Origin of the sequence: Photobacterium sp. TY1-4, assembly GCF_025398175.1 — a bacterium.
GTDB lineage: Bacteria > Pseudomonadota > Gammaproteobacteria > Enterobacterales > Vibrionaceae > Photobacterium.
On record NZ_CP099735.1, the window covers coordinates 288358 to 1211103 of the forward strand.

The 922746-nt window shown below is 52.6% G+C and carries 853 protein-coding genes, 5 tRNA genes, 17 pseudogenes and 2 riboswitches (2 of these 877 cut by a window edge); of the genes and pseudogenes, 402 read left to right on the top strand and 473 right to left on the bottom strand.

Going from position 1 to position 922746, the window contains the following annotated elements:
• The 8 genes and pseudogenes from NH461_RS17930 to NH461_RS17965 all read left to right on the top strand — a co-directional run.
• On the top strand, positions 1-210 hold the end of the coding sequence (locus NH461_RS17930; RefSeq protein WP_261603975.1) for an aldehyde dehydrogenase. The gene continues 1287 nt to the left of window position 1, outside the view; the window shows 210 of its 1497 coding nt (coding positions 1288-1497); the start codon falls outside the window, past its left edge; it ends in the stop codon at positions 208-210.
• Between the two features lie 4 nt (positions 211-214).
• Positions 215-1492, top strand: a complete 1278-nt coding sequence (locus NH461_RS17935; RefSeq protein ID WP_261603976.1) for an NAD(P)/FAD-dependent oxidoreductase — start codon at positions 215-217, stop codon at positions 1490-1492.
• A 22-nt stretch (positions 1493-1514) separates the two neighbouring features.
• Positions 1515-2384, top strand: a pseudogene (gene aguB / locus NH461_RS17940) (N-carbamoylputrescine amidase).
• Positions 2385-2410: 26 nt separating this feature from the next.
• Complete coding sequence (aguA, locus tag NH461_RS17945) at positions 2411-3502, top strand: agmatine deiminase (protein ID WP_261603977.1); 1092 nt, start codon at positions 2411-2413, stop codon at positions 3500-3502.
• Between the two features lie 34 nt (positions 3503-3536).
• A complete protein-coding gene (locus NH461_RS17950; RefSeq protein ID WP_261603978.1) occupies positions 3537-4967 on the top strand; it encodes an NAD-dependent succinate-semialdehyde dehydrogenase in 1431 nt (476 codons plus the stop codon).
• Positions 4968-5005: 38 nt separating this feature from the next.
• Positions 5006-6292, top strand: a complete 1287-nt coding sequence (gene gabT / locus NH461_RS17955) for a 4-aminobutyrate--2-oxoglutarate transaminase (protein WP_261603979.1) — start codon at positions 5006-5008, stop codon at positions 6290-6292.
• A 108-nt stretch (positions 6293-6400) separates the two neighbouring features.
• Positions 6401-6925 (top strand): peptide-methionine (S)-S-oxide reductase, encoded by a 525-nt coding sequence (locus NH461_RS17960; protein WP_261603980.1) that lies wholly within the window; start codon positions 6401-6403, stop codon positions 6923-6925.
• A gap of 13 nt (positions 6926-6938) precedes the next feature.
• A complete protein-coding gene (locus NH461_RS17965; RefSeq protein WP_261603981.1) occupies positions 6939-7286 on the top strand; it encodes a GNAT family N-acetyltransferase in 348 nt (115 codons plus the stop codon).
• Here NH461_RS17965 and NH461_RS17970 read toward each other — a convergent pair.
• Entirely contained in the window at positions 7283-9184 is a 1902-nt protein-coding gene (locus NH461_RS17970; protein ID WP_261603982.1) for a PhoX family protein, read from the bottom strand. The two genes, NH461_RS17965 and NH461_RS17970, sit on opposite strands and share 4 nt — an antisense overlap.
• A 275-nt stretch (positions 9185-9459) precedes the next feature.
• Between NH461_RS17970 and NH461_RS17975 the strand changes: the two genes are divergently transcribed.
• Positions 9460-9822 carry a cupin domain-containing protein gene (locus tag NH461_RS17975; RefSeq protein WP_261603983.1) on the top strand — a complete coding sequence of 121 codons (363 nt, stop codon included), beginning with the start codon at positions 9460-9462 and terminating at the stop codon, positions 9820-9822.
• 382 nt (positions 9823-10204) lie between these two features.
• On the top strand, positions 10205-11779 hold the full coding sequence (locus tag NH461_RS17980) for a BCCT family transporter (RefSeq protein WP_261603984.1): 1575 nt from the start codon (positions 10205-10207) through the stop codon (positions 11777-11779).
• 86 nt (positions 11780-11865) lie between these two features.
• On the opposite strand, the gene NH461_RS17985 is transcribed toward NH461_RS17980, so the two are convergent.
• Entirely contained in the window at positions 11866-12603 is a 738-nt protein-coding gene (locus NH461_RS17985; protein WP_261603985.1) for a 3'-5' exonuclease, read from the bottom strand.
• Complete coding sequence (locus tag NH461_RS17990; protein WP_261603986.1) at positions 12603-14483, bottom strand: DUF294 nucleotidyltransferase-like domain-containing protein; 1881 nt, start codon at positions 14481-14483, stop codon at positions 12603-12605. The genes NH461_RS17985 and NH461_RS17990 overlap by 1 nt, the downstream gene beginning before the upstream one ends.
• A gap of 218 nt (positions 14484-14701) precedes the next feature.
• Between NH461_RS17990 and NH461_RS17995 the strand changes: the two genes are divergently transcribed.
• The 9 genes from NH461_RS17995 (at position 14702) to NH461_RS18035 (ending at position 24027) form a co-directional block, all read left to right on the top strand.
• Positions 14702-14938, top strand: a complete 237-nt coding sequence (locus tag NH461_RS17995) for a hypothetical protein (RefSeq protein ID WP_261603987.1) — start codon at positions 14702-14704, stop codon at positions 14936-14938.
• 36 nt (positions 14939-14974) lie between these two features.
• Complete coding sequence (locus NH461_RS18000) at positions 14975-15496, top strand: GNAT family N-acetyltransferase (RefSeq protein ID WP_261603988.1); 522 nt, start codon at positions 14975-14977, stop codon at positions 15494-15496.
• A 244-nt stretch (positions 15497-15740) separates the two neighbouring features.
• Positions 15741-16793 carry a hypothetical protein gene (locus tag NH461_RS18005; RefSeq protein ID WP_261603989.1) on the top strand — a complete coding sequence of 351 codons (1053 nt, stop codon included), beginning with the start codon at positions 15741-15743 and terminating at the stop codon, positions 16791-16793.
• Between the two features lie 262 nt (positions 16794-17055).
• The gene (locus NH461_RS18010; protein ID WP_261603990.1) at positions 17056-18159 is read left to right on the top strand and encodes a hypothetical protein; all 1104 of its coding nucleotides are present in this window, start codon (positions 17056-17058) and stop codon (positions 18157-18159) included.
• A 249-nt stretch (positions 18160-18408) separates the two neighbouring features.
• Positions 18409-18813 (top strand): hypothetical protein, encoded by a 405-nt coding sequence (locus NH461_RS18015; RefSeq protein WP_261603991.1) that lies wholly within the window; start codon positions 18409-18411, stop codon positions 18811-18813.
• A 353-nt stretch (positions 18814-19166) separates the two neighbouring features.
• Positions 19167-19904, top strand: a complete 738-nt coding sequence (locus NH461_RS18020; RefSeq protein WP_261603992.1) for a metal-dependent hydrolase — start codon at positions 19167-19169, stop codon at positions 19902-19904.
• A gap of 220 nt (positions 19905-20124) precedes the next feature.
• A complete protein-coding gene (locus NH461_RS18025) occupies positions 20125-21756 on the top strand; it encodes a methyl-accepting chemotaxis protein (protein WP_261603993.1) in 1632 nt (543 codons plus the stop codon).
• A gap of 167 nt (positions 21757-21923) precedes the next feature.
• Positions 21924-22023: riboswitch (purine riboswitch) on the top strand.
• 75 nt (positions 22024-22098) lie between these two features.
• Positions 22099-23100 (top strand): adenosine deaminase, encoded by a 1002-nt coding sequence (locus NH461_RS18030; RefSeq protein WP_261603994.1) that lies wholly within the window; start codon positions 22099-22101, stop codon positions 23098-23100.
• 117 nt (positions 23101-23217) lie between these two features.
• A complete protein-coding gene (locus NH461_RS18035; RefSeq protein WP_261603995.1) occupies positions 23218-24027 on the top strand; it encodes a helix-turn-helix domain-containing protein in 810 nt (269 codons plus the stop codon).
• A 28-nt stretch (positions 24028-24055) separates the two neighbouring features.
• Here NH461_RS18035 and NH461_RS18040 read toward each other — a convergent pair whose 3' ends face one another.
• The 4 genes from NH461_RS18040 to NH461_RS18055 form a co-directional block, all read right to left on the bottom strand.
• Entirely contained in the window at positions 24056-26308 is a 2253-nt protein-coding gene (locus NH461_RS18040; RefSeq protein ID WP_261603996.1) for a M16 family metallopeptidase, read from the bottom strand.
• Positions 26309-26434: 126 nt separating this feature from the next.
• Entirely contained in the window at positions 26435-26896 is a 462-nt protein-coding gene (locus NH461_RS18045; RefSeq protein ID WP_261603997.1) for a M16 family metallopeptidase, read from the bottom strand.
• A gap of 198 nt (positions 26897-27094) precedes the next feature.
• The gene (locus NH461_RS18050; protein WP_261603998.1) at positions 27095-27457 is read right to left on the bottom strand and encodes a hypothetical protein; all 363 of its coding nucleotides are present in this window, start codon (positions 27455-27457) and stop codon (positions 27095-27097) included.
• 137 nt (positions 27458-27594) lie between these two features.
• On the bottom strand, positions 27595-28569 hold the full coding sequence (locus tag NH461_RS18055) for an alpha/beta hydrolase family esterase (RefSeq protein ID WP_261603999.1): 975 nt from the start codon (positions 28567-28569) through the stop codon (positions 27595-27597).
• A 337-nt stretch (positions 28570-28906) separates the two neighbouring features.
• Here NH461_RS18055 and NH461_RS18060 point away from each other — a divergent pair, with 337 nt between their 5' ends.
• Positions 28907-30112 carry an autotransporter outer membrane beta-barrel domain-containing protein gene (locus NH461_RS18060; protein WP_261604000.1) on the top strand — a complete coding sequence of 402 codons (1206 nt, stop codon included), beginning with the start codon at positions 28907-28909 and terminating at the stop codon, positions 30110-30112.
• A gap of 34 nt (positions 30113-30146) precedes the next feature.
• On the opposite strand, the gene NH461_RS18065 is transcribed toward NH461_RS18060, so the two are convergent.
• A complete protein-coding gene (locus tag NH461_RS18065; RefSeq protein WP_261604001.1) occupies positions 30147-31280 on the bottom strand; it encodes a hypothetical protein in 1134 nt (377 codons plus the stop codon).
• Between the two features lie 363 nt (positions 31281-31643).
• On the opposite strand from NH461_RS18065, the gene NH461_RS18070 reads away from it, so the two are divergent.
• Positions 31644-31919, top strand: coding sequence for a hypothetical protein (locus NH461_RS18070; protein WP_261604002.1), 276 nt, complete (start codon positions 31644-31646; stop codon positions 31917-31919).
• 87 nt (positions 31920-32006) lie between these two features.
• Here the strand turns inward: NH461_RS18070 and NH461_RS18075 are convergent, their stop codons facing one another.
• Genes NH461_RS18075 through NH461_RS18105 form a run of 6 tightly spaced genes read right to left on the bottom strand, consistent with a single transcriptional unit; the run spans position 32007 to position 39297 of the window.
• Positions 32007-32927 carry a hydroxymethylglutaryl-CoA lyase gene (locus tag NH461_RS18075; protein WP_261604003.1) on the bottom strand — a complete coding sequence of 307 codons (921 nt, stop codon included), beginning with the start codon at positions 32925-32927 and terminating at the stop codon, positions 32007-32009.
• Positions 32928-32939: 12 nt separating this feature from the next.
• Positions 32940-35180 carry an acetyl-CoA carboxylase biotin carboxylase subunit gene (locus NH461_RS25800; RefSeq protein WP_315903264.1) on the bottom strand — a complete coding sequence of 747 codons (2241 nt, stop codon included), beginning with the start codon at positions 35178-35180 and terminating at the stop codon, positions 32940-32942.
• Positions 35173-36024 carry an enoyl-CoA hydratase-related protein gene (locus NH461_RS18090; RefSeq protein WP_261604004.1) on the bottom strand — a complete coding sequence of 284 codons (852 nt, stop codon included), beginning with the start codon at positions 36022-36024 and terminating at the stop codon, positions 35173-35175. The genes NH461_RS25800 and NH461_RS18090 overlap by 8 nt, the downstream gene beginning before the upstream one ends.
• Positions 36025-36053: 29 nt before the next feature.
• Positions 36054-37658: a carboxyl transferase domain-containing protein gene (locus NH461_RS18095; protein WP_261604005.1), complete on the bottom strand. Its 1605-nt coding sequence runs from the start codon at positions 37656-37658 to the stop codon at positions 36054-36056.
• A gap of 35 nt (positions 37659-37693) precedes the next feature.
• Positions 37694-38863: an isovaleryl-CoA dehydrogenase gene (locus NH461_RS18100; protein ID WP_261604006.1), complete on the bottom strand. Its 1170-nt coding sequence runs from the start codon at positions 38861-38863 to the stop codon at positions 37694-37696.
• A gap of 56 nt (positions 38864-38919) precedes the next feature.
• On the bottom strand, positions 38920-39297 hold the full coding sequence (locus NH461_RS18105; RefSeq protein ID WP_261604007.1) for a MerR family transcriptional regulator: 378 nt from the start codon (positions 39295-39297) through the stop codon (positions 38920-38922).
• 275 nt (positions 39298-39572) lie between these two features.
• Between NH461_RS18105 and NH461_RS18110 the strand changes: the two genes are divergently transcribed.
• The 7 genes from NH461_RS18110 (at position 39573) to NH461_RS18140 (ending at position 47538) form a co-directional block, all read left to right on the top strand.
• Positions 39573-40817: a thiolase family protein gene (locus NH461_RS18110; protein ID WP_261604008.1), complete on the top strand. Its 1245-nt coding sequence runs from the start codon at positions 39573-39575 to the stop codon at positions 40815-40817.
• A gap of 77 nt (positions 40818-40894) precedes the next feature.
• On the top strand, positions 40895-42388 hold the full coding sequence (locus tag NH461_RS18115; RefSeq protein ID WP_261604009.1) for a CoA-acylating methylmalonate-semialdehyde dehydrogenase: 1494 nt from the start codon (positions 40895-40897) through the stop codon (positions 42386-42388).
• A 22-nt stretch (positions 42389-42410) separates the two neighbouring features.
• Positions 42411-43568 carry an acyl-CoA dehydrogenase family protein gene (locus NH461_RS18120; RefSeq protein WP_261604010.1) on the top strand — a complete coding sequence of 386 codons (1158 nt, stop codon included), beginning with the start codon at positions 42411-42413 and terminating at the stop codon, positions 43566-43568.
• A gap of 103 nt (positions 43569-43671) precedes the next feature.
• Complete coding sequence (locus NH461_RS18125) at positions 43672-44469, top strand: enoyl-CoA hydratase (RefSeq protein ID WP_261604011.1); 798 nt, start codon at positions 43672-43674, stop codon at positions 44467-44469.
• 184 nt (positions 44470-44653) lie between these two features.
• The gene (locus NH461_RS18130) at positions 44654-45808 is read left to right on the top strand and encodes an enoyl-CoA hydratase/isomerase family protein (RefSeq protein ID WP_261604012.1); all 1155 of its coding nucleotides are present in this window, start codon (positions 44654-44656) and stop codon (positions 45806-45808) included.
• 39 nt (positions 45809-45847) lie between these two features.
• Entirely contained in the window at positions 45848-46756 is a 909-nt protein-coding gene (mmsB, locus tag NH461_RS18135) for a 3-hydroxyisobutyrate dehydrogenase (protein ID WP_261604013.1), read from the top strand.
• Between the two features lie 23 nt (positions 46757-46779).
• A complete protein-coding gene (locus NH461_RS18140; protein WP_261604014.1) occupies positions 46780-47538 on the top strand; it encodes an SDR family oxidoreductase in 759 nt (252 codons plus the stop codon).
• A gap of 140 nt (positions 47539-47678) precedes the next feature.
• On the opposite strand, the gene NH461_RS18145 is transcribed toward NH461_RS18140, so the two are convergent.
• Positions 47679-47786: a 3-ketoacyl-ACP reductase gene (locus NH461_RS18145; RefSeq protein ID WP_261604015.1), complete on the bottom strand. Its 108-nt coding sequence runs from the start codon at positions 47784-47786 to the stop codon at positions 47679-47681.
• Between the two features lie 20 nt (positions 47787-47806).
• Positions 47807-48322: an NUDIX hydrolase gene (locus tag NH461_RS18150; RefSeq protein WP_261604016.1), complete on the bottom strand. Its 516-nt coding sequence runs from the start codon at positions 48320-48322 to the stop codon at positions 47807-47809.
• Positions 48323-48576: 254 nt separating this feature from the next.
• On the opposite strand from NH461_RS18150, the gene galE reads away from it, so the two are divergent.
• Complete coding sequence (gene galE / locus NH461_RS18155) at positions 48577-49593, top strand: UDP-glucose 4-epimerase GalE (RefSeq protein WP_261604017.1); 1017 nt, start codon at positions 48577-48579, stop codon at positions 49591-49593.
• An 80-nt stretch (positions 49594-49673) separates the two neighbouring features.
• On the opposite strand, the gene NH461_RS18160 is transcribed toward galE, so the two are convergent.
• The gene (locus NH461_RS18160) at positions 49674-50303 is read right to left on the bottom strand and encodes a DUF2238 domain-containing protein (RefSeq protein ID WP_261604018.1); all 630 of its coding nucleotides are present in this window, start codon (positions 50301-50303) and stop codon (positions 49674-49676) included.
• 312 nt (positions 50304-50615) lie between these two features.
• Here NH461_RS18160 and NH461_RS18165 point away from each other — a divergent pair, with 312 nt between their 5' ends.
• Positions 50616-51956 carry a DEAD/DEAH box helicase gene (locus tag NH461_RS18165; RefSeq protein WP_261604019.1) on the top strand — a complete coding sequence of 447 codons (1341 nt, stop codon included), beginning with the start codon at positions 50616-50618 and terminating at the stop codon, positions 51954-51956.
• 107 nt (positions 51957-52063) lie between these two features.
• On the opposite strand, the gene NH461_RS18170 is transcribed toward NH461_RS18165, so the two are convergent.
• From NH461_RS18170 to pdhA, 3 genes are read right to left on the bottom strand one after another with little or no spacing between them, the layout of a single operon-like run.
• Positions 52064-53212, bottom strand: a complete 1149-nt coding sequence (locus NH461_RS18170) for a dihydrolipoamide acetyltransferase family protein (protein WP_261604020.1) — start codon at positions 53210-53212, stop codon at positions 52064-52066.
• The gene (locus NH461_RS18175) at positions 53209-54192 is read right to left on the bottom strand and encodes an alpha-ketoacid dehydrogenase subunit beta (protein ID WP_261604021.1); all 984 of its coding nucleotides are present in this window, start codon (positions 54190-54192) and stop codon (positions 53209-53211) included. The genes NH461_RS18170 and NH461_RS18175 overlap by 4 nt, the downstream gene beginning before the upstream one ends.
• Entirely contained in the window at positions 54185-55276 is a 1092-nt protein-coding gene (pdhA, locus tag NH461_RS18180; RefSeq protein WP_261604022.1) for a pyruvate dehydrogenase (acetyl-transferring) E1 component subunit alpha, read from the bottom strand. The genes NH461_RS18175 and pdhA overlap by 8 nt, the downstream gene beginning before the upstream one ends.
• A gap of 421 nt (positions 55277-55697) precedes the next feature.
• On the opposite strand from pdhA, the gene NH461_RS18185 reads away from it, so the two are divergent.
• The 4 genes from NH461_RS18185 to NH461_RS18200 all read left to right on the top strand — a co-directional run bounded on the left by NH461_RS18185 (position 55698) and on the right by NH461_RS18200 (position 60418).
• Positions 55698-56156, top strand: coding sequence for a hypothetical protein (locus NH461_RS18185; RefSeq protein ID WP_261604023.1), 459 nt, complete (start codon positions 55698-55700; stop codon positions 56154-56156).
• 138 nt (positions 56157-56294) lie between these two features.
• The gene (trxC, locus tag NH461_RS18190; RefSeq protein WP_261604024.1) at positions 56295-56729 is read left to right on the top strand and encodes a thioredoxin TrxC; all 435 of its coding nucleotides are present in this window, start codon (positions 56295-56297) and stop codon (positions 56727-56729) included.
• Positions 56730-56954: 225 nt separating this feature from the next.
• Positions 56955-57869, top strand: coding sequence for a cation diffusion facilitator family transporter (locus NH461_RS18195; protein ID WP_261604025.1), 915 nt, complete (start codon positions 56955-56957; stop codon positions 57867-57869).
• Between the two features lie 947 nt (positions 57870-58816).
• Positions 58817-60418 carry an EAL domain-containing protein gene (locus NH461_RS18200; protein WP_261604026.1) on the top strand — a complete coding sequence of 534 codons (1602 nt, stop codon included), beginning with the start codon at positions 58817-58819 and terminating at the stop codon, positions 60416-60418.
• 224 nt (positions 60419-60642) lie between these two features.
• Here the strand turns inward: NH461_RS18200 and nagZ are convergent, their stop codons facing one another.
• Positions 60643-61647, bottom strand: a complete 1005-nt coding sequence (nagZ, locus tag NH461_RS18205) for a beta-N-acetylhexosaminidase (RefSeq protein ID WP_261604027.1) — start codon at positions 61645-61647, stop codon at positions 60643-60645.
• 360 nt (positions 61648-62007) lie between these two features.
• On the opposite strand from nagZ, the gene NH461_RS18210 reads away from it, so the two are divergent.
• Positions 62008-62490, top strand: a complete 483-nt coding sequence (locus NH461_RS18210; RefSeq protein WP_261604028.1) for a DUF1097 domain-containing protein — start codon at positions 62008-62010, stop codon at positions 62488-62490.
• 146 nt (positions 62491-62636) lie between these two features.
• Here NH461_RS18210 and NH461_RS18215 read toward each other — a convergent pair whose 3' ends face one another.
• Positions 62637-63575, bottom strand: a complete 939-nt coding sequence (locus NH461_RS18215) for a bifunctional precorrin-2 dehydrogenase/sirohydrochlorin ferrochelatase (RefSeq protein ID WP_261604029.1) — start codon at positions 63573-63575, stop codon at positions 62637-62639.
• A gap of 262 nt (positions 63576-63837) precedes the next feature.
• Between NH461_RS18215 and NH461_RS18220 the strand changes: the two genes are divergently transcribed.
• Entirely contained in the window at positions 63838-64953 is a 1116-nt protein-coding gene (locus tag NH461_RS18220; protein WP_261604030.1) for an efflux RND transporter periplasmic adaptor subunit, read from the top strand.
• Between the two features lie 9 nt (positions 64954-64962).
• Positions 64963-68115 (top strand): efflux RND transporter permease subunit, encoded by a 3153-nt coding sequence (locus NH461_RS18225; RefSeq protein ID WP_261604031.1) that lies wholly within the window; start codon positions 64963-64965, stop codon positions 68113-68115.
• A 103-nt stretch (positions 68116-68218) separates the two neighbouring features.
• On the opposite strand, the gene NH461_RS18230 is transcribed toward NH461_RS18225, so the two are convergent.
• A complete protein-coding gene (locus NH461_RS18230) occupies positions 68219-69343 on the bottom strand; it encodes a S1 family peptidase (RefSeq protein ID WP_261604032.1) in 1125 nt (374 codons plus the stop codon).
• A 96-nt stretch (positions 69344-69439) separates the two neighbouring features.
• Positions 69440-70489 (bottom strand): lipid A deacylase LpxR family protein, encoded by a 1050-nt coding sequence (locus NH461_RS18235; protein WP_261604033.1) that lies wholly within the window; start codon positions 70487-70489, stop codon positions 69440-69442.
• A gap of 130 nt (positions 70490-70619) precedes the next feature.
• Between NH461_RS18235 and NH461_RS18240 the strand changes: the two genes are divergently transcribed.
• Positions 70620-71474, top strand: coding sequence for a sulfurtransferase (locus NH461_RS18240; RefSeq protein WP_261604034.1), 855 nt, complete (start codon positions 70620-70622; stop codon positions 71472-71474).
• A 58-nt stretch (positions 71475-71532) separates the two neighbouring features.
• Here NH461_RS18240 and NH461_RS18245 read toward each other — a convergent pair whose 3' ends face one another.
• The gene (locus NH461_RS18245; RefSeq protein ID WP_261604035.1) at positions 71533-72357 is read right to left on the bottom strand and encodes a phosphate ABC transporter substrate-binding protein; all 825 of its coding nucleotides are present in this window, start codon (positions 72355-72357) and stop codon (positions 71533-71535) included.
• Positions 72358-72462: 105 nt separating this feature from the next.
• Positions 72463-73338 carry a GGDEF domain-containing protein gene (locus NH461_RS18250; RefSeq protein ID WP_261604036.1) on the bottom strand — a complete coding sequence of 292 codons (876 nt, stop codon included), beginning with the start codon at positions 73336-73338 and terminating at the stop codon, positions 72463-72465.
• A 551-nt stretch (positions 73339-73889) separates the two neighbouring features.
• Here NH461_RS18250 and NH461_RS18255 point away from each other — a divergent pair.
• Positions 73890-75545 (top strand): ATPase RavA domain-containing protein, encoded by a 1656-nt coding sequence (locus NH461_RS18255; protein ID WP_261604037.1) that lies wholly within the window; start codon positions 73890-73892, stop codon positions 75543-75545.
• A gap of 16 nt (positions 75546-75561) precedes the next feature.
• A complete protein-coding gene (gene viaA, locus NH461_RS18260) occupies positions 75562-77010 on the top strand; it encodes an ATPase RavA stimulator ViaA (protein ID WP_261604038.1) in 1449 nt (482 codons plus the stop codon).
• A 137-nt stretch (positions 77011-77147) separates the two neighbouring features.
• Here viaA and NH461_RS18265 read toward each other — a convergent pair whose 3' ends face one another.
• The gene (locus NH461_RS18265) at positions 77148-78263 is read right to left on the bottom strand and encodes a transporter substrate-binding domain-containing protein (protein ID WP_261604039.1); all 1116 of its coding nucleotides are present in this window, start codon (positions 78261-78263) and stop codon (positions 77148-77150) included.
• A gap of 234 nt (positions 78264-78497) precedes the next feature.
• Here NH461_RS18265 and NH461_RS18270 point away from each other — a divergent pair, with 234 nt between their 5' ends.
• Complete coding sequence (locus tag NH461_RS18270) at positions 78498-79907, top strand: NfeD family protein (protein ID WP_261604577.1); 1410 nt, start codon at positions 78498-78500, stop codon at positions 79905-79907.
• 3 nt (positions 79908-79910) lie between these two features.
• On the top strand, positions 79911-80741 hold the full coding sequence (locus NH461_RS18275; RefSeq protein WP_261604040.1) for a slipin family protein: 831 nt from the start codon (positions 79911-79913) through the stop codon (positions 80739-80741).
• A 176-nt stretch (positions 80742-80917) separates the two neighbouring features.
• Here the strand turns inward: NH461_RS18275 and pelG are convergent, their stop codons facing one another.
• Genes pelG through NH461_RS18310 form a run of 7 tightly spaced genes read right to left on the bottom strand, consistent with a single transcriptional unit; the run spans position 80918 to position 92967 of the window.
• Positions 80918-82291: an exopolysaccharide Pel transporter PelG gene (pelG, locus tag NH461_RS18280; protein WP_261604041.1), complete on the bottom strand. Its 1374-nt coding sequence runs from the start codon at positions 82289-82291 to the stop codon at positions 80918-80920.
• Positions 82272-83786 carry a GT4 family glycosyltransferase PelF gene (gene pelF, locus NH461_RS18285; protein WP_261604042.1) on the bottom strand — a complete coding sequence of 505 codons (1515 nt, stop codon included), beginning with the start codon at positions 83784-83786 and terminating at the stop codon, positions 82272-82274. The genes pelG and pelF overlap by 20 nt, the downstream gene beginning before the upstream one ends.
• A complete protein-coding gene (locus NH461_RS18290) occupies positions 83783-84754 on the bottom strand; it encodes a hypothetical protein (RefSeq protein ID WP_261604043.1) in 972 nt (323 codons plus the stop codon). The genes pelF and NH461_RS18290 overlap by 4 nt, the downstream gene beginning before the upstream one ends.
• Positions 84717-86060: a PelD GGDEF domain-containing protein gene (locus NH461_RS18295; RefSeq protein ID WP_261604044.1), complete on the bottom strand. Its 1344-nt coding sequence runs from the start codon at positions 86058-86060 to the stop codon at positions 84717-84719. Before NH461_RS18295 ends, NH461_RS18290 begins: the two co-directional genes overlap by 38 nt.
• Positions 86061-86090: 30 nt before the next feature.
• Complete coding sequence (locus tag NH461_RS18300; protein ID WP_261604045.1) at positions 86091-86609, bottom strand: hypothetical protein; 519 nt, start codon at positions 86607-86609, stop codon at positions 86091-86093.
• Between the two features lie 12 nt (positions 86610-86621).
• Positions 86622-90170 carry a tetratricopeptide repeat protein gene (locus tag NH461_RS18305; protein ID WP_261604046.1) on the bottom strand — a complete coding sequence of 1183 codons (3549 nt, stop codon included), beginning with the start codon at positions 90168-90170 and terminating at the stop codon, positions 86622-86624.
• Positions 90171-90216: 46 nt separating this feature from the next.
• A complete protein-coding gene (locus NH461_RS18310) occupies positions 90217-92967 on the bottom strand; it encodes an endo alpha-1,4 polygalactosaminidase (protein ID WP_261604047.1) in 2751 nt (916 codons plus the stop codon).
• Positions 92968-93391: 424 nt separating this feature from the next.
• Between NH461_RS18310 and NH461_RS18315 the strand changes: the two genes are divergently transcribed.
• From NH461_RS18315 to NH461_RS18365, 11 genes are all read left to right on the top strand, one after another.
• Positions 93392-94339: a DUF523 and DUF1722 domain-containing protein gene (locus NH461_RS18315; RefSeq protein ID WP_315903268.1), complete on the top strand. Its 948-nt coding sequence runs from the start codon at positions 93392-93394 to the stop codon at positions 94337-94339.
• Complete coding sequence (locus tag NH461_RS18320; protein ID WP_261604049.1) at positions 94329-95159, top strand: MerR family transcriptional regulator; 831 nt, start codon at positions 94329-94331, stop codon at positions 95157-95159. Before NH461_RS18315 ends, NH461_RS18320 begins: the two co-directional genes overlap by 11 nt.
• Positions 95156-96640, top strand: coding sequence for a deoxyribodipyrimidine photo-lyase (phrB, locus tag NH461_RS18325; protein WP_261604050.1), 1485 nt, complete (start codon positions 95156-95158; stop codon positions 96638-96640). Before NH461_RS18320 ends, phrB begins: the two co-directional genes overlap by 4 nt.
• A gap of 44 nt (positions 96641-96684) precedes the next feature.
• Positions 96685-97113 (top strand): nuclear transport factor 2 family protein, encoded by a 429-nt coding sequence (locus NH461_RS18330; RefSeq protein ID WP_261604051.1) that lies wholly within the window; start codon positions 96685-96687, stop codon positions 97111-97113.
• Positions 97114-97115: 2 nt separating this feature from the next.
• Positions 97116-97877, top strand: coding sequence for an SDR family NAD(P)-dependent oxidoreductase (locus tag NH461_RS18335; protein ID WP_261604052.1), 762 nt, complete (start codon positions 97116-97118; stop codon positions 97875-97877).
• Positions 97874-99175, top strand: a complete 1302-nt coding sequence (locus NH461_RS18340) for an NAD(P)/FAD-dependent oxidoreductase (protein WP_261604053.1) — start codon at positions 97874-97876, stop codon at positions 99173-99175. Before NH461_RS18335 ends, NH461_RS18340 begins: the two co-directional genes overlap by 4 nt.
• Entirely contained in the window at positions 99172-99975 is an 804-nt protein-coding gene (locus NH461_RS18345) for a DUF1365 domain-containing protein (RefSeq protein ID WP_261604054.1), read from the top strand. The genes NH461_RS18340 and NH461_RS18345 overlap by 4 nt, the downstream gene beginning before the upstream one ends.
• A 22-nt stretch (positions 99976-99997) precedes the next feature.
• Entirely contained in the window at positions 99998-101236 is a 1239-nt protein-coding gene (locus tag NH461_RS18350) for an SAM-dependent methyltransferase (RefSeq protein ID WP_261604055.1), read from the top strand.
• Positions 101237-101298: 62 nt separating this feature from the next.
• Entirely contained in the window at positions 101299-101799 is a 501-nt protein-coding gene (locus NH461_RS18355; RefSeq protein WP_261604056.1) for a DUF2878 domain-containing protein, read from the top strand.
• Positions 101796-102344 (top strand): chalcone isomerase family protein, encoded by a 549-nt coding sequence (locus tag NH461_RS18360; protein ID WP_261604057.1) that lies wholly within the window; start codon positions 101796-101798, stop codon positions 102342-102344. The genes NH461_RS18355 and NH461_RS18360 overlap by 4 nt, the downstream gene beginning before the upstream one ends.
• Before the next feature lie 25 nt (positions 102345-102369).
• Entirely contained in the window at positions 102370-102906 is a 537-nt protein-coding gene (locus NH461_RS18365; RefSeq protein WP_261604058.1) for a DUF3833 domain-containing protein, read from the top strand.
• A gap of 30 nt (positions 102907-102936) precedes the next feature.
• Here NH461_RS18365 and NH461_RS18370 read toward each other — a convergent pair whose 3' ends face one another.
• The gene (locus NH461_RS18370; protein ID WP_261604059.1) at positions 102937-104592 is read right to left on the bottom strand and encodes an ATP-dependent endonuclease; all 1656 of its coding nucleotides are present in this window, start codon (positions 104590-104592) and stop codon (positions 102937-102939) included.
• A gap of 226 nt (positions 104593-104818) precedes the next feature.
• Between NH461_RS18370 and NH461_RS18375 the strand changes: the two genes are divergently transcribed.
• Entirely contained in the window at positions 104819-105214 is a 396-nt protein-coding gene (locus tag NH461_RS18375) for a VOC family protein (protein ID WP_261604060.1), read from the top strand.
• A gap of 319 nt (positions 105215-105533) precedes the next feature.
• Positions 105534-107291 (top strand): bifunctional metallophosphatase/5'-nucleotidase, encoded by a 1758-nt coding sequence (locus NH461_RS18380; protein ID WP_261604061.1) that lies wholly within the window; start codon positions 105534-105536, stop codon positions 107289-107291.
• Between the two features lie 535 nt (positions 107292-107826).
• Here the strand turns inward: NH461_RS18380 and ribB are convergent.
• Positions 107827-108504: a 3,4-dihydroxy-2-butanone-4-phosphate synthase gene (ribB, locus tag NH461_RS18385; RefSeq protein WP_261604062.1), complete on the bottom strand. Its 678-nt coding sequence runs from the start codon at positions 108502-108504 to the stop codon at positions 107827-107829.
• A gap of 148 nt (positions 108505-108652) precedes the next feature.
• A riboswitch (FMN riboswitch) is annotated at positions 108653-108839 on the bottom strand.
• A gap of 123 nt (positions 108840-108962) precedes the next feature.
• Positions 108963-109925 carry a hypothetical protein gene (locus NH461_RS18390; RefSeq protein ID WP_261604063.1) on the bottom strand — a complete coding sequence of 321 codons (963 nt, stop codon included), beginning with the start codon at positions 109923-109925 and terminating at the stop codon, positions 108963-108965.
• 268 nt (positions 109926-110193) lie between these two features.
• On the opposite strand from NH461_RS18390, the gene NH461_RS18395 reads away from it, so the two are divergent.
• The 10 genes from NH461_RS18395 to NH461_RS18440 all read left to right on the top strand — a co-directional run bounded on the left by NH461_RS18395 (position 110194) and on the right by NH461_RS18440 (position 119716).
• Positions 110194-110385: a hypothetical protein gene (locus NH461_RS18395; protein WP_261604064.1), complete on the top strand. Its 192-nt coding sequence runs from the start codon at positions 110194-110196 to the stop codon at positions 110383-110385.
• A 200-nt stretch (positions 110386-110585) separates the two neighbouring features.
• A complete protein-coding gene (locus NH461_RS18400; protein WP_261604065.1) occupies positions 110586-110861 on the top strand; it encodes an HlyU family transcriptional regulator in 276 nt (91 codons plus the stop codon).
• Between the two features lie 449 nt (positions 110862-111310).
• Positions 111311-112867 (top strand): Re/Si-specific NAD(P)(+) transhydrogenase subunit alpha, encoded by a 1557-nt coding sequence (pntA, locus tag NH461_RS18405; RefSeq protein ID WP_261604066.1) that lies wholly within the window; start codon positions 111311-111313, stop codon positions 112865-112867.
• An 11-nt stretch (positions 112868-112878) separates the two neighbouring features.
• A complete protein-coding gene (gene pntB / locus NH461_RS18410; RefSeq protein WP_261604067.1) occupies positions 112879-114255 on the top strand; it encodes a Re/Si-specific NAD(P)(+) transhydrogenase subunit beta in 1377 nt (458 codons plus the stop codon).
• Between the two features lie 193 nt (positions 114256-114448).
• Positions 114449-115891 (top strand): sensor histidine kinase VxrA, encoded by a 1443-nt coding sequence (vxrA, locus tag NH461_RS18415; protein ID WP_261604068.1) that lies wholly within the window; start codon positions 114449-114451, stop codon positions 115889-115891.
• Complete coding sequence (locus tag NH461_RS18420; RefSeq protein ID WP_261604069.1) at positions 115866-116534, top strand: response regulator transcription factor; 669 nt, start codon at positions 115866-115868, stop codon at positions 116532-116534. The genes vxrA and NH461_RS18420 overlap by 26 nt, the downstream gene beginning before the upstream one ends.
• The gene (locus tag NH461_RS18425; RefSeq protein ID WP_261604070.1) at positions 116534-117400 is read left to right on the top strand and encodes a DUF2861 family protein; all 867 of its coding nucleotides are present in this window, start codon (positions 116534-116536) and stop codon (positions 117398-117400) included. Before NH461_RS18420 ends, NH461_RS18425 begins: the two co-directional genes overlap by 1 nt.
• A 193-nt stretch (positions 117401-117593) precedes the next feature.
• Positions 117594-118799 carry an NnrS family protein gene (locus NH461_RS18430; RefSeq protein WP_261604071.1) on the top strand — a complete coding sequence of 402 codons (1206 nt, stop codon included), beginning with the start codon at positions 117594-117596 and terminating at the stop codon, positions 118797-118799.
• A gap of 63 nt (positions 118800-118862) precedes the next feature.
• Complete coding sequence (locus NH461_RS18435; protein WP_261604072.1) at positions 118863-119039, top strand: YoaH family protein; 177 nt, start codon at positions 118863-118865, stop codon at positions 119037-119039.
• A gap of 161 nt (positions 119040-119200) precedes the next feature.
• Positions 119201-119716, top strand: a complete 516-nt coding sequence (locus NH461_RS18440; RefSeq protein WP_261604073.1) for a phosphohydrolase — start codon at positions 119201-119203, stop codon at positions 119714-119716.
• Positions 119717-119781: 65 nt separating this feature from the next.
• Here NH461_RS18440 and nadE read toward each other — a convergent pair whose 3' ends face one another.
• Positions 119782-120624, bottom strand: coding sequence for an ammonia-dependent NAD(+) synthetase (nadE, locus tag NH461_RS18445; RefSeq protein ID WP_261604074.1), 843 nt, complete (start codon positions 120622-120624; stop codon positions 119782-119784).
• A gap of 183 nt (positions 120625-120807) precedes the next feature.
• Between nadE and NH461_RS18450 the strand changes: the two genes are divergently transcribed.
• Both NH461_RS18450 and NH461_RS18455 read left to right on the top strand, forming a co-directional pair.
• Positions 120808-121332, top strand: a complete 525-nt coding sequence (locus tag NH461_RS18450; protein ID WP_261604075.1) for a nicotinate-nicotinamide nucleotide adenylyltransferase — start codon at positions 120808-120810, stop codon at positions 121330-121332.
• A gap of 128 nt (positions 121333-121460) precedes the next feature.
• A complete protein-coding gene (locus NH461_RS18455) occupies positions 121461-121901 on the top strand; it encodes a hypothetical protein (RefSeq protein ID WP_261604076.1) in 441 nt (146 codons plus the stop codon).
• 58 nt (positions 121902-121959) lie between these two features.
• Here the strand turns inward: NH461_RS18455 and NH461_RS18460 are convergent, their stop codons facing one another.
• The gene (locus NH461_RS18460) at positions 121960-122649 is read right to left on the bottom strand and encodes an AraC family ligand binding domain-containing protein (RefSeq protein WP_261604077.1); all 690 of its coding nucleotides are present in this window, start codon (positions 122647-122649) and stop codon (positions 121960-121962) included.
• 273 nt (positions 122650-122922) lie between these two features.
• Between NH461_RS18460 and NH461_RS18465 the strand changes: the two genes are divergently transcribed.
• A complete protein-coding gene (locus tag NH461_RS18465) occupies positions 122923-124029 on the top strand; it encodes a 1-acyl-sn-glycerol-3-phosphate acyltransferase (protein WP_261604578.1) in 1107 nt (368 codons plus the stop codon).
• Between the two features lie 84 nt (positions 124030-124113).
• On the opposite strand, the gene NH461_RS18470 is transcribed toward NH461_RS18465, so the two are convergent.
• The gene (locus NH461_RS18470; RefSeq protein ID WP_261604078.1) at positions 124114-124488 is read right to left on the bottom strand and encodes an OmpA family protein; all 375 of its coding nucleotides are present in this window, start codon (positions 124486-124488) and stop codon (positions 124114-124116) included.
• 245 nt (positions 124489-124733) lie between these two features.
• The gene (locus NH461_RS18475; protein ID WP_261604079.1) at positions 124734-125663 is read right to left on the bottom strand and encodes a LysR family transcriptional regulator; all 930 of its coding nucleotides are present in this window, start codon (positions 125661-125663) and stop codon (positions 124734-124736) included.
• A 513-nt stretch (positions 125664-126176) separates the two neighbouring features.
• On the opposite strand from NH461_RS18475, the gene chrA reads away from it, so the two are divergent.
• Entirely contained in the window at positions 126177-127331 is a 1155-nt protein-coding gene (gene chrA, locus NH461_RS18480; RefSeq protein WP_261604080.1) for a chromate efflux transporter, read from the top strand.
• Positions 127332-127481: 150 nt separating this feature from the next.
• Here the strand turns inward: chrA and NH461_RS18485 are convergent, their stop codons facing one another.
• The 10 genes and pseudogenes from NH461_RS18485 to NH461_RS18530 all read right to left on the bottom strand — a co-directional run bounded on the left by NH461_RS18485 (position 127482) and on the right by NH461_RS18530 (position 135577).
• Positions 127482-128024, bottom strand: a complete 543-nt coding sequence (locus tag NH461_RS18485) for a DUF1439 domain-containing protein (protein ID WP_261604081.1) — start codon at positions 128022-128024, stop codon at positions 127482-127484.
• A gap of 80 nt (positions 128025-128104) precedes the next feature.
• Positions 128105-128326: a hypothetical protein gene (locus NH461_RS18490; protein ID WP_261604082.1), complete on the bottom strand. Its 222-nt coding sequence runs from the start codon at positions 128324-128326 to the stop codon at positions 128105-128107.
• Between the two features lie 187 nt (positions 128327-128513).
• On the bottom strand, positions 128514-129389 hold the full coding sequence (rpoS, locus tag NH461_RS18495) for an RNA polymerase sigma factor RpoS (protein WP_261604083.1): 876 nt from the start codon (positions 129387-129389) through the stop codon (positions 128514-128516).
• A gap of 343 nt (positions 129390-129732) precedes the next feature.
• A complete protein-coding gene (locus NH461_RS18500) occupies positions 129733-130860 on the bottom strand; it encodes an ISAs1 family transposase (RefSeq protein WP_261604084.1) in 1128 nt (375 codons plus the stop codon).
• Positions 130861-131277: 417 nt separating this feature from the next.
• Positions 131278-131850 (bottom strand): annotated as a pseudogene (locus tag NH461_RS18505) (ISAs1 family transposase); the annotation flags it as partial.
• Positions 131851-131891: 41 nt separating this feature from the next.
• A protein-coding gene (locus NH461_RS18510) for an IS3 family transposase (RefSeq protein ID WP_261602597.1) occupies positions 131892-132967 on the bottom strand; the annotation gives its coding sequence in 2 pieces (ribosomal slippage) (positions 131892-132715 and positions 132715-132967; 1077 coding nt in all).
• Positions 132968-133008: 41 nt separating this feature from the next.
• Positions 133009-133596 (bottom strand): annotated as a pseudogene (locus NH461_RS18515) (ISAs1 family transposase); the annotation flags it as partial.
• A 47-nt stretch (positions 133597-133643) separates the two neighbouring features.
• Positions 133644-133973 carry a hypothetical protein gene (locus tag NH461_RS18520; RefSeq protein WP_261604086.1) on the bottom strand — a complete coding sequence of 110 codons (330 nt, stop codon included), beginning with the start codon at positions 133971-133973 and terminating at the stop codon, positions 133644-133646.
• Positions 133974-134147: 174 nt separating this feature from the next.
• A complete protein-coding gene (locus NH461_RS18525) occupies positions 134148-134576 on the bottom strand; it encodes a hypothetical protein (protein WP_261604087.1) in 429 nt (142 codons plus the stop codon).
• 461 nt (positions 134577-135037) lie between these two features.
• A complete protein-coding gene (locus NH461_RS18530; protein WP_261604088.1) occupies positions 135038-135577 on the bottom strand; it encodes a hypothetical protein in 540 nt (179 codons plus the stop codon).
• Between the two features lie 181 nt (positions 135578-135758).
• Between NH461_RS18530 and NH461_RS18535 the strand changes: the two genes are divergently transcribed.
• On the top strand, positions 135759-135911 hold the full coding sequence (locus NH461_RS18535; RefSeq protein ID WP_261604089.1) for a hypothetical protein: 153 nt from the start codon (positions 135759-135761) through the stop codon (positions 135909-135911).
• Positions 135912-136023: 112 nt separating this feature from the next.
• Here NH461_RS18535 and NH461_RS18540 read toward each other — a convergent pair whose 3' ends face one another.
• The gene (locus tag NH461_RS18540) at positions 136024-136212 is read right to left on the bottom strand and encodes a hypothetical protein (RefSeq protein WP_261604090.1); all 189 of its coding nucleotides are present in this window, start codon (positions 136210-136212) and stop codon (positions 136024-136026) included.
• Between the two features lie 23 nt (positions 136213-136235).
• On the opposite strand from NH461_RS18540, the gene NH461_RS18545 reads away from it, so the two are divergent.
• The 7 genes and pseudogenes from NH461_RS18545 to NH461_RS18575 all read left to right on the top strand — a co-directional run.
• Complete coding sequence (locus NH461_RS18545) at positions 136236-136814, top strand: hypothetical protein (RefSeq protein ID WP_261604091.1); 579 nt, start codon at positions 136236-136238, stop codon at positions 136812-136814.
• Between the two features lie 16 nt (positions 136815-136830).
• Complete coding sequence (locus NH461_RS18550; RefSeq protein ID WP_261604092.1) at positions 136831-136962, top strand: hypothetical protein; 132 nt, start codon at positions 136831-136833, stop codon at positions 136960-136962.
• Positions 136963-136990: 28 nt separating this feature from the next.
• A complete protein-coding gene (locus tag NH461_RS18555) occupies positions 136991-137449 on the top strand; it encodes a hypothetical protein (RefSeq protein ID WP_261604093.1) in 459 nt (152 codons plus the stop codon).
• Between the two features lie 26 nt (positions 137450-137475).
• On the top strand, positions 137476-137958 hold the full coding sequence (locus NH461_RS18560; RefSeq protein WP_261604094.1) for a hypothetical protein: 483 nt from the start codon (positions 137476-137478) through the stop codon (positions 137956-137958).
• On the top strand, positions 137955-138620 hold the full coding sequence (locus NH461_RS18565) for an ATP-binding protein (RefSeq protein ID WP_261604095.1): 666 nt from the start codon (positions 137955-137957) through the stop codon (positions 138618-138620). The genes NH461_RS18560 and NH461_RS18565 overlap by 4 nt, the downstream gene beginning before the upstream one ends.
• 109 nt (positions 138621-138729) lie before the next feature.
• Positions 138730-140013: a hypothetical protein gene (locus tag NH461_RS18570; protein WP_261604096.1), complete on the top strand. Its 1284-nt coding sequence runs from the start codon at positions 138730-138732 to the stop codon at positions 140011-140013.
• 256 nt (positions 140014-140269) lie between these two features.
• Positions 140270-140710: pseudogene (locus NH461_RS18575) on the top strand (major capsid protein P2); the annotation flags it as partial.
• A gap of 244 nt (positions 140711-140954) precedes the next feature.
• Here NH461_RS18575 and NH461_RS18580 read toward each other — a convergent pair.
• Positions 140955-142307, bottom strand: a complete 1353-nt coding sequence (locus NH461_RS18580) for an ISNCY family transposase (protein WP_261604579.1) — start codon at positions 142305-142307, stop codon at positions 140955-140957.
• Between the two features lie 416 nt (positions 142308-142723).
• Positions 142724-143047, bottom strand: coding sequence for a stress response translation initiation inhibitor YciH (yciH, locus tag NH461_RS18585; RefSeq protein WP_261604097.1), 324 nt, complete (start codon positions 143045-143047; stop codon positions 142724-142726).
• A 62-nt stretch (positions 143048-143109) separates the two neighbouring features.
• Between yciH and NH461_RS18590 the strand changes: the two genes are divergently transcribed.
• Together NH461_RS18590 and NH461_RS18595 are read left to right on the top strand one after the other, a co-directional pair.
• Positions 143110-143772: an HAD family phosphatase gene (locus NH461_RS18590; protein ID WP_315903265.1), complete on the top strand. Its 663-nt coding sequence runs from the start codon at positions 143110-143112 to the stop codon at positions 143770-143772.
• A gap of 98 nt (positions 143773-143870) precedes the next feature.
• Positions 143871-144386: an ATP-dependent zinc protease gene (locus NH461_RS18595; RefSeq protein WP_261604098.1), complete on the top strand. Its 516-nt coding sequence runs from the start codon at positions 143871-143873 to the stop codon at positions 144384-144386.
• Between the two features lie 68 nt (positions 144387-144454).
• Here the strand turns inward: NH461_RS18595 and NH461_RS18600 are convergent, their stop codons facing one another.
• Positions 144455-144817, bottom strand: coding sequence for a DUF3319 domain-containing protein (locus NH461_RS18600; RefSeq protein ID WP_261604099.1), 363 nt, complete (start codon positions 144815-144817; stop codon positions 144455-144457).
• Between the two features lie 252 nt (positions 144818-145069).
• Here NH461_RS18600 and NH461_RS18605 point away from each other — a divergent pair, with 252 nt between their 5' ends.
• A complete protein-coding gene (locus tag NH461_RS18605) occupies positions 145070-146041 on the top strand; it encodes a tyrosine-type recombinase/integrase (RefSeq protein WP_261604100.1) in 972 nt (323 codons plus the stop codon).
• 76 nt (positions 146042-146117) lie between these two features.
• On the opposite strand, the gene NH461_RS18610 is transcribed toward NH461_RS18605, so the two are convergent.
• From NH461_RS18610 to NH461_RS18620, 4 genes are all read right to left on the bottom strand, one after another.
• On the bottom strand, positions 146118-146753 hold the full coding sequence (locus tag NH461_RS18610) for a putative adenosine monophosphate-protein transferase Fic (RefSeq protein WP_261604101.1): 636 nt from the start codon (positions 146751-146753) through the stop codon (positions 146118-146120).
• Positions 146743-146934, bottom strand: a complete 192-nt coding sequence (locus NH461_RS25840; protein ID WP_410000129.1) for a YhfG family protein — start codon at positions 146932-146934, stop codon at positions 146743-146745. Before NH461_RS25840 ends, NH461_RS18610 begins: the two co-directional genes overlap by 11 nt.
• A 70-nt stretch (positions 146935-147004) precedes the next feature.
• Positions 147005-147997 (bottom strand): D-alanine--D-alanine ligase, encoded by a 993-nt coding sequence (locus tag NH461_RS18615; RefSeq protein ID WP_261604102.1) that lies wholly within the window; start codon positions 147995-147997, stop codon positions 147005-147007.
• Between the two features lie 330 nt (positions 147998-148327).
• A complete protein-coding gene (locus NH461_RS18620) occupies positions 148328-148957 on the bottom strand; it encodes an SPOR domain-containing protein (protein ID WP_261604103.1) in 630 nt (209 codons plus the stop codon).
• A 289-nt stretch (positions 148958-149246) separates the two neighbouring features.
• Here NH461_RS18620 and NH461_RS18625 point away from each other — a divergent pair, with 289 nt between their 5' ends.
• Positions 149247-151940, top strand: a complete 2694-nt coding sequence (locus NH461_RS18625; protein WP_261604104.1) for a bifunctional acetate--CoA ligase family protein/GNAT family N-acetyltransferase — start codon at positions 149247-149249, stop codon at positions 151938-151940.
• A gap of 126 nt (positions 151941-152066) precedes the next feature.
• Here NH461_RS18625 and NH461_RS18630 read toward each other — a convergent pair whose 3' ends face one another.
• The 3 genes from NH461_RS18630 to NH461_RS18640 form a co-directional block, all read right to left on the bottom strand.
• Positions 152067-152975: a LysR family transcriptional regulator gene (locus tag NH461_RS18630; protein ID WP_261604105.1), complete on the bottom strand. Its 909-nt coding sequence runs from the start codon at positions 152973-152975 to the stop codon at positions 152067-152069.
• Between the two features lie 197 nt (positions 152976-153172).
• Positions 153173-153895: a hypothetical protein gene (locus NH461_RS18635; RefSeq protein ID WP_261604106.1), complete on the bottom strand. Its 723-nt coding sequence runs from the start codon at positions 153893-153895 to the stop codon at positions 153173-153175.
• 332 nt (positions 153896-154227) lie between these two features.
• Complete coding sequence (locus tag NH461_RS18640; protein WP_410000130.1) at positions 154228-155505, bottom strand: NRAMP family divalent metal transporter; 1278 nt, start codon at positions 155503-155505, stop codon at positions 154228-154230.
• A gap of 418 nt (positions 155506-155923) precedes the next feature.
• Here NH461_RS18640 and NH461_RS18645 point away from each other — a divergent pair, with 418 nt between their 5' ends.
• The 4 genes from NH461_RS18645 to NH461_RS18660 all read left to right on the top strand — a co-directional run bounded on the left by NH461_RS18645 (position 155924) and on the right by NH461_RS18660 (position 161202).
• Complete coding sequence (locus NH461_RS18645) at positions 155924-159526, top strand: YdbH domain-containing protein (protein WP_261604107.1); 3603 nt, start codon at positions 155924-155926, stop codon at positions 159524-159526.
• Positions 159527-159575: 49 nt separating this feature from the next.
• Positions 159576-159785: a YnbE family lipoprotein gene (locus NH461_RS18650; RefSeq protein WP_261604108.1), complete on the top strand. Its 210-nt coding sequence runs from the start codon at positions 159576-159578 to the stop codon at positions 159783-159785.
• An 18-nt stretch (positions 159786-159803) separates the two neighbouring features.
• Positions 159804-160127, top strand: coding sequence for a YdbL family protein (locus NH461_RS18655; protein WP_261604109.1), 324 nt, complete (start codon positions 159804-159806; stop codon positions 160125-160127).
• 130 nt (positions 160128-160257) lie between these two features.
• Positions 160258-161202, top strand: a complete 945-nt coding sequence (locus tag NH461_RS18660) for a YeiH family protein (protein WP_261604582.1) — start codon at positions 160258-160260, stop codon at positions 161200-161202.
• Between the two features lie 238 nt (positions 161203-161440).
• Here NH461_RS18660 and NH461_RS18665 read toward each other — a convergent pair whose 3' ends face one another.
• From NH461_RS18665 to NH461_RS18705, 9 genes are all read right to left on the bottom strand, one after another.
• Positions 161441-161680: a hypothetical protein gene (locus tag NH461_RS18665; protein WP_261604110.1), complete on the bottom strand. Its 240-nt coding sequence runs from the start codon at positions 161678-161680 to the stop codon at positions 161441-161443.
• A 237-nt stretch (positions 161681-161917) separates the two neighbouring features.
• Positions 161918-164026, bottom strand: coding sequence for a TonB-dependent receptor family protein (locus NH461_RS18670; protein ID WP_261604111.1), 2109 nt, complete (start codon positions 164024-164026; stop codon positions 161918-161920).
• A gap of 85 nt (positions 164027-164111) precedes the next feature.
• Positions 164112-164876 (bottom strand): Fe(3+) dicitrate ABC transporter ATP-binding protein FecE, encoded by a 765-nt coding sequence (fecE, locus tag NH461_RS18675; RefSeq protein WP_261604112.1) that lies wholly within the window; start codon positions 164874-164876, stop codon positions 164112-164114.
• On the bottom strand, positions 164876-165850 hold the full coding sequence (locus NH461_RS18680; protein ID WP_410000138.1) for an iron chelate uptake ABC transporter family permease subunit: 975 nt from the start codon (positions 165848-165850) through the stop codon (positions 164876-164878). The genes fecE and NH461_RS18680 overlap by 1 nt, the downstream gene beginning before the upstream one ends.
• A gap of 5 nt (positions 165851-165855) precedes the next feature.
• Complete coding sequence (locus tag NH461_RS18685; RefSeq protein WP_261604114.1) at positions 165856-166818, bottom strand: FecCD family ABC transporter permease; 963 nt, start codon at positions 166816-166818, stop codon at positions 165856-165858.
• Between the two features lie 77 nt (positions 166819-166895).
• Entirely contained in the window at positions 166896-167825 is a 930-nt protein-coding gene (locus tag NH461_RS18690; RefSeq protein ID WP_261604115.1) for a Fe(3+) dicitrate ABC transporter substrate-binding protein, read from the bottom strand.
• A 249-nt stretch (positions 167826-168074) separates the two neighbouring features.
• On the bottom strand, positions 168075-170099 hold the full coding sequence (locus tag NH461_RS18695; RefSeq protein ID WP_410000131.1) for a TonB-dependent receptor: 2025 nt from the start codon (positions 170097-170099) through the stop codon (positions 168075-168077).
• A 118-nt stretch (positions 170100-170217) separates the two neighbouring features.
• On the bottom strand, positions 170218-171522 hold the full coding sequence (locus NH461_RS18700; RefSeq protein ID WP_261604584.1) for a Y-family DNA polymerase: 1305 nt from the start codon (positions 171520-171522) through the stop codon (positions 170218-170220).
• Between the two features lie 6 nt (positions 171523-171528).
• Positions 171529-171912: a LexA family protein gene (locus NH461_RS18705; protein WP_261604116.1), complete on the bottom strand. Its 384-nt coding sequence runs from the start codon at positions 171910-171912 to the stop codon at positions 171529-171531.
• 238 nt (positions 171913-172150) lie between these two features.
• Between NH461_RS18705 and NH461_RS18710 the strand changes: the two genes are divergently transcribed.
• From NH461_RS18710 to NH461_RS18720, 3 genes are all read left to right on the top strand, one after another.
• On the top strand, positions 172151-173125 hold the full coding sequence (locus NH461_RS18710; RefSeq protein WP_261604117.1) for a type IV toxin-antitoxin system AbiEi family antitoxin: 975 nt from the start codon (positions 172151-172153) through the stop codon (positions 173123-173125).
• Positions 173091-173909, top strand: coding sequence for a nucleotidyl transferase AbiEii/AbiGii toxin family protein (locus NH461_RS18715; protein ID WP_261604118.1), 819 nt, complete (start codon positions 173091-173093; stop codon positions 173907-173909). Before NH461_RS18710 ends, NH461_RS18715 begins: the two co-directional genes overlap by 35 nt.
• Before the next feature lie 234 nt (positions 173910-174143).
• Positions 174144-174542, top strand: a complete 399-nt coding sequence (locus NH461_RS18720) for an SPOR domain-containing protein (protein ID WP_261604119.1) — start codon at positions 174144-174146, stop codon at positions 174540-174542.
• Between the two features lie 203 nt (positions 174543-174745).
• Here NH461_RS18720 and NH461_RS18725 read toward each other — a convergent pair whose 3' ends face one another.
• Complete coding sequence (locus NH461_RS18725) at positions 174746-176197, bottom strand: MATE family efflux transporter (protein WP_261604120.1); 1452 nt, start codon at positions 176195-176197, stop codon at positions 174746-174748.
• A gap of 177 nt (positions 176198-176374) precedes the next feature.
• On the opposite strand from NH461_RS18725, the gene NH461_RS18730 reads away from it, so the two are divergent.
• Complete coding sequence (locus NH461_RS18730; protein WP_261604121.1) at positions 176375-177340, top strand: LysR substrate-binding domain-containing protein; 966 nt, start codon at positions 176375-176377, stop codon at positions 177338-177340.
• A 19-nt stretch (positions 177341-177359) separates the two neighbouring features.
• Here NH461_RS18730 and NH461_RS18735 read toward each other — a convergent pair whose 3' ends face one another.
• The gene (locus tag NH461_RS18735) at positions 177360-178289 is read right to left on the bottom strand and encodes an electron transfer flavoprotein subunit alpha/FixB family protein (protein WP_261604122.1); all 930 of its coding nucleotides are present in this window, start codon (positions 178287-178289) and stop codon (positions 177360-177362) included.
• The gene (locus tag NH461_RS18740) at positions 178289-179038 is read right to left on the bottom strand and encodes an electron transfer flavoprotein subunit beta/FixA family protein (RefSeq protein ID WP_261604123.1); all 750 of its coding nucleotides are present in this window, start codon (positions 179036-179038) and stop codon (positions 178289-178291) included. Before NH461_RS18740 ends, NH461_RS18735 begins: the two co-directional genes overlap by 1 nt.
• 248 nt (positions 179039-179286) lie before the next feature.
• Between NH461_RS18740 and NH461_RS18745 the strand changes: the two genes are divergently transcribed.
• A complete protein-coding gene (locus tag NH461_RS18745; protein ID WP_261604585.1) occupies positions 179287-180933 on the top strand; it encodes an electron transfer flavoprotein-ubiquinone oxidoreductase in 1647 nt (548 codons plus the stop codon).
• 71 nt (positions 180934-181004) lie between these two features.
• Here NH461_RS18745 and cutA read toward each other — a convergent pair whose 3' ends face one another.
• The 3 genes from cutA to NH461_RS18760 all read right to left on the bottom strand — a co-directional run bounded on the left by cutA (position 181005) and on the right by NH461_RS18760 (position 182516).
• The gene (gene cutA / locus NH461_RS18750) at positions 181005-181331 is read right to left on the bottom strand and encodes a divalent-cation tolerance protein CutA (RefSeq protein ID WP_261604124.1); all 327 of its coding nucleotides are present in this window, start codon (positions 181329-181331) and stop codon (positions 181005-181007) included.
• 33 nt (positions 181332-181364) lie between these two features.
• Positions 181365-182003: a LysE family translocator gene (locus NH461_RS18755; RefSeq protein ID WP_261604125.1), complete on the bottom strand. Its 639-nt coding sequence runs from the start codon at positions 182001-182003 to the stop codon at positions 181365-181367.
• Between the two features lie 111 nt (positions 182004-182114).
• Positions 182115-182516, bottom strand: coding sequence for an ACT domain-containing protein (locus NH461_RS18760; RefSeq protein WP_261604126.1), 402 nt, complete (start codon positions 182514-182516; stop codon positions 182115-182117).
• Positions 182517-182591: 75 nt separating this feature from the next.
• Here NH461_RS18760 and NH461_RS18765 point away from each other — a divergent pair, with 75 nt between their 5' ends.
• The 3 genes from NH461_RS18765 to NH461_RS18775 all read left to right on the top strand — a co-directional run bounded on the left by NH461_RS18765 (position 182592) and on the right by NH461_RS18775 (position 183760).
• Complete coding sequence (locus tag NH461_RS18765; protein ID WP_261604127.1) at positions 182592-182942, top strand: hypothetical protein; 351 nt, start codon at positions 182592-182594, stop codon at positions 182940-182942.
• Between the two features lie 284 nt (positions 182943-183226).
• Complete coding sequence (locus NH461_RS18770; protein WP_261604128.1) at positions 183227-183394, top strand: DUF1737 domain-containing protein; 168 nt, start codon at positions 183227-183229, stop codon at positions 183392-183394.
• Positions 183395-183475: 81 nt separating this feature from the next.
• The gene (locus NH461_RS18775) at positions 183476-183760 is read left to right on the top strand and encodes a hypothetical protein (RefSeq protein WP_261604129.1); all 285 of its coding nucleotides are present in this window, start codon (positions 183476-183478) and stop codon (positions 183758-183760) included.
• Positions 183761-183770: 10 nt separating this feature from the next.
• Here the strand turns inward: NH461_RS18775 and NH461_RS18780 are convergent, their stop codons facing one another.
• From NH461_RS18780 to NH461_RS18790, 3 genes are all read right to left on the bottom strand, one after another.
• A complete protein-coding gene (locus tag NH461_RS18780) occupies positions 183771-184535 on the bottom strand; it encodes a VIT1/CCC1 transporter family protein (RefSeq protein WP_261604130.1) in 765 nt (254 codons plus the stop codon).
• Between the two features lie 173 nt (positions 184536-184708).
• Positions 184709-185491 (bottom strand): Mut7-C ubiquitin/RNAse domain-containing protein, encoded by a 783-nt coding sequence (locus NH461_RS18785; RefSeq protein ID WP_261604131.1) that lies wholly within the window; start codon positions 185489-185491, stop codon positions 184709-184711.
• A 96-nt stretch (positions 185492-185587) separates the two neighbouring features.
• The gene (locus NH461_RS18790; protein ID WP_261604132.1) at positions 185588-185938 is read right to left on the bottom strand and encodes a hypothetical protein; all 351 of its coding nucleotides are present in this window, start codon (positions 185936-185938) and stop codon (positions 185588-185590) included.
• 235 nt (positions 185939-186173) lie between these two features.
• On the opposite strand from NH461_RS18790, the gene NH461_RS18795 reads away from it, so the two are divergent.
• The 3 genes from NH461_RS18795 to NH461_RS18805 all read left to right on the top strand — a co-directional run bounded on the left by NH461_RS18795 (position 186174) and on the right by NH461_RS18805 (position 189355).
• Entirely contained in the window at positions 186174-187439 is a 1266-nt protein-coding gene (locus NH461_RS18795) for a multidrug effflux MFS transporter (protein WP_261604133.1), read from the top strand.
• Complete coding sequence (locus NH461_RS18800) at positions 187436-187831, top strand: GNAT family N-acetyltransferase (protein ID WP_261604134.1); 396 nt, start codon at positions 187436-187438, stop codon at positions 187829-187831. The genes NH461_RS18795 and NH461_RS18800 overlap by 4 nt, the downstream gene beginning before the upstream one ends.
• A 213-nt stretch (positions 187832-188044) precedes the next feature.
• The gene (locus tag NH461_RS18805; RefSeq protein ID WP_261600205.1) at positions 188045-189355 is read left to right on the top strand and encodes an IS4 family transposase; all 1311 of its coding nucleotides are present in this window, start codon (positions 188045-188047) and stop codon (positions 189353-189355) included.
• A 68-nt stretch (positions 189356-189423) separates the two neighbouring features.
• Here the strand turns inward: NH461_RS18805 and NH461_RS18810 are convergent, their stop codons facing one another.
• Together NH461_RS18810 and hisC are read right to left on the bottom strand one after the other, a co-directional pair.
• Complete coding sequence (locus NH461_RS18810; RefSeq protein ID WP_261604135.1) at positions 189424-190203, bottom strand: transporter substrate-binding domain-containing protein; 780 nt, start codon at positions 190201-190203, stop codon at positions 189424-189426.
• Positions 190204-190218: 15 nt separating this feature from the next.
• The gene (hisC, locus tag NH461_RS18815) at positions 190219-191295 is read right to left on the bottom strand and encodes a histidinol-phosphate transaminase (protein WP_261604136.1); all 1077 of its coding nucleotides are present in this window, start codon (positions 191293-191295) and stop codon (positions 190219-190221) included.
• Between the two features lie 178 nt (positions 191296-191473).
• Here hisC and NH461_RS18820 point away from each other — a divergent pair, with 178 nt between their 5' ends.
• Positions 191474-192400 (top strand): LysR substrate-binding domain-containing protein, encoded by a 927-nt coding sequence (locus NH461_RS18820; RefSeq protein ID WP_261604137.1) that lies wholly within the window; start codon positions 191474-191476, stop codon positions 192398-192400.
• On the opposite strand, the gene NH461_RS18825 is transcribed toward NH461_RS18820, so the two are convergent.
• Positions 192397-193293: a GyrI-like domain-containing protein gene (locus tag NH461_RS18825; RefSeq protein ID WP_261604138.1), complete on the bottom strand. Its 897-nt coding sequence runs from the start codon at positions 193291-193293 to the stop codon at positions 192397-192399. The genes NH461_RS18820 and NH461_RS18825 overlap by 4 nt on opposite strands.
• Before the next feature lie 163 nt (positions 193294-193456).
• Here NH461_RS18825 and NH461_RS18830 point away from each other — a divergent pair, with 163 nt between their 5' ends.
• Entirely contained in the window at positions 193457-193609 is a 153-nt protein-coding gene (locus NH461_RS18830; protein ID WP_261604139.1) for a hypothetical protein, read from the top strand.
• Positions 193610-193800: 191 nt separating this feature from the next.
• On the opposite strand, the gene NH461_RS18835 is transcribed toward NH461_RS18830, so the two are convergent.
• Positions 193801-194910, bottom strand: a complete 1110-nt coding sequence (locus NH461_RS18835) for an ethylbenzene dehydrogenase-related protein (protein WP_261604140.1) — start codon at positions 194908-194910, stop codon at positions 193801-193803.
• A 216-nt stretch (positions 194911-195126) separates the two neighbouring features.
• Here NH461_RS18835 and NH461_RS18840 point away from each other — a divergent pair, with 216 nt between their 5' ends.
• Entirely contained in the window at positions 195127-195552 is a 426-nt protein-coding gene (locus NH461_RS18840; protein WP_261604141.1) for an Hsp20/alpha crystallin family protein, read from the top strand.
• A gap of 92 nt (positions 195553-195644) precedes the next feature.
• Here NH461_RS18840 and NH461_RS18845 read toward each other — a convergent pair whose 3' ends face one another.
• A complete protein-coding gene (locus NH461_RS18845; RefSeq protein ID WP_261604142.1) occupies positions 195645-198875 on the bottom strand; it encodes an ImpA family metalloprotease in 3231 nt (1076 codons plus the stop codon).
• Positions 198876-199092: 217 nt separating this feature from the next.
• Here NH461_RS18845 and NH461_RS18850 point away from each other — a divergent pair, with 217 nt between their 5' ends.
• Positions 199093-199473 carry a PH domain-containing protein gene (locus NH461_RS18850; protein WP_261604143.1) on the top strand — a complete coding sequence of 127 codons (381 nt, stop codon included), beginning with the start codon at positions 199093-199095 and terminating at the stop codon, positions 199471-199473.
• Positions 199474-199547: 74 nt separating this feature from the next.
• Here the strand turns inward: NH461_RS18850 and NH461_RS18855 are convergent, their stop codons facing one another.
• The 3 genes from NH461_RS18855 to NH461_RS18865 form a co-directional block, all read right to left on the bottom strand.
• Positions 199548-201230 (bottom strand): RluA family pseudouridine synthase, encoded by a 1683-nt coding sequence (locus NH461_RS18855; RefSeq protein ID WP_261604144.1) that lies wholly within the window; start codon positions 201228-201230, stop codon positions 199548-199550.
• A gap of 107 nt (positions 201231-201337) precedes the next feature.
• Complete coding sequence (locus NH461_RS18860; RefSeq protein ID WP_261604586.1) at positions 201338-202003, bottom strand: alpha/beta hydrolase; 666 nt, start codon at positions 202001-202003, stop codon at positions 201338-201340.
• A gap of 123 nt (positions 202004-202126) precedes the next feature.
• Positions 202127-202594, bottom strand: a complete 468-nt coding sequence (locus tag NH461_RS18865) for a glycine zipper 2TM domain-containing protein (protein ID WP_261604145.1) — start codon at positions 202592-202594, stop codon at positions 202127-202129.
• Between the two features lie 241 nt (positions 202595-202835).
• Between NH461_RS18865 and NH461_RS18870 the strand changes: the two genes are divergently transcribed.
• From NH461_RS18870 to NH461_RS18890, 5 genes are all read left to right on the top strand, one after another.
• Complete coding sequence (locus NH461_RS18870; protein WP_261604146.1) at positions 202836-204104, top strand: O-acetylhomoserine aminocarboxypropyltransferase/cysteine synthase family protein; 1269 nt, start codon at positions 202836-202838, stop codon at positions 204102-204104.
• 300 nt (positions 204105-204404) lie between these two features.
• A complete protein-coding gene (locus NH461_RS18875) occupies positions 204405-204950 on the top strand; it encodes a hypothetical protein (protein WP_261604147.1) in 546 nt (181 codons plus the stop codon).
• Between the two features lie 41 nt (positions 204951-204991).
• Positions 204992-205354, top strand: a complete 363-nt coding sequence (locus NH461_RS18880; protein WP_261604148.1) for a putative quinol monooxygenase — start codon at positions 204992-204994, stop codon at positions 205352-205354.
• Between the two features lie 172 nt (positions 205355-205526).
• Positions 205527-206270 (top strand): SDR family NAD(P)-dependent oxidoreductase, encoded by a 744-nt coding sequence (locus NH461_RS18885; RefSeq protein WP_261604149.1) that lies wholly within the window; start codon positions 205527-205529, stop codon positions 206268-206270.
• A 104-nt stretch (positions 206271-206374) separates the two neighbouring features.
• A complete protein-coding gene (locus NH461_RS18890; protein ID WP_261604150.1) occupies positions 206375-207031 on the top strand; it encodes a DJ-1/PfpI family protein in 657 nt (218 codons plus the stop codon).
• A 54-nt stretch (positions 207032-207085) separates the two neighbouring features.
• Here the strand turns inward: NH461_RS18890 and NH461_RS18895 are convergent, their stop codons facing one another.
• The 4 genes from NH461_RS18895 to NH461_RS18910 all read right to left on the bottom strand — a co-directional run bounded on the left by NH461_RS18895 (position 207086) and on the right by NH461_RS18910 (position 209508).
• The gene (locus NH461_RS18895; protein WP_261604151.1) at positions 207086-207430 is read right to left on the bottom strand and encodes a DUF1840 domain-containing protein; all 345 of its coding nucleotides are present in this window, start codon (positions 207428-207430) and stop codon (positions 207086-207088) included.
• A 65-nt stretch (positions 207431-207495) separates the two neighbouring features.
• Entirely contained in the window at positions 207496-208065 is a 570-nt protein-coding gene (locus NH461_RS18900; protein WP_261604152.1) for a rhomboid family intramembrane serine protease, read from the bottom strand.
• A 116-nt stretch (positions 208066-208181) separates the two neighbouring features.
• The gene (locus NH461_RS18905; protein WP_261604153.1) at positions 208182-208988 is read right to left on the bottom strand and encodes a crotonase/enoyl-CoA hydratase family protein; all 807 of its coding nucleotides are present in this window, start codon (positions 208986-208988) and stop codon (positions 208182-208184) included.
• Between the two features lie 124 nt (positions 208989-209112).
• The gene (locus tag NH461_RS18910; RefSeq protein WP_261604154.1) at positions 209113-209508 is read right to left on the bottom strand and encodes a DUF2391 family protein; all 396 of its coding nucleotides are present in this window, start codon (positions 209506-209508) and stop codon (positions 209113-209115) included.
• A 106-nt stretch (positions 209509-209614) separates the two neighbouring features.
• Here NH461_RS18910 and NH461_RS18915 point away from each other — a divergent pair, with 106 nt between their 5' ends.
• Entirely contained in the window at positions 209615-209827 is a 213-nt protein-coding gene (locus tag NH461_RS18915) for a hypothetical protein (protein WP_261604155.1), read from the top strand.
• Positions 209828-210022: 195 nt separating this feature from the next.
• Positions 210023-211135: an LbtU family siderophore porin gene (locus tag NH461_RS18920; protein WP_261604156.1), complete on the top strand. Its 1113-nt coding sequence runs from the start codon at positions 210023-210025 to the stop codon at positions 211133-211135.
• Between the two features lie 113 nt (positions 211136-211248).
• Here the strand turns inward: NH461_RS18920 and arsB are convergent, their stop codons facing one another.
• Both arsB and NH461_RS18930 read right to left on the bottom strand, forming a co-directional pair.
• Complete coding sequence (gene arsB, locus NH461_RS18925) at positions 211249-212268, bottom strand: ACR3 family arsenite efflux transporter (protein WP_261604157.1); 1020 nt, start codon at positions 212266-212268, stop codon at positions 211249-211251.
• Positions 212269-212402: 134 nt separating this feature from the next.
• Entirely contained in the window at positions 212403-212711 is a 309-nt protein-coding gene (locus tag NH461_RS18930; protein WP_261604158.1) for an ArsR/SmtB family transcription factor, read from the bottom strand.
• Between the two features lie 142 nt (positions 212712-212853).
• Here NH461_RS18930 and NH461_RS18935 point away from each other — a divergent pair, with 142 nt between their 5' ends.
• The gene (locus tag NH461_RS18935; RefSeq protein ID WP_261604159.1) at positions 212854-213369 is read left to right on the top strand and encodes a DUF4136 domain-containing protein; all 516 of its coding nucleotides are present in this window, start codon (positions 212854-212856) and stop codon (positions 213367-213369) included.
• Positions 213370-213524: 155 nt separating this feature from the next.
• Here NH461_RS18935 and aroG read toward each other — a convergent pair whose 3' ends face one another.
• The 5 genes from aroG to NH461_RS18960 all read right to left on the bottom strand — a co-directional run bounded on the left by aroG (position 213525) and on the right by NH461_RS18960 (position 218701).
• Positions 213525-214580, bottom strand: coding sequence for a 3-deoxy-7-phosphoheptulonate synthase AroG (gene aroG / locus NH461_RS18940; RefSeq protein ID WP_261604160.1), 1056 nt, complete (start codon positions 214578-214580; stop codon positions 213525-213527).
• Positions 214581-214850: 270 nt separating this feature from the next.
• Positions 214851-216329: a cobyric acid synthase gene (locus NH461_RS18945; protein ID WP_261604161.1), complete on the bottom strand. Its 1479-nt coding sequence runs from the start codon at positions 216327-216329 to the stop codon at positions 214851-214853.
• A gap of 137 nt (positions 216330-216466) precedes the next feature.
• The gene (locus NH461_RS18950; protein WP_261604162.1) at positions 216467-217099 is read right to left on the bottom strand and encodes a histidine phosphatase family protein; all 633 of its coding nucleotides are present in this window, start codon (positions 217097-217099) and stop codon (positions 216467-216469) included.
• Positions 217100-217272: 173 nt separating this feature from the next.
• On the bottom strand, positions 217273-217806 hold the full coding sequence (cobU, locus tag NH461_RS18955) for a bifunctional adenosylcobinamide kinase/adenosylcobinamide-phosphate guanylyltransferase (RefSeq protein ID WP_261604163.1): 534 nt from the start codon (positions 217804-217806) through the stop codon (positions 217273-217275).
• Between the two features lie 307 nt (positions 217807-218113).
• The gene (locus NH461_RS18960; protein ID WP_261604164.1) at positions 218114-218701 is read right to left on the bottom strand and encodes a TetR/AcrR family transcriptional regulator; all 588 of its coding nucleotides are present in this window, start codon (positions 218699-218701) and stop codon (positions 218114-218116) included.
• Between the two features lie 136 nt (positions 218702-218837).
• Here NH461_RS18960 and NH461_RS18965 point away from each other — a divergent pair, with 136 nt between their 5' ends.
• The gene (locus tag NH461_RS18965) at positions 218838-219881 is read left to right on the top strand and encodes an alkene reductase (RefSeq protein WP_261604165.1); all 1044 of its coding nucleotides are present in this window, start codon (positions 218838-218840) and stop codon (positions 219879-219881) included.
• 132 nt (positions 219882-220013) lie between these two features.
• Here the strand turns inward: NH461_RS18965 and ileS are convergent, their stop codons facing one another.
• Positions 220014-223229 carry an isoleucine--tRNA ligase gene (ileS, locus tag NH461_RS18970; protein WP_261604166.1) on the bottom strand — a complete coding sequence of 1072 codons (3216 nt, stop codon included), beginning with the start codon at positions 223227-223229 and terminating at the stop codon, positions 220014-220016.
• A gap of 312 nt (positions 223230-223541) precedes the next feature.
• On the opposite strand from ileS, the gene NH461_RS18975 reads away from it, so the two are divergent.
• Positions 223542-223907 carry a YgiW/YdeI family stress tolerance OB fold protein gene (locus NH461_RS18975; protein WP_261604167.1) on the top strand — a complete coding sequence of 122 codons (366 nt, stop codon included), beginning with the start codon at positions 223542-223544 and terminating at the stop codon, positions 223905-223907.
• Between the two features lie 154 nt (positions 223908-224061).
• The gene (locus NH461_RS18980) at positions 224062-224877 is read left to right on the top strand and encodes an alpha/beta fold hydrolase (RefSeq protein WP_261604168.1); all 816 of its coding nucleotides are present in this window, start codon (positions 224062-224064) and stop codon (positions 224875-224877) included.
• 55 nt (positions 224878-224932) lie between these two features.
• Here the strand turns inward: NH461_RS18980 and NH461_RS18985 are convergent, their stop codons facing one another.
• From NH461_RS18985 to NH461_RS19005, 5 genes are all read right to left on the bottom strand, one after another.
• Complete coding sequence (locus NH461_RS18985; RefSeq protein WP_261604169.1) at positions 224933-225748, bottom strand: alpha/beta fold hydrolase; 816 nt, start codon at positions 225746-225748, stop codon at positions 224933-224935.
• Between the two features lie 168 nt (positions 225749-225916).
• Entirely contained in the window at positions 225917-227275 is a 1359-nt protein-coding gene (locus NH461_RS18990; protein WP_410000132.1) for an MATE family efflux transporter, read from the bottom strand.
• Between the two features lie 152 nt (positions 227276-227427).
• Complete coding sequence (locus tag NH461_RS18995) at positions 227428-228006, bottom strand: nucleoside triphosphate pyrophosphohydrolase family protein (RefSeq protein WP_261604171.1); 579 nt, start codon at positions 228004-228006, stop codon at positions 227428-227430.
• A 156-nt stretch (positions 228007-228162) separates the two neighbouring features.
• Positions 228163-228519 (bottom strand): YibL family ribosome-associated protein, encoded by a 357-nt coding sequence (locus NH461_RS19000; RefSeq protein WP_261604172.1) that lies wholly within the window; start codon positions 228517-228519, stop codon positions 228163-228165.
• A 184-nt stretch (positions 228520-228703) separates the two neighbouring features.
• Positions 228704-230083, bottom strand: a complete 1380-nt coding sequence (locus NH461_RS19005) for a multicopper oxidase family protein (protein WP_261604587.1) — start codon at positions 230081-230083, stop codon at positions 228704-228706.
• Positions 230084-230371: 288 nt separating this feature from the next.
• Between NH461_RS19005 and NH461_RS19010 the strand changes: the two genes are divergently transcribed.
• Complete coding sequence (locus NH461_RS19010) at positions 230372-231670, top strand: DEAD/DEAH box helicase (protein ID WP_261604173.1); 1299 nt, start codon at positions 230372-230374, stop codon at positions 231668-231670.
• Positions 231671-231893: 223 nt separating this feature from the next.
• Here NH461_RS19010 and NH461_RS19015 read toward each other — a convergent pair whose 3' ends face one another.
• From NH461_RS19015 to NH461_RS19060, 10 genes are all read right to left on the bottom strand, one after another.
• Positions 231894-232400, bottom strand: coding sequence for a GNAT family N-acetyltransferase (locus NH461_RS19015; protein ID WP_261604174.1), 507 nt, complete (start codon positions 232398-232400; stop codon positions 231894-231896).
• An 83-nt stretch (positions 232401-232483) separates the two neighbouring features.
• A complete protein-coding gene (locus tag NH461_RS19020) occupies positions 232484-233110 on the bottom strand; it encodes a LysE family translocator (RefSeq protein WP_261604175.1) in 627 nt (208 codons plus the stop codon).
• A 147-nt stretch (positions 233111-233257) separates the two neighbouring features.
• Entirely contained in the window at positions 233258-233713 is a 456-nt protein-coding gene (locus tag NH461_RS19025) for a GNAT family N-acetyltransferase (protein WP_261604176.1), read from the bottom strand.
• Positions 233714-234158: 445 nt separating this feature from the next.
• Positions 234159-234776 carry an HAD family hydrolase gene (locus tag NH461_RS19030; RefSeq protein ID WP_261604177.1) on the bottom strand — a complete coding sequence of 206 codons (618 nt, stop codon included), beginning with the start codon at positions 234774-234776 and terminating at the stop codon, positions 234159-234161.
• A gap of 216 nt (positions 234777-234992) precedes the next feature.
• Entirely contained in the window at positions 234993-235751 is a 759-nt protein-coding gene (locus tag NH461_RS19035; protein WP_261604178.1) for a nucleotidyltransferase domain-containing protein, read from the bottom strand.
• A 246-nt stretch (positions 235752-235997) separates the two neighbouring features.
• Positions 235998-236402, bottom strand: a complete 405-nt coding sequence (locus NH461_RS19040; RefSeq protein ID WP_261604179.1) for a VOC family protein — start codon at positions 236400-236402, stop codon at positions 235998-236000.
• Between the two features lie 272 nt (positions 236403-236674).
• Positions 236675-237457, bottom strand: coding sequence for a methyltransferase-like protein 9 (locus tag NH461_RS19045; protein WP_261604180.1), 783 nt, complete (start codon positions 237455-237457; stop codon positions 236675-236677).
• A gap of 128 nt (positions 237458-237585) precedes the next feature.
• A complete protein-coding gene (locus tag NH461_RS19050; protein WP_261604588.1) occupies positions 237586-238122 on the bottom strand; it encodes a GNAT family N-acetyltransferase in 537 nt (178 codons plus the stop codon).
• A gap of 451 nt (positions 238123-238573) precedes the next feature.
• Entirely contained in the window at positions 238574-238987 is a 414-nt protein-coding gene (locus NH461_RS19055) for a heparinase II/III-family protein (protein ID WP_261604181.1), read from the bottom strand.
• 341 nt (positions 238988-239328) lie between these two features.
• A complete protein-coding gene (locus NH461_RS19060) occupies positions 239329-239727 on the bottom strand; it encodes a hypothetical protein (RefSeq protein WP_261604182.1) in 399 nt (132 codons plus the stop codon).
• 737 nt (positions 239728-240464) lie between these two features.
• Between NH461_RS19060 and slyA the strand changes: the two genes are divergently transcribed.
• The 3 genes from slyA to NH461_RS19075 are packed head-to-tail and all read left to right on the top strand — an operon-like array spanning position 240465 to position 243069.
• The gene (gene slyA / locus NH461_RS19065; RefSeq protein WP_261604183.1) at positions 240465-240932 is read left to right on the top strand and encodes a transcriptional regulator SlyA; all 468 of its coding nucleotides are present in this window, start codon (positions 240465-240467) and stop codon (positions 240930-240932) included.
• Between the two features lie 32 nt (positions 240933-240964).
• Positions 240965-242023, top strand: a complete 1059-nt coding sequence (locus NH461_RS19070; RefSeq protein WP_261604184.1) for an HlyD family secretion protein — start codon at positions 240965-240967, stop codon at positions 242021-242023.
• A gap of 11 nt (positions 242024-242034) precedes the next feature.
• Positions 242035-243069 carry a DUF2955 domain-containing protein gene (locus NH461_RS19075; protein ID WP_261604185.1) on the top strand — a complete coding sequence of 345 codons (1035 nt, stop codon included), beginning with the start codon at positions 242035-242037 and terminating at the stop codon, positions 243067-243069.
• Positions 243070-243140: 71 nt separating this feature from the next.
• On the opposite strand, the gene NH461_RS19080 is transcribed toward NH461_RS19075, so the two are convergent.
• Positions 243141-243998 carry a PfkB family carbohydrate kinase gene (locus tag NH461_RS19080; protein WP_261604186.1) on the bottom strand — a complete coding sequence of 286 codons (858 nt, stop codon included), beginning with the start codon at positions 243996-243998 and terminating at the stop codon, positions 243141-243143.
• A gap of 460 nt (positions 243999-244458) precedes the next feature.
• Here NH461_RS19080 and NH461_RS25845 point away from each other — a divergent pair, with 460 nt between their 5' ends.
• Complete coding sequence (locus NH461_RS25845) at positions 244459-244533, top strand: hypothetical protein (RefSeq protein ID WP_410000139.1); 75 nt, start codon at positions 244459-244461, stop codon at positions 244531-244533.
• Positions 244534-244632: 99 nt separating this feature from the next.
• On the opposite strand, the pseudogene NH461_RS19085 reads toward NH461_RS25845, so the two are convergent.
• Positions 244633-246000: pseudogene (locus NH461_RS19085) on the bottom strand (beta-ketoacyl synthase); the annotation flags it as partial.
• Between the two features lie 116 nt (positions 246001-246116).
• On the opposite strand from NH461_RS19085, the gene NH461_RS19090 reads away from it, so the two are divergent.
• The 3 genes from NH461_RS19090 (at position 246117) to NH461_RS19100 (ending at position 249881) form a co-directional block, all read left to right on the top strand.
• The gene (locus NH461_RS19090) at positions 246117-247094 is read left to right on the top strand and encodes a GlxA family transcriptional regulator (RefSeq protein WP_261604188.1); all 978 of its coding nucleotides are present in this window, start codon (positions 246117-246119) and stop codon (positions 247092-247094) included.
• 115 nt (positions 247095-247209) lie between these two features.
• Entirely contained in the window at positions 247210-247734 is a 525-nt protein-coding gene (locus NH461_RS19095; protein WP_261604189.1) for a hypothetical protein, read from the top strand.
• Positions 247735-248003: 269 nt separating this feature from the next.
• On the top strand, positions 248004-249881 hold the full coding sequence (locus NH461_RS19100; protein WP_261604190.1) for a methyl-accepting chemotaxis protein: 1878 nt from the start codon (positions 248004-248006) through the stop codon (positions 249879-249881).
• 94 nt (positions 249882-249975) lie between these two features.
• Here the strand turns inward: NH461_RS19100 and NH461_RS19105 are convergent, their stop codons facing one another.
• The 5 genes from NH461_RS19105 to nhaD all read right to left on the bottom strand — a co-directional run bounded on the left by NH461_RS19105 (position 249976) and on the right by nhaD (position 255481).
• Complete coding sequence (locus NH461_RS19105) at positions 249976-250212, bottom strand: hypothetical protein (protein ID WP_261604191.1); 237 nt, start codon at positions 250210-250212, stop codon at positions 249976-249978.
• Between the two features lie 117 nt (positions 250213-250329).
• Complete coding sequence (locus tag NH461_RS19110) at positions 250330-252279, bottom strand: methyl-accepting chemotaxis protein (protein ID WP_261604192.1); 1950 nt, start codon at positions 252277-252279, stop codon at positions 250330-250332.
• An 85-nt stretch (positions 252280-252364) separates the two neighbouring features.
• A complete protein-coding gene (locus tag NH461_RS19115; RefSeq protein WP_261603567.1) occupies positions 252365-253309 on the bottom strand; it encodes an IS1595 family transposase in 945 nt (314 codons plus the stop codon).
• A gap of 231 nt (positions 253310-253540) precedes the next feature.
• On the bottom strand, positions 253541-253843 hold the full coding sequence (locus NH461_RS19120; protein ID WP_261604193.1) for a hypothetical protein: 303 nt from the start codon (positions 253841-253843) through the stop codon (positions 253541-253543).
• Between the two features lie 213 nt (positions 253844-254056).
• Positions 254057-255481, bottom strand: coding sequence for a sodium:proton antiporter NhaD (nhaD, locus tag NH461_RS19125; RefSeq protein ID WP_261604194.1), 1425 nt, complete (start codon positions 255479-255481; stop codon positions 254057-254059).
• A 238-nt stretch (positions 255482-255719) separates the two neighbouring features.
• On the opposite strand from nhaD, the gene NH461_RS19130 reads away from it, so the two are divergent.
• Complete coding sequence (locus tag NH461_RS19130; protein WP_261604195.1) at positions 255720-256931, top strand: D-alanyl-D-alanine carboxypeptidase family protein; 1212 nt, start codon at positions 255720-255722, stop codon at positions 256929-256931.
• A gap of 98 nt (positions 256932-257029) precedes the next feature.
• Here NH461_RS19130 and NH461_RS19135 read toward each other — a convergent pair whose 3' ends face one another.
• The 5 genes from NH461_RS19135 to NH461_RS19155 all read right to left on the bottom strand — a co-directional run bounded on the left by NH461_RS19135 (position 257030) and on the right by NH461_RS19155 (position 262210).
• A complete protein-coding gene (locus NH461_RS19135; RefSeq protein ID WP_261604196.1) occupies positions 257030-257155 on the bottom strand; it encodes a hypothetical protein in 126 nt (41 codons plus the stop codon).
• A 126-nt stretch (positions 257156-257281) separates the two neighbouring features.
• Positions 257282-258976, bottom strand: a complete 1695-nt coding sequence (sgrR, locus tag NH461_RS19140; RefSeq protein ID WP_261604197.1) for an HTH-type transcriptional regulator SgrR — start codon at positions 258974-258976, stop codon at positions 257282-257284.
• Between the two features lie 272 nt (positions 258977-259248).
• Positions 259249-260343 (bottom strand): ABC transporter permease, encoded by a 1095-nt coding sequence (locus tag NH461_RS19145; protein ID WP_261604198.1) that lies wholly within the window; start codon positions 260341-260343, stop codon positions 259249-259251.
• Entirely contained in the window at positions 260340-261266 is a 927-nt protein-coding gene (locus NH461_RS19150) for an ABC transporter ATP-binding protein (RefSeq protein WP_261604199.1), read from the bottom strand. Before NH461_RS19150 ends, NH461_RS19145 begins: the two co-directional genes overlap by 4 nt.
• Positions 261263-262210, bottom strand: a complete 948-nt coding sequence (locus NH461_RS19155; protein WP_261604200.1) for an HlyD family secretion protein — start codon at positions 262208-262210, stop codon at positions 261263-261265. Before NH461_RS19155 ends, NH461_RS19150 begins: the two co-directional genes overlap by 4 nt.
• 308 nt (positions 262211-262518) lie before the next feature.
• Here NH461_RS19155 and NH461_RS19160 point away from each other — a divergent pair, with 308 nt between their 5' ends.
• Positions 262519-262911, top strand: a complete 393-nt coding sequence (locus NH461_RS19160) for an NUDIX hydrolase (RefSeq protein WP_261604201.1) — start codon at positions 262519-262521, stop codon at positions 262909-262911.
• A gap of 68 nt (positions 262912-262979) precedes the next feature.
• Here the strand turns inward: NH461_RS19160 and NH461_RS19165 are convergent, their stop codons facing one another.
• The 4 genes and pseudogenes from NH461_RS19165 to NH461_RS19185 all read right to left on the bottom strand — a co-directional run bounded on the left by NH461_RS19165 (position 262980) and on the right by NH461_RS19185 (position 266372).
• Positions 262980-263669 carry a DUF47 domain-containing protein gene (locus NH461_RS19165; protein ID WP_261604202.1) on the bottom strand — a complete coding sequence of 230 codons (690 nt, stop codon included), beginning with the start codon at positions 263667-263669 and terminating at the stop codon, positions 262980-262982.
• Positions 263594-264628: pseudogene (locus tag NH461_RS25850) on the bottom strand (inorganic phosphate transporter). Before NH461_RS25850 ends, NH461_RS19165 begins: the two are co-directional and overlap by 76 nt.
• Before the next feature lie 638 nt (positions 264629-265266).
• Positions 265267-265548 carry a peptidylprolyl isomerase PpiC gene (gene ppiC / locus NH461_RS19180; RefSeq protein WP_261604205.1) on the bottom strand — a complete coding sequence of 94 codons (282 nt, stop codon included), beginning with the start codon at positions 265546-265548 and terminating at the stop codon, positions 265267-265269.
• 137 nt (positions 265549-265685) lie between these two features.
• Positions 265686-266372 carry a VC0807 family protein gene (locus NH461_RS19185; RefSeq protein ID WP_261604206.1) on the bottom strand — a complete coding sequence of 229 codons (687 nt, stop codon included), beginning with the start codon at positions 266370-266372 and terminating at the stop codon, positions 265686-265688.
• Positions 266373-266540: 168 nt separating this feature from the next.
• On the opposite strand from NH461_RS19185, the gene NH461_RS19190 reads away from it, so the two are divergent.
• Positions 266541-268085 carry a glutamate synthase-related protein gene (locus tag NH461_RS19190; RefSeq protein WP_261604207.1) on the top strand — a complete coding sequence of 515 codons (1545 nt, stop codon included), beginning with the start codon at positions 266541-266543 and terminating at the stop codon, positions 268083-268085.
• A gap of 109 nt (positions 268086-268194) precedes the next feature.
• Positions 268195-268734, top strand: a complete 540-nt coding sequence (locus tag NH461_RS19195; RefSeq protein WP_261604208.1) for a hydrolase — start codon at positions 268195-268197, stop codon at positions 268732-268734.
• 76 nt (positions 268735-268810) lie between these two features.
• On the opposite strand, the gene NH461_RS19200 is transcribed toward NH461_RS19195, so the two are convergent.
• Both NH461_RS19200 and NH461_RS19205 read right to left on the bottom strand, forming a co-directional pair.
• Complete coding sequence (locus NH461_RS19200) at positions 268811-269563, bottom strand: dimethyl sulfoxide reductase anchor subunit (RefSeq protein ID WP_261604209.1); 753 nt, start codon at positions 269561-269563, stop codon at positions 268811-268813.
• A gap of 123 nt (positions 269564-269686) precedes the next feature.
• Positions 269687-271096, bottom strand: coding sequence for an MDR family MFS transporter (locus tag NH461_RS19205; protein ID WP_261604210.1), 1410 nt, complete (start codon positions 271094-271096; stop codon positions 269687-269689).
• 105 nt (positions 271097-271201) lie between these two features.
• Here NH461_RS19205 and NH461_RS19210 point away from each other — a divergent pair, with 105 nt between their 5' ends.
• Positions 271202-272122, top strand: coding sequence for a LysR family transcriptional regulator (locus NH461_RS19210; protein ID WP_261604211.1), 921 nt, complete (start codon positions 271202-271204; stop codon positions 272120-272122).
• Positions 272123-272301: 179 nt separating this feature from the next.
• Positions 272302-273426, top strand: coding sequence for an N-acetylglucosamine-6-phosphate deacetylase (nagA, locus tag NH461_RS19215; protein WP_261604212.1), 1125 nt, complete (start codon positions 272302-272304; stop codon positions 273424-273426).
• 167 nt (positions 273427-273593) lie between these two features.
• On the opposite strand, the gene NH461_RS19220 is transcribed toward nagA (NH461_RS19215), so the two are convergent.
• Positions 273594-273983 carry an NADH:ubiquinone oxidoreductase gene (locus tag NH461_RS19220; RefSeq protein WP_261604589.1) on the bottom strand — a complete coding sequence of 130 codons (390 nt, stop codon included), beginning with the start codon at positions 273981-273983 and terminating at the stop codon, positions 273594-273596.
• 580 nt (positions 273984-274563) lie between these two features.
• Between NH461_RS19220 and NH461_RS19225 the strand changes: the two genes are divergently transcribed.
• Positions 274564-275508 carry a chemotaxis protein CheV gene (locus NH461_RS19225; RefSeq protein ID WP_261604213.1) on the top strand — a complete coding sequence of 315 codons (945 nt, stop codon included), beginning with the start codon at positions 274564-274566 and terminating at the stop codon, positions 275506-275508.
• Positions 275509-275702: 194 nt separating this feature from the next.
• Here NH461_RS19225 and NH461_RS19230 read toward each other — a convergent pair whose 3' ends face one another.
• A complete protein-coding gene (locus tag NH461_RS19230) occupies positions 275703-275930 on the bottom strand; it encodes a hypothetical protein (protein ID WP_261604214.1) in 228 nt (75 codons plus the stop codon).
• Between the two features lie 18 nt (positions 275931-275948).
• Positions 275949-276731 carry a sortase-associated OmpA-like protein PdsO gene (gene pdsO / locus NH461_RS19235; protein WP_261604215.1) on the bottom strand — a complete coding sequence of 261 codons (783 nt, stop codon included), beginning with the start codon at positions 276729-276731 and terminating at the stop codon, positions 275949-275951.
• A 246-nt stretch (positions 276732-276977) separates the two neighbouring features.
• On the opposite strand from pdsO, the gene pdsR reads away from it, so the two are divergent.
• Positions 276978-277664 carry a proteobacterial dedicated sortase system response regulator gene (gene pdsR / locus NH461_RS19240; RefSeq protein WP_261604216.1) on the top strand — a complete coding sequence of 229 codons (687 nt, stop codon included), beginning with the start codon at positions 276978-276980 and terminating at the stop codon, positions 277662-277664.
• Positions 277652-279919 carry a proteobacterial dedicated sortase system histidine kinase gene (pdsS, locus tag NH461_RS19245; RefSeq protein ID WP_261604217.1) on the top strand — a complete coding sequence of 756 codons (2268 nt, stop codon included), beginning with the start codon at positions 277652-277654 and terminating at the stop codon, positions 279917-279919. Before pdsR ends, pdsS begins: the two co-directional genes overlap by 13 nt.
• A 388-nt stretch (positions 279920-280307) precedes the next feature.
• On the opposite strand, the gene NH461_RS19250 is transcribed toward pdsS, so the two are convergent.
• From NH461_RS19250 to NH461_RS19260, 3 genes are all read right to left on the bottom strand, one after another.
• On the bottom strand, positions 280308-280574 hold the full coding sequence (locus NH461_RS19250; RefSeq protein WP_261604218.1) for a hypothetical protein: 267 nt from the start codon (positions 280572-280574) through the stop codon (positions 280308-280310).
• 146 nt (positions 280575-280720) lie between these two features.
• A complete protein-coding gene (gene gcvT, locus NH461_RS19255; protein ID WP_261604219.1) occupies positions 280721-281839 on the bottom strand; it encodes a glycine cleavage system aminomethyltransferase GcvT in 1119 nt (372 codons plus the stop codon).
• Between the two features lie 166 nt (positions 281840-282005).
• A complete protein-coding gene (locus tag NH461_RS19260) occupies positions 282006-282641 on the bottom strand; it encodes a helix-turn-helix domain-containing protein (RefSeq protein WP_261604220.1) in 636 nt (211 codons plus the stop codon).
• A gap of 568 nt (positions 282642-283209) precedes the next feature.
• Between NH461_RS19260 and NH461_RS19265 the strand changes: the two genes are divergently transcribed.
• The 3 genes from NH461_RS19265 (at position 283210) to gcvP (ending at position 288025) form a co-directional block, all read left to right on the top strand.
• On the top strand, positions 283210-284505 hold the full coding sequence (locus tag NH461_RS19265; RefSeq protein ID WP_261604221.1) for a serine hydroxymethyltransferase: 1296 nt from the start codon (positions 283210-283212) through the stop codon (positions 284503-284505).
• Between the two features lie 143 nt (positions 284506-284648).
• Positions 284649-285026, top strand: coding sequence for a glycine cleavage system protein GcvH (gene gcvH / locus NH461_RS19270; protein WP_261604222.1), 378 nt, complete (start codon positions 284649-284651; stop codon positions 285024-285026).
• Between the two features lie 119 nt (positions 285027-285145).
• Positions 285146-288025: an aminomethyl-transferring glycine dehydrogenase gene (gcvP, locus tag NH461_RS19275; RefSeq protein ID WP_261604223.1), complete on the top strand. Its 2880-nt coding sequence runs from the start codon at positions 285146-285148 to the stop codon at positions 288023-288025.
• A 135-nt stretch (positions 288026-288160) separates the two neighbouring features.
• Here the strand turns inward: gcvP and NH461_RS19280 are convergent, their stop codons facing one another.
• From NH461_RS19280 to NH461_RS19300, 5 genes are all read right to left on the bottom strand, one after another.
• Complete coding sequence (locus NH461_RS19280; protein ID WP_261604224.1) at positions 288161-288484, bottom strand: hypothetical protein; 324 nt, start codon at positions 288482-288484, stop codon at positions 288161-288163.
• Positions 288485-288558: 74 nt separating this feature from the next.
• Positions 288559-289020: a hypothetical protein gene (locus NH461_RS19285; protein ID WP_261604225.1), complete on the bottom strand. Its 462-nt coding sequence runs from the start codon at positions 289018-289020 to the stop codon at positions 288559-288561.
• A gap of 162 nt (positions 289021-289182) precedes the next feature.
• Positions 289183-289653: a hypothetical protein gene (locus tag NH461_RS19290; protein WP_261604226.1), complete on the bottom strand. Its 471-nt coding sequence runs from the start codon at positions 289651-289653 to the stop codon at positions 289183-289185.
• Between the two features lie 126 nt (positions 289654-289779).
• The gene (locus NH461_RS19295) at positions 289780-290265 is read right to left on the bottom strand and encodes a GNAT family N-acetyltransferase (protein ID WP_261604227.1); all 486 of its coding nucleotides are present in this window, start codon (positions 290263-290265) and stop codon (positions 289780-289782) included.
• Positions 290266-290428: 163 nt separating this feature from the next.
• The gene (locus tag NH461_RS19300) at positions 290429-290929 is read right to left on the bottom strand and encodes a GNAT family N-acetyltransferase (RefSeq protein ID WP_261604228.1); all 501 of its coding nucleotides are present in this window, start codon (positions 290927-290929) and stop codon (positions 290429-290431) included.
• A gap of 100 nt (positions 290930-291029) precedes the next feature.
• Here NH461_RS19300 and NH461_RS19305 point away from each other — a divergent pair.
• Positions 291030-291179, top strand: a pseudogene (locus NH461_RS19305) (IS110 family transposase); the annotation flags it as partial.
• 140 nt (positions 291180-291319) lie between these two features.
• Here the strand turns inward: NH461_RS19305 and NH461_RS19310 are convergent.
• Together NH461_RS19310 and NH461_RS19315 are read right to left on the bottom strand one after the other, a co-directional pair.
• Positions 291320-291601 carry a Txe/YoeB family addiction module toxin gene (locus NH461_RS19310; protein WP_261604229.1) on the bottom strand — a complete coding sequence of 94 codons (282 nt, stop codon included), beginning with the start codon at positions 291599-291601 and terminating at the stop codon, positions 291320-291322.
• The gene (locus NH461_RS19315; RefSeq protein ID WP_261604230.1) at positions 291594-291848 is read right to left on the bottom strand and encodes a type II toxin-antitoxin system Phd/YefM family antitoxin; all 255 of its coding nucleotides are present in this window, start codon (positions 291846-291848) and stop codon (positions 291594-291596) included. Before NH461_RS19315 ends, NH461_RS19310 begins: the two co-directional genes overlap by 8 nt.
• A 209-nt stretch (positions 291849-292057) precedes the next feature.
• Here NH461_RS19315 and NH461_RS19320 point away from each other — a divergent pair.
• Positions 292058-292303: pseudogene (locus tag NH461_RS19320) on the top strand (IS110 family transposase); the annotation flags it as partial.
• A 205-nt stretch (positions 292304-292508) separates the two neighbouring features.
• Here NH461_RS19320 and NH461_RS19325 read toward each other — a convergent pair.
• Together NH461_RS19325 and NH461_RS19330 are read right to left on the bottom strand one after the other, a co-directional pair.
• Positions 292509-294104 (bottom strand): hypothetical protein, encoded by a 1596-nt coding sequence (locus tag NH461_RS19325; protein WP_261604231.1) that lies wholly within the window; start codon positions 294102-294104, stop codon positions 292509-292511.
• Between the two features lie 115 nt (positions 294105-294219).
• Positions 294220-294615, bottom strand: a complete 396-nt coding sequence (locus tag NH461_RS19330) for a DUF6680 family protein (protein WP_261604232.1) — start codon at positions 294613-294615, stop codon at positions 294220-294222.
• A 75-nt stretch (positions 294616-294690) separates the two neighbouring features.
• On the opposite strand from NH461_RS19330, the pseudogene NH461_RS19335 reads away from it, so the two are divergent.
• Positions 294691-295018, top strand: a pseudogene (locus tag NH461_RS19335) (IS110 family transposase); the annotation flags it as partial.
• A gap of 316 nt (positions 295019-295334) precedes the next feature.
• Here the strand turns inward: NH461_RS19335 and NH461_RS19340 are convergent.
• Positions 295335-295766, bottom strand: coding sequence for a hypothetical protein (locus NH461_RS19340; protein ID WP_261604233.1), 432 nt, complete (start codon positions 295764-295766; stop codon positions 295335-295337).
• Positions 295767-295923: 157 nt separating this feature from the next.
• Here NH461_RS19340 and NH461_RS19345 point away from each other — a divergent pair.
• The 5 genes and pseudogenes from NH461_RS19345 to NH461_RS19365 all read left to right on the top strand — a co-directional run.
• Positions 295924-296449, top strand: a pseudogene (locus NH461_RS19345) (IS3 family transposase); the annotation flags it as partial.
• A gap of 340 nt (positions 296450-296789) precedes the next feature.
• Positions 296790-297032, top strand: a pseudogene (locus NH461_RS19350) (transposase); the annotation flags it as partial.
• Between the two features lie 100 nt (positions 297033-297132).
• On the top strand, positions 297133-297711 hold the full coding sequence (locus NH461_RS19355) for a DUF6037 family protein (protein WP_261604234.1): 579 nt from the start codon (positions 297133-297135) through the stop codon (positions 297709-297711).
• 202 nt (positions 297712-297913) lie between these two features.
• Positions 297914-298177: pseudogene (locus NH461_RS25855) on the top strand (site-specific integrase); the annotation flags it as partial.
• Between the two features lie 60 nt (positions 298178-298237).
• Positions 298238-299599 carry a transposase gene (locus NH461_RS19365; protein WP_410000140.1) on the top strand — a complete coding sequence of 454 codons (1362 nt, stop codon included), beginning with the start codon at positions 298238-298240 and terminating at the stop codon, positions 299597-299599.
• A gap of 285 nt (positions 299600-299884) precedes the next feature.
• Here the strand turns inward: NH461_RS19365 and NH461_RS19370 are convergent, their stop codons facing one another.
• Together NH461_RS19370 and NH461_RS19375 are read right to left on the bottom strand one after the other, a co-directional pair.
• Positions 299885-300232: a hypothetical protein gene (locus NH461_RS19370; protein ID WP_261604235.1), complete on the bottom strand. Its 348-nt coding sequence runs from the start codon at positions 300230-300232 to the stop codon at positions 299885-299887.
• A complete protein-coding gene (locus NH461_RS19375; RefSeq protein ID WP_261604236.1) occupies positions 300229-300666 on the bottom strand; it encodes a DUF2778 domain-containing protein in 438 nt (145 codons plus the stop codon). Before NH461_RS19375 ends, NH461_RS19370 begins: the two co-directional genes overlap by 4 nt.
• Positions 300667-300851: 185 nt before the next feature.
• Between NH461_RS19375 and NH461_RS19380 the strand changes: the two genes are divergently transcribed.
• The 3 genes from NH461_RS19380 (at position 300852) to NH461_RS19395 (ending at position 304262) form a co-directional block, all read left to right on the top strand.
• Positions 300852-301865 carry an IS110 family transposase gene (locus NH461_RS19380; RefSeq protein WP_261604237.1) on the top strand — a complete coding sequence of 338 codons (1014 nt, stop codon included), beginning with the start codon at positions 300852-300854 and terminating at the stop codon, positions 301863-301865.
• 466 nt (positions 301866-302331) lie between these two features.
• Positions 302332-303213 carry a site-specific integrase gene (locus NH461_RS19390; RefSeq protein ID WP_261604238.1) on the top strand — a complete coding sequence of 294 codons (882 nt, stop codon included), beginning with the start codon at positions 302332-302334 and terminating at the stop codon, positions 303211-303213.
• Positions 303210-304262: a transposase gene (locus NH461_RS19395; protein WP_261602379.1), complete on the top strand. Its 1053-nt coding sequence runs from the start codon at positions 303210-303212 to the stop codon at positions 304260-304262. Before NH461_RS19390 ends, NH461_RS19395 begins: the two co-directional genes overlap by 4 nt.
• 252 nt (positions 304263-304514) lie before the next feature.
• On the opposite strand, the gene NH461_RS19400 is transcribed toward NH461_RS19395, so the two are convergent.
• Positions 304515-304913, bottom strand: a complete 399-nt coding sequence (locus NH461_RS19400; RefSeq protein WP_261604239.1) for a hypothetical protein — start codon at positions 304911-304913, stop codon at positions 304515-304517.
• Between the two features lie 367 nt (positions 304914-305280).
• On the opposite strand from NH461_RS19400, the gene NH461_RS19405 reads away from it, so the two are divergent.
• Complete coding sequence (locus NH461_RS19405) at positions 305281-306243, top strand: integron integrase (RefSeq protein ID WP_261604240.1); 963 nt, start codon at positions 305281-305283, stop codon at positions 306241-306243.
• A gap of 53 nt (positions 306244-306296) precedes the next feature.
• Here NH461_RS19405 and NH461_RS19410 read toward each other — a convergent pair whose 3' ends face one another.
• A complete protein-coding gene (locus tag NH461_RS19410) occupies positions 306297-307229 on the bottom strand; it encodes a DMT family transporter (RefSeq protein WP_261604241.1) in 933 nt (310 codons plus the stop codon).
• A gap of 116 nt (positions 307230-307345) precedes the next feature.
• On the opposite strand from NH461_RS19410, the gene NH461_RS19415 reads away from it, so the two are divergent.
• The 4 genes from NH461_RS19415 to NH461_RS19430 all read left to right on the top strand — a co-directional run bounded on the left by NH461_RS19415 (position 307346) and on the right by NH461_RS19430 (position 311260).
• Positions 307346-307828: an Lrp/AsnC family transcriptional regulator gene (locus tag NH461_RS19415; RefSeq protein ID WP_261604242.1), complete on the top strand. Its 483-nt coding sequence runs from the start codon at positions 307346-307348 to the stop codon at positions 307826-307828.
• Between the two features lie 252 nt (positions 307829-308080).
• Positions 308081-309232 carry a Na/Pi symporter gene (locus NH461_RS19420; RefSeq protein WP_261604243.1) on the top strand — a complete coding sequence of 384 codons (1152 nt, stop codon included), beginning with the start codon at positions 308081-308083 and terminating at the stop codon, positions 309230-309232.
• A 10-nt stretch (positions 309233-309242) separates the two neighbouring features.
• On the top strand, positions 309243-309488 hold the full coding sequence (locus NH461_RS19425; RefSeq protein ID WP_261604244.1) for a hypothetical protein: 246 nt from the start codon (positions 309243-309245) through the stop codon (positions 309486-309488).
• Between the two features lie 326 nt (positions 309489-309814).
• Positions 309815-311260, top strand: a complete 1446-nt coding sequence (locus NH461_RS19430) for a methyl-accepting chemotaxis protein (protein WP_261604245.1) — start codon at positions 309815-309817, stop codon at positions 311258-311260.
• An 83-nt stretch (positions 311261-311343) separates the two neighbouring features.
• Here the strand turns inward: NH461_RS19430 and NH461_RS19435 are convergent, their stop codons facing one another.
• The 16 genes from NH461_RS19435 to NH461_RS19510 form a co-directional block, all read right to left on the bottom strand.
• Entirely contained in the window at positions 311344-312123 is a 780-nt protein-coding gene (locus tag NH461_RS19435) for a phosphotransferase enzyme family protein (RefSeq protein WP_261604246.1), read from the bottom strand.
• 49 nt (positions 312124-312172) lie between these two features.
• Complete coding sequence (locus NH461_RS19440) at positions 312173-312391, bottom strand: DUF6500 family protein (RefSeq protein ID WP_261604247.1); 219 nt, start codon at positions 312389-312391, stop codon at positions 312173-312175.
• Positions 312392-312481: 90 nt separating this feature from the next.
• Positions 312482-312919 (bottom strand): GNAT family N-acetyltransferase, encoded by a 438-nt coding sequence (locus NH461_RS19445; protein WP_261604248.1) that lies wholly within the window; start codon positions 312917-312919, stop codon positions 312482-312484.
• A 22-nt stretch (positions 312920-312941) separates the two neighbouring features.
• On the bottom strand, positions 312942-313955 hold the full coding sequence (locus NH461_RS19450) for a S66 peptidase family protein (RefSeq protein ID WP_261604249.1): 1014 nt from the start codon (positions 313953-313955) through the stop codon (positions 312942-312944).
• A 113-nt stretch (positions 313956-314068) separates the two neighbouring features.
• Positions 314069-314455: a RidA family protein gene (locus NH461_RS19455; protein ID WP_261604250.1), complete on the bottom strand. Its 387-nt coding sequence runs from the start codon at positions 314453-314455 to the stop codon at positions 314069-314071.
• A gap of 82 nt (positions 314456-314537) precedes the next feature.
• Positions 314538-315272 carry a hypothetical protein gene (locus tag NH461_RS19460; protein WP_261604251.1) on the bottom strand — a complete coding sequence of 245 codons (735 nt, stop codon included), beginning with the start codon at positions 315270-315272 and terminating at the stop codon, positions 314538-314540.
• 240 nt (positions 315273-315512) lie between these two features.
• Positions 315513-315881, bottom strand: coding sequence for a VOC family protein (locus NH461_RS19465; protein ID WP_410000133.1), 369 nt, complete (start codon positions 315879-315881; stop codon positions 315513-315515).
• 133 nt (positions 315882-316014) lie between these two features.
• Positions 316015-316569 (bottom strand): GNAT family N-acetyltransferase, encoded by a 555-nt coding sequence (locus NH461_RS19470; protein WP_261604252.1) that lies wholly within the window; start codon positions 316567-316569, stop codon positions 316015-316017.
• 128 nt (positions 316570-316697) lie between these two features.
• The gene (locus tag NH461_RS19475) at positions 316698-317072 is read right to left on the bottom strand and encodes an MmcQ/YjbR family DNA-binding protein (RefSeq protein WP_261604253.1); all 375 of its coding nucleotides are present in this window, start codon (positions 317070-317072) and stop codon (positions 316698-316700) included.
• A gap of 288 nt (positions 317073-317360) precedes the next feature.
• Positions 317361-319385, bottom strand: coding sequence for an elongation factor G (fusA, locus tag NH461_RS19480; protein WP_261604254.1), 2025 nt, complete (start codon positions 319383-319385; stop codon positions 317361-317363).
• Positions 319386-319672: 287 nt separating this feature from the next.
• Positions 319673-320833, bottom strand: a complete 1161-nt coding sequence (locus NH461_RS19485) for a tetratricopeptide repeat protein (RefSeq protein WP_261604591.1) — start codon at positions 320831-320833, stop codon at positions 319673-319675.
• The gene (locus tag NH461_RS19490) at positions 320833-321450 is read right to left on the bottom strand and encodes an energy transducer TonB (RefSeq protein ID WP_261604255.1); all 618 of its coding nucleotides are present in this window, start codon (positions 321448-321450) and stop codon (positions 320833-320835) included. The genes NH461_RS19485 and NH461_RS19490 overlap by 1 nt, the downstream gene beginning before the upstream one ends.
• Positions 321450-321854 (bottom strand): ExbD/TolR family protein, encoded by a 405-nt coding sequence (locus NH461_RS19495; RefSeq protein WP_261604256.1) that lies wholly within the window; start codon positions 321852-321854, stop codon positions 321450-321452. The genes NH461_RS19490 and NH461_RS19495 overlap by 1 nt, the downstream gene beginning before the upstream one ends.
• The gene (locus NH461_RS19500) at positions 321854-322336 is read right to left on the bottom strand and encodes a MotA/TolQ/ExbB proton channel family protein (protein ID WP_261604592.1); all 483 of its coding nucleotides are present in this window, start codon (positions 322334-322336) and stop codon (positions 321854-321856) included. The genes NH461_RS19495 and NH461_RS19500 overlap by 1 nt, the downstream gene beginning before the upstream one ends.
• 77 nt (positions 322337-322413) lie before the next feature.
• The gene (locus NH461_RS19505) at positions 322414-323748 is read right to left on the bottom strand and encodes a MotA/TolQ/ExbB proton channel family protein (protein ID WP_261604257.1); all 1335 of its coding nucleotides are present in this window, start codon (positions 323746-323748) and stop codon (positions 322414-322416) included.
• Complete coding sequence (locus NH461_RS19510; protein ID WP_261604258.1) at positions 323749-324513, bottom strand: DUF3450 domain-containing protein; 765 nt, start codon at positions 324511-324513, stop codon at positions 323749-323751.
• Between the two features lie 311 nt (positions 324514-324824).
• Here NH461_RS19510 and NH461_RS19515 point away from each other — a divergent pair, with 311 nt between their 5' ends.
• Positions 324825-325265 (top strand): hypothetical protein, encoded by a 441-nt coding sequence (locus tag NH461_RS19515; protein ID WP_261604259.1) that lies wholly within the window; start codon positions 324825-324827, stop codon positions 325263-325265.
• Positions 325266-325695: 430 nt separating this feature from the next.
• Positions 325696-326316, top strand: a complete 621-nt coding sequence (locus NH461_RS19520) for a hypothetical protein (RefSeq protein ID WP_261604260.1) — start codon at positions 325696-325698, stop codon at positions 326314-326316.
• A gap of 98 nt (positions 326317-326414) precedes the next feature.
• On the opposite strand, the gene def is transcribed toward NH461_RS19520, so the two are convergent.
• Positions 326415-326918 (bottom strand): peptide deformylase, encoded by a 504-nt coding sequence (def, locus tag NH461_RS19525; protein ID WP_261604261.1) that lies wholly within the window; start codon positions 326916-326918, stop codon positions 326415-326417.
• A gap of 179 nt (positions 326919-327097) precedes the next feature.
• Between def and NH461_RS19530 the strand changes: the two genes are divergently transcribed.
• Entirely contained in the window at positions 327098-327901 is an 804-nt protein-coding gene (locus NH461_RS19530) for a TOBE domain-containing protein (protein ID WP_261604262.1), read from the top strand.
• Here NH461_RS19530 and NH461_RS19535 read toward each other — a convergent pair.
• Positions 327898-328143 (bottom strand): hypothetical protein, encoded by a 246-nt coding sequence (locus NH461_RS19535; RefSeq protein WP_261604263.1) that lies wholly within the window; start codon positions 328141-328143, stop codon positions 327898-327900. The genes NH461_RS19530 and NH461_RS19535 overlap by 4 nt on opposite strands.
• A gap of 357 nt (positions 328144-328500) precedes the next feature.
• Here NH461_RS19535 and rbsD point away from each other — a divergent pair, with 357 nt between their 5' ends.
• The 7 genes from rbsD to NH461_RS19570 all read left to right on the top strand — a co-directional run bounded on the left by rbsD (position 328501) and on the right by NH461_RS19570 (position 335284).
• The gene (rbsD, locus tag NH461_RS19540; protein ID WP_261604264.1) at positions 328501-328920 is read left to right on the top strand and encodes a D-ribose pyranase; all 420 of its coding nucleotides are present in this window, start codon (positions 328501-328503) and stop codon (positions 328918-328920) included.
• 32 nt (positions 328921-328952) lie between these two features.
• Entirely contained in the window at positions 328953-330458 is a 1506-nt protein-coding gene (rbsA, locus tag NH461_RS19545; protein ID WP_261604265.1) for a ribose ABC transporter ATP-binding protein RbsA, read from the top strand.
• Positions 330455-331438 carry a ribose ABC transporter permease gene (gene rbsC, locus NH461_RS19550; RefSeq protein WP_261604266.1) on the top strand — a complete coding sequence of 328 codons (984 nt, stop codon included), beginning with the start codon at positions 330455-330457 and terminating at the stop codon, positions 331436-331438. Before rbsA ends, rbsC begins: the two co-directional genes overlap by 4 nt.
• A 60-nt stretch (positions 331439-331498) precedes the next feature.
• Entirely contained in the window at positions 331499-332377 is an 879-nt protein-coding gene (gene rbsB, locus NH461_RS19555) for a ribose ABC transporter substrate-binding protein RbsB (RefSeq protein ID WP_261604267.1), read from the top strand.
• A gap of 141 nt (positions 332378-332518) precedes the next feature.
• Positions 332519-333436: a ribokinase gene (gene rbsK, locus NH461_RS19560; RefSeq protein ID WP_261604268.1), complete on the top strand. Its 918-nt coding sequence runs from the start codon at positions 332519-332521 to the stop codon at positions 333434-333436.
• 79 nt (positions 333437-333515) lie between these two features.
• Positions 333516-334523: a substrate-binding domain-containing protein gene (locus NH461_RS19565; RefSeq protein WP_261604269.1), complete on the top strand. Its 1008-nt coding sequence runs from the start codon at positions 333516-333518 to the stop codon at positions 334521-334523.
• Between the two features lie 209 nt (positions 334524-334732).
• Complete coding sequence (locus NH461_RS19570; RefSeq protein WP_261604270.1) at positions 334733-335284, top strand: MliC family protein; 552 nt, start codon at positions 334733-334735, stop codon at positions 335282-335284.
• A gap of 83 nt (positions 335285-335367) precedes the next feature.
• Here the strand turns inward: NH461_RS19570 and fabG are convergent, their stop codons facing one another.
• Positions 335368-336102, bottom strand: coding sequence for a 3-oxoacyl-ACP reductase FabG (gene fabG / locus NH461_RS19575; protein WP_261604593.1), 735 nt, complete (start codon positions 336100-336102; stop codon positions 335368-335370).
• A 262-nt stretch (positions 336103-336364) separates the two neighbouring features.
• Here fabG and NH461_RS19580 point away from each other — a divergent pair, with 262 nt between their 5' ends.
• Both NH461_RS19580 and NH461_RS19585 read left to right on the top strand, forming a co-directional pair.
• The gene (locus NH461_RS19580; RefSeq protein ID WP_261604271.1) at positions 336365-337324 is read left to right on the top strand and encodes a LysR family transcriptional regulator; all 960 of its coding nucleotides are present in this window, start codon (positions 336365-336367) and stop codon (positions 337322-337324) included.
• Positions 337287-338261, top strand: a complete 975-nt coding sequence (locus tag NH461_RS19585; RefSeq protein ID WP_261604272.1) for an alpha/beta hydrolase — start codon at positions 337287-337289, stop codon at positions 338259-338261. The genes NH461_RS19580 and NH461_RS19585 overlap by 38 nt, the downstream gene beginning before the upstream one ends.
• Here NH461_RS19585 and NH461_RS19590 read toward each other — a convergent pair.
• From NH461_RS19590 to NH461_RS19600, 3 genes are all read right to left on the bottom strand, one after another.
• Positions 338239-344229, bottom strand: coding sequence for a non-ribosomal peptide synthetase (locus NH461_RS19590; RefSeq protein WP_261604273.1), 5991 nt, complete (start codon positions 344227-344229; stop codon positions 338239-338241). The genes NH461_RS19585 and NH461_RS19590 overlap by 23 nt on opposite strands.
• Before the next feature lie 217 nt (positions 344230-344446).
• Complete coding sequence (locus NH461_RS19595) at positions 344447-345043, bottom strand: class I SAM-dependent methyltransferase (protein ID WP_261604274.1); 597 nt, start codon at positions 345041-345043, stop codon at positions 344447-344449.
• A gap of 212 nt (positions 345044-345255) precedes the next feature.
• Positions 345256-347166, bottom strand: a complete 1911-nt coding sequence (locus tag NH461_RS19600; protein WP_261604275.1) for a DEAD/DEAH box helicase — start codon at positions 347164-347166, stop codon at positions 345256-345258.
• A 374-nt stretch (positions 347167-347540) separates the two neighbouring features.
• Between NH461_RS19600 and NH461_RS19605 the strand changes: the two genes are divergently transcribed.
• The 3 genes from NH461_RS19605 to NH461_RS19615 all read left to right on the top strand — a co-directional run bounded on the left by NH461_RS19605 (position 347541) and on the right by NH461_RS19615 (position 351588).
• Positions 347541-349565 carry an exoribonuclease II gene (locus NH461_RS19605; protein ID WP_261604276.1) on the top strand — a complete coding sequence of 675 codons (2025 nt, stop codon included), beginning with the start codon at positions 347541-347543 and terminating at the stop codon, positions 349563-349565.
• A gap of 145 nt (positions 349566-349710) precedes the next feature.
• Positions 349711-350274 carry a DUF1415 domain-containing protein gene (locus NH461_RS19610; RefSeq protein WP_261604277.1) on the top strand — a complete coding sequence of 188 codons (564 nt, stop codon included), beginning with the start codon at positions 349711-349713 and terminating at the stop codon, positions 350272-350274.
• Positions 350275-350451: 177 nt separating this feature from the next.
• Positions 350452-351588, top strand: a complete 1137-nt coding sequence (locus NH461_RS19615) for a GGDEF domain-containing protein (RefSeq protein WP_261604278.1) — start codon at positions 350452-350454, stop codon at positions 351586-351588.
• A 626-nt stretch (positions 351589-352214) separates the two neighbouring features.
• On the opposite strand, the gene malG is transcribed toward NH461_RS19615, so the two are convergent.
• The 3 genes from malG to malE (NH461_RS19630) all read right to left on the bottom strand — a co-directional run bounded on the left by malG (position 352215) and on the right by malE (NH461_RS19630) (position 355937).
• Positions 352215-353105, bottom strand: a complete 891-nt coding sequence (gene malG, locus NH461_RS19620; RefSeq protein WP_261604279.1) for a maltose ABC transporter permease MalG — start codon at positions 353103-353105, stop codon at positions 352215-352217.
• An 11-nt stretch (positions 353106-353116) separates the two neighbouring features.
• Complete coding sequence (gene malF, locus NH461_RS19625) at positions 353117-354691, bottom strand: maltose ABC transporter permease MalF (RefSeq protein ID WP_261604280.1); 1575 nt, start codon at positions 354689-354691, stop codon at positions 353117-353119.
• Between the two features lie 64 nt (positions 354692-354755).
• Entirely contained in the window at positions 354756-355937 is a 1182-nt protein-coding gene (malE, locus tag NH461_RS19630) for a maltose/maltodextrin ABC transporter substrate-binding protein MalE (RefSeq protein WP_261604281.1), read from the bottom strand.
• A 793-nt stretch (positions 355938-356730) separates the two neighbouring features.
• Between malE (NH461_RS19630) and malK the strand changes: the two genes are divergently transcribed.
• Positions 356731-357840: a maltose/maltodextrin ABC transporter ATP-binding protein MalK gene (gene malK / locus NH461_RS19635; RefSeq protein ID WP_261604282.1), complete on the top strand. Its 1110-nt coding sequence runs from the start codon at positions 356731-356733 to the stop codon at positions 357838-357840.
• A gap of 169 nt (positions 357841-358009) precedes the next feature.
• A complete protein-coding gene (locus tag NH461_RS19640) occupies positions 358010-358189 on the top strand; it encodes a hypothetical protein (RefSeq protein ID WP_261604283.1) in 180 nt (59 codons plus the stop codon).
• Positions 358190-358357: 168 nt separating this feature from the next.
• Here NH461_RS19640 and NH461_RS19645 read toward each other — a convergent pair whose 3' ends face one another.
• From NH461_RS19645 to NH461_RS19655, 3 genes are all read right to left on the bottom strand, one after another.
• Complete coding sequence (locus tag NH461_RS19645) at positions 358358-361195, bottom strand: amylo-alpha-1,6-glucosidase (RefSeq protein WP_261604284.1); 2838 nt, start codon at positions 361193-361195, stop codon at positions 358358-358360.
• Positions 361196-361310: 115 nt separating this feature from the next.
• The gene (gene malE / locus NH461_RS19650) at positions 361311-362492 is read right to left on the bottom strand and encodes a maltose/maltodextrin ABC transporter substrate-binding protein MalE (RefSeq protein WP_261604285.1); all 1182 of its coding nucleotides are present in this window, start codon (positions 362490-362492) and stop codon (positions 361311-361313) included.
• 202 nt (positions 362493-362694) lie between these two features.
• A complete protein-coding gene (locus NH461_RS19655) occupies positions 362695-363906 on the bottom strand; it encodes a potassium/proton antiporter (protein WP_261604286.1) in 1212 nt (403 codons plus the stop codon).
• Positions 363907-364330: 424 nt separating this feature from the next.
• Here NH461_RS19655 and NH461_RS19660 point away from each other — a divergent pair, with 424 nt between their 5' ends.
• Entirely contained in the window at positions 364331-364480 is a 150-nt protein-coding gene (locus NH461_RS19660) for a hypothetical protein (RefSeq protein ID WP_261604287.1), read from the top strand.
• Positions 364481-364551: 71 nt separating this feature from the next.
• Here NH461_RS19660 and NH461_RS19665 read toward each other — a convergent pair whose 3' ends face one another.
• From NH461_RS19665 to NH461_RS19675, 3 genes are all read right to left on the bottom strand, one after another.
• On the bottom strand, positions 364552-366357 hold the full coding sequence (locus NH461_RS19665) for an alpha-amylase family protein (protein ID WP_261604288.1): 1806 nt from the start codon (positions 366355-366357) through the stop codon (positions 364552-364554).
• Between the two features lie 102 nt (positions 366358-366459).
• On the bottom strand, positions 366460-367377 hold the full coding sequence (locus NH461_RS19670; protein WP_261604289.1) for a MalM family protein: 918 nt from the start codon (positions 367375-367377) through the stop codon (positions 366460-366462).
• Positions 367378-367513: 136 nt separating this feature from the next.
• The gene (locus tag NH461_RS19675) at positions 367514-368794 is read right to left on the bottom strand and encodes a carbohydrate porin (RefSeq protein ID WP_261604290.1); all 1281 of its coding nucleotides are present in this window, start codon (positions 368792-368794) and stop codon (positions 367514-367516) included.
• Positions 368795-369165: 371 nt separating this feature from the next.
• On the opposite strand from NH461_RS19675, the gene glgX reads away from it, so the two are divergent.
• A complete protein-coding gene (glgX, locus tag NH461_RS19680; protein WP_261604291.1) occupies positions 369166-371115 on the top strand; it encodes a glycogen debranching protein GlgX in 1950 nt (649 codons plus the stop codon).
• A 176-nt stretch (positions 371116-371291) separates the two neighbouring features.
• Here glgX and NH461_RS19685 read toward each other — a convergent pair whose 3' ends face one another.
• The gene (locus NH461_RS19685; RefSeq protein ID WP_315903266.1) at positions 371292-372932 is read right to left on the bottom strand and encodes an alpha-glucosidase; all 1641 of its coding nucleotides are present in this window, start codon (positions 372930-372932) and stop codon (positions 371292-371294) included.
• 240 nt (positions 372933-373172) lie between these two features.
• Here NH461_RS19685 and NH461_RS19690 point away from each other — a divergent pair, with 240 nt between their 5' ends.
• Positions 373173-374075 (top strand): LysR family transcriptional regulator, encoded by a 903-nt coding sequence (locus NH461_RS19690; protein ID WP_261604292.1) that lies wholly within the window; start codon positions 373173-373175, stop codon positions 374073-374075.
• A gap of 145 nt (positions 374076-374220) precedes the next feature.
• Here NH461_RS19690 and glgA read toward each other — a convergent pair whose 3' ends face one another.
• Both glgA and glgC read right to left on the bottom strand, forming a co-directional pair.
• Complete coding sequence (gene glgA / locus NH461_RS19695) at positions 374221-375759, bottom strand: glycogen synthase GlgA (protein ID WP_261604293.1); 1539 nt, start codon at positions 375757-375759, stop codon at positions 374221-374223.
• On the bottom strand, positions 375749-376966 hold the full coding sequence (gene glgC / locus NH461_RS19700; RefSeq protein WP_261604294.1) for a glucose-1-phosphate adenylyltransferase: 1218 nt from the start codon (positions 376964-376966) through the stop codon (positions 375749-375751). The genes glgA and glgC overlap by 11 nt, the downstream gene beginning before the upstream one ends.
• 369 nt (positions 376967-377335) lie before the next feature.
• Here glgC and NH461_RS19705 point away from each other — a divergent pair, with 369 nt between their 5' ends.
• Positions 377336-378718: an alpha-amylase family glycosyl hydrolase gene (locus NH461_RS19705; RefSeq protein ID WP_410000141.1), complete on the top strand. Its 1383-nt coding sequence runs from the start codon at positions 377336-377338 to the stop codon at positions 378716-378718.
• Between the two features lie 38 nt (positions 378719-378756).
• On the opposite strand, the gene NH461_RS19710 is transcribed toward NH461_RS19705, so the two are convergent.
• Complete coding sequence (locus NH461_RS19710) at positions 378757-379038, bottom strand: PepSY domain-containing protein (RefSeq protein ID WP_261604296.1); 282 nt, start codon at positions 379036-379038, stop codon at positions 378757-378759.
• Between the two features lie 227 nt (positions 379039-379265).
• Here NH461_RS19710 and NH461_RS19715 point away from each other — a divergent pair, with 227 nt between their 5' ends.
• Both NH461_RS19715 and NH461_RS19720 read left to right on the top strand, forming a co-directional pair.
• A complete protein-coding gene (locus NH461_RS19715) occupies positions 379266-379649 on the top strand; it encodes a hypothetical protein (protein WP_261604297.1) in 384 nt (127 codons plus the stop codon).
• Between the two features lie 11 nt (positions 379650-379660).
• Positions 379661-381049 carry a class II fumarate hydratase gene (locus NH461_RS19720; RefSeq protein WP_261604298.1) on the top strand — a complete coding sequence of 463 codons (1389 nt, stop codon included), beginning with the start codon at positions 379661-379663 and terminating at the stop codon, positions 381047-381049.
• Between the two features lie 25 nt (positions 381050-381074).
• On the opposite strand, the gene NH461_RS19725 is transcribed toward NH461_RS19720, so the two are convergent.
• A complete protein-coding gene (locus tag NH461_RS19725) occupies positions 381075-381881 on the bottom strand; it encodes an EAL domain-containing protein (protein WP_261604299.1) in 807 nt (268 codons plus the stop codon).
• Between the two features lie 273 nt (positions 381882-382154).
• Here NH461_RS19725 and NH461_RS19730 point away from each other — a divergent pair, with 273 nt between their 5' ends.
• The 3 genes from NH461_RS19730 to NH461_RS19740 all read left to right on the top strand — a co-directional run bounded on the left by NH461_RS19730 (position 382155) and on the right by NH461_RS19740 (position 384206).
• The gene (locus NH461_RS19730) at positions 382155-382859 is read left to right on the top strand and encodes an HAD family hydrolase (protein ID WP_261604300.1); all 705 of its coding nucleotides are present in this window, start codon (positions 382155-382157) and stop codon (positions 382857-382859) included.
• Positions 382860-383097: 238 nt separating this feature from the next.
• The gene (locus NH461_RS19735) at positions 383098-383640 is read left to right on the top strand and encodes a cytochrome b (RefSeq protein ID WP_261604301.1); all 543 of its coding nucleotides are present in this window, start codon (positions 383098-383100) and stop codon (positions 383638-383640) included.
• On the top strand, positions 383637-384206 hold the full coding sequence (locus tag NH461_RS19740) for a YceI family protein (protein WP_261604302.1): 570 nt from the start codon (positions 383637-383639) through the stop codon (positions 384204-384206). The genes NH461_RS19735 and NH461_RS19740 overlap by 4 nt, the downstream gene beginning before the upstream one ends.
• A 44-nt stretch (positions 384207-384250) precedes the next feature.
• On the opposite strand, the gene NH461_RS19745 is transcribed toward NH461_RS19740, so the two are convergent.
• Entirely contained in the window at positions 384251-384721 is a 471-nt protein-coding gene (locus NH461_RS19745) for a dCMP deaminase family protein (RefSeq protein ID WP_261604303.1), read from the bottom strand.
• A 234-nt stretch (positions 384722-384955) separates the two neighbouring features.
• Here NH461_RS19745 and NH461_RS19750 point away from each other — a divergent pair, with 234 nt between their 5' ends.
• Positions 384956-385426 (top strand): Dps family protein, encoded by a 471-nt coding sequence (locus tag NH461_RS19750; protein WP_261604304.1) that lies wholly within the window; start codon positions 384956-384958, stop codon positions 385424-385426.
• 68 nt (positions 385427-385494) lie between these two features.
• On the opposite strand, the gene hemB is transcribed toward NH461_RS19750, so the two are convergent.
• Both hemB and NH461_RS19760 read right to left on the bottom strand, forming a co-directional pair.
• Complete coding sequence (gene hemB / locus NH461_RS19755; RefSeq protein ID WP_261604305.1) at positions 385495-386484, bottom strand: porphobilinogen synthase; 990 nt, start codon at positions 386482-386484, stop codon at positions 385495-385497.
• Positions 386485-386605: 121 nt separating this feature from the next.
• Complete coding sequence (locus NH461_RS19760; protein ID WP_261604306.1) at positions 386606-387508, bottom strand: LysR family transcriptional regulator; 903 nt, start codon at positions 387506-387508, stop codon at positions 386606-386608.
• Between the two features lie 172 nt (positions 387509-387680).
• Between NH461_RS19760 and NH461_RS19765 the strand changes: the two genes are divergently transcribed.
• The 5 genes from NH461_RS19765 to NH461_RS19785 all read left to right on the top strand — a co-directional run bounded on the left by NH461_RS19765 (position 387681) and on the right by NH461_RS19785 (position 392447).
• A complete protein-coding gene (locus NH461_RS19765; RefSeq protein ID WP_261604307.1) occupies positions 387681-388490 on the top strand; it encodes a putative hydro-lyase in 810 nt (269 codons plus the stop codon).
• Positions 388491-388507: 17 nt separating this feature from the next.
• A complete protein-coding gene (locus NH461_RS19770; protein ID WP_261604308.1) occupies positions 388508-389359 on the top strand; it encodes a 5-oxoprolinase subunit PxpA in 852 nt (283 codons plus the stop codon).
• Positions 389359-390135, top strand: coding sequence for a 5-oxoprolinase subunit PxpB (gene pxpB / locus NH461_RS19775; protein WP_261604309.1), 777 nt, complete (start codon positions 389359-389361; stop codon positions 390133-390135). Before NH461_RS19770 ends, pxpB begins: the two co-directional genes overlap by 1 nt.
• Positions 390132-391103: a biotin-dependent carboxyltransferase family protein gene (locus tag NH461_RS19780; protein WP_261604310.1), complete on the top strand. Its 972-nt coding sequence runs from the start codon at positions 390132-390134 to the stop codon at positions 391101-391103. The genes pxpB and NH461_RS19780 overlap by 4 nt, the downstream gene beginning before the upstream one ends.
• A gap of 105 nt (positions 391104-391208) precedes the next feature.
• A complete protein-coding gene (locus NH461_RS19785; RefSeq protein ID WP_261604311.1) occupies positions 391209-392447 on the top strand; it encodes an NRAMP family divalent metal transporter in 1239 nt (412 codons plus the stop codon).
• 122 nt (positions 392448-392569) lie between these two features.
• On the opposite strand, the gene NH461_RS19790 is transcribed toward NH461_RS19785, so the two are convergent.
• The 7 genes from NH461_RS19790 to NH461_RS19820 all read right to left on the bottom strand — a co-directional run bounded on the left by NH461_RS19790 (position 392570) and on the right by NH461_RS19820 (position 399848).
• Positions 392570-393511, bottom strand: a complete 942-nt coding sequence (locus tag NH461_RS19790; protein WP_261604312.1) for a DMT family transporter — start codon at positions 393509-393511, stop codon at positions 392570-392572.
• A 224-nt stretch (positions 393512-393735) separates the two neighbouring features.
• The gene (locus tag NH461_RS19795) at positions 393736-394200 is read right to left on the bottom strand and encodes a RidA family protein (RefSeq protein WP_261604313.1); all 465 of its coding nucleotides are present in this window, start codon (positions 394198-394200) and stop codon (positions 393736-393738) included.
• Between the two features lie 177 nt (positions 394201-394377).
• Positions 394378-395784, bottom strand: a complete 1407-nt coding sequence (locus NH461_RS19800) for an aspartate aminotransferase family protein (protein WP_261604314.1) — start codon at positions 395782-395784, stop codon at positions 394378-394380.
• Between the two features lie 338 nt (positions 395785-396122).
• Positions 396123-396602 (bottom strand): Lrp/AsnC family transcriptional regulator, encoded by a 480-nt coding sequence (locus NH461_RS19805; protein WP_261604315.1) that lies wholly within the window; start codon positions 396600-396602, stop codon positions 396123-396125.
• Positions 396603-396631: 29 nt separating this feature from the next.
• Positions 396632-397633, bottom strand: coding sequence for a N(2)-acetyl-L-2,4-diaminobutanoate deacetylase DoeB (doeB, locus tag NH461_RS19810; protein WP_261604316.1), 1002 nt, complete (start codon positions 397631-397633; stop codon positions 396632-396634).
• Positions 397634-397692: 59 nt separating this feature from the next.
• Positions 397693-398880, bottom strand: coding sequence for an ectoine hydrolase DoeA (gene doeA, locus NH461_RS19815; protein ID WP_261604317.1), 1188 nt, complete (start codon positions 398878-398880; stop codon positions 397693-397695).
• 392 nt (positions 398881-399272) lie between these two features.
• Entirely contained in the window at positions 399273-399848 is a 576-nt protein-coding gene (locus tag NH461_RS19820; protein WP_261604318.1) for a nucleotidyltransferase family protein, read from the bottom strand.
• Between the two features lie 116 nt (positions 399849-399964).
• Between NH461_RS19820 and NH461_RS19825 the strand changes: the two genes are divergently transcribed.
• Entirely contained in the window at positions 399965-401638 is a 1674-nt protein-coding gene (locus NH461_RS19825; protein WP_261604319.1) for an asparagine synthase-related protein, read from the top strand.
• 88 nt (positions 401639-401726) lie between these two features.
• Here NH461_RS19825 and NH461_RS19830 read toward each other — a convergent pair whose 3' ends face one another.
• Positions 401727-402134 carry a GFA family protein gene (locus NH461_RS19830; RefSeq protein ID WP_261604320.1) on the bottom strand — a complete coding sequence of 136 codons (408 nt, stop codon included), beginning with the start codon at positions 402132-402134 and terminating at the stop codon, positions 401727-401729.
• 320 nt (positions 402135-402454) lie between these two features.
• Here NH461_RS19830 and NH461_RS19835 point away from each other — a divergent pair, with 320 nt between their 5' ends.
• The 8 genes from NH461_RS19835 to NH461_RS19870 all read left to right on the top strand — a co-directional run bounded on the left by NH461_RS19835 (position 402455) and on the right by NH461_RS19870 (position 411154).
• Entirely contained in the window at positions 402455-403411 is a 957-nt protein-coding gene (locus NH461_RS19835; RefSeq protein ID WP_261604321.1) for a LysR family transcriptional regulator, read from the top strand.
• Positions 403412-403597: 186 nt separating this feature from the next.
• On the top strand, positions 403598-405031 hold the full coding sequence (gene eat / locus NH461_RS19840) for an ethanolamine permease (protein WP_261604322.1): 1434 nt from the start codon (positions 403598-403600) through the stop codon (positions 405029-405031).
• A 132-nt stretch (positions 405032-405163) separates the two neighbouring features.
• Positions 405164-406531, top strand: a complete 1368-nt coding sequence (locus NH461_RS19845; RefSeq protein ID WP_261604323.1) for a glutamine synthetase family protein — start codon at positions 405164-405166, stop codon at positions 406529-406531.
• A gap of 11 nt (positions 406532-406542) precedes the next feature.
• Positions 406543-407931, top strand: coding sequence for an aldehyde dehydrogenase family protein (locus NH461_RS19850; RefSeq protein WP_261604324.1), 1389 nt, complete (start codon positions 406543-406545; stop codon positions 407929-407931).
• Between the two features lie 116 nt (positions 407932-408047).
• Complete coding sequence (locus tag NH461_RS19855; protein ID WP_261604325.1) at positions 408048-409217, top strand: iron-containing alcohol dehydrogenase; 1170 nt, start codon at positions 408048-408050, stop codon at positions 409215-409217.
• A gap of 11 nt (positions 409218-409228) precedes the next feature.
• Positions 409229-409939: a glutamine amidotransferase-related protein gene (locus NH461_RS19860; RefSeq protein WP_261604326.1), complete on the top strand. Its 711-nt coding sequence runs from the start codon at positions 409229-409231 to the stop codon at positions 409937-409939.
• A 192-nt stretch (positions 409940-410131) separates the two neighbouring features.
• Positions 410132-410497: a VOC family protein gene (locus NH461_RS19865; RefSeq protein WP_261604327.1), complete on the top strand. Its 366-nt coding sequence runs from the start codon at positions 410132-410134 to the stop codon at positions 410495-410497.
• A 96-nt stretch (positions 410498-410593) separates the two neighbouring features.
• On the top strand, positions 410594-411154 hold the full coding sequence (locus NH461_RS19870; RefSeq protein WP_261604328.1) for a DUF6817 domain-containing protein: 561 nt from the start codon (positions 410594-410596) through the stop codon (positions 411152-411154).
• A gap of 254 nt (positions 411155-411408) precedes the next feature.
• Here NH461_RS19870 and NH461_RS19875 read toward each other — a convergent pair whose 3' ends face one another.
• On the bottom strand, positions 411409-412920 hold the full coding sequence (locus NH461_RS19875; RefSeq protein ID WP_261604329.1) for a CoA-acylating methylmalonate-semialdehyde dehydrogenase: 1512 nt from the start codon (positions 412918-412920) through the stop codon (positions 411409-411411).
• A 636-nt stretch (positions 412921-413556) separates the two neighbouring features.
• On the opposite strand from NH461_RS19875, the gene NH461_RS19880 reads away from it, so the two are divergent.
• The 4 genes from NH461_RS19880 (at position 413557) to NH461_RS19895 (ending at position 418630) form a co-directional block, all read left to right on the top strand.
• The gene (locus NH461_RS19880) at positions 413557-414570 is read left to right on the top strand and encodes a sugar ABC transporter substrate-binding protein (protein WP_261604330.1); all 1014 of its coding nucleotides are present in this window, start codon (positions 413557-413559) and stop codon (positions 414568-414570) included.
• An 81-nt stretch (positions 414571-414651) separates the two neighbouring features.
• Positions 414652-416145: a sugar ABC transporter ATP-binding protein gene (locus tag NH461_RS19885; RefSeq protein ID WP_261604331.1), complete on the top strand. Its 1494-nt coding sequence runs from the start codon at positions 414652-414654 to the stop codon at positions 416143-416145.
• Between the two features lie 81 nt (positions 416146-416226).
• Positions 416227-417249: an ABC transporter permease gene (locus NH461_RS19890; protein ID WP_261604332.1), complete on the top strand. Its 1023-nt coding sequence runs from the start codon at positions 416227-416229 to the stop codon at positions 417247-417249.
• A gap of 208 nt (positions 417250-417457) precedes the next feature.
• Complete coding sequence (locus NH461_RS19895; RefSeq protein WP_261604333.1) at positions 417458-418630, top strand: Gfo/Idh/MocA family protein; 1173 nt, start codon at positions 417458-417460, stop codon at positions 418628-418630.
• Positions 418631-418776: 146 nt separating this feature from the next.
• Here the strand turns inward: NH461_RS19895 and NH461_RS19900 are convergent, their stop codons facing one another.
• The 3 genes from NH461_RS19900 to NH461_RS19910 form a co-directional block, all read right to left on the bottom strand.
• Positions 418777-419316 (bottom strand): HIT family protein, encoded by a 540-nt coding sequence (locus NH461_RS19900; protein WP_261604334.1) that lies wholly within the window; start codon positions 419314-419316, stop codon positions 418777-418779.
• A 93-nt stretch (positions 419317-419409) separates the two neighbouring features.
• Positions 419410-419895 carry a GNAT family N-acetyltransferase gene (locus tag NH461_RS19905; RefSeq protein WP_261604335.1) on the bottom strand — a complete coding sequence of 162 codons (486 nt, stop codon included), beginning with the start codon at positions 419893-419895 and terminating at the stop codon, positions 419410-419412.
• Positions 419896-420103: 208 nt separating this feature from the next.
• Positions 420104-420943, bottom strand: coding sequence for a MurR/RpiR family transcriptional regulator (locus NH461_RS19910; protein WP_261604336.1), 840 nt, complete (start codon positions 420941-420943; stop codon positions 420104-420106).
• 451 nt (positions 420944-421394) lie between these two features.
• On the opposite strand from NH461_RS19910, the gene NH461_RS19915 reads away from it, so the two are divergent.
• Positions 421395-422261, top strand: coding sequence for a MurR/RpiR family transcriptional regulator (locus NH461_RS19915; RefSeq protein ID WP_261604337.1), 867 nt, complete (start codon positions 421395-421397; stop codon positions 422259-422261).
• Here NH461_RS19915 and NH461_RS19920 read toward each other — a convergent pair.
• The 4 genes from NH461_RS19920 to iolG form a co-directional block, all read right to left on the bottom strand.
• Positions 422252-422977: an exonuclease domain-containing protein gene (locus NH461_RS19920; protein WP_261604338.1), complete on the bottom strand. Its 726-nt coding sequence runs from the start codon at positions 422975-422977 to the stop codon at positions 422252-422254. The two genes, NH461_RS19915 and NH461_RS19920, sit on opposite strands and share 10 nt — an antisense overlap.
• The gene (locus tag NH461_RS19925; protein WP_261604339.1) at positions 422974-424836 is read right to left on the bottom strand and encodes a DUF294 nucleotidyltransferase-like domain-containing protein; all 1863 of its coding nucleotides are present in this window, start codon (positions 424834-424836) and stop codon (positions 422974-422976) included. The genes NH461_RS19920 and NH461_RS19925 overlap by 4 nt, the downstream gene beginning before the upstream one ends.
• A gap of 147 nt (positions 424837-424983) precedes the next feature.
• On the bottom strand, positions 424984-426672 hold the full coding sequence (locus NH461_RS19930; protein ID WP_261604340.1) for a solute:sodium symporter family transporter: 1689 nt from the start codon (positions 426670-426672) through the stop codon (positions 424984-424986).
• Positions 426673-426783: 111 nt separating this feature from the next.
• Complete coding sequence (gene iolG, locus NH461_RS19935) at positions 426784-427770, bottom strand: inositol 2-dehydrogenase (protein ID WP_261604341.1); 987 nt, start codon at positions 427768-427770, stop codon at positions 426784-426786.
• Here iolG and NH461_RS19940 point away from each other — a divergent pair.
• Positions 427769-428005 (top strand): hypothetical protein, encoded by a 237-nt coding sequence (locus tag NH461_RS19940; protein WP_261604342.1) that lies wholly within the window; start codon positions 427769-427771, stop codon positions 428003-428005. The genes iolG and NH461_RS19940 overlap by 2 nt on opposite strands.
• A 282-nt stretch (positions 428006-428287) precedes the next feature.
• On the opposite strand, the gene NH461_RS19945 is transcribed toward NH461_RS19940, so the two are convergent.
• The 4 genes from NH461_RS19945 to iolD all read right to left on the bottom strand — a co-directional run bounded on the left by NH461_RS19945 (position 428288) and on the right by iolD (position 434370).
• Positions 428288-429046, bottom strand: coding sequence for a sulfite exporter TauE/SafE family protein (locus NH461_RS19945; RefSeq protein WP_261604343.1), 759 nt, complete (start codon positions 429044-429046; stop codon positions 428288-428290).
• Positions 429047-429132: 86 nt separating this feature from the next.
• On the bottom strand, positions 429133-430023 hold the full coding sequence (gene iolE, locus NH461_RS19950) for a myo-inosose-2 dehydratase (protein WP_261604344.1): 891 nt from the start codon (positions 430021-430023) through the stop codon (positions 429133-429135).
• Positions 430024-430051: 28 nt separating this feature from the next.
• Entirely contained in the window at positions 430052-431962 is a 1911-nt protein-coding gene (gene iolC / locus NH461_RS19955; protein ID WP_261604345.1) for a bifunctional 5-dehydro-2-deoxygluconokinase/5-dehydro-2-deoxyphosphogluconate aldolase, read from the bottom strand.
• A gap of 473 nt (positions 431963-432435) precedes the next feature.
• Positions 432436-434370 carry a 3D-(3,5/4)-trihydroxycyclohexane-1,2-dione acylhydrolase (decyclizing) gene (gene iolD, locus NH461_RS19960; RefSeq protein WP_261604346.1) on the bottom strand — a complete coding sequence of 645 codons (1935 nt, stop codon included), beginning with the start codon at positions 434368-434370 and terminating at the stop codon, positions 432436-432438.
• A 418-nt stretch (positions 434371-434788) separates the two neighbouring features.
• Here iolD and iolB point away from each other — a divergent pair, with 418 nt between their 5' ends.
• Positions 434789-435613, top strand: coding sequence for a 5-deoxy-glucuronate isomerase (iolB, locus tag NH461_RS19965; RefSeq protein ID WP_261604347.1), 825 nt, complete (start codon positions 434789-434791; stop codon positions 435611-435613).
• Between the two features lie 71 nt (positions 435614-435684).
• Here the strand turns inward: iolB and NH461_RS19970 are convergent, their stop codons facing one another.
• A complete protein-coding gene (locus NH461_RS19970) occupies positions 435685-436029 on the bottom strand; it encodes a DMT family transporter (protein WP_261604348.1) in 345 nt (114 codons plus the stop codon).
• A gap of 164 nt (positions 436030-436193) precedes the next feature.
• A complete protein-coding gene (locus NH461_RS19975) occupies positions 436194-437393 on the bottom strand; it encodes an MFS transporter (RefSeq protein WP_261604349.1) in 1200 nt (399 codons plus the stop codon).
• 323 nt (positions 437394-437716) lie between these two features.
• Between NH461_RS19975 and cysI the strand changes: the two genes are divergently transcribed.
• Positions 437717-439423 carry an assimilatory sulfite reductase (NADPH) hemoprotein subunit gene (gene cysI, locus NH461_RS19980; RefSeq protein ID WP_261604350.1) on the top strand — a complete coding sequence of 569 codons (1707 nt, stop codon included), beginning with the start codon at positions 437717-437719 and terminating at the stop codon, positions 439421-439423.
• 6 nt (positions 439424-439429) lie between these two features.
• The gene (locus tag NH461_RS19985) at positions 439430-440152 is read left to right on the top strand and encodes a hypothetical protein (RefSeq protein ID WP_261604351.1); all 723 of its coding nucleotides are present in this window, start codon (positions 439430-439432) and stop codon (positions 440150-440152) included.
• A gap of 85 nt (positions 440153-440237) precedes the next feature.
• Here the strand turns inward: NH461_RS19985 and NH461_RS19990 are convergent.
• From NH461_RS19990 to NH461_RS20000, 3 genes are all read right to left on the bottom strand, one after another.
• A tRNA-Gly gene (locus NH461_RS19990) sits at positions 440238-440312 on the bottom strand.
• 220 nt (positions 440313-440532) lie between these two features.
• Complete coding sequence (locus tag NH461_RS19995) at positions 440533-440715, bottom strand: hypothetical protein (protein WP_261604352.1); 183 nt, start codon at positions 440713-440715, stop codon at positions 440533-440535.
• A gap of 195 nt (positions 440716-440910) precedes the next feature.
• Entirely contained in the window at positions 440911-443106 is a 2196-nt protein-coding gene (locus tag NH461_RS20000; protein WP_261604353.1) for a glycosyl hydrolase family 18 protein, read from the bottom strand.
• Between the two features lie 497 nt (positions 443107-443603).
• Here NH461_RS20000 and NH461_RS20005 point away from each other — a divergent pair, with 497 nt between their 5' ends.
• Entirely contained in the window at positions 443604-444503 is a 900-nt protein-coding gene (locus tag NH461_RS20005) for a chemotaxis protein (protein WP_261604354.1), read from the top strand.
• A gap of 239 nt (positions 444504-444742) precedes the next feature.
• On the top strand, positions 444743-445036 hold the full coding sequence (locus NH461_RS20010; RefSeq protein ID WP_261604355.1) for a hypothetical protein: 294 nt from the start codon (positions 444743-444745) through the stop codon (positions 445034-445036).
• Positions 445037-445100: 64 nt separating this feature from the next.
• On the opposite strand, the gene NH461_RS20015 is transcribed toward NH461_RS20010, so the two are convergent.
• On the bottom strand, positions 445101-447524 hold the full coding sequence (locus tag NH461_RS20015) for a response regulator (protein ID WP_261604356.1): 2424 nt from the start codon (positions 447522-447524) through the stop codon (positions 445101-445103).
• A gap of 79 nt (positions 447525-447603) precedes the next feature.
• Between NH461_RS20015 and NH461_RS20020 the strand changes: the two genes are divergently transcribed.
• Complete coding sequence (locus tag NH461_RS20020) at positions 447604-448362, top strand: substrate-binding periplasmic protein (RefSeq protein ID WP_261604357.1); 759 nt, start codon at positions 447604-447606, stop codon at positions 448360-448362.
• A gap of 108 nt (positions 448363-448470) precedes the next feature.
• Here the strand turns inward: NH461_RS20020 and ribA are convergent, their stop codons facing one another.
• Entirely contained in the window at positions 448471-449523 is a 1053-nt protein-coding gene (gene ribA / locus NH461_RS20025; RefSeq protein WP_261604358.1) for a GTP cyclohydrolase II, read from the bottom strand.
• Between the two features lie 280 nt (positions 449524-449803).
• Here ribA and yjjG point away from each other — a divergent pair, with 280 nt between their 5' ends.
• Positions 449804-450478 (top strand): pyrimidine 5'-nucleotidase, encoded by a 675-nt coding sequence (gene yjjG, locus NH461_RS20030; RefSeq protein ID WP_261604359.1) that lies wholly within the window; start codon positions 449804-449806, stop codon positions 450476-450478.
• A gap of 418 nt (positions 450479-450896) precedes the next feature.
• Positions 450897-452228, top strand: coding sequence for a branched-chain amino acid transport system II carrier protein (brnQ, locus tag NH461_RS20035; RefSeq protein WP_261604360.1), 1332 nt, complete (start codon positions 450897-450899; stop codon positions 452226-452228).
• 78 nt (positions 452229-452306) lie between these two features.
• Here the strand turns inward: brnQ and NH461_RS20040 are convergent, their stop codons facing one another.
• From NH461_RS20040 to hdfR, 3 genes are all read right to left on the bottom strand, one after another.
• Entirely contained in the window at positions 452307-452489 is a 183-nt protein-coding gene (locus NH461_RS20040; RefSeq protein WP_261604361.1) for an ATPase, read from the bottom strand.
• Positions 452490-452666: 177 nt separating this feature from the next.
• Complete coding sequence (locus NH461_RS20045) at positions 452667-452840, bottom strand: hypothetical protein (RefSeq protein ID WP_261604362.1); 174 nt, start codon at positions 452838-452840, stop codon at positions 452667-452669.
• Positions 452841-453141: 301 nt separating this feature from the next.
• Positions 453142-454002 carry an HTH-type transcriptional regulator HdfR gene (hdfR, locus tag NH461_RS20050; RefSeq protein WP_261604363.1) on the bottom strand — a complete coding sequence of 287 codons (861 nt, stop codon included), beginning with the start codon at positions 454000-454002 and terminating at the stop codon, positions 453142-453144.
• Positions 454003-454166: 164 nt separating this feature from the next.
• Here hdfR and maoP point away from each other — a divergent pair, with 164 nt between their 5' ends.
• The 6 genes from maoP (at position 454167) to NH461_RS20080 (ending at position 460966) form a co-directional block, all read left to right on the top strand.
• Complete coding sequence (gene maoP, locus NH461_RS20055) at positions 454167-454520, top strand: DUF413 domain-containing protein (RefSeq protein WP_261604364.1); 354 nt, start codon at positions 454167-454169, stop codon at positions 454518-454520.
• A gap of 142 nt (positions 454521-454662) precedes the next feature.
• The gene (gshB, locus tag NH461_RS20060; protein ID WP_261604365.1) at positions 454663-455691 is read left to right on the top strand and encodes a glutathione synthase; all 1029 of its coding nucleotides are present in this window, start codon (positions 454663-454665) and stop codon (positions 455689-455691) included.
• A complete protein-coding gene (locus NH461_RS20065) occupies positions 455675-457669 on the top strand; it encodes a flavohemoglobin expression-modulating QEGLA motif protein (RefSeq protein WP_261604366.1) in 1995 nt (664 codons plus the stop codon). Before gshB ends, NH461_RS20065 begins: the two co-directional genes overlap by 17 nt.
• A gap of 180 nt (positions 457670-457849) precedes the next feature.
• Positions 457850-458239 carry a hypothetical protein gene (locus tag NH461_RS20070; RefSeq protein ID WP_261604367.1) on the top strand — a complete coding sequence of 130 codons (390 nt, stop codon included), beginning with the start codon at positions 457850-457852 and terminating at the stop codon, positions 458237-458239.
• Between the two features lie 61 nt (positions 458240-458300).
• On the top strand, positions 458301-460445 hold the full coding sequence (locus NH461_RS20075; RefSeq protein ID WP_261604368.1) for a protein-disulfide reductase DsbD family protein: 2145 nt from the start codon (positions 458301-458303) through the stop codon (positions 460443-460445).
• Positions 460442-460966, top strand: a complete 525-nt coding sequence (locus NH461_RS20080; RefSeq protein ID WP_261604369.1) for a protein disulfide oxidoreductase — start codon at positions 460442-460444, stop codon at positions 460964-460966. Before NH461_RS20075 ends, NH461_RS20080 begins: the two co-directional genes overlap by 4 nt.
• Before the next feature lie 233 nt (positions 460967-461199).
• Here the strand turns inward: NH461_RS20080 and NH461_RS20085 are convergent, their stop codons facing one another.
• From NH461_RS20085 to NH461_RS20095, 3 genes are all read right to left on the bottom strand, one after another.
• Entirely contained in the window at positions 461200-461718 is a 519-nt protein-coding gene (locus NH461_RS20085; RefSeq protein WP_261604370.1) for an aminoacyl-tRNA deacylase, read from the bottom strand.
• 144 nt (positions 461719-461862) lie between these two features.
• Positions 461863-462396 (bottom strand): NlpC/P60 family protein, encoded by a 534-nt coding sequence (locus NH461_RS20090; RefSeq protein ID WP_261604371.1) that lies wholly within the window; start codon positions 462394-462396, stop codon positions 461863-461865.
• 139 nt (positions 462397-462535) lie between these two features.
• Entirely contained in the window at positions 462536-462742 is a 207-nt protein-coding gene (locus NH461_RS20095; protein WP_261604372.1) for a hypothetical protein, read from the bottom strand.
• Between the two features lie 320 nt (positions 462743-463062).
• Here NH461_RS20095 and NH461_RS20100 point away from each other — a divergent pair, with 320 nt between their 5' ends.
• A complete protein-coding gene (locus NH461_RS20100; protein ID WP_261604373.1) occupies positions 463063-463818 on the top strand; it encodes a 1-acylglycerol-3-phosphate O-acyltransferase in 756 nt (251 codons plus the stop codon).
• Between the two features lie 156 nt (positions 463819-463974).
• Here the strand turns inward: NH461_RS20100 and NH461_RS20105 are convergent, their stop codons facing one another.
• The 4 genes from NH461_RS20105 to NH461_RS20120 all read right to left on the bottom strand — a co-directional run bounded on the left by NH461_RS20105 (position 463975) and on the right by NH461_RS20120 (position 466372).
• Positions 463975-464820, bottom strand: a complete 846-nt coding sequence (locus NH461_RS20105) for an alpha/beta hydrolase (RefSeq protein ID WP_261604374.1) — start codon at positions 464818-464820, stop codon at positions 463975-463977.
• Positions 464821-464880: 60 nt separating this feature from the next.
• A complete protein-coding gene (locus NH461_RS20110) occupies positions 464881-465471 on the bottom strand; it encodes a TetR/AcrR family transcriptional regulator (protein WP_261604375.1) in 591 nt (196 codons plus the stop codon).
• Positions 465472-465594: 123 nt separating this feature from the next.
• Positions 465595-465843, bottom strand: a complete 249-nt coding sequence (locus tag NH461_RS20115; protein WP_261604376.1) for a hypothetical protein — start codon at positions 465841-465843, stop codon at positions 465595-465597.
• Positions 465844-466018: 175 nt separating this feature from the next.
• On the bottom strand, positions 466019-466372 hold the full coding sequence (locus tag NH461_RS20120; protein ID WP_261604377.1) for a DUF2750 domain-containing protein: 354 nt from the start codon (positions 466370-466372) through the stop codon (positions 466019-466021).
• 249 nt (positions 466373-466621) lie between these two features.
• Between NH461_RS20120 and NH461_RS20125 the strand changes: the two genes are divergently transcribed.
• The 3 genes from NH461_RS20125 to NH461_RS20135 all read left to right on the top strand — a co-directional run bounded on the left by NH461_RS20125 (position 466622) and on the right by NH461_RS20135 (position 468614).
• A complete protein-coding gene (locus tag NH461_RS20125) occupies positions 466622-467218 on the top strand; it encodes a class I SAM-dependent methyltransferase (protein WP_261604378.1) in 597 nt (198 codons plus the stop codon).
• 147 nt (positions 467219-467365) lie between these two features.
• Entirely contained in the window at positions 467366-467782 is a 417-nt protein-coding gene (locus NH461_RS20130; RefSeq protein WP_261604379.1) for a globin, read from the top strand.
• Position 467783: 1 nt separating this feature from the next.
• Positions 467784-468614, top strand: a complete 831-nt coding sequence (locus tag NH461_RS20135) for a ceramidase domain-containing protein (protein WP_261604380.1) — start codon at positions 467784-467786, stop codon at positions 468612-468614.
• Between the two features lie 53 nt (positions 468615-468667).
• Here NH461_RS20135 and NH461_RS20140 read toward each other — a convergent pair whose 3' ends face one another.
• The 3 genes from NH461_RS20140 to nrdD form a co-directional block, all read right to left on the bottom strand.
• Complete coding sequence (locus tag NH461_RS20140; protein ID WP_261604381.1) at positions 468668-468931, bottom strand: DUF2960 domain-containing protein; 264 nt, start codon at positions 468929-468931, stop codon at positions 468668-468670.
• Between the two features lie 170 nt (positions 468932-469101).
• Positions 469102-469584: an anaerobic ribonucleoside-triphosphate reductase-activating protein gene (gene nrdG / locus NH461_RS20145; protein WP_261604382.1), complete on the bottom strand. Its 483-nt coding sequence runs from the start codon at positions 469582-469584 to the stop codon at positions 469102-469104.
• Positions 469585-469682: 98 nt separating this feature from the next.
• Entirely contained in the window at positions 469683-471803 is a 2121-nt protein-coding gene (nrdD, locus tag NH461_RS20150; RefSeq protein ID WP_261604383.1) for an anaerobic ribonucleoside-triphosphate reductase, read from the bottom strand.
• 416 nt (positions 471804-472219) lie between these two features.
• Between nrdD and NH461_RS20155 the strand changes: the two genes are divergently transcribed.
• Positions 472220-472351 carry a hypothetical protein gene (locus NH461_RS20155; RefSeq protein WP_261604384.1) on the top strand — a complete coding sequence of 44 codons (132 nt, stop codon included), beginning with the start codon at positions 472220-472222 and terminating at the stop codon, positions 472349-472351.
• 45 nt (positions 472352-472396) lie between these two features.
• Here NH461_RS20155 and NH461_RS20160 read toward each other — a convergent pair whose 3' ends face one another.
• From NH461_RS20160 to NH461_RS20185, 6 genes are all read right to left on the bottom strand, one after another.
• Positions 472397-473740 carry a sigma-54-dependent transcriptional regulator gene (locus NH461_RS20160; RefSeq protein ID WP_261604385.1) on the bottom strand — a complete coding sequence of 448 codons (1344 nt, stop codon included), beginning with the start codon at positions 473738-473740 and terminating at the stop codon, positions 472397-472399.
• 294 nt (positions 473741-474034) lie between these two features.
• Positions 474035-474544 (bottom strand): hypothetical protein, encoded by a 510-nt coding sequence (locus tag NH461_RS20165; RefSeq protein ID WP_261604386.1) that lies wholly within the window; start codon positions 474542-474544, stop codon positions 474035-474037.
• 8 nt (positions 474545-474552) lie between these two features.
• On the bottom strand, positions 474553-475227 hold the full coding sequence (locus tag NH461_RS20170; RefSeq protein WP_261604387.1) for a C39 family peptidase: 675 nt from the start codon (positions 475225-475227) through the stop codon (positions 474553-474555).
• A gap of 113 nt (positions 475228-475340) precedes the next feature.
• Positions 475341-475895 (bottom strand): hypothetical protein, encoded by a 555-nt coding sequence (locus NH461_RS20175; RefSeq protein ID WP_261604388.1) that lies wholly within the window; start codon positions 475893-475895, stop codon positions 475341-475343.
• Positions 475896-476113: 218 nt separating this feature from the next.
• Complete coding sequence (locus tag NH461_RS20180) at positions 476114-476446, bottom strand: carbon storage regulator (protein WP_261604389.1); 333 nt, start codon at positions 476444-476446, stop codon at positions 476114-476116.
• 41 nt (positions 476447-476487) lie between these two features.
• Entirely contained in the window at positions 476488-477099 is a 612-nt protein-coding gene (locus NH461_RS20185; RefSeq protein WP_261604390.1) for a hypothetical protein, read from the bottom strand.
• A gap of 480 nt (positions 477100-477579) precedes the next feature.
• On the opposite strand from NH461_RS20185, the gene NH461_RS20190 reads away from it, so the two are divergent.
• The 3 genes from NH461_RS20190 to NH461_RS20200 all read left to right on the top strand — a co-directional run bounded on the left by NH461_RS20190 (position 477580) and on the right by NH461_RS20200 (position 479730).
• Complete coding sequence (locus tag NH461_RS20190; protein ID WP_410000142.1) at positions 477580-478620, top strand: transporter; 1041 nt, start codon at positions 477580-477582, stop codon at positions 478618-478620.
• A gap of 104 nt (positions 478621-478724) precedes the next feature.
• Positions 478725-479123: a DUF2750 domain-containing protein gene (locus NH461_RS20195; RefSeq protein ID WP_261604392.1), complete on the top strand. Its 399-nt coding sequence runs from the start codon at positions 478725-478727 to the stop codon at positions 479121-479123.
• 253 nt (positions 479124-479376) lie between these two features.
• Entirely contained in the window at positions 479377-479730 is a 354-nt protein-coding gene (locus NH461_RS20200) for a HopJ type III effector protein (RefSeq protein WP_261604393.1), read from the top strand.
• Between the two features lie 113 nt (positions 479731-479843).
• Here the strand turns inward: NH461_RS20200 and NH461_RS20205 are convergent, their stop codons facing one another.
• Positions 479844-480188 (bottom strand): hypothetical protein, encoded by a 345-nt coding sequence (locus NH461_RS20205; protein ID WP_261604394.1) that lies wholly within the window; start codon positions 480186-480188, stop codon positions 479844-479846.
• Positions 480189-480554: 366 nt separating this feature from the next.
• Here NH461_RS20205 and NH461_RS20210 point away from each other — a divergent pair, with 366 nt between their 5' ends.
• The 3 genes from NH461_RS20210 to NH461_RS20220 all read left to right on the top strand — a co-directional run bounded on the left by NH461_RS20210 (position 480555) and on the right by NH461_RS20220 (position 482688).
• Positions 480555-481337, top strand: a complete 783-nt coding sequence (locus tag NH461_RS20210) for a phosphoribosylglycinamide formyltransferase (RefSeq protein ID WP_261604395.1) — start codon at positions 480555-480557, stop codon at positions 481335-481337.
• Between the two features lie 241 nt (positions 481338-481578).
• Positions 481579-482361 carry a RelA/SpoT domain-containing protein gene (locus NH461_RS20215; protein WP_261604396.1) on the top strand — a complete coding sequence of 261 codons (783 nt, stop codon included), beginning with the start codon at positions 481579-481581 and terminating at the stop codon, positions 482359-482361.
• Positions 482362-482424: 63 nt separating this feature from the next.
• Positions 482425-482688 carry a Rho-binding antiterminator gene (locus tag NH461_RS20220; protein ID WP_261604397.1) on the top strand — a complete coding sequence of 88 codons (264 nt, stop codon included), beginning with the start codon at positions 482425-482427 and terminating at the stop codon, positions 482686-482688.
• Between the two features lie 72 nt (positions 482689-482760).
• On the opposite strand, the gene NH461_RS20225 is transcribed toward NH461_RS20220, so the two are convergent.
• Positions 482761-483213 (bottom strand): methyltransferase family protein, encoded by a 453-nt coding sequence (locus NH461_RS20225; protein WP_261604398.1) that lies wholly within the window; start codon positions 483211-483213, stop codon positions 482761-482763.
• 217 nt (positions 483214-483430) lie between these two features.
• Here NH461_RS20225 and NH461_RS20230 point away from each other — a divergent pair, with 217 nt between their 5' ends.
• Positions 483431-483853 (top strand): DUF3010 family protein, encoded by a 423-nt coding sequence (locus NH461_RS20230; protein ID WP_261604595.1) that lies wholly within the window; start codon positions 483431-483433, stop codon positions 483851-483853.
• Between the two features lie 72 nt (positions 483854-483925).
• Here the strand turns inward: NH461_RS20230 and NH461_RS20235 are convergent, their stop codons facing one another.
• The 10 genes from NH461_RS20235 to mrcB form a co-directional block, all read right to left on the bottom strand.
• Positions 483926-484144 carry a DUF3820 family protein gene (locus NH461_RS20235; RefSeq protein WP_261604399.1) on the bottom strand — a complete coding sequence of 73 codons (219 nt, stop codon included), beginning with the start codon at positions 484142-484144 and terminating at the stop codon, positions 483926-483928.
• Between the two features lie 79 nt (positions 484145-484223).
• The gene (locus tag NH461_RS20240) at positions 484224-484841 is read right to left on the bottom strand and encodes a fumarylacetoacetate hydrolase family protein (RefSeq protein ID WP_261604400.1); all 618 of its coding nucleotides are present in this window, start codon (positions 484839-484841) and stop codon (positions 484224-484226) included.
• Positions 484842-485040: 199 nt separating this feature from the next.
• Positions 485041-485625 (bottom strand): YceI family protein, encoded by a 585-nt coding sequence (locus tag NH461_RS20245; protein WP_261604401.1) that lies wholly within the window; start codon positions 485623-485625, stop codon positions 485041-485043.
• A gap of 140 nt (positions 485626-485765) precedes the next feature.
• Positions 485766-487427: a methyl-accepting chemotaxis protein gene (locus NH461_RS20250; protein WP_261604402.1), complete on the bottom strand. Its 1662-nt coding sequence runs from the start codon at positions 487425-487427 to the stop codon at positions 485766-485768.
• 21 nt (positions 487428-487448) lie between these two features.
• Positions 487449-487697, bottom strand: coding sequence for a hypothetical protein (locus tag NH461_RS20255; RefSeq protein ID WP_261604403.1), 249 nt, complete (start codon positions 487695-487697; stop codon positions 487449-487451).
• Positions 487694-489778, bottom strand: a complete 2085-nt coding sequence (locus NH461_RS20260) for an NHL repeat-containing protein (protein ID WP_261604404.1) — start codon at positions 489776-489778, stop codon at positions 487694-487696. The genes NH461_RS20255 and NH461_RS20260 overlap by 4 nt, the downstream gene beginning before the upstream one ends.
• Positions 489779-490137: 359 nt before the next feature.
• Positions 490138-491340, bottom strand: coding sequence for an EAL domain-containing protein (locus tag NH461_RS20265; protein WP_261604405.1), 1203 nt, complete (start codon positions 491338-491340; stop codon positions 490138-490140).
• Entirely contained in the window at positions 491321-494509 is a 3189-nt protein-coding gene (locus tag NH461_RS20270) for a CHASE domain-containing protein (protein WP_261604406.1), read from the bottom strand. The genes NH461_RS20265 and NH461_RS20270 overlap by 20 nt, the downstream gene beginning before the upstream one ends.
• A 339-nt stretch (positions 494510-494848) precedes the next feature.
• Positions 494849-495397 carry an NUDIX hydrolase gene (locus NH461_RS20275; protein WP_261604407.1) on the bottom strand — a complete coding sequence of 183 codons (549 nt, stop codon included), beginning with the start codon at positions 495395-495397 and terminating at the stop codon, positions 494849-494851.
• A 52-nt stretch (positions 495398-495449) separates the two neighbouring features.
• Positions 495450-497810 (bottom strand): penicillin-binding protein 1B, encoded by a 2361-nt coding sequence (gene mrcB / locus NH461_RS20280; protein ID WP_261604408.1) that lies wholly within the window; start codon positions 497808-497810, stop codon positions 495450-495452.
• A gap of 177 nt (positions 497811-497987) precedes the next feature.
• Between mrcB and NH461_RS20285 the strand changes: the two genes are divergently transcribed.
• A complete protein-coding gene (locus NH461_RS20285) occupies positions 497988-498440 on the top strand; it encodes an exoribonuclease R (RefSeq protein WP_261604409.1) in 453 nt (150 codons plus the stop codon).
• Between the two features lie 67 nt (positions 498441-498507).
• Here NH461_RS20285 and NH461_RS20290 read toward each other — a convergent pair whose 3' ends face one another.
• The 4 genes from NH461_RS20290 to NH461_RS20305 form a co-directional block, all read right to left on the bottom strand.
• Complete coding sequence (locus NH461_RS20290; protein WP_261604596.1) at positions 498508-500217, bottom strand: phospho-sugar mutase; 1710 nt, start codon at positions 500215-500217, stop codon at positions 498508-498510.
• Between the two features lie 374 nt (positions 500218-500591).
• Positions 500592-501926 carry an N-succinylarginine dihydrolase gene (astB, locus tag NH461_RS20295; protein WP_261604410.1) on the bottom strand — a complete coding sequence of 445 codons (1335 nt, stop codon included), beginning with the start codon at positions 501924-501926 and terminating at the stop codon, positions 500592-500594.
• Between the two features lie 356 nt (positions 501927-502282).
• A complete protein-coding gene (locus tag NH461_RS20300; RefSeq protein WP_261604411.1) occupies positions 502283-502669 on the bottom strand; it encodes a tautomerase family protein in 387 nt (128 codons plus the stop codon).
• Between the two features lie 275 nt (positions 502670-502944).
• On the bottom strand, positions 502945-503868 hold the full coding sequence (locus NH461_RS20305) for a cation diffusion facilitator family transporter (protein WP_261604412.1): 924 nt from the start codon (positions 503866-503868) through the stop codon (positions 502945-502947).
• Positions 503869-504074: 206 nt separating this feature from the next.
• On the opposite strand from NH461_RS20305, the gene NH461_RS20310 reads away from it, so the two are divergent.
• On the top strand, positions 504075-504296 hold the full coding sequence (locus NH461_RS20310; protein WP_261604413.1) for a hypothetical protein: 222 nt from the start codon (positions 504075-504077) through the stop codon (positions 504294-504296).
• 315 nt (positions 504297-504611) lie between these two features.
• Positions 504612-504887, top strand: a complete 276-nt coding sequence (locus NH461_RS20315; RefSeq protein ID WP_261604414.1) for a hypothetical protein — start codon at positions 504612-504614, stop codon at positions 504885-504887.
• Between the two features lie 267 nt (positions 504888-505154).
• Here the strand turns inward: NH461_RS20315 and NH461_RS20320 are convergent, their stop codons facing one another.
• From NH461_RS20320 to NH461_RS20345, 6 genes are all read right to left on the bottom strand, one after another.
• Positions 505155-505499, bottom strand: coding sequence for a hypothetical protein (locus tag NH461_RS20320; protein WP_261604415.1), 345 nt, complete (start codon positions 505497-505499; stop codon positions 505155-505157).
• A gap of 166 nt (positions 505500-505665) precedes the next feature.
• On the bottom strand, positions 505666-506856 hold the full coding sequence (locus NH461_RS20325; protein WP_261604416.1) for a cystathionine beta-lyase: 1191 nt from the start codon (positions 506854-506856) through the stop codon (positions 505666-505668).
• 78 nt (positions 506857-506934) lie between these two features.
• Positions 506935-507639, bottom strand: a complete 705-nt coding sequence (locus NH461_RS20330; RefSeq protein WP_261604417.1) for a hypothetical protein — start codon at positions 507637-507639, stop codon at positions 506935-506937.
• A gap of 295 nt (positions 507640-507934) precedes the next feature.
• Positions 507935-508831 (bottom strand): protein translocase subunit SecF, encoded by an 897-nt coding sequence (gene secF, locus NH461_RS20335; protein ID WP_410000134.1) that lies wholly within the window; start codon positions 508829-508831, stop codon positions 507935-507937.
• Between the two features lie 2 nt (positions 508832-508833).
• On the bottom strand, positions 508834-510657 hold the full coding sequence (gene secD, locus NH461_RS20340; protein WP_261604418.1) for a protein translocase subunit SecD: 1824 nt from the start codon (positions 510655-510657) through the stop codon (positions 508834-508836).
• Positions 510658-510833: 176 nt separating this feature from the next.
• Positions 510834-511415 (bottom strand): hypothetical protein, encoded by a 582-nt coding sequence (locus NH461_RS20345; RefSeq protein ID WP_261604419.1) that lies wholly within the window; start codon positions 511413-511415, stop codon positions 510834-510836.
• Between the two features lie 275 nt (positions 511416-511690).
• On the opposite strand from NH461_RS20345, the gene NH461_RS20350 reads away from it, so the two are divergent.
• Positions 511691-512566, top strand: coding sequence for an NAD(P)-dependent oxidoreductase (locus NH461_RS20350; protein WP_261604420.1), 876 nt, complete (start codon positions 511691-511693; stop codon positions 512564-512566).
• Between the two features lie 122 nt (positions 512567-512688).
• Here NH461_RS20350 and NH461_RS20355 read toward each other — a convergent pair whose 3' ends face one another.
• Positions 512689-513897: a NupC/NupG family nucleoside CNT transporter gene (locus NH461_RS20355; protein ID WP_261604421.1), complete on the bottom strand. Its 1209-nt coding sequence runs from the start codon at positions 513895-513897 to the stop codon at positions 512689-512691.
• 426 nt (positions 513898-514323) lie between these two features.
• The gene (locus NH461_RS20360) at positions 514324-514833 is read right to left on the bottom strand and encodes a porin family protein (RefSeq protein WP_261604422.1); all 510 of its coding nucleotides are present in this window, start codon (positions 514831-514833) and stop codon (positions 514324-514326) included.
• 259 nt (positions 514834-515092) lie between these two features.
• Here NH461_RS20360 and NH461_RS20365 point away from each other — a divergent pair, with 259 nt between their 5' ends.
• From NH461_RS20365 to NH461_RS20380, 4 genes are all read left to right on the top strand, one after another.
• Entirely contained in the window at positions 515093-515668 is a 576-nt protein-coding gene (locus NH461_RS20365; protein ID WP_261604423.1) for a hypothetical protein, read from the top strand.
• Positions 515669-516445: 777 nt separating this feature from the next.
• Entirely contained in the window at positions 516446-517096 is a 651-nt protein-coding gene (locus NH461_RS20370; RefSeq protein ID WP_261604424.1) for an SRPBCC family protein, read from the top strand.
• Positions 517097-517393: 297 nt separating this feature from the next.
• Positions 517394-517933 (top strand): GNAT family N-acetyltransferase, encoded by a 540-nt coding sequence (locus tag NH461_RS20375; RefSeq protein WP_261604425.1) that lies wholly within the window; start codon positions 517394-517396, stop codon positions 517931-517933.
• A gap of 639 nt (positions 517934-518572) precedes the next feature.
• A complete protein-coding gene (locus NH461_RS20380; protein ID WP_261604426.1) occupies positions 518573-518881 on the top strand; it encodes a DUF4198 domain-containing protein in 309 nt (102 codons plus the stop codon).
• A gap of 130 nt (positions 518882-519011) precedes the next feature.
• On the opposite strand, the gene NH461_RS20385 is transcribed toward NH461_RS20380, so the two are convergent.
• Positions 519012-519548, bottom strand: a complete 537-nt coding sequence (locus NH461_RS20385; protein ID WP_261604427.1) for a hypothetical protein — start codon at positions 519546-519548, stop codon at positions 519012-519014.
• Between the two features lie 200 nt (positions 519549-519748).
• Here NH461_RS20385 and ovoA point away from each other — a divergent pair, with 200 nt between their 5' ends.
• The 6 genes from ovoA (at position 519749) to NH461_RS20415 (ending at position 524935) form a co-directional block, all read left to right on the top strand.
• The gene (ovoA, locus tag NH461_RS20390; RefSeq protein ID WP_261604428.1) at positions 519749-521863 is read left to right on the top strand and encodes a 5-histidylcysteine sulfoxide synthase; all 2115 of its coding nucleotides are present in this window, start codon (positions 519749-519751) and stop codon (positions 521861-521863) included.
• Positions 521864-521927: 64 nt separating this feature from the next.
• Positions 521928-522245, top strand: coding sequence for a DUF1289 domain-containing protein (locus NH461_RS20395; protein ID WP_261604429.1), 318 nt, complete (start codon positions 521928-521930; stop codon positions 522243-522245).
• A 149-nt stretch (positions 522246-522394) separates the two neighbouring features.
• Positions 522395-522736: a hypothetical protein gene (locus NH461_RS20400; RefSeq protein ID WP_261604430.1), complete on the top strand. Its 342-nt coding sequence runs from the start codon at positions 522395-522397 to the stop codon at positions 522734-522736.
• Between the two features lie 85 nt (positions 522737-522821).
• Positions 522822-523277: an META domain-containing protein gene (locus tag NH461_RS20405; protein WP_261604431.1), complete on the top strand. Its 456-nt coding sequence runs from the start codon at positions 522822-522824 to the stop codon at positions 523275-523277.
• 15 nt (positions 523278-523292) lie between these two features.
• Positions 523293-524348 carry a hypothetical protein gene (locus NH461_RS20410; protein ID WP_261604432.1) on the top strand — a complete coding sequence of 352 codons (1056 nt, stop codon included), beginning with the start codon at positions 523293-523295 and terminating at the stop codon, positions 524346-524348.
• 107 nt (positions 524349-524455) lie between these two features.
• The gene (locus tag NH461_RS20415) at positions 524456-524935 is read left to right on the top strand and encodes a CreA family protein (protein WP_261604433.1); all 480 of its coding nucleotides are present in this window, start codon (positions 524456-524458) and stop codon (positions 524933-524935) included.
• Between the two features lie 64 nt (positions 524936-524999).
• On the opposite strand, the gene NH461_RS20420 is transcribed toward NH461_RS20415, so the two are convergent.
• The 8 genes from NH461_RS20420 to NH461_RS20455 all read right to left on the bottom strand — a co-directional run bounded on the left by NH461_RS20420 (position 525000) and on the right by NH461_RS20455 (position 534073).
• Complete coding sequence (locus NH461_RS20420; RefSeq protein ID WP_261604434.1) at positions 525000-526136, bottom strand: ABC transporter permease; 1137 nt, start codon at positions 526134-526136, stop codon at positions 525000-525002.
• A complete protein-coding gene (locus NH461_RS20425; RefSeq protein WP_261604435.1) occupies positions 526133-527296 on the bottom strand; it encodes an ABC transporter permease in 1164 nt (387 codons plus the stop codon). The genes NH461_RS20420 and NH461_RS20425 overlap by 4 nt, the downstream gene beginning before the upstream one ends.
• Before the next feature lie 2 nt (positions 527297-527298).
• The gene (locus NH461_RS20430) at positions 527299-528273 is read right to left on the bottom strand and encodes an HlyD family secretion protein (protein WP_261604436.1); all 975 of its coding nucleotides are present in this window, start codon (positions 528271-528273) and stop codon (positions 527299-527301) included.
• On the bottom strand, positions 528270-529676 hold the full coding sequence (locus tag NH461_RS20435; protein WP_410000143.1) for a TolC family protein: 1407 nt from the start codon (positions 529674-529676) through the stop codon (positions 528270-528272). Before NH461_RS20435 ends, NH461_RS20430 begins: the two co-directional genes overlap by 4 nt.
• Before the next feature lie 232 nt (positions 529677-529908).
• Complete coding sequence (locus NH461_RS20440) at positions 529909-531042, bottom strand: ISAs1 family transposase (RefSeq protein WP_261604438.1); 1134 nt, start codon at positions 531040-531042, stop codon at positions 529909-529911.
• 386 nt (positions 531043-531428) lie between these two features.
• A complete protein-coding gene (locus NH461_RS20445) occupies positions 531429-532667 on the bottom strand; it encodes a cysteine desulfurase-like protein (protein ID WP_261604439.1) in 1239 nt (412 codons plus the stop codon).
• Positions 532651-533307 (bottom strand): 2OG-Fe dioxygenase family protein, encoded by a 657-nt coding sequence (locus tag NH461_RS20450; RefSeq protein WP_261604440.1) that lies wholly within the window; start codon positions 533305-533307, stop codon positions 532651-532653. The genes NH461_RS20445 and NH461_RS20450 overlap by 17 nt, the downstream gene beginning before the upstream one ends.
• 436 nt (positions 533308-533743) lie before the next feature.
• Positions 533744-534073, bottom strand: a complete 330-nt coding sequence (locus tag NH461_RS20455; protein ID WP_261604441.1) for a hypothetical protein — start codon at positions 534071-534073, stop codon at positions 533744-533746.
• A gap of 177 nt (positions 534074-534250) precedes the next feature.
• Between NH461_RS20455 and NH461_RS20460 the strand changes: the two genes are divergently transcribed.
• Together NH461_RS20460 and NH461_RS20465 are read left to right on the top strand one after the other, a co-directional pair.
• Positions 534251-534826, top strand: coding sequence for a DUF6942 family protein (locus NH461_RS20460; protein WP_261604442.1), 576 nt, complete (start codon positions 534251-534253; stop codon positions 534824-534826).
• A gap of 167 nt (positions 534827-534993) precedes the next feature.
• Positions 534994-536166: a cation:proton antiporter gene (locus NH461_RS20465; RefSeq protein WP_261604443.1), complete on the top strand. Its 1173-nt coding sequence runs from the start codon at positions 534994-534996 to the stop codon at positions 536164-536166.
• A gap of 48 nt (positions 536167-536214) precedes the next feature.
• On the opposite strand, the gene NH461_RS20470 is transcribed toward NH461_RS20465, so the two are convergent.
• From NH461_RS20470 to NH461_RS20480, 3 genes are all read right to left on the bottom strand, one after another.
• The gene (locus NH461_RS20470) at positions 536215-536940 is read right to left on the bottom strand and encodes a hypothetical protein (RefSeq protein ID WP_261604444.1); all 726 of its coding nucleotides are present in this window, start codon (positions 536938-536940) and stop codon (positions 536215-536217) included.
• A 200-nt stretch (positions 536941-537140) separates the two neighbouring features.
• Positions 537141-538364: an HlyD family secretion protein gene (locus NH461_RS20475; protein WP_261604445.1), complete on the bottom strand. Its 1224-nt coding sequence runs from the start codon at positions 538362-538364 to the stop codon at positions 537141-537143.
• On the bottom strand, positions 538357-538746 hold the full coding sequence (locus tag NH461_RS20480; RefSeq protein WP_261604446.1) for an MFS transporter: 390 nt from the start codon (positions 538744-538746) through the stop codon (positions 538357-538359). Before NH461_RS20480 ends, NH461_RS20475 begins: the two co-directional genes overlap by 8 nt.
• 145 nt (positions 538747-538891) lie before the next feature.
• Here NH461_RS20480 and NH461_RS20485 point away from each other — a divergent pair, with 145 nt between their 5' ends.
• Positions 538892-539929 carry an AraC family transcriptional regulator gene (locus NH461_RS20485; RefSeq protein WP_261604447.1) on the top strand — a complete coding sequence of 346 codons (1038 nt, stop codon included), beginning with the start codon at positions 538892-538894 and terminating at the stop codon, positions 539927-539929.
• Here NH461_RS20485 and NH461_RS20490 read toward each other — a convergent pair.
• On the bottom strand, positions 539926-540405 hold the full coding sequence (locus NH461_RS20490) for a hypothetical protein (protein WP_261604448.1): 480 nt from the start codon (positions 540403-540405) through the stop codon (positions 539926-539928). The genes NH461_RS20485 and NH461_RS20490 overlap by 4 nt on opposite strands.
• Before the next feature lie 128 nt (positions 540406-540533).
• Positions 540534-540884, bottom strand: coding sequence for a hypothetical protein (locus NH461_RS20495; RefSeq protein WP_261604449.1), 351 nt, complete (start codon positions 540882-540884; stop codon positions 540534-540536).
• Between the two features lie 295 nt (positions 540885-541179).
• On the opposite strand from NH461_RS20495, the gene NH461_RS20500 reads away from it, so the two are divergent.
• Complete coding sequence (locus NH461_RS20500; RefSeq protein ID WP_261604450.1) at positions 541180-542223, top strand: GMP reductase; 1044 nt, start codon at positions 541180-541182, stop codon at positions 542221-542223.
• Between the two features lie 503 nt (positions 542224-542726).
• Positions 542727-543823 (top strand): annotated as a pseudogene (locus tag NH461_RS20505) (ISAs1 family transposase).
• A gap of 22 nt (positions 543824-543845) precedes the next feature.
• Here the strand turns inward: NH461_RS20505 and NH461_RS20510 are convergent.
• The 6 genes from NH461_RS20510 to NH461_RS20535 all read right to left on the bottom strand — a co-directional run bounded on the left by NH461_RS20510 (position 543846) and on the right by NH461_RS20535 (position 549608).
• A complete protein-coding gene (locus tag NH461_RS20510) occupies positions 543846-544409 on the bottom strand; it encodes an RBBP9/YdeN family alpha/beta hydrolase (protein ID WP_261604451.1) in 564 nt (187 codons plus the stop codon).
• A 95-nt stretch (positions 544410-544504) separates the two neighbouring features.
• Positions 544505-545182, bottom strand: a complete 678-nt coding sequence (locus tag NH461_RS20515; RefSeq protein WP_261604452.1) for a DsbA family protein — start codon at positions 545180-545182, stop codon at positions 544505-544507.
• Positions 545179-546513 (bottom strand): MFS transporter, encoded by a 1335-nt coding sequence (locus NH461_RS20520; RefSeq protein ID WP_261604453.1) that lies wholly within the window; start codon positions 546511-546513, stop codon positions 545179-545181. The genes NH461_RS20515 and NH461_RS20520 overlap by 4 nt, the downstream gene beginning before the upstream one ends.
• A gap of 115 nt (positions 546514-546628) precedes the next feature.
• Positions 546629-547684 (bottom strand): 3-keto-5-aminohexanoate cleavage protein, encoded by a 1056-nt coding sequence (locus tag NH461_RS20525; RefSeq protein ID WP_261604454.1) that lies wholly within the window; start codon positions 547682-547684, stop codon positions 546629-546631.
• Between the two features lie 74 nt (positions 547685-547758).
• Positions 547759-548598, bottom strand: coding sequence for a TauD/TfdA dioxygenase family protein (locus tag NH461_RS20530; protein ID WP_261604455.1), 840 nt, complete (start codon positions 548596-548598; stop codon positions 547759-547761).
• A gap of 29 nt (positions 548599-548627) precedes the next feature.
• Positions 548628-549608, bottom strand: a complete 981-nt coding sequence (locus tag NH461_RS20535) for a quinone oxidoreductase family protein (RefSeq protein WP_261604456.1) — start codon at positions 549606-549608, stop codon at positions 548628-548630.
• A 177-nt stretch (positions 549609-549785) separates the two neighbouring features.
• On the opposite strand from NH461_RS20535, the gene NH461_RS20540 reads away from it, so the two are divergent.
• Together NH461_RS20540 and NH461_RS20545 are read left to right on the top strand one after the other, a co-directional pair.
• Complete coding sequence (locus tag NH461_RS20540; protein ID WP_261604457.1) at positions 549786-550799, top strand: AraC family transcriptional regulator; 1014 nt, start codon at positions 549786-549788, stop codon at positions 550797-550799.
• A 187-nt stretch (positions 550800-550986) separates the two neighbouring features.
• Entirely contained in the window at positions 550987-552633 is a 1647-nt protein-coding gene (locus NH461_RS20545; protein ID WP_261604458.1) for a fatty acid--CoA ligase, read from the top strand.
• 166 nt (positions 552634-552799) lie between these two features.
• Here the strand turns inward: NH461_RS20545 and NH461_RS20550 are convergent, their stop codons facing one another.
• The 3 genes from NH461_RS20550 to NH461_RS20560 all read right to left on the bottom strand — a co-directional run bounded on the left by NH461_RS20550 (position 552800) and on the right by NH461_RS20560 (position 555406).
• A complete protein-coding gene (locus NH461_RS20550; RefSeq protein WP_261604459.1) occupies positions 552800-553591 on the bottom strand; it encodes an inositol monophosphatase family protein in 792 nt (263 codons plus the stop codon).
• A gap of 85 nt (positions 553592-553676) precedes the next feature.
• Complete coding sequence (locus tag NH461_RS20555) at positions 553677-554687, bottom strand: sugar phosphate isomerase/epimerase family protein (protein ID WP_261604460.1); 1011 nt, start codon at positions 554685-554687, stop codon at positions 553677-553679.
• Positions 554684-555406: a GntR family transcriptional regulator gene (locus NH461_RS20560; protein ID WP_261604461.1), complete on the bottom strand. Its 723-nt coding sequence runs from the start codon at positions 555404-555406 to the stop codon at positions 554684-554686. Before NH461_RS20560 ends, NH461_RS20555 begins: the two co-directional genes overlap by 4 nt.
• Before the next feature lie 347 nt (positions 555407-555753).
• Between NH461_RS20560 and NH461_RS20565 the strand changes: the two genes are divergently transcribed.
• The 5 genes from NH461_RS20565 (at position 555754) to NH461_RS20585 (ending at position 561260) form a co-directional block, all read left to right on the top strand.
• The gene (locus NH461_RS20565) at positions 555754-557292 is read left to right on the top strand and encodes an ABC transporter substrate-binding protein (RefSeq protein ID WP_261604462.1); all 1539 of its coding nucleotides are present in this window, start codon (positions 555754-555756) and stop codon (positions 557290-557292) included.
• 69 nt (positions 557293-557361) lie between these two features.
• Positions 557362-558411: an ABC transporter ATP-binding protein gene (locus NH461_RS20570; protein ID WP_261604463.1), complete on the top strand. Its 1050-nt coding sequence runs from the start codon at positions 557362-557364 to the stop codon at positions 558409-558411.
• Positions 558408-559412, top strand: a complete 1005-nt coding sequence (locus NH461_RS20575) for an ABC transporter ATP-binding protein (RefSeq protein WP_261604464.1) — start codon at positions 558408-558410, stop codon at positions 559410-559412. The genes NH461_RS20570 and NH461_RS20575 overlap by 4 nt, the downstream gene beginning before the upstream one ends.
• Complete coding sequence (locus NH461_RS20580) at positions 559412-560344, top strand: ABC transporter permease (protein ID WP_261604465.1); 933 nt, start codon at positions 559412-559414, stop codon at positions 560342-560344. Before NH461_RS20575 ends, NH461_RS20580 begins: the two co-directional genes overlap by 1 nt.
• Position 560345: 1 nt before the next feature.
• Positions 560346-561260 (top strand): ABC transporter permease, encoded by a 915-nt coding sequence (locus tag NH461_RS20585; RefSeq protein ID WP_261604466.1) that lies wholly within the window; start codon positions 560346-560348, stop codon positions 561258-561260.
• Positions 561261-561693: 433 nt separating this feature from the next.
• Here NH461_RS20585 and NH461_RS20590 read toward each other — a convergent pair whose 3' ends face one another.
• Both NH461_RS20590 and NH461_RS20595 read right to left on the bottom strand, forming a co-directional pair.
• A complete protein-coding gene (locus NH461_RS20590; protein ID WP_261604467.1) occupies positions 561694-562095 on the bottom strand; it encodes a VOC family protein in 402 nt (133 codons plus the stop codon).
• 75 nt (positions 562096-562170) lie between these two features.
• Positions 562171-562776, bottom strand: coding sequence for a TetR/AcrR family transcriptional regulator (locus NH461_RS20595; RefSeq protein ID WP_261604468.1), 606 nt, complete (start codon positions 562774-562776; stop codon positions 562171-562173).
• Between the two features lie 151 nt (positions 562777-562927).
• On the opposite strand from NH461_RS20595, the gene NH461_RS20600 reads away from it, so the two are divergent.
• The 7 genes from NH461_RS20600 (at position 562928) to NH461_RS20630 (ending at position 569168) form a co-directional block, all read left to right on the top strand.
• Positions 562928-563455, top strand: coding sequence for an HPP family protein (locus tag NH461_RS20600; RefSeq protein ID WP_261604469.1), 528 nt, complete (start codon positions 562928-562930; stop codon positions 563453-563455).
• 5 nt (positions 563456-563460) lie between these two features.
• Complete coding sequence (locus tag NH461_RS20605) at positions 563461-563844, top strand: 4-oxalocrotonate tautomerase family protein (RefSeq protein WP_261604470.1); 384 nt, start codon at positions 563461-563463, stop codon at positions 563842-563844.
• Positions 563845-563884: 40 nt separating this feature from the next.
• A complete protein-coding gene (locus NH461_RS20610) occupies positions 563885-564283 on the top strand; it encodes a cupin domain-containing protein (RefSeq protein ID WP_261604471.1) in 399 nt (132 codons plus the stop codon).
• A 4-nt stretch (positions 564284-564287) separates the two neighbouring features.
• Positions 564288-565742, top strand: a complete 1455-nt coding sequence (locus tag NH461_RS20615) for a CoA-transferase (RefSeq protein ID WP_261604472.1) — start codon at positions 564288-564290, stop codon at positions 565740-565742.
• Positions 565743-565764: 22 nt separating this feature from the next.
• On the top strand, positions 565765-567291 hold the full coding sequence (locus NH461_RS20620; RefSeq protein ID WP_261604473.1) for an FAD/NAD(P)-binding protein: 1527 nt from the start codon (positions 565765-565767) through the stop codon (positions 567289-567291).
• 8 nt (positions 567292-567299) lie between these two features.
• Positions 567300-568475: a pyridoxal-phosphate-dependent aminotransferase family protein gene (locus NH461_RS20625; protein WP_261604474.1), complete on the top strand. Its 1176-nt coding sequence runs from the start codon at positions 567300-567302 to the stop codon at positions 568473-568475.
• A gap of 264 nt (positions 568476-568739) precedes the next feature.
• Complete coding sequence (locus tag NH461_RS20630) at positions 568740-569168, top strand: hypothetical protein (protein ID WP_261604475.1); 429 nt, start codon at positions 568740-568742, stop codon at positions 569166-569168.
• Positions 569169-569310: 142 nt separating this feature from the next.
• On the opposite strand, the gene NH461_RS20635 is transcribed toward NH461_RS20630, so the two are convergent.
• The 5 genes from NH461_RS20635 to NH461_RS20655 form a co-directional block, all read right to left on the bottom strand.
• Positions 569311-570330 (bottom strand): AbrB family transcriptional regulator, encoded by a 1020-nt coding sequence (locus NH461_RS20635; protein WP_261604476.1) that lies wholly within the window; start codon positions 570328-570330, stop codon positions 569311-569313.
• A gap of 108 nt (positions 570331-570438) precedes the next feature.
• Complete coding sequence (locus NH461_RS20640) at positions 570439-571665, bottom strand: acetyl-CoA carboxylase biotin carboxylase subunit family protein (protein ID WP_261604477.1); 1227 nt, start codon at positions 571663-571665, stop codon at positions 570439-570441.
• A 24-nt stretch (positions 571666-571689) separates the two neighbouring features.
• Entirely contained in the window at positions 571690-572415 is a 726-nt protein-coding gene (locus tag NH461_RS20645; protein WP_261604478.1) for a 2OG-Fe dioxygenase family protein, read from the bottom strand.
• Positions 572416-572753: 338 nt separating this feature from the next.
• Positions 572754-574394, bottom strand: coding sequence for a methyl-accepting chemotaxis protein (locus tag NH461_RS20650; protein WP_261604479.1), 1641 nt, complete (start codon positions 574392-574394; stop codon positions 572754-572756).
• Between the two features lie 219 nt (positions 574395-574613).
• Positions 574614-575492: a LysR family transcriptional regulator gene (locus NH461_RS20655; protein WP_261604480.1), complete on the bottom strand. Its 879-nt coding sequence runs from the start codon at positions 575490-575492 to the stop codon at positions 574614-574616.
• A 179-nt stretch (positions 575493-575671) separates the two neighbouring features.
• Here NH461_RS20655 and NH461_RS20660 point away from each other — a divergent pair, with 179 nt between their 5' ends.
• The 8 genes from NH461_RS20660 to guaD all read left to right on the top strand — a co-directional run bounded on the left by NH461_RS20660 (position 575672) and on the right by guaD (position 585843).
• Positions 575672-576733, top strand: a complete 1062-nt coding sequence (locus NH461_RS20660; protein ID WP_261604481.1) for an alkene reductase — start codon at positions 575672-575674, stop codon at positions 576731-576733.
• Positions 576734-576743: 10 nt separating this feature from the next.
• Entirely contained in the window at positions 576744-577472 is a 729-nt protein-coding gene (locus tag NH461_RS20665) for a pirin family protein (RefSeq protein WP_261604482.1), read from the top strand.
• Between the two features lie 9 nt (positions 577473-577481).
• Positions 577482-578081, top strand: coding sequence for an isochorismatase family protein (locus NH461_RS20670; RefSeq protein ID WP_261604483.1), 600 nt, complete (start codon positions 577482-577484; stop codon positions 578079-578081).
• A gap of 279 nt (positions 578082-578360) precedes the next feature.
• The gene (locus tag NH461_RS20675; RefSeq protein ID WP_261604484.1) at positions 578361-579092 is read left to right on the top strand and encodes a GntR family transcriptional regulator; all 732 of its coding nucleotides are present in this window, start codon (positions 578361-578363) and stop codon (positions 579090-579092) included.
• Between the two features lie 401 nt (positions 579093-579493).
• Positions 579494-580942, top strand: coding sequence for a xanthine dehydrogenase small subunit (xdhA, locus tag NH461_RS20680; RefSeq protein WP_261604485.1), 1449 nt, complete (start codon positions 579494-579496; stop codon positions 580940-580942).
• Positions 580935-583334 carry a xanthine dehydrogenase molybdopterin binding subunit gene (gene xdhB, locus NH461_RS20685; RefSeq protein ID WP_261604486.1) on the top strand — a complete coding sequence of 800 codons (2400 nt, stop codon included), beginning with the start codon at positions 580935-580937 and terminating at the stop codon, positions 583332-583334. The genes xdhA and xdhB overlap by 8 nt, the downstream gene beginning before the upstream one ends.
• Before the next feature lie 272 nt (positions 583335-583606).
• Positions 583607-584458, top strand: a complete 852-nt coding sequence (xdhC, locus tag NH461_RS20690; protein ID WP_261604487.1) for a xanthine dehydrogenase accessory protein XdhC — start codon at positions 583607-583609, stop codon at positions 584456-584458.
• A gap of 50 nt (positions 584459-584508) precedes the next feature.
• The gene (guaD, locus tag NH461_RS20695) at positions 584509-585843 is read left to right on the top strand and encodes a guanine deaminase (protein ID WP_261604488.1); all 1335 of its coding nucleotides are present in this window, start codon (positions 584509-584511) and stop codon (positions 585841-585843) included.
• Positions 585844-586024: 181 nt separating this feature from the next.
• Here the strand turns inward: guaD and NH461_RS20700 are convergent, their stop codons facing one another.
• The 7 genes from NH461_RS20700 to puuE form a co-directional block, all read right to left on the bottom strand.
• Positions 586025-587146 carry a helix-turn-helix domain-containing protein gene (locus NH461_RS20700; RefSeq protein ID WP_261604489.1) on the bottom strand — a complete coding sequence of 374 codons (1122 nt, stop codon included), beginning with the start codon at positions 587144-587146 and terminating at the stop codon, positions 586025-586027.
• Positions 587147-587148: 2 nt separating this feature from the next.
• The gene (locus tag NH461_RS20705) at positions 587149-587832 is read right to left on the bottom strand and encodes a hypothetical protein (protein WP_261604490.1); all 684 of its coding nucleotides are present in this window, start codon (positions 587830-587832) and stop codon (positions 587149-587151) included.
• A gap of 226 nt (positions 587833-588058) precedes the next feature.
• Entirely contained in the window at positions 588059-589333 is a 1275-nt protein-coding gene (locus NH461_RS20710) for a urate hydroxylase PuuD (protein ID WP_261604491.1), read from the bottom strand.
• Positions 589334-589335: 2 nt separating this feature from the next.
• A complete protein-coding gene (locus NH461_RS20715; RefSeq protein ID WP_261604492.1) occupies positions 589336-589914 on the bottom strand; it encodes an ureidoglycolate lyase in 579 nt (192 codons plus the stop codon).
• Between the two features lie 22 nt (positions 589915-589936).
• Positions 589937-590923 carry an allantoicase gene (gene alc / locus NH461_RS20720; protein ID WP_261604493.1) on the bottom strand — a complete coding sequence of 329 codons (987 nt, stop codon included), beginning with the start codon at positions 590921-590923 and terminating at the stop codon, positions 589937-589939.
• A 162-nt stretch (positions 590924-591085) separates the two neighbouring features.
• Complete coding sequence (uraD, locus tag NH461_RS20725; protein WP_255391010.1) at positions 591086-591601, bottom strand: 2-oxo-4-hydroxy-4-carboxy-5-ureidoimidazoline decarboxylase; 516 nt, start codon at positions 591599-591601, stop codon at positions 591086-591088.
• Positions 591602-591633: 32 nt separating this feature from the next.
• Complete coding sequence (gene puuE, locus NH461_RS20730) at positions 591634-592569, bottom strand: allantoinase PuuE (RefSeq protein ID WP_261604494.1); 936 nt, start codon at positions 592567-592569, stop codon at positions 591634-591636.
• 351 nt (positions 592570-592920) lie between these two features.
• On the opposite strand from puuE, the gene uraH reads away from it, so the two are divergent.
• The 4 genes from uraH to NH461_RS20750 all read left to right on the top strand — a co-directional run bounded on the left by uraH (position 592921) and on the right by NH461_RS20750 (position 598276).
• Positions 592921-593274 (top strand): hydroxyisourate hydrolase, encoded by a 354-nt coding sequence (uraH, locus tag NH461_RS20735; protein WP_261604495.1) that lies wholly within the window; start codon positions 592921-592923, stop codon positions 593272-593274.
• A 199-nt stretch (positions 593275-593473) separates the two neighbouring features.
• Positions 593474-594817 (top strand): NCS2 family permease, encoded by a 1344-nt coding sequence (locus tag NH461_RS20740; protein WP_261604496.1) that lies wholly within the window; start codon positions 593474-593476, stop codon positions 594815-594817.
• A 434-nt stretch (positions 594818-595251) separates the two neighbouring features.
• Positions 595252-596700 (top strand): nucleobase:cation symporter-2 family protein, encoded by a 1449-nt coding sequence (locus NH461_RS20745; protein WP_261604497.1) that lies wholly within the window; start codon positions 595252-595254, stop codon positions 596698-596700.
• A 205-nt stretch (positions 596701-596905) separates the two neighbouring features.
• Positions 596906-598276: an 8-oxoguanine deaminase gene (locus NH461_RS20750; protein ID WP_261604498.1), complete on the top strand. Its 1371-nt coding sequence runs from the start codon at positions 596906-596908 to the stop codon at positions 598274-598276.
• Positions 598277-598600: 324 nt separating this feature from the next.
• Here the strand turns inward: NH461_RS20750 and NH461_RS20755 are convergent, their stop codons facing one another.
• The 6 genes from NH461_RS20755 to NH461_RS20780 all read right to left on the bottom strand — a co-directional run bounded on the left by NH461_RS20755 (position 598601) and on the right by NH461_RS20780 (position 605862).
• Positions 598601-599734, bottom strand: coding sequence for an ISAs1 family transposase (locus NH461_RS20755; RefSeq protein WP_261604438.1), 1134 nt, complete (start codon positions 599732-599734; stop codon positions 598601-598603).
• A gap of 296 nt (positions 599735-600030) precedes the next feature.
• Positions 600031-601113: a KTSC domain-containing protein gene (locus tag NH461_RS20760; protein WP_261604499.1), complete on the bottom strand. Its 1083-nt coding sequence runs from the start codon at positions 601111-601113 to the stop codon at positions 600031-600033.
• Entirely contained in the window at positions 601110-601970 is an 861-nt protein-coding gene (locus NH461_RS20765; RefSeq protein ID WP_261604500.1) for a carbohydrate-binding protein, read from the bottom strand. The genes NH461_RS20760 and NH461_RS20765 overlap by 4 nt, the downstream gene beginning before the upstream one ends.
• 239 nt (positions 601971-602209) lie before the next feature.
• Positions 602210-603310 carry an endonuclease/exonuclease/phosphatase family protein gene (locus tag NH461_RS20770; protein ID WP_261604501.1) on the bottom strand — a complete coding sequence of 367 codons (1101 nt, stop codon included), beginning with the start codon at positions 603308-603310 and terminating at the stop codon, positions 602210-602212.
• Positions 603311-603753: 443 nt separating this feature from the next.
• Positions 603754-604368: a PolC-type DNA polymerase III gene (locus tag NH461_RS20775; RefSeq protein ID WP_261604502.1), complete on the bottom strand. Its 615-nt coding sequence runs from the start codon at positions 604366-604368 to the stop codon at positions 603754-603756.
• Between the two features lie 156 nt (positions 604369-604524).
• The gene (locus NH461_RS20780; RefSeq protein ID WP_261604503.1) at positions 604525-605862 is read right to left on the bottom strand and encodes a PLP-dependent aminotransferase family protein; all 1338 of its coding nucleotides are present in this window, start codon (positions 605860-605862) and stop codon (positions 604525-604527) included.
• 91 nt (positions 605863-605953) lie between these two features.
• Here NH461_RS20780 and NH461_RS20785 point away from each other — a divergent pair, with 91 nt between their 5' ends.
• The gene (locus NH461_RS20785) at positions 605954-606577 is read left to right on the top strand and encodes a DJ-1/PfpI family protein (protein ID WP_261604504.1); all 624 of its coding nucleotides are present in this window, start codon (positions 605954-605956) and stop codon (positions 606575-606577) included.
• Positions 606578-606674: 97 nt separating this feature from the next.
• On the opposite strand, the gene NH461_RS20790 is transcribed toward NH461_RS20785, so the two are convergent.
• The 7 genes from NH461_RS20790 to gcl all read right to left on the bottom strand — a co-directional run bounded on the left by NH461_RS20790 (position 606675) and on the right by gcl (position 615651).
• Complete coding sequence (locus NH461_RS20790) at positions 606675-607703, bottom strand: methionine synthase (RefSeq protein ID WP_261604598.1); 1029 nt, start codon at positions 607701-607703, stop codon at positions 606675-606677.
• 31 nt (positions 607704-607734) lie between these two features.
• The gene (locus NH461_RS20795; protein ID WP_261604505.1) at positions 607735-608709 is read right to left on the bottom strand and encodes a DUF1852 domain-containing protein; all 975 of its coding nucleotides are present in this window, start codon (positions 608707-608709) and stop codon (positions 607735-607737) included.
• Positions 608710-609604: 895 nt separating this feature from the next.
• Positions 609605-610219, bottom strand: coding sequence for a TetR/AcrR family transcriptional regulator (locus NH461_RS20800; RefSeq protein ID WP_261604506.1), 615 nt, complete (start codon positions 610217-610219; stop codon positions 609605-609607).
• Positions 610220-610440: 221 nt separating this feature from the next.
• Positions 610441-611781, bottom strand: a complete 1341-nt coding sequence (locus NH461_RS20805; protein WP_261604507.1) for a glycerate kinase — start codon at positions 611779-611781, stop codon at positions 610441-610443.
• A 242-nt stretch (positions 611782-612023) separates the two neighbouring features.
• The gene (locus NH461_RS20810; protein WP_261604508.1) at positions 612024-612923 is read right to left on the bottom strand and encodes a 2-hydroxy-3-oxopropionate reductase; all 900 of its coding nucleotides are present in this window, start codon (positions 612921-612923) and stop codon (positions 612024-612026) included.
• Positions 612924-612996: 73 nt separating this feature from the next.
• Positions 612997-613773, bottom strand: a complete 777-nt coding sequence (gene hyi / locus NH461_RS20815) for a hydroxypyruvate isomerase (RefSeq protein WP_261604509.1) — start codon at positions 613771-613773, stop codon at positions 612997-612999.
• Positions 613774-613857: 84 nt separating this feature from the next.
• Positions 613858-615651 carry a glyoxylate carboligase gene (gene gcl, locus NH461_RS20820; protein WP_261604510.1) on the bottom strand — a complete coding sequence of 598 codons (1794 nt, stop codon included), beginning with the start codon at positions 615649-615651 and terminating at the stop codon, positions 613858-613860.
• 317 nt (positions 615652-615968) lie between these two features.
• Here gcl and aceB point away from each other — a divergent pair, with 317 nt between their 5' ends.
• The 3 genes from aceB (at position 615969) to NH461_RS20835 (ending at position 618751) form a co-directional block, all read left to right on the top strand.
• Positions 615969-617594: a malate synthase A gene (gene aceB / locus NH461_RS20825; RefSeq protein WP_261604511.1), complete on the top strand. Its 1626-nt coding sequence runs from the start codon at positions 615969-615971 to the stop codon at positions 617592-617594.
• Between the two features lie 185 nt (positions 617595-617779).
• On the top strand, positions 617780-618217 hold the full coding sequence (locus tag NH461_RS20830; RefSeq protein WP_255390993.1) for a GlcG/HbpS family heme-binding protein: 438 nt from the start codon (positions 617780-617782) through the stop codon (positions 618215-618217).
• Positions 618218-618490: 273 nt separating this feature from the next.
• The gene (locus NH461_RS20835; RefSeq protein WP_261604512.1) at positions 618491-618751 is read left to right on the top strand and encodes a hypothetical protein; all 261 of its coding nucleotides are present in this window, start codon (positions 618491-618493) and stop codon (positions 618749-618751) included.
• A 129-nt stretch (positions 618752-618880) separates the two neighbouring features.
• Here the strand turns inward: NH461_RS20835 and trhA are convergent, their stop codons facing one another.
• Positions 618881-619543: a PAQR family membrane homeostasis protein TrhA gene (gene trhA, locus NH461_RS20840; RefSeq protein WP_261604513.1), complete on the bottom strand. Its 663-nt coding sequence runs from the start codon at positions 619541-619543 to the stop codon at positions 618881-618883.
• A gap of 600 nt (positions 619544-620143) precedes the next feature.
• Between trhA and hflK the strand changes: the two genes are divergently transcribed.
• The 6 genes from hflK (at position 620144) to NH461_RS20870 (ending at position 627713) form a co-directional block, all read left to right on the top strand.
• Positions 620144-621115 carry an FtsH protease activity modulator HflK gene (gene hflK / locus NH461_RS20845; RefSeq protein ID WP_261604514.1) on the top strand — a complete coding sequence of 324 codons (972 nt, stop codon included), beginning with the start codon at positions 620144-620146 and terminating at the stop codon, positions 621113-621115.
• Complete coding sequence (hflC, locus tag NH461_RS20850; RefSeq protein ID WP_261604515.1) at positions 621112-622107, top strand: protease modulator HflC; 996 nt, start codon at positions 621112-621114, stop codon at positions 622105-622107. Before hflK ends, hflC begins: the two co-directional genes overlap by 4 nt.
• On the top strand, positions 622104-623462 hold the full coding sequence (gene nhaA, locus NH461_RS20855; protein ID WP_261604516.1) for a Na+/H+ antiporter NhaA: 1359 nt from the start codon (positions 622104-622106) through the stop codon (positions 623460-623462). The genes hflC and nhaA overlap by 4 nt, the downstream gene beginning before the upstream one ends.
• A gap of 56 nt (positions 623463-623518) precedes the next feature.
• Positions 623519-626227 (top strand): aconitate hydratase AcnA, encoded by a 2709-nt coding sequence (acnA, locus tag NH461_RS20860; RefSeq protein WP_261604517.1) that lies wholly within the window; start codon positions 623519-623521, stop codon positions 626225-626227.
• 301 nt (positions 626228-626528) lie between these two features.
• Entirely contained in the window at positions 626529-627422 is an 894-nt protein-coding gene (locus NH461_RS20865; protein WP_261604518.1) for an aminoacyl--tRNA ligase-related protein, read from the top strand.
• Between the two features lie 30 nt (positions 627423-627452).
• A complete protein-coding gene (locus NH461_RS20870; RefSeq protein WP_410000144.1) occupies positions 627453-627713 on the top strand; it encodes a His/Gly/Thr/Pro-type tRNA ligase C-terminal domain-containing protein in 261 nt (86 codons plus the stop codon).
• Positions 627714-627788: 75 nt separating this feature from the next.
• Here NH461_RS20870 and NH461_RS20875 read toward each other — a convergent pair whose 3' ends face one another.
• The 3 genes from NH461_RS20875 to NH461_RS20885 all read right to left on the bottom strand — a co-directional run bounded on the left by NH461_RS20875 (position 627789) and on the right by NH461_RS20885 (position 633162).
• Positions 627789-628652, bottom strand: a complete 864-nt coding sequence (locus tag NH461_RS20875) for a GyrI-like domain-containing protein (RefSeq protein WP_261604519.1) — start codon at positions 628650-628652, stop codon at positions 627789-627791.
• A gap of 214 nt (positions 628653-628866) precedes the next feature.
• Entirely contained in the window at positions 628867-630708 is a 1842-nt protein-coding gene (locus NH461_RS20880; protein ID WP_261604520.1) for a M4 family metallopeptidase, read from the bottom strand.
• A gap of 525 nt (positions 630709-631233) precedes the next feature.
• Positions 631234-633162 (bottom strand): tetratricopeptide repeat protein, encoded by a 1929-nt coding sequence (locus NH461_RS20885; protein WP_261604521.1) that lies wholly within the window; start codon positions 633160-633162, stop codon positions 631234-631236.
• Positions 633163-633442: 280 nt separating this feature from the next.
• On the opposite strand from NH461_RS20885, the gene NH461_RS20890 reads away from it, so the two are divergent.
• Positions 633443-634357 (top strand): D-alanine--D-alanine ligase, encoded by a 915-nt coding sequence (locus tag NH461_RS20890; RefSeq protein ID WP_261604522.1) that lies wholly within the window; start codon positions 633443-633445, stop codon positions 634355-634357.
• A 229-nt stretch (positions 634358-634586) separates the two neighbouring features.
• Here the strand turns inward: NH461_RS20890 and NH461_RS20895 are convergent, their stop codons facing one another.
• Together NH461_RS20895 and NH461_RS20900 are read right to left on the bottom strand one after the other, a co-directional pair.
• A complete protein-coding gene (locus NH461_RS20895) occupies positions 634587-634937 on the bottom strand; it encodes a carboxymuconolactone decarboxylase family protein (protein ID WP_410000135.1) in 351 nt (116 codons plus the stop codon).
• Between the two features lie 169 nt (positions 634938-635106).
• The gene (locus tag NH461_RS20900) at positions 635107-635664 is read right to left on the bottom strand and encodes a helix-turn-helix domain-containing protein (protein WP_261604524.1); all 558 of its coding nucleotides are present in this window, start codon (positions 635662-635664) and stop codon (positions 635107-635109) included.
• A 200-nt stretch (positions 635665-635864) separates the two neighbouring features.
• Between NH461_RS20900 and NH461_RS20905 the strand changes: the two genes are divergently transcribed.
• From NH461_RS20905 to NH461_RS20925, 5 genes are all read left to right on the top strand, one after another.
• Positions 635865-636479 carry a LysE family translocator gene (locus tag NH461_RS20905; RefSeq protein ID WP_261604525.1) on the top strand — a complete coding sequence of 205 codons (615 nt, stop codon included), beginning with the start codon at positions 635865-635867 and terminating at the stop codon, positions 636477-636479.
• A gap of 196 nt (positions 636480-636675) precedes the next feature.
• Positions 636676-637632, top strand: a complete 957-nt coding sequence (locus NH461_RS20910) for a DnaJ C-terminal domain-containing protein (protein ID WP_261604526.1) — start codon at positions 636676-636678, stop codon at positions 637630-637632.
• Entirely contained in the window at positions 637629-637958 is a 330-nt protein-coding gene (locus tag NH461_RS20915) for a chaperone modulator CbpM (RefSeq protein ID WP_261604527.1), read from the top strand. Before NH461_RS20910 ends, NH461_RS20915 begins: the two co-directional genes overlap by 4 nt.
• Positions 637959-638191: 233 nt before the next feature.
• Positions 638192-638842, top strand: a complete 651-nt coding sequence (locus NH461_RS20920; protein ID WP_261604528.1) for a Qnr family pentapeptide repeat protein — start codon at positions 638192-638194, stop codon at positions 638840-638842.
• 204 nt (positions 638843-639046) lie between these two features.
• Complete coding sequence (locus tag NH461_RS20925; RefSeq protein WP_261604529.1) at positions 639047-640717, top strand: amidohydrolase; 1671 nt, start codon at positions 639047-639049, stop codon at positions 640715-640717.
• Between the two features lie 87 nt (positions 640718-640804).
• Here the strand turns inward: NH461_RS20925 and NH461_RS20930 are convergent, their stop codons facing one another.
• Positions 640805-641692 carry a LysR family transcriptional regulator gene (locus NH461_RS20930; RefSeq protein ID WP_261604530.1) on the bottom strand — a complete coding sequence of 296 codons (888 nt, stop codon included), beginning with the start codon at positions 641690-641692 and terminating at the stop codon, positions 640805-640807.
• Between the two features lie 332 nt (positions 641693-642024).
• Between NH461_RS20930 and NH461_RS20935 the strand changes: the two genes are divergently transcribed.
• On the top strand, positions 642025-643224 hold the full coding sequence (locus NH461_RS20935) for an MFS transporter (protein ID WP_261604531.1): 1200 nt from the start codon (positions 642025-642027) through the stop codon (positions 643222-643224).
• A gap of 212 nt (positions 643225-643436) precedes the next feature.
• Positions 643437-644333: a PhzF family phenazine biosynthesis protein gene (locus tag NH461_RS20940; protein ID WP_261604532.1), complete on the top strand. Its 897-nt coding sequence runs from the start codon at positions 643437-643439 to the stop codon at positions 644331-644333.
• A gap of 83 nt (positions 644334-644416) precedes the next feature.
• On the opposite strand, the gene NH461_RS20945 is transcribed toward NH461_RS20940, so the two are convergent.
• Positions 644417-646006, bottom strand: a complete 1590-nt coding sequence (locus NH461_RS20945; protein ID WP_261604533.1) for a sensor domain-containing diguanylate cyclase — start codon at positions 646004-646006, stop codon at positions 644417-644419.
• Between the two features lie 298 nt (positions 646007-646304).
• Here NH461_RS20945 and NH461_RS20950 point away from each other — a divergent pair, with 298 nt between their 5' ends.
• Entirely contained in the window at positions 646305-647231 is a 927-nt protein-coding gene (locus NH461_RS20950) for an HAD family hydrolase (protein WP_261604534.1), read from the top strand.
• An 83-nt stretch (positions 647232-647314) separates the two neighbouring features.
• On the opposite strand, the gene NH461_RS20955 is transcribed toward NH461_RS20950, so the two are convergent.
• Positions 647315-648838 (bottom strand): arylsulfatase, encoded by a 1524-nt coding sequence (locus NH461_RS20955; protein WP_261604535.1) that lies wholly within the window; start codon positions 648836-648838, stop codon positions 647315-647317.
• Positions 648839-649155: 317 nt separating this feature from the next.
• Between NH461_RS20955 and NH461_RS20960 the strand changes: the two are divergent.
• The 9 genes and pseudogenes from NH461_RS20960 to NH461_RS21000 all read left to right on the top strand — a co-directional run.
• Positions 649156-649611 (top strand): annotated as a pseudogene (locus NH461_RS20960) (AAA family ATPase); the annotation flags it as partial.
• On the top strand, positions 649611-650312 hold the full coding sequence (locus tag NH461_RS20965) for a DUF58 domain-containing protein (RefSeq protein ID WP_261604536.1): 702 nt from the start codon (positions 649611-649613) through the stop codon (positions 650310-650312). The pseudogene NH461_RS20960 and the gene NH461_RS20965, both read left to right, overlap by 1 nt.
• Positions 650309-650815 (top strand): DUF4381 domain-containing protein, encoded by a 507-nt coding sequence (locus NH461_RS20970; protein ID WP_261604537.1) that lies wholly within the window; start codon positions 650309-650311, stop codon positions 650813-650815. Before NH461_RS20965 ends, NH461_RS20970 begins: the two co-directional genes overlap by 4 nt.
• A complete protein-coding gene (locus NH461_RS20975) occupies positions 650815-651849 on the top strand; it encodes a VWA domain-containing protein (RefSeq protein WP_261604538.1) in 1035 nt (344 codons plus the stop codon). The genes NH461_RS20970 and NH461_RS20975 overlap by 1 nt, the downstream gene beginning before the upstream one ends.
• Positions 651849-653522, top strand: coding sequence for a VWA domain-containing protein (locus NH461_RS20980; RefSeq protein ID WP_261604539.1), 1674 nt, complete (start codon positions 651849-651851; stop codon positions 653520-653522). Before NH461_RS20975 ends, NH461_RS20980 begins: the two co-directional genes overlap by 1 nt.
• Positions 653519-654793 carry a hypothetical protein gene (locus NH461_RS20985; protein WP_261604540.1) on the top strand — a complete coding sequence of 425 codons (1275 nt, stop codon included), beginning with the start codon at positions 653519-653521 and terminating at the stop codon, positions 654791-654793. The genes NH461_RS20980 and NH461_RS20985 overlap by 4 nt, the downstream gene beginning before the upstream one ends.
• 14 nt (positions 654794-654807) lie before the next feature.
• Positions 654808-657081 (top strand): tetratricopeptide repeat protein, encoded by a 2274-nt coding sequence (locus tag NH461_RS20990; RefSeq protein ID WP_261604541.1) that lies wholly within the window; start codon positions 654808-654810, stop codon positions 657079-657081.
• A gap of 223 nt (positions 657082-657304) precedes the next feature.
• Entirely contained in the window at positions 657305-657799 is a 495-nt protein-coding gene (locus NH461_RS20995) for a hypothetical protein (RefSeq protein ID WP_261604542.1), read from the top strand.
• 133 nt (positions 657800-657932) lie between these two features.
• Positions 657933-658847: a pirin family protein gene (locus NH461_RS21000; RefSeq protein WP_261604543.1), complete on the top strand. Its 915-nt coding sequence runs from the start codon at positions 657933-657935 to the stop codon at positions 658845-658847.
• 61 nt (positions 658848-658908) lie between these two features.
• Here the strand turns inward: NH461_RS21000 and NH461_RS21005 are convergent, their stop codons facing one another.
• Positions 658909-659862 carry a LysR substrate-binding domain-containing protein gene (locus NH461_RS21005; RefSeq protein ID WP_261604544.1) on the bottom strand — a complete coding sequence of 318 codons (954 nt, stop codon included), beginning with the start codon at positions 659860-659862 and terminating at the stop codon, positions 658909-658911.
• 132 nt (positions 659863-659994) lie between these two features.
• Between NH461_RS21005 and NH461_RS21010 the strand changes: the two genes are divergently transcribed.
• Positions 659995-660807 carry an aminotransferase class IV family protein gene (locus NH461_RS21010; protein WP_261604545.1) on the top strand — a complete coding sequence of 271 codons (813 nt, stop codon included), beginning with the start codon at positions 659995-659997 and terminating at the stop codon, positions 660805-660807.
• Positions 660808-660912: 105 nt separating this feature from the next.
• On the opposite strand, the gene NH461_RS21015 is transcribed toward NH461_RS21010, so the two are convergent.
• From NH461_RS21015 to NH461_RS21065, 11 genes are all read right to left on the bottom strand, one after another.
• Positions 660913-661416, bottom strand: coding sequence for a DUF523 domain-containing protein (locus NH461_RS21015; protein ID WP_261604546.1), 504 nt, complete (start codon positions 661414-661416; stop codon positions 660913-660915).
• Positions 661417-661475: 59 nt separating this feature from the next.
• Positions 661476-662057, bottom strand: a complete 582-nt coding sequence (locus tag NH461_RS21020; protein ID WP_261604547.1) for an NAD(P)H-dependent oxidoreductase — start codon at positions 662055-662057, stop codon at positions 661476-661478.
• A gap of 72 nt (positions 662058-662129) precedes the next feature.
• Entirely contained in the window at positions 662130-662630 is a 501-nt protein-coding gene (locus tag NH461_RS21025) for a GNAT family N-acetyltransferase (protein ID WP_261604548.1), read from the bottom strand.
• 81 nt (positions 662631-662711) lie between these two features.
• A complete protein-coding gene (locus NH461_RS21030; RefSeq protein WP_261604549.1) occupies positions 662712-663080 on the bottom strand; it encodes a VOC family protein in 369 nt (122 codons plus the stop codon).
• A 100-nt stretch (positions 663081-663180) separates the two neighbouring features.
• Positions 663181-664410: an MFS transporter gene (locus NH461_RS21035; protein WP_261604550.1), complete on the bottom strand. Its 1230-nt coding sequence runs from the start codon at positions 664408-664410 to the stop codon at positions 663181-663183.
• Between the two features lie 272 nt (positions 664411-664682).
• Positions 664683-665504: a carbon-nitrogen hydrolase family protein gene (locus NH461_RS21040; protein WP_261604551.1), complete on the bottom strand. Its 822-nt coding sequence runs from the start codon at positions 665502-665504 to the stop codon at positions 664683-664685.
• A gap of 146 nt (positions 665505-665650) precedes the next feature.
• Complete coding sequence (gene rimJ / locus NH461_RS21045; RefSeq protein WP_261604552.1) at positions 665651-666184, bottom strand: ribosomal protein S5-alanine N-acetyltransferase; 534 nt, start codon at positions 666182-666184, stop codon at positions 665651-665653.
• Positions 666185-666680: 496 nt separating this feature from the next.
• Positions 666681-667889 (bottom strand): ABC transporter ATP-binding protein, encoded by a 1209-nt coding sequence (locus tag NH461_RS21050; RefSeq protein WP_261604553.1) that lies wholly within the window; start codon positions 667887-667889, stop codon positions 666681-666683.
• 31 nt (positions 667890-667920) lie between these two features.
• Complete coding sequence (locus NH461_RS21055; protein WP_261604554.1) at positions 667921-668790, bottom strand: carbohydrate ABC transporter permease; 870 nt, start codon at positions 668788-668790, stop codon at positions 667921-667923.
• Between the two features lie 13 nt (positions 668791-668803).
• Positions 668804-669673, bottom strand: coding sequence for a carbohydrate ABC transporter permease (locus NH461_RS21060; RefSeq protein ID WP_261604555.1), 870 nt, complete (start codon positions 669671-669673; stop codon positions 668804-668806).
• Positions 669674-669769: 96 nt separating this feature from the next.
• Entirely contained in the window at positions 669770-671014 is a 1245-nt protein-coding gene (locus NH461_RS21065) for an ABC transporter substrate-binding protein (protein WP_261604556.1), read from the bottom strand.
• Between the two features lie 340 nt (positions 671015-671354).
• Between NH461_RS21065 and NH461_RS21070 the strand changes: the two genes are divergently transcribed.
• Positions 671355-672608, top strand: a complete 1254-nt coding sequence (locus tag NH461_RS21070) for a Gfo/Idh/MocA family protein (protein WP_261604557.1) — start codon at positions 671355-671357, stop codon at positions 672606-672608.
• Positions 672609-672668: 60 nt separating this feature from the next.
• Here the strand turns inward: NH461_RS21070 and agaR are convergent, their stop codons facing one another.
• Both agaR and NH461_RS21080 read right to left on the bottom strand, forming a co-directional pair.
• Positions 672669-673451, bottom strand: a complete 783-nt coding sequence (gene agaR, locus NH461_RS21075; protein WP_261604558.1) for a transcriptional repressor AgaR — start codon at positions 673449-673451, stop codon at positions 672669-672671.
• Positions 673452-673616: 165 nt separating this feature from the next.
• Positions 673617-674582 (bottom strand): ROK family protein, encoded by a 966-nt coding sequence (locus NH461_RS21080; RefSeq protein ID WP_261604559.1) that lies wholly within the window; start codon positions 674580-674582, stop codon positions 673617-673619.
• A gap of 245 nt (positions 674583-674827) precedes the next feature.
• Here NH461_RS21080 and NH461_RS21085 point away from each other — a divergent pair, with 245 nt between their 5' ends.
• From NH461_RS21085 to NH461_RS21120, 8 genes are all read left to right on the top strand, one after another.
• Entirely contained in the window at positions 674828-676132 is a 1305-nt protein-coding gene (locus tag NH461_RS21085; protein ID WP_261604560.1) for a D-tagatose-bisphosphate aldolase, class II, non-catalytic subunit, read from the top strand.
• Positions 676129-677298, top strand: a complete 1170-nt coding sequence (locus NH461_RS21090; protein WP_261604561.1) for an SIS domain-containing protein — start codon at positions 676129-676131, stop codon at positions 677296-677298. Before NH461_RS21085 ends, NH461_RS21090 begins: the two co-directional genes overlap by 4 nt.
• A 52-nt stretch (positions 677299-677350) precedes the next feature.
• Positions 677351-677824 carry a PTS N-acetylgalactosamine transporter subunit IIB gene (gene agaV, locus NH461_RS21095; protein WP_261604562.1) on the top strand — a complete coding sequence of 158 codons (474 nt, stop codon included), beginning with the start codon at positions 677351-677353 and terminating at the stop codon, positions 677822-677824.
• 18 nt (positions 677825-677842) lie between these two features.
• Entirely contained in the window at positions 677843-678619 is a 777-nt protein-coding gene (gene agaW, locus NH461_RS21100) for a PTS N-acetylgalactosamine transporter subunit IIC (RefSeq protein ID WP_261604563.1), read from the top strand.
• Positions 678609-679493, top strand: coding sequence for a PTS N-acetylgalactosamine transporter subunit IID (agaE, locus tag NH461_RS21105; RefSeq protein ID WP_261604564.1), 885 nt, complete (start codon positions 678609-678611; stop codon positions 679491-679493). Before agaW ends, agaE begins: the two co-directional genes overlap by 11 nt.
• Positions 679494-679565: 72 nt before the next feature.
• Positions 679566-680006, top strand: coding sequence for a PTS galactosamine/N-acetylgalactosamine transporter subunit IIA (gene agaF / locus NH461_RS21110; protein ID WP_261604565.1), 441 nt, complete (start codon positions 679566-679568; stop codon positions 680004-680006).
• Positions 679996-681189: an N-acetylglucosamine-6-phosphate deacetylase gene (gene nagA, locus NH461_RS21115; RefSeq protein ID WP_261602941.1), complete on the top strand. Its 1194-nt coding sequence runs from the start codon at positions 679996-679998 to the stop codon at positions 681187-681189. The genes agaF and nagA (NH461_RS21115) overlap by 11 nt, the downstream gene beginning before the upstream one ends.
• On the top strand, positions 681180-682034 hold the full coding sequence (locus NH461_RS21120; protein WP_261602942.1) for a tagatose bisphosphate family class II aldolase: 855 nt from the start codon (positions 681180-681182) through the stop codon (positions 682032-682034). The genes nagA (NH461_RS21115) and NH461_RS21120 overlap by 10 nt, the downstream gene beginning before the upstream one ends.
• Before the next feature lie 140 nt (positions 682035-682174).
• Here NH461_RS21120 and NH461_RS21125 read toward each other — a convergent pair whose 3' ends face one another.
• Complete coding sequence (locus NH461_RS21125) at positions 682175-682939, bottom strand: DUF4344 domain-containing metallopeptidase (protein WP_261602943.1); 765 nt, start codon at positions 682937-682939, stop codon at positions 682175-682177.
• A gap of 262 nt (positions 682940-683201) precedes the next feature.
• Between NH461_RS21125 and NH461_RS21130 the strand changes: the two genes are divergently transcribed.
• Complete coding sequence (locus tag NH461_RS21130; protein WP_261602944.1) at positions 683202-683567, top strand: hypothetical protein; 366 nt, start codon at positions 683202-683204, stop codon at positions 683565-683567.
• 113 nt (positions 683568-683680) lie between these two features.
• On the opposite strand, the gene NH461_RS21135 is transcribed toward NH461_RS21130, so the two are convergent.
• Positions 683681-685036: a GntP family permease gene (locus NH461_RS21135; RefSeq protein ID WP_261602945.1), complete on the bottom strand. Its 1356-nt coding sequence runs from the start codon at positions 685034-685036 to the stop codon at positions 683681-683683.
• 318 nt (positions 685037-685354) lie between these two features.
• Between NH461_RS21135 and NH461_RS21140 the strand changes: the two genes are divergently transcribed.
• Positions 685355-686938: an acyl CoA:acetate/3-ketoacid CoA transferase gene (locus NH461_RS21140; RefSeq protein WP_261602946.1), complete on the top strand. Its 1584-nt coding sequence runs from the start codon at positions 685355-685357 to the stop codon at positions 686936-686938.
• 100 nt (positions 686939-687038) lie between these two features.
• Positions 687039-688001 carry a LysR family transcriptional regulator gene (locus tag NH461_RS21145; protein ID WP_261602947.1) on the top strand — a complete coding sequence of 321 codons (963 nt, stop codon included), beginning with the start codon at positions 687039-687041 and terminating at the stop codon, positions 687999-688001.
• An 86-nt stretch (positions 688002-688087) separates the two neighbouring features.
• Here the strand turns inward: NH461_RS21145 and NH461_RS21150 are convergent, their stop codons facing one another.
• The 16 genes from NH461_RS21150 to NH461_RS21225 all read right to left on the bottom strand — a co-directional run bounded on the left by NH461_RS21150 (position 688088) and on the right by NH461_RS21225 (position 701896).
• Entirely contained in the window at positions 688088-689158 is a 1071-nt protein-coding gene (locus tag NH461_RS21150; RefSeq protein WP_261602948.1) for an OmpA family protein, read from the bottom strand.
• 392 nt (positions 689159-689550) lie between these two features.
• Positions 689551-690075, bottom strand: coding sequence for a hypothetical protein (locus NH461_RS21155; RefSeq protein ID WP_261602949.1), 525 nt, complete (start codon positions 690073-690075; stop codon positions 689551-689553).
• Between the two features lie 465 nt (positions 690076-690540).
• Positions 690541-690732: a 2-hydroxymuconate tautomerase gene (locus NH461_RS21160; RefSeq protein WP_261602950.1), complete on the bottom strand. Its 192-nt coding sequence runs from the start codon at positions 690730-690732 to the stop codon at positions 690541-690543.
• Between the two features lie 29 nt (positions 690733-690761).
• Positions 690762-691553 carry a 2-oxo-3-hexenedioate decarboxylase gene (gene dmpH, locus NH461_RS21165; RefSeq protein WP_261602951.1) on the bottom strand — a complete coding sequence of 264 codons (792 nt, stop codon included), beginning with the start codon at positions 691551-691553 and terminating at the stop codon, positions 690762-690764.
• Positions 691553-692581 carry a 4-hydroxy-2-oxovalerate aldolase gene (gene dmpG, locus NH461_RS21170; RefSeq protein WP_261602952.1) on the bottom strand — a complete coding sequence of 343 codons (1029 nt, stop codon included), beginning with the start codon at positions 692579-692581 and terminating at the stop codon, positions 691553-691555. Before dmpG ends, dmpH begins: the two co-directional genes overlap by 1 nt.
• Positions 692582-692596: 15 nt before the next feature.
• Positions 692597-693508 carry an acetaldehyde dehydrogenase (acetylating) gene (locus NH461_RS21175; protein ID WP_261602953.1) on the bottom strand — a complete coding sequence of 304 codons (912 nt, stop codon included), beginning with the start codon at positions 693506-693508 and terminating at the stop codon, positions 692597-692599.
• Positions 693509-693521: 13 nt separating this feature from the next.
• A complete protein-coding gene (gene dmpE / locus NH461_RS21180) occupies positions 693522-694307 on the bottom strand; it encodes a 2-oxopent-4-enoate hydratase (protein WP_261604600.1) in 786 nt (261 codons plus the stop codon).
• Positions 694308-694440: 133 nt separating this feature from the next.
• A complete protein-coding gene (locus NH461_RS21185) occupies positions 694441-695901 on the bottom strand; it encodes a 2-hydroxymuconic semialdehyde dehydrogenase (protein ID WP_261602954.1) in 1461 nt (486 codons plus the stop codon).
• Between the two features lie 104 nt (positions 695902-696005).
• The gene (locus tag NH461_RS21190; protein ID WP_261602955.1) at positions 696006-696929 is read right to left on the bottom strand and encodes a catechol 2,3-dioxygenase; all 924 of its coding nucleotides are present in this window, start codon (positions 696927-696929) and stop codon (positions 696006-696008) included.
• A gap of 31 nt (positions 696930-696960) precedes the next feature.
• Entirely contained in the window at positions 696961-697284 is a 324-nt protein-coding gene (locus NH461_RS21195; RefSeq protein ID WP_261602956.1) for a 2Fe-2S iron-sulfur cluster binding domain-containing protein, read from the bottom strand.
• A gap of 14 nt (positions 697285-697298) precedes the next feature.
• A complete protein-coding gene (locus NH461_RS21200) occupies positions 697299-698360 on the bottom strand; it encodes an NADH:ubiquinone reductase (Na(+)-transporting) subunit F (RefSeq protein WP_261602957.1) in 1062 nt (353 codons plus the stop codon).
• A gap of 10 nt (positions 698361-698370) precedes the next feature.
• The gene (locus NH461_RS21205; RefSeq protein WP_261602958.1) at positions 698371-698733 is read right to left on the bottom strand and encodes a phenol hydroxylase subunit P4; all 363 of its coding nucleotides are present in this window, start codon (positions 698731-698733) and stop codon (positions 698371-698373) included.
• A gap of 66 nt (positions 698734-698799) precedes the next feature.
• Positions 698800-700302 (bottom strand): aromatic/alkene/methane monooxygenase hydroxylase/oxygenase subunit alpha, encoded by a 1503-nt coding sequence (locus tag NH461_RS21210; protein ID WP_261602959.1) that lies wholly within the window; start codon positions 700300-700302, stop codon positions 698800-698802.
• Between the two features lie 13 nt (positions 700303-700315).
• Entirely contained in the window at positions 700316-700585 is a 270-nt protein-coding gene (locus tag NH461_RS21215) for an MmoB/DmpM family protein (protein ID WP_261602960.1), read from the bottom strand.
• Positions 700586-700596: 11 nt separating this feature from the next.
• Complete coding sequence (locus NH461_RS21220; RefSeq protein WP_261602961.1) at positions 700597-701586, bottom strand: aromatic/alkene monooxygenase hydroxylase subunit beta; 990 nt, start codon at positions 701584-701586, stop codon at positions 700597-700599.
• Between the two features lie 19 nt (positions 701587-701605).
• Complete coding sequence (locus NH461_RS21225; protein WP_261602962.1) at positions 701606-701896, bottom strand: phenol hydroxylase subunit; 291 nt, start codon at positions 701894-701896, stop codon at positions 701606-701608.
• A gap of 439 nt (positions 701897-702335) precedes the next feature.
• Here NH461_RS21225 and NH461_RS21230 point away from each other — a divergent pair, with 439 nt between their 5' ends.
• Complete coding sequence (locus NH461_RS21230) at positions 702336-704030, top strand: sigma-54-dependent Fis family transcriptional regulator (protein ID WP_261604601.1); 1695 nt, start codon at positions 702336-702338, stop codon at positions 704028-704030.
• Positions 704031-704191: 161 nt separating this feature from the next.
• On the opposite strand, the gene NH461_RS21235 is transcribed toward NH461_RS21230, so the two are convergent.
• The 4 genes from NH461_RS21235 to NH461_RS21250 all read right to left on the bottom strand — a co-directional run bounded on the left by NH461_RS21235 (position 704192) and on the right by NH461_RS21250 (position 708983).
• Positions 704192-707161 (bottom strand): TIM-barrel domain-containing protein, encoded by a 2970-nt coding sequence (locus tag NH461_RS21235; RefSeq protein ID WP_261602963.1) that lies wholly within the window; start codon positions 707159-707161, stop codon positions 704192-704194.
• Positions 707162-707334: 173 nt separating this feature from the next.
• Positions 707335-707808, bottom strand: a complete 474-nt coding sequence (locus NH461_RS21240; protein ID WP_261602964.1) for a GNAT family N-acetyltransferase — start codon at positions 707806-707808, stop codon at positions 707335-707337.
• Position 707809: 1 nt separating this feature from the next.
• Positions 707810-708268, bottom strand: coding sequence for a GNAT family N-acetyltransferase (locus NH461_RS21245; protein ID WP_261602965.1), 459 nt, complete (start codon positions 708266-708268; stop codon positions 707810-707812).
• Between the two features lie 109 nt (positions 708269-708377).
• Positions 708378-708983, bottom strand: a complete 606-nt coding sequence (locus NH461_RS21250; RefSeq protein ID WP_261602966.1) for a histidine phosphatase family protein — start codon at positions 708981-708983, stop codon at positions 708378-708380.
• Positions 708984-709260: 277 nt separating this feature from the next.
• Here NH461_RS21250 and NH461_RS21255 point away from each other — a divergent pair, with 277 nt between their 5' ends.
• Positions 709261-710067: a MetQ/NlpA family ABC transporter substrate-binding protein gene (locus NH461_RS21255; RefSeq protein WP_261604602.1), complete on the top strand. Its 807-nt coding sequence runs from the start codon at positions 709261-709263 to the stop codon at positions 710065-710067.
• 112 nt (positions 710068-710179) lie between these two features.
• Here the strand turns inward: NH461_RS21255 and dgcA are convergent, their stop codons facing one another.
• From dgcA to NH461_RS21320, 13 genes and pseudogenes are all read right to left on the bottom strand, one after another.
• Positions 710180-711148 carry an N-acetyl-D-Glu racemase DgcA gene (dgcA, locus tag NH461_RS21260; protein ID WP_261602967.1) on the bottom strand — a complete coding sequence of 323 codons (969 nt, stop codon included), beginning with the start codon at positions 711146-711148 and terminating at the stop codon, positions 710180-710182.
• Entirely contained in the window at positions 711148-712158 is a 1011-nt protein-coding gene (gene dgcN / locus NH461_RS21265; RefSeq protein ID WP_261602968.1) for an N-acetyltransferase DgcN, read from the bottom strand. The genes dgcA and dgcN overlap by 1 nt, the downstream gene beginning before the upstream one ends.
• Before the next feature lie 107 nt (positions 712159-712265).
• Positions 712266-713156 carry a LysR family transcriptional regulator gene (locus tag NH461_RS21270; RefSeq protein WP_261602969.1) on the bottom strand — a complete coding sequence of 297 codons (891 nt, stop codon included), beginning with the start codon at positions 713154-713156 and terminating at the stop codon, positions 712266-712268.
• A gap of 68 nt (positions 713157-713224) precedes the next feature.
• Positions 713225-714538, bottom strand: a complete 1314-nt coding sequence (locus NH461_RS21275) for a methyl-accepting chemotaxis protein (RefSeq protein WP_261602970.1) — start codon at positions 714536-714538, stop codon at positions 713225-713227.
• Positions 714539-714920: 382 nt separating this feature from the next.
• Positions 714921-715412: a DUF2867 domain-containing protein gene (locus NH461_RS21280; protein ID WP_261602971.1), complete on the bottom strand. Its 492-nt coding sequence runs from the start codon at positions 715410-715412 to the stop codon at positions 714921-714923.
• Positions 715413-715426: 14 nt separating this feature from the next.
• Positions 715427-715807 (bottom strand): hypothetical protein, encoded by a 381-nt coding sequence (locus NH461_RS21285; protein WP_261602972.1) that lies wholly within the window; start codon positions 715805-715807, stop codon positions 715427-715429.
• Positions 715800-717104 carry an ABC1 kinase family protein gene (locus NH461_RS21290; RefSeq protein ID WP_261602973.1) on the bottom strand — a complete coding sequence of 435 codons (1305 nt, stop codon included), beginning with the start codon at positions 717102-717104 and terminating at the stop codon, positions 715800-715802. The genes NH461_RS21285 and NH461_RS21290 overlap by 8 nt, the downstream gene beginning before the upstream one ends.
• On the bottom strand, positions 717101-717817 hold the full coding sequence (locus NH461_RS21295; protein ID WP_261602974.1) for a TetR/AcrR family transcriptional regulator: 717 nt from the start codon (positions 717815-717817) through the stop codon (positions 717101-717103). The genes NH461_RS21290 and NH461_RS21295 overlap by 4 nt, the downstream gene beginning before the upstream one ends.
• A gap of 302 nt (positions 717818-718119) precedes the next feature.
• Positions 718120-718965: pseudogene (locus tag NH461_RS21300) on the bottom strand (MBL fold metallo-hydrolase).
• 129 nt (positions 718966-719094) lie between these two features.
• Entirely contained in the window at positions 719095-719469 is a 375-nt protein-coding gene (locus NH461_RS21305) for a nuclear transport factor 2 family protein (RefSeq protein ID WP_261604603.1), read from the bottom strand.
• Positions 719470-719652: 183 nt separating this feature from the next.
• On the bottom strand, positions 719653-720054 hold the full coding sequence (locus tag NH461_RS21310) for a DUF2214 family protein (RefSeq protein WP_261602975.1): 402 nt from the start codon (positions 720052-720054) through the stop codon (positions 719653-719655).
• A gap of 321 nt (positions 720055-720375) precedes the next feature.
• Positions 720376-720466, bottom strand: a tRNA-Ser gene (locus NH461_RS21315).
• Positions 720467-720601: 135 nt separating this feature from the next.
• Positions 720602-721207, bottom strand: a complete 606-nt coding sequence (locus tag NH461_RS21320; RefSeq protein WP_315903249.1) for a LysE family translocator — start codon at positions 721205-721207, stop codon at positions 720602-720604.
• A gap of 158 nt (positions 721208-721365) precedes the next feature.
• Here NH461_RS21320 and NH461_RS21325 point away from each other — a divergent pair, with 158 nt between their 5' ends.
• Positions 721366-722745 (top strand): PLP-dependent aminotransferase family protein, encoded by a 1380-nt coding sequence (locus tag NH461_RS21325; RefSeq protein WP_261602976.1) that lies wholly within the window; start codon positions 721366-721368, stop codon positions 722743-722745.
• Here the strand turns inward: NH461_RS21325 and NH461_RS21330 are convergent.
• Positions 722712-723659, bottom strand: coding sequence for a LysR substrate-binding domain-containing protein (locus NH461_RS21330; RefSeq protein WP_261602977.1), 948 nt, complete (start codon positions 723657-723659; stop codon positions 722712-722714). The genes NH461_RS21325 and NH461_RS21330 overlap by 34 nt on opposite strands.
• Positions 723660-723755: 96 nt before the next feature.
• Here NH461_RS21330 and NH461_RS21335 point away from each other — a divergent pair, with 96 nt between their 5' ends.
• Positions 723756-723950 carry a hypothetical protein gene (locus NH461_RS21335; protein ID WP_261602978.1) on the top strand — a complete coding sequence of 65 codons (195 nt, stop codon included), beginning with the start codon at positions 723756-723758 and terminating at the stop codon, positions 723948-723950.
• Positions 723951-723971: 21 nt separating this feature from the next.
• Here the strand turns inward: NH461_RS21335 and NH461_RS21340 are convergent, their stop codons facing one another.
• Positions 723972-724697: an alpha/beta hydrolase gene (locus NH461_RS21340; protein WP_261602979.1), complete on the bottom strand. Its 726-nt coding sequence runs from the start codon at positions 724695-724697 to the stop codon at positions 723972-723974.
• A 47-nt stretch (positions 724698-724744) separates the two neighbouring features.
• Entirely contained in the window at positions 724745-725143 is a 399-nt protein-coding gene (locus tag NH461_RS21345; protein WP_261602980.1) for a DUF2784 domain-containing protein, read from the bottom strand.
• Positions 725144-725201: 58 nt separating this feature from the next.
• Here NH461_RS21345 and NH461_RS21350 point away from each other — a divergent pair, with 58 nt between their 5' ends.
• The gene (locus tag NH461_RS21350; RefSeq protein ID WP_261602981.1) at positions 725202-725510 is read left to right on the top strand and encodes a hypothetical protein; all 309 of its coding nucleotides are present in this window, start codon (positions 725202-725204) and stop codon (positions 725508-725510) included.
• 504 nt (positions 725511-726014) lie between these two features.
• Here the strand turns inward: NH461_RS21350 and NH461_RS21355 are convergent.
• Positions 726015-726812 (bottom strand): hypothetical protein, encoded by a 798-nt coding sequence (locus NH461_RS21355; protein WP_261602982.1) that lies wholly within the window; start codon positions 726810-726812, stop codon positions 726015-726017.
• 242 nt (positions 726813-727054) lie between these two features.
• Here NH461_RS21355 and NH461_RS21360 point away from each other — a divergent pair, with 242 nt between their 5' ends.
• Positions 727055-727738, top strand: a complete 684-nt coding sequence (locus tag NH461_RS21360) for an MOSC domain-containing protein (RefSeq protein WP_261602983.1) — start codon at positions 727055-727057, stop codon at positions 727736-727738.
• 106 nt (positions 727739-727844) lie between these two features.
• Here the strand turns inward: NH461_RS21360 and NH461_RS21365 are convergent, their stop codons facing one another.
• Both NH461_RS21365 and NH461_RS21370 read right to left on the bottom strand, forming a co-directional pair.
• Positions 727845-729182, bottom strand: coding sequence for an IS4 family transposase (locus NH461_RS21365; protein ID WP_261602984.1), 1338 nt, complete (start codon positions 729180-729182; stop codon positions 727845-727847).
• Positions 729183-729247: 65 nt separating this feature from the next.
• A complete protein-coding gene (locus tag NH461_RS21370) occupies positions 729248-729376 on the bottom strand; it encodes a hypothetical protein (protein WP_261602985.1) in 129 nt (42 codons plus the stop codon).
• Between the two features lie 616 nt (positions 729377-729992).
• On the opposite strand from NH461_RS21370, the gene NH461_RS21375 reads away from it, so the two are divergent.
• Positions 729993-730649: a QnrS family quinolone resistance pentapeptide repeat protein gene (locus tag NH461_RS21375; protein ID WP_261602986.1), complete on the top strand. Its 657-nt coding sequence runs from the start codon at positions 729993-729995 to the stop codon at positions 730647-730649.
• Positions 730650-730784: 135 nt separating this feature from the next.
• Here the strand turns inward: NH461_RS21375 and NH461_RS21380 are convergent, their stop codons facing one another.
• The 7 genes from NH461_RS21380 to NH461_RS21410 form a co-directional block, all read right to left on the bottom strand.
• The gene (locus NH461_RS21380; RefSeq protein WP_261602987.1) at positions 730785-731846 is read right to left on the bottom strand and encodes an AI-2E family transporter; all 1062 of its coding nucleotides are present in this window, start codon (positions 731844-731846) and stop codon (positions 730785-730787) included.
• Between the two features lie 102 nt (positions 731847-731948).
• A complete protein-coding gene (locus NH461_RS21385; protein ID WP_410000116.1) occupies positions 731949-733007 on the bottom strand; it encodes a DUF2955 domain-containing protein in 1059 nt (352 codons plus the stop codon).
• Complete coding sequence (locus NH461_RS21390; protein ID WP_261602988.1) at positions 732997-734124, bottom strand: HlyD family secretion protein; 1128 nt, start codon at positions 734122-734124, stop codon at positions 732997-732999. Before NH461_RS21390 ends, NH461_RS21385 begins: the two co-directional genes overlap by 11 nt.
• Positions 734125-734329: 205 nt before the next feature.
• Positions 734330-735181, bottom strand: coding sequence for an FAD-binding oxidoreductase (locus NH461_RS21395; protein ID WP_261602989.1), 852 nt, complete (start codon positions 735179-735181; stop codon positions 734330-734332).
• Positions 735174-736247 carry a 4Fe-4S dicluster domain-containing protein gene (locus NH461_RS21400; protein WP_261602990.1) on the bottom strand — a complete coding sequence of 358 codons (1074 nt, stop codon included), beginning with the start codon at positions 736245-736247 and terminating at the stop codon, positions 735174-735176. Before NH461_RS21400 ends, NH461_RS21395 begins: the two co-directional genes overlap by 8 nt.
• A 1-nt stretch (position 736248) precedes the next feature.
• Positions 736249-738339, bottom strand: coding sequence for a formate dehydrogenase subunit alpha (gene fdhF, locus NH461_RS21405; RefSeq protein WP_261602991.1), 2091 nt, complete (start codon positions 738337-738339; stop codon positions 736249-736251).
• Between the two features lie 128 nt (positions 738340-738467).
• Entirely contained in the window at positions 738468-739328 is an 861-nt protein-coding gene (locus NH461_RS21410) for a formate/nitrite transporter family protein (RefSeq protein WP_261602992.1), read from the bottom strand.
• A 402-nt stretch (positions 739329-739730) separates the two neighbouring features.
• On the opposite strand from NH461_RS21410, the gene NH461_RS21415 reads away from it, so the two are divergent.
• From NH461_RS21415 to NH461_RS21430, 4 genes are read left to right on the top strand one after another with little or no spacing between them, the layout of a single operon-like run.
• Complete coding sequence (locus NH461_RS21415; RefSeq protein ID WP_261602993.1) at positions 739731-740504, top strand: GTPase; 774 nt, start codon at positions 739731-739733, stop codon at positions 740502-740504.
• Between the two features lie 8 nt (positions 740505-740512).
• Entirely contained in the window at positions 740513-740965 is a 453-nt protein-coding gene (locus NH461_RS21420) for a hypothetical protein (RefSeq protein WP_261602994.1), read from the top strand.
• On the top strand, positions 740962-742779 hold the full coding sequence (locus NH461_RS21425) for a dynamin family protein (RefSeq protein ID WP_261602995.1): 1818 nt from the start codon (positions 740962-740964) through the stop codon (positions 742777-742779). Before NH461_RS21420 ends, NH461_RS21425 begins: the two co-directional genes overlap by 4 nt.
• Complete coding sequence (locus NH461_RS21430; protein WP_261602996.1) at positions 742743-744341, top strand: GTPase; 1599 nt, start codon at positions 742743-742745, stop codon at positions 744339-744341. The genes NH461_RS21425 and NH461_RS21430 overlap by 37 nt, the downstream gene beginning before the upstream one ends.
• Positions 744342-744658: 317 nt before the next feature.
• Here NH461_RS21430 and NH461_RS21435 read toward each other — a convergent pair whose 3' ends face one another.
• Positions 744659-745576: a LysR family transcriptional regulator gene (locus NH461_RS21435; RefSeq protein WP_261602997.1), complete on the bottom strand. Its 918-nt coding sequence runs from the start codon at positions 745574-745576 to the stop codon at positions 744659-744661.
• Between the two features lie 289 nt (positions 745577-745865).
• Here NH461_RS21435 and NH461_RS21440 point away from each other — a divergent pair, with 289 nt between their 5' ends.
• From NH461_RS21440 to NH461_RS21450, 3 genes are all read left to right on the top strand, one after another.
• Positions 745866-746792, top strand: a complete 927-nt coding sequence (locus NH461_RS21440) for an NADP-dependent oxidoreductase (RefSeq protein WP_261602998.1) — start codon at positions 745866-745868, stop codon at positions 746790-746792.
• Between the two features lie 213 nt (positions 746793-747005).
• Positions 747006-747392 (top strand): DUF6627 family protein, encoded by a 387-nt coding sequence (locus NH461_RS21445; RefSeq protein WP_261602999.1) that lies wholly within the window; start codon positions 747006-747008, stop codon positions 747390-747392.
• 62 nt (positions 747393-747454) lie between these two features.
• Positions 747455-748387, top strand: a complete 933-nt coding sequence (locus NH461_RS21450; RefSeq protein WP_261603000.1) for a PA2778 family cysteine peptidase — start codon at positions 747455-747457, stop codon at positions 748385-748387.
• Positions 748388-748491: 104 nt separating this feature from the next.
• Here the strand turns inward: NH461_RS21450 and NH461_RS21455 are convergent, their stop codons facing one another.
• The 10 genes from NH461_RS21455 to NH461_RS21500 all read right to left on the bottom strand — a co-directional run bounded on the left by NH461_RS21455 (position 748492) and on the right by NH461_RS21500 (position 762993).
• On the bottom strand, positions 748492-749307 hold the full coding sequence (locus tag NH461_RS21455; protein ID WP_261603001.1) for an SDR family NAD(P)-dependent oxidoreductase: 816 nt from the start codon (positions 749305-749307) through the stop codon (positions 748492-748494).
• 10 nt (positions 749308-749317) lie between these two features.
• Positions 749318-749713 carry a MerR family transcriptional regulator gene (locus NH461_RS21460; protein WP_261603002.1) on the bottom strand — a complete coding sequence of 132 codons (396 nt, stop codon included), beginning with the start codon at positions 749711-749713 and terminating at the stop codon, positions 749318-749320.
• Positions 749714-749800: 87 nt separating this feature from the next.
• Complete coding sequence (locus tag NH461_RS21465) at positions 749801-750139, bottom strand: DUF2834 domain-containing protein (protein WP_261603003.1); 339 nt, start codon at positions 750137-750139, stop codon at positions 749801-749803.
• A 109-nt stretch (positions 750140-750248) separates the two neighbouring features.
• On the bottom strand, positions 750249-752303 hold the full coding sequence (locus NH461_RS21470) for a PhoX family protein (RefSeq protein WP_261603004.1): 2055 nt from the start codon (positions 752301-752303) through the stop codon (positions 750249-750251).
• Between the two features lie 202 nt (positions 752304-752505).
• On the bottom strand, positions 752506-753291 hold the full coding sequence (locus tag NH461_RS21475) for a polysaccharide lyase (RefSeq protein ID WP_261603005.1): 786 nt from the start codon (positions 753289-753291) through the stop codon (positions 752506-752508).
• Positions 753292-753458: 167 nt separating this feature from the next.
• Positions 753459-753923 carry an ASCH domain-containing protein gene (locus tag NH461_RS21480; RefSeq protein ID WP_261603006.1) on the bottom strand — a complete coding sequence of 155 codons (465 nt, stop codon included), beginning with the start codon at positions 753921-753923 and terminating at the stop codon, positions 753459-753461.
• A 156-nt stretch (positions 753924-754079) separates the two neighbouring features.
• Positions 754080-754703, bottom strand: a complete 624-nt coding sequence (locus tag NH461_RS21485; protein WP_261603007.1) for a glutathione S-transferase family protein — start codon at positions 754701-754703, stop codon at positions 754080-754082.
• A gap of 194 nt (positions 754704-754897) precedes the next feature.
• A complete protein-coding gene (locus NH461_RS21490) occupies positions 754898-755515 on the bottom strand; it encodes a plasmid pRiA4b ORF-3 family protein (protein ID WP_261603008.1) in 618 nt (205 codons plus the stop codon).
• A gap of 213 nt (positions 755516-755728) precedes the next feature.
• Positions 755729-761854, bottom strand: coding sequence for a pullulanase-type alpha-1,6-glucosidase (gene pulA / locus NH461_RS21495; protein ID WP_261603009.1), 6126 nt, complete (start codon positions 761852-761854; stop codon positions 755729-755731).
• 383 nt (positions 761855-762237) lie between these two features.
• Complete coding sequence (locus tag NH461_RS21500) at positions 762238-762993, bottom strand: Crp/Fnr family transcriptional regulator (RefSeq protein ID WP_261603010.1); 756 nt, start codon at positions 762991-762993, stop codon at positions 762238-762240.
• Between the two features lie 126 nt (positions 762994-763119).
• Here NH461_RS21500 and NH461_RS21505 point away from each other — a divergent pair, with 126 nt between their 5' ends.
• From NH461_RS21505 to NH461_RS21525, 5 genes are all read left to right on the top strand, one after another.
• A complete protein-coding gene (locus NH461_RS21505; RefSeq protein ID WP_261603011.1) occupies positions 763120-763542 on the top strand; it encodes a CopD family copper resistance protein in 423 nt (140 codons plus the stop codon).
• A gap of 95 nt (positions 763543-763637) precedes the next feature.
• Positions 763638-764129: a hypothetical protein gene (locus tag NH461_RS21510; protein ID WP_261603012.1), complete on the top strand. Its 492-nt coding sequence runs from the start codon at positions 763638-763640 to the stop codon at positions 764127-764129.
• A gap of 43 nt (positions 764130-764172) precedes the next feature.
• A complete protein-coding gene (locus tag NH461_RS21515) occupies positions 764173-765648 on the top strand; it encodes a GlyGly-CTERM sorting domain-containing protein (protein ID WP_261603013.1) in 1476 nt (491 codons plus the stop codon).
• A 4-nt stretch (positions 765649-765652) separates the two neighbouring features.
• Positions 765653-767731 carry a TonB-dependent receptor family protein gene (locus NH461_RS21520; RefSeq protein WP_261603014.1) on the top strand — a complete coding sequence of 693 codons (2079 nt, stop codon included), beginning with the start codon at positions 765653-765655 and terminating at the stop codon, positions 767729-767731.
• Positions 767725-769035 (top strand): GlyGly-CTERM sorting domain-containing protein, encoded by a 1311-nt coding sequence (locus NH461_RS21525; RefSeq protein WP_261603015.1) that lies wholly within the window; start codon positions 767725-767727, stop codon positions 769033-769035. The genes NH461_RS21520 and NH461_RS21525 overlap by 7 nt, the downstream gene beginning before the upstream one ends.
• A gap of 595 nt (positions 769036-769630) precedes the next feature.
• Here NH461_RS21525 and NH461_RS21530 read toward each other — a convergent pair.
• A complete protein-coding gene (locus NH461_RS21530) occupies positions 769631-770566 on the bottom strand; it encodes a universal stress protein (protein ID WP_261603016.1) in 936 nt (311 codons plus the stop codon).
• 563 nt (positions 770567-771129) lie between these two features.
• On the opposite strand from NH461_RS21530, the gene NH461_RS21535 reads away from it, so the two are divergent.
• Entirely contained in the window at positions 771130-771411 is a 282-nt protein-coding gene (locus NH461_RS21535) for a hypothetical protein (RefSeq protein WP_261603017.1), read from the top strand.
• A 434-nt stretch (positions 771412-771845) separates the two neighbouring features.
• Here the strand turns inward: NH461_RS21535 and NH461_RS21540 are convergent, their stop codons facing one another.
• On the bottom strand, positions 771846-773030 hold the full coding sequence (locus NH461_RS21540; protein ID WP_261603018.1) for a patatin-like phospholipase family protein: 1185 nt from the start codon (positions 773028-773030) through the stop codon (positions 771846-771848).
• 395 nt (positions 773031-773425) lie between these two features.
• On the opposite strand from NH461_RS21540, the gene NH461_RS21545 reads away from it, so the two are divergent.
• Both NH461_RS21545 and NH461_RS21550 read left to right on the top strand, forming a co-directional pair.
• Positions 773426-774346: an IS5 family transposase gene (locus NH461_RS21545; protein ID WP_261600582.1), complete on the top strand. Its 921-nt coding sequence runs from the start codon at positions 773426-773428 to the stop codon at positions 774344-774346.
• A 67-nt stretch (positions 774347-774413) separates the two neighbouring features.
• Positions 774414-774698: a hypothetical protein gene (locus NH461_RS21550; RefSeq protein WP_261603019.1), complete on the top strand. Its 285-nt coding sequence runs from the start codon at positions 774414-774416 to the stop codon at positions 774696-774698.
• Here the strand turns inward: NH461_RS21550 and NH461_RS21555 are convergent.
• Both NH461_RS21555 and NH461_RS21560 read right to left on the bottom strand, forming a co-directional pair.
• Positions 774695-777043 (bottom strand): hypothetical protein, encoded by a 2349-nt coding sequence (locus NH461_RS21555; RefSeq protein WP_261603020.1) that lies wholly within the window; start codon positions 777041-777043, stop codon positions 774695-774697. The two genes, NH461_RS21550 and NH461_RS21555, sit on opposite strands and share 4 nt — an antisense overlap.
• 405 nt (positions 777044-777448) lie before the next feature.
• A complete protein-coding gene (locus NH461_RS21560) occupies positions 777449-778216 on the bottom strand; it encodes a hypothetical protein (RefSeq protein ID WP_261603021.1) in 768 nt (255 codons plus the stop codon).
• Between the two features lie 173 nt (positions 778217-778389).
• Here NH461_RS21560 and NH461_RS21565 point away from each other — a divergent pair, with 173 nt between their 5' ends.
• From NH461_RS21565 to NH461_RS21575, 3 genes and pseudogenes are all read left to right on the top strand, one after another.
• Entirely contained in the window at positions 778390-778611 is a 222-nt protein-coding gene (locus NH461_RS21565; protein WP_261603022.1) for a hypothetical protein, read from the top strand.
• A gap of 131 nt (positions 778612-778742) precedes the next feature.
• Entirely contained in the window at positions 778743-779837 is a 1095-nt protein-coding gene (locus tag NH461_RS21570) for a calcium/sodium antiporter (RefSeq protein WP_261604606.1), read from the top strand.
• A 495-nt stretch (positions 779838-780332) separates the two neighbouring features.
• Positions 780333-780860, top strand: a pseudogene (locus NH461_RS21575) (methyl-accepting chemotaxis protein); the annotation flags it as partial.
• A gap of 500 nt (positions 780861-781360) precedes the next feature.
• Here NH461_RS21575 and NH461_RS21580 read toward each other — a convergent pair.
• From NH461_RS21580 to NH461_RS21590, 3 genes are all read right to left on the bottom strand, one after another.
• A tRNA-Asp gene (locus NH461_RS21580) sits at positions 781361-781437 on the bottom strand.
• Between the two features lie 41 nt (positions 781438-781478).
• A tRNA-Ser gene (locus NH461_RS21585) sits at positions 781479-781569 on the bottom strand.
• A gap of 109 nt (positions 781570-781678) precedes the next feature.
• Complete coding sequence (locus NH461_RS21590) at positions 781679-782539, bottom strand: LysR family transcriptional regulator (RefSeq protein WP_261603023.1); 861 nt, start codon at positions 782537-782539, stop codon at positions 781679-781681.
• A 215-nt stretch (positions 782540-782754) separates the two neighbouring features.
• Here NH461_RS21590 and NH461_RS21595 point away from each other — a divergent pair, with 215 nt between their 5' ends.
• From NH461_RS21595 to pcaF, 5 genes are all read left to right on the top strand, one after another.
• On the top strand, positions 782755-784362 hold the full coding sequence (locus NH461_RS21595) for a hypothetical protein (protein WP_261603024.1): 1608 nt from the start codon (positions 782755-782757) through the stop codon (positions 784360-784362).
• Between the two features lie 90 nt (positions 784363-784452).
• A complete protein-coding gene (locus NH461_RS21600; protein WP_261603025.1) occupies positions 784453-785163 on the top strand; it encodes a 3-oxoacid CoA-transferase subunit A in 711 nt (236 codons plus the stop codon).
• Positions 785160-785930: a 3-oxoacid CoA-transferase subunit B gene (locus NH461_RS21605; protein ID WP_315903250.1), complete on the top strand. Its 771-nt coding sequence runs from the start codon at positions 785160-785162 to the stop codon at positions 785928-785930. Before NH461_RS21600 ends, NH461_RS21605 begins: the two co-directional genes overlap by 4 nt.
• A gap of 9 nt (positions 785931-785939) precedes the next feature.
• Positions 785940-787295, top strand: a complete 1356-nt coding sequence (locus NH461_RS21610) for an aspartate aminotransferase family protein (protein WP_261603026.1) — start codon at positions 785940-785942, stop codon at positions 787293-787295.
• A gap of 86 nt (positions 787296-787381) precedes the next feature.
• Positions 787382-788581: a 3-oxoadipyl-CoA thiolase gene (gene pcaF, locus NH461_RS21615; protein WP_261603027.1), complete on the top strand. Its 1200-nt coding sequence runs from the start codon at positions 787382-787384 to the stop codon at positions 788579-788581.
• A gap of 106 nt (positions 788582-788687) precedes the next feature.
• Here pcaF and NH461_RS21620 read toward each other — a convergent pair whose 3' ends face one another.
• The 3 genes from NH461_RS21620 to NH461_RS21630 form a co-directional block, all read right to left on the bottom strand.
• On the bottom strand, positions 788688-789164 hold the full coding sequence (locus NH461_RS21620; RefSeq protein ID WP_261603028.1) for a GNAT family N-acetyltransferase: 477 nt from the start codon (positions 789162-789164) through the stop codon (positions 788688-788690).
• Positions 789165-789207: 43 nt separating this feature from the next.
• Complete coding sequence (locus NH461_RS21625; protein ID WP_261603029.1) at positions 789208-789627, bottom strand: GNAT family N-acetyltransferase; 420 nt, start codon at positions 789625-789627, stop codon at positions 789208-789210.
• Positions 789628-789763: 136 nt separating this feature from the next.
• Positions 789764-790381 carry a TetR/AcrR family transcriptional regulator gene (locus tag NH461_RS21630; RefSeq protein ID WP_261603030.1) on the bottom strand — a complete coding sequence of 206 codons (618 nt, stop codon included), beginning with the start codon at positions 790379-790381 and terminating at the stop codon, positions 789764-789766.
• Positions 790382-790472: 91 nt separating this feature from the next.
• Between NH461_RS21630 and fabF the strand changes: the two genes are divergently transcribed.
• A complete protein-coding gene (gene fabF, locus NH461_RS21635; RefSeq protein ID WP_261603031.1) occupies positions 790473-791756 on the top strand; it encodes a beta-ketoacyl-ACP synthase II in 1284 nt (427 codons plus the stop codon).
• 106 nt (positions 791757-791862) lie between these two features.
• On the opposite strand, the gene NH461_RS21640 is transcribed toward fabF, so the two are convergent.
• The 14 genes from NH461_RS21640 to NH461_RS21705 form a co-directional block, all read right to left on the bottom strand.
• A complete protein-coding gene (locus tag NH461_RS21640; RefSeq protein ID WP_315903251.1) occupies positions 791863-792417 on the bottom strand; it encodes a sugar O-acetyltransferase in 555 nt (184 codons plus the stop codon).
• A gap of 72 nt (positions 792418-792489) precedes the next feature.
• Complete coding sequence (locus NH461_RS21645; protein WP_261603032.1) at positions 792490-792783, bottom strand: antibiotic biosynthesis monooxygenase family protein; 294 nt, start codon at positions 792781-792783, stop codon at positions 792490-792492.
• Positions 792784-792805: 22 nt separating this feature from the next.
• Positions 792806-793117, bottom strand: a complete 312-nt coding sequence (locus tag NH461_RS21650; RefSeq protein ID WP_261603033.1) for a cupin — start codon at positions 793115-793117, stop codon at positions 792806-792808.
• A gap of 120 nt (positions 793118-793237) precedes the next feature.
• The gene (locus NH461_RS21655; RefSeq protein ID WP_261603034.1) at positions 793238-793744 is read right to left on the bottom strand and encodes a DinB family protein; all 507 of its coding nucleotides are present in this window, start codon (positions 793742-793744) and stop codon (positions 793238-793240) included.
• A gap of 62 nt (positions 793745-793806) precedes the next feature.
• Positions 793807-794442, bottom strand: a complete 636-nt coding sequence (locus tag NH461_RS21660) for a LysE family translocator (RefSeq protein WP_261603035.1) — start codon at positions 794440-794442, stop codon at positions 793807-793809.
• Between the two features lie 304 nt (positions 794443-794746).
• On the bottom strand, positions 794747-796762 hold the full coding sequence (locus NH461_RS21665) for an amidohydrolase (RefSeq protein WP_261603036.1): 2016 nt from the start codon (positions 796760-796762) through the stop codon (positions 794747-794749).
• Positions 796763-796919: 157 nt separating this feature from the next.
• Positions 796920-797756 (bottom strand): sulfurtransferase, encoded by an 837-nt coding sequence (locus NH461_RS21670; RefSeq protein ID WP_261603037.1) that lies wholly within the window; start codon positions 797754-797756, stop codon positions 796920-796922.
• 68 nt (positions 797757-797824) lie between these two features.
• Positions 797825-799045: an MFS transporter gene (locus NH461_RS21675; RefSeq protein ID WP_261603038.1), complete on the bottom strand. Its 1221-nt coding sequence runs from the start codon at positions 799043-799045 to the stop codon at positions 797825-797827.
• A gap of 87 nt (positions 799046-799132) precedes the next feature.
• Positions 799133-799417, bottom strand: a complete 285-nt coding sequence (locus tag NH461_RS21680) for a MazG nucleotide pyrophosphohydrolase domain-containing protein (RefSeq protein ID WP_261603039.1) — start codon at positions 799415-799417, stop codon at positions 799133-799135.
• Positions 799418-799500: 83 nt separating this feature from the next.
• Positions 799501-799986 carry a GNAT family N-acetyltransferase gene (locus NH461_RS21685; RefSeq protein ID WP_261603040.1) on the bottom strand — a complete coding sequence of 162 codons (486 nt, stop codon included), beginning with the start codon at positions 799984-799986 and terminating at the stop codon, positions 799501-799503.
• A 29-nt stretch (positions 799987-800015) separates the two neighbouring features.
• A complete protein-coding gene (locus NH461_RS21690; protein WP_261603041.1) occupies positions 800016-800408 on the bottom strand; it encodes an NUDIX hydrolase in 393 nt (130 codons plus the stop codon).
• Positions 800409-800511: 103 nt separating this feature from the next.
• Positions 800512-801306 carry a carbon-nitrogen hydrolase family protein gene (locus NH461_RS21695; RefSeq protein ID WP_261603042.1) on the bottom strand — a complete coding sequence of 265 codons (795 nt, stop codon included), beginning with the start codon at positions 801304-801306 and terminating at the stop codon, positions 800512-800514.
• A gap of 110 nt (positions 801307-801416) precedes the next feature.
• Positions 801417-801842, bottom strand: coding sequence for a GNAT family N-acetyltransferase (locus NH461_RS21700; protein ID WP_261603043.1), 426 nt, complete (start codon positions 801840-801842; stop codon positions 801417-801419).
• 151 nt (positions 801843-801993) lie between these two features.
• On the bottom strand, positions 801994-802476 hold the full coding sequence (locus tag NH461_RS21705; protein ID WP_261603044.1) for a hypothetical protein: 483 nt from the start codon (positions 802474-802476) through the stop codon (positions 801994-801996).
• A gap of 406 nt (positions 802477-802882) precedes the next feature.
• On the opposite strand from NH461_RS21705, the gene NH461_RS21710 reads away from it, so the two are divergent.
• The gene (locus tag NH461_RS21710) at positions 802883-803404 is read left to right on the top strand and encodes a DUF2058 domain-containing protein (RefSeq protein ID WP_261603045.1); all 522 of its coding nucleotides are present in this window, start codon (positions 802883-802885) and stop codon (positions 803402-803404) included.
• Between the two features lie 520 nt (positions 803405-803924).
• Here NH461_RS21710 and NH461_RS21715 read toward each other — a convergent pair.
• The 3 genes from NH461_RS21715 to NH461_RS21725 form a co-directional block, all read right to left on the bottom strand.
• Entirely contained in the window at positions 803925-805904 is a 1980-nt protein-coding gene (locus NH461_RS21715) for a methyl-accepting chemotaxis protein (protein WP_261603046.1), read from the bottom strand.
• 666 nt (positions 805905-806570) lie between these two features.
• Positions 806571-806661, bottom strand: a tRNA-Ser gene (locus NH461_RS21720).
• 161 nt (positions 806662-806822) lie between these two features.
• Positions 806823-807275 carry an NUDIX domain-containing protein gene (locus NH461_RS21725; RefSeq protein WP_261603047.1) on the bottom strand — a complete coding sequence of 151 codons (453 nt, stop codon included), beginning with the start codon at positions 807273-807275 and terminating at the stop codon, positions 806823-806825.
• 127 nt (positions 807276-807402) lie between these two features.
• Here NH461_RS21725 and NH461_RS21730 point away from each other — a divergent pair, with 127 nt between their 5' ends.
• A complete protein-coding gene (locus NH461_RS21730; protein WP_261603048.1) occupies positions 807403-808527 on the top strand; it encodes a M14-type cytosolic carboxypeptidase in 1125 nt (374 codons plus the stop codon).
• An 84-nt stretch (positions 808528-808611) separates the two neighbouring features.
• Here the strand turns inward: NH461_RS21730 and NH461_RS21735 are convergent, their stop codons facing one another.
• Entirely contained in the window at positions 808612-810573 is a 1962-nt protein-coding gene (locus NH461_RS21735) for a ligand-gated channel protein (protein WP_261603049.1), read from the bottom strand.
• A gap of 159 nt (positions 810574-810732) precedes the next feature.
• Between NH461_RS21735 and NH461_RS21740 the strand changes: the two are divergent.
• Positions 810733-811623 (top strand): annotated as a pseudogene (locus NH461_RS21740) (LysR family transcriptional regulator); the annotation flags it as partial.
• Between the two features lie 117 nt (positions 811624-811740).
• Here NH461_RS21740 and fliJ read toward each other — a convergent pair.
• Genes fliJ through NH461_RS21780 form a run of 8 tightly spaced genes read right to left on the bottom strand, consistent with a single transcriptional unit; the run spans position 811741 to position 819779 of the window.
• On the bottom strand, positions 811741-812184 hold the full coding sequence (gene fliJ / locus NH461_RS21745; protein WP_261603050.1) for a flagellar export protein FliJ: 444 nt from the start codon (positions 812182-812184) through the stop codon (positions 811741-811743).
• A 2-nt stretch (positions 812185-812186) separates the two neighbouring features.
• Positions 812187-813548: a flagellar protein export ATPase FliI gene (fliI, locus tag NH461_RS21750; RefSeq protein ID WP_315903252.1), complete on the bottom strand. Its 1362-nt coding sequence runs from the start codon at positions 813546-813548 to the stop codon at positions 812187-812189.
• Positions 813538-814413 (bottom strand): flagellar assembly protein FliH, encoded by an 876-nt coding sequence (gene fliH, locus NH461_RS21755; RefSeq protein ID WP_410000117.1) that lies wholly within the window; start codon positions 814411-814413, stop codon positions 813538-813540. The genes fliI and fliH overlap by 11 nt, the downstream gene beginning before the upstream one ends.
• Before the next feature lie 3 nt (positions 814414-814416).
• A complete protein-coding gene (locus tag NH461_RS21760; protein ID WP_261603051.1) occupies positions 814417-815445 on the bottom strand; it encodes a flagellar motor switch protein FliG in 1029 nt (342 codons plus the stop codon).
• Positions 815399-817138 (bottom strand): flagellar basal-body MS-ring/collar protein FliF, encoded by a 1740-nt coding sequence (fliF, locus tag NH461_RS21765; RefSeq protein ID WP_261603052.1) that lies wholly within the window; start codon positions 817136-817138, stop codon positions 815399-815401. The genes NH461_RS21760 and fliF overlap by 47 nt, the downstream gene beginning before the upstream one ends.
• 3 nt (positions 817139-817141) lie before the next feature.
• On the bottom strand, positions 817142-817507 hold the full coding sequence (fliE, locus tag NH461_RS21770) for a flagellar hook-basal body complex protein FliE (RefSeq protein ID WP_261603053.1): 366 nt from the start codon (positions 817505-817507) through the stop codon (positions 817142-817144).
• Positions 817508-817528: 21 nt separating this feature from the next.
• On the bottom strand, positions 817529-818872 hold the full coding sequence (locus tag NH461_RS21775; protein WP_261603054.1) for a sigma-54-dependent transcriptional regulator: 1344 nt from the start codon (positions 818870-818872) through the stop codon (positions 817529-817531).
• A gap of 10 nt (positions 818873-818882) precedes the next feature.
• Positions 818883-819779, bottom strand: coding sequence for an OmpA family protein (locus tag NH461_RS21780; RefSeq protein ID WP_261603055.1), 897 nt, complete (start codon positions 819777-819779; stop codon positions 818883-818885).
• A gap of 476 nt (positions 819780-820255) precedes the next feature.
• Here NH461_RS21780 and NH461_RS21785 point away from each other — a divergent pair, with 476 nt between their 5' ends.
• From NH461_RS21785 to NH461_RS21880, 20 genes are all read left to right on the top strand, one after another.
• Entirely contained in the window at positions 820256-821074 is an 819-nt protein-coding gene (locus NH461_RS21785) for a FliM/FliN family flagellar motor switch protein (protein ID WP_261603056.1), read from the top strand.
• Positions 821071-821439, top strand: a complete 369-nt coding sequence (fliN, locus tag NH461_RS21790; protein WP_261603057.1) for a flagellar motor switch protein FliN — start codon at positions 821071-821073, stop codon at positions 821437-821439. Before NH461_RS21785 ends, fliN begins: the two co-directional genes overlap by 4 nt.
• Before the next feature lie 9 nt (positions 821440-821448).
• On the top strand, positions 821449-822207 hold the full coding sequence (gene fliP / locus NH461_RS21795) for a flagellar type III secretion system pore protein FliP (protein WP_261603058.1): 759 nt from the start codon (positions 821449-821451) through the stop codon (positions 822205-822207).
• 15 nt (positions 822208-822222) lie between these two features.
• Entirely contained in the window at positions 822223-822492 is a 270-nt protein-coding gene (gene fliQ / locus NH461_RS21800; protein ID WP_261603059.1) for a flagellar biosynthesis protein FliQ, read from the top strand.
• On the top strand, positions 822492-823268 hold the full coding sequence (gene fliR / locus NH461_RS21805; protein WP_261603060.1) for a flagellar biosynthetic protein FliR: 777 nt from the start codon (positions 822492-822494) through the stop codon (positions 823266-823268). The genes fliQ and fliR overlap by 1 nt, the downstream gene beginning before the upstream one ends.
• Positions 823265-824392: a flagellar biosynthesis protein FlhB gene (gene flhB, locus NH461_RS21810; RefSeq protein WP_261603061.1), complete on the top strand. Its 1128-nt coding sequence runs from the start codon at positions 823265-823267 to the stop codon at positions 824390-824392. Before fliR ends, flhB begins: the two co-directional genes overlap by 4 nt.
• 69 nt (positions 824393-824461) lie before the next feature.
• Positions 824462-826555 carry a flagellar biosynthesis protein FlhA gene (locus NH461_RS21815; RefSeq protein WP_261603062.1) on the top strand — a complete coding sequence of 698 codons (2094 nt, stop codon included), beginning with the start codon at positions 824462-824464 and terminating at the stop codon, positions 826553-826555.
• Between the two features lie 496 nt (positions 826556-827051).
• Positions 827052-827957, top strand: a complete 906-nt coding sequence (gene lafA / locus NH461_RS21820; RefSeq protein WP_261603063.1) for a lateral flagellin LafA — start codon at positions 827052-827054, stop codon at positions 827955-827957.
• 381 nt (positions 827958-828338) lie between these two features.
• Entirely contained in the window at positions 828339-829265 is a 927-nt protein-coding gene (gene lafA / locus NH461_RS21825) for a lateral flagellin LafA (protein ID WP_261603064.1), read from the top strand.
• Positions 829266-829592: 327 nt separating this feature from the next.
• Positions 829593-830444: a lateral flagellin LafA gene (lafA, locus tag NH461_RS21830; RefSeq protein ID WP_261603065.1), complete on the top strand. Its 852-nt coding sequence runs from the start codon at positions 829593-829595 to the stop codon at positions 830442-830444.
• A gap of 284 nt (positions 830445-830728) precedes the next feature.
• Positions 830729-831586 (top strand): lateral flagellin LafA, encoded by an 858-nt coding sequence (lafA, locus tag NH461_RS21835; protein WP_261603066.1) that lies wholly within the window; start codon positions 830729-830731, stop codon positions 831584-831586.
• A 432-nt stretch (positions 831587-832018) separates the two neighbouring features.
• The gene (gene fliD / locus NH461_RS21840; RefSeq protein WP_261603067.1) at positions 832019-833356 is read left to right on the top strand and encodes a flagellar filament capping protein FliD; all 1338 of its coding nucleotides are present in this window, start codon (positions 832019-832021) and stop codon (positions 833354-833356) included.
• Between the two features lie 13 nt (positions 833357-833369).
• Positions 833370-833759 carry a flagellar export chaperone FliS gene (gene fliS / locus NH461_RS21845; protein ID WP_261603068.1) on the top strand — a complete coding sequence of 130 codons (390 nt, stop codon included), beginning with the start codon at positions 833370-833372 and terminating at the stop codon, positions 833757-833759.
• Positions 833752-834054 (top strand): hypothetical protein, encoded by a 303-nt coding sequence (locus NH461_RS21850; protein WP_261603069.1) that lies wholly within the window; start codon positions 833752-833754, stop codon positions 834052-834054. Before fliS ends, NH461_RS21850 begins: the two co-directional genes overlap by 8 nt.
• Positions 834055-834057: 3 nt before the next feature.
• The gene (locus tag NH461_RS21855; RefSeq protein ID WP_261603070.1) at positions 834058-835110 is read left to right on the top strand and encodes a flagellar hook-length control protein FliK; all 1053 of its coding nucleotides are present in this window, start codon (positions 834058-834060) and stop codon (positions 835108-835110) included.
• 12 nt (positions 835111-835122) lie between these two features.
• A complete protein-coding gene (gene fliL, locus NH461_RS21860; RefSeq protein ID WP_261603071.1) occupies positions 835123-835605 on the top strand; it encodes a flagellar basal body-associated protein FliL in 483 nt (160 codons plus the stop codon).
• 7 nt (positions 835606-835612) lie between these two features.
• Positions 835613-836341 carry a FliA/WhiG family RNA polymerase sigma factor gene (locus NH461_RS21865; protein WP_261603072.1) on the top strand — a complete coding sequence of 243 codons (729 nt, stop codon included), beginning with the start codon at positions 835613-835615 and terminating at the stop codon, positions 836339-836341.
• 8 nt (positions 836342-836349) lie between these two features.
• Positions 836350-837207, top strand: coding sequence for a flagellar motor stator protein MotA (gene motA, locus NH461_RS21870; protein WP_261603073.1), 858 nt, complete (start codon positions 836350-836352; stop codon positions 837205-837207).
• Positions 837207-838178 (top strand): flagellar motor protein MotB, encoded by a 972-nt coding sequence (locus NH461_RS21875; protein ID WP_261603074.1) that lies wholly within the window; start codon positions 837207-837209, stop codon positions 838176-838178. Before motA ends, NH461_RS21875 begins: the two co-directional genes overlap by 1 nt.
• Positions 838179-838276: 98 nt before the next feature.
• Positions 838277-838567 (top strand): hypothetical protein, encoded by a 291-nt coding sequence (locus NH461_RS21880; RefSeq protein WP_261603075.1) that lies wholly within the window; start codon positions 838277-838279, stop codon positions 838565-838567.
• Here the strand turns inward: NH461_RS21880 and NH461_RS21885 are convergent.
• Genes NH461_RS21885 through NH461_RS21895 form a run of 3 tightly spaced genes read right to left on the bottom strand, consistent with a single transcriptional unit; the run spans position 838511 to position 840689 of the window.
• Positions 838511-839224 (bottom strand): DsbA family protein, encoded by a 714-nt coding sequence (locus tag NH461_RS21885; protein WP_261603076.1) that lies wholly within the window; start codon positions 839222-839224, stop codon positions 838511-838513. The genes NH461_RS21880 and NH461_RS21885 overlap by 57 nt on opposite strands.
• Positions 839221-840129: a glutathione S-transferase C-terminal domain-containing protein gene (locus NH461_RS21890; protein ID WP_261603077.1), complete on the bottom strand. Its 909-nt coding sequence runs from the start codon at positions 840127-840129 to the stop codon at positions 839221-839223. Before NH461_RS21890 ends, NH461_RS21885 begins: the two co-directional genes overlap by 4 nt.
• Entirely contained in the window at positions 840120-840689 is a 570-nt protein-coding gene (locus tag NH461_RS21895; RefSeq protein ID WP_261603078.1) for an NADPH-dependent FMN reductase, read from the bottom strand. The genes NH461_RS21890 and NH461_RS21895 overlap by 10 nt, the downstream gene beginning before the upstream one ends.
• 193 nt (positions 840690-840882) lie before the next feature.
• Between NH461_RS21895 and NH461_RS21900 the strand changes: the two genes are divergently transcribed.
• Both NH461_RS21900 and NH461_RS21905 read left to right on the top strand, forming a co-directional pair.
• The gene (locus tag NH461_RS21900; RefSeq protein ID WP_261603079.1) at positions 840883-841803 is read left to right on the top strand and encodes a LysR family transcriptional regulator; all 921 of its coding nucleotides are present in this window, start codon (positions 840883-840885) and stop codon (positions 841801-841803) included.
• 111 nt (positions 841804-841914) lie between these two features.
• Positions 841915-842997 (top strand): saccharopine dehydrogenase family protein, encoded by a 1083-nt coding sequence (locus NH461_RS21905; RefSeq protein WP_261603080.1) that lies wholly within the window; start codon positions 841915-841917, stop codon positions 842995-842997.
• A gap of 134 nt (positions 842998-843131) precedes the next feature.
• Here the strand turns inward: NH461_RS21905 and NH461_RS21910 are convergent, their stop codons facing one another.
• A complete protein-coding gene (locus NH461_RS21910; RefSeq protein ID WP_261603081.1) occupies positions 843132-844028 on the bottom strand; it encodes a DMT family transporter in 897 nt (298 codons plus the stop codon).
• Positions 844029-844304: 276 nt separating this feature from the next.
• Here NH461_RS21910 and NH461_RS21915 point away from each other — a divergent pair, with 276 nt between their 5' ends.
• Positions 844305-845102, top strand: a complete 798-nt coding sequence (locus NH461_RS21915) for a hypothetical protein (protein ID WP_261603082.1) — start codon at positions 844305-844307, stop codon at positions 845100-845102.
• A 136-nt stretch (positions 845103-845238) separates the two neighbouring features.
• On the opposite strand, the gene NH461_RS21920 is transcribed toward NH461_RS21915, so the two are convergent.
• A complete protein-coding gene (locus NH461_RS21920; protein WP_261603083.1) occupies positions 845239-845889 on the bottom strand; it encodes an HAD family hydrolase in 651 nt (216 codons plus the stop codon).
• A gap of 164 nt (positions 845890-846053) precedes the next feature.
• Here NH461_RS21920 and NH461_RS21925 point away from each other — a divergent pair, with 164 nt between their 5' ends.
• The 5 genes from NH461_RS21925 (at position 846054) to NH461_RS21945 (ending at position 852618) form a co-directional block, all read left to right on the top strand.
• The gene (locus NH461_RS21925) at positions 846054-846944 is read left to right on the top strand and encodes a dihydrodipicolinate synthase family protein (protein ID WP_261603084.1); all 891 of its coding nucleotides are present in this window, start codon (positions 846054-846056) and stop codon (positions 846942-846944) included.
• Between the two features lie 129 nt (positions 846945-847073).
• Positions 847074-848546, top strand: a complete 1473-nt coding sequence (locus NH461_RS21930; RefSeq protein ID WP_261603085.1) for a sensor histidine kinase — start codon at positions 847074-847076, stop codon at positions 848544-848546.
• On the top strand, positions 848543-849190 hold the full coding sequence (locus tag NH461_RS21935) for a response regulator transcription factor (RefSeq protein ID WP_261603086.1): 648 nt from the start codon (positions 848543-848545) through the stop codon (positions 849188-849190). The genes NH461_RS21930 and NH461_RS21935 overlap by 4 nt, the downstream gene beginning before the upstream one ends.
• Positions 849187-850116, top strand: coding sequence for a DUF2861 family protein (locus NH461_RS21940; protein ID WP_261603087.1), 930 nt, complete (start codon positions 849187-849189; stop codon positions 850114-850116). The genes NH461_RS21935 and NH461_RS21940 overlap by 4 nt, the downstream gene beginning before the upstream one ends.
• A 159-nt stretch (positions 850117-850275) precedes the next feature.
• Positions 850276-852618 (top strand): glycoside hydrolase, encoded by a 2343-nt coding sequence (locus NH461_RS21945; protein WP_261603088.1) that lies wholly within the window; start codon positions 850276-850278, stop codon positions 852616-852618.
• A gap of 110 nt (positions 852619-852728) precedes the next feature.
• On the opposite strand, the gene NH461_RS21950 is transcribed toward NH461_RS21945, so the two are convergent.
• The 12 genes from NH461_RS21950 to flgB are packed head-to-tail and all read right to left on the bottom strand — an operon-like array spanning position 852729 to position 862835.
• A complete protein-coding gene (locus NH461_RS21950) occupies positions 852729-853769 on the bottom strand; it encodes a flagellin (RefSeq protein WP_261603089.1) in 1041 nt (346 codons plus the stop codon).
• Positions 853770-853784: 15 nt separating this feature from the next.
• A complete protein-coding gene (gene flgL / locus NH461_RS21955) occupies positions 853785-854681 on the bottom strand; it encodes a flagellar hook-associated protein FlgL (RefSeq protein WP_261603090.1) in 897 nt (298 codons plus the stop codon).
• Between the two features lie 9 nt (positions 854682-854690).
• Positions 854691-856064 (bottom strand): flagellar hook-associated protein FlgK, encoded by a 1374-nt coding sequence (gene flgK / locus NH461_RS21960; RefSeq protein WP_261603091.1) that lies wholly within the window; start codon positions 856062-856064, stop codon positions 854691-854693.
• Between the two features lie 6 nt (positions 856065-856070).
• The gene (locus NH461_RS21965; RefSeq protein WP_261603092.1) at positions 856071-856715 is read right to left on the bottom strand and encodes a rod-binding protein; all 645 of its coding nucleotides are present in this window, start codon (positions 856713-856715) and stop codon (positions 856071-856073) included.
• Between the two features lie 9 nt (positions 856716-856724).
• Positions 856725-857846: a flagellar basal body P-ring protein FlgI gene (locus tag NH461_RS21970; protein WP_410000118.1), complete on the bottom strand. Its 1122-nt coding sequence runs from the start codon at positions 857844-857846 to the stop codon at positions 856725-856727.
• Positions 857846-858523, bottom strand: coding sequence for a flagellar basal body L-ring protein FlgH (gene flgH / locus NH461_RS21975; RefSeq protein ID WP_261603093.1), 678 nt, complete (start codon positions 858521-858523; stop codon positions 857846-857848). Before flgH ends, NH461_RS21970 begins: the two co-directional genes overlap by 1 nt.
• A 10-nt stretch (positions 858524-858533) precedes the next feature.
• Positions 858534-859319 carry a flagellar basal-body rod protein FlgG gene (flgG, locus tag NH461_RS21980; protein ID WP_261603094.1) on the bottom strand — a complete coding sequence of 262 codons (786 nt, stop codon included), beginning with the start codon at positions 859317-859319 and terminating at the stop codon, positions 858534-858536.
• 47 nt (positions 859320-859366) lie between these two features.
• A complete protein-coding gene (gene flgF / locus NH461_RS21985; RefSeq protein ID WP_261603095.1) occupies positions 859367-860098 on the bottom strand; it encodes a flagellar basal-body rod protein FlgF in 732 nt (243 codons plus the stop codon).
• 12 nt (positions 860099-860110) lie between these two features.
• Complete coding sequence (gene flgE / locus NH461_RS21990; RefSeq protein ID WP_261603096.1) at positions 860111-861331, bottom strand: flagellar hook protein FlgE; 1221 nt, start codon at positions 861329-861331, stop codon at positions 860111-860113.
• A 24-nt stretch (positions 861332-861355) separates the two neighbouring features.
• Positions 861356-862033 carry a flagellar hook assembly protein FlgD gene (gene flgD / locus NH461_RS21995; protein WP_261603097.1) on the bottom strand — a complete coding sequence of 226 codons (678 nt, stop codon included), beginning with the start codon at positions 862031-862033 and terminating at the stop codon, positions 861356-861358.
• On the bottom strand, positions 862030-862467 hold the full coding sequence (gene flgC, locus NH461_RS22000; RefSeq protein ID WP_261603098.1) for a flagellar basal body rod protein FlgC: 438 nt from the start codon (positions 862465-862467) through the stop codon (positions 862030-862032). Before flgC ends, flgD begins: the two co-directional genes overlap by 4 nt.
• A gap of 5 nt (positions 862468-862472) precedes the next feature.
• Positions 862473-862835 carry a flagellar basal body rod protein FlgB gene (gene flgB / locus NH461_RS22005; RefSeq protein ID WP_261603099.1) on the bottom strand — a complete coding sequence of 121 codons (363 nt, stop codon included), beginning with the start codon at positions 862833-862835 and terminating at the stop codon, positions 862473-862475.
• A gap of 76 nt (positions 862836-862911) precedes the next feature.
• On the opposite strand from flgB, the gene flgA reads away from it, so the two are divergent.
• The 4 genes from flgA (at position 862912) to NH461_RS22025 (ending at position 865447) form a co-directional block, all read left to right on the top strand.
• A complete protein-coding gene (gene flgA / locus NH461_RS22010; protein WP_261603100.1) occupies positions 862912-863718 on the top strand; it encodes a flagellar basal body P-ring formation chaperone FlgA in 807 nt (268 codons plus the stop codon).
• Positions 863719-863793: 75 nt separating this feature from the next.
• Positions 863794-864075, top strand: a complete 282-nt coding sequence (gene flgM / locus NH461_RS22015) for a flagellar biosynthesis anti-sigma factor FlgM (protein WP_261603101.1) — start codon at positions 863794-863796, stop codon at positions 864073-864075.
• A gap of 50 nt (positions 864076-864125) precedes the next feature.
• Positions 864126-864626: a flagellar protein FlgN gene (locus NH461_RS22020; protein ID WP_261603102.1), complete on the top strand. Its 501-nt coding sequence runs from the start codon at positions 864126-864128 to the stop codon at positions 864624-864626.
• 2 nt (positions 864627-864628) lie between these two features.
• Positions 864629-865447, top strand: coding sequence for a lytic transglycosylase domain-containing protein (locus tag NH461_RS22025; RefSeq protein ID WP_261603103.1), 819 nt, complete (start codon positions 864629-864631; stop codon positions 865445-865447).
• 2 nt (positions 865448-865449) lie between these two features.
• Here NH461_RS22025 and NH461_RS22030 read toward each other — a convergent pair whose 3' ends face one another.
• Positions 865450-866712, bottom strand: a complete 1263-nt coding sequence (locus tag NH461_RS22030; protein WP_261603104.1) for an MFS transporter — start codon at positions 866710-866712, stop codon at positions 865450-865452.
• Between the two features lie 113 nt (positions 866713-866825).
• Here NH461_RS22030 and NH461_RS22035 point away from each other — a divergent pair, with 113 nt between their 5' ends.
• A complete protein-coding gene (locus NH461_RS22035; protein WP_261603105.1) occupies positions 866826-867743 on the top strand; it encodes a LysR family transcriptional regulator in 918 nt (305 codons plus the stop codon).
• A 37-nt stretch (positions 867744-867780) separates the two neighbouring features.
• Here NH461_RS22035 and NH461_RS22040 read toward each other — a convergent pair whose 3' ends face one another.
• Positions 867781-868212 (bottom strand): DMT family transporter, encoded by a 432-nt coding sequence (locus NH461_RS22040; protein WP_261603106.1) that lies wholly within the window; start codon positions 868210-868212, stop codon positions 867781-867783.
• Positions 868209-868829: a DMT family transporter gene (locus tag NH461_RS22045; RefSeq protein ID WP_261603107.1), complete on the bottom strand. Its 621-nt coding sequence runs from the start codon at positions 868827-868829 to the stop codon at positions 868209-868211. Before NH461_RS22045 ends, NH461_RS22040 begins: the two co-directional genes overlap by 4 nt.
• 114 nt (positions 868830-868943) lie before the next feature.
• On the opposite strand from NH461_RS22045, the gene NH461_RS22050 reads away from it, so the two are divergent.
• Positions 868944-869843, top strand: coding sequence for a LysR family transcriptional regulator (locus tag NH461_RS22050; RefSeq protein ID WP_261603108.1), 900 nt, complete (start codon positions 868944-868946; stop codon positions 869841-869843).
• A gap of 67 nt (positions 869844-869910) precedes the next feature.
• Here the strand turns inward: NH461_RS22050 and NH461_RS22055 are convergent, their stop codons facing one another.
• The gene (locus NH461_RS22055; RefSeq protein ID WP_261603109.1) at positions 869911-871908 is read right to left on the bottom strand and encodes a methyl-accepting chemotaxis protein; all 1998 of its coding nucleotides are present in this window, start codon (positions 871906-871908) and stop codon (positions 869911-869913) included.
• 589 nt (positions 871909-872497) lie between these two features.
• Positions 872498-873019 (bottom strand): phage regulatory CII family protein, encoded by a 522-nt coding sequence (locus NH461_RS22060; RefSeq protein ID WP_261603110.1) that lies wholly within the window; start codon positions 873017-873019, stop codon positions 872498-872500.
• A gap of 356 nt (positions 873020-873375) precedes the next feature.
• Between NH461_RS22060 and NH461_RS22065 the strand changes: the two genes are divergently transcribed.
• Positions 873376-874887 (top strand): vWA domain-containing protein, encoded by a 1512-nt coding sequence (locus NH461_RS22065; RefSeq protein WP_261603111.1) that lies wholly within the window; start codon positions 873376-873378, stop codon positions 874885-874887.
• A 59-nt stretch (positions 874888-874946) separates the two neighbouring features.
• On the opposite strand, the gene NH461_RS22070 is transcribed toward NH461_RS22065, so the two are convergent.
• Together NH461_RS22070 and NH461_RS22075 are read right to left on the bottom strand one after the other, a co-directional pair.
• Positions 874947-876947, bottom strand: a complete 2001-nt coding sequence (locus NH461_RS22070; protein ID WP_261603112.1) for a Clp1/GlmU family protein — start codon at positions 876945-876947, stop codon at positions 874947-874949.
• 44 nt (positions 876948-876991) lie between these two features.
• Complete coding sequence (locus NH461_RS22075) at positions 876992-878188, bottom strand: RtcB family protein (RefSeq protein ID WP_261603113.1); 1197 nt, start codon at positions 878186-878188, stop codon at positions 876992-876994.
• A 259-nt stretch (positions 878189-878447) separates the two neighbouring features.
• On the opposite strand from NH461_RS22075, the gene NH461_RS22080 reads away from it, so the two are divergent.
• From NH461_RS22080 to NH461_RS22105, 6 genes are all read left to right on the top strand, one after another.
• Positions 878448-878948 (top strand): GNAT family N-acetyltransferase, encoded by a 501-nt coding sequence (locus tag NH461_RS22080; protein WP_261603114.1) that lies wholly within the window; start codon positions 878448-878450, stop codon positions 878946-878948.
• A 24-nt stretch (positions 878949-878972) separates the two neighbouring features.
• Complete coding sequence (locus tag NH461_RS22085; protein WP_261603115.1) at positions 878973-879353, top strand: DUF4440 domain-containing protein; 381 nt, start codon at positions 878973-878975, stop codon at positions 879351-879353.
• A gap of 85 nt (positions 879354-879438) precedes the next feature.
• Positions 879439-879573 (top strand): hypothetical protein, encoded by a 135-nt coding sequence (locus NH461_RS22090; protein ID WP_261603116.1) that lies wholly within the window; start codon positions 879439-879441, stop codon positions 879571-879573.
• Positions 879563-879919: a hypothetical protein gene (locus tag NH461_RS22095; protein ID WP_261603117.1), complete on the top strand. Its 357-nt coding sequence runs from the start codon at positions 879563-879565 to the stop codon at positions 879917-879919. Before NH461_RS22090 ends, NH461_RS22095 begins: the two co-directional genes overlap by 11 nt.
• A gap of 90 nt (positions 879920-880009) precedes the next feature.
• Positions 880010-880324 carry a hypothetical protein gene (locus NH461_RS22100; protein WP_261603118.1) on the top strand — a complete coding sequence of 105 codons (315 nt, stop codon included), beginning with the start codon at positions 880010-880012 and terminating at the stop codon, positions 880322-880324.
• A 352-nt stretch (positions 880325-880676) separates the two neighbouring features.
• Positions 880677-882188, top strand: coding sequence for a lytic polysaccharide monooxygenase (locus tag NH461_RS22105; RefSeq protein WP_261603119.1), 1512 nt, complete (start codon positions 880677-880679; stop codon positions 882186-882188).
• A 104-nt stretch (positions 882189-882292) separates the two neighbouring features.
• Here the strand turns inward: NH461_RS22105 and NH461_RS22110 are convergent, their stop codons facing one another.
• The 7 genes from NH461_RS22110 to NH461_RS22140 all read right to left on the bottom strand — a co-directional run bounded on the left by NH461_RS22110 (position 882293) and on the right by NH461_RS22140 (position 888842).
• A complete protein-coding gene (locus NH461_RS22110) occupies positions 882293-883276 on the bottom strand; it encodes an HD-GYP domain-containing protein (protein ID WP_261603120.1) in 984 nt (327 codons plus the stop codon).
• A 232-nt stretch (positions 883277-883508) separates the two neighbouring features.
• On the bottom strand, positions 883509-884003 hold the full coding sequence (locus NH461_RS22115; protein ID WP_261603121.1) for a SixA phosphatase family protein: 495 nt from the start codon (positions 884001-884003) through the stop codon (positions 883509-883511).
• Between the two features lie 201 nt (positions 884004-884204).
• The gene (locus NH461_RS22120; RefSeq protein ID WP_261603122.1) at positions 884205-885452 is read right to left on the bottom strand and encodes an ABC transporter substrate-binding protein; all 1248 of its coding nucleotides are present in this window, start codon (positions 885450-885452) and stop codon (positions 884205-884207) included.
• Positions 885453-885477: 25 nt separating this feature from the next.
• A complete protein-coding gene (locus NH461_RS22125; RefSeq protein ID WP_261603123.1) occupies positions 885478-886920 on the bottom strand; it encodes an ATP-binding protein in 1443 nt (480 codons plus the stop codon).
• 60 nt (positions 886921-886980) lie between these two features.
• Positions 886981-887712, bottom strand: coding sequence for a response regulator (locus NH461_RS22130; RefSeq protein WP_261603124.1), 732 nt, complete (start codon positions 887710-887712; stop codon positions 886981-886983).
• A 303-nt stretch (positions 887713-888015) separates the two neighbouring features.
• Complete coding sequence (locus NH461_RS22135; protein ID WP_261603125.1) at positions 888016-888222, bottom strand: DUF3283 family protein; 207 nt, start codon at positions 888220-888222, stop codon at positions 888016-888018.
• Between the two features lie 101 nt (positions 888223-888323).
• Positions 888324-888842: a porin family protein gene (locus NH461_RS22140; RefSeq protein WP_261603126.1), complete on the bottom strand. Its 519-nt coding sequence runs from the start codon at positions 888840-888842 to the stop codon at positions 888324-888326.
• Between the two features lie 618 nt (positions 888843-889460).
• Between NH461_RS22140 and NH461_RS22145 the strand changes: the two genes are divergently transcribed.
• The 4 genes from NH461_RS22145 to NH461_RS22160 all read left to right on the top strand — a co-directional run bounded on the left by NH461_RS22145 (position 889461) and on the right by NH461_RS22160 (position 895440).
• Positions 889461-889631 carry a XapX domain-containing protein gene (locus tag NH461_RS22145; RefSeq protein WP_261603127.1) on the top strand — a complete coding sequence of 57 codons (171 nt, stop codon included), beginning with the start codon at positions 889461-889463 and terminating at the stop codon, positions 889629-889631.
• Between the two features lie 42 nt (positions 889632-889673).
• Positions 889674-890384 carry a purine-nucleoside phosphorylase gene (gene deoD, locus NH461_RS22150; protein WP_261603128.1) on the top strand — a complete coding sequence of 237 codons (711 nt, stop codon included), beginning with the start codon at positions 889674-889676 and terminating at the stop codon, positions 890382-890384.
• A 352-nt stretch (positions 890385-890736) separates the two neighbouring features.
• Positions 890737-892227, top strand: a complete 1491-nt coding sequence (locus tag NH461_RS22155; protein ID WP_261603129.1) for a lactate dehydrogenase — start codon at positions 890737-890739, stop codon at positions 892225-892227.
• Between the two features lie 312 nt (positions 892228-892539).
• Positions 892540-895440: an ATP-binding protein gene (locus tag NH461_RS22160; protein WP_261603130.1), complete on the top strand. Its 2901-nt coding sequence runs from the start codon at positions 892540-892542 to the stop codon at positions 895438-895440.
• A 112-nt stretch (positions 895441-895552) separates the two neighbouring features.
• Here the strand turns inward: NH461_RS22160 and norR are convergent, their stop codons facing one another.
• The gene (gene norR / locus NH461_RS22165) at positions 895553-897151 is read right to left on the bottom strand and encodes a nitric oxide reductase transcriptional regulator NorR (RefSeq protein WP_410000145.1); all 1599 of its coding nucleotides are present in this window, start codon (positions 897149-897151) and stop codon (positions 895553-895555) included.
• 212 nt (positions 897152-897363) lie between these two features.
• Here norR and NH461_RS22170 point away from each other — a divergent pair, with 212 nt between their 5' ends.
• From NH461_RS22170 to tkt, 5 genes are all read left to right on the top strand, one after another.
• Entirely contained in the window at positions 897364-899637 is a 2274-nt protein-coding gene (locus NH461_RS22170) for a nitric-oxide reductase large subunit (protein ID WP_261603132.1), read from the top strand.
• A complete protein-coding gene (locus NH461_RS22175) occupies positions 899634-899777 on the top strand; it encodes a hypothetical protein (protein WP_261603133.1) in 144 nt (47 codons plus the stop codon). Before NH461_RS22170 ends, NH461_RS22175 begins: the two co-directional genes overlap by 4 nt.
• 56 nt (positions 899778-899833) lie before the next feature.
• Positions 899834-900208: a SirB2 family protein gene (locus NH461_RS22180; RefSeq protein WP_261603134.1), complete on the top strand. Its 375-nt coding sequence runs from the start codon at positions 899834-899836 to the stop codon at positions 900206-900208.
• A 400-nt stretch (positions 900209-900608) separates the two neighbouring features.
• Positions 900609-901559, top strand: a complete 951-nt coding sequence (gene tal, locus NH461_RS22185) for a transaldolase (RefSeq protein ID WP_261603135.1) — start codon at positions 900609-900611, stop codon at positions 901557-901559.
• A gap of 82 nt (positions 901560-901641) precedes the next feature.
• Positions 901642-903651, top strand: coding sequence for a transketolase (gene tkt, locus NH461_RS22190; RefSeq protein ID WP_261603136.1), 2010 nt, complete (start codon positions 901642-901644; stop codon positions 903649-903651).
• A gap of 96 nt (positions 903652-903747) precedes the next feature.
• Here the strand turns inward: tkt and NH461_RS22195 are convergent, their stop codons facing one another.
• Positions 903748-903981 carry a DUF1127 domain-containing protein gene (locus tag NH461_RS22195; RefSeq protein ID WP_261603137.1) on the bottom strand — a complete coding sequence of 78 codons (234 nt, stop codon included), beginning with the start codon at positions 903979-903981 and terminating at the stop codon, positions 903748-903750.
• Positions 903982-904078: 97 nt separating this feature from the next.
• Here NH461_RS22195 and NH461_RS22200 point away from each other — a divergent pair, with 97 nt between their 5' ends.
• Positions 904079-905026 (top strand): LysR substrate-binding domain-containing protein, encoded by a 948-nt coding sequence (locus NH461_RS22200; protein ID WP_261603138.1) that lies wholly within the window; start codon positions 904079-904081, stop codon positions 905024-905026.
• 92 nt (positions 905027-905118) lie between these two features.
• On the opposite strand, the gene NH461_RS22205 is transcribed toward NH461_RS22200, so the two are convergent.
• Positions 905119-905757, bottom strand: coding sequence for an HAD family hydrolase (locus tag NH461_RS22205; RefSeq protein ID WP_261603139.1), 639 nt, complete (start codon positions 905755-905757; stop codon positions 905119-905121).
• A 97-nt stretch (positions 905758-905854) separates the two neighbouring features.
• Between NH461_RS22205 and NH461_RS22210 the strand changes: the two genes are divergently transcribed.
• The 7 genes from NH461_RS22210 (at position 905855) to NH461_RS22240 (ending at position 911010) form a co-directional block, all read left to right on the top strand.
• The gene (locus NH461_RS22210; RefSeq protein WP_261603140.1) at positions 905855-906736 is read left to right on the top strand and encodes a LysR family transcriptional regulator; all 882 of its coding nucleotides are present in this window, start codon (positions 905855-905857) and stop codon (positions 906734-906736) included.
• Positions 906737-907022: 286 nt separating this feature from the next.
• Positions 907023-907424, top strand: a complete 402-nt coding sequence (locus NH461_RS22215) for a YjfI family protein (RefSeq protein WP_261603141.1) — start codon at positions 907023-907025, stop codon at positions 907422-907424.
• A complete protein-coding gene (locus tag NH461_RS22220) occupies positions 907421-908116 on the top strand; it encodes a PspA/IM30 family protein (protein WP_261603142.1) in 696 nt (231 codons plus the stop codon). Before NH461_RS22215 ends, NH461_RS22220 begins: the two co-directional genes overlap by 4 nt.
• An 81-nt stretch (positions 908117-908197) precedes the next feature.
• Complete coding sequence (locus tag NH461_RS22225; protein ID WP_261603143.1) at positions 908198-909220, top strand: potassium channel protein; 1023 nt, start codon at positions 908198-908200, stop codon at positions 909218-909220.
• Positions 909221-909282: 62 nt separating this feature from the next.
• On the top strand, positions 909283-909915 hold the full coding sequence (locus tag NH461_RS22230; RefSeq protein WP_261603144.1) for a YjfK family protein: 633 nt from the start codon (positions 909283-909285) through the stop codon (positions 909913-909915).
• A 30-nt stretch (positions 909916-909945) separates the two neighbouring features.
• Positions 909946-910362: a DUF350 domain-containing protein gene (locus tag NH461_RS22235; RefSeq protein ID WP_261603145.1), complete on the top strand. Its 417-nt coding sequence runs from the start codon at positions 909946-909948 to the stop codon at positions 910360-910362.
• Between the two features lie 9 nt (positions 910363-910371).
• Complete coding sequence (locus tag NH461_RS22240; RefSeq protein ID WP_261603146.1) at positions 910372-911010, top strand: DUF1190 family protein; 639 nt, start codon at positions 910372-910374, stop codon at positions 911008-911010.
• An 81-nt stretch (positions 911011-911091) separates the two neighbouring features.
• Here NH461_RS22240 and NH461_RS22245 read toward each other — a convergent pair whose 3' ends face one another.
• The 8 genes from NH461_RS22245 to NH461_RS22280 form a co-directional block, all read right to left on the bottom strand.
• Positions 911092-912384 carry a cytochrome-c peroxidase gene (locus NH461_RS22245; protein WP_261603147.1) on the bottom strand — a complete coding sequence of 431 codons (1293 nt, stop codon included), beginning with the start codon at positions 912382-912384 and terminating at the stop codon, positions 911092-911094.
• A 232-nt stretch (positions 912385-912616) separates the two neighbouring features.
• Positions 912617-912976: a hypothetical protein gene (locus tag NH461_RS22250; RefSeq protein WP_261603148.1), complete on the bottom strand. Its 360-nt coding sequence runs from the start codon at positions 912974-912976 to the stop codon at positions 912617-912619.
• Positions 912977-913071: 95 nt separating this feature from the next.
• Positions 913072-914073: a gluconate operon transcriptional repressor GntR gene (gene gntR / locus NH461_RS22255; RefSeq protein ID WP_261603149.1), complete on the bottom strand. Its 1002-nt coding sequence runs from the start codon at positions 914071-914073 to the stop codon at positions 913072-913074.
• 140 nt (positions 914074-914213) lie between these two features.
• Entirely contained in the window at positions 914214-915725 is a 1512-nt protein-coding gene (gene gndA / locus NH461_RS22260) for an NADP-dependent phosphogluconate dehydrogenase (protein ID WP_261603150.1), read from the bottom strand.
• Entirely contained in the window at positions 915718-916221 is a 504-nt protein-coding gene (locus tag NH461_RS22265; protein ID WP_261603151.1) for a gluconokinase, read from the bottom strand. The genes gndA and NH461_RS22265 overlap by 8 nt, the downstream gene beginning before the upstream one ends.
• Positions 916222-916301: 80 nt before the next feature.
• Positions 916302-917627 (bottom strand): TRAP transporter large permease subunit, encoded by a 1326-nt coding sequence (locus NH461_RS22270; RefSeq protein ID WP_261603152.1) that lies wholly within the window; start codon positions 917625-917627, stop codon positions 916302-916304.
• On the bottom strand, positions 917620-918177 hold the full coding sequence (locus NH461_RS22275; RefSeq protein WP_261603153.1) for a TRAP transporter small permease subunit: 558 nt from the start codon (positions 918175-918177) through the stop codon (positions 917620-917622). The genes NH461_RS22270 and NH461_RS22275 overlap by 8 nt, the downstream gene beginning before the upstream one ends.
• 66 nt (positions 918178-918243) lie before the next feature.
• Positions 918244-919260: a TRAP transporter substrate-binding protein gene (locus tag NH461_RS22280; RefSeq protein WP_261603154.1), complete on the bottom strand. Its 1017-nt coding sequence runs from the start codon at positions 919258-919260 to the stop codon at positions 918244-918246.
• Between the two features lie 294 nt (positions 919261-919554).
• On the opposite strand from NH461_RS22280, the gene NH461_RS22285 reads away from it, so the two are divergent.
• The 4 genes from NH461_RS22285 (at position 919555) to NH461_RS22300 (ending at position 922519) form a co-directional block, all read left to right on the top strand.
• Positions 919555-920256 (top strand): helix-turn-helix transcriptional regulator, encoded by a 702-nt coding sequence (locus tag NH461_RS22285; protein ID WP_261603155.1) that lies wholly within the window; start codon positions 919555-919557, stop codon positions 920254-920256.
• A gap of 81 nt (positions 920257-920337) precedes the next feature.
• Positions 920338-920706: a VOC family protein gene (locus NH461_RS22290; RefSeq protein WP_261603156.1), complete on the top strand. Its 369-nt coding sequence runs from the start codon at positions 920338-920340 to the stop codon at positions 920704-920706.
• 55 nt (positions 920707-920761) lie between these two features.
• Positions 920762-921577, top strand: coding sequence for an alpha/beta fold hydrolase (locus tag NH461_RS22295; protein WP_261603157.1), 816 nt, complete (start codon positions 920762-920764; stop codon positions 921575-921577).
• Positions 921578-921736: 159 nt separating this feature from the next.
• Entirely contained in the window at positions 921737-922519 is a 783-nt protein-coding gene (locus NH461_RS22300) for a protein-tyrosine phosphatase family protein (RefSeq protein ID WP_261603158.1), read from the top strand.
• A gap of 55 nt (positions 922520-922574) precedes the next feature.
• On the opposite strand, the gene NH461_RS22305 is transcribed toward NH461_RS22300, so the two are convergent.
• Positions 922575-922746, bottom strand: partial view of a LysR family transcriptional regulator gene (locus tag NH461_RS22305; RefSeq protein ID WP_261603159.1) — the end only. It continues 731 nt past the right edge of the window; only the last 172 of its 903 coding nucleotides appear in the window; its start codon lies beyond the right edge, outside the window; it ends in the stop codon at positions 922575-922577.

Sequence of the window (922746 nt, forward strand, 5' to 3'; positions counted from 1 at the left end):
AGCTCCGATCTGGATCGGGTGCACCGGGTGGCCAAACAACTGCGTGCGGGATCGGTTTGGGTCAACAACTACAACGAAGGCGATATGACCGTCCCGTTCGGCGGCTATAAGCAAAGCGGGAATGGCCGCGATAAATCCCTTCACGCACTGGAAAAATTTACTGAACTGAAGACAACCTGGATCTGTCTGGAATCATCATCAAAGGAGTGAGCAAATGAGCAAGCATGTCGATTCTTACTACGCGGCAACGGCGAACAACAAGGAAGACTATCCGGTGCTACGTCAGGACCTGGAGTGTGACGTTTGTATCGTCGGCGCAGGGTTCAGCGGCTTGTCTGCGGGCCTGCATTTGGCCGAGCAGGGGTTCAAGGTGGTGATCCTGGAAAGTGTCAAAGTTGGCTTCGGCGCCACGGGGCGCAATGGCGGCCAGATCGTCAACAGCTACAGCCGCGACGTGGACGTGATTGAAAAGCGTTATGACAAAAAGACCGCGCAGGCCCTGTGCAACATGATTTTTGAAGGCGGTGACATCATTCGTCAGCGCATTGAACAATACAATATCGACTGTGATCATCGTGCCGGGGGTTTGTTTACCGCACTGAATCACAAACAGTTCGAAGCGCTGAAACATCATAAGCAGAACTGGGAGCGTTACGGGCACACCGAATTGACGCTGCTGGATGGCGAAGAATTGAAAAGCTGTGTCGGCACGGATGTATATCAAGGCGGCCTGTTAGATATGACCGGCGGTCATATTCATCCGCTGAACCTGGCCTTGGGTGAAGCCGCTGCAATCGTCAGCCTGGGCGGCCAGATTTTCGAACATTCAGCGGTCACCCGGATCGAGAAAGGAGCCAAACCGGTGGCCCATACCGAACATGGTTCCGTGAAGGCTCAGTACTTGCTACTGGCCGGGAACGCCTATCTGGGCGATCTGGCGCCCAATGTCACCAACAAAGCTATTCCGTGCGGGACTCAGGTGATTGCCACAGAACCGCTGTCTCAGGATCTTGCCGACGAGCTGCTGCCGCAGCGCTACTGTGTCGAAGATTGTAACTACCTGCTGGATTATTTCCGCATCACGGCTGACAACCGCATGCTGTTTGGGGGCGGGGTGGTGTACGGTGCCCGCGAACCGGCTTCCATCGAGCGTGAAATCCGGCCGAAGATGGAAAAGGTCTTCCCGCAGCTACAAGAGATCAAACTCGATTACGCCTGGAGTGGTAATTTCCTGCTGACCTATTCCCGGATGCCGCAATTTGGCCACTTCAGCAATAACATTTACTACCTGCAAGGTTACAGCGGCCATGGCGTCACCTGTACGCACCTGGCCGGAAAACTGCTGGCGGAAGCCCTGCAGGGCAATACCGAGCGCTTTGATGCCTTTGCCTCGCTGACCCACCTGGCATTCCCGGGCGGGCGGCATCTGCAAATTCCGCTCACGGCGATGGGCGCCGCTTACTACAACCTGCGCGATAAACTGGCGATCTAACCGGACACCACAAGGAGAAATGATGTCAAGGACTGTGAAATTTGCTGCCGTACAGTTGGCGATCAGCTGGGATCTGGACGACAACCTGAAGAAAATAACCCGGGCGGTGAAAGATGCCGCAGAAAAAGGGGCGCAGGTCATCGTCCTACAGGAACTGTTTGCTGCCCCGTATTTTTGTAAGAAACAGGAAGCGAAATACTTCGCGTTGGCGGAAGAAACCGCCACCAGCCAACTGATCCGCCACATGAGTGAACTGGCCCGCGAGTGCGATGTGGTGCTGCCGGTCAGCTATTTTGAAAAAGCCGGTAACAGCTTCTATAACTCGTTGGTGATGATTGATGCCGACGGCACTGTGCTGGAGAACTATCGTAAATCTCACATCCCGGATGGTCCGGGTTACAGCGAGAAGTTCTACTTCAGCCCGGGAGACACCGGGTTTAAGGTCTGGAAAACCAAATACGGCACCTTTGGCGCCGGGATCTGCTGGGATCAATGGTTCCCCGAGTTGGCTCGGAGTCTGGCGCTGGCTGGCGCCGAAGCGATTTTTTATCCGACTGCGATCGGCAGCGAACCCCAGGATCCAACCCTGGATTCTCGGGATCACTGGCAACACACCATGCAGGGCCATTCGGCAGCAAATTTGGTGCCGGTGATTGCCGCCAACCGCACGGGTGTGGAAACCGACGACGGGATTGAAACCGTGTTTTATGGCTCGTCTTTTATTACCGACCATAAAGGCGGGAAAATTGCAGAGGCCGAGCGTGACGTCGAAACCACCATCTTTGCCGAAATCGATCTCGCGTAGACCGCTCAGGAGCGCTACAGCTGGGGGCTGTTCCGCGATCGCCGTCCGGATCTGTATAGCGCGCTGAATTCGCTGACCGGCAAGTAAGCGCACGAAATACAGGGAGCTGAAACATGGAACGAGCAGGGACGCCGAAACAGGACGGCTTTTATTTTCCGGCTGAATTTCAACCCCAGCAGGCTGTCTGGCTGGCCTGGCCGGAGCGGCCGGATAACTGGCGTGACGGGGCAAAACCGGCGCAACGGGTATTTGCTGAAATCGCAGAAGTGTTGAGTCAGGTGGTTGCCGTCACGGTGGTGGTTACACCGGCACAATATGCACAAGCGCGAGCCGTGTTGGGGGAGGCGATCACCGTGGTAGAAATGGCCTTTAATGATGCCTGGATGCGCGATATCGGCCCGACAGCATTGCTCAATGACCACGGTGAACTCCGGGCGGTCAGCTGGCAGTTCAATGCCTGGGGTGGCCATCACAGCGGTCTATACTCTCCCTGGGAGCAGGATGATCAGGTGGCCGCTAACGTCAGTCAATTGCTGGGTGTGGATCACTATCAGGCGCCTTTTGTCCTCGAAGGCGGGGCCATCCATACTGATGGAGAGGGTACCCTTTATGTCACGGAAGAGTGCCTGCTGCATGAGAACCGCAACCCGCACTTGGCCCGTGAAGCACTGGAACAGCTGCTGGCGGAATATCTGAACATTGAGAAGATCATCTGGATCCCGCGCGGGCTCTATAACGATGAAACCAATGGCCATGTTGATAACCTGCTTCATGTGATTGCACCGGGCGAAGTGGTGCTGGCCTGGACGGACGATCCTACGGATCCGCAGTATGAGATTTCACGTCAGGCCTGCGCGGCAATAACCGCCGAACCGGACGCCCGGGGCCGAACCGTGACCGTTCACAAACTGCCGATGCCGGGGCCGCTGTATCTGAGTGAATCCGAAGCGGCTGGCATTCAGGCCAGTCAGGGGATGAAGCGTCAGGCCGGAGAAAGGCTGGCCGCCTCTTATTGTAATTTCCTGATGGTTAACCGAACGGTGATTTTTCCGCTGCTGGACCCGCGTACCGATGATGCGGCGAAAGCCGTGTTGCTGGCGGCGTTGCCTGACTGGCGAATCATTGGGATCCCGACCCGGGAAGTGTTACTGGGTGGCGGCAATATTCACTGTATTACACAACAAGTTCCGGTAAGCCGGGCCTGAAGTCATGGCTTACCGCGCGATTGAAGGAGAGATCATGGAACAGATTAAAAACCGCTCGTTAGTTGCTTTTATGTGCGAGCCTTCAGAAACCAGCCTGGCGGTGGCCAATCCGGCGAACGGTGAGGTTGTGGGACATATTCCAACCCAGTCTCGCGAGGAAATTGAAGCGGCAGTCGAACGGGCGCATGCCGCCCAGAAACTGTGGCAGAAACAGACGGCCAAAGCGCGCTCAGCGGTGCTGCGCCGCTGGTATCAGCTGATGATGGATAACCAGCAGGACCTGGCCCGGCTGATGACCCTGGAGCAAGGGAAACCGCTGAAAGAGTCGATGGGCGAAGTCGCTTATGGCGCTTCATTTATTGAATGGTTCGCTGAAGAAGCGAAACGCACTTACGGCGAGACCATTCCGGCGCCGATGGGCGATCGCCGGATTGCGACGATTAAGCAGCCGGTTGGTGTCGCGGCAGCGATCACGCCGTGGAACTTCCCGATTGCGATGATCACCCGCAAAGCCGCCCCTGCACTAGCCGCCGGGTGTAGCTTTATTGCCAAGCCGGCCAACCAAACCCCGTTGTCAGCGCTGGCCTCGGCCGAGCTGGCGTATCAGGCCGGTATTCCGCGGGATCTGCTGATCCTGGTGGTGAACCCGTCAAGCCGGATGATTGGGGAGGTGTTTTGCACGCACCCGAAAATTCGCAAACTGTCTTTTACCGGCTCGACCCAGGTTGGACGCCTGCTGCTGGAGCAATGTGCTCAGGATGTCAAACGCACGTCAATGGAGCTGGGCGGGAATGCACCGTTTATCGTCTTTGACGATGCCGATCTGGATAAAGCCGTAGAAGGAGCGATCGCTTCTAAATTCCGGAACGCCGGACAAACCTGCGTGTGCGCCAACCGCTTCTATGTTCACGACCATGTCTATGATGCCTTCGTTGATAAGTTCGCCACCGCAGTGAAAGCGCTGAAAATTGGCAACGGCCTGGAAGAAGGCGTCGCGATTGGGCCGGTGATTGAAGAAAAAGCCAAAGAAAATATCTTGCAGCTGATTGAACAGGCCAAGCAGCAGGGCGCCTCGGTCGCTTGTGGGGATCAGCCGCAGCCGGGCCTGTTTGTTGCGCCGACAGTCCTGACGAACGTGACTCAGGATATGGTGATTGTCTCGGAAGAGATTTTTGGTCCGGTCGCCCCGGTGATCCGTTTTCACAGCGATGAAGAGCTGGTGCAGATGGCCAATGATACCATTTATGGCCTGGCGAGTTACTTCTACAGCCGCGATATCGGCCGGATTTGGCACGTCGCCGAAGCGCTGGAATACGGCATGGTTGGGATCAATGAAGGGATTATCTCAACGGAGGTCGCACCGTTTGGCGGGGTGAAGCAGTCCGGCATTGGTCGCGAAGGCGCCAAACAGGGGATCGACGAATATCTGGATATTAAATATCTCTGCTTTGGCGGGTTGGAATAAGCAATTGTTGTTCAGTTTTTTATAAGGAAGCAAATCACATGACAACGAATCAATCATGGCAACAGCGTAAACAGCAGGTGATTGCCCGTGGGATGGGGAACCTGAGCCCGATTTATGTCGAGAAAGCAGAAAATGCTTACGTGTGGGACATCGAAGGCCGTCGCTATATCGACTTTGCCTCGGGGATTGCGGTCAATAACACCGGTCACTCCCATCCGCGGATTGTCAACGCGGTTAAAGCGCAACTGGATCGGTTCTCGCATACCTGTGCCATGGTCACCCCGTATCCGTCGTTTGTTGAGCTGGCGGAGCAACTGACTGAGCGCGTCCCGGGAGAGACCGCCAATAAGGCGATGTTCGTCACCACAGGGGCCGAAGCGGTCGAAAATGCGATTAAAGTCGCCCGAGCCCACACCGGGCGCAGCGGCGTGATTGCCTTTAAGGGCGGCTTCCATGGCCGGACCAATATGACCATGGGGCTGACCGGCAAAGTGGCTCCTTATAAAGCAGGGTTTGGTCCGTTCCCGAATGAAATCTACCATGTGCCGTATCCGAACGCTTACCACGGTATCAGTGTGGAAGAGAGCCTGAAGGGGATTACGGATCTGTTTGCCGCGGACATTGAGCCGACGCGCGTGGCTGCGATTATCTTCGAGCCGGTTCAGGGTGAGGGCGGTTTCTATCAGGCTCCGCCGGCATTTGCCCAGGCGCTGCGTCAGCTGTGTGACCAGCATGGGATTGTGCTGATTGCCGATGAAATCCAGACCGGCTTTGCCCGGACCGGGAAGTTGTTCGCCAGCGAATATCTGGGGATTGAGCCGGACCTGATCACCATGGCGAAGGGGATTGCCGGGGGCTTCCCGCTGTCCGCCCTGGTCGGGAAGGCGGAGATCATGGACGCCGCGGCGCCGGGTGGTCTTGGCGGCACGTATGCCGGTTCGCCACTGGCCTGCGTGGCGGCACTTGAAGTGCTCAAGATCATTGATGAGGAGCAACTCTGTGACAAGGCGCTGGCGATCGGCGAGGTGATGTCAAAGCGTCTGCAGGACATGCAGCAGCGCTTTGCCGACATCGGCGACATTCGCGTCCTGGGCGCTATGGTTGCGATGGAGCTGGTGGTTCCGGGCGCAGGCAATAAGCCGAACCCAGAGCTCACCAAAGCGCTGGTGGAAGCGGCGAATCAGGCCGGGGTGATCCTGCTCTCTTGCGGGGTACGCGGTAACGTGATTCGTTTCCTGCCCGCGCTGACTACCGACTTGTCGACGATCAACGAAGGGTTAGATGTGGTTGAGCGCTGTCTGGCTGAGTTGGTGGCAAACGCATAAAGTATATGGTTTTCCTGCCCAACCTTGACTCTTGATAGGCGAGCTTCGGCTCGCCTTCTTCGTTTTGGGCGCCATACTGAGGATATAAGATCGATTCGGAGATTCATCATGGCACAAGTCGGGTTTGGCGGCAGTTGTTACTGGTGCATGGAAGCGGTGTTTCGCAGCATTCGCGGGGTCAGTCTGGCTCGCTCAGTGTGGTTCACGGCGACATCGGCGCCGGAGCCCTCGGAAGGCGTGAATGTGACTTTTGATGAGGATGTGGTTGATTTTCAAACCCTGATCCATATTCATTTGAGCACCCATAGCTGTACCGAGGAACATGCATTGCGGGAGAAATATCGCTCAGCCGTGTATGTGTATGATTCAACTCAGGCGGTTGTCGCCAGCGAGAGCCTGCAACGGTTGCAGGCTTTGTTCCCTCAGCCCATTGTTACGCAGGTGCTCGAAATTGAATCTTTCCTCACAGCTGATGCGTCGATTCAGGACTATTATTATTCCGATCCCGGTAAACCATTTTGCTGCCAGCGCATTACGCCGAAACTGAGAATTTTGTTGCATGAGTTCGCTGCGTATGTCGACCCGGACCGGCAGGCAGTCATTGAAAGCCAGGACAGCGGATGTAACGATTGAGAGGAAATCAGCTATGACCAGCAAAGTGTATCCCCTAGAACATGACACAGTGCATAAAGAATATCGGATGGAAGTCGCGCCAGACACATTTGCTCGGGTCACCTACAGCCAGGACGAGCAGGTACTTCATTTAAATTACTCTGAGGTGCCGCAAAGTATGCGTGGCCATGGCCTGGGAAGTATGCTGATGGAGAAGGTTCTGACAACAATTCAGGCGGAAGGGTATCAAATCCTGCCGGTGTGCGGCTTTATCCGGAACTACGTTGCCGAGCATCCGGAATGGCATCACTTGTTGGCAGACGGGCATGAAAAAGGCGAGCCGAAGCTCGCCCTGGAAAGTCAGCGGTCAGTGAAGCGTTAAGCTCCAATTATCCCGCCGTCTTTTCGCGTAATGCGGATCACCGAAGAGCGCGGAATATTGTTCCCGCCATCCGGGAAGTGCGAGGGTGCTAACTCTTCGCCCGGGTGCTGAACTCCGACGAACATGGTTTTCTGATCCGGGCTGAAGGTCAGGCCGGTGATCTCACAGGCAATCGGTCCGGTCAGGAAACGGCGTACCTCGCCGGTGTCCGGATCGCCGCACAGCATCTGGTTGTTCCCCATGTCGGCGAAATCGCCTTTGTTCGAGTATTTTCCGTCCGTTTGGATCCACAGGCGACCGGCATTATCAAAGCCGATGCCGTCCGGGCTGTTGAACATGTTGGCTTCGGTAATATTGTCACTGCCTGCCATTAAGCCATCTTGGTGAACCGCCGGGTTCCCGGCAATCAGGTACAGATCCCAGTCAAAGCGGCTGGCAGTGTGATCTTTACCGGACGGCATCCAGCGGACGATGTGGCCGTACGGGTTTTTCTCACGCGGGTTCACAGCATCAACCGGTTGGTTTGCTTTCACGCCGCGGTTCTTGTTGTTGGTCAGGGTACAGAAAGCCTGCTGGGTTTTCGGGTTGACGGCAACCCACTCCGGGCGGTCCATGGTCGTGGCGCCGACTTGGGTCGCGGCTTTGCGTGCAAAAATCAGCACTTCACCCTGATCGGCAAATCCGTTTTCCGGTGTAAGGCCGTTTTTGCCCCAGGTCAGTTCAATCCACTCACCCTGACCGTTCAGCTCGCCATCTTTGGCCGAGAATTTGGCGACGTACAGGGTGCCTTCTTCAAGCAGATCACGGTTGGCGGTTGAATTCCCCGGATTGTACTTGTGTTTCGAGACAAAGCGGTACAGGTGCTCCCCACGCTCGTCATCTCCCAGATAGACCACGACATGGCCGTCATTATTGATCGTGACGGCGGCATTTTCATGTTTAAACCGACCCAGCGCGGTGCGCTTCTTCGGTGTTGAATTCGGGTTCATCGGGTCGATTTCAACCACCCAGCCGAAGCGGTGGGGCTCGTTCGGATTCTTGGCCAGATCAAAACGCGAATCAAACTTGTGCCACTGGTAACCCGCATCCTGGTTTGAAATGCCGTAGCGCTTGTAGTTGCTGTCGAGTGCCGGGTTGGCATCAGAGCCGAAATAGCCGTTGAAGTTCTCTTCACACGTGAGGTAGGTGCCCCAAGGCGTTTCGCCGTTGGCACAGTTGTTAAACGTCCCCAGTGCCAGCTTCCCGGCCGGATCGGCAGCCGTTTTCAGTAAGGGGTGTCCCGCTGCAGGACCGGTCAGCGCCATTTCGGTATTGGCAGTGATCCGGCGGTTCAGGCGACCATTTTTGTTTAGGACCCACTGACCGTTCATTTTTGAGAGCTCGATGATTGACACGCCGTGGGCAGCCTGGGCTTTTTTCACATCGTCAGCGGTCATCTTTTTACCCTGATGGGCAAACAGATATTCATAGTTGGTGTATTCGTTGTTCACCGACAGCACCGCGCGATCATCACTGATTTGGAAGAAGGTCATCCCGTCATTGTTATCGCCAAATTGTCGGGCCTGTGCCTGGCTGTTCGCGGTTTGGTTGAATGACGGCGCACCGTTAAAAATCGGGTCTCCCCAGGAAACCAGCACATCTGCCTGATAGCCTTCAGGCACCACAAGGGTATCGGCCGTTGAAACCTGCACCGGGCTGAAGCCCAGCAGTTTGCCTTTCCCGGTTTGGGCAGCAATGGCTTGAGAAACCGGAGACGCAGCGAAGAAAGCCACGGTGCTCGTTGCGGTTGCAGTTTTGAGGAATCCGCGACGGCTCAGGCCTTTGCTGATGATGTCGTTGAAGGCGGGTTCTTCATGGCGGGGATGAAGTTGCTGATCTTGCTGATCAAAACGGCTCATGGGGTTGCTTCCTTTTTTATTATTCGTGCTGACATATTCACTGGGTGGGAATGCTATCGATTGATTATGAATGAGCGGTTACCCGATGATGAAGGATTTTTGACAGTACTCGCTGCATCTTAACTCTGGTTTTTCCGGCGTTACCACGGGTTGTTCTGTTTGTTCGCCTCAAGCTTCATTTCCGGGATCTGGGGCGTCTACATCGGTTGGATGCGGTTTTTGCTCTACACTTTAAAGTACTGATTTTCATGGATGAGCGATAAGGAGTGCACAGCATGAGCAAGGGAAGTATCAAGTACTGGAATGTATTGGCCGAGAAGCACCGGAACCGTTGGAAAGCGCTGGATGGAACGGATGGCATGATTGAGCAGGTGACCTTGGGCAAAGACAGCGCCAGTGGTGATGTAACTCGATTGACACGGTTCAAGGCCGGCGCGGATACCACCCCCTTTGGCCATAGTTGCCATGATTTTCCGGAAGAGGTGTTTGTCGTTTCCGGTCGGCTTTATGATCAGGCGAATGAGCGATGGTTGGAGCAGGGAGATTACGCCAGCCGCTTACCCGGGGAAATTCACGGTCCGTTTTTGTGTGAGCAGGAATGCATTGTGCTTGAGATTTCATCACCCGGGCCTCTGTGAATAAACGATGCGTAAATGAGCGATGTGTAAAAGAGCTATGGTGATAAAGCGCTATGCGAATCAGGTGATTTGGGGGCGAACCACGGCATGAGAGGCGTGGCTGGCCGCTTTCTTGAGGGCGACAAACGGTCGTTGTTCAGGTGACACCGGAAGCGCGTCGGCCCAAGTCGTGTTGAGCTTGTGCGGTCATTTGTTAGTGTGCGAAATATTGTGATCTAATGATTCAATTCATTCATTTTTAAGCGGCTGTGCCTTTTTGTCTGTTTGTTGTGCTGTTTTATTAATGCTTGACACTTCAGTCACATAAATGATTTGATCTGGGTGGAATAGATTTCATTATAGGACTAAGCATTCTTGGCGTAATGCTGCCAAGTAGGATTCAATGATGAGTAAAATAGATAAGTACAGTATAGATAATACGGATTACACGGTCGGGCAGGACAATGTCCAGAAATGGGGATTCGATGTCCATAATCCGGTTTTCGGTGCCAGTGCCGGGATGATTCTGTTGTTCTTGATTGCCGTATTGGTCAGTGATCCGGTATCAGCAAAAGCAGCACTGAACGGTGTCAAAAATAGCATCATTAATAATTTTGATGTGGTGTTCATCTGGTCGGGCAACATTTTCGTGATCTTCTGCCTGGCGCTGGTGGTGTCACCGTACGGGAAAATTCGAATTGGTGGCCAGGAGGCAGAGCCTGAATACTCCCGTCCGTCATGGTTTGCGATGTTGTTCGCTGCCGGGATGGGGATCGGATTGATGTTCTGGAGTGTGGCAGAGCCGGTCGCTTACTATACGGGCTGGTATGAAACGCCGCTGAATGTGGCGCCGAATACGCCGGAAGCGGCGAAACTGGCCATGGGTGCGACCATGTATCACTGGGGTTTCCACCCATGGGCGATTTATGCGGTTGTTGCGCTGTCACTGGCATTCTTTGCCTATAACAAGGGCTTGCCGCTGTCGATCCGTTCGATCTTCTATCCGCTGCTGGGCGATCGTGTCTGGGGTTGGCCGGGTCACGTGGTCGATATCCTTGCCGTAGTTGCAACCCTGTTTGGTCTGGCTACATCCCTTGGCTTGGGCGCGCAGCAAGCGGCAAGCGGGATTGAGCATGTGCTTGGCATCAAGGCGGATATTGGTCTGCAGATTGGGGTGATTACTGTCGTGACCTTCATGGCCGTGCTGTCTGTGGCGCGGGGGATTGACGGTGGTGTGAAGCTACTCAGTAACATCAACATGCTGGTCGCGATTGCCTTGCTGGTGTTTGTTGCGCTGGTGGGCTTCGCGGTTTCCATGGGGACGATTCCAATGACCCTCACGGGTTACCTGGAGAACTTAATCCCGTTGAGTAACCCACACGGCCGTGAAGATGAAACCTGGATGCATGGCTGGACGGTGTTCTACTGGGCGTGGTGGATTTCCTGGTCACCATTTGTCGGGATGTTCATTGCCCGGGTGTCGAAAGGCCGGACGGTTCGTGAATTCATCATCGCTGTTCTGATTGTGCCGACGCTGGTCACTGTGGTGTGGATGTCCGTGTTTGGCGGTCAGGCGATTGATCAGGTGATCAATGGCGTGGGTGTGCTGGGTGAAAAAGGCCTGACATCAGTGCCACTGGCAATGTTCGAGATGTTTGAATCGCTGCCGTTCAGCTCTATTTTGTCAGTCATTGCGATTGTGCTGGTGCTGGTTTTCTTCATCACCTCATCTGACTCGGGCTCACTGGTGATCGATAACATCACCGCGGGTGGCAAGCTGGATGCACCGATGCCGCAGCGTATTTTCTGGGCCCTGATTGAAGGTGCGATTGCAGCAGTGCTGCTGTATGTAGGCGGGACCGAGGCCATTGAAGCGTTGCAGGCGGGGGCGGTTTCCACCGGTCTGCCGTTTACCATTGTACTCTTGCTGATGTGTGTCAGCCTGATCATGGGTTTCCGAACGGAGCGATTCCGCTAAGGTTGACGAGAGCCATCATCCTGAAAAAACGCCGCTGAAATTCAGCGGCGTTTTTGTCGGTGGGCTTTAATCACAGCCGTACCGTATCACAGCCATAAATCAGCAATCGGAGTATCGGGGTCAAAATGGTAGGCAATCTGAGCCTGCAGTAATTCAGCCGTCGCCAGGGCATCCGTCAGGGCCTGGTGGGGCGGGTAGACCGGCAATCCATAACGCTGACGAGCGCGGCCCAAACGTACCGAGCCTGGTTTTTTGCCTTTTAATTTGTTCCACAGGCCGCCAAATTCACGGTGTTGTACCGCAGATTCAATGGCCAGCGTGTCTACGACCGGAAATTGGATCCCTTCATTCAGCCTGGCTTTGAGTGCGCTGTTCATAAACTCGCGTTCAATCTGGCGGAAATGGACCACCACGATTTTTCCGGCAAGGGCAGACAGCACTTCTTCCAGGACCCGCAGCAGCTCCGGAGCGCTACTGACATCGGAATCGGTGATGCCGTGGATCACGACGGATTCTTCTTCCAGCGGACGATTCGGGTTCACCACCCATTGTGCGGAGCCCCGGCAACGGATCCGATGCATATCAAACGGCACTAGCCCGATGCTGATGATTTCATCTTTTTTCGGATCCAGCCCCGTGGTTTCAAAGTCCAGTGCGACAAACGGTACCTCTTTCAGTGGTGTATCACCACTGACCATGCCAGCAGAGTAGTAGTTCTGCAGGCGTCTGTCTTTGGCCTGATCGGCAAGCATGGCAAAGAAGGTTGGCCAGTCCGGGGTGTTATGGTTGGTCAGCAACCGGGTGGCCGGTTTTTTATTCAGCATTAGCGGCGGTTACCCTGGTAACGAAACTTAATAAAATTCTGGGCATTGCTGAGGATCTGGAATGCTGCCTTGAGGTTGCGTCGCTCGAAATCAGACATATTCTCCGGCTCAATGCTGTTGTCGGCTTCGATACCGGCTTCCACGTCCAAGGCCTGGTGGCGAATACGCACCATGTAAATGAACTCCATCGCATCTCGTAAATCCTGACCACGGCCTTTGGGTAAGATCCCGGCCTCAATGATGTCATCCAGACGCTCAAAGGAGTTCTGCGAGCGGGAGCCGACAGCCAGCGCGTGCACCCGGATGAGATCGGCCAGCGGTGCTGTCCCGCGCCGTTTCAGGTTAATTGAGTTGTTGTGGCGGCCGTCTTTTTCCATCACAAAGTCTTTGAAAAAACCCAGGGGTGGGGTTCGGCTGATGGCATTGCGGGCCAGGCAGGCCAGGAAGCGGTTATTTTTCCGGGCCCGGCGGACAATGAAGCTATTGAGCTGCTCGGCCCATTTCTCGCGGCCATACACCCCGTCGAGATCGAAAAAAATCGAGCTGTTGAGCAAGGCTTGCGGTTTCGGGTTGTCGATCCAGTCGGCAAAACAATTTTCCCACTCCAGACGGGTTTTGCGCCACTCCGGATTGGTTGCCATGATGTCGCCGGTGCAGTAGCTGTAACCGCAGGCGGCCAGACCATCGCAGACAAATTTTGCCAGTTCGGCGAAATACGTCCCGTGTTTTTGAACATCATAGCTATTGTCCAGAATCAGTGCGTTGTCCTGATCGGTGACAATCAGCTGCTCGTCCCGGGCCATAGAGCCCAGCGCCAGAAAGCAGTAGGGGATCGGTGGCGGGCCGAGTTTTTCCTCGGCCAGTTCCAGAAGTCGCTGCTTGAAACTGCGGCCGATGACCGCCATGGCGCTGCCGACCATATGGGAGTTGGCATCTTCATTGACCATCCGGACAAAACAGTCTTTCACTTGTTCAGACAGCTGTTGAAGGTCGTCCACACTTTGTTGCTGGAAAATCGTGCTCACCAGCAGCAGGCTGTTTTGGGATTCATAGCGCACGATATCGGTCAGGCCAATGATCCCGATCGGCTGTTTATTGCGCAGCACTGGTAAGTGGTGGACGTTATAACGCAGCATGGTCAACATGGCTTCGAATACGTAGGCATTGTGATCGAGTGAGATTACCTCTGAGGTCATCACTTCAGATACCGGCGTCGACACATCAATCCCGCTGGCCAGGACTCGGGTACAGAGGTCCCGATCGGTGATGATGCCAACCAGCGGTTCATGATCTTCCTCGTCCTCTCCGGCGATCGGATCGGTGATTAGCAGGGAGGAGGTGTTCTCTTCTGCCATAGTTTTGGCAGCAGTCTGGATCGATTCGTCTTTGCTGATCATCAGCGGATCACGGGTGAGCAGGGTTTTGACCTTGGAAGTTGTCAGGTCGTTGGCTTCAGTCTGCGTCGACACCACGCTGCGCAGACGTGCACTGTCTTCTACTTCGACGAAATCGGCGAAGGTATCGAACGCATCGTACAGGCTGTTGAACACGGCCTCGGGGATGCAGTAGATCAGTGTGTCTTCAATCGCCTTGGCCGGCATCCGGACCCGGTTGTTCATGAGCAGACCCATCTGGCCGAACAGATCGCCCTGGTCAATCCGGTTGTAAAGCTCCCCCTTACGGCGGTAAATTTCAACGGCGCCGCTGCGGATTAAATACAGGTCATGAATTTCATCCCCAAAGTGAAGGATCATGGTATCGGCACGATAGTAAGACACCTCAATCTCCAGTGCGACCTGTCGCAGTGTTTCTTCCGGGAGATTATCAAAAGGGGGGTACTGGCTGATAAAGCTCAGTATTTCGAGCTGTTCTGCTTCCATGATGTGATCCGCTTTGTGCTCAGTTGAAAAATCGTCACCATTATACAGAGTTCTATTAGGAATGCTTTTGCATTCAGCCTGTTAGACATCAATTGGCCCTCTGTACTGTTCAGTATAACCAAAGCTCCTGTTGTTGCTGGTATCGGTGTCCGAGAATGTGACAACCCCGGGGAATGAACGTAAGATGTCCCGGTCATTCAATGTGAAAGGAAATGAAGATGGCAGGGAAACAGTCGCCAATCCTGAAGTGGTTCAAGGTCTTCCACGGGATCGGGTTGATCATGATTGCCGTGGGTGTCGGGCTCTACGCACTGACGCCGATGGCTTTGTCCCTGAACGGGATGTTGGTGATCAGCTGTCTGATAGGCATCGGCGGGGTGCTGGTGTCGCCATTTCCGGTGGCCCTGTTTTTCCAGTGGGCCAATGCCTCAGCGGCGGGTAAACCCCGCTCATAACGATTCAGCAGTACAACACAGGAAGTTTATAACGCAATGAAGTTTGTTCCTTGTTCCTATGAGGCGCACGGCGACGCCATTCTGGCCATTTTGAATGACGTGATTCGCCACTCCACCGCACTGTACGATTATCATCCCCGAACCATGGCGAACATGAAATCCTGGTTTGATACCAAAGCGCAGGGCAACTATCCGGTGATAGGGATTGAAAATGACGAGGGCACCCTGATGGGGTTTGCCACCTATGGCCGGTTTCGCGAACAGCCCGCGTTCAAGTACACCGTGGAACATTCGTTGTACCTGCATGTTGATTTCCGCGGCCGGGGATTGGCAAAACCGTTGATGGCGGAACTGATTTCGGCTGCCCGAGCGCAAGGGATGCATGTGTTGATGGGGGCCATTGATGCCGAAAATACCGGCAGTATTGCCCTGCATCAAAAACTGGGCTTCACTCACACTGGCACCATTCGCCAGGCCGGGTTTAAATTTGGTCGTTGGCTGGATTTAAGTTTGTATCAATTGATTCTGCCGACTCCGGCTTCCCCTTGCGATGGCTGATTTGTGCTCTTTCGAAGCTGCCACCCGCTATCGGCTGGCGGCTTTGACAATGGTTGGAAACGAACTCAGGGTGTGGCAGTAGGAACGAATTTATTCGCTTTTTTTTCGTTAAGGCTCAAATGCTCACCCGAAACGTTGATAATGTGATCTTCTCTTAAAATATTGATATTTATAGCTTTCGTTATTGTCCATGTAATATAGAGCTTCTACTCTTATTATTTCCATCAATAACGGAACAATAAGAATGAAAAAACTTCACCCAGCGATGGCAGTGGCATTTGCTGCTTGTTCATTTTCAGCGTCTGCAACAATCGGGGAGCACCCGGTGATCCTGATCCATGGTTTTCAGGCCGATCAACTCACCACCAAACCAAACAGCGATGTCGTGGCCCAGGATGGTGCAAACTACTGGCAGGATTTCTGGCTGGCAAAGGCGGATGCCCGGATTGACTGGCCGTCGCATGAGCGGGTTGCCGGAAAAATATCAACGGATTATATCTGGCCGAAACTTCAGGAGCTGTCTCGTCAGCAAACCTGTGCCAAAGGCTGTATTGTGGTGACGCACTCAACCGGGGACTTGGTTGCCCGCTACATGCTGGATAACCAGGCGAACTGGCTGGAAAATGCCGGCCTACAGCCACTGAATATTCTCGCCACGTTTGATTTTGCCGGTGCGGGGGGAGGTTCTGAAATGGGCGATCTGGTGGTCAATGCCGCTGAGGGCAGCAGCTGGACGGACGGCGCGCTGAAACTGGCAATCGAAATGTGGCTGGGTGAGGTGCCGACCCAGGAAAACACCGGGGTCCTGAATGATCTGAAAGTGACCAATGCGCGTCAGTTGGCGCCGTTGCCGGACAGCCGGGTGCCGCGTTTACGTTTCACTGGGGACAGTTCGGACTATTACCAACTGACTGCCGGGTTCCTGCCGGGGCACGATGACGGTGTGGTCGCCAGCCACTCTACCTGTGGTGCCAGCCAGGCCGGTGACTATAACAGCTGCTCCATCAGTGTGGCTTATGACGGCAAGCTGGCCCCGCAGTCACGTGGGGTGGCTGACTTTATGCCGTATCACTACCCGTTGCTGATGGGAGAGGGGTACAGCCATGGCGGCCTGATCGGGAATGTTCACAGTGGCGAGGTGACTGCGGCCAACCAGCAAGCGACCCTGTTGAATGGCAAGACGGTGTCGATCGCGACGACGGATGAGAAGTACTGGCTGACCGGCAATTACTACCGCTATGTGGATGGCTCTGAAAGCAAAACCATGTCGGAGTTGGTGGTCGATCTGATCCATTAATATTCTGTCATTGCGACAGTGACAGTCACGGCTTCTGCTTTTGCAACGGCAACTACAATTTCTTCTGCAACGGCAGTCGCAATAAGCCCTCACGTTGATTGAGCCTGGTGCGCTGGCGCCAGGCTCAATGGATGAGGCGATCACAAAACACCCGCGCCATGCCGACGGCAGGAGAGCCCTCAGGTTTTCAGTCGGATGGTGTGATATCGATGAAGATGATGTTCGGGTTTGGGCCCGGAACAGCTATTCGAGCAAACTGTTGATGATGAAATTACGTAAACCAATTTTGGGGGCGCTGGGGCTCAGTGGCCTGGTGGTGCTTGCCTGGGGGCTGATCTCGACCGAGCAATCCCCTGCTACTTCAGAGACATCGGTGCATCCGGTTCAAGCCGTGAAGCAGTCTCCCGAGACGGTCGCGAGTCGTGCCGCTGCCGCTTCGGGGGCTGATCCGATCCCGAATACAACCCCGCAACCATCCGGGGACGGCAGTGAGACTCGCCAGGTGACTGAACGACAGCCGGTGCAACTGGCCCGGCAACTGAGTGCGATTTCAGAGGTATATGCAACGGAAGTGCAATATCCATCTTACTCGAAGCCGATCACCTCACAGCACGTGAGCTATTTAGAGCCAAACCGCTTCACAGTCGTTGAAATCCCGGTGCTGGGTGGTAGCAGTACCGCCGCATTGTCACTGCCTAAATATCGATTCTTTGCACCGGAAGGGGTGACGTTGTCACTACAGTCCGATCTGGCGGTCAATGCAATTCGCTACGAGTTTTATGATGTAAACAATAGTCAGCGTTTTTTGGTGAAGCACACGGATCAAAAAAGCCTGCTCGTGCCGGGCAATGCCCGCTGGCCGCAGGAAATCCGGGTGAAAGCAACGGTCGATTTTGACCAGGGAACCGATGTGCTGACGGCCGACTTTCAATACCAGGTCCCGGTGGCGGTGGTGCTTTCGGCCGAAGCGCCGGTGGCTCAGGGCGCGGATATGCTGATCCCGCTCAATCTCGACGTTTCGGAAGTGGGTATTTACCGGATCCGGGCCAACTTGTACCGGGAAGATGGTCAGGTGATTGCGGCACTCAGTCAGAAATCACGATTAGGCGAGGGCCGGCAATCATTAACGCTCAAAGCGCACCAGAGTGTGCTGGGCGGAACGGACGGTCGGTATTTGTTGAAAAACTGGGTGGTTGAACGGATGTCAGGGATGCCGGGCGAGAAGGCATCTTTCGGGATCAGTCAACAACCGGTGATGGCACTCGCGCCGTTTGATGCCTCGGGGTTGCGTCGTGAGGCTTATACGCCCAGCCCGCAGGAGCAGCAGCGTCTTCACTTCTTACGTCAGGCCGGTGTATCGGAGTAATCGGGAAGCTTGTCATGCGGGACTCTCATTTCGGCTCCCGAGTTCCTGCTGTCAAATTCAGGCTTTTCGTTTCCGGCTCCCATCACCGGTGCCATAGGGATCGCAAAATCTGGTCTATGTTTAAGGCACAGGTGTGTATCGTTGGGTGTGAGGGCGTAGGCCATTGAAGCGTTAGCTTATCTGAACGACAGATACCGTGAGGTCACGGGCCGGTTGCAATTTGTCGAACATCATTGCTCAAGGTTGTTGGTGTTATTGACGACGGCACTGACCGGTGTGGCTGTGGTCGTGGTGGTGAAAAGTGCCTTTTTTTTTGAACCGGCTTTGCCCATCGAGTGGATACGGCTAATCGCGTTGCTGATCGGCATTTTCGCCTTGGTGTGTGCCTGGGGACACACCTTGCTGGCGCTGAAGTGCGCAGCAGTGCCGCCACCGGAAGAGTTCCGCCGGTTGGTGGAACAGCTGGATGCAGCGGATCAGGCTGATCACCATCAACATCTGGCGGAAGCTTATCGCAAAGCGACAGCGCACTTGCTTCACATTGTCGAAGAAAAACAACGGAACCTCTCTCTGGCCTACGAAGAAATGACCATGAGTGCCTGGTTTTTTGGGATCGTAGCCCTCATTGCGATTGGGATTGAAATCTTGAACTGACCATCATTGCCTGGACTGTTGATTGATGAATCGATTAGAGCTGAAAATACCGCCCGTTGTCCTCTTGTGTCTGGTTGCGGCCTTCATGTGGGCCGTCGCCCGCGGATTGCCGACGCGGGTGTTAATGCAGACGGCCAGTGTCAGCCGATTGTCAAAATTGTTGAAAATGTCACCGCTTGATCCTGTAACACGCTGATCAATATGATTTTCGTTGATGTCACAGAAAATTAATCCATAATACTGTTTATATATCCAGTTTTGAAAGGGTCGCGATATTTGCGGGATGAACGGTGCGTTCATCGGCTGTGATGTCGAGGCCGACAATGAGTATTAGGATTGTGGCTAATTTCAACATGCATATTGGAACAGCCGCGCTTACCAGCAGCCTGGCGGCGACCGCCTTTCTTTCGGCGGGTCATGTAGCGCCCATCACGGCATTGTGGTTGATGTTTTTAGGTACTATGGGCGGGCTGCTGCCGGATATTGATTCGGACAACTCCACCTCGATGAGCACGTTATTCCGGTTCTTCGGGGGGCTGATCACCTTTAGTTTGGTCGGCCACATCTATCAGATGGTGTCGATGCTGGAGCTGATTGTCTATGCGCTGTTCTGCTACCTGACCATACGGTATAACTTTAAAGCTTTGCTCGAGAAAGTGACGGTGCACCGGGGCTGTTGCCACTCACTGGCTTTTGTGTTTCTTTCCGGCCTGAGTTGTGTGTCGCTGATCTACCTGCTCGGCTATTCGGAAACCACGAGCTGGTTATCGGGGCTCTTTCTGACCGGTGGGGGTGTTGTTCACCTGTTACTGGATGAGATTTACAGTGTCGATTTGGCCAACCGGCGGATCAAAATGTCATTCGGCTCGGCTTTAAAACTCTGTTCAAACCGAAATCCGTTCATCAGCAGTTGCCAGTTTGTGCTCATCGGCTTTCTGTTGTATCAGAGTCCGCCCTGGGAAGAAGCCTGGGAAACGCTGTCAAATTGGCATCACTTTCAACTCCGGCCGGAATGGCTCAACCGGGAAGAGCTCGGTGAGTTTTTCCATGACGTGGTTGAATCGACCACCAGTGCGATGAATCCTGAATAACATCCGCTACATTCATGAATCTTGTGATTTTTTATGAAATACCATGATTTTATTGGATATTTCGATACAGCGGAGGACAAATGGGTGGCGGATGGAATCGATTGGTCGGTTCAGTTGGGAAACGCCTTCTAACTATTTGATTTATTGATTGATATCAATTTTGTCAATAATCATTGATGCTACTTTCAGGCTCATTTTGTGCTAGGTAGTATCAGCAGTTATGAAAATCAGCCTCAATCATCTCTCCATCCGAAATCAAATTCTCCTCCCGGTCGTTGTCCTTGGTTTGATCACTTTGATGGTCTTCACCGTGATGTTGAAAGAATCCGGTCAGCAACGTTCAGACAGTCAAGAGGTCACGTTCGGGGCTTTATCTGAAAAACGCGCCGTCCTGGCCTTGCTGAAAAACACTTATCAGGTGCGGGTGAGTGCAATTTATGCCTTGTATGATCAGGCGGCGCTGGATGGATTGGACAATGCGGTCCGCACGGGCTTTGATAAAAACCGTCAGTTGCTGACAGAGATCGACAGCAATCCGTATTTTGCCAGCTATAGCCAGGCGGTCAGTGACAATATCGCGAGCTATGAAGGCTTTATCGCCAATGAACTCAAACCATTCCTGGCTCAAAAAAGCCGCGGGGAGATCACCCTGGCACAAGAAGAAAAACTGGCGGCGCATTTCAGAGAAGTAGGCTCGGCACTGATTCAATCGGTTGAGCATCTGTCTGCGGCCATTGACCAGCGGGTGAAAAGCGAGTTGGCGGGGGTGGCAACCAGTTATCAGCAGATGACGCGGAATGTGATCATCATGATAGTGTCGAGCTTGCTGCTGGGTCTGGGGATTGCATGGGTCCTGTCGGGCAAAATCACCCAGCCGGTATTGAGTGTGTGTCAGATCCTGAAACAACTGGCGTCAGGGAACCTGACGGTCAGAGCTCCGGTTGAAGGGAGCAATGAACTGACCCAACTCAATCAGGACCTGAACCAGACGTTGGATATTTTGCAAACCACCATTGGTGAATTGAATCGCATTAGTGAAGAAGTGGCTTCTGCTTCCTCGGAGCTGGCTGAAGTCATGGCCACTTCCCAGCAAAACGCGCAAAGCGAGCTGGGTGAGATTGAACAGGTTGCGTCGGCCGTGAATGAATTATCCAGTACTGCGGATAATGTCAGCGGCAACGCATCGCAAGCCGATCTCTGCACCAAGCAAAGCCTGAAAATGGTCAAAGAGGGAATGGATGTCTTCGCCCAAAGTGAGCAGGTGAGTCAGGATACGGCGCTGAGAATGGCTGAGGCTGCGCAAGTGGTCATGCACTTGCGGGATCAATCCGATGAAGTCAGTAAAGTGATCGAAGTGATCCAGGCGGTGTCAGAGCAAACCAACTTGCTGGCGCTGAACGCTGCGATTGAAGCAGCACGGGCTGGGGAGTCCGGGCGTGGATTTGCCGTGGTGGCGGATGAAGTGCGGATGCTGGCTGCCCGAACTCAGGACTCGACGCGCGAAATCCAGGCTATTATCGACGATCTGCAACGCCAGTCTTCTGAAGCCAATGCCGGGATGCAGGCGTCACTGAATCGCTTGCGAGAGTCGGAGGAGCTCACCGGGCTGGTAAATGAAGTACTGGGTGGGATCACCGATGCCATGGATGAAATCGGCGATATGAATACGGAAGTGGCGGCGGCCGCAGAGCAGCAGGCTCAGGTGACGCAAAGCATCAACAAGAATGTGGTCACCATGTCGGAGCTGGTCAACCAAAATGTGGTGGGGATCACCCAAAGTGCCAGCGCCAGTGAGGAGCTGTCCAGACTGGCGGAACAGCAGTACCGGCAGTTAGCCTTCTTCCGCTGCTAAGGATGTGTGTCGATCGGCTATCACCAGGGAGCACGGTGGTGATCCCTGGTGTGTTGATGGGGATGGCGCGGCGGCTGATATGGGTTATTCAGTGAGTGTTTTATCAGTTGTAAATCCGGAGAGGGTGTGGAACAATTCAAGCTGTTGTTTTTGATGAACTTAGCGTCTACGTTTATTAAATACAACTTCGTATAACCCCATTAATAGGGTATGGGGGTCTCTACCAGAATCCGTAAAATTCTGATTACGAAGAGTTAAGTGGTGAGCAACTTTTCTCTTTGTAAGTCCGACTTCATCGTAGAAAAGCTGCTACTTCAACTTCAGGCAGATGAAGAGCATCCTATGAAAGAATTTATTTACGGTTTACCGAAAGTCGAACTCCACCTTCATATTGAGGGCTCGCTAGAGCCTGAGCTGATGTTTGAGCTGGCACAACGGAATCAGGTGCAGATCCCATTTCCTTCGCCACAAGCCGTGCGCGATGCTTATCAGTTCCATAACTTGCAATCCTTCCTCGATATCTACTATCAGGGGGCGAATGTTCTGATCCACGAGCAAGATTTTTTCGACCTCACCTGGGCTTACCTGTTACGTTGCCGGGAAGACAATGTGGTGCATACTGAAATCTTTTTTGATCCGCAAACCCACACCAGCCGCGGGATTGCTTTTGAGACGGTGGTGAACGGGATCCATCGCGCGTTGGCGCAGGGCCGTGAAACGCTCGGGATTACCAGCCAGCTCATCATGTGTTTCCTACGTCACCTGGATGAAGCCTCAGCCTTTGAAACACTCAGTCAGGCCCTGCCACATAAAGATAAAATTGTCGGTGTGGGATTGGATTCATCCGAACAGGGGCACCCGCCGGAAAAATTTCATCGCGTCTTTCAGCAAGCGTTGAACGAAGGCTTCCTGACGGTTGCCCATGCCGGGGAAGAAGGTCCGTCGCAGAATATTGATGATGCGCTGGCGCTGCTGGGAACCACGCGGATTGATCATGGGGTCCGTTGTGTTGAGGATGAAGCTCTGATGGCCCGCCTGATTGAAGCGCGCGTACCCCTGACGGTTTGCCCATTATCCAACACCAAGTTAAAGGTGTTTGAAACTATGGCACACCACAATGTGGTCGACTTGCTGCGCAAGGGAATGTGCGTGACGCTGAACTCGGACGATCCGGCTTATTTCGGCGGGTACATGAATGCTAACTTTCTGGCGGTAGCCCAGGCACACCCCATGAGCCGGGAGGAAATTGCCCAGTTTACGCTTAATGCAATTGAAGCAAGTTTCATTTCAGACGGGGAAAAAGCGCGTCTGCGCGCGTTGACCCAAGCGTATCTGACGCAATAAATTCGTATGCCATCGCCACGGTGAGGGTGGCGATGGCAGGATTGGATGAACGGCGATCAGCCGATGTAAAGCAGAGATCGACTGAACCAATATGGCGTAAAAGGAGTCCATTCGTCGATGGTAGAAACCCGGTTATCACTTGAGATGTGCGAAGTGATGAAAGCGCACTTGAAGGCAAAGCAGATCCCGTACAAAGCGTTGGCGGAGTGGTTAAATTTGTCAGAAGTGAGTATCAAAAGGCTACTTAATGGTCATCAGGCGATGAATATGGATAAAGCTATTCAAATAGCCGCGCTGATTGAGTTATCGATGTCTGAATTAATGAAACAGGCTGAAGAGCGCCTGAGTGCCTGGCCTCATTACAGTGATGAGCAGGACGCCGCGTTTTATGCCGAGCCGGGGCTGTTTTCTTTTTTGACTGCTCTACACAACGGATTGTCGATCCATCAGATCCGTGAGCAGCATGATCTGGACCGTCATTCGATTTACCTTTATTTGCGTGATCTCGAGAAACTCGGGGTGTTAAAGATCACCGGTGACTTAAGATTTAAGTTACGGCTGCCAAAGCACACGGCATTCAGAAAAGATGCACGCTTCCCCAACTATTACAAAAAATCCATGTTGACGAATTTGCAACAGCGAGTGTGCAGTGCAGCGAAAGGAGAGCAGAACAGCCACTTGATGATGGCGACGGTCGCAATGACCCCGGAAGAATTCAGGTGTTATACCCAAAAGCAGGAAGCGCTGTTTTTGAATGCAATTCGTGAACGGCCAGAAAATGATGGTCAGGAAGAAGAAAAAGTGACTTATTCACTGGTGGTCATGGGCGCGGCAGGAGACTACTACGAGGCCTTAGCCGATATTCAAAGAAAGCCGGTTGGGGAGGTATCCGAACCCGTCGTGGGCGAGCCGGGTAAAACGGCCTGAAGACGACGATGTCTGCAGGCCGCGATATTTATTGCGGGGTGCCTTGCGGTAAGATAAGGATTTCGATGGCGTCGCTGAGTTTAATTTGTTGCGCGAGCGCCTGAATATCTCCGGGTTGAATGCGTTGCAGTTGCTGGTCCATCTGACCTGCAAGGACCACTTCTTCCGGGTAACTAAACGCGATGGCTGTTAAATCCTGCCAGTAGTCATTATGCGTTTCTCGTTGTTCCAGTGCGGCCCGAATCGGGCTGATAGCACGGCTGAACTCATCTTGTGTCACTCCTTTGTTCTGGATCTCCCGGATAATGCGGCGGTAGGTTGTCTGCACGGCATCCACTTTGTTGACCTGCGTATTGCTATGCAGCCCCAGGTAGTTAAAGTTCTGGAAAACTCGGGACTGGGTACTCTGTGCTTGGGGGGAATAAGCAAGCCCTTCATTTTCTCGGATGATTTCCGTCAGCTTGAGCTGGATCACCTCACGCAACACAGGGAAGGTCATCGAGGCTTTCTGTTGGTTGGCTTTGGGCAGCGGATAAATCGTACTAACCAGAGCCGTTTGCTGATCACCCTGATGGAAAAGTCGGGTTTGTCGCCCGCCAAAAAACAGGGTCGTTTGTTGTTCGGAAATGGCAGGGGGGACAACGTCGATATTCAATGCGCCGAAGGTTTGACCGACCCTATCGATGGCTTGCTGTGGGGTGATGTCACCGACGACACCAATTTCGATCGGGCCATGGCTTCGGATAAGGGTGATGATTGTTTTTAGATCAGCCAGTTTGATGGCGTCGAGTTGTTTTTTGTCGGGGAACGACCAACGTGGATCCTGATGATGTAGTACGGCATCCAGATTCATCGCCAGTACACTTTCCGGAGACTCCTGACTGGTTCTGAACGCGTTTTCCAGCACGGCTCGGGAGAATGCCATGCCTGATTCCCGGTAGCCGGGTGCAGTCAGATAGGCAGCAAGGATTTTGAGTTGGTCCAGCAGATCATCGTTAGCGATAAGGTATGTCCCCTGGATGGCGTCATCCTGAAAAGCCAGATTGGCACCCAGAGTTCGGCCGTAAAAGATGTGTCTGAGTTGCTCCAAACTGTGTTGTTCTAATCCGCCGGCAAGAAATCCGCTGTTAAATACTTCAATCAGCGCTGCGTGCGCTGGGCTGAGTCCAGAGATACCATGTCCTAACCGTATACTGAGATGAACCATACCTGGCTCCAATTGGGTCGGTTTGACGCTCAGGGCGACGCCGTTATCAAACAGGTAGCGGTGGATGTTGCCATAGGACGTCGGCTGGAGCTGTTTTGGTATCGCTTTCGGGCCAAAGTCCTGATAGTAGAATGCCTGCTGTTCAGCTTGCGCCAGTTGGCTGAGCGGCTGCAAGGTACTGACGTGGTATGTGTCCAGCAACATTTGCTGAATATTCTTCATGCCTATGGCATCGCTCAGCAGTATTTTTGGGGCAGGTGAGGACCAGTAATGTTGGAACACTGCCGCAACATGATCTACCGTCACGGCCGGTTTCAGGCTTTCCAGTAATACGAGATCATCGTGTGCGGACGTTGGGGTGAGCTGTTCATTGAATACCCATAACGCTTCGTCTACATAGCTTTGATTGGTTTTCTGCGACTCCGCCGTCACCCGGCGTTTTGCATCATTGACCAGGCGATCATATTGTCGCTGAATTTCCTGGCTGGTGAATCCGTGTTGCAGGGCGCGTCTGCGCTCTTTTTCTAGGAGCTCAAGTCCTGCCGTCCATTGGCCAGGGGGTGTATGGACTGACAATTGATGAGTGATGGCACAGTTGTTTTGGTTCGTCGTTAGAACCTCCGGAAAACGGAGCCCGTCGTCACTGGTTTCGGTCCGGGTTTGTAACCGGTACTGTAACGTTTGGTTGGCAATGGCGAGCAACAGTTGTTCTTTCCTGCGCGCTGGCGTGTCGGAGTGACGTACGAAAGGCTGGACCAGTGTCAGGGAAATTTGCGAACGAATGTTCGGGTGGATAAAGGCTGCCGCCTGAACGCTGTCCTTCAAGGGATTGGGCTCGGGAAAGTAATAGGTTTCCGACTTCCCGGGGGTGTTCCACGTTTGAAATTGTGTCTTGATCCGCCGGCGAAGCTGATCAAGGTTGAAATTTCCGGCAATGATCAGGCGGGTATTCGCGGGTGTGTAATATTGGCTGTAGTAGGCCTTTAATCGTTGCGGAGTAATTTGGTCGATCCCGGTGTGAGTGCCGAGCGGGATATGCTCTTTTAACTGGCATGCCGGCGCCAGGAAGCTCATGTTATGAATTAAAGCACCGAGCTGTGGGGTTTGGCGCTCTCGAATTTCAGCCTGTAAGATTGGGCGTTCTTTTTCAACCGCCGAAGGCTCAATGCTGAGCTCAGAGGCAACTTCACGCAGAAAATATCAAGCGGCATCCAGGCTCTCTGCGGTATCCGGCGTCTCTAACTTATAAATGGTCTCGTCGAACAGGGTTTCGGCATTGAGGTGTGAGCCGAATGAGATCCCATGCTTTTCCAGAAAGGGGACCATCTCATTTTCTCTGAGGTGAGTTGAGCCATTGAATGCCATATGTTCCAAAAAGTGGGCCAGGCCCGGCTCATAGCCAGCGTCTTCCTGTAATGAACCTGCGGCTATCCGCATTCTGACCGATGCACCGGGCTGAGAGCTGTCGGTTTTAATCAAAATAACCTGCATGCCGTTATCGAGACGGGAAAGATGGTAATGTGGCGCCAGTGGCATAGCGGTAACTTCTTCAATGGGTTCCGGATGGCTGGTGGCGAGGGACAAGGCGGGATTCATGGCTGAAAGGACACTGAGTAATGCCAGGCAGAAATGAAGCCGGCGGGGGGCGTTGTGTTGTCGCATGGAATGACCTTTTCAAGTGGTTTGAACGGCTATTATTGTAGATAAGCCTTTCTTGATAAAGGCATTATTAAAAAGTATACCGATGAGATACCCAAAGATTCTGAATGTGATACGTCAGCAAGGGAGGCGTGATGGCTGGGGGCTGGCTGGCGTGTTATCGCCACCCTGAAGGTGGCGATGATAAGTCGGAGCTTCCGACTAATGACGCATGATTTTAGCGTTGGTTTTTCCCGGATGCTTCATCAAATGGGTATGTCGGTTGGTGGCGGTTTGCGCCATATCATCCAGGATACGGCTTAGATCAGAAGTCTCCAGACACTCTTGAATCAGCGGCTCACACTTCATACTGGTGCCGAGTTCATAATGGCAGTCTCGTTCAGGATAGAAATCAATATCGGTTTCCCTGAACTTATGACTGTCTGTCAACTCATTGAACATGGAAGCCACAGTATGGCAGAACGCATTGTAGACCTCGTTGGTGTTGCGGGCCGTGCTGATTTTATTTCGGAAATCAGGCGCATAGGATTTTTCCAATTTGGAAAACGAAACTTGTGTCGTCATGCTGTTTTCCTCCTGTGTTACGTGCTTTTCCCTATTAACTATATACCCAAACAATTTCCTCGGAGCATCGCATCTTGACCTTGTGTGAAGAAATAGCAGGTAAATGCCGGACGCAATGGCTTGGTTAGTTTGAAGGTTTACAGCCCATGTTGTTTGAAGAACTGCCATATTTCCTGCGCACCGTGGATATCCATGTTTTTCGGACCCAGCAAGCGGGGAAGATCCGGTGTCCGGCTGCCGGGAAAATTATGCCCGCCGCCTTCAATTTGATAGAGCACGACTTCAAGCGGAGAAGGCTGGCATTGATAGCGCAGGCGTCTGACACGTGAGTGATCGTCGGTGTTGATATCGGCAAATATCGTGATGCTTGGCAGGGGATCACAGTGGTTTTGCCGCAGCCAGAATTCAAGGGTAGCGTCGGTCGAGGCGACTTTGCCCATTTTCTTCGTCAGGAAGCCGACGTCTCCTCCGGACCAGGGCACGAGTGGATCAGCGGTGCCGTTCATCAGCAACACAGGCAGCGAGGTTTTGGGGGTGCAGCGATTGATCAGATTGGCTGGCATATTGGCAATGACCGGCGCAATGGCAGCCAGTTTCTCACTGGCTTCGCACCCCATGCGTAGCGTCATCATGCCGCCGTTCGACAGGCCCATCATAAAGATCCGCTTCGGATCTGCATGGTATTCGGCAACTAGGTGTTCGATTAAGGCTGACAGAAAGCCAACATCATCCACCGACATCACTTCACGCGACCGCCGGGCGGCTTTCTCCCGGCCGTCATTCCATTGCGCGGTTATCCCGTTTGGATACACTATGATCATGCCATCCTGAGCTGCCAGTCGCTCAAATCCGGCGCGCTGTGCGAGTTCATCCCCATCAGTTCGTCCGCCGCCATGTAAAGCGATGACCACAGCAGCCGCTGACGTGGATGTCTTATCGGGTGGCGGCAAATGCAGGTAGAAGTCCCGCACTATACCCTTGACCGTGATGGTCTGGCGGGAGAGATCCGAGCCGGGATCCGGAGCAGCGGCAGCAAGCGTTGATACCATGAACAGTGCGATGAACAGTCGTCGCAAGTTCAGGTTGGAAAAGAAGGGCATGGTGTGCTTCATCGGGGGATGCTCCGGACTCCGGGGAATGATGATGACCGATGATTGTAAGTCGTCGCGAACCCGAAGCTGGTCCGAGCAATTGGCCACAGCGGGTCGTGGTGCTCAGATTTATTGTCAATCAACAGGTTGTTGACCCAGGCTTTGGTTGCCGAAATTGAACATTTATAAAAATAGCGGACAGGTGCATTTTTGCGACAAAAGGCTTCCAGCCGGGTTCCTATACTGATGCTTGACGTCCATTACGGTCATTATTTTTAGAACTCAGCGTAATGGGGATGCGGAAGTTTCAGGGGGCGATATGATGTGCTCAACCAGACAGGGCAGATGGATGCTGTTGGTGTTGATAGTTGCTCAGGCACCGGGTTTTGCTGCAGAGCAGCAAGAGGATGATAGCCTGGCCGGTCGTTTGTCGGACGAAATGTATCAGGCCATCTCCGATCTGATGCTGATGGCAAACGATTTTCGGGGAGATAATGTCTCACCAAAAAACTTCAGACAAAATCCTCATAGCCAGACGTATGTTTTTTCGGCACCCGGGCGTCAGGAAACCGCGCTTCGAACATCCAGCTTGCGTGCAGCGGCCAAGGACAGTGCACGGGAAAGTCGCGCCTCGGGAACGGCTCAGCCGCCGTATTCTGAATTGACCGTTTACCAGGACGGTGCTTACGGAGAGCAAAACTACACCCGCCTCGGGGCCTATTTTCGGGTGGATAATAATCCGCAGGTTCGAGACCGCGCAGCGTTGAGCGCCGAGTCCTCGCGTGAGCAGGAAGGGTATGCTTTAACTCTGGGCGGTGACTACCTGCTCAATGATCACTACTTGTTTGGCTTGGCCCTCGGGCTGCCGTTTTACGATGTGAACGACAGCAACCGTGAGCGTGGAAATGCCGGCCTGGTTGCTTCCGGTTACTTCAGCTACTTTCGTGACAATTGGTATCTGGACTTCACGGCCAGTTATGCCTTGATGGATACGGACATTGAACGGCGGATCTCGTTTTACAGCGATTCGGTCGTCAACAGCGCCAATGAAGCGGACTCTGATCTGTGGGTCTTCGCCCTTGGCAGTGGGTATGTGTTTAATTATGACTATCTGAATGTTGCGTTTGAAAGCAGCATTGAATATACGCTGTCTGATTCGGAGCGTTATTCTGAGCGGCTATCCAAGGGAAATGCCAATTATCTGCTGTCCAAAATTGATAATATCAATGAACTGGAGTCGATGCGGTTTATTACGGGGTTGAGTATTTCCCATCCGTTTCGTTCCAGTCTCGGGATATTTCAGCCATATGCGCGCGGGTTTCTCCATTATGATGTGAATGACGGTTCTGAGCGCATTATTAGTCAGCTTAAAGCCGATCAATCCGGCAGTGTGTTGCCCATTATTGTCGAAACGGATGATTCCGTCTATGGCCGGGTTCACCTGGGCTTGTCCGGTGCTTTTAACAAAGATTGGCATGCATACGCAGAAGCAAGTACGTTGGTTGGCCTCGATGATATGTCCGCCTACGCGTTTTCTGTCGGTGTGAGTATGTCTTTAGATTAATTGAATGTCGCAATTGTTGGTGTCGTCATTTTATTTACGGGGCTGGAATGGTTTGATTTATTTTGTCTATTTTTCTCTTGGCGCTGAAATATAACTCCAGCTCCACCATGACCCCCGGATTTATTTTGTAATCAAACTCATCCTGAAAGTTCAGCTCAGGTGTCACCGTCAGATAAACCCAATCTTTATATAATCGATTTTTCCAGCTTGCCGTGACCCAGGCATTGGTAATTGCATATGTTGGGCGCGAGTCTGCACTTATCCCAAGTGTGTAGGTCATCAGGCTGTTGTCGCTGATGCGATCTAAAATTTGCGCTTGCTGGACAAATTCCCAATTATCATCAATGTCAAGAAATTGCAGGTTGGTACTTAATTTAAATAGGGTTGAGACGTAGCGATCTTCTGCGAAATAAAAGTCAATTGACGTTAAAATACCGGGGCCTTTTGAGTGATAGTAGAATATTTCCTGTTTTATCTGACTGGTCCAGTTGTAGTTGATTCGGTCGGTGCGGTGGATATCGGCGCGGGTAAAAGGGTCGAGCGGTAGCCTTAATTTCAGGCCGATATCAAAATTGGGTTTCCACTCTCCCAGTTGCATGCCTTGCAGCCTGAAGCCGCCAATTGCCCGATTGATCCCGTCATCCGAACGATTACTGATCCCCCGTTCTTTATCTTCGAGCCGGTCGAAATCATCCGGGTCCGTATCCAGGATCAGCTTCCAGTTTTTTTCCGTGTGGGGCAGGTCTAACCGTAAGTAGACGTTGGAGTCTGTGTCGAAATAATTACGATGTTCGTAGCGGAGACGTTGCCGTAGGCGAAGATAACTTTGGTTATTGAGTGGGGCTTCATCGTCCTCCATGCCGATGAATTGATCGATGCTGGTACTGTAATCGTGAATGGTGTCTGCTAGGGATAACTGCGTATCATCAATCCAAAGCAGCCAGTCCGATGCTTCGTTGGCGGGTGAGGTCAGTTGCCGGTCGACCAGCGCCGGACTTCCCTCCACCGTCAGTGGCGCCGCGATTAATGGGGCAGCAAAAGTCCAGGATGCCAAAAATACCGGGACATAACTCGGGAATGGTATCTTGGCGTATAACCGTGGTTGGAATTTCCGCTTCGGAATCGAAGCCAATACACTGAACCAATAAAGTGAAGATTGAAACTGCACATGTTCACCTGTTATTAGTTTTGATGATAAGTGTTCACCACAAATTAAAATCAAGACGAAACAGCAACAAGGATGTCACTTGCTTATCTTTTATTGTAGCGTATTGTGTTCAATCGCCTGTGAAAGTTAACCAGGGGAGAAAACAAAAATGTACAAAGATACTCTTTTTTCGGTAGCCTGATTTCAGGGTATCTATCTGATAAATTGAACCTTTATATTTCTCAGAGCCGCAGCTGACATTCTCTGTTACAGACAATTGCTAGTAAAAATTTATGACATAAGAAAATATCAACTACACTTTAGTTGGTTCGGAAATCTGTACAGCAGAGTACATGATTAAGGGCGGATGACTGATGGAGTAGGATGATGGAAAGTTCAGACTTTGATGGAATCAAACGGGATATATCACTAACCGTCACGGGTATTTTTGAAGACTTTGAGCAGGAGCACAATTGTTTACCCACGCTTGAGGAGTTCAGAAAACTGTTTGATGGCTATGCTGAACAGTATATTGGCCCGTTGGACAAGTTAAGGGTTGAAGGGATTTCCAGCCAACTGGAAAAACGACAGGCCAGGGAGCAAAAAATTTGGCGTGCTGCCAGTGAGCTGGAAGCCGAGCAGCGCGCTTTACGCTCTTAACTCCACCAATCACACAGTGCAGTAATTTCTCTCCTTTAAAACGTTGACGATGGTTACCTTGATCGAAGTAACCATCGTCTTTTTTCTTCAGCGGTTGTGTCGGTGGTCAGCTTTTGCCTGCAGCGCCAGGGATGCTTTTGAGGTCGGCTGTTTGCCCAGCTCGCGGCAAATCGCCCAGCCGGCTTCGGCAACGCTCGGTAAATCGACGCCGGTTTCAATGCCGAGTCCCTGACATAGATAGAGAACATCTTCGGTTGCAACATTGCCGCTGGCGCCCTTGGCGTAGGGGCATCCTCCCAGGCCAGCGGTACTGCTGTCAATGGTGGCGACCCCCATGCAAAGCGCCTGGTAGATATTTGCCAGCGCCTGCCCCCAGGTATCGTGAAAATGTACGGCCAGGCGGTGCAAGGGAACTGCGCTGCCGACCTGATCCAGCATCGCGGCGATGCGCCCGGGCGTCCCGGTGCCGATGGTATCTCCGAGGGAGATTTCGTAGCAGCCGAGTTCGCTGAGTTCCCGTGCAACCCGGGCAACCTGCGATGGTGCGGTCGGGCCATCATAAGGACAATCGGCGACACAGGAGAGGTATCCTCGCACCGGGATACCATGGGCCTCAGCCAGCGCCATCACGGGTTCAAACCGCTTGTGGCTGTCGGCAATCGAGCAATTAATATTGCGCTGGCTGAATCCCTCAGAAGCCGATGTAAAGATAGCGACTTGATTGGCCCCGGCCAGCAAGGCCTGCTCAAATCCTTGCTGGTTTGGGGTCAGGGCCGAATAGATCACCCCCGGTCGGCGATCAATTCGGGTCATAACATCGTGGGAGTCAGCCATCTGCGGCACCCATTTCGGGGAAACAAAAGCCCCGGATTCAATATGGGTCAACCCGGTTTGTGAAAGCTGGTTGATGAAACGAATCTTGGCTTCCGTACTGACGTTCACTTCATTCTGCAAGCCATCCCGGGCGCCGACTTCAACGATTCGGGCGGTTTTGGGGAGAGTGGTCATGCGCGCGGACTCCTATTCCGTAAACTCAACCAGTAGGTCGCCATGCGCCACCTGATCGCCGATCGCATACAACACCGCCGAGAGAGTGCCCGGGTGCGGGGCTCGGACGGTATATTCCATTTTCATCGCTTCAATCACCAGCAGCGGTTGATCTTTTTCGACGGTATTACCGGCTTGGCAAAGGAGGGCGGTAACAATGCCGTTGAGCGGGGCAACGGCTTGCTGCGCCTGATCTTCGTGCGATTGCTCCCGCTCGATATCGTGACCGGTTAGGTACGGGATGTGCCAGCGCTGATAAAAAATATGCGTTTTCGTCTCATGATGGACGTGAGTGAAGCGGTAGCGCTTTGTTTGGAGCTCAATCTCAAACAACTGGCTGTCAGCCTGTGGGGGCATGGTCATCAGACGAATGCGATTGTGGTTGTGACTGATATCCAGGTCGTGAAGCTGATCGTCGATGGTGATTTGGGTCAGGGATAGCGAGCCCTGGCTGGTGCCAATCGCCGGATCGACCGGGGCGATCTCGAAGCGAAACAGATAGGTTTCTCCTTTCAGGGTTCGAACCGGGACAACGTGATAAGGGCGTTGGTTCAGCCGCCAGTGACTCATCGGCGATGTTGGTTTGATGGCAGATAGCGCAGCAAAGAGCGCCGTGAGTGGGACTGCAATCGGCGCGTCACCTTGCTGATTAGGCGGGAACGCAATGGCCGGTGCATCGTCTCCGTTCAGGTCATCCTGATGATCCTGAATGAAGTGAGTGGTCATCGCGGCCTGGACGAACACCGGATGGTTGATGATCTGCTGGAGGTAGCTGATGTTGGTTTCCAAACCGACGATCCGGTATTCCGCCAGCGCTGATGAGAGTTGGCGGATGGTTTCGTGCCGCTCAGGCGACCAGACGATGAGTTTGGCCAGCATCGGATCATAATGAGAAGTGACGATGTCACCTTGACAGATACCTGAGTCAACCCGGACTTGCACGCCGCCAGGTATGAGCGGGGCGCTATGCTCGGGCTCGGCCAGGTAGGCCAGGGTACCGGACGAGGGCAGAAAATCCTGAGCCGGATCTTCGGCATAAATTCGGACTTCCATCGCGTGTCCCCGGTGTGAAATTTCATGTTGCTGCAATGGAAGGGGGCTGCCTTCTGCTACGCAGATCTGCCAGTGAACGAGATCCTGTCCGGTCACGAGTTCCGTCACCGGATGTTCAACCTGTAGCCGGGTGTTCATTTCCATGAAGTAGAACTGACCTTGCCCATCCAGCAGAAATTCGACGGTTCCGGCTCCCACGTAGCCGATGGCCTTGGCGGCATTGACGGCTGCTTCACCCATCGCCGTGCGTAAGTGCTCCGGCAGGTTTGGTGCCGGGGCTTCTTCGACAATTTTCTGATGCCGACGCTGGATTGAGCAGTCCCGATCGGACAGATAGACGGTATTGCCGTTCATATCGGCAAAGACCTGAACTTCGATATGGCGTGGATTGGTCAGGTATTTTTCAATCAGAACCAGATCGTCGCCAAACGCGGATCGGGCTTCGCGTTTGGCACTTTGTATCGCCTCCGGCAGCGCGTCAGCATGTTCGACAATCCGCATCCCCTTGCCGCCGCCACCCAGCGCGGCTTTGACCAACACCGGGTAACCGATATCCGCTGCGGCTTTAACCAGAATATTCAGGTCATTGTCCTCGCCATGATAACCGGGCAGGAGCGGAACTTGGGCGCACGCCATAATGCTTTTTGCTTCAGACTTTGAGCTCATAGCCAGCATGGCTTTGACCGGAGGACCGATAAAAATCAGGTCATTTTGCTGGCAGGCTTGCGCCAGCTCGGCATTTTCAGACAGAAAACCGTAGCCGGGGTGAATGGCATCGGCATCCAGCGCGGTGGCAGCCTCGATGATTCGGGAGACGTTCAGATAGGAAGCTTGTGCCGATGCCGGCCCGATCAGCACCGCGTGGTCGGCCATACGGACATGCTTGGCATGTCGGTCGGCTTCCGAGTATACCGCAATGGTTTCAATGCCCATCGCCTGTGCAGTTTTCATGATCCGACAGGCGATTTCACCCCGGTTGGCCACCAGTAGCCGGGTTATTTTACGGCTGGCAGTGGCAGTGGCGATGACGGTAGCGGATGACGCTGGTTCACCTTCGGCCTGGTCATGGTGGGCCGGGCTTGTGCTCATTTGAGGATCGGAGGACTCAAAAGACGCGTCCTTGCTCAGGGAAACAAGAGTTTTGTCCGTAAACTTATTCATAGCGGGGGCTCCATGCCGGTGGTCGCCGGGCAAAAAAGGCGGCCAGTCCTTCCTGGCCTTCGGGGGATACGCGAATATCAGCAATCAGCTGGCTGGTTTTTTTCATCAGTGCCGGATCGATTTCATGTTGATCACAGAGCTGGCAGAGCAATTTGGTTTGCGCCAGCGATTGCGGGCTGTTCTCAAGCAAAAGGGCGACCAGCTCTTCAACCCGGGTTTCCGGTTGCTCTGAGATCTCGTGCAGCAATCCCAGTTGCTGTGCGGTCGTAGCGTCCATGGACTCGGCGGTCAGCATATAGCGGCGCGCCTGACGTTGTCCGATAGTCCGGCAGACGTAGGGGCCGATGGTTGCCGGCAATAACCCGATCCGGACTTCGCTCAGGCAGAATCGGGCGTCGGGGCTGGCAACCGCGATGTCGCAACAACAAATCAGCCCCAGGGCACCACCGAAGGCACTGCCCTGAATCTGGGCAATGGTCGGTGTTGGGAAGGTATCTAACTCATACAGCAAAGCTGCCAGCTCCAGTGCGTCGGCGCGGTTCTTCTTCACACTGTGCTCTGCCATCGACATCATCCATTCCAGATCGGCACCGGCGGAGAAGTGCTTGCCGTTTGCCTTCAGGAGCAGCACCCGCAGACCGGGATGATGCTTGAGCTTGCGCAGATAGCCGAGCAGACTCTGGATGATCGCCGCATGAAACGCATTGTGTTTGCTGACCCGGTTGAAGGTCAGGGTGGCAATGCCTGACTCGGTCACGGTACAGAGCACTTCGGCATCTGCCGTACAGTGCCAATGTCCGGGATCGTAATCACGTGCCGGTTTCCCATTGTGTTGCTGCGTCATGGTTTTCTCCTGTCAGTTGTGCCTGACGGCTACATCCGGAAGATGCCGAACTGGCTCTCGGTTACTGGTGCACGCGAGGCTGCGGTCAGGGCGAGGCCAACCACCTCGCGGGTCTGGTAAGGGTCGATGATGCCGTCATCCCAGAGCCGGGCACTGGCGTAATAGGGTGAGCCCTGTACTTCATATAACTCCCGGATTGGCTGTTTGAACTGGGCTTCTTCTGCGTCAGACCAAACTTCCCCTTTGCGGGCTTTGATATCCCGGGTGACCTGAGCCATGACTCCAGCGGCTTGCTCACCGCCCATCACGGAAATCCGGGCATTGGGCCACATCCAGATCATGGTCGGATCATAGGCCCGTCCGCACATGCCGTAGTTCCCGGCACCGTATGAGCCACCGACAATCACGGTAAATTTCGGCACGTCGGCGCAGGCAACGGCCATCACCATTTTGGCGCCGTGCTTGGCAATCCCTTCGGATTCATATTTTTTCCCGACCATAAAGCCGGTGATATTTTGCAAAAACAGCAGGGGGATGTTGCGTTTGGCACAGAGCTCGATGAAATGCGCGCCTTTTTGCGCCGATTCCGAAAACAGAATGCCGTTATTGGCCACAATCCCAATGGGGTGGCCATGCAGCTTGGCAAAGCCGCACACCAGGGTTTCGCCATACAGCGCCTTGAACTCATCAAAATCTGAATCATCGACCAGTCGGGCAATGATCTCTTTAATCTCGATCGGTTTGCGTAAATCGGTGCCGGTGATCCCATAGAGCTCTTCCTGTGGATAGCGTGGCGGGCGGATGGGTTCTGCCGGTGTGGGCTGCGGCGCTAAATGGCTGCTGGCGACGGCCTGACGCGCCAACTGCAGGGCATGGTGTTCGTCCTGGGCAAAATAGTCGGCAACCCCGGACGTTTTACAATGCACTTCTGCGCCGCCGAGTTCTTCCGCCGTGACTTCCTCACCGGTGGCGGCTTTAACCAGCGGCGGCCCGGCAAGAAAAATCGTACCTTGTTGTTTGACGATAATTGACACATCGGCCATCGCCGGGACATATGCGCCCCCGGCAGTACACAGACCGAGGACTACGGCAATCTGTGGGATCCCCTTGGCCGACATTCGGGCCTGGTTGAAGAAAATACGGCCGAAGTGATCCTTATCCGGAAATACTTCCGCTTGATGCGGTAGGTTGGCACCGCCGGAGTCGACCAGGTACAGGCAGGGCAGGTGACAGCGCTCGGCGATCTCCTGGGCACGCAGGTGTTTTTTCACCGTCAGCGGATAATAGGTGCCGCCTTTCACGGATGGATCGTTGGCGATGATCATGCACTCGATACCTTCGACCGTCCCGATCCCGGCCACGACTCCGGCGCAGGGGATCGTGTCGTCATAGACTTCCCAGGCCGCAAACTGTCCGATTTCCAGAAAAGCGCTGTTGCTGTCCAGAACGGCATCAATCCGCTCCCTGACCGGCAATTTTCCCTTAGCCCGCTGGTGCGCCTGAGCTTTCTCGCCACCGCCCTGAACCACCTGATGAACCCGCGTGTGCAGCTCATCGACCAGTGCAGCCATGCTTTGTTGGTTTTCAAGAAATTGGGATTCATTGGGATGAACCCGGCTTTGTAGTATTGCCATCCTTGTTTCCTTCATTCGTGGTTGAACAGCTGCTGCTAGCAGGATTCCTGGAAGAGTTCACGGCCGATCAGCATCCGGCGGATTTCCGAAGTCCCGGCGCCAATTTCATAGAGCTTGGCATCCCGTAACAGGCGACCCGCCGGGAACTCGTTGATATAGCCGTTACCGCCGAGGAGCTGAATGGTGTCGAGGGCAAGCTGCGTCGCCAGCTCGGCGCTGTAGAGAATCACCCCGGCGGCATCTTTGCGGGTGGTTTCGCCTCGGTCACAGGCCGCAGCGACGGCATAGACATACGCCCGCGCGGCATTGGTGCGGGTATACATGTCGGCAACTTTCGCCTGAACTAGCTGAAACTCCCCAATCGACTGGCCAAATTGTTTGCGGTCATGAATGTAGGGCAGCACGAGATCCAGACAGGCGCGCATGATCCCAAGCGGTCCCGCAGCCAGGACCACACGTTCGTAATCCAGTCCGCTCATCAGCACTTCCACGCCACGGTTGAGTTCACCGAGCAGATTTTCTGCTGGAACCCGGCAGTTCTCAAACACCAGTTCACAAGTGTTGGAACCGCGCATTCCCAGCTTGTCGAGCTTCTGCGCATGGCTGAAGCCCGGGAAGTCTCGCTCAATAATGAAGGCTGAGATCCCGCGCGAGCCCCCTTTGGGTTCGGTTTTGGCATACACCACGAACACATGCGCATCCGGACCGTTAGTGATCCACATCTTGTTGCCGTTGAGGATAAAGTGATCGCCCTGACGCTCGGCTTTGAGTTGCATGCTGACTACGTCGGAACCGGCATTAGGTTCGCTCATGGCCAGCGCCCCGATGTGGGTCCCGGCAATGAGTCCCGGCAGGTATTTGGCCCGTTGCGCCGGATTCCCGTTGCGGAAAATCTGGTTCACGCAGAGGTTGGAATGAGCGCCGTAGCTGAGACCAACTGAAGCAGAAGCGCGGCTGATTTCTTCCATGGCAATGACATGAGCAAGATAACCCATACCGGCACCACCGTATGCTTCGTCAACGGTGACACCGAGTAAGCCCATGTCGCCGAGGACAGGCCACAGCTGGTTGGGAAATTGGTTGTCCTGGTCGATTTTCCCCGCCAGGGGGGCAATGGTTTCTGCTGCAAAGTGATTGACCTGCTCGCGAAGCATATCCAGGGTTTCGCCAAGGCCAAAGTTGAGTGGGGTAAACAGATCTTTCATAACATCTCCGGGTTAACCAAGTTGCGATGAATTTCTGTGACGCCTGTCCGGCGTCGCTATTGTGTTTCCGTGTTGTTCAGGGCCTGCTCACAGCGTGCTTTGGCCAGTTCCAGCTCTTGCATGACCGCATCGATATCACGGATCTGGCGCTGGAGCACGGCTTGCTTATCGTCAATGATACGGAGCATTTCATGCAGCTGAGCATGGCTTTGTTTGGTGTCATACAGCTCGAACAGTTCTCGAATTTCAGCCAAGGAAAAGCCCAGCCGTTTGCCTCTCAGGATCAGTTTGAGCCTGATCTTGTCCCGTCGCTTATAGATTCGGGTGTTACCGTTTCTGTCAGGGTGCAATAGACCGACATCTTCGTAAAACCGGATGCTGCGGGTCGTGATATCAAATTCCCTGGCAAGTTCGCTGATCTTGAAAGTCTCCACCTTGATGTCTCCTTCAGGCTCGGGGCTGGACGAACAACAAGCGGGAACACAGAAATTTCCTGTCACTTTATCCATTGCCTGTTATGACGCTCGGCAAGAATACTTTACGTATCAGTGCCATGAAAAATTACAGTTGTGATTTATTTGTTTCTTAACGTTTACGTAAATGTTAGTGCTATGCTTACGAAAACGTCAAGGAAATGAGATGGCAATCATCGGCATTTGTGGTTGCTCAGTTGCTGTCAATCAATGTGGCTTTCACAAAGGGTGAAGTTATGGAGAAAAATGTGTGGATTGTTGCGGCTCGCCGTACCCCGCTGGGGAGCTTTCAGGGCCAATTTTCCTCGTTGTCATCCACTGAACTGGGGCGGTTTGCCATTCAGGGAGTGTTGGAAAAATCCGGGCTGGAGCCGTCTCAGGTGGATGAAGTGTTGATGGGATGTGTGCTGCCGGCCGGATGCGGCCAAGCACCTGCGCGGCAGGCGGCACTGGCCGCCGGGATCCCGGACTCGGTGGGTTGTACCACGATCAACAAAGTGTGTGGATCCGGAATGAAGTCCGTCATGCTGGCGCATGATTTAATCCGTGCCGGGAGTGCTCGGGCTGTCGTTGCCGGTGGCATGGAAAGCATGACCAACGCACCTTACTTGCAAAAAGATGCCCGGCGTGGCGCGCGCTTGGGTCATACCACCTTGCACGATCACATGTTTCTGGATGGACTGCAGGACGCTTATGAAGGTCACCTGATGGGCGTTTATGCTCAACAGATCGCGGATCAGTGTGATTTCAGCCGCGAGCAGATGGACGATTGGGCCAAGATGTCGGTTCAGCGGGCACTGGCGGCGCAACAGCAGCAGGCGTTCGCGGAAGAAATCATGCCGGTTCGGGTCGAAAATCGCCGCGGCGTTGCCGTGTACGATCATGACGAACATCCGGGTGAGATCGACCTCAACAAAATCAGCACCCTGAAACCAGTGTTTGCCGAAGATGGCTCGGTCACTGCTGCCAGCTCCAGTGCCATTTCTGATGGTGCGGCGGCCTTGCTGGTGATGAGCGAAGAGGCCGCGCGTCATTATGGATTCACTCCGCTGGCGATCATTCGTGGTCATGCAACCCATGCCCGTAAACCGGCAGAGTTCACCGTCGCCCCGGTTGACGCGATCCGCCAGCTCCTGACGAATCTGTCGTGGTCTGTCGATGACGTCGATTTGTGGGAAATTAACGAAGCCTTTGCTGTGGTGACGCAAATTGCGGTTCGCGAACTGGGGCTGGAAGCCGACAAGGTTAATATCCACGGTGGCGCCTGCGCATTGGGGCACCCCATCGGTGCCAGTGGTGCCCGAATTCTGGTAACGCTGATCCATGCGCTCAAACAGCAGGCCCGGCAAGGGCAATCAATGTCATCTGGTGCGTCAATGTCCTCTCATGCGTCAACAGAAGTCCGTTCGCTCAAAGGTGTGGCCGCCTTATGTATTGGTGGTGGTGAAGCAACGGCAATCGCGGTCGAAGTACCGCTTTAACTCGTCCGGGCAATTTGCCGTACTGTCCGAAATGGTGAAAGACAAATCAAGGGGTGTTCGCACCCGAAGGAGCTACCATGATCCAACATGTACCACTCCTGATTGACGGTGAGTTTCGTCAATCGCAGTCTCTTCAATGGATTGATGTCACGAATCCGGCAGACAACAACGTGATCGCCAAGTTGCCTTGTGCGACGGAAGATGAAATCGAAGAAGCGATCGAAAGCGCGGCAGCCGCTTTCCAAACCTGGAAAGAAGTGCCGGTACCAGAGCGGGCGAGGCTGATGCTCAGTTATCAGCATTTGCTGAAAACACACCATGATGAGTTAGCCGAACTGCTGTCCAGCGAAACCGGGAAAATCTTCGCTGATGCCAAAGGTGATGTCTGGCGCGGGATCGAAGTGGTTGAACAAGCCGCCAATATTTCCAGCTTAATGATGGGTGAGACGGTCGAGAACGTTGCCACCAATATCGACACTTACTCGATGATCCAGCCGCTCGGGGTTTGCTCCGGGATCACACCGTTTAACTTTCCGGCCATGATCCCGCTGTGGATGTTCCCAATGGCGATTGCTGCGGGCAATACCTTCATCCTCAAACCGTCAGACCAAGTGCCGTTGACGGCCATGCGTCTGGCAGAATTGTTTCTCGAAGCCGGTGCGCCGAAAGATGTGCTGCAAATTGTCCACGGTCAGAAAGATCAGGTCGATTACCTGCTGAAGCACCCGACAATTCGCACCGTGTCGTTTGTCGGCTCCGTCCCGGTTGCCCGTCATATCTACCAAACCGGGACCCATCATCTGAAACGGGTGCAGGCCTTTGCCGGAGCCAAAAACCATATGGTGGTGATGCCGGATGCCAATAAAGCGCAGGTGATTAATAACCTGGTGGGATCATCTGTGGGGGCCGCCGGTCAGCGCTGCATGGCGATCTCGGTTGCCGTGCTGGTCGATGGCGCTAAAGAATGGATCCCCGACTTGAAAGAAGCGCTGGCGAAAGTGCATCCGGGGGCCTGGGATGATACAGAAGCGGGTTATGGACCACTGATCAGCCCGCAGGCCAAGAACCGGGTACTGAGCTTGATCGAGCAAGGGAAAGCTCAGGGGGCGGTGTGCGAGCTCGATGGCAGCCATTGCGAGGTCACGGGATATCCGGACGGCAACTGGGTTGGGCCGACGCTGTTTAGCGGCGTGAATCCTGAGATGTCGATCTACCAGGAAGAGATCTTCGGTCCGGTGCTGATCTGCGTGGAAGTGGACTCGCTGGAAGAAGCGATCGAACTGGTGAACAACAATCCTTACGGTAACGGCACATCAATCTTTACCGCCTGTGGCGCTGCGGCCCGGAAATATCAGCATGAAATCCAGGTGGGGCAAGTCGGGATCAATGTCCCCATCCCGGTACCGCTGCCGTTCTTCTCATTTACTGGTTGGAGGGGCAGCTTCTACGGCGATCTGCATGCGTATGGCAAGCAGGCGATCCGCTTCTATACCGAAACCAAAACCGTGACCGCGCGCTGGTTCGACGATGATATTCCGACCGGCCCGAACCTGACGATTCACTTGCGTTGAGACAAGGCTGAAGGAGAAGCTGATGGATTTTGAGTTAAACGAAGAACAACGGGCCTTTGCTGAAACCGCCGGTCAGTTTGCCGCAGAACAGTTGGCCCCCATGGCCGCTGAATGGGATGAGCAGCAGTTTTTCCCCAAAGACGTGCTGCGTCAGGCTGGGGAGCTGGGTTTTCTGAGCCTGTATGTACCGGAACAGGAAGGCGGGCTCGGATTGAGCCGGTTGGACGCGTCGATCATCTTTGAGCAACTGGCGATGGGCTGTACGTCAACCACGGCGTACATGACCATTCACAACATGGTGAGCTGGATGATTGCCAGCTTTGCCACTGATGAAGCCAAAGCGATGTACTGTCCGAAGCTGTTGACCGGGGAATGGCTGGGTTCCTACTGCCTGACGGAAGCGAATGCCGGTTCGGATGCGGCGTCTTTGTCGACCCGTGCGGTTTTGCACCGGGATCATTATCAGATCAGCGGTGCCAAGGCCTTTATTTCCGGCGCGGGGGATACCGATGTGCTGGTGGTGATGGCCCGGACCAGTGACGAACCCGGCGCGCGCGGAATTTCTGCCTTTATTGTCCCGGCGAATGCTGAAGGGATCAGTTACGGGCGTAAAGAGCCGAAGATGGGCTGGAACAGCCAGCCGACCCGGGCTGTGACGTTCGACAATGTTGAAGTGCCGGTCTCCCATCGCTTGGGTGCAGAAGGCGAAGGCTTCAAATTTGCCATGAAAGGCTTGGATGGCGGTCGGATTAATATTGCGACCTGCTCGGTAGGTACAGCCGAGCAAGCGCTGCAGGAAGCCCGGCAATACATCGCTGAGCGCCAGCAGTTTGGTCAGTCGCTGGCGAAGTTCCAATCGGTCCAGTTCAAGCTGGCGGATATGGCGACTGAGCTGGTCGCGGCAAGGCAGTTGGTTCGTTATGCGGCCAGTAAGCTGGATCGTCAGGATCCGGATGCCACCGCGTACTGTGCCATGGCGAAACGCTTTGCCACTGATATCGGGTTCCGGATCTGTGATCAGGCGCTGCAGCTGTTCGGTGGTTACGGGTATATCAAGGAGTATCCGGTGGAGCGGCATTTCCGCGATGTGCGGGTTCATCAAATTCTGGAAGGCACCAATGAGATCATGCGGTTGATTATCGCACGGCGCCTGATCCAGAACGAAGCCGCGTTGTTGTAATCCGTCGCTGAAGGAATCCTGAGCGCGTGATCATTCGAGCTTGGGAACACCAATCGCTTCAGTCAACAGAATCTCCATGGATGAGCAAGAAACAGGAGCTGATATGAGTCACCAAGAGCAGGCCTCGCAGGATTTACTGTCGGTCGAGATCCATGAACATACCGCTGTACTGACAATGAACAATCCGCCGGCAAATACCTGGACGGCGCAGAGCCTTGAAGTGTTGAAACACACGGTTGAACGCCTGAATGACAACAAAGCGGTGTACGCACTGGTGCTTACCGGGCAAGGTGAGAAGTTTTTCTCTGCCGGGGCCGATCTGAATCTGTTTGCCAGCGGCGATAAAGCTGTCGCGGTCGACATGGCCCACCGGTTTGGTGAAGCCTTTGAAGCGCTGTCAGCGTTTCGGGGCGTCTCGATTGCCGCGATCAATGGGTATGCGATGGGCGGTGGACTGGAAGTCGCCTTGGCGTGTGATATTCGCATTGCCGAAACGCAGGCGGAGCTTGCACTGCCGGAGGCGAAAGTCGGTTTATTGCCTTGCGCCGGCGGCACCCAGAATCTCACCTGGCTGGTGGGTGAAGGTTGGGCGAAACGAATGATCCTGTGTGGTGAGCGCGTGGGCGCACAGCAAGGATTAGAGATCGGGCTGGTTGAGCAGGTCGTTCCGGCGGGGCAAAGTCTGGAAGCCGCGATGGCAATGGCGGCTTCGGTTGCCAATCAATCCCCATCGTCCATTACGGCTTGTAAGCAGCTGATCCAAAACTGCCGTGTTGCGACGCATCAGCACGGGTTGATGAAAGAGCGTGAATTGTTTGTGCAGCTCTTTGATACCGACGATCAGGCCGAGGGTGTTCGGGCGTTTCTCGACAAACGTCCGCCGCAGTGGAAAAACCAGTAACGCGGCGTTGTGACTGGTTGAACCGAGAAGACGACGCGGGGATGCCTTGCCCGGTGCAAGGTAAAGTGCTTGGCGAAGGAGCAAGATGCATCCCCCGATGTCCGCGGATTTGGCAAAAGATGCGGATTAGGTAAAAAACGCGGGTTAGGTAAAAACGCGGACTAGGAAAAAGATAGGGGAGCCTATGGCAGGCAAAGTGAATTTTCAGGAACTGGCGTGTCACAGTGGCGGGCACAAGATCGGCGTCGCAGAGCTGGATAATCCGGGCTCGCTGAATGCCCTGACGCTGGAGATGTTAAAGCAACTTAAAAGCCAGCTGGAGGTCTGGGAGCAGGATGAGAACATTACCTGCGTCTTTCTGCATGGTGCAGGTGAAAAAGCGTTCTGTGCCGGTGGTGATGTCCGAACCATGTATCACTGCATGAAATCGTGGTCAGACGCCGGAAAATCTGATGATTCCGCGCAGCAGTTTCTGACGGAATATTTTGCGGTGGAGTACAGTTGCGATTATCTGATCCATCGTTATCGCAAGCCGATCATCGTCTGGGGTGAAGGCATTGTGATGGGGGGCGGGATTGGTTTATACATCGGGGCCAGCCACCGGGTCACGACGCCAAGAACGCGGCTTGCGATGCCGGAAATCAGTATTGGTTTATATCCGGATGTCGGGGGAACCTGGTTCCTCAACCGTCTGCCATCCGGCATCGGTCTGTTTCTCGGGCTGACGGGAGCACCACTCAATGCAAGCGATGCATTGGATCTGGCACTCACAGAGCACGTGTTGCTGTCTGAAGACAAAGCGCTTTTGCTGGAGAAGTTACAGGGTATCTCCTGGCAAGGTGCCACGCAGCATGATGAGCAGGTCAGTATACTCCTGGCTGAATTGAGTGCGCGAGCTGATGCTGAGCATCCGGCCAGCCAGTTGATCCCGTATTTCGCGCAAATCCAGGCGGCCTGCTTGAATATGGATTTGTCGGTTGTCTGTCAGCAAATACTTGCGATTGATGGTTTAGGACGCTGGATTGAGCAGGCGAAAAAAACGCTGCAAGAAGGCAGTCCGATCACGGCACATCTCTGTTTTCGACAGAGCACTGAATACAAGCAACTCTCCCTGGCAGAGTGTTTTCGGCTGGAACTGTCGCTCTCAGTACGATGCGGCATGCTGGGTGAGTTTCAGGAAGGTGTACGGGCCCGGTTGATTGATAAAACCGGTCAGCCGAACTGGCGCTATGCCAGTATCGACGCCGTAGAACCGTCGGTGATTGATACATTGTTTACATCCTTATGGTCCGAGCAGGATCACCCTTTGGCTTTGTTAGGCCGTGAGCCTCGTGGTTAAGTCGAAATCATCTGAGTTTGCCATCACAGGAGATTTTTCATGAATACCATTGCGTTTATCGGGTTGGGCAACATGGGTAGCCCGATGGCTGAAAACTTATTGAAAGCCGGTTGTCACGTCCGGGTTTACGATCTGAACATTGAGGCTGCCAAAGCACTTGGAGAAGCCGGTGCCGTCGTGGCTGCTTCGCTTGAACAGGCTGTTGAAGGGGTGGATACGGTGATCACCATGCTGCCTGCCGGAGAGCATGTCCGCGCGGTTTACCTGGGGGATCACCAGGGCGGTGTTGGGTTACTGAATCTTGTCGCCAAGGGGACTTTCCTGATTGATTCATCGACCATCGACCCGGCATCGGCACGGCTGGTGGCAGGGGAAGCGGCGAAAAAAGGCCTGGAGTTTGTGGATGCTCCGGTTTCTGGTGGGGTCGCCGGAGCGATCGCCGGGACACTAACCTTTATCGTTGGCGGGACCGATCAGGGATTTGAGTACGCGAAGCAGGTTCTGCAGCATGTCGGGAAAAATATCTTCCATGCTGGACAGGCCGGTGATGGTCAGATGGCAAAAATCTGTAACAACCTGATGCTGGGCATTCTGATGTCGGGCACTTGCGAAGCGCTGAGTCTGGGGATCGATAATGGTTTAGATCCGCAGGTGTTGTCAGAAATCATGCTGCAAAGCTCCGGGCGAAACTGGGCGCTGGAGCTGTACAACCCGTGCCCGGGTGTGATGGCGCAGGCTCCGGCCAGTAACAGCTATAAACCCGGTTTTATGACCAAGCTGATGTTGAAAGATTTGGGACTCGGCCTTGAGGCGGCGCAGCAGAGTCAGTCGGCGATCCCGCTCGGCACCCTGGCGCGAAATCTTTATGCCTTTCACAACGCCAAAGGTAACGCTGAGCTGGACTTTTCCAGCATGTTTGAGTTCTACCGTGATAAGCACCAATCGTAATTAATGGACATGAGGAATAAACGATGAACTTAAATCAATCTGTGATCGCGATAACCGGTGCTGGGCAAGGCATTGGCCAGATGATTGCGGTGACTCTGGCTCAGGCCGGCGCAGATCTGGCCCTGCTCGATCTCAATGAAGCCGGGTTGAGACAAACGCAGGCGCAGTGCCAGATGCTGAGTGCCAAAGCCATGATTTATCCGGTGGATGTGACTTGTGAAACCGATGTCGAGCAGGTGTTTAGCTGCGTGATGGAAGATTTCGGCCAACTGAACGGTTTGGTCAATAATGCCGGGGTGCTGCGTGATGGCCTGTTGGTGAAATATAAAAACGGCGAGCTGAGTAAGATGTCGCTGGAGCAGTTTACCAGCGTGATGGATGTCAATGTGACGGGCACGTTTTTATGTGGCCGGGAGGCTGCACAGCAGATGATCGTGGCGGGTCAGCCAGGCGTGATTGTCAATATTTCCAGTGTTGCCCGGGCCGGTAATATGGGGCAAACGAACTATGCCGCTTCAAAAGCAGCAGTGGCCACCATGGCGGTGTGCTGGGCAAAAGAGCTTGGACGATTCGGGATTCGGGCAGCAGCGGTTGCACCGGGGATTGTTCAAACTGCGATGGCCGATCAACTCAAACCTGAAGCGATTGAACGTCTGAAACAGATGGTTCCGGTGGGGCGGATGGCAGAAGCTTCCGAGATCGCTCATGCGGTCAAATTCATTTTTGAAAATGATTATATCAACGGTCGGGTGATAGAAGTGGACGGCGGTATCAGAATGTAACAGATGCTCTGGCGGAGCGGTGATGGTGCCGAGTGCTTGGGCGTGTATCATCAATCACATGCCCGATAAACATCGGGCATGTGATTAGATTGGGTTCAGTTGGTTTTGGTTTAGTTGCCTGTGCTTTAGTTGGCTTTGGTTTAGTTGCCGTAGACCATCGCGTACAGTACCAGGCCGCCGCCAATCACAAACATCAGCATCGCCAGATAAGCGACCAGTTTGTTCAAGAAATTGAATAGATTGTCCATACGGTGTGAGAGTTCTGCTTCTAGATGAGGTTCATCATACGTGCTTTGAAATAGGCTGCCAGTGTTTTGGCATCCTGGATGGTATTGTTGGCAACTTTTTGCTCGAATTCCGTGCGTGACAACCTCACCACTTCTATGACTTCGTCTTCATCAGGGTCACCAGGACAAGACGTCAGCGTTTTGGCCAGATAGAGGTGCTGCACTTCATCGCAAAATCCCGGCACCGGCAGGAGCTCTCCCATATCGTGCCACTGCTCAGCCTCGAGCTGTACTTCTTCTGCCAATTCACGCTTTGCACAAGCGTGCAGATCTTCATCCGGTTCGAGTGTTCCGGCCGGAAATTCCAGGATCCAGCGACCGATCGCCGGACGATATTGGTGGACCATTACCAGCTCGTCGTTTTCTGTGAGGGGTAAAATCACCACGGCACCCGGGTGTTTGACGGTGGTGAATTCGACTTCCCGGCCATCGGGAAGGGTTTGCGTGGTTTGCTTGACAGAGAAGCATTTCCATTGGCAAAGGATGTCTGTTTTCATGCGGGTTATTGTTATTCAGCTGTGACACGATTTTAACACGATAGACTTGCATTACCATGTCATATTTTAATTGTATTTACTGAATTAGATTTGATTAAAAATGAATTATTTTTTCGTAAGCTTCTAATAGAAATATAAAAATTAGTCTTCTTAAAATATTCTTAGTTAAGACATCAACACTTAACCCATTTACTATAATTTATTCAATGGATTGACTATGAGCGCTTTACCTTTGTATTAACAGGGAGAAATATATGCGTGTATTAGTAACTGGGGGAATGGGATACATTGGTAGTCATACCTGTGTACAGTTGATCGAAGCTGGTTATACACCGATAATTGTTGATAATTTATCAAATAGTAAAAAGACTGTTCTTTCCCGCATAGAGAAACTTACGGGTATCCAACCGGAGTTCTATGAAGGGGATATTTGTAACCATGAATTTATCACGGACGTACTGGCTAAGGCTGACGTCGAGTCGGTGATTCACTTTGCTGGCCTGAAAGCGGTCGGGGAGTCGGTTGAGAAGCCACTGGCTTACTATGATAACAATGTCCATGGCACTTTGGCGTTGGTAGAAGCCATGCGAGCTACTGGTGTGAATAGCCTGATTTTCAGCTCCTCGGCCACGGTATACGGCGATCCGGCAATCGTGCCAATTCTGGAGACGTTTCCGACCAGTGCGACGAACCCGTACGGGCGCAGCAAGCTGATGGTTGAAGAATGCCTGGCCGATATTCAGAAGGCACACCCTGAAATGAGTATCACGCTGTTGCGCTATTTCAATCCGGTTGGCTCACATCAGTCGGGCGAGATGGGAGAAGATCCGCAAGGGATCCCGAATAACCTGATGCCGTTTATTGCTCAGGTTGCTGTGGGTCGTCGTGAGTATCTCTCCGTGTTTGGCGATGATTATCCGACCATTGACGGCACTGGCGTCCGTGATTACATTCATGTTCTTGATTTGGCGGACGGCCATCTGGCGGCATTGAAACATAAAGGCCATGAGGCCGGTTTACATATCTATAACCTGGGGACCGGAAATGGCTATAGCGTGCTGCAGATGGTAGAGGCGTTCTCTAAAGCAGCAGGGGTAGAAGTGGCGTATCAAATTGCACCACGTCGCCCGGGAGATATTGCCGAGTGTTGGGCGGACCCGAGCAAAGCCAAAGCGGAACTGCATTGGGAAGCGACGCGTACCGTTGAAGAGATGACGGCGGATACCTGGCGTTGGCAGTTCCAAAACCCGAATGGTTATCCTGACCTGTAATTTGCGACGAACAAACATCAAAAAGCCCGTGGTGTCATACACGGGCTTTCTGTTTATGATGTTTTTCTGAGTTTCAGTCGTTAACGTTTGATTGGGGTTGGATTTCGGTAAGGTTTGAGGACAGCGAAAGCGGCCAGGCTGGTGAGAGCACCGAGCGTATCGGCCAGCATATCTTTTTGCGCATCCCAGATATCGCCCTGGCTCCCCAGAAACTCAATCCCTGCATCACCGCCGGCCAGAACGGCATACCACCATTCAATGATTTCATATCCTGCGGCCACCGCCATAATTGCCGTTAGGCTAAACAATGCTGCCAACCAGGGTTTGCAGTGTTCTTTTCGGCTGAGAAATTCCGCGATTGGATATGCATAGAAGCCAATTGCAAAATGAGCGAATCGATCGAAGTGGTTTCGTTCCGATCCAATCAAATTGTTAAACCAGTCAAACGGTACATTGGCGAAGGTATAGTGGGCCCCAATGGTATGCAGGATCATCCAGACGGCCATGAAGCTGTACGCCACATGAGAAAACGGAAAACGACGATAAGTAACCAGCAAGGGTATAAAGAGCAGCAATACTGGGATGATTTCTGCCAGCCAAACCTGAGGAAAGGCTGGGTTGATACCTGACCAGACAATCACGGCGGTCACGAGCAGGGCCAACAGTTGTGGGAAGCTGACTCTCCGTGATGAAATGGTTTTTGTTGTCATCAGTAATGTCCTGTTTCGGATTCTTGGAAATAATAATACGGTGTTTTATTTTGTATGCCAATGCCCAGGGAGAGTGATGAGGACTGGCGCCAGTGTTTGAGGGGGCATGGCTTGAAGATTGTTGGAAAACTAGCTAGGCCAAGCGATGTTATCTTCATGAAATCCCATCAGATACGGACGTTTTACGTGTCTCGTATCAGAATTATGGTATAATCCACCGCTTAGAAAATTTAACTTGGTGTGATGGTTATCACATCTTGAAGAACTGTATTATCCTTGTTCACCGAAGAACATTTTGACCGGAGCACCATTTTGCATTTTAAAGATCTTGGATTAGACCAGCGCCTGCTGAAGAAGTTACATCATCTGGCGTTCGATAAACCAACTGAAATTCAACGAACTGCTATCCCTGTAGCAATTCTTGGCAAAGATGTCTTAGCCTCGTCGAAAACGGGCTCCGGTAAGACCCTGGCATTCCTGCTTCCGGCTATGCAGCGCATGTACCGCAGTAAGCCGTTTTCCAAACGCGACCCACGAGTCGTCGTGCTGACACCGACCCGTGAGCTGGCCAAGCAAGTGTTTGCTCAACTGCGGACGCTGAATGCGGGAACGCCGTATGACGGCGCGCTGATTGTTGGCGGGGAAAACTTCAACGATCAGGTGAAAGAGTTGCGTAAAGACCCGATGTTTGTGATTGCAACACCGGGCCGGTTAGCGGACCACTTAGAGCACCGGAGTACTTACCTGGATGGCCTTGAAATGCTGATCCTGGATGAAGCGGATCGCATGCTGGACCTGGGCTTCGAAGCACAGTTGCGTCGAATTCATGAAGCGGCTAGCCATCGTCGTCGCCAAACCATGATGTTCTCCGCCACGCTGGATCATGCGGACGTGCAGGATATTGCGGCTGATATGCTGAATGCACCAAAGCGTATCTCCATCGGTCACGGGGCAGAAGAGCATACGGATATTACGCAGCGTTTTCTGCTGTGTGATCATTTAGATCACAAACAGGCGTTGCTTGATAAGCTGCTGGAAATCGAAGACTACAATCAGGTAATTATCTTTACCGCAACCCGCGAAGATACCGATCGTTTGACGACCATGCTCAATGAGCGAAAGCTGAAGGCCGTAGCCCTGAGTGGCAATATGACCCAAACCCAGCGAAACAGCATCATGAGCCAGTTCGAGCGAGATTGTCACAAAATTCTGGTGACGACGGATGTTGCTTCACGGGGGCTGGATATTGATCGTGTCTCTCACGTAATTAACTTCGATATGCCGAAACATGCTGAAGAGTATGTGCACCGTATCGGTCGTACCGGACGCGCAGGGAACAAAGGGGATGCGATTTCCCTGGTCGGGCCGAAAGACTGGAAGAGCTTTAAGAATGTTGAGGCTTTCTTGCAACAGTCGATTACTTTCAGCGCGATCGAAGGGTTGGAAGGCAAGTTCAAAGGCTTGAAGCCTGCGCCGAAACACAAGAAAAAGCCACAGCAGAAGAAATCGGCGGCAAAACCAGCAGCGAAAAAGCAAACCGACTCGAAAGCAGTGAAGCCACGTGACAAACGTTTCTACAACAATGTCGCTGTTGGTGAGAATGTGTTCGTGCCGAAGAAGAAAAAACCGGTGGAGCCGTCTGCAGAAGACTAACTGTATCGATCCCGTTGGAATGATTCCGACATTCGGAGTTGAACATGAAAATGCCAGTCTGTTGACTGGCATTTTTGTTATTGCTGAGTGCAGCCCATGATTGGCACTTAAGCGTGGCTCGATTCCAGAGCTTTGACCAGCACCTTCATAAACCGGGCAGCTTCTCCGCCGGTACAAGCACGATGGTCAAAGGTCATACACAAAGGCATGGTTTTCACGGAAACTGGTTGATTGTTGCGCAGCACCAGTTTTTCCACAATCCGACCGGCACCGACAATGGCCACCTGCGGTGGCGTGACCACCGGTGTGGCAAAGATGCCTGCGATTGCACCGAAGTTGGTGAGGGTGATGGTGGCATGTTGCAATTGCTCACGGCCGATTTTTCGCTCCCGGATCCCTGCCACGGTCTCATTGACCCATTTGCGAATTCCGGCAGCGCGATACTCATCAGCTTGGCGCAGGACCGGAACATACAGGCCGTGCGCGCTGTCGACGGCCAGGCCGAGATTTACGGTGTTGTGGACGCAACGAGTCATGGTTTCGGCATCAAACCAGGCATTGAGGGCCGGCTCTTGCTGGCAAGCATGGACAATCGCCATCACCAGACGGCTGGTGATATCTTCACCTTCCCCCCAGTGTTCCAGATTTGCTTCTTCCGTAATGGTTACAGCTGCCACCTGCTGGTGGGACTCGGTCATGGTGCTGACCATGGTTCGGCGCGCACCTTTGAGGACCTCGGTTCCCGGGAGTTGTTGATCACATGCGTTATACACATCGGCATCCAGAATCACGCCGGATGGTCCGCTGCCTTTTAACTTGTGTAAATCAACCCCGAGTTTTTGCGCCAGTAAACGCGCCGAAGGCATGGCGGTCAGAGTCTCGGATTGAGCGATGGTGTATTGGGAGGCGCTGCCCACCCAATACTCATCCACGTTGACGTTATGGTTTTGGTGCGACACGCTGCCGACAACCGTTGCGGCATCCGATTTCACGGCGCTTTTCTGGCTTTGCGATGCTGATTCCTGATCTTCGATTTCCAGCAACAGGCTGCCAATGCTGATCACATCCCCTTCATTGCCGTAACGGCTGACAATTGTGCCGCTGTAAGGGGCAGGGACGTCTACAGTGGCCTTGGCGGTTTCAACGGTCAGCATCACCTGGTCAACTTTGACGGTGTCGCCCACTTCAACATGCCACGCAATGATTTCTGATTCTGCAAGGCCTTCTCCGAGATCAGGCAAAGTAAATGACTTCATTTCCATCCCTCCACAAGCGCAGTTGCTGCCTCAATGATGTCTTCTTCCTGGATCATAAAATAGTCTTCGTTCCGGTAATACGGCATGACGGTATCCATCCCGGTGACCCGCTTCGGCGGCGCTTTGAGTAAACACATGGCATGCTCGGCTGCCCGGGCCAGAATTTCCGCACCGACCCCATTGCTCTGGCAAGCTTCATGGACCACCAGCAGTCGGCCGGTGCGTTCAAGCGATTTGTAAATGGTCGCCATATCCAGTGGTTTAATACTGGCAACGTCAATGACTTCCGCTTCAATCCCCCGGCGAGACAGGCTCGCTGCAGCCTGGAGCGATTCAACGACACAAGCACCCCAGGTGACCAGCGTCAAATCCCGTCCCTTGCGCAAGGTGAAACAGGTATCGAGCGGCAGGGCGGCCCCGTCATCTTCCACATTGGATTTGACGGTGCGGTAGATGCGCTTGGGCTCAAAGAACATGATGGGATCGTTGCTGCGGATCGCGCCCAGCAATAAGCCGTATGCCCGCTGCGGGGATGAAGGAATGACAATGCGCAATCCGGGTATGTGAGCAAACAGCGCTTCAATACTTTCTGAGTGATGTTCGGGTGCATGGATCCCGCCCCCGAATGGCGCCCGGAAAACGGCCGGGCAGGTTAGGCGGCCGCGAGTCCGGTTTCTCATCCGCGCAGCGTGGCACATCAGGTGCTCCATCGCCGGGAAGACAAAGCCCTGGAATTGAAATTCAGCGACCGGCCGTAGCCCCTGGGTCGCCATCCCGACAGCGACGCCACCGATAAGCGCCTCTGCGAGCGGGGAGTCGATCACCCGTTTGCAGCCGAATTTTTCTTTGAGCCCGACGGTCGCCCGGAAGACGCCGCCGTTGTCACCTACATCTTCACCCAGGACGACAACATTCGGGTTGTGCGTCATTTCATAGTGAAGAGCCAGGTTTACTGATTCTAACAGGGTCAATTCAGCCATGGCGACCTCCATGCATTCGCATTGCTTTATTGATCAGAAGATCCCGTTGGTGATGGAGATCGCTATCCAAAGACTCATACAGATAATCAAACGCTGATTCCGGCGCCTGAGGCGGCAAGGATTCATAGTTTTTGACGGCTTGTTCGACCACCTCACGGCAGTGTGCCGTCCAGCTTTCCTCATCGGTTTCTGACCACCAACCCTGGCTGACCAAGTACTTTTTCAGTCGAGAAATGGGCTCATAAGCCCAGGCCTGTTGCAATTCATCTTCGCTACGGTACCGACTGGCATCATCGGCCGTGGTGTGATCGCTGAGCCGGTAACTAACGGCCTCGATTAATGTTGCGCCTTTGCCTTTTCGGGCTTTATCCAGGCTCTTGAGAACAGCATCATACATGGCGACGACATCATTTCCGTCAACGGTGAGTCCCTGAATGCCCGCGCCCTGAGCCTTATCCGATAAAAACTCAGCGCCGCACTGAATGGCCCGCGGAACAGAAATCGCCCATTGGTTGTTGTTGATGACAAAGACCAGCGGGATATTCCAGGCGCCGGCACAGTTGATAGATTCGAGAAAATCACCTTTTGATGTCGCACCGTCACCGCAAGTGACCAGTGCGGCCTGATGTTTCCCCTGGATTTTCAGGGCTGCGGCAACCCCAACAGCATGGGTACATTGGGTGGCTATCGGCACACAAAACGGGAGATCCCGGCTTGGCTGGCCGTCAGCGGTCAGGAAATCACTACCGCGCTCGTCACCGCCCCAATATTGCAGATTTTTTTCCATGCCGATCCCACGGACCCACATGGAAGGCATATCCCGGTAGTAGGGGATAAACACATCCTCAGGCTTGAGGGCTCGCCCGACGGCGATGCCGACGGCCTCTGCACCCAGGTGAGACGGGTAGGTCCCCAGTTTTCCGGTCCGTTGTAGCGCAATTGCTTTGTTATCATAGATGCGGGTCATCACCATATCCCGGTAAAACCCTGTTAATGTTGACTGATCAGCCCATGCAGGCAGTTGATCGACAAGACAACCCTGATGATCAATGTAGCGTTGCATCGGTAAGGCCTGAACATTCATCCCAAGCTCCTTCTGTTGCTGCCTCGGAAGAGGCGGACAGCAAATCAATAGAATTGGCTATACCTGTCACACAGAGCCCGATATCGAAGCTCAATCAAGTTTGGTCCACATAAGTCTTGGTATAACCAAGTAATAATAATTGTAATCAAGATGTTAAATTTCTGCTTGTGGCAGTCAACAATAAAGCAGTAAAGCAATCATTACAGCGAAAAACACTGGAAATTCGGTTTTATTCTGTTTTTTATCCGGGTGTTGTTGTGGCAGAACTCGCGCTGGTGGCATTTCACATTGCCATAAGCAAAAAAGTGCTGTTTGGGTGGTGTCTTATTGTTAAGACGACAGAGCAATTCGACGGTTCAAATCGATCGGGTCGCTCATACTTAGAAGGCATTTCGGGATTCAGACGCTTTTGTGGTGCGCGATGAAATTATTAAGTAGTTTATTGTTGATGTTTTTTGTTGCGGCTTGCACTTCGCAGGAGGCCGTAACTGATGTAGCCGGGCAGAAGAGAAGCTTTATTGAGAAGCAGTGTTATGCTGCCTCCGTTGACAACTTGTCCAGCACGTTTCAAACCTTTATGAGTGAGCGACAGCAAGAATTGAAAACCTTGCGACCAGAGCTGACAGCAGATAACTATGAGCAGTTGAATTTTGCCTTGGAGCATTTTTCGACCTATTGGTCCCAGCTCAGAAGCGAGCGCAATCACGCTTGTGAACTGCATGCACAATGTGAGTATATTTGGTTGAAAAACAAAGAAATGAAACAGTTCGACCAGGATTATTGTGCCGGGACCGGGTTTGAATACAGTGTCAGTCGGGCGAAGATGATCAACTTTTTCAGTGACATCGAGCGTTTGCAGCTTCAACGTGAAGCGCAGTAGGCTGTACCGAAAACGCCATTGGTGCCGGACATCATGACTCATCTGGTGCGGAAGAGCCGATGTCACCGATTCTGAGTGATACGATGCAGGATACTTGGTATGCTTACCGGGTCCTTTTTTGTATTTAACGGATCCCTCATGAAAATCTTTTCTGTCTCTTGCCCGCACTGCCAACAGGGTGCAACATTTTCTGTTCAGGCTTTGTCTAACACCATAAAGTGTGATCACTGCCATCGCACGGTGTTGGATGGTCAGCCAGTCGAAGCAGACAGCAAGAACTTTGAGTCACTCATTCAAAGCCCGAAACCTGTTGTGGTGACTTTTTGGGGCCAAAATTGCGCACCGTGTCGGACTTTTAAACCGATTGTCGAGCAAGTGGCAGCTGAGCGACAGAAGTCACTTCGCTTCATCCGACTGAATGTTCAGCAAAATCAATCGCTGGCGTCCCGTTATAAAGTGCGTGGTGTGCCGACGGTGATGGTGTTTAAAAAAGGCAAGGTGCAGGCGACATTACCGATGGCCCTCAAAAAGAAAGAATTCGGGCAATGGCTGAACGAGGTCTTTGACCGATAGGGTTGCGCGTCACTTCTTGAAGGCACCAGGCGGTGCTTGGCAGAGAAGGATGCTATTGATCCTATTTTCAAGGGTTTAACAATTTTTCCATATTCTGGTGCTATCTTTATGGGAAACCAACGGGAAATGGCGCCAGTCCAAAATTGTCGATATTCAATAGGCTGTCAATCATGATATGGTGTTGATCACGGTTTTGCTTAATTTGTTAATGATAAGGAGGAATTTATGGCTATCAGCCGTAAAATTAGTAAGGAGCGTTTAGCGCTGAAAATGTCCCTGGCCGGTACCGTACTGCTTGCCAGCTTGGGGATTGGCTATGGGTTATATGTCGGATCCAGCGCCATTCTACTCGACGGCATGTTTTCACTTCTGAGTATGGGGATGACAGGTTTAAGCCTGTATACCGCCTATCTGGTCTCAAGACCAGACGACCGACAATTCCAGTTTGGCTATGCGCACATTGAACCGCTGATCAATGTCGTCAATGGCTTGCTTATCCTGGTGACTTGCATCTTTGCATTGATCAGTGGTGTGCAAACCATTGTCAACGGAGGCCATGACATTGTTTTAGAGCATGCCCTTGTCTACGCTGTGTTGTCGACGGTCTGTTGTTTTTCCATTTATGCTGTGGAAACACGTATTGCGAACAAAGAAGCCTCAGAGTTGGTCCGGGTGGACTCGCAGGAGTGGCTGGTTGACGGCATTCTCAGTGCGGCGATTCTGGTCGGTTTCTTGTTGGTGATGCTGTTTGATTCTTTCGGCTATTCTCGCTGGAATGCGTATGTCGATCCGATTCTGGTGTCGACGCTGGCGATTGCAGCTTCTGTCCTGCCGGTGAAAGTACTCAAGCGTAATCTCAGGGAAGTACTCCTGCTAGCCCCACAAGATACAGCGCAACAGCGTGTCGATCGGGTCATTCAGCGATTATCACGCCAATATCATTTTGATGGTTATACGCACCATTTTGCCAAGTCGGGTCGCCAGTATGATCTGGAAGTTAATATCCTGGTCAAGAATGATGCTTACTGGACCACGAAACGCCAGGACTTGATTCGTCAGCTTCTCTGGGAAGAGCTTTCGGACGATCTGGGGGACACCTGGCTATCCGTTACCTTCACCGGCCAGGAACGCTGGTTGTAATACCCTGAAAGCCGACTTCGCCAGAAGTCGGCTTGTTCTGTTCCCCGCATTAAGTGCATCAATAACCAATCCGCGCTCATAAGATTTTCTAATAAAGCAAACAAAGAAATATCATTCAACTTTTACTGGTCATCTGATGGTTATTTGCACAAAATATGCGTGCTAGTCGTCATGTCAATCCGGTACAATTAAGGTTCATTTAGGATTTCATGTAACTGAAATTTAGCTGAATTTAACTTGTTTCATGGCTTGTAACAGCAAATGTAAGCGGTGCGTCTCGGATAAAGCCTTTTTAATCACATTCAGGTAACCAATTCGTGCATAAAGTGCTCAGGTAGGGTATCTTACCGACAGTCTGAAAATTACTTTTGTTCAGAAACAATCTTTAGGCTGATTCACCCTTTTTCGGCAACATCACTTGGCAGCGATGGTGGTGTTGGTTCACCCAGTTTTAGATGGTTAAGGTTCGTTATGGAAACTCTGTTAGTCATTGCCTTCATTTTTGGTGCAGCTTTTATTATCGTCAAAGAGAAGAAATGCACCAAAGGCATCGACTATTCCCGAGACTCTCTTTAACAACACAGGCGCCGAACAGGCGCCTTTGTTTTGTGAGCGGTAAACGGGCGAGGCTTTGCGCCACGGTGAGTTATTTCTTTAACCAAACCTATCGCTTTCACTATTCAGCTGTTTTTTGTCATCAGGTTTAATCACCTGCATTACATCGTCTGGCTTTACCTTGAATCACGTCCGCTCCAAACTCGCCTGAACTTCCTTACATTATTATTAATTTTACTAAGTCGTGATCTGACTCGTAAGTGATCTGCCGCCAGCTGCTTGTTAACTTCCTTGTTAATGAATATGGTTGTATATCATCACGGACGACATACCCTGGTTTAAGGCTGGTTCTGCACCGGCTTCGGGCTATGGTAAAAAGGTATGATTTAAGAATGGTATTTGGTAAACGCAACAATGCCTTAGGTGAGAAAACGTCGAATCGAAACATGTCTGTTCGGCAGACGGCTTTATCTTTCGGCTTTATTCTCGGGATGGCAGTCCTGTTCTCACAGCTCAGTAATCCCACTGCTCAATATTATCTCTCTTATCGGATCAACGCGGACTCGAATGAACTGCTCGGGACGTATGCCATGCGGCTTGAACAATTGCCAGGCCTACTGACCACGTTATCGCAAGAGTTCGAATTTGATTGCAGCCCGGCTGATCAGGCACAACTCGATACCATTGTTTATCGTAATTTTGTGATTAAGCGGATGTCACTCAGGCCCAACCATGGCGGGGAGTGCAGTAGCTATCAAAGCGCCCAGGTGGACTCGCAGTTGATGCCGCTCCTGAATCAGCTTTCTCCGGATGTCTCTTTGTGGGTGGCCAATGATGCAGAGCAGGGAACCTTATTGGCCGCGAAATGGCAGGGGGCGCAAGGGCAGTTGACCGTTCATCTTGAGCCACTGGTCTCGGAGTCGTTAAAGAATAAGTATTGTCAGGATTGCGTACTGAGTGTTTTGACTTCCGTGAATAATCCTACGGTTGCTTACTGGCGCGGCGATATCGGGCTATTGGGCGAAGAGCCGCTGTTTCGCACGACAATTCTGGATGGGTTACAGGTGAATGCCTTTATTCGGCCACAATTGCTCGCTGCTTATCAAGCCGATTTGTGGTTACCGTTGTTCATACTGGGGGCGATTATGGCCGCACTCTCGCTCTCACTTTATCGGGTATACAAACGACGCAGTATCTCTCTGCATGCTCTGGTAGAACGGGGATTAGCCCGGCAGGAGTTCATACCGTATTACCAGCCGATCGTTGATGTCTCAACCAACTCTTTATATGGCTGTGAGATGCTGGCGCGATGGATGCGTCCCGGGCAGGGCGTCGTCCCCCCCATGGAGTTTATCCCTTATGTTGAAAAGAGTGGTCAGATCCTGCCGATTACCGAGCAGTTGATTGAGAAAGCCGTTGGGGAGATGAGCAAGCTGAACTGGCAGATGACCAAACAGGTGATCAGTATTAATGTGGTGCCGGATCAGTTGGAAAGCCTGGAGATCATGGAAAAGTCGCTGGCGCTGCTGGCGCATTCCGAGATTATGCCGGAACAAATTGCCTTCGAAGTGACCGAGCGTAAGCAATTTACCAATCTCACCATGGCGTCCGATGTCATTGAGCAACTCCGAAGCCGTGGCATTGATGTCAAACTTGATGATGCCGGGACCGGTTACGGTGGCTTCAGCTATATCCAACAGCTGAATATTCGAAGCCTGAAAATTGATAAGATGTTTGTCGATAATATCGGCACCAAAGATCTCAAACTCTCACTGTTGGACTCGATTATTGCCTTTGGTCGGGAAGCGGGGATGGAGATGATCGCCGAGGGCGTTGAAACTGAAGAGCAATCCCGCTACCTGGCTGCTCAGGGTGTTTATTTGCAGCAGGGATATTACTTTGGTAAGCCCATGACTTTTAAAGATTTTGCGTTTTTCTGCAAAGGTATTACTTCCTCTCCCCGAGAAGACAAACTGGCAACGTGCCTGGCGTAACAGAGGGGCGGTATTGTTGTGCCTTGGCTTATTGGCCTGGCACCCATAAGGGAAGGGGGTTAACTTTCATCGGCCAGAAAACCAAGCGTTCAAGTGTTCAAGCAATTAAGCGTTCAAGGAATTAAGCAGCATAGCCGCTGATACAGCAACCGAGTTTATCGATAAGAGCGACCCCGCAGAGATGGCATTACCATCTCAACGGGGTCTGCGAATCTGTATAACCGTCAGGTGTTTTGTTCTTGCCATTCGGTAGCCAGTCGCTGAATTTGCGACTGAGTTTCTTGCCACATTCGCGTGTTGATCAAATCTGAGTACTCTCCGGTCGGCTGTTTACACAGGGTCTGGAGCTGTGGCACTTGCGTCTGCGGCAGGCCGTCTAGTGCCTGGATGGCACCTTCACGATTGTTACACAGCATCACCATGTCGCACCCTGCTTCCTGTGCGGCGATTGCCCGTTCGCTGTAACTGCCCAGAACATCGGCACCTTTCATATTCAGGTCATCGGAGAAAATGATCCCGCCGAAGTTAAGGTCTTGACGCAGCACCTGTTTGAGCCAGAACTGAGAGCCGCTGGCCGGCTGATCATCATACGCGTCAAATACAACATGCGCCGGCATCATGGCATCGAGTAGTCCATCCCGGATTAATTGCTGAAAAACGACCATGTCATGTTGCATGATGTGATCGCGCGAATCGATCGGTGTTTCCAGATGCGAGTCGGCAATCACGCCGCCATGGCCGGGAAAGTGTTTCCCGGTGGCCGCCATACCGGCTTGTTTCATTCCGTGGATAAACGGGCTGGCAAACCGAATCACTTGTTGCGGATCATCAGAAAACGCGCGATCCCCGATGGCTTTACAGTCAAACCCTAAATCCAACACCGGTGCCAGGCTCAGATCGATATCCATCGCCAACAACTCGGCTGCCATCAGCCAGCCGCCCAGATGCGCAAGGTTTTCGCCGTTGGGTTGTGCTGCAAAGGCTTTGGCTGGTGGCAGGCGGGTGAATCCGTCGCGAAAGCGTTGCACTCGGCCTCCTTCCTGATCGACTGCAATCAGGAGCGGGCGTTTTGCGGTATTGCGAATCTCCCGAACCAACGCTCTGAGTTGCTGACGATCGTGGTAATTCCGGGCAAAAAAGATAATGCCACCAACTGTTGGATGTTGGATAATCTCACGCTCTTCGGCATCCAGCTCATAGCCGGCGACATCAAGCATTAGTGGTCCCATGAACGCTCCGTGATAATTGGTTGAACAGTCGATCTATTCTGGCTGTTCAGTTGTGAAGAAACCGGGCTAACTTACCATAGAGACTTGTCACCAGCCTATTGGATTCACATATTTTTCGATTCACTCGCAAAGTCAGTATGACTTGATTGTGTACTGAGGGAAATATAGCGTTGACAGTACTATTCTCTGTAGCGCGTGAAGTGAACTCCTGAATTTGAGCACAACACCAATTTAGTGACAAAAATCACTTTTTCGTTGATTTATATTTCTTTGTTTCATTTTTATTGTGATTAATGTCTGGTTATTTATTCCGAATGTTCATTAGACTGTTTCCTTACCGTGTTAATGAGAGTTTCTGACATGTCAGTATTGGTCGCAATTGCAATCACAACCGGGCTTCTTTCGGGAATATGGGGCTGGGTTGCCGTATCTTTGGGCTTACTCAGTTGGGCCGGTTTCCTGGGATGCACCACTTATTTTGCTTCCCCGAAGGATGGTCTGAAAGGCTTGGGTCTGAGTATTGTGACCAATATGAGCGGCGTCTTTTGGGCGATGGTTATTATCCACCTGTCCACCTTGGTTGGCCTGGAAGTGATTGGTTACGTGATTACGGCAGTGGTCGCGTTTTTGATGTGTGTACAAGCGAAACAATCCTGGCTGAGCTTCATTCCCGGGACGTTCATTGGTTCTTGTGCAACATTTGCTTCGGGCGGTGACTGGCAACTGGTTGTGCCGTCATTGATCCTGGGGGCCGTCTTTGGCTACTGTATGAAGGCTTCGGGCCTGTGGGTACATAAAGTCATGACCCAGCCAAAGACAAATGCTGTGCCTGAAATGGACTAAACAAGGGTTTAGTCAGCGAGAATGATGAAAGCCGCACTCAGTGCGGCTTTTTGCGTTTCTGTCTGCATGGCTGACTTCGTTGCCACTTGAAATCACTTTCTATCCGAAGTTGCGTTATTGCGGCAGTTGTTCTGCAAGCATTCGGATTAGCCCACACAGGGTACAAAAATTCCCTGGAACTGCTCTGCAAGTGATCTGGCTACCTGATTGCTCTGGGGTTTCGGCAGCAGAACACACACACGATAGTCTTCTTGTATCCATTGGCTGATCTGATTTACCAGCGTTTCGGGTTCGTAGGTATCTCGTTCGGCATCCCGGCGGCACAACTCAAGAAAGGGTTGCGCGCTGGCTTGCGGGTAAAGGACATACTCTGCCTGCTGCATCAGACGGAGCGCCTTCAGGCTGAGCAGTTCGGGGTCGGTACCGGTCTCTATTAAGTAGACACTGCCGCCGACTGGGCTGGGTTGTTCGAGCAGGTCCGAAAATGCGGCCTCTAACTGCGCCGGGGTTGTCGCCGTTTCAACTGCGGGCAATCTGAAAAAACGTTCCCAGAATTTACGCCGTTCATCGACGGTGCTGAAAAATTGTTTGATCCGTTGTCGTTGCTGGCCGGAATACTCGGCCAGCAGACGGAGGTTTTGCGGTAACTGGGTTTCCAGCTTCTCGCGGATCATGCGCACCAGCACCGGTGATGCTCCGCCACTGGAAATGGCGACCTGAATCGGAGAGCGATCGACCATGGCCGGGGTGATGAAATGGCAGTGCTGTGGATCATCAACAACATTGGTCCAGATCCCGAGTGAATTGGCATCGTTGAAAATCTGATGGTTCAGCGCTGGATCATCCGTCGTCGCCCACACCTGATGAAATCCGCTGAGCACATCTTTCCGATACGGCTGTTGCTGCCATGTAATCTTGTCTTCCTCGACCAGCCCAGCCAGGTAGGGATGAATCGCGGGTGAAACCAACGTGATGCAGGCCCCGGCCTGGTAAAGCAAATCGATCTTTCTGCACGCGACCTCTCCGCCGCCGATCACGATGACTTTCCGATCGTTCAATTTTAAGAATACGGGGAAGAAGTCCATAACCTGAGTTTCCTTGATGTTGGGTGAACGTTTTGCGATTGCTGATTAAATGTCTGAAATGGCTATGCTAGCAACACTTATTCGGTGGGTGAAATATTTTGAAACATCTTTACCCCGGAACTCGCCATGAACCTATGGGCTATTCAGCTTTCGTTAAATGCAGAATGCTAGTTTTATCAGCCTCTTAGTTCAATTCCACAGACTGCACTCACAGCGACGTCAGTTTTCATTGGGAATTCATGACATACAGATGGTCAATTAGATGAAAAGAAAAATCACAATTGCGGCACTGATCAGCACCAGCTTGCTGATTGGTTGTGGCGAGACAACATCAGGTGCTGCTGCGCCGGCAGGTCCTGTTGTGGCGACCCAAGGGGTGTCGCTGATCGATTATCAGCGCGGCCGACAATTTGTGGGACGCACAGAAGCCATGGAAGACGTGGCCATTACGGCTCAGGTTTCCGGCTATCTGAAGGCGCGTTACTTCACGGAAGGCGAAATGGTTGAGCAGGGCCAGTTGTTGTACCAGATTGACCCTTCTGCTTATGAAGCAAAAGTTGCCAGCGCAACGGCGGCGATCGCCCAAGCAGAAGCCAACCTCAAACGTGCCGAGCTGGACTGGCAACGTGCCAGGGGGCTGCTGCCGAAGGGCAGTATCAGCCAGTCAGAATATGACAAAGCGACCGCAGACAAACTCAATGCAGATGCGCAGCTAAAAGCGGCAAAAGCCCAGCTGAAATCAGCAGAAATTGATTTGTCCTTCACCCGTGTGGTGGCACCGTTTAGCGGACGGATCAGTGACAGCAAGGCGAGCATCGGCGATCTGGTTTCTCCGGCTTCCGGTGTCCTGACGACGCTGGTGAGTTTGGACCCAATGCAAACGACCTTTAACGTGAGCGAGCGTCACCGCCTTAATCTGGGACTTGATGGCCTGAGTGGCAGCGGTGAAGGGCGTGACAATGTCGAAGTTGTCCTGACGTTGAACAACGGCGAAGAATATGCGCATCCGGGTGTAGTTGATTTTATCGGTAACCGAATTGATCTCGATACCGGGACCATCGCGCTCCGGGCAAAATTTGCCAACCCGGATCAGCAACTGCTGCCGGGTCAGCATGTTCAAGTGTTACTGCGTGAGAAGACGCCGGTGAAAGTGCCTGTGATTCCACGACGCGCAGTGCAAAGTGATCTCGAAGGGGACTTCGTGATGGTGTTGACCGACGGTAATGTCGCGGAACGTCGCAATGTGGTGCTGGGTGCCCAGACTGAGCAAGGTGTGATTGTGCAAGAAGGTGTGCACCCGGGAGACGTGGTGCTGACCAAAGGGCTGCAGCGGGTTCGTAACGGCATGACGGTTCGCCTTGAGCAAACGAAAGCGTAAGGGGAAGGCATGCTAAGTCGATTTTTTATCCAGCGGCCAAAATTCGCGCTGGTGTTGTCCATCATTCTGACCCTCGCCGGTGCGATTGCCCTGGTGAATCTGCCGATTGCAGAATATCCCAAGATTAGTCCGCCTTCGGTCAGTGTGACGGCGTATTATTCGGGCGCAAGCGCCGAGGTTGTTGAAGAAGCGGTTGCGGATCCGATCGAAGCGTCTGTCAACGGTGTGGAAGGGATGATTTACATGTCTTCCAAAAGTGCCAATGACGGCTCCTACAACTTGAACGTGACGTTCGATGTTGATGTGGATCCGGATATGGCGCAAGTCAACGTGCAGAACCGGGTTTCTCAGATTGAATCCAAACTGCCGGAAGAAGTCCGCATGGTTGGCGTGACGGTGAAAAAACGTTCGCCGGACCTGCTGATGGTGCTGAACTTTTACTCTCCAGACGGGAAATACGACGACCAGTTCCTGATCAACTACATTAACCTGAATGTGAAAGATCAGCTGGCACGTGTCACCGGGATCAGTGAAGTCAACGTGATCGGCGGCGGTGAGTACGCGATGCGCGTCTGGCTGGATCCGGAGCGAATGGCGAACCTGGGCATGACCACGTCTGACATTAACCGAGCGCTGGCTGAGCAAAACGTTCAGGTTGCGGCAGGTAAAGTCGGTGGACCACCGTTTAACAATGTGCAGGAAGTTCAATTCAGCCTGGTAACCAAAGGCCGTCTCGAGTCCGTTCAGGAATTTGAGAACATTGTTGTTCGTGCGAACTCAGACGGAAGCGTGGTTTATCTGCGAGATGTTGCCCGCGTCGAGCTGGGTAAGAAGTTCTATGACGGTAACGGGAAATTCCGTGGTCAGCCAGCTTCGATCGTCGCGTTGTCACTACAATCAGATGCCAACGCACTGGAAAGTGGTGAAGCCGTCATGGCGCTGCTGGAGAAGTTGAAGGTCAACATGCCGGACGGGATGGCCTATGAGACCAGCTACGATACAACCTTGTTCGTGGCGGAGTCGATCAAAGGGGTGGTGAAGACCCTGATCGAAGCTATCTTGCTGGTGATCGCGGTGACTTACCTGTTCCTGGGTAGTGTGCGCTCGACCCTGATCCCGGTCGTGGCGATTCCGGTGTCTCTGATCGGGACCTTTGCCTTCATGCTGGCGACCGGCTTTACCATTAACACGGTGACCCTGTTCGGTTTGATCCTGGCGATTGGTATCGTGGTGGATGATGCGATTCTGGTGATTGAGAACGTTGACACCAACATGCAGCGCGATCCGAGCCTGACCCCGCGTCAAGCGACCTTGATTGCAATGAAGGAAGTGACCGGGCCGATTATTACCTCGACGCTGGTTCTGCTGGCGGTGTTTCTGCCGGTCGCGATGCTGCCGGGGATCACCGGGATCATGTATCGTCAGTTTGCGCTGACCATTTGTATCTCTGTTCTGATTTCGTCCATTAACGCTCTGACCCTGTCGCCGGCGCTGTGTTCTCTGGTGCTTAAGCAAGGCGGAGAGAATACGTCCCGTTGGTTCCAGACCTTCAACAAGGCATTTGATAAAGTGACCGTGAAATACGGTGCGTTAGCAGGCTTCCTGGTCCGAAAAGCCAGTGTGTTGCTGCTGGTTTTTGTTGCGGCTTTAGGCGCAGTGGGTTACTTGTCGAATAATACGTCTACCGCGTTTGTGCCGCAGGAAGACAAAGGCATCATGCTGGTGAATGTTCAGTTGCCGGATGCTGCTTCGTTGTCACGAACTGAGCAGACGACGCTGAAACTGGAGCAGCTGATTGCCGATGAGCCGGCAGTTGAAGGGGTCACGGTTGCCAATGGTTACGCATTCCTGACCGGTGCAGCAGCCTCGAACGGCGCCTCGATGTTCGTGAAGCTGAAAGACTGGGAAGAGCGCCAGGCGCTGGCAGGGGATCATTCTTCTTTTGCCATTACGCAGCGCATTAACGCGCGTGCAGCAGTCGAAGTGCCGGAAGCTGCGGTTTTTGCGATGGGGCCGCCAGCGGTACCGGGCATGGGTGCAGCATCCGGGTTTGAATTCGTGCTGGAAGATAGCCTGGGTCGTGATCGAACCGAGTTGGCGAAGGTGATGAATGAGCTGATCCAAAAAGCGAATGCACAACCTGAAATCCAGTATACCTTCAGTATGTTCCGCGCCAATGTACCGCATTTCTATGTGGACGTGGATCGGGTGAAGGCCAAGCAGCTGGGGATTCCATTGACCGACATCTTCCAGACGCTACAGGGTAACCTTGGCTCAATGTACATCAATGACTTTACGATGTTCGGGAAGAATTTCCGGGTGACCGTTCAGGCCGACAGCCAGTACCGGAGTGATCTGGATTCGCTGGAGCGGTTCCATGTTCGCTCTTCCAGCGGCAAGATGATCCCGCTCAGCACCCTGGTTTCGGTCGAACAGGTATTCGAGCCGGATGTCGCCTGGCGTTACAACATGTATCGTGCGGCCATCATTCAGGGCAGCCCGGCACCGGGTTACTCCAGTGGTGATGCGATCGCGGCCATGGAGCGTGTTGCGGCAGAAGTCTTGCCTCTGGGCTACCAGTATGAGTGGACCGGCATGGCTTATCAGGAAATTGCTGCCGGGAACCAGGCCATCTATGCCTTTGCGCTGGCTCTGATCTTCATCTACCTGTTCATGGTCGCACAGTACGAAAGCTGGGGGATCCCGCTGGCGATCATTCTGGTCGTCCCGGTCGCAACGTTGGGGTCATTCCTGGCACTGGCTGCCACCGGAACACCGTTGAACCTGTATGCTCAGATCGGCTTGGTGTTGCTGATTGCGCTGGCGGCGAAGAATGCCATCCTGATTGTGGAATTTGCCAAGAATGAGCGTGAGGAGCAAGAGCTGCCAATTGACAAGGCATCGGTTCGGGGCGGGATCCTGCGATTCCGTGCAGTGAATATGACCTCCTGGTCGTTTATCCTGGGGATTCTGCCACTGATCTTTGCCTCAGGGGCGGGCCACATCAGCCAGAACTCATTGGGTGTGTCACTGACCGGTGGTCTCTTGTGTGTGCTGCTGGCGGGAACCTTGTTAATTCCTGGGTTCTATGCCGTTGTTCAGCGTCGTCGTGAGAAGTTTCACGGCGGTTCAACCAAGCTTGAAGTCTTGGATGATCTGTAACTGAAGATGCTGATTGAGAAGGGCTCCCCGCGGGGAGCCCTTTTTTATGGCAACTACTTCATGGTGCGGGCAATGGACGTCTGACTTTCGTCTTTGCCTTTGCCTATCGGCGTCTGCGCCAGCCGACCAGCAACATTGCCAATAGCGAAAACAGCGGTACGACGCCGCCACTCGAGCCCGATGAGCTTGATTTCGCCACAATTTCATCTTCTCTCACCAGCGTAAACGGGTCGTGTTGGAAGCTTGGGGTCCCGAGGGCGCTGAGCGTCAGCCCGGTTTCCTGCTCGATCCAGTCCCGGTACTGGCTCAGCTCGGTATACAGTCCGTTGCTCTGACCGGTGTCCAGTCCCTGATGTTTTTCACGGCAGACCGGACCATTACTGGTGACCCCGACAACTCGTAAGCCGAAATCCGCATCACTGAGGTGATCCGGGTTTTGCCAAATCAGCGGTCCGCCGGAATCACCAGCACAAACATCTTTCTTGATGTCCGGATTATTTGAATCGGCACAGACAAAGTGGGAGTTGGTTGTGGTCGCATAGCCGGCATCACACAGGTTGTCTGGGATACCACCGAGTTTGACGACTTGTAACGCACTAGGCTGAACAAAATCTGGTGCGGTCTTGCCCCATCCGGACGCGATAAGATCACCCGGTGAATAGGCCGCGGCATTCCAGGTGTTGCTGAAACCGGAATCCGCTTGTGTTTGCTCAGCCAGGGTCGCGATTTGAATTGGCGTTGCCACGCTGCTCAGGGGACGGTTGACTTCAATCAGCGCCACATCATGGTCCAAGTCACCTGGCGTGTAAGTGGTGGCATTGAAAGGGATACCAATATAACTCGGATGTGGGATCTTCCTGAGGATCGTAAATTTATAAGCGTCATCTACCGTATCTGCTTGTCCGGCCGGGATGACATCAACCCCGGCGACCAGGGTACTGCCCAGATTCGCCTGGAGCTCAGTGCAGTGTGCTGCGGTCACGGCCCAATAATCGCTGATCACAACCGCGCCGCATCCGGCGTAGGATTCCCCGTTTATTTTCAGGCTTAAAATTGCCGCCTGCCAGGGCAGCAGGCGGTCGGCGAGTGCAGAAGCAGTTTCACCATTCAAAACCTTCGGTTGTACCGTTGTATCCGTTTGCGGGGTAGCGACCTCGTTGGCCTGAAGTGACGGGGCAAGCGCCAGCGCGAGTAACAGCGGAAAGGTAAACGTCTTTTTGTTATCCATGACGGGATCTCTTCGACACGCAATATGCGCTTCAATGTATATTTGATTTATAGTCGGTATTTTTAACGAGATAAACATTCGCTTTGGCGATATCTCTCACGGACGCCAGAATACCATGAGTGATCCCCAGGCGTACGAACTTTGCAGGTCTTCTTTGAAATCGGGCGTATTGATGGTGATGCTGGCAACGGCTCCCCAGTCTGGTTGCAGATAGGCACCGCCAAAGAGCAGGCTGGCTTGCCAAGGTTCAAGGGTTGTGGGGGGAATGGGAATATCCTGATTCAGGCGTTTTCCTTCAATGGTCTGATCGGTGAGTTGGTAGCGTCCTTCAAGACCGATGAATAGGAAACGAGCGGGGCCAGCATTCGTTGCCATGCCGGGATTAAACACGTGGCCGGGGATAAAACCGTGACTGCCGCTTGGGGTATGGAGGGTTGCTCCCAGGCGGGCGATTGAACCGACGGCAAATTCGGTTTGATAGTTACCGGCCGTCAGGCGGCCGGTATAGCTCAGGTCATACCGGATATTAGTCGGGGGGGAGCTGGGAGCTTGAGCGTCTGATGTCGAGGCGGTGGATTGGCTCAGATCCCCCGAGAGGATCCGGTGATTGGCCTGATACGTCAGATTCAAAACCAGTGGGTTGTCTACTTGATAGTCCCAGCCCATTGGCTTGTCTGAACCAATCAGTTCGTGGATCAGGGTTTGTCCTTGCTCTGCCCGGGCATGTGGGCCCAGGGTGCCCAGCATGACCTGAAAGGACTGGGTTTGTGTGACGGAAAACTGATAAAGAGCCGTTTCGATAAACAGTAAACCGGCATAGGGCCGCTCCCCGGCCAGCGGGATCGTGCTGTCAAGTGTTGCCGGTGTCCAGATTTGGGTGCCAAACCGGAGACTCGCACCTTTGAGACTTTGCTCAGAGGACAGCAGGGTATCTGCGGCATTACTGAGCCCGGCAGGAAGCAGGGATTGAAAAGTCACCGCAGCGGGAGCGTGGTAGGTGGCAAAGAATCCGTGGGTATAGTTTTTATCCGTGCCAAGCGCACCGTCATTATCCAGGGCCAGTGACCATAGGCCCGAGTTGTCAGCGCCCGCCACAGGTGATAAAAAAAGAAGGTGAGTGATGAAGCCAAGCCATACTCGTTTCATGGACAACCTGTTGGCTATCCGGTGAAGCCTTCTGGCTTCACCGGATATCACGAAATGATAGAAACAAAGAAAAACCATACAAACAAAGAATAGACGAAGCATTCAGTCATCCCAGTGAAAGGAACGCACTATGTCGGTCACAATTTTACCTTCTCCCTTGGTCTCCCCCGCTTGGTTGGCCGAGCATCTGGCACAACCCGCTCTCGTCGTACTGGACGCCAGTTGGTTTCTCCCCGGAACCGACCGGAGTCCGGAGCAAGAGTGGCAAGCCAAGCGGATCCCCGGCGCACGTTTTTTTGATTTCGACGACAAGGTTTCCGATCCGGATTCCGAACTGCCGCATATGTTACCGGGTGAATCCTTGTTTTCTCAGGCGGTGTCAGAACTGGGGATCGCACCGCATTCAAGCATTGTCGTGTATGACAGCCACGGCGTGTTCTCGGCACCCAGAGTATGGTGGATGTTCCGGGCCATGGGGCACAACAGTGTGGCCGTGCTGGATGGTGGGTTGCCGGCTTGGGAAGCTGCCGGTTACGCGCTTGAATCCGGTGAAGCGGCAACACCGCAACCATCGACGTTTCAGGCAACGTATCAACCCGATTGGGTGATTGATGCGGAAACACTGCATCAACAATTAGAAACTCCGGAGTGTCAGGTACTTGATGCACGTCCAGCGGCTCGGTTTTATGGCACACAGCCGGAGCCGAGAGCCGGGATGCGCAGTGGTCATATGCCGCAGGCGAAAAGTCTGCCGTTTTCCCAGCTCGTCAAAAATGGCTGTTTTTTGGACGTAGAGCAGTTGCGTCAGCGGTTTGATGCGCTCAGCGATCAGGAGCAACGTTTGATCTTCACGTGTGGCTCCGGGGTGACGGCCTGTATTCTGGCGCTGGCAGCAGAGCTGGCCGGCCGGGATCGCCTGACGGTCTATGATGGTTCGTGGGCAGAATGGGGCAGCGGAATGAAGTATCCGGTGGTTCAGTCATGAAGCTGTAAATAATTCAGGCCAGCGTATGCCGGCCTGAATTCACGGTTGCGGCAGGGGCTTATTGGTTATGGACCGCGATGTAGCCACGCTGGCCGATAATTGCCAGGCCGTCTTCTGAAGTCACATATTGAATGAAATCTTTGGCTGAAGGTTTAAGCTTTTTCGCCTTGTACAGCATCATAAACGGCCGCGCGATTTTATACTTGCCGGACTCCAGGTTCGCCAAGGTTGGCGGCACGCCATCAAATGCAAGGGCTTTGACTGAATCGTCGACTGAGCCCAGCGACATGTAGCCAATCGCATGAACATTTCGCGACACCAGACTCTTGACCATGCCGTTGGTGTTCACCACCAGCACCTGCGGGTTGATGTCTGAAACGGTCTGACCGGCAACTTGCTGGGTCAGCCCCATGAAGTCTTCAAAAGAGAAACGAGATCCGGACGCATTTTCCCGGCTGACCACAGCCATTTTCAGATCCGGACCGCCCACCTGGTTCCAGTTGTTAATTTCACCATGGTAGATCTTGGATACCTGCTCCCGGGTGAGATTGCTGACCGGGTTATTTTTGTTTACCACCAGCGCAATACCGTCATGGGCAATGGTCACTGTGGTGACGTCCGGGTTGATTTCGTCGGCATTGAGATAGCGAGAACTCATCCCGATATCGGCAGCCTCTTTTTTAACGGCGGCAATACCGGCGGAAGAGCCAATCCCTTGGATTGCGATGAAGGTCTCTTGGTGAGCATTGGAATAGTTTTCGGCCAGTACTTCAACCACATGGCTTACAGACGTCGAACCGGTTACCGTCACGGTCTGCTTTGCTTGAACATTGAATGCAAGGCTGGCGAAAATGGCACAGAGGGTAGTTGCCCTGGTCAGCATTATTTTTCTCCAAAATATACCAGTAAAAAACCCCCATAGCTTATGACGAAAACATGACAGTATTGTGAAAATACCGTGTGGCCTTGCAAAACGCAGGCAATATTTCTAAAGGGATGGCGTCGGGCAGGGTTTTCCGGCTTTGGCGCGATACATACTTTTATCGGCTGTTGCCAGTAAACTGTCGGGATCACTTAAGTTGCCGGGATAGTAAATGGCTAATCCAATGCTTAAATCAATTTGATATCGGTCATTCAGAGGCTGAACGGCTTGATACAGGCCATCAATCCATTCATTACATCGCTGTTGATCTTCGCAGGGTAATAAAACGACGAACTCATCGCCCCCGATGCGGTAGGCCTGGCTGCCGGTCGGTGCGGTTTTGACCAGCAAGGTCGAGATCTCACTCAAGAGCTCATCGCCCTGTTTATGCCCGAAACGGTCATTCACCTGCTTGAAGTTGTCGAGATCGATGTAGGCCAGAATGCCCCGTTGATTGTTAATCGCCATTCGGTCAAAGCGGCGGAACAGGGCTCGGCGATTTTGCAGGCTGGTCAGTTCATCTTCCAATGCCATCCGGCTTAATTGGGCTTCCAGGCTTCGTGCCCGTTGAATCTGCGCATTGAGGTTTGTGATTAACGTTCGGTGTCGTTGCAGTAACTTGTTAAAGCAAAAACAGATCAGAAAAACGCCAATGTGCATAAAGCTGTTTTCGGCATTTTCGAGTAACCAGTGGCCACTCAGCTCTGGGATTTCATCAAGTAAGTCGGCGAGAAGACCGATGCCGTAAGTTCCCAGTGAGAGTGACAGCCACCATCGCATGCCGGTGCCGGCAGCTTCCCGCACCAGTAATACCAGCAGAACCAGCGTCAAAATAGAGACAGGAATGTCCAGTCCCTGGCTGGAGGGGACGAACGCAGAGAGCAGAATGCCTGCGCAAGCCAGAACCGTCAGGTGGATCGGAAATTGGGAAATGTCTTTCATAGGCCGTGTACAGCGAAAACAGAGAACCGGAATCGGGGGGATGATCTCAGAGAGGGCGTGGTCAGACAAGTGATTTCCACGGCCGATGCAAGGATTCCCATGTGTTTCCGGTTTCATGTCAGCTTGGCAGGGGAATTGTGGCGATATTGACCCGCCAGTATGCTGTACCTGAATTTCGGGAAAATATAATGTGGTCGAGATTTAACCATCAATTAACCAAACCTACTCAAAAATGTGAAATTCATCATTTTTTATTTTTTGTGCATTCAATGCGTGATCATTCTCTCATTCAGTATAAAGTTCTAATAAATATCAACTTTTAAAGATAATTTCAGATTAACCATGAAGGATGTGTGGGGTTTTCAGACATATCATTATTGAAAACAAAGTTTCACTTCTAGTGATGTAATAAACTCTTTGATATACAAGGGATGTAACAAAACATTTCGGTTAACAATATTGTAACACGTGTTGTTTTATGTCTATTCTATACATGACGAGCAATTGTTGTGCTATCGGCACATGGACGTAACATTCAGAGAGGTCATCCTATGCTGACAATGGCAAGCCAGGCGCAACCCAACAAAGCTTTAGTCTCCGAGCGGATACAAAAGTTGGTGAAGGCGTTGTCCAACGGCGTCTATGAACGAGAAGAAACGATAAAGCTTTGCCTGCTTGCTGCGCTCGCCGGGGAAAGTGTGTTTTTGCTCGGTCCTCCCGGGATTGCAAAAAGCCTGATTGCAAAACGGTTGATCCAGGCCTTTGATCACAGCCGCTTTTTTGATTATCTCATGACGCGATTCTCAACCCCTGAGGAAGTGTTCGGTCCGTTGTCGATCCAGGAACTCAAAGATAACGGGAAATATGTTCGCCTGATCGATGGCTACCTGCCAACTGCACAGGTGGTGTTTCTGGATGAAATCTGGAAAGCCGGGCCAGCGATTCTGAACACCCTCCTGACGGTCGTGAACGAACGAACCTTTAAAAATGGCCAGGATACCCTGCCGGTGCCGATGCGCTTGTTGATCACCGCTTCTAACGAGCTGCCGGAAGAGGACAGTGGCCTGGAAGCCTTGTTTGACCGGATGCTGGTACGGGTGTTTGTCAACCGGATTCAGGAAAAGCAAAATTTCAAAGCCATGCTGATGGGGGAAGGGCCAAGCATTCAGGAAATGGCTCCCGGACTGGCCATCACGGACGAAGAATACGACAGCTGGCAGAAGCATATTGATGACATTCGACTGGGTGAAGAAATATTCGAGAAAATTTATACCCTGAAGTCGATGATCGAACAGCGCGCGGAAAGCGGAGAAGATTTCGAAGCCGAAGACAGCGAGCTGTATATATCGGACCGACGCTGGAAAAAGTCCGTGCGCTTGCTTAAAGCCAGCGCCTTCTTTAATGGCCGTGATGCCATTAACCCGCTCGATCTCCTGTTGCTTCAGGACTGTCTATGGCACAGCCCGGAATCGCGTCATGTGGTGCGGGAATTGATCCGTCAGTTTGCAACGCAGAAAGCGTTCGGCCAGGAGGCCGCGCAAGCGAATGCGACTGAAGCGCAGACCATTATCGATGATGTCCATCAGGATATTGCAACGGGACTGTGCATGCATTTCTCCCGCGAAACCATGATGCGTAAAGAATGGTTTAAGTATGATTTCAGCGGCGCCCGTCGCTATACCGTCAACAACAATCCGCGGATGATCAAGCTGGTCATGTTGCAGCAAAATCCGTCGGTGTCTGAGCAGGAAAGTGGGGACAGCCGCTGGGTTTACGTGGACGGTGATGAATTTGAGAAGAAGATTAAAACCGGCCAGTGCGATATCTATGGCTTTGTGAACAAGAACACCCATTTGTGTCGCCTGCAATTTGAAATTGATGCCCTGCAACATCTGGTGATTAAAGATATTGCGAACCGCTCGGTTCTGGTCGGGTTGGCCGGCAGTCACGGGGTCACCAATGCCCAGCAGCAACTGTGGCAGTCAGAAGCCGAAAAAGCACTGGGTAAAGTGTCGGATGCCGAACATTCGATCAAGCTGTCCCGCAGCAGTTTTCACGGCGCCTTGCCGCACACCTTTATTGAAGCGGATTTGCCAGACTTGATTGAGCAGAGTATTTCGACGGCCTCGGATGCCGTAACCGAGTTGAAGATACTGATTGATAAAAGTGTTTTCCGTATCTCTCACTTGTCTGAATACTTTGCCTGAGCCGGGAGCTTGAGCTATGCCAGTGAATGAAAGTATAAATTTAGCCCTGATGCTCACCGAGTCCGGCATTATTGATAATGCGGTGCACGAACTCATGATGCGGCCGCAGTTGATCGTCGCGGCCGAGCAGAATCCCGGGATCAAATCGGCAATGAAAAGCCAGATTATGAAATGGCGGGGACAGGTCCAGCAACGGATCAGCCGGGTGAGCGTGGAGGAGCGCTTTCAACAGGAAATTACCCTTTATCAGGAAGTCAGCCAGTGGGAGCCGGACTATTTTCTCGACCATGCGGATGCTGTCGTGAAAAAGCTCGAGGGCCATTCTGCTTTTTATTTCCGCGCCAAAAGCTTATTGGATCGGGAGCACCAGAAACATAACCCCATGTTCCAGAGTTATTTTTGCAATCAGTGGTATCAGGCACTGACGCAATCACTCACCGAAGCCCAGCAAACGGAACTGGAGCAGCACAAGGAAAAACTGCTGGCTGATTTGTATCAGCGTATTGAAACCATGCAGCAGATGGAGGAGGTTACCGAAGTCGGCGACGAGAAAAAAGCCGGTCGTCTGTGGGATATGGCCCAGGCCAAGTTAACCCGAACCGATGTGAAAAGCTTAAAAGCGATGGCGGCCTTCCTGAAGAAAAACAAAGAACTGCAGGAGATTGCTGAGAAGTTGGGTCGCATGGCGAACGAAGTGGATGACCCGAATCAGGCCCGGGTACGCTCGGAAGACTTAAAAATGGTCGAAGAGCGGAGTGACAGCGTCACGGATGATATTGTCGGTGTCCACGAGAGTGATGACCTGGCTAAACTGTTACCGAATGAAGCGATGTTTCTGGCATATCCGGAGCTGGAAGTTGTGTTCTACAAACATCTGGTTGATAAGCGACTAATGAATTACCGGATGCAGGGCGCGCAACGGAAGCTGCGTAAGGTGAAAGCCTACAAACGTCAAACCAAACAGGTGGAGCAGGATAAGGGACCATTCATTGTCTGCATTGATGCCTCGGGTTCGATGAATGGTTTCCCGGAGCAGTGCGCCAAAGCCCTGGCTTATGGTTTGATGCAGATCGCGCTGGCCGAAGAGCGGGATTGCTACGTGATCATGTTCTCGACCCAGCAGATCACCTATGAGCTCACTAAACAGGATGGCCTGCGGGAAGTGCTGAACTTTTTGTCCTATTCGTTCCATGGTGGAACGGATCTCGGGCCGGTGCTGGATCAGTCGATTGCACTGATGAGCAGCGAGAAATACCGGAATGCCGATCTGGTGGTGTTGTCAGATTTCATTGCACCGTCACAACCGGATGCGATGATGAAGCGGATTCGCAAGCTCAAAGAGCATAAGAATCGATTTCATGCGGTGAACCTATCCAAATATGGGAATCCGGAGCTGATGACGATCTTCGATCATTGCTGGTCGTATCACCCGTCCCAATTGGGTCGATTGTTGAAATGGAAATAAGTACGGCCGATGTTTAATTGAATTCCACACTAAAATAATAATATCTCTAGTTGTCTTGTCGTTGGCGGTGATTGATCACCGCCTTTTTTATGTCCGGTCGAGATGAATATGGCGGTAAATATGAGTGTTGCGAGTGGTCATTTCTCAGCAAAGTATTCATGCAGAGCCTGTCGCCAGACGGGCGTCCTGCGTACTTTCAGCAGGGCCCGATTGAGGGCTTCGGTGTACGGGCTTTTATCTTCGATAGCAAACCCATAGTTTTGTTTTTCAAATGGGTATGGCAAGACCGTCAATTGCTGGAACTCGCCGTTTTCCTTCGCTTTTTTCACCAGATACATCAATACCGCGTTATCAGCCACCACAGCGTCGACATCCTGCTGCTCCAGTGCTTCCAGCAACTGACGGTTATCACGATACAACCGGTGCACAATGCCGCGGTTGGTCAGGTAAGCCGAGGAGGTCGACGCCGTTTTCGCGCCAACCGGAATATTAGCCAGATCGTTTGGCCCCTTAATTTCCGAACTGAGTAAACCCAGGGTAAAGGTGCTGGCGAGCAAGGCGGTGATACTGGCAATAAACAACGTGGTGGCAATCGCCAGAATGACGGTGATCACTCGTCCGGTCAGGGTTTTAAATTCAAAGTAATTAAAAGGGCCTTTGGTGATAAACAGCAAGCCCAGAATAAAGCCTTCGATGAGTTTGGCCCGGCGTGACGGCATGGAATAGAGCTTATCGTTCACCCGGTGTTCCAGCAGGTAGTAGATCATTCCGACCAGCGCGGCGGCAACAAATATGAATCCGAGCACCGACAATAACTGCTTGTTGGTCAATAAGCCTGTGACCGCGGACAGATAGCTTTTCTGTTTGACGGCGATGGCGAGGTGGGTTTCGTAAAAAGAGTGGGAAAAATCAAACCGCAACTCACGTTCAGGCGTGATCGACAGACAGGAAACACCGATGTTGATTTCCTTGTCGGCGATTTTATCCAGCAGGGTTTTCAGCTCATATTCTTTGATTTCATATTGGATGCCCATTTCTTTGGCAACGTGCTCCCAAAGGAAGATGCTCAGTCCGGAGAATGTACCGTCGGGATGCTTGATCACGAAGGGCGGGCAGTCATAGGTCCCGACCAGAACGGTGGGCTTCACGGCGGGCGCTGCGACGACGGGCAGCGCCCAGAAGCATAGTTTCAGCGGGAAGAGCAGTGCCAGCAGGAAGATCAACCGGCAGGCTGGTTTGACAGGACTGGCCATACGTAACCCTGAATTGTTTCGTTTGGGTTAATTATAAGTGTCAATTTTATTTCACGGGGCTGTCTTATTTTTGCATGGTAAGGCGCATAAAACAGTGTGCTTAATGGGGTGGACTATGCTTATAGCAGTTGAAACGTGCGCAGGAAAAGTATCAGGGTTCTGAATTACCCGCGATTTTCTCCTGGGGGAGGAAGTGAGGTGAAACGTTTCTCTTACGTTGCGTTATGGTTGGTCATGTGGTTTATCGCGGGGACTGCATCTGCAGACAACGTGTGGATTATCGAAATCAAAGGCGGGATTGGGCCGGCCACCAGCGACTATGTGGTCCGGGAAATTGTTGATGCCCGGGAAAGCCAGGCCGCCTTTATTGTGCTGAAAATGGACACCCCTGGCGGCCTCGATACATCCATGCGCGATATTATTCGCGCCATTACGACTTCTTCGGTGCCGATTGCGACCTGGGTCGGTCCGTCCGGTGCCCGGGCGGCGAGTGCGGGTACCTATATTCTTCTGGCCAGCCATGTGGCCGCCATGGCCCCGGGAACGAATCTGGGGGCGGCAACGCCGGTGTCATTGACCGGCCCGGGCGGCAAGGATGACGACCAGAGCAGCAATCCGTTTGCGCCGAAGGATGACAAAGAAAAACAATCGGCCAAAGATGCGGAAGAGAGCCAGTCTGAGTCATCCAAACCTGAGTCTTCCCAGCCTGAATCCAGCGAACGTGTCCCGGCTAAAACGGCTATGGAGAAAAAAGTCATCAACGATGCGACCGCTTATATTCAGGGATTGGCCAAACTGCACGGACGCAATGAAATTTGGGCCGCCAAAGCGGTCACTGAAGCGGCCAGTCTGGATGCGGAAAGTGCGCTACAAGAAAATGTGATCGATTTTATTGCCCCCAACCTGGATAGTCTGATTGAACAGTCGAATGGCCGGACCGTGGCGATTAACGGCATTCAGCGTCCGATTGAATTGGCCAATGTTGCCTATGTGGAGCGTGAGCAGGACTGGCGTTTTAAATTGCTTTCCGTGATCACCAACCCCAATGTTGCGTACATCCTGATGCTGATTGGGATCTACGGCCTGCTGCTGGAATTTTACAATCCGGGGGTCGGATTACCGGGGGTACTCGGTGGGATCTGTTTGTTGTTGGCGATGTATTCGCTGCAAATGCTCCCGGTCAGTTATGCCGGATTAGGGCTGCTGTTGCTGGGGATCGCGCTGATGATCGCCGAAGCATTTAGTCCGAGTTTCGGGATCCTGGGGCTCGGCGGGGTCATCGCCTTCGTCCTCGGCTCCATCATGTTGATGGATACCGAGACCCCCGGATATCAAATTGCCATTCCGCTGATCGTCGGTCTGACCGTGGTTTCCGCGCTGTTTACCTTTGTGATCCTGACGTTGTTGCTGAAGAGCCGGCGCAAGCCGGTGACAACAGGGGTTCAGGTGCTGCTCGGTGAAATGGGGACTGTCGTCGGTGGTTTCCCCGGTGAAGGCCGGGTGCTGGTGGATGGCGAAATCTGGCAGGCACGTTGTGACAGGCCGCTGAAGAAAGGAGATCGTGTCACGGTGAAGCGAATTTCGGGCTTGTATCTTTATGTTGAAAGCGGGTTCGGCGAGTCGGCGGATCCGAAGAAGGACTGATATATGATTACCTACTCGTTTGCGACAATCATAGTGCTGGTGGTGATTCTGATCATCAGTATGTTCAAAATCCTCCGCGAATATGAGCGTGCTGTGGTGTTCTTGCTGGGGCGGTTTTATGAAGTGAAGGGGCCGGGGCTAATCATCATTGTGCCGATTGTGCAACAAATGGTCCGGGTAGATTTGCGGACCATCGTCCTTGATGTCCCGACTCAGGATTTGATCACCCGGGACAATGTGTCGGTTCGGGTCAATGCGGTGGTGTACTTTCGGGTGGTGGAGCCGAAAATGGCAATTAACAATGTGGAAAATTACCTGGAAGCCACCAGCCAGTTGTCACAAACCACACTGCGGTCGGTGTTAGGGCAGCATGAGCTTGATGAGCTGCTGTCAGCCCGGGATGAGCTGAATAAAGATCTACAGGTGATCCTGGATCAGCACACGGACAACTGGGGGATCAAAATTGCCAATGTTGAGATCAAGCATGTTGATCTTGATGAGAGTATGGTCCGGGCACTGGCCCGACAAGCTGAGGCTGAGCGTTCCCGGCGGGCGAAAGTGATCCATGCTACCGGGGAGCTCGAAGCCTCCAATAAGCTGCGCGAAGCGGCAACGGTTTTGAATCAGGCGCCGAATGCGGTGCAGTTGCGCTATATGCAAACCCTGACCGAAATCTCCAATGACCGGACCACCACCATTGTATTCCCGATGCCCATCGACCTGGTGGATAAACTCGGGGCATTCATGAGCACTTCAAAACCCGCCGATCCCCGGCAGGCGGAGAACCCTAAGCCGAGTCCATCAGAGCCGGACCATCCCATCGATTATCCTTGATTGCCGCAATAAAAGAGCCGCAAAAGCCGAGGGTCAGCACGGCTGTGCTGACCCTCGGTTGACCTCGGTGCTGGCTAACAAGGGAACGGCCTATATGTTGGCCGTTGTGACGTTGTCTTAGACAAATGGGCAGTATCACACCATCTTGCTAGTTTGTTATGGGTTGTTATGAGTTGCTATGAGCGCTGTAACATGAAGGTCTGATACTCCAACTCATTGAATTGCCGGTTGAGCATGATCATTCCCACAATCGTGGTCACCAGCATGGTGATCGCAAACCCATAGCCGTAGAAGGTTGGTCCCAAGTCGATACTGTACTGGGCCAACATATAGTTGGCGCACGCCATCAGCGCGGTCAGTGAGAGCGCGGCATAGCGTTTATCCAGATAGTACATTACATTGAGGATCGACATCACCAGCACTTGCAGGCTCACCCCGATGAGGTCGGCATAAAGCAAATGCAGGTAGGCGAGATCGATTTTCAGCGCAACAAGAATCTCTTCAGCCCATAGCAGCAACAGTGCCAGTGTCATGCCCTGAACCTTGAAGATCTCATAGATGCTTTGCTGGCAGGCGAGCACCATTTTGTTCTTCAGCAGGTAGATTGAGCTGAGTGTTGCCCCTTTGCGGACCGCCCCATAGAACTTGAGGCATGCGCCGGCGAAGTCGGTTTCCATCCGCAGCATGAATACGGCCATTCCGGGAATAATGGCGAGGTAAGCCACAAAGATGGGTAAATCATAAATATAGGAAGCCCGGAATGGGGCGATCACAATGTGCGAGGTTTCTTCCCGAAACCAGAAGACAAATTTATCCAGCCACACGCCAATGTTGTAAAGAAGACCACAGGCCATCAGCGAGTAGAAGACTTTGTTTGGGTTTAAAAATTCAAACGCAACCAGTTGTTTCGCCGGGAAATCCCGGATGACGAAAAACAGGAATGAAAAAGTAACAAGTCCCTGGCAGCCGCAGAAGATCAGCAGTAGCCCGAGCAGGTTCAGCCCCGGGATGGTCAGACTGAGGACAATCATCAGCCCGTAGCTGAGCACCATAGTGACCAGTATCCGGTAGTACTCTTTCATCCCGCTCAGAAAAATGATGATGAGCCACTGATTACACAGCAATACCAGCGAGGTAAAAATGGTGAGTTTCTCGGCTGGCGCGAGTCCCGATGCCCAGAAGAGTAATCCCCCTCCGATCACGGCGGCAATCACACTGGTGAGCAGCATGGAGCCGAGTAAGTTCGGAACCACGCGGTGATCTTCATTGACATACACCAAATCGGAGATAAACCGGGTCAGGAGTAATTGGAATAAGCCGCTGATAATCAGCGATCCCGCCATCAAGTAGGTGACGATCACCAGAAACTGGACGATGGCCTCTACCGGAAATATGGTCCCGATGCTGAGCAAGCCAATCGACAGCAATGCCAGAATCGAGATCACCCAAGGGCCGGAGCTAATCAATCCGGCCAGGCCATAGGCTTCCAGCACGGAAAGAAGGGTGTTTTTTTCCAGTATTTTACGTAGTTCAAAGCCGATCCCTGCCACAGATAGCCTCCTTATAGAGTGTCTGGTAAGCGCGATACACGTCTTGTTCGTCGTAATAGCGGGTGACCCGTGCTTTGCCGACATCGCCGGTATGGTGCCAATGTTGGGTATCGGTCAAAACATCAATAATGGCTTGCGCGGCCTGCACCGGGCTGGCGATCGGAATGATCTTCCCTGCGGCCCCCAGAGCAGCATCTTCCCCCGGCGTGCCATAAATGATCTCGCGGCAAGCGCCCACCTCGGTGGCGATACAGGGAATCCCCGAAGCCATCGCTTCCAGTAAGACCAGCGGCTGAGCTTCGCTGATGGAGGTGAGCATCATCACCCCCAGCTCCGGCATCATCTCGGCGACATTCTGGCTGCCGAGCATTTTGACATGGTCGGTCAGCCCCAGGCTTTCGATCAGTAGCTCACACTCGCGAACATAGGCCGGATCTTCTTCGGTTGGCCCGATAATCCAGCCTTCCAGGGTCGGAAGCTCCTCGACAGCGCCGCGAATGGCCCGGATAAATGTTTTGATATCCTTGATGGGGACCACCCGGCCGACCAACCCGACGACCTGCGGGGGACTGGCCGGCCGACGCGCATAGGCTCTTTCAAATCGCTGTAGGTTAATCCCGTTGACGATCACTTGCGTCTTGTGCCGGGGTGCACCATCGCTATGCTGTCGGTGTTGGTTCCCTTCGAACAGAGAGATAATTCGATCGGCCTGATCATAGGCAGTCAGGCCCAGTTGCTCGAAGTAGTGGATCCAGGTCTTGCGGGTTTGATCCATCTTCTTATGCAGGCTGATGTCAATGAGGCTATGGCGATCTTTGATCCAGCTGGCCTGGGACAGATCGATCTTGCGCTCTTTGGTATAAATCCCATGCTCTGTGATCAGAAAAGGGCTGCCGGTTTGTTGTTTGCAAAGCGCGCCGAGAAAGCCTGCGTAGCCGGTCGAAATACTGTGGAAGACCTTGGCATCGGGCAGGTTTTGTGAGATTTGCGCCAGGGTAAATAAGGGTTGATAAATGCTGCGGTAAGTCCAGAAAAAGTCAACGAAGGATTTATTGGCAGAACCCTCAAAGTAACGTTCCGTCAGTACATCCCAGGATGCACGACTGTAGAGGAAATCCGCCAGGGTCAGCTTTTTTTTCTGGCCCAGAGAAGCGGAGATGGCAACCAGTAACTCGCTGGGGATCGGGGCTTTCTCTTGTTCAAAATAGGACAGGAATTGGCTCCATTGCGCGAAGAGCTCGTGGTTTCCCGAGCGGGGCGACGGCGACAGTTTTCCGGGATCGCTGAGCAGGTAATGGACTTCGAACCCGGTGACGTTGTCCGGGAATTCATATACAGGTTTGTCGTAAAACTCAGGACTGCCGCCCAGGAAAATCAGGTGGAAGCTATATTGCGGTAAACCCTGAATGATTTGATGGACCCAGCTGGAAACACCGCCTCGTACATACGGATAGGTGCCTTCCAGTAACAGACAGATATCGACATCCTTGCTCATAGCCAATGCTCCTTAATCTGGCTTAACGACTCCCCCTGTTGCTCCGGGAAATAGGCAACATATTCACGTACCTTGTCGTAGTCTTTGGCACGATAGGCCGCTTCAGCCAAGTAAGGGGCGACTTGTTTGACCCGTATTCCATGCTCAATGGCGTAGCTCAGGTAGGGAACGGCCTCTGCCGGTCTGTGTTGTGCCAACAATACCCGGCCAAGTAGTAAACTGTTCGAAGCCCGTTGCTTATCCTGAACAGACAAGTTGAGATAGTGCTCGGCTTGCTTCAAATAGTGTTTCTTCAAAATGCCTTCAGCAATCCCGAGATAACAGAGCTCCCAGTACTGTTGCGCGATCTCAAAGGCAGTGTCAGGCTGTCGGAGCTGCTCATACTGCTTCTTGTTGCTGGCGATCATTTCGTTGATCTGATTCTCGATCCCCTCCAGGGCTGCATACGCAAGCAGGCGGATATCATCCGAGAGATCTTTCAGGGCGAGTTGAAGCAGCGGGACTGACTGTTGCCGGGGGAGATGACAAATGGCGGCAACCGCCAAAGAGCGTTGGCCCGGATCATCATTGTGGACCAGAATGTCCCGAAGAGCGCCGGAGCCGAACGGGTTCTCGGTCAAAATATCCCCGGGGCTTTGGGGTAAACTTAAGGACTCACTCGGCTGCCAGCTGACTCGGTGCTGTTGTCGGGGAAAATGCAAAGCCAGCAGCAGGGCACCCGCTGTGCCGATCATCCCAATGACCGGCAGGAGAAAGTTAAACCCGAACAAGAAAGTGATCGTCCCGGCCAGTGGAAATCGATAATGACTTGGCAGGAATTTCCAACTCGCGATGGTACAGCTGATGCAGGCTAGCGTATGTGCTGCCGCGAGTGACATCCAGGTGGTGGCCACCCAGTTCTCCCCGGAGAGCAGGTAAACACAATAACTCTCAAGAACGGCTGCTTGAATGAATAGCCAGATTTTCATCGAACGCTCCATATTCATAGACCAGGGTCTTGATTTGAGAGAGATCCTTCGCGACGGAGAGCGGCCCCTGAATGCCGAAGTCTGACGGTGTTGTACCGGCATTGAGGCCGAATAACTGTTCAACCCGGTTAATATAGTGCTGTGCATCTGCTTTGGTGGTGAGCGGCAAGAGTACAAGCAATGCAGGTTCGCCCTGCGGTGTTTGACTGGTCCAGTAAATATCCGCTCCGCGGCGGTGATTGACAATCGCTTCCAGGCGTTTTTTCTGGAGTGCATTGGAGGTGTTGTACACAACCAGGTGGCTGTCGACACCGTATTGGTGGTGGTTCCGCTCAGCTTGGCTCAGATAGCTGAGGAACAGGTCCATTTGTTGCGGTTGAATCAACGGCGTCACGATGGCGTCGCTGATCAAATTGGCAGCATGGCTGGCAACCAGCGAGAGCAGGGCGTTATTGGCAGGTGTCTGCAAGAAGAATTTCGCGCTTTCGGCAACCACAATGGCCTGCAGGTTCTTTTGTGTATCCAACAGCGGGATACACAGCTGGTAGCGGGACGGATTTTCGTGATGTGTGGCCAGTTTAGCCACGGATAACAACAGACGCTGCTTCATCATGTCCTGCAACATGGGATCGGCCTCATCCAGGTGATGATCATCACCAATGATCGCTTGCGGTGTCGGATTGATTTTGTTGCCGGTGACTTGGTAAATCCCCGCAACTTCCAGCCCACCGATTTCAGCCAACAAATTCAGCAGGGGATGGCCGATGTGATCCAGACGATTTGAGCTGTACGCGGTCGCAATTTTATGCAAAGCGCTGATACTGGCGCGCAGGCTCACCGTCTGGCCGGCCGAGCGTTGCTCCAGTTGGTCGTGAGACACTTTCAGTAAATGGTAGTTTTGCGTAAAGCTTTCGAGTTTTTGCCGCATGTACTGGTGATCCAGGATATGTTTCTGGTTAATCGCTTGCCAGTAATCATGAAATTCACCGGCAATCATGGCGGTTAAGACCATCCCGACGGCCATCGGCAGGGGATACAACGCCAGCATGTCATTGGCATTCATTACACTGGCAAGGCCGACTGTAATGAGGAGCGAACAAGAGAAGCCTTTGGCAAAGCCATAGCGAAGGGCCACCAGCAACGGGCCAAACAACGGCCAGAAGAAGTGTTGCTCCTGAGTCGTCGAGGTGAGCGCGTCTGAGTGAAGCCAGAGATAAATGGCGATAGCCGAGATAATCAATGTCTCTAGCCAGGCTGCCCCGTCTTGTTTGAATCCGGAAATAATCCGGTTGCGCAATGTGTTCATTGGCAGATTCCGTTCTCGTGAATCGAATTGTTACTGTTTCTCGATATTCAGGCCGTCCAGCAGCTCTTCAATGACCATTTGGCCTGTGCCGCTGACACTTTCCCGGCCCCAGCCGCTGCGTGTCCCTGTTGCACGCCAGTGAGTTGCCTGGCTGCGGGCAGATTGCACTTCCAGCGTGATGCCAACAGCCGGTTCACCATCCAAACCACTTTTATAATGCCACTCTTCAACCGATCCGGTGATCACGTAGTCCACGTTTTGGGTCGCCAGCCAGGCCTGGGCATTCTTTCGCTTCGCATTGCTGTCCAGGATGCTGGCAAGATCCTTGATGTCACTGGCCGGATAGATTCGGGCGTTAATTCCTTTGGCATACAGCTGCGCACTGAGGATTTGCTCTGCTTTTTCAGCTGCCATCGGGGTATTGGAATGATTGACCATCGGCATAATCACCCAGCGGCTATTGGCTGAAAAAGTCGGACTGTCGGGTACCTGATAGCTGGTGCAGGCGCCCAGGGTCAACGCTGATAGTAGAAACCATGTCTTTTTCATATGCTTATCCCTTTAAAAACTATAGAAGTATCCCAGTGACAGTTTCAATGATTGATCGCCGTTTCGATCCTGGCTCTGCCAGTCGGCAGAGAAATACAGTTCATCATTGCCGATCACGCGCCAGCCGAGTGCTGCGGTGACGGCGATATCCGGCCGATTGGTAGACATGTTGTAACCGACTGAAGTGTCCAGCCAGTAGCGGGGCGAGGGCACGATGGGGCCGGGCTGCCCGGGAGTGCCATGCCACAGATGCTGACCAATCGCGATTCGCTGATATTCGTCATCAATAAAGTCCCCGCTGACCAGTGGCGCAGGCCCCTGATGGTGGGTGTTGATGCTATTGAGCGGCTCATTGCTCAAGTTGACGTCCTGCATACTGAAACTGGCATAGATCTGCCAAGCCGGGTCATTAAAAAACAGTTGCTCGGCTGCCCGCAGATTCAAATCCCATCCTTGGCCAATATCATCGCCATATCGGGTCGACAGATCATGCCAGTTCCACTGGAGTGACAGGGACTCCCGGGGAGTCGGCTGATAGCTGACACTGAATCCCGCGGTGTTATCTTCCCCGGTCAGGGTCAGCAGCTGGCTGGCTTCAATCGCTTGCTGGATCCCCAACTGTAACGACATGTCCCAGTATTGATTGAGTGAGCGCAGATAGCTGGTCGAGAGCCCCAGACGCTGATCGCCCAATCCGTCAGCGATATCGAATCCGAGCGACCAACGGGCCTCCGGCAGCCGGTATTGCAGCTCGCCCCGAAGCCGGGTTTCATCTTTCATGTCGATACCCGCGAGCAGCGTTGGCGTGGCCGCGTGCTGGAAGTCGGCGCCCAATCGCCAGTTCCCTTGCTGGTGCGGGGTGTAGTAGTCAAGGCTGTAACGGGAGATGTCCCACTCGGTATTATGCGTTGTCTGGGCTCGGACACTGTGCGTTTGATCCGGATGTTGTGCAACATGGACCCGGCGTAACTGGCGCTCCGCTTCAGGATCATTCAGTTTGCCGAGGTTCTGCTCCCCGTGTTGCCAGGCTTTGGCATACTGGCCGGTTAACTGAAGGGCTGTATTTTTATCAGCTTCAGGGATATCGACGGATTGTTCCAGCAGGCTTTCCATCTCCGGGCGGTTTCTTTCCAGAATTGCGATGGCCATTTGTTGCCAGTCCGGCAGATCATAGCGACTCAGAGCCGTGTGCCGGTGCCAGGCAATCAGGCTGTCAGGTTGCCCGGCCACCAGATAATACCGGAACAGATCCTGGGTATGGCGTTGATCCGGGTTCTCCAGCAGCGCTTGTTCCGCCAATTGTTGCGCGGCTTGTTCACCAACAAACAGTGCCACCAGTGAATGGTAGGATACGTCGCCTTCTTCAAGCGATAACAGTTCTTCCGTCAGGTGGCTGGCAATGTAGTGGTGCAGGCGACGTGCTTTATCATATTCCCCCCGGCGCTCCAGCAGTGCCGCGTAGTTGAGCAGCACCGCAACATCAACTTGATCAGAACCTTCATCGTGTAGGAGCAGTTGTTGGTACCAAAGGTCGGATTCCTCGAGTTGGGCTAGTTGTTGTGCGGCCGTCGCAAAACTCAGCCACAGCGAGCTATTGTCCTGTTGCGAGCGTTTGTAATGGTTATAGAGTGACGCCATGGCATCGCGGTCGTTGGCTTCGATGGCCAGCCATAGCAGCCCGTTAATGGCTGCGTCATGATACGGCGCCTGTTGCAGGACTTTCCGGTACAGCTTGGCGGCTTTTTCCCTGTCCTGATTGTCTTTGGCGAGTTGGGCCTGGTACAACAGGACACCAATGTTGCTTGTGAGTGCCGGGTCCTGAGTTGCCATATTGACCAAGCGGGCAAAGGTCGGTTGATCCTGATTCTCGCGGGAAGCTTGCATCGCGGCCAGTAAAGGCTCCGCGTTGCCGGAATGCTGGTACAGTTTGACCAGGTTGTTGATGTCTTCCTGGGATTTCACGGGATCTGTGGTTCTCAGATACCGGTAAACGTCAATGTGCCCGCTGGTCCGGGCGATCAGTTGATGCTGTACCTGTTGCGACACGGCGCGATTGCTGGTTTCCCAGGCCAGGGTTGAGACCGATTCCAGGTAGTCGTCATCGGCGTCCAGCCAATTTTTCGGTGTGGTCAGAACGGCCAGAGCCTGCTCCGGCTGATGCGTCATAATATAGGCGCTGGCAAATCGCATGGCTTCGGTGGGGGATGGCTGACGAAGCGTCCGCAGTTGCTGCCATTGTGCGATCACCTTGGGGTAATCGTTGCGGTAATCATACAAACGCGACTGGTGAACGATCAGTACGTCATCCTTTGGCCGCAGGGCGGATAAGCGCCGAACACTTTCAATCGCAGCATCGGTCCCCTGGGATTTTTCGAGTGCATTCAGCCAGTCGTTATATTCGACCACGCCGAGCTGGTTGTTTGCAGCCAACTGGTCGAAATAAACCCCTTCCTGATAAATATCCCCGAGTGCACGCGCTTCGGCAATCCCATCGCGCAGTTGCGCTTCGGTTGGCCCCATGGCCAGCAGACGCTGACTGAGTTGGGAAGCCAGCTCGATATTGCCCTGCCAGCGGTGGACGTCATGCAACCGGGTCAGGTAGGCGGGGTTGTTGTCTTCTGCTGTCAGTTCTGTCAACAGGGATGTCGCCAGATCCAGCTGACCGGTGGCGATAGCCAGTTCTGCCGTCGCGGCGGTTAAGCCCTTGCTGGGCAAGCGAGCCATTAATTTCCGGGACTGTGACAGCGCGGTATCCAGGTTCCCGATCTGGTTTGAGTGATCAATCGTCAGACGGAGAAACGCCGGATCGTCGCTCAGTTGGCCCTGGTAATGCGTGATGAAATCGCGGCTTTGTTGGGGGCGGCCCGCTGTCAGGTACAGGTTGAGCAACGGGATCGCGGTGTCCATCGTCTCTGCGCTGTCAAAGTCTTCCTGCCGTAACCGCAATGAGTTGTCATAGTCCGAGTTTTGCATGGCCAGTGACACCAGTTCCTCGCGGCTGGTCCGGCCGCTCTGCAGATGCGGGGCTAATAAATTGTACCCTTTTTGGGTCATCGACAGTGAAATGGCAGTATCGGCCAGATTTCGGGCGAGGTTGGCATCGGGAATATAATCCACGTCATTAATCAGTTGCCGCAGCCTGGCTTCAATATCAGGCGCGGTACCGGCGGTCGCCTTGGTTTGATAATACTTGTCCTGAAGTAGATTGACGTAGGTAGCAAACAGGGGCCAGTCGAGGGCGAGATTATCCCGTTCGAGCACAGACTCTGAGACTGAAATGGCTTTGTCCAATTCACCCAGTTGATAGTAGTTTTCGATAATCAGTTTGCTGACGGTTCGGTTGTCGGGTTCACGGGCCTGGATTTCTTGTAGGAAGGCCAGAGAGACCTGAGGCGAAGTCGTCTGGGTGATCAGCCGGATCAGCATGCTCTGGTCTGGCGCCAATAGCCATAGCGCCCAGATCGAGGTGAGCGTCAAGATCACTAAAGTACGGCCACTCACCAGATGTAATCCGGTGTTTGACTTACCTGTGTTGGATGGACGCTTAGGGAATACTGCCATGTGCTTTCTCGCCATCAAGTGGGTATATAGATTGCCGATCGTTCAATTAATTCGATTGATGCTTCGTCGGACAATGCAGTTCACCGCGGAAGAGTCCGGCTTTGTCACTGGTGTAACGAACGGTGTTCTCAGTTTGTGTTTGATGTAGCGGTTCCTGGCCGGTCAGGCGGCAGGTCGCGGCATTTGCTAGTTCCAGTTTCAGCGGCATATAACTCTTCAAAGCCCAATGAATCACATCCCCGTCCCGCTGCCATTTCACCAATTGCCCGTTGGCATTTTTCAAGCGGATGGTGGGGTCGTCTTGCGCGCCCAGCGTCAGCATGCTCCGGGGCTGGGATAAGATGAGATATTTCCCGTCTTCGCCGTCATTCCAGCCGGCAATCGTACTTTGCTGCATCACAGGAGTGCCTAGCTCATGTGGCAGACGGATACTCTGAACGCCTGAGCTGGTGATCAGCCATTGACCATCCAGGGTACGGGCAAGGCCGGTTTCGTACAGCGCTTTGGCTCGTGCCGCATACTCACTGAGATATAGCGGTGTGACTTCTTGCTGAATCGCCCAGTCATAGACGTCTGTGAGCCCCTTAAGCGAGGCCGGATAGGCCCCAGAATACATGTGGTAGTAGATGCTGATACTCTTGAGCCGACGAGGACTGCCCAGCAATTTGAAGGTTTCAACGGCCCGGCTATAGCCGTCAAAATGCTCGGTCCATAAATTGGTATACAGATTCTCATTGAGCACCGGGGCATACACATGAACGGCTGAGGGGTACCAGGCAATGGTTGGCGACACCTGGGTCAAACTCTGATTGCCGCGAACGACATAGGTATTTCCGCCATTCACATTGAGAACGTTCGCCTGTTCGGCAATCGCCAGGGTTTTCTCGTCGGGATCTGCCCGGCCGGACCATAATATCAACTTGGCTTTTTTGCCTTTCGGGGCGAGTCGCTGGTTGATGTAGTTGATACTGCCGATGATCTCCTTACGATAGTCGACTTCATAGCCGGGAATGGGCAAGTGATCGCCGTATTGTTTCTCTTCGACACTCACGGTGTCATCCCAGAAAAACGGGTGGCTGAAGGTATGTGACGCAATTTCGATATTCGGCAGGGCGAAAATCTGTCGCGCGATCGCTTCCAGCTCAGCACTTTTTTTCGGGTACAAGCCGTCTTTACCGACTTCACCTTCAATCACCGACACGGTTTGCGGGATGGCATAGGCTTTAAACACATGCTCCATCAGGACTTCAGCCGTGTAAGGCTTGCCGGGAAACCAGGCAATCGAGGGAAAGCCATCGCCATCGACATGGCTGGTCAACACCCGCCGTCCGGTTTCCGTGGTCACATCGGCGGCTGGAATCGGGGGTAAATTCAGGGTTTCATCGATAAGACGGAACGGATCGATGTACCAAGCTTCTTTGCTGTTGGCCAGCATGGTCACGGGCAGCGGCAACAGGGCAGCGCCGCCCCAGGCAGCTTTAAACAACAGGCCGGCGGCTTGCTCTGTTTGATCCTGAGCGAGAATCAGCGGCTGAACTTCGGGCTTGATACTGACCCATTTGGGATAGGTTTCAAACTGGCTAAAACGCAGCGGGTAGTTTTCGCTCAGCCACTCCTGGCCTCGGGTGATCGTCACTTGACGATTTAACTCGCCGGTTTCCCGCAGGCCCAGTTGGCTTCGGAGAGACGCCAGGGTCGGCAGGGCTTTCAAAAACAGGACGGGCCGCTGACCGAGATGCTGTGCGAGCCAGATTTGCAAGCGGGGATTGCGGTTGTACGCACTTTCTTCCAGCCACGCAACGATCCCGGCATAGCGGTTGATGTCGAGGCGATCGAAGTTCACGGTATTAATGTCCCGGCAGTCAGGGACATAGCCTTTATATTCCAGTGGCATGGCGATCATCCGATGGCACAGCGAGCGATTGAACGCTGCTTCTGAGCCATCAAATAAACCGAGTACCCGCTTGGCGACAGGCACGATGGTGCTGACCCCGAACTCATACAGCATACCGTCGCTGATATACGGGGTGTAGCCTTCTTGAAGCAGGCGCTTGGCTGCGGCTTTCTGCGCTTCTCGATCCTGGCCCGGAATATAGTCAATGACAATCACTTCCAGCCCAAGAGATTTGACTTGAGCGAGTTGGTTGCTCAGCCATTCGCTATCCGTTTCGCTCATGTCATGGTAACTGTCATCGACCGGGTGGTAGCCGTGATAGAGCGACTCGGCGACGACGGCATGTACGGGGGTTTTCAACTGGGGCAAGATTTCAAACCCGCGGTTGAGAATGAGACCGGGGTTTGTCTCCAGCTCGGATAATGCAGTGATGATCTGCGTCAATGCCTGCTGTTGGGCTGACTGGGATGCTTCATTTTTGGCAAATAAATAATAGCTATCGAGCGTGTCAAGAAACAGGCCGTCAAACCCTTTTGCCAGGTGGTCACGGGCGGTATCGAGCAGATGGGACTGCCAGGCTTCAGCGGTCAAATCCATCGCGTAGCTTTGCCAATTGGTATTTCGGGTCGGGGATGAACTGCGCAAGGGCTCCGGGAGCATTTTACCGTCATATTCTCCCACACTCAGATAGGCAAAAACCTGGGTGCCGGCTTCGTGGAGGGTCTCAATTTGTCGCTCGGTGATCAGCGCAGGACTGACGACGGCACGATCGTAGCTCATCAGCTCCCGGACGGAGTCAATGGTGTTGTAGTAGAACACAACGGATGAGGTGTGCTGGTTTGATGCTATTGCCGGGGTGAACATGTTCGGTAACAACATCAGTGCCCAGATGAATAAACGCATGACGCAGCTCCTCTGCCAAAGCCTGTCGGCTTATGCGACCGCACTAATATACCTATCTTCTTAAATCTTAGACTTAGGTGATGTTTTTGTTTGAATTTTTTTATCCAGACAATTTATCACCATGCAAATAATCCTAGTTCAGTCCGATGTCGCTGCAATCGATGGAATAAAAATTCATCAAATAGTATTAGGGCGATGGGGAATCACTGATTTGGCATGGTTCAAGAGTATTGGGAGCAAGATCGGTTCACTGTTTTTCTTTGTACAGCAGCGTTTTGTACAACAGTTCACTTGTGCAAGAACGGCCTTGTGCAGCAGCGCCTTTGAACCAGAATTACCTTGTACAAAATTAGATCTTGTATAGCACTGCTTGATGCGCTAACTTTTGTTGTACAGGTTTTAGTTTTGTACAAGGTGGTGGATGATGGCAATCCCAGTCGGAATTAGCGCATGTGTACTGGGCGAGAAGGTCCGGTTTGATGGCGGTCATAAACAGAATCGTTTTGTGGTCGATGAACTGGCCAAGTACATTGATTTTAAACCAGTCTGCCCTGAAGTCGGGATCGGTATGCCCATTCCCCGTCCGGCCATTCAGTTACTGCAATTATCTGATGGCCGCGAGCGGCTGGTGGCGAGTAAAGATAAGTCGACGGACTATACCGAGTCGATGACAGCGTTTGCGGATCAACATATCCCCGCCTTTGATGCCCTATGCGGCTACATCGTGTGTGCCAAATCACCCACGTGTGGTATGGAGCGGGTGAAGCTTTATGTGACCAACGGGAACACAGTGCCCGGCGGGTCGGTCGGCGTATACACCCGGACGCTAATGGCGCGGATGCCCTGGTTGCCGGTTGAAGAGGATGGCCGTTTACAGGACCCGGTATTACGTGAAAATTTTGTATTTCGGGTGTTTGCTCTGAATGATTTCTACCACTGCCTGCGAGAGCAGCGGACCTGTCGCGCCTTCATTGAATTTCACTCGCGCTACAAACTGGTGCTGATGGCCCATAGTCCGGCGGCATATAAGGCGCTGGGCAGGATGGTGGCATCGATTAAAGACTGGGATCTGGACGAGTTTTACTTTGAATATCGCCAGCAATTTATGGATGCCATCAGGCATCGCGCCAGCAGAAGCAATAAAACCAATGTGCTGATGCATTTGCAGGGATATTTCAAACGCTCGCTAACCAAAGGACAAAAACAGGAACTGTCGGAACTCATCATGAGTTATCGCGAAGGCCATCAGCCGATCCTGGCCCCGCTGGCATTGATCCGGCATTACCTCAAAGAATATCCGGATCCGTATTTGCAGCTGCAAACCTTTTTAAATCCATATCCTGAGGAGCTGAAGTTACGTTATGGATTGTGAACAAGCTTATTTTGCGATTAAAGAAGTCTCTGAACTGACCGGGGTGAATGCGGTGACGCTTCGGGCCTGGCAGCGTCGGTACGGACTGCTGAACCCGATGCGAACCGAGCAAGGGCACCGGCTGTATTCTCAGGCGGATATTGAAACCATCCAACAGATTGTCGTCTGGCTCGAAAAAGGGGTGGCTATCAGCAAAGTGCGGCCACTGTTGGCAGAGCCCGAGGCTAACGAGGTGACGCCGCAAGCAGATGAACACAAAGCTTTGCCGCTGGCGGAAGTCACCGCTGCGTTATTCGATTGCCGGCGCAAGAAACTGGACCAACTTCTGATTCAGCTGATGAAGGAATATCCGTCTGAGTTGTTTCTCAAACAGGTGGTTCATCCGGTCGAACAGGCGATTCAGCGCGCAGATAACCCGCTCGCGCAGATTCAGCAGGCGTTGTGGCAGTCTGTGATGACGGAGCGGTGTCTGGCGCTGGTGGCGCAGGCCCGTAAACGTGCGGATAAGAGCAGTTTTCTGATCAGTTTCGAGCCAAATGTGAACTATCGCCTCTGGATCAAGGCCTGGCTGCTGGCCGAGAAAGGTGACGATGTCACGATTCTACCGGCGTTAGACAGCAAACTGTTAGGGCTGGGTGCCGCAATGACCCAGCTGAAGGTTGAATCTCTGTATGTATTTGGTGAGCAACGCATCAGCCCGCAGGCGGTGTCGCAACTCGATGCGCTACAACGTCACATCGGGTGTCAGATCACATTGCTGGGCAGTATTGCGACGATTCACCAGCATGACTTTAGTCATCTGTCACCGAGGAGCGAATGATGGTTACGCAAACGCAGCAGTCCGGTTCGCTACATTCTGAGTCGGAAGTGGCGTCCGATTTGGGGGGATTAGTCTGGTTTCGGGCTGATTTAAGAGTCGTTGATAACAAGGCTTTGAGTGAAGCCTGCAAACGCTGCGATCGCGTGATGGCTTTGTATATTGCAACTCCAATGCAATGGCATGAGCACCATGTGTCGCCGATTCAAGTCGATTTGATCCGGCGGCGACTGGCGGTGCTTCGCCAGCAGCTGAAAGCACTGAATATTCCGCTGATGGTGCTGGAACTGCCGGACTTCCATGCGATCCCGGAAGCGGTGCTGGCATGGATGCAGCAGCATCAGCTCAAGCATGTGTTTGCCAATAAGCAATACGAGTGGAATGAAGGCCAGCGGGACGACTTAACCGCGCGTTTGCTGAACCGTCACCAGATCTGCTTCAGCGCGTTTGACTATGATTGCGTGATTGCGCCCGGTGAAGTGCTGACCCGGAGCGGGGATCCCTTCAAAGTGTTTACGCCGTTTCGCCGTCAGTGGTTAACGCAGTATCGCCAGCAACCGCCACAGCCGGAAGCCCGTCCGGAACCGGTTGCCCAGCGCCTGCCGGATGCACTGTACTCCGAACAACCGATATCGCTGACATACCCTGAGAAAAGTAGCGTGGACTGGCCGGTGGATGAAGAAGCACTGATCCAGCGCCTCCGGACCTTTTGTATGGAGAAAGCTCCGGATTACCATCAGAAACGGGATTTTCCGGCGGTCGACGGCACCAGTTGCCTGTCGCCGTATCTGGCTATCGGCGCATTGTCGTCCCGGCAATGTTTGTCGGCCCTGTTTGCTGAATCGCCGTTCTGTCTGGATGAGCCGGAAAGCGGGGAATTCACATGGTGTAACGAAATCATCTGGCGGGAATTTTATCGTCACCTGATCGTCGCCTGGCCGAAACTCAGTCGGGATCAGCCGTTCCAGCCCTGGACCAAGCATGTGCGCTGGCATGAATCTGAGTCGTTGTTGTCGGCCTGGCAGCGGGGAGAAACCGGTTTTCCGATTGTGGATGCGGCCATGCGCCAGTTGCGCGAAACCGGGTGGATGCATAATCGCCTGCGGATGATCACGGCCAGTTTTCTGACCAAAGATTTACTGATTCACTGGCAGGCCGGTGAGCAGTGGTTTATGTCCCACCTGATTGACGGTGACCTGGCGTCCAATAATGGCGGCTGGCAGTGGGCAGCATCCACCGGAACGGACGCGCAACCTTACTTCCGGGTATTCAATCCGACCACTCAGGGGGAACGGTTTGATCCAAAGGGAGAATTTATCCGTAAGTGGGTACATGAGCTGAAAGACGTGCCTGATAAGTACATTCACGAACCGCACCGGTGGCCGCAAGCACATCGGCTGAATTATCCCAAGCCAATCGTGGATCACAAAAGTGCGCGTCTCAGAGCAATTGAGGAATTCAAGGCCGCCAAAGCTCAGGATTGATTGTCGGTCTTCATGTCGCATGCTTCCAGAGAAGGAGAAGCCCCATGGCCAAGCCGGATCCTGTCATCCATCAGTTTGTTGAGGTGTACAGTCAACTGTCGAAAGACCATTTGTCGGTCCTCGAAAACCTCTACCACCCGGATGTGATTTTTGAAGATCCGGCGCATCAGGTGATCGGCTGGGATAACCTTCAGGCGTATTTCACCCGGTTGTTTAAGACCGTCAGTGAATGCCGGTTTGAGATCCACGACACCGTCGCCGATGGTCAGAAAGCGTATGTCGAGTGGGAGATGATTTTCAGTCATCCGCGACTCTCGGGTGGGGCGACCAGAAAGGTACATGGCTGCTCCAGGCTGGAAATTCAGGAGCATCGGATCATCCGGCATCGGGACTATTTCGATCTGGGCGAAATGCTCTATGAGGGCGTGCCTGTGCTGGGTGCTGTGGTTCGTCAACTCAAAGCGAGGCTATAGTCATGAAACAGCACCTCATGCAACAGCGATTCAAGCAACAGGTGCTGATCACCGGCGCAAGTTCAGGGATCGGCGAACAACTGGCGAAAGACTATGCCGCGCAGGGCTGGCAGGTGCTGGCCTGCGGTCAGTCACGGGAACGGTTAGATAAACTCGCCGCCACGAGCCCAAATATTCAGCCCTTGGTTTTTGATGTGACCGATCTGGCGGCTGTAAAACAAGCGATTCATGCATTGCCGCAATTACCGTCGCTGATCATCCTCAATGCCGGGACGTGTGAGTATATCGAGCAGGGACACATTGATGTGGCGCTGTTTCGCCGGGTCTTCGACGTCAATATGTACGGCGTCCTGAACTGTATTGAGGCGATGCAGGATCGCTTTGACGATACAACGCATCTGGTGATTGTCGGCTCCACCGCCGCTTATCTACCGTTACCCCGGGCGGAAGCCTACGGCGCTTCGAAAGCCGCCATTGCTTACCTCACCAAAACCCTTGCGGTCGATCTGGCCGAACAAGGGGTGAAAGTCACGCTGGTGAGTCCCGGTTTTGTCAAAACCCCTTTGACCGATAAAAACGATTTTGCGATGCCGATGCTGGTGTCGGCGCAGTACGCGTCCGAGAAGATCCGCCGTGGGATCGCAGCGGGGAAGAACGAGATCCATTTTCCACGCCGATTTAGTCTGATCCTGAAAATGCTGGCGATATTACCGTTGCGGGTTCAATACGCCGCCATCAAACGAATGACAGGGAAAACATCATGAAAATAGCCATTATCGGTTCCGGGATCTCCGGCCTGACGTGTGCCTGGCACCTGCATCGCCAACATGACGTCACCGTCTATGAAGCCAACGATTATATCGGCGGGCACACGGCAACGGTCGATGTCAGCGTGCCCAGTGGGGACTATGCCATCGATACCGGATTTATCGTCTTCAACGATCGGACTTATCCCCGGTTTGAGGCATTGCTGGCCGAGCTGGGCATTGCCGGACTGCCGACCGAAATGAGCTTTAGCGTGCAGAATGATGAACACGGGCTGGAATATAACGGGCACAACCTGGCATCAATGTTTGCCCAGAAGCGGAATCTTTTGAATCCGATGTTCTATCGCTTCATTGCCGATATTCTGCGTTTTAACAAACTCGCCCGGGAGGTTGACCTTGAGACTGCCGCGAGCCGTACGTTGGGGGCGTTTCTTCAGAAGCACCGGTTTAACGCCTATTTTGCCGAAAACTATATTCTGCCGATGGGGGCCGCCATCTGGTCTTCGACCTTGTCAGATATGCGGGCATTTCCGCTTGAGTTTTTTATTCGTTTTTTCCGCAATCACGGTTTGCTCGATGTTATCAATCGGCCGCAGTGGTTTGTGATCCCCGGCGGCTCGCGGGAATACGTTCGTCGGCTGGTGGCCCCGTTTCAGGAGCGCGTATTGCTCTCCCAGTCGATCCAGCAGATTTTTCGTCAGGAAGGCCGGGTCAAAATTGTTACCGGTCAGGGAAGCGACACCTATGATCAGGTGATTCTGGCTTGCCACAGCGATCAGGCGCTGGCTTTGCTGGCCGATGCCTCCGAAGCCGAGCAACAGGTACTCGGTGCCATGACCTACCAGGATAATGAGGTGGTGCTACATACCGACACCCGACTGCTCCCGGACTCTAAGGCTGCATGGGCCGCCTGGAATTATCATCTCGGGGCGTCAGATGCGAATCGTGACCATCAGCTGGCCAGCCTGACGTACAACATGAACATCCTGCAACGGCTGTCGGCTCCGGAAACTTTTTGCGTCAGTCTGAATCAGACCGGGCAAATAGCAGAAGAGAAAATACTGCGGCGCTTTACCTACGCGCATCCGGTATTTACCACGGCCAGTATGCTGGCGCAGCAGTCACGAGACACCATAAACGGGCGGCGGGGTACCTGGTTCTGCGGTGCCTACTGGTACAACGGTTTTCATGAAGATGGGGTACGCAGCGCACTGGATGTGGTGGCCGGGATTGAAGCCCGCACCCAGCAACTGGCTTTTGCGGATCTCCCGGAAGGCTCAGGAGTGGTGTCATGAATAGCGCCCTGTTTGTCGGAAGTGTTCGCCACCGGCGCTTTTCGCCGGTCAGCCACAGCTTCAGCTATCCGATGTTTATGCCGTGGATTGACCTCGATGAGCTCTATGAACTACAGCAGCGGGTGAAGGGCTTTGGGACTGGACTGCTGAATTTTGCCCGATTCCGGCCGGCGGATTACCTGCGTGATGGCGGCGACAAATCAGCCCCCGGCACACTCAAACAACACGTGATTGAGAAGGTTTTTGAACTGACGGGTGAGCGGATGCAGGGGCGGGTAATGATGCTGTGCCAACTGCGATATGCCGGACTCTACTTCAGCCCGCTCAATCTGTATTACCTCTATGATGCGCAAGGTCGCTGGCAATGGATGCTGGCTGAAGTCAGCAATACTCCCTGGAATGAGCGGCACTATTATGTCGTTCCCGCAAAATCCCACTGGCCGGAGCGCACCTGGCAGCATCAGAAAGCCTTTCATGTTTCGCCGTTTAATCCAATGACGCAGCGCTATCAGTGGCGACTGAAAGCGCCGGGGCGCCAGTTATTTGTCCATATCGATATTTGCTCTGAACAGAGTCAGCAAAAAGTGCTGGATGCCACGCTGGCAATGACGCGTCAGCCGTTCACCTCCCGGGTGTTGTGGCGCCTGCTTGCTGCAACGCCAATTCAGACCGTGAAAGTGGTCACTGGCATTTACTGGCAGGCGCTGCGGCTGTGGTTCAAACGGGTTCCTTTTTACAGTCACGCCACGAGAAGCGACACGGAGCACGACCGTCATCAAGACACACGGCGTTCATTATGAAACCAAACGTTGAGGGATAACCATGTTAAAAAGTGAATCACAACCGCTTGTACTGAACCGGTCAGGCCGGGATGCGATAGCCCGAAACGTGATTTTTAAAGGGCTGGCGCAGCTACGTGGGGCAGGGCTGACCCTTGTAGACGAGCTTGGGGAAAGCCATTTTTTCGGAGAATATGACGCCGCCTGTCAGGCAAAGATTATCATCAATCACGCCGGTCTTTACGCGCGGTTACTGTCCGGAGGCAGTATTGCTGCCGGAGAAGCTTACATCGACGGCTGGTGGGATTCGCCGGATTTAACCGCCGCGATCCGGGTGATTGCCCGTAATCTGCCGGTTCTGGAACAACTGGAATCCAAAATCAGCTGGCTGACTGCGCTCCGGAACCACTGGTTGCATTTTACCCGTCGCAACAGCAAGGCTGCGGCCAAACAGAATATTCTCGCGCATTATGATCTCGGCAATGATTTCTACCGTATTTTCCTAGACAGCAATATGCTTTATTCCGCGGCGATTTATGAGAGTGAACACACGTCGCTTGAAGACGCGCAGATCCACAAAATGGAGCGCCTCTGCCGACAGCTGCAACTGTCACCCTCGGATCACTTGCTGGAAATTGGCACGGGCTGGGGCGCATTCGCTATCTATGCGGCAAAACAGTACGGCTGTCGGGTGACCACCACCACGATTTCGGAAGCACAATATGCCTGGGCCAAACAACGGATTGAAAACGAAGGGCTGACCGGGCAAATCACTTTACTGTGTAGCGACTATCGTGACTTAAGTGGTCAGTTCGACAAAATTGTATCGGTCGAAATGGTTGAAGCGGTGGGGAAAGAATACCTGGCGACTTACATTCAGCAATGTCAGTCTCTGCTCAAACCAGATGGCTTACTGGCTTTGCAGGCGATTACCATGGTCGATCAGCGATTTGAACAGTACAGCCGAGGGGTAGATTTTATCCAGAAGCACATTTTCCCGGGAGGTTTCCTGCCTTCGGTGACAGTGCTGGCGCAACAAATGACGGCCCACAGCGACTTTGTGATCCGGGATTTGAAAGATATCGGGATGGATTACGCCCGCACGCTGGCGGACTGGCATCAGAACTTTGATCGCAATCTGGACGTTGTCAGCGGGCAAGGGTTCGATGAAACTTTTATTCGGATGTGGCGTTTTTACTTCTGTTATTGCGAAGGCGGTTTTTTAGAGCGCAGTATCAGTACCATCCAGTTGCTGGTCAGCCGACCCGTTTGGCGTGAGTAGCGATTCTTGGCGGGAAAAAGCAGCGGTAGATAGCGCCATTGCAGCCAAAAGGTAAGCACAACATGGCAACGCGTGAACTGTTGACGGTGGGAGTGTTGTTCAACCTGTACTGGTTACTCGCCGTGCTCGGACAAAATTCATATCTCTGGCTTTTGGTTGGCTCACTCCTGGTGTGCTGGTGGATGACGCGGCACGTCTGGAAGTTCGCCACCATCATCGCCGGTTGCGGGATTGCCATGGACGTCACCCTCATTTCTTTGGGCGTCTTGTCGTTCGAGGTTTGGGGGATCCCCGCCTGGCTGGCATTGCTCTGGTTTGGTTTCGGCACCTTTTTATGGATGATTCGTGAGGTACTGAACCGTTCCTCAACGGGGGGGCTGGTGCTTCTGGGCGGACTTGGCGGTGCTGCCAGTTATTTCGCCGGTTATCGCCTGGGTGCCGTTGACTGGCCTTTGGGGATATTGCCCACAATGGCCGTGTTAACTCTGTGCTGGTTGGGATTTTCCCTGTTGGCGCTGAAATTCATCCGTTATTGGTATCGTTCTGAGCGGGAGGTGTTATGAACCGTTCAATAAAGACCGGATGGCATCAATCCGGAATGGTGGCTCACATCATGAGTCTGGCTTTGGTCCTGATGGCATTGGCGTACGCGAATCCGTCAGTTGCCATGACCCCGTGGCAAAGTTGGCCGGCGGTCGGGGATGCCCGGCTGACCTGGGGCCCTTGGGTGATTTACGATTCGGAGCTGAGAACCCCAAGTGGTGAGTATCTGCCGGGTATGGAAGAACTGGCGTTGGTGATTAAGTATCAGCGTGAGATTGATCAGGAAGATTTACTGGAAGCCACGGATGAGCAATGGCGGCACCTGGGTATCGCGGCCAACAAGCGTCAACGCTGGCTGGCACGGCTGGCTGAAATCTGGCCGGATGTTCGCAAAGGCGATCGGCTGATCTTTGTGGTGAATCGGGAAGGCGGCATTTTTTATCAGGACAATCGCATCATCGGGACAATTCGGGATAAAGAAATGTCGCTGGCCTTTATTCAAATCTGGCTCTCGCCGAGAACGGCTTATCCGAAGTTACGTCGTCAGTTAATCGGTCAGGCTTAACCGTGACAATAACATGGGGGACAGCATGGGATGGAAGGCGTTCAAAACCGGATTATTGATGATGGGGTTGCTCTGTTTGCCCGGGTGCTCATCAACGATTGAAGATTATCGCGGCACGACACCAGAATTTCAGTTGTTCGAATACTTTGACGGGCACGTGAAAGCCTGGGGGATGCTGCAAGACTGGCAGGGAAAGTTAACCCGCCGGTTTGAAGTCGATATCCGCGGAGTGGTCGCGGGAAACCAGCTCACGTTAGATGAAGATTTTCTGTTCGATAATGGTGAAAAACAGCAGCGAACCTGGGTGATTCATCGCGGGCTGGACAAGGGGCACTATGTGGGACGTGCCGGTGATGTGATTGGAGAAGCCAAGGGGCGAAGCATCGGAAATGCATTGCGCTGGCAATATGTCCTGCGTGTCCCGGTCGGGGAGACGACGTTTGATATCAGCCTTGATGACTGGATGTTTCGCCAGGATAGCAAGCGCGTGTTTAATCGCGCAACGATGAAGAAATGGGGCGTGACCGTAGGGACCATCACGCTGTTCTTTGAAAAACAGTGACGGTTCGTGTTGAACAGATGATCGATTTGGTTACACCATGCCTCGCGACATGGCGACGACTCGTTTGAGGATCCAACGTAACAGTAATGGAATATCGTCAATATGATCTTCGCTGGTGTAAGCCACCATCGCCAGGGCAACATCAGGTTTTGCGTGGCGTTTTAAGGCCCGCATGATGATTTTTTTCGGTGATGCCGGATTGTTTTCCGGCATGTTGGCCAGCTGACGGAACAGGGGCTCATAGCCGTGATGGAACAAAAAATGTTCGATGTCGTGATTCGGCAGTACCGTCAGGCGATGGCGCTCGGAATCACCACCAAGCAAGTTGCGAACAGTCTCCGCATATTTCTTCCCGGCTAAGTCCCCATCGGCGACCAGGTGCCATTCAATCCCCAGGTTCCGGGCGACTTTGATCAGCGGTTTCAGCCCGCTCTGGGCAAATTCAATGATTTGTACACCTTCGGCGGCCAGATTATAGCCGGACATCCGTGCAAACTCGTTGAACAGCCAAACTTCGGTTTCCCCTTCAACCAACAACCAGACCCGGGCAAACAGGGCACTGGGCCGGTGCAAACGCACATGAAACGTGACGCGGCGTTCTTCATCCCGGCTCAGTCGTGTCCCCTCCATAGAATAGACACGGGTCCGGTCCGGTTCGCGGATCAGCTTACGGATCGAACGCAGCGGCACAGCTGTCGTGAGATCTGCACTGTTGGTGGTGAGGATCTTTTGCATCGGCATGTTGACCATAAACGCCCAGGCCTGATGCAGCAGTGTTGGGTGCAGGCGGCCTTCCGGATCTTCCAGGATCATCAAGGGGCGGGAGATCCGTTTCAACTCAACTGGTCCACGTGCCCGAATAAAGGCATTGAGCAGGCCCATCAGGATCAGCCGACTTTGCTTCGTCATTTGTGGCTGAGTCAGCTGGTCGAGCGGATTGACGATCGATTGGGCGCGGTCGGGGAAGTGAGTCCGGTCAAATTTGGCTTCCCGGCTATGCGGTGTAAAGGCAAAGTAGTGATCCATCAAGGTACGCAGGGCCTTAATGCTGCTTTTGAGTTCTCCGGAGCTGACATGCCCCGGCCGGGTCATCAGCCGCTCACAGGTATTATCCAGCCGACGCTGAATTCGGGCTCGCTCATCAAGCTCTTTCTGATTTTGTCCGTTCCCATTGTGTGGCTCGATCCCGGTGCGTAAGCGGCGCGCATCGCGGATCCGTACGATCGGGTGCAATACCATCAGGTGACGGACGAGTTTTTCAGTGTTGGGGCACGCGATGATTTCACCTTTGTCGTTCAGAAAGTCCCGATAGGTGGTAATTTTATCGTCCTTCACCACGCTATTGATCTGATAGTAGAGGTGATGAATATTGTCGGCATCGGTGATCCATACTGGGGCAAAACCCCGATACTTGCGCGCTTTATGTTCCCCGGGGTAGTCTTCCACCCAATGCAACACAATTTGCAGCTGGGTCATTTTGGTATGACCGGCAGCATAGTCGACATGGAAATCGGCGAATTTGAAATTATAAAGGTGGGCATCCGGCGACAGCGCGATACTCAGGGCATCCAGAAGCGAGGATTTCCCCCATGCATTTTCACCCACCAAAACGGTCAGTTCGTTCAATGTTAATGACAGGCGTTTGATACCCCTGAACCCGGATACTTCAATTCGCTTTAAATGCATAGTTCACCTCTGTATTTAGCTTACAGCACCTGGTTGGATCTCAGGTGTGCCAAGTTCACATTTCCAAAAGAAGTCTTTATGGTTCATGCAATTAGGCTCATTTCTGTGCTTCCTCTTGTTGTCGGCTATCGGGATTGCTATAGTCCTGCACATGAAATGTCCTTAATCGTCTGTTGATTCAGAGGCTTAGGGGAAGAAAAATAACGAATACCACTGGAGATGTCAGATGGCTAAGATTATCCACGCAATGGTTCGCGTTCTGGATCTGGATAAGTCACTCAAGTTTTATAAACAAGCGCTGGATCTGGAGATTGCCGAGCGCCTGGATTTTGAAGGATTCACACTGGTTTACCTGCGCAATGAAGAAAACGACATGGAACTGGAGCTGACCTGGAACCACGGGACCGAAGAAGCGTACACACATGGCAGCGGTTATGGCCATATTGCAGTGGCCGTGGATAACCTGGAAGCCGAGCGTGAGAAGCTGGTGGGATTTGGTTATGAGCCGGCTGACATTAAGGAGTTCTTCCGCGACGGCCAACTTCTGGCTAAGTTCTTCTTTATTCAGGATCCGGACGGTTACAAGATCGAATTCCTGCAACGCCACGGCCGCTATCAGTAAGCGCATCTGTTTCGATAGTACCTCCGTTTCGATAGTACCGCCGAGGTACTATCGAATCCCCAAACCTATTCTCACGGGCTTCTTTTCTCAAGAAACCATTTATAAATCAATGCTTTGTGTATCTATGGGTCTCCGGTCAGGTTATATAACACAGCCATGACAGCAACGCGTTATACTTGTCATCAAATTGTCGTCATGTTCGACTAACTATAATCATCAAGAGAGCCTGAACGATAGAATGTTGCAGGAAATTATGTGATTGGCATCATATTGTATTATCATAGCCCGCAACGGCAGTATACGGAGTCAATAAGTCTATATGACAAATAACCGCTCAGCGAAAATTACGATCGCCCACATCAACGACACCCACTCGCATTTCGAACCCTCATCGATTTCTTTGAATCTGCCCGAGACCGTCCTCGATGGGCAAACGTCGGTGTATGCCAGTTGCGGCGGGTTTTCTCGCGTGTCTTCAGCGGTTAAGGATGTTCAGAGACAAGCCCATCTGAAAGGGCGAGAGTTCATGTTCGTGCATGCGGGTGACTGCTTCCAGGGCACCTTGTATTTCTCCTTATATAAAGGCTATGCCAACGCCAAATTACTCAACGCCATCGGGGTTGAAGCGATGGCGTTGGGGAATCATGAGCTGGATATGGGCAATGCCCCGGTGGCTGATTTTATGGATCAGGTTCATTTTCCGCTATTAGCCGGAAACTGGGACCTGTCGCAGGAAAATCAGGCCAAGCCGAATCCGCTGCGGGATAAAGCGGGCGTTTATGCTTTTGATCATCATGCCGGACATGCACGCTATATCGTGAAAGACGTGCTGGGCGAACCGGTTGCTTTATTCGGGTTAGCCATTGAAAACATGGCCGGGATCGCGAATCCGGATCCGGACACCGATTTCCTGGATGTGGTTGAGGTGGCAGAACAAACCATCGCAGCGATCCGTCAACAGGGGATCAATAAAATCGTGCTGATCAGCCATTTGGGCTATGAGCGCGATCTGGAACTTGCGGCACAGGTGGAAGGGCTGGGAGCGATTATTGGTGGCCATACGCATACCATGCAAGGCGACTTTACCAACGTGGGTTACGGTGTCACTGATGAATATGCCCGCATGGTTCAGGGGACGTGTGTCGTTCAGGCGGGTTGTAACGCATTAGCTTTAGGTCAGCTGGATCTGGATTTTAATGCAGACGGTACGGTTGCCAGTGCAACCGGCGTCAATCAGTTATTACTGGGACGCCAGTTTACCGTAGATGCGTCGCGTAGCGAGCATCTCGAAGAAAGTACCCATGACGCGGTGAAAACGTACCTGGCCGCCCAACCTAACGTGCGATTCTGTGCCAAAGATCCGCTGATTGAGAATTTACTGAATACCCAATTCCGGCCTGCGGTACGGGAGCTCCAAACCCTACACATTGCAGAAGTGGGCGAGCCGCTACGCCATGTCCGTATTCCGGACAGTCGTGGTGGCAGCCATATCGCACCGCTGGTGGTCGATAGTTTTCTGTGGAAAGGGCGCCAGTTAGGCCATGATGTGGACTTTGCTATTCACAATGCCGGTGGTGTGCGTGCTTCCCTGAACCCGGGGCCGATCACGTCGGCGGATATTGCCGGCCGGTTGCTGCCATTTGCGATTGGTTTAATGGTCTACCAAGTCAAAGGGAAGCGGGTGCGAGAAGCGCTGGAAGGCGCCATTAACAACGCCATTGATAACGGCATTGAAGGCACCGGCACGGGTAGCTTCCCGTATACGGCAAACCTCCGATTTACCTACCGCTGTTGCAGCGACGAAGGTCGCCGGATTGAGCAATTGGAAACTTACCGTAATGGTCTTTGGGTTGCTGTTGAAGATGAGGTGACCTATACATCGGTTTCATCGGGTTATACCGCAAACGGCAAAGAAGGGTACGACGCCTTGCTGGATTGTATTGCTGAGCCACAAGCGCTGAATGTCACCATGGCGGACGCTTTTGCAGACTATGCGGCAGACAGGCAGTATTTGACGGCACCGGAAGAAGCTCTGATTCGGTATATTCCCTGCCAGTGTTCGCAGGATGTCGCCTGAGTGAATTTTTCATGCCTTCATTGTTATAGGGCCTGATTAAAGTTCAAGTTTAAGTCTTAAATCTAAAACTTAAAGCGTCAGAAAATCAGATTTATAAAAGTAAAAAGCGTCACTGTGGTGGCGCTTTTTTTGATCTTGCTTCCACTGCGATGGATTTCCACTTGTGGGGTAAAAAATAATCAAAAAAAGCCTTAATGAAATAGGTGAGATGTCGATATATATCAATGTCAGAAGAATGTCAGAAATAGGCAACGGGGGGAAAGAAAATGGATAAAGATTGGTTAGATATTGCAATGGTCACTGGCTGGATTTCTGCTTGGTCTGTTCTGGTCTACTTCATTCCTGCCGTTGGGGTTTAATAGCGACTCAATCAATGCCGGTTCAATAACCAACCGCCTCAATCACTACCGGGGCATTGAATGAATCCGAGTAGCTGAGTTCGCCAGACAAAGCTGGTTCAGAGGCTGAGCAAAATGAAAAAAGCCGTGTTTCTGGAACACGGCTTTGATGTGTTTTCTGGTCGGGTATCTGCGGATTAGGCGCTGACGGCCTGAGGTTGCTCGGTATTGGCCACTTCCTTGGCCAGTCGGTAAGCGGCCAAATCTTCAATGGTCAGTACCGGCATATCAAATTTCTCACCAAAGGCGATGACTTCCGGCAGGCGAGACATGGTGCCATCCGGATTGGTTAACTCGCACAGGACACCATAAGGTTTACGGCCGGCCAGACGCATCAGATCGATGGTTGCTTCCGTATGCCCGCGGCGTGCCAGCACACCTTCCGGATTCGCTTTCAGCGGGAAAACGTGGCCAGGACGGTTCAGGTCCGATGGTTTTGCATCGTCAGCAATTGCCGTCTTGATGGTTGTTACGCGATCAGCCGCCGACACACCGGTGGTGACGCCCTGAGCCGCTTCAATGGTCACGGTAAAGCCTGTTTGGTTCGCGCTGGTGTTGTTGTCGACCATCATCGGCAGATCGAGTTGCTGGACCCGTTCTTCCGTTAAGCACAAACACACAATCCCGGAACATTCACGGATCATGATGGCCATTTGCGCCGGGGTCAGCGTTTCCGCAGCAAAGATAATGTCCCCTTCATTTTCACGATCTTCGTCGTCCACGACTAAGACGCCACGACCTTCGCGGATCGCTTGCAGGCCGGCTTCAACACGTTCAAATGGGGTTCCCATCGGGGAGAGTAAAGACTGATTCATGGTAAAAAGCTCCAAATAAAAAATACCAGAATCAGGGCATAGAAATTCAGCGTTTCAGATCGTCTGAAATCGTGCTACAGGTAGGTGTGACCACGCCCACGCATTAAAGCGCCGACAAGTCATGTATAGCTCGAGGCACATGGCCTCCACTGATCCTCTTTCATCCGGACTATAACCGTCGGCTCTGGATTGATGCCTGTTCGGGCACTGAACCAGATCTGCTGACCTTAATCACTTCATTTGAGAGAAGTGGCTAAGCGCTCGCGGGCTTTCCAGACTAGGTTGACGCCTGAACTACCGCCGGTGGGGAATTTCGCCCCGCCCTGAGAATGCTCTGGCATCTTAGAAAACTCATGCCTTTGACGCAAGTGAAAGTGCTGATTTTACGTAATAAGTTTGAACTCAGTAGCGGGGCGATGGCTTTATATGCAGGCAACAGATGACGAATTCACCGCAGATTATTTTGCTGAATGTTCGGTGGCCTTGGCCCCGGATCCGGTGAATGCTTCTGCTTGCTTCAGGCGGCGCGACAAGTGCTTGACCAGCAATGGCAAGCAGTAGGTCGGTAACTGTATAGCGCCCATCAGCACCAGGAAATCCGGTCCCAGATAGCTGCCGGCAACGGTAAATGTCAGCAGAACATTTCGATTAGCTGAGGTTATCGCGGCGAGCAACGCTTCGTCGACTCCCTGGTGACGATAAGCAAGGTATCCGGCAATGAAAAACAGTGCGCAGATGGCAAGACCCGCCAACAGATAAAACAGGCCGTTGAATATCGATTGATCAAACGTTTCACGAAAAGAGCCAATCAGTCCGAAAGGAAAAGCCAGCACCAACAGAATGGTCACCTGGGAGAGTTTGCCATGGATTCGGTGTAAGACCTGATGCGGCACGAACCGATAACAAAGGGCTGAAAACAGCATCGGACCAAAGATAAAAATCACCAAGCGTTGCAGATAGCTGCTGAGGTCCAGCGTGACACTGTCATCCTGAAAAAGCAGCAGGTTGATATAAAGCACCGCAGGCATTAGCAAAGTGGATGCAATCGTCATGGCCATGGCTTTTAATGGCTCCAGCCCGACTGAGCGTGCAATCGCCGGTGTTGCAAACAGCGAGCCTGTCGCGGCAACCGCGGAAATGGCCAGTAGCAGAGAACTACCGGCACCCAGCAGGGAAGCGATCGCTGTGGTGAGGACAGACAGGGCAACCGAATGAAACAGGGCATAGCGCCAAATGTCCGCTTTTGCCAGCAGCTTGAGCAACACGCCTTGCTGCATGCCGATGAGAGTGAACAACATCAGGCTAAACAGGACATAAGGTAAAAACGGAAACAGTTGCGCCGACCAGTCCGGGAACAGAAATCCCAGTACAGCGGCAAGAATGAGTAATAAGGATGAGTGTTTTGAGAGCAGGCTCAGCATAGTTTATTTTTCTGGGTGAATGTTGCGCTATTGTTATACAAAACAAAAAACGAATGCAAGCGTATGATTAAAATACCACCCAACAGGCGGCTTGATGCTTAATTATGCATCCTGGGTTAGGGTTTATTTTAGGAGGGGAAATTGCCCGTAACGGCCTGTTAACGCATTAGAAAATCTAATCTTGACATCGAAATATTGTCATTTTTACGTGTAAAATGAAGCGGTTATTATTGCCTCAGTTCAGAATGATAACGAAAGAGAGGCAATCATGGCACAGGCAATGAATTTTGACACCATCGCTACGAATGTTGTAATGGAGAAAAAAGCCTATGCGGTTAACATCAAAGGATTGATTGCACACGCATTGGATATTTTGTTTGGCGGCGAGACTGCGCCTAAACAATATAACGTTTCAGATCTTCCAGCCCACTTGCAAAAAGATATTGGATTGTATCGCTAAGCTCGGGTTCGAAATTATATTTTATAAACGCTGACATCTGTCGGCGTTTTTTTTATTTATAAAATATTGCCTGTGCGTTAACCAATTGTTGTGATGTTTGGTTGTGTGATAATGACTAGGGTTTTTCGTCTGTATTGAATTACTTTCGATGAGAATATGGCATTATACGAGCGTATGTGTATGAACCGTGGAGATATTAGGTGGGCTTTTTTTCAAAGTTATTTGGTTTGGAGAAGGACAAGAAGGTCATTGAGGTAGAACCTGTCGAATACGAAGGTTACTTGATTTATCCTGAGCCGATCGCTGAAAACGGTCAGTACCGTATCGCTGGACGGATCTGTAAGGAAGTTGAAGGTGAGCTCAAAACCCATCTGTTCATCCGCTCGGATCTGTTGGCTTCGAAGCAAGATGCTGAAGCATTTATGCTCAATAAGGCCAAAATGTTCATCGATCAGACCGGCGAAAGCATGTTCTGATTTTTTTGAATGCAAAATATGCCGGTACCTGTCACCGGCATATTGCTTATATACGGCAGGGTGAAGCAGCACGGAAGGTATCGTGCCTGAAAATCATTCAAGGAAGATCGGTGACAACGTCCCGCTTTGGCGATCGCGCTATCTCTCTTTGATGCGTTTCAAACGGCTATTTCGAACGCCCAGTGTGCTTTTTTGAACGATTTGAGTGTCAAGTTGAAATGAAGTGGCATTTTATTCGTCTTATTGATGATAATTTACTAATTTCATTTGAGGTTTGACCTCTGTCCATCTGTATTAAACGTTCTTTTATTTCTGTTGTAAGGTAACATCCGACTTCAATAATGATGTTTATGTTTGAAAGTTTTGTATTATTCCTACAAGGTACTTGATATTACTCTGTGGGTTGGATACAAAAATAGAACTTCTTTGCCAATGTTCAGGGAATAATAATGCTAATTGGTGTGCCAAAAGAAACACTCGCCAATGAAACGCGAGTGGCTGCGACGCCGAAAACGGTTGAACAGTTATTAAAAATGGGGTTCAGCGTTGCGATTGAGCATAACGCTGGTATTCATGCAAGTTTCGACGATGCGGCCTATGAAACCGCGGGTGCGAGTGTGGTCTCGACAGAGGAAGTCTGGCAATCAGATGTGATTCTGAAGGTCAATGCACCTCAGGTTAACCCTGAGACTGGTGTTGATGAGTTCGAATTGATCAAAGAAGGGGCAAGCCTGGTTAGCTTTATCTGGCCGGCGCAGAACCCGGAATTGCTTGAAAAGCTTTCGAGCAAAAAAATTAATGTGATGGCGATGGACTCTGTGCCGCGTATTTCACGTGCGCAAGCACTGGATGCGCTGAGCTCCATGGCAAACATCGCCGGTTACCGTGCTGTCGTTGAAGCTGCTCATGAGTTTGGCCGTTTCTTTACCGGGCAAATTACAGCGGCCGGTAAAGTACCACCGGCGAAGGTGCTGGTCGCCGGTGCCGGGGTCGCGGGTCTTGCGGCGATCGGTGCTGCCGGTAGCCTGGGGGCGATTGTTCGTGCCTTTGATGTTCGACCTGAAGTGAAAGAGCAGGTTGAGTCAATGGGTGCAGAGTTCCTGGAAGTTGATTTCAAGGAAGACACCAGCACCGGTGACGGCTATGCCAAAGAGATGTCGGATGAATTCAATAAGGCTGCTGAACGTCTGTACGCTGAGCAGGCTAAAGATGTCGACATTATCATTACCACGGCGCTGATCCCGGGCCGTCCGGCACCGAAACTGATCACCCAGGAAATGGTGGATTCAATGAAGCCGGGCAGTGTCATTGTTGACCTGGCGGCTGCCAACGGTGGTAACTGTGCCTATACCGAAGCTGATAAAGTGATCACCACGGCGAACGGCGTCAAGATTATCGGGTATACCGATATGGTCGGCCGTCTGCCAACACAGTCTTCTCAGCTGTACGGGACCAACCTGGTTAACCTGCTCAAACTACTGTGCAAAGAAAAAGACGGCACCATCGACATTAACTTTGATGATGAAGTTCTGCGTGGTCTGACGGTTATCAAAGAAGGTGAAGTCACCTGGCCGGCGCCACCGATTAAAGTTTCTGCAGCCCAGCCACAACCTGCCAAGCAGGCAGCAGTGGTTGCGCCGAAACAAGCCGAGCCAACCTCTCCTGCGAAAAAGTATGGCTTGATGGCCGCGGGCATTGCTGCCTTTGGTTGGGTGGCCAATGTCGCTCCGGCAGAATTCCTGTCTCACTTTACGGTGTTTGTGCTTGCCTGTGTGGTGGGTTATTACGTGGTATGGAATGTCACGCACGCACTGCATACACCGTTGATGTCGGTGACCAATGCCATCTCCGGGATCATCATCGTCGGGGCATTGCTGCAAATCGGGCAGGGGATCGGTGTCGTCACCTTCCTGGCCTTTATCGCCGTGCTGATTGCCAGCATTAACATTTTCGGTGGCTTCACCGTGACCAAGCGCATGCTTGAAATGTTCCGTAAAGATAAATAAAGGAGTAACAAATGTCTGCAGGAATCGTACAAGCGGCATATCTTGTTGCTGCCGTACTTTTTATCATGTCACTGGCGGGACTTTCCAAGCAGGAAACAGCACGCGCAGGGAACTACTACGGCATCGCCGGGATGGCCATTGCGCTGATTGCAACGATCTTTGGTCCGGAAGCCCAAGGGACCGGCTGGATTATTCTGGCGATGATCATGGGTGGTGCGATTGGTATCCATTACGCGAAGAAAGTTGAAATGACCGAAATGCCGGAGCTGGTTGCCATTCTGCACAGCTTCGTCGGGATGGCTGCGGTTCTGGTTGGTTTTAACACCTTCCTGGACCACGGTGATCTGACCGGTGCCATGCTCAACATCCACTTGGTTGAAATCTTCTTGGGTGTCTTTATCGGTGCGGTTACCTTTACCGGTTCAATTGTTGCGTTCGGTAAACTTCGCGGGCTGATTTCATCTAAGCCGCTGATGCTGCCGCATCGCCATAAGCTGAACCTGGCTGCGGTTGTGGTTTCTATTCTTCTGCTGATGATGTTTGTCAACGCGGAAGGCTCGATGTTCGCGCTGATTATTGTCACTCTGATTGCATTTGCCTTCGGTTACCACCTGGTCGCTTCCATCGGTGGTGCGGATATGCCGGTTGTGGTATCCATGCTGAACTCCTATTCAGGATGGGCCGCAGCGGCAGCGGGTTTCATGCTGGCTAACGATCTGTTGATTGTCACCGGTGCCTTGGTCGGCTCTTCCGGTGCGATTCTGTCTTATATCATGTGTAAGGCGATGAACCGCTCATTCATCAGCGTCATTGCCGGTGGCTTCGGGACTGATGGTTCCGTTTCTACCGGTGATGAAGAGCAGGGTGAACACCACGAAGCTTCTGCTGAAGAAGTTGCGGAAATGCTGAGTGATGCACGTTCGGTGATTATTACTCCGGGATACGGTATGGCTGTTGCTCAGGCTCAGTATCCGGTACATGAAATTACCGAGAAGCTGCGCAAGAAAGGGGTGAACGTTCGTTTCGGGATCCACCCGGTTGCCGGTCGTCTGCCGGGTCATATGAACGTGCTGCTGGCGGAAGCCAAAGTGCCGTATGACATTGTGCTGGAAATGGATGAAATCAACGATGATTTCGAAGAAACCGATGTGGTGTTGGTGATCGGGGCCAATGACACGGTGAACCCGGCTGCGCTGGAAGATCCGAACAGCCCGATTGCCGGAATGCCGGTTCTGGAAGTCTGGGACGCCAAGCATGTGATTGTGTTCAAGCGCTCAATGAATACCGGTTATGCCGGTGTTCAAAACCCGTTGTTCTTCAAAGAAAATACGCAAATGCTGTTTGGTGATGCGAAAGAGTCATGTAACAAGATTCTTGAGCATATCTAACCACGCTGGCATTGCGCATCAATCAGGGAGCCTTCGGGCTCCCTTTTTTAGATTCCGGGGTATAGCTGGAAGTCTATTGTTGTTTTGAGAAGGCCGGGAGTTCGAATCTTTTCTGGCCAACCACGCCGTTAATCCTTCTGATGAATGACAATTTGCTGACATATCACCGGAATTGAGTGATACACTTGCCGGCATGAGAAAGTATGTCTTATTGTTTTCGCTGTTGATTTCAGGGGGAAGCCTTGCATCAACGGATACCTTATCTGATCGCATTGATGCGGTCCGTTCCGAGTTACTCAACAGCGAGCCGCTGGCGACGTACGATTTCAGGCAACTACAAAGCCAATTCCCGAATCCGCTGTTATTGCCATCAAGTTTGCTACCGCAATCCTCGGCATATCCGCTGAAGTCTCTGAGACGCCTTTATGCCAATGCGATCAGCTGTAAAGGCCCCTGGCCGGTCAGCCCGCTGGTGACGCATCCGGTCGTCTTTACCCGGGCAATCTGCAACAACACAATCCTGCCGAAAGGCTGGTTTGTCCGTTCAGGTTATATTCATCCGGGCGGTGGTAGTTATGCTACCCGATATATCGAGAAACATCCGGAAGCAGCCCAGCAACTGGCGGGCTATTTGCACATTCAGGAGCGGGAACTGGCGCCGACCAATACGGCGCTGGGACGGCTTCAGCGTATGAGCAGCGAAGAGATCCAGGTCTATATTGCCGGTGCGAAAACGTTCATTTCCAACGGCGAGCTCTGGATCCGCAATGGCAATGAATATTATGTCTATGATCAGCCGGCCTGGTCGGTGGCGCTGAATAAATACGACATGCATTTTATTCGGTTGAACCAAACGGACTTTTGCCTGGTCAAAAGCGGCAATATCTGTTGGCAGGAAGAAGATAAGTCTCAGCTGACGTTTTATCTGCTGGTCGGTTTGCTGGTCGGCAACATTGCCTTGTTGGTTGGCTGGGGTGTGTACCGGTTGCGGATCCGTCGCCGTGCCATGCAAGAGCGCATGCTGGTGCTGCAGATTCTGACTCACGAATTGCGGACACCGATCGCGAGTCTGGGCATGACAGTTGAGGGTTTCCGCAGGCACTTTGATGCTTTGCCCGAAAGCCTATATGATGAATTCAGGCGGCTTACCGACGATGCCAGACGCTTGCGCCAGCTGGCCGAGGCCAGCAAGGATTATTTGCAAGCAAACCAACAAGAATTAAGCGTTCAGCAGGTTGATTCCTTCAATGAATGGATGGAATACCTGAGTGAACCCTATGCAGGCGTTTCTCTCCAGTTGGCAGAGGATCGCTCTGTCTCGGTCAATATTTACTGGCTGGGCACTTGTATTGATAATTTGTTATCTAATGCCCAGAAATACGGCACTGCGCCGATCACTTTATCGTCATCGTTTCGTGATGGAAAGTTGATTGTAAGAGTTGAAGATAAGGGACAGCTCGGATCAAAAGACTGGGCTCGATTAAGAAAGCCCTTTGTCAGTGAAAAAGGCCTGGGGCTTGGTCTTACAATCGTAGAATCGATGATACGTAGAATGGGCGGACGAATGAAGTTACAAGGTCCGCCTACCACTTTTATTTTGGAGATACCGTGTGAATCAAACACTGCTTCTGGTTGAAGATGACCAAAATTTAGCTGCTGGTTTGCTGGAAAGCCTGAGAGAAGCAGGCTACGAATGCCTCTACGCGGATTGTGCAACAAAAGTCGCTGATCTCTGGCCCCAGGCAGATTTGGTGGTGCTGGATCGCCAGTTACCTGAGGGCGACTCTCTGGATTACCTGAACGGCTGGCTTGAGATGAAGCATTTGCCGGTCATTCTGCTCACAGCCATGGTATCGATTTCTGACAAAGTCGATGGGCTGGATTCAGGTGCAAAAGACTATCTGACCAAGCCGTTTGCCGAAGAAGAGCTGCTGGCACGGATCCGGGTTCATCTCCGCAACGGTGATGAGCAGCCGGCACAAGCGGCCAATGTCATTTCAGTCGGTAATATTGATATTGATCTGGATAGCCGGGAAGTGAAGCAAGGTGAAGATGTCATCGTGCTGACACGCACCGAATTTGAACTGTTGGTCTTTCTGGCCAAGCACTCGGGCCGTGTGTTTACGCGGGATGAGTTGCTGGATCAGGTCTGGGGCTATAACCACTATCCGACTACGCGTACCGTCGATACTCATATTCTTCAGCTACGCCAAAAGTTACCGGGTATCGAAATTGAAACCCTGCGTGGTGTCGGCTACCGAATGAAATCATCGAAGTAATGCGAAAAGAGCTTTCTTTAACCTGTTCGTTGCTGTTCCTCAACTCGGTGCTGGTGTCACCGAGTTTTGCTACGGGTTGGTTTGCCGGGCAGGATGTCTACACGGTCGCTCATCAGCGGTTGTTGGAAGGGAAAACGGCTGATAGCTTTGGCAGCATGGTACAAGCCTGGCAACAGCAGCCTGACGGCACCCAGCAGAATAACCTTAATCAGCTGCTACAACTGGCGATCACCGAGGATTGTGGCCGGAGCTTATCTCAAGGCACGTTACCTGACTGGTTGCCTAACCTGGCGATCCAGCGAGAAGTAATACAAAGCGTCAATCAGACCATGCTGAAGCTCTCGATTAACGGTACCAGCCGAACAGAGCTGAAAGAGGTTCGGTTGTCGAAATGGCCGGATCAGGATGTGATTAATACCACCCCCCGGATTGCGGATGGAGGGTACTTCAATGTCGAGGCGCGTCGACTGGAAGCGCCCGTGGAAGCCGGCCTGTATCAGTTGACCATTACCACGGCTCAGGATGAAGTGTTGAATCAGTGGGTCGTTTTAACGTCTCCGTTGGCGAAGCAGCGGATTGGCTGGAAAGACAGCAAGAACTGGCGAATCGAACAGGGTGGATTGCCGAATCCGGCTTGTCCGTCAGAAGTGCTGTCGATGAGCCTCTATGATCTCAATGACACCAGCTGGACGCCGCTGTGGACCGAAAATGTTGATGGCCGGTTACCCACCACGTTGCCGGTGATTGATGTCGCAGACGGTCGCTACTGGCTGAGTGTCGGTCTGATTGAAAGCCGCTGGCAAGGCAATATTGCGATTCTGGATATCCAGCGTATCACCCGCCCGGTAGATTATCCGGGATTCTGACCCGGTCAAAGCCCAGAATATGAATTAAAGACTAAGCCCGCTCGGTTGCACAAACCTGGCGGGCTGTTTTATCTTTGCTCATGCTGTCACGTCGTTTCCACGGGACCCTGCTTTTTGTCTTAAAGATGTATTTTCATTGCAACTTTAAAGGTGTATTATTCATGCATGTTTAAATGATGCGATAGGTAGCCGTATGATGCAGATTCTTGATCAAGCCAAGGAGCAACGGATCCCCCCACTTTTTCGTCTGGCTTTTCGACCGTTTTTCCTGGCCGGAAGCGCTTTTTCGGTGATTGCCATGGTGATTTGGGCCATGTTCTGGTCAGGGACTGTTAATCTTTCTGGGTGGATGTATGGTCATCCCATCTGGTGGCATAGCCATGAAATGTTGTTTGGATTTACCGGGGCCATTATTGTCGGTTTTCTCCTGACGGCGGTGCAAAACTGGACCGGCAATCCCGGCGTAAGAGGCTGGCGGCTGGCCATCATCTTTTGTTGCTGGCTTGTGGCACGACTTGGGCTGCTTTTTTCAACGCCCGGGTGGGTGTGGATGGTATTTGATCTACTGTGGATGCCATTAGCCGCTTATTTCCTGGCGAAGCCAATTGTGCTGCGGAAGCAATGGAATAACTTGTTTTTCTCTCCGTTGATTTTATTGCTGACTTACTTAAATGCGCGCTTTCATTTGATTGCCCTGGGCATCTCAGATGATAACGTGCATCACGTGTCGATGGTGGCTATTGTTACAATTTCAGTGATTGTACTGGTTGTTGGGGGCAGGGTGATTCCATTTTTCACCTGGCGAGGCACCCAAACCGAGCAGATCACTCGGATCACCTGGCTCGAGCGCGCAGCACTGATCCCGTGCTGGCTACTCTTGGCTTGTGTGCTACTCCCTATTCCGATTGCGATCCGTGAGGTGGCACTGCCAGGGTTGCTGGCTGCAACGGCTGTATTTAACTTGCTGCGCTTTTTGCGCTGGCGGACTTGGTCGACATTGAGCGTGCCGCTACTGTGGCTGCTGCATTTTGCTTATCTGTTTATGATTCTCGGGTTGTTACTGCTTGCCGCGCAACAAATGACGGGGGCGGTAAGTTACAGTGTCGCGCTTCATTTTATGACGGTTGGCGGGATTGGAGCGATGATTCTGGCGATGATAGCCCGGGTCTCGTTAGGTCATACCGGACGCCCGCTTCAAATCCGGCGCTGGATGGTTGCAGGCTTTGTCCTCATGATGTGTTCAGCTTTGGCGCGGACGTTAATGCTGATGATTTTTCCGTCGCTGGCAATCAGCAGCTATATCGTTTCTGCGCTGTTGTGGGCTTGCGCATTCGGGATTTTCACCGTGGTTTATTATCCAATCCTAACGTGTCCACGATTGGACGGCAGACCGGGTTAGTGACATTGGGTACTTTTATGCCTAAAATACCGCTCCATTTTCAATGAGCAGAAATATACAGTCATGCTGAATAACACGCCAACATTGACGCACGAGCAGCAGCAACAGGCTGCTGAACGAATCCATGAACTCATGGCTCAGGGAATCAGCAGCGGGGAGGCAATCATGATGGTTGCGAATGAAATTCGCGAGGCTGACGCGAAAAACCAGGCACAGGACAGCGATGCAGACGCTGAATAGTGCGGTAAAACAGGATACGGACAGGCGCCAATTGGCGCCTGTTTTTTCATCAAATTGTGCGTAAAATCTCAACTGTGTCAATAGGGTTTAGCAAAGTGTTCCGAGCTGAAATACACTTGAAGCGTTAGCTTTTTGTATGAACTTTTACACAGGGGGGGCGGATGAATAATCGGTACTTAAAAGCACGTACATTAGCCAGAGCAAAGCATCAGGGCCAAATGTATGGCAGTGTCCCGTATTATGTCCACCTTGAAGCGGTATCCCGCCTGGCCAGCCCGTTTGGCACTGATGCGATGGTTGTCGCGCAACTTCATGATGTTATTGAAGATACGGAAACCAGTGTTGATGAATTGGCCGCAGATTTCGGATTTCTGGTTGCCGATGCCGTCGCCTATATCAGCGATGGCAAGTTTGATAATCGGTTGTCACGCAAAGCTGAAATTCATCAGCGTTTGGCTGCGTTAGATGTTGATGAAGAAGCGGCCAGAATTGCGCTGATTGTGAAGGCTTGCGATCGGTTGGCAAATGTTCGCGCCAGCTTACATGGTGAAGCATCCTATTTCAGTTTGTATCAACAGGAGCATACAAACTTTAAAGAGGCGGTATATCGCCAGGGGCTGTGCGAGGCAATTTGGTGGGAATTGGACAACTTAATTAATCGTTCTCAGGCATCCTGAGAACGATTGTGGTGATAAAAAGGGGCGTAAAGCCCCTTTTTCTTGCTCATGATTTCTCGACGCTATCACGCTTGCTCTTCGTCATAGATGGTCGGGATTGGCTGACGCTTGTGCTGAGTTGCCTGATAAATCTCGACCAAACGCTCGGCAACTTCGGATTCAACCGGTTTACCTTCCAGAAAATCATCGATTTGGTCATAGGTGACCAGCAGGGCGTGCTCATCCGGCTTCTGCGGTGCCAGCTCTTCCAGATCGGCGGTCGGTACTTTCTTCACCAGCACTTCCGGCGCACCCAACGTTGCGGCGAGCAGGCGAACCTGACGTTTATTCAGACCAAACAGCGGTGCCAAATCACACGCCCCGTCACCGAACTTGGTATAGAAGCCGGTAATGTTCTCGGCAGAATGATCCGTTCCCAGAACCATCCCCCCCACCAAACCGGCGATTTCGTATTGAGCGACCATGCGCGCGCGGGCCTTCACGTTGCCTTTTACGAAATCCTGCTTGATGTGACACTCAGGTGCCAGCGGCGTTTGCTCCAGGGCTGCTAATGTGCTGGCGTGCAGGCCATCCACGCCATCTTTGATATTCACGCTGACCGAGTGGGTCGGTTGAATAAAAGACAGCGCCATCTGGGCCTCGTCTTCATCATGTTGCTCACCGTAAGGCAGGCGGACCGCGATGAACTGATAGTCGTGAGAATTGCTTTCGTCATTCAACCGGTTAATCGCCAGTTGCGCCAAGCGGCCGCAAAGGGTTGAGTCAACACCGCCACTGATCCCTAGCACCAGAGACTTACATCCGGTTTGCTTCATTTTTGTCTGAATGAAACTGATACGGCGCTGGATCTCAAAATCGACATCAATTTCCGGTAAAACGCGCATCTCCGCGCGAATGAGCTGTTCCATAGTGAGAGAATCCTCAGGGCATTGCCCGCTTTCTAACCAAATAGCCGAACTGAAGAGAAAAACTTCAGTCTTAGCGTTAAACCTTTTCCAAAATCATGCGATAACTCTTTAAGAGGATCAATCCTGAACAAACGATAAAATCAAATAAATCGTAAATTGGTATAAAAAAGGGCCACATTCGCTATGACAGTATCGATTGCCGTTTTTGGTAGTGCATTTAACCCACCGAGTTTAGGGCATAAATCCGTGCTGGAACGGCTGCAGCATTTTGATCGGGTGTTGCTGCTACCGAGCTTTGCCCATGCGTGGGGCAAGGTGATGATCGACTATGAAGCTCGCTGTGAACTGGTTGAAGCTTTCATTGCCGATTTGGGGCTACCGAATCTTGAATTATCCCGTCTGGAACAGGAAATGGCGGTGGGCCAGGAATCGATTACCACATTTGCGGTGTTAACTGAGCTGCAGAAACGTCAGCCTGACGCTCAACTGACGTTTGTCGTTGGGCCGGACAACTTTCTGAATTTTCACAAGTTCTATAAGGCCGATGAGATTTTGGCTCAATGGCAGGTACTTGCCTGCCCGGAAACTGTCAATATTCGGAGTACGCAAATTCGTGATAATATTGTCAATAATGGCTGTATTTCACATTTAACGACACCGCAAGTCGCTAAAATGCTCGAAGATAGAGAACGTTATCGTTTCCAATAATTAAAAGTACGTGTGTAGAGTTTGGTAAGAAAAGGCAGGGTTTCGTGAGTTGTAGATGGATTTCACATGCCGTGTTTCTGGGCTTAAATCTGTGGCCCGCAGGTATGGTGTGGGCGCAGGCGTGTCATATGTCTGCGAATGCATCCCTGCAAATGACGGCGGAAGAACAAATTGTTTATGCGCAGCCGTGTCAGCCGGAGGCAATCGCGATCCCGGAACCAATGGAACAGACATCTTCGAGTGAACTGACCTTGGTCGATGGAGATGGGCAGCAGGCAGCAGAAGAGGGTTTTTGGGACAACTGGGCCGGGCACAATGACTCACCGGTGTTGTCTTCGAATACCCAATCCACTTATTACGGTGTTGGCGTATGGTTGCCGGAGAAATACCAGCGTCTTGACGTGCTGACCCTGGAGGATGCACAGCAATGGATTAAGAATCACGGCTTGCAAATGAGTCTTGGCGTCGGAGGGGAAGACGGACGTTCAGCCCGGTTCCGTGTCGATTACCGCTGGCACGAAGAGAGTCTGAACGATCTCTTTTTACAAGTGGAAATCCCATTTCAATAACCGGCCTCGGTGTTTGTGCGGGGAACTGTACAGAAACACCGAGACTGCTGTCACTGGCTTACTCGAAGTGATGACCCAGGATTGGGAGGGCCAGTGCATTCAAAGCCTGGTGGCTGGTCTGGAGGGTTTGGGCGATTTCCTCAAGCTTACGACCGGAGCGAGTCAGCCGCAACGCTTCCCGCATGGTTAAGCAGGCTTCGAATTCATTCACAGTACATCCCAGATAGGTTGGCAGGGCTTCCAACATGGCTGTCGGCGTGATTTTTTCACCTTTGAAAAGCTGTGCCAGTTGTGCTGCTTGCGCTGGATTTAACCCAGGACAGATCTCTTCGGTTCGGACTTGCAACGTCGTGACTTGATCCGCAATCACGTTCAGCAGGTTTTTCTCGACCGATTCCGCTTGAGTCAGCGTCGTCGAATGACCTTGGTGACACTGTAACTCATCAAGTAGTGCACGAAGCAGAGGGCTGACCGTGAAAAAGCCGGCTTCGCGACACAAAGGTATGGTCAGTCGAGAAGAGAATGAGATTGTGTCGTAACGCGTGCCCGGGAGCACCGTGAGCGCGTGCAGGCAGTTAAATGGGATCCAGAATCCCTGTCCTTTCGGTACCAGAAACTCCTGATGTCCCAGCCGGAATAGCGCAGCACCTTCGCGAACGACAATCATATAGGAAATATGGCTTTTTCGGCGGGATCCCACATGGAGGAACTGCTGAAGGGTATGCGAAAATTCTATAGCTTGTTTCATAGTCAGTCTCTGGCAGAAAAGCACGCACATATTGTTCTGTTTTGGCGAAAGCGTCAACAACGTCGGAGGTTTGGCGACTTAATTGGCGCTTTTTTGGCTGAAATTGCTACGCTAACAACAGACATCAGTAACAAAACTGGGATAAGGTGCATGAAATTCATGCGTTTTTATGTGGTATGACCTCCAACCATTCCTGATATGGGGCCATGTCATTGGGCAAACTGATAAATCTGCGTAAAATGTCGCGGTTTTTATTTAAGATGAAACATGATTGTGCAAACAAATAACGATATCTATAAAGAAATACGCCCTTATAACGATGAAGAAGTTAGTGGGGCGATCGCGCGTCTGGTGAATGACAAGGAATTCATTACGGCCATCCTCAACTACCGATTCCCGCAGTTCTCCGGTGTCCTGGGCTGGCTGTTGATCCCGCTGATCAAGCGCTTTTTAATTTGGAAGTGGTCAAACGTGAAGACGGTTGCTGACGTACAGCAGCAAGTCGCACGCTATATGGAAGCAACCATCGACCATTCATGTGACGGTGTCACTCAAAGTGGTCTGGACAAACTGGACCCAAGCCAATCTTACCTGTTTATTTCCAACCACCGGGATATTGCCATGGATCCGGCGATGGTGAACTGGTGCCTGTACAAGAATAATTTCCAGACACTTCGGATTGCTATCGGCGATAACTTATTGAAAAAGCCGTGTGCGACGGAGCTAATGCGACTGAATAAAAGCTTCATTGTCAAACGCTCGGCGAAGGCACCGCGCGAGATGATGAAAGCATTGGGGCTGCTCTCCGGATATATCTCTCATTCCCTGGAGACGGGCAACTCGATCTGGATCGCCCAGAAAGAAGGCCGTGCCAAGGATGGTGATGATAAAACTGATCCGGCTATTTTAAAGATGTTCTACATGGAAGGCCGGAAGCGCAAGCAGCCATTCAGTGAATTTATGGCCGGCCTGAATATTGTCCCGGTTGCGATCTCCTACGAGAACGATCCTTGTGATGTTGCCAAAGCCAAAGAGTTGTATGAGAAAGAAACTCATGGCAGCTACGAGAAAGGTGAATTCGAGGATATCGAAAGTATCGTTCAGGGAATTGTCGGGCAGAAACGCCGGATTCATGTCAGTTTTGGTGATGTGATCCGCGCGCCGGCTGAGACGCCTGAAGCACTGGCGGAAGCGATTGATCAGCAAATCGCCAACAACTATCACTTGTTCCCGGCCAATTACATTGCAGCCGGTATTGAGGATGAAACCGCGACCGAAGCAGAGAAGGCCCGTTTTGCAGAAAAACTCTCGGGGTTACCGCAAGGGGTCGCGGATATTCTGAAGAAAATGTACGCCTTCCCGGCCTTGAAAAAACAATAAAGCAATACAACATTCTAGCAAACGGCAGCAGTGTTGGGACTGCTGCCTGCTTCCGCAACAGAAGCGGCGCTGATCGGACGGCTGTCAGAAAGCGGGCTCTGAGATCGGGCTGAGCGTTCGGACGATGACCTGGGGCGACAACACCTCAACCCGGCGATTGCGTTGCCGTTCATGTGGCTGATCTACATTCGTGACCGGGTCACTATTTCCGGCCGCAACCAACTGGATTCGTTCCTCCTCGATGCCAAACACGGATGCAATGTAAATTGCGACGGTAAAAGCCCGCTCGTAGGATAGCACCACATTCTCTTCTTCTGTGCCACTGTCATCACTGTGGCCAATCACAATCACGTAACTGTCCGGGTGCTGTCGCAGGCGAATAGCGATGGGATCCAGCATACGTTGACCGTCATCATTGAGCAGATAGCTATCTTTGTCAAAGTAAACAGTTTGCCGCATTTCAGGCAGCTCTGTCAGTAATATTGCGGCAGGGGGAACTGCTGGCGGGCCGGAGCGCTCAGTATCTCTAGTGACCCTGTCACCTTCAGTCCCGCACGCCGTCAACAGCAGACTGCTAAAGAGCACACCGAAAGTTAGAGAAAGCAGCGGTGGGTGACCTGACATTGCGGAACCTGGAATGAACAAACACTCCTTTAGGTTTAGAACATTTGTCCGGTTCCACAACTGATTTATTGAGACGTAGGTTAGCCTTGCGTGATCGGATTGAGCTCGCGATAAGGCGGCACCGACATGCGCTCAGACATAAAATCAATGAATGAGCGAACTTTGGGGGCTAAATATTTACGGCGCGGGTAGACGGCGTAGATTGGCAGCTCGACATCAGCTTTCCATTCCGGCAACAGCTGTACTAGTTTCCCGGTATCGAGCTCGTCTGTGATCAGATATGTGGCCAGATAGGCGATCCCCAGCCCGGAAAGAGCAGCCTCCAACACAGCCGGGGCATTATCAATTCGGTAGTTGCCGCGAGCACGTACTGATTGGCGAACGCCATCACGGACAAACTCCCAGTTTACGTATTTCCGTTCCCGGCTCTGGTAGGTAATACAATTATGCTTACGCAGCTCTCCCGGGGATGCCGGCGCGCCGTGTTCGGCCAGATATTCAGGGGAAGCGACCACCGCGAAGCGGCAATCTGCTAATTTGCGTGCAACCATCCCCTCCGGCGGATGTTCATGGATGGCGACCCAGCAGTCAAATCCTTCTTCGAGTAGGTTAGGGCGGTGGTCAAACAGGCTGACTTCAAGCTCCAGGTCCGGGTGAGCTTTCTGAAACTCGGCCAGGGCTGAGGTGATGTGCGAGTTTCCGAAAGACTGGGCAATGCCGACCCGTAAGACACCTTTGATCTCATTGCGATAGCCAGCGACCATGGCTTCGGCTTCACTGACGGTATCCAACAGCTGTTGGCCATATTCAGAATACTGCAGGCCGATCTCCGTCAGTGCAACGGCGCGTGTACTTCGCTGAACTAACTGGCATCCCAATCGCTCTTCCAACATTCGAATCTGTTTGCTGACCTGTGATTTTGAAATCCCGAGCCGTTCTGCTGCACGGGTAAAGTTCTGTTCATGGCCGACAGTTGCCAAGATCACCATTTGTTGAAGATTTTCTAGCATAAGGGGAGAACCGCAGTTAATAGACGCTGGAATTATACCATTGATAGTTAAGCGGTAAATGATTCAGTCATCAACCTGTGACAATGTCACAAAATTCTTCGCCAGTGCTTGTTTGTCGATGTGCTTATTCACAACTATGCCTTACAAACCATCTGCAATCTCACCTGTACCGCGTGTTCCGAAGCTATGCCGTTGGTTGCTACTAATGGCAAGGGACACAAAGCGACAGTATTTTCGCAGTTTCAGCATATTCCGCTGATTTTCTCAAGCATGCAATGTGTCGCTGTGATGATTATATTTGTTTTATTTCAATGGTTTAAGGTTATCGTTTCCATGTGGGGATAATGCATGGATTGATTTTGTTGTTAAATTACACTTGAGCGTGTGTGTTAGTGAAATATTCTGCCCGCTTGAACCTGAAGGTTCTATTGATTTCAATCATTCACTATATCAAGCTGAACGATTTCAATAATGATCTTGGCTCGAGTATGATTCAGGCTCCGAGGAGGAGTTATGTATCTAACCGTTTTGTATCGATTTTTTGTGCTGGGGCTCTATAGTTTCGGAGGCCCGGCAGCCCATATCGGCTTTTTTCAACGTGAGTTTGTTCAGCATCGAAAGTGGCTAAGCGAGCAAGACTTTACGCAGGCAGTCGCGTTGTGCCAGTTTTTGCCCGGCCCGGCGAGTAGCCAACTGGGGATGTATATTGGCTATTCAAAAGCCGGTTATCTGGGCGCATTGGCAGCATTTATCGGATTTACCTTCCCGTCATTTATCCTGCTGACGGTGTTGGCCATGGGGGCGCATGAGTACGCCGACAATGCGGTGATCGAGAGTGTGATCAGCGCGGCGAAGCTATTGGCTGTTGTCGTGGTTGCTGATGCGTTGTGGGGGATGGCGAAGAAGAATCTCACGAATGCCTTCACCGGCATGGCAGCTTTACTCACCGCGGTCAGTGTTTTTTTCAGTGAAGGCCTCCTGGGGCAAATTGTCCCGATTCTTTGCGCCGCGGGCGTGGGCTACGTGATTGCTTTGAGCCGATCGGCGTCTGAGGCTTCGGCTGCGCACTCAGCTTCATCCATTCGCCCCAACCTTGTGTTGCTTGGCGTGTTTGTAGCGCTGCTGATCGGGTTGCCGTTGATCACGGAACAGTCAGCTTGGATCAACTTATTTAATATTTTCTACCAGGCCGGGAGCTTCGTGTTTGGCGGTGGGCATGTGGTGCTGCCGTTACTGGAGCCTTTGGTTCATGGCATCGTGAGTAAAGAAATATTCCTGAGTGCGTACGCCTCAGCACAGCTTGTGCCTGGACCGATGTTTACAATGGCCAGCTATCTTGGTACGGCAGCTATGGCTGAGAGTCCGGTGCTCGGTAGTGCGGTGGCAACGCTGGCAATCTTTCTTCCGGGTGGTTTACTACTCTTTGCGTTTCTGCCTGCGTGGCATGCATTGATGACACATCCTAAACTCAAGGTGTCTTTGGCCTTAGTGAATGCCAGTGTCGTCGGATTGCTGGCAAGTGCTTTTGTTTCCCCTGTGATTCAGACCTCGATTACGTCAGCACTAGATGTTGCAGTGGTCATGGTTGGCTATGGTTTGCTGAAGTATCGGCAATGTCCGGTGTGGTTGTTGATCATCATGTTTAGCGGTTATACGTTGTTTATTTAATCAAGGGATTGATAAACCAGAGATCTGTACAGCGGCCAGCGGCGCCGCTGTGCTATTCGTCGGTTTACTTTCAACCATCTGGCGCACTATAACTTTGTAATTTCGCCAGACGATCTATAACCACATTGATCACAATTACAAGCTAGCAATTTAAAGCATCTGAACAACCAAAGCATGATTTTTAATTTTCAGCTCTGGCCGAGCCGTCTTGAGCAAGGATTGCTTCATGTCTTCATCATCCAATCGGTAGACAGGCTGGGTAAGAATTAGATTCCCGACCATTTCAACAATAGGAGAGAGCAGCTGCTTGGCCGCGAAATTGCTGAATGTGTCCGGGGTGAGATCAAGCGACTCTACCTTTAAGTCCTTGAGGTAAATCGCCCCCTCGCTTTTGTCGTAATATGGGATGGCGCTGAAGTTTGCCTGAATGGCCACTTCCTGTTGCGGTTGGCCGGTGATCATAATCTTGGCATGAGATTTTGCATCCAGATTCACTCGATCATCGGTGACCCGACCAATACCGATTTTCAGATCGTTAAACTTGATATTGGCATGTGCAAAACCTTTAACGCCAACCGTCCGCTCATAGCTGGCACGGCTATCTAAATAATCCTGGATCTCAGATTCAGTCACACTGTAACTCACGCAAGATGCCAGCATTGTCAGACAAAGCAGGACGATAATACTTCTCACTGAGCACCTTCAACGACTCATAAAAATATTGATAAGTATTAACCTTGACCCGACAAGCTGCCAGTGCAGTTTCGAGATGCTTAAAAACAGTGTTTAAATTCTTCTTTATACAGCTTGGTGAGTTTCTTCCTGTATTTCTCACCTTGCTTGCTGGTGTATCCCTGGCGCATTTTCTTCTGTATTTTTTCAATTTTCGCTCGGGTTTTTAAACACTTATCCTTAGAATCACTTTTAGCATCCACGGAAAAAGCACCAGCCATTGCGAAGCAAAAAATCATCGCCACCATTGTTTTGTAAAGCATGCGCCAAGCTCCTAATTCAACTGGACATTGATGATAAGGAAAATCACGGCGTGTCTTGAAGTTATTGCAAATCGATTTGGGGGAAGGAGCACAAGGACGATGAGGCCGCTGACAACTCAATTTCGCGAAATTGCGAAGTGGGTTCAGAAGAGTGCTTTACCAGGGGAAAAGCACTCTTTGTCGTATGTTATGCCGTTTCAGAGAAGAGGACTTCTAAATCATAGTTACAGCGCAATAGGTTGTTTCTTAACTTCTTGAGCGAGTTGACTTGCAATTGACGGATTCGTTCGCGTGTCAGCCCGACTTCATCCGCGACTTGCTGTAAAGTTTGCACCTCATAGCCCAAGAGACCAAATCGCCGACAGATGATCTCTTTGTCCCGCTCGTTCAGGCAGTCCAATACAGAAATGGCAAGGCTCGCCACATCCTGGTTGCCAATCACGGTGTCCGGCTTCATTGATGAATCATCTGCGATGAAAGCCGAGATACTCTGAGATTTACTATCATCAGAAATCGCCTGGTCGATTGACACGACCGGGGCATCTAAGGCTAGTACCGTAGAAATTTCTTCAACATTTCGTTCTAACTTGTTTGCAATCTCTTCGTGGCTTGGTTCCTGACTCGAACTTTTCATTAACTGTTTATGTGTTCGAATGATCGTATTAATCTCTTTGGACACATGGACAGGGAGGCGAATGGTACGGGCCTGGTTGTGAATTGCTCGCTCGATAGTTTGTTTGATCCACCAAGTTGCATAGGTTGAAAAGCGAAATCCTCGCTCAGGGTCAAATTTCTCAACCGCGGTAATTAAACCGATATTTCCCTCATCAATAAGATCACTCAGTAACAAACCACTGCTACGATACTTCTTTGCGATACTTACCACGAGTCGTAAATTACTTTCTATCATCGAAGATTTTGCAGTTTGGTCTCCGCGTAAACTTTTACGGCTATACTGCGCTTCGTCAAACTTAGACAATAAAGGCTTTTGCGCAATATCCTGCAAGTACAAATGTATTACGTCAACGTCAAAACCGTTGATATCATTTCCATTGATATCCATATGATCACCCTCATTTATTTACAAATATGTCGTTATTATTATTTCCACACAAAATCACCCTACCATACGGATATGACATATTCTATTCAACAAAGGTCATATTATTGTTTTTAAGTATAATTTTTAGTTATCGATATCAAGTTTATATTCAATTTAAAATTGTCAGACATATTCCTTTAAAATCGGGTAACATATCAGTAATAGAATATTTCTCTGTAACCATATAATATCTCACTACGATTTCTTCAACTAAGCTTATGATTATCAATGGTATTTTTTGGGAGGGTGGAACATACAGATTAATTTCTGCTTACACGAATTATCAGGGCGTCCGCATGAATGGTTAGGGTTTAGCCATTGACTTAAATCCGGCCACAAGGACTTGCTCTAAAAAGGCGGGTTTCATCATGCAGCGTTTCTGTTTCATCGGCACGCTAATCTTGGTTGGCTCAGCTCTGAGCATGTTCAGTGCCATGTGCCTTAACCCCGCCAGGTTTTCAGCCGCGTTTTCTCGGTAAATCTGACAAGCATCTTCCCGCATACTCACATCTAAAATCCAGTGCATTGACTCAATGCCCCAGTGGGCGCGGATGGCATTCCCGGCCTGCTCTGGGGTCAACTCGGCTGAACTGATGTAGTAGCGGTACTCCAACTCTGGCTCTTTGCCTTTTGCCGCACGGTAGTTTTCAACCATCACGATGCTGGTCAGTCCGCTCCAAGTGGAGAAGTCCCCCTCCAACTCTCTGGCATTCAGTACATGGCAAGTACGCGCTTCAACCCGGCCCTTTTGCTTTTCGATTTGACACGTAGTCTTGTCGAGCGGGGCGCGACGGTATGGAGTGAAAGCGGCCTGTACGGCTGCCGCTAAATTGCCCTGGTTGCCCTTTACTGCCAATAAGTAATCTCCCCCCTTACTGGTGATTGCCTTGGCTATCTTGGTCTGGCACGCCATCGCATCAACAGTTACGATAGCGCCTCGTAAGTCGAGCATCTTAATCAGCGCCGGTATTGCGATGATTTCATTGCTCTTGTTGTCGGTTTTGAGTTGGCCCAATACCAGCTGGTTGGCGCTGGCGTAGGCACTCACCATATGGATGGCGCTTCGTTTGTCGTCTCTGTCATAGGAGCCGCGTAAAGTCTTGCCATCAATGGCAACCACTTCACCACAGGTCAGCTTGTGTACCGCTTTCATCCAGGCCAGAAAACAGTCACGAAACTCGGCGGGATCGATACTCGCAATCAGACGAGCAAAGGTATCATCAACGGGCACACCTTTTTCAAACAGGCTCCGTTTAAGAAACCAATCATGGTGGCCAAGAACGTATTCGCGAATATCGGTCCAGCCTTGACCTCCGGCTATTACGGCACAGATCGAGCCAAACAAAATATCAAACAGAGGGTAGTCTACTTTTGCGCTTTGCCGTTCGTCACGGATGATGCTGAAATGCTCTTTGATGGTATCGATATTCATGGTCACTCCTCAAAAGAGGAGCATAAGATCACAGTAGGCTCGTTCGGTCAATTTTGATTTAGCGTTGGTTAAAAAACATTCATGATCTTGCCCTGCACGAATTATTTATTCCTTACATTACTGCAGTCGAATAGATGTCATTGATGGTATATCGTCTGAAATTCACTTATGGAGAAAATAAAAATGAAATTTCTCCATATTTTTCATGTACAAAGTATTACATTTTTCATGTTTTCCAGACTATTCCAAAAATTCAGACGTTACCTTTTTGCTTACCGCGCGAAGGTCATTCGCACGTCCTCTAAACATAGAAAGGGGCGGAGTGTTGCACGTGGTATTCGTAACCATAATCCTTTAAATATTGAGTACAATCAGCGTAATCAGTGGGGAGGCCAGGCAGGGCGTCCGCATGAATGGTTAGTATTTAGCCATTGACGCAAATCCGGCCACAAGGACTTGCTCCAAGAAGGCGGGTTTCATCATGCAGCGTTTCTGTTTCATCGGCACGCTAATCTTGGTTGGCCCAGCTCTGAGCATGTTAAGTGCCATGTGCCTTAACCCCGCCAAGTTTTCAGCCGCGTTTTCTCGGTAAATCAGGCAAGCATCTTCCCGCATACTCACATCTAAAATCCAGTGCATTGACTCAATGCCCCAGTGGGCTCGGATGGCATTCCCGGCTTGCTCTGGGGTCAGTTCGGCTGAACTGATGTAGTAGCGGTACTCCAACTCTTGCTCTTTGCCTTTTGCTGCGCGGTAGTTTTCAACCATCACGATGCTGGTCAGCCCGCTCCAAGTGGAGAAGTCTCCCTCCAACTCTCTGGCATTCAGTACATGGCAGGTACGCGCTTCAACTCGGCCTTTCTGCTTCTCGATTTGACACGTGGTTTTGTCAATCGGGGCGCGGCGATGTGGGGCGAAGGCGGTCTGTACAGCTGCCGCTAACTTGCCCTGATTGCCCTTAACTGCCAACAAGTAATCTCCGCCCTTGCTGGGGTAATCCTCCCATTTTTAACCGCAGTTAAAAGTAGGAGTTAAGCAGCCATCAAAGGTGGTTTCCCTCCGTTGGCCTTGTGTGGTCGCTCATAATTGTAGAACCACAACCATTTTGTTGCATAGTCCTGAACTTCTTCCAGTGAGTCAAACAGATGCTTGCTCACCCAGCTATATCTCATCGTACGATTATGACGTTCAATATACGCGTTCTGTTGTGGATTACCTGGCTGAATGTAATCTATTCGTATCCCTTTTCTTTTTGCCCATGCTGTAAACTCATGGGAAATGAACTCGGGACCATTATCACAACGAATGGCAACTGGTGTGTCACGCCATTCTAAAAGCTGTTCCAAAACTCTAATCACACGCAGTGCCGGCAGCGAAAAGCCTGCTTCAATCGCGATACCTTCACGACGGAAGTCATCGATGATATTGAGTAGCCTATAGTTCCGTCCATCCGACAGTTGATCATGCATAAAGTCCAACGACCAGACTTGATCGGCGCGCGTCGGCTCTTTCAATGGCTCCGGCTTGTTTCGGTTGAGCCTTCTCCGGGGACGTATCCGCAGGTTTAGTGCCAACTCACAATAGATACGGTAAACCCGCTTATGATTCCACAGGAAGCCTTTAACATTGCGCAAATAATCAAAACATAGCCCGAAGCCCCAGTCACTTTGCTCAGAAGTCAGTGTGACAAGCCATTGAGCTATCTCAGCGTTTTCCGTTGCCATCTTAGGCTGATAACGGTACCCGGTTTCGCTGATGCCGAACCACCGGCAAGCCTTGCGAATGCTAATTGAAAATCGCGCCACCGAATGCTGAGCAAGCAAGCGCCGCTCACAGGGCTTTACCACTTTTTTTCCATGGCGTCTTTGATGACTTCTGCCTTGAGGCGCTCCTCGGCATACATCTTTTTCAAACGCCGGTTTTCATCTTCCAATTCTTTCAGCCGCGTCATGAGAGAGGCATCCATACCACCGTACTTGGCGCGCCACTTATAGAAAGTAGCGCTGCTCATACCATGTTCGCGGCAGAGTTCTGGCACAGGTGTACCTGCTTCTGCCTGTTTTAAGATCGCTAGGATCTGACTGTCCGTGTACCGTGATTTTTTCATGCAGAATCTCCTTTCGTTTAGGTTACGAGAAAATTCTACTTTTTACTGCTGTTATTTTTCGGGGGGATTACCCTGGTAATTACCTTGGCTATCTTGGTCTGGCAGGCCATCGCATCAATCGTCACGATGGCGCCTCGTAAGTCGAGCATCTTAATCAGTGCCGGTATCGCGGTGATTTCATTGCTCTTATTGTCGGTTTTGAGTTGGCCCAATACCAGCTGGTTGGCGCTGGCGTAGGCACTCACCATATGGATGGTGCTTTGTCTGTCGTCTCTGTCATAGGAGCCGCGCAAGGTCTTGCCATCAATGGCAACCACCTCACCACAGGTCAACTTGTGCACCGCTTTCATCCAGGCCAGAAAGCAGTCACGAAACTCAGCGGGATCGATACTCGCAATCAGACGAGCAAAGGTATCATCAACGGGCACACCTTTTTCAAACAGGCTCTGCTTAAGAAACCACTCATGGTGGCCAAGAACGTATTCGCGAATGTCGGTCCAGCCTTGACCTCCTGCTATCACGGCGCAGATCGAGCCAAACAAAATATCAAACAGTGGGTAGTCCACTTTTGCGCTTTGTCGTTCGTCACGGATGATGCTGAAATGCTCTTTGATGGTATCGATATTCATGGTCACTCCTCAAAAGAGGAGCATAAGATCACAATCGGCTCATCAGGTCAATTTTGACCTGGCATTGGGCAAAAAACGTTCATGATCTTGCCCTGGGAGGCCAGGTCGGTCATGATGGCCGTTTTGTGATCTTTGAAAGCCCAGTTTACGGTTTTCGAGCCGGAGCACGTGTATTGCGCAGTTACCAAAGGCGCAATATCAATACCATTCATCGTATCGTTCATACATTTGCGCCCTGCCATGAGAACAACAGTGATCATTACGCCAAAATGGTCAGCCAGTGGTCTGGCTTTGGCCTGCATCAACCGCTGGATGTCAGCAGGAATGATACCGCTGCCAGAATTATTCAAGCCATGGCCAGAATGGAAGTCGGGCACCAGTATCCCCTGAAGGAAGTGATGAAAGGAGTTCAGTTGGCATGACGTAAACGGGAACTTTGTTATCCTGTAACTTGACGTCAGGGAGAGCGGAAACCGTGGGAGAGTAATGCCTTATCCGATTCAACAGAATAAGGCATTCATCAGGCAAGTCGTTTGATTTAGAAGACGATTCTAAACAGTGAAGAACCCAATGGAATACAGCAAGTGCAACGGGCCAGCGACGACAATGTATGATGCCCAGAAACAGATCACTGTGATACAGAAAACACGAAAACTTGAATGAAAGGTGTACTCACTCGAAGCAATGATTTCATTGTTGTCCAGATGGAATTTCCGTGACATTAAATATGCCAGAACAACATACAATGCGGTAAATGCAAGTCCCGGGATGTTTGGTGGCACGAAAGGCGCAGAAAAAATAAGTCCGATAATAAAGACCACGCCAAGAACCGCCGTCAGCTTTGTGTGGTTTTTTTTCTTCATGATGGCGAAATTCGCCCACAAGAAATAAATCAATCCTACCGGCCCACCAAGCGCACCACAGGCAACTTGTCTCGGCGAATAAATTCTAGTAATGGCAGTATGTTGAGTGTTGACCATGTCTGAGTAAAACCTTTTAGACGAATGAATAACAAGAGAATTTACGATTGTGATGTGTGTAATATCAACGACCAACACTCGGAGTAAATCTTTGTTTTGTAACCTTACGGGTCACTTCTCAGTATTTCTGTATTTTCCCGCTCCATCACATGTTGTTGTTTATCCACGTGCTTGAGATACAAATTCAGCACTTTAACGTCATCGTAGATTACTGTGGAATGCCACTGTTTTTGCATGGTACACGAACACGGCTTGGTAATGATCGACGCTTGGATTCCGCTGGACGCTGCGATAGTGCATTAAAAACGAACATAAAATGGGTTAGGGGACTTGAATGGGCAAACTGATTAAGTTGTTGTCATTCTACCTCCAATAATGAGCATCATGCTTATGTATTCTGTAAATCGGCTGTGGGAACCGGCTGAATCTACTGGTGGTCCAGCCGGATATTTCTGCTTTTCCTAGGGGCGAGTTGCGATGAAAGAAACTGCTTCATCTTGTTTTATATCTGAATCCAAACACCTTACTTTTCCTACGACTAAATCAGTTGCCACGTAAGTTAAGGTGATTTGCCCTTCTGCTTGGATACTGTTGATAACTATATTTCCATGCTTCAACTTCGGTGTTCCTTTGCAAGCGAAGCCATGTGAAGTCTTCAGAGATACATTTCCATAGTGATCGATGTGTAGTCTGCTCGCATTTTCTTGTTCGCCTTGTAGACTGATATTCATTATATAAATGGCATAATGGTTGTTCATCAGTGTTTGAAGATCGCTAGGGCCCAATAAGCCAATACCTGGTTTCAGGGTGGAATACTTGAGTTCACCATTTGGAGTTACAAAGACTAACTCTTTCATTCCGTCGCTGTTGAGATCCGTCACCATAAAGCTTTGTACACTTTCATTTGGCAGGAGAACCTTTGGTTCATTAACAACTTCCAACGCAATCGCATTTGCCGAAAGTACCATTGATGCCGCTAGAGCGATGATTGTTTTGTACACAAATTATCCTTGTATATTGTTGTGTGGTTTTGATATGCAAATGCTAGCATATGGATGCTCAATGTAAACCATATCGATCATAAAGCACTGTTTAATATGATAATTTCATAAAATCCGTGAGTTAAGCAGTCCACCATTCACGACATTGTGCATACCTTCGCGCCCAGCCACGAAAGCCAACATGGTCAGTCGCTGGACCGGCTACGGCAAGCACCAAGTGGTCGACGTTGACAACGATGACACCGCTGCGGTGATTATTCAGGCCATGGCCCGAATGGAAGTCGGCCACCGGTATCCAATCAGCGACGTGATTAAGGGGATAAAACTCGCATGACCGCCAAGAAAGCCGCGGCATCTATTGCCGTCAACGTCGCCGGGGAAATTCTCGGTGCCTACGCGCTCAAATACATGAAGAAAAAAGGATGGCTGTGATGGGATTATTCAGTTTAGTGGCTTCCGGCGGCCTGTCGCTGCTCACGCAGTGGCAGGCCAATAAAGCGGAGGCGAGGGAACGCACCGAGCGTATCAGGGAAGCCAAGCCACAAGCCAAAAACCGCCGGATTGAAACCAGCGACGATAATGCCGCCGCGCTTGACCGGCTCAGCAATGAAGCCCGCAATAGCGGGCTTTTTCATATGCCAGTTTCGAGGCCGACAACATGGCTGCGATTATCAAAGAATGCGGTTACAAGCTGGAGCAGTGGCGCAAGCCGATTAACCGCCACCTCAAGCGGCTGGAGAAGCAGCTAGACCAAACCATTAAGGCGAAAGCGATAGCGAAACGAGCCAAAAAACCAGAGCAGGACATTAACAAGCTCACGGCCCGGATTATCCGCCTTGAGAACCAAATGAAGGCAAGCCGGGACCATATTAAAAGCCGGGAGGTTTACGCCCATACCCGCAATATTTTCTGCATGTCATTCGATGGCGAGCAAGCCGAAACCAAAGCGTTTGATTTTCTGCTTTGGGCGGCAGGCGCGCGCGGTTGGTCGATGACAGTGCGCAGCGACGATGCCGACAGCATCAATGCATACACCCAAGCCGGTGCGGTGGCCCGCAAAGCATACGCACCGCAGTACCAGCGCCACCAAGAGCGCCGGGCCTACTGGCAAGGGATGAGAAACGACCCGCTTGCACCACACAACAGGGATGTACCGACCGAGCAGCAGCTAACCAGCCAGTTATCGGCTTGGATGGCGGAGCTTGAATGCTATGAACAACTGCAAATCGCGGTTTAACCGGAAAGGACAATCAATGGACAAACTGACTCAGATTACCAACGAACTGAAAGGCGAAGTAGAAAAGGCCAAACGCAACCCGTTTGCCAGCAAAATCATGGCTCCGCTGCGCTTGGTGTTGGTGTGGATGCAAACCGTAAACGAATAGCTCATCGAGCTGGAGCAAGGGGGCAAACATGGCTGATGTGATGCCGGTACGCACCTCGACCAACAAAGTCGAAGGCATTAACCGTTGTGAGTGCGGCAACGTCCGCACCATTCATCGCGCCCGCGGCAAGCGGGCGAAATTCCTGTATTCGATTTGTGATGACTGCGGCACCAACCAGCAGACCGGCGCTTATTGGCAGGACAAGTTCAAGGTGCATTACCCAACGCTCGAAGCCCTGCACCAAGCCGAGCAAGCCGCTGAATCTGTGGTTTCTGAGCCGAAACCGGAACCCAAAGCGGAACCCGTACCCGAGCCAAAACCAGCGCCGCAGCTAACCGAGCCGGAAGCGATTCCCGTACCGGCCCCGGCCAAGACGGAGCCGAAACAACCCGAACCGGAGCCGGAAAACAAGCCGAGCATCTGGAAAGCCGTATTAACCGGCATCATCCTCGGCGGCCTGACCGGCGGGGCGATTACCCGACTGTAACCCAAACCAAGCAAGGAGATAGCGCAATGGAAGATGAACTGACCGTACATGATGCGGAAACTGGCCAAGCTGAGGCGGTGGATACCCGCAGCGAGCAGGAAGAAAAAGATTTCCTCAACAGCCTGGACGATGACTTTGACCCGGCAACCGCCGAAGCCAAGGCCGAGCAAGCCAATATCGAGCAGGAAGCCGCTGCCGGAATCGTGTTTGTCGGCCTGATGACCATCGAGCAGACCATGAAAACCATGGTTCACCCGGATTTCACCTTCAACCCCGAGCAGGCCGAAGGGGTGGCGCTGAAAGTGGCCCCGCTGATTGTGAAGTACGGCGGCAACCCGCCGCCGTGGCTCGCCAAGTACATGGACGAAATCATGGCCGTGGCCGCCATCGGAATGCTGGGGCTGTCGAGCTTCATGCAGGTGAAGCAGCTCAAGGCGGCCGATATTGCCAAGGCCAAAGCGCAGGCAAAAAATGCCGCGAACGATAATGAACGGCAGGAGGCGGCATGAGTCTCCAACCTATCAACCAAAACAACGCATTGGATAATCATCATGCTTATGTGGTTGGTATGTCAGGCTGCGGGAAAACGTCCGCAGCCAAAAAGAAATTCATCAAACCGACCGACCAAGTGGCAATCTTTGACCCGCTCAAGGACTACGACGGCGAGCTGGCCGGGCGCAAGGTCCGCAGCTATCCCAACCTGAAAGAGTTTGCCAAGGCGCTGTATGCCGGACGCAAAACCAATCAGGGATTCAAGATTGCGTATGCGCCCGACCATGAGACCACAGAGGCCGACTTCGACAAGTTCTGCATGGTGGTCTGGGGTGCCGGGAACGGCAAGCACAAAAAGCCGCTCAAGGTGATTTGTGAAGAAGTGGCCGAGCATACAAGCACCGCAGGCAAGGCAACCGGCTACCACGGCAAGATTCTGCGACTGGGGCGCAAATATGGCCTGCATACCGTGAACATGTTCCAACGTGGTCAGGAGGTGTCGAAAACCATTATCGACAACTGTCAGTTTGCCTGTGTCATGATGCAGAAGGCCGACGACAGCGCCCGCTACCTACAGCAGAAAACAGGCATCCCGGCTGAGGAAATCGTCAAGCTGAAAAAACTCGAGTACATCTTGCAGGATGGGAAAGAGTGGGAGAAAGGGGTGATTCGATGGTAGAGCAACCTAACTTCGACTGAGATAAAATGGTTGATTTATGAAAACCTCGTTGAAATTACGAGGTTTTGCTCCCATATCTACAAGGTCTTACTCTACGCATGGATTTAACATGAAAACGGCCAAATCGACAATAACAAGACTAATAAGCAATATCGATAAAATCATTCCTGACGGGAACGACATTAACGGCTTTCCGGGAATAAACAAACAGCTGTTGGTTGAAGGTCTAAAAGAAACATATGGCTTACTGTCTGCTTTGGAATCACAAAAAGATACGTTTGATGTAATCTACATGAAGCGAAAAATTAGCAGTTATTCAGCCAACTGTAATGATTACCTAAAAGATAAGCTCCGCGATGGTATTTTCAAAGAAAAGAAGTTTGATGATTTTTTAAACAATATATTTTGCTTAAGAAAAGTAGTTAAAGAAACTTACCTCCTTGTAACTGAAGACTGCTTAAGGAAAGAGTCGCAGCTTGCCATTTTATCGGAAGAGCTTGAGGATGCTAAGGAGCTGGCAAATAGCTGTGCTGATGTGAAAAATGAGGTTTTAGCAGCAAAATCATCCGTAGTGCAGATAAGCGATGAGCTAACAACCTTCCATCGTCAGTTTAATACTGGGGCAGAGAGAATTTCAGAGATTCTTACTACCTCAGAGAAGCTTAACGAAAAGACAGGGTTGCTATTTGACTCGTTAACAGAAGACCAAGCTGAAATCAAGAAGACTGCCACTGATATTGTTAAAAACAAAATGGTCTACGTGAAAGCAAAAGAAAGGGCTGATAGATTGGCTGATGACCTGGAGGGGCGAAACCAAGTCGCAGAGGCACTAACTGAATCAATAGAAGAAATAGAAGAAAGAATTACAGAACAGCAGGGTAATATACAAAACATCATTGATGATGCAAACAGAGCCAGCATGGCTGGCTCCTTTAAAAAGCGAAAAGATGAGCTAGACAAACCCATCAAGGTTTCTGCTCTCATTATGAACTTTGCCTTGTTAGCAACCGCACTCAGCTCTGGGGCGTTGCTGTATTATAGCGGCATTACAACAGATAAGTTCGACGTAACAGGCTTTCTCATTAAATTACCAGTCTTAGCGCCTCTTGTCTGGATAGCATGGAGCAATAGCCAGCGAAACAACTACTTAGTTCGCATTCGGGAAGATTATGCCTTTAAATATGCTGCTGCTATGGCATTTGAAGGGTATAAACAGCAAGTTCAGGATACAGACCCCGCGCTACAACAACGCTTGTTAGAACTTTCTGTAGAAAATATGGGAAGTAATCCAATTAGGTTGTTTGACAAGCAAGTTAAGTCCAGCCCTACTCATGACATAGTTGCCCCTGTTGTAGATATGGTGAGAGGGAAAAACACCGGAACATCTGGTTAAAGAATGACACCTATCACAAACTCAAAAGCCCGCTAACCTATAGGTTCAGCGGGCTTTTTTGTGTTTGCCTTGTAACCAAATCGCTTGCTTTGCTGTTGGGGAATTCTCATCCAACAACAGAGAGCAAGTACCATGAATGCAAAAACCAAAGGGTATGTAATCACCGCGCTGATTGCATTGGTCGTCGCCGGTGGCGTGGTTTGGGCGTCAAACAACGTTGACGCCGTCGAAGACGCAATCGGGTAAGGGGGCGCTGATGGAAATTATCGCAACCCCGTTTGCACCACGCCCGAAAGAGCTGGACCCGGTCGAAGGCGTGGGCTGGGGCAACCGTGCCTCGCTGCGTCTGGTTTCTGGCCCGACGTATCACAGCATCGAGCTGGTCACCAACATCACCGACCCGAAAGATATTGAGCGCGTTGAAGTTTCGCTCAACGGTTCGGCCAAGGTCAACGTGACCGGCGAAACGCTGGTTAAACTGCAATCCCACCGCAAAAACTACGCCGAGCCGGGCCGCTACGTACTGTCATTCGGTGACCCGACGCTGCGCACCAAAATCGGTGTGCGTCAGACCGATTTGGTCACGCTGGCCGGTGAAATCTGGTTCATCTACATCACCCTGAAATCCAAACCTGCCGCGGATGCGCAGGGCAACGCAACGCCAGCACCATCCATCCGCGCCCGTGCGCATGTGCTTGTTCTCAGGCGTTCGAAACTACAAGGTAATCAAAGGGCTTTAAACCGGCTTAACTTTGTTTAACTAACTGTTTCCAAAGGTTTTTATGGTGATGCTGTGGCAGGTATCCAGACTGACTCAATAAATGTTAAATTCATCATCCCCTGTTTACCCTAATTTAAAATGTCCTGTTTGATTCCCAGATTCAAATGTCTCTTCTCAAGGTAGTTCATCCTGCTCAGAAACTGGCTGTAGAGTAGGGAAGTCAGGGTTTCTTCCGGCTACTAGCTCTGAATTGTTCAGGGTGAACAAGTACCGGGTTCAGCGCTTCCAATTGACGGATAGCCCGATGCTGGGCGGTACGTTTCGGCGCTTTTTTGCTACGGCTGCGTTTCTGTTGCTGCTCGAATTCTTCCTGCTTGGCATGGGCAAATTTCAGCACGGCGCCCAAACGCTTGTTCTCGACAACCTGGCCCTGATCAACATCAGCCAGCTTGTCGAAGGTTTTAAATGCCAAGTTACGATGGCCATACTGGATGGCGATGGTGCCATCGGGCCGGTCAAGTACCTTGACCACTTGATTCACCAGCCGCTGGTTTTCTTCTGTTGGATCAATCAGGTAAACCACCTTGTCATACTGAAATGTCAGAGATTTCGTGAGCTTACGCAGCTCTTGCCAGGCAAAGATATTATCCAGTTCGTCGGTGGATTCCCGCAGCGGTCGGTGCATGTCTTTCGGAAACCGTGCCGGCTTGGCAAAGCGGCGGTTAAAATCGGCGATGAAGTCGGGGAGCCAGGCATTGGCTTGCTCGATAGTATCAATCCCTTGCAGGCGCATTTCTTTGACTAAGCGATCCTGTAACGTTTTATTCGCACGCTCGACGCGGCCTTTGGCTTGCGAACTGTTGGCGCAGATCAGCTCGATATTAAGCTCATTGAGCACACGGCCAAACTGGGTCAACCGGTCGGATTGGGCATCACGTTTGCTGACATGAAAAACAGAATGACGATCGCTGTAGAACGCCGTCGGTTTGCCGTGGTGCTCAATGTATTCACGGGTTGCAACCATATAATCGAAAGCTGACTCAGTTTCGCTAAAGCGCAGGTTCATCAGGCGCCCAGTGGCATCATCGATAAACACCAGGAGGCAGCATTTGTCGCTGCGGCCTTCGAACCAGTCATGGTGGGAGCCGTCAATCTGAACCAACTCTCCAAGACAGTCACGACGGTGGCGTGGCTGATAAACCCGGGGCTTGCGTTTGGCATGAGGGATCCACAGGCCATCGGCGATCATCCATTGGCGCAAGGTTTCCAATGAGATAGAAATGTTGTGACGTTCAGTGATTTTTTCATGAGCCAGCGTCGGTCCAAAATCCAAATAGCATTCACGAATAATATTGAGACATTGGTATCGAACATCATCATGAATTTTGTTTGGTGAAGGTTTACCTCGACGCTGATGGATGATCCCAACTGCACCTATTTGACGAAACCGAGTCACCAAGCGTTGGACCTGACGGATGCTTAGTGAAAGAATACGAGCGGCATCAGAACGTCGAATACGATTTTCACATACGTCGCGAATAGCACTCAGGCGTAAAATCTCTTTGTCATTCATGGTTACCAACATCGTTTGTTTATCTCACACAGACCAGATAGATACTGATCACTGTAGGAAAAACAGGACATTTTCACTTTGTAGAATAGAGACACTTTAGCTTTGCGGCTACAGATTCAGTGCGCATTATATAGATTATGTTAAATAAGGCGTGCGGAGAATGAAATCTAATGCCTTTCCACATCCAACCCCTCGCTTTCTCGCCCCTCCGCTTTGCAGTGCGCTTGTCAAAGCTGAGCTATTTAACAGTATTCGCTATTTACCATAAAATAGGTAATTAACACCTATATTTAAACCCTGCTGCAAATGGTCAGTTTGCCTGGCGTTTCAAAGCTGGCTGTAATTACCTGAACGCCCAGAGCTTTCAGGTGCAGAAAAAGAAACAGCTTGAGTCGCCTCAAGCTGTTTACCATCGATTAGCCGCCGGCCAGTTTTACGGTATGGCCTTTTTTCTCCAGCGTGGCTTTTATCACATCGCGTTTGTCGCCCTGGATTTCGATCGTACCGTCTTTGACCGAGCCGCCACAGCCGCATACCTTTTTTAGCTCTGCAGCCAGTAATTTAAGTTGTGCATCTTCCAGGTCCAGGCCAGTGACAATGCAAACGCCTTTACCTTTGCGGCCTTTGGTCTGGCGCTGGATGCGAACAATACTGTCGCCTTTGGGTCTTGCCGGTGCTTGTTTTTCTTCCTTGATTCGACCGGATTCAGTTGAAAATACTAAGCGGCTGTTATCATTCATTCGGATAAATCTCGTCTATTTTCTTGGATTTGTGACCCTGGTAGTAACTCTCAGGTTCCACCTTGCGGATCACCAGTCACCAAATATTATCAATAAATAGCCTTGAAACGGAAACAGATATGATTCGAAACGTAGTCTTCGACTTCGGCGGCGTGCTTTTCCAGTGGCAGCCAAAGGTGATCGTTGAATCCTTCACCAGCTCTGCCGACGAGCGAAGCCTTTTACTGAAAGATATCCTGCGTCATCCCGACTGGTTGTCGCTCGACCGCGGTACCATGTTGCTTGCCGAGAGTATTCCTAAATTTGCCGCAAGAACAGGAATTTCCGAAGATCGTATTGAAGATTTTCTTTCCCATGTTGTCGATAGCTTGGTAACAATCCAGGAAACCGAGACCCTGTTGTATCAAATCGCCGACTATCATTACGCGATGTATTATCTCACCAATATGAACCAGGCTTTTTTTGAAACCCTGAGTGAGCGCAACAGCTTTATGTCTTTGTTTCTTGGTGGGATTGTATCCGCGAACGAGCTGATGGTGAAACCGGAGCCTGAAATTTTTCATTGTCTGAGCCAGCAATACAACCTGGAGCCGGGTGAGACCCTGTTTATTGATGACACGCCTGTAAATATCGAAGCGGCCCAAGCCCTTGGATTTCAAACGATTTTGTTCACCCAAACACCATCCTGTTTAGAGAGTATTCGAAAGATTCTGAATTTTAACTAGAATTTGATACGACCCCACGGACGATTGGTATAGTAAGCACAAACGCCCTGATTGTTTGTCTACAGTCATTCACAAGCAAGATGTAATTAGGAGTCTCTGTGAAAAAGCTTTTGCTAACCGCACTATTCCTGTTCTCTGTCACTGATGCCGACCTTGCCTTGGCAGAACGTGCAGAAGGTATGAGCCGCTCAATCGTTGGTCAGGTTGAGACGATTAAAGTTCACGAATTGGATTTAGATTACAAGGCGCGGATCGACACAGGCGCAAAGACCACGTCAATCCATGCCGTCGATCTCAAGGTCACAGGCGAAGATAGTGATAGCGACAATATGCGTGATCATTTGGGTGACATGGTTGAATTCACAACCTTCAATGAGAAAGGTGAAAAGGCGACATACAAAGCAAAAATCATCAAAGTCAGCAAGATACGCAATGCACAAGGCGTTGAGCGTCGATATGCAGTCAAAATGGACTTAGGCTGGAATGGAGAACATAAGCGGGTTTCGGTGAACCTGCGGGATCGCGGGAAGCTGGAATATAAGCTGTTGATTGGCAGAAACTGGCTCAGCGAAGACTATTTGGTTGATGTTGATAAAAAAGACGAAGATGATTAATCGCTAAACCTTTTCCCTCAACGACAAAACGCCCGGTTTCCGGGCGTTTTGCATCTCGGTCCCCTCACCTATTTCTGTTGTTTCATCTTCTCAATCACAGCGTCCAGGTGTTTTTTCAGTGCTGCCGGGGAGCCTTTAAATAACCGCCCGCGAAGAATGACGTACCATTCGTTCGGTCGGCCGTTGTCATTCATCAGTTTAAAGCCCCGATACTCTTCGACTTTTTGTTCAGCTGGCTGCTGTTTGAGGCTGGTACTGACAAATTTTTCCGGAGGCATGAAGGTTTTCATATCACACCACCAATCAATACTTTTTTTGACCAGGGTTAGTTTGTTTTCAATAGGCTGGCCATTGATACTGGTCTTCCAGCCATCAGGGGCGCCTGTGGCGTTTTCAATATTATGCCCGCGATGGAATAGTCTTTTCTTCATTAACGCCTCTCAGCTACCTTGAGCTAAAAATTGTTCACAGCTTAAGCAAAATCAAGTACTTCGTGACCGAACAATTGTTGTTACAAAATAAATGTCGTCCTCACACTATTGAAGCATTCTCAAGCTGATTTGTCTTGCTGATAAGTAGATAAAATTATGATTGATGTGATTCTTATAATATTTTTCTGTGGTTTATTTTATTGTTGTGCTAGTTTTTAAAATTATAGTGCATTAGATGAGTGATTGTAACCGATGGCAAAACATATTCAGCCGATCGATGACCCAAAGCAGTGCCAACAGAGTATTGCGCAATTCAAACGCCCGCTAGCATCGCTAGACCCTTGGCAATCGCTGACCCGAAACCAATATGCACGCAACACCCTGGTTGCCTTGAAAAACGATTGGCATAATTTTCTCAGCTTTTGCGCTGAGCATCATGTGAATTCGCTTCCGGCAAAAGCCGATACTGTTCACCGTTATATCGAACAGATGGCTCGTCACCGGAAACTGGCCAGTTTAAAACGTTACATGGTCACGATATCACTGGTTCATCGCTGCCATCAGTTACCGGACCCCTGCGCTCAGAGTGAAGTACGCCTCGCAATGCAAAAGCAGCAGCTTGAAAAGCATGACGACTATAAGAATGCCGCAGCCTTTCGGGATAGCCATTTACAACGGCTACTTGACCAATTTGAGTGTTCAACCAAGCTGAAAGATATTCGAGATGTTGCCATCTGGGCAGTTGCCTTTGAAGCGATGCTCAAGCGCAGTGAGCTGGCTGCCCTCACGGTGGATACGCTTGATATTCAACCCAACGGGCTCATCATCATCGAAGTCAATGATACCCGCATTGCCCTCAGTTCCATCGCCTCGAAAGCGCTGCAACGCTGGCTCGTTGCCGGCATGCTCACGGATGGATACCTGTTCCGCAGGATCGACCGCCATAGCAATCTGGGCGAGCTGCCGATGGATCATTCCTCAATCTACCGGGTCTTCCGCCGGGCCAGTGATGAGTTGGGTTTATCCTCTAGCGCTCTGTTTTCAGGTCAGTCTCCACGGGTAGGCGCAGCGCAGGATTTAGCCGACTCCGGTGCATCGATCTCGGATATTCAGGAGCAAGGACGTTGGAAAAGTCCGGCGATGCCGGCGCAATATGTCGGGCAGACGGACCGCCATGATCAGGAAATTGCGAAATATGTAAAACCCAAGCCCTGGGAGAAATAATGTATTTGGGTGTGGTAAGAATGGTGTTGTTTGGAACAAAGTGAAAGTTATAGTGCATTAGGTTTGCAAGTAACACCTATTGGGGGCAGTCGCTCCAATGCTCTCCCGGACCATGGCGTAAATCAATTGGCACCGTGATCCGTTCAAAGAGTTTCTCAAGCGGCTTCAGTTCGCCGAAATAGCCCATTTGATTGGCATGGACCCACTCTTTGAGATTGATGCCTTCCCAGCACACCTCGTAACCGGCATTAATGGCCAGAATTTCAAAAAATATCCGCTGTACCCGACCGTTCCCTTCACGAAACGGATGGATAATGTTGAGTTCACAGTAATAATGCGCAATGCGCTGAATGAAATGCGTAAAGGAGAGCCCGCAGAGATAATCTTCGACTGCCAGCTCCTGGAATAAGCGCCCAGCTTCCCGTGTTATGTTCTGCATATGGCAAAACCGAGTTTGCCCTTTGGTGATGTCGACCTGGCGGATCTGACCGGCCCACGGGTAGAGGTCCTGAAACAGGGTGCGATGGATTTTCTGCAAATACACCAGGTTGAACTGGCCAAACTCAGGTTCAAAATGTTCTGCCCTGACCCTGGTAAAATCCCGCTCGGCGCGTTCCAGCTCATCTTCATCCCGGATGGATAACAGATTTTTCAGGACCTGACTGTCGGGATAGCAGTCTGGATCCTGCGTAACCCCATATTTATCTCGCATAGTACTCTTTCAGTTTGGCGATTCTGACTGGTTCAGACGTAAGGTCAGATTCAGCATCAACCTTGGTCGGCGCCACATCGAACCCTTCAAGTTGCAGACTTGCCCGATAGTTACGCGCGCGCAAAGCGATGAAACGTTCCCGTTTTTGCTTCTCTGACAGCATATTCATCCTTATCTGCATCTATAACCAGTATTACACTCACACTAAGAATCGCCACACGCCGGAAGGCCTCTGACCTTCCGGCGACGGGTCACACGGCTGCTGACTTGATAGCTTGTTCCAGAAATACATGGAACTGATGGCCGTGATGCTTGAGCATCTGCGGGAACATCGAGATTGGCGTCATCCCTGGGAACGTGTTGATTTCGTTCAACAAGATTTCGTTATCTTCGCTCAGGAAGAAATCAATGCGTGACAGATCTTTCAGCTTCATCTGAACGAAAGCCTTCCGGGCATAGTCCCGGATTTGCGCCACTTGCTCGTCCGTCAGTCCGCCGGCTTCAACAGACGTCGTCGAATGGCTATCCGAGCTGTACTTCTCTTCGTAGGTATAAAACTTGTCATCCGGGCAGCTGACTTCACCAGGCTTGGTGATCACCAGCTCATTGCCATATTCGTAGGCGGCAACTTCGAGTTCGCGCGGTTTAATCGCTTTTTCGACCAGCACCTGGTCAGAAAACGTGAACGCCTGATTGATGGCCTCAGCCAGCTCAGCCGGCGTGGTCGCTTTATAGCACCCGACCGAAGAGCCCTGACAAGCAGCCTTCACAAACACCTTCCCCCATTGCATCAGCGCCGCTTCGGCTTTGGCATGAGACTCAGCATTGTTTTCACTCAGGAAAATATACGGGGTATTTGGAATGTCTATCGCATCAAACCACAGCTTGGTGGTGATCTTGTTGAAACAGTTGGTGCTGGCCTGTGCGTCACAGCCGAAATACGGTAGTTTGGCAATCGTCAGGAAAGATTGCAGATCACCAGTTTCGCCCGGATAACCATGAATACAAGGGATCACATAGTTCACCTCAAGCTTTCCGGCTTCAGTTTGCAGTGTGCGATCAAGGTTGAGTTGGCACGGCTTGCCCTGATGATCAAACCAACCGTCCAGCTTCATTTCGACGCGAGTATACGAAACGCCCTCAAGCATTTGTAACTGTTGCTCCAGGAAATTTGCTGAAATCAGAGAAATTTCGTGCTCGGCACCTCCGCCGCCACACAGTAATAATACGTGGATTGAGCTCATTATCATCCCTTGGTTTACATCACTGATAAACATTCGTTGATCAGTCGTCTTGATTCTTGCTAAGCGCGCTGACACACCCGGCACTAATTCGTAATTTCTTCGGCAATGTTAATCAAAAAAGTACTGAATGACAGCCAAGAATGCAGGTTATAACGAAAAATTTCGACAATTTGACATTTTACGGTTATTAAATCTGCAATGAAGTGTCCATGAACATTGCACCCGGGTTCACCGAATGCGTTGAGTGATTGACCTTCAGTTCTGCCGACGGGTGTCGTCAGCGGCCTCAAAAAGCAAAAAAGAGAGCTTTCGCTCTCTTTCTTATCGGACTTAGTTGAGTTTTGTCATCTTCGGCGTAGTCGATGATTTGATTTTAGCCAGGCTGCGAATAAACGGACCATAAGCCTTCACATCGTTCGGCAAACTACTCAGAGCTTGCTCGGCCTGTTGGCGCGTCTCAAAATGTCCGTACAACAGCGTGTACCAAGGCAGCCCCTGAACTTGTTTCTGGTTCATCCATACCGGTTGGTTCGACGGCAGTTTGTTCAGGTACGGCTGAAAGCCTTTGTTATGACTGAGTGCGAGCACCTGAATGGTGTAACCATCCGTTTTTTTCTGTGCGTACTGATACGTTGGTTTCTTCGCGACGGCCGGTTGCGGCTCGGCTTTTGCGACAGGTTCAGCTTGCGCATTCATCGCCGGTTTCACCGCTTCAGGTTGACTCGGTGTCGGCGCTGACGTTGCAACCAGCGTCGGAGAAACCGGCTGCTCGACAACAACTTTTTCTTCCAGTGCCACCGCCGCTTGTTGACGTTGTGCCTCAGATGCCAGCGAAATCGACTGCAGCTGTTCAGCCGTGTAAATCTCTTCAGAGGATGCACTGACAATTTCAAGGGTTTCACTGTCTGATGCACACCCGGCTAATGCCGCGACAACGGCAAACACAGCAACTTTTTTCATTCTAACTCTGCCAAATAGTAAATCTGACTTCATTCTGCCGTCGCTCCTCCACGCAATCAAGAACAAGTTCAAGTAAAATCAATCACTATTCGCCATGTGTCACAGGATGTCCGGTATTCTGCCCGCTGAATACAGCCCTGCCCATGCCTCGAAAGCCTGTCCAAACAAGCAGCCCCGTGACTTGCACCCGATTGCTATGGATTGGATCACAGCACTTACACTTTAGTCAGAAACTCCGAAAGCGATCCGTTAAACTCTTGAAAAGCGTTTAAATCTCGCAGGTGATGCTATGGAAGGACTGGACAAACTGCTCAAGCCGAAATCAGTCACGGTTATCGGCGCTTCGGATAATCCCAACCGGGCCGGGAACATTGTGATCCGCAACCTCCTAGCCGGCAGCTTTCATGGCCCCATCATGCCGGTCACCCCGAAATATGATGCGGTGGCCGGGGTGCTGGCTTACCCGACCATCGACAGCTTGCCCAGAATTCCGGATTTGGCCATTGTCTGCACCAACGCACACCGCAATGTCGAAATCATCCGTCAGCTCGGCGAAAAAGGCGTCAAAGTTGCCATCGTTTTAGCGGCCGGCATGAACACGGTCTTTCCGGGCCAGAGCGATACTGAAGAAGACCGGATGTTTGCCACAGCCCGGCAGTACGGGATGCGCCTGGTCGGCCCGAACAGTATGGGGTTGATCCTGCCCTGGCTGAACCTGAATGCTTCGTTTTCCCCGGTGGCGGCCAATCAGGGGAAGATTGCTTTCATTTCACAGTCTGCGGCGGTGTGTACCACCATCCTGGATTGGGCCAAAAACAAAAGCATCGGTTTTTCGACTTTTCTTTCCTTGGGTGATGCCTGCGATATCAATTTCGCTGAGTTGCTCGACTATCTCTGTCGGGACAGTAAAACCGAAGCCATTCTGCTCTATGTCGATTCGATTAAAGATGCGCGCCGCTTCATGTCTGCCGCCCGTGCCGCGGCTCGCAACCGGCGGATCCTGGTACTAAAAAGCGGCCGAACCCGGGCTGGCAGTGCGGCGGCCCATTTACATACCGGCGGCGAAATCGGATTAGACGGGGTGTATGATGCCGCCATTCGACGCGCCGGGATGCTGCGGGTACATAATACCCACGAGCTCTTTGCTGCAGTTGAAACCCTGGCGCATTCAGTTCCGCTGCGGGGCGAACGACTGGCGATCCTGACCAACGGCGGCGGACCGGCCGTGATGGCGGTCGATGCCCTCGCTGAGCGCGGTGGAAAACTGGCGACCCTGAGCCAGGAAACCATCGAAAAATTATCCGAAGTATTGCCGGCATGTTGGTCTCAGGCCAACCCCATCGATATCATTGGCGATGCCGATATCAGCCGCTATGAGAAAGCCATTCGTATCCTGCTTGACAGTGATGACTTTGATGCCCTGCTGATCATGCATTCGCCTTCTGCGATCGCCCCCGGCAATGAAGCAGCCAAACGACTCACCCACGTCCTGCAGTCTCATCCCCGGACCAAGCGGTTCAATATTCTCACGAACTGGGCTGGTGAGAACGAAGCGGTTCGGTCGCGGCGTATTTTCACCGAAGCCGGGTTTCCGGCCTACCGAACGCCGGAAAGCGCCGTCTCGGCCTTCATGCACTTGGTCGAATACCGACGCAACCAGAAACAACTGATGGAAACACCAGTGTCCTACGGGGAAACAGACGCGAACCCGCGCCATGTCCATGATGTGCTGAATCACCTGCTTGCCCAAGGCATTTCACACCTCGAAACCCACGAAGTCCGGCCGGTTCTGGAAAGTTACGGCTTTAGTACCCTACCGACCTGGATCGCGACCGATCCGGCTGAAGCAGCTCACATCGCCGAGCAGATCGGCTATCCGGTCGCGGTGAAGTTACGCTCTCCGGATATCCGCCACAAATCCGAGATCCACGGGGTGATGCTGCACCTGCGTACTGCAGCAGAAGTTGCCAACAGTGCGCAAGCCATTCTGGATCGGGTGACGCTCAATTATCCCAACGCCCGCATCGACGGCCTGCTGGTGCAGCGAATGGCCAGCCGCTCCGGGGCGCAGGAGCTCCGCATCTCCGTTCACCACGACGCCGTCTTCGGCCCGGTGATCTTTATGGGAGAAGACGCCGGAGAATGGGACATTCACAAAGATGCCGCGGTGGCCCTGCCGCCACTGAATATGGCGCTGGCGCGCTATATGGTGATCAATGCCATTAAGACCGGCAAAGTGAAGCAGCGCAGTTTTCCGGAGCGCCTCGATATCCCGGCCCTATGCCGGCTACTGGTTAAAATCTCTCAACTGGTGATCGACTGCCCGGAAATCGAGAGCTTCGACATCCACCCGCTACTGGCGGCCGGTGAAGAAATGACCGTGATTGATGCGTCTATGAGCATCAAGCCTTTCGATGGCGATAAACAAACCCGATTGGCAATTCGTCCGTACCCGAAAGAGCATGAGCAACACGTCGCATTAAAAGACGGTACGGATATCCTGCTGCGGCCGATTTTGCCGGAAGACGAGCCGAAGCATAAGTCTTTCATCTCCAAAGTTTCGGTTGACGATCTCTATCGCCGGTTTTTCTCCGATGTCGGGGAATTTAACCACGAAGCACTGGCCAACCTGACCCAAATTGATTACGACCGCGAAATGGCATTTGTCGCCACCCGGCAAATCACTTTGTTGGATGGTCAGCAAGAAGAAGAGATCATCGGCGTAACCCGGGCCCTTTCGGATCCGGAAAATGAAGAAGCGGAATTTGCGATCCTGGTGCGATCAGACTTAAAAGGTGTTGGTCTGGGGCGGATCTTAATGACCAAGATTATTGACTACTGTCGCCAGCGCGGTCTGGAGCGCCTGACCGGCATGACGATGCCTTCCAACCGAGGCATGATCATGCTGGCGCAAAAAGTCGGCTTTAGTATCGATATCCAAATGGAAGACGGCATTGTAGAAATGATGCTGCCGCTGAAATAATTCCCGGCCGGAACTGCGCGCCCGTTCAGCATTCATTGCTGAACGGACGCAAACAGTCTTGAACCAATAAAAGAGACTTGAATGAAAGCTGTCTTGAACAAGTAAAACAGCCCTGATCAACAAACCTTATCCGTTTGCCGGTTGATTCAGGCTGCCTTTCCACAAAGTTTCAATATGCTGGATACACCAGGTTTTGGCCTTCCCCATCCGGCTACGATTCCAGGCCAGCACAATGTCCATTTCAACCACGGGATTATTTCCAATCGCCACCAGCTCACCACGATTCATCGCCTCTTCAGCATAGCAAACCGACATGGTACCGATCCCTATCCCCGCTTTCAGGGCCACCAGCTTGTGATGCATAGAGCTCACCGTCAATAGCGGCTGATCATCGAGGATATTGTGGCTCAGCGGCGGCAGGTTCCGGGCCGTATCGGCGACGGCGATCCCGCGATATTGTTTTCTGACCGCCGGATCCAACGGATCTTCATGCTGATGAATGGGATGATCCGGATGCGCCACCCACACCAAGTCCAATTTGCCAATCGGCTGAATCTTCACTTCCGGTGGTGCCACGCTGGGTGCCGGAGCAATCAACAGATCCGCACGATCCTGGGCCAACGCTTCCCAGCCCCCCGCCAGGATTTCTTCCTGAAACCGCAGGCGGGTTTTACTTTTCTTGCCCAGCCCCTCAACCAGGGACAACATGTGCTCTAGCCGAATCAGGCCATCATAAGCAATAGTAATATCCAGCTCCCAACCATGTGCCAGGGCGCTGGCGTCAGAGATCATTTCATCTGCTGCCGTCAGCAGCAGGCGCCCCCGCTCCAGAAGCAAGCGCCCGGCTTTGGTAAACGCCGCTTTATGGCCTGAACGATCAAAAATCACCAGGTCCAAATCCTGCTCCAGTTTCTGAACCTGGTAACTTAACGAAGACGGCGCACGCCCCAGCTCTTCTGAAGCCGCTGCAAAACTGCCGCGACGTTCAATCGCATCCAGTACCAACAGCGCCTCAAACGACAATAATTTATTCACTTGTTCTCCCGGCTGACAAGCTCATGCAACGATGTCACTTTGTATCATAGAATAACGCGCTATTCCCATGAAAAAACACCCTTTATCGTCAGCTTACACGCCGGGCACAGCCGCTGACGTCAGGCGTACCCTTTGCATATTGATGCAAAGTCAAAGGTCCCTCCCCCGAGATTTTTCTGACTACCCCTCAATTTCATTCAATAATATGAATGATTTTGAGAAAGCGAACGACTTTGAGTAAGTACGGCAACAGTATCAGGAGCGGCATCAGGAACGGTATGTTGACTGATGTTCACATCCCCCACGCCAATCTGGATCGCCACCGGGTGATCGCCCTGACCGGTATAGTTCAGGGTCTCTGATACCAGTTGACGCTTTAACTTCACCCGAGCGCTATCCAATCCCCGAACCTGGATCTCACCGACCGCGACATTCGCATCGATCTGGTTAAAACGGGCCGGATCCAAAGCAAGCCAGACCGCGCCGACGCCAATGTCTGCGGTAAAAGGCTGACTTATTGCACTGGCTTCAACATTACCCACACCCAGCCGAACGTTCAAAGCCAGCGATTTCGGCACGGTTACGGTCCACTGCTGCGACACATCCTCTTCGTTAATCGTCAGGTACAGTGTCTGCCCAACCACCTGATGCTCCAGAACCAAGTCATCTAAATCAGCCCCGAACCAACTGGAAGGCTCCTCTTTGACGTTGACCTCATAAGTCACGTTGTCACTTTCAGCACTCCGAATGGTAATATTCCCGGTAGGCACCTTGAGCTTCAATTGGGTAATTTCCGATTTGCCGTGATGGTCAAGCAGCGGCTGCGAACCGGAAAAATGGCGTTGCTCGGTTGCAGCAACCCATTGGGCAGAACATGACAATGTGACCAGCAATAGCCCAAGCGTTAGCCTTTTGTTCATAGCGTATCTTCCTTAATCCAGTGATTGAACCTTGATGCGCAGCTCATTGCACTTCACATGCCAACTTTTATATTCAATTAATTCAATGGGTTATAGATACGCCTTGTGTCAGCATCATGAATTACGGTCAACTTCACCAACCGATTGGTAAAATTCGCCGCTCCCGACGCCGATGCCAGAAGCCTGATGCCAAATGCCAAATGCCAAAGCATCGGCCTCTGAGCGCACACTCGCCTGGCTTTGGCCCCAATACGACAAAGCCCCCGATGTTCGGGGGCTTTGATATCAAGCTGTTCCTTTAGAAATAACTGTAAACTGTCTTGCTCATGCACTTACATCAGCCATTTCCACCAGACAAACACGGCCAGGAAACCGAACAGGTAAGTCAGCCCAACCCAGGATAGCCATTTCATGGTCGGGCTCCATTGCAGCGCTTTCGGCAGCGCCGTATTTGCCACCAACAAATAATTCAGCAACGCAAATACCGGGGTGGTCATAAACGCCAGCACCATGGCAAAATTCAGCATCGGCATCAACGCAGAGCTGAAGAACAGAATAATCGCCAGCGCTGCCGCCGTCACAAACAACATCCAGGCATTGTGATAGCCACGCTGATCGACCGGTTTCTTCTGGAGCAGCAATTGCGATTCCGCCAGTGCCCGCGAGTAACCATCAATCACCGTGATGGTACTGCCGAAAATACAAAAGAAAGCAATCACGGCAATCAGGTAGCGAGACCACTCCCCGATGGTGGAGGCATACAGGCCGACCAACTGATGGGAAAAGCCGATGCCGGAGCTTTTCAATTCCGTTCCCGAGCCATGCAGTACCAGTGCGCCCAGCGCCAGGAATACCACCGCCAGGATCGCCGTCCCGATATAGCCGACATTAAAATCCATCAGCGCCGATTGTGCTGTCACCTGCTGCGTTTTCTTCTGACTCTTGAGCCACAGCGATGTCAGACAGGAAATTTCAATCGGTGCCGGCATCCAGCCCATCATGACCACGATAAAACCAATCGAAGCGATACTCCAGGCAGACGGCGCTTCAAAGTCCGCCGGAGCCACCGATCCTTTCCCGGCGGCAATCACGACCGCTGACAGCGTGGCAATCACCAGCACCGCCATAATTGTTTTCGACAGCCCGTCCAGCGCCTTGTAATGTCCGGCCAGCAGAATCGCCAGACAAGCAGCTGCCACAATGCCCGACAGCACTGGCAGTGACAGGGTCACCGGCAGGAAGTAACCCAGCAAACTGGCACTAAACAGTAACAATGCCGCGGTATTGACGATACCGGAGATCAGACTCAGGCCGGTAAAAACCCACAGGTATCCGCGCCCCAGCCCGTCGTATCCCTGAATCAGGCTATTGCCCGTTCCCATGGTGTACTGGACGCCGGCGCGAAAAAACGGATATTTTAAAAGGTTCACCAGCAGAATGAGGCCGGCCAGTTGCCAGCCGTATATCGCCCCGGCTTTTGTCGAGGCAACCAGATGAGAGCCGCCAACGGCTGCGGTTGCCATCATGATCCCCGGCCCCAACGACTGAATAAACTGTTTTATTTTCTGGCCCCGCATTGGCTGAGCCGGTGTGTTTGCTATGTCGGTCATAATCACTTCCTGATGATTTTTATTTTATGAAGTTATTGTGTTGCTATGTTGGTGTTGCAGCGTTGAACCTTCCAATTTCTCGCAGCTTTCTGACGCTTTATCAACCCAGGTCAATTGGACATTTAGCATCTATCGCTAGCTCTATCTGAATTTGCAGTGTTTTCTATCAATACGAAATTAGCCGCCCTCTTATTTGTCGGGCAAATGCGGAGAAAAAAACAATAAAAAACATTGGCAGAGAGAATACCCGCCCCGCCTTTCATGCCCGGCAATAGCGGGATTGGTACTTTCCTGCCCCGCAGCCAGCAAACAGCCTGGCTAGGTGCTTCATTTTCACTCCTTTTTCCGTTCCGGTTTATGCTTAAGACATGAGGTCCTATTTTCTCCCAACCTGAAGAGTCTTTGAGCTGCCGTATTCATGAGTGAAGACCAATCATCACCGCCGAAGACTTCCGTCATCGGCAAAGCCAGAAAAAAATACAGCCGAAAAGTGAAGCTGTTTATTTATGGTTTGTTTCTGATACTTGGACTCATTGTGATTCCGGCGCTGTTCCTGCCCCCCTGGCTGGCCAGTAAAGGGATCGAGATTAATGCCGTTTCAGGTATTAGCCTGAATGCGCAGGGATTGGCGATTCAAGAAGTGTCGATTGCGATCCAGGGCAACCAGCTGACGTTTCATCAACTCTCTCTGGCGCACTTTGTCGAGCAGCAGAGCGCCATCTCCAATGCCTCCTGGCGTCTGTTTGCAGCCCGAAGTACTGTCCGGCTGGCACCGAGTCTGCTTCGTCCCTTGGCTGAGCAAGGGATCCGGCTGGGGAACCTGACCCTGACGAATACCGCGTTTCATTTTATTCATCTTTCTAAACCCTATCTGTTCAGTGCGCATGCTGAGCAGATAGAAACCACGCTGACCACGACTTCCTTGCCGACGCACCAAGCCTCCGGTACTGAGATGCAGCAGGTTGATAGACAAGGACCCATTACGCAAAGACCTGATGCACAATCAATCAAGCAACAGCTCCATCAGGTTAATCTGGTCCTTTCAACCCAGCCGAAACCCGTTTTAAGTGGCTTTATCGGCCAGGGGAATTTGGCCATGGCAATCCCCGGCGATCTAAACCGCACCGTGTATCCGTTTCAGTTCAATCATGCCAATTTCTCACTGAGCTGGCTGACCCCACAAATCCCGCTGTCGGTACACATCCGACAGCTCACACCACAATGGCCGACGGCGATCCCGGCGTTTCCCCAAGTCGGAACCAACCTGTCTCTAGCCATGAGCCTCAGCCAACCTGGTGACGCGGTCACGTTTAGTGCAACACAGTTGCATCTCGACCAGCCGGCTTTGCTCCCCCAATTTGCGCCTCAGCCACAGTCCCATACACCAACCTTTCATCTGGGGGCTTTGTTGAGCCGCCTGAACCAGTCTCCGGTTCGTCAAATCAATATCGACGATCTTCGCCTCGGCAACTGGCTCAGTCAGGCACAGCTGCACCTGAACCTCCCCGATGCGCAACACCTTGACCAAGCGCCGCAGAATGAGCTGAACGCCCCCGCAACCGGCCGTGTATCAGACAAGGTACCTGAATTAGAAAACGCTCCAGTCACCGAATCTCCCCGACCGGAGTCTTCGTCTCAGCTTCAAATTCAACAGCAATCTCAGCTTCAGATCATTGGCAAAGCGCTGGCTCCCACGCCCTTGGATATCACGCTCACACTCAATAACGACGAGCACTCGGAGAGCCTGTTGCAGGCCGAGCTGTCTGATGAGCGTTCCCATCTGGCCTGTGAGGCCCGCATGCAAGCAGACCTGCCGCTACCGATGTCCTTCCAGTGTCAGGCCAAGGTCGAGGATACCCGGCACCTGAGCCAGAAACTGCAACTGACCGGATTGCCGCACGCCAAACTGAATCAATCCATGACGTTAACACTGACCCAGTTACAGCCCCCAACGCTGACAAACGACGTTATCAGCGATGCCAGCTATCAACTCCGACTCAGTTGGCCAAAGCAACTGGACATCCAGTTAGGGAAATTTGCCCTTCAACTTCCCTGGGTGATACCACCGCCCGAGGGAAACCAAGCTGATGCAACACACATCCCACCCGGCCAGCCGATCCGGGTCCGGCAACTCATGCTCAACAGTGCCGGTGAACTGCAGCTGACGGCCCGTTATCAGGATCGGCAATTGGCCATCAACATAGCTGAGATGACCGCGCCGGTGACGCTCAGCCACCCTCAGCTTGGGCAGGCCATGCTATCGCTGCGCCAGATCGACTGTTCTTCCCGGTTTGACGCATTGTCGTCACCGACGCCACTGAACGCTGCCCTTGGTACGCTACAGTGTCACGCAGAAAGTCGTCTCCAGGCCAGCACCAACCCCCTGTCGCCTCAACGTAGTGTTACACTCGGCACCACCAGATTATCCAGCGATCTTGTCATGCAGTGGGTCAATCACGTGCTCTCTTTGCAACTACGGAACAACCAGTTGCAAACCGACACCGTAAAGATCCTGCCCGGAACTGAGTCCTCTCCATTACCTGCCGCTTTCATCCGGGCCCAGGCTGACAACCTGACCCTGAAAAATGATGAACTCAGGGTTGAACTGGCTTGGCCGCCTCCGATGGCACCAGCCGCGAACCCATCCGTCGAAGCTGTCGTCAAAGCTGTGCCCGAACGCGCGCCAACGCTCACGCTTACCTCCGGAGCGCCGGTCCTGCTCAACGCCGACTATGTCGCCGAGAAACTAATTGGCGATCATCAAACCGAAACCACTAAGAAAAAAAGCCGCCTGCCAGTTCAGAAATACCGGGGAGATGCCGAACTCAGTTTTCAAACATTAACGTTCCAGACCCCGTTATCATCCAAGACTGAGGACAGCCGCACTGAGTTCACCGGGGACTACCAGGCGCAGCTCAACTTTCAGCAAAATAATCAGCGCTTCCCGCCGTTTCTCAGCCACGGCCGCCTGCAACTTCAACCGGAGCAGGCACGCTTATCCGGCACACTGACCAATGCCCGGCAAACGCCGCTGATGCAGTTTTCGCTGACGTCTCAGCTTCAGAGCAAACGGACGCACATTCAGTTACAACGTCGCGATCTTCGTTTTTCTCACCGGCAATCCCTGAAGGAGCATTACTTGCCTTTACTGCCGCTCAATTCCGACCTGACCAGCGGCAGTCTCAGTTTTTTTGCTGATTTATACCTGCACGACCAGCAATGGCGCGGCGAAGCGGGCCTCTTCACCGAGCACCTTCAAGGGCATATTCAGGGGTTTCATTTTGCAGATTTCAACACATCGCTGACTGCGGAAATCACGCCGAACGGGATACGTTCTAAGTTTCCGCTCAGTATCCGCACCGAATACCTTCATGCCGGACTGTTACTGGAAGATATTGTTGCTCAGGCCGAATTTGATACCGCCCTTCAGCATTATGCCCTGCATCGGGCCAGTACCCGGACACTGGGAGGTACCGTCAGCACCCGGAATGTCAGCAGCCGCGATCTACGCAATATCGATCACATCCCCGTTCAGATCCAACATTTGGATCTGAATGCGCTCGTCGAGCTGCTGGCCGTCGACAACCTTGAACTCTCCGGAATTCTGGATGGCTCGCTGCCCCTGTCGATTCAGGATGGGCTGCCGGTGATTCAAAACGGTCGCCTGCATTCCCGGTATCCCGGCGGCATCCTGCGGTACCAACCCAGCGCCGACGAGCCGGATCTGCAGAATTCTACCCGTGATCGTGATGTTGCAAGTGATAGTTTGAAAAGAATTAGTCAGATTCTCAAAAATTATAAATTCGACGCTCTGGCCGTTGATGTAGACTATTCTAAAGAAGGAAAATTAAAAGCCAGTTCACGGTTTAAAGGGGCCAATCCAGACTTTCAGTCTGGCCAGCCTGTTTATATCAACCTGAACATAGAAGACGATATTCCAGCACTAATAAAAACCATGAATGCAATCAATTCATCTAAGCTGGAAAGTCAATTTTTAAAGCAGCTTGGTGTAGATGAGTAGCATTTATTGCGCTTTTTTTTAAGATGAAGGCTAAGAATGGTCGTCGCTCATGGATATTCAGCTTAAACTAACCAGCATCCTCGCACTCCTTGCAATGATTGCAATGTTGAGTGTATTACCAGCCTGCACTCCGACCGTCCAGGTCACCGCCTCGGATAAACCCATCGAAGTCAATCTGAATGTTAAAATTGAACATGAAATCCGCATTAAAGTTGATAAGGAAATTGATGACTTATTCAGTGACGACGATGTATTCTGAGTTGGCAAGGAGAGTGCCATGAAGAAAATACTGATCTTTTTTTTCGCGCTTTGTTTTTCTGTCAGTGCCTTTGCCCTGGATCTCCAGCAGGCAAAAGATCAAGGGTTGGTCGGTGAAGCCAACACGGGCTATATTGCCCCTGTTACGGCGGCCACCACCTCTGAAGTCAGACAGTTGGTGTCTTCTGTGAACCGAATCCGCAAAGCCAATTATCAGCGCATTGCGGTCTCCAACGGCCTGACCACCGAAGAAGTCGGCAGGCTGGCGTACCAGAAAGCCGTGCAAAAAACCGATCCGGGGCATTATTACCAAAATGCCGCCGGAACTTGGGTCAGAAAATAGTCCAAAGTCGGCTGCCTGAATACGTTCAACTTTCCTTAACCCTGCCTTCAAAACATTTCAATCTATCTAACGTGATTTTCTTCGTATAATGCCCGCACAGTTTCCTTCTCCCATGGTGAATTCGCCAATGATGTCGCTTTATCAAACCTTTAAAAGCTCACGAGCCGCTGATTACAGCTTTTACCTGATTGCCTTGATCTGCCTGTTGCCAATCATCAGCTCACCTGTCGCTCTGATCCTGGGTTTCATTCTGGCCAGCCTCGGCCTGGTTCCGACACAGTTCAACCTGGCCGCCCTGACGAAAAGGTTACTGTCTTACTCCATTATCGGCCTGGGCTTTGGCATTCATCTCGATGAGGCGATTGAAGCCAGCCAGCAAGGCCTCGGGTTGGTGGTGGGATCCATTTTCTGCACCCTCGGTATCGGCTACCTGCTAACCAAGCTGTTGCGTATTGAACAGAAAACCGGCCACTTAATTGCCGCCGGGACCGCCATTTGCGGCGGGAGTGCCATCGCCGCTGTCGCACCGGCGATCAATGCGCGCGATGATCAAACCTCATTAGCACTGGCGACGGTTTTCGTGCTCAACTCGGTTGCCCTGTTTCTTTTCCCGGCCCTGGGACATCTGATGGAAATGAGCCAGCACGCCTTCGGCACCTGGGCTGCGATTGCGATCCACGACACCTCATCGGTGGTGGGCGCTGCCGGTGCCTATGGCGATGAAGCACTCAAAACCGCAACGACACTGAAGCTGGCTCGGGCGCTGTGGATCATTCCGATCGCTTTCCTCAGCGCACTGCTGTTTAAAGGCGACAGTAAAAAAATCGGTATTCCGTTTTTTATCGTCTTTTACTGTGCCGCCATCCTGTTCGCGCACTGGGTTCCGGACCTGCAACCGCTGTACGATCAGATCTTCATGATTTCAAAACGGGTACTGGTGGTGTGTCTGTTCCTGATCGGCTCTGGCATCACAGTACAGAAACTTCGCGCTGCCGGGTTCCAGCCCTTGTTGCTGGGGATCGTCCTGTGGTTGATCATTGGTGTCGGCTCACTGGTCTACATTCAGCTCTTCTGAAGACACGTTTTTATCGGCACCGGTTTCTTCCCCCATATAGCTTCAGCGGCTCCGCGAACCGACGCCATCAAAAAAGCGAGTAGCATTCACTACTCGCTTTTTCGATAGCTTCATTTGTCATACGCTAATTCTTTGCGTTCAAATCATCTATGCATACGAACCCAAACACTCAATCCTATGCATATGTATCTGAGTATACAAATTGATGGCGCTCAGTTCCGGGCCTTCACTGTTTGAACTACGGGGCAATATCGATTTTGTCCTGCGATGCACCAACGTCATCCCCCGTTTGCCGGACAGAATCCGCTCCAACCTTATCCCGTGACGGGGTTGTGCCTTTACTTTGCGTCATTGCCCGACACGCAACCGCATACAACAACAGCAAAAAAGCAGCCAAATCGGCCAACGCACTGACTAGCCCGGTGGTCATTACGGACACGACCACGAGCATCAGCACGGCTGCAATCCATTTTCTCATTCTTTCTTTCCCAGCCCGGCTCGGGCAACACCTTCTCTCTAGGGTTATTATCGAAAATCCGGCTGGGGAAAGAAAAATACCCATTCTCTCTATGAAATAGGCTTTGGTTATAATGAAAGGGAATTTAACCAGTGTTGATTATAAATGCCCTCACACTAGGGCTGCCCCTCCATCTTTGAATGAACTTTTAAGAAAGGAGCCCCTTCTCCCAAAATGAGAAGGGGCTGGCTGATTCATTTAGAAGGTGTAATTCAGATCCAGACTATAGGAACGTCCTGGCGCCGGGTAGCGTCCAACCGGGCTGACATCAATGCCTCGGAAATAATACTCTTTATCGAACAGGTTATTAATAGCGATGTTTGCACGCAGGGTGCCGCTATCGTTGGCAAACAAGTCTTTACCGACGTTGAAATTCCACACGGTATAACTCGGAACTCTGCCCGTTGAGCCACTGGCGTCTTCATCGGCTGTATTCGCGTTATCGCTGAAGGCATCGCTGAAATACAGTCCGGATACGGTGGTCTCGTAGCCACGGAAATCATAGGTTGTATCCCAGATCACCTGATGCTTTGAGGTATATGGTAGCTGATTACCCGCAAATTTCCCCTCTCGCTGCTCGGCATCCAGATAATTATAAGCCAGGTGCAGCGACAGCTCCGGTAGTGCAACCGGCGAATAGCTGCCTTCCACTTCAATCCCCTGGTGACGCGTTTCACCAATATTGTCAAACGACTGTTCACCGCTGTTCCACTGCAGCTGATCTTCAAAGTCGATGCGATACAGTGCAATGTTAAAGGTCGACTCTTCACCGGTGAAACGGGTGCCTAACTCATAGTTCCACGCCAACTCCATGCCTTCTTCGCCTTTACCGCGAATATAGGCAATCTGCGGCGCCCGCAATGAACGCTGACCATTGGCATAGCCGACCCATTCATCGGTGAAATGGTAAGCCATCGTCAGGCCCGGCAATAATTCACTGACGTTGTTATCGTCGCTCGTGCTTTTGCCCAGATCATGAAAACGCATATCAATGGATTCGTAACGCAATCCCGGGGTGACCATCAGCGTATCATCCAGGAAACCCATTTCGTTGCTGATGTAGGCCGCCCAGGCATCGGTTTTCAGATTCCAGTCACGCGGCGTTGTTGTGGTCCCATCGGCGAAAGCGGTTTGAGTCAACTTATAATCGATATCTTCATTGACAAACCGGGTTCCGATAATCCAGTTCTGACTGACGCGGGTACCCGCAACGTAGAAGTTCACTTTAGGCTCGACCCCATAAACATCAAAGGTCCGTGGAGAAGTGCGCAAGTGCGTCGACGCAATGCCCGGGTCGGCCCAGTGGCCATCACCACTGTTAAAGCCCCACTCAAAGTTACGCTTGGCATGGTGGCCAAACAGCAGTATTTCAGCTTCTGCCAGGTCCACGAATGGAAGTGTTGATATATCACGGGTATAACGGACGTTCCACCGCGTTGTCTCCCCTTCAAAGTTATCATGAGGGCGGGTTGATTGATGGCGATCTGCCTGATAGTCGGCAGGACTCAGCGCCCCCGGCATTTGCGTATCCGCATCATAGCGTTGTACAAATGCTTCTACGGATTGTAACTCATCGACCAACCACTCTGTTTTCAACTGGAAGTTCTTCACGTCGGTATCGGTGTGCTCACGGAAGCTTTCTCCGGTGAGGAAGTTACCTTCCAATTGAATTGCAAAACTATCGGATACCCAGCCACCGGTGCGCAAGTAAAAGTCATTCAACGGCGCATCACCGCCTTCAAACACAGTCAATTTATTACTGAGTTCGGTTTCCCACGTCTGCGAAATCGGCTTGGTCACCAGGTTAATCACCCCGCCGACGTTATTGGGACCATACTGAACCGCAGCCCCACCCCGAACCACATCAATGCGATCTAACGTGCTCAACGTGGAAGGGAAAATAGACTGGCCTGTATGCCCGTAAGGTGCCAGCGTCATCGGCACCCCGTCCATCAAAAACTGGGCATGTCCGCTTCGACTCGCTTTCAGGCCCCGCACAGAGATATTTGGTAGCACACCTGTTCCTGTTTCATCCTGGATCTTAATACCAGGCACCCGCTGTAAGGCGCCGTCAATTGACAGGGTTGCTGACTTTTTGATGTCATCCTGAGTCAGAACAGTACGGTTCCCCGGGTAATCTCTTACTTCTTCAATGCTTGATGTCCCAATCACACTGCCAGTGATCACCATGACCTCATCGGTTGTCTGGTATTCACTGGCCTGCGCATTCAGGGCCAAAACGACCGAACCGGCGAGCAATGAGTATTTCCAGGTGTTATGGGGTGGAGTCTGAGTTTTCTTCGCCACGCTTAATTTCCTACTTACGTCTTCAATTGATCATGCTTGCACTCACAAGCAGCTTCCATGACACTGCCAACGGCAGCTTTTATTGTTATAACGGCACACATAAAGGGGTGCCGGATACCGGATCAGCCACCACTTTGGCTTTCACCGAAAAAACATCGTTCAGTAACTGATGGGTCATAATGGCCTCGGGCGCTCCTTCAGCTTCGATGACCCCTTGCTTGAGCACCACCAGATGATCGCAATATCGCGCCGCCTGGTTGAGATCATGCAGAACAACAACAACCGTTTTTCCGGTTGCCTGCATATCACGAATAATCTGCATCAGCTCGATTTGGTGCGAGAGATCGAGAAACGTTGTCGGCTCATCCAGCATTACGATCTCAGTATCCTGAGCCAGGATCATCGCAATCCATGCCCGTTGCCGCTGTCCGCCTGACAGGCCGTCAAGCAGCGTGTGTTGAAATTCATCAACGCCAGTGCGCACCATCGCCTGCTCAACAATGTGCCGATCTTCGGATTTCAGCCGGCCCCAATGAGACACATACGGCGTGCGTCCGTACTCAACGAGCTGACGAACCGTGATCCCCTCGGGATGAAGTAAGTTCTGCGGCAACAGGGAGATATGCTGCGCAATTGCTTTCGTTACCCATTTGCTGAGTGGACGGCCGTTCAATTGAACCTGACCGGATGATGGTGTGATCACCCGTGACAGCGTTTTCAGCAGCGTTGATTTTCCGCATCCGTTCGGGCCAATCAGTGCCGTGACTTTTCCCTGTGGGATCGTCACCGAGAGGTTATGGAGAATTGCTTTCTCGCCATACCCGACCGTAACATTCATCGCATGAAGCATTACCACCCCTTATACCGTGATAACAAATAAATAAAATAAGGTGCGCCTATCACCGAAGTGATAATCCCCGCCGGAAATTCTGTTGGCGGAATGAGCCCCCGTGCCAGAATGTCGCTCACCAATACTAATAATGCGCCAATCAATGCAGCCATCGGGATCAGAACCACGTGCTTACCGCCGACCAACAATCTCGCCAGATGGGGAGACAGCAAGCCGACAAAGCTGATGGTGCCGGCCACCGACACACTGACACTGGCCAGTACCACAGACACGATCAAAGCCAGCGCTTGTACCTGAGTGACATGAACGCCCAGTCCCCTGGCAATGGATTCGCCGCTTCCCAGCACATCTAGGCGCCACGCCAGCCAGCACGCAACCGGAATTAAGCTGCACAAGACCACAAAAATAAGTGGAAACTGTTGCCAATTCCGTCCCCATAGACTGCCGGTCAGCCAGACCATGGCGGTGTTAATTTCAATGGGGTGAACAATCAGAAGGAAATCAATCCCACTGGAAAGAAAAGCACTAATCGCCACGCCCGTCAGTGCCAGCCGGGCGGGTGTCGGATGCGTCAACATCGCTGTTGTGTAGATCATCAACGCAGCAAGCAACCCGCCGGAGATTGCCGCGACAGGCAGAAACCACAGCGGTGCCTGCGGATAGATAACAAGTAAGCCGGTTGCGGCCAGTCCGGCCCCTGCGCTGATCCCCATCAAATCCGGAGAAGCTAGCGGATTTCGGATCACTCCCTGAACCAGAACGCCGGACAACCCGAGTCCGGCCCCGACCAGCATCGCCAGCACCATCCGTGGTAACCGGTAGTGATTGACGACAAAATCATGCTCTCCGCCGTTGCGTAAAGCATCAATGATCTGCGCGGTATCCAGATCGCTCACGCCGGTATACAGACTGACGATCCCGGCAATGATCAACCCGAAAATCGCAAACCCGACGGGCTTTTTCGAAAAAGCCATTTGCATTAGGTACGTCCTTTCGCGGATAAGAAGATAAAGAAAGGTGTCCCGATGAGTGCCGTCACCACGCCCACCGGTGTTTCCGCAGGAAATCCAACCGCGCGTGCCAGAACATCCGCCCACATCAGGAGAACGGCTCCGCCCAGCGCGGCAAATGGGAGTAATATTCGGTGATCTCTGCCGACCACAGCGCGACAGACATGCGGCACGATCAGGCCGACAAAGGCGATAGGACCGGCGACCGCCACACAAGCGGCGGTCAGCACAAGAATAGCGACAATCGCGAGCAAGCGGACTTTGCCTAAACCAATCCCTAAACTTTCGGCAACTTCATCGCCCAATGCCAAAGTATTGAGCTGCGGGGCAAGTGCAAAAGAGAGCAACAACACCACAGAGCAGACCGGCCACAACAACATCCATTGCTGCCAACCAGCCTCCGCCACCGAACCAGCCAGCCAGTAAATAATGCTGTAGGCCATTTCGTCAGCGATGATCAGCGCGGCCCGTGTCAGCCCGGCCAACAGAGCATTGATTGCGATCCCGGCCAGGACCAGGCGGACCGGATTAATTCGGTTACCATTCAGGTATCCCCCGAGCGCGATTACCATCAACCCGCCCAGGGCTCCACCAAACAAGGCACACAACAGCGGATGTAACTCACTGATCACCGCAACCCCAATGGCAGACAAGGCCATGAAACAAGCAGCCCCGGCATTTACCCCCAAAATGGCCGGAGATGCCAGTGGATTTCGGGTCACGCCCTGCATGAGGACACCGGCGACAGCCAGACTGGCCCCGATCATCAATGTTGACAGGACCCGCGGCAGACGGATATTGAAGATCAGCTGCTGGGCAATGCTGGCTTCATTGTAAGCCAGGGCTAGGCCCGAGAGGTCTGACAATTGCAGGGAGAAACTGGACCAGCTAAGCAAACCAACAACGACCCCACTGCCGGCCAAGGCCAACATCAGGCCCCACCTTGCCAAACATCGAAAAGAAAGCGATTTACTTGAAGCAACCCTAACGGTTGCCGAAGGCGAACGACTCATGACTGACTATTCAATAGCTTGGTTATATTCTCTGCCATGCCTTCTGCAGCCAGCATCCCGCGGCTCAGTGACCACAGGCCTGGTGACACTTCGACCACCTGGTCATGTTTTACCGCCCGTAGCAGCGAATACATCGGGCTCGATTGCCACTCATCCAGAGGGGTTTGCTCCGAATAGCGGCCAATGAGCAGCCAGTCAGGATTCGCCGCCAGCAGTTGCTCAAGGCTGGTTGGAATATAAGCTTGTTCAGTTTGCTCCGGGATCGGGCCTTTGATACCCAGTGAATCCAATACGCTGCCTGCATAAGACGCGGGGCCGTGCATCCACATGCCGCGCTCAGAAAGCACCGCAAACTGAACCGTACCGGATGCCTGGATCTCTGCTTTGAAGGCTGTCATAGTTTCCCGGTGCTGCGCCAGACGCGCCGCCATTTCTGGTGATTTGTTAATGGCCTTCGCCAGCGTGATCACCGCTTCAAGATTTTGCTGATAAGTCTCTCCCCGGCTTTTCAAAACCAGCGTCGGCGCAATACGGCTCAGGTCTTGATAAATGGTGCTGTGTCGCTCCAAATCCGCAATAATCAAATCCGGTTTGAGTTCAGCAATCGCCTCCAGGCTTGGCTGATAGCGCGAGCCGACAGATTGCCAGGTTGGGACCACAGCCTTCACAGCAGGAATAAGGCGCTCCGGTTTACCGTCGTCAGCAATGCCCAAAGGTGCCACACCAACGGCTGCCATTGCATCAACAAAGGAGAACTCGAGTGCCACAATACGCGTCGGCGTCCCCGTCAGCGTCACTTCCCCGATTTCACCTTGTATCGTTCTGGTTTCAGTTCTGGTATCAGCCGCCGATACCGAGGCACTGGAGAGCAAGCTCCCCAGCAACGTAAAGAACAGCCCAAAAACAAAATATGCTCGCTGACCCACGCCTTGTTACTCCTCTGCGTTATTTGTTAATTCCAACTAGACCTATAGGCCACTATCCGTCGACGCCGCTGGCTGCTTAAAAATAAACCACCCATTTCAATGACATCGACAAAGGCAGCAAATGAAAACAAATCTTACAATCATTTACAATAGTGATATTTCTGTTTTTAAAGAGTCGTCAAGAAAACAGCTGGCTCGAAACCGCATCGAAGAAAAAAGGCAACCCCTGAGGGTTGCCTGTCATTTTGATTAGAATTGATAACCATAGCGCAGCATGAACTCTGCTGGAGCACCGTAACCAATCTGATTCAGACCAGAGGTCCCATTTGTCGCGCCCAGGATATACTTCTCATCCAGGATGTTATACGCATTCAGCTGTACCTGATGACGACCAATGCTGTACTCAGCCATCAGATCGACTGTGGTATAATCTCCCAACGCAACCGCTTCGTCATTGCCAGCAAAACGATCACCTACATATTTCACCCCGCCGCCGAAGCGCCAGTGGTCATCCAGCTGATATGCAGTCCACAAAGAGAACAAATGATCAGAGACATCATTTGGTTTCTTCCCAGTCTCCTTATCTTCAGCATCCAGGTAGCTATAGCCGGCAGAAACATTCCACTGCTCAGTTAGCTGGCCACGGATCTCAAGCTCAACCCCTTGATGACGCGCTTCTGTTTTATCGATGACATCACCGTCAGTATTGGTTTGAGGCTGCTCCTGATCGATCCGGAACAGCGCAGCATTCAGCATCAACGAATCATCCAACAAGTACGCTTTCAAGCCCAGCTCTTGCAGGTCGGTATGGAAAAACTCTGCCAGTTTCGGATTAATATAGATCCCGGCATAAGGCAACTGCCATGAACGGGCCCATGTCGCATACGTTGAAACATCGCTCGTCAGGCGATAAACAGCGCCGGCGCGGTAGCTGATTTTTTCATCGCTCAGTGATTCTTTCTCCTGACCAAACTTTTGCTGTTCAAGATCCATCATGTCGTAGCGCACGTTACCAATCAGGGACAAGTCACCAAGGGTGTATACATCCTGAATATATAAACCGGTCGTTTCCGTCACATTGTCCCGGAACGGTTTAAAGCCCGGATCCTGCGTCGGTCCGGCAGTCGGGTTGTGAATATCTTTGCCCGGCAGCGTTTTATTGCTGGCCAGCGTCAGATCAATATCAATACGGTTGTAGTCAGCCCCGATCAGAAGCTGGTTCGCGCCAGTATCCCAGACCAACTCGGACTGTAGCGTGGTCGTGGTGCGCGGATCATAGCCAAAGTTATTGACGGTCTGTGCAACTGTATCCCCGGTCACAGCGGTACTCGCTTGCCGGGTTCCTTTTTGCTCCAGATCTATCTTGTTCCAGGAAACACGGTTATTCCATGTCAACGCATGGTTCAACGCAATTTCATAGTCGGCCGCCAGGCGAAGGCTGTCCGATTTCTGATAGTCATTCGTGCCGCCAAAGAAGGTATCCACCGGTACGTCAACCAGCTTGCCATCTTTCGATGGCACGCCCCGGTACGGGACCAGTTCTTGGTAGGCATACTCCACATCCAGATCTAACGTGTGCCCCTGCATGGGTGTCATTCTCAAGGTCGGCGCAATAAAATAATCATGTGAATCCACATGATCGACATAGGAATCACCTTCGCGGTACTCTAGGTTCACGCGCCCATTCACACTGTCTGACAATGATGTTGAGCTATCAACCTGACCCACAAACTGGTTGTTGCTGCCAACACCTGCATTGAAGCGTGTGAACTTTTCCCCGTTGGCACGTTTTGTCACCAGGTTAATCAAGCCGCCGGCAGAGCCGCGTCCATACAAGGCCCCTGCCGCTCCCTTGACCACTTCAATTCGTTCAATATTTGCCAGGCTACGGTAGGATTGCAAATTCCCGTCATCCCGCAGTCCGTCACGGTAAACATCATTGAGCGCATCAAAACCGCGGATTACGAACTGATCCCGGCTCCCCTCACCCAGCGTATTATTCACCCCAGCAACACCATCCAGGGCATCAACCAAGCGCACCGCGCCCCGGTCTTTGATTTCTGTTCCGGTCACCACGGAAACGGATTGAGGCACATCCAGCCATTCCAGATCCGTTTTCATCCCCGACGTTGGCATATGCTCAGCATAGCCTTCATAACTCTGACCATAGACAGTCAGCGTTTCTGTACTCTGGGCATCACTTTGAGCCAAGGCTGGGGCCACAACGAGTGAAATCGCCAGAGCCAGCGGGTGTCGGATAAACATTGTTTTCATTACAAATTCCATTTATAGCATTTAACAAAACCATCAACAATGCGAATGAAAACAAATGTCATTAATGTTTGCAATCATTTTGATTCACTTTTGTAATCAATTACATCCCTCACGCTGCTCAGCACTTAGCAATCTGAAGTTCATCCAGCCGGGTGGTCCAGCGATTGGACCGGAAGGCTTGGCGCATGTGCCAGTTGGTGGCGCTGATCACCGAGGCCGGTTTCACACCGTTTTTATAACGGGCATTGAGCTGATCCGTCACCGCCATCAGTTTGCGCCGCTTCATTTCATCCAGGGTACTGGCGTCAAACATGTCCAGCTGGACGTAGTGGTGCTGCACATCAGACAGATCGTCGAGGATCACCCCGATCTTCTGGTATTCGTAGCCGGGACGATAAATCCCATGCAGTTGCTCAATTGCTGAGTTTAAAAACTGATAGGTATCCTGGCTGGGACAGGCCAAAACCCGCGCGGTGCTCTTATTATATTGCGGTAAGTCTTTATAGCGGTTGGTGCGTAAAAACAGGCTGACCACCCCGGCCTGACTGCCTTGCTGACGCAGCTTCTCCCCGGCGCGCTGGCAGTGAAACGCCAATGCGGCCTTCAGCTCATCCAGTTGGCTGATCCCGACGCCAAAACTGCGGCTGGACAGGATTTGCTTACGCTTTTCATCTATATCCCCCGGTGCAATGCAGGCCGCACCCTGTAATTCGAGGACGGTTCGGGCCAGACCCACGTTCCACAACCGGCGCATATCCGCCGATTTTTGATCAGCCAGCTGCAGTGCTGTGGTGATCCCTGAGGTTCGCAGCCGGGTTGCCGTTTTTGCCCCAATGCCCCAGATGTCCTGTACATCAGTTCGCTGCAACAACCAGCGCCGCTGATGTTCGGTTTTGATTTCAGCCACACCATGCAACCGCTGCTCGTAAGTTTTCGCCGCCTGATTTCCCAGTTTGGCCAGCGTGGGCGTGGCGCCGATACCGACCCGTACCGCCAGGCCGAGATGGCGATAAATCGTGTCCCGGATCTGTTGGCCGTACGCCGTTAAATCTTCCTGGTTCATCCCGTCCAGGCGGACAAACGCTTCGTCGATTGAATACTGCTCCACCTGCGGCGAAAACCGGGACAGCTCTTCGATAAAGCGTCGGCTCATATCTGCGTACAGCACATAGTTCGAACTGCGAACCTGTACGCCCAGCTTACGAGCCTCCCGCTCGATTTTGAACCAGGGGGCCCCCCGCTGGATCCCCAAGCCTTTGGCCTGCTCGGAAATCGCCACACAGCAGCCGTCGTTATTCGACAGCACCACCACCGGCTTGCCCGCCAGTGTCGGATCAAACACCTGCTCACAACTGGTGTAAAAACTTTTGGCATCCACCAAGGCCCAGATTTGATCCCGGTAGCCCGCAAACACAGCACTCATCATGCATCAATCCAGCAAGTTATGAATATTTCGGGTCACCACGCCGAAGATTTCAGCATCTTCCGGCAAGGGAAACGGCTGGTAGCGGTGGTTTTCCGCCTTCAGCCACCACTGTTCTTGATGCCGAACCAATCGCTTACAGGTGAACTCGTCATACACCCGAACAATGACAATCCGATTGGGCACAATCGCTTCGGCGCGATCGACCACCAGCAGATCCCCGTCATAGATCCCCGCGCCTGTCATGGAATCCCCGCAAGCTCGGAGAAAAAACGTCGCGTTCGGGTGACGGATCAAGTAGTCATCCAGATCGAGCTCTTCCTGATGACCATCGGCCGGAGACGGAAAGCCGCAAGGAATTGACTCAATGAAAACAGGAAACACCGCCATACTTCACTCGCTCTATGGTTACACTATACTGTATATATATACAGTTTATTCGAGAGAAGCTATAATCGTCACCCTCAAACAACAAATTTAGTTTCAGGTGATGCTTCTCTCAGCAGTTTGAAAGCGAATAGGCTGATTTGCTGAGTGATTCGCTAGGAATAAACCAAACAGGAATTGTCTTTACACTGATGATTTTCACGATTATTATTTTTTCATGATTCATGAAATTGGACCTATCATGAAAAAAGAGCTCATCTGGCAGCATCGGCTCCCCCATACGCTGCCCCAGGACTGGCAGGTCGAAATAGAACCACAGTCCCGGGCATCGTATGACGCCCGGCTCAGCCTGACCCTGCATACCAAAACGCACAACTTTGCCGTTGTGTATAAACAGATCCACCGAAAAGAGAATCTGGCGCAGTTTCTCAAACAGACGGCTGAGACCGACAACCCCTTATTGATCTGCAACTGCCTCAGTGACTTTCTGCACCAATACTGCCGGGAGCACTACATCAACTATATTGATGAAGCCGGGAATGTGTCCATCGTCGATGATGCTGTGTATATCCTGATTCAGGGACGTGTGCCGGACACCCAACGCCCGCAGGTAAACACCATGAGTATCGGTGTCGCCAAATGCCTGTTTGCTTTGTTTGCAGAAGAAGAATTGCTGCAAAAAACGTACAGTGACATTGCTGCCAAGGCGGGGATTTCATTAGGAATGGTCAACAAAGCCATTCACTACCTGATCGATAACCATCATATTCCGGCGGAGAAACAGCATCGCCGCTTGCTGGATCCAAAAACATTACAGTATCAGTGGCTGCAGGCCTACCGTCAGACCCTCAAGCCAAAACTCAAAGCGATGACGGTCAATACACCGCTCAGTTGGTCATCCATCGCCCTGGAAGAAGGTGAGCTTTGGAGTGGTGAAATTGCCGCCTACCAACTCACGCAATACCTGACGCCGGAGCAGTGGTTACTGTTCACACGAGCCCCGTTTCAGCAAAAATTCAGGCAATACCAGGCCAGACCGGCGCAAGACGGAAAACTGACCATCGCCGCCCCGTTCTGGGGAGAAAACCTCACGCTCAATCAAACGGCTCAAGCCCTGTTATGTACGGCTGAGCTCCTGACAAGCCCGGACAGCCGAAACCGCGAAGTCGCCGAGATCCTCAATGAACAATATCTACATCTTAACCAACTCCCTTAACCCGGCGTTTGAAACCGCCCTGATCAAAGTGATCAGGGCCATTGAGCAAACCGGTAAACCCTATTTCATCGCCGGAGCCACCGCGCGCGACATCGTGCTTCACGGCGTTTTCGGCCATCCGCCGATCCGGGCAACCCGCGACATCGATACTGCAATTTTTGTCGCAGATTGGGAGGAGTTTGAAGCCGTTAAAACCGGTCTGATCCATGCCGGGCTGGAGGAAACCCGCCAGCCACATCGCCTCAAAGAGCCGGAAACCAACCTGCCGGTCGACATTATTCCGTTCGGGCAACTCGAAGATGCTCACGGCCACATTCAATGGCCGCCGGGTCATGAGGTGACTATGTCTGTCGTCGGATTTCAGGAAGCCTTCGATGCAGCCCTGACCGTGAACTTTCAATCACACCAGTTCAAAGTTGCTTCCCTGCCGGGCATCGTCCTGCTCAAACTCATGGCCTGGGATGAGCGCGGCGCAGAAAACAGCAAAGATGCCACCGACTTCTACACCATCATGGATAAATACCAGCACATTCATGACGGCAGATTGTGGGAAGACTACGTGCCCGGAGAGCAGCTGGACTATAACGTAGAGCGGATTTCGGCCTTTCTGCTCGGGTTTGATCTCAAAGATCTGTTGTCGCCCCCAACCCGAAAGGTGCTCACCCGAATTCAAGCCGCCAAGCAGGATGCGCTGATAAGCGCGATTGCCCGAACCCACAGCACCACCACGATTGATGAGATTGAAGAAAAACTCACCGCTTTCTGGTTAGGAGCCGGACAGTAAAGCGTCGGCGGTCACACACATCGGACAAGCCATTGAATTTCGTGACCGCGTCTGCCAACATACTGGATATAAAAACAGTAACCATACCGAGGATGAGGTAAGTCCCGAGAATGATATAAAACCCGACAACCAACCACCGTAACACCCATAAACCAAAAAAACATTTACCATCCGGAGAAATTAACCGCCTATAGATCATGGCAATTTCATCTGGAAGCATAAAGGGGACACTGAGTGTATAAGTTCTTTGCGGTCGCAGCGCTGCTCTTTTTGACCGGCTGTACGACAACCAACGGCCCACAAAGCCAATGTGTCGGTGCAATGACGACCCAGGAAGCCTATGGCCATCTGGATCCAAATCGTTTTACGATTCAGGTTCTGGCACTGAGTGAAGAGCGCGACGTCCGCGGTTATATCCGGGATATCAAAGGACAAGACCCAATTTGGGTCAACTGGAAACGCAGTCTGGGCAATCGCTGGTACGCGGTGATCTATGGCGACTTCGCCACCAAGGCCGAAGCCAAACGTGTCATTGATACCCTACCGGCTCGTATTCGCCAGCAGGGACCGTTTGTCCGCAGCTTCGCCGAAGTCCAGCAAGACAAACAAACCAATGTGTTTCGCATGCGTTAACACCCGGCGGCAGGTATCTCGTTCAGTAAAAATCACATCTAATCAAAATACACCCATAAAAAAGCCGGAATCATTTCCGGCTTTTTTTGTGCTGTTTTCAATCACTCAATGAGGAACCCATCCCCCCATAAAACCATAGTCCCATAAAACCATAGCCCCATAAAACCAAAGCCCGCTCATTCAAGTGAGCCTTTTCACGGACGTTAAGTCAGCACCGCAGACGGATTCTCTGACACCGCACGCACGCCGGCGCGCTCTGTACCAGACTCTACCGGGTGCGACGGCTGATGCGGATCATGCGCCGATCGTGCGTGGGATTGCTGCACCAAGCGTTCAAAGTGATTCAGGTGACGGAACAGCAAGCTCACCAGCATCACCCCGGTCGCCGCCAGGCCGATGCCCAAGCCAGCCCAGATCCCTTCCAGCCCCATGCCTTTCATCAAATACCAGGCAGCCGGCAGTCCAATCAGCCAGTAGCCGATCACCGTTGACACTGTCGGAGCCTTCACGACCTTCATCCCACGCAGAATGCTGATCGCCGCCAGTTGCCAGCCGTCCACGACAAAACACAGCGCGACCATAATCATCACACTCGGCAAGGCCGCAACCAAGTCCATCGCCAGCGCATCGCCTTCAACACTGAAGACCTGGGTCAGAAACTCCGGCCACACACTCACCGCAACCCCGAAGACCGCGCTCACTGCAGTGACCAGAAACAGCCCCAGATAGGCATAGCGGCGCACCAGTTGTGGCTCCTGACGGCCCACATGCTGACTGACCAGAATCGAAGCGGCCTGGGAAAAACCAAACGCCACATTCCAGGACAGATTCAGACATTGCAGCGCAATTTGGTGAATGGCCAGCGAAACCGCACCCAGTGTACCCGCCAGTAATACCGCCCCGGAAAACAGCGCATGTTCCAGCATCGTGGCGATCATAATCGGTACCCCGAGCCCCAGCAGCGGCAACATGATCCCGACACGATATTCACGAAGCTGCTGCAACGGATGATAGTCCCGGTATTTCGGCTGCTGAAATACCCAGTAGCCATAACCGAACATCACCAGCAACGCCGCCAGCGCCGTACCATAACCCAAACCGGCCAGTCCCAGGTTCCACTCAAAGGCAAACAGGTAGCTCAGCGGCACATTCAGCACCACCGTGACCAGAGACATCACCATCACCGAACGGGTATCACCAAACGCGCTGACCAGACTCCGCAGCACCAGCAGGATTAACGTCGGTAACATCGACCATTTCAGCGCATCTAAGTAATCCACCGCCAGCACTACGGCCTGCGGATCCTGACCGGCCATCGACAGCATCTCCGGCATCAACAGGAACACCGGTTGCAACGCCAGCGTCAAAATCACAGACAGCAGGACCCCGCCTTTCACGGCAGCGCGGATCTCCTGATCCCCCTGGGCCGGGCGGGATGCCCGCATCCCGTAAGCAATGGCGATCAGGTTTGCAACACAACCGACAGTACTGCCGGCAATAATAAACACGATCGAATACACCGTCGCGCCCAAGCCGCCACCGGCAATGGCCATAATACTGAGCTGGGCCATCATCCAGACATCAGTAAAAATCAGTAATTGGGCCACCAACTGAGAAATAATCAGTGGTATAGCGAGCGTGACCAACTTTTTCATTTTTTATTCAAGACTCACAACGCAAGGCAAAAAATCAAACCGTAACCTGCACGAAACAGGGATTACTTCTATCCTCGCTACTCTAAGGCGTAAAACTTTGCCTTTCAAACGACATTTATAGTACCTTGGCATTCTTAAAACTCATCCAAGCACTTCGCACACCTAAGTGGTTCTCCGATGGAATTAAAAAAGAGACATGCCTTATTACCCCCGTCCCTCAACGGCCTCCGGGTCTTTGAATCAGCGGCCCGTCACCTGAGTTTTACCCTGGCAGCCAGTGAACTGAATGTCACCCAAAGTGCGGTCAGCAGGCAAATCCGACAACTGGAAGAAAGCTTAGGTTTTCCGTTGTTTATCCGCCATCACCGGGCGCTGGAGTTGACCGAGCCAGGCAAGGAAGTCGCCCTGCTGCTGACCCGTCAGTACAGTGAGCTCAACCGCACGATTAAACAGTGTCGGGTTCAGGAAACCGGCACGCTGAAAGTCAAGGTCGCCATGAGCTTTGCCGTGCGCTGGCTGATCCCCCGCTTGCATTCATTTAAGGCATTGCACCCGGATTTGGATATTGTGATCTCCTCCAGCATGGGCCATACCAGTGAAGAGCTGATGCTGGACGAAGATGACTACCATGTGGCTGTCTATAACATGCAGCACGAACCGCCGAGTCGCTATCAGCAGCATTTTTTACGAAAAGAGTATCTGGCTCCGGTTTACTCCGGCCAACTCACCCGCAGCAATCAGCCAGTGTCGATTGACGAGCTGCTGAATTACCCGCGCCTGCATCCGACCTCAGATCAGAGTGACTGGAAGGCCTGGCTGAAGAGTGTTCAGCGTCCGAACCAGATCCATCAACCGGGACTCACCTTCAACACCCTGGATATGGCCCTGACCTCCTGCCTGGCCGGTCAGGGCGTCGCCATTACCGATTTGATGCTGGTGGTTCATGAGCTGGAGCAAGGCTATCTCATGCTACCGAAACACGCCGCCGTGGTCGCCAACAGCCAGTGGATGTATTACTACCACGCCACCACTGAAAGTGACGATGTCACGCATTTTATTGACTGGCTGACCGCCGAGCAGCAGAAAGAAAAAACCGCGCTGCTCAGGATGGCTGAGCAGCGCGGCTGGACAATACTGGAATAAAACGATTTTTCTGGTTTTTCTAAACCGCTTCAATCAGTTGTGGCAGAATGTCGAACAGATCGCCGACCAGACCATAGTCGGCGATTTGGAAGATCGGCGCTTCCGGATCACTGTTGATCGCCACGATCACTTTGGACTCTTTCATCCCGGCCAAGTGCTGAATAGCGCCCGAAATCCCCACCGCAATATAAAGCTCGGGCGCTACGATTTTACCGGTTTGTCCGACCTGTAAATCATTCGAGACAAACCCGGCATCCACCGCCGCCCGCGAGGCACCAATGGCCCCGCCAAGCTTGTCTGCCAGTTGCTCAATCAGGGCAAAGCTCTCTTTGTTTCCCAGCCCCCGACCGCCGGAGATCACCACTTTGGCAACCGATAAATCCGGTCGCTCACTTTGGGTCTCCGCCAGACTGATAAATTGCGCCAGATCGGTTGGCACTGCGCCCTCCAGAGCCGTGATCGGTGCCGGAGTCTCCTGCTCCGGTGCCGAGTCAAACGCCGACGGGCGGATCGTCATCACTTTCACAGGATCATGCGACTTCACCTTCGCCAACGCATTCCCGGCGTAAATAGGGCGGATCACCGTATCTTCACTTTCGATGGCAATCACATCAGAAAGTTGACCGACATCCAGCAACGCCGCAACCCGGGGCATCAGGTTTTTCCCGAACGTACTCGCCGGCGCAAGCACATGGGTAAATCGTCCGGCCAGTTCCACCACCAGCGATGCCAGATTCTCCGGCAGCTGATGCTGATAGACCACATCGTCCGCCAGCAGCACCTCATCCACCCCGGCAATCCGGCTGACCGATTCGGCGACCACGCTGCATCCACTGCCCGCAACCAACACCGATACCGGAGACGGCAGCGATCGGGCCGCCTGGATCACTTTGAACATTTCCGGCAGTACCGTCTGTTCCGCATGTGCCGCAATAATTAACGTTGCCATCAGATCACCTTCGCTTCGTTTTTCAGCTTATCGACCAGCTCCGCAACCGAAGCCACCTGAATACCACCGGCTCGTTCCGGTGGCGGCGAGACCGACAGGATCTCCTGATGACGGGTCACCGCCACGTCAAAATCAGCCGGCTGCACACATTCCATCGGCTTTTTCTTGGCCTTCATGATATTCGGCAACGACGCATAACGCGGCTCATTCAGCCGGAGATCGGTACTGATAATTGCTGGCAATTTCAGCGCTAGGGTCTCCAGACCGCCATCCACTTCACGGGTTACCGTGACAACGTCACCCTCAACGACCACCTTCGAGGCAAATGTCCCTTGCGGCCGACCGGTTAACGCCGCCAGCATCTGCGCCACCTGATTGTTATCCGAATCAATGGACTGTTTGCCCAACAGCACCAAACCGGGCTGCTCTTTATCCATCACGGCTTTGAGTAACTTGGCAACCGTGAGCGGCTCCAGATTGTTTTCCGTGTCGATGTGGATCGCCCGATCAGCCCCCAGGGCTAGAGCGGTGCGCAATTGCTCCTGGCACGCCGACTCACCGGCTGACACCACAACCACTTCTTCGGCAATGCCTGCTTCCTTGAGCCGGACGGCCTCTTCCACGGCAATCTCACAAAATGGGTTCATGGCCATTTTGACATTGTTTGTTTCCACGCCAGTGCCGTCACGATTGACCCTGATTTTAACGTATGGGTCCACCACACGTTTTATCGCTACCAGTACTTTCACGATGTCTTCCTTTTCTGATTAAAGTGACTGCCAACATGCTTCTGAACAAGCGCCGGAACCACGTCAGACCTTTGACAGCAGCCAGAGATAAGTTGACTTAAAAGCTTGACTTAAACGACATATCCGAAAGCGAATACACTTTGAGCCTAGTTGAATTTACGTTTACGTCAACTGGACTATAGTTACCAATATCGCCTCGAATGTTCAGGAAACTTTGCATGGAAAAAGAACGCATAGGAAAAGAAGACATGGAAAGAGAAAGCATGGAATTTGACGTTGTGATTGTGGGTGCAGGCCCTGCCGGCCTTTCCGCCGCCTGCCGCATGATGCAACTGGCTGAGGAGAACGGTCAGACGCTTTCGGTCTGCGTGGTTGAAAAAGGCGCGGAAGTCGGTGCCCATATTCTCTCGGGTGCCCTGTTCGAGCACCGGGCGCTGGACGAACTGTTTCCGGACTGGGAGCGACTGGATGCCCCGCTGCATACCGCCGTGTGTGAAGATCAATTTTGTCTGCTCACCAACCAGCACAATTTTCTGAATTTTCCGCTCAACCTCACGCCGGAGCCGATGAAAAACGACGGCAATTTTGTCATCAGCCTGGCCAACTTCTGTCGCTGGCTGGGCCAACAGGCTGAATCACTCGGCGCTGAAATTTATCCTGGTTTCGCGGCAGCCGAAGTCCTCTATAACGAGCAAGGCGGCGTTGCCGGTGTGATCACCACAGATATGGGGCGGGACAAAAACGGGGAGCCGAAACCAACATTTGAACCGGGCATTGAACTGCGCGCCAAGTACACCATTTTTGCCGAAGGCGCGCGCGGCCATCTGGGCAAAACGCTGATCGCCAATTTCGATCTCGACTACGATAAACAGCCCCAGCATTACGCGCTGGGAATCAAAGAGCTGTGGGAGATCCCCGCAGAACAGCACCAGCCCGGATTAGTCCTGCACGGCGTCGGCTGGCCGTTAAGCCAGTCAGACACCACCGGCGGCAGCTTTCTCTACCATCTGGAAAACAACCAGGTGGCCGTCGGGCTGATTGTCGATCTGAATTACCACAATCCCTACCTCAGCCCGTTCGATGAATTCCAGCGCATGAAGCATCATCCCCTGTATCACCAATATCTGAAAGGCGGCCAACGGATTGCCTATGGTGCCCGGGCCATTACCAAGGGCGGGTTATATTCCCTCCCCCGGCAGCAATTTCCGGGCGGCGTTCTCGTCGGCTGTGACGCCGGTACGCTCAACTTTGCCAAAATCAAGGGGAGCCATACCGCGATGAAATCCGGGATGCTGGCCGCCGAGGCGGTGTTTAGCGAGATCAGCCAAGGATTTGCGCAGACCACACCGGGCTACGAACAGCTGTTTGAACAGTCCTGGCTTTATCAGGAGCTGGATGAGGCGCGAAACTTCGGTGCCCAGATCCATAAATTCGGTAACCTTATTGGCGGCGCGCTAGCAACCGTAGAGCATAACTGGCTCAAACACCGACTGCGCTGGACCGTGAAAGATCGCAAAGCCGATCATGAATGCCTGCGCCCGCTGGAAAAAAGCCAGCCGATCGAATACCCGAAACCGGACGGTGTCATCAGCTTCGATAAGCCATCATCGGTCTATTTATCGGGGGCCCAGCACGAGGAGAACCAGCCTTGTCATTTGAAGCTGAAGGATGAAGGTTTGCCGCTGAACATGCATTTAGAGCGGTTCGGCGAGCCCAGCCAGCGCTATTGTCCGGCCGGGGTGTATGAAATTGTGACCAGCAACGGCACGCCCAAGTTTCAGATCAATGCCGCCAACTGTGTTCACTGCAAAACATGTGACATCAAGGATCCGTCCCAGAACATTACCTGGGTCACGCCGGAAGGCGGCGGTGGTCCGAACTATCCGAATATGTAGCGGCACCGAATATCCAACGACACCGAAACATGGAACCACGGCCGCATATGTAAAAACCACAGCCGGATGCGTTACGACTTGCACTCCGAGCGGATCCAGTTGAGATAATCCGGCAGCCCGGCGGTAATGGGCAGCCGGATAATTTCCGGTGTTTCATAGTCATGATGAGCGAGAATATCTGCCTCAACCTGTGCATACAGCTCAACGGTGGTTTTAATCATCATCAGCTTCTCCTGATCCTGATTCACCGCCCCTTTCCAGTGGTAGTAACTCTCGATCGACTGGACCTGAATACAGGCCGCCAGTCGCTTTTCAAGCAGGGAGTGGATAATCGCCTGGCCGTTCGCTTCATCGGCAAAAGTGGTCATCACCATACAACAGGTTTGATCTGAGCTCATGATTGTCTCGCTATCTCTATTGTGTTTGCCGGATTAAGCGGCATTGTTTTTACTGAACGCAATTTTTGCCGCCAGGCCGATTAACAGCACCCCGGACACCCCTTCGATAGCACGGCTAAACCGTGAGGCCTGCGGGCTGTTCAGAACCCAGCTTCCCAGCGTTGCGTATGCGGCATTACACAAGGTGGCCAGGCCACAGAACACCACGCCCAGGATCAGCAACTGATGGGTCGGTGACGACGCCAGGGAGGTATCGATAAACTGCGGCAGGAACGATAAGAAAAACATCGCCACCTTCGGGTTCAGGATACTGACAATCACCCCCTGGCGGAAAATATTCTGCGTCCCGCTCTGGCTCTCATCCAGCGCCAGCTTCGATTCGCCACGGGCAAAACTTCGCAGCGCACAGATCCCCAGATACAACAGGTAAGCCGCACCCAGGTATTTCACCACCAGAAATGCATACGCTGAACTGAGGATCAGCGCCGACAGACCGAAGACCGCCGCCACGGTATGAAACAGATAACCCACGCCCAGCCCCAGCGCAGCCTGAGTTCCGGCCGAGGCTTTCCCTTTCATGGTATTCGATAAAATGTAGATGACATCCGGCCCCGGGATCAGATTCAGGGTCAGCGAAGCCAGTGCAAAAAGTAATAAGGTGTGTAATTCCATAAACATAATTTCCTTGTCATTCTCTCGATGCGTTCATACGCAACAGCAAAAAACCCGACAGCAGGCACCAAGCGGTATCAGTCCGTGAACCGATATTGATTCAGCCTGGTATCATTGGGCACTCAGTTCAGCCAGTGCGGCCAGCGCAAGCTGCGCCTTTTCCGCCTGGACAAAAATATGATCGTGGTAATAGGCAGCCACCACATTGGCGCTGATCCCCTTTTCAGCCAGTTTACCGGCCACAGCGGCGGTCAGGCCAACCGCTTCCAGGCTGGAATGCACCGTCAGGGTGATCGCGCGAAAAACCGGCGCTGCCGCAAAGCCATTTTCCCGGGCCAGATTCTTGTCCAGCACCAGGGTCAGCCCTTCGTCTTCCCGGAAAGTCGCGAGCGGCTTGAGCCGGATAAACAAGGCATCATTCAAGGTCGGCGTGGTACAAAACACAAACTCACCGTCCCGAAGCCGGGGCTCCATATGACGCAGCAACTGATCGAGGTCCGTCATTCCTGTCATTGATAACTCCTTCATTTTCCTTTATGTGGCGGTCACTGCTACAATAGGGCTATCAATATTATGAGTTGAAAAGAAATGCAACAAGATCAATTTGAAGCCCTTATCAAATCCCTGTGCCAACATGACACCATGCCTCAGGTTCTGGACGCCTTAAAATCTTGCGAAGATCAGGAAATCGCAGATGCCGCCGCTGCCCTGACCGGCCAGTTCCGTCTTGCAGAAATCGACGGTGAACAGCGCATTTATCACGTGTCGATGCAGGAAAATGACCAGGGTGAACCGGAAGAGTTTGCAGAGTGGATCATGAACGATGGTGACGACGTCATCAAGTTTGTCGCCTGGTTCTTCTACGACAACTTCGACCTCAAGCTCAAAGATATCTACCAGGCTGCCGGGCGCACATACCGTCAACCGAAACGCCTGTAAAGTTTCATCTTTCTGCGATGACCAAAAGCCAGCACCCTGCTGGCTTTTTTCTTATCCTTGTGCCGCCTGCCGAACATTTTATAACTATTCTTAAAAAAGCTTTGTTCTTAAAAAAGCTTTGTTCTTAAAAAAGCTTTGTTCTTATTAAAAGCTTTGTCCTTATGAATAGCTTTGTCCTGATAAAGCCATGCCCTTATTAAGCAACGCGCTAATAAAGCAATGCCCTAGGGGGCCAGCATCACACCGGTAACACTGCGTAATTCCCGACCAGCCGGAGGCACGATATGCAATACAAAATTGTCTGTGACAAACATGAATTTGAATTTGAAAAAAAAATCAACGAGCTGATGAATGATGGCTGGCGGCTCTATGGAGAAGTCGTGGTTAATCTGGTCAGCAGCGATCATGAACTGACCTGCTGGTACACCCAATCAATGGTGAAAGATGACTGAACCCGGCGATCACGGCTACGGTGTCTGCGATGTCCGCAGAGCGCCAAAGCCCCACCGGCCCTGTCAGGCGTTGGGTCAATAATGGCTGTCTATACCCTGGTGCTGGAATATGATGGCGCAACCTATCTGTCTCAGGTGGAAGCGGGCAACGAGCAGACCGCGCTCCACGCTTGGTGCCATGAGCTCGATGTTTGTGCCATTGACGGGTTCCCGCTGGCAGACTCCGCCGAGCTACTGTCCGGCTTGCAGGATTTGATGCCTTCTGCGGTCGGACATTTAACCAACGTCTGGGATGTCCGGTTTGCAGTCGGTCATGACGTCGCTATCCTGCATCTGATCAAGACCGATCTCAGCCGCAACACGTAACGTTGTTTTCCTATACCCCCGATAAGCCAAACAGCTCCCGCAGCAAGTAGCCGGACACATAGGCCAGACTGGCTGCCGCGCCGCCCATGCCGAGCGTCCGCAGCCCGGACCATAAATAAGGCAAATTAAACACCAGGCTTTTGAGCATCCCGATCAGAAAGAACATCAAAGCCGCCAGCAAGGTGCTCAAGGCAAATTGCTGAGATAAAGTCAGCGCACTGGTCAAGAAAGGCAACAACGGCACGGCCCCGACCACCAGAAAAGCCAGGAAGGTTGCTCCGGCAGACGCCAGCGGATTGATATGCGCCTGATCATTTACCCCGTGCTCTTCTGCCAGCATGGTATCCACCCACAATTTGCGATCTTCACAAATCGTGTCGACAATGGTCTCCAACACCTCGCCATTGAACCCTTTGTTGATGAAGATCTGGCGGATCTCTTCCCGTTCACCCTCCGGCACCAAATCGATATGCGCTTCCTCCATATCCCGCAAGCTCTGGGCGTAGTCCTGCTCTGCCCGGTGGGATTCATACGTGCTGACCGCCATGCTGAACCCGTCGGCAAGCAAATTGGCGATCCCCAGGATCACCGCCACGGATGCCGGTAATCCGGCTCCCGCGGCTGCCGAGACCACCGCAAAAGTCGTGACGCATCCGTCGATCCCCCCCAGAACTGCATCGGAGATATTCTGAGACTCCGGCGGCTTTGCCAGACGCTTGCGTATCATCTCCGGTTGATGTGAACGAAGTAGCTCTTCATTTACATTGGCTTTCATACGGCCCCTCCTGCGCAGTTGCCGACCAGACGATGATGGCAAATTTTGCGGCATCGCATGTGCTGCCCTCGTGCAGCGCTTGCGATGGATGCAACACGGATTACGGGTTGAACGTCTAAGATTCAGCAATCACAACTGCGGTTTATCTACTAAGCCTAGTCGGCATTTTCAGGTCAGGATCCGGCGGTCTGCAGTCGGGACATCCATTGTGCGATACGAGTAACATGCGTTCCTTTCCAATAGAGATGATGACAGTCCCGGCACTGAAAAAATTCAGAATAATACCTGAGAGTGTTCTCTGGGACCCGGCCAATGACTTGCTCCTGCTCAATCGTTGATAAACGGCCATTGCAACGGGAGCACCGGGTAAACGGACGAAAATTGTGCTCAAGCTGGAAACGGGAAATGACTTCACGGAGTTGCTCATCCGGGCGATCGCTGCGTACCCAGTAGCCATGCGTCACCATCCGATATTTAAAAATAAACTTATCCCGGGTCAGAATGATGCGCTGCTCCGACACCGACAGCGCCACGATTTCACCGTCCTCAAACTGATTGCTGTATAAGGTATCAAAACCCAGCAAGCGCAGTTTACGCGCCAGTTTGCCTAAGTTGACGTCGACCACAAACCGCGGCTCCCGCAGCGGCTTCGGTCGCAGTCGTACCAAGGGCTGAATATCGAAAGACTCAAACATCGGATAAACAGATACCAGCTCACCGCCCCGAAGCCGGTGATCAAAGCCAACAGATTGGCCGTCGACTAGGATCAAATCAATTTCCGTATGCGGGACGCCGATGGCTTCGAGGGTATCTTTGATAGCCGGTTTCACGGCAAAACGGTAAGGAAAACGCACTTTTCGCCGGTCATTCGGCAGAAAATCATTCAGCTCTTCATAGAACCGGAACCAGGCTGTTCGCCAGATCGGGGCATGGCGATCATCAGAAGCGTCAGGCATCAGCAACCAGAGTCCTCAGGGCTATCCCACCGTATCCCCAAGCCTAGTTCAGGGCATTCGGTGCAGCAAACCGCCCCCGAAGCAACGCAACGGCCGCTAAGACAACTGGTTCAGCACAAAACTGCCAACCATCGCCACCAGACCGGCGATAAAGAGTTTTAAGCCGGTGTGAAAATTGGCCCTGAATTCATCAAGGTTATTTTGCGCATGGTCGAAATCCGTCACCAGCGACTGGGCCTTTCTCGCTCCGCGGTCGCGATCATATAAACGCCCTTGCCTGCCGCCATCCCACAATAGTCCGGCCAGCCCCCACAGAATCAACGCATTAAAAAACAGATAATCGGAGGAATAGTTGATCGTCGGCCAACCCCAAAGCCGGTGACAAAGCCACACCACGACCCCGGCCAATACATTGGCGACACCCACAAACCCCAGCAAAGCCTTCATAAAAACAACCACATATAAATCAATGCACGTACAGTACCTCATGATAAGTATGTGCGCCACACCTCATATGTAACTGATTTTACCGCATTGGGGCAGAAAAAATTTCATTACATAAATGTTAATTGGTATAAAGGCCTCGCCTAAGTTACGAGAGGTTTACTGGTACGTAAACTATTGTATTTATTTAAGTTAACAAACATACCTGCCGGTACGGCATGGCCAGGTTTTGGCAGATATGCACTCGAAACCAGAGCAACAAATAAGGGTAAATATGCCTCAGAAAAAACATGCCCCACTATCTCGTGAAGAACTTAAAGTGGTGGCCATTCTAACGCTACTGCTTTTTATCGGCTTGATGGGAACAGATATTCATCTTTCTTCATTGCCGGAAATGACAAAGTTCATGGGCACTACCCAGAAGCTGATGCAGTCCTCAATATCAATTTTTCTACTTGGCGTTGGCTGCAGCGCCCTTGTATACGGACCATTAAGTGATAAATATGGGCGAAAGCCGGTCATCATGATCGGAATTTCCACTGCCATAGCCGGCAATTTGTGGGCAACCACACTCTCTGATATCGAGCCATTCCTGGCTTCCCGCTTTGTTCAAGGTTTCGGTAGTGGCGTGAGCATCGCACTGTCTCGTGTTGTACTGTCTGATATCGTCCAGGGTGAGCGCTATGCCATTACCAGCTCCTACATAACCATGTTCACGGGACTGTCTATTGTCTTTGGTCCTGTGATCGGCAGTGCCATTCAATCATGGTACGGGTGGCAAACCAACTTCGTGGTAATGGCTGCAATGCTCTTTTGCATACTTGTTATCTACGCTCTGTTATGTCCGGAAACGAACAGATACAAGGACCAATCCATAAAGTTGCATGAATGCTTCGCGAATTATCGCTCAGTGCTTAAAAACGATATCTTACTTCTGGCCACAGTACTTTCGGGCATTGGAATGGCCTGCTTCGTGATGTATACAAGTTCTAGCGCCTTTATTCTGCAAGAACTATTCGGGATGTCCCCGACCGACTATGGGTGGATGTCCGCGTTTGTAGGGGCCGGTTTACTCGTAAGTCGCTCTCTCTTGCCTAAGCTCATCAATAACTACGGTATGCACACTGTCATCGCGACTGGATTGATTATCCTCATCGTAAGCGGCTTTTCATTGCTACTGTTAACAGAGTCTGGATACCTATCTACTACGACGTTCCTAATTAGTGTTTCAGGCGTATTCTTCAGCTACACCTTCATTGTGATCTGTGCGTCTGCAATATCAATGACCCCATTTACTGACAAACGTGGCGCGGCAGGCGCGGTCTACTCTTGCTCGCAGATGGCGCTGGCCTTCATGGTGAATGCTTTAGTGTCAGTGATGTCCGATAACAGCGTCCTGATCATCAGCACCTGCTATATGACCCTTCCCATAATAGGTCTGTATTTATGTAGAAAGATTCAGACAAAGCAATTACATTCAGCCTCAGGAGTTAAAGCTCAATGATCGAGTACCGCCAAAATCACCCCCTGGATCCGCAGGAAGTTGCAAGAGTATTTAAAGCCTCCGGCATTAACCGGCCCAGTGATGACATCCCACGGATAACATCTATGCTCGAAGGTGCGAACCTGATTGTCTCAGCCTGGCATGAAGATAAACTGATTGGTGTATGTCGTGCACTGACCGACTACTGTTATTGCTGCTATCTGTCAGATCTTGCCGTAGACCGAGCTTATCAACGACAAGGAATTGGGACAGCGCTTATCTCTCAAGTCAGACAAGCAACTGGAGACGAGGTGTCCTTGGTATTGCTGTCAGCACCGGGAGCAATGGACTATTACAAGCGGATTGGTCTCACTCTGGTTGACCATGCTTTCGTGAAGAAACGATTGAGATAGAATGCTGGACAAGCACTCGCCATAAATTCGGGTTCTGTCGCAAAGATGACGGGATGGGGTGACATGTTGATGACCACAACGATTGCCATTTCACACCGAGCATAAAAAACAGCGCCTCAGCGCTAATGCCGATCAGTTAAGCCAAAAATGATCGGTTGAACGATCCTCTGGAGCTGTCAAAATCCGAGTGTATTCAGTGCACTCGGATTTTTTATGGACGTCTCACAAGCCCTCGATATCATTAATAACTGGAAGCCTAACCAAGTAGAAACACTGGCTGACTTGCTTCCTCTCGAACTGATTGATGAAGCCTATTCCCTCACGGATACCGTCACGATGCGCAAGCGAAAGTTGACGCTGGAATCCATGGTCTGGCTATTGGTTGGCATGGCCATTTACAATGACAAGTCAGTGAAAGATCTTGTAAATCAGCTAGATATTGTTGATAGAACCGGGAAGGCTTTTGTTGCTCCAAGTGCATTGACCCAACGTCGAAAGACTCTCGGGGAGCCTGCCATGAGAGCGGTCTTCGAACGTATGACTGCCGCGTGGATGGAAGGCGCCAACTTGCCTCACTGGAACGGCCTCACACTGTTGGGCGTTGATGGCGTGGTCTGGCGGACGCCGGACAGTCCACAAAATAACGAAGTATTCTCCCGGCAAAAAGACACCCAATACCCTCAAGTCCGCATGGTCTGCCAAATGGAGTTAAGCAGCCATTTAATTACAGGCAGTGCTTTCGATGACTATGCTGTCAATGAGATGGTGTTGGCAGAGAAACTCATTGAGACGACCCCAGATCATAGCCTCACCATGTTCGATAAAGGTTTTTACTCTCTGGGCTTGCTGCATCAGTGGCATCAGGCGGGTACTGAACGCCACTGGTTGCTCCCATTAAAGAAAAATACGCAATATGAGATCGTACAATCTTTAGGCCGAAACGACAAACTGGTATCACTGAGAAGTAACCCGAGAGCCCGTAAACTTTGGCCCAATCTACCGGATAAAATCACCGCTCGCTTAGTCACGCGTAAAGTCAAAGGGAAGACATACGAGGTGCTGACTTCAATGGTAGATGCTATGCGCTACCCTGCCGCAGATATCAGCAGTCTCTATGGACATCGCTGGGAAATAGAAATGGGTTACCGAGAGCAAAAGCAGTATATGTTGGGCAACCGTCTGACCCTTCGAAGCCGTCTCCCCGAACTGGTGAAGCAAGAGCTGTGGGGGATTTTACTGACTTACAACCTGATCCGTTATCAGATGGTGGAGCTCTGCTTCACCCTAAAAGGGAACTACTTGCCTTACCAACTGAGTTTCAATGGAACGCTCGCACACATAATGCGCTTACTGGTTGGATTACCGTACTCAACACCGGGAGCTATCCCACGCCAGCTCAAGAGCTTCCACAGCATGGCTGAAAGTTTGATATTAGAGGGACGAAGAGAAAGAACCTTCCCCAGAACAGTCAAGCCTCGCCCCAAAAGATACGCCCAAAAGAAAAATGCCGCTCACCTTAAGTGAACGGCATTAGCGCCTCAGCGCTGTTTTTTTGTCTGTCTATCAAGTTCCTGTAAACGGTTTAGGAACGCTTATTCGCCGCCGTAAATATCGAACGTAAAGTATTTTGCAGCAATTTTGTCGTAAGTACCGTTGGCACGAATGGTTTCAATCGCCCGGTTAAACTTCTCAGCCAGCTCGGTATCTTGCTTGCGCAGCGCCAGCGCAGTGCCTTCCCCGATATAGGCCGGATCCGTGACCGCGTCACCGACAAAGGTAAACCCTTCACCGCGCTCTTGCTCCAGGAACGCCAGGCTGAGTTGATCCGCATTGCCGAACACGGTATCCAGTCGGCCGTTTTGCAAATCCAGGTACACTTCATCTTGCCCGGTATAGCGCTGAATTTTCGCAACGTCGCCAAACATGTCTGTGACATAGCGGTCATGAATCGTCCCCAACTGGACCCCGATCCGCTTGCCTGCCAGACCGGATTGGTCGATCGACAATCCGGCATCGCCTTTCCCAATAAACCGTGCCGGTGCCTGATAATACTTATCGGTAAACAACACACGCTTCTTACGTTCAGCCGTGATCCGCATGGAAGCCATAATCACGTCCGCCTTGCGGGCCAGCAGTGCCGGGATCAAGCCGTTCCAGCTCATCGTCACCCAGGTACACTCCAGCTCCGCCACCGCGCACAGGGCATCGGCAATTTCGATGTCAAAACCACGCGGCGAGTCCGAGGCATCCTTGTAGTTGAACGGCGGATAGGTAAAATCTGAGGCTAAACGCACCGTTTTTTGCTGCGCCGCCTGGACATTGCTGATACTCATTGCGGCCACCACCAGGCCCATGCCAATCATTTTCTTCATCGTCAGATCCCTCTTCTACTGATATTCTTTTAATGCATTTAAGGTTTCGAGCATACTGTTTTTTGATCCCACCGAGATCCGTACACAGTGATTTAACGCCGGATCGTGCGCCTGATTGCGCGTGACAATGCCTCGCTCGAGCAGATAGGCATACATGCACTCAGGCCCGCGAAAACGAATCAGCACAAAGTTTGTCGCCGACGGATACACCGCTTCAACCATCGGCAGCTGTCGCACCTGCTCCATAAACCAGTCCCGCACGGCAACAAGCGAAGCCGTCTGCGCCTGCATTTGCGCCACGCCCGCCTCACTTAAAGCACTCAGCGAAATTTGCGCGACCGGGTCTGCGATTGGATAAGGGGCGATCAGCCTGGCGACATAGGTCATGACATGGGGATGGGCCAACAGAAAACCGCAACGCACTGCCGCCAGGCCAAACGCTTTGGACAAAGTCCGGATCACGACCAGATTCGGATATTGTGTGATCAGGTCCACCACGGTTGTTTCCGGGGCGAACTCAATATACGCCTCATCAACAACAACCAGGGTTGACGACTGACTGGCTTCCAGCACAGTCAGAAGATCATCCCGCCGGATCACATTACCGGTCGGGTTATTCGGAGAGCACAAAAAGAGCACCTTGGCTTGCGGAAGCCGGGCACAAATCTCAGGCACATTCAGCTGAAAATCTTCCCGGAGCGGCACTTTGACCGTCTCAACCATGAACGACTCGGCGCAGAATTCGTACATCGCATACGTCGGCGGACAAATCAGAATCTTATCTTGCCCCGGTTGACAGAAAGTGCGCACCAGCAGATCGATCGCTTCATCCGCGCCGCGAACGGCCAGCGCTTCGAGGTCCTGAGCGTCACGCCCTTGCAGGCAATACGCCAGATACCGCTCTGCCAACTGATGCGGCAGAAAATCCGGATAGCGGTGATACTCCCCTGTGCCCGTCCCATAATGACAACCCTGCTCCAGTTCATTGGCGTTGAGCCAAATATGACCACGGCCGCCAATGCGTCGTGCTGACTGATAGGGTATGAGATTTTTTACTGCCTCAGGAACAAGGCGTGATGCCAGTGTTTCCACAACCACCTCCGAAAAGCGAATATTATCGCTAACAACCACACAAATAACGAATTTAAAAACACATTAAGTGAATTTTTATCCGTTAACATTCTTTTTACCAATTATATGCAGAGCAGGATTGATTTAAGAATCGAAATCTCTGCATACTAGGTATGAGTTTTTGGAATGGCTGAAAATAATGATCCACACCCCAACGATGAAAGAGTTGCAGTCTTTTCTGGTGACGGCACAACAATTGAATTTCACCACTGCAGCGCAGGTTCTGAACTTAACCCAAGGTGCCGTCAGCCGTCAGATCAGCAGCCTGGAGACCCGGTTGAATATCCGCCTGTTTAACCGGCATGCGCGCGGACTGACGTTAACCCATAAAGGGACCGAGTTTTTACCGCTGGTTGAAAACGCCCTCAATCAGATCCACCGGGCAGTCGATCAGATCACCAACGACAAACAGCAAATCAAGTTGAAAGTACCCAGCTGCATTACGTCCTGGCTGTTGCCGAAACTGATGACCTTCCAGCAACAGTATCCGGAGATCGATGTCGAGCTGACTTCGGCAATCAAACACAATATCAACTTTGCCAGTGAGCCCTTTGACGCCGCCATTTGCTACGGCCAGCCCCCGAGGCAAAAAGATCTCATCAGTTACCTGTTGTTTGAAGAGCAACTCGCGCCGGTGTGCTCCCCCAGACTACTGGCAACACACGAACACACGCTCGCAGCAGATGAGATGCGCGCATTTACCTGGCTGCATGCCACGCCCCAGAAAAGTGACTGGTCGTTGTGGCTGAGCCATATTGCACAGAAAAGCGCAATTCCAGAAAAAATGGCTCCGGACATGAAGCAGAGTGAGCAAAATCAGCACTTTGCAACACTGGATCTGGCCGTGAGTGCGGCGATGCAAGGGTTCGGGATTGCAATTGGAGATATCACACTGGCCCGACCCGACTTAGACGCCGGACGGCTGGTGATGCCAAACCCCAACAGCGTCGCGTCGGGGAATGGCTACTATCTGGTCAGGCCGAAAAACCTGCAGACGGCGTCACTGGATTTACTCTTCGACTGGCTGCAGCAGCCTGAATCACGTGAATCAGGCCCGCAAGTTTAGGCTTTGATCGCGGTATAGAAGCTGACATCAGCGACATGCGTCTGTTCATCATAGCTGTGGTAAAGCTCGAAACAGGGACGATCATCGATTTCTAGCTGGGATGCCACAATCGCTTCCATCAACACCTGCCAGTATTCGCCATACTGGCGCTGCTCGGTCACGGTTTCGCGAATCGAGGCGTATCCCCCGGCAGGCAAAGTCTGGATCTCAATCCCCTGCCCGCCTTCCGTGCCTTCGGGAACCGTGAGGCAAATATCAGTCCGACACTGTTGCGCCGGCGTCACTTCCGGGTTGTCGTGATAAATAAACAGGCATTGCCCGTCAGCCAGTCCCTTAGCACCCGCCCATTGATACAGTTTTCCCAGTGCCGGTTGATAGTTCTCCCCATAAGGGCCGGTTACACGAATTGAGACCAGACAACGTTGTTCAAAATGTTCAGTCTTCATCATTTCACTCCTTTGTGGTTGATAAGACAAAGCATATCCTTGCAACGCCAACGGATCGTGTCCGCCGTTGCTTAACGCATGTCCAATCTTGCTATTTCGCAGCAATGACGAAAATTCAGGCTGGGTCTGACAGCGGCGAATCTCGGATGGCGAGACCCCAAAATAGAGCCGAAAAGCTTTTGCCAGGCTTTGCGAGCTCGAAAAGCCGCAGTCCATCGCCACCTCCGTCACCGAGCTTTTATGGTAGAACAAACAATGGACGGCATTTTGAAGTTTCATCCGCTTGATGAAGCCGCCCAGGGTCTCCCCGGTAACCGCTTTAAACACCCGGTGGAAATGGAATGGGGAAAGGTGGGCCATCGCAGCGACTTGCTGCAAGTTCACCGGTTCGGCAAAGTGTTGCTCCAGATACCGAATCACCGGTGTGAGTCGTTGTTGATAATCCATTTTCTTCTTTTCGTCGCACTAAACTGCTTGGCCATCCATCATAGGTCAGTCGCCTTCAAACAACCAGCCGCCCTCAAAACGGTTATATAAAACACCGTCGAAAATGTAAACGACTAAGCTTATAAGGTGTTAAACGTTGTGCAAATAACACTAAGGTTGAGCTATGTTCGATTGGCTAAAAAACATTTTTTCATCCAAATCAGAAGCGTCTGATGACAACCTGGTTGAAAAACAATCCGATGACACGATGCAAGAGCGCCATCGCCAGGAGGAAATGTCCCGGGGAGCCCCCTCGAAAGATGACGACGAACCGTAACCGCAACATTCCCTTCTGACGGCGGGCGATGAAACATTCAGCGAGCCGGGTGATCCCCGGCTTGTTGGTGTGCGATGGTACCTAAACTGCGCAAAGTGACCTAAGCGACACAAGGGTGCTTCTGGCACTAGGAGCATGTTTCAATCGATTCAACCAAACCTATTCTGCCAAAACTAATTCACCAAACCTATTCATTCAGCCAGCGTCTCAAACTTCATCCGGAACACGTCCGGGCTGTATAAATGACTCATTTGGGCATTATCAAACACCGCCACGCCAAAATAATATGTTTGCGAGAGCTCCGAAAACTGAATGTCCTGCGCCTTGGCATTATGCCCGGAGGTAACGCGCTTGCGCTTCAATTCCAGCAGCCATTTCCCATCTTTCCAGTTACTCTGCGCACTGACATCGCCCCGCGAGCCGGTAAAGGGACTCACCAACACCGAGGCCAGGCGATCCCCCGGGCTGAACGTATCTACCAGCGGGACCTGTTGTTCCGGACTCAGCGCATAAGCCTGCACCGCATCCCACACCCGGTTGCCCATCACCGGTTGTTGGGTGGCTTCCGAGATATTTTCCCGATACCCGCCGCCGGTGACAAAGTCGCCTTTCATTCCCCAGCGCAAGTTCTCAGCCGGATCAATGGTGGCATCGACAAACTGATCATCGGCCTGTACCGTTTTCCCGGTTCGAACCGCGCGCCACACCCAGGCATCGAGGGTCTCATCTTCGCGGGCGGTAAATTTACGGCCGGGGCGACTTTGCTCGACATCCGCTACATAACCGCGGCTGTCGGCCAGATGGCAGGCAATGGCACAGCCCTGGGTATCAAACCCCTGGGTATTGATATTCCAGTAAAAACTGACTTTATCCTCGTGATACGTATTTTCGTAACCGAACTGATCCGGATTCGTCAGCCGCTGCCAGCGCCCATCCGGCTGCTTTTCCCACGGCATAAAAGCCAGGTTGCGCGTCGGGTCGTCCCACTGGATAAAAAAGTAGATAAATTCATCATCATAAAGTGACTGAACCGAAACCGACGTTGAAGCCATGCCGGATCCACCACGGGGCTGATACACTCGCTGATCCAACGTGACGGTTAACGGGATCGCTTTCAGCCAGACACTTTCCGCCACACCGTCCAGCTTCACCGGCTCCTTTACCCGAACGCTGACTAAAGTATCTGCTGCCGTCACCGGCAATGCTCCCAACGCAGCTGTCAGAGCCAGAACAAACCGAGGGAGCACCGGCGAAAATCCCGCAGCTATCCCGTGCGAGAACCGCTTCAATTGCCTGATCATCTTTGCCCTCCTATTTCGCCTGAACATCCGCTCGGCCCTTTCCCAACTGGTCACTGAGCACCGCTCTGAAGCCACCAAAACATTGATGATTCAACGCTTTACAATGCCAGTTTCCGGCCGTTGATTTATATCAAGTCTAGTTCGATTTTTCCCGATAGCGCGCAGGCAATTAACTAAACTATTAATGCGTCCAAAACAGACGAACTGGAGGTTAAGATGAGCTTGGTCCCTCGTGATTCCTGGTTCGATTTCTCCCAGTTTTTCGATAATGCCTTCCCGACACTGAGGCATTCATTCGATGTGGAGTCATTTTCACCCAGAATCGATATTGTCGAAAAAGAAGACGGTTACGAAATTTCTGCCGATCTACCCGGGGTACGAAAAGAAGATATTTCCGTACAAGTGCACGGCGGGAACCTCACCATTGAAGCGACGACATCAAAAAATGATGAGCAGAAAGAAGGCGACAAAGTCATTCGCAAAGAAAGATATGAAGGAAAATTGATGCGGAGTTTTTACTTAGGTCAAAACCTGCAGCAAGAAACCATCAGTGCTGCGTTTGAAGATGGGGTCTTGAAAGTTCATGTGCCAAAAGTTGAACCGACCCAGCCCAGCAGCGCCAAACAGATTGAGATTAAATAGCGCATGCGATGTGATGCTTGATATCTGAGGTGATAATGTAAAAGGCTGACATTGCGTCAGCCTTTGTGATTGGGTCCATCAATATGGATGAATTACGGTAGAGTACACTGAGTCGGTGACGAGTTATCACGTGGCCAACGGGTTGTTGGATCAGACTCAGACAGCGTGATGAAATCCAGGCCGGAGCTCATCGTAGCCGGCGGCAGATCTTGTTCAAGCACGTACATTCCCACAGGTACGACCCCTTTGGTTGCATTCTTGCTCGCCTGGCCAGCAGCCAGAGAAGAGTAATGCAAACCAAACATGTCAAAGTACGGGCGCCAGTCCTGGCCGGTGATGACGCTCAGCGCCACCAGCATGAAGTCGTTGCCCGGCATGCTGCTGACGGTCTTATCCCCGTACGTACTGTTCTGATAATCAAAGTCGCTAAACCCAAGCTGGGCGCGGTGGGCTAACCAATCAGATTCATTCGCCGCGTATTGACCAAAGATCCGGCTGTGCTGATACAACACAGAGAACAAGTGGAAACCGTTGGTCAGCTTATCGCCGGAAGCCATCACCTGCTGATCCGCTCGCAACGCCATCTGAATATAAAACGCCATCCGGTAGCCGTTATGCACCGCATAGTCGTTGTTCTTCCATGGCACAGTAAAACGATCCTGGCCAGCGTCCATCACATTACACTGACTGTTGACCACGACACGCTCGTTGGCGCTGTTTTTCAACTGCGCAGCATCCGACATAAAGACGTAAAACAGATCCTTATGATTCATATGCGAATCAATCAGCGTCGTGGTTTTGCCATCACGGACATAATGCGATTTCCATTTGACGTAATATGGGAAAATATTATTGGAGTTTTCCCCGGCGCGAGAGCCGTATTCATCCCAGTTTTCTTTATTCGCCGCATCGACAAAATGCACATTCAGACGCTTGGTTTGCAGATTGTGGCCCAGTTCATGGTTATCCCCCCAACTGGTCGGAGAAATCTCCCAGGATGCATCCCAAGGGTTGCCGCTACACGCGCTCCCACAATGTGAGTTCTGATCGTAGTTGGCATGCTGAATGATCTTGCGGGTATGCATTTCCGGATCAAAACAGTCGGTGGCACCGAACAGGTTCTGACAGACCGACTTAACATCATCCGGTAGCGACTGGGTCAGTGTGCTGCCCTGAATCTTGTACCCTGCCAGGGTATACACGGAATTCAGGTGATCTTCCTCAATCGATTTCAGCAGTGCATTTACCGTCGGCATGTCATCATTCAAGCCTTGCAGGAAACGATCCCGACGTAAATGCTGCTCTGCACCATCGGTACGCAAATCAACATGTGGCAATTCGGTATTTTCCAGAACCTGATTGAAACGAGCAATCTGCACCGGATCATCGTAACGCATGATTGCCGGGTGCTTGGCAATCCCCTGTGCCTTCAGCGTCACGGCAACAGGGGAAACGCTTCCCTCAAGATAGGCGTAAATCGGACCACCGTACGGGGTTGAAAACGTCACCGTGTCACCCTTGGCCAATTCAATCCGCTCTTGCATCACTTCCAACGGACCGCGATAGATCCCGGTTTGATAGGCACGGTTGGTATTACTGCGGTGATAGTTCAGCTTCACAACCATTCTCGCATCACTGCTGTCCTGACGCGTCAATGTGATCGGTTGTCCCGGCAGTGCGTACCACCCGGTTGTCGTCCATTGATTCGAGTACGGTACTGAAATGGTCTGCGTGTCCTTTTCAGTGGCCGGGTAAGCATAATGCGCCTGATGTCCGGTGCTGACTTGAGCGGCATCTATAATGAACTCTCCCAGATCCGGTTGTGCCAGGTTACCGGCTCGGGCATAGCTTACAGCCCAGTCGGCGAACATCGCCTGCTGCCAGGCCGCTGGCTCACGATGGGTGATCGGGTAGTCAATTGTGGCGCGATATTTGTCAGCCAGCAACAGACCCGCTTTGACCAGCGCATAACGTTCGCTCGAAAAGGCCTGAATACTGCTGTTATCCAACCCGGTTGCCGCCAGTCGGTACCAGTCCGCGCCATTTTTGAAGGCTTGGTCGAACGCGGCGTCATTACAGAAAATCAAATTCCGATCACAGTGCTCAAGCGGCTGCGGATCAAACTGTCCGCTTTTCAGATTCACCAGCAGTTTATCAACAGCCTGCAACTGCGCATCGCCTTCTTTTAAACTTTGTACTGACAGATCGCTGGCCAGGTGCTCAGGCCAGTAGTTACCTTCGGCCTGCAGGCCCATGTAACGGAACACCGGTTTGGCCAGTGGGCTGGCAAATCGCTCATGGTTGACATAAATCAGCGGAATCTGATTCGCTCGCGCCAGCTCAACAACCGCCTGACCGGCAGGGCTCCCCTGACTGTTGCGATCCACGTCGCTCATCACAATCACATCCGGCTTCTGCTGTTCAATACAAATCGCCAAACTGGCGTAGTCACAACTGTTTTCTGAATGAACAACATGCTGTCCCGAGTAATAGGTCGCCAGCCAGGTCCGAATTTTTTCATTGTGCTGGAAATACCAACTATCGTTGCGGCTCGACATATGCGTGGTCACCACCGACAGCGGTTTGGATGCTCCGGCGCCGCCCGTCATCCAGTGGAGCAGGTTTTTCAGTAGTTGATCCGTCTGAGCCGAATTGTCAACGGCAAACATGTTGGCCGCCATCGCTGCATAGCGGTGGCCGGCCTGCTCACCGACAAAAACCAACCCTTTCGCAGAGGCTTTCCCTTTCTCTTCCTGCGTCGAGCGCAACACCATCATGGTATGTGCCGGCAGGTAACTCGACAGCGTGATACTGTCGTGGCTCGGATGCCAGGAAATCGTACTGCCAACGTTCTGGTACAGCGTTTCCAACAATGCCTGTCGCTTGGCCTGCGCGACTTGAATTTGCTCCCGGCTGAAATCAATCAATTCATCTGCGGAAGCCAAGGTATGATCTTCCCGCTTGACCGCTGCTTCAGCACGCGTCAAGAATGAAGCCCGCACCTCACAAGGAGAGGTGATTGCCCCCGTCTGATAATCACTTCCAGTCAACTGACCATGACAGCCGGTGACGCTATCCAGAACGTAACCATTTTCCGGCGTCAAAATAAACAGAAACTGTTGCCCTTCAACCACCGACACTGCCGATGGCGTAATTGTGCCGCCAGCGGATGTGTGCGATGTCAGCGGATATTCAATTGCCTTGAGTGGTTTGACAATTTGAACTTGCTCGGCTGCGACCGGACCATCATTTCCACACGCAACGAGCAAGCCAATACTACTTAAAGCCAACCATTGTGACTTCAATTGGTTTGGTTTCACCATAACCCCTTTTTTATTATTTGATTGAGATAGAACAAGTGACACGAAGCGTGTTTCATACAGAACACCTGAGTGAGAGTCAAAACAGTCGCTCAGTTCATGGGTGGTTATCACCATAATGAAATTCTTTGTTTCATGCGACCACTGACCCGGTCGCTTCATATATAATTAATGTCCGGCTTGCAACCGGATCCGCTCAACATCATCAACGGAGGGAAACATGGGATTATTGAACGCCCTATTAGGCAATGCCGGTGAAATGGAGATTGAAGAAGCCACTGAAGAGCTGGCCACTATCCTGGGGCCTTCGGAGCAGATCGAGCTGGCTTATAAACTGATCCGTGACATGATCGTGCTGACCGATCGGCGGGTGATCTTAATCGACAAACAGGGACTGACGGGAAAGAAAGTCGAATATCGCACCATTCCCTTCAAATCCATCACCCAGTACACCGTCGAGAGCAACGGCCATTTCGACCTGGATGCGGAGCTGAAGATCTGGGTCTCGGGCCAGCACGAACCGATTGAACTCGAATTTAACAGCAAAACCAACATCTACAATCTGCAAGGCTTACTGGCTGCTAAAATTGCCGGGAAATGAGCCGGGCCGTTGTCATATCGCCCCGACGGCAAAGCCGCCACATTCTGAGTGGCGGCAAATTTTCAGACCACGCCTCAGAACGCCGCGTCGACCTGAAAACGCATCGGCTCGCGGGTGACCGGATGATTCAGCTCCAGCAACTCCGCATGCAGATGCAGACGGTCCGCCCGAACGCCATACAGATCGTCACCAACAATTGGAGATGCCAGCCCGTCCACATGGGCGCAGTGAACCCGAAGCTGATGGGTACGCCCGGTTTTCGGGTACAGGTAAACCTTGGTCCGGTTATCCTTGCGCGTTACGACCTGCCAGAACGTTTCCGCGGGTTTGCCATGCTTATGGCACACCAGCTGGCGTGGTCGATCATCGAGATCCCCCCGCAGCGGCAGATGAATTTTCCCTTCATCCTGTACCAGATCCCCCTCAATCAGGGCGACATAACGCTTGGTGACGGTGCGCTGAATGAACTGTTTTTGTAATGCCTTGTTCGCGTCTTTGGTCAGCGCCAGCACCATCAGTCCGGACGTCGACATATCCAGGCGATGAACAATCAACGGCCCGGTCGCCTGCGGAAAACTCTCGCGGATCCGCAAGTAAACTGAATCTTCAATGGTTTTACCGGGCACCGACAGGAACTCTGCCGGTTTATTGACCACCACCATGGCATCATCCTGGTAGACGATCTCCAGCGATTTGCCCGCGGCAGGATTGGTCAGCATCGGATTGTCATCCACGCTCAGCCCCTCAAGCATATGCGCCAGGATCGGCTGACATTTGCCCCGACAGGCCGGATAGAAATTCAGGTGCTGACGAATTTCTGATTTCGGAGAGCGCCCCCACCAGAATTCGGCCAGGGCCAGCGGCTTCATCCCCCATTGATAGGCATAATGCAGCAGCTTCGGCGCGGCACACTCGCCAGCCCCGGCGGGGGGGATCCCATGCGGCGCCGCAGAGAACAGCTCTCCCAGGCTCTTTTCTTCACCATGGGCATTTAAGAAACGATATTGGGCAAAAATCTTTTCCTGCAAAGCCGAAGATTGCAGCTTCCGCTGGGTTTTCAGCGCGTTGATAACTTGCGCCAGCGCCTCGTATTGTCCGTCCAATAACGCCAGTCGCTCATGCCAATGGCGCTTGAGATCTTTGATGCGATATTTCTCATCTATACTTTCACGTCCCAGCTCGGCCAGCAGGGCCTGCAACGTATCACCAGCCAACGTCTCCTCGCCTTCTGCCCGTTTTTGCTTACGGATTTTACGCGCTTCGACAATCTGGGCCTGCAACGCGCTGATTTCGGCATCGCCCTGCTGTCGGGCTTCTTTGCGTTGCCTCGCCAACTGGTGCAATTGCGGATCGGCTTGCAGGGTTTGGATTCGGGCATTGATTTGGTTTATCTCCACCTGCTCTGCCAAAAAGAAACTGTCTTTGGCCAGCATATCAAACACCGGCGGGACAAAATGCGGCAGCAGGTTCTGATCCGCCAGCTTGCCGGAAAAAGCCGACAGATAGCCGATTTCACCCTGGGCGTTTTGTACCAACAGTACGCCGAACATTTTACCGATTGCCGTTTCCGTCTCGCCGTCTAAGCCAAAATTGTGCTGCCAGTCGTGCTGGGTTTCCAGGTGTTGCTGCAGTTCGGCGGCCGCCTGCAAACACAGCGGATGCGGGTCATAGTAAAACGGAAACGTAAATCGCTCGGGCAGCGTCTGGAGATCAATCGGGTGCTGAAAAGGCGTAAAGCAGTGTTCCGGGGAATGCATATCAAGATCTATCGTGTGAGGTGACACCGCCGGAGCACTTTGCCCCGGCGGCCAAACAGGCGACTGATTCTACCCTGTCACATCAGAATGATCACTAGGGCTGTCACTTATAACGCCAGAACCTGCTTTAACCACGCCGCTATGTCCCGAATTTGCGGCATACAGACCTGATGTTCCATCGGATAAGTACGCCAGTTGGGCTTACAGCCCGCAGCCTCCAGATCCTGCACCGCCGCCTGACCCATCGCCGGTAACACGACCGGGTCGTAACTACCGTGCATCACTTCCAGCGGGATGGTGCGATTGGCCTCGGTGATTGTGATCCGATCGGAGGTCGGAAAGTAAGTCGAGAGCGCCAGCAGACCGGCGAGTTTATGCGGGAAACTCAGTGCGGCATGATAGGCCACCGCACCGCCCTGAGAGAAACCGGCCAGCACAATCCGCTCGCCGGGAATGCCCCGTGCGATCTCCCGCTCAATCAATGCGGTAACCTGCGCCGCCGAATGCAGCAGCTGATCCATATTCAGTCGGCGTCCGGCGCCCATTTCCAGAATATCGTACCAGGCCGGCATCACCACGCCCCCGTTGACGCTCACAGGCATCGAGGGTGAATGTGGAAACACAAAACGCACCGGCGCATCTGCAGGCAGCTGCAACTCCGGCACGATTGCTTCAAAATCATGGCCATTCGAGCCCAAGCCATGGAGCCATATTACGGCCGCGGTTGCCGCAACATTTTCCGGCTCAAGTTCAACACAGGAGAGGTAAGTCATCATGATGTTATCTACTTATGATTCAATGTCCTGCATCTTGGCGAAGTTTCCCGGTCGGGTCAACAATGCGAAGGCTGACCCGCAACCCAACTCTCATTCATGTTTGATGGCGCCGGCCACAAGCTATTCCGGAACGACCCGGGCCGTCCGGCCGTCAATATTCACCCGAACCCGCTGTCCAACCCGGAACATCATGTTGGGGTTGGCCTCCTGAACAATTGCCACTGTATCCCCTGCATCCATTTTGATGGTCAGGTTCACCCCTTGTCGCTGGGTCACACCCTTGGCTGCTTTACTCCCGGCGACGCCGCCCAGCACACCCCCACCAATTGCAGCAATGTCAGATCCCGAACCACCCCCGATTTTCGAGCCTAAAATCCCACCGATCGCAGCACCGGCGACAGCCCCGACCACCTGGCCTTCCCCTTCAATGGTCACCGGCTCGGTTTTCATAATGGTGCCATACCGCACTTGTTGAATAGTCCGGGTATCCGCGACACCATAGGAATCACCATACGGGTTGCTGGAACAACCGAATAGTCCGAAGCCGATACAAGACAGTACGAAAACGCAGAAAATCTTACTCATCATGCTTACCTCACGATCTTTGTTGCTGTAAGTATAGCAAGACGTTATTTTCTTAATCAGAGAGCCCGGCCAACCCAACCAATTGACTTTTATGGATATTCCTCAGGATTCGCCAAATTCAACCACATGCATTTCAACGGGTGGAATCTTGAGATCCGGCTACAAGTTTTTCGTCAATGTCTCTGCCATACTGAGCCATCACGCGATCCGTAACACTCGCCTCCATTGACCTCAAGGAAGACTCATGAAAGACGAAACGCTGGCCATTCACCATGGCTATGAAACCGATCCGACAACGAAATCCGTCGCGACACCGATTTACCAAACCGTGGCTTACGAATTTGACAGTGCCCAGCATGGCGCGGACCTGTTTAATTTAGAAGTGCCGGGGAATATTTATACCCGGATCATGAACCCGACCAATGATGTACTGGAAAAGCGCCTGGCCGCGCTTGAAGGGGGGATTGCCGGGCTGGTGGTCAGTGCCGGCAGCGCCGCGATCAACTACGCCATTCTGACCCTGGCCGAAGCCGGGGACAATATCATTTCCACCCCGCAGCTGTATGGCGGCACCTATACCCTGTTTGCTCATATGTTGCCCAAGCAAGGGCTCGAAGTGCGCTTTGCCAAAGATGACAAACCGGAAAGCCTGGCTGAGCTGATCGACGACAACACCAAGGCGGTATACTGCGAAAGTATCGGCAACCCGGCCGGTAATATTATCGATTTGGCACGTATTGCAGAGCTGGCCCACGCGCAGGGCGTGCCTGTGATTGTTGACAATACCGTCGCCACGCCGGCCTTGTGTAAACCCATTGCCCACGGCGCCGATATCGTGGTGCATTCGCTCACCAAATATATCGGTGGCCACGGAACCACCTTAGGCGGCGCGATCATTGACGCCGGCAAGTTCCCGTGGGCCGAACACAAAGAGCGCTTCCCGGTCTTCAACCAACCGGAACCGTCCTACCACGGCGTGGTCTATACCGAAGCATTTGGCGAAGCCGCCTTTATCGGCCGCGCGCGGACCGTGCCGCTACGCAATACCGGTTCGGCTTTGTCACCGATGAATGCCTTTTTGCTGATGCAGGGGCTGGAGACCCTTTCCCTGCGGATGGAGCGCCACACCGACAATGCCCGCCAAGTCGCAGATTTTCTGAAGCAACACCCGAAAGTCAGCTGGGTCAGCTATGCCGGACTGCCCGATTCGCCATACTACCCGTTGGCTGAGAAATACATGGCCGGCAAACCTTCAGCCATTTTATCTTTCGGCCTCAAAGAGGGTTACGATGCCGGCGTGCGGTTCTATGACAGCCTGAACATCTTCAAGCGACTGGTCAATATCGGCGATGCCAAATCCCTGGCTTGCCATCCGGCTTCGACCACGCACCGCCAGCTCAGCGAAGCTGAACAGCGCCAGGCCGGGGTCAGCCCGGAGATGATCCGTCTGTCGGTCGGGATTGAACATATCGATGATATTCTGGCTGATTTGTCGCAGGCGCTGAACGCCTGAGCCGACGCCTGAGCTTGTATCCTGGAATGAAATCGCAATCACCTCCGCACTTGGCGCGGAGGTGGTTTTTCCAGCCACCCCCAACCATCAATGCTTTCGGCGCCATCTTTTGTTTTTCAGTCACCAGCGATGGCGAGGGCTCCGAAAGTCCCAGAGGGTGACGTTGCTCGACTTCTTCCGCGAAAACGCGTATCAAGTCAATGATGTGTCATTGAATTGTTCAATTTCGCATAGCTTTGCTATAACGACTTTTGGCATAATCGCTTTCAATGGCTCTTAAATAAGTACAACAATCTTTTCATGAATGTAAAAAAACCGACGAAACTGCTGTGTTGTGCGGCGCTGTTTGCAGCTGCCGGATATAGCTCAGCTGTCACTGCCGCGAATTTCCCATATAACTACTTTGAGGTGCGTGTACCCCTCAGCCCCGGGGGAATTGGCGCGGCCATGAGCCAGCAGTTCCACCAAAATGCCCATGTGATCGTGGAAGCAGAAAGCCATTTCGATGACGACTGGGTGATCGGTGGCGGATTCGGCTTCAATGCCCCGGTCAACCAATTCACCGATATCACTGGCCAGGTGAAACTCCTGTCAATCAAGAACGAAGACAACGATAAAGCGCTGGGCCGGGTGTCATCAGAACTCAATTTAGGTCTGTCAGCCTGGATCCTGCCCTATCTTGAAACCGGCGGCAAAGTTGGGGTCATCTCAGCCCATGACGATTTATCGCTGATGTCTCTCTATGCCCGTTTTCATACCAGTGATGCCTTCTCAATGGGTGTAGAATGGCGGATCACCGGGATTGAAAATCACATCCTGGCATTTTCTGTCCGCTATCCTTTTTAGGACGCGCAGTCACAAGATAAAACACGATAAGGATATCGACCATGTCAAAAAAAGTATATTGCATCGCCCAATTTCAGCCGAAACCCGGACGCGAACAGGCGTTGTTCCGCGCATTACAGGCGCTTGAACCCAATACCCTGCGGGAAGATGGCTGCCTGCAATACATTGTCACCCGCCACGTTACCAGCCCATTCGCTGAAGGTGAATCTTATCCGATCGCCTTCAATGAAATTTGGTCGGATATGGCCGCGTTCGAAGCCCACTGCCAACGCAAAGAAATCCAAACATTTTTTGCCGAGCACTGCGAGGCAGAAACCGGAACCGCAGAAAAGTGGAACGTTTGTATCTACACCGACGAGCCGCAGCACTACGACGCGCCCGATCTGTCACCCAAAATTGCATAACGCCAATCTCTCATCGCTTCAGGCATGATGACGGTCTTTCGACAGCCGTCATGCCGTAATGCCGGCAACTCAGCTACTCAGCTACTCAGCTACTCAGCTACTCAGCTATGCTGGAAAAGCGACTCAAAGCTCAGCGTCATCATAATGAAAGTTCAAGGAGGAACAACAACGCATGACAAGAAAAGTTGCACTGGTTACCGGTGGCAGCAAGGGTATTGGCCTTGCACTCGTACACCGTTGGGTGCAAGCCGGTCACCAAGTGATCACCTGTGCCCGGGACGCCGCGTACTGGCAGACGGTTGTAGACAGGTATCCACACCTCAGCACCGTTGATTTCAAAGCGGTCAACCTCGCTCAACCAGACCAGACCCAAGCGATGTTTGAAGCAATCCGAGCGGACTATGGCCGACTGGATATTGCCGTCAATAATGCCTCCCCGAAGTTACAATCCGGGGGGACATTCGCCCAAGTGGCGCCGGACGATCTGTTCCAGACACTGATTGATGATCTATGGGCCCCTGCCCGCTGCCTGCAACATGAGCTGAACCTGATGTCATCCGGCGGTGCCATCGTCAATGTAAGCTCGATTAACGGCTTGCGGCCGACCCCGAGTGCCGCGATGTACAGCGCTGCCAAACACGGGCTGGAAGGCCTGACACACTCGGTTGCCTTGGAAGCGATACAATCAGGCATTCGCATCAATTCTGTCGCGCCGGGCGTTACCTGGACTCCGCGTTGGGAGCAAAAACAACACGACACGCCGACCATCCGCGAGGATGTCGAGAAGCTGGTTCCTGCCGGGCGGTTCGCTGAGCCTGACGAAATTGCCGAAACCATTGAGTGGCTGTGCAGCGATCGCAGTCGCTACATCGTCGGCCACACGTTAGTGATCGATGGCGGGCTGTCTCTGAAATAAAACCAAATGTAGTAAATCACGGGTCATTCGCTGTGCTGCGATCCCGCCTTCAACGGATGAGCACTATGCTTTCAAGAGTGTACGTAGACTATTGACCAGGCGTTATGACAGAAAGCAGAACGACAGATAGCGAATCGACCCGGGTTTCACGCCCCTTCACCGTGACCGCCCTGCTATATGAGCAGTTCGACCTGCTGGAAGTCAGCGGGCCGCTGGAAATGTTCGGCCTGCTGCCGGAGCAATTTACAATCCGGATATTTTCCATGGTTGGCGAACCGGTGACCAGCATGCAGGGTCCCACACTGTGTCCGGATTGCCATATGGCCGATCAATTTCAGAGCGATATCCTGCTGATCCCAGGCGGCAGCGGCTGCGAATCCGCATTGGAGAATGTTGTGTTGATTGACTGGCTGAAACAACAGTGCCAGCACACAACCTATGTTTGTGCCGTTGGTACCGGTGCCGCCCTGGCTGCCCGAGCAGGCCTCCTGAATGGAAAATCGGCCACAACGAATAAACAGCACTATCGCTGGGTGACCGGCATTGCCCCTGAAGTGAACTGGTTTCCGGTTGCCCGCTGGACCATCGACGGCACCATCTGCACGGCGTCCGGCCGGGCCGCAGGCATGGACCTGTCCCTGGCGCTGATTGCCCACCTGATTAATGAAGAAACCGCCCGAAAAACCGCCGCGAACGCCGAATATCTCTGGGTCAATGATCCCAGTGACGATCCTTTTGCCCCATTACACATCGTCCAGTAACAGAATGATCGGCCAATGACAGAATAGTTAAATAGTTAAAACGCTTTACCGGTGCTATTCCCACATCACAAAGCACTGCGCTTGTTGTGCCGCTTCCAGCATTGCCACCAACGGCAAAGCGCGGGTCGCCATGCTGATCACCGGTTCGACATCCTGCTCATCCAGATCATCCCCGGCTGCAACATCAGAACTTGGCCCGTCTTCTGCCTGTCCCGCCTGCTCCAACTCATGGATTCGATCAATATAGCGCCGCAAATGCACCAAAGCTTCCGGGACCTGCTCCGCTTCAATCACTCCGGGTATATTTTCACACTGCCCCATCATTTTCAGCATTTGTTTGGCAACATCACCAAACATCACGACATTCCCACTCGCTTTACAATGAAACGTCACCAACATACCGACTCCTGTTGAATTCGTAGTATTGTTCAAGAAACCCAGTCACCCCACTACCTCACAGCCACTCAGGTAAACTGATCCCGGACTTTATCCCGCCGTGCATAATAATAACCGGCGATGGCACCGGCAAACGCACCAAAGAAGTGGCTTTCGTAACTCACCCAGGCATGGGCCGGAATAAATCCCCAGACCATCGACCCGTAGAGAAACATCACAATCAACGCAATCGCGATTGATTTTAAACTGCGATACATAATGGCGTAGATCAGCAGATAGGTCCAAAGGCCATAAATGATCCCGCTCAACCCGATGTGATAATGCATCCGACCGAACAGCCAGACGCCCAGGCCACTGCCAATCCAACTCACCAGGAAAATGGCCATGAAGCGGGCCAGGCCGGAGCGGGACAACAAGTAACCGAGCACGGCAAATGAAGCCAGATTACTCAGCAGATGCCCCCACGAACCATGCAAAAACGGAAAAGTGATGATACCGGTAAAATGGCTGAAGTGGCGTGGCAGTAACCCATACTCATTGAGTTGCCCCTGGAGCAGCACATTGATGATATGAACTGCCAGGGTAAACAGGCAGACAAACCCAATGGCTTTGATTGCATCGATATCACTCTGCCGCATCGCAGCTCCTCACCCGGACGATTTACTTTCAAGTATATAGCGGTCAGGCATTCTGTTCACGAGACGACGGTGAGATCGTGTACACGTGTCTCATCGTTCGGCGACAGCCAGCAGTCTCACCAGAACAATTGACGCGGGCGGTATTGTTCATCCTGTCGGGTGCGCTGCCGTTTACCGGCAATTCGGAAATTTCGGCCCAGCAATAGCCGGATCTGGCTGAAGGTTTCACCCGCCAGCAACCGACGTTCACCCGCCAGCCAATACCGGTTGGTCGTCCGCTTAATCGCGGCCAGCGCGTCGGGTGACGCTTGCTGAAGTTGCTGACAGAATGCCTGAGCGGTTGCCATCGGCTGCTCGCTGACCTCTGTCACCAGCCCCAGCTGCTGCGCCGTTTGTCCGCACACAATCTCGCCGGTCATGGTCAGCTTCATCGCCACATCTTTCGACACCACTTCGCGGAGTGACAACAGGCCCGCCATATCCGGCACCAACCCCCAGCGGACCTCCATAATGGAGAGCTCACACGCAGGGGTGGCAATCCTAAAATCAGCACCGAGCGCAATTTGTAACCCGCCGCCGAAACACCGCCCTTCCAAGACAGCAATCACCGGCACCGGGATCCGTCGCCAGTTGCGCGAGACCCGTTGTACCAGATTTGCATTCCCCGGCAGAATTTTAGTCAGTAACCGCAACGCTTTTTTCGGAGAGGTGGCCACGCTGTTGATATCTAAGCCACTGCTGAACGTACCGCCGCTACCCGTCAGGATCACTGCCCGGATATCCCGCCGTTTTCGAAGTTGTGAACTGACAGTATCCAACTCATGAAACATCGCCATATCCAGCGCATTCAGTTTGTCCGGTCGATTCAAAGCGACGGTAACAATCCCTTGTGCTTCCGTCACCGCAATTCTGGTCCATGCCATGTCTTATTCCTTTAATCTGGTCTGTCCAGTTAACATTAACACAAGTTCAACAAATCACCAGCGAGCTCGACAACAAAACGGCTGCTAACCAGTGCGAAAAACCAAGAGAAAACAACCCGCCACGTTACTCTTTATCAAAACTGTCCACCACGATTGCGCCCATAGAAGCAGGCATGGTGATCAGGACAATCCGCTTGAATGAAAGCAACGGCTCTGACAACAAGGGCAATTTATCGAGTGCCAGGAGTACCAGGCAGACAACGAAAGCGGTGATCAGGTAGGCCACGACAATTCGGAAGACAAAAACCGGCAGACGTCGACGAATATCGGCTTGAAACACGCTCTCGTAAGCAAAGAACCCCAGAAAGAAAACAGACAGAATAAACACCATCAGCAAATTCTGCATCGGTAATGTTTCTCCCAAACGCCAGGCTTCTTCCGAGAAAGAAATAGGAACCGCCAAAGCAAACGCCCCGACAAAGACCTGGCTTGCATCCTCCAGGTTGAAACTGAACTTCATTTTGACCTCTTTCTGCGATGAGTTGCCGCCGAATGTCTTAGCAATAACACACCTGATGCACAAGGCTCCACTACAATGAGAATATATCAATCTGCGAGCTGTTCAGATGGCAGAACGAATCTTGATCGCCGACACCAAAACTATTCTTGATGCATTCATCGAAAATGGCTTACACCATGACTACGCCATTTATTGCCAATTCCCGCATTGTGATAAAACGGTGATTGAACTTCACCACCACCATCCTCGCTCGGTTGAATTCAACGATGGTTATCAGCTGACCGCAGGCCTGGCGAGCTCAGCCACACATTCAAAATAACGCCGGTTTGCCTTGGAATAACCACTTATTACCCGGAAAGTCTCAATCTTGATAGACCTTGTCGAGACGAGTGCATGGTCCGGAACAACATGCTGTCCTAAACTAAGAAAAAACAATAATTAAAACAGATGTCACTTTTCCCGAACAACCAGTTGAGCGCCCCATTAAACAATGATTGTTATCAGGGACTGTGTTATGAAAGTGTCTATCACTGCCACACTCGTGGCGGCTTGTATGTTTACCAGTCTTTACGCAAATGCCGCTGAACTGAGTCCTACAGAACTTGAGCGCCGCATTAACGATCTGGAGCAGCAACTCGAGTCACAGGAACACGATGGCTATGGCTCCGCTCAAGAGAACAGCTGGGCGCAACAGATCAGTATCGGCGGAACACTGGAATTAGAAGCCAGTTTCCATCACCCTTACATCGGTGATGCGTCCACCGATCTGGTCCTCGCCACCGCAGAGCTGGGAATTGCTGCCGATATCAATGACTGGGTCAATGGTGAAATCATTTTCCTGTACGAGGAAGATGACACGCCGCTGGAAGTCGATGTCGCCACCCTGTATCTTTCACCGCCAGACGCCCCCTGGTATCTCATCGCAGGGCAGTTCTACCTGCCGTTTGGCGTCTATGACACCCAGATGATCTCCGGTACCCTGACTTCAGATGTTGGCGAAACCCGGGAAACCGCCTTCTTGGCTGGCATCGCCCAAAATAACTATTATGCCAGTGTATTTTTATTCAATGGCAGTAATAAAAAAGAAGGGAAAGAGCACCTGAATAACTGGGGTGTCCAACTGGGCTTAAACATGGAAACAGCCGACATTACATTCAATAGTGAGTTAAGTTACATCAACGACATTGGTGATTCGGATAATTTACAGGATGTCCTGAGCAGCCAGAACGTAAATGACTATACCGACGGCTGGAACTGGTTTGGCAAGGCTGAATCGGGCGCATGGACTTTGATTGGGGAATACACCGCAACACTGAGCGGATTTGAATCCAATGTGTTGACGTTTAATTTTGATGGCGCCAAACCCAGCGCCTGGAACCTGGAGCTGGGATATCATTTTTACCTCAACCAGTTTGAAACAACAGCTTCCTTTGGCTACCAGGGCACCCAAGAGTCGCTGCCTCTTGAACTCCCGGAACAGCGGCTGCTGGCAGCACTCTCTGTGAATGTCCTGGATAACACGGCTATATCCTTGGAGTGGGCCCGGGATCAAGACTATGAAATTGCCGAAGGCGGCACTGGTGAATCCGCGGATACGGTCACACTCCAGCTTGCGGCCGAATTTTAGCGCAGCTACGGACCAGTCGTTGCAAATCGGACATGATAAAACGCCAGCCTGAATACAGACTGGCGTTTAGACAGCGCTCTCCGGGCCACGTGTAGCGTAGCCTAACCGATTTTTTATGACGCGTTGACACCAAATTGCAGCTTGGTTCGGTTTGCATAAGCTACCAGCGACAACATCACCGGCACTTCCACCAATACCCCGACGACCGTGGCTAGCGCCGCCCCCGAGTGAACGCCGAACAAACTAATTGCGACGGCAACCGCCAGTTCGAAGAAGTTTGACGCGCCAATCATACTTCCCGGCGCTGCCACACAATGAGGCTGTTGCCATTTTTTCATCCAGAAATAGGCAATCGCAAAGATCACATAAGTTTGGATCAACAGCGGGATCGCAATCAGCACGATATCGACCGGATTGTCCAGAATCGTCTGCGCCTGAAAGCCAAACAGCAAAATCACAGTACCCACCAGGCCGAAAACCGATAGCGGCTTCATGGTTGCTGAGATCTTGTCCAGTTGCTCGGCACTGCGGACCATCCGACGCGTCAGCACGCCCGCCACCAGCGGGACCACCACAAACATACTCACGGACAGCAGCAGCGTATCCCATGGGACGGTCACTTCCGTCACTCCCAGCAGAAACGCCGCGATTGGCGCAAATGCCACCACCATAATTAAGTCATTCACCGCCACCTGAGCCAGCGTGTAATTGGCATCCCCTTTAGTCAACTGACTCCAGACAAACACCATCGCCGTACAGGGTGCCACACCCAGCAGGATCATCCCGGCAATGTACTCTTCCGCTAAGGAGGCCGAAATCCAGTCACCAAACACATGACGCATAAACACCATTGCCAGCAAGGCCATGGTAAATGGCTTAATCAGCCAGTTCACCACCAGGGTGATCACCAGCCCTTTGGGGCGCCGGCGAATATCCGCGACCGCTTGAAAGTCGATCTGCATCATCATCGGATAAATCATCAACCAGATCAGCACCGCAATCACCAGATTGATCTGCGCGTATTGCAGCTCACCGAGAAATGTAAACAACTCAGGCAGCACCGATCCCCCAGCCAAGCCGGCAATCATCCCCAGCCCGACCCAAACACTCAAAAAGCGCTCAAAAATACCCATATTCACACCATGAAACACAGCGGTTTATCCCGCGGTTGATTTTGACATAGTTAATCGTCGATTCACGATTAACAAGCGAGTAAAAGTCCACGACATGTGACCCGTATGACACTGTTATAAGCTAAATGTCGCCGTTATAAATAAGATAACAACGCCCGAAACTCTTCCAGCTGCTGCTGGTTGACGGTAAAACAAGTCCGTGGCGGCTGTACATCTGCCGTCACAAACCCGGCTGTTTTCAGGATCCGCAAATGCTCAGAGACTGTCGACTGCGCCAGCCCCAACTCCCCCACTAAATCGCTGTTCAGACAGCCCTGCTGACGGGTCAGGATCCGTAAAATTCGAACCCGTGCCGGATGAGCAAGTGCCTTGGCCGCCGCTGCCAGCGCCTGTTCTTTATGCTCATCAATCTCAATGTTCGCTAATCCGGTGATGCATCCCATCACTTGCCACCTTTTCGTTAATCGTCGAATAACGATGATAGAAATAAATCCGAAAACTGTCAACGGGATCCCTTTCCAGGCGGACAGAAAGGATTCAGTCTGGGTTGCTATACTAGAGGAAGAATTTCACGAGGTTTCCATTATGATCCCGCTCCTTCGTCTGCTGTTCCTGACTGTTGTGTTAGCCGGCTGTAGCGCACCGGTGACGACGGACTACGACGCCCAAATCAATTACACCCAGTTTAAAACCTATCAATTTGCACCGGGACAAAGTCACTCGGCATTAAGCCTGGACGATTCCCGGGTTGAAGAAGCTATTTCCGTTCAACTACACAGTAAAGGACTCAACCCGGGTGAAAATGCCGATCTCACCGTGAAGCACTACATTCAGCAACAGTCTGATTTTCAATCTTACGGGACTTCCGTCGGGTTTGGATACGGCTACCGGCATGTGGGGGTCGCGTACAGCACTCCGGTACGCTACCGCGAGTATACCTACGGGAAATTAATTGTTGAGCTGATCGACAACCAAAGCAATAAAGTGGTCTGGCGCGCCGTCTCGCAACGCAAGCTCACCGAAAGTATGACCCCGTCATCGCGGGAAGCCTTTATTGATGAGCAAGTGTTTGAAATGTTCAAAAACTATCCACCGAGCTGATGTAAACGAGGCTCAGACTCTGACCGCCCTCCGAGAGGCCGTCGTCGTTCATCACCCGAGTCATACATATCACTCAAACAGGAAAGCCAGGCAAATGCCTGGCTTTCTTTGATCGACAACAATGGATGTCTGTAACGCTTACAGGGTTCTTCCATTTACTGAGCTGTGCGGCGCTTCGCCACATCAGCAGCCAGTTGGCGCAAGACTTTGGCGGTATCTTCCCAGCCGATGCAGGCATCAGTGATACTCTGGCCATAGGTCGCGGTTTGGCCATCCACAATGTCCTGTCGCCCTTCAACCAGATGACTTTCAATCATGACCCCAAAGATCGCCTGATTCCCGCCGGCAATTTGCTCACCGACATCTTCAGCCACCAGCATCTGGCGCTGGAACTGCTTCAGGCTGTTGGCATGGCTGAAATCAATCATCACTTTCTGGCGCAGCCCGGCTTTTTCAAGCTGATCGGTGATGGCCGTAACGTGTTCAGCACTGTAGTTCGGCGCTTTCCCGCCACGCAGAATGATATGGCAATCTTCATTTCCGGCCGTCGAGACAATGGCCGAGTGCCCGTACTTGGTGACAGACAAAAAGTGGTGCGGTGCACTGGCGGAGCCAATCGCATCAGTCGCGATCTTAATGTTACCGTCGGTCCCATTTTTAAACCCAACCGGACAAGACAAGCCGGAGGCCAGTTCACGGTGAACCTGAGATTCCGTGGTCCGGGCCCCAATCGCACCCCAGCTGATCAGATCGCCCATATATTGCGGGGTGATCATATCGAGAAACTCACCTGCCGTCGGCACGCCCATGTCGGTCAGATCCAGCAACAGCTTGCGGCCGATCCGCAACCCGTCATTGAGCTGAAAGCTGCCGTCCATGTACGGGTCGTTAATCAGGCCTTTCCAGCCCACGGTCGTGCGTGGTTTTTCAAAGTAAACCCGCATAACCACTTCAAGCTCGCCCTTCAACTCTTCACGCAGCGCTTTCAAGCGCTCACCGTATTCCAGTGCCGCTTTCGGATCATGGATCGAGCAAGGGCCGACGATGACAAGCAGGCGATCATCTTCATCATTCAGAATGTTGTGAATCGCCTGTCTGGCCTGAAACACGGTTTCAGAAGCGACTTCGGTTGCCGGATACTTTTCCAGTATCGCGACAGGGGGCAACAATTCTTTAATTTCGCGAATGCGTACGTCATCAGTTTTATGCATATCTTTACTTCCCGTATTGCTCATACCTGTCAACATGTAAATAAAAGTATACGAACTTTGTTGACAGTAAATTCCACTTCCAGTTGACTTTAACTTATCGTCTTATCCTGACATGTGCAATCAGTATTTGAAAATAAATTACAATCAAGGAGATAGCCTAAAAATCGAGCGTTACAAGCACATCCAGACCGGAAGGCGGGCAAGAAAAAAGCGGCTCCGTCACCGAAAGCCGCTTTTATCACGATTTAAACGTAGCTCCCTCATCAGGGATTACTTGGCGAACTTTTCCTGCCACTGGGGCCATAACCTGGCTAAATCCATGTGTTGTTCAATCGTATCCGCCAAACGGTCGATATGCTGCTCCCGCAACGCATCAAAGTCCGGGGTCTGTGTCGCCGCCAGACCAGCCCAGGCCAGCATCGCATCACACGCTTCACGCTGCTCAAAAATACCGTGCAGGTAAGTGCCGAACACCTGATCATCAACCGCGATTTGCCCGTCCGGACCGTCGGTCAATTGCACCGGAGCATCCGACCGGACGCCTTGCGTCACCCCGGCATGGATCTCATAACCACGCACGGGCACCGGTTGCTGATCCGGCATCGTCAGCTCTCCCCAGGTCTGTTTCAGTTGTTTATGCGGGGCCAGCACGGTCGTTGTTTGCAAGTAGCCAAGCCCCTGACTTTCACCGGCCTCGCCTTCAATCCCATTGGGATCAGCAATCGACTCGCCCAGCATCTGATAGCCACCACAAATTCCCATCAATTTGCCGCCAAGGCGAACATGGCGGGCAATTTGCTGATCCCAGCCTTGCTCGCGTAAGAAGGCCAGATCACTACGCACACTTTTGGAGCCCGGAATAATGATCAGATCAGCAGGCGGCAATGGCTCACCTTTGCCGACAAATTGCAGATCGACCTGTGGGTGCATCCGCAAAGGATCGAAATCGGTATGGTTACTTACCCGGGTCAGCACCGGAACCACGACTTTCAGCTGTTGTGCCGCCGGCGCCACCTGCTGAACGTTAATCGCATCTTCCGCTTCCAGCATCAGACCATGCAGGTATGGCAGCACCCCGAGCACCGGTTTGCCGGTTTTCTCTTCTAACCAGTCCAGACCGGATTCCAGCAGTTTGATATCCCCCCGGAACCGGTTGATGACAAATCCAATCACCCGGTTTTGCTCTGATTCAGACAGTAAAGCCAGCGTACCGTATAAGTGGGCAAAAACCCCGCCACGGTCGATATCTGCCACGATAATGACCGGAACATCTGCCTCTTCGGCAAACCCCATATTCGCTACATCGTTCTCGCGCAGGTTGATTTCAGCCGGGCTGCCCGCCCCTTCGATCACCACGGTCTGGTATTGGGATTGCAACTGCCGGAATGAGTCCATCACCGGCCCCATGACGACTTTCTTGTAACCGTGGTAACCCACCGCATCCATATCCGCCAGGGCTTTGCCCTGCACGATGACCTGGGCGCCGATATCCGTGTTCGGCTTGAGCAGAACCGGATTCATATGAACCGTCGGCTCAATGCCGCAAGCCTGCGCCTGCACCGCCTGTGCCCGACCAATCTCGCCGCCATCATGAGTCACGGCACTATTCAGTGCCATGTTTTGCGACTTAAACGGCGCAACCCGGATCCCCTTTCGCGCCAGCACCCGGCACAGCCCGGCTACCAGCACACTTTTCCCGGCATCCGATGTTGTCCCCTGGACCATCAGTGCTTGCGTCGTTAACTGCATGTTTTTATTCTCACTTTTTAATTATTCTGTATTACGACAACACGGACTTACGCTGTGTAGATACTGACCGTAGAACCGCACGAGTACATATGACTCGGCGGCAGCGATCACCAGGCGTTATCCTGTCACGAATAGATTTACCAGGATTCATATTGCTGCTGGGTCGGCCACTGAATCTGTGGCCAGGACTGACCGTCCTGATCATGAAACACCGTGACCCGGTAACGTGCTGCATAAGGCAAATCCAGCCGCTGCAAGTACAAGGCGTTTTCCGGCATTTCCAACAGGATACGAAGCAACTGCTTCATCACCCCGGCATGGGTCACCAGCAACAGCCGTTTGCCTCGATGCTGTTTCAGCAGCAATTGCCAGGCCCCCTGGATCCGGGCATCGAACGCTTGCAGGGTTTCTCCGCCATGCGGCGTGCTTTGCCAAGGATCTTGCCAGTACTGCGTCAGCACCTCCCCGTGTGATTGCCAGAGCTGATCCCGGCTTTCGCCATCCCAATGGCCAAAGTTCATCTCTTTCCACACATCCAGCTGCTCAATCGGCAGCGCATGCTGATCAGCAAACTGCACGGCAAAGTCACAGCAGCGTTTCAGCGGCGAGGATAACACCTGCTCAACATCCGCCAACCCGTCCACAGCCGCCGCCATTTGTTTCAGTCCGGCGCCTGTGATCGGAAAATCCGTATGACCGCGCAAGCAGCCATCGCCTTCCGGTAAACCATGGCGCAAAATATCAATTCGGGTGGTTGATGTCTGACTCATGTTGTTCTCCTTATACCAATCTTATTCAGTAAATGACCTACTTTTTCGTGAGAGAAAATGACCAAATGCAAGGCAGAAATTTCCGTAACTAGTGGTTCTAATTACAAAATTTCCAACGCAGCAGTTGGGAATTTTAGCCACTAAAAATGGTCAGATATTGATTGAGATTGGTATTACCATGCAGGTCCTTTGAGCACTTGGGGGATCCCGGCAGTGACAAATACCACGCGCTCGGCCTGGCGCGCGATGGCCTGATGCAACCAGCCGCTTTCATCAACAAAACGCCGGGAGAGCTCGCCCATTGGCACGATTCCCTGACCCACCTCATTACTGACCAGAATAATACGGCCTTCGGCGTGCAACAGTGCAGTTAAAAAATCATCTTTATGCTGCTGCCAGTGCTCATGGGTCGCTTCTTCACCGCAAAGGCAGTTGGTGAGCCATAACGTCAAACAATCGATCAGCAGGCAAGTGCCCTTCCGACTATAGCGTTGCACCACACCCGCCAGATCCTCCGGCTCTTCCACAACTTGCCAGGCTGCTGGGCGCTGGATCTGATGTCTGGCAATACGCTCAGCCATTTCTTCATCACCGGCCGTTGCGGTCGCCACATAGATCACGTCCAGACCAGAGGCCGCGGCAAGCTGCTCTGCCAGGTTACTTTTGCCCGAACGCGCACCGCCTAAGATCAGTTCGGTCCCTTTCAAATCAGATTCCACGTCTCACCGTTATTCATCAATTCAAAATGTATCACCCTGCATTGTAAGGGAGCGCAGACACGCCCTCAATGGTCAACAGGCCATGCCGACCCGGGGATCGGTGATGAAACAGGCAAAACATCAGGAAATGAATCAAAGCGCGACATGTCCGCAAACGGTGAAAACAACGGTTTTGGAAAGTCAGGCCAGGATGATGAGGTCAGTTCATGGGGTCAGTTCATGGGGTCATTCATTTGCAGGTGATCCATCCGCAGGTCTTCCAGCTGCGGATGATGATTTCAAGAGTTTAGAGGGTTTAGAGGTCGCAATAACGAATCGCATTCAATAGCTGGGTCGCCAGCCGGTGCAATGCCCCTTTGGGCGGATGAGTATGAGAGAAGGTCCGGATACCGTAGATCCCCATCACCAGGAACTGGGCCAGTGCTTCACAGTCTTTGTCTGCGGGTATCTCTTGTTGTTGCTGGGCCAGAAGCAATTTTTCGGTGATCCCCTGCTGCCATTGATTCAACATTTCGCTAATCACGGCTTCCACTTCGTCATCTTGCTGGGAGAGCTCGCTCAATGCCTTTTGCAACAGACAATCTTTGATATCTTCCCGCTCGCACTCCTCGACGATATGATCCAGATAGCGCGCCAGAGCAGCCATCACGGATGGTGACGCCTCAAAGAAAGCTGTGAATTCCACCTGGCGCTCTTCGCGATAGTGCTCCAGAGCAGCCAGCAACAAACCTCGCTTATTATCAAAGGCGCAATAGATCGATCCGGGATGCAGCCCAGTTGCGGTCTTCAAATCCTTCATACTGGTTTTGCTGTAACCCTTGGCTATAAAAGCATCCATCGCCGCCCGAAGAACATACTCTCGGTCAAATTCTGCACTGCGCATAAGCTATCTCTGGTACTTAACAATGATTCCGTACAGATTGTATGGCATTTTGAATGCCTGTTCAAAAATATTTCTTGAACAAGAATTCAAGTAAAGCTATCTTGAATGGGCATTCAAGATATAAGGAACAAGCACCATGACCGATAATTTATTTCAGTCTTATGCGCTCAACGACACACTGACGCTAAACAACCGGATTCTAATGGCGCCACTCACGCGCTGTATGGCCGATGACAATCTGGTCCCGACAGACGCAATGGTCGAATACTACGCACGGCGTGCTGAATCCGGGCTGATCATTTCTGAAGCGACCATCATTCGCCCGGACGGTCAGGGCTATCCGAACACCCCGGGGCTTTATACCCCCGAGCAAATTGCGGGCTGGCGCAAAGTCACGGACGCCGTACACGCCAAAGGCGGCAAGATCTTTGCCCAACTATGGCATACCGGCCGCGTCGCCCATCCGTACTTCTTTGGCGAAGAGTTTGTTCTGGCCCCATCTGCCGTGAAGGTTGAGGGCACCGTACCGCGGATGCGGGAGCTCAGCTATATCGAGCCGAAACCTGCCAGCCATGAAGAGATTGAACAACTGATCGCGGACTACAGCCAGGCGGCTGCCAATGCGATCGATGCCGGATTTGACGGGGTTGAGATCCACGGCGCGAACGGCTACCTGATTGATCAGTTCCTGCATTACAGCAGCAACCAGCGGGATGATGAATTCGGCGGCACACCGGAAAATATGGCACGCTTCCCACTGGCTGTGGTTGACGCTATTGCTGAACGTATCGGTGAAGATCGCACCGCACTGCGGATTTCCCCGGGAGCCTACTTTAACATTGAAACCGATGCCCGCGATCGCCAGGTGTTTGATTATTTCCTGGCACAACTGGCGCAGCGCAACCTGGCTTTCCTGCACATCGGAATTTTCGACGATAGCATGGTCTTTGATTATCTGGACGGCACCGCATCGGCCTATACCCGTGCCCGTTACAGCAAAACGCTGGTAGGTGTCGGCAGCTATACCGCTGAAACCGGCAGTGAAGCCATCGCCGAAGATCGCTTTGATTTGCTGGCGATCGGGCGTCCGTTTATCGCCAACCCGGACTACGTGCAGCGAGTTAAAACCGGCCAACCACTGGTTGAATATTCTGATGCGATGCTGGCCGAGCTCGTCTGATCGGCCCATGACAAACGCCAACGCATAAAAAACCGGAAGCCTTGGCTTCCGGTTTTCATGTGCAAATGGATAGCGAAACGTGGCTCACGCTTCCCTCAACCCGTCCTGTCACGATCCCTGTTAGATCCTCAGTTACTCAGTTCTGTCACCTAACACCTGAGCCGAAATCGCAACCTGGCCGTGTTCAGTTTTGAACGACACGGATTGTGCATCCGGCGACTCACTGAAAATCAGCTCCTGAGTCAGGGTTTCTGCCGTCAGATAATCCTGATGACGCTTCACCCATCCCGCGAGTTGTGCTGGCGCATGCAAGGACACCCGGATCCGATCGTCCACGTTGAACTGAGATTGTTTCCGTAGTTTCTGGATCCGGCTGACGACTTCACGCACCGCGCCTTCTGCGATCAATGCTTCCGTCAGTTCGGGATCGACATCCAGCGAGATAAAGCGATTGGAAACGGCATGGGTTCCCGGCTTGGCCTGACGATACAAGACGATCTCCTGATCGGTAAACGTCTGCCCCCCCAGTTCAATGCTTCCCTGCTCCTGCAACTGCTCCAGCTGCGCGTCGGTCAGCGCTTCAATCAAGCGGGTATATTGCTTCATCGCTTTGCCCAGCCGTTTGCCGAGCACCGGAAAGTTCGGTTTGGCATAGAAATCAATGTAAGCCGCTTCTTCTTCACTAAAATCGACCTGCTTCACGTTCAGCTCACTCTGGATATAACGCGAAAGCTGTTGAACATCGGCCAACACGTCTGCTTTCTTGTGTAGCACCGTGACCCGGCTCAGGGGCGTTTTCACTTTGATTTTCAGATCATTCCGCTTCTGTCGACCCATCGCTACCAGATGTTGCAGGCGAGTCACTGACGCTTCCAATGCAGGTTTGGTCAAAGCCGGTTCTGCTTGTGGATACTCGCACAAATGGACCGACAGTGGTGCATCCGTCTCACTGCGAAACGCATTGAGCCCCTGATACAAATGCTCGGACAGGAACGGCGCAAAAGGAGCCATCAGCTTGCCAAAAGTGTCCAAACAGCGGAACAAGGTGCTGTAAGCCTGCACTTTATCGCGGCTCACCCCGGCATCCCAGAAGCGTGAACGATTCAGACGGATATACCAGTTGGTCAGTTGTTCGATGAATTCAAACAGTGCCGGGACCACATTGTACAAGTGGTATTGCTGCATCTCGTCATTCACCGTCTGGGTCAGGGTCTGCAAGCGAGACAGGATCCATTGATCCAAAATGTTCTCGCTGTCCTGCGCAGACTCACACCATTGCCAGCCGTCCAGCTCGGCATACGTGGCAAAGAACTTGTAGCCATTGAGCCACGGCAGCAAGACCCGACGCACCATTTCCTGCACTCCGGCATCGGTAAAGCGCTGCTCTTCTGCTTTCACCAGACCGGAGTTGATCAGATACAGACGCAGCGCATCGGCGCCATAAGTCTCCATCAGAATATCCGGCGCGGTGTAGTTTTTCAGCCGCTTCGACATTTTCTTGCCGTCTTCGGCCATCACGATGCCATTGACGATGACGTTTTTAAACGCCGGTTGGCCGAACAGGCACTGACTCAGGACCTGAAGCGTATAAAACCAGCCCCGGGTCTGATCGACCCCTTCGGCAATGAAAGCAGCCGGGAAATTCGATTCAAACTGTGCTTTGTTCTCAAACGGATAATGCACCTGCGCGTACGGCATCGAACCGGATTCAAACCAACAGTCCAGTACTTCATCAATCCGGCGATAGACGCCGGGCTCACCTTCTACCGTGAACGTCAGTTCATCTACATGGTCTCGGTGAAGATCTTCCACCAGCACACCAGTATAACGTTGCAATTCTTCACGCGAGCCAATACAGCGCTGCTGCCCGGTTTCGTCGTTGATCCAGACCGGGATCGGTGTGCCCCAGTAGCGATTGCGCGACACGGCCCAGTCTTTCGCGCCTTCAAGCCATTTCCCCATCCGACCTTGCTGCAAATGATCCGGCACCCAATTAATTTGGTTATTATTCGCCACCAGCGCGTCACGCATTTGTTCAACCCGGATATACCACGACGGCACCGTCCGGTAGATGATCGGCGTATCGGAGCGCGGGCAAAACGGATAGCTGTGGACCAGCGTTTCCTGACGATAGAGTTGTTGGCGTGACTTCAGCGCCTGAAGGATCAACTTATCGGCATCCTTCACATACAGCCCCTGATAATCCGGCACGACCTCCATAAACCGACCCCGCTCATCCAGCGGACAAGGTGACGCGGTCACACCATGGGCTTTCGCCACCCGCTGATCGTCTTCCCCGAATGCCGGTGCCATATGCACAATCCCAGTTCCGCTGTCGGTCGAGACAAAATCATCCGCCAGGACCTGAAATGCCCCTTCTTGTGCCATGTCGGCAAAATAGTCAAACAGTGGTTGATAACGTTTTCCGGCCAGCTGGCTGCCCAGGCAACGTTCGGTGACTTCGACATCGCGATGGTGGCACACCGCCTCCTGACGTGACTCGGCGACCCAGAATGTAACCCCGGCCTCACGATCGCGGACTTTGACATAAGTGATGTCGCCGCCGACACACAGCGCCATATTGGACGGCAGCGTCCAGGGGGTCGTCGTCCAAGCCGCCAGATACACGTCTTCATCGGCGAGTTTGAACAGCACGGTGGCCGCCGGATCCTGTACATCTTTATAGTTGGAGCTGGCCTCGAAGTTCGACAGCACAGTAGAAAGCTCAGTGGAAAACGGCACCACTTTTTCCCCCTGATAGACGAGTCCCTTGTCCCACAGCTGCTGGAAGACCCACCACACCGACTCCATATACCAGGGCTCCATGGTGCGGTAATCATTCTCAAAATCGACCCAACGCCCCAGCCGGGTGATGGTTTTCTCCCACTCGCGAGTGTAACGCTGCACAATGCCGCGACACTCATCGTTGTAGCGCGCAATCCCGAGACTCTCGACCGCTTCCTTAGCCGACATCCCCAAAGATTTATCAATTTCGTGCTCGATCGGCAGCCCGTGGCAGTCCCAACCAAAGCGGCGCTGCACATGGAAACCTTTCATGGTGAAGTAACGCGGGATCACATCTTTGATGGTGGACGCAACCAGGTGTCCGTGGTGCGGCAAGCCGGTCGCGAACGGGGGACCGTCGTAAAACACATAGTCAGGCTTGTCCTGCGTTTGCCGGAGTGATTGGTGAAACACCTGATTTTTTTGCCAGAACTCAAGCACGGCGTGCTCTGCATCAACAAAAGAAAATGACTGGTTATCGGTCTGATTCGCCTGAACCGCCTGAGCGGTCGATTTGTCACTCACATCATTTGCGCTGACTGGATTGTTTGGGGATGTACTCATCACTGCCTCATTCAGTTGGGCCCAAGATGCAGTGATGAAAAAACCCGCCTCTTGGGCGGGTTTTGAAATTCTGACAACAGCAACCCACCACTCCTATGGAATGATGATAATAATTCGCTGTTGATTAAATAATGTCTTCATGGTTTCAACCTAATCGCTATCCCTTCGGCTGTCAATCAAATATTCAATCCATTGACTAGTGCCAGGTGATAAGCCTGCTGGTGTCCCGGATGAACCCCGGATGAATCTATGCCTCACGTTTCATTCAGTTCACCTGTTATTTAATGGTCTCATCAACCCAAGGAGAACATCATGAAAAAGACCATTATCGCCCTGACCGCCGCCACTATCATGACCCCAGCACTAGTGCTGGCCGACCAGAATCATCGCACAACACTCACTTACGCCGGCCCAGTGGAAATCGTGACAGTTTCTGAGTTACTGCAAGATACCGGCCTATTGACCGAGCGAGATGCGATCGTTGAAGGCCGGTTGATCAAGCAGATCAATGCCGACACCTATCTCTTCAGCGACGCCACCGGCGAGATTCAGGTGGAAGTCGACGACCATGTTCAGCTCCCGCAAGCGATTAATGCCTCAACTCGGTTACGCCTGTTCGGTGAATATGAAGGCGGTCGGACGCCGGAAATCGAAGTCGACCACATTCAGGTGTTATAACATCCCCTGCCAGCGTACCGCCCCCGCCTTTCCGGCACGGGGCTGGTACCGTCCCGTATATACACTCAGTCACACATAAAACTGCTTCGTTGATTGTGCTAAACTTTTCCGGCTGCGTTCAATGTCGCATCGCCGTGAAAAGTTAAGGACCCCAATGTCAGATACCCTGTTGTTCCACAAAACATACCGTCATCCGTCCAGCCAGGACTGGGTTGTCTTTGTTCATGGTGCCGGCGGCAGCTCCTCCATCTGGTTCAAGCAGATCAAAGCCTACAAACAACATTTCAATCTACTGCTGCTGGATCTCCGCGGACACGGCAAATCCAACACCATGTTTCAGGACATGATGAAAAACCCGTATACCTTTAAAACGGTGACTCAGGATATTGTTCAGGTTCTCAATCATCACAAAATCCAATCGGCGCATTTTGTCGGGATCTCTTTGGGTACCATCATCATCCGCACCCTGGCCGAGCTGGCGCCGGATCGGGTTAAAAGCATGGTACTGGGTGGCGCTGTCACCCGGCTGAATACCCGCTCGCAGCTGCTGGTTCAGGCCGGAAATCTGTGCAAACACATCATTCCCTACATGTGGCTGTATCAGTTGTTTGCCTATGTGGTGATGCCGCAACGCACCCAAAAGGAGTCGCGCCTGTTGTTTGTGAGGGAAGCCCGCAAGCTGTGTCAAAAAGAGTTCAAACGCTGGTTCAAACTGGCGGCGGATGTGAATCCGTTGATGAAATACTTTAAGGAAAAAGAGCTGGCTATCCCAACCCTGTATCTGATGGGCGGTAATGACTATATGTTCATTAAGCCGGTCAAGGAGATGGTGAAGCGGCACAAGCACAGTCGCCTGACCGAATTAGAAAATTGCGGTCATGTCTGCAATGTCGAACGACCGGATGAGTTTAACCAACACTCGATTGCTTTTATTCAACAATATCAGGCACCTCAAGCGATGATCCGCTGAGGAGCCTGCTTTCACATGGCTTGGCCTAACCGGCGGCCACAGCAAAGGTTCAGGTTCAGCCGAGCGTTTCAGCCAAGAATTCCGTTAACCGGGCCGTCACCAAATCCGGCTGCTCCAGGTTACTGATGTGGCCCGCAGCCGGGATAATCGTGTACTGGCTGCCGTCAATGGCGTCGTGCATCAATTGGGATTCAAGTGGCGGACGCGGACCGTCTTCTGCACCAACCATCACCAAGGTCGGTAAGGTCAGTTGTTCGACGTCATCAAAGGTGTCACGACGACCAAAGACCATCCGGCCAATCGCCGCCATGTCCACCGCTTTCTGCCCTTTCAGTTCAGTCAGTTGCTGACGAAACTGTGCGAACAGCTCTGGATTGGTTTCCTGGACATTGCGCGAGAAGAACATCGGCGGGATCACATCCAGCAACGGCTCAGGCACAAATTGTAGTTCGTTGATGGTATCGAGCATGCCGAAATACTTATCCCGGGCGACTTCCGGCTCATAGCCGATAAAGGTATCCATCAGCACCAGCGACTGAACCCGCGCCGACGCTTTGAGGACCAGTTCCGTGCCCCACATCCCGCCGACGGAAAGCCCAATCACCGAAAATTTATCAATGTTGAGATGATCCATCAGCGCCAGAATGTCATCGGCATAGTCACGCAGGCTACGGGTTTTCTCCGGCGCAGCATCAGATAAACCGTGCGCCCAGAAGTCCGGCACGATACAACGGTAGCGCTGGCTCAGCGCTTCAACTTGCGGTGCCCACATGGCGCTGTCCCACAAGTAGCTATGGCCGAAGACCAATACCGACCCTTCCCCTTTGTCCACAAAATGCATGGTTTTATTGTCGATGGTAAATGTGCCCATGAACTCAAGATCCTATTTCTGAACGTTTTTTCAGCCCGAATGATACCAAGGAACGTCGCCGCTGTTGACTCTGGTATCGCCCAATTCTGATATTTTTCTCAACAAGTCCCGCCGATAGCATAGCGCCCGGCAAAACCGGGCGCAAAATTGATGGGAAAGCCGCACCGGTCAAACCGGCTCTTCAGCACAATACTTCGCACTCGCCTTGCGGATCCCCTGATGATACAGCACCCAGGCCGTCAACCCGGCGGCAATATTTCCCAGCATCGCACCCAAAAACAAGCCCTGGATCCCGGCTAATTGCGCGCCGAGCCAGAGCAGTGGCAAAAAGCACACAAACAACCGCAAGCCGGAAATAAGCAAGGCACGCATCGGCAACACCAAGGCGTTACAAATCGACACCATCAGCATGCAGACCCCAAGCGGCCCCAGGCTGATCGGAACCCAGGTCAGATGGATCGACAGAATGTCACTGACCGATGCTTCACTGGTCAGAAGTGCCGTCAGGACCGGTGACGTGAGCAACAAAATAGCGGCAATCACCAATTGCAAGATCAGGACAAATTTGACCGCCAACCCCACCAGCGCTTTGATCTTATCGATTTCTTTCGCGCCCAGCATGCGACCCACCATCGGCGGCATCGACATGGTCAGGGCCAGCACCACCACAATCGAGAAAAACTCCAGGCGCGAGCCCAATGCCCAAGCCGCAACCGTCGCAGCACCGAATCCGGCCACCAGTTTGGTCGCCAGCATCGACGACAATGGCGGCAGCAGTTGGCTCATCATCGCCGGTGCCATAATATGGACCAGCTCTTTCACCGAGTCACCGACAGCAAGTCCCTGCCACTGAAAGCTCATCCAGTGCCGTTTCAGCACCAACGGAAATACCACCAGCAAACCCACGCCAAACGCGGCAATCGTTGCCCAGGCCGCGCCGACCAGACCCATCTCCCAGTGGAAGATAAACAACGGATCAAGCACCATGTTCAGTACACTGGTCACCATCATCATGATGCCCGGCAGCATGGTATTGCCGTTCGCCCGGCATAAGCTGTAAGCGAAATAAAGCATGGCCCCGGTCCAGGCACTCATCAGCCAAACCGGCCAGTACTGGTCAACCACCGGAAACACATCCGCCGGCGCACTCAGCAGCGACAGGATCGGACCACGCAAAAGCCAGATCAGCACGCAAATCAGGAACACACTGAGCGCCCCAACCAGCACCACCAACCCGCCCAGCTGCTTGGCCCGGGTGGTGTCTTGCGCACCCAGCACTCTGGCGATTAAAGAGGTGGTCGCGATCCCCAGACCGACCTGAAGCCCGATGATGACCATTTGCATGGGCAGCGTGAAACCCTGAGCTGCCAGCGGTAATACACCGAGCTGCCCGATAAAGGCACTGTCGACCAGTTGGAAACTCATTAAGGAAAGCACCCCGAACAACATCGGCCACGTCATGCTGAATAACTGGCGGCCCAAGCCCGGGAAAGAATGTTCGGAATGATTAGAAATTGTAGAACCCATGAAACCTGATGGTTAAGAAAAATCAGGTTCGTAGTGTACGGACTTTTGTGAGCAAGCTAAAGCAAAGAAACGAAACTCAGCTGCGCTTGAGAGATACCGCAGCTGAGTTTGAACCGGCCCTGAACAGGGTAAAGCGTTACTGGGTTACTGGGTTACTGGGTGACCAGCTGTACCAGATTGGCCGGGCGATAATAGACCGACTTCAGCACTTTGCCCTGACGAATCACTTTACCGTCCAGGTCAACGTCTTTGGCACATTTGGCGATAATGTACTCGCCTTTTTTCGCAGCCATCAGCGCAACACCTTGCTTTGCATAGTGCGCTTCCGTATCAGCATATTCTTGCTCGTTCCGGCACACTTTGCTCATGTTGCTTGAGTGGACTTCATCCCAGCAAGCCACGAAGTCAAAGTTCAGACGTTGCGCAATTTGCAGCAACAGATCAATCAGGTAACTGATGCCGATGTTGTCTTCAACGCGCTTGTCACCCAGATGCACCAGACGTCCCATCAGTACATAAACTGAATCAACAATCGCATCCGCCTGCTCAACCAAAGAATCCGCTTCCGCCAGCTCTGTCATCTCCTCAACAGCCAGGGAGGTGTGCAACGTATCGGCCTGCGCATCCAGGCTGGAGGGGGTTTCGATATCCAGATCAAAAGTTGTTCGAAATTCGCGGATATCTTGGTACAGATGATCAAACAACGCTTGATCCAGAACTGCCAGCTTCATTCAATGATTCCTTGTTCACTACAGTGTTTGGACACAATACTCAGCGAATGAGCCACCGCGACGTAAAACGCTTGGGTGGTCAATGCTCAGTATCCAAAATAAAAAGCAGCGCCGGAAGTCTTGCCTCCGGCACTGCCTGACATTTTCGTTCGAAAATTAAAACGCTTTCGGTGCAAAACCTGTCACTTCCGACAGACCCATCTCGCGACCCAGCGCAGTCATTGGGTGAACCACCACCAGACCTTTCACCGATTTTTTCAGTTTCCCCATATCGGCCTGCTCGGCTTTGGTCAGGGCACGTTTAAACGGCAGAGACTTCACATCGGACCCTTGCTTCGACAGCTGGCGCTGTTGCTGATTTTTCACCTTGGTGAGTTTCTTGGTCAGCGTTTCGATTTCGTTACTTGCTAACGCAGCGATCGCCTCGTCGCCCCGCTCCTTTGCTCCAGCCCGCTTACGACGTAACTTGTCCAAACGGTTATTCATTCGCTGAAGCTCTTGCTTTAAATTCATGCGGCTACCTTCTCATTCGCATTTTCAGCCCGAGCGCGCTCCGCCGGGCTGACCGGCCGACAGTATATACCGGATACCACCGCTTTTCACGGTCCGTTCGAAAGGAACGTCATCAGATTCAGCATAAAGCCTGCAAATGCCGTGCTTTTCGCCAATCTGCGTTCGTATCCGACATCGACGCCAGCTAAACGACTTCAATATAGCCCATCAGGCCGGTTTTCATATGTTCAATCACATGACAGTGATACATCCAGCGACCCGGGTTATCGGCCACAAACGCCGCCTTGGCATGACCGTTTTTCCCTAGGAGCACCGTGTCCGTATGGAACGGTGTCACCGGCTTGCCATCCATTTCCAGCACGGTAAACGTATGGCCATGCAGGTGGATGGGATGGTGATACTGCGTAACGTTCTTCAGATCAAAAATATAGGTTTTCCCTCGTTTCAGGCTGGCCAGCGGTGCCGGGATATTCTCTTTGCTCATCCCTTCCCAGGCGCGCTTGTTCATCAACCAGAATTTCGGCATCGATTTACCGTCATTGCTCGCCGGGGTAACCGCGCCTTCCCATTCAAACACGAAGTGCAGTTCTTCGGCATTGGCCAGATCCGGCGCCGGGATCGGGTTCAGCGGTAACGCTGGAACCGGTTTTCCCGGTTGAAGTGCGGATGACACCGATCGGAAGTTCGCCATCGGGAACGCAAACCGCCCTTTCATCTGGACCACCTGGAACTGCTGTCCTGCCGCCGGGGCTTCAATGGCCAGGTCAAGGCGCATTCCGGGCGCAATTTTGTGCTGCGCCAACTTCATCGGCTCACGAATCGGGTTGCCGTCAATCGCAATGATCCAGGCTTGGGCCCCTTCAACCGCGATTGGATAAGTGATGGTGTTATCCACGTTCGCCAGTCGAAGACGGGTCATGGCATGTTGTGGCAGCTCATAAGTCGGCTCATGTTTGCCATTCACGGTTCCCCACTCGCCCGGCGTCCCCATTCGGGCACTCAGTCTTGGTACCATCAGCTTTTTCCAGCGCCCCTGCTCATCCAGGTGCCAGTGCTTGAGCAGCATCACCTGCTCGGCGTCAAACTGAACCGGTCGGGCTTCTTCGACCACAATCGCGCCGACCAGGCCCATCCCCAGCTGAACCACACTATTCATATGCGGGTGATACCAGAAGGTTCCGGCATCCGGCGGCGTGAATTCATAAACAAAGGTTTCACCCGGCATGATCGGCGGCTGACTGAGAAACGGGACGCCATCCATTTCAATCGGGATCCGCAACCCGTGCCAGTGAATCGTCGTCGGCTCATTCAGTTTATTGGTAAAACGAATGGTGACCTTTTCCCCCTGACGACAACGGATCGTCGGGGCCGGGATTTGTCCGCTGAACCCCAGCACATCGGTCTGATACCCGGGCACCAGCTCCGACGTCGTCGGCTCCGCGGTAATATCATAGAAATACCCGTCTTTTGTCTCGCGGGCCGAATTTAACGTACAGGCCGGCAAAACCATGGCACCAGCAATAGCAGTTGATAACTTTAAAAAATCGCGACGACTTACATCCATCATGCTTATCCTTTGACTTAACGCCCCCGAATGGTACCGAAATCTATACAGTTGAGAAGTGATCTCATTTACAATTACTGAAATTTCAGCCCATTGCAGTTAAGACCATCCGGGTAATCCACCAAGCCCGTTGGTTTACCGCAATCCGCAGCAATAAGCCACCAAAAGCAGTTAATACGGGCAAATATCAGCCAATCACGTGAAATTCTCCCCACAGCCTGCAATTATTCCTCTATAATCACCGACCATATTTTTGTCAGGCTCAGCCGTCTGCTTTAGGAACAAAGAATGTCATTTGCATCACAAAACTTTTCTCAGGATATAGTGCGCGCGCTCGATGAGTGCGGCTACGAGAAATTAACCCCTATCCAACAACAAGCGATCCCACACGCTCGTCGCGGACACGATATTCTTGCCAACGCGCAAACCGGCACTGGTAAAACCGCAGCGTTCTCGCTGCCGATTATCCAGCAGATCCTCGACAACCCGAAACAAAGCAGCCGTTTCAATGCCCGCGCGCTGATCCTGGCGCCGACCCGCGAACTGGTTGCCCAAATCGCCAAAAACATTGAAGACTACAGCAAGTACACTGACCTGAAAGTCGCCGCGATTTACGGCGGCACCAAAATGGCGTCGCAAGAGAAAAAGCTGGAGCAAGGTCTGGATATCCTGGTCGCGACCCCTGGCCGCCTGCTGGAGCATATGGATCTGAACAATGTCAGCCTGGCCAACCTTGAATTCCTGGTCTTTGATGAAGCTGACCGTATGCTGGACATGGGCTTTATCGCCGATATCCGGATGATCATGAGCGACATCCGCAGCCAGCCGCAAACCATGCTGTTCTCGGCCACGTTCTCCAGCCAGATGAACAAACTGGCCAATGAAATCCTGCGCAAACCAAAACGGATCTCGGTCAGCCCGGAAAACGCTACTGCCGAAACCGTGGCGCATGTTGTCTACCCGGTTGATCAGGAGCGCAAGCGCGAACTGCTGTCAGAGCTGATCGGCAAGAAAAACTGGCAACAAGTGCTGGTGTTTGTGAACTACAAAGAAACCGCCAACGAGCTGGTCCAAGAGCTGAAACTGGACGGTATCAAAGCGGTGCTGTGTCACGGCGATAAAGCACAGAGCGCCCGTCGCCGAGCGCTGGATGAGTTCAAAGAAGGGAAAGCCCGTGTGATGGTCGCAACCGAAGTTGCTGCCCGCGGTCTGGATATTCAGGGGCTGCCGCACGTCGTGAACTTCGACATGCCGTTCCTGGCAGAAGACTATGTTCACCGCATTGGCCGCACCGGACGTGCAGGTCAGCAAGGTCATGCGATCTCCTTCGTGAGCCGTGAGGAAGAGCTGACACTGGTTCAGATTGAAAACCTGATCAAACAGAATATTCGCCGGATCCAGCTGGCCGGTTATGAACCAAAAAGCCGTGACGCCCTGCTGGAAAAAATGCACACCAAGCCTGCTTTCCGTGACCGCCGTGGCCGGACTAACAATCCGAGCGAGCAGTCTGATGCCGAACGCCGGGCCCGCCTTCGCCGTGCAGTGCTGAACAAAAGCCGGGCGAAAATCACTAAACTGAAGAAGTAATTCAAGAATGCCGCAAGCCTGATACTTGCGGCATTTTTCTTCGGTTGTATCTAGATGTCACAAGAAAGATGACTGCAACCAAAAAACAATGTTTCAGATACATCGTGACGGGTAGCTCACCGCTTCCCAGATAGTAAACATCAAGCAACGAAACGACACCCACGAAGATCAAGTACAAAATCACCGTGAAAATCATAGCTTCCTCATTGTTGGATATTCACGTCTATGGGAATTCAACGTCCAACGCCTTTTCCAGCCACATCGAACTAACGTACTGGTCATTTTTCTTCGCGTACTCTTGAAACACCCCCACCTCCCTGAAACCAAAACGTTTGTGAAGTGCTAATGAGGCATCATTTGGCAGCGCAACACCAGACAAAACCCGGTGAACGCCTTGGTTACCCAACGCTTCGAGCAACTTTGAATACAAAATAGACCCGAGTCCTTTGCCCCTAGCTTCGGGCGCCAGATAAATTGTGGCTTCAACCGTATCTTCAAATGCAGGCGTTGCTCTGTATGGCTGTGAACATGCAAAGCCTAAGATTTTCCCATTTTCAACCGCTACAAAAATCTGATGCTTGGAATCGCCAGCAAACTGTGAAAACCACGCTTGTCGATCCTCATCGGGCAGCGGCGCCGATTCGAAACGCGCATTGGTTTGTTCAATGTAGTAATTGAAGATATCGGTGATCTGCCCAATATCTGATCGTTTTCCGAATCTGATTTCCACGTAACGTCCTTTTATGATTGAAATTTAATCCCTAAACCTGAGAAATCTCGATAATCCGCCCGAAATAACAGTAACCAGAAGCACTACTTCCCAAGTTCACTTGCCAGCAGCTTAAAGCTCGCTACGCCAAAGAACACAGCAAAGACACTTTCAAACACCACTTTGGATTTGAGATACACACGCCTGGCAGCGCCATTAGAAAACAGAACGGCATAACCCAAAAAAACACACGCGCTCACCGCCCCAACAACAATAATGACCGACAACAGATTAAAGGGTGATACAGTCGCGGGAACGCCAACAGAGTAAAGAGAAGCAAAGAACAGAATCGCTTTGGGGTTAGTGAGGTGGATGAACAACCCCTTGAAGTAATTTCCTCTTAACGTCGCTGTCAGGTTATCGGGTAAATTTAATTGTGTTGCATTGAATGCCGAGCGCAGCGATTTCCAAGCCAGGTACAACAAATAGAGCGCACCACAGTATCTCAGGGCTTCAAAAACCCAAACATTCGCATGTAGTATTGCTGCAAGGCCAAAAGCAGCAGTCGCAGACCAAAACAGTGAACCCGTAAGCACACCAGCCGCCATAGACAGCCCAAATTGACGCCCGTGATTCATCGAGGCTCCGGCGATTGCAAGTGTGGCCGGCCCCGGACTGGCAATCGCCGCGATAGCAGATACGACGATCAGTAGATAATTAATCTCTTCCATGTACACCTAACTCCCTGTTTTGAATTGATACGAATAGCATCCGAAGGCCACCCGCTCACGACCAGCTTCTGGCCTTGATTTCGCCAGACATCGTTTCAGTATCCACGGAGAGGATCAGCAAGGCAAGGTGTTAAAGTACCACAAGATTCAGGTAGACAATTTCACCGACATTGCTAGTTTTTCAATGCCATGCGAAGGGGTCCATCGCTGAGACTCAACAAAACCATGCTTCTTATATAAATGGATTGCAGGTTTATTCACAACCGCTGTTTCTACGGTTGCATCAGTTAAATCGAATGCCGCTAAAACATAGCTGATCAAGCTATCTGCGATACCTCTTCTAAAATACTTAGGGTCAACGGTCAAACTGTGGATTTCAAGCTGCTTTCCAGTCACTTCAATTTCAATGACTGCAGCAAGGCAATCATTATCAACAAAACCATAAAAATCATGATCTGAAGCTGCGATGTTTTGAGCACTTCGCGATAGTGGCGGAAAATCAAACACGCCTATCAACTGTGCTTCCACGGCATAAGAGTTTTGGAAAACAGTATGAATTTGGTTCGCATTATTTTCGTTCGAATTTTCAATTTTTGTGATCATACTACCCTTGCTTGACTGCTCGCCTTGCTGTCTTACATCGATTCCATGTTTTCCGCGCTATTGGGAACAACATGAACTCCCCCATCCTCAGGCTAGAGCACACTTGGTATGCCTGATGCCGTAATCACTGGAGACCATAACATGTCTATAGCGTTGATTGAGCTAAATATTAGCTCAGTATCCATGGTCAAGTTCATCAAGGCAGAGATTGATCAACCAACAAAAAATGCACTCGAAATCCAGCAGCCATCAGAACCCAGTCCTTCCAGAAGATACGTATTCTCGGCCAATGCGGGAAGAACGATGAAGCCAGATACATCAATACCCTGATTGAATAAAGTCGTGAATAGTCAATTACCTAGCAGTGAAGCAGGCAGGTTAAACAATGTTGTTCACTGTTGATCATTCACCTCATGGCGTAACTGCTCTGTGAAAGTTCAATTAGTTAAAAAGACAGACCTAACGCTTTCAAAGCGCTTTCACATTGGGCAGAGGTTTCAAACTGAATTCCAGCAATTCCAACCGATTCAGCACCTTCGACATTGTATGGCATGTCATCAATAAACACAGTTTCTGAGGCTTTCAGGTCAAACTGGGTTAATAATGATTGATAGATTTCCGGTTGGGGCTTCAACAACCCGACTTCAGCAGAAACGGTTGCACCTTCGAACAAATCCCAAAACCTGTAAGTCGTCTTTAAATGAGACACGATTTCATGCACATTATCAGTAAGTGCAAATACCCGATAGTCTGCTGTCTTTACACGTTTAATGAGGTCAACTGAGCCATAGATAAGTAGCTGCGTTTGCTTCACATAGTAGAACAGGCGTTCGCACTCCAGCTCGGATAAATCAAGCGCTTTTCGATACTGATATTTAGCCTCACTCTCTGAGATAAAACCTTTGTTGAGGTTTAACCAAATATCAGATTGAAAGATTGATTGAGCCCGCTCTTCAACTGAGTCAATTTCTCCGAAAGTCAGCCGGGTGATTTCGAGAGGAGCCCATCGGACGACTACATTTCCGATGTCGAAAACAACGTTCTTGATATTGCTCGATTCCATTTTATTCTCCTTTCACATACCGCCCGGAACAGGGGGGATATTGAGTCCGTCGGAAATCCTCACTACACCGTAATCAGTGTGCTGTCGTCAAGTGTGACATCCCCTCCCTCTATGATGTCAGAGCAATCAACCTTATGATGAAGCAGTACAGTTCAATACTCTGGTAGAGAAGATCACCGATCATCGGTAATGAGTAACAAAGTCGTCAGGTTAAGATCATGATGTTAACTTTTGACTCAATTGCACTAGGAGTTGAATGGCGTCCTCTTTGGAGGAATAACACCCACTAGCTAATTCGTATGTCATTTTAATATCATCGATCAGGTGTGGATAATATCGGGCTGCGACTTGATAACATTGACCTAAGTCTGTATACCAACTTCCATCTTTTTCTGCGACGAAGTAATAGGCGGCTCTTAGTAGTTTTTTACCTATAACTTTACTGACTTCATCTGCATGCATTGCTTCCATCCGACCCTCTATTTGGTCTCGAAAGTCAAGAAGATCCCCATTAAGCGCATTAGCGATTTCAATGCTTGGCCGTTGCCGTGGAAACTGTTGAGATAAATCATTCCCCCAAATGCAGCAACAGCAATGTTTTAGCCAAAATTGCCAGTGGTATATTTCTTGAGATTGCATGACCTCACCGACACAGCCGGGGTCGATATCTAACTTACTAATCTCTGGATGAGATTGAGGTAACGAAAGAGATATATATTTGAAAACCTCACGATCACTTTCGGTAATTGGACGCTTAAGGACCAAGGACAAATCTAAGTCGGATTTACCAAGAACAGCATTACCTCTAGGTACGCTACCGTATAAGTAAATTCCATCAATCTGATTCGGGAGCCGACGCCTCAATTCATTCACTACAGACTCAACAACTGATTGAAACTCAGGTTGGATATACTCAGGAGAGTAAACATTTTGAATAAATCCTTGCTCATCAAGTCCATTTCCGAACCCTTGCATGGTGCTTTTTCTCCTTGAACATAACGAATGAGATGCACCCTCATCATGCTTTACCACACAGGGTAAGTCTAATGGCGAAATCACCAGAGGCCACCCTATCACTATCTGTCTATGACATTGATTTAGCCAAACAAAGTATCACTATCCGCAGCAAAGATCATCACGGTCATCTCCTGGAACACAAAACACAACGCGCAACAAAAATGTCACGCGTTGCGAATCATACTGAAGTGAAACCGATGATGGCTATTCCGACACCCCACTCCAGAAAAATTCCACTCGAATTCCACTCGGGTCATAACACATCATGTGCTTTGCTGGCCCTTCTTTCACTAACTCCGGAGAAAATTCAACAGTGATACCCGCTTTTGTTAGTACTTCATAAACGGTATTCAGACGTGCTTCACTTTCTACCTGTAGTGCTAAATGATGTAGGCCTACATTGGTTTTTCTATCGAAAGAAACCGGTGTATCGGTTTGAGAAGACCATAATGTAAGCATGATTTTCCCGTCACTGACGAAAACAGCAGGATAATCAGGATTTCTTTTTACCTCGGTCCAGCCGAGTGAATCAGTGAAAAACTTTGCACTCGCTTCTAAATTGGAAACCGTTAACCCCACATGATGTGTACCGCATGTCAATGCCGTCATTTCTATCCCTTAATGTTGTGATTTACCTAGTGGGTAAGCTAAACCGACAACAAGAATGCAACAACACAAATATAACTAACGACTTGTTCGAATTATTTGAACAAGTTCACTCAATAATCAATGTATTGAAAATTAAAACTCACCTGATCGCCTACAAACCCGGCGAGAAGCAATCGTTCAAAGCGTGAATACCACTGGCCCAAAATCCGGCTGTCATTTGCTCATGCTGCTTGATGATACTGTCGTTAGTCGGTGACCACACGCACCAAACGTTAGTGACCAACTTTTTTGTAAGCGACCACATGGGAAAGGAAGAGTAACGAATACCGTTCATTGAATCTGATTTTATACTCAATTTCATCTTCAGATAGTTTTTCCCAATTCACACCAAAGTAGTCGTTAATATCATCGACTGCTTCGCTCTCATTTTTTAGATGCTTTTTGTTCCACTGATAAGTACATGATAAAACCAGCACGCCATTCAAAGCTGTTGCATCCATCAATGCATCCACTATAGCTCTGGGGGATTCACATTGATCCAGCACATTGAGGCAAACGACTAAGTCAAATTCTTTGGTGACCACCCCATGCTCAAAAGGAGCTTCTATCAAAGTGAATTCTACATGATCACAGGCTTTTGCGATTGATGAAGCATCAAAGTCCAAGTATCCCTGCTCTTTCAAACTCTTGATATAAGGGAATTGACACTTAGCACCTTCGATAATTACTTGCTTGAAATTTGATAGTAATCGATGAGATGGCTCAACAACCGTGACAGAACTAATGGTGGGAATATTGGTAACTAATTCGTAACTATTTCGTCCCAAAGCTGGCCCCACCTCTAATGCGTTATTAGGAGAGATATTTTCAGCTTCGAGTGCCTCAATAATCAACTGAGCAACACTTTGTGTATGGCTTGAATAAATAAATGAATCAGGAACGTGTTTAGATTTACTCTCTAATGGTTCTGTTACTCCATTTAGGCGAAGTTTATCAAGCCATTGAATCTCATAGTATGCCGCCAATCCTTTTTGATCGATGTAAAAATCGTCCACCTATAATTCCTTCTATAAAAGCTTCTTTTCTGATGTGCATAGCACCTAAATCATGGGCAAACAAAAATGGGACGCTTGCGGCCCAGGCCAGTTTGCCCATGATTTGACTGTCCCTATAAATTTGCTGATTATATGCCATCCCACTCATGCGAAAGAACTGACATTTGGACTTTATCAATAAACTGACCGTTGCGATATCCCGACTGCCTTTTCACGCCCTCATGAACGTAACCCGCTTTCTCATATGCTCTAATTGCTGATGGATTTGTGGCATATGCAGTTAGTTCTATCCGGTGAAGACCCAAGTCCTTGAAACCGTAGTCGGTCACTAACTTGGTTACTTCTGTACCTATACCTTTGCCCCAATACTCCTTGTCACCAATAAGAATGAAGAACTCACCACATCGATTTAGAGTACTTATAGAAGCGATACCGGCATATCCAATCAACCTACCGGTTTCACCACAAGTAATACCAAGCGAAATACTCTTTGAATCGTTGTTTATTCCGGCCAACCATTTAGATATGTCGGTTTTTGACTTCGGATAAGAGTAGGATGAGATGCTGAACTGGGTCACTTCTCGGTTACATGCCCACAGATAAAACTCATCAGTGTCATCAACGTCAAGTGGTCTGAGTTTTATCATTTTTGACTGTAGAAACATCCACATTTTCTCTTCGTATTATTGGCATATAACGAATGACATGGACTCCCCCTCATCAGGCTTTGCCACACTTGGTAAACCTAATCCTGTAATTGCCGGAGACCGCCATGTCACCATCTGTCTATGGCATTGATTTAGCCAGACATTGCTTCAGTATCCACGGTGAGGATCACCAAGGCAAGCTCTTGATCTACAGAACAATATCACGATCGAAAATTCTCTCGACATTTGCCAATATCCCGCCTGGTATTATCAGGAGCCGACTCTCGTCCCCTCATTATCGGGGACGAGAGTCGGCAATACTCGGCAATACGTCAAAGCTCATACTCTTAAAATACCATGATTTTGAATAGTGCTAGTCCGGGTTAACGAAATCATGTTGAATGGCCCTGCCGCAATGCGGACAGGTAGCTGTGAGCCGAAGTATGAAACCCTTAATATGTTTTCTTACCTAACAATCGTGGCCATAATTATTTACCTCGATTTCGAGACCAATTGCCTCTTGTAACACCTCTATTTTTTCCATACACCATTCGAGAGCTTCTTTTTTATAGGTCTTAGATTCAAGGATGGGATAAACACCAACATTATCATGATACTTAACTTCCAATGCGACCCACCCCTTACCTTTGGCACGAGTCATATAATTGATGCTCACTATTTCAACTTCGCGTAAGTTGATTGTGACAGCTTTTCTTTTGTGATAGAAACCAAATTGTTTTGAATCATGCCAACCAATAAGGTGCCAAAGCTTGCCATTCTTAGCCAGCGCCTCAACTTCCTGAGGGGCTTTCCAAAGATGGCCCTTTACTTGCGTGAGTTCTAACGGGTTCTTTGTTGATTCATCAATCGTGAATATTTTCATAAATACCTACAGGCATAACGAACAACATGGACTCCCCCTCATAAGTCTTTGCCCTACTGTATAAGTCTGATACCTTAATTACCGGAGCCCATCAAGTCACATTCTGTCTATAGCCTTGATTTAGCCAAGCGTCATTTGAGTATTCACGAACAACAAACAACCTTAAATCCAGCAGCCATCAGAGTAGAGTTCTTTCCTTCGATTGAGACATATTCTCTTCCGATGCTGGAAGTAGTGTAAAGCTTACGAGGAACCACAAAACACTAATGATCTTATAAAAAGCAGCCGATAACAAGTTACTTAGCAGTAAAATAAAAATTTAAACAATAATATTAACAATATCATTTAAATAAAGAATGAAAGCCTTTTTCTTCGTCAAATTCAAACTCTTCTAAACAAGACCCAATTTCTTCCATTTCTTTTGGATACTTCACCGCATGTTCCATAACAAGGCAAGCACCATAATACTCAGAATAACTTTCCAGATTACGTACAGTGATTTTAGGAAATTTATTTTTAGCTTTCTCATCACATATATCTGAACCAGCGCTTACTTCTAGCATACATCTTTTTTGAGAGATTTGATAACAAGCAGCATAATCTGGTTGATCACAAAAGAGAGACGGGCCATTTTTAGACAGCTTCTCAGTTAACATTTCAACAGCAAATTCTTCTTGAGGATTACTAGTTGAACATCCACTAAGAAAAATGAACAATACCATTGTGAAATATATTTTCATTTTTAGGACCTTGTATGTTATTAATTATTTTTTAACGTTATACTTGTTTATCTTACTTGAAACTTATGAACAATCTTGATTAAACTTTCTGACAGCAAAAGGTGATAATATTCACTCGACTCATTGAATACAATTTCGTCCAAGTTATTCATTTATCCATTTATCCATTTATCCATTTATACTGATGGATGCATTATAAACTTCATAATTCAAACGATTTTCCCGAATGAACATTTATTTACACAATAAAGTTCGGAAAATATCATTTACTGACTCCATTAAATCAACAATTCTAGGAAACATATCAGAGATGCTAGGTTACTCGTTACCAGAGACATCAGGATTGCAGCATCTTCAACTAGCCACCGCACAACTCTTTCCGTGTACTATACCTAAAAATACCACTTATTTTCAATTGGTTAGGATAAAAAATGTGAAAATTGACTTATAATGAAGCTGCATAAAAGAAGCACCACAGTTTAATGAGACCCCCATATGCACCAACACACATTTAACCCTTTATGATCAGTGAGATAACTTTGATGATGTTGTACAACCCAAGCAATCCCTGCCTCGTGAATACCGGAAACTGACTGGAACTTGAAACAGCTTCCTATATCCAACCTTTGCTCCCCATCCCACCCGAAGCACTATTTTGTGACATGAATCACAACCATTTACTTAGCCTGCTAACTAAAGTATTTTACTTAGCTTGCTAAGTATTTAAGGCGTCTCTCATGGTCAAAGACATCAATCTGCTGCAAAACTTAACGCTCGCTGAGCAGCTGGCGCGGGTGGCCCGCCTTTGGAAAGTGGTTGCGGACAAGGAGCTAGCGCCGCTGGGACTCACTCATCCGCGCTGGACTGCACTGTGGAAGTTGCAACGGCTGGGCGATAACGTCAGTCAGAAAGTTCTGGCAGAAGCGCTTGAGATTGAACTGGCGTCTTTAATGCGCACCTTAAAACAACTCGAAGAGCAGTCGCTGATTGCCCGCCACTGCTGTCAGCATGATAAACGCGCCCGGATTGTCAGCCTGACCGACGAAGGACGCGCACTGCTCAAGCAAATGGAAACCCGTATCCTGCAAATACGGCAGAGTTTACTGACCGGGATCAGCGATGATGAGCTGGTCAAGATAAGCGGCACACTGGAACTGATTGCCGGAAACGCTTTAAACACGCTCAACACCCACACCGAACAATAACAACGACGTACAGACGGAGAAGTAATCTTTTTATGACACCTGATCAGAAATTTGCCCGCTGGATCAAACACAGCATCATTCTGTTTGTCCTGACTTTCGCCTATTTCCTCGTGGCCGACCTGGCCGTTCCGCTGACGCCGCAAGCGATGGCAACCCGGACAGTCACCCAGGTCGCGCCACAGGTCAATGGCCCGGTCAGCAAGGTTTATGTCCATACCAACCAACCGGTAAAACAAGGTGATGTGCTGTTTGAAATCGATGCACAGCCGTTTGAGCTGGCCGTTGCCGAAGCCCGCTTACAGCTGGCCCAAGCTATCAAAAACAACGATCAACTGGATGCGTCCATCGCGGCTGCCGAGGCCAAAGTGACTGCCAGTGAAATTATTGCTGAGCAGAAAGTCCGTGAAGCCAACCGTTTGAATACCCTCTTTCAGCGAAACGGTACTTCCCGCCAGCTTCGAGATGACGCCATCAGCGCCGCGACAGCCGCCAAAGCCGATTTGACGGCTGCACGGGCCAGCCTGAAAGAGCTAAAAGTCAATCGTGGTGCCGAGGATGACACCAACATCAACATCCGCGTCGCCAAGAACAAGCTTGAAAAGGCCCTGCTGAATCTTTCATACACTCAGGTGACAGCCCGCCACGATGGGGTGATCACCAACCTGCAACTGGAACCGGGCACCTATGCCGCCGCCGGGAAGCCGTTGGTTGCCCTGGTGGATACCAAGTTGGATATCATTGCCGATTTTCGGGAGAAGAGCCTGCGTCATTTTGATCAGCACAGCAAAGCCTTGATTGCCTTCGACAGCCAACCGGGCACTGTGTATACGGCTGAAATCAGCAGCCTGGACGCGGGGGTCAGCAGCGGTCAGTTCAGCGCCGACGGAAACCTGGCAACACCGACTGAGTCCAACCGCTGGGTTCGCGATGCGCAGCGAATGCGTCTGCATCTGACGATGCAAGACACATTGGAAAAACCACTACCGGCTGGCGCACGGGCCACGGTACAGCTGGTTCCGGATGGCAGTTTGCTGTCATGGCTGGCTTTTGCCCAGATTAAGTTTCTGAGCACCCTGCACTACATTTACTAACCGGAGGCACCATGCGGCTTTGGGATCATCCATTATCCGAAAATGATCTGCGCCAGTGCGTCCGGATCGCCTGCGGCGCAACGCTGGGATTCACCATCAGTAAAATCTTCGGCTGGAATTACGGGGTTTTCTTTACCGTGTTGCCGATGCTGTTATTGGGCATGGTACCGGTGATGTCGCTGCACGCCGCCCGGCAGCTCTTTGCTTCCGGGGTGGTGTGTGCACTGGAAGTCGGGATCCTTGGAGGGCTGTTCGGCAGCCATCCGGGGCTGATGACCCTGATCGTCTTCGGCCTGTTTTTATACAAGTTCGCCTGTATGTCCAAAGGCAGCTTGTTTCTGTTCGGCGCCACAGGCGTACTGAGCCTGAGTATCATGCTCCATTTTGCCAGCTACCCGAATGTCGATCTGAATGAGTTGATTGTCGGAAACCTGCTGGCCGGCACGCTGTCGGTGATCATCGCTTATCTGGTGACTTTTTTGATCCCGGATGCAGAGCCTCGTCAGCCACCGCCTCGCCCGACCGAGCCGAAGGGCTCACACCGGATGCGACATGAAGCGCTACTGGGTGCCACACTGACAACCCTCTCGTTTCTGGTGTTTCAGGTTCTGGATTTGAGCGATTCCATGTCGGCTCAGGCAACCACGATTTTGCTGCTGTTTCCGATGAACTGGAACGGAGCACTGGGCTCGGCGAGAAAACGAGCCATGGGCACAATTCTCGGGGTGACGTTTGGTTTAGTCGGCCAGCTCTTCCTGTATGACTGGTCCAGTCTCCTGCTGCTGGTGATCCCGCTGCTGTGGATCGGCACCATGCTGTTTAGTTATTTGCATGTTAAAGAAGCCAGCGGCTCCGGGGTTGGGTTTGGCGCGCTGACCACGCTGGGAATTTTGTTTGGCCAGTACCTGACACCGACCAATGATTTGATGTTCAGCGCACTGTACCGAATCGGCTGTATTGTGTTTGCGATTATCGTGACCCTGCTTGCGACTTACTTAGTACATCGCCTGCTGAATAATTTCGAAGCCACCCGCTACGGCTACTGAGTTCACGCTGAAATAGCTTAGCGCAATCCATCCTTCCCTGCCCCGGCTCAGTAAATCCCTGCCGGGGTCGGTTAGTTCCCCGAAGACAAAGACAGACTGAGTTGCTGTTTGAGTGCTTCTCCTGGCGTCGAGCTCGATGTGCTCACCGCACAAGCAGCCCATTTCGCCCCTTCTTCCAATGCGGTCTGAATCGGACTCTGGCTGATCAGGGCATGGATTAAACCGGCTGCAAACGCATCGCCGGCACCGGTGGTATCGACCACTTCCGCAGGCACCGCCGGAATCACAACTTCTGCTTCTTCGCTATACGCCACAGCCCCATTGGCACCGTCGGTCATCACGAAATATTGCAAGCTCTCACCGGCAATCTGGCGGGCATATTGCCACGGGGATAAATCAGAGCGTCCCTGCCAGTCATCTTTTGAGGTAATGAGGACATGACAAGGGCGAAGCCGCTCATCTTTGGCCAGTTGCGCCACAACCAGGCAATGCGGCATCGCTGCTTGAGCCCATGCTTCGCAGCCCTGGGCGGAAGAGTTGAAATAAAGCACATCCCAGCGGGAAAAATCAGGGGGATTGCCGAGAAGAAACGGCGGTCGGTGCGGCCGGATAATGGTTCGCTCACCATCGGGAGTCATCACCAGCAACAGCTCCGGGGTTGCCACATCGTGACGATGTAACAGGCTACAATTGAGCCCTTGCAGACTTGCTTCGGCAAGCAGCCAGTCTGCCGTGTCGTCTTTGCCGACCTGACTGACCAAGGCCACCTGATGTCCGGCCCAGATCAACCCCAGGCCGGTATTCGCACCACCACCGCCCAGACGACGACCGCCGTCCTGATAATGGTGACGTCCGCCGGGTGACAGCGGCTTATCCAGCGTCAGAACACGATCGCAATTGAGGTTTGCGACCAGCATGATATTCGCCAATGAATCTCTCCCTTTACCTGACCGGTATCTGACAGGCTTCAGCATGAACACTCAACTGTCCATGCTGCCTGATTATCCAGCCATTATAGGGAAATAAGCGCAGATTCCTATTCAGACGCGATTCGTTGCAGATATTTTAACCTTGCCCGGACTCGCTGTAATCGGCATAAGGATTGTGCTGTGGCAAGGCAATCACCTGCTCAAATGCAGACAACGCGATCGATTCCCGAGTCAGAGTCACCGCACTTTCATCCATCACATGTTCCCCGAAGTGATAGCGGATCGTCTCTTGTCCGGCACAAGCCGCCTGATCATTGGCCGTTGCCTGCTGACGGACGTGCTGGTTTTTATCCCAGTAGTGCTGTAGCGCTGCCGAACCATATTTGTGTTCCAGCATGGTCAGGGTTTGCGCCGGTGACAGTACCAGACCCGTAGCGTTATTGCCGCCAAACCCTTTAGCATTAATGATCACCGCTTTATAGTCTTCACCACGTTCTCCGGCGAACGCATGATCGGTCAAAATATTCAGGTGTGACTGATGCACATCGTCGGCAATATGATCGATCGTTTGGATCCCCGGAATCCAGCCGTACTGCCATACCCCCAGCGAAGCAATCAGCTGATCGCCGGCAGCCACACTCATCGAGTGGCCGACGTAAGATTTAACCGCCGTCACCGGCCATTGCTCGATGGCGAAGGTTTTCGCCACCTCGTTCAGAATATGGCTTTCCGTCACCCGGTTCTGCGGCGTGCCGGTGCCGTGAGCCTGAACAAAGGTCTGCTTGACCCCTTCCGGGCCAAGAATCGCCTGAGCCAGCGCCGCTGCCTTGGCAACCGTGACGTAGTTACCCACTCCCGGGGCAGAAATTGACTTCTTGTTGGCATCGGCATTGATAAACACATCCGCCACGGCGCCATAAATCGTCACCCCAAGTTCCAGCGCCAGCGCATCCTCCATCAGCACCACAAACTGCGCCGATTCGGCCATGGTGAATCCGGCGTTACTGGAAAACGGTCGGCAGGCGCGACGGTTGTCCACCGTCTCGCTGTTATCCAGCGCTTTGAGCTGTTCATCTTCCGCCAACGCGCCCATCACCCGGAACCCTTCCATCACTTCGGCGACGACCGGCGCTTCTGCATTACCGACGATCACGACTTTGGCATGGCCCTGCTGAATATCCCGCATCCCCTGACGCAGATTATAGAGAAACGTTGCACAGGCGCCCATATTGGTGCCGGTCGAACCTACGCTGTCAATGACATAACTATTGATGAAATCCGCAGGCATTTCCGCAAACGACAGCGCCATCATTTTCGAGCTGACCCGTCCCCCGGTCAGCGGTGCGGCGAGCATCCCGGCGAGCGACTGATCATCAATTTGTGCCAGCGCGCTGCCTGCATACACAGCGACCTCATCCGGGCGGACATGGCTCAGCACATCACGCCACTCAATCCCGAGGGAGTTTAGTGCATCCGAAGCCCCATAAACGCTCAGCTTCAAACCACGTGGGTGATGACGGGAGTTGTACAGCTTGCCCGGATCAAACCCGGCAGGTATGTTACCGCCGCTGGTGACCGGAAAGCTTGTCCGATCTTCAAGCAACGCACCCAGTTCGCCGTGAACGGTGATCTTCACCCGGCTGCCTTGCTCTTCCAGTTGCCAGTTGTCCGGAATTCGGGTCGGCAATTTCGATTTGCGCAGCGTAAACTCAATGTGCTCATCACCCCCGGTCAGTTGGGCTTGATACTGCTGTCGTACCTGACCCGGGTCAAATGAATCAATTCGGCGAATTAAAGTCCCTGCTTTGATCGCTTCAATCAGCTCTGGCGTGACCTCGTCACTTCCCGACAGCCCCATCCGACGCGCCAAATCCTGCCAGGTTGAGGCCATTGCTTGCGCTGAGAGCACTTCTGCGATCATGCGTTTATAGCTGTGAAATCCGGAACTGCGACCCGCGGCATTCATCCCACCAAGCCCGACAATCAAAGGTAACTTCGCCATGTTGTACCTGCATCAATTCGTAAAGATGGCTATAGGGTAATGATTTACACTGTTCATTCACCTCAAGAATATGCCAAAATTACTTAAATTCAGGCCAACCAAGGAGGTGGACGTTCATGAAAGTTGGATTTGTGCTGTACGACAAAGCATTGATCACCGGTGTTTCACTGGCCGCCGAGATGCTCAGCAGTGCCGCGAGCCTTCGACCGCGTCAGCTTCAGCGGGAGAAGCCTTTCGACATTCAGGTGATTGCATCGACCCTGACGCCGCCATCCGTTTCTGCGGGGTTGAAACTGCAACCCGATACCACCTTTGGCAGCTTGCAAATCTTCGACATCATTATTCTGCCGCCGATGTGGGGAAACCCAATCGCTTCCCTGCGCCATACGCCGTCGATTGCCCCCTGGCTCAAACGCCAATACCAACAAGGGGCGCAACTCGTAGCCACCGGAACCGGCGTGATCTGGCTAGCCGAAACCGGACTACTGGATGATCAGGTCGCGACAACCCACTGGTACTACTACGACAAGTTTGCCGAGCGTTACCCGAAAATCCGCTTGAACCGACAAGCCTCGATTACTGCGGCAAACGGTCTGTTCTGTACCGGCAGTATCAACTCGCAAACCGAGATGATCCTCTATCTGATCACCGAGCATTTCGGGCAGAAAATTGCCGCCATTATCGAAACGCACTACGGTCATGAAATTTCGAAATCAACCCAGCAGCCGTTTTACCAGATTGGTGGCCAGCTTCAGTTTGATGAGTCGATCGCGTTGGCCCAGGACTGGATGAAGCGGCATATCGCCGAGCCCATCACAGCCAAAGTGATCGCCGAACAATGCGGGATCCCGCTCCGCAGTTTCAATCGGAAATTCAGTGATCAGGTCGGCCAAACGCCGCACCAATACCTGCAAAAAATTCGCATGGAATCAGCACAGCAACTGTTACGTGACTTCGGGATGTCGACCCAGGATGTGGCCGAGCAGGTCGGCTATAAGAATGCCTATCATTTTTCGACCCGGTTTCAGCAGCAATTCGGCATGACGCCCAGCCGGTACCGACGGATGGTGAAAGCAAAAATCTACAACCCCTGATGGAGCAAAAAACCGAGATCACGGACTGTTTATGAAATGAGACACTCAGCAACTTAGCCAGTATCTATGCTTTGACTGAACCTTGAGTCGTTGTCGTTAACAAGGATGAAGTCAGATGCAACCTATCGCTCTTTTTCACAAACTCTTTTTGATCACTTGTGCCATTCTTTTCTCAGGCCAAACCTTGGCCAAAATCGTGCCCACCAGTACGACCGAGCTCAGTCAGCAAAGCTGTCGACTGGACATATACCACCTCACCAAAAACGAGCAGCAGCAATTTGAAAGTAACCTGCAGCTGGCTTTGATCACGGAGAACCCTATCCGGCAGCGGTATATTGCTTTAAAAACAGGCAGTTCGCATCGAAGTGGGTTTGAAAATATCGGCTATTACCGCAGCGGGCAGCCTGTTGAGATTTTTACGGCCAACTGGCGAACATACAATAATCAGTACAGTGTCAGTCGGCTGGTCGTTCTGGGCGGCACCAGCGATAAACAAGCATTTGATGTTTTTACCCGCCTGTTGAAACAGGATCAGGGCCATATTGAACTCAAGGCTTCAAACCTGAGTTACCACTTTAACGTTCGTCAGCAAGACCTGTCTGATTTTCAAAACTGTATTGACCAGCACTATCACGAATAGCACGAATTGCACCCCCAAATGCATTTCTTTTGACCAAAACTTATTTCCATTACAAATACCTAAGTATAGGCCATACTAATCAGGCAAATATTTTGTTGCAAAAATTCACCATAGAGAACAATTCTGTGACACAATAATTATTCAACGGCTATTTTGAGGAGAGTGAGCAGCCAGCGAGTCGTCCATGGATGAAAAATAATAAACAGTTCGCGATATGAGCAATCATGCATTGCCACGCAAATTCCCGCAAACACAAGAGGAATGGAAGTTTGAACCTTTCTATCAAAAATAAACTCGCCCTGACTTTCGCAGGGATCATTCTGTTGACCGCCACGATACAGATCTGGCTTACCCGTGAGCGCCTGACAGAAGAGACCAACCGATCAACACAAGAGCTAGCACAATCCCTGACACAATCAAACATCAGTACCATCAGCCAATGGCTGGAAAGTAAAAGCACCATTGTTCGTGCCTCCGTCAAAGGTTTCAACCAAAGTGCTGAGCCAATTCCGGCCCTGGCACAAGCAATGGATTCAGGACACTTCGACCTGGTTTATGCCGGCACCCAGCAAGGACAAATGATCACCGGTACACCCGTCGATTTTCCTGCCGGTTATGATCCACGACAGCGCCCCTGGTATCAGGCAGCCACGGCAAAGAACGGGCTGATTGTTACCAAACCATACCAGGACGCAGCTTCAGGCAAACTCATCGTCTCGGTTGCCGAGCCGTTTAGTGCCAAGATGAACAGTGGGATTATTGCCGGGGATGTCTCGATTGAGATGCTGGTCTCCGACATTCTGGCCATCGAACAGGACGGTGTTTACGCCGGACTGTTTAGCCGTGACGGCACGATCATCGCTCACCCGAACAAGTCCCTGACGCTGAAGCCGACCACAGAAATGGGCGCGGCATTCGACTCGGCCTTTATCCAGAAATCCGCGACAAGCAATACCTTGACGACACTGAATGTCTCCGGGGTTGAGAGCCTGGTCAGCATTAAACAGGTTCCGGGAACGGACTGGTATTTCTCGCTGATTATCGATAAATCCCTGGCATATGCACCGGTTCAGGAAGCCTTAACCGATGCACTGATTGGCGCTGTGGTCCAGTTGCTGCTGACTTTGGCGATTGCAGCATTCTTGATTGCCAAGGCCCTGAAACCTTTGGATACACTCTCCGAGGCGATGGCCGACTTGTCACATGGCAACGGCGATCTGACTCGGCGTATCCAGTTCGATCATGATGATGAGATCGGCCGTCTGAGCCAACATGTTAACGCCTTTATTGAAAAGCTACATCACTCAATCACCGGCATTTCGGGTTCGTCTGAACAGCTTTCACAGCAGGCAAAAGCCAGTCACAACCTGGCGCTGCAAACCAATGAAGCGCTGAATTTGCAGGTGAATGAGATCTCGCAAATCGCGACAGCCATTCATGAGATGTCCGCCACCGCTCAGGAGGTTGCCAGCCATGCTGAGCAAACGGCCGGGGCTGCCGGGGCATCCCAGGAAAGCTGTAACGAAGGGAAAGACGTCATCCTGCGTAATCAGCAATCCATTACCGATCTTGCCGATCACGTCGAGAATGCGTCTGGGATCATTAAAGAGCTGGAGCATAATGCACAAGGCATCAACGCAATCCTTTCGACCATTCAGGGTATTGCCGAACAAACCAACCTATTGGCTTTGAACGCTGCCATTGAAGCCGCTCGTGCCGGTGAGCAGGGGCGCGGTTTTGCCGTGGTTGCCGATGAAGTTCGGGTGCTGTCTCAACGGACCCACAGCTCCACCGAAGAGATTCGCGGCATGATTGAAACGCTACAGCGCAATACCCACAGCGCGGTTGAAACCATGGCCCAAAGCCAGGATCTGGCGACCAACAGCGTGGAAGAAGCGAACAATGCGACCCGGGCACTGGAGCAGATCACGGCGTCAATTCAGGAAATTTCTGATATGGCAACCCAGATTTCCAGCGCCGCAGAAGAGCAACGTGCCGTGACGGATGAAATCAGCCGCAACACGCAAGCTGTGAATGATGTTTCTGATCAGCTGTCCGGCGAAGCCAGCGAAGCGCAACGTCTATCTGAAGAACTGAACGACATTGCCCAACACCTGAACTCTGAAGTCAGCAAATTCAGAATCTAACGGGCAATACCGTTTCCAATCTGCCAAGACAAAACGCCAGCAATCATTGCTGGCGTTTTCTTTTTATTCATTATTGAATGACCTGCGTCAGGCGTTACGACGCTGCTTTGCGGGTGATGTCATTAAATTCACCTTCAATCACGGTTCCATGAACCCCGGGCTCCCAGGTTCCGGTTTTTCCACTCGCGGCCACAGCACGCTTCATTTTCATACGGACAAACGGCAATGCAATCAAACCGGCAACCATCATCACCGCGGCCAGCAGACCGGCGACCGCAAGGACAAACAGGCCAACCATCAGGGAAATCGCACTCGCAATATATTTCTTCATAACAGCCCCTTCGCAGTTCTTTCGCGCTTTCAGCTTTCTCAGCTTTTCAATCAATCGCTTCATTTCAGTTGGCAGTGTAACGAGCCAACCATGAATGAAACATGAACAAGCGCGCTGTTACACCCGAAAGCGCTCCACCAGCATTTTGAGCTGTTCAGACAGCTGTGCGATCTCGCTACTGGCATTTTTACTTTGCCCGGCCGCGACCGCATTCTCTTCAGCAATCCGTTTGACGTTCACAACGTTTTTATTAATGCTCTCGGCGACCGAGCTTTGTTGCTCGGCTGCACTGGCAATTTGCATGTTCATATCATTAATCAAAGTCACCGCATGGGTGATCGCCTCAAGCGCAGCGCTGGCATTCCCGGCCTGCGCCACACTGCGATCGGCTTGATCTTTCCCCTGACCCATCACCGCAACTGCGGTTCTCATGCCTGATTGCAACTGCTCGATCAGGGTCTGTATCTCTGACGTTGATGTCTGTGTTCGCTGCGCCAGACCCCGGACTTCATCGGCAACCACGGCAAAACCGCGCCCCTGATCACCCGCACGGGCGGCCTCAATCGCTGCGTTCAGCGCCAACAGGTTGGTCTGCTCAGCAATTTCCCGAATCACATCGAGAATACGGCCGATGTTCAATACATCTTGCTCAACTTCATGCAGCTTTTCTGACGAATCATCGACGCGCTCAGACAGCACATTAATCGAGGCGATGGTTTGCGCTACCACGTCACTCCCGGTACTGGCTTCATTGTCTGCCTGATTGGCCGCATCAGCAGCTTTCGCCGCATTATCGGCCACATCATGAACCGTGGCAGCCATCTCGTTCATCGCCGTTGCGACAAGCTCAGTTTCCCGCTCTTGCTCCACGATACCGCGACTGGCCTGCTCCGTCGTGACAGCCAGCTCCTCGGCTGCCGAGGCCAATTCAACACTGGCGCCGGAAATTGTCGTCATCATATGCCGCAGCTGTTCACAGGTATTTTGGATTGCTTCCAGTAACCGGCCGGTTTCATCCTGTCCGGTGCGAGGAATATCGATCGTCAGATCCCCTTCTGCCAGTTGATTTGCCGCGGAGACTGCCTGCTTGATTGGCCGGGTGATCGTGATGGTCAGCAGGTAAGCCGCCAGGACGCCTACCGCGACCGCAGCAAAGGACAGGAACAGATTCAGGTTTATACTGTCTACTGTTCTCGCCTTCAAAGCAGGACCAAGCTGATCCTGATCTCGCATCACAGACAACTTCACGGCTTCAACGAGCTCAGCGACTTCCGGGCCAATCCGGTTCAACTGTTGATTGACCAGCACATTGCGGTTTTCGATGATCGTATGCGCGGCAGACAGGCTCTCCAGATATTGCTGGTGACTCTGATTAAACTGAGCCAATAGCTGGCGATGCCCCGCATCCTGCAGCACACTGTTGAGGCGATCCCGTTCCTGACGGAGTTCACTACCCAGTATCTGGTGTGCCTTGTTGTAATCTACCGAGCTGCCAGAGTTCATAAACAGCGCGACATACATTTCACCTAATAAGAGCTTCTCCTGCACTCTCGCCGCATAATACGCAGCCTGGGTATCCGCATCCTCATACGTGGAGTCCATCAGGTTCGACAAGAGCTGGCGCATCGTTTCTCCGGCAGGAACCACCTGCTGAGAGAGGATCTTATCCCGCTGGCTTGTTAGCGAAACAACCTGATCAAACGCTTGCTGGTAAGCCGTAATCGAAGTCTCTACCTGATTGATCACTGCTGCGCGTTCCGGACTCTGGATACTATTTTTTGCTTCCGCGAGAAAAGTGTTCATTTTCGCCTGATGATCCCGATATTCAGTCAGCTGCTGATCCTGGCGGATCATCAAATAATCTTTTACATTCATTCGAACCATCAACATATTGGCTTGCAGGCGTCCGGCAAGATTCGTGTCCCGGGCTAATTCCCGATAATTTTCGATGCCTTGCTCTGTATTTTTCAGTGCCATGATACTAATCGCCAGCACAATCGATAACAGCCCAAGAACAACGAAAAAACCCATCCCAATCTTTACACCCAGACTTAAATTCCTAAACATAGCCACACCTTCATGATTTATTTATGTATTAAGTATTTTTTATCCGATGACATCACCCTGAAGCATTCATTATTGGTTTTCTTGATTACCATCGAACCTCAGCTAGCTTAAGAAGACGCTGAGGCATCGGCGCTGTTTGAATACTGGAATAAACTAACTGCTCAAGCATCTTTTCTAAATCAAACCGTCGATTAAACTTGAAGCAAAACTCGGCAAGATAGCGCGGTAAATGTTTGTTTTTGATTGAGTGATAAGTGCCATGCATTGCATTTTTCACATTACTTATCATGGTGTTAACCCACTTGAAATAGGGCAATTCTACGCAATCCGCACCACCGCCAGTTACAATGGCATGGTGAAAGATTTTTGCATCTTCGATACCACGGAAACAAGCCAACCCATCAGAAATGACCAGCGATTTCGGCCTTAAATGAGCCTTAGCCCAACGCGTCAGCTCTGCTTTCTTAAACCCATCAACAGCGGTAAAGCGCATTCGTATTGGGTGACCCTCTTCGTTCATGGATACGGCTGCAACAAATGGACGCTTCCCTTTAGCGCCACGGCCACGGACACCACGCTTCACACCGCCCCAGTAGGCATCGTCAATTTGGACGTAACCATCTAAAGGCGTTTCATCATCTCGCTCTTTCATGGCCTGCATGAGTTTCTGTTTTACTCGCCATGCCGTGTTGTATGAAACACCGAGTTGTCTGGACAACTCAAGAGCAGAGATACCGTTCTTTTCTTGTGTTATCAGGTAAATGGCCAGAAACCAGACCGTTAAAGACAGTTTAGAGTGGGCAAATAGCGTCCCTGATATCAACGAAGCTTGATGATGGCACTGATTACACTGAAATAAGGCGCGTGATTTCAACTGACAATATTTATCATGGCGGCAGTTAGGGCAACGGTAGCCCGTCGGCCAACGCATCTCGAACAATCGTTTCTGGCATTGTTCCTCAGTACCATACATAGTCATAAACTGATGAATAGAAATGCCTTTTTGAAACTGAACTTGATTTTTAGCCATGACTTTACCCTCATGAACTCACCTACATTTAGTATAGTTCAGGGGGCTGAGTATTAGGGGTAATCAAGTTGGTTTTTATAGTAATTTTCCTGTTTACCCTTAAGAGTTATAGCATGAAACCTGAGGCATAATAATTTATGTCAGACAAACCTGTGATGCCGAAAAAAAGCCTTGATAAAAATCAAGGCTTTAGTGTCCACTCATGTTCGAATCTTAGAAAGTGATTTTACCTCAAAGATCCCGCATCAGAATTTCTAGCTCTTCTTCTGCTAATTCAATCAATTTCGCCAACTCTCTGGCATCTTCATTCGCCAAATGCAATTGCCAGCGAACAGAGTCAGATTCAAGCGGCGCTTTACAAACCAACTCCGTCCCATTCCCCGCAGAATAGAAATACAACTCTTCAAAATCTGCTTTTAACAGATGCGCTTCTTCCTGAATATTCACTTCCAGTTCACCCGTTGGAATAACGGTAACATGTGCATGTAACGCTTTTTGCCCTGGCAAGATGAACTGCCGACATTCAGCTAACATAATCGCTGCCTCCACGATTCCCCGACCCATTTTAAGTTTAGTCAAGCCGCAGTGACCCAGATAAGAATTCACAAAAACAACACAAATATTCAACATTATTTTTGAGGAAGATCATAGAAAGCGTAAGTAACAAAGCATACAGCCCTTTTGCCGCGCGCTAAGGGCTATATGCTTATCAGTTCCGGTTCACGATGATGTCACGTCACCAGTAAATTAGAAGAGATGTTGATTCATCAACAGATGGCAGACGATACTCCCGACATACCCCAAAGCAATCACCGGCATCCATTTCAGGTGACCGACGAAGGTGTATTTGCCGTGTGCAGCTCCCATCAGTGCGACACCGGCAGCCGAGCCAATCGACAACAGACTACCGCCGACCCCGGCAGTCAGCGTCACCAGTAACCAGTTCCCCGCTGAAAGTTCAGGTTGCATACTTAACACCGCAAACATCACCGGGATGTTATCAACAATGGCTGAGAGTACACCGACCATAATATTGGCCCAGACCGGATTCCATTGTGTATACATGATTTCCGATACCATCCCGAGATAGCCCAGCAAGCTGAGTCCTCCGACACACATCACAACCCCGTAAAAGAACAACAGGGTGTCCCACTCGGCATGAGAAACCCGCTTAAAGACATCAAATGGCACCACAGAGCCTAGTCGTCTTAAAGCCGCCTCATCATTATTAGCCAGGGCAACCGCACGTTTCTTCGCCAGTGAACCCGGTAACGTTTTACGCAGGAAAAATCCGAAAAATTGCAGATAACCCAAACCCATCATCATGCCAACCACCGGTGGGAAATGCAGCATCCCATGGAAGCCAACAGCTGTAGCGATGGTCAGAATAAACAGCAGCACAATACGGCGTGCTCCGCGTTTGAGCTCAATATACTCACTGAGGGCATCGGGCTGTGTCTTCGGCACAAACAAAGACATGATCAACGCCGGGATCAGGTAGTTCACCAGCGAGGGGATAAACAGATCGAGGAACTCCATAAAAGAAAGCAACCCCGCCTGCCAGACCATCAGCGTGGTAATATCCCCGAATGGGCTAAACGCCCCACCTGCGTTGGCCGCGATGACAATATTAATACATGCTAGGTTGATAAAGCGGCTATTCTCACCTCCAACCTTCATTACGACGGCGCACATCAACAAGGCAGTCGTCAGGTTATCCGCGACAGGAGAAATGAAAAATGCCAGCATTCCGGTTAACCAGAACAGTGCCCTGAAATTAAAGCCTTTACTGACCATCCAGGATTGCAGCACATCGAAGAGTCGCCGCTCTTCCATCGCATTGATATACGTCATGGCCACCAGCAGGAACAGCAACAGTTCGGCGTATTCCAGTAAGTTATGCTCCAGCGCTTCTTTCGCAGCTTCGGCCTGCCCCATCTGCTGATAGACTACACCAATCATCAACCAGATAATCCCGGCCGCGAGCAATACCGGTTTTGACTTGCGTAGCTGTAAGTATTCTTCCCCCATCACCAGGCAATAAGCCAGGCCAAACACCAGTAAGGATGCGTAACCGACGGTCGATTGCGTCAAGTCGAGCTCTCCGCCGGCGGCCAGGGCCGGTGAAGCTAACAAGCTGCCGGCGAATAACCATAAAAATCTTGCTTTCATGCTCTGTCCAACTCCATTTGCAACTGTCCTGCAGCCAGTGTACACATCCCCTGATGGCATTAACGTGAACACCTCAACAAGTTCCTGAAAAGTAACAACATAGCTTTAACAAGCACGCTTATTTCTTGACAGTTTGCTTAATCAACAGATGAACAAACAGGTAAAAATTATCCTGCACTTTGCAAGTTTTTACTAAGCTCAATAGAGCGTTACCACTTGCGATGAAGGGTTTAGAGCTATGAAGTTTAAGAATTTCCTAACCATCCTCCCCCTGTTATCAACGCTCTGTGTCTGCCTCCCTGCATTTTCGGAAGAGAATACCGCCATTCCCACCCCACCCGAAGTTGCTGCCAAAGCCTGGGTGCTGATGAGCTACGACTCCGGACAAATCCTGGCCAGTGACCATGCACATGACCAACTGGCTCCGGCCAGTCTGAGTAAAATCATGACCAGCTATGTTGTCGGGCAAGAACTGAAAGCCGGCCATATCTCTGCAGATGATCAGGTGGTGATCAGTGAAAATGCCTGGAGCCAGAAATTTCCCGGCTCATCCAAGATGTTTCTCGATGTCGGCGATGAGGTCAGCGTGCATGACCTGAACCGTGGTGTGATCATTTCTTCCGGCAACGACGCAACCGTTGCCCTGGCTGAACATGTGGCCGGACATCAACCCGCCTTTATTGAAATGATGAACCGCTATGCTGAAAAACTGGGTATGGACAACACCTACTTTGCGAACCCACACGGGCTGGATGCCGACGGTCAAGCCACAACCGCCTATGATATGGCATTGTTGACCCGCGCTTTTATTCGGGATCTCCCTGATATTTATCCGTTGTTCAAAGAAAAGTCTTTTACGTTCCATAAAATTAAACAAGGGAACCGTAACGCCCTGTTGTGGGATACGACGCTCAATGTCGACGGGGTCAAAACCGGTTATACCAAGCAAGCCGGCTACAGCCTGGTTTCTTCCGCTGAGCAGAGCGGTCAGCGCTTGATTGCGGTCGTCATGGGCACTGAAAGCGTCAGCGCCCGCAGTACCGAGAGCAAAAAACTGCTCACCTGGGGATTTCGCTTCTTTCAGGACATTACCCCGGAATTCAAACCCTCAGATCTGGACACCCTGAAAGTCTGGTACGGCAGCCCTTCCCGTATTCGCCTGGAAGTTGCGGATGGCGGGACCATCACTGTCCCGCGCCGCCAGCGCAAAAACATCGAGTACAAAGTTTTTTATGACAATGACCTTGAAGCGCCGGTAGAAAAAGGCCAGCAAGTCGGCAAAGTGGAATGGTATCTGAACGAGGAACTCCTGACAGAGCAGCCCATTTTAGCTGCAGAAAGTGCAGCATCTGCTCCCTGGTATCAATCGATGATCGATGTGGTGTGGCGTCCGATTGGTCAATGGTTCAGTCGTCAGGACTGGAAACCTGAACTGACCACCAGCCAATAGCAAGGCAATACCAAAGAAGCGGCAAGGCAATTACGAAACAAAAAATCAGGGCGGGATCATCCCGCCCTGTTCGAAAGGGTTACACTCCGGCACGCACGTTATTCGAAGTCATTCAAATCTTCATTATCCAACCAGTCTTCGACATCCAGCTCAATGTCATCCTGGTAATCATCCCAGCTATTGTCTTCTGTCAGATCGACATCTTTCGGCTCAAAGTCAAGCATCGTCTCTTCTCCGTCGCAATCAGTGGCTTTGACCCTCTCTTTGTAATCACCCGGGATGACAAAACGATGACCGAAACGTGCCTGTGAGATGACAATCGATGGCTGCTGAAACAACATCAAAAACGACTATTGGGTCGGCTTCACCCACACGGATTTGAAATCAAACCAACCCATTGAATTGGATTGCATTCCCTGAATTGAGCCATTGTTATCGACGCCAAGCCAATTATGGAACAGCGGTAGGATCTGTCCACTTTCCACCAGACTCGCTCCAATTTGCTGACAAGGTGACGTCTGTTGCTTGTCGGCACGCCAACGCACCACGGCCTGATCCAGAGCCTCAAATTCTTCTTCCGGCATCACCCGGGCAATGTGATCAAAGCTGTAGAACCAGGACAGGATCGCATCATCCCGATAATTGCTCAGGCTCATTCCGCCGAGCCAGATATCAATCTTATCCGCATGTTTGCCCGATTGAATTTCCCCGGTCGAAAGCTCCAGTTCCTTGAGCTTGATGCCATCGGCGGACAGGATATCCCGAATCGCTTCAGCCACATGCGGATAAACCGGATGTTGCTGCGGATAGGCCAGCGTGACAATCCGCTTGGATGGCGGCGGCACAATTGTCTGACTCAGTGGGACATGTGCCCAACCCGGCAACAAACCATAGGCGTTGATTAAGCGGAAATCACCGATTTTGTCCTGGTGCAAACGCTGCATGATATTCAGCGGCGTCAGGTGTGTGCGCAAATAATCCAGCCATGCCTGCTGACTGGCCAGGCCGTTGATACGATTGATCAGCAGATAGTTACAGCCCTCGTCCAGCTTGAGTCGGGCCGATACGGTCATCTCCTGCAACTGGCTGCCCTCGGTCATCGGCTGGAGAAAACACGATGCGACTTCCGACAACATCCAGATATCGACCACATCGATCAACGCCCGCAGCCCGAAATACTGATCGAAGGCTTCAAGTTTAAACCGCTGTTTGTCATTCTGGAGCACCCGGTACGGGCCGGTTCCAATCGGGAACAGCTCATTTTCCCTATCGTGATCGGTATCCGCCGGCTGGATCACCGCCAGTAGGTTCGCCATTAGCGCCGGCAGCCGGTGATCATCCCGGTTCAAATGAATATCAATGGTATTGCTGAACGGTGAGTCAACCTGGCTGAGATGCCGGAACAGACGATGCTTACGGACCTGCTCCAGGGTCACGATGATATCCTGGTTGTCGAGCAAACGGCCGTCATGGAATTTGACCGCCGGGCGAATATAGAACCGCCAGTGCCGCGGTGACAGAGCTTCCCAGTGATGGGCCAGGTCGCCTTCGACTTCCTCTTTTTCCTCATTAATGCGGGTCAGGCCGTTGAAGATTTGGCGGACCAGATGCTGCTCGGAGCGACGCAACGGATGCAGCGGATTCAAATTACTGAAAGGCCGGTAGTACGGTAAGCGGAGAATTTGTCGCCCCTGGGCCGTAGTATGTCCCAGTTGTTCCTGAATTAACTGCGCCAGCTTGTCCGCGTTGTTGCCCAGCGCTTCCAGAGCAGGTTCCAGCTTCCCTTCGGCGACCAGTTTACGGGCATGCATGTATTGTAGTTCGGTGTCTGAACTTTGGAAAACCAGCTTTGACTGCTTCCCCCGGCCGACGGCAGGCTGCCAGTCGATCCAGCCCTTCTCCACCATTTTATTGATGACCATGCGCACATTACGGCGGGTACAGAACAGGACTTCAGCAATATCCTGCAAGTTTGTCTCACAATCTTCGCCGGAATAGTGATTGTAAAGACGCTGGAACTGGGCTTTCAGTCGCTGACTGCTCATAAAAGAGGAACCTTAATATTTTATTTGTTCTGTTTTTAACTTCCTATTTTAACGTAACAATAACCGAGTACAACACGTAACCCCGATTGTGACGGCAATTCACTTGTCGACGATCTGTATCCGTGTTTATTTTAAGTGGCCGGGACCGGAATCCAGCAATTTTACCCCCATTCAATTGTGAACTTCATGAATGTGTCCCGGCCACCTTTTTTAACTCAGCAACGTATACCACCACAGCAGCATGACAATTGGATGTCCAGCACTTCCCGACACTAATCCAATGATTTCTTGAATCGCAGTGACGCCAACAGTAAGCCCAGCATGTTAAAACCAACCATCCACAACGCATCACGCCAAAGTTCCATCAAATCAGCACCGCGCAAGACAATCCCACGGATCATGCGCATAAAATGCGTCGCGGGCAGGACTTCTGCAATCCACTGCGCCACATTCGGCATCGCCTCATAGGGGAAGATAAACCCGGACAACAGAATGGATGGCAGCAGGATAAAGACCGTCATCTGCATCGCCTGCAGCTGGGTTTGTGCCACCGTTGAAATCATCAACCCCAGCGTCAAACTGGCCGCAATAAACAGCAAAGTGCCCAGCAACAGTTGAGACAGCGCCCCGTTGATCGGAACATCAAAAATCAGGTGTCCCAGACCGAGAATAATCCCCACCTGGATCAGGCCAACGAAGATGTAAGGAATGATCTTCGCAATCATCAGTTCCAGCGGCCGGACCGGCGTGGTGATCAGCAGTTCTAAGTTGCCCCGCTCACGTTCACGGACAATTGCAGCCGAAGTAAACAGCACCATAGTCATGGTCAGGATCACCCCGAGCAGCCCCGGCACAATATTCACGGCTGAACGCCGGGACGGGTTAAAGTACAAAGCCACTTCAAAGGTCGATGCGCTGGGTGGCTGGTAATTCGCCAGCTCTTGCAGAGGCATGCGTTGCAGCTGCAACAGTGCGGAGCTGACCATAGTATCAGAGCCATCCACCAGCCATTGGCCGACCGTCTCCCGCTTCACAATGCGCTGGGTCAGATCCGACGGCAGCACCAGCGCCGCCCTGACCTGCCCCGTATTGATCGCCTGTTCGGCTTCCACCACCGTCGGGAAATGCCGGGTCACCGTCACCACTTGCGTCGCTTTTACTGCTTCGGTGATCACCCGCCCCACCGCAGAATGGCTTTGATCCACTACGGCCACCGGAATATTCCGCACATCGGTATTAATGGCATAGCCAAACAGCATCAGTTGGATCAGCGGGATCATCACCACCATCCCAAAGGTGATCCGATCCCGGGACAGCTGGCGGAGCTCTTTGATCATGATGGCGCTCATCCGGAACACGCTTTTCATTGTCGTCCCTCCCCGGTACTGGTCACAAACACATCTTCCAGACTCGGCCGGGCGAGACTCATTTCACAGTGCGCCAAATGAGGAAATTCCGATACTAACCAGCGCAGCGGATCAGCCACTCGCTGGTCAATCAGCACCCGCAGCCGGATCCCCAGTTGTGCGGCAGAGCGCACTTCCGGCTTTTTCAACAAATCCGTTTTCAACGAACGCAATTGATCAGCCAGCACTTCCACCACATTGACGCCCATACTGTTCATCAAGGCTTCCGGCGGCCCGTCGGCCCGTACTACGCCCGCTTCCATAATTGCCAGACCGTGGCAACGCTCGGCTTCATCCATATAATGGCTGGTCACCAGAATCGTGGTGCCCTGATCGCTGAGATCAAACAATTTTTCCCAGAAGTCGCGCCGGTTCTCCGGATCGACCGCAGACGTCGGCTCATCCAGGAACAGCAAGCTGGGCCGGTGCATGGTTGCCGCTGCCAGACCTAAGCGCTGCTTTTGCCCACCACTCATACTTCCCGCACGTTGCCGCGCCATGCGGTCCAGACCGTAGGTCGAAAGCTGCTCGGCGATCCGCGCCTTCTGCTCCTTGCGTGACATCCCAAAGATCTGGCCGATAAAATCGAGGTTTTCCCGCACCGTCAAATCTTCATAGAGAGAGAATTTCTGGGTCATATAGCCGATGCGCAGCCTGAGCGCCTCAGCTTCACGGGGAATATCCAGTCCCAGCACCTTAACGCTGCCGGCGGTCGGGCTCAGCAAGCCGGTCAGCATCCGGATGGTGGTCGACTTCCCGCAGCCGTTCGGACCTAAAAAGCCATAAATGCTGCCTTTCGGCACTTTGAGATCCAGACTGTCGACAGCCGTAAAGTCACCAAACTTTCGCGTCAACTGCTCCGCGACAATGGCAAAGTCCGTCATAGCGGCATCTCCACCTGCACCGGCACCCCGGCAGGCAAACTCTTGGCCTCTTGCGGCAAATCGACTTCTGCCAGATAGACCAGACGAGCGCGATCCTGTTCGTTCAGTGCGTAGTACGGCGTAAATGCAGGCTCCGTTGCAATCCAGCGTAAAGTGCCAATATAGCTCTGCTCCAAACCATCAATGTGAACCGTGAGTACATCGCCCGCCTTCAACCGGATCCGGTAAGGCTCCGGCACATACACCCTGGCATAAGGGACCGTATCGGCCTGAATGCCGGCGACAATACTCCCGCTGCTGACCCGCTCCCCCACGTTATACGGCAGGCTGTCCAGCACGCCGTCCCGCGTCGCAACCACGGTCAAATCTTGCAAAATCTGCTGCTGTAACACGACTTCCGCCTGGGCTGCTTCCAGCGCCGCTTTGGCCTGGGTAATATCTTCCGGGCGCTCCCCGCTGGTCAGTTTGGCCAGTTGCTCGCGGGCGGAGCGATAATCGGCCTGAGCTGCGTCCCGTTCAGCCACGGCTTTGTCCCGCTCTGAATAGCTCACCAACCGCTGCTCAACCAGACGCGCAATCCGGCCATAGTTACTGTTGGCTTCGCGTAACGTTGCTTCAGCTCGCACCAGATTCGCCTGAGCCGCAGCAATATCTTCCGGGCGCTCCCCGTTGGTCAACCGTAGCAGATAAGCCGCAGCTTTTGCTTCTTCGGCCTTCACCCTTGCAAGGACCGCCAGTTGCTGCTTGTCGTCAAGCCTCACCAGCACCTGGCCCTGCGTGACAAATTCGCCTTCTTTGATTGGTTGCTCCCGCACGATTTCACTGGAAGTGGCCGTTAGTGTGACGCGGTCACGCTCCAATGTTCCCAGCGCCTCCGTCGGCACCTGCTCCCCACAGCCAAATAACACCAGGGCAGCCAACCCAAGGACTGATATCCGTTTCATTTTATTCACCGCATTTCGATTACCTTTATTCAAAGTGTACGCCCTTGCTGTGAACAGACAATTGATTTAATTCGCGAAAATCCAGGCTTTGTTGAATAGTCCACAACGGCCAATCCCACTAACGATTGTCCTGTTTACAAAAATGTTGAGTGTATCCCTGAACAGAGCAAAACGAATAATAACGAAAGTGCAACAATTTGAATATGGAGGCAGATACTGTAGACTGAGCCACGTCGCAAGAGGACAACCATGCTGTCGTAGCGACATCCGAACGAGATGGGATAAACGATCACTTTCAGGAGGTTGATATGCATCAGTTGAAAAGCGTGGCATGGCTTCACCAGGATGGCGATAAATTGCTGTGTGTGAAAACCAAAGGAAAAGACAAGTTCTTCATTCCTGGCGGCAAACTCGAAGCTGGTGAAACCAACGAGCTCGGCCTGCAACGCGAGATTCAAGAAGAATTAGGGATTGAATTGAAAGTCGATACGATCCGCCATCAATTTTCGATCGAAGACATTGCATACGGTTTAGACAACACGCAACTGACCATGCATTGTTATACCGCAGACTTTCGCGGGGAACTTGCACCGAATGCAGAAATTGAAGTGATGGAATGGTTCGATCTTTCCCAAATTGATTTATGCGCCCCTGCCGCCCAAAAAGCACTCATTCGGGTTTCGGGAAGCCAGTCTCGCTGACTGTGAACGAGTGGTTTAGTTGTCGTGATACGATGAATTTGGTCACCGGATAAGAGATGTTATCAAGCTCACATGAGCTTGATCGCCATATCCTCCAGCGTGTTGGCTGTAACGTGCATGCGCTTTGCAATTTCCTTCAACTGAGACAGAATTTCATTATGAATAATAATGTGCTTCACATCTTCTTGTTCTAACAGCTTCGCAACATGCTGAGCCCGGTATTCCACCACTAGATCATACTTGTCATGAATCAATGCGATGCTGGGCAGTTCTTTTTTAGTGAGTTGCTTGAACCCATCTTCCAGCAGGCTTGCCATCTCTTTAAGGAGTTCAAAGATATCACGATAAACATCCAGCGTTTGTTTATCGTGAAATGCATCCACTTCAACAACGAAGTGTTTCACACTGAGCGCTATCCAATCGAGCTGGGTGATGATACGGAACACGGATTCCTTATCATAAGGAGCAATAAAGACATCCAGCAGTTCCTTCATATTTTTGTCCTTAATCGCACTGGTTTCGCTGGTATCGTTATTGATAGCATTGAAAGCCTCTTTTTCATGAAGAATGTAGGCGGCATAGAGGTCGTGCACGATGTTTCTGGTGGCCAAAGTCTGGGCCTGCAGTGCCGCGACTAAATCTACATCTTTGGGCAGAATGAATTTCTGTATAAACCCCATGTTCACCCCCACAGTTTGATAAACAGGAAACAATACAACCAGCCCAGCGCCATGGATACGGGTACATTCATCAACCACCCTGCGACGATCCCCCGCGCCGTGCGCCACTTCACATGCTGCGGCTTTTCTGCCGCACCATTCCCCAGCAACGTTGCCGTCACGACTTGCGTGGTCGAAGTCGGGGCACCACTGATGGTGGCAATGGTATTGACCAGTGCAGAACCCAGTTGATTAGCCACTGAATGAATGGTCCTCACACGAAACAGACCGAAGCCGAGCGTTTTGATAATACGCCAACCACCAAACATGGTCCCCAGAGTAATGGCCGAGGCACACAAAAAGATAGCCCACACCGGAATGGAAAACTCGGCTGTGGCGCCGCTTGCCAGTAACATCATACCGATGACAGCCATGCCCTTCTGTGCATCATTGGCGCCATGGGAAAACCCGAGCCAGGCGACACTCACATATTGGGAAAGAATAAAGACTTTATTTATCTTCGTCGTCGTTCGGCGCAGCATGAGAAAAAACAGCTTCAGCACCAGATAACCGATGACAAAGCCAAAGAAAGGCGACACAAACAGCCCCACAACGACCTTCATCACGCCCTCAAGCTACCCGTTCTGTAAAGCCGTCACACCCCAGGCGATATGCGCACTGCCCACGCAGTAGAGCCCAGCCCCCACCAGTCCGCCGGCAAGGGAATTGGAAGATGACGAGGGAAAGCCCAACCACCAGGTAACCAGATTGTAGGACACAGCAGCCAGCAGGGCTGCAATGACCAGGCTTTCACCTTTGATGGTGGTTACAGCACTCACATCTACAAAGGTGCCCACGGTATCCGCGACTGCCAAACCCACGGTGAAGGGGGCAATAAAGGTGAAAAAGGTAACAATACCGATAGCCATTCCCGGTTTCATCGCGCGCGAGGCGATCGCAGTGGCCACCATATCGGCAGCGTCGTGGAAGCCGTTGGTAAAATCGAATGCTGCGACCAGAACGACCACGAGGACCAGTAATATCGTCGCCAAATCCATGTCTTATTCTCACAGGATTTTACGTTTAGGAATCATGCAAATAAAAAGGTCGGGACTCGTGAAAATTATTTTCCACGAAACAATGAGCGGCAGAGACGAGAGGCAGAAACCAATAATCTCAACTATTGGAAATAATTGATGTCCCACCGCTAAATCAGCCACCAATATCTATTTAACTGAAATAACAATAATCATAGACAAGCATGACTGACCTATCAATTTGTCATTGAAATTTGAATCAAACATAATCTAAATTAGATTTCTGGTTACTCAACAGACAGTTGAAATCTCGTCCCCGCTCGCTAAAAGATGTCTGTCACTCTCTGATATTGTCGATATACAGTGAGTTGATACATTGGATGACTCGAACCTGATCCCTCAAATATGGCGCGTTTAAAATCATGCCCAGAAACCTCATCAATTGAATCGACTTGGTATAGACGAAATCAGCCTGTGAACATCCTGCGCAAGGCTGTTCAAAAGATAGCCAGTCATTCAGGCGAGTTCTGCGTGGTCCGGACAAACAACGAAAGAGCTTACGAAGGGTGAGATTCAATAAAAGGAGGGAGAGCGGACACGAGTACAACAAGCCCGTGCCCTGACGTTTTCTACATCAATCGCAGAAGGTGGTGAATCGATTAAGTCCGGTACAGCACCTTAATGATGTGATACCCGAACTTGGTTTTGACCGGTCCGACTGGTTCCAGGACTTTGCCGGTGAAAACGGCTTTGTCGAACGCCGGGACCATGGCACCTTTGCGGAACTCACCCAGATCGCCGCCCCGTTTGCCGGATGGGCAGGTGGAATATTTCTTTGCCAGCGTCTGAAATTTCGCGCCTTTTTTCAATTGCTTCAGGATATCGTCGGCTTGTTCTTTGTGTTTAACCAGAATATGAAGCGCTGCTGCTGTTGAAGCCATAATCGCAAACCTAATGTCACTTATCAAAAACGGGCAAAGTGTGCGATAAATCACGGCGACAGGCAAGCACCTGGCAATAAAAAACCAGCCGCCGGGGCTGGTTTTCAGAATCAACGGGGTGGATTACCGCGCGAGTTCTACTGAGTTTTGAAAATCTGCGCGGTTTCAAGCTGCGTCATCTGGCGGATTTGACGCCACATGAAGTAGAAGATCCCCATCATCATCACCATGGATGGAATGGCGATCATCGGATAACTCAGCAGCGTCATCTTACCCAACTCTTCATTGAAAGCTTGTGTGCCGGATGGGCTGGTCACAATCGTGGTCGCCAGCACGTAGTTCATCACAGAGGAGAAGACAAACGTACCCGAGAACAGGTAGTTAGATTTAATCAGACACCGGGCGAAGTCTTTCTCTTTGCCGTGCTCTGTCAGCTTTTGCTTGATAACATCCAGGTTCAGGACCGTATCGTTGAACAGCAGTTTGCTGACAACCGGGTACTTAGTGAACGTGGAGATGAATACCCCGGCACCAATCAAACCCGGGATCAGGGCTTCTTTGACAGCCAGCCATTTAGCATCCAGTTCCAGTAGTCCGATACCACCGGTCAGCAAGACGCTGACAAAACCCAACAGCGAGATAAAGTTAAACTTTTTGTATTTAATCAGCTCATAGCCACCCAGGACCACAGGAAATGCCAGTGCCACCAGCAGGGCCATCAGAGAGCCCAGATGCTCTTCGCCACTGAGTTTCATCAGCACGACAGACGGGACGATGACGTTAAAAATCAAATCGGTCAAAGGGTTTGCTTTTTTTTCAGCCATAATTCTACAAACGTTACCTAATAGTTAATGCGCGCCCATTGTTCCGCGAATTGATGCGGCTGTAAAGAGCGCGTGCCTGCAAATTCGCCCGTCCTCCCCCATACTCTATCAACAACCCCATCAAAAACGTGTCTGGATTCACGACGTTGCCGGTATGGAGGAAAAAGCATGAGCAAACCTGTCGTTGCCAATAACCAGCCTGTTAAAGTTAGTTTAGTTGAGGGCAAAGAATATTACTTCTGTCGTTGCGGCCGCTCCGCCAACCAGCCATTTTGCGACGGCTCTCACGCCGGCACTGACTTTACCCCGAAGAAATTCAAGGCTGAAAAAAGCGGCGATGCATACCTGTGTGCCTGCAAACATACCGCGAACGCCCCCTTCTGCGACGGCACCCATCGGCGCTTCAGTCCTGAAGATGTCGGCAAAGAAGGCCCGGGCCCCTCTGCCGACAAACAATCCATGCCGGAAGCCAAACCCACCAAAGAAGAGCCAACCGTGGCTTTTATTCACCAGCTGGCACGTGAAGGGCTTGCGGGGATGGGGAAACACGGTCCGATGACCGCGATGGGCGTTCCTCGCTACCTATTGCCCGACTGGAACGACATTCAGATCATGGTGGCTCAGATGGCAACCAAGCCCCTGCTGGATGAAGCCAAAGTCGGCACCGAGCTGGTGATTGGTCCCAGGGCCAAGCGCCCGCTGGTGTTGGATATTCCGCTGCTAGTGTCCGATATGAGCTTCGGCGCCTTATCCGAAGAAGCCAAAATCGCCCTGGCAATGGGCGCTGAGCAAGCCGGCACCGGGATCTGCTCCGGCGAAGGTGGCATGCTGGCTGAAGAGCAACAAGCCAACAGCCGGTATTTCTACGAACTAGCCAGTGCCAAATTTGGCTATCACGAAGGCTTGTTACCCAAAGTGCAGGCCTTTCACTTTAAAGGTGGCCAGGGGGCTAAAACCGGCACCGGCGGTCACCTGCCCGCGGCAAAAAACATCGATAAAATTGCCAAAACCCGTTGTCTGGAGCCAGGGACCGAAGCCATTTCACCGGCCACCTTCACCGACTTAAAAACCGCTGCTGATTTTGCCAAATTTGCCAATCATGTTCGCGACCTCACCGGCGGGATCCCGATCGGCTTTAAGCTCAGTGCCAATCATATCGAACGGGATATGGGCTTTGCGCTGGAGGCTGGGGCCGACTACATCATTCTGGACGGTCGCGGCGGCGGCACCGGGGCAGCGCCGCAGATTTTCCGCGATCATATCAGCGTGCCGACGATTCCTGCCCTGGCCCGGGCACGCTATTTTCTCGATAAACAAGGCATGTCGGATCAGGTCACGCTGATCATCACCGGCGGACTCAGAACCCCGATGGATTTTGTCAAAGCACTAGCCTTGGGGGCGGACGGGGTTGCGATCGCCAACAGTGCCATGCAGTCGATCGGCTGCGTCGCGGCCAGGATCTGTAACACCAACAACTGCCCTGCGGGTATCGCCACTCAAAATGCCGACCTGCGCCAGAAACTGAATCCGGAGAAAGCTGCGCACCAACTGACCAACTTTCTCACCGCCTCGACTGAGCTGATGAAAGTGATGGCGCGCGCCTGTGGTCACTGCCATTTGAATCAATTCGACAAGGACGATCTGGCGACCTGGGATCATGAGATGGCACGCCTGGCCGGGATCGAGTTCTCGGGGTTCAAGCAACGGGATTAATGGTGTGATGATAGCCGGGTCTGGCTCACAGTTAGACGATAATCCAATAGAGAAGCTGGCAAAAGCAACTATGCTAACTGCTTGTAACGCCATATAAAAGGACACAATCATGCTGAATGCAAACGATACCACGCTTGTCATTGTCGATGTTCAGGGCAAACTTGCGCAACTCATGGATGAGCGGGATTCTCTGTTCCGTAACTTAGAAACGCTGGTGAAAGGTGCCAAGGTACTCGAACTGCCCATCGTATGGGTTGAGCAGTTGCCGGATAAACTTGGCCCGACTATCCCGCAGATTGCCGACCATCTTCAACAACACGCGCCCATCGCCAAAAACAGTTTCAGCTGTTACAAATCACCGGAATTTGTCTCAGCCTTAGCGGCAACCGGTCGCAAGAGTGTCATCGTTGTCGGGATTGAAGCGCACATCTGTGTCTACCAGACAGTCAGAGAATTGCTGGATGCCGGATACCATGTTGAAGTGGTGGCCGATGCAGTTTCCTCGCGCCAGGCCAACAACCGACAAATCGCCCTCAACAAAATGCAACAAGCCGGTGCCGGCCTCACCTGTACCGAGATGGTCCTGTTTGAGCTACAAGCGATTGCGGAAGGCGAACAGTTCAAAGAGATCCTCAGCCTGATCAAGTGATACCGCTAAAAAAAAGAAAAGCCGGTGAATTTCTTCACCGGCTTTTCTGTCCATTCTGATTGAATCTCCGCTTGGATTAACCGATCCCGGCTCCCAAAGCGGACCCAGCCACCAACACCAGGGCGAATGTCATCACCGGCAGCGCCGGCTTGCTTTTCGTCAACATCGGCATCAACCAAACACCAACCGAAGCCAGCAACAAACCCAGACTCAGCATCTGCGCAACAAACAGCCCAGCCGATTGCTCCACGTCACCAGCCAGGGTGGCCAGTTGTGGCACGCCTACGAGAAAACAGATCACCGCGATGCCAGCGCCCAGCTTCGGCAGATAACGGTCTACTTCCGCGACTTTGTGCTCGGCTTTCACCAGTGCCGCGTGAGCCAGAAGCGCCCCGCCGCACAAGGTAGTCGCCGTAAAGTGAACCACTTCCTGCCAGTGTTCGTCCCGAATCCAAACGCCGTGTCCCAAATACCCTAGCCCACATAGCATCACCAACAACAGCCCAGCTTTGCGGAGTGCGTCGCTGGCAAACAACGCTTTTTCCGCAAACCAGTAGAGCAATGCCATCGCAAAAAAGACAAAGATCAGCATAGCTTCCCGGGTAAAGCTGTAGCTGTCATCGCGCGACTGCAACATAAAATCAGCTTCACGGAAGACGATTGCCACGAACAACATCAACCAGAAGACCGGCATGGTTCGATGAAGGCGATCACTTTGACCAAAACAGAGTCGGCCGCTGAAAATCAACAGCCCCAGCACAATAAAAGCACCAATGGTTAATTGAGCCAGCACGCTGGACAGGATCAGCGGCCAATCACCCCAAGTCATATTCATCCTCTCTAGTTGCCGCCCCACAGCAGCAAAAACTAACAATGCTCAAAAGGAGGCGTATTGTGCCTCAGCACACGATGATCTGCCAAACGGGATCAAGCCGTTATTCCTGACTAAAGCTTATTTCGATTCATCAGCCGGTTGCGACGAGGAGATTTTCACCTCACGCGACAACGCCTGTCCCTTGAGGGCAACTACGGTTGCAATCAAGGCGACCGCCCCCACCCCGGCCATGCCGACATAAATCAGGCTGAATGCCTGCGCCAAGCGTTGCGGATCAATCGCATCCGGGCTCAGAGTGCTGCCTTCGCCGACAACCACCGGCACTTTGCTGTGAAACAACATGGCACAAATCGCCACGCCAATCGCACCGCCCAATTCCCGGCCGTAGTTGAACATGGATGTCCCGATCCCGCGGTCCTCCGGCGGCAACACATTCTGCACCACGACACTCAATGACGGTAAGGTCAATCCCAGTCCTGCACCCGCCAACGCCAGTGCCACCACCGGCAACCAGCCGAGATACAGGGCAAACAAGCCGACGGCCGCAAAGAAGAAGCCTACTACGACGAATGACTTGTAATAACCGGTTTTCGCGATTCGGCGGCCTCCCAGATAAGCACCTCCCGTGATGCTGACCATAAAGGCCATCATCATCAAACCACTGTCAAAAGCCGACATCCCCTGTTGCCACTGCATCTGAAGCGGCAGATACACCAACACCGCAAACATCAGCAACTGAGAGCAACAAATCAGGATCACACTGGTGAGGTAACCCGGCAACTTCGCCAGTCTGCCGGGCAAAATGGGATCGTGAACCTTTCGCTCCACCAGCACCAATGCCATGACAAACACAACGAACAGAACAATCACGCCGGTGCGATCAAAGGTTAATTCCGGTGAAAGCATAAGAAGTAAGAGCGTCGTGAGTACCATCAACAATCCGGCACCGATCCAGTCGAAAGGGCTTTGGCGTCCCTGATTCAGGTGTTTCAGATTAGTGTTGATCAGCCACAACGCCAGGCCGCCCAGCGGCAGGTTGATCCAGAACACCCAGCGCCAGCTAAGCTGCTCGGCGAAAAAGCCCCCCAGCAACGGCCCGGCAATACTGGACACCGCATAAACTGCGGAGATATAGCCCTGGTATTTCCCGACCTCTCGTGCAGGAATGCTGTCGGCTATCACCGTAAAGGCCAAGGCAATCAAGCCACCGCCGCCAATGCCCTGCAGTATCCGGGAAGCCACGAGTGAAGTCAGATCCTGAGACAAACCACAAGCAACAGAGCCCAGTACAAATAAGATAACGCTCATATTGAGCATTTTGACCCGGCCAAAAATATCACTCAGCTTGCCGTATACCGGCAAGACCGCCGTCGCCGCAAGTAAATAAGCCGTGATCACCCAGGTCAATGCCTGCCCGGCCCCCATCTCTTGCCCGATGATCGGCAATGGCGTGGTAACAATACTTTTTTCTAAAGATCCCAGTGCAATCACTAAAGCGACACTAGCAAAAATCGTTTTTGGCGACATGTATCCTCCTTCTTGTGGCGACGGCAAGCATAATGCAACTTTAAACTCTCGAAAATAGGATATAATGAACCTCAAAGTTCCATAAATGGGATCTTCAGCGAGACGATGAAACTTGATGATTTAGAACTTTTCCTGGCGGTAGTGAAATCGGGCAGCTTTGCGGCTGCCGCACGTAAAAAGAATATACCCACCAGCACCCTCAGCCGCCGGGTCCAGCAGCTCGAGACCGATACCGGGCGTAAGCTGCTGCTGCGGCATGCCAAAGAGATGAGCCTGACCAAAGATGGCCAGCTCTTCGTACAACAGTTCTCTACACTGTTTGACGATATCGAAACCCGACTGATCAATATTGCTGAAGAGAAGGAGCAGCTGTCCGGTTTAATTGTGATGAACTCGCCGATTAATCCAATCCAGCATCCGATTGGTCAGCTGGCGCTGGAGTTCGCCCGTCTGCATCCGAAAGTTCAACTGCGCTTTCAGCTTGGGAACCAACTGGATTACTACATGCGGGGAGACATCGATATCGCGCTGAGATTTGGCAAACAGCCGGCATCTGACTGGATCCAGAAATGGATCGCCCACAATCCATCCCTGCTATGTGCCAGCCGTGAATACCTCGACACGCACCCGCCGGTGACGCATCCCAACCAACTGCATCAGCATCACCTGTTAACCTCGAATCCGGCACATAAATGGTTCTTCCGCCACCCCGACGGCGAAACCTTCCAGATGGTCCATAACGCCCGGATTCAGTCCGATGAGCTGGAGTCGGTCCATTACGCCGCGGCGGCGGGATTCGGGATTGCCAAGCTACCGGAATGGTATGCCACGGAGCTCATCCACCGTCATGAACTGGCAGCAGTTATACCGGAATGGCAAATGGAAGGCACAGACCTAGTGATCCTCCATCCCCAGCGCAAACTGTTATCCGAGCGTGCGCTGGCCCTGATTGACTATATCAATACCCACTGGACCGGCGTCACCTCAACGTCTTTGTTAACCCGAGAACACCGTCGTGAAACATGATTACAACATATAATTTGATATTCAATACAGATTTATCGCCGATGTCTTGACTCGACCTTACATGGACCGCTATCTTATTTTATATAGAAAAATAAGTAATTCCGGTCCTCGACACCGCGCTCATGGCGCAGTCAAATACCCGTGCTCGAGGTGAGTCTGACTTGATAAATGAGAAACTTATGTTTGCCATAACCCACGTTGATGTATTTGACGGCCGCCGCACGATCAAAGATCAAGCGATTATCATCGAAGGCGATACAATTCAAACCGTCTGCCCAATGCAAGAGGTTCAGTTGCCTGCAGCCACCCTGGATGCCAGCGGCCTGACGGCTACAGCCGGTTTTATCGACATTCAATTGAACGGCTGTGGGGGCGTACTGTTGAATACCGATATCCGACAGTCAACGCTGGATATCATGAACCAGACCAACCTGCGTCACGGCACCACCCAATACCTGCCGACATTTATCACCAGTGACCAAGAGCCCATGCACAAGGTCATCGACCTGATCGGAGATATCGAAGCCCGGGAAGCCCAGGGAATTCTCGGCCTCCACCTGGAAGGGCCTTTTATTAGCAAAGCTAAAAAAGGCGCGCACGATCCGATTCATATTCGTCACCTCGACGAAATGACCGCCTATTATCTGGCTGATCATGCCGATAAAATTAAGGTGATCACTTTAGCGCCGGAAAACTGCGAACAGTCCGTCATCAATATTCTGACCGAGGCCGGCATTACGGTATCAATGGGCCACACCAACGCCCGATATGATGAACTGCTCAATAAGCATGGGATCACCATGGCCACCCACCTGTTTAATGCCATGAGTCCTTTTGGCTCTCGTGAACCTGGCGCCGTCGGGTATGTTTTTGACAAAAAACCCTACGCCGGGATTATTGTGGATGGGATCCACGCTGACTTCGCTTCGGTTCGGATCGCGCATCAGGTATTAGGCGATCGCCTGTTTATGGTCACCGATGCGGTGACGCCAGCCGGGACGGACATGGCAGAGTATGACATGGCCGGCACCAAAGCCTATGTCACGGCCGGAAAATGCCACTACGCGGATGGCACGATTGCCGGCGCCGCAATTACCATGATTGAAGGTGTGAAAAACCTGATCCACGAAGTCGGGGTCAGCCGGGAAGAAGCGTTGCGGATGGCCAGCCTCTACCCTGCGCGCGCGCTGAATATCGATGATGAATATGGAAAAATCGCCGCCGGGTATAAAGCCAATATCACGCTCTTGACCCCCGCGAATGACGTGCACGGCGTCTTCCAAATGGGCGTTCAAAAAGTGTAGCCCGCAGTGACGTACTGCAAAGTTGCACTCATGGCCGCTATCCCCGGCCACGAACGTGCAATGCACGGCAGCCTGAAACGAGCAATAAATACGAGTTGGTAATGAGAAAAAAGCGAGCCGAGGCTCGCTTTTTCGTTGAAATTCTTTTGTTATTTATCCGGTAAATATTAGTTCTGCGTAGCAAGCTGAGTCATGGGCCCCGCAGGAGCTGCCGCTTTCACCCGCGCCATCTGGAACTCACGCAGCCTTGAATACAGGTAAGTCACCACAATCGAGAAGAACAGGTAAGACAGTGCAAACACAATCGGCGAGTTAATCAACTTCGCTTCCATCCCCCACATAACGCCAGTGATGGTAACGCCCATTTTCGCCATCATCCCCATCAGTAGCATCAGCAAAGCCAATTGCGGGTAACGAGTCGAGCAACGGAATGCCAGCCAGTACCCCGTACCCACCGCCATTGCGGCGATACCAAAACCGGCCATAAATGAATGAAAATGTTCGCCGGAAAGTACGCCACCGACAGTAGACAATAGGAAAATCAGCACGAACTTCATGGTTTCACCCCAACCCAAATCACAAATAACACAACTTTCGACCAGAATTTTCTTTACCGGGCTATTTTCCCATGACTTGTACATTTTTCATACTCACCCCCACCCGAACGAATCCTGATAATTTGCATAATTTTCATTTATTTACATTTTGTAACAAGCTAACCGCATGATTCATCGAGCACGGTAAGATCTAAGTTAAAACATTGTTAATATTGTTTAGTTTTGTAAGTTATCTTTTCTAAGCCGAGTTTGACCTTAATTTATTTCAACTCGAAGCAAAAATATTTCAATTGCACAGCGAGAAGTATCAAGGATGACGTAGATTTGTTTATTAAATATGGAATTTAAGATTTGAGTTTTGCAGCGCCAAAAACGTGAACCCGCCCTCGTGTAACGAACCGGCACCGAATTGACGTCACACTCCCGAAGCATATGTGACCAGGCTCATAATAAGCGCAATGCGATCGTTATCAAGCTCTCCAATCGCTATCCCCAACCGATTAAAGGCGTGACAACACAAGAATGTGGCACTTATAATCCGATGAAGTAATTAACAATTCTAAGAGCAGTCGGGCAACCTATGGCCAATATTCTCGATTCCGTTGATCAGCGCACGCAGCTTGTTGGTGAGAACCGTTTAGAGCTCCTTATCTTTCAACTGAACTCTGCTCAGCTGTTTGCAATCAACGTGTTCAAAGTCAAAGAAGTCGTCAAACTTCCCAAGTTGAACAGCCTCCCCGGCTCTCACCCCAATATTACCGGTGTCGCCTGTATTCGCGGCCTCTCTATTCCGGTGATTGACCTGCGCCAGGCAATTGGCATGCGTGCGACCGAAACCGGGGGTGAGCAAAACATGATCATCACCGAATACAACCGGACCATTCAGGCGTTTCTGGTCGGTCAGGTCATGAACATCGAAAATTTGACCTGGAAAGATATTCAGCCGCCACCAAGTCAGGTTGGCCGCAACAACTACCTCACGGCCATCACCAAGCTCCAGCGGGGGGGGATGGATCGCCTGGTTAGTATTATTGACGTTGAAAAGGTACTGGCAGAAATTGTCGATTATGATGTCCAGATTTCTGAAAATGTCCTCGATAGCGAAATTGCCAACCACTTCCACGGCCAGAAAGTACTGATCGTCGATGATTCATCAACGGCGCGCGCGCAAATCCGCGATACCCTGTCACAACTCGGTTTGCAGGTAATTGAAGCCAGCAATGGCTTGATTGCCCTGAATATGCTGAAAAAATGGTGCGATGAAGGCAAACACATCAACGACGAATTGCTGATGATGTTCACCGACGCCGAAATGCCCGAGATGGATGGTTACAAGCTCACCCATGAAATCCGTAATGATGAACGCATGAAAGATTTGCATATCGCCCTGAACACCTCACTCAGTGGTAGTTTCAATGAGGCGATGGTGAAGAAAGTCGGCTGTGACCGCTTTATTTCTAAATTCCAGCCGGATCTGTTGGTTGAAGTGGTTCAGGAACGCCTCAGAACGGTCCTGTCAGCCTGATTCCTGCCCCTGTTGCAGCGGCTCATGATTCGTTTTGAGCCGCTGATTCAGTGCCGAGCCATCGGCTCTCCCTTCTGTTTTTCTGTTTTCCTCTATCTCCTTGCTCTCGCACATTCCAGTCCTCCGACGCCTAGCAGTAAATCAGGCTGAAATGGAGAACGGATATTTTCAGGAACAGTGCAATCCACTGTGATTCATCCCAACACATTTGAGTACTCCTTCTGGGTAGGATCCATCTTGATGACCGCCTCCCCCAGCGAGGCCAGGGATTGCCAGGCCCGCAGGGTTTCCCCATGGAGAATATCAATCTGTTGTGCCCGGACATCGCCGGACTTCACCACCAGTTGCAACACCAGCAACGCCAGGATACAAAGTGGAAGCACCCAACTCGGTGCTCCCTTTGCTGAAGTGTGTTTCATCATCAACCCTCTTCCATCCCCTTAGTTGGCATGTGCTGTCTGCACGGCGTCCAGAGAGCTGCGCAACGTGACACGACGATCGAAGAAGTCGCCTTCAAAACTCTGCTCGGCTTTCAGCGGCTCCTGATCCCCAAAAGCTGACGCAAACACTTGCTGCGGGTCGATTCCACGTTGTTCCAGATAGGTTCGGACCGCTTCAACCCGGCGCTTAGACAGCTCGTAGTTTTTGATACTGTCACCACGGCGATCGGCGTAGCCCGACAGCTCCCAGCTCACTTCCGGCGCTTGCTTCATCAACTCAGCCAGTTCGTCCAGTTGGGCCATAAACACGGGTTCAATCTCAGCCGAACCTGTCCGGAAGTGAACATTCATTTCCAGGCCCAGGTCTATTGGACGCGCTTCCTGATCCCGCTCTGCCAGGCGGGCCTGAATCACTTCCTGTTGCAGGCGGGCCAGCTCAGTCTGCGATGAATTAAACTCGGCACTGATCCGCTCAAGCTCAGCATTGCGGGTGGTCAGAAACGCAACTTCCTCCGTTTGCTCCTGAATGTAACTGTCCTGTCCAACCGTGGTGCCGACAATCCCGCCGACGATAGCCCCGACCACCGCACCAGCCGGACCGCCGATCAACGCCCCCATGGCTGCGCCTGAGCCCAGCCCGATCAGTTGCTCATCTTTCGCAACGCCGTAGCTGTTTTGATGCGGGCGATCGGACGACTGGACATTATCCGCATGAGCCGAGGTGGCGACAGTGGATGTGATCAACGTGGTTGCGATCAGTGTTGCAATAAGCTGCTTTTTCATGGTGTGTTCCTCATCGGTGATGTCGTGGCGAAGGGTATCCCTCGCTGCTGTTGATGAGTTCATTTAACCAAGCCGATCTGGCAATCCCGGGGACAAAAAAAGGCAATCTGCTGATCAATTGTGGCAAAAAAAGGGCAATCGCTGCCCTGACCTTTTATCACTTATTTTTTGATGTATAGTCAGCACATTGCCACAATCCGCCACCTGAAAATCATTCGGTCTGGCACCGCGCAGCAAAGGTTTGTTATGAAGAAAATTGCCATTGTCGAAGATGAAACTGCAATCCGCGAAAATTACATGGATGTTCTGGAAAAACACGGCTATCACGTTCAGGGCTTCGATAATCGCCCGGAAGCACAGGCCGCGTTTGAACTCAGCCTGCCGGATCTGGCGATTATTGACATCGGCCTGCAAGGCGAGATAGACGGCGGCTTTACCCTGTGTCAGGCATTGCGGGCCATGTCCCCGACACTACCAATCATTTTTCTGACCGCGCGGGACAGCGACTTTGATACCGTGTGCGGGCTGCGGATGGGCGCAGACGATTACCTGACCAAAGATATCAGCCTGCCGCATTTGGTTGCCCGCATCGCCGCTTTGTTCCGGCGCAGCGATTTGCTGGCCACGCCTTCTGTGCAGGAAACCCTGATAGAGCGCGGCTCGCTCACCATAGATCAAAACAAGATGCAGGTTTTTTGGAACCAGCACCGCATTGAGCTGACCGTGACCGAATTCTGGATGGTGCATGCACTGGCCAAACGCCCAGGCCATGTCAAAAGCCGTCATGATTTGATGGACGAAGCGCAGGTGGTTGTCGATGACAGTACCATTACCTCCCATATCAAACGCATCCGGAAAAAATTCCTGCAGCTTGATCCGCAGTTCGACCGGATCAACACCGTCTATGGTATGGGGTATCGATGGGGCGAGTAAGCACATGGCGTCTCCGCCTGCCGAAACCAACTTTTGGCCTGCGCACCAAAGTGATTCTGATCGCCAGTTTCCTGCTGGTTCTCCCCTGGATCGGCTATAAATTCATTCAGGAAATGGAGCAACTGATGCGCCAGGGCCAGGAGCAAACCCTGATTGGCACCACGCGCGCGGTTGCCACGGCACTGAATGAACGGCCAAACCTGTTCAGCGATCAGGCGAGTTTTCTGGAATCGGTCAAAATCGGCCGCGACCTGTACGCCTTTGATCTAAAAAATCCGATTCAGCTCGACGGCGAACTGAACGACTGGACGGACTATGACGATAAAATGCTCCGTTATGGTCAGGACTATGTTCAGTTCAGCCGAAGACCTTACACGGAAAACAGTATTCGCTTTCGTCACCTGATCGGGAAATATGACGGTTACCTGTATGCCGTTTTTGCAGTCACTGACCGCCACCCGATCCTGCGCCGAAAGAACGCCATTCGGGTCGACCGGAATGACCATCTGATCCTGGCCATGACTTCCCCGGACGGAGAGTTTTTCCGATATGTGATTTCAGCTTACGAAGATGGCTGGGTCAATGCCTGGCAGATCCAGGATGAGATTACCGACACCGCCGCACTGCTAATGCAGCCGCAAATCCAGGGCTACTGGAAAACAACCCAGGATGGCTACAATATTGAGCTTCGTCTGCCACTGTCATTTGTCGGCAACAAGCTCGGCTTTGCGTTTTATGACATTAACAATCGGCAAAACCGGGAAATCGATACCATCATCGGCACCTCCAATACTTCAAACCAAAGCCGCCTCGGCACCGTCCTGGTCCCCTCGCCTGAAATAGAGAAAATTCTTCAGGGCATGGGGCATACCAGTACCCGACTGTGGGTGATCGATCGCCACCAGCGCGTTCTGGCGCAAACCGGCGATATCCAGCAGTCTGACGGGGTTTGGTCCACTTCGGTGAAATATGCCAGCCAGGACGGTTCCTGGTGGTCTGCTGTCGAAGAGAGGTTCCTGCACCCGCTCTATTATCGCTTCCTGCTGAGTAAACCCGAGCCGTTTGAAGATACCAGTCAGGATGCCAACCTGATCCGCGGCGTCCATGTTTCACAAGCCCTGAGCGGCCGGGGATACTCCCACTGGCGTCCGTCAGCCGACGGGAAGGCGATGATCCTGGCAGCGGCCTACCCGATTTGGCTCGGTGAGAACGTGATGGGTGCCGTTGTGGCCGAAGAAACTACCCTCGGGATCCAAACCTTGCGGAACCGGGCGATGGAACAATTGTTCAACGCCATCCTCGCCATTATTGCCATCGGCACCCTGACGCTGTTTTTGTTCGCCTCGAAGATCTCTTCCCGGATCCGCCGTTTGCGTGATGAAGCTGAACAAGCCATCGACAGCCAAGGCCGTATTCGCCAGCCAATCTCGCCGACCCGGGAAACCGATGAGATCGGCGATTTATCCCGTAGCCTGGCCGGAATGGTCGGGCGAATCGGCCAATATAATCACTATCTGGAGAACCTGTCATCCAGGCTGTCTCACGAGTTACGCACCCCAGTCGCGGTGGTTCGTTCGTCCATTGAGAACCTGGCCTTGCAAGCCACCGATGACAGTTCGCAGCGCTATATTTCCCGGGCCCAGGATGGGATCCAGCGTCTCAGTACCATTCTGTCGAGCATGACGGAAGCAACGCGGATCGAACAAAGCCTGCAAGGGGCTGAGAAAGAGCAGTTCCCATTGAACGAATTGGTCGCCGGATGTCTGCAGGGCTATCAGTTGGCCTTCCCGAACCAGCGTTTTGACCTCCGGAACAGCGAGGGGGATATTGAGATTGTCGGCGCACCGGATTACCTGGCCCAGCTGCTGGATAAACTGATTGCCAATGCCGAAGACTTCAGTGCGGATCAGGATGCCATTGAAGTCAGCCTGACTGAAAACACCACCATGGCGATCCTCACCATCAGTAACCGGGGACCGCTGCTGCCTGAAGATATGGCCGATCAGTTGCTCAACTCGATGGTGTCGGTTCGCAGCCAGGAAAAACAAACCAAGCCGCATCTGGGACTGGGGTTATTCATCGCCCGACTCATCACCGACTATCACCAGGGGACCATCACACTCAGAAACCGCAGCGATTCGAACGGTGTTGATGTGGCCATTCACCTGCCGAAAGCTCCCCCGGCAATCGCCATCACAGCCCTGATAAACACTGAGACTTCGGGAGAAGTCGTCCCTCTGCGTTTAAGAGACTGAACGCAATTGCCTAAACGTAAAAAGCACCCTTGTTCAGGGTGCTTTCCTTTCATTCGCCGAGATAAAACACCGGTTCAAGGTGGCAAAACTTCAGCACATATCGCTGCCCAATTCCGGCCAATCAAGTCGAGGCGGAACACGCCAGGGTAAATAAACCTACGGCCGCAGCAATAGCTGCGATGCCCATCAACAGCTCAAATAAGACACTTTTCATCAGCACTCCTGCATCACACGTTCAAACATCCGCCGCCAGTCCCGACCATCCATATCGGGCATTACACTAACGGGGGTATCCAGAGATACTAATCATCGAAACTAGATCACACCTGAACAAATGACAACCCGATGACAGTCCGGGGGAGAGCCTGCGACTCACCGCCCACATGATTCAATCTGTTTGCGGCGGTCGATCGTCCAAACTAGACGGCAAACGATCAGCGTCATCCGGGGCTTCTGCCTGAGCCATCAAGGCCTGCTCTTTTTTCTCTATCGCCTGAAACTGAGCTTCGCAGACACTTTTTGTCGTTCTGTCTTGTCCGTATGTATCCATGCAGCGCGCCATGTACTCTTCATAAGACATCAACAAGCTTTCTGACTGCGCAACCGCGACGATCATGAAGGCACACCCTGCCGTTAAAAATGCAATCAGTCTCATGGTCTTCCCACCCTCACATCAAGGCAATTCAACATCTTTAAGTGAAGCTGATGGCAACATTGGACAGCTGCTTATTTATGAGACAAATTCACAATAAAGAAAAAGGAGCACAAGGCTCCTTTTTCATTGATGATTCAGTAAGCTCATTAACCACGATGGTAGTTTTGCGGTACGAATGGCATTTTTTCTACTGTCATTGGCAGTTTTTTGCCACGAACTTCTGCAAAGACTTCCGTACCGATCGCTGCCAGCTCAGTTTTCACGTAGGCCATAGCCACCGGAGCGCCTTTGGTCGGGCCAAACGTACCGCTGGTCACAATACCGATTTCGTTATCATCGGCATCGAACAGCTTGCTGCCTTCGCGAACCGGGGCTTTCGACTGACCGATCAGGCCGACACGCTTACGAGCAACGTCTTTAGTCTGGATTTGCTCCAGGATCAATTCCGCACCCGGGAAACCACCGGCACGCTCACCGTCGGCACGACGCGGTTTGCTGATCCCCCACAACAGGCTCGCTTCAACCGGTGTGGTGGTGGTGTCGATGTCGTGACCGTACAGGCACAGACCACATTCCAGACGCAGCGAGTCACGCGCCCCCAGACCAATCCACTCAACTTCCGCTTGAGACAGCAGTTCACGCGCCAACGCTTCAGATTTATCCGCAGGCACAGAGATCTCATAACCGTCTTCGCCGGTATAGCCTGAGCGGCTGACCAGACACTCAACGCCCATCAGCTCAACCTTGGTTGCATCCATGAAGACCATGTCGCTCACAACCGGATTCAGGCGTGACAGCACTTCCGCTGCTTTCGGGCCCTGAAGCGCCAGCAGTGCACGATCGTCAATCAGCTCCAGTTCAACATCGGCAGGCAGATTGGCTTTCAGGTGCGCAATGTCCTGCTCTTTACACGCTGCGTTCACCACAACAAACAGATGGTCGCCGAAGTTAGTCACCATCAAATCGTCCAGGATACCGCCTTGCTCATTGGTAAAAAACGCATAACGCTGCTTACCCGCCGGCAAGTCGATAATATCAACCGGAACCAGCGCTTCCAGAGCTTTCGCTGCATTTTCACCATGCAAACGCAGTTGTCCCATGTGAGACACATCAAACAGCCCGGCCGCTTCACGACAGTGAATATGCTCTTTTCGAACCCCCAACGCGTATTGCACCGGCATGTCGTAGCCGGCGAAAGGAACCATTTTTGCACCCATTTCGATATGCAGCGCGTGTAGCGGTGTGACCAATAATTCTTGAGACATACGTTTTACTCCGTTAACCGCGGGCAGCGCGGCTATTATCCTTATCGATTGTTGCGACTATGTTAAGCTGGTTTTCTTATAGTAAACAAAGTTTCCAAGCGAACAAACTGTTCCACATCACAGATTTTCACACTGAGGCGGAAAATACCTGACGCCCAAATCGAGGCTATGAAGCCGTGACCCAAAGGATCAGCGCGTCTTCCTCACTGACCGAAACCAGCATATGACCCATTGTGGCGTCATAATAGACAGAGTCCCCTTCGCTCAAATTGACCGGCTCATAAAACTCAGAAAAGAAGGTAATTTCACCTGACAGCACAAGTAAAAACTCCTCGCCGTCATGACGAATCCAGTCCGAATAGTCTTCAAACCGGCGTGCCCGTACCCGTGACTTAAACGGCATCATCTTTTTCTTGGTCAACTGAGTGGCCAACAGTTCATGCTCGTAAGTTGTGGTCGGGTGTGGCTTCCCCTCTTCCCGACGGGTAATGTCTCTGCGGCCGGTCGCGACAATCTGCTTCGGTGGCGCAAAAAGCTGAGGGATATCAATGTTGAGCCCGACAGCCAGTTTCTGCATTGCCTGAAAGGTCGGAGAAATCTGCTCATTCTCAATTTTCGACAATGTGGAGCGGGCCAAACCGGTGCGTTTACTGGCTTCCTCCAGCGTCAATCCAAGTGACATCCTGAAATCTTTCAGCCGTTTCCCCAATTGCAGCGGCTCAATCTTTTCTTCTTTCTCCGCCCCATGTTCCTTCGCTACGGTCATCGATGGATAGACATCCACCGGGTGTTCATCACTCATGTCACCTCTCCTTGGTACTGCATTCACTTCATTCTGGCATAGCCGATCTGAAACTCAAAAGTACAGCGGGTGAAAAAGTTTGACTCACTCAACACATTTGAAACAAAGTTTCCTAAAGGAAACAAAGCCAGTATTGATGACTTTTTCAGCAAGGTGCAATCACGAATCCGCAATGGGTTGTCATATGAACAGCATCGGTCCCCGCACCAGATATCTCATCAAATCCCTTTTGCGAAAAGGGCTTAACGTGATAAATCTCCCAGCTCTCATTGCGACTCAGCAAACTTAATTCACTAAAATTTGCCGTCATCATAGATTTTTGCATGACAAGACGCAAACGTTTGCTTAAAATAGCGAGCACTAAAGTGAACAACGTTACACTATTGGAAATTTCCGTTTGATCGGCTATCTATAGAAAGGTATGTTACGCAGTTGTTAGGGTCAGACGAGATTCGTCTGTTTCTTCTGATTGAAGGACTTAGCTGCCAACATTATCCAACATAACGAATCAGCCAACGGCGCTGGAACAATGGAACACCCGATAGGGCGCACTTGAGGATAACGTGAAATGAAAGCTTCATACCAAAACCACGATTTAGAGATGTTCTTTTCCACCAACCTTGCTCAGGTGGACGGAGCCGTCAACGCTGGCATCAATGCCGAACTGGCGCGCCAAAACCAGCAAATTGAACTGATCGCCTCTGAAAACATCGTCTCCAAAGCGGTCATGCAGGCACAAGGTAGTTGCCTGACGAACAAGTATGCCGAAGGCTATGCCGGCCGTCGCTACTACGGTGGCTGCGAGCATGTGGATGAGGTCGAGCGCATCGCGATTGCCCGTGCTAAACAACTTTTCCAATGTGAATACGTCAATGTTCAGCCGCACTCCGGCGCTCAGGCCAACGGCGCGGTGATGCTGGCACTGCTGCAACCGGGCGATACAATTCTCGGGATGTCGCTGGATGCCGGTGGCCACCTGACACACGGTGCCCGCCCTGCCCTGTCCGGCAAATGGTTCAATGCCGTTCAGTATGGTGTTCGTGAAGGAAGCTGCGAGATTGACTACGAGCAAGTGCGCCAGCTGGCGCTTGAGAGCCAGCCGAAGCTGATTATTGCCGGGGGCTCTGCCATTCCGCGCCAAATCGATTTCGCGAAATTCCGTGCCATCGCCGATGAAGTCGGTGCCTATCTGATGGTCGACATGGCCCACATTGCCGGTCTGATTGCCGCCGGGGAGCACCCAAGCCCGCTGCCACACGCACATGTCGTCACCACGACAACGCACAAGACCCTGCGTGGCCCACGCGGTGGCATGATCCTGACCAACCACGAAGACATCAATAAAAAGATCAACTCAGCGGTTTTCCCGGGTCTGCAAGGCGGTCCACTCATGCACGTGATTGCAGGGAAAGCCGTGGCGCTGGGCGAAGCCCTGGAGCCGGAATTTAAACTCTATATTAAAAATGTGATTAATAACGCGAAAGTTTTAGCCGAAGTGCTGCAAGCTCGCGGTTGCGATATTGTCACCGGCGGGACCGATACGCACCTGATGCTGGTTGACCTGCGTCCGAAGGGCCTGAAAGGCAACCAGGTCGAGGAAGCACTGGAGCGTGCCGGCATTACCTGTAACAAGAATGGCATCCCGTTCGACCCTGAAAAACCAATGGTGACTTCAGGGATCCGCTTGGGTACCCCAGCCGGCACCAGCCGCGGCTTCGGTGCTGAAGAATTCAAACAAATTGGTGAATGGATTGGCGATGTCCTGGACGGACTGGCTGCCAATCCAGAAGACAACAGTGACGTTGAACAACGAGTGAAACAGCAGGTACAGAAACTGTGCAGCCGTTTCCCATTGTACGATTGATCGATAAATACAATCGACAACAACAATCGGCAAAACCTGAGACCCCAAGTCTTTGGTTTCTGAAATGGAAATCCTGGTCCGGCCAAACACCGGGCCAGAAAATTGACAAAAATACTGCGGAAGCATTGCGCAAGGAGTTAGAAATGGAAAATTTGAAGTTCGCTGAAAGCCACGAGTGGGTACGTGATAACGGTGACGGCACAGTCACAATTGGTATCTCAGATCACGCGCAAAGCCTGCTGGGCGATGTGGTATTTGTCGACCTGCCGGAAGTGGGCGACACCACAGAAGCTGGTGAGTCTTTCTCGCTGGTTGAATCTGTAAAGGCGGCCTCAGACATTTATGCGCCTGTAACCGGTGAAATTCTGGAAATCAACGAAGAGCTGGAAGAAAGCCCAGAGCTGATCAACGAAGAACCGTATGAAGGTGGCTGGATTGCTAAAATCAAAGTTGCAGATGTTGAAGAGCTAGCCAAGCTTATCGACAGCGAGAAATATCTGGCGTCTATCGACGAAGACTAATGAAACATCGGCTTTTAAGACAGACCCCTTAAAAGCCGTTTTTCAATCCATTCTCGATGACTTCCCGCTAGCGTGCAATTGCTCAGGCACGGTTAGCAGCAACAGTTCAGGAAAGAACCATGACCGACATAACTCTTCTAAATGCATTAAGCGATGATAAAGAATTCGCAGCTCGCCATAATGGCCCGAATTCAGTACAACAAAAAACTATGCTGGAAACCATTGGTGTTGCCAGCGTCGATCAGCTTATTGAAGAAACGGTACCGGCAGCAATTCGCCTGCCAGAGCCGATGAAGCTGGACCAACCGCTCAGCGAAGCAGACCTGCTGGCTTCTCTGAAAGCAATTGCAAGCAAAAACGTAATTAACCGTAGTTATATCGGTCAGGGTTACTACAACACCTTCACTCCTAACGTCATTCTGCGCAATGTTCTGGAAAATCCGGGCTGGTATACGGCATATACTCCTTATCAGCCGGAAATCTCTCAGGGTCGCCTGGAATCGCTGCTGAACTACCAGCAGATGATCATGGATCTGACCGGCATGGAACTGGCGAACGCCTCCCTGCTGGACGAAGCAACGGCGGCTGCCGAAGCCATGACGTTGTGTCAGCGTGCCGGTAAGAGCAAGAGCAAAGCTTTCTTCGTCTCAAACGACCTGCACCCGCAAACCATTGACGTGGTTCGTACCCGTGCTGGCTACATCGGCATTGAGATCATCAGCGGTTCAATCGACGAACTGGACAACCACGACGTCTTCGGTGCCCTGCTGCAATACCCGGGCACAACCGGTCAGGTGACCGATCTGACGGAAGTGATTGAAAAAGCGCACGCGAAGAAAGCACTGGTTGCCGTCGCCTCTGACCTGCTGGCCCTGACCCTGCTGAAAGCGCCGGGCGAAATGGGGGCAGACGTGGTGATCGGCTCTGCCCAACGCTTCGGCGTACCAATGGGCTTCGGTGGTCCACACGCCGGCTTTATGGCAACCAAAGACAAACACAAGCGAACCATGCCGGGCCGTGTGATTGGTGTCTCTAAAGACAGCAATGGCAACCAGGCCCTACGCATGGCCATGCAAACCCGTGAGCAGCACATCCGTCGTGAAAAAGCGACGTCAAACATCTGTACCGCTCAGGCACTGCTGGCCAACATGGCTGCGTTCTACGCGCTGTACCATGGTCCGGAAGGCCTGCGCAAGATCGGCCGCCGCGTTCACCACCTGACTGCAATTCTGGCAGCAGGCCTGCGTAATTCCGGAATCGAGCTGGCCAACGACAGCTTCTTCGATACCCTGACGCTGAACACCGGCAAGAAAACCAACGAATTCTACAAAAAGGCACTGGATGCCGGCATCAACCTGCGTAAATTCGACACCCAACTGGGCATCAGCCTGGATGAAACCACCAAGGTTGAAGATGTCGAAACCCTGCTGAGTCTGTTCAGCGACAACGCGCTGAAAGCATCCATGTTCACAGCGGATATCGCTGCTGACGAGTTTGCTGCGATCCCAGAAAGCTGCCGCCGCTCCAGCGAGTTTTTGACCCACCCTGTTTTCAACTCGTATCACAGCGAAAGCCAGATGATGCGTTACATGAAAAAGCTAGAGAACAAAGACTACTCACTGACCCACGGCATGATCCCGCTGGGCAGCTGTACCATGAAACTGAACGCCGCTGCCGAGATGATCCCTATCACCTGGCCGGAATTCGGTGCCCTGCACCCATTCGCGCCGGCAGATCAGGCGCAAGGTTATACAGAACTGACTGACAAGCTGTCTGAAATGCTGTGTTCAGTCACCGGCTATGATGCCTTTTCGCTGCAGCCGAACTCTGGCGCACAGGGCGAATATGCGGGTCTGATTGCGATTCAGCGCTACCATGAAGCCAACGGCGATAGCCATCGTAACGTCTGTCTGATCCCAAGCTCAGCCCACGGGACCAACCCGGCTTCTGCGGCGATGGTGTCGATGAAAGTCGTGGTAGTTGGCTGTGATGAGCAAGGCAACATCGATGTTGAAGATCTGAAAACGAAGATCGAAAAACACCGTGACAACCTGTCTTGCATCATGATCACCTACCCTTCAACGCACGGCGTGTACGAAGAAACTGTGCAGGAAGTGTGTGAGCTGGTTCATGAAGCCGGCGGCCAAGTATACCTGGACGGCGCAAACATGAACGCCCAGGTTGGCCTGACCAACCCTGGCTTTATCGGCTCAGATGTTTCGCACCTGAACCTGCACAAGACCTTCTGTATCCCACATGGTGGTGGCGGTCCGGGCATGGGTCCTATCGGTGTGAAATCTCACCTGGCGCCATTCCTGCCGGGTCACGTCGAGAAGACGGAAACTGACAGCAAGCAATATGCAGTTTCTGCGGCAAACTTCGGCTCTGCGTCGATTCTGCCGATCTCCTACGCCTACATCGCGATGATGGGTGAAAGCGGTCTGACTGAAGCGACCAAACTGGCGATTCTGAATGCCAACTACATCATGGAGCGTCTGCGCCCGCACTACCCGGTTCTGTACCGTGGTACTCATGGCCGCGTTGCCCACGAATGTATTATCGACATTCGCCCAATTAAAGAAGCGTCCGGCATCAGCGAAGAAGATGTCGCCAAGCGCCTGATGGACTACGGCTTCCACGCACCGACGATGTCATTCCCGGTTGCCGGCACTCTGATGATTGAGCCAACCGAGTCTGAAGATTTGGCCGAGCTGGACCGCTTCTGTGACGCGATGATTGCGATTCGTCATGAAATCGCCCGTGTTCAGGATGGCGAGTGGGATCTGCAAGACAACCCGCTGGTGAATGCGCCGCACACCCAAGTGGATCTGATGGCAGAAGCATGGAACCGTAGCTACAGCCGTGAACTGGGTTGCTTCCCGTCTGCACACACCAAAGCGGCGAAATACTGGCCGACCGTCAACCGCGTTGACAACGTCTTCGGTGATCGGAACCTGGTGTGCTCATGCCCGGGCATCGAGAACTACATGGAAGACTAATCGGGTATCCCGCTCCGTGAGCGGGGGAACTTGAAATAAAAAAGGCGAACCGAATGGTTCGCCTTTTTGTTTGTTCAATATCTCACGCTTTCGATGTCACGATTTCGTGGCAAGGTCACAACCTCTCGAATCAATTCAATCGTCTGTGGATTTCAGTGGTTCAACATGAACAGATTCCACTTCGGGCGGTATGACAATCGTTGTTTCGATAACGGTACGATTCAGGAGTTCACTTTCTGATGCTAACCGATCTGCTTCAATCGCATCCTGCAGCGACTGTTCTCTGTCTTGTTCAGAAATATCCATAATCGGATTCAACAGATCTGTAAAAATTTGGGGTGCCTTAGGAATCGCCAATATCACATTCAGAAGCATATATTGAATTGACTCATTTTCTAAAGCCAGCATAACCGTCCAAAGACAGAAAGGAATACCGATAACAATATAAATCTTTTTCATTTTCCCGTTATTCACTTCCCAATTTAAATACATTGATGGTGTTGGTTTAACCTAACAAAAAGCAGTAGCACGAACTACGATTCAGAATAGATGAAATCTCGTACATAAGACCCTGCAATTATTATAAACATGATAAAAAGAACATACTCTATAATATCTTTCACATCACTATTAATCATATTGGTTCTCGCTATCAAAACCCTATCGCCCTTTTGTAATGAAGCAAGCACAAAGTAAAGTGGCTGTCCCCTCTTCTGAACAAGATCGATTTCACCATAGTATTCTTCACCAATTTCTAACGTTATATCATCTTTAATGACAACATCATACAAAGAATCCTCAAAGGATCGATAATCTACCAGGTTTTTCTGTTTTAATTTAAGTCTATTCGTGTTTACTCTAAATAAAAACCCAATTTCGCCACGTCCTTCATAGATAGCACTAAACTGATAAAGGTCATCAGTTGACTTATATTCAGAATGAATACTAGTCAATAGAATCAAAAGTGCATAAAAAATCACTCTAGCAAATATCAAGACACCACCTAAATTCTATTTATTTGTTTCTAAATATAATATGATAAATCCGATGAAAAACATGGATGATAACATTCCAAAGCACCTCTTGAATTTTAAAAAAATGATTTTGCACACAGATTTAATCGGAGTAACCAGGATCATTTAAAATAATATATGTATTCACTGCTTAGCTTTACCAGCTTCTAAAATAGGGAGTCCAGCTTCTGTTGGAATATAAATTCTTTCACCTTTCCCATCTTGAAGACCTTTAATCCAGACATAGCGAAGATATTCTTCGTTATTTTTGAGAGATGCACCAATAATTCTATTCGCTTCAGCCGCTGCTTTTGCGCGCTCAATGTCTGCTTGCCCCTCAGCTTTAGCTCTAGCAATTTTTGCCTTACCTTCAGCTTCCGCAAGGGTCACTTTTGCCTTGGCTTGCATTAACGCAGCTTGCTCTCTTGCTTTTGCTTCTTCAATGAGGATCTGTTTCGACCACTCAGCTTCTTTGAGTGCAGCACGACCATTGAGCTCTTGCTTGTATACGTTGTATCGAGGCCATGCCCAAAACGCCATTAAAATAAAGGCAAATAAAACAACAACGAGTAAACCCAGGCTCCCTAGAGCGATAGCTTGTCTGTTTTGGTACATCGATTTATCCTATGTGAAATTTAACGAATGAAATGGACTCTCCCTCATCAGGCTTTACCACATTTGGTAAGTCTGAATGAATACGAACCGGAGATCACCATGTCACAATCTATTTATGGTATTGATTCAGGCAACCGTTGCCCAACGAAAATATGGTCGCTGACCATCCATCCGATCAACTTCTGCACCTAACCTTTTGTAGAATTCGTGAGCTTTCTTATTGTGTGGGCTAGCCGTCCACGCAATGTGCGACACCAATGCCAATTCTGCCTTTGCTTTCAATGCTTGCATCAGTTCACGACCATACCCCTTTGACCTTTGCTCTCCAATAACTAAAAGGTCATCAAGCCAAATTGATGGTTCACCGCTAAAGGAAGAATACCGATAATGGTACAGAGCGAAGCCTAGAACGCCACCATCGAGTTCTAATAGCAATGCATGAGCAAATGGATGGTCGCCAAATAAAGTACGCTCGATTTTATCTACCGTAGTAGAGATTTCACCGCTGAACCCTTTCATACTTCGATCAAATTCAGCTTTTAGCCCAATAAGCTCAAGCAACTTACTCGAGTCTTTCTTTGTCGCTGTCCTTACGATCACTTTCTTCTCCATGACTGAGAATATTGATAAATGGCTAACGTCTACTTATGGGACTGGCAACGTACCGCTACTAAGCTCAAATACATTAACCGTAACCACCGCGGATTATCGGGACTGGAAACATCTTGGTCCATTAAAATGGAGGAAGTCCAGAGTCCGCTTGAACGCCTTTGGCTTAAACTCGCTTGATCATCAATAGATCGATAATTACTGAACCTTCAAATTCCTCCGACATAAATCCATCTGCGAACTCGAAGCCATGTTTAGAATAAAAAGTAATTGCTGATTTGTTATTGTCGAGCACATACAAGTTTATATTTTTTGCCTCTAGAGCTTGGGACTCTTGATCTAAATGAGCTATAAACTTGCTACCCAACCTTTGACCATAAACACTCGGACACAAGTAAAGTTTGCTTAGTTCTATCGTTTCTGCATTTTCGGGATGAACAAAGTAAGACATAAACCCAACAACCTTGTTTCCACTTTCAGCAACAACTACCGACTCGGCACTCGTACTGATTGTATTTCGCCATTCTTCTATCCGGGATGAGATGGTAAAACCATTAATATAGTCTGCTGGCATTAACCCATCGAATGCAGATTTCCACGAGTTCACGTGAATTTGTGCGATATCCTGAACATCCGTTAGTACTGCTTTTCTTAGATTGATTTCCACTGATTCTCCTTTGAAGCCTAACGAATGACATGGAATCCCACTCATCAGGCTTTGCCACACTTGGTAAGTCTGATTACGAAATCGCCGGAGGCCACCATCTATCTATGGCATTGATTTAGCCAAACATAGCTTCAGTATCCACGGTGAGGATCACCAAGGCAAGCTGTTGATCCACAAAACAATATCCCGATCGAAAGTTCTCTCGACGTTTGCCAATATCCCACCAGCAATTATCGGGATGGAAGCCTGCGGGGCTGTCATCCACCCATGCGGGTTGATGATGCTGTCTTTAATCGGTTACTTAGCAGCAAAACATTAAAAGGAAGATAATGAGATTCAGGATTGACCCGCCACCTCAGGGCGTGTTGTTACCTGTGCGGATTCGAAAGATTAAGCTTCATAATGATAGCGGCAAGAAATGATGGTGATATGAATATTGTCAACTGCATAAACGAGACGATTAGATTCGTCTATACGTCGAGACCAAAATCCTGATAAATTTTCTTTCAAGGCTTCGGGCTTACCAATTCCTTCAAAAGGTGAACGTTTTGTATCTACGATTAATTTGTTAATGCGCTTGAGCGTTTTCTTATCCTGACTTTGCCAATATAAGTAATCATCCCAAGCGGCATCAGTCCAAGCGGCATCAGTCCAAGCCAACATTCTACTCATCGATGATATCTCGTTCAGTTACCTTACCCGCTTTATACTGTTCAATTGATTTGTTTATGTGAGCAGCATTTGCTGGTGATTTTAGTAGATGAACGGTCTCCATAAGGCTGTTGTAGTAATCCATTGACATCACAACAGCGTCTTCAGAGTCTCGGCGCGTGATAACTGTGCAATCTGCATCATTAACAACGCCATCTAGCACAGATTTCAAACCATTCCGTGCTTCAGTAAAAGAAACAATACGCATAATTAACCTCAAATTAAGTTGTACACGTTATTGCACAAGTGTAACCCAACATTCAGACTTGTACACGATAACGCACATAACGAATGACATGGACTCCCCTCATCAGACTTGCCACACTTGGCAAGTCTGAAATCATAATCACCGGAGCCCTCCTATCATAATCTGCTAAGGTATTGATTTAAAAAACATAGTGTCAGTATCCAGGTGATGATCACCAAGGCAAGATCCTGTTCCACAAAACAATATTCCGATCTAAAGTTCTCTCGACGTTTGCCAATATCCCGCCAGCAATTATCGGGATGGAAGCCTGCGGTGCCTCTCATTACTGGGCCCGAGAGCTGACTAAACTCGGTCATACGCCAAAGATCATGGCATCAAAATATGTGGCGCCTTTCAGAGCGGGTGCCAAAAACGATCTCAATGACGCCGTCGCGATTTGTGTAGCTGTCACCCGCAGTGCCAACAACGCATGACCGAACTCAGGCGGTAACCCATTGAAGTGAAAAACAGCGTGATCACTTCCAGGCTGCGCTCGACCTGAAGAAAGCCGAGGGCGCGACGCACACCAACCCCCAATAGAGCAATTGACTTAATAAGGCTGTCCGGGCTTGTCCAACACCCGGATAGAAGTGTCGGCTGCGCGACACGTATCCTTATTTGTTAAGCCTTTTCACATGCGTCAATGGATGAGTTCAACAATTCATCAAAATCTTTTAGCTCAAACTTAATCATATGATCTACATCATCATAGAGCACCTTAAACGATGTCAGGTAATTAATATCCCTTTTATTATGGAACCCATTGAATAAAATTGATTTCATCATTACATGGTGAATATCACTAAATCTTACGTCATGCTTATTGTTTTCTATCTCTCTCAAAACAATTTCAATGATATAAACCTTAAAGTCATTTGATATTTTACTCGAAGAAACAATACTATATATCATATTACCTAAACACAACGCAGAGCTTTTCAATATCGAACTATTATCATGAGTTAGACTTACACCATTAAATTTAAAAGCTGACCCGCCGTCAATATCCTGACACTCATAAATCCAATCTAAACAATTTGTTATCATAGTATAAAGATGAAAGTGAAATGGTGTCGGCCATTCAGTACTTTCATCCACACTGGAGTCTGGATTCATGTTTTTAAGAATTTTTTTCGTGAATGATTGATAATAATACAACCACATATGCCACTGAATCCCTTGATGCATAGATTCAAGTATCATTACATTAAAAAATTGAATGCCTGTATAAACTGGGCATTGAAATTTATGGCTTTCATAATAGTTACCTAATGATTCATTATATTTGCAAACCAGTTTTCTATCATAATCAATCAAATCGCAAACTTTATCTCCAACTGGTTTGTAAATAGCTAAATCTTTACAAATATTGCAGTCACTGAAAATACCATTCAAAAACTGATTGCTTGGACTAAGATAATACCTATGCCTAGTTAATAAGTTTTGATTATTTTCAAACTCGAAATAGTAAACACTACCTAAATCTTCAATTAAGCTGTATATGAATAGTTTTAAAGGTTGCTCACCACAAATAGTTTTCCTTTTTAAAACACTAAGCAAAAAGTACGGCTTTGAAATTGACAAATATTTAATAAAGCTTTTATCGTTAAACACTCTTATTATTAATGCAGATGCGATTTCTTTTGACTCATCATTTTTCCGTATTTTATCAGCCATCAGTTTAAATTGACGTGAATACTTCTTCTTAAAGTAGCCATCACTTTTCACTTCACTTCCGAGGAAATAGCTGAACTCATCTTGAGGTCTTATTTTTTTAGACAACCAATTCCGAAAGGATGTCCGTTCATCAATTTTCTCTATACCTCCTATACTTCTTTCAATTAAAACAGAGGCTTCAGCGAATTTTTTATCAATAATCAATTGCTCAACAAGTTCAGCAAGCTTACCTATATTTTTACTACTTATTTTCGCATGCTTTATCTTAAAATAAAGATATAATGACAGACATAAAAAAATTAAGTAAGTAGTGTTTTTTTGATCGAAACCCCATAACCAAGGTCCAAAATTAACTTTTAACCCCATATTATTCAAAACAGGATAAAACATAATATAATGAACCGTTATAAGAGAAAACAATATAACTATTTTATCTACTGTAGATATTCGTATATTTAAATCTAATTTACTTTCTCTAGGGATGATTGCATAGATAGCAACAACTAACCCTAACATTGTAAGGATACTACTAGAATCCACTTTACCTCCTATAGGCTTAACGCCGTTGTAACCGGCAAAAAATTGTTGGCTATAATGTGCAGCGAAGCGTAACAGCCAATAGTTTATTGTCCGCGTTTACGACTTTGTTATGCGCTTAGCTTTGAACACTAAAAAATTTCAAATAGTAAGCGTCTGGTAATTTTTTATATTTAATATTTATGTTTTTGCAAATAGCCTTCATCAATTTTATTTGCGCCTCGTCAGCAGCCCCTGTAGCTCTAGCATGTAATGGGGTTTCAACAACTTTAAACAAATTTTCTATACATTGGATTACATCGTCACTGTCAGAAAAAACAACCATGGCTTCGTTCATAGCTTCCTGAAAGGCATGCCCATTAATTTGGTGCTTGTTTCCAAACATTTTCCGTGCAGTTTCAAGTTTAATTTTTCTCCTTTCAAGCCGTGAATAAAACCAAAACGACAGAATTATACCAATTAAGCCAGAAAGCAGAGAAGATACGACTGTTAAAAGAATAGTTTGCTGAGTCAAAATAAGTCCTTAATCATTTTTTGGCGCATAACGAATGACATGGACTCCCCCTCATCAGACTTTGCCACACTTGGTATGTCTGATTACAAAATCGCCGGAGGCCACCATGTACAATCTATCTATGGCATTGATTTAGCCAAACATAGCTTCAGTATCCACGGTAAGGATCACCAAGGCAAGCTGTTGATCCGAAAAACAATATCACGATCGAAAGTTCTCTCGACGTTTGCCAATATCCCACCGGCAATTATCGGGATGGAAGCCTGCGGCGCCTCTCATTACTGGGCCCGAGAGCTGACTAAAGTCGGTCATACGCCAAAGATCATGGCATCAAAATATGTGGAGCCTTTCAGAACGGGGCGATCCTAATGATGCCGTCCCGATTTGCGAGGCTGTTGCCCGCAGTGCCAGCAACGCACGACCGAATTCAGGCAGCAACCCATTGAAGTGAAACATAGCGTGATCACATCCAGGCTGCGCGACACGTATCCTTATTTGTTAGGTTTATTGCTCAGATGCTGACACTATCGTTTAAGTACATTAGCGTCAGAATCCATTATGACTCATCTTTGCTATTTTTTATCCTAATATAAATACGCCTTAAGGCATCAAATATTGATAGAACAATAACCGGAAGAAAAATAGCATTGCTACCAAATGCCTTTGATAATAGCAGGATAATTAAAACAACAAGTATTGATAAAGTAATCAACTTCACCTTATCTAACATTTAACAACTCCGGGTATCTTGCGTAGGTTGTTTTAAGCCAATTTCCACTTACACCGCTATCTTTTGCAAACGCCATCACCTGACTATGAGTACAATCAGTATTTTTGAATATTGCCCGTGCAGTACTGCCTATGACAGCCCCAGCCCAAAATGAAGCATATAAACCAGCCCCAACTGTTCCTGCACGTGCAACAGCTGACATCTTAATAGGTTGAGGCGCACCCCCTGATATAGCCATAGCTTTATCTATCCTATCAATCATAGCCCAAGCAAGTGCAGCAGAGCCTGCAACTGTCTTTGTTGTTGGCAAGTTCATCAACTTAAGATTATCATCAATATCTTGTTGTATAGACGCTAAATTTACTTTGCATGAAACCATTGGAATGTCCTCTTTAAAATAGAGAACATTAGCAGCTTGCATTTATGTACCAAGACCAAACGAACTATTTTTCGATGCAATTCGCAGTAAAACAAGAAATGATGTAACGACCATGAAGCCAGAAGTGGCTCCCAATTTTCGGACATAACTTTAAGTGATTGATCTGTTTTGATAGTACCCAAAAACATTGGAACAGATTATAACTAGAAAACGTAGAAACCACTCTCCTGAATTTAAAACTAAAATGGTATTTGTGGCTGCTAAAGGCGATAAAACTGTCGCTGAATTGGCTCAGAAATACAACCTACACGCGAACCAAATCTCCACTTGGAAGAAAGAGTTGCTTGAAAATGCTTCCATGATCTTTGTCTCTGAAAGTCAGTTGAGCAAAGACAACTCAGAAGGCGTTAATAAGCTTCATGCGAAGATAGGTCAGTTGACCATGGAAAATGATTTTTGGCCAAAGTGCTCGGTCGTTAGAGCAAGCCCAGCGAAAGAGTTCGCAGGTTAAATCCAAAAGCGCCAGTGTGAGCTTCTCAATATTGCTAGCTCTACGTCTTACTACCAACCCATCGGACTCTGCTGAGGAGATTGAATTGCGCCGTATGATTGACGAAATTCACCTTCAGTATCCATTCATGGGCAGTCGGCGTATTCGAACTGAGCTGGCTAAAAAGGGTCATAGCGTTAACCGTAAACGTGTTGTTCGGCTAATGCGCGATATGTGTCAACACCAACTTACTTTGACCACATTTCACCAGTTTAGAATGTCCGGTTTTCATCACTTTTCGCGACGTTTAGGTTGTCGTGGGTGTTTCTTCTTCCGGCAGGCTCGTGAGCATACCGGCCTTACGCTTATCATTCAGTCGATAAGTGTCCCAGGGTGAGAGCGTGAGTTAACAAATTATAAAATCACCACGTAAAAGGCACGTTGGGATCTACAAATAGAGTAATTTTTAACCATCTGCCACAGATGTGAAATGCATGAGGTGTCTAATAATCACTCAACCAGTCCGAGGGAACTTACAACTATTCAAAAAGTGAACATGCGTGATCTCACCCTGGGAAAGTGGTCGCTATAAGGGGCTCAGGAAAATACAAGGTGGTCGAGCTCAGGTCAGGACTGTTTTGTATATGGCGATGATGTCGGCCATGCAATGTAACCCGGTATTCAAGAGCACCTATCAGCGACTTTTGGCTGAAGGCAAACCGAAAAAAGTAGCCATCATTGCCTGTGTCAGGAAGATGGTTGTTATCCTCAATGCGATGCTTCGCGATGGCGTCAGGTGGGAAGAAAAAACAGCATGAATTTAATCATTGACGCCATAGTCGTTTGTTATAAGCCATTGACTCTGAAGTACTTTTGAGAGCATTATTATAGTTACATGCTTCCACATAGGTATTCAATATGAAAATGACAGCTCTGCAAGCTCTTCACCGAAGTATGATGAAAATTGGCACCGACATGCAACAGTTTCAAATTAATACTGGTTCAGCAAGCTTTGATTGCCTTTTCTCTGTTCGGGAGGCACCATTTATTTTAGCTTTAACTTCGAGAGGAAGCGCACCAAAATTCTTTAAGTTCGAAGTCCAGAATGGATACTGGATAAGACCATACTTTGAAGGTTTCTTCTACGATTTAGTTGATGTTTTAAGCTCTGGAGCACAATCTGGTGTACGACTAAACCCTAAGGATTTTCTAGAACAACTGAATAATAGCATTCCAACGCAAGCTAAGCCCCAAAGCACTCCATCCCCTAAGCAAATTATCACTTTGAGACCCGATATAACTGAAGATCGTGACAGACCATATTTTGATACGTGGATCTATTGGAAAAGTGCCGACCGACAAGGACCACGAGAAGAAAACCGTCACAAGACACTAATGATATTAGGGAAAAGTGCTCTAGAGTACAGTATTGCGATGAAAGCATCTTCTAAGTGGAGTGCTGTAGATCTAGATAAGTCATGGGACGATAATATTTAGTGGCTTATAACGCTGCCATAAGCCGCAACCGAACAGAGTATTTTTGGGGCTAAACTGGCGCTTGCGCCAAGCCCAAAAAACGCGACGGAAGGGTGTCGGTTTGATGGCTTTGTTGAACGAAGCCGCTACGCGGCAGAGCGACAGCAGCTCTCATACTGCTCTCTGAACCTTGCCATTCCGGCAACTGACAGGAGACAGTATCATGAACACCCAACAACAGCGCCATTTCGATGCGCCATACCAGCAACACCTTGATAATCTTATCCTACAAGGCAAGCGCCCGGCGACCGTTGATGCCTACAGCCGTGCGGTGCGTCGTATTTCCGCCTTTTTCGACTGCCCGCCTGACGCCCTGACAAACGAGCGGTTACGCACCTACTTCCGCCAGCTTATCCACACCCACTCCTGGAGCACCGTCAAGCTCGACCGCAACGGCCTGCAGTTCTTCTACCGCTATACCCTCAACAAACAGTGGGCATGGCTCATTATCGTCAAGCCGCCGCAGGTCTCGCGGCTGCCTGATCTCCTGACGCCCCACGAGGTGGGGCTGCTGATCACCATGACCCGCCAGCCCCGCTACCAGGTGTTCTTCTTTGCCCTCTACAGCCTCGGCCTACGGCTTGGTGAAGGACTGAGCCTGACCACGGCCGATATCGATGCCCGCACCATGCAGTTCCATGTCCGGGAGGGAAAGGGCGGGAAAGACCGGCGGGTGCCGCTCCCCAACCGAACCCTAGCCGTCATGCGCCAGCACTGGCGCTCACACCGCCATCCGCAGTGGCTCTTCCCGGGGATTGGCTCCGCCAAGCCGATGGATCGCGGCGGCGTTCAGAAAGCGATGAAACAAGTCTGCCGGGATTGCGGGATCAACAAGCGGATCAGCCCCCACTCACTACGCCATTGTTATGCCACCCACTTGCTGGAAGCGGGGCTGGACCTGCGCTCCCTGCAGGTACTGCTCGGCTATGCCCAGTGGTATTGCCCGCACTGCCACCATGACGATCGGCTGCCGTTGGGCTGCGGCCACCGCGCTTGCCCGCAGTGCCAGCAACGCACGACCTCAGACTGGCTCGCCCGCCAGGAAGCGAAGCTGCTGCCGGCTGAGTATTTCATGCTCACCTTCACGGTGCCCGCGCCGTTGCGCGGCCTCGCCCGCACTCAGCCCAAAGCGTTCTATGCCGTGATGTTCCGGGTTGCGGCCTCGGTCCTGAGGGACTTTGCCCGCCGGCAGCATGGCGGGAGCAGCGGGTTTACTCTGGTGCTGCACACCCATAACCGGCGACGGGATATCCACCCCCATCTCCATGCTGTGATGCCGTCGGGGTTCTATCACCCGCAGCGCAGGCAGTGGCACAAAGGCAGGAAGGGCTTCCTCTATCACCACACCGCCCTGGCGAAAGTCTGGCGTGCACGACTTCTCGATGCCATTGCCCGTCACCCGACGCTGGGGCTGCCCCCGGCACCGCTGCCAGCCGCGTGGGTGGTTGACTGCCGCGCGGTCGGACGGGGCCTGCCGGCACTGCAATACCTGTCGCGCTACCTCTACCGGGGCGTCTTGCCCGACCAAGATATTCTCCGGTTCGATGACCGTCAGGTGACCTTCCGTTACACCGACAGCCAGACCCGGCAACCGGCGACACGTACCCTGCCGGTGGTGCAGTTCCTGTGGTTGATCTTGCAGCATGTGCTGCCGAAAGGGTTACAACGGGTGCGGGACTACGGCTTGCTGCACGGCAGCGCGAGAGTACTGCGGCTGAGCATCCAGCTGATGTTGCTCGGCTTACCGGCATGGCAGTTGCCTGTGAACACCGAGCCACAGCAAGCAACACGGGACTGTCCATGCTGCCGGCATACGATGTGCTGTGTCGGCATCACCCGACCGGGGTAGCCGGAAAAGGCAAACAGAATAAGGAGAATGGCACTGACCGCAACCAGGAGAAAGCCGACGCATGACCGAACTCAGGCGGTAACCCATTGAAGTGAAACAAAGCATGATCACTTCCAGGCTGCGCTCGCCCTGAAGAAAGCCGCAGGCGCAACGCCCACCGAATCCCAAACGAGCAATTTGCTTAATAAGGCCGTCCGGGCTTGTCCAACACCCGGATAGAAGTGTCGGCTGCGCGACACGTATCCTTATTTGTTACATGCGGCTTAAAAAGTACTCCCACCATAGCTATCGTTTCGCTTTAAAATGTCTTAACCAACCACCAATTATAGAAAGAACAAAGATAAGAAATGATGAAAAAAATCCGTGATAAAAATACCCCTCTCCTTTTTCATCAATTACTGCACTTCTGAAAGATGGCTCTGCATACATGTCGTAAATCCCAAAAGCCATAAACAAAGCAACAATCAAACTAACATAGTTTATAAAACGCACTTTATATGAAAGCAGGAGAAAGACTAACCCAATGACTATACTTGTAATCCAAAGATTTCCATAAGATGGAATCTTATCCGACACTTCAGCATGACAAATATTTGGGACTATAGCTAATAAAAGACAGACAACATTTCTCATTCTACCACTTCCAAATCAATTTTGATTTTACTGGACTTAATATAGCTAAGTATTTTATCTGTTTGCCTATTACCGAGAACTCCACCACCTATGTCGATACAACCAGCAGAACCTTTCATATCACCACCATGCAAGAAAAAATTATCCCTTCCATATGTTTTTGTAGCTGGCTTGGGATGAAGGCGTACACGCCAGTCTCCCCAATCTCCTTTCGAACGCCTCGCCAAATCACCAATCAAGTTAGGGTCACTCATTTCTTCCGGATTGATATAGTACATGCCTACAGGAAGAGGTCCTTCAAATGACTTAGCCTGACAAGCTGTCGAAGCCTTATTCAAACAGTTACCACGCCCACTTGTCGCATTAACAACCATAGAGAAGCAAGGAGTAACTAATGACATTTTGCCATTTCCAATACTGAATATAATTTTCATTGTTTCATCCTCCCAATAATACTATTCAGTGATGAAAATACCTTCTACTGGTTGAAGGTAAAGAAAGATAGTCATATGGTTGAGTATCTTTAGAGCTACTTCGCATGTATCGAATGACATGGACTCCCCCTCATCAGGCTTTGCCACACTTGGTAAGTCTGATTACAAAATCGCTGGAGGCCACCATGTCACAATCTATCTATGGCATTGATTTAGCCAAATATAGCTTCAGTATCCACGGTGAGGATCACCAAGGCAAGCTGTTGATCCACAAAACAATATCACGATCGAAAGTTCTCTCGACGTTTGCCAATATCCCGCCAGCAATTATCGGGATGGAAGCCTGCGGCGCCTCTCATTACTGGGCCCGAGAGCTGGCTAAACTCGGTCATACGCCAAAGATCATGGCATCAAAATATGTGGCGCCTTTCAGAACGGGTGCCAAAAACGATCTCAATGACGCCGTCGCGATTTGCGTGGCTGTCACCCGTCCTTCAACGCGCTTCGTGAGGATCAAATCTGCTGAGCAGCAAGCCATTCTGCTCCTGCACCGGGCGCGTGATCATTGGGTCCATGAACGAACAGCATTACTGAATCAGATCCGGGCCATGCTAGCCGAATTCGGTATCATCGCCCCCGTCGGTCGCTATGCTCTTCAACGCGCAATTCCTGATGCACTTGAAGATGCTGAAAACCAACTTCCGGATCTGGCCAGAGCGCTCATTTCTGATTGCTTTGAACACTTACTCACTCTGAATCAGCGAATTGCAGATCAGGAGCAGTGCTTCGATATGCTGGTTTCCCGGAGCCGCCAAGCGAAGAAAATTATGAAAGTGGCAGGCATTGGACCCATTACAGCAACAGCCGTTATCGCCAGTATCGGCAAAGGTGAGCAGTTCGATAAAGGCCGCGATTTTGCTGCCTGGCTTGGGCTGGTTCCCAGCCAGTATTCAACCGGCGGTAAACCAAGGCTCGGACGAATTACCAAAAAAGGTGACCGGTATTTGAGAACACTCTTCGTTCATGGCGCACGGGCTGTGATCGCCAGTCTCGGCGATAAAACTGATCGGCTCAGTTTGTGGTGCAAAAATCTCGTTGAACGCCGAGGTTTCAAACGAGCCATTGTTGCTCTTGCGGCAAAAAATGCTCGAATTATCTGGTCACTGTTAAGAAACGATACGGAATATCAACTGATATAAAAACTGAGTGTTTTTCGTCAACGGAGTGACTTACTTCACCGGGTCCTTGCAATAGCCAATGATGATATAAGGTTCAGACCTTTTGCGGGAAAACCTGATAATGCGGCGGGCACATTTGATGCCTTCTAACGAATGAGGAACCGCAACCGCGAAGTGTCATCAGGGTCATGGCGTTAGAGCCAATAAACAGACCGAATGTAGAGCGGCAGTCCCAAACCTTGCATCACCTGACGCTGTTGTTGACAACCGGGGGAGTCCATGTAGCCCTGTTAAGGTGTGAGCAACGCAATGCCGAAGTCACCGCATACCACCTTAAACACCTAAAGCAACGCATAGTAAAAATGCCACGCGTTGCGAATCACTCTTAAACAGTTTGTTGAACGAAGCCGCTACGCGGCAGAGCTACAGCAACTCACATACTGATCTCTGAACCTTGCCATGCCGGCAACGGACAGGAGACAGTATCATGAACGCCCAACAACAGCGCCATTTCGATGCGCTATACCAGCAACACCTTGATAATCTTATCCTACAAGGCAAGCGCCCGGCGACCGTTGATGCCTACAGCCGTGCGGTACGTCGTATTTCCGCCTTTTTCGACTGCCCGCCTGACGCCCTGACAAACGAGCAGTTACGCACCTACTTCCGCCAGCTTATCCACACCCACTCCTGGAGCACCGTCAAGCTCGACCGCAATGGCCTGCAGTTCTTCTACCGCTATACCCTCAACAAACAGTGGGCATGGCTCAATATCGTCAAGCCGCCGCAGGTCTCGCGGCTGCCTGATCTCCTGACGCCCCACGAGGTGGGGCTGCTGATCACCCTGACCCGCCAGCCCCGCTACCAAGTGTTCTTCTTTACCCTCTACAGCCTCGGCCTTCGGCTTGGTGAGGGACTGAGCCTGACCACGGCCGATATCGATGCCCGCACCATGCAGGTCCATGTCCGGGAGGGAAAGGGCGGGAAAGACAGGCGGGTGCCGCTCCCCAACCGAACCCTGGCCGTCATGCGCCAGCACTGGCGTTCACACCGCCATCCGCAGTGGCTCTTCCCGGGGATTGGCTCCACCAAGCCGATGGATCGCGGCGGCGTTCAGAAAGCGATGAAACAAGTCTGCCGGGATTGCGGGATCAACAAGCGGATCAGCCCCCATTCATTACGCCATTGTTATGCCACCCACTTGCTGGAAGCGGGGCTGGACCTGCGCTCCCTGCAGGTACTGCTCGGCCATGCCAGCCTCAACACCACCGCCCGCTATACCCAGTTCACCGAGGTCAAGTCGGCCGCTGCGACCCTGGCTGTCAATGCGCTGGCCAATCAGCTGGCGGTGATATGGGAGGTATCATGAACACCTTTGTCTCCCTGCTCACCACCCACTATCATGAATTTCTCCGCCACTACGGCGACAGGCTCACCCCGGATATCCGCCGGGCAATCTCAGCGATGCGGCGCTGCCGGACTGAGCAGGCCGGCCATGCCCAGTGGTATTGCCCGCACTGCCGCCATGACGATCGGCTGCCGTTGGGCTGCGGCCACCGCGCTTGCCCGCAGTGCCAGCAACGCACGACCTCAGACTGGCTCGCCCGCCAGGAAGCAAAGCTGCTGCCGGCTGAGTATTTCATGCTGACCTTCACGGTGCCCGCGCCGTTGCGCGGCCTCGCCTGCACTCAGCCCAAAGCGTTCTATGGCGTGATGTTCCGGGTTGCGGCCTCGGTACTGAAGGACTTTACCCGCCGGCAGCATGGCGGGAGCAGCGGGTTTACTCTGGTGCTGCACACCCATAACCGGCGGCGAGATATCCACCCCCATCTCCATGCCGTGATGCCGTCGGGGTTCTATCACCCGCAGCGCAGGCAGTGGCACAAAGGCAGGAAGGGCTTCCTCTATCACCACACCGCCCTGGCGAAAGTCTGGCGTGCACGACTGCTCGATGCCATTGCCCGTCACCCGACGCTGGGGCTGCCCCCGGCACCGCTGCCAGCCGCCTGGGTGGTTGACTGCCGCGCGGTCGGACGGGGCCTGCCGGCACTGCAATACCTGTCGCGCTACCTTTACCGGGGCGTTTTGCCCGACCAAGATATTCTCCGGTTCGATGACCGTCAGGTGACCTTTCGTTACACCGACAGCCAGACCCGGCAACCGGCGACACGTACCCTGCCGGTGGTGCAGTTCCTGTGGTTGATCTTGCAGCATGTGCTGCCGAAAGGGTTACAACGGGTGCGGGACTACGGCTTGCTGCACGGCAGCGCGAGAGTACTGCGGCTGAGCATCCAGCTGATGTTGCTCGGCTTACCGGCATGGCAGTTGCCTGTGAACACCGAGCCACAGCAAGCAACACGGGACTGTCCATGCTGCCGGCATACGATGTGCTGTGTCGGCATCACCCGACCGGGGTAGCCGGAAAAGGCAAACAGAATAAGGAGAATGGCACTGACCGCAACCAGGAGAAAGCCGACGCATGACCGAACTCAGGCGGTAACCCATTGAAGTGAAACAAAGCATGATCACTTCCAGGCTGCGCTTGCCCTGAAGAAAGCCGCGGGCGCAACGCCCACCGAATCCCAAGCGAGCAATTTGCTTAATAAGGCCGTCCGGGCTTGTCCAACACCCGGATAGAAGTGTCGGCTGCGCGACACGTATCCTTATTTGTTAGGCTTTTTTGCACTTAGCATCTGCACTTGAAGTAACTTTGTATGCTATGAACGCTGAAGCTAGGAAGAATATGCCAGCCCAAAAACTTAATGAAAAAACCACTGCTACTACGGCTATGGCGGTGCCCATATATGAAAAGAATACACTTGCGATCGCACTAGGGCGACTTATGAATTTGTCGAACCCCTGTTTAGTTTCATGTGTAGACAATAAAAAATGCTCTGCCATAAAAGCAACTGCCATATGTGCAGGTAATGCAATAGCAAAACAAAAGGTTGAAAATATTAATATAGGCGTCAGGTTTGAAAGCGTAGTATAGGCAATGAGACTAGCGACGCAGAGACCCGCACCGGCATAATGTCTTGCCCTTAGCATATTTAGTTTTTCATCTATCATTTCATACCTTTGCTAACTTTAACTTTTAAGCCTAACAGCGTATTAGGCTGCATGCTCGATTCCACACAGCAACCACACCGATCATTCCGAAACTATAACCGCAAAAAACCATTCATTTCAACCTGTTAGGTCACCAGTTTCAAACGTTAATCTTCAATACATCTGCATAAAGTAAGCATTGTGATTTAACGAGACCTCGTATGCAATCATTTCCTTATTGATTATCCTTTATAATCAACCAGATAGAATTTTCATGTTGTTCAAAGCAAGCATCGTCTGTCTCGTTAATACCATAATTATTTGGAAAATAGGCCTGATTCAAATATAACTGTATATATATACAGACAACCTCCTAAGGACGTTCATTATGACAGGATCGCCATTTCTAAATCAGGTACGAATCGAACTACGCACACGCCAATACAGTATTCGCACTGAAAAAAGTTATTTGTATTGGATCCGATGGTTCATCAAGTTCAATGATGTGCGTCACCCTGCGGATATGGGCAATTCTGAGATTGAACGTTTTTTGAACCACCTCGCCGCCAATCGAGCAGTAAGTGCCGCTACTCAGAATCAGGCTTTATGCGCCATCATTTTTATGTACCGCTACGTGATTGGTAGGGAGATCAGCCAACTACGCTATCAAAATTCTCGTACACCGAAGCGGATGCCCACCGTTCTTAGCGAGCGTGAGGTTAAAGCGATTCTCTGCCATTTAAGGGGAAAATACTGGTTGCTGGCAGCAATTCTGTATGGTTGTGGGCTTCGCATTCAAGAAGCATTGTCGTTACGGATAAAAGACATCAATTTTGATTCCAAATCGATTTTCGTATTCAATGGCAAAGGCAGCAAGGATCGATATACTTTGCTGCCAAACTCCCTGATTTCCCCTTTGACAAAACAAGTCGAAATCGCCAGGCAAGTTCATCAGAAAGATTTGGATGACGGTGCTGGCATGGCTTCTGTACCTCCGGCCCTGCTAAGAAAGTACAAGGGAGCATTAAAATTATATGGATGGCAATTCATTTTTCCATCGAGTCATCGCTGTATTCATCCTTATGATGGCTATGTGTGTCGACACCATTTACATGCCACCGCATTTGCCAGACAACTTCGAGAAGCCGTCAGGACCAGTGATATTTCCAAAAGAGTTACAGCACATACATTTCGCCACTCTTTCGCAACACGGCTGCTGGAAAACGGAACAGATATTCGAACCGTTCAAGAACTTCTTGGCCATACTGATTTACGAACAACGGAAATTTACACACACGTTATTGGAAACCGTCGGGCGGGAACAAAAAGCCCTGTTGATTTCATCGTTTAAATACCGGACGACAAAAGCGAACCAACCGGTTCGCCTTCTCGAACGTTCCTCAATCACGGTCTCTGGTGGCTCAATCGATCTCGTACGCGGAAACTCATATGCCAGTTGAATTTCACCGCACAGATGGCCAAGAGGATCAGGACAACGCCAACGCCCTGCAATACTGTGATGGTGTGGTCAAACGCCAGGTAATCCACAAACAAAGCGGTGACTGGATAAATGAAGGATAAGATAGCGATCAGCGACGTACTTAGCCTTTGAAACCCGTCATACATGATGACGTACATGAATCCGGTATTCACTAAGCCAAGAAACAACAGACTACCCCAGGAGGATGCTTCGATCGGGAGCTCTTCAAAATTGACCCAGGGCAGCAGGAATAACCCACCTAAAAAGACCTGAATTACCGCAATCACACTGGCGGGTACATGACTGACTTGTTTCGTCAGCAAGGTCGTAATGGTATACAAAAATGCCGCGCCTAACGCCAATAAGAGCCCCCAAACTGCGCCATCCGCCTTGCTTTCACCACGGATGACCGCCCAAATGTCATCGAGTGGGATCCCCACAACCAAGCCCAGGCCAATCATTGCAACAATCAAGCCAAGCATTGTATTGAAACCGGGCAGCTGCCGGGTTAACAGTGCACTCACGAGCACCAGCATCATGGGCTGCATATGGTAAGCAATTGTGGCGATGGAAAACGGGATATAGTCGAACGAGGCAAACAAGAGCACCCAGTTGCCAACCAGCGTCACGCCAGCGGCGATAATCACCCCAAGCACAGAAACCGTGATCATCTCCTTTCGAAATTGCTTGGTCGCGGCCACATACGCAGCGAGAAACAGGGAGCCGATCAAACAACGGAAGAAGACCACATTCCAGAACGACTGCCCGGACTCAATGACGAAATAGCCAATCGTCCCGGAGAGCATCATAGCGGCAACCATCTCCAGGGCGCCTTTTTCTTTATCTGAGCTAAACATTTGCTATGTACCTTTAACAACTCATAGTGATAGCTTATAGATTACGCGTGAATACCCTATCAGCGAATACGATAAACAAGGCACATATCGGTTATCTCTTTAAAAAGGAAGTCCAATTGAGAAAAGTACTTAAAAATGAAAAGTGGTCACTTGACGCCATCGACAGTCAGATCCTGACACTGCTGGACACCAATGCCCGACTCCCCGTCGCCGAGATAGCCCGTGCAGTCAATATGTCCTCGCCGAGCATCAATGAACGACTCAAAAAGATGGAAGAACATGGCGTCATTGCCGGATATACAGTCGAACTTGATCCGGAAAGCTTTGGTTATCCTCTGATGGCCATTGTTCGCATGCGCCAGCACCCAGGAAAAATCAAGCAACTGGAAGCGATGATCGAGCGCATCCCGGAAATCATCGAGTGCGATAAAGTCACAGGTGAAGACTGCTTCTTCGCCCGAATTTGCTTTGAAAGCATGTCGCAACTGGATGATGTGCTGGATAAAGTGTCGACCCTGGCGGACACCAATACGTCCATTATCAAATCAACGCTGGTGAAACGGCGCAACGTTCCCTACCAATTTGCCGCCAAGCGCTAACCGATGTTCGGCTTCTCGTTCAACAATGAAACGAACAATCTGGTTTGGAAGTAATCTCCCAATAACTACTTCCATTGCGCTCCAAATGGGTGAATAACACCCATTTGGGATGCGTCAGTTCAAATTCTTAACTTTAAAATTTGACCAAGCCGCAAATCGTATCGAAGCATGCAGTCACGTCACCGAAAGGTAATACAAGTTGCATAACCTACACGTTCTTCTTCACCTTCATTATTTTTCAGAGGATATGGAATGAGTGCGTATAGTGAAGCCTCGCCTGCATTGGGTGTGAATCAGAAATGGCCGCAGTGGCTGGCCGTTATCAGCTTAATTTATGTGATTTTACTGGCCGTCGGAATGATCGGTTCCGGATTTAAAGCCGCCACCGGGAATCATGCCAAAGAGTTGTTCGAATTTGCTGCCAACCCCTTTATGGGATTAATCATCGGGACCATTTGTACGGCGTTGATCCAATCGTCCAGTACCGTTACCTCGATTATTGTCGGGATGGTTTCCGGCGGCTTACCCGTCGCGACCGCCATCCCGATGGTGATGGGCGCCAATATCGGCACCACCATCACCAATACCCTGGTGAGCCTGGGACACGTCCGGGACAAGAACGAGTTTAAACGCGCTTTCTCCGCTGCCACAATACATGACTTCTTCAACGTTATCAGTGTATTGATCTTCCTGCCGCTGGAGATCATGTTCGGCTTTCTGGAGAAAGCTTCAGCGGTGATTGCGAATTTCTTCCTCGGCGGCAATTCCATGAGCATGAGCGGTTTGAACTTCATCAAACCCATCACCAAGCCGGTGATCAGTGCTATCAGCGACCTGCTGTCGACGCTGGGCCTGAACCAGACCATGGCCGGCGCCGTGACGATCATTCTCGGCATTGGTCTGATTTTCTTTGCCATTACCTTAATCGGCAAACTGCTGAAAACCCTGATGGTCGGCAAAGCGAAACAAGTGCTTCACGCCGCCATTGGCCGTGGCCCGCTCAGTGGGATCGGCTCCGGCACGCTGGTGACAGTTCTGGTTCAATCTTCCTCAACCACCACCAGCCTGATGGTGCCGCTCGTCGGTTCAGGCGTATTCAAAGTCCGGGATATTTACCCGTTTACTCTGGGCGCAAATATCGGAACCTGTATTACCGCGCTCCTGGCTGCCACGGCAATCTCCGGCGGAAATGCGGTGTTTGCACTGCAAATCGCAATCGTCCACCTGGTCTACAACATTCTTGGCGTTGTGGTGATTTACGGCATTCCTTTCCTGCGTGAAATTCCGCTGATCCTTTCTGAAAAACTTGCCGGCGCCGCAGCGGAAAGAAAACTCTATGCGGTTGGCTACGTTCTGGGTGTGTTCTTTATTACCCCTGGACTTTTAATCATGGTCACTCGATAAGGAGCACATCATGGATCATCAAAAACTTGCTGAGATCGATAGCCGTATTCACGAACTGCGACATCTATTGGTGCAACTGGAAGAGGCTTCAGAAGCACTCCGTCAACAGGGGCAGCACGAAGCCGTCGATCATCTGGAAGACTACATGGATGCCACGGATGTTGATGTCACTAATATCGCTTTATTCAAAGAAGAAGCACTGAATGAGCTGAAAGCGTTGCTACAGCGGCTGAAAAATCTCATCTCCCACAGCTAAGTCACTCCCGCACGTTCAAAGCACCCACAAGCGAGTATTTTCATCAAATACTCGCTTTTTTGTCCGACCGGACATTTGCTGTGTGCTCACAACGACCCTTCGCTCAGTTTGGTTGACCGCAACAATTTAACGGTTTCTGCAACGCTCTCTGCTCGACTTCCGACCCTGACGTCATTCAGTAAACAGATAACGCCACAGAAAAAATACGTGACGTGAATCACCAAACATATCGCAACAACTGAACCTGGTTATTAATTTATGTGAAAATCATCGCCGTTAAACCGCAATTACATTGAATAATACTTTGGTTAACTTTGAGGGACACAATGAGAGAAGTTGATTTCAGGCCGATTGATCGGCTGCTTATAAAAACCAATGTGACGGATAAATTCTGGATTCTGTTCTGCTTGTTTGCCGTGGTGCTGATTGGCTTTTCAGGAAAACACTACTTCTCGACATTGGATCACCTCAGTACAACCAGCCGGGTCAGCGCACAAGCCCAGGTCGATACCGCAGTGACGACCCTGCTGGCGATCAAAGCCGATGAAGCCCAGGTACAGCAAGTCCTGCAATCCCAAGGCATTCAACTTCGTTCTTCCATCGCTTCTTCCTCCGATCAACAAGTCACTGCATCTTCCACCATTCATGGCCAATATGCCGTTCTTACGGTGCCGGCAGTCGACGCAGCCGCCAAAAGCGCCGCACTCACCCAATTTGCCCTCTCTTTTCTGCCTTTGTTGCCACTGGCAATCATTTTTTACTGGGTATCAACGCACTTGATGGGCGCGCTTTGGGTGATCCATCAAACCACCCGCCGCCTTGCTGACGGCGATTTAACCTCACGGCTGGGTTTCCACATTGGCCGGGATGAATTCGGCGTGATCGGTCACGAGCTGGACCGTACCATGGATACCATCAGTGACATGGTCAATACCGTGAAATCCGGCTCGGCGACGCTGTATGAAACGGCCACTGCATTTTCGCAAGACGCCAAAGTATCTGAGGCCAGCGTGAACAAGCAATACGCCTCCGTAGACTCTGTCGCAACGGCGATGGAAGAAATGTCAGCAACCGCCACAGAGATTGCAAACTACGGTGTGCAGGCATCAGATCAATCGGACCGAGACACCACCCGCATCATGCAAAGCAATGATCGCGTCCAGGAAGCGATTGCGATGATGACCACCCTGTCGCAGCATACGCGCAGTGCCGCAGACAGTGTGATCAGCCTGAATGAGAAAGCGACCGCGATCAATGATGTGATCACCACGATCAATGCAATCTCGGAACAAACCAACTTGCTGGCACTTAACGCTGCCATTGAAGCGGCCCGGGCCGGGGAACAAGGGCGCGGTTTTGCCGTGGTCGCGGATGAAGTGCGTACCCTGGCCAGCCGGACACAAAATGCCACCATTGAAATTCAGGGCATGATCGATCAGCTTCAGTCCGAGACTCAGGAAATCTCGCTGAAAACAAATCAAACCCTGGCGCAAGCGGAGCAAAGCAGCCTGCTGATTGGTGAAATTGGCACGGATGTCAGCGAAATTGCTGACTCAGCCAAATCTCTGATGGACATGAGTGCTCAGATTGCGACGGCGGCTGAAGAGCAGACGGCGGTGGTCAATGAAATTGCATCGGAGTTAAACGATATTCGGGAGCAGTCCAGCCAACTGCTGAACGCATCGCAAGAGTCAGTCGGGAATATTCAGCAGCTCACCGACACATCACAATCCCTCAATGAAGTGCTGAAAAAATACCGTACTTCAAACTAATCTGAATCCGGCTCTTTGTTGCGCAGGCTCTTTGTTGAGAAAAGTACCTCGCACAGCAAAGAGCCATCATTGCCATTCTCGTCTCAAATCCCAACCAGTAACCCCGAGGTAATGACCTGCCGGTGCTGTTTGAGATAGTCGATGTCGGCCAGATAACTCAAATGATGTCCCTGGGCGATGTTTGTCTTGAACTGCGCATTACCTGCATCCGCTTCGCTCTGCATGAACGCCACCAGGGCCGCGAGTCGCTTCATCATCATCTCAACCAACAGTTGTCGCTGCGCAGCGCTCGCCCCGTAGGCATCACAAAATGCCCTGGCCCGCTCAATCTGTGCTGACAGGGTCCCCAGCGCATCCGTCGGATCGGTTTTGAAAGGTGCCCAACAATAAACGGCATACGCCATATCCCACACTCTGGGACCGGGATGCGCCGTATCGAAATCAAAGACGCCGCTCACGACTTCCCCGTTCAGAGCGACATTATAAGGCGCGAAGTCGCCGTGGCAGATCACTTCCTGCGGCGCTTGTGCAGGCAGCATCCATTGATGTTGATGGTCTGAGTTCGATGATAAAAAGCTGACAGAGGCGTCATGGAGCTGCCGCAGCAAACTGGCCGCAGAAGTTAACGCATGGTGGCTGGCAATGGCCCCCGAAAGCGGATAGTTGTACGTCTCGCCTTCGATGTAGCTCAATACCTCCTGTTCACCGTCAACGCTAATAAACCTTGGGCAATTCATCACGCCGTGAACATGTAAATGCTCCAGCAGGCGGTGAATGGTCGCCGACCACGGATTCAATGGCCGGATGACCCGATCTTCGTCGTGATAAATCGCTCTTTCCGGGCTCCCGATCTGTTTTCCCATGAAGCAGTTTTCCCTTCCGTTCCCTTACGCCCCCTAACAAGCAGGAGCCCTATTGACCTGACTCGACCATCGCCATAATTTTTGTCGCTTTTTCGAAGTGGTCCAACTGGTGGGTTTGGATCCACCACGTCGCCGCTTCCATCAGCAGCTCAGGTTCATCGTTTTTGTTGGCAAAAAACGCATAAAACGACACACCAACATGCTCGCCTTTCTGGCTGATTTTCTTACTGCAAACTTGAATGACTTTCTCTCGTAACGACTGGCGCATCAGCTTCCTTTATGTCTTTATCCGATGTCTTTATCCGGTATAGGGGTTTGTTCACTGTTATAGCCGTGAACCTTTCATGTCGAAGCACCATCAGAGCCATTTTTCCATCAGCAGCAGCGTTTGACCCGCAACGTTATCGGTGGCAAATGGCTGATAACCAAGTTTTTGGTAGATGTATTTCCCCCTGTCATTGGCGTCAAACACATCAAGCCAAACTCGCCGGCGCGCCAGTTGCACCCGGCAATATTGCTCCATAGCGAGAATGGCTGCCTGACCGATTCCGGCGCCTTTGCTCCCCACCACAATTCGCCGAAACTCCACGCTGTCATCGCCATCTAATGCCAAGATGATAAAACCAGCCACTTCTTGCGCCTGCATGATGGCGAGGTAAATCACATCTGGCTGACGCATGACCGCATGATGCTTTTCCGCTGAATACGGCAGAATGAACTGCCGTGTATCCGCATCACTTTCAAACCCCACGAAGACATCAACATCGCCAGTCGTCGCTTTTTTCAATTCAATCACTGTGACTCCAATTACCTTTCGTTTAAGCCAGTGCCAACCATGGACTCTTCAGACAAATGCGCTCGGCATCAAAATCGATTTCAGCGTCGACGCCAAGCGGAGTGACGAGCATCGGGTGGGTATGACAGCTATCAAAGCCGTACAAAATAGGCAGCGCCTGGCCATTTAGCACTTCAATCAGGACATCCAGAGGTGTTCGCCCCGTGCCTTTATCATCAAACAGTTCATGCTTGCCCAGCACAATCGCCGAGACTCTGTCGAACACGCCACAAGCTTTTAAGTGACAAAATGCGCGCTCGACGGTTTCGATCCCCTTCAGTGAATCTTCCAAGAATAAGATATCGCCGTCGACGATTTCCGGCATATAGGGACTCCCCCAAATACCTGCCATCGTATTAAGGTTGCCACCGATCAAACGACCTGAAACGACGCCATGTCCCCGGTAAAGCCAGCCATTGTCTTGGGTAGGCTTCGGCTCAGTCTGTGTTTCCCAGTCTATTTTCGTGTCGGTCCATCGCTGCGGCATCGCATAATGAAAAGGAAGGAAGCTCTGCTGGCACAACATCGTTTCAAAAGACTGGTAGCTCTCCTCAACTAAAGGAGGTAACTCTCCAAAAGATGCAACCAGCGCAGGGCCGTAAAATGTGATTAACCCGGTCCTGGCATATATCCCCAGCAACAGCGCGGTGACATCTGAATAGCCGATGATGATCTTGGGATCCCGGATCAAGGCATCATAATCAAGATACGGCAGAAGCGCATTGCTGTTACTGCCGCCAATCGTGGACATCACACACCGAACCTCAGGGTTTCGGATCAATACATTGAATTCATCCGCCCGCTCTTGGATTGAGCCTGACCGGTAGTGATCATGTTTTCCGGTCAATAAACCAGGCTGTAGTTCAAAGCCTTTGCTACACAGAAACAATTCCGCCCGATTGAACCGAGTCGGTGCAAATACAGTTGCCGGGGATGATGGCGAAAAGAATCCTATCTTATCTCCCGGTTTTAACGGCTTGGGTAAAATAACTGACATAGTTCTTCCTTGGTAACAACTGACGCGGATGAATACCCACCGGGAACCCAGACATGTTGGCTGAATCATTGACTAAAAAGAGAACCCGTCATCACGACGAATTCTCGCATGTATCAGCTGCGCTTGGCGACGATCCGCATTTCCACCAGCGCATTTTGAGGAATAAATTCTGAGACCCCAATCGCAGACCAGGCAGGGTAAGGGGCCTGAATATACTGATCTTTAACACTGGAAAACGTCTCGATGTGCTGGCGTAGATCGATATGGAAAGTCGTCATTTCTAAAATGTCGTCATACGTCAGGCCAGCCGCGGCTAAGTAAACACCCAGCTTATAGAATGCATCATGAAACTGCTCTTCCGGATCTGTGCTAATCGGCTTGTCTTTTCTTGCCGCTGTCACGCCGGACAAATACACGGTTCCATCACTTTCAATCACCGGTGAAAAATGCCAGTCATCGTAATAATGCTGAAAATCTTGAGGGACAATCGATTTTTTCATGTGCTTCCTTGTGATGAACATAACTCGCCCAGCCGGCCCGAGAGGAAAACAAGTAAATGTATTGATTTTTAACCAGCGTGCATCATTGCATTGGATGAAGCATCCAGACATTCGGTTCGTTGTAAACTGCCCGATCGTTGTCTGTATCAGCCACTACCGGCATCAAGGCACCTGGCACCACGTATTCCCCCGAAACCGGAAATACCATTTTTGTCCATGCCGACCAGTCACTCAGCGAGCTGGCAACCTCCAGGGTACTTGCAGCGATATGAATGATTTCTGCGCCCAGCTTTTCATGAACCCGAAGCCAAGGATCAAACAAGTAGCCATCACTGTTGCGCCAGGTTGAATAATCCGTGATCGATTGCAACGGATACTGCGCTTTCTTGGTCGGCCGAACCGGGACCACCAGGGAGGTTAATCCCAGCGATAGCGCGAGGGTTTTCATTTCGACAAGCACTTTCGCACTCAGCCCCTGGCCTTGTGCCTCAGCATCAACCAAAGCACCAATTGGAATCAAGGTGTTCGCCTTCAAGCCGTGACGCTTCGCGTGAAGACCGTTCAGCAACACGGCCTCGATCGATTCCGGCAAGTTTTCAGGTGTGCCGTCCCAGATGACCGGAACGGTAAAACCAGCCGCAATCACCTTGTCACCTTGAACCAATACGAGGACCGTATCGCTCAGTTCGTCATAAAAACGAGACCAGCTCTTCGCATCGCCATTTTGGAGAAACAGCGGCCATGAACGGTCATCCAGTGACGCAACCTGGTCAATTAAATCAGCTCTGTCTTTCAGGCTGTAAACTTCATACTGCATGGTTATTTTTCTCGATAGTGTAAACTGTTATGGAACGTGAAATGCCCCCGATGGGGCTCTGCCGTACAATCGGCAAACCATAGAAATTGCTATGCTAGATTCGTGCTGATGCTGTGGTTGTCACGCGTGATCGCCTTCGACCCAAGGCGCATATTGATTTTTTTGCGATGTAGCAGGTATTGTCGCGAAGCTGCAAGTAATGTCGCGACATTCATCCCAGGCGGCATGGCGACGATTTGATTATGGGTACACGCTGATTTCGATTAGGTTCTGGTCGGGATCCGTGAAATACACCGATTCAATGGCTCCCATGGCACCGGACTTGGTCACAGGGCCTTCCACAATTTCAATGCCCTCTTTCGACAGATGCGCGACGACATCTTCGAGCGGCCACGATGAAATCAGACATAAGTCACCGGAACCAACACCGGCTTTATTTCTTCTCTCTTGCCCTAACAGCTGTAGGTTGATTTTTTGATTCCCGAACTTCATTGCTTTGCGACCGTTGGCGAACGTCACAGTGTCCATTAACAGCACGCGCTGATAAAACTGAACAGACGCGTCAATATCAGCAACGGTTAATACAAGATGGTCGATATGACTAATCATGATGCTCTCCTTGGTGATTACCTTAGCGATTGCCTTTGCGACAACCGTTGATCATCGCAGGCTTCAGCCCTGCCACGATCAACGGTGCTGGAAATGATTCAATGCACCGCCTCTTTCATACACCTTCAAGCGTTTATTCACTTCTGAACTCAGATTTGAGCAGGCCGAAACACTTGAGATCATGAAACTGGTTCTTCCAATAGCCAGATTCCCTGCGGATCCCTTCTTCGACAAAGCCCAGCTTCAGCAACACGTGCTCCGATGCCGTATTCCCAATCACCGTATCGGCTTGAATACGATTCAAAGCTCCGCAAGGTAACATCCCGTCGAAGGCGGCTTGAATGATCGCATGCACCGCTTCTGCCATGAGCCCCTGCCCCCAATAATCAGGCCGCAGGTCGTAGCCAACAACAGCATGTCTCATTCCGGCATTCCATGAATTAAACCCGCATGTTCCGATAAGCTGGTTGGTTTCTTTCAATCGAATCGCCCAGCGAATCCCCTGCTTATTTTGAAAACGTGACTGAAAGAGATCGATTAACCGGACCGCTTGTTCGGTCTGATGAAAAGCTGCCACATCATAATACTGGACCACTAAATCATTTGAGAAAATCTCAAACAACGCATCTTTGTCTTCTGGATAAAGAGACGTGAGGGTCAGTCGTGAGGTGCTAAGTTCCGGAAACATCAATTGATAGCTCTCCTTAACGTCGATGTTTGAAAAATCCGCATTCCATATTGCGGTTTGGCTTTCATGAAAACACGAAAAAAACGGCCTCGATGGAAAAACCTGTTCACCGCATCACATCAAGCGACTCAAAGCGCCGGGTGCAGATTGATCCCTAATGCTTGCTGTTGTCGCTTGCTCAGACCAAGTGCCACGATACGGTATGACTCGGAAAGGTAATATCTGAGCGCTTCATCTAACTCACCCGAGGTTTCGGTTTGCTGAATCCATTTCATCCCCCGCGTTGCGAAATACGGGGCCGGGATATACCCATCATGGTTACTCAGGAAAACAAAATTCAAGTCTGAGGTTTTAAAGGTAAACGCAGGCTGCTCCTGCTTTCCACGACTGCCAATCGCAAACACTTTGCCACCGACTTTCCAAACCTGAGAATTTCCCCATTGCACAACATGGGTGGTTGCCGGGAAAGAACCACAAAAGTGATTAAATTCATCGACATTCATATTCAATCCCTTTTTTTGCGTAACAACAGGCAACTGACGTCAAAGCGGACAACTACGTAAAAGCAGATAATTTAACATGGCCAGCTTACGCAAAAGCAGGCCATTTCGGCAAAGACAGGTGGCTGGAACAAAAACACGCTACCGCCAAAGATAGTCAAATCCCGCTGCCTGGTCCGCTCTTTATGTGCACGAAAGCATATCATGCCAGCGCGTATAACTGATAAGAAAATTTATAAAATTTGATGTATAACAAGCCATTAGCGGGCTATCCTCCCTCACTGCATACCTTTAATCGCCGCTTTGCTCACGCTGGCAAACCTTTTGCTGAACATGGTGAGGCGCTTGCTCGTAGTGGCTCAACACCATGCTAAAACATCCCTCGCCGCCCGTCATGGCACGTAAACGCTGCGCATACCCTTGCAGCTCGTTGAGGGGCGCCCGCACTTGCAGGGCCGTAAAATTATTGGGCTCAACATTGGTGCCCAGAATCACCCCGCGATTTCCGGCCAGCTCGCCAGTCACGTCCCCGACAGACAGGGTCGGCACCAACAGGGATAGCTCAACAATCGGTTCGAGGATAATTGGACTGGCCTGATTCACTGCATCAAGGAATGCTTTTTTCCCGGCGATCACAAAAGCAATTTCCTTCGAGTCGACCGGGTGATGTTTCCCGTCGTAGACCGTCACTTCGACATCACGGATGGGGTTGCCTGAGATCGCACCTTCTTCGACCGCCTGTCGGATCCCCTTCTCGACGGCCGGGATCAATGAGGTCGGGATCGCCCCACCCACCACCTTGTTGATAAACTGGAAACCTTCCCCACGTGCCAGCGGCCGAACTTTCAACTGGACCTCGCCAAACTGACCGGCTCCGCCACTTTGTTTTTTATGGCGATAATGCCCCTCTGCCGCTTCGGTAATCGTCTCGAAATACTCAATGCCCGGCTCAGCAGTTTCGACTTGCAGCTTATAGATCGAAGCCATTTTCTCCAGAGCGATTTTAAGATGGAATTCCCCTTGCCCACTGAGAACCGTTTCATTGGTTCGGCTCCGGTGCTCCAGGCGTAGCGTCGGATCTTCTGCGGCAATCTTCTGCAACGTTTCGGAAAGCTTCTGTTCATCTCCCCGCTTGGTGGGCCGTATCGCCAAACTGTACATCGGCTCCGGGAATTCCAGAGGGTGCATGGTGATCCCGTCTTCATCATGGGAATCGTGAACCACGGTGCCAAAATAGAGTTCATCAATTTTGGCCAGGACACAGAAATCTCCGGCGATGGCTTTTGAGATTTCAATCCGCTTGTTCCCCTGTTGCTGATACAGATGAGCGACCTTAAAAGATTTATGGCTGTCGTTGATATACAGCTGACTTCCTGCGTTGATTTCTCCCTGAAACACACGAAGATAAGCCATCTTCCCTAAATAAGGGTCAACACTGATTTTAAATATATGGGCGACACTGTGATCGCTCTGGGTCAGATTCACCAGCACCGGGCGGCCATTTTTTTCCAGCAGTGGCGGATTCCCCTCCTCGGGTGTCGGCATGATTTCCATCAAGGTGCGCAGCAGCAACTCAACACCGGCCCCGCTTTCTGCGGAAACAAAACACACCGGAATGACGTGCCCCATTCTTAATGCCGCTTCAAACGGCTCGTGCAATTGCGCGGGTGACAATTCAGAACCCTGCTCCAAATAAAGTGCCATCAGCGCTTCATCCACTTCAATCACCTGATCGACCAACTGCTCATGTGCAGCTTCAACCGAGCTCATCAACGTCGCCTGTTCATACGCCGGCTCAAAAAAACAATCGACCACACCGGTACCATCTTGGGTCGGCAGGTTAATCGGCAGGCATGCCGCGCCGAAATGCGAGACCAGTTCAGCCACCAGCGCCGGAATCTTATCCGGATTGAGATCCTGCTTATTGATGATCACCATCTGGCACTTTTGTTGATCCCGTGCAAATGAAAACAAACGATCGGAGACCTGATTGAGCGGCGTATTGGCATCCAGCACCAGCGCCGTCGATTCAATCGCCGGGAATATACTGAACGTCCGTCCCAACAACTCCAGTACGCCGGGGGTATCAATGATATTCATGCGATGGGACTGCCAGGTCAGCGTCACCGGCGTGGTTTCGATACTGTGCTGGTACTGGACTGACTGGGGATCACAATCCGTTACCGTGTCCCCGGTCTTCACACTGCCGAGGTGGGTGATGGTCTGGGAGTCAGATAACAGCCGCTCAATCAGGCTGGTTTTTCCTACCCCGCTTTGACCGACAAATGCAATATTTCGGATTTCATGAACAGCCATACAAGCCCCTTAACGATTGAAATGTCAGACTCACATCCCACGATTCCTGGCGGTATGCCCGCACGATGGTCTGCCAGGTCAAGCTTCGTATCGGGACGGTCATCATGAGTCCTTGTCGACGGCGAATAGTTATAGCTTATCGTCTGCGCTGCTTCTGTTGAGATAAATCATACCAATTCTCGAATAAAACACGCGCTTGAGGGAAAGAGGCTTTGTCATTCCATACAAAAAAGGCCCCGAACCGGGGCCTTGTGTTCTATAGCAACAGTTGTTTGGCAACAGATACGTTACCCATCCATTTTTCGCATCTGGTTCAGGTACTTGATCCAGCTTTTGGAAGCCGCCGTCGGCTGGATGTTATTTGCCTGTTTGGCATGAATAATAGCTTGATCAAAATCCTTCAGCTTGTAATACGCCCGAACCCGTGCCAGCTCAACATCCGCCTGACTGGCTTTTTGCTTCACACGATTGAGTTCAGCCAATGCCCGATCAAACTGACCTTCCTGCAACAACAGCTGCGCCAGCGCCCAGCGATGCCGATTGTCGAGTCGCGCTGCAACTTCCCAGGATGAAATGGCCTTGTCCCACTCTTTTGCCTGCTGCCAGTACATGGCTTGCACGGACATCAATTCCGGATCGTCCTGAACGCCATCCAGTTGCGCATAAATCTTGGCTGCCCGCTCTGGGATCCCCTGCTGGGCGTAGAGCTGCGCCAACGTAGTCAGGTTTTGCTGGGTCAATGCTACCCCCTGCCGCTTCGCCAGAGCCAGTGTTTCCAGTGCGTGTTTCGAACGGCCGAGCCGCAATTGAATACCCGCAGTCTGTTGCCACCAGGACAAATGATCCGGTTGCAGGGCGATCAGGCTCTGCAAGGTCGGCAAGGCACTTTTCCATTGCTCCAGTTGCAGCTGAGCGCCCAGTTTCATGGACAGGATCGGCACTTCCGGCTGCGGCACATATCCCTGATAAACCTTCACGGCTTTCAGCACCTGCTGCCATTCGCTCAACTGATAATGGGACTGGGCAATGCGCAGCCAGAGTTGCGCTGGTTCTTGCTGCTCCGGGATATTCTTGGCGAGCTGATAATAATGCGGCAACGCACGTTTGTACTGCGCATCAGTCAGCAGAATATCGGCCAGCATTCGCTGGGTGGTCCAGGCCTGCTGGTCTTGAAGTAATCCGGTGTCCACCGCATAGGCCAGATGCTTAATCGCAGGCTTGATACTGCCCTGCTGCCAATAGAGCACCCCCAGCATCCGCTTCACAAATGCCTTGTCATACGCTTTAGCAGGCTCGAGATCAGCAAGCAACTCGATAGCTTCACCGAGTTTGTCTTCTTGCTGCAGGTTATGGGCACGCTGAACTTTATTGGCCGTAAATTGCGTCAGCTCGGCGTGAGTCGTGGCAGTTGTGCATGCCAGAGCAAGTAATAACACGAGACGTTTCATCATTGATTTAACTTAAACTCCAGTCTGATCGTTTGACCCACCTGCGCAATCGCAGCCCCATCCACCACTTTCGGCTGGTATTTCCACCGTCGAAGCGCCTGCACAGCTTCCCGTTCAAAGATCCGACGCGGCTTTGCATCCAGAACCTGAATATCGGTCGGGCGGCCATTCGGATCGATCGTAAATGACAACACCACATAGCCTTCCATCCCCCGCTTCTGTGCCCGGGCCGGATAATTCGGTTCAACGCGGTACAGCGGCATCGCTTGCTGGTTGGTCCCGAAATCCGAAAATTGCGGCGCTTCAACCTGCACCCCGGTCACGGCGGTATCCAGCGACAGGTTCGGCATGGTCGGTGCAATACTGGCCGTCACGGCCTGCTGCGAGGCCGCCGGGGTCGCCTGCGGTGGCGGCTCCGGCATATCCGGCTGCGGCGGGACAGCCCGCTGACGACGGCGAATTTCCGTGTCCTGCTCAACCATCACCATGTCGAAAGCGAGCATCGGCTTGTCTTCCGGCAGCGACTTGTCACCATTATCGACCATCCAGGCCATCAGGGTGAACAACCCCAAAGCCATTGCCAGCGCAGCAGGCAGAGCCATGAGTAATCGCAACATCAGCCTTTCTCCGCTGCCAGGGCAATGTTTTTCACACCGGCCCCTTTGGCCGCATCCATCACTTTCACGACGGTGCCGTTGTAAGCATGCTCATCGGCCTGGATCACCAACGACGCATCCGGCTGGTCGAGCAGTAAATGCTCCAACGTCGCCTGAACCCGCTCGGCATCGACCACGCGCTTATCGATGTAGATATCGTTGGCAGAAGTGATCGCCACAAAAATACCGGCATCTTTTTGGCTGACCACATGGCTGGCCTGTGGCCGGTTCACTTCAACCCCGGACTCACGGACAAACGAGCTGGTCACAATAAAGAAGATCAGCATGATAAATACGATGTCCAACATGGAGGTCAAATCCACCTGGGCTTCTTCTCGAGCAGAAGACGGACGGTTCAGTCTCATCACTGACTCCTTAATATTTTTTCTAACTTCAGTTCACGCCAGTGGCAAATCTTCGCCAACCGCGCGTGAACAAACATTCCGGCCAGTGCCGCAACCATCCCGGCCATTGTCGGTAAGGTTGCCAGAGAGATCCCGGAGGCCATGAGTTTAGGCTGGCTGCTACCTTGCGTCGCCATCACATCAAACACCGAAATCATCCCGGTGACCGTGCCCAGCAGTCCAAGCATCGGACAAATGGCAACCAACACCTTAATGAAATTCAGGTTCTGGCTCAGCGCTTGCCGCGCCTCACTCAACCAGCCTTCCCGCTGGGCCCGGGCATACCAGGACGACTGATCCGCCCTGGCTTCCCATTGTTGTAACCAGGCTTTCTGCTGTTTCGGGTACGTGACGAGCAGGTACAACACCCGCTCCATCACCAGCAGCCATTTCACCAGAACCACAGCCGCCAGCCACCACAACACCTGACCACCCTGGTCCATGAAATGCTGCAAGGTGTACCACCAGCCTTCAGCACCTATGGTTTGCAATATGGGGAGTTCAAATAGTGATGTTTCCATCAGGCGGCACTTCCTGCTTGTTCTGCTTGCGCGGCAACCAGGCTAATCCCCTGTTTTTCGAGGATATTACGGATTGTTTCAGCCTGGGTGCTCAGCACGTTGTGGGCCAGCAACAGCGGCATGGCAGCAACCAGGCCAAGCACGGTCGTCACCAGCGCCATTGAGATCCCGCCGGCCATCACGGTCGGATCACCGTTACCGAACTGCGTGATCACCTGGAAGGTTTCGATCATCCCGGTCACGGTACCCAGCAGACCCAGCATCGGAGCCAGCGCCGCCAGCAGCTTGAGCATCGACAGACCTTTCTCCAAACCCTGCTGCTCATCCACAATGGTTTCCAGCAACCGGAGCTCCAAAGCTTCCACGGAACGTTTCTGCTCTTTGTTATAAACTCGCAACACACGGCCCAGCGGGTTATTCCCCGGCTGCGTCGGTTTTTTCAACTGAGACTGAATTTGCTGACGGATCACCAGAAGCTTGATCCCGCGGAACAGGGCAATCAGGGCACCAATCCCCAGCAAGCCCAGGATGATTTTACCGACCACGCCACCATGTTCGATCCGATCTTTCAGCTCCGGTGTGTTGGCCAGTTGTTCCAGCATGATGCCGCGAGACGGGTCGACCACGGCCATTTGCAGGCCGGAATCCAACAGCGGTGACATCGCGCCGAATACCGGTCCTTGTTCCGGTTGTCTCAAGTACGGCGTTGCTACCCGGCGCTCGCCATCCCACGCGATATAGCCCTGCTCGCCAATCATCCCGATGCTGCCCAGTCGGTAGGCCTGAACATCAGATTGATAGCCTTCACCGTTAATAAACGGTACCGTCACTTCACGCATTTCGGCACTGGCTGTAATTTGATCGCTCATGCCCTGCCACAACGCCGACAACTGAGACAGCGATGGCAGTGCCTTGGCTTCCACGACGTCCGCGACAACATCTTTGAACGCATGACGATCAGCACTGGTGACCGAAAATGCCATTTCAGAATCCAGCTCTTTTGCGGTCTGACGAACAACGCCAAACAACTCACCCAGGCTGCCGGTTTCCAGACGCAATTGCTCTTCAAGCTGAGCCAGTTTGTTCTCATTCTCACTGAACGTTTCGCTCAAGCGCTCCGTTTCCTGCTCAAGCTGTACTTTCTGGGCTTTGAGAGCTTTCAGCTGAGCCCGGATTTGTTGCTCCGTTTGGCGGAAACCGGCTTCACGCTCTGCATTGTGGGCTTTCTGAACCTGCTGTGCTTGGCGGGTCTTATCCACCAGCTCCGTATTGGCCATGGCGGTGGCTGGCAACGTGAACAGGCAAAGTGCGGCGACTAACGCTTTAATCTTCATTTATTTGCCCTCCACATGCACAGACACCGGTAAAGTCACCAGACTCGGCGCAGCCTGTTTGGTCGCAATGGCAAATGCCTTATCCACATTCGCAGCCATCTCGTTATCGAGTGTCTGCCAGCTGGTTTGACTGTCATTCCACGCCCAGTAGCGCGTGCCGTCTAAGCTACGGGCAACCAGGGAAATTCGGCCCAGATACAGCTGCTCCGCTTCGATAGACTCTTCGGCAGAGAGTGCCAGCGGCCCCTGGAAGACACCCAGTTTGGTGCCGTAGTCCATTTCAACTTGGTACGCTTCGAGAATACGACGGTATTTCTCCGCATCACTGACATCCGCCTGCGCCATCATGAATTCCAGTTTGGCGACACGCGCCAAACGTTGCTGCTGACGGATAGGCTTGTCCGTCGCCACCAATTGCTTCAGCCCGTCGATCATCTTATACATCAGCGGCACCACACCCTGACGGGTATCTTTAATGCCGGCGATCTGATCGTTCAGGCTCTGTGCTTCCGCATTCTGGCTTGCTACAAGCCGGGCCAAGTGATCACGATACACCGTCAGGTTCTTCACTTCTTCCTGAAGCATTTCGACTTCTGCTTTCATTGCAAGTGCAGCTTCGGCACTTTTGTCTATTTTCTTCTGACTATAAGCAGAAGCGGCATTGGTTTTACTTTCAATGGCTCGGGCCGTATCAAGGCTATCGGCTTGAACGCCTGCACTCATGCTGACCATGATCAGCGCGAGACTGGATTTCTTTAAGTTCATCTGGCAATTCATCTTTTACGGGAATGCACACAAATTTAAAATTCACTCCGTGAATTTTATTGAAAATACAAGCTTCTACATCCTGCTTGTCCGATTAAACGGTCAATATCTTAATTGAAAATAAATCTCATTTAAACATCTGGATTCATAAAAACAGGTCTTTTTTCGGTTCATTGTGTCACCGTTGACATCAGGTTCTTGTCATCGCAGTACTTTTTGCCAAAGGGCCGCAGCCCTGCGCATGAGTTACCGTGTCATTTTCAACGTGTAGAGGTATAATGCCGCGTTTTTTGTTTGATACGGTATAAGAAGTGACAGATGTAAATCTCGACGAAGTACGTCGCCAACTGACAGAGTTAAACTACAAAGCAGATAAGATTCGGATTGTGACCGTCTCCGCCATGGATGAAGCCACCCTGGAAACCTGCACCACTACTGAAGATGAATGCTTCTATAACAGCTATATGAATGTTATCTACGGCAAAGGCGATCGTTATGTGTTGGGCTACCGCTGCGAAGATCCCATCGTCGACCATGCGATTATCCGCAAAGGAGATCAGTACTTCGACCCGACCTTACAGGCCAACGGCAACTTTGTATCTTATCAATATGCCATCCTGACCGAATTTACCGTGTTTGACATGATGAAGCACGCCAAAACCAACAAGGACTTCCCGCCGGATGTCGACTATCTGCTCAGTAAAGCCGGCAAGTTCAAAAATGTTATCAACGTCGACAAGCTCAAAAAATAACACCGAGCCGGCTCCCGACCACCCAGCCAGTCTGTACATTGCAGACTGACTGGCTTGGCGTTCCGCGTCATAAGAGCACATCTCTCTCCAAAAATTTCATCAGTGACCGGCTCTGGTTCGACATAAATTGTCTTTAAATCACGCAGTCTTAGCTGCAAACATCGTGATGGGGTCGATCTTTCTCTCAGTACAAATCACATCAAATCAGGGCAACGTTGCTCCCGCCCCCCTGCCAGGAAAAACATTTCCCCGCCAAATTTTCGTGTACAACCTCATAATTCTGGGCCTAAAAAGCACCAAAACGCATTTACTCCGTGATACTCAATACAATCTATGGCATATATAGCAGCAATATTGTCACCGAACAGCGGTAAAATAGGCTGCTAACTCAAATACATAGTATTTCCAACAGTGCAGGGATCGGAAACCTATGAGAATCATCGTGTTCATTTTCATCAGCCAATTACTGCTTGGTTGTTCCAGCGGCGTTTACGTTTCACTGCCTGAAAAGTATGAATCCACAGAGCAACCTGTCGGATTTCTGGCCGGTAGTTTAAGTGCAACCACCATCTGGCCCGCGTCCGGGGAAGGCCTGATCACCACCCTTTACATCCGCCAAATTGGAGATGCTGAGTACCTGACCGTCGCCAGCAACCATGAAGAGGCCGACTTCGACAGTGACACCCTGAAAGGACAACTGTTTTATCTCGCCTTGCCCGCCGGGCAATATCAACTATTTTCCATCGGCTTCAAAGGCAGTAACGGAAACAAGTCGATTTACTCCAAATCACCGGAAGAGCTGAACCTGACCTTTACCATCACCCCCGGTGAAGTCACTTACATTGGTCAGTTCATCACCTCCAGCCTGGTTGCTAAAAGCCAGTTGTGGAATCTCGAGTATCCCAGTGGCTACGGCTATATCACCTACAGCGACGCACAACAGCGAGACAAGCCTTTGCTGCAGGAGAGACATCCTGAAGTCGACCACCTGACCTTCACACCCGTGATGCTGGCTGAAATCGAGAGTCGTCTGACGTCCAGCCGTCCCTGAGCCGTAATAGACTCAGGCTCAGCCTAACCCGTAGGCGCGTAATCTGAGTCATCGACCATAAAAACGAAGCGAGAGCCCATGGCTCTCGCTTCGTTTCTTCAGACCGCCGTTTTCAGATGCTTTTTCACTTTCTTCAGTGCCATCTGCCTTTTGAGCGGTGAGAGATAATCGATAAACAATTTCCCCTGCAAATGATCAATTTCATGCTGCATGACCACAGCCAGGAAATCATCCCGCTCAATGGTGATCGCTTCTCCGTGACGATCCAAAGCCGATACCGTCACTTTGGTGAAACGGGGAACATCGGCGTAATAACCGGGCACCGAAAGACAGCCTTCCTGCCCCATGGTTTCCCCTTCCCCGTGGATGACCTTCGGATTCACCAAAACCCAAGGTGCATCTCGTTGTTCAGAAATGTCGATCACCACAATAGCTTCCGTACGTCCGACCTGGGTGGCCGCCAGGCCAATCCCATTAGGTGTGCTGTACATCGTCTCCAGCATGTCATCAATCAACGTCTGTACCGCGCTGATATCACTCACGTCTACGGCCTGCTCACGAAGCCTGCTGTCAGGCGCAGCCAAAATTTCTAGTACTGCCATGTATCCTCAGTCCCACATCCAAAAATACTATTCTGGCACACTCTCCCCCATTCATGCCACCAATCGCATAATATTCGAAGCAATATACCGCATCATCCGTACAAACATTTCTACATTCAAATCAAACAGTTCGCTGTTATAATCAATCAAGGCCCCGATCAAACACACGCTGGTACCCCATGGATTTTGATGCCCTGCTGACGCTTTCTGAAAACGGCAAAATTTTTGCCAATCCACGCCGAATCGCTCTGCTGAAAGCTATTCAGCAAACCGGTTCAATCAGCCAGGGCGCCAAGCTTGCCGGCATCAGCTACAAAGCCGCTTATGACGCCATCAAAGATATGAATACACGGGCCGCAACGCCGGTGATCGCCAGCGAAAAAGGCGGGAAAGGGGGCGGTGGTGCTGAGGTAACCGACTTTGGACACCGGTTAGTGCAAATGTATGACCTGCTCGATACCATCCAAAATATGGGTCTGAAAGCCTTGAACGATCCGGGTGCACCGCTCCACAGCCTTTTGGGGGTAATGACCAAGTTTTCGCTTCAAACCAGCGCCCGAAACCAGCTCTTTGGCACCATCAGCCAGATTAAGCGCCACAGCCTGCACGATAAAGTCTGGCTGGTTTTGAAAGGCGGCCAACAGATTTGTGCGACCATCACGCAAGGCAGCACCCGACGGCTGGAATTAGCCGAAGGGAAAGATGTCATTGCGCTCGTCAAAGGACCAGCCGTTCACATCCGCCCCCATCCGCTCAATGATATTCCCCCGGAAGATCCGACTTGGGATAATAGGGTGCAAGGTAAGGTAGAAAGCATTCGGGAAGATCAGAATTCCGCAGAAGTGCTGGTCAAACTGGATGAATATGATGAGATTTGCGCGTTAATTGACTATCGGGGGAAAGAGAGCCCGCCCCTCGTCCCGGGCCAACCGGTCACGGCATACTTTGCCTCAACCCAGGTGATTATCGCGACCCTGTGCTAATGCAGGGAAATGCAGTCATCGAGAAAAATATCGTATTCTGGTTTGGGTAACAGACAATCTTCAAACGACTGGTAGTCCAGATAGACTGCCCCGATCAGCAAGATCAGTGCGAAAGTCAGTCCGATCAGGGAGAGCCTTGCCATCCAGGCTTTTCGTTGTTTCAGTCCAATCATCAGACACATCACCAGTGCAGGCGCAGTGGCCCACAGCACGGGGAGCATGTTCAGGTCAGGAAATACCATAGCCGGGAATCATTCTTCAGACAAATAAAGCCAAAGACATGATGATAAGGTTTTTTTTGCTTCCAACCAAACGTCTCCGCCAGAATTTACATTAAATGACATTTCTCTGGCGCTCGTCATTTTTCGGCTATACGGCTGTGGTATGTGATCCCTCCCTCCTTTTGCGCAAGATTTCCGTTTGAGTTCTGATTCACGTCACATTTTGTATGAGAAAACGATGATCATCGAAACGTTTCGATCTACATTTCAGCCATCGAAACGTTTGCGTAAACGTTTCGATGTTCATAAAAACAACAACTGTCGTCACGCGAGACCAATTCCACGGATTTGCATGACACGACTGATGAAGGTGCCACGATGAAAAAAAGCGCTCTGATTAATGCCGATTTGTCCCATCTGATTGCAACACTCGGCCACACGGATGAAGTGACCATCTGCGATGCCGGGCTGCCAATTCCCGGGGATACCCAGCGCATTGATTTGGCACTGATCCCGGGTGTTCCAAGTTTCATGGACACCATCCGGGCGGTTCTGAGCGAAATGCAAATTGAAGGCGTCGTCATGGCAGAGGAATTTGCCGAAGTCAGCCCGACACACCACCAGGCGCTGCTGACGCTGATCGATGAAGAAGCGCGGAAAACCGATAAAAACATCGCTGTCACCTACATCCCCCACGAAGCATTCAAAGCACAGACCCACCGCAGTAAAGCGGTGATCCGCACCGGTGAATGCACCCCGTACGCCAACGTGATCTTTCAGTCCGGCGTGGTGTTCTAACCCGAATTTTTGCTTAGCTGCAAGGAAATGACATGAAACAGCCAATTCTCGCGCTTCAAGGCATTGAAAAAGCATTCCCGGGCGTCAAAGCACTCGACCACGCCTGCCTCAATGTCTATCCGGGGAAAGTCATGGCCCTGATGGGCGAAAACGGGGCCGGTAAGTCGACCCTGATGAAAACGCTGACCGGTATCTACGCCATGGACGCCGGTGAGATTCACTACCAGGGCAAGCCAGTCCGCTTTAACGGCCCGCGCCATTCTCAGGAAGCCGGGATCAGCATTATCCACCAGGAGCTGAACCTGATCCCGGAGCTGACCATTGCCGAAAATATCTTTCTCGGCCGTGAGCCGACCAATGCCCTCGGCGGGGTTCAGTGGGGCAAAATGTATCGCGATGCCGATGCCCTGCTCACGCGCCTGAATGTGAAGCACAGCGCCCGAACGGCATTGGGCGACCTGAGCCTGGGCGAACAGCAAATGGTTGAGATTGCCAAGGCACTCTCCTTTGAATCTCAGGTCATTATTATGGATGAGCCAACTGACGCCCTGACTGATACCGAAACGGAATCCCTGTTCAAGGTGATCAACGAGTTACGTGATCAAGGCTGTGGCATCGTCTATATCTCACACCGTCTGAAAGAGATTTTCGAAATCTGCGACGACATTACGGTGCTGCGCGACGGCAAGTTCATCGGAGAACGTGCGGTTGCAGAAACAGATGAAGACACCCTGATCGAGATGATGGTGGGTCGTCGACTCGACGATCAGTACCCACGCATTGCGGTTCAACACGGCACCACCTGCCTCGAGGTGAAAAACCTCCACGGAGCGGGATTGAACAATGTCAGCTTCACGCTGGATCGCGGTGAAATCCTCGGCATTTCCGGCCTGATGGGCGCGGGCCGAACCGAACTGATGAAAGTCATTTACGGTGCCCTGCCCCGTCAATCCGGCGATGTGCTGTTGAATGGCAAGCCCATCAACCCAACCACACCGCAAGAAGGCCTGGCCAGCGGGATTGCCTACATTTCGGAAGATCGCAAAGGCGACGGTCTGGTGCTGGGCTTATCCGTTAAAGAAAACATGTCGATTTGCGCCCTCGACCAATTGTCAACCGGGATCCAGCTTAATCACCCTGAAGAAGTGACCGCGGTCGACGACTTTATTCGCCTGTTCAACATCAAAACGCCGAGCCGGGATCAAATCATCGGCAACCTGTCGGGCGGGAATCAGCAGAAAGTGGCCATCGCCAAGGGATTGATGACCAAGCCCAAAGTGCTGATCCTCGACGAGCCGACCCGCGGCGTGGACGTGGGTGCGAAAAAAGAGATTTATCAGCTGATCAATCAATTTAAAGCCGAAGGAATGAGCATCATTCTGGTGTCCTCGGAAATGCCGGAAGTCCTCGGCATGAGTGACCGGATCCTGGTGATGCACGAAGGCCGGATCAGCGGCGAATTCAAGGCTTCAGAGGCCGATCAAGAAAAACTACTTGCCTGTGCGGTGGGCAAACAGACCAATGAGGTAGCAGCATGAGCACCAACGCGATGACCAAATCCCCGACCAACGAGAATAAAAAACGATTCAGCAAAGCCTGGCTCATTGAACAAAAATCACTGATTGCGCTGCTGTTTCTGATTGTCGTGGTGTCATTCCTGAACCCGAATTTCTTTACGGTTGACAATATTCTTAACATTCTGCGCCAGACCTCAGTCAATGCCATTATTGCCGTCGGCATGACCCTGGTGATCCTGACCGCCGGGATTGACCTCAGTGTCGGCTCGGTTCTGGCCCTCTCGGGCGCATTGGCCGCGACGCTGATCGGCATGGAAGTACCGGTGATGGTTGCGGTACCAACCGCGCTGTTGGCCGGTGCCGCGCTCGGCGCCATCAGTGGCGTCATCATTGCCAAAGGTAAAGTGCAGGCCTTTATTGCCACGCTGGTCACCATGACCCTGCTGCGCGGTGTCACTATGGTGTTCACCGAGGGTCGCCCGGTTTCAACCGGTTTTACCGATGTAGCTGACAGCTTTGCCTGGTTCGGAACCGGCTACGCGCTGGGCGTTCCGGTGCCAATCTGGCTGATGGTGATTGTTTTCGCTGCCATTTGGTATCTGCTGAACCACACCCGCTTTGGCCGGTACATCTATGCCCTGGGCGGCAACGAGTCGGCCACGCGCCTGTCCGGCATCAACGTCGATCGCGTCAAGATTGGTGTGTACGCCATCTGTGGCCTACTGGCTGCGCTGGCCGGGATTATCGTGACCTCTCGCCTTTCCTCGGCACAACCGACTGCCGGGATGGGCTACGAGCTGGATGCCATTGCCGCGGTTGTCCTTGGTGGCACCAGCCTGGCCGGCGGTAAAGGCCGGATTATGGGCACCCTGATTGGCGCCCTGATCATCGGCTTCCTGAATAATGCCCTGAACCTGTTGGACGTCTCGTCCTATTACCAAATGATTGCCAAAGCAAGCGTGATTCTGCTGGCGGTCATGGTCGATAACAAAAACAAGTAAACCTCTGACGCGGGCTTCCCCCGGCCCGCAATTACCCGACATCTGTAGAAGGAAATCACAATGAAAAAGTTAGCAACCCTGATCTCTGCTGCCATGCTGTCTGCCTCTTTCAGCTCGACTGCGGCAGCCCAGGACACCCTGGCGATGGTCGTCTCGACCCTGAATAACCCGTTCTTCGTCACCATGAAAGAAGGCGCGGAGGCCAAAGCGCAGGCGCTGGGTTACAGCCTGATTGTGCTGGACTCGCAAAATGACCCGAGCAAAGAGCTGTCGAACATTGAAGATCTGACCGTTCGCGGCGTCAAAGCCATCCTGATCAACCCAACGGATTCGGATGCTGTTTCGAATGCAATCCGCATGGCCAACCGCTCTGGGATCCCGGTACTCACGCTGGACCGCGGCGCCAGCCGGGGCAAAGTGGTCAGCCACATCGCTTCGGACAACGTTGCCGGGGGTGAAATGGCCGGTCAGTTCATCATGGAAAAAGTCGGTGAGAAAGCTCGCGTGATCCAACTGGAAGGCATTGCCGGTACCTCTGCTGCCCGTGAGCGCGGCCAGGGCTTCATGAATGCCGTGAAAGCCAACAAACTAAACCTGCTGGCCAGCCAGCCGGCGGATTTCGACCGCACCAAGGGCCTGAACGTGATGGAAAACATGCTGGCAGCCAACCCGGATGTCCAGGCCGTTTTTGCCCAGAACGACGAAATGGCACTGGGTGCCCTGCGCGCAGTCCAGGCATCAGGTAAAGACGTCCTGATTGTCGGCTTCGACGGCACCGATGACGGTATTGCAGCAGTGAAACGCGGCAAACTGGGCGCCACCATTGCGCAGCAACCAGACCTGATTGGTGCCCTGGGCGTCGAAACTGCCGATAAGGTATTGAAAGGCGAGCAAGTTGAGGCCAACATTCCGGTACCACTCAAAGTGATCACTCAGTAAAATCCACAGGCAGGTCTCCCGGTTGCCGCCGGGAGACCTGCCCGATTCCTGCCAGTTTGCATCGTTTAGCCCCCGCACCCGGCTAACCCATACAATTTGGCCCGATTAAAACGGCAAGTATAAAATTATAAAGGTTTCACGATGAATAAATTAGTTGTCCTCGGTAGTGTGAATGCCGACCACGTCCTGCAAGTTGCTTCATTCCCACGTCCGGGCGAAACGTTACACGGTCATACCTATCAGGTGATCCCGGGAGGAAAAGGCGCGAACCAAGCCGTGGCTACGGCGCGTCTGGGTGCGGATATTGCCTTCATCGCCTGTGTCGGTGATGACAGTTTCGGCCACAACATGCGTGAAACCTTTGCTCGTGAAGGCATGAATACAGAGGCCGTGATGATCGAGGCCGATACGCCAACCGGTATTGCAATGATCCAGGTTGCGACGACCGGGGAAAACAGCATCTGTATCTCAGCAGAAGCCAATGCACACTTGACCCCTGAGCGCCTCATCCCGCACCAGCACTTGATTCAGCACGCCGATACCCTGTTGATGCAGTTGGAAACACCGGTCGAAACCATCGAGTCTGCAGCCCGCATTGCGAAGCAATCCGGGACACGCGTGGTCCTGAACCCGGCGCCGGCCCGTGCGCTGTCGGATGAACTGCTGCAACTGGTGGATCTGATCACCCCGAACGAAACCGAAGCTGAGCTGCTGACCGGCATTCAAGTCACCGATATTGCCTCCGCCCAACAAGCGGCAGATGCGCTGCACGCCAAAGGGATCTCACAAGTCATGATCACCCTCGGCAGCCAAGGTGTCTGGGTCAGCGACCAAGGCCAGGGTTATCAGGTACCGGGGTTCCGCGTCGAAGCCTGCGATACCACAGCTGCCGGTGATACCTTTAACGGTGCCCTGCTCACCGCGATGCAGGAAAACATGCCACTTGAGAAAGCCATTCGCTTTGCCCACGCCGCCGCTGCCATTTCGGTCACCCGCGTGGGTGCGCAAACCTCGATTCCACACCGACGTGAAGTCGAACGTTTTCTGATGGAACATTAATTGAACCGCCTGCCCCGATGCCGAGCAATGGGCCGGATGGCAGGCAGCTCCGATTCAAGAGAGCGTTCAGGGAGTTATTATGGCGACAATTAAAGATGTGGCAAAACAGGCCGGGGTCTCGACCTCAACCGTCAGCCACGTACTGAATAAAACTCGCTTTGTCAGTGAAGACATCTCTGCCCGGGTGATGGCGGCGGTTGAGGAACTCAACTACGCCCCTTCCGCCTTGGCACGCAGTCTGAAAGTCAATCATACCCGCACCTTCGGGATGCTGGTCACTACCTCAACCAACCCCTTTTACGGCGAAGTCGTCAAGGGCGTCGAGCGCCGCTGCTATCAGCACGGCTATAACCTGATCCTGTGTAATACCGAGGGGGATATCGAACGGATGCATGCCAACCTCGATACCCTGCTACAAAAGCGGGTCGACGGCCTGCTGCTGATGTGCAGTGAAGTGGAGGAAAAATCATTTGATCTGTTCGGCCGCCACCAGCCGGTGCCGACGGTGGTTATGGATTGGGGACCAACTGACTTTCCAAGCGATAAAATCCAGGATAACTCGCATCACGGCGGCTACCTGGCGACCCGGCACCTGATTGAGCAGGGCCATACCCAGATCGGTTGCCTGACCGGGCCATTGGATAAGCTTACCGCCCAGCAACGCCTGTCCGGCTTTACCCAAGCGATGGAAGAAGCCGGGTTGCCGATCAATCCGGACTGGATCATTGCCGGCAGTTTCGAATGCGAGGGTGGCGAAGCCGCATTCAACACCTTGTCTCAGCGTGGGCCGCTGCCGACAGCGCTGTTTGTCTGTAACGACATGATGGCGATGGGCGTGATCAACACCGCCTACAAAAAAGGGATCCGGGTTCCGGACGATCTGTCGATCGTCGGCTATGACGATATCAAACTGGCAAAATACATCACGCCGTCCCTGACCACCATCCATCAGCCCAAGCACCGTTTGGGCCAGCAAGCCGTCGATACCCTGCTGGATAAAATCCAGAACAAGCGGACGAGCAACCAGGTGATTCAACTGGAGCCGACCCTGGTGGTGCGTGACAGCGTGAAAGCGGTTAACCCATAACCCACAGCCCATAACCCACAGCCCATAACCCATAACCCATAACCCAGCCTAAGCCGTTGCCCTCCCGCAGCGGCTCAGCTTGCGCCGGGGTTCACTTTCATTCTGCCACCCCTGCGACCATACTTATTGCCATTCATCCAATGCCGATTTACGAGGTGACAATGAACAACGCGTTTTCCCTCCCCGCCCGATGGTTCAGCGGAGTGCTGATGGCAGCACTGCCTGTGTCCGTGCTGGCCGCAAGCCCTAGCTTTGATTGCAGCCAGGCGTCAGGCTCTATCGAAGAGATGATCTGCCAGGATGATGCGCTGGCCGCCCTGGACCGACAAATGGCCGAGGTGTTCCCAGCTGCGATGGCCAATTATCCGCAAGCTGAACAAGCCACCGCCAAAGCCATGCAGCGAGGCTGGATCAAAGGGCGCAATGATTGCTGGAAAGCCGATGACAAAAAAGCCTGTGTTGAATCCGAGTACAAATCCCGAATTGTCGAATTGCAAATTACTGGCGGCCTGCTGGAAGCCCCCACACCGGTCGCGTTCAAATGCAATGAAGCGGATAAACCTTTCACCGCCGTCTTCTATGGGCAAACGGATCCCCACAGCGCTGTCTTGACCTGGGGAGACGAACAGGTCATTGCCCTGATTGCCCCTGCCGCCAGCGGCAGCAAATACACCGGCCGTAATGTCGAATATTGGGAGCACCAGGGAGAAGCCAAAGTCACCTGGCTGGACAAAACGCTGACCTGCCAACCACTCAATTAAATTGCTTCAATCACAAAAGCCACCGGCAAATGTCGGTGGCTTTTGTCTTTGGCGATATCGCGATGAAAGCAGTCTTCCTGTCGTTAAATCACCAGCCCGCCATCAATTTTGAGGGTCTGACCGGTAATGAAGGCCGAACGATCACTGGCAAGGAACAGTGCGCCTTCAGCGATGTCCAGGGGTTTCCCCATCCGCTTCAACGCCGTTTTTCCTTTCATATAATCAAGCACTTTCTCCGGCAAATCCGCGGTCATCGGTGTTTCAATAAACCCGGGTGCGATACAGTTTGCCCGTACGGCCGCCCCTTTGCGGGCAAATTCTTTCGACCAGCCTTTGGTCATCGCAATCACGCCGCCTTTTGTCGCGGCATAATTGCTCTGACCGATATTACCGTCGGTCCCGACAATGGAAGACATCGTAATAATAGAGCCTTCGCCGTTCTCCATCATCAGTGGCGCGACAGCCTGCGTCATGTTGAATACCCCTTTGAGGTTCACATCCGCCACCAAATCCCACTCTTCTTCGGTCATTTTTTCGATTAGGTTATCCCGGGTGATCCCCGCATTGTTCACCAGCACATCAATGCGGCCGAATTCAGCTTTAACCTGCTCGACAAAGTTGGCAATGCTCGTCCGGTCACAGACATTCAGCTCAATGGCCCGGACATTCGCAAATTGCGATTCCAGTTCCGCCATCACCGCCGCGTTCATGTCACAGGCAAACACCAGGGTTGCATCCTGGTTTGCAAATGTTTCGACAATGCAACGCCCAATGCCTTGCGCGCCACCCGTTACAACACAAATTTTATCTTTCAGCATCATTTCCCCTCATCCTTAATACCTACATCAGGTATGACTTCCAGAAAGTGAACAGCGTGGGAAACACTCTTCGTCACTAACTCAGTTATTTCCCCCTATCTTAGATGAAAGATGCAAAATTATTACCAACATTGTTGCAAATCACCTTTTCGTATTAGGGACGAAGCATAAGCAAGATTCTGATGTCACAGTGATTTCATTGGTTTCTCAAACGCTCGTTTGCTATAACTGGGAGGTGACTAAATATTCACCAGGATTGAACATGCTGGACAAGGTTGTCTTTTTTATCCATGTCGTACGATCGGGCTCGATCAGTGAAGCTGCCAAGCAGAATGGGATCTCGGCATCGGCGGCCAGCCGTTGGCTCAATGAACTGGAAGAGAGCATGGGCGTCAGCCTGCTCAAGCGGACGACCCGAAAAATCAGTCCGACCCAGGCCGGTCAGCGCCTCTATGATCGATTTACCCGCATCCACAGCGAAATTGATGACATCTTCAATGAAGTTCAGAACATGAGCAGTGAAGATCGCGGCACTATCCGCCTGGCCAGTACGCCCTTGTTTGCCAAGCATTACCTCAGTCCTATCATCGGTGAATACCTGACCGAACACCCGTCCATTAACTTTGTGGTGCTGGAGACTGCCTTTGAAGTCGACCATGTCCATGAGGTGGATTTTGCCATTCGGGCCAATGCCACCTATCGCGGATTTCAGGACAAAGACAGCCTGCTGGTGAAGCGATCCCTGCTGCGCGAGCCGTTGATGGCCTGTTGCTCTCCGGCTTATATCGAACAGTTTGGGGAGCCGAAAATCCCGGACGACCTCAAACAGCACCTCTGTTTGTACGCCAGTACGCTGGTCGGCGGTAATCGCTGGATTTTTGAACTGAATGGTGAGTGTACGTCGGTAGAAATTTCTCAGACCGTTGAAGCCGATGACAGCGAGATCCTGAAAAACATCGCCCTGGCCAGCGGCGGGGTCGCTTACCTGCCGGTCAGCCTGATCAGTAAAGACATCGCCCGGGGCCACCTGGTACCGGTGCTGAAAAATTACGTCAGTAGCGAGTTCGAACTCAACTTATACTTTAAACCGCGTAAATATATGCCTGCCCGCTGTGCCAATTTTAAAGACTATCTCATCAAGCGGGTCCCGGAGATTGAATCGATTCGAAAAAAAGGAATTTACGATGGCCACGCCTCCGCCAGCACTCCGAACCTGGCTTGAACAGTTCAATACCCTGTTGCGCCAATCCGAGCAAGCCGGTATATCCCCGACCCCGGCGCTCGCCCGCCAGGGACTCGCGGGGATCACCGCACAGTTTGTTACCCACGCCCCCGACATCGCCCGGGTCATTGACGGTACCATCCATCAGAGCCCTATCCCGTGTCGGATCTATCACCCGGCTCCGGAAACCGAATTGCCTGTCGTGCTGTTTTATCACGGCGGCGGACATATGTGCGGGAACATCGCGGTGTACGATCCAATCTGTCGAAAGCTGGCCCATCACAGCCAGGCCATTGTCGTAAGTATTGATTACCGCCTTGCCCCCGAGCACCCTTACCCGGCCGGAGTTGACGATGCCATCCTCAGTCTTCGCCAGCTGTTTCCAACCCTGGATCAGAACCAGATCCGCTATCGCCGCAGCCTGACGCTGGCCGGTGATTCAGCCGGTGGCGCACTGGCCGCAACCGTCGTCCAGTCACTCAACTCGCAAACATCGCGACTGGATCACGAGTCGTCCTTGGCAGATCAGCCCCCCAGCGTCGACAAGCTGGTCCTGATTTATCCGAGCCTGGATTACACCCTGACGGCTGATTCACTGCGGGAGAACCACGCAGGCTATGTGCTGGAGACAAACAAAATTGAATGGTACTTCCGCCAGTATCTCCAGCACCGGGAATGCCGGGAGTCAGTCTCCCCGCTGTATGGCGATATCCCCCCCGCCCACCCGGAAACGTTGATCATCACCGCCGGTTTTTGTCCCATTAAGGACGACGGCCTGCACTACCATTTCCGGTTACAGCGTGCCGGCACACCCAGCCGGCACTTGCATCAGGAAACCATGGTCCACGCCTACCTGAATCTGGAAACACTGGTGCCGGAAGCCTGCCAGCAGACATATCAGGCGATTGGCGATTTTATTCAACAGTCGCGTTCATGATCGCAGCCGCCGGATCAACAGCGCGGATATCGTGTACAAGGACCAAGAGCGCTGCACGACAGCGCTCGGCCAACATCTCAACGGTTTGGCGCTGATAGATCCGGTCGCCATATTCCCAGGTCATAGTCATATCGCCCTGTTCGTAGCTCACGGTACACGAGAGTTTATGAATGGCCTCACGTGACTCGCCCACCATCGCTTCATAGCGCGTCAGTCGCAGCAGCGGATGGCTGAAATGTTCCTCACCCAACGACATCGACTCGGGAATAAAGTTGATATCAATTTCCGGTGCCGGTAATGCCGAGAAATCTTCAGATGCTGCGACCGGCGCGGTCCGAAACTTCAAATCACTGAAGCCCCGGCTGTGTTGCTTGCACGCCTGAATCTCATCGCGAACGGCCTGGACCAAGGCCAATCCCCGCTTGTCGTTTGCCGGGCTGACAATCACCGGTACATAATCATTCAACCAGCCAACCGTACCGGACAAATCCAGCGCGCTCTGCTCCCGACCGACCAGCACTTCTTCAAAGCACATCGCACCACCACCACACCAGGCCGACAAAGTCTGCACCAGCGCTGCCATCACCAAATCGTAGGCATGCACCCCGGTATCACTTGCCACGCCCTTCAGGGACTGGCTCAGCTCGGCCCCCATGCGCAGCGAAATTTCCCGCCGGGAGCCGATGCTGTTGCGTAGATGATCAAAAGGCTGGTCCGTCGGCAACGGAGACACTGGCTGCTGCAATTGTTGAGTCCAGAAGCGGGCATTGATCCGGGCTTCGTCGCTCTGTAACCAAGACTGGCACTCTTGCTGCCATTCCCGGAAACTCGCCCCGGTTCGTGTCAGTTGTGGCAATTGCCCCTGTTGCGACTGGGTCAGCGCCGTCAGGAAATCCCGGAAGAAAATCCCCAGGGAGTAACGATCCATCACCAGGTGGTGGATCGCCATATATAGACGATCCGGTTGCGACGCCCCGAAGTCGCAGTAGAAACATCGGAACAGCGCCTGATCAAAAGCAATACTCTGCCTGAACTGCGCCAGTTGCTGCTCAACATCTGCATCAGACATGGCAGAGCAATCCACAACCGACACGCAATCAAATACATCCACCGGGCAAATCTGCTCAAGCCAATCGCCGGACTGCGGTGCTAAACCGGATTTCTGTACTAGGTCGGATTGCTGTGCTTGGTCGAAATGCTGCACCAGGTTGATCCGCAGCCCTTCGTGCAACCCAACAACGGCGTCCATGGCTTGCTGTACGGTAAATGCGTGGTTCTGCAGATCCTGGAACTTAAACATGACGCAAGGCCCCCAGCGCTCCAGCTCACGGGTACGCTGGAAATACCAGAATCGGTTCCCCGGCGGGTGATAAGCAACGGGAGCCTGAGGGGGATGGTCACCGTGACGTAATTCAAAACAGGCCCTGTCAATCACCGCTAGCAGGGCATCTTCAAACTGACGGACAAATGCCTGATGTTGTACAGATGTCAGCTGTGAATCAATCTGAAACATGAGTCGGCCATGCCGTACAGCGCCATTCAGCTCCAGCCCTGTTGCCACCTGATTTTCTGCCGCGCGGGTCCGGCCACACTGCTCGGTAAGAATCGACCACAGCGATGTGCCGCCTTCCTCAACAGCGGGGTTCAACTGACCAAAATAATTGAAGCATACCTTCGGCAAGGATATATCGCCCAGCAGTCCCGCCAAGGCCCCGAAACCGATCCCCTTGTTCGGGACCGCTTGCAGGATCTGCTTCGTCCGACGAATGGTGGTTGCCAGATCATCATCCGCCTCCAGACGGACCGGATACAGACTGGTAAACCAACCCACCGTTTTACTGACATCCAACGACGCAACATCCAGCTCCCGACCATGGGATTCCAGTGTCACATGATGGACCGGTTCGTGAAACACCTGGCTCAGTGCAACCACCAAGGCAGTGAGCAAGAGATCATTGATTTCAGTATCAAAACCTTGATTTGCTTCCCGGAGTAACAAGTCCGTCTGCGCTTCTGACAACATGAGTTGCCCGGTTTGCCGCTCCCGGAAAGGCTGCGTCGCAGTCAAAGTGTCGTAGCCTGATCCCACGATATGATCGGCCATGACCGTTCGCCAATATTCAACTTCCTGTACATGACGCGACGCATACTGGCCAACCGCCTGCTGCCACTGACGATAACTGCTGGTTTTCCGGCCAAGCTGACCGCCGTTGAGCACGAAGCGCAGATCATCGGCCAGGATCCGCCAGGACACGACATCGATAATCAGGTGATGGAATGCAAACCACAGCCGTGTGCGGGTCGCGTCGTTCAGACGCACCACACGCCATAACGGCCCCGCCTCAAGATCAAAACCGCTTTGACGCTGGCTGAGCCAAGCTTCCAGCTCCGCCTCATCCATCAACCCCACGTCCAGCGTTTCAAGCGCAACCGGAATCGCATTTGAAGGGGCGTAATACTGGCTCACTGATCCGTCCGGCGCGATCCGGAAGCGACAACGTAGCATGTCGTGCTGGGCAACCAGGGCTGACAACGCTGCATCGAGTTGATGCGGCGTGATCTCCGGTGGAATTTCCACCATGAATGCCTGATTCCAATATTCCGGGACCGCCAACTTCATCGCGAAAAACTGCTGTTGAATCGGCAACAGACCCAATTCGCCAGTCAGTAATCCCTGCTCGGCATCAATCGCCTGATCGCGGCAGTTATCCAGCCGATGGGCCAGCTGAGCCACTGTCGGTGCCGCAAAAATATCTTTCACCTGCGCGCTGACCCCGGCCCGCCGCATTCTGGAGACCAGTTCAATGGCGATAATCGAGTCCCCGCCAATACGGAAAAAGTTATCTTGGATCCCAACCTGAGCCAGTCCCAGAGCCTGCTGCCAGGCATCACACAACACGGCCTCCAAAGCCGAGCGTGGCCCGACGTAGCCCTGGGTTTCCGTCAACACCGGCTCCGGCAGACGAGCGCGATCCAGCTTCCCGTGATGGGTCAACGGCAGGCTGTCCAACTCGGTATAGCTTGCTGGCACCATATACTCCGGCAGACGATCAGCGAGTTCCGCCTGAAGATGATCAAGCGGAATCGTTTTCCCGGACTCGGCGATCAGGTAAGCGGCGAGAAATTTGTGCCCCTGATGTTCGCGATCAATCACGACCGCTTGCTTGATCGACCCATGCGCCAGTATCGCCGCTTCGATCTCCCCCAACTCAATCCGATAACCCCGGATCTTCACCTGAAAATCGTTGCGGCCCAGATATTCCAGCTCACCATCAGGCAACCGACGCACCAGATCGCCGCTGCGATAGAGTCGATCCCATCCCTGCGCTTGTTCCATCGCTGACGGACAGGGATGCGGCACAAAGCGCTCTTCGGTCAACTCCGGTCGGTTGAGATAGCCCCGGGCCAGCCCCGCACCGCCGACATACAGCTCTCCGGCAGTCCCGGTCGGCACCGGCTGTAAATGACGATCTAACACATAACCGCGCATATCCGCCAACGGTCGGCCAATATAGGAGCCGCTGTTGGCCATACCCTGATGCAGACGCTTAAAGGTAACATGCACCGTGGTTTCGGTGATCCCGTACATATTGATCAGCTGCGGCTGCTGATCTCCATGCCGCGCCCACCAAGGGCTGAGCTGAGCCAGATTAAGTTTGTCGCCACCGAAAATCACGTAACGCAATTCTGGCCAGCACTGATCTTTCTCCAGCAGCTCTGCCGCCAGAGAATAAAATGCCGCCGGTGTCTGATTCAGCACGCTGACCCGGTAGCGGCGACACAAGGCAGAAAACAACGCCATATCGCGAACTTCATCTGCGGACGGGATCACCAGTGCCCCGCCATGCAATAGTGCGCCCCACAGCTCCCACACGCTGAAGTCAAAACTGTACGCGTGATACATTACCCAAACATCATCGGCATCAAAGGCAAAGGCTGTCTGTGAAGCATCAAACAACCGCAGTACATTCTGCTGGGTTTGCAGCACCCCTTTCGGCGCTCCGGTGGTTCCTGAGGTATAGATGACATAAGCGAGATCGCTTGCCAGCCCCGACTGCGGCAAATTGATGTCGCATTGCGCAGCCAGTGCAGTTCGGTCATCCGCCGTTATCGTTTCCGGCGGCATTGCCAGTGCCGAGGCCAATTGTGTCAATTGCTCCGTCAGCGACTGCTCCGTCACGATCAGTGGGGCCTGTGTATCTTCAAGAATAAAGCGGCAACGCTCAGGCGGCGACTGCGGGTCGATCGGGACATAGGCGCCACCGGCTTTCAGGACCGCAAGGATGCTGACCACCATGTCGATCCCCCGGCGGTGATACAAGCCGACCAGCGTATCCGGCGGTAAGGGCTGACCAAACCTTGCCTGGTAGCGGGCCTGAATCGCTCTGGCCAGTTGGTTGGCCCGCTGATTGAGCTCGGCGTAAGTCAGGCTCGTATCCTGAAAATGCACGGCCGGATGATCCGCAAAATATCGGGCCTGATGTTCAAACTTCGCGACCAGTGTTTGAGACTGAGGGAACACAGTTTCACTTATCTGGCCCCATTCATCATCCAGATCTGACTGGATCGTCACCGGGAGCTCAGCCAGGGTCAGTGACACCCGGTTCTCATTCAGTTTCTTATTCAGGTGTGAATCCTGATGTGCATCATCGTTAAGCACAAATGTCAGCATGGACATCCAGCGTGCCGCAAGTGCCTGGATCTCCGATCGGGAGAAATACGCCCGGGCATAGCTCAGGCGCAGGGTGAACGCTGCGTTGGTTTCATAGTCGAGCAGACGGATCTGCAACGGTTGCGGGTCAAACCGGCTGCTTCGCGGGACAATTTCATACGCAGGACCAGCGCCGTACGGGTAATCTGCCGGCGCGAGTTCAGAGAATTTTTCATAGAGGACATGGATATCTGAGAGCTGTCCCCGGGGCGTCTCCGTCAAACGGGCAAAATGGCTGACCGGAAAACGGCTATGGCGGAAGCTCTGGCCCAACTGCTGGCTAATCGCCACGACAAACTCAGCAAACGGCATATCTGGTGACACCGTCACACCGACCGGAATGACATTCGACAACATGCCAATCACTTGTTGCGCCTGCTTCCCGCTGCGACCGTGGACCGCAGTCGCCAACATCAGCTGCGGCTGATCCAGGGTTGCAGCAAAATAGCGGCTACTGACAGCCGTCATCACTGCCAGAATACTCACCCGGTGCCTGGCGCAATAGTTTTCCAACTGCGAACAAAGTGACTCAGAAAGCGGCATGCTGTACTCATCGCTGCCATCCTGATCATAGTAACGCGGCAGCCGGGTCGGCGTCTGATCAGCCAAAAACTGTTGCCAATAAGTCTGGTCGCTCTGGTAACGACGTGAAGATATATAATCACGGGCTTGTTGCGCCTGCGGCAGAAATTGAGGGTGTCCCTTCAGCCAGGGACAATCCGTCTGATGCCCCAGTGACGTATAAACTTGGTGCCATCGTTCATATAAGCGGTATACCCCTAACCCATCCATAAACAGATGGTGAAAACGAAAGGCCAACCAGAAGATATCATCCGCCAGTTGAAGCAAACTCACCTGATGCGCATGGCCGTGCTCGAGGGAAAAGAGCTGGTCAAATTGTTGCTCAATCCAAAGTTGCGCGGCTTGCTCAGGATCTGTCTGAGCACTGAAATCGAAAAACATCATCTCACTCGCTTCAGCCATCGGGGGAAGCACCGACTGTCTCGGCGCTCCGGGCTCATTGGCGACCAACTGCATTCTCAGTACATCCAGCTCACGGTATAAAATCGTCCAGGCACGACGCATGCGATCAATATCCACGGCTTGGGTGATCACCTGATAGCTGCCGACATTGTAAATCGGGCTCTGCGGATAGAGCTGCTGTTCGTAATAAACACTTTCCTGGGCCGGATGAAGCGATCCCTCACGCCCGCCCTGATCACAAACCTCTGAACGTCTCTCTTTTCCCTTAGCCAAAGCGCTGCCCTTCCGTCTTTATCTGCTTCATTCGTCAGGCCTAAACCATCGGACTTAAATTATCAGGTTGAAATCATTACCCGTCCGGCTGCATGATGAAATTTATTCACCAGCTCCCGGGTTAAAATGAAACAGTGAATTAAAATGAAAACAGTGAATTAAATTAAATGGTCTATTTCCGGCACTCTTAATGAATATCACAAGTGCCGGATCATTTTTACTCAGGTTTAAAGACCTTGCAGGTCCAGGCCTGGCCACTGCCATTTTGAACCAAGGTTTGGTCAATGAGAGTTAACCCCTGCTGAACTTTGCGCCAGGTTAATCGGTCGACCCACAACTGGCGATAGAGGGAAATAATAATGATACCGTCCGGTTTTAAATACTGACGTAGCCGGGCAATTAATTGATCCGGGTTATTGATACAGTTCAGGCTTTCACAAAACACAATACAGTCATATTGACGATCAGGCTGGTAGGCATGAGCATCTGCTTGTTCAAAGGAGGTTTTTTCGTTTTTCAGGCTGGCATTGGCATTATGAATCGCGGTATCGGAGAAATCGATCCCCTGGTAATAATGGTAATCGGAGCGACTCATTTCCCGATTTAATACCCCTTCCCCGCATCCGATATCCAGAATATCTGCCCCGGGTTTGAAGAAACGAATATAACCACGAATCACATTGTAATGTGCCAATTCGCCGATTTGATGCAAATGTTGCCACTGGTTATTTTGATATTGCTCTTCCCAAACACCTTGCTCAGGTTGAAAAGCTTTCATCCCAAACAGGGTCAGAACCAAATCTTTCGCGCGCATATATTGTTCCATATTCAATTAAATCTGCGAGCGATTATGCCTTAATGATTATCGATGGAATTGACAGTTTTAAACATTTGCGAGGCATTTCCAAGACATGCTGTAAGCCGAGATGAAAGGAAATATTTGATATAAATTTATGGCATAAAAAAACCGGTCAGCAAACTGACCGGTTTTTAAAAAGATTACGCGATGATGCGAACTGTCGAAACTTAAGCCTCGAAACGTGGCTTGCTGCTGCGCTCAGTGCGGCGACGATCGTTACCGTTGCCATGGTTACGTTCACCACGGTAGCTACCACGGTGATCACCACCACGGTTGCGGTCAAAACGACGCTCGCCTTCACGACGGCCGCGACCGCCTTCACGATTACCATCACGGTTGCCACGGTAACCGCCACGATTCCCATCTCGGTTACCGTCACGGCCACCACGACGGTGCTCACGCAGCACGTCATCTTCAACAACAACCGCTTGCGCTTCTTTCTGACGAATACGCAGTTTCTTCAGTTGTGACACAACTTCGCTGGTCATCTTCTTCGGCAGCTGAACATAGGTGTGCTCAGGCGCCAGTTTGATTGCACCGATGCTGTCTTTGTTCAGACCCAGCTCGTTCGCAATCGCGCCAACGATGTCTTTCACCTGAACACCTTGCTCACGGCCAACCTGCAGTTGGTACGTATCCCAATCAGCAGTGTTGAAGGTACGACGCTCACGGCGCTCGCCACGGTCTCCGCGGTCACCATCTTCACGACGACGATCACGACGCTGCTTCTCACGCTCGATGGCAGCAACCATTGGGTCCGGGCCTTTGTAGAACAGCGGACGATTACCCTGCTGACGTTTCAGCAGCATCGCAGCCAGAGTTGCGGCATCAACTTCGATGCTTTCCTGCAGCTTCTCAACCAGCTCAACGAAAGATTCCAGACTTGCTTCTTCTTTCTGTGCTTCCAGCTCCTGACCCAGACGGCTCAGACGCGCTTCAGCAACAACATCACGCATCGGCAGTTGGATTTCTTCCATGCGAGACTTAGTCACACGCTCGATAGTACGCAGCATGCGGATCTGGTTGGTGCGAACCAGCAGGATCGCTTTACCGTTACGACCGGCACGGCCTGTACGACCGATACGGTGGATGTATGATTCAACATCGAATGGGATATCGTAGTTGAATACGTGCGTAATACGCGGTACGTCCAGACCACGGGCAACAACGTCCGTTGCTACCAGGATATCAATCACACCACGCTTGATGTGTTCAACGGTACGCTCACGCAGAGACTGCGGGATATCACCGTGCAGAGCAGCAGCTTTAAAGCCGCGGGCAGACAGCCAGTCCGCCAGACGCTCGGTATCCTGACGGGTACGAACGAACACGATAGACGCGTCAGTATCTTCAGTTTCCAGCAGACGCATCATGGCTTCGTCTTTCTCGACGCCCTTCACGACCCAGAATTGCTGTTCCACTTTAGAAACCGTACGGTTTTCGCCGGCGACATCGATACGCGCAGGCTCACGCAGGAAGCGATCGACGATTTCTTTGACGATTGGAGGCATGGTGGCTGAGAACAGCACGCGCTGTGCAGTTTCAGGCGCTTGCTCCATGATCCAGGTGACGTCGTCAACGAAGCCCATTTTCAGCATTTCGTCGGCTTCATCCAGAACGAAGGTGTGTACTTCGTCCAGGTGCAGGCGATCACGGGAGATCAGGTCTTTCACACGACCCGGTGTACCCACAACAATGTGAGCGCCTGATTTCAGTGCGCGCATTTGATCAACGATCGATGCACCACCGTAAATTTCCAGAACTTTCAAGCCCTTGATGTTTTGACCAAGCACTTTAATTTCAGCTGCAACCTGAATGGCCAGCTCACGCGTCGGCGCCATTACAATTGCTTGTGGTTTACGCTGGTCCAGATCCAGCTTGTTCAGCAGCGGCAGAGAGAAGGCCGCAGTTTTACCGGTACCCGTCTGCGCTTTACCCAGCGCATCAGTACCCGTTAAGAGAAGAGGAATAGACGCCGCCTGAATAGGAGTCGGCGCAACGAAGCCCATAGTGTCAAGTGCGGATAGTAGTGTGTCGGCCAGTTCTAACTGGCGAAATTCTGTAACAGATTCTTGCATTGGGATCCCAATATGTGATCTAAAAAAAAACGGGCCCCTTTGCTTTAAACGGTTCTACAACAGCAACCACAAGCATGGGCCTCGGCTTTGAGGCGCGTATTGTGCGCGTTTACTTGATAAAATGCCAGAAAAAATTGAGCGTTGTCACAAATTAACTTTCAAACACCTATTTATTAATCAATTGTGTTCACATTGAATCAATTCCCGCTCACTTCCTTGAGATTAGCAAGTATCGCCGGATCCTGCCGCCTCCTTTTTATAGCCTTTCATACGGCAGACAGGGAGAGAATTCGCCGCTTCTGTCAGGGATTGCCCTTGGTTTTAAAGCACGAAGGCCTTATAGTGTGTCGGTTCACAATCTGAGACCGGGTATAATGTTTCAAGACAATCCACTATTAGCACAGCTAAAAAAGCAAATTCAGGAAACCTTGCCGAAAAAAGAAGGCACCATTAAAGCCACCGACCGCGGCTTTGGTTTTCTGGAGATCGACAACAGCAAAGACAGCTTTTTCATTCCGCCAAACTACATGAAAAACGTCATGCACGGTGACCGTGTGATTGCCGTGATTCGGACTGAAAAAGAACGTGAAGTTGCAGAGCCGCAAGAGCTGGTCGAACAATGTATGACTCGCTTTATTGGCCGCATCAAACTGATCCGCGATCGTCTGCATGTTGTGCCCGATCACCCGCAGCTCAAAGATGCGATTAAAGCCCGTGCCATGAAAGGCCTGAACCCAGAGCTACTTAAGGAAGGCGACTGGGTTGTTGCGAACATGACACGTCACCCGCTGGTCGGCGACAACAAAACGTTCTTCTGTGAAGTGCAAGAAAAGATCACTGACAGTAATGACAAGATTGCCCCGTGGTGGGTTACCCTGGCCCGCCATGACCTGCCAAACGCCGAGCCGGCGCCGCAAGATAGCTGGAATATGCTGGAAGAAGGCCTGGAGCGTCGCGACCTGACCGACCTGCCATTCATTACCATTGATGGTGAATCGACCAAAGATATGGACGATGCGCTCTATACGGTCGCCAAAGAAGACGGCAGCTTTGAGCTTACCGTTGCCATCGCCGATCCAACGTCTTACATCACTGTCGGCGACAGCATGGATAAAGAAGCCCGTCAACGTGGTTTCACCATCTACCTGCCAGGCCGTAACATCCCGATGCTGCCGCGTGAACTGAGCGACGAGCTGTGTTCACTGATGGAAGGCGAAAAACGCCCGGCATTGTGCTGCCAGGTGACCGTCGATAAAGATGGCGTGATCCAGGACAATATCGAATTCTTCGCGGCTTGGATCCAATCTCAGGGCCGCCTGTCTTATGACAACGTGTCTGATCTGCTGGAGCACGGCAATGCCGAAGGCTGGGCCCCAAGCGATGTGATCCGTCAGCAAATCGATGCCCTGCATGGTTTTGCCAATGCTCGCAGCGAATGGCGTGCCAACAACGCCGTCGTCTTCCCGGACCGCCCCGACTACCGTTTCGAACTGAGCGCAGACAACGATGTGGTCGCAATCCACACCGACCCGCGCCGGACGGCCAACCGCATGATTGAAGAAGCCATGATCACGGCGAACATCTGTGCCGGCCGTGTCCTGCAAGAGAAGTTTGGTTTTGGTGTTTATAACTACCACAACGGCTTCAATCCGGAAAAACTGGATGCCGCCATGGACTTCCTGACCGAAGCCGAAGCGCCGTTCGAGAAAGAACAACTGCTGACACTGGACGGCTTCAGCTCCCTGCGTCGCTGGTTGAACGCCCTGGACACCACCTACCTGGACAACCGCCTGCGTAAGTTCCAGGCGTACAGCGAAGTGGGGAACAAGCCGGCACCGCATTACGCCATGGGCTTGGATGTTTACGCTACCTGGACCTCGCCAATTCGTAAGTACGGCGACATGATCAACCACCGCCTGCTTAAAGCTGTCATCAGCGGCCTTGAGCCGAGCCAGGTGCCGGATGATGAAGTCGGGGAAGAGATTGCCAACCACCGTCGTCACCACCGTATGGCTGAGCGTGATGTGGCCGACTGGCTGTACGTTCGTCTGCTGAAAGACGCCGTTAAAGATGAGACGGTCTTTACCGCAGAAGTATTCGACATCAACCGTGCCGGGATGCGTGTACGCCTGATTGAAAACGGCGCTGCCGCGTTCATTCCGGGCCCGCTGATCATGGATAACAAAAAACGAATCGAGTGCAACGGTGATCTCGGCGTGATCAACATCGATAACGTCCGTGAATTTCAGTTGGGTGACATGTTTGAAGTGAAACTGGCTGAAGTTCGTACTGCAACGCGCCAGCTGGTTGCGAAACCTGTGAAGACCTTCCCGCCGCTGGTTGATGAGCAACAGGCCGAAGCGCCAAAGACTGAACAGCCGACAGAAGAGAAAGCTTAATCGCTTGATTCACTGTCTACTTTTTATCAAGGGCCGGTCTATACCGGCCCTTTTTTATCCCTTCCCGCTGGTTCCACTTTCTTTCTCGCACAATATTGTTACTCTTACCCCATTCCTCTTGTTTTAGCAGTACATTGAGTTACCCATGTCGACCATCGATAAATCAGACGTTACCCAACAAGTTCAACAGTGGCTGGAAGATGTGGTCATCGGCCTGAACCTGTGCCCGTTCGCCGCCAAGCCCAACCGCAACAAACAGATTAAAATTCACGTCAGCGATGCCGCCACGGAAGCCGACCTGCTGGAAGATATCTATCAGGAAATCAAAACGCTGGATGACACGCCGGCCGAGGCACTGGACACGACCTTGGTTGTCACGCCAGTTTTATTCGCTGCATTTGAGGACTACAACCAGTTTCTTGATCTCGTGGACGCCCTGCTTCACCAACTCGGCAAAGAAGGCACCTATCAGGTGGCCAGTTTCCATCCGAATTACTGCTTTTATGGGACGGCTCCGGATGACGCAGAAAACCTCACCAACCGTTCACCGTTTCCGATTTTTCACCTGATCCGCGAAGCCAGCGTTGAAAAAGTCCTGAAGCATTACCCGGATCCGGAAGGCATTCCCGAGCGCAATATTGACTGTGTGGAAAACTTGTCCGAAGCACAAGTGAGAAAATTATTTCCTTTTCTTTTCAAATCTTTGTAAAGATAAATGAGGAATTGACGATAGTAAGATAAAGGCACTGTATCCGGTGCCTGCAACCAGAAATCTGTAGTCATGCCGACCATCTCATTCGCCCAGTTCAGAAATGCCGGAGTGCGCTTCGGCACACCGCTTGTTCTCGCGGCTTTAATGCTTATGTCATTCGAGTCGGTGCTAGCGGTGTTTGCACACTACCAGGAACTGTTGTTGGTATTGCCATATGTATTGCTTGGGCTGGTGATCCTCCTCAGCCAGCCCTTCAATCAGGGCAAGACTGCCCTGACGGCGTTAATGATGGTCATTGCGTTTTATATCATTCAGACCTATTTGCAATCTCCGCTGAGCAATGCACAAACCCGGCTGATTTACCTGCTTCTGGCTACCTTGCTGCCGCTCAACCTGCTCCAAGTCCATATCCTGCCTGAGCGACGGTTGTTCTCCCGCTTCGGCAGCGGTTATTTACTGTTTCTCGGTGCCCAACTGGGATGGGGAGCCCTGGTCGTAAATCATTTTGCCGGACATCCCCTACCCGAGCTCTGGGACAGTTATTTCTTCACCTTGAAATCCCTGTCGCCTTTACCCATTTTATTGCTCCTGCTCTATCTCGGCATTTGCCTCGCCTGCGGTTCCGCGGTACTTAAACGCAATCAGAGCCATGATCAGGCCATTTTCACCTGCCTGCTGTTTGCCGGGATCACATTTGCCACATTTCAGCAGGCATACATCTCCGCTGTGGCATTTTCCGTCACCGGAGTGCTCCTGCTGCTTAATCTGATCAGCTGCAGCCACGAGCTGGCCTACATCGACCCGCTGACCGGGATCCCCGGTCGCCGTGCGCTGGAAACGGAGCTGAAACATTTAGGTCGCAACTATGCCCTGGCCATGGTCGATGTCGACCATTTCAAAGCCTTCAATGACACCTATGGCCACAAAACCGGTGACGACGTCCTTCGACTGGTCGCCCGGAAAATGCAGACCATCAAGGGCGGCGCGGAAGTCTACCGCTATGGCGGGGAGGAATTTACGGTGCTGTTCAAGGGGAAAGAAAAAGCGCAGTGCCTTCCCTATCTGGAAACCTTGCGGGAAACCATCGCTGGCTACGAAATGACGCTGCGCCAATACGACAGCCGAGACGACAATGATCAGCAAGGCGCCGCCAAACGCGGCAAGAAAGCCGCCAAAGACACGGTCCAGGTGACCGTGAGTATCGGGGTCGCTGACAGCTTCCCGGATACCCATCCAACCGCGGTGATGAAAGCGGCCGACGAAGCCTTATACCAAGCCAAACAGGCCGGTCGTAACCAGATCGCCAGCTGAAGACATAAAAAAACCCGATGACAACATCGGGTTTCGGTTACCAATTCAACTTACCTTTCCCTTTACAGCAAAATGTAAGTCCAGCTATGCAGCAACGCCAATATCAATTGAGTACAGTGACTTCCCAACGGATCGGCGGCCAAACCATCATCAGGACTATACCCGGGAGCTGCTCACCATAAGTGAAGTGAGCATTATTATTATCAATTCGCTATTTGGCAGAATAAATGCCTTCTACGCATTATACCAGCAACCCAACGCACGGTTACAAGCAAAATGATCCGGTCAGCACCATTATTTTATATGAAGAATAATTACACCGGTCTGGAACTCAGTCCTCAATTATTCATAACTTAGCAAAACCGAACCTGAATGCGAGCCCGTTAATCCGCTCAGAATGCATGGAGGGGCGACTTTTTCTTCCATAAAAACAGTCCGTTCAAAAGCAAGCATGGCCGGAATCCGGTGCGTTTATGGCAAAGCTCCCCCGCAACCACACGCAACCGACGAAGACTAACCCTGAAACATGACCAAAAAATGATCCTGGCTGAGGCAATCACCAAAATAAAAAGGCTTACCCTGGAGGTAAGCCTTTGAAAATGAATGTCTCGTTGCCGGAGGCGAGATCAGCCTTTCACACCACCCGATGTCAACCCCCCCACCAGGAAGCGCTGAGCCATCAGGAATACTGTGGTGATTGGAATCGCAGACAACACGGCCGCCGCAGCGAAATCGCCCCACAGATAGTTCTGCGGATACAGGTACTGCTGCATCCCGACCGCCAGGGTGTAGTTATCGACATCCGTCAGCAGCAAAGAGGCAACCGGGACTTCTGTGACTACCCCGATAAACGACAGGATAAACACTACGGCCAGAATCGGCACCGACAGTGGCAGCAGTACCAGACGGAATGCCTGCCACGGCGTCGCACCGTCGAGGGCTGCCGCTTCTTCCAGTGAGCCGTCGATCGTTTCGAAGTAACCTTTGATCGTCCAGACGTGCAGTGCGATCCCACCGAGATAGGAGAAGATCAGGCCGCCATGCGTATTGAGGCCCAGGAACGGAATGTATTGACCCAGGCGATCAAACAGGGCGTACAGTGCCACCAGCGCCAGAACCGCCGGGAACATCTGGAAGATCATCATCCCTTTCAGAATCGTGCTCTTGCCTTTAAAACGCAGGCGGGCAAAGGCATAGGCACTGGTAGTTGACAGGGCAACGATGATAATCGACGTGATCCCGGCAACTTTGACGGTGTTCCACAGCCACAGCAGGACCGGGAACGGTGGCGGTGTGACACTACCGTCAGCATTGGTCACTGAGAAGCCCAGCGCCAGGCGCCAGTGATCCAGCGTCGGGTTACTTGGGATCAGCTCACCACTGGCGAAGTTCCCTTCACGCAGCGAGATAGCAATAATCATCAGCAGCGGGAACAGGATCATCGCCAGGAACAGGCACAGTCCGATATGGGTCGCCCATACCCGGTACTTCAAAGATTTTGGTTGAACCATTGGCATGACGTTTCTCCTTAATCCTGCTCTAGGGTCGACTTTGTGAATTTCAGGTTCAGCAATGCCATCACACTGACCATCAGGAAGATAATCGTGGCGATTGCACCCGCCAGACCGAAGTCCTGGCCACCGCCCCCTTCAAAGGCGATACGGTAGGTGTAGCTCACCAGCAAGTCGGTATAACCGGCCGGCTCAGACGTACCCACCATATTCGGGCCACCGGAAGTCAACAGCATGATCATGACAAAGTTGTTGAAGTTAAATGCGAAGCTGGCAATCAGCAGCGGGGTCATCGGCTTGATCAGCATCGGCAGGGTGATCTTGAAGAAGTTCTGCACCGGACCGGCACCATCAATGGCGGATGCTTCGTAAAGATCGTCCGGGATCGATTTCAGCAGACCCATACACAAGATCATCATGTAAGGGAAGCCCAGCCAGGTATTCACCAGCACCACCATGACCCGGGCCATCACTGGATCAGAGAACCAGGACGGTTTGATACCGAACAGCGCATCAAGCATCATGTTGATTTCACCGAAACTCTGGTTAAACAGCCCCTTGAAGATCAGAATCGAAATAAACGACGGGACGGCATACGGCAGGATCAGCAGCACACGGTAGATGCCACTCCCTTGCAGCGGCTCCCACTGGACTACGCAGGCCAGCACCATCCCGACCGCCAGGGTCAGGGCAACGGCCAGAAAGGCAAAGACAACTGTCCAGATGAAGATACCGACAAACGGCTCTTTAATCCCGTCATCCGTCAGTACGCGCTCGAAGTTGGCCCCACCAACGCCGACCACAAATCCAGGAGAAATCGGCTTGTCGACAAAGTTCCCGTCGGCATCAACCGGCTGGTAATAACCAATGGCCATGTTGGGTTGATACAGCTGTTGGGTCTGGTTATTGAGCAGGGTCAGGCCATCATCCTGCAGGGTAAACAGTGGTTTTTCTGCCGCAAACTTACGCAGGCCGCTCATGGTGATTTCATGGCCGTCCGGCATCAGCAGCTCAACCTGAGACAAGCTGTCGCGGTTGTTGACAATGGTTTTAATCTTTTCTTTTTCACCGTGAACTGCCGTGACCTCACGCAGGTTCATGGTGCTTGGTGCAGTAAGGTCAAACACATCCGAGGCCAACAAGACACTGCCGTCCTTGATGACAATCTGATGCCCGTGTTCAACTTTATACAGATCAAACCGATAGCTTTCACCCGACTGGAAAGACCGCTGTTGCAGAACAGCCTGTGTCCGGTCCAGGGAGAGCTGGTTCGATGCGCTGTAGTTGGTAAATGCCAACCCAACGGTATAAACAAGCGGGAAAATAATGAAAATCAACATCCCGGCAATCCCGGGGAAAATATAACGATGGGCGTAAGTTCGTTTACTGCCGAAGATATAAAGAGCCAGTGCGGTAAGAACAACTGTAAGCAGTGCAAACGGGATTTCGCCCTGCGCGTACATCAGGATAGTGGCATAACCGTTGACCGCACCGATCATGCCGAGCAGCGACCATTTCAGCCACTTGCGATAGTTAAATTTCGGGTCTTCTTGTTGGGATTCTAAAAGCCCTGCACCTTGAACTGACTGCATCTCAGCTCCTTCCTAGCAAAAATGACAAAAGAAAGGTGGGGAGGAACACCCTCCCCGGAAAAAATTACTTCAGCATGTGACGCGCAGCGTCATTCAGTGCCGCATCTGTATCCTGACGGCCGTCAACAACGTTTTTAATTGCGTTGCCCTGGGCATACCAGAATGCCGTCATCTGAGGCACGTTCGGCATGATTTCGCCGTTCATGGCGTTATCCATGGTTGCAGCGATGCGTGAGTCATTGTCCAGTTTGCTCTGGAACGATTTCAGTGCCACGGCACCCAGTGGTTTGTCATCGTTCACCATGCCCAGACCTTCATCGGTCAGCAGGTAGTTTTCGATAAACTCAACCGCCAGATCTTTGTTTGGTGATGCAGAGCTGATCCCCGCAGTCAGGATGCCGACGAATGGCTTCGATGGGCTGCCGTTCAGTTTCGGCAGCACAGTGACGCCGTAGTTGATACCAGACTTCTCAACGTTGCCCCAAGACCAAGGACCGTTAATCGTCATCGCCACGTTGCCTTTGTTGAACTCCGCTTCAGAGATGCTGTAGTCCATGTCCGGTGAAATCACTTTCTTGTCAATCAGCGCTTTGATGAAGTTCATGCCGTGCTTGGCACCGGCGTTATTCACACCGACATCTTTCACGTCGTAACCGTTGGCGGTGAATTTGAACGCGTAACCACCGTCTGCAGACAGGACCGGCCAGGTGAAGTACGGTTCTTTCAGGTTCCACATGATGGCTTTCTTACCATCTTTCTGCAGTTTCTTGTCCAGCGCTTCCATGTCTTCCCAGTTCTTCGGCGGGTTCGGAACCAGGTCTTTGTTGTAAATCAGAGAAAGTGCCTCAACCGCGATCGGGTAGCCGATGTACTTACCGTCGTATTTCACGGCATCCCAGGTGAAGTCGATGATTTTGTCTTTCACTTCCTGAGACGGCTTGATTTCTGCCAGCAGGCCGGATTTGGCATAACCACCGAAGCGGTCGTGTGCCCAGAACACGATATCCGGGCCGTCACCGGCCGCAGCAACTTGCGGGAATTTTTCAGACAGGCCGTCCGGGAACGCCACCGTCACTGCAATCCCTGTGTCTGCTTCAAATTTCTTACCCACTTCGGCCAGGCCGTTATAGCCTTTGTCACCGTTGATCCAAATGGTGAGTTGACCTTCTTCAATCGCGGCGTGTGCATTTACAGAGCCAAGTGCGGCTAGGGTACAAAAAGCGACAGTGCTGAGGACTTTCTTCATTGTTAACATCCTTCGTGATTGTTATTTGTCTGCTGCAGAGTCATCTCTGTCAGCGCAATTTGCAGTCTGTATCATCCACCAGTAATCAGCACTCAACATCATCCTGAGTCCTACGCCCCCTAACCCTCAGATTTGAAAGCGTGATCTCTGTCGTTTCGATGAGTGACGCAGATCTAAAAACGACACTTGATTGTGATGCAACGCACATGGTACTGCGTTCAAATTGCAACATCAGCTGAGTTAACAACAAAGTGTGATCCAAGCACTCCTCCCCCCCTCATCCCCCTGCGAATTTCTTCGCAAGGAGGATGTTTCCCCTGTTGAGCTGGGTAAAAATAGCACCATACCCAATGGGGTAGATGAAGATGTTTTAACTGTTTGCACGATGCAATGAATACCAATCACAGTGAATCAGTGGTCAGAAATAGCGTCGGAAAAAAGCTTGAGAACAAGGCAGAATTTTTAGATAAGTAGTTACTCTACAATCAAAAATTCTAACGCAGTTATCGAGCGTTTTAACAAGCTAGGATGACCAGTTAGTTACGGCGATTGGTATCACTTTCACAGTTTGTTCTTTTTTATTGGAAACGACAGTACCGCACTACTTCTTGGGGAAGTAAGTAGTCCGGCTTTAGTCAGGGTAGCGATTCATTCCACTGCCTGAGTGAATACCCGCTACCCGCTCTTTTTCTTCTCTACTGCCGAAAAATTCTTTACCGGCAAGGTACAGCATGAATATCATTCCCACGCAAGGTACCTTGCAGGCAACAACGAACTTAGAGGAATAGGCTTGATGGCAAGTGTCACGTTACGAAATGTATGTAAAGCATATGGAGATAACCTGATATCCAAAAATGTGGATCTCGATATTGCTGAAGGCGAATTCGTGGTTTTTGTAGGGCCGTCAGGTTGTGGTAAATCAACGCTGCTTCGCTGCATTGCCGGCCTGGAAGATATCACGTCGGGTGATCTGTACATCGGTGAAGAGCGGATGAATGACGTCCCGCCATCCCAGCGCGGGGTCGGCATGGTGTTCCAGTCTTACGCACTGTACCCGCACCTCAACCTGTTCGACAACATGTCTTTCGGGATGAAGCTGGCCAAAGCCGACAAAGCCGAAATTAAGAAGCGTGTTGACCATGCGGCAGATATTCTGCAACTGGGCCACTTGCTTGAACGTAAACCGAAAGCCCTTTCCGGTGGCCAGCGCCAACGTGTTGCCATTGGCCGGACTCTGGTTTCCCAGCCGAATGTATTCCTGCTTGATGAACCGCTCTCTAACCTTGATGCGGCACTTCGGGTGCAGATGCGGATCGAAATTGCCAAACTGCACAAGCAACTGGGCTGCACCATGATTTATGTAACCCACGACCAAATCGAAGCCATGACTATGGCCCAGAAAATCGTGGTCCTGGATGGCGGTTTTGTCTCCCAGGTTGGTAAACCCCTGGAGCTGTACCACTACCCGCAAAACCGTTTTGTCGCCGGTTTCATCGGCTCGCCGAAAATGAACTTCATGAGTGTGTCGATTGAACAGGCCGAAGACGAGCGCGTGATGGTGCAACTGCCGAACGGTGCAAGCTTCTGGATCCCGGTTGACGGCACCACAGTCAACAAAGGCGATCGCATGTCGCTGGGGATCCGACCGGAACACCTGGTGCCTTGTGACGAAGGCGATGCCTGCGTTGAGGGCAAAGTTCAGGTGGTTGAAAAACTGGGCTATGAAACCCAAACCTACCTGAACCTGGAACATATGGACGCTGATTTCATCTACCGCCGCCCGGATACGCTACCGGTCGAAGTCGGAGATAGCTACAAAGTCGGTATCCCGGCGCACCGCTGTCACCTGTTCCACAGCGATGGCCGTGCCTGCCGCCGCCTGTACCAGGAGCCGGGCGTTTAATTTCTGATTCCCTCCTTTTCCCTTACTTTCATGTTTGCGCTGCTCAACCGGGCAGCGCTTTTTTATGTCCTCACTGCCGGTCACGGCTAAACTTAAAGATGCCGGTCGGACAGACCGCTGTCTTTGAAACCCGGTTGAGAGAAACGAATCGTTGATGGAGGATCATTTGATGAGCAGCCACGACCGAATTGAAGATCTCGAGCAACGCATTTACATGGCGTATCAGGAAGGTGACTATCAGGAGGCCAAAGCACTTGAAGCGAAAGTCAAAAAGTTAAAGGGGGATACACACCTGTACGACGACAACGAGCCTTATTCGATTGAAGGCAAAGTGTTTTTAGACGAGTAGCCGCAATCTACGGCTTCCACACTGGCACCGCCAGTGATGCTGCCCGACCACCAGGCAACCGGGAAAGCAACCGACGACCGAACAAAAAGCGCAGCCCGAGGGCTGCGCTTTTACATGGCAATTTGATCTGACGATATGTGACCTGACGATGCAGCCAACATTAGCACCTTAGTCCGTGGCTTGGGCCAGATCGCTACGCTCCACCAGACGCTGCAGGACATGCGGTGACTGCAACACCGGAAAAGTTCGTCCGGTCTCCGGTTCGGCAAAGCAAAGATCCCCCATCACGGCCTGATAGCTCGGCTGAATACATGCCAGGTTGACTTCCTGCCCGTTCACTGCCGCATGAACGGTGACCGGATCAAAACTCACCGTCAATGGCTGCGTATCGGCAGGCAGCACCAGCTGATATTTGGCACAGTCTGCACCGGTCAGGATCAACACCAGTTGCTCGACACCAACACCAGCAGCGGCACCGGCAGCCGAGGCATTCAGCTGCAACTGATACACCTGCTGCGCCCCACAGCGCTCAAATCGAACCTCTAGCGATGCCGGGTCATCTTGCGCTTGCGTTTGTCCGAAACTTAACACCGCATCAAACGTCTGCCAGGCCGACGGTAAGCAGGGTGCCAGTGTCAGCTGACGCGCCATCAGGTCGGGCCGGAATCCCAGATAATCCTGATACCCGTTGCGGGTAAACTCAGACACTGACCAGGCCTGCGCGTAGGTGCCGGACGTCGTCAGGGCGCCTTGCTCAGTTAAGAATGCATCCAGGTTTTCGCTCATGGCACCGCGATGACCCAAGGTCAAAATTTGCTGCGACAGGTTTTGGGTCAGCTGGTAAGCAAAATCAGCATAGCCGTACGCAATCAGACTGCTGACGGTAAAGCCTGCATTCCAACCCCAAATCGTGCCGTTATGGTACGCCGCATCTTTGTGATACTCCGCCCGGTTAGCATGATACGGGTGGAAGTGCGGATCCTTTTGCGACAACGAGGTGATCCCCCACGGGAACAGCAACTCGCTGACCGCATTTTTGACCACTTTGGCACCAATGGCTTGATCCAGCAGATCGCCCTCAAACGGCACGGTCAGTACCATCAGCTGGTTGGGTCTAACCTGCAGGTCACGACTGTTATCTGCGTGCAGGCGATCGGCCAGAATCTCCTGGTCGGTATCCCAGAACAGTGTCTGGAAGCTGGCCTGTACCCGATCGACCAGTTGTTGATAATGCAGCTCGCCATCGCGGTCATCGTTCAGCCGTGCCAACTCAACCGCTACCTTGAGGCTGGTATACCACAGTGCCTGAATATCGTTTGCCCGGTTGCCACGGGCCGACCACGGCAACTTGCCTTCCAGCTTGGCATCCATCCAGGTATCCGGATCCCGGTGGGCCATCAGGCCATGGGCGTCGAGGTAGTTTTTCTCAATGCCGGCGATATAGGTCTGAACGACCGGATAGATCGTCCGTGCATAGTCCGCATCGCCACTGTAGCGCAGGTAATCCCAGATCTCCCGGACCATCCAGGGCGTGCCGTCCGTGGTGTTGTAAATCATATTGGTCAGGCTGGTCACCCGGTTCGGGATGCGGCCAAAATTGATATCGGTCGGATCGGTTTGCTGCATGGTTGAGAAGTTGTCGATAATCGCCCGGGCATCTTCACAATCGCAGTTCACCAGGCAGGTGCCCGACAGCGCGATAAACGAATCCCGTCCCCAGCAATCTTTAAACCAAGGCAAACCCGCCCAGATCCCCTTCCCGTATTCATTGGACACAAAGACTTTCGCCGAGGCTTTGGCCCACATCAGCGTCCGGTTATAGTCCGAGTCCGACGTCCACAGATACGATCGGGTCAACATGTCATACACCTGCTGCTGATGGCGGGTATAACCATCTTCCGCCACCAAGGCTTGCGCGGCGGCAATCGCCTCATCTTCGCTGCCGGCAAAGGTCAGGTAGACGGTCATCTGCGTTTCAGGCGCCAGGGACTCCAGCATCGGTTTGACATGGGTGCCGCTCAGGTGCACCACCTCATTGAGCGCCGGGACCTCAGCAAACGTGACTTCCCGACAACGGAACGGCCGGTTGGCCGTGATTGCAATAAATGAAGGTGTCGCTTCCTGCCGCAATTCCGGCGCCAGCGCATACACCACACCGCCCTCAAAGGCTTTCACCGTTGAGGCATTGATCGCCAGGTTCAACTGCGGCGCGATAGCCAGCGCCGCCGGCTGATCAGCGCGAACCGTCAGGGCTGCAGCCCGTTGCTGGGACAGCAACATCAGGGTGTCGCTGTTCCCCGAGTCGAAATGGTGAGTGACACCATACGGCAGGATATCCGCCTGACTGGCCGCTGTTTTATCCAAAAGTTGATCGCCAACGAAGGCAGCGAAAGTCCCCAGATACCAGCCTTGCTGGTGGCGGTATTTCCCCGCGGCCACAAAGCCATGGGTCGCCCCTTCGTAGTAACCGTCAACATTATCGCCGAAGACAAACGGCGCGGCAGCCGTCTCGCTAATTGCCAGTTGATTGAACAGTTCGGTTGGCGCCAGTACCGGCGCAGCTTTGTCTTGCAGGGCAGCCTGCCCGGCCGTGATCGGAAATTCACCGGAAAACAGTGCCCGCTCCGGCGCAGCATCCCGATTTTCGCCGCCGAGGCCAATCAGCAGCAGCGGCGCTTGTGCATCGACCACGGTCAACGTCAGGGTATAGAGCCCGGTTGCCGGGGCCAGAAACGTCAGATCATTCCCGATCCCTTTGGCCGGAACCAGTGCCTGAGCCTGATCCACTTGGCACGGCATGGCTTTGTATTTGTCAGCGGAAAACGTCAGGTGCTCGCTTCCTGCCTGGTCGGAAATTTTGAAACTATGCTGATCGGCCGGCAAACAAATCACGGCCTGATACTGGCCGTCGCCCATGTAATGCATCGGCGTATCATTGCCCCAGCCATTGAAGGTGCCTTTTACATACAGCGTCTCGCTGTATGGCATCGCTGTTAACCCGTTCACGTCTTCATTATCCTTCTTGCCAGCAAGCCGGAATCGCAAGTCCGCAATCTACCGGCCCGAAATACGCACAATGCGCAGCAAGCTGCGCATTGTGTCCACTCAGGTGAAATCCCTGTTACTTGATTTGCTTGGCCGCTGTATCCAGCGCATCTTTCACGCTCTGGCGGCCCAGCAGTGCATTTTCAATCGCCGCGCCTTCGGCGAACCAATAAGCAGTCATTTCCGGAATATTCGGCATGATCTCGCCATTTTGTGCGTTGGTCATGGTTGCTGCAATCCGGCTGTCTTTTGCCAGCTCGTTCTGGAAAGATTTCAGCGTCACCGCGCCCAATGGCTTGTCATCGTTGACTTTTTTCAGACCATCATCCGTCAGCAGGTAATTTTCCAAAAACTCCACCGACAGATCCTGGTTCGGACTGGCCGCGTTGATCCCGGCACTCAGCACCCCGACAAACGGGTTAGAAGCACCGCCGTTCAGGGTCGGGAAAACCGCCACACCATAGTTGATCTTCGATTTTTCCAGGTTGCCCCACGACCAAGGACCATTGATAGTCAAGGCCACGTTGCCTTTGTTAAATTCGGCTTCGGATACCGCGTAGTCCATGTCCGGAGACACCACATTTTTCTTGGCCAGGCCCACCAGGAAGCTCAGGCCCGCTACGCCAGCGTCGCTGTTGATCCCGACTTGCTTGCCGTCAAAACCGGTTTCGGTTTTCTTAAACGCATAACCGCCGTTGGCAGAGATCATTGGCCAGGTGAAATAGGCATTCTTCACATCCCACATGATGGCGGTCTTACCCTTGGCTTTCATCGCCTTATCGATGGCATACAATTCTTCCCACGTTTTCGGCGGCTCAGGCAGCAGGTCTTTGTTGTAAATCAATGACGGAGATTCAATCGCTACGGGATAACCCACCAGCTTGCCTTCATAGGTCACTGCATCCCAGCTGAAATCGACCAACTTCTGTTTAAAGGACGCAGACGGGTTCACTTCCGCCAGCAGGCCGGCTTTGGCGTAGCCGCCGAAACGGTCATGGGCCCAGAAGATAATGTCCGGACCACCACCGGTCGCGGCCACTTGCTGGAACTTGGCTTCCAGCGACTCCGGGTACTGGACGTTTACCTTGATGCCGGTGTCTTCTTCGAACTGACGCCCCACCTCAGCCAGGCCTTCGTAGCCTTTATCGCCATTAATCCAGATCAGCAGCTCGCCTTCCTGCATCGCAGAGGCGGCAAACGGGAATGCCAAAGCAGTGGTCAAAGAGCAGAGCGTCAGCGTTTTCAGCACACGTTTCATAGTCGATTTCCGTTATTGAGAGTCTGTTAGTTATTGTTTTTGAACCCCTGTATTGTCCCCCTCCGCCCCCGGGATGAGCATCCTCCCCCGCCCTACGCCCCCCGGCAGTTTCGGGCAACACTGTGAACCGATACACAGTTTGTAGGACAAACAAAAACGGCGAAGGATTTCCCTTCGCCGTTTTCATTCTCCCGACCGAAGATCAGGACTGATTCAGATTCAATTTTTTCGCCAGCGGGTCGATCGCCCATCCCTGGACAAACACCGAAATCAGCACAATAAAGAACACCATGTGCATCATGGTTTGTGCGCCGGGCACCCCGGCCGCAGCCGGGATTAAGGCGAACACAATCGGGGTCGCTCCCTTCAGGCCAATCGCCGAAATAAAAAGACGTTTCTGCAAACTGGCCTTGCGAAACGGGAGATAGCTGAGAAAGATTGCCAACGGCCGGGCGATGAACATCAGTAGCAACGCCGGAAGAATCGCCACCAGCATATCGCCGACCAACGCTGCCGGAAAAAACTGCAAACCGAGGATCACAAACATCAGCGCTTGTGCCAGCCAGGAGAGGCTGTTGAAAAAATGACGGCTGACAACTTTGCCACGCTTTAACTCGTTCCCAATCATGACCCCTGCAATATACGAGGCAATCAGAATATTGCCGCCCAGCAGCTCGCTGCCGTAGGCCGACATCACAAAACAGGCCAGGATGAAAATGGGGATCAACCCGAACTCTTCGAGTTTGATCCGGTTCAACAACCGGATACACATCAAGCCACCCAGATAACCGATCAGGCCACCGACCAGAATTTGCTGCGCCAGTTCCAGACCAATGTCGGCGGCATTTTTCGTGGCCCCGGTGCTGAGGATCATTTCTGTCAGAATCGCCACCAGCAGCAAGGCAACCGGGTCATTGGTGGCCGATTCAAACTCCAGTACGGTATCGGTATTTTCTTTCAGCTTGAGTTTTTTCGACTCCAGAATCGAGAACACCGCAGCGGCATCCGTTGATGACACGACCGCGGCAAATAACAGACAGGTCAACAAATCGAAATCGACGATAAAATAAAGCATGCCGCCAAAAATCACCGTGGTGAACAACACACCCAAAGTCGAGAGGATCCCCCCTTCTTTGTAAGCGACGGCGATACTCTTTTTTGACGTATTTAACCCACCGACAAACACAATGACATTGAGTGCCATCGTCCCGATCAATGACGTCAGTGTCAAATTGTCATAAACAAAATTAAATTCACCATTGCCAAACAGCAGCCCGATGCCGATAAAAATCAACAACGAAGGGACGCCAAGGGTTTTCGACGGCTGGTGCAATAAAATCCCCAACGCGATCAGCGCCGCCATGCCAAACATCACCAACTCTGTCGTCAATTGTAGACCCAACTCTGTATTCAATACGCCGCTCCTGTCTGTAAACGTGCTAAAAGTAAAATTATACCCACCTTACCCGATTTTTAAGTCAGACTTATGAAAAAACACATAATTTGACAAAAATTGTCACTTTTCCGCAGGGTTAACTTCTTAGTTATCTTTCATCAACCCAGAACCCTAGTGATAAACCCTTTGACTTCAAAGGAAAGCAAACCATACGCATAAACACCGATCATTTCAGACGCTTCGAGCAAGAAATGGTCAAACCGACATATTGATTACAGACGTCATACGCCCTGTTCTGCTTATTCACTCAGTATAGAGAACTGCCGATGACTCATCGCCAGAAGAATGCGACTAGACTTAATGCCAACAGACAGGCTTTTGTGTCAAACCGCGCAAAAGAAATGTGTTCACTGAATAGCGGTTACACTTGACGAGGAAATGAATGATGAAAGTTAAAGCACTCTTCATTGCTGTCAGCTTACTGTTTGCGAATCTCGCAATGGCATCCGGTCATTGCACCTGGTATATCCAGGATCGTGGCTGGTGTACACCTTACTTCCCCGCCGATGATCATCAACCCGATAAAAAATAAGCATGAAAAAGCCGCTGCACTCAGGTCAGCGGCTCTCATCATCAACTCCAGGATTAAGGGTACTTTCCGTCTCAGCGACGTTCCAGCAGATAGATTTTCGCACCGAGTGCCGGCATCCGAACCACAATCTCTCCCCGGGTCTGCACAGTCTGAAGCGGTATGCGCTCATCACCGTAGAGCTGTTCGACCAGCGTATACTCGCCATCCGGCAACTGCCAGCTATCAACCAGTGACGGCGGTAGCTGAATCGGCACAGAGCCCAAATCCGTATCAGCGAAGTTTGCCACCATCAACAGCTGCTGCGCGCCGTCATAACGACTGAAGCAGAACAGTGACTCCGGATAAGCAGCATTCGACGCACGGTTCTCACGGTGAATTTCCCGGTACTCGCCCAACATGGCGGAATTGTCCAGGGTGAAGTTCAGCAAACGACTGTAAAAATCACGGAGATCTTTTTCACCATCGCTCAACTGCCCGCCGTCAAAGCGCCCTTCGTTCATCCAACGTTGGTGGCTCGGTACCCCGAAATAATCAAATATTGTCGTGCGGGACTTGAGGCCGAATCCGGCATCTTCGGTCGCCGCTTCCCCCACTTCCTGACCAAAGTACACCATGGTCGGCGAGTTGCTCAGCGTTGCCGACACCAGCATCGCCGGTTTGCCTTTGCGGGCATCTCCGGCAAACGCTTCATGGGCCAGACGCTGTTCATCGTGATTGTCGAGGAAATGCAGCATGTGGTGCTCGATATCCAGCATCTGCTCCTGAACCACCGCGATGGCATCCGTCGAACCATGGCCCTGGAGAACCGCCTTCAGGGTGTCGTACAGATCGACTTTGTCATACAGGTAATCCATTTTGCCGAGATGGATATAATCGCGATACAAATCCGGCTGATACACCTCAGCCAACAAGAAGGCATCCGGATTGGCCTGCTTAATGGCCGAGTTCAGATAGCTCCAGAATTCAACCGGCACCATCTCGGCCATGTCATAGCGAAAACCATCGACGCCCATCGCCAGCCAGTAGAGCGCGATATCCCGAAACTTTTGCCAGGAATCCGGCACAGACTGCGCCTGCCAGAATGCGGCATGGGCTTGCGTACTTTGCCCGGCAAACCCCGGCGGCAGCTCAGCGAAGTCTTTGCTGCCATCCGGACGGATACCATAGTTCACCTTGACCGTTTCATACCAGTCATCAAAAGCCGGTTTGGCCAAGCGGGAGCCATTGCCGGTCCATTTGGCCGGATATTCCTGGTATGGCTGCGCTAGTGCCGGGTGTGCCTCACCGCCCAGCGGCTGATAACCGTTTTCCGGATCCGGTACGACAAACCCTTCATTCGGGATGTAGTAAAAATTATTGTCGCGATGATACGCCAGGCTCGTATCGTCAGATGCACCGAAATCTTCCACCCCTTTCGGGTTGGTGAGCCCCTGGTAGCGACGCGCGACGTGATTGGGCACAATATCGATCACCACTTTCAGCCCATGACGGTGCGTGCGTGCGATCAGCGCCTGGAATTCAGCCAGGCGGTCGGCCGGATCATCCGCTAAATCCGGGTTGACGTTGTAATAGTCTTTCACCGCATACGGCGAACCGGCACGGCCTTTGACCACACTCGGGTGATCGGACTGGATCCCGAACGCACTGTAATCGGCGACCAGCGCATGATGCGGCACACCGGTGTACCACAAATGTGTGACGCCCAGCTCCCGGATCGCTTGCAGTGCCGTGTCGGTAAAATCACTGAATTTTCCGACACCGTTCTCCTCGAGGGTGCCCCAGGGTTTATTGGTACGGTTTTTGTTTCCGAACAACCGAGTAAACACTTGGTAGACTACATATTTATGCTTTGTACTGGCAGCGTTGAGATGACTCATATCCGTATTTCTCAGGCAGGCTAAAAGATGGGAAGAAGATGTCGGAACAGGCAGCGCCAAGCCCTGCCGGTCCCAATCGATAGGAATGTTGCTGTTCGCACGCTATTTTCGCATCAGTTCAATAAAGGTCGCTTCTGCGGTGGTCGATCCGGCGCGTTTCGCCTCTTCCATCAATCTGAGGGCTTTTTGGATATCATTTTTCGCCACGGCCGCCTTGATCTGAGTGTTATAGAAGGCTTCACTTTCTGCCAGCATCGCTGGGCCTGATGTGACCGGTGCCGCAACAGGCTTCACCGTCGGCGCAGCTGTTGGTATCGGCGCAGGCACAGCTGTTGATATCGGTGCAGTTGCTGGTACTGCTGCTGGCTGAGGCAATGGTTGCGTCTCTCCAACACGGTACGCCCGCATGTTCAGCGCCTTCAGATCCAACGTTAAAGAGCCGAACCGTTGATGCTCAATCACCGGGTCAGTCACCATCGGCCGGGCCAGACCGAGCTCTTCGGCGCGAAGACGCTCCGGATGTGGAATGGTGATGGCCTCTTTTCGGTACTCAAGCGGCGAGTACACCACTAGGTACGGCGTGGTTGCCTGATCCATCGTGAATCGGTGCTGATAGCTGCTCAGGCTGAACATCTTCGACGGGGCGACGGTAAATTCATCCAGGGCAATGGTTTTAACCGGCTTGAAATTCGGATCCAGCAGCAAGACCTTCGGCGCAAACACCCCTTCCGATTTCATCCAGCTATTGAGCGTGACTTGCATCCGTTCCACATTGGCCGGTAGAGCAAAGGCGGAAAAATAGCTTTTACCATCTTCAAACTGGCCCACCTGTGAATACGCATCCACCACGAAATCAATCTCATCCCCTTGCATCGGCACCCAGGCAAATTCCCGGAAGGACTCACAACACGGGGCTTGGGCAATCGTCACGGTTTTGTTTTCCTGCGCTGTCGGGGAAGCCGCACAACCCAGTAAACTCGCGACCAGAACCGCAGCCAGCGTGGTTTTTATCATCTTCATTCTTGTTCTCCTGCCCGAAACGACACTTGGGTATCTATGTATGCATTCTCTGGTGATGGCTTTCAGAACGCCAGCAAAAAGGCATAGATACATACTCAAAAAGGCAGCCCGAGGGCTGCCTTGATCCTGAACCGGTTTAGAACCAGATTTCAGTGTGAACGCCCACAACTACGTCGTTGTCGCCGCTCTTGATGCCGATAATATCCGCACTTGCCTGATCATCCGCTTTCACATAGCTCACGTATGGTTTGATTTGCGGACGGCCGAAGTAATCTGCGTTCACGGTGAAGGCAGAAGCCAGTTCCAGGTTGTAGATATCACTTTCTACCGCATCACCCGTACGGTTCCAGTAACCATCTTTCCCTTCTTCATGGCCGTAAGATGCCGTCATTTCCAGGCGCAGGTTATCGTTCACTTTGTACGATGGACGAACTGCAATCAGGTAACGTTTCAAATCTTCTGCACCAAACAACTGGTCCAGAGCACCGATGTAAGTCAGCTCAGAACCCATTTGCAGCTTGTCAGTAATGTTCAGCACACCGTATGAAGTGATGAACAGAGACTGCGCGTCGTCGTTACCGCCGCTCCAGCCACCGAAGTTCACACCACGGTTTTGGGCAATGCCTTCACCGTAAGCAATCGCCGTTTGTGTCCAGCCATCCAGGCCGTAGTAGTCGCGGTTATAGGTAATCGCTGCGCCAATACCGCTATCAGAATCAGACTCCTGGTTTGCCTGAGACATCAGTTTCAGGTCGAAGTCAAAACGACCGCCCAGAGCTTCTACGCCGTAGTAGTAGAAGTCCAGAGACGTCAGCGTGCTACGCTCGTCATTTGGCTCAGCTTTACCTGCATCCGGGTCAGCCGAGACCACTGCGATACCCGCAGTATTCCCGCCAAGTTTGGTCTGGATACCTGCACCCACACCAGAAGACTGTTTCCAGAACTCACCAGATAGCAGACCCGCAGCACGGTTCAGGTAACGCTGACCCGCCCAAATCGAGGTGTCGTCGCCCAGGTACGGCAAACCACCGATTTCAACAAAGGTTTCTTTCACTTCAAACTGGGCTTTGGTGTTTTCTTTCTGGCTGCCAGAAGAAGTGTATGCGTAGGAGTTACCATTACCGAATTCGGAACGAACCACGAAGTCAGACCAAACACCATTTTGATGTTCTGTGTGTTTCTTCACAACGAATTCGACTTGGTTAGTACTTTTACCGTGCGTGCCTGCCGATTTATAATCCGGTTTGCCATATTCGGTATCAATGGTTTCACCCTCGACCATACGATAATTCATCGAGCCGTAACCATGTACTTCCCAACCATCAGAAATAACATCCGTTGCTGATTCCGCTGCAACTTGCCCGGAAGCAAGTGCTGTCAATAATGCCGCTGCTACAGGTACTAACTTGTGTTTCATAGGAATGTCCCTTCTAATTTTTGTATTCGACTGCGGCGAAGCAGTCTTTTCGGGACTCATATTCAGCTTTCAGTCAGGAAGGCGCATCCTCCTGAACCCCGGCGTAGCCAGGAGGAGGAGCAGGGCGTAGGCGCGTAGGCGTAGACATGATTCGTGAGGCGCATCACGAAGATTAGGCGTAAGCCTGTAAGAAAAATACAGAATGAAAAAGAAAATTAAGAGCTATGTCACTTAATTTTAATCAGGATGAAAAAAACAGTTATCGCATCAACATTTAATTTTTTTCAAAAAAAATCATCCCTTGACTGTGGCTATTTTCCCGATTTAATAACAGGTATAAACCGCAAGAAATATAAAAAGAGAAGTCGTAGATGTTCGCTAAATTAGCTCAGCCTTATCCTTTAGGGGCTACATTATGTGATCACGGTTGTAATTTTTCAATTCACTGCCCGGAAAGTAACAACATTCAATTAATTCTTTTCGATGATCAGAATAATAAAACCGTCATTGAATTAGACCATCAGAAAATGGGCATTCGCTATACCTTTGTTCCGGGGATCAAAGCCGGACAGGTGTATGGCTATCAAGTCCAGGAAAAAAACGGCTCGCGCCTGATCCTGGACCCGTACGCCCAGGCGCTCAATCAAGTGCCCCACTACACCGAACCGTTTTCTGCAGAAGCCAGCTGGAAGTTTGCCAAAGCTGTGGTCACCAGTCATGACTTTGACTGGCAAAATACGCCGCACCCGCAAGTGCCGTATGAGGAAACCATTCTGTTTGAAACCCATGTCAGAGGGTTCACCAAACAACACCCCGAGATCGATGCCCACTACCGCGGCACCTACCTCGGCTTGTGCCAGCCGGAAATGATCGCGTTTTTCAAAGCCCAGGGAGTCACCAGCCTGCAATTGCTGCCGGTCACCTCCTGTATGTCCGAACCTCACCTGCTGAAGATGAACAAGGTGAATTTCTGGGGCTATAACACCCTGTGCTTTATGGCACCGGAGCCCCGTTATGCCGTACACGATGCTGTCACCGAGATGAAAACCATGGTGAGAACGCTGCATCAACACGGCATCGAAGTCATCATGGATATTGTGTTCAACCATACTGCCGAGGGGGGCGAAGGCGGGCCGCAGTTTCACTTCAAGTGTCTGGACAAAAGCCATTACCTGCTCAACAGCGGTAAGGATTACGTCAACTTTACCGGTTGCGGCAATACCTTGGATCTCAGCTACCAGCCAAGCCTGAACATCGTACTAGATACCCTGCGCCACTGGGTGACTCACTACCAGATTGACGGTTTCCGGTTCGATCTGGCTGCGACCCTGGGCCGACACCGGGAGCAGTTCGACATCCACAGCGCCTTTTTCAAAGCCATTGCTCAGGATCCGGTACTGCGCCAGGTCAAACTCATCGCCGAGCCGTGGGATGTCGGTCCGAACGGCTATCAACTCGGGCATTTCCCGCGGGGCTGGAATGAGTGTAATGATAAATTCCGCGACACCGTAAAAAGCTACTGGCTCAACGAGCAAAACCAAATCAAAGAGCTGGCGACCCGAATCATGGGCTCCCGCGATCTGTTCAGTGCCGGCTGCTGGCCCGATAAACTGCCGGTAAATTTTATCAGCTACCACGACGGCTTTACCCTGCGTGATCTGGTGTCGTACAACCACAAGCACAATCTGGCCAACGGTGAGAACAACCGCGACGGCCACGGCGACAACCGCTCCAATAACCAGGGCATTGAAGGAGAAACGACCCGTCAGTCGGTGCTGTACCGGCGGGAGCGGCAAAAGCGCAACCTGATGGCTACCCTGCTGTTCAGTTTCGGTATCCCGCATCTTCTGGCGGTGGACAGCCTGTCACACACCCAGGACGGGAATAACAACGCCTATTGCCAGGATAACGCGATCAGCTGGGCAAACTGGCATTTATCCGAAGACAGTGAAAGTTTCCGCGACTGGCTGGCGCAGATGATTGCCGCCCGGAAACAGTGGATGAGCCCGTTCATCCGGGCCTTCAGCGGAGAAGATCGCGGCCACCACCGGATCCACTGGCGGCGCTCCAATGGCCAGCATATGAGTGCCGAAGACTGGCAGGGGCTGGAAGCTTTTGCGCTGTATCTTGGCTTGTATAAACACGGTGAAGAGCTGCTGTATCTGATCAACCATTCCAGTATCCCGACCCGTTACCGGCTACCGGAAGGTGGGAAATGGTCGGTGATCTGCGATACCTCGGACGCTGAGCTGCACTCGCGCCAAATCCAGACCACCTATATGCAAAGTGCCCGATCACTGACCATCCTTCGCCGAGCGTAATGCTCGGCGAGTGACGGCCGTCCCCGGTTTCGAAACACGACCCAAAATAGAAAAAAGCGCCCGACTTATCTTAGATAAGCCGGGCGCTTTCTCTTGATCACGTGCTCAAGTCCGAATTAAACAGCCGGAGCCTTGCAAGACAAGGCCCAAGCCCAATTCGGCTCTCCCGCCATTAATTAAGACAAGAGTAAAGCAAAGGATTCATACGATTGCAGCGTAACCGTCGCTTCCAGCTGCTGGCGCGGCGCATAATTGGCGATCACGCACTCCGCCTGCGCGGTTTGCAGCGCTTGCGGGACGGTCAGGGTCACGGTTTCGCCACTGAAATTACTCAGCACAAATAAGCGGTGTTGTGCATCCTGACGAAGATAAGCCAGTACCTGCGCGTGATCTTCAAAGACCGGCTCAAACGAACCCTGTACAATCACCGGCAGTTGCTTGCGCAGCGCAATCAGCTGCTGATAGTGGAAGAAAATCGAGTCCGGATCAACCAGCGCATCCGCCACATTAATGTCCGGGTAATTCGGGTTGACGGCCAGCCAAGGCGCAGTAGAAGAGAATCCGGCATTTGCCGAGCGGTCCCATTGCATCGGCGTTCGGGCATTATCCCGGCTGTTTTCATGCACAGCTGCCAGCATGGTTTCCGGCGCGACGCCATTCTCCGTCCGCTCCCGATAGAAGTTCAGGGTCTCAATATCCCGGTAATCATCAATACTGTCGAAGGCGACATTGGTCATGCCGATCTCTTCGCCCTGATAGATATACGGCGTGCCTTTCATCAGGTGCAACGTCGTTGCCAGCATCTTGGCCGACTCGACCCGGTATTGGCCCTCATCGCCATACTTGGACACGACCCGTGGCAGATCATGGTTATTCCAGAACAATGAGTTCCAGCCGCCATCGGCCAGCTCAACCTGCCATTTGGTCAGCACCCGCTTGAGCGATGGTAAATCCAGCGGGATCGGTTGCCATTTATCACCGTTTTCCCAGGTCAGGGTAATGTGTTCGAACTGGAACACCATGGAGAACTCTTCGCGGTCCGGGTTACTGTAGAGCTTGGCAATCTCTGGCGTGGCACCCCAGGTTTCACCCACGGTCAGCAGGTCTTTATCACCAAACGTGGCGCGATTCATTTGCTGGATCAGCGGATGCAGTCGCGGACCGTTGCCGGTGATCCCTTTATCGACTTCTTTCCCGATCAAATCAATCACGTCTAAACGGAAACCGCCGATCCCCTGGTCGATCCACCAGTTCATCATGCGATGCACTTCTTCCTGAACCTTCGGGTTTTCCCAATTCAGATCCGGTTGGCGCTTGGAGAATAAATGGAAGTAGTATTCGCCGGTCTGCTCATCAAACTGCCAGGCACTCCCCCCGAAAATCGAACCTTGATCGTCCGGCGCTGAACCGTCTTCCTGCGGCTGACGCCAGATATAGTAATCACGGTACGGGTTATCTTTCGATTTGCGCGCTTCAACAAACCACGGGTGTTCATCCGACGTATGGTTCACCACCAAATCCATGATAATCCGGATGTCCCGTTGCTTGGCTTCGGCCAGCAGTCGCTGCATGTCTGCCATGGTGCCAAACTCAGGTGCAATATCCTGATAATCTGAAATATCGTAACCATTGTCGTCCATCGGTGAGCGGTATACCGGCGAGAGCCACAGGACATTCACCCCCAGGGTTTTCAGGTAGTCCAGTTTGCTGATGATCCCGGGCAAGTCACCCATACCATCCTGGTTTGAGTCACAGAAACTACGGGGATAGATTTGATAAACAACGGCATCATGCCACCATTTCGGCATTGTATTCATCGCGAAAGACTCCGTGAAAGAAAAGGAAAAGCAGATATCTTGAATATCAATATCATAGGATGTTTCAACGCCGGTGAAAAATACCATTCCCTGCCTGTGATATAGAAAAAACCAATATCATGGCGCGATTTACCGATCCAGATCACAAGATTGCCGACACACGGATTTTATTCCAATTCGAGAAATGTGAGACTTATCGCTAATCCCTTTTTCTCTCTTATCCATGTGATGACCCTTGTGATGGACAAGCATTATCAACAGTTTCTCGTTGTTGCCGAATTCGGCAATATCAGCCAGGCGGCCGAGCACCTGGGCCTTAGCCAGCCGACCCTGACCAATACCCTGAAAAAACTGGAGGCTTCATTTGATGTCCCCCTGTTTATCCGAAAATCCAAGGGCGTTGAGCTGACCGAATATGGTTTGAAGTTACAGGAGCAAGCGCTGGATCTGCAGCGTCGTCATCATGCCCTGCTTCATGCCATGGCTGATCTCAAGGCGCGTAAAACCCGCAAACTGAAAATCGGCACCGGAGATGCCTGGTGGGAGCTGTTCGTCAAACGGGCTCTGCAACAATACAGCGCGGCTCACCCGTCCATTTCCGTGCAATTGGAGTTCGGCAACCACCTGAAACTCATGGACCTGTTGGTACACGGCCATATTGATCTGTTTGTTGGCCATGAGATCGTCGGTTTGTCCCGCAAGTGCCCGGTCAGTTTCATCCCCCTGCTGCAAGATGAAGAGGCGCTATTCGTCCACCAGTCTCATCCGCTGCTGGTGAATCAACGCAGCGATACGGGGCTGTATCCGCTGCTCCAGGTAACCCCGGATTCGGACTACTACCGCCAGCTACTGGAAAACCCGCAACCCAAGCAACTGGATTTAGAACGTCAAAAAGCCGCTGATCGAATTGTTTACGCAATTAATAATCTCTCCGCCAGTCTCGACCTGTTGCGCCACACGCGGGCCATCATGCCCTATCCTAAGTGCATGGTGGCGTATTTCGCTCAATCCGACATCGTTCCCCTCCCGCAGCATGTTGCGGGGCAAACCAGTACCGTCGGCCTCTACCAGCTCAACCAGATCCAGGCCGACCATGTCGAAGAGTTCAAACAGCACATTCAGCAGCAGGTGCCGACACCATAGAACACCCAGAAAATCGCGCTGGCATGAAAGCCCACAAAAAACTCAGCAATGACCATAAAAAAGCCTCCGTTTCGGAGGCTTCATGATGAAAGGTGCTTCAGCCGGAATGTAAGATAGCTGATTCCAGTCAGCCGGGTAGATATCGTCAGGCGTGCAGCGATGATGCTTGGCTAGCGATGGCTGCGCTGACGCCCTGCTCCTCCCCCAGATACATTCTGACGTACTGTTCAGCCGATTCGCGCCACTCGAATTTACACGCCATCGCATTTTGTTGCAGGCGTTTAAACTCCTGAGGGCGCTGGCAATACAGCAGCAAACTCCGCTGGAGCTTGATCAGCAAGGCTTCCGGCGTCGGCGCTTCAAAGATAAACCCGGTTGCCACCTGCGGGGTCTGGTCATAATCAATGACGGTATCTTTCAGCCCGCCAACCCCACGCACAATCGGTAAGGTGCCATACGCCAGGCTGTACATCTGGTTCAAACCACAGGGTTCAAACTCCGACGGCATCATAAAGAAATCCGCACCGGCTTCAACACAATGGGCCAAGGCATTATTGTAGGCTTCAATAAAGGCAAACTGCGCCGGATACTGATCGGCGATCGCCCGCAGCGCAGCCGCCAGTGTCGGGTCACCTGTACCAACAATCACCACCTGCACGTCATTGACCAGAAAATCTTCGAGGATCGGCAGCAGGTAGTGGATCCCTTTTTGCTCTGTCAAACGGCAGACCATGCCATAAATAGGGACATCCGCCTCCGGCAAATTGACCTGCTGCTGCAAATCCCGTTTACAGGCTTTCTTGCCGCGGCTCAGGCTCACCTTATTGGCCTTGAAACTTTGCTTGATATAAGGATCCGTTTCCGGATTCCAGTCACTGTAATCGCAACCATTGATGATGCCATACAGATCACCCGCACGCGCGGTAAAGTCGGCGGCCATGCCGTGGGATCCGAGCTCCGTCAGCAGTTCCTGGGCATAATTCGGGCTCACCGCATTCACTTTATCGGCATACGCGACCCCGGCTTTGAGCATGCTGACATGCGCCGGATCCATTTCCAACTGAACATAACGCTGCTGGATCAGCTCCGGGATCAAGCTGTACTGCTCGTAATTAAAGATACCTTTAAAGACGGCGTTGTGGATCGTCATGACGCTTTTCGTCTGAGCAAAGAAGGAAGACTGTGCGTATCGGGTACGCAGCAAAAACGGCACCAACCCGGTATGCCAGTCGTTACAGTGAATGACATCCGGTTGGAAATCGAGTTTTTCACATAGATCCAACGCCGCAGCACTGAAAAAAGTAAACCGCTCACCGTTATCGGCGTAAGCCTGGTTATTTTCCGCATACAATTCGGGACGATCAAAATAAGGCGCATCGACCCCCAACACAGTGACAGGGTCACCATCAGTTTCAAGGTGCAACGTTTTGACCTGGTAACCCACTGGCTGCGGCTGAGAAGTGACACACAGCTCCGTCGCCAGCACCGTTTCTGCCTGCTCACGACCAGCCACTTTCTGATACAGCGGCATCACCACCCGAACATCGTGACCCATGGCCTGTAGCGTGGCAGGCAAAGCCTTGGCAACATCCGCCAGACCACCGGTTTTGACCAATCCTTCGACTTCGGAGGCAACAAATAAGACCTTCAACGGCGTTTGCTTCGATTTGTTCCTAGTAACCAATTTTTGCTCCTTTTGGTATCACGACGACGCCGTCATCAGACACATGATATTTCTTGCGATCTTCTTCCAGATCTTCCCCTATCATGGTGCCCGGCGCGATTTGCACATCTTTGTCGATAATAGCACGGCGTATCGAGCATCCAGCGCCAATTTTCACATCTCCGAGGATCACGGATTCGCTGATCATAGAGCCATGATCGACGTTGGTTCGAAATCCAAGTACAGACTTATAAACCTTGGCGCCGCGAATGTAGCTGCCGGCTGAAATCATACAGTTGTTAATATCAACTTTATGCTCATCGCTGTCCAGTACGGTAGCGGGGGGTAACGGCGGATAGTAGGTGTGCAACTGCCATTGGCGGTTGTAGAGGGAGAAAGGCGCATCTTCAGACAGCAAGTCCATATGTGCCTGCCAGTAAGCGTCTATCGTCCCGACATCGCGCCAGTAACCAGAGCTCTTTTCACCCGGGATACTGTTGGTCGTGAAGTCGTAGACATACACCTTGCCTTGCGGGAACAGTTTCGGAATGATGTCTTTGCCGAAATCATGGCTCGAATGTTCGTTACTTGCATCGGCTTCCAATTCCTGGCACAACACATCCGTTTCGAAGATATAATTGCCCATTGACACCAAGGCATGCCCGGGATCGCCGGGGATCGGCTTCGGATTGGCCGGTTTTTCTTCGAACCCAATCATGCACCCGTGCTCGTCGACTTCGATCACGCCGAAAGCGCTGGCTTGATCCAATGGCATTCTCAGTGCGGAGACGGTCAGCTCTGCCTGATTTTCCAGGTGAAAGTCCAGCATCTGCTTTACATCCATCTTATAGATGTGGTCGCTGCCGAAAATACACACCTGATCCGGCTCTTCCAGCTCGACAAATCTCAGGTTCTGATAAATAGCATCAGCGGTCCCGTCGTACCAGCGTTTGCCCATCCGCATCTGAGCAGGGATCGGGTCAATAAAGCGACCGGTGATCCCGGACACATTCCAACCTTTCTTCAGATGAACATAAAGTGACTGCGACTTGAACTGCGTCAGCACATAGATCTTCATCAGATCCGCATTGAGGAAGTTATTCAGCGCAAAATCAATCAGGCGGTAACTACCACCAAAGGGCACAGCGGGTTTCGAACGGGTTGCAGTAAGCGGCCGTAAGCGAGAACCTTCTCCCCCAGCCAAAATCATTCCCAAAACACCTGCCATGATGTACCTCCTTGTTATAAGCAATTGCGCTCATATATACCATAGTTAAATTCTTTATGAGAATGTTTTTACACTGAAACATGACGCATAAATTACAGGGTTAGAAATTTATTACAGCGTTCACAGATTCAGGTCGGAGGACTATAGTTAATGGTTAAAGTTTATCCGCCCACCCCTTATTGATAGAAAACAAACCTATGCAATACAAATTTAATCTCAGCATTTTTTGACTCAACTGTCTGTAATTTCGGGCTAACTTTCCCTACTCCCCTCACCTCATCCCAGATTGCGCTGCCCTGAGGTGAATACAACGGCAATCCCTGTCAGTAGACTGGCCGCAGTTTTTCAGATGGATATACGAACATGACGATGCAAGATGTGTCCGCTTGCCCAATGCAAGCAACCAACGTCATTCTCCATGCCTTCGATTGGCCCTATCATCGTGTTGCTGCGCACGCCGAGGCGATTGCAGCTGCGGGTTTCAAGGCCGTGTTAGTTTCCCCGCCGATGAAATCGCTCCGGGCTGAACCCGCCACATCGTGGTGGCAGCGCTATCAACCGCAGGACTACCGGGTAATCGATAATCAGCTGGGTAACACCGAAGACTTTCGCCGGATGACCGCCAAACTTCGGTCGCTGAATCTTAAAATTTATGCCGATGTGGTCTTCAACCATATGGCCAATGAGTCCAAAGTTCGCAGTGATCTGCAATATCCGAGCGCAGCGCTCCTCGCGGCATACCAGGCACAACCAGCTCACTCTGAATCCCTGAAACTGTTTGGTGATTTGTCCGAACCACTATTCACGGAACAGGACTTTGTCTCCGCGTTTCCGATCCGTGACTGGACGAACCCATGGCAGGTTCAGCATGGCCGGATCAGTGGCGGGCACGAAGATCCCGGGTTACCGACCCTGCGGTGCAATCAGCATGTCGTCAAAGCACAACAGCAATATTTGCGGGCGCTCAAAGCCATCGGCGTGAGTGGGTTTCGGATTGATGCTGCAAAACATATGACGCTTGAGCATCTCAAGCAGGTTTGGGAACCAGACATTGCTGCGGGTGTTCATATTTTCGGGGAGATCATTACCGACGGCGGTGCGTCGCGGGAGGAGTACGAATTATTTCTGCAGCCCTATCTCGAACAAACCGAGCTCGGGGCATACGACTTTCCGCTATTTCATGCCTTGTTCAAGGTCTTTGAAGAGAACGGCCCGATGTCGGAACTGGTCAACCCTTACTCCGTCGGGCAGGCGCTGGCCTTTGATCGGGCGATCACCTTTGCTGTGACCCACGACATTCCGAACAATGATGTCTTTCTTGATCAGGTAATGAGCGAGCAAAGTGAACGTCTGGCCTATTGCTACCTGCTCGGTCGTGACGGCGGTGTGCCGTTGATTTATGCCGATTTGGACACCAGCGGGATCTGTAACCAGGCCGGTCAGCCAAGGTGGTTCGACAGCTGGCAGGATCCAATGCTCCTGCGCATGATCCGCTTCCATAACCGTTGCCATGCGCTGCCGATGCGATGCCTTGAACACAGCAACACTCATCTGGTCTTCAGCCGGGGAGAAACAGGGGTCGTCGCAATCAACAATGGTCAAGACGAACGGTGCGTCAATTTACCTGCAGGTGAGTACGAGGACTGGCTGACCATGGACGGCGTCACGCTGACGCATGGGCACCAGCCGCAGCTTCGGTTACCGGCACGCACCAGCGCCATGCTCATCCGCGCGCAAACACCGACAGCTTAAATTGAGACGGTGCTAATCAGCCGCCCGTTGCCACATCCCTAGTCGGCTTCGATGTGAATGACTTTTCCGGTGTAGAGGTCCATTTCGATCTCTACCCGTTGTCCGTCTGAATTTCGGGCCTCAACTTCAATTTCATGATCATCACGTTCCACTTTGATTTTTCTGAAATCGTGATAGCCCTGCCCCTGCAAAATTTTCATCGCTTTCGGAACACTCAGCGCCGTCACATCCGTGCTTCCTGATGCCAGAGCCGAAACCGGCAACACCACCATTCCGGTAGCCAGCCATAAACCGACCTTAAGCGCCCTCGTCTTCTTCATGATACGTCCCACCAAACAACCTGAACTTCAGTCATCATACCAAAGCTCTTTGTCGGATATGCAGCGTTTTACTGCGGTGACTGTGAATCAGATCACGTATTGTGTCTGACGAGCTCAGGGGGAGGATCGTATACACTCAACAGTAAGCTCAGTACACTTGCACAGCCCACACTTAAATGATAATAATTATCAATACAATAATCGTACTTTAAGTCTCGGAGCGCTCTATGGATAAACAAGCCCAGCTTTACGCCCAGTTCTTCAAGGCAGAAGAGCGCTTCATCTCGCCGCCAATCATTCCCGGTTTTGAACCGGACATTGTGATTGACTTCGTCCAGTCCGGTCTCAATCTGGCATCATATTACAGCCGCCGGAGCCCGAACTGGAACCCACTGTTGCAAGAGCTCTTTCTGCGTCGGGTCTTCTTCCAGTTAGTCGAGACCATTCGACATACCGGACATTCCAGAATTTTCCGTCGGATCTGTGTTGATCATCTGTATTGCCCGCTACTGGCTCTCAAAAAATGCTACGGCAACTCAGCCCACGGACAGAAGCAGCTGCAGTCGTTGCAACGCGGCCTTTTACAAATCCACTACCACTCTGGACGCTAAGGATAATCAATATGACTTCCCAATATCGCATCGAAAAAGACAGTATGGGCGAAGTGCAGGTCCCTCTGGATGCACTGTATCAAGCTCAGACACAGCGTGCGGTGAATAACTTTCCGATCAGCGGCATTCCAATGCCCAAACAATTCATTCAGGCGCTGGCCTACGTGAAGCAGGCTGCCGCGCGCAGCAATCTGGAGCTCAAATTACTCGATCACGACATCGCCCATGCAATTATTGACAGTTGCCAGGAACTGATCGACGGCCAACATCTGGCGCATTTCCCGATCGACATTTTCCAGACCGGCTCCGGCACCAGCTCCAACATGAATGCCAATGAAGTGATCGCGACCCTGGCTTCCCAAAAATGCGGCCAGCCGGTGAGCCCGAACGATCACGTCAATATGGGGCAAAGCAGTAACGATGTGATCCCGACGACGATCCAGGTCAGCGGCGCACTCGCCTGCCATACGCAATTGTTTCCGGCCATCGATCACCTGATCGCCGCGCTCGACGACAAAACGCTGGCGGTCGGCCAGGTGGTCAAAACCGGACGGACACACCTGATGGACGCCATGCCGGTCACGCTGGGACAAGAGCTGCAAGGCTGGAAATCCCAACTGGAAAAAGCCCGTCACGGGATCAGCCAGGCGCTGGAGAATGTTACGGCACTCGCGCAAGGTGGCACCGCCGTCGGCACCGGCATTAACGCCGAGCCTGAGTTTGCCGCCATTTTTGCCAATAATATCTCGGTATCGACCGAGATCAGCTTTACCTCCAGCGATAACTTCTTCTATAACCTCAGCAGCCAGGACGCGATTGTGGCATTGTCCGGCCAACTAAAAACGGCTGCCGTGGCCATGATGAAGATTTCAAATGATTTGCGCTGGATGAATTCCGGTCCGCTGGCCGGGCTCGGGGAAATTGAACTGGAAGCGTTACAACCGGGCTCTTCGATTATGCCGGGTAAAGTGAATCCGGTGGTGCCGGAAGCCGCTGCCATGGTTGCCGCTCAAGTGATCGGCAACGACACCACTATCACCATTGCCGGTCAATCGGGGAACTTCCAGCTCAATGTGATGCTGCCGGTGATCGCGTATAACCTGATCCAAAGCGTCGAGTTGCTGTCGAATGCTGCCACCCTGCTGGCCGACAAAGCCATCAGCAGCTTCTCGGTCCGGGAAGATAACCTGCAACAGGCGCTAGCGAAGAACCCGATTTTGGTTACTGCCCTCAACCCGGTCATTGGCTATCTCAAGGCGGCGGAAATTGCCAAGAAAGCGTACAAAGAACAGCGTCCGATTCTTGAAGTCGCGGTCGAAGAAACCGATCTGAGCCGCAGCGAGCTCGAGCAGTTGCTGAATCCGGAAAAACTAACCCAAGGCGGGGTTGCCCACGGGTAATCACTCCGACCCTCATTTGCCCCGATCAACCGCACACCGGCGTAAAGTGTCGGGGCAGATAACTGGCCAGTTCCGGGTGGCCGATATAAAACCCCTGCATATAATCGACGCCCAGACGCCGGACCGCGTCAAAATCGCACTCACTCTCCACGCCTTCCACCAGCACCCTGGCATTCAACTCATGGGCCAGCGTCAGGACATCCTGCAACGCCTGGGGCTGCCCGGCCCGATACGCCGCGAGCAGGCTTCGGTCGACTTTAATAATATCCGGATTCACGCAACGGGCCCGGGTTTCACACGACCCATCTACGCCGTAATCGTCAATCGCGATCCGTAAGCCATGTTGTTGCATTGATTTCAGCGAATGCAGCAACAGTTGATCATTGGCGGTATAGTGCTCCAGCAACTCGAAGTAAATGTGTTTGGATGCCACCCCCAAGGCTTCGGCCTCGGTCATAAATGTGCGTTGTAGACATTGCTGACTGGTACGGTCCAGCGCCGCGATAGGGGTCATATTCAGAAATAAAGCGCCCTGGCTGAGAAAATGCGCGTAATTACGCAAATGGATCGTTCTGGCCAAGCGCTCAAGGTTCAGTCGATCACGCAGCGCCAACAGACCAGTACTGAAAAATGGTTCTGTTTTCAACTGTATACCGTTTCGATCGTAAATGCGCAGTAACGCCTCATAGCCGAACAGTGTTCCGTCAGCCGCAACAATGGGTTGAAAAGCGCTTTTGAGCGTATAGTCTTGATACACAGCATGAACACTGCCATCAGCTGATGTCACCAGGCAGCGTGCAAGCGGTCCGCCGAATGTCAGCGCATGGCTCACAGGGTCTTCCTTTGTGCTGTTGTCATCAATGCCCACCTCTCTTCCATTGAGCCGATAAAATATGCCCGCACTATACAGCGGTTCATCCGGTCCATCTGTATCACTAATGAGACATTGTCCCGGATATCGCCAACCATGACTGATAATTCAGACAAAGACAGGGGGTGTTTTGCCTTGAAATCTACATAATTCTGAAAGAGAACTGTCATATTTCTTATCTATGCTCACCCTCCATAGACGAAGAACTGAAAAAAAGACGAAAGGATAAATAGTTTGAATTACACACATCAGGCTATGGAAAAAAAGCCTTACCTGGCTGTATTTGACCTGGACGAAACGCTGATTGCCGCAGACTCTGCCAGCCTCTGGAACGAATTTGTCGTTGAAAAAGGCCTCGCCCCTGAATCGATTCTGGCTGAAGAAAAAGAGCTGATGGCCGCTTACGCCAAGGGCGACCTCGACATGCACACTTACCTGCGCACGACCCTGAAACCAATCGTGGGCATGGATACCCAAACGCTGAACCAGCTGATGACCGAGTTTCTGACCCGGAAAATTGAGCCGGCCCTGTACGACGATGCCCTCTCTCGCATTGAATGGCATAAAAAACGGGGTGATTTTGTGCTGATCATTTCAGCCACCGGAGAGCACCTGGTCAAGCCCATTGCAGCACGTTTAGGTGCCGATGACGCCATTGCGATCAACCTGGAACAGATCAACGGCATCTTCACCGGCAAGACAACCGGCACCCTCAGCTATCAACAAGGAAAGGTGGTGAGAATGAAAGCATGGCTGGCAGAGCAGGATATCGAATTCAAAGGCAGTTACGGCTACAGTGATTCCATCAACGATTTACCAATGCTGGATGCCGTGGACCGCCCGTTTGCCGTCAACCCGGATCCGGCACTGGCGCTACACGCCCAGATGAAAGACTGGACCATTATGGACTGGCGCCACGAAAATAATATTCTGCGCTAAAAAACTATTTTCTGCGCACATTGCGCCACTCACGACTTTCAAAGGCAAGCCACAGCGCTTGCCTTTTTCTTGCCTTACATTTTGTCCCGCATACTTTTTCATCAGTTCGCCAAAAATCCAAATAGTTCATTCAAATAATTCGAAGTAGTTGTTCAACTCATACACCTTATCTTTCCGGAATTTCAAACTAGACTATAACCATTCGGTATTAATACCCTGGATTAGATAGACTTTTATCATGAGAAATACACCCAAAGCCTACGACTGGCTCTCCATCACACTGCACTGGCTCTCCGCCGTCGTAGTCATTGGCCTTTTTGCCGTCGGCTTATGGATGGTGGACCTGAACTATTATTCCGCCTGGTATAAACCCGCCCCTCACTGGCATAAATCTGTCGGCTTGTGTCTGGCGTTCGCCACCGTGCTTCGCCTGGTCTGGAAGCAAATGAAAGGCCATCCGGCAATTGAAGGGGCACGATGGGAAATCATCAGTGCGAAAGTAGCCCATGGGCTGATCTATCTTCTCATGTTCGGTCTGTTTATTTCCGGTTACCTGATTTCGACCGCCGACGGCCGGGCGATTGATGTGTTTGACTGGTTCTCGGTGCCGGGGTTGGGTGAGTTGTTTCCAAACCAGGCTGATATTGCCGGTGAAATTCATGAATACATAGCCTATAGCCTGATTGGACTGGCTGCGCTTCATGCAGCTGCTGCTTTAAAGCATCACTTTATGAATAAAGACAATACCTTGAAGAAAATGTTGGGAGTAAAGGAAAAATGAAAAAACACATGCTAGCTTTGGGATTATTAGCAGCAGTCTCTGTACCTTCAGTTGCTTCAGCAGCAGACTATGTGATTGATACCAAAGGGGCACATGCCTCAATCAACCTGAAAATCAAACACCTGGGCTACAGCTGGATTAAAGGCCGCTTCAACGATTTCGACGGTACCTTCAGCTATGACCCGCAAAATCTGGCGGCATCCCAAGTAAAAGTGAACGTGGATACTGCCAGCTTCGATACCAATCACGCCGAGCGCGACAAGCACGTCCGTAGCGATGATTTCCTCGACGTGAAGAAATACGCCACGGCCACCTTCACCAGTACCAAAGTGACGCCGAAAGGGGACAATGCAATGACCATCGACGGCAACCTGACGCTGCACGGTCAGACCAAACCGATCTCGATTGATGCACAACTGGTCGGCGCCGGGGATGATCCATGGGGCGGCTACCGCGCCGGTTTTACGGGCACCACCCGAATTGAGCTGAAAGACTTCGGCATTCAGGTCATGGGCGACTCCAGCTATGCTGACCTTGAACTGCACGTTGAAGGCGTTCGCCAGTAAACGGAATACCTGAAAAAAAATCCGGCGTTTGCCGGATTTTTTATTTATACACTCTCTGAAGCAGCATCCCGACGGGCGAGATCGTCCAGAGGCAACCAGTCCACGGCAACACCCGCCTGAGCGAACATTTCTTCACTCACTTTAATCTTATCGCCCCAGCGAGACAAAAAGTCCTCGGTCTGCTCCGGGCAATGCACCGTTGAGATCCCGGTCTGGATAATCTTGGCTGCACAGTTCGGGCACGGAAAATGCGTCACCCAAATATCACAACCGGCAAGATCACGCTTGGCAAACAGAATGGCATTCTCTTCTGCGTGCAAGGTTTTCAGCAACTTCATTTCACGATCATCCACATAAGCGCTATCGGAAATACCATGCGGATAACCATTAAAGCCGACAGACACAATGCGGTTTCCCTGTGTGATCACAGCGCCGACCTGAGTAGACGGATCTTTACTCCAGGAACCTACCAGCTCTGCCATTTGAAAAAAGCGCGCAGCCCACTTTGAAATCATGCTCTCTACCTTTCCTGAACAATTCGCACTATTGTGCATAAGTTCATGAGACGGCTCAAGACACGATTCCACAGCAACGCCAGTTACCGCTCAATCAACCCTTAGTAAATCGGTATAACCTATCAAAATAATACATTCAATCGATTATACTTTCCATCCTACCCAGCTTATTCTTAGCCCATAGCCAAGTGACACATCAACGCACATTCTGCTGAACAGAGAAAGGAAACGACCATGGAAAAGAATATGATTGGCCTCGACAAACAACAAACCTCGGTCCTCGCCACAGAATTGAATACATTGTTGGCCGACTACCAATTGCTTTACATGAATGTTCGCGGTTTCCACTGGAACATCAAAGGCCGCAGCTTCTTTGAGCTTCACGCAAAATTTGAAGAGATTTATAACGATCTGGTGATCAAAGTCGATGAAATTGCCGAGCGGATCCTGACCCTGGAATCGCAACCAGTACACGGCTACTCGAAATACCTGGCGCTATCAGCGATCCCGGAAACGCTGGATGTCACCGACGGGGCACAGGCGATTCGCCATATCCTTGAAGCTTACCAGACCCTGCTCATCAAACAGCGTCAGATCCTGAGCGCAGCCAGCGAACTCGGAGATGAGGGGACCGTCTCCCTGCTGAGCGATTACATCAGCCAGCAAGAGAAAGAAACCTGGATGCTCAACGCTTACCTGCAGTAACAGCCCTCGTAACGAGCAGACGATAACACCAAGCCCATCAATTGATGGGCTTAGTTGTCTAGTCTGCGTTATGCCTGCTCGTCCGCCAGCCACTGCGCGACCTGCTTGGTGTAGTAACTCACCACCAGCTGCGCCCCAGCCCGCTTGAACCCGGTCAGCGTTTCAAACACCACCGCCTTTTCATCCAGGGCACCAGCCAGGGCAGCAAATTTAATCGCCGCATACTCACCACCGACCTGATAAGCCGCCAGCGGCAAATGCGTTTCCCGACGCAAATTCGCCAGTACATCCAGGTATGGCGTCCCGGGTTTTACCATCAGAATATCCGCCCCTTCCGCTTCATCCAGCAAGGCTTCCTGCAGCGCCTGACGACCATTGGCGTAATCCATCTGATACCCTTTGCGATCGCCATCCAGCTCGCTATCCACAGCGGCGCGGAACGGCCCGTAAAATGACGAAGCAAACTTCACCGCATGGGCCAGAATCGCCACGTGTTCATATCCCGCCGCATCCAGGCCGGCCCGGATTGCTTTTACCTGACCATCCATCATCGCAGACGGCGCCAGCATATCAGCCCCGGCCTTGGCAGCAGTCACACTCTGCTTCACCAGGTTTTCCAGCGTGGCATCGTTATCGACGCAGTGGTCATACACAATGCCGCAATGGCCATGGGTGGTGTACTCACAAAAACAGATATCCGGGATCACCATCATCTCCGGACATGCCGCCTTGATGGTACGGATCATCCGCGCCAGCAGGCCTTCATCATCCCAGGTGTCACTTCCCGCCTCGTCTTTATGGTGAGAGATCCCGAACGGCATCACATAACGGATCCCTAAGGCGTAGAGCGCCTGGACTTCATCCGCCAACTGATTTTCCGGCAGCCGTACGATGCCCGGCATGGTCGAGATCTCGACCGGGTCGACAATGTTCTCTTCAATGAACAACGGATGGATCAGATCCGATAACTCAAAATCGTGTTCGCGGACCAAAGCTCGCATCGCAGGGGTATGGCGCAGACGGCGCAGGCGTTTCTCAGGTTTTGGCAGTGTGGTCATGGTGATCAATCTCTTTTACTTATTTGTATAACAAACAGTATCACAACTCGTGCGACACGTTGAGAAACATTCACTTACAAGTGGATCTCTTTGGCGCTATCAGCCTGAAAACAGGTCCGGATCACTCGCAGCGCCTCTCAAGCTGCTCATAGCGGGCAACAGCACAATGGACCAGTTTCACCGCTTGCTCCGTCAACTGGCTGGCCGGCGCATTGATATAAGAGACGGTAAATTGCAGCGGACTGGGCTGCCACTCGGCATCCAGCAGGACCAACCGCCCACTGCTCAGCTGATCACAAATCACCTCTTTCGGCAGCGACGCAATGCCCACGGCGTTTTCCACCAGGCGGACACTGGCTGACAACGAGCTGGCAGAATAAAAGCGGACCGCCATCTCCTGCTGTTTAAAATAACGGGCAATCTCATGATAAGGCGCAGTATTACGGGCATAGGTGATCAACGGCCATTGGACAAAATCCGCCATCGTCGCGTTTTGCCTGCCAAGCAGCTCGGGGCTGGCCACCCAATACAAGGGGTAACCGCAAATCATCTGATTCACCACCACCGGCTCGGCAACCGGCCCGAGCATCAGCGCGATATCGATATTTCGTGCAAGCAACTCTTTGCTCAGATTGACGGTCGCATCGACAATGAGCTCTACCTCAACCTCCGGCAGTTGCTGGTGGATCAACTTTAAAAAATCCGGCAACCAGGTATGGACCAACGTCTCTGATACCCCGATCCGTAACATGCCGGATAAAGCGGTTGCCGCATCGGCCTTCAATTGCAGTTGCTCGGTATTTCTCAGGATGTTCTCGGCCAGGGGTAACAACTCCCGGCCTTTAGCCGTCAAAGACACCACCCCGCCTTCACGGTGAAACAAAGTCGTGTTGAGACTTTGCTCCAGATTCGCGATCCGCGTGGAGATTGCCGGTTGCGTGGTACACAACTGCGCCGCAGCCTGACGAAAACTGCCCAAATTTGCAATCCATACAAAGGTTTCCAGCTGTTTGAGATTCAGCATAACCTCACCTCCTGTGTCGAAATATCGCGTCACTTTTCCCCGTAGACAGCACACATCCTACTGCCTGATAAATTTTTTTTATCAGATCACCCAAAAAATCACAAATAGACATTATCTCAGGAAGCCGTATCTTTACCAAGTATTTACACAATAGCAACCAAGGAGCGGTACGATGGACACGTCCGGATTACAACAATCTCTGGCCTCACTTTCCCGGCAGGCGCTGCGAGAGCAGATCCGAACCAATGCTTATACCGGCTCGACCAGCGGTTTGGCACCAGGCTATCTGCAAGCCAACCTGGTGATGCTGCCTGCAGACTGGGCCAATGACTTCTTGCTGTTCTGCCAGAAAAACCCGGTCGCCTGCCCCTTGATTGGCGTCACCGAGCCTGGTCAACCGTTTCTGGATGACATTGGCGCCGCCATTGATATCAGCCGCGACGTCCCGGAATATCACATTTTCCACGACGGGCAGTTGACGGCCAAAGTGCCGGATCTCGAAGCGTACTGGCGGGATGACCTGGTGATTTTCGTACTGGGCTGCTCCTTTTCATTTGAAGAAGCCCTGATCCAGTCCGGGTTGACCGTGCGAAATATTGAGCAGCAGCGCAATGTCTCGATGTACGACACCCAAATCGCCTGCCAGCCCGCCGGTCGGTTTCACGGCAACATGGTGGTTTCCATGCGCCCGTTTACCCCCAAAGACGCGATCCGCGCCATTCAGATCACCAGCCGCTATCCGAAAGCCCATGGCGCCCCCGTTCATTTCGGTGATCCGGCCGCGATTGGCATTCAGGACATTGACACCCCGGATTACGGTGAGGCCGTCGACATTCATACCGGCGAAGTGCCGGTGTTCTGGGCCTGCGGCGTTACGCCACAGAACGTGCTGCGCCAGAGCAAGCCGCCAATCTGCATCACCCATGCGCCGGGAAAAATGCTGATCACCGACTTGCTTAACAACGCCTTGGCTGTGCTGTAAATCAGGGAGAGAAAGAGATGAAAATCAACTGTGATATGGGCGAAAGCTTCGGCATCTGGAACATGGGCAATGATGCGCAGGTGATGCCGTATCTGAACATGGCCAATATTGCCTGTGGTATGCACGCATCCGACCCCACCGTGATGCTTAATACCGTCCGGCTGGCCAAACAGTATCAAGTGACGATCGGTGCCCACCCCGGTTACGCCGACCTGCAAGGCTTTGGCCGCCGCCCGCTCAACCTGGGCCAGGAAGAACTGGCTGCACTCTTTACTTATCAAATCGGCGCGTTAGTCGCGATTTGCCAGAGTGAGTCAATGCCACTCAGCTATGTCAAACCCCATGGCGCCCTGTACAACACCATGATGAAAGATGATCAGGTGTTCACCACCCTGCTGGCTGCCCTGCACCGCTATGATGCCAGCCTACCTCTGGTGGTGATGGCGGTGCCCAATCATGACCATTATCAGGCGATGGCCGATGAATACGGCATCGAGCTCTGGTTTGAAGCCTTTGTCGATCGCGCCTACGGCAGCGACGGTCGCTTAATGCCCCGTTCCGAGCCCGGCTCCAGTTATCATGAACTGGCACAAATCCGCCGTCAGGCAGCCCAGCTGATCGAGCACGGCAGCGTGACCACACTGGCAGGAGAGGTGATCCCAGTACGTGCGGACACCTTGTGCATTCACGGCGATGGCCCGCAAGCCTTGCCAACCGCCCAGCTGTTGCAACATCTACTGCAACAACATCTACTGCAACAACAGCAACTACAACAACCTCGGCAGCAACAGCCGCAGCAATTCCAGTGCGAACAAGGTCGCGATGCCTCCACGACCTCTCCGGCCCGACAAGACTGCGGAGGCCGCTGATGACCATCACCCCAGTGAACGAAAATACGGTCATGGTCTATCTGGCCGACCAAACCTCACCGGAAACGGCCGATCAGATTGCTGCCCTGCTGCCGATCCTGCGCACGCAGTTGGGCAACTACCTGATCGATATAGTGCCGTCATATACTTCCATTCTGATCAGCTTTGATCTGATGGCCATCGGGCTTCGTGACTTCACCCAGCAACTCAAACGCCTGCTGAGTGAGGCCGAGCAACAGCAACACCAGCACAGCCCGAGCCCGTTGATCGAGCTGCCGGTGTATTACGGACGGGAAGTGGCGCTGGATGCGGATGAACTTTGTCGCCATACCGGGCTGGATTTCGAGCAAATTATCGAGATTCATGCCAGTACCCTGTACCGCGTCTATGCCATTGGCTTTGCACCGGGATTTGCCTATCTGGGCAATACCGATCCCCGGCTCCACATTGCACGCAAACAGACACCACGGGCAAAAGTGCCGGCAGGTAGCCTGGCCCTGGCCGATCAACAAACCGCCATCTATCCCAAAGCCTCGCCAGGCGGCTGGCAGATCATCGGCCGCACCCCGGTTGACCTGATTGATTACCAGCGAGAAAACCTGACTCTGTTTGAAATGGGCGCCCAGGTGCGCTTCACCCCAATCTCCCGCGCCCGGTTTCTGGCGCTGGGCGGGGTGATCACGGCGGAAGAGGCAACGCTTGCTGCTAGTCGCACCCAAGCTGACACCAGCTCCGGCGACATGCGCCGCGAACATCGCATTCGGGAGGTCGCATGAGTTTAACCGTATTCACCCCGGGGCCCCTGAGCCTGCTTCAGGATCTGGGCCGCCACGGCCATCAGCATATCGGGGTCAGCCCCGGCGGTCCGATGGATGAACATGCATTTCTGTGGGCCAATCGCCTGCTGGATAACCCGATCCATGCTGCCCAGATTGAAATCGCCATGGGACAGTTCAGCTGTCAGTTTCACGCCGCGACCACTATCGCCCTGACCGGCGCGGACATGGCGGCAAAACTCAATCAGCAACCCATCTCGCCCTGGCAAAGCGTCAGTGTACGGGCTGGCGATCAACTAAGCCTACGCGGCAGTCAGCACGGGATCCGCGCCTATCTGGCCGTCAAAGGTGGTTTTGTGGTTACGCCGGTGCTCAACAGCTGCGCAACCGTCATGCGCGACAACCTCGGCGGCCCGGATACCCAAGGCCGCAAGTTAACCGCGCAAGATTGCCTGCGCTACAACGCCACGCCCGCGCAGCCCTTGCGCCGGGTGCCGCGCCAGTTCATCCCGGAGTACGGCCGGGACGTGACGCTTGAGGTGATCCCCGGCTATCAATATGCGCAGTTTGCCCCCGAGCAGCGCCAACGGTTTTTTAGCCATACCTACACCGTCACGCCACAAATCGATCGCATGGGCTACCGCCTGGCCGGCGAAGCGATCATCTGCCAGACCACCAGCCTGATCTCCGAAGGCATCGCACTGGGCGCAATTCAGATCCCGGCCGATGGCCAGCCCATCATTCTGATGCGCGACCGCCAGACCATCGGCGGCTATCCCAAAATCGGCTGTCTCACCGCCAGCAGCCTGAGCAAACTGGCGCAATGTCAGCCCGGCGCACAAATTCGCTTTGTCGAAAAAGACCTCTATCAGGCGGAAGCCGAGCGGATGATCGAACACCACTTTTTCCACAGCTATGTCGGGAAAAAGCGGGCAGCAGCAATGCTCAATCAGGCTTTGACGACGTAAGCCTGCGAGCGTGGGCAGCAAAAAATGCCCGGCGCTCAATACATCACAACAGACAATAACAAACAGCCCAATGGACAAGGGCCTATTTTTTACAGGAGTATCCACATGGCATCTGAAAAAATCATCCTCCCATCGCGTAATGCCGAAGCATCGGCGTCCCCCCGCGGCGGGTTTAACTGGTCGCTGATCATGGGCGCGGCCTTTCTAATGGCCACCTCGGCGGTCGGACCGGGTTTTCTGACCCAGACCACCGTCTTCACCCAGACACTGGGCGCGAGCTTTGCTTTCGTGATCCTGGTGTCGATCCTGCTCGACATCGGTGCACAGCTGAATATCTGGCGGGTGATTGTCGTCTCCAAAAAACGCGCACAGGACATTGCCAATGAACTGCTGCCGGGATTGGGCTACGCCATTGCCGGGGCTGTCGCACTCGGTGGGCTGGCGTTTAATATCGGGAATATCGGCGGGGCCGGGATGGGGATGAACGTCCTGTTCCCGTCCCTGTCACCGATTGCCGGGGCCGGGATCAGTGCTGTGATTGCGGTGACGATTTTCCTGCTCAAAGATGCCGGGAAAATCATGGACCGCTTCACCGTGCTGATGGGCGGCGCCTTGATTGCGATGACCCTTTATGTGCTGTTCTCCACGGAACCGCCGGTCGCGCAGGCGATGTACCGCTCAGTCTGGCCGGAACATATTGATGTGATTGCGATTGTGACCCTGGTCGGCGGCACTGTCGGCGGCTATATCACCTTTGCCGGAGCCCACCGTTTGGTGGATGCGGGCGTGACCGGACAGGAAGCCCTGCCGCAGGTCAACCGCGGTTCTATCTCTGCCATCAGTCTGGCCTCTCTGGTGCGCATCATCCTGTTCCTTGCCGCACTCGGCGTGATCAGCCAGGGCGTCACGCTCGATCCAACTAACCCACCGGCTTCGATGTTCCAGCACGCCGCTGGCAATGTCGGCTATAAGATCTTCGGACTAGTACTGTGGGCGGCGGCCATTACTTCAGTGATCGGTGCGGCTTATACCTCAGTTTCTTTCCTGAAAACGCTCCACCCGCTGATTGAAAAACACGCTCGTGGATTCATCATCGGGTTTATTGTCGCCTCAACGCTGATCTTCTGTTTCATCGGCAAGCCGGTTGCCCTGCTGATCATCGCCGGAGCACTGAACGGGTTTATCCTGCCGGTGACTCTGGGCACCATGCTGGTGGCCGCCAAGAAAAAAGCGATTATCGGGACCTATCAACACCCGGGCTGGATGTCATTGATTGGCTGGGGGATCACAGTGATGATGGCGATGATGAGCCTCTACACCCTGTATAACATGCTGCTGAAATAACCCTTCCGCAGGAACAAAACAAAACAAGAGCCAGCAACAAAACAAAAGCCAGTGACCGGTCAATGAGTCGCTGGCTTTTTTGTTCAATGCCGACTTCTTTCCTGAGCTTTCCTGCACCGCTCTTAACCAGCCGCAGACTCTCCGGTTGTCGGCACCCCACGCGGCGTCGACCTCGCTTTGTTCTTGCCACTTGGCGGTTTGTTCAGCATCAACGCTGCAACAATCACCACCAGGGCCAGCCAGGTCGTTGGCGCAACGGCTTCATGGTTGAACACCGCGCCAATGACCACTCCGATCGCCGGCACCAGATAATTGGTCATGGAAGTAAACACCGGCCCGGTTCGCTGCAAAAGCGCCATGTAGAGGAAGTAAACAACCCCGGCACACATCACACCGAGATAAATGACCGAGGCCAAGGCGCGGTTCGAATGACCGCCGGCCTCAAGTGGTGACACGACAAAAGCCAACAGCACCAACTGGACACTGGCCATGGTTAATACATTCCGGGCGACAATCAGCGGATGCTCTCCTTTCACTCGGTTGAGCAACAAAAGTGCCACGGCAAAACTGGCGGCTGCGCCCATCACGGCCAGTCCTCGGACAGGCTCCACAGCGCCCATGCCGCTCGATAGCGCCGGCCAGAACAGCAGCACCAGGCCACCGAACCCCAGCAGCACACTCATCAGGCCAGACCGGGTAATGCTGGCACCGCTGATCAACAGCGGCGCGCAAAGCAGCGCAAAGAACGGGATTGTCCCCATCAGCACCGCGACGACGGCACTATCGAGCTGTTGCTGCCCCCAGGGAACCAATACAAACGGAATCGTTGCTTCCAGCAAGCCTATCAGGGCGAATAATCCCCATTGACTGTGGCTCCGACTGTGGCTCCGGCTGCGCAATTTCAGCATCCGACACAGTACAACCAGCGTCAGCGCCCCAATCACGGAACGGCTCACGCCGACCCAAAGCGGTGAGATTTCCGCGACCGCGACATCCTGAAACACGAACTGAGAGCCCCAGATCAGTCCAATCATTGCCAACAACAGATAATTCTTATAAGTCATGAGTCGTTCCATGCATCCAATCCTTCAACGCCCCGGATGATCAGGGCCTTCATTCTCGGTTTTATACCAATCAGAGTAAGTAAGTGATCAGAAATAGCGCAGGAAAAATGTTTGAGAACAAGGCAGAATTTCTTGATAAGTAGTTATTCTACAATCAAAAATTATAACGCGGTTATCGAGCATTTTAACCAGCTAGGATGACCAGTTATTTACTGCGATTGGTATTATTCAGCCAATGATTCGGACATGACAGTTTCGCGATCGTGGGCTTTGAACGCGATGGCATCCACTTCAATCTGCATCCCTTTCAGGGCCAGTGCCGGGACCGGGATCAAAGTGCTGGCCGGCAGATGCGCCGGATCCCAGGTGCGGCTGACGGCGTCGCTCCAGATTGCCAGTTTGTCCGCGTTGTGATCGACAATCAGCACGGTAATTTTGACGATATCTTCGAACTGCAATCCATACTCGGCCAACGCAATGCCGAGGTTCTTGAGGGTAAATTCAACCTGGCGGCTGAAATCATGACTCAGGGTATGATCGAGATCTTCACCGCCACTCTGACCGGAGATAAATACCAGCTCGCCCGAGCTGGGAGCGGAAACGCTGTGGCAGAAACCAAAGGGAGTCGGGTTAAACAACGCGGTAGGGTTATGGTGCTTGAGGGCATGTTGAGCATTTGTATTTTTCATGGGTCTTCCTTCTGATGCTGAGTATTGATGCTTATTGATGAATACGACGTAGCATAAAACCTCAGGTTAACCTGAGGTCAAGAAGAAAGATTCAGTCTTTTTTACCGACGTTGATGACCCGAACCTGAGCTCGTCAGGCGCCCAAGGACCGGGTCAGATCAGGCGATCAAATCGACACTACCGGGGTTGCCATTGCTTGCTGGTCACCAGTTGATCCACCACCTGATTCACTGCCCGAATTGTTTTCGCCACGATCTGATCGACATCGGCGCGAGTCGCGATCAGCGGCGGGGCAAAACCCAGAATATCACCATGCGGCATCGCCCGGGCGATCAACCCTTGCTCAAGGCAGGCCGCCGCCACTTGGGGGCCGACTTTCAGGTTGGGATCAAAATGACCCCGCTGCTGCCGATCAGACGAGAACTCCAGCGCATGCAGCATGCCGATCCCGCGACTTTCTCCGACCAGCGGATGCTCGCTAAACGCCGCATTCATTTGCTGTTGCAGATACGCCCCGACATCGCGGGCATTGTCGATCAAATTTTCCCGAGCAATGATATCCAGATTGCACAACGCCGCAGCCGCACCGAGTGGGTGGCCGGAATAGGTATACCCATGACCGAAGGCACCCCAGGTATCGGTCCCCGCTTCCAGGGTTTGCCATACTTTTTCCCCGACCATCACCCCGGATAGCGGCTGGTAGGCAGACGTCAGTCCTTTCGCGACGGTGATCAAATCCGGTTTCATGTCATATAAAATCGAGCCGAATGCCGCGCCGAGACGGCCAAAACCACACACCACTTCATCGGCAATCAACAAGACATCATATTTATCCAGCACCTGACGGATCGCCTGCCAGTACCCTTCCGGTGGCGGGACTATGCCCCCGGTGCCCAGCACCGGCTCGGCAATCATGGCGGCAACGGTCTCCGGACCCTCGGCCAGGATCTGCGCCTCCAGTTGATCGGCACAGAACCGGGAAAACTCAAGCTCCGTCATGCTCTCGTCATCACGGCGGTAGTAATACGGCGCGACGGTGTGCTTGATGCGATCCAGCGGTAAATCAAAGTGAGCGTGAAACAGAGGCAGCCCGGTCATCGAGCCCGACGCAATGCTGGAGCCGTGGTAGCCACGCTCCCTGGCAATGACTTTCTTCTTCTCCGGCCGCCCGAGCACATTATTGTAATACCACACCAGCTTGAGCTGGGTTTCATTAGCATCACTGCCCGACATGCCGTAATAGACCTTGCTCATCCCGTTCGGCGCCATGGCCAGCAATCGCTCAGACAGGTTCACCACCGCCTCGTTGGTATGGCCGACGTAGGTGTGATAATAGGCCAGCTGTTTCGCCTGCTCATAAATCGCCTCAGCCATCTCGGTACGCCCATAGCCGATATTGACGCAATAGAGGCCGGCAAAGCCGTCAATCAGTTCCCGGTCTTCCGAGTCCTGAATACGGATCCCGTGGCCGCCGGTCACCACCCGACCCGGCACTTGCCCGGCGGCATACTGCTTCAGGTGGGTTGAGGCGTGAAACACACATTGACGGTCCAGCGCCAGTAAGGTTTGCGTTTGTTTATTCATCGGTCTTCCCCTCTCAGTGGTGGCCATCTCAGCATGGCCTCAATCCACAGCGCTGCGTGACATTCACGAGCCAATGATGGCACCCCGACTTTGCGACGTTCATCAGATCTCCCAAGCACACGTCCAGGCCCCTCCTTTCAGCCTAAGCAAATTTTCCGTCGACTTTTTCTGAAGCCCCGCACACCATTTTGGTGATTTTTCTGGAAGGAAGGCGATTGTTTGGCTTTTTTCCCGTGGGCCGCTCCTTAGCCGAAGTGGGCATGACGCGTCGTCAAATCGTTTGCACAACGTTTCAAAAGCAATGCGTTGCGAAGCTGGCAAGCTTCTGGGGCGGCGACTCAGCGCAGCAGGTGTGGCGAGAGGTTCAGCACCGGCTCATCGCGCTTGATGGTCTTGGTTACAATGTAGGTAAAGTAGCGCTCAATGCCGAGATCAGCATCAAGCCAGCGATCGATCAGGCGCTGGTACTGATCAATATCTTCGGTTTGCACTTTGAGGATATAGTCCACCCCGCCGCCGGTGGCATAACATTCGGTGACGGCAGTGCACTCGGCAATATAAGATTCAAAACGGCGGAACGCTTCGGCATGGTGCTGTTTCAGGGCAATCTCCACCAGCACGGCGGTACATTTAACCAGCAGCTCCCGGTTAATCCGGGCGCCGTATCCCTCAATGATCCCGGCGGCTTCGAGCTTTTTCACCCGCTCCCAGCACGGGCTGACGGACAAGTTGATGGCATCGGCCAGATGCGATTTGGTGATCCGGCCGTTGTGCTGCAATATCTGCAAAATTTTCACATCATAGCGATCAAGTCGCATGGTTTTCCTCCCTGGATGTTTATCACCCGCTACTCAGACAGCACCCGGGCAATTACGGCAATCGTATCTCCCATATTGACCAGCGCCGGATGACGGCGGGCAGCCAGCATGCCATCGCGCTGCGCCCGGTAGATGTGAGGCGGCTCCCCCGTCCGTTCCATTGAGTAGATGCCGGCAATCACATCGCCTTCGCGGACAGCTGCGCCCAGCGGCACCTCAAACGCGGCGATCCCATGATGCTCACTTTGCAGATAGCAACTGGCATCAGCCATGTCCAACTCCCGGGTGGGTTGGGCTGGCAGCTCAACCTCATCACGCAAAATACCGGCCACCCGGAGAAAATTGCGGATCCCGCGATCGGCACAAGCAATCGACGCCGGTGTGCTGCTCCCGCCGCCGCCCAGCTCCGTGGTGACAAACACCTTTCCCTGCGACTCAACGGCAGTGTCATAGAGTCCGGCAGGATCCATCTCCACCATCCGCATGGTATAGGGCGCACCGAACAATCTCGCCGCCTGCCAGCAGGCCGCCTCCTGCTCCGGATCACCCAGACGATGCGCCGCAGCAAACGGGATGATATCCAGAGTCTTGCCACCGGAGTGAATATCCAACGCATATTGGCACCGTGGCACCAGATAACGATTGAAATAATCAGCAATTTTTTCCGTCACGCTGCCGGTCGGATCACCCGGAAATGCCCGGTTTAAATTGCCCCGATCTATTGGCGAGGTTCGCGAGCCATTCTCCACCGCCGGGTGATTCATCATCGGCACGATCATCACCCGTCCGGTGATCATCTCCGACCTGAGCTGATGCGAGAGCTTGAGCAAGCTGGTGATCCCTTCATATTCATCACCATGGTTCCCGCCGGTCAGCAGCGCCGTCGGACCGTCACCATTTTTCACCACAGTGATCGGGATCATCACCGCGCCCCAGGCGGAACCATCATGGGAATAGGGCAACTTCAAAAACCCGTGCTGTACACCGTCCAGATCAAAATCCACGCTGGCGCTCATCGATGTCGGTTGCATGGCCCATCCTTATTTAATACCCATTGAAAGTCCGGAATGCGTGATTCCCGGCCACAGGCTTAATGTTTGACGAATAGATGACGCGGAAAGTCGCAGAGTGTTTTGGCCCCAAACCGGGTGATCACAATACTCTCGGTGGTCTCCAGTCCCCAGTCTTCAAACCACAAGCCGGGCATGAAATGAAAGGTCATCCCTTCCTGCAACACCGTGTTGTCGGTGGCCCGCAGGCTCATGGTTCGCTCTCCCCAATCCGGCGGGTAACTGAGCCCAATCGGATAGCCGCAACGGGCACCATTGCGGGAAAAACCGGCTTTATCCAGCACATCATTGAGCGCATTGGCAATGTCGGCGCAGGTATTGCCCGGCCGCGCGACTTCCAGTCCGGCCTCAATGCCACGGGTTAAGGCCTCATCCGCCCGCTTGAATTTATCCCCCGGCTCGCCGAGAAAAATGGTCCGCGACAGCGGGCAGTGATAGCGCCGGTGGGCACCGGCGATCTCGAAGAAAGTCCCTTCCCCTTTCTGGAACGGGCGATCATCCCAGGTGAGATGCGGCGCCGATGCATCCGCACCAGACGGCAACAGCGGCACAATCGCCGCGTAGTCGCCGTAATACCCGTCATGGCCAAGCACCGCATGGCGGTTCAGCTCCGCCACCAGGTGATGTTTGGGCAAGCCCGGTTCAATCATGTCGAACGCCACCCGGTGCATGTTTTCTACGATCCGGGCGGCGGTATACATATAAGTCAGCTCTTGATCCGATTTCACCGCCCGACACCAGTTCACCAGTCCGGTGGCATCAATCAGAGAAGCATTGGGCATATGGGTGGTCAGCGCTTCGTAAGCGGTGGCGCTGAAATAATAGTTGTCTTTCTCGACCCCAATCCGGCCCCGATCCCATAATTTCGGCGCCAACACGGCTTCGACCAGAAATTCCATCGGATGCAGCGGTAAGTTCATCACGTAATGATCCGGGTAGAAGGTGACATTTTCTTTCGCCATATACACGGTTCGGTACGCCCCGTTGGCATCCTGCACCCGGCCAAACCAGATCGGATCGCCGCTCGGCCCCACCACCACGCATTGGGGCACATAGAATGACCAACCATCATAGCCGGTGAGCCAGGACATATTCGACGGATCATGAATGATCAGAACATCCAGCTCCTGCGCTTCCATTGAAAATCTGACTTTGGCTAACCGGGATTGGTATTCTTCCAAAGAAAACGACATTGCAACGCCTCTCATCGCCCGTCTCCTTCATCTGTTTTCAGCCTGATTGACTTTCAGGGACGTTGTGGTCATCACGACCATCCGAATCAAATTATTATTGTATGAAATTCATCATCAGGGCTCTGGTCGTATGGGCGACCTCAAGGCAGCGTCTGATAACTGCTGTCACGAATCAGCAATGCATGGATGTACGCCTGAATTTCGGCGTACCTCTTTACTGAAACATGAGTTCTTGTTGAGCGTAAACAGCTCTTGTTAAATGTAGATGACTCTTGTTAAACGTAGCTGGCTCACGCGGGATTTATCAAGCGCATTTTGCAGAAGGGACAAAATCAAGAAAAGCTGACAGGCGCTTGGCTTAGGCAAGATCTCACTTGGTATCGAACACTTCAGCTCGACCGGCTTGCTCACTTGACGACCGTCAGCTTCGGCCACTGCCGAAGCCAGTGCTTGGATTGCAACCGGTCTTCAAAAACACTGCCAGACCGTTTGGGATTGTGCGTCACTTGCAGTTGAAATAAAGATTCCAGGCCAAACGCGGCAATACATGCATAGCGCTGCGGGGCGATTTGCCGGATGGCGACCGCCGTTTCTTTTTCCACCCAGAAAGACATCGCATCCAGCACGCTCTGGTAGGGGCGGTCCCCATTGCGCACATGCATCCGGGCCTGATTCCGGACCTGCCAGTTCAGTTGCGGCAATTGCGCCTTCAACTGGGATTCGTATCTCTCGCTAGTCTGCGGATCGGCTTCTGCCGGGTCAAAGTAGATCACGTCGACATCATTGAGCGGGGTCGTTTCAGCGTAATGATGCAACCTGTCCCAGACCAGGTTCCGGACAAATCCCGCGGCAATATAACCTTGGGGTAAGTTCAGCTGGCTGACGCACGCCAGCGCCTGCTGGCGCAGTGGATCCTGAGACACCCAATCGAAAATCTGCTGTTGTGCGTTCGTGGCGGTGGCCATCGCTTGTCGCTTCGTCATCCATCGCTTCCCTTCTCTGAGCTCGAACCCGAAGCATAGCATGGTCGACACCTGAATCAGACTGGCACGAACCTCGCAAGTCCCTCAGGAACCCATATCGACAACGGAGTGTGGTGATGGCTATCCTTGCAGGTTATATCTCATTGACCAAACAACCCGACCCCGAGATGATTCGGCAACTGTCACGGGTCTTTGCCGAGTATCCCACCGAACAATTGCAACGCTTTGCTTGCCCGCAGGGCGTGTTACTGCAGTATGACTTTGATGCTTACCATCAGCCCGCCTGGTTGCAGAATGAAACGCAATTTGCGACGCTGATTGGCCATCCGCTACTCACTCACGACCGCCAAGCTGATTTGGTCACCCTCGCCAACGCTGCAGCCAACCGTCCGCAAGTGCTGCATTCGTGCGAAGGGGTGTTTTGTCTGGCGCACTTTGATCGGCTGCAGCCCAAATTAACCGTCGCGACCGATCCTTTGGGCTTGCGCCCCTTTTACTGGATGCCCTATCAAAGCGGCTACCTGTTCAGCTCCCGGCTTAGCCTGTTCAAACAGCTAAACCTGCCGCTGACCACCAATACCGACGCGCTGTGTGAACTGGCAACCCTGGGCTATACCCTGCTCGACCATACCCCTTATACGGAAGTTCGCTGCGCGTATCCGGGCGAAATCATCACCATTTCTGCCGAGGGATTTCATACCGAGCGCTATTTTGACTGGACGGCGTTAGCCAACCGAACCGTGCCGTTTGAGGAGGCGTTGTGTGGGGTTGATCAAGCCTTTCAACAGGTTTTCGCCAAAACCACCCAAGGCTCTGAGAGAGCACTCACCACGTTATCCGGCGGGCTGGACTCCCGGCTCATTGCCTGTGAAATGTTGCGCCGAAAAATGCCGTTCAAAGCGTTTAACTTTTCCCAACAGCAAAGCCAGGATCTCGACTGTGCCCAAATCTTCGCCGAGCAGAACCAAATCGATCTGGAAGTGATTCAAGTCCGGGATACGCAGGCCCACTCCGTCGAGCAGAAAATCGGCCACTACTGGCGACGTCTGGCCCATCCGGACTACGACAGCGTCACCCGGCCACAACTGGCCTGGTCCGGCAACGGCGGAAGCGTCGGCATGGGCCTGATCTACTTCAGCGATAAAGTCTATCGGGCCGCCAAAACTCAGAATTTGGAGACGCTGATCCACGCCTATCTGGAGCAGCAGTTTGCCTATCTGCCACAATCTGTGGTCAACCATGCCCGACACCTGCAGAACCGGCTGATCGACAACCTCAAACAAGCCTTCGCCCCCCTGCGCACGCTCCCGCTGGAGAAAGCCTACCAGTTGTTTCTGTTCCTCAACGATCAGCATCACCACCTGTCCCTGCCCGCCGAGCACATCGCCGAGTATCAGATGGAGTTCTTCCATCCGTTTTATTCATGGAAAGTGTTGCAATATCCACTGTCCCAGCCGGTGGAAAAAGTTCGAAAACACGCGTTCTATCATGCCTGGCTCAAGCAGTCCTATCCGAATGCCCTGAAATCGCCATGGCAGGCCTATCCGGGTCATCTGCCTTGCCCTATCGCGCTGGAAAACAATGCTTCATCACAATCACAGTGGCAGTTCAAGCGTCGTCAACTGGTGCCGTTGAGCGACATATTGTCCAGTTGGCTGACCGTGATCCGATTCAGCCGCCATAATCTGATCAAGAAAGCGCCCTTTACCCTGCTCTGCCTGATGCATCTACTGGGCGTTAAAAATGCACTGACCCAGCTCAATACAGCGAAGCAGTTTACTCAGTGGTAGGTTACACCGGGTGGTAAAACGCCCCTGACCTTAAAAAGCAAGCCCGCAAGATGTGCGGGCTTTTGCTTGTTCAATCTCAGTCGGCAGACTAGGTTAGGCGCCCCTCGCCAAACTTCGGCAGCGGATCCTGAAGCTCACACCAGTTGGCTTTATAATTGGTGTAAATATGAGCATCAACCTGAACCGGAATGTCATCATCAAACGTGGCGATGGCCAGTTCGATGTCAGCCGCAGAAGCACCTTTGACCCGAAATCCAAGACTTGAGCCGCACACCCGACAGAAGGTACGTACGGTCCCGTTGGGCGCGGTAAAGTCTTGCAGCGATTGTGTCCCGGCAAGCCACTTCAGTCCGGACACACCAACCAGCGTCCCAAAAGCAGCACCATGAAATTTTCGGCACATACTGCAGTGACAATGGACCGCTTTCGGGCTGAATCCATCCACCACAAACCGAACCGCCCCGCACAAACAACTTCCTTTGTAATTCTGACTCACCAAACTCTCCTTATGATTCCTGAGACCCGATCCGTTTCGATTCTAAGTCATCGTCCCGGCGCTGACCATTCACCTAAGCGGTCAAGCCAACCCAGACGATCACCTCATCGAGACGATTATCCAATAAAGATACCCCCGATGGCAGTCGCCTGCTGGGATAAAAAAGCGGTTATAAGTGAATGACTTTATGGCAAAAGTCTCATTTCATGAATTGCGCTCATGCGCAGAAGGCATTAGTCTAAAGTATTCACTCAGTGGTCAATTGAGTCATTGAACCAAGATGTTCAGGGAAAGAACATCCGCAGTACAGGAACGCTATTTTGAAAGGATTCGGATTCGATCTCCGGGCGCTGGAGGTCTTTGTTACCACCGCCCAGGCCGGCAATATGACGCTGGCCGCGAACCAGCTCAGACTCACCCAATCTTCAGTCTCGCAAACTATCTCCGCCCTCGAAAGCAATCTCAATGTTGCGCTGCTTGATCGCAGTGTCCGCCCAATGGAACTCACCGTGGCCGGCCGGTATTTTTATGATCAGTCGTGCCATTTGCTGTCGCAGGCCGAGAAAACCCACCAGGTAATGTCGAAAGGTGATTTTCAGAAACTCCATCTGCTGCGCGTGGCTATGGTCGACTCCCTGGCGACCTCGCTGGGCCAGCCGCTGGTCGAAGTCATCAAACGGCATACCGAAAGCTGGACCATCAGCACCGGGCGCTCCCACATGCATGCCCAGGCCCTGCTGACCCGACATGTCGACATCATTATTTCCGATGATGCCCTGGAAGATAACGCTTTTCTCAGCCGCCACCGCATCCTGCGCGAGCCCTTTGTGCTGGTGGTGCCCAGCCGGTTGGCCAAGTCTTATCCGTCGTTCCATCATCTGCTGCGAGAGCTTGATTTTGTCCGCTATACCAGCGACTCCCTCATCGGCACCACCATTGAACGCTACCTGCGGCGGCTGGATGTCAATGCCCCTTCGCATATGCAGCTGGATAACACCTTCGCCGTGCTCTCCAGTGTCGCCGCCGGTTTAGGCTGGACCATCACCACCCCACTCTGCCTGTTTCAGAGCGGCTTAACCCGCGACAAACTGACCTGCCTGCCGCTCCCGGCCGATGAGCCCCTGCACCGTAATCTGACCCTGGTCAGCCGCCCCAACGAGCTGGGGAAACTCCCGCAAATCCTTGCCGGAGACAGCCGCCAAATCATGACCGAAAAATTCCTGCCGGGCGTCTTACGCGAGCTACCCTGGCTGGAAAAAGAGCTAACAGTCGGCTAAACCCGCCCCAGCAGAAGCGCTGATGCACAGCCGTCCGGGGCACTTCTGCTGATCACTATTAAAAAAATTAATAGCTCATTGTTAGCGTAATTAATTGTTGTTGCGGTCAATAGAGCGCCGCCTTTATGTTAAGAACTTGTAACACGAAGTGCGATTGACTCTATTCACCGTTCATAAGGAAATGTTATGTCTAACAGCAATAACCGAGCAGTCGAAAGTGAAGCAGGAACTGACGACTATTTGAGTAAGCGTCAGTTAAAAAAAGGCGTGGCCGGCTGGGTCCTTCTCGCCAGCCTCGGCGTCTCATATGTGATTTCCGGTGATTTCGCCGGATGGAACTTTGGTCTGGAGCGCGCAGGTTTTGGGGGCATGCTGTTAGCCACCATCATCATGGGCCTGATGTACATGTGTCTGGTTCTCAGTCTGGCTGAAATGTCATCCTCCATCCCGACCGCCGGGGGCGGCTACAGTTTTGCCCGCCGCGCCCTGGGTCCGCTGGGGGGCTTTCTCACCGGCACGGCAATCCTGCTGGAATACGCCATTGCACCCGCCGCCATTGCCATATTCATCGGCGGTTACGTCAACGAGCTGATCGGCATCGACGGCCCTGTGGTGTATGCCGGGTTTTACTGCGTCTTCGTCGGGATCCACCTCTGGGGTGCCGGAGAAGCGCTGCGCATTATGATGGGGATTACCGTACTCGCCGTCATTGCGATTGTCGTGTTTGTCCTGGGGATGTTGCCGCATTTTGATGTCAATAACCTTTTCACCATCCCAGCAAACCCGGATGTCGCCGGTGCCAGTGCTTTCCTGCCTGAAGGGTATGTCGGGATCTGGGCTGCGCTGCCATTTGCCATGTGGCTGTTCCTGGCTGTTGAAGGGGTGCCACTGGCCGCCGAAGAAGCCAGTAACCCGGCCAAGGATATGCCACGCGGCATCATTGCTTCGATGGTCATTCTGCTGATCTTTGCCGCTGCTGTCCTGTTCCTGGTCCCGGGTGGTGCGGGTGCCGAAGCGATGAAATCACACAGTGCGCCGTTGGTGGGAGCGTTGCAGTTTGTCTACGGCGCCGATTCCATGGCCGCCAAGTTCGTCAACATCGTCGGCCTGTTCGGTCTGATCGCCAGCTTCTTCTCCATCATCTACGCCTACTCGCGTCAGGTGTTTGCCCTGTCCCGCGCCGGTTATCTGCCCCGCTTCCTGTCGCTGTCCGGTGAGCGCAAGGTGCCGGTCTGGGCACTGATTGTCCCGGGGATCCTCGGCTTTCTGCTTTCACTGACCGGCGAAGGTGACCTGATGATCACCATGGCTGTCTTCGGTGCCACGGTTTCTTACGCCCTGATGAGCCTGTCGCACATCATCCTACGCCGTAAAGAGCCACAGCTGGCGCGTCCGTACAAAACACCGGGCGGTACCCTGACTTCAGGTATTGCGCTGGTGCTATCGCTGATTGCCCTGGCATCGACCTTCGTGGTCAGCACCCAGGCCGCCCTGTGGTCAGCCCTGTTCTATGTCGTCATGCTGACGTACTTCTTGCTCTACAGCCGCCACCGCATCGTGGCCAACGCGCCAGAAGAAGAATTTGCCCTGATTGCCAACGCAGAATCAGAGCTGAGTTAATCCAGGACAACAAACAACAACATTAAATAAGGCGCGGCGCATGGAAGCCGAACCCAGAAAGTTTCCGCGAGCGCGCCTTCACCAACAGTCACACTGGCTCAGGAACGAGCCCTCAGAACGATAGAGGTACACATGGAACCAAGAGACGTAAAGACAATCGCAGATGCGATGGCAATTGTGGAAGAGCGCCAACTGACCCATATTAAAGTCGGGATCTTTGATAATGACGGGATCATGCGCGGCAAGTACATGTCGAAGGCCAAGTTCTTCTCTTCCCTGGAAAACGGGTTCGCGTTTTGTGACGTTGTTTTAGGGTGGGATTCCAAAGATCAGCTGTACGACAATACCCAATACACCGGCTGGCATACCGGCTATCCGGATGCCCCGGTACGCATTCTGCCGCACACCTGTCGTGAGGTATTTGAAGAAGACGGCATGTTGTTGTTTATCGCCGAGTTCGACGGCGAAGCCGCCAAAGTCTGCCCACGCGGTGCCCTAAACCGCATTCAGGAAAAAGCGGACGGCATGGGCTTTGAAGCCTTTGCGGCGCTGGAATATGAATTCTTCATGTTTAATGAAACCCCGCATTCGGCGCGTGAAAAAGGTTTCCGTAACCTGCAGCCGATCACCCCGGACTGGTTCGGCTATTCGATGATCCGCAACTCCGTCCATGCCGATCTCTACCAGGCGATTCTGGGCATGGCCGAACAAATGGACTTCCCAATCGAAGGGATCCACTCCGAAACCGGCCCCGGCGTGCTGGAAGCCGCTTTGGCCGTCGACAGCGCCGCTTCAGCTGCCGACAAAGCCGCCCTGTTCAAAACCTTCATGAAGGTCCTGGCCCAAAAACGTGATTTGATGGCCACCTTCATGGCCAAGTGGTCCGGTGACTACCCAGGCCAGAGCGGCCATATTCATGTGTCGCTGAAAAACAAAGACGGTTCTTCAGCGTTTTACGACAGCACGCAGCCCAACACCATGAGCAAACTGCAGCGCCACTTCCTGGCCGGGCAGCAACGGCTGATGCCGGAGTTCCTGTGTCTGATTGCACCAACCATCAACAGCTACACCCGGATGATCCCCGGCTTCTGGGCGCCGACCCACGCGACCTGGGGCGTTGAAAACCGCACCACTGCCCTGCGCGTGATCCCGGGCTCAGAAAAATCCCAACGGATCGAGCACCGCCTCGGTGCTGCCGATGCCAACCCGTATCTGTCGCTGGCCGCTGCACTCGCTTCCGGTCTGTACGGCATCATGCAGGAGTGGGAGCCGGGCGAGCAGGTGATCGGCAATGCCTATGATCAGCAACATGCGCCAGAATTAGAATTACCACGCACACTGTGGGAAGCCGCGCAACGCTTCAAGCAATCCGAGGCCGCCCGGACCATGTTCGGCGATGAGTTCGTTGATCACTTTGCCGCCAGCCGAGAGTGGGAAGAACGCGAATTCAGAAAGCATGTCACCGATTGGGAAATGGACCGTTACTTCGAAATCATTTAAGGAAGCGCATCATGACAACCATGCAACACACAGTCTCGCCGGTGGACGGCAGCGTGTATGTCAGCCGTGAGCTGGCAACCCAACCCGAAATTCAGCGCACGCTGGACAATGCCCAGCACGCACAAAAAAGCTGGGCGGCCACCGCCCTCACCGAGCGTCAGGCGATTTGCAGCAAAGCTGTCGACTGGTTTGAAGCCCATAAAGATGAAATCGGTCAGGAGCTGACCTGGCAAATGGGCCGTCCGATCCGCTATACCGCCGGTGAAGTCGGCGGTCTGGCCGAGCGAGCCCGTTATATGATCGAAGCCAGCGATCAGGCCCTTGCGCCGCTGGTGCTGCCGGAAAAACCCGGCTTCACCCGCTACATCAAACGTGAGCCGGTCGGCGTGGTCTTGGTGATCGCCCCCTGGAACTACCCGTATCTTACGGCGGTCAATGCCATCGTTCCGGCGCTGCTGGCGGGCAACAGCGTGGTGCTGAAGCATTCGGCGCAAACGCCGCTGTGTGCCGAACGTTTCGTTGAGGCGTTCAAAGCCGCCGGATTACCGGATGGCGTGTTCCAGTACCTGCATCTCAGCCATGATGACACCCAATCCATCATCCAGTCTGATGAAGTTAATTACGTGGCGTTCACCGGCTCGGTTCAGGGCGGTGCCCATGTCGAGCGCGCCGCCGCCGGGCGCTTTATCGGCGTCGGGCTGGAACTGGGCGGCAAAGACCCGGCCTATGTACGTGAAGATGCCGATCTGGATGTCGCAGTCGAAACCACCATTGACGGTGCATTCTTCAATTCAGGCCAGTCCTGCTGCGGGATTGAGCGCATTTACGTGCATCACAGCCGCTATGATGCATTTGTCGACAAAGCCGTGGCGCTTGTGAAGCAATACAAACTCGGCCGCCCGGACGATCCGGAGACCACGCTGGGCCCTGTGGTGCGAACCGGTGCCGCCGATTTCGTTCGTGGCCAGATCCAGGACGCGGTGGCGCAGGGCGCGATTGCCCACATCGATGAAACCCATTTCCCGGCCAGTGAAGCTGGTACACCATATCTGACACCGCAGGTGCTGACCAACGTAGATCACAGCATGCGAGTAATGCATGAGGAATCATTCGGCCCGGTGGTTGGGATCATGAAAGTCGACAGTGACGCGCAGGCGATTGCATTGATGAACGACAGTGATTTTGGCCTCACCGCCAGCATCTTTACCAACGACATCCCGACTGGGGTCGATCTGGGCGAGCAACTGGAAACCGGCACCTTCTTTATCAACCGGTGTGACTACTTGGACCCGGCGCTGGCCTGGACCGGGGTGAAGCAATCCGGCCGCGGCTGCACCCTGTCGCAGCTCGGCTTCGATGCCTTTACCCGGCCGAAGTCATTCCATATCAAACAGCTTTAATCACGTTCGGTTTCACTAAAGCAAAGCAAAGCAACTGAACCAAACGACAGCAGAATAAAATGATCATATAAGCCGCCGCGCTGAACCGGTGTCAGCGCGGCGACAAGGAGAGCCTCATGCAATTGCAAGGAAATTGGAACTATCCGACCGCCATCTCCGTGGGCGAAAACAGTCTGAACCAAATTGGCCAGGCCTGCCGACAAGCAGGGATCACCAAAGCGCTGCTGGTGACCGATCCGGGCCTGGCCGAGTTACCAATGGTGGCTAACACCGTCTCACTGTGCCGTGACGCCGGCATTGGATGCGAGATTTTCAGCCGCGTCCAGGGTAATCCGACCGGCGAGAACGTCGAGGATGGCCTGCAAGTGTACCGTCAGGGTGGCTTTGACGGCGTCATCGCTTTTGGTGGCGGCTCCAGTCTGGATGCCGCCAAAGCTATTGCTCTGATGGCTGGTCAATCCCTGCCTCTATGGGCATTTGAAGATGTCGGTGATAACTGGCTGCAGGCCGATGAAGCCGGGATCGCGCCGGTCATCGCCATTCCGACCACCGCAGGCACCGGCTCTGAAGTCGGTCGTGCGTCGGTGATCACCGACACCCAGAACCATGTCAAAAAGATCATCTTCCATCCGAAGATGCTACCGGTCAAAGTGTTGCTCGACCCGCAGGTAACCACCGGCTTGCCGCCCCATATTACCGCCGCCACCGGGATGGATGCTCTGTCACACAACCTCGAAGCCTTCTGCGCCACCAGCTACCACCCGATGGCCGAAGGGATCGCCCTTGAAGGGATCCGCCTGATTAAAGACTACCTGCCGATCGCGGTTACTCAGGGCGATAATCTGGAAGCACGCACCCAGATGCTGGTCGCTTCGAGCATGGGGGCGACTGCTTTCCAACGCGGCTTGGGCGGCATGCATGCCATTGCCCACACGCTGGGCGCTCTGTACAACAAGCACCACGGCCTGTTAAATGCCATTCTGATGCCTTACGTGCTGGTGGCCAACCGCAGTGTGATTGAAGACAAAATCACCAATCTGGCCCGCTACCTGAATTTAGACAACCCGGGCTTTGATAGCTTCATGACGTGGATCCTCGACCTGCGCGCCGAGCTGAAGATCCCGCATACCCTGGCGGAGATCGATATCACCATTGAAGAAGCCCAACGTGTGGGCGAGATGGCCGTGGCCGACCCTTCCGCAGGCGGTAACCCGATCCAATTTTCAGCCGCCGAATACAGCCGCATCTTTACTGATGCCGTGATGGGGCGACTGACTGAATCTTAGGAGGAATGGACGTGAAGATCGGAATCTTACAATGTGACGACGTCACAGCCGAGCTGCAACCGCAACATAACAACTATCCGGCGATGTTTAAGTCGCTATTACACCAACAGGATGAAACGCTGGAGCTGGTCTTCTACCGGGCGCTGGACGGGGAATTACCGCAAGATGTAGATGAATGCGATGTCTATATGACCACCGGCAGCCGCCACAGTGTCAACGACCCGTTTCCCTGGATTGATGACTTGCTGGGATTCATTCGCGAGTTGCATCAGCAGCAGAAAAAGCTGGTCGGGATCTGTTTTGGCCACCAGCTGATTGCCAAGGCGCTGGGCGGTGAAGTAATTCAGGCGCCTCAGGGCTGGGGCGTTGGCGTCGCAACGCATGAAATGCGGCAAACACCGGACTGGCTCAATGAAGGGACCACCGTCCCGGAAACCCTGTCGCTGGTCGTCAGCCATCAGGATCAGGTGGCCAAACTGCCGGAACATACCCAGGTGCTTGCCGGCAGTACTTTCTGCCCGAATGCGATGATCCAGGTCGGGCAGCACCTGCTCGGGATTCAGGGCCACCCGGAGTTCAGCAAAGCCTACTCGAAAGATCTGATGCACTTTCGCCAGCACCTGCTGCCGCCTCAGGTCCTCGACGACGGCCTGACTTCGCTGGCAAAACCGGTCGACAGCGAACGCGTCACCGGCTGGATCCTCGACTTCCTGCGGGCATAATGCAGCGAACGAGATCATAGGTACTCCCTCATCCGCCAATGGACCAATATCAAAAAACACTGAGCGCACCGGCGCTCAGTGTTTTCTAAGTTCGATCGCACATACACCACCGAAATTATCCCCCATGTTTACTATGCATCGCAATGCGTTATAGTCTGATACTCATTTCAGTGAAAACCATGGTCAGCGCCAATGAAAAATCTTAATCCGATTGAAATCAAAAGTTTTGTCCCGGCAAAAGACTTTGAATGCTCCAAACGTTTCTATCAAGCCTTAGGGTTTGAGCTGGCCTCAGAATTCGGGGACGTGGCCTATTTCAATAAAGGCCACTGCGCTTTTCTGTTACAGGACTTCTATGAGCCAAGCCACAGTCAAAACTTCATGATGCACTTGCTGGTTGAAGATGCCCAAAGCTGGTTCGAGCATGTTGAAAGTCTGGATTTAGCGGCGCAATTTGACGCCAAAGTCACCCCGCTGGTGCATCAGCCATGGGGCATGCTGGAGTTTTGTATCATCGACCCCAGCGGCGTGTTATGGCGTATTGCAGAAAATCAGTAAGCCTTTCCAGCATGGTCATCTACGGGAGCTTTCGGCAACCAGATTCGATAAACGCATGACCAAAACCACTCAAAAGAACGATCAACAGGAACCGTCATGGACAGACAATTTGAACAGCTCCGGGCCCTGGGTGCCGGAGATTTTCAGCATTTAAATGGCTCCTTGATTGCCCATCTCAAAGAGACTGAATCGATCCTGGCGAGCTGGGGAGCCGATGAAACGTTACGCGTCGCCGGGCTATACCACGCCGCTTACGGCACGGCAGGATTTCAGGAAAACATGGTCTCCCTCACCCGGCGCTCAGAAATCGCCATGATTATCGGCGAGGCGGCTGAAGCCCTGGTGTATTTATATTGCTCATGCGATCGGGACTCCGTTTTCCCGCAGTTTTCTTGCTCGCAAGATAAACCCATCGTATTTAAAGACCGCTTTACCGGCACCCGCTTCCCGTTAACCGATGAGCAGGCCAAACCCTTTTGCGAACTGACGGTCGCCAATGAGCTGGAGCTGGTTTACGCAAGCGAATCGTTTAAACAGCAGTATGGTGCGGAGTTGTTCAGTTTGTTTGAGGCCATGACCCCTAACCTCAGCGACAAGGCAACCGCAGCATATCGGGCTGCTCTTGCCGAGTTTGCAGTACCTCTCCAACCGGACTGATTTTCAGGCGTCATCACAAAAGCAGCCCCGGTGGGGAAGCACCGGGGCTGCTTTGTCTCGAACTATCAACACAAAATGTGAAGAACAGTCGTTATACCAATCAAAGTAAGTCAGTGTTCAGAAATAGCGCAGGAAAAATGTTTGAGAACCAGGCAAAATTTTGAGAGCAGTCGTGATGCTACAATCAAAAATTCTAACGCAGTTATCGAGCATTTTAACAAGCTAGGATGACCCTTGATTGACTGCGATTGGTATTAATCCATGGTTGGCATGGTAAACGCGCTGGCGTGCTGCTCCAGACGAACACTTGCCGGCCAGCGGCTGGTGACCGTTTTCATTCGGGTATAGAAACGCACGCCGTCATTACCGTGTACATTGAGCGGGCCAAAGACCGAACGTTTCCAACCACCGAAGCTGTGGAATGCCATCGGGACCGGAATGGGGACATTGATCCCAACCATGCCGGCCCACACGTCTTCACTGAACTGACGTGCCGCTTCACCATCGCGGGTAAAGATCGCAGTCCCGTTGCCGTACTCATGGCGATTGATCAGCGCAAGCGCCGTCTGGTAATCCGGCACCCGTACCACCGCCAGCACCGGACCAAAAATTTCTTCCTGGTAAATGGTCATTTCCGGAGAGACATTGTCGAACAGGGTCGGACCGACAAAATAGCCCTGCTCATGACCCGCAACCGACAGATCGCGACCATCGACCAGCAAGCTTGCCCCCTGCTCGACGCCCGAGGCAATGTAATCACAAATTTTAGCCTTGTGCTGCTCGGAAATCACCGGGCCCATGTCGTTTTCCGGACCGTCCACGATCCCCGGTCCGACACGCATCGCATCAATGTGACCACGTAGTTTTGCCACCAGCTTGTCTGCGGTTTCATCACCGACGGCAACCGCAACAGACAACGCCATGCAACGCTCACCGGCAGCCCCGAAAGCAGCGCCCATGATAGCATTCGCCGCCATATCCAGATCCGCATCCGGCATCAGAATACAATGGTTTTTTGCCCCACCCAGCGCCTGGCAACGCTTGCCATGGGCAGAAGCCGTGCTGTAAATGTATTCCGCAATCGGCGTCGAGCCGACAAAACTGACCGCCTGTACACGCGCGTCGGTCAGCAGCACGTCGACCGCTTCTTTATCGCCATTCACCACGTTGAAGACGCCATCCGGCAGACCGGCCTCCTGCAGCAATTCCGCCAGCGCCATGCCCAGCGACGGATCTTTTTCCGAAGGTTTCAGCACAAAGGTATTGCCGGTAGCCAGCGCAATCGGGAACATCCACATCGGCACCATCGCCGGGAAGTTAAATGGGGTGATCCCCGCACAAACCCCCAACGGCTGCATCAGCGAGTGGCTGTCGACGCCGGTGCCGACATTGGCAGAATGCTCCCCTTTTTGCAGATGCGGGATCCCGCAGGCAAACTCAACCACTTCCAGGCCACGGGTCAGTTCACCCACAGCATCGGAATACACTTTGCCGTGCTCGTTGGAGATAATACGGGCCAGCCGATCTGTATTTGCTTCCAGCAGCGCCTTGAATTTGAACATGATCCGGGCACGCTTCAGCGGCGAAGTTTTCGCCCACGCCGCAAAGGCCTGATCAGCCGCTGCAATGGCTTCAGCCGTTTCTTGTGCAGAACTCAAGACCACTTGGCGGGTCTGCTCGCCTGTCGCCGGATTAAAAACCGGAGCAAAACGCTGGCTATGACTTTCGCTGATCCGACCGTTGATGAAGTTCTGAATTGTTTCCATTGATTCGCTCCTAAATTACGTCTCTCGCTTCCAAGCAGCTCAGCATCATGCTCAGTCAATCAGATGGCCAAGCCGGTGCGCTGTTTGATGATTTTCTCAACATCACAAGACAACCGAGGCAGGTCTGCCCCGAATCATGACTTGGCACGACTATACGAAATGTTTATTTCATTTTCAATATTAGACAAAACAATTAGAACACAAAAGTCGCAGAACCTTCTCACGATCACACATTGAACACAGACGGGTTCTGAATCAGGTTTGAGTGGCATGGCGGTGGCCGTCGCCGAATATCGACTGACATCCATCCCGACAGAGCGCCAATTCAGCAGCTCATTTTGAAACGTTCAAAATCAATAATTTAGGATTAATTCATCGATTCATCATACGTTTCAAACCGATCTGGTTAACATTTTTAACATAAAAATCACACTTGATGTGGTCATCAAATCGCCAGCGGCATATAGTTCAAACCATAAAACAGAACAAACGTTTCGTTTTTGAATTATTTAAATTAACCATGTTAATTTCATTTTCAGAAGGAAACATGGGTAACAAAAAGATCCAAAACAAAAATTTTATTCCAATAACTAAACAACCCATACCGGGGTAAAAACCGGTGCCAAGGAGGCTTTCATGCTATCTGCTTTATGGAAAAACGCTCGCCCGACCGGGCTTCTCAAAACGTTGAAACACTGGATCCGCCAGCCCGCAAAAGGGATAGGTGCTGCCTTGTGTCTTAGCGCCTTAGTGGCCCTGACCGGGTGCGGCGAAGAAAAAGCGCAGGACGATACCATTCGCATCGGCGTTGCAATTCCCAACTTTGATGACACCTTTATCGTCTATATGAAAGATGCCATGAACGACTATGCAGCCACCCTGGATGGCAAAGTCGAGCTCACCATCGTCGATGCCAAGGAAGATACGGCCAAGCAACTGGGTCAGGTCGAGAACTTCATTGTCCAACAGATGGACGCCATTGTGGTGGTGCCGGTAAACACCGACGCCACTCAGCCGATGACCGATCGCGTGACCAAGGCGGGTATCCAGCTGGTCTATGTCAATCGTCGCCCTTCCTACCTGCCTGACGGGGTTTACTATGTCGGCTCGGATGAAAAGAAATTCGGTGAAACCCAGGCTCAGTACGTCAAAGACACAATGGACAGCGCCAATATCGGCATTCTGATGGGCATGCTGACCCAGGAAGCTTCCCTGAAGCGCACCGAAGGGATCGAAGACTTCTTTGCCCAGGATGCCGCTTTCAGCGTCACCCGTAAGCAAACCGGCCAGTGGCAGCGAGCACTGGGCATGTCAGTCACCGAAAACTGGCTCAACGCCGGCGACAAGCTGGATGTGATCCTGTCGAACAATGACGACATGGCTTTAGGGGCGATTCAGGCGCTACAGGCTGCCGGCAAACTGAAAGGCACCCTGGTGGTGGGAATTGATGCGACACCGGATGGGCTGATGGCCGTTGAAAACGGCACCCTGGATGCAACAGTATTCCAGGACGGTGGCGGTCAGGCCCGCGGCGCCATTGACGCGGCCATCAACGCCGTCGAGCAAAAGCCATTCGACAAAATCACCTGGATCCCGGCAGAGCTGATCACCCAAGAGAACTTAGCTGCGTTCAAGGCGAAGAAAGGCTAACTCCCGCTCTCAATCACATCCTCTATTTACAGATTATCCCTGTCTGGCATCAGGCAGGGAACAACACTCGGAGTACTGAGAATGAGCCAGGTTTTACTGGAAATGCGGGGGATCACCAAAACCTTCCCCGGCGTCAAAGCCCTCGACAATGTCCAGCTGACCCTGCGGGAAGGCCGCGTGATGGCGCTGATGGGGGAAAACGGTGCAGGCAAATCAACCCTGATGAAAGTGTTGTTTGGCATCTATCAACGTGACAGCGGTACCATTCGTTATCAGGGCAACCCGGTTAACTTCACCGGTGCCAGGGAATCGCTGGAAGCCGGAATTTCTATGATCCACCAGGAGCTGTCGCCGGTGCTGCACCGCAGCATCGCGGAAAATATCTGGCTGGGACGTGAGCCCGTCAAAGGCCCGCTCCGCCTGATCGATCACGCCAAAATGTACCGGGATACCGAAGCCTTGCTCCGGACGCTGGATTTAAACCTGGATCCGCGCACACCGATGAGCGAGCTGACGGTTGCCACCATGCAGATGGTCGAAATTGCCAAAGCAATTTCCTATCACTCCAAGATTATCATCATGGATGAGCCGACTTCTGCCCTGACTGACAAAGAAGTTGCTCACCTGTTCGAGATCATCGAGCGGCTCAAGGCCCAGGGCGTCGCCATGGTGTATATCAGCCATAAAATGGATGAAATATTCCGTATCTGCGATGACATCACCGTCTTTCGTGACGGCACCTTTATCGGCGAACGGGAAGCCAGCCAGACCAACCATGATGAGCTGGTGCAAATGATGGTGGGACGGGATCTGGGAGACGTTTTCCCGCCGCCGACCGCCATTCCGGGAAAAACCCGCCTGGCGGTTAGCAATTTGTCATCCGACGGTGCCTTTTCCGGGATCAATTTCGAGCTTAAGGAAGGAGAAATTCTCGGCATCGCCGGCCTGGTCGGTGCCGGTCGAACCGAACTGATTGAAACCCTGTTCGGGGTCCGTGCCAAGCATAGCGGAGACATTCAAATCAACGGCGAAACCGTCGAGATTCGCAACCCCCAGGATGCCATCGGCCACAAAATGGCATTTCTAACCGAAGACCGACGCCACTCCGGGTTGTACCTGATGCTGGATATTTTCGCCAATACGTCCATTGCCCACTTAGATGCCTATCGCCACTCGCTGCTTAATGTGCTCGATGTCCGCAAGATGCGTCGGGACAGTGAAGATCACTGTCAGCAGCTGAAGGTGAAAACCCCGAATCTACAGGAAACCATCGATAACCTCAGCGGCGGCAACCAGCAAAAAGTGCTGCTGGCACGCTGGATGCTGACCCAGCCGGATATCTTGTTCCTCGACGAACCGACGCGCGGTATTGATATTGGCGCGAAATCAGAAATCTATAAGCTGATGCGCCTGCTGACCGGAATGGGTAAAAGCCTGGTGATGATCTCCTCGGAATTACCGGAAGTCATGGGCATGAGTGATCGCATTCTGGTGATGCATGATGGCAACCTTAAAGGCGAAATGACCGGCAGCGAAGCCACCCAGGAAAAAATTATGTCGATGGCGCTGAACTAACCGCCTCTCCCATTTTTGTCTCTACGGAAGATCGTCCGATATCCATTCAACCCGGTCATCTTCCTGCACAAGGAAAGAATTATGATTGCGAAAATCATGGCTGCCACCACTGATGGCAAGGCAGCACAGAGCCAGCGCTACAGTCGCTGGATGTCGAAATATGCGATTTATATGGTCTTTGTCGCCATGTGTATCGTGATGTCAATTCTCTCCCCGGTCTTCCTGACCGTGGCGAACCTGCTCAATGTTCTGACCCAGATGGCCAGTATCGGTCTGCTGGCACTCGGGGTAACCATCATCATTATTACCCGGGGCATTGATCTTTCCTCAGGCTCGGTACTCGCCGTGGCTGCGGTGGTCTCCGCCAGTATGGCGCAAAGCCTCGACTGGGGCATGCGGATGTATCCGAACTTACCGGAGCTGCCGGTGATCGTACCGATCCTAGCGGCGCTGGCGGTCGGTGCCCTGTGCGGTTATATCAACGGCGCCTTAATTGCCTATACCGGGATCCCACCGTTTATCGCCACCCTGGGGATGATGATTATTGCCCGTGGCGCGGCCCTGCTCTATTCCGATGGTCGACCGGTCAGCAGCCTGATTGAATCATACCAGTGGATTGGTCAGGGGAGCGTGCTCGGCCTGCCGGTGCCGGTGCTGATCTTTATCGTGATGGCCGTGGTCTCTTACATCCTGCTCAACTATACACGCTTCGGCAAATACGCCTACGCCATCGGCGGCAACGAAACAGCAGCTTATGTCTCGGGGATCAACGTGAAAAAATACAAGATCCTGGTCTACACCTACGCCGGTGTACTGGCCGGGATCGCCGCACTGATCCTGGCCGCGCGGATCAACTCCGGTCAACCGGGACTGGGCGTGATGTATGAGCTGGATGCCATTGCGGCCGCCACTGTCGGCGGCGTCTCTCATGCCGGCGGGATTGGCACGATTCAGGGCACCATCATCGGCACCATGATCATGGGTGTGCTACAAAACGGGCTGGATTTGCTCAATGTCTCGGCTTACTGGCAGCAGATGGTCAAAGGGCTGGTGATTGTGGTTGCCGTTATCTTTGATATGAAGCGCCACAAGAAAAGCGCTTGATCTTCCCTTCATGACTTTCGAGAGCGGCATGGCGCCGCTCTTTTTTATTCCAAAATCACAAAATGCGAAATATATATTTCAAATTAAGTTTGAGTTGGACTATATTGTTCACATCATGTTCAACGTGGTTCTAACCCCATTTCGGGTAGCAGCGACAACAAAAAAACACCTAATTGCGACTGGCCCCATTTTTTACGGAGATTTAATTATGTTTCATGAAGAACGTCGATTCGAACAACCCATTCGCTGGGGCATGGTCGGGGGTGGCCGGGGCAGCCAGATTGGCTACTCGCACCGCAACGCCGCACAGCGAGATGGCTTGTTCAGCTTGGTGGCCGGCGCTTTTGACCTGAATGCGGACCGCTGCCGCGATTTTGGCGTCAATATCGGCCTGGACGGCGAACGCTGCTATCCGAACTATCAGGCGATGTTCGAAGCCGAAGCACAGCGCGAAGACGGCATTCAGGCCGTATCCATTGCCACCCCGAACGCCACCCATTACGAAATCTGCAAAGCTGCATTGCGTGCCGGTTTGCACGTGGTGTGTGAAAAACCGATCACTTTTACCACCGTAGAAGCCGAGGAGCTGAAAGCGCTAGCTGCAGAGAAGCAGCGCGTGATTGGTGTGATGTACGGTTATACCGGCTTCCCGATGATCCACCAGGCCCGTGAAATGGTCGCCCGAGGCGATCTCGGTGAGATCCGCGTCGTCAACATGCAGTTTGCCCATGGCTTCCATAACGAAGCCTTTGAGGAAAAAGAGCCCGGCCTGAAATGGCGCGTCAGCCCTGAAGTCTCCGGCCCGACGTATGTGATCGGCGATATCGGCACCCACGCATTTTACCTGTGTGAAATGATCACCGGCATGCAAGTGAGCCGCCTGTCCTGTATGCGCCAGAGTTTTATTCCGTCCCGCGCCCCGCTCGAAGACAACGCTCATGTCATGATGGAGTTTGAAGGTGGCGCCGTCGGGACACTGTGGGCATCTGCGGTCAATGCCGGTTCGATGCACCAGCAGAAAATCCGGATTGTCGGCTCGAAAGCCTCCATCGAATGGTGGGATGAGCATCCGAACCAACTGCGGTTTGAAATTCAGGGAGAGCCGCCACGAATCCTGGATCGCGGCATGGGCTACCTGTATCAGGAAATTGAGGGCGTTGCCGCCAGCCACATTGGTGGCGGCCATGCCGAAGGTTATTTCGAGTCCTGGGCTAACCTGTATCATCGCTTTGCCCTGGTGTTTGATGCAATGAATCGCGGCGATGAGGAAACGGCAGCCAGCATCTGGATCCCGGGGATTGATGCCGGGATCAATGGCGTACGCCTGTGCGAGAAATGTGTCGAATCCGCCGATAGCCACTCCGCCTGGGTCGACTTCTAACCTGCCCTTCTACTCAAATTAATACCCTGTGAGCAGGCTGCCGTTCCCCCAAACATCGCGGTCTGTTCACACTTTAGCCGTACCCGACCGCGCGACGACTTGACGATGACCGCATAACTCACCGTGTAGAGAATGGCAACGATAGCTTAGTCCGCACACGCTCGAATATGGGCTGCGATTTGACTCAGCTCCGCATCATCTGCCCGCTGGTAATCATGGGATGATAAGTGGCCTTCATATTGTTCATAGAACTTATCAATATTTGATTCAACCAGTTGGAACTCAGAATCATTGCCCGTGCCATGCATCGGCGATAACTTGCTGTGAAGGTGATCAACGCCATATCCCTCAAAGAACATGCCGGTCCTTGCAACCCCATCAAATGCTTTATCGAGCAGTAAAGCGACTTGCTTGGTTGCTAGAATAAGCTTTGATAAGACTTCATCCGGTTGTTCAAAAGCGTAGCTGGAATAATGTGCCTTTGGGATCACAACCGTAAACCCTTTGGTATTGGGAAATATCGACAGAAAAGCCAGGTGTTCTTCATCTTCCCAGACTTTATGGCACGGCGCTTTACCAGAAACAATGTCACAAAATATACAACTCATCCCTCTTTCTCCCTGTGCTGTCATCAATAACGAAGGCTTACCCTTGGTAAGGTTCTTCCGTTGTTCGGCCTTGAACATCGCCGGGTTTGCATTTTATCCACGTTGTTAATGTATAAAATGAATGAAAAGAGCCCTCATTAGGCTTTTTCACATTGAATCAGGGCCCGTGTTTCAGATTACTTCTGTGAGATGACTTTCATCCAAAACCATTGGAATATCAATCATTCCTCCTCGGTTTCTAATGCCATTCATCCGAGAAAAACCAAAATTCAAATAGACTTTCTCTGCATTAAGCGCTGAATTGACCGTAAACCGCCCCTTATTTCCGTTTGAAACCGCCTCTGATTTTGCAATTTCCCAAAGCTGTTTCGCTAATCCCTGCCCTTGATAATGATCACTGACAAAAAGATGATACAAATGCGTCAGCTCACGAACACCAACAACGCCAACCACCCCATCATCACGATTTAATGCCACGTGATATTGATAATTTTCTGACAGGTACTTTTTGATATTGCTGCCTGACATTGAGTCCAACAGAATGGGATGAACGGACTCATCACAGGTCGGACAAACATATTTTTGAGTCAAAGGCACGATCAAGTGACTAATGCGATTGGCATCGGCTAACGTCGCTTTTCTGATAACGAACATCATGCTTTCTCCGACGGGCTCAGAATGATTTGGATTTCAATCACGTTTGATACAGTATCCAATGTGAAGGTTATGAAGGCAAGATATTGATCAATAAACAATAATGATCAAATTGCAATCATAACCTCCTCTTGGTTCATCAAGCACAAGATACAAAAACGCCTGACTCAGCCAGGCGTTTTTAAGTACTTGGTTACGGATTCCCCCCGACTCAGGATTTCTTGTTTTCATCCTGCCGGAACGCCAACGAGACCGCCAGGGTTTGAGCCAGGCACAACGATGCGGCCTGGGAGCGGAATGCATCGACCTGGGCTTCTTTGACCACGAAACAGACATCACTGAATGAGGCCAGCGGGCTGATCTGGCTATCCGTGATAATCACCTGCTTGGTGCCGGTTTGCGCCGCCACTTCACTCAGCATCACGGTTTCTTTGGCATAGGGTGAAAAGCTGACCGCAATCACCGCATCTTTCGGGCCTATCATACTGATCTGCTCTTTGAACATCCCCCCCAACCCGTCAATCAGAAACGCCCGACGGTTCAGATGGCGCAGCGCATACGTCAGGTAGGAAGCGACACTGAACGAGCGCCCCAGACCAATCAGATAAATGCTTTCGGCCTGATTGAGAATATCGATCGCCGCATCAAGTTTTTCCGGCTCGGTTTGTGCCGCCAGCTGCTGCATGGCCTGGGCATTCGCACGGGAAAACGCCTGCAGAATATCAATCGGCTGCTCCGGCGGCGCAGCGTCATCATCCAGCTCTTTGAGCAAGCGGATCCGATCGGTATAGTTGGCCGTCTCTTCCAGCAAGTTTTGCCGGAACAGCTGTTTCATTTCATTAAAGCCACTGAAACCGAAGGCATTGGCGAACCGGATCAGCGTCGAGGGCGGGACTTCCGCATGCTGAGCAATCACTGCGACCGTATCGAAGGCCACACTGTTATTGTTATCAAGCACATAGCCTGCAACTTGTTGTAATCGCTTGCTGAGACCATCGTATTTTTCACGAATTTGATCCTGTAGCTCAGTCAGGCTGTTTGCGGCATTCATATCAAGCTCCCCATAGGCATACCGACGCCATTGTATTCACTTTTCCCGACAAGATGAAATGCTTTTTCCAGATGTAGCCCACAAATAATGCAAACATTCAAGTTGGGCATCCGGATTTTAGCGACCATTCTTCCCGGGTATGCTTCATTCGTATTGCACCATCTAACTATTTGATCTCTCAGTACATCTATCGGTTTATCCCAATCAAAGTAAGTCAGTGATCAGACCTGGCCCTGAATGATGCGCAGAAAAATAGCTAACATCATGAAAAAATTCACCTTTTAAACAGTCGATTCAACAACAGGGAAACTTGGTGGCGCCTGTCCACGCTGTAACGTTTGGAGAACGTACAATAAGAACCGTGACATAAAATGGAATCTTCGTTTCATAAATTGCGCAAATATGAGAATTAAGCGAGAATATCGAAATAAAAATTTCAATTGGTATCACCATGAACCCAATTACCAACGTCAGTCAGTTCCAACAGGATGTACGACAACGCTACCCGACCCTCAGCAAGCGCCTTCAGCAAGTGGCTGGCTATGTGCTTGATAACCCCAACAGCGTCGCCTTTGATACCGTTGCTGCCATTGCCAAAGCTGCAGCAGTGCCCCCGTCAACCCTGATCCGCTTCGCCAGTGCGTTTGAGTACAACGGATTTAACGAGATCAAACAGATCTTTCAAATGCATTTGGTCGAAGAGACGTCCAGTTACACCGAGCGTGCCAGCCTGTTCCGGCAACTCGAGGGCGATCAAGCGGTCAAGGAGCGACCGGAGCATATTCTGTACGAGTTTACCCACGCCAATGCCATGGCGATGGAGCGGCTGGCCAACCAGATCCAGCCTGACATGCTGCGGCGAGCGGTGACCCTGCTCAATCAGGCCAACCATATTTACATTGTCGGACTGGGCCGCTCATTCGGCATTGCCTCGTATCTGACCTATGCCCTGCGCCACCTGGATCGCAAAGCCTCACTGGTTGATGGCAGCGGCGGGATGTTCAAAGAGCAGATCAGCATGGTTGGTCCGGAGGATGTGGTGATTGCGATCAGCTACTCGCCCTATGCGGAAGAGACCCTGATCACCAGTCAGATTGCAGCCGCCAAAGGCGCACAGCAAATCGTGCTGACTGACAGTCAAATCAGCCCACTGGCTTCTCTCAGTGATATCTGCTTTGTGGTCAAAGAAGCCCAGGTTGATGCGTTTCGCTCGCTGTCGGCGACTCAGTGTCTGGTTCAAACCTTAGCGGTTGCCCTGATTTTCGAGCAGTCGGGCCCGCACCAACAACCCCAACCGCCCGCAGCCTCTCAGGCGTAACCTTTCAACGACCGTTGGACCAAAGGCCCCAGCACCGGGGTTTTCCCGGCAAAGATTTCCCGGATCAGCACCAACAATAATTCTCCGGTCGCCACTGCATCAGCCAGCGCATTGTGCGCCAGATACGGTGGTAACCCTTTCTGCTCGCGAATATGACACAACCTGAGGTCCGGGTTCATTTTGCCGCGGTTAGCCGACAGCGACCGCTCCAGCATCAGGGTATCGAGCCAAACCAGCGGCAACGGCGCATCGGGAGCCAGTTGGAAGGCACGGCGCAGGAAACCTTGCTCAATCGCCGCCCCGTGGGCCACCACAACTTTTCCGGCCAGGGCGGCAATAATTTTCTCGACACAAGTCTGCTCGGTCATTCCGCCCGCCAGGGTTTCCGGCACAATATGATTAATCACCGCGGTTTCCGGTTTCACCGCATCCGCTGCCAGCAGGTAATAGTGCTGACCGGAAGACAGCGACAGGATTTGCTGGCGGATTTCAACCATCCCGACCGACAAGATAGCGTCGGTTTCCGGGTCCAGCCCCGAGGTTTCAAAATCCAGCACCACCAAATCCAGCGCTTCCAGCGGGGTGTCCGGCGCCGGGACAGGCGCTTGGAATATCGGCTTGAGATGGGTTGCCAGCGTGCCTTTGCCACATTCTGCCTGACGCTGCTTTTCGAGCTGTTCCAGCGGATGAAAGGATTGAAATAACCGCTTGATCATCGTAACACTCCCCTAGCATGAAACCGCTGCTGTGCCGCTTCCTGATAGCGGGCAATAATCCGGAACGCATCTTTGAGATGGTTGCGTTCAAACTGGGTCAACAGCGCCGGCGCAATGGTATGACTTGCCGTTTCACCGCGCTGCATGGCGATCCGCTGATGGCGAAAACGCACCTGATTAATAAAACTAAACGCTTCCAGGAGCTCCTGCCGGCTGGCCGGGCTGATCACCCCACCGTCAACGGCAGCCTGGAGCCGTTTGCTCATCTCCGTCTCCCGGCTCTCCGCCGCCAAAGCATAAATCCGTGCCAAGTCGACCAGCAGACTAAGCGCCTGTTTCTTGATGTTAAACACACTGCGATTCTCACCATCTTTGGCCAGCACAAATTGGCGGAACATCCCCAGCGGCGGAGACACCCGCAACGAGTTCGCGACCAGAATCGCCAGGAAACGCCGATTGCCCCGGATATATGTCGTCAGCTTGTGCTTCAGTATGTCGACCAGTTCGGCCTGACCATAGAGAAAACGCACATCGAGAAACACCGAAATGTCCAGCAAGGCCTGCGGCTCGGGGTGAACAATCCATTCGCGGTAATACGCCAGCCACTGCTCCAGGGAGACACACCAGCGCGGGTTAGTTGCCATCATATGCCCCGGGCAAAGGCTGTAGCCGCATTCCGCCAGACCATAACAAACGAACTCAGCCAGACGGCGGAAATAATCTTTCTCTTCCGGATCAGGCTCGCGGGCCAGGATCAGTCCGTTGTCCTGATCGGAAAAACCATGAATTTCATTGCGCGCCTGGGAGCCGGCCACAAACCAGGCATAAGGCATGGGTGCAGCACCCAGCGCTTGCTCGCCCAGTTGCAGCAGCCGTTTATTAAATGCATCGGCCACCAACGCCATTAATTGTTGCACCGAACGCGCATGCATCCCCGTTTCGACCAGCGTCTCAAACACAGCCTGGCGTTGCGGCAGCAATGCCTTGAGTTGCGCCAGTGACTCCTGACGATAGATCCGATTGATTAAAAACACCGCCTGGACCTGACTTTTCTCCACCAGGCTGGTCGCGGTCAGCACGCCGGTGACTTCGCCCTGCTCAATCACCGGCAAACTACGGACGTTATGCAGCATCATGGCTTCAATGGCCTCGATCAATGATGACTGACCGTCAATGACCTGGGGATCCCGGGTCATCACCACCTCGACCGGCTCGGTCGTTGCAATGCCTTCGGCGATCACCCGCTTGGTCATATCCCGATCGGTGACGATCCCAACCAGCTGTTCGCCAGCCATCACCAGGGCACTGGAGCGATGCTGCGCGACCATAGCCTGTGCAACGTCACGGATTGGGGTCGATGCCGACACCAGGGCCAGATTGCGATTGGTGACTTCACTGACCGGACGCAAGTACATGGCTTCATCCGCCGCTTCAGCCATGGCCGCCGTGCTGGCCAGCCGCACCGATTCCTGGGCTGCAAAGTGATCCCGAACCGCCGGGATCTCTTCAATCAGCTGCATCAACACTTGTTTGGGGATCCGGTAAAGCAGCGTATTTTCAAGCGCGGTCAGGGTGTAATCACACGCCCCGTTTCTGTGGAGCTGACTGAAGCCGAACAGGTCGCCGTCCGCCAGCCGGGCCCGCAACGAACGATCCGGGTTGCACTGCTCTACCGCTCCGAGCCGGACAATAAACAAGCCCTGGCCGACAATCTTATGACCGTCCAGGGCTTCGCCTTTCATCAGGTAAAGAATGTCCACCGAAGACGCCAGGGCATTGCGCGCTTCAGCGGTGAGGTGGTCGAAGGGATCAACCGTCGACAGATAATCAAAAATATTGGGTAAAAGTGACTGTTCCATAGTATGTCCAAACGTCGTATACCCAAGTCACCTCGCGTCGGATCTTAAGAGAAGAAACACCGATTGAAGGTCACTTGGGTATAACCCCGGTGTATCAGACCGGGGTTACGTTCTAATGATGTTTTGCCTGTGCTGTGCCGACTCTGGTTAAGTACGGGCAACCATCCGCGGGCTTTTCATCAGCTCACGACCAATCGACCAGAACACATAGGCCAGGGCGACGGAAGCCAGAATGTAATACCCACTCATCAGCCAACCCGGAACGTTCTGGGCCAAGAAGATATACATAGAAACCGAGCCCAGGGTGATCAACACAGAAACCGGCAGCGACATCGACCAGGGCTTGATATCAACCTGTTCGGTATACACTTCTTCATAAGCTTGTTGCGGATAGAAGTAACCGACAATCAGCATAAAGAGCACGTTGATCACAAACAGCAGGCCGACCAGGTGGAAGAAGTGAATATCGATCTTCACCACAAAGTTAAACAGAATGTAAGCAGACATCCCGAACACCAAGCCCAACTTAGCCGCGATAGCGGGAACGCGTTTGGTCAGCAGCCCGACCAGCACCACACTGAGGATCGGCGAGTTGAAAATCCCCTGTAATTGCTGGATCAGGTAGAACAGACCATCCGGCGCATTGGCCACCAACGGCGCGACAATCATCGACACCAGCGCCAGCCCCAGACCGAGAAATTTACCCAATTTCACCGTTTCCGCCTCGGTCGCATCCGGTTTCAGCGACTTCTTGAAGATATTGACCGTAAACAGGGTCACCGAGGAGTTCAGGCCGCCACTGAAGGTGGAGAACACAGCGCCAACGACCACAGCGGCGAAAAAGCCCACCAGCACTTCCGGCAACACGAGTTGGACCAGGTTTGGATAGGCATGATCCGGGTTATCGATTTGTCCCTGGAACACGTGGAAGGCAATGATGCCCGGCAAAATGATGATCAGGGGGATCATCAGTTTAAAGAAGGCGCACAGCAGCACCCCTTTCTGCCCTTCCGCCAGGTTTTTCGCGCCCAGCGCTTTTTGCACGATCGACTGGTTGGTACACCAGAAAAACATGTTGGAAATGATCAGGCCGGTAAACAAGGTCGAGAACGGCACCAGCGAGTCCTGATCGCCGATAGAGTTAAACTTCTCCGGGTGGCTCTGATATACCTCAACCAATCCGGACCAGACGTTGCCGTCGCCGACGTAAGCCAGCGCAAACAGGGTCACCATCAAACCGCCGACAATCAAACCGACCCCGTTCATGGTATCCGCCACGGCAATCGCTTTGATACCGCCAAAGACGGCGTACAGCGCGCCCATTCCGCCGACACCCCAGACCATGATCCACATAGCCGTGTCTTTATCGACATTAAACACATGCGAGACCTGGAACAGGCTCTCCAACGCGATGGCACCGGTATAGAGTACAATCGGCAACAGCGAAATCACATACATCCCCAGGAACAGGATGGAAGTGATGGTGAGGGTTTGTTTATCAAAACGGCGCTCCAGATATTCCGGGATCGTCGAGATCCCCAACTTCAGGTAGCGCGGCAAAAAGAAGATGGCAAACAGCACAATGGTCATCGCCGCCATGACTTCCCAGGCCATGACGATAAAGCCGGTTCGAAAAGACAGGCCGTTCAAACCAACCAGGTGTTCGGTCGATAAATTCATCAGCAACATGGATCCGCCGATATACACCCCGGTCAGCGATCGCCCGCCGAGAAAATAACCTTCCGCGGAATCCGTGAGATGGGCATTGCGGGTTTTATAGTAAGCAAACCCTGCCACAAACAGGGTAAATCCCATAAACGAGAGAAAAGCAAGCATGATACCTCCAAGCTTGTATAACACGCTTTTCCAAAGCCAAAGTCCGTTGGCACTGGTGTGATTGGATCTGAATTGAAAAGTGCGGGCTGCCTGTGCAGCCCGCGAAGCAGGTTATAACTTGATTTCTTTACCGCTCAGCATGGATTCAATGGCCTTGTCTGCCAGCAGCAGCGCTTGTTCACCATCGTTGCCGTTACACTCCGGCTCAGCGCGGCCAGCCAGCACATCAACAAAGTGCGACCATTCTGCTTTATAGGCCGCTTCGTAGCGCTGCAGGAAAAAGTGCTCAGGTTTCGCAGCCACGCAGCCTGCCTCTCCCCACTGCTCTACCGCATTCTCATGAATATTTTTCGCAGTCAGCAGACCTTTCTCCCCGTGCAGCTCGATGCGCTGATCATAGCCATAACCGGAACGGCGGCTGTTGGAGATGGTGGCCATCGCACCGGACGGAAACTTCATCACCACAAAAGCGGTATCAATATCACCGGCCTCACCAATGGCCGGATCCACCAGGTTGCTGCCCTGGGCATATACAGACACCGGATCTTCACCCATGATGAAACGGGCCATATCGAAATCGTGGATGGTCATATCGCGGAACATACCGCCGGACACTTTGACGTACTCTGCCGGTGGTGGCGACGGATCGCGGGAGGTGATCAGTAAAGATTCAGCTTTACCGATACTGCCGGCACTGAGCATTTCACGCACCTTGCGGAACTGCGGATCATAGCGGCGGTTAAAACCGACAAACAACGGCACCTGGTGTTGCTGAACGATTGCCAGGCAACTGCGCACCCGCTCAATATCCAAGTGCACCGGCTTTTCACAGAAAATGGCCTTTCCGGCTTTGGCGGCCAGCTCAATCAGCTCCGCATGTGTATCCGTTGCTGAGGCTATCAGCACGCCGTGTACATTCGGATCTGCCAGCGCTTCTTCCGTCGTTTGCTGCTTGGCGCCATATTTCTCAGCCAGTGCTGCAGTCCCGGGTGAAAACGGGTCAATCACTGAATAAAGCTGCGTTTCCTTGTGATCGGCAATATTGACAGCATGAACCTGGCCGATTCGACCGGCGCCGAACAGTGCAATGTTGTACATGACTACTCCTTATAAACAGAACCCAGTTTGTCTCGTTCGTTTCATCCTTGCTGTATCCGCCTTGACGGTTCCTGTTTCAGGATCGCTTCAAGCCTTGAGAGCGCAAGCAAGTGATGACTCAGTTGATAAAAAGAATATACCAATTGGAAATTTTTATTTCATCAAAAATAAAAACGAAACATTCATTTTTGCTTGCCAGGTAACATTATTCCGTAGAAAGGGAGTGAACCTGTAAAAATCAAGGATGCTGTTCACACCTTTAATCACTAAACATTCGATTAACTCGATGAATAAAGCGTTTTCAAAGCCACCCATTTAAACCAGATGCATATTGACCACAAGGTCCATTGCGGCCAAGAAGACAATGGAACACAACACGCCCTGAAAACAAAATAACCATTTCATCTATTGAAACCCCGTTTATTTTTCAGCCGCGTCATTCCATTGATTCAGATTCATCTGCTGGCCTGGATAGCACGGAACAGCCGTCAGCATGACGACTTTGTCCGGCGCGTCCTCATCCGGCCAGGCCATCGACCAGTAACTTGCACCCGGAGAGAAATAAGAACAGGTAACACAAGCGATAGACCCAATCCTGGCTGACCCGGTGCAACAACCACACCCCGGTTTTCACCCCAATTGGAGCCAGGGGCATCAACACCAGCGCCGTCATCAGATTCATACTGTCAAATTTCCCCAACAGCGTAAAAGGGACCAGCTTGGCGAGGTTCACTAGGCCAAAAAGCACCGCCATGGTGGCAATCAGGGTGACCTTCTCCAGTTTTAAAGGCAGCAGATAAATACTGGCAGGCCCGCCACCGGCATGGATTGTGGTGCTGGAAAAGCCGCTGAGCAGGCTCCAGAACCAAGCTCTGACCTGACTGAGCCCTCCTCCCGCAGGTGGTTCGGGTGCTTCCCGGCTCATCCAATATTGCAGGCAGAAAAACAGCGACAAGCCGCCTATCAGCAGCTTCAATACTGATTCAGGCGCCACACCCATCAGCAGACCGGCCAACCCCACACCCACCAGAGATCCCGGTAACATCAGCTTCAGTTGCTCTCGGTCGGCATGACGGTAATGCTGGCGAACGGCAAAGAAATCCATCGCACAGAGGATCGGCATCATGATCGCAGCCGCCTGAACGGGCGATACACTCAGTGCCATCAGCGGCACCGCAATAATACCGAGCGCCCCGCCAAGCCCGCCTTTGCCGATACCATAGATCAACACAGCCGGGACCGCAGTGACATAAAACCAGGGATCCGTCACGATCATGTTTATCCTTCCTTTCGATGTGCTAAAGCGAAAAAAAAAAAAGCGCCATCCGGCGCTTTTTGAACTCAATCTTTGGATCATCCGGCTTACAACAGCCCGGCGTCCTTGGCGAACTGGTGGAGGTTGTTGTAACCCAGCGTCGCGTAGGTCAGCGGATTTGCCACAGCCGGATCCTGCTCGGCTTCCACCACCAGCCAACCGCTATAGTTGTGTTCTTTCAGAACTTTGAACACAGCCGGGTAGTCGATGAAACCATCGCCCGGAACGGTGTAAACACCATTGAGCACGGAATCGAGGAAACTCAGCTTACGGTTTTTAACATCGGCCAGCACATCCGGACGAATGTCCTTACAGTGAACGTGATTGATCCGATCGGCCCAGCGCTGGGCGACGGCCACCGGATCGGCTCCGGCATACGTCAGGTGGCCGGTATCAAGCAGCAGACCGACTTCCGGCCCGGTATGTTGCATCAGGTTGTCAACATCCGCCGCGGTTTCAATCACGGTGCCCATGTGATGGTGATAGGCAATCTGCACGCCCTGACTTTGGGTATAGCGGGCAAATTCAGTGAGCTTGCGACCGTACTCTTCCCAGCGCTCCGCCGGGAATTGCGGACGCAGATGGACCGGCGTGTCCTGCGCGCCGTGGATACAGTCGGTGACTTCGCAAGCCACCATTACGGTCGCACCCAGTTCACGCAGCAAGGTCAAGTGGCCCTGTACGGCTTCAATTTCTTCTTCAACAGAGCGTGTCAGCAGCTCCAGCGAATACCAGCCAGAGACCAGCTGCAGATCGTGACCGGCCAGGATCGGACCGAGGACGCTGGCTTCACGCGGAAACTTATTGCCCAGCTCAAATCCGGCAAAACCCGCCAGCTTGCCCTCCGTCAGGCACGTTTCCAGCGGCGTTTCCGCGCCAAGCGTCGGTAAATCATCATTGGTCCAGGTCAGAGGGTTGATTCCAAGTTGAACAGCCATGGTGAAACTCCTTTATTTCGATTTGATGTTAGTCCTGGCCGCGCTGACGCCACAGGGTGATCAGGTTGTGATAGTTGGCTTTGACTTGCTGAATGAGTTGGTCATCATCAATACTGCCGGCCAGCCACTCGCGGGACGGTTGACCAAACAGGGTCCGCCCGACTGCAAATCCTTTCACAAGCGGCTGATCCGCAGCGGCTGCAAACCCGGTTTTCAGCTCCTCCTGCGGCGCATCAAGCCCCAGCAGCACCACGCCATGACAGAAAGCATCGCGCTCGGCAACGAGATCGGAGACCTGCTGCCAGCTTTGTGCCGACATCGGCGGTAGTTTCCACCAGTCCGGTTTCACGCCCAGATTGTAGAAGCGTTGCATGGCCCGAAGATAGAGCGCATCACTTCTTTCCATGTCGGCCGGCAGGATCACTTCCAGCAAGAGTTCATGGCCGGACTTACAACAGGCCTCGTAAACTTCTTTAACCTTGCTTTCCTGACGCAACCGGGTTGGGTGATCATCTTCCGGGTGGAAGAACACCAGGCATTTCACAATGTGCTCCAACGGCCAGTCGACCAGCTGAGAGCCGATGTTCCCGTGCTCCAGCTCCAGCGGACGCGAGCCCGGTAGCTCAATCGGCCGGCCGATCCACCAGCCCTGACCGGTAATTTCATTGAGCACGTCCTGGCCAAATGTACTGTCACACAGCAAGCCGGCTTTGCCTTGCAACCCGGCTTCTTCCGCCACGGCCTGGCTGGCTTTGAGGATCAATTGTTTCAGCGGTTTGATGCGGGACACATCGGCACCGACAGCACGAGCCATATCGACAAACTGGATCCGGTGGTCAAACGCCATCACGCACAGTTCATCCCACGCTTTATCGCGGGTCGTAACCCGGTGCAGATGATTCAGCTCAGCGTCCAGATCCGGGCGCGGCACCGCTTCAGCACGCGCGAGATAATTATCCAGTTCAATCTTGGTTGGCATCGCCGGGGCACAGCCATGACGGGAAACAACCAGCGCCCCACAGGCATTGGCGTAGGCACATGCCTGCTCCCAGCTCTCACCGTTAAGGTATCCGCGCAGCAAACCGGACATGAATGCATCACCGGCCCCCAGCACGTTCAGTACATCGACGCGCACGCCGTGAATCGTGATCCCTTCATCCAGGGTATCGGGGATCGCGCCAGAGAACACTGAGCAGCCGAGCGGCCCGCGCTTACAGACAAATTCAGCCTGGGAAACTTCGCGTACCTTACGCAACGCCTCGACAGTATCGGTCGAACCACCGGCAATATGAAATTCTTCCTCGGTACCGACAATCAGGTCAAACAACCCGAGCACTTCCATCAGCTGTGCTGTGACTTGCTCTGATTCGATGAAACGCGTCTCGCCGTCACCGAGTGAAGTCAGGCCCCAGAGTACCGGGCGGTAGTCAATATCCAACGCAGTTTTAACGCCATTGCGACGGGCATATTTCAGCGCGGTCAGCACGGCTTCACGGGTTTTCGGGTGGGACAAATGGGTGCCGGTGATCGCCAGGCAGCGTGCAGAGGCAATGTACTCTTCAGTAAAATCTTCACTGGTGATTGCCATGTCCGCGCAATTATCACGATAGAAAATCAGCGGAAACGTATCTTCGTCTTTGATGCCCAGGATCACTAGGCCGGTCAGACGATCTTTATCGGTGATCAGGTGGCTGGTATCACAACCGACCCGCGCCAACTCCTCACGCAAAAATCGACCCATGTGCTCATCCCCGACCCGGGCCAGCATGGACGATTTCAGCCCCTGGCGCGCAGTGCCGAACGCCACATTGCCCGATGAACCGCCCAGGTATTTGTTAAATGAGCCCATATCTTCCAGTCGGGCACCAATCTGCTGACCGTATAAATCGACCGCGATCCGGCCCATACAAATCACATCAAATTTTTTTTCGGTATTCACTTCCATAGCTCCTTAACAGCTCCTGCCTTACACCAGCGGCGTGTGGGCCCTGAATGCCTGCCAGCACAAGCAACCGGGTTGCCTCTGCTTTCACGCTGGGTGACTGCAAAGCACCATTTGTTTCGATACATCATTTATACGAAATATTTATTTTATTTTCAATCAATTTAAAAACAAGCATTTCATTATGTGATCTCACAGGAAGTTTCGGTCTACCGCTCGTCATCACTGGCCTTGGCTGGCACTGACAGGAAGGCACCTGGTTCACCCGACTCCGCCTTCCCAACCGGTGTCGAAGCCAAACGGCAGTTCATCGAAACCGCCTAAAATGAAATGTGCATTTCACCATGCGAACTGAGACAACAACGGCCTAAAAAAACAGCCCTGTATTCAGCAACGCGCTTTGAATACAGGGCTGTGATCGCCTAATGCAAATGAGCAGCGCTCACCGCCCCTCACTGCCATCGCAAGTATTAATACTGCCTTGCCTTGGTCTCAAGCACCTGTTGAATCGATTCTGCCGCCGCAACCACGTCCGGGTTCTCGGCCACCTGGGCGGTGCCGGTACGCCACCAGGACTCATAGCCATGGGTCATGGTTTTCGGTAGCACTTTAATATCAATCAGGGTTGAAACCGGCTGTTGTCTGGCATCTTCCAGCGCAGCGAGCAACTCGGCTTCAGTGTGAACCGTATACCCTTTACAGCCATAACTTTCGGCATTCTTGGCAAAATCGACTTTCACCAGGTTGCCGGTCATGCCGCCGGTCGCCGGATCGCGATGGCGGTTTTCCGTACCGAAACTCCCCATCCCCTGGCTCATTTGCAGATTATTGATACAGCCGAAACCGGCATTATCAAACAGCAACACCGTGATTTTCAGCCCTTCCTGGATCGCAGTCTGGAGCTCCGAGTGCAACATCATGTAGGAGCCATCGCCGACCATCGCGTAAACCGGCTGCTGCGGACGGGCAATTTTTGCCCCGACGGATGCCGCAATTTCATAGCCCATGCAGGAATAACCGTATTCCATGTGATAGGTATCCGGCTGTTTCGGCTGCCAGACCCGTTGCAGATCGCCCGGCAGCGAGCCCGCCGCACCAACGATAATCGCATCGTCTTCAAGATGTTGATCCAGCAATCCCAGCACCCGAGTCTGGGTCAGGCGGGTTTGCAGCGCATCGCTGTATTCCGGCAGTTTGTCATCCAGCTGGCCTGCAATCTCAGGGGAAAACCCTTCCTGATATTCAACCGCAAACAAACGCGCCAGTTCTGCGTTCCAGGCCGCTTTGGCGTCGGTAATTTCATCACGGTAACTGCTGCGATAGTCAGCCTCAGCCAGCTGCAGCCCAATCGCACTCATCGCTACTTGGGCATCGGCCACCACCGCGGTGGCATCCAGTTTATGAGCATCGAACTCGGCCACGTTCAGGGTCAGGAATTCAACCTCAGGGTGCTGGAACAAAGATTTCGAGGCTGTGGTGAAATCAGTAAAGCGGGTCCCGACCCCGATCACCAGGTCCGCCTCTTTAGCAATCAGGTTGGCAGCCAGGCCACCGGTGGTTCCCACGCCGCCCAGGTTCAGCTCATGTTCGGAGACAATCGCGCTTTTGCCCGCCTGCGTTTCGCCAAACGGGATATTGAACTGCTCGGCAAACTGACGAAATGCCTCATGCGCTTCGCTGTAGCGAACCCCGCCGCCGCAAATCAGCATCGGTTTCTTCTTGCGGCGGATCAGTTCGACCGCATCCTGAATCATGGCTTCCGTTGCCGGACGGCGCTCAATCCGGTGCACCCGTTTTTGGAAGAAATACTCAGGGAAATCGAACGCTTCCCCCTGTACATCCTGCGGCAAACAGACCGTGACTGCGCCGGTATCTGCCGGATCCGTCAGTACCCGCATCGCATTGATCATCGCCGACATCAATTGCTCAGGTCGGGACACCCGATCCCAGTAGCGTGACACCGGACGGAAACAGTCATTGGTACTGATCGTATTGTCATGATATTGCTCGACCTGCTGTAACACCGGATCCGGCTGGCGGGTCGCGAACACATCTCCCGGCAGAAACAGAACCGGAATGCGGTTTGCCGTAGCAGTTGCAGCAGCCGTGACCATATTCGCCGCACCCGGACCAACCGAAGAGGTCACAGCGTAGATTTTCTTACGCTTGTGCTGCTTGGCAAACCCCATCGCAATGTGGGCCATACCCTGTTCATTACAGCCCTGATGGACCACCAGCTCGCCGGCATCCTGCTCCAGTGCCTGGCCCAAACCAACAACATTCCCGTGCCCGAAAATGGTAAACACGCCGTGGATCAATCGATGTTGCTCACCGTCCACTTCGACATATTGCTGATTCATAAACTTCACCAGCGCCTGGGCGGTCGTCATTCGTAAGGTGCTCATACCACTGTCTCTCCAATAAATCATATCCTGGCAGAATCCATCCTGATTGCCTGCGGAAGCCGGTTCTGCCTCATCCGAGGGATCGTTTCACTTGATTGAAATCACTATATGGAACATTTTTTTCATTTCAAGATAATTATGAAATATCAACTTCTTTTGTGATCCGGGTCGGCCTTCAATGTACTTGTCCATCCCGCATCAAGGATTCATGCGTCTGACTGACAACTGGCACCTCGCTGCGCTTCATCACCGAAATGCACCTGATGCTTTGCTGTGAGTGCGACATGTTCGCAATTTCATGATCACTCGGAGTTGAAATAAAAATTCCACATGGTAGATTAAATGAAAGTTTGAAATCAGATCATACCCTTTAACAGGAAGCGAGGGTGCCCGTGCCCCACGCAAGCAGAGGTCCAGGATGTCCAAATTACTATCAAAATATCATGCGCCCGACGCACAAGGCCGGACGCAGCACATTACCCCCGCATCTGCAGCATGGAAATATGTCGGATTTGAGGTATTTGAACTCGAAGTTGGCCAACGAATCGACATGCCGGCCTCTGAGTGTGAAGTCTGCCTGGTGCTGGTCGCTGGTAAAGCGACGATCAGCACTCCGACCGCGACCTTTGAAAATATCGGGGATCGCATGGATCCGTTTGAGCGCAAAAAGCCTTACGCGGTGTATGTGACGCAGGGGGAAAGTTATGCCGTGGTGGCCAATACGGCGCTGGAACTGGCGGTCTGTCAGGCACCGGGGAAAGGCACTTACCCGACCCGCTTAATTGCCCCGGATGCTATCGGCGCCGAGCAACGCGGCCATGGCAATAACCAGCGTTATGTCCATAACATCCTGCCGGATGACCAGGCGGCCGATAGCTTGTTAGTGGTGGAAGTCTATACCGATGAAGGAAACACCAGCTCCTACCCAAGCCACAAGCATGATCAGGATAATGAACCACACGAAACTTATCTGGAAGAAACTTATTATCACCGTCTGAATCCTTCCCAGGGCTTTTGCATGCAGCGGGTATACACCGATGACCGATCACTGGATGAATCAATGGCCGTGTACAACAAGGATGTGGTGATGGCACCGAAAGGCTATCACCCGGTTGCCACCCTGGCCGGCTACGACAGTTACTACCTGAACGTCATGGCCGGGCCGACCCGAAAATGGCTCTTTACCTGGGAAGAAGACCACAACTGGGTCAACAGCCCGGCTTACGCTGAAAAGCACGTCTAACCCCATTCTCTACCTTTGTTGATGTTGTTTATTGCCCTGCTCACGTCAGGGCTTTTTTATTTGTGTGCCGATTAATGATCGATTGCCGTCGAAAATACATTAATGATCACGGTGCCAAGCAGAATCAAGGCAATGCCGACTATCGCGTACCCATCCAACTTCTGGCCATGCAATAACCAGGCAATCAACGCGACCAGTACGATCCCTGCACCGCACCAAATCGCATACGCCACGCCCAAAGGCATGTTCTGCACCGTCAGAGACAGCAGGTAAAACGCCAGACCATAGCCCACCAAGACACCGGCGGTGGGCACAACCGCAGTAAACTGATTGGTTCTGGGCAACCACGAAGTCGCCAACACTTCTAAGACAATGGCAAACGATAGAGTTACAAGTGGCGGGAGAGATGACAACATCACAATCTTCACAAGAAATACAAAAACATGCTTGATAAAGATATGTCGCGAAAAAGTCAACTCAATACGTTTGCCACTTCAACATTATACATCGGGCCTCATGCATTAAAGGCCCGCTTTGAGCATGAAAGATGGGACAGGATTCTCGTTGATGACCACATCATTCACACCGGCACTTCAGATTCTTCGCTTTTGTCCCGATTAAACCAGACATAAAGTGATGTACTGACCAGCAAGCAGAGCAGCACCCCATAAACCCACTGCCCGATCTCGGCATAGAGCCCCGCGCCAATCAGGGGACCGACGATAAATCCCAGAGACATTGCCGCCTGGAGCGCACCTGTGACTTGTCCCTGAAGCTGCCCGGTGACAGACAGGGATGCCTTGCTGACAATGCCCGGATAGACAAATCCGAAACCAACGCCTAAGGCAGCGAACGCTATCATCACGGCCACCAGCCCTTGTCCGGCGATAAAGACAGTCAACGAAATCATTATCGACACGAGTCCAATCGTGATCAGTTGCTGACCACTAAACTGCCATCTCTGAATCATCACCCCTTGGCAAATGACCGAGGCAACCGCACAAACCATAAAAGCAATCCCGACCCACTGCGCAGTCGTCACGGCGTCAAAAGATAATAAATCTTGCAAAGAAAAAGCGATCGTTTGCTGAATTGCGGAGAAGATTGCATAGACCGTCAGCATCAACAGGAAATACGGACGAATTCTGGCATCACGAAAACGGAGCTTTTCATTCCCCCCGGATTGCTGTTTTTGAGTGACGGGCGCTTCGTGCAGATGCTTGGCGGCAAAGGGGAGCGGCAACAACATAATCAACGCACTCAACACAATCGGCACCAGAATGCCAACCGAGACCAGCGCACTGCCTACCGCAGGACCGAGAATCATCCCAAGCCCGAACATCATGCCGATCATCGCCATTTTGGCCGGACGCTCTTCAGCACTCGTATGGGAAATCAGATAAGTCTGTGCCGCAGGCAAAATTGCAGACGTGAAAAAGGCAAACAAACAACGGGTCAGGACCAATAGCAGAAATACAGCGACAACGGACATAGTCGTGTCTATCGCCAACCAGAGCACGCCGGCAAATGCCATATTAAAGAAACCATAGCCTGCAACGCCCTGGATCAGGGATGACTTACTGCCTGCTTTGTCCACCCGACGTCCCCAGAACGGAGACACAACAAAAGAAATAAATGCCGCAGTACTGATCACCAAACCGGCTTGCAGCTCTGTCATCATTAATTCGCGGGACAGAGCCGGGAAAATGGCAAAAACAATCGACTGTCCGGCTCCGACCATTAACAGGAAAAAGTAGATAAAACCAAATTGAATACGCATAACCCCAGCCTGAACACCATCCGATGATGAACGGATCTTACACGATAATAATTCTCAATTTTATTTAAAATAAGCAACTTCATGCTTATTGATATAAAGAAATGAACTAAATAAGAACTATATCTCATTAATTTCGCGGGGATTTCACCTGATTCAACGACTCTGGTTTTAAGAAATTCCAAACGGTTATAAAAAACAATCTGTTATGCCATTTTTCACATCCATCTGTACCTGTTTCCGCGCAACAGCGAGTGATAGTTTTCTTGACGATGCCGTGCATTGACGCACCGGTGAGCAATATAACCTGGCAATGGACTATCACGATGAGCAATGAAAAACTCTCTGACAACGAAAGACTAAAACAAGAAAGTAAATTATTACGGGGCACCATTACGGAAGATCTGCAAAACCTGATCACCGGTGGCTTTGAAGGCGACAACTTTCAGCTGATCCGTTTCCACGGCATGTACCAGCAGGACGACCGGGACATCCGGGCCGAGCGCGTCAAACAAAAACTAGAGCCGTTGCATACCGTGATGCTGCGCGTCCGCCTGCCGGGCGGGATTATTACACCCAAACAGTGGCTTGGCATTGATGAATTCGCGTCCACCAATACCCAATATGAATCCATCCGTGTCACCAACCGCCAGGCCGTTCAGTTGCATGGCGTGCTGAAACATGACATCAAACCGGTCCACAAACTGTTAAACCAGCTCGGATTGGATTCCCGTGCAACCGCAGGCGATGTCAACCGGAACGTCCTCTGTACCTCGAACCCGATTGAAAGCGCATTGCATCAAACCGCTTATGAATGGGCCAAGAAGATCTCGGAGCACCTGTTGCCCAAAACCAATGCCTACGCTGAAGTCTGGCTGGACGGTGAGAAGGTATCCATCGAGAAAGAAGAGGAAACCATTTTAGGCAACAACTACCTGCCGCGTAAGTTCAAAACCACGGTCGTGATCCCGCCGCAGAACGACGTCGATGTGCACGCCAATGATTTAAGTTTTGTCGCCATCGGCGAAGGTGATCAGCTGCTCGGCTTTAATGTTCTGGTCGGGGGTGGCCTGGCCATGACCCACGGCGACAAAACCACCTATCCACGTATGGCCAGCGAATTCGGTTTTATTTCGACCGAACACACGCTGGCAGTCGCCGAGGCCGTCGTTTCAACCCAGCGCGACTGGGGAAACCGCTCCAATCGCCGGAATGCGAAAACCAAATATACGTTGGATCGCGTCGGGGTGGAGGCATTCAAGCAAGAGGTTGAGCAACGTGCAGGCGTCCAATTCTCCCCGGTTCACCCCTACGAATTTACGGCCCGCGGAGACCGGATTGGCTGGACCGAAGGCGTTGACGGCAAACATCACCTCACCCTGTTTATCCCCAGCGGCCGAGTGATTGACACTCCAGAGAAACCACGTAAGCGCGGGATGGCCAAGATCGCGCAGATCCACCAGGGGGATTTTCGCCTTTCCCCGAACCAGAATGTGATCATTGCCGGCGTGCCATCGGAGCAAAAAGAAGTGATCGATCAGATCGCCCGCGAATACGGGCTGATCGACGACACCGTCAGCCTACAGCGCAAAAGCGCCATGGCTTGCGTTTCTTTTCCGACCTGCCCACTGGCTATGGCGGAAGCAGAGCGGGCATTGCCGGAAATCTCCGCCCAAATTGATCGCATGATGGCGCAGCACCAAATGGCTGAACACCCCTTTGTCTTTCGTATCACCGGCTGCCCGAATGGTTGCGGCAGGGCGATGTTGGCAGAAGTCGGCCTCGTGGGGCGAGCCCTGAATCGTTACGATTTCTATATTGGCGGCAATGTCATGGGGACCCGTATCCCACGACTACACCAGAGCAACATGCCGATTGACGAGATCCTGGCTTTACTCGATGACTACATTGGCCAATGGTCGAAAGACGGAGCGCCGGATGAAGATTTTGGTGATTTTGCCATTCGGGTTGGGATCATCAAACCCGTCTACAACTCATCCGTCGATTTTTACGACCTACTAACGGAAGCCTAAGTGGTCATGGCAGGAGCAATGCCTCAACTCCCGATTGCCATTGTCCAACTGGACGAGCCACCTGCTGAGGTGGCTCATCTTGTCGGGCGTCAATGGACAGAAACACTTCTCCACGAGACGAATCCATTCGTTATCATTCACAGCCTGGAAGAACTGCAGCGAATCAATATTGACCACTATTCGTGTTTTATCATCTGCGGATTGTGGCATCGCGAGGCCTATCACCGTTTCCGGCAACACTTAGTTACCTGGTTAAAAGCAGTCGCCCATCGACGGCGCCCCCTGTTTGCGTTCGGCGATGCGCACCATTATCTGGTCGAAGCCCTTGGCGGCGAAAGTACGGGAGGGACGTGCAAGTGTACCGCTGGACTTCATTTCGTCGACACGAGTGCCAGTCACCAAGACAGCTTAACGGCCGGTCTTTCGCACACAACCTGGAGCTGGTCAATCAGTCGGTATACGGTTTCCCGCAAACCGGCCGGTTCATTCCCGCTCGCCAGCAGTTCAGCAGAGCCCTTTTACCTGCTCAAGCACAATGACTGGACCTACTCAACTCATGCACATCTCGGGATGAGCTGGTCAGCCATGGTCACCTGGCTCATCAATCATCCGGAGTATTTTCCCGGCAACGAAGCCGTTCTGGAACATCGCTTACATGACACCTGGGGCACCGCACTCCTCCATCGGTTTTTAATGACTTATGGCGTGATGGCGAGAGCGTTGCATTGAACAACAGCTACGTTGTTCAAAAGGCAGGTTCAGTAAGAGGAATCGTCAAAAGACATGTGGGGAAGAGCTGGACTTGGCAAAAACGTGGAGCGGGCAGCGGGAATCGAACCCGCATCATCAGCTTGGAAGGCTGAGGTAATAGCCATTATACGATGCCCGCACGGCAGATACTGCTCTGACAGTAATCGGGGTGCGTCACGCCATCATGTCAGCCCCCGTATAAAAATAAAGTCTTGATTCCGTGGATATGACAAATATCACATTCAGTGTGCTCAAATGGATAAAAATCCATCATCCGCAGACTGACGCGTCGGCGTGCACTCAGCCCTGTAACGACAAAAGCCGGCATTTCGCCAGCTTTTGCGCAACTCCAGCCCTTCCTACTTATCAGAAGGATATTCACCTTGTTTACGCCGACGCTCTCGACCCGTCGCCTGCCAATGCTCATTGGGGTCATAACTTTCATCGCAAATGTCCAGGGTGAACCCCATATCGACAATTTCTTTCAATGTCAGATTATCAGCAAGTTTGGCAATCTCTCCAGACTTGTTACGTAGCTCCATAACCGCCCACCTTCATCAATAGCCAAGCATCCCTGACTCATGACCGTCCCTGTTGAGCCGAACCGACCCTCCCTCGTCAACTTAACTATAGTGCCGCCACGGGTGTTTGTCCTACCATCACAGCCCAAAGCAAACAGCCCTGCAATGTGCAGGGCTGTGGTTTTCGACTCACCATGAGTCTCGGATTCGTGCCGATCAGATTTGCTGCCAAACGTCACTGGTGTCGGGTTGCTCCCCTCTTGTCCACCACTTCGCTTTATATTTCACACCGTTATAGACCACGATATCCCCCCCGACATAAACCTGGTTCGCATCCCAAACCGGCACCGCATCTGCTGTCACCGTGACAACAACTGTCGCACTGGCGGTCGCCTGCCCGTCAGAGACGGTGACAACCAGATCGACGTTGGTATCAGCGGTGACGGCAGGCGCCGTCAATGTAATGTCGGCGCCTGTCTCAGTCACAGCAACCGTTCCGCTGGAAGCGGTATAAGTCAGTGCATCACCATTCGCATCATCAGCCGTCACCGAAATCACGACCTGCTGGCCACTGGCCACCGTGGCTGTTGCCGGTGCCGAAAGAACAGGCGCGGTATTGCCGACATCACCGGAACCTTTCACATGGACTACGACATCTTTGGCCACTTGTTTACGCCCATCGCTCACCGTCACAGTCACAACGGCCTGCAAGTCGGTTGCCGTATTCGGCGCCTGATAAGTCACCGTTGCCGTACCGTCACCATGTTCAACGACCGTCGCATTGGCAGCCGTGAACGTGAGCGGGTCTGCATCAGCATCCGTTGCGGAGACAACGAAGCTGATTACCTGGCCGGCGTTGGCATGTTGTGCCGCCGGTACCGTCAGGACCGGCGCAGTATTCGGCACCGTCCCGGCACTAAAGACCCGATCAATGGCTTCTGCCAGTGGTGAACTCAACTGAGTACATTCTTTGAGTCGAGGTCCACGGTTAATGAAGGTCCCTTGACATTCAATATCACCATGGGCCTGCCAGACAATCACCCCGCCCAGTTGGTTATCCACGATATACTGGGCTTTTTTCTCAATGGCCTGAACATCATCGTAACTGAGGAAGTATTTACCTTTGACGGCATAAGGCACCTGGGCGTTGGCATCCCATTGATGCTCCCATCCCGACTGCTTCATAATGTAGTTATAGTTCGGTTGACCTTCGAACAGTTTCCAGTTATCCAGGTCAACAGCAGATAAAGTCGGTCCATCGACACTGAAATTCACGGTCCGTTTGTCTGTCGGCGCGCCGACATAAGCCACCGGCTCTGTGGTTTGAACACCGCGACCATAGAATGCTGCGCCAAAGTTAATTTTATTGGCCGGAACGCCTTTCGCGGCCATCCAGTTGCGCAGGTAATCCAGGTTAAACTCGGCAAATTCTTCTTCCGGATATCCATACAGTGGTGAGTTATGGCCCGCGACATTAGACCAACCGCCATTCAGGTCGTAGGTCATCATGTTGAAGTAATCCATTGAGGCAACAAGGCGCTGCCAGTTGTACCCTTCAAGTTTTGCAGGCGCTGCCGAAAAAGCGGCGGTGAGCAATTTATTTGGCCCAATCCGCCCACGAATATCTTCCATCAACTGTTCAAAATCTGCGAAATCAGTTGGATTCCCCGGGAAATTCATCCCTCCACTACCCGGAAATTCCCAGTCAATGTCGATGCCGTCAAAACCAAGCGCCATCAGCTTGTCGATATCAGCCAGGAAACGTGCCTTTTTCACGGGATCAGCAGCCATCTCAGGGAAGTGCTTGGACATACTCCAGCCCCCGAGCGAAGCCATGACCTTCACCCCTTTCTGGTGGGCCAAGTCAATCAGCCCCGGCGCACCACCGACTTTCTTGAGCGGAATCGGAAATTGACCGGTGATCCCGGTTGGTTCATGCAGCCAACCCCCACCGTGAGGAACGAAGCCCTGATCACGCACTTTTTTCAGCTGTTCTGCATTCCAGGGCTCATCAACCGGGTATTGGTGAATATACTCCAGCTCGCCCCAAAGAATGTGAAAATCCCAGCTGGAATAAACGTCCGGGTGCAACAGCGGGCCCGGCTCCTGCTGGACATCTGGCTGGTAGATATTTTTATTGCGCAAATCACCGCTATGTAACGAGCCATCCTTTGCCACACCGAAGAACGAAAAGTTAAGGATTGAGTAAATATCCATATCAATGTTTAAGTGCGTGGCTTCCCCTTTCACACTAAAACCTTCATTCGGGCCTTTCCAGGCTTCCCACTGAGTCAAATACCCAATCACTTGCTTATCGTGTGCCGGTGCCGCATGCCCCGTTCCGGCGATGCCGGCCATCAGCATCGCGGCGACAACGCCAGCAACGTTACTTCGGTTGAATCCCTTGTTCATGTTTCACTCCACGTTATTGTTATCCACTTAATCCGGTTTATGCCGTTCAACTCGGCCCGGTTGATATCCGCCGCAGCTACCACAAACATCGCAAGCACACACCGATAGCCTTCTCATTGGGGATGTATTCATTCATAGCGCAGTTTTTTTGCTTTGCGAAAAGGATTGATTTTTTTCAATATCACCTCAAGAAAATGGGCGATGAACGTGCAAGAATTCGCGGAAAATATAGATTTATCTTCCAATAATTTTGATTTTCAAGGAGGAATATCGAAATTCCCACAGGGTATAATTCACATGGGGAAATAAGTGACAAAACATCAGGACAGAGCACCGGATCCAGGATTGATCATTTCGGATCGCCAGGGAATGCGAATCACACGCGCTGAAAGGAATTCATCGTTGTATCAATCACATCAATTCCTATTTCCTCCAGAACGCGTTACTATAACGGATGTGTCCAACGTCATTGCTCTCGTGCAAACAGGGATTGAATCATGATCAAAAATGCGACAAATCAATCTCAGGGAATGCTGCTTTTTCACCTGACACAGCGACAGTCTTTTGCCATTGGAACGCTTAAGGTAAAGGAGATTGTCCCGTATTCCCAGCTCACTGCCATTCCCCACTCTCATCCGACGATTTTGGGCGCCGCGACCTTGCGGGGCGATACCCTGCCGGTCATCGATATGGCCAAAGCTGTCGGTTATCCGCCGTTAAGCAAAGATGAACTGAAAACCTGTTATATCATCGTCACCGACTGCCGGCGGATGTTGGTCGGTTTTCTCGTCCGGGGCATCGACAAGATCACCGCCTGTAACTGGCACGATATTGAAGCCCCGCCCAGCACGCTCGGGAATAACGTGTTCGTCACCGGGGTGATGAAAGTTGAAAATAAACTGGTTCAGCTGCTGGATGTCGAGCTGTTGCTGTCTAAGGTCTTCCCGGATAAGCCGGACAACTTGCATCCGGTGCTCACTGATGTTCAGCGCGAAGTCCTACGGCCACTGAAAATTTTACTGGTCGACGACTCCGCCGTTGCTCGCCGCCAGCTATCCCAGGCACTCGACAGTATCAGTATCCCTTATTTTATCGCCTCCAACGGTCGGGATGCGCTGAACATGATGCGCCACGCAGCCAGCAGCGGCAGTCCGTTTGACATCCTGGTCAGTGATATTGAAATGCCGGGTTTGGACGGGTATGAACTGGCTTTCGAAGTTCAAAACAGCCATGAACTGAACCATACATACGTGATTCTGCACACTTCTTTGTCCAGTGAGATCAGCGTCTCACAGGCCCATCAGGTTGGCGCGCATGAAGCACTGACCAAATTTGAAGCCAATGAGTTGATCCACGCCATGCTCCGTGGTGCAGAAAAGAGTCATGAAGTCGCTTAATTCGACCCTTTCGTTGAGGGACCCGGTGGGTCCCTTTTCTGTGCCTGACTTCTGGCTCTCAACGCCAAGTTCAGAGGCCAAGGCTCCAGGCCAAAAACAGCATAGGGACAGAGCAGCACACCAAAAGTTCCGCGCCGTACCGGGTCAGACTTCAGGTTTGACGCAATACTGACAATAAAAAAGTTCTAATCAGGCAAATTAATACCAACGCCACTCGCTAGCCCGATAAGAGAACGATCATGATAAAGCGCGCCCTATTTTCCCTCATCCTGCTCGGTATGGCCGCCCGATCACACGCGACCCCAGAGCTCCTGGTTCCCTCAGAAGTCCAATGTGGCCCATTTCAATACATCGAAACTATTGAAGTGCACGGCGATATTGAGGACAGCGTCCTGCGGCTGATCCATGCGACCCTTGAAAATAAAGATTCTGATTTCTACGTCATTCAAAATATCTCTGAAGATACCCGGGACGATAGCCTGACTGTAGTGATCAATCTGTATAACCAGGGTGAGAGTTACAACCTTTCGTAGCACGGCTCTTACCCAAAATGCTGGATGCTGACACTGCAAACATCGATCGCGGATGAACACACGACTAACGTCGGTCCGGTGCCAAGTATTTCTCCAGCACCTGAGCCAGTATTTGCTGGCTCACGGGCTTCGAGACAAAGTCATCCATCCCGGCAGCCAGGCATTTATCCCGCTCTTCCTTCACAACATTTGCCGTCAGCGCGATGATCGGCACATGCTCACCATCCGCTTCAATCTCTCGAATGGCTTTTGTCGCGCCAAAACCGTCCATAACCGGCATCTGACAGTCCATGAAGATCAAATCGAACGTGTATTGCTGAAACTTCTCAACCGCTTGTTTTCCGTTGTCGGCCAGTTCAACCTCGACGCCTAGTCGCTCCAACATTTTTTGCGCGACTTTCTGATTCACCATCGTATCCTCCACCACCAACACGGTCATATGTGGACGGGATAAAACTTGTTGGTCTTGCTTAGTCCGGTCGACGGCGTTGGTCCGGCGATCCGCCGCTTGCCAGCCTGAGCCGGTCGGTGATACCGGCAAAGATGATAGATATGCCTCGGGCATAGTCTGCTTCGGCTCAATGCCCGAAGCTACAGTCACAACCGCGGGTAAATCCTGTACTGTTTCGACACGAATTTCTTGTCGTTGCACTACCTGCTGAACCGCCCATTTCAAATTGCTTTCTTTGTAAGGCCGAGCCAGATAAGAGTAAATACCGGCCTGTTTCGCCCGCACCTCATCACCAACTTCAGGCCCAGCGGAAATCATCATCATTCTCGGACATCGCTCGCCGAACTGTACCCTGAGTTGTTTGGCCAGTTCAAATCCATTCATGTCCGGCATCACTTTATCAATAAAGATCAAATCAAACGGTTCATGATTACGTATGGCGGTCAGAACATGATCAGCAGCTTGCGATGCATGTTCACAGCAAGTTGACTTTGCTCCAAAATTCTTCAACTGTGCCGAAGTGATCCGCATATTCAGCATGCTGTCATCCACCAGCAACACAGACAGCTCCGACAGCGCTTTCCTATCCCCTTCTGATGGCGTTAACAGTTCATTCTTTTGCAAAGTGATTTCGAAAGAAAACGTACTCCCTTTACCCGGGGCACTCTCCAACATCAGCTCTCCCCCCATCAGGCGAACGATTTCCCGGCAAATCGCCAACCCCAATCCAGTTCCGCCATACTTGCGAGTGGTTGTGCCATCGGCCTGTTGAAACTTCTCAAAAATGGCGCTGTGCATCTCCGCCGGGATCCCAATCCCGCTATCTGCCACAGAAAAACGCACCGTTGCACTCTGGGGGGCTTCCTCGACCCGATCAATTCTCAGCTGAACATAACCCTGCTCGGTAAACTTAATGGCATTACTGATCAGATTGTTGAGCACCTGCCGCAGTTTGGTCGCATCCCCGAGCAACATCGGCGTGATTTTCCGGTCAATATTGCATTGAAATGACAATTGCTTCTCCGCCGCACGTAACAGGAAGACCGACTCCACTTCCTGGTTCAGCTCAAACAAATTCAGCAAGCTATGTTCCAGCTCCAGCCGTCCGGCTTCAATTTTTGAAAAGTCCAGAATATCGTTGATTAAATCCAGTAACGACAACGAAGAGGTATTGAGCATGTTGACAAATTCTTTCTGCTCTTCCGGCATCTCCATCTCTTTCATCAGCCCCGAAAGACCGATGATGCCATTCATCGGTGTACGAATCTCATGACTCATATTGGCCAGAAACTCACTTTTCTTCCGGTTTGCCTCCTCTGCATAGGCTCTCGCATCTTCCAGCTGGCTGTAATGCTGGCGGATTTGATGCGTTGATTGATTGTAACTTCGAGTAAGAATGGAAATTTCATCCTGGAAGAAACGTTTCGGCAGGTGAATCGTCCTCGGGACTTTGTCTTCGCCCAGTTCCCGCACGGTTCGTGACATCAGGGTCAGTGGGTAAACAACCAGGTGATACATGATTAGGATAATAACCACGGCGATCACAAAGGTTTCGACCGCCTGGCTCATCAACAGGAAAATGAATTTATCCATCAGCCCCTGATACACCTGGTAGAGATCAGACTGAACCGTCAACGTGGCCAGTTGAAAGGGCCGTTCGCCCAGATAATATTCCATGTCCCAGCTTTTTTGATGGACATATTTAGGCAAAACGGAGCCCAGACGAATAATCACCCCATCATTATCTTTAATCTCCAGATAATGAATACCGGGCAGGTGCATAATTCCTTCCGCTTGCGTCGCCAGTTGTTCGCGATCTTCCACCCACAAGCTGGAAACCAGGCTGGATAAATAACTCTCTTCAATTTGCACGAATCGTTCATCGATTCGTGCCAGTTCTTGCTTATAATCTAAATAGAGGTTCAAGAATGTTGATAATAAAGTAAATAAGGTACTGATCAGCAACACTGATATCAGTAACTGCTTTGCAATGCCTAACTTCCGTTTAGGTATTTGATCCCAGTTCGCATTATTCATCCGTAAACTCGCATCTTATCTTTCTTCTACTAACATAATAGTAGCTTCTTCAATCAGATAGTTAATGTAAGGACACATTATGAAGAAAATATCTTCTGCCTTGTCGGTGCTTGCGCTCACCGCGGCCAGTTTCAGCACCCAGGCCGAATCAATTAACTACTATGTCATTGCCAAACAAGCGACGCCTTTTCAGATAGCAGGTGACAATAATCAACAAAGTGGTATTGTGACGGACATCGTCAAAGCCGTGTTCGAAGACAGTTCTTATCAGATTAACTATCACACCTACCCGTTTAACCGGATGATCTCGCAACTGGAAGCCGGCGGAGAGCCCAACTGGATCACCTACGGCAGTCCGAACTGGGGCAAAGTTCAATCAGAGAATTTATCTGAGATCCCGATTTATACCGTCAAGCATGTGCTCGTCAGCACCCGTGAAAGCAATCTTCAGTTTCATTCCATTCAGGATATGCATAAAAAAATCATTGTGCTGTTACACGGATTTGACTACCCACAGCTCCTGCCTTATTTTGAAAAAGGCGAAATTGAAGAGTTAAGGGTAAAAGATTATCAGGCAGCATTTCGGATCATCCATAAATTCCCGGAATTTGCGGCATTTGTCGAAATGGAGTCGAGAGTGAAGTATAACTTGGCGCAATTAAATCAGGAGCAAAGTGATTTTCGAATCCAACCATTTCGCTCCGTGATCCCGGACTATCCCATCTACCTCGCGTTTGATCCACAAATGAATCCAAACACACAAGATTTTATCAATCGCCGATTAAAAACGCTCAAGGCAAATGGTCAAATTGATGATATTATTCAGCGTTATTTCTAATAAGCCATCATTTATCACCAGTTATCATTTCTAACTGGCCATCATGGCTCACTAAAAAACAAATCATGCCCATCAAACGACCCGGGTCCGTCTGATGGGCAATCGCTGTTACTTAATAAACACAGAATCGAACATATGGCCTAATTTGGCGGCTTTAGTTCTGAGGTAATTTTCGTTGTGTGGATTGTTCCCTTCCTGAAGTGGTACCCTGGCTTCGATCTGAATGCCGGCATTCTCAAGTGCTTTCACTTTACGCGGATTATTAGTCATCAAGCGTACCGACTGAATATTCAGAAAACTCAGCATGCCTCGGCAAAATGAATAATCCCGCATATCTGCCGCAAAGCCCAGTTGCTCATTCGCCTCGACGGTATCGGCGCCCTCATCCTGCAAATGGTATGCCCGGATTTTGTTGATCAACCCAATGCCCCGTCCTTCTTGCCGCAGATAAAACAGCACACCGCTACCGGCATTGACGATATTCTCCATCGCCCGGGCTAACTGAAAACCGCAATCGCATCGGGCGCTGAATAAGGCATCGCCAGTCAGACATTCTGAATGAAGACGGATCAACGGTGGTTGCTCTTCATTCAGTTCACCGTATACCAAAGCCAGGTGCTCTTTCCCTGTAGCCTGCTCGATGAAGCCATACATCTGAAAGGTGCCCCACTTCGTCGGCAGTTTTGCACTATCCACAAAGTAAACGAGATTATACGGCTCCTGATTCGCAAAATAATCCCGGACTTCCATCAGAATCTTGCCCAACTCATTGCGACCGGCGCCATCACCGCCATCGCCCCAAAAATCATCCTTGTGAGAATGCTCTTTCAGCACTTTATCGCCGGTACTGACCAATAAATGTGCGAGCCGGGGGTTCTGTCTGAATTTTTCGAACACAATAAAACGCATCACTGCCGTGCGCACTTCCATCCAGTCATCTTTGACTTGTTCGCTGTATTCACGGCTCAACCGGAATGCCTCATCCGGTGTCTCGGATTGACGAATTTGGTTTTGAATATCAGAGTCTACAAACTTCTGGGCCTGATAATAGTGCTCGCTGGTTGGCCAAACGATCCCGCTGAGATTGATCGGACTCGAAGCAAAATTTGAAAGAAATCCATGGCTATCATCCGGCTCGTAAAACTGTATTTCCTCAATCATTCATTTCACTCCCTGGCATTAAAGAAAGATGGACTCGCAAGAAATTCAGATCCTCCCTGTCTCATTCCCTTTACCTCTCAGTATAGTTAACCGCGCAAAACCACCAGCAAATTTTTCTCTCAGCTTAAATTTATATACCTGTACTTTTTTGCGACATTCGATTCAATGATTCTCATCCCCAGACAAGACTGGCATTCTGATACTGACAAACTTAAAATGCCTGCCAGGTGATGCACTTTGCACACCCTGTTAAAGCAGTCATGTCTATGGACAAAGCATAATGAAATATCAATGGATTCTTTTTGACGCAGACGAAACCCTGTTTCACTTTGATGCCTTCGAAGGGCTACGTCTGATGTTTTCTCGCTATGGGATTGACTTTACCCACCAGGATTTCGAGACCTACCAGGAAGTGAACAAACCGCTCTGGGTCGATTATCAGGACGGCGTGATTAACGCCCAGGAACTCCAGCACATCCGGTTCCAGACCTGGGCCGATAAACTCAATATCACCACGAAAACAATGAATAGTGCCTTCCTTGAGGCCATGGCAGACATTTGTACGCCGCTCCCGGGTGCCCGAGACTTGTTGGATAACCTGAAAGCACACTGCCAGCTCGGGATCATCACCAATGGCTTTACCGATCTGCAACAAGTTCGCCTGGAGCGCAATGGGTTACAGGATCACTTTTCAGCCCTGATCATCTCAGAGCAAGTCGGCGCGGCAAAACCAGATCGCCGTATTTTTGAACATGCCTTCTCTGAAATGGGCCACCCAGATAAAACACGAATTCTGATGGTCGGTGACAATCCGCATTCCGATATTCTTGGTGGACTGAATGCCGGAATTGACACCTGTTGGTTGAACCCGCAGGGCCACCCGACCCCGGAAGGCATTCAACCGCATTACCAGGTTGCCAGCCTGAATGAGCTGAACGCCCTGCTCTTTGCATAACATTTCACCGCTTGGTTTCTCTGTCTGGCAGCGCAGCCGCGGCAGAGAAACCAGCAATAATCAGACTTAATCCTTTTTAATATCAACAACTTATTCAAATCAACTCTCATCACAGCAACCCTCTTCTGCCAATTAAATTCCAGAACAACATAAAATAGGGCTTTACAGCTCAGCAAGCAGACATTAAGTTAACATCCATCCCATTTAACCCAGCGTGTGATGTATGCAAACTTATTCTGCAAACAATTTGTCTGCTAACCGGCCTCTCAATGCCGGGCATGCGTACGCACTGGTCTCTGTCGTCGTCGTCATTCACTGACGCTGACGATGTATGTTTTCGTCAGCCTGGCTGGCGGAAACGAGCATCCCTCTCTTTTCAACCCAACCATGCTGACCCTTCGGACTCTAGGTGGTTTCATTGAAAAAGAGAGATATCACAGCCATTGGCTTTACAACCTTCGCTCTGTTCCTCGGGGCAGGTAATTTAATTTTCCCGCCGATGATGGCCCAAAATGCCGGTGAGCAATGGCTGCTTGCGATGGCCGGGTTTCTGATTTCTGCCGTCGGGCTTCCCGCGCTGACCATCGTGGTGCTGGGGCGTTTATCTGCGACCGACAAGTTAACCCGCGCTTTGCCGGATTGGCTCGGCAAAACCTTCTGGCTGGCTGTCTTTTTCACGCTGGGACCGGCATTTGTTCTGCCCCGCGCCGTGAATGTCGCTTACGAAATGGGCATTAAACCGTTTACATCCACCGATCTGTTGTTGCCTTTCTCGGTCCTGTTTTGCGCCCTGAGCCTGTTTCTGGCAATCAAACCGGGCAAAATCGTGGATATTATTGGGAAGTTTATGACACCAGGTCTGATCATCATGCTCAGTATCCTGGTTGTCGCTGCCCTCTTCGATCCGCAAGGCACCACGACGTCGGCCCGGGAGGATTATCAGGCAACGCCGCTCACCCAGGGCCTGCTCGAAGGTTATATGACCTTGGATGCCATTGCAGCCGTCGCTTTCGGCTGGGTGATCATTCAGGCCATTAAAGCGAAGGGGGTGCATACCCCGGCAAAGATCCGCCAATATAGTTACATTATTGCCGGCATTTATATCCTGCTGATGTCCGGATGCTACCTGGCGATGGGCTATCTCGGTGCCACCTCATCCACCATTGCAAGCAATGCCACCAACGGCGGCATGATCCTCACCCGGTATGCGGCTGCCGTGCTAGGGCCGCAGGGCCAGAGTTTACTCGCCATCATCACCCTGACGGCCTGCCTGACCACCATGGTTGGCCTGACCAATGCCAATGCCGAGTATTTCCGGCAAAGCTACCGCCTGAAGTTCAACCGCGTTGCCGCCGTTGTGACGATTCTGACAGCGCTCGTGTCCAACATCGGGTTGGAGCAATTGATTGCATTCAGCTTGCCACTGATCCTGACCCTGTGTCCGGTCGCAATTTCCCTGATCCTGGCTGCCTGCTTTCCGTCAGCCAATAACGCTGCCCTAAAATACCTGGTGTATACGGCGATCCTCTTCGGCAGCCTGGATACCTTGTCGGTGCTGAAGATGATGCCGCAAGCCTGCGATATGGGGTTACAGCAATGGCTGCCCCTTTACACCCAACACCTGAGCTGGCTCCTGCCGAGCTTTTTGGTGCTGGCAGCGCTCGCTTTGCGTCACAAACGCGCTGTGATCCGTAAACGCACGGTGATCAGTAAAAGCACTTTGCCGTCCCAGGCCAGTATTCGTTCATGATCATGCGCCCCGATCAAAAACGGCACCCTGAGGTGCCGTTTTTGATTCAATCGGATACTGGTAGTGCTCACAAGCTACTTAGTCTGCTTGTCCCGGTGTTCGTTGACCGGTCATATAGGCTTCAAGAATTTCCGGCGTCAGCTCACCGGCTGCTTCCAGTCGCTTCAACTCTTCAACAATTCTTTTTTGCTCATCCAACGCAGGGATCGGCAGTTCAGGTTCTTTCTCAATATCTTCAGGCAGGCTCAGATTCTCAAGCATGGTTCAAACTCTTTGCGGATGTTTAACTGACGGCAGTATACCGGAATGCAACCGAAAAAGGTTGATCCGATCGACGTCACCTGTGAAAAAGGCTGAAAATAATACACCGGAGCCATAGGCTCCGGTGACATCATTCGGGCGTAGTTGCGTCCAGTCTGTTTTGTTCTGTGAATAACGTCACTGGTAATCCCAGTCTCGACTCTCCTCAAAATCCTGGTATTCGTCACGCTGACGTGCAATACGACGCTTCTTCTTCTTTGATGGCTGACTGAAGTCAAACAACTCTTCTTCATCATCAAATTTATTTTTGAATTTAGATCCTTTACTGAACTTTTGATCTAACTTTGCCATACTCGTTTCCTGACATAGCTCAAGAGTACAAAACTGCTACAGATTAGTTGAACACTGGTAATGAACTCGGCGAGGAACCAGAGTTCATTACGAATAGGTACAGAATAATAATATTCAATTATGACAAAAATGCTAATGCTTGCTGATTCGGCAAGGAAAAATTATGAACTAGCACCAAGTCATGAACGTTGAACGCGTTGTCGATTGAAGCGTCCCCGCCTCAGCGCGGAGAGTACGCAATCCGACCCGGACAAGTACAACAATATATTTTGCTGGTCACGAGCAATTTTACTTATCGCCGTTACACGCTCTCACTCACCTGATTAAATGGGACCGACAACATCGATTCAATCAAATCAGCCTTGTCGCTATCTTCCCGCCAAACCAGGTATAGCGACTGCTCCATCACCGGTGCATCCGGCACCGCAAACAGTGTGCCTTCTTCGACGCTGTGCGCAACAACCGGTGCCGGCAAATAGCCGACGGCACGATTTTTCAGCAAGTACTCCAGGGCCATCTTACTCGAGTGGGTATGCATGATCGGCGTTTTCTGCAGCTCAAGCACCCGGCCATGTTCCACCGAAAATCGCGTACTCCAATCAAGATACACTAATGGATACGCCTTAATATTCTCCATCGTACAATGTGGATCCCGGCTGACCAGTTGTAACTGGAAATCTCTGACCTTACTCACCTGCAAGTTTTCGATTCGCGGCGGCTCACTGGTGATCGACACATCAATACTGCGATCCAGCAAGCGCCGGGCCATACTCTGACGAGACACCGATTCAAGCCGCAACGCCAACCCTTCAACAGTGCCGTAAATCCGATTGATCCAGTCTGAGATGCCATCGAACTCCCAGAACACAGGGGAAGCGCCCAGAGTCACCTGGCTATTTAAGCTATCGGACAGGGCGACATCCTGCCGTGCCCGACCCCAGGTCTGCAAAATCGCTTCGGCGTAGGGCTGAAGTCGCTCCCCGGCAGCAGTCAGATGAACATTGCCACGCTGACGTGAAAACAGTTCATTGCCCAGTTGGGATTCCAGCTGGCGGATACGGAAACTCACTGCGGACTGAGTGAGGAATAAGTTATCCGCAGCGCGGCCAAAATGACGGGTCTTGGTCACTTCAAGAAAGGTTCTAAGTAGTTCTGTATCCACAGTATTCTCAACTTACATGGCGTTAAATCTTCAACGTGTGATAGTACACGTCAGGTCCCCTTATTATTAATCGAAATTTCTTATCGTCACAAAGAAAAAATTTTGTTTTACAACACCAGTCGGCTGAAAGAATATCACCGAAAATCTCATCAGGAAGCATTGACATGAGAAGTGAAGGCAAATTTTACGACGATAAAAATTTCCCACGCGGCTTTAACCGTTCCGGTGTTTTTACGATTAGTGAAGCCACTCTTTTAGAAAATTACGGCCGAACCATGTCCGGCCTGGCAAGCGGTGCCATGGCGCCGGTCTCCGATTCTGAATCGCAGTTTCTTGCCGAGATTCGCGGTGAAACAGACGCCAACTCTAACTTTGCAAAGTGTTGGCTGAAATATGTTTATAAAACAACAAATAAAGTTAAAAGCTACACCCTTTGCGCATCACAGCGTAAATCGGCTAACAGTTACGACGATGATACTGACAGTGATGTAGGCGGCGACGACGATTTGGATTATTAATGACGTCGCCCCGAGCGCCCAGCTGGCAGTTAGTCCTAACCGCCCGAATTAACTTCTGACGATTGAGCCATCCACTGCCGTGCGATGGCTTTGTTTTCTTTTAGTGCCTGTCGACAACGACAAATGAATTGGTAACACCTTAATGAAAATATGCTTTGTTATGTACCCATGGGAAAGAGTTGAGCCGGAAACGGATTCAACGTTGCGTCTGATCCATGAAGCAGCCTCCCGCGGACATACCGTTGCCATTACGACACCCAACAACCTGACGATGCGTCACAGTACGGCAATTGCATTCTGCAAAGTACTGAAAAAAGGTGAAGTGTCTAACAATATTCCGAGCTTCTATCGCAAGGCAGAGTTCCGGAAGGCACAGCTGCCGCTGGCTGGTTTCGACATTATTTTCATGCGCGCCAACCCACCGCTTGACACCATGGCCCTGAATTTCCTGGATTCCGTTCGTGACGACACCTTCATCATGAACGACATCGACGGATTGCGCGTGGCCAACAATAAGCTCTACACCACGTCCCTGCCGGATCCGACCAATGAGTTTATTCCGGTGACCCATGTGTCAAAGAATCGTGAGTACCTGGAGCGTGTGCTGGCAGAAAACACCAACGAGCGGATGATCATGAAACCGCTGAACGGTTATGGCGGCAAAGGCGTGATTCTGGTCGAGAAAAGCGCCAAGTCGAGTGTGAAATCCCTGCTGGATTTCTACATCGGCGACGACAAGAACTACGTCATCCTGCAGGACTACATTGAAGGCGCCGAAGAAGGCGATGTCCGGATCATGATGCTCAACGGGGAGCCAATCGGGGCCATGCGCCGCGTACCGGCGCAAGGCGATGTTCGCTCCAACATTCATGCCGGCGGCAAGGAAGTGAAGCATACCCTGTCGAAGCAAGAGCTGCGACTATGTAAGCACATCGGACCAAAACTGGTACGCGACGGGCTGTATTTTGTCGGCTTGGATGTCATCAACGGCAAGCTGGTTGAAGTAAACGTGCTGAGCCCGGGCGGGATCACTCGGATCAACCGTCTGAACCGTACCAAATTACAACGTGATGTCTTGGATTTTGCCGAGAGTGTGGTCCTCGCAAAAGAAGTCAGCATCGCCCGCAAAAACGAGTATCGCCAGGTGATTGCTGATGCTGCAACTTACTGAAGCAGAGGTTCTCGACCGGATTCGTCAGGGAGTGCCGTTTGAAGCCCAGCTCAACGACGGCAGCCTGACCATCCGAATCAGTGAATATCAACCCTATATTGCGACGGCCATTCATCATGGCCAGCGCTTACGGGGTGATTTGGTTTCGAACTGTACGCTGACCGAAGAAGAGCGCTACTACGAGGAAGATCCGTACACCGGTGATTTTGTCTCATCGCTGCCGATTGTGCTGCAAGGAGAGGACTCCCGTTACGAGTATGATCTGAACCGGCCACCGGAGCAGTGTATCTACGACCAAGCCTGGGGCCGCCAGGTTTGGCATACACCGCTGACCGAAGAAGAGCGTGCCGTTTCGGTTGCCAAACACGATCGCTACTACCGGATCCTGAGCTGCCTGATCGATATGCTCGAGAGCCGCTTCGGTCTGTGCCTGTTGTACGATTTGCACTCCTACAACTATCAGCGGATCGAAAGTGCCACGGAGAAAACCGCGCCGGTCTTCAACCTGGGCACCAAACAGGTCAACACCCGGAAATGGCAAAAAGAAATCAAGTCGCTGCTCGGTCTGCTGAACGACGTTGAATTGCCGAACATTGATGTCGATGCGAAAGCCAACGATGTCTTTAAGGGCATGGGGTATCAGGCCACTTTTGTGGCGAAGTACTTTACCCGGACCTTGATCATGCCGATCGAGATCAAAAAGGTTTATATGGATGAATCCCGCGGGGAAAGTTACCCGCTGGTGATCGAAAAGCTGAAAGAAGCGTTGAAAACCGTGCTCACCGAGCATGCCGCGACGACTATTGCCCGCCGCACCGAGGCCAAACGCCTGACCGGAAGTCATGTGCTGGCTTCCAAACTGCCGCGGGAAGTGATCAAGCTGGACCGCCAGCTGTACGCCCTGGCAAAGGGGATCAACACGCTCAGCTACATTAACCCGACGAACCTGAAACAGGAAAAACGGCGCTTCCTGCACCGGCCGTTCGACTACCAACCGCAGTTTACTTATCGGCAGCTGGATATCGACCCGTATAAATTCCGGGAAGCTTTGTATCGCCTGCCCGTGGAAGAAATCCGGGATGCAGATATCCAGAAGATGTACCGGAAGGTCATCGATCAGCTGGCGGTGCGGATCGACCTGCTGACCAGTATTGGCCATGATGAGTTTTTGTATAACTCGCTGCGCTATTACGGTCGTCCGGATGATCTGGATATCGCCAATGCCCGGTTTATTCTCCATGCCGAAGCACAACGGGAGCCTGAACCGTCGGTGATCAGTGCACAGGATGCCATTACGGCTTTTCGTCAGGCTGCCGATGAGTACGGCATTTCCTGTAAAGTCGTGGGATCCCGCAAGCTCATAGCCCGGGCGATGGTCAGCGGACAGACGATCAAGGTGAATCTCAACAGCAAGTTCTCACCTTCAGATCTGAACGCCCTGATCCATCACGAGCTGGGGGTGCATCTGGTCACCAGTGTGAATGCTGACCACCAACCGCTCAAGGTGCTGAAACTGGGACTGCCGGGCAATACCCATACCCAGGAAGGCCTGGCTATTTTGTGTGAGCATCTGTCCGGAAGCTTCCCGTTGCATCGCCTGAAAACGCTGGCGTTGCGGGTGATTGCTGTTGATAAACTGGTGCGGGGTGATAGTTTCAGTGACACCTATCACCAGATCAAGCATGACTATCAGCTGAGTCAGGATGAGGCCTTTACGATCACCGCACGGGCCTTCCGTGGAGGCGGTTTCACCAAGGACTATCTCTACCTCAAGGGGCTCCGGGATGCACTGACCTGTTACCAAGCCGGTGATCTCAGTGCCTTGCTGGTGGGTAAAACCGGTTTTGACTTCAAACCGCTGCTGGATGAGCTGATCACCCGGGAGATCCTGAATCCGCCGAGCTTTATGCCTAAAGCGCTCACGCAACCGGCACAAAGCGATTCAATCATCGACTTTATGCTGCACTGCATTAAGTAAACCCAGCCAAGTGATTCGTGGTGCCTTTCCGGCACCACGGTTTGTCTGAGTTCCCCTCGCCAACCACTGGCAGATCTGCCCCTTGCAGCCGGCCCGGAAAACAACGACAATCCTGCCGAATGAAACAAATTTCCACCGCCGCGGTCTATACACGGCGTTCGGTAAACCGCAGGAGTTTTGATGAATCACCCACTGACAAGATATCGCAGTGCCCAATGGTCACTGGTCCTGGTCATGCTGGTCATTTTCCTCTGCTCCGGTCAGCGCGCCGGGCTGCTGATGGCTTGCCCATTCAAAGCAGTCGCCGCTGAACACTCGGCGGACAGCTATCCGTCCCAGCAACTACAACGCCAGGATGGGCAATCTTCCGACGTCCTGCCGTCTTGCGATCTAACCGATCACTTACTGCAGATCCACCAGCAGTCGCTGGGCCATGCCCTGATTTATACGGTGACCCTACTCCTGCTGCTCCCGCTGCTGATCGGCAGCCCCTTTCGGGTGCCCCAGCTCACCGAACCCATCCCAACCCGACGGCGGCGCCATCTGATCTTGTGCGTCTTCCGGGAATGATTTCATACGTTGTTTCGCCGCTTAACGGCACACGTTGAATTCATTTTCTGGAGAATACTATATGACAATCCTTCATTCCTGCTGGCAGCGTCTCTTGACCCCGTTGCTGGCGATGTTGGCGCTCCTCAGTGCCAGCTTTACCGTCCCGGCAGCACTGGCCAGCGACATTACAACCGGCTGGCTGAGCAACCCGCAGCATCCGCCGGTAGCGGTGCGCCTGATGCTCACCGGTCAGCAAAACCCGCAAGCCAAAACCGTCGAAGCCCTGCTGGAAGTCCAGCTCGATCCTGACTGGAAGACCTACTGGCGCAGCCCGGGCGAAAGCGGTGTTGCCCCGAGTATTGACTGGTCCCTGTCGAATAACCTAACGGACGTCGACTGGCAGTGGCCCGTCCCAAAGCGATACGAGTTTCTCGGGGTCGAAACCTTAGGCTATAAAGATCACATCGTTTTTCCGCTCACGCTGCATGTGGAAGACATGCGTCGATCGGTCTTTTTATCCGGTCAGCTGACCATGTCATCGTGCACCAATATTTGCGTGCTGACTGATTATGAACTGAGCCTCGATTTCACCCCAAGCCGACTGACGCTCTCTCAGGAAGCCATGCACTTGTACAATCAGGGGCTCAGCCTGGTGCCGCAAACCTCACCAGCCGTATCGCTGACGCAGGTTGCCTGGGATGAAAACGCCCAGATGCTGACCCTGGCTGCCACCAACACCATGGGCTGGCAGCAACCGGATGTGTTCATCGACGGCGAAACCCAGCCGGTGAAAGATGCGTATTTTCTGGCGCCGGACATCACCACCGACGGCTCGCAACTGATCGCCCAAATTCCGGTAAAGAGCTGGTTCGGCGTTCCGGCCCTGCTGGGTGAATCCATCAATGTCACCCTGAGTGATGCCAATATCGCCGTCGAAATGCAGGCCAGCGTCTCCGATACCCCAGTGGCACTATCGGGCCTGGCCTCAACAGATCGCAACCTGACGGAAATCCTGCTCATCGCCCTGCTCGGCGGCCTGATCCTCAACATGATGCCTTGTGTGTTGCCGGTCCTGGGGCTGAAACTCAGCACCGCCATAACCGGTGAACACCGTGAGCAGCGCCAGATCCGGACGCAGTTTCTGGCTTCCTCAGCCGGGATCCTGGTCTCTTTCTGGCTCCTCGCCGGATTTCTCGCCGCGCTGAAACTCTCCGGCCAGGCACTCGGCTGGGGGATCCAGTTTCAAAGTCCATACTTTATTGGCGCGATGATTCTGATCACAGGGTTATTTGCCGCCAATATGCTCGGGCTGTTTGAGATCCGACTGCCGGGGAATGCCAGCACCTGGCTTGCAACCCGCGGCGATCACTCCCACCTCGGTCATTTTATTCAAGGAATGTTTGCAACCCTGCTGGCGACACCATGCAGCGCCCCGTTTCTGGGCACCGCCGTGGCGTTTGCCCTCGGAGCCGATCTGCTGACTTTGTTTGTCATCTTTACGGCGCTGGCGGTCGGCATGGCGGCCCCCTGGCTGCTGGTCGCGGCTTTCCCGGCACTTGCCCGTCTGATGCCAAAGCCCGGCGCGTGGATGAATCGGGTGAAACTGCTCTTTGGCCTGATGTTGCTGGCAACCAGCCTTTGGCTCCTCAGCCTGATGACCAACTTTCTCACCACCTGGATGGTTGTGGCAACGGGCACCCTGCTACTGACGCTCCTGCTGTGGCAACTTGGGCGTCAGAAAGGCCGTAAACCGGTGATCATCACCCTTGCGGTCATTCTGTTCAGCTCGGCCGGCGGATTGTTGATCGGCAGTGTGACCGCAGATCAATGGGCCACCCCGCTCCCCGCAGATCACCCCTGGCAAACGCTGAATGTTGACCAAATTTCCCGGCACGTTCAGGAAGGTAACGTCGTGATGGTCGATGTGACCGCGGATTGGTGCATCACCTGTAAAGCCAATAAAATTGGTGTGCTACTTCAGGACCCTGTCTACAGCGCGCTGGGCAAACCGGACATCGTGCGCATGCGCGGTGACTGGACCCACCCTTCCGACTATGTCACCGGCTACCTGCAATCCTATGGTCGCTTCGGGGTGCCATTCAATATTGTTTATGGCCCGGGCGCGCCGCACGGCATCGCGTTACCGGTGATTTTGACTCAGGATACTGTGCTTGAGGCGCTCCGGGCGGCAGCCTCTCCCCAACTCGCTCAGGAGGCGCCATGAACAACACAACCCCGATACCTGCCAAGCGAAAAGGTCCCAAACACTGGCTGAAAGAAGCCGCCATTGTTCTGGTGATGTGGCTCATGATCAGTAGTGCGGTCGATTTCTGGCGCACCCAGGGAATGCCTGAAACGGCGCTCCCGATCGCTGTCTTGCACACCATTGACGGTGAACCGGTTGATTTAATCGCAATGAGTCAGGACAAGCCAGTGCTGGTCTATTTCTGGGCGACCTGGTGCGGCGCATGCAAGTTTGTCACGCCCACAGTCAACTGGATGAGCAATCATTACGAGGTGGTTTCCATTGCCCTGACGTCCGGAGAAAACCGTCGGTTGAAGGCCTATCTGGACAGCCACGATTACCCATTCCGGGTTGTCAACGATGCTCAGGGCCAGCTGGGACGTGCCTGGGGGATCAGCGCCACCCCAACAGTGGTCGTGTTGAAAGACGGTCAGATCCAGAGCGCGACCACCGGAATCACCACCCCACCCGGGCTCTGGCTGAGGCTGCTTCTGGCTTAATCATCGGGCTTCTAGCTTAGTCATTGAGCTTCATCCCGAACACTTGGATGCGCGGCACACGAACGCGCTGCGCATCCAACGCTGTGAGCCGACACTCTCCAATCTAAACCTACCAGCCAGCATCGTTCAAAACCAAAACACCCGTCGGTTGCTGTGGACTGCATGCCCCCGACGGGTGTTTTTATCTGCAATGGTGAGTCGACGAATCGCATTCAATCGGGATTAATCTTCCCTTATTCCCATTCCCAATGTCTGCCTTCATGCTCTTGGGAAAACATCATGCGGTAGCCGCTAATGTTCTGATGCGGAATGTCGTGCATCACTTTATGGAACTGCTTGTGATCCAGATGGATCAGATTTTCATGATCTCCGGACTCAATGTACAGTTCATCCTGTTCGAGCAACAGATCATCGACCAACATATCGACTTGGTAAGCCTGTCCCAGAGACGGTATCGCACCGGGTTCACAGTCCTGGAAAATTTCCGGCAGTTCATGCTCACCAATCAGGAAGAATTGTCGCCCCATCATCCGGCCAATCTTATCGATCATCACACGCCGGTTTGATGGCACAACTGCCATCAGGTAATTTCCTTCCTGATCTTTGAGCATCACCGCTTTCGCAACTTGTGAAGTCGGCACATGCGCCGAGATCGCTGAGCTAAACGATGTATCTGTATGTCTATGTTTGGTAAGGCTAAAATCCACATTATGGCTATTAAGGAATTGCCCTACAGTGATTGCCATGGCCATGTTCACCTCCAGGAAATGATTCCTACAGCCAAAGTATGGGAGGGGTTGGCGGTTTTTGCGAGAGAACAGCCCTGCGGATCAACGTAAAGGCAACCGGACATTCTCCGTCGAATTGTCGTCGAATTTTCGCCGGGGACGATCCGGCTATTCGATTCGCCTCACTTGCCAAAAGGCCCGCCGCCAGTAGGGCGTATCCAGGGTTGAAATCACCACCCCCTGTGAGGTTGAGGCATGCAGAAACTCACGGTTTCCCAGGTAGATCCCGACATGTCTCAGCGTCCGCCCGGTTTTAAAAAACACCAGGTCCCCTTTGCGGGCCTGATGGAGCGGCACCTGGCGCCCCTGACGGACTTGTTCCAGGGTGGTTCGGGGCAGTATTCGGTCAAAGACTTCCTGATAGCCCACCTGAACAAACGCCGAGCAGTCGATCCCTCGACGGCTGCTTCCGCCAAGGCGATAAGGCGTACCTTTCCATGACTGGTAAACCAAATCGAACGTAGGTTGATTGGGGTTAAACTGCATCGGTACCGGCTGAAAGGGTGCCGGTGCCGAGGCTTGCATGGCTTCAGAAGCGGGGGCCGTCCCCGCTTCATGTTCAGGCGAGGTTGCACAGCCGCTCAGGCCAAGCAAAAGCAGGCCGGTGCCGAGCCAGGATCGGGGGAAATTGTGATTTATCATTGCCAGTCAGGTTTACTCGTGGGTATTCACTGTCGACCCGAAGTCGAGGTGGAATCGTCCCTTAGGGTAAACCATTGAACTTTTTTGACCAGAGGTTACGGCAAATTTTGACAATTCATCCTAAAAAATCACCCATCCCTCAAGAAAGTGATGAATAAATACCGGCAATGGCAATGGCAATGGCAATGGCAATGGCAATGGCAATGGCAATGGCAATGGCAATGGCAATGGCAATGGCAATGGCAATGGCAATGGCAATGGCAAGCCATACTGCAAAAAAACAAACAAAAAAAGAGGCAAAGCCACGCTTTGCCTCAACACTACCACACAACAGAATCGATATCACACGGAGGTGTTTTCACTCTGAGCGAGCGACTTAACCTATTCATCGATTGTATTTATCTCTTTAATTATCAATACATTCTATCTTTTTTTATCTCGCATAATATCTATGCAAGTCACTTCACAGCCCGGCACGTATCAAAGCCAGGAAAGTCCGCAAAAAAGCCCAAAATATGCTGGAACCTTCACCAGAATGATTTATCTTTGATTCTAATTGATGTATGTTTTTTATTTTGAAGCTAACTCCTCTGACCTCTCAGAAGTTCCAGTGCTTCTAAGCCCGGGAACAGAGATCCGACAGAGCCCAGTCACCAAGGAGTCCCTGTGCTTACTGCTTTTCGACTCATTTCGGCAGCGCTGTACATTATCGTGATGACCCTGTTTGCGTTGGTCTATTGCCTGTTCAGCCCGCGCGACCCGAAGCATGTTCACTTTTTCAGCCGCTGGTTCCACCAACTGCACCACCTCATCGGGTTACGCTTGATCGAACGCGGGAAGGAGCATGCCGGCAGCGTCGGCAACGCCGTGTACATTTCTAACCATCAGGATGTGTTTGATTTTGTCACCTCGCCGGGCATGGTGATGCCGAGAACCGTTTCCATCGGCAAGAAAAGCCTGCTGTGGATCCCGTTCTTTGGTCAGTTGTACTGGATCACCGGGAATATCCTGATCGACAGAGAAAATAAGGCCAAAGCCCGTGACACCATTCAGCAAATTGCCCAAGCCATTCGGCAGCGCAACCTGTCCGTTTGGATGTACCCGGAAGGTACCCGAAGCAAAGGGCGCGGGTTGCTCCCTTTCAAAACCGGCGCTTTCCGCATGGCTATTGAAGCGGGCGTCCCCATCATTCCCATGTGTGTCAGCACAACCCACCAGAAGATTTTCCTGAACCGACGGGACAACGGCACGGTGATTTGTGAAATGCTGCCGCCGATTGATGTCTCCGGCTACACCAGCCAGGATGCCCGCCAACTGGCAGATATGTGCCACCAGCTGATGCAAAACAAAATCGCTGAGCTGGACGCCGAAGTCGCCCAGCTGGAGCAGACACAAGACAACGTCGCCCTGCGCTCAAATTAATCCACCCGGCTCGGCTTTGCAGCCGAGCCCTTTCTGAAGCGTAGCGGTCTTTCTTTCTGAAGAGTCTTTTCTTGCGTGACCAGTTTTTCTTACATGAAGTGCTCAGCCAAGCTTAAAAGCCCGGTTTTAATGACAAACCCTGAATGGGTTTTACCGTTATCGCACCAGCGCATCGAACGCCTGCTGCAACGGCTCACTGGCCAAGATCCGGCCATGGCCTAAACCATCCGTCGCTACCAGGCTGACATGGCCCCACTCCCCGGCCTGACGGGAATACTCAAAAGCCGCAAACCGATCTCCGGTATCATGCACAATCCCTACCGGCGCCGGGTGCTGTTGCAACCGCGCCAGCGGATTGATCGTGTCCAACGGGTACTGATATTGCGCGGCAACTTCACCAACCACCTCATGAAAGAGCTTCATCGAAAAGCCCGACTGTTGCACTGTACTCAGTAAGTTCTCGGTATAGTTCAAGACTGGCGCCACCAGCAAAATCGGTTTGTTGGCCAGCAGCGGGTGACGGCTTTCCAAAACCATGGCGCCACCCATACTGTGCGCAATCACACCGGCAATGTGCGTCTGCTGATCCAGCACGGCATCAAACGCTTTGACAAACCCCGGCAGGTGGCCATATTGGCCTTCACTCTCGCCGTGCGCCGGATTATCAAACGCCAGTGCAGTATAGCCAGATGCCGCAACATGCTGCATCAACCGGAAAAACTGTGTCGCCGACCCGGACCAGCCATGGCCCAAAATCCAGGTCGGTCCCTTTCCGAGCTGGTACGTCATCAGTTTACCTTCCGACGTTTCGATCGGGCGGCGGATCAGCCCCTCAGGCTCGGCCTGCTGACGGCGGGAACGCTCCGGGGTCAGCAGTAACCGCTTTGCGACTTTTCGCGCATGGGTTGGTGCGACACGATGATGAAAACGAGTCGTCAGATTGACCAACACCCGGCGCAAATTCAGCTTTTTTCCTTGTCTGAAGTAAATTTTGCTGCTCATGTTACCCTCAAAAAGTACGGTCGTGCTTTTTTAAGCCAAACCAAAAAATTTCCAATGCGCTTAACCGCGCCCTTCAGCCATCAAAGCCTCAATACCCAGCCAAAAGCGATGATGGTCATCACTTTCCAGGCCCAACGAGCGAAACAGATGGCTGCTCAGATAAACGCCATAGAGACGGTAGACAAACTGCCAGGCATCCAGATCTGCATGAAACTCTCCGGTTGCCTTCGCTTTTTCCACTTGGCGATGCAGGTATTCCAGCCAGCGCCGGGTGATCGCCGCCAGCGTTTGCTGAATCGGATCATCACTGTTGGCACCGTCTTTCCAGGCATCCAGAAACATACAGCTGCCCTGGAAAGACTGATTCCAATCCAACCAGCGCCGGAACAACAACCTGAATTTCTGCTCGATGGTTTCCGGCTCAGCCTCTCGAACCGGTGCGATCACACGCTCGACAAAGTACTCACTGGTAAATTCGAGTACCGCAATCTGCAGATTCTCTTTGGCATTGAAATGGGCAAACAGGCCGCTCTTCGACATTCCGGATGCTTTGGCTAACTGGCCGATCGTCAAACTGTCCAGCCCGTTGATACTGGCCAGATCAAACGCAGTTTTCAGGATATGCTCGCGAGTCAGGCGGCCTTTGCTCATTTGCTTTCTCAATCAGTCATCACAGACCATTAATAGCACGATCGTACTTTTTGATGCAATCTCTTTCTCAACCGATTTTATTTGAATCTCTCACGCTTCGTATCAGGGTTCACTCCTTTTGATCTACCGTTCAGCAAAGCGGAACAGACTATCGATATTGATCGGGCAATCCCCGACCTGATGCACCATGTCCTCCGCCTGCTTGAGTGAGTCGAAGCTACATGGGATCCCGTAAGTGTCTGTTAACGGGTAGTCATTCCCCTCCGCATCTCTAAAATGGACACTCCAACCCGCACTTAAAAAGTCGTGGATCAAGCGCGCCTGCACAAAGTTATGCTCAGCCATCATTTGCCGACATTCAGAAAGCACCATATCAACCTCCACAAGCCGATGACTCTTTCTAAATATAGCTAATAACCTTATTAATAATAAACTGGCGAGGTTTACCCGACGGAAAAACAAAAGCCGTATCCTTGGATACGGCTTCATGCGGTAATGTCACGTCTTCAGCAGGCCGAAGCGACTTGTCCAGCCTGTAGCGCGCGAATTACAGGTACAGCTTGGCAACGTCGCTTGGTTCTTTTTCCGCACCTTCCAGCTGATCGTTCCAGTTCATTCCGACCAGCACACCATCTTCAGCCAAGGTGATCATCCAGTCTTCCACGAACACATCCAGCGGGATCATCGTGGCGGTAAATTCTGCCCACTCTTCGGTGCAATGCAGCTTGGCATCTGCTTCATTCGACCAAAACGGCATGACTTCAGAATCTTCAAACTCACTGGATGCAACAGACAGCCAGTCACCTTCTTCATTACACAGTCCCCATACAACCTGTGCGTCTTTGGTTTCGGTTACAAACAGATCACAGTTCGCTTGAATATCTGCAGTTAGCTTTGTCATTTTATTCTCTCTTCACTTTGGCCCGCGGTGTTTCAGTCACAACAGGCAATCAGACCAGTATCTTACCAAACACCAAGTGTTGTTGCATTAAACCTGCGATCCCCGATGCCCTGCCCACTTCTGGACTTTCGGGAGACAAGCTGTCAGATCATATCCTTTCATCTATATTCTAATAATTAAGTAATTATGACACGTCGCTGTCGTTATAATTTGTGAACCTGGGCGATCTGAGTTCAATGAGGCACCTCCATGGCAACTGTAGACTGGCTGAATTGCCTGAATAACCCCAAACTGTTACCGCCCCGAAGTCATCTGATGGAAGCGCACCAGTTTCTTGGCCATTTTGCCAATGATCGTGTCGCGGTGGACTGTGGTTGCGGCACCGGACGCGATACCTTGTTCTTAATTGAGCAAGGCTATCAGGTGTACGCCTTTGATATCGATTTGAACAGCCTGCAGGTTCTTTCTGAACACCCGTTGGCCGCCGCCGCCCCGCAGCTTGATGTCCAGCAAAGCAGCTTTGCCGAATATCGATTTCCGCGGGCGCACTTGATCAATGCCAGTGCCTGCCTGTTTTTCAACTCCCGCGAGGAATTTCGCCAACTGTGGCCTAAAATCGAGCAAAACCTTTACAGCGGCGGCATTTTTTGTGGTCATTTTCTTGGTGAAGATGAGCAGGACAGCAACGAGAAACTGCCTGTGCTGACCCTGACGCGTCCTGAGCTGGAACAGCTGTTTACGAATTTTTATATGGTGTCCTGGAAAGAAAAGCGTGAATACTCGGCCCAATTGACCGGTAAAAAACGCGCCTGGCTGGTTCATACGGTAATTGCCATGAAGCGTTAATCTTGATCCAGACAACATTCTGGTGCTCTCAACCCAGCCCCCCCCTTCTCTTTGCACGATTTCATTCAGATTCAGTTGCCTAATACGCGCGTAAACACATATCCTAGAAAACAGACACAGTGCCGCCGACAGTACAGGGAGAGGCCGATGGATATGCATGAACAATTCAATAACAGCTATACTCGCTGTAATGAGAATTCACAGTTCTTCGACATTTTCTACGACCAGTTCTGCCGCAAAGACAACCGGTTTCAACTCATGTTCAAGGGTGTTGACATGGCTGGACAGATCCGGATGCTCAAAGCCTCGATTGCGATTATTTTGCTGGCTCCGTCATCTGAACAGGCCCGGGACTCCGTTCGCTACTTCGGGAAGCGACATGCCGCTATCGGGGTCAGCGCGGAGGACTTTGACGTCTGGTTTGATTGCCTGTTACGCACGGTCAGCCAATGCGACCCGCAATATTCACCCGCCGTCGAGGAGGCATGGCGCGCTTGCTTCCATGCCGGATTCAACATTATGAAAGAAGAATGTTCCTTTCCCTCCAGCTCAGCCGGTCCCTGAGATGGCATCCTGGTCGAGATCTGCTCGTCTCCTGTTTCTCTGGGGGATTGTCATTGTTCTGGCAGGCCTTCTTGTTTATTTTGCGCCAATCACCCAGAGTCGCTATTTTTATCAGTATGCTGATCAGCGCCCATGGCTCGGTATTGCGAATTTTGCCAATGTCGTGACCAACCTCCCTTTCCTGTGGGTGGGCATACTGGGCCTCGCTCAGCTTCGGCAGTCCCCCTCCCGATTCAGCGCCACAGCCTTAACCCCCGACTCCCGAACCTTGTCTATCGCCTTCTATCTCGGCCTTATCACGGCTTTTTTTGCTTCTGCTTTCTACCATCTGGCACCCGACCCATGGCGGCTGGCGCTCGATCGGCTGGGGATTTGCATTGCCTTTATAGCGTTCTACTGCATGGTGTTGGCACGCTATGTTTCCCCGGCTCTGGCACGCCTATTTCTGCCTTTGGTTCTCTATAGCGTTGCTGCCGTCGGCTATTGGTATCTCAGTGAGTTAGAGACGGGACGGGGCGATCTATCGGCTTATATCCTGGTCCAACTGGTCCCCATCATTCACCTGCCACTTATCCTCTGGCTGTTCCGGACACCGCCAACCCACAATGCCGCTTCCGGGCCAAATCGCAATCCCCCATCCAGTTCAAGTCTCTATTACCTGTCAGCACTGCTGGCCTATTTGCTGGCGAAATGGGCTGAATCCAATGATGCCGAGCTATTTCACCGAACTGGCGAGTTCATCAGCGGGCACAGTATCAAGCACCTGCTGGCTGGCTTGGGAGGCTATCTGATCTATCGCGGCATACTTGCCGCACAAAAAAAACAGGGCTGACATCACGTCAGCCCTGCTCTGCTTGAAACGGTTATCACTCCGGAAGGTTGGCCTTACTTTTCGCCAATACCACGATTGATTTTCTTCGCCAGCGTGATTTTCCCAAAGCCCAATTTCCGGAAATGGCTATCGCGGAAGTCTCGCACCGCTTTGGTATTCGAAGACACCGCTTCGACTTGTTGCTCCATCCGCAGAAATTCTGTGAGATCAATGCCTTCTGCTGCAGCGACAGCTTCATGGATTGTCCGGTAATGATCGTAGGTGAAAACCAACTCTTTCTCTTGGTTCTTATAGGTGTAAATAATAGTGCGCGACATACCGCCTCCCGCTGCAATTCTCAAAGGCTGCGAATGTACCCTAACTTGCCGACAGATGGAAGTCGTGGAGCGGCAGCCGTCGCCAAGTTATTCATACACCTGATTTTCCCATACTTATACACAGAAACAGTGGATAAGTTTGAGTTTCACCCACAAGATTTTACAGTGGATTAACATCTCACATCATTCGTGTTGAAATAATGAATCACCTGATTGGCGCTCCCCCGCCAGGTCAGTGACGGATCACGTTCAGCCTGGATGTATTTCCCGTCAATCAGCACATCAACCAATTGAACAACCGCCTGCTGAGCCGGATTGAGCTCAGCCAGCACATACCCGGTCCATAACCAGATATCTTTGCCCGGACACGATTCCCGTACCCGTTTGACCAACTGCAGTACATCCGCCACATTCGCCGGGTGAAGCGGATCACCGCCGGACAGTGACAGTCCGCGTCTCGGGATCCGGGGATCGTTCAAGTCGCGGATGATCTGCGCTGCCATATCCTCGGTAAACGAATGACCACTGTCCGGGCGCCAGGTACTTTGGTTATAACAGCCACGACACTGATGCTCACAACCGGAAACAAACAAGGTACAGCGGGTGCCGGGGCCATTCACGACATCGACAGGATAGTATTGGTGATAGTTCATGACATTCCTGAATCGGCGGACTCCATACTACAGGGCCGCCGGATAAGACATGCTGGATCGTTTTAATCAGCACCGGAGCATCTTATCGCCGAAAGGCTTTAAAGATGCTTCACCCGGCGCTTCACCTCTTCCTGTTTGCCGAAATTAAACGGACGCGCATCCGGGCTCCCGAGATAGCCGCACACCCGGCGGGTCACAGAAACGCTGGCCGGATCATGATTGCCGCATTTCGGACAGGTAAACCCTTTACTGGTACACTCGAACTCGCCGGTAAAGCCGCAGGCATAACACTCGTCAATTGGCGTGTTGGTGCCGTAATACGGTACTCGGGTGTAACTGTAATCCCAGACATTTTCCAGCGCTTCCAGATTATGCTGAAGGTTCGGATACTCACCGTAGCAGATAAACCCGCCACTGGTGATTGGCGGATAAGGCATCTCAAAATCGATTTTGTCGTACGGATTGACCTGCTTTTCGACATCCAGGTGGAAACTGTTGGTGTAGTACCCCCGATCCGTTACGCCGTCAATCACCCCAAAGGTTTTCGCATCAATAGCGCAAAAGCGGCTGCACAGGTTTTCACTTGGCGTACTGTAGAGGCTGAACCCATACCCCGTATCTTCCTTCCAGCGCAGGACCGCGGCTTTCAGGTGCCGTACAATCGCCAACGCCTTCTCCCGCAGCGGCTCGCTGTCATACACATGGGTGTCGGTGCCATACAAGGCATTGATGGTCTCATGAAGCCCGATATAGCCCAACGAAATGGAAGCGCGCCCATGTTTGAAGATCTCGGCCACGTTATCATCTGGTTTCAGCCGTACCCCGCATGCACCTTCCATATAGAGGATCGGGGCCACCCGCGCTTTTACCCCTTCCAACCGGCTGATCCGCGTTTCCAGTGCCCGACGCGCTAAAGCCAGACGCTCATCGAGCAGACGATAGAAGCGCGTTTCATCTCCCTCCGCCAGAATAGCAATGCGCGGCAAGTTGAGGCTGACCACCCCCAGGTTGTTGCGGCCTTCATGAACCAGCTCCCCTTGCGCTTCAAAGGCATCCAGGAAGCTGCGACATCCCATCGGAGTTTTGAACGAGCCGGTGACTTCCACCACTTTGTCGTAGTTCAGAATATCCGGGTACATCCGCTTCGAGGCACACTCCAGCGCCAGCTGCTTCATGTCATAGTTCGGCTCGCCCGGGCGGTGGTTGAGACCCTCACGGATGGCAAACACCAATTTGGGGAACACAGCCGTTTTGCGGTTTTTCCCCAAGCCTGCAATCCGGTTTTTCAGAATTGATTGCTGGATCAATCTGGATTCCCATGAGGTGCCGAGGCCAAACCCGAAAGTGACAAACGGTGTCTGTCCGTTGGCGGTATGCAGCGTATTGACCTCGTATTCCAGCGACTGGAATGCGTCGAAGGATTCTTTTTCCGTCCGGGCGCGGGCAAATGCTTCCGGCTCGGTAATGTCCCATTCCCGGGCAATTTGCAGATGCTTCTGATAGCTGATCGCCACATACGGTGCGAGCACTTCATCAATACGGTTGATGGTGGTGCCGCCATAGATATGGCTGGCAACCTGAGCGATGATTTGCGCAGTGACTGCCGTCGCCGTGGAGATCGACTTAGGCGTGTCAATCTCTGCGTTCCCCATTTTAAAACCATGGGTCAACATGCCATCCAGGTCGATAAGCATGCAGTTGAACATTGGGAAGAAAGGTGAGTAATCCAGATCGTGGTAGTGAATATCCCCCTGCTCGTGTGCCTGAACGATATCCCTCGGCAAAATGTGCTGCTTGGCATAATGCTTGGCGACGATACCGGCCAGCAGATCCCGCTGCGTCGGGATCACTTTGCTGTCTTTATTGGCATTTTCATTGAGCAAGGCGGCATTGCTCTGCTCGATCAGACCACGGATTTCAGCATTGAGCCGGCTGGTTTTCTCCCGGGCCAAATCTCGATCATGACGGTATTCAATATATGCCCGGGCAACTTCCTTATAAGGGCCAACCATCAGATGATTTTCAACTGCCGACTGGATGGCATGAATATCGACCTCACCTGCGGACATAAACTGAGACAACACGCCGTCGGCAACCGAGGCCGCATACGATTCATCCATGGTTTCGACTGACTCAGCAGCGCTTAGGACCGCCTCCTTGATACGCCTGGTATCAAAGGGGACACGGCATCCATCACGCTTAATCACAACAGGTTTCACAGGGAGCTCCTCACATGACACTGTCACCAAAAACACAAAATGTAGTATTTCGATAACAAGAAGATACAAGATGTTGGGTATTAGGCGATAACTTGCCACAACATACCTTGATCTGAATCATGGTTCTTCAATGGCCGCTCAGAGAACAGCCGATGATTTTGACGCGGAGCCAAAAATTGTTGCAACGCTTAATATTGGCATCAGATGTCAACACATTTCGTCAGTCAACTGTCGAGTTTTTCGCGAAAGAATGCCGCCAAAAATTGAACAAAGAACCACCAATTGAAGGCCTGTCATGAGATCTTGCTCTCTCTTTCATCGAATTGTCATTTCATCTCATTAATGTTGGCTCTATAGATATGACATCACGCAGCCTGGCTGCTTACATCAACAACTGCTACATCAACAGGAAAGCTATGGACGCTTTAAACCAATATACGTTTGTTGCGCCAACCGAAGACGAGCTCATGGTTGAGCAACCTGATTTGCTTTATCTTGCCGAAGAGCAAGATGAAGAATTTGCCAATGACATCATCATTCTGGGCTAAAGTTGATATAAAAAAAGTCCGGCATGCCGGACTTTTTTTATCGCGCTATTCACGCACATAGCCGTTGTTATAGTGCCTGACATCGGGCACGATATTATGCTTGTTCAACAAGCGATACATAGTCGCCCGAGAGACGCCAAGGTCCTTCGCAGCGGATGCAACCTGCCCCCGGTGTGTTTCGAGCACGGCAACCAACACATCTTTTTCAGCTTCATCTTTAATATTTCTCAGACTCTGCTTGAGATTTGCCTTGCTCGGCAGATCAAAATGCTCTGCCCGAACTTCGTTGCCTTCAGCCAGTAACGCAGCGCGCTTCACTTGATTGATCAGTTCACGCACGTTGCCCGGCCAGCTATATCGCAGCAGTAACTGCTTGGAGTCTTCAGAAAAACTGGACGCCATCGTACTGTACTCACGAGCAAACTTGGTCAGGAAGGTTTCTGCGAGCAAGAAAATATCTGAACCACGTTCCCGCAAGGTTGGCACTTTGATGTGAAAAACGTTCAGACGATAATACAGCTCTTTGCTGAACTCGCCATTGGCCACCGCGGCTTCCAAATCAGCGCTGGATGAGGCAATAATACGCACATCCGCAGATGAGTCATCTTCCAGCGAATCTCCCGCCGGGGTCTGGAGGAAAGACAGCAATTCGTCCTGTAACTCTTTTGTAAGCTCTTCAACATTATCCAGTAAAATCGTGCCATTGAAATGGGAACCATCTTCCTGAACATAAGAGCCGTCCAGGAATGAGGCTTTGTCATCTTCCTTGGTCAGGGAGCCACAATTGACAGTAATAAAGGGGGCATTTCTCCGTTTCGACAAGCTATGAATGGACTTCGCAATCAGCTCTTTTCCGGTCCCGTTTTCCCCGGTCAGGAAAACGTTCACTTCCGTCATTGCGACGCGACGCACCATATCTCGTAACTGCTTGATTGATTTTGACTCACCAAACAGCCCCATATCATGCTGAGAGGTCACTTCGACCCAGGAGCTGGATTCAATTTCCAGCATCCCCAGCTGATGACCAACAGTATCCAGCAAATGACTGCCTGGGATCGGTACCGAAAAATAATCAACACAGAAGTTATTGATGAACTGACAGATAGCATCCGTTTTCAACTGTTCTTTTTTAATGATCGCAATCCATTTGACCTGCTTCGTTTTATTTGCCCTTAAAGAAATGCTATTCAAGCTAAAATCATTATTGCTCAAATCTACAATACATATACAAGGACTGAATTCTTCCAGGATTGAATCAGCCGTCCGTAAGTCATAACAACAATGAGTTTTCCAACCTGATTGTTCCAAAAGCGCAATCCAAGGTTCATAATTGCAACCAATTGCAACCAGTCGACCATTTATTGTTTTATTTTGACATTGAGCCACCATAGAAGTCACCTTCTTTCAATGTACATATTATTATTGATGTCTTAAAAATATAGGCAATAAACGACGAGCTTGCAGGGTATCAGATGTAAGAATAGTCTCTAAAAGGGATTAGTCATGATGAGAAAGATACATTACTTTTTCAGATCAATCAGTTATGATTCGAAAAACCAGTAACAAAATTATACAGAAATGCATGGAAAATGTTTGGTAACAACAAAAAAGGTACAGTGCGTACACTGTACCTCATCAAACAATAAAAATTAACTATGTGTTTAGTTTAATATCGAATTTTCCTTAGTGGCGGCTGAACAGCAGCGCATTATTCAACCGATTTTCATAAATAGTTTGCTTAATGTATCCGTTCATATCCGCCTCAATATCCATGATGGTCTCGGTGCTGATTTGTGTCCCGTCATCAAAGTTCTGGATGACAAAGCCGGATGCTTCGGAATCAATGGTTGAATACTTGATCTCATTATTCTCAACCCGAATGTGCCTGAGTGGGTTATCCAGCGGCACCGATTTATCGCCGGTTGGACTGACCAGCATCCCATTGTTAATCGTAAAATCGGCGATATGGGTCGACAACACCTTTTCACCATTGATCGCTGTTGTAATCGACAGGCCGATATTGATTATGCTGTCGTTGATAGAAACAAACCCACCGCGCATAGAAGCCATCTCGCTATCGCTAAGGGACGTCAGCCCCAGATCATCCACGGTCATAAAGTTGACGGATGCCTGCGCAACAACAGCAGCCCCTCCTATTGCTGATGCAACGAAAATACGAGTTAACTTTTTCATACTAGCCTCTAATAATCGTTTGCTCCCGGTAGTGTAATACTAAAGGTTGCAAGTGAATCTCTCGCGATCGCTTCAGACGAAGGCGACGGCGTGTAGATATTATAATTTTCATCCGTTATGAAGCTCTCTCTTCCTTGCTGTACATGACTTTTTACCAATAGCACTGCGCCTTTATAATATTTCTTAAAATCTTTAATTGGCATAACCATGGTACCACGCGACGGATCACCCAGAATAACCTGGCGGCTGTTCATACCTTTAATGACGACAAAGTGCATATAGCCATCAAAATTGACAATGGTTATTGCTGGAATTTGTAGTTCCCCGAATTTCTCTAAAGGGAGATTATACCCATTCGCATCCAATCCAATTGAAACCAGGTAGTTTCTCATATCCAACATTGAGAAGCCTTGCTTTTCAATTTTTTCCTTATTGCCATTTTTGAACATGAATTCAAAAACAGTATTTTCCTGTGTATCCCGGCCATAGTGATAAGTTACCAATGAAGCAACTGCAGCTGAGCCACAGCTGAAATCATATTGCTGACGATAAACATCGCCGAATAATTTCTCCTGATAACTTTTCACATTTATATTATACGCGCCCCGGCTTGGAAAATAATCAAGCGCATAAAGACTACTGCTTGCTAACAGGCCTATCGTCAATATAACTGCTCTTTTCATAATCACTACCGAAGTTTTTCTCTGTGTACCGACTCAACGCTGAAAGACTTTTATGCATGGTCCAGTTTTCCAGCAGATGGGAATAAAGGGCCGTAAACGGCCCTTCATCCTGGTTAGTAGTTGCCGTTGTCCGGACTCACTACGCCCCCACCTGAGCCAACCAATGCTGCATTTGTGCTGGTTGTTTGTTGAACCATTGAGTTATTACCTACGTTCTGACCAGCCATGCTGATACCAGACGCGTCGCCGAATGCACGGTACATGGTGTTTTCATGGTCAACCACAACATTCGTTGGGCTTCCCTTACAGCATGCACCGCCATAAGTGACACTGGCATCCATCACATCACCATAGAGCTTGGACTCAGCCAGATACTTTTCCATATCCTTCGATATTTTTTTGGTAAAGGATGCATCCACTTCTTTATTAATCTCCTTGGTGTTTCGGTAGTAATTGCCGACATCTTTCAAAATTAATTTGTCATCATCCGTGTTACCGACGTTACTTTTATATATATTTTTTGTTTTTGAAAATTCTGCACTTTTGTATACTGAGAGATTCCCGCTACCCTCAATAGTGATATCACCATCATGATGATCATAGCCGTAGCCGCTATCATACCCGTCAGCTAAAGCCAGCGGGGAAGCCACGAGTGCTGCAACTAGCATAAGATTACATTTACGCATGATCTTACTCCAAATAATATATGCTTTTATTTATAATATCCGCGCTTTGTTATAGTAATGCCTGTAAATCAACTCTGTGATTCAAATTGGCATACGACAACAGAAGTATTGTTATATTGTCCTGCGAAACCCAATGTATATCCCAATAGGTTTTTGGTCGCTGACATATTTTCATATGTCAGCATAGATAGACTAACAATTTACTTCAATGTCAGGTTAACCACGGTCGCATTTTGAATTAACACATTGTTACCAGTGTTTTGGACCACACTAACAATACCGGAAGTATTACTAAAGGTTCCCTCAGCAATAATATTGTCTCCGGTAATATTGTTATATGCCCCATTACCTGCAACATCGCCATACATATCTGAACTTGCGTGAATATTATCGATTTGTAATTCGTATTGACCGCCGCGAGACATGGTCAGTACGTCTTCACTCAAGGAATCAGAATTTGCTAGAATATCCAACTCATCAGCAATTGCTCCACCCGAGATGAAAGCCAGTGCAATCAGCGTTAAATATTTCATGACTTCCTCCTGAGGGCTGAAATTCAGCCCTCAGCTATGTGTTATTGACTGGTTAACATTGCATTGGTACTGGCACTTTGTTGAACCAAAGAGTTGTTCCCTGCGTTTTGACCTGCAATATTAATCCCTGACGCACCGGTGTAAGCATCTTGCATTGAGTTACTGTGTGTAACTTGTAGTGAAGAAGGATCTGCATCACCACCGCCATAATGACCCCAACCACCTTGATTACAGCATGCACCACCATAAGTCACATCACTGTAGGTGACTGAGCCATCCATGTAGGAAGTGGCCATGTAGTACTTCTCATCAATATCAATTTTGATGTTTTTGCTCATATCCCATTTACTGTTGTCAGTAAATTCATAGATATTTTTATTATTGACGTTATACAGCTTCATCGTATCATCATCGCTGTTATAACTGTCTTTAACCGTCACATTTTTCTCATGGGATACCGTCAGTTTTTTATCGATATCTTTATTGAATGAATCAGTGACTGTAACATCATGATCATCATCATGATAACCATTGTCGTAACCTGAACTGCCTGATGTTGAATATGGGTCATAGTCATGACCATATGGGTCATTCGCCAGGGCAAGCGGTGAACTAACAACTGCTACTAAAAGTGCGATATGTGTTTTACGCATGATCCTACTCCAAATATGTTGAGTTGTTCTTTTTTATAATCACCCGCGTTGTACCGCGAGATAACTTAATCATAGTTTTGACCACTCGCACTTTTGTATTATTTTTAATAAATCCATTGCTATTTCCGTATAAAATTGCCCTCATCAATCACTTTACATTCTAACGCTCCGGTTACGATAAATGTCTCTGATACAATGATATATTTTTATTTCTAAGACAATTTCTCAAAAGTTATGACCGTCATGAAAAAGCATGACACTCTCATTCGCAAGACAAGAATTTTAAATTCTCAGCTAACATGACTTTCTCAGATAAGCTAGGATTTTCTTATGAACAAGCCACCTCTATTCCGGCATTAAAATCATAATAGTTTTAAAGAAAGCCTTGATTCATCAATGCTGGTGAATCATCAGGTTACATCACTTTATCAATACTATTTTGGGGTCTGCCTCTGTGAGGTAAGTGAGGGAATTGTGAGTATTTTCAAGTTAAAAAGTCTGATCGTGCTGCTTGCTTTCTTCTCTGTCTCGGTTGCAGCAGAAGAGTCGACCGCACCCAAAAATAATGAGAAGCCAAAGCGCGTCCAAACCGTCGCCGATATCCTGGAGCAACCGGGTGTCCTCACCCCCAAAGGTTCCTTCGTCTTGGATACCTCTTTGTCTTACACCCAAAACTCATCCAATTCAGTGTCTGTTGTCGGGTACACCGTCCTCCCTTCACTGATCATTGGTTTGATCCGTGCCAGTGATATTGACCGGACCACACTCACTCTGGGTCTGTCCGGACGTTACGGCATCACCAACCGGCTGGAAGTCGAAGCCCGGATCCCCTGGGTCTACCGCTCCGATTCTATCTCAGAACGAGACCTGAACAGCGGATCAAATCAAGCAGCCTTACGCACCGTCGACGGCAGTGATCTGGGGGATATTGAGGCAGCTTTCAAATACCAAATCAACATGCGTGAAGCGCCGTACTGGATCGGGAGTTTGCGCTTTAAAAGTACCACAGGGAAATCCCCCTATGATGTTCCGGTGAACAACCTCAATGACTTTGAAGAGCTGCCAACCGGCTCAGGTTTCCCCAGTATTGAACCGGGGATCTCGATGATCATGCCGATTGATCCGGCCGTGATCTTCATGAACTTCAGCTATATCTGGAATATTAAAGATGATGTGGAAGTTGATATCACCGTTGCCGATGAAGACGGCGAAAACGCACAGGATATCCGGGTCGACACCATCGATTTGGGCGACACCATAGGTTTCAGCGCCGGGATGGGGTTTGCGGTCAACCCTAAGTTCTCATTCAGTATCGGGCTGAGCCATAAAACCATTCTTAAATCGAAAGTGAACGGCTCAACGGCTACCGATGCCAAACTGTTGCAGCTGGATTCCCTGTCATTCGGGGCAAACTATGCCGTCGATCGGGACACCACCATCAATATCGGCGCCACCGCCGGCCTGACCGCCGATGCCCCTGACTTTCAGCTGTCGGTCCGCGTCCCTTATACCCTCAAATAATCCGAGCTCCCCCGGCGCACCTGCCGGGGGCTACCTTTCAATGACTAAAGTCTAATTTTCCTCTATGCTATAGCGCTTACAATAGCAGTAACAGGAATGAAGACATGTCCAACCCACTTGATGCTTCCCGGATCGCAGAAATCCAGGCGTTTGATGCCGAGCAACGCTATAAATACCTGGTCAAAGAAGTCGTGGCGAATCGACAAATCTGGATCCTTACCGATGAGCATGGCTGTGTCATGTTAAACACCGAAGACGAAGACTGTGTACCGGTCTGGCCGCATCAGGAATTTGCTGAAGCCTGGGCGACCGGTGAGTGGGAAAATTGTAAAGCCGAAGCCATTTCCCTGAATAAATGGCACAGTCGCTGGACTGTCGGCCTGGAAGACGATGAGCTGGCCATTGTGATTTTCCCGAATCAGGAAGAAGACGGGCTGGTTGTCTACCCGGATGAGCTGGATTTTGAGTTGAAGCAACAAGCGCGTAAGCAAGGTCAGCGGTAACACCGAAATCCTCGCACGACGACAGTCCGGAGCAAGGGCGGTTTCCGCCCTTTTGGCTACCGGGCAATTTCACGCCATCGGTCTTCATTGCTGTCGATGGTCAGGGACGCGGTTTATGATAGACGCGGTCTACGAAAGAAAGGCAGTATCGTGGTGAATCACCGCCGCGACTGCGACCAAACAATTCTTGCAGGACACCGCACTTTGAGGTTGTTTGGGTCTATCACCTCACGAACAACGGAGAAAGCATGCCATGGAAGTGCTACTACATCACCTCAAACATAGCCCTGAGCAAATAGGCTTTGAGCAGGTCATTCAGACCATCGACACCCACTACCATTACACCCCGACCACCTTCAGCAACGGGCTGGGCAAAGAAACGTTGGTCAACCCTGCCGGCAGTAACGAAGGTTCCTGTCGTATTTTTGCGTTTGCCCATTTACATCAACTGTCTGAGGCCGAAACGCTGGCCTGTTTCGGCCAGTTTTATCGCCAGGATGTCCTGCAAAACCCAGAAGGACAGGATCACCTGAATATTCGTAACTTTATGAAGTACGGGTGGCAGGGGATTAATTTTACCGGAGAAGCCTTAGCGACCAAAAGCTAAGTTTCATCGCCAGGGTCACCTCGGCAAACTCATATCGGCGAGGCCACCTCGCCAACATCACTGCGAATCCTTGCGCTCATCTGAATGGCAGGCCCTCCCATCCGTTCACACAATCAGAATGGGTGCTGACAGTGGGAGCATTTTGACGCCGGTTTCAGGAAGAACGGCGTCCGAGTTGCCCTCGCGCAGCGGTTGCAGAATTTTGTTGCGCGAATTGTCAGCCAGGTTAAAGGCACCATAAAAGCCAGCAACCCCACCAGCATCGGTGTCGGCGGCTGCAGATAAATTAGAAGCCCACCGATCACCACGTTGCTAAAAATGGTGTACGCGGGCCACAACCGACGCTTGCGAACGGCGTCGTCCCCCCGTTGGAACAGCATGAAACTGCCGGCGGACAGCCCAAGCCAAATCAAAGCGAATGTAACAATAAGTTCCTGTTGCACAATTTCAATCCACATCAAACCTTCAAACGGCGCCAGTGTAGCATTCTCCTGTCAGAAACTGCCAGAAAGCCATCCCATCCCATGTCCATGCCCACGCTCAAACGGCGCATTGACCCATCGCAAGATGCCACCATTTTGAAGTTTTTCATAACAACGCAGAGACGAAGCCCTTCTCACCCGTAATCTGAGATACGGTTCACAACCTGGAACTGAGCGGTCACGGATTGTTCAGCGCAAGTCTTGAAAAGCAGCCAGCCGGACCGATATCTTAAGCGTGCAGACAGGTGTTCCGGCGGAACATCGTGATTTATGTGAAGCAATTTGCGACACGAAATTCACCGTCTGAACCACTTGACCCTGGTGGTAACAAAAGGAGCATCAATGGTTGCAAAATCCATCATCAGAACATGCGTTGTTCTTATGTTTGTCCTGGGCCGCAGCCCCATCGCTTCAGCGACCCTGCCCGACTACCATCGCCCGGATATTGAACACCCCTCTCCGACCCGAGGATCGAAAGCCTGTTTTCAGCGCTCACTCAGTGGCCTGTATGCCATTCCCAGTTACCGAGCCCCAACCCTTGCCCAGCCCCACCGTGACTTCAACAGCCTTTACACCGCAGCGGCACTCGCCCAGCAGGAGCTGGAAGCCCTAATCCACCGTGTCAGCCTGACAACGCAAACCCGTCCCGTGATCCCCGATCTGAAGTCGATTGAACGGGCCCGGTATAAAATCGACACAGAGCTCAACGGCCAGTGCGATCAACTGACCGACCTGGCACGCGGCTCCATTGTCGCCCGTGACATTGGCAGCATTGTTCAAACGTTCGAGCTGTTCAATCAGGAAGCTGAGATTGTGGAAGTGAAAAACCGCTTCAAGCAACCGGCGTCCTCGGGATACCGCGATTTAAAATTGCTGATTCGGCTGCCCGAGTCACAACTCATCGCCGAAGTTCAGCTCCACCTCGAAACGATTTCAGCCATCAAAAACGGCCCTGAACATGGCATTTACGAGACGATTCAGGGGATTGAACGCCAAGCCGAGCAAGCCCAGCGCACCTTAACACCACTGGAGCGCCAGCAACTAACGGATTTACGCCGTCAGGCACAAACCCTGTACCAAACCGCATGGCATCACTACCTGCGACCCGAGCGCTCCGCCGCTTAACCCGACCCCTCAGCCCACGTCTTTCCCTGTGGGCTGAGCTGCCTGCTTATCCCGACCACGTTCATCTGCCGTTCAGTTTCACTTGCTATGCTCAATACATATTGAGTAGACAGCAAATAACAGTTTAACCGGGAACGCACCCAAACAATTCGGTACGCCAAACGACATTTTTTGAATCCGCCAGGATTCAACCGCTCATTTTTACGTACCTGCTGCAACGTCAGCCAATGGAGTTGTTTTTATGGATGCCAAAACCTTGTTCCGTACCGGTTTTCTTCTGCTGTGTTTACTCAGTCCCAATACGCTGGTCGCAGCACAGCAGCGCTTTACAGAGCCGGAACTGGAAACGGCCTCTGATCGGAGTCTGTTCAACAAACAGGTTTTCCAGCAAAGCCTGAGTGGCCTTTACAGTATCGACAGCTGGAAAGCTGCCGAGATCCGACAACCCTATCAAACCTTTCCACCGCTCTATCACGCAGCCCATGCCGCGCAGCAAGAGCTCGATACCGTCCTGAGCCGCATCAGCGGGCAGTCTACCACTGAGCCCCTGATGGGAAATCTCAAATCGGCCCACCGGGCCCAAGCTAAAATCGCGACAGACTTAAAAGGCGACAGCAGCCGGATCACGGATCTGGCACGTGGCTCACTCATTGCTGACAATGTCCCGGATCTCGTCCATGCTTACGCGCTGCTCGGTCAGGAACTGACGATTGTTTCGGTCAAAAACCGCTTTAAACATCCCGCGCCATCCGGCTACCGTGACCTCAACGTGCTGGTTCGCCTGCCGCAAAGCCAGCTCATTGCTGAGGTGCAGCTCCACCTCGCTGCAATCGCTGAGGTCAAAAGCGGCCCGGAACACCAGCTATACGAGCAGATCCAGGAGATCGAACGACGGGGGCTCGAAGCCGATCGCCCGTTAACAGATCTGGAACAGGCGAACATTGCCCGGCTACGCCAAACCTCCGGTCAGTTATATCAGGCGGCTTGGCAACAGTATCTCCAGCCCCAGACCCTGGCCGGTTAATACTGGCCAGAGCGGGGCAAATCAACGATGATGAAATGACTCTACATTCAGGAAGAGAGACAGATGACGCACCCTTACCAACCGATTGATTGCAGCCTGTACGATTATTTTGAAATGGCCTGCCTGTTCCATTATCAGGTCAGGTTAGCGCTTGCCGATTCGGACATCATTGAGGGGCGGTGTCTCGACACGCAAATCACCCCGGATAAATCAGAATGGTTGTTGCTCGAAATTTCACCGACACAACGAACGTCCATCCGGCTGGACCAGATCCGCCAGATGACAGCCCTCACGCCCGGCGCACGTTTTTCCACGATTGCGTGTTAACCGCTTGTCAGTGACAGGCAAAACCGGCAACTGAACCCGGTGTTTGCGTCAGCGTAAGCATCAGCGTAAGCATTAACACCAGCGCCGCACCTGCTGACAATAACGCCGGTACTCATCGCCGAACAAATGCTCAAGTACGCCTTCCTCCGGCCGAATCTGAAAATTATTCATATACAAAACAAACAAAGGAATGACGACCATCCCGGACAGGGCCGAGAAGTAAAAAAAAGCGGCAACCAACAACAGGAGCAATCCCAGATACATCGGATTGCGCGAGAAACGATAAATCCCGCGGGTGACCAAAGTGGATGTTTTTCTCGGCCGATGGGGGTCCACCGTTGTCCGGGCTTTGGCAAATGACACCACACCGGCCAGCCCAACCATAGTCCCGCTCAGGCACAGCAGGAGAATGACGGCCGATTGGCCCCAAAATGAAAGTCGCCACAACGGCATATGTTCAGACAACCAATACATCGTCCCCAGTGCAATCAACATCAGTAGCGGCGGCGGTAATTTCAGATGCATAAGTGTACTCCTTCGAACGTTCCTATCCTTCTTATCTATAACTGTAGAACTATCCTTGAAAAACAACACTCTAACTCTTGCATTATTCGCGCCCCCTGAAAAACGGACAAACCCGTTACACGTGGACGAAAGGAAGCTTGATAAAGCAAGACAAAAGACTGACACCAGCCAAGGTATCGCCTACAATACGCCGCTAACAAGATATTTAGGTGTTGATATGAAAATTTGTGCTGTTGAGCTGAGAAGCAATGAAGCCGTCATTTGTCTGCTGTCAAAATCAAATGGCATGTTTGACCTACCTGAGTGCCGGACGCAAAAATTCATCATGCAAGATTCGCTCGACAACATGCAGATGAAAGACTTCCAGTTCGCATTCAAGAAACTGCTGGAAGATTACCAGATTTCCCATGTCGTCATCCGTACACGTGAAACCCGCGGTAAGTTTGCCGGGAGTGCGGTGGGCTTCAAACTGGAAGCTGCAATTCAGTTGATTGATGGCATTGAGGTGGATTTCATCACCAGTAGTGAAATCAAACAAAAGCTGAAACGTAACCCGCTGGCCATTGACTTCCGTGCCACCGGCCTGCGTCAGTTCCAGGAAGCCGCTTTCACCACAGGCTATGCTTACCTGAGCAATTAAGGCAACTTGCCTCAGCCCATCGAGAGAAAACAAAACGGGGAAGCCAAGGCTTCCCCGTTTCATTTTATCGGATTAGTCTTCCCGCTTGAGCGGTCGAATCACCGATTCGAGCCCTTCAATCTTAAACTCCAGGGCCAGCGCCATCAACATGCCTAACTCGCCTTCCGGAAAGCCTTTTTTCTGGAACCACAACAAGTACTCTTCCGGCAAATCAATCAACACCCGGCCACTGTATTTGCCGAACGGCATTCTGACATTGGCCAGTTTGATTAAATGTTCTTTCTGAAACATGGTGCTCTCCTCGCTAGCCTGCACAGAATCGCTGATTTCCCAGGCTGATTCAAGCCAACACGTACCAAGATCGCTCCGCTCAGGGTTGCGCTTGCCATTGATGACGCACCAATGGTTGGCCATCGAGCACCAGCGCGCCGGTAAATACGGCACCCGGGCGAACCTCGCCGACGCCCGCCGGCGTACCGGTCATCACGATATCGCCATCATCCAGCTGCATGAAGCTCTGGATTTCGGCGAGGATTTGCTCCGGCTTATACATCATCAGGGAAGTATCCCCCTGCTGTACCTGTTCCCCGTCAATCTCCAGCGTTAAGCCCAGCAAGCCATCACCTTCGGGTAACGGAACAAAATCACTGAACACGGCTGCGCCATCAAACGCTTTACTGCGCTCCCAGGGAAGTGATTTGGCTTTCAGTACACTCTGAACCTCCCGCTTGGTCAGGTCGAGGCCAAACGCCGCTGCGACAAAGCGCCCTTGCTGGTAGAGGTAGACAATCTCACCTTCATAATGCAGGATTGCGCCACCGTGTGTCGCAGACAGCGTCTCGGAAATCGCCGAGTTGGGCTTATTAAAAATCACCATCTCGTCCGGCATTTCATTCCCTAACTCATGAACATGCGCCACATAGTTGCGACCAATACATACAATTTTACCGGGAGCAATTTGGGTTTGCTGAAAGCTGACTGTCTTCATCCTTGTTCCTTCTGACCTATACCTTGTTGTCCATCGCTGATCCGTGCGGTTCCCGATACCGTCATTCCGGGTCCGGGTCCGGTTTCAGCTGGCGCCTCTGTGCGGGAAATAGAGTAACCGCTCCCACCCAATAAATAAAGCCGGCAAATGCCGGCTTTATAAACAAATACAATCAATTATCTGAACTGAATACTGATGTTCACAACTTCACGAACACCAACTGCGCATTCACCGGGACACTCAATAAAATCGAATTCAGTTTGGCAATATTTTGCAGCACCGCGATCCCCTTATCCAACCCGAAAGGCTGCGAGCTAAGCAGCACCGGCCAGGTCGTCGTCACCAGCAAACCACCATTTTCCAGGCCGGTGGCCTGTAATTGTGCCTTAAGCGTCTGGGTTTGGCCATGCAGATCCAGTGTAAACGCCGTCTCGAGGGACTGTGTTTTTCCCGGCGCCATGGATGCCAGCAGTGCCGGATCAACCTTCGCCGTCAGGGTTGCGAGCGGAAAACCCTCAACTTGAAAAAGCTCCTTTTTCATCCGTTCATCCCGGATGGAGATCTGGCTGTCGATACTGGACAGATCGATCACCACCTTCACGGTTCCGTCGTCCGCCACCGAACCACTTAAATTACGGAAAAAATGAGGCTCAATCACCGAATCATTTTTGACCGATAAAAAATTCACGTTCGAGCGGGGATTATCCAGTTTCCAGTCGGCCCAGACCTGCGAACAAGCCCCAAGCAGCAACGCCATCAACAACCCATGCAAAATCACGCGCATTGTATTCTCCCTAATTCAACTGAAATTCAATAAGCCATTGTTCTAGCGATGTGTTTAACCTTGCGTTTCTACACTATAGGCGAAGTTCAGCCGATCGGCGGGATTATTCTTAAACGCAGGTACCTTATCGGCACCTGCATTTACATTGACGGGTTCATCTCAACCTCACTGACTTTGAAGCGATTAATCATCCCCATCAGGTTCTGCGATACCTGGCTCAGCTCTTCACTGGCACTGGCCGTTTGCGACGATTCCTGTGACACTGACAGAGAGGTATCTTTTAAGCTCACAACGTTCTTATTAATGTCGTTGACCGTCAGGCTTTGCTGCTCGGTTGCCGTTGCAATATGCTGGCTCATGGCCTGGATCACGTCGACTTCCCGGTGAATCACCATCAGCGCCTCTCCGGCACTGGCCGAAATACGCGATGCATTCTGCGCTTTTTCACTCCCCTGGCTCATCACCTGAACCGCATTTTCCGCGCCCGCTTGCAGCTTCTCGACAATGTTCTGAATCTCAACGGTGGATTCCTGCGTGCGCTGGGACAAAGTTCTGACCTCATCAGCGACCACAGCAAACCCACGCCCGGCTTCCCCGGCCCGAGCCGCTTCAATCGCAGCATTAAGCGCCAACAGATTGGTCTGCTCAGCAATCCCCCGGATCACCTCCAGCACCTTATCGACATTGCGGCTGTCCACCGCCAGCTGATCAACCACCTGACTCGCACTGGCGATGTTTTCCGCCAGTAAGTTCGCTTCGGCGATATTTTCTTCGATGATGACTTTACTGGCCTGAGTTTGCTTGGCTGCCGTGATACTGGAGTCACTGGCTTCCACCGTTCGTCCGGCCACCTCTTCAACCGTCGCCAACATTTGCGTCATCGCAGCCGCCAGTTGCTCAACATCATTCTGTTGCTGAGACAAACTCTGATCCACCACAGCCGTGGATGTCGACATCTGATCAGCCGCCGCCGCCACTTGCGCACCCGCCACGCTGATATTTTGCATAATGCTTTGAATCGAGCTGACAAACTGATTGAAATATCGCGCCAAGTCGACCAACTCAATCGGGCCGTCTTCGGTTAGCCTCTGGGTGAGATCCCCTTCCCCGCGCGACAAGTCTCGCATGGCGGACACCGTCTGTTTCAATGGCGTGGTGATTGAGCGAATAAAGAAAATTATCAGCACCGACAGAGCCGCCAGGATCATCGCAGCATTCAGCATCACAATCGTTTCCGAGCGTTTAATGTCCGCCTGCAACGCCTCCATATTCAGCCCGCTGCCAACCAACCAGTTCCAGGGCCCGAAGGTCAGGGCGTAACTGGTCTTCGGCTCCAGCAGGGTCTTGTCTTCGCTGTTCGGCCACAGATAATCAACAAACCCGCCCCCGCCGGCACCTTGTCGATACAGTTCTCGGACGAATTCAACGCCATTGGCATCTTTCAGTCCAAGGGTATTTTTGCCGACCAGGGCCGCCACCCCACTCGCCAGCTGAACGCCCGTTTCATCTCCGACAAAAATATAATTGCCATGGTCAAAACGCATGGCTGACACCGCAGTAAGTGCCGCCCGCTGCGCGTCCTGCTCGGCCATCACACCACTTTGGCTTAATCCGTGATAGTAACTCACAATGCCAACCGCGCTTTCGACCAACATCACCACACCCCGCTCGTGGTTTTCCCGCATATGCTCCCGCGTCTTACTGGCATTAAGCAGGGTATTCACCGCCAGCCCGACGGCAAACAACCCGAGGATCAACCACACCCGTGACGCAATGGTCATTTGTGACAATGAACCTTTCATAACACACCCCCATCCAGCCCCCTACTGTTCCCCTGGGCCGGTCACTCGCTGATGATCAAAACATTGCGCATGATGCCGGTACAAAGCCGCCAGCTTCTCCTTGGCCGTTTGCGCCTCGCCTGCCGGGTCCGTCGAAAAGTGCCTGACGACCTCAGCAAAATGTGTGATGAGTTGCTGCGAATGTTGCTGCGACTGTGGACACAGTTCAGGCGGCCGATTGGTCTGTTGTTCCAGTCGCTTCTTGCGCGCCCGTTGAATGACGAATGTCATGCCGGCACCTCTTCATGGCTGTTTAAATGATGAAAACGATAAACATTGATTCGATTTAACGCACAGTCCGGTAAATAGACCCGACCCTTCCTGACATGCATCAGGTACGGCATCCACAACTGCCCTTTGTCAGGGTCAGCACCAAACCCGCAAAAACTATCCACAAATGTTCCATCCGGTTGAAACACTTTAATCGCCCGGTTCACCAGGTCGGAGATAAACAGATAGCCCCCGTCGTAATCAATGCTGGTCGGCAGCAGAAAATCATCACTTCGGGTGCCGTAGCCTTCCTGGCCAAAGCTTCCGATCCACCGGTGCTGGTTGTCATAGATTTCAATCCGGTTGTTGGTCTGATCGGTAATATATAAATCGCCGTTTTCTATTACCGTAATGTCCGTCGGCGTGTGGAATTGACCATGGCCATCTCCCAACCGGCCGAACACTTCCACCAGCCCGGCAATGCCCAGCGCATTGATACGCCACCGGGCAATCCGGTTGTTGCCGGAATCGGCGATGAAAATATCATTGGTGACTGGATCGATTTCGATTCCCTGCGGTTTATTCAACTGCCAAGGCTCGGCGCCCAGCCCGCCAAAGAAGGTATAGGGGATCAGTTCCCCTAACCGGGGATCATACTGAAAAACTGACACAATCCCGCTCAGATAGTTGCCCACGATCATCATCGGCACACTGGCATCTACCTGGCCGGGGAGTCGGGTTCGGGGGGTATAGGCCGCAATCCCCAAAGAGCCCGGCAGCAGCGGTAAGCTGATGGGCGATGCAGAATCGGCCTGGCCACTGTCACTGGCCTGAAGCTGGTAGTTTCCTGCATCCACCATCCAGAGCAGCGCTTCGGGATCGTCAAACTTGTCGTTCAGTAGGATCCGCAGCCAGGTCTGCTGCCAGCGCTGAACCCACTCGGTTTGTGCAGCCACCGCAAGGCTAAACCAGGAAGGCATGCCTGCCGGTTGCATCGCCTGGAACAGTTTATCTTGCCACCCCAACTGATGGTTCAGCCAGCTTTCCAGCAGTGGAAACGGCTGGCGACGCGGTGACGATGACTGATTGTCCGTCATCTGCCCCGCCACCGCGGTCACAAAATGAAACTGGCCGGGGTTATCCCGCTCATCACCGATCCGCTGTAACACTTTGGTTGCACGGACCGTTTGATCTTTGAGTGAGGGCAGATGAACTTGATGGACCTGAAGTGACGCCAAAATTGGCTCGGTGATCAATAAGCGATTTTTCTCGGGCAGCGACGTGACCTGAATAGGCGCAAAGAAGCCGTCCAGTACACCTTGAAGCCGACCTTCCAGGTCATAAACTGAGATCGCGTTCGGCTCTGCTCCGGGGATTAAGATCCGGTTCTGGATCACCGCGACATCACGCGCCAGTGCCAGCCCGTCAATGTAGCATTTCTGAGTGCCTTCAAAGGGAAGTCCCTGTCCCTGCCAGTCGCAGCGAACCACGGTCGCAAAGCCGGTATTTGCAATATACAGCGCGCCTTGTTGATCGAGGCTCAGCCCCTGGGGCCACAACAAGTGGATTGGTCCGTCAGGACCTTCAATCTGATGAATGGAACGGCGATATTCACCGGTTTCCGAAAAAACCACCAACCGGCTGGCCCCGCCTTCCCCTTCATAAAACTCATCAGCGACACACAGCTCTCCCTGATAAAAGGCCAGCCCGTTTGGCCCCTGAAGCTGAACATGGGGTTCATCACCGAAACAGTGTTGTGATGTAATGTTGAGCTGCTCATCATACGTCAGCAGGTGTATGCGCCGATTGCCGATATCACTGACATAGATCCAGGGTTGTTCCGGGTGAGCCAGCAGACGGAACGGCATGTTGAATGCCTGTGGTCCCGAACCGATGGTGCCGAAATGGCCAATGACCTGTTCGAGCGCATAGTCAAAAATCAAGATCCGGTTATGGGCCGTGTCTGCCAGCCAGAGATTACCGTACCGATCCACGCAGCTTCCTACCGGGGTATTAAACGATACATTGCCTTCTACAGCACAAGGCAGCTCAGGAAGGCGCTCAACCACACGCCCGATGTATGACTGAAATTCGATTCCCATGTTGCAAGTCCATCCACTTTGATGAGTCGACAATATATGAGGTTAATTACATATCAATTATCATTAGCTGATGGATTGGCGGTTGAAAAATAATCACCTGCAGAGTTTGACTGAGTTCAAACTTTATTGATGCGGCCGACGGATGCCTGGTCTGTCTTCGCAAAATAAACGCGGCCAGGATCCGAGCTCACGGATCACTGGCCGCTCTTACTTGACACCACGGTGTCACGGTCATGTTCCCGATTCACTCGTGACCTTAGTCGACTCGCCTGATCGGGAGACGATGTTCAGTGAAGAGACAAAGCACCTGGATCCTCACATCACGGTGGACTCAAGCCAAGAAACGCGGCGCTCCCTGCTTATTCTTGCGGACTCATATATGATTGGCGATGTTGATGCCATGCCTCAATCCAGGCAAACAGATCCCCGGCCGGCATCGGCTGCGCAATATAGAACCCCTGAGCCACATCACAAGTTGTGGTGCGAATAAATGCCCAGTCTTCCTCGGTCTCGACCCCTTCGGCCACTGAACGCAGCCCTAATTGCGTAGCCATGTTGACACTGGCTTCAAAGATAATTTTCAGCGCCGGATCTGAATGCGCATCATGCACAAACCCGCGGTCAATTTTCAGCTCATTAAACGGCGTATCACGCAGCTGTGCCAAAGACGAGTGCCCGGTGCCGAAATCATCAATCGACAGTGCTACCCCTTTGATCCGCAAGCGGGTCAGAATATCCAGCGCCGCCTGTCGATCCTTCACCAAACGACTTTCAGTGACCTCAAGCACCAGGCCGGAGAGGTTGACACCAATATCGTCCGCGACTTCCTGCAGCCAATCCGGAAAAACCAGCGATGTCAGACTTTCCATCGACACGTTCACCGCCATCGTCAGTTGGATACCATCGTTATGCCATGCCTGGAGCAACTCCAGTGCCCGGGCCAGCACTATCACCGTCAGCTCCCCAATCAAGCCACACTCTTCGGCCAACGGCACAAACTGCTCAGGTTCTATCAGGCCATATTCCGGATGCAGCCAACGCACCAAGGCTTCTACGCCAATCACCTGCCCGGTATGTACATCGACCTGCGGCTGGTAATAGTTGACCAGTTGCCCTTGCTGAATCGCCTGGCGAAGCTCATCTATGGTGCATTCGAACGGATTCTCCACACAGGTCACGGTATTGAGCGACGGTCGTTTCGCAATGATCGCCTTGATTTGAGATGCGGTGACCGGTTTTTGCAAGCCTTCCAGTACGTTCAGTTGATGCGCCTGCGCCAGCGCGCGGGCGCCTTTTAAAATGGCGCGTTCCTGACCACTCATCAGGACGACACCGCCCCGGAATCCAATGCGCCCCAGATGACGAACAAACTCAATGCCATCCATTTGCGGCATACGCAAATCACAGAACAGCAGCTCTACTTGCTCCGGGTGCTGTTCCAGGTCCCGCAGTGCGTCCACGGCATTGTCGTGCAGGATCAACGCATCACTCACCAGCGCGTTAAGCTGGTGCGCAATTAACTTCAATGAAAATGACTCGTCGTCAATTAACATGATGGCCATAAGTTTCTCCTAATTGCGCCGCTTTACCGGCAAGATAAGCCCTCACAGCAGCTTCTGTACTCGCGGACACATCCGCCAACTGCGCCATGAACGCGGACGCAGCAGAAAGATCACCCTTGGTGCAAGTATTTTCCAGCTCGGCACACAAATCACCCAGTTGAAGCGCCCCGACAGAACGAGAAGATGACTTCAGCTTGTGCGAAATTTCAACCATTTGTCTTACGTCTTTATCACTGTAAGCTTGTTGCAGTAACTTTTCCTGACCCTGCATCACGGAAAGATATTCTGTGAGAAACTCATCCACGACCGCCGGGTCCGATCCCACTAGTGCTTCCAGCTTATTCACCTGCAACACCACCACAGCAGGCGCCGGAGCAGCCAGCACCTGCTGTGGCCGGGCTTGTTCCGATTCACAGGCAGGATGCGGCAGCCATTGTGACAGAACCTGCCTGAGTAAATCTAACTGTACCGGCTTGGTCAGGAAGTCATCCATTCCCGTTTCCAGCGCCCGTCGTTTCTCACCTCTTAGCGCATTGGCTGTCAGGGCAATAATGGGTTTGCGCGGGGCGCCAGCCTCTGCATCCCGCACCGCACGGGTTAACTGATACCCGTCCATTTCCGGCATATGCAGATCCGTCAGCAACAAGGCATATTGATCATCTTGCCAAAACTGCCACGCCTGGCTCCCGTTTTCGGCAACCTCTGCGGCGTAGCCCAACATGTTGAGCTGCTTGAGGATCACCTTGCGGTTAATCTCATCGTCTTCTGCCACCAGGATCAGTCGCTGTTCCGCCCGGGCCTGCGCCACACTCGGGGCTGCCGGCAGAATGACATCACTTTCTCCGACGGTTTCCGTGTCCACACTCGGTGACATCACCCCGGCTGCTACAGCAACAGCCTCCAGGAATTCCCGACGACGCATCGCCAGGCTGCTCATGGTGACCGTATTGGGTAAGGTGCATTGGAATGCTCGCTCTCCGCCAGGCGTCAGAATAAGACGGCGGATCTGATCCAGCGTGTCAAGCGGGCCTTTCGGCTCGTTCGCGCCCGATGCTGATTGCCCTGCGGCAGTAATAACCACCGTGTTGGCCGACCATCCCCGGACCAGTGCCAAGGCCTCCGCTTCCCGGGCAACAATCTGCACTTTCCCCCCGGCCAGATGCAGATAGAGCGCCAGATCATCGACCGGTAGTTCAGGATCGGCAACTAACACCGCAAAGACCGGCTCCAAGTCCAGCGGCACGAAGAGCCCCTCCCCGGAAACAGGCTGGATCGGCAGTGTAACCGTAAACTGTGCACCTTGCCCCGGACGGCTTTCCACATCGATGGCGCCCTTCAGCAGCGCCACCAGCCGTTGAGTAATTGCCAACCCGAGACCGGTGCCACCAAACCGCCGGGTGGTCGAAGACTCCGCCTGGCTGAAGGATTCAAATAGCGAGCTCTGCACCGTATCCGAGATACCGATACCATTGTCAATCACCCGAAACACAACCTGATCCGGTTTCCCTTCAGGGCACTCCACCCGGATCCAGACTCGGCCGGCAATGTCTTTGCGCCCGCCACTGAACTTTATTGCGTTGCCAATCAAGTTATAGAAGATCTGTCGCAGTCGGGTCGGATCAGACGCCACCCAGTCTGGAATCCGGGGATCAATAAATAAGTGAAGGGACACTCCCTGACGCTCCGCCAAGGGCAGCAGAGAGGTGCAGATCCCTTCCACAATTCCTTCGATCGCCACCGGAATCTGCTCCAGCTCCAACCGCCCGGCTTCTATTTTGGAGAAGTCCAGAATGTCATCGATCAGGCGCAACAAGGAAAATGTAGAGTCCCGGATGGTGTTGACTTCATCTTGCTGGCGACTGTCCAGCTCACTGTGCGAGAGCACTTCCAGTAAACCGATCACCCCATTCATCGGAGTCCGGATTTCATGGCTCATTGCCGCCAGAAAAGCTGACTTGGCCTGGCTCGCCTGCTCAGCCTCCTTCCGGGCCAGTTCCAATTTATCGTTGGTCGCACGCAATGAAGCCGTGCGCTCCGACACCCGCAGTGCCAGTTGCTCACGCTCGCGGGCGATTTCTTCATTGGCAAGCTTCAATTGCCGGGTCCGCTCATCCACTCGCACTTCAAGCTGCAGATTCAGCTCCCGCAACGCCGCTTCGGCTTGTTCCCGGGCCCGGACTTCACGATTCAGCCAGACCGTGCTTTGGTAAGAGCCGATTAACATCCGGCTCATCACAAACAGCAGCAGGCTCAACAAGCCACCCGCGGCGAGGATGATCCAGGACAGGGAAAAATCAATGGTTGACTCAAAGGCCGGGGTCGCGCTGAACACCACGGTCCAGGGGTGGCCGGCAATATAGATAATTTCCGTCGATTGCAGTGCGGGCGGGGTGCTGGGCTGATCCAGTTTCAGCACTTCATGGCCATCAAACAGCAACTGCTCAGGACGACTCGACTTACCGTCAAACAGCTGAAAGCTCACGGCTGAGTTAGTTGTCAGCAGCCCCTGTAATAAATTCCCGGCACGAAAGGGACTGTACACATAGCCGACAAACGCCTGACGACGTGCTTCTATCGTCTCCGGCGGGGTTGCCACGTTATACACCGGCAGGTAGAGAATAAATCCCGGCTGTATTTCTTCCGTGAGGGGATCGGTCCACGCCACTTTGCCTGACAGCACCGCACTGGCACTGTCGCGGGCCTTGATCAGGGCGGCCTGCTGCTCGGGGAGCATCTGCATATCGAAGCCATAATACTGATAATTCAGCTCATCCATGGGCTCGATAAAAACTGTCGGCGTATACGTCTCCCGCTCTCCCTCCGGAATAATACGGTAACGGCTCAGACCTTCTGCATGAATTTGCCGGATATGCGCCTGTTTATCTCCGTCAGAGACCGGCACCGCAAATCCGATACCGTGGATCCCGGGATAGTGCATCCCAAGGCGCAGCTTTCTTACATAGCTTTGCCACTCGAGACGTTCAACCTGTTCTGACGCCGCGAACAGGGCTACCCCCCCCAGCAAGACCTGCTCATGGGCCACCATTCGGCTTTTGATCCGCGCCGTGACGTCATGGGTTTCATTCTGAAATCGTTGCTCAACGTCCCGGTTGACATAGGCGGTTGCCAGTTGCCATGAAATGGCCGTGACGACGAGTGAAAGGAGCAACACTATCCATGGTATTTTTCGAGCTACACCGACTTCTAGCACTGGCTGTCCTTCTCTCAGTGTTATTGCCCGGCAAAATCCGTCGCCGGGCAGTCTGGTTTCGGGGGCAATGTTTCAAGGTTCAGAGTGCCGAAATTCAGGACAACAGGCCCTGCATACCCAAACATTGCATATAACATTTTTAGTACACAGGAACACAAATTAACAAGGAATTAATCGAATCAGGCTACAGATGATGATGAGATGCTGATGAAATGAGGTCAGGTGGACAGGAAGTGTTACAAAACCAGACAGGTTTACTGGCTTTGTAAGCACTTCTTGAAACAGCAGGCGTTCGAATTAAGCGATTTTTTGTTGCACACTATGTTGCGCAGGGAGGAGTTCTTCAACAATCCGTTTGAGCAGGAAAGTTTCACGCTCAATCGACATCCCTTTCTTTTCACTATTCGCCATGGTCTCCTCATTATGACGAATGGCATCGAAGATATTGATCCAGACCGGTTTCATCCCGTTGTTGATTTCGTAATCTTCCAGTTGCGTCTCTCCCAGCTCGGTATCAATGGTACAGACGTAACAGTAGGACGCCATATGCACGATGTCGTGCTCCGGCTTATACCAGGGCCGAAACTCTTCGTAGAGACCAAACTCCCGAAGATCGCGAATATTACGCGCACCGGTTTCTTCGGCCAGCTCGCGGATCAAGCCCTGAACGATATCTTCCCCGGCATCAACCCCGCCCCCAGGCAACGTGTAATCGTGATAACGAGCGGTGTAGAGCATCAGAATGTTCTCGCCATCCAGAATAATGCCACGGGCTGCTCGGCGGTGAAAAATACGCCCTTCCAGGGTGTCAATATCCGGATGGACCGTTGATCTCAGTAATCGCATACGTGCTTATTCATCTTTTGCTTCAGACAGGCCGGGCATTCTAGCGAACCTGCTACCACTTGAACAGGCGATGGAAGAAGTCCTCGACCTGTTTGACGCAGGTTTGCTTGAGCAGTCCTTTCGGATCCCAGGCGGGTAAGTCCATCGTCCCGATACATGACTGCTCCAACCCACCCATCGGATGACGCTGATAGGTAAAGTTTTGAATTTGAGCCGGGGCACGCATCACCAGAGGCTCCGGATCCCGACGCTGAATATAGTCCGCATACAAACGCAGAGGGCCGGAGGAACCCGTAAGGTTCGCACTCTGGTTGTCATCGCGTCCCATCCACACAGTCACCACTTCCCGGCCATCGACGCCCACATACCAACTGTCCCGGCCTTTATCCGAGGTACCGGTTTTCCCAGCCAGACGTGACGACGGCAGCACAGAGTTCAGGTAACGGGCGGTGCCTTCGGTGACCACTTTCTGCATGGCATATAAAGTCAGCCAGGAGGCTTGCTCGGGTACAGCCCGGGATGATTTCGGGATACGCTGATAGAGAACATTCCCCTCACTGTCGACCACCGAACTCAGCGCCGTCAGTTCGCTCTTCATGCCCCCGCTGGCAATGGTCTGGTACATCTGTGTGACTTCCACCGGAGTCAGGGTAAAGGCACCCAGAAGCATCGAAGGCAATTTCGGGACTTCCTGGCGATCGACACCCAGCAGATCCAGCGTCTCGATAACCTGATCCAGACCAACGGCCAACCCGAGATTGACTGTCGGCACGTTGTAAGATTTAGCTAACGCCTGGTACAAGGGAACCTGACCGCGATACTGGCGATCATAATTTCGGGGCGACCAGCGTTCGCCATTCTCGCCCGTGAGCGTGAGTGGCCGGTCGGCCAAAGTCGTCGCCAGAGAAAAACGTTCCGGCTGTGACAGCGCCGATAAATACACCGCAGGTTTCACCACAGAGCCAATCGGCCGGCGGGCATCAATGGCCCGGTTAAAGCCGTCGAAGCCCGGACGGCTGCCGCCCACCATGGCACGAATTTCACCACTCAGGCGATCGGCCACCACCACCGCGGTTTCCAGCGCATTACCAGCCTGTTTTTCCAACTGTGGAATGGTTTTCCGGACCGCCTGCTCCGCTTTGGCCTGAGAATCCGGATCGAGCGTGGTAAACAACCGCAGCCCCTGACCGGGACGATAGGCTTTCACGTTGTCTGCCAGCTCCCGCTCCAACTGACCAAAATAGGCCGGCTGGCGATGCGCCACCTGCCCTTTGGATTGCAAATCCAGCGGACGCTTGATCGCGCGCGCATAGTCCGCCTGCTCCAGCTTGCCACTCTCGACCATCAGGCGCAGCACCAGGTTTCGCCGCTCTGTTGCACGTTCCGGATAACGCCAGGGATGGTAGTAAGAAGGCCCTTTGACCAGACCGACCAACAATGCCTGCTGATCAACCCGCAGCTCGGTCAGCGGCAGGCCAAAGTAAAACCGCGCGCCCAGCTCAAAACCATGAATTGCATCGGCACCGGCCTGCGCCAGGTAGATTTGGTTCAGATAAGCATCCAGAATTTGATCTTTGCTGTAGCGATAATCGATGATCAACGCCATATACGCCTCTTTCAGCTTGCGCCATAAACTGCGCTCACTGCTGAGGAACAGGTTCTTCGCCAACTGCTGAGTCAGCGTACTGCCGCCCTGAACCGTCCGGCCCGCCTTGAGGTTGGCAACCAGAGCCCGGGCGATCGCTGCCGGTGAAACACCGTCATGCTGATAAAAATCGCGGTCTTCAGTCGCAATCAAGGCATCAATCAACGGCTGCGGCATGTCCGATTTGGCACGATAGATCCGCTGCTCTTCGGTTTTGGCTTCCAGCATGCCCAGCAGCTTCGGCTCGACACTGAAAGTGCCGTATTCCCGGCCGGTATCCGGCTCATAAATCCGTTTGACTTTTGAGTAGCTGAACTCCACCACGACATGTTGCTGCGCTTTTTCGCCATCCGAAAATTCAAACGGACGCCGGATGAACTCAACCTTGAGACGGCTGGTCGCATACTCCCCACTTTGCGTCGGGCGGTTTACTTTGCGGTACTTGAGCGTTTCCAGCTCATTGACCAGATCTTCATAACGGATTAAAGCACCAGGTTGCAGCGTCAACTCGCGGGCATACACCACAGACGGCAACTGCCACAACTGCCCTTCAAATTTTTCCGTCACCACCTGATTCAGCGAATGGCCCATCCAGGCACCGCCGCCGGCCAGCAACGCAACGCCCAACACACCGGCTTTGAGCAGTCGTTTCTTGGGCCGGGCCTTCTTTGGCGGCGGGGTCGGTTCAGGCGATGCGCCAGCCCCCTGACGAGATTCGTCAGCGGGCGGTACATGCGGCGTCTTGGGGTTTTGGTCTGGTGTCGTCATGATAATTTCAATAAGAATGGGAGTAACAGAGAAGAATCGGACCAGACAATACCCGAGCCCCCTTCCGGCAATGTCATCGGCCTGTCAAAGAAACACCTAGCCCCGCGTGTCGGCGACTGGCCTTTCACGGCAAAATCACGCAGAATACGCGCCCTGAATGAGATGCCGAGAACAACTATGGAACGCGATTACCAACTTGACTGCCTGCTCACCATGCCCCGCCATGAACTGGAAGAATTCAGCTTGCGGGTGATTGGCCGGATGGTCCCGGAAGATGTAATGGAAGAGCTGTTTACCTTTGAGCAGGAAGAAGTGGACAGCGAAGAGCGGATGCAGGCAGCCCGATTTGATGCCCTGCTGCGGATGACGGCAATCGCTCTGGGTGAAGTGAATGTCGCGTTTTCCGAATCAGCGCAAGCGCAACAAAACATTGAGCGCATGACGCGTCTGATCCTCTGGCACTTCTACGCCATGTCATTCAACCTGGAAGAAGCTATTTCCCTGGAGCAGCATTGCACGCAGGTCGAAACCATCCTCAAGCAGGCCCCGAGAGACGCCTTCGGCTGGATCAAGGTTCTTACCGAGTTGCTGCACACTTATGCAGACCTGAGTGACAAAAGCAAAGGGTAAGGTGGTGAGGATACCGTCAGCCCCCTGGCTGACGGTATGAGGCAACCGGATTCCGGCTTGATGGGGATTAACCCAGCAGGGATTCCTGATGATGGGTGATGAGATCGGCCATCGCATCTGCGGCCCGCTGCTGCGCATGCGCCAGCGTATCTTCGTGGGTGATCAACTCAACCACTTCGTAATAACACTTCAGCTTCGGCTCGGTCCCTGACGGACGTACCACCACCCGCGACTCATCATCGAGATGATAGATCAGCACATCACTGGCCGGCAGATCGATCGGTTCTACCGTTCCGTCGGCATGGATCCGCTGCGAAGTCTTCAGATCTTCCGTGATCATCACCTGACGCCCGGCAATGCTGGCCGGCGGCTCCGCCCGCAATTGCTCCCCAACCGATGGTGCGCCCGGCTGCAAGGCAATACTGCGTTGCGCATTGAGATACAATCCATGCTCACGATAGATGGATTCCAGCTGATCCCAGATCGTTTTGCCCTGGGAGGCCAACTCAGCCGTAAGCTGGGCAAAAGCCACCAGCGCGGACAGCCCGTCTTTATCCCATACCTCGCTGCCGACGGTGTAACCCAGCGCCTCTTCGTAAGCGAACAGGAAGCGGCTGTCTTCGCTCTGACGTTGCATCGCAACATTGGTCAGCCATTTAAACCCGGTCAGCGTCTGGAAGTAATTCGCGTCCTGGGCTTTCGCGATCTGCTTAAGCAAGCTTGAAGAAACGATTGTGGTCCCGACCAGATTCTGGCCCGGCTCAGCATGAGTGAGCAGGTAATGCCCCAGCAGTACCCCGACCTGATCGCCGGTCAGCATCTGATACTCACCGGCTTCGGTGCGAACCGCAACGGCAAACCGGTCGGCATCCGGGTCATTGGCGCAAGCCAGCGTCGCGCCGTGTTGTTTCGCTTCAGCAATCACCATATCCATCGCGCCCGGCTCTTCGGGGTTCGGGAAATTGACTGTCGGAAACGTGCCGTCCGGCTCCCGCTGCGCAGTAACACTGTACACCTGGGTAAACCCGGCATCAGCCAGCAACGCCTCGGCCATGTGCGCGCCAACCCCGTGCATGGCGGTATAAGCCAGACTGACGGATTCCGGCTGGGTGTGGTTGGACAACAATGCGCTTTGATTGAGCGCCTGACGGTAAGTGTCATAGAACGACTCGCTCAGCCAGTACAGCAGCCCCTGCTGCTTGGCCAGCTCCAGATCCAGGAGATCCAGTTCTTGCCGGGTGGCCAATTCAATCTTTTCCGCAATACCGCTGTCGTGGGGAGGAATGATCTGCGCCCCATTGCCCCAGTACACTTTGAAGCCGTTATAGGCTGGCGGATTGTGACTGGCGGTCACCACTACCCCGGCTGCAGCGCCAAAATGTTTCACCCCAAAGGCAACCATCGGCGTCGGCGCCACATGGGTGGTCATGTAAACTTTAATGCCCTGTGCCGTCAGGACCGATGCGGTGTCATGGGCAAATCGTTTAGAATCCGGTCGGCCATCAAACCCGATGACTACACCGCGCTCTGCGGCATCCGATACCGTGGCTAACAGATACTGGCCCAGTCCGGTGGCCGTTTCCTGGATCACCAGGTGGTTCATTCGGTTAGGGCCGGCCCCCACAATGCCGCGCAGGCCCGCCGTTCCAAATGCCAGACGGCCGAAGAACCGCTCCGCCAACTCGGCTTGATTTTGGGTTTCTACCAGTTGTTGAAGCTCTTCACGGGTTTTCGGGTCCGGGTCACGCGCTAACCAATGCGCAATTTCTGTCTTCATCATGACTATTCCTACAACGCAAGTTTCAGAATACAGTAATACAAATGAGAGTTATTATCATCACTTAACGCTCATTCTATGACTTTCTGACAAATCAAATGCGGAAAAATTCGCCAGCTCAGGTCAAGTCGACTGTTCAGTGCTGCATGGTTTGAATAAATCCTTGCTTGGCCTGCAAGGTCCTCAACAAGGCCCTCAAAACAGATAACACCAAGTATAGAGGGAATCCGGGACTCAACCATTTTACGCAACAGCGGCCTGCAAACATGCAGGCCGCCCAGTTATCCGGAATATCACATTCGGTGGATACCATAAGAAACGACAAAGGCGGCACACGAATGTACCGCCTCTGGTATAAGCCACGCTAAATCACATTAGCGCTGGAACGGATAAACGCTGCCCAGAGACAGGATTTGGGTCAGTTCATCCAATGCCGTCCGGGATTCCATCAGCAATTGCGGATCAGCCAGATCGGCTTCGACCATGCAGTCACGGTAATGACGATCAACCCACTGGTTCAGACGCGTAAACAAGGCATCATTCATCAACGTCGATGGGTTCACCGCCTGACGCTCCTGCTCATTCAGAACCACACGCAAGCGCAGACAAGCCGGACCGCCACCATTGGCCATGCTTTGCTTCAGGTCGTACACTTCGACCCTATCAATACCGCGTTTCGCGGCCAACAGTTGCTCGATGTACGCCCAGACATTCGGGTTATTACGGCACTCTTCCGGCAGTACCAACATGGTTTCGCCGTTCGGCAGTGAGACCAGCTGAGAGTTAAACAAGTAGCTGTGAACCGCATCGTCAACCGACACTGCGCTGGTCGGCACTTCGATCACATTGAACTGGCCGCCCATTTTCTGCGACAGTTGATCGTAAACCCCTTGCTGATCCAGGAAGGCTTGCTCATGGCAAAACAGGATATCCCGGTTACCGACAGCAATGACGTCGTTATGGAACACCCCTTGATCAATCACATCCGGGTTTTGCTGCGCGATCACCACTTTAGATGGATCCAGCTGGTGCAGACGCGCAACGGCTTCGCAGGCTTCAAACGTATGACGGGCCGGGAACTTCTTCGGCGCCGGGTGGCGACTGTCAAACGCATGGCGACCAAAGACGAAGAATTCCACGCCCTGATCACCATATTGGTGGCAGAAGCGGGTATGGTTCGCTGCACCCTCATCGCCGAAATGCTCAACAGTCGGCAGCGCTGCATGGTGAACAAAATGCTCCGGCGACGCAAAAGTCGCTTTCAGGATCCGCCCGGTCACTTCGTGCTCAATCGAACGGTGGAACTTGTTGGTCAGGTTCGCCGGCGTAAAATGGATTTTACCGTCCGCTGTATCTGATGACGGTGAAACGGTCGCGGCATTGGCTGTCCACATGCTTGAAGCTGAGCAGCACGCAGCCAGCACTTTCGGCGCCTGTTTTGCTGCTTGCTCAATTACAGCCTGATCGCTGCCGGTAAAGCCAAGACGGCGGAGGGTCTGTACATCCGGACGCTCTTGCGGGGCCAGCACCCCTTGTACCATGCCCATGTCGGCAAGCGCTTTCATTTTTGACAGCCCTTGCTTAGCCGCCTGTTTCGGGTTTGATGGGGCTGCCTGGTTTTTTGCTGACGCCACGTTACCGTAGGACAGGCCACTGTAGTTATGTGTTGGTCCCACCAACCCATCAAAATTTGCTTCAAGTGCTTTCATAGACATTCCATGTTTGTTCATAACATCGTAAAGATAACAAAACATTTACATTATCAACAAGTGCGGCACAATATGCCATGCGATACCCATTAATTAGATAGTATCACTGCTACACAGCATGACTATTCATCGCCTGGAAAACGACCATAATTCCCCGCTTGCCACTTGCTTCCCGCTGGGCACCATATTTTCAGCCCATTTCCCCTCAAAGCGTACGACGCGCTGACATTCAGTGCCTGTCAGGCACATCGATTGAGTACATATTTACCCATTTCTCAACACAAAAAAATCAGCCGAAATTAGGCTGACTTTTTTCAATTTTGTGTACACGATCAGGCTTCTGACGACCGCTCGACTCACAGATCCCACTCCACAACATGGCCTTCGTCATACACACCGTCGCTGTAGGCCGGGGTAAAATTGATAAAAATATTATTTTTCTCAATGGGGAGCTGCTCGGAAATCGTATGCGCAATTAACTCCAGCATTGCCGCAATCTGGGCTTCGGTATTGAAGTTCGGTGCGACCAAGTCCACCAGCAACGGATGGGTGGTTTCGGGCTGAGTGTTCACCACCAGACCATGATGCGCATAATGTCCGGCAGGCAGATATTCCCAGGTGACCATAATGTGATGCAGCGGGATCTTGGCGGCATCTGAGACGGCGTGAGAGAGTGAGGTCACCGCTTCGGCCACCTTGGATTCCTGTTCAAACGGTAACGACTTAATTCGAATGAGCGGCATAGTGACTCCTTTTCCAACCGGTGATCGCCCGACATGATCCGATTCAACTCGGGATGCGAGTGACAGCATCGCTGATGTAACGAACGATTTAATTAACAAGTTAGCTAAAGCCTAGTGAAAGGCTGCACATCACCTCTATCTCATTCATAAGACACGGGCAAAAAAGTGCAAAAATCGCAAAAAAATCGTTCGGGTGACAACGGTCAGGGAGGAATAAAGTGGGTGGCCAGTCCTGTGCAACCTCAGGGCCGGCCGGAAATCAGGAACGCTTGGGCTCAATCGCAGGAATGATCGTCACAGCAGGGATTCACCACCCGCTCGGCGCAAGTATAAGGCTCAATATGGATGATGACATCCACCACTTCATCCAACTTGTCCAGAATATGCGACTTAAAGTTTTCGCTGATCGAATGAGCATGTTCCACACTCATGTTCGGTTCTACCAGCAAGTGAAAGTCCAATAAAATGGTACTGCCGGTTCGGCGACTGCGAATGGCGTGGACCTCACGAATATCCGCATCATCTGCTGCATATTGCTGGATCTTGGCTTCAATCTGGCTATCGGCTTCCGCCTCTGTCAGTTCAAGCAAAGCCGGCCAGAGGATTTCCACCGCGGCTTTGAGGATCATTGCTGTTACCAGCAACGCCGCAACCTGATCCAGGTATTGCAGGCCGGGGAACAGGTAATTGGCTATCACTGCCACCGCAACCGGCAAGGAGCTGAGGGCATCCGTTCGATGATGCCAGGCATTAGCATGCAACGCCCTGCTGTTAATCCGTTTGGCCTGAACCAGGGTCCAGCGATACAGCCCTTCCTTCACCACAATCGATGCCACAGCTGCCACAAAAGCGAGTATACCCGGCGTGGCGGCTGGCTCCTGGCTGAGCGCATGGAGAGAATCCCACCCAATCCCAACCCCGACCATCGCCAACAACACTCCAATAAAAACATTGGTCAGGGTTTCAAAACGCCCGTGGCCATAAGGATGGTTTTTGTCCGCCGGTGCCGTCCAGTATCTGGAACCAATCAAAATGGCGGTATCGGTGACCAAATCAGAAAAACTGTGTACCCCATCGGCAACCAATGCCTGGCTACCCGTCAGCTTACCCACCCCGATTTTGACAATGGCCAAGGCAACGTTCGCCACAGAGCCAACCCAGGTGGCCTTGCGAATCACTTGAACCGGGCTTTCTGACATATTTCAACTCACTCTTTCTCTTCAGGCGTTCTTCCGATTGACGTAACACAGAAGATCCGCCCATTCAGCCTTCAATAGATGGCTGTATCATGACACTTTCCCGCGTCTCAAAAAAGCGACGTGTCTTAAGAATGCATTATAATTGAATGACAGATTGATCGAGTCCCCGTAAATCTTTCCCGGTGATTCACCGCACAGGATAAACGATGGTCAAGAAACGCTGTAAGCTGACCTTCTTTTCGGCATCGCTGGGATGTTTTCTGTGCCTTTCAGGCTGTTCGTCAACATCCCAGACGCAGGCTAACAACCTTCCTTCCGGTATGGATACTGCCCAGTTTCGCCAGCAATATATGGAACTGTACCGCACGCTGGAAGCCCAGCCGCAACCTCAACCGATTCTGATCTTTAAGCCGCTCCCCAAAAGTTGAGCCGCCAGCGCACACTTCTGCAATACATCAATAAAGAAGCGACAGTAAAAAAACCCATATGAAACTGGTATTTCATTGATACCCGCTGAATCCTCAAACGCTTCATTATAAATATTCACGTTAACACTACTTCTTTTAATCGCTTTTTATTATTTGCTTTATCTGGACAAAATATTTGCAACTGGAATTTGCAGCAAAACGACGCCCAGATCACATTAACCAAGAAAAGCAACTGATTTCAAATTGAAAAAATTTACCTTCATCCCATAATAGGACGGTCAATATTAAAATATTGACCATAACAAAAGGACTTTTATGAGACATATTGCCGATTTTATCGAGCAGCTAGAACGGGGCAAAGCGCCTTTCAATATCTGGGTGTACTCAAGTAAAGGTCAATACAGTCAGCTTGGCAATCAAAGTAAACAACTACGAACACCGCAGCTATACCAGGCATTGGATCAGCACCTGCAAGTCGTTATCGAAACGAATCAGGATGCTTTCCTGCTTTTGCCTGAAGTACATGCCGTCGTACCCGTAGCGTTTCGCGAGGGCCAGGTTCAGCTATTGACCCAACCCAATGCTGCATAAGCGCTGAAAATATTACTGACCAAAATCAATAACCATGAAGTGTGTGGCTAGGTGAAGTTTTTGTGCTTTTGTAATATTGGAAAATAAAACAGACCAAATGGTCTGTTTTTTTTGGCTTACACCTCATCGCAACAATAGTCATATAATTTCATATTCGTAATTGATACGATAATTTACGATGCCATTTCAATCATCACCGGGTTTATTGAGGTTGAATGTGAAAGAATCGCCAATAAATCCATATTGACCGGAAATAAATTAACGAGCTCAGTACTGCTGACCTGAAACCTGCCCGGTGATGATCAATGACGGCATCAGCTGACGCTGACCATTGGCACACGCCGCCTTGCCATCTTCCCACCCTTCATCGAAACGGGTCTCGCTGTTCTCCAGAGTGACATCTTTCTGGTAATCCATATCCGGGCTGCCACTGAGATTCAGTGCACTTTCACACCCCTGGTTATACCCATAATGATAAATACTGTCGTACTCAACATTACTGACATAGGCATCGGGATACAATCGGTATTCTTCCATCTCGGATCGGCTACACCCCAACATGGTCAACACCAGTGTTCCCAGAACCAGCCAGCGTAAACATTGCTTCATCATAAGGCCCCTGCTGCATTTTGTTTTCAGTGATCTAAGTCTATACCCAAACCACCGCAACAGGCAGGGTTCAGCGTCACACCAAGGGCTTTAGGACAATGAAAAGGATGATAAATTCAGAGGGGAAAATGAATCAGGCTGCGGGATGCAGCCTGACTGGAGAATTGTGTTATTGATGATTCAGCACGGCATTGAAACGCTCAAAACCGGCTTCAAGATCCCGGATCAGATCATCGACATCTTCCAGGCCGATATGCAGGCGCAGCATAGGTCCGGCAAAATCTTTCTTCTTGGCGGTTCTCAGGGTATTGATATTCTCATTGGCCAAAATCAGGCTCTCGAATCCCCCCCAGGAGTAGCCCATGCTGAAATGCTCCATGCCGTCGAGCAGCGCCGTCAGCGCTTCGGTATTGCCGCGATTAAGCACCACGGAGAATAAACCGTTAGCCCCCTGAAAATCTCGGACGAAGAACTCATGCCCTTCACAACCCGGCAGCGCCGGATGGCGTACATGATCCACTTCTTCGCGCTCAGCCAACCAGCGAGCCACTCTCAGACCGCTTTGTTCATGTTGCTTCAAGCGGACCCCCAGCGTACGTAAACCACGCATCGCCAGGTAGACATCATCCGGAGACGTGCACTGCCCCATCAAATAACTGCTTTCCCGCAGTTGATCCCAGCAGCGTTCATTGGCCGTCGCTGTCCCCAGCATCACATCAGAGTGACCAACAATGTATTTGGTGGCCGCCTGGATAGAAATATCCACACCATGCTCAAAAGGTTGAAAATGAATCGGAGAGGCCCAGGTGTTATCCAACATCACAACCAGATCGTGTTCATGCGCGACACGCGCCAGCGTCGGGACATCCTGCACTTCCATCGTAATTGAACACGGCGATTCCAAAAACAGCACGGTCGTATTCGGACGGATCAGCTCGCGGATCCCCTCACCGATCATCGGATCATAATAGGTCGTTTCCACACCCATCTTGTCGAGAATCTTGTCGCAAAAGTCGCGGGTCGGCTCATACACCCCATCCACCATGAGAATGTGATCACCGGCCTTCACAAAAGAGAGAATGGCGTTGCTAATCGCGGCGGTACCACACGGATACAGCGCACACCCGACGCCGCCTTCAAGCTCTACCATGGCTTCCTGAAACGCAAAGTGTGTGTTGGTACCGCGGCGTCCGTAAAATAGCGCTTTATTGGCACGGTTCGCCGTCGCATGCTTCATCTCTGCGACAGAATCAAACACAATTGTCGATGCCCGACTGACCGGTGGATTCACCAGATGCTGGGTCCACTTTTTCGCACGCCCAGCGGTGATAATTTTGGTGTCTTGTTGCTTCTTTCCCATTGTCTACCCAAATTCCCTTATAAACCCTGACATTGACGTTAACACAATTGTAAAGGCCTTGGGTAGCTGGCAGGAACTTTATCTCACCGCAGCGTAGCGCTGGGCCGGTCGTACGGTTTGAGGCTGAGGAATACTGGGCATATCAAAGCGTACGGTATGCGGATCCGTCATTTCCAAATGTGCCCGGAAATTCAGACAAGCCCCCATCACTTCAAGATTGCCGGCAACTTTAGCCGTCAGCACCGCCAGCAAAATCGCTTTGTAGGCAAAATGCCGATGAAGATCAATGGCAACCTCGGCCGAGCAGGGCTTTCCACCATGGGGACGCAGCACCTGGAGGGCCTGCTTTTTCGGATACAGTTGAAACACATTATGATTGATGCTTTTCGCCTGCTTAATCATATTGCGAATTTCACAACGGGAAACGGGACTATAGCAGCCGTGATATTCTTCACCAGCCACGCTCTTGAGGTATTCATGATGAAGCGGGGTCATTTGCCCGTTCTGGCTGGGCAGACTGAGGAAAATAATATCTTCGTAATCATCCCCCAGAGTTTGGAAAATCCCGCGGGTTTGCGCCACAAAACCTTTATTCAGCAGACAGTTAATTGCCTTCAGACCCGACAGGTACTGGGTCAGGATCGACAACATGGCTTCATGCATCACACGTTCGCCCTTCTCGGGACAAGGTTCTGAAACCGGCTCCGTATCCAGTAAATCATGTAGCTGCGCATCGACAAACTGGACAATTCGATGATTTAACTTCATTTCTGTGTCGTACATAAAACAGCCTTTGTCATTTATCTGTGGATTAAGTTAAAACTCGTCACGCTCACTTTCGATAAATGCAACCGCGATTGCGCTTCACTTTCCTTGCGATTCAAGCAACCAAATAATGTGACTTTTCGCACAGTTCTATTAGTGAAGTTAAATTGAGTATCGACAAGTATTGATTAATTTGCATTCGAAAAATGAAAGTCATCATAAAATAGTTCTAATCGTCTCAATCCTAAGACAAAGGCCGCCGAAGCGACCTTGATGCTGTCCGTTTACTTTTTTGCCCGTGATTACCTGTGAATCAGGGCATTTCACTCACCGGCTCAGGCAGATAGTGACGGGCCTTGAGCCTCAGTATTTCCGGCAACACTGTTCCGACTGAGACCGATGACCAGGTTCCGGTCAGAATCCCGATGAACATCGCCAGCGCAAACCCCTCCAGCGGCCCGCCCCCCAGTAACCACAACGCCCCGACAGTCATCAGCGTGGTGCCCGATGTAACCAGCGTCCGTGAGATAGTCGCCGCCAGGGCCTCATTGCTGACCTGGCTGATCGGTGCCTGTGGTTTGGCAATCAGCACTTCCCGGATACGATCGGCAATAATGATCGAGTCATTCAGGGAATATCCCAGAATGGCCAACACCGCTGCCAATACAGTGAGGTTGAACTCCATTTGTGTCGCCGCAAAAAAGCCCAACACGAAAATCACATCATGGGCCAGTGCAACCACCGCGCCGGATGCCAACCGCCATTCGAAGCGGTAGCTCAGATAGCCCAAGATGCACAACACTGACACCAACAGGGCCAAGCCCCCCTGCTCTGCCAGTTCCTGTCCCACTTGCGGCCCCACCATACTGGTGTTTAACACCTGCACTGTGGTATCCAGCTTGTTCAGGGCGTCAGCCACATCCGGCACCTGCCCCTGCGCCGGGATCGCGTAGCGCAACACCCAACGGCCAGGCTCACCGGCAGCAATCACACTCACATCCTGGCCCAGTGCGGTATCCAGTACCAGAGCCAGCTCGTGGCTGGTAACCGCCTGTTTGAACTGCACCTCGGTGACAATCCCCCCGGTAAAATCCAGCCCCCAGTTCAAACCGCGAATCCCAATCGTCAGAAGGGATGCGACCAACAGGATCAGCGACACCAGGGTGGTGAAGTAGCGCCACCGGGTAGCATTTTTAATCGAAATCATCATCTTTAAATTCGCACCTCACGTCGTGCATCACGACCCCACACCAGATTGATCAGGGCGCGGGAAGCAAAAATACCGGTAAACATACTGGTCAACAAACCCAGTCCCAGCGTCAGGGCAAAGCCCTGCACCGGACCATTCCCCACGGCATACAACACCACTGCGGTGATCATGGTGGTGAAGTTCGCATCGAAGATTGTCGTAAAGGCGCTGCGAAATCCCTGATCGATCGCTTGCGCCAGGCTGCGGCCTTCCTGAAGCTTGTCGCGGATCCGTTCGAAAATCAGCACATTGGTATCCACGGCCATGCCCACCGTCAGCACCAGACCCGCGATTCCCGGCAAGGTCAGCACCGCACCCGGGATCAAAGCCAACAAACCAAACAACATCACCATATTGGCAATCAGGGCAATATTGGCGACCCATCCCAACCGCCGGTACCAGAGCGCCATGAAGACGAGGGTCATGCCTAAACCCAATGCCAAAGCGGCAAAGCCATTGTCGATATTCTCGGCCCCCAGGGTCGGGCCAATCGTCCGCTCTTCCACAATAGTGACCGGGGCTGTCAGCGATCCGGCACGCAGCAACAGTGCCAACTCCTGCGCATCGGCAATATTTCCGGCGCCGGTGATGCGAAAGCGGTTGCCCAGTTGGCTCTGTATCTTGGCCACGCTGATCACCTGACTGTGTTGCTCAGTATTCCCTGCCGCATCCCGGCTGTACTCACTAAAGACCGTCGCCATCGCCTTGCCGATATGCTGACGGGAGAAAGACGACATCAGTTGTCCGCCAGTCCGATCCAGAGTGATATTGACCTCCGCAGCACCCATTTCACCAAACCCGGCCCGGGCATCAACAATATGCTCGCCGGTCAATACCGGCTGGCGGGCCATACGGACCGGCTGTCCCTGTGCATCCGACAATAGGATGCTGCTGTCACTGCCGGGGGCCTTGACGACATGAAATGCCAGACTGGCCGTTGCCCCCAGCACACGTTTTGCTGCTGCCGGATCCTGAACGCCGGGCAGCTCAATCCGGATCCGGTTCTCGCCCTGGCGTTGCACCAGGGCTTCGGTGATCCCCAACTCCTCAATCCGGCTGCGCATAGTTTGCAAGTTTTGCTGGACCGTGAGTTGGCGTAGCGCGCGTTGCTCCTCCGGACTCATCATTAAGATCAGCTGATTTCCGGCCCCATAGACCACTTGCCATTGCGGCGCTTGCTGTCGCAGATACTGCCGCACTTGCCCCTCGGCTTCCGTGGAGGGCAGCAACACGGTCAGGCGATCTGAAGCGGCCAGTGTCACCCGGGCCTGGCGGATCCCTTGCTGGCGCAGGGTTTGTCGCAGCGAGTCCCGGAGCTGTGTCGCGTGGGCCTGATACACGGGCTCAAGGTCCACCTCCAGCAGAAACTGAACCCCGCCCCGTAAATCCAGCCCCAGCTTAATGGGAACAAAACCCAGTTGTTGCAGCCAGTCCGGAGCCGCCGGTGACATCGCCAGGGTTAACCGGCTATCGCTGGCGTCAACCCCGAAGAGCGCCGCTAATATTTGCTTGGCTTCGGTTTGCTGCGAAGGCTGCTGCAGGACCACAACCGTTCTTTCCGGCTGCTGATCAATCCGCTTGACGGCAATCCCCTGGGCAGCCAATTCATGCGCAAGCTGAACGATATCCGGCCCCGCGTCGCCCGATGATCCGATCTGGATTGCCGCATCTTCGCCATACCAGGTCGGGAGGGCACTCAACAGCATCACGATGAAAGAGACCACCAACACCACATATTTCCATAATGGATAGTGGTTCAGCCGTCGTTGTAATTGTTTCTTTCTCATTGTTTTTTACCATGCACTAGGTTCCGACCATGGCAAACATGCGCCGGACCCCGTTGCCGACAACCGTCGGCAAATACGAAACGCCCGCCAGCCTTGCTGTAACAGCGGCAGGAAGCGGTACATTGTGACAGGTGCCGTGGAACGGCAGACCTGCGCCGGCGTCGATTCAGACGCGATCAGCGTACAAGAGAAAAGTGATGCGGATGGGGTTGATAGAGCTGATTACTGTCTTTCCAGCCAGCGACTCGCCCGGCTGGCGGGATCACCCGACGGGTCCAGTCCAGCGTGGCATGAAAATCGATACGGTAGCCAACAGCAAAACTTGGTGCCGGCTCAATCGGCAGCTCGAATACCAGCAAATACTGCGGCTCAGGTTCATCTGCGTTATCCCGACAGCCAAGGGCCATCCGGGAGGATCCGAACAATGCCGGATCCAGTTGCCGATCGGAGGAGGAATGGTGATGGTTGTCTTGTTCTGGCGGCGCCTTGCTGCAGGTGTCCGAACTCGGGAACACGGACGTAGCTTCCGGAACGGCGCTGAAATCCCGCTCTCCTGCAGTTGCGTCGACATGAGAACCGACAAAGCGCGGATCATCGAGGGCAGCTTCGTCAAAGAGAGCACCTTCAGATTGAGCGCCGGCAAGCGGAGAGAATTGCTGAACCGGTCCTGTAACAAGCTGCGGGGCTATCGCTGTTGCCAGATGTGCAGAAGCCGGCGCAAGGACGCCCAGACCAACACATACGACCAACAAAATCATGCTCAAAAGCTTCCGAAGCATATGACCAGCACTCCAGACCGTCTTATACCATTACTGCTGGCATCATAGGAGGTGTACACGAATGGCACAAGGAATTATTACGCCTGTGGCCCCGTAAGTTCACCTCCCCGACGACTGCGCTTCGTGTTGCAGCCCTCGCTGGACGATGCATCGGTCATCCGGTACCCCTGCCGTTTTTTCATTGCTGACACCAGGCGGGTTCATTATAGTGATGCCCATTCGCCTGACGATTCAAACAAACAGGGAAGCAACAGATGACAACAATAAACATTGCATTTATCGGGCTGGGAACCATGGGCTTTCCAATGGCCGGTCACCTGGCCAACGCCGGACATCCGATCACGGTCTATAATCGCACCACAGCCAAAGCACAGCAGTGGGTCGAAACTTACAAAGGTCAGTATGCGCTTACACCGGGTGAAGCTGCTGAAAATGCTGATTTCATCTTTACTTGTGTCGGCAACGACGATGATCTGCGTGAAGTCTACTGCGGCCCATCCGGGATACTCGCGCACGCCAAACCCGGCGCCATTCTGATCGATAACACCACCGCCTCCGCTGAAGTGGCCCGTGAAATTGCTGCTCAGGCCGAAGCCAAAGGCATGGCCTTTATGGATGCCCCGGTTTCCGGTGGCGAAGCTGGTGCGGTCAATGGCTGTCTGACCGTAATGGTCGGCGGCAAACCGGACGTTTTTGCGACCGCTAAACCGGTTATCGACTGCTTTGCCAAGGCCACGACCCTAATGGGCGATATCGGCTACGGGCAGATCACCAAAATGGCCAACCAAATCTGTATCGCCGGGGTACTGCAAGGCTTGTCCGAAGCAATCACGCTGGCCAAATCTGCAGGTCTGGACATTGAAAAAATGACCGAAGTGCTCAAGCACGGTGCAGCTGGCTCATGGCAGTTGGAAAACCGGGCAGTCACGATGGCGGAAGATAAATTCGATTTTGGTTTTGCCATCGACTGGATGCGCAAAGATCTCGGGATTTGCTTCGATGCGGCGGAAAAATTAGGCGTCGATCTTCCTCTGACCAAACAGGTGGATGAGAAGTACGCCGCGCTGCAAGCTCGCGGGTTTAACCGTGCGGATACCTCGGTGCTCATCAAGCAATTTGATGAGAAATAAGCCCCGGACGATCACGTTTCGAAACAGCAGATAAAAAAACCGCCAAGCATTGGCGGTTTTTGAGGGGGCACATTGAATGCCCCACTTTGCGGAAGCCTTGTCGCCTTGTAACCTTGTCGCCCTTACAGACTCACAAAAATCCCGGCCAGAGCAGCACTCATCAGGTTCGCCAGAGTTGCCGCCAGCACAGCTTTAAAGCCCAATCCCGCCACATCACTGCGACGATCCGGCGCCATCACACCAATAGAACCCAGCTGGATGGCAATCGAACCAATGTTGGCAAAGCCACACAGCGCGAAAGTGATGATCACCTGACTGTTCTGAGACAGGGTTTCTTTAATGTTCACGAAGTCCAGAAACGCTACGAACTCGTTCAGGATCAATTTCTGGCCGATAAACGCCCCAGCTTGCAGCATTTCAGTAGCCGGTACACCAATGATAAAGGCCAGTGGCGAGAACAGGTAACCCAGGATGCTTTGCATCGTCAGGCTTTGCACCCCAAACCATTCACCGACCATTTCCAGACCGGCATTGGCCATGGCGATCACGCTGATGAACGCAATCAGCATGGTCCCGATAGCGACTGCGACGCGCATCCCGTTCATGGCACCGGATGCCAGCGCATCAATCGCATTGCTGTGATCGCTTGATGCCATTTCGATATCCGTTTGCTCCGTCGGCGTTCCCTGCTCAGGAACCAGGATTTTCGCCATCAGCAAACTCCCCGGTGCGGCCATAAAGCTGGCGGCAATCAGATATTTCAGATCAACCCCCAGACCGGCGTAACCGCCCAGCACACTTCCGGCAACCGAGGCCATACCACCGGTCATGACCGCAAACAGCTCGGAGCGCGTCATCCGCGACAGGAAAGGTTTCACCAACAGCGGCGATTCGCCCTGAGACAAAAAGATATTCCCCGTCGCCACCAGCGATTCCGCACGGCTGGTGCCCAGGACTTTCTGGATCCCGCCACCAATAACTTTGATGACCCATTGCATCACGCCGAGATAGTAAAGAAGAGAGATCAGAGCACTAATGAAGATAACGAGAGGAAGGACACGAACCGCAAAGATAAATCCGGAATTGGCGAGGTCGCCAAACAAGAACTTGATCCCTTCATCGGCAAAACCCAGTACGCTGGCGACACCGCTGCTCATTGCACCCAACATCATCTGCCCGACCGGCATATACAAGACCAAAGCGGCAAAACCGGCTTGTAACAACAAAGCCCCGCCCACGGTACGCCAGTTAATGGCTTTTCGATTTTCAGATAACGCGCAAGCGCATGCGACCAGCACTAAAATACCGGCCAAACTAATTAACAACTGCATTATTTCGTCCTGTTGCTTGGAATAAATGGAATGCCGAAATATGAAGGTGTTACTGCTTGCTGCAACAAGAGAGCGACTGCTTTCGGGGAAAAAGCAAAATAGGAAGGTTCTGAACCCTGAAGTTCAGTGAATAATTTGGATTCCGCCCACATGTACAACATACAAGTCACCTTGATAACAAGCTAAAATAACGCCGGTCCAACTCCGTGGGTCGTTCACATTTCCATGGTGACAGCTTGTAACTAAGGTGGCTGAACTCTAGGGTTCTGGCCGGAAGCGGAGTATATAGAGATATAGTTCACATTAACAAGCCCAAAGGCTGATATTTTTGTGATCAATGATTCTTTTGTACAGAAAACATGCAGGGACCGGCAAAAGCCAGTCCCCGCACGTCGTTATCTTCCCGCCAGCGGGAAAACAATCGCTTTAGAATTTGTAGTCCACAGACCACATCAGCTGCTGTGAGTTTTCCAGTTTGGTCTGGTGCTCTTCATAGTCCTGCTCCAGGTAGCGGTAGGTCAAATCTGTCGACCATTGCTCGTTGATTTGATACATCGCGCCCACTTGGCCGCCCCACACAAAGTCAGTGGCGCTTTCATTGCCGATTTCACTGTCAGCTACACCAGCAGAAACACCAGCAAACAGATTCACTTTTTGTGCGACCGGCATCAGATAGTCATACGAGGCCAGGAACATGTTTTGCTCGCTCTTATCCATGTAGCTATACGTGCCCATCAAGCGATGATGGTCGTTCAAAATAGCACCACCTCGCAGTTGTACCGCAACATCTTCGCCATTCTGATCATTCGCGCCTTTGATACTGTCTTCCTGATAACCGACACCGGCACCCACAAACCAATCTGTGCTGACTGCAAATGCAGGGGTTGCAGCCACAGCGGCCAGAGTCAGGGTTGAGATCATTGCTAATTTTTTCATTGGATAGCTCCTCGATTATCCGATACCACGCACCACATTGATGCATTCGGTAGTGTTCGATTTGTTGAGACCCACTTTACACCGAGAAGCTGAACCAAAACTTAAAATATAAAACAATGTTTTATTTCTGAATCCAATCTGAATCGACGCCTGAGAGTGCCGTCCTATTTAGATCTGATTCATGTCTGATTCAGCCCGTGATTGACTCATCTGCAGACACAGGCATAATGAACAAGGACTTATCATGCCGGAAACTTCGATGCCAAAATCAAGCACATTGCGATGTGTGCGAATTGCCCTCCCCCTGCTGCTGACCTTGCCCCTGGTTTTCTCACCAGTTTTACAGGCCAATCAATACGTCGCAGATCGTAAGTTGCTGAATTATCTCGACAGCTATGGCAACCTGTTTCTAAGAAATGCCAAGAACTTCCGATTACCCGATCCGCTCATCGTCAACGGCAACATGAATCTGGAGTACAGTAACATCGAGTCGTTGCCGCGCAAATTGACGGTCGAAGGTAACCTCAATCTGGCCTATAGCAAAATCAAAACCCTTCCCTTGCAGCTGATTGTTCATGGTTATATCAATCTCGCCCACTCAGACATTACGGCGCTCAACAACGGATTACAGGTACCGGGTGACTTAAGCCTGATGGGGACCAAAATTAAGACGCTGCCGCCTTACTTATATGTCGGCGGTGATCTGTATCTGGCCAATACGGCCATAACCGCTTTGCCGCAGTTTTTAGTGGTGAAGGGAAATATCTATTTGGGTGGCGCACCGGTCACACAGTTCCCGAAAGAAATATCGGTTGGCGGGACAATTTATAAATAACCGTTGCTCTATTTTCCTGATAAAACCATGTCATCAAAAGGCAAACGTTTGCTATATCGCAAATAAATAATTCAATATCAAGAAATTTAAACTAGATTATTTTGGCACAAGCTTTCAGCGGATATTTGAGCCAGAAACACGGAGACTAACGCTATTGTGCTTCTGGCATTTTTCACACTAAATATGCATATGAATCAATACATTGCGCCTTCGCGCAGCAGAAATTACTTCGTTCTACCCTTCACGTTCGTGGTTTGTGATTGATGGTAGAACCATTGTCTGCGGTTTCTGTTATTAGTCATATTTACCTCTCATTTTCCAAAACGAGTAAGGTTGATATTTCGCTTAATTAATACCGTCTTACTCTTCAAATCAGCTTTACTATACCTAACTGGATATGACGTCCTGATGACAGTTAAATAAAAGTAATGCGTCACATACCCTGATGAAGTTACTTTCAACATAGAACCTGTAAGTTTTAAAAAGTTCAGTCGAAAGAGCAGGGATTAAGGGGAAGATATCAAACAAGATGGGTTTACAGCGGTTTGTTAAACGGATTCAAGAATCCACGCTCCTCAATACTTATCACCATCTTATTCACATCACCAAAAATCAATATAAGAGCCAATGATGCATTTTGCAACCATTATTTTTCAGCACCTCATCCTGATTTGTTAACTCTATCGCAAATCTATACCGACGCGCAGACCAAACCGTACTCTAACCTTCTCATAAATAACGGGTTCTTATCGATATCAATCCGGAGCCCGGCACCAGATGCTCCCATTTGGCGCCTGTGTGGCCCCCTTCCGCACCGCTTCAGGTCATGATGTGTCGGGATGGATTGTACAGATAGTAGCGATACAGATGTCTCAAAACAGAGACCCTGTTTCCATTGACTCCCCCATCAATTTTGTTAACATCTTGATTACAACTCGACTTAAGGTTGACGATATGGCTATTCATAGCATTGCCTTAGAACAAGCAGTAGCTGTCCCTAAGCAAGTCCTGTTTCAGTTGCTCACCGATCACAACAACCTCGGACGCTTCTTTGATGCCGAGTATTCACTGATCAAACAAGGCAAACCCGAGGAGAATGGCATTGGGGCTGTGCGAGAAGTCAACCTCGGCCGCTTTCGTTTCCGCGAGCAGATTATCGATTACAAAGAAAATGAACATTTGCACTATAAAATCATTGAGGGTGCGCCCCTCAACGAGCACGGCGGCTGGATCCGTTTCGAAAGCCTCAGTGCCGATAAAAGCCTGATCCACTACCGCATCAAATTTTCTCCGCGCTTTCGCGGCACCGGTTGGTTTATTAAGCTGCTGCTGGAGAACAATATCAAGAAAGCGCTGGCAAAGATTGCCACCTACGGTGAATCAACATGGAAGGCGCAACAAGTCTCCCAACCACGCTCCGAAGCCTGATCTCCCCGCGTTGAGCATCCCCTTGCTCTCAAGTGTCCATTTGCTTCTCCTCTATTCTGTGACTCGATTTCTCTTCAAAGGCTCTGCACACACGGCCTGTTCCAGACATACAATTTCAGGAGCCGCCCGCGTCATGAGGTGACATCAAACTGTCAACTCCTGCGCTTACGCTTTCAGGCGCATATTCAAGGTTTCTGCATCTCTTTGATCGAATCGATTGCATCTCTGATATGAACGAGATTTAATAACTGCCATTCTTCTTGACGTGCATACATCATCAGATTTTAAGGAACACGCATGGGACACCAACCGCTGCTCACCACGGACCGACTTATCCTGAGGCCATTCCAGCTCTCCGACGCGCCCAAAGTCCAGCGTCTTGCCGGTCATGAGCAAGTTGCCAATGGCACCATTAACATCCCCCACCCTTATACGGACGGGATGGCCGGGCAATGGATCGGGAAACACCTGGCAGGCTGGCAAAGTGGTCAGTCCGCGATATATGCCATTACCCTCAAGATGAATTATCAATTGGTGGGATGTGTCGGCTTACACAACATCGCCAATCAACGTGCCCAACTCGGCTACTGGCTGGGCGTCCCGTTTTGGGGCAACGGTTACTGTACGGAAGCAGCCAAACGCGTCACGGAATTCGGCTTCAAGCGCTTACACCTTGAGGTGATTTACGGCCAGCATTTCCGTCGGGATCCAACACCAGGCAAGATCCTGAAAAACATCGGCATGGAACATGTCATGACCAAATCCGATGCGACTCGAGCCCACATGATCACCGAGGATCTTGAATACTATGAGTTGAAAGCCCTTGTCGAAGCTTAACCACTACACACCGCGCTCTATAGACAGATTGATGTGGCATAAAAACGGCTGACGTTATTCTGGCAGGATATATCACTGCCATCGCGTGGTTATTTACGTATTCACAATCCATCAAGCCGTCAATCTACCGTCAATTGCACTGACATTGAATATGCGTCAAAAATAATCACTGCAGTCAAACCAATGCCAAATGACATTTATAAAAGTGAAATGCATGGGTTACTTTTTATAATACCTTGTCTCATTCATGAACCATTAGTTCTATTAAATTATTTATGATAAATTTTAAGTTGCTTAAATATATGAATGAATTGTTAATACGATAACGTAAAATGAAACAAAGTGTTAGCCTTAAATTCTATCAAAATTTCATCTGTTTTTGTGATCAGACGCTATACTCAAATTAACGGATCGCTCGAGAAGATATGAATTGATTTTGTTTCGAACGCATTTATCTCGAATCTTCCGAAAGGTTAATCATATTGAGGCCATAACATCCTGATTAAGAATTAAAACAACAACAATCTAACTCAGAATGAAATATAGAACCTGACGGCCGGTCTTATTTTAAGCATGGGTAAACCGTTGCACTTGCAAATGAGAATAAGGCAATTGCCGCAGACTGATGAGGTAAAGAATATGTCTAGCTTAAAAGTACTGACTGCTACTGCTGCCATCCTGATGTCGACTTCTGTCCTGGCGGATATCCGCGTCGCAGATACACATAATGGCGCATGGGTTACCGTGACCGAAAACGGTCAGCCCGCTGCGAATGCATCGGTTTCTGTTGCCAATGTTCCACAACAGAAAAAAACATATCAAACTGATGAAAAAGGCCGGGTATTTATTCCTCTGACTATCGAACAATCTCGCTCTATTAAATATAAAGCGAAAACAGAAAGCGGACGTGAATCAAGCCGTTATGCTTTCCACTCAACTAACCGTTAACTAAACTCAGTTATCGATAGAGAGTTCTCCGGGCCCTGCGATGCAGGGCCTTTCTTTTGCAGCCCTTTCTGCACTCCCCGTATAAACATCATGCTCAAAAGAACGATGAATCGAAGAGCACCACACTCATTCATTTGAGTTCACGCCATCTCAGATCTCTGGCTAACATCAAGGCTAAGCCCAAAACTTGTAAAAATAGCGCCAAATTTCGCTGCCTGGAAATAGATTCCATCACGCGTTGATAAGACTGAGCTAATGCCAAATTCTGAATATATAATCGGTCAATTTTATGTCGGTACTCAGCCTGAACGTCATTCATTCTTTGCATAAGTGCCGGAATTTCAACAATCGATAAATCGGACAACGAAATATTCAGCCAATCATCAACCTCTGCAATCACTTGTTCTTTCACCGATGCCGCAAGCGGCTGGTGATTCACATCTTCAATCGATGTCAAAATCAAAACCAATTCGCGTTTCCTTTCAATCGTTTCAATTTGTTGCCAGGTTAAACCAATTAACTTTTCGTTACTCTCCTGCTGCTGAATCATGCCATTGGCTTCTCGCATCGCATGATCAATAGAAAAGTTGGTCATTAGTGCCGAGATAATATTCAGCAGTAATCCGAACGCCACAAAGACCCATGTTGGTACAGACCATTTACGCATCCGTTCACCCCTGTTAATCCGGCCATATAAATAAATCATAGGCTTTGGGGATCAGAGTCGTTCATCTTCGTTTGATACGTCGTGGCACTTCATCTCTGATGTGCCTGTTGTCTAACTATCAAAAAACAACACATTTCTTTGGTGAACTATTTCCTTTCTGGCTACGTTTAAAAGTACTGTTTCAGAAGGGAAAGTGTGCAATGGAAAACCAACAACGAAAAGCAACACGTACGCTGTGGCTGACAGGAGAAAGTGCAGAACGAAAGCGCCAGGAACTCAAAGATGCTTTCAATCAGACCTGGCACCTGTATGAGTCTCTTTTTGAGGTGATCAACAACGACGCCGCTTTTTACAGCAAACCTGAACCATTACGTCATCCGCTTATTTTCTATTACGGCCACACCGCCGTTTTTTATATCAACAAGTTAAAACTCGGCAAATATATTGATCAACGGATTGATGAACACTTCGAATCGATGTTCGCCATCGGCGTGGACGAGATGTCGTGGGATGATCTCGATGACAATCACTATGACTGGCCATCCGTTGCCGCCGTCAACCACTATCGTGACCAGGTCTCAGCGCTGGTCAATGCCTTTATCGAGACCATGCCGCTCGAACTGCCAATCACCGCAGCCGATCCGGCCTGGGTGATCCTGATGGGCATCGAACACGAACGGATCCATCTGGAAACCTCTTCGGTTATCATCCGCCAGCTTCCCCTTTGCGATGTCAGTCCCCACCCGAACTGGCAGCCTTGCCCAGACAGCGGTACCCCGGCTGATAACCAACTACTGTCAGTCAGTGGCGAAACCATCACCCTGGGTAAACCTGAATCCGCCCCCACGTACGGCTGGGACAATGAATACGGCGAACAATGCTTTCAGGTCGACAATTTCAAGGCCGCCAAATATCTGGTGTCAAATCAGGAATACCTGGCCTTCGTGAAAGCCGACGGCTATCGCCAGCCCCGCTACTGGAACGACGAAGGGAAAGCCTGGCTTGCCTATACGCAAGCCACCATGCCGCGCTTCTGGCGCTTCCGGGACGGCGATTGGTTACAGCGTAACTTGACAGAGGAAATCCTGCTTCCGCTCAATTGGCCGGTGGAAGTGAACCAGCTTGAAGCCAAAGCATTTTGCAACTGGAAAGCCGAACAAAAACAAGCCAACATCCGGTTACTGACCGAAGCCGAGTGGTATGTGCTTCGCCAAAGTATCGAGGAAGATTCTCCGGCCTGGCACGAGCCCCCCGGCAATATTGAATTGGCTTACTATGCCTCGTCCTGCCCGGTTGATCGGTTTGAACACGGTGGCTTTTGCGATATCGTCGGCAATGTCTGGCAATGGACAGAAACCTGTATTGACGGATTTCAGGGCTTCTCGGTCCACCCCCTCTATGATGACTTCTCCACCCCGACCTTCGACGGCAAGCACAACCTGATCAAAGGCGGCTCCTGGATCTCGACCGGAAACGAATCGATTCAATCATCCCGCTACGCCTTCCGACGGCACTTCTATCAGCACGCCGGGTTCCGCTATGTTGAATCCAATCAGAATCCGGACAGCATGACCTCGCTGAATATTTATGAAACAGATGAGCTGATCTCCCAGTATCTTGAGTTCCACTATGGCGATGAGTATTTCTCAGTTCCGAATTTCTGCATCAACGGCGTCAAACAATGTCTGCACGAAATTCAGCTCAACCATCAAGGGAAAGCCTTGGACATCGGTTGCTCGGTCGGCCGCGCCTCATTTGAGCTGGCCAGACATTTCGCCCAGGTGGATGCCATTGACTTCTCAGCCCGCTTTATTCAACAGGCCTACAGCCTGACAGAGCAGGGCGAGAAACGCTACACCATCCGAACCGAAGGCGACTTGGTCGAGTTTAAGAGTATTACGCTGGATGAACTTGGTTACAGCAGCGTTGCCGACCGGATCAATTTTGTTCAGGGGGATGCCTGTAATCTCAAGCCCCAGTTCAGTGGCTATGATCTGGTCTACGCTTCGAACCTGATTGACCGTCTCAACGACCCGAAACAATTCCTGTCCACGATCCACCAACGGATCAATCACGGTGGCTACCTGGTCGTCACATCGCCCTACACCTGGCTAGAGGAATATACCGACAAAGCCAAATGGCTTGGTGGGATCAAGGTCAACGGGGAGAACTTCACCACCCTGGACGGCCTGACCGAAACCCTGATCCCCCACTTTGAACTGGTCGCAGTGAAAGAAATCCCATTTGCGATCCGGGAAACCAAGCGTAAGTTCCAGCACAGCCTGTCCGAGATGACCATCTGGCGTAAGCGCTAATCTTGGCTATGCTGTCACATGATGCTACTGTACTGCCCCCGACGGCAGTACAGAGCATGATTCCGTGAAAACACCTTGTGTCGCAAAATGTAAAAACAACGAAGGCATCTGCAGCGGCTGCTTTCGCACCATGGCCGAAATCTCAACGTGGCGCCATATGGACGAAGAAAAACAAGTCCGGACAATCGACGAAATCCGCGGCGAACAGTCGACCCATACCTGTCAACAATGCGGCAAACCGGCTTTTTGCGAGATCAGTGCCGGCAAATCCAACTGTTGGTGTTTCGAACTCAACCGCCGGGACACATCGGGCCTGGACACCGACGGCGCAACTTGCCTGTGTCGGGCCTGCCTGTCACAACTCCCCCTGCGTGATCATTAAAGCGCAACTCGCCCGTATGCATACCGGATCAACTTAATAAATGGGAATAACTGCCGCATATAATGCTGTATCAGCACCGCTATGCTTGGCTTGAGTTTCTCTTTTCAGGCCCTATAATCGAATGATCCACCCACAAGATATAAAATTGAATGCATATATTTTATCGACTACTCGTTCTGATCCCATTGCTGTCTCCGCTTGTCCAGGCACAGCCCCTGAATGTCCTGCCGGACAACGAAAAGCTGTGCATGGAAGCTGTAGGACGGCTTCTGGCCCGCCAGCAGGCCATCTTCAGCAATAGCCAGGCCGAACCCAACCAGCGACGGTTAGCCGAACGAGCGATCGATACCACCCGGGAAGCTTTCTCGGAGAGCGAAAGTTACTGCCAGGCCCAGGCTGCACTCCAGGCCTACGAAAGCCAAAAAGATAAAGACGACAGTTTTCAGCAGCGCCAGGGAGAAGTGAACTACTTCGGACGCAGCACCATTTAAGCACACTGCTGTCTTATCAGCGCAACCTGACAGTCACTAAGATAAGCTATTATTAGCAACAAGGCTGTATCGGGGAGAACAACCAATGCCTACCAAACCTTGGCTGTGGACGGTGATTTTGTTCATTGTGGCATTGCTCGGATGCGAGGAAAAAGTTACTGCCGGCTTCGCCGTCAAAGATCTTCAGGACAGCTGGTTGCTGATCAAAATTGACGGAAAGGACATTACAATCACCGAGCCCCGAACACCGCCGGGGATGCAGATCGGTGCCGACCTCAAAGTCGCCGGGTTCAGTGGCTGCAATCGTTTCTTCGGCCAGGTAGAACTCACCCCCAAAAGTAAATTCCGAATCACCGCCATGGGCACCACCAAAATGGCCTGTATCCAGAACGAACTGGCGACCATTGAGTCGACCATGACCAAGTCGCTGCAAAAATGGAACAGCATTGCCCTTGAAAATAATCTCCTGACGCTCACATCTGAGCAGCACATCCTGACTTTCACTCCCGGGGAGATCTCCGTGCCGGAAACCCCACAGTAATGAGCAGGGCACCCCATGAAACTGAGTAAACGCAAAGCCAGAGTGCTCAGTTCAGCGATTCAGGACTGGGAGAAAGGTGCGCTGATCACCCCGGAGCAGGCTAAACAATTACGTCACAGCTACCAGATCGTCGGCTTTGATTGGCGCTTACTGGCGGTTTACTCGTTCTGGATTGCCATCAGTTGCCTGATCATTGCCGTCGGCGTACTGCTGGCAGATGACTACCTGCTCGCCTTGCTGGCGCAAATCATCGACACTCCCGCCAGCGTTCTGGCGCTGCTCAGCGCCGGGATCGCAGCGGCTTGCTACATCATTGGCACGCGGCGGCGGGACAAATTTCCCGAGAAAAACATCAGCAACGAGGCGACCTTTTTCTTCGGTGTCTTCATGACCGCGGTGACAGTTGCTTTTTTACGCGAAACCAGCGGGATTGCGCATCGCTACGATGCGCTGCTGTTACTCCTGCTCACGCTGGTTTATGGCGTGCTCGGCATTCGCCTCAACTCCGTTCTGATCTGGCTGTTCGCCCTAATCAGCTTCGGTGCCTGGGAGATGGTTCAAACCTATGAGCTGGCGAACCCTGAAGGCTACTTCCTCGGGATGAACCAAGCCTTGCGATTTGTCTTTGTGGGGATCGCCGTACTGGCTGTCAGCCGGCTTGCCGAGCGCCGGGTCGAATACCAGTATCTGAGCGAGCCGACGTTGTTTGTCGGCCTGCTGTACCTGCTGAGTACCCTGTGGTTACTGTCGATCTTCGGCAATTACGCCGATGCCACCGAGTGGGCCGACGTCCCGCAAATTCATCTGTTGCCTTGGTCTATCCTCGCCGGGCTGGTCTGCCTCGGCGTGATTTATCTCGGGATCCGGTTCGACAACCCCCTGTGCCGGAGTTTCGGGATCACCTTCCTGCTGATTAATCTCTACACCCGCTACTTCGAATACTTCTGGGAATCGATGCACAAAACCATCTTCTTCGCGATTCTGGCACTCAGCTTCTGGCTCCTCGGAACCAAAGCCGAAAAGCTGTGGCAGCTCGGTCGGCAGTTGCAGTCGGAAAGTCAAAAACACTGACGCCATCCATGTTCATCCGAAAAAATCATTGATTATTCATTGGTTAAATCGATCAACTTGGTATGATAAACCCTTCATCCGGCCCAAGCCCGATAGGGAGAATAACAATGAAAAAACTGCTCGTTGCGATGTTGATGACTGGACTACTCGCAGGCTGTTCTGACAATGAAGTAGGAGATGTCTCGCTTGGTGTTTTTACGCTGAAGGACATCAAAATTGAAAATTTAAAGGACGATGTTGTCACGGGGGTAACCTGCCACATTGCCTCTGTCGAAGCCGATTTCAGTTTCGCCGACCCCAGTGACAGCTCCATTTCTTGTCGTCAAACGGGTGACATTACACCTGAAATGATCGCTAAGATTGATAAAAGTAAATCCGGAGAAGTCGTATTCAAGAAGTCCAAAAGTATCTTCTTCAAGTCGATGAAAGTCCGACGCATCTTTGATGCAGACAATCAGACCCTGCTCTACTTGTCTTATACTACGAAAGAAACGGAGGGCAGTTTTAAGCACAGCCTTTCGACGGTGCCATTATGGGGCACCGCTGCTTATGTCGAGCCTAACGTAGCACCTGGCGCAGAACAGTAAGAACAATGGCAGCCAAGGCTGCCATTGTTCTATTCAAGATTACATTTAAGCGGCGCCGGTATGGCTATCGCCGCTGCAACAGCCAAGCCATCACACCGTAGGCGAACGCCTGCCCCCACAGCTGCGTCCATAGCGGCAAAACCTGATGGAACTCGGCGCCCATCTGATTCAAGCGCAAAAACGCGTTTACCGCCGGAGTGGCCGGGATCAACTGCACCAGTGTCTGGATCGGCGCCGGGATCATCGACGCCGGCCAGATAAAGCCGAGCGAGAAGATCAGCGGGATCGAACTCAGCAACACCACTACGATCGCCAGCTCACGACGGGGTAAAAGATGACCGAGGATCATCCCAAGCCCAATCACCGCCAGTAGAAACGGCACCGTGATCGCCAGGAGATCGGCAATCGTCGCCAGGCGACTGATGTGGTAATAGGTAAAGCTGAAGCCAAAGTAATACATCACCAACGGCAGATAGATCAGGACAAACACCAAAGCTCGCACCAACACCAATTGCCAGGCAGGGGTCTGATGCCAATAGCCGGGCTGACCCGCTACAGCCGGCAGCGTTCGCTGGCCGCTGCCCAGCAACGACACCGCAATCAGCAGGGTCTGGTGGAGGATCAGCACAAAGACCGCCGGAACGATATAGTCGATATAGCCCATTCCGGGATTGAACACCGGCTGCATGGTCAGGTGGATCGGGCTATGCCGCTGCGACGCCAGCGCAATGTTTTCGCCGGATGTCACCATCCGGACCACCTTCGCTTTGGCGCCCAGGGTCCCGCCGGCTTTGGCCAATCCTTCCACCACGGTGCCGTACACCAGAAAATAAGCGGCATCCCCGGCAAAAGCCAGGGTCGGCGACTGACCCAGCAATAAATCCCGGGCAAAGAACTCCGGGATCACCAGCAGCCCCTGAACCTGCCCCCGGTTCAGCATCGCTTGCGCTTCAGCCATGCCGGTTGCCCGCAGCGTCAGCGCCACCTGGGGGGTCGCATCCACCATCCGCTCCAGTTCACGGCTAAGTTGGCTCTGATCCAGGTTCACCACCACCACCTGCTGCTCTCGCGGCAGTTGATTGGCGTAAGGCAAGGGGTAGAGAAACGAATAAATCAACACGCCGCCAAAGACCGTAAACAGGATCGATGGATTGGTGAAAATCGCTTTCAGCTCTTGCTGAATTAACGCACGCCAACTCATGACACCACCTCTTGTTCACTTGCACCTGTCGCCAGTTGCTTCGCCTTCAACGCCGCAACCCCGAGCACCGGCAGAAAAGCAGCCAGCGCTATTAGTTGCGGCATCGCTTCATTCAGGCTCTGGCCATGATTCACCTGATGCAACTGGACATCCAGATAATGAGTGACCGGCAATACCGCACGCCAGACCTGCGCCAGCGTCGGCATATCGGTCGCCGGAAACGTCACCCCGACAAAGGCAAAGGCGGGAGCCGTGAAACCGGCCGCCAGGCTCATGGCGCGGGTCGCGTCCCGGGTCGCAAGATACAGCACAGCACCGACGCCCTGACAGGCCAGCACGGTCAGCAGTTGTGCCGTTCCTAAAACGAGCCAGCTCCCATGCATCGGCCAACCCAACACACCGTACAGCGCAACCAGAAACAGCAGACCATGCATCCACAGGATCAAGGTGTAAGGCAGCAGTTTGCCAAGCAAGCGTCGGCACGGCGCTGGTTTCAACCAGGTTGGCAACGATTGCTGACGATCTTGCGCGGCCAGCACCATGATCGTGGTGATCACCATAAGGATCTGCCACATCGCCGGCACTGCCCCTGCAACCAGGAACTGACCATAATGATTGTTGCTGTTATAGAGCGGCGTGACCTGGGTGCGGATCGGCACCGCTTTCCCCATCGCCTGACTCAGCACTGCATTCCCCTCCGCCAGGTTCAGCAGCGTATCGAGCTGGGCATTCAGCGTCCCCTGAGCCTGCATCACGGCGGAATTCACCAGTTTGGCAATCAGGATGAATTGGCTGTTGTAAAAGGCCGTAATATTCGGTGTATGACCGAGCAACGTCTGCTTTTCCAACTGGGCCGGTAACACCACCAGCGCATAAATGTCACCGGCACGGAGCGCAGCACTACCCTGCTCGACCGAGGGAAACGTTCGGGCAACCGCCAGCGCCGAGCTGGCGTCATAATAGCGCACCGCCTGACGAGATAGCCGGCTATGGTCGAGGTCGACCACCCCAATCGGCAGATCCCGGGCAATCCCGGCGGAAAAGACCGCCCAGACAATCAAAAACAGCAGCGGCGGCACCCAGCTCAGCAATGCCCTGAGCCAGCCATCCCGAGCCAGCACCTGCCATTCATGACGTAAATGGTGAGAAAACGACATCATGATCACTCAACGAGTACACTCATACCGACCCGCAGCCCGTCGATCGGGTTCACCGGACGCGCCTCGACTTCAAACGTACGCATATCAAATCCCTGCGCCGGATCGGTGGTCCGCCAGGTTGCGAAATCTCCCATCACGGAAACGTGACTAACCGCAAAGGCATATTTCTGATCGCCCAGGGCCGGGATCCGGGCCTCGAACTGCGCGCCGGTACCGTAGTCTTTCAGCTTGTCTTCACGGACATGGAACACGGCCCAAGCGTCGTTCATATCCACCACACTCACGACCGGGAAACCCTGAGGCGCCAGCTCACCGGCATGCAGCAGAATTTCCGCTACCTCGCCGTTATGCCAGCTTTCGATTTGGGTATCCGCGGCATAAGCTTCCACTTCTGCCACCGCACCCGCGGCCATCCGGGCCTTCTCGACAGCTGCCCGTTTGGTTTCCACCCGAGCCCCTTCTTTGGCCATTTCAAACATCTGATAGGCCGCACGCTCGGTATAACGTGCCGCCTGCCACTGGGCATAGGCTTCATCGCGTTTCTGCTCTGCGACCACCCCTTCTTTATAGAGGTTATCGACGCGCTGGTAAGTTTTGCCCCGTAGCTCAGCGGCAGACTTGGCCTTACGCCAGGTATCTTTCGCTGCTTCAATTTCCTGACTCCGGGCACCTTTCTCGGCCTGCTCAGCCATCGCGCCGGCCGCTTCCTGTCCGGCTTTGGCCTGCTCCAGTTTGGCGTCCAATTCCGGACTCAGCAAGGTGAAAATCAGATCGCCGCGCTGGATTTGATCGCCTTTGCGGACCATCACCTGCTCGATCCGACCGGGCACTTTGGACGAAATATTGTATTGCTGTGCTTCAATTTGGCCCTGCATCCGCTCCGGTTGCGGCTGATACGCCTGCCAGAAGGTGTAGCCGAGCCAGCCCACCAGCGCTGCAGCCGGGATCATTACGGCGAATGCCTTTGATTTGCTCATGATTGAACCTCTACACCCTGAAATTGTTGATATTGATTGAAACGGTTGATTTCACCACTGACGGCCAATAACCGCGACAGGGAAATCACATACTGGTACGCCGCAGCCGAGCGCTGGGTCCGGACACTGGCCAAATACAACTCGGCATCGACGACATCAAGCGAGGTCGACAGCCCCTGGCTGAAGGCTTTTTCCCGCATCCGCAAGTTTTCGCTCGCCAGAGACAGGCTCGACGCCAGACCCTGATATTCTTCCAAAGCCTGCATCGCTTCCCGATACGTTTTCTCAACCAGCACCGACAAATCCTGCTCGGCCTGCGCTCTGAGATAATTCACTTGGGTCACCGCACTGTGGGCTGCCTTCACTTTATCCGAGCGGCCGGAGCGATCCAGCAGCGGAATATTCACGCCGACGCCAACGGCCCAGTCCGGCGCGGTCTTGGCAGCCAGCGAGTCATCCTCATGCAGGCTATAGTTGCCGTACAGGTAGACTTCCGGGTAATACTTGCCTTTTTCGACATCGATCACCCCCTTCGCCTGGCGACTTTTGGCATCCAGGATCTTCAGCCCCGGATAGTCCGCCAGTGTTTTCTCAATGAAAGCAACCATCGGCGGCAGCGAGTCATTGGTAAATAGCGGTGTGGACGGCAGGACCGGTTGGGAATGCTTGAGCATCTTGGTCAGGGCGACCTGAGCGATTTCCATATCCCGCGCTGCTTTCTGACGCTCTACCCGGGCCTTGTCATAAGACGCTTCCGCCTGCAGACGTTCCACCTTGGCAATCTGTCCTTGTTGCTCCAGTTTCTTGGCATGTTCAAAGTGCTTTTGCAGCCCCTGCTCGACATCCATCCGGGTTTGCAACACATGCTGGGTCATTGCGACCCCAAAGTAGAGCTTGGCCAGATCTTCGAACTTCGCCTGTTGCTTCATCGCCAGCAGAAAACCGGCTTCGTCATGCTGCCCTTTGGCGATCTCCTGTGCCGCGGTGATACGACCGCCGGTGAAAATCGGCCAGATCGCCCGTAGAGAACTGGTAAACACATCACGATCGGTTAGCCGGGAGGTAAACAGCTGATCAATTTGCGCCGGATTAATCCCGGCCATCTGCGCCAGTCCGGCGATGGCATCACCGGCCGGCATACTCTCGGCAATATCGGAAGGCTTGATTTCAACAGCCTTGTCCAGTCGGGTGTAATTGGCACCAGCCGTCACCTGCGGCAAATACATATCCCGCGCCGCATCTTGCAGATAACGTGCACGGTCAACATTGGCCCGCTCCGCGGCCAGAGCATCGTTCTGGCTGACGACCGCTTGCCAGGCGTCGCTGAAACTGACGGCTTGCTGGCTCACCGGTAAGGCGTGGCTTGGCGCTTGCGCCACCTCGGGCACACTGGCCGAGGTCATCGGCTGCGTCTGGTCCGCCTGACTCGTCAGCGGGAGCATCAACAGCGCTGCACAACAAGTCAGGGCTGCGATTGGAGTTCTTTTCATGCTTCGTTCCATCAGACCGAAAAAGAATTAGTATGGTCCCAATTCTAGAGCAATTGCTCTACATTTCAACCAAGCCCTGTGATATCTAGCACTTTTTTCGTGCCAGGCGCACAAGCGGTTCCGACCAGGGTGAGAGCATGAATGCTCATTTTTCACTCACCGCCTTAAAACCAGCCAGTAACACCTTGTCCAGATAAGCGGTATTCATCGCTGCAATGTTCTGTTTACGTCGAATGCTAGCCTTTTTCGAGGTTTCGGCTCGCAACATGTTCAGTGCAATGTGCCGAAAACAGGCCATGATCTCAGCTGCATCTCCGCGATAAATCTGGCAAGCATCCTCGTTCATTGATGCATCAAGTACCCAGTGCAGGCTGTTTTCAATTCCCCAGTGGCCACGCACTGCGGTGGCAAAACGCTCTTTCTCCAACTCAGCAGAGCTGATGTAATAGCGATATTCGAGTGACTCTTTACCTGATTTATCAATGCGATAACCAATGGTAACGCCGATGCTCTTTAGACCTTTCCAATCAGGAAACTGTTGTACCAACTCACCAGCAGGTAGTACATGATATTCTCGGGCTTCGATTCGTCCGTGGCTTTGCTCCACCGTGACATTTTCAGGGGCGCTCTGAATCGAAATCTTCGCAGACAACGCCTGACGTACAGCTTTAGCCAATGTTTCCTGGTTACCTTTAACTGCAAGTAAATAATCACCACCTTTATCAATGATGGTTGAGGCGATGTTGGTCTGGCAGGCTATTGCGTCAATCGAAATCAGGCAGCCTTTGATGTCCAGCAAGTTAAGCAGTTCCGGTATTGCCGTGATCTCGTTCGACTTCGCATTGGTTTTGAGTTGGCCCATAACTACGCTGTTGGCCGTGGCGAAGGCACTAACCATATGAATCGTAGATTGCCTGCTTTCGCGGTTATATGAGCTACGCAACACCTTACCATCGATAGCGATTAACTCACCGTCTGAGCGCTCAGTAACGGCTTGCATCCAGTTGATAAAACACTCCTGAAACTGACTTGGATCTAGGCGTGAGATAACACGAGCAATGGTGTCGTGAACAGGAAGTCCAGATGTAAAAAGTCCTTTTTGCTGAAACCATTGAAAATGTGCTTCACCGAAATCTTCAATGTCTTCCCAGCCCTCAGCTCCAGCAATCGTCGCACAAACAGTAAGAAACAGAACATCGAATAAGGGATAACAGATTTTCGCAGACTGACGAGGGTCGTGCAGATCGCCAAAATACTGAGAAAAAGCCTCGATACTCACCTTAGAACTCCCGAAAAAGGGAGTATAAGATCATAATTCGATCGGCCGGTCAAACTCACAGAATTTGGTCACAAAACGTTCGTGATCTCACCCTGCGGTTCCGACCGAACTTCACCGATGCTCAAGGCCAGCATAAGAAAAAGCCCGGAAGCAGACTCCCGGGCTTTGTTTTTTTAGTATCAAGTGCTCAGACACTTTTGTTATGAATACTGCAGGCAAAGTGCCTGACAGGGACCTAACCAACAGTTCATACCGGCACGGATTCAAGCCTGTGACAGGTGTGGGCAACCGCGCTCAGCATGACACTAGTCGTATTACTAAAACATCATGTTATTAAAACATCGTGTTTTAAAACACCGCCTTGTAACAACTGAACGTTGTATAAATCAGCGTTGTAAAAACGGTGCCAGTGCGGCGAACAATTGGTCGATCTCTGTTGTGGTGTTGTAATGCATCAAGCCAATTCGGATCACCCCGCCATCGGCCATCACGCCCAATTGCTCACACAGCCCCTGCGCATAGAAGTGGCCGTTCCAGACACACATATTCTGTTTGCCCAGATGGACCGCAACATCCCCCGGCGTCACCCCGTCAATGCGAATCGCAAAGGTCGGCGTGCGCTGGTGCAGACGGTTTGCATCGGTGATCCCATACAGACGAATAGTTGGATACTGCGTAGCACAAGCCAGGAAATGTCGGCTCAGCGCCGTTTCATGTTGCTGGTATTGCGCGTAGCTCTGCTGCAATCGCTGACGCAAATCCGCCCCCGGCTCGCCCCACTGGGCAAGATACTCGACTGCGGCCACAAATCCGGCTAATGCTTCAAAGCTCTGAGTGCCGGTTTCGAAGCGACCCGGCCCCTGATTGGTTGCCGGTTCGACTTTATAAGGACGCAAAGTCTGAAGCCACTGCGGCGCGATATACGCGATCCCAACATGCGGCCCAAAGAACTTGTAAGCCGAGCAGGCCAGAAAATCACAGCCCAGCGCCTGAACATCGACCAGCGCGTGCGGGACATAATGCACTGCGTCGACATAAACCTGCGCGCCAACCTGGTGCGCCGCCGCAATCACCCGCTGCATGTCCACCAGCGAACCGGTCGTGTTGGACGCATAGGTCACCGCCACCAACCGGGTTTTGTCGCTCAGCAGCGAGATCAGATGATCATAATCTAAGGTACAGTCCGCTTCGTTGACTCGCACCTGGTGGACCACCGCGCCTTTGTCTTCTGCCGCCTGCTGCCAGCTCGACACGTTGGAATAATGATCCAGCGCGGTCACGATAATTTCATCACCAGCCTGCCAGTCGCGGCTAATCGCGCGGCTGAGCTGGAATGTCAGCGAGGTCATGTTGGCCCCGAAGACAATATTTTCGGCAGCGGGTGCGCCCAGCAGTGCCTGAGCGGCGCTGCGTGCCTTGGCAACGACCTCAACGGTCTTCTCACTGGAGAAGAAAGCGCCGCCAAGATTAGAATTGTAATGACCCAGATAGGCAGTCATCGCATCCAACACCGGCGTCGGCACCTGCGATCCCCCCGGACCATCGAAAAAGTAAACCGGCTGATCATTGACGATCTGGCTCAGGGCCGGGAATGCGTCACGTACGGCTTCAGGCGTGAACGGCATGGTTAAGCTCCTTGGCAGTCAGTACAAACAGATCCAAATATCCTTGCTCATCTTTCTTCACCGCTTTAATCGGGCGAGCGTTGTGCCACAGCTGGCTGTCGTCAAGCAAGGCAACCTCACCTTCCGCCAGGGCCATGCTCAAAAACGGCAATTCTGTTTTGTCTTTATAAACCAGGAACTCACCGCCTTCGATGTTGTGACGGCCAATCCCGATCACTGCCAGGTGATCAAACCCGTCCTGGTGAACCCCTTCCGGTGCAACCTGAGTTTCTTCATCAATAGCCGAAATACGAATTTGGTGAATTTCAATTTCCTGCTCATCGACCAGACCGTTGGCGGACTTGAAGACTTCGCACATTTCGCGCATCCCGTCACTACTGACAATTGCCTCTTCCAGTGGCTCGAAGCTGCGGCTGACATTGCCCTGGAACGTATTGATATCGTCCGACTGGACAAACGGGCGCGCCGGCAAATGCTCAACCAGCCCCTGATTCAGCTTCACAATTGAGTAGCGACGCAGCCGGTACTCACCGTCCGCATGGCCGGTTTTCGGCAGAAAATTAAAAGATGAGGAAAGATCGCTCACCGCCTTACCACTCAGTTGAGCCAATTGAAGCGTACGTTCGAAAGAAGAATGCATAATCCCGTTCCTTGTGTCATCCACACTAAGTCCATGTCATCAATCTGGCAGCTGCAGAACCCGCCAAACGATTTAACAATTAAGCTACATTCAGGATTAAACAAAACGGCAACGAAGCCAAGGGAAGACATTTAATATTTTACGAAAACAACAAAATAAAGGATGATAATTCAACATAAATCACAAAAGCAGTCATAACATCCAGATATTGAAAAGTGCACTATCAATATCCAGCTATGTATACTGTTCAATAGTTTAAATGATTGATTATAAAAGATATAGTTGTCGTTTTCAGGGTCTGTTTCGGGCTCATTGCACTAGCATAAAATGCTATTTGTGACTTAATTCTCAACTTTGTAATTTGATAAGTAAGTTTAAACTGGTGTGATTCACCATCTCGGAAACAGCAGGCTCTGCTGTTTCCGAAACCATGGTGTCAACGGTAGGCAGGACGTTCGACCGCGCGGTATTCATCGCCGCTTTTCTTGTAAAATGTGTTGTTCACAATTGCGTAAGTCACCCCGGCAATCACCGCAAATGTCGCAATTTCCGGCAAACGGGATTTGTGATAATGCTGCTCTTTCACCACCACGACATCACGATGATAGTGATGATCATGCCGGTGATAATGACGATGTTTATGGTGCTTATGTTTATGATGACGATGCTTATGGTGATGATCGCCCTGGTGATGCCACTTCGCCTGAGCCGTTGCCGGCAACCCCGCCAAAGCGCAGGCGAATAAACAACAGACTAATGATTTCATATTATAATTCTCTGGTTTATTTCTTTGCCGTCAGCATATCGGTAAGATACGCACGTATGTCAGGTTGAAGTTAGCCCTGTGTCAAACTTACCAAGGGCCAAGAGCGCATTTCAACGGGGTGCTTATCGACCTTAACTTCCGTCTATCGATTCATCTACAACAGTCAAGCAGAGCACCATGTCACAACCAATCGGCCTCGGCTGCCCCCAGTTTCATCTCGCCGCCTATCTTGAAAATCGTCCGAACATGTTGAACTACCCGACACTTGCCGGGCACATCCCGCTAGTACCGGGAGAGATCCAGGCAATTGGCCAGGCATGCGGCAACGGCTGGCGCAAAGTGTTTAACGTCTATGCCAAGCTCTTGTATGCGCTGGAGACTTCTCTTTTCCCCTATGCTCTTTCGGTGCCGACCTGGCAGGCATACCGGGATCAATGTCTGCTCCAGCAAGGCAGCCACACTGCCCTGTTGTTCAGTCCACCGCAGCTGTCCACACCGGATGAACACGACCAGGTCACCCCGGTCATCCATCTCATCATGGGCCGGACCTATGCCAAGCGGCTGATTGCCGAAGCCAAGCTGACCGCGCCCATGGAATGGCTGGATAACGAGTTTGCGATCAACACTGAGCACCGGGTGATCATCTGTCCGTATTTCGACTATCGTCAGCTCTCGAATCTCAAAATTGCCCGGCTGGCAGAACTCATGAAACAACTGGTGACAGAAACCCACTCAGGGGATTCAGGTGGATAGAGGAAGAACCATCGACAAGCTTCACTGAACACATAACCATTCGCACACAGTTCAACCCGTTGCTAAGAGCGGAGAGTCGAGATGTATTATCCTTAAAGCTGTTGCCACAACCCACGATCTCGCCTGCCCGGCAGGCGATGGTCACAAGTATTTCCGGATGAGGGCGTATGCAAACCGGTCTGGCCCCCCTGATCTTCGAGTTGTGTACCATCATCATCAGCGCGGCCATTCTCGGGACGCTGTTTCTCTATGCCCGTCAGCCGATCATCCTGGCTTACATTGCAGCCGGGATCATCATCGGTCCACAGGGATTGAACCTGATCCACAATGCTGGGAATATCACGCAAATCGGCAACCTTGGCGTGATCCTGCTGCTGTTCTTAATCGGATTGAATCTCCAGCCGAAAAAACTGCTGCAACTGTTTAAAGAAAGCTCCCTGGTTACTTTTGCCACCAGCGGCTTTTTCTTTCTGGTGTCACTGATCGTTGCCCTGGCCTGCCTGTTTCCCCTGGGCGAATCGCTGATCATCGCCGCAGCCATGATGTTTTCCAGTACGGTCATCGGCCTGAAACTGATCCCCACCACCACCCTGCATCACAAACACATGGGGGAAGTAATGACCAGTGTCCTGCTGATCCAGGATCTACTGGCCATCAGTGTACTGATTTTTCTCAACATCGGGGGTGGGAATGCGATCATCATCGCCTTCGCCATGATGTTGCTGAAATTTACCGGGCTTTGCCTGCTGGCTTATGTCGGGGTTCGCTATATTATTCTGCCGCTGTTCAGCCGCTTTGATGTGATCCAGGAATACAGTTTTGTCATGACGCTGGCCTGGTGTTTCTTTCTGGCAGAGCTGGGGCATCAAGCCGGGTTATCGTACGAGAGCGGCGCATTTGTGGCCGGTGTTTCGATTGCCGTCAGCCGGGTATCACAGGTGATTTCGATTCACCTGAAACCGCTGCGGGAGTTTTTTCTGATCCTGTTCTTTTTTGCCATCGGTGCCCGGATGGATCTGGCCGCAGGCAATCTCTACAGCTTACTGGGGATCGGGTTTGGCATTCTGCTAGTCCCCATCAAATCCTGGGGGTTTAACAAGGCCTTAACTCTGGCGCATGAGAACCCCGGATTGACCCGTGAGTTGGGCGCCCGGCTCAGCCAGGCCAGTGAATTCTCATTTCTGGTCGCCTATACCGCCACCAATAACGACATGTTGTCCCCGGCCGCAACCTTGTTTATCCAGACTACCACCATCACCACATTCGTCATTTCAACCTACTGGGTGGTAAGGCGCTACCCGACGCCGATTTCCATCGACAACACCCTCCGTCGGGACTGATGCAGCCATCAAAACCAATACAGCCAGCGGATTGCAAACATCCTCCCTTCACTCGGCGAACGGGTACGTAATACGCGTGATCAGTTGCTCCGGCGAAACCTGAAGGGTCACCAGTGGCACCCGCTGAAGCGCCGGATCCGCTTCAACATCGGCTGCCAGCCACTGCCGGATATTGCGATAGCCCTGACGCAGTGCGTCCGCCAGCACACGATTCTCCACCAGCAGATACGTCCGGGTCGTGAGATAGCTGCTGCGGTTCGCCAGTGCAAACATCTGGTCGTCCAGCGTCTGCCGATCCAGGCTTTGCATGCCGGACAGCACGTCGAGCGTTTCCCCGGCCACATCCAGATGAGCGAATACCAGGCCCTGACGACGCAACTGTGCCAGTAACTTGGTGTAGTTGGCTTGGGTCAGTGGCGCAGTCAATTCGAGGTGGTGTACTTTGCCCTGTAGGGTAAATACCGCCAGCGCCCCGTCTTCGAGCTGAAAATCCCGTTGCTGATCCAAACAGATCACCGACTGACCGGGATACAATTCCGAACAATCATAAGCATCCGGTAAGCTGTCGACAGTATCCGCGGCCATTCCCCAGGGATACCGTTCCCACAGCGGGGACTGCGATGCCAATGCACGGCCCGGCACCAGCGACACGAATAGCAAAATCACGAATAACAGTGAGGCAGATAGCAGCGAGATGATTTGTAGCCGTTCTCGGAACAGCGCAAACGCGTGATTCCGGGTCAACATCCGGCGCAAGGTAGGGATCAACTTCAAAACAATCAGCATCCTTCGGGTCGGTCACACAAACGCTCATGTTTTACCGATTGCTTGGCAAAACTGCAATCCCCGCATCCAAAATCCCATAGATAAAGAAGGGAAAAGATAAAAAGGGTGGCACAACATCAAACGGGGCTGATGAATAGCATTCATCAGCCCCGCTCAGACACACGATGATTTGCCGTGTATGACCCCGGTTACATCGACCAGATATAGAAAATCTGCGACTTCATCCGAATGATGATCCCACGGATCACATCAAGGAAACCCAGAAAACCAATCGGCTTCTCGGCACTGATCCATGCCAGCCCCACAGAGCCGACCGGGATGTCGTAACCATCCGGCTCATCAATTTTCAGGCGAACAAAATGATGTTTGTTCATCGCATTCTGGCCGGTCACCTGACGAACACTGTCATCGCGGCCCAGCAGGTTCCCCTGCGCTTCGCCGGTCGCTTCCACAATCCCTTCAACTTCCACACTGAAGATCTTGCCCGGGTAAACCGCTGAGGTAAATTCCCCCCGCTGGCCCACTTTCACATTGCGGATCGCCTGATGATTCACCCGCATCAGCACATACTTTTCATCAATGTACATCTGCATCCGCGGTATCAGCCCGACATACTGCCCTTCGCGCAGAATAAAGTTATTCAGATAACCATCGGCCGGGGCATACACCTTGGTGTTGTCCAGTTCCCACTGCGCCTGAGCTACGCTTGCCTGCTCATGCACGACTTCCGCCTGTTGGCTGTTCACGGCCAGTTGAGTTTTCTCCCAATCCAGCATCGTCTTCTTAGCCGTCAACTGGTGCATCTCAAGTTGCGAAGCGAGTGCAACCGACTCGGCACGGGCCACAGCTACGGCCGTGCGCTGCTCATCCATCTGGGTATCGGTAATGGTATGCTGTACCACCGAATTCTGCTCCAGGTAACGGTTCAGGATGGCTTGCTTAAGTTTCAAATCCTCTTTCGCCGCGACCCACTTGTTGCGGGTGATCTCAATCTCTTTCTCAGCAGCAAGCGCCGTTTCCCAGGCAATACCAATATTTTCCCGGGCCATCAACAGCGCCGCTTCCTCTTGTGCCAGCGTCGCTTTAGCCTTGTTCAGCGCGATCTGATACGGCTCGCGGTCGAGTTCATAAATCAGTTGCCCCTGTTGTACCTTCTCATTCGGCGCAACGTAAATCTGTGCCACATGACCTTTAATCTGCGTGGAAGGCGGACGCAACTGCACATGCGGTGACTGCACCACCGAGCCGCCGGACATATCCATCGGGGTAAAGGTGATCAGGCCGACCCAGACAAACAGCAACCAGCCAATCCCCCCAAGTACCGAAAAGCCTTGAGTGAACTTGTTCCACGGCATGCCGACCAAACGCAGCAGGTAAATGAATAACGCCCAAACGGCCAATCCCTCAAGCATGATCCATCTCCTGTTGTGGGTGTGTATTCCCGGTCACCGACGCTGTTTCAGCCTGAATGTCGGCCAAGACAGACGCCTCCCCAACGGCTGGCTCCCCTTTCCAAATATCCCGGATCCGCCGTAGTGCCTGCTCACCATCAACGAAGGCGATGACCACCGCAACCACCCACACCCAATGCCAGATAAAACCGATCCAGGTGAGCGCGGTGATCAATCCAAGCTGATGATGCTCTTTGTGATGGGCCTTCTGGATCGGTAATTCATGAATGCGCCAAAACCCGTAGGCTGCTGCCCCAATCCCCCCCACCAGGACCACCGTCGCGACCACATGAAGGGCGGTATCTACCCCACTGTCGACAAACGGCATACTGAACAAACTCATCCTCAAAGCACTCCCAATCAATACTGATATTCATCATTTTTATGGTGGGCAAGTTTGCATTTATATGTGACGCAGGTATCATTCGCGGTCTGATTATATCGATATTATTGAGTTTATAATTCAATCTATCCAGGGCGATTTCACCATGCATGCAACACCTGCACTTCATGCCAGTTTTATCCGCGCCGCATTTCTCCAGCCACTCTTCCTCGGCATAGAAAAGCACTATCGGCTCTCGGTCACAGCGCTGGGGATTCCGCCAAAGTTGCTGGCCGAACCGATGGCGTTGATCCCGGCGTTGGATTTTCATCGTTGGCTGGCAGCCATTGCAGAGCTGACGCAGGATCCGGCATTCATCATCCGAATCGCGCCGCAACTGACATTCGGCGACATGGGGTATTTGGGCAACTGGCTGCTCTCAAGCCCGGATCTGGCATTGGCCTTCCGGCGCATCAATTACGGCACGTCTTGTTTGCAATCCGGCGCGGGGTTTCACGGCGAGCAGTCCGGCAATATGATTAAGTGGTGTTATGACAACCACTTTTCTGAGGGGCAGCCGCGGCTAGCCGACAGCCTGCGGATCGCCGTACTGTACACCAACACGTTACGCCATTTCATGGGAAAGGATTATCATCCCAAACGGGTGGAAATCAGCGGCCCCCCTTGCGGCAACGGGCAGGTAGAGCAATTTTTTGGCTGCGAGATCACCTGGAACGCCCCGACCACCAAGGTCTGGCTCGATATCTCAGTGCTGGAGCACGGCAGTAATACGCCGTTTGCGGTGCATCGACCGATGCTGCTGAGCAACTTTCAGCTGGATGAATTATTGAACATGCCGCAGCCACAGGACATGGCCAAGGTGATGTACGAAATGGTTACTTATGCCTGTTACTACGGTTTTCCGACCCTGGATTTTGTCGCCGACCGGTTTCAGGTATCCCGCCAGCAACTCCAGCGCCGGCTCCATACCCAAGGCTGGACATTCACCAACGTGACCAGCTATGTATTGTGCAATCTGGCGATCAAATACATGCTCAAAGATATGCCGATCGGCCAGATTGCCGCCGAGCTGGGTTATCACAATGTGCAGAGTTTCAGCAAAGCCTTCCGGCGCCAGCGCGGGATGACGCCGACGCAGTACAAAGACAAGCTGTTAGAACGAAACCTGGCCGGATTGCCTTAAGCAACGCTGTCATGGCGACACTGCATAAAGAAATGCTTTTCAGGCGTAATGTGATACCACATATCAAAGATCGCCTGGTCGTCTTTCAAGGTTGGTTTAAAAAAGATCCGATAACCGGTGAGATCACGACGTGCCGCGTAGTCAAACGGATCGGCATGATTGGGGTCTTGGATAATTTCGCGGCTGAGTTTGACGGGTGTGAGCATATAATCGCTCTCTTTCGCCACATACCGATAATCCACGAACAATTGATACTCCAGCTGAGTCTGCTCCTGTTTCTCATAGCGTACCCATTCTTGTGACTTCACCGTCCCGTCCGGCTTGAAATCATAGGTGACCCAGCTTTGTTCATCCGGCCGCTCATGCTGCGGCGTACATTGCCATTTCCCGGCAATCACAGGTAGAGGTGAAGCCACCGCACTTCCTGATCCAAGTATTCCGGCCAGCATCAACAACCCGGACATCCTAAGGCGCATCGCCCTCTCCTTTCAATCATCAGTATCTGGACAACAATAAGTTAACATTGCTACCAGCTGCAACAAAAAAGGAGCTGAAATCAGCCCCTTTCTCACTTTCCGGTCAACGGATCACCCGATTTGTTCATTTACGCGGGTTTGGGTGCACTTTGTTCCGCCACCTTAGCCAGGATCGCTGAAATCGGCACAATCGGCCCCATCATGTTGATCCGCATGGGTGAGCCGCCGGTGCCGAAATGCAGTTCTGAAGTGTCAGCCGTTGAGTAGTTGTATTTGTAGTTGAATTTCCCGGTGGCAATATGCAGTAAATCAAATTCCTTGCGGTGGCATGAGATGTATGCACGCCAGTACATTGCATCCAACACCTCGCCAGGGTGCTCTGCTCGGATAATAAATCGCCAGCTTCCGTCCTCGCCGTAAAAGTCGAGCGGAAAAGTATCTTTTATTTTTCTTTTGCTTAGCAAAGTAAACCTATCCACATTGCCTTTCTGTCAGGGGGATTATGCAAGGATTGCACGAGAATGGAAGAGGAATACGAAGAATTCAGAAAATTTTGACAAAACGAACGCTTTGCCAGGTAAAATCTTTGTAAAGATATCATAAAAAAAATTACATTATCAGGCTTGTTTATGAAGTTTATTTGCCTATAATGCTGAAAACCGGAGCGTCTGCCAACGCTCCGGTTTTTTTGTGCCTGCTTTCTGGTGAATTGAATGCTATCTGCCAATAGCAACCGAACCAGTCAGCAAAATTCGATAGATTAAGGAAAGACTAATGCGTATCGAACAAGACTTGAAATTGGGTTTTAAAGATGTTCTGTTTCGTCCAAAACGTTCAACCCTCAAAAGCCGCTCTCAAGTTGAATTAACCCGCGATTTTACATTCAAGCATAGCGGTCGTCAATGGTCTGGTGTCCCTATTATTGCTGCCAATATGGATTCCGTGGGTAGCTTTGACATGGCGAAAGCCCTGGCGCAACACAAAGTCATGACCGCAGTCCATAAACACTACACCGTTGAAGACTGGGCCGGCTTTATCCGTGACAACGACGCCAGCGTGCTGAACAATGTCATGGTGTCGACCGGTACGTCTGATGCCGACTTCCAGAAAACCAAAGACATCATGGCCCTGAGCGATGATCTCATCTTCATCTGCATCGATATTGCCAACGGCTACTCGGAGCACCTGGTCGAGTACGTTGAGCGAGTCCGCGCCGCCTTCCCGGACAAAGTGATCAGTGCCGGAAACGTCGTGACCGGTGATATGTGTGAAGAGCTGATTCTGGCCGGTGCCGATATCGTGAAAGTGGGCATTGGACCGGGCTCGGTCTGCACTACCCGCGTGAAAACCGGTGTCGGTTACCCGCAGCTGTCTGCAATCATCGAATGTGGCGATGCCGCACACGGCCTGGGCGGCCAGATCATCGGCGACGGCGGCTGTACTTGTGCCGGTGATGTCTCCAAAGCCTTTGGTGGCGGTGCCGACTTCGTGATGCTGGGCGGCATGCTGGCCGGCCACGAAGAAAGCAACGGTGAAATTGTCGAGCAGAACGGTGAAATGTTCATGAAGTTCTATGGGATGTCATCTCAGAGCGCGATGGACAAACACTCCGGCGGCGTCGCCAACTACCGTGCTGCTGAAGGAAAAACCGTCCTGTTAACATTCCGTGGCCCGGTTGAAAACACCATCCAGGACATCATGGGCGGCGTGCGCTCAACCTGCACCTACGTTGGCGCGGCGAAGCTCAAAGAGCTGACCAAGCGCACCACCTTCATCCGCGTTCGCGAGCAGGAAAACAACGTTTACGGGAAAGAGTAAGTTCGGTTTTTCGAAGTTTTTAATGTTGAAACAACCATAATTTGATATAGCCTCTTCCTTGTCCATATTTATGTAAGTTTACGACAGTTTTATGAAGAGGCTATTTTTTATGTCTTCTCAACCCCAGCTCTCTGATAACGTACTTATCACGCTTGAGAGCGCCTTTCAAAACCCTGCTCGAAATTTAACGAAGTCTCGTGGTAAAAATATCCATCGGTACGCTAGTGTAAAGATGGGCAAGCGTGTCACAGTAGAATCTGCGTTAGAATGTGATGCTTGCTATCATTTGATTTTACTATAGATGTCATTCGATTCCGCTCACAACTTATCAGACTTTCATACTATTTATAAGTAAAGAGACATACCTATGTTCCCAAGGTGAGATCACGAACGTTTTGTGATCAAATTCTGTGAGTTTGACCAGCCGATCGAATTATGATCTTATACTCCCTTTTTCGGGAGTTCTAAGGTGAGTATCGGCTTTTTCTCAGTATTTTGGCGATCTGCAAGGCCCTCGTCAGTCTGCGAAAATCAGTTATCCCTTATTCGATGTTCTGTTTCTTACTGTTTGTGCGACGATTGCAGGAGCTGAGGGCTGGGAAGACATTGAAGATTTCGGTGAAGCACATTTTCAATGGTTTCAGCAAAAAGGACTTTTTACATCCGGACTTCCTGTTCACGACACCATTGCTCGTGTTATCTCACGCCTAGATCCAAGTCAGTTTCAGCAGTGTTTTATCAACTGGATGCAAGCTGTTACTGAGCGCTCAGACGGTGAGTTGATCGCTATCGATGGTAAGGTGTTGCGCGGCTCATATAACCGCGAAAGCAGACAATCCACGATTCATATGGTTAGTGCTTTCGCCACGGCCAACGGCGTAGTTATGGGCCAGCTCAAAACCAATGCCAAGTCGAACGAGATCACGGCAATACCGGAACTGCTTAACTTGCTGGACATCAAAGGCTGCTTGATTTCGATTGACGCGATAGCCTGCCAGACCAACATCGCTTCAACCATCATTGATAAAGGTGGTGATTATTTGCTTGCCGTTAAAGGTAACCAGGAAACACTGGCTAAAGCTGTACGTCAGGCGCTGTCTGCGAAAACTGCGGCTCAGAGCGCCCCTGAAGATGTCACAGTGGAACAAAGCCACGGACGAATCGAAGCCCGAGAATACCATGTACTACCTGCTGGTGAGTTGGTACACCAGTTTCCTGATTGGAAAGGGCTAAAGAGCATCGGTGTTACTATTGGTTATCGCATTGATAAATCAGGTAAAGAGTCACTCGAATATCGCTACTACATCAGCTCTGCTGAGTTGGAGACAGAGCGTTTTGCCACCGCTGTGCGTGGCCACTGGGGAATTGAAAACAGCCTGCACTGGGTACTTGATGCATCAATGAACGAGGATGCTTGCCAGATTTACCGTGGAGATGCCGCTGAGATCATGGCCTGTTTTCGGCACATTGCACTGAACATGCTGCGAGCCAAAACCTCGAAAAGGCTAGCATCCGACGCAAACAGAACATTGCAGCGATGAATACCACTTATCTGGACAAGGTGTTACTGGCTGGTTTTAAGGCGGCGAGTAAAAAATGAGCATTCATGCTCTCACCCTGAGCTAAATATCTAACGAGGCAATCAATTTCTCAGCCAAAGGCCAGTCGCCGAACCCTGACGCTGGATTCAAATGGCCGACATCACCCAGATTGACCAGCTCACTTCCCCACTGTTCAGCCATAGACTGCACCGCTTCAAAGCTGGCCAGATGATCATTAGTACTGGCAGCCACAAGGCTCGGGAAAGGCAGTTTTAGCAACGGTAATGGGCTCCAGCCATTTTCATTCAGTGTGGCTGGCGAAGGATACTGCTCTGGCCAAGTCGCATTGAGATCCGGCGGAGCAGCCAACAGCGCCCCTTTAATTTGGCGCTGATATTTGGTGGCCCAGTGGGTAACCATTAAGACACCTGCGCTATGCGCGACCAGAATAACAGGACCATCAATGTTATCCAGCTCGCGCTGAATGGCATCAATGCGGGCTGTACAGCTTAACCTATCCACTTCCAGTGGCGGCACGGTTCGAACATTCGGCAAGCGGTTCGCAAGCAGAGTTTGCCAGTGATCCTCGACGTGATCACGAAGCCCCGGTACAATTAATACAGTTGTATTTGGCTGTAGAGTCACTTGTTTTTCCTTGTTAGCAGTTATAGTGAGAAGTCAGGTGAACGTTCATTCTGCCTTACTGATTGCTGACGATGGCAATTCACGTGCTTATCTGATCAACTTATTGGAAGGTTCACGCAGCTCGGGGAACTGCTGTATAAGACATATCGGCACGCGTCGGCCAAGACATCAGCAGACTGAGCACCACTGATGGCGTGCTGGCCCTTGATCACAAAATAGGGAACGGAAGTGGCTAACGGCCGATCTGCTGCTTGGATCACCATATGGCCATCCAAATGTGCATCAACGTCGATTTCCGAGTGTGTGTATCCACATTCCTCACTAATCATCAACAGAGTGCTGGGATCGCTCAAATCTTCACCGAGATGGAAATAAGCGGCGAACATCCTCTCTAACAATACGGTTTGTCGTGCGGCATCCCCCAAGTTCCCTACTTGTCTGAACAGACGGTGAGCCAACTTAGTATTGGGAATTTTTTTGATTGTGCTGAAATCTATCGACGTTCCAGCCGCCGCTGCGGCTTGCCGGACTTGCCGCTGACGTAGCTCAACGGCAGATACACCCCCAAGGCGCTGTAAGTAAAACTCACGAAACGGCACCCCAGCTAACGGCAACTCTGTGAGCAATTGTACCCCGTGCCAGCGGATATCCACGTCAAGCTGCGGATTTTCACGGGTTAGTTGTTCCAGTGCCTTATCCAGATATTTCTTGCCAATCAGACACCAGGGACAAATAAAGTCAAAGTAAACGTCAATCGTCAGCGATTGAGTCATGCGCGCTCCTCCTGAACGTTATTGCCAATTGGCTGTGAGCTCCCGTGTGATAACTCACTAGAATCCTCAAGTTTTTGCATGTCACTCAGGTAAGAGCGACGGGCATAGTAAAATACTGCAGCTGCGGCGATACTCACCAATGCCACGAGCTGGAAACTTGCATGCAAGCCAATATGGTCGGAGATCTTACCGGTGACAAAAGGCCCTGGCGCCAAACCGATCAGATTATTGGCCAAGGTTAACGTCGCAAATGCCGTCGCGTGGATAGCAGGATGGGTTAAGTTAGCAACCATCGCACTAGCAGGACCACTGATCCCCGCGGCGAAAATCATGCCAAAACAAATTAACGTCAGCTGTAGCGGGCCAGGCGACAGACTAAAGGCCAACAGCAAAATACCACTACTGAGCAAGCAGTAGACAATCGCAAAGGAGATCTTGCGAGAGGGTGAGTTAGCGAGACGATCGCTGGCCACACCACAGAAAATCATGCCCAGCCCACTGCACAGTAAAACAATAGCAGCGAAAGCACCCGCTTTATCGGTTCCCATGTCATAGTAGCGTCCCAGGTAGCTCGGCATCCAGACCATCATGGTCCCGGCAACAAACAGTTGCAGGCCGCTACCGATATAGGCACACAGTACCGAGCGGCTGTTAAATAAGCTACGTAACTGGATTTTGCAGCTGCCAGTTGAGTTCTTGATCGATGTCGGTTGAGAGTTGATCCGTTTCTCACTGACGATAATCGGGTAAATGAACGCTAGGGTTAAACCAAACAGCGCCATACCGGTAAAAGCACCTCGCCAGCCCAAATGCGTGGCCAGGACACCGCCAAGACCAACACCAAGCACGGAGCCGAACATCCCCCCGGCCATGAAAGCACCTGAGAGGGTCGCGCGCATATGCTTAGGAAACACTGAAACCACGACGGCAATGCCGACGCTGCCGTAAGCGGCTTCACCGACCCCGACTAAAAAACGGGCGGCAAACATCTGGTTGTAGTTTTCAGCCCAGGCACAGCCGAGGGTTGCCAGGCTCCAAAGGGTCGCCATACCGACAAGACACTTAATTCGTCCCCATCGGTCAGCCAACAGTGAGAGAGGGAAGGTTAATAGACCAACCATCAGGGCGACAATACTGCTAAGCAAACCTAATTGATAATCAGACAGCACCCATTCGCTTTTGAGCATCGGAAAAACAGCATTGAGCACCTGCCGCGACATGTAATCTGAAATAAGTAGCCCAAAAGTTAATGCGAATATCACCCAAGCATATGCTCGTGGAACACCCACTTTCATTTCGGTGCTATCCAGTAATGCGTGATTGAGGGCCATTGTGTTACCTCGTCGTCATTTTTATCAGAGTCGTACACGGTATCGGATAGATAGGGACTAACTCCTCGGAAGAGGAAATCAGCCCCGACATGGTTTTTGAGAAGCAAGAGGTGGGTTACAAACCGCGCAGAGGCACGTTTTTCTGACCTGGCTGACGGTTCGGATGCAAGCCGTTTGCCGCCAGTGTTTCATCAATGCTGTCATACCAAGTATCAATACGGTAAATCTCTCGCGCTTCTTTACCGTTAGCCACTTCACGACCAAGCTCATTGGAAATACGTACTAACTGCTTGATTTGCTCCACAGAAGTCATGCGGTTACCATGCTGATCAATGATCGTATCTTCGATGCCACAACGCGGATGCAGACCCAGAGCCATTGCAACCGTATTCACCGGCAATACATTCTTCATCAGAGATTCCAGGGTCAGGCAGGCACCGTCTGGAGCTCGACGAATAAATTCCATAAAATTATATGGATTTGGGCCGTCAAAACCGCCGCCAATTCCAACCCAAGTCAGGTTTAAAGGACCGCGGTAAACGCCGCGCCGGACTATACGCTCTAATGTTTCCAGAGAGTGCATCCCAGTCAGCTGAAAATGAGGCTGGATCTTCGCAGCTTGCAGACGCTTCAGGTGCTCTTCAACCCATGCAGGTCCGGCTGGAACCGTCATTTCACGATAAGCTTCCCAGAACGCAGGCTCACGCAGAGACGTACCCGCTACGTCTTTTTCATCCATCAGCTCCGTAATATTCATCTGCACGGTGTTGATGGCTACCGTTACCTGGTCAGGTTTTGGCGTGAGCTCAGCCAACATATGACGCGTATCATCTGATAACCATTTGGCGGCTTCCCCTTCTCCCTCCGGAGCAAAAGAGATAGAACCTCCAACCTGAATAATCATCTCTGGCACAGCTTCACGTACACCGGCAATTAATTCATTAAACTTAGACAGGCGTTTGGAACCCGTGCCATCCAATTCTCGAACATGAAGATGAAGTACCGTTGCTCCAGCTTCATAGCAATCTACGGCTTTCTGAATTTGCTCTTCCATCGTAACCGGGATATCTTCCGGAAAATCTTCTGGCATCCATTCCGGACCATAAGGTGCGACAGTAATAACTACTTTGTCCTGGTTCTCTGGGTGTAGGGAATCGTCTAGAAATTGCATGTTACTTTCCTCAATCCATGGTTAACTTTGCTATCTCGATGACATAGATAACAATACTTTTACATTCCAATATATTAGCTACCGATAATCGCGGTACGTTCCATCTTTCGGTGACAAGGTGAATAGTCCATCACCGCGTAATGTTGTGTTGAACGGTTATCCCAGATAGCAATACTGTTCGGTTTCCAGCGCCAGCGAACCTGGAATTCAGGGTTTTGGGCCTGTCGGATCAGATACTGCAGTAATTCAGCACCACCCGGGGCGTAGTCCTGACCAAAACGTACGTTTTCAGCCGTGTGGAAATTCGTAAAATGGGTCGTGAAACTATTGACGAAGAGAATTTTCTCCCCTGTCTCAGGGTGAATCCGAACCACAGGATGTTCGGCATCCGGAAACTGTTCTTTCAACGCCAGTCGCTTCTCAGTGGGCATGGCCGCACCAAATGTTGCCTCAATGCTGTGGCGTGCTCGAAGGTGCTCGATTTTCACCTTGATATCCTCAGGCAACATCGTGTACGCCAACGCCATATTGGCCCACATGGTATCGCCCCCTACAGGAGGACATTCAACGCAACGCAATACACAACCCATAGGCGGTATTTCACGCCAGGTCGCATCGGTGTGCCAGGCGTTCTCATAACGGTCATTGGGAACCTCTGGCGATTTATATATGCGTACTAAGCCAGGATATTCAGGATCACTGCCTGCAACAGGATGATCTTCCAATGCACCGAAACGACGAGCAAAAGCAACATGTTCAGCGCGGCTAATCACCTGATCACGAAGAAACAACACTTTATGCTCAAGTAACAGTTCTTTTAATTGATAAAAAAGGTCGTCATTTTCGACAGCTTGAGCCAGATTTACATCGGAGAGCTCAGCACCGATACTGCACGTCAGCTTTTCTATTTGCATGTTCAACATCCTTTTACATGCCCATCACGTTAAATCACAAAAACGGATGAGCCCGTTAATTTTCGTGATTCCAAGTCCCGGTGCGCCTTCACGGCCTCTTCGAGGCCGTAACGTTGATTGATTTCTATGTTGATTTTACCGCTACTAACTTGTTCAAACAGCTCGCGGGTTAAAGCGGCTTTTTCTACTGGATCAGCGATATAATCTGCCAGTGCCGGGCGCGTCATGAACAATGAGCCCTTCATGGCAAGAGTCTGCGGATCGAAGGGCGGAATGGTGCCAGATGCCGTTCCCAAACAAACCATTAGGCCACGACGTTTCAGAGAGTCGAGTGATGACATAAAAGTGTTTTTACCGACACTGTCAAAGACCACATTCACACCAACGCCATCAGTCAACTCTCGCACTCGATTTGCCACATCTTCATGACTGTAATTAATGGTGTAATCACAGCCGTTTGCATACGCGATTTCTGCTTTCTCATCGGTTGAAACGGCACCAATCACAGTCAGACCAAGCTGTTTGGCCCATTGCGACACGATCAGGCCCACCCCTCCAGCGGCCGCATGAAGCAAAATGGTGTCACCTTTCTTGAATGGGTAAATACGTCGCATCAGGTAAGACGCCGTCAGGCCACGCATTGTCATCGCAGCTGCAGTCTCACAAGAAATAGCATCCGGCAGCTTGATTAGTGGCTCCGCCGGAACCAGACGTTCGCTACTGTATGCGCCCAGGGTGTTGATAAAACCGGTATAAGTAACACGGTCACCTTCGGCGACATTGGTCACCCCTTCACCGACAGCAACAACGACACCTGCGGCTTCGACACCCATACCGGCGGGCAGCGGGATCGGGTAAGTACCATTGCGGAAATATGTATCAGCAAAGTTAAGGCCAACCGCCTCATGGCGGATGCGTACTTGACCCACTCCCGGGTCACCCACTTCCACTTCTTCATAGCGAAGTACTTCCGGCCCGCCCACTTCGTAAAAACGTATTGCTTTAGCCATCTTTTTTCTCCAATTCTTTGCGTCGGCAACTTCAATGTTGTTACTTAATTGTTAATTAATGTATAAGTGTTCATAACAAACCGCTTATCTTTACGCGACAATGAATTTTCTTTTCATGACAACAGCGGCAGCAGACTTCGTCCTGCACCGCAGCATTCATACAATAAGGTCTTATCAATGACGACAATGACGCGAGCTGGGGTTTTAATAAACTACATCGAAGTGGCAAAAAATCTGGGCATAAACCCTATTCCATTAATGCGTAAGGCGAATTTAAGCCGGGTTCTCCTTGAGCAACCTGAACAACGCATCCCAATCGGTTCCGCTGTGCAGTTACTAGAAGACTCCGCTCAGGAAAGTGGATGTATCTCATTTGGATTGCGGATGGCTGAATCTCGACAGCTCTCCGATATTGGTGTTCTCAGCTTGTTGTTGGTGCACCAACCCACACTACGTGATGCAATCAAAGCGTTGGTACAATACCGTCATCTTCTTAACGACTCCCTGGCGATCTATGTCGAAGAGTTCGAAAAGACAATCGTGATTCGTGAAGAAGTCGTGACAGATAGAGCTATGGCGACACGACAGGCAACGGAACTTGCCATCGGCGTCATGTACCGCCTATGCAGTAAATTACTTGGACATTCCTGGAACCCGCGAAGTATTAACTTTACTCATGAACCTCCTTCAAGCCTGGATTATCACCGCCGTTTCTTCCGCTGTAATCTGGTATTCGGTGCAGAATTTAACGGTATCGTGTGTCCGGCAGTTGATCTGGATAAGCCCAATCTGATGGCTGAGCCAGCGCTGGCAAGCTTCGCTCAACATTACGTCGAAACACTGACCACGGTGAGAGAGCGCTCGGTCGTTCTCGATGTACGAAAAGCAATCTACCTATTATTGCCACTTGGACGTGCGAGTATTGAACAAATCGCGGAATCATTAGGAACAAATGTACGGACCTTGCAAAGACGTTTGGAAGGGCATGGGGAAACCTTTTCCGATTTGAGCAATTGCGTTCGACGCGAATTGGCAATGCGATACATCAACAACGAAAATTACTCAATCAGTCAGATCGCCGATCTGCTTGGTTATAGTATGCCAAGTTCGTTGACTCGTTGGTTTTCAGCCGAATTTGGTGTTTCTCCCAAACGATGGCGAGCTTTAAATCAATCCAGCAATCCGTCGTGATATGTGGCTACGCCCCCAAAATGTGACACTTTCATTAAAAATGTAAATAACCCACATTGGGCGCCAGAGATTGTCGCGAAATGGTAACTAAATGGCATCAAAAGTTAAGTGGATATTTCTACATTCCCTACATTCAGTCTATGCCTGTTGTTAGCAGATGGAATCAACACATTGTCAGGAGAGACGCATGAATACAAAAATAATTGAACCATCGAAGAATGCCCATCAATATCCACTACTGATCAAACAGTTACTATTATCTGGTCAACGCTATGGCGCAACGAACGAAATTGTCAGTGGTGCTCATCGTTATAGTTATATGCAATTGAACCAACGCATCGCACGCTTAGCCAATGTCCTAACGGAAGCCGGTGTAGGCCCTGGTGATACCGTTGCCGTAATGGATTGGGACAGCCATCGTTACCTGGAAGCCTATTTTGCAGTACCAATGATCGGCGCGATTGTTCACCACATTAATATACGTCTAAGTCCTGACCAGATTGCATACACCATGCAGCATGCGGAAGATAAATTCGTACTCGTCCATGATGATTTTCTTCCTATCGTTGAACAACTGGACGCTCATTTGCCGACAGTACAGGGATATATTCAGTTGACCGACCAAAAGGTAGCGAAACACACTGAACTGGCAACCATTGGGGAGTATGAAGCATTACTTGCCAAAGCGGATACTCAATATGACTTCCCAGATTTCGATGAAAATTCCATCGCCACGACTTTCTATACCACAGGTACAACTGGCAGTCCTAAAGGAGTATTTTTCAGTCACCGACAATTGGTGCTTCACACGCTGAATGCTGCGGCGACGTTAGCTGCATATGAAGGAGCACCCTTGCTGAGATCAGAAGATGTGTATATGCCAATGACACCGATGTTCCACGTCCATGCTTGGGGTATCCCCTACATCGCAACACTCATTGGGGTAAAGCAGGTTTATCCTGGCCGTTATGAGCCAAATAATCTAGTGCGCTTATACCGAGAAGAAAAAGTGACGTTCTCACACGGCGTTCCGACTGTGCTGCAGATGGTGCTCAATTGCGATGAAGCCAGCAAAACCGATCTGAGCGGTTGGAAAATGCTGACTGGCGGTGCAGCCCCAACAGAAGCCTTAGTCCGTCAGATCATGAACAGAGGCATCAGCTTCTATACCGGCTATGGGATGTCTGAAACTTGCCCGCTGCTGACCGTAACTCACTTAACACCAGAGCAAACTGAGTTATCGTTAGACGAGCAGGTTGCGCTACGCATGCGTACTGGTATGCCAATCCCGATGGTAGACATACGTGTCGTTGATAAATCCGGAAACGAAGTCGCCAAAGACGATACCAGTGTCGGTGAAATACAGGTGCGTACGCCGTGGCTGACCCAGGGTTACTTCCGCGAGGAAGAAAAAGGGGATGAGTTATGGGAAGGCGGCTGGCTACATACAGGAGATGTCGCGTCGCTCAATACAGAGGGGAGCTTGCAAATTCGCGACCGCATGAAAGACGTCATAAAAACAGGCGGAGAATGGATCTCGTCGCTACAGCTAGAAAGTCTTATCAGCAAGCACGCCGCCGTGGTGAACGTCGCTGTCATCGGTATCCCGGATCCACATTGGGACGAACGACCACTCGCTCAAGTCGTACTTGCTGATGACGCAGATCTTGATGCTGAGCAAATTAAGACCCATTTGATGCAATTTGTCGACAGTGGCCTTATCAATAAATGGTCCGTTCCAGAGCAAATTCACTTTGTTGAATCCATCCCCGTAACCAGTGTAGGGAAAATAGATAAGAAGCGTATCCGTGCAGACCTGGCACAGTCAATCTAAAACGATGTGATGCCAAACAACTGAATTGAAATAAAAAATAAAGACACTGGCCGGTCAGTTCATGCTGTAAAGCAGTCACAATATGGGCATCGTTGTTCACGGTGCCCGTTTCGATGTTTCTATTCTTGGTCCGGCTGGCCGTTAAATATAGAACGTTAGTGATATTCTACCTTTGCAATAGCGCTAATGCTTTTGAATGGAGTTCACGAGTCGCTGCAGCCACAATGTTAACCTGCCCTTCCAGCCTTGGCTGTCGCCCGTGCCAGTCGGTCACAATGCCACCGGCCCCTTCAATCACCGGGATCTGGGCTGCAATATCATAAGGGTAGATATTAGCTTCCACCAGCAGGTCGATCTGGCCCAACGCCAGCAGACCGGCGGCGTAACAGTCATGGGAGTATCGAACCAGATTCACTGCTTGTTGGAGTTGGCTGAAACGTGCCATCTGTTCCTGGCTAAAACAGGCCGGATCCGAGGTATACATCACGGCATTGGCCAGTTCAACACAAGCAGAAGTCAAAACCGGCGTTTCATTGAACTGGGTTTCCTGCGCGTTGCTGGCAAGCCAGCGCTCTTTGGTGATCGGTTGGTCAATCAGACCGAGGATCGGCTGCTCACAGTAACTCAGGGCGATTTGCGTCCCGAAACACAAAGAGCCAGAGAGGAAAGACTTGGTACCGTCGATCGGATCTAAATGCCAGCACCAATCTGCATCCGGATTACGATGGCTAAATTCTTCGCCTTTGATCCCGTGCTCAGGGAAAACTTTTTCAATCCACTGGCGCATCATCAGTTCAATCTTGCGATCGGCAATTGTCACTGGGCTCTGATCGGCTTTGGCATCCACTTCAGGCCGGGTGCGGAAATAATGGTGTATGATGGTTCGGGCTTCATCAGCCATCTGCTGGGCCAGCGAAACCGCCGTTGGCGGCAGCTGGATTGGATTCATTTCGTTCATGATAATCTCGTCGTAGGGGCAACTTTAAACAAACTCAGCTTTATAATGCTCAGCTTTACAACACTCAGCCTTGCAAAATAAGGGCTTACAAAAACGACTGGGCGTGCTGGCGGATCTGAGCCAGCAAATTCATTACATGGCTCAACTGGTCACGGGCATCTTGCTGCTCCCGGGCCAGCAACTGGTCAAGACTGGTCTCCGGGGCAATCTCCGTCATGCTGGCTTCCCGGTATGGGATCTGCGGATCATCCGGCTCCCCGGCCACTCGCATCGGCGGCGCATAGAAATCGACTTCTTCTTCCAGACCAAAAGCCACAACCTGCGGCTGCGCCTTACCGAGCAGCAGCAATTCCAGCAGCAACCGCGCCTGAGGGATCTCTCCTTCACCGCTCCGGCAGCCCTTTTGTCCCCAGCCGCCCTGCTCAATCACTCGAACCGCATCTTTGATGTGAACGTCGGTGATATGCGGCGCCATATCCCGTAGTGCATCAAGCGGCATCTCATAAGCATTGAACATGTTGCAAAAATCAAACAGCAAATGCAGATTCGGGTTGTCTACCGCTTCGATGATCCGGGCCAACTCCTTGCCGGTCAGATCTTCGTGCTGCTCCACAGTGAAGCGGAACTGCCCTTGCGGGTCGAGTTGGCTCAGCTGGCTCAAATCGCGAATCGTCCAGTCGATAATCTCCGACACCCTGCCGGCGTAGCGCGGATAACAGCGAATTGAGGTTGCCCCGAGCTGGCGGCCAATCCGCACCGCTTCGGACAATTCCGGGATATCCGTCGCACTGATCTCCAGGTGAATGTCCTGCTTCAGCGCCAGAGCCAACACCTTCAGTTGTGCCAGCTGCGCATCACTCTGGTGGCGCAGGCTGAGCTGTTCGCCGTCATCAAGATGAACCTTGATCCCCTTCAGGCCGTTGTCGTGGCTGAACTGCAACAGGTCATCAACGCCGACCCGGTGATAACGAAAATTCAAATGAAAGCTGTAAGCATGTGCATACAGCGGAATATCATCAAGCCGTTCGATCAATCGCTGCGCTTGAAGGGCACTGAGAGTTGGTAAGGTATGATCGGACTGGTGATCGGGATTCATGTGTGTTTCTCCGGGGTAAATCGTAATTCCAGCGCCTCAAATCGCCAGAATTCGCGATCAATCTGAATGATTTGCTGATTGCCGTCGGTCTTGACCCGCTTGAGATACAGACCGGGCGCGCCGCTGGTACAACCGAGCAAATGCTGTGGCTGGCCTTCCAGACGAACCGGGCGGATTATCAAATCAGCCAGTTGCGGCTGAATGTCAAACTCCTGCTCCCAAACCTTGGTAAACGAGCCGCCCGCCAGCTTTTCCGGATAGCTCGGTGCGGCAAGACAGTTAATCAGCACATCGTGGACGAATATTTTGTGGCCGTTGAACGCGCCCCAGCCGTAAACCCGCAGCAGGGGCGAGCCGACAGGGATCCCGAACTCAGCAGCCTGATCGGCATCGGCCTCAATCACCTGCTGCTCCAGATCGGCCCAGCTGGCTTCGCCCTGTCCCCGGGCGGCTTTCATAAAGCTGACATGGCCCAGCGGGTCATAGACAAACCTGGCCTGGGAGACAAACCAGCCTTTGCGGTCAATCCGGAAGATCGCACCTTCATTTTCCAACGCAAGCAGCGCCTGACGCAGCGACATGCGCTTCACCTCAAGCTTGTCGCATAATTCGCGCTCAGCCGGCAGCTTCTCACCGGCTTTCCAGCGCCCGTCTTGCAGTGCCTTTTTCAGCACCAGCTTTGCCAGGCTGGCCGATGTCATCTTGTTTTCTTGTGCCATCTCGGTGCATTCCTCAAAAATTCCTCTCCCCAAATGGCAGCCTATGCAGCGAGCCAGTTGGTTTAAACCAATTTAGCCTGTCGATTCTGAAATGAAAAGTGACATTTTCATGACAGTTCATTTGCCTCAAAAGTCAGGTTTCATCGGGTTCACTCTGGTGAAAAACCAGTCAGCGATCAATTTCTGATCCTTCATAAAACTGAAACAAGATTGGTTTAAACCATTAATAAGAATATTGGTTTAAACCACAAAAAAGCTCAGTTCACCATCCGGCATGTCAGTCAACAACGTGCAAGGTTCGTGAACTGGATGACAGGCCTTCACTGAAAACATTGAGGTATCAGAAAATGACTCGTACTCCACTTCGGCTTTGCACTTTGATCGGTGCCGCTCTGCTCAGCAACACTGCCCTGGCAGACAGCCGCCCGGATCTGACGGTTGCCGTGACGAAAAACCCGTCCCGTCTCGACCCGATGGCCGAGAACAGCAACGTCAATGCCCGGGTGATCAAAAATGTCCTGGAAACCCTGATCTACACCGACAGCAAACATGGCGGTGCGCTGAAGCCGGGTCTGGCAAAAAGCTGGCAGCGGATTGATGATCAGACCCTGGAAATTCAGCTGAGAGAAAATGTCACCTGCCATAACGGTGAAGCGTTCACCGCCGAAGATGTCGCGTTCAGCCTAGGCCCGCAGCGTTTCATGGGCGAGCAGGCACCGGGTTGGGGCATTGCCCGCCAGTACCTGGGCGGTCTGGAAAGCGTCGAGGTGATGGATGATCACAAGGTACAGCTGCGCTTCAGTCAGGCCGATCCATTGCTGGAGCTGCGCTTTGCCAACTGGATGAGTGAGATGATCTGTAAGGATGCCTTCCTTGCTGCCGGCAGTTGGGAAAACTGGCTCAAGCAACCCGTGGGAACCGGTCCTTACCGGGTGGCCGAGGTCAAGCACGGCGACTCGATCAAGCTCGATACCTTTGAGCAATACTGGGGGGAGCAGGCACCGGCGAAGTCAGTCACCTTCAAAGTAGTGCCTGAAATTGCCAGCCGGATCGCCGGTCTGAAAACCGGCGAATACCAGCTTGCAACTGAGCTGACACCGGATCAGTTCAAACAGCTGGAAAAAGATGCCAAGACGGACATTGTCGGCGGCCCGATCCGCAACATCCGGGTGATCATTTTCGACGAGAATCACCCGCAACTGAAAAACCCGAAAATGCGCCAGGCCCTGAGCTATGCCATCGACCGCCAGCTGATTGTCGACGCGCTCTACGGCGGCCGAGCCAGTGTCCCGAACGGCCTGCAAATGAAAGTGTTTGGCGATTTGTATATCGATGACCATCAAGGCACGACCTACAACCCGAACAAAGCACGCCAGCTGCTCAAAGAAGCCGGTTACAAAGGCGAGCCGATTTCCTACCGCTACCTGCAGGATTACTACACCGGAGAGGTGAATACCGCCCAGATCCTGGCCGATATGTGGCGTCAGGTCGGGATCAACGTGAAGCTCGAATTGGTGGAAAACTGGGGACAGATTGAAGATAACGCCGAGGGGCGCGGTATTTTCAACTGGTCCAACAGTGCCGAGTACCCGGATCCTTTGGGTCAAATCTATCGCCTGTACGGCCCTGAAGGCTGGTTCCAGCGCAACCACACTTACCAGAGCCAGGCATTCAACCTGTGGGGCGAACAGCTCAAGAGCACAGACAAAGCCAAACGCACCGAAGCAATGCGCGAGATGCTGGACATTTACGAGCGTCAGGATCCGCCGGGCACCTACCTGCATACCCTGCCGATGTTCTACGGCGTCAGCAGCAAGCTCGACTGGACCCCGACGGACAGCGGATTTATGGATTTGAGCAGCCGCATGCTCAAGTTCAAAGGCTAACCCCGAGCGCACACGCTCATGCAAGCCGGGCGGGGCAACCCGCCCAATTGATTGTAATCAGGAGTTTTGATGCAACCTTTGTTAGATGCCCGTGACCTTCAGGTCTCGTTTACCACAGCGCAAGGCACCGTGCCCGTGGTGCGGGGCGTAGATTTGCAGATCGGAGCCGGCGAGATCGTCGGGCTGGTCGGTGAAAGCGGCAGCGGCAAAAGCGTGACCTGTATGGCTGCCCTGGGCCTGCTGGATGACAATGCTCAGGTCAAAGGCCAGATCCACTGGGACGGCCGGAGACTGACCACCCGGGATGATCGGGCCATGAGCCGATTGCGCGGCCACGACATGGCGATGATCTTCCAGGATCCGATGAGTACCTTAAATCCGGTCCAGACCATCGGCATACAGCTCTATGAGTCGATCCAGATCAACAGCCCCAAGCGACTGGGCCGTACCGCGTTGAAAGTGCGCGCCCTGGAATTGCTGCGCGATGTCGGCGTGCCGGCACCGGAGCAACGGCTCAAGGCCTATCCCCACCAACTGTCCGGCGGTCTGAACCAGCGGGTGGTGATTGCCATGATGCTGGCGGGCAACCCACGGATACTGATCGCCGATGAGCCGACAACCGCGCTGGATGTCACCGTGCAGGCGCAAATCATCCGGCTGCTGCGTCGCCTGCGTGACGAGCGCGGCATGAGCATCATCCTGGTCACCCATGATCTGGGCGTGGTGGCAGAGACCTGCGATCGGGTCGTGGTGATGTACGCCGGACAAATTGTCGAACGCGGGCCGGTGAACGCCGTTTTCCGCCATCCGCGTCATCCCTATACCCGTGGGTTACTGGCCTCCCTGCCGCGGATCGACGGCAACTGCGATGCCCTGACGCCGATCCCCGGGGTGGTGCCGCAGCCGCACCAGCTGAACGGCGGCTGCGCGTTCGCGCCACGGTGTCCGAAAGCGGCGGGCTGTTCGCACCAGACCGCTCCCAAAATTCAGGCTGGCTCGCAAACCCCGGGCAGCCCGCGAGCACCGGGCGAGACCCAACAGCTGCAACGCAACATGGCGCATCAGTATGCCTGTTTCCACCCATATCCGATGAATACAACCGAAGAGCAGCACTCATGAGCTCGAAAAGTGACACCCCTTTGCTGCAAGTTCGCAATTTGCGATGTGCATTTAAAAACCGAAAACGAAATGGCCTGTTCGGCCCGCGTTCACTGATCCATGCCGTCAACGGCGTCAATTTTGATGTCTATCCCGGTGAAGTGCTGGGCATCGTCGGCGAAAGCGGCTGCGGTAAATCAACCACGGCCAAGCTGATCCTGAATATGGCCACAGCCAGTGAAGGCTCGGTGATCTATCGCGGCCAGTCGCTGCGTGAACTGGACGATGCCGAATGGAAACCACTGCGCCAGCAGATGCAGTATGTATTTCAGGATCCGCTCGGCGCCCTGGATCCCCGGATGACCGTTCTGGATCAGGTGATAGAGCCGCTGGTGATCCACAACATGCACGCACCGCAGGCACGCCGCCAGATGGCCGAAGCGCTGCTCCACAGTGTGGGCCTGCAATCGAACCAGCTCGGCAAATACCCGCATGAGCTGAGCGGCGGCCAGCGCCAGCGGGTGGTACTGGCCCGGGCACTAATTTTAAAACCGGCGCTGCTGATTTGTGACGAGCCGATCTCGGCACTGGATGTCTCGATTCAGGCCCAAATTGTCAATTTGCTCCAGGATCTGCGCCGCCAGATGGGGCTGACCCTCCTGTTCATCAGTCACGATCTGTCGGTGGTCCGCCATCTCTGTGATCGGGTGGCGGTGATGTACCTGGGGCAAATTGTCGAGATCGGCCCGGCCGATCAGCTGTTCAGCAACCCTCGTCATCCATACACCCAGGCACTGATTTCGGCCATCCCCAAACCGGTGCCCGGCAACCGAGCGGACAGCCCGGTGCTCACCGGCGAGCCGCCAAATCCGGCGAACCCGCCGACCGGGTGTCGCTTTCATCCGCGCTGCCATTTCGCAACAGCGCGCTGCCGGACAACAGGACCTGAGTTGCAAACAGACCGCCAGGGCTATGGCGTGGCCTGTTTTGAAGTCCAACACGCTGCAAAAGGAGCAGCCTGATGAATCTATTCTATGTGTTACAAAAGCTGGCCCGGGCGCTGCTGACCGTTTTTCTGATCGTCACGACCGTGTTTGTCGTACTGCGCCTGTCCGGCGATCCGGCCATTTATGTCCTGGGGCTGGATGCCGATCCGCAAGCGATTATTGAGTTTCGCCAGCGTTGGGGACTGGATCAGCCGATTGCGATTCAGTACCTGCAATTTCTCAGCAACTGTCTGCAAGGCGACTTCGGCTACTCCTATTTTGAAGAGCGGGATGCGATGGAAGCCGTGCTCGACAGGCTGCCGCAGACCCTGTTGCTGATGGGCGTCACCGGGGTGTGCACTCTGCTGATCGGGATCCCGGCCGGGATCTATGCCGCCCTACACCGCAACAGCTGGATTGACCGCATGACCATGCTGCTTTCAGTGGCAGGGTTCAGCCTGCCGAATTTCGTGCTGGGAATTTTGCTGATCCTTCTGTTCTCCGTAACCTGGCAACTACTGCCGACCGGCGGCAGCGGTACCTGGCAGCACCTGGTGATGCCGGTGCTGACCATGACCGTGGCTGAAGCGGCCGTGTTTGCCCGCTTCACCCGCTCAGCAATGCTGGAAGTGCTTCACCAGCCCTACATGCGTACCGCCCAAGCCAAAGGGCTGCGCTGGCACCAGGCCGTGCGCCGCCATGCCCTGCCAAACGCTGCCATTCCGCTGATCACGATTGTCGGCTTTTTCGCCGGGACCCTGATTGCCGGCGGTGTGGTGACGGAAAGCGTGTTCGCCTGGCCGGGCCTGGGCCGGTTGCTGGTCACCTCAGTCGCTTCCCGCGATCTGGCCGTGGTGCAGATCATCGTGATGCTGATTGCCTGCTCCATGGTTCTGACCAACCTCATTATTGATTTCCTGTACGGCTGGCTTGACCCGCGCGTCGCCAGCCTGAGATCCGGAGAATAAAATGACGACGCTGACAACTCCCCCTGAAATGAAAACGGCAAATGAGGCCAATCCGGCATCCGAAACGCAAGTAACACAAGCGAAACGAAAATTCCGCTTACCCTTGCTGCTCTGGCTCTCCATCGGCTGGCTGGCTCTGATGCTCCTAATCGCCCTCACCGGTGATCTCTGGAACCCTTATGACTATCAGGCGATTGACCTGCGAGCCCGCTTGCAGCCACCAGTATGGCTGGAAGATGGCAGCTGGAGCCACCTGCTCGGCACCGATCAACTGGGCCGCGACGTGCTGAGTCGTTTAATCAGCTCCATTCAGATCAGTCTGCTGGTCGCCCTGCTGGGCACCCTCATCGGCGCCTTCATCGGTACCCTGATCGGCCTGCTGGCCGCCCATTTTCGAGGCTGGGTTGACGATTTGGTGATGGTGGCAATCGATTATCAGGCCGCGCTACCGTTTATGATCCTGGCTCTGGCCGTGGTGGCGTTTTTCAGCAATAGCCTGACCTTGTTTATTCTGCTGATGGGCATATACGGCTGGGAGCGCTATGCCCGGATCACCCGCGGCCTGGCACTGTCGTCTATCAAACATGGTTATGCCGTGGCAGTGCGCACGCTCGGCGCCTCGCCGTGGCGGATTTACAGCCGACATATTCTGCCGAATATTGCCAATGCGCTGATCGTCAATATGACGCTGAATTTCCCCCAGACCATCATGCTGGAAACTTCGCTCAGCTTCCTCGGCCTGGGCATTCAACCACCCATGACCAGCCTCGGCAATATGGTTGGCTTTGGCCGCGACTATATGCTCGATGCCTGGTGGCTGGCGACCCTGCCGGCACTGGTGATTGTCTTGACCACTCTGGCTTTTGCCCTGCTGGGCGACTGGGTCCGGGATAAGTTGGATCCATCAAGTAGGTAAATTCGTTCTGAACAACGCCGCCAAATCAATAAAGCATAAGGATTGAAGTTAAAACAAGTGTAGTGATGTGATGGACGCTCCTCCCTCGGCGTCAGTGCTCCAGAATTAATTTGTTAAAGCTTCGTTCAACAAAGGAGCGTCCATTATTGATATTATGGTTGTTGGTAACGCTTTAGCCATAAATAATTTTCAGGCTTCTGTCAGGAAACAAGATGGCAGTGCTGCCTGGAACCGTAAAATAACCCACAATAAGTTGCTTCATATGATCCGGAGTTCCCTTATAAAACGTAAGTTGCCATGGCTTCGCGTAATAACGACCATCATTGAACTAGACAATTTGTGGGGAGAAATGCACAATTTCGGGGGATAACTGCAACGCAAAAAAACGGGAGGCGTTTGCCTCCCGTACTCTGGTGTTATCAGGGACGACGAGTTAAACCCCGGTCCAGTGGAACTCAATGCGCAGGCCGCTCGGGTCGTAGCACATCATGTGCATTGCCGGGCCTTCGCGGATCAGCTCGGGATCGAACTCGATCTCAATCCCGTTCGAGGCGAGTCTGTCATAGACTTCAAACAACGAAGCTTTGCTGTCGACCCGGATCGCCAGGTGATGCAGGCCGACGTTGGTTTTACGATCAAACGACGTCGGGTTGTCCGTTTGTGTCGCCCACAAGGTCAGCATGATTGCACCATCGCTGACGAAGATCGCCGGATAATCATCCCGCCGCTTGATTTCCTTCCATCCCAAGAGAGATGTGAAAAAACGCGCGCTTTCTTCCAGATGCGAGACGGCCAGGCCGATGTGATGAACCCCTTGCGTTAACGGCAAATCCATTTGTTTCTCCTTGATATTCAATCAATATAATGGCCGACAACCCACAGTTGCCGGTAAGTTTCCTGCGCGCCAGACTCAGTCTTGCGCCATGATGGCTTCCTCGGCGGCCACAACGGCCTTGGCTTTGCTGCCGGTAAAGTCGGCGGCAGCCAGTGCCTTGACGCCCAGGCGATAAATCTCTTCATAACCGGTGACTTCGCCGAATTCTGCCCGGACGATCATCCCTTCAAGGAAGGTCATCAGGGCCTCGGTTTTCGCTTCCGCGCCCGGCTCGCCCGGCTCAAACGTTGAAAACAGCAATGACTTCAGCCAGGCCTTATGGCGCAACGCCTGATCTGCCAGGGTTTCATCATGCCCTTTAAACTCAGCCAGAGCGTGCATGAACATACACCCCTTGAAGTTTACGGCCCGGAACCAGGCAAAATGCCAGTCCAGAATGGCATTCAGCCGACTGGTCGGGTCCGTCGCAGCGGAAACCACAGCATTTAATTCATCCTCAAAGCGTTGATGTCGCCGGACCAGAACCGCCTCGATCAATTTACTCTTTGAACCAAAATGCCGGTACATCGACGTTTTGGAAACTTCCGCCTTGTCCCGGATCAAGTCGACGCCCACCGCGGTGTAGCCAAGCTCATTAAACAGCGCTTCGGCCACATCCAGAATGTGTGTTTTCTTACTCATCACGATCCTTATACATTAAGTTTCATAAATTAGGTATTGCCTTGAGGTGTACAGGTCTGTATCATCGCCAACCGAGGTGTACAGATCTGTTCATAAAAGTATAACACAGTTGATCCATAACTTTGCATACCATTCGTAAGGAGATGAAAAAATGAAGAAACTTCGTGGGGGCGGCGCGTTACCGCCGAGACCGAAATTGATTCAGATGATGAAAGGACTGGTTGGCGGCTTCCTCGGGATTCTGACACTCAGTGTGCTGGGTCAGTCAACCGGCGTGCCATGGCTGATGGCACCTTTCGGCGCAACGTGTGTCATTTTGTTCGCCGCGCCGGCTTCACCACTGGCACAGCCACGGAATGTCATCGCCGGTCACCTGATCACTTCAGCCGTCGGGCTGGTTGCCCTGTATGCGCTCGGTGATTCAATCATCGTGATGTCGCTGGCGGTCGGGGTTGCCATCATGCTGATGCAGTACTTCCGTGCGGTTCATCCGCCTGCCGGTGCCAACCCGTTGGTCATTATTCTTGCCGGACAAGGGGTCATCGGATTTGACTACCTGATCACGCCGGTCTTGATCGGAAGTGTCACGCTGGTCGCCATCGCTTCAGTCATTAACAACTACGGCGAAGAAGGGAACTGGCCGGTTTACTGGCACGGCTTCAGCCGTCAGAAGGGGTAATCACAATGCCGAAACTTGATCTCACGTTGAATACGACGCTGCCGGAAGAAACGGTCAGCCAGGTCGTTGCCGGACTCACCGAGCTGACTCAGGCATTGCTGAACAAGCAGCCGGAAGTGACCCGAGTCCATGTTCATCAGCACCAAAGCCTGTGCTTTGTCAACGCGACCCGGGTGACCGAGCCGGCCGCCTTCGACCTGGCGATTTACATCACGGAGGGAACGAACACTGAAGAGCAGAAAGCGCAGTGGCTGCGGGCGACTTACCAGTTGCTCAGCGATGTGCTGGGAGAAGGGACAACGCAGCAGCCCAATTATATATCCATACACGAACTGGATGCCCGAAACTGGGGCTACAACGGCCTCAGCCAGTACGCCAGAAACCGTTAAGACCACACGATCTTACCCACAATAACAAGGAGATAAACACATGGAATTCACCGTACCACCTGAGTCAAGAGACGTTGTTCTGAAACTGGGTTTTGACAGCGACATCAGCCTGCCGGCCGAGCTGGATTTTCAGCCATACCAGCGCGGTTTGCGCGAAGGCGTTGATATTGCAGTGCTGTTTGATGAAACCGTGAATGATCCCAAAGGGCCTGATATGGCGTTCCTGCGCTATGAAGCCGGTGCTTATGTGCCTGGCCACGTTCACATGGGCTTTGAAACCGTGCTGGTTCTTCAGGGCGATTACATCGAAAACGGCCAGACATTTGCACCGGGTGCGTTGATTGTCCGCGCGCCCGGTACCTGCCACAGCATGGCCTCGAAAAACGGTTGTGTGATCCTGGCGTCTCGCTATCAACCGGTTAAACAGCTGGTCGAGTGATCTCATGAAGCAGACGACAGCAAAAGCCGTGGCTGAACTGATCGACAACGGTGCGGTGGTGATCCCCGGCGGGTTCGGGTGTTGCGGACATCCGGATCTGCTGACCGAGGCCCTCTCGGAGCGATTTGCCCGCGAGCAGCAACCCAAGGGACTGACCCTGCTGTTTGCCTCTGGTGCCGGAGACAAGCAAGGAAAAGGACTGGATAAACTGGCCCACCCCGGTTTGGTCAAACGCGCCATCGGCGGGTTCTGGGGATTCTGTCCGGCACTGACCCGGCTTGGCCGTGCGGGAGAGATCGACGCCCACAACTGGCCGATGGGAGTCATGAGCCACCTGTTTCGCGACATGGCATCGGGACTGGACGGCCATTTCAGCCGGGTCGGATTACATACGTTTGTCGACCCGCGCCTGGAAGGCGGTGCACTGGCGGAAGACACCAAACCGCTGGTTGAAGTGATTTCCGTCCGGGAGAAAGAGCAGCTCTACTACCCGAGTCCGGGAGCCGACTTCGCCCTGCTGCGGGGAACCGTGGCCGATCGGCACGGCAATATCTCCATGGTCGGAGAAGCTGCCCTGCATGATGCGCTCTGGCAGGCCATGGCCACGCGGAACAACGGCGGTAAGGTCGCCGTGCAGGTCGAGTGTATCGTCCGGAGTCTGCCGGCGAATCAGGTCGATATTCCCAGCCACCTGGTCGACTTTGTGATTGAGGGCGGTGATCGCCACTATCCGAGTTACGGCTCGGCACAAGCGCTGGATGCCGTTCAGCAGGCGCTACTTCCGCCGGAAAAGATGTTGATCGTCAGCCGGGCCTGCAAGGAGCCGATCCCGGACGGGGCTTTCCTGAACTTCGGGATTGGGATCCCGGCCTTGGTCGGCGAAAGACTGGCTCACTTGAACAACCGAATCGATACTTCTGTCGAGTCCGGGGTGATCAACGGCAAGCCGAAAGAAGGCATTGCCTTCGGTGAAGCGACAGATTTCAGCAGTGTGATTCAGCAAGCCGATCTGTTCAGCTTTTATAACGGCGGCGGAATTGATGTGGCATTTCTGGGATTTGCCGAAATCGACCAGCACGGCAATATCAATGCCAGTGCATTCGGCGAGAAGCTGACGGGCGCAGGTGGGTTCATCAATATTGCCGCATCCGCCAAGAAGTTAGTGTTTTGCGGCACCCTGACCACCAAGGGCCTGCAACTCGGTAAAAACGGACGCGACATCCAGATCCAACAGGAAGGCGCAATACCGAAGTTTGTTGAACGCGTTCAACAGGTCACGGTCGCGACCCAACATCCGGACTTCTGGGATAAAGACATTAAAATCATTACTGAACGGGCTGTATTTTCCCTGCACAAAGGCGAATTTACCCTGGAAGAGCTGACCGAAGGGATTACGATCGACTCAGTACTCCGGGCTATCCCATTCAACATCAAGATTTCTCAAAATATTACGCAGTAGCTAGTAAATAAGGATATTTAACGTGAAAACAAACATCGTCATCGTTGGCGGTGGGGCTTCTTGCATCTCGTTTATCGATGCCCTGCTGAAAAAAAACTTACAAGAAAAATTAAATGAACTGTCACTGACTGTATTAGAGAAATCCAAGGAAATAGGACCGGGAAATGCATATTTCAGCGATTTAAAATCGAATCTTTTAAATACCAAGGCTGGTTATATTACGGTATTTAAAGATCATCCTGGTGATTTTTATCATTGGCTGGAATGCAACGAATATAAATGGAAACCTGATTTCCCGGAGCTGGAAATGACCCGCGATACGTATGCGCCCCGGGCACTGTTCGGGATGTATATGAAAGACGCTTTCTCTGCAATCTGTACCGAAGCCCGACGCAGCGGTATCCAGGTCAAAGTGATCCACGACGAAGCGGTCAAAGTCGAGCAAATTGAAAAAGACCAGATCAATGTCGTCACCCAAAACGGGGCTGTTATTGTCGCCGAGAAAGTCGTTCTGGCCTGCGGGACCCAGCAGCAGTCTGCAGTGCTGCCACCCTACAGCCATGACATTATTCATTCGCCGTATCCGACCCGCGAGCTGAAACAGAAAGTGCCGGCCGAAGACAGCGTGGCGATTATCGGCGCACGGCTCAGCGCCATTGACGCAACCATTGGCCTGATTGAAGGCGGTCATACCGGCCCGATCACCATCTATTCGCGCAGCGGTTATTTCCCGTTCGTTCGCGGGATTCAGGGGCGCTATAAGAATGCCTATCTCACTCCGGATTACATTGCCGAGCATTGTCCGGCGCTGGATTTCTATAAGCTGGGCGATCTGTACCAGCAAGAGCGTGAGCGTTACCGCGCCCAGTCGGAAAGTTCCTATTTCGAAGAGTTACCGCTCCCCAACCAACCCATCCGCGATCTGGAAGCGTTTCTGGAGAAAGAGCTGGCGATGGCGAAGCAAGATCGGGGCTGGCAGGCGATTCTGTACGATACCAACAGCGGGATCGATCAGATCTGGGATAGCCTGCGCGCCGATGATCAGGAGCGTTTTATGAAGGAGTTCTTCTCCTCAGCCATGTCACTGCGGGTTTCGATTCCGGCCGAGAATGCCGAAAAAATCCTCGGCTACCTGCGTTCGGGCCAGCTTAAGTTTGTTGCCGGGGCTTCGTCCGTCAAGGTCGAAGACGGGCAGCTTATGGTGCAGTGCAACGACAGCAGCACTCCAACCGGTAAGGTGATTTATGCCACCGGCAGCCCGAAATCGCTGAGCCAAATTGACTCTCCTCTGGTCCGTAACCTGATTGAAAGCGGCACCAGTGTTGAAAACAAGTTCGGTGGTCTGGATGTGTGCAAGTACGACTACGGCCTGTTCTGCAAAGACGGGCGGATGAACACCAGCATCTTCGCCATCGGCGAGCTGACTAGCGGACGCTTTTTGTTTACCAGTGCTCTGGACATTATTGTCCGGCACGCTCATGCCTGTGCTGACAGTGTCGAGAAGTTCATGATTGAACACGACTGTTCTCTGTCTTTGGCTAAATCCTAGGAGTTCACATGCATCTTTCTTTTATTCCGGAATCAACCCTGTTACTGGGCCCGGGCCCATCACCGGTCCATGATTCAGTGCTGGCTGCGACTTCGCAGCCAACCATCGGCCACTTAGACAAACAGTGCTTTGCGCTGATGAACGAAATCAAACAGATGTTACAGCAGGTTTTTCAAACCCGTAACGCGCTGACAATCCCACTGTCGGGACCAGGTTCGGCCGGGATGGAAGCCTGTGTCGCCAACCTGGTTGAGCCAAATGAAAAAGTGGTCGTGTGCATCAACGGTGCCTTCGGGCAGCGAATTGCCGACAGCGCGAGAAAAGTCGGCGGCAACGTCATCGAAGTGCGCACCGCCTGGGGCCGCCCGATCACCCCAACCGCCCTGCGTGACACCCTGACCCAACATCCCGATGCAAAGTCGGTCTGTTTCGTCCATGGTGAAACCTCAACCGGTGTTCTGAACGACGCGCAAGCGCTCTGTGCCGTCGCCCGTGAATTCGGTGCCCTGACAATTGTGGACGCCGTAACGTCACTGGGCGGCGTTGAAGTGAAAGTCGATGAATGGGGCATTGATGCTATTTTCTCCGGCACCCAAAAATGCCTGTCTTGCCCGCCGGGACTCTCGCCAATCAGCCTGAGTGAGCGAGCGGTGAACAAGCTGACCCAGCGGCAGTCCCCGATCCCAAGCTGGTTCCTCGACCTGTCGATGATCAGTAACTACTGGGATGTCTCGTCCCGGGCCTATCATCATACAGCGCCAATCAATGCCCTGTACGGCCTGCATCAGGCGCTGTCTAACGTGCTGGAAGAAGGCCGGGAGGAACTGATGGCACGACACGCCGAGTGTCAGGAACTCCTGATCTCCGGCCTTGAAACGCTGGGGCTGGAATGCCTGGTGGATAAGGACAGCCGCTTGCCGCAGCTCACGACGATTCTGATCCCCGACTATATGGATGATAAAGACTTTCGCGAGCAACTGATGGCGGAATATAAAATTGAAATCGGCGGCGGTATCGGTGAGCTGGCCGGTCAGGTCTGGCGTATCGGGCTGATGGGCAACGGCGCCCGGCCGGAGTATGTCGAGCAATTGCTGGATGCCATGTCGCGTCTGCACCTGCGCTCTTTCATTCAGATTGAAATGCAAGCCGACAGCGCCGCTCAGCCGGCCACTTGCCTCAACTAACTCCTTGCTCAACTAGCCCCAAGACTTCCCGGCCACCTGGCCGGGAAAACAAACCCAACTGACGGGAGCAGTCCGAGCGCCGGTTGATTCAACTGAATTCCATCCGGTCTGTTCCCTTCTTTAATCTGCTTTATTCGCGTTCTCATCTCAACCCTCCGCGACAACCCCACGCAACTTGGTTAAAATCCAATAAAAAGCAATCACTTAAATCAATAGTTCGAACGCATCAAATCAGGAGGTCCCATCAGCAAACCGTGGAGCAAGTTGAAAAAAGCAATCGAAGCCCTGTTTGATCCGACAGCCGGGTTGCAGATCCATTGCAATGTCTACCGAATGGGAAGCACGCGCGGAAGTACCCATTGCCCGCGCTACTGGATTGTTCAGGGGAAGACCATTATTTGGGATTATCCGAAAGACTTTTTGCCCCTAAACCAGACAGAGCATGCCGGACATTACCCCTATGTCAATGATGTCTCAGAAATCTCAGCTTTGCTTCGGCACTATATAGACACACCGAAAGCGGCGCTGATGACGACATCTTTCGATGACCGATGGGGACTGATCGATATGCTGCGTTGCGCTGATCGGCGGCTCGGGCTGAAACGCCTGGAGGAAACTTATGCTGAAACCGACATTCCGGCAATCCAAGCGATCCTTACAGCCAGAAATAAAGCCAATGTGATAGAAGGGTAATCAGCCCCTGAATTTGAAGACAATCGTGGATATTCAGTTCATCGTGCGCAGTTTAAGTTCAATGATCGCCTGCTCGAATAACACGAAGCAGGCAATCATCATCACGCCCTGTCATTGATTGCAAGGCAACGCACGATCAGCATCATCCCTCACTACGGCTCACTTCTCGCCCCGGGCGTAAAAACGGCTTCACGGCAAGTGGCAGCGAGTGAAGGATCACCATCCGGGTAATATGGTTGAGCATGATCAATGCCGGTTCCAATCCCAGATATATGGCAGCGACGGTCATGGCTTCAATGCTGCCCGGCACCCAGGACATCAACAGCACCACAAAACTCTGTTCCAGTATCTGGCTGAACACATACGCACACAGGAGCGTGACTCCGAGACTCAGGGTTGTCGCGATGACCCCTGAGCGCAGGTGGGTCGCAAACTCCCGGCCACTGACATCCACCAGCCGAATACCGATCAACGCCCCCAAGGCAGAAGTGGCGATAAACACCAGTACCGGCGGGATCGTCAGGCTGGCCTCCGGCATCATCACCCCGAAACCAATGGCCGTCAGCATCCCAGTTACCATGTACGGCGCAGGCACGCCGATTTTCTCCAGCACCACCCCGCTTCCCCAGGCGGCGGCTGCAACGGCCAGCAGCCAATAGGACTCTTCACCGGTAAAGAAATAAAATTCTGCCGCCTGGTTGTCCGCAGCAATCACCCCGGAGAGGATCACCAGCGTGACCAGACGCACCGTGTGGGTGAACACCACTTTGCCGGACGGTTTCTGCTGCGCTTCATTGAGCACCAGAACCGCGGCCATGGCGCCCGGCACCGAGCCCAGTAAACTATCCGTTTTCGACCACTGCTCTCTTTTATGCAGCCACCAATAGGAAATGCTGACCTGTCCGACCATACACGTGATCAGCCCCAGCAACATCAACGGCGGGAAACTCACCGCCCCTAAATCACTCGGCACCATCACCCCGACCCCGATGCCCAGCACCAACTGCACAAACGTCAGCGTCGGTCCCGGCAGAGACAGTCGACGTCCGACTTTCCCGGCCACCATCAGAAACACAATCGCCCCGAACATTGCGCCCAGCGGGATTTGGAGCCAAACAAACAACACAGACCCCAACAGGGACAACACCACAGCATTCAACATACAACCACCTCTTAATCGGGGTCAGGCGAGCCATACAACGGCTCGCCTGTTATTTCTCTTGATCGACTCATGACGCCTCACGGCGCGATGTCAGGAATCGGCAATCAATCAAGCCGGTTCCCATGCAGCTTGTTCATTAAACCATTGATGCAGCTCACCAAGACGAGATTCGACTTCCGATTCTGTCCGCCCCATGACAATCGCACTCATGATCTCCCCGTTGGTAAACGCCATCGGGGTGTATACTTCACCGATCCGGCCGGTAAAAGCGTATTTCTCGACATAATCCCGGTCACACGAAATCGGCGCATCCAGCAGCTTGCCGGCCATCGGCGGCACCAATAGCTGTCCGGCCAACCGTGCAGGACGTTCAAGCGGGACGGCAACCATGTCAGGGTCCCGCATGTACGCCAGATATGCCATCCGCAGATCCAGCCCCCAGGCGGCCCGGTGCTCGTCATTAACAAAGCAACCGCCGAGACGGCAGGCAATCTCACCCAACACAACTTCACCATCCGGTCGAACAAACACTTCAAGGTGGAACAACAGGGTCGGCTCGGAAGGCAATACCTCGCAGATGAGTTGATTGGCCATGGATTCAATCTGTTTGGCCAACGGCGTGTCCGGATCCAGCATCTGCAATCCGAGTGCCTTACCGGAGAGAAAATCAAGACAGGAAGACAGCGCCTTGCTGGTCGAAATCAGTACCGGGCGGCCATCGACAAACAAACCGTTGGTCTGGTAGTGCTCCCCTTCAACAAACTGCTCAACCATCAGGTTCAAAAAGCCGGTCCCCTCCTGCCGGGCAAGGTATGTCCTGGCATCCTCGTCACTGCGGATCACCATAACCCCGTTGGAGCCCCGGCCATCGCGCGGCTTGGCGACCACCGGATAGCCGTACCGGGCAATAAACTGGTCCAACTCGGTCGCATTGTTCAGCGTCGACATCGCCGCGATGGGGATCCCCGCTTCAGCCGCCAGAGATTTCATCAGGAACTTATCACGATAATACTGCACCCGCGCTTCACTGCCCTCGCTGACGCCCAGCCGATCATTCACCCGGGCCGCCCGCATCAAGTCAATTTCAGCCAAGGCGACAACCCGCGGGTTTTGCATTTGCAACGCCACCTGATAGACCTCAATTTCCACCTGCGGGTTGTCGTTAAAACGATCCATATAATGCACCTTGAATCGTTCAGCCAAGTGAGCTGTCAGTGCATCCCGACCGCTGGTACAGGTGAAAATAACCGCGTTTTCTCCCGCTGCGGCAATCAAATCGTCGACCGTGTGCTGGAGCAATATTTTCGGTGGGCATAGAACAATCAAATGATTCATCTGTTTCTTCCTTGTCGTTCTGGATCAGCGCTGAGCAGTTTCTGATGGGGTTCGAAGGGATTCACGACCGGGGCCGAGCTGGTTGACGGTAAACACGAACATATCCCGGTGTCCGTGACCCGGCAGCAACGGCACGATCGGCGACACGTAATGGCGATACGCGCGATCGTCAAACAGCAGCAGTTCACCGAATCCCAGCTGCTCGTCGGCCACCACCGCAGAGCCTTTCAGCACCACCGAATTACCGCCGGTAATATTCTGCTTCCCCATGCACAAGGTGCAGATGTAATCAAACCCATCCTGATGGATCCCCTCCGGTGCAGGGTAACCCACCGCCTGATCTGACGCGGTGATCCGAATTTGGTGGATGCCGATTTCGGCATATTTCAGCCCCAGCGTTTGCATCAGGTAAGGGATCACACGCTCCTGGCAGAAATGCTGAGCAACGGTATCCAGGAGCTCAAACTCACGGCGGATCCCACCGGAATAGCCATTGATATCCGAAGATTGGTAGAAAACATTATTGACCCGATGAAACGTCACTTCCCAGGGGTCAACATGACAGCGAGAGAAACGACGCTGGCGAAACGACTCTCCCGGTTTCAAATAAGGGTCTTCACGCAGATGGTTGAAGCTGCCAAGTAAGCGGGGATAAGCATCAAAGGTATAGATGGTAGCAGCCAGGCTATCTTTCAGGCGCAGCGCCTCTGCCGGAGCTGACACAGGTGTAGGGCAAGTTGCAAGTTCCACGACATCCGTCCTTGAAAACAATTGAATACAATGAAAACACAATCAACAACAAAACCCTGACATAAAAGCAACCATATGAACATACTTTCGTATTGCAACTTGATCCCAGATCTCAAACATTACTCCGTCGTATTGATTTAATCTGGTTATATATTTTACAAAACAATTTCAAAGAAAAATTAATAACTGCAACATGGTACTTTGAGTACACCCCTTCCCCTGCCATCCTGCTCAGAACTTCCTGCTGCACCCGAGCGAAAAACCAACAGTTCATTCACGATAATGGCATTGCATAACCCAGGTGTCCGTTGGCAAACCCGGGCCGCGATCAAATGTCATTAGACCCGGAAGAATCCCACCGCTTGCTTCAGCTCCCCCGACAACTGGTTCAGCGCTTTGCCCGCCTGTTCGTTCGTGTTCATCAATCGGATGGATTCAGACGACATGTCGGAAATTTTCCCCATATCGGAAACGATCTCGCCCACCACATCCACTTGCGCCTGCGTGGCTGAGACCACCTCGCGGATCCGGTTCAGCGTATCTTCGGCCTGTTGCTCAATATTCATCAACAGTTCGCTGGCCTGCGCAGTTTTGACATTGCCCTCGGCGACCTGAGGCTGCGTCGCCTGCATTGCCTTCACACTAATCGCCGTCTGAGACTGCACTTCACTGATTAAAGACTCGATCTGCGACGTGGCTTCGCCGGTGCGTTGCGCCAACTGGCGTACTTCATCGGCAACAACCGCAAAACCGCGACCCGACTCCCCGGCCCGCGCCGCTTCAATCGCCGCGTTTAAAGCCAGCAGGTTGGTTTGTTCAGAAATACCGCTGATCACATTCACAATGCCGCCGATATCTTTGGTTTTCGCTTCCAGCAACTGGACTTGTGCGACCGTGGCATTGACGGTTTCAGCAATGGTTTCCATCTGCTGCGCCACCGCAAACACCAAGGCGCGTCCCTGGCGGGCATTGTCCGTCGTCATCACCGAGTTACTTTCCGTTTGATTCGCCACGTCGGCAATCTGATCGATGGTGTCACGCATGCCTTCAAGTCGCCCCAAAGTTTCAGCCGTGACACTTGCCTGACGCTCAGCAGACTTGAGCACCCGGCCAGCCCCACCGGATACTTCCTCGGCTTGTTCGACAATCTGCGTCGAAGCGCCGGCAATATTGCTCACAATCCCCGTCAACGTCGCGGACATTGTCGAAAGAGAGTCGAGAATACTTTCACTCGGGCGCGCACCATAATCATGGGTTAAATCGCCATTCGCCATCAACTGGATCGCTTTCTGGGCCTCAAAAGGCTCACCACCCAGAGAGCGCCGGAAGCTGCGTTCAATCACCACCGCAACCACCAGTGAAATCGCGATGGCAATGCCCGTAAGCACCAGCATCAATTCTTCAAAGCCACTCGCCACCGCGCGAGCCTCCGGCGTCATCTTCTGATTCAACCCTTCCTGGAAATCAATGAACCGGTTGATCGCATTCAACCAGTCCACAAACGCCGGGCGGGCTTGCTCCAACAACATCGCCGTTGTGTCGATGCCTTGCTTTTTATCCGCAATAATCGCCTGAACCAGTGGCAAGGTTTTCTGCTGGATCTGATCAATCGTGCGCAGCATCGACAGCTCTTCCGGTGTAAACACAACGCCCCGGTTGATCATCTGGTTCATGTTGCCCTCAGAGTCGCGATAAAAGCGCTCCAAACGTTTAATTTCGCCTTCCAGCCCCGCCAGTTCGCTCGCATTGCGCGCCATCGCCACATCGCGAATTGCAATCGCGCGATCATGCACACTGCCGCGGAAGTTGATCGCATACCGTTGTTTGAGGGAATTGATATCGGTCATCTGGGCTAAAGCCGTATCAATCTGATTGACCTTCTGGATGCCGAGTATCGTCAACAGCAACATCAAACAAAGCAGCGTGCCAAAGCCGAGTATCAGACGGGTTTTCACTTTCAACTGTAAGACGTAATTCATCCTCTTCCCCCAATCATTCCCGCTGAATCAAATCAGCGTGTTCCTGTTATTGTTCTTCGCCAAGCCCCTGCATCACCGATTAACTGATGACAGTCAGCGCATCGTCGAAGCTTAAAGAACACCGGGACAAGGGGCTAATGGGACTTGGCTATTTCTTTGATAGGGAAGGACTATTGGTGGGGATAGTATCACTGGGTAAACAGGCACCAAAGTCCCTGTTTACCCAACACTATCGAGCCTGTCTCGCAAGAAATCAAGAAACACCCGAACTTTCGCCGGGAGCAACCGTGTTTCGGTCAGAGCATAAACCGGTAGGGGTTTCGCGAACCAACCGGGAAGCACCGGAACCAGCAGTTGCTGCGCCAGCTCTTCAACAATCGCCGGCGCAGGAATCTGAATGATCCCCTGTTCTAAGGCAGCCAAACGTTTCATCATCCCGACATTATTCAGCATAAATCGCCCGCCGACCTTCACCTCGACGACTTCATCGGCTTTTTGCAGCCGCCACCCTTCAGACTTCGGAAAATCAATACAGCTGTGGTTAACCAACTGAGACGGGTGATCGAGCTCCCCTGCCCGCGCCATATATCCCGGCGCGGCAAATAACTGCGATTGAAACTGCATCAGTTTGCGCGCGATCAGGGTCGAATCAGACGGCTCGCCCATGCGAATCGCAACATCGACATGATCAGACACCAAATCAGCATGCTTGGGCGTCATGTCCAGTTCAAAGTTGATCCCAGGATATGCGCTTGCAAAATCGACCAGCACAGGCGCCAGGAAAATCGTCGCGAAGTCGACCGGCACCGACACTCGCAACCCGCCACTTGGCTGGGCCAGCATTTCTCCCAGTTGTTCATGCGCGAGTCTGGCTTCATCGACGATTCGCTTACAGCGCTCATAGTAAATCTGCCCCGCTTCGGTCAGCTCGACTTTGCGTGTGGTCCGGTGCAATAGCCGAAGTCCGATCTCTTTTTCTAACTTACTGATCCGGCGGGATAACGTTGAGCTGGGCATCTCCAGAGATTCTGCCGCGCGTCGAAAATTCATCACTTTGCACACTTCAACAAACAGTGCCATATCATTCAGCAGTTCCATATCAATTGCTCCACTAGTGCATCAATTATTTCCATTTTTACCTATTTATCTCAGTGATGCACTCATCAATACTATGTCCAACGATTGATTGCACCTTTGTTGAGCCCTCTGCGGTGTCTGGTTTGCGATCAAGTTTCAGTCAACACGACATATATCACCGATACAGGAAGGACAATCTGATGAACACACTCTTTGAACCTGTCACTGTCGGCCGCGACCAACTGGCCAACCGTCTCGTCATGGCGCCCATGACCCGCTCCCGCGCCCAGTTTGACGGCACGCTTGGTGAACTGGCCGCCGAATACTATACCCAGCGCGCCAGCATCGGCCTGATTGTCAGTGAAGGGGCCCAGCCCTCTGAAGACGGTCAGGGCTACTTAGCCACACCGGGGATCTACACAGATGCCCATGTCGCCAGCTGGCGAACAATCACTCAATCCGTCCATCGTCAGGGCGGCCGGATTTTCATTCAGTTGATGCATGCCGGTCGGATGTCGCACCCGGACAATACGCCTCACCATCGTCAGGGGGTCGCTCCTTCAGCCATTGCTCCGGACGCTGAAATGTTTACCGCCACCGGTATGCAGACCATCCCGACCCCGCACGCCCTGAGCACCGACGAGGTACGCCAGACGGTTGAAGACTTTCGCTATGCAGCACGGCGGGCCATTGAAGCCGGAGCTGACGGCATCGAGCTCCACGGCGCCAATGCGTACCTTATTCAGCAGTTCCTGGCCCCAAGTGCTAACACCCGTACCGACAAATACGGCGGGTCGCTCGAAAACCGTGCCCGCTTTGCTATTGAAATCGCGAAAGCTGTGGTTGAGGAAATCGGCGCAGATCGTACCGCTATCCGCCTTTCTCCGGGCACGGCAATCTGGGGAATCGATGAAGGAGAAGAAGGCCCGGCGCTCTACCGATATCTGGTCGGAGAGCTCAATAAACTGGGTCTGGCCTACCTGCACATCATGCATTTAGGTAACGAGCCACTGCTCCATGACCTGAGACAAATTTGGCAACACACCCTGATTGTCAACCGTCCCAGCCGGCCGCGTGAAGAAATCGGTGATGATATCGCCTCCGGCCTGGCGGACTTAGAGTCCTACGGGGAAATGGTCCTGGCCAACCCGGATTTTGTGGCACGGTTGCAAGCCGGCTGGCCCATGAATGATGCCGATCGCAACACCTACTATGGTGGGACGGAGCGCGGCTATACCGACTATCCTGTGTACAGTGAATAAGGAGAGTAGCATGCCTGTGATTACATCAACCCGGCTTATCACCCATGGCAGCCATTTCCGGGCCTATTCATTGCGAGATGAAGCGAAATTGCTCAGTCCTTTTCTCGGGGTTGACCATGCATGGATGAGCGGGCCGACATTCCCGGCCCACTCCCATACCGGGTTATCAGCAGTCTCTTATCCTTTTTTAGATTCTGCAACGGGGATAGATAACCGGGATTCACTGGGAACCCATAACCTGATCAAGCCGGGGGGCCTGCACTGGACGGCCGCTGGCAGCGGCATTGTGCACGAAGAGGTCCCGGCAGAGCCCGGTAAGACCGTTCACTCGCTACAAATTTTTGTCGACCTGCCGGTCGATAAAAAGAACATGGCACCGCAACCTTTCATTCTGGAGGCTGAAAGTGTGCCGTCGGTGAACGTGCCCGGCGCCCGCATCCGGGTCCCAGTCGGAAGCTATGGGGATATCACCTCACCGCTGAGCGCCCCAACGGCCGTTACATTACTGGATATCACGTTAGATCAGGGCGCAACCGTTGAGGTACCGGTTACTGGCGGTCACAACGCTTTTGTAATGCCCATTTTCGGAGCAGTCTCAGTCAATGAACAAACGTTTCGTCCGGATGATCACAAACTACCCGTGTTTCCGGCAACTGCGACACAACAGGTGATCGCATTAACCGCACACGACAACAGTGCAAAAGTCATGTTTTTCAGTGGGAAACCACTCAATGCTTAAGAGGACATCATGATGAGTTTCGAACGATTTACAGCCGACAATGCAACCATGCTGCTCATTGACCATCAGGTCGGCACCATGGGCTGGGTTCAGTCTATCTCGCAAGAGGAAATGAAGCGCAATGCGCTGATGCTGGCAAAAACTGCAAAAATCCTGAAAATGCCTGTCGTATTCACCTCGAGCATGGAAGAGCACGCTCAGGGTCCATTGATGGATGAGCTGGCACAGGAATTACCGCAAGCCTTTGCTGACCGCATCAAACGACTCGGGATTGTCAATGCGATGGATGATGAGAACTTTGCCAGGGCCACCAAAGCACCGGGCCGCAAGAAGATCATCATTGCCGGTGTCACCAATGACGTATGCACCGTGTATCCTGCTTTAACTTTGGTATCTGAAAGCTATGATGTTCAGGTTGTGGCGGATGCCGGCGGCTCCCCCAGCAAAATGGGAGATGAGATGGCACTGCGGCGAATGGAGAAGGCCGGGGTCATCCTCACCAGCACCAACCAGCTTATTGCCGAACTGGTCGGTAGCTGGGCAACGCCGGAAGGTACGCAAATAATTCAGGAAGTTATGATGCCGGCGTTACAGGCACAATCGAGCTAACCCCTGTTGAGGCGCTTTATTCTGATAATAGGCGCCTTATCTCAAGAGTCAGACTCCCATACTCGGATTAAAAAGTGATAGGTATGAGGGAGCTACCAGAATAATCCCCACCCAACCTGTATACAAAAACTTCCGCTGTAATTGTGCACAATGTTGGTGATTTTTCCTCGCAAGCTGTAAAATGGCTCACACTTATGGATACCTGATGCTATCGGCTGCAACAAAGTTCAGTATGATGGCATGCTTAGGAAAATGAACAAGTTGAGGGTTATTGCTCCGATGGGAAGCCTTAAAAGTTCGATGAAACCAGCCACCAAAACGAAAAGTGCCGGCCAGTCTCAGGATGATGTCGTCTATTGCCACATTTTTGATGCCATTCTGGAGCAGCGCCTGCCGCCTGCAACCAAGCTCAGCGAGGAAGCCCTGGCTGAGATTTTTGGCGTCAGCCGAACCATTATCCGCCGTGCCCTGCTGCGCTTGTCGCTGGAGCAGGTGGTCGACATCCGCCCGAACCGGGGCGCGATGGTGGCTTCACCGTCGGTCGATGAAGCCAAGCAAATCATCAAAGCCCGTGAAGTGATGGAGCTGGCGATTATTGAGCTGGCTGTTCAGCATGCCACCAAAGCCCAGATCGATGAATGCCGCAAGCTAGTCGAGAAAGAGAACAAAGCCTTTGAGCAAGGTGACTACGGCAGCGGCCTGCGCCTGTCGGGCGAGTTCCATATCAAACTGGCTGAAATGGCGGAAAACACGCCGCTGCTGGCTTTCCAGCGCAGCCTGGTGTCTCAGACGTCCCTGCTGATCGCCCAGTATGAAACCGGCAGTCACGCCAACTGCTCTCAGGACGAGCACAGTCATCTGCTCGATGCCATTGAGGCTGGCGATACCGCCAAAGCGCTCGCACTGATGCAGGAGCACTTGGATCACATCCGCTCGAAACTGAACCTGGATGGCCGGACCGCCTCCAGCGATCTGCACGTGGTGTTCTCAAACGTGCTGAAAAATCGGTAATCATCGCCGCGTTGGCGTGAATCCTCACTTCAATATCAACAGGCCGCTGCAAGTGGCTTGTTTCGTTTTAACCCCTTCCCCGGCGTCCAGCGTGCTGTCTATATCTGAGTGCTCTCAGGCTGCAGATCTGTTGATGAATTGGCATTGCACACAAAGTTGAAACAAAATTGTGTACAGTTTTTCAAGCCGCTATTTTTTGCCTCAACAGCAAATAATCCCAACCCAGGTCATTGTTAACACAACAACCCTCTATATCTGTCTTACTTTGCAGTGAATCCCCCCATCGGCATGTTACCAGATTGTAAAATTTAAAGTTGACCCCCGAGTCAGATTGACCAATTATTGACCCAAAGGTCAGAAAAAATACATCTATCTCGTGAGTCAATGTACAAGGAGGTCTCTTGATTACTTTTTTGCTCAATCAAGAAATCCAGCAAGAAGAAAACTTGTCTCCCAACATGACAGTGCTGAACTATCTGCGCACCGTCCAGAAGAAAACGGGGACCAAGGAAGGTTGCGGCTCAGGTGACTGTGGCGCCTGTACCGTGGTTCTGGGGGAGTTAGTCGATGGCCGGTTGGAATACCGCTCCGTCAACTCCTGCCTGACGTTTATCTCTACGCTGCATGGCAAGCAGCTGATCACCGTTGAAGATCTACAAAATAAAGACAAATCCCTACACCCGGTGCAACACGCCATGGTTGAGTTTCATGGCTCACAGTGCGGCTACTGTACCCCCGGTTTTATCATGTCGATGTTCGCGCTGAGTAAGAACAGACCGGCTGCCGATAAAACCGATGTGATGGAATCACTGGCCGGCAACCTGTGCCGTTGTACCGGTTATCGGCCAATTGTCGAGGCTGCGCTGTCGCTATCCGGCAACGAACCCATGCGGGATCAGTTTGCCGCACTGGAGCGCGATACCATTGCCAAGCTGGAAACGATTCAGATGACATCAGCAACCCTCACCGATGGCCGCTTGCAGTCTTTCTCACCCCGCTCAACCGACGAGCTAGCGCTGCTGTTTCAGGAATACCCGAACGCGAAACTGGTCGCCGGCGGCACCGATCTGGCGCTGGAAGTCACCCAGTTCCACCGGGAAATTGAAACCCTGATCAGCGTCAATCAGGTCGAGGACATGAAAGTCTGCACCGAAACCGACGATACCCTGCTAATTGGCGCCAACGTGCCAATTAGCGATGCCTATCCGTTGCTCAATACCTACTTCCCGGATTTTGGTGAACTGCTGCATCGCTTTGCCTCCCTGCAAGTACGCAATCAGGGCACACTGGGTGGGAATATTGCCAATGCCTCTCCCATCGGCGATACCCCACCTCTGCTGCTGGCGCTGGATGCCAAAATCAAGCTTCGCTGCGGCGACACCAGCCGGATCCTGCCGCTGGAAGAGTTTTTCATCAGCTATAAAGTCACCGCGCAGCAGCCGGGTGAGTTCATTGAGCAGATCATCATTCCGAAACCTGAGGCCGCTGCCCAGTTCCGGGCCTACAAGCTCTCGAAGCGTCTGGACGATGACATCTCGGCCGTCTGCGGCGGGTTCAACATCACCCTTCGTGACGGCGTGGTCACAGATGCCCGCATCGCGTTCGGCGGTATGGCGGCGATCCCCAAGCGTGCCAGCCACTGTGAAGCCAGCCTGATCGGCCAGCCGTGGCAAAACGACACCATCAGCAAGGCCATGCAGGCGCTGTCGCAGGACTTCCAGCCGCTGTCCGATTTCCGGGCCAGCCAGGAATACCGCACCCTGACCGCGGCCAACATGCTTCGCCGTTTCTATATCGAGCAGCAGAACCAGGATAACCATATCGAAACGAGGGTCACGTCATATGTCTAACGCCAATCACAACACATTGAGCCACGAAGACATGGTGGCCATCGCCAAGCAGGATTTGAAAACCGGCGTCGGGAAAAGCGTCAAACACGACAGTGCCCCGAAGCAGGTCACCGGCGAAGCCATCTATATTGATGATCGGCTGGAGTTTCCCAATCAGCTCCACGTCTATGCACGGTTGAGTACCCAGGCCCACGCCAAAATCACCAAGCTGGACGTCTCGCCCTGCTATGAGTTTGAAGGCGTCGCGATTGCGATCACCAGCCAGGATGTTCCCGGCCAGCTGGATATCGGCGCTGTGCTGCCCGGCGATCCGCTGCTGGCTGACGGCATCGTCGAATACTACGGCCAGCCGGTGCTGGCGGTTGCCGCCGGCGATCTGGAAACCGCCCGCAAAGCGGCGATGGCGGCAATTGTGGAATATGAGCCGCTACCCGCGATCCTGGATGTCAAAGAAGCGCTGGCAAAAGAGCACTTCGTCTCCGGCAGCCACCAGCAAAAACGCGGTGATGCAGCCGCGGCCATTGCTGATGCCAAGCACGTGATTGAAGGCGATCTCGACATCGGCGGTCAGGAGCACTTCTACCTGGAAACCCAGGTCAGCAGCGTGATGCCGACTGAAGATGGCGGCATGATCGTATACACCTCGACCCAGAACCCGACCGAAGTGCAGAAACTGGTCGCCGAAGTGCTGGGCGTGCCGATGCACAAAGTGATCATCGACATGCGTCGGATGGGCGGTGGCTTTGGCGGCAAAGAAACCCAGGCAGCGGCACCGGCCTGTATGGCAGCGGTGATTGCCCGTTTGACCGGCCGTCCAACCAAAATGCGCCTGCCGCGCAATGAAGACATGACCATGACCGGCAAGCGCCACCCGTTTTACAACCAGTACCGGATCGGCTTTGATGATCAGGGCGTGATCCAGGGCGCCGAAATCACGGTGGCCGGGAACTGCGGTTACTCGCCCGATCTATCCAACTCGATTGTCGATCGGGCCATGTTCCACTCCGATAACGCCTACTACCTCGGCAATGCCACGGTCACCGGCCACCGCTGCAAAACCAATCTCGCCTCCAACACTGCCTACCGCGGTTTCGGTGGGCCGCAGGGAATGATGACCATTGAGCACATCATGGATGAGATTGCCCGCTATCTGAACAAAGATCCGCTGGACATACGCAAAGCCAACTATTACGGCGGCGAAGGACGCAACATCACCCACTATTACCAAACCGTGGAAGACAACTTCCTGTCGGAGATCACCGAGCAACTTGAGCAGAACAGCGACTATCATCAGCGCCGCCGGGACATCGCCGAGTTTAACCGCACCAGCCCGATCCTGAAAAAAGGCCTGGCGATCACCCCGGTCAAGTTCGGGATCTCATTTACTGCGACCTTTCTGAACCAGGCCGGGGCGCTGATCCATATCTACACCGATGGCAGTATTCATCTAAACCACGGCGGTACGGAAATGGGTCAGGGGCTGAACATCAAGGTCGCCCAGATCGTCGCTCAGGAGTTCCAGGTCGATGTTGACCGGATCCAGATCACCGCCACCAATACCGACAAGGTACCGAACACTTCGCCCACTGCCGCGTCCTCCGGTGCAGATCTGAACGGCAAGGCGGCGCAGAATGCGGCCCAGACCATCAAACAGCGTCTGGTCAACTTTGCTGCCGGTCACTTCAAAGTAACCCCGGAAGAGGTGATCTTCAAAAACGGTATGGTCCTGATCCGCGAAGACATCATGACCTTCGAAGATTTTGTCCAGCTGGCCTACTTCAATCAGGTGTCGCTATCGAGTACCGGCTTCTATCGCACGCCGAAGATCCACTATGACCATGAAAAAGCCCGCGGCCGCCCGTTCTACTACTACGCCTACGGCGCGTCTTGCTCTGAGGTGCTGGTCGATACCCTGACCGGGGAATACAAGATCCTGAGGGTGGATATCCTCCACGATGTCGGCGCGTCGCTGAACCCGGCGATTGATATCGGCCAGATTGAAGGCGGTTTTGTTCAGGGGGCAGGATGGCTGACCACCGAAGAACTGGTGTGGAATATCGACGGTCGCCTGATGACCAACGGCCCGGCCAGCTACAAGATCCCGGCGATTGCCGATATGCCGATTGATTTTCGCACTCACCTGCTGGAAAACCGCAGCAATCCGGAAGACACCGTGTTCCATTCCAAAGCGGTCGGTGAGCCGCCGTTCATGCTGGGGATGTCGGTCTGGAGTGCGCTCAAAGATGCGATTGCCTCAGTGGCCGTCGAGGGTGCGATTCCGAAACTCGACACCCCGGCTACACCGGAGCGGGTGCTGATGGCGATTCAGGCCGTCAGCAACGGCGCCCCCCAACCGAGCGCCACCAACAAGGATGAAACCGTGGCGGCATGAAACCATAGCGGGGCAATCCGGCTCATACCAGAACGACTGAGCGGAATGCGAACGTAACATTAATACCAATCAAAGTAAGTAAGTGATCAGAAATAGCGCAGGAAAAATGTTTGAGAACCAGGCAGAACTTTTGGATAAGTAGTTATTCTACAATCAAAAGTTCTAACGCAGTTATCGAGCATTTTAACAAGCTAGGATGACCAGTTATTTACTGCGATTGGTATAAAGCTGCGGCCAACCACCGCAGCCGACAGAACCAAAAGGGGATCACCATGTTTAAAGATAACTGGATTCACGAACTGGCAAAGTGTGAGGCAAACTGTGAGCCCTGCGTCATCGTCACGGTACTGGAAGATCGGGGCTCCGTGCCCCGTGATGCCGGGACCAAAATGCTGGTGACGCGCGATCGGATCATCGCCACCATCGGCGGCGGCCACTTAGAGCATGTCGCCACCCAGCAGGCCCGTGAAATGCTGCTGGCCGATGCCGCCTCGCTGAAGATTGAACGCTTCAACCTCGGGGCGCGTCTCGGGCAGTGCTGCGGCGGCATGGCAACCCTCAGCTTTGAACCCATCGGCACCCAGGAAAAACACCTGGTGCTGTTCGGGGCCGGACACGTGGCCAAAGCCCTGGTGCCGATCCTGGCAAGCCTGCCGTTTCGGGTCACCTGGATTGATTCCCGTGCCAAAGAGTTCCCGGACACCCTGCCGCAAGGCGTGAGAAAAGTAGTCTCGGACGATCCCGTCGGTGACGTGTCGCAGCAGCCGCCCAACAGTTACTACCTGGTGATGACCCATAATCACCAGCTAGACTTTGATTTAGCCAGAGCAATTATTGATCGTGCCGACAGCCGCTATTTCGGGCTGATTGGCTCGCTGACCAAACGGAAAAAATTCGATATGCGGTTAGTCCAGCGGGGCTACAGTGAGTCGCAAATTCATTCCATGATCTGCCCGATTGGGATCAGCATGGTGAACGGCAAACACCCGGCAGAGATTGCGGTCTCCGTGGCCGGAGAACTGATCGCCCACTATCAGGGACAGCCGCTTGAAGAAAAACGTCCGCAATCGGACAATGAAGCGGTGGCCGTGAGTAACCACTCGCAGGAAGCAAAAATCGCCTAAACGTCAGCAGGTTCAACCGCTCAGGCCAGCATTTGCAAGGAAGAAGTCATATGAGTACCCAGCGTCAGGCCTACCGGGCCAGTATTTTACACAGTCTCGCCGATCCCGCCGTTGTGGGTCAGGAGGACTCTTACCAGTATTTTGAAGACGGTATCCTGGTGGTCGAGAACGGCCACATCGTCGATATCGGGGAAGCTGAAGCCGTGCTGGCACGTCAGGGAGACACCCTGGCGATCACCGAATATCAGAACAAACTGATCACCTCGGGGTTTATCGACACCCACATTCACTACCCGCAGACCGGGATGATTGCCTCCTACGGCGAGCAGCTGCTCGACTGGCTGGAAAACTATACCTTTCCGGAAGAAGAGCGCTTTAAGAATCCGATGTACGCGCTGAAAGTCGCCCGGCTGTTTTTCGATGAGCTGGCGCGCAACGGCACGACCACAGCGCTGGTGTTCGGCACGGTCCATAAATCCTCAGTCGATGTCTTTTTCGAAGAAGCGGAAAAGCGCAACCTGCGCATGATCGCCGGGAAAGTGTTGATGGATCGGAACGCGCCGGATTATCTGACCGACACACCGGAGTCCGGCTATGCCGACTCGAAAGCGCTGATCGACAAATGGCACAAACGCAGCCGCTTGCTCTATGCGGTCACCCCACGCTTTGCGCCCACCAGCACCGATGAACAGTTGGCCATGGTCGGCAAGCTGCTGAAAGAATACCCGGATGTGTACCTGCACACCCACCTGTCCGAGAACAAGAAAGAGATCGAATGGGTGCTGGAGCTGTTCCCGGAGCGGGAAAGTTACCTCGATGTGTACGACCACTACGGCCTGCTGCATGAACGTGCCGTATTTGCCCACGGGATCCACTTATCCGACTGTGAATGTCAGCGCCTGGCGGAAACCGACTCGGCCATCGCCTTCTGTCCGACCTCGAACCTCTTCCTCGGCTCCGGCTTGTTTAACCTGCCGAAGATGGAAGCGTTTAAGATCAAAGTCGGCATGGGCACCGATGTCGGCGCCGGCACCAGCTTCTCGCTGCTGCAGACCATGAGTGAAGCTTACAAAATCATGCAACTACAGCAGAAGAAACTGCATCCGTTCAAATCGCTCTACCTGGCGACTCTTGGTGGCGCCCATGCCCTGCACCTGGACGATAAAATCGGGAATCTGGAAGTGGGCAAAGAAGCCGACTTCGTGGTGCTGGATCTCCATGCCACGCAACTGATGAGATTCAGAATGCAGCAAGCGCGCACGCTGGAAGAGAAGCTGTTCGTACTCATGAGCCTCGGCAGCGACCAGGCCGTCCACCAAACCTACATCTACGGCGATCTGGCCTATTCTGCCAACGCGAATCAATCCCGTAAAATCGCCAGCTAACTCACCCTGATTTTCCCTCGGCGCTTCGTCTGTGTTGACGTCTCCTTCGCAGCGAAGCGCCACCTTTTCTACTCTATCGTCAGCATGATGGAAAATGTTCCCTGATTAGTCAGCTAACCTGATAAACAAGTGTGACCTTAACTGAACCAATTAATAAAATAATCTCCGTTAAGGATGTTTTTTAGCGAACAACACTAAATTTAGGTTTCTTATATAAACTAGAACGTTCGTTTTTCAGTCCAAACAAGTCATACACAAGACGTTCATTAACACCTACCGAATTCAACAAATCTCGCCAAGTATAAACTTCAAGCATATTAACCATATTAGGCAAAAGAAACGGAGGCTCATCTCGAACCAGCTCATCGCCTAATTCTTTAATAGCATAACCTCTCGTATTCAAATGCATATACGCCGTTCTAGCTTTTTGGTCATTTATTAGCCCTAATTGTTTTGCTCTATAAACAATTGCTTTTAAACTAACCTTCCATCTAGCTTTAAATTGAACCATTTTATCCCAATCAAATCTCCCTTCACCACTACATGGAAATTCTTTTACGAATGAAGTCCTTGGCAATAAAAAACTACTAGCAAAATAGTCAGCCTGTGATTCTGTACTAGCATCGCCCGTTATAATATCTTCATGAAAAAGCAAATGGCCTAACTCATGAGCTAAAGTAAAGCGATTACGGCAAGCACTCGCAACATCATTATCTAAGATAATCAATGGCCTGGCGTTCGATACAGAAAACGCATCAACTCTGCCATCCGTTCCTCTAGAGTTTGATACCACAATTCCAACATGCTCGATCAGCTCAGTGATATTAGAAATGGGTCCCATTCCTAAATCCCAATAATTCCTTACTGATTCACTTAGCCTTTCAATTTCAGAGTTCTTACTAATATCAAATCTTGAGACATCAGGAAGATCTACTTCTGGCAACTCAAATTCTTCGTCCAGTCTTTTTAGGATTGAGCTTAAAATTTCAACCCGCGACTTAACATTTAAAGTGACAGTCTTTGTTCTAGTCTTCAAACTCCTAAAGTGACACTTTTCAGTGTCAATATGAGAATTTCTCTCTGTAAAGAGAAAATCAGGCGTAATATCTAGAGCCCTACATATCTTTTCTATGACTTCAACGGTAGGCTCTGTTCCTTTTTCAAGCTTATGAACAAACTGTCTCGACTTACCGATATAACTAGCTAGCTCCTCCATAGAAAGCATTTTTGCTCTACGGGCGACAGTAAGCTTCTCATGGCGATAATACTTCCCACCGCTAAAAGCTTGGTTAAAAAGATCCATTACTATTGACCTTTAGATTCTTTCTCTTCATTTTTTCTAACACGACGAACAAGTTTAACTGGCTTCGCTTTTGACTCTTCTAACAACGGTTCAGCTTGCTGAACCGGCAGTTGCTCTACAGACTCTTCTCGTAGCGGAGAATTAACAACTACTGGCACAACAACGTCATCATATGTGTAAGAAGCAACTACCTTATTATCATCCAAGCCAATAAGCTTTATTTTAGGTAAGGATTCTAAATCATTTGCGTTACTGATAGAAACCTTCATATCGAGAATCAAGCGCCAAACAAGTGCACGAGGTAGATCAGAGTCCTCAAATAACGAGAGCTGCTCCTGTTCTACTTCAGATGGCATGTATCTACGGTGCTTTCTAGGGTTGTGGACATCATCAGTAACAATAGATACTGGTACACTATTAATCTTGAATACTTGCCCTAGACCACTCTTCCCAATTGTAATCGAAGGATACTTGCTAGAAAGAGCCATACGTTCAATAACATTTAGCGCCCAACCGTACTTCTTCGTACCAATAGTCCAAGCATCATCATACTTACTATTGATACTATCTTTGAGTTCAAAGCATGCTTTGGTCAATTGCTGCATCACAACATCTACGTCAGACTTGTTCAACGTAGGTTCGAAATCCCAAGGCATCGATTGAAAATCGCTCTGCATAATTGCCACTGCTCCTTTTTCGGTTATATTGATTTTTGTCAACCATGATTATGCGGCAATTATACATTTTGTCAACCTGGAGTTCGCGGATATTGAAATTTGTAAACCTGGAGTAAATTATTGTATTTGCATGCGCAACGCACAAACAAAAAAGCCCCGGACTCAGGCCGGGGCAACACCACAACAGGCGGTTAAGAAGATTGCGATGACAATCTAAGTGGACACTCGACGGGAACTATTGCAATAACGCGCCCTGCTGGACCCATTTGCCGACGAGCGCACGCTCTTCGTCCGTCATCTGAGTCAGGTTCCCCAAAGGCATCACCTTAGTTTGCACAGCCTGCGCAACAATGCGCGGCGCGTTGGTTTGGATCTCCTCCGGCGTATCCAGGATCACCCCGGCAGGTGCTGTACGGAATGCCGCATTGGTCGGCGTGGCCGAGTGACATTCGGTACAGCGGTTTTGAATCACTTCGTGCACCTTGGCAAAGCTGATCCCAGTCGCAACTGGCTTCGCTGCTGAGCTGTGATCACCCGCTGGCGCCGTACTTTCTGCATGGCTGGCAGGTGTCTGGCTTACCGGTGCAGCGGCAGTCACCGGCGTACTCGGCTGGTTTGCATAAGGTGAGGTCACAAAGGCCAGAGCAATCATCCCCAGAGCAGCGACCGGCACCGTCCAGACATACTTCTGGCCGTCATGACGGGTGTTGAAGTAATGGCGGACCAGGACACTGAATACCGCCAGGCCCGCGAGGATCAGCCAGTTATATTCCGAACCATAAGTGCTCGGGAAGTGGTTGCTGATCATGATAAACAGCACCGGCAGCGTCAGGTAGTTGTTATGGCGTGAGCGCAGCAGCCCTTTGGCCGGCAGCTCCGGATCCGGTTCGCGGTTCTCTTCAATCGCTTTCACCAGCCCGCGCTGTGCCGGCATGATGACGCGGAACACGTTCCCCACCATGATGGTGCCGATAATCGCCCCGACATGGATATACGCACCCCGGCCACTGAACACCTGCGACAAGCCGTAGGCAGCACCCACTAAGCCAAGAAATAGGACTAGTCCGAGCAGTGCTGGCTGTTTACCCAGCGCTGAATCACACAAGAAGTCGTAAATCAGCCAGCCCGCTACCAAGGCACCAATACCGATGGCAATGGCTGTTGATGGCGCCATGTCCGCACCCGGCGCAATCAGGTAAATCTTGGGGTTCAGGTAGTAGACAATAAACAGCAGGCAGATCCCTGAAATCCAGGTGAAGTACGCTTCCCACTTAAACCAGTGGAGGTTTTCCGGCATCTTCGGCGGCGCCAGTTTGTATTTTTCCAGGTGGTAGATCCCGCCACCATGGATAGCCCATAAGTCTCCGGAAAGGCCGGTTTTCGGATTCACCCGGTTGAGGTTATTTTCCAGCCATACGAAGTAGAAGGATGCGCCAATCCAGGCAATCCCAACAATCATATGAATCCAGCGTACTGCCAAATTCAACCATTCCGTGATATGTGGATCCATTTTTAACTCCTTGACAGCAACTGAGCCGTGTTTGCTTGATGCTGTTTAATGGTGATGTCGCAATGCGGTATGTCCTCTAAATGCAGTGATACCAGCTCTTGATTAAAATAGACTTCGTCGCAGTTATTCCCTTCGCCGGCGCGATCAACAATCAGGAACTGATCTTGATCAGTCAGCGCCAGGACCGGGTGATGCCACACACCTTTGTGGTAGTTCACCCCCTGGCGCCCGTTGCTGTAAAACGCGCGACATTGAGAAAGCTGCGGGTCGTCCCCTTTGGGGGCAACCACAATTAAGTAAGGTTGCCCGAGTAATGGCATAAACGCCTGCGAACCCAGCGGATGGCGCTCAAGCATCGAAATTGTCAGGGGATACACCAGCGGTGTGGCCTGAAAAATACTGATGATTGCCCGGCCACCCTGCTCAGCCACATCGGTGTCGGCCAGCTGGTGATAACGACGGGTTGAACCGTTGTTAATCATGAAGTAGTCACGGTTTTCCACTTCAATGACGTCACCAAAGGGCGCAAACGCTTCCTGGGTCAGTGGCGTGATGGTTAACCGGCGTAATCCATTACTCATTATTTAATTCTCCTGGTTTGGTTTAATCAGCTTTTGTGCCGAACAGGCGTAAACGGCTGATCCCGCCATCCGGGAAGATGTTCAGGCGAACGTGCGTGACCGGTCCCAGATCGTTAATCTCGCTGGCGAACTCATGAATTTCATGGGCGCTCAGTTTTTGCGAAGGCAGCAGCTCACGCCAGAACAGGCTCTGGGTCGCAACCTGATCATCGGTGCCGCCTTTAACGTAGGCCGCCTGAATCGAGCAGCTGTCCGGATAGTTGCCTTTAAAGTGGGCGGTATCGACCACAATGCGGTCGATCTTGCCGGCATGGCCCAGTGCCACCAGCACCCAGTCGTTGCCCGGGGTACGACGACGCGCGGTTTCCCAGCCGTCACCCATGTTTTCGCCACGGCCCGGACCCAAGATGTTCGAGGTGCTGCCGTAGTGCTCATCACTACAGGCCACGGCACGGCCACCGTTCTCAACCGCTACCAGATCAATTTGTTGCTGCGAATCGATGCGATCCCAGTCCACCGCCGGTTGACCATAGACACGCAGACGCGCCACGCCACCATCCGGATAAATGTTCAGGCGAATGTGGGTGTAGGTTTTCTCACTGCTGATCACCTGCAGGTGATGGTGGTTACCCTGCAGGCTCAGCGACGGCAGAATTTCTTCCCACTCGGTGTTGCTATCGGGCGCACCATCCGGGCTGTAGCAGGCATCGAGCGACGCCGATGGCGGGAAGTTGCCGGTAAAGAACGAAGTATCAATATCTACTCCGGCAATCACGCCCGACATCGCCAGCTTGACCACACAGTAATCATAGCCTTCGCTGCGTTTACGGCGGGTTTCCCAGCCGTCCATCCATTTGCCGTTGTCATCAAATACGCCTTCTTTCCACTCCGGCGCTTCGCGGCGCAGCAGGCGGCTTTTATCGGCGAAGAAATCGTCCGTTGCATACAGCGCTTCTGCGCCCAGTTTTTCATCAGCCAGATTGACGTATTGCGAGAAATCTAAGGACATGTTTTGTTATCCCTTCCAATTAATTAGTTAATCAATAAAGAACTCGGAGAAAGTCTGGCTCCCCTGCAACCACCAGGCGTTCGGCCCGTACAGTGCCAGTCAGGGTTCCGGAATCGTCGTCAGCTTGCGTCTTCTGCCCAAAGGCTTACAGATTCAAGAGACTTACAGATCCCAGAGACGTAAAAATGCGATTTTGTTGATTTCGTTGATCGCGGTTTCAAATTCGGTGTCGCGGTCGTTATTGAGCCGCGTTTCGAACGCCGCGAGGATCTGATGCCGGTTCGCGCCTTTCACCGCCATGATGAACGGGAAATTGAACTTGGCTTTGTAGCGATCGTTGTAGGTGGTGAATTTGTCGAACTCTTCCGGGGTACACTGATCAATCCCCGCGCCCGACTGCTCTTTGGTCGAAGCCTCCGTCAGCTCGCCGTTAATTGCGGCGCGTCCGGCTAAATCCGGGTGTGCATTAATTAGATCGAGCTGGGCCTGAAAATCAGCCCCTTCAAGCGCAGCGGCCATTCTCTGATGCAGGTTTTCAATCTGATCGTCTTGCGGCCCAATGCCCTGCTCAAAGACGGTTTCGGCCACCCATGGGCTGTGCTCATAAATATCGCCGAAAGCCTCGAGAAAGTTCGCCCGGCTCATTTCAGAAGGCTTACAAAATCGGAATGCGGTCATAAAGTGGTTCTCCTTCCTTGAGTGAGCCGGTGTCAGGCACCGGTTCCATGATTCGGTTTGCCCCGGTAGGGGTGGTGTTCATGCCAGTGGCGCGCAATATCAATGCGGCGACACAGCCAGACATCATCATGACGCTTCACATAATCGAGGAAGCGGCGCAGCGATGCGATCCGGCCCGGACGGCCAATCAAACGGCAGTGCAGCCCGACCGACATCATCTTCGGCGCGGTCGCCCCTTCGGCATACAGGGTGTCGAAGGTGTCTTTCAGGTACTGGTAAAACTGCTCGCCGGAGTTAAATCCCTGCACGGTCGCAAAGCGCATATCATTGACATCCAGGGTGTACGGGATCACCAGCTGCGGCTTGCCGGCTTCGGTGTGCCAGTATGGCAGATCATCGTCATAGGCGTCGGAGTCATACATGAATCCGCCTTCTTCGGCAATGATGCGCCGGGTATTCGGCCCTGTCCGGCCGGTATACCAGCCATACGGCCGCTCACCGGTAATGTTGCGGATGATGTCGATCGCCTTGAACATATGATCCCGCTCTTGCGTCTCATCCATATACTGGTAGTCAATCCAGCGATAGCCGTGGCTGCAGATTTCATGACCGGCTTCGACCATGGCCCGAGCGACATCCGGATGACGCTCCATCGCCATCGCCACCGCAAACACTGTTAAGGGAATGTTATATTCCTCAAACAATCGTAACACCCGCCACACGCCAGCACGACTGCCATATTCATAGATGGACTCCATACTGATATGTCGCTCACCTTTTATCGGTTGCGCAGCCGGGATTTCTGACAGGAATGCTTCCGATTCCTCGTCACCATGAAGCAGACAGCGTTCGCCGCCCTCTTCGTAATTCAAGACAAATGACACCGCGACTCTGGCGCGATTCGGCCATTTCGGATCAGGCGGATTGGCCCCGTACCCGATCAGATCTCTTGAATATTCCTTATCCATCCAAGTTCTCCTTACGCTCGGCCATGTGTTTTTGTATACATGGCCAATCACTTTGTATTAAACATTGTATACAACAAAACAAAACATTGTAAAGATTTTGTTTCAATAAAACAGTTCAGCAACAGACACCGTAAATTCAGCACGTTACAAGCTTTTCAAGACAATAGCTGAGTTTGAACCCGCGCACACACCGATAAATTCCGCGAATTTATTATTAACATAATGGTAACAGTGTGCTTTACTTACCAGTACATTGTGTACAGATGACCGATTCGACCAAGCCGTAGTCACTGACACTTGTATACAAAAAGACAAGAGTTACACAAGGAGAACGCACTGCGTTTAAAACATATGGGTAAATTGACAACACATGTATTGGATACAATGAGTGGCCTTCCCGGCGCGGAAATTAAAGTAGAACTGTTCCGCCATCAGGGTGAGCACTATGAACGCATTCAAACGGTCACCACCAACAGTGATGGCCGAACCGACAGTCCGATCCTCGAAGATGCGGCATTTCAGGCTGGGAAATACCAGCTGGTGTTTTACGTCGCGGATTACTTTCGCCAACAAGGTGTCACCCTCGATGAAGTCCCGTTCCTCGATGACGTGGTGATCCGCTTTGGCCTCAATGACGAGCAAGCCCACTACCATGTACCGCTGCTGGTCTCCCCCTACAGTTTCTCGACCTATCGCGGCAGCTAAAACGCTGCTGAGGCATGTAGATATAATAGCGTGTAGATATAAAGTGAAGCGCCTGCTGAGAACGCACCGACGCCCCCTTCGGGGGGCGACCTTCAAACAGAGATGCAAACAACACAACAACACAACAAACAGCAGATGGAGAATTGGAATTTGGTTGTATTCAATTTGCTGACATAAACAGACAAAAGGTTCGCTGAACATGAGTGAGAGCAAAACGGAAGTACTCAATAACTCAGGATCTGAGGGGATCCTGGAGCGCTTTTTCCAGTTAAAGGCGCATGGCTCCAGTGTAAAAAATGAAATGATTGGCGGTATTACCACTTTTGCCACCATGGCCTACATCATTTTCGTCAATCCAAACATTATGGCCGCTTCAGGGATGGATAAAGGCGCGGTCTTTGTCGCCACCTGCATCGGCGCCGCAATCGGCTGCCTGCTGATGGGACTGTTTGCCAACTGGCCGGTCGGTCTGGCACCCGGAATGGGGCTGAACGCCTTCTTCTCGTTCACAGTCGTCAGTGAGATGGGCTACAGCTGGGAAGTCGCCCTGGGGGCGGTGTTTCTCTCCGGCCTGTTGTTCGTCGGGATGAGTTTCTACAAAGTGCGGGAATGGATCATCGACAGTATTCCGCCCAGTCTACGCTTTGCGATGACGGCCGGGGTCGGTTTGTTCCTCGGGCTGATTGGCCTGAAAACCGCCGGGATCGTCGTCGATAACCCGGCTACCCTGGTCTCGCTGGGCGACTTCACCAAACCCGAAGCCCTGCTGGCAGCGATCGGCTTTCTGATCATCGCCGTTCTGAGTGAGCGCAAGGTGTTTGGTGCGGTTCTCATCGGCATTTTAAGCGTGACCCTGATCGGCATGATGCTCGGGCTGGTTACTTATCACGGTGTGTTCTCTGCCCCACCAAGTATTGCCCCGACATTCCTGGCGATGGATATCAGCGGCGCGTTCCAGATCTCGATGGTCAGCGTGATCCTGGCTTTCCTGTTCGTCAACATGTTCGACACCGCAGGCACCCTGATGGGCGTGGCGGAGCGGGCGAATCTGATCAACCACGACACCGGCAGAATTGAAGGCCTGAGCAAAGCGCTTAAGGCCGACAGTATCGCCAGTGTCGCCGGTGCCTGCGTCGGCTGTCCACCGGTCACCAGTTACGTCGAAAGTGCGGCCGGGGTTTCTGCCGGAGCCCGCACGGGTCTGTCGGCACTGGTCGTCGGTGCCCTGTTCGTCGCGGCCATTTTCCTCTCGCCGCTGGCGGGGATGATCCCGGCTTACGCCACCTCGGGCGCGCTGATTTACGTTGCATTCGTCATGATGAGCAGTATGCAGCACGTGAACTGGAAATCATTCACCGACTCAGCACCAGCCGCCATCACGGCGCTGATGATGCCGCTGACGTTTTCCATCGCCAACGGGATAGCCTTGGGCTTTATCACTTATACCGTGCTGAAAGTCACCACCGGCCATCAACGGGATGTCTCCATCTCGATGTATGCGCTGACGGCGCTCTTTATCGCCAAACTGATCTACATCGGCTAGGCATTTGATGCGGCGGCAGGACAACTGCCGCCGCATCCGCGACACAAGCAATCAACAAATAGTAAAAGGTGCCCGTCTGAAACAGAGGACCGTGACGGTCAGCTCTGTCGGATCCGTGTACCTGAAATTCAGCTGGAAATAAACATCCCGCGCTGCCCAGGTCAGCATCCTATACCAATCACAGTCAGTAAGTGAGCAGAAATAGCGCAGGAAAAATGCTTGAGAACAAGGCGGAATTTTTCGATAAGTAGTTATTCTACAATCAAAAATTCTAACGCAGTTATCGAGCGTTTTAACAAGCTAGGATGATCAATTATTGACTACGATTGGTATTACAGCGCGGGGGACAAGGATGGCCCTGCCCCGGATGTAGCGGTCGTGAACCCAAAAACAGAGATAGCCATGAACGGACATGGCGCGGAGAGGAACAGTCAATGAAACTACTGTATACCTTAAACGAACGACCTCCTTATGGATTAACCTTTCTCCTTGCACTGCAACATATGCTGGCCTCCATTGGTGGGATCGTTGCAGTCCCCTTAATTGTCGGCTCTTCCATTGGCCTGCCCAGTGGCGAAGTCGTCTCCCTGATCAACGCTGCCCTGCTGGCCTCAGGCGTGGTGACAATTGCCCAGTGTATCGGCATCGGCCCGGTCGGGATCCGGTTGCCGGTGGTGATGGGCTCCAGCTTCGGCTTTCTCGGCGTTGCCATCAGTATCGGCAAAGACGGCGGGGTTGGTAGCATCATGGGCGCGGCCCTGATCGGCTCCTTCTTCGTGATCCTCGCCAGCTTCTATATGGACAAAGTCCGCAAGCTGTTCCCGACCGTGGTCAGCGGCGTGGTCGTCACCTTAATCGGCCTGACGATCCTGCCCGTGGCGATGAACTGGGTCGGTGACGCCCCGGCGGTGAGCCAGGAATTCGCCACCCTGCCGAAACTCTTCCTCGCTGCGATATCGCTGGGCATCGTCGTGATAGTCTCGGTGTACTGCCGCGGCGCTGTCGCCGCTTCTGCCATTGTGATTGGTCTAGCGGGTGGCTACCTGGTTGCACTATCGCTGGGAATGGTCGATTTGGAGCAAATCGCTGCGACGCCGTGGGTCGGTGGCCCTGAGCCACTGAAATATGGCCTGACCTTCTCTGCTGGTGCAATTGTCAGTATGAGTCTGGTCTACATTGTGGTGATTGCCGAAGCGACCGGGGATTTCATGGCACTGGCCAATAACTGCCAGACCCGCATCGACGGTAAAGATCTCAAACGCGGCCTGTTAGGCGACGGACTGGGCAGCACCCTGGCCGCTTTGCTGACCGCCATGCCGCTGGCGTCCTTCAGTCAGAATGTCGGGATTGTCGGGATCACCGGCGTGGCGAGCCGCTACGTGGTTGCTGCAACCGGCGGTCTGCTGATCCTCGGCGGCCTGTTTCCGAAGCTGGCAGCCATTGCCGTCACCATTCCGAAACCGGTTCTCGGCGGGGTCGGTTTCGTGATGTTCGGGATGATCGCCTATGCCGGGATCCGGATGCTGATCAAAGCCGCCGATACCAAGCGCAATGCGCTGGTGATCTGTGTTGGTCTGGCCTCGGGTCTGGCGGTGACTTTCGAGCCTCGTCTGCTCCAGCATCTGCCGCATGATTTGTCCAACTTTCTGCATTCCGGGATCACCACGGGTACCATTGTCACCGTGATCCTCAACCAGCTGTTGCCGAAATCGACCCGCAAGGAAGAGCGCGAAGCACTGGTGGAAAGCCAGGCCCAGGTTGAACTGGAGCTGGCCGAGCACGACAGCGAACACGCAACTGTCGCAGCGACAGCGGAAACCAAGGAAACCGCCGCGCAGGATCAGGCACCGTCGCGTCAGCAGCTCAACATACAGCAAGAGTAAACTCAGACCGCCGTGGTTGTTGAGTTAGTGTTCAACGCTGGCAGCTAACAACTGACAACGCGGATCAGCAACCCAGCAGACACGGCGGTCTTTTTCACGCCTGTTCGGGTCCATGTCGGCCCCGTTCAGGCATTTCAACCACCGTAAATAACCCTGTAAAGACCCTCTCCCCTGCAAAGGCAGAGATGGCTAAGGAATCACATGAATGGAAACCATCTGGATTAAACATCCACTCGCTGTTTACACCGGTACTACAGATGATGCCCGCGGCGGCATCGTGGTCCGGGGCGATCAAATTATCGAACTGCTCGCTCCGAACCAGACCCCGACCACACCCGTCGACTATACCGTGGACGCCTCGCGCCATGTCGTCACCCCCGGACTGGTCAATGCCCATCATCACTTCTATCAGACCTTGACCCGAGCCTACCCGGATGCACTCAACAAGGAGCTGTTCCACTGGCTCAAAAGCCTGTATCCGGTCTGGGCCAATCTTGATGCCGAAATGATGCAGGTCGCAACCGAGCTGGCACTGGTCGAGCTGATGCTCTCGGGCTGTACCACGGCGTCCGATCACCACTACCTGCTGCCCAACGGCCTGGAACACGCCATTGACTTGCAGGTGGAAACCGCGCAGAAACTCGGCGTACGGGCCATTTTTACCCGCGGCTCCATGAGTCTGGGCGAAGACGACGGCGGCCTACCGCCACGGCAGACCATTCAGACCGAGCAGGCTATTCTCGATGACAGCACCCGACTGATCCGCGACTATCACCAGACCCATGACGGCGCGATGACCCAAATCGCCCTGGCGCCGTGCTCGCCGTTTTCCGTCACCACAGATCTGATGAAAGAGACCGCCTACCTCGGCGAGCAGCATCAGGTGATGCTGCACACCCATTTATGTGAAACGCTGGATGAAGAAGACTTCTGCCTCGACCAATTCGGCATGCGCCCGGTCGATTACCTTGAAGAAGTCGGCTGGCTCAACGATCGGACCTGGCTGGCCCACGGCATCCACTTCAACAAGCAGGAAATCGAGCGCTTGGGCAAAGCGGGCGTCGGGATCTGTCACTGTCCGACCTCCAACATGATGCTGGCCTCCGGGATCTGTAAAAACCGTGACCTGGAAGCTGCCGGGGTGAAAGTCGGTCTCGGCGTCGATGGTTCCGCCTCCAATGACGGCTCCAACCTGATCGCCGAAGTCCGCATGGCCATGTACCTGCAACGGCTACAATACGGCTCTGCCAGCGTGACTCATGTTGATGCCCTGCGCTGGGCAACATCCGGCTCGGCCCGGGCAATGGGGCGCACCGACATCGGCACACTCGCCGTCGGCAAGCAAGCCGATTTGGCGATGTTTACCTTAGATGATATCCGGTTCTCCGGCAGCCACGACCCACTGGCCGCGTTAATCCTCTGCGGCGCGCAACAAGCCGACCGGGTGATGGTCGCCGGCAAATGGCGGGTCTACGACGGAGTGGTTTCAGGCGTCGATATGGAGCAACTCCTGCACCGCCACCGCGCCGCCGCCAAACGCCTGGCACAAAAAGCGCAGGACAGCATGCGCAGATAAAAGCCTCACAAGAAGAGATTGTCCGCTTCCGCCCTGTCAGCACTGGCTGCAGGGCGGTTTTTGTTGGGAGGGTAGAGGACTGTTTGGGGCTCGTTTCGGCAATTGGCATATTTTCTAACTCATTTATGCCCCATTCTGTGCTAGCACCTATTTTTTACGTTAAATCTTATACGCATCATTTGACTTAGTTTTCATGGTGAAACTATGTGCTGATTGTCGAATACTTGTTTAAGGAACGGTACTAGGTACTGCCAATTCCATAGACATATGTTATATCAATGACTTAGATATCCAATTGGAAGCCCAGGGTGAGAGCATGAATGCTCATTTTTCACTCACCGCCTTAAAACCAGCCAGTAACACCTTGTCCAGATAAGCGGTATTCATCGCTGCAATGTTCTGTTTACGTCGAATGCTAGCCTTTTTCGAGGTTTCGGCTCGCAACATGTTCAGTGCAATGTGCCGAAAACAGGCCATGATCTCAGCTGCATCTCCGCGATAAATCTGGCAAGCATCCTCGTTCATTGATGCATCAAGTACCCAGTGCAGGCTGTTTTCAATTCCCCAGTGGCCACGCACTGCGGTGGCAAAACGCTCTTTCTCCAACTCAGCAGAGCTGATGTAATAGCGATATTCGAGTGACTCTTTACCTGATTTATCAATGCGATAACCAATGGTAACGCCGATGCTCTTTAGACCTTTCCAATCAGGAAACTGTTGTACCAACTCACCAGCAGGTAGTACATGATATTCTCGGGCTTCGATTCGTCCGTGGCTTTGCTCCACCGTGACATTTTCAGGGGCGCTCTGAATCGAAATCTTCGCAGACAACGCCTGACGTACAGCTTTAGCCAATGTTTCCTGGTTACCTTTAACTGCAAGTAAATAATCACCACCTTTATCAATGATGGTTGAGGCGATGTTGGTCTGGCAGGCTATTGCGTCAATCGAAATCAGGCAGCCTTTGATGTCCAGCAAGTTAAGCAGTTCCGGTATTGCCGTGATCTCGTTCGACTTCGCATTGGTTTTGAGTTGGCCCATAACTACGCTGTTGGCCGTGGCGAAGGCACTAACCATATGAATCGTAGATTGCCTGCTTTCGCGGTTATATGAGCTACGCAACACCTTACCATCGATAGCGATTAACTCACCGTCTGAGCGCTCAGTAACGGCTTGCATCCAGTTGATAAAACACTCCTGAAACTGACTTGGATCTAGGCGTGAGATAACACGAGCAATGGTGTCGTGAACAGGAAGTCCAGATGTAAAAAGTCCTTTTTGCTGAAACCATTGAAAATGTGCTTCACCGAAATCTTCAATGTCTTCCCAGCCCTCAGCTCCAGCAATCGTCGCACAAACAGTAAGAAACAGAACATCGAATAAGGGATAACAGATTTTCGCAGACTGACGAGGGTCGTGCAGATCGCCAAAATACTGAGAAAAAGCCTCGATACTCACCTTAGAACTCCCGAAAAAGGGAGTATAAGATCATAATTCGATCGGCCGGTCAAACTCACAGAATTTGGTCACAAAACGTTCGTGATCTCACCCTGATTGGAAGCCTTAGTCTAGAAGTTGAAGAATATGAAATAGGAATCTAAATCGACTGACGATACTACATAAGATAACTAGCCTTAAAAACACAGAGGCACCACCACAAGAGAAAATGCTGATGCCTCTATCAGTCACTCAATAACAGCCCTGTATCTGTATGGAAGTAAAGCAACTACCTCAGTAAGTTTCCGTAATGAAACCTACTCCTCTATTTTTTCATAAGCATACTGATCTTTAATGAATTCATTAAAATAAGTGCCATGACTCGATGCATTGATAAAAGTGTTCCCAATGTGTCCTGGGACATCATAGTAACGGTAGCCACCACCATATTTAAAACGCACATCCAACATGTGTGAGATCTCTGAGTAGCCAATATTAGAAATGGCCGAAGACGATACTCGGTGTTGCTCAAACATAGGATATGGCGTCAAGCCATTAACTGTATCGATAATTCTCTGAGCGATAACAGGCGCGCCGCGGTTCTTAAGATACGCAACTTCTAGGCCATGCCCAGTAGGATCAGATAGTAGATTCGCATATACCGAATCTGAAGGAACTGCGCCGTATGCTAAACGTACTGCCAACATAATCAAGTCATTCGCATTAGTGAACGTTTTGGCAATTTCTGGCACCTGCTGCCCATAATAGCCCCCAACACTATAAGTTGGATTAGCTATACCCATATAACCGAGCATAGGGTAATCCGACAGTGCAGCTTGATTGGGATAGACATAGGAGTAGGACACACTCGTATAAACCGCATTCCCATAGAAGTTACCTTGTGAATGAGTAACTAATACTGTTCTAGCACACTTTCCAACTTGGCTCTCCACGACCCTTTCAGCCGCAGTGTAGTCATACTCTTGCATTAATGAATCGACTTCTTCAATGACGGTACTGTAGAACCAAGCTAGCATCTCGGCAGCATCTTCCAAAACCGAAACATCCTTACCACTAACAAGTCGATTCAAGAATCTCCCGTAGCCGGCTTCATATTGCTCATCGGTCATTTTATGAAAAGCGACCTCAGCTATTTGCAACAAAAGTGTCTCCGAGTAGTTATAGGAATATTCGACGCCCGATGCCTTTTCAAAAGTATAAAGATATTTGTCTTGGAATCGATTCAAAGCACTCACGTTTTGCTTAGCCGCTTCTGAAGAAGTAAACATTCCGTTGATGTAGACAAGTTGGAGTTTATCAACGTTAACTTCACACTGAGCCGCACTCGTACTAGCATAAAATAGTGACATCAAACCAAGAATAGTCGCGAGCTTTTTCATTTCACCGCCTCCTCTGCCATTGTCCCTACACACGGTTGCTCAATCGTCAAAATCGCATCAAGATCGTGCCCCATCTGCTCGAAAATACGCTCTTTACCGGTTCGGTAGGTTAACGCTCTGTACAAGGTATCGGTATGCAGCTCTAGTGGCGTCATTTCAATAACACCTGTTTTCAGCAACTCCTCCGCACATTCTTCCAAAACCAAAATTTCGTTGTACTTTTTAGTCGCATCCTCAATTGACAACTGGATGGATTTATCAAACGCAATTTCATTGATATCGGTATACTCAAGACCTAGGTTAATGGCCAGCTGAACAATTTTGGGGTTTTGATACGCCTCTGTTACAGCCACTTCGTAACTATCACGAACTCCATTGTTATCTTTATCCACTCCCACAATTGCCTCAGGGGATTTAGGGTCTAAATCTGGGTCAGGGTCAGGGTCAGGGTCAGGGTCAGGGTCAGGGTCAGGGTCAGGGTCAGGGTCAGGGTCAGGAGATGGTTCTAAATCATCGAGTAAACGCCAAGTGCCAGACTTAGAAGGATACTCTCCTTGAACCCACCATTTAGCTAGGTAAATATCTCCGTCAAAGTTCACGACTGAACCACCTGCATAAGGTGTTTCATGCTTATAGTTGTCAATCGTATCTGCATCGATGTGAATCCAACCATCCCAAGAGATATCATTTATTACTGGCTCAGTTCCTTGTGTCCAATGAGAAGATACAAATGACTCTCCATGGTGAGTGACTAGGTCACCCGAATTGTAAACAGTATCTTTATTCCATGACTCCGTCGCATGTGCTACCAGTGGGATACCTAAACTAACCGCTATCGCAATAACGTTTTTCTTCATATTTCATCCTTAAATACTATTTCAGCGCCTTCTTTAGAGGATGAGTAGGAAACTTGATGTAACAAAGCGTTCATACTCATCAAATAGATAAATTGAATTCCCGGAATTATCTAGCGTTACGCCAGATTGAATCTTTAAGGTAAAGGAAGTGTCTTTGCTTATCTGAACATCTATTGGGGTCGCTTTACCGCTTGCATCCTTTAGAAGTAAACCACCCTCATAAGCACTACCAATGCTTTTCAACGTGATGGTTTCATTTTTTGAGTCTGTGCCGACAGGATTAGGCAGTAAGGCAGTAAGGCAGTAATTTCAACATGAGGCTTTTGTATCTCAGTTAATCCCAACTTTGCAATTACCGGAAGGTGGTCAGATGCGCGTGTGTCATTATTACCATCGATAGCAGATGGGTGCTCAAACGTACGAATCAGCCATTTTGAAGAAAACTCTGAATCAATTGCAGGAGAAATATATATTTGGTCATACAACCCATGTGAGTTGATAGTGTCAGTGATGTAATTGTCGAGGTTCATCTGACGTGAGCCAACAACGACAGAATCCACTTTCTTAAAATAGTCACCGGTTACTGAATTGCTTTTTAAACCATAACTAACGATATCTCTAGCTGCGAGTGTTTCAGTCAAGTTAATTAAAAAGGGACCGGGTAAATCCTCTCTTTGTCGAATTGCTTCATATCCCATTTCTAATGTATTTGAAGAAGCATCATCCGGTGTGTCATTAAAATCGCCGAGCAATACGACATTCGGGTTTGATTGAGCGTCGATAAATTCAACAATATCAAGAGCAGCTCCAACCCGTTGGACCTCCGAGCTGGCTCGGCCACTATAGCGTGACTTGGCATGATGGTTAAGCAACAGAACCTCACCAATATCTGTTTCTACATAAAGCTTTAGAACCCTTCGCGCATCGACAAAATTGTCATTTTTATTAGTGAAAGCGAAATCCAACACTTCATCGGCGTTGGTTGTAGAGCCTGAGCTCAAGCGAAATAGCACCCCTTTGCGCACCGCAAAGGCTAGGTTCATATCATCGGTACTATCGTCGTCAATGATCACTGTCCAATCTGATGGTTTAAAGTAGTGTTCAACCGCCAATCGGTCGCGCACTTCCTGTAAAGCCACCACGTCAACATTTGCCAATTGGGCAGCAACTATTAAGAAGTTCGCTTCTCTGCCTTTGGTCATGCATGCGGATAAGAACTTAGCATTATATGTAGCCACACTAAAAGGCTTAGTGTGTAGAGATGAATTAGGCGAGGTCGCGGCGTATGAATAAAATGCAACTGACATCACTGCTATAAGCAACATCTTTTTTATCAACATAAGTGGGGTCTGCGTTATAGGATTTCATTTAGATCCTAAAGCGTATTGTGCTAACTTCACTTCATATGCAGAAACTTGGAATATATTGGTAATTTTTTCCATCGATATTATTATTGATTACATAACAAACATTACCCAACTCGAACGTTTACGACCAAACACCAGTCTAGTTAGCATGAAATGACTACCTGATCTGCACCAGTGATGCTGGACACTCTACTAAGCGACATACCTGTAGTTATCCATGATTTGCTAATTTAGAAAAGTTACTGACTCATTTTTATCCAATAATACTTTTGATTTGGTCAAGATTTCTTGTGATTTAGAAATACAGCGACATTCATGATGATGGCGAACTTTGTCGCTGATATTTAGAAATTCACTTAAGCGACAAAGAGCCCGAAATCAAATACTTGATGAAAAAGCGTTTGAGTATGAATGAGTTAAGCACGACTTCTAGCAAGCAGCAGGTCGACTTTTCCTTTTGCTGTTTTACTAACGGTTTGCATAAACTGAAAACTTGGCTTGGCGATGCCTAATTTCTCCAAGTCCTCTACCATTTGAAGCCAAAGTTTGGCTGTCATTTGTGCATCGGCTAATGCTCGGTGAAAAACACCGTCGTTGTCGATGTTTTTGTAGCGAACAAGCTCACCAAGTTTGTGTGATGGTGCACCTTGAATCAGCCGCCTTGCTACCAGCAAGGAGCAAGCGAACTCTCCTGAATAACCACAGTTAATTCTCTCAAGCTCTGCGTCTAGAAATCGCTTATCGAACGAAGCGTTGTGCGCGATAAGATTCTCACCCGCAATGAACTCACTAAACGATGCCATCACCTCATCGCAGCTTGGAGCTGTACGTAACATGTCATTGGTGATGCCGGTATAGCTTTCAATGAATGAGTTCACTCTGAAGCCAGGATTCATGAGTTGCTGAAAAGTATCGACAACCTCACCATTCACTAATTTAACCGCGCCGATCTCAATTGCACGGTCACCCTGATTAGGAGAGAGGCCAGTGGTTTCAAAGTCGAGTACGACCACGGAATTTGCTTGAGGCATGACGTTTTCCAACTAAACAATAATGCGCAAGAGTATCATCGAAAACGATAGGAAAAGAAAGGCGATGGCACTCTGGAGAGTGCTCATCGTTCTGTATCAGCTAAGTTACTGATGAGTCATGTTATTTAACTCGCGCTGAAAGACTTCTCATTTCTATCAGAGATACTGATGGTATTCGATGACATTCTTCACCTTGGTCAAAGCATGCCTGAGTACATCGAACTCCACGGACCCTATTGCGATTCGAAGCGCATGTGGCACTTGAACTGATGTCGCAAATGGCACCGCGGTTGAAACCGAAATGTCATTGTCGAGCAGTTCCTTCGCGACCCTATCAGCCCGCACTTCTTCAGGAAGCGGGATCCAAAGGAAATAGGAAGCGGGATGCCCAACATACTTCAAGTCTCCAAGCACTTCAGCCGCTATGTTTTGCCTGATGACGGCATCTTGTCTCTTCTCCGACTCTAACCTGGCAAGCGTTCCGTCTTTAATCCAATCGCAGACGATTGCAGTCATTACAGCAGGAGTATTCCAGATGGTTGCACGAATGGTCCGTTCAATGAGGGGAATGTAGGCCGGAGGAGCGGTGACGAAACCCACCCGTAATCCTGTGGCAATGCTTTTGGAGAAGCCTGAAACATAAATGGTTCTTTCCGGCGCTAAGGCCGCTAAAGGGGTTGGTGCCTCCGCTTCGAGAAATGCATATGCAGCATCTTCAATGAGGATCAAATCGTGCTGGCGCGCTAACTTGACCAACTGTTGTCGGCGTTCCATATTCAAAACCCAACCCAGTGGATTATGTACTGTTGGCTGTGTATAGACGGCGCGGACACGGCGTCTGGAACACAAACGCTCAAGCACATCCAGGTCAGGCCCGCTATCCAGTGTGGGGATAGCGACTAGTTCTAATCCGAGGCTTTCTGCTAAGACTTTCATTCCCGGATAGGTTAAAGCGTCTATTGCCAGTACGTCCCCTGGGTTGAATACAGCCATCGTGGTAACGGCTAATCCATGTTGCGCGCCACTGACGAATAACACATATGCCGCATCAACTTGTAATCCCAGTTTGCTCAGGTGCTTCGCGATGATTTCCCGCTCAGAGAGTCGACCACCATGCGGTTGGTAACGAAGTAGAGAATTAATGTCGCCCGAGGAAGCTAGTTTGCGCAATGCAACACGCAACAATTCCCCTTGCTGGGGCAAGGCGGGAATGCTGAAGTTTAAATTCACCATCTCCGCTGTCATCGCTGGTTGATCAATCCCTAAACCCGGAGGCAAAGCTGCTTCGCGAACAAACGTCCCGCGGCCGGTTTCACTGCTGACTAATCCCATGGCTTCAAGCTCAGCATAAACCCGTGACGCTGTCGCCAACGCCATACCATGTTGGCTGGCCAATTGACGATGCGTGGGTAATCGGTGCCCCGGACGAAACTTGCGGGAATGAATATCTGCAGCGAGCGAGTCGACAACTTGCTTGTAACGGGCTTTCGGCATATTCGATTGTATCTATGACAATTTTTTGTTTGTGCTAGTTATTGTTTCTATAGTGGCGAGACAAATCAAGCCGAAACGGAGCATTGATACCATGCATATTACTATTCTTACTTTTGACGGATTTAATGAACTCGATTCATTGATCGCATTTGGTATCCTGAACCGAGCCAATCATAATTGGCGCGTATCGATTGCCAGCCCGACACCGCGTGTCACATCGATGAATGGTGTCGTGATTGAAGCACAAGCCTCAATCAGCGAAGCGGTTAAAGCCGATGTTGTGTTATTGGGTAGTGGGATGCAAACCAGGGAAATCGTCAATGACGCTTCCTTGATGGATCAGCTCAAACTTGACCCAAACAAACAATTACTCGGGGCGCAATGTTCAGGCACTTTAATTTTAGCGAAACTCGACCTACTCGATGCCGTTCCGGCCTGTACGGATTTAACGTCCAAGCCTTGGGTGCAGGAGGCTGGTATTGAAGTGCTCAACCAGCCTTTTTTCGCCAATGGCAATTTAGCGACTGCTGGCGGCTGTCTGGCCTCCTCTTATCTCGCTTGCTGGGTCATTGCCCGTTTAGAAGGGATTCAGGCGGCGAAGAACGCAATGCATTATTTTGCCCCTGTCGGGGAGAAGGATGAATTTGTCGAACGTATGCAGCGTCATGTGACGCCCTATTTGAATCAGGGAAATCCCCCTAACATTCACGGATGAGGGGGAAATCATTCGCTGTTTGAACGGTTAATGAAGTGTTCGGCGTTCATGATTTGTATAATGCAATCTTCAACGTAATCCGGACACTTGATTCGTCTTAGGCCAACAGTTCTCTTCGCACAATTTCAGCCCCCGCACTTAAGGCTTTCAGCTTCCCTCTTGCAACCTCACGAGACAAAGGCGTCATCCCACAGTTGGTGCAAGGATAAAGCTTGTCTGCATCGACAAACTGAAGAGCTTTTCGCAGGGTATCAGCGACTTCCTCTGGCGTCTCAATCGTGTTGGTTGCCACATCAATCGCCCCGACCATCACTTTTTTGCCGCGGATCAGTTCAAGCAGCTCGATGGGCACCCGAGAGTTGTGACATTCCAGCGAGATAATATCGATATTCGATTGTTGCAGCTTCGGGAACACTTCTTCGTATTGCCGCCACTCGGTGCCCAAGGTCTTTTTCCAATCGGTATTGGCTTTAATGCCATAGCCGTAGCAAATATGGACCGCGGTTTCGCACTTCAGTCCTTCAATGGCACGTTCTAAACACGCAATACCCCATTCATTCACGTCGTCAAAAAACACATTAAAAGCAGGTTCATCAAACTGGATGATATCCACGCCGGCAGCCTCTAATTCTTTGGCTTCCTGATTGAGGATTTTGGCAAACTCCCAGGCCAGTTTTTCACGGCTGCCATAATGGTCATCATAAAGCGTATCGATCATGGTCATGGGACCTGGCAAGGCCCACTTGATCGGTTGCTTGGTTTGCTGGCGTAAAAACTTGGCATCTTCGACAAAAACAGGCTTTTGGCGAGAAACAGGACCAACGACCGTCGGGACACTCGCATCATAGCGGTCACGAATTTTAACGGTCTTCCGGTTCTCAAAGTCAACGCCGCTCAGGTGCTCAATAAACGTAGTCACAAAGTGTTGGCGCGTTTGCTCGCCGTCACTGACAATATCAATCCCTGCGAGCTGCTGCTCTTGTAATGACACACGTAGCGCATCGTGTTTGCCGTCCAGTAATTCCCCACCTTGCAACTTCCAAGGTGACCATAGTACCTCTGGCTGTGCCAGCCAGGATGGTTTCGGCAAACTGCCTGACGTTGAAGTCGGTAATAATTTTTTCATCATAAAGGCTGCTTTCTATTCTCGTGATGGTTCAGGCGTATTGAGCAGACCATTGCTCTAGAATGGTTTGGTACGGTTTAATGAAGTACTGCTCCGTAAATTTACCCTGTTCAATCGCCAGCTGGCTACGCTCGGCTCGGTCATAAACAATTTGCGTTAATGAATGATCCAGATTCTTCAAATTGGGTTGATACCGACTGCCCGCAACCGCATTCGCATTATAGATTTCAGGTCGGTAGATCTTTTGAAACGTTTCCATCGTGCTGATGGTGCTGATTAGCTCAAGATTCGTGTAATCATTGAGTAAATCACCAAAGAAATAGAATGCTAAAGGTGCGACAGTATTTGGCGGCATAAAATAGCGAACCTGTAACCCCATTTTTTTGAAGTATTGCTCTGTCAAAGAAGACTCATTCGGCTGGTACTCAATCCCTAATACCGGATGCTGATTTTCAGTGCGATGATAGATTTTGTTATCGGAAACACTCAGACAGATAACCGGAGGCTTCTTAAAGTTCTGTTTATAAGCGTCTGAATTCACGAAATGCTTAAACATCTTGCCGTGCAAATCGCCAAAATTATCCGGAATGCTGAATGTCGGTTGGTCTTTATTATGATCCAGCAGCAATACGCTGAAGTCATAGTCACGAACATAAGAAGAGAAGTTATTCCCGACAATTCCTTCAATACGCTCATTCGTTTGATGGTCAACGATATTGGTTTTCAAAACTTCAATCGATGGGAAAGTCTGACCACTGCCTTCAATATCCACATCCACAGAAATGATTTCAAGCGCGACTGAATAACGAGCTCCGTTCGGGTTATCCCAATGGGCCAAGGCATTAAAACGGTTGTCAATCATCTTTAGGGTGTTACGCAAATTCGCTTGACGACTCTCTCCCCTTGCCAAATTCGCAAAGTTAGTTGTGATGCGAGTGTTGTCTGAAGGACGATAGTCTTCATCGAAGCAAATGCTATGAATTTTAAATTTAAAGTCTTTGTTCATCGTGATCTGGTATCCAATGTCCGAGAGAAAGCCTGAATTTAGCCCGTGTTCTTTCTAGTTTTCTTTTGTGGCTTTTCCAGTTTTTCTTTGATTTATGTCAAATAACCTAACTAGGATTCGATTCTAATGTGATCCAGAGCCATAAGCAGAGTGTTATTACTTCATATCGATCATGAGAAATATTCATGATTTATCATGGGTGAATGCTCCCGGTGAGGAACTATCCGGGATATCGTGCTTACTTCGAAGGGGTTGATATGAACGTCAAAATAGTTTTTTGGTTGGTCGTTTGTAGAAAAACAGAAAATCAAAGTGGTCCGTGAGCCAACGTCACAAGAGCACTGATTGCACGAAAAGTTCACGCCGATTTAGTCAACAAAGCTCCAGTACAAAGCAACGTAAATGATGTCTTTCCTGACGACACCGTCCGTTTCACCCCAGCCAGGGGATCAAACAAAGAGGAGGAGTTTTTGCTAAATAATCGAATTGAAGGCTATTTGAGCATATATACCGGCTATGAGCCAATTAAGCGAAATTCTCAACTGTACTTTACTGGAACTATATTTCGAGTTTCTCCGAGTGTTGCAGAGCGATACCTCGGAGGAAGCCAACCAAGAGTGCTGTATAAAGTCCGCATAAGAACTGTTTATTACGTCATTCCCGAGCACGAAATACAGGCTATAGCGACACCACAGTTAGAATCTTGCGAGTAAATGGTAAGGCAGTAAAATCGCTGTTCTTAACTGTCGGTTTCTCAGTGAAGGAAACTCGGTTTAAAAGTGTTCAGAACAATTATCACACCAAATCATATCCACGCAGAATTCGCTTTCAACTCGTTAATCACTAATCCGACAATTCAATCTTCAACAGACTCAAACTAGATCGGTAATCCCCCCTAAACATGACTCTTCACCCCACATCCCTTGATCACCAGTTGGGTCAGGAACCGGGCGGCGTCCTCGTAGTCCTGATGGCTGAGGGCTTCTTTTTGCATCACGTTACAGATCTGCCAGCTGAAATCGGCATAGGTTTGGGTGGCGGACCAGATCATAAACATCAGGTGATGCGGGGGTACCGGATCCATCAGCCCCTGCTCGCTCCAGGTGGTAAATTTATCCATGATCATCTGGGACTGCTGAAATAACTCTTCACGGATATCTTCCGGCAGCGACTGACCACCCGACATCACTTCGCTCGCGAATACCCGTGACGCGTGGGGATGATCCCTCGAAATCATCAGTTTGGTCTGGATATAGCGGGTTAATGCCTCGATTGGATCATCCAGCGCCTCGATTGGACGCGACGCGGCCAGCAACGGCTTGGTGACGGTTTCCAGCACCGCAAAGTAGAGCTTGTCTTTCGAGCTGAAGTAGTAAAAGACATTGGGCTTGGGGATCTCTGCCGCTTTGGCAATATCGACAATTTTAGTCGCGGAGTAGCCGTGGGTCGCAAACTGCTCGCTGGCAACCTGAATAATATGCGCCTGTTTTTTTTGCCTGATCCGAGTCATTGCGGGTTCCGGGTGATCAATCGTTCGTCAAGTCTAAAGAAATCAAAGAGAAAGACCAATGTGCGGGGAATAAAAATGGCGTCTGAGTCAAGTTCGCACCAAAACTGTGTGCGTGGACAACGTATTCTGCAGCTGAAAGACGGCCGCCCGGCGCACGAAGACAGGGAGGTTGTGCCGCCAGACGACGTCTTTCAATTTTTAAGCCGGATGCAACCGATGCGTTACACAATCAAAATGGCGCGAAAATCGTTTACATTGGTCAGTGTCGGCCCGGTAAAGACTAGGCTGTCGGTCTGCTCGAAAAAAGCGTAGCTGTTGTTGTTATCCAGATAATCCTGCGCTTTTAAGCCTATCGACTGAGCCTTCGTCCAGGTTTCCGGTGAAATCCAGGCCCCGGCGTTATCTTCCACCCCATCAATGCCGTCGGTATCTGCGGCAATCGCATATACCTGCGGCTGCCCCTTCAGTTCATTGAGCAAACTCAGCAGGAATTCACAATTGCGGCCACCGCGCCCTTCCCCTTTCACGATCACGGTAGTTTCACCGCCGGAAATCAGGATGCAAGGGGCCTGAAACGGCTGCTGACGCGTGACCACCTGGCGCGCCAGCGCAGCATGGACCTTAGCAACGTCCCGGGCTTCCCCTTCAACGCAGTCACTCAAAATATAAGCCGGGATCCCCAGGCCCTGCGCTTCGGCAGCCGCTGCTTCCAGCGCCATTTGCGGGGTCGCGATTAAGTGGTTCTGGCAACGCGTCCAGCACGGATCGTCCGGTTTCACCGTTTCCGATGCGGGCTGATTGAGCCACTGGTGCGCCGCAGACGGCACGTCAATCTGATAGCGTTCGAGGATTGCCAGAGCATCAAACCGGGTGGTGCTGTCCGGCACGGTCGGGCCGGAAGCGATCACGCTCAGATCGTCTCCCGGCACATCCGAAATGGCCAGCGTGATCACCTGAGCCGGATATGCCAGTTTTGCCAGCCGTCCCCCTTTCAGCGCCGACAGGTGTTTGCGCACACAGTTCATTTCATCAATGGCGGCACCGGAGCGGAGCAGCGCTTTATTGAGGGCCTGTTTCTCGGCCAGTGAGATCCCCGGAGCCGGCAGGCTCAGCAGGGCCGAGCCACCACCGGAGATCAGACAAATCAGGGTATCTGCTTCACTGAGCCCGGCCGCCAGTTCAAGCGCCCGCTCACCGACGGCCATCCCCATTTCATCCGGCACCGGATGCGACGCTTCGATCACTTCAATCATCTCGCAGGGTGCCGTATGGCCATAGCGGGTCACCACCAGCCCTTCCAGCTCAGGGAGGTCAGTCGAGTCTGCCTGCTCCGGCCGAATGCTGGCCAGCTTAGCGGTTTCATGCTGCCAGATCCGCTCCAGCTCCTGCGCCATGGACGCCGCAGCTTTCCCGGCGCCAATCACGACGGTTCGCCCGCCCTTTTGGCGCGTCTGGGTAAACAGGGATTCCGGGAGAAATGAAGCCATGTGACCTTGCGGCAGCGCTTGTTTCACCGCGCTGTCGTACAAGATCCGCAATACGTGTTTCGCATCGATGTCCATCTTCAACTCCTTGTCGACGGATAAAAACTGAGAATTCAGAGAAAAGATCCCGCTGCCATGGTCGGCGGCCTGCATGCCGGGCGCTGAGCCAGGTCGGAGACGGCCAGCCCCATTGCCGACACGGACAGCGGGAACGCGCGGCAAAGGAGACAAAAGCGCGCGGTTTAGTAAGAATGCTGTGATCACCGAGAAAGCGGCAGCAAGCCGCTGCCGCCTCAAGGTTTCAGGGAAACGGTCGTCGATCAGTCCCGGATCGAGTGGCCCGCCCGTTTTTCAATCGCTTTCACCAAGGCCGAATGGTCCCAGTTTTCACCACCGAGGGCGACACACTCATCAAACAATGCCTGCGCCGTTTCCGTGTTTGGCAGCGACACCCCCAACGCTTCAGCGCCGTTCAGTGCCAAATCCAGATCTTTCTGGTGCAGCGAAATTCTGAAACCCGGATCAAAGGTGCCTTTCACCATGCGCTCACCGTGGACTTCCAGGATTTTCGAGCTGGCAAACCCACCCAGCAGTGCTTCGCGCACCCGCGCCGGATCGGCGCCTGCTTTCGAGGCAAACACCAGCGCTTCTGACACCGCTTCGATGTTCAGGGCCACGATGATCTGGTTCGCCACTTTACAGGTTTGCCCGGCACCGTTTTCACCCACCAGGGTGATGTTCTGACCCAGGATTTCAAACAGCGGATACGCTTGATCAAATGCAGCCTGATCGCCACCAACCATGATACTCAGGGTGCCATTGACGGCACCGACTTCACCGCCGGAGACTGGCGCATCCAGATACTGCGCGCCACTTTCTTTAATCCGTGCGGCAAATTCCTTGGTCGGGATCGGCGCAATCGAGCTCATGTCGATCACCAGCTTGCTGGCCGCATTGCCGCTGGCCTGGATGCCGTGCTCGACGCCATTGTCACCGAACAGCACTTCCTGTACCTGAGGCGTGTTCGGCACCATCAGGATCACCACATCCGCCAGTTTGGTCGCCTCACTTGGATTGCGGCACACCAAAGCGCCGGCAGTCACCAGCTCCTGTGGTGGCTGGATGAAGTGATCCGACAGGACGATAGTGTGCCCGGCCTTTTGCAGGTTCTGCGCCATGGGCTTGCCCATAATCCCGGTGCCGATAAATGCGATTTTCATGCTTTCTCTCCTTGATCTTGCTTGAATTTCAGGTCGTTCATTTCAAATCTGTTTTGGGTACTTGTCTCAGCGCTTAGCGGTACTGATTCAGCCAGTTCAGCCCTTCGAGCGTGGTGGTTTTCGGCTTGTACTCGCAGCCGACCCAACCGGCATATCCGAGCAAATCAAGATGGCTCAGCACAAACGGATAGTTGATTTCACCGGTACCCGGCTCATGACGACCCGGATTGTCAGCCAGCTGGACGTGGGCAATCTGGCCCAGGTTCTCCTGTAGGGTGATGGCCAGATCCCCTTCCATGATCTGCATGTGGTAGATGTCGTATTGCAGCGACAGGTTCGCGCTGCCGACTTCGGCAATGATCGCCTTGCCCTGCGCCGTGGTGTTGAGGAAGAAGCCCGGAATATCGCGGGTATTGATGGCTTCAATCACCAGACGGATCCCTTCGGCTTCCAGCGCCTGCGCCGCAAAACGCAGGTTGTCGACCAGAGTTGCATGCGCCTGCTGCTCAGAGACGCCATCCGGCACAATCCCGGCCAGGCAGTTCACCTGGGTACAGCCCAGCGCCTTGGCGTATTCAATCGCTAGTGGCACACCGTCGCGGAATGCTTCAACCCGAGTCGGGTCGACGGCGATACCGCGATCCCCGGCTTCCCAGTCGCCGGCCGGCAGGTTGAACAGCACTTGCTGGAGCTGATTGTCCGCCAGACAGGATTTGATTACCTCCGCCGGATAATCGTACGGAAACAGGTACTCGACCCCGTCAAACCCGGCTTTCGCCGCCGCTTCAAAGCGATCGAGAAAGTCGTGTTCGGTAAAAAGCATGGATAGATTTGCAGCAAATTTTGGCATGGTTCTGTCCTTAAAGAGTGTTCTCCATGGCCTGTGGCTCAGAGGACTAAGCCACAGGCGATATGTACGATGACGACACGGCGATTAAGCCTGCCCGGCGCCTTCTCCCTGATGTGCCAGCGCAGTCGGGGCATCGGCGATACTCTCGGCCAGCGGCTCAAACTCGTTGATGGCATTGATTTCAACGCCCATCGCGATGTTGGTGACCCGCTCCAGAATCACTTCCACCACCACCGGCACCCGGTACTGGTTCATCAGCTCGCGTGCCTCGGCAAACGCAGCCTGTAGCTGGTCCGGATCAGTGACGCGAATCGCTTTACAGCCCAAGCCTTCCACCACGGTGACATGGTCGACCCCGTAGCCGTTCAGCTCCGGTGCATTCTGGTTTTCAAAGGCCAGTTGGACACAGTAGTCGATATCAAACTGACGCTGCGCCTGGCGGATCAGCCCCAGGTAGGAGTTGTTCACCAATACATGGATGTACGGCAGGTTGAACTGCGCCCCGACTGCCAGCTCTTCAATCATGAACTGGAAGTCATAGTCGCCGGAGATTGCGACCACATCGCGGCTCGGATCAGACGCCTTGACGCCCAGTGCCGCCGGCGTCGTCCAGCCCAACGGGCCCGCCTGACCACAGTTGATCCAGTGACGCGGCTGATAAACATGCAGGAATTGCGCAGCGGCGATCTGCGACAGACCAATGGTGCTGACGTAGCAGGTCTCACGGCCAAACGCCTTGTTCATCTCTTCATACACGCGCATCGGCTTGATCGGGGTGTCTTCAAAGTGGGTTTTACGCAACAAGCTTGATTTACGTGCCTGACATTCCCCGACCCACTGGCTGCGCTCGGCCAGCTTTCCTGCATCCCGCCATTCACGGGCGACGTCCACCAGCAGTTCTAATGCGGCTTTGGCATCCGAAACAATTCCCAGATCCGGGCAGAACACGCGGCCAATCTGGGTTGGTTCGATATCAATGTGCACAAACTGACGCCCTTCGGTGTACACATCCAGCGAGCCGGTATGGCGATTCGCCCAGCGGTTACCGATCCCAATCACAAAGTCAGAATTCAGCAGCGACTCATTGCCGTAACGATGCGCGGTCTGCAAGCCGACCATGCCAGCCATCAGCTCATGATCATCCGGAATTGTGCCCCAGCCCATCAGCGTCGGGATCACCGGCACCCCGGTAATTTCCGCAAATTGCTGCAACAGCTCAGACGCATCCGCATTGATGATGCCGCCCCCGGCCACAATCACCGGCTTGGCAGACGCATTCATCATGCTCAGCGCTTTCTCGACCTGAGCGCGGGTCGCTTTGGGCTTGTACGCTTCCAGCGGCGCATAGCTGTCGATATCAAACTCGATCTCCGCCAGTTGGACATCCAGCGGCAAATCGATCAGCACCGGACCGGGACGGCCAGAGCGCATCAGATGAAAAGCCTGCTGAAACGCGCGCGGCACCTGAGCCGGCTCCAACACCGTGGTCGCCCACTTGGTCACCGGCTTGGCAATGGATTCAATATCGACCGCCTGAAAATCCTCTTTGTGTAGACGGGCACGCGGTGCCTGGCCGGTAATACACAGGATTGGGATGGAATCTGCCGAGGCCGAGTACAGCCCGGTGATCATATCAGTGCCGGCCGGGCCGGATGTGCCGATACACACCCCAATGTTTTCGGGTGCAGAGCGGGTATAGCCTTCGGCCATGTGTGACGCCCCTTCCACGTGGCGGGCCAGCACGTGGTCGATCCCGCCCAGCTTTTTCATCGCCGCATACATCGGGTTAATCGCCGCACCGGGCACCCCAAAGGCAATATCCACACCTTCGCGTTTCAGCACTTCGATTGCAGCTTCGATTGCTTTCATCTTAGCCATTCAGACCTCCATTTCATTGTATACAATTTATCGTTGTTTTGTATACTATGGACAATGTAGATAATTTCGCAAGCCTTGCAAAAACTTTTTCTTAACATCTGACACCCCCTTCTTTTGTCAGCCACATCGTAACCCGCTGTCTTTATTGATAAATAATTCAAATCCCACAACTGGAATTATTTTTTGCCTTTTTTAAATGAAACTAAATTGTTAAAAAACCCTTTGCTTGTTTACACAATTTCCAATATAAGTATTTTTATATCTTATTTTTTGTACACAAAACCGTAAGATATTGTTCAAAAGGAGACGACATACATATGCTTACACCAGAAAAAGACAAGGCACCGGGTGCCTGTTTAGCAGTACGGGGATCGACCGACAACGAGGAATATCAGGCGATTCTGTCGCCGGAGGCGCTGGACTTCTTAGGGAAGCTGGTCAGTGAATTCGGTGAACGTCGCAATGGGCTGCTGGCTGAGCGCGATCGCAAGCAGCAACGCTTTGATGCCGGTGAACTACCGGACTTTCGTGAAGATACCCAGGCTATTCGAGACGACAAAAGCTGGCAGGTTGCCGCCATTCCACCAGCCCTTCAGGATCGCCGGGTGGAAATTACCGGGCCGGTTGATCGCAAAATGGTGATCAATGCGCTCAATTCCGGCGCCAAAGTTTTCATGTGCTGCTTTGAAGATGCCTCTTCACCAACCTGGGAAAATATGGTTGAAGGGCAAATCAATCTGCGCGATGCCAACCGGGGCACCATCAGCTATCACGATAAACAAAAAGATAAACACTATATGCTGAATGACGACCCCGCCCTTCTGATTGCCCGTCCGCGAGGCCTGCACCTGCCGGAGCAATCAATCACATTCAATGGCCAGCCGATCCCGGGTTGCCTGATGGATTTCGCACTGTACTTTTTTCACAACTACCAGACTCGTGCCGACCAAGGCCACGGGGTGTACTACTACATTCCGAAGCTGGAAAGCATGGAAGAAGCGCAGTGGTGGGACGATGTGTTCCGCTTGACCGAAGATCACTTTGCCGTTGCACGCGGGACGATCCGGGCCACAGTGCTGATCGAAACCCTGCCCGCCGTATTCCAGATGGAAGAGATGCTGTATGCGATGAAAGATCACATCGTAGCGATGAACTGCGGCCGCTGGGACTATATTTTCAGCTACATCAAAACCCTGAAAAAGCATCCCGATCGGATCCTGCCCGATCGCCACGGGATCGGCATGGATCAGCCGTTCCTCAACGCCTACAGTCAGCTGCTGGTGCGCACCTGCCACGCCCGCGGCGCCCTGGCGATGGGCGGCATGTCTGCCTTTATCCCAGCCAAAGATCCGGCCGAGATGGAAAAAGTTACCGCCAAGGTCATTGAAGACAAGGCGCGGGAAGCGCGCAACGGCCATGACGGCACCTGGGTTGCCCACCCGGCTTTGGTCGATCTGGCGATGTCGGTCTTTAACCCGTATCTGGATGGCCAGCCCAACCAGCTGAATTTCCAGAGTCCGACCCATCCGATCCCTGCTGAGTTGCTGCTGCAACCCTGCCCCGGCACCCGCGACGAAGCCGGGGTGCGGAAAAACATCCGGATTGCGCTCTATTACATCGAGGCCTGGATCCAGGGCATGGGTTGTGTGCCGATTTACGGCCTGATGGAAGATGCCGCCACCGCGGAAATCTCCCGCGCCAACATCTGGCAGTGGATCCATCATGGGATCACACTCGATGACGGGCAACGCTTTACGGCAGAACTCTTTCAGACCTGGCTCTATCAAGAGCTGGAGACCATAAAACAGGAAGTTGGTGATACGCGTTATGCTGCCGGTCGGTTTAAAGAAACCGCTGACCTTTTTTATAAACTGTCCACAGCTGACGCCTTCGCCAACTTCCTGACTCTACCCAGTTATGCGCTGCTGCAAGGAGCAGCTTGATACCAATCGTAGTAAGTAACTGGTCATCCTAGCTTGTTAAAACGCTCGATAACTGCGTTAGAATTTTTGATTGTAGAATAACTACTTATCAAAAAATTCTGCCTTGTTCTCAAGCGTTTTTCCTACGCTATTTCTAATCATTTACTTACTGTGATTGGTATAATTAACAGAAATCAGGAGTAAACATGGGAAGTTTAAGTCTACAACAAGCGTTAGCCATCACGCATGGCACCTTTGAGGCGGGCATCCAGTCGAACACGGCCCCGCTCACCGTCGCAGTGCTTGATAGCGGCGGAAAACTCATCTCGCTGCAACGCCAGGATGGGGCCAGTATGATGCGCCCGGACATCGCCATCGCGAAAGCCTGGGGGGCACTGGCCCTGGGATGTTCATCGAGAAAACTGGCGCAAGATGCAGACGCTCGTCCCGCGTTTATTTCTGCCGTGAACGTGCTCGCCCACGGCAACATGGTCCCGGTGCCCGGCGGCCTGTTGATCCGCGATGCCCAGCAAAATGTGGTCGGGGCCGTGGGCGTAAGCGGCGATCTGTCGGATATCGACGAACGATGCGCTCTCAACGGCATCGGGTTCGCCGACCTGTTCAGCGATGAATTCGCCGCCTGACATCCGCACATTCCCGCCACGTTCAGGGAAACCAAACCGTCATTACCAAGGCCGCATTGTGGCCTTTTCTTTTTGGAATGGCTAAAGTTCGTTTTACTGGTTAAAACTAAACAGATAGCCCATTGGGGGTGAGTTCTCTTCCCCACGAGAACAGCTCTTACGGCCAATAATTTAGATATAATTACGGATTATATTCATTTTACTAATAGGCGTGATTTATAATGACTCTGTTTTTATTCAGAAACCTATTATTTTCAGTGAGGATTAATGCATATGAATAGTAATCAATCATCCGTTTTTTCGGAATTATTAAAAATTCATGTCGAGGCTGTCGCAGCCAACACGCGGTCGATTTACCATCAAACTGAGAATGCAGAAACCAAAAGAGCGATTGCTGCTGCATGTGCTTTAGAGCTCATCAAAAGTGAAGTGACAGGTTGCGAAACATCTAACCTGGAATACCTCCTTGATAACTTAAAACATTTCACGGACATGATCCAAAAAGCCCTTGAAGTGGCGGAAGATAAAAAATAATTTCTGAGTTTTTTAATACTGAACGATGAATCACTGTATTAAATACTCCCCTATATTTACCGAAAACATTAATCATAAGGAATCATATGACCGTGAAAGTTGAATTTTTTGTCATTGACATCATTGTTATTAATAAGCATACCAGAAAATAGCAAAAAAATGACATGCGGTACCGCCCATGACAAAAAGGTGCCAAAGCAAGTGCCCGTACAGTAAATGTGAATCGGTCGCAAAAAACACAACACCCAGCGTATAGGAGAGGCCACCGGCCAGTAGCCAGAGTATCCCCGCCATGGGCACACTGGCCAGCATTGGCTCGAGAGCAAAGACAATCAGCCAGCCCATCAAGAGATAAAGGCCGGTTGATAAAACGGGGTGATTCAACCTTTGAAATGTTTTCAGCATGACGCCGATAAAAGCAAGGAACCAGATCAGTGCGAAAAGCGTCCAGCCCAATGCGCCTTTCAATACCCCCAGGGTGAACGGCGTGTATGTCCCTGCGATGAGTAAAAAAATTGCGGCGTGATCGATGATCCGAAAAATCCGCTTGGCCCGGCCCAAAGGCAGCGCATGATATATAGTTGAGGACAGGTATAGCAATATCGCCGTTGCGGAGAAAATACAGGCGCCGACCATGTATCCAATATCCCCTCGCCGGGCCGCATCGATGATCAGAAAAGGGGTTCCGACCAGCAGCCCGAGCAATGCGATGCCGTGGCTAATGCTGTTCGCAAGTTCTTCTTTTTTCAGTTGTCCTCGATTTGAATCAGCGTTCAGTATGCGTATATTCATGGAATAACAAATCAATAGGAAGAAAGCCGACTATCATAAAACGCTGGTAGTCAGCTTCCTTAAATCAGCATAAGCAAGTGACGATACTATTTGTGTTGCTTATCTGATGAAGACGTCTGTGGGTGTTCCTCTTTTTTACTCTCGCGAATCTGGTGATCATCCGTTCGTTTTTTTCCCGTGTCACGATCAACCTCATTTTTTTCATGCGAAAACATATTTTTAAGCCAATCAAACATATTATCACCTATCAACTATATTGATTTGACTATTTTAGGGATGGTTAAGGACTCTATGATTGTAGTTGTTCAGCGAAGTATCCGTTAGGGAAAGTCTGATAGATTCAGTAAACGCCTTTGCCTGAAAAAATCATACTGTTGCATATCAATTCCCCATTTTTCCTTCCATCACTTGAAAGATCTACCAAAGCAAACCAACCTTGAATAACCGTCTGTTGCTTTGCCGAATGATAGAATGATTAAGGGGGCACTCATGCCAACAGAGACTGATCCCTCCTTTCCTCTGCCTCCTGACGGTCGGCCTGAGCCTAACTCACATTCGCCCCGCAACCTTAGCCGTCGCCTGAAACACAGAGCAAGCGTAATGAAGCGTCTGCTTCCGAAAAGTAGTCTAAAAAGTGTGGCTTTGCTTTTCCTGGTTGTTATTGTTGCAATCAGTTCCTGGCAAGCTGTGTATACCGTACCCAGCGATTCTGTGGCTGTGATACAACGTTTTGGTCAGTTTCGGTATGAAATACCGCCTGGCATACATCTCAAACTACCGCTCGGTGTTGATATGGCGACGATTGTTCCTGTGAAGCGCCAGCTCAAACAAGAGTTTGGTTTCAGCACACCTGGTGCGAACAACCCTTATCAGAACACCTCTGAACGTGATGGTGAACTGGAAACTCAGATGGTAACCGGTGATTTAAACGCTGCATTGGTCGAATGGGTGGTTCAGTACCGCATCGCCGAACCGGTCAAGTTTCTCTTCGAAGTCCGCGATCCCAGCGCTACCCTGCGGGACGTTTCTGAGTCAGTGATGCGGGAAGTGGTGGGTGACCGTACCGTAGACGAAGTGATCACGATCGGCCGGCAAGAGATTGAATCTGAGGCACTCGTTAAGATGCAGGAGTTGGTCATTAAATACGCCATGGGGATTAATATTGACCAGGTTCAATTAAAGAATATTAACCCGCCCAAACCGGTTCAGGAATCGTTTAACGAAGTCAACCAAGCGCAGCAGGAAAAAGAAAAGCTCATCAACGAGGCACGCCGGGATTACAATAAAGTGATCCCGTTGGCAGAAGGTGAAAAAGATCAGCGTATCCGAGAAGCGGATGGTTACCGGCTGAAACGAATCAATGAAGCTGAAGGGGATGCTGCCCGGTTCAATGCATTACTGATTCAATATAACAAAGCACCTGAAGTGACCCGCCGACGAATCTATATTGAAACGATGCAAGAAATTCTGCCATCTATGCATTCAAAAATTATTATTGATGAACAAACCCACGGCATCTTACCTTTCCTTGATCTTCAGGATCAAACAGGAAAGCAAGGCGATCAACCATGAAGAAGTTTCTCCCGCCGATGGCCGTGATATTCCTCGTTTTCATCATGCTTGCCGTGAAAGGCACCCTTTATACGGTCAGCGAAGTCGAGCAGGTCATCATCACCCAATTTGGTAAACCGGTCGGCCTGCCGATCACCGACGCTGGGCTGAAGGTGAAAATGCCTTTTATCCAGGAGGTCAATACGATAGACAAGCGGATTCTGGAGTGGGACGGGAACCCCTCCGATATGCCGACGAAGGATAAATTGTACATCTCGGTCGACTTGTTTGCGCGTTGGCGGATCACGGACCCTTTGCAGTATTTTCTTCGTTTACGCGATGAGCGCAGTGCGCAGTCCCGGCTGGATGACATTCTGGGCAGCGAAACACGCAACGCGGTGGCGAAACATGAATTGATTGAAATCATCCGAACCACCAAAGATCGGCTTCCTTTACGTGACGCATTGTTGACCGGCACGGAGCGAGACACGGCGATGGGGAATCTGGTGCCGATCCATAAGGGCCGCCAGGTTATAGAGGCTGAAATCTACCAGGCCGCGACTGACAAAATCCGGGTCTTTGGTATCGAATTATTAGACATTCGCTTTAAACGGATTAACTACAACGCAAGTGTCAGGCCCAAAATCTATGACCGGATGATCAGTGAGCGTCGCCAGATTGCCGAGCGATTCCTGTCGGAAGGCTATGGTGAAGCGGCCCGGATCCGGGGTGATCGCGTTCGTGATTTGAATAAGATCCAATCCGAAGCGTACCGCAAAGTGGAAGAAATTCGGGGTTTGGCCGACGCTAAAGCCGCAGCAATCTATGCACAGGCCTACAACCAGAGCGCCCAGGCGGTCAGCCTGTATGAATTTACCCGAACGCTGCAAGCCTACCAATCGATCATGGCAGAAAATACCACATTGGTGCTGTCCACGGAGAGTGACTTATTTAAGTTTATGAAGAGAATAAACCCAGTGACGGACAATCAAACTGAATCTGAAAGTCCATGAAGAAAACAGCTTTTCGGGCCCATGAACGAGGGCATCCAACTCAATTGCCGAGCGAACATGTTGACTGGATCACTCAACCCGTTACCCGTTTTTTACGAATTGAGGCTGCTGCTGGTGCCGTACTTTTATTTTTCACGCTGGTTGCTCTAGCCCTCTCGAACTCCCCATGGGCGGAGGATTTTCTGTCCCTGTGGGATACCCCCATCGGGATCACCGTCGGATCGCTTGAGTTTCAGCGTTCGCTTCAGGAATGGATTAATGATGCCCTGATGACCTTGTTTTTCTTCTTGGTCGCATTGGAGCTGAAACGTGAAATCGTCTTGGGAGAATTAAAAACCCCACGCTTAGCCATGCTGTCTATTTCAGGGGCAATCGGTGGCATGCTGGTTCCGGCATTGATCTATTTGCTATTTCAACTGGATCAGCCTGGGCAGCATGGTTGGGGGATCGTAATGGCAACGGATACCGCATTTGTCATTGCCTGCCTCATTTTACTTGGCCCGCGCGTGCCAAAAAGTTTGCGGGTCTTTATGCTTTCTTTAGCGATCATCGATGACATTGGTGCCATTGTGGTCGTGGCCGTCGGTTACGGGGAAGAAATTCACTTTTATGCGATTGGGCTGGCCGTGATCGGATTTATCGTGGTGAAGATCATGGCGGTGCTCGGTGTACGTAATCTCGCGGTCTATTTGTGCATCGGCGGCCTGATCTGGTTCGCGGTGGATGCCTCCGGGATACATCCGACAGTAATCGGCGTGGTCCTGGGGTTGATGACGCCGACGAGACGCTGGGTCAACGAGCAGCGGCTGTTGACCATCATGGAATGTGTCGTGCCGCCCCCCTTGCCCAACCAGCGTGATGTGCTTCACCTCGATCGGCAAGTCTTAAAAACTGCCGAGGCGGCAGCGCGCGAAGCCCTTTCACCGCTGGAGCGATTGGAAATACTACTTCATCCCTGGGTTGGTTTTGTCATCATGCCTCTGTTTGCCTTTGCAAATGCTGGTGTTCAGCTCTCTTTTTCAGAACTGTCCGGCTCCTTGTACATAGCTATTTTTGCCGGTCTCGTCATCGGTAAACCCATTGGTATCATCTTATTTTGCGGGTTGGCAACACTCCTCAAACTGGCTGTACGACCGCCAGAGCTGCCTTGGCTCTATCTTGTTGCGGGTGGAATGCTTGCCGGGATCGGATTCACCATGTCGTTATTTATTGCCCACTTGGCATTGAGCCCGGCGCTCGTTGATGTCGCAAAGCTGGGTATCTTATCCGCTTCCCTATTCTCAGCTCTGGCGGGAATGATGCTGCTCAGTTGGCTGTTAAAACGAGATGCCTCGTACAAGGATAACCAAACATAATGTTTACCGCGTAAAGGACATGCTGTTTTACATATATGGTTTCAGAGGAAACGAAGATGATCCCGAATAGCAAGCGCGCCTGGCGTCAACAATACCTTCAGTCACTGACAGTGGATGACACCGAGTATCAGTATTGGTCGCTGCAAAGGCTGGCAACAGATTATCAAGTCGAGCTAGCACAACTCCCGCTGGTGACTCGGTTGTTGCTCGAAAATGTGATGCGCCATTCCGAGGGGCATGCCACGACGTCTGCCATCATCTCAGCGCTTTGCAGTGTCGACGAGGGGCTCCCAAATCGTAGGCAGGATGACGTCACCGAACTGGCGTTTCATCCCAGCCGTGTGTTGATGCAAGACTATACCGGCGTGCCGGCTTTGGTTGACCTGGCGGCGATGCGCGATGCGATCAGAGGGGCCGGTGGTGATCCACAACGTGTGAACCCTGTTTGCGCCGTTGATTTGGTCATCGACCACTCGGTGATTGCCGACCAGGCAGGGAGCAAATCGGCATTAACAGCGAATCGACAACTGGAGATGCAACGCAATCAGGAGCGATACCAGTTTCTGAAATGGGCGCAACACGCATTTGACAACCTGACGGTCATTCCGCCGGGACGCGGGATCTGTCACCAGGTGAATCTGGAATACTTGGCACAGGTTGTTCGGGAGGAAGGTGGAATTTTGGTCCCGGATACGCTGGTCGGTACCGACAGTCACACCACCATGATCAACGGTTTGGGCGTACTTGGCTGGGGAGTCGGGGGGATCGAAGCCGAAGCGGCGATGCTCGGTCAGCCGCTCAGTCTCAATCTTCCGCGTATTGTCGGCGTCCGGCTGGATGGCGCTTTAAAGGCAGGTGTTACTGCAACCGACCTTGTCTTAACCATTACCGAGCACCTGAGGAATTATGGTGTTGTTGGTAAGTATGTTGAGTTTTACGGGCCCGGCGTCGGAGAACTGACCGTGGCAGACAGGGCAACTCTGTCGAATATGGCGCCAGAGTATGGTGCAACCTGCGGCCTTTTCCCGGTCGATGAAAAAGTCATGACATACTTGCAACTCACCAACCGGCCAGAGCCGCTGATCGAACGCGTGAGAGGCTACGCGATGGCGCAAGGGCTATGGTGGGACAGCAAGACGCCGCCCCCGGTCTATGCGGAGAACATCGCCATTGACTTATCGGCGATTGAACCTTCTGTCGCTGGCCCCAAACGACCTCAGGACCGCCTCGCGTTGGGCGCGATAAAACGTAAAACACAAGAGCACCTCGAACTCATGGGGCAGAAAGCCACCGATAAAACAGATCGTGGTGCATCGCCTCATGGATTAACAAACGGTGATGTGGTCATCGCGGCAATCACCTCCTGTACCAACACCTCTAACCCCGCCGTGATGCTAACCGCAGGTTTGCTCGCAAAAGCAGCCGTAGAGAAAGGACTTTCGGTTCCAGCCCATGTAAAAACATCGCTGGCACCCGGCTCTCAGGCGGTTGCGCGATACTTGGATGATACGGGATTGCAAGGGTATCTCGACCTGTTGGGGTTTCAGCGTGTCGGTTTTGGCTGTACAACCTGCATCGGGAATTCCGGTCCGCTGAACGGCCAGCTTGAAGCGGACATCGAGCAACAACAACTGAGTGTCAGTGCGGTGCTTTCGGGAAACCGCAATTTCGAAGGACGCATCCACCCGGCCGTTCGGCTCAACTGGCTGGCTTCCCCTCCACTGGTGATTGCTTTTGCGCTGGCAGGCCATACGCGGATTGATCTACAGCACGAGCCCATTGCAACAAACGGTGATGGTGAAGAGATTTATCTACGGGATCTCTGGCCGACTGACGAAATGCTCAATCATGCACTTCGCCAAGTCACCAAACATCAGTTCAGGCTAAGTTACCAGAGCATCGATCAAGGAGATGAGCGCTGGCAAAGTTTAACCATGAAGGACAGCGTCTGTTACCCATGGGATCCGGCATCGACCTATATTCAACGCCCGCCGTTTTTTGAGCGCGAGATCAGCACCCAACCGATCCAATCCGCTAGAATATTAGCCGTCCTCGGTGATTCCATTACCACCGATCATATCTCACCCGCGGGACAAATTTCAGAACTAAGTCCTGCGGGCCAGTACTTAATCGCGCATCAGGTATCCCCACAGAACTTTAATAGTTACGGTGCCCGTCGAGGAAACCATGAAGTCATGGTTCGCGGGACGTTTGCCAATCGACGCATACAGAACCTAATGGTCGCGCCTGAAGTGGGTGGTGTGACACGCTATTATGGTCCGATGAACAAAAATCGCGATAAAAACGTGAGAGTTCACGAGCAACCGCCCGTGATCACAATTTATGAGGCAAGCCAGCATGCGATCGCCGACAGCCTCCCGCTCGTGGTTTTCGCCGGCAAAGAATACGGCACGGGATCCAGCAGAGATTGGGCTGCCAAAGGCTGCCTGCTGCTGAATGTAAGGGCGGTGATCGCCGAATCTTTCGAGCGTATTCATCGCAGTAACTTGGTAGGAATGGGCATTTTACCACTTCAACTGCTCGCTCCCAGGACAGTCGGCGACCTTTCACTGAAAGGAGATGAGACGATCTCGATTAACTTAATTCATGAACTTATGCCTCAACAAAATCTCAATGTGATACTTAGAAAAAAGGATAGTTCAGAGCAGGAATGCTCGGTAATCGTCCGAATCGATAACCAAAGAGAGTTGGCGTATTTCAATGCCGGGGGCGTACTTCGTTATATTGCCAACCAGTTGGATTGACGCAAACTTGACGTTTTACTTCCGGCTCACGACCCGATGAAATGCCGTCGCGATCACTCGCCGTTCAGTCAAAAATGATTGTCTTTTCAAAAACAGTCTGTTACTAATTTGATCATGATGAAAAATATCTCGATCCGACAATCGGCGATGCCGATCCAACAAACCACCACCACCGAAACCACCAGGTTGTTCGGGGGGTAGGTTCGAGTTTTTTCTTCAACCCTCTGAGCGATTCGCCAGAGGGTTTTTTATATCCGCATCCTGCGTTTCGCTCAGAGTCTCACAATCCAAGGAGACCTTTATGAAAACGCATCGTGAAATCGCACAACAACTCGACCTGTTCCACTCAGAGCCCCAGGGTCCGGGCATGATCTTCTGGCACCCGAACGGCTGGCGTCTGTTTCAGGACATTCAGCAGCATATCCGCGAGCTTTATCTGCAATACGGTTTTGAGGAAGTGCGCACGCCGCAGTTTCTGAAAAAAGAGTTATGGCAGACATCCGGCCACCTGGCGATGTACGGCGAAGATATGTTCTTCGGCGGCGATCCGGCGGGCGAGCAGGACTATGCCCTCAAGCCAATGTCCTGCCCGGGTCATATCCTACTGTTCAAACGCGGCGTACACAGTTACCGGGATCTGCCCATCAAGCTGTTCGAGTTCGGATTAGTCCACCGCAATGAAGCCTCAGGTGCATTGAACGGATGTTTACGGCTACGCCAATTCACGCAGGATGATGCCCATGTGTTTTGCGCCTGGTCTCAGGTCAAACACGAAGTCAGTCAGTTCCTGGAACGGGCCCGGCAGGTGTATCGCCAGTACGGCTATCAGCAGCTCGCGGTGAAAATCTCAACGCGTCCCGAAGCGGCACTGGGCGACGAAGCCCTCTGGCAACAGGCCGAACACATCCTGATGGATGTCTGCCGGGATGAATCAATGGCTTATGAACTACAAATCGGTGAAGGCTCTTTTTACGGGCCCAATATTGAGCTGGCGCTGCAGGACAGCCTCGGCCGTGAGTGGCAATGTGGGACAATCCAGCTCGACTTTAATCTGCCCGGCCGTTTCGAGGTTGCCTTCACCAATGCTGCCGGAGAGCGCGAGCACCCGGTGATTTTGCACCAGGCAATGTACGGCTCGATTGAACGCTGGATCGGCATGCTGCTGGAGGTCACTCAGGGCGCATTGCCGGAGTAGATCCATCCGCTCCCGGCTGCCATTGCCCCGATCAATGAAGCGGCGGCCGAGTATGCCGATGCCCTGGCGGCGCTGCTCAAAGCGGCCGACCTGCCGGTCATGACCGATCACAGCAATTGCTCAGTATCGCGGAAGATAAAACGCTTCCACCAGCTGAAGATCCCCAATATCCTGATTGTCGGCGAGAAAGAGGTGAACAATGAACAGGTCGCGCTGCGCCGCGGAAAAGCCGTGACGGTTATTGAGAAGTCGCAGTTGGTCGCGCAACTGCTTGCGTTCAGGGCCCTCTAATGGGTACCGGAACCAGAGCGGCCACTGCATCCGCAAGTGGCCGCTTTTCCAAAACAGCTTCCCTGCTCGATTGACCTACTTGAGCGGCAGATAGATATCGGTCATCAGTTCACATTCATCAACTTCATGAATCAAGTTCAGGTAATGGAAAAAGCAGGGAAAATCCCGCAGTTCTTCACCACTTGAAGGGAGCCACTGCCGATATAAGTAATACACGGTTTCGCTGATCCGATCGTGGCTGCCGAGATGGCGAACAACGGCGCAGCGACCACCTGGAATGATCCCCTGCTTCACGCCATAAGGATTATCCGGCACTTCCCCCGCATGAGTCCCGCAGATCTCAAAACGAAAATCTTCTTCCGGGGTATTGGCCGGATCGCTATAAGGCACGCCATAGGTCTCGCTCTTCTTCACCGGAGATAAACCGGTCTCTTTGCGCCAGGTAATAAACTTGGCTGCCGTTTCCAGCACCCGTTGCGAATGACCGCGATGCTCAATCAGTGCCACCGGCTTTTGTTCAAAATTGACGATTTTTACTTCCATATTCATCTCCCCGTTCATCGGTGGGTTAAATTCGTAGTGGGCGTACCAGGACTGCCACTCAGGACAACTTCGAAACTGGGAAGGCGTTTGGCCAAACCGTCGCAAAAAAGCACGGGAGAAGGCTTCCGGGCTGTCAAAAGAGGCTTCGAAAGCAATCTCAGTGATGGTGCGATCCGGCTCAAAAGCCAACCGGAACGACGCGCGTTTCATCCGGCTGAGCTGCACATACTGAATGGTGCTCACCCCCATAAAGGACTGAAAGATCCGATGAAAGTGATACTTTGAACAAGCAGCCACTGCGCTCAATTGCTCCAGTGAGATTTCTTCATCTAAGTTGTGCTGAATGAACTCACACACTTTCCGGATGCGTGCTCGATGATGTTCCGCGACATTCATTGGTTTGCCTTGATTCCCCGTTGTTGAAGTCACGCAAATCATAACGATGGACACCATCAGATGCCTGATTGAAATTGCGATCTTTCACCTGTCCGATTAATCGGATGCTCAGGAATGAATATAAGTCGATATCAAACCACCAAAAAATGAATCCGCCAAATAAAAAAAGCCGCAGCTCCAGAGAGCTGCGGCTATGTCACGGTACAATCTTCGTTTAGTAGTTCAGACTCAAGGTCACACCGGAATACTGGCTGTACCCTTTCAACATCACATAGTACGTTTGTCCGGCGGCCACATTGACCGTACAGGATTCATTGTTGCCACTCCGGTATGGACGGCAATCCCAGGACTGTGTCGTCGGCTTACTTCCGGCCTTCACGTACAGATCCGCATCCCCGGTCCCGCCACTGATAGCGACACGAGCTGAAGCACCCGCGGTTGCCGTGAAGGTATAATGCACTTCACTACCTGAGGCACCGGCAAGACCGCTGACCGGCTGGCCGTTTTTCAGTTCTAGGTCACCCGGAGGTGGCGTGGTGCCGCACGAGGCATTCACACCGACGGTGGCAAACGCACTGACCACATCATCGCTGTTATAGCCCAGATCGGTTGCAGCTTTCACCACACCACAGCCCCCCTGATCAAAGGTTGAGTTCGCTGTCCAGTACAACTGGTTCGCGACCGCAAACACTTCAAAGCCTTTACGCGCATCCCACCCGGCGGTGTTTGCCAGCAGGTAGTAAGCACGATTAAAGACGCCGCTGGAATAGTGGACATTCAGACCGCTGGTGTATTGTGACGCATGATCAATCGATCGGCCGTCTTTGGAAGGCTGATCGAAATAACGCAAGCCGCCTTCCTGCTTGAAGATATCGCTGCCGACCACCCAGTCGACCGTACCGCGCATGTAGTACTCCGCCGCTTCCCCGGCAATATCCGAGAAGGCTTCGTTGATCCCACCGGACATGTTGCGATAAACCAATCCGGAGTTTTGCTCGGTAAAGCCGTGGCTGACCTCGTGAGCACTGACGTTAATATCGACCAGTGGGTAGAAAGTATTCTGCCCGTCACCGAAGGTCATGGCCTGGCCATCCCAGAAAGCGTTTTCATAATTGCTGCTGTAGTGAACCCGCATAGTCAGTTGGAAGGTCAGCGGCGCGGTATTCAGCCAGTCTTTGTACATATCAAAGACCACTTTTCCGAAATAATGGGCATCATTCAACGGAGAATACGCGCCATTGATTGGTTTATACGCATTGACGTTATCGTCAGTGGCACATTCATAGCTGAAAGGGGTCGAGCCGCTCGTCCCGCCATTGAGGTTCACTGTTTTGACGGCATCGTTGACCATGGTGCAGGTAGTACCCACTTTCTCCACATCGAGCGGTGGGTAATCAATCCCGAACTGATATTGACCGGTTTTCTGATTCCCGCCAGGACCGGTTCCATGTGCCTTGGCATGCGCCAGACCTTCCCAACGTTCAATAACCTGACCGCTATTGGCATCGATAAAGAAATACGGACGAGACGGTGTTTCATCCAAGACCAGGAAATTGACCAGGTACACCAGGCGGGCAACATCATTGTCATCCAGGCGAATCATCAGCACTGATTGCTCATTGTCAGTCGATACCCCTTGAGCACCACCGCTTTTCACCGCGTGTTTCACTTGCTGCTTGGCAATCGCCAGTACCTGCTGAGCGTCCAGCTTCGGTGAAATCGCCGCAATATCCTGTTGCAGTCCCTGTGCCATCACTCCGTGTACCTGACTGGCTCCCTGAGCACCAACGGTCGCGGTCACCGCGGTGTTAAACACCGGAACGCCCTGATAGACCTGCTGGTAACGCACTTTTTGGGTGCCGTTCGGCAAAGTGATGGTTTTGACCGGCTGGAAACGCGTCGCCAGCGGCGTTGCCGACTGCGCACTAATCCCCTGCTGCAGCACTGCCGGGTCGGTCACGCTGACCATTTCAGCTGCCACGCTCGGCAAAGCGGTGAGTGTAAAGAGTGAACCTAGCGAGATAGCAATTGTAATTTTATTAAGGTTTGATTTCATAACTCTTCCCTGGAGAATGATTGTGTTGAACTGTCCTTCAACTCTCAACCATTCCGGCATCCTGTTGCCGGAAACAACTGGCGTGACTGCCTGAGAACAACCTGTACCAGTTCGTTAACCTGTTATGATTTTATCTTGCATAACAGTGCATAAACCATGGGAAAGGATTCAAGAAAAATCCACTGCGCCACGAAACTTTCGATATAACCACTGTATTTATAAATTTACGAATATTATTAAGTATCAAATCACTAAAGGGGCGTTATGACACTAACACTTGATGAAAACTGGGCTTATCTAAATAGGAGGGGTGTTATGACGACTTTACAGTTTCCGGAGATTATCCCTTTACTGATAGATTCAATCATTTTGTAACTAAATCGTCGCAATTCGCAACAAACACTGACAGGATATTCAAGATTAAACAAATGGCAGCATGATCTGAACCAGCCAATATACACAATAAGAAAAATAAAGTCGGAACCCTCGCCCGTTACGACGAGGATACCAGTTTGGATCATTGGATCAGCAGCCGCCGGAGTCCCACTCAAATTGTCCCGAGAGTGCATTGTATTTCCGTTGCGCCTGGAATTTCACATTGCGGCCATCATCATAGGTTCGGTAGCATGTGGCGTTCACGCATCGTGTGTTGCAGCTCACCACGCCCGGTCTTTTTGCGGGCTGAGCCGGATAAAGATTCCCGGACGAACTTGCACGTCTCGCTGGCAGAGGCTGATAACGGGAGATCGAGTCCAGTTTAACGTATCCCAGTTTAAACTGGTCGCCATCCACAACTTCTATCCAGCCGTCACGAGCTGCGCTGAGTGAATACACGTACGTCGCTTTTCCGAGCGATTCCACCACTGGCGTATCTGCTGACGCCTTATTGTAAAGCGGTGTTTTCTTTGTCGTCTGCCACTTCTTCAGCTTCGCGAGATAGTTCGGCATCCTTGTTTTAGGCGTGTCGTTTCCGTTCTCAATAGCCTTTGCCCCCCAATAGGCAGCCCAGGCGTAGTTCTTATTGACGCCCCAGCCATTGTTATAAGCCACCGCCAAGTTGCTTTGTGCGATCTCGTGGTTATTCTCGGCCGCTTTCTTGGTCCACTTATAAAACAGATCGTTATCTTGCTTAAAGCGACCGGACTTGCTGTACTCGTAGCCAAGGTTGAATTGTGCGTCAACATTTCCTTTGTTTGCCGCTTTCAGCAGGTAGTCTTTCGCCCGGCGAAGATTTTTGACGACCCCTTCCCCGTTTAAATAAGCATTGCCCACTTGGTAAATCGACTCAACCTCCCCTTGCTCAGCAGCCTTCTTCGACCATTGAAATGCAGTTTTTAAATCCTTCCGGGTTCCCTGACCGTATCGGTACATATGGGCAACGTAATTCTGGGCATCTTTATCGCCGCGTTCAGCTGAAAGTAAAAACCATTTCAGAGCCGATTTGCGATCCTTATCCTGGCCATAGCCATGGTATGCCATCATTCCCAGGTAATAAGCAGACAGTGTATCTAACTCACGGGCGCTCGCCTTTTCAAACCAAGGTGCAGCACGTCTGTAATCTTGTTTTACATAGAGCCCCTTATAATACATGTAGCCGAGATGGTAAGCCGCAATCAGGTTTTTCTCCGCAATCGGCTCAAACAGGGAGAATGCCTTGCGGTAATCTTTCTCTCCCCCAAAGCCAAATAAATAAAACCGTCCGAGTTCAGACTGTGCCGCTACATTTCCCTGGGCAGCAGCCTTCTCGCACCACTGACGCGCAACTTGCTTATCTTTGATTACACCGTCACCGTCACGGTAAAGAATACAAAGATTATGTTGCGCCATAGAAAGCCCCTTGTCTGCTGCCTGCTGAAACAAGGCAGCGCCTTTGGCCGAGTCTTGTTCCAGATATTTACCGAAGTAATACATCACCCCGATTCGAAAATGCGCGTAAGGGCTCTTGAGATCAGCACTTTGCTTGTACCAGTGATAGGCTTTTTCACCATCATCCGAATCATAATAATGATCGCCAAGCCGGTTCATTGCATCACGGTCCCCCTGCTCAGCCTCAGGCCAGTATTTCACGAGCTTGGCGTTGTCCTTGAGGTAAGCTGATGCTTTCTCGCTGCCCTGCGCTTTTGCGTTCTCCAAGTAGGTGATACCCCGGGTATACTCTTCCGAAACAATCAACCGCATGGCATAGTCGTACATTGCCGGCGGGTAACCCTCATCCGCAGCTTGTTTGAGTGCCGCAATATCCTGATCGGATTTCTCATACGCCGACGTATAGAGACGGTACTTCGCCCGAACATCTCCCTCTTCGGCCAGATCAGTCCAGGCCTCTCGGGCTTCGGTGATCTCTCCTTGCCGGAACTTGGCTTCGGCATCTTCATAACTGACGGCACAGGCCGTCAACAACGTACTGAGACCAATTAGTACACCGGACCGAATCAAACGATTGACGCTTTGCATGGTATAACCTTTGTCTTTTTATTTAGAAATCAGAGGGTAACATAACAGTACCGTCTCAAATGAAAGCCCCATCAATTTTTGACCATTCAATTAGATGCTTACCCTTGACTGGCGAAAAAACAAACAACAGTTCTCATTTTTCTATACCCATTGCAATGATTGGACACCAGCTTAAGAGCACCTGAATCATCTGTCACCATTATGTGCTTTAACACTATAAATTGATATGAGTATCAATTAGTATGCGTACTAGTTGTATGCAGTTGAGCGAGTAGTAAAGATGAGAGTTGGTATTTTGAATGGTGGCGATTCAAGTGAGCGTTCTGTCTCACTGAAATCAGGCGAATGTATTGCCAGGGCAGTGGAAGGGTTGGGGTATGAAGCGATTAAAATTGATCCTCGCCACATTGATGTGACCCTGCAGGGTTTCTTCAATCTGGATCGCATATTTATCGCTTTACATGGTGGTATCGGTGAAAGCGGTCATATTCAAGCGCTGTGCGATATGCTCAAAATTCCCTATACCGGCAGTGGGTTGCTTGCCTCTTCTACGTCACTCAATAAACACAAAACCAAAGAGATTTGGAAAGCCAATGGCCTCCACACAGCTGAATGGATGATTGTAAACAAAAACACACCTTCCGACTCAATCAAGGAAACACTTTCCAGGCTCTCCTACCCTGTGGTTGTCAAACCATTAAATCAGGGATGCAGCCTGGGCATCACGAAAGCCGATAACCCGCAAGACTTATTTTCAGCACTGACGGCTGCATTTGAATATGATGAAGAAGTCATCGTTGAAGCCTTTATTCAGGGACGCGAATACACTTGTGCCATTCTGGACGGACAAGCCTTACCAGTCGTCCAAATCAAATCAGAGACTTTCTTCGATTGGAATGCCAAATTTGGCAATGAGACAGCGACCTACCACTGCCCATCCGATCTGACTGCAGAACAAGAGCAGCAAATGCAAGCCATTGCCCTCAAAGCCTATCAAGTCCTTGGATGCCGAGGCTGGGGACGCATTGATACTTTTCTCGATGATCAGGGTGAGATCTATCTCATCGAAATGAATACTGTTCCGGGCATGACAACGCGCAGTGTATTTCCGATGGCCGCAAAACAGGCAGGTATCAGCTTTGAAGGCGTCATAGAAAAACTGCTCAATTCTGCAACGTTTGACTACGTCAAGTAACGCAATACAACCTCGCGACAGGAAACAAAGCCCATAAAGATCGTCAACCGCGCTACGCCGCATATTATGATCGCACGTGATCCGTCATGATGGTCCGTTATAGCCGGTCGAATCTTTAATACGGCCGGGTTGTCTTGTCAGGATGTTGATTCATCGGTAAGGAACAATTGGTGTTCCTTACCATTTTATTCAGCGAGGAAACCTGAATATCAAATTTCAAAATCAGTATTTACTCGGTTTCTAAAATACCGCGTTCAATAAATACATCTTTTGCCGTCAGCATAGCGTTGATCGCGGCGGGAAAGCCTGCATACAACGCAACCTGCATGATCACCTCAACAATTTCTGCGGGTTTACAGCCGATGTTGAGCGCCCCTTGAATATGGCCATACAGTTGCGGCTGGCAGTTTCCCAATGCCGTGAGTGCTGAAATCGTCACCAGCTCCCGACGTTGGACATCAAGTTGCGAGCGCTGATAAATATCTCCAAACCCAAACTCAACCATATACTTTGCAAGATCAGGTGAAATCAGACTTAAGCCATCAAGGGCTTGCTTGCCATTTTCACCAAAGATCGCCATGTAGCTTTCCAGGCCACTCTCATATCTGTCATTCATGTGTACTTTTTAGCCTATACAATAGCGATTTATTTTCGCGGACAATTCGATCTCGCAAATGTACAACACTTGAAACACAAATTGTAGATTGCTTGAGCGCAATCCCGCCCGCTGTTATCGCCGTGCCTTGGTGCTAGCGATGTTCCGAAATCAGGATGGCACATGTACCTTCCTGAAGGGCTTCAAACATATGCGGCAAATCACCGGGATAAGAAATGTAATCCCCTTCGTTAAGTTCATAGCTCTCCGAGCGCAAGCCGAGTCTTGCCCTGCCTTTGGTGATAATCACATGCTCGATCACACCGGTATGGTGCGGTTCGGAATAATGCGGCTGTCCGGGTTTGACTTCAATCCAGTAAATATCCCGGCTGACGTGAGGCGGACATGCGGCAAGCAACGTGGCTTGATAGTCCTTGTTTGCGGAAGAGACGGACACACCCTCGCCATAGCGAATAATTTTCGTTTCTTGTCTGGGGGATTCAAGCAGACGGGACACCGGAATATCAAGGACAACACAGATAGACCATAGCGTTTCGATACTTGGATTCCCGACACCATTTTCCAGCTGAGATAGCGTCGATTTCGCGATCTTGGCTCGTCTTGCGACCTCAGCAATACTCAATCCCGAGCGTTGCCGCTCAGCATGCAGGGTTGCCGCAATTTGCGCGATAGGCGGTTCATTTCTGATCATAACAGTCAGCAGCTCAATTCATCACTCTTAGCGTTTACGTTCATTATAACAAACGAACGTTTTTTTTGACAAACATACCGTTGTCGCTCAATATATACACCAATCGTTCGATATAAAAACCATTCGTTCGATAAACACTACTTCTAGCTGAATTCAGGGATCCGTCAGGATCTGCGTCCAACGTTCAGGAGGAACGCAAGATGGAATACATATTGTCTGTGGTGCTCTTTGCCATTTCTTCTTCAGTAACACCCGGCCCGAATAACATCATGATCATGACTTCCGGGGTGAACTTCGGGATCCGTAAAAGCTTGCCTTTGCTCACCGGTATCTGTGTCGGTTTTTCTGTCATGCTCTTGCTGGTCGGACAGGGCTTTGGCCATTTATTTCAGCTATTTCCGCAGCTTAGTCTGGCGATTAAAATAGCCGGTACCTGTTATTTGCTGTACTTAGCCGGGCTGATTGCCGGAAGCCGCGGTGTTGACAAAGCAAGCCAAACCACCGAACCGTTCGGCTTCATCAAAGGTGCTCTGTTCCAATGGGTAAATGCGAAAGCATGGGTTGTGGCGATTGGCGCAATCTCCGCCTTTACTACCGTTGGAGAACACTATGCGTTGCAGAACATGACGATTGCTACCACCTTCTTTATTATTTCTTTCCCCTGTGTCGGAATCTGGCTCATGTTCGGCTCGCTGCTTCGTCGCTACCTCGAAAATAGGACCTACTTGCGCTGGTTTAATCTTACGATGTCTTTGCTCTTGGTCATTTCAGTGCTCCCCGTCATGCGAGAGGTTTGGCAACACTTCACCCATTAGCCGGTGCGTGTATTGTCTCCCCAATGAAACCAGCACTGTTGAGCATTTGCCTAAACTGGAATGGGCATCGGTGCCTCAGGATTTTTCGGAGACGCACCCTGTCTCGAATGCAACGAACTGTAATCTCCCGGGACGTGGACCCGTTGAGCCCATTTCAACTTTCAGTTGTTTAACATTCCGTCTGAATCGTGGTGCTATGGAATATCGTGACTATTACGCCATCCTTGAGATCCCCCGCGATGCGACGCTGGCGGATATCAAACGAGCCTATAAGAAAAGCGGGCGCAAATTCCACCCGGATGTGTCAAAAGATCCCGACGCCCAGCAAAAGTTTATCCAGGCCAAAGAGGCTTACGAAGTGCTCAAGGATCCCCAGAAGCGCGCCGCGTATGATCAGCTCGGGAAAGACTGGCACACCGGGGAGAATTTTGATGTACCGCCAAACTGGGAGGGCAACTTTGAGTTTTCCAGTGATGGCTTCACCCAGGGCGATACCGCTGCATTTTCGGATTTTTTTGAATCACTGTTTGGCGGTCACTTTGGCCACAGAGCCGAGCGGGCTCATCAGGCTCGCAGTGCCCATCAGCATTTCTCGGCCAAGGGCGAAGATATCCACGCCAAGGTTCAAATTGATATTGAAGACAGTTTTCATGGCGCGGTACGCTCCCTTACCCTGCCGGCATCTCCGCTGGACGGCACGCAACCTCAGACCGTGAATTTAAAAATCCCCAAAGGGGTCCGGGAAGGTCAGCACATTCGTCTCGGCGGCAAGGGCATGCCCGGTCATGGCGGCGGCGCGACAGGCGATCTTTATCTGGAAGTCAGTTTTCGTCCGCATCCGCTCTACCGGCTTGAGCAGAAAAATCTGTGTCTTTCCCTCCCTGTTACACCATGGGAGGCCGCGCTGGGCGCTAAAATCAAGATACCGACGCCCACGGGAGCCATTGAGGTGACCGTACCGGCCAACTCAGTGTCCGGCAAAATCCTGCGGCTTCGCGGCCGGGGGCTTCCCGGGACGTCTCCCGGGGATATGTTGATCACCCTGAATATCGTCCAACCCAAAGTAGAAACCGAGCAGGAAAAAGCCCTGTTCCGGCAGATGCAGGATCTGATGCCTTTTAATCCCCGTAGCCAATTTGGGTTTAAGTCATGAAGAAAAAAGTTACTTCAGGTCAGCTCAGCATTACCGTCATTGCCGAGCATGAACCATCGCTGAGCCTAGCTGAGCTTTGCCGTGCCTGCGGTCAACCGGCCGAATGGGTGATCGCGCTGGTTGAAGAAGGCGTGCTCGATCCGCAGGGCGATCGGCCCATTCACTGGCGTTTCGCCACCATCAATCTGCGTCGGGCATTGCGCGCCGGTCGCATGCAGCAAGATTTGGGGCTGAATATCCCCGGCATTGCAATCGCGCTTGATTTACTGGATGAAGTCGAACGGCTGCAACGCCTGCTGAACAGTCGGGATGACCGACATTTGTAACCCACCGCAACTGCCCGGACAGCCCAATTGCATTTCATGCCCGCTCGGGTACTGTCTTGCAGGTTTCAAGGTACCGGCAGGCAGGTTTGAAGAATCAATTCTCCCTTAAAGGCCGTGCTCCAAAGGACAATGCAATTGGCCTTAATATGCCGGATTTCAAGTGAAAAATACTTGAACTTCAGATACGATGCCTGCTTTAGACAACATGGTTGAGGGCAACCCGGGAGAATAATGTGATTCAAGCTGATCTGACTTTCCACCAGCATGATTTCTCTAAACAGGATTTACAAGGCCATACCTTTAAGCGTTGCCACTTTTTTCAATGTGACTTCGACCATGCTGATTTAAAGGATGCTCAGTTCATTGATTGTCAGTTTATCGATTCGCAATCACTGGAAGGGTGCAACTTCCGATTCGCTGATCTGAAAGATGCCAGCTTCAGTAACTGTATGCTGGCAATGTGTAATTTCAGCCAAGCCAATTGTTTTGGGCTGGAGCTGCGTAAATGTGACTTGAAAGGTGCCAATTTTCAGCGCGCGAATTTCGCCAACCATGTCAGCCATGCCGTTTACTTCTGCTCGGTGTATATCACCGGGTGCAACCTGACCTACAGTAACTTTGAACGCGCCATCATTGAAAAATGTGACTTATTTGAAAACCGCTGGCATGGTGCCAACCTATCCGGCGCGAGTTTCAAAGGATCAGACTTATCCCGCGGTGAGTTCAGTGCCGATCAATGGGATCAATTCAATCTGGAAGAATGTGATTTAACCCATGTCGATCTGGAAGGTCTGGATATTCGCCAGGTATCGTTATTCGGCGTCAAAATCTGTGACTGGCAACAAGAGCAGCTGTTATCGCCACTAGGGCTGGTGATCCTGTAGCAAGTTCGCCGGGTCGAGATGCGACCCGGCAAACGGGGTCAAAAAGCCATCGGGTTTCAACTGTCCGCATAGTTCAGACCAGACACTTACGCACTATCCGAAAACCCTGATAGTCACTATTTTCCGCAATGCTTACCAATGCCGTAAACTGCCCCCAACAAAATAACACTTCCCGACCCGGTGAATACAGCCAAGGACAGAGCCATGCGCCCAGCCCACTTTCTCGCAATCACGAGCGTTCTCTGCAGTATCCCATTGATGGCAGCAGAACCCGCCGATGTAATCATCGCCAACGCTCAAATTTATGGCCATCCCGATGCCGATACCCTCGCCATTGATGACGGCAAAATTGTGTTTGTAGGCCAAGCCCGCGAAGGCCGGGCCTATCAGGCTCCGGCAACCCAACTCATCGATGCCGGGCAGGCCTTTGTGATGCCGGGCTTTATCGATAACCACAATCATGTGTTTGAAGCCGCTTCCGAAGTCGGTGGCAACTGCGAGCTGAACGCGGAAGCATCGCTGGCAGAACAAGTCCCGTATCTGAAAGCGTGTCGTCAGCAAGCGAATTCACGCGGCTGGCTGATGGGCTACGGCTTCTCGCTGGATGCCATTTTACATGATGAGAATCAAGATACCCCCTTAGCCGTGATTGACCGCATTTTCCCGGATCAGCCAGTGGTGATCATGGAGCAAACCTCCCACTCAATGTGGGTAAACTCAGAAGCCCTGAAACGCGCCGGACTCTCCAGCCGTTCGCCAGAGCCGCAGGGCGGTAAAATCCTCAAGGATGAAGCAACCGGTGAGCTGAATGGCATTTTGCTCGATAACGCAGGCGACATTGTAATGGAGCTGGCATGGAACAGCATGGAGCGTCCTTTTCAGCAAAGTTACGATGGCTTAATGGCCGGCCTGGAAGAAGCCGCCGCACACGGTATCACCACCATCGGTGACGGCCGCTTGTATTGGAAACGAGGCTGGTATGAGGTGTGGCAACAAGCCGCGCAAGACGGCACCTTAACGGCGCGGGTCTCCCTGCGACCGTGGATTTACCCGACCGAGCCGATGGCGTCACAACTGGCATTTTTGAAATCAATTCAGTCCGGTGACCACAACCGACTGCTGTGGGCCGATCAGGTCAAAATGTACAGCGATGGGATTTTCATCAACGGAACGGCCAAAACCCTGGCTCCCTATCGGGACACTTATATCCCTGACGAGCCGTACGGCATCAATTATATTCCGCCGCAGCAAATGAAAACCTGGCTGAATGCCCTGGATCAGATCGGTTACAGCGCCCATGTCCATGCCATCGGCGATGGGGCAATCCGGGAGTCACTCAATGCCATTGACCATGTTCGCCATCAGGGCTCGAAAAGACCTTACACACTCACCCATGTCGAGCTGGTCAGCCCGAAAGATATCCCAAGGTTTGCCGAGCTCAATGTCACCGCAGATTTTCAGGTTGGTTCTGATTATATCGCCCACCACGATCATCAATGGGCAGAGGCTTTCCTTGGCGCCAGGCGCACCCGTGCATTGATGAACCTGAACGCAATTTTTGCGACCGGCGCCAACGTCACCTTGAGCAGTGACTGGAATGTCCACGATATCAACCCATTAGTGGGCATTGCCAATAGCCTGAAAATGGGCCACACCGGGTTGCCGGATATTCATGCTGCGATTGATGCCTACACCATCAATGCCGCAAAAAGTTTGGGGATCAGTGAGATCACCGGCTCGCTTGAAATCGGGAAATCAGCCGATCTGGTCTTTCTGGCGCAGGATATTACCCGCTTGCCGATCGACGCAATCCCAGAGACACCAATCATAATGACGGTGCTACAGGGAGATATCGTCTACGACGCAGAGCGGTAATTCAGAAGGGGCAGGCGCTTTGCTGCCCCGTTTCTCTTTCAACCGGGGCCGGGGCACTGCATGCGAAACGCACCACTGTTATCCCCATCATTTGCTCAGCTGGTGATGCTCCCGAAAAGCCGCAAGGGCGGTACGCCCGGTGTCAGAAAAGGCCAGTCCGTTGCGCCAGCAAAGCTCAACCCGCCGCTGAATATCAGCTGGTTCAACCTCGCAGTAAAGCTCAACCAGATGGCCGGATTCGAGGTATGTGCTGACACAAGCTTGCGGTAAAAACGCAAATCCCTGATGCCGGATGAGCATGGCGATCAGAGACGAGAGATCAGAAAACAGGGCATAGCACGGACTGAAACCATCATTGGTTTCGTCACTGTCGCCTTCGCTGGCATCTCCCCACACCAACTCACGATACTGACTCAAATCCTGATTGGTCACGCAAGCATGTTGCGCCAATGGATGGTTCGGGCTACACAGCAACACCTCGCGATACTGCCCCAAGCGACAATAATCAAACGATTTATGATGCAGTGTGTCCGACTCGTGCATCATGATGATATCAACATGACCATCGGCCAAGTCCTGTTCCAACTGAGCTCGTTCATCTCGGTAGAGCTCAATGTTGAGTTGCAGCAGTGCCAGAATATGAGCCATCGGCGGCGTGAATGCGTTGTCCGGAATATAATTCTCAATCCCAATGCAGAGCACCTTCGGTTCATGGTTCGCGATCACTTCAGCACTTTGGACAAACTTATCGAACTGGCTCAGGGTATGGGCCAAATGAGGCAGCAAGCTTGCCCCGTCTTCGCTCAACATGGTTTTGTTGCCCGTTCGCTCGAAAAATTGAACGCCTAGATCAATCTCCAGATCAGAGATCCATTGGCTCAGTTGGGATTGCTTTTTACCCATTTGGCGGGCCGCAGCAGATATCGAGCCGGTTTCTGCCGCAAGTAACAGCGCTTTGAGATGCAGTGTGTTCATAGATCAGTCGTGGGTATCCGATGGGGTTCGGCGCTTGAAAAAACCATCATTTCTCGCCGCCATGTATTTCATAGCTACACGATAGCACAAACCCGGTTTTGGCTCGCGAGCCTATGTTTCATAACCGGACACCTGACAACCAGGAGTATATGCCTCTGCGCACTTCAACTGTGTGCCACTCGGTACTGGCACCATTTATTGCATTTACCACAAAAGTAATTTGCGCAAGGCGCTATTTTTCACAAAGCCGGTTTTCACAATACTTCTCTCAACCCGCGAGATGCCACACCAAAGATGGTTTCGCGGACCAATCATCCAAAGAGAGAGAAATTATGCCTTTAGCACTGTTTGCATTGACGCTCAGCGCTTTTGCAATTGGAACCACCGAGTTCGTGATCGTCGGATTGATCCCGACGATGGCGGCAGATTTAAACGTCTCCCTGCCTTCGGCAGGATTGTTAGTCAGTCTTTACGCACTTGGTGTAGCCGTTGGTGCCCCGGTGTTAACCGCACTGACAGGAAACTGGCGACGCAAGAATGTCTTGCTGGCGGTTATGTCACTGTTTGTGGTAGGGAACTTGCTGGCTTGGCAGGCACCCGGCTACACCACCCTGGTGACTGCGCGCATTCTGACCGGGCTCGCCCATGGTGTCTTTTTCTCCATCGGCTCAACCATTGCCACCGGTTTGGTTACCAAAGAAAAGGCGGCCAGCGCGATTGCGATCATGTTTACCGGACTCACTGTCGCCTTAGTGACCGGTGTACCACTGGGGACCTACATCGGTCAATCATTTGGCTGGCAGGCAACATTTCTGACGGTCGCCCTGCTGGGTCTGATTGCACTGATTGGTAGTGCCCTGCTGATCCCTGCTCGCCTCAGACAATCCCCGGCAGCCAAACTGTCGTCGCAGTTGAAGGTTCTGATCCAACCTCGCCTGCTCTTGGTTTATGCCATTACAGCGCTTGGGTACGGCGGTACCTTTACCGCGTTTACGTTTCTGACCCCAATCCTGGAGCAGATCTCCGGATTTAACGCCAATGCCATCAGTTTGATCATGCTGGTTTACGGCGTCTCTGTTGCAGCCGGTAACATCTGGGGCGGCAAGATGGCCGATAAAATGGGCCCGATCCGCGCACTTACGCTTATCTTCAGCGGCCTGGCCGGCGTACTCGTGCTCTTTCACTTTACCGCAGTCCATCCTATCGCAGCTGTGGCAACCATTTTGATCTGGGGCGCTTTTGCCTTTGGTAATGTCCCCGGGCTGCAGGTTTATGTTGTCAAGCTGGCAGAGAAATATACCCCGGACGCGGTCGATGTCGCATCCGGCCTCAACATTGCGGCTTTTAATATTGGGATTGCACTCGGCGCCTGGGGTGGCGGCCACATCGTTGCCGAAGCCGGCCTGATGCACACCCCGTGGGTCGGCGCAGTGGTTGTGCTTGTCGCGCTGCTCCTCACCCGCTTGAGCGGCAGGCTCGATCAACGCGCAGCCCGACCGGAACCCGCCGAACTGGACATCCGGAAAGCGTAATCTGAAACAGGCCGGGCCAAGATGATGGGATTGGCCCGGTGATTCGTTCATCCCGCCACCCTACCGTGTGTGCACTAACCCAAAGCGTCATCAATCAATACGCAATAAATCAAGACGCAATGAATCAGAATGCATTAAATCAAAGTGCGATACACCAAATTTTCTTCTATGATGGCCTTCAGATAAATACCCGCTTCAGGAAAGGCCACGAAATGACAACACCTTCTGCTTCAGCAACTGCCATGCACCACTCACTCACCGTACTGCTGGTCAACGCGTTTACCGATAACGGCAGCGGCGGGAATCCCGCAGGCGTGGTGCTGGATGCCCCAGACCTGACCTGTGAGCAAAAAACAGACATCGCCTGCCAAGTCGGCTATTCGGAAACCGCTTTTGTACAAACCGGCTCCGACGCTGACTTTCACGTTGAATTCTTTACCCCGGAAGGCGAAGTCGATTTTTGCGGTCACGCGACACTCGCGACCTTTTCAGCCATGCGGGATCAAGGTCACCTTCAACCGGGACGTTACACCCAGAAAACCAAAGCCGGGATTCTGGGGATTGAGATCGAAACAGACGTTGTCCGGATGGAACAGACACTACCACACACGCGCCCGGGCCCGGCAGTCGATACCGTCTCCCGGGCGTTGGGGATCTCTGAAGCAGCAATCCGCGATACGCAACTGCCGATCGAAACCGTCTCAACCGGGTTGCCGGATATACTGGTGCCTGTGGCCTCCGGTTTCCTGGCCCGGCTGCAGCCTGACTTTCAACGTATGGCTGAATACAGCCGAGACTTTAACACCATTGGCTTTCATGTATTTGAACTGAGTGAGAACGAGACGCTTACGGCGCATTGCCGCAACTTTGCGCCTTTGTATGGGATCGATGAAGAAGCCGCAACCGGCAGTGCCGGCGGCGCATTAAGTTGTTACCTGGCGCAACACGTTTTCCCCGGCAAGCACCAGTTTCGATTCGAGCAAGGCCTGGCGATGGGCAGCCCGTCCAGCATTGAAGCCACCCTCGAGTATTCGGGCCAGTCGATCACTCGCGTGAGTGTACAAGGTAAAGCGGCTGTCATCGGGCAGCGACGCATCGCCTATCCGTAAACAAACCGCAATCAAAAGGGCAATGGCGCTCGCCATTGCCCTTTGATGCAGATTGCATTGGTCTTCTGCCTGAAAGGCTTAACTCAGCTCGCTTCCGCACACAACAATTCGGCACAAATTTCAGTCCTGTTGCGGCCATTCGCCTTGGCGTCATACAAGGCATTATCGGCCTGTTTCATCGCCGCATGAATATTGACGGCACGTCCCGGCCAATAAGCAATGCCAACAGAAATCGAGACATGTCCGACAATCGGGATCTCGAACGCCTCAACCACATGCCGCAACCGCTCAGCAACTTCAAAGGCGGTCTCCGGACTGGTATCGGCCAGGAAGATCAGAAATTCCTCACCACCGGAACGACAAAGAATATCATCCCGCCGTGCTTGCTCACGCATCAGGTTTGCAATAATCGAAATAACCTCATCACCCACATCATGGCCGTAGGAATCATTCACCTGTTTAAAAAAATCAATGTCCAACGCCACCACCGAAAACGGCTGCTGTTTTTCATCAAAAACATCCAGGGCTTTGAGCATGCCGCGCCGATTGAGTAACCCGGTCATGGGATCGGTATGGCTGTCTAAATCCAGTTGGTTGATCTTACGGGACATCAGGCCAAACCCCCGGGTGATCGCCGCTTTCAGGTGCGCCGCTTCAAAATACCAGGAGCGAATTTGCCGGATATGCTCGACCGTTTCGGCACGCTCCATGGAGCGCACCCCACTCGCCAGTTGCCACAACGGCCGCGAAATAAAAATAGATGAAATCCAGATCCCCAACAGCGTCACCAGCCCGATCGGGATCGTTTTCACAAACACATCTGCCATTTGAGCATCCAGCTCCGACAACGTCGCGGATTTTGGCCGCTGGGCCACAATCCCCCAACCGGTGCTTTCAACCGGGGCATAACCGGCAGACATGTCGATCCCCAAATGGTTTGTAATATCCTTGGCCCCTTTCTCGCCGGTCAACACGGTATTAATGGCCACATTATCGGGGATCATCAGGCCAATCCGCGCTTTATCAGGATGGTGGATCAAGGTTTTCGTCCGGTCGACCACATACAGATAAGAGCCATCCTTATAACTATGCTTGCCCAGGATACTGGCAATAATATTTTGCTTTTCCAGATAAATCGTCCCGGCGATATACCCCAGATACTCGCCCTGGGCGGAAAAAATAGGGTTTGAAATACTGATGAGGTAGTTCCCGGCCAGCGATATATAGGGATCAGTAACGATAGGGCGCTGGGCTTGCAACGGCCGTAATGAATTTTCCGACGAAAGTTGTGCCCCTTTGACTTCCAGAGTTTCCGGAGAGACCGCAACAATGACCCCTTGGGCGTTCACAACGTACACGGAATTAAATGTTTTGGTTTGCCGGCGTAAGCGGTCGGCTTCAGACATCAGCACCGCCTCATCCCGCATCGCCCGGCTCAGGATACCGGCGCTGTATTCCAATTGCTCTTGCGCTGCTTCAATAAAAATATCTGTGGTCTCTGCCATCTTCACCGCATAGACCTGATTGGCATTCAGCGTTTTTTCTAATAGCAGATCACGTTGCACTTTATAGATGGAATATAAGGCATTGCTCAGGGTGATCAGTACACTGGCGATGGTCAGCAACAAAATCAGTTTACGCAGATCAACTTTCGGGTTCAGCAGTGAAGCCATTGAAATCCCTGTCATTCGTTCAAAAGTAAGTTGTCAATGAAGTCGGCCAATCTAAAGCAGCGCAGAGTGATATGCAAGTCGTGTATTATTAGTTTGAAATACTGCTCACTAATCTAATCGCTTCCCCTACATCCCATATTATCGCCGCAACTCAGTCTGAAAACAGACACCAGCCCGATGCCCGCCCCTCTACACTTAACAAACGTGAATCCCCATTCACTAACAATAAAGAGGTATCCACATGCAGTGCTATCCAAAATTGTTAGCCCTTCTGGTTACATCCATCTGTTCAACGGCAATGGCATCAACCACAGATCCCCTGCCCTCCTGGCAGGATTCTGCAGTTAAAAAACAAATTATCGCGTTTGTCACCCAGACCACAACACCAGGCTCGGATGACTTCATCGCCGTCGCGGACCGCATCGCAACCTTCGACAATGACGGGACTTTGTGGTCGGAGAAGCCGATTTACCTACAGGTCTATTTTGCGATCGACCGGGTCAAAGCGATGGCGGATCAACACCCGGAGTGGAAGACCACCGAGCCTTTCGCATCCTTGCTTAAAGGTGATATCGAAGCCCTCAGCGCTCAGGGGCTTGACGGGATCATGAAGCTGGTGATGGCTTCACATGGCAACATGACCACCGAAGCGTTTCATCAAGCCGTGCGCGACTGGCTCAAAACAGCTAAGCACCCAACTACCGGTAAACCCTATACCGACATGGTTTACCAACCGATGTTGGAGCTGCTCGATTATCTCCGGGCAAATGACTATCAAACCTTCATTGTCTCCGGCGGCGGGATTGAATTCATGCGGGTCTGGGCACCAGAGGTCTATCAAATTCCGACCGCCAACATTGTCGGTACCACCCTCAAAGCCGAGTACACCTATATCGACGGTAAACCGGTTATCCGCCGGCTGTCAGAGCTGGATTTTGTCAACGATAAGGCGGTGAAACCAGTGACTATCCAGAACTTTATCGGCAAGCGCCCGGTCATGGCCTTCGGCAACTCCGATGGGGATTTACAAATGTTGCAATGGACCAAAACCGGTCCCGGACCACGCCTGTCATTAATCATCCACCATACCGATGACAAGCGGGAATGGGCCTACGATAGAGACTCCTCCGTCGGCCGATTAGACAAGTCCTTTGAGGTCGGCAAAAAAGAAGGCTGGCTCTTCGTCGATATGAAAAATGACTGGAAGACGATTTACAAACCCTGAGCCGTGCTCTTTCTTTGGGATGCGTTCCGTCCCCAAACCAAAAGACCTGCACATGGCAGGTCTTTTTTGTCATCCGGCAGCAATTACTGTCGGTTCGGTGGTTGCTGAGTCATGGACTGGAGCACATTCTCAATGCTCAACGAACTACCTTTGGTTGCCGGGAAGTCTTTGAAAGTTTCCAGGAACTGACGCACCATCGCCTGCGCCGGAACGAAGGTCCACATTTGATCGGCATAGAAATGGCGAATATAGAGTGCAGAATCCGGACCAACTTCGAACGGATCCATGCGCAGGTTAATCAGCAGCGGCCAACTGGGCGTTTTACGATACGCTTCGTTGATTGCCCCTTCCATAATACTGAAATGGATTTTCCAGTCTTTATAACGCAGGGCATTGAGGTTTCCGCCGGCATCAAAGTAAAAAATCTCATTACGGGCACCCGGGCCTTTTCCGGTCAGCAAGTCGATCTGGTTATAGCCATCGAGGTGGGCTTTAAAGGTTTTGCCCGCGGCACTGTACCCTGTCAGCAGTTTTTCCTTCACTTCCGGCTCACCGGCAGCGGCCAGCAAGGTTGGCATCCAGTCTTCCTGGGAGAAAATGTCATTGATCACGGTACCCGGTTTAATTTTACCCGGCCAGCGAACCAGCATCGGTACCCGGAAGCCGCCCTCCCAGGTTGTTCCTTTTTCCCCTTTGAACGGCGTCACCCCGCCATCAGGCCAGGTAAATTTCTCCGCCCCGTTGTCGGTGCCGAAAATGACGATGGTATTGTCAGCGACCCCGAGCTCATCGAGCTTATCGAGCATTGCCCCGACCTGATCATCAAGATCCATCATCCCATCGGCATACAGGCCATAGCCTGATTTCGCCTGATATTTTTCACTTAAGTGCGTCCAGACGTGCATCCGGGTCGAATTGTGCCAGATGAAAAATGGCTTGTTGTCTTTCACCGCTTTTTCCATGAACGCCAGGCTAGCTTCCAAGAACTCCTGATCCACATTTTCCATGCGATTGCGGGTCAGCGGGCCGGTATCTTCCACTTTGCCGTCCGAAGACGATTTCAACACGCCCCGGGGACCGAATTTTTTCCGAAACTCCGGATCTTTGGGATAGAACTCGGATTCCGGCTCTTCTTCTGCGTTGAGGTGATAGAGGTTGCCGAAAAATTCATCAAACCCGTGCTTGGTCGGCAAGTGCTCGTCTTGATCACCCAGGTGATTCTTCCCGAACTGACCACTGGTGTAACCTTGTTCTTTGAGCAACTCGGCAATCGTCGGATCTTTATCCATGATCCCTTCTTTTGCCCCCGGCATCCCAATCGTTAACAAACCGGTCCGAAACGGATGCTGGCCCAAAATAAACGAAGCACGACCCGCCGTGCAACTTTGCTGGGCATAGGCATCGGTAAACAGCGCCCCTTCTTTGGCGATACGATCAATATTCGGTGTTTGCCCGCCCATCATCCCATGATGATAAGCACCGACATTGTACACACCGACGTCATCGCCCCAAAACACCAGGATATTGGGTTTATCCGTTTCGGCAAACGCACTTGCCGCCACCAATGCGCTGCAAAGCGCCAAAGTCTTGATTATCTTCTTACGCATGAATTCCTCCTGCGCGACTTGATTTCACACCTCACGCCACCACTGAGCGCGGGTTCAACCACACCAACTCAATAATTTTCGGAAATCAGCCCATCATCACCACCTCCGACGCCCAGTGAGTAACACTTAAGTATTGCTGAATTAGTATTACTCTCAAGAATCAAAACCAAGCCATTGGACTAATCTTAGTCGTAATGTCTGTCCAGCGAGGCGGCACCGTACATTCCTTTGCAGACAGAAAATGGACCGGAAGCGCCCGGCGAAAGCCTGCCCTTCGATCCGTTTATCAATGTGGTCATCAACGAACCGAGGCGCTTATGTCAGATCCGCGTCAGGCCATCCAGGCGTTGCAAGAACACATCGGACAATCGGTCGTCGGCCAACAGGCCGTGATTAAAGCCCTGATCATCGGCCTGCTCAGTCGCGGCCATATTTTGCTCGAAGGTCTACCCGGCACAGCCAAGACCCGCTCGGTGAAAGCGCTGGCCCAATCACTGACTGCCCAGTTCGGCCGGATTCAGTTCACACCTGATCTGCTGCCGTCGGATGTCACCGGCACGGAGATGTACCAGGAAATCGAGGGCAAGCCTCAGCTCTATTTCCAGCCGGGGCCCATTTTTGCCAACATCGTCCTGGCCGACGAAATCAACCGGGCGCCGGCCAAAGTGCAAGCCGCGTTGCTTGAGGCCATGGCTGAGGGAACCATCACCGTCGGTGAGAAAACCCACCCGCTTCCCCCGCTGTTCATGGTCCTCGCGACACAAAACCCCATGTGCGGCTGTACAGCGAAGAAAAAGACCGAAATGTACTGGTTTGTGTCGATCAGCGCAGCCAGATGTTTTTTTCATCCCAGGTGCTGATGAAATCTGTGGTGGCCGCTGAAATTGCTGCCCTGATCGGCTGGCGGGTGCTGAAAGACAATGACAGGATCGGGTTTCTCATCGCGAGTCCTCAGCGTTTTGCCCACTTTTCGGCCAAGCGCTCTCAGCCGCATCTAATGCGCGCTTTACAGCAACTCACGGACACCAATCAGTCTTTAAATGCGCACAGCCAGAATGCCGTGCAAGTCCGGTTCAGTCATCTGACCGACACCCTTGCCCGGCTGCGGCCACAGTCCTGGACCATCATCCTCATCAGCGACTGGCATGATGCAACCGAGGCAGATCTCCGACAACTGCAATATCTGCAACGCAATAACAATGTCCTCGGGATTTTCGTCACCGATCCGCTGGAAGCATCCCTGCCACAATCACTCCATCAACACGCGTGGGTGGTTGGCGAGGGCACTCACCAACTAAGTCTGGACTCAGCCGGTAAGGTATCCGCCGCTTCGGCCAGCCTCAGCCGACGTGCCCACCAGACGCGGCAGCAACTCACCCACCTCATGGCCCTGAATGAAATGCCGCTGGTCGAACTCGATACCACCGGGCAGCACTTGCAAACCTTTCAGCAAGCCATTGGAGGCTACCGATGACGATGCCTGCGCCTCCCAGCACCTACATCCTCAAGGCATGGGACGATGTCGGCCTGCCGGACACCGTCAGCTGGCTTCCGCAAACCCTGGGTTGGAAAATCCTCGGCCTACTCTTGCTGGCAGCACTATTGTCCTGGCTGAGCCAAACAGCCCGCCACTGGTGGCGAAACCGCTATCGCCGCGAGGCCTGTCTGGTGGTCCGTCGGCTCAAAGCCGTTGATTCCGGGTTTGAGTATCAACTCTTCGTGATCCTCAAACGGGTACTGTCTTATCTCAACCCAGCGGACAATCTCTTGTTCGGGAAAGACTTTCTGCGCAGGTTAGATGCCTACGAGCCCAATGCCGACCATCATTTCAGCAGCCCGCTTGGCAACCGTTGGCTCGAGAGCCTGCACACCGCGCAGTACCGATTGTCACCAGACGAACAAGAACAACTGCGTGCCCGGTGTCTCGACTGGTTAAACCGTCACCGCCCGGATCCGGCCCAAGCGGAGCAACCCTGATGCTCGGCGCCAGCCTGTCGCTCACCTGCCCGCACTGGCTCTGGCTACTGCCCCTGCCGCTGCTGATCCACTGGCTGGTCCCGGCCTATCGCACACGCCGGACGGCAACGAAAGTTCCTTTCTTTCAGCTGCTGATTGATGCGCTGGGTGAGCCGCCCACCCAGGGCGCCATGCAATTACAGCCCCGCCCCTGGCAGCGGCTGATCCTGATCATCGCCTGGGGCATGACGCTGCTTGCACTCACCAAGCCAACCCTCCTGGGAGAGCCGCAAACCCGGGAGAAGATTGGCCGGGATCTGATGGTTGTGCTGGATCTGTCCGGGTCAATGGCCGAAACGGACTTCAGCACGCCGGAAGGCCAGCAGATCACCCGGCTGGATGCAGCCAAGCACGTACTGACCGATTTTGTTGCTGAGCGAACCGGAGATCGGCTGGGGTTGATCCTGTTCGGTGACGCCGCCTTTGTCCAAACCCCATTCACCGCCGATCTGCAAGCCTGGCAAACCCTGCTCGACCAAACTGAGGTGGCAATGGCCGGTGAAAGTACCGCGCTGGGGGATGCGATTGGCCTGGCCATCAAGGTGTTTGAGGACACCCCTGTTGATAGCACCCTCCCCGATCCCGAACGCCAGAAGGTCGCCATCGTGCTCACCGACGGCAATGATACCGGGAGCTTCGTCGCCCCAGTGGATGCCGCCAAAGTCGCTGCCGCCAAAAGCGTGCGGATCCACGTCATCGCCATGGGCGATCCGGATACGGTCGGCGAACAAGCGATGGATATGACGATCATCAACCGCATCGCTCGGGCAACCGGCGGGCAGGCTTTTCAGGCCATGGACAGCCAGGCGCTGCAACAGGCCTATGATGCCATCAACACACTGGAGCCCCAGCTTTATGAGAGCACCACCTACCGGCCCAAAGTCTCGTTGCATCACGCGCTCATCATCGCCGTGCTGTTGATGTATCTCGTTGCCTTTTCTTTCGCGACCTACCGTCGGCTGCGCCAGGCCAACGTTGCGCCGGAGGAGCGCTGATGCCGGATCTCCAGAGTTTCACCCTGCTGCTGAGCCAGTTTCATTTTATCCGTCCCGGGTGGCTGCTCACATTCATCCCTTTCGGCGGGCTGCTGTACCTGCGCTGGAAACTGGAAGCCAGACCGGCGTGGACGGACATCATCCCGCCTCACCTGCGCACGGCACTCACACTGGGCGAACAGGGCTGGCGGCGGCAATTACCGCTCAAATTACTCGCCTTGATTATCGGGCTGGCCATCGTGATTTGTGCCGGCCCCACCTGGCAGCGGGAAGCCTCCCCTTTCGGTGAAGACAAAGCGGCACTGGTGATTGTGCTGGATAACTCCGACTCCATGTTAGCAACCGACCTGCCGCCCAGCCGTCTGGAACGGTCCAAACAAAAAATCCGGGATCTGCTGGCTTTAAGAGCAGGAGGTAAAACCGGATTGATTGTCTACGCCGGTAGTGCTCACATCGCCATGCCGCTGACCCAGGACAGTGCTGTCTTCAATCCATTTCTGGCCGCGATTACCCCCGAGGTCATGCCCAAACCGGGGAAAGCCGCTGAAACCACACTTCCAGCGATCGAGACACTGCTCCAGGAACACGCCGGAGGCACCGTGCTGTTCATCTCAGACGGGATCACCCCTAAAGCCATTGACGCCTTTGCCACGTTTTTCACCGCGCACCCCTACCAACTTCTGGTTTACGGGGCCGGAAATCCCGCCGTTGTCAGCAAGAACCCGATGGATACCCGGGCCCTCAAATCTCTGGCCGCACAAACCGACGGACGTTTTGTGACCGCAACGGTGGATCAAGACGACCTCACCACACTGAACAGCGCGATTGAACGGCATATGCAGCTCAACAGTGAATCCGCCATGCCCTGGCAAGATATGGGCTATCCGCTCGTCGCCCTACTCGCCCTCCTGATGTTACTGTGGTTCCGCAAAGGCTGGGTTGTCCAGTGGTGTTTTGTCGGGTACCTGGCCGCCATGATATTTGCGCTGCCGACGCCGACAGTCGCAGCCGTCCAGTCGAGCGTCGAACCAGAAGCGGCACAGCAATCGGTCAGCCGTTGGAATCGGATCAGCCAGTGGTGGATGGATTTATGGCTGACACCGGATCAGCAAGGGCAACGCCTGTTCAATCAACTACAATACCTCGAAGCCGCCCGCCACTACCGGGATCCGCTCCGGAAAGGCATCGCTTATTATTATGCCAGTGAGTTCAAACTGGCCCATACCGAGTTCCTGGAAGTGGGCTCCGACTGGGGTGATTTTTATGCCGCCAGTGCGCTGGCCAGACAACGGGAATACCTTGCCGCCAGAACGCTCTTGCGCGAGCTGGCAGAGCGGCCCAATCTGGATCCACAACTCCGGCAAGGGGTCGCCAACAACCTGCAAGTCATTTCCACCCTGATTGAAGATATCAACCGGATGAGCGAAAGCCAGACCGGGACACCCGATGGTCCCGACGCCAGCAAGGCGCTCGGCGATCAACCACAAACCGCCGAGGGCGCGCAGGAAACGGCCACCCAGTCATTGCTGGAACAAGAAACCCTCAACGCCGAACAAATTCTGGGCAGCACCGAGCTGGCCGACAAATGGCTTAAGCGGGTCAATGCCGATCCGAAAGTGTTCCTCAGCTCTAAATTTATGATTCAGCTTCGCGAGCAGGAGAAATCGCCATGACGCCCACCATCCGGTGCTGTTTCTTCTCCTGTATCTGGCTGAGCTGCGCGATTTTCGGCCCTGTCGGCTCGGCAGCACCGCCCCCCGAAGCCAGCGCCGAACAGCCGGTTGAGATCCGGGCCTGGATTGGCTCGCCGGATGCGGCCAGAACCACACCCTATGCGGTCCATGAACAGGTGATTTTTTATGTCGACATCGCCACCCCGCGCTGGTTCTCCGGGGGGACGAACATCGGCACCATTGACGTACCGGATCTGATTGCCAAGCAACGCAATTCACTGGCAACCAACTATACGGAGCGCCGCGGGAATGAAACCTGGTCAAGACAGCGTTGGGAAATCACGCTGTATCCGCAAGCATCGGGACAATTTACGATCCCACCCATCCCGGTCCATGTCCAGGTTGCCAACGGGCAAGGCCAGACCATGCACGGGACGCTATCAACCCCGGCGCGCTCGTTTGAAGCCAGTATTCCCAGCGGTAAACTCAAAGCCGGTGAACCCTGGTTTACCGCCACCCGCGTCTCGCTGACGCAGCAATGGCAACCCTCTTCCGAGACACTCCAGGTCGGAGACGCCATCACTCGGACCGTTCACCTGGAAGCGGATAACACCTTGTCCATCCTGATCCCACCACTCCTCGACACCGGGGCAGCGTCGCAGTACCAGGCATATCCGCAGCCCAGTGCCTTAGCCGATGCCAGTACCCGGGGCAATTATGTCTCCACCCGAACCGACGAAGTGGTATATATCCTCCAGACCGGTGGCGACATCCGGTTTCCAGCCCACACCCTCAAATGGTGGAACAGCCAAACCCAACAATTGGAAGTGCTGTCTGTCGCGGGACAAACTTACTCAGTCCACCACACCCCGGCCTCATTTGTGCGCGCCTATGCCCGCCCTCTCGGGTGGGGTCTGGCCGGGCTGGCCGGATTGGCCGGATTGGCAGGCCTCTATGTGGGCTTCAAGCGCTTTGCCCATCACCGAAAGATGCCATTATTCATTCAACTGCTGCGAACGGTCGTCCAGGGAGATTTCGCCAAGGCCCGATTACTGACATATATTCAATTGAAGCGGTGCGCTCAAATCGACGCCTTCTCAAAACGTCAAACTTTACAGAGCTATGGCGAACAGTTACCCGAGGCACGCAGCCTGGCTTCATTTATCACCATCTGGCGGGGCATTCAACAACAAAAGGCGGGCCGGCCAGACTGGCGCAAACCGCTCCAGCTCGAACAAACCCTGAAAGATAAGATCAATCGGGGCGCTTAGACCAAGGAGGTCATGTGACAGCCGTTTTCCTCAAAGCGATCCTGATCGCACTCACTGTAATAACCGGCATAACGACTGCATTCAGGGCCGACGCCAGCGATCCTGCCGCCCTCTGCGGCAAATGCCATCAGCAGCAAGTTGAGGCTTGGCAACAGTCACACCATTTTCACGCCATGGCACCAGCAGGACCCAAGTCGATCCTGGCAGCATTTACAAATGAACAGATCACCTATCTCGGGCGACCCGCCCGCTTTTTTCGCCAGGACGATCAGTATCAGGTGACGTTTATTGATGAGCACCAGCGCCAGCACACGCTGTCTGTCGTCTATACCTTCGGTTATCGTCCGCTCCAGCAGTACCTGTTCCGGGCAGAGAGCGGGAAGTTACAATTGATCCCCTTTGCCTGGGATAGCCGGAGCAAAGCCGAAGGCGGCCAGCGCTGGTTTGTGCTGCACCCGGAGCAATCGGAATCAGACAGCTTCCATTGGACGCAAATGGGTCAGAACTGGAACCAGATGTGCGCGGACTGCCACACCACAAATTTGAAGAAGAACCTTCATCCTCAATCGAACACGTATCAATCCACGTATGCATCCGTCAATGTCAGCTGTGATGCCTGCCATGGCGCTCCCGCCCAGCACCTGGCCTGGGCTCAAGGGGATCAAAGTATCAAACATCGAGGCTTCGACACCGCCATTAAAACCAAGACACCCGGCTTTCACCCGGATGAAAGCGGCGCGCTGGTGCCCGTCTCTCCGCTACAAGCATCCCGGCAAATCGAAACCTGTGCCACTTGTCATGCCAGACGAGCGCAGCTCAGGGATCGCCAAGCGCCTGATGACTTGTTCAACGCCTTTCAACCCAGTCTGATTACCAACGGGCTATATTTTCCCGACGGCCAGATTCAGGATGAGGTCTATGTCTGGGGATCGTTTGTCCAGAGCAAGATGTATCAGGCCGGCGTCACGTGCACCAACTGCCACAACCCTCATTCCGGCCAGTTGCAACAGTCCGGCAATCAAACCTGTACCCAGTGCCATACTTCAGCGGCTTATGATAGTGAACAGCACCATCACCACCAGACATTCGGTGCGGGCAATCAATGCGTCGACTGCCACATGCCGGCAACCACTTACATGCAGGTGGATTCGCGGCGGGATCACAGCTTCCGGGTGCCTCGACCTGATTTAAGCCAGGCTATCGGCACGCCCAATGCCTGCAATGGCTGCCATCAGGAACAATCCGCCCAGTGGGCGAAAGTTCAGTTGCGCCAGTGGTATCCGGACAGTCAGCACCGAGAGCAACAGCATTTTGCCACCGTTTTTCACGCCGCCGATCAGGGGCTGCTCAACAGCCACACCGAGCTGTCCAAGATCGCCCAGAGCAGCCGTTACCCAGATATCATCCGGGCATCCGCACTCAGCCGAATGGCATCAATTCCCCCGGATCGCAATGCCATGATTGCCATTGCCCGGGCCGTAAAAGATAACGAGCCGCTCAAGCGCATGGGGGCAATTACAGCCGCCGAAAGCTTTCCGTTGCAGCAGCGATGGCAGCTCCTTCAACCGCTACTCGACGATCCACGATTGAGCATCCGGACCGAGGCGGCCCGAGCGCTGGCCCCAGTGCTGTTACCGGGAGCACCCTCGCTATCGGCTCCGGAATCCAAGCAACTGACTCGCGTGCTGAACGAATACAAAAGCGCACAACTGTATCAGGCGGATCGGGGCTACGCCCACACAGCGCTCGGCAACCTCGCGCTGAGCCTGCAGGAGATCGACGAAGCCATCAACCACTACAACAAAGCCATAGCCGTTGAACCGATCTTCGTGCCCGCCTATGTGAATCTGGCCGATGTTTTCCGGCTCAAACAGGATGAAACACAAGCCCGGGATGTGCTCACCCAAGGCCTGGCGATTGCCCCAAACGCTGCTGTACTCAACTACGCCATGGCCATGAGTCTGGTTCGCAGCCAGAACAAGCCTAAAGCCGCGACGTATTTGCAAAAAGCGGCGGAGGCTGAGCCGCAAAGCCTGCGCTATCACTACACCTATTCGCTGTTGCTCAAAGATCTCGGCCAGCCCAAGCAGGCCATTGAGGCGCTGGAGCGCGCGTATCACCTCTCGCCGAAAAACCCGGATTTAGTGTACGGCCTGTCGCAGTCCTATGCTGAACTCAACAACTACCAGGCCGCCTTGTTTTATGCCGCGCAGCTCAGCCAACTCCTGCCGGACAATCCCCAGGTTGAGCGCTACATTGAGCAGCTTCAAGCCCGGTCTAAGCGCTAGAGCATCCTGTCGCTCGCGCATGGGCGCTGACTGGTTTCAGCGCCTTACTCAGCCAATCCAGCGTATCACTCGGAACCCACTGCTGAGTCCATATATGGGACCAATATCACATATAAACTTCAACCCGTTCTTCTTCTCCGAACAACCAGTTGTACATTTTTACAGCGGCAACTATTGATATAAAGGCAGGAAATAAAATACACAATAAAGGGGAAGGGAGATCATGAAATCATATTTAATCACCCCGGGACTGGCCATATTGGTGCTCGCGGGTTGTCAGTCCACCGCGACACCTACCGTCAATACCAGCTCTGCCGTATCCGTTTGCGATATCGGCGATGATTATAAAGATATGCGCAGTAACTGGGCATCGTATGAGCAATCCATTCAAGATTGCGGCGGGGCGAAGAACGTTGAACAGGCGATGATCCAGAACCATACCTTCGCCCGGAAAAACAATAAGGGCCAGGTGGTGTATTACCGGTTTGATCCGGCCGGGCAAGGAGTATACGTCGGCAAAAGCGGCGAGGAAAGAATTTCCTGGACCATAGATAACGATAAGTACCTCAATATCTCCATGCCCAATAGCTGGAAAGTTACCTGGGTCCTCACCGACACCCAGGAGAATACCTGGGGCGTCAAAGTCTATGAACGCAACCCGTCCGAGCAATACCTCTGGAGTGCGGCTTATACGGTTTCCCCGAACAGCCAGGAGTGACATCGCCCATGATTCCGTGTCACGCCGGTGGCACGGAATACTGATCACCGGATATCACGCTAAAGCAGGACACTCTCTTTTTCTCTGCATACACTGATGAAATGTCCCCATGAGCAAACGCCGGAGATATTTCATGAGCAATGCATCCCTGACCACCGAACTGCCCTGCGAGCAACTTCCCTGTGGGGAGAGCGTCAGCCAACTGATCTTCCCCAAAGATAAAGATATCGGTGGGTTTATGGTCCGGCGTGCCTTGCCCAGCGTCCATCTCAAGAAAGTCGGCCCTTGGGTGTTCTTCGATCACATGGGTCCGGCGCAATTCGATACCGAGCACAGCTTGAACGTCAGGCCGCACCCGCACATTGGGATTGCCACGGTAACTTACCTGTTCGAAGGCGAAATTTTGCACCGGGATTCGCTGGGCACCGAACAAGCCATCCAGCCCGGCGATATCAATTTGATGGTTGCCGGAAAAGGCATTGTGCATTCCGAGCGTGAGCGGCCGGAAATGACCCGCCGGCCCAGAACCGTGCATGCCCTGCAGCTCTGGCTCGCACTACCGGCGGCGATGGAAGATATCGAACCGGCCTTCTATCACTATCCGAAAACCACGATACCCCGCCTGACCCGGGACGGCGTCACGATACGAGTGATGATGGGAGAAGCTTTTGGAGTGCAGTCGCCGGTGAAATGTTTCTACGACACCCTGTACCTGGAAGCCGATATTCCGGCCGGACATATCTTCCCGCTTCCCGTCGCTGAAGAAAAAGCGCTCTATGTCGTTGAGGGGAATATCACCGTCGGGAATGAGGCAATCCCGGAGCATGCATTTGCCGTGTTGCCGGGCGCCTCCCAATGTCCGGTGCAGGCCGTCACCGACGCCCGGATCGCACTAGTCGGCGGCGCCGCGATTTCCCGTCGCTTCATCGAATGGAATTTTGTCTCCAGCCAGAAAGAGAAAATAGAGCAGGCCAAGCGGGACTGGCAGGCCCGGCGCTATCCGGTTGTCCCCGGCGACGAAGAAGAATTCATTCCGCTTCCCGGTTAAGCGATTCTCCCAATATGATGAACCTGCGGCGAGGGTTATACGCCCTCTCCGCCCGGATTGACTACCCTTTGATTTCGGCCGGGCTTGATAAATGAACCTCACATAATGCTTGATATACCAGCCAGTCGCGAAACCGCGCTGCAGCCGAGCTTTCATCCAGATCATCCGGACACACCACATGATAGGCTAGGTGAGGCGCAACCCTGAGGTGAACCTCCTCGAACAACCTGACAAGCCTGCCCTGCGCCAGCTCCCGCTCAATCATCACCGGCTCTGCCAGCCCCACCACACTGCCCTCGATTGCCGCCTGAACGACATGGCTCAAATCGGAAAATCCTACCGCTCGGCTATCATCGAAGTCATCAACCCCGGCAGCAGCCATCCACATCGACCAATTCGGCCATGGCTTTCCTTGTGTGGTGCAATCGACATAGCTCAGGGTGTAACGCTGCAAATCTTCGGGAGCACAAAGGTCTGGGTGGTGGTTGAGCCATTCAGGGCTACACACCGGCACGACCTCGGTCTCGAACAGCTTTAGCGCATGCGTGCCCGGATATTGCCCGTCGCCAAATCGGATCGCGACGTCAATATCGTCACGTTCGAAATCCCGTATCTCATCCGTAATATCAAAGGCAAGCTCAAGCTCAGGATGCACAGCCTTCAACGCCCCGAGTCTGGGAAACAGCCAATTGGTGGCAAATCTCGCCCCCAAAGAGATACGAAGCTGATCTGTGGTCCGGGAAGCCTGACGCGCCTGACCAAGCGCCCGCTGCAAACCATCGAGAGACGCTGTCACCGAACGGAGCATAATCTCCCCCGCAGGCGTTAAAGCAATCGTGCGGCTGGTTCGGTGAAACAGTTTCAGTGCCAGTTGCGTTTCAATTTCCTTGATTTGATAACTGACAGCCGCAGGCGTCAGGCCCACTTCATCCGCCGCTTTGGTGAAATTCAAATGGCGGCCAGCCGCTTCAAAGGTCCTCAAGGCGCGGGTGGCAGGCAGGTTTTTATAAGTCATTTATTTACAAGCCGATTTTAATAAACCATCAAGTAATACTCGTTTCACGGAAAGTCGTCAATCCGTCAAAATCAGCCTCATCCCAGTACACCACGCTACGGCATCTCTTTCACACAATCATCTGGAGTGATTATGTCATCAGAATGGAAACCCCTCACCCTGCTCAATGGCCGGGCGGCCACCAGCGACGATCTGGCACCACTGGCCTTTGCCGGGCACGCGCACTTTACGGCAATGCAAGTTCGGGATCATCAAATCCGCGGGCTGGATTTACACCTGGCGAGGTTACGCACCGCTTCACTGGCCCTGTACGGCCAGGCGATATCCGTCGAACAAGTGCTCACGCAGTTACGTCAGGCATGCGCCTTAAACCCGGCCCACTTTTCACTGATGGCTTATGTCTACTCCGCCAGCGGTGAATTCACCCCGGCGGAAAACAACGCCCAACTCTCTTTGTTGCTCCGAACGGCTCCGCCACACAATGGTCCTCAGGGCCCATTAGCGCTGAAATCCTTCGAATATGAGCGCATCCTGCCGCAATTCAAGCATGTTGGCGAAATTGGAAAAACCTACTGGATGCGTCAGGCGGTCGCTGACGGGTTTGATGATGCTGTCTTTATCGATCGCTTGGGTCGCTACAGTGAGGCGTCCATCTGGAATCTGGCTTTTTGGGATGGTGAAGCAGTAATCTGGCCGCAAGCGCCGGTCCTACCGGGCACGACTCTGGGAATTGTTCGTCGGCAGCTTGATAAGCTTGGTATGCCTCAGCGCGAGCAAAAACTCACCCAAACGGACATTGCTCATTTCAAAGGTGCCGTTGTGATGAACTCCTGGACGCCTGCGGTCCCGGTCCGCCAGATTGATACGGTGTCTTTGCCCATATCCGAGCCATTTCTCAGTATTTTGCATCAGGCCTACCGAAATGAACCACTGATCGCACCATAACCCAGCTTTGCGTATCACGTGCCCCCACAATGTTGAGGGCACGTGATCCATCGGTTGATGCCTGTGATCAGGCCTGCATTCATGCTGTCCCGGTGATGATTTAAGTTAGATTGAAGGCTTAGCTTGGTAGCCTGAAAACTCAGCCCGCAACATCCCCACTTGATGCTGGCTATAGACCTTGATCCCGTGGGCTTCCAGCAAAGCGGCTGTGACGCCTTTTCCGGTAATCTTCTGGCCGTTAAAATGACCATCATAAATGGTGTTTCGACCGCAGGAAGGGCTGGACTCGGTTAACACGGCATAGCGAATACCCGCCTGACGGCATTTCTCAAGTGCCAGTTGGGCCCCGGCCATAAACGCCTGGGTAACATCGGCACCATCATCCGCCATCACCTTGGCTTTCCCCAACATCACATCTTCGCCGACACCATGCCGAATTTCCGCTGGCGCTCGCGGGGTCGGCAGCCCGGCAGATACCTCCGGACAGAACGAAACAATATGCTGGGTGCGAAGCAACCACGCAAAGTCATCTCCTTCAGCCTTTAAATCACTGCCGTTATAACGAACCCTGCTCCCTAACAAACAGGCGCTGACTAATATTTTTTCCACCCTTCCCACTTACTTCTCCAGTCTCGATCCGTTTTAGAAAAATGTCCCATTCACCCTGGTTAGAATCTCGCGCGGATCTTCTCAACAAAGCGCTCCACTTGGTCGGTTGATGCTTTTTCACTTTGATACAGTGACAGCATCTGAAACCGGCTCTGTTTGGCACACGCGCCAAGCAATGCAATTTTCAGGACCCGCTTCACCGGCTGCCACAAGACAAAGCGGTCAACCCACCACGGCGAGCCTAAGGTAGTAATCACTTTCACTTCCCGCAAATTCTCCAGCGCCGGGGTGATTGCCCCCAGATCAGACGCATGGTGATAGGCATGTCCCGGCGCCCAGACCCGGTCGAACCACCCCTTCAAAATGGCCGGGAAACCGAACCACCAGGTCGGGAAGATCAGGACCAAGGATTCGGCACTTTTCAGCTGATTGATTTCCTCCGCCAGCCGCTGGGCATCGAACTGCTCTTGATAGTAGCTTTGCCGTTCCTGAGGGGTTAACACCGGATCAAAAGCTTCCTGATAAAGGTCCTTCACCGTGACCGCGTAACCTTTATCTCTCAGATGTGTGATGGTTTGCTCCGAAAGATAACGACACAGACTGTTTTCCAGCGGGTGTGCCCGCACAACCAAACATTTCACCATCATTTCCTTATTGAGTATTGGTGCCAAGATTATGCGCTATGATTCATAACCCCAAGATCGATTACACACCTATCGATGACGACTAAGCCTTGCCAGATGGTAGACACTGGCGTATTCACCATTTTTGAAGGCATAGTCTTTGGATTCACCTTCAACCACGAATCCAAACTTTTCATACAACGCCATCGCCGGATGATTGTCCGTAAACACCGTAATTTCAATCCGCCGGACATTGAGCCAGTTATCGGTCAGATCCAACATCGCGGCCAGCAAGGCACTGCCAACCCCCTTGCCCTGAAAATCATCCCGCACACCAACCCCAAAGGTTCCCGCATGTCTGCGCCGGGGATTTTGATACAATTCAAAGCTGAGGTTACCCACCACCCGGCCCTCATACTCCGCCACAAAACTGTAAATATTGTCCGGGATCTGTTCCATCCGGGACTGCCAGCGTGACTGTGATGGATACGGCAACATCAAGGTTCCCGAATACGCCTCTAACCCGGCGTAAATTTCTTGAATCGCCTGAGCATCTTTCGGCTCACTATGGCGCACGGTGATCTCAGCCATGACTTCCCTTTTCGTAAACGTCTTTCATTCTTCTCTGACACAACCACGTGTGCGACGGCTTCATTGCTGCATCGCCAACAGTTACATGACAACGGCTTCGATCTTATTGCCGTCCAGATCGCGAACATAGGCCGCGTAATAGGTCGATCCATATGCCGGACGCAAGCCCGGCTCACCTTCACATTGCGCCCCCTGTGCGAGAGCAACGCGATAAAACGCATCGACGGCAACTTGATCCGGCGCCTGAAAAGCAACATGAGCGCCATTCCCGGCCGATGCCTGATGCTCACAGGGACTCCCGACCCAAAACTCAAACTGCTCGCCATAGGCAGCTGCGACATTGTCGATCAAATGCGTCCGTTTGATCGATAAGGCGCCCAGCACCGCGTCATAAAACTGAACTGCCGCACGAACATCAGCGGTCCCGATTGATACATGATGAATCATCATCAACACTCCTTAAATCACGACTCTCAATAGGATCGTTAACCGAAAACCACGCCGGCTTGTTTGTCACCAAAACACCAGCCTCAGCATGAGCTGCGCTGTATTACTGAAGCTGAGGCTGCGGTTTGCGTCGCCCGGACACATAAAACGTCACAATCGTCGCGGCAGTCAGCAGGCCGCTGCCCATCAGCAGCACATCCACCGAATAGTACTCCACGACAATCGCTGACAACGCACGCGAGAGTGGAATCGCCCCGACGACTGAGAGCATCACCATCGACAAGGTCATGCCCAGAATATGCCGTTCCGTCGTCGTTTGAAGATGGGTGATCACCGTGACACGGATACAGGCATCGGCAAAGCCGATCATCGCGACCACCATCAGGATCAGATATTTTTGATAGAACAGCGCCAGTGCAAACAACGACGCGGCAATGAGCAACTGGAAAAAGCAGACTTTACTGACGATCTGCCATGTCAGTTTCATCCGGGCAATCAGCACATAGCCAAGGATCGCACCCACAGCCTGGACCGAGAACATCTGGCCGTAATTCGCCACCTCGGCCGCAAACCGTTCAACCACAATCAGCGGATACGCCACACTGGAAGGCCCCACAGCAAACACACACACCAGGAACAGCAGCAAAATGATGTTTCGGACTTCATCATTTGCCCAAACCGTTTTCACACTCTCAACAAACCCCGTCACCGGGGCCGTTTGTTGATTGGCGATCGGCAGCTTTTGGATCAACCCAATGGCCAGCAATTGCATGAGTGCGGCCGCCACAATCGGGTACAGGTACTGGGCCTGATGGCCGAGACCGGCAGTTTCCAAAAAGGCAATCGAGCTCGCCGCTGCCACCGGCGCAATGATCTGACAGAGCTGAATGGTGCTCATGATGAGGCTGTTCGCGGCACTGAGCTGCTCTTTTTCAACGATGGAAGGTACAATACATTCCGTTGCCGGCGCAATCGCAGCACTGAACAAACTAAAGCCCAGGGCGAACAAGCACAGAACGTAAATATTCACCCAGTCATTGGCAAGCAACACGGCAAAGCATGAGAATAAGACCACCAGCGCCATCCGCGCCCCGATCAACAACCGCTTAGCTCCCAGCTTATCGGCCAGCCGTCCACCGTAAATAATGGCCAGCCCGCGCGGAAAACTCTCAATGGCCATCACCACGGCCACCGCACTCTTGCCGCCACCGGCAACACTCAACGCCATCCAGGGCATCATGATTAACATGAAGAAATCGGCAAAAGACGTCAGGGTGGTGGCACAGACATGCCTGCCAAATGCAGGATGAGATTGAAGTAAACGAAAAGACATTAGGCTCTCTTTATACGGTTGGGATCGCCAGCACTTAATTCTGATGAATCAACAATATACAGAAACAACCTCAGAGGATGATCGCGTTTTTGTACCATGGATAAAGAGTGTTAATTCGCCCGAACTAATGATTGAAAACAGCGTAAATCATGATTTTCAAATTGACACATGCTCGGCATAAATCCCGCATTTCATCGATAAAGTTATCAATGAAAAGCGCTGCCGGATTAATCTCGGACTAATTAGGATTTATGCCACCAAACACACATTCATCACAGCGCTAACGGGGCATCCGCGAAACAAACCATGGTTCCGCTCAGGGCATCTCCCTTCAGCGTGCATAACACCATGCCGGGTGTCGTTCCTTTCGCGGCAGCCACCTGCTCGCCATACTGGTCCCACATACCGCTTCTACCGCAGGCGCTCCAGCCGCCGGTTTCACAGCAGTGATTCGCTAGCAGGACCGGAAACTGATGTTTGCGGGCAATGGAGGACAGGATCTGCGCATCCGCGGCGTAACCGGCTTCAGAAATCAGCGCGCTGGCAAGGTACAGATCGGCGCCGTTGGCTGCTGCATCTGCGGCATGTGCCGGGTTTGAAAAATCAGCGCAAATTGCCAGGGCAAGCGTATAGCCTTTGTGGACAATCGTGATATTTCGCTTTCCGGCAGCACAGAAGGTTTCTTCGCCTTGATGCAAGTACTGTTTGGCGTAGTTCTCAACTGCGCCGCAGGGCGAGCAAATGATCGCACCGATATAAGGCCGCGGCGCTTGGCGTTGCTCTTGACGATAGCCATGATAATGCGCTTGATGATCACCGTGTGCAGCTAGCGGTCCGCCGGCGATCACCACAACCTGATGACGCATTGCGGCCTCAGATAAGTGCTGGATGACCTCAGGGCGCGAATCTAGCGTCAATTCTCCGGCCAGGGACAGTTCATACCCGGTCAGCGACAACTCCGGAAACACCACTACATCCGCACCATGACGGGCAGAAACGGCAATAGCATCCAGATGCATATTCAGATTGGCAGAAATATCGCCTTTAGAAACCGGTGCCTGAACCAGGCTCACCGTCATGCTTTCGTCACTCACGCTGTCTCCTTCGCGTTTGCTCATGTTCTTATGAATAGTTCTTATGAATGGTTCTCGTGAATAGTTTAATGAATGGTCTGATGGACCCTCAGAAAACAAAGCAGCCAGCGTTGCCTCCTCGACAGAGCCGCTGGCCTCATTCCGGTTTAATCGTTGATCTTCGCAGTCAGCACATGATCTTCCCAGACGCCGGCAATGTTTAAATACCGCCGGGCATAGCCTTCGCGTTCAAAACCGAGTTTTTCCAGCACACGCCCGCTACGCTCATTCCGTGGCATATAGTTGGCCATAATGCGGTTCAGGCCGACCTCCGTCAGCATGTATTTGATCGCCGCGGACAGAACTTCCGTCATCAACCCCTGACCTTCATACTTTTTACTGATGGAGTATCCGAGAAAACACGCCTGAAATGGCATCGGCACCACACCAGTAAAGTTGCAGACGGCGATCACTTCCTGTCGATCCGGCGTCAGCGCAACAAACCGATATTCTTTGCCGCTTTCAAAATCTTCCGTCGCTTTCTGCAGCACATTGCGCCAGTTCTCCAGCGTCAGGTAATCCTCGCCCCGGATTGGCTCCCACGGCGCTAAATGTGCTTGGTTTTCGACGTAATAGTTCAGTAAAAGGGTGGCATCCTGCACCGGCAGGATCTCAATGATGGTTCGCTTGGTTTGAATCATGTCACTTCTTTTCCATGTGATCTCGCCACGCCCTCGGCGGCTTCAATCGCCGGGCATGGCTCAGTTTTATTGTTGGATGGTTGTAGTCAGGGCACCGGCGTTCACCAACATCCCGCCGCTGACTTTATTAAAGCGGTTTTGAAACGATACGGAGGTGACTTTGCTGCGCAGATAACCGGAGAAAAGCGAATAGAATGACGCGCTGGCTGCCGAAACCGCTAAGAACGAGGCCCCAAGAACCAGGAGCTGTGGGACATAAGCACAACAACATTGCTGCGGCCATAAAAGACATCCAGACTTCGAGACTCATGCCTGCCTCCTTATAAAACCAGTTCGAAACAACCGGCACATTAGTCACCTGACTGCATAAGGGCGAAATATTAGCATAATCTCCCCCGTCCAAAACAATAAATTAACAATCCTTTTTAGGGTGAAACATCAAAAGAAAAAAGGCCTCACAAAGAGGCCAATCCAGTTCAAGGTCAAAGTAAAATCATCAAAGAGCCGCTTGCTGCGTTTGTGGCCCCAACTTACCTGAACTCGGCTCCTGCTGGTTAGTGAACGGGTCGGCATGCTCCTTCGAATCAGGTTTTCTCTGAACTAATGCCTGCTCCGTATCCGGATCAAACAAATGGACCGACTGGAGCTCTAGCTCAAGAAAGATTTGCGCATTGATCTGCGGCAGCCAATCCGGCCGGGATGGCGCCCGCACCACCAGGCGGTGTTCACCGACATGGCAATGCAGCAGATCTTCATTTCCCATCCGCTCAACGTTGGTAATCGTCGCCGCCACCGTCGATGGCGACGCCTGATGTCGAATTCGAATGTGTTCAGAGCGGAGCCCAAACCAAATCTTACCTCCCTGGTAATATTGCATGTGTGAGCGCACCGATGCCGGAATTGCCATTCGATAATCGGCAGTCAGAGAGACACTGGCTGAGTCCGGATGGTAATCCAACAGCAGAAGATTCATCGACGGGCTCCCGATAAAGCCAGCAACAAATTTATTCGCCGGATAATGATACAGGTTAATGGGTGTGTCGACCTGCATCACCCGACCTTCGCACATCACACAGATGCGATCCCCCATCGTCATAGCTTCGACCTGATCATGGGTGACATAAATCATCGTTGAGCTCACCCCTTCTTCCTGCAGCTGGCGGTGCAACTGCATCAGGCTCACTCGCATCGAGACCCGCAATTTTGCATCCAGATTTGAGAGCGGCTCATCGAACAGAAACACATCCGGTTTGCGAACAATCGCCCGACCGACCGCAACACGCTGACATTGGCCGCCAGACATTTCTTTTGGCTTACGATCCAACAGCCCCATCAATTCAAGCTTCTCCGCAGCATCCATGACCCGCTGATGAATAATCGCTTTCTCGTAGCCGGCATTTTTCAGTCCGAAGGCCATATTCTGATAGGTTGTCATATGGGGATAGAGGGCATAGTTCTGGAACACCATCGAGATGCCCCGGTCTTTCGGCAGTAGATGATTCACACACTGATCACCAATCCAAATTTCACCGCCGGTATTGCTTTCAAGCCCGGCCACCATGCGAAGCGTGGTGGACTTGGCACACCCGGACGGACCGACCAACACCATAAACTCACCGTCCTGAATATCAAGATCTATACCGTGCACCGCCTTGAAACCGTTCGGGTACTGCTTTTCCAATTGTTTTAATTTTACCCCTGCCATGGGATCCTCCTGGATTCGGCTCGTGCCGACATTAACCTTTCACACCTGCGCTTGCCGCGCCCTCAATAAACTGCTTTTGGAACACCATGTAGAGCAATAGCATCGGCACAATGGCCATTAGAGCACCCGCCATCAACATGGGATACTCGACCCCGGCACGACTGGAAAGTGATGCTAAACCCACCGGCAAAGTCATTTTGTCAAACGATGTATTGACGATCAGCGGCCACATCAGGTTATTCCAGCTCCACAAGCCATTAATGATGACGCAAGCGATAATGCCCGGTCTGATCAATGGCAGCATGATTTTATAGAAAATCTGGAAATGATTGAGGCCGTCAACAATCGCTGCCTCTTCAATCTCCTTCGGGACCGTAATAAAAAACTGTCGGAGTAGAAATGCGCCGTAAATACTAAATAACCCGGGTAACACCAGGCCGGTCAGCGTATTGAGCAACCCCATTTTCTGCACGATTAAGAACTGAGGGATCAGAAAAATCTGTCCGGGCACCATCAGGATCGAGACACAAATTAAAAAGATGGCATCCCGCCCGGGAAATCGGAGACGGGCAAACCCGTAAGCCGCCATCGCCGCAATCAGGGTTTGCAACAACACAATGGCCAAAGTGACGAGCACCGAGTTGATATAAAATTGTACAAAAGGCAATTCGGCGATAATTTTCTCATAGGCTGAAAGCTGCCAGGCTTGCGGAAAGACCTGCGGCGGAATACTTAGCGCTTCACTTTGCGTCTTCACCGACGTCAGAATCATCCAGATGAATGGCAAAATCGTCGCAACCGTCGCCAGCAGCATAAATCCATAGACCAGTAGCTTCCCGCCGCTTATCCTGGACTGAATCGATTTGGCGCCGTGCCGTGTCGATAGTGTCGTTGATGTCATAATATTGAAATCCTTAGTGATTCAACCGTTTTCCAAGTCCAATTTGGCACAGAGTGATCGCCATCGTGATCAGGAACAAAACGACCGCGATCGCCGACGCATAGCCTTTTTCCTGATAAACAAACGCGTATTTATAAAACAGGTACACAATCGTCATCGTCTGCTCTTCCACCATCGAACCTTCACCAAATAACAGGTAGATCACATCGAACGTCTGCAATATTTCAATAAAGGCAATAATCGAGACAAAAAATAAGGTCGGGACCATCATGGGCAATGTGATGGAAAAGAAACGCCTGATCGGGCCTGCGCAGTCGATCGCTGCGGCTTCATATAATTGCGGCGATATTCCTTGCAACCCCGCCAGCAAAATGATCATCTTCAACGCAATTGAAGACCAGATCACCACAAGTGCTGAACTCAGTCGGACCAAATCAGGATCAGACAGCCAACTCACGGGCTCCAGACCGACTCCGAGCAGTAGCTGATTCAACAATCCGTAATCACTGTTATAAAGCCACTTCCAAACCATAGCGACAGCCGCCGGCATGGTTACCGCCGGAATAAAAAGCAGCGTCCGAAAAGTACCCTGCGCGACAATGTTCTGGTTGATCCCGATGGCAAGCAACAATGACAACAAGACGATCACCGGCACACACACCACCACGTAAAATAGCGTGTTCATCAGCGACGAGAAAAACTCGCCATCTTCCAGCAAGATCTCATAATTTTCGAGGCTGACGGTGGTCCATATTTCGAATTCACCCAGATCGGTAAAGCTGTAAAAGACGTTTTGAAAAAACGGGAGGAAGAAAAAGACCGTCATCCCAAGTACAAGCGGGGCAATCATCACGTAGCCCCAGAACCGGGATTCTTTTTCCAACTCATTGAGTTGAGGTTTAGCACTCTGCACCATTGCAAGTCCTTTTGTCAGCAATATCAAAGGGGGAAAGCGATTCCACTCCCCCCTTTCCCTGGCTTAACCTTTCTTAAGCACGCGGTTGACTTTCTTCTCTACGCCCGGCATAACTTTTTCCGGATTCTGCCCGAGCCAGACTTTTTTCAGCCCATCGTTGAGCAGCGAGTGCCATTTCGCAGTATTCGCAGCCGTCGGATATTGGTGTGCCGTCTCCAGCGCCTTGGTATACGCAGAGACATCAACCGTATCAAACGCTTCGACCCAAAAATGGCTCACCGTTTTCTTGGCCGGGATCACCGTGCGTGAATTCGCCAACACCGACTGCGCTTCATCGCTGCTCAGAAACTCAAGGAGCCGGAATGCGGCCGCTTTATGCTGGGTTTTACGGGACATCACATAGGCGATGCTGTGTGATACTCCTGCATTGCGCTTAATTTTTGGCATGGTCACTACGCCGATATGATCGTTGATTTGTGCATTGGATGAGAAAGGTAAGGCATTCCATGAACCTGAGTAAGCCATCGCTGCACGTCCCGACTGAAACACCTCGCTCATATTCAACTCACTAATTTGCTGCGCAGTCGGCAACAGCTGCTTATTCATCAACTGCTGAACTTGTTTGTACGCCGAGAGCGCATCCTTGCCAGCAACATCTGTGGTTTTCTTGTCCGGACGAATAATGTCACCACCTGCTTGCAGGATCAGGTTAAAATAAGTCTCCTGACCATCAGTTAGATTCATCATGATCGGGTACACCGAGTCATCCGTGGCTTTCTGAATGGCTGCAGCTTTTGCCGCCATCTCATCCCAGGTCCAATCATTCGTCGGATACGCGACCCCGGCCTGATCAAAAATGGCTTTGTTATACCAAACCGCAATCGCATCAATATCGCGTGGCACGCCATATTGCTGGCCATCCACCTGATAAGCCTGAACAGAGCTATTCACAAACTTGTCGAGTTCAACGGTTGAACCCTTGAGGTAACCGTCCAACGGCTCCAGCAAGCCATGTTTAGTATAAGTGCTCACATTCGGCATATTCATCCAGAACACATCTGGTGTGACCCCACCACTGGCCGCAGCATTCAGTTTGACGAAATATTGCTTGTAAGGCGTCAGCTCAATTTCCACATCGATATCAGGATTGCGGGCCTCAAACTTCTGGATGATGGCTTCCACCGCAGGCAGTTGGTTGCGATCCCATATCCCATAACGAATTTCAGTTTTGTCTGCAGCCAGCACAGAAGTTGCGCTCAAGATTGAGGTACAGAGGAGTGCTTTTGCCAGGTTGTTGATTTTGAACATATAACTTCCCTTTTATAATTCATCGCACACATTGCATAAGTTTCACTTTCTTTCCTTTTCTTTTTAGCACATCAATTTTGATAATGGTGTGATTACGATCGAAATAACAAAATCCTGTTAACATTTCACATACCAAGCCTCAAATGCCGACATTCATGCCCAAAACACTGTTTAATCAAGTATTATCATTCCATTTCAGCCTGAGAAACAGCGATTTTTCCGCCTCGGCACAAATAAAAACAAGATTGGTGATCAAACAACTATTATCTTTCGAAACCTTTTGCTATCTTTCCTTTAGCAATTCGTCTGGTACTCAATAAGGATAATTACGAGGTGAGCAATGGATAACCAACCTGTGACGGTCGCTGTTATCGGCGGTGGCGCCCGCGGTGAACTCTATGCGCGTTATGCGCTTGAGCACCCGGATAAAATGAAGGTGGTCGCTGTCGCCGAACCGCGCGCGAAATATCGTGCCGCACTGGCACATCAACATAACCTCCCCGCAGATCGCGTTTTTGATTCCTGGGAACAAATCGCTGTACTGGGCAAAATAGCGGATGCCGTGCTGATCTGCACGCAGGACAAAATGCATACAGAGCCGGCGATCACCTTTGCCCAGCAGAAATACCACATGCTCCTCGAAAAGCCGATGTCTCCCAGCGCAGAGGAATGCAGGAAAATCGTCGATGCCGTCAATGAAAACGGTATTATCTTCGGCGTTTGCCATGTCATGCGCTATACCCGGTATACAACCCGGCTCAAGCAATTGCTCGCCGAGAATATCATTGGTGACGTTGTCTCAATGCAACACCTGGAGCCGGTCGGCTGGTGGCACCAGGCGCACTCTTTTGTTCGCGGCAACTGGCGCAATCAGAAAGAGTCTACCTTCATGTTGCTCGCCAAGGCTTGTCACGACTTAGACTGGATCCGCTTTATCATGGGCAGCCCGGTCAGCGCGGTCCAATCGTTTGGCGGTCTGTACCACTTCAAACCAGAGAATCAACCCGAAGGTGCTGCCGAGCGCTGCGTTGACTGTCAAGTTGAAACCGGCTGTCCGTATTCTGCAAAAAAAATCTACCTCGAGGGCCAGCATGGTGGTGAGTACACCCGAAAGATTGTGACTCCGGAAGATGGTGAGCAGGCCCTGCTGAGCGCCCTGGCAGAAGGCCCCTACGGCAGATGTGTTTATTTATGTGACAATGACGTCGTCGACCACCAGGTGGTCAATTTCCAATTTGAAGACGGAAGGTCCGCTTCATTTACAATGACGGCCTTTACTGAATATGCCGATCGCAAGACACGGCTATTCGGTACCCTTGGGCAAATCGAGGGGGATGGCCGTTATATCAAAGTGTTTGATTTTAAAACCAATCGTGAAACAGTTTACGATGTGGAAGCAATTCAGGACGAAACAACGATGACCGGGCATGGCGGGGGGGACTACCACATGATGCAAAGGTTTGTCGAAGCCGTCGCAAAAGAAGAGCAAACGCTGATTTTATCCGGCTCTGCGGAAACCCTGGAGACCCATCTCACCGTGTTTGCTGCCGAGCAATCCCGCCGGGAGAAACGCGTTGTCGACATCGTGCTCTAGTTCAGAAAGGATACTAGGTCGAATAAAGCCACTGAAAGTTTCAGTGGCTTTTGTTTGAGCTTAAACCGTAATCACCTTGATACCCTGCCCGCTCAGCGCGTGCAGATAGTCTTGCGGAATATTCTTATCGGTGATCAGGGTGTTGATGAGATCGCACGGAATAATCTTATGCAGGCTGACTTTGTCGAATTTACTGGAGTCGGTCACCACGATGACCTCTTTGGCCGCATCGCACATCGCCCGATTCAAGCGCGCTTCATTCTCATTATGCGTGGTGATCCCGGCCCGGATATGAAAACCATCTACGCCTAAAAAGATTTTATCAAAGTGATAGGCTTTCATATTTTCTTCTGCCTGAGAGCCATAGAAAGACAAACTTTTCTTACGCAAAGTACCGCCGGTCATCATAACCTCCACATCATCCGCTTCAGACAGTGTCGCTGCAATGTTCAAACCATTGGTCATCACCACAATATCCTGCTTGTTCAGGAGCAACTTGGCCACCTGCTCAGTGGTGGTGCCTGAATCAAGAATAATGGTTTCGCCCGAGTGAATATGACTGGCAGCCGCCTTGGCAATACTGGCCTTTTCCCTGGCATGCAACGTGGCCTTTTCCTGAATATTGGTCTCATGCACCACTTCCGGTGTCGCCTCCTGCACCTGACAGTCGATCGCGCCGCCGTACGATCGCATCAGCAGCCCTTTTGTTTCAAGGTAAGCGAGATCATTGCGGATGGTCACGGTACTCACACCGAGCGACTGCGACAATTGAGAGACTGAAACACTGCCTTCGGATTTCAGCTGACTTAAAATTTCTTCTCTTCGTTTACTGGTTTGTTTCATAGCCAACATTCCTACCCTATATGATGCGTATCATAACAAAACAATGAAACTTAACGAAACATCACATCAAGGTAATTGATAAAAAGTGAAGCGCACCGTAAGTAAAAGAACAAAAGTGAAATTTTGACTTCATCTTTCACAGTGCAATTTCTGCCAAAGCTCGGATCACGTCGCTGTGCAGTGATCTCTCGAGTCAATCGCTTTGCTGCTACGCAATAAAGGAGAGTGACAGGATTCAGCCAACATCGCCGCCCCGCGAACGCCGCTGGAATCCCCAAACTTCGGTGCCAATAAAGCCGGCGTTTTGATCGCGGGTAACAAGTGCTGACGAAGAGAGTCCGGAAGTCGCTGATAAAGCTCAGGCACCCGGCTCAAACCACCACCAAACACCACAGCTTGCGGGTCATAGATGTGAACAAAAGAAGCCAAAGTACAGGCCAAAATATCAAGATACATCGTGAAAGCTTGCTCTGCCCGCGGATTTTCGGCTCTCATTTCGTCAATCACCCGAATGGCAGAGCGCGCTTCGCCGCCACAATGCTGATATAAAAATGCCAAGCCCGGTCCGGAAATGTAACGCTCAACGCAGCCCGTTTTCCCACAACCACACTGAACAAGCGGTAAACCGTACTTTTCAACAAACAGCGCTGGCAGCGGTGAGTGACCCCACTCCCCGGCGGTGCCATTACGACCTTTGACAAGCAGCCCGTTCAGGCACACCCCTCCACCAACGCCCGTGCCAAGCACAGCCCCAAACACGGACTTGTACTGCGCTGCCGCCCCGCCATTGGCTTCGGAAAGTGCAAAGCACTGACAGTCATTGCCCAACACCGTCGGCCGCGCCAGTCTGACTTCGAGATCTTTTGCAATACAATGCCCCGTGGCCGCAGGAATATTCGAGGAAAGCTGCGCGCCGGTGTCGATATCGACAATACCGGGCATCCCGACCCCAACCCGACTGATTTCCCCGCAAGCCCCCTCAGCACGTTGCAGCATCGCCACCAGCGTTTCAAGAAATTGCTCATAATCCTGCGTCGGGGTAGGCTCTCGCTGCTGATATACAGCCTGATATGCCTCATCAAAGACCACCAACTCAATCTTGGTTCCACCAATGTCAAATCCTGCCAACATCACTTTATCCTTACTTCAATCCATCATCGGACCAATAAATACCATATTCCCCAACGTAATAAACCTGTGCCAGTCGCAAAACAAAAAGAAAGTGAAAGGTTGAGCAAAGATAATAGTTGTGATCTGAGCAGCTTTTTTTCTATGAACACAGTGATTAAATAAGAAAAAGAAACAAAACGAAAGACAAGCAATGATGGATAGCCTGATTGATGCACTACCATCAACACCAATAACTAGGAAACAGAATGAAACCAATACTTGAGCTTATTTCAGCGCACAAGCAAGGAGAGCCCGTCGGGATCTACTCAGTATGTTCAGCTCACCCGCTGGTTCTGGAAGCCGCGGTCCTGCAAGCCAAGAACGACCACCGTCCGGTTCTGATTGAAGCCACCTCAAACCAGGTGAACCAGGATGGTGGTTATACCGGTATGACGCCACGTGATTTTGCCAACGTTGTCTTTGAATTGGCAGAGCGCCTTCAGTTTCCGCAGGACATGGTGGTCCTTGGCGGGGATCATCTCGGTCCGAATTGCTGGCAGCACCTGACTTCCGATGAGGCCATGGCACGGTCAGAGATCCTGATCCGCGATTATGTTCAGGCTGGTTTCAAAAAGATCCATCTTGATTGTTCCATGGCTTGTGCCGACGATACCCTACCACTGGACGAACTCAAACTAGCTGAGCGTGCGGCACGCCTGTGTGCGATCGCCGAAGCAGCATGGCAGGAATGTGGCGGCGAGCCGCCGGTTTATGTGATAGGTACTGAAGTCCCCACGCCGGGTGGAGCGTTGGAGTCTCTGACCGGACTCGCGGTGACCCAGCCGGAAGAGGTACAGGAAACGCTGAATACCCATCACCAGGCCTTTTCTGATCAAGGCTTGGGATATGTTTGGTCACGCGTCATCGGTCTGGTGGTACAACCCGGAGTGGAGTTTGACCATCATAGTATTCATCACTATCGCAGTGAACTTGCCCAACCGCTGGCAAAACTAATTGAAACTCAACCCCACCTGGTTTTTGAAGCTCATTCAACGGATTACCAGAATCCGGCAGCCTACCACCAGCTGATCCGGGATCACTTTGCCATCCTCAAAGTCGGGCCAGCCCTGACCTTTGCCCTGCGTGAAGCACTGTTTGCCCTCGACCGGACCGAAATTGAATGGTTAGGCGCCCATCGCGCTGCGCACCTGCGCGACACCATCGAGCAAGTGATGCATGAAGAACCTGATTACTGGCGCCAGCACTATCACAGCCGCGGCCACCAACAGTACCTGGATTGTGCCTACAGCCTCAGTGATCGCATTCGCTATTACTGGAGCCATCCGGAAGTTCAGCAAGCGCAGCAGCGCCTGTTCCAGAACTTACTGGAGCACCCCATCCCACTTACCTTGCTCAGCCAATATCTCCCGAATCAGGCCAAAGCCATTGCGCAGGCGCAGCTCACCAATTCCCCGCGCGATATTGTCATCCATAAAGTGATGGAAGTGACCCAAACCTACGCCTGCGCCTGTTTTTCCAATACCGTCGCTCAGAAGGAGTCTATTTCATGAGTCAGTTTTTAGGTTACGAAGAGCCGTGGTTGCGAGCCCGTCACGCCATTCACACAGCTAAAGAGATCAGCCACCAGCCAGCACTCTGGCGCCAGTTGGCTGACAGTATCCCCCAAACGCCGGAGTTACAGGCATTTCTCAAGCCGATTCTGGCAACCCCCGGGCTGCGGATCATTCTCACCGGTGCCGGTACCTCTGCTTTTGTCGGAGACACCGCAGCACCATTCATCCAGGCAGCCCACGGCTACCACGTCGCCGCGATCCCGACGACAGATCTGGTTTCCAACCCGAGCGACTATCTTGATCCGGACAGCCCGACCCTGCTGATCTCCTATGCCCGTTCGGGCAACAGCCCGGAAAGTGTCGCTGCTGTGAGGCTTGCCGATCAGCGACTTCAAAACAGCTACCACTTATTCCTGACCTGTAACCCGAACGGTCAGCTGTCCAGCATCGCTGCCGATCACGACAATGCCTTCTGTCTGTTGATGCCGGAAGGATCAAACGATCAGAGTTTTGCCATGACCTCCAGCTTCAGCTGTATGCTCATGGCCACCCTCGCCCTGCTCGGGGACGACGATCCCGCTGTGCTGCGCAGCACCATCCATACTGTGGCTGAGCGCTGTGAAGAGAAGCTCCGTCAATGGCAAGCATCGGTCAAAGCCCTTGCCAAGCAACCTTATCATCGCCTGATTGTGTTGGGCAGCGGCGGCTTTGCCGGACTGGCCCGGGAGGCATCACTCAAGTCACTGGAGCTCAGTGCCGGCCAGGTGATGACCGCATTTGATTCCTCACTGGGCTTTCGCCATGGCCCTAAATTCACCATCAACAAGCAAGCAATGGTGATCCAGTTTCTCTCCAATGATCCGTATACCCGCCAGTATGACCTGGACCTCTATCGCGAGATTCAGACAGACAACCAGACCGGTTGCCACTTAGCTCTGACCGGCAGTGCCTTGAATGATGCAACAGTCTTTGAACTGGGTTTACCCGACCTCAGTGATGCCTGGCTGTGCTTTCCATACATTATGTTTAGCCAGATGCTGGCCTTTGAAAAATCACTCCAGTTAGGGCTGGGGCCGGATAACCCCTGCCCGACCGGAGAGGTGAACCGGGTAGTCCAGGGGGTCACGATCCATCCTTACCCATATCAGCCAAAACAGCCATAAATCGAATCAGCACAGAAAACTTCAATAACGATAAGAACACAAGGAATGAACTATGCCGAATATTGTACTCAGCCGAATTGATGAACGTCTGGTCCACGGTCAGGTGGGTGTGCAGTGGGTGGGCTTTGCCGACGCCAATATTATCGTGGTGGTCAACGATGAAGTCGCGCAAGACAGTATCCAACAAAACCTGATGGAAATGGTGCTGGCAGACGGGATCGCCATTCGCTTCTGGACCGTTCAAAAAACCATCGACACCATCCATAAGGCCGCTGATCGCCAGCGCATTCTGCTGGTCTGCAAAACACCCAAAGAGTTTCGCCAGTTGGTAGAAGGTGGCGTCCCAATCCAAAACATCAATGTCGGCAACATGCACTATGCCGAAGGCAAAAACCAAATTGCCAAAACCGTGTCGGTCGATGCCACTGATGTCGAAGAGTTCAACCGGCTTAAAGCATTGGGCGTGACATGCACTGTCCAGGGCGTTCCGACCGAAAGCGCAACTGATCTCTTTACCTTACTTTAACCAATAAGGACAACCGTTATGGAAATAGGATTCTTACAGGCGGCCATGCTGGGTACCCTGGCGTTCTTCGCCGGATTGGATCTGTTCAACGGCCTCACCCACTTTCACCGGCCTGTGGTCCTCGGCCCGTTGGTCGGGTTGATCCTCGGTGATTTGCAAACCGGGATTCTGGTCGGCGGGACCCTCGAGCTGATCTGGATGGGCCTGGCACCGCTGGCCGGCGCCCAGCCGCCGAACGTCATCATCGGCACCATTGTCGGCACCACATTCGCCATAACAACGCAGGTCGAACCGAATGTTGCCGTCGGGGTTGCCGTGCCTTTCGCAGTGGCCGTTCAAATGGGGATCACCCTGCTGTTTTCCGCGATGTCGGCAGTGATGTCCAAGTGTGATGACTATGCCCAGAATGCCGATACGGACGGCATTGAACGGGTCAACTACCTGGCACTCGCCGTGCTCGGGACCTTCTACTTTCTGTGCGCTTTCCTACCCATCTTTCTTGGTGCCGAGCACGCAGGAAAAATGGTTGAAATCCTGCCGAAAGATCTCATCGACGGCCTGGGCGTCGCCGGCGGCATCATGCCGGCCATTGGCTTTGCCGTGCTGATGAAAATCATGATGAAAAACGCCTACATCCCTTACTTCATCTTAGGTTTTGTCGCCGCAGCCTGGCTCGAACTACCGATCTTGGCTATCGCCAGCGCCGCGACCGCCATGGCGATTATCGACTTTATGCGCAAATCAGAACCGGCACCGGTTGCCGCCCCAGCAGAGGACTACGAAGATGGCATCTAATATCAGCAACGAACTTAACGTACGTCCAACTCAGACCGACGTACAGCCCGCCCCGGACATCGCTTCGGATGAATATGAAAACAAAACCATTGGTGCCGAGCTGACCAAAGCGGACATCAACCGCATGGCGTGGCGCTCCCTACTGTTGCAGGCTTCGTTTAACTTCGAGCGGATGCAGGCATCCGGCTGGTTGTACGGTTTGCTGCCGGCGCTAAAGAAGATCCACACCAACAAAGCGGATCTTTCAAAAGCCATGCAAGGCCATATGGGATTTTTCAATACCCACCCCTTCCTGGTGACATTCGTGATGGGGATCATCCTGGCCATGGAACGTTCCAAGCAGAACATCAGCAGTATCCAGAGCACCAAGATTGCCGTCGGCGCCCCAATGGGCGGGATCGGGGATGCGATGTTCTGGCTGACCCTGCTCCCCATCTGCGGCGGAATTGGCGCAGACCTTGCGCTGCAAGGCTCCATCATGGGGGCCATATTCTTCTTCGTGATGTTCAACCTGGTCCACTTCGGCCTTCGTTTCGGCCTGGCCCATTACGCCTATCGAATGGGAGTTGCCGCCATTCCGATGATCAAGGCCAACACCCAGAAAGTCGGCCATGCCGCCTCAATGGTCGGGATGACGGTTATTGGCGCTCTGGTCGCTACCTATGTTCGCCTGTCGACCACCGCAGAGATCACTGCCGGTGATGCTGTGGTCAAGCTCCAGGCCGATGTGATCGACAAGTTGATGCCGGCATTTTTACCTCTGGTGTATACCCTGGCGATGTACGCCCTGGTGAAGCGCGGCTGGAGCCCGCTCCGCCTCATCGGGATCACTGTGGTCGTCGGGATTGCCGGCCGAATGCTCGGCATCCTGTGATCACGCGCTGACAGCACAAGGTAAAACAACATCATCAATCAGGGCCCAGCCGGGCCCTCCAAGGACATTTTTATGATTGCAGTTATTCTTTCCGGGCACGGCGCCTTTGCATCCGGCATTGAGCAGGCCGTTTTGCAGATCATTGGTGAGCAGTCACAGTTCAGAGCCATCGACTTTCCCGCAGAGCGGACCACCGCAGAACTGGACCAGACTATGCGTACCGCGATGAAAGACATTGACTCCGGTGACGGAATTGTGTTTCTAACCGATCTTCTGGGCGGAACACCATTTCGAACCGCCTCTCTCATCAGCCAGGAGCGAGCCGATGTTGAAGTCATCACTGGCACCAACCTGCAAATGGCTGCAGAAATGCTGCTGGAGCGCGATGAGCTGACCTTAGTTGAATTCCGTGAACAGGCATTAACGTGTGGCCATCGCGGCATGACCTCCCTGGCAGATGAACTAAGAAGCCAACCCCCACAGACACAGGAAACCACCGAAGATGGGATCTGAGATACAACATTACCGGGCGGCACGGATTCTGGTTAGTGATCAATGGCTCACCGACAGCGTTCTCAGCGTTGATCCAAACGGAACAATTACCGCGATTACGCCCTATCAACCCAAACAGCATCCGGCAATCATTGATCTGGGCGAGCACTGGCTACTTCCCGGCCTGATTGACAGCCACGTCCATGGCGCAGTTGGGTGTGACGTCATGGATGCTACCCATGACAGCCTGAACACCATGTCCGAATTCTTCGCCACTCAGGGTGTGACCGGTTTTGTCGCAACCACGGTTACGGCGCCGGTACAGGCCATTCAGGACGCACTGCAACAAATCGGCAAGAGCAGACAGCGCGGGGTCGACGGTGCAGAATTGCTCGGCGCCTACCTTGAAGGCCCCTACTTTACGCCCAAAAATCGTGGAGCCCACCCGACCGAATGGTTCCGAGAACTGGATTTGGCAGAGCTCGACAGCTGGGACTCCTATGCGGATCACCAGTTAACCACGGTCGCCCTGGCACCGGAAAAATCCGGAGCCATCAAAGCCATCAAATACCTGAAGAAGCAGGGCATCAAAGTCATGTTGGGGCATTCTGATGCCAGCTTTGATCAAGTACAGGAAGCCCTCGACGCCGGGGCGGACGGTATTGTCCATTGTTACAACGGGATGCGCGGCCTGCACCATCGCGACCCGGGCGTGGTGGGCGCCGGGCTTTGCCACCCGAACAGTTATGTTGAGATGATTGCTGATGGTCACCATGTCCACCCGACCGCGATTGATATTGCCCATCGCTGCTGCGGCGATCGTCTGACCTTGATCACTGACGCCATGCGAGCCACGCACATGCCTGACGGCCAGTACCAGCTAGGCGAGTACCTGGTCAATGTCACCGACGGCGTGGCAACCACCGATGTCGGTGGACTGGCAGGGAGCACCCTGACCCTGCTGCAGGCGGTACTCAATCTCTCAACATGGCTCAAGCTCCCGCTGGAGCAAGCCTGGCTACGGGCTTCGCTGACCCCAGCGAAATCTCTCAGCATCGACAACCAATACGGCACTCTGGAGCCCGGTAAACGGGCCTCGATGGTCGCACTGAATCCGAATCACACCATTTTCAAAACCTGGGTTAACGGCAACCTTGTATTTGACGCTAGCCATTCTCATCGCCAGGAGGCAGTATGTATTTAATTTCTTCTCGTGAAATGCTCAAACGGGCGCAACAAGGCGGCTACGCTGTCCCTGCTTTTAATATTCATAACCTGGAAACCGTGCAGGTGGTGGTCGAAACGGCCTCAGAACTTGGCTCACCGGTGATACTGGCCGGGACCCCGGGCACATTCGATTACGCCGGCACCGACTACCTGATCAGCATCTGTAAGGAAGCGGCACAAAAACACACTATCCCGCTCGTGCTCCACCTGGATCACCATGAAGATATTTCCGATATCAAGACCAAGGTCGAGCGCGGTGTCCGCTCCGTCATGATCGACGGATCCCATTATTCCTTCGAGCAGAACATCGATATCGTCCGTCATGTGGTCCAGCACAGTAACCGCTTTGATGCCAGTGTGGAAGCCGAACTGGGCCGACTTGGCGGTCAGGAAGATGATCTGATTGTCGACAGTGCCGACGCCCAATTGACCGATCCGGCCTCAGCAGCAGAATTTGTGCGCCGTACCGGGATTGACTCGCTGGCCGTAGCGATTGGCACAGCCCATGGTTTGTACAAATCTGAACCAAAACTGGATTTCGACCGAATGGCGCAAATTCGTGAAGTGGTCGATATTCCGTTGGTGCTGCACGGCGCTTCCGGGATCCCAGAAGAAATGGTTCAGCGCTGTATCGCCCTGGGAGCATGTAAAGTCAATGTCGGCACCGAGCTGAAAATTGCCTTTGCCGATGCCGTCAAACACTACTTTGCCGAGCACCCTGAAGCCAACGATCCGCGCAAATATATCGTCCCGGGGAAACAAGCGATGAAACAGGTGGTGATTGATAAAATCCGGATGTGCGGTAGTGAAGGAAAAATATAAATAACCGTGGAAAACACAGGCCTCCGCACCTTGACACCTACGCGGTAAACAATCAAAAAGCCGTTGCTCAGCAACGGCTTTTCAGTACAACATTGATCGCCCATCTCCACGACAGCTTAGCTTCAGCGATGGATCCCAGCTCACGGCTGTTCGGTCAGATAAACATGCCAGTTTTGATCCAATTGCTGATAGTTCTCGATACAGAACTCTTTGCGCTCAGCGAGGTAATCTTTCTCGACTTCATCCAACAACTTAGCGTATTGCTTCGGATCACTGCCGTACACCAGACACAAGGTGGAAAAGTAGCGCTGCAAATCGAAGCTATGCTCATCAATATACTCACCGAAATCGTAATAGTCGGGTCGGTCGTTCGACTCGTAGGCGAACATATTGGCCGCACTGATGGCAGCATCATCGCCACCGTCGACATAGCGGATCATCATCAAGGTGGCGAAGTTATCCACCGCGTCTTCTTCCTTGCCCAGCACCGGAATATGCTGATCGGCGACATATGCATGACCGGCTTCATGCAGCAAGGTATGCAAGAGCGTATCCATCGCGCTCAAAGTCGGCTGATTGCCCGATGTTTGCTGATCATCATTGTCCCGGAAATACCGGATGGCTTCTGAGACGAAACCGTATGGGATGAACACGGTATGTGCTTCGGGATCATACATCGGCCCATCCTCACCGCCGTATTTGACGGTCAGTGTCTGATCAAAAACAAAGTACGACTTTGACAATGCCACCAAGGTGTCATTCACCTCGCTTTGCTCAATCAGCTGCCTGACCTGTGTTTCATCTTTTCCTTTCGGCGTCTGGTATGCCACAACAATGGACGGTTGCGCTGCAAGCGCGTTCCCACTGAGCAAACCCGCGAGGATCAGCGACCCAAAGACCTTCATTTTGATTCCCTTGAAACATAAAAACGGCAGCATGCCACTCGAAGTCCATCCTGACAATATCGGGGTTCCAAAAGAAGACACAAGGGTGATCCCCACGCTCATTCCGTGTGATTTTCGTTCTTGAGAAGCACGCCGTACCGCCAGACACTATAGTCATAGAAATCAATAGTCATAGAAATCAATAGTCATAGAAATCAATAGTCATAGAAATCAATAGTCATAAAAATCAGCAGTCATCGTAATCACATTCAGAGACGACACCATGAAAGCGATGTTCCCGACTCTGCTGCTCACTCTGCTCCTGAGTATTCCGGTCCAGGCAGCGCCGCAACTGCAATATACCGAAAGTGTTCTCTCCCCCGGCGAAGGTCGCTTGGTCACCGTTGATGATTACTGGCTGCTTGCCTTCAGCCATACCTATCTCATTCGCTTATCGCCCCAAACGGTCCGTACCGGGCAGCAACTGACCATTGAAGTCCAGCGGGATGCGCAATGGCAACAAGAACCCTTTCAGGTCGAGGCGATCAGCATTCATCAGGATTTGTGCCGTCTGCATGCCCGCCATCCCAGTCAGGACGGCTACTTTCCCGGGGACACCATCTATCTCCAACCCTGCCGGATGAAATAACGTCCCGGTTGCTTCCAATCAAAATAGCTTCCGATAAAACTTGCTTCCGAAAAAATAAAAACGCCCCGGCTGAATGCCGGGGCGTTGTTTATTCGCCATCTCGAGATATGACTTCAGACCAGACCGGTCGACAGGTGCACCACAATCACAGTAAACGCCGCCAATAAGGGAATGGCCATCGTGACAACCGCAATATCCCCATAGCTCTGGCGATGCGTCAGTTTGCACACCGCCAGCAAGGTGATCACCGCGCCACAATGCGGCAGGGTATCGAGCCCACCAGCAGCCAGCAGAACCACCCGGTGCAAGACTTCCGGGTTGATGCCCGTGCTGAGGAAATCATTGCCCAGCAGTGCCAGTACCATCCCGGTTCCGCCGGACGAAGAGCCGATGATCCCGGCCAGACTCGTCGAGGTGATCGCCACTTTAAACAGGTCCGGAATATCAATCGCTGCAATCCCGGCTTTCACCACCACAAAAGCAGACAGCGCCGTGATCACCGCACCATAGCCCACTTCTGAGGCGGTATTGAAAATCGGTAGCAGCGAGCCGACCGAGCCGTCGAACACATGCTGATTCGGATCAAACAGGTAACGACGAAACGCCACCAGCATAAAGGCAATCGCAGTGCCCAACGCCAGAATCACTGCCCAGGTGCCGTTAATGGTTGCCTCAACGGCCTGATAATTCGCCACCACATCCGGCATTTTGAAATACACGTTGGTCAGCAGGAAATTGATGACAAACACCAGCAGGATTGGCGTCAGCGCCATCAGAACGCCCGGGGCCGGTGTATCTGCCGATTCATGCTGATTCTGATCTTTCTCCTCACCGTACCCTTCCCCCGCAGCCATCGCTTTTTGCGCGCGATATTTAATCCACAAAATCCCCAGTGACAGCATCATGACTGCCGCCAACAGCCCAAGGAGCGGCGCGGCATAAATGGTGGTGCCGAAGGGGATGGTTGGCATGGTATTGAGATACTGCGGTGTACCCGGCAACGCCGTCATAGTGAAGGTAAAGGCACCCAAAGTGATGGCCGCCGGCAGCAGGCGTTTCGGGATCCCGGCTGCGCGGAACGTCTCCGCCCCAATCGGATACATGGCAAAGACCACCACAAACAGCGATACCCCGCCGTAAGTCAGCAAAGCTGTCGCCAGCACCACCGATAAGATGGCATGCCGGGGTCCCAGGTTGCGGATAATAAAGGCCGACAACGTGCGGGCGGCCCCCGACGCGCCCATCAGCTTACCGAAAATCGCCCCTGCAATGAACACCGGGAAGTACAGTTTGATGTAGTTCGCGGCGGCCGGCATGAACACGTTCGACAACGCATACAGAAAGGGAAAGTCACTGGTCAGCAATGCAGCGGCCATCGCCAGGATCGGCGCCAGCACCAGTACGGAGACCCCACGATAGGCAAAATACATCAGGCCAATGAGGGTCAGGAGTATAACGGCAACATCCATATTCAGTTTCTCCGATTGAAGCGTTCAATGTAACAGGTTGTTAACATGCTAGACCGCATCACGGCGAATGAAAACACCGCTCTTTGCCGCGATCTACGGCCCCCCCGATAAAATGAGACCCAGCTCATATTCCGGTGGCTTAAATGAAGGATTCATGACGGAACAATGACCATATAAACATTTTACTTTCAATGACTTAAACAAAATCACCCATCTTCGAATGGCAAATATGAAAAAGACAATTTCATCAGTGATATTCAACCGACCCGGCAGGCTTCATACACTTTCGGACATCAACACACGACCAAGGAAAATGTCATGCCAGTCACCCAACTTACCGCAGAGGAAGCGGCAGCCTGGATCCAGGACGGTCAATCCCTGATGCTGGGCGGTTTTATCGGCTCGGTTGTCCCGGAATCGGTGATCCGCGCCCTCGGCCAGCGCTTTGCGCGAGAATCCGGCCCGCAGGATCTGACGCTGATTTTTGCCGCCGGGCAGGGAGACGGCACAGGCCGCGCAGCCAACCACCTGGCACAACCCGGCATGGTCAAGCGGGTGATCGGCGGACACTGGGGCCTGGTTCCGGCCCTGCAACACATGGCGCTGGCCAATGAAATCGAAGCCTATAACCTGCCGCAAGGCGTGATCTCCCATCTGTTGCGGGATACGGCAGCCGGTAAACCGGGCACCCTGACCACCACCGGCCTGGGGACCTTCGTCGACCCGCGCCTGGAAGGCGGCAAGATCAATACAATGACCCGGGAAGATCTGGTTCAGGTCCTTGAGCTGGACGGTGAGGAATACCTGCTGTATCGCCGACTGCCGGTGGATGTGGCCATATTACGGGGAACGACCGCCGATACGGACGGCAACATCACCATGGAAGAAGAGTGTCTGGTGGTCGAAAGCCTCGCTGCGGCTCAGGCGGCACGAAATCAGGGCGGCAAGATCATCGTCCAGGTCAAGCGGGTCGTTCCCGCCGGAAGCCTGTCGCCTCACGAGATTAAAATTCCCGGGATCTTTGTCGATGCGGTGGTGATCTGCGACGATCTTTCCGAACACATGCAAACGTTCGCGACGCCATTCAACCCGGATTTTGTCACCAGCCGCCCCGCTTCGGCTCCCCAACTCCGGCAGAAGCCCCCCCAATCCCGGCTGGACGCCAAGACCCTGATCGCCCGGCGAGCGGTGCTGGAGCTGACCCCGGGCGCGGTGCTGAACCTGGGCATCGGCGTCCCGGAGTATATCGCGACCATTGCCGGACAAACTGGGATTCTGGACACCCTGACGCTGACGGTGGAGCCCGGAGCCATCGGCGGCTTACCGGCCAGCGGACTGGATTTCGGCGCCAGTTGCCACCCCGAAGCCATTATTACGCAGGATCAGATGTTTGACTTTTACGACGGCGGAGGCATTGATCAGGCCTTTCTTGGTCTGGCGCAATGCGGCCGCAGCGGTGATATCAATGTCTCCCGCTTCGGGACCCGACTGCCCGGCTGCGGCGGCTTTATCAATATCAGCCAGCATGCCAAATCGCTGTATTTCTGCGGCACGTTTACCGCCGACGGATTGGACATTGCGGTGAAAAACGGCCAACTCGAGATTTGCCGGGAAGGCCGCCTGCATAAATTTGTCAGCCGGGCCGAGCAAATTACCTTTTCCGCCGCCCGCGCCATCGCCACCGGACAACCCGTCCGATACATTACCGAGCGAGCTGTGTTTCGTCTGGATGCCCAGGGGTTGGTGCTGGAAGAAATCGCGCCCGGCATAGATTTGGAACGGGACATTCTGGCCCAGATGGCGTTTCACCCCTTGATTGACCCGGATCTCAAACTCATGCCCGCGTGCCTCTTCGCCCCGGTGTTCGCGCCTTCGGACGGTAAGACTAGCAGCGGAGTGTGAGGCCAGTTGCAAGAACCCGGCGAGTCGGTTGGTGGATCCTCTCCTGACGGGCATCATTGCTCAGGAGACAGGTTCAGGAACAAGGCGACAAGGAATTGTTATGTCACTGCCACCCGCCGGGATCCATCCCCGCCAACAGCAACTCGATAAAATCGTATTTTTCTGCTCGGTGCTCCAGCATGGCTCCTTTCGGGAAGCCGCTGAGGCCTGGGGAATTTCTGCCGCAGCCGCCAGCCGCTGGGTGAAGGAGCTGGAAACCCTGATGGCGGTGGAGCTGATCAAACGCAGTACCCGCCAGCTGGTGCCGACCGACGCCGGAGAAGTGCTCTATCGGCGATTCTCGTCATTATTACCGGAAATCGACACCATTTGCGCCGAAGTGGAAAGCATGGCCGACGAACAACGCGGGGTGATCAGCATCTCCTCAACCCCCTTGTTTGCCGCTTACTTCCTGCGTGAGATCATCACCGAGTACATGGAAATGCATCCTCAGGTGAACTTCCGGCTGTTCATTGAAGCCGGAGAAGTCGATCCGCTCCATGTCGACTTCATTATTCGCGCTAAAGCCACCAACCGGGAAACCGAAGAAAAGGACAGCCTGCTGATCCGCCGCTTGCTGCTGAGTGAGCCCCTGTTCGCCTGCGCTGCGCCCAGTTATCTGGCCCGGTGCGGCATTCCGACCGAGCCGGAAGCCCTGCGCGAGCACCGCTGCCTCTATGCCAGCTCGTTGGTCGGCGGCAATCGCTGGTACTTCTGTCTCGACGGGGTCAACCGGGCGGTCACCATCAGCGATGCCCTGGAGTGTGACAACAGCGAAATCTTGCGGGATATGGCGATTCGGGGGGCTGGTGTGGCCTACCTGCCGCACTCCGTGGTGCGTGAGGCGCTGGCCGATGGTCGGCTCAAAGTGCTGCTCACCGACTTTGTCGCCAGCCAGTTCGATATCAACCTCTACTTCCGCCCCCGCCACCCGATGCCGACCCGTTGCCAGGCGTTCAAGGATTATCTGTTGCGACGAACGCAGGAGATCGTCAACCAGCGCCAACGGGGCAGCAGGGCTTAATAAAGAACATCTTGATTTAAACCTCATCGCATAAAAAAGCCTCCCGGTCGGGAGGCTCTTCATCTCAGCAAGTCGGGTCGTCAGACTTAAGCTTGAACTTGATATTCGAACGCCGGTACGGTGACTTCGACACGGCGGTTTTGCTGGCGGCCTTCAGGCGTTTCGTTCGAGGCGATTGGATTGTTTTCACCTTCGCCACGCGCCTCGATGCGTGTTGCCTTAATTCCTTTATTGATCAGCGCTTCGGCTACCGAACCGGCACGTTTTTCAGAAATTCTCTGATTGTACGATGCCGCACCAGAAGCATCCGTGTAACCAACGACTTCCACTTTGGCCTGCGGGTACTCATTCAAAAACGCCACCAGCTCATCGAGCTTTGACGCACTTTCCGGCGTCAACTCGGTACTATTCAGGGCAAAGCTGCCGGTGCCCAGGGTTTGTGTTTGATAGGTTTTAGTGACGATTTCAGGCGCAACGACGGCTTCCTTTTCAACCGACGCGACAGGTACAACCGGTGCAGGCTCTTCCTGAACAACCAACTCTTGCTCTGCGGCAGGGGTTTCTGCGATTGGAGCATCTGCGACAGGGGCTTCATAAGCGACAGGCTCTTCGTAAACCACGGGCTCGCTCTTCACCACCGACTTGCTGTTGCCACCGAACGTATAAGCCAGACCCAACGTCGCAGAGTGGCCCGTCGCACGGACCAGATCGTTGCTGGCGTCGGTAATGTTCTGGTATTCAGCACGCAGCGTCACATTCTGGCTCATGCTGTATTCAACGCCTGCTGCGCCCAGGTAAGAAAAATCATCCTGGCTGCCGTACTTGACGTATGCAGCGCCCAATTTACCGTATAGCGCCAGATCGTTGGTCAGAGGCAGGCTCAGCTTCGGTGCCAGAGTGATCGCTTCCACATGATCGTTAAACGTGGTGCTCTTGTAATTGCCCAGATAGTCGTAACCCGCTTCGACGGACAAGTTTTCTGACAGGTTGTAACCGGCAAACACACCATATGTCGTATCGTCTTTATCGCACTGGGTACCGGCCTGGCACGCGTCTTCCAGCCAGGTCTTACCGGCTTTACCACCGACGTAAATTTCTGCGTGTGCTGTTGATGCCATCAGTAAAGTGGCTGAAATTACCGCTGCTAGTCTTGTCATTCTTCTTAGTCCTGTTTCGTGATAATTGAGCTATCTTTGATTTTTATCCATCTTTTCAACGGCTTTGTTCCGCTGAATGAAACTGTCCGTGAGCAGTTGAAAGATAACCACGATCTCTCCCTGATTTGTCAGACGAATGACAATGAAACGTCATTTTATTGCAAGACCTCTCAAAAATTCTCAGAGTAAAGGACTGAATTCCAATATGAATTTAATCAGGTCACCTTGATGGCGTGGGAGGATCAGAGCGTAAAATGCGGCGCGGCAGGAAGTCTTTCTGAAACAGAGAACAAAGAATAGTCAACGCCGCAACAGCGGCGTTCATTCAGACCACTCGACGAGGACAGAATCCCTAAGATCGTTCGGGTCAATTGCATCTTCGGGAACAGCGATTACATATTTCCGATATCTTTTCCCTGGTTATACACGTTGAACGCTTCACGCAAGACCAGCTCAAAGCCATCCGATGCCAGCAACGTCGTAAATGACGATGGGTTGGCCAGGTTGTCATTCCAGAATTGAATGGCCGTCGGGACCACCGCGATCCCCGGCACTTTATTCCCGGAAAAATCGATAATCGTTGATACACTCTGGATCAATGGGTTATTGACCAACGCAATCCGCGCCAGCTCGACGAACAGCTCTGTACCCAAATCCCCCTGCTCGGGTTCGTAGGTATTGCCGTCCAGATCTTTCACCCGTACTTTCACCTTGAAACTGCCCAGCTGCAGCTCCAGCTTGATCACCTGGGCGATCGCTTTGGCCATATCGGACGTGGCGGCAACCACATTCACGGCTTGTTGATGATCCACCTTCGAGACCAGAACATTGGCAGACTGACCCAGGGTATAAGCCAAAGTCCTTTGATACTGATAAACCGGACTGGATAGACCTGCGATACTACTTGACATCATCATACGTCCCTTTGATTGCGTTAAATTGGATACAGCGCTGCCATCAACGATGTCCTTCGCAACATTCGTTATCCAGCCTCAACACAGCGTGCCGTTGCGCAAGCACCCGACCACTCAGATACGGCAATGTAGCAAAATGGCTTAAAAGAGAAATTACACAATATTACGCCAACGGCGTCGGCACGGATGATGATCCACAGGGGCCCCTTCCGCGACAGTTCCCCCACCCCGAAGAAAGCTGTTCCGACCCCAAAAAAATATACCGACACAAAAGATAGACCGATCTAAAGCAAGCCATACCGACCCGAAAAAGTTATACCGACCCGAAAACCGTGGCCTGACGATAGATATTCACAAAAACGGTGGATAAGCATGGCAATGCATCTTGAAAGCCCAAATAACAACAGGGCATGACTTGCAGCCCTGCCCTGTTGATCATGACCCGACACCGGGGGTTACATCCGTAAACTAACGTCCGAGTTTCTGAGCCGATTGACCACCAATACCGAAATGAATTTTCGGCATTTCATTGATCAAAACCCGCACGCTCTGCTCAGGCGCATCTAACGATTCCATAATGGCCGTGGTGACATTACGGATCAGCTTCTCTTTCTGCGCATCCGTGCGCCCTTCCATCATATTGACCTGTACAATTGGCATCCTGTTAATCCTTATCAACGCTTGCGAAATTAGACAAACTTGCCTGAAATCGAACCGAGTCCCTGGTAATGCACACAGAAAGCATCCCCTTTGTTCACGTGCACCGCCGCAGTGATCGCCCCAATCATAATAAATGAGCCCGCCGGCAGCTCCTCGCCACGTTCACCCAGCATATTGGCCAGCATTGCCACCGACGCAGCCGGATGTCCCAGAACCGCCGCCCCGGCACCCACTTCGACAACTTCGCCATTCACTTCCATCACCACCCCCAGCGTTTTGAGATCCAGCTCTGCTGGATCTGCCATCCGGCCACCAGTGACAAACCGTGAAGAGGAAGAGTTATCGGCAATCACACTTTTCAGATCGAATTTGAAATCCTGATACCGGGAATCAATCACCTCCACCGCAGGCATGACGAAATCCGTCGCCCGCAGCACATCACCGATATGGACTCCCGGCCCTTTCAGCGGCGCTTTGGTGACAAAGGCCAGCTCGGCTTCAATTTTGGGATGGATGAGCTGATCATGCTGGATCTCCCCGCCTTCCGGAACGGAAAAGTAGTCCGCCAGAAATCCGTAACAAGGGTGTTCGACGCCCATCTGGGACATCTTCGCCCAGGAGGTCAGCCCCATTTTCATGCCGACAATCTTATGGCCCCGTTGCTCTTTGCGGCGACGGATTTCCCACTGGATATCAAATGCATCGTCGTAAGTCATCTCCGGAAAATCATTGGTGATCTTAGTCACCTCGTAGGCGCCCAATTCGGCATTTTCCAGATGATGTGCCAATTCACTGATTTGTTGCTGTGTTAGATTTCCCATCAGATCAATCCTTTTTCTTTCGCCAGGGTTAATGCCAAATCCTCAATCATGTCTTCCTGTCCGCCGACCGTACCGCGACGGCCCAGCTCAACCAGCAGGTCGCGGGCAGCGATGCCGTACTTGGCCTCTGCACGCTTGGCAAACAACAAAAACGAGCTGTAAACGCCGGCATAGCCCAACGTCAACGCATCACGATCGACCCGAATCGGCTGCTCCATCATCGGCACCACCCGATCTTCGGCCACATCCATGATCTTGTAGAGATCAACGCCGTGAACGGCATGCATCCGCTCCAGTACAGCCACAAAGACTTCCAGCGGTGTGTTACCCGCGCCCGCACCAAGGCCCGCAGCAGAACCATCGATTCGCAGGGCACCGGCTTCAACTGCAGCAAGGGAGTTTGCAATCGCCATCCCCATATTGTGATGACCATGAAAACCGATTTCGGTCCCCGGGTTCAGCTCTGCGCGCAACAAGCCAATTTTCTGGCTGACTTCCTCCGGCAGCATGTAACCCGCCGAGTCAGTGCAATAGATACAGTTCGCACCATACGATTCCATCAGTTTCGCCTGCTCCAGAATTTGCTCCGGCGAGGCCATATGCGCCATCATCAGGAATCCCACGGTATCCATCCCCAGCTTGGCGGCCAGACCAATATGCTGCTCACTGACATCGGCTTCTGTACAGTGGGTCGCCACACGAATCGTGCTCACGCCCAAATCCTTCGCCATCCGCAAGTGATCCACTGTACCAATGCCCGGCAACAGCAGTGCCGATACTTTGGCATGTTTCATTTTTGGCACGACCGCATCGAGGTAGGCTTCATCCGAATGCGCCGGAAAACCGTAATTCACCGACGCGCCTCCCAGCCCGTCACCATGCGTGACTTCAATCAGCGGCACTCCGGCGTCATCCAGCCCGGTCGCAATATTAACCATCTGTTCAAGCGAAATCTGATGGCGTTTGGCGTGCATCCCGTCACGCAGACTCATGTCGTGGAGAACGACTTTTTTCCCTTCCAAATTCATTCTTGATTCCTCAACTTAAGCGCGACTCGGTAACGAAATAGCATCGTTGTACGCTTCTTCGGCAAACATCTCCGCCGTGCGTAAACCCGCCGCGGTCATAATGTCCAGATTGCCGGAATACTTCGGCAGATAGTCGCCCAAGCCTTCCACTTCCAGGAAAACTGAGACACGGTTGCCGTCAAACACCGGGCCATTGACCAGACGATAGCCCGGCACATATTTCTGCACTTCTTTCACCATCTGGTGAACAGATGCCGTAATCGCTTCTTGATTCGGCGCTTCCTTGGTCAAGCAGTGAACAGTGTCACGCATCATCAACGGCGGCTCGGCCGGGTTAATAATAATGATGGCCTTGCCGGTCTCGGCACCGCCGACCTTCTCCACCGCATTGGCCGTGGTTCGGGTAAACTCATCAATGTTCTTGCGGGTGCCGGGTCCGACTGAGCGGGAAGATACGGTGGCGATGATTTCGCCATATTCCACCGCCTGAACCTGAGACACGGCTGCGACCATCGGAATCGTCGCCTGCCCGCCGCAGGTCACCATGTTGACGTTCATTTCCAGCTCTTTCGCGTGCTGGACCAGATTCACCGGCGGAATACAGTACGGTCCAATCGCTGCGGGGGTTAAGTCGACCATGATCACGCCCAGTTCATTCAATTTACGGCTATTTTCCGCATGAACGTAGGCAGACGTTGCATCAAAGGCGATGCGGATATCATCGTCAATCACATGCGGGAGCAGCCCATCCACACCTTCAGCCGTGGTTTTGATCCCCATCTCCTGCGCACGTTTGAGCCCATCAGATTCCGGGTCAATCCCGACCATCCAGACCGGCTCAACCCATTCAGAGCGCAGCATCTTCATTAACAAGTCGGTCCCGATATTGCCCGGTCCGATAATCGCTGCTTTCAGCTTTTTGCTCATTGTTCATCACCTTCTACACAAAACGGACCGATGCCGAACCAATACCACCGATGCTGACACTCATGAAATCGCCGGCTTGCACAGGCTCCAGCGGCACCAGAGAACCGGACAAAATCACTTCACCGGCTTTAAGCGGGATCCCGAACGTCCCCAACGTATTGGCCAGCCAGGCCACGCAATTAACCGGACTTCCCAGCGCCGCAGCACCAGCCCCGGTTGAAATGACCGAGCCGTTTTTCTCGACCACCATGCCGCAGGTCATCAGGTCAACTTTGCGTGGGTCAACGGCCTTATCGCCGAGAATAAACAGGCCACAAGAAGCGTTATCTGCGATGGTGTCCTGAATTTTGATTTGCCAGTTTTCGATCCGCGAATCCACCACCTCAAAGCACGGGATCACGCAATCGGTCGCTGCCAGCACATCAGCATTCGTCACGCCGGGACCCATGAGATCTTTTTTCAGGATGAAGGCTATTTCACCTTCGGCTTTCGGCTGGATCAGCTGCTCGCTGATCGGCATTTCCTGACCCTGGCTATAGGCCATCTTGTCCGTCAAATAGCCGAAGTCAGGCTGGTACACATTCAACATGTTCTGAACGGCCTTGGAGGTCACACCTATTTTCTTGCCGATGACGGTTTCCCCTGCTGCGACACGGCGATCCATCATCCGCAGGGAAATGTGATAGGCCTCTTCAATCGTGATCCCGTCAAAACGCTCGGTCAGCGGACGCAACGTGTGGCGTTGGGTTAACGCTTTATATAACTCGTCGCCACACTGAATAATTTGTTCCTGATTCATCATTGTTTCGCTCTTCCTTTAGTCACAGCACACCCGCGACAAAACGCTTTATCGCAGGGCGTGCTGAAAAACGCTGAATTTCATCCCCATTCCGCAGCCACGCCATCAGGGCGCCTACGGAATAAGAGAGTGCTCACAGCTTGATGCAGACATTTTTCAGTTCGGTATAGAATTCCAGCCCATGCACCCCGCCTTCGCGCCCGATACCGGACTCTTTGGCCCCGCCGAAAGCGGTACGCAGGTCGCGCAGGAACCAGCTGTTGACCCAGGCAATACCCACCTCCAATGACTCTGCAACCCGGCAGGCACGGGACGTATTCTCGGTCCACACCGTCGCTGACAGGCCATATTTGGTGTTGTTCGCCAGTGCGATCACTTCTTCTTCGGTATCAAACGGACGGATATGGCAGCACGGGCCGAAAATCTCCTCGGTGACCACACGGGCATCGTCAGCCAGCCCGGTCCAGATAGTCGGCTCGACCCATGCACCCTCGTTGAGTTCCGGTCCCATCTCCGGCACGCCGCCGCCGATCACCACATTGGCCCCCTCTTCAACCGCCAGGCTGTAGTAAGAGAGCACTTTTTCTTTGTGCTCTTGACTGACCAAGGGTCCGAAATCGACCCCGGCATCTTCCGGACGCCCCAGCTTCAATTGTTCGACGCCTGCTTTCAGACGCTGGACAAATTCATTGAAAATCGGACGTTCGACATAGACCCGCTCGGTTCCCAGACAAACCTGACCACAGTTCACAAAGGCCGAACGCATGGTGCCTTCAATGGCTTTGTCGAGATCGCAGTCGGCAAAGACGATGCCCGGGTTCTTGCCACCGCATTCAAGTGAGATATTGCGCAAACCCACCGAAGCGGCCCGCATAATCACTTCACCAGTGCGAGTTTCACCGGTAAAGGTGATGGCATCGATATCCGGATGGGTGGTCAGAAATGCCCCCGCAGAGTCCGGACCGAAGCCATGGACCACGTTGTACACGCCTGCCGGTACACCACACTCGTTCATGACTTCACCCAGCAAGGTTGCCGTCGCCGGTGTTTCTTCCGATGGCTTGACCACCACGGTATTGCCGCAAGCGAGCGCCGGGCCGACTTTCCAGGTCATCAGCAGCAGCGGGAGGTTCCAGGGACAAATGACGGCGATCACCCCTTTCGGTTGACGATGGCCATAGTTCAGCGCCCCTTGGCCGTCCGGGGTATCGAGCTTGAACGCTTCGGTCGGATGGTTGGCCAGCGTTTCCGAGAAGGCTTTGAAATTGGCCGCGCCACGGGGAATATCAATATGTGAGGCAATCGAGCGGGGTTTGCCGGTATCTTTACACTCCGCATCCAGAAACTCGTCAAATCGCTCATTGATCCGGGCGGCAACCCGGTCTAACAATTTGATCCGCTCTGCCTGTGACATCTTGCCCCACGGCCCCTTCATCGCGGCCTGGGCCGCAGCCACAGCCGCAGCCACTTCCGGTTCACCGGCTTCGTGCACCAGACCGATCAGGCTGTTATCCACGGGATTGCGGTTTTCAAACTGTTTACCGCTCGCCGTGGTGACAAATTCACCGTTAATAAAGTTCTTAAACTCTTTCATGTCGTTCTCTCTGTTTAAGGGCATGGGCCGCCATACCCTGTTCAGCAGGCATAACTCTCCCTGTGCTGACTCAGGCCAGCACTGAAAATCAGTCAATCATTGAATCAGGTGAGTGCGGTCAGGAACCGTTCGTTCAGCTGGCGATCGTGGTAGAAAATCGCCTTGCCCAGTTGCTCGGTCGTCCAGGTGACCGGCTCGTGATCCGGGTAGTGGTAATCGCCGCCGCAGAACACTTCAGTGCGGTTCCCGGAAGGGTCGAAGAAATAGATGGTTTTGCCGTGCGTCAGACCATGACGGGTCGGCCCGATATCCAGTGAAGTATTGGTCATGGAGATCAGATCCGCAGCGCGCAACACCTCTTCCCAGGTTTCGAGGAAGAAAGAAGCATGGTGGAATTTGCCCTTGTCCGGACATTCAATAAACGCCACATCATGGGCCTTCATGCTGGCGGTAATAAAAGCACCGGCTTTATTACCTTCCGGATCCACCACCTGCTCTGCCAGATCAAATCCCAGTACCTCCTGAAACAGTGCACAGGTTCCTTCGATATTCGGGCCATACAGCAGGCAATGATCAAACCGCTTGGCTTTCATGCCTTTCAGATCCTGGGGCCATGCTTCCGGATTCACCTGCGATACGCCCCATTTGCCGGTGTTTTCTTTCTCGGCATACAACTCAAACAAATGCCCGGTCGGTGCTTCAAAGCGAACCCGGCGACCGCAACCATTCAGCTCGCCGGCCGGGATTTCTTCCACCGGGCAGCCGTATGCCACCAGCGCTTGTTGCAACTGATCCAGCACCGCGTTACTCATCACCTTAAAGCCCATGAAGTCCATGCCCGGTGCGTCAGCTTCGCGCAGCACCACGGAGAATTTATCGACTTCAGTCCAGCCCTTCAGGTACACCCGGCCCTGACTGTCCGTTTCCACCTCAATCAGGCCCAGCAGATCGCGGTAGTGATTCAATGCTTCATGCATGTCTAATACACGGAGCTGGACATGCCCCGGGCGAATAACACCTTTTTTCATCGTACTATCCTTGTTATTTGCTGATTTCACGTTATTGAGTCGGTTTAAAATGATCCGACTCGATGACCATATCGCTGCGCGGCAACACCCGGCATGACAGGGCAAATCCTTGTTGCGCTTCAGCTTCCGTGACGTGCAAACGACTCATGCGCTTGCTTTCAAATTCACCGGCAATAATCCGGATTTTGCACATCCCGCACCCGCCGCTCCGACACCCGACGTGAATGCACCGGGCACCTTTCAACTCCATGCCCGCCAGAAGCGTGTCATCCGGGCGGCAGCTGTATTGCTGGTTTCGGTTCACCACAGAAATACGGTATGTCGTCGCGTCAGGACCCGATGCCTCTGTTGCCATGGGTGCCTCCCCGATTAAATGCGTTTGAACAGCGCCGAACGTGTTTGCTCATTCGCACCATCGGCAGCCGTGACAAAGCGTTCCATATGGATATCGCGCTCGAACAACCGGCCCTGAATCAGTGCCGTCACGGCCGCATCAATCATGGGCGGCGGACCACACAAGTAGGCCTTATAACCATTGAATTTATTGTCGAAATAGTCCTGTGCAGCTTCATGCACAAACCCCTGAAAGCCCTGCCAGTCATCACTGTCTTCAGGCTCATTCAAAGCCGGGATATAGAAGAAATTGGCATGTTGTTGTGCCAGCTGCTCGAACAGCTCCCGGTGATAGAGTTCAGAGACATTGCGTGCGCCCTGAAACAAGTAAATCTGGCGTGGATCGCCGGCCTCCAGCAGGTCCAGGATCATCGACTGCGGGCTGGACAGCCCCGAGCCACCGGCGATGAAAATGACATCTCTGGCATCCGACTTCCGGGTAAAGAACTGGCCATAAGGTCCGGAGACCTTCAGGGTATCCCCGACTGCCAGTTGCTCATGGATGTAGGTGGTCGCCGCGCCACCGGGCACCAGACGGACATGCAATTCCAGCGCACGATGTTCCGACGGCTTGCTCGCAATCGAGAACGCGCGGGTCCCTTCAACCCCGGGAATATGCAGGTTGACGTACTGACCGGCCTGAAAGGCAATGTCATCATCCAATTGCAGGACCAGCCCCTTAATAGTCGGCGACAGGTCGCGAATGTCGGTGACCACGCCTTGATAATCCTGAACAGGATGGCCGAGGAAATCCGGGTCGACATCCACATCCGCTTCAATGGTGAGATCCGACTCCGGGATGGCGCAGCAGGCCAGAACCACGCCTTCGTCTCGCTCAATATCCATCAGCGCGAACGAAGACGCCTCCCCGACATCGACATCTCCTTCGGTGACCGTGATCTTGCACGTACCGCAGGTGCCGTGGCCGCAAGCAAAAGGCAACCAGACCCCCTGCCGCTGGGCAGCATCCAGAATCGTCTGCCCCTCTTCAACTTCAATGACATCGCCCGTTGGCTCAACCGTCACTTCATATGTCATCCTGACCTCCTTAAACACCCGCGCCCTGATAGCCATTCAGACCCGGCGTGTGAAAGCGCAACACCGATTTATGGCCGATCCCCTGAGCCGCTAATCCAACCTGCGGCTGGGGAATGAAATCGGCTTCATCCAGTTTCCATTGAGCGCTTTCCCAGTCGATATCCTGAAACTCCGGATGCAGGCCAAATGCCTCCGGCATCACTTCGGTGAGCAGGGTCTGAAACGGCATCTCGGGCGATACCGGATACGCAAAGGGCGCACAAAACATCAGGTGGTGATCCCAACCGACGTAAACGACCTGATTGCCATGAAAGTTTTCAAACTTATCGAGTTTTTCGCCTTGATAGTCCGGCGTGATTGCTTTAACGGGCATGGTTCTTCCTCACATCTGGGGGCAATGGCCGATGCCACCGCCCGCCTGTTTGTCATCCGTTTCAACTCAGGCTTTGCCTTTCCATTGATTCCAACGCTGCTCATCCGGTGAGCCTTTCATATCCAGATTGTCCGCCCCCAGATTCATCTTGTAGAACTCACCCAGAACGTCCGTCAGGTCGGGACCACCGCAGTTGCCCTGGAAGATCTGATGGACCGGCAGCCAGGACTGCACATATTTCTCCGGCTCGTCATCGAAAATGTCTTTACAGCCATCGGAGCAGAAGTGGTAACGCTCCCCTTCATACTGGCTGCTGCGGTAAACCGTTTGGGTTGGGTTATCCATGTCGGTAAACAGCATCGGAACCTGACAGATGGTGCACAGTTGCGGCAATGCCTTGGTGTAGAAGCGCTCGCCTTTGGCTTCCATCTCTTTCGCCAGCTCCCAGCGAGGACGGTAGTACTTATCAAAAGTTTCCGGGTATTTTTCGGATAACCAGTCCAGCTCTTCGTCGGTCGGGATCCAGGTGTGGAATCCGGTCGCCTGACCATGGGTGTAGAAGGTCCACCAGGTCTGGTGGGACAGGTGCTCTTTCTCTTTTTCGATCACATCGGCGTATTTCGGCATCCGGATCCCGTAACGCGCCAGATCTTTAAACAGTGCGCCGCCCGCTTCCTCGAAATAGACTTCCCACGCCTCTTTCCATGACATCACCTTGTTCGGCAACATGTAGTCCATCATCATCGATACGACGCTCAGTAAGCGCGCACCGCGCCAGAACCACTTGTCGATCCATTTCTGGACGATCGGCACATTGTCTTCATGCTGTTCCAGCAGGAATTTGATGATTTCCAGACCCAAGGTCATATGGCGGGCTTCATCCGACTGGGCTGAAAAGCCGAAGGTCACGGTTGCCATATCGCCGTTGTGCGCCGCTCCGGACATGAAGGGGACGAACAGCAGATTGGTCAGGACATATTCAAACGAGAATCCGATGGCGATCATGAACTCGAAAGGGCCAGCCGCGCGGGCGTCATTGAAAAATGACTTCGGCACGGACAGATACCACACCCGATCGTGCATGTGGCTGAAGTCCTGAAAGCCGTCAAAGAACTTATTGAAGTGACTCATGGCATGGATCTGAGTCTGGACATGACGCAGCTCATCGAGCGACTGCATCTGGCAGGCAATCCGCGCCCCTACGCCGCCAAACTGACGGCCGGTGTGTGCAAATCCCTGATAGGCTTGATACTCAAGCGGCGTCACGGCCGAGAGAAACAGCTTAATCGCGTTCACATATCGCGGATCCGACACATTGAGGTGGCCATTGTTCTGGGCAAAGGCGTCAAAGATGGCGTAGAGTTTCTTTTCCTTCTCAGCCTGATATTTCCAGTAGGCATCCATGGTTAAACGGAACGGGTCTTCCCACTTGGACCAGTCGGTGATTTTGATCCCTTCGAACTCTTCGTAGGGAAACGCCGCTTTGCGATCCTGATAAGAATATTCCCAGTCGAGATCGCGGGTCAGCAGGCGGTACTTATCTTTAATATTGAGCTTTTTCGCAGCCATAATGAGATACCTTTTACTCGTTCCAGTGTAAAGAGAGTTCATCGTCGTCTTCTTCGACGTTGCCACCCAGAGTGATCAGGTTCAGATGCAACTCCTGCACATCCCAAGCGCGGCCCATCTTCTCTTCAACCGATTCCCGGCGAACCACCAGCCGACCGTTTTTTTCTACACGGATCATGGCCGGCATGTGTATCACGGTGACATCCGGGTTATCTTCTTCAATAGCTTCAACGATATAGCGAGATTCATCATTATCTTGCAGTGCGATATAAACCTTGGACATTCCTTATCCCCTTACTTCAACAGCCCAGCTTTCGCGAGACGCTTATCCAGAACCGCCACAGCTTTGTCGATCGCCTCGGCATCATCCAGCATATCTTTCGCCACCGGCGCTAATGCAGCGATCGCCTTTGCTTTCCACTGGGAAATCCAGGTTTCCAGCAAGGACAGATTCTGCGCAGATTCCTCTACGGCGGTTTTGAGCACCGCGTCGGCCCAGCGGCTATTGTCCGCATGCCAGCCACGCATAAACTCTGTCAACATGCCGATATCCTGCGCGCCATGCGCCACCAGCCACTGATCAAACTGATTGAACACCAGGTCGTACACCAGGCAATCCATCACGATGTCCTGAGCCACGAACACTTCAAACCAGTCTTTTGTCACTGTGGTTTCTTCGCACAATGCCCGCATTCCTTGCCAGGCGGGATCGTTCATCCAGTAGGATTTCGCCGCAGTTAGCGCCTCACTGCTGTTGTGATCCAAAAGTAGGGCGATGCGAGACAAATACTGGGCAATACCCAGCCGATCCATGCCGTTAAACAGCAAGGCTTGGGTCAGGACGGTGCCGTAGCCGAGAGAAGTGCCATACAAGTTGTTCAGGTTCGCGGTATGTTCAAGATGGCGAACCGGCACCAGAAAACGGATCACTTTGGCTTTGATGTCGTCGCTCAGTTGGTCCGCGAGATTGCGCTTTTCAAAAAATGCGTAATTGCTTTCCGCCGCATCCTGCATCTTGGAACGCTGCTGAACATAAGCGCCGTAGTAATACTGGCGGGGATCCCGAAACGCATACCAGTCTTCCATCACAATTGCGGTACGACGCGGGTCGTTTAATTCCATGTCCGGCTGCCAAAGCGGGCGATAATGGAAATACTTTTCCGACTGAATATCGTAACTGGCCTCCTGATAACGGGTCGCAGGCTTATCACCGAAGCGGCGTTCAGTATGCGCGTAAGTATTTCGGACCGGATCGAGTGTTGCGGTTTTAATTTCAATACTCATCAAACAATTCCCAGCTGATTCATGATTGCTGTTCAGACACATGGTTATGATTTTTCGACATCAGCGTATTTTCGCCGTAACGCCACTTATCCATATCAGCGTCGACGGCGGCCATCTGTTCGTCGGTCATATGTGTCACTTGGTTTACCTGACAAAACTGCTCAAAGGCTGCTTTGGGCATGATCAGTTCAACGAACAGGCCTGGCTCACCAATCGCGAAGTCGAATTCAACAAATCGAGCATCGTCAGGACTTCGGACTCTCACATACTTAGTGAGCTGCTCAAATCCCGAACGATGTTGTTCATCCATCCTTGCCTCCAACGCCTCCATGTTGCCTCCCTATTAGTTTTGCTGATTCAGGCTAATGCTCGGGTATCTCCCCTATCGCAGCGGGTATCCCCCTTAATGCAACGGGTATGCCACATCAGGTTTTAAACACACAAAAAAAGAGAAAAACAGGTATAAGCAACTGTTTATGAACAAAAATAAAATTCAATCATGAGCAAATCTGAGAAAGAAAAACGAGCAGGAGAGCGCGCCAAGTGTAAATAAAAAGTTAATAAAGTTTATCGAATGATAAATAGGCGTGACAGGAATAGATCATTTGATTAAGGTAATAATGCGTTTGAACATTAGCTGCGATTCGCACCTACTCACCTATTTTAATTAAAAGTGATTCATGGATTTCACTTGCGAAGCAATCATGTCACCCGTTTGATTTCGGGATTCAAGGAAAGGCAATGTTATGATGGATATTCGTACTTCCCCGCAACTTCCAGAACCTCACGACCTGATATCACAAATTAAATTTTCCAGTGAAGACGGAAAAGTCTGGTTTAATGAACAGCGTATGTTACTCATCCATTCAGCTGCGCTGGGGTTACTCAGAAAAGAGTTAATCGAAACCTTAGGTGTAAAAAGGGCCACCGGATTCTTGATGCGTTTTGGCTATTACTCGGGATTAAGAGATGCCGATATGCTGCATAAAATTCGTCCTGACTTTACCACGGAAGATGCCTTCCTGGCCGGGCCGCAACTGCATACCATCAAAGGCATGGCCAAAGTCGTGCCGACGAACCTGAGCTTTGATCTGGAAACCGGCCATTTCCACGGCGAGTTTGACTGGTACGACTCTTATGAAGCCGAGGTGCATCTTCATGAATACGGCCAATCCGACATGCCGATTTGCTGGACGCTGCTCGGCTACGCCAGTGGTTTTTCGAGCTACTACATGGGTCGAAAAATCATTTATCAGGAGACACAATGTACCGGATGTGGCAGCGAACATTGCCACATCGTCGGGAAACCGGCAGAAGAATGGGAGAACCAGACAGAGCTCGAACAAGCCCTCCAGCCCGACCCGATCATCGAAGAGCTTCTGGCGCTGCAGCAACAAGTGACAAGCCTCAAAGAGATTTATCACAACCCTGAATATGACGACTTATTGCTCAACTCTGTTGGTAATTCCGAGGCGTTTAAGTCGGTCTGCCATCTCATCGCCAAAGCCTCAAAAACCAAAGTCTCGGTCTTGCTACAAGGCGAAACCGGGGTCGGTAAAGAAGTGGTCGCCAGGGGGCTGCACCTGAGCAGCGATCGCAAAGATCAGCCTTTTGTCGCCGTCAACTGCGCCTGTATTCCGCCCGATCTGATTGAAGCGGAGCTGTTCGGGGTCGAAAAAGGCGCTTATACCGGTGCCACTCATTCGCGCGAAGGGAAATTCGAACGCGCCAATCAGGGAACAATCTTCCTCGATGAAGTCATTGAGCTCTCGCCCCGTGCCCAGGCGAGTTTATTGCGTGTTTTGCAAGAAGGTGAACTGGAGCGGGTCGGCGACAATCAACTGCGCACCATTGATGTCCGTGTCGTGGCCGCAACCAATGAGGATTTAAAATCCGCCGTCGAAAAAGGACGATTTCGGGCCGATCTCTATTACCGGCTGAATGTTTATCCGGTCCAAATCCCGCCCCTGCGTGAGCGACGCGAGGATATTCCGCTACTGATCGAGCACTTTCTGGAAAAATACCACGCCCTGTACCATAAACGGACCCTCGGGGTGACCGATAAAGCGCTGCAAGCCCTGATGCACTACAAATGGCCGGGAAATATCCGCGAGCTGGAAAACATGATCGAGCGGGGGATCATTTTGACGGAAAATAACCAGAGTATCGATTTAGAGAGTTTTTTCCCGTCACTGGCCGAGCCGACCCATCCACTGAATATCATCAACGCCAAAGGGCAGCTTGAACCCAAAGAACCCACCACAATTGATGACCACTGGATAGACAAGCAGCTGGACGATAACTTCAGCATTGATGTGTTAGAACGCCAGCTCATTCAACATGCGATGAACAAAGCCGATGGCAACGTCTCTCAGGCAGCCCGTCTGTTAGGACTCACCCGCCCGGCCCTGGCGTACCGGCTCAAAAAGATAGAGCTGGATTAATACCAATTCGTCACCACAGGGACCGAACCAAAAAGCCGCTGATTTACAGCGGTTTTCAAGCCCGAAAACCGCGGGCAGACAGACGAGATTCACAGCAAGTGTGTTCACAACAGACGCACGCCGACCAGACGGCCGGCGCGCGGTAAAGGGAGGTGTTTGTTTTATAACTTAGTGATTGAATACGTGTTGCGATCGTCGAACAGCGTGATGCGATAGCTTCCGGCACCTTGAGTGATCGCGATATCCGCCCCGCTCGCTTCCAGCTGGCCATCAGCGTCGTCATCCCCGTAATTCTGACGCCAGTCACCGAACACATCGAACTTGAATCGGGCATCAGCCTCGGCGCCAAATGTCGTCTCGACCTGCCAGGTGTGATCCGCAATGAGCGCCATGTCTGTCGTGCCCCAACCGTTATTGGTTCCCCGAATCATTAAGCTCGGCAGGTTGGCTGTAAACCCGCAGTCGCTACTGCACGGCTCACTCGTGATCACGAGCTTCTTGTCGGCATCAACCGAAGCAACGCCGGTACGGACAGAGATCAGATTTCCTTCCCGGATCCAGCCTTTACTACCGGTGCTTTCCAGTGCCTGACGATCAGCCAGCATCGGCAACGGTTCGCCGTTCAGAGTGACCGCCACCTTCTCGGTTACTGCGACCAGTGTGCGCACTTCGTTATTGCGCTCGCTGCTTGCACCGGCATAAGTCCCCTGTGCGGCATGAATGAGAATTTCAACGCCACTGCTGACAGGATTCTGGCTCAGCAAGGTTTCACGCACCTGATAATGCGGTCTCGACTGGGCATCATAGGTCTCAACTGTGCTGCCGTCATCTTCATACAGCGTGAAAATGCTCGCGGACTCCGACGGGAACACCTTGACGATCAATTCGTTGCGCGTGCTGCCATCCTGACGATGACCAAACACATCTTTGGTTTGTTCATCAACGTACATCATCGGAATAATGGCCCCCGCCCGTGCGTATGCCGGGACGCGATTACGATTTTCCGCCGCAATCCACTGGTTCACCTGCGGCAGCGTTACGCCACTCACACTCTGGTATTTTTCACCGGTGTGGTAGTTGTACCAGGTCCCCGCCGGCAGGTAGACATCCCGGCTTTCCGCAAACTGTGTGGTCAGTCCGGCGACCAGAATATCCCGACCAATCATCTTCTGATCGGCCATGCCTTTCAGATGGAGATCATCCTGATAATAGAAAGGCATCGGCGTGATCACCGGCTCACCATATTGATAAGCGCGATGGGCCAGCGAGTAATAGTAAGGGATCAGCTCATAACGCTGACGCAGGTTGCTGAGATTCCCGGCGGTATTACCGATCATTGCCGGCGACGTTTCCGTCACAATACAGTCATTCCCTGTCGCGCCCGGCATCCCGCAGTTATTGCCGTGCGGACGCAACGGAATATCCAACCAGGCAGCATTGGCGAACCACAGGCTGTACATTTCATCTTCGCTATATCCGGTTCCCGGCGCAATGGCAGTGTCACGGTTGCCTTTATCATCCCCCTTGCGCCAGAAACCACCGACATCGGAGCTGTAGTAGTCGATCCCGGCAAATGACATCTGCATTGCCGCGTTGTAATGCAGGTTCATGTGATCCAGGCGACCGCCGATATCACCGGACCACAAACCGGCACCGTAGCGCTGTGAGCCGATGGTCCCGGCCCGGGCAATCGAATACGGCCGCTGCGGGTTTTGATCGTGATTTCGGACATAACCGTCATAAATCGACTTGCTCCACAGCAGGTTATGGACATTGTTATACTGGGCATGATCGCCGGCCTGATAGCACGAGTAAGCGCGATAGTCTTCCGGCTCGCCCAAATCGGTCCAGTGACCGAGGATCCCCAAATCAACAATATTCGGTTTACGGACATGATCATGCCACCAGGCAGCACCGGTCGTATTTGACCAGTCGATCATCCCGCTCACCCCGAACCAGTTATTAAACTCGGTAAAGTTATTCGAGCCGCAGTCCTTGGCGAAACCGTTTTGTGCTGCCATGCCGTTGTAATTTTCGCCGTGATAATTGCCCTGCTTCGAGACATAAGACTCTTCAATCGTGATCAGCCCAATCCCATTCTGTTTCAGGCTGGCGACTTTGGCTGCCGGGTTCGGGAAGGCTTGCTCATCAAAGCGCAAATCCCCCATCGGGTTGGCTTCACTATTGTTCTGCCAGGCGTGCTTAAAGCCAAACCAGGCCACATCGAGCAAGGCACCATCAATCGGAAAATGGTGCTGACGCAGCGTCTGGATGGTCTCATCCAACTCACTCCAGTTATCAAACGAGAACTCAGAAATCCACAGCCCCAGCGCTTTTTTCGGCGGTACCGGCGGCCGGCCGACCAGCTCCATGAAATCACGGCGCAGATCCGGCAAGTCAGGACCACTCATGTAATACAGGTTGGTCTCTGGCGCAGTCTTGTTACGAATTTCCCACCAAGGCTTCGACAGATCAAAACTGTTTTTAAGCTTGGAATCGAGCATCAGGGCATAGTTCATTTGCTCACCGACCGCATAGAGCACCGGAAACTGCAAGCGCGGTGTGGTCGCGCCGGCATAGGCGCCATCGGTATAAGTGATACTGCTGAACGTATTGCCGCGATCATCCGGGGTCCCGAAGCCCCCGGTTCCCAGCCACTCACCGTTCACCTGAGCACCTCGGTTCGGGTCAATCGGCGCGAACGTCTGACCCAAGCCATACACCGAATGGATCCCTAAATTTTGCACCGATGCCCCGTGCCAGGTTTGATCATAAATTGCCGGACAGATCGTGGCACTTTGCTGGTTGTTGTGTTGTAACTCGACCACACTGAGGCAGCCATTCTCCCGATCGATACGGACACTCAGCGCCTGGGTCCGAAATCCGTCCGCATTGGGTTCGTATAAGGCGGGACCGGTATAGTCCGTTTTAAAGACCATTTCGGTATGGGGGATCGCCGTGCTCCCTTGCGTATTCTGGTGATGACGGAAAGAGATGTGGATCAGATCATCATCCAGCACCTCCACCACCGTACTGGAGGGACCGTAATTCACGATATAAGGCGCAGGGACATCGGCGTAGCAGCTCCCGGAGCCCAATAAGATACAAACAGCGATTAGCTTTTTCTTCATTGGCTTCATCCATTGATATGAACAATTACTCATTTAAAATCGCGCGTATTTTGTGTGCAATCAGTTCAGTATCAATCCTCCCCAGCCCTACGCCCCCCGAGGAAATTTAAAACCTTTTGTTAAATTTGTGCTCCAGTTGGTGTTTTGTACGGGTCGTAGGAAAGAGACGGGGGCTATACTTGCTCCTGCTCCGTTAATTTCAACTTAAACCCTTCGTGCGTGGCGACAAATCCCAGCTTCTCGTAAAAACGCAACGCATCCGGACGCTGCTTGTCTGAGGTGAGCTGAACCAACTGGCAGCCTTTCTCTTGCGCCTGACCAATCGCATACTGAAACATCTGCTCACCCAGGCCCTGACCACGGTAATCGGCGTGGATCCGAACGCCTTCAATCAGGCACCGCCAGGAGCCGATGTGGGTGAGATATGGAATGAAAGTCAGCTGCAACATCCCCACCACCTGGTCTTGGATTTCTGCGACCATCAATTGGTTATTGGGATCCGCCTGAATGGCCTCGAACGCCTGAAGATACTTGGCATTTAACGGCAAAGTTCCGTCTTCACGTTGTGAACCGAGTGCATCATCCTGCAGCATCAATACTAAAGTTTCGAGATCATCTTTCGTTGCTACTCTAAATTGAATATCCAAATCATCTTCCTTCATCATGTGGTCGTTTCACCACAAACCCTTTTTCAATCCCCGCCTGAAAACCCACTTTTTCATACAAACGGTGCGCGGCAACTCGATCTTCTCCGGACAGGAGCATCACTTTATAGCAACCCTGCTCCCAGGCCAGTGACAGCGCCTTTTCGAGCACTTTATGGCTCAGACCGCGACGGCGGTAATCCTGTCCGGTGATCACATGTTCGATCACACCGAACGGCCGGCCGGCATTGGTCACGGTGGGGATAACCCCAAGCTGGCAGGTGGATGCCAGTTGCCCGTCGACTTCAGCGACCACCAACTGAATCGAAGGATTGGCCTGAATTTCATCCCAGCTCGATGCCAGCGCCTGCTCACTGACCACGGGATCGTGCCCCCGCAGCTCTCGGTAAAGCGCCAGCACACCACGCAAATCTTCCTTCCGGGACACTCGAATCACTTCCATGTTCACCTTGCTCCTGAATTAACAATTTTCTCTGCAAAGCACGGCATCAGCACCTGCTGTTGCCCATGTCGCCCCATCCCGCCGCCAATCACACTCGGCAGCGCAGGCATTACCCATTGAGCAAACAAACGGCGCGATTTTGAAATAAATCATCCGCTTCCAGGATCGACACGCTGCCCGGATTCACCTTAAATGCAATATAGCCCATGCTTTCAATATCAATCTGTTGAAATGCCGCAATCACGAAGGTCGCCGCAAAACCATGCGTCACAATTAACGCATCACCCGGCTGCTGCATGATCTCTTGAACACACGCAACGATCCGCGCTGCAAATTCCCGACGAGACTCCGCACCGTCACAGATCCGGTGATCCAGCCGCTCCCCCGTCGAACTCACAGGCTGCATGATCGCCTCATGCGCGGCTTGATCCATCCCTTCGTGACGGCCAAACGACATCTCCCGCAATCTGGCGTCATACCGCACATCCAACGCCAACCCGGCAACCAACGCCTCCGTTGTCTGTACCGCGCGCTTGAGGTCGGAGGAATAAACTTGCAGCTTTTCAAGCTCAAAACCATGCGCTTTGATTTTCTCGCCTAAACGAGCGGCCTGAGCGCGCCCGGGCTCCGTCAGTTCCGAATCAAACCAGCCGCCCACCTGACCATTCACAGAATGAGTCGCTTGCGTGTGCGTCACTAAACAAATTCTTTTCATCGCTTCCTTCTCCTGAGTTGGCGGGGTTGCATGTCATGACTGACGGCTGCCAATCCGTCGGATCTCTGCCATAACCCGGGTAATGTAATGAAATCAGGATGAAAATGCTGCACATTTTTGAGTCATCACGACCCAGCCCAGGCTCATGACGCCTGTGCCCCGAGCCTGAATCTTGCCCTGAGAAATAAATGAAATAATCAGTTGCATAATCTCATACAATACGTAGGATAGAAATCCAGACGTCCAAACGTCCTTTAGCGTCCACACGGAGGATATGATGCAAAAGAATAAGAAAGTCAGTCAGTGGTTGCTCGGTGCAGCATTGGTGCTGGGATTAACCGGCTGCGGCCAACAAGAAGAAGCAGTATTAAAAGTCGGCGCAACCGTCGGCCCGCATGCCCAGGTGGTGGAAGCTGTTGCCCGGGAAGCCGAAAAACAAGGATTAAAAGTGGAAGTGATCGAGTTTTCGGATTACATCACACCCAATGCGGCACTTGCAGACGGCAGCCTGGATCTCAACAGCTACCAGCATCTACCCTTTTTACAAACATACAATGCCAACAACGGCAGTCATTTAGTTTCTATGGGTGAGTCGATTCTGATGCGAATGGGGATCTATTCCAAAACCTTCAATAGCCTCGCCGAATTGCCGGATCATGCACGCATTGCCATTCCGAACGATCCGACGAACGGCGGACGCGGCTTGCTGCTGTTGGCCGATGCCAATCTCATCACGCTCAAACCGGGTGTCGGCCACAAAGCGACGCTGAGCGATATCGTTGAGAACCCGAAGCAGCTTGAGATCATTGAAATTGAAGCGGCCCAATTGCCGAGAAGCCTCGAGGACGTAGATGCTGCCGCCATTACGATGAACTACATCATGTCATCGGGCCTGGATCCGAAAGAATTTGGCCTTTATCTGGAGCCGAAAGATGCAGCGCTGGCCGTGATGGTCGTGGCCGCACGCGAAGCCGATAAAAACAATGCCGATTATCAAAAGTTTGTAAAAATCTACCAGTCACAGCCGGTCCGTGACTTTATCCAGCAGACGTTCAACGGCACCATCGAGCCTGCTTTCCAATAACAAAGCCGGCTCCGTCAATTACCGTGACCCCGGCCACCAGCCGTGCTTGACAGTCACGTGAGTGTCCACAGCAAACGCCCACCCCGGTGCATCACGTCAGGGCGGGCGTTGTTCAGAGATATAACTGGCCGTCCCGGTAAGTCAGTGCTTCCGGACCGGTTTCGCCAATGAGCACTGGGCCGTCGAGATCGACCACCGCGGCATCCTGGGCAATAGGCAGGGCAGCCCTCATCGCCAGGGATGTGCCGAGCATACACCCGACCATCACTGATAATCCATCCTGCCGCGCGGCGGCTTTGAGCGCCAGCGCTTCGGTCAGTCCGCCGGTTTTATCCAGCTTAATGTTGATCATTTCATAGCGGCCGCGAACATGCGCCAAATCCGCCCGGGTATGGCAACTCTCATCGGCACACACCGGAATCCGGTGGTCAAAGTGGCCCAAGGCATCATCATCCCCGGCCGGCAGAGGCTGTTCAATCATCGCAACCGCCAGCGGCGCGAGCGCCTCAAACAGCGCAGGAAGATCCATCCCCGTCCAGGCTTCATTGGCATCTAAGACAATCCTTGCATCCGGCGCGACATCCCGGACTGCGGCAACCCGGCTCACGATATGTTCCGCATCCAGCTTTACTTTCAGCAAGGATGCCCCCTGTGCGACATAGTCCCGCGCTTGTCGGGCCATTTCCTGCGGCGTCCCGATGGAAACCGTCATTGCCGTTTCCAGCGCAGGCTGCAACTGAAAATAAGGCGACGGGAACTGACTGTTACATTGCTGGGCGATGAGCGACCACAGGGCGCAATCAAGCGCATTCCGGGCTGCCCCGGCCGGCAACAGGGTTTGCAGCGCCACTTTGGCCTGCTGCGCCGACAACGCTGCCAACATCGGGAGCACCTGTTCGATTTGCGCCAGCACAGATGCGGTGTCCTCGCCATATCGGGCATAAGGTGTACATTCGGCTTCAACCGAGTGCCCCCCGTCAGTGATTGTCACCCGCACAATATCCAGGTGGGTTCGGGCGCCCCGGGCAATGCGAAAGGGTTTGGCAAACGGGATATGTTCGGGCTTTGCTTGGATCTGCATCAGGCACCTCGGTCAACCAGCTGTTGAATGATATTGTCGACGCCAAAGCGCACCGGATCTGTAACCGGAAGCTGATACTGCTCACGCCACTGCTCACATACAACCTTCGCTTCTTCGGTGGAGATCGCCGAGGTATTGAGGCAGATCCCGACAAATTCAGCTGCTGGATTGGTCAGTTTCGCAGCCTGAATATTTGCGGCCAGCACCGCCGAAATCTCTGGCATCGGCATGTGCGGTAAATGACGGATATGTGACCGACCCAGCTCATGGCACAGCACCAAGGCATCGGGCTGCGCGCCATGCAACAGCCCCAGGCTCACCCCGGCAAAAGATGGATTGAACAATGAGCCCTGGCCTTCAATCACATCCCACACATGCGAGTCAAAATCCGGACTAAGCGTTTCCACGGCCCCGGAGATAAAATCCGCCACCACGGCATCGACCGAAATCCCCTGCCCCTGGATCAAGATACCCGTCTGGCCGGTGGCTTTGAACCGGGCCGACAGACCGGCTTGCGTCAGGGCTTGTTCAAGTGCCAGCGCGGTATACATTTTCCCGACCGAGCAATCACTGCCCACCGTCAGCAAGCGCTTTCCTGCACGCTTTTGTCCTGTGCCCACCGCCAGCGGGGCAACGTAGTGCCGGACGTCAAACAACTGCACCTGATGCTGCTCGGCCAGCGCACTGAGGCCGGGGATATCACGCAAGCGCTGATGCATGCCCGAAGCAATGTGAAAGCCCATCGCCACCGCCTCTTTCAGCACCTGCTGCCAGGCTGTCGGGATCACCCCGCCGGCGTTGGCAGTGCCGATCACCAGCGTTTGAGCCCCCTGGTTTTTCGCATCCGCCAACGACAGATCCGGCAGCGACAGGGAGACCGTCTGCGCCGTTAAACGAAGCTGGCCGACACAACTCTCCGGGCGCCAGTGCAGAATACCGCGCGCTGTTTTCGCCGATAACGGGTCGGTCACATCCCCGAGAAACAGTAAATAAGGTTGAGGAATTTGCATCAGTGTCCATCCATGTATTCAAGTGATGTCATTAATCTAAGCACCTGAGATGAAAAGGACGAATACTTTGCTATTGGACAGGTATAGCTTGAGGTTATAGCTCGAAATTATAGATCGATATTACAGCTGTGCTTTAGCGTCGCTTCGAACAACCGGCAGGCTGCCGAGGGGGGGTGATGAATCGCGCTGTACACCGAAACCTGTACCGGTACTGCAGGCGAGAGCTCAGCCACCGTCAGCTGAGGGTTATCACGGTGCCCTTGCGCCGTCCAGGGATCAACCAGCGCAATGCCGAGGCCGAGTTTGGCCAGCTCCACCGCCGCGCTATAGCTCCGCACCGCCAGTGCGTAGTGATATTCCGGATCAAGGGCATGGATCATATGATCGAGAATCGCCCCCAGCGGATCCCGGGTATCTAGGCCGATAATATTCACCCCGGACTGCACCACAGCTTCCAGAGTAATTGGCTCCGGCGACAGGTCGAGCAGCGCAACGGGCGCAACAGCCTGAACCCGTCCGGATGTCAGCACACTACAATTCAGGCCGGGCGGACAGTCATCCCCAAAAGCCACGGCAATATCGAGTTCATGACGAAGTAACCCCTGGCTCAACTCGTCTTTATTGCCGGTGATCAGCTCTATCGACATGTTGCCTTGCCGGCTCAGTACCGCGATCACCGGCGGCAGCATCGTACTGGCCAGAATAGGCGGCGCACCAATACGAAGGTGCTGTGCACCGCGGGCAACCTTTTGCGTCAGGGAGCGAAACTGGCCCAGCTGCTGATAGATTTTTTCCGCTTCAGGCAGCAGCGCCAGGGCTTCCTGAGTCGGGATCAGGCGCCCCTTCACCCGCTCAAACAGCGCGAATCCGAGCTGTTGCTCGGTATGGGCCAGCACCCGGGTCACATTGGGCTGGGAAACATACAAGCTACGGGCGGCTCCGGAGACTGTACCCGCTTTCATTACCGCGTAAAAGACTTCCAGTTGCCTGAGATTCACCCGCTTTCCTCCCTGAAATTACCGGTTGCGCGGTGATCGTATCGCGCTGTTCTTTTCGCGCTGATCGTTTAGAGCTGCTTGGCGAAGCTGCCCACAGCATCATCAACTTTTTGCGCGCCCATCCGGATATCCCGCATCACCTGACCGGCTTCTTTCGACAACTCCAGTGCTTCTGAAGCCTGGGCCAAGCCCTGCTCGATCATCTGCACGGCATTTTCTGTCAGCTTGAGGTTCTCCGAGACCACCGCCATGATTTCTTCCGTGGTCTGGCTGGTTCTCGAAGCCAGCAAACGGACCTCATCCGCAACCACGGCAAACCCTCGTCCTTGCTCACCGGCCCGGGCCGCCTCAATCGCCGCGTTCAGCGCCAGTAAGTTGGTCTGGTTGGCAATCCCGTCGATACTGCTGACCAGTTCGTTGATTTTTTGCGATTGCGCATTCAACGCCTGGATCCCTTCGTTCGCATCAGCCATCTGGCTGGCCAGCTCTCCCATCTTGCCGATGGTTGATTCAATGACCTGGTTCCCCTGCGTGGTTTGCTCACCGGTTGTCGCCGACACTTCGTGTGCAATCTCTGCCGCTTCCGCAATCGCGATTTCACGGTTAATCTGTTCCGTGATCACCGTGGCAAACTTCACCACTTTATACAGATCGCCGTTGGCATCATAAATCGGGTTATAAGTCGCTTCCAGCCATACAGTATGACCGTAACTGTCAATTCGCTTGAAGCGATCGGACACAAACTCCCCCCGGCCCAGTTTCTGCCAAAAGGCCGTATATTCCGGCGAATGAACTTCCGAATGCTCACAGAACATGCGATGATGTTTACCGATGATTTCCGATTTTTTATAGCCCATGGAGGTCAGGAAATTCTGATTGGCTTCCAGAATGACGCCTTCGAGACTGAATTCAATCACGGCAGTCGAGCGGTGCAGCGCCTTGATTAAATCTTCCTGCTCACGTGAGGCTTTAATCGTTCGGGTCAGCTCAGACGCATAGATCAGGAAATGGTTGATCCCACCTTTCGGCGCCTGGATCGGCTGTAGAATTGATCTCAGCCAGGCGGCTTCCCCGTCACCTTTGTCTAGTTCCAACGCCCCGTTCCAGTGCTTCCCTTGCTTCACTGCGTCCGACATCAGTTTAAAATGCGGTGTACTGCGGGAAGACTCCGGCACCAGTGCCGTAATGTGGCGTCCTTTAACCGCATCCGCACGCAACTTCATCTCATCCTGAAAGCGCGCATTCACCGACACGACGTGGCCGTCCGTATCGAGTGTCACCCGAAGCATATCCGCTTCTAAACTTTCTTTGACTTGTAATAAGGCGTGTAAATCTTCTTTAAGCCTTTGATTTTCTTGTTGTACCGATTTATTAAAAAACATAAATCGCATTTCCCTTAGCTGGCAGGTGGAAGTTTGTGGTTCAAAGTGGGGCCTAAACTTGCCTTCGGTACACTACTGACATCACATTCGAAGGGCGTTCAGCGGGCCTGCTTTCATGTCAACTGTGCAGGCAGGTGCCTAGTGTAAAGGACTCCGTCGAAACTGCACGTTTTTATGTCGTCTGGCGATAACATTTTGACACAAAGGTCAACAGAATGCATATAAACACTGACATAATCATCCAGAAAAACATCAAACCGGACGATAGCTAGCGAGTGCCCGCCCCATCGATATCAACCCTCACACATAACAAAGAATTCCTAAATGGGATAACCCAGCTCATCCAACCAACCTGCCAGCCCCCCAAAAGGGCCCCACTCGGCTAAAATGCCCCTTTTTTCTTCGCCTGTCGGAGCATACTTTTGACAATCATGCGGTGAAACGGCTCGATCACCGTGATATAGGCCCGACCCAGGGTATTGTGCATCTCAACTTTGGTGGTAACGGTCAGGGTTGCACTCGCGGTATCCTTCAGCACCGAAATTCTGAAATCCAGATGACGGTCATTTTCCCCGAGCAGTACCTCGTGCGCTGTTTTCTCATACACCTTAAAAATACCGATGCGCTCTTGTAACACCTGCTCCCCGTCGTTCATCGGCCCGGTTTTCAGGCCAAACGGCGTCACCAGTAGGTTACGCAGTCCCATCAAGGCTTTAATCCAATCCTGCTGACCCTCGGTGAACAACTTGTAGGTGATATCCCAGACATCCTGATCGGGATCATTCAACTCAACTTCATACGCATCGGCAAATTGCGCCTTGGGAAGCGTATGTTCGAGCAACGGTGACATTGGCACAGCAACAGTTTTGATCATGATGGCATCCTCTTTTATATAGAGCCCAGAAATCCAAATACGCCGATGGGGAGCAGCAGTATCCACTGCGGCAAACGTACCCACGCGCGCTTGATCTTGAGAGATCGGCCAACGGCCAGAAAGACCAAGCCAAACAGAATAAATTGACCAGAAAGCATCCGAACGGATAAAGCATCGCCCGGAACATAGGCGCTGAACAGAAGCCAGGCCGCGGAAGCAAACAGCAACACGGTCACCATATGCCAGCAGGCATAAAAGGTTCCCTTTACGCTGTCATCCATCCGGGTACTGAGAAACGGCAGTACCGGATGGAAATGCCCGGCAATCAAATGCAAAAAAGCCGTGAATAAGGCAATCGCACCCGAAATAAACAGATACAGATTCAAATCAGACATTCGCTTGCTCCTCAAATAAGGTATCGATCTCAAACCGGACACACGCGCCGGCTCGCTGACACAGTTGCAGATAACCGTAATAGACGCGCTCCAGAAACAGCACCTCCTTGCTCGGATTCACCGGAAACTCACTGTATTTATGCGCGTCCACGGCCAGCGACACCCCTTGCGCCATATAACTCGGATGGGCAGAAAAATCGAAAGACGCCGGGGCCAGCAGTTGATGCTGCCACGCCAGATACTCAATGAAGAGTGCGTTGTTCTTCATCTTTTCCGGCTCTCCCTGATGATTCATATACAGGCGGTTGAAATAATCAATGACCTGCTCAATGTCTTGCGTCTTATAGGCTTTCAACAGCGCCACAAACGCCCCAGCAGTGTCGGGATCAACCGGGACGGTACAACCGAAATCCAGCACCACCAACCGATTGTCCTTATCGATCAGGAAGTTCCCAATATTCGGGTCGGCGTGCAGCATGCCGTAACGGGAAATCGAGGTAAAAAACAGGTCGCACAGTGCCTGGCAGACGGCATTGCGTGCTGAGATCGGCGGGTCGGTCTCCAGCCATTCATCAATATGCAAACCAGCGACATAGGGCGAGCTCATCACGCGCTTTGAGGAATAGGCGGCAATGGGCGGCAAGACGCGCAAGTTCGCAATATCACAACCGGCATAGAAGTCTGCCTGCCGCTGGAACTCCAGCTCATAGTCAGTCTCCTCCATCAGCCGCAGCTCAATTTCCGGCAACATCTGTTCGAATTGAAAACGAGATGGGACCGCCTTGAGCAAGACTGACAGCGTCGCGATGTCGGCGTGGATACTCTCGGCAATTCCCGGGTATTGCACCTTCACCGCCAGCAAGTTGCCGTTGCGGTCTTCGGCCCGGTGAACCTGACCTAAACTTGCGGCGGCAAAGGGCGTGTAATCAAACACTGCAAACAGCTTTTCCGGCGGACAGCCAAACTGGCTCATGAATACTTTTCTCACTACGGCGCGGTTGAGCCCGGGCGCGCGATAACAGGCCTTATTGAGTGCCTCCCGGTAGGCTTTCGGGACCAGGCTATTTTCCAAGGCCAGCATTTGCGCCGCTTTCAACGCCGTGCCTTTTAAGCGGCCCAAGGCAGAAAAGATAATCTCGGCCTGCTCAGCGTCAGTCTGTTGGGTATTCAGCTTGCTCCCCCGAGGCGACAGTAGCGATTGCGTCCGGTTTTTGACCGCATTCGCCCCCAGTTTGACCGCAGTACCGGCCACAATGGCATTACGATGGATTTTACTGGTCGGAACCTTGCTCATCATTCGGCCCTTTTCCCGGTTAACCCCCGCAGCTGACCCATTTGCTTCGCCATCAGCTCAAATCCTGAAAACATATGCTGGCGCAAAAGAAACGACGCCATTTGCCCGGCTTTGCTCAGCACACCGCTGGCGAGTAAAGAAATACCAAAGTTCAGGCTCAGATCGAGCAGTTGCGTGGTATTGGTAAAATCTTCCGAATCATCCTTGAGCCAGTACATCACCATGCCGAGGTAGTAATCCCAAAACAGGGACGGAATGAACTCGTGCAGGCTTTCTTCTTCGAGCGCTCCCTGCGTATAAGCCTGAGACAGATAGAGCCTGATTTGATCACTGAGCTGCGATTTAATCGGCGAGACATGGCCGAATTTGGCCAAAGGCGTGAGAAAAGTCATCTCAAAGGCTTCCTGAACAAACTCACGATACGGCAGCATCTGGGTCAGGTTGGTTTCTATGAGCAGTTGGATTTTCTCTTGCAGTGAATAACTTTCAATATCCTCAATGGATTGCAGTTCTTCAACCGACTTTTTCACCTGATCCGCAAAGTAGCCGTACAGCAAACTTTCTTTGTTCGGAAAGTAGTTATAAATCGTGGCATCGCCGACATTGGCTTGCTTGGCGATTTTGCGCATCGAGACATGCTTGTAACCCTCCATGCTCATCAAATCGACCGCAGCATCCAGAATTTTCTCGCGGACCTTTTCACTTTTCTTCTTCATGAAACCACCTCATCCGAAAACACTATAGATAAATTATGATCAAACCTTCATCAGATCAATAGTGTTTTCACCAAAATTCACCCAACCCGTCAGATCCGGACCAAATAATTTTTAATTCAGGAGACACATCACAGTGATTGACCGGCCATGGACGGCCGACAAGCAGGAGAGAAAGACAGAGCGCAACAAGCCGAGCATGATCGCGTCACGGGGGAGCGAGATTCGTTATTTTCAGCTGGTAGGAAATGAAGAAAGCGAGCAGGGCCAACGCAGCTTGAATCGTTCAGGCTGCGCGGGAAAAGTCAGATGACAACACGACGTCCGGTCGGCATATGTTCCAGGCGCTCACCAAGCACCTCTTTCAATATTCCGAACGCCTTCATGCCGGTACAGTGGCCCGTATAGAGCTTATCGATCGGATAATCCGACAGCGTGCGACCAATGGCTTCAATATCCTGCGGTGTCCCACCGATACCATTGAGCAGCGGCAGGCCAACCAAGTGAAACCCACCTACGACGGCTTTAATTCGGGTATCGGGGAACAGAGAAAGTGCAGTCTCCACCATATTCAGCACCCCATGATGCGCACAGCCGGTGAATACAACCAGGCCGTCTTATTCTTTGACGACCATCATCAGTTCATGCTCAAAGGTATCCGGCTTACGGCCCTGCCTCGTGTCCGTATACAAATACTGATTTCCTTTCGGCTGCTCGTATTGATGACTGAGCTCAGTGACCACAAAAACGCCCGGCAGGATCTCCGTCATCTGACTGACGAATTTCACCCGTTCTCCGGCCTTTTCCAACAGATCCTTGGCAATACCGACATTACTCTTAAAGCCGAAAGCCCGGAAAGAGTACTCAGCCTCATCACAGGCCCTGAAATACACCGATGCCGCGGTATTCCGATCGAGAAAATGCGTGATGCCATTACAGTGGTCATGGTGGCGATGCGAAATCACCGCGGCATCAACTGTCTGTAGATCGATGTTCAATCGCGCAGCATTGTCACAAAATATCTGATTACTTCCGGCATCAAATAAGATCTGCCGCCCTTGAGTTTTCACATGCAGGGACAACCCTCGTTCAACGGCAAGATCAGGTCGGTCCGCCAATCGGGAGTTATCAACTAAAGTGGTCAGTTCCATTGAAACCTCATCGGAAGATATATTGTGGGAGCCGTATTCTGATTAACAGTGAGTACGGTTGTCAATCCAGGTATACATGAGCACGCTTGCTTCGCGTTTCCAGAGATTGAGTTATCGTTGTCGCATAGATTATACAATCTTGACCCATTGTTTTCGCCATTCCGGTGCCGGGTAATCGTCAGGCCAAAACTCCGCTTGTTTACGAATGAAACCATCTTTCACGGTATGAAAGGTAATCACCCGATCTTGTCGCACCCCATCGGTGACGGACACATCTGTCACCACAGTGTCATGTTCAGCAACCGCAGCGTTGATTGTAAATACCCACTCACCATCTGCCGGATAGTATGAGTTGATAGCTGCAAAATTTTCACGACCCACAATGAGCTCAGACGATTGAGGCCAAAAGCATTCGAAATCTTCCGCGAGCCACTCGCTGGCTTTAGCAAAATCATTTGACTGCATCGACTCCCAATATGCGATAACCACTTCCTTTGGCGTCATACATTCCCTTAAACTGACATTCGGCATAAAATATTACCTTGCTATCAGCATCGTGTTGTTCATTCCGAAATCGCCATTCTACCTTAATCCACTTTCGATGCTAACGAACTATACGCGATAGAAAACTATCCTTAAAACCACCAAGATCACCGTCGAGTGGATAGGTTTATCAGAGCCGCGTCATTAACTGCCGTAACCACGCGCCATGAGTACCGCTAAGAAAGGGAGCAGAAGTAACAACGTCGCCTCAAGCCGTTTGATACGCATGATATACCTTGGAACTTGAATCTCTGAACTTTCATTTTTTCTGTGTTTCAAAAAGAATAAGGTGGGTATTACAGACATCAGTGCAATGAAGAAGAACAAACCAATCTTTACATGAAAAACGGCATTACCGGTATAAAACTGACTGGGCTTACCGACTAAGAACCACAATATCAACCCCGCGCCCAGTGTAACGATGGCACTTAAACCATACATTGCGTCGATCAGCACTAATTTCCTTGCCGTCTCGAAATTGAGTTTTTCGGCAAGCAATGCATTTTCAATAGCAAGATGCCCAGAAAATGGAGATATCTTACCCATAGCTCTTCCATGCAATCCGCTCCCTGCTCTACTTGCGCTTAGATATAGAACGCACTCTCGCACAGACATACGACAAAGTCATGATACGGTGGTTGATTCGCTCAGTACGGTTCTTTCGGCCATGACCGGAACATAAAATACCTCACCTGACGATGGGACTTTCAATATTGGCGGAGCGCCTTGGAGGCGAGGATTGTCAAATTCCGACACTCAGCTATACACCTGAAACGAAAAAAGCCCTGTCTAGGGTTCGCACCCTATCTCTTTCTTTACCAAGCAGTCGATGCAAAAAAGCCAGCAATTAAGCTGGCTTTTTCAATGTGGCGGAGAGATAGGGATTTGAACCCTAGATACGCTATAAACGTATGCCGGTTTTCAAGACCGGTGCTTTCAACCACTCAGCCATCTCTCCGTAAGTGCGGCGTATGATAAGACCCGGCAGCGACGCTGTAAAGTCTTAATTCAACACAAGAATTCAAGCGATGAGATGTCAGCCAGATTCACGCAAAATCCGATATCTTTTAAGCAAGATCCGTCCAAAGCCCCCCTAATCCAAAAAAGCCGGAAGCAGTGTGCCAACCGTCAGCAGTGCCAGGGCTACATTAAATCCTTGCTGCTTTTTCGGAGAATCCAGCAGGCAGCGCATGCCGTAGCCCATATAAGCCCACAGGCTATTCGCCATAAAACCAAACGCGGTAAACACCAGCAGGATCATCAGCACAGAGGACCAGTATTGCTCGGGTAAATTGTAACTGCTGACCAGCGCCAGGCAGGCCATCCAAGCTTTGACATTGCCCAACTGAAATAAGGTCGCCTGTCTCACCGACAACGGACCGGTTTGTTCCGCCGCCATGCCGGATGCGCTTGAGAGCGCCAGTTTCCCTGCCATCCACAGCATGTACCCGAGCCCGAGATAACGTAGCGTCTGATAAATCCCGGGATGTTGCGTCATCGCCGCCCCGACACCGCTGGCACACAACACAATCAACACCATGATCCCCAGACGGATCCCCAACAGGTGCCGAAGCGATCGCTTCATCCCGAACTGGGCGCCGGAACTGGCCAGCAAGAAATTATTCGGGCCGGGGGTAATGGCCAGCACAAAGGCGAGGACACTCATCGCCGGCATAATCTCCCATAGCGTTGCCATCATTTTTCCTTTTTCTGATCGTTGAATGGCAAACAGCGTAAAAGTAACAATCGCGTCGGACCTAACAAAAATGCGTCACCATGACAATTCTTCTGTTTCTTTCGTCCGGCGCCTTATTTATCCTGTCCTCAGTTTCAATTGTACCCCTCGAGAGCAGGACAATGTTCATTCCCGACATCAGTGGCCGCAGCGGACCCAAGTACATGGCTCTGGCCGACGCTTTTGCCGAAGCCATCGAAAGCAGCGAGCTCGAAGCGCACACCAAGCTCCCACCGCAACGCATTCTGTCCTATCGGTTGGGTGTGACGGTCGGCACCGTGACCCGGGCCTATCAGGAGCTGGAACACCGGGGTCTGGTTGCCCCCAAAGTCGGCAGCGGCACTTATGTCAAAGATCGCCACCATGAGTCGCGGGCGTTTTATCACCCGGTCACCACCAAAAGCGGCATCGATCTGGCGATTTGTCGCCCCCTGCTGATCAACCAGCAACAACACCTTTCCCGTACACTTCAGGATCTCTCACTGGAGCCGATTGCCCAGCGCGCGGTGTTGGATTATTGCAGTGCGGAAGGCTTGCAAGGCCACAACCAGACGCTGCAGCACTGGCTGGGACAGCGGTTCAAATGCGAGATGGACAGCCGTCGCTTGCTCTGGACCTATGGCGGTCAGCACGGTCTGTCGGTGCTGGTCCAGGCACTCACGCGCCCGAAAGAGACGATTCTGGTCGAAGGGTTGTGTTACCCGGAGTTTCTTCATAGCTGTCAGCAGTCTGAGCGAAAGCTGGTGCCGATCCGGCTCGATGCGCAGGGGATCATTCCGGAAGATTTAGAGCTTCAATGCCAGCGGCACAAGCCCCGCTTATTGTATTTAACACCGGCCATCCAAAATCCGACCGGAGCCTGCCTCAGCGACAGCCGACGGCTTCGGGTGATCGAAATCTGTCGGCGACACCAGGTACTGATCATTGAAGATGACGTACTCTATTGCCCGCCGGAGCATCGACAAACACCATTGGTTGCGATTGCGCCCGATATCACCCTGTTTGTCGGCAGTTTCTCAAAATATTTTTCCGGCGGCTTACGGGTCGGCTACATCATCATGCCACGCTCGCTATCCTTGCCGATGCAACGAGCCCTGCGCGCGAGTTGCATGCATATCAGCCCACTTATGATTGACTTGGTCTGCCGGTGGCTGACCAACGGCGCGATGGATGCCGTTGATCGGGAAATTGCCGCTGAGCTGAAAGCGCGTCACCGCATTTTGCAGCAAATTTTTCCCAATGCCGGCCATGGGGCCGTGCCGGGGTTCAATGTCTGGATCCCGTTACCGTCACCACTCACCGGACGCCAGTTGAGCCACCAGCTCAAGCAAGATGGCGTGCATGTTCGCGAAGCCGAAATGTTCGCAGTGGATCACTATCCGGCCCCGGCGGCGATCCGGGTCTCACTGACCGGCCCAACCAGCCGCACGCAACTCAAATCCGGCCTGGAAGTGATCCGGACGCAGATTCAGTCTGCTTCGGCGCATGCCGAGGATCCTTGATTCCCTGACATCGCACTACCTTGCGCCACTTCTTGATGTAGCCAGTCGGTAAACGCCTGGATCCGGGCTCGGCGGGATGAATGAGGATCATGATAGACGGTATACCGGACCCCGGGGGTCATGCCAATATCAAAGGGTTTCACCAGCAGACCGCGCTCGATAAAATCACCGGCCAGGCTTTCGGTGCCCAGGCACGCACCATGCCCGGCCATCACGGCACTCAGGCCCATATCAAAGGTACTGACTTCCATCCATTGAACCTGCGCGTCGGGCATCGTGACACCGGCAATGTTAAACCATCGCTCCCAGGTGAAACTTTTCGTTTCCACCCCGTGGATCAACCAGCATTTCAGTAATTGCGCCGGATGTTCCAGTTTCAGTGACTGCGCCAGCTCCGGCGAGCAAATCGGATAAACCGGCTCTTCATACAAGATGGTCTGCTCAATGCCTTCCCCCAGTTGCCTGTCGTACCCCTGACGGATCGCAACATCAATGCTGCCGTATTTGATTTCCGGATATTCCGTGGTGGCATAGACCCGGATCGGAATATTGGGGTGAAGCATGGTGAACTTCCACAGCTTCGGCATCAGCCAGCGCGAGGCAAACGACGGGGTCGTGTTCACCGCCAGCATCCCTTCCACCGGCTCAGACTGAATGGCATTTAAGCCAGAAAGAATATGCTCAAAGCCGGATGTGACCTGTTGATACAACGTCTGCCCTTTGCGGGTGAGCATCATGTCCCGTCCCTGACGGACAAACAATTTACAGTGTAAGCCGTCTTCCAACAGCCGGATTTTCTGACTCACTGCCGCTTGGCTGACGTGAAGTTCCTGCGCCGCTTTACTGTAGCTACTCAGCCTTGCTGCCGATTCAAAATAGCGCAGCCCGGCAAGCCAACGTAATCGATTATCCATAACCTGTACTTATATTAACTGTAATCATTCATCGTTCGTGTTTGCGCGCAATCATGCCCATACTTTGTCCAGAAAGTCACGCAGAGAAAGGAGCGTATGATGATAAAAGTCGCGATAAATTGGGATCTGGAATTCAGTATTTCACTGCCAACCTGGGATTTTTCCTGGAAAAAACGAAAGCATCACCTGGCGAGTCAGCCTGTCAATAGCGCCATTTCCGAGCATTTAAAACGCGACATCGGCCTTGCACCATCAATACCGGCCTCCCGGCATTATCTGGAGTATTTATAACACATAATTATTGATTAAGGTTTACGGAGGGATGACGGACAACGCTCGCCGAACCCCTTCAGCATACGCCGGAAACTGAGCGATATTGTTATGATCGGCCCCTTGCACCACCACAACGTTCTTCAGTTGCGAGCCAAAAGCCGCGACCAAGTGTTCAGCACTTTCTCGTGGGATCACCCGGTCCTGCTCGGCAATAAAGATAAATGTCTGGGCCCGGATGGCGCTGACCCGCTCAATCGAAGCGAACCTGTCTTCGATCAGCAGGGAGACCGGCAGCATCCAGTAAATGGTTTTCGCAACCTGCTCGATGCTGTCGAACGGGGTGACGAGCAGCAACCGATCAACCCGATCAGGCTGTTCCGCCGCCACATATGTGGCCACGCCGGAGCCCAAACTACGTCCCATCAGGGCGATAATGGGATGATTTTCACTCACCGCCTGAAATACGCCCATCGCATCCTGATACAACCCCAACTCCGTCGGCTGACCCGGGTTATTGCCATAACCCCGGTACGGGATCAGATACACACTGTAGTCCGGCACCACGGTCCGAAAGAAAGGAATATTCATCTCAATGCTTTCCGCATTGCCGCCGTAATAAATCAGCGCCCGGGATTGTCCGGGGTTGATCACCCAGCCTTGAAGAACCCGATCATCCAGCTGAAAACGAATGTTTTCCTCACCAAACTGCGCGCTGGCCGGTTGCGGAAAATACAGAAACTGTCGCTGTAAGGAACAACATGTCATAACCAATACCGTATAACCCACGACTCCCCAGACAAATACCCGTTTCATCACTTCCCGCGCCCCCGGAACCATCGGGTTACCTCGCCTTTATAGACCCAGAGATAAACCAGGAGATAGAGAAGCAGATTAGCCGCAAACACTGCGAGCCCGATCCAAAGCTGAGTTTCATGACTCAGTCCCGGCGGATAAATGATCGGCAACAAGTAATGGTCGATAAAGCCACCGGGGTAACCCGATTGCCCAGCCATTATTCGCAGCCGGTTTTCCAGCGGCGTCAGCGGGCAGACCCAACCCATCAGGCTCAGTACCAACACCCAGATCACCGCCGGCACATGCAGCCAGGCAACGGCACGGCGCCACCACAGCAGGGCACCACCAAAGGCGACAAACACAATAAACAGAAGGTGTAAAATAACAACAACATCGGCCATTACCCGGTAGACCATCGGTCCAGCCTTTCCTCGTTGTATCAGATAAATTGCAGCACGCTCTCTAATCACTGTAGTGCAAATCGAACCGGAGTTATCCACCGGTGCTGAAGGTCTTCAACCTTATACCGACCCTAAAATCGTACGTTACAGCGATTATCAACAGTTGTTGGGGATAATAAAGTTCAGCGGGATCAGGTACAAAGCGAATGGAAACGAGCCAAGGGGCAGGCAAAGGAGGCTAGTAAAGAGGGGTGGAAAAAGAGAGCAGGATGAGATGCAGATAAACTTCAACAATGGGCCAGAAACGGCAACAGGCAAAATCAGGCGTGAGTGGGAATATCCCTACTCATTCATACCCTACCACGTTCCAGGTCTTGAATGAGCCAGGTTGCTATGCTGAGCAGCATTCAGCACAAAAAACTTTTCCGAAGACACAATTAAAGGTGATGAAAATCAACCTTGTAGAGAGCGATTGGCACGAATCGCAAACTGGTGACGATCGTAATCCATCTGGTTAGAAAACAGTGAGAAAAAGTGGCGTAGTTGTTTCATAGTCAGCTCCTGAGCTTTACAATCGTTGACAAGTGCGCTTTGACGGTTGGGGCGCTGGATAACCCCCGCTTAATCCGACAACGCCGCACCAAGGTGAAAGTAAATTCCGTAATTAACTTTCAAAACAAATATAATTCAGCTCTGAAGTGTGATCAAGATCTATTTTATGATTTTTTGATGACATTCAGTAACATCCGTCTATGACAACCCGGTCGGGAATAGACGGCGTTCTCCGCGCATTCGTAACCTTGAACCGCAGTATGTGGCCCGCAACTTTTGATTCGCCTTCTTTGATTGTCAGTCTCGGGCCTGCGGGCCAGCACAGAGCCGGGGGCTAACCCCCGTTCGCGAGCGGCATAAAAGCGCGCACGGCCTGATCCCGAAACGTCAGCGAGTGGTGTTTGCCGGCTTCCCGATATTGCTGACAATAACTCACGGGATCCCCCGGATGAACGTAAAAAGGGGAGTCAACGCCTAACCCAGCCAGCTTCTGGTGCCAGCGGCGCATCAAGTGCTCCGGAACCGGCGGTAGCTCCCGCAACACCCGCTCCGACAGTTCAAACCCACTTTGTGTCGCTAAGGCAAACATGTCGTCATTGGCCGCTGCCAGCCAGGACGCACCTTGAGCATTGACGCACAGCAGCGGCAAAAAAGGCGCCAGGGCCGGAACCACATCATTGCGGTAGATTTCCACCTCCCAGTAAGAACGCGCAATCGCGATAAACTGCTCAAAGCTGGTGATGGGCCGAAACCCGGACGTCCCCAGTGGGCGAATTTCGACCCGCGGCTTGTTCGGATTCACGGTGTCATTGGCCGTATCGATATACCAGTCACCCACCACCATCGCATTCTGAAAATATTCATCACGCAAAGACCCCCACACTTTGGTCAGGGTGCCCCCTTGTTGCAGGTAGTCCCTAATGGGTTGGAAAGCCGCTTCATGCGGTGCTTTCAGCGCTTCACACCAGAGCTCGAACACCTTATCCCTGATTTCTTTACAGCGTCCGAGTGGATACGTTTTCCCGGCGAAATGCGGAAAATCAGGGGCCAGGATCAGGTCAGCTTGTAAACGCTGGTACGCCAGCGCTTTCTCCAGCGCGCGGCACTGTTCATCAGTCAACAACAGGGTCATAAGCAGCTCATTTTGCGAGAATTTAAGCCAGACTGCGCAAAATACACACCCGAGTCAAGGGCCCGCCTTCTCTCGGCCTTTGACCAATCCCCCGGTTCATTATTGGCCGTCTGGACCGATCATCTGTCCGATGAAACATTTGACCTTCCCGGCGCAGGCTTTAAGATACCCGAACTCAACCGAGCGCATATCATGTTCAATCTGATACCAGGTATCATTCACCATCCGGAGGTAAGGCATTCATGGAACAAGTGACCGTTTTGAACGCAGTTTTTCGCGGTAAAGTCGCCCATCGCTACGGGATGGAAACCGCAATCGACAAGGTGCCGACCACCGAACGTATTTACCTGTCGGAAACCGGCCTGGCGGGGGATGAATGTGCCGAGAAACGTTTTCACGGCGGCACGGAGCGGGCGTTACACCAATACCCGGCGGAGCACTATACCTATTGGCGCGAAAAATACGGCATCGAGAAAAACTGGCAGGCACCGGGGATGGGCGAAAACCTCAGCACCGAAGGCATGACCGAAGATACGGTGTGTCTGGGCGATCGCTACCAGTGGGGAGAAACCATCATTGAAGTAAGCCAGCCCCGCTCGCCATGCTTTAAACTCAATCAACGCTGGGATATCGAGAAGTTCTCAGTCGATATGCAGGACATCAGTCGCTGCGGCTGGTTATACCGGGTGATCCAGCCGGGCTACGTCAGTGTCGATGATCCACTCAAACTGATTGCACGCGAACCCGATGCCATGACGCTGCGCGAGGTATGCGATATCTATTTCGGCGATCCACTCAACCGCGACGCCTTGATGCGCCTCAAAGCCCAGTCGAAACTGTCGCAAAGCTGGACCCGCACCCTCGACAAGCGCCTGGAGACCAACGAACTGGAAAACTGGAACTTCCGCCTGCTGGGGCATGCCTGAGTCTGGCACCACTATCCGGGGCAGAATCTGGGTCTAAAATCCAGCACCTGCTCCCGCCCCCACGAACACTTCAAAATAAAGCCTCCCCAAGGCGGGGCAATGCAGTTCACTTAAGGGGAGCTGCATGGCGATTAACCGGGTAGCGGGTCTTTGATACCTTAACTGCCCTGGGCCTAGATGGCCTGGGGCGATTTTCCTTGAAGAGCACTGACAGGTCCCCCCGTAGTGCCTTTAGCCTCTTGGGCGTGTTTCCCGGTGACAGTGCCTTACTCATTACCCTGAGCTGACTTGCAATAAACTGGCAGGCGTACTTGAAGCTTATTTCTGTGGGGGCTCTGTCATGCGCCACAGCCGCCTGGCTTGCCTCTCTCCTGACCAGGTTGTAGCCGAGAAGCAACCCCCATAACTCTTGATAAACCAGCTCGACCGTTTTGCTCCGCAAGGTAAGAGAATTGTGCTGCATGGAGCTCTTTATATCGCGGTAGCCCAGTTCAATCTCCCAGCGTTCGTGGTATAGGGTGGCAACCTGCTCGGCGCTGTACATCTCTCTTGGCAGGGAGGTGAAAACCGTTTTCTCTTTCCCGTCTACCTCATAGGTGACTGCCCGTACCTGCCATTTCTCAGGAAGGGTCGGATTCTTCTTTCTCGCTTGGGGCGAGACCTTCATCTCGATAAGGTTGTCATTGGTTTCCTCCTCGTCGAGAAGTGTGTATACCACGCCTTTTTTAGCAGGAATAAGCCAATGTCGGTTTGCCCCGCTGGCAGAGATGCCCAGCAACAGGCTTGCTCCGTAAAATCCCTTATCCAGCAAAGTCACCGAGTTATCCGGCAGCGAGTTGATAAAGGGTTGGGCCAGCGGTATTTCACCTCGGCGATAAGGGCTGATATCGGCATCAATGATGATATGGGAACGCACGTTCATCATGGTGACAAGACGGAGTACAGGGTAAGGTGTCTGGCGCTTTCCGGATGTGTTTCCCGAACCGAAGTGTTCGCGAAGCCCGGGGGTATCCGGGGTCCTGAACAGAGCCCCATCAACAGCAAAAACCTGAAGTTTATTCCAGCTGTCTTCCGGGTACCTTTCTTTACCCCATACCTGAGCACACTGTTTGAACAGCCATTTAGGCGCTTCCTTTCCCAGTCGCTGACGGGCTTGTGTCAGAGCACTCTTGGCCAGGAGTTCCTCGTTTGCCAACCCTTCGGCACAGACATTCATACGGCGGGCCACTTCAGCTATAGGCTCATTGCGGAAAAAGGCCATACCGACAATAAGCCAGAGCACCATATCACTGGGGAGCCGTCTTCGTCTGATGGTTGCCTGAGTCGATAAAGATGTAGCTCTGGCAACCCACTCGTCGGGAACGTGTTCAGAGAAAGTGGTCAGCTGGGAGATATCGACAGGAGACTCTTCAAGAAAATCTGTGAGTGCGGAAGCTACGGGCATAAAAAACCGGAAACCAGTAAATGATTTCCGATTTTGACGCATCAGAAGGATCAGTCAACCGATCCTTAACTGATCAGCATTGCGGCCATCACACGGGCGTTATTCACCACATAGGCCTGATAGTCGGCGAACTCCGGCAGCAAGACTTCCTGAAAAGCCACGGCCTCGGTCGCAATCACGTGAATAGTAATCATCCCATTTTTAACCGTGGTTAAAACTAGAAGTTAAGCAGCCACTTCAGCACCACCCCGTCGCGCTATTACCTGGAACTGCGGATGAACAACGCCCTCCAATTGCTACTCCAATCCAACACTCCATAGCCAGCATCGCCGCGGCTTCCGGGTTTGTTACCGCCACCTATTTCAACCGCTGCTTTAAGGCGTTTTTCTCGATTTCACCGCTGGCGCTAAGGAATCAAGGGAAGGGATAGATCGAGTTGGCTCAGTTTTGCCCCAAAGCTATTTAGAACTAACGAATCAGTTGCAATATGTAAACTAATCTTTGCCATACCTTTCTTAACCTGAACTTGGAGCTGTCTAGTTTCTGGAGGGAGATTCACAAAAGATAAAAAGAAACTGCGGCCAACGCTAACTAATAAAGCATAGCTCGCCTAATTCAATGTAAAGCGGATAACTTTTTTCAACGGCGCCGCGTACTAAGGCTAGAGCGATAGGCGCGCTACGTGCCAATTTGACCCCTTAAAACAGGCAAAATGAGAGGTTTTAATGTGTTGATTTTATGGGATTTTATTTTAATGTCTTCGCATAAGCATAATGGTAGTCTTGCCTTCAGTTCATGCAAGGAGTCCTCATGAAAACCTACAATCATACATATCGGTACCACAACTTTTCACATAAAGACTTAAGCGCTCTCACGTTCACTGCTTGCACTTTTATTCGCTGCGACTTTCGACGTGCTAACTTGCGCGATGCGACATTCGTTAACTGCAAGTTCATTGAACAGGGTGATATCGAAGGCTGCCACTTTGATGTCGCAGATCTTCGCGATGCAAGTTTCCAACAATGCCAACTTGCGATGGCAAACTTCAGTAACGCCAATTGCTACGGTATTGAGTTACGTGAGTGTGATTTAAAAGGTGCCAACTTTTCCCGAGCAAACTTTGCCAATCAAGTAAGTAATCGTATGTACTTTTGCTCAGCCTTTATTACTGGATGTAACCTTTCCTATGCCAATATGGAGCGGGTTTGTTTAGAAAAATGTGAGCTGTTTGAAAATCGCTGGATAGGAACTCACCTAGCGGGTGCATCACTGAAAGAGTCAGACTTAAGTCGAGGTGTTTTTTCCGAAGATGTCTGGGGGCAATTTAGCCTACAGGGTGCCAATTTATGCCACGCCGAACTCGACGGTTTAGATCCCCGCAAAGTCGATACATCAGGTATCAAAATTGCAGATTGGCAGCAAGAACAGCTTCTCGAAGCGCTGGGTATTGTTGTTTTTCCTGACTAGATGCTTATGAATACCTGCTGAAGGCAGCATATAAGATAGACTATATACGGCATCAATACATTTTCTAATCTAAATCACCCGAGCTAGAGCAATGCCTCTAGCTCACTTTTGTCCACTTCCAAGTCACAAATCCACTCACTCCCCACTCGCTTCATTTCCCAACCAAACCGTTCCCAACTGATACGCTAGGCTCAGTACCACGGCGCCGACGAACAGGCCGACGATGCCGGACATCGCCATGCCACCAAGGGCGCCAAGCAGGATCACCAGCATCGGGGTTTCAGAGCCGCGGCTGAGCAGCACGGGTTTGAGCACCGCGTCACTGGCACTGACCAGCAGACACCAGATCAGAAACAGCACCGCAACGACAGTGCTCTGGGTGCCGAAGACGATGAAAATCGGGATCAAGAGTGCAATGATCGGTGGCAGCTGAATAATGGCGATCAGCAGCACCGCCACCATCCACAGCGCAATGGCCGGCACCCCGGCAAACACCATCCCGATCCCGGCGAACACCGACTGGATCAGCGCAACCCCGATCACCCCCTGCACCACACTCCGAACCGTGGTTTTCGACAACTTAGTCAGTTGTTCGCCGTGCTTACCAGTCAGGCGATCTGCTATTGCTTGAAAAGCCGCTTCACATTTTTCGGCATGGGCCATAAATGCTCCGGCGATTAGGGTTGAGATGATGAACTGAACAAAGCCGAGCCCCAGTGAACCAAGCAGCCCCGCCATCTTGCCAGCAAACTGTTTCAGCGGCTCGGCATACTGCACCAGCACGCCTTTGAGGTTGGTCGAGGCTATGTCGACAAACACATAGAGCTTCTCTCCCACCAGCGGCCAGGCTTTCATCGCCGGATCTGGTTGCGGAATCGTCAGGGTACCATCCTGCAACCCCACAATCACGTCTGCAGCGCTGGTATAAATGCCGGTCGAGAGCGCAATCAGGGGGACCAGTAAAATGACGACCCCGATCCCCGACAGCAACACACTGGCTTTGGTCAGGCTCATACCAAGACGGTTGTGCATGCTCACCGCCAGCGGATACAGCGCCGTGGCAATAATCGCGCCCCATACCAGCAGCATGAGAAAGGGCCGTAAAATCGAGAAACACCAAATCAGCAGCAAGGCCACCGCGCCGATTTTAATCGCCGCATCAATTGCCTGCGTTGCAAATTGATCGTCTGTTTTCATCGTCCCGCCCCTTTTTCACATCGTTCTTCATCAATCGATCTGAGTAAACCGCTCTGATTAAAAAATCCCTTCATGGAAAAACCTCTCCAAAAAGCTTTTCCGCTAGTTCGGCTGCAAAAATTTCCACGTTCGCGTTTCTAGAAAATACGCCGCGACTATCATGTACAACCCAACCACCACCAGCTGTACGATTCGGGTAATCGTGGTGCTGTCGATGTCGCCGGAACTGAGCAAGGTAGAGCCGATCAGCACAAGCAAGGTACTGAACGCGGTCACATAAACCGGGGCTTTTTCCCCGGCGGTATAGATTTTGGTGGCCATCACCATCGCCAGCAGCGCAATAAACAAGGTGTAAAACCCAATGTTCGGCACGATGGCCAGCACCGTAAACGAGCCGATGGCCAGCAGACCTCCCAGGCCGTTGCTGACCACCAAAAACGCACTCAGCTTGACCGACTTCTCCCCGGTGATCATCAGCGACAGCAGGGCAATAAAAATCATGGTCAGGATCGCTTCGCTGATCTGAAACACGAAGAAAAAGCACACCACAGGGAAAGAGATCAGCAAGGCCCGGAAAGCAGCCCGCCAACGCTGATGCGGCGTCAGCATCACCGGGGCAAAACCCGGAAACTCGGCCTCCGGCTCAGGAAAATAGATATGCGCCAGGGTAAAGAGAGTGATCGCGACCACCCCGGAAATCGTCAGTCCCCCAGCCAGAAAGCCGGAGACGGTGGCACTACTGCCCATTGCGATAAAGGGCAGGATCAGAATCGCGAGGATCAAAATCGTCGCGAACAGGTTCCATTTCGGATTAGTGAATAGATAGTAACCCCACATCATCATCAAGCCGATCAGCATCATCAATGGAATTGGATACTGGGTGATCCCGCCCGACAGCAACATACCCAGCCCGATGGTGACCAGCATCGCCAGCAGCAACTCGATTAAGGTTTCCCGGTGTAGTGTGGGCTTGTCGATCAGAAATTTGGCCGTTAGCACCGGCGCGATATGGGCCAAATCCCATTCCAGCCAGGCGGCCAGAAAAACCGCCAGACCGACCCCCACTGTAAAGCGCAGGATCCGAACCTGAGTCGCTTCCGTCAGTGTGTCAGTCACAGACGCCACGGTACTTGTGTCGGAAGCCGTCGCCTTATCGGACATAAGACAACCAGCTGATCAACCGGATCCAGACTTTGCCGATCAGGTTAAAGATCGTGTTATCGTCGGCATAGACAATCACATCCGCCTGACCGCCCACCCGCAGCACGCCACGCGCCTGGGTGTGGTCAAACTCAATCAGGATGGGCAGCATCTGAGTTTGCCGTAACCAGCCCTTCTGGGTATCGGCTTTGGCCAGCTTGCCGGCCTGATCGCCTTCACCCCAGTCGATGCCCCAATCCACGCTGGACACCGTGCCTTTAAACACCTTGCCGGGGACAAAGTCGAGGGCAATTTCCACCGCATCCCCTGCCGTGACATTGCCCAGGCTGTTTTCCCGGAAATAGGCTTCAATCCAGATGGTTTCAGTCGAGACAAAGGTCATCAGCGGTTGTCCGGTGGAGGCATAAAAACCTTCTGACAAACTGAAATTCGACACCCCGCCCTGAGTCGGCGCGCGGACTTCGGTCCGTTCCAGGTTAAGCTGTGCCTGCTCCAAAGCCAGCAACGCGGCTTTAATCTGGCTGTTCTCCTCCCCTGCCGCGCCCAGTTGTTGCTTGGCTTTTTCCAAGTCGGCCTCGGCGTTGACCACATTGGCCCGTGCCGTTGCCAGAGTCGCCCGCGCCTCATCCGCATCCGACTGGGAGACCACGCCTTTTTTCACCAGAGCCAGGACACGGTTGGTTTGCAGCTCTGCGTTTTGCCGCTCGACAATCGCTGAGGTCAGACGCGCCTGAGCCGATGCAATCGCCGCCGTTTGCGCGCCGACATTCTGACCGGCGATTTCGAGGTTTTCTTTGGCCTGCGCCACAGCAATTTGATAGTCAGACGGATCCAGCTTGACGAGCACATCCCCTTCCGCAACCAGCTGATTGGGTGCCACATTGATTTCCAACACCAAGCCGGACACTTCCGGTTTGACCGGTACGACAAAGGTTTTGACCCGGGCGTTGTCCGTGATCGGGATAATACGATCGGAGATGATGTTAAACAGTAGCAACACCGCCACGGTCAGCAGCAGGATATTGGTGATCTTTTTAACTTTATTGGTCTTCTGCGGCGCTTGATCCTCTGCCACTGTTTCAGGTTCCAGAACAGCATCTTTTTCTTCTTCTGCCATGGGGATGCCTCTTCGATTCGGCGCCGACGCCTGAGCAGGCGCTTCATCCGTCAATACACGCAAGACACCCTTTCAAACAAACCCTGGGCAAATCACGCGACGGATAAGCCCGCGATTTCAAGTCTTAACCATAGCCAAGCCGGTGCCGAAGCAACTGACAATACATAAGACGAAGCAGCAATGAGACAACCTAAGCAAGCGCTGACTAATGATCTTCCGGCAGGTAAGGCTGGAGCACATCCCAGCGGAAGGTCGGCCCGTCGGTACAGACATATTTGTGCTTGAGGTAACAATGGCCGCAGGTGCCGAGGCCACAATGCATCCGGCGCTCAATCGACAGGTAAATGGCGTGATCGTACACCCCGGAGGCGACCAGATAATCGGCCATGCCGAACATCATCACCTGTGGCCCGGCGAGCAGCACCACATCCGGCAACTCACCGAAGCTGTCGAGCACGGTCGGCATGATATCAATCGGCCGGCCGTGATATTCATTTTCGTCACCGTTGAGATCGCCGTTTTCGATCATGTTGAACACCGGAATGAACTGCTGCCACCGCTCCCGTTCCGGGTTGAGCATTTTTGCCTGCTGGCTCCGCGCCCCATACACCACGGTGAGCTGGGTATAATTCTGTTGCTCGACCAGATGATCGACCACGCCCACCAGCGGCGCCAAACCACAGCCACCACCCACGATCAAGATCCGCTTGCCGGAGATCTCGTTCATCGGCCAACCAACCCCATATGGCCCGCGTGCGCCGAGGATCTGGCCGGGTTGCAGGCCAAACAACGCAGTGGTGACGGCTCCCATCTGACGCACCAGCGCCCGGAAGTGCCCCTGTTCATCCGGCACCTGGGTAAAGGTAAACGGCGCTTCGCCGACACCCGGGACATTCAGCATGAAAAACTGGCCGATTTGGGCTTTCTGCCAGTCAGTGTCTTGCTTGGTCAACGTCGGCTCAGATCCATCCAACAAGCGAAACTGGAAGTGCCGTGCTTGCTCGCCGTCGTCATAGAAGTCCACCAGCTCGATGGCTGAAGGGGTCAGGTTATGCATCGTCGACTATCCTCTTCATCACCGAATGAACCCCGATCACGCCAGGGCAGACCTGCTCGCAGCGACCACAGCCGACACAGCCATAGCGGCCAAATTCCGGTAAAAAATCATCACTGAACTTGTGATACCAGAAGCGCTTCACCCGCTCTCCGGCCTGTGCGCTGGGATTGTGGTAACTGGCTTCGCGCTGGAATCCTTCGTACAGGCAGGAATCCCAGAAGCGCATTTGCTGCGTTGCGGGCTGCGCCGCTTTGGGTGTACTGCCAGAGCTCTCCGCAGCATTCACCGCCAAATCAGTAGCTTTATCAGCAACGGGCTGCGACTCGGTACCGTAGCAGGAGCAGGTCGGACACAGGGTGGTACAGCCTGAGCAGGCCAGGCACTGAACACCGATCCGCTGCCACAATGCGTCGGAGACCTCACCCCGGTTCAGCCGCTCCACCCCTTCGGTGATGTAGCTGTGGTCGTCAAATTCCTGCTCGCAGTGGCTAAGCTGCTCCCAGCGCTGATTCATCTTCTGAGCCGAGGCCGGGGTGAGTGCCAGTCCCTGAATCGCATCTTTGCCCTGTGCGGTGACGACCACCAGCAACCATTGATCGTTCTCCAGCGGATGGAGGATCAGATCGGCGGTTTCATCACGCACGCCGGGTCCGGCATTGACCAGATAACAAAAGCCCTGTTCACAAGGGTGGACGCAATCAATGCCCACCAGCAGCGCCTGACGGCGACGCGCCTGATAATAGGCGTCCTGCTCGAAAAACAGATCCTGGTAATGGATCGCGGTTAAATCGCAGCTCTGCACACCAAACAGCACAAAGGGATCGGGCCTCGGCAGGATTTCACGGAAAAACTGGCCGTCGAACACATACAGCGGCTCCTGCTCGGCAAAAAAGAAACTTTTCGCCGAACCTTGCGGCTTTTGTGCGCTGAGTGGCGGATAAGCCGGGGGGATAATGTGTTGCCAGTGCGCATCCCCCGGCGCGGATTCCACCACCTGATACAATTGCCGGGCGCGGGATAAGTGATCCTGCAACGCTTTGAGCGACTCAACCAGATACTGCTGCATCTTATGGCTCCTCCCTCAGCTGATCGACATCTTTGGGCACCTGACCTGCTGGCAACGGGAATACCGTCACCGCACAAGCTTTCAGCTCCGGCATCTTGGTGATCGGATCCTGCGCCGTATTGGTAAGCTGATTCGACGGCGCTTCTTTGAAATGGTACGGCATGCTGACCAAACCCGGCGGTACATCGGGGGTGATCATCGCCCGGGTTTCAATATAGCCCCGGCGCGAGCGCACCCCGATGGGCCCATAGCGGGTGATCTTGAGCTGCCGGGCATCGTCAGGATGGATAAACAGCAAACCGGGCGGGGTTTCGCGCTCCAACAGCGGCGATTTACGGGTCATCGAGCCGCAGCCATAATGGAAATGAAGCCGGTTGGTCGTCAGCAGCAGCGGGTAATCGGCGTCCACCGACTCGTCAATGGCAGTGTAGTGAACCGGGATCAAACGAGCTTTGCCGATGGGAAAGCTGTCGCGATGCAGAATGTCGGTGCCGTTCGGGGCGTCGTCGTTGCAGGGCCATTGCAGCCCCTGCGCCCAAATCATCTTGTCGTAGCGCATCCCCTGATAGGCTGGGGTCAGCGCCGCCATCTCATCAAACACCGCTTGGCTGTTCGGCCAGTTCAATTGATCGCTTCCAAGACGCTGCGCCAGGGCATTTAGCCACTGCCAGTCGCCCATCGCCGAACCCGGCGGTTGCAGCGCCTGAGCGATGTGCTGGACCCGACGCTCACAGTTGGTAAAGGTGCCTTCTTTTTCCGCGAATGACGCCGCCGGCAGCACATAATCGGCCAGTTTGGCAGTTTCGGTCATCGTCAGCTCGGCCACCACCAACAAGTCCAGCTGCTTGAAGGCTTCGCGAACGTGGTTCTGATCCGGGTCCGTCACCACCGGATCTTCACCAAACAGGATCAAGCCGTGAAATTCACCGGCCAGGACCGCTTTGCTCATACCCAGCGACGTCAACCCCGGTTGGTCAGCGACCTCGCCCTGCCAGGCCTGGTTAAACTTCTGCTGCACTGCATCGTTATCCGCGCCCTGATAGCCGGGATAGACATTCGGCAGGCAGCCCATATCACAGGCGCCCTGCACATTGTTCTGCCCCCGCAGCGGATTAATGCCGGTGCCGGGACGGCCGATCTGACCGCACACCAACGCCAGATTAGACAACGCAATCACGTTCTGAGTCCCGCTGACAAACTGGGTGATCCCCATCCCATAGAGGATCATCGCCTTCTCGGCCTTCGCATAAGCTTTCGCCACGGCCCGGATCTGCCCGGCATCAACCCCGGTAATTGCCTCGACGGATGCCGGAGTAATGGCTTCAACTTGCCGCGCCAGTTCGTCAAACCCGTCACAGCGCTCAGCAATAAAATCAGCGTTGTGCCAGTTTTCTTCAAAAATGACCTGGAGCATGGCGTTAATCAGGGCAATATTGCTGCCCGGTTTGAGCTGAAGATGGATATCAGCCACTTTGGCCAAACGGGTCTGACGAGGGTCAATGACGATCAGCTTGGCACCCTGTTGCTGGGCTGCAAAAATCTGTCCGCCCAGTACGCTGTGATTCTCGGTCGGGTCGGCGCCAATCACCACGATCAAATCTGTGTTGAAGATATCCTTGGCGCTGTTGGTCATCGCCCCGGAGCCCAACGTCTGCTTGAGTCCGGCGACCGTCGGGCTATGGCAGATCCGGGCGCAGTGATCGACATTATTGGTTTTGAGTACCGCCCGGGCAAATTTTTGCGCCGCGTAGTTATCTTCATTGGTGGCGCGGGCACTGCTGATCACGCCAATTGCCGCAGGTCCGGATTCATCGAGGATCTCGCGAATGGACTGGCTAATGTCATCCAGCGCTTCATCCCAGCTGACAGGCTCAAACCGATCCCGGCAGCGTTTGAGCGGCTGGGTGATCCGGTTATCCGGCCGGATCGCATATGCCGTGCTCCAGCCTTTTTCGCACAGTTTGCCATGGCTGATCGGATGGCCGGGCACCGGCTCTACACCGGTTAACCGCCCGCGAGCATCCATTTTCAGGGTAATGCCGCATCCCACCCCGCAAAATGGACATATGGTCTGAACTCTTGAGGAAGACATCGAGAACCCCAGCCCTGTTCTGATTGCCGCTCGATTCAAGCAGCCTCTGAATCACTGGTCTGAGTATAGCAACGGGTATTCAGTCCGAAGTTGCAGGAATGCTAAAGCCGCCCTAATCCTGAGCTGGATCAATCCCCCGCGTCATCATCCGGCTGATGATATTTCACCGATGGTTCATGGTGAGCACCGCGTAAATAGATCAAGTGATAAATCAGCCCGACCAGTACACTGCCCCCCACCAAATTACCGAGAATCACCGGGATCAGGTTGCCGATAAAGCCGAGCCAGGTGATCGCCCCGGCTGCAGTGCTGGCCTCGCCGCTCGCCTGCAACAGCATCGCCAGCGGAATGAAGTACATATTGGCAATACTGTGTTCAAACCCGGCCGCGACAAAAGCTGAAATGGGAAAAACAATCGCCACGGCCTTATCAATCACGCTCCGCCCAGCCAGCGCCATCCAGACTGCCATACACACCAGCACATTACAGAGCATGCCGCGGAAAAACGCGGTCCAGAAGGGTAAATTGCATTTCGCTGCCGCGATGTTGAGATAAACTTCGGCAATGGCACCGTTATTAAGATTGGCATGACCGGAGACAAACACCAGCACCGCCAGCCCGGCCGCTCCGATAAAATTGGCCCCGCACACCACGGCCCAGTTTTTCAGCAGCTCTGCGGTGGTGATCTTTTTGTCGGCCCAGGCCATCGCCAGCAAGTTGTTGCCGGTAAACAACTCGGCCCCGGCAACCACCACCAGCAGCAGGCCGAGGGAAAAAGTCAACCCGCCCAGCACCTGCCCGGTGGCAAAGCTAAAAGTGGCGTCCGATTTGACCAGCGCATAATACAGCCCGCCCAAGCCGATAAAAGCCCCGGCCAAGATGCCCAGCATCACCATGGACAGCAGCGGTAACCGGGCCTTGGTCACCCCCAGTGTATCGACTTTCTCGGCAATTTCCTTCGGCGAGAACGCATCAAAACCGTACAACATCCCAGCTCCCCCAAGTCAAACAGGCACGGTCAAAATGACCGGCAACGATACAATTCATACCGGCGCGGCCAGATTGCCTTATTAACCTAGTTCAGCTGGCGGGTTTAGCAACCACGGTTCATTGGCCGCAACGCATTCATTCAGAACACCACCATCTTCATCTCAATGGGTCTCAGTCACTGATATACCCCCAAAAGAGCAACGTATAAGTGCATATAATTTCATCACTCAATATGAATGACACAGGTTTCTTGAAGGACTTAACACTTTCGAGGGGGACGGGTATGACAAAATGCAAATCGATGAATAAGGAAAGTTGAGATGAATCTTCAGAAAATCAATCAGCTGGTCTCCCAACACGTGCCAGAAAAGGAAGCTGTGGTGGCACAGTTGCAGACAGCCATGGCTGTCGACAGCACCTGCCCCAATGTGGTGGTCTACGGCGTTTATAATTCAGGGAAGAGCTCGCTTCTGAATTCCCTCACCAATCACTTCACCGATGAATTCTTCCAGACGCGCGAGGTTCCGGAAACGCGAGAAAACAAGCATTTCGAATATCAAGGGATCCGATATATCGATACGCCAGGGCTGGATGTCAACACTCAGGATACTCAGGCCGCCAATCAGGGAGCTGTTCAGGCTGACATTATTTTGTTGGTGCATCGGTTAAGCGCCGGCTCGCTTCAGCAGCCGGATTTAGAAGCCATGACTGCAATCAGCCGGGCCCACACCAAACCGGAAAGTATCTTTGTTGTCCTGACCGAAGCCGAAACCGCCGATGAAAACCAGGCGGTGATCGCGGAAATCACTCGACAATTACGGCAGGCCATTGCCCCGGAAATATCACCTTATCTTGTTGCAAACCCTGTGTTTTGCAAAGGGATGCGTGAAGATAAACCCGCCCTGGTCAAGTTCAGCGGCATTCCGGCGCTGAAAGCGCAACTCCAAAAGACCACAGGCCAAATGGCTCCCGAGCTGGCCGCCGAGCGAGAAAAGAAAACTCAAGCGATGGTGACGGAGCTTCTGGCGGCTGTCGCCGAACAGCAAACGCTGATACAAGCAAGGCTGGCAATCGAGGAAGCCAAGGAACGTCAGCATAAAGCAGTATTTGTCGAGCGCATCAAAGCGTTCCAGCAAGCATTGCAAACCCAGTTAAACGACATCGAATCAGTATAGGAGTCGATATGTGGTGGTTAGCAGCACCGGTCGCCATCTGGGCCGGTAAAAAAATCTATGATGCAGTATCGGAAGACAGCAGCTCTTCTTCCTACACCTACAGCGATAACAGCGCGCAGAAAACGCGCTGGGCTCAGCAGGAACAAACAGAAAAAGAGCGGCAAGCCCGTAAAAGGCGAATGAGAGAGCAACTCCACAAGGCCAAGAGTGCCGAACTTGAAGCCATCAGCCAGGAGTTTCTAGCCGAACCCATCAATCCTCTCGGCGATTATATTCATGTCGTCAATAAGTTCTGCAAGCAGAAGATCCGAGGGACACAAAGCGCAACCAATGCGCTATCGCTATTTGATCGCGATAAAGTGAAATTGAAGTCGTTCACCGCGTCCAAAAACGCGCTGAAGCAGCAACTAACATCACTGGAAGAGTTAGAAAAGCTGTTGAAGGAGCAAAAACCGTTATGACGTCTTTAACGACTCACCGGGCGTTTTATCAGCGCACCACAGCCCTGTCGAAAGAACTGGCTACCATTGAGAGTCAAGTGAAACAACAAGAACAGCAATTGTTGGCCCAAATAGCCAAAGTAGTTCGAAGTGTTGACGAGGCAACCGCAGTCCAAGCCAAAGATACATCGGCGATTGCACAGACTGTGCAGGGAAGCCTGACGGAGATCCGCCAGGTGATCACAGCCTGGCAGAAGAAAGTCAGCAGTTACGAAACCGGCTTGTCCTTTCGCAAAAAATTCGGTGACTCCCTACTGATCTTTGTCTATGGCAAAGTCAAAGCCGGTAAAAGCTCACTGGGCAATTACATGGCAACCGGCCGTCGTGAGCCGGACTCAGCATGGCTGGCCGAAGTTGCAACACAATTACATCAACCTGAATTCTTCTCCGAGGAAATTAATCTGGCGTTTGATGAGACCATCAATCACGAGGAGGGATTCCGGGTCGGCTCCCAGGAAACCACCAGTTGCATTCAGGGCTTTCAGGTTCCCGGTATGACTTGGGTCGACTCTCCGGGGCTCCATTCAACCCATGGCGAAAACGGCGATCTGGCCCAGAAATATGTCGAAAGTGCAGATCTCATCATCTATCCCATGAACTCAGCGCAACCGGGCCGTGGAACCGATCTACGTGAGCTGGAATCCTTGCTCAGGGCCGGTAAGCGTATCCTGCTGCTCATCACGCGGTGCGATACGATTGAATATGATTTGGATGACGAAAGTCAGGAAGTGATCAAAACCCTGGTGATGAAACCGGCTCAGGATCGCCGCGATCAGGAAGCGTATGTTCAGCAAGAACTCGACAAACTGTGCGCGAGTCTGGCACTAAACAACGTCGATACGTCGGCACTAACGGTTTCCGTTGGTTTTGCTGAAATCCAGGCAAACAGCGAAGCCGCAATGGATGCTTCCGGACTCAATGCGCTCTTTCACAAACTGGCCGCAGTGATCAACTCTGAAGGCATGGCACTAAAAAAACAAGTTCCGCACCAGAATCTTCAGGCCTTTTACCGCGAGCTGTTGGAAGACAAAACAGCACTGAGTATCACACGCCTGATCCAGCCGTTGCGGCATGCGCTGGATGAAATCACAGCACAGGAAGCCCAGCTTGAAAACCTTCAGGAACAGCAACTGGCCAAAATCCAGTCCCTGTTTGCTGTCCAGGTTGACATCCAAGTCGAACAGTTCGCAAACAGCCGGGATCTCAAAACGCTAGATAAGGTCCTGAAAGACTGGATTGAGGAAGCCATCGAGCAGCACTACCAACCGAAACTGGTGCAGCTTTGCCAGAAAGCATTAGGTGCCATGGCTGAGTTGCCGCAAGAGATGGACCTGTGCGGGGGCTTATCATTTAGCGATACAACCCGCCAAATCGAAATTGATGTCACCCGCAAACGAGCTGCTGTCGGGGGTGGTGTCGGATCGCTATTCGGGGCGATTGTCGGCGGGATGATCGGCGGCCCGGCAGGGATCGCCATTGGCGGAACCGCAGGCAGCCTGATTGGCAGTGCCGGCGGCAAACTCCTCACCAGCACCCAAACCGTGAATGTGGTATGCGGCGATAACCGGGAAGAAATTAAAGATGCCTTGCTGATGAGTGGCGAGAAATGGATTAAGGAATCGCTGCATGCTCGCCAGGCCCATGCCCGGCACAATGTCTTTACCCCGATCCGGGCGGCTTTGACGCTGGTTTATGACGAAACCATAAGTTTGCAACACTATATTGAAGGACAAAAAAAATGTTTGAACACTTTCATGCAGTACGTACCGTGCTAGATGCCTGCCGGGATCAACTAACGACCTATGTCGGTTCTGATAAAGTCGCAGCGCTGGCAACAGAAATCGAGGAAAGATCTGCACACTGTCAGCCTGTCGTGATGGTGTACGGTGTCTATAACGCCGGAAAGAGTACCCTGCTCAACGCCCTGATCGGCCAAGAGGAAGCCGAAGTTGGTGATATTCCGAAAACGGATCAGGTCAATGTGTATCAGGTGGGCGATGTACAGGTTCTGGATACCCCGGGTATTGATGCGCCGATAGAACACGAAGCTGTCAGCCGCGAGCAACTGAAAAAATCCGATGCGGTGATCTTTGTCCTGAGCAGCGATGGGGTTTTGGAAGAACAACAGACCTATGAGGAGATCGGAAAAATTCTGGCGTCCGGAAAACCCCTGCTCGTCGTCATCAACAACAAGAGCGGTTATCAGGACAGTGATCCGGATTATGTCGCCCTGAAAGAGAAGTTTCGCAGTAACCTGTATCAGCATTTCGCAGAAAACGAGCCCCTGCTGACTCGCCTGAATGAAACCCCGGATTTTCTGGTCAATGCCGATCTGGCTTTGAAGGGCAAACTCACCGGTAAAGCGAAACTGGTCGAAATCAGCCAAATCGAAGCCCTGGAAAAGGCTGTCGCCCGGCTGTTTAAGGAGACCGATAGTTCCCGCGTCGCATCGACGTTGGCTTACCAGTTAAGTGAGCTATTGGAGGAAGCCACCAACCAGGCACAGGGACAAGCAGCGCAACATGAATTGCAGCAGCTGGAAGCCCTGATCACCAGTATTGCTGATGCCAGAAGTACAGTCTTCGACAAAGTCAAAACCCGGGCAGAAAAGGCAAAACCAAGCTTTAAGACTGAACTGGTCTCTTTGTTTGAAGACGGCCGGGTCGATGCCGTTGAGCCGGTGCTGACTGCCTGGCAAAATGATCTGGGGGATTATTTCGATTATCAATTACAACGTGCAGCTAAAAAGCTGGACGCTGAAGCAGCCGAAGTGGCGAAAATATTCCGAAACTCGCCATCATATGCCGAGAGTTTTCACGATGATGACAACGCACAAGCTGAAAACGGCTCCGGCTTCACCGAGCTGTTAAAGGGCCTTGCGATCAAAGGCGGCAGAGCCGGCATCAGCGATGAGCTCATGAAAGAAGGGATTATCTACGCCCTCAAACAAGGGAAATCTCTGGCCCCTGAAATATTTAAAGGGATCGGCAAGAAAACCATGGAAAAAATGGCTGGTAAGGTCGTTCCCTTTATCGGCCCGGCCATTGACGTGCTTGTGGCGATTTATGACTACCTCAAAGCTAGGGAACAGGAACAAAAGGAAATGCGTCAAGCGCAGCAGCGTTCTGAGCGGATCCGACTGCATGTGGCAACCCTGGTCGAGGAACTCTACGACGACTTCTATGAGCGGACCAGCGATACGTTAGAAGATACCTTCAACCCGATGACCTTGAGCCTGGAAAGCAGCCTTCGCGAACTGTCAGCGCAAGTCGGCGGGGTCGAATCCGATCTTCGCGCTTTAAAACGCGCGCTGGCGCAACTGAAGCAACCAGCGTAACCCGCTCAAGCTCCAATGTTTTCGAGTCAATTCGAGCATTTAGCCCCGCAGCGCCTGCGGCGGGGTTCTTGACGCGTCTTCAGGCTGTATCATTTGGCCTAAAGGCGCGCATAAACTAGGTGAGGGCGCATCCCTTCCCCCTCACGTCCTTCCAGATTCACGCCACAGCGCGGTGACTGCTTCGGTTTCCGATGGCTCAAATGGGCCGATCGTAAAACTTGAGACTGCTGGTTTACTTGGTTGTGTGTTGCTTTCCATCCTTGTTCCTATTCCTTGGGTGATTCAGTCAATTTGACTCAACAATCAAATGTTTCAAGCTATGGCACATGATCCAAAACCGGCCGCATGTCTTCAATAATTTCCAGTACCTGCTGGCGCAACCAGCGCACGCCGGGATCCGCTTCGGAGCGGATGTGGTAGGCCAGGCTAATCGGTGCCGGTGGCACATCCAGCGGCAGCGGCTGGCTGATCAGGGTTTCGGCAACAATGTCATGATGGGCCACCGGATAAGGCAGCACACAGATCAGATCGGTTTGCTTGATCAAATCGATTGCCGCAGCAAAGCTGTTCACCGTCATCGCAATCCGTCGCTGCAACTGGTGTTTTGCCAGCGCCGAACAGACCACACTGCCGGTATTGCCGGACAGCGATACCATCAGATGCTCAGCGCCAGCGAAAGCTTCAAGCGACGGGGCGGTTTGGGCGAGCGGATGTGTCGGTCGCATCAGACAGGTGAAGCGGTTATCAAACAGGTGCTGGCGCACAATCTTACGATTCTGGCTTTCATAATAGTCCGCCACGAGATCGACCTCGGCGTCGACCAGCAGCGATTCCCCGTTGCCGCGAAACGGCATGGCGTGCAAATTCACCATCGGCGCCTGCTGCTCAATCCGCTGGCGCAGCGGCAGCCAGAGCATCCGGGTCATGCCGTCGGTCAACGCAATACGAAACGTGCGTTCGCTGCTGGCAGGCTCAAACCGCTGCTCGGTGGTCGCATGAACCAGCGTCTGGATCGCCGGGCGGATTTCCTGCCACAGCACTTCTGCCCTCGGCGTCGGTTTAATCCCTCGCCCATCGCGGACAAACAACGGATCTTTCCAGGCATAGCGCATCCTCGAAATCGCTTTCGAAACCGAAGGCTGCGTCAGCGCCAGCCGATCAGCCGCTGCCGTCACCGACTGCTCCGCCATAATGGCATCAAAAATCACCAGCAGATTAATATCAAGTTTGGCCATCTTCCCTCATCTCTTTTCCTGCAGTTCCTTGCTTACCCCGGGTGCTTCAGCACTTCGACGCTTTAGCGCATTGGCGCATTGGCGCATTGGCACTTTGACGCTTTAGTGCATTAGCGCCTTAACGCTTTAGTGCTTGGAGGCTCGGACGCCTCGACACATTAAAGCGGTACTGCACGTCAGCGCACCACTCATTCCCAGATGGAATGATATCTATATCAACCATCAATTTTACGACATGACTGTAGCAGAACATAATGATTTCAAGCCAAACAAAATGAGGAAAAACAAGATGAAAGCAATCGTTATGAACCAATACGGGCCAGCAGACCAACTCAGTATCAGCCAAATCACTGCCCCGAAACCCGAAGACGGCCAAGTGCGAATCCAGGTCAAAGCCGCCAGCGTGAATCCGGTCGATACCATGGTCCGGGCCGGGATGCTGGAAAGCTTTTTCTCTCTCCCCCTGATTGCCGGTTGGGATGTTGCCGGGGTGGTGCTGGAGACTGCGGGCGATTCACACGGTTTGCAAATCGGTGATGAAGTAATGGCAATGATCCCAATCGGCCAACCGGGCGCTTATGCCGAGCAGGTGATTGTCGACAGCGCACTGGTGGTGAAAAAACCCAACAAGCTGAGCTTTGAGCAAGCCGCCGGAACACCCATGGTGTCCCTGACCGCCTGGCAGGCCATTCACGACCTGGGCCAGGTCTCTTCCGGGCAAACCGTTCTAATCCACGGCGGCTCCAGTGCGGTCGGCGCCTTTGCGATTCAGTACGCCAAACTGGCCGGTGCCCGTGTTATTGCGACCGCTTCGGCTCCAAATCACTCTTATCTGCGTGAGCTGGGCGCCGATCAGTGCATCGATTATCGCAGCGAGCAGTTTGAAGCCATAGTCAGCAATATCGATCTCGTTGTTGCTGCCATCGGCGAAGAAGGTCTGCTGGAGCGTTCGCTCAAGGTCATCAAATCCGGCGGCAAGCTGGTCTCGACGCTCAGTGAAATTGACCCGGAGATCGCCCAGGCCAGTGGCGTCACATTCCAGCGTGTCTGGGTCACGCCGGTCCACGATAAACTGGCCCACATTGCCAACCTACTCAGCGACGGGCAGTTGTCATTGAAGATCGATTCTGTCTTCCCGCTTGAACAAGCCGCACAAGCCCATCAGCGCAGCGAGTCCAAACGCGCAGTGGGGAAAATCATTCTGACCATGGATTAGCGATGCCATTGGAAAGTGTCCTGTCAAGCAACAGGCCCGCCCGGCGGGCCTGGCCCTCTGTCAGAAACAAGCTGCCAGACACCACGATTTATGCTCACCATCCTGAGTTCAAACACCGGATGCGTTCAAAAAGTTCCTGGCCGAAACAAGACCAACTCGCTTCTTTTTCTATACTTAGGAAATTCTCCCGGATTTTACTGAGGAAGCACGCGGATGAAACAGCCGACAAAAATAATGACAGCCGCTTTGGTGATGTTGTTCAGCTTGATCCAACTCCCCGTGGCACAGGCGGCGATGATCACCACCGGAGAAGCGATCCAGATACAGCAAAGGAATATCGATCGCAACAATCTCCTGTCGATGCTGCAAAAGGATGAACTGCGCGCTCAGTTGGCTGAATATGGGGTGGATGCACAGTTGGCTGCCGAGAGGATCAGTCACATGACCGATGCAGAGATTGCCATGCTCAATGATCACCTGGATGACATGCCGGCCGGCGAGAGCTTTCTCAGTGTGATCGGGCTAATTGTGGTCGTCTTGGTGTTCACGGATCTGTTCGGCGCAACAGACGTGTTTCCCTTTATCAGACCAGTCAATTGACGGCGTGCTCCCCTCTTTTCCTGCTTTTTCGGCGTGTCCACGTCTGGGGTATCGTCATCACCGTGTTACTCTCGGGCTGCAGCGCGCCTGGGTCATGGCGTGCGCAAATCGACCCAGAGCGGTCGCTGCCTGCCAACGTAGAACTGGATGACACCCCGTTTTTTTCACAGGCGCGTTATCAGTGCGGACCTGCGGCACTGGCGACGATACTGAAAGCGTCCGGTATTGAAACCACCCCGGATGCGCTGACCCCGTATGTCTACCTTCCCAAGCGGCAAGGGAGTTTACAGCCGGATATGATCGCCACCACCCGTCGTTTTAAGCGCCTGCCTTATCAAGTGGATGGCAATCTCACTACGGTTTTGACTGAAATCGCAAACGGACAGCCGGTGCTGGTGCTACAAAATCTGGGATTGAGCTGGTACCCCCAATGGCACTATGCCGTGCTCATCGGTTATGACCTGAGCCAAAATACAGTCACGCTACGCTCTGGCACAGAACGCCGCCATGTGATGCCAATCGGCACCTTTGAGCAAACCTGGGCACGTGCGGGACGCTGGGCCATCGCCGCCCTCAGGCCTGATGAACTCCCCGTCACCGCCAACGCATCCGGTTATCTGCGTCTCGTGCATGATATTGAAACACTGCATCCCGAACTGGCAGCGACCGCCTACCAAACAGCAATCGCTCAATGGCAAGATGAGCCGCTCTTATGGCTAGCCTTAGGGAACCTGTATTACCAGCGAAAGCAATTTAAACGCTCCGTCGAAACCTTTGGCGAAGGGCTGGCATACCATCCGCAACAGGTTCAGCTGTGGAATAACTATGCTTATGGCCTTCGCGCCCGGGGATGCCAGGCTGCGTCACTGAACGCAATTCAGTGCGCCATTCAAATCAACCCAACCGATCCGGCACTCAGGCAAAGCCTCGCAGAATTGCAGGGCACCGGCATTGAAATGAACCAAGACTGTCCGGTTTTATCCTGCCCGCAATAGTTCCCTCGGATTGACATTACGAAACCGCTAGACCCGTTCAGGTAGAGAACCGCCACGCCTGAATGTGCGCAAAAATCCCGGCGGAATTGTTCAAGCCAAGCCGCTTAAATATTCTTCATCGCCCGTTCATAGATGCTCAACATGGTCGTTCGGGGCAACAACCGATTCAAAAACACATAGAACTTATTTTCAAACAACGGTATTTCGCGAAGTTTCTCGGCAAACATCGCTTTGAGACCAAGCCGGGCAATTTCTTGGGGATGGGCACGATGCTTGGCCGAAAACGTGCCGGTGCCCGATTTCGCGTCGTCTTTACCCTCAAAGGTAAAAAAACCGGTATCGGTGCGCCCCGGAGAAAGGCACGTCATACTCACGCCGCTTGATTTCATTTCCAGCGCCATCGCTTCGGTAAAACTGGCGACATAGGCTTTGGTGGCCGCATAGGCGGCAAAATAAGGCTGGGGCTGATACGCGGCTGTCGAGGCGACATTCAGAATATGACCGCTCCCCTGCACTGCCATACGTTCAGCAAAATAGCGACTCAACCGGGTCAGCGCACTCACATTTAAAGCCAGCATAGCCGAAATATCGCTTTCTTTCAGCTCAGTATGTTTTCCATATAAGCCAAAGCCCGCATTGTTGATGGCCACATCAATCGGCTGCTCAACCTGTTCCAACTGTTCAATCATTGCCGTCACTTCGTCGCTGCATGATAGGTCGGCGACGAGCGTCAGTTGTACATTCGGTAAAGACGCGCTCAATTCGCTCAACTTCCTGACATTTCTGCCATGAAGAATCAGCCCGTAACCTTGCTGGGCCAACAACTCAGCAAAAGCCAGTCCAATGCCTGATGTTGCGCCGGTAATCAATGCTGTTTTCATCCGTTTCACCTCAATTATTCGTATTTGAGGTGCCAGCATAAAGTCTCCCCTATACCGGAGAGTCAACCGCTTTCGGTAAAGATTGCAAAAGACAGCCATTATATTCCTGCACGCTGTCTTCTAGCTCAGTCAAGCCTTCCAACATGGCATTTAATTGCTGCATCTGCTCCAGCAGGCGTGCCCGCTTTCGGTTGATCTCAGTGGTCAGCAGATCCATCGGTATCAGGCCCTGCTGCGTTTTTGCCCGGGCAATCATTTTCAGCTCTTCCAGCGTAAACCCCAGGGTTTTGGCAAGTTTGATCATCGCCAGCACCGGCAAATAGCTTTCATCATAAACCCGGTACTTCCCCTCCCGCTGCGGGGCCTTGATCAGACCGATGTCTTCGTAATACCGGATGGCTTTAATGCTCACCCCGGATTGTTTCGCCAATGCGCCGATATACATATGAGCTCCAATATCCTGATAAACAAAGCCGCAACCCATCGTTCATCCATGATCCACCATCAGTTGCGGAACAAGTGACACCACCGGCTAGCCGCGCTGTGCATGCATCTCCCCAACGTCGCCTTGCTGTTTTTCTTTCAGATACAGATATAACGGCAGGCCGCATGAGACGCCGACGGTGAACGTCCCGATCAGGGCCAACCAGCGAAACCGCACCCCATGGGCTTTGCCGTCTGTGACAATGAATGTCGCGAGCGCCAGTGCAGCAACCACCACATCCAGCCAGGCAAAGATACTAATTGGGTTAGCGATAGCATCCTGGATCAGCCGGATCACATCCAACCCGTGTGTCATCAGCCAAGGTAGAAATGCCCCGTAAGGCAGCAGGATCCCTAACAGCGTGAAGATAAGATAAGTTCTTGCCATGTCGACCTCCTTGTCGAAAACGGTATTGGTCACAGAATACACAGGTACTATACACAAAAGAGCCGCTGAGTAGACAGCGGCTCTGAGAAGATCACAGCGAAAATCTGCGTTATACCGCGAGCTCGCCACCATCCTGGCGACGGATCACCACGATCGACGCCCGGGCACGAACCGTCGTTCCTTCCGGCGTTGCTTCTGCCGCATTGTCACTGTACGGCCAGTTCCCCGGATGCTGGATCGACACAAACATCGAGCGATGATCCGGGCTGATGGTAAACCCGGTCACTTCACAGCCGTTCGGACCGACAAAGAAACGCTTCAGTTCCCCTTGGTTTTCGGCACTGATGGTTTTCTGCTTGCCATCGGCATCCTTCAGGTTCGACGGTACCACGGCCAGCATCTGATCATTGGTGTAATTCTCCACTTCATCCGCACCGTTATCGGTCTGGATCCAGAGAATCCCGCGTGAATCAAAGGCGAGGCCATCCGGGCTGGCGAACTGGTTCATCTCATCCAGGCCGGACAGGTTAATCTCTTCCGAGGCATCGGCCGCCGAGCCGAAGACGAAGATATCCCAGGTGAAGTCGGTGTGGTTTTCGGCTTCGTCCCAACGGATCACATGGCCAAACTTGTTCATCAAGCGCGGGTTGGCCGGGTTGGTGCCGGTTTCTTCAGTCCGTTTGGTGTTATTGGTCAGGGTCAGGTAAACCGAGCCGGTGATTGGATCGACCGCACACCACTCCGGACGGTCCATCGGTGTCGCACCAACCAAGTCTGCCGCGCCAGCGGTATTGAGGATGATCTCAGCCTGGGTGCTGAAATGATCGGCCAGTGTGCCGTTATCCTTCGTGATACCATCCAGCGTCAGCGGCAGCCAGACCCCTTTGCCATCCGCATCAAAGCGCGCAACATACAGGGTGCCTTCATTCATGTATTTATCGCCCGTTCCCAGACGATCAACTGAATCAGCATCAGCCGGATCCCACACCGAGTCTGAGACGAACTTATACATATATTCAAAGCGTGAGTCGTGGCCTGAGTAAAACACCAACGGTTTGCCCGCTTCCAGCGTGCCAAACGTACAGCCTTCATGACGGAAACGGCCCAGCGCTGTACGTTTCACCGCTCGGGAGTTGGCGCGATATGGATCAATTTCTACGATATACCCGTGGCCATTGGCTTCGTTGCGATAATCGCTCAACTCGCTGTCACCGGTTGGGGTGACATCAAAACGGCGGAACTCGTCCAGACGCTCATCCGCGTTACCCGCCAGCGTTTCCCAACGATAGCGTCCGGTCGCATCGGCACCGGATGAAATGCCAATCCGGTCCTGATCAGCAGTGGTGACACCCTGATTGACAAAATAACCCGGCCAGTTTTCTTCACAGGTCAGATACGTGCCCCAAGGCGTATAGCCATTGCCGCAGTTATTCAAAGTGCCGCGCGCCTGGCTGCCATCCGGCGAAAACGGGGTCACTACGTGCTTAGTCGCTGCCAGCGGCCCGGCAATATCCATCGTGCTGGCCCCGGTATAACGGCGGTTGCGAGTATCTTGTTTCACCACCCACTGCTCACCTTCCAGGGCGATGTGGATCACGCTCACCCCATGGGCAAAAATCTCTTTTCGCACCGCATCGACGTCATTGCGGCTGCCATCCGGATCAAAGGTCGCCGCCATATCCGGGTGGAGTTCATCCATTTCAATGTATTCGTGGTTCACGCACAACAAGCCGTCTGTTGCACTGTCATTGAGCGGGAAAAAGTGCAGGCCGTCATGATTCATGCCGACGGCATTGGCCTGATCCATCGCGGTATTGCTGCCATCGTTTTGCCAGGCCTTGGCAATCCCGTTCAGTGGCGTGCCCCATGGGGCCAGCACCTGCGCGGTGTACCCCTCAGCAACATGGACGGCATCGGTCAGCGCGCCGGGGATCGACTCAAACTTTAAAGTCACAGGTTGGATGGTTTCTCCGGTCTTGGCTGTTGTGCTATCCGACGATGAGTTACATCCGGCCAGACCAAACGCCCCCATGGCCGCCATGGCACTGAGCCCCATCCCGCCTTTGAGGATTTTTCGGCGAGAGACAAAGGCATCGAGCACTTCATCAAAAGAGGTATTATCACTGCGGTTGTAACGCTTGGGATCAAAAACTGCCTTGCTCATTTACTTTCCTTGGCTATTAAGTTGTTGTTTTAAAGGCATCTAGGCTGAAGTAAATGTGTGACGGATTGATTGATGTTTGATGAAGAAAATATGCACATATATTTATATGAAGTATTACCCGAAGACTGCGCTTTCCTGACATGAAAAAGCCGCTGGGATCCCAACGGCTCAGTACCATTGATGACAGCGATTTCAAACGATGCTATTGCAAGATTTCCGGCTGGATTTCTGCTCTCGAATCACCGGCTGCAACATTGCGGTAATACACCACTTGCGTCGGTACCGTGTCTGTATTGTGGTAGCGCTTGTAGCGTGAAACATGGGTCCGATAAATTCCATATTTGAAATAAGCCCGCTTGTTCTCCAACGTGCGGCCATGGAATTTGACTTTCAGCTCATTATTCACCCAAACATAAAAAATGCCGTCATAATCACTGGACCACTTGGCATGAATTTCGATGCGATGCCACTTCCCACGCAGATCTTCGTCTTTTAACAGCTCCCACATGGTGTCGGTTTGCCCGCCGATTTGGTAGTCGAGGTGATAGCCGCCCTTGGTAATTTGTTCTGTGAATTTATGATAAGCCTGATTCTGAAACATGAAGACCGGCGGCGCTTTTTCCTGATGAAATTGCCCCATACCGCTCTTGATGGGATACAGATTTTGGTAATCCACGGGGAAATATACCTCCCAGGCGTACCAAACTTCATCACCATTCGCAACGCGACTGGTGCGTTGGCTAAGTTCACTGCGTTCCCGATCATGATGACAATCATCCCAGTCTTTATCACGAGAACAATCCCCGCTACGCACTTCAAACCGCTCTACCGGCCTCGGGTTATTCGGATCCAACGGATCAGTAACTAAGGTATAACCGTAACTCTTGTCGTTGAGCGAGCGCTGAAAATTGCCGAAGTCACCCCGATCAACTGACGAGCATCCTGCCAACATGCTCAGCGCCAGACATACGCCACCAAAATATTTCATGAAGATGAGTCCCTGCTTGTTATTTAACAGATATTTAACCACAGTGGAGACAAGCTTCAACGCAAAATAATGCTAAGCCTCAAAGTCAACTGACGCCCCCGTCGAGATCTCAAACGTATCCATATGAAATACTTAAAAAACCAATCACGAAGAGAGCAAAGAAAATATTACGAACAGACCACCTGGAAATGTTCTAACACCAGAACCATCTGCTCAGAGGGTTCGATGCCGACTTCATCACATTCGGCCGAGAAAAAATCCCAATGGGCTTTACGCCACCATGCAAGACTGAGATCGCCTTCCCCTTCGGCGCGGGCAAAGTCTTCCCCAACATCAGCAAAACGGCATTCACAGATGGAAGTAATTTTAATAATTGCTTTCGGATTGCCGTGCCAGTCAGTCACCACCTGGAGGTGCCCGGCCTGCGGCATGGTTTCGCCACCGTCCTCATACCAATACTTCATACTGCACGTAGCGGTTTTAGCACCACTGGTGACCAATTCGGCGCAGAGATTGGCATTGACTTCATCCGCGCAGAAATAATCCGCACTGAACGAGTTATGACGTTGCCGATCTGCTTCAGACAGCGTGTTGAGGTAGCTGTCGAGATACTGCTGCGCTTTTACTTCCATGTCGTGTGATTCCCTGAGTTGTACATTGATCAACCTGGAAGGCTATCACAACCCGAAGACCTATCGATATATTTTCTTTGATAACAAATAGATAGAAATCAATAAGCGAGAGGACACGCCCGAGAACACCATCTTCCCGGACGTAACAACACATGCCTACCCGGCGTTGTATTGCTGCTCCAACGCATTGGCACGCTGGTAGCCCGGATGCGCGCTCAGCAGCTCGCCGTAATGCTGAATATTCGGGAACTGCTCGCCCAGGCCGTACATCTGCACCAACTCAACAATGAAAGACATCATGACATCTGCCCCGGTCAGGCGCGCTTCCACCAGGTAGCTCTTCCCGGCCAGGCAATCATTGAAATAGTTCAGGACCTTCATGGTTTCTGCATCCGCATAATCGGCCAGGAAGTTCGTTTTTGCACCATCTTTAGCCACGAACATCTTGAGCAATAACGGCAGGATGGCCGAACTTTCGGCGAAATGCAGCCATTGCAGATATTCGGTATAGGCCCGGGTGCCGCGCGCCGGGGCCAGTTTGTCCGCGCCGTATGTGTCAATCAGGTACTCAGTGATTGCGCCTGATTCGGTGATCACCTGCCCCGCATCTTCAATCACCGGCGCCTTGCCCAATGGATGAATGGCTTTGAGTTCCGGCGGCGCCAGGAACGTCTCGGCATCCCGCTGATACGGGATAATCTCGTAGTTCAAGTCCAACGCTTCTAAAAGCCAGATGATGCGTTTTGAGCGTGACTGATTGAGGTGGTGGAGTTTGATCATGTGAATTCCTGTAAATTGCATGGTTGTCGGCAGCACGATATGCCCTGCCGTGATATGAACACTGCATCCAATACGTTGCACTTTCGCAATGAGATCAACCCATGAAAAAAAACGGTATACGAACGGACTCTGAGCAACGCTTCATGGTTCAAAAATCATTTTTTTTCAGCCACTTAAATTGCGAATAGGGTCTATTATGGTTCATAAGGCTGATTAAACGCCTTACACCAACGTAAATAAGGATCGGCAAACTTCACCTTTTTGCATTTAAATAATTCCGGCTTATACGGCCAATAATTTTTTGCATGACCTTTCAGCCACTCGACCATATCAGCATAGTCCTCATGTTCTTGATCAGAGAGGACTTCTAACAGATTCTGATATCCGAACATCCCGCCACAATCTTCAGGTGGACAGGCTCTCTCGCCAATTAAACACTGAGGATAATCAGAGTCCATTGGCGCTAAAAACATCCCAACCAGCATGACTTCATGATGCCAGTTGTCACCAAAGTCATAGATATAATCAATCGTATTTCCTAACGTGGTAAAATATTTTTTGACAGGCAAATCCCATGCAGCGATCAGGCTGTCATCATGCTCTGACTCAGGAAGACCAATGGGCTTGCCTTTCGTTGGCCCTTGCTTTCTCGGTGAGAATGTAAATAGATGGTAATCTAACCAACCCATCGCATCTTGAATTGCGACGTGTAGCTCCCAAAATTGATAATGGTCGGGAACATCTATCTCACGCCAAATCTCAGGCTCACTCCCCGATAATGAAATTCTGAACCGAAGAATTTTTTGATACACCACTCACCCCCAAACCTTAATCATAAATACACCGAGCGGCACCAATTCTAACCACAGCCATTCTCACTGTGCCTCGCTCCCCATCACTGCCGAAAAGTAACTATGCCATTGATGCACATAGATTTAAACGCCTATCACGACGCCGCACGAATAAAAAAATCCCTCGGTGTCAACCGAGGGATTTACGAGTGAAAGCTGGCGAACAACCAGCGCTTATTTCACTTCAAGCAGCCTTCCGGTCAGAGCCGGGACGGTGATCGCCGTTTCCGGAGTTTGCACCGTAATCACCTCACCGCTCATCAGATCCACTAGCTCCGTGGCCGGTTTCACCTTGCTCATCTCTAGGTTCAGGGTCTGCGGCTCAGTCGAGACGTTCAGCACATAGACCACTTGCTGCTCCCCGAAGGTTTTCAGATCGGCATACAGTACTTCGGATTGCGCCAGATTCCGGCGCTCACCTTTGTACAGCGCCGGATGCTCTGCGCGAACAGCCATCAGTTGTGCCAGCCACTGTTTCAGCTCAGCCTGCTCAGCGCTCAGCGTAATGTCCGTAACGCCGTCGACTTTGGCACTGGAGCGCGCGACATGGTCATCGCACAGTCCCAGGTTGGCACAGTTCTCGGTCACTTTGGCGGCAAAGTCCGGCACTTCATCACCAATCTCATCACCATAGTAGAAAGTGATCGGACCGGACCAGGCAGCCATAAAGCTGAACGCGGCCTTGTGACGCTGGAAGTACTCGCCTTTGTTGCCCCGCTGGATCAGATCTCCGAAGCGAACCAGGTCATGGTTGCCCAGCATCAGGTTCGGCATTGCATGGTACGGGTAATTCGACATCGCATTCCAGAACGCATTCAGCTTGGTCGCATCCCCGGACGCGCCGGATTCCTCAACCGCCAGCGCCTGCACCAGACCATAACGCAGCGGGAAATGGAAGGCAGACGACAGGCCCGGCGCTTCATCCGTCCCGTATGTGGTCCGGGTAATGGCTTCCGCACCATCCCAAGTTTCCCCGACCATATAGCCCAAAGTGCCCCAGGTTTTTCCGGCCGCTTTGTTCTCCGCAGCGGCCGCGTCGACCGCCGAGCGGATCTCGCGCCACTGCGCCAACGGCAGCTGGTAGGCCTGATCCAGGCGCCAACCGTCAATGCCGAATTCTTTGATCCAGTAAATTGCGACTTCCTGGAAGAACTCAACACTATTGCTGTCCGGATAGACCACCAACTGGCCCGGATAACCATCTGCACCGGCTTTCAGCGTCGGCTGTTTTCCTGTCGGTGACGGTTTCACACCGGTGACGTTAGTGTGGCCGAATACCCCGTCGAGCAACACGTACATCCCTTTGGCGTGCGCCTGATCAATCAGGGTTTTCAGCTGCGCCTTCGTCCCGAAGTTCGGATCAACATTGAAGTAGTCGCAGGCAAAATAGCCGGTTGCATCCAACTTGAGATTGCCGCCTACACCGGCACAGGAGTCAAACACCGGCGTCAGCCAGATCGCATTGACATTCAGGCTCCGGATGTAATCCAGGCTATTGATAATCCCCTGCAGGTCACCACGGTGGTGGGATGAGCCGTAACCGTCGGTATAATCGGCTTGGGAGTCACCGTCGACAAAGGATTCCACCATGACCTGATAGATCCGCAAATCACAGGCCGGATCGTCACCGCCGTAACAGGCATAGTCCTGCCCGGTAGATTTCACCGTCAGTGCCGGCTGAGATGTCTCGCTGGCATCCAGCTCAAACACCCAGACACCCTGCTCGGTAACCGTCACTTTGACGTTCTCGCCATCAACCTCGAAACTCACCGAACTATCGCCTGCCGTCAGCTGCGCATAACCCAGGTTCACGGAACTCCAGTTTTCGCTGGCAATCTTGAACGTATACACGCCCGGCTCGAAATAACGCTCCAGCTTGTATTTACCGTCGCCGATGTACTGCATGGCTTCATCGGCGGACCAGCTATTAAAGCTGCCACGCACATAAACCACTTCGCTGCCGTACGGCGCAGGCACCACCGGTGCCAGGTTGCCGCCCAACCCTTCGCCTTGCTCGCCCGCCTGCGGCTTCACGAACACCACGGCAGTCAGACCAGGAATGGTAAACGTGCCCTCGGTAAAGCTGGCTTGACCGATTTTGCTGTCGTCCGAGTTTGCCAGAACCGGATGCAGCTCAAAGCCGCTGGTCCCGTCAATGGTGATCGACTGAGCATTCAGGTTGGCATTGACCGCCACCACCAGCGCCTGGTAATTGGCATCGAGATCAGCGCCGGCGTTCACGCCGTCATCCACACTCATCACAATCATTCCCGGCGCGGCGTCCGGGCCGGTATTGTGGAAGCGGACTCGATTCAGAACTGCCTGTTCATCGTTCAATTTCAGCAATGGCGTCTTTGAGCGAATCTGCAGCAACTCCTTGAACCGGGCATCGGTCCAGGTGATTTCCTGCGGCCCTGCCATAGTGTTCGGGTTAGCAATGATCTGCTTGATTGCATCCCAGTTGGCCTGGTCTTTATCCGCCCGCGGCAGCCCGACATTCCAGTTGTTGGTTTGCTTGCTGAAATCAACCCGGTTCACCCAGTCGCCGGAATCATAGCTATCCCGCGCCATGGATTTAGAGCGCAACAGCTCTGAGCCCATATGCAGGAACGGGATCCCCTGTCCCAGCATCACCGGCGCCAGGCCGACAATCTGCATCCGCGCCCGATCTTCGACCGAGACATCCGCCGCCGCTTTATACTGGTTGAAGTCCCACAGAGTCTGGTTATCGTGCTTGGACACATAGTTGATCGACTCTTGCGGATCCAGGGTATAGGCCGCGCCCTGATCGCCGTACTTGAAGTCGCGACCAGAAACCGTCATGCCACTGTAGGTCACCAGCGGGTAAGATTGCAGGTTCCCCGCCATGCCGTAACGGATCAGATCCATCCGCGACATCAGCGCCGCATCGAATCGATCACCGGCATTGGCAAAGCCCGGGGTCTGCAGCAGTGCATCACCGCTGTCGAAAGGACCGCCGCCGCGCACGCCGTCACGCAAACGGTCATTGTAGGTGCCGATCCCGGTGCCGGCCATCGGCCACTGAGTGGCATTCTCACCCCGGGTGCCGTTCACGACTTCCCCGAAGTTCCAGCCTTCGCCGTAGAACCAACTGTCCGGATCGACCGCTTTCACCTCGGCATAGACTTTCTCCATGCTGGATTTCATCAAGTGACCCATCAAATCGAAACGGAAGCCATCGATCTTGTAGTCCTGAGCCCACATCACCACACTATCTGCGACCAGTTTTTCGAACATCCGGTTCTCAGAAGCGGTGTTGTCACAACAGGTAGAATTCTCAACCGCGCCGCTTTCCGCATTCAGGCGGTGGTAATAACCGGGAACGGTTTTATCCAGCACCGACTTGTCATACAGACCCGAAGAATAGGTATGGTTATAGACCACATCCTGCACCACCCGGAAGCCCAGTTCATGCAGTTTCTGGATCATCTGACGATATTCTTTAATCCGGGCAATACCATCACTGGCGACCGCATAGCTGCCTTCCGGCGCGCTGTAATGGAACGGATCATAACCCCAGTTGAAGCTGTCAAGCGGACGGATATCCGCCATCAGCGCCTGCGCTTGATCTGTTGCCGGATCGGTCTGCTCCAGCAGCGCCAGAATGGTGGTGGTGCGCGGCGTACCGTCCTGACACAAGTTGGCTTTTGGGTTCAATTCACACAGTTTGCCGACCGTATCGTTCAGATCGACTCGTTTTTCTTCATCTTCGGCAATCGAGGCCAGATCGTAACTCGGCAACAGATGGACCGTGGTCAGCCCGGCTGCTTTCAATTGCTTCAAATGGCTGACGCTGTCGCGATCTTCTTCAGTAAACGCCAGGTATTTGCCGTCATATGCCGGGGTCCCTTTACTGTCACTGGCACTGAAATCGCGAATGTGGACTTCATAGACAATATTATCTTCCGGGTTGGTCAGGGTCGGGATCACTTGTTCATCCCATCCCGCCGGTTTGGTGGCCGGATCGGACAGATCCACCAGCTGCGAGTAACGGCTATCGGTGCTAATTGACAACGAATACGGATCGGTAGTGCTCATCCACTCCACCTGAGCGGTTTTCGGATGATAGGCTTTGATCCGGTAACGATAGAACACATGTTTGAGATCCGCAGTGCCGGTATAGCGCCAGATCCCGGTCGTCGGATCTTCAATCAGCGCCAGCGGCGTGTCCGCCAGCGGGGTCTTGTCTTCGCCGTAGAGATACAACTCGACTGCGGTTGCGGTCGGTGCCCACAAGGCAAACTGGGCCTGGCCATTCTCCAGCCACGAACCAAGCCGCGCTTCATCAGCATCCTGTGCACCTGCGGTATACAGCGCATCCACCACACCCGGGATCTGCACTTTGGTCGCCGCCAGGACTTTGCCGTTCTCAACCAGCGCCACGGCAATCAGCTGCTGTTTCAGCAGGGCTTTGGCCTGTGCTGCTTCCACGTTCAGGTGAAACCCGGTGCGGCCAGTCAGGTGCAGGAAGTCGCCATGGTTGGTGCTACCGGCTTGTGTCAGCGGTAGCCGCTCAAACTGCGCTGGCTGATTGATATCGCCATTGCCTTGCGGGTTCGCCCACAGCTCATAACGCGATGCACCATTTTGTTCATGCCAGGACAGCTCATTGACGCCCAGCCAGTGCGCGGATGCACCCGAGAGCATCACCGGCACTTCCGTCACTGGCTCGTAATACAGGGTGCTGTTGCCATCAAAGGTATATATTTGGTTCCCTTTGGTGAGATCCAACTGCAAATCGTTGCCACCCAGTGCTTTGGTATCCCCTTTGTGGAGAATAAAGTTCAGGCAGCTGGCATGTTCCGCTTTAAGCGGCAGGCGATAGACGGCGCCGTATTCATCGCTGATTTCAGAGGCGAGGAAAGGCGTGCCCCAATCCATCCCTTCCAGAGCACTGTCAGCAATACTGTCACAGCTGGCGTTGTTCCAGATATGGAGTCCCCAGCCTTCGTAGTTACCGTCATCCCGCTTGTAGTGGATCACCGCTTCGGTGTATTGCGGGGCCGGCTCATCGGTATCAGTGGTATTGTTCGGGCTTTTCGGCTCCGGATCGATACTGTCCGGGATACCGTCGCCATCATCATCACTGGAGGCAAAATCCCCCAGACCGTCGCCATTGGTATCCTGGCTTTCAAAGCGATCACGCGGGAACCGATCTTGTTCGTTATTCGCCCCGTCACCGTCAACATCAGTGTCCTCGACGTCAGCCACCCTATCTCCGTCCAGATCTGCCGGTGCTACGGATGGATCCTGGCTATCGGTGCCGAGTCGCACTTCATCAGCGTTCGACCAGCCATCGCCGTCAATATCTTCGTCATCGGCGTCCGCGATCCTATCGCCGTCCAGATCCGCCGGAGTAGACTTGACATCATACGGATCGCTGCCGAGGCGCAGCTCATCTGTATCATTCCAGCCATCGCCGTCATCATCTACATCCGCGTGATCACCAATCTGATCCTGGTCGAAATCCGCACTTTCCAACGGATCATTCGGGAATGCATCAATCTCATCGGCAACACCGTCACCATCACTATCGGTCGCCAGCACCGGTTTGCCACCGGCACCCGGACGAAGGGTTTTTCCGTTCAGGTCCGGTGCTTGATTGTTCTTGCGCTGCTCAGCAATGAGTTGCCCCAAAGTTTCCGCCCCCTGAGACAGATTCTCCAGATGCTCGGCAACGCTGTTATTCCCCAACTGCTCCGGCAGCAACTGCGCCAAAGCCCGAGCCGAGTCCGCCAACAGGGTATTTTTCTCTGCGATATAGTCTTGCTCAGGCAAGAGATCCGGCTGCGCCAGCTCACTGCGCACGGCAGCCAAGGCTTCTTCTGCTGTTGCACCCTCAGCCATTTTCAGGCCTATCAGCGTCGTCACCGGACTGATTTTCTGATAGCCCTCGGGCGCCATCATCAGATAGTCCCGGGTCACAGCAACACCCGGATTATCTTCATCAATCGTCTGACCTTTCAGCACCCGGGTCATCAGCGGATACTGCGCCGGATCGCCGTTAAACTCGCTCAGATCGAGCGTCGCTTTACCCTGCTTCCCCGTCACCGCCTGCGGCTCCCCGGCATCCAGAGCGAAGTTACGATTCACATCCAGCCATACCTGCGCCTTTTGCAGATACCCGTCCATCGCCTGAACACTGAGTTCGGTTTGCATCTCGACCTTCGGTTGCGAAGTATCAGCATTGTTCTGCGTCGCATCATCACCGCATCCCGCCAGTGCCCCCACCGACGCCAACGCAACCGCAACCGCCAGCTTGGTTAGATTTGTCTTCATTACTATCCCACTGATTTATTGAACATAATCCTTAAACAAATCGAGGTGATTGCACGCCAAACCCAACCCACTACACCGGATCACGCGCGCAAGCCCCCTTTCAGACAGGGTAAATAAATCAAGGATGGACTCGCCTCACCCCGCCCCCTCGCACCAGGGGGAGGACACGGGAGGCGTAGAAACGAGCGTCATTGATAATCATCACACTTTGTTTGGGCGAAGCATTATTTCACTTTCTTTAGGGGCAACAGAAAAGGGAGAAACATCACAATCGGCGTAAGCTCATCGTCAGTTCATGAAAGTTAATGACATCTTTAAGAGTTTGGGGAGAAATTTAAAAATTAGTACAAAGTCACAACATGTTTCATCAACCAGGTCGCTGATTAAATCCAGCGGCCAGTTAAATTACAACAGCCACTAAAAACCTGACCATGCGGCTGTTCCGGTCCCCGGAATGGATTCGGCAGGTTCACCAACTCGCACATTCGATCAATATCCAATAAAACGACGATATTTCCTTTTCCGCTGATCACTTCTTCCTGCTTTAATTTCTTAAATAAGCGCGATAATGTTTCTGGCGCAATATTGAGCTGACCCGCCAGAATATGATGTGCGACGGGTAAATGTAACCAATCCGTTTTTTGCTCCTGGTAAAGCTCGAGCAAATAGGAAACTAATCTTTGGTTGCCGCCTTTTAACGTCAGTTGATCCACCCGATTCACCGCCTGGCTCAACTTCGATGCCATCGCGCTTAATAACTGAAAAGCAAAATCAGAATTTTGAGTGCAAAATTGCAATAAAACTTCCCGGGAAAATGACAACATCACACAATCATGCTTAGCTTTTGCATTCAATGGATACACGCTGGGCCGCATAAACATCACCGCTTCTGCCAGTGCATCACCTGTGCCTAAAAGCTGAAATACCTTTTCATCACCTTCCGGAGATAAACGATACAAAGTCACTTCACCCGACTGAATAATATAAAAGCGTTTGGCATCACTGCCTTCATGAAACAAGTGCTTGCCCTGCTTGAAGTTGACCACTTGCATGCCTTTACACAGCGACACTTTTGTTTCAACACTCACCCCGGAAAAAATAAACGATCGTTCAATCAGCTGATGCGTCAGTGTATCCATTCCATTCTCACCGTTGACAAATATCATTTGCGAATCCAACAAAAATGATAACCTAATTGAGAATCAATATCATATAGATTTATCAACTATTCCCACTTCGGAGCTGTTATGTATTACGGTATTCTTGTGAGTTTACACCTACTTTGCGCTTCCATTTTTATCGGCATTGTCGCATTTGAAGTCCTGATCCTGGAAGGCATTCGGCCTTACCTTCCGACCAAAAGTATGTCGCTGGTCGAACAAGGGATTCATTTACGTGGCCGAAAGATCATGCCCTTTGTGATTGCTACGCTGTTTATCACCGGAGCAATGATGGGATACCAGCACTTCAGTCCGCTTCCTTCCCCCTTCGCGACTTCCTTTTCTACCTTGCTGACAATCAAAATCACACTCGCCCTGAGTGTGCTGGTTCATTTCATACTCGCCATGAAATACTCGATCTGCGGCAATATGACGTCAAAACGCTTCAAATATACCCACCTCAGCGTGTTTGTGCACATGTTGGGCATTATTATTCTGGCCAAGGGCATGTACTACATCCAATGGTAATTTCACTTTTTCAGGGCCGTTGACATTTGTCATTTGTGAACCGTCATTCACCACACATAATGCAAATGATTCTCAATAACAACTAAGAGGTTCATATGAAATCGACTATCGCCTGCCTGGCCCTGGCCTGTTTTTCTGCCATTTCGTCGGCCGGCACAGCCAACCTATCCGGAACTTATGCCGGAGAATACAACCTTGAAGTACGGACAACAGCCAATGAGTTGATGGCTAAAAGTGTGCAGTCATATCAGTGGAAATGGGACTTCGATAGCCAAACTGTGACAATCAACTCTGGGTTTATCCGCAGCCACCTGGCGCCACTACCGATTGGTTATGCCGCCCATCCACCCATCAACCTGACAGATAACGGTGACGGAACTTATACCATCCAATATATCTTTCAGGCATACAACCCGTTATACGGATTCCCTCAGGCCAACACCTCTTCAACATTTGAAATTACAGACACGGGTTTCGGGTTAGAAATAAAAACCCTGGACGCCGATGGTGACGGGGTCGCTGGTGAACCCATCACCGGTATTTTCCCGCGGGATATTGAACTGAACTGGATCGGTTTAGCGAACTAATCAATTGCAGGCGGATTGCCGCCTGCTCCTGAAGGATCTTCTCATGACACAGAAAACTGCTTTCATCATGCCGGCTGTCATCACAGGCGCATTATTTTCGACCACAACATTCGCCAGCCCAATTACTGGGACTTATGTCGGCCAATATCAGCTCACCATGAACGCCCATGATGGTGCCGGATTCGGGGGAGTGCCCTTAAATTCAATTTTCAAAGGAGAGCTCAACGGCCAACATTATAATATTCTGGGGCGCACTTTTAAACACGGGATCTGGATTTGGGATTTTGACAATCAACAGGTCACCATCGGTGGCGGGATCCTGCGAACTTTTATCGGCCTGCATGTACCTTTCCAGGCATTCAACCTGGCCGAAACCGAAAATAAACGACCTGATCAATCTGTCCTTATCACAGACAAGACAGAGATCACGATGCCGTTTACATATGATGAGGCAAGCGGATTGTTCCGGGTGGAATACGCCCATAAGAAATACCTGCAGTTACAAATGCCACCCGCAATTGATGTGAATTATCCCATTGGTGAAACACAAACCTATTTTAACATTATCCCCAATCAAGACGGTTCGCTTTCGATTACAACTGCGGATGTCGAAGTTGGCATTGAGTCAGATAATGTCCCCGGAACACGGATTGAAGATGTTTTTCCGGCGACGGTTCAGGTTGAATACCAATCCCCGCAGATGATCGCGGACGATCTGACCGACACGAATGAAGACGGTATCTCCGATCAGCTCGCCAAGTTACTGCGACTGGATCCGACCCTCAGCGATAGCGATGGCGATGGCCTGAGCGACACCATTGAAGCGCCGGCAATCGTTCGGGCGACAGACAGCGATCATGATGGTATTGCCGATCTCTTTGAACCCGGCGCCAGCGCCACCGATGCCAAAGAGCTGGCCGGAGTACCATTGGGGGGCTACCACCGGGTGACGATCCGCTCAAAAGACGACATTGACATGCTCGAAACCCACTACAGTCCTTATCAAACACCCGAAAGCCTGGGGCTACTTCTACAAAGTGAGCCGATCCCGCAAACCACCGCAGATGGCAAACCCCTCTATTGGGATTTAGGCGAAGTTGCTTTCAACCTTGATCCACAAACGTCAATGATGATGACCGAGTATCAGTTCGAACTGACGTTTGATCAGCTCCCTGAAGATCTGACGATCTATCGCAAACAGATCAAAATCGATGTAATGGCGAAAAAAGAGGCCGTCAGTTACGAACCGCTTGAGTACCAGATCAATCAAACCGGTCAACTTGAGCTCACCATGAATGCCAAAGCACTGGATGAGTATTTTTCCGTTGGCCTCGTCTTCGGTACCACGGAAGATTTCAGCCCGGCAGAGCCCACAACCCCAGAAACGCCCTCAGACAACGGGAGCGGCAAAAACCAGGAAGCACCTGTGGCACAGACCAGCAGCGGCGGGAGTCTGGGCTGGCTAGTACTCACATTCCTGAGCTGGCTGGGTTACAGACGAACTCACGGAAAAGTATAACCTCATGAAAAAAGGATTATTTTTCACCTTTGCTGTCATGGCGGCTGCCACGCCATCAGAGGCGGCGCAGGAAACTATGGTGGTAACATGCAACTCGCCGGAAAACCATCAAGCCGAGCTCATGGCGCAAGAGCTGGCTACGGTGCCTGGCGGAACCAACCTGATCGACACACAAACCCTAAGCGGAAGCCAGTCTTCGCTGGCCCGGGTCCTCAGTCAGCAACAGGGGATTGTCGTACAGGAATTTTTCGGCGGCAATGATCAACCACGAATCAACATTCGTGGCTCCGGCTTACAGGATAACCCGGTCAACCGGGGGATCCAGCTGTTATCTGATGGGCTGGCTCTCAACCAAGCCGACGGCTCTTTTGTTATCGGCCTGATTGACCCGGAGCAAGCGCAGCTCATCTCCGTCTATCGGGGGGCCAATGCCATGCGGTACGGAGCAACAACGCTGGGAGGCGCGATCAATTTCCATCCTAAAACCGGGCTGAACCATACCAGTGAATTCTCTCTCGAAGCCGGTTCATTCGGCTTCTATAAAGCCGGTGCCATCTTGGCTCAAACGATGCGGGGTTGGGATATGCTCCTCAGCCTCAACCATAGCGAACAGGATGGCTACCGAACCAACAGCGGTGCAGATCGACAGTCTGTGGGAGCTAACTTCGGCTATCGCACCGAGAACTGGACCACACGGACAGCCCTCAATTTCACCGAAAACAAGTTCGAAATCCCCTTCCTGTTGCCCAAGGCACGGGCTCAGTCCAACCCTGATCAGGTGATGGGGGAAGGTCATGAGCCGATGGATGAGCTACTCAACATTCCGGTCCGACAGCCTTTCCGGCATACCCGGCAAATTCGGCTCGCCAACAAAACAATCTGGCAACAGTCCACCAGCGAGCATCAGGTTGGGCTTTATGCTGAACAGCTCGAGGATACGTTTCGCAACCCGCTGACCCAGGCAGAAACCGATCACCTGAATATCGGTGCTGATCTCAGCAGCCGATTTGAAACCCTGCAGGAAGATTACCGGCTAACGGAGTATCTGCTTTTTCTGTCGGCCAATTATGGCACCATGCCCCGCACCTTCGCGTCAGTGGATCCAATCGACGGCACGTTAATGGATCCGTTCGCCGACTTGGATTTCCACGCCAGCAACATCGTTCTCGGTGCTCAGGTTCGCCATGAACTTTGGCCGGATCTATTCGTGATCGGCGCCCTGCAATGGGTTAAAAACGATCGTGACATTACCGATAAAATGAACGCCGGTGTACTCGACAGCCATTTTGATTACCAGAGCTTCAATCCTAAAGTCGGCCTGACTTACCAGACCAGTCCGACCCTCCGGTTGTACGGTAACCTCAGCGGCAGCGCTGAAGCACCGAACTTCTGGCAACTGGCAACAATTTCCGCAAACCCGACCGACCCGTTAAATAACCACGTGTATATCAACCCGCTCACGGTTCAGCGTGCGACGACCGTCGAACTCGGGTTACATTATGCCCCCCAACCATTTCAGTTGAACGCATCCTGGTACTACGCAGTCGTTGAAGATGAGTTGATTGCCGTCGTTGGTGACTTCGCCGTCAACGGAAAAACCATCAACTACGACAGCCACACCATCCACCATGGCTTAGAAACGACCCTGCGCTACGACACTGAATTTGATCAGGCTAAACTGTCTGGCCAGCTCCTCTACAACTGGAGTGACTTTTTCTTTCAAGAAGGCCAGTATCAAGGCAACCTAATTGCCGGGATCCCGGAGCACCTCATTCAGGGACATCTCGATGTGCTTTATCAGGAGCGATGGCGCGTGGTGCCCAACTTTACCTGGCAACCCAAGGAGACCTTCACCGACCACTTAAATAACAAGGACAATACCCAGGACGATTATCTGCTGTTTGGCCTGCAAGTGGCTTATGAGCCATCGCACAGCTTCAGCATCTTCCTGGATATTCAGAACCTGGCCAATACCAGCTATCAAACCGCCTATGTTATCCGGGGACAGGGAGCCCCTGACCTGCCCACATTCATTCCCGGTCCGGGGTTCAACGCAATTTTTGGAGCTAAATATACATGGTAATTAAAACACTGAAGCTGATTGGGTGTTTATACTGGGGGCTCGCTTTTTCCGGCCAGAGTCTGGCAAACATACCAGATACCGGCATTTTTGAAGGCGAGTACCAGCTCACCATGCGGGCAGCACCAACCGGCAGTGTATTGGGCGTTGGTGTTGAGCGTGCCAAATGGCGATGGGATTTCAATACCGATCAGGCTCAAATCAGCGGGACAACCCTCTCGGTCGGATTTAACTATGCCTTACATGATCCGAATAACGCCGATCCGGAAGCGGATATCTTATTGTTTGACCGTAACCAAGACGGTACGATCACCCTGCACTACGCGCTCCAGATCTACCACCCCGGACTTGGCAGTCCGATGGCGAATACCAGCACGACCTTTCAGGTGACCCGTAATAATGCCGGACTTCAGCTCACAACCATAGACAGGGAAACCGCAGGCGGCGCAGATGGCATTCCGGGCACCCAAATCCCCAATGTATTTCCCTTAACCGTCGAACCGGATTTGAATGGTCATCTGTTTGAGCTTGGCAAAGATACGGATCAGGATGGATTGGACGACGCGCAAGAAGACCAACTCAACTTAGACCCATTCAATCCCGATACCGATCGGGATGGCATACCAGATCGCACGGAGGTGGGGCCAATGCTCACCGCACCGTTAGACACAGATCAGGATTCAGTCATCGATGCCCTGGAATATGGTGACAACGCCAACAACGCAGCACTTGCTTCCGGACTAAAAACAGAAAACCAGCAAGGATTGACCCTTGCAGCCAGCAGCGGCCTGTCTCTGAGTCAAATCACCCTGGCATCAATGAAACAGGCAATCGACAACCAGCATAATAGTGATGATTTTCCACAACGGGATTCCACGCTGGGGCACCCGGGTATTGACTATCAATGGGGCAGTATCGGATTCAATGTGACCCTCGACACTGGCACATTATCCGGCCATACCGTCCGGTTACGATTCAGCGAGACGCTCCCGGAGTCTTTACTGGTCTATGGCTACAACACGCAGGCCCAATATCAGTATGAATTACTCCCCGAAGGCGTCTGGCATCAATCCGATGCCCACACGCTATCATTGCAGCTCAGCCCCGATCCCGGCTGGATCGCCTTTGATCCCGAGACACAAAGCTACCGGCTCACCCTCGCGCTCGCTGAAAACAACCTAGGCAATGTCAATGTCGACGATTCAGGCGGCAGTCTCACACCATGGTTACTCCCCATCCTCCTTGTCATCACCGGTGTCCGGCGACGCCCCTTATACCATGACACCACACGCTCGCACCCGACGTAACGACTTCACGAGGCTCATTTGCTCGCAGGGCAAACACAAATTCAAGACATACAAAAAAGGCCTAGTCCTTCGACTAAGCATTCGTTGTAGTGGCGGAAAGGCCGGGCTGGCGCTCCAGCAGACTCGATGATCCGGCACTCATGCCCGCGAAAAAGTGCGCAGCACTTTCGAGAGCGTTAAATACAAAAAACCCAAACCTTCCGGCTTGTATTTTTGTAGTGGTCCAGTCCAGTCAGCCAAACGGTGATGAGATATGGATCCACTGTACAGGTAAGATGTGTTTTAATAAAAATCAGAGTCCGGGACCCGGGACTTATACCAATCAAAGTAAGTGATCAGAAATAGCGCAGGAATAATGGTTGAGAACAAGGCTGAGTTTTTAGATAAGTAGTTATTCTACAATCAAAAATTCTAACGCAGTTATCGAGCATTTGAACAAGCTAGGATAACCAGTTATTTACTGCGATTGGTATTACTTAGGGTATTACTGACTACAAGCGCCATGAGCTAAGGCGCAGCTGCACCTGTCCAGAGGCGCCTCACTCGTCATGAGCCACGACAGGTCAATGAAGGAATGTCGCCAGAATACTGTTATTCAATCCAGCACAGGAGAATGAAACGCATCGGGTTTGAGCGTGAGCACTGAACAACTGAGCTGATCGAGCATAGACTCTGCGGTGTTACCAATCAAAAAGCCGGCAATTCCGGTCCGAGACAGCGAACCCATGATCACCATATCGATCGCTTTATCCTTCACAAAACAAGGGATGACCACTTTTGCTTCCCCTTCCAATAGCTTAATTTGCTGCCTCACCGGCAAGTGGGTATACGGTGCCAGGAGCGATTTCATTCTCTCGGCGCGCTCTAGCCGAATCTCCTTCGAAATTAAGTCGACATCCAGATCACGGTAACTCCCCAGTTTCCGAATTAATCCCTTGAAATCGATATGCCAGGCATGAAGCAAAATCAGCTCGGCCCCGGTTAATGTACATACTTCTAAGGCAAGCGAAAAAATTTTCTTGTTAAAGACGCTCTGCTCCGGAAAGGCGACATCCACAGCCACAGCAACCCGGCGGATCGGTGACTGATGGTAAATACCGGACCAAATTGGGAGAGCCGACTTACGCATTAGATGACGGGTGGTACTTCCCTGCTGACAGGCTTGTGTTTTATTCTGACGGTGCGTATCAACCACAATCATACTGGCCTGAACCTCATCAGCCGCCCTGATGATTTCAAGAAATGGTATCCCTAGCCGGATAATCGCCGAGAACTTGATACTCGGATATTTGGCTTTCAACAGCTGGACTTGCTTTTCCAGGGCATGGTGAGATGTTTTCGTCGCCTCATCCAACAAGCCCAAAACCTTGCTGGAATACTGGGAGATCACTTTCAATTCATCAAAATTTTCAATGACCGTCACCAGAGTGACCTTGGCCGACTGGGCATCAGCAATTTGCAACACATCCTGAAAGAGATCGCCCAGCGGTTGATCCGGGGCAATAGGAAGCAGCAGGTGACGAAAAATCATAGGACCTCCTCAGATATTACTGGAGCCTTCAATAGCATAGACAACTATCGGAAATAATGGAGGGATTGTGCATGTAACGGTAATGTTGTCGATACCACCAGTAGGCTCTAAGATTCCAGTATCACATCTTCAATGGCATGAATCCCAACGTAGAGACCATTGTAGTGGCATAGTTAATTTGGCCACCTGATTAGAGGTGATGTCACCACACCGGACTCCGGCAGCACCACATGCACAGCGCCCAGACCATTTCCTGAACGCCCGCCGGACGTTTCAGGGGGGAGTACTGGTTGATACACGAAAAAAAGAGGTGTAAAGCAAAGCGCAAACAAATGCTAGCTTGGGCCTAACTATTCACGGCCTGAGCACCTCAGCCAAGTTATACCGACCCGAAACGACTGGGCTCAGGCCTGCTATCCACAATTTCAGGGGATAACCCTCAACACTTGCAAAAAGAGCTGCCACAATTCTTCCGTCTGAATCCCCCATTCTTTGATTCAGAAAGGCATCGCGTTTTTCCCGGCGTATTACAATCACCGCTTTGTCTTCACCGAGCCCCCGGCATGAGCAAGAAACCCGACAGAATCACCGCCATGCAGCAAATCATTGATGCTGTACAGACCGAGTTTCCTTTATATCAGGAAGATACCTTCAAGTGTGGCCCGGACAATACCTGTATCGGGTGCCCGAAAAAGCTCATGGAGCTGGTCGACACGGAGCTCAGCTACTGGCAGCACCAGTTAAACCAGGGACGGCCCCCCACCTTTGATGAAATCTACCGGTTCGGTAAGCTGTGCAAGAACGTACGCCGGGGCCTGATCAGAAACGGACGGATTCCCGGGTGAGCAAACTCGCTTGCGATTAGGAGCAGAAAAGGATTGTGGTCACCTTACGTGACATACCTCACATTCAAGGACAATTCAGTTAGTCGGGCTATAATAGTGCTTCATGGTAATAGACCTACTGCTGCAATTCGTTGTTCGAGTTTTTCAGCGAGTCAATGGGCTCGTTTTTTTGACAATCTTACCAAACTTTCTCATGCCAACAAGGCATAAATGGCAACAGTGGCACACCCGGTGCTCAGAGCAGACACGATTTACATTTTATTTCTTCGGATAACAGGCATCGTTATCTTGCTATGAATCTTCAACTGAGAGTAATACTTGAATGGCAGAGAGCTTATTCGGCGAGCAAACCACACAAACAACTGATGGCGCGCCGAGACGGTGTACGGACAACTGACAGCGCCTGAGAAGCCTAGTGGCTTACCCGAGTGTTCTCAAAAACCTGGCGGTGTCTTGCTCCATGGATACCCTGTCACCGCCATCTCATAACCGACCTGAAACAGCGACCGCATAAACACGGTATCAAACTCCTCACGGTGAGGCGCCTTAAAACTTGCCGGAATAAAAGCCAAGTTGAAATCCACACCGTCACGCTGCGTGGTCAGATAGACCCTGTACAAGTCACCGACCCCTTGTGTCTGTATCAGCGAATCTATAGCTCGCTCCGCGATGCTCATGGTCTGACGCTCGACTGAAGCCCATTTCGGATCCAGCTTGGCGTTCCGGATGATATAAGCATATCTGTCCCGAGCTACATGGTGCTTTGCAGACATCTCTTTCACGTGCAGGCCAGGTGGATAGATAAAGAGCTGTGACATTGTCCCGCCATCCACATGCATTTCCTGGTATGAGCGGCCCTCAGCCTGAACATCAATCATGACTGGCGGAAAGCCGCCCGGGATCGATGCTGAAGCAATGAGAATCGAGCGAAACAAATTGAGCGCCTTCGGATCACCACTGGCCGCAATCTTGGTCAAATTCCAGATCACAGAGTGGCGCGCATCCAGATCGACCGTCGCGACAAAGAGCATCCGCCCTTTCTCATGCTCAGCAGCCACAGCTTCAAGCAGAGACTCATCAATCTCTCTTTCTACAAGTTGCCACAAAGGAGAAGTATCAGCCATGGCATCAGAGGTCAGTGCTGCCAGAAACCATCGCTCCTTGATAATGTCTGCAGATGAGATATTCGTATACAGATTTCTGAGCTGCAGATCATATGCAGAGCCCAGGAACGCAAATGGTGCGATCAGGGCTCCTGTACTCACCCCAGTCACCAGCTTAAATTCCGGTCTGTCCCCCGCTACAGACCAGCCATTTAACAAGCCGGCACCAAAGGCTCCCTGATCACCGCCACCGGAAATCACAAGAAAGTGCACAGGCGGCATCTGTCCTGTATGACCACTTGCTTTAAGATGAGCCGCTTCCCGCTCAAACGATTCGATCGCATCCATGGTCAGCGCATCAGTATCGATACCTAAACGATACCTGACATTTTCCATCCCCGGAACGACAGCCTTGGTAGTTAAGTGCTCGGGAACCGCATCCTTCCGAAAGACCCCGGCACAGCCAGCGAAAATTAAAATAGAAACGATTCCAACAGCCCGGATCTTCATTCGCATGGCGTACGTCCCGCTTATGATTCAGCCACAGAAATACCTTGATGAATATTATAGGTTAGTCACTTATAAACACAGTTGATGATTTTAGTTCAATACAACCATCAGCTCGCGCAGAATGAATACTGATCACGTGCCTGAACGAACGGATTGCTGACAAATTCTTACCGTCAGCCTATTGCTCAATATCATGTCACTGCCTGGTTGAATCCGCAATGAATTAAGGTGGTTTACGGCCCCAGCAAACTATCATGCAGGCAGCAAGAGCGATCATGTTTATAATTTGAATATTTATGCTATGGATCTTACCAGGATGGGGGCTTTGTTGACTAAATCGGCGTGAACTTTTCTTGCAGTCAGTGATCTGATCTTGTGACGTTTACTGACAGGCCACCCTCATGGGAAAAAGCACTTACCGAACAGATAACTGGAAAGAGTACAACCAATCACTGATTAACCGCGGCTCGCTGACATTCTGGATCGACGAAGAAGCGATAAGCGGCTGGTTATGCTCTGAACATCACGGTAACCGTGGACGCGGCTATCAATATTCAGACACTGCGATCATGACTGCTCTCATGGTGAAGCGACTATTCAACCTGTCACTTCGTGCTGTTCAAGGTTTCATGAACTCGGTGTTTTCTCTGATGAAAGTACCACTAACATGCCCGAACTACAGCAGCATCAGCAAGCGAGCGAAAACGGTCGATATCCCTATCAAAATGCCTGCTCGGGGTGAAATTCGTCATCTAGCTATTGACGCAACTGGCCTGAAAGTATTCGGCGAAGGTGAGTGGAAAATGAAAAAGCATGGCAAAGAACAACGTCGTGTCTGGCGAAAGCTCCATCTTGCTGTTGATGCTGATACCCACCAAATTATCTGCGCAGAACTCTCGTTATCAACCGTCACCGATGGTGAGGTCATGCCAACATTACTTAACCAAACTTATCGTAAGATCAAATCGATATCAGGTGACGGCGCTTATGATACCAGGCTGTGCTATCAAGCGATTCAACGGAAGAAAGCACAGCCCCTTATCCCTCCCAGAACTGGAGCAGCATACTGGGAGCACGGTCACCCCAGAAATGTTGCGGTTGCAAACCAGCGTATTCACGGTAGCAATGAACACTGGAAAAAGACCAGTGGTTACCACAGTCGCTCAATCTCGGAAACGGCGATGTCGAGATATAAGCGACTGCTTGGTTCAGCTTTAAGCCTGCGTGATTACAACGCTCAGGTCGGAGAAGCGCTTGCTGCCGTCCGTGCGTTGAACAAGTTAACAGGGCTCGGCATGCCCGTAACTCGTAAAGTTAGCTAAAACATGGCTTAAATTGGGTCGATCTGTTGTTTTCCTGATTTGATCAACAAAGCCCAGGATGGGTGACATGTTCGCAAAACACCGCTCTTATGTTCTCGCCAAAAAAACACATCCAAAAGCGCAGGTTACCGTCAATCCCACCGAGACCCTTCATATCGATGTCAAAGATGAAAAGAAAGCACTGGAGGGTGATTTTGAAGATTTATTATTTAAAAAGAATGGCAAAGTCACGGCCCTCTTTTACCTGAAACACGGCCAACAAAAGATGCCCGGCAGCGTCGTGTCCCGGCGCGAACCGGGACACCCAGTGAATGGAGGTTTGGGCCTGTCTCCCTCGCCTCGCCGGTTTTAGTCACTGACCCTGTTTTTGCAAAAACTGACTTGGTTTTTAGGACACTGGTAACTATAACGTTTTGCTTTAATCGCATCCGGAAATGCGTGCACAGCGGACATATCGGAATCATAAGATTCCAGCCCGCGCTCACAGAAATACACAAAGCCTGGTTTATCTTTGCGTTTCGACGTAAATGCTACCCGACGCGCGGAGCTGGCATCGGTACAACGTACATACGCCAACGCCTTATTAACATCAGGCTCCCCCGTTTCTAAGTTTTGCAGGGGCCCATCACAGAACCAGTACCCCTGGTCGTTCTGAAAACAATACGCCGTCGCTTCAACCAGCGTACGAAGCGCCTCTTTCTTCTCTCGTTTGGCCGCCAGCTTCGGTACCGATTGACTGGCCAGTTTTGCGGTCCCGGCCACCGCCGGTGTGGCTAAACCAGCCCCGGTCTGAGGGGCCGGGCGGGACTTCAAATTGTTGCTTCGGTTATCTTTCAGGGACTGCCAGAAGGCATCACTACGCGCCTGATGCGCAGCTGCCGTGCGCTCCTGCTCCTTCGCAGCCAAAGCCTTCAGCTGTTGACGCGTGCCGGCAAAAATTTGATCAATATCTTTACCGTCACTGAAGCTGACAGCCTGCATCAAATTGGAATGGAAAGCGCGATCCCGAGCCATCGTCCAGTTTCTCATTCCCTGTTCGATTGCACGGCGTTCATCACCCGCAACCTTCGCCAGGGACACCGCTGTATACGGAAAAACTTTGTTTAAGTTGTTTCCATAACGCTGGCTTCTCCGGTTCACAAGCTCCTCTATGGCGCTAAGTTGCAGGCCGCTGAAGTTGTTCTGAAACGCTTTCTGAAACTGGCTTTTTTCCGTAGATAAACGGCGGATATCCCGATCATAAGAGGTACGGAGAGATTTCTTCAGTTTTTTACACTCGGGCAAAGCCGTATACAAATGATCCGTCGCAGCGCTTCTGAAGCCGCATTGTTGATTCACGATTTCCTTCCTGGCATCAACAAGCTTCTGATGGAACATTTTGATTTCCGCGGCCTCATTGATAACCGCATTTTTACCGGCATCACCTCGAAGAGACCGATCGAGCTGATCAGCAAGTGCCGCAACTTCAGCAACCCGACGTTCTTTTTCCTGAAGACGATCAATGCGCTCATACCCGTCATTGAGAAACGTCTCGATTCTTTCCCGATACACACTCTCAGGTTCGTTCACAAGCCCCTGGAACGCTAACATTTTCCACTTCAAGCTATTTCTGCTGCCAAAGACCACGCGATACGTCACGTTCATTTGATCTGCAACTGCCGGTAATTGATATTCATACGGAGCAGACGAGCCGGAGTAATTGGTATAAAACGGAGTCAACGCCGAGTCCGGTATGTAGTTCCTCTTCCAGACAGAATAGTCCGTGTGGCCCAAAGGGATGATGAGTGGCATGAAAATCTGCTTCCCGGGCAATCCCGCATCGGATGCATCCATTGCAACGGAGACTGCAGCGACATACTCACTCTGATAACCATAAGGTTCTTTCCGGATAAAATTAGCCGGAAGCACCTGCGTCAGGCCCTTGAACGGAAATATCCCCGCCCTCTTGTGACCCGGGCGCAGATCGATATCGACCACACGAGTTTTGATATCGAGACGATCAGGACCGTACTGCACGGTTTCAACGACCCCAACCCCATCCACGTTAAATGTCTTCCTGATGATGTCAAAATCACCCGCTTCCCCGTTCAGCACACGTCCATTACTGGCCTTTTCGAACAATTGCTCACTTTCTTCCGGCCGATAAAGATGAATAACGACGTCATTCCCGATCATCTTTTCGTAGGATATATCCAGGTGTTCAAGAGAATCATTATGAGCAAGGTAAGATCGATTGCCGGAAATCTCCAGTGAAAACTCACGATAAGGTGAATGCCGGCGGAAAGAAATTGCATACTCGTCGTACGGAAAGTTCATAACCCGTTCAATATCATCGTATGTTCGAGCTTTTTCGAGGCAACTATCCTGATAAAATCCTGCCCAAAAAGCACATTGCTCGGCCTGGCCATCCGTCCGGTAGTAATGGGAGCCCAAAAGAGCTGCTTTTGTATACGGTGTAACTTTCGACAGTCTCACACGCTCAATCGTATACTGTTGATCATCGAGATAGGTCCCTTTCGGGGTAGCCAAAACGTCCACTTCCATCGGAAGAAAAATACTGCAACCGGATAACAACACCGTCACAATAAATCCCAAACAGACAAGTATTCTCACTTTGCTCACCTTTTTTATTTTAAGAAGGAACTTAACAACGCCAGATTGGCCGAAGAACTGCGTGTTAGTCGGAAAACTTGACATTTTTGTACATTATGCCCTCATGAAACTTATATAGTAGTCAATTTTCAAGCATTTAAATGACTGGCACAGGCTTTCCCCCACTATTTCGCGGGGCACCCGGGTGGGCGGGGGTCGTGGTGGCCACCGAGGCGCTTGCGCCAGGTGATTGGCCGGCACGGCCAACATGCCGGAACGACCCGCGATGACAGACGGCCCGGTGTATGCGACCGTGACCGCATGAAAACACGCCGTTTGTGTTTTGATGCGCCGAACAGCCCAGCCGGTGGCTTGCCACGGGCCGATAAACATCGCCGGCTTGCCGGCAGCCCTATCCGCGTGACTTACCGCAATAGCATCACTTTAACGAGGTGACTAAACTAACCGCACGGCGAAATCCGCGACAAACGAGACTTCAATACACCGGGCCTAATATTCTTCCCACCGCTTCCTCAATGTTCCGATTCTTGCATCTGCTCGTAGCGAACGCTTATCCGGGCCACACAAGGCCACAGATCCTTCAGGCAAACCAAAGACTTCTTCAATAGTACGGCGAATGGAGCCTACCCTGGCATCAGAGCGCGCGGCACGATAACGAATATAAGCAGCTGACTTGACAATGTCCTCATCTGTCGGGGCATCGGACTCATCTGACAGGTTATCCAGATCTCGAGTCAATTCATCTAGATCCAGGTCGCTAAAGTCAAAAAAGTCGTCTTCAAGATCATCATCTTCAACATCAGGCTCATCTAAACCATCTTCAAGCTGAGAATCACCTTCATCTATGGGATCAGAGCCAACAGAATACCAATTGACCGCGTCTTCCTCCTGCCATACCTCACCGTCTTCAATATGAATCTCACAACGAGCTTGCGAGGGAGAAATTGCATCACTATAACGGGCATTAACCCCGGTAATATTATCGAAAGTTTGCTTGATCAAGGCAAGGGCCTCATCACTACCGGCAACACCAATAAAAGCTGAGAAGCACGGCACCACAAAATTACAGCTCGTTGTTTGATACACATAAACAGTGGCTGTTAGATCGGGAGAGTGAGCAGCTAAAGGCTGAAGGCAATTAACGACTAAATCAGTATAACCATGATGCTCTTTAGGAATGCTATCTAAATCAACTTCAACAGTATTGATTAAAGAACGAGGACAAACAAATTTAAGTTCTGCTATAGAACGATCCAAAACACTAACCTCAGTGGATACATAGTAAATAATGACAATATCACCAATACTAACCAAGTAGCTTATATAAAATCACTATTTGCAACAAAAAAACTCGAGCCCAGCCCAAACTAATCTGCCGCAGAACAACTGGGCCCGATAAAGCACGTTGCTGAAGAGCCACACAAGGATCCTTGATAGGAAGGAGGAGCAGCCAGCCCTGGCAGCAACCCACCGAAACCCCGCCGGATATCCGCCCGTTCGAACTGCCGGCGCTCAAGAGCGCGCAGGTGATCGACCCCGACGTTATCTTCACCGTCGTCAATCGCTGCTACCCGGAGAAGAGTAAGTTCAACATCAACTTTCTGAATTTTCACCTGCGGTTTGATAAATGTGACACAACTCCACCATCGTGATTATCTATACTGTCCCTGTAAGGCCCGTGCGAGTACGATACGAAATAGAATATGCATGCTGCAGAGACGTGTCTCTGCGCTTCAAACAGGCCCGCCGGTATAGCGAGGACACATTGGACTACTTAAAGTTGGTGCTCGGCCTGCTCCTGCTCATTGGCGGGGCAGACGGCCTGGTGAAAGGAGCCACCCGACTGGCAGAAAGAGTGGGGGTCCCCAGCCTGGTGATCGGTTTAACCGTGGTCGCATTCGGAACGAGCGCGCCTGAGCTGGCAGTCAGCATTCGCGCTGCGCTCACGGGCCAGCGTGAAATGGCCATGGCGAATGTTGTAGGGAGCAATATCTTCAACGTCTTGTTCATTCTGGGCCTCTCGGCCGTGATTATTCCCCTCACCATTTCCAGACAACTGATTCGTCAAGATGTGCCGATAATGATCCTCACCACTGCACTCGTGCTCTCTATGGCAATCGATGGGCAGCTCAGCCGGTGGAATAGCGCCGCACTGGTTGTGCTGCTCATTGGGTATACGGTGTTTTTATTTGCTCAGGGCAAACGAGCCGCACACGTGAAAACGACAGCATCAAGCAGCGAAGCTGTCACCGAAACCATTAAAAAGAACGCTCCCGCCTGGCACAGCTTACTTTGGCTGGCAATCGGACTGAGTTGCCTGATCTTCGGGGCGAATGTGTTGGTCGATAGTGCGGTGAATATCGCGAGAGTATTTGAGATCAGTGAAGCCGTCATCGGGCTAACGATCCTGGCCATCGGGACCTCGTTACCCGAAGTCGTCACATCGCTCGTGGCCAGCCTCCGGGGCCAGCGTGATATCGCAGTGGGGAATGTGGTGGGCAGCAATACCTTTAACTTATTGGCTGTGCTTGGCATTTCAGGCTTAGTCAGTGAGCAGGGGCTAACTGGTAGCCTCCAACTCGTACAGCAGGATTTTCCTATCATGCTGGCCGTCGCTTTGCTGTGCTTGCCGTTATTTTTTACCGGTGCATCCCTGAGCCGTATCGAAGGCGGGCTATTTTTGAGTTTATATCTACTCTACAGTACATTCTTAATCGGCGTGACAACCCATGCCCACTGGCTGAGTTCACTCAAACTATTCATCTTCTATCTCTGTATTCCACTGACGGTATTGACGGTGACCGGCACACTGGTCAATGACTTGCGAAAAAGAAGACAGTGGCCCGGCACTAACAAAGGACCGGATGATGATACATGAAGAAAATATCGTGATCACCGAATCCGGCTGCGAACTGCTGCACGAGCGCACCTGGCACGACATGCCGGTGATCGCGTAACAAGGTTACCATGAATACAAAGGCGCAGCGGTGGCATCGCAGCACCCCTACCGAACCGCGAAACAGCCTTGAAACCCCTGGCGATTTCAAGCTGAAGTCACCTCACAAAACCATTATATCCCATGCATTTAAGTGCGATATTTTCTTGATGAATGCTACAGGGTGTGAGTCGCACCGTTTATACCGAAATGCATGAGTATGAAGCCTTAGCCCGATACATGACCGCTTTGGCCGAAAAAACATCGATCATTCTGCCATCACCGATGTAATTCAAAACGCAACTTTGCATGACACCTTTCAGTTGGTTGGCGGCGGATTGGAAACTGACGGTAAGCCTATTGCCGGTGTGGCTCGCTGGAATCCTGGTGAAAACTGGGATGCCAGGAAACGTCTCTGGTACATCGATGCACGAAATGTCGACGAATAACATCGACAAAGTCCTGCAAGTGATTAATGACATTGCTGAGCAAACCAACCTGCTGGCCCTGAATGCTGCGATTGAAGCCGCGAGAGCCGGTGAACATGGTCGAGGTTTTGCGGTGGTCGCCGATGAAGTTCGCTCTCTGGCAAGCAGAACACAAGACTCAACCACAGAAATACAAAGTATCATTGAGCAACTTCAGTCCCGCTCACGCGCAGTGGTCAAAGTGCTGGACGAAAGCCAGGCATCCTCAACGAGCACCGTTGAAAATGAACAGAAACTCGAACAGACGCTTCATGAGATTTATGAAAAGATTCAACACATTAATATGATGAACCTGCAGATCTCTTCTGCGGCTGAAGAGCAAAGCCTGGTGGCTAAAGAAATTAATACCAACACCCTGAAAATCAAAGCGCTGAGTGAGAAAGTCTCGAACGATGCGCAAGCGTCTAATCAAGCCACAGAGAGGCAGGTTCACAGCGTTCGGCAGCAAACTGAAGTATTAGAAACATTTACAGTCTGACAGAAACCATCACGGTACAGGCTCATCTTTTGATGAACCTTTCATATTATGTCAAAGAGGTCACGGTGAGATCCAACGGCCAAAGCCAGATATGCGGGCAGGGTTAGGCATAGTACGGGCAAGCGGCCTACGCCAGATCGTAAGTGTGTCCCAACGCCTGAAATTGTTTTGGAAAAATGATTTATATCATCGGGTTAAATGTGAATTTTGCGTGGTAAAATTCAGGAGATTGCAGAAGGAGGGGAACTCAACGCACCCGGCCAATCAGGTCTGGCCTTCCAGACGAGACCAAGAGATCGAAGGGCTCTCGGGAGCGGTGACCAAATACAAAAAAACCTTCATCTTGTGATGAAGGTTTCATGTAGTGGCGGAACGGCCGGGCTGGCGCTCCAGCGGACTCGATGGTCCGGCATTCCGGCCCGCAGACTAACGACCGAAAGGCGTTCGGGAGCGGAACATATAGCAAGAAACCCTGCCATTTCTGACAGGGTTTCTTATATTGGCGGAGCGGACGGGACTCGAACCCGCGACCCCCGGCGTGACAGGCCGGTATTCTAACCAACTGAACTACCGCTCCAATTCTTTAAGAAATCCGGCAAATGCCTAACTTCTGAAATGTGGCGGAGAGATAGGGATTTGAACCCTAGATACGCTATAAACGTATGCCGGTTTTCAAGACCGGTGCTTTCAACCACTCAGCCATCTCTCCGTAAGCGGGATGAATAATATTGAGCAAACTCAAGGTTGTAAAGCAGTTTTTTCACGATTTTGCACAACTGGGCAAGCTTTAGACACAAGCGTGCGACTCAGCGCACTTTTCATCCTTCAGCCAAAGTCTGCGACTGACTGGCCGCACGACAAACGTCAATCACCGAAGCGATCAACGGATCACTTTCCCGGCCTGCTTTATATGCCAATCCAATTCGTTTCTGTAAATCGAGCGAGGCCACCTGCCGCAGGACGATTTCCTGCGCCTGACAAATCTCCTGCCAGTCCGGAAGCAAAGCCGCCCCGACCCCCGCTCCCACCAGCGGCCAGGCGTATTCGACAGTCCGGATATTTGCCCGGTGCTGTAATTTCACCCCGGCTTCGGCCATCATCAGCTTGAGTTTTTCCAGCGCGTCACACGGGGTACGATGAATAAACGGCAGTCCGTCCAGCTCCTCCAGGGAGATCTGATCCTGCGCCGCCAACGGCCAGGAACGAGGCAGTGCTAGCAGGTAATGATCATTCCAGATCGGAACAAATGCTTCACTTTTCGTCGTCGATTGCGACAGAATGATTCTGGCATCACACGGCTCATCCGGATCCACCAACGTCAGTTCCAGATGCTCGATCTGGTTGGTCAGCGCGGTCAGTAAGCAGCTCATGCGCTGAGCACCCAACGATCGCATCAACCCCAACCTCAGGGGCACCGGTGCCGGACCTTCCCCAAACAAGTTCAGGATTTGCTGCTCGCCCGCACTCATATTTCTGGCCAGCGGATACAACTTCTCGGCCGCTGCCGTCGGCAATACCCCCCGGGCATGACGGACAAATAAGCTGGTCCCGAGAAGGTGCTCTAACTGCTTGATCGCAGCCGTAATGGAAGGTTGCGACACATAACACTGGCGCGCCGCGCCGCTAACACTGCCTTGCTCATAAACTGCCTGAAAATACTTTAAAGCCCGCAATTCCATTGCCACTTCCCTGAAAAATGCGCCCAAAACGGCCGCGCGATGGACACACAACCGTGGTGTGTCTAGGTCTAGCGCTTGTCGAGGTTTCACTTTCGTCAAGGTATAGCCCTGACCTATAAGCAACATAAAAATAACATATTTCTCAAAACCAGCGAGCATCTCTAAGGTAATAACCATCAAAAAAGTGAGGTAAATACCGAATACAGGATGAACAGATGAATATGCCAAACGCCGCTGAACACATTGCTGTTACAACCCCGACGACATTCAAAAAGCACCTGGTGGTGACCCCAGACCAGGTCGTTGAAGCCATGGCACGCCATGGCTACAGCCCGGAAACATCCGCCATCATCGCCCAGGAAAACCTGCTTCCGGCCGGACTGCTCAGTCGGCTGCATGCTTCTTACCCGCAGCACTCCGGTTTGCTGGAATCTCGTCCGATGTTGTTTACCGACAAGGCTCATTACACTGGGTTATCCGGATTTCGGGAAGTCGTCAGTATTTTGCTGAAAAATGGGATTAATATCGGCGATATTGAAGAAAGAGAGCTGTTCGTTGAGGTTTATCGCTTTCTTGCCACCCGCCATACACTCAACAGCATCAACTGGGACGACTACGAAACCGATTCGGTGTTTCAGCTGGTGTTCCCGCAACCGGGGATGATCAACCCGGAAACAACCCAGGCGTACTTACAAGCCGAAACCCGCGAGCAACGCACTCAAGTCGCTGTTGCTTATATGGAAAAAACCAACCCGCATGACGGTAATCAGCAACTGAACAAACCCTGGTTTGAAAACGAACAGGGGGGGATCGAATTTCTCGACGGCAGCCAGCACAAGTACCCGCAATGCCAGCTGATCTTCGATAAAACGACGCAGAACTGCTTCTCGTTTTGTACTTACTGTTTCCGCCATGCTCAGGTTCGCGGCGATGAAGATATGTTCATCCAGAAAGATATCCAGCAGATCCACCAGTATCTGCGCCAGCACACGGAAGTGACCGATTTGCTGATCACCGGTGGTGACGGCGGCTATATGCCGGTGAACCGGCTCCGCCAGTATGTAATGCCGCTGATCGAAGACCCATCCTTGCTGCATGTGAAGAATGTCCGGCTGGCAACCCGCGCGCTGACTTTCCAGCCCGAGATGATCCTGAGCCACCAATACGATGCCATGCTTGAGCTGTTTGATACCCTGCGCGACAACGGCATTCAGCTGGCCTGGATGGCTCACTTCTCGACCCCGCGCGAGTTGCTGAATCCCACGACCATTGCCGCGATCCGCCGCCTGCAAAACCATGGGGTCACGATCCGCAGCCAAAGCCCGATGATGAACCACATCAGCCTGTTCACCAACGACCATGGTGACGTCGATATTGAGCGCTCGGCACAAAACTGGATCGATCTGGCCAATATCCTCGGCATGCTGTCGATCGGTTTTCACTCCATGTACTGTGCCCGCCCAACGGGTGAACACCATTACTACACAGCACCGCTGGCAGCGGTCGAGCAGATCTTCAACCGCATTTACCGCTCGCTGTCGTCAATCAACCGGCCATCGCGTCATATCTCGATGACCATCTCTGCCGGTAAGCTGGCGATTCTCGGCACCTCGATTATCAACGGCGAGAAATGCTTTGCCCTGCGGTTCACCGAAGCCCGCAACATGGCCTGGATGGATCGAATTTTTCACGCCAAATACGACGAGCAGGAAAACAAGGTGGATTTCCTGACGCCCATCGACGGCGACAAATTCTTCTTTGAAGACGAACTCAAGACTATCGAAGCCGAACTAGCCAATGCCATTCGCCAGCGACTGCGCTGAGATCTTTCCGACAACTATTCTCCGGGTCACCACAGCCGCTGTGGTGGCCTCTGAACCATACAGAGATACGTTTCATAAGGCGTGACTGACATGATAAATAAACATTTTGACTCCCCCGCCCGGGCCGTCGCCGATATCTTCGACGGCGCAACCGTCATGATTGGCGGCTTTGGCGAAGCCGGCAGCCCGATTGAGCTGATCCATGCCCTGATCGACCACGGCGCCCACAACCTGACCGTGATCAACAACAACACCGGCAGCGGCCATGTCGGCCTGGCGGCGCTGATTGAGAACCGTCAGGTCGGCAAAATGATCTGCTCGTTTCCCCGCACGGCAAATTCCACGGTTTTTCCGGATTTATATCGCGCCGGTGAAATTGAACTGGAGCTGGTGCCACAGGGCACCCTGGCTGAGCGCATCCGGGCCGGCGGCGCCGGGATCCCTGCGTTCTACACCGCCACCTCGGTCGGCACCCCCCTGGCCGAAGGCAAAGAGCACCGCATATTTCATCAGCGGGAGTATGTACTGGAAACCGGCCTGACTGCGGATTTTGCCCTGCTCAAATGCCAGCAGGCTGATCGCTACGGCAACCTGACTTACAACAAAACGGCGCGCAACTTTGCCCCCATTATGGCGATGGCATCCAACACCACCATCGTGCAGACCAGCACCTTGGTCGAAGCCGGTGAGATCGACCCTGAAGTGATCGTCACCCCGGGTATTTTCGTCGACCGGATTGTGACCGTGTCAGCACCCGCCCAGGAATCCCAACTTGTTGCTGAGGGGAGATGTTACCCATGACCAGTCCATCATTACCAAAGTCTCAATCACAACCTCAATCGCCCGCAATGGGCTGGAGCCGCGACCAGATGGCCCAGCGTGCGGCGCTGGACATTCCCGATGGCGCCTACGTGAATCTGGGGATTGGGATTCCGGAGCAGGTCGCCCGTTATGTCCCCGAAGGCCGTGAGGTGATCTATCACACCGAAAATGGCCTACTGGGGATGGGTGATGCGCCAGCGCCCGGCACAGAAGATTGCGAGCTGATCAACGCCGGGAAAAAACCGGTCACGGCGATCCCCGGTGCTGCATATTTTCACCACGCCGACAGCTTCGCGATGATTCGCGGCCACCATATCGATATTTGCGTACTGGGCGCAATGCAGATCTCCCAGTCCGGCGATCTGGCCAACTGGTCAACCGGAGCAGCCGACGCCATTCCGGCGGTCGGTGGTGCCATGGATTTAGTTGCCGGGGTCAAAACCATTTATGTCATCACCCAACACACCACCAAAACCGGTGAGCCCAAGTTGGTAGAACACTGCACCTACCCACTGACCGGTCGCCAGGTGGTCAATCGTATCTATACCGATCTGGCGGTGATTGCCGTGACGCCTGAAGGCTTCGAAGTGCTGGAACTGGCACCCGGAATCTCATTTGAAGATGTGCAGCAACGTACAGGCGGCACCGTGTTTCTCAGTGAGCAACTGAACCAAGCTGCAAAGCAGGCGCCAACAACCGCAATAAAAATCGCCGATTGCAATTCCGCAGATTACGCCCTGAAGTGAGCCAATCCCATGATGAAACAACACACTCAATCATCTAAACAGCCGTCCTCACAGCGCAGCGCGGCACTGTATCAGAAAGCCCTCCAGCTGATGCCCGGCGGCTGTAGCAGAAACACTGTGCTGCGCCAGCCGCACCCACTCTATGCCGAGGCGGGCCGGGGCTGCTACGTCACCGATATTGATGGCGTGCAGCGGATCGATTTTGCCAACAACATGGCTGCGCTGATCCACGGTCACGCCCATCCACAGATTGTCGCAGCGGTCACCGAACAGCTCCACAAAGGCACGGCGTTTACCCTGGCAACCGAAGTTGAAATCGATTTTGCCGAACACCTGTGCAGCCGCAATCCCGGCTTCGAGAACATTCGCTTCGTCAATTCCGGCACCGAAGCCATCATGAGCTGCCTCAAGGCCGCCCGCGCTTTTACCGGACGCCCGAAAATTGCCAAAGTCGAAGGCGCCTATCATGGCCTGTATGATTTTGCTGAAGTCAGCCAGACCGCCAAACCGGAGAACTGGGGCGCTCCCGATCACCCGGCGAGCGTGCTGGTGGCCCACGGCACCCCCCTTTCCACCTTGAATGACGTCATCGTGATCCCGTTCAACGATCCGGAAACCGCCCTCGCCATCCTGGATCAGCACGCTGACGAGCTGGCCTGTGTACTGGTCGATCCGATGCCACACCGGGTCGGGCTGCTCCCGGCCTCGGAGTCCTTCATCACCGTCCTGAGTAACTGGACTCGCAATCACGGCGCGCTGCTGGTGTTCGATGAAGTGATCACCTTTCGCACCCGGTACGGTGGCGCACAGGAGCGCTATGCGGTTCAGCCGGATTTGACCGCGATGGGCAAATTGATTGGCGGCGGCTTTCCGGTCGGTGCCCTGGCCGGACGCCGGGACGTCATGGAAGTAATGAATCCCCGGGCAGAGAAACTGCTGTTCCCGCACTCAGGAACCTTCTCGGCCAACCCGATCACCATGACCGCCGGACTGACCGCGATGCAGCTGTTCGACCGCGATGCCGTGTGCCGACTTAATGCCCTGAGCGATCAGCTCCGTAGCCAGATCTCCGAAGCGATCCTACTGGCCGATGTCCCGGCCTGTGTCACGGGCGAAGGCTCGATGTTCCGCATTCACATGAAACCGACGCCACCGACGGATTATCGCTCGGCTTACGAGACCCCACAGGAAGCCCGGATCAAATCCGCCCTGCTGGATCACCTGTTCGACCATGGATTCATGATGATCAACACCTGCTCGGGGACATTGTCGACCGCCATGACTGAGAAAGAAATCAGCGCTTTCAGTGAGGTCCTGTTAAACGGCTTCCACACCATAAAGCCGCTCTTTGATGTAAAAGCCTGAGACATGAACCTGATGAATGCGCTTGATGGCTTGGGTTTCTGAAAGATTGAGCGCTTCAAGCATGAAACAAGGAAGGAATTTGAGTGATGAATGACGTTTATCTGTGCGATGCGGTGCGGACCCCCATCGGTCGCTACGGCGGGGCGCTGGCTTCGGTACGTGCCGATGATCTGGCGGCACTGCCGATTAAAGCGCTGATGGCGCGCAACCCTGACGTGAACTGGCAACGCGTCGATGATGTGCTGCTCGGCTGTGCCAATCAATCCGGCGAAGACAACCGCAATGTGGCAAGGATGGCGGCCCTGCTCGCCGGACTGCCGCTTGAGGTTCCCGGCGCGACCGTCAACCGGCTTTGCGGCTCCGGCCTCAACGCGATTGGCGATGCTGCCCGCGCCATTCGATGCGGCGAGGCCGATTTAATCATCGCCGGCGGCGTCGAGAGTATGTCCCGCGCGCCGTTCGTCATGCCGAAGGCCACCAGCGCCTTCGCCCGCTCGGCTGAGCTGTACGATACCACCATGGGCTGGCGGTTTATCAACCCCGAGTTCGACCGACAGTTCGGCACCGAAACCATGCCGAAAACCGCTGAAAACCTGGCGGCCGAGTTTGGCATCAGCCGCGCCGATCAGGACAAGTTTGCCGTCAGCAGCCAGCTCAAAGCCGCCACCGCGCAGGAAGACGGACGACTGACCGAAGAGATCATCGCCGTCACCCTGGCCAACCGCAAAGGTCCGCCGACGATTGTCGATCAGGATGAGCACCTGCGCGCTACCAGCTTCGACAAACTCAGCCAGCTCAAGCCCCTGTTTGAAGGCGGCACTATCACCGCTGGCAATGCCTCCGGGATCAACGACGGTGCCGCTGCCCTGCTGCTGGCCTCTGCCGCCGGACTCAGGCAACACAACCTGACGCCTCGAGCCAGAATTCTGGGAATGGCCGTCGCTGGTGTCCCGCCACGCATCATGGGGTTGGGGCCGGTACCAGCCACCCAAAAACTGCTGAGCCAGCTCAACATGACCCTGAGTGATTTTGACCTGCTGGAATTCAATGAGGCATTCGCCGCCCAGGCGCTCACCTGTACCCGCCAGCTAAGCCTCGCCGATGACGATCCGCGGATCAACCCCCAAGGCGGTGCGATTGCCCTGGGCCATCCGTTAGGGATGAGCGGCGCCCGTCTGGCAACCACGGCGATGTATCAGTTAGAACGTACAGGTGGGAAACTGGCCCTGTGCACCATGTGTATCGGCGTCGGCCAGGGGATCGCCGTGGCGATTGAGCGGGTCTAAGATTAAAAGGTGAACTGCCTCACCACGATTAATCGCGAAGAATCCGCTGGCTGTTAAGCTTTTATCAGCCAGCGGTTTTAAGAGATGAAGATACGATGATGAAGCTTCATAGGGCCAGTTCCATCTGATATACAGGCCACTCCCGGCCATCAAACACTTTGACATGCGGCGCTTTGTTCGTCACTTGAAACCCAAATGACTCGTAACAGTTTTTCGCCACGACATTCCGCTGAAAGACGGCCAGCGTCACCAGAGTCACATGCGGCAATGCTTTGATTTTCAACAAAGATAACTGAATCAGCTGCCTGCCGAGCCCTTTTCCTCTGACTGCCGGGTGGATCGCGACCCGACACAAGCGCACCTCCGTGAGCGACATCCGCTGAAATTCAATAAAACCGAATACTTGCGTCCCTTCAACCAAGGTCAAAAATTGCAGATTGTCTTCAGTGGCGCGCTGAATGATTGAGCTTTGATTTAACGGCCAGTCAAATACCCGACCACCCCACATTAAAGATTCTTCCTTGGTTTGGAACCAGTTCACCAGCTCTGATGCGTGTTCGTCCTGAAACCGCATAAGCTCCATATTTATTTACTCCTTGTCCATGACACTGAGCGCAGTGTACGTATCATCCCTGAGTCTTGCCCAAGTCCACCGTCATCTTCAAATACGGGATGTCGCCTTTGTAAAACCGCTCGCCTTCCGGCTGCATGCCGAATCGCTGGTAAAATCCCAGCGCGGACTCTCTGGCATCACACCAGAAGTGATTCACGTTGCGCTCGGCCAAATCTGCCAGAATATGCGCAATCATCGCGCTGCCAATCCCCTGACCCTGATGATCCGGCTCGGTCGCAAACTTTCTCAACCGCGCCTGATGAGAAGATAAAAACACCGACGCCACGCAAACCAGGCGGCCATCAATAAAGGCACCAAAATGTGCGGCGTCTTCATCACCTTCAACGTGACAAAACTCAGGTGGTTTTTCCGGCCACAAGACCTGGTGACGTAAAGAAATGGTTTGTTGCCATAAAATAGGTTTGATTTCCATGTGAGCCATTGTTCTCAAGCGATGTGACGATTGTTCGTCTTTCGTATTCATCAGTTCAGAATCTAAAAACATTCAACTGCTGACTCCCTCAATAGAACGGAGCGACCTGTTGCTCCTTTTTTGTATTACGAACCAGTTAGGTCAATACTTTTTGGGAGCCATTCTCTAACATGGCCAATATTTCAGCCTGGGCCGCATTCAGTAAGCGTTGTCTTTCATCGTCATTGGGGATCATTTTTGCAATGGTCACGGCGCCAACGAGTGACGCCATCATCGCCCGCGACTTATCGCCAATACATTCTGCCGACAGTTCTATTTTTCGAATTCGGCATAATGCGACAATCCGCTTTTCCAGCATCGTGCGGACATTATGATAAGACTCCTGAAACAGCTGCTTAATGCTATCGTTCTCGGTGCCGGACTCATTAAATAAGACACTCTCTGGGCCCGGTTGCATCTGGGCCGATTGATGCAGCCCCCAGTAATTTGCCGCCAGTGCCAGCAATTTATTCATGCTTAACGGAGATTTCACCAACCGAGCGCGACTGCTCTCTTTCAACAACTCGGAAAAACACGCGGCATATAAGGCTGCCTTGGATTCAAAATGGGCGTAGAATGCGCCATGGGTCATGTGTGCTTCTTTCATCACCTGACCAATGGAAACTTTATCGAACCCACCGCGACTAAATAGCGTGGTCGCGGCTTGCAGAATTCGCAACCGAGACTTTTCTTTATGCGTTTTCTTATAAGGCATCCAACTGCTTCCTCGCTCTAGATATTATCTTGATCATATTTAGACCATTGCTACCGTGCTCATGTCAATTTAACACATGATGGAGACGGAGATGAATTCACCAATCGTGATTACAGGCATGGGGATTGTGAGCCCACTCGGATGTGGTGTCGATGCCGTATGGCAGCGCCTGATTAACGGCCAGTCGGGCATTCAGCTCATTGATCGTTTTGCGACCGAGGACTTCCCGGTAAAAATCGCAGGTCAGGTGCCGACAATCGAACAGGATGAAGAAGCCGGGTTTGATGTCTCCGCGGTGGCTTCGGCCAAAGAGCTCAAAAAACTCGATCGATTTACCTGCTATGCGCTGGCCGCCGCTCAGGAAGCGCTGACTCAGGCCAATTGGTTTCCCGAAAGTGATGCCGATAAAGAAGCAACAGCAACAATTATCGCATCGGGTATTGGTGGATTTACGACCATTACTCAGGCACAAAAGACGCTGGCTGAAAAAGGCTACAAACGCGTGTCGCCTTTCACCGTTCCGGCTTTTCTGGCCAACTTGGCGGCAGGAAATGTCTCGATCAACTATGGATTCAACGGTCCGATAGGCTGCCCGGTTACGGCCTGCGCCGCAGGGATCCAGGCCATCGGGGATGGCATGCGGATGATCCGCAACCATGAAGCAGAGATCGCCCTGGTTGGTGGTGCGGAAGCGTGCATCGATCCATTATCCATGGCGGGTTTCAACGCGCTGAAAGCCCTGTCCACCAGCGACGAACCCCGCAAAGCGTCTCGCCCGTTCGATCAGGCACGTTCCGGGTTTGTGATGGGAGAAGGTGCTGGCCTGTTAGTGATTGAAACGCTGGAACATGCATTGAATCGAGGCGCAACACCGTTGGCCGTCCTGAGCGGTTATGGGACCAGCGCAGATGCGCATCATATAACTTCAGGGCCAGAAGATGGCGCTGGCGCAGCCCTGGCAGTGAAACGCGCGCTGAAACAAGCCCAGTTATCTGCTGGAGACATCCAGCATATTAATGCGCATGCCACCTCAACGCCTGTAGGGGATAACGCCGAAATCGCCGGTCTGCGGAGCCTGTTTGGCGATAGTCTGGCCGCAACGCCCATTTCGGCAACGAAGTCAGCAACAGGTCATTTACTGGGGGCTGCCGGCGGTGTCGAATCGATCTTCACGACGATGGCTGTGATCTCAGATACTGTGCCGCCCACGCTGAATCTGGAGAACCCGGCAGAGACCGTTGCCGGGCTCGATCTGGTTGCAAATACTGCGAAAGCGCATCCGATCCAGCATGCATTGTGTAACGGCTTTGGGTTTGGTGGCGTCAACGCATCATTGATTATCAGTCAATATCTCAGCGAAGAATCATCACGCTAACGCTCAGGTGAAGCCCGGCTGTCGCCGGGCTAACTGCTGAATGCAAACCTCCCCACCGGAATCTCCCATCGCAAACCATCTGTGGATCACGAGAAAAGCGGTGTGGCTAGGAAACCGACTTCAGCACTCGGGCCGGATTGCCACCGATCACCACATCATCGCCGAAGCTTTTCGTCACCACCGCGCCCGATGCCACCACAACATTGTTGCCGAGGGTGACGCCGGGATTGATCGTCGCGTGGCCGCCAATCCAGCAGTTGTCACCGATTGTGATCGGTTTAGCATACTCTACACCGCTCGCTCGTTCGACGGGATCAATCGGATGTGTCGCGGTATAGATCCCGACCTGGGGTGCAATAAAACAATTCTGACCGATACGCACTTCGGCGACATCTAAAATCACGCAGCCAAAATTAGCGTAGAAATTCTCGCCCACATGAATATTTTCACCGTAGTCACAGCGAAAGGTCGGCTCGACCAGGATATTGTCGCCGGTTGAACCGAGCAACGATTTGATCCGCGCGGTGCGCTGCGCGGTATCCGCCGCACTGGTGTTGTTGAAGGCTTCCGTTTTCAGTCTGGCTTCGAGCCTTAATGCCATCAACTCTGGATCACTTGGATCATAATAAAGCCCGGCCAACATTTTTTCTTTTTCGGTCACTCAATTTTTCCTTCTTTAGTTATGCCGGAACGATCTTTTCAGGCGCAACCCGGACAGCAACTGGCTCAGCGGCTACTCGTTGAAACTGTATTGCCTTTTCACTTCGACAACCTGAACGGTGTATGACGCATACCACTTTTCACGGCCAAACTGCTGGGCAATCGCATGCTGGCTGTCCTTGTGCCAGCGCTGGATATCATCTTCAGATGCCCAATATGAGATCGCGATTTCCTGCTCCCCTTCGGTCACTGCAATAAAATCCAGACAACCGTACTTGTCGAAAGCCAAATCACGCATCACGGCGACCATCTCGGAATACTGACGATCCTGAACACCGGTTTTTGCTCTGAATATCACGGCAAACATTTGCGTCTCCTTTGCGAAATTTTTACACACTACCTTCTTTTTCAATGACCAAAATACGGGCTTCCCCGATGGGATGAGCGACATGCTCTGTCCCTATCGACGCATAAAAAATATCGCCCGCTTCCAATATAGCGGAAGATGTTTGCCCCGCCTGTTTAAAAAACATTTCTACACGGCCATGCAAAACGACAAAGACTTCTTCACCATCATTGACATGCCATTTGTACGGCTGATCAGTCCAGTGAAGTCGCGTGGTCATGCCATTCATATTGGCAATTGTTTTGGCGCCCCACGCTCGATCGGCTGTAAAGTTCTGACTTCTCGTGATTTCCATCTTGTCACCTCCTTGTTGATTCATCACCCGGCATCACACAACGCAAACCTGAGTTCAGCCATCGACGGAGCATCTGCATCCGGCAATTTCACGCCCAAGTCACGTCACATGCCTTCTCTTTTAACCAATCACACGCTCGTTGCGGCGCTGAGGTTCGGCAAGATGAAGGTGCCGACTGAGCACATCTGCCGGCGGCTGAATGGAACAGGTTGCCAGAATTCTGCCCACCGCTCCCCGGTGATACGTGCCATGCAACACCAGGTGGTTGAGCATTTCTTCAACACTCATGGTCCCAGGTGCGCCGTCCGTAAATTCAAAATGGATCACCCTCTGCATTGACTCCTGACTAGCAGTATCGCAGAACGAAACGAACCATTGATCAAGCGCTGTGACGTTATCCCGAAGATTGTCTAATGAAGGTGTCTCCACTGTATTTGTCGCGTCGTACCCATGGGCAATCCCAAGAATGTGTGACTGAAAAATATGATCAACGACGTAGATATGATTAAGAAGTCGAATCGCGAGATGCTTTTCTTCCGGATATTGTTTGCCATCCAATCGGGAAACGGCTTCGTAAATCTCTGTATTGGCCCACTGCTTATATTGAATTGATTTTTTAATCATCATTTTTCTCTTTCCGAACGATGAACGTCGGCCACATGCGCTATTTCTGCCGATGTGACCCGTGATTAACTCTGACCTGAAATCAGCAACTTCACGCCAAACAGACCAAATAGGCTAGCCGTCATGCGAGACAGCCATTTTTGTACATTTTCATTTACCGAGAGTCGATTGCTCACGGTTGAAGAAAGCCAGGCGAGGAAATGGCACCACAGCATACCGTTAAAGTTGAAAATCAACCCGAGTACGATAAATGCCAGCGCCTTATTGTCGCTGGATGCGGAGATAAACTGGGGCACAAAGGCCAGGAAAAAAATCGCGATTTTAGGATTAAACAGATTCGTGATGAACCCTTGAGTGTAAATCCGGGACAGTGATGTTTTGACCGGTTTGGCTACGGGTGCCTCACTGGCTTCATGGCGCTGAAGTAACATGGTGATCGCCATATAAATCAGATACGCACCACCAATTAACTTCACAACGGTAAAGGCCATCGCAGAGGTGGCCAGAATGGCCGACAGCCCGAATGCCGCGGCCAGGATGTGAATGAGAGTGCCCGTACCAATCCCCAGCGCCGCTGCAGAGCCGGCTTTAAATCCTTGGGTTGCCCCTCGCCCGATAATCAGGAGCGAGTCCGGACCGGGAATGAGGTTCAACAAAAGACCAGAAACGACAAATAACCATAAATTCTCAATACCGAGCATGTTGCAACTTCCTTATCACGACGTCACCAATCAGAACACAGGATCGTATTCAGCGCTTGTCGTTTTGACCAGCCGTGCGCCAAAGTCCACAACGGACACGCTCGACCAGGCAACCAGACGCGCCATTATGCATGAACAACCATACAAAACAACACGAGTATCAATAACACAGCCGCATTCACTGACGGACGCAAAGCGATTTCCCAGGCATAAGTGGCGTGAAGTAAACGGCCAGATTTTAGCAAAATAAAAATGCCGCAGTGGTACTGGCCCACTGCGGCAGAAAATGATTAAAACGGTTTGATTAAGCCGGCGTTAGTTCTGTACTCACGCAATCATCTGCTTGTTCTGCGCTTGTTTCCGATTTTTCATCAGCGCATGGTTCCGGCTTTTGTACTGTATTACTCACATAGCGAAGTTTCCCGCCGACCCAGGTTTGAAGAACACGAATGTCCCTGATTTGTGTGTCTTTCTCGACCGCGATCGGATCATCTTCCAGAATGACGTAATCAGCCAGCTTTCCTTGCGCCAGGCTACCGACCCACGGGTCAATATGACATTGCCAGGCGGCATCTAAGGTGATCGCTCTGAGCGCTTCCTCACGGGTGATTCGCTCTGAACCATTCAGCACAGACAGATCCGGAGATTTCTCCATCACCCGGGTGACCGCCTGCTCCATCATCCGCAACGGGCCTAACGGTGTAACCGATAAATCGCTGTGAAGCGTGATACGCGCGCCTTTATCCAGCATTGTCCGGCATCGGTCCAATAGCTGGGATTTTTCTTTAAAAATGACCTCTTCAAAAGCATAACCCCAGTAGCCCACATGCCCAATTAAGAAACTAGGTGAAATGCCCAGCGCAATCATTTTCTCCACGCTGGCATCACTCAGAAGCGAGCAATGCTCGATACGATGGCGCTTATCAAGCCCGGGCTTATCAAACTCAGGCTTATAAAGCTTGAGGGCCTTTCCATACACATCCAGCGTATAGTCGACCGCTTGATCGCCATTGGCATGAATCAGAATAGGCCAGCCTTTTTCCACGATGGTCGTGACCAGATTTTGATAATCAGGCTTCTGCGCTTCGCTGGGCTCTGAGCAACATGGGACCAGGGCCGAGTCCGGCTGATAACTGAAGTTAAAAATGCCGTAATTACCCTTTGGCTCACAACAATACGGGGTGGACTGAAAACCCGTTAATCCTTGATTGGAGCCATCGGACACTAACTTGACCGCACTTTGGAACAAAGCGCCCATGTCGTGCTCTGCCAGCGGTTTAAACTGAGGTAGAGCTTTCGCACTTTGTTCTGTGTCACATAGCAGCGCATAGCCCACCCGGACGTTATGCGCATGGGATGCCCTGAAATCTTCGAGGATTGAGATCATCTTAGATTGAATCCTGCCGTTTTCATCAACCGATTCAAATCGCATCCCGGCTTCAAACATCGTGGTGACGCCACGCTGATTAGCAGTATCGAAAATAGTCGCGATATGCTGATCCAACTCCGCCTTCATCGCCACTTTTTGTGCAGAAGGAATACAATCAAACCCGAGGGTCATTTGCTCTAATTCCTGCAATGCCCCTTGTTTCTGCACCTGTTTCCGAAATGAGTCTTGCTCTTCTATTGGCAGAGCATCAGCAATCAACTCCAGCGCCGCTTCGTTGATATAAGCGGTATGCAAAGATGCCGAAATCAGATAAACCGGACGAACAGGCTCCATTTCGGTTAACTGCTTTAGATCCAACTGATAGAGTTGTGGATCATTCTCACTGCCCACAAAGGGCATCAGCGCAGGATCCACACCGGTCCCTAAAATCCACTCGCCTTCTTGCGGCTGGGCAGATTGAATCACGGATTCCAGATATTCCAGGTCATACTCTAGATTTAAATCCTGACCAAGATACGGTCCCATATCCAGCCAACCCATGGTTAATGCCGTCGGAACAATATGGACATGAGGCTCAATCAAACCGGGTAACAAAGTTTGTTTTTCCTGGAGCACAATGTGATTGTCCGGGTGCATCCCTAAAGCTCGCATTTGCACGCTCACCTCAGCAATACTGCCGACCACCGCGACCTTACCGCCATCAAACCCGATGGCTTCCACAGTATCTGTGCTGCCATCGATCATCGGCCGAATGATGCCGCCAGAGTACATGACACTTGTTGTTGGCAGGAGATCTTCCGGAGATTGAACCTTGCCGGCACCAGTATCGGCTGAATTACCCAAGCTGGAATGATGTCCTGCAAACGAGGTCCATAACGGATTATGACAGGCACATTGTGCGCACCCTTGATGGCTATGATTGTGACTCATCTTGATTCCCTTATTCAGTGACTGGTGAAGTGAACAAATGAGCCTTCATTTTTTCTCAAGGTTACTGATAAATGTATTACACGGGATTACAGATCACTCACTACCGGGTGTATCACAACGATTCAAGGGCGTCTTACTGCGTCAAAGCCGGGGGAAACTATTCAATCGGCAATGATGGATGGCTGCCCCAATCCGACCAGGAACCGTCATACAACACAATATCTTTATACCCGGCAATCACCGCAGCCAATAACACGATGCATGCCGTGATCCCGGACCCGCAGGAAAAAATCAGCTGATTTGGATGACTGACGAGCAATCGGTCAAAGATTTGCGTTAACTGCGCCGGACTTTTCAAGCCGTGACCGTCAAGCACCTCAGTAAACGGTAAGTTTAACGCCCCCGGAATATGGCCCGATCGCACACCCGCTCTCGGCTCCGGAACCTGTCCCAAAAAACGGTCTTGCGACCGGGCATCCAGCACGGTGATCTGATCCCGATCCAACCGTTCTAGAATATACGGTGAATCACAGATCCGCCCAGGCAAGGCTTCCCCTTCAATATTGCCGAAATGCTTCGTTTCGGGTGCCAAGGTGCTGACCGTATCCCGGCTCTCAGCGAGCCACTGCGGCAAGCCGCCATCCAGCACAAAGACATTACCAAACCCCATGGCTTGAAAGATACACCAGGCTCTCGGAGATGAATACACCCCTTGGTTATCATAAATCACGACCAGGCTATCGGCGTTAATTCCCAGCGCCTGCGCCGCCGAGGTGAATTGCTGCACAGTAGGAAACGCATGGATTTGATCCGATGCCAAATCACAAAAGGTAGTTTCTAAATCAAGGCGTTGGCTCTTGGGGATATAAATAGGCTGATCGTAAACAATCGGCTGCTTCCCTACCACTTTCCCCATACTTGCATCCAGGATGACAAGATTCTCCAAATATAAATGTTCAGCCAGCCAATGGGTTGTAACGAGTGGAAATTCCATATTCACTCCGATTGATTAAAATTTGTAAACAACGGACATCACAAAGCGCCGCGGCCTTGCACGCTTGGTCACGACTTTGCTGCCACCAGCGTTTTGTCCGCAGGTTCCAGGGACTCAGGCCAGGCTCTGAACATCACGCCGAAGCCAAGCATCAAGATGAACAGCAGTGCTGCCAGTCCCATCGCTGCTGTTGAGAACGATCGTTCGAACAGCCAAGAGCAGTAAAACGCAACAAACGTATTGCCTGCGGCAATCACGATATTCTGAATCGCGGCGGTCCGTCCTGCCACGCCACTGAGCGTCCTGACCTGTAAAAACGAAGACAAACTCACTGCAGCTAATGTGGTTGACACGCCGAAGCAGAAGAGCAACAGCGGCAGCCAAACCAGCTGGTCGAAATATCCGTAACAGAAGAAAGCGAAGGCAGAGAGCATCTGATTGAGCAGCAAACGTCGATCAGATGATTGCTCTTTGAATCTTTGGCTCAGCTGTTTCATCAATATCCCCGAGACGATTGCGCCTGTCGCATAACTCACACTCAGCCAGGATAACCAGGTTGTATCGTCACCAAATTTCGCTGCGACTAAAGGTGCTAACAGCACGTAAAAACCGCCTAAGGAAACCGCAATTGAAAAGCTACTGACAAGGCGCACGGCAAATGCACGATCCCTGCCGGCAAAGTGGAAGAAATCCCGCCAATGCAGGGGATCACTTACCTCGCGCTGCACGGGTTTTCCTTGTCCGCTGATCCGAACATACAGAAACAGACTCAGCAGCAGGCAGATGCCGTAGATCAAGTCCATCAGGTAAAACACCGCAGCATGCGAGTACCAACTCAGAAATAAACCGGTTAAGGACAGGCCGATAATCTGTCCCAGTTGAGAGGCCGATGCGATTCGGCCATTCACGAGTTTAAATTCACTTTCGCTGGCGACATCTCTGACCAATACAAACAGTGCGGTCCGATAAAACGGCCGGGAAACATACACCATTCCCGCAGCCAACAACAAACTGAGGGTGGCAGACATCTCATACGTTGCGGCAAGAAAGCCAAACGCCGTCAAACTAAGCGTATTAATCGCGATCAGTATCTTGGCCGGGGAATATCTATCTGCGATTGAACCCGCATACAGTTGAATGAGGGTCACGATCAGAAACTCTCCACCATACGCGGTTGCAAAAGCCCACAGACTATTGGTCTGATCAAATAGCAACTTACCAAGGACAAGCGTAAAAATGGCACTCGCCATTTTCGTAAAAAACTCAATGATAACGGGGATATTTTTCAAGAATTCACCAACCGAAAAACTTTGTCAGGGAGGATTCAGTAGTGTGTGAATTGCCAACGAATCATGATGACCTTCACATTCCAATCTTCAGCGATTGTATTTGGCTTTGTTCAGCACTTCTTTCAGTTCATGGGTGCGCTCAAGATCGACCCCATGTACATTCGCCAATGCACACACGTAATACAGGACATCATACAACTCTTCGGCGACTGACCCTTTCAATTCCGCCAGTTCCGGCTGACCGGATTTTTGCTGATTGATCGCTTCAGACAACTCGCCGACTTCTTCGATCAGCTTCAGAAAATAGTGATGTGATTGTTCAGGCGCAAAATCGAACGATTGAATATGCGCCTGTAATTCGGAGATTTTCATAACTTCCTTTTTAATTTAGCGAACTCGTCCGTGCCGGGAGTTCATTCTTTTTGTTTTCATTGCGATTGCTCGGCTTTACAAGGTTACCCCCGTAACTGCTTGTGCATGATATAGCTATCCACATAACCCAGCTGTTTATGGCGATAAGCTTGTGGGATCGTGCCGATGATCTGATATCCCAGTGTTTGCCACAGCTTCACAGCCACTGCATTGGTTGAGACCACCGAGTTAAACTGCATGGCTTCAAAGCCTAGCTCAATGGCAATTTGCTGCGAATGCTCACAAAGTTGTCTCGCGATGCCTTTTCCCCGGGCAGCTTCCGTGACCATATAGCCGCAATTACAGATATGGTTACTCGGCCCCGTGCCATTGGGCTTGATGTAATATGAGCCCAAGACTTGCCCACCTTCAACAAACACAAATGCTTTCAGAGGCGTCGCACACCATAGTTGATATGCCGCCTCAAAGTTCATCTCCGGGTCAAAGGCATATGTTTCCTGCGCTTTGATCACTGACTCAAAACAAGGCCAAAATGCTGCAAAATCTGCTTTTGTCATTTCCCTGATCATTGAATCTCCTCCTACAATTTAAATCTTGCTTACAAGTAACGGTTAACCCTTTGATACTCGGATAAAGCCACTTGATCAGCCCGAATATCGATCGGTGCTGCCGAGATCGGATACCACTCAATCGTTTCGGCTTCCAGCGAGCGTAAACCCCCTTCCCAAGCATTCACCACATAATAATGAATAAGCTGTAATTCTTTGGTCGGATGGTAGAGCGAACATAAGAATTGGTAAGCTTGGGGCGTGACATCCAGTTCTTCTTTCATTTCCCGGCACAACGTTTGAAGTTGGCTTTCACCACTTTCAATGTGGCCGCCGGAAATGGCGATCAACCCCGGATCAGTTGCTTTATCTTCCGCGCGTTTTTCCAGCAAAATCTTGCCATCTTCAATGAGCAGAAAAGACACACATTCATGCACTTGCATTTCTAGTTCCTTTGTAAAACCGAATCAATAAGGTGCCACATGTGGCGGCCCGCTCAAGAAGGAAGAGCACGGCGTAGAAATCAAATATTGACTCGTCTGTGATTCAATCAACATCAACAGCTAAAACTTCGGAATCTACTTTAAAATGCTCGACTGAGCATAGTCCCGAAGTTTCCGTATCGAATACCGCAAGACAAGGTTGATCGAGAGGTAACTGACACAATACTTCACCTGTTGGACCGAAGACTTTGCTGCCACCCAGCCCAAGGTTTTCTTCACCCGCTTTATTCAACGACTGGGGCCAATTACATTGAACAACCACAGCTTTGAGAGTCGAAGCGATCTTCGAGGCGCCCTCATCATAGTATTCACCGACCTGCGTCGGAACAACTTCAGGCTGACTCAAATAGCCTGGCCAGATGATGTACTCTGGCCGATGAGCACTCACTTCTTCGATAAACCAGTCAAAGTCACTTGCTTCCCGGCAGATAAAAGTACTAAAACGCCCAAAGGTATGCGCAAAAACATCACGTCCCACGCCTGGTTCGAAGAAAGTTGCCTCACTCTCGGTGAGCCCGACTTTTCTCCAGGTCGCAGCAAGCTCCCCATGCTCATCAATCGCAGCATAGCCATTGTATATTTTCCCATGATCAATGATCGGATATCCGACAAAGGCCAGAGTCTGTGATTTCTTACAGTGCTCTCTTATCTGTGCTAACGCTTGAGAAATCCGATCTGGGCAGCTTTCCTGAGGAATTTTCCGATGAAATCCAGTGACGGCTAATTCCGGGAACACCAGAACATCAAGTGCAGCGTGCTTTGCTATTGTGCTGCATATTACATTTACGTTCGTCTCCAACGTCCATGCCATGGGCATTTGTACGATGCCTATTTTCAAGCAATAATCCTTATTCTTTTAAAAAGCAACGACAGACCCGACGTTGCACCCACCACTGTTTGCCGATCATCTCCATTTCATCGGAGACAATTCAATAGCAGTCACTTCATTCATGCCCGATAAACATCAGGTTGCCAGATTTGCATGAAAATTTCCGGGTTTTCGATGGCTTTAAAACCATATTGTGCATACAGCCCATGCGCATCCCGTGTCGCTAAAACCATACGGCGTAATCCTTGGAGTTCAGGATGCGCAACAATGTGCTCAATGAGCCACTTACTTAACCCCAGGCCTTGATGCGATTGAACAATAAACACATCAGCCAGGTAGGCAAAAGTGGCTTTGTCCGTGATCAGGCGGGCAAACCCGACTTGCTGTCCCGTGTCTTCATAAACACCAAAGCACAAAGAATTAGCGATCGCCTTGGCGAGGGTCTCCCGAGGGATTCCATTCGCCCAGTAGCTTTGTGAAATCACTTGATAAATCACATCAAAATCAAGGTCATCAAACGCTGTGCTGATTTTATATCCTTGCACGAAAACTGCCTCCTTTGCATTATTTTCAATAATGGTTAATAGTAAAAATCCCGGTCTGTTAAACCTGCCGTTATTACAACGTCGCCGTTTCTAAACCTGATGCGTTTCTTACAAAGAAATTTCAGAATGACCTTATTCAACACGCTACATTTCATAGACAACAGCGCTTAAAATCCCAATAAACAGTAATATCATTGTTGCGAATGCTGAGTATGTCGCCACATAATGAATTAATTTTGAGATCAAATAGAGCTTCCGTTTCATTGAATTGGTTCGATATGATAAATAAATTTCTTTTAAAAAACCAATTGGATAAATGAAATACTGAATTTTCCCGTACCCAAACGCTATGCCTTGGTATAGCTTTTTTGTATTCGTGAAGTTCCGAAGACAAGTGAATCAATATTCGCGTGAGAACACCTAAGACTAAAACAATCGAACCGAATGCCATCGATAACATCAATGAATAACAACGGATACCGTCAACAGAACAAGTCTCCGGCAGCCACCCGCCAAAGGTGAAAATAATAAAAGCAAATCCACCAGCTAGCACACACAATGAGAGAATGACATTGATGACAGGCACGAGAATATATTTCAAAAACAACTTCATTACGATAAAAATATTCAACATGAACTCTCAGTATAATAATCATCCGTAAATGGAAAACACGAGAAATAGCACCTGACACGGATAACCCCACGCGACCGTTCATAAGTCACGTTCTTATAGTCACCTCATGGGTACTGACCGCCCAGTGCGTCTCACAGAAAACAATCTCGAAAACATGCCATCAGTGTTTGATGCAGAGTAACTGAGACATCACTCCGAACTCTTCCCGGCACTTGAGTCACATACCACCGGCGGACCAACACAAAGTGCCCGAGGGCGACGCGATTGTAGATCGTGAGCCGCTAATGATCGTCGGCAAGCCGTTCTGCTTATACATGTCACTCGTATGAAGTGACTTGCAACCATCACTTTATTTAGCCGAGATGACTCAGTAGAATGTCCACAAACCACGCATACCGAGAACATCATGGCAAAACTGACACTCCAAGAGCAGTTACAACAAGCTGGCCTCATCAGCAAAAGTAAACTGGAAAAAGCTAAGAAACGCCCTAAAAAATCACGCGTTCAAGCCCGTGAAGTCAAAGCGGCGATTGAAGAGAAGAAGCGCCAACAACAAGAGCATGATAAAGCGTTAAGCGCACAACAGAATGAACAGCGCCTCACGAAGGAAATTCAGGCTCAAATCAAGATGTTAATTAACATGAACAAGATTGATTTGGGTGATGGCGACATCAAGTACAACTTTACTGACGGCACGCTTGTAAAATCACTGTATATGACGGGCGCCGTTCGGGAGCAGCTGATCAAAGGAGTGCTGGCCATTGCGCGCGATGAAGAGCGCTATGTCGTCATCCCAAGCACAGTTGCAAATAAAATTGCTCAGCGAGATCCCGAGTCGATTATCGACCAGAAAGTACCAGAGTCAGACGTCATCGCTGAAGACGACCCTTATGCTGACTTCATCGTTCCAGACGATCTCATGTGGTAATTCAGATCGAGCTGCCTCATTCACAGTTGGCAGCTCAATTCTCATCCCCTTTGTGCCAGCAAGCTGAGCTCATCACTCTCCCCCGTTCGTCACAACCACAGCCAGCCACAAACTCAGCCAGCCATGCTACCGCCCTTAGGTGACGCTCCTACGGTCGTATCGTTAATATTGATAACAAAATGCATCTCATTGAATACAATTTCGTGCAGACATTCAATCAATGATTGAGAAAAGAACCAGTTAGCCAGCATTCCGATAATGCTGCCAGGGGCGGAACATCAGATAAACGAAACCCCAGCTCAGTGGCTGGGGCCTTACATCAAGGGGAAGTGATTACGGTATATGGCAAATTGACCCAGCGATAAAACTGACTTTCAGGATGATCAGGTTTTCTGGGGCAGCCTTAACCGTGATGTTTGACGATACGATTGATGAAACCGTATCGTCGTCGCAAGCAAGATATTTTAGGTTTAACCCAATACCATTCTGTTATCTCGTTGAGTGAAATCCCGTCAAGCCACTAAATTTTGAAAGTATTGGCCAGTTTTCTCAGAGTTGTTGCTAACTCTGCTTGCTCTCTTGCTGTCGAAGCGATTTGAGCCGCCCCGGTCGTCGATTCTGTCGACTTGTCTTCGACTGTCATGATGTTTTTGGCAATGTCCTGAGTCACAACGGCCTGCTCTTCAGTCGCCGTCGCAATCTGCTCTGTCATACTGAAGATTTGACTGACAGATTCAGAAATTCCCTCAAGCGTCTGCTCTACATTTCTGGAATCTTGAACAGCCGCCATGGCCTTGGTCTGATTGTTCTCAATGAGATGAAATGCTGATTCAACATCGGATCGCAACGAATTAATAAAGCCCTCAATTTCAGCGGTTGATTCTTGTGTGCGCTGTGCAAGCTTTCTGACTTCGTCGGCAACAACAGCAAAACCACGTCCTTGATCGCCGGCGCGAGCAGCTTCAATCGCAGCATTCAAAGCCAGTAAATTCGTTTGATCTGCGACGGATTTAATCACATCCACCACGTTGTGGATATTGTTACTACTGTCGTGCAGATGGGTAATTTTCTCTGCCAAACCATCGATTTCTGCAGCCAACCCTTCAATAGATTGGTAAGAATGCTGTACCGTTCTTAAGCCATTGAGCGTCTGTTCGTCAGCCAATTTGGCAGATTCAGACGTTTGCTGCGTTTTGCTGGCCACTTCATTGACAGTGGTAGAAAGCTCCTCAATCGCCGTGGCTATCAATCCAATTTGCTCTTGCTGCTCAACCATGGATGTTGAGTTGTACTGACATGTCTGGGAGGTTTCCTCCGCCGCAGACGCAAGGGTCATACTTGAGTTTGAAAGATTATCGATGACTTGGGAAAACTGCGCCAAGGTCGAGTTTAAGGCTGAAGAAATCGATCCCAGTTCACTCGTATCGATATACTGAGCACGGGCGGTTAAATCATTTTCTTCTCTCACCTTTGCCATCACGGAAGTTAAGTCGTTGACCCGCGCAGTGAGGTCTTTAATCACAACATAGCTCACAACCGCCACGGTCAGCGTAGTCAGCAGGAAAATGATGAGATTGACCGTCATTGATGTTTGAGCAACCTGATACTTTTCCTCTGTAAGCTTGATCAGAGAAGCCGCGACTTCATTTTCAATCTTTTTCAGCTGACCAATCCGTTTCGTTGCTTGTGCAAACCAGTAGACTGGATCAACATCGAATTGGCTGGACTGCGCCTTGGCTAGTTCGCGAAACTTATTAACTTCTTGAACAGACTTGTCATTCAGCAGCTCTGAAAAATACTGCTTGTTGGTGTCATTCGTCAGGACATTAAAATTATCGAAATAGGTTGCTTGTTCCGTTACTAAAGCAATGAATTTCACCAACATCCCGGTTGCAAACGCATCTTGTGAAAAAGTATTACTGAGGACAGCACGCTCGATCCCCGCGCGTTCTTTGCCCTGTAGAAAATTGTAATAAGCAACGGTTTCTTTCGTGATGGCCGGGTTTGTACTGATCTCCGCGATCAGGCCAGAGACGCTTAACAGCTTTTTATTAAGCCGGGTATAGTAGGCCAGCGCATCTGGCAGTGAGATCGACTGCGTCTCAACCCGGCGACGAATGGATTCGATGTCACGCAGGCCCTGATCGATGGTGTCATTCAGCTGCTGTATTTCACGCAGGTCGATGTCAGCAGATTGCCAGTAGTTGATACGTTGATTCCGTTTTCTATCGGTAGCTTGTTGCTGGGATCTGAGTTCATCGCCAAACTGGCTGCCATTGGAACCAAGATAGCCAGCAGTCATGCCTCGTTCTTTTTGTAACTCATGAACAAGCTCACTATATGAAACAGACAACCGAATCAGTTGATTCAGAGAAGCCATCTCACGGGTCGTCGACACACTATGAATAATTGAAGACCCGCTTAAAAAGAGAAAAGCGAGCACAGGTAAAGCAAGCAAAACAACTATTTTTTGCTTAAAGGAGAAGTTAGACAGATTCATTTATATTTCTTGTCGGTGTTCATGCGTTACAGACCTCGGTATTAATCCATATTCTTTGCATGGTTAAGCAGGCCGTATAGCTTGAATTTTTCAGCTTGGTTGTACATTACCAGTCATTCTATTCAGGCACATAAATCCCACCATAACTTGAAACAATATTTACCTCGTTATTAACAATATACTCAAATGAATTACGAGGGATTTTCGAAATGACCACCGCGTTGTTTATTTCTTATCCACATCCTCCTTTGAACAAAGGTGTTAACCTCGTTTTTATTAATTCTGTTACCAGACAAATAATGAGTTGCGGAAAACCATCGTCACAACAATGCCAATGCCCAGAAACACAAAACCCCAGCTCGGAAGCTGGGGTTGCAAATGTGGCGGAGTGTTCCGGGTATGGGGGGGTTCAAATCCCGACACTCAGCACCTCACCAGAAACGAGAAAAGCCCTGTCTGACGACAGGGCTTTCAAATGTGTCGGAGCGCTCTGGGTATAGGGGGATTTACTTCGCCCTTCGGGCCGTTGCTCTAAAGCGCCTTCGGCTGGCAACGTTGTCTCGCTGCGCTCGGCTGACCCCTGCTCTAGGGTTCGGCACCCTATCTCTTTCATTGCCAATTAACCAAAAACGAAAAACCCCAGCACAGTGGCTGGGGTTTCGAATGTGGCGGAGAGATAGGGATTTGAACCCTAGATACGCTATTAACGTATGCCGGTTTTCAAGACCGGTGCTTTCAACCACTCAGCCATCTCTCCGCAAGTGCGATGAATCATACCCAGTACAGCGGGCATTGTAAAACCCCAAGAGGCTCAACTGCTCAATTGTTCAGCGAATCTTTCAAACTTTTCTGATGTTTCCCGAGGTTTGACGAAAAAGGCACAACAACGCGCAATAACAGACCATCAATCTCGGCGAATCATTCCGTTTCTGCTGACTTTTCTTCAATACCTGAGCCCCAGAAAGCCTGCTCCGGGCTGGCTCCAGTTGCGATGAGATCCCGTAATGACACTGGATAGAGGTTATAGTGCGCTATTTCCGTCTGATGCGCCCAAAGGAACTCCAGATGCGGCTCGTTAGAGATGACCGGTTGCTGCGCGCGCAAATCCGTTTTCACCGCGAAGATCAGGTTGATTTCGGCATTGAGCGTATCCTGTTCGAACCACTCATTCTCCGCCGCGCCAATGAATTCGCCCACCTCAGCCTCGATGGATGCCTCTTCCCACAGCTCACGCTTGAGCGCCTGTTTAGCCGGCTCGGCAAATTCAATATGCCCGCCGGGCAGGAAGGTTTTGTCGTCCCCTTTGGCCCGTACCAACAACACATACGCTCCCGAGGTGATGATCCCTCGCGCCTGATAGTGAAACGTCATTCAAATTCCCCTGCTTTCAAACCGGGTCATGATATAACGTTCTTCCCGGATCTGCTGATCCTTTTTCAGTCCTGCCCCAAAGTTGTGCTAACCTCAGAGGTTCATCCTCCAATGACGCAAGATCACCATGAAAATATTCAGTAATTTCGAAAGCGGCAATATCAATGTCGTCACAGCCGACAACGCCAATGACATTCAACTGACCATCCCGAACGATAACCAGTCTGAGTTTTACCAATGGTTTCACTTCCGTCTGGAAAGCCAGCCGCATACCGAGCACCAGATCAAGTTGCTGAACCTGGCCAAATCCGCCTACCCGGAAGGCTGGCAGGGCTACGATGTCGTAGCGTCTTATGATCGCGAAGAATGGTTCCGCATCCCGGCGGAGTTTGACGGTGACACGCTGACCTTCAAGGTGATCCCAGAGCATCATTCGATGTATTTCGCCTACTTTGCGCCGTACAGCTACGATCGTCACCAGGATCTGCTGCATCAAGCGCAACTGCATCCGGAATGTCGCCTGGAAACTCTGGGCAGTACCCTGGACGGCAACGACATGAGCCTGCTGACCATCGGCGAACCGTCGGATGAGAAGAAGAACGTCTGGATCATCGGCCGTCAGCACCCGGGCGAAACCATGGCTGAGTGGTTTATTGAAGGTCTGCTGCAACGCCTGCTGGATGATACCGACACCGTGGGCCGTGCGCTGCTGGAAAAAGCAGTGTTCCACGTGGTACCGAACATGAACCCGGACGGCAGTATCCGCGGTCACCTGCGTACCAATGCGGTAGGCGTAAACCTGAACCGCGAATGGCAAACGCCGTCGATGGAGCAAAGCCCGGAGGTGTACCTGGTCCGTGAGCGCATGCTGGCCACCGGGATCGACCTGTTCCTGGATATCCATGGCGATGAAGCGATCCCGTATAACTTTGTTGCCGGAAGTGAAGGCGTCCCGTCTTACAATGCGCGCATGGCTGAGCTGGAGCAGGCCTTTAAACAAGCGCTGCTGACCATCACCCCGGAATTTCAGGACGAGCACGGTTACGACAAAGATAAGCCAGGCGAAGCGAACCTGACGGTTGGCTCGAACTGGGTGGCGGAGCAGTTCAAGTGCCTGTCTTACACCGTGGAGATGCCGTTCAAGGATCACAACCTGCATCCGGACAGCTTCTACGGTTGGTCCCCGGAGCGCAGCGTGGCATTTGGTCAGGACATGCTGGCCGCGGTTCAGGCCGTGATTGCCAAGGTGTAATCGCCCTTTGCACATCTAAACAGAATGAAAAGAGGCTCACCGAAGTGAGCCTCTTTTTCGTTGTATGTCTGTCTATTCGCCTGCTTAGAAGGCAACATCCATACCCAGCCAGTAACGACGACCATCTTCAACGTACTGGTATTCTTCGTACGTGATCGATTCATCCAGCAGGTTATAAATCGCCGCTTTCACTCGCGTATTCTCAGTCAGCTGATAGGTCAGGCCCGCATCAACAAAGGTCGAAGACGGTGCCACAAACGTCGAGCTTGATGGTGTGGTGACCGGCTGGCTTTCTTCGCCGCGATACGTCACTTTCAGCCAGCTGCTGGTCGTGTCGTTCATCAACCAGTCCAGACCCGCATTGGCCAGGTGCTCCGGCAACTGATTCAACGGCTGCCCTTTGTATTTCCCGGTTTTCTGCTCGGAATCGGTATAGGTATAGCTGGCGTTCATCGTCAGCGTGTCCGTCAGCGGTGCCATCAGCGAGGCTTCCACACCACGGGTGATCGCTTCGTCCACATTCACCCGGTACGTCGGATCAGAGCCCCACTGGTTCGGACCAGAAGTACACACGGTGTCCGGACACACCACGCGGGTGATCTTGTCATCAAAGTCATTGTGGAACAGCGTCAGACCGGCCGTCAGCCCATCCAGGTTCGAATACAACAGACCAATTTCTTTGTTGACCGACTTCTCCGGCTCCAGATCCGGGTTGCCGTAGATATTTCCGCCTCGGCTAACCTGGGCCCAGTCGGCTGTGATCTCACGTAACTGTGGTGAGCGGAAACCGGTCGAGACCCCACCTTTCAAGGTCCAGTCTTCAGCGAAGTGCCACACCCCGTACACACGCGGACTGATGTGGTCGCCGTAGTTCTCATCATGATCCAGACGGCCGCCCAGCGTCAGGGAGAAGGTCTCAGTCAGGCCCCACTCATCTTCAATAAAGGCTGCCATTTGGGTGTTTGAGATATGTGTCCGACTTGAGTTTTTCGCCTTGTTGGAGGACTCATCATCCAAAGAGGCGTGGCTCACTTCCGCCCCCAGCGTTAGCAAATGACTGCCTAATGGCATGAACATGCTGGCTTTGGCCGTGGTGTTGGCGATTTCCATCTGACGGCTTTTGTTGGTGCTGATCTCATGCTGCACATAAGCATCCGTACTCAACGCGTCCCAGTTGCCCTGGTGCGTCAGTGCGTAATGGGTACGGCGGTACTCGTTCAGGGAGTCTTCACACTCGCCACGACAGCCGGTCGTCGGTACCGACAGGCCCACATTGCCCCGACGATCCTGCTCGGAAACCCCGGCTTCAAATTGGATCAGGTTGGATTCATTCACCTGGTAGTTCAGGCGCCCGGTCACGCTGTTGAGTGATTTATCTTCAAAGCCTTGCGCAATGTTATCTTCGTCACGCTGCGTCGTCTGACCGTACAACTGCAGACCCAGCTTATCGTTGACCAATGGACCGTTCAAAAAGAAGTTGGCGCTGCGTTGATCACCGGAATGACTGTCTTCCTGGATGACGGTATCGATCTGGACGTTACCAGCCCATTCCTGGCTCACTTTACGAGTGATCACGTTAATCACCCCGCCTATTGCATCAGAGCCGTACAGCGTTGACATCGGCCCACGGATCACTTCGATGCGTTCAATGGCTTGCAGCGGCGGCAGCCAGCCCTGCTCAATCCCCGGACCATCACTGTTCGGTCGGGTTTCACGAGATGACTGACGCTTACCGTCGACCAGGATCAGGGTGTATTTAGAACCCATGCCACGCAGGCTGATATCGGTTGTATCGCCCCCCCCGGTGATCACCACCCCAGAGACGTCGCGCAGCGCATCCGTGACATCACGGTAATAACGCTTTTCCAGATCGCTGCGGGAAATCACGCTGATGCTCGCCGGTGCATCAGCCTGCAATTGCTCATAACCTGCCGCCGTCACCACCATGGTTTCCGTCGGTTCAGATGATTTCGCCAGTGCAGCTCCCGACATAACCGATGCAATTGCCGCCACTAGAGGCAATACCGCAGGCATAGATCTGGACATACACAACTCCTTAAATGATAATAGTTATTAATTCGGTTGCGGATTTTTCCCTAAGTTGTCGCAAAACACTAGGGAGGTATGCGGAACTGCGTTTTCCATTTATGGAACAGCCGATAGGTTGTTGTTTTCCATAATTATTGATATGAGAAGCAATGCATAATGCATGATCTTGCAGCAATCAAAGCCTTCGATGCCCTGTGTCAGTACCAAAGCCTGACCGCTGCGGCGGAAGCCCTGAACCAGCCTAAATCCACCCTGAGCCGCCGACTGGCCCAGTTGGAGACAGATCTCGGCCAGGCCTTGGTAACCCGACAGGGAAACCGGCTGACCCTGACCCAAGCCGGACATGTCTTTTCCCGATTTTCGAAACAAATGCTTACACTTTCCGAGCAGAGTCAAGAGGCATTACAAAGTCTGAACAATGAAATTTGCGGCGAACTGAACGTCGTGATCCACCCGAGCCTGATCCGGGGCTGGTTCTCGAAAGTCTTACACCCTTTCATGCAGGAACATCCGGATGTTCAAATCAATCTGCATAGCCAGATGGTGCCGGAAATCGGTCAGGATATTGATTTGATGATCTGGGTGGGTACGCCGCCGGGGCACCAGCTACGCCGTGAATTGCTGGGCTACTGGCAGTTCGGATTGTATGCATCACCCGCGTACCTGGCCGAAAACCCGATGCCGGACCATCCCAGCGAGTTGCCTCAGCATCCCTGGATTGATCTGATGGCCCACCGGCAAACCGGGCTGAGCCTGATCCATGCGCAGGAAGGAAGCTATGATTTACCGCCAGTAAACTGTCGCCTGCGTAGCGACAGCCTGACCATGCAGGCCGATGCGATCGCCAAAGGGAAAGGGATAGGCATGCTGCCGATCTGGCTGGCCAATGGATTTGAGCGCTCCCACCCGGGAAGCGTGCGTCAGTGCCTGAAAGGATGGCACCCACCCGCAACGGAAGTCGCCTGCTACTATACCGCCGGGCGACCGCCGCTGCGGGTGAAAGTGTTACTGGATACCCTGCGCAGCCAGTGTCCGCCGGAATGGCGAACTTACCTGAATACCTCGCCCAAAGAAGGGATCGCCGGTGAGACGAAGGCCCCTTTTGAAGCCAGGGCCCCCTTCACCACGGCTCTGCAACCCATGGCCCTGAGCGCCGAATAAGCGTTACACCGGCTTACGGCGGTAACGGGCATTGATGAGATCTTCCAGCTGCCTTTGCACTTTGCGGGCTTCCTCAAAGCGCTGTTTCGCCTGCCAGCGTTCGATCACGGTCTCGAGCCCCTTCACCCGGGCGTGGCTTTTTTCCAACAGCGCCTTACTCTGCTGACACTGGGCATCCATCACCGCTTTTTCATGCTGGTGATGGTTGAGCAGCCGGGAAAGCTGGGTTTGTACCGTAGCACTATTTTGCAAGGTACTGCTCGACAACGACGTTTTCCCCACGGTGCTGCCCCCCTGGCAGCCGGATTTGAGCAACTGCAACGCATCCAGCTGGCGCTGGTAGTGCTCGCTCTGCTGTTGCTGCTGAGCAAACAGCTTGCTCTGGCGATCACGTTGCTGTGTCGCCAGCTGCTGGAGCTGGCCAGCCGCCTTGAGTTTTCCTTTCATGTTTATCCTCCGTGCTGTCCGCTATTCAGCCCGCTCCCAAACAACTGCGCCAGCTGAGTCAGGCTTCCCGGATAATCTGCCGCTTCATCCACCTGCTGCTGCAGATACGCTTTCAGCTGCGGTTGCATCGTGACCGCCTGATCCAACTCCGGATCCTGACCCGGCTGATATCCCCCCAGCGGCAGCAGCTCTTTCACCTGCTGATAGTTGGCGTTCAGCTGGCGGAACTGATTCGCCACCAGCGTATGGGATTTATTCGTCACGCTGCTCATACAACGGCTGATCGACGCATTGATATCAATCGCCGGATAGTGCCCCTGCTCGGCAAGATTTCGCGACAGGACCACATGGCCATCCAGGATCGCCCGGGCCGAATCGACCACCGGATCCTGTTGATCGTCGCCGTCCGCCAGCACGGTATAAATGGCCGTCAGGCTGCCGTTCGGATGCTCGCTGTTCCCGGCACGCTCCAGCAACTGCGGCAACAGGCTGAAAACCGACGGCGGATATCCCCGGGAAGCCGGTGGCTCTCCCAGCGACAACGCGATTTCCCGTTGTGCCATCGCATAACGGGTCAACGAATCCATCAGCAACAAAACATCCTTGCCCTGATCGCGAAAGTATTCCGCGGCCCGGTGACACAGCTTGGTCGCCCGCAGCCGCATCAGTGGCGATTCATCAGCAGGCGCGGCGATGATCACCGCCCGCTTGCGTCCGGCTTCGCCGAGGTTCTGCTCGATAAACTCGCGCACCTCACGGCCACGCTCCCCGATCAACCCGACCACGATCACATCTGCGGTGGTGTTTTTGGTGATCATGCCCAGCAGCACACTTTTCCCCACGCCACTGCCGGCCATCAGGCCGATCCGCTGCCCCTTGCCCAGGGTGATCAAGCCGTTGATTGCCCGGACCCCGACATCCAGCGGGGTATCGACCGGACGGCGTTTGAGCGGGTTGATTGGCGGGGTATCCAGCGCGACCCGCTCTCCGCCTTTCAGCGGGCCACCGTCATCCAGCGGCTCGCCCAGGCCGTTCACCACCCGACCCATCCAGTGCGCTCCGAGCTGTACCGTGCTGTCGCCGTCAAGCGGGATCACTTTGGCTCCGGCAAACAGGCCACCCAACTGGCGGATGGGCATCAGGTAAGCCACGTGGTGATCAAATCCCACCACCTGGGCTTCAATCATCTCACCGTCTGCCGCCTCAACCAGGCAACGTTGCTCAAGCCTGAAACGACAACCCACGGCCTGAAGCATCAGGCCGTTGACTTTTACCAGTTGTCCGGTTACCCGGGCGACCGGAATGGCATCGAGCGAGGCCATGGCCTCGCTCAATCGTTCAGTGAGGAGGCCTTTATTGCTCACTCACCACCTCCGCATTGTCACCGCTGTCATCGCCCTCGGCAGGCGCTACCGGGGCATCCGTCGGGACGGCATCAGCCTGCGTGATATCAACCTCACTGGTGTCTATCTGAATCGCATCCGGCTGAGCCTCTAGGCTCACTTCCCCCGGTTCCTCATCCAGCAAATGCCCCCGCACAGTTTCCATACAGGCCGCCAGACGGGCATCGCAACTGGCATCCGCCTCGGCGTGATCCGTCATCAGCTGACAACTGCCAATGGTGAGTTCCGAATTCGCCACCAGCTTCCAGGCTTGCGGCAAATCCGGATTGATATTGGTGATCCGCTCAAGATCCTGCGGATTCAGATGCACCACCACCTGCTCGGTTTTACCCGGCATCGCTTCCAGGGTTTCATCCACCAGGGCCAGAATTTGCTGCGGCATCAGGGTCAGCTCCGCCCGGATCACCTGCTGTGCCACTTTCTGCACCAGCTCGCAGATTTGGATCCGCTGCTCACGCTCCTTATCGGCCTGCCACTGGCTCAGTTGGCCCAGCAAGGTACTGACCGGCTCAGCGGCAGCGGCAAATTGCGCCTGCCCGGCCTGCTCACCCCGGGCAACCCCCTGCTGATAACCTTCTTTCTGACCGTCCATCAGCCCCTGCTGGTGCCCCTGGACAATTCCTTGCTGCAATCCTTCCTGATGACCTTGCTGCAGGCCCTGCTGGAAACCGGCTTCGAGCCGCTCCTGCAATTCAAGCGGATTCTCATAACCGCCAGACACACCGGATTCAGCGGCATGGGGGATCGGCTGCTGCTCAGCAACCGGTGGAAAACGGTGCAACCGGTACTGACCGGGTTGTAAGCGCATCACGCTGCTTTTCTTCATCGCTTACTCCACCGTCTTTTCCTGGTAAAGCACCAGTTCGACCTCGCCCTTGTCGGCGAGTTTACGAACCTGCTGCATGATTTCCTGGCGGGCTTTCTCGACCTGACTAATCGCCAGAGCCCCTTTGACCGACATTTCATCTTCCAGGGATTTCGCCATCCGTTGCGGCATCGATCGTTTGACCGATTGCTGCAAGATAATTTCCGCACCTTTCAGGGCAACTGCCCAGGTTTCGACCGGCACTTCTTGCACCAGCCGATCGATGGTGGCTTCCGGTTGACGGCCCAACACCATGAAGTCGAACATGTTGTCTTCGATTTCTTTCACAACATCCTCATCGTGCAGCTTCAACAGCTCCATCAACTGAGCCCGGTTGCCGCTGAACCGGTTGATGATATCCGCAGCCTGCTTCGCACCCGACACTGGTGCCCGCTGGCTTACCGACACATGTTCAATGCAGCGCTCGATCAAGGTATTCAGATCTTCGGCCACTTCATGGTCAATTTCTTTCAGCCGGGCAATGCGATACAGCAATTCGTCATGGTAGTCTTCCGGCAGGCTGCTCAGCACACTCGCCGACGTATCCGGCGGCAAATAGGCCAGAAAGATGGCCTGCATCTGCGGATGCTCCTGAGCGATGAACTTGGCCAACAAATCCGGATCCACCCACTGCAAGCGCAGCATATTGTTGCGCAGTTCGTCACCGTAGATGTTATTGAGCAGCCCTTTGGCCAAATCGTTGCCGAGGGCTTTGCGTAACGTATTCGCCAGATACTGCTTCGACGCACCGCGGATCCCGCTATGGGATTTAAAATCATTGAAAAAGCGCTGAATCACCCCTTTGGCGTTCTCGCTTTTGATCCCATTCAGCTTCGCCATGGCGTGCGTTACTTTCTGGACCTCATCCCGGCTGAAATGCTTGAGCACCTGTGCGGCGGCTTCTTCGCCCATGCCCAGCAGCACGAGCGCAGTCCTGTCGATGTTATCAAGCGCCGCGGACGGGTGCTTTTTGCTTGCTTGTGTGCTGTTCATTTGCGTTTACCCATTGTTTTAATACTTCTGCAACCCGTTCCGGCTCTTCATTAGCAATCAGCTGCAAATGCTTCAGCTGGACTTCCAGCGGTGAGCCGGAAGCCGGCAATAGATCATGGTTGGTATCCAGCGCCGAGAGATTGGTCTCAATCCCTTTCTCAGCCAGACGCTTATCCAGGTTGTCTTCCATCTCTCGCTCGGCACGGGTCTGAAGGCCGTTCTCAAAGGTTTCTTCATCCTGAACCGGCGGGGCGATTTCCAGGTTTTCCTTGCGTTGATCAATGCCGATCAAATGATTGATCAGCGGACGCAGCACGAAGAAAATCATCGCCAGCCCCAACAGGCCACCAATCACATATCGGATCGGCTGCTGAATGGTCGGATCCTGCCACCACGAAATAGCCGGCGGCGCGTCAATTTCAATCGGCGTGAAGTTAAAACTCATCAGGCTCAGGGTATCGCCGCGGGCTGCGGTGATCCCGACGGCATCCGCAATCATGGTCTGGATCTGTTGCTTTTCGGCATCGCTCCAGGCCGTCCCATTCGGCGCAGCGGATGAATTGAGCAGCACCGACACCGTCAGCTTACGCAGTTGGCCTTGCTGATACTGGGTATGGCGAACACTGCTGCCCAACGCATACTGGCGATTGACTTCCGTACGTTCATTGGTGTTATTGCTGTCTTTCTCTTCTTTCCCGGCTGTCGGCGGCTTGTTGCTCATCGAGCCCGGGACGCCCACGGCAATCTGGTCGATGGAGTTATTCTCCACCCGGTGCTCGCTTTTCACGACCGGCGTCGAGTCGACAATCTCCTGGGTTTCCTGGATCCGGTTGAAGTCCAGATCCGCGGCGACCTGCACCCGGTAGTTGCTCGGGCCAACGATCGGGGTCAGCATATCTGCCGCCCGCTGGATCACCTGTTTTTCAAACTTTTTCTGGTAGTCGAGATACTTGGCATTCACCTTACCGACGTCGTCGCTGCCAATTTCAGCACTCAGCAACCGGCCGTACTGGTCGACCACCGAGACTGCGTCAGCTTTCATGCCGGTCACACTGCCGACGACCAGGTTGACAATGGCTTCCACCTGCTCGGACTTCAGATCTTCCCCGGCTTTCAGCTCCACCATCACCGACGCCGACGGTGCTTCACCATTTTGGGTCACAAACAAGGTTTTACGCGGGATCGCCAAATGGACCCGCGCATTCGAAACCGCGTTCAATGCAATAATGGTACGCACCAGCTCGCCTTCCAGGCCATGCCGGTAACGGGCGGTTTCCATAAACTGGCTGGTGCCCAGGGAAGCATCTTCCTTCAGCGACTCCAGTCCGGTCGGCAGCTGGGCCTTCACCCCTTTGGCAGCCAACAGCATCCGGATCCGCGCCACTTCGCCCTCTTCAACCAGCACCTGACCGTTTTCTTCCCGCAGGCGATACGGGATCCCTTCGGTTTCGAGCACCGAGATAATCTCGCCGCTGTCAAACCGCTCCTGCTGGCTATATAACGGACGATAATTCTGAGTAGAGCTCCACAGGGCAACCACAATCATCGCCGCCACAATGGCCGCCAATACTGCAGACAACACCAGATTACGCTGGCTGCTCTGCCACAAATGACGCGCCCGATCCGTCATGGCGCCCATGCCCCGAAATCCGGCACCTGAAGTGGTTGCTGGCTGAGAAATAACTTCTGACATAAATTACACCGGCATCTTCATTACATCTTCAAACGAGCTCACCACCTTGTTCCGAACCTGCATCAGGGCGGAAAAAGAGAGGCTGGCTTTCTGGCTGGCGATCATGGCGCCAACCAAATCATCACTTTGCCCGGTTTCGACCGCGGTCATCTTGGCACTCGCCACTGACTGCTGTTCGTTCACCACATCCAGCACCTGGCGCATCGCACCGGAGAAGGACATTGGGGTGTGCTGCGCGGCCGCATTCACTTGTTGATCCAGCGGGTTTGCCGTGACTGAAAACTCCGGTTGGACTTTCAGCTGCATGGTTTGCATCTTTGCCAGCATCAAATGCTCCGCAGAGATCAGTTGGGTCGTTACTTCACTCATGGTGTCATTCTTCCTCTTCTACTATGCAGCCGATCCCAACTCGGCCTGTAAATCGATACCCTGATCCCGCATCGCAGCCAGCTTGTATCTCAGTCCGCGTGTCGTCACACCAAGGGCTTTAGCGGTTTGGGTCCGATTGCCGCCGTGTTGTTTTAGGATGTCTATAATGTATTGAAATTCAGCCATTTTCTTGGCTTCCACATGGCCATTTCCGCGGCTATTGACCGACACCAGGGTCGGGGTGTCAGCGACGGATTCCACCGGCAGCATCAGATCCTGAGCCGTGATAAAATCGCCGTGGCGCATCACCAGCGCCCGCTGGATCACATTCTCCAGCTCACGAATATTCCCCGGCCAGTGATACCGCGACAGGGCGGTACGGGCATCCTCCGACAGGCGGCACTCGCTATTTTCCTGATACTTGTGCATGAAAAACTGGCTCAGCGGCAGAATATCTTCCGAACGTTCGCGCAGCGGCGGCCAGTGCAACGGCAACACATCCAGGCGGTAATACAAATCTTCCCGGAAGGTCCCTTGCTGGACCGCCTGGCGCAAATCTTTATTGGTTGCGGCAATCACCCGGATATCAAGCTTGATGGCCTTATGACTCCCGATCCGCTCCACTTCGCGCTCCTGCAACACCCGCAGCAGCTTGGCTTGAAGTGGCGGGGTCATTTCCGCAATTTCATCGAGTAATATGGTCCCGCCGTTGGCTTCTTCGAATTTGCCGGTTTGCGTTTGGGTCGCACCGGTAAATGCGCCCTTCACATGGCCAAACAACACCGCTTCCAGCATGGATTCCGGTATCGCGGCGCAGTTGACGGCAATAAATGGCTGATTGCTCCGGGAGGACTGCGCGTGTACGTACCGTGCCAGCACTTCTTTTCCAGTCCCGGACTCTCCGGTGATCAGCACACTGGCATTGGTGCAGGCCGCACGATGTGCCAGTTGCAACACCTGCTTGCTGCGCCAGGACTCCACCACGATATTGGCCAGCGGCTGCTCCAGGGCTTCCACCCGGCGCAACAGGCTCAGCAATTGTTCCGCATCAAACGGCCGCAACAAGTAATCAGTCGCGCCGGCACGCATGGCCTCTGCGGCTAGTAGCCCCTCATCCTGCTCGACAATTGCAATCGCGACGCCGCTTTGCGCCCGGCTGACTTCCTGATGGCGTTTAATCCATTCCGTCAGGCCCATGTCGCGCAGCGATGAACTGACCAGGGTGATGGCCTCGGTCGGATTAAACAACGCTGCCCGGCCCGACGTGACATGCGTCACCCGGTAACCGGACTGCTCCAGAACATCAATGACCCGCTGAGCCAGCATCATGTCCGGCTCAACCAATTGAATGTGTTTACGATACATACTTTGAGCCTTATGGATTATTCGTACTGCGGCGAACCACGCGGGCCGTGCTGTTTCGGATCACGCGAATAGTCACCCGGCGGTTTTTCGCCTGGCCTTGTTCGGTCTGGTTATTGGCCACCGGATAACGGTCGCCGTGCGCTCGGGTTTCAATGAGTGCGTGATCGACCCCGGCCTCTTCCAGAATGCTGGCGACATCATCGGCACGAACCCGGGCAATTTGCAGGTTGGCCAGCGATGAGCCCACATTGTCGGTATGACCGTCGACCAGCACTTTGCTGACGGTTTGATCCAACCGGATGTATTCCGCCAGCTGGTTCAGCACCAGACGCTGATCGCCGGACACAACCCGCTGCCCGAGCGAAAACGCTAACTGAACATCACGCGCTTGCTTGTAAGACAGCGCAGGGAGGGATTCACGGCACCGGTTAAATGCCCGGAGAGATGCCTCAAGATTGACACTCGGGACATCGACAGACAGGACGCGCGAATGAAACGAGGACGTAAATTGCAATTTGGTCCATCCCCCTTGCGCCACCGACTGGAGGACGTCATTCACATCGTGCTCAAACACCACTTGTTTCCGCCCCGTCCATTCACCATGGCTGACAAACTGCGCCTCACCTGGCGATATCCACGGCGAATTGAGCAAAAAAAGCCCGGCTTGGTCATATAAGTTTTGCAGTTGACTACTTTCCACTTTTAAGCGAACAGCGTGACTGGGTTCAGCAATAAAAGTCAGACCACCAAAATTTTTTATTTTTTGATTTAATGTGCAATAAAAATGGTCGCCTTTATATTCCCATTTTACTAAATCTAAAGGAATGGATACTTCTTGAGCATGAGCCCATTCAATATTGAAGACGAAAAAAAATACGATTTTGCTTAGACATAACCTTTTCAGCACGAGTATTTCCTACCTACCAACTACGTTCATAAACTTATATATCTATATATTAACGATCATATAATTTGGGATAACTATAGAACCATTTACATAAGACGAACTTTATTTACATTCATGAAACAAGCATATATTTGACACAGCCCTGACAAAAAAATGTCACTCGAACAAAAAACATGCCTCGTGAGCATAAAATGACATAGTACTTATTTTTCAATGATTTATTAGTATATAGTTTTAATCTAAGTTAAAACTCTGGCTATATTAATATATTTATTATTGATTTGTTTTTCAGAAAGATTGGAATGTTCATTAAAATACAACATGTGAACTAACATCACATTATTGGAAAAATATACTCAATAGTTATATTTTTATCAGGGTAGACTACGGCTGCTAAACCAATAGTAATACTTATTTAAATATGCGAAATATGGAACAAGTTTCCTACATTCACCAGAACATCCAAAGAATTAACCATGATGGAAAAAGATGCTTCCCGAGCCTATCCTGTTTTGGATGTTGAGCTTTTAGGTAAACCTATTCATAAAATTCGTGATGACTTGACTCGACTGCTCAGCCAGAGTGTTCCGGATATCACACTCCATATTCAGCACTGGGCGAGAGTCAGTGATCTTGCTCTGGAATTTAAAAACATCAGTACGGTGCGCTGTTGTGAAACAGCACCCGACTATTATTCGTCAAATTTCTGTCACCAACAGCAGGGCTTGCTGCGTCTTTCGATGACCAATCACCTGCTGATGGCGTTGTCTGATCGTTTTTACGGTGCTGATATCGCCCGTAAGGCTGAAGGCATACTGTCGCTTTCAAGCAGCGATAAAAGACTCCAGCAGCGGATCGGGCATCTGTTTGCCAAGGTCATTGCGCCGGAAGAGATGTGGGCCAAGACCGAATCACAATTGGCCCCGGGGGCCGGCTTGCAAGCGCAGTACACGGTCACATTCGGCGACCATCAGGGCGAACTCTGGCTGGAACTGGACGCAACCCTGATCCAAACCCTGCTCAAGGAGTTAGCTCTGACCCCGACGCAACCGATCAAGCCCAGGTTCGACGCGGCGCTGACCCAGACCCCGGTCCACCTGACCGCCGTCCTGAGCCGAAAAACCATGCCGCTCGATCAGGTTCTGGGCCTCAAGCCGGACGATATCCTGCCAATTGAACTCCTCAACCAGGTCCCCGTCACCATCGGTCACGAACATTTATTTAACGGACGTATCGCTGAACAAAACGGCCAGCTCGTTCTCATATTGCAAGACTCAAAGGAACAACAGCGATGAGCGAACACACTTCATTCAACCCAGACGATCTAAATTTTGATGAATTACAACTGGACCAGTTTGAACCTGAGCTGGAAGCGAAGCCGGTTGCTGAGCCTGAGATGCCATCCCGTGATTTGAATTTCTTCAAACGCATTCCGGTCACCGTCACCCTGGAAGTCGCCAGTACCGAAATTTCCCTCGGTGATCTGATGCAAGCCGGGGAAGGCTGTGTGATTGAGCTCGACAAACTCAACGGTGAGCCGCTGGATGTCAAAGTCAACGGTTCACTGATGGGCCATGCGGAAGTGGTGGTCGTCAACGATAAATACGGCCTTCGTCTGGTCGACGTGGTGGATTCCCCGTTTCATTCTGTAGGCAGCTGACCCGTTACCATGTCGAAATCTTCTTGCTTCACGGGGCGCGTCTGGGCGTGCCTCGGGTTGCTGGCACTTCTGGTCAGCTTTCCCACCGCCGCGGACAGCGGTCTGTCCTTTCTCACCGTCACTGATGGCCAATCCGAGCAGGAATACAGCGTCAAGCTGCAAATCCTGATCCTCATGACCGCGCTTAGCTTTCTGCCGGCGTTTTTGCTCATGGCCACCAGTTTTACCCGGATCATTATTGTGCTGGCAATTTTGCGCCAGGCGCTGGGTCTGCAACAAAGCCCGCCGAACCGGGTGATGGTCGGGATTGCGCTGTCCCTGACCATTCTGATCATGCGCCCGGTCTGGACCGACGTTTATGAAAACGCGTTTGTACCTTACGACGAAGGACAGATCACCCTGATGCAGGCGTTCAGCGTCGCGGAAAAACCCGTGCGCAATTTCATGTTGCGTCAGACCCATCAAAGCTCCCTGGAGCAAATGCTGCTGATCGCCAATGAACCGTTGGAGCAGCGCGTCGAAGACATCTCTTTCGCGGTGATCCTGCCTGCCTTTGTGATCAGCGAGCTGAAAACGGCCTTTCAGATCGGGTTTATGCTGTTCATCCCGTTTCTGATCATCGACCTGGTCGTCGCCAGCGTCTTGATGGCGATGGGGATGATGATGCTGTCGCCGCTCATCATTTCGCTGCCGTTCAAACTGATCGTCTTTGTGCTGGTCGATGGCTGGGCGATGACCGTCGGTACCCTCTCTGCCAGCTTCGGATAGCCAGGAGGCGCTGCCATGACCCCGGAACTTGTCGTCACCCTGTTCTCCGATGCCGTCTGGATCATTATCAACCTGGTGATGGTGCTGGTGATCCCGGGCCTGCTGGTCGGCCTGGTGATTGCCGTCTTTCAGGCTGCAACCCAAATTAACGAACAGACCTTAAGTTTTCTGCCGCGCCTGCTGGTGACCCTGCTGATGGTCATTTTCGCCGGACACTGGATGCTGCGTCGACTGATGGATCTGTTTGATTACCTGTTTCACAATATCCCGGGAATGATCGGCTGATGATGGTCACCTTTGCTGAAATTTCAGCCTGGCTCGGCCAATTCTGGTGGCCCTTCTTTCGCCTCGGCGCGGCAATGCTGGCCATGCCGTTTTTCGGCGACGCCATCATCCCGGTTTGGGTTCGTGCCCTGCTGGCGCTGTCACTCACCGTGATCACCGCCCCGCTGATGCCGGCCATGCCCGCCATCGATTTGCTGTCGTTCAAAGCCATTTTCCTGGCCCTGGAGCAAGCGGTCTGGGGCGTGCTGTTCGGCCTGATCCTCCACCTGCTGTTTACCGTCCTGACCACACTCGGGCAAATCATCTCGATGCAGATGGGCCTCGGGATGGCGGTGATGAACGATCCGGTCAACGGCTTGTCGGTGGCCATCCTGGCGCGGATGTTTCTGATTTTTTCCACCTTACTGTTCCTGGCGCTCGACGGCCATTTAGTGGTGATTGATATTCTGATCCAGAGCTTCACGATCTGGCCGGTCGGCTCCGGCTTAGCCGGTCCCTCGGTTCAAGGCGTGGTGAATCTGTTTGGCTGGATGTTCGCCTCCGCGCTGGCACTGGCGCTGCCCGCAATCGTCTCCATGCTGCTGGCCAACATCAGCTTCGGGGTGATGAATCGGGCCGCGCCCAGCCTCAATGTCTACGCCCTGGGTTTTCCGATGACCATGTTACTCGGTCTGTTCAGTGTCCTGTTATCCATCAGCGGCATTCCGAGCCGCTATACCGAACTGGTCCACACCGGGCTGGACCAACTCCGCCTCTTCACCTTGGGGGGATTATGAGTAACAACTCTGCGCAGGATAAAACCGAAAATGCCACACCCCAGAAAATCCGCAAAGCCCGGCTCGAAGGGCAAATTCCCCGAGCCAAAGAATTCACCACTGCGGTGATTTTTCTGTTGGTGACCGTGTATTTCTCATTCCAGTTGGACACGATCTGGCAGCATATGCAGGGCGTGTTCCGCTTCAACCTGGAGCTAACTCGCGCCGACCTGGACAACCCGTGGCAAGGCATTGAGCATCTGGGCAACAGCCTGGGGATGTTGATTGATCTGCTCTTTCCGCTATTTGCCGTGATTCTCATTACAACGCTCGGCAGCAGCCTGGTGCTCGGCGGCTGGCTGTTTCATCCGGCCAGCGTGATGCCCAAACTGAGTAAACTCAACCCACTGGCGGGGATCAAGCGGATGTTTTCGACCCGCTCGCTGGTCGAGCTGTTGAAATCATCGCTCAAGGTCAGCGTGATCTTCGCCCTGCTGTATGTCTATCTCGACAGCCACCTGGCCCACCTGCTGGCGATGCAGCAGCTCCCCCTGGAGCAAGGGGTAGCGCTGATCATGGAAATTTTGTTCGACGGCGTGCTGTTGATGGGGGTTGCCCTGTTGCTGTTCGGCCTGATCGATGTGCCGTACCAGCGCTGGGAGCATCTCAAACAGTTGAAAATGACCAAACAGGAAATCAAAGAAGAATACAAAAACAGCGAAGGCAGCCCGGAAGTGAAGCAGCGGATCCGTCAGATCCAGCAACAGTTTGCCCGACGGAAAATCGAAAAAAACGTCCCTCAGGCCGATGTGGTGATCACCAACCCGACCCACTATGCCGTCGCGATTAAATACGACCCGTCACTGTCGGATGCGCCGTTTGTGGTCGCCAAAGGTGTCGATGAAACCGCCCAGCACATTCAGCGTCTGGCCCGTGAGCACAATGTCGAGGTGCTCAGCTCGCCGCCGCTGACCCGGGCGATTTATCACACCACCCAGCTGGAGCAGGCGATCCCGAGCCAGCTTTACATTGCGGTAGCCCATATTCTCACCTACGTGCTCCAGCTCAAGGCGTTTCGCAGCGGGCAAGGTGAGACACCGCAACCGCTGCCGGTCTTTAGCATACCCAAGCATTTACAACACTGATGAACCCCACGGTTCATCACCCGAATTTATTATGAATCTGAGTACTTACCACCGTATGAAGGACAGTCAATGCAAAACTGGCTAACCACGCTTAAACATTCCAACAAAGGGTACATCGGGATCCCGTTTGTCCTGTTGATGATTCTGGCCATGGTCATTCTGCCGTTGCCGCCCATTCTGCTGGATGCCCTGTTTACCTTCAACATTGTCCTGGCGGTGCTGGTGCTGCTGGTCAGTACCACGGCCAAACGGCCGCTGGACTTTTCGGTCTTCCCGACCATTCTACTGGTCGCGACCCTGCTGCGCCTGACGCTGAACGTCGCCTCCACCCGGGTGGTGCTGCTCGAAGGTCACAATGGCGGGGCGGCTGCCGGTAAGGTGATTCAGTCCTTCGGTGAAGTGGTGATCGGCGGCAACTACGTCGTCGGTATGGTGATTTTCGTGATCCTGATGATCATCAACTTTGTGGTGATCACCAAAGGGGGCGAGCGGATTTCCGAAGTGGCCGCCCGTTTCACCCTTGATGCCCTGCCCGGCAAACAGATGGCTATTGATGCCGATCTCAACGCCGGTCTGATCGATCAGGATCGCGCCAAGCAGCGCCGCCGGGACGTGGCCAATGAAGCAGACTTCTACGGCTCGATGGACGGTGCGTCCAAGTTTGTCCGGGGTGACGCCGTCGCCGGTTTACTGATCCTGTTTATCAACATCATCGGCGGGATCAGCATCGGGGTATTCGAACACGGCCTGGCCGCAGCGGACGCATTCAAAACCTACGCCCTGCTCACCATTGGTGATGGTCTGGTGGCCCAGATCCCATCCCTGTTGCTGGCCACTTCAGCCGCAATCATCGTCACCCGGATCAACGACAGCGATGACGACATGGCGCAGGCCATGCACAACCAGCTGCTGGCTTCGCCGACCACGCTATTTACCGTCGCAACCGTGATGCTGGTGATCGGCCTGGTTCCGGGGATGCCGCACCTGGCCTTTTTCACCTTCGCCGCCGTGGTCGCCTTCGCCGCCTGGCGACAGCTCAAAGCCCCTGTTGCTGATACCCAACTGGAAGAGGTTCAGGCGCTGAGCAACGCCATGCAGCGGGAAGGTGAGCAGTCGCTGACCTGGGATGACATTCCCCATGTCCACAGCCTGTCGCTGGCGCTGGGTTTTCGCCTGGTCCATCTGGTCAACCCGGAGCAAGGCGCGCCCCTGTCCCAGCGGATCCGCGGGGTACGGAAAAACCTGTCCGAGCAGGTCGGGTATCTGCTGCCGGAAGTGAGTATTCGCGACAACCTGAGCCTGAAGCCGAACCAGTACACCCTCTCGCTGAACGGGGAAGTGATTGAGCAAGGATTCATTGAGCCGGATCGCCTGATGGCCATTGCCGTGGGTGAAACCTACGGGGAAGTCGACGGGATCCTGGGCCACGATCCGGCGTATCAGTTGCCGGCCGTCTGGATCCAGCACCACGATAAAGCCAAGGCGCTGAACATGGGCTACCAGGTGGTCGATGATGCCACGGTGATCGCGACGCACCTCAGCAAAGTGATGAAAACCCACCTGTCTGAGCTGTTCAACCACGACGATGTCGAGCAACTGAACCAACGACTGGCCCGCCAGGCGCCCAAGCTGGCCGAAGCCCTGAGCGGGATGCTCAATGCCAGCCAGCAACTGAAAGTCTATCGCCAGTTATTGCTCGATCAGGTACCGCTCAAGGATATCCGGACCATTGCCAACACCATGCTGGAGAGTGCGGAAAACAGCAAAGATCCGATCCTGCTGGCGGCAGATGTCCGATGCAGCCTGCGGCGGACGCTGGTGAATTTAATCAACGGTGAACGTCAGGAACTGAGCGTCTACGCACTGTCAGATTCGTTGGAGCAGATCCTGCTGAGCTCGCTGCAACAGGCACAGGCGGCCGGACCGGTGATGCTCGACAGTTTCCCGGTGGAGCCGAATATTCTGGGCCAGTTCCAGCAGAACCTGCCGCTGATCCGCCAGCAACTCAAACAACAGGGACTCCCCCCGGTGCTGTTGGTGATGCCGCAGCTCCGTCCGCTACTGTCGCGCTACGCCCGCACCTTTGCCCAAGGACTGGCCGTACTGTCTTACAATGAAATCCCGGAAAACAAGCCCATCAATGTCATTGGCAATTTGGGTTAAGCTGCCATTCCGGCTTTCTGGCGCCAGGCTCATCATGGGCCTGGCACCGGATTCACTGACGTGTGCAAGTACACCGCACCTGATGCTCCTTCCACGCTCCAATATCTGCCTCAACCTCCGCCTCACTATCCGCCCCAGCCCCGATTCAACATCCGTTTCACCATGCCGTCCCATGAAACATCTCAGAACCAGAAACCAGAAACCAGAAACCAGAAACCAGAAATATGAATATATACTCACATAAGGCGTACGTAAAAAAAGCCATCATGAACGCGAAATGAAAGTGGAAAAATCCGCAAATCAGAGCCACTCCACAGCAAAAAACAAAGGTCCGATCAGTCAACACCTATCCAAAAAAGCGTCATTTAAAAGCTATACTTCTGAATAATCAATAAGTTATAAAAATGAATATTTAGTTAATCTTTTGCATGTCATGACCGCCTATTTATAACGAACAGAAAATCCTCTGAAAGATAAACAACGTAGGAGAACACCCATGGCGCTGTCTATGCATACCAATATCGCATCGTTGATCACCCAGAACACGATGACTCAGAACTCCAACCTGCTGAACACCGCGATGGAGCGTTTGAGTACCGGTCTTCGCGTTAACTCTGCAGCCGATGACGCAGCCGGCCTGCAGGTGGCGAACCGTCTGGAAGCACAAACCCGCGGCATGACTGTGGCGATGCGCAACGCCCAGGACGGCATCTCGATGATGCAAACGGCTGAAGGGGCAATGGATGAAGCTACTAACATCCTGTACCGCATGAACGACCTGGCGACACAGTCTGCGAACGGCTCGGCAACGGATACAGACCGGGCTGCAATGGATGCTGAATATCAGGAACTGGGCAAAGAGCTGAAATCCATCATGGCGAACACCCAGTTCGGTGGCCAGAAACTGCTGAGCGGCGGTGGTTTTGGTGCCGGTGCGATTGATTTTCAAATTGGCGCCAGCTCTGCAGAAAAACTGAGTGTCGATGTTTCTGGAAACCTGGGTAAGGTTGCCACAGCATTTAACTCAGCGGCTGCCGGTGCTGTTGGCACAGCAACAACAGCAGGTGATCTGGGTAATATCATTGACCAGGCTAATGCCAAAACAGCCATGAATACCATCAATGTCCAGGCGGGTGGTACTGCTGGTGATCCATCACTGCTGGATCTGGTGGGTTCGGTCCGCTCTTCCCTGGGTGCCAACATTAACCGCCTGGAGCACACCATTACCAACCTGGGCAACATGGTTGAGAACACCACGGCAGCCAAAGGCCGGATCATGGATGCAGACTTCGCGGTAGAATCTGCCAACATGACCAAGAACCAGATGCTGATGCAAGCCGGGAGCTCCGTGCTGGGTAAATCTGGCCAGCTATCCGGTATGGCGATGTCGCTGCTGCGCTAAGCAGGCACTCCCCAAACCCGAAAGGCTGTCGGACAGGCAGCCGCGGCTACCTCAATCCCCGGGCCCTGTTCGGGGATTGTCGCAGATTCAACTGCGAACCATCCGCGTATCATCGCAATTCCTCAATACTCACAAAATGGCAGGTGAAGACAGCACATAAGAGCACCACGAATCGGCAAACCCCAGCCGGACTTCTTCATCGTGCTTGTTCAATGCTGCACAGCCCACGGCAGAACCACTGCCTTCACACCGCCGTAAACATTCAAGCATGCCAACAAGTGAATAAAAAAATCATTTCTTCGTTAATCTTTTTCCAATCCCTTCCGCCTTACTAAATCAAACCGAACATCTTCTGAAAATTGATAACACGAGGAGACCCCCATGGCGCTGTCTATGCATACCAATATCGCATCGCTGATCACCCAGAACACGATGACCCAGAACTCCAATCTGCTGAACACAGCCATGGAGCGTTTGAGTACCGGCCTTCGCGTTAACTCTGCGGCCGATGACGCAGCCGGCCTTCAGGTGGCGAACCGTCTGGAAGCACAAACCCGTGGCATGTCAGTCGCCATGCGTAACGCCCAGGACGGTATCTCGATGATGCAAACCGCGGAAGGCGCGATGGATGAAGCAACCAACATCCTTTACCGCATGAACGATTTGGCGACACAGTCTGCGAACGGCTCAGCCACCGCGACCGACCGTACGGCATTGAACGCGGAATATCAGGAACTGGGTAAAGAGCTGCAATCGATCATGGCGAACACCCAGTTCGGTGGCCAGAAGCTGCTGAGCGGCGGTGGTTTCTCCGGTACGATTGATTTTCAAATCGGTGCCAGCTCTGCTGAAAAACTGAGTGTTGATGTTTCTGTAAATCTGGGCAAAGTGGATACAGGCTTTAAGTCAGCCGCAGCTGCTGCCAAAATTGATCCCGCTACAGGAAAATCTGATACCGCAGCAACAGCAGGTGATCTGGGAGATATCCTGGATCAGGCCAATGCAAAAGTTGCCATGAATACCATCAATGTCCAGGCGGGCAGCACTGCCGGTGACCCATCACTGCTGGATCTGGTGGGTTCCGTCCGCTCTTCCCTGGGTGCCAATATTAACCGCCTGGAGCATACCATTACCAACCTGGGCAATATGGTTGAAAACACCACAGCTGCCAAAGGCCGGATCATGGATGCGGATTTCGCGGTGGAATCTGCCAACATGACCAAGAACCAGATGCTGATGCAAGCCGGGAGTTCTGTGCTGAGCAAATCAGGCCAGCTATCCGGTATGGCGATGTCACTGCTGCGCTAAACAGACACTCTCCAAACCAAAAAGGCTGCCGGACAGGCAGCCGCTGCTCCCTACATCCCCAACTCAGGTTGGGGATTTTTTTATGCGCCTCACCGAGCGGTACATGGGCATTGGCCCGCTCTCCACGCAATTACGCAATTACGCAATTACGCAATTACGCAATTACGCAATTACGCAATTACGCAATCAGGATAAATCCAAAAAAAAACATCAAGATAAAATTAATCAAAAAATACGGGCTCTGTAATTAATGTTTTCTGAACTACATCCGCCTTATTCATGAGAACAGATAATCTTCTGAAAGATAAACAACGTAGGAGAACACCCATGGCGCTGTCTATGCACACCAATATCGCATCGCTGATCACCCAGAACACGATGACTCAAAACTCCAACCTGCTGAACACAGCCATGGAGCGTTTGAGCACCGGTCTTCGCGTTAACTCTGCGGCCGATGACGCAGCCGGCCTTCAGGTGGCCAACCGTCTGGAAGCACAAACCCGTGGCATGTCTGTGGCGATGCGTAACGCCCAGGACGGCATCTCAATGATGCAAACCGCGGAAGGCGCGATGGACGAAATGACCAACATCGTTTACCGCATGAACGACTTGGCCACCCAGTCTCTCAACGGCACCAACTCAGCCACAGACCGGACAGCCATGAACGAAGAGTTTGGCCAGCTTGCAGCAGAGCTGGACAACATCATGGACAACACCAAGTTTGGTGGCCAAAAGCTTCTGGATACCGATGGTTTTGCTGCAGGTGCAGTCAATTTTCAAATCGGCGCTTCTTCAGCAGAAACGCTGGCAGTGAACGTAAAAACAGAGATTGATGCAGTTGCAGCAACACTGGCTCATGCCGATGTTGCCGGCGGTATCGATGATGCAACCAAAGCCAAAGCAGCGATGGATAAGTTAAGCGGTGCTGGCGGCCTGATCGAGCAAATTGGTACCACACGTGCCGGCTTTGGTGCCAATATCAACCGCCTGGAGCACACCATCACCAACCTGGGCAACATGGTTGAAAACACCACGGCGGCTAAAGGCCGGATCATGGATGCGGATTTCGCGGTGGAATCAGCCAACATGACCAAGAACCAGATGCTGATGCAAGCCGGGAGCTCTGTGCTGAGCAAGTCAGGTCAGCTATCCGGTATGGCAATGTCGCTGCTGCGCTAAGCAGGCACTCTCCAAACCAGAAAGGCTACCGGACAGGCAGTCGCAGATCCCTAAATCCCCAATCCAGGTTGGGGATTTTTTATATGCCTCACCGCGCGCACACCATGGGTATTTACCCGTCCCTCACACAAGCACACCTCAAAAAACTAAAATGAAATCAACAAGATCATCATAAAAAAATTATTAAAAAATACTGGTCCTGTAGTTAATGTTTTCAACATTGCATCCGCCTTATTCAAGCGTACAGAAATACTTTCGAAAATAAGCACACGAGGAGAACACCCATGGCGCTGTCTATGCATACCAATATCGCATCGCTGATCACCCAGAACACGATGACTCAGAACTCCAACCTGCTGAACACAGCCATGGAGCGTTTGAGCACCGGTCTTCGCGTTAACTCTGCAGCCGATGACGCAGCCGGCCTTCAGGTGGCCAACCGTCTGGAAGCACAAACCCGTGGCATGTCAGTCGCCATGCGTAACGCCCAGGACGGCATCTCAATGATGCAAACCGCAGAAGGTGCGATGGACGAGATGACCAACATCGTTTACCGCATGAACGACCTGGCCACCCAATCTCTCAACGGCACCAACTCAGCCACCGACCGGACAGCCATGAACGAAGAATTTGGCCAGCTTACAGCTGAGCTGAAGAACATCATGAGCAACACCAAGTTTGGCGGCCAGAAGCTACTGGAGACCGATGGTTTTGCCGCAGCAGCCGGCGTTACGTTCCAAATTGGTGCTTCTTCAGCCGAAACACTGACAATTAAACCTGAAGCTGAGATTAAAGCTGTTGCTGATGCACTGGCTGCAGGCACCGCAGTTGCCGACGGTATCGGTGATGCGGCTAAAGCCGGGGCTGCTATGGCTGCACTGAGCGGTGCTGGCGGCCTGATTGAGGACATTGGCACGGTCCGCGCCAGCTTTGGTGCCAACATCAACCGCCTGGAGCACACCATCACCAACCTGGGCAACATGGTTGAAAACACCACAGCTGCCAAAGGCCGCATTATGGACGCTGACTTCGCAGTGGAATCTGCCAACATGACCAAGAACCAGATGCTGATGCAAGCCGGGAGCTCTGTGCTGAGCAAATCAGGCCAGATGTCTGGCATGGCGATGTCGCTGCTGCGCTAAGCAGGCATCCCGTTCACACCACGCCATCAAAGCCGCCTTGTGCGGCTTTTTTATATCCGCATGCTCCTTTGCAACACCGCCTCCGGCTTCATCGCAGTGACGCATCCCCCGCTTGAGCAGCATTGTGTTTCTCCCCCGGCTACCGCGCATCTCTCGGTTAATGTCTTCACTCTTTCCGTCGCCTTGTTAGAAAGAGTGCCGTCTATCACTCAAATGCATCCCAGGCGCAATGTGGCTTTCTCCCGGTGCTGCCGAATCGGACATCAAACGGAAGAGCGGAAAGCACGGCGGAAACACAAAAGGGGAAGCTGCACTTCCGCCACCCATACCATGGGTGAAGAAAGATGCATAAATCATTAATTTTACAGGATTTACTATCTCAAATAACTGGCATAGAAATTGCCATAACAGCGACAGCATTAAGGAGTACTCATGAGTTCTATGGATCCGATCAGCATGGCAACCAAGCTGGCCACCATTGATGTTCAGCCTTTTCAGCAACGCTACAGCATGCAGGCCAACCAGTTCCAAAGCGAATTAACGGCACTGGGCAAAGTTGAATCGGCCTTGCGCAAATTTCGCACAGCCGTTGAAGACATGAACAGCAGCACCGCCGGTATCATCAAAAATACCGCCACGCTGTCGCAAGAAGACAATTTTTCAGCCAGCGTTAATGCCAATGCCCTGAGCGGGAATTACCAGGTCTTTGTTGAGCAGATCGCCACGGCCCACCAGCTGTCAGCCGGATTACCGGTCGGCACGACGGCCGATACCGAGGTACCGCTGACCGGTAGCCTGGATATCATCATCAACGGCGAAGCGATGTCGCTGGATCTGACCACCATCGACAAGAATGGTGACGGCAAAGGCACCTTGGCGGAACTGGTCAGTGCGATCAATGCCGACAGCACCAATCCGGGCGTGAACGCGACCCTGGTTCGGGCTGATGGTGCAACGCACTTCATGCTGTCGAGCTCCGAGACCGGCACGGCCAACAGCATCAATGTCAGTGCCACGGGCACCGGCCAGGCCTGGTTTGAAGATGCCTTTACCAACGTCACGGATATCAGTACGCCGCAGGATGCCAAAATCTGGCTGGGCCCACAGGGGACCGGCCTGGCACTGACCAACAGCTCCAATACCTTCACCGGTGTGATTGAAGGGGTAGATTTGACCGTCTCCAAAGCCCAGACCGCCGGCGAACAGCCCATCAGCATGGGTATTGGTGCCGATCAGGAAGGGACCAAAGAGCAGCTCAATGCACTGATTGACGCTTACAACAGCCTGGTCTCCACCATCGACAGTCATACCCAAAGTGGTTCGAAAGATGAAAAGCGCGGCGTCCTCGCCGGGGATCCGACCATCCGTTCGATTGAAAGCCAGCTCAACAGCGTTCTGCGAAGCCAGTACAACGGCCAGAGCCTGATGAGCATGGGCCTGAGCCTGAACCGTGAAGGCAAGCTGGAACTGGATAGCAAGCGCTTTGAAGCAGCACAAGCCAACGACAGTGCCGGTTTGGAAGCCATGTTCAATGGCGACGGTAACCTGCTCGATTCCCTGGAAAAAAACCTTGAGCCATTCCTGAAGTTCTCCACCGGCCTGCTGTCCTCGCGTAAAGATGTCCTCCAGCAGAACATTTCCCGCATCGACGACAAGCAGGCCACGCTCGATCGCAAATTCCAGATGTCTTATGACCGTTATCTGGCCCAATTTACCCAAATGAACACGCTGATGTCTCAGATGAACCAGACCAGCACCCTGTTCATATAACCAGGAGCCCCCCATGTTAATGCAAGATTCGGGTTTTAACTCATATCAACAGGTCGACCTTGACGCTCAGGCCGCCGCCGCCAACCCACATCAGCTGGTGCTGATGCTGATCGACGGTTTGCTGGATGAGCTAATCCGTGTCAAAGGCCATATCACCGCCCAGCGCCTGGCCGACAAAAGTGCCGGGATCAACAAGTGCATGAATATCCTGATGGGACTCGACAGTGCGCTGGATATGGAAAGTGGCGGCGACATTGCGGCTAACCTGCACGATTTATATGACTTCTCCCAGGTTGAGCTGTTCAACGCCAGTGTGCATAACGACATTGAGCGGATCGGGAACGTGGAGCTGGTGATGAGCAATATCCGTGAAGGCTGGGAAGGAATGGCTCAGCATGGCTAACCTGACGCCCCAGCATTTGCTTCTGCTGGCTGACAAACTCAATGCTGCTGCCGGTTGTCACGACTGGCAGCAGGTCAAGCGCATTGACCTGCAAATCAGACAACTGTTCCCGGCGTCGAAATCGCTGCCTGCAACCCCGGCGCTTCAGGACAGCCTGAGCCAGCTCAAGCGCGCCCATCAGCATGCCTTGATTTCGCTGTCCCAGGCCCGGGAAAAGCTCAAACAACAGCTGGATTCAGCCACAGAGCAAAAGGAACGCCTGATGGCCTATCAACTTGCGATGGATATGGAGTAACGCATGCAACCAACGCCTCACTTTCCCCCGGGCAACCTGAGCCAGACTCAGCAAAACGGCAGCTCGGCTGAACCCGGTACCAAAGTACGCGCCGCGAATGCTTCAGCATCGGAGCAGGCCGGTCAGTCGCGTCCGGGAACGTTCAAACAGGCGATCGGCTGGATGCAGCGCCAGGGAACGTCGGCCGATCCCGAAACCCAGGGATCCACCGAGGAGACGACAACCGAGGGACTGTATCATCCGGTCGGTGGCGAGTCGCCCCTGCAAGATGCCATGCTCCCCCTGAATGCTACTGCGATGAGCCAAGGGAGCCCCCATGCCGCGGCATCAACAACCGTGTCATCAGCAACCCGCCTCGGCGGCCAGTCGATTGACCGGGCGACCTCACTGACCGCGCAACTCACCCGCGCAGAGCCGCACTTGGGTTCCGAGCAGCGCACGGCAGTCCTGCAGCCGGAAGGCACCGGCAAAATGACGTCGCTTTCTCCGATCCCTCAAGAGCTGTTCAACTTTCGGTCCGAAGGGCTAGCCCCGTCGCTGAGCGCCGCTGCCGGCGCTGAGCAGGCAGCTTCAACCCAGTCCCACCCGTCGACAGCACCTGCGGGCACCCGCGCCGTATGGGCAACCGTGCCGATGGATGCCGCGCCCGGCAAGTGGGGGGAGCAAATGCTTCAGGTGCTGCAAGATCGCGTGTATCTGCAAGCCAGTCAGCAGATGCAGGAGGCCCGTATCCGTCTTGATCCGCCGGATCTGGGCAAGCTGGACCTGGTGGTGCGCGTTGACGGTGATCGCCTGAACGTGCAGATCAACGCCAACCACAGTGCCGTGCGTGATGCCCTGGTTCAGGTATCGGATCGACTCCGGGCCGAGCTGGCGCAACAACAATTCGTCCATGTGGATGTCAATGTGGGCTCTGGCGAACAAGGCCGCGGCGAACAGGCACACACCCAACACGAAGAGGACCACTATCAGCCTGTGATCCACCAAGCCAGTGAGCCATCCACGACAACCATCACTGGCACCCCCGATGAACACTGGTTATCGACAACCGCTTAATAGGTTATATCCATGACAAAAAAGCAACTTTCCGTAATTATTGCTGTGATGATCCTGGTCAGTATCATCATTTCTGCCGCCACCTTTACCGGTGCCGTGCTGTACATGAAAAACAGTGACCCGAATGCCACGGATAGCATGTCACAGATGTTCTCTTTCAACAGCGAACCGAAACCCGCTCAACCGTCGTTTCACCAGCTAGAAAAGCTGGTCCTGAGCGTGAAAGGCCAACGTCAAACCCACTTCGTGATGTTGGAACTGGCAGTCGAAACCCGCTTTCCCGAGGAAATTCAGGAAATTGACAACTACATGCCGGTGGTTCGTAACTCGCTACTCAAGCTGTTCAGCAATAAAACCTACGAGCAGTTGCAGCAGGAGCGAACCATCGACAGTCTGCAGGAAGAAGTCAAAAACACCCTGCTGGACGCCTTTGCTGACACCCAGTTTGCGAAGCACATTGATGATGTGCTGTTCACCAAGTACGTGATCCAGTGAGGCCGCCATGCTTGATATGAATCCAGACGTTCACTACAACACGGCGCCGGTGTCGAGCACACCGGCCGCGCCTTATAATGAAGAACGGCTGATCCAAAAGCACCTGATCCTGGTGAAGCGCGTGGTCAACCAACTGCGCAGTCACACCAGCACCCATTGCAGCCTGGAAGATATGCAGCAAATCGGCCTGATCGGGTTACTGGAAGCGGCACGACGCTTTGATAATGTCGAGGATCCGAACTTTCCTTCCTTTGCAGTCTGCCGGATCCGCGGGGCGATTCTGGACGAGCTGCGTCGCCTGGACTGGCGCTCGCGTCAAACCCGACAGCAAGCGCATGAGCTGAACGACATTACCCGCGATTTGACCAAGCAACTGAAGCGACAGCCGAGCGAAAGTGAAATTATCGCCGCGCTGGGCACCGACAAGCACGACTACCAGCAGCGTCTGCATGCCTCCATGGCCAGCGAAATGCAGAGCCTGGATCAAATGCTTGAAGCCGGTGCTGATATGCCCGAGCCGCAACAAAGTGATTCGATCAACCATGAGCACACCCGCCGCACGTTAGAAGTGGCCCTGAGCAAACTGAAACCGCGTGAGCAGCTACTGCTCACCCTGTTTTACCAACACGATATGAACCTACACGAAATTGCACTGGTGCTGGAGCTGACGCCGCCACGGATCTGCCAGCTGCATAAACAAGCCCTGAAACAACTTAACCAATACTTGTCTGCTTAGGAGTCCTCATGCAAAAGCTTATCGGTGCACTGGTCATCATTCTCTGTGTCTTCGGAGGCTACCTCTGGGCAGGCGGCTTTCTGAAAGCGATCTGGCAGCCGGCAGAGATCCTGATCATCGCCGGTGCCGCCCTTGGCTCATTGATTGTCGGGAATCCGCCGCATGTGATCCGCGAACTTTGCACCCAACTGCGTTCGGTGCTTTCGGCCCCGAAAGATGAAAAAGAATTTCACCTGGAGTTGCTGGCCCTGATGCAAGCCCTGCTGGAAACCATCCGCACTGGTGGCTTCAAAGCCCTGGATAAACATATAGAAACACCAGAAGACAGTGAAATTTTCCAGCGCTACCCGAAAATCGCCCAGGATGAGCACATGATCGCGTTCATTACCGATAACTTCCGCCTGATGGCGATGGGACAAATGTCTCCCCATGAACTGGAAGGCCTGCTGGAGCAGGAAATCATGGCGATTGAAGACGACCTGCTGCTGCCATCCCGTTCGCTGCAACGGATGGCCGAAGCGCTGCCGGGATTCGGAATTCTGGCCGCGGTGATGGGGATCATTATCACCATGCAGGCAATTGACGGTGCGATTGCCCTGATCGGCTATTATGTGGCAGCCGCCCTGGTCGGGACCTTCCTCGGCATTTTCGGCTGTTACTGTATTTTCGATCCGCTCAGCAACGCTATGGCCCAACGCATCAAGCGCTACATCTCCGGGTTTGAGTGTATTCGCGCCATCATGGTCGCCAGCGCCGCCAAAAAGCCGACCCTACTGGCCATTGATGCAGGCCGGAAGCACATTCAGCTGGACATCAAACCGTCTTTCAATGAGATGGAAAAATGGCTGTCTGAGCAGGAGGCCTAATGGAGAATCATGTACCGGTCATCATCAAACGCTCAGCGCGCCGCCATCACGAAGAAAGCCATGGCGGTGCCTGGAAAGTTGCGTTTGCCGATTTTATGATTGCCATGATGGCGCTGTTTCTGGTGCTGTGGATCCTGCAGGTCTCGAACCAGGAAGAGCGGGAAGCTATCGTGTCTTATCTCAATAGTTCGAGCATCTTCGATCAAGGCTCTTCCGGGAATCCGTTCGATGCCTCCGCCGGCCTGTCACCGATCGATTTCGGCGGTGATGCGTCCGACCTCAGCTCCCATGATGCTGCCCAGACGATCACTTCGTTTTTCGACGGCAATGGTGATGGTGAAGAAAGTGATGCGATGATCCCGGGTCAGTTTGAGACCCAGGAGCAGCTCAGTGTGCTGGCGAGAGTCGTCGAGGAAATGGCCAAGCAGGTTTCGGCCCAGGGAAATGTGATGGTTGATGTGACCCCGCAAGGGTTGCGGATCATCCTGCAAGACGATTATAAGCAGAACATGTTCAGCCGCGGTGGCGACGAGCTGACGCCTTTCTTTGAGGATCTGCTGTTGGCAATTGCCCCGGTGTTTGAGCGGATCAGCAACCAGCTGATCATCAGCGGCCATACCGATTCAACTCAGTTCAAAAGCCGGTTTAGCGATACCTCGAACTGGGAGCTCTCAGCCTCGCGTGCCAATGTCGCCCGTCAAACCCTGATTGCCGGCGGGATGCCGGAGCAACGGGTACTGCAAGTCGCCGGGATGTCCGATCGGGCTCTGCTCAATACCGACGCGCCGCGTGCCAGCGAAAACCGCCGGATCGAGCTGTTTGTCCTCACCACCCCGGCAGCACAGGTACTTGATGCCCTGTTCGGCGGGGAAAGAAACAATGAACTGGATAAAGCTCAGCAGCAAGCCAAGTTCAACCAGCCGGTACTGCGCCGGGAACAGGCCGGGGCTGCAACAGGCGCAGACAGTTAAGTAAAACGGCATAATTGGGTGGTGATAGCAGTAACCCATAAATGCAAGATATTGCTATCATCACCGTCTGTTGATTGTCAGTGAAGACACGGATACCCATGCAACCTACGACAAGAATAAGAAAACCGGATAGCCTGCAGAAACTCTTTCTGTGGCTCATTATTTTCGATTACCTGCTCTTAACCATGTTCCTGGTCAAGCTCCACACGCTGCCTCTCAATACAGGCAGCGCTATCAGCTTATTGCTCGTCGTCTATAATACCCTGTTGGCTTTTCTCTGTTTTCGACGCGCCAGACGCCAGACGGATTATTACATTGTCTATCCGGTGATTTCAGCGACACTCCTGGCTTTCATCTGCTTCCTGTACTTCTTTTTCCTCCTGCCGTAACCCCGATCCGTTCAGGCCCCTTAAGCTCTGATCGGAGAAGTCCCGGAATATCGCGCGCAAGCGACTGAGCTCAAGCGCTCCCGGAACGACCCAGCGCTGGTTAATCAGGAGGGTCGGAGTCGACGAAATACCATATTCCTGCGCCAGCTGTTGATCCCGCCGGATTTCCTGATGCCGTCTCGGGTCGGCCACATCCCGGATAAACCGCTCCCGATCCAGCCCGATGGCGACCGCGACATCCACCAGCACATCCGGATCTGCGATATTTCGGTTCTCGCTCAAATGCGCATGGGTCACGGCATCAAAGTAATCCCAATAGATATCGCTCCCACCCTGTTGATGGGCCGCCTTACATGCCACCAGCCCCGGTGTCGAAATAGGATAATCAAAGCGCTGCTTGCGCATCCCGGCCACGTTGATCCGCTGCTGATCATCCGCTTTCGCACACTGCTCCCAATGCCCCAGAATAATCTGCTTGGCCTGCTTCACCGAGCCAAACTTTCGGATCTGATCGGCCCGGGTCGGCGACAAGGCGAATGCATGGTGATGCACGTCTAAATCAAACTCGGTGGCCAGCCGACGCAATCGTGGCGAGATGACATAACACCAACCGCAAATGACATCATGAAAAAAGTCGACGCGAATTTTCTGGCTCATGGCTGTTCTCCTGAATGTGATGGCCACCAGCTGAGCTCCGGCCCGGCCGGCACAATACCGTACGGGTTGAGATGCCGGTGTGAGACGTAGTAGTGCTGCTTCATGTATTCGATATCAATCGTCTGCCCGATGCGCTCAATGCTGATCAGATCCAGCATATAGCGATACAACCGGGTAAACGCACTAAGCGGTTGTCGATTGGCCTTAAAGTGAAGCGCATACACCGCTTCAAAACGCACCAGCGTGGGCAATAAAAACAGATCGGACAAGGTGATCCTGTCCCCGTGCAGGTAACGGCTTTCACCAAGTCGGCGATCCAGCTGCGCCAGGGCCGAAAACAGCGTGTCACTGGCCGCATCATAGGCTTGTTGATCCGTGGCAAATCCAACGTGATAGACCTTGCGGTTGACGTTCTGATGCAACCACAGATTCATCGCCTCGATCGCTTTGCATTGCTGCGCCGGCACCAATGCCACCGGGTACCTGGCGAGCGGCAACCAATCTGTGGCCAGCATCATCGCCAGTGCCGACGAGTCATTCCCCCGAATGGTGTGCGCCTGTTTGTCCCACAATACCGGTACGGTCACGCTCCCGGTGTACGTCGGCTTCGCCTGAAGGTAACGTTCGGCCAGATGGGACATGCCATCCAGCGGATCAGGATGCGCATCATCAAACTGCCAGCCGGCCTCAAACCGCTCAGCCGCCACCGAAGAGACCGTGATCGCTTCCTCTAATCCCAGATAGCGGATCACCAGATAGGGCCGGTGGGCAAACGGACAGGCGTAAGACATATACAGGTGATACCGCCCGGCCTCTGCGACGGTCGGCAGGGCGAACTGATCCTCAGCCACCAGATCGGCCGCCACTTTATCGGGATACCAGATCCCCTGCGCCATTACTGCCATGATTCATTCTCCTGCGCCGGTGAAATCGCCTGCTCAAATGCCGCAATCAGATCTGCCAGCGCCGCTTGTGTTTCCGCGTCAAACGCCCCCTCGCGGAACTTCTCCTGATAACTGCCCAGGCTGAAGGTGGCTTTGACGTCCCCGCCCCACCACGGCATCAGGGTTGCCATATGCTTGAGATTCGTCGCCCCGCCATTTTCCCCCGATGAAGTGCTGGCCAGCAGCACCGGCTTCTTCGACGCACCAAAGTAAGATTCACCCGGCTCGGCCACCCGGGAGAGCCAGTCAATCACATTTTTCAGAAACGCCGGCATCGCGCCATTGTGCTCTGGCGAAGCGATGATCAGAGCATCATGGGCGTGCATCATGGCTTTTAACTTCATGACATTGGCGGGAATGCCCTCGGCCTCCCGATCAAGTCCGTACATAGGTAATTCATAATCACGCAGATCCAGCACCGTGACTTCAGACTGGGTCACTTGTGCCGCCAGGGCATGGATCAAAGTGTTATGAATCGACTGGCTATGGTTACTGCCCGAGAACGCTAGGATTTTTTTCATCACGTATTCCTGTCTGTTAGTAAATTCGAGTTTTATGGTGAAACAGTTCACTCACGGTGAAGCGGTTCATGCACTGTGAAGCAATAAATTCATCCTAATTGACAGCCATTGGTAGATAAACAGCGCATCAGTTGCTATATAGTTCACTATAAGTAAACTATTAAACCGACATCCTCAGGGCAGCGGAGGCAACATGGATAAACTCAGAGCACTGACAGTGTTCAGAAGAGTGGTAGAGCTGGGCAGCTTTAAAGCTGCCGCGGAAGATCTGGCGCTGTCCAAAGCGGCAGTGAGCAAGAACATCAACGAGCTGGAAGATTACCTGAAAAGCCCGTTGATCAACCGCACCACCCGAAACATGCACATTACTGATCAAGGGCAGCACTATTACCACCGGGTATGCCATATTCTCGATGAGCTGGCCTCGGCCGATCTGTCGGTGATCGAGTCTTCCCACAACTTGAGCGGCTCGCTCAAGATCAGTGTCCCGATGTCGCTCGGTCTCCTTGAAATCAACCCGATCATCTGTGCGTTCATGCACCAGCACCCGGAGTTATCGATTGAAGTGGTGATGAACGATCAGTACGTGGATCTGATTGATCAGGGCATTGATATCGCGATCCGCGGCGGTGGTGAACTCAGCAGCTCCAGCCTGAAATCGCGTAAACTACTCGAGATGCAGCGTGTGTTGTGCGCCGCCCCGGATTATCTGGCCGCTGCACCGGATCTGCGCGAGCCCCGGGATCTGATCCAACATCAATGCTTAATCTACAGCTTCTCGTCCTCCGCCCGGCGCTGGTTGTTCACTCATGTCGTCGATACAACAGATGGCGCAGCGCAAGTGCAGGAAGTCGACCTGCCGCCCGGCCCCTATGTGGTCAATAACGGCATCGCCCTGAAGCAAGCTGCCTGCGCCGGCCATGGCATTTTATTGCTACCGAAATTGTTCGTGGATGAAGAGCTCAAATCCGGCCAACTGGTCACCCTACTGCCAGACTGGCAGGCTGAGACCCATTCCCTGTACGTGGTGTACCCTTACCACAAGGAGCAATCGCAAAAAGTCAGGGCTTTGATTGATTTCATGGCCGAACATTTTGCCAAACCGCAGCCCTAATCCGCGCGCCTGGGCTCTCCGGCCGCACTAGCAAGATCAGATGAGCGCACCCCGACCTTCGCCGCTGCGGAGTTTGTTCATATCAATCACACCCCATCAGGAGTCAGCAAGATGACGGAGACAAGTGTTTCACCAGCGCAAGGCCCATGGATGATTTACGGTGCCTATGGGTACACCGGCGCGCTGATTGCACGTGAAGCGGTCCGACAAGGCATGCGCCCGATTCTGGCCGGACGCGATCGCCAACAGACGGAAACCCTGGCGCAGGAACTCGGCTTACCGGCGACTGTATTCGGGCTGGATGATCTCGAAACCGCCGCAGTAAACATTGGAGACGCTGTCGCAGTGCTCAATTGTGCCGGGCCATTTTCGACCACCGCACACCCCATGATGGCAGCTTGTCTGAAAGCAGGTGCTCACTATCTCGATATTACCGGGGAAATCGCCGTCTTTGAGCTGGCGCAATCACTGAGCGAGCAAGCCCGGTCGGCAAATATTGTCCTTTGCCCGGGGGTCGGGTTCGACGTGATCCCGACCGACTGCGTGGCGGCAGCACTCAAGGCCGCCTTACCGGATGCCACGCATCTGGCGCTCGGGTTTGACTCCCGCTCCGGCTTTTCGCCCGGCACCGCCAAAACCTCGGTCGAAGGCTTAGCCCAGGGCGGAAAAGTCCGTCGGGAAGGACAGATTGTCCCGGTACCACTGGCCTACAAGGTCCGCCGGATCGACTTTGGCGATGGTGAAAAAGACGCGATGACGATCCCCTGGGGTGATGTCTCCACGGCGTACTACACCACGGGTATTCCGAACATTGAGGTGTACCTTCCGGGCTCTCCCGGGATGATCGCCAATGCGAAACGGGCCAATTATCTTCGCCCGCTGCTGGGACTTCGCTGGGTCCAGCGGCTAATCAAAGCCCGGATCAGCAAAACCGTGACAGGACCAGATGAAGCAACGCGTGCCCAAATGCCGACCTTTGTCTGGGGGGAAGTCACCAATGCCCGCGGTGAACGCAAAACCGCCCGCATTCAAACCGCAAACGGCTACAGCCTCACAGTCTCGGGCGCACTGGCAGTCATGGGGCATGTACTGGAAAACCCACCCGCAGGCGGTACCTATACCCCGTCACAACTCGTCGGGGCCGATCTCATTACCCAGCTTCCGGGCTCAGGTGAGCTTCAGATCACATCATAAGCATGCAGCTGCAAACGACATTGCCCGGAAGCGTCGGCCACCATCAACCCACGCAGCCCTGACTTGTAATGGATTTGCTCCCAACGCGCTTCGCCCCCGTATTCTGGGGCGAGCGTAGCCGGGTGCGAATATAATCAGCGCCCAGGCGCCGATTTGGGCGTTGTCAATTGCAGCACGACAGTGGAGACAATCGAAAGAAGGATCCCGGGATAGACAGCAACCGGGATTGCTTTTCCTTCCAACAACAGCATCAACACCGCGACAAAGACCGGACTTAAATAGATATAGGCCATCACTTTTGCCGGTCCCAGAACCACGGTGGTTTTGTGGATGATAAAGGTCGAGACCAGGGTGGCAAAGAAAGCGAGATAGAGCATATGACCGGTCAGCCTGGCATCAAACCGAGCCCAGTCCAGCGGCTGCTCCAACACCAACAGCGCCAGTGCCATCCAAAGCGCGCCGCCGACCAGGGTACAAAAGACAGTCACCACGCTGTCTTCTCCCCGGTGAAACAGTTTCATCGACAGCCAAAAACAGACCATCGACACGCATCCGAGCAGAAATAGTCCATCGCCCTGGTTGAGATCCAGGCTCAGTAAGGTTGCCAGATCGCCACGCACCACGACCCAGCAGGTCCCCACGGCCCCGATCAAATAGACTCCCAGTCGCTGCAACGAGATGGTTTCTTTGAACAGCAACACACTCGCCATCGCCGTCATAAACGGAACCAGGGTATATAACGTGCCGGTATTTAAAGCTGTGGTGGTTTCCAGTCCTTTAAACATGCAGATAAAAAAGATCGCAAAGAACAGACTCATCACCAAACTTCTTGGAAAGACCCGTATCGCCATCCGGATCCGCGGCTTGGCCAGCAGAATATAAGGCAGTAAGACCAGGGCCGCCAGCAAGAACCGGAGCAACGTCAGGGAAAACGGATTCATCACGCCGGAGAGCTGCGCCGAAGAGAGGAAAGAACCAGCCACCAGCGCGGTAACCAATACAGAGAGTAAGTGATATTTCAGGGTGTTCATGTCCAGCCTTCCTGTGTCAGGGATCCAATGGGTGCATCACAACACCGGCACTTTATCAACCCCGGGCTGTAGATAAACACAGGTTGGGTAACTTCACTATTTACCAAAACAAAACAATCAAAGGCAAAAAAGTAACTCCCTTCCGAAATATGACCAAAATAGTGAACCAACAGTGAACAATCTATTCACCTGAACCCTGTTTATCCCCGTCCGCACCGCCTCTACACTGATTCGTGAACTCACAATTCAACTTTTTACGAACGCGGAGAGCAAACAATGAACAAATGGATCAATCTGGTACTTGCCGGCATGCTGGCTGCCTTACCCATCACTGAGAGCGTGGCGAAAACAGGATCGACCGAAGGGCAACTGACCCTGTCATACAGTGATGGCCGGGCAGCCTCACATGGCCTGCAGGAAGTCAACAAGGTGCTGAAAACCGTTGGGGTGCGGGTCAGCCAGACAAGCATTCCGAGCGATGCGGCACCGCTGCTGAAAGTCTCTGAGCAGCGAGCTCTGAACAGTGCAGAATCGAGCCAGTTAATCTCGCTGTTCCACCTGCACCGGGGCGAGCTGTTAGATCAAATCAAACTGGCAGGCCGTGAGCCGGAAGCCCATCGCGGTGGATTCCTGTCGACGTTGGAGATCGGTGTCGCCCCTTACCCGAAAGTCTATGACATGAAAGCCATGAGCCCGGAAGTGATGCATTACTTGCAGGAAAAATTCGGCAAACTCCACGTCAACAGCGCCGATAATGGCGTCGGCATCGACGAAGTCATGACCATTGTCTCAGGCGGGCCATGGACCTGGTTTTTCGTCCTGCCGGATAACGTGATCGGGAAACTGACGTTGGGTGAAGTGTCCTACCCGGGTCATGCATGGCGGATCAGCTACCCGGGTCTGGTGCCTCATGGCGGGTTCCTGGATGCCCCCCACGGATTGGTGGTGGCCTTCGCACACGGACCGGAACACTTTGTGATGCGTTACGAAGAGCCCAGCGTGATGGGAACCGAAGTCCTCGGCACCAACAGCTGGATCGACTTCAGCGGCGAAGTCCCGCAACTGCTGGACTAAACCCTGAACGAAGCGTCGTCCCCCGTTTTTCAACGGTTGGCTTTAACAGATGACATTCGTCATGAAATCCGATTCACAGGCCCCTTCACCGGCGCCTGTGAATCGCCCGTCGTGGCATGACAGCGACATCGCGCCGTTACGACCGCTCGTTCTCGGTGACGAAACGCAGCGCTGCATCGACATCGAGATAATTCGGCAGTTGCTGATGATGCTCAACGCGGTTGCCGATAATCACCAGGTTCACGCCCAGTGCCAGACAGGCATTCACATCCCACTGCGCATCGCCAAAATAAGTCAGTGCTCCCTCACCCACCTCGCCGACCTGACGTCTGGCAATCTTCATGATCTCGGTCCTGGCGTGGTGATCATTCGAGGAGGAAAGCTGTAGCCGACTGGTATCAAATCCGGCAGACTGCAACTTGAGCAGCGCCGTCTCTCCCCATCCGCCGGTCGCCAGGGAGACCGTAAACAGGTCGCTGTCGAGCAGTTGCGTCATGAACTTCCGTGCCCCTGCGATTTCGCGAACCGGGTTGTCGCTGATATGTTGTTTGATATTGCGGATGAACACGGCTTTCACCTGCTGCTCCAAGCTGGCCAAATCATATTGGGGTAATTGGCGTTCAATCAATGTCATCAAAATACCGCGATCGGTCGCATGAGGATAACGCTCCCAGTTGCTGTTCACCGACAAGCCGGTCACTTCCTTGATTGCCGCAACAAAGCAATCACTATCGAACTGATACGACTCAATTAACGTACCGTCGATATCAAACATCACATAATGCATGCATTTCCTCTCCCTTGTCCCACGGAATGATCTCCCGTGACTGTTCTGGTTGATCCCAGAGAAACCAAACCATGTTCCCTTTTGCCAGAGACCACGGTAACCTGAAACACGCGAAAGGAAAACAGCCTCTATTCATTTGAAAACAAATACATGGAGAGTTCATCATGTTCAACGGTCTTTGTGCATTTCCCCTCACGCCACTCAATCAACACGGGGTTGATGAAGCGGCTTTCATTCGACTGATCGAGCGCCTGGTCGCTGCCGAAGTTGATTCTATCTGCGTCCTCGGCTCCACCGGGAACTACGCCTATCTCAGCCGCGCCGAGCGGGCACAGGTGATCCAATTGGCCGTGCAGCATGCCGGACACATTCCGGTAATGGCCGGGATCAGCGCCTTGGCGACGAGAGATGTACTGGATCTGGCACAAGATGCCCAGCAGGCTGGGGCCGACGCGGTCCTGCTGGCACCGATGTCATATCAGAAGCTCACCGCGGATGAAGTGTTCGGCCTGTATGAAACCGTGGCTCACGCCCTGTCGATACCCCTGTGCGTCTACGACAATCCGGGAACGACGCAGTTTGAATTCAGCGACGAACTACACGGCCGGATCGCGCAACTGCCGAATGTCGCCGCCATCAAGATCCCGCCGGTGCCGGCCGCTCCCGAAGCCGCCAAAGCCCGGGTCGATCGCCTGCGCGCGTTGGTCCCGCCTCACGTCAGCCTGGGGATCAGCGGTGATGTCTGTGCCGCCACCGGGATCGCTGCCGGGTGCGAGACCTGGTACTCCGTCATCGGCGGGCTATTCCCGCACACCGCCTTGACCATCACCCGCGCCGCCCAAAACGGAGACACCCAGACAACCGCCGAACTGTCCGCACAACTGGAAGGCCTCTGGGCGCTGTTTCGCCAGTACGGCAGCCTGCGAGTTGTCGCCACGGCCGCCGAAATTCTGGCCCTGGCCGATTCGCCTTGCTTGCCGGCACCATTACAGGCATTGGAAGGACGCGCTCGGCAACAACTGGTTATGGTTCTGGAATCCCTATCACTGGAATAAGCTGCTGGCTGTTCCAGACAGAAAACAACCAATGTTGACACTGAGGTTACAAAACCGGGGCAAAAGCCGCTAAGATTGCAGCACTTTTTTCTGCCACACCTCCGGTATAGGTCCTGCGTGGATTTACATATGTTGTTTCCTCTGCGTTTCTTCACGCACCAACGCTGCTGTCGCCTGGCCGCCTTATTGCTGTTGCCGGCTTCAGCGACGGCAGCCAGCGTGCAGGAGAACTGGCAGCAGTTTTACCACCAGGCCTGGCAGGCCGCAGAGATGAAAGTCCCCCAAGCTGCGCTGAGTACATACCCCAAAGCCCTGCTGCACAGCGATATCCGCTATCCGGATTTTAATCACTTCAGCTGGCCGGAGATCCAGCGGCTATGGCAGGTCCGAACCCAATGCCGGCCGAGCGCGACCGAACTGTCACCAGCCCTGGCGGCCGCACAGGCCTTTGAGCTGGCCCTGTGCCGTCACCAGCCGCTCAGCGAGTCCTGGTTTCGCAGTCACGCCGTCCGGCACCCGGCCGGGGGCAGTTACGCCGAGCGGTATGTCGAACATTTCCGGGCCCGGTTTGCCGACCAACCGCTTCCCCGCGATTTAGCCGAACGCCTGACGCTGAATCATCCGCGCCATCCGCTCTATCCGGTCCTGAAAACACTCAGTGAACCCGGTCGGGATGCCTTGCTGGACGGCTATCGGGCCTATCTCGATCAGAACGAGCTTTGGCTGAGTGGAGAAAGCGGCTGGAAGTCTCTGCCCGCAGCACGCTGGCAACCCCTGGCACAACAGTTTCATCTGGTGATCAGCGATGGGGCGCAACACTGCAGCTTTCGCTACAGCAACTTGTGTCTCAGCGAACCAACCCGCCAGACACGCGCTGCACAAATCGCTCTGGCCGTCACCGTTGCGCTCTTGCTGTTGACACTCGGCTACGGCGGCTACCAGCGCCATCAGCAAAAGAAGGAAAGGCGCTTTATCCTGCAGTTGCTCACCCATGAGCTGCGGACCCCGATCACCAGCCTGGGACTGACGGTGGAGATGTTCCGGACTAAATTCGATGTGCTCCCTCCGGTCGCGCAGCAAGCCCTGTGGCGACTGATATCCGATCACCAACGGCTGACCCAACTGACCGAGGCCAGCAAAGATTATCTCAGTACCCGAGCCAGCCGGCCGTTACAGCGTCAACCGGCCGATCTTCAAGACTGGCTGGCACATATTGGTGAAAAGCATCCGGTGACGGTTCAGTGTCATCCAGCGCAAGATCCAACGCTGGCACTTGAGCTGGCGCTGCCCTATTACTGGCTGACCCTGTGCGTCGATAATCTGATCCGCAATGCCCGCCAGCACGGTCAGGGCAACATCACGCTTGATGTCTCCGTCTCGGAGCAACCACGCATCCTGTGCATTATCATTGGCGATCAGGGGGACTTCCCGTCCGGGTTACAACGCTTCTATCAACGCATCAAACAGACAATCAGGCCGGTGCAACGCCTGGAAAACATGGGGATCGGACTGGATATTGTTGCCCGGCTGATGAAACAGATGGGCGGCCGGTTGCTCCTGCGCCGTCACCCGACACGCTGCATTCTGGAGTTACCCTTGTGAGCCACATTTTATTGGTTGAGGATGATCCCTTGATTGGTGAAGGTCTGACGTACTTTCTGAAGGCCCGGGGGTACACCTGTACCTGGCAGCAGACAAGCGATCAGGTTGGACCGCACTGGTACCAGGCCGATTTGGTGATCCTGGATCGGCAACTGGCCGACGGTGACAGCTTGCGCCACCTTCCCCACTGGCTGACCTTGAAGGCGGTGCCGGTGATCATTCTGACCGCGAAAGTTGACGTCGAACAACGGGTTGAAGGCCTGATGGCCGGTGCCAAAGATTACGTGATGAAACCCTTCGCCCATGATGAACTGCTGGCCCGGGTGATCGCCCAGCTGCGTCCGCTCGGCGAAAGCCGGCTCAGTTACCGGGGGATCAATATCGAGCTGGCTCAACGCAGGGTCATTTATGACGGGGAAAACATCCTTTTGAAGCCAAAAGAGTTTCAATTACTGCTGCTCTTAGTCCAGCATCAAGGACGGGTGTTTCACCGGGACGAGCTGCTGAATAAAGTGTGGGGGTATCAGGCATTTCCCACCACCCGCACGGTGGACAATCATATTCTCCGGTTACGGCAAAAGCTGCCGGACTTAGCCATTGAAACCTTGCGCGGGGTAGGCTACCGGCTGGTGGGACAATCATGAAACGCAAGATAAAGGTTTGGGCTGCAACCCTGACACTGCTGACTTCAGTATCCGGTGTCAGCGCCAAAGAAGCCGACTGGTTTGTCGACTCCCTGCTTCAGGCCACGTACACGGCATTAGCACAGAACCAACCGCTGCTGGCCTGGCAAGAGCTGCAACTTGCGCTCCATCCGCCGCAGCTTTCCCAACTGTCTCGTTTGAAGGCAGCAGCGACGCCACGACCAGCGAGCCTGAAACCTCCGGCCCCCCGGCACTGGTTGCCGGTCAAGGCCGTCATCCTGAGCCAAACCGATTGCGGACGGCAGCTCCATCAGGGGCCTGCACTGCCCGCACGTTTGCAGGTGGATTTCATCAGTAAATCCGGCGCTTCCGATCTGGGTTATCAAATCAAGCTGGCGGCAGAGTCGGTCAACCAGACCATGACAATCCGACTGCTTGGCCCCGGCAACAAGACGCTGCTCAGCGCCCGCTTTTCACCCCAGGCACAGTACGCGGAGGCGGAAAGTGAGGAGTTCCTTACCCCGCCTGCGCCTGGCCTGTATCAACTGGTGATCAACGACCATCCCTATCCGCTGATCATTGCGGGACTCAGTGACAACCCCTGGCTTCAACTGGAAAACACCGCCTCGCCACGACTCAAACTGGATCTGCCGCCAAGCCAACGCGGCTGCGCACCGGCGTTCGCCCACTGGCAGTGGTTTGACGATCAATACAATCTGGTTGGTCCGCGTCAGCCCGTCATCGCCAGTGGAGCTGAACCAATCGCCGAACTGCCCGCAACCATCCTACCGAAGGCCGTTCGGCTCAGCGCCGCCGTCAGCCAGTACGAATATCAGTCCGGGATCAAAGTGGCTTACATCCAGCGGATCGCGCTGCCCTTTCCTGCCTGGCAGCAGAACGCAGCCAATTCGGCCAACGTCAGATAGGCGCACGGTGAAATAGAGACATTCGGGTGACAAATCGGGCGGGAGTTTGCGGCTTAATCGCAGACCTGTTTCCTAGATTCATAAACATGAAGTCATAAACATTGACTCATAAACATTGACTCATGGGCATGAACCATAGGCCAACCCCTGGAGAACCTGATGTCCCTTTTTATCCCGGCGCTGCAACGCGGCGTCTTCCTTTCACTGCTGCTTGCCGCGGTTGCAGGCAGCACCCAAGCGGCTGAAATTACCCTCTCTGGCGGCGATCAAGCCGTCACGCTTGATCCACAAACCCTGAGTATCCGCTGGGGCGATGTGCAGGTTAATCAAGCTGCACTGCGCATCGACGGCAAGCCCCAGAGCGTCACCGCACTACATCAAAACGCGACACATCAAGCCAGTTGGACCCTGATGCCGGCCAAGATCCGGGTCAGCGCCTCGCTGGATCAGGCGTTGTCGCTCACCTTTACCATTGATGACACCGTGACCATTGCGCGCAATCACCCCGTCACGCTGGCGTGGTTCGATCTGCCGCATCAGGCGACCCGTACCCTTTATCTGCCATTCAGTGAAGGGATGCGGGTGCCGACCGACCACCCGGTTTGGGCGAAATATCTGCAACAGCACCATTCCGGTGCGAACACCACCCAGGATTTGAAGATGCCGTTCTGGACCGCCGAGCAGGCTGATACCTTTGTCAGCTATCATTTGGTCACGGCCACCAGCAACCTGTTGACCTTTACCGAGGCCGCAGGCGCTCTGCCTGGCTTGAATGCAAGTGCTGGCGTCGGTGCTAAGGCGAGTGCTCAAGACGGGAAACCACAGCTGGATATGCAAGCCAACCATCAGTTCACGGCACTAAACCGCGATCAGGCCTTTGTGGTCCGGATCAGCCTGGGCAAGGATCCGCTTTCCGGTGCCAGACAATATCGCCAGTGGCGAGCTGAGCATCATCAGGCGCAGCCGCTGGCGGCCAAGCTACAGCGTAACCCGGCGCTGAAAAAACTCATCGGCGCCAGTCAGGTCTACCTGTTCGGCAAGGATGTGCTGGCCGAACAGGACGTCAAAGACTGGTGGGGACTGAAAAACTGGCTGACAACCCACCCGGAATTGCCACTCAGCAAAGCAGCCAGGCAAGAACTCGGCAGCCTGAAACAGGGACAGGACTGGCTAAACCGCTATCACAAGCAATTGCTGGTCGACAGTCTCAACGCCGCGCTGAACCAGTTGTTTCCGGCCGAGCCCGTGCAGCTCGACAACAACACCATTGAATCCCAGTTCAATGCCGCCCAACTGCGTAAATTGTGGCTCAGCAACCAGGCCGGACAATTCCTGACGCCCCCTGACCGCTGGGGACAAGGGCTGGCAAGTTCGATGATCACCAACCTGCAAGCCGCCGGGCTGAGCAAGCTCTGGCTCGGCCTGGATAACTGGATGCCGGCTTTCTATCAGCCGCAAGTGGTCGAACAGGCCAAATCCGCCGGGTATCTGGTAGGCACTTATGACTCTTATAATACGGCGATCCCGGCCGGGCTCAATGACGGCTGGCTGACGGCACAATTGCCGGATGAAATGCGGATCGGCTGCGCCATCGAACAAGCCGACGGGACGACAAAGAAAGGGTTTCGCGGCCATGGCTTTTACCTCAACCCGAACTGCCGGCGCGGTTATGTCGAACAGCGGATCCGCGATATTGCGCACTATGGCCGTTTCGACAGCCTGTTTCTGGATGTCGATGCCACCGCCATGGCACGGGAAGATTACCGTGATGGCACCAGTGAGCAGCAGATGCTACAGGCCTTCAACGACCGCATGCAGTGGATCGCAGATTCAACATCCATGATCCTCGGCTCAGAAGACGGCAATAGTTTAACCACCCGGGGCATTGCGTTCGCCCACGGGCTGGAAACCGTCGGTTTTGGCTGGAGCGATCCGGACATGAAAAACAACCGCCGATCGCCTTACTTTTTAGGTCGCTGGTATCCCGAGCACCGGCCTGAGTTTTTCTTCCAGCCGGCGAAAGTCAAGGCGCCCTATCAAACCCTGCTGTTTGCCCCGCAGTTCCGGGTTCCGCTGTATCAGGCGGTGTTTCATGATGAGGTGATCAACAGCCACCACTGGCATTCTGACAGTCTGAAGTTCAGCAATGTCCGGTCCGAGCGGGATCTGATCGGTATGCTCTATAACACCCCCGCGATGGTGCACCTGAGTCGGGAAGATGCCAGCTCGCCGCACAGCCCCCGCATCAAAGCGCTGAAGCATTACCAGGACGGCTATCTCCCGCTCCATCGCGCGCTGTGGGATCAACCCTTGGTTGACTTTCGCTGGCTGGACAATGAGGGCTGGCTGCAGCAAACCACTTTCGGTGACGGCAGCCGGGTGATCGCCAATTTTTCCGGGCAAGTCCGGCATGATCAACAGCTGGCGCTGCCACCGCAATCAATCATCGCGCTCCTGAGTGACGGGACCGTATTTCGCTGGCAGTCACAGCCAGCATCCTAGCCCAATCAAGAAAAAAGCCGACACGATGTCGGCTTTTCCCTTGGGATTTTCGCAACATTTGGTGATCGCAATTGTTGGTGATCGCAATTGTTGGTGATCACAACATGAGATTAGCGCAGCAGAGCCACCACGGTCTGACGCCGCACATTGGCCTGGGCAGACACGGCCTGGAACGTTGCGCGAAAATCCTGCTCGCCCAGCTGGCGAACGCTCGTCAGCTTACTTTCCAACACCTCGCCCCCCAGCGTGGCCGCAGAAACTTGCTGAGCACGACGGTCGATAGCGCCCAGGTAAGCCTGCGTTTCAGACAGGCTGGTTTGTACCTGCTGTAAGTACTGATTGACCTGACTGAGGCTGTTGCGGATCCCTTCCTGGCTGCCGAGATGAATCGCCAGCTCTTCCACTCCTTCCGGCTCCGGCTGGACCTTAATGGTATTTGGCTGACCAGCCGGATAGCGGTGCCCCTGCCCGGTCACCATCACCTGCTGTTCCAGCTGGCGGTAGGCCGACTCTTCAGCCCGGAACATCAGGGCGCCGTTGTCACCGGCCTGCAGTCGGATGCTCAGCGGGATCAGTGCCCGATCCAGTTGGTTCACCAGGGCTTTGTCACTTTTCTGACTGTCGAGGTTCAACACCACACTGCCCAATTGCGGGAAGTCGATGCGAACCTGCTCACTTTGATCACGTTGTCGCGTCAGGTTCAAGCCCGGGATCGTAAACGTCCGTTGAACCGGCTGCTTGTGCTGAAAATGCAGTTGCGCATCGAGCACACGCCCTTCTTCGTTCCGCGCCTGATCCAAAGACTGACGGATCCGCTGCTGACTGGTTGACATCTGATCGGCCAGTGAAGCTGCGCTTTGCGCCCCTTGTAATACCCGGGTCAGCCCCCGCTTCACCGTAAACAGATCTTGCCCGACCTGCTTCAACGCCTGTTGGGCGATCTGCGCCGCGCTGACCTGCTGCTGACCCTGGGCCAGCAGCACATTCATTGACGAATACCCGCCCTTCGGCATCGCGGCCTGGTCAAAAGTACGTCCCGGCAACGCTTTCGAGCCCGTTTTTTCCGCCACCATAGACGGAACGACGCCGGCCTGGCTCTGGCCGGTTAACCTGACATCATGGGCTCTGACTTCAGTTGTTGCACTTACCATGGGATACCTGACCTGCTAGATCCGTGAAAAGAGGGACAAATCATTGATCTTGACGTAACTGGCCTGCGTGGCCTGCAGCGCGCTCATATAATTGTTGAGCCGTACAGACGCCTCACCGTAGTCCAGCGCTTCAATATCATGGCTGACTTTATCCACAAACAGTTTATTATCCGTGTGGCTGCTGGCCATCAAATCCAGGTTGTTGAAACGACCACCAATGGTGGTCATCGCCCCCAGCACATTCCCCAGGGTGGTATCGACAGCGCCCAGGGCCGAATTCACTTCCGCCTGAAAGTTCGCCGTCGGCTGGCGAAACTCAGCCAGCAGTTGATCAATCTGGTTGATCACATGGGTCCCCCCTAAGTCGAGGATCTCCTTAGCGGTCACATTGGATTCCATGGTCACGCCTTTCGCGACGGTGACCACACGCTTGTCTGCATTGCCACCGAGGCTCAAGGTACCGTTGTTCTCCACCAGGGACGGGGTATCGGTTTGCGTCCCGGAAAAGACATAATGCCCCTCTTCATTCTGGGCATTAAACGTCGACACCAGTGAATCCCGCAGGCTTTCCAGCTGGTTGGCAATGCCCGCGCGGTCAACGTCGGTCAGCGAGCCGTTGGCCCCCCAAACCACCAGATCACGCATGCTCTTGAGCGTGTTATTGGCCGCATCCAGATACGTTTCCTGACCAGACAACGCCGTTTTGACATTGTCAATGTTACTGTTGTATTGATCGATCGCGCGACCTTCCCGCGACAGGTTCAGCAGCTTGATGGCATCAATCGGCGCATCAGACAACTTGGTTAATTCTTTCCCGGTCGACATCTGCGCCATGACTTTGCCAAGCCCGGCATTGTTCGTTTGCAGGCTCTGCAACATCATCTGACTAAACTGGGTATCACTGATTCGCATGCGCCCTCCTTAAAACGTTTTCAAAACGGTATCGAACAGCTGGTTGGCCGTACTGATCACTTTCATGTTGGCTTGGTAGGCATTGGCGAACTGCATCAGGTTCGCGGCCTCTTCATCGCTATTGACCGAACTCAGGTTATCCCGGGCTGCAATCGCCTGTTGGTTCAGACTTTTCTTGGCCGTATAGTCAGTGCTGGCCTGACGGGACTTGATGGCCGTTTCGCCCACCATCGCGCCGAACGCATCGTTAATGGTGACATTCCCCAGCCCGGTGATCGAAAACGTCTTGTTGCTCAGGGCAATCAGCTCAGTCAGGACACCACTGTTGCCCGGACTGCCGTCTGCCGAGAAGGCCAGCTCCCCGGGCTTGAGGCCGGTCACATCCAGGCTCGCGGCCGGGTTGGCCGGATCATATCGAAATAACGCCTGTCCCGGCTGACCGTTCAGATCCTTACCGCCAGCAAGCGTGGTATTCATCGCATCCGCAATGGATGCGGCCATTTCATCCAACATATTCCGGTACGGCTTCAGCGTCTCTTGCTGGTAATCGGCAATTGCACCGAGTTCACCGCCCACATCTGTATTGATCGGAAAGTTCTGACCCGCAAACGACACACTGAGCTGGGCCGAGTAGGCATCGTCCACATCCGGAATTGCCTTCAGCGTTGCGGCATCCCCACCGATCACCAGCGGCTGGCCGGTCGCCAGCGTCAGCTGCAAACTGCCGTCCGGCTGCTCGGCGGTCTGAATGTCCATCACCTGCGACAGCTCACCAATGAGCTTGTCACGGGCATCCTGCAACTGGGCCGGGTTGCCCGTCGTACCGGACAGCTCAACGAGCTGATCATTGATACTGGCAATATTGCTGAGCAGGTTATTTGCCTGGTTCAACGCGGCACCGCGCTGATCATGCAAGGCTTTGTGTTGTTCGTGCAGAGATGTGGTCAAGGTATTGAAACGGCGGGACAACGCCTCCGCTTCGTTGATGATTTGCTGACGCAGCGGGGCCGATTCCGGCCGTACCGATGCATCATTCAAGGCTGCATACAGCGTGTCGAGACCCGCCGAAATACTGAAGCCGTCGGCACCGAGCATGCTTTCCAGCTGGCTTAAGTTTTCCGTATAGCGGGACGAATAGGCGGCCTCGCTGGTCGTCGACCAGGTCTGACGCACCAGATATTGATCACTGACCCGACGAATGCTGGTGACTTCGACACCGCCACCGGCGCTGTAACGATCCAAGCTGCCAGAGCTCACCGCGTTCATCACGGCCTGTTGGCGGCTATACCCCGGGGTATTCACGTTGGCGACGTTTTGCGCCGTCGCATCCAGGGCTGCCTTGTTGGCATTCAACCCGGTTAACGCAATATTCATTAAACTCATCTGCGGCTATCGCTCCATTCTGCGGATCAGCGGCTGCTGAAATGCGACCTGACTCAAGGTGGTTTGGATGCGCATTCTCAGTTCCTCTGGTGATTCCATGGCGACCACCGGTGTGCTTTCATTAAGGCGGATATCATTTTTCACCACAGCCTCGTCAGATACCGCAGCGTTTGGCCGGGTATCCGCGGCAGCGGTGTTCACCAGATCGGCAACCGGCGCTTGAACGGCACCCGGCGCTTGGGCGGCAGGCGGGGCTGTTTTACCCGCAACAACTGCCGCTTGGGGTTCATTGGCAGATTCAACAGCCTGAGCCAACACTTGCTGAGACTTGGGTCCCAATTGTTTGATCAGCATATCGGCAATCCCGCTCCGCTGATTCTTCGCCAGTTCAATCGCCAGCTGGCCGTCGTAGAAATCCCGGTACACCCCTTGCTCTTTGCTGGAGAACGGGTTGTCATCCGCCGCCAGCACATCACTGCTGCTGCGCATCTGGCGCAGCACCATTTGCAAGAACATGGCTTCAAACTGACCGGCAACGGTCTCCAGCGCCTGCTGCTTGTCACTGCTATGACGGATCCCGGCCAGCGCGCTGTTATCGTGATACAACATCGCAGATTGATAAGGCTGATCGGCTTTCGCGTCTAATTTCATTACGGCTCCTTAAATCACAACCAGCTCGGCATTCAGGGCACCGGCTTCATGGAGCGCCTGAAGAATTGACATCAGATCATCCGGGGTCGCGCCCAGGCTGTTCACGGCGGTCACAATGGTGTTGAGCTCGGTCCCTTCCGGCCAGATGTACATCTGCGCTTCCTCCTGGTTAATATCAACCGCGGAATCGTTCACCACTTTGGTTTCTCCCCCGGCGAAGGCATTCGGTTGGCTGACCTGCTGCTTCTCGGAAATCGTCACCGTCAGGCTGCCGTGGCTGACCGCGGCCTGGCTGACTTTCACGTTCTGGCCAATCACCACCGTACCGGTCCGTGAGTTAAACACCACCCGTGCCGGCTTGCGCCCCTGAACCACGGTCAGCTCTTCGAGCATCGACATCAAGATCACTCGCTGCTGGGTATCTTTCGGCGCCTGCATCTCCACCCGGCCCTGGTTAATGGCTGTCGCGACATTCGGGCCAAAGGTGCGATTGATCACCCGGGTAATATTTTTGGCGGTGGTAAAGCTCGGTTGACGCAAGTTCAGCGTGATCACCGGCTTGTCATTGAAATCCGACGAAATCTCCCGCTCCAGGATGGCCCCGTTCGGGATCCGGCCGGTGGTCGGCGTGTTAATCGTCACTTTCGAGCCGCTGCGCCCTTCGGCCTGAGCCCCGCCCACGACCAGGTTCCCCTGGGCGACGGCGTACACTTCCCCGTCAATCCCGCGCAGAGGGGTCATCAGCAGGGTGCCGCCACGCAGGCTCTTGGCATCCCCGATGGAAGAGATCACCACGTTCAGCGACTGTCCCGGTCCCGCCATGGGATCAACCATGGCCGTGACACTCACCGAAGCGACATTTTTCAGTTTCGGATCGCTGCTGTCCCCGATCTGCACGCCGAACTGGCGCAGCATATTGGTGATCGACTGGCTGGTAAACTTGACCTGATTGCGGTCCCCAGTCCCGTCCAGGCCGACCACCAGTCCGTACCCCACCAATTGGTTTGAACGAATGCCCTGGACATCCACCAGATCCATCATGGGCGTGGCCGTTTCGGCCCTGGCAGTAACGCTCATCGCGGCCGACAGGCTCAGGGCCGCGAACAGAAAAAATTTTGCACTAGGGTTCATTATAATGGCATCCAAGGGCTGTTGAAGAACTGGGAAAGCCAACCGGCGGCATTGCTGTCTGCCAGCGCCCCGCGGCCGGAGTAGGTGATCCGGGCATCGCCGATCCGCAGCGACGACACCTGATTCCGACGATCGACATCATCGACCCGGACAATCCCGGTCAGGCGGATAAACTCATCTCCCTGATTCAGGCGCAACCATTTTTCACCACTCACCCGCAGGACCCCGTTCGGCAACACTTCATGCACGGTGACGGTAATGGCCCCCTCCAGCTTGTTCCCCTGCGAGCTGGCTGATGAGCCGTCGAAACTCCGTGCCGCGTTAATCCCAACCGCCAGATCATCAATGGTATTGGTCCCGAACGTCGGCGCATCAAATCCGACCGATGAATCTTTGCCGTATTTGGTATTGGCTTTCTTACTCGACTCGGTTTCCTCGTTGAGCAACACCGTCAGGATATCGCCGACCCGGTAAGCCCGGCGATCCTGAAACAAGGTCATCATATACTGATGGCGATACAGGCTGCCGTCTTTCGCTTCAGGCAGCGAATAATCCAACGGCGGCGGTGCGTAAGCTTCATCATCCGGCTCGGGCGGAACAAATTCCGGCCGCATCCCGCAGCCGGTCAGGAACACGGCTGCGAGTAAGCAAAGCTGCAAGGAGGTTGGCCATTTCATGCGTCACTCCTTACACTGACTGAGCAACGAACTTCAGCATGTCGTCAGCTGCCGAGACGACTTTGGCATTCATCTCGTACGCACGCTGGGTTGTGATCATGTCGACCATTTCTTCAACCACCTGTACGTTCGAGCCTTCAAGTGCCCCTTGTTTGATGCTGCCGGCACCATCCAGTCCCGGAACCAGCTCATCGGCCTGGCCGCTGGCGCCCGTTTCACGGAACAGGTTGCCGCCGACGGCTTCCAGGCCGGCCGGGTTGATGAATTTCGCCAACGTGATCTGTCCCAGATCCTGCGGCTGCGGGTTGCCCGCAACCACGGCGGTCACGGTGCCGTCCACGCCGACAGACAGGCTGTGCGCATCTTCCGGGATCTGAATTTGCGGCATCAGCGGCAGGCCCTGGCTGTTCACCATCATGCCTTCGGAATTGACATGGAACTGGCCGTTGCGGCTGTACATCAGCTCGCCGTCCGAGTTTTCAATCTGGAAAAAACCCGCTCCCATCACGGCCAGATCCAGTTCCTGGCTGGTGTTTTGCGTATTCCCCTGGGTAAACACTTTCTGCGTACCGACCACCCGTACCCCGCTGCCCAGCTGCACACCGCTCGGCAGCTCATTGACCTGATCCACCTGGGCGCCCGGCTGGCGCTGAATGCTGTAGAACAGATCTTCAAACACCACGCGATCGCGCTTAAACCCGACCGTGTTCACGTTGGCCAGGTTGTTGGAAATAGCGGTCATCTTGGTATCTTGTGCCGCCATCCCCGTTTTACTTACCCATAATGCCGAGTGCATTACTCTCTCCTTAAACTGTGAATTTGATGTGGTTCCGACGGAAGCCGTTAGCGCTCACTGATCAGACGGTTGCCGGCCTGGGCCAGGGTTTCCGCGGTTTTCATCATCCGCACCTGCATTTCGAAGTTTCGGGTCAGGGACATCACCCCCACCAGCTCATCGATTGCCGAGACATTACTGCCTTCCAGGTGCTCCGCGGCCACCATCACGGTGGCATCGGCCGCCAAATCACCGCCATCAACGGCGTGCAGCAAGCCATCGCTTTCTTTTTGCAGTTGGTTGTTGTCCGGTTTCACCAGTTTCAGTTGACCGACTTCAACCTTGGCACCGCCCCCCGGCGGTACCACGGACACCACCCCTTTATCACTGATTTCAACCTGCTGGTACTGCGGCAGCACCAGCGCATTGCCGTCAGCCATCAACGGGAAACCATTGACCGTCATGTTGCCTTCCTGATCGACCCGGATATTCCCGGCGCGGGTATAGGCTTCGTTACCGGCCGGAGTCTGGACGGTGAAAAAGCCGTCGCCGTTAATCGCGATATCCAGCGCGCGGCCGGTTTTGATTAAATCGCCGGAGTCAAAGCGCGTTGAAGCCGAGTTAGTTGCCACCAGGGTTCGGCCGTCAAAACCCGCGCCCTGGATCTGCATGCTCTGCACCCGCTCCATATCGGCCCGGAAGCCGGCGGTATCGGCATTCGACAAGTTATTCGAGCGCACATGCTGGGCCTGCATCACCCGGCTGGCGCCGCTGGTTGCGGTATATAGGAAGCTATCCACGATGCGGCTCCGTTACACTGCGTTAAACAGGGTCTGGGTCAGCTTGTCTGACGTCGAAATCGTCTTGGCGTTGGCCTGGTAGTTCCGCTGCGCCGTCATCAGGCTGACCAACTCTGTAGTCAAGTCCACGTTCGAGCCTTCCAACGCGCCCGAACGCAGGCCACCGAAGATGCCATTGCCCGGCTCACCGGTCACCGGCGCCCCGGAGCTGAAACTTTCCATCCAGGACGTGTTATTGGTTTTCACCAGCCCCTGAGGGTTGGCAAAGTTCGCCAACACCACCTGACCTTGCAGCTGCGACTGCCCGTTGGTGTAGGTGGCAAACACCATCCCGTTATCTTCAACCCGGACCCCGGCCAGCTGGCCTGAGCTATAGCCGTTCGGATTGTTGGTGCTGACACCGAAATCTGCGCCATACTGGGTGGAGCCCTTCAGCTTCAGATCCAGCGTGACGGCCTCGGCCCCCGGCGGTGCAAACGCGATATCCACCGCATCCACCGGCGCGTTTAAGGAACCGTCCTGTTTAAAATCAACGTCGTAAGTGTAGGTCTTCTGACCATTGACCTGCACTTTGCCGCCATCGACCTGAACATGCACATCCCACTCGTTCTCACCGCTTTTCACGAAGTACTGGGTCACGGTGTGCGGATTGCCGAGCGAGTCAAACACCTTGGTGGTATAGGATGAGTTAAAGGTTTCCGGATTGTTTGCATCAAAGGCCAGCACGGTACCGTCCGCTTTCACCGGCTGGGACACGCGGGCATCAAAGTTCGCCACGAAATCCAGGTTATCCGTCGCTTTCGCTGCCAGCGAAGAGGTAGAGATTTTCAGATCGCCGACCGCACCGGTCTGCAACCGGTTATTGCCGTCGACCCCGTAGCCTTGCAGCTTCATGCCGCCATTGCTGATGATGTTGTTGTCTTTGTCGGTGTTAAACACCCCGGAGCGGGTGTACAGGGTCTGGCCGGCAGCATCTTTGGTCATGAAAAAGCCACCGCCGCTGATGGCCAGATCCAGCGCCCGGCCAGTCCCGCTCACCTGGCCGTTCTTGTCAAAGTTCTGCGAAATCGACGCAACTTCCACTCCGCCCGGCTGCATGCCGTTGTACACCGCGGAAAATTCGGTCCGGGCTTCTTTAAAGCCGGAGGTGCCGACATTGGCAATGTTGTTACTGATGGTGTTCAACTGAACGTTGGTTGCGCCCAGACCACTTAGTGCAATATCAAAACTCATAAGATCCTCTGTACTCGAAAAAGGTTAAGCGCCAAATTGACTGATTTGATAAAAAGGAACGCTCCCCACCCCGGCAACATTGACCAGCGCGGCGCCGCCGTTACTCGGCACACGGACCTGAGCCACTTCACCACTCATCAGAATGTTCGGCTGCGTCAGCCCCTCATCCAGTTCAACCGCAACGGTGTATTTACCCGGTTTCAGGCCGAGCGTCGCCGGATCAATCGTAAAGTCGACATCGCCGGGGGCACGGCCACCCATCGGCACTTTGGTGGTCTGACCGTATTCATCTTTGATCAGCAGGTTGACCTGGTTCGAGGCATGCTGCAGTTCAAGTTTTCCCTTCTGGACCTGTTCAGACAGCTCGAATGCTTCGGTATCCACATACACGGTCTGCCCCACCAGCCCGGCCGTGGACAGCACCTGCATGTTGTCCAGCAGCACCATGCTGTTTTGCATCACCTTGGACATGTTCTCGGTACTTTCAACCTGGGAGAACTGCGCCAGCTGTCCGACATACTCGGTGCCATCGAGCGGGTTGAGTGGGTCCTGATTCTGGATCTGTGCCACCATCAGGGTAATGAATTCATTGTGCAGCGATTCCGCGCTGTTCATCTCCGTCGGGTTGGCTTTCACCTGATTTTCCGAAACGGTGCTGACCGGCTTGTCGGTGCTCATGGCGTTAAACGGGGCCAGACTCATCGGTTACCCTCCCCCAGACGCAGCAGGCCCTGCTGCATGCTTTTCACATTGCTGAGGACAGACACATTGGTTTCAAAGCTGCGGGTCGCCGACATCATGTCCGCCATTTCCGCCACCACATCCACATCCGGGTAATAGACGTACCCTTCCTCATCCGCCAACGGGCTGTGCGGCTCGAACCGCTTTTCCGCGTCGCCCTGGCTCTTCACCACATCGACAATCCGGACTTCGGCATGCGGGTAAGCCGTATTGCCCTGCGACAACTGGGTGCTGTTGTAGACGGTGGCAAACACCGGCTTCATGGCCTTGTAAACATCATCCGGGTTGGCTGAAACCGCATCGGCATTGGCCAGGTTGCTGGCCACGGTATTGAGGCGAACCGTCTGGGCAGTCATCGCCGAACCGGCAATCGAGTAGATATCAGTAAATGACATAGTGCTTAACGTCCTTCTATCGCTTTTGCTAATCCGCTGAATTTCATATTCAGAAAGGTCAGACTGGTCTGGAAACTCATGTTGTTCTCGGCGAATTTGGCTTGCTCGACGCCCAATTCAACCGTGTTACCGTCTTGCGTGTTCTGGTACGGCACGGTGTACTGCGATGACATCTGAAGCTGAGGTACCGGCTTGTCAACCTTGTTTCCGCCGCTATTTTTCATTACGGTTTTAAAGCTCAGGTCTTTTGCGAGATACCCAGGTGTGTCAACATTCGCCAGGTTACTGGCCAGCACCTTGGTGCGTTGCACTCTGAAGTTCAGCGCATCGGGGTGAACGCCTAACGCATTTTCAAAACTGATCGCCATAATAAGGTCCTTAGGTCTGGCTATTACCCGTGTCGTCATCCAAAATACGTGCCATAAATTAATTTTATATTTTTCAATGAATTATAGTTACAAACGGAAACAGCACTTCCGCCCGGCGGAAGAAAAACGGAAACACGGGAAGCAAGCACGCGTCGGCTTTCACCTGGGCCTGATCCTCGGCCTGACCGGGCTGTGGGCAACGCCGGGAACCAGTGCGTCGGAAGACACCCACGTCGACCCGACGGTTTTGCATGCGCAACTGCAGAGCGAAATCACCCGCGAACTGTCCGTTGCTGCCGAACGCTATCAGTGGCAAGACTACCGGGCGGAAATCGACATCACGCTGCCGACTTCCGTGAAGCACCTGCCGGCTTGCGCAACGCCGATCGTAATTGCCGTCGCCGATCAACAAAGCCAGCCGATTGGCAATCTCAAGCGGAAAGTCAGTTGCCAGAGCGGTCCGCAAACCTGGGATCTCAACACCACAATCAGTGTGGCACTGACACTTCCGGTGCTCGTGGCGAAATCCACCATCAACCGGGACACCAAAATTGACGTGACAATGCTGTCGCATCAAACCCTGACCTTCCGGCACGACAAGGCGTTTGCAACACAGCCACAGCAAGTGATTGGCCGGCTCGCCACCCGGCGGATCCGGACCGGACAGGTGATCAGCCCGACCTATCTTGAACGCCAGTGGCTGGTCGAAAAGGGGGAGGAAGTGCTGATCATCGCCAGCAAACACGGTATGCAGGCAACCACCAAAGGGATTGCCCGGGAAAACGGTGCCCAGGGAGAGCAAATCAGTGTCCAAAATCAACGCTCGGCCAAAGTCATCCGCGCCATCGTCAGCGACCGGGGCAAGGTCCGAACTATTTTTTAATTTTGATTTAACAACGGCGGCGAACCCGTCGTTCCTATTAAGTATCAATCATCACTTTCACACATCGGAGCCAGCATGAAGATCGATAAAATGTCGGGCACGCACATTCCGCACACCCCAGTCAGCACTCGGGACACCAAGCCGGAGACGGCAGAGCCGGTCCGTCAATCGCAATCACCGACTGTCTCCGTCAATACCCGGATGATTGACCAGGCGCAATCTGAACTCGGCACGCTTCCGGATGTTGATCTGGCCAAAGTTGAATCGGTGAAGCAGGCACTGGCCCGCGGCGAACTGAATTTAGACATTCGCGCCCTGGCCGGGGCCGTGATGCGTTTTCACACCGGACACGAATAACAACCGATACCCGCCATCACCAGAGACACGTTTTCAAAGAGGCATTCCAGGTGACGCAGTTCAGTAACCACACCACTGAGCAGGCGCGCGCAGGACTCGCGCAGCCAGGGCAGAAACAGCCCAACAAGCAACAGGCATTACTGCTGCTGATGAAAGGGATCCAAAGTGATTTGGCGCATTATCGCCAGCTCCATCAACTGATGTATGAGCAGCAGCGCAGCTACCTGCACTTTGATGGTGAGCAGTTGTTGCAACTCACCCGGCAACAGCAACCCCTGATTGACCGTTTACAGCGCAGCGCGGCCGAGCGTCACGTCCTGCTGGGCCAACTCGGCGTACCGCAGAATCAGACCGGGATGCAGGCACTCCTGAATGCCTTGCCGGACAAGATCAAGCGACCGATGCAAACCTATTGGCAGCAACTGGCAAACCAGGTGCAGGCCTGCCAGAAACTGAACCACAGCAATGGCCGACTGTCAGCATCCTTCCGGGAACTCCTGAAAGATGTCGGTCAGGGTCAAAGTTACGAAACCGACCGGCTGATGAGCTGACCATGCTTCACGCGATAACATCTATCCCCCAACACCTGCCGGATGCCGCGCCCGGACAGCGGTGGCTCCGGGCGCCGTCCAAGCTCGCTCGCATCCTGATGCTGGCAGGGAGCATCAGCCTGGGGCTGTTACAACCGAGTGCAGGTTATGCGGCGATGGCTACGGCTACGGCCGAACAGCTCTCTATCTTGCAGATTGAAGATCACTATCAAGCGCTGTATCCGCACAAGCAGCTCATTGAACAGCAATACCAACACTACCCGCGCCAGGTCGCGCAGATCTTTCGCCTGCTCAAGCAACACCATTTACCGTCTGAGCTGGCGCTGATCCCGATGATGGAATCCTCATTCAACCCGCAGGCGGTCTCGCCTGCCGGTGCCGGCGGCTTATGGCAGCTGATGCCCGCCACCGCCCAGCGCTTCGGCCTGACGGTGAACGATCAGGCCGACGAGCGTTTTGATCTGGACCGAAGCACCGAAGCGGCCGTGCGTTATCTGGCGTTTCTTGATCAGAAGTTCGACCAGAACCTCCCCCTAATCCTGGCCGCGTACAATGCCGGAGAAGGCCGGGTTCAGCGTACCCTTGCCCAGCAACCGGACACCCCGTTCTCTGCGTTAGAACTGCCGCAGGAAACCCTGTCCTATGTGCATAAATTCTATGCGTTGAAGGATTTGCTCAGCCTGACGTCGCTTGCCGAGCACTCCCCGGCGGCTGAATCCATTCGCCCGCTAAACACGCGCCAGAAACAACAGCTGGCAGCCCTGTTCGCCCGACGGGAGATCATCGATATGTCCCCCATTGCCCCTTTGGTCGCGCTGTAAACTCAGCGCGACACTTTGATCAGCGGCACGCTCATGATCAGCAGTACCGCAGTCCACAGCAACACCGGATAATTCAGCGCACCCGGATCTGGCACTGAGCCTGTGACCGAGTCTGATATCGAGTCTGTTACCGAGAGTAAGGCGGCTCCAGCTATCCCGGCCGCGCCACTCCCCAAATGCTGCAATGCATTCTGAAAGCCGATAAACCGGGCCCGCAACGCGTCACTCAGCGCGCAAGTCACTTCTGCAACGACCACGGTGGTGCGAGTCGCACTGAGGATCATAAAGCCGATCAGGCCAAGCAATGCCAACTGAGGCAGCTGGGTATGAAAACCGGCCAGCACCGCCAGCACCATGCCCGCGGAAAGCCCGGCAATCAGCTGTTGTTTCCGGACCCGGTGATGCCACCGGCCATATGCCTGAAAAGCCAGAAAACATCCGGCGCCCCCGATGATATACGCCCAGCTCAGCGAGGTGGTCGGCACCTGTAACCCGGCAACCAGATAGACCGGATACTGAGTGACAATCAAAAAGGTACTGAACACCGCCAGAAACACCGCCAGCAGCGGCCGGGCCAGTCCCCAAACCGAAGGCGGCTCCGACGCAACTTCCGGCCCTGCCCCTTGGGTCGCCTGCGCGCCAGCGACCTGTTCAGTCATTTGCTCTGTTGCGAGTTCCGAGCTGGATTCCGGTTTCAGCGGACGCAACATCGCCAGGACGCTGGTCAGCAGAGTGCCGCCCCCCAGCCAGATAAATACCCGCTGCCAACCGGCATCACCACTGAGCTGAAGCAAGGCGGGCACTCCCAACGTCAGGGCCAGGGGGAACATCCCCATCACCAACGCCACCGCTTGTTTACGTTGCTCCGGCGGCAGTAAAGCCATCAGCAAGTTCAGATTCAGCGCCATCACCACGCCGGCGCAACCACCTGCCAGGCCCCTCATTCCCAACAAGGCCGCAAAGCCGGGGGCATACGCAAAACCGACCGTAACGACGCCCAATCCCACCAGGGCCAGACACAGGACACGTTGCATGCCGCCGGGCGTCGCGGCTGGTCTGAACATCACACTGGCCAGCGCCGCGGCCAACGCGTAACTGCTGTTGAGATAACCGGCCTGTGCCGGAGACACCCCCATCGACAGCACCACCTCGGCGCTGAGCGGGATCACCACCAGGGCGTCCAGCGCCACGAAAAATTGGATCAGGCACAGCAAGCCGAGTACAGTCCGGGTGCGACGGCGCACCTGTTCAACAATGACATCCATTTTAATTCTCCTTCTGAACAACAGCGGCCACCTTAATACCTGATACATCTGGGATAAACATGCTAAATTGGGAAGGATAATTTCACAAATAGGGATAGTAATGAGGAAAAGTCATGATGAGTGAGCTGGATCCCCGCTGGCTACGGAGCTTTCACCGCGTCGCGGAGTGCCGGAGCTTCAAGGCGGCGGCCGAACAACTGGAGATCCCAACCTCCAACCTCAGCCGGTATATCGCCAGCCTGGAAAAGCACCTCGATACCCGGCTGATTGAACGGACAACCCGGCACATGCAGCTCACCCGGGCCGGTGAGCAGCTCTATACCCGAACCTTGCCCCTGCTGGCAGCGCTCGATGCCGCCCTGGAGGATGTTCGCCAGGAAACCCGGCAGATCAGCGGTACGCTGCGGATCCTGCTGCCGGACAGCCCGCAGTTTGCCACCCTGCTGACTAATTTTGCCCGCCGCCATCCGGGACTGACGATCCACTGTGATACCAGCCTGAGCGGGCGCGATCTCATGCAGGATTTGGTCACGGACGGCTTCGACCTGGTGCTGACCTTCAATCGGGGCCAACTGGCCGACAGTGGTTGGGTAGCCCGCAAAATCGCTGGCTGGCCGAGTCTCGTGGTCGGTTCGCCCGAACTGGTCCAAACCTACGGTAAACCGGAGACCCTCCAGGCGCTGGCGGAATGTCCCTGCATTACCACCCTCACCGCGCTGAACGGCTCCCCTTGGCAGTTTGACACCGGCGGGCCAACACCGACCGTGCTCAAAGTAAACAGCCGGTTTAAGGTCAACAGTGGCCCAATGGCCACCGCCGCAGCCCTCGCCGGACTTGGTTTTGCCCTGTTACCGGCAGATGCCTGCCAGCAGGCCATTGACGAGGGCCGATTGATCCCTCTGGCCCTGGAAGCGCCGCCGGTTGAACTGGCGCTCTATGCCTTTTACGCCGGACGCGCCCACTTGCCGAGAAAGGTCACCCTGTTTCTGGACGAGCTGCGCGCACACTTTCCCGTCGACAATCTCAGCTGAGCGTCAGCCGCCGTGCTTGGTCCGCCACTGAGCTTGGTCAGCCACTACGCTTGGTCAGCCAGACCGCCGCCAGGATCAGCAGGACGCCCAGCAGCTGAATGGCATTAACACCGCGGCTCATCGCATCCAATGCGACTCCGGTCAGCAGCTGGCCGCCAATTACCAGCAATGCGGTGAGCGACGCGCCCAGCCGGGGCAATACATAGCTGTTCAGGGTCACGAACAGCGCGCCGATGATGCCGCCGGTCCAGGCCAGGAGCGGCGCATCAAGCGTGGCCGCAATAGACGCACTCGACCCGGATGTCGCAGCCATCAGCCAGACCACCAGACAGAGAAAACCAAAGCCGACCAAGTGATTCCACAGGGAGGCATTCAGCGCACCGGTTTCCTGGCCCAGGCGGCCGTTGATGATTCGACAAATGCTGATACAACCACCATTGATCAGGGCCAGCAAAATGGAAGTGATCATTGCGCGTTTCCTCCAAATAAAATCAGCATGCCGCCAAGGGCTATCAAGGCCAGCACTGTCGCATCCTGGCGTTTGATCGCCCGCTTAGGCAGGCCAAACCAGCCGAAGGCATCACTGAGCAGCCCGAACAGCACTTGCCCGGCCATGATCAGTGCAATGGTGCCGGACAGTCCCAGTGGACTGTTCACGGTAACTGCGGCCAGGATCACCGTCATTGCCCCGGGGATCCCCCCCAAGTAGGCCCAGAACGGCACACCGGCCACAATGGGTAAACCCAGCTTGGTCCGATGCCATAGATTTGCCGTGACCACCAAAATCAAACTGGTGATCGCCCCCACGCCATGGGCCAGCCAGGACGCCAACAACGGCGAGCTAAACGTCGCGAGATAGCTGTTAATCGCAATCATACTGGCCAGGGTGATCCCGCCGCTTAGCGCCAATACCACGTTCTTCGGTCCGAGACGCGATGCATGTGAGTGCTCTGCATTTGGATACTGTACATTTGGCCGCTGTGCATTTAGATCTGGCACGCCGGAATGGTTCGGGACCGGGTTCTTGGCCCCGAAAGGCTTGGCCTCGGGATGCCTGGCGTCTAAAGATACCGAATGTGATTTCATCAGAATTTTCCTTCCTTACTGCATGGCGGGCACTATAGTTGGTTTCTTATTTTCTGATAATCACCTATATTTGGATTTCTTTGTTCCCCTGAAGTAAACAATCAAGCATCACATATGGATAACTACACCACCATCCCGGTCTTCACGACTGTGGTCGAACTGGGCAGCTTCTCAGAGGCCGGGCGAAAACTGGGGATCAACAAGTCTGCCGTCAGTAAGCGGATCTCAGCCCTGGAAACCCACTTGGGGGTCAAACTCATTCAGCGAACCACCCGCAAGCTGCGCCTGACCGAAGCCGGCGAGCAATATTACAGTTACGTATGTCGGGCGCAGGCCCTGATCCAGGACGGGGAAGCCGCGATCAGTAGCCTGCAGGGCAGTCCCAAAGGCCACTTGAAAGTGAGTATTCCCATGGTCTTCGGCCAGCGCCACATTGCGCCGCTGCTCAGTGGGTTTTTGCAGCGCTATCCGGAGATTAAGCTGACGTTATCACTCGATGATCGGGTGGTGGATTTGTACGAAGAAGGGCTGGATATGGTGCTGCGTATCGGTGCACTGGCCGATTCGAATCTGGTGGCCCGCAAGCTCTCCCCCTGCCGAAGCGTCCTTTGTGCCTCGCCCGAGTACCTGGCACGGCACGGAATCCCGAGTAAACTGGCCGATCTCAAACAGCACAATTGCCTGTACTACTCCTATTTCCGGGCCGGCACCGAATGGACATTCGAGGGACCGCAAGGTACCGAGCGATTCAAACCGGAAGGAAACATTCAGGTCAACAACAGCGAGGTGCTGAAACAGTTAATGCTGGAACATATCGGGATTGGGCAGATGCCGCTGTTTCTGGTCGAGCCGGAGCTGGCCCGCGGCACCCTGGTGCCAATGCTGGAAGACTATACCCTGCCGAAGCATGGCATCTATGCCGTCTACCCGGAGCGTGCGTTTATGCCGGCCAAACTCCGGGCCTTTATTGAGTATCTGGAAGAAAAGCTCTCGGCCAAGCAGCACATCTGGTAGGCATGGATGAAAACCCGGGTTGTTGAGCCGCCGGGTACCGGCGGCGTGCGCTCGGGATCCCGAATGACTATACCGCGAACTTCTGCATGGCCTGATTCAGATCGTCCACCTGGGCTTTAATCGTTTCAGCACGCTGACGCGCTGAGTCGCAGTGACCGGAAACATCGCTGGCCGAGCCGGACAGCTCATGCACCAGACTTGCCAGCGACGCGGCCACTTCCGACTGCTGCTCTGTCGCCACGGCCATATTGCGAACTTTCTCCGCCACGTCATCCATCGAGCGAATCGTCGCCTGCAACGTCTCGCCAGCGGCGACGGTGTGCTCAGTGCCGGTCCCGACCAGGGTCTGGCTGGTCTCGATCACCGACACCACCTGACGGGTCGACCCCTGAATCGCCTGAACAATGGCGTTAATCTCCGTGGTTGAATCGGTGGTGCGCTGCGCCAACAGTCGCACTTCATCAGCCACCACCGCAAACCCACGCCCCTGCTCACCGGCCCGGGCTGCTTCAATCGCCGCATTCAATGCCAGCAAATTGGTTTGCCCGGCAAGGTTTTCGATCACTTCCGTCACCCGCTCGATGCGATCGCTTTCCGCGCTGAGGTGCTCCACCATACTGCTGGCCTGGCCGATCAGGGTATTCAGCTCTGCCACCGTTTGCCGGTTTCGTGCCAACGCCTGCTCACCATCAGTGAGTAATGACACGGCTTGTTGCAAATCCGCAGCAGCCGTTTGGGTATGCCGGGCCGTCTCATCCGCCGTGACCGACATTTCCTCGATTGCCGCAGCCATCGAACTGACTTTCTCCGCCTGTTTCACCGCCTCGCCGGCCGTACCGCTGTTATTCACCAGCAGTTGATCCATGCTGAGGTCAACCCCGGCCGCTTTCTCGCTCACCCCGGTCACCAGGGACGACAGGGAAGCTGTCATTCGGTTCACCGCAGTTACCAAGGCCGCAATTTCATCGCGGCCTTCTTCGGCCAGCGGCTGTCCGGAAAAATCACCGTGAGAGATTTCATCGGCCCGTTTGACCACCCGTGACAAACGGGTACCGATATGACGGCCCAGCCAGGTCGCCACGAGCAAAGCACTCGTTGCGGCCACCAGCACGACCGCGATCAAGGTCATGGTGATTTGCGCCATGTTCTCACCGACCGCCACGCCGTCCTGTTGGGCCTGTGCTTGCCGTGCAGAGACCACGCCATCAAGGATCTCAGCCAGCGTTGCCGCAGCCGGAGCTGTTTGTTGCGCCATCATATCGTTCGCCCGATTCCACTGCGGTGACTGACGCAACGTAATCACTTGCTCCGCCAGCGGCAGATACAGCTGCTGCATTTCTTCAAACAGTTGCCATAACCCCTGATCACTGCTGCTTAAGCTATGTTGCTTGCGTTGGATCTCAGCCACGGCCTGTTGATGACGCGTCATCAGCTCCTGGTATTTCTCCAGCCGTGCCGCCTGGCCATCAAACAAATAATCGCGCAGCACGCCCAGCGCATTTGAGAGTGACGTGTAGCTGTCGGCATACAACTTCATCAGCCGTTTCCGCTCACCCCCTTCGGAATTGGTCACTTCTTCATTGATCAGGCTTTGCAATTGATCCAGGGCCACTTCCGCGATCGGTGCCGCTTCATTTTGCATCAGGGCATGCGCCGGTAAATTCTCTTCGCTGTGGCTGATGGCAACAATCGCCTGCTCGCTGGCCTTCAATGTCAGCCAAACGTCGTTGAGTTGCCGAGATTGCGCATCGCTCACCAGCGGGCTCAACGCTTCCAGTTGCTGTTCGACCTGTGTGAAAATCCCGTTCATCTGCCGGGTTAAAGCCTGTGCTTCTTCCCCGGCACCATCGAGCAACATATAGGCACGCAGTGTCAACAGCGACGCCTGGACGGATTGCTGCAACGAACGGCTGACTTCGACCGTCGGTAAATCATCATGAAGCAAAGAGCGGGCACTCCGCTCGACCTGGCCGATTTGCTGATAGAGGATCACGGCAGCGCCGATAAACAGCGCGATGATCAACAAAAAACTCATCCTGAGTTTTCTGGCAATAGAAAATGTCATGGGCAGTCAGTCCGTTGTTACACCACAGAAAGATTAATATAGTGTTAATAAACCAGGGAATAAACAACAAACGCCGATTGTTCTCTCCAAATGGTGATCAACCACTCCTTGATACGCCATCACCAACATATGCAACCAAATCATTGATTCCATCAATGTGAAACGGCCAATCTCGTTCACGTAGCATTCACCCCAGCCAAAATAATATAAATATCAACAAGGCGGCGGGGCAGAAAGACTTCCCCGTTGAATCACAGCCATAACCAAAATAATAAGGGGATAAGGGATGCAGTGTGAGCATAAGCGTCTACAGCGGATCAAACGGACCATTTGGCAACGAATGATTTATAAAGAAGTCCATCGCTGTCAGGAATGTGGTGAACGGATTAAGATCTAACGCTGTAGCGCCTGGACGTTTAACCAAAAATACAAAATCAAATGGCGTCCGTGCACTCGAAGGTCAGCAAAGACATCGTCAACGCTAGGGATAAATAAAAAGGAGGTCACTCTGGGTGACCTCCTTCTTATTCTGAATCGCACGCTCCAGCGCCGCACCATAATTCAATCGATAAATTGAAACTCAGGCAATTTATGTAATGTTAATTCGGTTTTCACAGGCAAATTCCAGCATATCGCGTAATTTAATCATGGCGTCGATATCCTGGCTCATTTCTTTTTTAATTTCTTCCAGCTCATTGGCGCTAACTTTGCCATCTGACAGCGCAGCCCGAATCTCTTGCTGCACCTCGCCACGCTCTTTATCCCAGTTCATCCAGGCATTAAGCACATTGCGGTAAGTGACTTCATGCTCCTCGTCAATCTCGCTCCGCTCACATTTCAGGCCAAAAAGCTTCAGCATTTCATCCAGAATGAACACATGGCGCTCTTCTTGTTGCAGCACTTTCACCGTCAGCATGAATTCTTGCAAGGTGAGTTGGTGGCCCGCCTGAGCCGGGTTGATTTTATTGGAAAATGTCCGTGAGCTAATGTTTTTACCGCTCATCGCTTTGACTTCATTGAACAGCTTCTCAATGCCGAATTCCTTGCTCTGGAGATGAAGGGAGCGTGAAAAACCAGTCAATAACGCATCTTTGTCCATTCGGGTTGCCATGAGGTTCAGGGGTTACAAAGGTGGGGCAATCATGGGGGAATACCGATAAACATCCAGAAAAACCGTGATACTGCTCCAGAAAACCAATCCAACTGATGAATTCATCAACATAGATACCTTATCGGTATCAGAAAAACATGAGAGACATCCCGAATTTCATGCACGCCGCTGTGATTCTCCCCTCCCGAATGTGCACTAAGTTGCAACATGTCAAGCAAATCTGCATCAAAATTTTAATGATTGAATAGACGTGGCATTTTTATGCACATATGATTCACCACACATATGCAATCATGCTCAAATGACCACCCTTTTGATGGATCTTTACACAAACAAAACAATGATTGGGTGACACAATGAAGAAGGAACTCTTTTCACTAACCGTGCTTGCTGCCGCTTTATTAAGTGGCTGTAATAGCAGCAACTCCTCCGGTGAATCAAAAACAGGCCCCGGACAAACGCCGGATCCAACCCCCGCCAAAACCACATTCAGCGGGACGCTGGTGACGCCGGAACCGGTTCAGGCCACGACACAAAAAGCGCTATTCAGTGCAACCCACGGCTTTACCACCCAAGCGACGGATACCCCTTGTCCGAATGTGCCCACCGGCTACTATCCGCTCAGTAATGCTTCAATCTCGTTGGTCGCCAACAATGATGCGGTCTTCAGCGAAACCACAACAACTGATACCTGTGGCCAGTTCTCGCTGGAAGTTGAAGGCGAAAACACAGCCTTTGAGAACTCCAAACTGGTCGCCACCTCCGACAACTTCAAAACCCTCGAAGCCAATGCCCAGAACTTCGTGCAAGTTGCCGATCAGCCGAACGATACCGTGGCTTCAACCATTGCCAAAAATGCCAGCTATGTGATCAGCGGGATCCAGAAAATCGATGATGACACCCTCGCATTCTCGATCACCGACAGCCAGTCCGGCAAAGCAGTGATCCAGGTGGCGAAAGGCGCGTTCCAGATCCTGGTCAATGCCAACGAGAACCCGATCGTCTCCCTCAACACCGCCGATCAGCTGCAAGTCAGCAACAGTATCGTGATGACCCTCGATGCCAGTGGTTCAATGTCTGGGAAAGTATATGACGAGCAGGGCGATCCCGTCACTGACAGTAATCACGTCACCTACAACCGCTTTCGCCTGACAGCGCTGGCAGCACATCAGTTTATGATGGAAAAAAATACCGAAGATGAAGTGGCAGTGATCCCGTTCAGTTTGGATGTTAATCTCATCAATAAAACACTCCTGGATGGGTACAATTTTCAGGACGAGAACGGACTAGAGACCACCATCAATTACAGTGACTCCGGCTTTATGAAAGATAAAGCCGCGCTTCACTTTGCAATCGATTTTTACAACATGCACGTGCCGATGTGGGAAGAAAGAGTGTTCGATACCAAACATGCCGACCGAACCGATAACGTTCACGCCATTCTTGAAAACTATCCTTGGGGAGGCGGAACTGAGCTTGAAGATTCAATTCATGTCGCGCTCGATACCACCAAGCAGGCCACGGGTGATGTCAACTCCGTGTTCGTGATGACTGACGGCGATGCCGGGTTTAACGATCTTGACGGCCTGATCACGAAAGCCAAATCAATGAACCTGCCGGTTCACAGTATTGCTATCAGCAATGACGCCTATACCCAGGATTTAATGCAGATCTCAGAGCAAACCGGCGGTAGCTTCAAGCACATTACCGATGTTCAGAATATCGCCGGCGTGTATTCTGCCCTGCAAACCACAGTGAAGTTTAACTATTTGGCCAACTTAACCCAACCGGTCAAGAGCCAGGATGTCATTAAAATGATCTTGACGCTGAACGGCGAAGTCGTGGAGCGGGAAGTGACCCTGAACTGATTGCGCGCCCGGACCGTACTCAACAACTGCGCCCTGCCCGCCACACCGGTGGGCAGGGTTCAGGGCGACAAGCCGGGACCGGCCCGGACCACATGGGGGAAGATCGCCTCCACCTCCCGGTACATGGCTTCCGGATCGCCTTCATAACGCCGTGAGAAATGAAACGGCACCAATTGACTCACATTCGCAGCCACGGCAATTTCCCCGCAGGCCGTCGTCGTCAGGTGACCGTTATTGCGCCCGCGCCAGCGATCCTGATGCGCAAATGCCGCTTCGCAGATCAGCGTATCGGCATCACGGGCCAGGGTGATCAGCTTACGTCGGTTCTCGGGAGTATCAGCCAGATCAGTCGCGTAAACCAGCTTCTTCCCGGCCTGCTTTTCGATCAGTTGTGCGGCCAAGGTACTGACCACACACGTCTCTCCGTTGGGCAAAGTGATCACATCATCCAGCTCACCGGCCAGATAACAATGCTTGAGTTTGCCCAGCCAGCGATCCGGCGGATACGGCAAAGCCTGCAACGCCTGTTCGGAAATCCGGATCGATTCGACCGGCTCATAAGCATAGGCAAGCACGGGGGTCCCGTGATCCAGCTCGACCGCCCGGATCAAAAACCTAGCTTCCTGATGAATGATCCCCTGATGAACCATGCGCTCCGGGAGCACATCAATGGTCCGGAAACCCGCTTTCAGCCGATAGCATCGCAACGTCAGCCCATGCAACTCAGCCACCTCAAACTCCGGCCCGTTCTCCCCGATACGATCCCATAAAATCCCGCTCAGCATCCCGGCCACATGCAGCGCCAGGCCGGGCGGTCCAAACAGCTTGCAGGGTGACGGTGAGCCGAGCCGGACCCGCAACAACCCCATAAACCCGCCGATATGGTCAAAATGCGCATGGGTAATAAAAATATGGCTGACATGATGGCTATGGCGCATCGGTAAACGGATCGTATTGCCTAAATCAAACAGGATGCAGCGACGACTCCAGTGGGTTTTGATCAACAACAGCGGATCTTCAAACAGACCGTTGACCAGCTCAGCAGTCATATCCCGTTGCGTGATCGGCGGACTGCGATCCACCACTTTGGTGCGGTGGGCATACACTAAGGATGGTTTGCGAGCAGGCGGGGATGTTTGGGGAGAACGTGGTTGACGGACGGTTCGCAGCTTGTGCCCGGGCAAATGCCTGGCATCGCGGATCAGCAGCTGGATTGGCCCACGCAGTGGCAACAAAGACGGCGGTATCGACGCGCCCTGCGGGCTGCGCAGTCGGATCCCCCGGGGCGTCAGCGCCACCACCTCCCCCATCACCGATCCACCTTGAGGATCCCTGAGTTGTACCAGCATCCCCGGCCAGCACTCAGGCTCAGCGCGCAGCGGCGGTGTTCCCAGCAATACCAGCGCCTGCCACGGCAACTCATACTCAACCGCACGGGCCAGATAGCACTGCCATAACCGGGTCCGCCAATCCAGTCGCTCACTGCGCAGGGGCAGTCGAGCCAGCGATGACGGCGACAACCAGCACACCGGGCACGGAAGCGCGGAAATCACCGACGCCAGTTCCGCCACCTGTTCACGCTCAGCCAATACCACCAACCGGGACGCCGCGGTACGGGCCACCAGCGTTTGCAACATTTCCGCAGCGGCAACCCCCTGGATCATCCCCGGCGCATCAATCAAACACGGGCAATCGTCCGGAACCTGCTGCATCAATTGTCCGACGGCTTCCGACAGCGGCAGGCGAAAACGGGCGGCATCGAGGCTGCAGAGGGCTTCAAATGCAAGCAACTGCCAGTCCCCCTGGTGGCTGTTCTCCAGACGCCACTGCCCCAGATTGACTGCCGCCGGGATCCCAAAACTCGGCGTTCCGGGGTCCGCGCTCAGGCACAGACATCCCTGACCGGCAGCCGACAAGCGCCGGGCCAGCTCGGCTGCCAGCGTGCTCTTCCCGGCCCCGGTCGGGCCGAAGATCAACACACGTTCAGCTTTGTGCAGCAGCTTTTCATACAGCAACGCAACACCCGCGTGATACGCAAACCTCGTCGTCAGCGCCTCCATGTTCCCCCCAGCGGTCCTGTGATGCCTCAATCTGTTAAGTATACTTAACCTTTGATGTTCACAATCTGCCGCAGGGTATGGACAATCTCGACCAAATCACGCTGATTGGCCATTACCGTATCAATGTCTTTGTATGCCGAAGGAATTTCGTCAATCACGCCCTTGTCTTTGCGACACTCAATCCCGGCGGTCTGGGCTTTGAGGTCGCTAACGGTGTGCAATTTTTTCGCCTGGGTCCGCGACATCCGACGCCCAGCCCCATGGCTGCAGCTACAGAAAGCGTCCGGATTGCCGAGCCCGCGCACCACGTAAGAGTTGGTGCCCATACTGCCGGGGATCACCCCGAGATCGCCCACCCCGGCCCGAATGGCCCCTTTGCGGGTCACCCAGACCTCGCGACCGAAATGGATCTCGCGTTCAATATAGTTGTGATGGCAGTTGATCGCTTCCTGAGTCACGGTAAAGGGGGGCAACAACCGCGCCATTCGTTTCAAGGCCGCATCCATCATCAGCGTCCGGTTCACCCAGGCATAGGCTTGCGCCCAGCTCACCGCTTCCACATACGGTTGGTAGTCGCGAGCCCCTTCCTCGAAATACGCCAAGTCCGCATCGGGCAGATGAAGATGATGGCGTTCCATGTCGCGCTTGGCCTGGGTAATAAAATATCGGCCTATTGCATTGCCGATCCCCCGGCTGCCCGAGTGGAGCATCACCCAGAGATCGTCGGCTTCATCCAGACAGAGCTCAAAAAAATGATTGCCGCCGCCTAACGTCCCGGCCTGGTAAGCCCAGCGGCCGGGTTTCACCATTTTCCGCAACTCAGGATTGGACTGAAAGATCGACTCAAGCTGGACAGCCAGGGGAGAATCCCCACGGATCCGGGGCCGCGGATGCTCCTGGCCCGGCCCGAGCGGGATCACCGATTCCAGCTCCTGACGCAGAATACGACAGCTGTCCGGCAAATCAGCCGCGGTCAGCGACAGGCGCACCGCATTGATCCCACAGCCGATATCCACCCCGACGGCTGCCGGAATAATCGCCCTGACGGTACAAATCACGCTACCGATGGTGGCCCCTTTGCCGAGATGCACATCCGCCATCCCGGCAACATGATGATAAATAAAGGGTAAGGACGCCGTATGTTTAAGTTGTAAGGCAGTCTGATCATCCAGATCATCGGTCCAGACTTTGACCGGATGCAACTGCTTGCCTTGCGGCGGATAGAAGGTAGATACCGGCATGGAACATGCCTCCACAAGAACGGGCATTGGCCTCTCTTGAGTATACGCACCTCACCAGCGCTGAGCGCGCATACTCACACCGACCTTCACCGCCCGCCTACATCCCATCCATGACGTTCCCCCCACCCCCCCGATTACTACGGTCGCATAATGATGAGCGAACCGAATGAAATCAAACGCCTTTAAGCCTATGATATGCCGACATGAGTTATGGGGTATGGGATATGAATAGCTCAGCGGTGGCCTCAGGAGCATATCAATGATCAGAAAAGCCGAGCAGCGGGATTGTGTTAATCTGGCGGCGCTGTCACTGCAAGTGTGGCTGGATACTTATACGGTTCAGGGCCTGCGGACGCAGTTATCTCAGTATGTGTTATCAACCTTTACCGAAAGTCATTTTTCTCAGCTCTTGAATCAAGATGTCATTGAGATCATCGTGTATCAAGCAGAGAACCACCTGGTTGGTTTTATCATGGTGGATTTATCTTCTCGTTTCGAACAGTCTGAACGTTATAGTTATGAAGTGGCCACGTTGTATATATCCCGACACTTTCAGGGGCAAGGCATCGGACGGAAACGACTCCAGAAAATCGAGTGTTTATGCTGCGTGCCATTTTGGTTATCCGTTTGGGTGAATAACGAAGCTGCCATTCAGTTTTATCACCAACTCGATTTTCAGTGGGTGGGTGAGCTTCATTTTCATCTTGAGGGTAAACGTCACCGGAATGACGTTTTTTCCTGTTTCGACAGAGAAGCCTGAATTCAGATACAAAAGGGAAAACACATGGATTTATTAATCGAACAAGAAATCGCTTTGCATCAATTTGACATTCGCCAGAACATGGCTGAAGTCACGCGATTGATCCATCCCGATTTCCGGGAAATCGGCCGTTCCGGAACGAGTTTTGATTTTACAGCGATTCTCGACATGATGGCCTCTGAACACCCCTCTAATGGCTATATTCATTCGCAGGACTTTGAAGCGATGAAACTGGAAGAGCACATCTTTTTACTACTCTACAAATCAGCATGGGTCGATGACGCCGGCAATGCCTGTCATTTCGCCAAACGCTCATCGATTTGGTCATTCGACGGTGAAAAATGGCAACTCAAGTATCATCAGGGAACCCCCTGCGCCGAATTTCAACTTCAAACAATCACATGAGTTTGGCAGCTTGCCTTCAGCACCCCCCCATAAAGCACAAAAGAATTTACTCAAATATCAATATTCAGGAGGCGTGAGTCAATCGATGAAAAATAGCACCATCACCATATCCCCAATCGGTCACGTTCTGTCGACCAGAACTGAAGCAATTGATGATCGCTGGTCTGAAGAAATCATGTCTGACTACTGGAAACCACAAAGCGAACAAGATGATGAATAACCTTTCAACTTATGTTTCCGCGCTCCAAGGGAAAGAAACCAAGGTGGCTATCGTTGAGCATCAATCCACCCAGCACCAATGTGAAGAGGACGGCGTCATTATAAACGCTGTCGAGCATATCGTGACCTTCAGTAATGGGGTCACCTTAGCCACGCGACAAGAATGGGATCATCCGGATACGTTCTCTGAAGGTGTATCTGAAGACGTCTGTACTGAGTGTTGGATCACCTATGAAATCACCGCCAACCTGCAACACTTGCCGATTCGGCCGAGAAAAAAGAGCTTTGCCAATCGCTGCCAGGCGGCATTCTGGTTAAAGATAAATGATGTGCGTGCGGCGAATTAACCGTACTCTTTCAAACAAACGGCAATATTAAATCGCCTTCACGAGACAACAACGAATTCCACAAGAACATGATTAAAATTGAGGTTTTTTATGTTTGACTTTTTCACACAACTCCCGATTTGGTTTTATGTCATCGCCATCGTGACCAATTTACCGCTAATTTTATCTGACAGCCCACAGAAAAAGAATAAATTCTGGCCCATCATCACAGTCATTAACGCCGTTAACTTTACCGTCATGATTAGGCTGTTCCAAGGAGAAATCTCACCTTCTTTTTATGTCATGATTGGGTTTGCAACCCTGGCATCAGCGCTCGCCGTCAGGTTTTGTAATCAATGTGGTGCTAAAAACCTCCGTACAGCCAAAGCATTCGTCTGTATTAAATGCAAAAGATTTAATGATTAACACCTGTCTAATCCAGTATTTCTCTGGATAATCGCTGATGCTGTTGGACAAGAAATGGCCAGCAGCATCAGCGTTCAAATTAAGTCATTCATATCATGATGACCACTCTGTGTTTCCCGCCAAGACTCCGAATATAAAACATGCAAATATTCCCAATAGGAATACATAAATACCACTGGACAAGGGATTTAGAGATTCATCCCATAATTTAAACATTCTACTCAATCAATAATTTTTCATTGCTACTATTTTCAATCACAACCGCCTTATTGAAATAGTGAATATAATATCCTGCTTCAATACTGCATAAATATAAATATCAATAGTCCATTGAATAAATAAGGGTCCACTTATGTTTTGGAAATCCACACTCACACTTGCCGCGTCATCCATTTCTTTCATCCTCTTCAGTGCCCAGGCACAGGCGCACGGATGGTCGGAATACCCTGAAGCCAGACAGCAAATCTGCTACAACCAAGGTGGCCTTTGGGATAGTACGCCACCCAACCCTGCATGTGCGCAAGCCAAAACCATTTCCGGATCCTATCCGTTTATTCAACGGAATGAATATTCCATCAACATTCCCGACTACAACAATATGCAAGCCGTCCGAAATGCAATCCCGGACGGCACCCTGTGTTATGCCAACGATGCACAGAAAAAAGGCATGGGTGCGCCGCATGACGGCTGGACCCGTACAGAACTCAATGCCGGGACATTCGAGTATGTCTTCAATGCAACCGCCCCCCATAACCCATCGTTCTGGCAGTTCTACTTAACCAAACCGGGCGCGGATCTCTCCCAGGCACTGGCCTGGAGCGATTTAGAGCTCATTCATGAAGCAGGCAACGTGCCAGTGAACGGCGGTAAGTACCGCATGAACGTGACCATTCCTGCCGATCGTGTCGGCAATGCAACGCTGTTTGTGCGCTGGCAGCGTGTCGATGTGGTCGGGGAAGGCTTTTACAACTGTAGCGACATCGTCATTAAAAATAGCCAAATCACCCCACCGGTGGAGCCAACACCTGAGCCAGTTGAGCCGAACCTGATCCAGGGCAATCCCTTTATTCCGACCCCGTTCTCCTTAAATTCGGCGACAGTGGGCGATACCGTTCACTACACGGTCTTCAACGCATACGGCGAAGAACATGCCTCGTTCTCGCTGGTGATTACCGCCGAGAACCAGCACGACTGGGACCGCCTGCTGGCCTCACAAGTCAATGGTTGGTATGAAGCGAATCATCAGGGTCAGGTGTTCATCGGTCGTTGGCATGAGGCCATGAGCCATTACATGTATTTCAAAGATGATCTGTATGGCAATTACTTCAATTCAACAGACGGACTTTTCTCCGGTGAGTTTTCGATTACCACTGAAACCAGCCCGGTCGATGCCGTGATCTCGCCGAAAGTCCTGAAAGCCATCAGCCAGGCGCAGGTTGAGCACGGCGACTATGTGGTGCTGACGCCGGAGCACAGCAATGGCGAAGCGATGGACATCACCTGGCTACAAACCAGCGGAACGCCGGTACAAACCAATATCGGCTCGAATCATGAGCTGATCATCAAAACCGGGCAGTTGCCGGAGACGCGCCAAGAGCTCACATTCAAGCTGGTCGTCAGCAATGACCATGCTGCGGATGAAGCCGTGTATTCATTCGTGGTCGAGCCGGCTTCTACAACACCAGTCGGGCCGGTTGAGCCTGTAGATCCCGTTGAACCGCCGGTAGATACGAATGCCTGGCAGGCAACAGAAACCTACACTGCCCATGATGTCGTGACCCACCACGGCAAAACATGGACGGCGCAATGGTGGACGCGCGGTGAAGAGCCGGGCACAACGGGCGAATGGGGGGTATGGCGTTAAGTCGCAACCAGCCTCATTCACCGCTCGTTCAGAGTGAAAAAAGCCGCTGGCACGATGCCAGCGGCTGATATTTCAACCTGTAAAGATCGTGAGCTCGGAACAAGTTAAGCAAGCATCGTGGCTTCTTCGCGAAACAGGGCAAATCGCCGATGGGCGTCCGGTTGGTCAAAATAGTGCTGCAACGCTTCAACGCACAGCGGATCCAATTTGCCATTGTCGACCATCACCTGAAGCTCGGTCAACGCCTGCTCGACCGACCAGGCTTGTTTATACGGCCGCTCGCTGGTCAGGGCATCAAAAATATCCGACACCGTCACGATACGGGCAAAGAGACTGATTTCTTCCCCTTTCAGCCCATTCGGATACCCGCTGCCATCGAGCATTTCATGATGCTCACCAATCATCCGCTGGATCATCTGATACGCTTCGTGCTGCTTGATGATGCCATCACAGGCGGCATCCACCATCGCCAGCCCATATTCGACATGCCGCTTGATCGCCGAATATTCCTCACTTGTCAGCCGACCGGGCTTGAGTAGTACCTGATCGGCAATTCCGATTTTGCCGATATCATGCAGCGGAGAGAACTTGATCAGGTAATAAATCTCCCGATCCGTCAGCGCATGGTAACGGGCCACGTGGCTGGCGATAATCCGGGTCAGGGTGGTCAGTCGGGCGCAGTGCATGGCGGTACATTCATCGCGAATTTGCGATGCTTTCTCCGAAAACTTACTCAGCGACACAATACTGTCGAACTGCGAGCGTTCGTGAATGATGGTTTCCCGCAGCGCGGTCACTGCATCATCAAGCACTTTCACCGTCAGCGGATTAAAGAACGCCTTGTTACAAGAGTTAAAAAAGATAAACCCGAGAAAGTTGTTCTGAAAAAAGATCGGGATGGTATACGAGGAATTCAGATTGCTGTCCCGCAACCAGGCATTGGCCTTTCCGCTGTGACGACACAGGTAGCTGGAATAATCATCCACAATCCGGGTTTTCTTCTGCCGAACCAGCTCACTCAGCGAAGGCGATTTGGCTAACGGGATACAGTGGTGTCTGAGCGGCTGGATCCCTTCCGTCGAGTCCACATAAGTTCTGAGGTAAGTTTCATCTACCAGGGCGACAGAGATACGGTGTAACCCCTCTAGCCCTGTGCTAATCAATTCCCTGTGCAACTGCCTCACTGTGTCCCTGAGCATCGCCCCTGTCTCTCCAACCGTGACTGACCAAAAATTCGGTTTTTATCATAAACCACATAATTTATGTGCAATTGTAGTCAGTGCGTTCGGTATTTAAAAATGTTCGTGGCAATTTTGTTAATTAGGTATGGTTTTTCCGTTTCGGATAATCGAAATAAATGGCACCGACTTGTTTCCGGCTGATCGCCTGCCAGCTATCAACCTCCAGGCCGAACACCACCACCCCACTGGTCGGGACATTGTCGGCGTGGCAGCCGAGCTGATTGACCAGCTCATTCATCGCCGGGTTGTGGCTGACCACCATCAAATATTCAATTTGCGGCGGCACCGCTGTGATCACTGCCAGTATCTCACTTGCCGAATCGGTATACAGCTTCGGACACACTTCCAGCTTCGGGCGGCTGTCGAGCCCGGCGGCGAAATACTCTGCCGTTTGAAAAGCCCGGAGCGCCGAGCTGGTCAGGATCAACTGGGGCCCGGTCTGCCAGACGTTGAGCCGGTGCGCCATATCCGGCGCATTTTTTCGGCCACGATCGTTCAGGGGCCGGTCGTGATCATCCAGGAGCGGATCCTCCCAACAGGACTTGGCATGACGAACCAAAAAAAGAAGCTTCATTTTCAACTCTCCTCCAGCCCCACACAGCATTCCTTGCAGAGCGTATGATGCTCATCTGCAAGTTCTGATAAGTATAGAAAGCGGCAAGGAAAAAAACGTCAAGGAAGAGAGACGCCCCCGGTGTCGTGATATCAGGGGCAATTGCAGGGGCTATTCACGCGGCGGTGAATGCCCCGGTGAATACAGCGGTGGAGATGACAGTTACAGTGCCGATTTTACCGCCCGGGCTAACCGCTGTGCGGCTTTGGCCGGATCGGGATCTTTGGCATTGAAAAAATCACTCACGACATCAAAAATTGCCCCTTGCACATAGCTGGTCAGCGCCATCCCCTGAGATACGCTCGGTACCAGGCCATGATTGGCGGAAGCCAGGTTGAAAGCCGCCTGAGAGTTCTGCGCGCACTGATCGAACGGCGCCATATCCAAGTCATTGCGCACCGGAATCGACCCTTTGTTTAAATTAAACTCAGTCTGAAAACGCGGGTCCAGAATGGTCCGGGCCAGCGCCGTCTGTGCCTGGCGGTTTTCTTCGCGACTCAGGCGGAAAAAAACAAAGCTGTCGATGTTGTAGGTGAACTTGCCCCGGGTACCCGGGGCGGCCACACATAAGTAATCCCGGCCGGGGATTTTCCCCGCCGCTGCGAACTCACCCTTGGCCCAGTCACCCATCAGTTGCATGGCGGCTTCCCCGTCGATCACCATGGCCGTGGCATCAAACCAGCTGCGTCCCCGGTAATGTGGGTCGATATAATCCCGCATCTTGCGAAAGTGAGTAAACACTTCAGTCATTTTCGGGCTAGACAGGGCGTCTATATCCAGTTCCACCAGCGCTTTCTGGAATCCTTCCGCGCCGAGAACCGCCAACGCCACGACTTCAAACAAAGTGATGTCCTGCCACGGTTCGCCGCCATGGGCCAGCGGAATATAACCGGCCGCTTTGACCTGCTCTGCCACCTGGTAGAACTCATCCAGGGTAGTCGGCACCTCGGCCCCCGCTTGCTTCAGTACCGCTGGATTAACCCACAGCCAGTTCACCCGGTGGATATTGACCGGAACAGCAACATAGTTCCCCTGATACTTCATCAGATTGGCAACGACATCAGGCAAAATGGTATCCCAGTGATCCGCCTTCGCCACCTCATTCATATCGGTCAAAAAACCCAGTTTCGCCCATTCCTGGATCTCGAGCCCTTTGATCTGCGCCGCTGTCGGCGGGTTCCCGGACACCACCCGGGTTTTCAGTACCGTCATCGCGCTGTCCCCGCCCCCACCGGCCACGGCGAAATTCTTCCAGTGGTGGCCCTGGGCCTCGACCATGGTTTTCAGTACCGAGACCGACTTGGCTTCCCCGCCGGATGTCCACCAGTGCAGCACTTCCACTTCTCCGGCCTGTGGGGCACCAGCGCAAAGCCACAAGCTAAGCGAAGCGACTATCTGTTTTAATTTCATCGGCTCTCCCGGGGATTATCCGGCGCTACGCGTCCAGCAGGCGCGGAATATAGACTTTCACTTCCAGCCCGCCCGCTTCGGCGTTATGAATGGTTAAATCGCCGCCATGGGCATGAATAATATTACGGGCGATCCCCATCCCGAGGCCGTGGCCTTCACCATCTTTCGCCAGGCGGAAATAAGGTTCAAACACCGCTTCGAGTTTTTCGTCCGGGATCCCCGGCCCCTGATCTTTGATAATCAGTGCCAGCCCGTCCGGATGATCCGACGCAACGACCGTCACTTCCCGGCCGTACTTGACCCCGTTATCAATCAAGTTGCTCAGGCAGCGTTTCAGCGCCAACGGCTTGCCCGTCATTGGGGTGATCGGCGTATCCGGCAGATGCACCTTGACCGTCGGATGGTTATGGCGCTCGGCAATACTGCGCAGCATCTCAGTGAGATCCACCCGGGTCAGGTTTTCATGCAAATCAGTATCTTTTACCGTCTGCAAGGCCCCCTTCACCATCATCTCCAGCTCATCGAGATCGCGGTTAAACTTGTCAATCTTGTCTTCATCATCGATCAGCTCCGCCCGGAGCCGAAGCCGGGTGATCGGGGTTTTCAGATCGTGGGAAATGGCCGAGAACAGGTGCTCCCGATCATCAATGTAGCGCCGCAATCGGCGTTGCATCCGGTTAAAAGCCCGCGTGGCCGTCACCAGTTCACTGGCCCCTTCTTCGGCCAGCGGCGGCTGGTAAATATCCAGACTCAGGGCATTGGCGGCATTAGCCAGACGCTTGAGCGGCTTGGTCTGTCGCCGGATCATAAAGAAGGTGAAGGCCAACAGCAACGCGGTGGTGAAAAGCAGAAACAGGATCTGCTGGCCGGTAATAATTTCATCCTCAAGGGTGACATACGGGGCCGGCAGGAGCGCGGCGATATAAAGCCACTCATTTTCAGCCAGCTCCAGCTGGACCACCAGGATCGGTGGATTAAACGGCTCCAGACTGAGGGTATAGTGCGCCCAGGAACGCGGTAAATCACTGAGCAAAATCCCGTTTTTCAGCACTTGCAGCGTTTCCGGACGGGAGAATTCCACCCGGATCACATCCAGCCGGGGCAGTTTTTCATGCAGCACGTCCTGAAATACCCGCACTGCGGTATTTTTCATTTGCGAGTCCGGGATCGGATCAATTCGGATTTCTTCTTCATTGAACGAGACAAAGAACCGGGTGCCGCCCATGTTGCGCAGCTGATCAAGCACAATATGGCGGTACTCCAGCGGCAGCGACTGGAAAAACGTGACGGTAGAGGCGAACATGTTGGCCATGCTGGCCGAGGCCGATTCCAGCCCTTCCAGATCCCGCTGCTTGGTTTGCCCGTACCAGATCAGGGTGGCAATCAGCTGTGCCAGAAATACGGCCAGCAAGGTGAACCACAAGGTCCGGGCCAGCAAGGATTTGGGCCACCATTTCTTCCAATTCATCGTATTGTGCCTCTTGCTGAACCGACGATTGCGGGGTTGAGCGGGGTTATTCTTCGTCAATTACTCTTCGTAGATCACTTCGGCGTTGAACACATAGCCGTTGCCGCGAATGGTTTTGATCAGCCGCTGCTGGGTCCCTTTATCGCCCAGGCGTTGACGCAGCCGGCTGAGTTGCACATCAATCCCGCGCTCCGCCGGGTGGGCTTCCCGTCCGCGAGTCGCAACCGAGATGGTGTCCCGATCCAGCACCTCGTTCGGGCGGGTCAGAAACAGCATCAACAGTGAAAAGTCACTGCCCGACAGCTCGTACTCTGTCCCCTTGTCCAGATCAAACAAGCGGTGGGAACCGGTTTCCAGTCGCCAGTTGGCAAAGCGGATCGCTTTCGGCGTGGCCGTCGGCGCCAACTGAATCTCACTGCTCGGCTTCACCCGGCGTAGCAGCGCTTTAATCCGAGCCATGAGCTGACGCGGGCTGAACGGTTTGGCAATGTAGTCATCCGCACCGATTTCCAGGCCGATGATCTGATCCATTTCATCAGACACCGCAGTCAACATGATGATCGGCACATCTGACGTTTTCCGGATATGCTGGCATAAGGTAAAGCCGTCGTCGCCCGGCATCATGACGTCGAGTAGGATCAGGTCGGGATACCCCAACGTCAGGCGGCGTTTCATCTCTTCGCCTTCGGCCGCCGTGGTGACGGAAAAACCCGCTTTGGTCAGATACTCTTCCAACAGCTCGCGGATCTCCTGATCGTCATCAACAACCAGCACCTTCTTGCTTGTACTCATGTAACTTTCCTTATGCCCGATACGTGTCGCCTGTCACCGCATCACCGGTGTTCAACGTCGCGGCTTGCTCTCGACGCACAGTGTCTGCTCAAGTTGTGCCTGATCACCAAGCCCCCGTCGGTGGCTGGTTGCACCTAAGATACCAGAGCAGACACCCAAAGGCGTTCATTATACCTCAGAATCATCCACTTGACGGCAAACATTGATAGTCCGGTCAATTTCGGTGCAGCCCAACGGCCCCCGAACCAACAGGCAAAAAAAAGCTGCCAACGGAAGTGGCAGCTTTTTTGTCGGGCCGGGCCGTTAAGCCACACCCATCTGAGTTTTATATTTCGCCACCGCGCGTTCAAAAAAATCGCGGTCATCATCATCGGCAATGTTGTTGCTCAGTTCAACAAACACATCCGGCCCTCGCTGGGCGTTCTTCACTTGCCAGACGGCATAGGCGGCCTGTTTATCCAGCTCAACCCGATTTTTTTCTACTTGAGATAACAGCGTTAAATTATGCATCACCCGAAGCCAGACCAAAAAACACGGCGAGGATACTAGCCGATTTTCAACCGGAGACCAAGCCGATCACCGACGCCAGGCACCACTCCGCCGCACGCCTGTTACAGGCCGATCCCGACACCGAATAAGATGGCGTTGTTTTCCACCTCACCCATATCGCGATATTCATACCCCAAGCTCAAGTCGATGAATGGCAGCAGTGTAAACATAAATCCGACCCCGCCGGTGAATCCCCAGCCGTCATCGTTGCCTTTGAGGCCATCCCGCTCAATATCGACATCGTAGTAGTTCGCCCCGGCCTTGGCATACAGGCTGCCAATCAGCAGCGGGAGATCACCACGGAACGTGACCGGCACAGCGGTATAGTCAATATCGTTATCCGAGGCCGACAAGTCAGACTCAACTTCACCGCTCCCCCGAACCACACCGGCATTGACACTGAAAAAGTCGTTGAGTTGATAACTGGCATTCACGCCGTACTCGTAACCATATTCACTTCTGCCGTCGTAATCTAATTGCGCCGCGCCCGCCGTCGCCCCAACCGACAAACCCAGAATATCTGCACTGGCCGGAAGTGCCGTCAACGCCAGCGCAGCTGCTAGCAATTGTTTCTTCATCATTACATCCCTTTTGTAAAACATGCCCGATTGCCGTGGTCTTTCTTATCTTTAGTCAATTCTTGCCGTAATACCAGTTTCGCGCGTCAATAACGTGTTGATGTTCACCACAAAAACGGACTTTCAACCTGTAAGCGCACCTTCGACCGAATCGGGCCGTTTCTGGTTTCAGTTCTGGTTTCAGTTCTGGTTTCAGTTCTGGTTTGCCTTCTGGTGCAGTTTCCGGGGCTCATCGGGCTGCCTGACAACCCGCTCAAAATGTAATCCATTACAAATCGATATTCTTTTCCCTTTGGGAAATCAAGTGATACAAGATGCATAAAAATGGACAAACCCTATCAATAATTGTCTGATAAATATCTAAAACACCAGATTCTTGCATTTCACACGCGCCGAAGCACTGCTCAAAAAGCAAACGGTTTCCATCTCATTTTCAACAGATTTGGTTATCAATGGGTAGATTTCAGCATCACAGCAAGTAAAATGTGATCAATGTCGCGAGATACGCCGGGCATCTTCCTTACACTGCTCTCATGACAAGGCGATGACGCAAGGGGCCAATATAGAGCCACCGCATTCGCCGGAGAGAATTCGAAGATGCAACACTTAGAGGGTAAACACATGAACGAAATTCTGCTTGCCACCTTTGCAGGCTTAATTGTTGGCTTGTTTTTTTCAGCCGTAAAACTGCCGCTGCCAGCGCCACCTGTGCTGCCGGGCATTATGGGCATCGTCGGTGTTTACCTGGGCGGTATTGCCTACCAGGCCATTGTTGAGCGCTTTTTCTCTTAACGCTTTCACTTTTCTTTTTTCATACATTCCTAGGAGTAAGCTATGGCTACCCCACATATCAATGCTGAACTTGGTGATTTTGCCGAAACGGTCCTGATGCCAGGCGATCCGCTGCGCGCGAAATTCATTGCAGAAAACTTCCTGGAAGATGTAAAGCTGGTTTGCGACGTTCGCAACATGTTTGGTTACACCGGCACGTATAAAGGTAAGCCGGTATCTGTGATGGGCCACGGGATGGGTATTCCGTCATGCTCTATTTATGTTCACGAGCTAATCAAAGATTTCGGCGTCAAGAACATCATCCGTATCGGTAGCTGCGGCGCCGTACATGATGATGTGAAGCTGATGGACGTGATCATCGGGATGGGCGCCTCCACAGATTCCAAAGTCAACCGCATTCGCTTTAACAACCATGACTTCGCTGCAATTGCAGATTTCCACCTGCTGGAAACTGCGGTTAACCAAGCGCGCCTGCAAGACGTGCCGGTTCGCGTCGGCAACGTTTTCTCTGCTGACCTGTTCTACAGCCCGGAAGCGGATCTGTTCGACAAGATGGAAAAACTTGGCATGCTGGGTGTCGACATGGAAGCTGCCGGTATCTACGGTGTGGCTGCTGAGTTGGGTGCCAAGGCCCTGACGATTCTGACCGTCTCTGACCACATCAAACGTGGTGAGAAACTGAGCGCTGAAGATCGTCAGAAGTCGTTCGCTCAGATGATGAATGTGGCACTGGAAACCGCCATCAACATCTAATCCTCGAAGCGGTTGTCGCCCCCCGATGCGGCGGCCGCGTTTTCCTTATCGCTATACGCTGAGCCTGTTGAGCGTATAGCAATGAGAAAAACAGGGACATTAGTGTCGACAAGGATGCAGTCACTCCGCCGGGTCGCGGCTCAATATTTTGTAAAATGTGGCGTCTTACACAATTTGAACTGGCGACGGGTCATGCCATCGCCAGCGAACCGACAGAATGAAGGCTGAGTTATCGTCTCTAATTACGCACTGAATAAGGGAAGCCTCTTTTATTCAGTGCCCTCCCTTCCCTTTCGATGTGGCTGCCGGGTACCCAGATGTAACCCAGGCACAAGGATAAGGTTAAGCTGGTATGATCAAACCTCTGCACACGGATTGCAATGATGCCTTACTGCCGCCCGCTTGCGGCCACCTACAGCTTAATCATTGCAAAACCGTCGGTTGTCCCAACTTCGGGTCGGAAGACACCCGCCATTATGTTCTGCAACGCAATAATCCGAACCGGCCAACCCTGGTCTGCCGTGAATGCGGCGCTTTTCCGCCCATCCTGAACAACCATGATGTCGCAGCCGAAGTCTCCCGCCTCAAACTGATGCAAAGCAGTGGCCTGCCAGCATGCAGCAATCCGGATTGTGAAAATCTCGGCCTGCCGGTCCTGACCCACCGCCACCTGTACCATGCCTTTGGCTACAGCGGTGATCGACAGCGTTATCGTTGTAAATGCTGCCAGAGTACCTTTGTTGATCGCTGGTCAGGATTTAACGGCAAGAACCAGGTGCAACAAAAGCTGCTGGCGCTGTTGTTTACCGGCTATTCCGTACGGGATATCTGCCGCCGCCTCAGTATGAACCCGAAATCGTTTTACGATCAGCTGTCCCATATCGCCAGCCGCTGTCGCCGCCAGTTGTCGATGTTTGACGCCCGATTATTTAAACACGCGCATCAGTTGTCGCTGGCCTCCAACCTGGTGCCGCTGCAACCGAAAAGCGACAACGGAGTCAGCTGGATTGCCAGCTGCGAGGCCAATTCCGGCTATGTGGTCGGCCAGCATATCAATTACCAACAGACGGATGTCGAGACCCCGTCGGATACCCACAACCCCTATCAGAATGATACCCGGTTCATGGCCGCGCCCGGAGCCCGCCTGGTTGAAGCCGCCCCACCCGCGCCTCAGGGAACACTGGCGCGCGTCGATGCCAAATACCGCGAGATCCTGTCCCGGCCCAATATGGAAGATCCACTCTCCAGCATGCCGCGGATCAACTATCCGGCCAAAGGCTGTCTGATCCGCCTGCAATACACCGTTTATGCCCACTACCTGCATCTGGCCCAGATGCTGGAGCACAATGAGTCGCTGGCGATTTATATGCCGCAGGAAACCTTGCTGCGCTCTGCCTGTATCTCGGTGTTCATGGCGCGGATCAAAGCCAGGACGGTCCATCCGGTGTACGTCGAAGCGGACCGTGACTGGGAGCAAGGCCAGAAGGCCGGTCGCATTGATATTGTCCTGGTTGGCTGGTGGCGCGATCGCTGGGCCTTTACCCGCCAGGATGAGGTCAGCAAAGGGATCTGCCACTTAGGTGGCGAGAAGGACAATGAAGCCAAATGGCTTGAACTGGCCAGCTGGGACACCATTGGCGACTATCAGGATCGGTTCCACGATCAGTTCTCGCAACTTGTTGACGAGCCCCGGCGTAAATTACGCCCGGCAGGCCTGCTGCCACTACTGGACATCTACCGGGCCTGGCATAACCTCTGCCGCCAGGACCGAACCGGCATGACCCCGGCCCAGCGGGTCGGGCTCACTTCAGCACCGCTCACCCTGGAGCAGTTGCTGAATTAAGTCATCAGCGCATCGTGGCAAGCACGGCTGCCCGATGCGCGCAGTTGCAAAAGAGCGCAGCCGGAACATCCCGGCTGTTGACCTGCTGCCAGTAGCCTCCCCCCCTCAATGTCACAACGGCAAGAGCCAGCTGCCGAATCTGAAACATGCAAATCGGCGCCAGTGATTATCCCCACCCGCCGTTTCTTTACAATTAACATTTTCTTTGCAATTGAGATCAACTTTCCTTCTCGAATCAGGATGAATCGAATTGATAATCCCCTAAGATGTATCTACAACAGATAAAAAGGAATGAATTGAGGGGAATGGAGTTTGAGTAGGTTACTCCCTAACAAAATTAAGCCAATTCTGATGGCCAGTATGCTGACCGTCGGCATTTTACCCGCCTTATTCTATGGCTGGGCCAGTAACGACAAAATGTCCTCCGTGGCGCTGTCGAATATTTCGCAGGGGTTAAGCTACCGCAACGAGTTAGCCGCCCATAATATCGAAAACTTAATTGCCAAACGCCTGCTCTGGCTGCGCACGCTGGCCAACTCACCCATTTCGGAATTCAAGCATTATCAAACCACCGACGGCCAATCTCTGCTCAAACACTATTTTACGGATCATACTGCCGTCGATCCGGCCTTTTCTGCGATCTTTCTGTTAGAAAACGGTCCCCAAGGCTATCAGATCACCGAATCCTGCCATAGTGCCAAGCTTCCAACCGTCCTCAACGATCTGAGCCGTACCAACGGCCCGTCGATCACGCAGATCCTGGCGCAACTCTCCGCCTCCGGGCAGCAGGTCTATCTCTCGCAGCCGTTTGACCTGAATCAGAAACCTTATCTGTATTTGATCACGCCGATCAAACAGAGTACTGAACGCCAGCCGACCTTACTGGCCGTGCGCTATGAACTGTCGGATATTAACGATAACCTGAAGCATCTGGACAACCAGAGTAAGGACAAAGATTACGTCTTTCTGATCAATGGTAACGGCAATATCATTCTGTCCGGCCATCACCAGGGCTTTAACCTGCAGGGGTTTGATGATTTTCACAAACGGTACAATCAGCAAACCCCAACGCCAGATCAAAGTCGGGTGCTGTCTTATGATGACTACTACAACGACGAGCAAATCGCCGTCATCACCCGCTTAAGCACCCAGGCAGACGCCCCCCAACTCAACTGGTCGCTGGTCTCGATCACTCCGAAAGATATCGCCCTGCAGGATGTCATTTATCTCAACCGGTATTTTCTCATCGCCCTGTTGCTCAATGCCGGGATCGTGATTGTGCTGTCTTTCGCGTTGACGCGCCGCATCACCCATCCTCTGGCCAAACTGTCCCGGATGGCTGCACGGTTCAAACTGGGCGATTACAGCGCCAATCCGCCGATCCAGGGTCCCCATGAGTTTCAGGTCCTGCATGATGCGCTGAACCAAGGCGCAGAGCGAATTTCTAACGACAACAAACGTCTCAACCAGGCACTGCGAAAAACCGAAGCCGCTGACCGCGCAAAATCAGCGTTTCTGGCGAACTTGTCCCACGAAATTCGCACGCCGATGAACGGCATGCTGGGACTGTCCCAGCTGCTGCTGAAAACCGATTTATCGGCGGAGCAGGAAAAGCATATCCGCACCCTGCTGGAATCCGGCAAACACCTGATGTCCCTGCTCAATGACATTCTCGATTTTTCCAAAATTGAGCAAGGCCAGCTCAAGCTGGACAGAACCAACTTTTGTTTCACCGATCTGGTCGGCACCGTCGAGAGTATCTTTTATCCGCTGGCGATGGAGAAAGGGATCCTGTTCGATGTCCATTGTCACTTTAATGCCAACAACTGGTATTTTGCCGATAAGTCCCGACTGCGGCAGATTCTATTCAACCTGGTGAATAACGCGATCAAATTCACCGAGCAAGGTCAGGTCGAAGTCATTCTCAACATGGAAGACGGCCGGGAAGCCGGCGAGTGCTGTCTGACGATTCACGTCAAAGACACCGGTATCGGCATTGCCCCAGAGCGGATGAAACAGATTTTCGATCCGTTCGTTCAAGCGGAAGCTTCGACCAGCCGCCGCTTCGGCGGCACCGGGCTGGGACTGAGCATCGTCAAACAGCTGACCCAACAAATGAACGGGGAAGTCCGGATTGACAGCACGCCGGGGGTCGGTTCGACTTTCACCGTCACCCTGATGATCCACGAAGGCCAGTACATCGAAACCGAAAAAGAGCTCATTCATATTACCCCCAGCACGTTCCAGGGCCTGAAAGTCCTGATTGTGGAAGACAATCACCTCAACGTCTTGATCATCGACGCGTTCCTCAAACAACGGGGATTCATGACCGAAGTGGCGGAAAACGGTGCCAAAGCACTGGAAATCCTAGAACGGGAGTTCTTCGATGTGATCCTGATGGATAACCATATGCCGGTGATGGACGGCATTGAAGCAACCGAGCAAATCCGGGCCATGGATTCGCCGGTCAGTCAGACGCCGATTTTTGCCTGTACCGCAGATGTCTTCGAGGAAACACAACGAAATATGATTGCAGCCGGAGTCGACTGCGTGATCACCAAACCGCTGGATGAGCAGAAGCTGCTGGACGCCTTACAAAACTTCAAGCACAAGATCACCTATATGGCGATGCTGCGCAAAACCCATGCACAGGAAACAGCCTTAAACGATGCACTGTTAACAGCCCCAGCCATCCCTGAGGCCATGTGGCAATCCGACGGCGCGAACCTGGCCGGACAAGGCGCACCAAACGAGCCCCTGACCCAGGTGACCCCAGTGGCCCCGGAGATTCCGGCAACCGTGCCGGTCGACCAGATGAATCCCGACAGTCCTCGTGAACCCGCTCAAATTGCGGCCAATTTTGCAGATCAGTTTGAGCACATCAACATTGATGAATTGCTGGATATGATGGATCAGGATCTGGACGTGATTATGCAGTTTTTGCAGATTTTTGCCGAAGAGCACAGCCAGGATCCAGAAAAGCTCCAGGTTGCATTGGATGACAATGATCGTGACCGTGCGATCCTGATCAGCCACTCGCTCAAAGGCGCATCAGGCAGTATCGGGGCGCAGTCTGTCCAGCAGGCCGCCCTGCTGATTGAGAAGAAACTCAAAGCCGGTGAGCAGCCCACGAGTGACGATTTGGCCCAGCTCAGCGACCGGCTGCGTTTGCTGGTCGACGAAATTCACCAGCAGCTGGAGATCACCCCTTAATCGCGCGCCGCCTCATCACAGCGTGAGATTATCACAGCGTGAGAAAGCGGCCCCGCAAAACTAATGAACATGACCCATTAGCCATGAACCATAAACCAAAGCGCGCCGGGCATTATTTCAGGCCCAGCCGCTTTGCCAACCGGTGCAGATTTCCGCTGTCCACCCCGAGCTGACGCGCTGTTGCAGCCCAGTTATCTTGATTGTGCGCCAGGGCTTCACGAATGAAATGGGTCTGAAAGGCATCCGTCGCCTCCCGCAGCCCAGTGCCGAATCCGTTCGGGTGCATCATGGCACTTGCTGAGGCCTGGCGGTTTGCGCGATCGGGCCAACGAACGGCACCGTACCGATGCCCGTCAACTTCAGCCGCCCCATGCTCACTTGCCGCAGCAGAAAAATTAAAATGCTGCGGTAAAATCTGTGGCGCATCAGTACCATACGCCGCCCGGGCCAGAATCGCCGCCCGGTGGATCGCATGCTCCAGCTCGCGGACATTCCCCGGCCAGTGATATTGGCTCAAACGTGCCAATCCCGCCGGGCTGAGTCGCAAGCTTCTCACGCCCAGCTTCACCCGGCACTTTTCGAGAAAAAATCCGGCCAGCAGCGCAATATCATCGCCCCGCTCGCGCAGCGGGACCACATGCAGCGGGAATACACTGAGACGATGGTACAAATCGGCCCGGAAACGGCCTTCCACCACTTCTTGCTTCAAGTCTTTATTCGTTGCAGCAATGATGCGAACATTCACTTTCAGGCTGCGATCATCGCCGATCCGCTGTAAATCACCATACTGGATCACCCGCAGCAACTTGGCTTGCAAGGCCAATGGCAACTCGCCGATTTCATCGAGGAATAAGGTTCCCTCGTTGGCCATTTCAAACTTGCCGCTCCGGTTGCTGATGGCCCCGGTAAACGCCCCTTTCACATGACCAAACAGTTCACTTTCCGCCACCGACTCCGGCAACGCGGCGCAGTTGAGATACACCAACGGCTTTGCAGCGCGATCGGACTGGCGATGGATCCCCTTGGCCACCAGTTCTTTGCCCACCCCGGTTTCCCCCAGGATCAACACGTTAAGATCAGAGCTGGCCACGACATCCATTTCGTTTTTCAAGGCCGCCATCGGGGCCGACTGGCCAATCATCTCCTGATGATCGGTGTCGCCCAGGTTGCCCAGCGGCTGCGGCGTCGGACTGCCCGCCGCCTCTTTCTCCAGTTGTTCCATCATCAGCGCATTACTCAGCGACACCGCCGCCAGCGCGCTCAGTGTCCGCAGGTCCTGATCGCTGAATTCCAGAAACGCCCGGGTATCGAAACTGTCAATGGTCAGCGCCCCAATCAGATGATCATCCGCCATCAACGGCAGGCCGATACAGGCGTGAACCTTCAAATCCTCATCCTGGTTCGGGATCAGGCCGTCAAACGGATCGGGCAAATCACTGTCGGCCGGAAACCGCACCACATCGCCCGCCCGGGCAATGGCTTCCAGGCGCGGATGCGCGGCCAAGTCAAACCGCCGTCCGAGTACATCGGGCAACAGGCCATCGATCGCCAGCGGGATAAACTGCTGGCCACGGAACGCCAGCAGGGCCGACGCATCACAGTTCAACGTCTGGCGAATGGTCCTGAGCAGGCGGTGAAACCGATCCTGGGTCGAAATACTGGTGGTCAGGTCTAAAGCGATGTGGGTGAAATCCCGGGGCGGCAGCACCATACGTTGAACTCCATTCATTGTTGAGCCGGTTCCCAGCTTAGAAGTCCGTGATGAAAGTGTCAATTAGACAATCTGGTGTGAAATTGACAAATATCAAAGAATGTCATTTCGACATCAATACAAAAATAAACCCCTTTAAAATCAATAAAATAAAAACTGGCACATTCTTTGTTTATATGAGTTCACGATCCATTCAAAAAGAGAACTCAGAGATGACGAAACAAAAACTATCGATTATCTCGCTACTGATCGTCTGCATAGCCTCCTTCACGGTTCTGCTCAGCATCGGCAGCGATATTTACCGGGAAGCGCCCCCAATTCCAACCCAGGTCGTCAGCACCCAAGGAGAGGTGATCTACACCAAGGCAGACATTCAACAGGGCCAGCTGGTCTGGCGTTCGATGGGCGGCCATCAGCTGGGCTCGATTTGGGGCCACGGCTCCTATATCGCCCCGGACTGGACGGCTGACTGGCTGCACCGCGAAGCCGACAACTGGCTGGAAATAGCGGCGCAGGAAACTTTCGGTCAACCCTTTGCGCAGCTCTCCGGCAGCCAGCAAGCTGGTCTGGAGCAGGCACTGCGGGAAGACATCCGCCCGAATAACTACAATCCGAACACCGGCATCATCACCCTTTCTGAACGTCGTTCCGATGCCATCGCACAAGTGCAGCAGCACTACATCGGCCTGTTTGGTGACGATCCGGCCTGGCAGCCCCTGCGGAAAGATTACGCCATGAAAGAAGGCACCGTCTCGACCGCTGAGCGCCGCCAGCAACTGACCGCTTTCTTCTTCTGGAGTGCCTGGGCTGCCGGAACGGAGCGTGTCGATCAAGATTACACCTACACCAACAACTGGCCTTATGATCCGGTGTTGGGCAATACTCCGACTTCCAACAACGTTGTCTGGTCGATCCTGAGTGTGGTCGTGCTGATCGCCGGCGTCGGTGCGTTGGCCTGGTATCACGCAGCGCTGAAACATGAACCACTGCCGACACCGCCCAGCGAAGATCCCCTGTTTGACAGCAAACCAACACCGTCGCAAAAAGCGGTTGGTAAATACTTCCTGACCGCAGTCGGCCTGTTCCTACTGCAAGTGTTCCTCGGCGGCATCACCGCCCACTACGGTGTTGAAGGCCAGGACTTCTACGGCATCCCGCTGTCTGAAATTCTGCCTTATTCCGTCACCCGCACCTGGCATACCCAACTGGCAGTGTTCTGGATTGCGACCGCCTGGCTCGGGACCGGCCTCTACATCGCCCCGGCGCTGTCCGGCCATGAACCGAAATTCCAGCGCCAGGGCGTCAATGTGCTGTGGGTAGCCCTGGTTGTGGTTGTCCTCGGCTCCATGGCCGGTGAATGGCTGGCGGTCCAACAATACTTCGATCTCGATACCAGCTATCTGATTGGCCATCAGGGTCAGGAATACATCGATTTGGGCCGGATTTGGCAGGTATTGCTGCTGGTTGGTCTGCTGATCTGGCTGGCGCTGGTCACCCGTTCCATTCGCCCGGCCCTGTCACAGCAAGGCGACATGCGCGCGGTGATCTGGGTGCTGTATGCCTCTTGTGTCGCGATTGGCCTGTTCTATGGTGCCGGTCTGTTCCAGGGCAAACACACCAACCTGGCGATTGCCGAATACTGGCGCTGGTGGGTGGTTCACCTGTGGGTTGAAGGCTTCTTTGAAACCTTTGCGACGTCCGTCATTGCCCTGATGTTTGTCCGCCTCGGCCTGGTTCGCGCCGCCACCGCCAACAGCGCCGTGCTGTTTGCCACCGTGGTCTTTCTGACCGGCGGTCTGATCGGAACCCTGCACCACCTGTACTTCACCGGGACGCCAACCCCTGTAATTGCCTGGGGCGCGATTTTCTCAGCGCTTGAAGTGGTGCCGCTGGCACTGATTGGATTCGAAGCCGTAGAAAGCTACCGGATGCGTAATGCCACCGAGTGGATGCGTCGCTATAAATGGGCCATTATGTTCTTCGTCGCGACCGCATTCTGGAACCTGTTCGGGGCCGGTGTCCTTGGCTTCCTGATCAACCCACCGGTCTCGCTGTACTTTATCCAGGGCCTGAACACCACAGCAACCCACGGTCACGGTGCATTCATGGGCGTTTACGGTATGCTGGGCATTGGATTGATGCTGTTCTGCCTGCGGGGCCTCGCCGGGGAAGCCAAAGGCTGGGATGACAAGTGGCTCAAGTGGGCATTCTGGTCGCTCAACATTGGCTTGGCTGCAATGCTGCTGATGTCGCTGTTGCCGGTCGGCCTGGTTCAGTTCTTCGCGGTCATCGACCATGGCTACTGGTTCGCCCGCTCGCCAGAAGTGATGCACAGCCCGCTGGTTGAGACCCTGATCTGGCTGCGGATGCCCGGAGATATGCTGTTCGGTGCCGGCGGGATCTTCCTCGGTCTGTTCCTTTTCAAGCTGGTCATGAGCGCCATCAAGCGAGGCACCGGCAAAGAAACGGAGGCCCTGTCATCATGAGCACATCTGTTCAGGCGACCATCCAAATGACCCTGGCCTCCGGCGGGATCATCCTGGGTATCGCGGTGATGGGCAGCCTGCCGCAACTGCTCATTCAACTGACTTATGAACTGGGGTGGAACGTCACTGCCTCTATATAACCTCCGCCCGGGTCGACACGCCGTCGGCCCGGGCTGTTTACCGGGAACCTGTATTTATGTATCTGACCCTGAAAACCTTCCACGTCCTCACTGTCCTGCTCAGTATCAGCCTCTTCCTGTTTCGCTTCACCTTAATCTGCCGCCGGTCACCGCTGGCTGCCAATCCGGTCTTGAAAATTGCCCCGCACGTTAACGACACCTTGTTGCTGACCAGCGGGATGGCGCTGATCGGCCTGACCGGCTTTGTCCCGTTTACCGCGGCCGCGCCCTGGCTCTCGGTCAAGTTGCTGGCCGTGGTCGCCTACATCTTGTGTGGTGCCTTTGCCCTCAAAGCCCGACATATCGGACTGCGCTGGCTGAGCTTCGCCGGCGCGCTGGGCTGGCTGGCCTTGATCGTCAAACTGGCCGTCAGCAAACATCTTGGCATATAAACCCGGGCAACACCGTCCGTCTCATTGCTCAAAATCCCACCCAATTTTCAACAAAGAACACCCCAAAACACAGAGCAAATGATCTCAACCTTGATCATTTGCTCACCCATATCACATACACCCATCACAAATCGAAAGATTCCCACTTGTACGGCGGGTATAAAGATGACCAACAAGCCAGGTAAAATGGGATCAAAGCACGATTTAGTTGTCATATTGATTGACAACTTTCAGTAAAAAGCTAATTATCATCACATCAATTGTTCTCTGGTGATCCATATGTTCACATCGAGCGTGATGCGGATTAAACATTTGGCTCGCCAACAGGTAAAACTACCTTTTCTGGCTACACTTTTAGCTAGCATCAGACAAGCCCCTAACACGTTGAAGGTCGAGAGATATGAGCACGAAACTGGAACAACTGCGCGCGCTAACCACTGTTGTTGCTGACACCGGCGACATCGAAGCGATTAGTAAGTATCAACCGGAAGATGCGACGACCAACCCATCTTTGATCCTGAAAGCCGCTCAGATTGAAGAATATGCTCCGCTGATCGATCAGGCGATTGAGTACGCAAAAGCACAAAGCGATGACAAAACACAGCAAATCGCAGACACCTGCGACATGCTGGCCGTGAACATCGGTAAAGAAATCCTGAAAGTGGTTCCTGGCCGTATCTCAACAGAAGTTGACGCGCGCCTGTCTTACGACACCGAAGGCAGCATCGCCAAAGCTCGTCACCTGGTGAAAATGTACAACGATGCCGGGATCACCAATGACCGTATCCTGATCAAGCTGGCTTCAACCTGGGAAGGTATCCGCGCTGCCGAAGTGCTGGAGAAAGAAGGCATCAACTGTAACCTGACGCTGCTGTTCTCATTTGCTCAGGCGCGTGCCTGTGCCGAAGCCGGTGTTTACCTGATCTCGCCATTCGTTGGCCGCATCATGGACTGGTACAAAGCCAAAGAAGGCCGTGACTTCGAAGCGTCTGAAGATCCAGGTGTTCTGTCTGTCACCAGCATCTACAACTACTACAAAGCACACGGCTACAACACTGTGGTCATGGGTGCGAGCTTCCGTAACACCGGTGAAATCCTGGAACTGGCCGGTTGTGACCGCCTGACCATCAGCCCACAGCTGCTGCAAGAGCTGAGCGAAGCTGAAGGCGAAGTTGTTCAGAAACTGTTCGCTGACGTTGAAAAGAAAGAGCGTCCGGCTGCAATGGGCCACGCAGAATTCCTGTGGGAGCACAACCTGGACGCGATGGCCGTTGAGAAACTGGCTGAAGGCATCCGCAACTTCGCCGTTGACCAGGGCAAGCTGGAAGCGATGATCGCTGAGCGCCTGTAAGCAACATCATGAATTCAGAAAGCGGCCGTCCAGCCGCTTTCTTCCTTTTCCGAATCCAACAAAATCAACAGTGGAAACCAACATGGAACAACAAGCTGTTTCTCGCAAAGATCTTGCAAATGCAATCCGTGCCCTGAGTATGGACGGTGTACAACAAGCCAACTCCGGTCACCCGGGTGCCCCGATGGGCATGGCTGACATCGCCGAAGTCCTGTGGCGCAGCCACATGAACCACAACCCACAGAACCCGAGCTGGGCTGACCGTGACCGCTTCGTGCTGTCTAACGGCCACGGCTCAATGCTGATCTACTCGCTGCTGCACCTGACCGGCTATGCGCTGCCAATCGAAGAGCTGAAGAACTTCCGTCAGCTGCACTCGAAAACCCCGGGCCACCCGGAGTACGGTTACGCGCCGGGCATCGAAACCACGACGGGCCCGCTGGGCCAGGGCATCACCAATGCCGTGGGTATGGCGATTGCTGAAAAAGCCATGGCTGCGCAGTTCAACCAGGACGGCCACGACATCGTCGATCACTTCACTTACGTGTTCATGGGCGACGGCTGTCTGATGGAAGGGATCTCGCACGAAGCCTGCTCCCTGGCCGGTACCCTGGGCCTGGGCAAACTGATCGCGTTTTGGGATGACAACGGCATCTCAATCGACGGTGAAGTGGAAGGCTGGTTCACCGACGATACTGCCAAGCGTTTTGAGTCTTACGGCTGGCACGTGATCCCGGCGGTTGACGGCCACGATCCGGAAGCGATCAACGCAGCGATTGAAGCAGCGAAAGCGGAAAGCGGCAAACCAACCCTGATCTGCACCAAAACCATCATCGGCTTCGGCTCACCAAACAAAGCCGGCTCGCACGACTGTCACGGCGCACCACTGGGCCACGACGAAATCGCTGCAGCCCGTGAATTCCTGGGCTGGAACCACGGTCCGTTTGAAATCCCGGCTGACATTGCGACAGCATGGGATGCCAAAGATGCCGGTGCTGCCAAAGAAGCAGCCTGGGACGAGAAGTTTGCAGCCTACGCGGCGGCATATCCTGAGCTGGCGGCTGAGTTCAAACGTCGCATGAACGGCGAACTGCCGGCAGAGTGGGAAGCGCAGGCAAGCCAAATCATCGCTGATCTGCAAGCCAACCCGGCCAACATCGCCTCACGTAAAGCGTCCCAAAACGCGCTGGAAGCGTTCGGCAAACTGTTGCCTGAATTCATGGGCGGCTCGGCTGACCTGGCGCCATCGAACCTGACCATGTGGTCTGGCTCGAAATCCCTGACTGCCGATGACGCGTCTGGGAACTACATCCACTACGGTGTGCGTGAGTTCGGCATGACCGCGATCATCAACGGTATCGCCCTGCACGGCGGTTTCGTACCGTACGGCGCAACCTTCCTGATGTTCATGGAATACGCCCGTAACGCCATGCGCATGGCTGCGCTGATGAAAGTGCAGAACATCCAGGTTTACACCCACGACTCGATCGGTCTGGGCGAAGACGGCCCGACCCACCAGCCGGTTGAGCAAATCGCGTCACTGCGCCTGACTCCGAACATGAGCACCTGGCGTCCTTGTGATCAGGTTGAATCTGCTGTGGCGTGGAAACTGGCGATTGAGCGCAAAGACGCGCCGACCGCGCTAATCTTCTCGCGCCAGAACCTGGCTCAGCAAGCACGCAGCGAAGCGCAGGTGGCTGACATTGCCAAGGGGGGGTACATCCTGAAAGACAGCGACGGCAAACCTGAGCTGATCCTGATCGCCACCGGCTCTGAAGTTGAGCTGGCGGTGAAAGCTGCCGATAAGCTGACGGCTGAAGGCAAGCAGGTTCGCGTGGTCTCGATGCCATCGACCGATGCGTTCGACAAGCAAGATGCGGCTTACCGTGAGTCTGTGCTGCCATCTGATGTTACAGCGCGGATTGCGATTGAAGCCGGCATCGCCGACTTCTGGTACAAGTACGTCGGCTTTGACGGCCGCATCATCGGCATGACCACTTTCGGTGAATCTGCACCGGCCGGTCAGCTGTTTGAGATGTTCGGTTTCACCACGGAAAACGTGGTGAGCACTGCCCAGGAGCTGCTGGCATAAGCCCTCAGCAAACACACAAAAACCGGTCATCATGACCGGTTTTTTTATGCCTGTATCGCGGGCGGGCAGGCCTTCCGACATCCGCCAGCAGCTTTATTACTGTTTCGCCTTGTCCGCATAGCTGTGTTGTTGCCCTGTCACCGAAGCGGGAGGCATTTCCATCAGGCGATCCAGCCCGATATCTTCCCGAAGATGCGCCGGGAGATCACTCAGGTAATACGCCCGGCGCCGTTGCTGTCGCCAGTTTCGATATAAAGAAAACCCACGCTTAACTGAAGCCACCACTTGCTGTACTGTTGGGAAGACTGGTTCAAACGTTGTCATACGCATATTTAAGCCCTACTATCGTGTAATCTATGGGCTTATCTTGGTTCACCACCGCAGTTTGCTCAAACGATCAATCCTGGCACTCAGTTAAGGAAAGCTTATGTCAAACGCTACGGAAGCACACAAACGCATGCCGCCGCTGCAAGGACTGTATTATTTTCATCAGGCAGCCCAGCTCGGCAGCTTCAAGGCCGCAGCCGATCACCTGTTTGTCACCGCAGCGGCGATCAGCCAGCAAATCCGGCTCCTGGAAGAGTGGCTGGAAACCCCTTTGTTCTACCGCCAGCATCGCAAAATCGTCCTGACGCCTGAGGGCCAGATGCTGTTTGAGCACACCCAGCAGGGCTTCACGGCCATTCAGAACGGGCTGTGGTTGCTCAATCATGATCCGGAGCCGCAGCGGTTGTCCTTATCCACCCTGCCCTCGTTCTCCCAGCACTGGCTGGTGCCCCGGATGAACACCTTTCGCGACGAGCACCCGGATCTCTCCGTGTTGGTCGAATCGAAAACCCAGCTGCAAACCTTTGCCCAGTCTTCCATCGATCTCTGCATTCGCTACGGGGAAGGCCGCTACAGCGACCTGACCAGTCAGTGGCTGATGGATGATTTGCTCTATCCGGTGTGTCATCCGCTTTATCAGGAACAGCATCAGATCCACTCCATCGAAGATCTGCAACGGGTTCATCTGATCGGCGATATCTGGCCGGACATGAACTGGCAGCGCTGGCTGTCGCTGGTTGGGGCCAAAGGCGGCACAACGGCGCTGGCCTACGACGGGGCCAACTATGTCCTGGAAGGGGCGTTGTCGGTGCAAGGGGTCGCCTTAGCCCGCCATACCCTGGCCCAGCGCTACCTGGCAGAAGGTAAGCTGGTTCGCATTGATCGCGTCGCCGTCAAACCTACGTTCCGCTACTACCTGTGCGCGCCGCAAGGGTACTTCCGGCGCAAAAAAGTGATCGCCTTTTGCGATTGGATCCGCCGCCAGGCCGAAGCCTTCCAGCAAACCTTACCGGCGGATCTGACGATCATTGAGGCGACGTCACGGTAATCCGCATGCCGCTCTGCAGAAGCCATTCATACAAAGCCCATTCATGCAAAGGCCATTCAGAGACCCAGGTCAAGCGGCGGGCGACAACAGGATCAGGCAAATAGCTCGGTATACTGTTCACCGACTTGGGCAAAGTCGGCGAAGCCCGCAATTTCAAGATTGGTCTGTGGGCTGCCCACCCGGCCAATCGACAGGCAGGCAGCGCCGCTGTCCACGGCCGATTGAATCCCCATTTCCGAATCTTCAAAGATCAGGCAGCGTGCGACATCAACATCCAGCAAACGCGCAGCTAGCTGGTAGCAATCCGGCGCCGGCTTGCCGTGCACCACATCATCCCGGGTGACGATCACCGAAAAGTAAGCCGACAAATCATGTGACTGAAGTACCGCATTGACTTTCTCCTCCCAACTGCTGGTCACCAGGGCCACCGGGATCCCGGACGCCTTCAACTTAGCCAGGACCGGCTGAACACCGGGGATCAGGGGATATTCGGCACGTTCTTCAAACTGTTCCAGCTTCTTTTGGATTGTCATGAGCTCCGCATCCGGCAGATGACCAAAGATTTGGTTCAGGACATCCATGCCGGGCCTGCCGTGGATCTGATGTTTCATCTCTTCCCGGCTCAGATATATCCCATATTCTACCGCCACCGAAGACCATGACGCTTCCACCACCCGGCTCGAGTCAATCACCACCCCATCCATATCAAACATCACTGCAGCAAATTTCATCCGTATCCCCACTCTGGCATTGATTAGGATTGCGATTAGACCATGGGGTACATGTCTTTTATAATGACATTTCATCATGGCTAGATAACCGGACGTTATGAACTTAGAAAGCGGATATTTAAGGGCGTTTGTTTCTCTGGCCAAATCGAAAAGCTATACCAAATCGGCCCATGAACTTCATATTACCCAGCCGGCGCTGACCAAGAAAATTAAGACCCTGGAACAGACCGTTGGCGCGGCGTTATTTATCCGACATCAAACCGGCACCCAATTAAGCCAGTCCGGGACGTATTTATTTCCCCTCGCCGAAGAAATTGTCCGGAAACTGGAAAACCTCGAGGAGCGGGCCGCAGAAATTGCACAGGGGATGACCGGAAAAATAGCCATCGGTTTTGGTATTTCGACGTATCGCCTGGTCCCTGATTTAATCAAACATTACCAGGCGCACCGTCCCCAGACGAAAATTTCGTTGCGCGACATTGCCTCCAGGCAGCAATTTCTATTGCTCGAATCCGGGGAGCTGCAAGTCGGGTTTACCCGGGTCCCGGACAATACCCAAAAGCTCTCCTATCACCCCATCACTACCGATCAATTGGTGTTAATCAAACCAAAACATGCAGCACGCCACAATGCAGAAAATCATCTCAGCGAGTTGACGCTTCTCCAACTCACCGATGAACACTGCCCGGGCATTACCCGGCAAGTTGAGCTGTTTCTACAGCAGACGCCCTGTACCCTGCATAAAGAGTATCAGGACATTCAGACGATTATTGCGCTGGTCTCCGCCGGTCTGGGATATTCAATCTTACCCCGAAGTGCCCTCCATGTGGCCGACGACCGGATCGACTACGCGCCGTTACATGGTGCCTTCGCCAGCTGGGATATTTGCATGACCTGGAATCAGGCCATCACCGACCCCGTCAGGGACGATTTCATCCAGGCGGCTTTACACCGGCTCCAACTGCCCCGACTTTGTTGAATTTGTCGCCAATCGAACCGGGTATGCTTGCTGTACCAACCGAGACAAACGCCGTATTGCTGGCCCCTGGCCTGATCCAAGCCCGTGGCAGAAAAATTACGCTTGTCCCCAGCCAGCAGGGAACTCCGCCGCCCAATTACAGTCAGTACCATCATAGACGCGACATCACCTCACAAAACAGCAACAAATCCTTGTCACGCTATAGAAATTTCGCAAGCAGGTTTCATAATATGAACCCTGTTTTTCATCTAAGACAGACATTGAGTCACTAAGGTAGGAAACCAATATGACATGGCAACTCTCTGAGCTTCTCCCCGTCCTTTCAGGACATGAAGGCTGGCTGGTTCGTCAACACGAACAAGCCATTGTGATCCAAAATGAAGATAACATTGAAGCCTACCTGGCGGTGGCGGGTGAGCAAATCCTGGTTGAGGTGCTGCTATTCCCTCAACAGCAGGTTCGGGACGTCGCCGCGCTCAACGAGCACGTTTTACGCACCCACAAAATGTTCCCGCTCTCGACCATCGGGATCAATGAAATTGACGGCGACAGCTACTACGTCGCTTTCGGCTCGCTGTCTTCCCAGTCCAAGCAGGAAAGTATCCTGATTGAAGTCGCGACGCTGTTCCGCAATGTCGAAGCCTTTATTGACCTGTACCAGGAATATCTGATGGAGCGTGCCTCATGAGTGTATGGAAAAAACTGTTTACCGCCATCAAGGGTGGTGCCAACGAAGCGGCTGAGAGCATCGCTGACAACCAGGCCCTGCGGATCCTGGATCAGGAGATCCGCGAAGCGAAGCAGGAACTGCGCCGCTCGGATGAAGCCCTGGTCGGGATCGTCGCCAAACGCAAGCTGACCCAACAGAAAGTCGAAGCGCTGGATAACGGCATCGGTGAATATGAAGGCCATGCTCGCGCTGCCATGGAAAAGGGCCAACAGGATCTGGCGCTGGAATGTGCTCAGAAGGTTGCCGACCTGAGAAACGAGCAACAGACTGAGCAAAGCTACCTGGATCAGTTTATCGCCTCCGAGCAGAGCATGCGAACCAACATCGCGCAGGCAAAAGATAAACTGCGTCAGTTGGAGCAGCAAGTTGATGTCGTCAAGGCCAACGAAGCGGTTCAGAAAGCTCAATCTGCCGTGTCGGCCACCAATGTGGGTGCCAATGCCAAAATGCATACCGCGGTTGAATCCCTGGAGCGCATCAAACAGCGCCAGGCAGAAAAATCCGCGCAACTCGAAGCCGCTGCTGAAATGGCCGAAGCCCAGTCCGGCAGCAGCCTGGATAAAAAACTGGCTGAAGCCGGGATCGGATCCGCTCCAAAAGCTTCTGCCCAGGATGAGCTATCCCGCATTCTCGGAAAGACCAACGGATAAACAGACGTGAATGTTCGTTGCATGCCCGCGCCTCTTGACGCACCACCAGCCCCTCGCACTTGTTAACCGGGAGATTCCGCCGTGTCTTTATGGATCTTATTTCGCCAGTGGGCGGTGAAAAACCTCTCGGCTCTCAACAGCAAGAACCTGTTGCTGATCCTGCTGGGATATGTCGTGCTGAGCTGGCTGCTGCTCAAACTGGCGGGCGAGCATGCAATGACCGACTCGTTCACCAACTACATCTATTACCTGTTCGTGACGGCCTCAACCGTTGGTTACGGCGATATGTCGCCGGCCACCTCGGCCGGGAAATGGATTGTGTCCTTGCTGGTGATCCCCGGCGGCCTCGGCGTTTTTGCCGTCGGGGTTGGCCGGGTCGCCAGCTTGTTTCTTCAATACTGGAAAAGCGGTTTGCAGGGAAAACGGAGCGTTAACGTGAAAAACCATATTTTAGTGCTGGGCTGGAATGAGCAACGCACCCTGCATCTGATCAAAATGTTGCAACATGAAGAAAGCGGCCGCCGCCCAATCGTCCTGTGTGTGCGCCCTGAGATTGAAAATCCGCTGCCGGGCGAAATCGAGTTTGTCCGGGTGGGCAGCTTTACCGATCAGGAAGGCATGGCCAGAGCCTCGGTGGAAGAAGCCAGCTGCATCTTGATCGACAACCCGGAAGATGACATCACGCTCTCAGCGGCACTGTTCTGCGCCAGTAAAAACCCGCAAGCCCATTTGCTGGCCTACTTCAAAGATGAAGGCCTCGGCCTGTTGCTCAAGCAACATTGTCCGAATGCCGAGTGCATTCCGTCGGTTGCCGTGGAAATGCTGGCCAAAGCTGCCGTTGATCCGGGCTCAAGCGAGCTGCACCACGAACTACTCAGCACCACCCAGGGGATGACACAGTATTCCGTGCATTACCCGCAAGATGCCGAAGCCACCACCATCGACGCCCTGTTCAGCACCTTTAAGCAACGCTACGATGCCACGCTGATCGGGATTGACTGCGGCCAGGGTGTGGAACTCAACCCGGCGCTGAACAAAGCGGTTCAGCCCGGCTGTAAACTGTTTTATATCTCAGATGAGCGCATCACTGATTTTCAATGGTAGCCCTTTCGACTTTCCATATTTCACCCGGAAAACCAGCGGTGCCATCGCGCTGAGGAGCATATATGTTTAATTGGTTTAAAAAGAAAAATGTCGAACCCCAACAACCGGATGCCCCGGAAATCCTCGGACTCCGGCTGGGCGGCGCCTTCGAACTGGATGACTTGAAACTGCGCCTGATCGAGCCCGATTTGATTATCGAAGGCGCGGCGCGCACCCAACTGATCAAAGCCGTCGGGGAAGTGCTCCTGGATGAGCAAACCCGCCTGCTGCGCTACTACACCGACGATGACGGCTTTGTCCAGGTCCTCACCCATGGCACCGGCGACAGTGACGTCAGCGAGGTCAAGCTCTATTACTTCTACGACAGCAAACCAATCGATACCGACACCGCCTGGGAGCATCTGCTCAATGACCAGTTGGTTCAGCCGCACTGGGAACTGGAAGGCCACACCTTTGATAAAGTGTGGGAGAACACCCGCCCCGTGGTCATGACCGAAAAAACCTGGCAGGAAAACGGCACCATCACCGAGACCGACCAGTTCGTCATGATCTACGACCGCAGCATCGGCAACGATATCTTCGAGTCCCTGTTTGTGGCCGGTGAAGAGAAAATTATTCATCACCGGGCGGAAAGAGCACTGGTGCTCAGCACCGGCATGAATCTGACCCCGACCGATTTTAAACTGATTGGCTAAATCGCCAAGACAACTCAACTAGGAAGTCACATGGAAACACTCACGCAATCTTTGGCCGGCCTTGGCGCCTTTTTACTGTATTTTACCCTGTCTCTGGCCTTTCTCATGCTGTTCAAAGTGGTCTACGTCCGCTTCACCCCGCATGATGAGTGGAAATTGGTCAAAGAAGGCCAGAACATTGCGGCCGCCATCGGCCTGTCCGGTTCGATCATCGGCTACTGCCTGGCGATTGCCGGGGCAGCCAGCAACTCCGTCAACCTGCTGGACTTCGCGCTCTGGGGGATTGTCGCCTTGTTCGCCCAGTTGATTGCTTTCTATCTGCTGCGGTTTGGCTTCATGCCGCGTATTGTTGAGCGTATCGAAGCCGGTGAAATCCCGGCCGGGATTGTCATGGCCGCCACATCGATTTCCGTCGGGCTGCTCAACGCTGCCTGTATGACCTACTAGGAGATCGGCATGAAACGAAGCAAACAGGTCGTTTTGCCGAGCATGCGCAAGCTCGGCATGCAAACAAACTGGCGTGTGGGGCGTGCCGCACCGGTCACGGTCGCCTTTGCCGGCGCCATGTTATCCGGGTGTAGTGACAGCGAGAAAGATGCGACGATTTATCAGAGCCTGACTGACTGCGTCAATGATAACCCCAACTACAGCCAGGAGTGCCGGGCAGCGTATCAGTTCGCCCTGGAAGAAGCGGCCCGCACCGCACCCAAATACCGCACTGAATATGACTGTAGCGCTGAGTTCGGAGTCAATGCCTGTATTGAGACGCCGAATGATAATAACTGGTTTATGCCGGCCATGGCTGGGTTTATGTTCAGCCGCCTGATCGATAGTGATCGCCGATATTATTCCCAGCCGATGTTCCGGTCTTACTATCCCGGCAGTATTTTCTACGATCGCTGGACCACGGCAGACGGCTACGACTATGGCCGCAGCAGTTACCGCAAAACCAAGGTTCGGGTCTCGCAGGACCACATGAAGCCCAAACCGACGGTCAGCCGCACCATCTCGCGCGGTGGCTTCGGCTCCACCGTCTCGGCCAAATCCAGCTGGAGCCGCTCTTCCTCCGGCGGCAGCAAAAGCTGGGGCGGCTGACAGACCAGCCAGCCAACCCAACACGGCCAGCATGATTACTGGCCGTGTTTTATGGCATAGTTAGATCGCCGCCCTGAGCGCTTAATTGCCCTTCGGCGCAAACGGATCGCTGAAAATCGGATTACTCAGGAAGGTTTCGTCCGTCAGAGTCATGAGAAAAGCCACTAGCGCCTCTTTCTCCTCCTGGGTCAGATTCATTTTCACCGGCGGTCCGTTGGTACGGCCCCCCTGGCGTAAATCCGGACTGAGATTGGGATGGGACTGCACACCGCTGTTATAGAACTCCACCACCTCCATCAGGGTCGCAAAGCGGCCGTCATGCATATAGGGTGCGCCGACTTCGACATTTCGCAGCGAGGGTGATTTGAAGAACCCGCCACCGGCCCCCGCATCCTGACTATTATCCGCATCCAGGCCATTCACATGAGAGCGATCCAGGGTATGCGCCGAAGTCTGGTGACATTCAATGCAGCCCAGCGAGGCACTGTTACCGACGGGAAACCCGGAGAATAGCTGATGGCCCAGCATCTCCTGCTCGGTAAAGACAGCGGCAAAGTCCGGGTCATTCCACGCCCCGGCCGCAAACGCCTGATCGAATTTCGACTGGTAGGAAACCATCGTCCGGACAAACTGGGCCATGGCCAGGGCGATGCGTTCGCTGGTGATCGCCTCATCGCCGAAGGCCTGTTCAAACAGTTTCGGATAAAAACTGGTGAGCCCCAGTTTGACTTCCAGATCGAACAGGTTCATCCCCATTTCGACCGGATCCTGGATTGGCATCAGCACCTGCGCTTCCAGGGTATCGGCGCGTTCATCCCAGAAAAACTTGCCGGATTTGTAATACGCGGCATTGGTCAGGCTCATGGAATGGCGCCCGGTTTTCCCACCGTCAAACCCGGTACTCAGTTTGGCCGGATCGGTAAACCCATGCTGTTGCTGATGGCAAGACGCGCAGGAGACCGCATCATTCGCCGACAAACGGACATCATAAAACAGCATTCGGCCCAGATTGGCACCGGCATTGGTGACCCGGTTGGAGAACGGCGTGTTGTCCTGAGAGCGGACATCACCAAACGGCGAGGTAGTCGCCGTATAATAGCGCGGCTGCGCCATCAGATAGGCTTCATAATCGGGTATTTCGGCGACAGCTGGCAACGGCAGCCCATCGATATCAACCCGCGGCTCCGGCGGCGTCTCCTCCGCCGGTGGTGTCTCCGGTTCAGGGTCAGACGCAGGCGGACTTTCCGCTCCCGGCCCGGCCTCTTCGCCCACCACACTATTATCAACAGTCACTTCATCAACACCGGTATTGTCCCGGCATGACACCGCAGAGGTCAGCACGACGGCCAACAGCACCCACTCAGAAGTATTCATCAGAAACACTCCTACCTAGCCAAATTATATTTTTATTATGTATGGGTTGTTAGACAGAAAGCCTACGCCCCGTTGTACAAACTCTAGCAGGGGGTTGGGTGTCTCAATTCTGACTCATGAGAGGACGCACGACCGGGATCAGCAGAGTTCAGCGTCAGATCAGGGTGATATGTGGCAGGCGAATCGCCGATAAAAGAGCGGCGTGGCAGGAAATCAGGCTGAACGGCCCAGCCTACACCTTGGTATTGAGCAGCGTGCCGGTCATCTCGTTAGACCGCTGGAGCACATTGGCACCGGCCTGGTTATACAGCTTGGCCTGAAGCAAATCCACCGCGGCATTCACCGGATCGGGACGTTGGCCTGAAGCGCTGTGTTCGGCAGCAGATGTCTGAGACATTGCGGGATTTGCCAGTGCGCGAGTGTTGCTTGATGCACCAGAGTTGGCAGATGCGCCAGGGTTGGTCGATGCACCAGAGTTGGCAGATTGCGCCGCCGGCAGACTGGCATCATGGATATTTCGGGCTGCCGAATTGGCCATGCCTTGCGCCTGGTTCAGCAACTGAACCCCGGCGTGGTGCGCGGAAATCGTCATGGACGGTCCTTGTCTTACCGGTCAATGAAAAGAGTGTTCATGATGAGCCAGCGTCCGGGCATTGTCAAATCGCCCGTTCCAATAAACGATTCAGGTTAAAGGCTTTCTCCCAGCTCAATCTGATACCCCAAATCGATCCGGGCCGGCCAGTCGGTTTGCCCTTTCAAGCGCGCCAGCAACTGCTCGGCAGCCACCTTGCCGATTTGCTCCCGGGGTGTCACCACCGTGGCTAACCGTGGCAGCATAGTCTGACTGATATCATGACCGTGGAAACCGGCAATCGCAATCTTCCCAGGAACTGCAATGCCCCGGCGCTGGCATTCAAAGACGGCGCCAATGGCCAGATCATCATTGGTACAGAAGATCCCGTCGACATCCGGATGCTGTGCCAGCATCTGACCGAGCAGCCGCGCCCCCAGCGTAAAAGAAGAGGCTTCTTCGGTCTGAATGGTCAATGGCGCAATCCCTGCCGTTTCCATGGCCTGGCGATAGCCGGCCATTTTCAGTCGCGTCCGCTCATCCATCCGGGCGGCAAAATAGGCGATTTTCCGGCAACCGCGTTGCAGCATGGCTTCGGTCATCGCCTGACCGGCCGCCAGATTATCAAAGCCCACCGCCTGCTCGATGCTCGGCGAGACGGAATCCATAATCTCAATCACGGGGATTGCTGCGGTGTGCAGCATTTTTCGCGCCCGCTCGGTATGCACACTTTCCGATAGGATCATCGCATCCACGTTGTAGGACAGCAGCGACGCAATGCTCTGCTCCTCCAGCTCCGGGCTGTAGCCATAGTGCGCCAGCATGGTCTGATACCCGGCCGGAGCCGTGACCGATTCAATGCCGCGGATCACTTCAGCAAACACCTGGTTGGTCAGCGAAGGCACCAGAACCCCAATCGCATTACTCTTGGCATTGGAGAGAATATCCGGCGCGCGGTTGGGAATGTAGCCCAGCACTTCCACTGCGGCAGCAATTTTTGCCTGCAACGCTTCAGAGACCTGAGACGGGTCGCGCAGGCACCGGCTGACCGTCATCTTGGTGACGCCGACCTGATCGGCAATATCTTGTAAGGTGGGACGTTTTTTCTTAACCGCCATGATGCTCTATCGTCTTGATGTTACTGGTAACATTGTACCTGATTTTTATCCGGTTTTAGCATAGCGCGCAAGTTACCTGGATCAAAGAAACCAAATTAACTGGGCCAAAAACAAAACGCACCCGGATGGGCGCGCTGTCTTTACTGGGCTTGTTGCACGCGAGGCGTCGTGCTCCAGGTGAGATGGAACTTGTCCGCTTCCGGCTGATCCGTCCGCGAATAGGTGTGCGAGCCAAAGTAGTCGCGTTGCGCCTGCAACAGATTCGCCGGCAGCACCGCACAGCGCAGCGCATCGAAGTAGCTCTGGGCCGAACCAATTCCCGGCATCGGCACCCCTTGCAGGGCCGCGTTGGCCACCGCACTGCGCCAGCCCGTTGCTCTCTCGGCCAGCTCGGTCCGGAAGTGCTCGGCAAACAACAGGTTTTCCAACGCAGGGTTTTGCTGATACGCAGCGGTCACCTGCTGCAGGAAAATAGCCCGGATGATACACCCGGCGCGCCAGATCTTCGCAATCGCCGCGAAGTCGAGTTGCCAGCCCTGACGCTCGGAGGTGGTTTTGAGCAGGTCAAAGCCCTGCGCATACACCGCCAGCTTGGCACAATAGAGCGCATCATGCAGCTCACGCAACACGGCTTCTTGATCCAGTACTGTCTCTTGGCCCTGCGTTTTCACCGGGCTGGCATGCGTATTGAACAGCGCCGCGGCGGTGGTCCGCTGCGATTTCTGGCTGCTCATCGCCCGAGCAAACACCGCCTGCGCAATGGTTGGTGCCGGACTGCCTTCCTGCAAACTGTTGACCGCCGTCCACAATCCGGTGCCTTTCTGACCGGCCTTATCCAGCACCACTTCTACAAACGGCGCGCCTGTTTCCGGATCCCGGGTTTGCAGAATATCAGCGCTGATTTCCATCAGGTAGCTGTTCAACACCCCTTGGTTCCAGCGGGCAAACACCTGACCGATTTCCGCCGCAGGCATCGCCAGCACCTCAGACAGGTAATGATACACTTCGCAAATCAGCTGCATGTCGGCATATTCGATGCCGTTATGCACCATTTTCACATAATGACCGGCCCCCGCCGGGCCAAGATAGGCCGCGCATGCTTCGCCATCATCGAACGGCCCGACCGGCATGCCCTCGGCATCGACTTTCGCCGCAATCGCGTGCCACATCGGTTTCACATACTGCCAGGCGGACGCATCGCCGCTGGCCATCAGAGACGGGCCGAGACGGGCCCCGGCTTCACCGCCGGAAACCGCGGTACTGAAAAAACGCAGCTTACCCTGATAGCGACGTTCCCGGGCTTCAGTGTCGGTCCACAGGCTGTTGCCGGTATCAATCACAATATCTTCCGGCTGCAACCCGGCGGCCAGCAATTCATCGGTCACCTGATCAACGATCGCCCCGGCCGGGACGCTCAACGCAATCACCCGGGGCGTCGCTAACTTTGCCAGTAGCTCAGTCAGATTCACCGCTGCCACAAAGCGCCCTCTTCCCGGCGCGGCTGCCAGTTCGGCGGCTCCCTGCTCGGTACGGGCCACATGGTCTGGGTTGAGATCAAAACCGGCCACCTGAAACCCGTGATCGATCAGATTCAGCGCCAGGCTCTTGCCCATCACGCCCAGGCCAATCATGGCAATCTCTGCATTATGCATGGCTTATCTCCTCAATTGCGCTCAGGGCCGCGCTGACCACAGCATCCACATCCTGGCGGATATCAATAAACAGCGCTTCACCCGCCGCCGGCTCTTCCAACGCCTCGAACTGGCTGCGCAGCATGGCTTCGCCGTTGAAATAATGATTGGCCCGCTGTTGATGGCGTGACCAGATGGTGTCAAACGCCCCTTGCAGGTAAACAATCACCAGCTCCGGGTTGTTTTCACGCAATATATCGCGGTAATGCGCTTTTAGCGCCGAACACGCCACCACAGCGGTGTCCCGCTCGACAAACAGCTGATTTAAGGTTTTCAACCAGCCGTAGCGATCCTCATCGGTCAGCGGGATCCCCTCTCGCATCTTGGCGACGTTTTCCGGCGGATGATAATCGTCGCCATCAAAAAAGGTCAGTCCCAACGCCGCCGCAATCTTGCTTCCAATCAAGCTCTTGCCGCAGCCTGAAACCCCCATGACCAGAATTTTTTTTGGTTTCATTGGACAATACTTCCCCCGGTCCCTGACCAAGTCAGGGACACCGATGTCAAATTAAAAAAGAAAGTTCGAATGTGTTGCTGCTACTGCCACCACATGGCCAGTTGAGGGAACAGAATCACTAAGCTCAGCACGAAGACCTGCAAGGCGATAAATGGCAGCAGTGAGCTAAAGATTTCACCCAGACTGATGTCTTTCGGGGCCACCGACTTGAGATAGAATGCCGCCGGGCCAAAAGGCGGTGACAGGAAAGAGACCTGCATGTTCAGACAGAACACCACGCCAAACCAGACCGGGTCATAACCCAGGCTGGTAATGATCGGCACAAAGATCGGCATGGTCAGCAGCGCAACGCCGACCCAGTCGAGGAACATCCCCAGCACCAGCAAAATCACCATCATGATCATCAGCGTGACAAACGCGCTGCCGCCGCTCAGGGCCAGAATCGTTTCTTCGACAAAATCTATGCCGCCCATCAGGTTGTAGACCCCCACCAGCGCGCTGGCACCGATACCGATCCACATGATCATGCCGCAGGTCCGCATGGTCGCGACCGCACTGTCTTTGAGCATGTTCCAGGACATTTCTTTGCGGATCAGCGCACTGATCATAATCCCGACCACACCCAGCGCCGAGGCTTCCGTCACCGACGCCACGCCGGTATAAATGCTGCCCAGCACCACAGCGACTGACAGCAGCGGGAAAAACAGCGCCTTGAAATAGCTGATCTCTTCGGCAGGTTCGGCCTCGCCGTTCAGGCTGTCACTTGGGAGCGGTGCCAGCGCCGGATTGAGCTTACAGCGGATCAGCACGTAGCCGATGTAGCTGGCCGCCAGCAGCAGAGCCGGCACAAACGAGGCTTTAAACAGATCGCCAATCGATACGCTGGCCGTCATGCCGTAGATAATCAACACGATACTCGGCGGCAGCATGGTCCCCAATGCACCACCGGCACAGGTGGTGCCGATCGCCAGTTTACGGTCATAGCCCAGACGCAACATCTGTGGCAGCGCCAAAATCCCCAACAGCACGGTTTCGCCGCCGATCACCCCGGACATCGAGGCCAACAGCACCGCCACCAGCAGGGTCTGCACTGCAACCCCGCCGCGCACTTTCCGACCGACCGACTTCATCGCATCGAACAGGTCGCGGGCAATCCCGGAGCGATCGAGCAAGGCCGCCATCAGGACAAACATCGGCACCGCAAGGAACACGTAACCAGAAGCAAAGCTGTAGGTACGGCTCGCAATCAGCGGCAGCGCATCAACCCCGAACCAACCCAGGGTAAAGAAAATCGCGACAAAGCCGGTGACAAATGCCAGCTGCATGCCGGTCAGCAACAGACCGATCATCATGACCAGCATCAGCAGGCTGCCCCAGCCAATGCCCATTGAAGACAAATCAAACATCGTTATGCTTCCCCAGCCCTGCAATTTCTTGAATCAGGTGCAATACAAATTGGATCACGAGAATACAGAAGGTGATAAAAATCAGTCCTTTGAGCAACGCCGGATACGGTGCATTCAACACCGAGCCCGAGGTTTCCAGCCGCAATTCGCCCCACGGGGTAAACCAGGCTTCCTGAGCCATGACGAATGCGCTGTAGGCCATCATGCCCGCGAAGGCCAAACCAACCAGATGGTGGATCAGGTTGAGGTATTTACGCGTTTGGCCGGACACCGCATCGTAGATCAGCACCACACGGACGTGTTTATTGCTGGCAAAGGCGTAAATGCCGCCGATCACAAACAGGGAGCCGCCGATAAACGACGCGGTTTCATGCACCCAGGTGGTCGGCGCATCAAACACGTAGCGCATCACCACTTCGTAAAATGAGATGGCCACAGTGATCAGGAAGAACAGGCTGAGCAGGTTGCCGATTTTCAGCACCAGTTTGTCGAGCAGGTTACGCGGCTGCTCCTCCGGCTCAACCGGCGAATGCGGGGTTTGGTCGTTCATGGTATGGATTCCAAAAACAGAGGGCAGGACTGCCCTCTCTCGATTAACACGTTAACAGCGGGACACTTACAGCAGGCCGTTGGTTTCCAAGAAGTTCGTCACCGAGTTGTACACTTTCTCGGCATTTGGCGAACGTTGGGCAAATACTTTCCATTGTGTTTTGGCAATTTCACGGAACTTGCGACGCTCTTCGTCGGACCAGTTATGGATAGTGATGTCCGGATTCTGATTCGCCTCGGTCACCGCCGCCTGATCTGCAATCTTCAGTTGCGTCGTCATGTCGTAAGAAAAATCACGCACTGACGTCGTCAGGATGGTTTGCAGGTCAGCCGGCATCTTGTCCCACTTTTTCTGGCTGATTGAAATATCGATCAGCGGCAGGGAGTGGAAACCCGGCTGAACCGGATGCTGGGCGATGTCATTCATGCCCGCTTTCTGGTTGGTCGAAAAGACGGTGTAGTCCGCCGCGTCGATCACCCCTTTGCTCAGACCGGTGAACACTTCAGAGCCCGGCAGGTTCACCGGCGTTGCACCCGCAGCGGCAAACACCTGCTGTACCAGCCCTTCCGGCGCACGCAGTTTCAGGCCTTTCAGATCAGCCACGCCGTCCAGCGGCACTTTCGAGATGAATGATTCCACCCCGGTCGTAGAAGCGCCGACAAACTTCACACCATACGGCGCATACAGTTCCGTCATCAGCTCGTTGCCGCCGCCGTAGTTCATGTATTGCAACAGTTGCGTGGTATCGGACCAGGCACCAACCATGTTGCCAATCAGGCCGAATGCCGGATCTTTACCGGAGAAATAACCGGTTGCCGTTACATGACCATCGAGGATACCCATTTTGATCGCACCCAGCGTTTCGGTGTGTTTCACCACCGCGCCCACCGGCAGCAGATCGATGTCAATCCGGCCGTCAGACATTTTCTCGACCCGCTCTGCCCACTTCTGCTGCACTTTGAAGTTCAGATCGCCAGACGGATCCGATGACTGAATTTTCAGTTTGTAGTCGGCTGCAAACGCAGAGGATGCAAACAGACCAGTGAGGGTGACAGCGATGAGCGTTTTCGTCATTTTTTTCATCTTGGTGGGTATCCTTTTGAGTTTCACAACAACCGGCGGGTGACGCTTTTCAATCATCATTATGTTACCGGTAACTTGATGCGGATGTTACCGGTAACAACCAAGTAACGTCCATGATGATGATCACAGCTTGCGTGACAATTAACAACAGACTTGTCATTAAAATAAAAAGTGTGAAGTCGGTGGAGATCAGGATATAGAATCGATTGCGCGACATAAAAACAGGAGAATAGCCCGTGAATCATGAATGCTGTAACCTATGCGCAGGTTTTTCAATCCAAACGCCGATACATCATGTCCAGAAGCCAACGCCTGTTCGATCTGCTCCAGCTGCTCCGCTGCCACAAATATCCGGTCACCGGCGATTACCTTGCCCGCGAGCTGAATGTCAGTGTGCGTACCATTTATCGCGACATCGCGACGCTTCAGGGCCAGGGGGCGGAAATCGACGGCGAAGCCGGTCTGGGTTATGTGCTCAAACCCGGTTTTACCCTGCCGCCGTTGATGTTTACCCCAGATGAACTGGAAGTGCTGCGCCTGGGCGCAGAGTGGATCGCCCAACAGGCCGACAGCGAGTTCAGCGCCAGTGCACGGCACGCCATCGCCAAAATTGCAGCCGTGTTGCCGCAATCGCATACCTGGCAACCCGATGATGAGATCATGCGTGTCGGTCCGCTTCCGGCGATGACCGATCTGCCGCTCGACATGGCCCTTCTCAGAGCTGCGATCCGGCACCAGGCGAAGATCGACCTGGACTACCGGGATGGTCAGGGCAAGCTGAGCCAGCGCTGTGTCTGGCCGCTGCTGATTGGCGTCTTTCAGCAATGCTACGTTCTGGTTGCCTGGTGTGAACAGCGCGAGGATTTTCGTCATTTTCGCCTCGATCGTATTGCCCGCTTCGCCCCGCAGGCCGAGCGCTATCCGCACCCACGCAAAGTGCTGTTGCGGCAATGGCGGCAGGCATCCGGGATCCCGACCGCCCAACTCGGTTACTGACGGGGTCGAAGGCTCCTGACAAAAACTGACAGTCCGACGACGTATGCTCTCTCCGTCCCGAATCATCAAGGAGAGAACATCATGACAGCACCTCACACCACGATTTTATATGTCCGCGATTTAACACAGAGCCTGGCGTTCTATCAGCAACTGCTCGGCGCAGCGCCACTGGAAGCCACAGAAACCTTTGCTCTTTTCGCCCTCAATGAAGGCGCCATGCTCGGCCTGTGGCACCAGGACAAAGTCGTGCCGCCCTGTGCGGGATCCACGCAGGCCCGCAGCGAGCTCTGCTTCCCGATGAGGGATCGCGATACCCTCCTCGGCACCTGCGAGCGTCTGGCGGCTCAGGGCGTTGATATCGCGCAATCGCCGACCGAGATGCCATTTGGCCTGACATTTCTGATCACCGATCCTGACCAGCACCGTATTCGCTACCTGCTGCCGAACTAATCACACATCATTTGAATCTGTGCCCGCTGCGAAAGCGGGCGCTGAGGAGACACTTATGACCAGTTTTACCCACACCCAGGGGCAATCCCTTCCGATCAATGCGGCGGACATTTACGTCGAAATTGCCGGCAACCCAACAGGCGAGCCCTTGGTGCTCTTGCACGGCGGCCTCGGTAACATGATGGATTTCAACGCCATCGTGGAACACTTGCCTGAGCAGTTTCAATTGATCGGGATTGATTTTCGCGGCCACGGCAAGTCGACCCTTGGCAATGCGCCGCTGACGTATCGCCAGTATCAGGCCGATGTTGAAGCCGTGCTGGATCAGCTCGGGATCACGCACTATAGCGTCATTGGCTTTAGCGATGGCGGGATCACCGCACTCCGGCTGGCGGCGGCGCAGCCTTCGCGGATCCGGGCTCTGGTCACCATCGGCGCCCACCACCAACTGGCAGAAGACGATCCGGTGTTGGGGATGTACGCCGCGATGACCGCAAGCAAATGGCGCGCCCTGTTTCCGGACAACGTCGCCCGATATGAAGCCACGAACCCTGAGCCGGACTTTGATCGCCTGGTACCTGCCGTGGTCGCATTGTGGACAGAGACCGCCGCCTACCCCGGCGAGGCCATTCACCACATCACCGCCCCGACCCTGATGGTGCGTGGCGATCAGGATCATCTGTGTACCCGGGCGCATACCCTGGCATTAGGTGAGTCTGTGCCTCAGGCAGAGTTCTTCAACCTGCCGGGCACCGGGCATGACGTCCTCAATGAAGCTCCGTCGCTCTGCATGGCCGGTCTCACCCCGTTCCTGTTGCAACATTGCACTGAATCCGGCAACGCCATGGCGTTCAGTACGTCCCCCGCGTAATGGTTCAGCGCGCGGCACAAGGCATCACGGTCGTGGTGCCTTCAGTCATTTTCCGATTCTATTTTCAACGCTGAGCACAACACAGGGACAACCGGGATGCCAATGGCCCCGAAAATGCGGTATTTTAGGCGAAGTAACAACTGACAAAACCGGTAGAGAATGAACACAACCCGCAACAATCTGACCGAGGCGGCATTGCAACTCATGGCGATTCGCGGCGGCGCGCGATGCTATACGTTTAACCCGGAGCGTGACCGCTTCAACCTTGGGTACTGCGTCGACACCCGCGTCCGGGATGGGCTAAATGCCAACCGGATCGCCATTAACCAGCGCCATCTCGCCATTGCTTCCCAGTATCCGTTTGCGCACCAGTTGGAAGCGCATTTCCAGATGCTGGTGGAGAACCGCACCCCGGTGCTTGTGGTGCTGGCCAGTCTCAGCGATATGCAAAACAATGAATTGCCGGATTACTTTTCACAGGCCGCGACGTTCGGCCGCATTCAAACCCAATCAAATGCGCGCAATACCGAAGCGCTCGGCGACGGTATCGAAGCCCATTGCTACCAGCTCACGGTGGCCGGCTACGACGCCACGATTGAGATCCCGGTCGTCCATGTCCATAACTGGCCGGATCATCAAACCATCAGCCCGGCGGCAACCGCGAACCTGGTGACCCTGATTGAAAGCATCACCCGCGAAAAAATCGCCTTTTATGAATCCCGCCGCAGCCGCGCCGTACATGATGCGACCAAACTGCTGCCCGTCATTCATTGTCGCGCCGGCGTCGGACGTACCGGCCAGACCATTGCCGCCATGGCCATGCGCCAGGACCCGAACCTCCCCCTGCACGTCATTACCCACGACCTGCGGGCATCGCGCAACGACACGATGATCCAGACCCCGAGCCAGATGGAAACCCTGCTCGAAATGGCCCGGCAATAACGCCGACCGACAGTTCACGCCAGCGCCTGGAACCAGCAATGCGCCAGGTGCTTGCCTAAAGCACCGCGTTTTGAGTCCGCGCCACCAGAAAGTCAATGAACAGGCGGATCAACGGATTCGGATAGGCGCTGGCTTTATACATCGCATATACATGGCCGCTGGTGTTTTCACTTAGGCTCGGCACCCAGCCGTCTAACAACACCACAAGCTCCCCGCGCCGTACGTAA

Bases quoted from the DNA above. Each gene is read 5' to 3' on its own strand.
- NH461_RS19890 (WP_261604332.1), top strand. From the start codon at position 416,227: ATGATTGCGAAAATCATGGCTGCCACCACTGATGGCAAGGCAGCACAG.
- pxpB (WP_261604309.1), top strand. From the start codon at position 389,359: ATGACCATCACCCCAGTGAACGAAAATACGGTCATGGTCTATCTGGCC.
- NH461_RS19805 (WP_261604315.1), bottom strand. From the start codon at position 396,602: ATGCGACTTGATCGCTATGATGTGAAAATTTTGCAGATATTGCAGCAC.
- iolE (WP_261604344.1), bottom strand. From the start codon at position 430,023: ATGGCTGTTCAACTTGGAATCAACCCTCTGACCTGGACCAATGATGAT.
- NH461_RS20310 (WP_261604413.1), top strand. From the start codon at position 504,075: ATGGTCAAGAAACGCTGTAAGCTGACCTTCTTTTCGGCATCGCTGGGA.
- NH461_RS18330 (WP_261604051.1), top strand. From the start codon at position 96,685: ATGGCCAAGCCGGATCCTGTCATCCATCAGTTTGTTGAGGTGTACAGT.
- NH461_RS21525 (WP_261603015.1), top strand. From the start codon at position 767,725: ATGGTAATTAAAACACTGAAGCTGATTGGGTGTTTATACTGGGGGCTC.
- NH461_RS18900 (WP_261604152.1), bottom strand. From the start codon at position 208,065: ATGCGGCAGAGTGATATCGATGCAATCAAAGCCATTGGGTTTGTCTGC.
- NH461_RS21905 (WP_261603080.1), top strand. From the start codon at position 841,915: ATGACGGAGACAAGTGTTTCACCAGCGCAAGGCCCATGGATGATTTAC.
- NH461_RS20305 (WP_261604412.1), bottom strand. From the start codon at position 503,868: ATGTCAGAAAGCCCGGTTCAAGTGATTCGCAAGGCCACCTGGGTTGGC.
- NH461_RS19850 (WP_261604324.1), top strand. From the start codon at position 406,543: ATGACAACCATGCAACACACAGTCTCGCCGGTGGACGGCAGCGTGTAT.
- NH461_RS21290 (WP_261602973.1), bottom strand. From the start codon at position 717,104: ATGATGAGCAAGGTTCCGACCAGTAAAATCCATCGTAATGCCATTGTG.
- NH461_RS18200 (WP_261604026.1), top strand. From the start codon at position 58,817: ATGGTATTTGGTAAACGCAACAATGCCTTAGGTGAGAAAACGTCGAAT.
- NH461_RS19875 (WP_261604329.1), bottom strand. From the start codon at position 412,920: ATGGAAACAATTCAGAACTTCATCAACGGTCGGATCAGCGAAAGTCAT.
- NH461_RS18840 (WP_261604141.1), top strand. From the start codon at position 195,127: ATGAGCTTGGTCCCTCGTGATTCCTGGTTCGATTTCTCCCAGTTTTTC.
- NH461_RS18870 (WP_261604146.1), top strand. From the start codon at position 202,836: ATGAAAGACGAAACGCTGGCCATTCACCATGGCTATGAAACCGATCCG.
- agaF (WP_261604565.1), top strand. From the start codon at position 679,566: ATGATTGCAGTTATTCTTTCCGGGCACGGCGCCTTTGCATCCGGCATT.
- NH461_RS19055 (WP_261604181.1), bottom strand. From the start codon at position 238,987: ATGAAAATATTCACGATTGATGAATCAACAAAGAACCCGTTAGAACTC.
- NH461_RS21650 (WP_261603033.1), bottom strand. From the start codon at position 793,117: ATGGAAATCACGAGAAGTCAGAACTTTACAGCCGATCGAGCGTGGGGC.
- NH461_RS20935 (WP_261604531.1), top strand. From the start codon at position 642,025: ATGCCTTTAGCACTGTTTGCATTGACGCTCAGCGCTTTTGCAATTGGA.
- NH461_RS19605 (WP_261604276.1), top strand. From the start codon at position 347,541: ATGTTTCAAGACAATCCACTATTAGCACAGCTAAAAAAGCAAATTCAG.
- NH461_RS19845 (WP_261604323.1), top strand. From the start codon at position 405,164: ATGGAACCAAGAGACGTAAAGACAATCGCAGATGCGATGGCAATTGTG.
- NH461_RS22265 (WP_261603151.1), bottom strand. From the start codon at position 916,221: ATGAAACCAAAAAAAATTCTGGTCATGGGGGTTTCAGGCTGCGGCAAG.
- NH461_RS20970 (WP_261604537.1), top strand. From the start codon at position 650,309: ATGACGATGCCTGCGCCTCCCAGCACCTACATCCTCAAGGCATGGGAC.
- NH461_RS18785 (WP_261604131.1), bottom strand. From the start codon at position 185,491: ATGCCTGACGCTTCTGATGATCGCCATGCCCCGATCTGGCGAACAGCC.
- NH461_RS22025 (WP_261603103.1), top strand. From the start codon at position 864,629: ATGCTTCACGCGATAACATCTATCCCCCAACACCTGCCGGATGCCGCG.
- NH461_RS19510 (WP_261604258.1), bottom strand. From the start codon at position 324,513: ATGAACTTAAAGAAATCCAGTCTCGCGCTGATCATGGTCAGCATGAGT.
- doeB (WP_261604316.1), bottom strand. From the start codon at position 397,633: ATGCAACCGACATCGATGAGCGCCAGCGTGGATTTTGATCTGGACGGT.
- NH461_RS21645 (WP_261603032.1), bottom strand. From the start codon at position 792,783: ATGTTTGCCGTGATATTCAGAGCAAAAACCGGTGTTCAGGATCGTCAG.
- NH461_RS21665 (WP_261603036.1), bottom strand. From the start codon at position 796,762: ATGAGTCACAATCATAGCCATCAAGGGTGCGCACAATGTGCCTGTCAT.
- NH461_RS18350 (WP_261604055.1), top strand. From the start codon at position 99,998: ATGTTAAAAAGTGAATCACAACCGCTTGTACTGAACCGGTCAGGCCGG.
- NH461_RS22030 (WP_261603104.1), bottom strand. From the start codon at position 866,712: ATGGATGTCATTGTTGAACAGGTGCGCCGTCGCACCCGGACTGTACTC.
- NH461_RS22095 (WP_261603117.1), top strand. From the start codon at position 879,563: ATGATGAATAACCTTTCAACTTATGTTTCCGCGCTCCAAGGGAAAGAA.
- NH461_RS21080 (WP_261604559.1), bottom strand. From the start codon at position 674,582: ATGTTGGCAGGATTTGACATTGGTGGAACCAAGATTGAGTTGGTGGTC.
- gabT (WP_261603979.1), top strand. From the start codon at position 5,006: ATGACAACGAATCAATCATGGCAACAGCGTAAACAGCAGGTGATTGCC.
- NH461_RS20420 (WP_261604434.1), bottom strand. From the start codon at position 526,136: ATGAGTTGGCGTGCGTTAATTCAGCAAGAGCTGAAAGCGATTTTCACC.
- NH461_RS18090 (WP_261604004.1), bottom strand. From the start codon at position 36,024: ATGACGCAGCAACACAATGGGAAACCGGCACGTGATTACGATCCCGGA.
- NH461_RS21440 (WP_261602998.1), top strand. From the start codon at position 745,866: ATGAAAGCAATCGTTATGAACCAATACGGGCCAGCAGACCAACTCAGT.
- NH461_RS18610 (WP_261604101.1), bottom strand. From the start codon at position 146,753: ATGCGAGATAAATATGGGGTTACGCAGGATCCAGACTGCTATCCCGAC.
- dgcA (WP_261602967.1), bottom strand. From the start codon at position 711,148: ATGCAGATCCAAGCAAAGCCCGAACATATCCCGTTTGCCAAACCCTTT.
- NH461_RS18975 (WP_261604167.1), top strand. From the start codon at position 223,542: ATGAAAAAGACCATTATCGCCCTGACCGCCGCCACTATCATGACCCCA.
- NH461_RS19135 (WP_261604196.1), bottom strand. From the start codon at position 257,155: ATGCTTGACTTTGAGCCGAAAGATGTCGATCTGACAGAAGACAATAGC.
- nagZ (WP_261604027.1), bottom strand. From the start codon at position 61,647: ATGGGACCACTAATGCTTGATGTCGCCGGCTATGAGCTGGATGCCGAA.
- iolB (WP_261604347.1), top strand. From the start codon at position 434,789: ATGTCCAAATTACTATCAAAATATCATGCGCCCGACGCACAAGGCCGG.
- NH461_RS19260 (WP_261604220.1), bottom strand. From the start codon at position 282,641: ATGAGTGATGAACACCCGGTGGATGTCTATCCATCGATGACCGTAGCG.
- NH461_RS21945 (WP_261603088.1), top strand. From the start codon at position 850,276: ATGTCCCTTTTTATCCCGGCGCTGCAACGCGGCGTCTTCCTTTCACTG.
- NH461_RS19155 (WP_261604200.1), bottom strand. From the start codon at position 262,210: ATGAAACGGATATCAGTCCTTGGGTTGGCTGCCCTGGTGTTATTTGGC.
- NH461_RS20500 (WP_261604450.1), top strand. From the start codon at position 541,180: ATGCGTATCGAACAAGACTTGAAATTGGGTTTTAAAGATGTTCTGTTT.
- fliE (WP_261603053.1), bottom strand. From the start codon at position 817,507: ATGAGTGAAGTAACGACCCAACTGATCTCTGCGGAGCATTTGATGCTG.
- trxC (WP_261604024.1), top strand. From the start codon at position 56,295: ATGAAAATCTTTTCTGTCTCTTGCCCGCACTGCCAACAGGGTGCAACA.
- NH461_RS21375 (WP_261602986.1), top strand. From the start codon at position 729,993: ATGAAAACCTACAATCATACATATCGGTACCACAACTTTTCACATAAA.
- dmpG (WP_261602952.1), bottom strand. From the start codon at position 692,581: ATGAATTTGGAAGGGAAAAAAGTCGTTCTCCACGACATGAGTCTGCGT.
- NH461_RS21950 (WP_261603089.1), bottom strand. From the start codon at position 853,769: ATGGTAAGTGCAACAACTGAAGTCAGAGCCCATGATGTCAGGTTAACC.
- flgM (WP_261603101.1), top strand. From the start codon at position 863,794: ATGAAGATCGATAAAATGTCGGGCACGCACATTCCGCACACCCCAGTC.
- NH461_RS18140 (WP_261604014.1), top strand. From the start codon at position 46,780: ATGAACTTAAATCAATCTGTGATCGCGATAACCGGTGCTGGGCAAGGC.
- NH461_RS19820 (WP_261604318.1), bottom strand. From the start codon at position 399,848: ATGACGAAGCGACAAGCGATGGCCACCGCCACGAACGCACAACAGCAG.
- NH461_RS22115 (WP_261603121.1), bottom strand. From the start codon at position 884,003: ATGAAGCTTCTTTTTTTGGTTCGTCATGCCAAGTCCTGTTGGGAGGAT.
- NH461_RS21160 (WP_261602950.1), bottom strand. From the start codon at position 690,732: ATGCCAATTGTACAGGTCAATATGATGGAAGGGCGCACGGATGCGCAG.
- NH461_RS18695 (WP_410000131.1), bottom strand. From the start codon at position 170,099: ATGAAAACAATGTTTATCCGACACCCGCTGGCTCTGGCGATTTCACTC.
- gcl (WP_261604510.1), bottom strand. From the start codon at position 615,651: ATGGCTAAGATGAAAGCAATCGAAGCTGCAATCGAAGTGCTGAAACGC.
- NH461_RS18470 (WP_261604078.1), bottom strand. From the start codon at position 124,488: ATGCGGCAAACTGTTTACTTTGACAAAGATAGCTATCTGCTCAATGAT.
- NH461_RS21445 (WP_261602999.1), top strand. From the start codon at position 747,006: ATGAAACAGCCGACAAAAATAATGACAGCCGCTTTGGTGATGTTGTTC.
- rbsA (WP_261604265.1), top strand. From the start codon at position 328,953: ATGAAACAGCCAATTCTCGCGCTTCAAGGCATTGAAAAAGCATTCCCG.
- NH461_RS18525 (WP_261604087.1), bottom strand. From the start codon at position 134,576: ATGGTCAACACTCAACATACTGCCATTACTAGAATTTATTCGCCGAGA.
- NH461_RS19485 (WP_261604591.1), bottom strand. From the start codon at position 320,833: ATGAAACGTCTCGTGTTATTACTTGCTCTGGCATGCACAACTGCCACG.
- NH461_RS21435 (WP_261602997.1), bottom strand. From the start codon at position 745,576: ATGGCCAAACTTGATATTAATCTGCTGGTGATTTTTGATGCCATTATG.
- NH461_RS18580 (WP_261604579.1), bottom strand. From the start codon at position 142,307: ATGAATGACAAAGAGATTTTACGCCTGAGTGCTATTCGCGACGTATGT.
- NH461_RS21455 (WP_261603001.1), bottom strand. From the start codon at position 749,307: ATGCTGGCACCTCAAATACGAATAATTGAGGTGAAACGGATGAAAACA.
- dgcN (WP_261602968.1), bottom strand. From the start codon at position 712,158: ATGCAAATTCCTCAACCTTATTTACTGTTTCTCGGGGATGTGACCGAC.
- NH461_RS20560 (WP_261604461.1), bottom strand. From the start codon at position 555,406: ATGGCACAAGAAAACAAGATGACATCGGCCAGCCTGGCAAAGCTGGTG.
- NH461_RS20675 (WP_261604484.1), top strand. From the start codon at position 578,361: ATGGGAAGCCTTAAAAGTTCGATGAAACCAGCCACCAAAACGAAAAGT.
- fliR (WP_261603060.1), top strand. From the start codon at position 822,492: ATGATGGTCACCTTTGCTGAAATTTCAGCCTGGCTCGGCCAATTCTGG.
- fliD (WP_261603067.1), top strand. From the start codon at position 832,019: ATGAGTTCTATGGATCCGATCAGCATGGCAACCAAGCTGGCCACCATT.
- NH461_RS20975 (WP_261604538.1), top strand. From the start codon at position 650,815: ATGCTCGGCGCCAGCCTGTCGCTCACCTGCCCGCACTGGCTCTGGCTA.
- NH461_RS20185 (WP_261604390.1), bottom strand. From the start codon at position 477,099: ATGCGTAAAACACATATCGCACTTTTAGTAGCAGTTGTTAGTTCACCG.
- NH461_RS20930 (WP_261604530.1), bottom strand. From the start codon at position 641,692: ATGAACACACTGCATCTCAAAGCGCTGTTACTTGCGGCAGAAACCGGC.
- NH461_RS22270 (WP_261603152.1), bottom strand. From the start codon at position 917,627: ATGTTTGATTTGTCTTCAATGGGCATTGGCTGGGGCAGCCTGCTGATG.
- NH461_RS17980 (WP_261603984.1), top strand. From the start codon at position 10,205: ATGATGAGTAAAATAGATAAGTACAGTATAGATAATACGGATTACACG.
- NH461_RS20380 (WP_261604426.1), top strand. From the start codon at position 518,573: ATGTCTAGCTTAAAAGTACTGACTGCTACTGCTGCCATCCTGATGTCG.
- NH461_RS21710 (WP_261603045.1), top strand. From the start codon at position 802,883: ATGGCAAAACTGACACTCCAAGAGCAGTTACAACAAGCTGGCCTCATC.
- NH461_RS20760 (WP_261604499.1), bottom strand. From the start codon at position 601,113: ATGAAAAAGCTCGCGACTATTCTTGGTTTGATGTCACTATTTTATGCT.
- NH461_RS21775 (WP_261603054.1), bottom strand. From the start codon at position 818,872: ATGTATCGTAAACACATTCAATTGGTTGAGCCGGACATGATGCTGGCT.
- NH461_RS20075 (WP_261604368.1), top strand. From the start codon at position 458,301: ATGACAATCCTTCATTCCTGCTGGCAGCGTCTCTTGACCCCGTTGCTG.
- NH461_RS20540 (WP_261604457.1), top strand. From the start codon at position 549,786: ATGACGACAATGACGCGAGCTGGGGTTTTAATAAACTACATCGAAGTG.
- NH461_RS20895 (WP_410000135.1), bottom strand. From the start codon at position 634,937: ATGGCGATCTTTGGTGAAAATGGCAAGCAAGCCCTTGATGGCTTAAGT.
- NH461_RS21005 (WP_261604544.1), bottom strand. From the start codon at position 659,862: ATGACTTATAAAAACCTGCCTGCCACCCGCGCCTTGAGGACCTTTGAA.
- NH461_RS19450 (WP_261604249.1), bottom strand. From the start codon at position 313,955: ATGTCAGTTATTTTACCCAAGCCGTTAAAACCGGGAGATAAGATAGGA.
- NH461_RS19795 (WP_261604313.1), bottom strand. From the start codon at position 394,200: ATGAAAAATACAAATGCTCAACATGCCCTCAAGCACCATAACCCTACC.
- NH461_RS19925 (WP_261604339.1), bottom strand. From the start codon at position 424,836: ATGGAACAGTCACTTTTACCCAATATTTTTGATTATCTGTCGACGGTT.
- pulA (WP_261603009.1), bottom strand. From the start codon at position 761,854: ATGAAGACAAATCTAACCAAGCTGGCGGTTGCGGTTGCGTTGGCGTCG.
- NH461_RS19915 (WP_261604337.1), top strand. From the start codon at position 421,395: ATGAACCCAATTACCAACGTCAGTCAGTTCCAACAGGATGTACGACAA.
- NH461_RS21085 (WP_261604560.1), top strand. From the start codon at position 674,828: ATGAAACCAATACTTGAGCTTATTTCAGCGCACAAGCAAGGAGAGCCC.
- NH461_RS18765 (WP_261604127.1), top strand. From the start codon at position 182,592: ATGCAACAAGATCAATTTGAAGCCCTTATCAAATCCCTGTGCCAACAT.
- NH461_RS20900 (WP_261604524.1), bottom strand. From the start codon at position 635,664: ATGATCAGAAATGAACCGCCTATCGCGCAAATTGCGGCAACCCTGCAT.
- flgH (WP_261603093.1), bottom strand. From the start codon at position 858,523: ATGAAATGGCCAACCTCCTTGCAGCTTTGCTTACTCGCAGCCGTGTTC.
- pdhA (WP_261604022.1), bottom strand. From the start codon at position 55,276: ATGAATGTTCAGGCCTTACCGATGCAACGCTACATTGATCATCAGGGT.
- NH461_RS19500 (WP_261604592.1), bottom strand. From the start codon at position 322,336: ATGGACCAGGGTGGTCAGGTGTTGTGGTGGCTGGCGGCTGTGGTTCTG.
- ribA (WP_261604358.1), bottom strand. From the start codon at position 449,523: ATGATTGAGGAAATACAGTTTTACGAGCCGGATGATAGCCATGGATTT.
- NH461_RS21900 (WP_261603079.1), top strand. From the start codon at position 840,883: ATGGATAAACTCAGAGCACTGACAGTGTTCAGAAGAGTGGTAGAGCTG.
- NH461_RS21065 (WP_261604556.1), bottom strand. From the start codon at position 671,014: ATGTTCAAAATCAACAACCTGGCAAAAGCACTCCTCTGTACCTCAATC.
- NH461_RS18245 (WP_261604035.1), bottom strand. From the start codon at position 72,357: ATGCTGACCAGGGCAACTACCCTCTGTGCCATTTTCGCCAGCCTTGCA.
- NH461_RS18715 (WP_261604118.1), top strand. From the start codon at position 173,091: ATGAACAATATCTACATCTTAACCAACTCCCTTAACCCGGCGTTTGAA.
- NH461_RS21140 (WP_261602946.1), top strand. From the start codon at position 685,355: ATGCCAGTCACCCAACTTACCGCAGAGGAAGCGGCAGCCTGGATCCAG.
- NH461_RS19530 (WP_261604262.1), top strand. From the start codon at position 327,098: ATGGATTTTGATGCCCTGCTGACGCTTTCTGAAAACGGCAAAATTTTT.
- NH461_RS18440 (WP_261604073.1), top strand. From the start codon at position 119,201: ATGAATAATCGGTACTTAAAAGCACGTACATTAGCCAGAGCAAAGCAT.
- NH461_RS18795 (WP_261604133.1), top strand. From the start codon at position 186,174: ATGCACTCGAAACCAGAGCAACAAATAAGGGTAAATATGCCTCAGAAA.
- NH461_RS20220 (WP_261604397.1), top strand. From the start codon at position 482,425: ATGACGCACCCTTACCAACCGATTGATTGCAGCCTGTACGATTATTTT.
- NH461_RS20700 (WP_261604489.1), bottom strand. From the start codon at position 587,146: ATGGATCTTTTTAACCAAGCTTTTAGCGGTGGGAAGTATTATCGCCAT.
- NH461_RS21125 (WP_261602943.1), bottom strand. From the start codon at position 682,939: ATGAAGGTCTTTGGGTCGCTGATCCTCGCGGGTTTGCTCAGTGGGAAC.
- NH461_RS19030 (WP_261604177.1), bottom strand. From the start codon at position 234,776: ATGGAATCGAGCAATATCAAGAACGTTGTTTTCGACATCGGAAATGTA.
- NH461_RS22120 (WP_261603122.1), bottom strand. From the start codon at position 885,452: ATGAAATTAAAACAGATAGTCGCTTCGCTTAGCTTGTGGCTTTGCGCT.
- NH461_RS21670 (WP_261603037.1), bottom strand. From the start codon at position 797,756: ATGGAATTTCCACTCGTTACAACCCATTGGCTGGCTGAACATTTATAT.
- alc (WP_261604493.1), bottom strand. From the start codon at position 590,923: ATGTCCTTAGATTTCTCGCAATACGTCAATCTGGCTGATGAAAAACTG.
- ovoA (WP_261604428.1), top strand. From the start codon at position 519,749: ATGGAAAACCAACAACGAAAAGCAACACGTACGCTGTGGCTGACAGGA.
- viaA (WP_261604038.1), top strand. From the start codon at position 75,562: ATGCCAGTGAATGAAAGTATAAATTTAGCCCTGATGCTCACCGAGTCC.
- NH461_RS20650 (WP_261604479.1), bottom strand. From the start codon at position 574,394: ATGAATTACGTCTTACAGTTGAAAGTGAAAACCCGTCTGATACTCGGC.
- NH461_RS19745 (WP_261604303.1), bottom strand. From the start codon at position 384,721: ATGATTTCAAAGTGGGCTGCGCGCTTTTTTCAAATGGCAGAGCTGGTA.
- NH461_RS18265 (WP_261604039.1), bottom strand. From the start codon at position 78,263: ATGGCCAGTCCTGTCAAACCAGCCTGCCGGTTGATCTTCCTGCTGGCA.
- NH461_RS22105 (WP_261603119.1), top strand. From the start codon at position 880,677: ATGTTTTGGAAATCCACACTCACACTTGCCGCGTCATCCATTTCTTTC.
- NH461_RS20455 (WP_261604441.1), bottom strand. From the start codon at position 534,073: ATGAAATCATTAGTCTGTTGTTTATTCGCCTGCGCTTTGGCGGGGTTG.
- NH461_RS21520 (WP_261603014.1), top strand. From the start codon at position 765,653: ATGAAAAAAGGATTATTTTTCACCTTTGCTGTCATGGCGGCTGCCACG.
- NH461_RS21190 (WP_261602955.1), bottom strand. From the start codon at position 696,929: ATGAAAAAAGGTGTTATTCGCCCGGGGCATGTCCAGCTCCGTGTATTA.
- NH461_RS20475 (WP_261604445.1), bottom strand. From the start codon at position 538,364: ATGCTTGAGGGATTGGCCGTTTGGGCGTTATTCATTTACCTGCTGCGT.
- fliS (WP_261603068.1), top strand. From the start codon at position 833,370: ATGTTAATGCAAGATTCGGGTTTTAACTCATATCAACAGGTCGACCTT.
- NH461_RS18295 (WP_261604044.1), bottom strand. From the start codon at position 86,060: ATGAACACATTGCGCAACCGGATTATTTCCGGATTCAAACAAGACGGG.
- NH461_RS20430 (WP_261604436.1), bottom strand. From the start codon at position 528,273: ATGAGCAAATCAAAGGCATTCGCCGTAATGATCCCGGCTGCAGCGCTG.
- NH461_RS20020 (WP_261604357.1), top strand. From the start codon at position 447,604: ATGAAGAAAATATCTTCTGCCTTGTCGGTGCTTGCGCTCACCGCGGCC.
- NH461_RS21360 (WP_261602983.1), top strand. From the start codon at position 727,055: ATGGAACAAGTGACCGTTTTGAACGCAGTTTTTCGCGGTAAAGTCGCC.
- NH461_RS18110 (WP_261604008.1), top strand. From the start codon at position 39,573: ATGGAGAAAAATGTGTGGATTGTTGCGGCTCGCCGTACCCCGCTGGGG.
- NH461_RS17965 (WP_261603981.1), top strand. From the start codon at position 6,939: ATGACCAGCAAAGTGTATCCCCTAGAACATGACACAGTGCATAAAGAA.
- NH461_RS20775 (WP_261604502.1), bottom strand. From the start codon at position 604,368: ATGCCTCAAGCAAATTCCGTGGTCGTACTCGACTTTGAAACCACTGGC.
- NH461_RS20135 (WP_261604380.1), top strand. From the start codon at position 467,784: ATGGCATCCTGGTCGAGATCTGCTCGTCTCCTGTTTCTCTGGGGGATT.
- NH461_RS25840 (WP_410000129.1), bottom strand. From the start codon at position 146,934: ATGCAGATAAGGATGAATATGCTGTCAGAGAAGCAAAAACGGGAACGT.
- NH461_RS21465 (WP_261603003.1), bottom strand. From the start codon at position 750,139: ATGGCAAGAACTTATCTTATCTTCACGCTGTTAGGGATCCTGCTGCCT.
- NH461_RS22180 (WP_261603134.1), top strand. From the start codon at position 899,834: ATGTATCTGACCCTGAAAACCTTCCACGTCCTCACTGTCCTGCTCAGT.
- aguA (WP_261603977.1), top strand. From the start codon at position 2,411: ATGGAACGAGCAGGGACGCCGAAACAGGACGGCTTTTATTTTCCGGCT.
- NH461_RS21310 (WP_261602975.1), bottom strand. From the start codon at position 720,054: ATGGGTAAGATATCTCCATTTTCTGGGCATCTTGCTATTGAAAATGCA.
- NH461_RS18895 (WP_261604151.1), bottom strand. From the start codon at position 207,430: ATGTTGGTGACGTTTCATTGTAAAGCGAGTGGGAATGTCGTGATGTTT.
- NH461_RS22035 (WP_261603105.1), top strand. From the start codon at position 866,826: ATGATGAGTGAGCTGGATCCCCGCTGGCTACGGAGCTTTCACCGCGTC.
- NH461_RS21325 (WP_261602976.1), top strand. From the start codon at position 721,366: ATGTTCATTCCCGACATCAGTGGCCGCAGCGGACCCAAGTACATGGCT.
- NH461_RS21275 (WP_261602970.1), bottom strand. From the start codon at position 714,538: ATGTTTTTTAATAAATCGGTACAACAAGAAAATCAAAGGCTTAAAGAA.
- NH461_RS18055 (WP_261603999.1), bottom strand. From the start codon at position 28,569: ATGAAGCACACCATGCCCTTCTTTTCCAACCTGAACTTGCGACGACTG.
- NH461_RS19610 (WP_261604277.1), top strand. From the start codon at position 349,711: ATGTCGACCATCGATAAATCAGACGTTACCCAACAAGTTCAACAGTGG.
- NH461_RS19940 (WP_261604342.1), top strand. From the start codon at position 427,769: ATGACTACTCCTTATAAACAGAACCCAGTTTGTCTCGTTCGTTTCATC.
- NH461_RS20915 (WP_261604527.1), top strand. From the start codon at position 637,629: ATGAAGAAAAAAGTTACTTCAGGTCAGCTCAGCATTACCGTCATTGCC.
- NH461_RS20345 (WP_261604419.1), bottom strand. From the start codon at position 511,415: ATGATTTTGTTGGTCGTATGTGTTGGTCTGGGCGTCCTTGCGCCGGCT.
- NH461_RS20750 (WP_261604498.1), top strand. From the start codon at position 596,906: ATGGAAACCATCTGGATTAAACATCCACTCGCTGTTTACACCGGTACT.
- NH461_RS19020 (WP_261604175.1), bottom strand. From the start codon at position 233,110: ATGGAAGAGATTAATTATCTACTGATCGTCGTATCTGCTATCGCGGCG.
- NH461_RS19520 (WP_261604260.1), top strand. From the start codon at position 325,696: ATGAGAATCATCGTGTTCATTTTCATCAGCCAATTACTGCTTGGTTGT.
- NH461_RS18545 (WP_261604091.1), top strand. From the start codon at position 136,236: ATGGCTGCGATTATCAAAGAATGCGGTTACAAGCTGGAGCAGTGGCGC.
- NH461_RS20410 (WP_261604432.1), top strand. From the start codon at position 523,293: ATGAAACTGAGTAAACGCAAAGCCAGAGTGCTCAGTTCAGCGATTCAG.
- NH461_RS18455 (WP_261604076.1), top strand. From the start codon at position 121,461: ATGTCTGCGAATGCATCCCTGCAAATGACGGCGGAAGAACAAATTGTT.
- NH461_RS20285 (WP_261604409.1), top strand. From the start codon at position 497,988: ATGGAACGCGATTACCAACTTGACTGCCTGCTCACCATGCCCCGCCAT.
- NH461_RS19760 (WP_261604306.1), bottom strand. From the start codon at position 387,508: ATGCTGAATCTCAAACAGCTGGAAACCTTTGTATGGATTGCAAATTTG.
- xdhB (WP_261604486.1), top strand. From the start codon at position 580,935: ATGTCTAACGCCAATCACAACACATTGAGCCACGAAGACATGGTGGCC.
- NH461_RS20330 (WP_261604417.1), bottom strand. From the start codon at position 507,639: ATGTACGACACAGAAATGAAGTTAAATCATCGAATTGTCCAGTTTGTC.
- NH461_RS18250 (WP_261604036.1), bottom strand. From the start codon at position 73,338: ATGAAAGACATTTCCCAATTTCCGATCCACCTGACGGTTCTGGCTTGC.
- NH461_RS20590 (WP_261604467.1), bottom strand. From the start codon at position 562,095: ATGGATTTGCCGTTAACGCAAGGGGTTCATCACATCGGCCTGGCCGTC.
- NH461_RS21540 (WP_261603018.1), bottom strand. From the start codon at position 773,030: ATGCGAATGAAGATCCGGGCTGTTGGAATCGTTTCTATTTTAATTTTC.
- NH461_RS19460 (WP_261604251.1), bottom strand. From the start codon at position 315,272: ATGCAGTATGAAGTTTACAGCCTGAAAGACAGAGCTGATTTAATTGAC.
- guaD (WP_261604488.1), top strand. From the start codon at position 584,509: ATGAGTACCCAGCGTCAGGCCTACCGGGCCAGTATTTTACACAGTCTC.
- NH461_RS18810 (WP_261604135.1), bottom strand. From the start codon at position 190,203: ATGAAGAAAATGATTGGCATGGGCCTGGTGGTGGCCGCAATGAGTATC.
- fdhF (WP_261602991.1), bottom strand. From the start codon at position 738,339: ATGTCTTCCTCAAGAGTTCAGACCATATGTCCATTTTGCGGGGTGGGA.
- NH461_RS21370 (WP_261602985.1), bottom strand. From the start codon at position 729,376: ATGATTACTATTCACGTGATTGCGACCGAGGCCGTGGCTTTTCAGGAA.
- NH461_RS21535 (WP_261603017.1), top strand. From the start codon at position 771,130: ATGAGCAAGAAACCCGACAGAATCACCGCCATGCAGCAAATCATTGAT.
- NH461_RS21480 (WP_261603006.1), bottom strand. From the start codon at position 753,923: ATGGAAGTAAAAGCGCAGCAGTATCTCGACAGCTACCTCAACACGCTG.
- agaV (WP_261604562.1), top strand. From the start codon at position 677,351: ATGCCGAATATTGTACTCAGCCGAATTGATGAACGTCTGGTCCACGGT.
- NH461_RS20105 (WP_261604374.1), bottom strand. From the start codon at position 464,820: ATGAGCAGCAAAATTTACTTCAGACAAGGAAAAAAGCTGAATTTGCGC.
- NH461_RS20910 (WP_261604526.1), top strand. From the start codon at position 636,676: ATGGAATATCGTGACTATTACGCCATCCTTGAGATCCCCCGCGATGCG.
- fliP (WP_261603058.1), top strand. From the start codon at position 821,449: ATGTCGAAATCTTCTTGCTTCACGGGGCGCGTCTGGGCGTGCCTCGGG.
- NH461_RS20570 (WP_261604463.1), top strand. From the start codon at position 557,362: ATGCAACCTTTGTTAGATGCCCGTGACCTTCAGGTCTCGTTTACCACA.
- nagA (WP_261604212.1), top strand. From the start codon at position 272,302: ATGTTTGCCATAACCCACGTTGATGTATTTGACGGCCGCCGCACGATC.
- NH461_RS19040 (WP_261604179.1), bottom strand. From the start codon at position 236,402: ATGACGGCATTGACATGCGGTACACATCATGTGGGGTTAACGGTTTCC.
- NH461_RS19665 (WP_261604288.1), bottom strand. From the start codon at position 366,357: ATGAGTCATCTCAACGCTGCCAGTACAAAGCATAAATATGTAGTCTAC.
- NH461_RS22125 (WP_261603123.1), bottom strand. From the start codon at position 886,920: ATGAATTGGAAGAAATGGTGGCCCAAATCCTTGCTGGCCCGGACCTTG.
- NH461_RS19685 (WP_315903266.1), bottom strand. From the start codon at position 372,932: ATGAATACAATGCCGAAATGGTGGCATGATGCCGTTGTTTATCAAATC.
- NH461_RS21855 (WP_261603070.1), top strand. From the start codon at position 834,058: ATGCAACCAACGCCTCACTTTCCCCCGGGCAACCTGAGCCAGACTCAG.
- NH461_RS20885 (WP_261604521.1), bottom strand. From the start codon at position 633,162: ATGCAAAGCGTCAATCGTTTGATTCGGTCCGGTGTACTAATTGGTCTC.
- NH461_RS19160 (WP_261604201.1), top strand. From the start codon at position 262,519: ATGCATCAGTTGAAAAGCGTGGCATGGCTTCACCAGGATGGCGATAAA.
- NH461_RS18560 (WP_261604094.1), top strand. From the start codon at position 137,476: ATGGAAGATGAACTGACCGTACATGATGCGGAAACTGGCCAAGCTGAG.
- NH461_RS18425 (WP_261604070.1), top strand. From the start codon at position 116,534: ATGCGAAAAGAGCTTTCTTTAACCTGTTCGTTGCTGTTCCTCAACTCG.
- NH461_RS18615 (WP_261604102.1), bottom strand. From the start codon at position 147,997: ATGAGCTCAATCCACGTATTATTACTGTGTGGCGGCGGAGGTGCCGAG.
- hflK (WP_261604514.1), top strand. From the start codon at position 620,144: ATGAAGCGTCTGCTTCCGAAAAGTAGTCTAAAAAGTGTGGCTTTGCTT.
- NH461_RS20450 (WP_261604440.1), bottom strand. From the start codon at position 533,307: ATGCATTCTTCTTTCGAACGTACGCTTCAATTGGCTCAACTGAGTGGT.
- NH461_RS20535 (WP_261604456.1), bottom strand. From the start codon at position 549,608: ATGGCTAAAGCAATACGTTTTTACGAAGTGGGCGGGCCGGAAGTACTT.
- NH461_RS18430 (WP_261604071.1), top strand. From the start codon at position 117,594: ATGATGCAGATTCTTGATCAAGCCAAGGAGCAACGGATCCCCCCACTT.
- NH461_RS20360 (WP_261604422.1), bottom strand. From the start codon at position 514,833: ATGAAAAAATTAGCAATGATCTCAACCCTGACTCTGGCCGCTGTGGCT.
- agaR (WP_261604558.1), bottom strand. From the start codon at position 673,451: ATGAAACAAACCAGTAAACGAAGAGAAGAAATTTTAAGTCAGCTGAAA.
- NH461_RS20115 (WP_261604376.1), bottom strand. From the start codon at position 465,843: ATGGTGCTTTCTGAATGTCGGCAAATGATGGCTGAGCATAACTTTGTG.
- NH461_RS18030 (WP_261603994.1), top strand. From the start codon at position 22,099: ATGAAAGAATTTATTTACGGTTTACCGAAAGTCGAACTCCACCTTCAT.
- NH461_RS18730 (WP_261604121.1), top strand. From the start codon at position 176,375: ATGGAATTAAAAAAGAGACATGCCTTATTACCCCCGTCCCTCAACGGC.
- NH461_RS21895 (WP_261603078.1), bottom strand. From the start codon at position 840,689: ATGAAAAAAATCCTAGCGTTCTCGGGCAGTAACCATAGCCAGTCGATT.
- NH461_RS21545 (WP_261600582.1), top strand. From the start codon at position 773,426: ATGGGAAAAAGCACTTACCGAACAGATAACTGGAAAGAGTACAACCAA.
- NH461_RS18095 (WP_261604005.1), bottom strand. From the start codon at position 37,658: ATGGCAATACTACAAAGCCGGGTTCATCCCAATGAATCCCAATTTCTT.
- NH461_RS20240 (WP_261604400.1), bottom strand. From the start codon at position 484,841: ATGAAGACAGTCAGCTTTCAGCAAACCCAAATTGCTCCCGGTAAAATT.
- NH461_RS21130 (WP_261602944.1), top strand. From the start codon at position 683,202: ATGAAAGCGATGTTCCCGACTCTGCTGCTCACTCTGCTCCTGAGTATT.
- NH461_RS19185 (WP_261604206.1), bottom strand. From the start codon at position 266,372: ATGGCTGAAAAAAAAGCAAACCCTTTGACCGATTTGATTTTTAACGTC.
- NH461_RS18845 (WP_261604142.1), bottom strand. From the start codon at position 198,875: ATGGTGAAACCAAACCAATTGAAGTCACAATGGTTGGCTTTAAGTAGT.
- NH461_RS21400 (WP_261602990.1), bottom strand. From the start codon at position 736,247: ATGCAGCAGTATCTGGTTGAGTCGCTCAAAGCGTTGCAGGATCACTTA.
- NH461_RS18705 (WP_261604116.1), bottom strand. From the start codon at position 171,912: ATGGCGGTGTTTCCTGTTTTCATTGAGTCAATTCCTTGCGGCTTTCCG.
- NH461_RS18075 (WP_261604003.1), bottom strand. From the start codon at position 32,927: ATGACCACTCTCCCCAAAACCGCCCGAATCGTTGAAGTCGGCGCCCGG.
- ileS (WP_261604166.1), bottom strand. From the start codon at position 223,229: ATGAGTACATCCCCAAACAATCCAGTCAGCGCAAATGATGTGAGTGAC.
- NH461_RS21205 (WP_261602958.1), bottom strand. From the start codon at position 698,733: ATGCCCGTTAAAGCAATCACGCCGGACTATCAAGGCGAAAAACTCGAT.
- NH461_RS21680 (WP_261603039.1), bottom strand. From the start codon at position 799,417: ATGAAAATCTCCGAATTACAGGCGCATATTCAATCGTTCGATTTTGCG.
- gcvP (WP_261604223.1), top strand. From the start codon at position 285,146: ATGACCGACATAACTCTTCTAAATGCATTAAGCGATGATAAAGAATTC.
- NH461_RS18315 (WP_315903268.1), top strand. From the start codon at position 93,392: ATGGCAATCCCAGTCGGAATTAGCGCATGTGTACTGGGCGAGAAGGTC.
- NH461_RS20350 (WP_261604420.1), top strand. From the start codon at position 511,691: ATGACAACAATAAACATTGCATTTATCGGGCTGGGAACCATGGGCTTT.
- NH461_RS21000 (WP_261604543.1), top strand. From the start codon at position 657,933: ATGAGCAATGCATCCCTGACCACCGAACTGCCCTGCGAGCAACTTCCC.
- NH461_RS21530 (WP_261603016.1), bottom strand. From the start codon at position 770,566: ATGATTTTTCGTCACCTGCTGCTTCCTATTGCCCCGGATCAACCGCTG.
- NH461_RS19930 (WP_261604340.1), bottom strand. From the start codon at position 426,672: ATGCTTGCTTTTCTCTCGTTTATGGGATTTACCCTGTTTGTGGCAGGG.
- NH461_RS20375 (WP_261604425.1), top strand. From the start codon at position 517,394: ATGGGACACCAACCGCTGCTCACCACGGACCGACTTATCCTGAGGCCA.
- NH461_RS20600 (WP_261604469.1), top strand. From the start codon at position 562,928: ATGAAGAAACTTCGTGGGGGCGGCGCGTTACCGCCGAGACCGAAATTG.
- NH461_RS21280 (WP_261602971.1), bottom strand. From the start codon at position 715,412: ATGATCAAAACTGTTGCTGTGCCAATGTCACCGTTGCTCGAACATACG.
- NH461_RS21930 (WP_261603085.1), top strand. From the start codon at position 847,074: ATGTTGTTTCCTCTGCGTTTCTTCACGCACCAACGCTGCTGTCGCCTG.
- NH461_RS22130 (WP_261603124.1), bottom strand. From the start codon at position 887,712: ATGAGTACAAGCAAGAAGGTGCTGGTTGTTGATGACGATCAGGAGATC.
- NH461_RS18020 (WP_261603992.1), top strand. From the start codon at position 19,167: ATGCATATTGGAACAGCCGCGCTTACCAGCAGCCTGGCGGCGACCGCC.
- uraD (WP_255391010.1), bottom strand. From the start codon at position 591,601: ATGACCGCATTCCGATTTTGTAAGCCTTCTGAAATGAGCCGGGCGAAC.
- NH461_RS18825 (WP_261604138.1), bottom strand. From the start codon at position 193,293: ATGGATTATCAACAACGACTCACACCGGTGATTCGGTATCTGGAGCAA.
- NH461_RS20565 (WP_261604462.1), top strand. From the start codon at position 555,754: ATGACTCGTACTCCACTTCGGCTTTGCACTTTGATCGGTGCCGCTCTG.
- NH461_RS20355 (WP_261604421.1), bottom strand. From the start codon at position 513,897: ATGCAGTTGTTAATTAGTTTGGCCGGTATTTTAGTGCTGGTCGCATGC.
- NH461_RS21355 (WP_261602982.1), bottom strand. From the start codon at position 726,812: ATGACCCTGTTGTTGACTGATGAACAGTGCCGCGCGCTGGAGAAAGCG.
- NH461_RS19400 (WP_261604239.1), bottom strand. From the start codon at position 304,913: ATGATAGATGAAAAACTAAATATGCTAAGGGCAAGACATTATGCCGGT.
- NH461_RS19585 (WP_261604272.1), top strand. From the start codon at position 337,287: ATGGCCACGCCTCCGCCAGCACTCCGAACCTGGCTTGAACAGTTCAAT.
- NH461_RS19440 (WP_261604247.1), bottom strand. From the start codon at position 312,391: ATGCGCCAGTCGTTACGAGAGAAAGTCATTCAAGTTTGCAGTAAGAAA.
- NH461_RS22080 (WP_261603114.1), top strand. From the start codon at position 878,448: ATGATCAGAAAAGCCGAGCAGCGGGATTGTGTTAATCTGGCGGCGCTG.
- fliQ (WP_261603059.1), top strand. From the start codon at position 822,223: ATGACCCCGGAACTTGTCGTCACCCTGTTCTCCGATGCCGTCTGGATC.
- NH461_RS21470 (WP_261603004.1), bottom strand. From the start codon at position 752,303: ATGAGCAAGGCAGTTTTTGATCCCAAGCGTTACAACCGCAGTGATAAT.
- NH461_RS20265 (WP_261604405.1), bottom strand. From the start codon at position 491,340: ATGGCCATCATGTTAATTGACGACGAGTCATTTTCATTGAAGTTAATT.
- NH461_RS18125 (WP_261604011.1), top strand. From the start codon at position 43,672: ATGAGTCACCAAGAGCAGGCCTCGCAGGATTTACTGTCGGTCGAGATC.
- nadE (WP_261604074.1), bottom strand. From the start codon at position 120,624: ATGGAACAGCTCATTCGCGCGGAGATGCGCGTTTTACCGGAAATTGAT.
- NH461_RS20710 (WP_261604491.1), bottom strand. From the start codon at position 589,333: ATGGATCCACATATCACGGAATGGTTGAATTTGGCAGTACGCTGGATT.
- NH461_RS22220 (WP_261603142.1), top strand. From the start codon at position 907,421: ATGAGTGTATGGAAAAAACTGTTTACCGCCATCAAGGGTGGTGCCAAC.
- flgA (WP_261603100.1), top strand. From the start codon at position 862,912: ATGAATTATAGTTACAAACGGAAACAGCACTTCCGCCCGGCGGAAGAA.
- NH461_RS18050 (WP_261603998.1), bottom strand. From the start codon at position 27,457: ATGACGACACAAGTTTCGTTTTCCAAATTGGAAAAATCCTATGCGCCT.
- NH461_RS20245 (WP_261604401.1), bottom strand. From the start codon at position 485,625: ATGCGCGTGATTTTGCATGGGTTGTTGATGGCGTTGCTGCTTGGGGCT.
- sgrR (WP_261604197.1), bottom strand. From the start codon at position 258,976: ATGAGCAGTCAGCGACTGAAAGCCCAGTTCCAGCGTCTTTACAATCAC.
- NH461_RS18475 (WP_261604079.1), bottom strand. From the start codon at position 125,663: ATGCTAGAAAATCTTCAACAAATGGTGATCTTGGCAACTGTCGGCCAT.
- tal (WP_261603135.1), top strand. From the start codon at position 900,609: ATGAGCACGAAACTGGAACAACTGCGCGCGCTAACCACTGTTGTTGCT.
- NH461_RS19970 (WP_261604348.1), bottom strand. From the start codon at position 436,029: ATGTTGTCATCTCTCCCGCCACTTGTAACTCTATCGTTTGCCATTGTC.
- eat (WP_261604322.1), top strand. From the start codon at position 403,598: ATGTCTAACAGCAATAACCGAGCAGTCGAAAGTGAAGCAGGAACTGAC.
- flgD (WP_261603097.1), bottom strand. From the start codon at position 862,033: ATGAGTCTGGCCCCGTTTAACGCCATGAGCACCGACAAGCCGGTCAGC.
- NH461_RS20275 (WP_261604407.1), bottom strand. From the start codon at position 495,397: ATGCGATTACTGAGATCAACGGTCCATCCGGATATTGACACCCTGGAA.
- NH461_RS21150 (WP_261602948.1), bottom strand. From the start codon at position 689,158: ATGACAAGACTAGCAGCGGTAATTTCAGCCACTTTACTGATGGCATCA.
- NH461_RS21345 (WP_261602980.1), bottom strand. From the start codon at position 725,143: ATGGTCTACCGGGTAATGGCCGATGTTGTTGTTATTTTACACCTTCTG.
- NH461_RS18300 (WP_261604045.1), bottom strand. From the start codon at position 86,609: ATGAAAAAGACATGGTTTCTACTATCAGCGTTGACCCTGGGCGCCTGC.
- NH461_RS20180 (WP_261604389.1), bottom strand. From the start codon at position 476,446: ATGAAATATTTAACGCTGATTGCACTGGCTTTCATCTCGGGTGGAGCA.
- NH461_RS18875 (WP_261604147.1), top strand. From the start codon at position 204,405: ATGAATGTAAAAAAACCGACGAAACTGCTGTGTTGTGCGGCGCTGTTT.
- NH461_RS20780 (WP_261604503.1), bottom strand. From the start codon at position 605,862: ATGCCGAAAGCCCGTTACAAGCAAGTTGTCGACTCGCTCGCTGCAGAT.
- rimJ (WP_261604552.1), bottom strand. From the start codon at position 666,184: ATGATTCAAACCAAGCGAACCATCATTGAGATCCTGCCGGTGCAGGAT.
- NH461_RS18040 (WP_261603996.1), bottom strand. From the start codon at position 26,308: ATGAGCTTCCTGGCGCCGGCATGCCAGTTAAAAGAGCATATCCCGCTC.
- NH461_RS20625 (WP_261604474.1), top strand. From the start codon at position 567,300: ATGCATCTTTCTTTTATTCCGGAATCAACCCTGTTACTGGGCCCGGGC.
- NH461_RS18220 (WP_261604030.1), top strand. From the start codon at position 63,838: ATGAAAAGAAAAATCACAATTGCGGCACTGATCAGCACCAGCTTGCTG.
- NH461_RS20160 (WP_261604385.1), bottom strand. From the start codon at position 473,740: ATGGTGGCTCAATGTCAAAATAAAACAATAAATGGTCGACTGGTTGCA.
- NH461_RS20875 (WP_261604519.1), bottom strand. From the start codon at position 628,652: ATGAATGTCGCGGAACATCATCGAGCACGCATCCGGAAAGTGTGTGAG.
- NH461_RS18980 (WP_261604168.1), top strand. From the start codon at position 224,062: ATGTCAGATACCCTGTTGTTCCACAAAACATACCGTCATCCGTCCAGC.
- NH461_RS20365 (WP_261604423.1), top strand. From the start codon at position 515,093: ATGCCAAAATCAAGCACATTGCGATGTGTGCGAATTGCCCTCCCCCTG.
- pntA (WP_261604066.1), top strand. From the start codon at position 111,311: ATGCTAATTGGTGTGCCAAAAGAAACACTCGCCAATGAAACGCGAGTG.
- NH461_RS22135 (WP_261603125.1), bottom strand. From the start codon at position 888,222: ATGCATAATTTAACGCTGTTATCTCAAGTAGAAAAAAATCGGGTTGAG.
- fliF (WP_261603052.1), bottom strand. From the start codon at position 817,138: ATGTCAGAAGTTATTTCTCAGCCAGCAACCACTTCAGGTGCCGGATTT.
- NH461_RS21925 (WP_261603084.1), top strand. From the start codon at position 846,054: ATGTTCAACGGTCTTTGTGCATTTCCCCTCACGCCACTCAATCAACAC.
- NH461_RS21380 (WP_261602987.1), bottom strand. From the start codon at position 731,846: ATGAAAACAGACGATCAATTTGCAACGCAGGCAATTGATGCGGCGATT.
- NH461_RS21225 (WP_261602962.1), bottom strand. From the start codon at position 701,896: ATGGATGAACAACATCGTTCGGGATTTGAGCAGCTCACTAAGTATGTG.
- NH461_RS20080 (WP_261604369.1), top strand. From the start codon at position 460,442: ATGAACAACACAACCCCGATACCTGCCAAGCGAAAAGGTCCCAAACAC.
- NH461_RS18275 (WP_261604040.1), top strand. From the start codon at position 79,911: ATGATTACCTACTCGTTTGCGACAATCATAGTGCTGGTGGTGATTCTG.
- NH461_RS18620 (WP_261604103.1), bottom strand. From the start codon at position 148,957: ATGAAAAAAGTTGCTGTGTTTGCCGTTGTCGCGGCATTAGCCGGGTGT.
- NH461_RS22050 (WP_261603108.1), top strand. From the start codon at position 868,944: ATGGATAACTACACCACCATCCCGGTCTTCACGACTGTGGTCGAACTG.
- NH461_RS21460 (WP_261603002.1), bottom strand. From the start codon at position 749,713: ATGTATATCGGCGCATTGGCGAAACAATCCGGGGTGAGCATTAAAGCC.
- NH461_RS20740 (WP_261604496.1), top strand. From the start codon at position 593,474: ATGAGTGAGAGCAAAACGGAAGTACTCAATAACTCAGGATCTGAGGGG.
- glgC (WP_261604294.1), bottom strand. From the start codon at position 376,966: ATGGCAGGTGTTTTGGGAATGATTTTGGCTGGGGGAGAAGGTTCTCGC.
- fusA (WP_261604254.1), bottom strand. From the start codon at position 319,385: ATGGCTGTTCATGAAATCCGAAATATTGCATTTGTCGGTCAAAGCGGG.
- pdsR (WP_261604216.1), top strand. From the start codon at position 276,978: ATGAAGAAAATTGCCATTGTCGAAGATGAAACTGCAATCCGCGAAAAT.
- NH461_RS17935 (WP_261603976.1), top strand. From the start codon at position 215: ATGAGCAAGCATGTCGATTCTTACTACGCGGCAACGGCGAACAACAAG.
- NH461_RS18150 (WP_261604016.1), bottom strand. From the start codon at position 48,322: ATGAAAACAGACATCCTTTGCCAATGGAAATGCTTCTCTGTCAAGCAA.
- NH461_RS18640 (WP_410000130.1), bottom strand. From the start codon at position 155,505: ATGACCGACATAGCAAACACACCGGCTCAGCCAATGCGGGGCCAGAAA.
- flgE (WP_261603096.1), bottom strand. From the start codon at position 861,331: ATGAGTTTTGATATTGCACTAAGTGGTCTGGGCGCAACCAACGTTCAG.
- NH461_RS19425 (WP_261604244.1), top strand. From the start codon at position 309,243: ATGGATCATCAAAAACTTGCTGAGATCGATAGCCGTATTCACGAACTG.
- NH461_RS18960 (WP_261604164.1), bottom strand. From the start codon at position 218,701: ATGCGCAGTGCAGAATTTGACCGAGAGTATGTTCTTCGGGCGGCGATG.
- NH461_RS21395 (WP_261602989.1), bottom strand. From the start codon at position 735,181: ATGCATAACCTGACCCCTTCAGCCATCGAGCTGGTGGACTTCTATGAC.
- NH461_RS18355 (WP_261604056.1), top strand. From the start codon at position 101,299: ATGGCAACGCGTGAACTGTTGACGGTGGGAGTGTTGTTCAACCTGTAC.
- NH461_RS20255 (WP_261604403.1), bottom strand. From the start codon at position 487,697: ATGACATTCGTCATTCAACGGGCGCGCAAGAAGCGACTGGAACAACAG.
- pntB (WP_261604067.1), top strand. From the start codon at position 112,879: ATGTCTGCAGGAATCGTACAAGCGGCATATCTTGTTGCTGCCGTACTT.
- rbsB (WP_261604267.1), top strand. From the start codon at position 331,499: ATGAAAAAGTTAGCAACCCTGATCTCTGCTGCCATGCTGTCTGCCTCT.
- NH461_RS22280 (WP_261603154.1), bottom strand. From the start codon at position 919,260: ATGAAAAAAATGACGAAAACGCTCATCGCTGTCACCCTCACTGGTCTG.
- NH461_RS20580 (WP_261604465.1), top strand. From the start codon at position 559,412: ATGAATCTATTCTATGTGTTACAAAAGCTGGCCCGGGCGCTGCTGACC.
- rbsC (WP_261604266.1), top strand. From the start codon at position 330,455: ATGAGCACCAACGCGATGACCAAATCCCCGACCAACGAGAATAAAAAA.
- mmsB (WP_261604013.1), top strand. From the start codon at position 45,848: ATGAATACCATTGCGTTTATCGGGTTGGGCAACATGGGTAGCCCGATG.
- NH461_RS20065 (WP_261604366.1), top strand. From the start codon at position 455,675: ATGCTGCAACTTACTGAAGCAGAGGTTCTCGACCGGATTCGTCAGGGA.
- NH461_RS21335 (WP_261602978.1), top strand. From the start codon at position 723,756: ATGATGATAAAAGTCGCGATAAATTGGGATCTGGAATTCAGTATTTCA.
- NH461_RS20655 (WP_261604480.1), bottom strand. From the start codon at position 575,492: ATGGAACTGCTGAATGATATGGCACTGTTTGTTGAAGTGTGCAAAGTG.
- NH461_RS22205 (WP_261603139.1), bottom strand. From the start codon at position 905,757: ATGAAATTTGCTGCAGTGATGTTTGATATGGATGGGGTGGTGATTGAC.
- acnA (WP_261604517.1), top strand. From the start codon at position 623,519: ATGATCCCGAATAGCAAGCGCGCCTGGCGTCAACAATACCTTCAGTCA.
- NH461_RS22215 (WP_261603141.1), top strand. From the start codon at position 907,023: ATGACATGGCAACTCTCTGAGCTTCTCCCCGTCCTTTCAGGACATGAA.
- NH461_RS19430 (WP_261604245.1), top strand. From the start codon at position 309,815: ATGAGAGAAGTTGATTTCAGGCCGATTGATCGGCTGCTTATAAAAACC.
- NH461_RS19390 (WP_261604238.1), top strand. From the start codon at position 302,332: ATGAACGCCCAACAACAGCGCCATTTCGATGCGCTATACCAGCAACAC.
- NH461_RS20715 (WP_261604492.1), bottom strand. From the start codon at position 589,914: ATGAGTAATGGATTACGCCGGTTAACCATCACGCCACTGACCCAGGAA.
- flgB (WP_261603099.1), bottom strand. From the start codon at position 862,835: ATGGCGATCAGTTTTGAAAATGCGTTAGGCGTTCACCCCGATGCGCTG.
- NH461_RS18255 (WP_261604037.1), top strand. From the start codon at position 73,890: ATGCTGACAATGGCAAGCCAGGCGCAACCCAACAAAGCTTTAGTCTCC.
- NH461_RS21285 (WP_261602972.1), bottom strand. From the start codon at position 715,807: ATGTCTGATTTGAATCTGTATCTGTTTATTTCGGGTGCGATTGCCTTA.
- NH461_RS21940 (WP_261603087.1), top strand. From the start codon at position 849,187: ATGAAACGCAAGATAAAGGTTTGGGCTGCAACCCTGACACTGCTGACT.
- NH461_RS18035 (WP_261603995.1), top strand. From the start codon at position 23,218: ATGGTAGAAACCCGGTTATCACTTGAGATGTGCGAAGTGATGAAAGCG.
- NH461_RS19105 (WP_261604191.1), bottom strand. From the start codon at position 250,212: ATGAAGAAATATATTGCGAGTGCGATTTCCCTGATGGTTGGCCTGTTT.
- NH461_RS21785 (WP_261603056.1), top strand. From the start codon at position 820,256: ATGATGGAAAAAGATGCTTCCCGAGCCTATCCTGTTTTGGATGTTGAG.
- malK (WP_261604282.1), top strand. From the start codon at position 356,731: ATGGCAAGTGTCACGTTACGAAATGTATGTAAAGCATATGGAGATAAC.
- NH461_RS20175 (WP_261604388.1), bottom strand. From the start codon at position 475,895: ATGCTAGTTGCAGCACTCGTGGCTTCCCCGCTGGCTTTAGCTGACGGG.
- NH461_RS18535 (WP_261604089.1), top strand. From the start codon at position 135,759: ATGGTCAGTCGCTGGACCGGCTACGGCAAGCACCAAGTGGTCGACGTT.
- NH461_RS18210 (WP_261604028.1), top strand. From the start codon at position 62,008: ATGTCAGTATTGGTCGCAATTGCAATCACAACCGGGCTTCTTTCGGGA.
- NH461_RS20445 (WP_261604439.1), bottom strand. From the start codon at position 532,667: ATGCCGTTCACGCCTGAAGCCGTACGTGACGCATTCCCGGCCCTGAGC.
- NH461_RS18175 (WP_261604021.1), bottom strand. From the start codon at position 54,192: ATGGCTGAATTGACCCTGTTAGAATCAGTAAACCTGGCTCTTCACTAT.
- NH461_RS21690 (WP_261603041.1), bottom strand. From the start codon at position 800,408: ATGCAAGTGCATGAATGTGTGTCTTTTCTGCTCATTGAAGATGGCAAG.
- NH461_RS18025 (WP_261603993.1), top strand. From the start codon at position 20,125: ATGAAAATCAGCCTCAATCATCTCTCCATCCGAAATCAAATTCTCCTC.
- NH461_RS21175 (WP_261602953.1), bottom strand. From the start codon at position 693,508: ATGAGCAAAAAGCTGAAAGCAGCGATTATCGGACCGGGCAATATCGGG.
- NH461_RS21215 (WP_261602960.1), bottom strand. From the start codon at position 700,585: ATGTCCAAGGTTTATATCGCACTGCAAGATAATGATGAATCTCGCTAT.
- NH461_RS19150 (WP_261604199.1), bottom strand. From the start codon at position 261,266: ATGACGGACTTTGCCATTGTCGCGGAGCAGTTGACGCGAAAGTTTGGT.
- NH461_RS22055 (WP_261603109.1), bottom strand. From the start codon at position 871,908: ATGACATTTTCTATTGCCAGAAAACTCAGGATGAGTTTTTTGTTGATC.
- NH461_RS18565 (WP_261604095.1), top strand. From the start codon at position 137,955: ATGAGTCTCCAACCTATCAACCAAAACAACGCATTGGATAATCATCAT.
- NH461_RS22195 (WP_261603137.1), bottom strand. From the start codon at position 903,981: ATGCGTATGACAACGTTTGAACCAGTCTTCCCAACAGTACAGCAAGTG.
- NH461_RS19490 (WP_261604255.1), bottom strand. From the start codon at position 321,450: ATGTTGCGATTACTCATGGCTCTGCCTGCTGCGCTGGCAATGGCTTTG.
- NH461_RS19200 (WP_261604209.1), bottom strand. From the start codon at position 269,563: ATGACTTGGGGTGATTGGCCGCTGATCCTGTCCAGCGTGCTGGCTCAA.
- NH461_RS20230 (WP_261604595.1), top strand. From the start codon at position 483,431: ATGAAAATTTGTGCTGTTGAGCTGAGAAGCAATGAAGCCGTCATTTGT.
- NH461_RS21555 (WP_261603020.1), bottom strand. From the start codon at position 777,043: ATGTCAAGTTTTCCGACTAACACGCAGTTCTTCGGCCAATCTGGCGTT.
- NH461_RS18600 (WP_261604099.1), bottom strand. From the start codon at position 144,817: ATGAAGAAAAGACTATTCCATCGCGGGCATAATATTGAAAACGCCACA.
- NH461_RS18625 (WP_261604104.1), top strand. From the start codon at position 149,247: ATGGAAGGACTGGACAAACTGCTCAAGCCGAAATCAGTCACGGTTATC.
- dmpH (WP_261602951.1), bottom strand. From the start codon at position 691,553: ATGGGAAATCTAACACAGCAACAAATCAGTGAATTGGCACATCATCTG.
- NH461_RS20520 (WP_261604453.1), bottom strand. From the start codon at position 546,513: ATGGCCCTCAATCACGCATTACTGGATAGCACCGAAATGAAAGTGGGT.
- NH461_RS22235 (WP_261603145.1), top strand. From the start codon at position 909,946: ATGGAAACACTCACGCAATCTTTGGCCGGCCTTGGCGCCTTTTTACTG.
- rpoS (WP_261604083.1), bottom strand. From the start codon at position 129,389: ATGGATATCAATGGAAATGATATCAACGGTTTTGACGTTGACGTAATA.
- NH461_RS19495 (WP_261604256.1), bottom strand. From the start codon at position 321,854: ATGAGACTGAACCGTCCGTCTTCTGCTCGAGAAGAAGCCCAGGTGGAT.
- NH461_RS21320 (WP_315903249.1), bottom strand. From the start codon at position 721,207: ATGATGGCAACGCTATGGGAGATTATGCCGGCGATGAGTGTCCTCGCC.
- NH461_RS18665 (WP_261604110.1), bottom strand. From the start codon at position 161,680: ATGAGAAAATGGATTGCAGCCGTGCTGATGCTCGTGGTCGTGTCCGTA.
- NH461_RS19675 (WP_261604290.1), bottom strand. From the start codon at position 368,794: ATGAAACACAAGTTAGTACCTGTAGCAGCGGCATTATTGACAGCACTT.
- pdsS (WP_261604217.1), top strand. From the start codon at position 277,652: ATGGGGCGAGTAAGCACATGGCGTCTCCGCCTGCCGAAACCAACTTTT.
- NH461_RS19000 (WP_261604172.1), bottom strand. From the start codon at position 228,519: ATGAATTTAAAGCAAGAGCTTCAGCGAATGAATAACCGTTTGGACAAG.
- NH461_RS17960 (WP_261603980.1), top strand. From the start codon at position 6,401: ATGGCACAAGTCGGGTTTGGCGGCAGTTGTTACTGGTGCATGGAAGCG.
- lafA (WP_261603065.1), top strand. From the start codon at position 829,593: ATGGCGCTGTCTATGCACACCAATATCGCATCGCTGATCACCCAGAAC.
- NH461_RS20465 (WP_261604443.1), top strand. From the start codon at position 534,994: ATGCAAACCGGTCTGGCCCCCCTGATCTTCGAGTTGTGTACCATCATC.
- NH461_RS21055 (WP_261604554.1), bottom strand. From the start codon at position 668,790: ATGACATCAACGACACTATCGACACGGCACGGCGCCAAATCGATTCAG.
- NH461_RS21430 (WP_261602996.1), top strand. From the start codon at position 742,743: ATGTTTGAACACTTTCATGCAGTACGTACCGTGCTAGATGCCTGCCGG.
- doeA (WP_261604317.1), bottom strand. From the start codon at position 398,880: ATGAGAGGCGTTGCAATGTCGTTTTCTTTGGAAGAATACCAATCCCGG.
- lafA (WP_261603066.1), top strand. From the start codon at position 830,729: ATGGCGCTGTCTATGCATACCAATATCGCATCGCTGATCACCCAGAAC.
- NH461_RS20635 (WP_261604476.1), bottom strand. From the start codon at position 570,330: ATGTTGAATGCTGTGGTGTTGTCCCTGTTGGGGTCTGTGTTGTTTGTT.
- NH461_RS20015 (WP_261604356.1), bottom strand. From the start codon at position 447,524: ATGAATAATGCGAACTGGGATCAAATACCTAAACGGAAGTTAGGCATT.
- NH461_RS19310 (WP_261604229.1), bottom strand. From the start codon at position 291,601: ATGAGTAGAATGTTGGCTTGGACTGATGCCGCTTGGACTGATGCCGCT.
- NH461_RS18365 (WP_261604058.1), top strand. From the start codon at position 102,370: ATGGGATGGAAGGCGTTCAAAACCGGATTATTGATGATGGGGTTGCTC.
- NH461_RS20905 (WP_261604525.1), top strand. From the start codon at position 635,865: ATGGAATACATATTGTCTGTGGTGCTCTTTGCCATTTCTTCTTCAGTA.
- fabF (WP_261603031.1), top strand. From the start codon at position 790,473: ATGAATTCACCAATCGTGATTACAGGCATGGGGATTGTGAGCCCACTC.
- NH461_RS19505 (WP_261604257.1), bottom strand. From the start codon at position 323,748: ATGAAGATTAAAGCGTTAGTCGCCGCACTTTGCCTGTTCACGTTGCCA.
- flgC (WP_261603098.1), bottom strand. From the start codon at position 862,467: ATGTCATTTACTGATATCTACTCGATTGCCGGTTCGGCGATGACTGCC.
- def (WP_261604261.1), bottom strand. From the start codon at position 326,918: ATGGCAGTACTAGAAATTTTGGCTGCGCCTGACAGCAGGCTTCGTGAG.
- NH461_RS19670 (WP_261604289.1), bottom strand. From the start codon at position 367,377: ATGAAGATGATAAAAACCACGCTGGCTGCGGTTCTGGTCGCGAGTTTA.
- NH461_RS20250 (WP_261604402.1), bottom strand. From the start codon at position 487,427: ATGAAAGGTTCATTGTCACAAATGACCATTGCGTCACGGGTGTGGTTG.
- NH461_RS18000 (WP_261603988.1), top strand. From the start codon at position 14,975: ATGAAGTTTGTTCCTTGTTCCTATGAGGCGCACGGCGACGCCATTCTG.
- NH461_RS19900 (WP_261604334.1), bottom strand. From the start codon at position 419,316: ATGTTCAAGGCCGAACAACGGAAGAACCTTACCAAGGGTAAGCCTTCG.
- NH461_RS21620 (WP_261603028.1), bottom strand. From the start codon at position 789,164: ATGGAGCTTATGCGGTTTCAGGACGAACACGCATCAGAGCTGGTGAAC.
- NH461_RS18930 (WP_261604158.1), bottom strand. From the start codon at position 212,711: ATGGGATGCATCACCGGATTAGCGAACATTGAGATTGATGAGCATAAA.
- NH461_RS19095 (WP_261604189.1), top strand. From the start codon at position 247,210: ATGCAACCTATCGCTCTTTTTCACAAACTCTTTTTGATCACTTGTGCC.
- NH461_RS18635 (WP_261604106.1), bottom strand. From the start codon at position 153,895: ATGAACAAAAGGCTAACGCTTGGGCTATTGCTGGTCACATTGTCATGT.
- NH461_RS20865 (WP_261604518.1), top strand. From the start codon at position 626,529: ATGAAAACGCATCGTGAAATCGCACAACAACTCGACCTGTTCCACTCA.
- NH461_RS20090 (WP_261604371.1), bottom strand. From the start codon at position 462,396: ATGATAAATCACAATTTCCCCCGATCCTGGCTCGGCACCGGCCTGCTT.
- NH461_RS20660 (WP_261604481.1), top strand. From the start codon at position 575,672: ATGAACACACTCTTTGAACCTGTCACTGTCGGCCGCGACCAACTGGCC.
- NH461_RS20000 (WP_261604353.1), bottom strand. From the start codon at position 443,106: ATGAACAAGGGATTCAACCGAAGTAACGTTGCTGGCGTTGTCGCCGCG.
- NH461_RS19465 (WP_410000133.1), bottom strand. From the start codon at position 315,881: ATGATTAGTCATATCGACCATCTTGTATTAACCGTTGCTGATATTGAC.
- NH461_RS19075 (WP_261604185.1), top strand. From the start codon at position 242,035: ATGCGGCTTTGGGATCATCCATTATCCGAAAATGATCTGCGCCAGTGC.
- NH461_RS22295 (WP_261603157.1), top strand. From the start codon at position 920,762: ATGACCAGTTTTACCCACACCCAGGGGCAATCCCTTCCGATCAATGCG.
- NH461_RS20370 (WP_261604424.1), top strand. From the start codon at position 516,446: ATGCTCCCATTTGGCGCCTGTGTGGCCCCCTTCCGCACCGCTTCAGGT.
- NH461_RS18230 (WP_261604032.1), bottom strand. From the start codon at position 69,343: ATGGATAACAAAAAGACGTTTACCTTTCCGCTGTTACTCGCGCTGGCG.
- tkt (WP_261603136.1), top strand. From the start codon at position 901,642: ATGGAACAACAAGCTGTTTCTCGCAAAGATCTTGCAAATGCAATCCGT.
- NH461_RS20325 (WP_261604416.1), bottom strand. From the start codon at position 506,856: ATGGGAAAGAAGCAACAAGACACCAAAATTATCACCGCTGGGCGTGCG.
- NH461_RS18745 (WP_261604585.1), top strand. From the start codon at position 179,287: ATGGAAAGAGAAAGCATGGAATTTGACGTTGTGATTGTGGGTGCAGGC.
- NH461_RS18950 (WP_261604162.1), bottom strand. From the start codon at position 217,099: ATGAGTCAGACATCAACCACCCGAATTGATATTTTGCGCCATGGTTTA.
- NH461_RS21610 (WP_261603026.1), top strand. From the start codon at position 785,940: ATGATGAAACAACACACTCAATCATCTAAACAGCCGTCCTCACAGCGC.
- NH461_RS18145 (WP_261604015.1), bottom strand. From the start codon at position 47,786: ATGGACAATCTATTCAATTTCTTGAACAAACTGGTCGCTTATCTGGCG.
- NH461_RS19870 (WP_261604328.1), top strand. From the start codon at position 410,594: ATGGACAGACAATTTGAACAGCTCCGGGCCCTGGGTGCCGGAGATTTT.
- nagA (WP_261602941.1), top strand. From the start codon at position 679,996: ATGGGATCTGAGATACAACATTACCGGGCGGCACGGATTCTGGTTAGT.
- NH461_RS21725 (WP_261603047.1), bottom strand. From the start codon at position 807,275: ATGACGTTTCACTATCAGGCGCGAGGGATCATCACCTCGGGAGCGTAT.
- NH461_RS20165 (WP_261604386.1), bottom strand. From the start codon at position 474,544: ATGAAAAAGTTAACTCGTATTTTCGTTGCATCAGCAATAGGAGGGGCT.
- NH461_RS20170 (WP_261604387.1), bottom strand. From the start codon at position 475,227: ATGAAAAGAGCAGTTATATTGACGATAGGCCTGTTAGCAAGCAGTAGT.
- NH461_RS19205 (WP_261604210.1), bottom strand. From the start codon at position 271,096: ATGTCGCCAAAAACGATTTTTGCTAGTGTCGCTTTAGTGATTGCACTG.
- NH461_RS20485 (WP_261604447.1), top strand. From the start codon at position 538,892: ATGCATGCAACACCTGCACTTCATGCCAGTTTTATCCGCGCCGCATTT.
- NH461_RS18550 (WP_261604092.1), top strand. From the start codon at position 136,831: ATGGACAAACTGACTCAGATTACCAACGAACTGAAAGGCGAAGTAGAA.
- secF (WP_410000134.1), bottom strand. From the start codon at position 508,831: ATGATGATTTCGATTAAAAATGCTACCCGGTGGCGCTACTTCACCACC.
- NH461_RS19535 (WP_261604263.1), bottom strand. From the start codon at position 328,143: ATGGTATTTCCTGACCTGAACATGCTCCCCGTGCTGTGGGCCACTGCG.
- NH461_RS20545 (WP_261604458.1), top strand. From the start codon at position 550,987: ATGAATACAAAAATAATTGAACCATCGAAGAATGCCCATCAATATCCA.
- trhA (WP_261604513.1), bottom strand. From the start codon at position 619,543: ATGAATATACGCATACTGAACGCTGATTCAAATCGAGGACAACTGAAA.
- astB (WP_261604410.1), bottom strand. From the start codon at position 501,926: ATGAAAGCACTTGAAGCAAATTTTGATGGGTTGGTGGGACCAACACAT.
- NH461_RS19120 (WP_261604193.1), bottom strand. From the start codon at position 253,843: ATGTTAGCTGAATGTCGGCAGTTCATCTTGCCAGGGCAAAAAGCGTTA.
- NH461_RS19770 (WP_261604308.1), top strand. From the start codon at position 388,508: ATGAAAATCAACTGTGATATGGGCGAAAGCTTCGGCATCTGGAACATG.
- NH461_RS21625 (WP_261603029.1), bottom strand. From the start codon at position 789,627: ATGGAAATCAAACCTATTTTATGGCAACAAACCATTTCTTTACGTCAC.
- arsB (WP_261604157.1), bottom strand. From the start codon at position 212,268: ATGGGTATTTTTGAGCGCTTTTTGAGTGTTTGGGTCGGGCTGGGGATG.
- hemB (WP_261604305.1), bottom strand. From the start codon at position 386,484: ATGACCACACTGCCAAAACCTGAGAAACGCCTGCGCCGTCTGCGCCAT.
- NH461_RS19190 (WP_261604207.1), top strand. From the start codon at position 266,541: ATGAGCAAACCTGTCGTTGCCAATAACCAGCCTGTTAAAGTTAGTTTA.
- NH461_RS19370 (WP_261604235.1), bottom strand. From the start codon at position 300,232: ATGAGAAATGTTGTCTGTCTTTTATTAGCTATAGTCCCAAATATTTGT.
- NH461_RS20460 (WP_261604442.1), top strand. From the start codon at position 534,251: ATGTCACAACCAATCGGCCTCGGCTGCCCCCAGTTTCATCTCGCCGCC.
- NH461_RS21655 (WP_261603034.1), bottom strand. From the start codon at position 793,744: ATGATGATTAAAAAATCAATTCAATATAAGCAGTGGGCCAATACAGAG.
- NH461_RS19455 (WP_261604250.1), bottom strand. From the start codon at position 314,455: ATGAAAAAATCGATTGTCCCTCAAGATTTTCAGCATTATTACGATGAC.
- cysI (WP_261604350.1), top strand. From the start codon at position 437,717: ATGAGCAATGAAAAACTCTCTGACAACGAAAGACTAAAACAAGAAAGT.
- NH461_RS20770 (WP_261604501.1), bottom strand. From the start codon at position 603,310: ATGTTGATAAAAAAGATGTTGCTTATAGCAGTGATGTCAGTTGCATTT.
- NH461_RS19660 (WP_261604287.1), top strand. From the start codon at position 364,331: ATGATGAAAGTTAAAGCACTCTTCATTGCTGTCAGCTTACTGTTTGCG.
- NH461_RS20575 (WP_261604464.1), top strand. From the start codon at position 558,408: ATGAGCTCGAAAAGTGACACCCCTTTGCTGCAAGTTCGCAATTTGCGA.
- NH461_RS19050 (WP_261604588.1), bottom strand. From the start codon at position 238,122: ATGTTTCTACAGTCAAAAATGATAAAACTCAGACCACTTGACGTTGAT.
- NH461_RS21595 (WP_261603024.1), top strand. From the start codon at position 782,755: ATGAATATGCCAAACGCCGCTGAACACATTGCTGTTACAACCCCGACG.
- NH461_RS19475 (WP_261604253.1), bottom strand. From the start codon at position 317,072: ATGAATGTCGATGAATTTAATCACTTTTGTGGTTCTTTCCCGGCAACC.
- mrcB (WP_261604408.1), bottom strand. From the start codon at position 497,810: ATGACGACACCAGACCAAAACCCCAAGACGCCGCATGTACCGCCCGCT.
- NH461_RS18935 (WP_261604159.1), top strand. From the start codon at position 212,854: ATGATCCCGCTCCTTCGTCTGCTGTTCCTGACTGTTGTGTTAGCCGGC.
- lafA (WP_261603063.1), top strand. From the start codon at position 827,052: ATGGCGCTGTCTATGCATACCAATATCGCATCGTTGATCACCCAGAAC.
- NH461_RS20010 (WP_261604355.1), top strand. From the start codon at position 444,743: ATGATAAAGCGCGCCCTATTTTCCCTCATCCTGCTCGGTATGGCCGCC.
- NH461_RS20955 (WP_261604535.1), bottom strand. From the start codon at position 648,838: ATGCGTAAGAAGATAATCAAGACTTTGGCGCTTTGCAGCGCATTGGTG.
- NH461_RS21340 (WP_261602979.1), bottom strand. From the start codon at position 724,697: ATGACATGTTGTTCCTTACAGCGACAGTTTCTGTATTTTCCGCAACCG.
- NH461_RS19395 (WP_261602379.1), top strand. From the start codon at position 303,210: ATGAACACCTTTGTCTCCCTGCTCACCACCCACTATCATGAATTTCTC.
- NH461_RS20605 (WP_261604470.1), top strand. From the start codon at position 563,461: ATGCCGAAACTTGATCTCACGTTGAATACGACGCTGCCGGAAGAAACG.
- NH461_RS19435 (WP_261604246.1), bottom strand. From the start codon at position 312,123: ATGGGAAAACAGATCGGGAGCCCGGAAAGAGCGATTTATCACGACGAA.
- NH461_RS22155 (WP_261603129.1), top strand. From the start codon at position 890,737: ATGATCAAACCTCTGCACACGGATTGCAATGATGCCTTACTGCCGCCC.
- NH461_RS21415 (WP_261602993.1), top strand. From the start codon at position 739,731: ATGGCTGTCGACAGCACCTGCCCCAATGTGGTGGTCTACGGCGTTTAT.
- NH461_RS19895 (WP_261604333.1), top strand. From the start codon at position 417,458: ATGTTTCATGAAGAACGTCGATTCGAACAACCCATTCGCTGGGGCATG.
- glgX (WP_261604291.1), top strand. From the start codon at position 369,166: ATGTTCGCTAAATTAGCTCAGCCTTATCCTTTAGGGGCTACATTATGT.
- NH461_RS18910 (WP_261604154.1), bottom strand. From the start codon at position 209,508: ATGAAGTTCAGTTTCAACCTGGAGGATGCAAGCCAGGTCTTTGTCGGG.
- gcvH (WP_261604222.1), top strand. From the start codon at position 284,649: ATGGAAAATTTGAAGTTCGCTGAAAGCCACGAGTGGGTACGTGATAAC.
- NH461_RS18235 (WP_261604033.1), bottom strand. From the start codon at position 70,489: ATGAAACGAGTATGGCTTGGCTTCATCACTCACCTTCTTTTTTTATCA.
- NH461_RS22085 (WP_261603115.1), top strand. From the start codon at position 878,973: ATGGATTTATTAATCGAACAAGAAATCGCTTTGCATCAATTTGACATT.
- NH461_RS21550 (WP_261603019.1), top strand. From the start codon at position 774,414: ATGTTCGCAAAACACCGCTCTTATGTTCTCGCCAAAAAAACACATCCA.
- NH461_RS18320 (WP_261604049.1), top strand. From the start codon at position 94,329: ATGGATTGTGAACAAGCTTATTTTGCGATTAAAGAAGTCTCTGAACTG.
- NH461_RS19740 (WP_261604302.1), top strand. From the start codon at position 383,637: ATGAAAAAACACATGCTAGCTTTGGGATTATTAGCAGCAGTCTCTGTA.
- NH461_RS22290 (WP_261603156.1), top strand. From the start codon at position 920,338: ATGACAGCACCTCACACCACGATTTTATATGTCCGCGATTTAACACAG.
- ribB (WP_261604062.1), bottom strand. From the start codon at position 108,504: ATGAATCAGTCTTTACTCTCCCCGATGGGAACCCCATTTGAACGTGTT.
- NH461_RS20890 (WP_261604522.1), top strand. From the start codon at position 633,443: ATGAGAGTTGGTATTTTGAATGGTGGCGATTCAAGTGAGCGTTCTGTC.
- NH461_RS20085 (WP_261604370.1), bottom strand. From the start codon at position 461,718: ATGGCCATGGCAATCACTGTAGGGCAATTCCTTAATAGCCATAATGTG.
- NH461_RS21210 (WP_261602959.1), bottom strand. From the start codon at position 700,302: ATGGCTGCGAAAAAGCTCAATATTAAAGATAAGTACCGCCTGCTGACC.
- NH461_RS19710 (WP_261604296.1), bottom strand. From the start codon at position 379,038: ATGAAGAAGACGAGGGCGCTTAAGGTCGGTTTATGGCTGGCTACCGGA.
- NH461_RS21660 (WP_261603035.1), bottom strand. From the start codon at position 794,442: ATGCTCGGTATTGAGAATTTATGGTTATTTGTCGTTTCTGGTCTTTTG.
- NH461_RS19690 (WP_261604292.1), top strand. From the start codon at position 373,173: ATGGACAAGCATTATCAACAGTTTCTCGTTGTTGCCGAATTCGGCAAT.
- fecE (WP_261604112.1), bottom strand. From the start codon at position 164,876: ATGCTTCATGCGATGAATGTTACGGTCGGGTATGGCGAGAAAGCAATT.
- NH461_RS22200 (WP_261603138.1), top strand. From the start codon at position 904,079: ATGTCAAACGCTACGGAAGCACACAAACGCATGCCGCCGCTGCAAGGA.
- NH461_RS21305 (WP_261604603.1), bottom strand. From the start codon at position 719,469: ATGACGCCAAAGGAAGTGGTTATCGCATATTGGGAGTCGATGCAGTCA.
- NH461_RS22210 (WP_261603140.1), top strand. From the start codon at position 905,855: ATGAACTTAGAAAGCGGATATTTAAGGGCGTTTGTTTCTCTGGCCAAA.
- NH461_RS18185 (WP_261604023.1), top strand. From the start codon at position 55,698: ATGAAATTATTAAGTAGTTTATTGTTGATGTTTTTTGTTGCGGCTTGC.
- pelF (WP_261604042.1), bottom strand. From the start codon at position 83,786: ATGAGCAAGGATGTCGATATCTGTCTGTTACTGGAAGGCACCTATCCG.
- NH461_RS18645 (WP_261604107.1), top strand. From the start codon at position 155,924: ATGAGTGAAGACCAATCATCACCGCCGAAGACTTCCGTCATCGGCAAA.
- NH461_RS18215 (WP_261604029.1), bottom strand. From the start codon at position 63,575: ATGGACTTCTTCCCCGTATTCTTAAAATTGAACGATCGGAAAGTCATC.
- NH461_RS20765 (WP_261604500.1), bottom strand. From the start codon at position 601,970: ATGAAGAAAAACGTTATTGCGATAGCGGTTAGTTTAGGTATCCCACTG.
- NH461_RS18010 (WP_261603990.1), top strand. From the start codon at position 17,056: ATGATGAAATTACGTAAACCAATTTTGGGGGCGCTGGGGCTCAGTGGC.
- NH461_RS21050 (WP_261604553.1), bottom strand. From the start codon at position 667,889: ATGGCAGGGGTAAAATTAAAACAATTGGAAAAGCAGTACCCGAACGGT.
- NH461_RS20040 (WP_261604361.1), bottom strand. From the start codon at position 452,489: ATGCTTGAGAATCTGAGCCTGCCTGAAGATATTGAGAAAGAACCTGAA.
- NH461_RS18225 (WP_261604031.1), top strand. From the start codon at position 64,963: ATGCTAAGTCGATTTTTTATCCAGCGGCCAAAATTCGCGCTGGTGTTG.
- NH461_RS19825 (WP_261604319.1), top strand. From the start codon at position 399,965: ATGGCTATCCTTGCAGGTTATATCTCATTGACCAAACAACCCGACCCC.
- NH461_RS18540 (WP_261604090.1), bottom strand. From the start codon at position 136,212: ATGAAAAAGCCCGCTATTGCGGGCTTCATTGCTGAGCCGGTCAAGCGC.
- NH461_RS19865 (WP_261604327.1), top strand. From the start codon at position 410,132: ATGAAAAATCTTAATCCGATTGAAATCAAAAGTTTTGTCCCGGCAAAA.
- fliN (WP_261603057.1), top strand. From the start codon at position 821,071: ATGAGCGAACACACTTCATTCAACCCAGACGATCTAAATTTTGATGAA.
- NH461_RS21185 (WP_261602954.1), bottom strand. From the start codon at position 695,901: ATGAAAGAGTTTAAGAACTTTATTAACGGTGAATTTGTCACCACGGCG.
- NH461_RS21730 (WP_261603048.1), top strand. From the start codon at position 807,403: ATGAAAATATTCAGTAATTTCGAAAGCGGCAATATCAATGTCGTCACA.
- NH461_RS20415 (WP_261604433.1), top strand. From the start codon at position 524,456: ATGAAAAAACTGCTCGTTGCGATGTTGATGACTGGACTACTCGCAGGC.
- chrA (WP_261604080.1), top strand. From the start codon at position 126,177: ATGTATCTAACCGTTTTGTATCGATTTTTTGTGCTGGGGCTCTATAGT.
- deoD (WP_261603128.1), top strand. From the start codon at position 889,674: ATGGCTACCCCACATATCAATGCTGAACTTGGTGATTTTGCCGAAACG.
- NH461_RS19340 (WP_261604233.1), bottom strand. From the start codon at position 295,766: ATGCAAGCTGCTAATGTTCTCTATTTTAAAGAGGACATTCCAATGGTT.
- NH461_RS19470 (WP_261604252.1), bottom strand. From the start codon at position 316,569: ATGTTTCCGGAACTTAGCACCTCACGACTGACCCTCACGTCTCTTTAT.
- NH461_RS19070 (WP_261604184.1), top strand. From the start codon at position 240,965: ATGACACCTGATCAGAAATTTGCCCGCTGGATCAAACACAGCATCATT.
- NH461_RS18775 (WP_261604129.1), top strand. From the start codon at position 183,476: ATGGCTGTCTATACCCTGGTGCTGGAATATGATGGCGCAACCTATCTG.
- NH461_RS21630 (WP_261603030.1), bottom strand. From the start codon at position 790,381: ATGCCTTATAAGAAAACGCATAAAGAAAAGTCTCGGTTGCGAATTCTG.
- NH461_RS20550 (WP_261604459.1), bottom strand. From the start codon at position 553,591: ATGAACGAAATGAATCCAATCCAGCTGCCGCCAACGGCGGTTTCGCTG.
- NH461_RS20670 (WP_261604483.1), top strand. From the start codon at position 577,482: ATGATGAGTTTCGAACGATTTACAGCCGACAATGCAACCATGCTGCTC.
- NH461_RS21485 (WP_261603007.1), bottom strand. From the start codon at position 754,703: ATGATCAAACTCCACCACCTCAATCAGTCACGCTCAAAACGCATCATC.
- NH461_RS20425 (WP_261604435.1), bottom strand. From the start codon at position 527,296: ATGATGTCGTTTTCTCACCATTTACGTCATGAATGGCAGGTGCTGGCT.
- NH461_RS18915 (WP_261604155.1), top strand. From the start codon at position 209,615: ATGGCAGAACGAATCTTGATCGCCGACACCAAAACTATTCTTGATGCA.
- NH461_RS18920 (WP_261604156.1), top strand. From the start codon at position 210,023: ATGAAAGTGTCTATCACTGCCACACTCGTGGCGGCTTGTATGTTTACC.
- NH461_RS18985 (WP_261604169.1), bottom strand. From the start codon at position 225,748: ATGGGCACATTTACCATCGACAATAAAACCATGCATTTTGTGGACAAA.
- fliH (WP_410000117.1), bottom strand. From the start codon at position 814,413: ATGAAGAAAAGCAGCGTGATGCGCTTACAACCCGGTCAGTACCGGTTG.
- fliJ (WP_261603050.1), bottom strand. From the start codon at position 812,184: ATGAAAGGAAAACTCAAGGCGGCTGGCCAGCTCCAGCAGCTGGCGACA.
- NH461_RS18885 (WP_261604149.1), top strand. From the start codon at position 205,527: ATGACAAGAAAAGTTGCACTGGTTACCGGTGGCAGCAAGGGTATTGGC.
- NH461_RS18305 (WP_261604046.1), bottom strand. From the start codon at position 90,170: ATGGCAGTATTCCCTAAGCGTCCATCCAACACAGGTAAGTCAAACACC.
- NH461_RS22100 (WP_261603118.1), top strand. From the start codon at position 880,010: ATGTTTGACTTTTTCACACAACTCCCGATTTGGTTTTATGTCATCGCC.
- motA (WP_261603073.1), top strand. From the start codon at position 836,350: ATGCAAAAGCTTATCGGTGCACTGGTCATCATTCTCTGTGTCTTCGGA.
- NH461_RS21235 (WP_261602963.1), bottom strand. From the start codon at position 707,161: ATGAAGAAAAAGCTAATCGCTGTTTGTATCTTATTGGGCTCCGGGAGC.
- NH461_RS20940 (WP_261604532.1), top strand. From the start codon at position 643,437: ATGACAACACCTTCTGCTTCAGCAACTGCCATGCACCACTCACTCACC.
- NH461_RS20400 (WP_261604430.1), top strand. From the start codon at position 522,395: ATGCATATATTTTATCGACTACTCGTTCTGATCCCATTGCTGTCTCCG.
- hyi (WP_261604509.1), bottom strand. From the start codon at position 613,773: ATGCCAAAATTTGCTGCAAATCTATCCATGCTTTTTACCGAACACGAC.
- NH461_RS19595 (WP_261604274.1), bottom strand. From the start codon at position 345,043: ATGCGCGCGAAAGATTTGGTTCTGACCCTGTTTGGGATGAAAGCTTTT.
- flgG (WP_261603094.1), bottom strand. From the start codon at position 859,319: ATGCACTCGGCATTATGGGTAAGTAAAACGGGGATGGCGGCACAAGAT.
- NH461_RS21365 (WP_261602984.1), bottom strand. From the start codon at position 729,182: ATGCCCGTAGCTTCCGCACTCACAGATTTTCTTGAAGAGTCTCCTGTC.
- agaE (WP_261604564.1), top strand. From the start codon at position 678,609: ATGGCATCTAATATCAGCAACGAACTTAACGTACGTCCAACTCAGACC.
- NH461_RS18735 (WP_261604122.1), bottom strand. From the start codon at position 178,289: ATGGCAACGTTAATTATTGCGGCACATGCGGAACAGACGGTACTGCCG.
- secD (WP_261604418.1), bottom strand. From the start codon at position 510,657: ATGAGAAAGAAACAATTACAACGACGGCTGAACCACTATCCATTATGG.
- NH461_RS18555 (WP_261604093.1), top strand. From the start codon at position 136,991: ATGGCTGATGTGATGCCGGTACGCACCTCGACCAACAAAGTCGAAGGC.
- cutA (WP_261604124.1), bottom strand. From the start codon at position 181,331: ATGAGCTCAGATCAAACCTGTTGTATGGTGATGACCACTTTTGCCGAT.
- NH461_RS20745 (WP_261604497.1), top strand. From the start codon at position 595,252: ATGAAACTACTGTATACCTTAAACGAACGACCTCCTTATGGATTAACC.
- iolD (WP_261604346.1), bottom strand. From the start codon at position 434,370: ATGAGCACCTTACGAATGACGACCGCCCAGGCGCTGGTGAAGTTTATG.
- NH461_RS22065 (WP_261603111.1), top strand. From the start codon at position 873,376: ATGAAGAAGGAACTCTTTTCACTAACCGTGCTTGCTGCCGCTTTATTA.
- NH461_RS18990 (WP_410000132.1), bottom strand. From the start codon at position 227,275: ATGGGTTCTACAATTTCTAATCATTCCGAACATTCTTTCCCGGGCTTG.
- NH461_RS19785 (WP_261604311.1), top strand. From the start codon at position 391,209: ATGGCATCTGAAAAAATCATCCTCCCATCGCGTAATGCCGAAGCATCG.
- malG (WP_261604279.1), bottom strand. From the start codon at position 353,105: ATGCCAATGGTTCAACCAAAATCTTTGAAGTACCGGGTATGGGCGACC.
- NH461_RS18655 (WP_261604109.1), top strand. From the start codon at position 159,804: ATGAAGAAAATACTGATCTTTTTTTTCGCGCTTTGTTTTTCTGTCAGT.
- NH461_RS19295 (WP_261604227.1), bottom strand. From the start codon at position 290,265: ATGGAGAAGAAAGTGATCGTAAGGACAGCGACAAAGAAAGACTCGAGT.
- NH461_RS21420 (WP_261602994.1), top strand. From the start codon at position 740,513: ATGTGGTGGTTAGCAGCACCGGTCGCCATCTGGGCCGGTAAAAAAATC.
- xdhC (WP_261604487.1), top strand. From the start codon at position 583,607: ATGTTTAAAGATAACTGGATTCACGAACTGGCAAAGTGTGAGGCAAAC.
- NH461_RS18660 (WP_261604582.1), top strand. From the start codon at position 160,258: ATGTCGCTTTATCAAACCTTTAAAAGCTCACGAGCCGCTGATTACAGC.
- NH461_RS18965 (WP_261604165.1), top strand. From the start codon at position 218,838: ATGACCGATAATTTATTTCAGTCTTATGCGCTCAACGACACACTGACG.
- NH461_RS20950 (WP_261604534.1), top strand. From the start codon at position 646,305: ATGGCATCAACCACAGATCCCCTGCCCTCCTGGCAGGATTCTGCAGTT.
- NH461_RS18005 (WP_261603989.1), top strand. From the start codon at position 15,741: ATGAAAAAACTTCACCCAGCGATGGCAGTGGCATTTGCTGCTTGTTCA.
- NH461_RS18820 (WP_261604137.1), top strand. From the start codon at position 191,474: ATGATCCACACCCCAACGATGAAAGAGTTGCAGTCTTTTCTGGTGACG.
- NH461_RS19220 (WP_261604589.1), bottom strand. From the start codon at position 273,983: ATGAAGTTCGTGCTGATTTTCCTATTGTCTACTGTCGGTGGCGTACTT.
- NH461_RS18310 (WP_261604047.1), bottom strand. From the start codon at position 92,967: ATGCGTTTATTCATCTGGGCACTGATGTTGTTACCGAACATGTTCACC.
- flhB (WP_261603061.1), top strand. From the start codon at position 823,265: ATGAGTAACAACTCTGCGCAGGATAAAACCGAAAATGCCACACCCCAG.
- NH461_RS20005 (WP_261604354.1), top strand. From the start codon at position 443,604: ATGATCAAAAATGCGACAAATCAATCTCAGGGAATGCTGCTTTTTCAC.
- NH461_RS18345 (WP_261604054.1), top strand. From the start codon at position 99,172: ATGAATAGCGCCCTGTTTGTCGGAAGTGTTCGCCACCGGCGCTTTTCG.
- pcaF (WP_261603027.1), top strand. From the start codon at position 787,382: ATGAATGACGTTTATCTGTGCGATGCGGTGCGGACCCCCATCGGTCGC.
- NH461_RS21385 (WP_410000116.1), bottom strand. From the start codon at position 733,007: ATGTCCGATAAGGCGACGGCTTCCGACACAAGTACCGTGGCGTCTGTG.
- NH461_RS19195 (WP_261604208.1), top strand. From the start codon at position 268,195: ATGCTGAATGCAAACGATACCACGCTTGTCATTGTCGATGTTCAGGGC.
- NH461_RS18755 (WP_261604125.1), bottom strand. From the start codon at position 182,003: ATGGAATTACACACCTTATTACTTTTTGCACTGGCTTCGCTGACCCTG.
- aroG (WP_261604160.1), bottom strand. From the start codon at position 214,580: ATGCATAAAACTGATGACGTACGCATTCGCGAAATTAAAGAATTGTTG.
- NH461_RS19265 (WP_261604221.1), top strand. From the start codon at position 283,210: ATGAAAGCTTCATACCAAAACCACGATTTAGAGATGTTCTTTTCCACC.
- NH461_RS20110 (WP_261604375.1), bottom strand. From the start codon at position 465,471: ATGAGCAAAGGCCGCCTGACTCGCGAGCATATCCTGAAAACTGCGTTT.
- malF (WP_261604280.1), bottom strand. From the start codon at position 354,691: ATGCAGTCAGTTCAAGGTGCAGGGCTTTTAGAATCCCAACAAGAAGAC.
- NH461_RS21685 (WP_261603040.1), bottom strand. From the start codon at position 799,986: ATGATCAGGGAAATGACAAAAGCAGATTTTGCAGCATTTTGGCCTTGT.
- NH461_RS18890 (WP_261604150.1), top strand. From the start codon at position 206,375: ATGACAGAAAGCAGAACGACAGATAGCGAATCGACCCGGGTTTCACGC.
- NH461_RS20985 (WP_261604540.1), top strand. From the start codon at position 653,519: ATGACGCCCACCATCCGGTGCTGTTTCTTCTCCTGTATCTGGCTGAGC.
- NH461_RS18160 (WP_261604018.1), bottom strand. From the start codon at position 50,303: ATGACAACAAAAACCATTTCATCACGGAGAGTCAGCTTCCCACAACTG.
- NH461_RS18650 (WP_261604108.1), top strand. From the start codon at position 159,576: ATGGATATTCAGCTTAAACTAACCAGCATCCTCGCACTCCTTGCAATG.
- NH461_RS21145 (WP_261602947.1), top strand. From the start codon at position 687,039: ATGTCACTGCCACCCGCCGGGATCCATCCCCGCCAACAGCAACTCGAT.
- NH461_RS19010 (WP_261604173.1), top strand. From the start codon at position 230,372: ATGTCATTTGCATCACAAAACTTTTCTCAGGATATAGTGCGCGCGCTC.
- NH461_RS17985 (WP_261603985.1), bottom strand. From the start codon at position 12,603: ATGCTGAATAAAAAACCGGCCACCCGGTTGCTGACCAACCATAACACC.
- NH461_RS22175 (WP_261603133.1), top strand. From the start codon at position 899,634: ATGAGCACATCTGTTCAGGCGACCATCCAAATGACCCTGGCCTCCGGC.
- NH461_RS22145 (WP_261603127.1), top strand. From the start codon at position 889,461: ATGAACGAAATTCTGCTTGCCACCTTTGCAGGCTTAATTGTTGGCTTG.
- NH461_RS21120 (WP_261602942.1), top strand. From the start codon at position 681,180: ATGTATTTAATTTCTTCTCGTGAAATGCTCAAACGGGCGCAACAAGGC.
- NH461_RS19910 (WP_261604336.1), bottom strand. From the start codon at position 420,943: ATGAATGCCGCAAACAGCCTGACTGAGCTACAGGATCAAATTCGTGAA.
- NH461_RS19920 (WP_261604338.1), bottom strand. From the start codon at position 422,977: ATGATCAAGCGGTTATTTCAATCCTTTCATCCGCTGGAACAGCTCGAA.
- iolG (WP_261604341.1), bottom strand. From the start codon at position 427,770: ATGTACAACATTGCACTGTTCGGCGCCGGTCGAATCGGCCAGGTTCAT.
- NH461_RS21735 (WP_261603049.1), bottom strand. From the start codon at position 810,573: ATGTCCAGATCTATGCCTGCGGTATTGCCTCTAGTGGCGGCAATTGCA.
- NH461_RS18805 (WP_261600205.1), top strand. From the start codon at position 188,045: ATGGACGTCTCACAAGCCCTCGATATCATTAATAACTGGAAGCCTAAC.
- NH461_RS22090 (WP_261603116.1), top strand. From the start codon at position 879,439: ATGAAAAATAGCACCATCACCATATCCCCAATCGGTCACGTTCTGTCG.
- NH461_RS17995 (WP_261603987.1), top strand. From the start codon at position 14,702: ATGGCAGGGAAACAGTCGCCAATCCTGAAGTGGTTCAAGGTCTTCCAC.
- NH461_RS18995 (WP_261604171.1), bottom strand. From the start codon at position 228,006: ATGAAGCTGGCAGTTCTGGATCAAGCGTTGTTTGATCATCTGTACCAA.
- NH461_RS18570 (WP_261604096.1), top strand. From the start codon at position 138,730: ATGAAAACGGCCAAATCGACAATAACAAGACTAATAAGCAATATCGAT.
- NH461_RS20800 (WP_261604506.1), bottom strand. From the start codon at position 610,219: ATGACTCGGATCAGGCAAAAAAAACAGGCGCATATTATTCAGGTTGCC.
- NH461_RS18340 (WP_261604053.1), top strand. From the start codon at position 97,874: ATGAAAATAGCCATTATCGGTTCCGGGATCTCCGGCCTGACGTGTGCC.
- NH461_RS20790 (WP_261604598.1), bottom strand. From the start codon at position 607,703: ATGAAAAAATTATTACCGACTTCAACGTCAGGCAGTTTGCCGAAACCA.
- NH461_RS19380 (WP_261604237.1), top strand. From the start codon at position 300,852: ATGTCACAATCTATCTATGGCATTGATTTAGCCAAATATAGCTTCAGT.
- NH461_RS21035 (WP_261604550.1), bottom strand. From the start codon at position 664,410: ATGTCTTTTCGTTTACTTCAATCTCATCCTGCATTTGGCAGGCATGTC.
- NH461_RS18120 (WP_261604010.1), top strand. From the start codon at position 42,411: ATGGATTTTGAGTTAAACGAAGAACAACGGGCCTTTGCTGAAACCGCC.
- flgL (WP_261603090.1), bottom strand. From the start codon at position 854,681: ATGCGAATCAGTGATACCCAGTTTAGTCAGATGATGTTGCAGAGCCTG.
- NH461_RS18335 (WP_261604052.1), top strand. From the start codon at position 97,116: ATGAAACAGCACCTCATGCAACAGCGATTCAAGCAACAGGTGCTGATC.
- NH461_RS19005 (WP_261604587.1), bottom strand. From the start codon at position 230,083: ATGGATGTAAGTCGTCGCGATTTTTTAAAGTTATCAACTGCTATTGCT.
- NH461_RS20805 (WP_261604507.1), bottom strand. From the start codon at position 611,781: ATGGACATCGATGCGAAACACGTATTGCGGATCTTGTACGACAGCGCG.
- NH461_RS21390 (WP_261602988.1), bottom strand. From the start codon at position 734,124: ATGGCAGAAGAAGAAAAAGATGCTGTTCTGGAACCTGAAACAGTGGCA.
- flgK (WP_261603091.1), bottom strand. From the start codon at position 856,064: ATGAGTTTAATGAATATTGCGTTAACCGGGTTGAATGCCAACAAGGCA.
- fabG (WP_261604593.1), bottom strand. From the start codon at position 336,102: ATGCTGAAAGATAAAATTTGTGTTGTAACGGGTGGCGCGCAAGGCATT.
- NH461_RS20235 (WP_261604399.1), bottom strand. From the start codon at position 484,144: ATGTTTCAGAAAGAACATTTAATCAAACTGGCCAATGTCAGAATGCCG.
- NH461_RS19570 (WP_261604270.1), top strand. From the start codon at position 334,733: ATGGCAGCACTGCCTGTGTCCGTGCTGGCCGCAAGCCCTAGCTTTGAT.
- NH461_RS20610 (WP_261604471.1), top strand. From the start codon at position 563,885: ATGGAATTCACCGTACCACCTGAGTCAAGAGACGTTGTTCTGAAACTG.
- NH461_RS18700 (WP_261604584.1), bottom strand. From the start codon at position 171,522: ATGAGTGCTGTGTTTGCGGGCTACCGGGATCAAATCTGGGCCTTGGTG.
- NH461_RS19720 (WP_261604298.1), top strand. From the start codon at position 379,661: ATGACTTCCCAATATCGCATCGAAAAAGACAGTATGGGCGAAGTGCAG.
- lafA (WP_261603064.1), top strand. From the start codon at position 828,339: ATGGCGCTGTCTATGCATACCAATATCGCATCGCTGATCACCCAGAAC.
- NH461_RS21475 (WP_261603005.1), bottom strand. From the start codon at position 753,291: ATGAAATATTTTGGTGGCGTATGTCTGGCGCTGAGCATGTTGGCAGGA.
- NH461_RS18380 (WP_261604061.1), top strand. From the start codon at position 105,534: ATGACAAATAACCGCTCAGCGAAAATTACGATCGCCCACATCAACGAC.
- ppiC (WP_261604205.1), bottom strand. From the start codon at position 265,548: ATGGCTTCAACAGCAGCAGCGCTTCATATTCTGGTTAAACACAAAGAA.
- NH461_RS21890 (WP_261603077.1), bottom strand. From the start codon at position 840,129: ATGGCAGTAATGGCGCAGGGGATCTGGTATCCCGATAAAGTGGCGGCC.
- NH461_RS21070 (WP_261604557.1), top strand. From the start codon at position 671,355: ATGGATAACCAACCTGTGACGGTCGCTGTTATCGGCGGTGGCGCCCGC.
- NH461_RS22045 (WP_261603107.1), bottom strand. From the start codon at position 868,829: ATGAAATCACATTCGGTATCTTTAGACGCCAGGCATCCCGAGGCCAAG.
- galE (WP_261604017.1), top strand. From the start codon at position 48,577: ATGCGTGTATTAGTAACTGGGGGAATGGGATACATTGGTAGTCATACC.
- NH461_RS21815 (WP_261603062.1), top strand. From the start codon at position 824,462: ATGCAAAACTGGCTAACCACGCTTAAACATTCCAACAAAGGGTACATC.
- NH461_RS18270 (WP_261604577.1), top strand. From the start codon at position 78,498: ATGTGGTTTATCGCGGGGACTGCATCTGCAGACAACGTGTGGATTATC.
- NH461_RS20200 (WP_261604393.1), top strand. From the start codon at position 479,377: ATGGAAGTGCTACTACATCACCTCAAACATAGCCCTGAGCAAATAGGC.
- NH461_RS19565 (WP_261604269.1), top strand. From the start codon at position 333,516: ATGGCGACAATTAAAGATGTGGCAAAACAGGCCGGGGTCTCGACCTCA.
- NH461_RS20405 (WP_261604431.1), top strand. From the start codon at position 522,822: ATGCCTACCAAACCTTGGCTGTGGACGGTGATTTTGTTCATTGTGGCA.
- NH461_RS18945 (WP_261604161.1), bottom strand. From the start codon at position 216,329: ATGCAGTTAACGACGCAAGCACTGATGGTCCAGGGGACAACATCGGAT.
- NH461_RS19945 (WP_261604343.1), bottom strand. From the start codon at position 429,046: ATGATCGTGACGGATCCCTGGTTTTATGTCACTGCGGTCCCGGCTGTG.
- NH461_RS21250 (WP_261602966.1), bottom strand. From the start codon at position 708,983: ATGAAAAGAATTTGTTTAGTGACGCACACGCAAGCGACTCATTCTGTG.
- NH461_RS19420 (WP_261604243.1), top strand. From the start codon at position 308,081: ATGAGTGCGTATAGTGAAGCCTCGCCTGCATTGGGTGTGAATCAGAAA.
- NH461_RS19880 (WP_261604330.1), top strand. From the start codon at position 413,557: ATGCTATCTGCTTTATGGAAAAACGCTCGCCCGACCGGGCTTCTCAAA.
- NH461_RS20810 (WP_261604508.1), bottom strand. From the start codon at position 612,923: ATGAAAATCGCATTTATCGGCACCGGGATTATGGGCAAGCCCATGGCG.
- maoP (WP_261604364.1), top strand. From the start codon at position 454,167: ATGAGAAGTGAAGGCAAATTTTACGACGATAAAAATTTCCCACGCGGC.
- NH461_RS20045 (WP_261604362.1), bottom strand. From the start codon at position 452,840: ATGGCAAAGTTAGATCAAAAGTTCAGTAAAGGATCTAAATTCAAAAAT.
- malE (WP_261604285.1), bottom strand. From the start codon at position 362,492: ATGAAACGTGTGCTGAAAACGCTGACGCTCTGCTCTTTGACCACTGCT.
- NH461_RS21885 (WP_261603076.1), bottom strand. From the start codon at position 839,224: ATGAGCCAGAAAATTCGCGTCGACTTTTTTCATGATGTCATTTGCGGT.
- NH461_RS22040 (WP_261603106.1), bottom strand. From the start codon at position 868,212: ATGATCACTTCCATTTTGCTGGCCCTGATCAATGGTGGTTGTATCAGC.
- NH461_RS21880 (WP_261603075.1), top strand. From the start codon at position 838,277: ATGCAACCTACGACAAGAATAAGAAAACCGGATAGCCTGCAGAAACTC.
- rbsD (WP_261604264.1), top strand. From the start codon at position 328,501: ATGAAAAAAAGCGCTCTGATTAATGCCGATTTGTCCCATCTGATTGCA.
- NH461_RS19315 (WP_261604230.1), bottom strand. From the start codon at position 291,848: ATGCGTATTGTTTCTTTTACTGAAGCACGGAATGGTTTGAAATCTGTG.
- NH461_RS20140 (WP_261604381.1), bottom strand. From the start codon at position 468,931: ATGTCGCGCACTATTATTTACACCTATAAGAACCAAGAGAAAGAGTTG.
- NH461_RS19025 (WP_261604176.1), bottom strand. From the start codon at position 233,713: ATGATCACAAAAATTGAAAATTCGAACGAAAATAATGCGAACCAAATT.
- NH461_RS20480 (WP_261604446.1), bottom strand. From the start codon at position 538,746: ATGAGTTTGTTCAGTATGCCGTTTGTCGACAGTGGGGTAGATACCGCC.
- NH461_RS18865 (WP_261604145.1), bottom strand. From the start codon at position 202,594: ATGATGAGTAAGATTTTCTGCGTTTTCGTACTGTCTTGTATCGGCTTC.
- NH461_RS18800 (WP_261604134.1), top strand. From the start codon at position 187,436: ATGATCGAGTACCGCCAAAATCACCCCCTGGATCCGCAGGAAGTTGCA.
- NH461_RS22170 (WP_261603132.1), top strand. From the start codon at position 897,364: ATGACGAAACAAAAACTATCGATTATCTCGCTACTGATCGTCTGCATA.
- NH461_RS22275 (WP_261603153.1), bottom strand. From the start codon at position 918,177: ATGAACGACCAAACCCCGCATTCGCCGGTTGAGCCGGAGGAGCAGCCG.
- NH461_RS21090 (WP_261604561.1), top strand. From the start codon at position 676,129: ATGAGTCAGTTTTTAGGTTACGAAGAGCCGTGGTTGCGAGCCCGTCAC.
- NH461_RS18375 (WP_261604060.1), top strand. From the start codon at position 104,819: ATGGCTAAGATTATCCACGCAATGGTTCGCGTTCTGGATCTGGATAAG.
- NH461_RS20980 (WP_261604539.1), top strand. From the start codon at position 651,849: ATGCCGGATCTCCAGAGTTTCACCCTGCTGCTGAGCCAGTTTCATTTT.
- NH461_RS18390 (WP_261604063.1), bottom strand. From the start codon at position 109,925: ATGCTGAGCCTGCTCTCAAAACACTCATCCTTATTACTCATTCTTGCC.
- NH461_RS18685 (WP_261604114.1), bottom strand. From the start codon at position 166,818: ATGTTGGCCTTGGCCGGCAGTGGGGTCGTTGTTGGTTTGCTTAGCTGG.
- NH461_RS19130 (WP_261604195.1), top strand. From the start codon at position 255,720: ATGAAGTTTAAGAATTTCCTAACCATCCTCCCCCTGTTATCAACGCTC.
- NH461_RS21600 (WP_261603025.1), top strand. From the start codon at position 784,453: ATGATAAATAAACATTTTGACTCCCCCGCCCGGGCCGTCGCCGATATC.
- NH461_RS22230 (WP_261603144.1), top strand. From the start codon at position 909,283: ATGTTTAATTGGTTTAAAAAGAAAAATGTCGAACCCCAACAACCGGAT.
- NH461_RS21920 (WP_261603083.1), bottom strand. From the start codon at position 845,889: ATGCATTATGTGATGTTTGATATCGACGGTACGTTAATTGAGTCGTAT.
- norR (WP_410000145.1), bottom strand. From the start codon at position 897,151: ATGGTGCTGCCGCCCCGGGATTTCACCCACATCGCTTTAGACCTGACC.
- NH461_RS18790 (WP_261604132.1), bottom strand. From the start codon at position 185,938: ATGAAGGCTTTGCTGGGGTTTGTGGGTGTCGCCAATGTATTGGCCGGG.
- NH461_RS20290 (WP_261604596.1), bottom strand. From the start codon at position 500,217: ATGAAGACAGAAATTGCGCATTGGTTAGCGCGTGACCCGGACCCGAAA.
- NH461_RS21025 (WP_261604548.1), bottom strand. From the start codon at position 662,630: ATGGCTGAGATCACCGTGCGCCATAGTGAGCCGAAAGATGCTCAGGCG.
- hflC (WP_261604515.1), top strand. From the start codon at position 621,112: ATGAAGAAGTTTCTCCCGCCGATGGCCGTGATATTCCTCGTTTTCATC.
- NH461_RS21030 (WP_261604549.1), bottom strand. From the start codon at position 663,080: ATGATGATTCATCATGTATCAATCGGGACCGCTGATGTTCGTGCGGCA.
- NH461_RS19290 (WP_261604226.1), bottom strand. From the start codon at position 289,653: ATGTACCAAAACAGACAAGCTATCGCTCTAGGGAGCCTGGGTTTACTC.
- yciH (WP_261604097.1), bottom strand. From the start codon at position 143,047: ATGAATGATAACAGCCGCTTAGTATTTTCAACTGAATCCGGTCGAATC.
- NH461_RS20125 (WP_261604378.1), top strand. From the start codon at position 466,622: ATGGCAACTGTAGACTGGCTGAATTGCCTGAATAACCCCAAACTGTTA.
- NH461_RS17950 (WP_261603978.1), top strand. From the start codon at position 3,537: ATGGAACAGATTAAAAACCGCTCGTTAGTTGCTTTTATGTGCGAGCCT.
- vxrA (WP_261604068.1), top strand. From the start codon at position 114,449: ATGAGAAAGTATGTCTTATTGTTTTCGCTGTTGATTTCAGGGGGAAGC.
- NH461_RS19705 (WP_410000141.1), top strand. From the start codon at position 377,336: ATGCAAGATGTGTCCGCTTGCCCAATGCAAGCAACCAACGTCATTCTC.
- NH461_RS21915 (WP_261603082.1), top strand. From the start codon at position 844,305: ATGAACAAATGGATCAATCTGGTACTTGCCGGCATGCTGGCTGCCTTA.
- NH461_RS20300 (WP_261604411.1), bottom strand. From the start codon at position 502,669: ATGCCGCTCATTCGAATTAAGTCGTTACCGTTTGAACAGGAATCCAAG.
- NH461_RS21500 (WP_261603010.1), bottom strand. From the start codon at position 762,993: ATGGATACACTGACGCATCAGCTGATTGAACGATCGTTTATTTTTTCC.
- NH461_RS21220 (WP_261602961.1), bottom strand. From the start codon at position 701,586: ATGAGTATTGAAATTAAAACCGCAACACTCGATCCGGTCCGAAATACT.
- NH461_RS20435 (WP_410000143.1), bottom strand. From the start codon at position 529,676: ATGACCTCGGCCAGTGTGCCCGAGGTGGCGCAAGCGCCAAGCCACGCC.
- NH461_RS18100 (WP_261604006.1), bottom strand. From the start codon at position 38,863: ATGAAAGATCTGTTTACCCCACTCAACTTTGGCCTTGGCGAAACCCTG.
- NH461_RS19035 (WP_261604178.1), bottom strand. From the start codon at position 235,751: ATGCAAGGGTTCGGAAATGGACTTGATGAGCAAGGATTTATTCAAAAT.
- NH461_RS21715 (WP_261603046.1), bottom strand. From the start codon at position 805,904: ATGAATCTGTCTAACTTCTCCTTTAAGCAAAAAATAGTTGTTTTGCTT.
- gndA (WP_261603150.1), bottom strand. From the start codon at position 915,725: ATGCATAATGCAGAGATTGCCATGATTGGCCTGGGCGTGATGGGCAAG.
- NH461_RS20835 (WP_261604512.1), top strand. From the start codon at position 618,491: ATGAATAGTAATCAATCATCCGTTTTTTCGGAATTATTAAAAATTCAT.
- uraH (WP_261604495.1), top strand. From the start codon at position 592,921: ATGGGTAAATTGACAACACATGTATTGGATACAATGAGTGGCCTTCCC.
- NH461_RS20525 (WP_261604454.1), bottom strand. From the start codon at position 547,684: ATGCAATTTCTAGACGATTCCCTACACCCAGAGAACCAGGACAAAGTA.
- NH461_RS20640 (WP_261604477.1), bottom strand. From the start codon at position 571,665: ATGAATCATTTGATTGTTCTATGCCCACCGAAAATATTGCTCCAGCAC.
- NH461_RS21155 (WP_261602949.1), bottom strand. From the start codon at position 690,075: ATGATGATGTCAAGTAGTATCGCAGGTCTATCCAGTCCGGTTTATCAG.
- NH461_RS21255 (WP_261604602.1), top strand. From the start codon at position 709,261: ATGCAAAAGAATAAGAAAGTCAGTCAGTGGTTGCTCGGTGCAGCATTG.
- NH461_RS18830 (WP_261604139.1), top strand. From the start codon at position 193,457: ATGTTCGATTGGCTAAAAAACATTTTTTCATCCAAATCAGAAGCGTCT.
- NH461_RS21760 (WP_261603051.1), bottom strand. From the start codon at position 815,445: ATGAACAGCACACAAGCAAGCAAAAAGCACCCGTCCGCGGCGCTTGAT.
- NH461_RS19210 (WP_261604211.1), top strand. From the start codon at position 271,202: ATGAAACTTGATGATTTAGAACTTTTCCTGGCGGTAGTGAAATCGGGC.
- NH461_RS19790 (WP_261604312.1), bottom strand. From the start codon at position 393,511: ATGACTTATAAGAATTATCTGTTGTTGGCAATGATTGGACTGATCTGG.
- phrB (WP_261604050.1), top strand. From the start codon at position 95,156: ATGATGGTTACGCAAACGCAGCAGTCCGGTTCGCTACATTCTGAGTCG.
- aceB (WP_261604511.1), top strand. From the start codon at position 615,969: ATGCTTACACCAGAAAAAGACAAGGCACCGGGTGCCTGTTTAGCAGTA.
- NH461_RS18855 (WP_261604144.1), bottom strand. From the start codon at position 201,230: ATGCATTCCCCGGAACACTGCTTTACGCCTTTTCAGCACCCGATTGAT.
- NH461_RS21705 (WP_261603044.1), bottom strand. From the start codon at position 802,476: ATGTTGAATATTTTTATCGTAATGAAGTTGTTTTTGAAATATATTCTC.
- NH461_RS18860 (WP_261604586.1), bottom strand. From the start codon at position 202,003: ATGACTTACCTCTCCTGTGTTGAACTTGAGCCGGAAAATGTTGCGGCA.
- NH461_RS20215 (WP_261604396.1), top strand. From the start codon at position 481,579: ATGGATGCCAAAACCTTGTTCCGTACCGGTTTTCTTCTGCTGTGTTTA.
- NH461_RS21875 (WP_261603074.1), top strand. From the start codon at position 837,207: ATGGAGAATCATGTACCGGTCATCATCAAACGCTCAGCGCGCCGCCAT.
- NH461_RS19780 (WP_261604310.1), top strand. From the start codon at position 390,132: ATGAGTTTAACCGTATTCACCCCGGGGCCCCTGAGCCTGCTTCAGGAT.
- NH461_RS18170 (WP_261604020.1), bottom strand. From the start codon at position 53,212: ATGAAGTCATTTACTTTGCCTGATCTCGGAGAAGGCCTTGCAGAATCA.
- NH461_RS18605 (WP_261604100.1), top strand. From the start codon at position 145,070: ATGGCAAAACATATTCAGCCGATCGATGACCCAAAGCAGTGCCAACAG.
- NH461_RS22245 (WP_261603147.1), bottom strand. From the start codon at position 912,384: ATGAATACTTCTGAGTGGGTGCTGTTGGCCGTCGTGCTGACCTCTGCG.
- NH461_RS21590 (WP_261603023.1), bottom strand. From the start codon at position 782,539: ATGGAATTGCGGGCTTTAAAGTATTTTCAGGCAGTTTATGAGCAAGGC.
- NH461_RS18435 (WP_261604072.1), top strand. From the start codon at position 118,863: ATGCTGAATAACACGCCAACATTGACGCACGAGCAGCAGCAACAGGCT.
- rbsK (WP_261604268.1), top strand. From the start codon at position 332,519: ATGAATAAATTAGTTGTCCTCGGTAGTGTGAATGCCGACCACGTCCTG.
- NH461_RS18770 (WP_261604128.1), top strand. From the start codon at position 183,227: ATGCAATACAAAATTGTCTGTGACAAACATGAATTTGAATTTGAAAAA.
- NH461_RS19580 (WP_261604271.1), top strand. From the start codon at position 336,365: ATGCTGGACAAGGTTGTCTTTTTTATCCATGTCGTACGATCGGGCTCG.
- NH461_RS20120 (WP_261604377.1), bottom strand. From the start codon at position 466,372: ATGACAAAGCTAACTGCAGATATTCAAGCGAACTGTGATCTGTTTGTA.
- NH461_RS20515 (WP_261604452.1), bottom strand. From the start codon at position 545,182: ATGACTCAATCGCTGACGATTGACGTTTACTTTGACTTTATTTGTCCC.
- NH461_RS20225 (WP_261604398.1), bottom strand. From the start codon at position 483,213: ATGCATCTGAAATTACCGCCGCCGCTACTGATGTTGATTGCACTGGGG.
- NH461_RS21510 (WP_261603012.1), top strand. From the start codon at position 763,638: ATGAAATCGACTATCGCCTGCCTGGCCCTGGCCTGTTTTTCTGCCATT.
- NH461_RS20830 (WP_255390993.1), top strand. From the start codon at position 617,780: ATGGGAAGTTTAAGTCTACAACAAGCGTTAGCCATCACGCATGGCACC.
- NH461_RS19885 (WP_261604331.1), top strand. From the start codon at position 414,652: ATGAGCCAGGTTTTACTGGAAATGCGGGGGATCACCAAAACCTTCCCC.
- NH461_RS19355 (WP_261604234.1), top strand. From the start codon at position 297,133: ATGAAAATGACAGCTCTGCAAGCTCTTCACCGAAGTATGATGAAAATT.
- NH461_RS19600 (WP_261604275.1), bottom strand. From the start codon at position 347,166: ATGCAAGAATCTGTTACAGAATTTCGCCAGTTAGAACTGGCCGACACA.
- NH461_RS18905 (WP_261604153.1), bottom strand. From the start codon at position 208,988: ATGGCATGGACCAGAATTGCGGTGACGGAAGCACAAGGGATTGTTACC.
- nhaD (WP_261604194.1), bottom strand. From the start codon at position 255,481: ATGAAAGCAAGATTTTTATGGTTATTCGCCGGCAGCTTGTTAGCTTCA.
- NH461_RS20595 (WP_261604468.1), bottom strand. From the start codon at position 562,776: ATGAGTAAGAAAACACACATTCTGGATGTGGCCGAAGCGCTGTTTAAT.
- NH461_RS18500 (WP_261604084.1), bottom strand. From the start codon at position 130,860: ATGAATATCGATACCATCAAAGAGCATTTCAGCATCATCCGTGACGAA.
- NH461_RS18460 (WP_261604077.1), bottom strand. From the start codon at position 122,649: ATGAAACAAGCTATAGAATTTTCGCATACCCTTCAGCAGTTCCTCCAT.
- NH461_RS19410 (WP_261604241.1), bottom strand. From the start codon at position 307,229: ATGTTTAGCTCAGATAAAGAAAAAGGCGCCCTGGAGATGGTTGCCGCT.
- NH461_RS20320 (WP_261604415.1), bottom strand. From the start codon at position 505,499: ATGATGAAGCAATGTTTACGCTGGCTGGTTCTGGGAACACTGGTGTTG.
- NH461_RS22070 (WP_261603112.1), bottom strand. From the start codon at position 876,947: ATGGAGGCGCTGACGACGAGGTTTGCGTATCACGCGGGTGTTGCGTTG.
- gntR (WP_261603149.1), bottom strand. From the start codon at position 914,073: ATGGCGGTTAAGAAAAAACGTCCCACCTTACAAGATATTGCCGATCAG.
- NH461_RS18115 (WP_261604009.1), top strand. From the start codon at position 40,895: ATGATCCAACATGTACCACTCCTGATTGACGGTGAGTTTCGTCAATCG.
- NH461_RS20315 (WP_261604414.1), top strand. From the start codon at position 504,612: ATGAGACATATTGCCGATTTTATCGAGCAGCTAGAACGGGGCAAAGCG.
- gcvT (WP_261604219.1), bottom strand. From the start codon at position 281,839: ATGTCTCAAGAATTATTGGTCACACCGCTACACGCGCTGCATATCGAA.
- NH461_RS18360 (WP_261604057.1), top strand. From the start codon at position 101,796: ATGAACCGTTCAATAAAGACCGGATGGCATCAATCCGGAATGGTGGCT.
- NH461_RS18395 (WP_261604064.1), top strand. From the start codon at position 110,194: ATGGCACAGGCAATGAATTTTGACACCATCGCTACGAATGTTGTAATG.
- NH461_RS20260 (WP_261604404.1), bottom strand. From the start codon at position 489,778: ATGGGAATCGAATTTCAGTCATACATCGGGCGTGTGGTTGAGCGCCTT.
- NH461_RS18850 (WP_261604143.1), top strand. From the start codon at position 199,093: ATGGGATTATTGAACGCCCTATTAGGCAATGCCGGTGAAATGGAGATT.
- nhaA (WP_261604516.1), top strand. From the start codon at position 622,104: ATGAAGAAAACAGCTTTTCGGGCCCATGAACGAGGGCATCCAACTCAA.
- NH461_RS20205 (WP_261604394.1), bottom strand. From the start codon at position 480,188: ATGTGGATTGAAATTGTGCAACAGGAACTTATTGTTACATTCGCTTTG.
- NH461_RS18835 (WP_261604140.1), bottom strand. From the start codon at position 194,910: ATGATCAGGCAATTGAAGCGGTTCTCGCACGGGATAGCTGCGGGATTT.
- NH461_RS17990 (WP_261603986.1), bottom strand. From the start codon at position 14,483: ATGGAAGCAGAACAGCTCGAAATACTGAGCTTTATCAGCCAGTACCCC.
- NH461_RS20070 (WP_261604367.1), top strand. From the start codon at position 457,850: ATGAATCACCCACTGACAAGATATCGCAGTGCCCAATGGTCACTGGTC.
- NH461_RS21605 (WP_315903250.1), top strand. From the start codon at position 785,160: ATGACCAGTCCATCATTACCAAAGTCTCAATCACAACCTCAATCGCCC.
- NH461_RS21195 (WP_261602956.1), bottom strand. From the start codon at position 697,284: ATGGCAACAGAGGCATCGGGTCCTGACGCGACGACATACCGTATTTCT.
- NH461_RS22075 (WP_261603113.1), bottom strand. From the start codon at position 878,188: ATGCCGGTATCTACCTTCTATCCGCCGCAAGGCAAGCAGTTGCATCCG.
- NH461_RS19230 (WP_261604214.1), bottom strand. From the start codon at position 275,930: ATGATGAAACACACTTCAGCAAAGGGAGCACCGAGTTGGGTGCTTCCA.
- NH461_RS18710 (WP_261604117.1), top strand. From the start codon at position 172,151: ATGAAAAAAGAGCTCATCTGGCAGCATCGGCTCCCCCATACGCTGCCC.
- NH461_RS20785 (WP_261604504.1), top strand. From the start codon at position 605,954: ATGCATATTACTATTCTTACTTTTGACGGATTTAATGAACTCGATTCA.
- nrdG (WP_261604382.1), bottom strand. From the start codon at position 469,584: ATGAACTATCACCAATACTATCCTGTCGATGTCGTGAATGGCCCCGGC.
- NH461_RS21865 (WP_261603072.1), top strand. From the start codon at position 835,613: ATGCTTGATATGAATCCAGACGTTCACTACAACACGGCGCCGGTGTCG.
- NH461_RS20555 (WP_261604460.1), bottom strand. From the start codon at position 554,687: ATGAATCCCGATCACCAGTCCGATCATACCTTACCAACTCTCAGTGCC.
- pdsO (WP_261604215.1), bottom strand. From the start codon at position 276,731: ATGAAAAAGCAGCTTATTGCAACACTGATCGCAACCACGTTGATCACA.
- NH461_RS20385 (WP_261604427.1), bottom strand. From the start codon at position 519,548: ATGCGTAAATGGTCTGTACCAACATGGGTCTTTGTGGCGTTCGGATTA.
- agaW (WP_261604563.1), top strand. From the start codon at position 677,843: ATGGAAATAGGATTCTTACAGGCGGCCATGCTGGGTACCCTGGCGTTC.
- NH461_RS20880 (WP_261604520.1), bottom strand. From the start codon at position 630,708: ATGAAATCAAACCTTAATAAAATTACAATTGCTATCTCGCTAGGTTCA.
- NH461_RS18880 (WP_261604148.1), top strand. From the start codon at position 204,992: ATGTCAAAAAAAGTATATTGCATCGCCCAATTTCAGCCGAAACCCGGA.
- NH461_RS18780 (WP_261604130.1), bottom strand. From the start codon at position 184,535: ATGAAAGCCAATGTAAATGAAGAGCTACTTCGTTCACATCAACCGGAG.
- NH461_RS19225 (WP_261604213.1), top strand. From the start codon at position 274,564: ATGGCCAATATTCTCGATTCCGTTGATCAGCGCACGCAGCTTGTTGGT.
- NH461_RS19985 (WP_261604351.1), top strand. From the start codon at position 439,430: ATGGCAGGAGCAATGCCTCAACTCCCGATTGCCATTGTCCAACTGGAC.
- NH461_RS19855 (WP_261604325.1), top strand. From the start codon at position 408,048: ATGCAATTGCAAGGAAATTGGAACTATCCGACCGCCATCTCCGTGGGC.
- NH461_RS20995 (WP_261604542.1), top strand. From the start codon at position 657,305: ATGAAATCATATTTAATCACCCCGGGACTGGCCATATTGGTGCTCGCG.
- NH461_RS18045 (WP_261603997.1), bottom strand. From the start codon at position 26,896: ATGCGACAACACAACGCCCCCCGCCGGCTTCATTTCTGCCTGGCATTA.
- NH461_RS21010 (WP_261604545.1), top strand. From the start codon at position 659,995: ATGTCATCAGAATGGAAACCCCTCACCCTGCTCAATGGCCGGGCGGCC.
- NH461_RS19060 (WP_261604182.1), bottom strand. From the start codon at position 239,727: ATGAAAATATATTTCACAATGGTATTGTTCATTTTTCTTAGTGGATGT.
- NH461_RS20945 (WP_261604533.1), bottom strand. From the start codon at position 646,006: ATGGCTTCACTGCTGAACCCGAAAGTTGATCTGCGTAAACTGATTTTG.
- NH461_RS21515 (WP_261603013.1), top strand. From the start codon at position 764,173: ATGACACAGAAAACTGCTTTCATCATGCCGGCTGTCATCACAGGCGCA.
- NH461_RS20585 (WP_261604466.1), top strand. From the start codon at position 560,346: ATGACGACGCTGACAACTCCCCCTGAAATGAAAACGGCAAATGAGGCC.
- NH461_RS22140 (WP_261603126.1), bottom strand. From the start codon at position 888,842: ATGATGAAGAAACAATTGCTAGCAGCTGCGCTGGCGTTGACGGCACTT.
- yjjG (WP_261604359.1), top strand. From the start codon at position 449,804: ATGAAATATCAATGGATTCTTTTTGACGCAGACGAAACCCTGTTTCAC.
- NH461_RS18490 (WP_261604082.1), bottom strand. From the start codon at position 128,326: ATGCTTTACAAAACAATGGTGGCGATGATTTTTTGCTTCGCAATGGCT.
- NH461_RS19145 (WP_261604198.1), bottom strand. From the start codon at position 260,343: ATGAAAAGCGTGTTCCGGATGAGCGCCATCATGATCAAAGAGCTCCGC.
- NH461_RS21245 (WP_261602965.1), bottom strand. From the start codon at position 708,268: ATGGAAGTGATTCGAGTGTCCCGGAAGGAAGATTTGCGTGGTGTGCTG.
- NH461_RS19765 (WP_261604307.1), top strand. From the start codon at position 387,681: ATGGACACGTCCGGATTACAACAATCTCTGGCCTCACTTTCCCGGCAG.
- NH461_RS19405 (WP_261604240.1), top strand. From the start codon at position 305,281: ATGACAGGATCGCCATTTCTAAATCAGGTACGAATCGAACTACGCACA.
- NH461_RS18070 (WP_261604002.1), top strand. From the start codon at position 31,644: ATGATGGAAAGTTCAGACTTTGATGGAATCAAACGGGATATATCACTA.
- NH461_RS18725 (WP_261604120.1), bottom strand. From the start codon at position 176,197: ATGAAAAAGTTGGTCACGCTCGCTATACCACTGATTATTTCTCAGTTG.
- NH461_RS21410 (WP_261602992.1), bottom strand. From the start codon at position 739,328: ATGTTGTACGGTTTTGATGCGTTCTCGCCGAAGGAAATTGCCGAGAAA.
- NH461_RS22250 (WP_261603148.1), bottom strand. From the start codon at position 912,976: ATGACGATTTCCGCGCACCACGCCGGGGTTCAGTTGCTGAACCAGGCG.
- NH461_RS20155 (WP_261604384.1), top strand. From the start codon at position 472,220: ATGGACGCTTTAAACCAATATACGTTTGTTGCGCCAACCGAAGACGAG.
- NH461_RS19800 (WP_261604314.1), bottom strand. From the start codon at position 395,784: ATGAATAAACAAACGCAAACCTTACTGGCGCTGGACCGTCAATGTGTG.
- slyA (WP_261604183.1), top strand. From the start codon at position 240,465: ATGGTCAAAGACATCAATCTGCTGCAAAACTTAACGCTCGCTGAGCAG.
- NH461_RS19905 (WP_261604335.1), bottom strand. From the start codon at position 419,895: ATGATGTTCGTTATCAGAAAAGCGACGTTAGCCGATGCCAATCGCATT.
- NH461_RS20490 (WP_261604448.1), bottom strand. From the start codon at position 540,405: ATGCGCCTTAGGATGTCCGGGTTGTTGATGCTGGCCGGAATACTTGGA.
- NH461_RS19375 (WP_261604236.1), bottom strand. From the start codon at position 300,666: ATGAAAATTATATTCAGTATTGGAAATGGCAAAATGTCATTAGTTACT.
- NH461_RS21295 (WP_261602974.1), bottom strand. From the start codon at position 717,817: ATGAAGAAGAAAAGTGAAAAGGTCCGCGAGAAAATTCTGGATGCTGCG.
- NH461_RS22060 (WP_261603110.1), bottom strand. From the start codon at position 873,019: ATGGCAACCCGAATGGACAAAGATGCGTTATTGACTGGTTTTTCACGC.
- NH461_RS18290 (WP_261604043.1), bottom strand. From the start codon at position 84,754: ATGAAAATCTGGCTATTCATTCAAGCAGCCGTTCTTGAGAGTTATTGT.
- NH461_RS18680 (WP_410000138.1), bottom strand. From the start codon at position 165,850: ATGGCTTTTTCGAAAAAGCCCGTCGGGTTTGCGATTTTCGGGTTGATC.
- NH461_RS21970 (WP_410000118.1), bottom strand. From the start codon at position 857,846: ATGAACCCTAGTGCAAAATTTTTTCTGTTCGCGGCCCTGAGCCTGTCG.
- NH461_RS19110 (WP_261604192.1), bottom strand. From the start codon at position 252,279: ATGTTTAGGAATTTAAGTCTGGGTGTAAAGATTGGGATGGGTTTTTTC.
- NH461_RS19640 (WP_261604283.1), top strand. From the start codon at position 358,010: ATGAGCAGCCACGACCGAATTGAAGATCTCGAGCAACGCATTTACATG.
- NH461_RS20130 (WP_261604379.1), top strand. From the start codon at position 467,366: ATGGATATGCATGAACAATTCAATAACAGCTATACTCGCTGTAATGAG.
- NH461_RS21200 (WP_261602957.1), bottom strand. From the start codon at position 698,360: ATGACATATGAAGTGACGGTTGAGCCAACGGGCGATGTCATTGAAGTT.
- NH461_RS17970 (WP_261603982.1), bottom strand. From the start codon at position 9,184: ATGAGCCGTTTTGATCAGCAAGATCAGCAACTTCATCCCCGCCATGAA.
- puuE (WP_261604494.1), bottom strand. From the start codon at position 592,569: ATGGATAAGGAATATTCAAGAGATCTGATCGGGTACGGGGCCAATCCG.
- NH461_RS17975 (WP_261603983.1), top strand. From the start codon at position 9,460: ATGAGCAAGGGAAGTATCAAGTACTGGAATGTATTGGCCGAGAAGCAC.
- NH461_RS22285 (WP_261603155.1), top strand. From the start codon at position 919,555: ATGTCCAGAAGCCAACGCCTGTTCGATCTGCTCCAGCTGCTCCGCTGC.
- NH461_RS18130 (WP_261604012.1), top strand. From the start codon at position 44,654: ATGGCAGGCAAAGTGAATTTTCAGGAACTGGCGTGTCACAGTGGCGGG.
- NH461_RS20210 (WP_261604395.1), top strand. From the start codon at position 480,555: ATGGTTGCAAAATCCATCATCAGAACATGCGTTGTTCTTATGTTTGTC.
- NH461_RS19280 (WP_261604224.1), bottom strand. From the start codon at position 288,484: ATGAAAAAGATTTATATTGTTATCGGTATTCCTTTCTGTCTTTGGACG.
- dmpE (WP_261604600.1), bottom strand. From the start codon at position 694,307: ATGAATCAGGAACAAATTATTCAGTGTGGCGACGAGTTATATAAAGCG.
- NH461_RS20530 (WP_261604455.1), bottom strand. From the start codon at position 548,598: ATGCAAATAGAAAAGCTGACGTGCAGTATCGGTGCTGAGCTCTCCGAT.
- NH461_RS18195 (WP_261604025.1), top strand. From the start codon at position 56,955: ATGGCTATCAGCCGTAAAATTAGTAAGGAGCGTTTAGCGCTGAAAATG.
- NH461_RS19715 (WP_261604297.1), top strand. From the start codon at position 379,266: ATGGATAAACAAGCCCAGCTTTACGCCCAGTTCTTCAAGGCAGAAGAG.
- NH461_RS21135 (WP_261602945.1), bottom strand. From the start codon at position 685,036: ATGGATGTTGCCGTTATACTCCTGACCCTCATTGGCCTGATGTATTTT.
- NH461_RS20665 (WP_261604482.1), top strand. From the start codon at position 576,744: ATGCCTGTGATTACATCAACCCGGCTTATCACCCATGGCAGCCATTTC.
- NH461_RS19735 (WP_261604301.1), top strand. From the start codon at position 383,098: ATGAGAAATACACCCAAAGCCTACGACTGGCTCTCCATCACACTGCAC.
- NH461_RS19750 (WP_261604304.1), top strand. From the start codon at position 384,956: ATGGAAAAGAATATGATTGGCCTCGACAAACAACAAACCTCGGTCCTC.
- NH461_RS19995 (WP_261604352.1), bottom strand. From the start codon at position 440,715: ATGGAGCTACGTAACAAGTCTGGAGAGATTGCCAAACTTGCTGATAAT.
- NH461_RS19115 (WP_261603567.1), bottom strand. From the start codon at position 253,309: ATGGCTAAAAATCAAGTTCAGTTTCAAAAAGGCATTTCTATTCATCAG.
- NH461_RS18240 (WP_261604034.1), top strand. From the start codon at position 70,620: ATGTCGGTCACAATTTTACCTTCTCCCTTGGTCTCCCCCGCTTGGTTG.
- malE (WP_261604281.1), bottom strand. From the start codon at position 355,937: ATGAAGAAAGTCCTCAGCACTGTCGCTTTTTGTACCCTAGCCGCACTT.
- gshB (WP_261604365.1), top strand. From the start codon at position 454,663: ATGAAAATATGCTTTGTTATGTACCCATGGGAAAGAGTTGAGCCGGAA.
- NH461_RS21850 (WP_261603069.1), top strand. From the start codon at position 833,752: ATGGCTAACCTGACGCCCCAGCATTTGCTTCTGCTGGCTGACAAACTC.
- NH461_RS18450 (WP_261604075.1), top strand. From the start codon at position 120,808: ATGACAGTATCGATTGCCGTTTTTGGTAGTGCATTTAACCCACCGAGT.
- NH461_RS22240 (WP_261603146.1), top strand. From the start codon at position 910,372: ATGAAACGAAGCAAACAGGTCGTTTTGCCGAGCATGCGCAAGCTCGGC.
- NH461_RS18370 (WP_261604059.1), bottom strand. From the start codon at position 104,592: ATGCATTTAAAGCGAATTGAAGTATCCGGGTTCAGGGGTATCAAACGC.
- NH461_RS21425 (WP_261602995.1), top strand. From the start codon at position 740,962: ATGACGTCTTTAACGACTCACCGGGCGTTTTATCAGCGCACCACAGCC.
- NH461_RS25800 (WP_315903264.1), bottom strand. From the start codon at position 35,180: ATGAATAAGTTTACGGACAAAACTCTTGTTTCCCTGAGCAAGGACGCG.
- NH461_RS21965 (WP_261603092.1), bottom strand. From the start codon at position 856,715: ATGAAATTAGACGCGAAAGCCGATCAGCCTTATCAATCTGCGATGTTG.
- NH461_RS20615 (WP_261604472.1), top strand. From the start codon at position 564,288: ATGAAGCAGACGACAGCAAAAGCCGTGGCTGAACTGATCGACAACGGT.
- NH461_RS21230 (WP_261604601.1), top strand. From the start codon at position 702,336: ATGGATATTCGTACTTCCCCGCAACTTCCAGAACCTCACGACCTGATA.
- NH461_RS18760 (WP_261604126.1), bottom strand. From the start codon at position 182,516: ATGACAGGAATGACGGACCTCGATCAGTTGCTGCGTCATATGGAGCCC.
- NH461_RS21330 (WP_261602977.1), bottom strand. From the start codon at position 723,659: ATGGATAATCGATTACGTTGGCTTGCCGGGCTGCGCTATTTTGAATCG.
- NH461_RS19250 (WP_261604218.1), bottom strand. From the start codon at position 280,574: ATGAGACTGATTGCATTTTTAACGGCAGGGTGTGCCTTCATGATCGTC.
- NH461_RS20195 (WP_261604392.1), top strand. From the start codon at position 478,725: ATGTCCAACCCACTTGATGCTTCCCGGATCGCAGAAATCCAGGCGTTT.
- NH461_RS19090 (WP_261604188.1), top strand. From the start codon at position 246,117: ATGAAAGTTGGATTTGTGCTGTACGACAAAGCATTGATCACCGGTGTT.
- NH461_RS20795 (WP_261604505.1), bottom strand. From the start codon at position 608,709: ATGAACAAAGACTTTAAATTTAAAATTCATAGCATTTGCTTCGATGAA.
- NH461_RS20925 (WP_261604529.1), top strand. From the start codon at position 639,047: ATGCGCCCAGCCCACTTTCTCGCAATCACGAGCGTTCTCTGCAGTATC.
- fliL (WP_261603071.1), top strand. From the start codon at position 835,123: ATGACAAAAAAGCAACTTTCCGTAATTATTGCTGTGATGATCCTGGTC.
- NH461_RS19975 (WP_261604349.1), bottom strand. From the start codon at position 437,393: ATGCGTATTCAATTTGGTTTTATCTACTTTTTCCTGTTAATGGTCGGA.
- NH461_RS22300 (WP_261603158.1), top strand. From the start codon at position 921,737: ATGAACACAACCCGCAACAATCTGACCGAGGCGGCATTGCAACTCATG.
- NH461_RS21910 (WP_261603081.1), bottom strand. From the start codon at position 844,028: ATGAACACCCTGAAATATCACTTACTCTCTGTATTGGTTACCGCGCTG.